The organism is Paenibacillus nitricinens, from assembly GCF_052056485.1.
GTDB classification, from domain to species: domain Bacteria; phylum Bacillota; class Bacilli; order Paenibacillales; family Paenibacillaceae; genus Paenibacillus_AQ; species Paenibacillus_AQ nitricinens.
Window position 1 is genome coordinate 2,998,920 of the sequence record NZ_CP183948.1, and the last position, 922,746, is coordinate 3,921,665.

Here is a 922,746-nt window from a genome sequence, read left to right on the forward strand (position 1 = left end):
GGTCAGGTTACAGCAGGACAGGATCTGATTCTTACAGTGGCTTCAAAGTAATAGGCTGATAGAGCATTACTACTATTGAATCGAAAGGATGATATTGTTATGTTGGCTTTTCTACAAAAATTAGGTAAGTCGCTTATGCTTCCTGTCGCTACTATGCCAGCGGCAGCTATTCTTCAAGGCTTTGGTTTGCTTAACTATGAAAAAGATTTGCATCTAGGAGCTACGGTAGGGGGGTTCCTGAATCAATATTTTGCGCCCTTTTTAAACGCTGGAGCGAATGCAATCTTCGGTAACCTTGCTTTGATCTTTGCGGTAGGGGTCGCTATTGGATTTGCTAAGGATGCTGTAGCAGCCTTGTCAGCAGTAATTGCTTACATGGTTCTGACCAAGATTCTAGCAGTTGTACCTCTTCAATTCTCCTTCATCAATGATGATGTAGTGTTGAATATGGGTGTGCTTGGTGGTATATTTGCCGGTGCTTGGGCAGCGTTCCTATATAAGAAATATCATAATATTAAGATGCCAGATTGGCTTGGATTCTTTGCGGGTAAACGTTTTGTTCCAATCATTACCGCAGCTTCCACGATGGTCCTTGCCGTATTAATTGGGATGATCTGGAGTCCTGTACAAGATGTAATTAGTGATTTCGGAAACTGGGTTGTGTCTCTCGGTGCGGTTGGAGCTTTCATCTTTGGTACAGCTAACCGTCTATTGATTCCAATCGGACTACATCATGTACTTAATACGATTGCTTGGTTCCAAATTGGTGACTTTACGAATGCAGCGGGTGAATTGGTACATGGTGATTTGTATCGCTTCTTCGCTGGAGATAAAACAGCTGGGATGTTTATGACTGGCTTCTTCCCGATCATGATGTTTGCGCTTCCAGGTGCAGCGCTTGCATTTATTCATACAGCTAAACCTGAAAAACGCAAAATGGTTGCTTCTATCTTTATCGGTTCTGCCATTGCTTCTTTCTTAACAGGGATCACGGAGCCTCTTGAGTTCTCCTTTATGTTCTTGGCACCAGTTTTGTACTTGGTGCATGCATTACTGACAGGTTTCTCTATGGCTCTAATGTACATTCTAGATGTTAAACTTGGATTCGGCTTCTCTGCTGGTTTGATCGATTATCTAGTGAACATGAAACTATCCACCAATGCATGGATTCTTATCCCTGTAGGTCTGTGCTTCTTCGTTCTGTACTACGTGTTATTCCGCTTTATCATCACGAAGTTCAAGCTTAAGACACCTGGACGTGAGGATGATGATGATGATGCGCTTGTAGCACCAACTGGAGGTAACGCAACGGGTTCAGCTGCTTCTTCCAAGGCTGCTCAAATTCTTGAGCACATCGGAGGACCTTCAAACATCGAAAATATCGATGCTTGTATTACACGCCTACGACTGATCGTTAAAGACGAAAAAGCTGTTAAAGATTCTGCACTGAAACAACTCGGAGCTTCAGGTGTGATGAGACTTGGTCAAGGTGCTGTGCAAATCGTATTTGGTCCGAAATCGGAGCAATACAAAGAAGAAATCGAGAAGTTACTATAACTTAACGTACTCCGTTTAAATTTAATTAGCAAGGGCTAGTCCGCATACTAGCCCTTGTTTTTTTGTATTATCAGGGGGATAAAGTGTTGCAATATACACAATACCTAGTATAATACTTGGTATAACCTTACAAAGGAGTCGGTACATATGTCAGTCGACGATTATCTGGACCTTTTAAATTATGCCAAAGCAATTAACGATGGACAGTGGCAGGCTGACATCATAGAGAGTTTAAAGAATCTTAACACAGTATCGGAAGAACCTCAGGTTCAAGAAGAAAGTGTGATAGAATTATGGTCACGGTTTGATTCCGTTAACATATTGATCATGAAGTTGTTTGAGAAGCTGCGTAAGAATGAAGAATCAGATGAAGTGTTACATTGGAAAGAACAGCTTCTAGAGCTTAAGCTGGAGCGGAGTATTTTATCCAAGAAGATTCTTAATCGGTATATTCGAATTCGATAATTGGGATCAAAATAGAGTTGTAAGAGAAATAATGAAGACAGTTACCTTATTAATTAGGGGCTGTCTTTTTGTATGTATTATGATGGGTTATGATAATTATGAAGAATTCTGATACAAAAATGTACTGACAGTCGTCTTACTTATAGCTGCAGCTGATAAGGAGGATTTACACGATGGAAATTCCGGAATCTGAAATTTTTAAAACAATATTTTATGAACATCACCCTATTGTCCGCCGTAAGCTTGCCGCTTTGGTATGTGATGAATCGGCGGCTGATGATTTAGCTCAAGAAGTTTTTCTGAGATTGTACCGAAATCCACCAGATGATCCAGCAGCGCTGGGAGCCTGGCTTCATAGAGTCCTTACTCGTATTGGATATGATTATTTGGACAAAAAAGCAAGGGAACGGCGACTGCAGAATAAACAAGAGCAGCTTTATGATGCTAGTGAATCTCCCCCTTCAGGTGAAGATGTCATAATCAGTAAGCTAGATCAGGAAGATGTACACGCCTGGCTGAATGAATTGCCTGAAAGAGACAGACAAGCACTTCTACTTCGCTACTCGGGGTACAGTTATGTGGAAATCGCGGGAGAGCTTGGAGTAAGACCTCCAGTAGTAGGGACCCTGCTCCACCGAGCGACAGAGAAACTAAGACAAAATGCAACGAAGGCGATACCCCAGACGAAGTAGGCTTCTTTTGAGGAGAAGTTACGAAGTAATCTTTAAAATCAGGAGGTACAATAATGAATAACAATTCAGGAAAGCAAGATAAAGATAAGCAAAGTACAGACGAAGCCTGGCTCAAGCTACAGAGTAAGTTAGAAAATGAACCTTATAATCCTCAATGGGCAAAATGGAGTCAAATTAGTGAAGCTCAAACTGAGGATTCTGTTAACTTAAGTCAGCCAGCAAATGTCGAGAATCTTCAATCAGAGTCAACACCAACAGTAGTACAGGACATCCTTGTAACTACTCATGATAAGAATGTACAACGTCCGCGCCGACTGCGTATGAATCGTCGTCGGAAGCTAGGAGTTGTAGCTGCAAGTGTAGCTGTTTTTGCAGTCATACTTGCGACCCCAATAGGCAATACAGCAATGGCATCTATTCTGAATCAGTTCCGGATGGAACAGGTCACGGTTGTTCATGAGAGTGATCTGCGTAATATTTTCACACAGGTGGCTGAAGACGGTGAACTTAATCGATCCATTAATCAATTCGGTGAGTTTACAAACGCTAGCGGGGCTTACATTGGTGAGTTGCCTGCAGATCAACTGAAGTCCACCCTTGGATATCCAGCGAAAAAGACTGCTTTAGTGGAAGGACACAATACAGTTTCGGTGGGTGCTTCACAAGATATCACGCTTAATCTGAAAGTTGACGAAGTGAACAAAGCCCTGAAAAAAATTGGAGCAGATCATCTGCTGCCTGAATCGATTGACGGTAAACCTATTACACTTCATATTCCGGAAACTGTGAATTATAATCTCTCATCTGACGAAACACATTGGGCGAGTCTGTCGCAGATGAATGCGCCTGTACTAAACGTTGATCCTTCTATTAAAGTGGAAGAGGCTTTGGAAGCTGTAATGAATTTCCCACTGCTGCCAGATTACTTGAAGACTAGCTTAATGCAAAGCAGGGTCTTATCCGGAGAAATCCCAATGCCGTTAATCGCTGGTGAAAATACGGAGCAAATAACTGTGGGTGACACTTTAGTTATAGTTGACAATTATGAATACAGCCGCGGTCCTGTATATCAAGCTACATGGATTCAGGATGGACAGCTATTTAATTTGTCAGGTGAGCTCTATTCGAGTAAAGAGAAGCTTATGACCAAAGTTCAGGAGCTGATTGAATCGTGAGTACTGCAGCAATTGAAGCCAAGTCTCTAACTAAAGAATATGATAACGGGCGCGGTTGTCGAGATGTAAGTATTACTGTAGGGAAAGGGGAAGCCTTTGGCTTCCTCGGCCCTAACGGTGCAGGTAAAAGCACCTTTGTAAAAATGCTTGTAGGTCTTATTCATCCATCAAGTGGCAGTGGAACATTGTTCGGGCATAAGATTGGTTCGCTAGAAGCGAAATCGCTAATCGGTTATTTACCCGAATTGTATCGTTATCAGGAATGGCTGACGGGTGAGGAGGTTGTAAGGCTGCATGCAAGACTATGCGGAATGCAGCGGTCTGTAGCAGATAAGAGAATTCCACTACTTCTTGATGAGGTTGGAATTGGTAAGCGTGGACGTGACCGAGTGAAGCATTACTCTAAAGGAATGCAGCAAAGACTGGGATTAGCTTGTGCACTTGTTAATGAGCCGGCTATCGTGTTTTTGGATGAGCCATCATCGGCTCTAGATCCAATCGGACGTCAGGAAGTCCGGCGTATATTACAGACTCTAAAAGAAAAAGGGGTTACGATATTTCTAAACTCTCATTTGTTAGAGGATGTTGAAGTGCTTTGCGACCGAATGGCGCTACTGAATAACGGAGTTATTCTCCGGCATGGTAAAGTGTCCGAGGTGTTAAACAAGCGTATGAGCTGGCGATTTAAAGTAGGCGGCTATGCGCCTATTTTATTGTCGTGGCTAAAAGATCAGACAGGCTTGCAGATCCGGGTGTCTTCCCATACCGAAGAATCCATAGATAGTAGCAGGGTTTGGTTGGAAGCGGAGCTGGAAAGTGAAGAGCAGGTGGGTTGGCTGAATACACTGATTATAGAACAAGGGATGACCTTATATGAAGTTTCACATCAGCAAGAACGTCTAGAAGAGTGGTTTATGAATGCTGTATCAGGACTAAGCCACAGAGGTGAACACGAATGAGAATTATAATGGGTATGACCTGGAAAGAGCTGATGCGCAAAAGAGTAATGGTGCTGACATTACTTATGACCGTGGTTTTTCTTATTGGGTTCTGGTTTATTGCGGGTACGATCGGGCAAAGTTCTATGTCTCACGGTTCTAATTTTCCTAGCGGAGAAGAACTTCTTATTCGTTTTACAAATGGTTTATTTATTTTATCGTTTGGATTTTTCTTCGGAGCTTTTGTAATTGCTTTTTTAGCTATTTTTAGTTCATTTTCCGCCATATCCGGTGAGGCAGAGCAGGGAGTGATGCAAGCCTTGCTTCCAAGAGCCATTCCGCGCTGGAAATGGTATGCAGGCCGCTGGCTTGGTTATGTAACACTAGGAATAGGTTATGCGCTGATTTTATTTATTTCTATATTGCTAATTACGCAAGCCCATGCCGCAATTCCAAGAGATGGATTAGCGTTATTCAAATCATTTTTGCTTTTTTCTTCCATTGTACCGTTGCTAATAACTGTTTCTATGCTGGGTTCAGGATTCTTCTCAGCCCTTGGGAATGGAGTCTTTATGACGATGCTTTATGGAGCAGGATGGCTTGGAGGAATGATTGACAAGGTAAGTAGTTCTTTATTATCTGAGCCCGAAGCACTTAGCACTCTAAATAATATGACGGGGATAATGTCCTTACTTATGCCTGTAGACGGGTTACAGCGCAGAATGACTGCTGAACTGTTTAGTATTAACGAAATGAACGGGATGTTTAATGCTTCCAATAGTCTATTTGGATTAGATAACTTGACCTCAGTCCCATCTAATACATTTATCGTCTATGCGATTTTCTATACACTGTTGGCCTTCTTAATTGGATTGTATCGATTTCAACGGAAGGATCTATAGCAGTTTAACAATATATCGAAAAACTTAAAATGCCCTTTTTGTTGCCGGATTTTCGGAACAAAAAGGGCTCTTCAAGTTAGTATAAGTCGGATTAATTTTTAACACTAAGCTCAATCCAATCCGTAGACCAATTTCCAATTTCACCAAGTATAGGAGCCAACGCGGTACCTTTTGGAGTAAGGGAGTACTCAATGCGTACTGGCATTTCTGGATATACGGTTCGCTCAATAATACCCTCGATTTCCATTTCTTTTAATCGGTCGGATAGCACTTTACCACTTAAATTGGACAGACAGCTTTCAATTTCGCCAAAACGACGAGGGCCAGGCATAAGCACGAAAACGATCAGCGCGACCCAACGTTTACTTAGCAAGTCTACCGCTTTTTCAAAGCGAGGACACATGTTCAAATCATTCATAATATCACCTCGACATTCATTATATCATAAACTTACATAAAGTAATTATAAATATTTAAAGATATATTATAACTTGACGAAGTTATATTACAATGATAAACTTACTTACAAATAGTTACTTATATTTTAACTAATATTCAATCTTTATGTATAGCTGAAACTATACTAGATGAACATTGAGGAAGGTGTCACACATGACAAAATCAGATATTATTTCTATCCTACAAAATAAAATTACTCGAATTCCTTTAGAAAACAGTACAAATATATTGGTTGGACCGATTACTTTACCCGTGAATTTAGACGGAGAGACTGTAACTTTTAAATGGTACAACTGGCTGAACACTTCGGATGCAGAGCTTCTTGGTGATAATAGTGAAGCAACAGCTGCTTTGATTTCAAAGTTACCTTCCATGAGCCTCGCAGATGGTCAGCAATCCAGTGTTTTAGTATATGGTGATTTCGAAGCTTCAGATGAAGCTTTGATACGGATGCATAGCATTTGTCATACCGGCGATATTTTTGGCAGCAAACGTTGTGATTGTGGCTTCCAACTGCATCAGTCCATGAAAATGATCGTCGAACATGGTTCAGGTGCGTTATTCTATCTTGCTAACCATGAAGGCAGAGGCATTGGATTGTTTAGCAAATCTTTAGCGTATCTTTTACAAGAAGAAGGATACGATACAGTTGAGGCTAATTTAGAGCTGGGTTTTTCTGATGATTCAAGAAATTATGAAGAAGCGATTAGCGTTCTACAGCATCTGCGTCATAAACCAGTCACGTTAATTACGAACAATCCGAAGAAACTGGAAGCTCTCAAGACTGCAGGTATGAATGCAGTGAAAAGAGTAGCGCTGTGGGGAGATGTATCTTCTTTTAACGAGAAATACTTACGCACCAAAGTGGCTCGTTCAGGACATTTAGAGGCAGTGAAAGAAGCGAATCCAATTGTAGGAAGACTGGCTAAGTAAAAATTGAGGTAGTGCTTTTGCACTCCTTCGATTATAATGGGTTACTGGAACCCAACTTTAAGCTTAGTGAGGTACAATATGACTGCTATTCAAGTACAAGACTTACGCAAAACATTCAAAGTACAAAAAAACCGCGAAGGTCTCAAAGGGGCCTTCGCTGATTTGTTTAAAAGGGAGTATACGGAAGTAACGGCTGTGAAGGATATTTCCTTTTCCATTCCCGAAGGTGAGATTTGTGGTTATATCGGTGAGAACGGTGCTGGGAAATCAACCACGATCAAAATGCTCACGGGTATTCTCGTACCCACTTCTGGAAATCTTACGGTGGGCGGTTATGTTCCTTATTTGGAGCGCGAGAAATTCGTGAAGAACATCGGTGTGGTGTTCGGGCAACGCAGCCAGCTGTGGTGGGACATTGGGGTCATTGAATCCTTCCAGCTGCTGCGCAAGGTATACCGGGTATCTGAACAAGACTTCAAGAAACGGCTGGATGAATTGGTCGAACGATTGCAGTTGCAAGAACTACTGAATCGTCCTGTTCGCAAGCTCAGTCTCGGTCAGCGGATGCGTTGTGAATTAGTCGCAGCATTACTTCATAACCCTTCGATTGTATTTCTGGACGAGCCAACCATTGGTTTAGATATTGTGGTGAAGTCAGAGATCCGTGAATTCCTTAAAGATATGAACCGTGAGCATGGAACAACCATACTGTTGACTACACATGATCTGCAAGATATTGAGGCTCTTTGCTCGCGGGTGATCATGCTTGATGATGGTCGGATTATTTATGACGGCGGCCTAGAAGATCTGAAACAGCGCTGGGGAACCGGACGTGAAGTTCAATTTCAATTCGGAAATGCAACGAAACGGCAATTGCTTGAGCTTTGGACTGATGGGATGCCAGTTACTTGGTCTTCAGACAACGATCTTGGAGCATCGGTTTGGATACCGCTGGATTTAAATGTATCTGATGTTTTGGGACGGGTAGTAGGGAAAGCCGACATTACTGATATCAAAATCATTGAGACGAATACGGACGATATTGTTCGCAGTATTTATCAATCCGGGTCTGCGGATAAACCAGAGAAACAAGCTGCCGCTCTGAAGGATGAAAGAGAGGCTTTACATGTCTGATAAGCTTAATGCTGCAACAGCTATGTCTTCGTCCTCAGGAGGTTCTTCAGGTGGTCCTCCAGAGAATAGTCGTAGATTACTATTTGGGGCGTACTTAGATTTTATACGAATCCGGTTCCTTACCATGCTTGCTTATCGGATTAACTACTACTCAGGTATTCTGATCTATTCACTGAATATCGGAGTTAACTATTTCACGTGGATGGCCATCTATGGTAATGGGGATTCACTTGGTGGCTTTACCGCAACGCAAATGACGTCATATGTCGCTGTTTCTTGGATGGCTCGTGCGTTTTATTTTAATAATCTAGATCGTGAGATCTCTACGGATATACGAGACGGAAGTATCGCTATCCAGTTTATAAGGCCTTATAACTATGTCTTAGTCAAAATGATGCAAGGACTCGGTGAGGGAATGTTCCGCTTCCTCTTGTTTATGATTCCGGGTATGGCTATAGCGATGTTGTTGTTCCCGGTTCAATTACCGACAGCACCATCTGCTTGGGCGGGTTTTCTTGTAATGCTCTTTTTCAGCTTTTTGATTAATTCACAGATCAATATTATTACGGGGCTCTCGGCTTTCTTTGTTGAGAATAATGAGGGCATGATGCGTATGAAGCGGGTAATTGTTGATCTGTTCTCTGGTCTGATCGTGCCGATCAGTCTGTTTCCTGACTGGCTATCTTCTATACTTAAGGTGCTGCCGTTTCAGGCGATTACTTACTTGCCAGGTTCTGTATTTACAGGACGGGTACAAGGGGTTGCGATTTGGAATGTACTGGGGATACAGATCGTTTGGTTCCTGGCCTTACTGATTCCAATTGTCTGGTTATATCATGCGGCGCGGCAGCGTCTCTTCGTGCAGGGAGGTTGAGGAAACGTGTATTACCTTGGATTATTAATTGAATACATCAAGAATTATATGAAGTCCCGGCTCACCTATCGCGCCGATTTCTGGGTAGAAGTCATATCGGATTTGCTCTTTCAGGCTACAAACTTTATCTTTATACTAGTAATCTTCATGCATACGGATAGCCTTGGCGGCTGGAATCAGAACGAAGTAGTGTTCGTTTATGGGTTCTTTATGGTGCCTTTTGGGGTGTTTAGTTGTTTTGTGAATCTATGGGGATTTAGTGAGCGTTATATCGTCAAAGGTGAGATGGACCGTATTTTGACGCGTCCGGCGCATAATCTGTTCCAGATCTTTTTGGAAAATGTTGATCCACCAGCACTAATGGGCTCATTCATAGGTATTATTATTATGGCCATCAGTGGTAGTAATCTGGGTCTTCCCTTTGAATGGTGGACGATACCGGCTCTGATCATTCTTACGTTAAGTGCCGTCGCCATTTATACGGGGATTTATACGACACTGACTTCTTTATCATTCTATTCTGATGCTCCAACAGGGATTCTCCCGTTAATGTACAACATTCAGACCTACGGTCGTTATCCGGTAACGATCTACAATCGCGCCATTCAGGTGCTGCTTACGTGGGTCATTCCGTTTGCATTCGTCGGAGTCTATCCGGCAGCGCTCTTCCTGCAGCGTGATGAGATGACAAACCTTGCGCTGATGACACCTGTTGTAGGTGCGATATTCCTTGGGATTGGTCTGTTAGCATGGAGTTATGGTGTTAGAAGATATAAGGGAGCGGGCTCTTGAGTTAAGCTAGAGCTTATAGATTGACCAATAGCATATGAAACCGTTCGGAAGAAACTTCTGGGCGGTTTTTTTGATAGAGTATTATAGAGTTGGTAACTTGGGAAGGAGGCTATTTCCGTATAATGATAAGACAGATTGAAGAGTTTACTAGCGACATTATTTCATTGCTTTCAGAGTGTATTTACAAACCATCAGTCGATAAGATGAACAATGTTATTCGGTTATATGAATCTAACGAATATCGGAAATTGTATGGCTATTATGTTAGTGAAAGAGTATCTGCTGTTATTGGAATTAAAATCAACCCAGCAGAGAATAGCGCTGTAATTCTTCATGTGGCAGTAAAACAAGGCACAAGAGGTAAGGGGATTGGACGTAAGTTGATTAATGAATTGTTATCTAGTAAGTCTTTTACCACATTTCAAGCTGAGACAGATTGTGATGCCGTTGGATTTTATAAGTCATGTGGATTTGAAGCGGAGAGTTTAGGAGAGCTGTATCCTGGTGTTGAGCGGTTTTTATGTATATTAAGGAGAGTGCGAAATGAAACTTTACATGGAAAAGCTGAATGCTGATGCTGCTAGGGATATTTTAAGCTGGAGATATGAACAACCGTATGATTTTTACAACAATGAACAAACGCCTGAAGCCATAAGTGAAATGCTTGTAGATTCATATTTTTCTGTATTTGATGATAATAAAGAGTTAGTAGGGTTCTTCTGTACAGGAAGCTCAGCACAGGTCCCAAATGAGTCATATACATATTCTCAGGGGTTTATAGATATTGGCTTAGGGATGAGATCAGAGTTTACAGGGCAGGGAAATGGGACTCTATTGTTCACAGCTGTTCTAAGCCAAATTGATTCAATGGTCGGGAAAAGCTCGAAACGTCTGACTGTGGCAAAATTTAATGATAGAGCGATACGATTGTATGAAAAAATGGGATTTAACCGGGAAGCTGAATTCGCTAAGGGAAGTACTGAATTTATTGTTATGATAAAAGTTTAAGCTTGATATCGGACCATTCTATTCTAATAACCAATGTTGATTCCTGGAAGTTGAAGAATGATCAATAAATGAAGGGCTGCCGAATAGGCAGTCCTTTATTTATTGATCGGAAGTATTTCTTACATGACTAGCGAAAATAGGAAATAAAAATAGAATACTTTCTCTTTATCAAAATTTTATTTACATATATCATTTTAATAAAGATACAAGTGAGAGGGATAAAACTTTACATAATTCAAGCGATCTTAATCACTCTCAAAACAATTTTGTGAGTGTGAGTTAGGTTCCAGAGTAGAGTACTTGGAGTGGAAGTGTTAAAATAATGCTTTTCAAAAATGGGGGAGTTTGTTATATGTTTGGAATTTTGGCTATTTCCGGCCTGTCTTTTCTTCTAGTGGCGATACTTACGCCGTTGTTGATCTGGACACTGCACAGGCTGAGGCTAACGCAGCCAATTCGCTCCGAGTTACCAGCGGATCATCAGGCCAAACGTGGTACACCGCTTATGGCAGGGTTGGTCCTGCTTATCGGAATAGCGATCTCGTTACAGTTTCATCCCGGACCTCTAATGTTACTCTTATGCGTCACGTTTTTGTTGTTCAGCTCCGTCGGATTTCTGGATGATTTCAAAAAGGCTTTTTGGCAAAATCCGTCCGGCATCACCGGTCGCTCAAAGCTAGTGTTACAATTTATTTTTACTGGATCCATTTTGTATGTGTTGTTCCATTCATTCGGCCTGACGAGCGATATTGCGTTGTTTCAAGGGCACTATTTGCAATTGCCTTTGTACCTTTATGTCGGAATCATTTTGCTGTTTGTGGTGGGCTCCGCAAATGCCATCAATTTTACGGACGGTCTTGATGGGCTACTGATCAATGTAGCCATTCCAACGTATTTTTTCTTTTTTATGATTTCGGACAAACCTGAAGTGCAGACATTTTCACTTGTCATGATCGGCTGTCTGCTGGGGCTGTTCCTTTACAATATTTATCCGGCAAGAGCGTTTATGGGCGATACAGGATCACTGGCGATCGGTGGCTCCCTTTCTATTTTGGCTGTCATTGAGAAGGTCGAGCTTTTGCTTCCGATTTTGTTTTTCGTCTATTTTGCGGAGCAGGTGTCGGTTATTTTGCAAGTTTGGTACTACAAACGCACGAAGCTGCGGCTGTTCCGGATCGCTCCGATCCATTTCCATTTTAGTTTAAAATACGGATGGAGCGAAAACAAAATCGTGATGATATTCGGTTTCATTTCGTGGGTTTCCGTACTGATTTGCTGGTTAATTTGGAAATATCTCATGCACTAAATAACTCTTTTATATTTACAAATCTATAAAAGTAGATATAATGAAATGCATGGAACCTTTAGTAATATTTAAAGCTTTGTCTAACGAGACACGTAGTCAAATTATGATGTGGTTAAAAACTCCGGAGGAATACTTTGATGAGAAGCCTTATTTACAACAAGGCCTAAGTTTTCGAACTGGTATATGTGTGGGAGATATTCAAGCTAAAGCGGGACTAGCACAGTCTGTTATCTCGAGCTATTTATTGACTATGCAAAAAGCTGGTTTGTTGGAATCTGAGCGAATTGGGAAGTGGACGTACTATCGTCGGAACGAGAAGACAATTCAGGAATTTTCCGAGTATATTAAACAGAAACTATAAATGAGAGGAGGGAAGCCTTTTTTTTGATAATACATATCTACAAATCTGTATATGTGAATATAAAATGGAGGATTATTTTAAAAATGAAAAAGATTAACCCGTTGCTCATCATTATTCTGGCTTTAGGTGTATTTGGTATTATCACTACGGAAATGGGGATTATAGGTGTTCTTCCGCAAATAACTCAAAAATTTAATATATCGACTTCACAGACTGGATGGCTTGTAAGTATATTTGCTTTAGTCGTTGCCATTTCTGGTCCATTTCTAACATTACTGGCTTCTGGTATTAATCGTAAAGTTATTCTATTAACGGCTGTACTTATTTTTGCAATTTCAAATGTTGTGTACGCTTATACAACTATGTTTGAAGTAATGTTGATTTTTCGTATTATCCCTGCTATTTTTCATCCTGTCTTTTTTTCAGTTGCTCTTGTGACCGCTGCTCAACTTGTCCCTCCAGAAAAGAGCACCAAAGCAGTTACAAAGGTTTTCGCTGGAATCACAATCGGGTTTGCTTTTGGTGTGCCTTTGACTTCTTATCTCGCGGACAAAATATCATTAGAAGTTGCTTTCCTGTTTGGTGCTGTTGTAAGTGTAATTGCCTTTTTAGGGATACTCGCTTGGCTTCCTTCCATGCCCGTTAAAGAAAAAATGTCTTATGGCAAGCAGCTTGGTATACTACGCAAACCCCTATTATGGTTAAATATTGTAACGGTTATTTTTATCTTTGCAGCTATGTTTTCTGTATATAGCTACTTCGCTGAGTATCTTGGTCAAGTAACACATATGAATGGATCATGGATTAGTATCATGTTGATGGTCTTTGGTATAGTCATGATTTTTGGGAACTTTTTATTTGGGGGCCTTTTACATAAAAGCATTCCAAAGACCGTCATCATGTTTCCTCTGCTATATGCGGTAACTTACCTCTTCGTTTATTATCTAGGATCTTATTTCATTCCGATGGTTATTATCATAATCATTTGGGGGGCAGTGCATTCCGGCGGACTCATTGTCAGTCAAGCCTGGTTAACGACCGAGGCAAAAGAAGCTCCTGAATTTGGTAATAGCTTGTTTATCTCTTTTTCTAATCTTGGAATTACTATAGGGACTACCATCGGCGGTTGGTTTATTTCTCATTCAGGAATACATCAACTCATCTGGGTTGGGATTGTGTTCTCACTGCTTGCGTTCTTAACGATCATTATTAAAATAAAAATTTCGAACTTAAACGTAACAGAAGCTAAGATGGGTGATTAACGGACATTATGAATTTATTAAAACAGCGACAGCCATGTATCTTATTTTCTGGTACATAGCTGTCGTTGTTTTCTATATTAAGTAATACAAACTTGTGTTTTTCACTATTTTGATTTATTTTAATTAGACCCCATGAAGCTATTACATATGTATAAGAAAGAGGTTTATCCATGAGTAAAATGTATCTATTAAAAATTTGTTTAGCCATCACCCTCATACTAGGGATAGCTACCGGTTGCACCATCGCCGAACAGTCTACTTCAGATCCAGTTCCATCTATAACAACAAGTCCTAACCCTAAATCTGATGCTACCGCAAAGAATGCACAAGAGGACAACAGACGCTTATTAGATGCTAAGGTAACACGGGTAGTTGATGGTGACACCATGAAGCTGACGATTGACGGTAAAAAAGAAACGGTGCGCTTACTACTAGTCGATACTCCAGAATCCGTAAATCCGAATATCCCTGAGCCTCAGCCATTTTCGATAGAAGCCTCTGATTATGCCAAAAAGATGCTTACAAATAAAGATGTGCAAATTGAACTAGATGTATCAGAACGAGATAAATATGGTCGTCTACTCTGTTATCTCTATATCGATGGCAAAATGTTTAATGAGCTTCTGCTAGAGCAGGGTTATGCACGTGTGGCATATGTATTTGCACCTAATACGAAATACGTAGATCAATTTAGAGCTATTCAGGATCAAGCAAGAGAGCAGGGAATCGGCATCTGGAGTATTGAAAATTACGCACAAGATAAAGGGTTTCATGTTCCTAAAATGAAATAAACCTTTAGTAATATCAGCATTTATAGAGCTACCATAAGGTGGCTTTTTTTATATTAGGGAGAAAATGAACCGAATGGATGTATTTTACAAAGTGATGTGATACTCTAGTAGTTGGTATTAGTATCAGGTTACAATTCGAGGAGGAATACTCATATGAAATACTTCGTTATTACAGGAACTTCAAGAGGAATTGGAGAGTCAATAGCAGAACAACTAGTCTCTTCTGATCACTATCTGTTTTGTATCTCACGTGAAAGAAATGAGAGTTTAGTAAGTAAAAGTAGCAATATAACCTACTATGAATTTGATTTGAATCACATTCATCTGATTGAGTCTCTGATGGGGAGTATTTTCAATTCTATTGACGTGTCAAAAGCGGAGGGAATCTACCTTATTAATAACGCTTCAATGATTACTCCTGTCTCATTTATTGATTCAGCTAGGGTTGATGAAATAACGGGAAATATAAATGTGAATTTATTAGCTCCCATTATACTAACCTCAATGTTTATAAAGCATACGAATGGTCATTTAATCGACAAAAGGATCTTAAATATATCATCCTCTTCTGCTAAGAATCATCATCCTGGCATGAGTCTGTATTCAGCATCAAAAGCTGGGCTAGATGTTTTTTCACAATGTGTGGGACTAGAACAGAATCACTCCAAAACACCAGTTGGAATTGTATCAATCTGGCCAGGAATGATTGATACCAATCTGCAAAAAGAGGCTAGAAGCCAGGATAAATCAAAATTTCCATCAGCAGAGATATTTGAGGTGGTTAAGGATACTGGGATGCTCACAACAGCACAGGAAACAGCACAACAAATCATTGAGTTTTTGTTTAAGCCTAATTTTGAACACGGTGCAGTTGTGGATATTTATGATTATTCAAAACTTCAACAGCATTTAAGTATATCAACAGAATAAATAACTACTTTCCGGAGGGTATTTTGCGAGATATAGATTACAGCAATTATTATTGGCATGATAATCGGATTTGTACTTACTAAAGATGAATTTCTGGAAAAGAACAAAGAAATATAAGCCATTAAGGAGAGAGGGGGCTGTTTAATGAGTAATTACATTATGGAGCTAAGAAAACTAGTTGGTACTAGACCGCTTATTATGGCAGGAGCTTGTGTTTTATTATGTAGTAATCAACAATTATTATTACAACGTAGAACGGATAACGGTTGCTGGGGATTACCAGGTGGCTCAATGGAGTTAGGGGAGACATTAGAAGAGGTTGCTAAAAGGGAGCTTTTTGAGGAGACAGGTGTACATGCTAATGGGCTTGAATTGTTTGACATGTTCTCTGGACAAGAGCTTTATTACAAATATCCAAACGGTGATGAAGTATATAATGTTGTAGCCGCTTACCTATGTACAGGATTTGATGGGGCGCTTAAAGAAGATGGATTTGAAGTGCAAGAAGTCCGTTTTTTTAATTATGGAGAATTGCCTAGCGAGTTATCACCTCCTGATGTTCCAGTCATTATGAGATTTATCGATCACATCGCCAAGTAAATAACTGAACATCTTACGCCAAGTGTCACCTTTCCCAGCAAATCATAATACGATGAAATATGAACCATGACATTAGCCCGGAAAGGTGTGCGATTATGAACGGAACAATCCTCAATTTCTTTGCTGGCGGGAATACGGCTCACGGCTTTTACAGCCTCTATGAGTCGTCATTGCAAAGTTTAACGCGTCTGTATGTTTTAAAAGGAGGCCCAGGTACGGGGCAGACCAAACTGATTAGAGAAATCGGAGAGCAGTTGAATCAACAAGGTTTTGAGATTTGGTTCATCCACACTGCATCAGATAACGATTCATTTGACGGTGTGATTATTCCCAAATTAAATATAGGAATTGTGGATGGAACAGCTCCGCGAGTAATAAACCCTGAATTGCCTGAAGAGTCCATCGTATTCGTAGATTTGGAGCAGGCCGCTGATCAGTTCCAGTTGTGTCAGCAGAAGCTGGAAATCGATAATTTAGTTGGAGCCATTAAACAAGAACATGAATTGGCTTATGCCGGCTTTGCTGAAGCTCTTCGCATACATGACGAATGGGAAGCGATTTACATCGCGAAAATGGATTTTCAAGCAGCCGACGAGCTGACACAGGAGTATATTCTGCTTCTGTTCGGTGATCAGAGATCTGAAACAGCTAGCCGAGTAGATCATCGTTTTTTAGGTGCGGCGACGCCTAAGGGGGCAGTGGATTTTGTTCCTAATCTAACCTCAGGACTAAAAAGATATTTGGTTAAAGGACGTGCGGGCTCCGGAAAATCTACACTGCTGAAAAAAATAGCGGCTGAAGGCATCAAACGTGGTTTCGATGTTGAAATTTACCACTGTGGCTTTGATCCAAATAGCCTTGATATGATTATTGTGCGTGAGCTTGGGTTTGCTATTTTTGATAGCACAGCTCCGCATGAGTACTATCCAGATCGGGACACCGACGAGATCGTCGATATGTATTCCCGCTGTATACAGCCCGGTACAGATGAAGAATATTCCGAAGCTATAGCCGGCATTAAAGAGCGATATTCGACCACCATGAAACAATCCACACAGCATCTTACAGACGCAAAAGTATTCCTAGTCGCGTTAAAGCAAATCTATACTTCAACCGTGGATTTTGATCAAGTAGACAAGATTAAATCGCAGATTTTAGAGGAAATCAACGAGATTGTTGAAAGTCCACTGGAGGTTTAAACCTACATTTAAGATCGCTCTCTAGAGGGCGGTCTTTTTTTGTTGTTTAGGAAATTATACAATACAAAAAAATGTGGATAACTCCGAAGAAATAGGAAGGAGGGGTGAACGTGAAGAAGCAGGAGACATGGAATAAACGAGGAGTCATCCGTCAGATTCTAAAAACCGCGAGGAACTTATATCCTCCGAAATGCATGTTTTAGTCGAGCCTACGGACAAATGTATGCGAAAAATCGAATACAATGTGCCGACGGTGTCGTAAATGAGCCAAATGTATGCGAAAAATCAAATACAATGTGCCGACGGTGTCGTAAATGAGCCAAATGTATGTGAAACATCGAATGCCGCCGGTAACGTAAACGAGCCAAATGTATGCGAAAAATCGAATACAATGTGCCGCCGGTAACGTAAACAAGCCAAATGTATGCGAAAAATCGAATACAATGTGCCGCCTGTAGCGTAAACGAGCCAAATGTATGCGAAAAATCGAATACAATGTGCCGCCGGTAACGTAAATGAGCCAAATGTATGCGAAAAATCGAATACAATGTCCGCCAGTAACGTAAACGAGCCAAATGTATGCGGAAAATCGAATACAATGTGCCGACGGTGTCGTAAATGAGCCAAATGTATGCGAAAAATCGAATACAATGTGCCGCCGGTAACGTAAATGAGCCAAATGTATGCGAAAAATCGAATACAATGTCCGCCAGTAACGTAAACGAGCCAAATGTATGCGAAAAATCGAATACAATGTGCCGCCGGTAACGTAAACAAGCCAAATGTATGCGAAAAATCGAATACAATGTGCCGCCTGTAGCGTAAACGAGCCGAATGTATGCGAAAAACCGAATACAATGTGCCGCCAGTAACGTAAACGAGCCAGCGCTGTTATTCGCCCCAGATCACCCGGGAAGGGGCTTGTTATTAGAGAAAAAGTGCAATACGGTCCGTCCCTAATATATGTGCTCATTTCATCGTAATAAAGCAATTAGGGTCCGAAGCGGAACCTCACTACGAAGGTGTATATGGATACGAGTATGGAATTACGGATGTACTCAGCTTGTAACTCTACCCCAAGGACGACGTCAGGTCTTTTTTTGTGAGAAAAGAAATTGGTATGGTACATACGCACCAATGTGGTTATTTCCACTGGAACTGTATCCAAGTATGCTCTCTCTAGTAACAACGATAAGGGAGAGAAAAACTTATGAATGATCAGAAAGTAATGTTTAGAACAGGGCTAAAAGATTCTATCGCAATTGTTGCAGGATTTATCCCAGCTTGCTTTACGTTTGGATTGGTCGGTAAGGGGTTAGGTCTAGGAAGTCTGGAAGTATTCTTATTGTCAGCGCTCGTATTTGCGGGGGCTAGTCAATTTATCGGAGTAAAAATGCTTGCCGCAGGAGCAGCCGCTCCAGTGATTTTACTGCTTACCCTGATCATTAACTTAAGATATTTGTTTATCAGCTTATCCTTTGGAGGGCAGTTAAATCGTAACATCAGTGTACTAGCGAGAACTTGGATTGGCTTCAGTTTAACAGAAGAGGTATATGCCGTCAGTATGATCCCTCGAGAAGAAGTAAATCGTAAAACGGAGAATGAAAAAACGAACCAGCCCTTAGCACTTCCTTATCTGCTAGGTCTACAAATCCCTCCCTATGTTGCTAACCTGATAGCAACAGCTTCGGGGATAACCCTTGCCTCCTATATCCCAGCTTTATATTTACCGGCGCTAAACACGTCATTATATGCCTTACTTATTGCACTTGTTGTACCTCAATTGAAAGGCAGCTTACGGAATATGGCTATATGTTTATCAGCTGCGGGGTCATCTTGGCTACTGAACCCTTTGCTGGGAAACTCTTCGATTCTTATAGCTATGTTGATCGGCATGGCAGTAGGTTCCTTAATTAAAGGGCAAGTCAAAGCGGAGAAGGGGGTATCCGTATGACTATACTAATCATCGTAGGTATGGCTGTTATTACATTTTTATTTCGTTTTGTGCCTTTACTGCTTACGAACCATACGAATGGTTCTTCCAAAGTCCAAGGGCTGCTGGAGTATTTGCCCATAGCGGTTCTTAGTGCATTAACGGTACCTGGAATCATTCAGGTAGACCCAGATGTTAATCTTGTGGGTATCGCATCAGGGACTGTCGCTGTTATACTGGTATTAATTAGAAAAATTCCGCTGCTCTTCGTGATTCTAGGCTCTGTTTCCGCAGCAATACTCGTAAAAATGCTAACCCTATATTTTTAAATCAAAAGTCGGAACAGAAGGGGAGGACCTCTTATGAAGCATGATTTGCTGATCACACTCGATAAAGAACGACAGATACCATTTAGCCGTCAAATTTACGAGCAAGTTCGAAATGCTATCCATTCAGGAGCTTTAAGCGGGGGGGACCCCCTGCCTCCGTCTAGAACTTTGGCCAATCAGCTTGGCGTATCCAGAAGCGTGGTCCTTCAATCCTATGAGCTACTACAGGCAGAAGGGTATCTGGAGATGAAAAAAGGGGCGGGGACGTTTATTGCGGAGTTGACGTTGGAGGAGAAAGTTACAAAAGATTATGAGAGCCCTTACAATTTTATAACGAAGGGACCTGATATCCTTACGCTTAATCCTCCTTCTACTAGAGAAGTTGATCATTTGAACCCGGTGTTTTGCGATTTTCGACATGGTGTACCTGCTTGGGACGCGTTTCCTATGGATCAATGGCAAAAAGCTCTTATGAATGCTTGCCGCCGTGCCTCACCGGATACTTTAGGCTATGGCCCTGCGGAGGGTTCACTGGGACTACGCCGAGAGATTGCTCGTTTATTACGTTCCACGCGGTCTATGCCCGTTGTTCCAGAACAAATCGTGATTACTTCTGGAGCTACACAAGCTCTTGATATTTTATCGAGGATTTTCTTATTTAAAGGTGATCAAGTCATTGTTGAAGATCCATCACATAGCGTTGTACGTGAAATATTTTCTTTTGCTGGGGTAGAGGTCATACCTGTTAAAGTAGATCAAGATGGCATCTGTGTGGAAGAGATCCAAACAAACAGTGATAACGATAAAGAAGGTATTCTTAAAAAATCGCCAAAGCTAGTCTATGTTACGCCTTCTCACCAGTTTCCTTTTGGGACGACACTGTCCTTGAAACGAAGAGTTCAGCTGCTGGATTGGGCGAAGGCTAATCATGCTTTTATTATTGAAGACGATTATGACAGTGAATATAGGTACGAGGGTCCGAAATTATCCGCGCTTGCTGGTCTTGATGTTGAGGGTCGAGTCATTTATGTAGGCAGCTTTAGTAAAGTATTATTTCCTTCTCTGCGGATAGGTTATGTTGTGTTGCCTCCGGCTTTGCTTCAACCTTTTTTGGCCGTTAAATGGATTACAGATCGCATGTCTTCTGCTTTGGATCAGGAAGCGTTAGCTGAATTTATTCAGAATGGTCACTATGCAAGGCATGTTACACAGATGGGAAAGCTGTATGCTTCTCGTAGAGCCTGTCTAGTAGACAGCTTGAATACTGAATTTGGGAGTCGTGTGCGATATTATGGTGAGGAAGCGGGACTGCATTTACTGATAGAGCTGGAGTCGGATGCCGAAGAGAAGCGTATAGCTGAAGTGGCGCTCCGTTACGGAGTTCGCGTATATCCTGCATCTTCTTATTTTCTGGAGAGTAAACCTAAGGGACCTGTGTTTCTGGTAGGCTATTCTAATCTCACTGAGAATCAGATTAAGATGGGTGTGAACAGACTGATGTTAGCCGAAGCAGAAGCGACAGTTAGTTGTAGTCATTTATAATAGAAATGTTGGAACTTCATCATATTAACTTGAATGTTCCCTCTATAATTCATAATGAAAGGTGAAGTTATTTCTAATTCTGGAGGTTCTTATGAAACGCTACATGATAGGAATTGATCTCGGTGGAACGAATATTAAAGCAGGAATTTATGATAACGATTTTATTTCAGTAAAAGAAGTATCCACGCCAACAGAAGCTGCTAAAGGTCCATTACATGTGTTGGAACGGATTAGAGATGCAGTACGTTTGATTACGGTTGAAGCGGATATTTCGCTAGATTTAGTAGAAGGTATGGGAATCGGAGTGCCCGGATTACTTGATCCGGTAGCGGGCATTTCTTTTTTTTCGCCGAATTTTCCGGGATGGGAGCAAGTACATGTTGTTGACGAGATGAAGCAGTTTTACGATTTTCCTATTTTTATTGATAACGATGTAAGGGTAAATCTGTATGGAGAATGGCAGCAAGGTGCAGGCAAAGGTTACAACAATCTAGTTCTGATTACTTTGGGAACGGGTTTAGGGTCGGGTATCGTGAACAACGGGAAAGTAATCTACGGCACATCTTATAGCGCTGGTGAAATTGGGCATATGAATATGTACAGAAATGGACGACCATGTAAATGTGGGAGCTCTGGCTGCTTGGGTCGGTATGTGTCTGCGGTTGGCATGGTGAACACTTTTAAAGAGAAGCTGAAGGAAGGCCGAGCCAGCATGATTCAGACCTGGACTAATGATCAAGAAGAGCAAATTACCGCGCTAATGATATCTGAAGCCTACGAACTCGGAGACGCTCTCTCTATGGAGGTCATGCAGGAGACTGGAACTATACTTGGCTTTGGATTAGCAAATGTAGTGAATATGCTTAACCCTGATCTTATTATTGTAGGTGGGGGGATGGCAGCAGCGGGCGATAAATTGCTCCAACCTGTTAGAGAAACTGTAAATAAGCATGCGTTGAAGCTATCTGGAAGTAAGTGTGAAATTGTTCAAGCAGAGCTTGGGAGTCGGGCCGGAACGATTGGTGCCGCCTCTTATTTGTATAGTAAGCTTCATGAAGCAGAGTAACTGAACGTTGCTTGTTATTTTTATTTTGACATAGATTGGAACCAGACGGAGCCGCCCGGAATACAACAGTAATAAAATCCGTGGAGGTGCTCTTATGTTTGCAATCATGCAATTAATAGGTGGAGTGATTCTTTCAGTAGGATGGATTCCTCAGATTGTTCAGATCTTGAAGTCCAAATCCGTAGCCGATTTAAATTTGAAGTCGTATTTGCTTATGCTGCTTGGGATTAGTCTTATGGAAGCTTATGCGATCAGTTTGGCGGTTACTGGGGTAGGTTTAGCATTTTTGATTACGAATACGATGTCCTTATGTGTTGTACTGCTGGTTATTATTCTAGTGCTTAAATATCGAGCAAGATCATGATTGAAGTTAAGAAGGTAGGAAACGGAATGACGTACAGTTATCGAAAAGCCGCATCTGCGGACTATGCCACAATATGTGCTTTTCCTAAAGATTCAATGGAAGTGTTCTTTATGTCGCCTAAGCTGGAATATCCGCTTACTTCTGACCAATTAGAGCAGGCTGCACAAGACAGGGAAAAGCAAACTGTGATCTTAAATGAACGAGACCAAGTCATTGGATACGCCAATTTATATTACCAAAAAGAACAAGATTTATATTGGCTAGGAAATCTTATTGTTTCACCAGATTATAGAGGTAAGGGAGCCGCGGAGTATTTGATTCGTACCATGCTTGCTGCTGCTAAAGAGGACTTACAGCTTCAAGAGTTACATCTGGTTTGTCATAATGTGAATACTAAAGGGATGTTATTATACTCCAGGTTAGGATTTAAGCCGTATGAAATTGTCAAAAGAACAGGTCCTCATGAAACAATCATCGCCGGAATTTTTATGAAAATAGAGCTAACTTAGGTTAGTAAATGCGGAGGTACATTTGAGCGAAAAATATTTTACATACGAAATCGATGCAGTAACTTTTCAATTGCAAGAGCCTTGTGATTTTGCTTGGTTATCTAAACTTGGCAGGGTGTTCAAAGTGTTCGATCAGCAGGACTCGGGAAATCTTTCTTTTGGGGTGGAGAAGGAGGGTCAGAAGGTTTTTGTGAAATTTGCTGGAGCGAAGCCTTTGACTTATGATGGGAACCCCTCAGATGCAGTTGATAATTTGATTAAAGCTGTTCCGTTGTATAATGAACTTGAATCTAAATCGCTGATCAATCTGGTGTCACACTTTGAAGTTGGAGCGGGATATGCAGCGGTGTTTGAATGGTTTGAAGGTGAATGTTTACATTCGCATTGGCTGTTTTCGGGAGAAGCTAAGTTGAATCATCCGGAATCGCCTTTTTACCGCTATAAGCAATTATCTGTTGAAAAACGTTTAGTGTCCTTAGACGTAATTTTTGCGTTTCATGAACATGTTGAGTTGCAGGGTTATGTCGCTGTCGATTTTTACGATGGAAGTATTCTTTATAATTTCGCGAACGATGAAACAAGGATTTGTGATATTGATTTTTATAGACCTAAGCCAACTGTAAATGATCTGGGAGAGAACTTCTGGGGTTCATCCAGATTCAAGTCACCGGAAGAGTTTATCTTGGATGCACCGATTGATGAAGTTACCAGTGTATTCAATATGGGCGCAACAGCATTTGTTCTATTAGGAGGAGCCTCCGACCGGTCGTTTGCAAAATGGGAAGCGAGCCAAGCGCACTACGATATTGCTTTACGGGCGATTAGCCTGGAGCGTGAGCAGCGGTATCAGAGTGTAGCGGAATTTAAATTAGCTTGGGATAGAGCAGGGGATTGTTGAGGCGGGTGGGAAGTGAGAACTGCTTCAACTGCAAGATAAGAATGATAGCCCTGCTATTGTCACATGATATGATTTATAAATAGAACAAGCAGGAGGGGTTTCATTGAGGAGAGACATTCAACATGTTCCCTACGGCTATGAGCCACCGGTTGAACAACGTAAAGGGACATTAGTATTTTACGATTCTTTTGAACATATAACAGATCAGGAGCTTGTAATCGCGGCAAAAACGGCCACCGATCGGCGTTTCACTAAGCTAGTGCTATATCCGCTTCATGAAGAAACGGTGAGACGGATGACCAAAGAGCCGGTGAGCGCTTATTATAAGCGTGAGGACCGGCTGCATGAATGGAAGAGGGATCAAGGACTTAGCTTCATCACGATAGAGAGTTTGGAGGGGAAGCGAAAAAAATATACTCCCCTTGATTCTGCGCTTCGGCATCTTGCAGAAATCTATCCTTCGCCGATTTTTTTGTATTTAACACCTGAGCTGGCGAATCAGTTTGCGTCTTACTCCTCTTTTGAAGAGTGGATTGTAAAGATTCGGTTATTGTTGCCATCAGCACCTTCATCACTACATCCAAGGCTACTAAAATTTCGGCATCGGTGGGATGTCGTTGGAGAAGAGAAAAAGTAAACAGATTTAATGCGTGCTGCTCTGTTTACGTCTATAATTGTACATTCTCCACTGATAATGGATAAAACATCCGATGCAAAAACCAAGAATGGCTACAGTGGCTGCCACTGCAACAAGCGCTGTGAAAATATAGGCAGCAATCGTCCAGCCCGCGATGAAGCTGATCAGACCACCCGTGAGGCAGAAGACAGCAATCGTTTGGTTAAACTGTTGCTGTGACCAGTCTTCGAGTACATAGTGCGAACGTTCTTTTGTCAGAAACTTAGCAGCCAGTTTAATGATGGGATTATAACCGAACAACAGTCCGAGCAATCCGGCAAACAAGGGCAGCGCAAGAATCCAGTGCTGGCCTGTTAGCCATGTCAATATTACAGAAATGACGATAAACGCCTGATTAGTCTTTACTAATGGCCGTGGAATTCCTTTGGGCACGTCTTGCATTTTATTCACACCTTTCTCATTGGAATAATTATAGTATACGCTGAGGTTGAGGGAATGGGAAGTAGATTACTTTGAATTTAAGTAATTTATATGTTGACATATCTCTTTAAAATATGGTTCTATTATATAGACCAATTGTTATAATACAAAGGAAGTGTCAGCTTGTCGAACAAGCCGAATACGCGTGAGGCGATTCTCCACACCGCTTCGAAATTATTTTTTTCTCAGGGATATCATGCAACAGGCCTAAATCAGATTATTAAAGACAGCGATTCACCGAAGGGGTCTCTTTATTATTACTTCCCCCACGGCAAAGAAGAGCTGGTTTTAACATGCATTAACCGAATTGGTGAAATAGTTGCTCAGAAGATTAAGCATCATTTGGTGAGTGGCAATAATGCTGCTGAAGCGATGGAGGATTTCATTCTAGGAATGGCTAAAGATGCAGTAGAATCCTCATTCGAGGGGATTGTTCCGTTCAGTTTTTGGTTAGCGGCGGAGACCTCTTGTATTAGTGAGGAGCTGCGGACTGCATGTAAATCTGTGTTTATGGACTTGCAGGATGTGATCAAGAAACGCCTTCTGGAAGAAGGTGTGGAGAGCAACACTGCAGCCGATAAGGCTTCAGTAATAGTCTCATTATTTGAAGGAGCACTTCTTCAGACGCTGACTTTAAGGGATGAACAACCGCTTCTCGCGGCGGCAAAGATTATCCCTGCAATACTTGGTTAGATATAGAAAAATAGATAAGAATATCAGGAGGATTAAGAGTGGAAGCAACTATGCAAGGAAAGCAACAAAATGAAGTAAAGAAGTTTAAAACCATTCCGATTTTAGTCTCATTACTACTTGCAGGATTTATCGGAATGTTCAGTGAAACCGCACTAAATGTAGCTTTAAGTGATCTTATGAATGTCCTTCAAATTACTCCAGCAACAGCACAATGGTTGACGACAGCTTATCTGCTTACACTGGGGATTCTAGTCCCAATTTCGGGAATGCTCCTTCAGTGGTTCTCGACTAGACAGTTGTTTGTTGCTGCATTATGTTTTTCAATACTTGGAACGTTTCTAGCTGCAGTATCACCTAATTTTGAGTTTCTATTAACAGCTCGTGTGGTACAAGCAATGGGTACTGCGCTCCTATTACCACTAATGTTTAATACCATCCTTATCATCATTGCTCCTGAAAAACGTGGGGCTGCAATGGGGATGATTGGGTTGGTTATCATGGTAGCGCCAGCGATCGGTCCTACTATTGCTGGTCTTCTAATTGAAAGCCTTAGCTGGCACTGGATCTTCTGGCTGTCACTGCCATTCCTGGTGATCGCATTGATATTCGGGATCCTCTTCATGCAAAATGTAACGAAGGTTACGAAGCCGAAGATTGACATTCTCTCCATAGTGTTATCTTCAATCGGATTTGGTGGAATCGTGTTTGGTTTCAGTAGCGCCGGTGAAGAAGCTGGTTGGGGAAGTCCAAAAGTGATCATAGCTATCGTAGTAGGTGTGGTATCACTCTTACTATTCGGTTTGCGTCAAATGAAGATGAAGCAGCCTATGATTAATCTGCGAGCATTTAAATATCCGATGTTCTCCATTGGTGTGGCTATGGTATTTATTTGTATGATGGTTATCCTATCATCCATGTTGATTCTGCCGATGTATCTTCAACAGGGTCAAGGATATACAGCGTTCAAGGCAGGCTTGCTGCTACTTCCAGGGGGGATTATTAACGGATTGATGTCCCCGATCATGGGTCGTATGTTCGATAAGTACGGTCCGAAATGGCTCGTTATTCCGGGTCTAACTATTGCAGCGGCTGCCTTGTGGTTCTTCTCCAGTATTACTGTAGCTTCTACGGTCGTATTCGTAATCGTACTTCACAGTACCCTTATGATTGGTGTGTCGATGGTATTTATGCCTGCACAAACCAACGGAATTAACCAGCTGCCGCTAGAATTATATCCAGATGGAACAGCGATTATGAATACGCTGCAGCAGGTTGCTGGTGCGATCGGTACCGCATTAGCGGTCAGCATTATGTCCGCAGGTTCTAAGAATTATTTGAAAACTGTGGCCGATCCTGCCGATCCAGCGAATATGTTGCCTGCGTTCACGCAAGGCGTGCAAAATGCTTTTATTTTCGGAATGAGTATGGCGATTGTAGGACTAATACTTGCTTTCTTCATTAAAAGAGTAGTTGTGAATCATAAAATGAATACTTCAATGCATTAATAAATAAGGTAAACCGTTATCCCCTTACGCTAGATAGTGGTGAAAGTTCATGAACTTATGGACTCATCACTGTCGATCGGAGGGGACTTTTTTTGCCTACAACAAGAAAGAAGGGCCTCTCCCTGGTAGCATACAGAGAAGCGGCCTCCACCTAACTTCTTTTTAAGAAAAATGCTGGGCAATATTAGTCAGATACTCTTCTTCATCTGTAGTTTCTTTCATATGAATGAGCATTTTTGCATCTTCTCCAACGATGTACCGGAATTGACTTGTCCCATCTGTGGCGGCCTGATATATGGTTTCCGCAACGATTTCTGGAGGTGAAGCATAGTCAGGTTGTTTTTCCATCTCACCCAGCTTACCTAAAAATGCAGTCGTAAAGGGCTTATAATCTGTTAATGCCTCATTAAAAAAGAACTCCATCGATCTTCCACCAAAGTCCGTCTGAATAGCACCGGGTTCAATTAACTTTACTTTGATGTTTTGTGATGCTAATTCATAAGATACGGATTCAGAAAAACCTTCTACGGCGAATTTCGTTGAATGATACAGAGACATCGTAGGAAAGGTTACTTTCCCTCCCATAGAAGAAATATTGATCAGCAAACCATTTTGATTAGATCTAAAGTGGGGTAAGATGGCTTTAGTCATACTGATAAGTCCAAATACGTTCACTTCAAACTGTCTTCTGATCTGCTCATCTGTCGCTACCTCAATAAGTCCCATTGTTCCATAACCCGCATTATTGAGGAGGACGTCAATTTTACCGAAATGCTTAATTGCTTCCGCTAACGCAGGTTGAATCGTCTCTGCCTTCTCAACATCAAGCTGTAAAACCAATACATTATCAAGTGTAATAAGTTCACTTTCTTGTTCAGGTGAACGCATCGTTGCTACAACGTTCCATCCTCTTTCAGCAAAATGTTTTGCTGTAGTTCTCCCAATGCCAGACGAAGCACCCGTTATAAAAATTGTTTTCATTAACAATTCCTCCTAAAAGTTTTCTGAGAGTTACATCTTCACTTGGTACGTACAAAACTTACTTCGTAAGCACTAACTGCTCCATGTTTAACAAACCATCGGCGATGATTCTGAGTTTTGCTTTATATTCTTCTATGCCAATTTGGATACAGATAATCTGTGCTGGATGCATTTCATCTTTATGGAGCAAATGCTGCTCAAGTAATTGGTCTAACTTATTTTGTGATTCTTCTTGGGCTTGCTTCAACCAAATAATCACCTTGTCATACCCAACAAACTCACCAAAATATAGCCTCATCATAAAATCAGATTTCTTGATACTATCTGCCTCTAGTGGGGCTTGTAAATAGGCATTGAAACTATCTCTTCCTTTATCCGTGATGTTTAAAAGATTCTTGTTAGGCTTACCTTCCTGCTGCACATTTTCCTTAGTGATCAAACCCTCCTTTTCCATTCGAGCAAGTGTGGGATAAATCGTTCCATAACTAGAACTATAGAAATTAGAGAAGACATCCTCCAATAACTGTTTTATTTCATAACCAGTCTTCGATTCTTTCATAAGCATGCCTAAAATAACGTCCTGACTGTTCAAAACAAAACCTCCTAGTAGTTAGAAAAAATTGTATATCGCCATCACAATATATCAGATCAATATATATTGAGTCAATATATATTTAACGAATATATATCACTGTCATTCTATGCTACTACTTTACATACATAGATTTACGATGTATAGTTGTCCTAGGTATAACAGGCTAAATAATATTCGTGATAATCAGATGTAGGCAATGGAGTTTAGAGATCAGGAGGTGTAGACCGTTGAAAGTAAGTAAAGAAATGCTGAAGGGCAGTACAGGCACGTTGATTCTGACTCTTTTACTGGAGAAGCCATTATATGGTTATGAGCTGATCAAAGAGCTGGAGCTGAGATCAGAGGGTGTTTTTGCTTTGAAAGAAGGAACCTTGTATCCGATTCTTCATGCGATGGAAAGCGAACGTTGGGTGGAAGCTTATTGGATGGAGGTAGACGGAAGGAAGCGTAAGTATTATAGAATTCTGGATGAAGGTAAAGAGAAGCTCAAGGAGAAAAGGGCGGAATGGGTTTTGTTTAAAGGGGCAGTTGACTCTGTTCTGGGAGAGGGTGGTATATGATGAAAGAGAGGCAGCAGCAATTTTTGGATAAAGTATGTGCAGAGATTAAAGCGAAAAAAACTCACCCCGAGATACGTCTAGAATTAGCTAATCATCTGGAAGAATTAATCTGTGAAAAAGAAGCGACTGGCATGCCTAGAGATGAAGCAATAGCTTGGGCAATTGCACAAATGGGAAATCCGCAAACGTTAGGGAGGGAACTTCATCAAATACATAAACCACGAGTTCCTTGGGGATTGTTTGTCGTTATAGCTTTGTTGTCCGCGATTAGTTTGATCGGAATGGGCTCTGTGGATGCTGGCTATAGTGATATTGTTAAAGGTTCTTTTTTAGATAATGCGCTTAGACGGCAGTCGATTAATATACTTATTGGAATTGTTCTAATGTTTGGATTGTACTTCATTGATTTCAGAAGATTAAAGGGACTTTCTTGGGTGTTATATGGTACTTCCTTAATAGGTATTTTAGTGAGCATATTATGGGGGACTCAAGTTAATGGCATGAACTATGGTCCTAGGATTTTCTTGATTTTACCTGATATGACATCCTATCGTCCTTTTATGCTGATTGTCGCTCTAACAGGGATTCTAGTAAATCGTAGGGAAGCAGCTAACAAGAAAACTTTGCGAAGTGGGTTGTTCGAAGTAGGTATTCTGTTACTACCCGCTTTGTTTCTCCTCTCTTTAAATGCTCTTCCAGAGTTAGTGATGTATCTTGCCTATTCAATCGTATTGTATTTATGGATTATTCGCGATTGGTTAAAGAGTGTCGTGTTGTTAGGGTTCTTTTTGATAATTGGACTGATTTTTATTATTAAAAGTGACTACTTGCTGGCTAGATTCATAAATGCTATAAACCCATCTCTAGATCCGGAAGGTTATGGGTATATTTATCAAGTCATGCGTGAAGTTTTAAGTTCAGCAGGGTGGTGGGGTCACGGGTTCGGATCAATAGAACAAAAGCTGCCGTATGTCTACTCTGATATGTTGCCAGTCTATCTGATCCATTGCTTTGGTTGGGCGGGTGGATTGCTTCTGGCAGCTGTTATAACCTGGCTTTTGATTAAGCTGCTTTCAACGATACGAGCGATTCGTGAACCTTACGGACAAGCACTTGTTGTTGGCTTAGCATTTTTTCTTGCGATAAGATTTGCCTACGGTCTTGCTGTTTTGAGCGGGGGAATGATGCTGACATCAATTCCATTTCCGTTCCTCAGCTATGGGAGTCATGTGTGGTTTGAATATGCTGCCATTGGACTTTTGATGGGCATTTATCGCAGGAAGGATATTGGAGGCGTCCAAGAGAATACAGTACTAGGTTAGATTCAGGATCTTCCCGTATGTCCATATATTAAGTACAATTACACATATGGCAAAAGGAGGTCATGGATTGAACTGGAAAAAAGCAAGCTTATTAAGTATTGCTATAACTATTGGTTCAGTGACGGGATTAAGTACTTGGGGCATAGAGCCAGTACTTGCCGCCACGGCAACGGAATCTGCAGGCGTTTATAATCAATTTCAGCAGTATGTACAGAAGCCGACATCTCTTGCTAACGCACGTAATTATTTAATTAACCATATCAAAGAAGTGGATACCTGGACAGCGACTCAGATGACACTTCAGCTCGAGAATGCACAGAAGGCGCATTTAATTGTATACTCAGAAAAGGTTTTTCCGGACAAGGTGCAGAAAGAGATAAATAGTGCTTTTTCCAAAAACAAAAATCTAACCTTTACCGCACTTCTTAATACGATCAACGATTCCAACGTACGCAATGTGTTAATTGAAGGCCGAGATAAGGGATATAAGCTGGAGACCAGTGAGGGCATGTACTATCCGGTGATGCATTATGAGGGATTTAAGATCTTTAAGCCTTCTGTTACGAAGGACATCGCAGCTTATATTGACATCATGGCCACCGAATCTAATCAACCGAGTGTATCTGATGCAGCGATAGTAATCAGTTGGACCGAGTTAACGAGTAGAGCGCTTGCAATAGAGGATTTTGTGACGAAATATCCTGCTTCTAACCGTTCAACCGCTCTTCAAAAAGAACTTCTTATTGCAACGTCTCGCTTATTATATGGAACAAGTAATACACCTGCATACGACTATGATGAGCAAGTTATCAAGCCAGAAGTAAAAAAGGCGTATGAAAATGCACTAAAAAATAGCAAGGTTGATACTAGAATTCTTTCGATTTTAGAAAAGCTACTACAATTACTTAATTCCACGAATAATAAATTCACTCCAGTAATAGAAAAATTTCTAGTTGAAACCGTAAACTCGTAATTATTAGAGTATGTGAAGACAACACCTGAGAAGAGGCTGGATTAATTGAGAATAGGATCAAGAAGAACAAGAATCGCAGTTTTCGCAGTTGTGCTGTCGTTGTGGACAAACAGTATGTTTATGGGTAGTGCAGAAGCCGCTTATGTCGGTTCTTCAACGGACTCCGTGCTGCAGCAGATGCAACTTGCGAAGAAAAATCATTTACCGCAAGGTTTTGTCTATTTGGATGAAGTGATTCCTACGGCACAATATGAGATTCGTTACTACGGGGACAACAATTTTGTTGGGAAGCGGATGGATGGTTATAAGGCGCCTTTAGCAATATTCTCGCGGACAGCGGCAACGGCTTTAAAAGCGGTTAGTGAGGATTTAGCGAACAAAGGTTATATTCTTAAAATTTATGATGCTTATCGCCCGCAGACGGCGGTGAATCATTTTGTAAGATGGTCGCAGAATGCCGCAGATACTAAGATGAAACAGCAATATTATCCGCGACTGGATAAACGTAATCTATTTAAACTTGGTTTTATTGCTAAAAAATCAGGCCATTCCAGAGGTAGCACCATCGATTTAACGATCGTAAATAAAGAAACGGGAGCCGAAGTAGATATGGGCAGCCCGTTTGATTTTTTCGGAGACATCTCCTATTATGATACACCCTTAATCAACAAGACTCAGAAAGCAAATCGCGCGATCCTCAAAGAGGCAATGGTACAACAGGGATTTAAACCTTACAGCAAGGAATGGTGGCATTTTACATTGACGAAGGAACCTTATCCTAAACAATACTTTGACTTCAAAGTGGAATAACCTAGAACTTGAATGTCCATGTAAGAACCGATTCACTTTTTTTGTTGAGCTTGACTACCATTAGGATTAGCAGATGCTGGAAACGCACATAATACTAATAGTCAAAAAAAGGGAGGTTTCGAACGGATGAACAAAATCGCGGTTGTTGTAGTGCTAAGTGTACTGTTATTGGTAAATGGATTTGGAGGAACTACCTATTCTACAGCTTGGGCAGATGTAAGTGAAGTAAAGGTAGTTTTGAACGGTCAGGTTCTAAAAGCAGATCAATATTCAGCCTATCCTAACGGTTCTACGGTAATGATTCCCCTTCGAGAAGCAACAAGCGTCTTGAAATATCAAACCACTTATCAAAAAAGCACGGACACCATTACCTTAACTGGAGTCAAACAAAAGATTGAGTATAAGGTAGGAGACGACCATATTACCATTAATGATAAAGAGAAAAGAGAATTTAAGGATAATGTTGTGTTTAAGAAGGAACACTTATATGTTCCCCTCTCTTTTTTCACTAGCATAGGACTAGTTGCCTCCTATAATGCTGACGCTAATCTAGTGGAAGTTTATGCGCCTGAGGTTACAGCAAGTGTGATCGCTGGATTGCTAAGCACTGGACAATTTCAAGAATTAGAGAATCGATTCTTTAGTGATGAAATGAAGCGTTCGCTTTCCGTCCCGGGTTTACAGAAATATTGGGCTGAATTTACGGCACGAGCAGGTACATATCATGGCATAAAGTCTACGGAAAGTAGTCAAAAAGAAGATCAAGTGTCCATACAATGTGTACTTGGCTTTGCTGTGACTGAAGCCTCTCTGGAGTTTGTTCTTAATAAGTCTGGTAAGATTATTGAATTAAAGGGAAACCTTCCTTCCATTTAGTGAAAGAATATTAATGATACCGTTTCAGGCACAACAGGCTATGCGTACGTTCCTTAAGGAAATTTCTTAAGGGGACCATGCATAGTCTTTTTTGATTGGATTAACATTCTGAGAGGAACGTAAATACAATGTATTTTTATTGTAAAAAAGGGTTTTATTTGTTGACTTTCGCCTTCATCGAAGGTAAATTAAAATTTGAAATAATCGTTAAAGCATTTAACTAAATTAGAGAAAAGAGTGGAGCACTGGATGACAAAATCAATAACTGGGAGTAGCCACACAGAAGAACAGCCATTCTCGCTAAGAGCTATCATCCCCCCGCTTCTTGCAATTATCGTCGGTATGATAATGGTTATTCTGGATGGTACGGTGGTTAATGTAGCAGTTCCCAAGCTCGTGGACTACTTCGGTTCCGATCTCCAAACGATTCAGTGGGCGATTACAGGGTACACATTAGCTTTAGCGGCTGTAATACCGCTCGCAGGCTGGATGACGGATCGCTTCGGTTCTAAACAAGTGTTTCTGGTGACGCTCACGTTGTTCATTCTTGGCTCCATGTTATGTTCCGTTGCTCAAACTTCTTCGCAGCTTGTTATTTTTCGTGTGATCCAAGGACTTGGTGGGGGGATGGTAGCTCCTATTGGGATGGCTATGGTGTTTAAGTTAGCTCCAGCAGAACGAAGAGGGTCGATTATGGGGATGTTAGGGATTCCCATGTTGCTTGCTCCTGCCCTTGGCCCAATTTTGTCCGGATGGCTTGTTGAATACGTTAGCTGGCATTGGATCTTCTTGATCAACGTGCCGATTGGGATTGTTGGTATTATTCTTGGCGTTAAGTACCTACCTAGGACGGAGAAGATTGGGAAAGGCAACCTCGACATATTAGGCATAATACTGGCACCGATTGCGTTTTCAATGCTAGCTTATGGAGTAAATGAAGGTGGAGCGAATAGTTGGTCATCGACTCCGGCAATCCTCGGATTATCTGTTGGGGGCGTTGCACTAATTCTATTTATAATCGTTGAACTGCGGCATAAACAGCCTTTGCTGGATCTGCGCGTGTTTCGCTCCTCAGATTTCACCCGCGGCATTATTTTAACTTGGGTCATGCAGGCCGCATTGTTTGGTTCCATGCTGTTCGTGCCGCTATACTTACAGCAGATTCGGGCGTATACACCACTAGAAACGGGATTAATACTGCTTCCACAAGCTTTAGCATGTGTAATCGGCATGCCGCTTGGCGGCAAACTGTTTGATAAGATAGGGGCACGACCGCTGGCTTTTGTGGGTCTGAGCATTATTACGGTTACCTTATTCCTACTGTCAGGAATTACGATAAATACTAGTCTAAACTTAATTATGACGTATCTTGGTTTATTAGGATTTGGAATGGGTATAGCGATGATGCCACTCAATACACATGTTCTGAATGCAGCACCGCGTGAATTAGTGAGCCGTGTTACATCGCTTACCGCAGCGGCACAGCAGGTGGTTGTGGCCTTTGCTGTAGCAGGCTTGACGGGTTATCTGACCAGTCAAATCACTGTGCATATGGGTGCTTTGGAAGCAGGGAGCAATCCTTTGACAGCTGCAGTTCTAGGCTTCGATGATGTATTCTTCCTGTCTGGCTGTATTGCTGTAGTCGGAGTATTGATGTCGATTATTCTGCGCAAGCCTAAGCTTTCTTCGAGTGATTCCTCCTCCGAAGAAGGCCAGAAGGCGGATGCAGCAATGATGATGGGGCATTAATTCATAAGATTAGATGATAAAAAGGCGTCGTTCAGCTTGCCTAGCTGACGACGCCTTTTTTGTATTAGAGAATCTATCTATAGATGTTCTGGTTTCTTCTGAACCAACGCTGGGGTTAGAGACAATTTACCCAGCAGCTCAGAGGCCACGATCCCCAGTAGAACAAGGGCTGCGCCAGCATATCCTTGCATCGATAGCTTTTCTGCGGCGAACCAATAGCCAAACAACGCTGCGAATACCGGCTCAAGGGAGAAGATCAGTCCGGTGCGTGATGGGGAAGTATATTTTTGAGCAATGGGTTGCAGGATGAAGCCACAGGCACTACAGAGAATCCCAAGTGCGAGGATCGCAATCCATGCCGGTAAAGTCGAAGGAAGCGAAGGTGTCTCGAACAGTGCAGATAACACTAAAGCAAAGCCTCCGGCAAAACCCAACTGTAAGATTCCAATATTCAGAGAATCACACTCTTTTACAGCCTTGCCTGTAAATAAGATCTGTACCGCATAGAATACCGCCGAAAGAATACAAAGGAAGTCACCTGGCCCAATCGATAGGGTTGCGTTTAAGGTAAGGAGTCCAATTCCAGCTATAGCGAGTATGGAGCCGAAAACCTGCGCAGATGCGATTCTCTTTTTGAAAATAACTCGATCTAATATCGGTACAAAAATGACCGTCAAGGCAACTAAAAATCCAGCGTTGGAGGTTGTTGTAGTCTTCAGTCCGAAGGTTATGCATGTGAACACGCCGAGGAGTAAGAATCCGAGTAGAGCACCATATTTTATTGTTTTGATGTCTACTTGTCTTAATCGTTTGTGGAAGATCACTGTGGCTAATATAAAAGCAAGTCCGAAGCGGAGTGCAATCAGATTGAATTCGCCTAATGTACCTAAACCCATTTTCATAAATATGTAGGAGGAGCCCCAAAATAATGTTACAACTAACAGCAGCAGCTCAGCTTTGAGCGGTTTCATCTCGTCATCATCCTTCTTTATCTTCAACTCAACATATTATAATACGGCTCTATACATAAGGTAACTGAATGTTTATCATAGGATACATGAGTAAAACTTATGCAACTTATAAAGGTGAGGGATAGAGGTTGAGCATTAATAAGTATGAGATTTTTCTAAAAGTTGTGGAGCTGGGGAGCCTAACCAAAGCAGCAGATGTGCTGGGCTTTACGCAATCTGGGATTAGCCACACGATTAGCAGCTTGGAGATGGAGTTTGGTTTCACGTTATTAATTAGAAATAGATCTGGGGTTAAATTAACGGTCAACGGTGAGCAAGTACTGCAGCCGATCCGTGAAATTCTAAAGTGGAATGAACAATTGAAGCAGGAAGTAGCGGATATTCATGGGCTAGAGGTCGGGACCATTACCATTGGGACGTTTACCAGTGTATCCGTACATTGGCTGCCAGGGATGATTAAGCAATTCCGCAGTGAATTCCCCTATATAGAAATTAGGTTAATGGAGGGGGGTTACTTAGAGGTAGAACAATGGATTGAGGCCGGAGTTGTTGACTGTGGTTTTATTTCTCTGCCTACCCGTGAGAAGTTCGAAGTGATTCCCTTAAAAAAGGACCGGATGTTAGGTATCGTTTCCAAAGATAACCCGCTTAGCGCAGAGCCGTTTCTGTCATTATCCCAAATTGCGAAGGAGGATTTCATCATCCCGAAGGCAGGTTCAGATTATGATGTCAGACGTGTGCTGGATAAGGCAGGCATCAAACCGAATATTAAGTTTTCAGCGGGTGATGACTATGCCATTATGGCAATGGTGGAGAAGGGGCTTGGGATTAGTATTTTGCCAGAGCTGGTATTAACGCGTCAGAATTATAATGTAACCATGCTTGAATTGGAGGAACGAAGTTTTAGATCGCTTGGAATCGCTGTACACTCCATGAAATACGCTTCCCCTGCTACTAGAAAATTCCTAAAGCATGTGCAAGCGTGGTTGATGGGGAATCCCTGAATAGTTAGTAATCCAATTCAAATGCTCTCAATCCCCTGATTCGATTCAGGGGATTTATTATTAATAAATATCCAAAAATAGGGTTGACGAAGGGCATGGTTCATGAGAGAATGTACGCGCGTACATCTAAATGAATACGCTTTCGTAGGAGGGATTTCTATCGCCAGCCGTAAAGAGGTTGCCGAGCTTGCCGGAGTCTCAGAAGCCACAGTCTCTCGTGTGTTAAACAACGTAGGTCCGCTCAAGGAAGAAACGAAGGAACGTGTGTTGGCAGCTGCGCTCAAGCTGGGATATACCCCTAGTTCACTCGCGCAGAGCTTTGCTCGTAGAAGAAGCGGGCACCTTGGTGTAGTAATGCCTTATTTGCCAAATGCACGCTTGTTCTCCACTTATTATTTTTCTGAAATATTAAGTGGAATTGGGAGTAAGGCGCGAGAAGAGGGTTATGATCTGCTAATGCTCTTTCGAAATGCCGAGGAGCCCATGGATTATTGCGGTTTGTTTAAGATGCGGAAGATCGATGCTTGCATTGTACTCGGTGCCAAAGAAGAGCCTGGTGAGCTGGATTCACTTCGTCGTTTGAAGGAGGAACGTTATCCATTTTGCCTGATTAATCAGCATTTTGAAGAAGAAGCTTTTCACGAGGTGGATGCTGATCATGTCGAAGGAAGCTGGCAAGCGGTCAGGCACTTACTGGATCAGGGCTTTACAAGAATTGCCTTTCTAAACGGGCCAGCATCTTATTCGAACAGCCGAGATCGTTTAACGGGTTATGCACGCGCTTTGGAGGAGTCTAACCTTCCGTTGGATGAATCGCTTTTATTCGAAGGCAATTTCAGTCGTAAAAGCGGTGTTATGGCTGCTAAGGAGATGTTACCTCTGCTGAATGAGATTGATGCAATTGTTGCCGCCAATGATCGAATGGCCATTGGATTGCAGCAAGGCTTGCAGGCGCTAGGTATCCCAAGGGATCATATTCCAGCTATCGTGGGATATGATGATTCAGATGCCGCTGAGCTTACTACACCGGCCTTAAGCAGTGTGCGAGTTCCCTTTTATGAGCTAGGTGAAATCGCTGTGGCTAAGGTATTAGAATTGCTGGGGAATAGCCTCTCAGAAACCTCATCATCCTCCCAAGTCATCCAGATTAAACTACCGACAGAACTAGTTATTCGAGCTTCATCCATAATTATGAATCCTAAGGAGGAATAAGATGAAACAGCTTCGCATTGGAATGATCGGTTACAAATTTATGGGTAAAGCGCATAGTAATGCTTATCGCAGTTTGCCAATGTTTTTCCCGAAAGCGCTTAAACCTGAAATGTCTGTGATTTGTGGACGGAATCCTGAAGCGCTTGAGGAAGCTGCCGCTCAGTTAGGTTGGGCGGATTGTGTAACGGATTGGAAGGAATTGATCGCCCGTAAGGATGTCGATCTTATTGATATAAATGCTCCAAGTAACGCACATAAGGAGATTGCTCTGGCAGCAGCCAAAGCTGGTAAACATATTTTTTGTGAAAAACCACTCGCGTTGACCTTGGCGGATTCCCGTGAGATGCTGCAAGCCGCTGAAGATGCAGGGGTTACACATATGGTTGGTTTTAATTATCGCTTTTCACCTGCGGTTAGACTGGCTAAGAAGCTTGTAGAGAGCGGGAGGCTGGGGGAGATCTATCATTTTCGGGCTTGGTTTCTGCAAGATTGGATTATAGATCCGGAATTCCCGTTAGTTTGGAGATTGCAGAAGGAGATTGCAGGTTCAGGGTCACATGGAGATCTAGGTGCGCATTTAATTGATTTGGCACATTTCTTAGTGGGTGACGTGAAGGAAGTAATCGGCATGAGTGAGACCTTTATAAAAGAGCGCCCACTCGCCGCTGAAATGACCGGATTAAGCGCCAAAGGTGATAAGGATGCCCCAAAGGGTAAGGTTACCGTTGACGATGCCACATTGTTTTTAGCCCGTTTTGAAAATGGTGCCATGGGTAGCTTTGAAGCAACCAGATTCGCAGCAGGTCATCGCTCTACCAATTCCTTTGAAATCAACGGAAGTCTTGGCAGTGTGAAATTCGACTTCGAGCGGATGAATGAATTAGAAGTCTATTTGACTTCAGACGCTGAGGATGTACAGGGTTTTCGGCGCGTGCTGGCTACAGATCCTGCGCATGAATATGCAGAGGCTTGGTGGCCGCCGGGTCATACGATTGGGTTTGAACATACCTTTATTCACGAGATGTTGGAGCTTTCCAACGCGATTGAAGAAGGACGTCAGCCTGTTCCTAATTTCCATGATGGGGTGAAATGTCAAGCTGTGCTGGAAGCTGTAGAACGCTCTATTGATGAGCGCCGCTGGGTCGATTTATCTGAGATGTAATCTATCATAAGGAGGCGTGCTGAAGATGAGAAAAGCATTGATTGTATGGGGCGGTTGGGAGGGTCATGAGCCTGAACAGGTCGCTGATATCTTCGCTAAGGTATTGCAAGAGGAACAGTTTGAAGTGGAGGTATCGAACACGCTTGAGGCTTTTGCCGATGCGGATAAGCTTCTTGGATTAGATTTGATCGTTCCGGTATGGACGATGGGTACAATCGATCAGAAGCTGGTGGACAATGTCTCGGCTGCTGTGCAGCAAGGGACAGGGCTTGCAGGTTGCCATGGTGGGATGTGTGATTCTTTCCGAAATAATGTAGATTGGCAGTTTATGACGGGAGGGCAATGGGTAGCTCATCCTGGCAATGACGGTGTGAACTATACTGTCGAGATTCGTCAAAGCTCAAGTCCATTGGTAGAAGGATTAGAAGATTTCAGCGTGTGTTCGGAGCAATATTATCTCCATGTAGATCCAGCTGTAGAAATACTAGCAACGACTCGTTTCCCAGATGTAGAAGGTCCTCATTCGTACAATAAAGCTGTAGATATGCCGGTAGCTTGGACAAAACGTTGGGGGCTCGGCAGAGTTTATTATAATTCTCTTGGTCATCATGCGGATATTGTAGCTATGCAACAGGTAAAGGAAATGATGCGCAGAGGACTGCTATGGGCGGCTGAAGGCAAAGCCCTTACACAATCCAATCTTTCAACGGTAAGTACCAGCTATAGCGGAATGGCAGACAGTCAATAAACAGTGGGAGCGATCAACGAATGGATAAAGTCAAAGTCGGAATTATTGGCTGCGGTAAAATCAGTAGTATCTATATGGAGAATTGTCAAAAGTTCGAGATCTTGGATCTAGTTGCGTGTGCTGATTTAGATTTGGCTAGAGCACAGGAACAAGCGGATCAATACAATATTCCTAACGTTTATACCACAGAGCAGTTACTGAATGATCCGGAGATAGAGATTGTAATTAACCTGACGATTCCAGCTGTTCATGCGGAGGTATGCCTGAAAGCCATTGAAGCGGGTAAACATGTGTACGTTGAGAAGCCGCTGGCTGTGACGAGAGAAGAAGGACGTCAAGTTCTGTCTGCTGCTCGTGAACAAGGCGTGCTTGTGGGCAGCGCACCGGAAACCTTCTTCGGATCGGGCATTCAGACCGTATTGAAGCTGATCGAGGAGGGCGTAATTGGCGAACCTGTTGCAGCTACATCCTTTATGATGGGCCGTGGACATGAGCATTGGCATCCAGATCCTGAATTTTATTATGCCGCAGGTGGAGGACCCATGTTCGATATGGGGCCGTACTATTTGACAGCATTGGTGCAGTTGCTCGGACCTATTCGTACGGTTAGCGGAATGACTGGAAAAGCGCTGGAAGAACGCACGATTACAAGTGAGAAGAAATTGGGGAATAAAATTCCTGTGCAAATACCGACCCATGTAGCTGGAACATTAAGATTTGAGAATGGAGCCATAGCAACGCTGATTACTAGCTTTGATATCTTTGGCGGAAGTAACCTGCCGCATATAGAAATCTATGGAACACTTGGAACGATTCAAGTGCCGGATCCTAATAATTTTGGAGGTCCGGTGAAATACCGGCTTATGGGTGAGAATGAATGGACGGAGCAACCACTGTTATCTGGATATGATCAAAATACTCGTGGAATTGGTCCAGCGGATATAGCTTATGCCATTCGGACGGGAAGACAGCACCGCGCTAGTGGAGAATTGGCTTATCATGTACTAGAAGCGATGTGGGCGTTCCATGATTCTTCAGATGGTCATTCATTCTACGAAATGGAGAGTACCTGCACTCGTCCTGAAGCGCTTCCGATTGGGCTCGCTCCTTATACACTGGATTAGAGAAATCATTCTATTACTGCAACCTATCACTTCCAATCTCCGTTTGAGAAAATAAAGAGTGAGGGAGTGAAAAGGATGCGGATCAAGATTAGCGGCTGGATATGGATTTCTGCTGCTATCCTGTTTATAAGTAGTTGTTCAGAAGATCAACAATCGAACAAGGAGCCGGCTCCAACTGCTGCAATTACTGCAACTCCAGATATCTTGGGTACTGCGAGCGATGGAATAGAAGATCCTGAAGCGGTTAAAGCTTTCCTATCTGCTCAGAAGATTCCTAACGGAGATATCTATCTACAGGATAATAAGGTTCATATCAATATAGTGGGTTTGAACTCGCAGATTGAGCAGCGGTTTGCTCAGACTTTCGCGGCAGGTACTTATGAGCTCCATGATGTTAAATATTCGATGCAAGAGTTATTAGCTGCACAGGAGCTTTTGCATAAACAAGAACTCTACCAGAAGCTTAATCTATACGGTTCCAGTGTGGATACGATTGGTAATAAAGTAACGATTACAATACCGTCTGATTATGCTGAAACAGCCATACATGAGATAGAAAAATGGCTCGCTTCCGATATGTTGACTTACGACATTTCAGAGATAGGCGAACCACATGTAATAGGTCAAATCGTAGATATCGATACCAAACAGGCGAAGCGGATTCTGATTCTGGAGCCTGGAAACGAAGAGCCCTCTTACTGGTTCTCATTTAATGAGAAATCTGAAATGTACAATGAAGCTGGGGAATCGATCCATTTTAAGGATTTGAAAGTAGGGCAGCAGATTAAGCTATGGAGTACTGGTATGGTGGCTGAATCCTTTCCTGCGCAAGCAAGTGTGCGGCGGATGGAACTTGCTGCTACGGAATAATCCTATAGCCAGCACCGTTTGGTAGGGCAAACGGTGCTATTTTTCGTGTATAGAGACCGAATCTCCTATTTTCGAACCCCTGAAGGGGTAATCCCTTTATATTGCTTAAACAGCTTGGTAAAATAATTAGGATTATCGCAGCCCACTTTTCCAGCAATCTCCGTCACTGTGAAATCGGTCTGAAGTAGCAGCCGTTCCGCTTCATTTACTCGGCACAGATTGACATAATCGATGAAGGTCCGACCCGTTAGCTTCTTAAAGGTTTTGCAGAAATGATACGGATTTAGATTTACAGATTTGGCGGCGCTCTCAATGGTCATTTTCTCATCAAAGTGGTTCTCCATGTACTCCAGCAGTGGCTTGAAACGCTCGCGGTTGAAGGAATGACGTTCATTCGTGTTACTAGCAGCCTGCTCAGGCAAAAAGGTACGGGAAAGAAAAACAAAAAGCAGATGCAGTTGATTTTTGATGATTAATTGAAAAGCAGGACATTTCTGATACACTTCATCTACGATGGTGTCCAGCAAGGAGTAGTAAGTGGAGCAGGTTGGAACAAGCGCCGCAGGTTTAACCGGAAGTTGATATCGGTTCTCTAAATAGGGAGCTACGAATTGCTCGTGCTGTGGATCTTGCTTCCAATCCTTAAATAAAGAACGATGAAATACGATGGATATAAAACGAACATGATCTTCCCGCAGACTGTACCCAACATGTAATCCCCCAGAAGGAACGAATAATACCTCTCCGGGATGTAGCTCGTACGGCTTACTGTCTATGTGAAAGATGGCACTGCCTTCCTGCATCATGATGATTTCGAAATGCTCATGCCAATGAAGAAACAGAATGTTCTGGCCGGCTTTTGCATATCTGCATTCATTAAAAAACAATCGAAACGGATAGTTGCTTCCTTCTAATTGAGGGTATTCTTTAAGATCATTGGGATAGCTCATAATTCACTCAACTCCCACAAGATACGACTATATAAACACAAGATAATAAGAGTTTTAAGCTCAAAAGCAGGTTATACTCGGATTATAGAACTTACTATAAACCAATATTGGAGTGGTCACAAGATGAAGGATACAATGCGAATTGGAACATTAGTGGGTGGTGGAGATGCTGTCAGAGTGATCCCGCAAATTGTAGGACATGGATTTGAATCTTTTAGCTTAACCTTCTGGCAAACTACAGGGGAAACAGATCTTGTGGAAACTGGAAAGCGTGTACAAGAACTAGCGGCAGAACATGACTTTGTGATCTCCACCGTTGGGATCTTCGGCAATCCATTGACGAATGCGGGTGATAATTCCGATGTACTAGCGAGCTGGGAGCGACTGATTGATCATGCTCATTTGTTCGGAACGGATATGGTATCAGGTTTTACGGGAAGGTTGCCAGGGGTGTCCATTGATGAATCCATTCCGAAGTTTACTGAGGTATTTGGAGAGTTGTCCAAAAGAGCAGCGGATCGCGGTTTGAGAATCGCCTTTGAGAACTGTTCAATGGGTGGAGACTGGGAATCAGGTGACTGGAATATTGCTCACAATCCATTATCTTGGGAGAAGATGTTCAACGCTGTACCTGCTGACAATATTGGACTCGAATGGGAGCCATGTCATCAGATGGTGCAGTTGATTGATCCGATACCACAGCTACGTAAATGGACAGATAAGATCTTTCATGTACATGGCAAGGATGCCACAATCGCATGGGATATCGTAAAAGAGTATGGAATCCACGGCCCTAAGCCTTATGTATGGCATCGTACTCCGGGCTTTGGAGATACGAACTGGACGGATATCATTTCTATTTTGCGTCAGGCAGGTTATAAAGGCACCATTGATATTGAAGGCTGGCATGATCCAGTTTATCGGGATGAGCTGGAGATGATGGGACAAGTTCATGCTTTGAACTATTTAAAACAATGCCGGGGTGGTAGCTTTGTACCTAATCCACTTTAACCGTTGAGGGGGAGAATGATGACAGCACAGTACCGTGTAGCGGTTGCAGGTTGTGGAGGAATGGCTAACGCCTGGATTGAATACGCTTTATCACGTTCCGATATTCAAATTGTTGCCCTTGTAGATATACGGCTGGAGTCAGCTCAAGCGATGGCCGCGAAACATGAAATTCCCTGTCTGACGTTTACTGACATTAAACTGGCGATCCAGGAGACCGATGCAAATCTAGTTTTTGATGTAACCGTTCCAGGAAGTCATTTTAATATTTCTAGCACTGCATTAGAGCTGGGTTGTAATGTGTTTAGTGAAAAACCTTTAGCTGAGACGATGGAGGAATGTAATAAGATCGTTGAGATCTCGGAGCGAACCGGAAATGCTCATGCCGTGATGCAAAACCGCCGTTACGATCCTCGTATTCGTTCTTTAAGAACAATCATCGAATCAGGTACGATTGGAAGAACCGGATTTATCGGTGCAAGCTTTTTCCTCGGCGCTCATTTCGGAGGTTTCCGTGAGGTCATGGCAAGTCCGCTGCTGCTGGACATGGCGATTCATACCTTTGATCAGGCCCGTTTCATTAGTGGTGCGAATCCTGTATCTGTTTACTGTCAGGAATTTAATCCTCCTGGTTCATGGTATGAGGGAAATGCATCGGCAGTATGTATTTTTGAGATGTCGGATGGTTCCATATTTACTTATCAGGGGTCTTGGTGTGCGGAAGGTGCCTCTACCTCATGGGAAGCAGCTTGGCGGATTAATGGGGAAAAAGGAACTGCGATTTGGGATGGGCATGATTTGCCATATGCAGAAGTAGTCGCAACAGGAGACCAGAGCGATAAATTTATTCGCGACGTTGAACGTGTAAATGGCGAAGTGATTGCGATGAACAAGACCTTCCATCACGGCTGTCTGGAGGAAATGTTCCTGTCGCTAGCAGAGGGACGTCCTGCAGAGACGAATTGTCGAGATAATCGTTATAGTATGGCAATGGTATTCGGAGCGCTGGAAAGTGCTAAAACAGGCCGGAAAATTAATCTGGTGGAGTTCATGAATACCGCAGAGCTGTGAGAAACCCTTTGTTAATTTTATCCAAACGCTAATGTTCATGTTATGATAGATAAGAACATTATTCGGGGAGGATATTATGTACAAAGCCATTATATTTGATCTAGATAATACTTTAATAAATTATAGTACTTGTGAAATTGAAGCAATGAAAAGAACCTGTACCGATCATAATCTCTTTGTAGAAGATACTGATGCGTGGTCTTTATTTTATGGAGAGTTCTCAGATCATAATTTTCGCCATTGGATGAACTTTGTGGGTGGTGGTGAGGTGAAGACCATAGGAGAGGTATTGAGATATTCTTTTAGAGACACGCTTAAACAGGAAGAACTACTGCACAGTAAACTGTCAGATACTTATTGGAATTATTTTTGCAATTCCTGTTATTTTGAAGAAGGAGCGGAACAGATCTTAACCTCTTTTAAAGATAAATATGCGCTGGGAATCATCACCAATGGGATCAGTGAGGCACAAAGAAAAAGACTGCAAGCTGGTAAGATCTATGAAATATTCAAATCCATTATGATCTCCGATGAAGTGGGCATCCGAAAACCTGATAAACAGATTTTTGAAATGTCTTTAAAAGATCTCCAGCTAAGCAATCATGAAGTGCTGTTCGTTGGTGATTCTTTACAGGATGATTACCATGGTGCTGTGAATTCTGACATTGACTTCTGCTATTACAATCGTCAAAATATAGAGATTCCTAAAGACCTCAAGCCTAACTATATGATTAGTTCTCTTTTGGAGCTTAAAGATGTAGTGGGGTTGTAGCCATGACAGCAAGGAGAACTCATAGTGGAAATTAGGGTTTATCAAGAATCAGATATTAGTCAGCTTATCTCATTGTTCTATGCGACGGTTCATTCCGTAAATAAACGACACTATTCACAGGAACAGCTTGACGCTTGGGCTCCTAATGAGGAAAGAGCACACAAGCTTAAGACTTGGAGTGCTTCATTAGGTCACAACATTACTTATGTAGCTGAAATTAACGAATGTATCGTTGGTTTTTCGGATATGACGGTGGAAGGACACTTAGATCGTCTTTATGTCCATAAAGATTACCAAAGCCAAGGCATAGCCTCTGCTCTCCTGCACAAGCTTGAACAGAAGGCGAGAGAACTGGGTCTTCACGAAATGGATACTGAAGCAAGTATTACAGCTAAGCCCTTTTTTGAACGACATGGATACCAGCTTATGATGAAACAAAGTGTAGAGCGAAGAGGGGTTCTGTTAGTTAATTATCGGATGAGCAAAAAGTTAATGTAATTCAAAGGAGGCTGTCTCAAAAGTAGTGAAGCTACTCTACTTATGGGGCAGCTTCTTTTTTTTTGGAGTAATTAGGGAAAACCTCCCTGAAAATAGCCGATAATTGCTCTAAATGAATGGAATCAGGGAATTCCTCCCTAAAAATCGGGGTAATATCTATATTCGCGAACGGATCGTTGTTCCAATCGCTGTGCTCTCCAAATTTTTTTCATTCCCCTAAGCGCGGTGAAAATCCGGAGACCAAGGCGACCGCTGACGCTTTTCCACAATCAGTCCGTTCTCTCCGCTATTTAAGCGGGTAAAGTTTCTACAAATCTTCTAAAATCATAAAAAAAGGAACCTTGGGACACCCTCTTTTTTTCAAAATAAGAAGGTTTAGTCATAAATCAATTTCATTAAAGCCTCTGAGTCAAAACGATCTCCTTGCACTAACCATTGACCATCCACATCAAACATAGTCAGTATTCCCTCTAAAGGGACACGTTTACTTTCTTTGTCATCCTTATCCAACAAAACCAGATCACAAGTATATTTTAACTCAACAATATCTTTCTTTTGTTCGGAAAGGGTGAACTTTAGGTGATCTGGTTTTAAAGAAAGCTTTTGTTTATTAGCGATATTGTAAGGGATAGTTGTGATTCGGCTCCCAATCGCTTTTTCAGTATAGTATTCCGTAAAATAGGGTTTCATTTCTTCATTTCGCGCTAGAATGGATTCTTCGGAAAATAAATTCTCAGTAACCTTAACGGTATATTCCACATTTTTGTACTTCTCAGCGGCTTTAGTGGCATCATCCACTTCTGAGCTACAGCCCATAATTAACGTTAGGGATAATAAAATTATACTCAATATCAACGGTGATTTACGCATTCGAGCACCCCCATGTATTTAATCCTGTATTATTATACTTATATTACCATACATTGGTTTCGTCAATATAAGAAGGAAATGATTCAACTACCTATATATGGTATTGTGTAAGTGTTACTATCAAATACCTAAAGGGATGGGATATACTTGAATTTTTTTCCTATTACATACTCACTGTTAGCAACAGATGCATTATTATTACATATTAAAGAACATTATGAAATTCCAGAACCAGTACAGCTGCAGTATTTTCTTAGAGGCATGAACGATACATACATCTTAGAAACGGTATTGGAAAAATACATCTTTCGTGTTTATCGAGCGGATAGACGGAGTAAATCGGATATTGATTTTGAATTAGAGTTATTGAACGATTTGCAAGAAAAAGGTGTAAACGTCTCCATTCCTATTCCTCGAAAAGATGGGATCATGATTAATGAAATTCTGGTGCCTGAGGGTGTGAAGTATGGCGTTATGTTTAGTTATGCTGAAGGAAATGAAAAGCCTATTCATGCTGTAGAAGACAGTTACTTATTTGGTCAGGCAGTTGCACAAATCCACAAAGCTACAGATAATTTTAAGAGTGAACATGTGAGGGGCACACTAGATTTTGAACATTTAATTGAGAAACCTCTTCATACGATCAAACAATATATGAAACATCGACAAGAGGATTATCAATTCTTGTATGACCTAGTAATGCGATTAAAAGCGGAGTTGGAAAAGAATCTGGAAGCGGGTTTAGATTGGGGTATCTGCCATGGTGATTTGCATGGGAATACGAATGTGACTTTCACTGACGAGGGTAAGCTAACACATTATGATTTCGATATTTGTGGTTACGGATGGAGAGCCTATGATATCGCAGAGTTTAGATTGGCAAGAGAGATTCATAATGGCCATAATAAAGATGAAGTTGAACAGTTATGGGCAGCATTTTTAAATGGATATAAGAGTTTAAGAGATCTTAGTGACAATGATATTAGTGCTGTTCCTATATTCGTTGCGCTTAGACAGCTTTGGCTGTTTGCTTTATGTTTCAGTGAAGGTGAATTGATTGGTCAAGCTGACTTTGACAATGGATTTATCGATAGTAAAATGGATTATTTCAGAAATCTACAGGTGATCAAATGAAAAGTGAACTGAACAGTACAGATGCTATAAAAAGATGGGATAAATACGCAGAACTGATCTCATCTTCGTATGGTGAAACTGGGGATATTCATCGAGAAGTTTTCTTGAATCCAGCCTTAATCAGGCTCATGGGTTCTGTTGAAAATAAGAAGGTGTTAGATGCAGGTTGCGGTGAAGGGTATTTAAGCAGAATGATAGCTAAAGCAGGGGCTTCAGTAACTGGCGTTGATTATTCGCAGAACATGATTCAGCTGGCTACGAGTAAATCACAGGAAGACTTAAAGATTACTTTTAGACATGGGAATTGTGAAGAGCTTAGCTTTCTCCAAAATAAGAGCTTTGATCTCATCGTTTCCAATATGGTGCTTCATGATTTATCCGATTATGAGATGGCGATTCATGAAATGAACCGATTGTTAGTGGATGGTGGGACATTTATATTCTCAATTCTACACCCTTGCTTTGTAACCCCAGGCAGCGGATGGGTGAAGTCGGATACCGGAGAAAAGCTGTATTGGAAAGTGGATAATTATTTCTTCGAGGGCACTTATAATCAAAACTTCCCTATAGATCAAGAGGAAAAGTTTCTGATTTTTCATAGGACGTTGTCCAGTTATGTAAATACGATTGTGCGGGCTGGTTTTCAAATCGAAGAAATGATTGAGCCGAAGCCATCTGCTGAAATGATTGAGAAGTATCCGTCATTTGAGGAGGATTTTCGCTGCAGCGATTTTTTGGTTTTTAAACTGCGAAAGTAGGAGGGAGAAAGATGCACCATAATATTTTCAAAGAAGTTATAGACTCTGAAGAAGAATTAAGATCAATGTATGGATATCCCAGTGAATTGGTAAATAACAAGAGTATAACCTTCATCGATCACCATTGCCGAGATTATATTTCCAAATCACCAATACTCTTTATAGCAACAAGTGATTCTTCTGGCTATTGTGATGTATCTCCACGTGGGGATGCTGCAGGTTTTGTATATGTGTTAAATGACAAACATTTAGTAATTCCTGAGCGCCCTGGAAATCGGCGTTTTGATTCTTTGCGTAACATCATCTCCAACCCTAAAGTAGGCTTGATTTTTATTATTCCCGGACTGGAAGAGACCTTAAGAATAAATGGGCATGCAAGGATTATTAAAGATCCTGAAATATTGGTTCATATGGAGGCTCAAGGGAAACTACCAAGATTGGGCATTGCTGTTGAAGTGGAAGAATGTTATATGCATTGTGCTAAAGCTTTTAAGAGATCACATCTATGGGACAATACGTATTGGCCATTGAAAGAAATGCTGCCTAAACCCTCGGTAATCATAGCAGAGCATGCAAAAAAACTGGGGCTCTCTCAAGATGATGTATCCAAGTCATTAAAGGATAGCTATGAGAACCGGTTATATTAGAAATGAGAGGAAGAACTGAGATGAGTATAGCTTTAAAGCTCACTCGTGGGAATAAAGTGGGACTTATCGCTTGTTCTGATGGTGTGAGAGTAGAGAACCTGCCTAAAGTAGAAGAATTAATTAGAATTATGAATTCGTTTGGGCTAGAGGTAGTAATGTCCAACACCTTGTTTAGAAGAGATAGTTATTTCAGTGGGAGCCCTAAGGAAAGAGCATGGGAGCTGAATCGTCTATTTAAAAATGAGGAAATCAATGCAATTTTTGATATTTCAGGTGGGGATTCTGCGAACCAGATCTTGGAGTATATAGACTACAATATTATTCGATTACATCCAAAGCCTTTTTACGGAATGAGTGATTTGTCAGTCATTTTAAACGCATTATATACGCAAATTAATTCAAGATCCTATCATTATCAGTTGATGAATCTCGTATCTTCTGATGGGGCGGAGCAGCAAGCTGCTTTTTATCGCACATTTTTCGAAGGACATAACGATCTTTACGATTTCGACTTTCATTGGGTCCGTGGGAACCAGATGAGTGGGATTGTAATTGGCGGGAATATTCGATGTTTCTTGAAGCTGGCAGGAACAAGTTATTTTCCAGACCCTTCGAACAAGATTTTATTCTTAGAGAGTTTAAGTGGTAGAGCTAACAAAATCGTCTCCTTATTTGCTCAGCTTCAGCAAGTTAGAACTTTTGAAAAATGTGCTGGAGTGATTCTTGGGTCGTTTACTGAGCTTGAGAGCTATAATGAATTTTCAATCGTTGAAACGTATTTGAAGGAGATCAGCTGGATTCCTATCGTGAAGACGAACGAGATCGGGCATGGTAGTGACAGTAAGTGTATTGTTGTGGGTGAGAATATAACTTTATAAGGAAACCTTTGATAATCCATTAGATGTAAAAATAGGGAGCGTTGTCGTGGAAACAAAGATAATCGAAGAGAAAAAAGATTACAAACCTTTAGGAGTGTCAGGACTTGGGGGATGGCTAATCCTTGTTCAGATTGGTCTTTATGGGACGATTGTCATTCAGATCATGCAGTTTTTCCAGAATACTTCTATGATGTTTGACACTGAAGTCTGGACTGCTTTAACATCAAACGAATCAGAATTTTATCATCCTTTATGGGGAGCTACCGTTGTTTTTGAAATAGTATTTACTCTAGCTATATTGATTTTCAGTGTATACATACTAATTAATTTCTATGGGAAGAAATCGATATTACCTCGATTATTAATTATTTTTTATGTGCTGGTACCCTTAGTCGGAATCATTGATTACATACTTCTTATACAAATTCCTCTTGTAAGAGAACTTGAAACTGGAAAGTCACTCCGGAATATTATTAGACCTGTGATGACGAGTGCAATTTGGATTGCGTATTTTATTAAATCAGAGCGTGTAAAAAATACCTTTATAAAGTGATTTAGTGCTGGTTCATAAAGGAGAGTTATGATGTCTACACACGACTACCCATCTAAAGAGGCATTGAAAAATGCTATACATACTGCCTATCTATCTCTCGATCTTGAATTTGAAGGCATTGAGAATGCTCAAAAAGACACTCGTATGGAAGGCGTCGATCGTACTCCTGCAGAAATTCTTGCCTATCAATTGGGATGGCTAAACCTAGTGATGAAATGGGATAGGGATGAAAAAGCAGGGTTAACTGTCATTATGCCTTCACCGGACTATAAATGGAATCACCTTGGCGGATTATATCAAACGTTTTATCATACCTATGCCATTAACTCATTAGCCGAATTAAGATCTTTATTGAAAGAGACAGAACAACAATGGCAGAACTGGATTGATTCTTTAAGTGATGAAGAACTTTTTACGCAAGGCGTGCGGAAATGGACAGGAAACAATCCAAGATGGCCGATGGTCAAATGGATTCATATTAATTCAGTAGCACCGTTTAAGACTTTTCGTTCGAAGATTCGTAAATGGAAAAAGCTTATTTCACACTCTAACACCAATAAGAATGAAGATTAAACTCAAGCCTCCGTCTAAAATGAGAAATCTGAAGGGGGCTTTTTGGCATTATCGTAGAACTCCATGTTTTGATGAGATCGCCTATTTATAAGTTGCTAGATGGTTTGGGTCGTAGGAAAATCAGGCATAGCGGAACTTATTGAAGGATTAAATAAAGGTGGAGCATTAATGAACTCTATAAAGCAATTGAATCAATTGAATCTCGTAGATAGAGGAGGTTGTAATGAAGAAGTTCGTTATTGTAATTTTAACCATTGTTGCTTTAATGCCAATGCGCTCTATGAACGCGGACTGGGCTTATTCTTTTGTTGTTTACGCAGGTGATATTTATGAAATATCAGACGACGAACTCATCCCATCGAATGAAATTGACAAGAAGATAGGGCAAGTAAAACGATATTCAGACCACGAAGGAACGTATAGCGGCAACTTTTCAAATACTTACCCTAAGGGCACACCATATTATTCAATTAAGAATATTGATCCAAAAGAAATCATTGCCATTAAGACCCACGAAGCTGAATTTGTCAAAGCCATTAATAAAGGTCAATATGCCAATGGTCAATTGGAAAGTAAAACGATCTGGATTTCTATACTAGGGTCTTTAATTATTGTGTTATTAATAATATGGATAATGAAACGAAAGAAATCAATGGTTTAGAAAGGATTGGTGAGATGGGACTAAAAGAAGATTACCGTTTGCCCGATGGAATAATTACTTTAGGGAAAATGAAATCTGTTACTTTGATTACGATACTATTTTATACGGGAATCATCGGAACCATATATTTTTCATTCCAGTTTGGAAAGTATATAGCCATATCCAATGCTGTTATGAAGACGATAGTGTTTGATCAGGGGTATAACCAATTTGTAACCCATAATTATATACTTGGATTTTTTGCTGGAGTTATGTGTTTTGTTGTTCTTCTTGTCATTTGGAAAGTAGCTTGTGAGCTTTTGTTAATGATTTTCAATGCGCTAAGTGTTTATGTAAATCGTAAAGGATAACTGGTGTCTCCAACTAAATATTGGATGTGAATTTATGGATAGACAAATCATCAGGTGTAGAGATATCGGTGTCTATGCACATGCTTTAACACGTGGAAAAGAATATGTAGTCGAAAATACAGATGAAAATAAATTCAGGGTTGTTGGAGATCACGGAAGAAAAGTTTGGATTTCAAAAGACTATTTTTGTTCAACAAAAGAAAATATCTTACTCCTGCAGGAATGGAACTTTGGTCAAGATATTGAAAGCGAACTTTTTGTAGAAGTGACGCTAACTTTTAATGATGGATCTGAACGATGGTGTACTCTTACGACGCCGGAAAATTTAGTCCAATATTTTAGTAATAATTGTATGGAGCCCCCAGGATTATATATGAAGCATTTGATCATCATGAAGGCCATGAATAAAGAAGACGTTGAAGCAACCTTCAGATATTTAGATAGCCAAAATGAACTTGTAGGATTAACCATCCCTTAAAATGAAATCCTGTGAATACAAACCATTGAAAAGATTTTTATTAAAATCACAAGTTCTAAACATATTCATGAAGGCATCCTATTTGTTGAGAATCCTATTGGTGACTTCTCTTACAGTAAGGGATATGGGGAGAATGATAAGGATTCCCCTTATCTGATGGCCAGCATTACCAAGCGCTACCAATTAGGTTATCCATGAAGCTTGCAGTGATGACGAAATGATGACGAGAAGGTGGATGTAATGGAAAATGTATCAAGTTTAATCAAAAAGTTATCCTGGGGCACGCCCGAAGATGAAAAGGAAGAAGCAATGAAGAAGTTACAATACATAAGGGATGAAGATCTTCATTTATTATTACAGCCTATTTCAAAAGAATATTGGGATGGAGCGGCTGAAACAGTCATACGTTTAGGATATCCACGTGTGAAAAGCATATTGCCGGGTTTACTTGAATGGATACAAGATAGGAATTGGCCAGGCGCGGGGGAAATAGCTGATTTTTTACTTGAAATAGGGGATCCGATGATTCCATATGTTAAAGATGTACTAAATCAACACAGCGAAGATCAAGAATGGGTGTACTGGATTTTTGAAGTATTAATTAATCATTGGAATACGATACAAGTCGTACAGATACAAGCAGAATTAATTAAGATTTCACAGGAAAAAGCCAATGACCTTTCGGCATTGAGAATCTTATTAACTCACGGTATATACGCAAAAGATGTGGTCTGTGAAATAATCCAGTGTAAAAAAGCCGCCCTTGTATTTGAACTCAAGGAACTTCATGATACTCATCCTGAAATTGATTGTGAAGCTCTTCATAAACAATTCTTCGATCAGCAGCCTAATGAAATTAAACAGTTTCATGAGCACAATAAAGACCGTTTTTATATATGTAATGCGATATCTAACCGCCAAGAAGTTTTAAGCGAAATAGAGATTTTCACAGCAGAGTTTCTCACTTAGTCAGTCTATATTCAATCTACATAAAGGAGACAGATCAGTGAACAATGTCAAAGTCCTTCATTATGATGCTTTTTCTCCTTATCCGAACAAAGGGAATCCTGCGGGAGTAGTGTTAGAAGCTGATCATTTAAGCGAAAGTGAAATGCAATCAATAGCTCATAAAGTCGGTTTTAACGAAACAGTTTTTGTAATCTCATCAGATGTAGCTGATTTAAGGCTTAAATATTATACTCCTGGCCATGAGATCAATCTTTGTGGACATGCTACAATGGCATCTTTATTTGCTTTGAAAACAAAGGGTATCCTTGGAGAGGCTAGCTCGGTAAAGATCGAAACAAATGTGGGTGTGCTACCCATCCAATTCAGTATGGACAACAATAATCACTTACTAATAAAAATGAAGCAAGATCAACCGGAGTTTATTGAATTTGACGGTGATAGGGTTAAGCTTGCGCACGCCTTAGGATTACATGTGGATGAATTAGAAGAAGGTAAACCTATTGTTTATGGCAGTACTGGCGCATGGACTCTATTAGTCCCAATTAAGAGTATAGATAGCTTTAATAAAATGAAGCCGATAAATTCATTGTTTCCAGACATTTTAACGCAGCTTCCAAAAGCATCTGTACACCCATTTTCACTCCAAACGCTTGATCCGCACGCTTTAATGCACGCTAGACATTTCTCATCGCCTTTTTCGGGAACCGTCGAGGATCCAGTAACAGGTACAGCATCGGGAGTTATGGGGGCTTATTATTTGAAATATATTGATCCGCATATGGACTCGATCCAATTTGATGTAGAACAAGGACAAGAAATCGGTAGAGATGGGAAAGTAAATGTAGAAGTGTATCGATTAGATTCTGATAGAATGGATGTTTTTATTTCTGGAACTGCGGTGTTTGTGGGGGAGGTGGATTTATGGAAATGATAAAATATACTCAGCTTGGAGTGTATGGAGTCTTAGTGAAAAACGATAAAGTATTACTAATTAAGAAAGCAAGAGGCCCTCATACGGGAAAGTGGGACTTTCCAGGTGGATCTATAGAGTTTGGAGAGGTACCTTATGAGACCCTTAAGAGGGAGTTTTGGGAAGAGACCGGAATTACAAGTTTAAAAGGATTGCTTCATGATTCCATTTCCTATACGTTAGTTTATCCATACAATGATACCCAGTTAGAAGAGTTACACCATATAGGCATCATTTATAATGTTTCCTTGCTAGATGTGAGCTTTGAGCTTAAGACCGATGGGGACGGACTAGACTCTGATGGGGCAGAGTGGATAGAAATTAAACAATTAAACTGCCTTGCATTAACCCCTTTTGTGAAGAAGATTATGCTGGGTCATTACTAGAGGTTTAATGATCTATGGAATGGAGGCAGCATCATGATAGAAATTGATTGTCTGGGTGAAATCTGTCCAGTACCTGTACTCATGTTAAAAAAACATCAAAAAGCTATTCAGAAGGGTGAAAAGGTAATGCTAGTCACTGATCATAGCTGCGCGAAAGTTTCTATCACGGATTACTGTCGTGGTTCAAATTTAAACTGTTCCATTCAAGAAGTGTTTAATGGAGTATGGGAAATTACGATTGAGGCTTAAGCTCAACACAAAGTATCTATTAAAGTCTTTTCAATATATCGAACTAATTGTTTCGTATCGTTGTCACAGCGCTGATTTTGTTTCTTTATCATGTAGACATCGTTATTGACCTGGAACTGATCAATAGGAATGATCTTGAGTTGTTTACTATACAACTCTTTTTTTATGGACATATAAGGGAGAAAGGCGAGACCATGCCCTCTAATGGCAGCAAGCTTTACCGCCTCAAGAGAGTCTAGATTAAATAGTATATTTAATTTAAGCTCGCCCACTGACACGGTATTCAAAGCTCTTTGCACACAGTGAAGCTGTGAGGACCAGATTAAAGGATAATTGGGGAGCTCATTCAGTGTGATTTTATCAGGACAAACGGTCGTATGGCTTGCCACCAACATAACTTGATCAGAAAATACCATATGTGAGCTTAATTCTGATTTTGGAGAGGGACCGGAAATAAACCCGATATCACCTTCTTCAAGAAGCAAACGTTCTTCTACTAGTGACGATGCCCCTTCGTTTAGAGTAATATGGCAATTGGGAAAATGTTTTTTTACCTCATATAAGGTACATGGCAGGGCATAATTACAGACTTCTGGAATCGCATAAATAGACAGCTCATGTTGTGTTGGCTGTAAATGATTGATCTCTGTGACCATATCATCATACAATTTGATGATTTGCCCCGCATATTTCTCTACAATAATTCCTGCTTCGGTTAGGCTGGCCCCTTTGTTGCTTCGCACAAAAAGCTCAGACCCTAAGGTACTCTCCCAGGATTTCAACTGCTGACTAAGTGCGGATTGGGTGATATGAGATTTCTGAGCGGCTTTAGAAATGCTCTTTAACGTTGCAATATCTAAAAAGAATTTAAGCGTTTCCATATTCATACTTATTCCTCCTGTTGTCCGCTGTTAGTGCACACTATAGCATACTTGATTGCGCTCCATCTGTGCCATTAGTAACACTTATACAGCATAAAGAAAGCCGATAACTACAGCTCAAATAAGTGTGTTACTATTTTCACATAGTCAATTACATAAAAACGATGGAGGTGTTAGACTATGGGGCAAACCGTAAGTCCCGAAACGAGATCAACCCGAACCAGAGCTCCAAGAAAACCTAAAAAGAGTCAGTTGCCCATCGCGTTGCTGGTCACAGCTCTCATTATTGGGTTTGGTTTTTTCCTAGACCATTCCCACGATAAAATGGTTGTCTACCTGCTTTTCGGTATTTCGTTTGGCGTTATTTTGCAAAGATCACGTTTCTGCTTTACTGCATCACTAAGAGATCCCTGTATTACAGGCAGCACATCAGTTACAAGAGCGGTTCTGATTGCTTTTTCCCTTGCAACCATCGGATTTACAGCGATTAAGTACCCAGCGTTTCTGGAAGGTAAGCCGATTCCTGGGATGGATAATGTGGGTCAGATCAGCTTGGCTTTGATCATTGGCGCTGTATTATTCGGAATTGGCATGGTTATTGCAGGTGGTTGCGCTTCGGGTACATTGATGCGTGTAGGTGAAGGGTTCACGATGCAGATGCTGTCGCTTGTATTCTTTGTCATTGGTTCACTTTGGGGATCACATGATATGGGGTGGTGGAGAGCTAACGTTATAAAGGATGCACCAACTGTATTTTTGCCTGATGTATTCGGTTGGCTTGGAGCACTGGTTGTTCAGTTCCTGATAATTCTTCTGTTGTACATCGCTGCAGTTAAATGGCAAGAGAAAAAGATGGGAAGCGCAGATTAGTTTAAGTTATTACGTGAATATTTTCACTAATAGTAATTCAAAAAAATATAAAGGTGGTTTTTAAAATGTCTGAATTTACACTTGATTGCATGGGAGAAGCTTGTCCGGTTCCGTTAATGAGAACAGAAAAGAAGATGACTGAACTAAATGTTGGAGACGTTCTTGTTGTTGCTATTGATCATAGCTGCGCAATGAAAAACGTACCAGAATGGGCGAGAAAACAGGGACATCATGTGGAAATCGAAGAGGTCGATGATGGCGAGTGGGAAGTTGTTATTGAGAAGGTAAAATAGGATCGCTGAGTAGGAAAGGACGGTGAATGAAACGGTGAATGAATTCTGGTTGAAGATATCGTCTAACCGCTTTTACAAGCAATTGCTCAAAGAACCGTTTACTTATGTAACTGGAGCTGTACTTCTCGCTGTGTTCGCTACAGCACATCTGGCTGTTTTCTCTAAAGGATGGGGAGTAACAAGTGCTTTTGCAGACTGGGGAGCTTGGGCGTATCGCCTGGTAGGAGGAAATGTAGATAACTGGGCGTACTTTAGTACTGAGAAAGCTCAAAAAACATTATCTTCCGGATTTTTGAATGATGGTGGTTCCATTCGAAATGTAGGGATTATATTAGGTGCTTTAGCAGCAACTTTGTTTGCTTCCGAATTCAAGCTGAAGAAAATTAAGTCCAAAAAGCAGGTTGTAGCAGCGGTTCTTGGTGGTTTGCTTATGGGGTACGGAGCTAGACTGGCTAATGGATGTAATATTGGTGCATTGTTTACGGCTATAGCTTCATTATCGCTTTCAGGTTGGATTTTTGGAGTGTTCTTGCTGGTAGGTGCATTTATAGGCAGTAAATTATTAGCCAAATTCTTTATGTGAAAAGTGAAATAGGCTGAGCTTATAGTGCTGACGAGAGTCAGCCTATTTTATTAAGGAACAGACTCACAGGAGGGACAAAAGAAATGGAAAAGAAGACTGAAAAGTATGATGTCGTTATTATCGGTGGCGGGGCTGCTGGATTAACAGCGGGAATCTATTGTGGACGAGCAAAATTAAAGACTCTTCTCTTGGAAAAATCACTGGTAGGTGGTCTTGCCACTTATACTAATGAAATAGAAAATTATCCTGGTTTTCCTGAAGGTACGACCGGTACAGACCTTATGGGATTATTTCATAAACAAGCTAAGAAATTTGGTGTGGATTTTAAAATGACAGATGTAAAATCTGTTTCGGTAGCGGAAGATTTTAAGGTAGTGGAGACCTTTCGGGTTCGTTATGAGTGCAAGGTCATAATCATTGCTAGTGGTGGCAAGCCAAGAATTACTGGAGCTGCTAATGAAGATAAGTTCTTATATGATAAAGGGATTTCTTTCTGTGCAACCTGTGACGCTGCGGCAAATACAGGGAAGACAGTTATGGTCGTTGGCAGTGGTGATGCAGCTATTGAGGAAGGGATGTTTCTGACTAAGTTTGCAGATAAAGTGATCGTTTCTGTCATTCATGATCATGGGAAAATGGATTGTAATGAAATTGCCAAAACGCAGGCACTAGAAAACCCTAAAATGGAATTCATGTGGAATACGGTAGTAAGTTCTTTCGAGGGCGAAGAGCGCTTGAGTTCCGTTGTCTTAAAAAATCTAAAATTGAATGATTTGCAAAATATAAAGGTCGATTCATGTTTCTTATTTATTGGCTATACACCGAACACAGAAATTTTTTCAGGTGTAGTCGAGTTGAATCGAAATGGATATGTACTTGTCAATGAAAAAATGGAAACGAATCTACCTGGTGTATTCGCAGCAGGGGATGTGTGTGATAAGTTCCTTAAGCAAGTGGCTACAGCTGTCGGTGATGGTGCCATTGCAGGGTATGGTGCAGAGAAGTACATCTCTGAATGTGAGACTTACGAGCATCAAATTCTAAATCAAGGAAAACCATCCGTTGTCTATTTATGGAATGCAACTGATCCTTCTTGTCGGGAGCTATTACCGCGCATTGAAGCGTTTGAACAATCCCATACTGAGACCAGGGTCACAAAGGTTGACGTATATAAATCACCCGGACTTGCTGCCAAGCTGGGAATAGATTCAGTACCTTCTATAGTTTATCTGGATGATGGAAAGATCCAAAGGGTACTTACAGACAAAATAAGTGATAACATATTGAATGCTCTAACGAATTGATGGAAGAGCCCTATGCAGAGATATCTGCATAGGGCTTTTATTAATTATGCTTTTATTAAATTGGACGAGCTATTTCAAGAAAGTGTCAAAGTATCAATAATAGTTGTTTTGTCATATACCTTTGAAAGCGCTTAGATATTAAGATTAATTCATAAGATAGCAAATCAACGGAGGGAGAGTAGAGGAGAGCCAAGGCTGCAAAAAGAGAGAAAGCCATGAAAGATGCTTTATTTATATGAATCTAGGTTTAGGAGGACTTACATATGGCGAACGCAAGCGTCGCACCAGACAAGAGATCAAGACCGGATCTCGGCAAGCATAAGACCAGCGGGATAAGACGCTTTTTTAAGCAAATAGATCTACAGCTTATGGTATTGCCAGCACTCGTATTAGTTTTTATTTTTGCTTATATCCCCATGTACGGTATTCTAATTGCTTTCCAGGATTACAAGTTAGGGAATAGCTTTATTAGCAGTGATTGGGTTGGATTAAAGCACTTTACTTACTTCTTTAATGCACCTGAATTTGAAGTAGTTATGAAAAATACAATCATCATTAGTTTACTGAAGTTTTGTTTTGGATTTCCCGCACCAATCATTCTGGCGTTAATGCTGAATGAAGTTCGTAAGATGTTTTTTAAGCGAGTAATTCAGACCGTTACATACTTGCCTCACTTCTTATCTTGGGTGGTTATCGGCTCGATGGTTACTTCGATGCTATCCGTAGATAATGGCAGTATAAATATGCTGCTTGAGAAATTGAGATTTATTGATGAACCGATTAATTTCCTTTCTATGACCGAATATTTCTGGGGAATTTTAGTTACAACCAATGTATGGAAGGAAATTGGATTTGCCTCAATCGTTTACTTAGCTGCCATTGCTGGTATTGATCCGCACTTATACGAAGCTGCTTCGATGGATGGTGCGAGCCGTTTTAAACAAATATATTTGATAACATTGCCTTCCATTATGCCAGTTGTGATCATCTTTATGATTCTGGCTATCGGTAATCTGGTGAATGCAGGATTTGAAGATATTTTGATCCTTGCTTCCAATCCGGCTCTACGAGAGGTATCAGATTCAGTTGATGTATATGTTGTACGTGTCGGTATAGATAACTTCAGGTACTCCTATGCGACTGCTATCGGATTATTCAAGGCCGTTATCAGTGTGACATTACTTACCTTTGCAAATTTCATTGCCAGAAGAGCGGGAAACAGCTTGTGGTAATGAATTACTCAATATAGGGGGACTGAATTATGAAACGTACTAACATAGGAGACCGATTGTTTATTGGATTCATATATGTATTCTTGACCTTACTGGCTTTCTCCGCGTTTTATCCATTTTGGAATTCACTTGTGATTTCTTTTAATGAGGGGATGGATACTTCCAAAGGCGGAATTACTTTCTGGGTCCGTGAGTTCACGCTTGAGAATTATAAGATCGTATTTGAAGATTCTCGTTTAATGGGTGGATTCGTCATTGCAACATTGCGGACGGTAATTGGTACAGTAACAGCGATATTGGCTACTTCGATATTTGCTTATGGGATGTCGAAGCGCGAACTAATGGGTCGCAAATACTACATGATTATGTGTATCATTACAATGTATTTCGGTGGGGGACTCATTCCGTCATACATGCTTATCAGAAGTTTAGGCCTCTTCAACTCATTTTGGGTGTTTATTATTCCTGCACTTGTCAGCGTATGGAATATGATCATATTCCGGACCTTCTTCCAAGGTCTTCCGCAAGGTTTAGAGGAGTCAGCAAAGATTGATGGCTGCGGATACTGGGGAACTTTTCTCCGAATCGTACTTCCCTTGTCAGGGCCTGTCATCGCAACATTATCATTGTTCACAGCAGTCAATCACTGGAATGAGTGGTTCGTAGCGAGTATTTACATTACAAAAGAAGAGTTAATGCCGATTCAGACCATCTTGAGACAGATATTGTTCTCTAATATTGCTTCTGAACAGCTGTCTAATGTAGATGCAAGTTCCATTGCTCATATTAACTCAGCCAAGAAAATAACGTCGAAGTCATTAACGATGGCTACGATCATGGTTGCAACCATTCCGATTGTATGTGTATACCCATTCCTGCAAAGATTCTTCGTTAAAGGGGTCTTAGTCGGATCATTGAAAGAGTAGGATGATAGAATGAGATGGGGTTTAGAGCGTATTGCTTTGAACATAGATTACAAATTGAAAGGGGAAAATACATTGAAGACTAAGAGAAAGATGCTTCTCGGAACGTTGTCTACCTTGCTATTGTCGACAGTGGTGGCGGGGTGTAGTGGCAACAATTCAAGTGCTCCAGCTGCAACTGCTGAACCAGCGAAAGAAGGAGGAACAGCGGTTAACACAGCGACTGAAGCTCCAGCGGCTGATTTGTATGAGTTAGGGAAAGAACCGCTTGAAGTATCATTCTATGGAAACTACGGCTGGTATCAAATGCCGAAATGGGGCAAAGATGCTGCTTCTAAATGGATTTTAGATAATTTGAAAATCAATGTCACTGGAATTAGTTCTGGTGGTAATAATGCTCAAAAGCTGCAAACGATGATCGTTGGTAACGAGCTACCGGATATTGTGTGGACGGAGAAAGGTGCTGACGTAGAGCGTCTTCGTCAAGCAGATATGCTAGTTCCTTTGGATGAATACATTGATAAATATCCAAACTTTAAAAAGTACTTAACAGCTGGACATTTGGAATTGCTTCGTTCTCCTGATGGGAAAATCTATCAGCTGCCGAATTACTATACAACACAGCCAAACGGCAATGCCGGTTATGCGATCAATAAGAAAATATACAAAGAACTTGGTTCTCCAAAGCTAGAGACTACGGATGATTTGTATGCTTACTTAAATGCTGTTAAAGCGAAGTTCCCAGATGTTATTCCGTTTGAGACTGGCTTAGCTAAAGATGGTAACGGTATTGATCAGTTGTTCTCCTCTTTTAAAGAGAATAACCTTTCGTATACTAGAATATACGCTGTACCTGATGGCGACAAAATGGCTTCCATTTACAAAGATGAAGGGTTCCGTGAGTCCGTTGTCTTTGGTGCTAAATTAATGCGTGAGAAGCTTATGACACAGGATGCGAACACCCAAACAGAAGACCAAATTAGAGAGAAAGCGATGAATGGCAAGTTCGCCGTGATTGCGACATTCGATCCGATGAAATTGCTCGCTACTGCTGATGAAGAGATGAAGAAGAAAAATCCGGAAGAGGGTTATATGTTTATTAAACCAATCTACAAACCGGGCTTGGATCAAAGTAAAATCACTCCGGGAACGTACAATCAGTTAGGCTGGAACGTTGCTACAATCACTAAAAACGCTAAAAATCCAGAAGCTGTATTCGCAATGCTTGATTGGATGACAGGTGCAGAAGGTTCTATGGTGCTTAACTGGGGCCCTCCCGGACCAGACGCTTACTGGGATGGATTTGAAGCAGATGGACTTACTCCTAAATTCAATAAAGAAAAATATCTGAATGAGCCAGAAGCATTATCTGAAATCAGTGGCAAGGCTGGTGACTTGGTTTGGGTAGGAAACACGGTTTTCTTGGATAATACGAAGAAAATGATGTTGCAAACCCTTCCAGCTGACAAGATCGACTTTAGTAACCGCTGGCAGATGGAAGTAACGTGGGCTTCACAAGGCGACTTTACAGAGTTCCTAAACTGGGATCCGGCTCCAGACAGTGAAGAAGGCATTATCAGACAAAGCGTAAGAGATATCTGGCTAACTGCTAGAGCGAAATCAATGTATGCGAAGACCGATGCAGAAGCATTAGCCATTCTTGACAAAGCTCATGATGATTCCATGAAGGTTGGCTATGAGAAATTCCTTGATTATGTTACAAAAGTATGGACAGAAAACAAGAAAGCTTTAGGAAAATAATAATTAGTAATGCGAAGGTTTGCTAATAGGCAAGCCTTCGTTTTTACGTTGTATTCTGATGACTCATTGTTTATAGACTGTTAGACAAATTTATGAATGGTATACTGGGAAAGAGTAATGGTAGAATTTACAGGATTGATTAATGCATTTCAAAGGGGACTTGTTGATGTACAACGTATTATTAGTAGACGATGAGATGTTGGATCTAGAAGGTATGAGACAATTTATTCCTTGGAATGAGCTTGGTATGGAAGTTGTGGAGGCTGCAAATAATGCGTTTACCGCGTGCGATATTTTAGATCAGCATGTGATTGATATTATCGTAAGTGATGTGAATATGCCGAATATGTCGGGTCTTGAGCTGGCCCGAATTGCCATAGAGAAAAAAAAGGATATACGCGTGATATTTGTAAGCGGTTACCAAGATTTTAGTTATGTTAAGCAAGCTTTGTCACTAAAGGCGTATAGTTACGTCCTTAAGCCCATGGATGATAGTGAACTCATTGCTGCACTTCAGAAAGTAAGGCAGGATTTAGACGATGAACGTAAGCGCCGTGATGTTGAAGAAGCCTATCAGCATATGATTCCAATGGCCAAAAATGATTTGTTAATCCGCTTATTCGAAGGAGAATGGGAAGAGGGTAGCCAGGCCGGAATGTTGTCGCTTGTGAAGTCATACGGTTTGGATAAGCTGAATTGGCCTGTTCGTGTAGCTGTCTTGGAGCTTGACTACTTCAACTGGCTTCAAGGACAGGATAATCTATCTAAACATCAAATGGCCAAGGACTTCCTTTATGAAGTGAATAGAATAGGTCAGAAGCACGGAATGCCACATTGTTACAAGGTATCGGCCTATCGGATTGCATTATTGATTAACGAGCAGGAAATGGAAAAGTTTACTGCGGATATTTACGCCTCGATTCGAGCGAAGTTTCCAGTCACAATGACTGTAGGTGTAGGCAAACCAACATTTTCTATGGAACAGATTCATATCTCCTATCGACAAGCTATGGAAGCTGTGGACGGGAAAATGTTTATTGGCAAGGGCAATCTAATTATGTATGAAACCGTTAGCAGCGAACCGGGGATGATCGATGCCCGTATGTTAGATACCCGTATGGATACGCTGTTTAAAGCGGTGAAAGAGTATGAGTTAGTTCTTATTTATGATGAGATAGACAAGTTATTCCGCTCTGTAAGTAGTTTAAGATCCAAATTCACGATTCATAATCTGGCAATGTATATCATTTGGAAGCTGGATCAGCAGTTAAAGGATGTTAGTGAGGATTTATTTGAAATTTTAGGTATGGAGATACATAGTTTAGATGTTTTACACCAATTCGATACGATCAGCGATATTCGCTCATGGCTCGTACTCAAAACGTTTGAGATCTCAGAGTACCTGCGTAGTAAATCAGATTCAGTGAACCATAAATTGATTAGAGAAATCATCCAAACGATGCAGGACAGAATGAGCGATAACTTTACGCTTAAAGATATTGCGCAGCAGTTCTCTTTCTCCCCTAACTATTTGGGTTACCTATTCAAAGAGGAAACTGGGAAAACGTTCAGCGAAGTACTTACACAGCTTCGAATGGATCAAGCAGGCAAGCTTTTAAAAGATCCGACATGCAAAATCTATGAAATCGCTAGCAAGGTAGGCTATCGGTATCTCCCTTATTTCAGCAGACAGTTCAAAGAGGCTTATGGTATGACACCTATGGAGTATCGTAAGCGCGACAAGTGATGGGGGATGATGTTCTATGAAAATGCGAAGAAGACATAAATATGTGCCGATTGGGTATAAGTTAATGCTGACGTATATGTTTTTTATTATTATTCCTATATCCTTGATAGGGTTCGTCTCTCATTCCATGTATAATGATTCATTGCGCGAACATATCAATACGAATATTAAAGGAACGTTATTGCAGATACGTGACAATATTGATTATAAAATGGACGAAGTTACTCGAATATCAACGCAATTATACAGTGATTTTGATTTTTATCGAAATCTTCGGAGTTATGAGGAAGGCTGGGAAAATTACGATCGGATGTCTAAGAAGGTGCTGCCGAAGCTTGACGTAGCTATTCAATCTACAGGTGTGAAGATAGGAATGTCGCTATTCTTAAAGAATGAATCGATCCCTGAGATCTATTCGAATTCACTTGAGGGCTATTTGGATAATAGTAGCTTTTATCATCTCTACCACATGAAACGAATTGAAGGTAAATCCTGGTACTATGATTTTCCAACTGAAAAGTACGCTGAAACTATGAAATGGTGGCAGATCGAGAGCGATGTAGAGAATAACCGCATCTCTTTGCTCCGTAGACTAATTGATACATACGAACCTCTTAAGCCTAAAGAGATAGGATTCCTGCGGATTAATGTAAGAATTCCAGATCTATTTGACAGTGTCAGTTATACGAAGATAGGAAAAGGAAGTAATTTAATTATAAAAAATGAGTTTGGAAGAACGATGTATCAATCGGGTGAACTACCGGAGAACTATACTAATGAAGCCGAACTAAATAAGGATTACCTTACGATTAAAGAAACGATTATGGTTGCTAACCAAGCATGGCAATTAATCGCGCTTGTTCCAATTGCAATCCTTGAAAAGGATGCAATGAAGGTACGTTTGTTTATTATTTTAATGTGTCTCATATGCTGTGTGGTTTTTAGCTTTGTAGGCATATTTATATCCCGTTATTTTTCGATTCGGATTAATAAGTTCGTATATGTGCTTAATGCTTATCGGGAAGGTGATCTTCACAAGCGTATAAAATATCGGGGGAAGGATGAATTCTCTCAGATAGCAACTGCGCTGAATGATATGGGTGAGAATATTGATATGTTGATTAAAGAGGTATATCTGACGCAGCTCCAGAAGAAAGAAGCGGAGCTTGAAATCCTACAATCGCAAATCAACCCACATTTCCTGTACAATACATTGTCGTCTATTATTCAATTAGCCAAGTTTGGTCAAAATGAGAAGCTGCAGAAGATGGTACTGGAGTTAGCGAAGTTTTATCGTTTAACACTAAATGAAGGCCGTACGATGATTCCGGTTCCAACCGAAATTGAGCAAGCCAACGCCTATTTAGAAATCCAGAAAATTAAATATGGTGACCGCTTGGAGGTTATGTTTGATTTTGATACTGAGATCTGGCCTTACGAGACTATTAAACTGATTCTACAACCTTTTATCGAGAACGTGCTGAAGCATGCTTGGTGCGGCGATCACATTCATTTGCGGATAGTAGGACGTAAGGAAGGCGATAGTATTCTCTTCCGAATCATTGACGATGGTATAGGCATCAGACAGGAACGGATTGATCAAATATTCGATTCGAAGGGTCATACGAACACCGGTTATGGCGTCCGTAATGTGGATCAACGGATTAAACTGCAATATGGGCCTGAGTATGGCGTAACTATTTTTAGTCGTGTCGGAATTGGCACTTCAGTTCAGATCTTGATTCCTGCCAAAAAAAGAAAGTAAGGCGCATTGTTGTTGTGTTATAGAGAAAGGGGTCTTAAAGCTAGTTAGTGCTAGCTTTAAGACCCCTTTGATTGTTCAAGTGATAAATTTAGAAGCCTTTGTATTGAGGTTCTTCAGACTCTAATTCAGTTACCCGATTTTCAACCTGTGTTACGATTTGCTGCGTTTGCTCAGCTGCATTTGTAAATAACGTTTTTGCACTTTCGTTTTGTGTTTCAAGTGCAAATTGCTCAAGGCTCGCTTGTGCACCTTTTAAAGAAGATAAACATGTTTTTACTTGTGAGGCTACTGTCATTAGGTTTCTCTCCTCTGTTTAAAGTTTTTAGCATGACGTTTCCTATTGTCCTCAACCCCCACTTTAGTTATGCAGGAAAAAAATACAAACGTTTCAAGTAACCCGATTTCCATAAAAAAGTAGTCTAATTTAGGATTGAATAAACCGTATTTAACAAATAATGAGTGTTAATAAACAAGGGTTGATTTAAAAGGAGGGTATTTGTAATGCCGGAGTGGTTGGAGGTTGTAGTTCGAACACTCTTTGCTGTGGTAGTCCTTTTCTTATTAACGAAATTGTTGGGAAAGAGACAAGTTTCACAGCTTTCGTTCTTTGAGTACATTACGGGAATAACCATCGGTAGCTTGGCCGCCTACATTTCTATGGACACGGATAAGTATTGGCATTTGGGCCTGATTGCACTTGTGGTTTGGGTGGCCTGTTCGCTTGGTATTGAATTTGTTCAGACCAAGAGTAAGAAAGCAAGAGATTTTATTGATTTTAAGGCTACTGTACTTATTAAGGACGGTAAAATACTCGAAGATAATATGAAAAAGGAACTCTTGACTACAGATGAATTATTAGCGAAACTTCGTGCTAAAGATGTATTCAACATATCTGAAGTTGAGTTTGCGATTATGGAGTCTGACGGAGCGATAAATATTCTGCTTAAGAAGGAGTATCTCCCGCTATCGGCAAAGGATCTGGGTGTGAGGGTAGCCCCACAGAAAGAATCACAAGCTGTCATCATGGATGGGAAAGTATTAGATAAACCGCTAGACACCTTAAATCTGACACGCAGCTGGCTTGATGGAGCGCTTGAGAAAATGGGGCTAACCGTCGAGAATGTATTTCTCGGGCAAGTTGATTCTTACGGTGAGCTGACGGTCGATTTGTATGCTGATAACTTTAAAGTTCCACAGCCACAAGATAAACCACAATTATATGCTTTGCTCAAAAAATGTGAAGCGGATCTGGAAATGTTCAGTTTGTCGACAGATAATGAAAAAGCAAAAAAAATGTATGAACAGTGCTCAGAGCAATTGCAAGCATCTTTGAAAGTGCTAAAGCCTTTAATCCAAAGTTGATGGGCGCTAACAAACCTCATACAAAAACACGAAAGAACCGGTTATTCATTCCGGTTCTTTCTTTGTCTGCAGCTAAATGGAGTAGAAAGTATAAACCTGGTAAACCATTGGCAAACTAAGCCAGATTGATACAACGCAAAAAAGGAGGTATACAGCCAATGTCAGGAATTTTAGAGACCATTAAAGATCAACTGGTGGGTAGCAGTGATACGGTGTATCAGAACATTTCTGTTCATGGGCATACCTGTCAGTTGATCTATTTACCCTCCATCATCGATTCTAAGACACTTCATGAAAGTATTGCATTACCGCTAATCGCAGAAGCCAATGTAAAGTTAGAATGGCCTGACTTCTTAGAACGGTTAGATCAAGGCGTTGTTTTTCCCGTCTCCTATTTTAAGATGTATGACCTACAAAAGATTGTAGATTTGATCGTTGCAGGGAAAGTAGTGCTTTATATAGAGGACCTTCCTTATGTTTATTATTTTGAAATTACCCAATATCAAAAAAGATCAGTGACCGAATCACAAAACGAACTTGTAGTGATTGGTCCCCAAGAGGCTTTCATTGAAGATATTGAAACGAATCTCTCTTTGATTCGACATAAAATTAAACATCCGGATCTAAAAACCATGCATTATTCAATTGGGAAATATACAAAAACTGATGTGTATGTGGTCTATATTGAAGGACTTTACAAAAAAGAAGTTCTAGCTGAGATTAAACAGAAACTCGATGAAATAGATATTGACGGGATACTGGGTATTAGTTACCTATCGGAACATTTGAGAAAGGGAAACTTCACCCCTTTTCCGGTATTTCAATATACAGAACGCCCTGACTCAGTAGCGGCTTCGCTGATGGAAGGTCGGGTCGGAATCTTACAAGACGGAACACCAACTGCAATGATTGCACCGACATCCCTTTTTACAATGCTGCAATCCTCTGAGGATTATTACCAAAGCTTTTATGCGGCAAGCTGGATTCGTATTGTTCGATTTATGTTCTCAATCATATCCATGATTCTTCCATCACTTTATGTAGCGATTACAACCTTTCATCCTCAAATCATTCCACCGAATCTGTTAATTACCATTGCTTCAGCGAGAGAGAACATTCCTTTCTCAGCGCTTACCGAGGCTTTAATTATGGAGCTAACCTTTGAAGCGCTTAGAGAGGCTGGGACTAGAATTCCAAAGCCTGTTGGGCAGACGGTTTCAATTATTGGGGGTATCGTTATTGGTCAGGCTGCGGTCCAAGCAGGAATTGTATCTGCACCAATGGTTATTGTGGTTTCTATTACTGGAATTGCCACTTATATCATCCCCCATTATGAGCTTGGTCTGACTTTCCGACTACTTCGTTTCCCGTTACTGATTATGGGTGGAACCATGGGGTTGCTCGGGGTATATATTACAGCTTTTTTGATTTATGGACATTTAGCTAATTTAAGGCCGTTAGGTGCTCCATATTTGCAACCCGTTGCCCCATTTGTGTTACAGGACTGGAAGGATACATTAGCCCGGTTTCCCTCGAACTTTATGACGAAACGCAGCAACCTCTATACAGATAGGAATAAAAGGAGACAGAAAGAGAAATGAGAATCCTGAAGATAGGAGTGATTGTAATCTTGCTCCTAAATATAACAGGCTGCTGGTCGTCAAAGGTAGAATTGGATGAACTAACATTTGTATACGGAATGTTTATTGATGAAGGCAAAGAACAAGGTACTATTGAAATTACGATTAACTCACCCTTGCCCAATCGGCTTAACGCAGCTGGACAACCTTCAAGTGGCGGAGGAGGAGACGGGAAAACTTATTCTACAGTTTCTAAGACCTCAGGAACGATTGCAGACGCTATGTTGTTAATTCAAAAAGATTTAACACGTAAACTTAGTCTTGCTCAATTAAATGTAATTGTCTTAGGGAAAACCTTTGCTGAACAAGGCATAAGTGAACTACTGCTATGGATTGAAAGAGAACCTAGTCTTCCTCTGGGTGCGTATGTTATGGCTAGCCCCGGAAGTGCCAAAGAAATGAGTACACTAGCACCTATTTACGAGCAATTGCCTTCGGATGTACTAAAGAACTTTGGATCAGAGAGATATTTGTTTTCTACTACGGTTAAGGATTGCTTGTTTGCAGAAGCATCAGGTGTTGGTTTTGCTATAAACAATCTTTCCTTTGGTAAAAAAGAAGAAGCAGCATCTAAGGATGGAAAACCGGAGTATTGGGCAGGAATCCAAGGGGCAATGCTGTTTCAAAAAGATAAGATGAAAGGAGTTCTTAAGCTTAAAGAGGGAAGGGCATTAGCTTGGGCGGCAGGCAGTCTTAAGCTGGCAGTTTACTCCGTCGATTGGGATGAGGGCAATGGTGGCGCAAGTGTTATATTTGTAAGCACGAAATCATCAAAGAAGTTAAATCAAACGGATAAAGGTCCTGTTTTCACAGTCAATTTAAAGGGGAAAGCTAGTGTTATTTATTTAAGGGACCCTAAGAATAGGGATGCAGAGGAACTCGGCCAAATTATCATTGCAAAGCTTAAAGAGAAAGTCTCTGATCATCTTACCGAAGCTATTCGTAATACCCAAAAAGCAGGTGCCGATATTCTACAGCTCGGATTGTTACTGGAATGGAACGATCCAAAGCAATGGAAGCAAGTTAGAGAGCGCTGGGATAATTATTACGCTCAAGAGGCTGATATAAAGGTGAAGACAGATTTTAGCATTGTGGATTTTGGAACAGCAAAATAAGACGTTTAGAGGGAGAAGTTATGCGAACATCGAAATGGCAGCTGTTCCGTTTTTTCATTATTTTCTTCAGCTCTCAAACCACTATTTTTTTGATTCCGACTCTAATTGCTACTTCATCCTATCAAGGCTGGATTGCATTAATAGTGGGGTCATTATTAGGGTTGATCTTATTGTGGTTTACTTTTTACGTCGGTATGTTGCGCCCTAATCAAGCGTGGGTTAGCTTTGGAAAAGAGATCATAGGTAAATGGCCACACAAGTTCATGCTTCTATTGCTCTTAAGCTGGTGTGTTTATTATGCATCTTATGATATTGAGAACTTTGTGCTATTCTTTGGTTCTAATTATTTGAGAGGAACTCCGCCTCTGTTTATTCAATGTGTAATTGGGCTGGTGATTATGTATACGGCAAGTTTAGGCTTTACAACGATAGCGTATATGGCGGATGGTCTTTTTCTTGTTTTTTTCATCACGATGATCATTTTATTTAATTTATTTCTACCGAATGCGGACTTCAATATGCTGCCAGCCTTCATTCATTATCATGATCCCGGGATTGCCCTGAAAGACTCTATTGTAGTCATGTCATGGTTTGGAGAATGGATTGTCCTCTTGTTTGTTGTGCCCGATCTAAAGCTTGAAGCGAAGATGCTCAAAAAATTAGTATTAACAGGGGTATTTGTCCTAGTCACTGTCTTAATTGGTTGGTCACTGACGATGATGAGTTTTGGTCCACACTTGGGTCAGCAACTGCAATATCCTTTCCTTGAATTGGTGCGTAGCTCCAAACAAGATAATTTGCTAGGTAATTCGGATCCGCTCTTAATTGGAATATGGTCATCTTCTATGTTCATTCACAGCTCTTTTCTTATCTACGTAGCCTCTAGATGTGTATCGGGCTTGTTTAATACAAAAGCTAGAAAAATGTACATTCCCTTCTTAACAATAGCTTCAATATCGATAGCTTTTTTATATTCACGACACATAGGCAGTTATTATAAACACTATAATAGTTATGCTATTGTTGTCATTTGGCTAATTGTTGAAAGCATCCCGATCTATTATGCCATCACGGCTTACTTTCGATATCGGAATAAAACGGCGAGGTAAATGAAAACAGAGAGGGAAATCTAGGTGCTGCCTTTTTAATAGGTAGCACCTTTTCTTGTGAATTATATATTGGATACACTTTCTGTTATGATGAAAGGAATTATTACAATAATTTCCTCAGATTGGATGGTGCATTTACATGAATCTTCAAGAAGTTACCGAACTCATCAAATCTATTAGAACCAATCTAGCTAGAGTCATTGTTGGAAAAGAGGATGGAGTAGATCTGCTACTAACCGCATTACTTGCGAATGGCCATGTTCTGCTGGAAGATGTTCCGGGTACTGGTAAAACCTTGCTAGCCAAAGTCCTTGCAAAATCTTTAGATTGTACATTTAAGCGTATACAATTTACACCAGATTTGCTGCCTTCAGATTTAAGCGGGATTAATTTTTATAATCAAAAGACAGGTGAATTTCAGTTTAGACCAGGTCCAGTATTTGCGAATATTTTATTGGCTGATGAAATTAACCGTGCAACACCAAGAACACAATCCAGTCTGCTGGAATGTATGGAGGAGCGGCAAATCACGATCGATGGTGTGACTCATGTTCTTGAAGCACCTTTTCTCGTTATTGCTACTCAGAATCCGATTGATAACCAGGGCACTTTTCCGTTGCCCGAAGCTCAATTAGATAGATTTCTGATGCGGATTACTACGGGTTATCCTTCATTTGACGAAGGGATTCATATTTTACAGCGTTTCCGTGAGAATAATCCGCTTGAAGAGACTTTTGCTGTGGCTAGCGCTCAAGATATTCAAGCTGCACAGCATTTGGCCGCTTCCGTGAGTATTAGTGATGATTTGCTAGCCTATATCGTTCGGATTACGGAAGCTACTCGTAAATCTTCGGCAGTAAAACTAGGGGCGAGCCCACGTGCAAGCGGAGCATTGCTCAGATCATCTCAAGGATATGCTCTAATTCAAGGTAGATCTTACGTTACACCAGATGATATTAAAGCCGTAGCTGTTCCGGTGCTTGCACATCGTCTACTGCTTCATCGTGGATTAGGTTCAAAAGAGGGTCAGGCCGCAGAAATTGTGATACAAGTGCTTCGTGAGGTAGAAGTGCCAACAGAACTTGTTGCGTCCTTAAGAGGCGGAAAGGTGGAATGAGCTATGGCGTTGCCTTGGTTCATTTTTATTACAATAGCGCTCCTGTTCCTACTTGCCGTGATCTATGAACGGAATGGTCTGAAAGCGCTTAGTTACACTCGGTATTTCTCGACGAAAGTCGCTTATGAAGGGGATAACCTTGAGATGATTGAGGAGATCATGAATGCAAAGCTCCTGCCCTTACCTTGGCTTCGACTGGAATCTAGTATTGCCAGAGGCTTGGGATTTGGAAGTCAGGATAATCTCGGCATTAGCACGGGTGAAATCTACCAGAATCATATCAGCTTGTTCTTTCTTAAATCTTACCGTCATATTAAACGGCGGCATCAAGTAACTTGCGAGCGGCGCGGGATATACCGTTTGGAATCGGTCACCATGACCACTGGAGATCCCTTCGGATTAATTCGGAACAATAAAACGTATCCTCTCCAATTAGAGTTATTAGTTTATCCTAATTTGTTGAATTTAGACGATCTTCCGCTTCCGATACATAGCTGGCTGGGTGAACTTCCAGTGAAAAGATGGATCGTAGAAGATCCTTTCCTGACTGCAGGTATTCGCGAGTATAGCTCAGGAGATTCTATGGGGCTTATAAACTGGAAGGCAACAGCGCGCACAGGGACTATGCAGGTGCATAAGAAAGATTACACTGCGGATTCCAGGCTCGTCATTTGTTTGAATATAGAGGACAGTGATTCCATGTGGAGAGCGGTAACAGATGTTGAACGTATCGAGCAAGGGATACGTTATGCAGCCACTATTGCCGAATACGCCATGCGCCATGGAATTGAGACGGGATTTATCTGTAACGGCAGATTGGATAACGGGGGCGAAAGAGATCCTGTTGAAGCAGAATCTATGGCTGAGCTGGAAGACTTGCTAGAGCTGTTAGCGAAACTGGAGCTAGACAGAACGCTTCCTATGAGTCGATTGCTAGCCATGCAGGCCGAGAGTGGAATAAGTGATACAGACTTTCTGATCATTAGCTGTCATAGAGGAGCGCAATTACAAGAGGCTGCTGACCTCTTATTGGTGTTGGGCAATGGTGTAGAATGGCTGGATATTCCGGAACAGGGAGGAGAGAGCGCATGAAACTTCCGTTATCTGGTTACGTATGGAATACGGTCAAACTCTGGATATTCTCCATCCTAGAACTATTATTAGTTTTACCTGTATGGATTCTGTTTCAGGTTTATGTACTACCCAAGCAAGTTGAACCTATGTGGCTGACCGCCATACCACTAATATCATTAGTAGGTATTCTGCTACGAAAACAATGTAGTGTTAGATGGAAGCAGCTGCTGTCTGCTCTAATCCTTGGGACGGTGGTTGGGGCTTTGTCAGCAGGAAGTCTGTCTATCGAGAGTCTGCCTTTAGGTGTCGCAGGTTTTATATGCGCTTTTCTCGGTATGACTGCTGACTCTAGAGAACAATCCAGTAAGAAGTATTGGATAGGTATGGTAATCTATTTTGTTGCGACCATTGTCTTTGGGAGAATTACCGATTTGGAGGAGAGTGTTACACTCCTGACCTGGTGCGGTAGTTTGTGTCTATTGCTCACATTATTTATTTATAATAGTAGTTATTTACAATATAGTACGCTTTCTCAAGAGGGCAAATCTTTGCCAAAAGGATTACAAAGGTATAATCGTATTTATGTCATTGGAATAGGAATTGTTGCGGCAGTGTTAGCGGCGGGAGTCGGAAAAGCTATAGGGACACTGCTATGGAATATGGTACGTTCGTTCTTCGGATGGATTAGTAATTTATTCTCAGGGTCAAGTGAGCCGCTACCTCCGCCCGTAGAACAGCCACAAGCGAGTCCGGAACTACCTTTTGTTGGAGATGAAAAGCCTGGTCTACTAGCTGCTATATTAGATGTTGCTTTATATGTTGCTGGAGCAGTGTTATTGGGCGTTGCAGCTTATTATGGACTTCGGTGGTTGTATAGAAATGCCGGCGGGAAATTAAAGAGAGCCATGGATGCCTTGTTATCCATGCTGCGCAGAGAGCATACTCCAAAGGACAATACAACTTATCTTGATGAGGAAAAAAGTGTATTTACATGGGAACAAACGCTTCAAGGTCTTAAGGATTTCTGGAGTACTCGCCTTACACCAAGACATCGAAAAGACCGCTGGGAGCAGATGAATAGTGAAACGGAACGTGTTCGTTGGTTATATCGGCGTTGGCTTCATTTGAAGCACGATCATGGTTATGAAGTTAAGAGTTATCTTACGCCGAAGGAAACAGAAAGCGATATTATAAAATGGACTGCTCTTAACAAGGTTAAACATAAGGGCGAAGAACGTACGGTTAATACGTCGAATTCATTAATTGAATTATATGAAAAAGTTAGATATGGAGAAGAAAACCCTTCTGCGGATGATGTGGCTGCATTGAAAGATGAATTGAAATTATAGAATAGAATATTCTTCAAATTCGTGCAAATAGGAACAAATAGGTTACAAACGCTTCAAAAGTGTTACAACATGGATACAATTGGATTTGCAGTTACTACTATAATAATTCTAGCAAAATACTCGTGGAGGGAAGTAAATGAGAAAGCATAGCAGTACATATGTTGTTTTACTATTAAGTACCTTTGTCATCAGTCAACTGACTGGCCATACAGCTTCAGCGGCATCCGCTAATGCTGTTCGTACCAATCCAGCTGTAGCTGCGGCGACAGTAACACCCCCTAGCAATCTGGGTTCCATTTCTTTAGGTGCAAATATCAAAGCTACATTAGAAGATGTCAATGTTTGGTCACAACCTGGTGGGAATATTTTAACCTATACCCTGAATTATTCGAATGGGAGCAGTAAAAACGCAAACCTAATGTACTATTTTTCGAGAGTGACGACGCCAGGGGGTTCTGTTATTCCAGGTAACCCTCTGAGCGCTGACGCGGCTAAGAAGAAGATTGGTGCTAAAGAAAGCTTGCGGGTTACATATTACGTCAACATAGGTAAGACCAATTCTTTAAAAGGGATTAAGATTCCCATGTATGTATGGGATTCCAAAACCAAAGGTTATTTAAAGCATGCAGGAAGTTTTACTGTGCCAGCTAATTATTCCCCAACTGCCGTAAATGGAAAAAATGTTAGCACCACAATGAATGACATTCCTGTCATCGCCAAAAGTGAGTCCTTGGAGCTCTATAAATATAATGGGAAAGTTTATGCCAAGGTGGGAATAAGCCTGACTAATAAGGGCAGCAAGGTACTCAGTGATCCGGGTTATGCGGCTTATTTACTCTCTGCAGGTGGCAGTTCGTATGAATTAGCACTTGATCGTTCTCAGATTAGTTACAAGATTCAGCCGCAGGAGAAGAAGATTATCTATTATCTTGCCGAGATTCCTCCTTATATGAAGACGGACAATATGAAGCTGCAATTTACGCAAAAAGATGAAGCACTGAAGCTAGAGATCGCTAAATCTTCGTACAAGCTTCCAGCAGCTACAACACCTAACTTGGTGGTAGGTAAAGGTGTGACCAAGAAAATCACCATTAATAATAATCCGATAGAAACTCAGTTAAACAACGCAAACGTATACGCTGAGAATAATAAAGGGATTTGGACCTTCCAGCTTCGAGTGAAAAATGTAGGGAAGACGACAGTTACGCTGCCAACTTATGAGCTTGCCGTTAAATCTTCAACAGGGACAGCCTTTCCGATCAATGCGAAGGGATTAAGCGGCTTAACTATAAAGCCTTTGGAGGAAAAAATCATTCCGCTTACCGCACAAATTCCGCTTGAGGTTGAGCAGAGTTCGCTGCAATTGCAAATGATAGAGGCTGTCTCAGCTCCAGCTAATCCAGATTCGGGCAGTGCAGGTGAGGGAACTGGATCTGAAGGGAATAATGTAAGTACGGGAAATACAGCCAAGCTGACAGTACCCGTTGCTTACTACACAATTTCCTATACGCTACGACCTGAGATTCAACAAGGCGTGGAGTATAGCGCATCGAATGAATACGGCTCTTTCACTTATAACTTGCTGTCATTACAGCGTTTTCCTTGGAAAGATGATGATATCGTAGTTGCAAGAATAAATATTAAGAATTCCCAATCGGTGGCATTAATGCTTCCAGAATTAAAAGGATCTGTCCAGGTAGACAATGACGATGTATCTTCTTCAACAGAACTGTTTATGGACAAGGAAACCTCGATCATTGCGGCAGGAAAAAATGCGGAGATCTATGTATTTGCCAAAATCCCTTATACGCAAGAGTTCGATAAATTAAAAGTGAACCTCTTTACAACGGTAAAAGAAGAGAAGAGCTCGTTCCTATCGCTTAGCACGAACAGTACGATGAATGCTGTAGCGACTATTGAACGTGGGGGAAGTTATGCAATTACCGGTAAAGGCAAGAACGCTAGTGTTCAAGAGAACAAAACCGTTATTTATGAAGGTCTCAATTCTAATATCGTATATACAGAACTACTGCTTAGCAGTGAGGAAAAAAGACAAAGCAAAATGGCTCGCCTTCAGGGTTACTTTAAAACGGGAGATGGCCAGCTATTCGAAGCAACAGTGAATCAGCCAGATACTTCAGCTACACCGGGTGGTAAGCAATTAATTACGTACTGGGCAAAATTGCCTAAATCCGTTATTCCATCAGACGTTAGTATGTATCTAGGTCCAGGGATTACTGGAAATAAGCTGTCTGAACCTGGGCAGGAACCAACTGGGTTCATTAACATTGCTTCATTGAGTCTAAATCCAGTTTCTACTCCACCGGAGAATAACTTGACGAAGGTGGCGCTATATCCGTACACGATGTCTGTTCTAAGTTCGGAAGGGCGATCTATGCAAGGTAGTAACACAATAGATATCGTTATGAATTATAACCTTCTTCGTGACAGTACCTATGACATGGGAACCTTCACCCATAAGCTGGTGCTCAAAATGACAGATCCATATGGTCTATCACAGGAACGAAGCTTGAACATCGGGACTGAACTTCTCGAAGGAAATAACAACTCGTATACTGCAACCTTTACCAATAATATGTATAAAAACTTGTCAGGTGGCGCCTACAGAATCACGCTGTATGATGAGTTCCAAGGAGAACGGATTGAGCTGGCCAGCCAGGCATATAGCATAAAGATTGATAGACCAGTAACTGAAAAGTAAGAATTCATATCTATTAATGTACGAGAAGGAGCAGCTCCAATGTTGCGAGTGGAAAATGTAACGCATTCTTTTAAGAATGGTAATGAAACGACGGCAGTCCTTCATCAAATAGATTTTTCTGTGAAAAAGGGGGAGATGGTGGCATTACTGGGGAGCTCGGGTTCCGGTAAGTCAACCATGCTAAACCTGATGGCAGGTCTGATGAAGCCTACGGAAGGCCATATTTACATTGCTGACCAAGATATTGTGAAGATGAGCGAAAACAAGCTATCTGAATTTCGTAGGAAGCATATCGGATTTATCTTTCAAGCTTATGAGCTGATTACTAGCTTGACTGTCCGGGAAAATGTTGAGTTGCCGCTTGTGTTCCAATCCGTCTCCCCATCAATACGTAAGCAAAAAGCTCTGGCTTTGCTGGAAGGGGTCGGCATTCCGGATAAAGCCGACCTGTTCCCTTCACAGTTGTCTGGAGGACAACAGCAACGGGTCAGTATTGCACGTTCCTTGATCACGGAGCCGTCTGTTATTTTCGCAGATGAACCGACTGGAAACCTGGACTCGAAGACAGAAGAGGAAATTATTAATATCCTGCTTAACCTGAACAAGAAGATGAAGACCACCTTCATCGTTGTAACTCACGAGCTCAATGTTGCGGAACAAATGCAACGAATCTTCACGCTTCAGGATGGATATATGATTACTGAGAAACAAACTTCTTCGGATACAGAACTCGAAGGGGGTAAATTAATTGAGGATTAGTGATATTTCACGTTTGGCTTGGGAGCAAGTCAAACGACGGAAAGTTGTCACAGGTCTTTGTATGGCAGGTATATCGATTGGCTGTGCTGCTATTATTGTTGCTTTAAGTATAGGAGATTCCGCGCAAAGCTATACGGAGCGGGAAATTAACCGGAATTTCAAAATGGATGAAATTACAGTGACTCCGAACAGCGGTATCCCTTCACAAGGGGGCGGAGAAGGAAAAGGAGCCTCTGCCTCTGATGCAAAGCTCGACCCCGGCAGGCTAACGGCCCAGAAGCTGAAAATTGTTCAAGGCCTGCGGCATGTTACCGCAGCAGCACCTTTTCAAGAGCTTGCCTACATACAAATGACTACTATCGATAATAAAATTACCGACATACAGCTAATTGGAACGGATCTTCGACTACTAACGAAATATGACCATAAATTCAAGCAGGGTGGTCCTTCAGATTCGGTTGGTATGGCAGTACTAAACTATGGAGCAACTGTAGGATTGATTGATGTCGAGACTCGGCAACGTCTTTTTGAACAACTGAATACTGATCCTTACAATAATAAAATAATGGAACAGTACAACAGTTTAAGCATGCTTCCGTCGGATATGTTCAAACAACAGGTTCAATTACAATCGTATGGCCCTGCTTCTGAAACTGGACAGTCCCTAATCAGCTCACCTCTTCAAATTGTTGGGATATTGGATAGTACGGGGAACCCTGATATGGCGATGTACGACAAGAAGATTTACGTCTCGCTAGAGACTGGTGAGCGTCTGGTTGAACAACTGAAACTAATGAATGGAACTGCTGGGCAGAAGGATGTCTACAACTCAGCCATTGTAAAAGTCGACAGTACGGACAACATTGTGCAAGTGGAGAAGCTTATCCAGAAACTTACACTAAATACAAGTACGAATTTGTATCAAAAAGAGGCGATGGCTTCTACATTCAGCATGTTCAAGAAAGCAGCGCTTGGTATTGGTATATTTATTCTAATTATTGCTTCGATCTCGATCATCGTTGCGATGACCATGTCCACCCATCAGCGTCGTCGGCAGATCGGTATTATGAAGGTGTTAGGCGCTAATATGGGGCAGATCCGAAATATGTTCATTACAGAAGCGGCATTGCTCGGGATGCTGGGTGGGCTACTCGGTATAGGCTTTTCGTACTTGATTGTGTTTGGCATAAATAAGCTCATTGGTACCACAGGAGGCATGGGAATGGGTGGTGAACCCTTGGTTATCACTATTCCTCTGATGACCCTTCCAATTGGCATTGCATTTGCAGTGATGACAGGAGTACTATCGGGAATTTATCCGGCGATCAGCGCGTCCAGAACAAATGCGCTCACGGCGATAAAACGGGATTAGCTATTTTTAAGTTGAAAGGAAGCAGAAGTGATGAAGAGGAGAATCAAGTGGATTTTATTGGTATTGATCATTATTGCAGCGGGTTATTTTGTATACAGCAAGATGTATAAAACTGAGGCACAGCTAGAACCTATTGAACCACCACAAGCGATAACTTTTGAAGTGACACAGGAAACTATCACGAACTCCGTTCAGGTTAAGGGGAATTCACGATATGAGCAAGAAACACTTGTATATGCACCATATGCTTCGAAAGTAACAAAATGGAAGGTTGAGAACGGTGGGCAAGTAAAGAAGGGGGATTTGCTGTTTACCCTCGATCAGGAAGCCTTAAAGAATGAGATTGCTACATCGGAGGCGACCATCCGAAAGGCACAGTTAGAAGCGGAATTAAATGAATTTGTTAGTCAGCAGGACCAGGAGAATGCAGCTCTCGGAGCAACAGAAGCCGAACGTATAAAAGCCCTCGCAGCCCAAGAAACAGCTCGGTTAGGAGATGAGCTTAACCAAGTAAATGCTGAAATACAGGCTCGTGAATTAAAAGAAAAGAAGGCCAAGATTAAAACGGCCCTTTTCTATGCTCCAGCAACTGGTGTTTTTCTATTTGACAGTGCGAGTGAAATACCGCAAACAGTGACAGATAATCAATACATCGGCAAAATTGTAGATATGAACAAGCTTGAATTCATTGCTCTTGTAGGTGAACAAGATGTCTTCCGTATTAAGACGGGAATGAAAGTTGATGTTAAAATGACAGCTTTAAAAGATTCAAAGCTATCTGGAGAGGTAACTAAGGTATCCAAATTTGCTAAGACGGCTTCAGGTCAAAATACTACTGCTACTTCGGTTCCACAATTTGAAGTGGTTATCTCATTGCAGTCTGATGAGCACTTGATTGGTGGACTAAGCTTAAGCGGAGATATTGAGACGGTCCGTAAAGAAAATGCAATCGTAGTCTCCAGCATCGCCGTAATGCACGAAGGAGATCTCTCCTACGTGATGCTGGATAAAGGGGATGGGCAGTATGAACGAAGAGATATCAAAGTAGGCATGGAGACGGCAGACAAGACAGAGGCCGTCTCAGGGTTGAAAGTAGGAGATGTTGTTGTTCTTCAATAGATTGAAATAAGCTAAGCTTATTTCTCAATCGTGAGTCGCCAAGATTTAATATTTTTATTTAGCTCGGTAAGGTCAGGAACCGGAACTGGCTCGTCGGATAGATTATATTTAGCTTTCAATGCTAAAATCCGATAGACGCTCTCATCAATCCGTGATTCCTGTATCTTACCTTTTTTTACATGGTCCAGAAGATATTCTAATACCCGTTTCTCATTATCATAGCCGTGAGCGATAAGTAAGATATCACTGCCTGCATTTATAGTATCTACCGCCGCTGTGGTAAGGTCGTAATTCTTCATGATAGCACCCATAGTTAGGTCATCTGTGATTACGAGTCCTTGATACTTCATGTCACCGCGAAGCAGCTCACCAATGATTTTATTTGATAAAGATGCGGGTTTATCGGAATCAAGCTTTGGAAACAAAATATGAGCGACCATAACGGCGTCCGTTCCCTCTTTAATTGCAGCTTGAAAAGGGAGCCATTCTAATTTAGCCAGTTCTTCAGCGGTCTTATTCACAATCGGCAGCTCAAGGTGGGAGTCGACAGCTGTATCACCGTGACCAGGGAAGTGTTTGACGACAGGAACAACACCTTCGCTCTCAATCCCTTTCATTTCGGCAATCCCTAGCGTACTGACTAGTTCAGCGGAGCTGCCGAAGGAACGATCTCCAATTACAGGATTATCTGGATTACTATTGATATCAAGGACGGGAGCGAAGTTCATATTAAATCCTGCTGACAATACTTCTCTAGCGAGCAGCTTGCCCATCATTTCGGCAGCATTAGCATCCTTACGGGTACCGACCTTTCCATTAGAGGGGAAAGAAGCATACTCCTTAGGCATCCGGCTGACTTTTCCGCCCTCCTGATCGATACTCATAAATAAAGGGGCAGGGTTGCCTCTGTTACTCTCTTTCATGGAATTAATGAGGCTGACCATACTCTTCAGGTCTTGAATATTGTTCTTATAAAGGATGATTCCACCGACTTTGTCTTCGGCAATCATCCTTTTTGCTTGATCATCTAGAACGGTTCCATCGATACCAACAAGGAGCATTTGTCCAATTTTCTCTTCAAGGCTCATACTGGAAACCTGAACAGCCATTGGATCACTCTCTGAGGAGGGAGCTGCTGTGGAACTGGTAACTGGCGTAGGTGTAGATTCAGCAGTCGGCGCATTTGTAGCGACAGCTTGAGAACTGTTACTGCTATTGGAGCAGCTAGTTAACAGAACCATAGATAACATAGCTGAAGTCAATAAGAGGGTGCCAGAGAATTTCAGTTTTAGGGTATTACGAGTGAATCTGTTCATTAAAAAAGACGTCCCTTCGTTGCTTATTTAGATGTCAGAAGGATGAATCCTTGCTGACTTAGATACTCGGTGATAAGATGAACTTAAATCTTTACATATAAAAAATTGAATTATGAGGTGACGGAAAGATGAAAGATGGATTAGTAAACGCACTTAATGAACAGATGAATTTCGAGTTTTATTCCGCTCATGTTTATCTAGCTATGGCAGCCTATTGTTCCGGTGAAAGTCTGGATGGTTTCGCAAACTTTTTCTTAATTCAAGCAGAAGAAGAACGGTTCCATGCCATGAAAATCTATAAATTTCTAAATGATCGCGATAATCGGGCGACACTTGAAGCTCTACCAGAGCCGAAGAACGAATACAATTCAATGCTGGATGCTTTTGAACATGCATTTGCGCATGAGCAACAAAATACGAAACGCTTCTATCACTTGGCTGACTTGGCGTTGGATGAGCGTGAACACGCAACGATCTACTTCTTGAAATGGTTTATTGACGAGCAAGTAGAAGAGGAAGCGCTCTTTAGCAACATCATTAGCAAACTGAAAAGAATTGATAAAGATAGCAACGCCTTCTACATGCTGGATGCTGAATTTGCTGCACGTACTTTTACAGCGCCTGCTGAGTAAGTTGAGTTACTGAAATCCAGAAGCCTGAGAAATCAGGCTTCTTTTATTTAACTGATGAAGGTAGTTTAATGGCAAGCAGCTTATTATCCGTTCGAATCATCAGCATGCCTCCGGTTTTAAGCGAAGGAGTAAAGTTACGAGATCCTGTATTCACGGTAAAAATAGGCTTCAAAGTCAACAGATCATAAGCGTGAAATAGGCCATCTGATTGTCCGCTATAAACCACGTTTCCAAAAAGATCCGTCTGAACGACAGGATTCTCCCCATTATTGAGGACTACACCTTGCCCATTTCCAAGTTTAAGTGCAGATAATGTACCCGTATCATAATTGGAATATAACATTCTTTGCTGATGAACTTGGTGAAGTGGATAATCCTTCTCTTTAGCCATAGAGGTCCAGGTTTGAACAGGTTTACCTTCCGCTGAGTAATTCCAGAAATTATATTTCACAAGCTTGCTGCCCTGAAAAATATAGAAGTCATTTCCGTCCAAGAACGCCGTCCCATTGACACCACCAAATACGAACACTCCATCTTTATTCTCGGTATCTGTCCATTTATATAAACGTTCTCCTTTAAGTTCACCCGTTTTTACGTTGAATACAGAAACTTTTACATTACGATTTACAGGGTTATCATCAAGCATTAACGTATTGGTCATGGAGTAGAGAAGGCCATCCTTTACTGCTAGTGGCCACCATTGTCGGGTCTGGTCCCATAGTTTTTTGCCTGTCAGACTGTCATAAGCGGCAAGAGCGGCAGTTGTTAAGGCTCCCTGAGAGAGATAACTTCGAACAACAACCCCATCGGTTTCCATAAGTTCTGATAAGCCTGTAAAGTTATTGCTCTCCTCGACAGCCTTCCATTTGATCTTCCCACTGACAGCATCGACCGCTGCAAGTTGACTCTCTTGTGTTACATAAATGGTGGAGCCTAACCGTTGTATACTTGTGGCTTTAGGTAGTGATAATGAAGCCGACCATGCTTTTTTACCAGCTTCATTAACAGCATACAGAGAGCCACTTTGGGTCAGTCCGTAGATATATCCATTACTGTAAGTGAACAATGGAGCTAATGCACTTCCGAATTCCCACATTTTTTTACCTGTTATAGCATTCAATGCGACTAGTTTTTCATTCCGCTGCAAGGCAAAAACTTTCCCATTCTCGGCAAGGGCTGTAACGTACTGCTCAGTAATCCGATCTTCTTTTAAGATAGCGGTCGAAAACGACCATACAGGAGTAAGAGTGGGTGCTTTGACTTCATTGTAATAAGGATAGCTTGTACTTATGACGGCTTGTTCTGCGGAAATGACGGATAATGATCCGTTGTAAGCTATTGGGGATGCAATGCATGTAACAGCTAAAACTTTAATCATAGTCTTGTGCAAAGACTGAATCATCGTTTCACGCTCCTCAAAATAGTGATTACTATAATTAGACATTATAAATGGCAAAAAGTTACTATTCATAAGAATGGAATTAAAGTTGAACTAAGGCAAACTATGTTACACTCCGCAAAACAGTTATGACCTAGCAACTCTATTTGACGGAGGGAACTATTACGCCTCTTAGCAACACTGTTTCTCTAGACCCACCCGAATCTCGGAGTGTAGTATAGAACAATACTATTCTTTGGGGGTTCTTTTTTTGGAAAATTACAACGACATCAAACAAGGTGAAAAAGGAGCATGGCTAAGCATAGTTACCTACATATTCCTATCCGCCATAAAACTGTTTATTGGTACGGTCGCTGGATCTCAAGCGCTACTTGCAGATGGACTGAACAACAGTACGGATATTATCGCTTCTATCGCCATACTAATCGGCCTTAAGATCTCCAGGAGACCGCCGGATTCCAATCATAGCTATGGGCATTTTAGAGCAGAGACCGTAGCATCCTTAATTGCTTCATTCATTATGATTGTGGTAGGACTTCAAGTGCTGTACCAGGGTGTGAACAAATTTATTCAACCCGAACTGGAAAGTCCAGATCTTATAGCAGCCTGGACGGCAGTTTTTTGTGCTGTGATAATGATGGGCGTGTATATGTATAATATTAGACTGGCCCGTTCTATTAATAGTAACGCTATGCGAGCTGTAGCACTAGATAATCGATCAGATGCTTTAGTTAGCATAGGTGCTTTTGTCGGGATTGTAGCTTCTGGATTTGGAATTCCATGGCTTGATCCGCTTACAGCGATTATTGTTGGCCTGATTATCTGTAAGACGGCATGGGATATCTTTAGTAAAGCTACACATGACTTAACGGATGGTTTTGATGCCGAAGAGCTTGAACTCATGAAAGAAACCGTCGCTGAAATTGAAGGTGTGCAATCTATAAAAGATATCAAAGCTCGCATCCACGGGAATAACGTGCTAGTAGATACAACTGTATTAGTAGATTCCGAGCTTAGTGTGGTGCAGAGCCATGATATTACGGAAGAAATCGAAGAACAATTGAAAGACCGGCACCAAGTTTCAAATGTGCTTGTCCACATAGAACCTGTAATGAAGTAGAAACGGCCAATAAAGTGTGATTTTCCTTTGGATGGATATGGGATTTTCCTTGTGATGTTATTAACAGATCTTTTATGCGGAAAGGTGGAGAATTAATTGTATTTATCAATATGTAAATTTTAGGGAACGGAATGGTGATTTTGTGATTGAATGGAAGGATTCTTATGATATCGGTGTAGAGAAAATAGACTGTCAGCACAGACAGTTGCTGGCGAAATTGAACGAATTTTTTGATGCATGCAGTAAGCAGCAAGGGAAAGAGAAGATCGAAGAAACGCTGAAATTCTTGAAGGAATATACCATCGAGCATTTTAGCAATGAAGAGCAATTGATGGAAGAGATTGATTTTCCTGAATTGGCGGAACATCGTAAGACGCATGTCGATTTTGTAAAAGCCGTTCTTGAATTAGAAGAAACGATCAAAACTAAGGGAGTCTCCGTTCTCTCAACGATTAAGCTTAACCGTACGTTAACCGACTGGCTTCTGAATCACATTAATAAATGCGATAAGCTAATTGGTGAGTGTATGGCCACCCGTGATCGAGCGGTATAACTGATTACCTCCAACGAAGATGCCGACGGGCATTTTCTTTTTTTTTGACGGGGAATGTGATAAAGAATTGTGGTATGTTATTTGATACGTTTTCCGAAGACAGCACCGTAATTTATACTGGGTTAACGGTTTGTGTTATGATTTGAGATAAGACGTATAGAGTTAGTATGGTAAAGGGGAGTGGAACGATGAAAACATTACGAATGTTAGCTTCAGGGTTTGCTATGCTGCTTATTCTGGGCCTTGTAAATTTTTACATTGGGTATCACGGTTGGCTGCTTGTCCATGAATGGTTCTCAGGTGCTTCCGCTGTTCTGTTCTGGACATTGTTCCTGCTTGTTGCCTTTGCGTATGTCATTGGAATGATACCGTGGCCTACAATAGTGAAGCCGTTAGCCAGATTCTTCAAAGTGATTGGGTCGTATTATCTAGCTTGCATGGAATTTGCTATTATCATGTTGCCATTAGCTGATCTGTTATATGTGCTGCTGGGCTGGATGGGTGTCGATCGAACGCGCTACATCTCAGAAGCGGGTGGTACATTGCTAATATTATTGGTTGTTTTTCTAGTCTGGGGTTCGATCAACGCTTGGAGTACAGTAGTTCGTACACATCCTATTCCCATTGATAAATCCATCGGAACTAGTACACCACTTACCATCGCGGTTGCATCCGATCTGCATTTAGGGAATATCGTCGGCAATCGGCATCTCAAAAAAATGGTTGCCCAGATGAATGCTATGAAGCCTGATGTGATATTGCTGGCTGGGGATGTACTTGACGATAGTATTGAGCCTTTTATTCGCAATCGTATGAGTGAACAGCTGAAACAACTAAAAGCACGTCATGGTGTCTACGCGGTACTGGGCAATCACGAATATTACGGTGGTTCAATTAAGGAATATACAGATTTAATGAGAAGCATAGGCATTAAAGTTCTACAGGATGAAGTTGAAGAAGTGGCGGGAACGTATATTGTAGGTCGAAAAGATAAGACTGCCGAGACGATGGAAGCCGGTGGCAGATTGAGCGTTAACTCCTTATTGAATGGCCTTGATCTGACACGTCCTGTGATCATGATGGATCATCAGCCAACCGGATTTGATGTCGCTGCCCAGGAAGGAGTAGATATTCTGCTCTCAGGGCATACGCACCGTGGACAGATTGCTCCTAATCACTGGATCACCAAGCGGTTGTTCGAACTGGACTGGGGTTACCTCCGCAAAGATAAGTTGCATGTCGTTGTTTCCTCTGGATATGGGACCTGGGGACCTCCAATCCGTCTAGCTAGCCGTTCGGAGATCATCAAGCTTGAAGTGGTATTAGAAGGAACTAAACAATACAGTGAAGAAGCCGTGTCTTCAAAGCCGGTGTTAATCTAAAAGAAATCTTTATGATATGATGCTGCCCGAATCCGTAGAATTTTTCTGCGAGACGGGCAGCTTATTTTTTTGAAAAAATAAATCGAATTATATTGTTTACTTGACTGCCAACTATATGTGTAGTTGTTCTAACCCTTTAAAGTTGATACTATGGGTTCATCCGTTATTCAGGGAGTGTAAATGATGAAAAAGATTTTAGTAGCAGATGATGATAGTAATATTCGTACATTATTAAAGCATGTATTGACCAGAGAAGGTTATCAAGTAATGGAGGCCAGCGATGGCCGGGACGCGATACATAAACTGAAAGAAAGCATTGCGGATTTAGCCGTTGTGGATGTGATGATGCCACATGTGGATGGGTTGGAGCTATGCCAGCATATAAGAGAAACATATGATATACCGATCATTTTGTTAACAGCCCGGCAACAGCTAAGTGATAAAGAACAAGGCTATTTGCGGGGGACAGATGATTATGTAACGAAACCTTTTGAGCCGGAAGAATTGTTGTTTCGGATCAAAGCTTTATTTCGGCGTTATTCCATCGCTTCAGATGATCGGATTCGCTTGAATTCACTTGTTATCGATCGTAAAAATTATGAGATCACTGATGGTGATGAAGTACTATTGTTACCGGTAAAGGAATTTGAACTGCTCGCACAACTGGCCCAATATCCTGGAAGATTGTATTCACGCAGTGAGTTGATTGAGCTAGTATGGGGAATGGATTATGAAGGTGATGAACGCACGGTGGATGTACATATCAAGCGATTGCGTCAACGATTTGTGGATTATCAGAATGACTTTGTGATTCGGACGGTACGGGGAATTGGATATAAATTGGAGATGGTGAGCTCGTGAAGTCTTTGTATGTGAGAATGTGCATTCTCTTTTGCTCGGCCATTGTGGTGAGCAGCCTTCTTGGCTTCTTGGTGTCTAATATTTATTACCAAGCTCAGATTAAATCGCAGAACGATGCGAAGCTTACGGGGATGGCCATTGAAATCCAGCAGTTTGCAGAATCTCACCCGGAATCTATGGAGGATTACCTGCGAAGTGTAGCTGTACTGGGATATAAGATCTATTTAACTGATGCAGAAGGTCAATCCCGGTTTTACGGCAAGCCATTTCGGAAAGAGGATTTAGATCCGCAACAATTAGAGAAGGTCCTGAATGGACAAGTGTATCACGGTGTTGCTGAGTTTCCTGACAGCGCATTTATTACAGGTTTTTTTGATAATCAATTACGCAATACGATAGGTGTTCCTATTGAAGTCAATCATGAGACATTTGCATTATTCGTGCGGCCGGATGCAGAGGTTCAGTTCGGTGAACTGCGCGTGTTTTTTGCTGTCATCATCGGTTTTACCGTGTTATTCAGTCTAGGATTCGTCATGATCAGCGTACTGCATGTGGTCAGACCCATCACTCGTTTGACAACGGCGACTAAACGGATTTCAAAAGGCAGATATGATATTAAATTAAATACGTGGCGCCGGGATGAGATTGGCCAGTTAGCCTCACACTTTATGATTATGAGTCGTGAGCTGGAACGGACCAATCGTGCCCGTCAAGAGTTTGTTGCGAATGTATCGCATGAAATCGAATCGCCATTAACTTCTATTCAAGGATTTGCCCAAACCCTTAAAGATCCTACATTACCAGAGGATGAACGGATAGAGTACCTCAATATCATTGATCAAGAAAGCCATCGTCTATCGATGCTTAGTAAACAGCTGCTAACGTTATCTTCCCTCGATTATGATCCGGATTCCCTGCAGAAGAAACCTATAGATTTGCGTGCACAGCTGCGGCAGGTTGTACAAATCATGGAGTGGAGATTAACAGAGAAGCAATTAGCGGTTCGTTTAATTCTTACGGACATTAGCGTACATGGTGATTCTAATCTATTGTATCAGGTGTGGATGAACCTCATTACTAATGCTATCAAATATACACCTGCTGAGGGGTCCATTATGATTTCCGCAAAGCTAGACGAAGGGAATTGTGTAGTAACCTTTTCGGATACTGGGGAAGGCATTCCTGCAGAAGATTTACCGCTCATCTTTGACCGTTTTTATAAAGTCGACCGGGCACGTACACGAGAAACACATAGTAGCGGTCTTGGACTAGCGATTACGCAAAAAATTGTAGAGACACATAACGGAACCATAGAGGTATCCAGTACAATTGGCAAAGGCACGACCTTTACTGTAACTCTTCCGCTTTTGTAACTCGTTATTCATACTCCGTTCATTTTCATCTTCTAAACTGTGACTATACAGATTAGAAGGAGTGGTAATATGTTTCTAGCCTTAAGGGAAATGCGACATTCTAAAGCCAGATACCTGTTAATAATGGTAATCATGTTATTGGTTTCCTTTCTTGTGCTTTTCGTAACGGGCCTGGCCAGAGGATTAGCGTATGCTAATATCTCAGCAATAGAGAATATGCCGGCGAACTATTATGTGGTGCAGAAGGATGCGGATCAGACGTTTAGACGTTCTCAGTTAACGGATACGGAGCTGGGTAGTGTTCGAGCAGTAGTAGGAGATAATAACGCTTCTTCACTCGCTCTACAGATGAGTACAGTGACTACGAACGATGCGGATGCTAAAGCAGATGTGACTTTTTTTGCAGTCGATATGAACGGTTTACTGGTTCCAAAAGTGATTGAAGGTGACAAGATTACGAATGATATGCAAGGAAGTGTCATCGTTGATCGTGACTTGGAACAGTCGGGTATTAAGATTGGCAGTACGATCCAAGATCAGGCAACCGGGAAGGAATTTAAAGTTACAGGATATGTTGAGAATAGCTCATACAGCCATACCCCAGTAGTCTATATTAACAATAAAGATTGGCAGGAAATGAGACAAGGCGTTAATCAAGGTAGTGAGGCTACATCAGGAGTGCCTTTTAATGTCATTGCGCTCAATGCAAACGCAGGGCAAGTGGATAAGATCTCTGCTAGTTCAAAAAATGTGGAAGTTATTACACAAAAAGTAGCGATCTCTAATATTCCGGGTTATTCATCAGAACAAGGTTCACTGCTTATGATGATTGCCTTTCTGTTCGTAATCGCTGGGTTTGTTCTGGCTGTGTTCTTCTATGTCATTACAATTCAGAAAACAAGCCAGTTTGGCATTCTGAAAGCCATGGGTACAAAAATGTCTTACTTGGCTTGGAGCGTAGTAGGGCAAGTTATGATTTTGGCCATTGCAAGTCTTAGTATTAGCTTGCTGCTAACCTTTGGAATGAATCAGGTACTACCAGACACTATGCCGTTCCAACTGGAACCTTCTACGATTCTATTAACCAGCGGCTTGTTCGTGGGGATGTCTCTTTTAGGATCACTTATTTCTGTCGCTAAAGTGGCAAAAGTAGATGCATTAGAAGCAATTGGGAGGGCTGGAGCATGAGTGCAAAATTATTGATGAAGCAAGTAACCAAGACCTACGGAGACGGCGATACAACAGTATCTGTTTTGAACAATTTGAATCTTATAGTCAATGAAGGAGAATTCGTTGCTGTCCTTGGACCATCTGGAACAGGGAAGAGTACGTTCCTATCAGCGGCGGGTGCGCTTCTTACGCCAACCAGTGGTGAAATTTTCATAGACGGAGAATCACTTACAGATAAAAGTAAAAGTGAGCTGACTGAGCTACGATTAGAAAAAATAGGCTTTATGTTCCAAAGCGCACAGCTACTGCCCTACTTGAAGGTAGAAGAGCAGCTTCTCTTTGTAGCTAAACAAGGGAAGATGAGTTCTAAAGAAGCTAAGGAACGGGCAGCTGATTTGATGAAGCGTCTGGATATCTGGAAACGTCGAAACCATTATCCTGAGCAACTATCAGGCGGGGAGAAGCAACGTGTAGCTATCGCAAGAGCTTGGATGAATAAACCTGCAATCTTGTTTGCAGATGAACCAACAGCAAGCTTAGATTTCAAACGAGGTAGAGAAGTTGTGCAAATGATTGCTGACGAAGTAAAGAATGAGGGTAAAGCTGCTGTAATGGTCACTCATGATGAACGGATGCTCGAATGGTGTGATCGGGTGCTACATCTGGAAGATGGACATTTGGTTGAACATGAGTTAAGCAAAAATTAGTGAAAAAACGATTCATGCTATTTATGGCATGAATCGTTTTTTTTGTGTGTGAACAAGGGTTTGTTCTTATTGAAATCACTGCTGAATGACAGTGCCAGTTCAAATAGAATTCGGGCATGAGCTGCGTTCAGATTATCTCCGGCAATGTTTAGAGAAGTAATCAATCGAATAGATAACAAAATGCCGGACAATCCTTAGGAGATTGACCGGCATAGTTATAAGATTTACTTGATTACTTATCTTTCCTAGAGACAAGTAGTTTTTGAATAAAGACATTGGTAGCCATGGAGGAGGAGCTTTCTTTATGGCGAATAATCGAGAATTGTCTTTCAAGATGATGATGTCTGATGGGGAGCTCACAGATTTCACCACTTGCTAATTCTTTGCGCACAATCCATCTGGAGAGCATCGCAATTCCCAAACCAGAGGCAACGGCTTCCTTAACCCCTTGACTACTGTTGAAGACATAGGATCTTTTGACAGAAATCTCTTCTTTTTGAATGAAATGATCACTGAATGCACGCGTTCCAGAGCCGAGCTCACGCAGAACCCAAACCTGATTTTGTAGCATTCCATGTTCCACAGAGACTATTTTTGACAAAGGATGGTTGGCAGGGGAGACGATAATCATCTCGTCCTTCATGTAAGGAGTGACGATCAGATCATTTTCATGGGCTTCTCCTTCGATAAACCCAATATCCAATTCATTGGCTCTAACCCCACCAATAATTTCTTCAGTATTACCGATCGTCACCTGAAGCTTGACTTGTGGGTATTGATTTGCGAATTCCGCAAGTCTTGAGGGTAATATATACTCTCCAATCGTAAAGCTGGCACCAATATGTATACTGCCAGTAACCTCATCCTGAAGCATTTGTATTTCCTGATGAGCTTCTTCGAAGTGGGCCAATATTTGTTTGGCGTGATTATAAAGTATTGTACCTGCTTCGGTTAATTTTACTTGTTTCGGAGATCGGTGTAGAAGCTTTGCGCCTAGTTCATTCTCAAGATTCCGGATATGTAGACTGACACCGGGTTGAGATAGATTCAATAATTCTCCTGCTTTAGAAAAATGACTTTGCTCAGCAACTGTAACGAAAACCCGTAATGTATCCACAATCATAGAATTCCCTCACTAAAAGTCCCGAATGTATTTAAAATTCCTTATCAAGCACGAACTGAGCTTTCTTCTGCGAAAATCCAATACGTGTATAGAAACGTACCGCATCTTCTCTAGTCTGGTTGGTACGCACTCTTAATTTGTTCACTCCAATTTGTGCTGCCCAGCGTTCACAGGTTTCAACAAGTTGTCTGCCGATCCCTTCTCCACGATACTGCCCATCGACAACCAAACCACAAATTTCAACAAAGGGTGGAGATTCAATTAACATTCGCACATTGGCGTGAATCCATCCGATTAATTGGCTATCCGACTCAGCTACATAAATAGCATGATCTTTACGATTTCTGATATCTTGAAGTCTATCTGCTAGCTGTTCGATATTTAAAGGATATCCGAGCTCACTGGATAGTTTTGCAATATCTTGTGTGTCGCTAAATGAAGCCGTCCTAATATGTATGATCATCCACCACCTTAATATAATGTTGTTTCATGCTGTTTTTTTATTATAGTTCATCTCATTCAGAGGAACATCTCTATGTAAATTACTTCGTACTATTTCGATAAGCGGATGGGGAGAGACCCATCGCCTTTTTGAAATATTTAGAGAAATGAGCCAATTCCATGCCGACCTGTTCCGCAATATCTGAAATGCTGTAATCTGTGTAAGAAAGCTGTCTTTTGGCGTGCTCCATACGTTTCAATTGAACATAGGCCATGGGAGTCACCCCCATGAATCTTTTGAAATAAGGTATAAAATAGTTCGGGTGCAGGTGGACAAGCTCTGCTAGTTCATCAATCTCTATGGGCTTATTTAGACAATTATCGATGTAATGGAGCACATGAGCCAGCTTCCCATGGTCTCCGGTGTGTATGAATTGCGTCATAAAGTCTGTATGACTACTGTCGCTTGATTCAAGACAAGTGGCAATGAGATTAAGCAAACAAGCCTGAGTGCGAAGGATAGATAAGATATCGTCCTTTTGAAATTGTTCGATCATCTCCACGAAAATTGCCCTTATTGAATCTGGATTAGGCGAATCACAGATGTATAATTTTTTCTCCGCATGGAATAAGGGCCATTCTCCAATGTCAGCATCAAAGTGGCAGTAATAACGGATATATGGATCATCGATAGAAGTTTCGGTAGTTTGTGTGCTCCCCGCAGGCATGATCATTAGCTGACCTGGCTTCGGATAGTAGGTAATCCCGTTTATAATTACTTTCCCCTCACCCCCATCAATAAAATATAGCCGATTAAAAGCGGGGGTTTCCAGCGTGCGGTTCCATCCGGGATATCTATTACTAAGTTGGGCATGGGTCACAGTAACCTTGAGATTCTGCAGGAGACGTCCTGATAAGTTCCCTGAATTGTTCATCATTTAACTCCTTTAAAGCTTTTATATCCTCATTATAACGGTTTCATTTAACTAAAACATCTTACTTAAATACAAATAGTTCTTAATTTCGATCATGTTCATGTCCTTAAATAAAGTATATCCTCTAACCATAACCATTAATAAGGAAGTGATCAGAGATGGGTACAGTTCGTTATGGGATTATTGGTATTGGAAATATGGGAACCGCACATGCGCAAAGTCTTCTGAGTGAGATTAAGGGGGCTGAGCTTACAGCCGTATGTGATATAAGAGAAGAACGTTTGAAATGGGCTGAAGAGCAATTACCTGAGAATGTTAGGAAATATTCTACGCCGAAGGAATTATTCGAGTCACATATCATGGATGCGGTATTAATCTGTACTCCGCATTATGATCACCCTACACTTGCAATCGAAGCTTTTCAGTATGGTTATCATGTACTAGTGGAGAAGCCTGCAGGTGTTTATACGAAAGCTGTTCAACAGATGAACGATGCTGCAGCACAGTCTGACCGCAAATTTGGAATCATGTACAATCAGCGTACGAATCCTTTGTATCAGAAGCTGAGAGATCTTATTCAGTCTGGTGAGTTAGGTGAGATTCGCCGGACGAATTGGATTATTACCGACTGGTATAGATCGCAGAACTACTATAACTCTGGTGGCTGGCGGGCGACATGGGCGGGTGAAGGTGGCGGGGTATTGCTTAATCAAGATCCTCATCAGCTAGATTTATGGCAATGGACGACAGGCATGATGCCGAAGCGGATAAGAGCATTTTGCCACTTTGGAAAATATCGCAACATTGAGGTTGAAGATGATGTAACCGCTTATGTGGAATACGAGAATGGCGCTACAGGTCTGTTTATTACTACAACTGGAGAGGCACCGGGAACTAATCGTTTTGAAATCAATGGCGATAATGGGAAAATCGTAGTGGAGGGCGGGAAGCTAACCTTTTGGCGTTTACGTACACCGGAGCCGCAGTTCAACGCAGAGTTTACGGGAGGTTTTGGTAGTCCGGAATGTTGGAAATGTGAGATACCTGTACAAGATGGCGGAGGGGAGCAGCATAAAGGGATTCTACGGAACTTTACGAATGCCATTTTGCATGATGAGGTTTTACTTGCTCCCGGGGAGGAAGGGATTAAGGGGCTTACCCTTTCAAATGCCATGTATTTATCGGCTTGGACGGACAATTGGGTGGAGCTTCCGATGGATTCGGATTTATTCTACGAAAAGCTGATGGACAAAGTAAAAAATTCGACTTTCCAAAAGGAAGCCTCAGAAACTAAAACATTGAATGTTAAAGGAACTTATTAAATCGAAGGAGAGAGGTTAAATCCTATGAAACGTTCGACGATTGCGGCTCAAATGTACACGTTACGTGACTATACTCAAACTGCGGAGGATTTAAGATCAACTTTTCAAAAGGTATCGGCAATGGGTTATGAGAGCATTCAGATTTCAGCAATTGGACCAATCGATCCGAAGCTTGTTAAACAATATGCGGATGAATCAGGGTTGACGATATGTGCGACCCATGTGTCCTGGGATCGGTTATTGAATGATCTGGATGCGCTAGCCGCAGAGCATAAGCTGTGGAATTGCAAATATATTGGACTTGGAAGTTTACCGGAAGAATTTCGTACGGGGCTTGAAAGCTACCGGGAATTCGCGAAATTGATATCTGAAATTGCAATAACTCTAAAAGAACAACATGATCTGCAATTTGTTTATCATAACCATGATTTTGAATTTGAATGCTTTGAAGGTTTTACTGGAATGGAAGTACTGCTCAATGAGACTGATCCTACAGTTGGTTTCATACTTGATCTATATTGGTTGCAGGCTGGTGGTGCGAGCCCGGTAGAATGGATACGTAAAGTTAAAGGCAGAATGCAAGTCGTGCATTTAAAGGATATGGCGATAGTTGATAGGAAACAGGTTTTTGCTGAAATAGGCGAAGGAAACATGAACTATGCAGAAATCATTACTACTTGTCGTGAGACGGGTGTTGAATGGTACGTTGTGGAGCAGGATGTTTGTAGACGTGATCCTTTTGAGAGCTTAGAGGTGAGTCTGCGCTATCTTATTAGCCTATTATAGAATCGATAAAACGCCATTAGGAGGATTCTGATGAATAGAATAGATGGGATGACCTATGCACCCACATATGAAGCTAAACCCGTAGTGAAGCCGGGTGAATTCATCATCGCAGCTATTGCCCTAGATCACGGTCATATTTATGGGATGTGTAATGGTCTCGTTGAGGCTGGTGCTGAGCTGAAATGGGTATATGATCCGGATGATGAGAAAGTTAGAGCATTCATAGCCAAATATCCTGGAGTTAGGGCTGCTGAGACTATGGATGATATATTGGAAGATCCAGAGGTTCGCTTAGTTGCAGCGGCAGCTATTCCTTCAGAACGAGGCCCCTTAGGAAATAAGGTTATGGTTCATGGAAAGGATTATTTTACGGATAAAACCCCTTTTACAACACTAGAACAGCTGGATGCTGCTAGAGCTTTGGTCGCAGCAACCAATCGGAAGTACATGGTTTACTATAGTGAGCGTCTTCATGTTGAAAGCGCAATCTATGCAGGCCGGTTGATCCGTCAAGGGGCTATTGGCCGTGTTCTTCAAATCATTGGATTAGGTCCGCATCGATTAAATGCTTCTAGTCGGCCGGAATGGTTCTTTGAGCGGGAGAAATATGGCGGCATCCTGTGTGATATCGGCAGTCATCAAATAGAACAATTTTTGTATTATACAGAGTGTCAGGATGCTACAGTTGTTCACAGTAAGGTAGCAAATTATAATCATCCATCCTACCCTGAATTGGAGGATTTTGGTGATGTTACGCTTGTTGGGGACAATGGTTCAACCCAATACTTCCGTGTAGATTGGTTTACGCCTGACGGGCTCGGAACCTGGGGAGATGGGCGCACCATGATTATGGGAACGGAAGGCTACATTGAACTGCGCAAATATACTGATATTGGTCGTTCAAATACACCGGATCATGTGTACTGGGTGAACGGGGAAGGGGAGCATTATGAGCATGTAGCTGGAAAGGTTGGATTTCCGTTCTTTGGTGAGCTTATCCTCGATTGTCTGAACCGGACGGAGCTGGCCATGACTCAAGCACATGTCTTCAAAGCTGCTGAACTATGTTTGAAGGCTCAAGCCCAGGCGATGAATCTAACCCCTAATCAACTTAAATAGCGAATGGAATAATGAATGGAGGTGGTAAAGGTGAACAAACTTGGAGTAGCGATTATTGGCTGCGGGGCGATATCTCCTCTCCATGCTAAAGTAATATCAGCTATAAAAGAGGTGAACCTACTTACAGTTGTAGATATTGATGCTGATAAAGCTACACGAGCAGGAAAAGAATATGCCTGCGATGCCACAGATGATTATAGAGAAATACTAAATGATAATCGTATTGATGTTGTACATCTCTGTACACCTCATTATCTGCATGCAGAAATGGCTGTAGAGCTATTACGTGCAGGGAAGCATGTGTTAACAGAAAAGCCAATCGCCGTCGATCTTCCTTCAGCCAAGCGTATGCTGAAAGCAGCGGAAGAGAGCTCCGGCCAGCTTGGTGTGGTGTTCCAGAACCGTTATAATGATGCTTCCATTTATATGAAGAAGACGATTGATTCTGGTACATTAGGGAAACTGCTTTGTATGAAAGGTGTCGTAACCTGGCATCGAAATGAAAGTTACTACAAAGATAGCAATTGGAGGGGACGATGGTCCACGGAAGGCGGAGGTGTTCTAATTAATCAGACCATTCATACCTTGGATTTACTTCAGTGGTATGGGGGTGAAATTAAATCCGTGAAAGGCAGTATTACCACAGATGTGCTGGATGGCGTCATTGAAGTAGAAGATACTGCCCATGCTTGTATTGACTTCGCCAATAATGTTCGCGGGCTATTTTATGGCACAAATACCTATCTCGAGAACACTCCCGTGGAGTTGGAGCTAGTTTTTGAAGAGGGGACTCTTAACCTCCGTCGAGAGCATTTGTATCTTTGGAAAGATGGGAAGGAAACCTTGGTTTGTGAGCCTATATTCAGTCCTACGGAAGGCAAATCGTATTGGGGGACTGGGCATAAGAGACTAATCGAGGACTTCTATGACCACATTTTCAGTGGATCAAAGTTTTGGCTGGATGGTCCTGAGGGGATAAAAGCGCTGGAACTGGTGAAGCATATTTATAGCTCATCGCAGAGGAACAAATAAGTCATAAATATAGCGAAGGCTGTTCATATGTAGATTTATCTACAAATGAAGCAGCTTTTTCGTGTTTAGGGACTTCCCGCATTGGGTTAAACACTAAGAAGACTACGACTTGCCGAGGATAGATTTGATTAATTCTCCTTAGTGGAATAATCTAAAGTAAGTATAGGTTATATACAGCAAGATATCTGGAGGGCGCATACAATATGGAGGAAATATTACAGAACATTAGAACGAACACCAAGCTAATTTCCATTGTGCAGACTATTGTTTTTACCTTTGTCATATTATACGTACTGATGTTTCTTTCTGGCGGATTATTCACCACCTTTTTTATTATGCTCATTGCTTGTTTCGTTAGCTTAATTGCGGCTTTACTCATGTTAATTCGAAAAAGCTTCTTATGGGCAATCGTTGATCTTGCTGCGGCGGGCAGCATGTTTATTTATTTTATTAATAATGCTTAGGTGTTATTAATCCTTGCATGAAGCGGGTTTATGGCTGTAGCTTAAGTTCCTTACCGTAGAGGACTTATTTCTCTCTTTTTTGCAAGCTTTTAAATAATTTATTTTTTTCATATAATAGTAGATATTAAATTTATAAATAATTGTAATACACTCGGATAAGGGTATAATTGAGACAGAAAAGGTGTGACGCCTAAGAAGGAGCGCCCACATCCTTTCTGCAAAATTCAGGGGATAAGGATGGTAATAATGGGCAAAAGTGCAACTGAAACAGACGTCATTTTAATTGGTGCTGGAATCATGAGTGCGACTTTAGGAACACTTTTAAAAGAATTAGTGCCGGATTGGAAGATTAAAGTGTTTGAAAAGCTCGAAAATGCAGGTGAGGAAAGCTCTAATGAATGGAATAATGCAGGAACTGGACATGCGGCGCTCTGCGAGCTTAACTACACTGTCGAAAAATCCGACGGAACTGTGGATATAAGTAAAGCCATCCAAATTAATGAACAGTTTCAACTTTCAATGCAATTTTGGTCTTATTTGGTAAATCGTAAGCTGATACATAATCCGCAGGACTTTATTATGCCCTTGCCCCATATGAGTTTGGTACTAGGGGAGAAGAATGTAGCTTTTTTGAAGAGAAGATTTGAAGCGCTCTCAAAAAATCCATTGTTTCAAGGTATGGAATTTTCCGATGACTCTAGCAAATTAATGGAATGGATACCGCTTATTATACAAAATCGTCCATCGAATGAACCTATAGCAGCAACAAAAATAGACTCTGGCACAGATGTTAACTTTGGTGCTTTAACGCGTATATTATTTGATCACTTAAAGAGTAAAAATGTAGAACTCCATTATAAACATTGTGTGGATGGAATCAAACGTACAAGCGATGGGTCATGGGACTTGAGAGTGAAGAACGACAGCGGTACTATTGAACATCATACTGCAAAATTTGTCTTTGTTGGTGGCGGGGGAGGAAGCTTGCATATCCTGCAAAAATCAGGTATTCCTGAAGGGAAGCATATTGGTGGATTCCCGGTAAGTGGAATATTTATGGTGTGTAATAAACCAGAAGTTATAGCCCAGCATCATGCAAAAGTATACGGTAAAGCTAAGGTTGGAGCACCTCCAATGTCTGTTCCGCATCTGGACACTAGATTTATTGACAACAAAAAATCGTTGCTATTTGGACCGTTTGCTGGTTTCTCACCAAAATTTTTAAAAACCGGTTCAATGTTTGATTTGATCACTTCCGTAAAACCGGATAACCTCCTAACGATGTTGTCTGCAGGTGCAAAAAACATGTCTTTGACCAAATACCTAATCGAGCAAGTGTTGTTATCGAAGGAAAAACGCATGGAGGAATTACGAGATTTTATCCCGAATGCCAAAATAGAGGATTGGGATCTAGTCGTAGCAGGCCAACGCGTGCAGGTAATCAAAGATACAGAGGACGGCAAAGGTATTCTTCAATTCGGTACAGAGGTTATTAGCGCCGCAGATGGTTCGATTGCAGCATTGCTTGGGGCTTCCCCAGGTGCTTCTACGGCTGTTCACGTGATGCTTGAAGTACTTAATAAATGTTTCCCTCAGCATATAAAAGAGTGGGAACCGAAAATAAAAGAAATGATTCCTTCTTATGGCCTGTCACTACTGGACAATCCAGAGCTTTTGCATGAAGTGCACACATTAACGGCAACTACTTTGGGTCTAGGTGGAAAAGAGCGAGTGAATAGTTAAAAAATGATCAATCGCTCGAAAGTCTGATAATTGACAGAGATTTTCTTCGAGAAAGCCTATGGATTTAATTCATAGGTTTTTTGTTGAGTTCTGAAAGAACTTTTGGAGAATAACGAATACTATATCATCTTTGCGAACTTCAAGGCTTTTCCGCAAGAGAAGGACGTAACTGATGTTCAGACCTATGAGGAGTTCTTAAATAGTGATTGCCAGCTTATACTTTTAGTCGTTGATTGTGAATATGCTACAGTTTATTGTAAAGATCAAGGAAAGCTTGAAGCGCTGTACCATAATGCGATTGCAAATGGATATGAAGATGTTCAGTACATTACGAATGAAAATGACTTCAGAACTAGATTGTCAGTATGGTAGAAAAATAAAAGTTCTGTTAGATCGTATGAAGTTAATAAATCTGGAAGCAACAAAAAGCCCCAACACTCGCTGGGGCTTTTTGTTATATCCAAATGTTGAACTTGTTTTATCTGAAGATTGGATAAGGAACTTACTGATTAACGTTTTCTGCTCCAGGGACAATTTCAATATTAGTGATTAGGTCATCGGCGATAGTAAAGAAATAATAAAACAGTTGAGGACTTCCCGGGAAGATTCCGCTGGTTAATGAAGTCACAATTATTATCCCGTATTTATTTTCAACGTCTATAACTTCAGACTTCAGCTTAAACTCATCGTTAGATTTTCCACGCCATTCTTTAATAGCCTCAATTCCATGAAAATGATTATTTTCACCGATATCATGAATGTGTGCATCTTTTGCCATGCAAACATCCATGACCACATTATCATTAGTGTTTAACGAATCCATATAAATTTCAACAGGTTGTGGTAGTTGTTTTAACATTGTGTTACCCCCTTTCTTTAATATCCTAGCATTTATAACTAGACTACTTTATGTCATATTACAATTTTAAAGAATCCTATAAGGGGATTTGACGAACAAATCATTCGTTTGTTACAATGGCCCCATCAATTAGGAAAAGGATGAGGACGATGGTTCGTCGTTTGAAACGGTTTAAGAATGTCGCTACTGTATCAAGCTTCTAAGTATAAATGCTATAAATTACTTAGAAGCGAGGGGAAAGAATGAAACAGCAATTGTTTAACCACTGGTCAGAAACGAAGTATTTGAAGGATATTGTCACCAACCCAATGATTGAGGTAGGGGATTACTCGTATTACTCTGGTTATTACGATAGTCATCCTTTTGAAGACGGGTGCGTCAGATATCTTTGGGGAGATGAACCGTCAAGAAAGTTATTTAACCCGATCGAAGATTTTGGGTGGCATTTAGATAAATTGATTATAGGAAATTATGTTTGTATTGCAAGTGGTGTAATTATTTTAATGGGTGGAAATCACAATCATCATCCTGAATGGATTACCGTGTATCCCTTTTTAGACCAGATTGAAACCTCTTACGAACCCAAAGGGGATACGATCATAGAAAGTGATGCTTGGATTGGGATGAATGCAATGATTATGCCAGGTGTGAAAATAGGTGAAGGTGCTATTGTTGCGGCAGGTTCGGTTGTTGTAAAAGATGTTGCACCATATACAATAGTAGGTGGCAACCCTGCTAAAGAGATTAGGAAACGATTTGCAGATCGTGAAATCGAAAAGTTAAAGGAAATGCGTTGGTTCGATTGGAAACGTGAGAAAATCGAACAAGCTACATCTATCTTTTCAAGTTCATCGATTGATCAATTATATGAGTTTTATCTAAGGGAAATAACATCATAACACAATCACAACAGGCTGCCACAATTATTCGGCAGCCTGTTCTTTTATCAGATAAGGTAGTTTGATAATATTGTTATTTACCATATTAATCCTAATTAGTATGATAATATGAATGGGCGTAAGGCCTACTCTTTCATGGGGGGAGATAGATTCTGAAATATATTGAATTTGGTCTCGGCAATACATGGTTTATTAGAACTGAAACGGAGTTAGAGGATGGAAGTGAATTTGAAGAAAAAGGAATTGTGAAACCGGTAAGGTTCCGTTCGTTATATCTCAGGATTTGGATTGGCAAAACTGTAGTAATCTTAGACTTAAAGGAAGGTTTTAAAAAAAGTAAGAAAAGTTATAACGCGTTTAAGATTATTTTTGGTATAACAAGCCTCTAGAATAGAAGAGCATACATATAAGGACAAGATGGAGGAAACTATGGATAAAATATTAAATGAAATAGCCATTTTGATAAGCAGTGAGGAAAAAAGAGTTACTATTGGGATTTCGGGTCATGGTGCATCTGGAAAGACAACATTTGCCCATAATCTTTTAAAGCTTCTGGGTCATGAGAATGTGAATTATATGAATACTGATCCCTATATTATCGGCTCTCATCTTAGAAAGTACACTATAATCGATTATGAATATAACTATGAACGTCATAGTAATAAAATGACAGCTTGTCATCCTTCTGCTCATAATATTTTTGCTCTAGAGAGAGACATCCGAATGATGCGTGATGGTTTAGATTTTTATACAATAGATACGAATTATGTAAAGAGTACAATGATAGCTTCACAAAACAGAGTGAATATTGTAGAGGGCATGAGCGTTGCTTTTGCAGACCCAAATTTATTTGATCTGAAGGTTTACTTATATACGGATGGAGACACTGAATTGATGAGAAGGAGTATACGTGATGTCTCTGAAAGAGGAACAGACATCAAATATTTAAGAAAATCTCATGAAGACCGTAGAATTCAATATGAGTTGTTCATGCATCCTTTTCATCGAAACTTTGATATCGTTATAAAAAATTCCAAAGAAGGCTATATTCTTGAAAATGAATTCAGGAGGGAAAAGCCACTGACAAACTAGATGGGTATATTGCTAGAAAGTATAATCAGGTTACGAACCTTGGAAAGTTACTTGATCCATTAGCGGATAAGTTGCTCATATCTGCTGCGTTGGTCTTGCTAGTCAGTCAGCATAGATTATACGCATGGGTAGCATTAATTATAGTAGCAAGGGAAGTGATCATTACAGGGATTAGGCTTGTCGCTGTCTCTCAGAAAATAGTGTTGCAAGCTGATCGATACGGAAAAATTAAAATGGTGTCTCAAGTGATTGCAATTACAGCTGTTATGTTAAACAATCATCCATTCACCTTTTTTACGAATATACCTTTCGATCAAATCCTTATCTATATTACATTAATCATAACTGTCTATTCTGGCTTTAACTACATAAAAAATAACTATCGTTCTTTAAAATTAGAGAGATGGGGATAAAAGTCCGCCATCACCCGCATGTTTAATTATAATTGTTTATTACCCTCGATATCTTTTCTGAGATGCTATGCTTTTTAAGCAAAAAGCTGCCACACGGCAGCTTTTTTTGCGGTATAGGGAATTATCAATACTTAAACTAGTGGATACAACTCAACTTTACGTTCCCATTGCAGATTGTACAATAGAAATCACTATTCTCGCTCATTAACTACCATCTACTGTACTTTGTGCAATCAAACTACGGGAAATGTGCTATAATGGGCAATTTTCATTGGATCGATTGTACAAAATACAACAGAAGTATCATTCAGCTCGATTTAAATAAGTTCTGTTGCACAAAATACAATGGCTAAGAACGATAATCTTAGAAGCCTATGCTCAAATCTGAACGATTGACAGAAAAGTGTATTACACGTATAGTACATAAATAAGATGTATGAACCACTTAGTACACACACTTAGTATATGGAGTTGGTTGTATGACAAAAGAACAAAAATCAGGTGTCAGCTTTAATATTCGAGAGCCGGTATATATTCAAGTTGTCCGTTACTTTAAAGAACAGATTGCTACAGGGCAAATCGGAGCAGGAGATAAGATTCCTTCACGGCGTGAACTGGCATCCGTAATGAAGATTAATGCGAACACGGCGCAGAAGGCGTATAAGGAAATGGAGGAACAGGGTTTGATCGTAACAGAAGGAAATTCCCCGAGCCGAATTACACAGGATCAGCAGATCCTAAGCTCGATTCGTGCTGAATTAATCGAAAGTGCAGTGGATATATTCATCGGTTCCATTCAGAATATTCAAATTCCAGTTGAAGAACTGGTAGAGATCATAAAGACAAAATATACATCGGAGCGAAAGTTATCTCCAGAGGGTGGTGACACAAGATGATCCAAGTGAATCAGATGGTGAAGAATTATGGATTCAAGAAGGTCCTAAATGGCGTTAGCTTCACAGCTGCCAAGGGAGAGATTACCTGCCTGATCGGAATCAATGGTGCCGGGAAGTCAACGGTGCTGAAGTCCATCATGGGACTGACACCATACAAAGGTGAAGTCTTAATCGATAATGCGTCACTAACACCTGCGATGTATGAGAAAATCACCTTCATTCCAGATTCGTTAACGATGCCCTCCAATATGCGAATTGCTGATTGCTTGAGCTTTATGGCTGACTTTTATCGGAATTGGAACGCTGAACGTGCAGAGGAAATGCTTAAGTTCTTCCAACTGAGCTCTTCAGATCGCGTATCCTCATTGTCTAAGGGGATGGCTGCGAAGTTAAATTTGTTGCTCGGACTTGCCTTGGAATGTGATTACATCCTAATGGACGAACCGTTCTCGGGGATTGATATGTTCAGCCGCGAGCAAATAACTGATGTATTCACGAGCGAATTGATAGAGAATCGTGGTGTGATTATCACAACTCATGAAATTAACGATATTGAGCATTTAATTGATAAAGTAGTCTTACTGCAGTATGGGAAGGTAGAACGTGAATTCTACTGTGAAGAAGTTCGCGAGCAGGAAGGTAAGTCCATTACGGACGTAATGAGAGAGGTGTACATGAAATGAGAGCTTTTGTGAAGCTATTGAATTTTGAAATGAACCGATTTGCCAAAATATATATTGGACTCATGGTGCTGACAGTCGCCTTGCAACTTGTAGCCGTCACCATTGGTGCTAATCATTGGCTTGATTCTGCCAATGAAACAATAAGAGTGAATCAATGGACGCTTGAGCAATATCACAATGTGAAAGGATATATTCAGCTAAACAGTATGATGTATGCTCGCTATAATGGATTGCTATATTTCGGACCCATATTTTTGAGCATAACAGTGTTGCTAATATATAGCTGCTTCATCTGGTACCGTGACTGGAGAGGTAAAAATACGGTAGTATATCGTCTGCTCACGTTGCCATCCAATCGGGCGAATTTATATTTTGCCAAACTGGTTACGATCTTGCTATTCGCATTTGGACTTGTCGCCCTGCAAATTATCCTTGTTCCACTGGAGCGTTTGATAGCACAGTCGATCCTTCCTGCTGAATTATATCGGAACATCTCGATATTTGATTATTTGAAGTATCCTACTGTACTTAAAGTTCTGGTTCCGCCCTACTTTTCTGAGTTTTTACTATACTATGGACTGGGCATTACGGGCTTGATCGTCTTGTTCACAGCGATTCTAATGGAGCGAAGCTACAGACTGAAAGGGATGGGCTTTATCGTACTATACTTAGCGATTCTGGCTGGATTGGCCTCAATACCCTATCGCATGGGTTATAGCAGATACGATAGCTACTTCTATCCAAGAGAAATTATAGGCGTTTGTCTCGGACTAATAGTGATCATTGTTGGAGGTTCGCTTTGGTACAGCTTGTATCTATTGCGTAAAAAAATATCGGTATAATAGAAGGGGTATGGAGGTTAAGGAATGAGAAAATATATGCTTACCGCCGTTCTTGTAGTGTTCACGGTTGTTACAATCGGGACGTATTATGTACAGGCTTCACAAGAGACACCACCTATTTATAAGCTGACGACGGTTCAAGGGGATGCTTCCCTCGTTGAAGGTATAGCTGTATACGGAAATTACATGAGTAAGGATAGTGTTTTTGGTATCAAACGAGCTTATATCACTACAAAAGGTACAGATTATCCAGATGAAAAGTCTGCGACAAGCCAAAGCTTAAATCAAAGACCAATGAAAACGCAAATGGATCAGTGGATTGAAGTGCATCGTCAGTTCATGCGCGGTAAGACAAACACATCTGGTTTCTATGAGAATGAGGAAATGCTTGCTTATGTTAATGCGACAGTAGATACGAAGCGATCAAATGATTCATCAGCGAAGAGAAATGCAAAGCTTAGTATTTCTGTACTCAACAAGCAGAAGAACAATACGTTTGAAATCACATCCGATATCAATGTAGATTATGATGTTTCAGATATTTATGTTCAAAATGTACAGCTTGTTGATCAGCAGCTTGTTGCTATGGTGTTTATGAATCACAGTGCCAAAGGCTATGTATCTGAACCGCAGATCCTCCGTGTCAATTTAACAACAAAAGAGATTAAGAATGAGCCGCTCGCGTTACCAGGCGGTAAATCTGTAGCAGCAGACGGGGATACACAATACGCATGGTTAGCCAATCAAAATCTGGAGCACACTGAGCAATGGATTTTAAGGATTAGTAGAGATAATCATAGAAAGGTATATCAAGTGGATGTTAAGACAGGACAAATCTCGCCGCTCGCATTCCAAGGGCATGAAATGTTATTGAATAATATTATGAATGCCTATGGACAGAAAATTTATTTCCTGCAAAAAGCTGTATCGAGTAAGGAAAATATAGGATTCACAGTTATTTCTTATGATCTTGTGAGTAAAGAATATGAGACTACTCTGAAGAATACAAATATAGATTTAAGTGAAAACATTACCTATGCTTTTAAACAAGACCATCTCTATATTATGGGTTATAAGAATTTCAAAGGTAATCGTCTGTATGTATTTAATTTGACAAGCGGTAACCTTGAGTACGAAGGAAAAGCAATATCAACAGAGGCCGCAAATCAGGCTGAAGATGAAGCTAACATGGATTTGAATTTTATCGATCTCGGTCAGTTCTAGCATAATTTTTAGAATAGAAAATTAGATATAAAGAGACATAAAGAAACAAAAAGAGATATAAAAAGAGATATAAAAAGGACAAAGGCCGAGCTAATGACTTCTAATAGTCAATTTCCTCGGCCTTTTAGTCGTGAAATATAAAACAGTCATTAAACACTATATTTCGATTAAAATATATTGTAAAACGATAAACTATATGTTAGATTCAATTTTGAAAATAACTTTGTGAGGTGTGTTTTATGAAACTTGGATCAACGCTTTTTTTAAGGATCGCTGTTGTTCTTATTGGGCTTCCAGTTCTTGCCTTGTGTATAATTTTTGTGCCTGCGATTTCGAATTATGCGGCAGAATTATATCCCGATCAAACCTATATAAAATATCTCTTGTATATTGATTTGTATGCATCGGCGATACCTTTTTATTTTGCATTGTATCAAGCGATCAAACTGTTAGGGTATATTGACAATAACAACGCTTTCTCAGAATTATCTGTAAAGGTTTTAAAAAACATCAGGAACTGTGCAATCTCAATCAGTGGAATTTATGTAGTAGGATTGCCGCTTTTCTATCTCGTCGCGGAGAGAGATGATACCCCGGGGTTCTTTGTCATTGGGATGGTTGTGATTTTTGCTTCCATGGTGATTGCAGTGTTTGCTGCAGTGCTCCAAAAGCTTTTGAAGGAAGCTATTGATATAAAATCAGAAAATGACTTAACAGTCTGAGGAGAAAACAATGGCGATTATTATTAATATTGACGTGATGCTGGCTAAAAGAAAAATGAGCGTGACCGAGCTTTCGGAGCGGGTTGGAATAACAATGGCTAACCTGTCTATATTGAAAAATGGAAAGGCGAAAGCGGTTCGATTATCAACATTAGAGGCGATCTGCAAGGCTTTGGATTGTCAGCCTGGCGATATTTTAGAATACAAAAGTGACGAGGAGACTTAAGAAATAAATGAACGGTAGAGGCAGGGCTCTTTTCTCAATCTTTATGAGGAGGGGGCCTTTTTGATGTGCAATGATTGGAGGTGGGAAATAAAAGGGTGCGATATATTAAAGATAAAAAATAATTGTAATACAATCAAAATATATTGTAAAACGATATATTATGTGATAAATTGAATCCAGATTATAAACTTTGTGAGGTGCAGTTTATGAAACGAGAAACACTCTTTTTGAAGATAGTTGTAATTCTTATTGGACTCCCGGTTCTTGCTTTGTGTATTTTTTGGTTACCTACGATTCCTAACAAGGCAGCTGGAGATTATCCCGTATATTTAGTTTATCCCCTTCTTATAGGAGTTTATGTAACGGTGATAGCCTATTTCGTAGCTTTATATCAGGCATTAAGACTTCTAAGCTACATTGACAAGAACAAAGCGTTCTCTGAACTATCTATTAAGGCTTTAAAAAATATAATTTACTGTGCAATCATCATCAGTATCTTATATGCGGCGGGTATGCCACTTATTTACGAAATGGCACAGGAAGCTGATGCACCAGGTCTAATTGTACTCGGACTTGTCATGACTTGTGCTCCAATTGTGATTGCGGTTTTTGCTGCTGTTCTTCAAAAGCTCTTGAAAAATGCCATAGAAATAAAATCAGAAAATGACTTAACAGTCTGAGGTGAAGATAATGGCGATTATTGTGAATATTGACGTGATGTTAGCTAAAAGAAAAATGAGCGTTACAGAGCTTACAGAAAGGGTTGGAATAACAATGGCCAATCTTTCTATATTGAAAAATGGAAAAGCAAAAGCGATTCGTTTATCGACGTTTGATGCGATTTGTAAAGCTTTAGAATGTCAGCCTGGAGATATTTTAGAATACCTAATGGACGAAGATGCTTAAATCGTAATGAGTAATTGACTCCGCAGATTGAAAAGATCAGCATTGCCAGGAAAGGAGAGAGAATCATTGAAATCAATAACGCAGCTTCTGCATTTTGGCTATCATCAGGCGATGAGTTGCATATTTCCTATTGCGATCTTTGGGACTTTAGCTCTTTCTAACTTAATAGATCTGCCTTACATATACCGATATGATGCCATTCTTATTATATTGCTTACCGTTCAATATCTTATGTACCGTACTGGATTAGAGACGCTAGATGAAATTAAAGTCATCTGTGTATTTCACATTATAGGTTTGCTTCTGGAAATTTATAAGATAAGAATGGGGTCATGGTCGTACCCTGAACCCGGGCTAACCAAGGTGTTTGGAGTGCCACTGTATAGCGGGTTTATGTATGCGAGCGTCGCGAGCTATATGTGTCAAATTTGGCGTAGACTGAAAATGGATATGACGGGTTGGCCGGGACTTGCTGCTGCGGGATCGCTCGGAGCAGCTATCTATCTTAACTTTTTCACGCATCACTTCATTCCTGATTTTCGCTGGTGGCTAAAGGGGCTTGTACTCATTGTTTTTTGGAAAACTTGGATCATTTATCGGGTACGAAACACTACTTATCGGATGCCCTTGACACTGGCTTTTTTCTTAGTAGGTTTCTTTATCTGGTTAGCTGAGAATATCGCTACATTCTTTAATGCTTGGAAATATCCTGATCAGAATCAGGTATGGCATGTGGTTAGTGTCAGTAAGATCAGTTCATGGTTCCTTCTGGTCATTATTAGTGTCATTATAGTTGCTCAGCTTAAACATGTTAAAGCTAACCGTAAAGCGAAAGAGTAGAGTATTGGCTTCAAAGGAAATAGTAGTACATGGAGTAAGAACAAATTAGTGTTGAGGAGGAGATGAGATGGAATATACAGATTTGAAAGAATTGCAGGATGTATTTTTCTTTGGTCTAATAGAGCCAGAGGTAAATCAACTAAGGTTATCCTTTTGTAAAAGCAAAGTTAGTGATATAGCTGAGCCACTTATGGATGGTGAGAAAAACTCTCCCATAATACAAGTTGATTTTCACTCCTATATTGCATATTCGATTAAAAATGAATTCTTTACTTCTTGGGATGATTACGAGGAATTTGACGGAAATACATTTAGGATTTATAAGAAATCAAGGTATCTTGATTTTATTTCTAATAGAATATTCGCATCAAAGGATTTTCCAAAACCATATAAGCACTATGGGATCTGTTGTATTGACCATGTCGTTGATATTATTTCAACATCGGAACCAGTTGTAAAGGAAATGAAATAGATTTGAATATCTTTCAAATGCAGCTTAAAAAGCCGATGGTGCACATTGATATGCTTGTCTTTTTTAACAATTAGAGTTATTATGGATTTTCAAAGTCGTTAATGGAGGTGCTGAATGAAATATTCCCAAGCGACAGACTATGCGCTTCATGCAATGCTTTATCTGGTGACGGCGGCGTCCGATAAGCCTGTAGGCGTTCAATTACTTGCTGAGAAGCTGGGTGTTTCGCAAACCTATCTGTCCAAAATGATGACCAAGCTAGTCAAGGCTGGATTGATTCAATCTGCACCCGGTGCAAACGGTGGGTATCGTCTCCGACGGAAGTCCGAAGAGATCTCTTTTCTGGATATTATCCATGCGATCGAAGGGACTGCATCTTTGTTCGAATGTAGCCTGGATCACGGTAGCGAGTGCTTGATTCAACAGGTTGTGATTGACGCTGAAAGACAGATGGAGCAGTACTTGGAGAACAAGAAAATTGCAGATTTGGCGAAAACAATGAAGACGGAGTAAAGATCCGTTCTTTTTTGGAAACAATTAAAGATAATATAAATCCGTAATGACTTTAATATAAAGGGGAATGAAATATGACGGAATTCTGGGAATCAAGCTTTATAGAAAAACAAACAATGTGGGGATTTGAACCTACAGACTCTGCGATCGCCACTAAGGACTTTTTCCTTGAGAGGAATGTTAAAGACATATTGGTACCAGGGATTGGATATGGCAGAAATGCAAAGGTTTTTATTGAGAGTGGGATAAATGTAACGGGTATTGAGATTTCTCAAACAGCGATTGATTTGGCGAGAGAAAATGGACTTGATATTAGCATTTTTCATGGTTCAGTGAATGACATGCCTTATGATAATAACCTCTATGAAGGAATATTTTGCCATGGTCTTATTCATTTGTTGAATAAAAATGAAAGAGAAAAGTTCATTAAGGATTGCTACAACCAGTTAAAGCCAGGTGGTTATATGATTTTTACAACAGTTTCGAAAAAAGCGCCTATGTTTGGAAAAGGTACTCTATTGGATAAAAATTATTACGAGACAGATTATGGCGTAAAAATATTTTTTTATGAGGCTGAATCCATTACACAAGAGTTTGAAACCTATGGACTAGTTGAGTTCTCTGAAATTGACGAGCCCCACAAGGACATGATCAATAAACCGTCGATAAACTTTTTAATGATAAAATGTAAGAAAGAACTATAGAAAAATTTGGACGTATCGAAGATAATATATCTCAAAAGAAAGCAGGTGTTATGTAGATGAGCAATATTATTGATTATTACTCTAGCTTTGACGAGTGGGGCAGGCTGGATAGAGAACCCTTAGAGTTCATAATTAATCTCCATTATATCAAGAAATATATGCCATCAGCTGGGAAGGTGCTGGATAATGGCGCAGGACCCGGTAAATACGCAATGGAACTGGCTAAGCTCGGATATACAGTAACCCTTTCAGATATCACACCTAAATTAGTTGAAGTAGCAACGAAAAAGGCAGCTGAACTAGAATTAACTGAGCAATTTGACGGGTTTTATAACTTAAATGCTATAGATTTAGAAGGAATACCTAATGAGAATTATGATGTTTCATTGATGCTTGGTCCTTTGTATCATTTGCAGAAGGAAGAGGAACGAATTTTAGCAGTAAAAGAGTTGCATCGCGTGACCAAGCAAGATGGCTTAGTATTTGTGGCTTTTCAAAGTCGAATGAGAATGACCATTAATTCGTTACAATCCCCGCAGCAATGGAAACCGAACGATAATATGAACACCATCAATGAATTCTATGAGAGTGGAATCTTTAATCATAGTGACAAGGGCCGGTTTACAGGTGCTTATTATTTTAACATTGATGAGATTCAGCCTTTCATGGAAAGGAATGGATTTGAGTCGATAGATTTAATTGGTTCATCAAGCATTGCAGCCATGTTATCTGCAGAGCAGCAACAGTATTGGACTCACCAAGAGGGGGAAGAGAGCTTGATTAACTTTCTCATATCCAAAGCAAATGATCCTTCAATCTTGGGCATCTCATCACACTTGTTATACATCGGTAAAAGAAAATAAAAAAGAGCGTCAGTTTCTTAACTGGCGCTCTAAATTTTATAAATGACTGATTACCTTACAGATGTAGTGTGTAGCGGTTCGCTTTACTCAACCCGCGGATCATTTCGATTTCCTCTAAAGACAGTGGGGCTGACTTAGCAGCCGTTACATTATTCTTCAACTGCTCCATACTACTCGCTCCAGGGATAATAACCGCCACAGACGGATGACCAAGCGGATAATGAAGCGCCGTTTGTGCTAGGGGGCGTGAGTGACTCGTTTCCTGCACAAGCTGATTATGCAACTTCAGAAGCTCCTCACTACTGTAATCTAAGTACTTCTTCTCTGCCTTGCTGCGGCCATTCTCCGAAAGGATGCCACCCGCCAAAGGACCCCGGGCAATAAGACTGATCCCATGCTCGGCCAGCAGAGGGAGAATTTCTTCCTCAGGACGTCGATCTAAAATGCTGTATTGACTCATTACACTGACTATATTTGATTTTTTTACATATTCTCTAATCACATTAGGTCGAATAGAAGAGATCCCATAATATCGGATTAGCCCCTCTTGCTTAAGTTCTTCAAAGGCTTCAATAGTCTCATCCATCGGATCATCAATTGTTCCGCCATGCAGCTGATACAGATCGATATAATCCGTTTGGAGGCGTCTTAGGCTGTCTTTGACTGCGGATTTAATATAGGATTTTGATGGATCCCAGCTCCAGCCTTCTTGACCTGGAATTCTGCGGTTACCCACTTTTGTGCTCAATATCACCTCACCGCGGCGGTGGCGAATCGCCTTACCAATGATCTCTTCATTACGACCCTCATCATACAGATCGGCTGTATCTAAAAAGTTAATGCCTTGATCGAGCGCTTCATGGACGATGGAAATGGCTTTTGCCTCATCCGTACCTAAGGACATGCATCCGAGTCCTACTTCACTTACATATAAATCAGACTGGCCCAAGCGATTTTTATTCATAGGGTGTTCCTTTCTAATTCCGTTGTTTGTTATATTATAACGCCTTAAAGCATCGAATTCGAATGTAAAAGAATGATTTCCTTTGACATTATAACCTAGAAGCATTATCGTCATAGCATATGTTATTTACTAGATGATGATGGATAGGGAGAGACTTGAACATATGGAACAAGCAATGTTTGCAGGTGGTTGCTTTTGGTGCATGGTTACACCGTTCGAGGAGTTACCAGGTATCCAAGGGATTGTATCGGGTTATGCTGGAGGATTAACCGAGAACCCAACGTACGAAGAAGTCAAAACAGGAACAACAGGACATTACGAGGTGGTACAAATTACGTTTGATCCAGCGCTTTTTTTATACGAGAAGCTGCTTGAATTATATTGGCCTCAGATTGATCCCACGGATGACGGTGGACAATTTCAGGATAGAGGAACACAATACCGGACAGCCATCTTTTACTATAATGAAGAACAACGTTTAGCAGCCCTTGCCACGAAGGAGCAGGTTGCTGTGAGTGGCAGATTCTCAGGTCCTGTCGTGACGGAAATCCTTCCAGCGCCAACCTTTTATCGGGCGGAAGAATATCATCAGGACTATCATCACAAGAATCCCAAGCATTATAAAGAGGATCGTGAGCAATCCGGACGGGATACCTTTATCGCTAAACACTGGTAATCGTAGAAACGGAATTTCTAAAGAAAAAGAGCATGGAGCATCCTAAGTCTTTCGTGGCTTACAGGTGCTCTTTTGCATCATATACAGATTTTATATATTTTAAATTCTACATACTTTCTACACATTTATAGACTAAACTACTCTAAATCAAGCGAGAAATTCAAAATGGAGGGTTTAGGATGAAAAAAATCATACCCATAGTTGCTGTTACATTGCTTTTAAGTGCAGTGTTAGCTGGCTGTCAATCGAGCAATAACGCCCCATCTGGATCAGATAAGAAAGCTTCTATATCGTCAGTGGATCAACCGTGGATCGCAACAAAAAACACAACTCGTATAAATACTTCTGACCCTACTGAGGCAGCAGTTATTGTTTCACAAACCCTTTGGACTGCACAGACGAAGAACAACAGACCTTCAAGTGTAGTATTAACGGATGTAAGCCATTGGCAGATTGCCGCAGTTAGTGCGGATTTGATCCATCATCCGAATAATGGCCCTATTCTTTTTACAACTAAAGAGGGTGTTCCTGAGGCAACGATAGCAGAGCTTAAGCGATTGAATCCTTTAGGCGCAGAAGGTAATAATGGTGTACAAGTAGTGCTCGTCGGACCCATGGCTTCCAATGTCGAAGAACAATTAAAGACACTGGATCTGAAAGTAGACCGAATTGAAGGGAACGAGCCGGCAGCTATAGCACAAGCCATTGATACTTATTATGCAAAAGCTTCCGGTGAACTTCCAAAGGCAGTCATTGTAGGTTCTATGGATAGTCCTGAGTACACACTGCCTGCAGTGAATTGGATCGCCCATATGCCAGAGCCGCTTCTCTATGTAACAAAAGATGAAATTCCAGACCCTACGGTTAATGCTTTGAAAGAGCGTGGAGGTTCGGCTACGATTTATATCTTAGGACCTGAAAAAGTTGTATCTACAGCAGTAGAAAAGCAATTACAGGAATTCGGCACAGTAACCCGTATAGCTGGAAAAGACATTTATGAGAATGCCATTGCTTTTGCTACTTTTAAGGACGCCAGCAACGGTTTCGGCTGGGGCATAACGACGCCTGGCCATAATTTGTCTTTGTTGACTACCGACTCAACGATGCTGGCGATCGCCGCTGCACCTTTTTCTCATTTAGGGAAACATGCACCGCTTATCTTTACTGAAAAAGACGGGTTGCCAGATTCCGTGATGGAATATATGATGACCCTTCAACCTAAATTTCAAGATTCGCCAGCAGAAGGTCCTTATAACCATGCTTGGTTAACAGGGGACATCAATACCATCAAAGAGAGTGCCCAAAGCGAAATCGATGATATGCTGGAAATCTCTCCGGCTGCAGGCGGCAATTCCCATTCCGGTCACTAAGGGTATGACAGGCTGGCATCATTAGCAATGATGTCGGCTTGTTCTGTTTTTATTTTGTATAATAAGAAGAATTAGAACTAGGCAATGAAGAGGGTGAATGACTTGAATAAGCTCCAGGTACTGATCGTTGATGATGAATGGAATATGCGAAATTTAATTCGGATTTATTTAACAAAAGAAGGAATAACGACTAGAGAAGCGTCAACGGGGCATGAGGCACTCACTTTGCTGAAACAACATAACTTTGATCTAATCCTGCTGGATGTGATGATGCCAGATATGGATGGCTGGCAAGTCTGTAAAACCGTTAGAGAGGTAAGCTCTGTCCCCGTTCTAATGCTGACAGCTCGTTCGGAAACTAAGGACAAGGTTCGTGGTCTCGGCATAGGAGCGGATGATTATCTCACCAAACCGTTCGAGTCAGAGGAATTAGTGGCAAGAATTTATTCTTTGGTACGGCGTTCAATGCTTACATCGACCCAACAACCTCAGAAAAAGGTTCTGAGCTACCCTGAGCTAGCGATTTACCCGGATGCTCGTGAGGTGTATATTCTGGATACAGCGGTTGAATTTACACTCAAGGAATTTGATCTGCTAACGGCCTTGGCGCAAAATACGCACCGTGTCTTTACGAGAGAAGAACTAGTGGAGCGTTTATGGGGCAACGATTATGAGGGTGAGAACCGTGTCATCGACACGCATATTAAGAATATCCGCGAGAAATTACATAAGGCGGGTCTCTCTTATAATCCTGTTCAAACGGTATGGGGGTTAGGTTATAAATTTGAGATCCCAGGTAATCATCTATGAAGAATAATATGATCGGACTGAAGCTCGGGTCAGTTATTATGTCTGTTTTTTTAGTTGTTTTGCTAATTCTTGGGATAACGATAGACCGAATGTTTACCAGCTTTTATTATAACGAGATGCAAAAAGAAACTGAGGAGTTAACCTCGCATTTTATCGGAATGGCTGAATCACCGGATAGTTCAAACGAGCAGATGATGAGTGCTTTTGCAGAATTTTCGGACGTGAGTATATTTAATATTTCAAAAGACGGTAGTGTCATTCTCCATTCGGGTGTTCATGACCGCGCAGATCGTTCATTCATCAATGCTTCGGATATTACTCGGATATTTGCCGGAAAAAGTGTGAATTTTGAGTATACAGATCCTACCGGACACAGATATTTCATCACTGGAAAACCAATTTCAAATGGTCAAACTATCCAGTCTGCACTATATGTAATGTCCTCTACAGAGAACATGAAGCAATCCTTGGCTTCTATCCGTAATCTGCTGTTGCTCGCAGGAATTGGGGCCTTTATATTGGCACTAGGGATCACGGGAATCATTAGTTTATTGTTATCCAGGCCGCTGATCAAGATGCAGAAGGCGACTAGAAAAATTGCTGCCGGTGAATTGGAAACGAGACTTTCCATACGGAGTAACGATGAAATCGGGTTTTTGGCAGGAGCTATTAACGACCTTGCTGTAGATCTGCAAAGATACAGGGATACGCGTCAGGAATTCTTAGCCAACATTTCTCATGAACTACGAACACCCATCACTTATTTGAAGGGATATACCAAGGTTGTAAAGGATGGACTTTATGAGACCGAAGGGGAACGAGATCTGTATTTGGATATTATCCACGAGGAAGCGCATCGGCTTGAGCATCTGGTAGAAGATTTATTTGAACTGGCAAAGATGGAAGAAGGTAAAATCACACTTACGCTAGACTGGATAGATCTTAAGTACATGACAGAACAAGCGGTACGAAGAGTGGAATTGAAAGCTAAAGAAAAGGGACTTCTGCTGAATATTACGTATCATGGAGATTCGTGTAGGGTTCGTGGAGATGAAAAGCGTATGGAACAGATTATGATGAATCTTCTGGAGAATGCAATCCGCTATACGGATGCAGGTGAGATTACTGTCCATGTAGATGAGGATGTCAATGGGGACTCCGTTTTATTTATTGTGGAAGATACCGGTATAGGTATTCCTGAGGTAGAACTACCCTATGTCTTTGAACGATTCTACAGAGTTGAGAAATCACGATCCAGGCAATATGGTGGAACAGGACTTGGACTATCCATTGTTAAAAAGCTTGTGGAATTACACGGCGGTAAGATTCGAATTACAAGTCAGCCTGGCATTGGAACTCGTTGCGAGGTGCAGCTGCCTAGATTACCATTCGTCGAAAAGTAAGAGCCGAAAAAGACTTCGCGTATTTACGCGAAGTCTCTTTTTATGTGCAATCTACTAAACTATTTTGCTGGCTCAAGCTCTTCAAGTGCCCACTCACAAAATTGTATAGAACTCTCCATATCAAGCACTCGTTTACGGATGAGTAAATAACGTCCAAAAGTCGAAGCTTTTAACTCACGAGTCTCCCTTCGTTCATCACGTAAGACATCGTTGGCTTTCAGCAAGATCTTGTAACGTTCTAGCTCGCTTTTACAAAACTCCGCACGTTGCTGCAGAAGGGCCTTTGCTTCCTCTGGTTTGGAGAGCCATAAACTATACAGCTTAAAATGTAGCTCGTCCCGTAGAACTGGAGGTTCAGCTGGGGTTTCCACCCAATTACGTAATTGCTCTAGTCCTGCCTCTGTAATGGAGTACTCCTTCTTGTCCGGCTTATCGGATTGCTCAATAAGCTGATATGAAATGTATCCTTGCTGCTCCATGCTCATTAGAAGAGGATAGATTTGACTATGTCCGGCCCGCCATAACGGTTTGATATTCTGAGTTAATTCATATCCAGACAACGGGTTAGCAGTAAGTAAAGCTAGAAGTCCGTAAGACAGTGTATTCATTACTCTGATACCCTCCAGTTATTATAAATCCGTTTATATTGTGAATTTTGGGGATATGTCAAGATTGACATATTATCCATACAATTATAACATTATTTAAGTTAATTGATATATGTAAAAGTAGACATATGAAAAGATATAGGAGGGTTAGCGTGGACGTTAAACAAGAAAGTAAAATTCTCTTTTGGCCTATAATGATTGCCATATTCTTCGGAAATTTCGTCTCTGTTTTAAGTACAACAACTATCAACATTGCTGTTCCTCTTTTAATGAATCATTTCCATTCGAACCTGAACACTATGCAATGGATGGTCACAGGTTTTATGCTAGCTACGGGTGTAACTGCACCGCTTGCCGGTTATCTTGGAGGCAGATTCAGCTATAAGCGGCTTTATTTATTCGCCTTGACGGGATTCACCATATTCTCCTTACTCTGTGCAATAGCCTGGAATCCTACAACTTTGATTGTATTTCGGATGCTTCAAGGCTCTTGCAGCGGGCTGATTATGGCCTGTACGATGACGATTATATTCCAAGTGATTCCAGCTGAACGCAGACCTTTTGCCGTGAGCTTGTGGTCACTGTCCGCGATGGTTGCCCCAGCCATAGGTCCGACATTTAGCGGATGGTTACTTCAGTATGCAAGCTGGCACTGGTTATTTTTAATTAACATTCCCATTGGGATGATTGCTATTATTCTGACCGTAACGTTAATTCCTTACTATCGAATGAATGTTCCGAAATCATTTGATATTCCCGGATTCCTTACCGTTGTACTGGGGAGTTTATCATTGCTAACCGCATTTAGCCAAGGTAACAGCTGGGGATGGGGTTCATGGAAGACTATTTTATTAATACTTGTGGGGATAGCTCTTCTAGTTTACTTTGTCTTGCACGAGCTCAAGACGGAAGTGCCGTTGCTGAATTTACGTGTCTTCCGAAATCGCCGCTTTACTGCCATGCTAAGTATCTATAGTCTGGTGACGATAGCAATGTATGCTGGAACCTATTTAACACCATTGTTCTTACAGACGGTAGAAGGAGCAACAACACTAAAGACCGGGCTTATCTTATTACCATCTTCGATCCTCCTTGCATTGTTAAGCCCAATTGTGGGTAAGTTGTATCCGAAGTTCGGACCTGTGAAGTTAATTTCTGCTGGTATTTTATTTATTTTCATCGGTTTATTCATGATGAGCCGGCTGCATACGAACGTTTCTTACAGCTTCGTGATGTGGGCGATGGTCGTTCGCAATTTAGGGATTGGATTAGCTAACGTCCCGAGCAGCACTGCGTCTATGGAGGAAATTCCAGTCGAATGGTCAGGTCATGCCACATCGATCAACAACTGGGTTCGGAATGTGTTAAGCTCACTTGGGATTGCGGTGTTCACTTCTATTTTGTCCACAAGATCCATACTGCACTCTAAAGAATTGATCAATTCAGGTGCAGATAATGCAGATACGATAAGATTATTATCGTTTACCATGGGTGTGAATGATGTATTCGTAGTCGGCTCAATCATCGTGTTGCTTGGATTACCACTTATGTTTTTATTGCGCAAGAAGCCTAGTGTGATTTCTGTTCAGAGTGCGGGATAACCTTCGCTTCACATTAGAAAAGCAGACCAAGGGCTAAACCTTGATCTGCTTTTTTATGTTTTATACCCTTAGTTAGTGCATCATGTCGCCCATTCCACCCATGCTGCCCACAATTTCCGGATTGATCATCCCGAATATCATCGCGATATGCGCTACAACCAAGAATCCACTGATGAATATAAAATGAAGCTTCATTTTCTGTTCATCTGTTCGTTTACGAGCGATCAGACCAAGATCTAACAAAGCTAGCGGTAATAAGAAAAGCACTCCGCTCAAATAGAAGCCTACGGCTACTACGTCAACCCATGTGTGCCACTCACCATTCACTGTCAAAGGGATGAATGCGGTAGGAAACAAGTAGAGGAATACGCCTGTGAAGTACAACCCAGCCAGAATGCTACAGATTTTGTTAAAGGTTCGTAAAGAGCTCTTTAGATTTTTGGTGAACAAGATAATAAACTCTGTAACGGTGATCGTCTCAGCAAAAATCACAGGGATCGCCATGAATAAAATCAAGTTCCAAGGCTGATTATCTGCTAGCAAAGACATATAATGGGTCATATTCATAAAATACTCCTCCGATATATAAAAATAACTTTCGCACTGATCGTATTAAAGAAGTATGTGGAAAGTATGTAGAAACGAATGTATTATAAATACATCCATTAATTACAATCGAGGGGAGCAAGACAGCGTGGGAAGAGGACTACGAAGTATTTTATTTGATTTGGATGGGACATTAACGGACCCTAAAGAAGGGATTACAAAAAGCGTCGAATACGCATTAAACAAATTTGATATTCAAATCGAGCATTTAGATATGCTTCTTCCTTATATAGGCCCACCTCTTTACGATTCTTTTATTGAGCTACATCAGTTCTCAGAGGAACAAGCGCGTCAAGCGGTTATCTTCTACCGTGAGCGTTACAGCGTCGTTGGACTGTATGAGAATAGGGTGATTGATGGTATACCGCAATTGCTGGAAGGTCTTAAGAATAACGGATATTCGTTGTATGTAGCTACCTCTAAGCCTACTGTTTTTGCAGAACAAATTCTTGAGCGTTACAAACTAGATCATTATTTTGATCATATTGGTGGTAGTAATCTAGACGGCACCCGTTCTAAAAAGAAAGATGTGATACAGTACGTCCTCGATCAGAATGCCATTCTTCCAGAAGAAGCTGTGATGATTGGAGACCGCGAACATGATATCATCGGAGCTATTGTTTGTGGAGTAGAATCTATCGGTGTGACGTTTGGCTACGGTCCTAAAGGAGAACTAGAGCATGCTGGAGCAGATCATATCGCTTATCGAGTAGAAGAAATTGCGGCTATCATCCAACATATATCATTAAGAGAGCGGTGTGCGAAATGATCCAACCTCGTAATTCAATTTTGGAGGGCAACACAGTCAAGCTGGTTCCAATGGATGACAGCCATGTAGAAGGGCTAGCGAGAGTATTAAGAAATCCAAACATCTGGGAATTTACCTGGCGAAAAATAACGTCGGACGAGCAGGTGCAGGATTTAATCACAACCGCATTCGCAAATCAAAACAATGAATCGCAAATTCCATTCGTCATCATTGATAAAGCTACTGGACAAATCGTCGGTACCACTCGAATCATGCATCCGGATTTAGTTCATCGTAATGCTGAAATCGGATGTACTTGGATCTCGCCTGAATATTGGAGAACTAGTGTGAACACCGAGGCTAAGTCATTACTGCTTCACTATTGCTTTGAAGACCTAAGGCTCATACGTGTAGAATTTACAGTGGTGAAGACTAACTTGAGGTCGCAAAGAGCAGTAGAACGATTAGGGGCTGTAAGAGAAGGGGTTCTGCGCCAACATAGAATCAGATCTGACGGTTCGATTCATGATAATGTTGTCTTTAGTATTTTGGATAAAGAATGGCCATCGGTCAAAGAGAATCTGCACTATTTATTAAATGAGAAGTACGCGTGATTTGATAAAAGAAGCAAAGAGTCCCTCTCATATTGAGAAGGACTCTTCTTCTATAGATCAGCCACTTGGCTGCTTATGGTTATTGTTTAGGGCTTACAAGAATCTTCACTTGATTTTTTTCTTTCAAAAGCGCCTCGAACCCATGTTCAATCACTTCGTTCAATTTGATTCTTTTAGTCACTAATTTGTCCGCAGGGAAGTAACCTTGTTCCATCAGGCTAATTACTGCTGGGAATACATCACGGTATCCGATAATACCGGTTAAATTACGTTCTTTAAGTACGATGTTGTTAGGTGTAATCGTAGCATCTTTCTCGAAAATACTAACGATCATAATTTGACCACTTAATTTAGTGGAATTGATAGCTTGTGTTAGAACGGGAGGGACACCTGTGACTTCAAAAGCAACATCCACGCCACCATCTGTACGTTTTTGAATTTCCTCAACCACATCATATTGCTTAGGATCGATTACGATACCCCCAAGCTCCTCAGCCTTACTCTTACGTTCCTCAGAAAGCTCTACAACATAGATCTCAGCCGCGCCAGATGCTTTCAAAGCTTCAATTACAAGCAAACCGATTGGACCCGCACCGAATACTACAGCTTTATCTCCAACCTTCAATTGACTGGAACGAACAGCATGCAGAGCCACTGCAGAAGGTTCTACCAGAGCGCCTTGCTCATAGGATAAGCTGTCAGGAATTTTGTGGACCATATGTTGGTCTGCTGCAACGTATTCTGAGAATCCACCGCCACCACCGGCGAGACCTAGGAAGCCCATTTTCTCGCAAAGATTGTATTTGCCTTGTCTGCACGCCACACATTCTCCACATGCATATACAGGTTCGACGACAACTCGATCACCAACATTAAACTTGCTAACCCCTTGGCCTACTTCAACGATTTGTCCGGAAAATTCATGGCCCATCACGATTGGAGCTTTTTCGCCTGTGAGGGGATGAGGAGTGCCTTCAGGAATGAAAATTGGACCGGCTACATATTCGTGAAGATCACTGCCACAAATTCCGCACCATTCCACTTTAATTTTCACTTTTCCTTCAAGCGCAGCGGGTTCATCAATCGTTTCTAAACGTAGATCTTTGACGTTATGCCATCTTAATGCTTGCATATCATTCATCTCCTAGATTCATAAATTGATAATAAATAGTGTGTTTATTCCGGAAAAGAGGAAACGTTTCCGAATCAAATATGTCACATAATTTTCATATTGTCAAATTTAAATACTAAAATATTAATATCAAAAATTAGTGAAAATTTTCACCTAAACTCAGCGATATCAGGCATATATAGACTGTGTTTTACTTGCTATAAGTGCTTTTATAAGCACTTGTATGTTATAATAAATATATTGGAAAAACGGCTTAAAGGAGACGGACAGATTTAATAATAGCAATGATAACGGAAACGATTCCGAAAATGAGGGGACTATCAACTTGGCTAATAAAAACAAAGTAACCATAGAGGATGTAGCAAAAAAAGCGGGAGTAGGGATTGCTACTGTCTCCAGAGCTATAAATAATTCTGAGGGAATCAGTTCCAAGACAAAGGCATTGGTTCTTCAAGTGATCGAGGAGATGGGATTTACCCCAAACACCTCTGCACAAAGCCTAAAGATTCGCCAAACGAAGCAAATTGCCTTGGCTGTTCCTGATATTCGAAATGCTATCATTCCAGATATCGCCTGGTCCGTGGAGCAAGCCGCTAAACAGGACGGTTACCGAGTCATTCAGATTAATACTTCCGGAAATCCGCGGACAGAGCTCGAAACGATTCGTGAGATCAAGAAATTACATGTCGATGGACTCATTATCATGCCTCTTGCTTATCCAAAGACGATGGTAGAGCTAATCAATAAATCGAGTGTTCCGGTCTCCATCATTAACTACGGTAAGCGTATTACGGAGAATGTGAAAGCAGATATCGTTAGCCTGTCACGTTTTGAAGGTCAGCTAATCATGGAGCATCTAAATAGTATTGGTCGAACTAGAATTGCTTATGCGGGTGCTCAGAAAGATCTCATTGAGGATCGATATCTTGCTTATCAGCAGGCTTTGAATCAAGTGGATGTTTCTTTGGTTTATTTTGGAGAGGATTTCTCCCTTCAAACGGGGGTACAAGCCGCAGATTATTTCTACAGCCTGACCCATATGCCAGATGCAATATATGCTGTAAATGATATGGTCGCTATAGGGATTGTAAACCGTTTTAAAGAACTGGGTGTGTGTGTTCCAGAAGATGTAGCTGTGGTTGGGGTAGATAATAACTCTTGGACAACCATCACAACGCCTCAAATTAGTTCCGTTTCTATCATGGGGAATGAAGTGGCTCGATTAGCTACGCAGCTTCTTTTACAACGGATACAGGATAATATTACTGGAGAGTATCAGAGGGTGCAGCTTGATCCGCGTTTAATCGTGCGAGAGTCCAGCGTTTCTGTTAGACGGAATACAACAAGTTGATAATATACTCTAAACCCTGTTAGACTTAATACAAAGTAAGCTGATGGGGTAATAAGAAATGAGGAGAATATTATGGCTAATATATACAAAAGCATAACTGATTTGATTGGCAACACACCGTTATTGGAAATTTCGAAATATAGTAAATCTCAGAATGTTGAAGCAAAAATTCTTGCCAAGCTAGAGTCTTTTAATCCTGGAGGTAGCGTTAAGGATCGTATAGGTTATGCGATGATCAAAGATGCTGAAGATAAAGGTTTAATTCATAAAGATTCTGTAATTATTGAGCCAACAAGTGGCAATACCGGCATCGGCCTTGCCATGGCAGCGACCAGTCTTGGCTACTCGCTGATTATCGTTCTTCCGGATACGTTTAGTATTGAACGCCGTAAGGTAATGGCTGCACTTGGTGCTAAGCTTGTATTAACACCTGGAGCTGAAGGGATGAGCGGTGCTTTGAGAAAGGCGGAGGAATTGGCTGCTGAAACTCCATATGCATACATTCCACAACAATTCAGCAATCCAGCGAACCCTGAAATTCATAGAACAACAACTGCAGAGGAAATATGGCGGGATACGGATGGGAATGTTGATATTTTTATTGCGGGTGTTGGTTCTGGCGGCACCGTATCAGGGGTTGGGGAAGCTTTGAAGGCTAAGAATCCTTCGGTGCATATTGTCGCAATCGAGCCATTTGATTCACCAGTCCTATCTGGGGGCAAGCCTAGTGCGCATGGGATTCAGGGAATTGGGGCTAACTTCATTCCGGAGATTTACAATAAAGAGGTTGTCGATGAAATTTTTCAGGTGAAGAATAAAGACGCATTTAATGTAGCGCGTGAAATTGCCAAAACCGAGGGATTGCTTGTAGGGATCTCGTCGGGTGCCGCGGTATATACAGCCACAGAAATTGCTAAACGTCCAGAAAATAAAGGGAAGACGATTGTGGTGATTCTGCCGGATACGGGTGAACGTTACTTAACAACTACTCTGTTTGATATTAACGAATAGATTGAACTAACCTTTGACTTGAAGTTAATACGAAATTGGAGGCTCAGCGGAAAGCTGAGTCTTTTTGTGTATTTAGTGATTGAAGAGTGATCCTTTTATCCCCTTATTTTACCAACGGCTATGGTACAATATAGCATAAATCGTAGAAGTTCTAAAAAAGGAGTATGAAACGTGTGAATGTGTTCAAAAAAGTTAGAAATAATTATGTGATTTGGCATGCCAATCGTATTCAGTTACTGGATTTTCCTTCAAGCCCTATTGTTAGAAAGAAAGTGGTTTTCTCGGGTAGAGTTCAAAATGTGGGATTTCGGTTAGAAATATATACGATTGCAGTAAGAATGAGATTAACGGGTAGGGTAAAAAATTTAAACGACGGAAGTGTAGAGGTAGAGGTACAAGGAGAAGAGCAGCAAATCTCTTTTTTAGTTGATTGCATGCAATCATTGAAACGGGCATCAGTAAAAAAAGTGACGATGAGCGATCTGCCTATTCATGAGGGAGAGAAAGATTTCATGATAGTGAAATAAGTACATATCGTTTAGCTGAATTGAGAAGTAAATTATATATGGTACTGAAGTATTTGATCAATTCGATGGAAAGTTATTGAGCCACGCGGCTGTACCCTTAGGGTCCTCTTTGAGTTTTATTTGTTTGTTGATTAGTGTTGGAATAATGCTTGGGTTTTTAATTGAAGGGACATCCGTGTTCAGTACAATCATTTTAATGTGGCCGTTGATACAAATTGGTCTTGTAATTCTCTCATTTATTGTTGGAGCGCTGCTTTGGGAATTACTCTATGTAATAGCCCTTTTTCCTTTAATATTGTTGCCTATTAATTTAATTGGTGAGGGAATATCATTAGGGTTTCAGTTAAATCGATTAGTTTTTCGTAGAGATCAAAATAAATTATCAGAGTTTTTCATAAGCATATTGATTAACCTGATGATTATTATTTTTATTATTATAGCTATATCTAAATCTGAAAGCGCTAATTTTTTTATGTGAATCAGGCGGCCGGGGCTTAATATAACATATTACTGTGTGGTTTATCGAATAGAACAAAATGGAACTATTGTGTAAACTGAGCGTAACCGATAAATAAAAGAGATTATGATAGAGCAGGAGGTACATATGAACTACAGAATTTTCAGAAAAATGCTTTTTACCACACTTGCCACCCTGATGTTAAGTGTTTTGCTTCTTCCGGTTTTAACTTCAGCCAAGACAGCTGTACCTAAGCATACTGGGTCATTTTATGTGAATGATTTTGCAAATGTGATCGACGAGAAAGCTGAGAATTACATGGTGAACTATGGGATTCGATTACATCAGGATACGGGCGCTCAAGTCGTAGTGGTGACAGTCGATTCTACAAATGGAGTTTCGATGGAAGAGTATGCAACTTCGCTATTCAATAGCTGGGGCGTAGGCTCCGCAGATAAGAATAACGGGCTTCTGCTGCTGCTCTCTATAAAAGATGATGACTACTGGGCGGTACAAGGTAAGGGTATTGAGGACACGTTGCCTAACAGTAAGATTAAAGAGATTCTCTCTCAATATCTTGAACCGGATTTTGCAGCAAAAACTTATAGTAACGGTGCACGTAAAACTTATGGCGCTTTTATCCAAGCCATGGGTGGGACCTGGGTGGAGAATGTCGGCACCAAAAACTATGTATCCGATAATGCCGGTGTACTCAAAAAAGTAACAAAGGATTATTTGAACGAATCTAGCAACAGATATAAAACTACAACTGGCAGCGGAATTTATGTGGTTACTGTAAAGAATGCAGGAGATAAAACACTTCAGGATTATACCTACATGAAGTTTGCCTCCGTTGCTGCTGGCCCTAAGGATGTTATGCTCGTGCTAGACATAGGTGGAGACAACTATCATGTTCTGCAAGGGAAGGACATCGACAAGGTTCTAACTAATGATGCAATCAGCAATATTTTGGATACTGTACTTGAGCCCCAATTTGTGAAAAAAGATTACGGAACGGGAGCTACGGCAACTTCTAATGCTTTGTACAGCTTCTTATTGGCTAGAGCGGATCAATCCGTTGGAGCGACGGGAAATAGTGGAGGTACTACAGCCGCCAATTCTTCCTCAACAACCACTTCATCAAAGGAGACTAGTGTTAGTGTAGGCAAAGGTCTTCTAATTTACTTATTGATATTTGCTCCGCTCATACTGTTCGGATATGGTGTTTCACGACGCAATAAATATATTGAAATGTACGGTTTGCCATTTAATCCGTATAGCCCAAGAAATATTCGTCGGTATGGGAATTGGTACGGTCAAGCGGATTACGGTTATGGTAGACGTTGGCACAGACGTTATAATAATCACCACCACCATCATAGAAACACACCATCCAATAACTCACAGTCAAGCTTCTGGGGAAACAGTGGTGGAGGCGGATCTACTAGAGGTGGCGGAGCAGGACGTTATTCCTCAAGCAACGAGAACCGTGGTGGAGGAGGTTCCAGCAGTGGCGGAGGCGCAGGAAGACATTCTTCAAGTTCTTCCAGCAGCAGTTACTCTAATGATGATAGAGGCTCATCAGGTGGAGGAGGCTCTTCCGGCGGCGGTGGCTCATCAGGTGGTGGAGGTAGCGCCAGCAGTGGTGGTGGAGCGGGAAGACACTAAAAAGGTTGAAGATGAGCAGGTTTCCGGGTTATCCGAAACCTGCTTGTTTTGTTTTAGGAGGTTACTTATTTGTTTTAGGTTGTTACTTAATAGTAACTTTTCATAAAATTCATCGTCTATGATAAAGTTAGACATTTATTTTCAAATTCCGTAATAGTCAGGGAGGAAAAAAGAAGTGAGCACTTCATCATTACCTCAACGTTCCACCGTACGCAAAAAGAAGCCAACAAAAAAACGTAAGAAACGGAGCTTTTTCCGAACATTATCCAAAGTGTTTTTATTCTGTTTAATTTTGTTGATTGCTGGGGGCGGCTGGTTTTACTTTGCACCTTCGGCTAAAAATCTGCGCTATTCAATCGCTGATACACTGATTACAACACAGCACCGATACATGGCTAAATATATTATTGGCGAGGACGGATTAAAGAACAGAGTGACTGAATATAGCGCCCAATTTGAAGAGATGGGGGTCGAAAAGGATACACACACCATCACTCCTGAACCAGAAGTAAAAGAGAAACCACTGGTCGAGATAGAAAATGTCTCAGGTACTGGATATTCAGGATTTGTCATGATCGTTAATGATCCTACTAAAGTCCGTTTGGGAATTCCAGATAAGGTAGGGTCAGGTGAGAAAGTAACTAGTATGGTGAAGCGCACAGGTGCTATCGCTGGAGTTAACGGTGGTGGATTCGCTGACCCCAACTGGAAAGGTAACGGATTTAAACCTATCGGTATTGTGATCTCACAAGGTAAGTTATATTACAACGGTCTCGGTGGCAAGAAATCCACGCAAATCGTAGGTCTTGATAAACAAGGGAAGATGGTTGCTGGAAATTATTCTTTAGACGAGATTAGTAAAATGGGTGTTCAGGAGGCAGTAACTTTTAGCCCTCGTTTAATCGTCAATGGAAAAGGATTGATTAAGAACGCGGCTGAAGGTTGGGGAATTGCACCAAGAACAGCGATGGGCCAGCGAGCTGACGGAGCGATTATATTTGTTATTATTGATGGAAGACAACCTACTTATAGTATTGGGGCAAATCTATACGATGTGCAACAAATCCTTCTTAAGCATGGGGCTGTGATTGCAGCAAACTTGGATGGAGGTTCTTCTACCGTTCTGGTAAAAGACAACGAGATTATGAACAAGCCATCTTCTCAATATGGGGAACGATATTTACCTACGGCTTTTCTGGTATTTGAGCACCCTGAGCAAGTCGATATGCCGAATATTTGGAAGGGACTTGACCCCTCCAAAATTGATGCTGCTAAGAAGCGTACACGCTAAAGCACTCTTAATACGTAAATAAGATAAGGATTATCTTGGATTGCCATATGAAAATATGCTACGATATCACCTAGCATGAACAGAATACAGAACTAACAGGTCTGGAACAGGGGGAATAGGAGTGACGTTGCAACAACTCCGCTACGCTATCGAAATTGCAAATAGTGGCTCCATGAATGAGGCGGCAAAGAAGCTCTTTGTTTCTCAACCGAGCCTGTCCAATGCCATTAAAGAGTTAGAAAGTGAACTGGGGATAACGATTTTTGAGCGGACTAACCGTGGAATCAGTATTTCCGTTGAGGGAATGGAATTCTTGGGTTATGCCCGCCAAATTATTGAACAGACGGAGCTTATGGAGAATCGTTATACGGGGAAAAAGCGTAGTCCGATCTATTTTTCCATCTCTACGCAGCACTACGCCTTTGTGGTTGACGCCTTTGTAAATCTCATGAAGCACAATGACGTCTCAGAATACAACTTTAGCTTGAGAGAGACGCAAACCTACGAGATTATCGAAGATGTACGTACCTTGCGCAGTGATTTAGGAATTCTTTATATTAACGAGAGTAACTATAAGCATATGAATAAACTGTTTAGTGATGGCAATCTGAAATTCACACCACTTTTTAATACCGATCCGCATCTTTATGTTCGAACTGGACATCCGCTGGCTCGTAAGGAAGTTATTACTCAGGATGATATTGTGCCGTTCCCTTATATCACTTTTGAACAGGGTGAGAACAATTCACTGCACTTCTCAGAGGAAATGTTAAGCTTTTCACAAATTGAGAAGAATATTAAGGTGAATGACCGGGCGACACTGACCAATTTATTAATGGGTACGGATTGCTATACGGTAGGCACAGGAATTCTGGCATCCGATCTAAATGGTGATGGACTGAAGACGATTCCTTTTGAGAGCAATGAAGTATTTACGGTGGGCTGGATAGCGCATAAAGATCGCAGACCGAGTGTAATGGCATCTAAGTATATCGAGATTTTGAATGACCTGGTTTCTGGAAGTTATTTTGATCTAAATCATTTTTTACTATAGCAGTAGGAGGATCGGTATGATTAGACCCGTAATTGGCACCCAGAGAAATGCTCCACCCTTTCGATACGATATCGTTGGCAGCTTCTTACGAACGGATGAGATTAAAACGGCCCGCCTCCAATATGACAATGGTGAAATCACGGGCAGTCTGCTTCATGAAATAGAGAATATTGAAATCGCCAAACTACTGGAACTGCAAAAAGAAGTGGGTTTATTGGCGGTCACAGACGGGGAATTTCGCCGTTCCTGGTGGCATCTCGATTTCTTTGTAGGGATTAAAGGAACTGAGAAGATTAACTTAAATCAAGGAAGAGCGGAAGCCGCTCAGCGCGCGGAATCTTTTCGAATCGTGGACCGGATTGCCTTTGAAGATCATCCAATGATCGACCAATTTATCGCTTTGAAACAAATGGCCGGAGACCAAATTCCGAAAATGACGATCCCTTCACCCGCTTTATTTCACTTTGTGGAGGATTTTAACGGGAATGAAGTTTACCCGGATCAAGAAACCCTATTCCAAGATATTATTGCTGTTTACCGAACTGCAATCCAAGCGTTCTATGATGCTGGCTGCCGTTACCTCCAGTTAGACGATACAACTTGGGGAACGCTGTGTAGTGGCAGACATAGGGCCCATTTACGAAGTAGAGGTACAGATCCAGATCAATTGGCTAAGGATTACGTTAGGTTGATTAACGAGAGCATTGCCAGTTGTCCAGATGATATGACGATCGCGCTTCACGTGTGCCGAGGTAATTTCCGCTCCACATGGTTCGCAGCTGGTGGTTATGAGCCTGTGGCCGAAGAGCTTTTTTCGAATACTAAAGTGGATGCTTTCTTCTTGGAGTATGATAATGAGCGGGCGGGCGATTTTGAACCCTTGCGTTTTATTAAAGATCAATTTGTGGTATTGGGACTAGTAACTACGAAACATGGTGGTCTTGAGAGCAAAGAGCAGCTCAAAGCACGTATTGAAGAAGCGGCACAATATGTAGATATTGAGAAGCTTTGCTTAAGTCCTCAATGTGGGTTTGCTTCCACCGAGGAAGGAAATATCCTAACCGAAGAAGAACAGTGGGATAAAATACGTCTCGTAATTGAAACAGCCCAAGAGGTTTGGTTATAAATAAAATAAGTTTTTAGAAGGCTCCTGTTTGATTTAGGGGCCTTTTTTATGCGTGTATTGTGTCAGCTTAGAGGATTAACCTACCAGCGCACTTTACTAGAGCTATTAATCAAGGGTATAATAAGTAACAATTGTTTTTAATTCATGTTGAAAGAGAGCGGGAACAATATGGGTCGTAAGTGGAATAATATTAAGGAAAAGAAAGCCTCCAAAGACGCCAACACAAGTCGCGTCTATGCAAAGTTTGGTGTTGAGATTTATGTAGCAGCCAAGAAAGGTGAACCCGATCCAGAAGCAAACCGGGCCTTAAAGGTTGTTTTAGAACGTGCAAAAACTTACAATGTACCAAAAGCCATTATTGACCGCGCGATGGATAAAGCCAAAGGCAGCGGTGATGAGAACTATGAGGAGCTTCGTTACGAAGGATTTGGACCTAACGGTTCGATGATCATCGTCGATGCACTTACGAATAACGTTAACCGTACAGCGCCTTTGATCCGTTCTACATTCAGTAAGAATGGCGGGAATATGGGTGTCAGCGGATCTGTAGCTTACATGTTTGATTCAACGGCTGTTATCGGTGTAGAAGGTAAAACTGCCGATGAAGTGATTGAGATGATGTTCGATGCAGAACTTGATGTACGTGATGTTCTAGAAGAGGATGAGGCGGTTATCGTGTACGCTGAACCTGATCAGTTCCATGCTGTACAAGAAGTATTCAGAAATGCAGGAATCACTGAGTTTACTGTTGCTGAGCTTAACATGCTACCACAGAACTATGTAACACTTCCTGAAGGTGCACAAGCTCAATTCGAGAAATTGATTGATGCCTTAGAAGATTTAGAAGATGTTCAACAAGTGTATCATAACGTAGATTCTGAGGACTAAGAATAACATATAACAAGGCGATGGAGTTCGCCACAACCGTCTCTTCAGACTAATGACTCCTACCAGAGTGTGCTTCACTGGTAGGAGTCTGTTTTGTTGTAGAGACTCATTTATACTGACTTTAGGAGTTGCTGTTATGAATCAATGGTCTGCACCATGGCATGAATTCGTGAAGAAAAGGAGTCATTTTGCACTTTGGAGTACATTTATCAAATGGATTGTACTCGGAAGTGTGGTTGGACTCTTATCAGGAACTGCCTCGGCTTTCTTTCTGAAAAGCTTAGACTATGTAACAGATGTACGTTTAGAGCATCCGTGGCTACTTTATTTGCTGCCTCTTGGGGGAGTATTTGTTAGTTTCTTATATATGCGTTACGGAAAAAACAGCGCTAAAGGAAATAACCTTATTATAGAACAAATTCAGGATGGGACAGAGACCATTCCTTTACGCATGGCACCCTTAGTATTGTTAGGAACACTGGTCACTCACTTGTTTGGTGGATCTGCCGGACGTGAGGGAACAGCTGTACAAATGGGAGGAAGCCTCGCGGAGTGGTTTGGAAAATTAATCAAAATCAGCCCGTTGGATCGTAAAATACTGTTAATGTGCGGGATTAGCGGAGGCTTTGGTTCTATTTTCGGAACACCGCTGGCTGGAACCTTATTTGGTCTAGAGGTAGTAACCATTGGACTTATTAGCCAACAGGCATTACTTCCATGTTTTGTGGCTAGCTTTGTTGGTGATCTGGTCACCACTCGATTGTGGGGCGTTCATCATACTCACTATGTAGTGAATGAATTTCCAGCCTTAAATTTATTGATTATTCTAAAAGTGGTATTGGCCTCTGTGATTTTTGGTCTCGTGAGTATGCTTTTCAGTGAACTGACTCATTTTCTAAAAAGAACCTTTACCGCCATGATAAGCAATCCAATGATAAAGGGTGCACTGGGTGGTTTGATTATCATTGCCTTAGTTTTCCTTATAGGGTCCCGTGATTACTTAGGCCTTGGAATTCCATTAATCAAGGATTCTTTTGAGGGAGATGTCTCGCCGTTTGCTTTTTTATGGAAGCTGATCTTTACCGCTTTTACCTTAGGAACAGGATTTCAAGGTGGTGAAGTTACTCCGCTATTTGCGATTGGAGCCACATTAGGCAATGCTTTGGCTGGATTTTTACATGTATATGGACCGTTTCTGGCTGCTCTCGGATTCATTGCTGTCTTCTCTGGAGCTACTAGTACGCCTATCGCTTGCTTTTTAATGGGGATTGAGCTGTTCGGGTCAGAGGGAGCTGTATACATGTTCATAGCTTGTGTAGTGAGTTATTTATTCTCTGGACATAGTAGTATTTATACTTCACAGCTTATTGGTGTATCGAAGAGCCAGTTCATTTCAGTTCCTCAAGGGACTAGAATAAGTAATGTTAAAAAAAGAAAATAAATTTGTTGGATTTTTGAAAATATAAGCACCTGACAGAGGAAGGTTAGTTCGTAATACGAGCTGACCTCCTCCTTTTTTTGTTTCAAAAAACAAACCCTCCAATATAACACCAGCCTTTACTTCATTTGATATAGTGTAAACCTAATATCTGAAATGAGGTGGGAATATGGTTTTATCCGTAAAAGATCTCTCTGTACGATACGGAGATAAATTGGCTGTCCAGGATTTAAGCTTTCATTTAGGTGAAGGAGAAGTAATTGGTTTATTAGGTGCAAATGGTGCTGGGAAGTCTTCGAGTATTGCTGCAATTCTAGGCATCGAAAAAAGTGAATTCCAAGAGCTTGTATTACTTGGGAAATCACCGATCACAGAACGAAAGGAAGTGTTTCAAAAAGTTGGTGTGCAATTTCAAGATACGAATTTTCAAGATCGCCTAACCCTAGAAGAAGCTTGTATTCAATGGCGTGCTTTGTACAAAAAACCACAAGCTATCGATCCCTTACTCCATACCTTTGGATTACATGAAAAGAAAAAGCAGGTTGTGAAATCACTTTCTGGTGGTGAAAAGCAGCGGTTAGCCGTTTTGTTGGCCCTCTTGCCCAATCCTCAGCTCGTCTTTTTAGATGAATTAACAACGGGTCTTGATACTAAGGCGCGTAAAATGCTGTGGAAACAGCTTTTAACTATGAAAGAAAAAGGACTATCGATTGTACTCACCTCTCATTACATGGACGAAGTAGAAGCTCTCTGCGATCATTTAATCATTTTAAGAGATGGGAAAACAGTCACGTCTGGTTCTGTTCAAGAAATTATAAAGCTTAGTGGACAAGCAACGTTAGAGGATACTTATTTATATTTTTCAGGTGAGGAGGAATGGGAATGAAATTATTTTGGACACTACTAAAAATAGAGGGTAAGCTTGTTTGGAAAGGCATGGATATACTTATATTCGGGATCATACTCCCGATCATATTGGCGACTCTTTTTGGATATGTCATGAGTAAAGAAGTGCCAGCCAGCGGAACATCCATGTTTGAAATCTCCTACCCTGCTGTCATTTGTATAGGGGTACTTGCAACTGGAGTGATGGGTGTACCCCTTACTATTGCTGACTATCGCCACCGGGGGATTTTAAAAAGATTCCAAGTAACACCCGTGTCCCCTTTACACATATTATTTGCACAAGTCGTTATCCAGTTATCTTCAGCACTTGTTTCGTTTATTGGCGTAACTGCTGTATATACTTTATTATTTGATTATAAAATGGGCGGTTCATGGACAGTCTTTCTCCTCACATATGCATTTGTAGTGTGTGCGATGTACAGTATTGGGATTCTTATCGGCAGTGTCGTTCCTGATCAAAAGTCTGCAAATTTATGGAGCTCAGTTGCCTACTTCACAATGCTTCTATTTTCGGGTGCGACGATTCCGTATGAGATTATGCCACGATTTTTTCAATGGGTAATGGATATTTTACCACTTTCACATGGCATTCATTTACTAAAACAAGTTTCAATTGGAGAACCTATTCAGCACTTATTCATTAGCATTATAATTCTTGGTTTATGTATATTGATTGGTATAGGCGGCGCTATCAAATTCTTTAAATGGAAGTGAAGGTGGGATACGGATGTATAGCACCAAAGAAATCGCGAATCTTGTTAACGTACATCCGAATACCGTTCGCATTTATGAAGAGTGGAAGTATATTTCTCCAGTTCCTCGTACAGAGAATGGATATCGAGTATTTTCAGAGCTCCATTTATTTCAGCTTCAAGTAGCAAGAACAGCTTTTCATTGTGAGATTATTCAAGGTCATAGTCGAGCAAAAGCACGTGCAATTGCAGAAGCCAGTGGTAAAAGCGATTTCAAGCTGGCTTTTAAACTTGCTCATGTCTATTTGGCTCATCTTAAACAAGAATATCAATTAGCTTTAGAAGCGATTCAATTGGTTGAACAATGGCTCAGTGGCAAGGAATCATCGTCTAATCAAACCTATACTCGGAGTGAAGTCACTCAGTTATTGAATTTATCGCCTGAGATCCTACGCAACTGGGAAAGAAATGGTTTATTAACGGTTCCTAGACTACCGAATGGGTATCGCATTTATACTGAACGAGAATTAAACAGAATGAAGATTATTCGTACATTGCGAGCAGCGCACTATTCAATGAATGCTATTCTTCGACTAATAAATACAGCTGAACACTCAAAGGAACTAAGCATCAAAGAAATATTAGATACGCCTGGAGAGTTCGAAGATATTGTCACAGTAACGGATCGTTTAATTTATTCTCTAGAAGAAGCGATAGATAAAGCAAAAGAAGTTATTCAACTGTTAGAGACCAAAATCATGTATGATTTCCCGCGCTAAGTTGACAAGTAACGGCATGCGTTTTAAACTGTTACCAAACGAAGGGATGGTTTAACATGATTCATGTAGAAACTGAAAAGTTATGTACAAGAGGCTGCTCTGAACAAACGGATACAAACGATGAAACGTTGTCCGGAGCTTAATCAAAAGCGTAATGCTTTTATATCATCGAAGGATAGTGGTCCAATTTAGTGTGAAATTTCATGCTTATTTGGTTATGCTATCTTTCGGTGTTAATGATTAAGAGGCTGTAGACAATTTTCGTCTACAGCCTTTTGTGTTATAGTGCTCAGTTTCTACACTGACATTTGTATGTTTGTGCCGTTCAATCGTGTACTGACAAGCAGAAGGCTTGCACCTAAAGGTGCAGTGTCTTCTGCTTTTTTGCGTTCTTAATTAATTCCAGAAAAGAGGAATAGAAAATGAGCTTACTTGAGGTTTCTAATTTATCACATGCCTTTGGAGATAAGGTTCTATACAAGAATGTTTCTATGGAACTGTACAAGGGTGAGCATGTAGGCGTTGTTGGGCAGAACGGAACGGGGAAGAGTACGTTAATTAGCATTTTGACGGGCGAAGTGATCCCGGATGATGGAATGATAAAGTGGCAGCCCAATATTACAATCGGTCATCTCGATCAATACGCTGTCATGGACGGAAACCGTACGGTTCATAATTATTTAAGACAGGCTTTCTCAGAATTATATGAGCTAGAACGAAAAATGAATGAGCTTTATGAAACGTGCGCTGTAACTGGCGACGAAACGTTATTACAAAAGGCAGCAGACTACCAGGAACGCTTAGAAGCGCTAGACTATTATTCGATGGAGAGCAACATCAGTAAGCTGGTTACGGGTCTTGGGATTAACGCAATTGGAATTGACCGTCCCATCGAGCAATTAAGTGGGGGGCAACGGACGAAAGTTATACTGGCCAAGCTTTTACTTCAACAACCTGATGTGCTATTGCTCGATGAACCAACCAATTATCTGGATAAGGAACATGTTAACTGGCTCGCTGAGTATCTGATTGCATTCAATCAAGCGTTCATTGTGGTATCTCATAACTATGCCTTTCTCGATAAAATATCCACTAGTATTTGCGACATTGAGGGTGAAACGATTAAAAAATACCACGGGAAATACTCAGATTTTGTGAAGCAGAAGGAACATTTACGAGAGAGTCATATCCGGCAATATCATACACAGCAGAAAAAAATAGAAACCACTGAGCAATTCATTCGAAAAAACGGTGCAGGTGTTAATTCCAAAATTGCCCGTGGCCGCCAGAAACAGCTGGATAGGATGGAACGAATCGCTGCTCCGACATTTGTCTCCAAAGCGTCTATTCGCTTTAAGGAGCTTCCATGCATGTCACAAGTGGCGCTTAAAGTGGATCACTTAGTCGTAGGTTACGATAAGCCTTTGTTGCCTAAATTGAAGTTCTCCATTCGCGGTGGACAAAAGCTCGTGATTACGGGGTTCAACGGAATCGGGAAATCAACATTGCTAAAGACGTTGGTTGGAGAGATCCAAGGGATTAGCGGTAGGTTTCAGTTCGCAGAACAAATTAAAGTGGGTTATTTTGAACAAGATCTAACTTGGGAAGACGATACAATGACACCTATTCAGGTGATTTCAGCTTATGATCCCAAACTGACTGTAAAGGAGATACGTCGCTATCTAGCACAGTGTGTTGTTAAAGATAACCTTGTAATACAGTCAATACGTACACTCAGCGGCGGGGAGCAATCTAAAGTTAAGTTGTGCCTATTACTGCTTTCAGAATATAACTTTCTAATTATGGATGAGCCGACCAATCACTTAGATGCTGAAACAAAAGAAGCTTTACAGAAAGCTTTAATCCAATTTGGAGGATCTGTGATTCTTGTTTCTCATGAAGAACAGTTTTACCAGGGGTGGGTTGATGGTGTGCTTAACATAGGAGATGAAACCAGAAAAAATTTACAGGTACTGCGGTGATCAATTCGTATAGTTTGTACTTAAACGATATGGTTAAATAACAGAGTAGGTCTTCAATATAATTGAAGATCTACTTTTTTTGGATAAAAGTGAGAGTTTTTCTGATAGGAATCGTCTATACAGTATCGTGCTTCAAGGAGGCTTTAAGGTGAAAGGACATGTACCAAAAGTTGGAAAAGAGGAAGAAAGGCAATGGATCCTAAACGTTCTGGATGGGCAAAAGGAAGACTATTCGTACCTTGTGAATCGATATAAGAATAAAATTTATGGCCTTTTGAGAGGAATGGGGGCCGATCATCAAGACGCGCAAGACATCACTCAGGAAACTTTTATAAAAGCTTATCGTAAGCTAGCCTCACATGATCTGGATAAAAACTTTGCGGCTTGGCTGTATACGATCGCGACTAATTTACTGAAGGATTTGTGGAAAAAAACTCGTCCTATAGCGAGCTTACCAGACGATCTTGCTGAACTATCTCTTTCAGATAATCCAGAAGAAGAATTCATTCGATCGGAGCATCGCACAGAGCTGCATCAGTTAATGCAGAAGCTACCGCCTAATTATCGTACGACTTTGCTGCTTCGTTACACCAATGATTTAAGCTATGAAGAAATGTGTACGCTCTTAGAGGTTCCTTTAAGTAAGATCCAAAATGATCTTTATCGTGCAAAACAGCGATTGAAGCAAATCATGACACACCAGGAGGTGAAGAGCGATGAAGTGCTTAAGTCCATTTGAGATCGAGCAATACATCCTAAATACACCCACCTTACGGTCTTTGGAGGTCACTGACCACGTTGCTGCTTGTGCGCATTGCAATTTAATCTATCATACGCTATTGGAAGAACAAGGGGAGTGGTCGCAAGCTTTGTTTGAGGAGAAGTTACCAGATTCCTTTACGGCTCAAGTTATGGCTTCAATAGAATTTGTTGAACTAGAGAAAGTAAAGGTTCCTGACAGGAAGCGAAAGAACCCGAAGCTTAAGAGGTTACTGAGATTAACCATGGGTGCGGCTTTATTACTGGTTGTACTAAGTGCCGCGATTTTATATTCTGTACCCACACTGGCAGATACGTTACGTTCTCTTTTTGTAAAAGATAATGTGGACATTGGCCTTTTACGAGCACAAGAATTTGGGTTGGTAGAACATCCTAATATTAAGGTGAAGGATAAAGGCTATACGGTCAAAATAGATGAAGCAGTGGCAGATCCTACGCGGGTAATTGTTGCTCTACAGTTGTTCGGACCTGATGGGAAGCATGAGAAAAAGAGGTTAGTCCTAAATGAAGGAAACAGTATTGCGATTAAAGATGATCAAGGGAAGATTTTAGGGAAGTTATCTGATATTGGATTTACCAATGACTTTTACTATTTGATTGTTAATTTTTCTGAACCTTTGCAAACCGATCGAATTACGGTCGATGGTCATATTACTGAATTGGGAAATGTACGAAATAACATCCCTCTTCTTAAAGGAGATTGGAACTTCAATTTTTCAATGGATATGACAGAAGCGAATAAACAAACGACCTCCATGCCACTAACGGGTAGCTACACCTCCCCAGACGGTTTAACTGTGACCTTGAAAAAATTAACTCATATGGTGCAAGGTGTTCGTTTTGAATTTGATACGGAGTTGAGTGAAGAGGCGCTAAACCGTTCTCCGGGTGAACTATGGAAGCAGCAAGGGCTGAAATTTCATTTCGAGGATGAGCAAGGGGAAGAGATTCATAGTGTAAATGCTAGGAAATTACCAAATAAGGACAGTGTGATGGCTTTCTCAAGTACCCCAGGAGAAAAACCAGGACAAATACATTGGAGCTATATGTTTAAATATTTACCGCAGGATATGCCATATACTTTTGTTTTCGATGGGTATTCTATTCCAGAGGTGGATGGTTCTAGTGTGCAATTTGAGCCAGCGAAACTGAAAGAACATCCAATACCCTTTGCATTTGATGGGGATGAGCTGATGTTAAATGATTTTACGGTGGAGTCGTCTCCTGATGCGAATGTATCAGCGAAGGAAGGGGCATTACATTTTAGTGGAAGAATGAGAAATGAGTTTATGAATGATGAATGGGTAATCAAGACAACGGACGACAAGGATTACAAACTTACTAAACAAGGAGCATTTTCTATTAAAGGCTCTGGATGGAAGGATGGTTATATTGTAATTGTTCAATCTCAATCAAATAACCAAAAGAAATATTTTGAATTCCGTGCCGAAGGACTAACAAAGATCCCTGATCAGCTTCAATTAATACGCACAATAGTCAACCGGTTGTATACCAATGTAGACTGGTCCGTTCCTATCATGGAAGCTAGCAAAAAGCAGTGAAATCAATTATTTACCTTCCGGATTGTACAAGCAGATAGAAGCTCTGTCGCATCTCTTATACTATCACAATCGAAAAGAGGTGGTAGTATATGACTGCAGCAGAGAAGAGAAGAATTCAAAGAGCTTTGAATGCTTTGCGTAAGCAAAGAGTGGTTCTGAAGGAAAGTCTTAAAAGAATTGAAGCATTGCTTTGCAGATTACCTATGGGTAGTCGTGAAAGATTTGAATTATTAGCAGTAAGAGATTCAATCGTAGAAGCGCTTCGACTGAATGCTATAGCTATAAGAAATTTAAAAGACGTTACTTGTGCTTGTTAATTCGTTGAACTTCTGAATCTTCTGATCCTTGTATCAACGATCAAAGTAAAGCTTTTTCTTGTCACATTAGGAGGATACTGTTTTTCTTTCTTATTGATCTGACGGGTAACGATAGCTCAATAAACACGATAAGGCAGCCGGTCAGTCAATGTGATCGGCTGCCTTTATTCAGCAAACGGGCAGGATAGTTGAAGTTCAAACGCGGGAAAACGTATCATAAATAGGGCTTAGCCCCTATACCTAATAAAATACTATAAAGGATATGGAAGATGGGACAGAGGGGCCTTTTTTGCGAAACAAGAGATATATACATGGGTCTGTGAAGTTTACAATAGTAAACTAATCATTGAACGTCTAGCATTAAGTATAATGGAACGACGAATTAGGCAGATAAGGCGTACTGCGGGTTGTTTATATTATCCTCGCATAATTTTTTCGAAATGGAGAGTTTATGAAAAAGTCTATTGTTTTTGTATTAACGATACTTATATTATTCTCAGGATTCGCAGCACAAAGTTATGCGTCGTTGTCAGATACGCAATCTGGGGCAATACAAGCGTTGCTGGATGATGCCAGTCGTATATCAGGTGTGCCGGGAATGTCAATCTCTATACTTGCTGATGATGAAGTGTTCTACTTTTCTTCCGGGTATGCAGACCGTGAAAGTGGGGTGTCTGCAAGTGAAAATACACTATATGAGTTGGCCTCGGTCAGTAAAGCCTTTACCGGCATGGGTATTCTGCTGTTGGAGGAACAAGGGCTACTGTCAATGACTGACACTGTCCAAAAATATTTACCTTGGTTTACGTTAAAGTATCAAGGGGAACCTGTTGATATGCAAAGCCTTACACTCAATAACTTTCTTCACCATACTAGCGGCCTAACAAATGTTAGGCATTCTCAAAATATTCCACAAGGCAATACACCAGATTTGCTGCAAAAGACTGTGGAAATGCTGGTAGATGCTGAGTTGGCGTTCCCTCCCGGTGAACAGTATAGCTATGGGACCGTTAATTATGACGTATTGGGTTTGGTTATTGAGATTGTGTCTGGACAAAGATATGAAGACTTTATGAGGGAACAGGTATTTCAGCCGTTAGGTCTTCACCAGACGTATGTTTATAAAGAAGATGCTCAAGCCACCGGACAGATGGCACAGGGCTACCGTTCCTCCTTTTTTATGACAACTCCATATAACGCGCCGGATTATTCCGGGAATAAACCCGCAGGCTACATCATTTCTTGTACAAAAGATATGGCGCGTTGGATGGGCATACAGATGGGTATTGTGCAGGACATACCCGAAATATTCCATACGGTTATCGAAAAGTCACATCAGGGGGATATGTCTGTTCCGGCTGTAAACGAAATGTATTATGCGGCGGGCTGGTCGGTAAACGCCAACCAAACGATTATAGAGCACCCAGGGGGCAATCCCAATTTTGGAACCGAAGTGATCATACTGCCAAATGAACGAACAGCCGTCTGCTTGCTGACCAACGGCGCAAATATCAATAGAAGCATGGTACTAAAAGTTAAAGATATATTAGACGGCAATCTAACGCAGTCATATGAAATAAGCGGCATACAGCTTTTGGACATCATTTTATCGTCTACCACAATTATTCTTTGCTTATTGGCCGTTCTGTTCTTTCTCTTAGGATTACATAGAAGGAAAACGAATGAGCGGCAGCCAATGACAAAAAAGCGAATAATCGTAACAGCTATTTTGCTGATTGCTACGATTGCCCTATGTATAATGTGCTGTGTATTAGATTGGCCAACGATACTTATTTGGCAAACATATAGTATTCTTACAGCTCTGATTTCGTCGGCATTATTAACAGCAAGCATAACATGGTTAGTATACACTCACCGATATAATGCCTCGATCCGAAAATAAGCATTTTGTTCGTTCGCTTTATTGGTAAAATGCGTATAGCGTATATTGTTTGGTACAGCGGAAAGTAGAGTTACGAATAACACAGGAAGAATTAAACTATACTCAACTGCTTTCTTGTCTACCGCTTCTAACACTTGACGAGGCGTTTTAGTACCTGCTATGATTTCTTGAATACCTGAAGTCATCCCTTTCAAAAAAAGAGGTACCTCCTTTATTATCGACCCGTTGAATTACAAGCGATAGCGGATACATGGAGGATGTAATCTCAAATCTCATACATTAAAAGAGACAGTTTTGAGGAGTATTCGTATGGAACATAAATTAACCTTAATTAATGTTTTTGCCGGCATAAATTCAGAGGAAGCAGTCTTTGAAGAGCTTCCTGCAGAATGCATAAGCGATAAAATATTCAAATTATGTGCATCTCCTGGGCTGGCCCTAGGGCTTGCGAAAGGAGATACAATAAAACTCCATCCCAATGGAGAGTTTGAATTAATAAAACATGGTGGAAACTTCTGCATTCAAATTTACAAAGAGGAGCTTGTTAAAGAAAAGATAGAGACAGCGGAATCTATAGTCAAACGAGAGCTTTCCGGTTCTTTAGATGGATTTCATAATGGCTCGCTTGCCTTCACCGCGCCCATCAGGAATGGATTTCATGCCACCAATAAGGTCTTCAATGTAATTAGAGATTTATTAGAATCGGAGTACTATTACTCTAATATTTACGAATATCCATATAACTTTGACGATGAAGAGTTAGTTAGCTGGGCTAGAGATCTGGATTAATCGCTTTAAAATATCAGTTCTCCGTTTTTACTAAAGGCTCTAGCCTCTATTGAGCATCAGCTTTCCGAAGTAGATGATACTGTCCTTAAAGCTCAAGAAGCAGTCATGAAGCACGATTCATCGAAAAGAGATTAATAACTTCTGAATTGGAGAGATTTGCCCTTTCAATTACTGAAATGGCAGGCCGCGAACGATGAAGATCTAATTCCATTCGGAAAACTGGAAAACCTATTGAGAATGAATGGATGATAAGCCCTCTTGATTGATGAACTGCTTTCATAGATAATCATCACTATTCCATAATTGATCCCACTCGTCCTGATTAATAAGAGCAGTTCAATATCATTCGCACTAAACCAACCATACCCCCACAGGTGGGTCCTTGGCTCGCGAACCACGTTGTGGAAATTCAAACCATGTCTACGGTGGTGCCAGAAAGTCCAAATGACACTGTGAAGCGCTTGCTCGGCAGAGAGCCCCTACGCTAAATGCTTTTCTGCATGAGTGGTAGAAAATTTCCGGTAGAGGCGGAGTCCACCTATTTTGAAATTTGTGTCGTCGTTGGCAGCATTTTATTCCGATCTCAGACAAGTCTTTGAGCTGACGAAAAACGATACTTTAATAAATAAGCAGCAGTCTAGGGCATTATTTTCCTTGAACAAGGGTAATGGTTCTAGAGTATGATAGCGGAATTCTTGGATGAGAGATCAGGATTACTGATGTACAAGGTAGAAGACAACTGAAAGTAGAACAAAAGAGTGAATTCCTTCCAAAAGCGCCGTAAGGCGTTTTTCATTGTGCAGTTTGTCTTTGAAATCCGATATGATACTATAAGCTTAATGTGCTGAAAACGTATAAAAGAGAGGGATACATATATGACCAACAAGCTATACTACAATTCTACATACCTTACTGATTGGGAGACTTGTATCGCTGAAACCATAGAACGAGAAGATGGACTCTATGTTATTTTGGAGGAGACGGCTTTTTATCCGCATGGCGGTGGGCAACCTTGTGATTTAGGGACTATTGGGGATATCCCGGTACTTGATGTAATCAGTGAGGAAGATCTTGTCCTGCATAAGCTGGAACGTCTGCCTGATGATTTATCCGTCACTTGTCAAATCGATTGGAAGAGAAGATTTGATCATATGCAGCAGCATAGTGGACAACACTTGCTCTCAGCCACCTGTCTCGACTTGTACCAGTTTATGACTCTAAGCTTTCATTTGGGTGAGGATTATTGCACTATTGATATTGAAGCGCCAGAACTGTCGCCTAAACAACTTCATTCCATAGAGTGGGAGGTTAATCGGCAGATTTACCAGAACCATAACATCCTTAGCTATTTTGTAACAGGGGATGAGGCTTCACAGCTTAAACTGGTCAAACAGCCAACGGTGACGGAGAATATCCGGATTGTAGAGATCAAAGATGTTGAATATAACGCTTGCGGTGGTACACATGTATCTGCAACAGGTGAGATTGGTATGATTAAGCTACTGAAAACAGAGAAAATAAAAGGGAATACACGGATTTATTTTAAATGTGGATACCGTGCTCTAGCGGAATTTAATAACACACAGCACATCCTAGGAACATTATCTTCCAAATTGAAGACGGGAAAAGATGAAATCATCGATCACATTGAAAAATGGGAGAATGAACAAAAGCAGCTGCAGGCTGAAAATAACCTTCTTAAAGAGAAAAATGATGATTATGTCGTACAGGAACTTTTAACACAACTAGAAGGAAAGCAGATCGCTAAAGTGTTCGAGGATAAATCGCTGAAAGATTTACAAAACTTAGCGAATAAGCTGACTGCCAAAAGTGATGTTCCGGTATTGTTGGCTACTTCTGCAGAGAATAAAGTTGTATTTGCACAGAATGGCAGCGCGGAGGTCTCCTGTGGAGCCTTTTTCAAAGAGCATCTCAGTTCCTACAATGGAAAAGGTGGAGGCAGTGATAAATTAGCACAAGCTGGATTCCTGACATGGGGAGACGCTTTGGCGTTTTATGAGTTTGCTAGGAGTTAAGATTGCTTTATAAAAGACAGAAGACCTGACTGCGGTAAACTACTGTGGATCAGGTCTTTTTTATGCCTAAAGCGAAAACAAGAAACTTTTTCCAAAATATACCGTCTAATTACATATAATTATAGAGCCGAGGGAGACGAAAATAAATGAATAAATGGAAGGTAACGTTAGGAATCTTGACTGTTTTGATTTTAAGTACGGGGTATGGATCGGTATCAGCCCAAGCAGAAAAGCAAATTCAATTCAACTATAAAGAAATCGGAATCAGCAGTAAACAGGTGATCACGGAGAATACAACTTTTGTGCCCCTGAAATCACTCGCAGATGCTATGGGGTATACATTATCTTGGGATCAATCATCCCAAACGGCCAAGCTTGTTCGTCCTGAACGTGAGGTTATCTTCACAGCCGGTACTGTAAAGTCAAAAGTGAACGGGGCGGTAATGACCTTAACAAAATCCCCGCGTATTATAAAAGGCACGGTGTATGTGCCATTGGTCTCAGCGGTCAGTGTACTTGGAGGTAAAGCGGGGCTTAATAAAATGGATGGCGTTATCCAAATTGTAGATGAAGCTAAATTGGTTTCTGCTTCTGTAGATGGAAGATTCTATTGGATATCTCAGAAAAACGGAAATTTGTATTACCGTGCTACGTCAGCTGGAAAACCAGTAATTATTGGGCAACTACCTTTTAAGGAATCTGCGTACAACTACGCTTTTGAGATTAAAAAAATGGCCAATGGTACGGACCTACTCCAGTTGACGGACAATCATTATGCCATGTTCACGGATTTCAATAGCAGTTATCAAGTATTGGTTAAAGCGGGCACTATTCTCAAGCAAATGGACTATCATTACAACAACTCGGCTTATATCCATGCACCACAAGTGCCTTCCACTCAGGTGTATATGACCGATGGGAAGAATGTGCAATATATTTCTAAGGATGGCGGTTTGGGCAAGTTATTTGAGATGGAAAAGTTAACAGGAGCAACTGGAGATTTCATAGTGGAGTATGCTGCGGAAGATGTGGCGCTCATACGTTTATTAGATACGACACACTTATATTTGGTTTATAGCAGCAGTGGGAAAATCATCAATCTCAGCGAACAACTCATTACCAGTGAGGATCGTAAAGAATGGGATAGAGTAAATGATGGCAGAGATCCATATGTATTGACCAGAATGTTAGTGTTGAAGAGTCGCAAAGGGAATGTAATGACATTCACCTATACTCCAATCCTTGAGGAAAAAACAAAAACAGTGACATTTACACTTCAAACAAATTAATTTCAATCACTTTTATGTAATAAGTAAAAAGAGAGCGATGTTTAAAATCGCTCTTTTTTTGTATTTTGGATTATTTCATCATCATCGTACTTCCACCCTTAATCTGAACAGGTTGATCATTTACGGATACCCAGACATCTATAGCCGAGTTGTTCCGGATGACCGTTTTGTCAGCACTCATTTTCAGTGAATATAGCGCAGCAACGTAATCATAAATCTCTATATTGGTAGCGTACCAAATATCCGAATGTCCACCTGCTTGTTGGCAAAAGGATTCGATAAGCTCCCAATTGTTTTGCTGTGCAAATTCATAACTATGACCCCAAACATAACAGAGTCTCAATTTCTGGGATGGCCCTTCCGTTGTAAATCGCTCCCATATGTGATGCAGATCTTCTATATGATGACATGTTGGATGCCACTCCATGAAATTCAAAGGCATATCAAACTGTTTGGTAGAATGGACAGTGCGGCTGTATTCAATCCCAACTGACTGTAGAGGAGCAATGATTTCCTGAGAATATGTACCGTAGGGATAGGACATGCCTCGTACCGGATAATCTACTAGTTTCTCCAGTCGCTTACGATCTTCGAACAGCTCATCGATTACCATAGGTAAAGGTAGACGCTCTAGATGTGGATGGGTAACGGAATGGGCAGATACTTCATGGTTTTTGAGCGAATGTTTAACATCAGCAGAAGATAAGAACCCGGGTGCGTTTATCATAGCGCTATTTAAATGGAAAGTTCCTTTAATCCCATATTGATCAAAAATCTCCGCCAAGCGAATATCGTGTTTCTGTCCGTCATCATAGCTCATGGTGAGCGCCTTGGGCAATCCGCCCGGGAATAAGTTAAATTGAAGTTTCATGAATGTACACTCCTGTTCATTTGGTTATTTCGAAAATTACCTCTTCCAATTATAAACATTAAACGTTATAATCGGTTTCCACATCTAAACAATGAAAGTGTTTACAGAATGGAATACACTTATAAGGAGAGATGCTGCCTGCCTGACTTTCTCTATGTTGTAAAACTATTATATGTGAAAGACAGAAGAAACTCACTTTTATATTTTATCACTAACTTACTGAGTGCCCCAATCCTTTTTGCAGAATTGTTCACAACGAAATATGTGATCGACCTCATTCAGAACTTCAATCCTAACGCCTACCAACATATTTTGTTATTAGTGAGTTTGCTTATCCTAATGTTATATCTCGCGGGCTTTAATAGTTCTCTTCGAGCCATTTCTATCACCAATTTAACATCCACTTGTATCTATGAACTGGAACATAGTATTTTGGAAAAGACTTCTAAATTATCTACGGCACTTTTGGAAGACCCCACTACAAAAACTAAAAGAGAAAAAGCAAAACGACTTTCTTTGATTGATCTGTTAGACCAATGGACGAGCGTAACAGTTCACCTAATAACATTAGTTGCGTTAATGGTTGTCTTATCTGTTTATGGCTTCTATATTCTGGCTTTGATTATTTTAGGGGTGCAGATTCTACAGCTTTATCTTATGAAGCGAATGTCACAGAAAGTAGAGTCCATTTCAGCGGATCAAACCTCCTCTATACGTATGATCAACTATTTAGTTGATTTGTTAGTTAATAGAAATACGATTCCAGAAGTAAGAATGTATAGAATGTCCTCCTATTTGTTTTCCTCAATGAAAGAGAGCTTTAAGAGTAACTTCAAACAAATGCACCGTAAGGTTATTTATTCTGAAAGCCTCAACTTCTCCCAAAGCTTAATCATGATCTTATTAAATGGGACAACGATTGCCATTTTGGCGATCACGATTGGAAGTAGCGGACAGAGCGCTGGACTGTTTGTGTTATTACTTCAGATATCCAGTCAATTATTCATCGTTATTCCTGCATTCACAAGAGTTTACGCTGATTTGGCGAAGAGTCGTTTACGGTACGAGGATTATACGTCTTATTTAGATTTGGAAGAGCAGGTACTTAGAGATCAGGAGGTGAACTCAAATATAAACACGGATCCGATGAAGGTCCAAGTTCACCAGTTGTTTTTTAGATATCCGACCAACGCCAATAACACCCTTAGTAATATAAACATGACTATTCATCCAGGTGAACGAATTGCTTTTGTAGGTGAGAATGGCTCGGGTAAATCTACGCTTGTTAAGTTGATCTTAGGGTTGTATCCTGCAACAGCTGGAAACATCCAGTGGTTTAAAGGTGCACATGAAGTCTTAGCGCATAATGTGACACAGGATACCAGAGTTGTTTTTCAGGATTTCATTAAGTTACAAAGACCAATTAGAGAAAACATTGCGTTAGGTAATATGGCTACTATTCATGACGATTCAAGACTATTATCCGCGATGAGAACAGCAGAGGCTGATCATTATGGTGTTGCGTTGGACTCCTTAGTAGGTCCTCAGTTTGGAGGGATAGATTTATCTGGGGGGCAGTGGCAAAGACTTGCAATTGCGCGAGCCTATCTCAATGACGGTGCTCTAATGATTTTTGATGAGCCGACTGCTGCCTTGGATCCTTATGCAGAACAACAGGCGTTTGATACTTTTATGAAATTAGGAGAACAGCAGACTTCCATAATTGTGACTCATCGGCTGTATATGTCCAAATTCGTCGATAGAATTTTTCTGTTTGAGCATGGAGAAATCGTGGAAAGTGGAACACATGATGAATTAATGAGGGTGGATGGTAAATACAAAAAGATGTTTAATCGCCAGTCCTCTTTATATGTATGAGAAAGGAGCGATTCATGCTGAAGTCTGACATATCTAATTTTGTAATAATACTCGTGAGAATGGTTAAAAAAAGTCCGATGACCTCAACGATCACTATCATAGTCCCTATAATCAGTGGATTATTAACTTTTTATTCTTACGCTGTCCAAGTGAATATCATTAACGGTGTGGCTCGCGGTGTTATGACCCTGCTCCCTATTCTATGGTTTGTTGTGATTCATGGCGTACAAGCTTGTTCATTAAGCATAACCAACATGATGAAGAATCGAATGAATGCGGAACTAACCCTAGCTTTTCAATCCGAATTGATAGATATTGCAAACCGGGTTGATTTTGAGGATTTTGATGATGAAGAGTTTGGAAATAAACTGCAAAGAGCTAAAAAGGTAGTTGGAGAAGATTTAGAGGGGATTACAGGTTTTTTGGTATCTAGTGTAGGAATTATCTCAGGATTAATAAGCATCATCTGGTTGTCGGTGACAAGTGGTTATTTCTTGGTCACATTCGTAGTAACACTAATGATCGTGACTACCTTATCCATTCGATTATTTACGGAAATTAAAGTGAGAAGAACAGGAAGAGAGCTCACCTTTGATGGAAGAATGGGTGACTATCTTGCTAACACTTTGGAAGACCCTAATGCGATTAGAGAAATGCGAATTTATAACTCCATCTCTTATTTTACAAATCTCTGGGCAATGATTATGAAGAAGCAGCATAATAAAAGATTTAGCGCCAGAAAATTCGAGATCAAAACAGGGATGGTTGTGGCTATGGTCCAGACGAGTGCTATCTTTGTAGTTCTAGTGTACCTGTTAAACAAAATGGGGGATTCTAATACAGTTACAATTGGAACAATTTCGGTGTTATTTATGGCGCTGTTATCGAGTGGTGGTAAGATTATGAGTTTGACCTGGCCATTAAGCAAGCTTTACATCAGCAGTAGCAAATTATATGACTTAAATGAAGTACTTACATATAAGAACAGGGATTTTCGCAAAAATAACATCAATAATTCAACTGATGCTATTCTCCCAATTAGCGTTTCAAATGTCTATTTTAAATACGCCAAATCGAACAAGAATGTCTTATCTAACATCAATATGACCATAAAGCCGGGTGAGAAAATAGCCATCGTCGGTGAAAATGGAGCAGGGAAATCTACGTTGATTAAAATGTTGTTAGCTCAATATAGACCAAGCTCCGGAACGATTTGCTGGAAGGGTCATTTAGAACCTCGCGGAAAGGTGTCCGTCGTATTCCAGAATGCTGTAAAGTTTGAACTGACACTAAGAGAAAATATCCTATTGGGCGATGCGAATACACCTTCAGATGATGCTAAAATACTAAGGGTTCTAGAACAATGTGAGCTGATAGATTTGCTCCATGAATTAGGCGGATTAGATGTGAATTTGGGGCAATTAGTAGAAGGAAGCAGGCAGCTATCAGGTGGACAATGGCAAAAGCTGGCGATTGCCCGCGCGTTATACAATGATGCGGAGCTTATAGTATTCGATGAACCTACTTCTGCGATTGACCCGAATGCCGAGATGGAGATCTATACGAAATTATTAGAAATCTGCCAAGATAAAGCAGCTATTTTTATTTCACATCGCTTGGGTTGGGCGAAGAATGTTGATACGATCTATGTTATGTATCATGGAGAAATTGCTGAAGTAGGAGATCATCAAGACTTAGTACATCACAATGGGATTTATGCAAACATGTACGCTTTACAATCCTCTTGGTATAAGTAGCTTATTAGATGTGATTGCGGTTGATATAAGATGGCATATTCTCCTTAACTATACTCATGAGGTTTACTAAAAAAATCCACAACAAATTTCTGGAATTGTATAGCCGCTTGTGATAAAAAGTGTTTTCTGCTCCAGGCGATGCCAAAAGTGCGCTGACAAAACGGATCGGTTATTTTCAATTGAACGATTTCTGTGTTTTTACTTCTCCTGCTTAAGGCTAAAGGGAGAGTAAAGGTGATACCCAGCCCCATCTCAACTAAGGTTTGAACGGCACTTACTTCTTCGAGCTCGAAAGCAATTAGTGGTTCGAATCCAGCTTGACGGCAAAATGCATCTGTAATTTCACGGAAATTAGATCTAGAAGACAAAGAAATGAAATTCTCACCGGCAGCTTCAATCAAAGAAATACTTTCGCGATTGGCAAAACGATGATTCTTCGGCACACTTAAACATAATTCCTCTTCTGCTAAGGTAAACCATTCGATGTCTGGTCCGGTAACAGGTGTCGAAGATATACAAAAATCAATCACTGCACTCTCCAGATCGTTTCTCATTTCTAATGCTGAGCCAAGCTGACGCTGAATGATCCGAACGTGCGGGTGAAGGGTAAGAAACTCTTTTAGTAAAGTGGGCAATACATACGGTAGTGTTACTGCTATAGATATTACTCCATGTTCAAGTCCGGCCATATCCGTGAGCTGATGCTGACCTTCATCCAGTTCCAGAAATGCTTGCTCCACACGACGAAGATATGTTTTTCCGAATTCGTTCAATTTTAAATTTCTGCCTTGGCGTTCAAATAAGGGAACACCTAAGCTTTTCTCCAAACGTTGGATGGAATTGCTAAGTGAGGGTTGAGATACATTTAATTCTTTGGCGGCATTAGTCATGTGCTCAAGACGAGCAACTACACGGAAATATTGAAGCTGAAGGAATTCCATAACATTGACCTCTCTTTATTCATAACTCTAATGTGATATATCCATCATATAATATGTATTTTACTTAATTAATTTTCGGTCCTATACTATTGTAACATATAAAAAGATATAGGTAGGATGGAGAGAGTCTGCTGTGATTAGAGAGAAAATTTGGACCCAGAATTTTATTGTTGTTTGTTTGAGTAGTTTTTTTATGTTTCTGACCTTTTACATTCTGGCGACTGCATTCCCGTTATACGTGAAGGAAAGCTTGCACGGGAATCAGCAGCAAATGGGGTTAGCCATTACCATCTATGTCCTCGGAGGTGTATTGATCCGTCCTTTTTCAGGACAATGGGTTGATAAATTCGGTAAAAAGAAAATGGCGGTTATTGGGGTGGTCTTATTCCTACTCGCCTGTATAGGATACTTCGGAGCTAATGGAATTGTATTGTTTCTGGTGATTCGTTTCATTCACGGTATGAGTTATGCGGTTGCTTCGACAGCGACAAGTACAATAGCTTCCACACTAATCCCGTACTCACGCCAGGGTGAAGGCATCGGTTATTTTAGTATGTTTATGAGCATTGCGATGGTCATTGGACCAGCTTTGGGTCTTTTTCTATGGAAAGATGAGAACATTCATGTATTGCTGTTAGGTGTATGTGTGATTGCTGCGCTTTCGCTGTTATTCACATTAGGCGTTCGTATGCCCAAAGAAGCGAAGGATACGGTTAAAGAGGCCATTAGGGAACCTGTGAAGATGCGAAAGGGTCTTCGCTGGAGTGATGTCATTGAACCCAAAGCACTGCCCATCTCGCTTGTCGGATTTACGCTTGCGTTCTCCTATAGTTCTTTATCTGGTTTTATCGCTTCTTTTACAAAAGAAATTAACCAATCACAGCTTACCGGTTATTTTTTTGTGGCCTTTGCGATTATGATTGTGCTGTTTCGACCGCTAATCGGTAAAGTATTCGATAAATATAATGAACATATTCTCATTTATCCCGGAATTCTGATCTTTGCTGTAGGTCTGCTTAGCTTAAGTCAAGCTAAATCCGGATTCATGCTGATGTTCTCAGGCATCATTATGGGGGTTGGGTATGGCGCACTTATGCCATGCTTTCAGACGCTTGCACTAAAATTAGCCGATAAAGAACGTAGAGGAAGCGCAAATGGAACCTTTTTCTTGTTATTTGATTTGGGGTATGGAGCGGGTTCTTATATTATGGGTGTAGTTGCTTCTTATACAGATTACCGTATGATGTACGAAGTTGCAGGGTTCGTGACGCTTATCTCAGTTGCTGTATACTATTTGCTTCATCACCTACCTCAATCTAAGCTTCGCGTTCAAAAATCTAAAGCTGACGTTGCATAAATGTAAACGTTCAGCTGTATGATATAATTGTTGAAAAAAAAGCATGGGGAGAACAATATGACTACAATCATTGATAAAATCGCCTGGATTCATATCGAGAATGGACAAGTCTTATGTGCGCGTTCCAAAGGGAAAGATATGTATTATTTACCTGGAGGAAAAAGAGAAGCCGGAGAAACAGACGAAGAGACACTCGTGCGCGAAATCGAGGAAGAGATTTCTGTTCAGATCAAGACAGAGACGGTCTCTTATTTTGGAACGTTTGAGGCAGAAGCTCATGGTAAAGCAGAAGGTGTTATAGTTCAAATGACCTGTTATATTGCGGATTATGAAGGGACATTAAAGCCAGCGTCCGAAATCGAGGAATTATCTTGGTTAAGCTATAAGGATCGGGATCGTGTGTCTGTTGTTACCCAAATTATTTTTGATCAAATGCATGAGAAGAATTTGCTCTCATAATCAACCATATATAGTATTTGAAGTCCGTTTTAAGCCAGCAAGTTGGCTTGAGACGGTCTTTTTATTTCTACGTGTAACGCTCGTTCGTTGGACCATAGCAACGTTTCTTCTCATTAAGGACAGATGTCCTTTTTTAAACCCTTGAATTGCTATTTAATATGTAAGAGATCGAAGTTGAGGAGAGAGAGAAATGAGAGGAATTATATTTGCGTTTTTAGCGGGGGCTTGTATTACACTACAGGGCGTATCAAATGCTCGAATTAGCCAGGATATCGGGACTTGGCAGGCAGCGACAATTACACAGTTAACAGGGTTCATCATGTCCTTCCTAATTCTTTTGTTCGTTAGAGATGGGAAATGGGGAGGATTTAAGCAAGTAAAACCCTTATATTTGATCGGCGGCGCTTTTGCAGCTGTAATTATTTTCAGTGAAGTAACGGCCATTCAGCAAATCGGTGTTACGTTTACAATATCCTCATTATTGATTGCTCAACTATGTCTGACGTTCTTAATCGATATTAAAGGCTGGTTTGGAATGGAAAAGAGAAAAATGAGACTGCCGCAATTCATCGGCATCGGGGTGATGATCGTTGGCGTAGTGATACTGAAATTCTAATGGCCTTGCGCAAAGTCGATAAATGGAGGAGTTAAGTTATGATTATTGGTTTGATATTAGCGCTTATCGCGGGATCATTCGTGAGTCTGCAAAATATATTTAATACAAAAGTTAATGAAAAGGTTGGATCTTGGGCCACGACAACTTTAGTGTTAGGGATGGGATTCCTAGCTTCATTTATCATGAGTCTTATCGTTGAAGGAAACCGCATATTTACTTTGAGAAATATGGAGCCTTGGTATTGGATCAGTGGTTTGATCGGGGTTGGGGTAGTAATATGCCTTGTGCAAGGTACAAAACGGCTCGGCCCAACGTATGCGATTTCGATCGTATTAATCTCTCAGCTTGGGTTTGCACTGCTCTGGGATTCACTAGGCTGGTTAGGGCTTGAAAAGGTTCCTTTTACTTGGAAGCAGTTGGTCGGAGTGATTGTTATTGTTGGAGGTATTCTCGTGTTTAAGCTAGGTGGCGAACGGGAAACGCAGAAGGCGGCTTAGTCTTCCCCTCAGTCGCATGTCTGTCAAAATAGAAGTGATGGCAGTCACACGAGGATGTAAGCAAATGAAATTATACTTGGGAAAGTAATAGCTCAATTATAAATAAGGAGTAGATCATCCTATGTTCATACAATTGAACTCCCAAACTATTGAAAAGTTAGAAAAAAGCCTTGATGAACGACCAGGATATTTTAAATTATTCTTCGATACAGAGGGCTGTGGTTGTAATGGCGTAATCGTAATTCAAATCATTAGTGAACCTCATCACACAGATATCGAAGTGCAGAAAGAGCCTTTTACTTTTTTGGTTGACCGGCAACAGGAGTCTTTATTTGATGAACAGATGCGACTTGAAGCAGATGAGAATTACCCGTCATTCCGATTAAGTAGTGATTCGAGTTTGTTAGGAAGTAATATTCGTGTAAAAGATATTCGTTAGGCAGGTTGGAGCAGTTGAATGTAGAGTGTGTAGAATAGCTGATGAAGCGATTCTACACACTTTTTTTATGTTTTTGAGAAATAATATTGCAGACTATGTCACGTCGTGATATAGTCACGTTAAGACATATTTAAATGCGACGTATTCATAAAGGGAGCTGGGCATGTTGAACCCTGAGAAAGTATTGAAGAAATATGTACCCATGACCGAAACGGCATTCTATATTCTTTTATCCTTAGATGAGCCACGACATGGATATGGAATAGTGAAGCATGTGGAGAAAATTACGAAAGCCCGTCTTTTGTTAGGCTCTGGTACAGTATATGGCACGTTAACGAAGATGCAAAAAGATGGGATGATTACTGTTTTTGCGGATGAAGAGAGAAAAACGGTTTACGAAAGAACAGACATAGGGATGCTAATTCTTGCTACGGAGATTAATAGACTTAAAGAGCTACACGAGAATGCTATAAAATATGGAGGTGACGTAGATGATCATCAAAGTATGTAGACCCTTTTGGACTTATGATGTTCAGAAAACCGAAGACTGGTTGGCTTCTATGGCGGAAAAAGGCTATGCACTTATCCGACTCAACCGTTTAACTAGATATTTTTACTTTGAGCAGGGCGAACCGAAAGCAGCTACCTATCAGATCGTATTTGATAAAGTTCCAAATCAGTCCCTTTCAAAAGGATTATCAAATTTTGGATGGACGAAGGTGTTACAGAGCGGCAAATGGGTTGTGACGATGAACAGGCTGCCTTTAGAACAAATAAGAACATTTCCTGATCGAGAAGGGATCGTAAAGCATAACAAGAAGATCATGTATATTTTTATGGGGATATTGATTTATTTAATGGTTGCATTCCTCAATGTAATTTTGATAAGTGCAATAGCCATGAGTGTTTCCGAGTTTGGCCATTTTAATGTCTTTAACGGACCGTATGGTTTTATTCCTGCTACTGCATTAGGACTTAGCATGATCTTATGTATTTTCACCGTATATTCGCTGATCACATTAAACAAGACTAACAAGAGATTAACAGGGGAATTCATACAACCAAACAAGCAAAATGGTCAAGAGACATCCTTTCTGAAAGACAGGTTAAGTAAGAATGAAGAGAAACGTCTGAAAAGTTCAGGTCAACTTGTTATGAAGTGGAAGCTTGGATGGATGTATGCGCCGGATCGTCTTGAGGCGTGGCTAGAGGAAATGGAAGAAAAGGGATATAATCTGTACAGAGTTGGCAAAACAGGAACTGCCTTTTATTTTAAAAAAGGGAAGCCTCGTAAGATCTGTTATTGTGCGGACTTACAAAATACTGCTGATACCAATTATTTCAACATTCACACGGATTCTGGCTGGGTATGTCTGTATCATTCGAGTTCATGGAGTCAGAAATGGGTCTTATGGGGCCAAGAATATGTGCCAGGCGAAGTAAAACCTCGAATTTATAGCGATAAGTTAAATCAATTGAAACTGGCTAGACGTATAGCTTTAACGTATACAGCCATGTTCTTACCCCTCACTATTTTATATGTGTATATCATAATATTAAACATAAAATTATCGACTTACTCGAATTTGGATCGATTGCAGCTCATGAATTTGATCTTGTACGCCATCTTAATTCTAATGTTTGGCTCATATGTTAGTCGAACTTGGCTATATTACAACCGGCTTCGTAAACATCATCAATAATATCGTGGAGGTGGATCATGCAACAGAACATTTATGACAACTCTGAGTTTTTTCAAATGTATAAGAACTTAAGGGAATCAAGAATTACATACAATGACTTTATTGAACAACCTGCAATAAGAGGTTTGCTTCCAACTCTACAAGATTTGAATGTTCTCGACTTGGGTTGTGGTTTTGGTGAAATGGCAAACTATATGATTGATAACAATGCTTCACACGTAACAGGAGTAGATATATCAGAGAAAATGTTAGCTATGGCAGGGAAACGACCTCAGATCCGTTATGTACAGGGCTCTATGGCGGAAATCGATTTTAATAGCAATGAATTTGATTTGGTAGTAAGTTCGTTAGCTTTTCATTATGTCGAGGATTATAAAACCCTCATTAGTAGGATTTCAGATTGGATTAAACCCAATGGGCACCTGGTATTTTCAACAGAGCATCCGGTTGTTCTATCGAATAAGAGCCAAAGTGGGTGGGTTAAAGATCCCGATCAAAATATTCTTCATTGGCCTATTGATAATTATGGCGAAGAAGGTCTCAGATCACAGTTTTGGGGAATCGATGGAGTTATTAAATACCATAGAAAGCTTTCAACATTACTTAATACTTTGATCCAAAATGGACTCGCTATTGAAGAAATTGTTGAACCTGAATCTAACCTTGAGGGTCTTGAGAAGATGCCCAAATTAATAAATGAAAGAAGGAGACCTTCATTCATATTAATTAAGGCTAGGAAAACAGTTATGCATGGACAGTAATTTTCAGTTATGAATGAATTTTACCAACCGATTAAGGACGATTACTTTATACTTATGTATACAGCATCTGCAAGGAAATTAAGGGGAGTGTTTGTATGCATGAAATACCTCATGAGGATTATTATAAAGTGAAGCCACTACTTCAAGGAGAGCATATCCATCCCGAAATTCTCTCTTTAATTGAAGGCAATAATCCAGGTTGGATCTTTGTCGATCAACTTACAGCACCAAAGAGTGCGTTAGTGTGGAGTCAGGGGATTGAAGGGTTTTATCTTATCGGTAATCACACCAATCAAGCCTTTATCCATGCACTGGACAGTTATGTAACAGATCATATTGTACCTAGAATGAAGGAACTGGGGATGGAACATTTCGAAGTTTCTGGTCAACATGATGAATGGAATCTGGAATTGATGTTTCCTTCTAGGAAGCTATATCCTTTTGAACAGATGGTGTTCAAGTTACTTCACAAGCCGCCTGCGACGCAGACTAATGGGATTAGAACTATAAATCTTAAAATGCTGGATTGGGAGAACTCAGATCTAAAGAATATAGAATTTGTACATGAAAATATTGATTTATTCTGGTCATCGAAAGAAGACTTTGCCGAAAAAGGCTACGGATATGCTGCTGTTGAGGGATCTGAGGTTATGGGTGTGTGTTATTCTAGTTTTGTTACACAGGATACACACGCAATCGGAATTGAAACCCTTCCTAAATATCAGAAACAAGGAGTAGGGGCACATTTAGCAACGCTAGTAGTTGAAGATGTGCTTGCCAATGGCTTTATTCCTTACTGGGATTGTTCTACTGATAATGAAGCTTCGAAAAAATTGGCACTACGGCTAGGGTTTCAACAGATACATCAATATAAGTGTGGTGCTTTTGCAATATAATCCTTTTAGAGACGTCTATTCCATGGAGTAGACGTTTTTATTATATTTACCGTGGAGTTGTAAATACTTTAATATGAATAGTAATTTGGTATAACTCTATAATTATGAGAGAATGATCATCGGAACGAATGGAACGATTGAATATATTATAAGGTTAGGATGATCATCCATGAAAATTTTTCTTGTCGAGGACGATAGAACGATAGCATCAGGACTTGAATATTCATTACAGCAGGATCATTTTGAAACCCTTCTATGTTATGACGCCTCCTCAGCCAAGGCGGTGTTATCAGAGCAGTTATCAGAGCTCACCTTATGCATCTTTGACCTCTCACTTCCAGATGGCAGCGGTTATGAATTGTGCAAGATCGTGAAAGCGCAAAGTGATATACCGGTAATTTTTTTAACGGCGATTGATGATGAGGTCAACGTGGTGATGGGACTCGATATGGGGGCAGATGATTACATAACCAAGCCTTTTCGGATTCGGGAGCTGCTATCGCGAATAAAATCCGTCTTAAGGAGATATAACAAGCAGGCTCAGACCCAATCCATTATCGAATTAGAGAATATACGGATTAACACGCTTGAAGGAAAGGTTTATAAGAACGGCGATGAAGTGCTATTGACCGCATTAGAATATCGATTATTACTGATCTTTGCTAACCATGTTGGTCAGGTTCTCTCAAGAAATCAATTGTTAGAACGGATTTGGGATGTGGCAGGTGAATTCGTGAACGACAATACATTATCGGTTTACATAAAAAGACTTAGGGAAAAGTTAGAAGATAACCCCCAAGAACCAACACTGATCAAAACAGTTCGAGGGTTGGGTTACAAGGTAGGTGATTAGGATGCTTCGTAATAGAGAATTTAGATGGTTATTGTTTACGATGTGCTTGGTCAGTCTTGTGGCTACAGCGGTGGCGACATTTATATCGTTAGAGGCGGTAGGGCTCACAGCTGGGACTTCAGCTTTGCTTATAGCTTGTAGTGTATTGTTTACCCGCTGGAGATATGGTGAAATTGAAAAGCTCTCAGGATATCTACGTCAAATCAGCAGTGGGAATTATTCGCTCGATGTTCGTGATAATCAGGAAGGTGAGCTTAGTATCCTGAAGAATGACATTTATAAAGTGACGCTGATGTTATCCGAGCAGAGTGCGCAATTACAAGAAGATAAAATGAAGCTCACCAATGCGATTTCAGATATCTCTCATCAGCTCAAAACCCCGCTTACTTCCATGACCGTGATGGCAGATTTATTAAGTGATCCTGAGCTGCACACTGAGAAGAGAATGGAGTTTACCCGGAAAATTACGATCCAACTCGAACGAATTGGTTGGCTAGTCTCCTCTTTATTAAAGTTCTCCAAGATCGATGCTGGAACCATTCATTTTAAAAAAGATCTTGTTGCGGTGACCAAGCTTGTTCAAAAATCGTTGGAGCCCATGTTAATTCCAATGGATATTAAAGAACAACGCATCTTGATTGATGGAGAAGAGAGCACCACATTTGCGGGCGATCTCAATTGGACAACTGAGGCGATCATTAATATTCTGAAAAACTGTGTAGAGCACACCCCTGCTGGGGGAGAGATTTCGATTTCTTTTGCAGAAAATACACTGTTTACGGAAATTATCATTACAGATAACGGCAAAGGAATCCCAAAGGCAGAGATCCCCTATATCTTCAAACGATTCTATAAAGGTAAGAATGCAAGCGAAGATAGTGTAGGGATTGGACTTGCCTTGGCACAAAGCATTATCACAGGACAAACCGGAACGATCGATGTGAAGAGTGAAGTGGGGAAGGGTTCACAATTTCAGATCAAATTTTATAAACAAGTCTTTTAGCACATATGGCTTAGTGACTAGAATGTCACTTTAGAGTCACTGGATAGTCATTGTAGACAGATATACTGATCTCATCAACAAATGGAGGTCTAACAATGGACATTTTAAAGATTGAACATCTGTCTAAAACATATGGAAAAGGCGAAACAGCGGTAAAGGCATTGGATGATGTATCTTTTTCGATTAAAAAAGGGGAATTCGTAGCGATTATCGGGCCATCTGGCTCCGGGAAATCGACCATTCTGCACTTATTAGGCGGAGTGGATAGACCGACAAGCGGCAAAGTATTCGTAGATAACACGGATATATATGAATTGAATGAAACACAGCTGGCGATCTTTAGACGCAGACAAATAGGGCTGATTTATCAATTCTATAATCTTATACCAGTCCTAACGGTCGAAGAGAACATCACTCTCCCTTTACTTCTTGATCAGCACAAGGTAGATAAGAAACAATTTGCGGATACTGTAAAGGCGTTGAATTTGGAAAATCGCTTAAACCATCTTCCGAATCAGCTCTCAGGCGGGCAACAACAGCGGGTCTCTATTGGTAGAGCGTTAATTAGTAATCCCGCAATCATGCTGGCAGATGAGCCAACCGGTAATCTGGATAGTAAGAACAGTGGTGAAATTATAGATTTATTAAAAATGTTTAATAAAACCTATAATCAAACGCTGATTGTCATTACTCATGATGAACGGATTGCACTGCAAGCAGATCGAGTCATTACCATTGAAGATGGAAGGATCGCTAAAGATGAGGTGATTCGTCCGTGAATATCGTAAATAAATTAACACTTAGACATTTGAAACAGAATAAGCGAAGAACCATGGTTACCATCATTGGAGTCATCATTTCTGTGGCTATGGTGACGGCTGTGGCAACGCTTGGTTTTTCATTTATGGAATTAATGAGGAAGCAGAGTATCTCGACTAATGGAGAATGGCATGTCCAATATAGAAATGTTACTAAAGCTCAGCTCAAAGCGATAGAAGATGATGATGCAACGAAAGCACTTGTCATCTCAAATGATCGCGGCTATGCCCCTTTAGTGGGGGGACAGAATGAGAACAAGCCCTATTGGTATATCAAGGAATATAATGCAGCTGGTTTTAAACAATTTCCGATTGAACTTCTGGAAGGAAGACTCCCGAAAACTAACTATGAAGTAGTCATTTCTGAAGAAATTGCAAAAAATGCTAAAGTAACCTACAAGATTGGTGAAACTTTAGTGCTCGATGTTGGAGAGCGAGTCACGAGGGATGATAAAAATAGTGGTCAGCCCTTATCTCAGAACGAACGATTACGGACTGAAGAGGATACCCTGAATGAAGAGATCATTCATAAAAAACCAATGAACTACACGATTGTGGGAATGATAAAGCGTCCCACTTGGGAACCAACATGGTCTCCGGGTTATACTGCCCTAAGTTATGTGGATGAAAGTTTGATTGGAGCAGCCGAAAAAGCTACAGCGACAGTTGTATTAAACAAGGTGGATAGCTCCATATACAAACATGCAGAGGAATTGGCAAAAGAAAACAATATAGAGTCGATTTCTTATAATAATAGTCTGCTGCGCTATTATGGTGTGACGAATAACGATGGCTTACGTAATGCACTTCTTTCATTGTCGGTCATCGTTATGACTGTGATTATCATTGGCTCTGTTTCTTTAATCTATAATGCATTCGCGATTTCTGTCTCGGAACGTGCACGTCATTTAGGAATGCTCTCCAGCGTAGGTGCTACAAAGAGGCAGAAGAAGAATTCGGTGTTTTTTGAAGGAATGATCATCGGTTTAATTAGTATCCCTATTGGGATCCTTTGCGGAATTGCAGGAATCGGGATCACTTTTATGTTCATCAATACGATGATTCAAGATGTACTAGGGATAACTGAAAAATTAACAATGGTTGTTACCCCTCTGTCCCTATTCACCGCTTGTATAGTATCTATACTGACGATTTTTATATCCACCTTTCTTCCAGCTAGAAAAGCTTCAAAGATTTCGGCGATTGATGCAATCAGACAAACAACCGATGTTAAGCTCTCTGGTAAAGCGGTGAAAACATCTAAGTTCGTTCGCAAGTTATTTGGAATTGAAGCGGAAATTGGTTTGAAGAATTTAAAGAGAAATAAACGCAGGTATCAAGCAACTGTGTTCTCCCTTGTCATTAGTATTGTTCTATTTTTAACCGTATCATCATTCACTACAAATATGAAAAAGTCGGTAGAACTCTCACAGGATGGTTTGAACTATGATATTCAAGTTTATATGGGGACAGAGGACGCTCAAAAAGTAGATCGGCTGACGAAATCGATATCTGCCTTACCCAATATAACGGAATATAATGTGGTCAGGGAACTAAGCTTGAGTTCATGGATTGATGAAAAAGATATGGCAAAAGAATTGCAAGAGATCGTGGAGAAGGATAGCAGTATTTTAAAGAATGGGAAATATCCTTACTACATTCAGATCCATGCCCTAAATGAACAGAGTTTGAGAACCTATGCAGAATCCGTCGGTGTAAGTTATGAACAATTAACGAATCTCAATCAGATGTCAGCTATTGTGAATGATACCGTCACCTTTGAGGATGAGAACGTCAAAAAGATTATTGAGACCAAAGCTCTTCATTCGGAAATCGGTCAGAAGCTTGATTTAATTTATACGGATTGGAACACAGAGAAAGAGACGAAATTACCACCAGTAGAAATTGTCGCATTAACTGATAAACGTCCTATGGGTGTTCATTCAGCACTAGTTGGTGGATTAAACATCATTGTCTCTGAACAAGTCTTCGATCAATTAACAAATGATACGATGAGTAACGATATACAGAGCCGACTAAACCTGAACAGCTCTGATCCGTTAGCGACACAACAGGCCATTGAGGAAATGAAAGAGCGGAATGTCTATGTTCAAAATGTGTTTCAAAATAGACAAAATAGTGAGCAGATGATCATGTTAATGTCTATTTTTACCTATGGTTTTATTGCTTTGATTACATTAATATCGATTGCGAATATTTTCAATACGATATCAACCAGCATATCACTTCGTAAAAGAGAGTTTGCGATGTTGAAGTCTGTAGGGATGACGCCAAACGGTTTTAATAAAATGATTAATTATGAAAGTATCTTCTATGGGATAAAATCACTACTTTACGGGCTTCCGATTAGCATAGTCGTGATGTACTTGATCTATAGATCCATGATGAGTAGTTTCTCCTATGGATTCGCACTTCCGTGGATGAGTATCTTGTATGTCATAGTCGCTGTATTTATCATCGTTAGCTCAGCTATGCTGTACTCCAGTTCAAAAGTGAAGAAGGAAAATATTATTGATGCTTTAAAACAGGAGAATATATAAAGTTTAGCCGCGATCATCGCGGCTTTTTTAGACTTATTTGAAGGTATATATTTTTGGGGGTATTTTGTGTCATATATGACACGAACAGTATGTTATTACATATAAATCCCTATGATATAATGTATTCAATTGAATTTAACAGATTATAACTTTAGAGGCAGGTGTCAACGCTTGAGAACGGTCGTCGTGATTGGCGGGGGGATTACTGGATTGTCTACCGCTTACTATCTACAGAAATCTATACAGTATAATAAGTTGGATGTAAAAATCATTTTGGTTGAAGCCAGCGATAGACTAGGCGGAAAAATCAGAACACTTCAGCATGAGGACTTCATCATGGAATCTGGTGCTGATTCAATTGTCACTCGCAAGACAAATGTAGCCCCATTGGTTGAAGAATTAGGTATTCAGGATGAGGTTGTATATAACGCGACAGGAATATCATACATCTACACAGAAGGTAAGCTGAAGCAAATACCTAAAGATGCAGTCTTTGGCATCCCTCTCAGTATTGAATCGCTTGCTACTACAGATTTGATCTCTGCTGAAGGTAAAGTTGAAGCACTTAAAGATTTCTATACTCCGAATGATCGTTTTACGAAAAACGATTCTGTAGGTGATTTTCTGGAAGCTTTCTTTGGAAAAGAACTTGTCGAGAAGCAAATATCACCTGTCCTATCAGGTGTATATTCCGGGAAATTGAGTGAACTTACCATTGCCTCGACCCTTCCCTATTTGATTGATTATAAAAATGAATATGGAAGTATTATTCAGGGATTGTCCGCGAATAAGGCTAAATTCCAGGGGAACGGCGATAAGAAGTTTATGTCTTTTAAGGGTGGTGTGTCTGCTCTGATTGATGCTATGGAAGAACAGCTGTCCGATGTAGAGATCATCAAAGGGATTCGGGCCGAGCGCATTGCAAAGGATGGAGAACAGTACCGAGTAACACTGGCCGATGGGCGAATCTTGGACAGCGATTTTGCCGTACTAGGAACGATGCATTCTACTGCACAAGATTTACTTCAAGACGAAGCGCTGAATGAAGATTTCAAACAGTTGTTTAACAGCTCTATGATTAGTGTGTATCTAGGATTTGATATCCCTGACAGTCAACTGCCAGCGAACGGTACAGGGTTCATAACAGCCAACAGTGACGATGTTCTTTGTAATGCTTGTACGTGGACAAGTCGCAAGTGGGAGCACACGTCTGGTCAACAACGTCTGCTTGTCAGACTCTTTTATAAAAGCTCAGGACCGCATTATGAGTCCTTGATTAAGCTTTCAGAAGAGGAATTATTAAAGGTGGCGTTGAATGATATACAGACCAGTCTTGGAATTACTGGACAACCAGTTACCCACGATGTGACCAAATGGCATGATGTTATGCCAAATTACCACAAACGCCATCATGAGATTGTAGTATCCTTAGAGAAGAAGATTGCAGATCATTATCCGAATGTAATCCTTGCTGGATGTTCTTATTATGGTGTGGGTATTCCCGATTGTATTGCAAATGGAGAGAAGACAGCGGAACGTATTTTGGAACAAGTAATTACACATTAAACAAAGGAGGGCGGACAATAGTGAGAAAATTAAAATTAGCGATAAGCTCTATGCAAAGTCTAGACTATAAACAACGGCGGTTGTTTGTATAGAGCGAATAAAAATTGATTTACCGCCAGTGCACTGTGCAGGGTTGTTTTTAGAATAGACTTTGCTACCTTCAAACTCAAAAAAAGTTTAAGGAGCAGAGTGACTATGAAATATGTAAATGCAGATACGATTTTTCCAAAGGAATTATTAGAGGAAATTCAGAAGTATATTAACGGTGGTTTGGTATATATCCCTAAGCCTGAAGAAGCACATGTAAAATGGGGCGAGAAGTCAGGGAGCAGAAAATACTTAAGATCTAGAAATATTGAGATTTGTTTAAGGTTTGCCGTTGGAGCAACGGTTGACCAGCTTTCGGATGAATATTGCCTATCAAGGGACAGTATTAAGAAGATTGTTTACACAAAAAAATAGCTGTAATCCTAAAAATCCACGTTAGAGGAAGCTCTGACGTGGATTTTTAGGATTTAATTATCATTCAATCTTAAATACCATACTTTTTCCGATATTTATCGATCCCGTCTACAAAATGTCCTTCATATTTCACGCCTTCATCCATTTTTTTATTTGCTGCTGTAAAAGCTCCTATCTGATTAGAATAGGTTGTGAAATCTAACACTTCTTGAGGTGTTTTCATCTTTTGTTCGTAAGCAACCTTGGATAGAACGGTAATTGGATATCTTTCTTCAGTCCAACCTCGGAATATCCATCCGATTCAACGGTAAGTATGGATTCATCAGAAGCTTCTGGTGTCAATTTTGCATATGTAAGACTGGTCATTTCAGCTAGTAAGCGAACTTTTATTTTTGTAGTTTCACCCACAGGAATAACATCGCTAGACAAAGTAATATTTGCCTCATTGAGTAATTTCTTATCAGCAGCAAACACAGTGGATGGCATTAATAAAGCAAAAACCATAGTACAAAGTATAAAACATTGACTAAACCTTTTCATTAGCAATCATCCTTATCATTTGATTTAGTAGTCACTCGAAGTAATCTTGTATTCCATGATATTCCTGATTCCTCTTAAGTTTTGCTATAAAGCGTTTCTTCTCAAAAAGAATTCAACGAGCTAAAAAGAAAATGAAAGGCTGTATACAGAATCTGCTTGTTTAATGTGGATGGCGACTAATTTGGAAGCGAAAATATTTATTTGTTGAAAGCTAGAATACTCCGGTGAATATTAACCTCCAAGCCTTGTTACCGCACCACAACTAACAGTACAATAATTCCGAGCCAAAACAGCCAGCTTACTGGGTGACCGAAATTTAATCCCCAGCCGACTCCGAGCCTTTTCTTGACGATTAGGTTTGGATCTTTGCGATTGAAATAAATCATACCTAATCGCCATTTATCATCATCATGGACAGGTCTGACATTGGAGTGATCGGCAGATCGCTCCAAGCGGCTTTCGCCCTGACCAGCCCAGAACGTTAAGGCGAAGGCGTATAGGATGATAAGGGCTATTATGATTAGGATAATAGGGATAGAGAAATTCATATTAAGCAGAGATATCATGTTTAGTTGCACGACGGAAAACAGGATAACTATTAAGAAGCTTGCTGTAATCATAAAATATGACCAAGTACGGCGGTAAGTTACGTCTTGTCTGATGGATCGATTAGGATCAGTGGGTTGAACCTGCTGCTTCACTCTGCGAATACTCCAATTCTCAAATATGAACAAAAGTGTGATCAACACTTGCATTATCGTAGGCATAAATACAGTACTATAAGATTTAGCTGCATAGCCGTCTACGTTCCAACTACTGTTGTAATGGATCGGAATCTGATCAGGAATCAGATCGTAGTTGCGTAGCACAGTTACAATACTAACAACAATAATTAAAACATGTATGAGGAACCAAATACTAGACAAGCCAATGTTTCTTTTCCGAAATCCAGTGTCCACTGCCATGATCGATGGTTCCGGAGCAACAGGCAGCATAGGTAGTAAACTTTTCATTTTGAAACGATAGCTTATGTTTATGACTAGGGAGATTACGATCATGGCGAGTGAATAAGTGACAGTGATCCAACTTTGTTGCTTGGAATGTTCATCACCGTACATTAGACAGATGATACAAACAATGAATAGGATGGTATGCAAGGTAGCACTAATCCAAGCATATGACTTCCGCATCTGGCGCAGAGGCTCACTTTGGAATTGTACAGCGCTGACGGTGACCCCAAAACTAATCGTCTCTCTTGATAAATAAGGCATGCTTACCATGAGTACAATGGCAGGTACAAATACAAAGATCATTACTATAACAGGCATTATCGTCATATCATTCGCCTCCTCTTATACATAAGTGTGTATTTGAAAACTCTATAACCCTTATAGCATAGGCGATTCATCACTATGCCTTTTTGCGTATGATTATCCTATTAACTTAGGATAGGTAATCAACTTGAACATAAATTTAATTATAAACGATTTTAATGACTATAAGGGTTGGATTAACAATTTATCCAGATATTTTTGCTACGCAGAGCTACTCATCTGACAACTGAATTGTGGCAAGTACATCTATTTGAATCAACTGTTGCTTTATTAACGCTTTCAGTATTTTTGTAGATTGCTTAACTCCTTAATAACTACTACCATGAAAGTATTGAAAGTAATAGATAGTAATAAGGAGTGTTAATGAATAATGAAAGTCGGCATTTATCACGGTCAAAATAGTGTGGGGATAGAAGAGCGTCCAATACCTCAAGTTGGAGCAAAAGATGCGTTGATTCGTATTTTAGCGGGTGGAATTTGTGGTACAGATATTAATATAGTGAAAGCAGGCTCTGAAATGGGTATTCGTTTCAACTCAGAGTTTGGACATGAAATGTTTGGTGAAATCGCCCTGTTAGGTTCTGATGCGGAAAGCGATTTGAAAGTTGGCATGCGTGTAGGTGTGAATCCAATTACTGCAAAACGTGCAGGTCGCCGTTATTCGTTGGAGGTAGGAGCCTTTTCACAATATGTCTTAATTGAAGATGCAGCACTAAATTATAATCTTTATGAATTTGATGATTCCGTTTCGGCAACAGAGGCTGTATTAATGGAACCCATAAGCGTAGGCTTCCATGGCGCTTTTAGCGTACTGCCCAAACTAGGTGAAAAAATCGTAGTTCTAGGTGCGGGTCCTATTGGCTTATCTGCAGCTGCAGGATTAATTGGTGAAGGCATTAAAGATGTTTGCGTAGTGGATATTGACAACTGGCGTTTGGATAAAGCAAAAGAATTAGGCGCATTAACAGTTAATACGTCGACTGAAACATTAGCAGAGGGTTTAATCAAACACTTCGGCGAAGTGAACGTATACGGCGTTAGTGTACCTAATGTAGATGCTTTTGTGGACGCAGCGGGCGCTCCAATATTATTTGAACAAGTGATGCAGATTGTAAAGCCACAAGCAAGAATTGCAATCATTGCCGTTTATAAAAATGAAGTACCTATAAGCCTTGCTCAAGTGATGAGTAAAGAAGTTAACATAGTTGGAGCTAGTGGATACACACATGAAGATATTGTAAAGGTAATTGAACATATTAACGACAAGAAAACGAATATCTCTACTATGGTGACACAGACTTATAAATTAGAGGATATTCAAGCCGCCTTCGATAAAGCGATTGCAGCAAAAGAAACGATCAAGGTTATTGTAGATCTTACTTAACCATCAGTTAATGATATTGGAGTTCATTTGAGTGTAAAACTCAGGTGAACTCTTTTTATTTTAGAAAATAAAGACTTTATATAAAATTTAATTCTAATTGAACATGGCATATTACTGGAGTGTGGTCGTAATTATACTGAGTATAGAAGTTAAATTAGAAAAAAACGTGGAGGTATGATGGAAATTAATCTTGTTCCAGTAACGTTTGAAGATAAAGAGGCATTGACTAATCTTTATCAATTCTACAATTCAAATGGAAAATAATAAACCTGCCATAGCTTTCTGGCGAAAAGTGCTTAAGGATTATACAAAAGATAACTACACAGAACGTTATTTAAGTGATCGCCATAAATACATCCAAGCATTCGATGGGAAGGAGTGAATGAAATGAAGATCACCGTAACATTAACTGACAGCACAACGAAGTTTATGATTAACAATCTCTACCCACTATACTTACACGATCTATCAGAGATATGGGGGAACCTTCCTAATCAATACGGGGTATACGAGGATAATGAAACACAGACGCTGAATGAACAGAACAAAGTCTTCGACATATGGTGGGAGAAGCCGGGGATTTTATATCCTTATTTAATAAAAGAGGATGGTATTCCTGCTGGCTTTGCATTAGTTGCCACACCACCTCATACATCACCAGGTTGTGAATTTTATTTAAACGAATTCTTTATCCTGCGCCCCTTCCGAGGTACGGGAATCGCTGAACGTGCGGCTAAGGAGGTATTTAATCTTCATATTGGAAAATGGGAGCTACAAACCAATCCCACAGCTACAAATAGGAGAGCCCAGCATTTTTGGAGAAAGACACTAAAAAAATATACTGGTAATAGCTTTCAAGAAGAATGTAAGAAGTCTTTTGATGATGAATTAAAGATGATTTTTAATTTTTGTAATGGATAAAGCTAATCAAATCGAAGCGAGGGAATTATTTCTTCTATTGACTTATAGTGGATCAGGGCATACAATAATAAAAATTACATATCAAAACAAATGCTTTGATGGAGAAAAGTAGTTCAATACCTCTTTACAGGGAGGAAACGCCGGAGATTGAGAGCGTTTCTAGAGAAAAGGGTTGATCGAAGTTCACTCCGGAGCAGTCCCTTGAAACCATTGTTGGCAAGTAGAGGTGTACCGGTTTTAACCGTTAAATATTTAAGTGAGAACATTTCTGTTTTTTGTACAGAATAGTTCTAATTTAGGGTGGTACCGCGGCTCCTCGTCCCTTATTGGACGAGGGGTCTTTTTGTTTCCATTTAGAAAAAATATTTGTATCCCTGCAAGGCTCGGTAGCTCAGTCGGTAGAGCATAGGACTGAAAATCCTAGTGTCGGCGGTTCGATCCCGTCCCGAGCCATCTTAACTTTAATAGTAAGGCTCGGTAGCTCAGTCGGTAGAGCATAGGACTGAAAATCCTAGTGTCGGCGGTTCGACCCCGTCCCGAGCCATCTCAACTTTAATAGCAAGGCTCGGTAGCTCAGTCGGTAGAGCATAGGACTGAAAATCCTAGTGTCGGCGGTTCGATCCCGTCCCGAGCCATCTCAACTTTAATAGCAAGGCTCGGTAGCTCAGTCGGTAGAGCATAGGACTGAAAATCCTAGTGTCGGCGGTTCGATCCCGTCCCGAGCCATCTCAACTTTAATAGCAAGGCTCGGTAGCTCAGTCGGTAGAGCATAGGACTGAAAATCCTAGTGTCGGCGGTTCGACCCCGTCCCGAGCCATCTCAACTTTAATAGCAAGGCTCGGTAGCTCAGTCGGTAGAGCATAGGACTGAAAATCCTAGTGTCGGCGGTTCGACCCCGTCCCGAGCCATCTTAACTTTAATAGTAAGCTTTCTATAAAAACAGCCTGTCCGACCATGATGGTTAGACAGGTTGTTTGTTATTTCATCTTAATTTGAACAGTTTGAGGAGTAGATTAATTATGAAATATGTAAATGCAGATACAATCTTCCCTAAAGAGTTACTACAAGAAATACAGAAATATATAAACGGTGGTATGGTCTACGTTTCAAAGCCTGAAGAATTACATATAAAATGGGGCGAGAAGTCAGGGAGTAGAAAATATTTGAAATCAAGAAATATTGAGATCTGCCTGAGGTTTGCTGCTGGTGCAACCGTCGACCAGCTCTCAGGTGAATACTGTCTTTCTAAGGATAGTATTAAGAAAATCGTTTATAGTAAAAAATAGCAGGTCAACCGTAGTGGTTGACCTGCTATTACATTTATTCGAAGGATTAACTCGCAAATATATGCTTACCAATTTTTAAGTTCTGAGGACGAGTCCAGATCCATGCACTAGTAGCTGTATCAGGATTGAAATAATAGATTGAATGGTTTGTTGGGTCCCAACCTCGGACAGCATCAAGAGCAGCTAAATAGGCGGTCCGGTTTGGAGTAAGCCAGTATTGACCGTCAGATACGGCTGTAAATGCGCCTTTTTGAAATACAACGTCTTTAATATTGTCTGGGAATTGACTTGATTGTATGCGATTCATAACTACAGCGCCAACTGCGACTTGACCTTTATAAGGCTCACCGCGGGATTCACTGTAAATGACTTTCGCCAGAATATCCATTTCCTCAATATTAAGCGTATATTTTTTAAGAGAATTCCAAGTTTTTGAACCAGTAACTCCATCGGCATTTAATCCGTAGGCCTTTTGAAATTTAGCAACGGCAGCCTTCGTTTGTGATCCATATACACCATCTAAAGGCTGAGTATAGAAATCCAGAGTTTTTAACCGATACTGAAGATCCCACACATCTCCAGAAGAATTCCCTACGGTTAATACCGGAGCAGCACTAGCCGTACCGATCGTAGCCATGCTTACCAGACCCAAAAGAAGCAACAAAGTGAATATTTTAGTCTTCATTGTAGTAGCCTCCTTTCAGAAAACATTATAAATAACCTTCAATAACTGAGACAACACTCATTTATTGGTAATCTAATAATCACTTTATATTTTTAAAAATACTTCATTCGGTTTGTGATCTTATGAAATGGGTAAATGAATAATCAGAGGCACATCAACTTCGGAGGTTTTATATATGAAAAAGCAAATATTTCTATTCATAATCGCAGCTGCACTTACTCTAAGCGCATGTGGTAATGACAATAGCTATGGCAATAAAATGTCTTCAAACGATAGAAAAATGGAACATACCGCACACTCTAGTTCAAGTGAAGTACCCGATAATTTGAAAGTGGCAGAGCATCCTGCTTTTGAAATAGGAAGTAAAGCGATTATCCAAACGGATCATATGGAAGGTATGAAAGGGGCAACAGCAACGATAGTTGGAGCTTATGATACTACAGCCTATATGATTTCTTATAGACCTACAACAGGTGGAATGCCAGTTACAAACCACAAGTGGATTATTCATGAAGAAATCAAAAAAGCAGCCGACAAACCCTATGAATCCGGCTCAGAAGTTGTAATGGAAGCTGACCATATGAAAGATATGAAAGGTGCAACCGCTCAAATTAACGCGGCTGAACACACTACGGTATATATGATTGATTACACACCGACTACGGGTGGAGATAAAGTGAAAAATCATAAATGGGTAACGGAAGACGAGCTTTCAGCTAAAAAGTAACCAAAATAAATTTAAGTCCATAAGTAATGAAAAAAATAAGGTAGGAACAGTCATAGACTTTGTTAAAGGTCTAGGCTGCTCCTACCTTTTTGATTGTTCTTTTATGGGTAGTGAAGTGTTAAAATATCTTTATAAAACACAACTTTGTAAAACATTCCATTTAAATGGTATTTTCTTTAGAAGGTAGGAGGGTGATTAAATGCCTAACTGGCAGGTGAAATTCGATGAAGAGATGCTTAAGCAAGCTGCACAACAGATTCAAGTAGATTGGACAACGATAAAGTATATTGGTGGGTTTGAAAATGTTGTTTATAGCTTTCCAAAAGATGCTCATGAATTTATTTTACGTGTAACTCATCATTCTCATCAGGAGCAGGAGATGGTTATCTCTGAACTTGACTTTATGGATCATCTTGCAAAGCATGGAGTGCAACTGGCTCCCCCCATTCCCTTTCAGGATGGTAGTTTGGTACAAACGCTAGTCAAAGATGGGGAAAGATTTATGATCTGTGTAATGGAGAAAGCTCCTGGTGGTCATGTTAATGCTTCCGATCCCTATTGGGGAACAAATCTTTTTGAGCAATGGGGTGAGGTAACAGGAAGAATGCATGCTTTAGCTCTGCAATACGAGCGTCCGGAGAGTGTTCTGGCAAGACCACATCAGGGTAAGCTAGAGTTTGACTTTGCTAACTTTGGTATTGTTGAACAGCAGCTTTTTGAAAAGTTGCTTCAAATAAATGATCACATTAACCAGTTGCCGCGGCATCGAGAAGGTTATGGACTATGTCACCGTGATTTGCATCCGGGTAATTTTTTCGTGCATGAGGGGCAGATCACCGTGTTTGACTTTGATGATTGCGGATACGACTATATGGTGCATGATATTGCCATTGCCGTTTATTATTCGACTATCTTTGGGGATTGGAGCAAACTGGAAGTAGAGCAGAGTAGAACTTCTGGTCTTGCGGCAGCCATGTTGAAGTCCTTTATGAAGGGGTATAATCGAGAGTATGCGCTCGACAATAAGTGGCTAGAAGAGCTCCCGCTCTTTATTGAGAAGCGTCGACTGGAATTAGTGCTATTGTTATTTCAAGAGTTTTCGGAGTCACAACGTGAGGAGAATAGAGTGTGGCTTGCCCGCAATATCCACGATGCTTTAAATGACAAAGCTTGTTTAGAGCTTTAATGACGGAGGTAACCGATATGACACCTCCAAAGTATATTTCGAAGCTTGGAAGTGGGCTTTTTCTCCATAGAACAAGCAATGAATATGCTCACATGGAAAAACCTCAGACTGCGGCTAGAGTATTGTCTAAATGATGCTGTCCAGCCTTTTTACGTAGAGTTTCAGGGTACAGAAGTAGAAGAAATTTTATTTAAATTAGAAAATCAGCAAACTTTTTAGAGGTCCCCCTGCGTCCTAGCTAATGAGTGTCATCGGAAGGCACTTATAAATAGAGATGGAGGATGACGAGATATGAACAAAACAACAAAAAATCTATTTAAAATGAGTGCAGTTGGATGTGCGGCAATTATGGGGGTGAGCTTAGCTTCCTTACCGGTTCATGTGATGGCATCCACATCAGTAGCAGCTAGTGTTTCTTCAATGGTGCAATCTACGACCCCAGCGCTTACTGGCGTTAAGATCCAAGAAAAAGTTCTTAGCACAACAAGTAAATATCTATTTGCTGATATTAAAGTGCCACAACTAACAGGCATGCTGGACAAGCAATACCAAGATGAGCTGAATGATATTATTTTGTCTCATGCTGAAAAGGATTTGGCACAATGGGAGCATGACGCCGCTGAAATGGGTAAAAAAGCACAAGCAGATAATAAAGACTACCATCCCTACACTCTTAATATCGCTTATGAACTGAAGTCAGATGGAACAGGTAATCCAGCAGGTGTTATTTCCTTGACGGTTATTACTGAAGGCTCTGAAGGTGGAACCAGCATGCCGCGGATTGATACTTATAATGTGAGAAATGTAGCTGAGGCACAACTGGTTACTCTTTCAGATCTGCTCGGTGCTAACTACAAAGAGAAGCTCGATGCAGATATTCTTGCGGAGATTAAAAAAGATACTGACAAGTATTTTTTGGAAGAGTACAAAGGAACTTCAGTCGAGCAGTCATTTTATATCGATAAAGGTGAATTAGTGGTTGTCTTCCCTAAATATAGTATTGCACCTGGATATGTAGGATCACCAGAGTTTCGTTTCAGCTTGAATAGTAATTCCACGGACGCAGCTAAGCTTGATTTGAAAAAAATCCCCAATTTCACTAACAAGCAAGGTGTGCTGATGCTATCATTACGTGATTTAGCCAATCAATTAAACTTTCAATTGAAGTGGAATCAATCTACCAAAACATCTGAGTTAATGAAGGGAGCACAGTGGACGAGTGTTTCTATTAACAAAGATTCTTATTTTATAGCAAAAATGGCTCCTAAAGCATTAGGCACTGCTCCAGTGCTTCAAGACAATAAAACGTATGTCCCTGTCCAATTTGTAACAGATATTCTACAGATTGAAGTGCAGGGTATTTAATAGAAAAGATATCTGGCAGATTTCTCTGCCAGATATCTTTTTTAATTAATAACATTTTCACTTGTTTACAGAACTTTTCATGCGTTTACAGCGTCTTACTAATGGAACGATAAATCGACGGTAAGGACTGAAACATAATGAAAGACAACACGAAGCTTTTCAGAAATAATATGAGGAGCCAGTCTTCTATACAATCTGTAGGCGGCAGGCGTTATGTGCCAGGAATTGATGGTCTGAGGGCTTTATCAGTACTCGCTGTAATCGCATATCATTTGAATCTGAAATGGGCTGAGGGTGGACTTCTCGGCGTTGGAATATTTTTTGTTATCTCAGGATATCTCATAACTGACCAAATCATTACCCAGTGGGAGCGGCACCGAAGACTGAACCTTTTAGACTTTTGGGTTCGTAGGGCGCGGAGGCTGTTGCCTGCGATGGTCGTCATGCTTTTTGTGGTTGCCATATGGCTTTTAATTATAGAACCATCAAGATTGTTTGGGCTCAAGGGTGACTTTATGTCTTCCTTATTTTACTTCAACAACTGGTGGCTAATATTTCATAATATGTCCTATTTTGAAAGCTTTGGCCCACCATCTCCGATCGGACATTTATGGTCGCTTTCTATTGAAGGGCAGTTTTATATTCTATGGCCAATAGCTCTCATCCTCGTGATGAAAATCGCTCGTCGGCGAGGTAAGCTTATTGCATGGATTATGGCTTGCGCTGCAGTCTCGGCCTTAGCGATGGCATTGATCTACGTACCGGGCACAGACCCAAGTAGAGTGTATTATGGAACGGATACTCGCGTATTTGCGCTTCTCATTGGAGCAGCACTTGCAGTTGCTTGGCCAAGTCAGAAACTTAATGATAAGGTCTCAGAACCGGCTCGGCGTATGCTTGATATTGTTGGGGGATTAGGACTCATACTATTGTTAGTCCTTTTTAATCAGGTTAATGAGTTTGATGATTTGCTTTACCGTGGTGGGTTTCTAGTGATTTCTTTGATTGCTGCAGTAGTTATTGCTGTACTCGCTCATCCTGCTAGCCGCCTGGGATCGATCGTAGGCTGTAAACCTTTGCGTTGGATCGGGTTGCGATCATATAGCTTGTACATATGGCATTTTCCAGTTATTATCCTTAGCAGTCCGAATGTGAGTACTGAAGAAAGCGGCATACTTCGTATTATCATTCAGGTAGGAGTAAGTTTTCTTCTAGCAGCATTATCATATAAGTATGTAGAGGAGCCTATTCGTCGAGGTTCACTTAAGGAAACTTGGAAGAACATCAGTGTAAAACGACGGGGTGGTCTTCGTCCAGGCTTCTTAATGGCTATTATTGCTGTGATTCTTATCCCTATTGCATGTAAAGGCTATTTGTTAAATGCTGGATCGGATACGTCTGCGATCGAATCGGCAGATATGCAGTATGAACAACAACAGCTGCAACAGCAAGAACAACAACTGCAACAGCAAGAACAACAAGATTCGGGAATAAAGGATGATCCCAAAGATCGCAAAGCGATAGACAAGAGTGAAACTGATAAACCATCCTTACCAGCCATGACAACAGCTACATCCGAACCTGAAGTGAACAAACCTGATCCTAAAGTGGGAACTATTAATAAAGAAGTGTCTAAGCCTGAATCAGATGTGAACAAAACTGTTCCCGAAGAAAAAAAACCTGTGGCTGTGAAGAGTCAAGCTGGGAATGACGTTACGGCCATTGGAGATTCTGTCATTTTGGACGTAGCACCATACCTCTCAAAGAAAGTACCTGGTATTGTCATCGAGGGCGAAATTGGTCGTCAGATGGCGAAAGCTCAGGAGGTAGTGGATCAGCTTAAAGCTCAAGGCCGGTTAGGTAAAAAGGTGATCATTGAGCTGGGGACTAACGGATCTTTTAGTTCAAAGCAGTTACGTAATCTCCTGGATTCACTAAGTGATGCTGAGCAGATTCTTTTGGTCAATACACGTGTCCCAAGGAAGTGGGAAAATAATGTGAATCACAACATTTCAAAAGTTTCCAGTGAATATAGTAATACGACCGTAGTAGACTGGTACTCTGCTAGTGAAGGGAAAGACGATTATTTCTACGAAGATGGCGTGCATCTGAAGCCTGAGGGTTCTAAGTATTACGCCTCACTTCTCGCGAAAGCTTTGGATAGTGAATAAAAATAATTAATTCTCCAAACTTTTTGAACTCGCTAAACGTCTTACACCTATTACAACACTAGATAACAAACAGAGAAGGATAATCTACAATGTTGAAGTTGAATAGGAAAACCGAAAAAATACTAACCAATTGTATCATCGAAAACAAAGAGAATGTCTACAGACTCGCCTACAGCTATGTCAAAAACAAAGAGGATGCTCTTGATATTGTTCAGGATTCCATTTATAAAGCGATGGATAATCTTGAGTTGTTGAAGAATCCTGATGCCGTGAAAAGCTGGTTTTACCGTATTGTCGTGAATACTTCGCTAGACTTTCTGCGCAGAAATAAAAAGGTCCAGACGATGGAGCCAGAGATGATAGATGTCTATTGTCCTGGTGCAGAGGATGTTTACTCGGATATAGATTTGAAAAGAACCCTTGAAGATCTGCCGGCGAAATACCGAAGCGTGATCGTATTGAGATACTTTGAAGATATGAAGATTAGTGAAGTGGCGGAAGTTCTAAACGAGAACAACAATACGATAAAAACAAGACTGTATCAGGCACTTCAGTTATTGCGGGTGAAACTGAAGGATGAAGCCTCAAAGGAGATTATGTAAGATGGTAGACCATTTAAAAGATTTACATAAGGAATATAGCGAGGTTCCTATTCCAGAACAATTAGATTTAATAGTGAATCGCTCTCTGAAGCAATCACTTAAAGAAAGAAGAAAAAAACGGTTGAAATATAAATGGTTTGCCAGTGTGAGTGTTGCTGCTATTGTCTTTTTGATTGCGATTAACACTAGTATAACCGTGGCGAGTGCATTATCTGCCATTCCAGGTGTCGATCGACTCATTAAAGTGCTAACCATTAAAGAATATATAGTAGCGGAGGATAACTACGATGCCAATATCAAAGTTCCTGCCGTTACGAATATGGAGAACAAGGATCTCGAGCTTGGATTAAACCAGAAGTATTTGAGCGAAAATAAGGCACTCTACGAAAAGTTCCAATCTGAGATTGAACAGTTGAAGAAGCAGGGCGGAGGTCATTTGGGTCTGGACACGAATTATGAAGTCAAAACAGACAATGATCGTATTTTCTCCATTGGAAGATATGTTGTAGAAACGTCAGGTTCTTCTTCTGAGGAAGTTGCTTTTGATACGATAGACAAAGTGAACCAAATCCTTATTACATTACCAATGTTATTTAAGGATGAGCAATACATTGAGCGGATTAGCCAAAATATTAAAGAGCAGATGATTGCACAAATGAAGGCTGACCCCGATATTGTGTATTGGATCCCGGAGAACGGGGATGAAGTGTCAACTGATATGTTTACTTCTATTTCAAAAGATCAGAGCTTCTATATCAATGATGATGGCAAGCTTGTGATTGTGTTTAATAAATATGATATAGCTCCAGGTTCTATGGGTTCTGTTGAATTCGTGATCCCAACTGAAGTCATAGCAGGGGATCTGGTAAGTCAGAAGTATATTCAGTAATAATAAAAGACCGGCTGGAGAGTTCTCTCTTTGCCGGTCTTTATTCAAATATAAGAAAGTATAAGTGTACACTATAATTTATCCTTATATTTCTCGCTTAAACACTACTGTCCTTATAAGGACGCCGAAGCCGTTTATGCTTGCTCGTAAACGAATGATTATTGAAGAGCTAATTCATTCCTAGTCGTAGATAAAATGCTCCACCACAGCCACAGTCTTCGTTATGTCTGGATTAGAATTATCGACCACCTTCACATTGGAACTTGGAAGCGGCCACTTCACACTACGGTTTCCAAATGCTTTACGAAATTCATCCCAATGCTGGAACTTCCATTCATCTAATGGCGATTGTCTATCTAGAATCCGCTTCCGGTACAATTCCTCATCAGCTAGTTCGACCAAAACAACTTTGACCTCAACATCTTGCAGAGAACGTCCGATATGAGATAACTCACTGCAGATCCAGTCAGGATTGGCAGCTTCTTTGGTAAATGGTCCAACTACAAATGCATCTACATTTAGGCTAATATTGTCTAGTGCGGCGTCCATCGTAATCCGGTAGCCTAAATCACGGCATAATCTTTTGTAGTCGGCGGAGTCTCTGTCTGCCGGGTCCAATCCGTGAAAGGTCATGATGGCATCAGCCGCTGGTCTTAAGAGGATATCCATATCAAAGAAGGGTACTTTACGCCGGGAAGCGATCGCTTTAGCTAATGTCGTTTTGCCTGCCCCAGCTGGCCCTAAAAAAAATACAAGTTTGTTCATCATTGTCTCTCCTTAGAACCTCAATTCAACTCCATAATGTATCTCTGCATACTATCATATAAAAGATAGTGAGCCATCGCCACTGCAATATCTCCATCACACAGATAGGAACAGACTACCTGAGATATTTCGTATTATAGGCCGAAATATGATATTTTTTTGCTTCTCCATTGAGTTTTTGTGTAATCCTGCTTATAATATAGCGAGAAAAATAAGAAAAAGGTGTCCATAAATGAGCATATTAAATGTAGAAGGATTAAGTCATGGTTTTGGAGATCGTGCGATCTTCAAGGATGTTTCATTCCGTCTTCTAAAAGGCGAGCATATCGGATTATTCGGCGCTAACGGCGAAGGTAAATCCACTTTTATGAATATTGTTACAGGAAAGCTGCAACCGGATGAAGGTAAAGTTGAATGGTCCAAGCGGGTGCGTGTTGGCTACCTCGATCAGCATGCAGTGTTGACCAAAGGCATGACCATTCAAGATGTACTCAGAGGCGCTTTTCAATACCTCTTTGATCTTGAGCAAGAGATGAATGATATGTACGGTAGAATGGGTGACGTGTCGCCTGAAGAGTTGGAAAAGCTGCTTGAAGAAGTTGGTACGATCCAAGATACGCTTACAAATCAAGATTTCTACATGATCGATGCGAAGATACAAGAAACCGCGCGCGGTCTAGGAATCACAGATATTGGTTTGGATCGTGACGTAGCTGATCTTAGTGGTGGTCAGCGTACCAAAATCTTGCTTGCGAAGCTGTTGCTTGAAAAACCAGATATTTTGCTCCTAGATGAGCCTACGAACTATCTGGATGAGCAGCATATTGAATGGCTGAGACGTTATCTTCAAGAGTATGATAATGCATTTATTCTGATTTCACATGATATGCCATTCTTGAACAGCGTTATCAACCTGATCTACCATATGGAAAATCAAAAGCTGACCCGTTATGTGGGTGATTATGAGCAATTTCAACAGGTCTACGAAATGAGAAAACAACAGCTTGAATCTGCTTATAACCGCCAGAAACAAGAAATTGCAGAGCTGAAAGACTTCGTTGCGCGTAACAAAGCCAGCGTGGCTACTCGTAACATGGCAATGTCCAGACAGAAAAAGCTCGACAAGATGGAGATCATCGAGATTGCAAAAGAGAAGCCAAAACCACAGTTTAACTTTAAAGAAGGTAAAACTGCGGGCAAGATGATTTTCGAAGCTAAAGAATTGGTTATCGGATATGACACCCCGTTGTCCAGACCGCTTAATTTATTAATGGAGCGTGGACAAAAGATTGCGTTGGTCGGTGCGAACGGGATTGGTAAAACCACCTTGCTACGCAGCATCTTAGGCGAAATCCAAGCAATATCCGGTTCCGTAGAACGTGGATACCATCAGGAGATTGGTTATTTTGAGCAAGAGATGAAGGAAGGTAATTACAAGACTTGTATCGAGGAAATTTGGGATACATTCCCATCCCTGTCACAATTCGAAGTACGTGCTGCCCTTGCCAAATGTGGACTGACCACGAAACATATCGAAAGTAAGATTGCTGTTCTAAGTGGTGGAGAAAAAGCTAAAGTGCGTCTATGTAAACTCATTAACAGTGAGACCAACATTCTCGTATTGGATGAGCCGACGAACCACTTGGATATCGATGCCAAAGATGAACTGAAACGTGCGCTGAAAGCATATAAGGGAACCATTCTCATGATCTCTCACGAACCGGATTTTTATCAAGACATTGTGACGGATATCTGGAATTGCGAAGACTGGACAACAAAAGTATTCTAATAAGACAATTCTTTATTGAACAAGCCTATGAGGTGTTAACGAATCAGTTACGCTTTATAGGCTTTTTTATGGATAATGGGAGGGGCTATGTGTTAGAGAATAAAATGGATCAGCTTAACATCAGTGTTCAACAAATTTTTGGAGAACAAGAAGTAGAAATAGTTAATTTCACATGCGAGGATTTAGATTATAAAACACCTAACTTTACAACAGCGGGTATCTTTCATCTTCAGGGTATCGCATTAATTAATCACGAGCAGCTTCCATGGTCAATCATATTAAAAATCATTAAGTCTGATAGTGCAGAAAAAGAGGATCCAGCACATCACAATTACTGGCGACGAGAAGCCTTAGTCTTTGAATCTAAGATTCTGGATGAGCTTCCGGGCTCAATCCAAGCTCCTAAGTGTTATCTTGTTGAGGAGCAAGTAGATGGTACTGTATGGTTATGGATGGAACGAATTGAAGGGCAATTTGCACATACGAAGGAGCAGTTTGATATTATCGCTGAACGGTTAGGCCGGTTTAATGGAGCTTATCTTTCAGGAAAGAACACTCCTAATGACCAATGGATATGTAGAAGTTGGCTTAGATCCTGGACTACTTCGAGTATTATGTATGCACCTAACCCTGAAGAATATATTCATCATTTATATAGAGACAACGACCAAAGTCTTTGGGCTTGGTTCCAAGGCTTCATGAAGCGGATAGACAATAATTTGAATGCTCTCCATCGCTTGCCGCGAGTATTAGCTCATCAGGATCTTAGTCAAATGAATATGCTGCTAACTCAAAACGGAGAGTTAGTCTTGATAGACTGGCAATTTATGAGCTTATCAGGTTTAGGTGAAGATCTTGGTAAAATGTTTGGCGTAAATATGAGTCTTGGTGTGATTCCTATCGATCGTTACGAGGAATTCAAAGAGTCTTTATTCCATTCGTATATCAAGGGATTAAAGGCAAGCGGATGGCAGGGGGACGAATCCCTTGCAAGATATGGTTATTGTTTAAGCACTGCTTTACGTAGTGTCTGGGAAGTACCACAATACTTTTCATTATCCACTCAGCTGTGTGCTGACTCTGATTACTTAAAGCTTCAGGATCGAGTTGCCCGGCTGGAACAAATTATTAATATTCAACGTGAAATGGCAGAAGAATGCAGCACGTTGAAGGCATATAGGTAAGGTTATAAGCGATTCTCATCGGGATTTTTATGGATGAATGAATCGCTTTTTTTTATGGATAAACAATGTAAATTAGCTGCCGGCAGCATTTCAAACCGCATAATTAAACAGGTTGGAAGAAATACTACTTTCATCCATATCGAAGATTCGTTGTAGGAGATGAGATTGATGAATGGCTGGAGTAAATTAAAAAAATACGTGCTAGCGGATATATCGCAGGATACTCACTCCCGTGATTCTTTTTCACTTGGCCATTGGGAAATAGATGAGACAACAAACATTGACAATAAGTCAACGAATGAGACTCAGGTGAATTTGCCTCAAGCTAGGCCTGTTAAGGGAGCAAATAATCTCCTAAACATGTCTTGTGATATGGAGGAGAATATGAATTGGCTGAAAACAAAATTCTCCTATCCTAAGAGTAAGGGGCTGATTATACGCTCCATTGTGCTAGGTCCCAATCTAACAAAGGGTACTGTTGTTTATATGGATGGTCAAGTAGACTCCCTTTTATTATACGAAACTGTCATTAATCCATTGTTAACGGCCAAGTTTCCAGAGGATCTCCCCCTTAAATCTGATATGTTCAAGGATGAAATTCTTAGGAATGGTCAAATCAGTTCAACCTCAACCCTGGAGGATATTGTTCAGGAGATACTGTACGGTGCAGCAGTCCTAATGGTTGATGGTTTAAATGAAGCGGTAACGATTGACGTTAAGGGTAGGGAAGAAAGGGGCTTGGAAAGCCCTAAAACAGAAAACGTAATCCTTGGGTCGCAAGTAGGCTTCACGGAAAATCTGCAAACAAATCTGTCGTTGATACGAAGACGTCTTAACACTCCTGATCTAATGGTCGAAACAGGAGTTGTTGGGACGATTTCACGAACAGAAATTTCGGTTATTTATCTGAAATCAATTGCTAACTCGGAGCTTGTAAACGAGGTGCGTAGACGAATCGCTGCTATAAAAATCGATTATATCGGTGATAGTGGAATGATTGAACAGCTGATCGACGATCGACCAAACTCCATTTATCCAGGACTGCTCAGTACAGAGCGGCCGGATCGGGCAACTACGCAAATTGTAGATGGTTATGTGTGTATTATGGTGAATAATTCACCGTTCGCTTTAATTGTTCCCAGCCAGTTTCCCTTGTTCTTACAGACAGCTGAAGACAGTTATCTTCGTTGGCAATATAGTTCTTTTCTTAGAATTATTCGGACGGTGGGTTTCTTTTTATCCATGTATTTGCCTGCTCTATTTGTTGCAGTTGCAAATTATCATCAGGAGATGATTCCGACAACTCTAGTTCTGGCGATTGCAAGTACAAGAGAATCTGTCCCACTTCCCGTAGCAGCAGAAGCATTCCTGTTAGAATCGATGTTTGAATTGATTCGCGAAGCTGGTGTTCGGATTCCCAGCGTTATTGGTCCAACGATCGGGATAGTGGGTGCCTTAATATTGGGACAAGCGGCGGTGCAAGCTAATATCGTTAGTCCCATCATGGTAATCATTACATCTGCTACAGCTCTAGCATCTTATACGATTCCTAACTATAACATGCAATTCACAACCCGTATTCTCCGGTTTGTTTTTTTGGCCTGCGCTTCGTTTATGGGCTTAATTGGGATTGTTTTATTGTCGATGATTTTGTGGACGGATTGGATTTCATCCAATCATTTTGGTGTGCCTAGTTTTGCTCCGATTACGCCTCATCATCCTGGTGAAAATTCACTATTACGTAGTCCTATGTACAAACAAAATAAGCGACCGATATCAGTGCGACCTCGCAAGAGACTTAAACAACCAGATGCTCAAAATACGGACGTTCCCACTACACCTGATCAAGAGGGTGATGGTGCTTACTCATGAAAAAAAATCATATTGGGATTCAAGAAGCTGCTTCCATTGGGATCATTTTTATAATCACAAAAATATTCTTACCCTTTCAAAGATCACTTGCTGAACTTGGGGGTACTGCTGCCTGGATTATTGTTCTCATTGCTTCAGCGCTTTGTCCTCTGACTTGGTGGGCCATCAAAGGTGTGCTTAACAATGCTTCTCAAGGTGCCACCTTAATTGAAGCAACGGAAGAGATTTGGGGCGCGTGGATCGGTACTTTTTTGAATTTTATATATTTTTGCTTTTTCTTTATGATCACGTTTTTGGTCCTGCGTGAGTTCTCGGAGCTATTGGCCTCTGATATTTTACCTCGCACGCCAATGAACATTATTCAAATCTCATTGCTCATTCCCATTGCTTTCATTGCGCATTCCGGGATTGAGGCTGTTGGACGTTTATGCTGGATCACGATTGGGTTAATCATCGGAAGTGTTCTGCTTATCCTATTAGGTGGGTTATTTACGCATTCAGAAGTAAACGCGTTGTCTCCCTTCTGGGGAACAGGGCGTTCACATGTGCTAAAGTTAGGCATCATAAAAAGCTCTTTGTTTTCAGAAATGCTTGTATTCGGTTTTTTGCTCCCCAGAATGCGAAAAGCTAAGGATTGTAGTAAAGCAGCTTGGTGGTGTATTGCAATCTCCTCGATCATACTTTTCAGCACCACAGTCGTGTACCTCTTTGTGTTTCCGTACCCAACGGCCATTAGACTTAACGTTCCTATGTATGAAGTAAGCCGTCTGATCATTTTTGGTCGGTGGATTCAACGATTAGAAAGTGTATTTCTTATCGCTTGGTTAATTTGTGCGGTCATTAAATTGGCCATAGGGTTATATTGTGCTGCAGCAACAATGTCTCAAATATTGCGATTGACAAAGGTTAAACCATTAATTTTTCCTTTGGCTATCCTTGTATATACTTTTGCTTTACTACCTAGAAGCGAGATGGCTGCCGTAGCTTGGGACGGTGAAATTTTGCGAACGTATGGTTCAATCTTATCTATAGGTTTACCATTGCTCACTTGGTTTGTCGGTCTAGTCAGAACTAAAATGGGGAGACAAAAGACATGAGAGGATTTAAACGGATCATAAACAGGTACGTTCTTCTTTTGCTAGTTGTTCCTATGTTATCAGGCTGCTGGGATAGACTCGATCCCGAAAACATGGCTTTTATTATGGCTATAGGCGTTGATCCAGGTCCTAACAATGATTACATCTATACGTTTGCACTCGCGATGCCCAAATCGAACGGTGGCATGAATAGTGGAGATAACAGCCCTTCGGGGCAGAATCGTATCGTTAGTATTTTTTCAGAAGAGGGTGCTAGTCTTTCCGCAGCCCTCCTTACTAGCCAAAGTTTTATAGCTCGAAGATTAACCTTGATTCATTCTAAAGCTTTTATTCTGGGAGATGGAGTCACTCGGCAAGGGATCATGCCCATTTTAGGTGAGGTAGTAAGAAATGAAGAATTCCGCAGAACCGTCAATGTAATTACGGCAAGAGGGAGCGCAGAAACTTACATTAATAATATTAAACCTAAGATGGAAAACGATATTGATTTATGGTTTGAGTTAGAAATGGACCCCCATAATATTGGAGCAATTACACCTAAGAACTCACGGTTTCACGATTTTATTATGGATATCGAGCAACCAGGAACTGGAGGCACAACGATTTTGTCCGCAGTACATCCTAGTGTTGATAAAAATACCAATAACCATGAGATGGGTGAGGCATCATCAGAATCGAAAGACCGTCAAACGATTGCTAGCGATATATATGCAGGTGATCTTCATAGAACTGGAGAAACACCTATCGATTTTTTTGGCAGTGCCGTGTATAAAGGTCAAAAAATGATAGGTTATCTCACCGCTCAGGAAACGAAATTACTTAACATTCTACGTGGTGATTTCGAAAAAACAGTCATGGAATTTCACGATCCATTAGATTCTAAATACAATGTAACCCTTAATATGAATGCGGAGAAAAAAACGAAGCTTAAATTAAAGCGGAAAGACGATCAGATTAACGTTACATTTATTGCTCATATGGAGGGGGAGTTATCAGGTTCTATGTCAAATGTTGATTACACTACACCCAAAAACACAATAATTTTGGAGGAAGCAGTGGAAGAGCAGCTGATCCAGCAGGCTTCAAAGCTTCTAGATAAAACATTGTATGAATGGAATGTTGATTGTTTTCATATTGGTAACCGATTAAGGGCAACTTTTCCGACACTACAGGAATGGTATGGATATAAATGGCGTGATCATATCAAGGATACCAAATACAAAGTAGATATCGACTTTACGATGACAAAACATGGTGACCAAGTGGGTCCCGCTGTGGAAGGAGATGAAATGGTAAAATGATTATTCAAGTCATGAAGATCGTTATACTCGGGATCATTTCTTTGTGGGGAAGCATTTACATTGGCAGCCTAACCCCCACACTGTGGAAGCAAAAAAACTACCGAGGTGCGGTTGGAGCGGCGATTCTAGCCGGTCTCACGTTATTTTTACCATTGGTCTTTAGTTTGTTGAGAGGCATGTAAAAAACATAACTTCACATATCCGAAAATAATGACACTAAAACCGAAATAGAAAGCCTATTATAAGAAGTGTTTTAAGCTTACAATCTTATTAAGAGCTTGGACCATTATTTTATTTGGGATGAAGGGTGTGTTATTTATGAATCGGTTCTCATTGAAGTTACTATTCGTCTGTCTGATTTTTGTACTCTCGTCATGTTCTTCTTCAACTATAAGTAATGTAGATTCTCATCCAGATGAAAATATGGTAGTGATTCAAGAAGAACCTGTGGTGCAGACTTTAAGCTTTGAACAAAAAGTTGATAAAATTATGGAAGAAAATATGTTCTCAGGTTCTATATTACTCGTCGAGGATAACAAGGTTAAGATTGCAAAAGGATATAATATGGCCAACTCAGAGACCATGCAATTAAACGGATCAGATACAGTATTCCAAATCGGCTCTTTGACAAAAGCATTTACAGCTGCAGCGATCATGCAATTACAAGAAATGGGTAAACTTAATATTAATGATTCTGTTCAAAAATATATTGAAGATTATCCTTATGAAAATGTTACGCTCTACCAATTATTAACCCATACCGCAGGAATTCCGAACTTAACAGCATTTCCAGATTTCATAAGCACGATGGATATCCCGGTAAGTGTCTCAGAGAATATCGCTAAATTCTTAAATAAACCATTGGAATTCGAACCCGGAAGCCAATTCGCTTATTGTAATTCAGGATATATACTACTTGGGGCTGTTATTGAAAATGTAAGTGGCCAATCTTATAGTCAGTTTATCGAGGATCATATCATGTCGCCATTAGGGATGGGGAGATCTGGATACTTAAAAAAAGATAGAATTACAGATGATATTGCCTCAGGATATTGGGAAGCTACCGAAAGGTACCCGGCAATGGATATTGACATGACAGTACCTTATGCAGCAGGGGGAATCTATTCTACAACGAATGATTTGTATAAATGGATCCAAGGGCTTGAAGAAGGAAAAGTTATTAATGCTGGTTCATGGAGGGCAATGCGTACCTCGGAGAAAAATGGCTATGGATTGGGATGGGGAATAAATGATGCAGAAGGCTTGATTTACGCACATGGCGGAGCGATCAATGGATTTTCATCGTTTATCTATAGGGATATTTCTAAGGGAACAGCAGTTATTATACTTAGCAATGTGGAAGGTGTCCAAACATCAGAATTATTGGATCTTCTTTTAAATGTGTTAGAATCAGAATAATGTATAATCACGAATGAATCAGAACGGCTTGGAGGAAATTTAAAGATGAACATCAGACGCATACATATGAACGATAATCGCACAATTGAACAGATCATTAGGAACTGCCTGATTGAGTTTGGCGGGAACAGAGCAGGGCTTGCGTGGGAAGATGACAGCTTAAGTCATTTATATGAATATTACAATCAAAGCGAGAATCGGGCTTATTGGATTGTTGAAAAGGACGGGGAAGTATTAGGAGGCTGCGGAATTGCACCTTTCGGGAATGAGGGGAACATATGTGAGTTGCAAAAAATGTACCTATCTCAGTCCGTTAGAGGTAGTGGGATATCTTCCGAACTCTTACATACGGCTCTGGATTTTGCTAAGCTTCATTATAGCAAATGTTATTTAGAGACATTACAGAACATGCATGGAGCTAACCGTTTTTATACGAAAAATGGATTCAAGCTTTTACCCGCCCCCTTAGCAGGCTCGGAGCATTTCGCCTGTGATGCTTGGTATATTAAAGATTTAATCTAATACTTGTGAAATAAGCCTGAATGATCAGGCTATTTTTAATTTGACAGAAAACCGTCCAGACGGTATAGTAAATAACAGAGGTGATCAACGTGAACAGTAATTCTAAACGTAAAACTATTTTAATCGCTGCATCCACGATTGTGAAAAATAACGGAGTGGAGAAGCTTACGCTTGAAGCTGTGGCTAAAGAAGCTGGAGTCAGTAAAGGCGGATTACTGCACCATTTTCCCAATAAAGAAGCTTTGATAACAGGGATGGTGGAAGAGTTAACGAATGATTTTTTTACCACTCTGCAAGACAGGGCTATGAATGCAACGGTTGAAAAAGGGAAGTGGAGCCGAGCATTTACGGAGGTAATGAGTGAAGATAGTATGGAAGGCGGAGAGATAAGCACAGCGCTTACAGCTGCTCTTTTTACAAATCCGGATATCCTTCAGAAATTTCAAAATCAATATGCCAAATGGCAACAAAACATAGAGAACGACGGCATTGATCCTGTAGTTTCTACTATTGTTAGGTTGGCAGCAGATGGCTTATGGTATTCTGAAATGTTCGGATTAGGGGCGTTGGATGATGAATTACGCGAGAAAGTCATTCGAAAATTAATAAATATGACAGAGTAAGGAGAGGTTATCTTTGAATTCATATGTATTGCTTGCAGCAGCGATCATCTTTGAGGTATTTGGTAGCTCCATGCTAAAAGTATCTAACGGATTTAAAAAGGTACTTCCTTCCATTGGAGTCATCCTTGGAATGGGTTTCGCTTTTTATAGTCTTTCTTTAGCGCTTAAAACCATTCCATTAGGGACAGCTTATGCGATTTGGTCAGGGGTAGGTACAGCTTTGACAGCCTTAATTGGCGTACTCATTTATAAAGAGAGCTTTAACCGTAAGAAATTATTAGGTTTACTACTCATCATTGGTGGCGTAATTGTTATGAAGCTCTCTGGTGGGGCTCATTAGAATTTGGAGGGTGCAGCATGAAAAAAAATGTAGGATATATAGCTCTAAGTATAGCAATTGCTAGCGAAGTCGTAGGGACAACTATGTTGAAACTGTCTGAAGGCTTCACGCAATTACTGCCTTCTATCGGGGTTATTATTGGCTTTGTCATAGCTTTTTATAGTTTGTCCATAAGTCTTAGAGAATTACCGTTAAGCTTAGCTTATGCGATTTGGTCGGGTGTAGGTACTGTTCTAACTGCGATTGTGGGCATTGTCGTGTGGGGAGATTCATTTGGTATTCTTATGTTTGCCGGAATCGTTTTAATCGTAGGAGGGGTAGTTTTATTAAATGCACCTTCTGCAAAAAAAGAAGCAGCCTGATAAAACAGGCGCTCAGGCTGTCGACATTCTACTTGTCGATAGTCTTTTTATTTAGTTTAATTTTTGTTTTAAGTATGATTTAACTTGCATTAATCGGATGTTCATGATGAAAATTTATATACAGAATAATGATGAATAAAGGTGATGAAATGTACATTGAAACCAAAAGGCTGATTCTCCGCGACCTTATAGAACAAGATACAGAGGCGCTATTTGAAATGAAAAACGACGAGCAGGTCATGAAACACCCATTTTTTCAAGGTGACGTATCGATTGATTTTATTAAAATAATGTTAGCATTCTTTCAAAGTGTGAAAGACAAAGGCCTTATTATCGATGATCAACATCCTGAACGTGGCAATTTATTTGCTATATGCTTAAAATATTCTGGCGACGTAATCGGTGTCATCTCAGTTCACCCATCAAAGATCTCCTATGAAGTGCATATGGGGTGGTATATGAAAAGTCTATACACCAAAATGGGATATGCATCGGAAGCGGGCGCGGCAGCGTCAGATTATTTACTTGAAGCATTATCACTGGAATACATTACCGCAAGTGTAGCGCTTGATAATCCAGCTTCATTCAGAACCGCTCAAAAAAGCGGGTTCAGACTTTTTGAAAAAGGGGCAGGCGATTACTATCATGACAACGTCTGTAATGTTGAGGATTTTAATGTAGTTGGCGAATCTTTCACGAAAAAACAAAATGAAATCGGCTCATGTGGTTATCATTTCCGAAAGTTTAAAAAGAATAGTAAAACAAAGAGCCAATTCTATGACGATACGGTAGACGAAGGCAGATTTTCGTAGCCCTAAGTATAAGTATTTTTTATATATCGCATTCTTGATTTTGAGTGAATCAAGAAACCAATTGCGGATGTCATAGATTCCGTAAATCGCATAGTTTTGTGATAATGGTATCACTTACCTTTTCCGTAGAATTACATCTTATAGCTGTAGGCTCACTTCTCTATAATGAAAGTGTCTGAAAGCGAAGGGAGGGTGTGGTTCTGTTTAATGTGCTCTGAGATGACTTTATTTGTAAACGCTATCATTCGGGCACTCTGATAGGTTCGTGTATTACTGAGAATCTAACATATTTGAGGAGGATTAACATTAAAATGCGTAACAAGTATGTTGTATGGTCCCTAGTAGTATCCATGCTGATTTCAAGTATATTCTTGGCTGCGGGTCCGTTTAATTTTGTTTCTGCCTCTGGAGGACCAAACCTGGCACTCGGCAAAAATGTAACAGCGAGCGGTCAATCTCAAACGTATAGTCCTGATAATGTTAAAGACAGTAATCAAAGCACGTATTGGGAAAGTACAAATAATGCATTACCGCAATGGATTCAGGTCGATTTAGGGACAAATACGAATATTGATCAAATCGTTCTTAAGCTCCCTGCGGGTTGGGAGACACGGACGCAAACACTGGCCGTTCAAGGTAGCACCAACGGTTCAACGTTTACTAACATTGTAGGGTCTGCGAGTTATGAATTTAACCCCTCAGTGGCAGGTAACAGTGTTACAATCGACTTTGCCTCAACCAGTACGCGTTACGTTCGTCTGAATGTAACGAACAACACCGTCTGGCCGGCAGCGCAGCTGTCCGAATTCGAGATTTACGGCACTAGTGGTCCTACTCCAACTCCAACGCCTTCCGGCACTTATGAAGCTGAATCTGCTTCACTATCTGGAGGAGCTAAAGTGAACACAGATCATGCCGGATACTCCGGTACGGGCTTCGTGGATGGATATTTGACACAAGGTGCAACAACGACATTCACGGTTAACGTGCCAGCAGCAGGTAGTCGTGAGGTGACATTGAAATACGCTAATGCAAGTGGCAGTGCAAAGACAATCAGCATTTATGTCAATGGTACCAAAACTAGTCAGACCTCCCTACCTAACCTGGCAAATTGGGATTCATGGAGCACTAAAGTGGAAGTTCTTAATCTGAATGCGGGTAACAACACCATCGCATATAAATATGATGCTGGTGATTCTGGTAACGTTAATCTTGACCAAATCACAGTAGCGTCGACGACAACAACACCTCCTGCAACACCTACTCCGACACCGACAGCCACACCAACACCGTCGGCAACACCAACGCCAACACCAACGCCAACGCCAACACCAACGCCAACAGTCACACCAACAGCAACGCCGACACCAACAGCAACGCCGACACCAACACCGGCGGTCACACCGACACTTGCTCCTGGGAGTAATATTGCTGTCGGCAAGACGATTAACGCTTCTTCCAGTACACAAACGTTCGTAGCAACAAATGCGAATGATAACGACACAAGTACGTACTGGGAAGGTGGCAGCAATCCAAGCTCGCTTACGCTCGACTTAGGCGCGAACCACAACATTACGTCAATCGTATTGAAGCTGAATCCATCTTCTGCTTGGAGCACTCGCACGCAAACGATTCAAGTACTCGGTCACAATCAAGACACGACTACCTTCGGTAATTTGGTATCGGCTCAATCGTATACATTTAATCCAGCTTCAGGCAATACAGTAACTATACCGGTTACGGCAACGGTTAAACGTCTGCAGTTGAATATTACTTCGAACTCTGGCGCTCCAGCGGGGCAAATTGCGGAGTTTCAAGTATTCGGATCACCTGGGGCAAATCCTGATCTAATGATAACGGGAATGTCTTGGTCACCTGCATCTCCGGTCGAGACAAGTGCAATTACTTTAAATGCAGTGGTTAAGAATAATGGAAATGCTAGCTCCGGAGCAACAACTGTAAATTTCTACTTAAACAATGAGCTAGTCGGTTCTGCTCCAGTAGGTTTACTAGCTGCAGGCGCTTCGACAACAGCCTCAATGACATTAAATGCTGGAGCCAAAGCCGCAGCGACCTATGCTCTGAGCGCTAAAGTAGATGAGAGCAATTTGATTTTCGAGCAGAACGAAGGGAATAACAGCTATTCGAATCCCACATCGCTTGTTATCGCACCAGTATCCAGCTCTGACTTAGTGGGTGTAGTTTCATGGACCCCAAGTAATCCAGTTGCTAATAGTACAGTAGCTTTTAATGTAAATCTTAAGAATCAAGGGACCATTGCATCTGCAAGCGGTGCTCATGGTATTACAGTAGCCCTTAAGAACTCAGCAGGCTCCACGATCCAAACCTTTAATGGATCTTATACCGGGACCCTAGCTTCAGGTGCTTCCATTAACGTCACGATTCCAGGGACATGGACAGCTGTCAACGGCAATTACACTGTAACCACTACCTTGGAAGTGGATGCGAATGAAGTAACAGCTAAGCAAGCAAACAATGTAAGCACGACTAATCTGGTTGTGTATGCTTTACGTGGTGCAAGCATGCCTTATAGTCGGTATGATACTGAAGATGCTACTCTCGGCGGGGGGGCTATACTAAAAACTGCACCTACGTTTGATCAAGCCCTAACTGCTTCAGAAGCGTCTGGTCAGCGTTATGTAGCCCTTCCTTCGAATGGATCGAACATAGGATGGACGGTCAGACAGGGGCAAGGCGGCGCGGGTGTGACTATGAGATTTACGATGCCTGACTCATCGGATGGTATGGGATTGAATGGTTCACTTGACGTATATGTTAATGGAGTAAAAGTCAAAACGGTATCGTTAACATCCTATTACAGCTGGCAGTATTTCTCAGGCGATATGCCTGGTGATGCTCCTAGTGCTGGGCGTCCACTCTTCCGATTTGATGAAGTACACTGGAAATTAGATACCCCTCTGCAACCTGGAGATAACATACGGATACAGAAGAACAATGGTGATAGCCTGGAATATGGTGTTGATTTCCTCGAAATCGAACCCGTTCCTACGGCAGTCGCTCGTCCGGCTAACTCCGTGTCGGTGACAGATTATGGTGCAGTACCTAATGATGGTCAAGACGATCTTGCAGCCTTTAAAGCAACGGTGAATGCAGCAGTTGCTAGCGGGAAGAGCATGTATATTCCTGCCGGAACATTCAATCTTAGCAGCATGTGGGAAATCGGTTCTGCCAGCAATATGATCAACAACTTTACGGTTACGGGTGCTGGTATCTGGCATACGAACATCCAGTTTACCAACCCTAATGCCGCAGGTGGCGGTATTTCACTCCGTATTAGCGGCAAGCTAGATTTTAGTAATGTGTATATGAATTCGAATTTGCGATCCCGGTATGGGCAAAATGCGATTTACAAAGGGTTTATGGATAACTTCGGAACCAATTCAATCATCCATGATGTCTGGGTAGAACACTTTGAATGTGGTATGTGGGTAGGCGACTATGCACATACACCTGCTATCTATGCCAGTGGGCTTGTGGTTGAAAACAGCCGGATTCGGAACAATCTAGCCGATGGCATCAACTACTCCCAAGGCACTAGCAATTCCATTGTTCGAAACACCAATGTACGTAATAATGGTGACGATGGTCTTGCAGTATGGACCAGTAATACGAATGGTGCTCCGGCAGGTGTGAAAAATACGTTCTCGTATAACACTATTGAGAATAACTGGCGTGCAGCAGCTATAGCATTCTTTGGAGGCGGTGGTCATAAGGCTGATCACAACTACATCATTGACACTGTAGGTGGTTCTGGTATACGGATGAACACCGTGTTCCCTGGCTACCATTTCCAGAATAATGCGGGCATTGTTTTCTCCGATACTACGATTATTACAAGTGGTACAAGTAAAGATCTGTATGGTGGAGAGCGTGGAGCTATTGATTTGGAAGCTTCAAATGATGCCATCAAGAACGTGACCTTCACCAACATCGATATCATCAATACACAACGCGATGCGATCCAGTTCGGTTATGGTGGTGGATTTGAGAATATCGTATTCAACAACATCAATATTAATGGTACCGGCTTGGATGGAATTACCACTTCACGTTTTTCCGGGCCACATCAGGGTTCGGCCATCTACACCTACACAGGGAATGGTTCAGCAACGTTTAACAACCTAACAACAACGAATATTGCTAACCCGAACCTGAATTATATTCAGAGTGGTTTTAATCTAACGATCCATTAACGATAGCCTGAGGGAAGAGTTCTTCGGAACTTTTCCCTTTTTTTCTTATTTTGTAGCTAGTGGAAATTAACAATCACGCAGAAGGGTTTTGACTTAATGAGCAAGAAATAAATGGTAGTAGAAAACATACTAAAAATTTTAACTGTTATGTACATAAAGGAGAGATGAATAATGAATCAGGAAGTCATCGATTTTATTGAAGGGTTAAAAGAAGCATGGCAGGTGGAGTTATCCACTACTCTTCGTGAGGTGGTTCATCAAGCCATTCCGGATGTGCAGGAACGAATTCAGTATAAGAAGCCTCATTTTTTGAAAAATGGTAAATACGCAGCAGCGATCTCAACTTCGAAAGATACGGTAAGCTTTGTTATTTTTAATACGAATGAGCTCGTGTTTCCAGAAGGGATATTTGAAGGCCCACCGGAGAGAAAAACACTGAAACTGCGTAAAGGGGATACCGTGAACATGGCTCAATTAGTGAATTGGGTCGGCCAAGCCTCAGTTTCTCTTTAATGAATAGTTTCATGATGTAGGACGGTGTCTCAAAGTCAGTTGACTTCATGGGATATCGTCTTTTTTTGTGTGGAATTTGCTCCATCCATACATAATCGTTGAATAAATTGTGAAAAATACATCAATAGCTAGCAAGGAAGGGAATGAAACCCATGAAGAAATTAAAGCAAACTTGTTTGTTACTGCTTATGGCCTTTGCCCTTGGTGCATGCTCAAAACCAGTACCAGATAAATCTCAGCTTCCACCTCCAACTACTGCACCAAGTGGAGCTGAGAGCAGCTATAAGCTTGACTCATTAGCCACACTGATTGGAAAAGAGGATGCTGAAGTTGTCCAATTACTCGGCGAAGGAGCACCTAATAATGAAGGTACGAATGCTACCCTTATATCACGGGAATATGATGAGAAGATTGTGAATCACGAGGCAACTCTTCAGGTCTCCTACGATGACTCTGGAAAAGTGATTGGAGAGACTATTCATTTTGAACAAGCTACCAGGGAAGAATTAACAGAAGAGATTACGCAACAGCTTGGAGAGCCTGCCACTAACAGTGAAGAGAACACCACAGATACGGAAAAAGATGGCGAAGATACAAACTTTCGTAAGGTATGGCAGACGGATAACGCCAAAATTTCTTTAGTTGAATCTAATGGGACGTTATCTATATCTATAGATACGAAGTAATAACGTTATGTAACTTGATCAGAGCATAAGGTTTTCATTTAAAAGTTCCCACTCCGGTCGTTCATCTAAACGGATAGAGAGGGTACTTTTTTATTTTGCTCTCTGAAAAATAATGTTCATCTCAAGTGTTAAATAGCTGTAGTATCTATGGTTTATATCATATGCTTGTCAGTCAGCCATTGGACTAAAGTTTAGCAGCCTAGGCTTCTATAATATTGTAGCGTGAATGCAAATACCAAATAAGTTCTCTACGGCTACTAACTCCTGACTTGTTGAAAATAGACTTTAAATGATCCTGAACGGTGTATGCGGAAATATGTAGAGCAGAAGCCAATTCTTTAGTGGATAATCCGCGAATTACACCGTGTAATAGCTGCTGCTCGCGTTCCGTCAAACGATACGCTTCAGCAATGATTGGAAGCATGTCAGCTGGACGTGCGGGTTCGAATGAAATAGCACACTGGAACTGACCGTCGGAAGCGTGAAGACGGCTTGCCCGAATGACTAAATACGGCCCCTCATTCATACGGATGCATACCTTAGGAGTTCCCGTAGATTCGGAGGGGCTGTTGAGCGCTTGCGTGCTAACCGCACGGATTGGCCGTGGCAGGATATGAGCATCGATCTTTTCCAATGATCGAAGTTTATCTAACCAGCGATCCGCTGTGGGATTGGAGGAGAGAAGAGCAAATTGATTAGATAGAACAGCAATGCCGGAACCATAATGATTATCAAGCCAAGTCTCATCTCGCTCAGGAAGCTCAAGACTGAAAGCACGTATTCTGGTGGCAATGAGAGGGATGAGCGAGGCGATCCAGTCATATTCTTCTGGTAAGAACTTTGATTGCTCCGCTTTCCTGTACAACGTCAAATACCCCCAACATGCTTCTCCAAGAATTAGCACTGCACGTAGTTCATCCCCAAAACCTGCTGGATTCAAAACCTTTCGATATCTAGCGCTTCGCTCGGGTTGCTGCTCGGTTGCTTCGTATAATGTAGCGACAAGAAGTTTGTGATTAACCATTTGCTCATAGCTGTTCACATCCTCCTCACCATATTCATTCTGGAACAAGTGGGGATGAATGGACTCCACATGATCTTCCGTAACTGCACCCGTAGAAAGCAATGTCTGTGGATCAACATGAGTACAGCAAGCAGCATCAAAAGGAACAGCTTCACGTAAAAGAGACAGCAAGGAAGTACGGTAGTGATGTGATGAATCAGTAACCATTCCTAGCTTAATGATTTGTTTCTTTATTTGACTGAAATGTTTATTAGTGTTCATTGGGTAGACCTCTAGTCATGAATGTAGTATAACGAACCCCCACATTTGTGGGATAGTGAACGAAAGCGAAATCCGTATAATTGAGAATGATTATTAATTAACTCTATTATATAGGATGCGGTGATAAAATGCAGGATAAAGAAGATATTGTTGTCGTTGGTGGTTATGGACATGTAGGGCGTACGATATGTGAAATATTAGAGAAGAAGTACCCAGGTAAAGTAGTTGCTGCCGGGAGAAGTCTTGAAAAAGCAGAGCAGTTCAGTCAATCAACACACGGTAAAGTTAAGCCGTTGCAGTTAGATATCAATAAGCCGTTACCTGCACATTTACTAGATCGAGTGAAACTAGTTATTATGTGTTTGGATCAAACGAATACGGATTTTGTAAAAGCTTGCTTTCGCAGTGGAACGCATTATGTAGATGTATCTGCGAGCGGTCCGTTTTTATCTCAAATTGAGGCATATCGTGAGCTGGCTGCACAACATGGGTCTAGTGCTGTTCTTAGTGTAGGGCTTGCACCCGGTATTACCAATCTTATGGCACTTGAAGCTGAAAGACAGATAGAACAAACGGAAGAAATCGAAATCGCAATTATGCTCGGACTTGGTGATTCTCATGGGAAGGCAGCGATCGAATGGACGGTGAATAGTTTAGGAGAAACGTTCGAAGTGAAGCAGGATAATCGTCTAGTAGAGGTGGAGAGTTTCACTGACCGCAAATCTTATCATTTTGGCGATAATTTAAAGAGCCATTATGCGTATCGTTTCCCCTTCTCAGATCAACAGACACTTGCCCGAACGCTCAAAGCATCGTCCATCTCCACACGTTTCTGTCTAGATTCGGCCGTTGTTACCAAAATACTGGCATTAGTTAAAATAACAAAAGCCGTTCGTTTACTGAAGACAGGCGGGGTGAATAGGTCAATTGTTCGCGCCATGGAGAGGTTCCATTTAGGTAGTGACCGGTTCGCGATCAAGGTTGAGGCTCGTGGAACAAATCGTGAGGGGAAGCCCATGTTTGCTGATCTTTTGCTGCAAGGGAAAAATCAATCCATCGTTACGGCAAAAGTGACTGCAGCAGTCTCAAAGCTACTGTATGATTCACCATTTCCGGGAGGTATATATCATATTGAGCAGATCACAGATCTAGCTTATGTTCAAAAGGAATTAGGAGCAGCTCTATCGCTGGACATCCAAGTAAAGGAGCATAATACAGATAAATCAAAATAGAATAATTTGTGTATAGAAAAATTGAAAGAAGCTTGATGAGTCAGGCTTCTTTTTCGTAACCGAATAGCGTTTTGACCGTATTAACTGATGAACATTTCATTCAGGAAGAAATTCTGATTTCCTAATGGGTCATGTTAACAAAAAGAGAAGTTGAGGTCATCACCTATGAATGAAGAATTTACAGATCACGCGGATACAGCATACCCGATCGCTGAGCGGAAGGCAGCTCAGTATTTTACATCTCTTCGTGAACAGTTCAAAGAAAAAACTTACGTGACTACCTTAACTGAAGATTTTCGGTTGTGGAAGAAGAATCACATTCATCGTCGTTCATGGTTGTCCTTTTTATCTAGAGGAAAAAGGAAACCTGATTCTAAGGATTACCATAGATATCTAGGATGGCTGAATCAAACCGGTAAATTGGAAGATTATTTGGATCGAAGCGTTTCTTATCTTTATATGAGAGATCTGGGGCAAGCTTTGGATGCACCGAACACACAAATCCGAATTAAGCGTATGGTTGCCGACATTAGAAATCAGATGATTCATCCGGGTTCGTCCAATTCGGGGGATCAGTCAGATTTTATGAGTTTTACGGGGATTTATCGTTGGGCTCAGAAGGAAGGCGTTGAAACTGCTACGATTTGGGTGATAGACAAACTTAAGCAGGTGTCAGCACATCTTCCGAAGGAAATGAATCCTGAGCAAGCGCAGCGCAAATTGATAAAGATCATCATAGGAGTAATTCTTCATGTGATGGAAGAGATGGATGATAAAGTATCGGCTGTGGAGCGGGCCGCAAGAATTGGTGAAGCAATTAGGCTTGGTTATTCGTATGGCTTAACTTATCCATTTATTGATGATCTTCTTGATTCCAGTGTCTTAACCGACCCTGAGAAAGAACAATATTCTCAAATGATACGCATGGCGATCCTTAATAGAGTTGTGCCGGAATTGGGTGAATGGTCCGGAGAGAATATACCGTTCCTTCGATTTGTACATTCGGAGCTCAAGGAGGCTTTTGAGTATATTAGGGGATATCAGCGGCCAGAAATGCAGAATACATTCTTCGAGCAGTCCTTTGTGTTTTTTCATTCCCAGGAGTTGGATCGTATGAAGAATCTATCTAACCCTGAATACAGTAATGAAGAACTTTTTATACCCATCATTTTAAAATCCTCTTCTTCCCGTTTAATTGTCCGATCCGTAATTAGTGCTCCAACCGATGACGGATTTGATCAACGTACTTTCTTCTATGGGCTTTACAATCAGCTCGCGGATGATTTTGCGGATATGTTTGATGATATGGAAATGGGAGCGGTAACTCCCTATACATATTATTTAAAATACCGTGGTCAACGTTCAGATCTGATCAACCCTTTTGAACTATACTGGACGGTCATCTCCCATTTAATACACACGGTGTATCAATCTGATCCTAAAACCCGTGAGGTCATATTAGATCGAGCCATCAATGGTCTCAAGCGCTGTAAAGAACGTGTAGGTGTTGAAAAGTATAAAGAGATCATGGAGATCTTCGCTTCGGGTCAACCAGAATTTAATCGACTTGTACAGCAGTTGGTGCAGAAAGCGGACGATGTGGATTTTTTCGATAAACTACTTCGGGACCAGTTGCTTTTGAATTTAAAAAACAGTAAGAAGGAAAAAGTGGAGTTTCGAGAAACGATTCAAAAGGTCCGTGATCAAGTCAATAACCAATTGCTGATATTCAAGCCAGACGAGACACCAGCCATGAAAGAACTGCTTATTGATGCGGCTAACTATAGTCTAGAAGGAGATGGCAAGCGCATAAGGCCTATATTAACATGGGTCATGGGCGTTAACGAATATGGTCTTGATGAATCGGCAATTATACCGCTTCTTCGATCTTTGGAATATATGCATACGGCTTCCCTAATCTTCGATGATCTTCCGTCCCAGGATAATGCCTCAACCCGAAGAGGTCGTGCAACGCTGCACGAAGTGTACAATAGCTCCACGGCGGAATTAACCGGTCTGTTTTTGATTCAGAAGTCGATCGAGGAACAGGCGTCACTTCATTCTTTTGATGCTAAAGCTGTGCTTGCCTTAATGCAATATTCAGCCCAAAAAGCAGGAGATACTTGTATGGGGCAGGCGATGGATTTGAATTCTAAGGGACAAACGCTGACACTAGAGCAATTAAATATGATTTGTTTCTATAAGACTGGAATTGCCTTTGAAGCTTCACTAGTGATGCCAGCCATTCTTGCTCAGGTGCAGGGGTCAGAAATTCAGTCTCTGAAAAAATTTGCCTACCATGCGGGAATTGCTTTTCAGATTAAAGATGATTTGCTTGATTTGGAAGGGGATCATCATTTATTAGGCAAGCCGATCGGTCAGGATGTGGAGAATAACAATTCGACATTTGTATCGATCCTTGGGGCCGATGGTGCGCGAAAAGAGATGTGGGAGCACTACTGTCTCGCCATGGAAGCATTGAAGGAGATTCCTCGTAATATTGCTTTTCTAAAGCATTTATTGAATTATATGATTAATCGAAATCGATAATTGATTATGAAGTGTTGGCTTGATTGCCAGCACTTTTTTAATTTTTTTTTTTATTTTTCACTTAATAAAACTAATTGATTTTTATTGTTTGTAATTGTTTTCGAGTGTATGATAGATTGAAGAAGGGGTGAAGGAGGTGTAACTTGTGAAGCTGGGAATTTTCTCGAAAATATATTTGAACGATGATCTGGAGACCGCCTTACACAAAATCAAAGCCCAAGGGATGAGTACGGTTCAATTCAATTTTGCTAACGTAGGGTTGGCGAGCTTACCTAAAGAAATTACTCAGGAGATCATCCTTCAAATCAAAGAAGCAACCATGAACAGTGGGGTTAGCATTGCTGTGATCTCAGGGACTTTTAATGCGCTGGAGCTGAATGAAGGGAAGAAAGCCGAGAACCAGCAATGTTTTAACAATGTAGTTGAAGCTGCAGCAGCATTAGCGGTGCCGTTTGTTTCTATTTCTACAGGAAGTTTGAATCAAGAAGATTTTTGGAGTCCTCATCCGGAGAATCATACAGAGAGAGCATGGTCACTATTGCATGATAGTCTTGCCTGGATGCTTGAAATTGCCGAAGCCAATCAAGTGACTTTAGTATTTGAACCTGAACAAGCCAATGTGGTGAGTACGGCAGAGGATGCTTTAAGACTACTAAGAAATCTGGATACACCTTATCTTAAGCTTCTGTACGATGCGGCAAATCTTGTAACTCCAAAGGATCATAAAGATCTCCTTGGTAAAATCGAAAAAACGTTAACCGCGCTGAAGGATTACATAGCCATTGCCCATTGCAAAGATGCTTTAGTCACCGAAGAGAAGATCATTTTTGCAGCTGTGGGGAAAGGGAACTTGCCTTTAAGAGAATATCTAAATGAATTAAGTAAGACTTATGATGGGCCCGTTATTATGCATGGGTTAGAGGTAGATGACGTAACGTTTGCTTTGAATTACCTTAGGTAGAATAGGGGGACTAAATATATGAATAAGGAAACGAAATTGTTGAATATTGGGGTGCTAGGCTGTGGTCAGATTTCTCAGGCGGCTCATTTTGATTCCATTAAAAGATCACGGAATGCTAATCTATATGCGATCTGTGATGTGGACGAATATTTACTCCAAAGAATGAATGCTATCTATGAACCGGATAAGGTTTATACGGACTATGATCAAATGCTGGCAGACCCTAACGTTGATGCTGTAGTTATCGGAATAGCGGATCAATTTCATGTGGAGGCTGCAAAACAAGCCGTGCGAGCAGGGAAACATGTCTTGGTAGAAAAGCCATTGGGTGTATCGATCGAAGAAGCGGAGGAATTAAAAGAACTTGTGGATCGTACGGATCTCAGAGTGCAAGTGGGAAATATGAAGAGATTTGACCCTGGTATAGTGGCTGCAAAAGAATTTGTTGATCATGAAATGGGTGAGATTATTGGCCTAAAAGCTTGGTATTGTGATTCCACCTATCGATATACGGTCACCGAGAATGTTCAGCCAGTAATCATCTCCGGTAACAAAATGAAGAGACCGGCTGGAGATCCAAAAGCGAATAAGGAACGTTATTATATGTTAGGTCATGGAAGCCATTTGTTTGATACCGCAAGATATCTAGGTGGGAATATTGTAAGTGTTAAGGCGTGGAATACACAAAAGTTCGGTGCTTATTGCTGGTTTATTACGGCGGAGTTCGAAAGTGGCTTTGTAGCCCAATTGGATTTGACCATTGCGGTTCGAATGGATTGGCATGAAGGATTTCAAATTTATGGGGAGTTTGGATCTGTAATGGGCAAGACTTATAATCCTTGGACTCTAAAATCAAGTGATGTAGAAATTTTTAAAGCTAGTGATAACAGCTATCACAGACTGCTCGGAGCAGATGGTCATTTTTATAGATTACAGATTGAAGGTTTCGCAGATTCTGTTTTGCATCATAAGCCCGGTGTAGGGGCGACGATTGAGGATGGGTTGGCTACCCTGCGAGCGATGCTGGCGGTTGAAGAATCGGTTAAGACTGGTAATACAATTTACCTGAGTGACGTTTCTGGTTATTTGTAAAAGATGAGCACAATCTTCAATGGTGTTCATCTTTTTTTGTGCATTATTAGGAATAGTCTATACTGTAACCACGTTAACGCCAAGTCTTTGATAGGTATCAATAATCTTATGATCTACTGTATTTTCAGTGATTAAATAGTCTAATGAGGATACATTGGCTACAAAAAAAGTTGATATTTTCTCCAGCTTCTCTTTCGTAGCTATAGCGATAACCATAGAGGACTGTTCAAAAAGTTGATTCTTAATAATGGATTCTTCATAAGAGGGAACGGTTATGCCCACTTTGGAATCCAGCGTGGATACGCCAAGGATGGTTAAATCCAAATGAATTTGCTGAATCGCTCTAAGTGTTGAGGCTCCGAATAAAACTTGGTTCTTTTTATCAAGATCGCCACCTAACAAGGTTACACTTGCTTTTGACAACCGGCACAACGATAACGCAATCGAAGGGGAATTGGTAATAATTCTTCCATCAAAAAACTCTGGGATGTTCTCAGCTACTTTTAGATTCGTAGATCCGCCATCAATAAAGATAACCTTAGAATTCTCAATAAGAGTGCAAGCTCGTTTCGCTAACTCCGTTTTGGTCTGGCTATTTAATTCTACACGTGAATTGAAATCCTTCATGTCGCTGATAAGGCTATGGGCTCCCCCATGAATTCGCTTGAGAAGTCCCATCTTCGACAGGCTTTGTAAGTCTTTTCGAATGGTATCTTCGGTTACATTTAATTCTTGTGTTAATTCTTGGACAACAACGCGGCCTTCCGTCTCTACTTTTTTCAGGATGTATGCCTGTCTGTCAGCTTTAAGCACCGATTCACCTTCTTTCACAAAAATGCTTTCAAGGATATACATAACGTTACTATTTTACAACATAACAAATAAATTTGAAAAAAATCAATCGTTTTTACGGTCAACTCCGTCTTACTTATATGATATGAGGGGGATGTTCCTTCCTGAATAAAGACAGAGGGGGTGGTGGAAGGTGGAAAACACAATGGATGAGATCAGAATGGTAGATTTTGCGCAAATGGATGAAGAGGCTTTTTTTAGTCGTTTATATGTGGAGCATCGAAAAATGTATGCCATAGCCTATAGTTATCTGCGAACAGAGGCTGATACGCTGGAAGTGATCCAAGAAGCGTCATGCAGAGCATGGATGAAACGCAAAAAATTAAAGGATGAGCAGTCCTTCAAACCTTGGCTTATTCGAATAACGATCAATTGCTGTATGGATGAGCTTCGGCGTAAAAAACGTGTGGTGCCTACGGAAAAGATCATTGAGAAAGCGGCTCGGGAAATGAAAAGTAATGATCGAATTGATCTAGAGCGTGCGATGAATCGGATAAAGCCTAAGTATCGGCATGTCGTAACGCTTAAATATTATCATGACATGACCACTATCGAAATTGCCAAAGTGCTAAAACGACCAGAAGGTACCATTAAGACTTGGCTGCGAGAGGGACTCAAACAGCTTCGGAGCTATCTATAGTAATATTGGAGGTGAACGGAATGACAGAAAAAGAAGAATGGATGCTTCGTAAGAACATTGATGAAGTACAACAGAATGTCGAAACGATGCAGGAGATGAAAATCTACAACGCTATGAGAAAGGGAATTACGGAGGGGAAAAAACGAGAAAAGCGACGGATCTATACTACAGGAATGGGCGTGATTGCAGCTGCAGCAGTTGCATTTCTATTTACATATTCAACAATCCGATTACCGGATAAGGTAATGCTGCAACCTTCAGTACAATCGGCTAGCACTAAGCTTACGAATGATTTCAAAGCTTATCGCACATTCTCCAGATTAGATTCTGCACTTGCCAGTGCTCTTGAACAGAATCTCGTGATGCCTGTAGGTCAGAGTGCGGTAAACAAGGGATACCGAATAGATGTGACAGGTGCCGTTACCGATGGACGGAAGGTGTATGTCCTATACAGTGTTCAGAACAATACAGACGAAGTAGTTATACACGCTGATTTTGGACTTCAATTTGAAGGGATAAAGGAGTCGTCACTTCACAAAGGTGCATCATTAAGTATGCTCGCTAGTGAAAGCCGAATTCAACCTGGACAGTCTATGGATTTTATATACTCCACTAATCTTTCACCAGCAATTAAATATCCAAAGAAAGTAAACTATAATATAATTCTTACCGAAACTTCAGATAAGGCACTCCTATCCAGTAGTAATAAGTATCGGACTAGCCTTGATGTTGCTTTCGAGCTTGATCCTGACATGCTCAAAGCACAAGAACGGATTCTGAATACAGAAGGAACGCTGACCGTGGATGGACAAAAGATTAAAGTCACTGGAGTTCAGTATACTCCGCTAAGCACCTATGTAGATCTGGAGTATGATCAGAATAATGATAAACAGATTTTCCAATTGATTAATCCTGTGCTGATTAGTAAAAAAGGGGACATCACTGATAAGTTGTATTACCCGGATACCATCAACGCTGACAATTCCGAAATCTATTCGGACAACTCCAAGTTCACGTTAGTGTTCAAACATAGTAAGGATAGTCAGCCAGATTCAGTGTCGTTGAAGACTTTTGGGATTTCGGCAGTCGAAAAGGACCAGATGAAAATTGTCGTGGATCTTAACAAGTATCAGCTTATTCAAGCGCCCGGAACTGGACTTGAGTTAGTCACGCCAACTCCAGAGAATAACGTAGAGGAAGGAGAAATCCTCCTAAGACGTAATATTGAGAATGCTCAATATTTAGAACGCTCTACTAGACTTGCTGAGACTTTTACTGACGCAAAAGGGAAGGTACATCATAGAGAACCTTCCACAAACAGCTTCAGCAGCTATACGACTTCTAAGGATGGGTCAGCCGTGAACGAGTTTGGATATAATTTTGGCGCGGAAGCGAAGAACTATCCTCAGCCATTAACGATAACGTTAGAGAAATATTCAAATCCAATTAAGGATACGCAGGCTGTGGAGTTATACTCGAAGAATTAGGAAGCAATGAATCATCCGTTGATAAATCTATCAACGGTTTTTTTGTGATCGCAGAGACTTCACACTTTGAAATTTAAGAAATACTTAATATATACCGTACTTGTTTTTAAGAAGTTTTTCTTATTCTAAGTGCATGAAGGAGGTTACTGAAAGGATGATAAACCCAAGTATAAAGAAATGGCTCCGTAAGGATATCTCAGCGGCAATGATGTTCCTTGCACCAAGCGGTATCGGATTTGCGATGTTTTACCTTATACCGTTTGTAATGGGCGTATTCTATTCTTTTATGGACAGCACGATAGAGGGCCATTTTGTAGGGTTTGATAATTACCGAGAGTTATTAAAGAGCGATTCCTTCCGTAAAGCAGCGTCCAATACATTTTATTTTAGCGCGATAAGTGTTCCGCTAATTCTTGTACTCTCGTTAGGATTAGCGATGTTATTGAATAAAAATACATATTTTCGGAATTGGCTTAGGACTGGCTATGTGTTGCCGCTTGTCGTACCTGTCGTCTCTATCATTCTGATCTGGCAGATACTTTTCGATTGGAATGGCTCGCTTAACGCCTGGCTGAACAACTTCGGTATCGAACGTGTGGATTGGATGAAGACGGATGCAGCTAGAAATGTAATCATTGTTGTTTATTTATGGAAGAACATAGGCTATAACGTGATTCTATTCTTAGCGGGATTGCAGCAAATTCCTAAGGATTATTATGAAACGGCTCAAATTGAAGGTGCTGGACCCTTACGCCAGTTTCGCAGTATTACACTGGTCTATCTAACCTCTTCGATGTTTTTTGTGGTCATCATGTCGATCATTAATTCATTTAAAGTGTTTCGTGAAACGTATTTGATCGCAGGTGATTATCCGCATGACAGCATTTACATACTGCAGCATTATATGAACAATATGTTCATGACACTCGATGTACAGAAGCTGACTGCCGCGGCGACCTTAATGTTTGGTTGTATTTTATTGATCGTGTTGGGATTGTTTGCAATTGAGCGGAGGCATCGACAATTCATGGAATAGGGGTGAAAAGGTTGTGCCAGTTGTCAAAGTGTTACGAAAAGGGGCATTAACACTCGTCATGGCTGTTATTGCTATCATATTATTATTCCCGATTGTGATCACATTCACAAATTCGCTTATGACAGAGAAAGAAATTGAGATCAATTATGGATCTATCGGGCAGATGAACGAAGTAATTGAAGGGAGAGAAGCTATCTTTGTGAATTTAAAATTACTGCCGGATCAAGTGTCCTTGGAGCAGTATGCTAAGGTTTTCCTAGACAACCCTAAATATCTGACGATGTTCTGGAACTCAGTATTCTTGGTTGTACCCATCATTGCAGGACAAACATTGGTAGCAGCACTCGCTGCCTATGCTTTCTCTAAGCTGAAATTCCGGGGGCGAGATCCTTTGTTTCTTATCTATGTCCTAACGATGCTTATGCCTTTCCAAGTGACGCTGGTACCGAACTATATTATGGCGGATAAGCTAGGCATATTAGATAGTTCATATGCGATTATATTACCAGGAATTTTCGCAGCGTTTGGTGTTTTTATGCTCAGACAATTCATGCTGGATATACCTTACGCGTATATCGAAGCGAGCAAAATGGATGGTGCAGGACATTTTTTGATTTTTTACAAGATTATTATTCCGATGATTAAGCCAGGTCTGGCAGCACTCGTTATATTATTGTTCGTTGATTATTGGAATATGGTGGAGCAGCCGCTAATCTTTCTAGAAGATCCGTTTAAGCAGCCCTTGTCAGTGTTTTTATCGAGGATCAATGAAGAAGAGCGGGGCATTGCTTTTGCTGCATCCATACTATACATGGCTCCAATGGTGATGCTATTTTTATATGCGGAATCGTATTTTATTGAAGGCATTCAATTGTCTGGTATCAAAGGTTGATTGGAGGAGAATGACGGGATATGGAGTTAGGTATAGAGCCGACTGATCGTAGACGTAAACGAAATATTCAAGTCGTCTTCATGGTTTTTATGGGATTGTTATTGTTTTTCACAGTATTCAGTAACACTATACAGTCTTTGACGTTGCCGAAAGTAAGAACTGAAAAACCAACAAAGGGTAATCTGTTACTTACGATTGAAGCTAGTGGGATATTGCATCCACTCGCTGAAGCTAAGCTTTCGAATACAACCGGACTGAAGGTGCAACAAATTCTTGTGAAAGAAGGTCAGCGTGTAGAAAAGGGACAAAAGCTTATTATCTATGAGAGCAAAACGGCTGAGCAAGAATTGAAAGATGAAATAACTAATTTGGAAAAGCTGAAAATTGATCAACAGAATAGACAAGACCAGTACATCCAGTCCGCGCTGGAAGAGGATGAATTCAAAATTCGAAATGCAAGACGTGATATCGAAAAAGGTAAGTTAGATATCTTAGCCCAGGAAAATAAGATTAGCGGATTAAAAAATCGTCTAACAAGCGAAAAACAACTATTTTCTCCGTTTGATGGATTAATTTCAAAACTGAATGCCGTTGAAGGATTAACTTCATTGGGAGAACCGGAAGTTATTGTATCGAACAGCAGTCAGGGTTACAGATTGGATATTATTATGGATTCTGCACATTTATCTAGTTTAGGGATTTCTACTGGAGAAAAGGTAGAGGTCGATGTCGATATGAGCCATGGACAAGAAGCCCAGACCATAAGTGGCTCCATCGAAGAAATTGTGAATTCAGAGTCACGTATTGATAGCTCTTCTAGTAATGATTCGGGGAAGACACAAACCATTCCTCAAAAGGCTTTGAGAATCAAAGTCGTTGATCTAGAACTTAAAGGGGGTGAACAGGCTCGGGTCAAATTCGAGAAACGATCACTCCAAGAGGGATTACTCCTATCCAAAGAAGCTATTCATGAGGATCGCGAAGGTTTGTTTGTCTATAAAGTTGACGAGCAGCGGGGGGCATTAGGCAATGTTTTTGTCGCTAAGAAAGTTCGTATTCATTCCAGTGAAAAGAACGAAAAAGAAACGATGATTCAATCAGATGTCCTCTATGTGGAGGATTCAATTATTCTGGAAAGTAGTGAACCTCTTGAAGACGGGAACCGAGTTCGACTGCAATAAGAAATCATATCAACGAGAAAATAGGAGGAAAAAATCAAATGATCAAAATGAAGAGTAACAAGCTGGGGATGTTGGCGATGGGGATGGCTATGCTTGCGACGGCCGCCTGTAGTAATTCGGGAAGCGAGTCCGGGACGAACGATCAGGGAAAACCCGTCTCGGCAGAAGGAAAAACCGTCGTGAATTTTTCGGTACGGGAGTCGAGTTCCTTCTTTGAAGCGGCGGAAAAAAGATTCGAAGAGAAGTACCCGGACATCGACCTGCAAATTCAAGCCGTGAAAAAAGCGGAAGAAGACTGGAAGCCCGGAGATTACGAGAAGTATACGAAAACGACGAATACGGAGCTGTTATCGGGCAAGGGAGCGGACATTCTCGAAGTGGCAGAGCTGCCGTTCGAATCATATGCAAGCAAAAAGCTTATCGCAAATATGAACGAGTTGTTGAAACAAGACACGTCGCTGAGTGGTGTCGACCTGCAAGCGAAGCTCGAAGTATTCAAGACGGACGGTAACTTATACGCCATACCGCTCGGGTACTTCATGAGAGGGTTTATTGGCGACGGAAATCTACTGGCCGACGAGAGTATCGACGACAGCCGGTGGACGTGGGCCGAATTCGCCGAGGTCGCGAAGGGCTTGATGTGTAAAGAGAGCGAAAGCGGCATGGACCGACGCTACGCTTTGGCTAACGAACCGCCGGATTTGATACTGTGGGAAATCGTCGTCGACGGCTATGCCAATTTTGTGGACGTCTCGGGGAAAAAAGCTTCCTTCGACTCCCCAAAATTCGTCGCTGCCATGCAGCAGGTCAAGAAGATGTACGACGACGGCATCGCGACCGCCGAGCCGGCCGAAGTCGGCCGCCAGTTGTTTTACTCTACCGTGTTGAGTTCACCAGGCAATTTGATCGATGAAATTCACTATTATTTCGCGAATCCGAAGCTGATCGGGAAGCCGCAAGCCGGAACGGTGGGTACGAGGCTCGCCCCAAGCGTTCAGCTTGCGATTAGGGACAATTCTCCGGTGAAGGATGAGGCTTGGAAATTCATCTCATTCCTGTTGTCTGAGGAAGTGCAATCGATGAAGGAAAGGGAAGATTACGGATTCTCGATGTTGGACTCGGTAAACGAGAACGAACTGAGGGACGTTCAGAAGCAGGTGAACGCTGGTACCTATAAGCTTCCAAGCGGAAAAAAGCCGCAAGTTTCCGCTGAGCAGTTCGCCCAGTACGAACAGTTCATGCGGTCTGCGGGGTATTTCACGCGGATTGACGGAAAAGTCGTGCGAATGATCGGAGATGAATCGCCCGCCTTCTTCAGCGGTCAGAAGTCAGCCGATGAGGTCGCCAAGCTGATTCAAAACCGGGCGACGACGTATTTGAACGAGTAACGGTTTAAGGGAGGGGGAACTCATGTACAAACGATTAAAGTCATATGCTGTAGTTCTGCTCAGTGCAATGATGTTTAGCCAATCTCTTGCAAACGGCACATACGCAGCATCGACAGGAGTTTCAGACGCAGCGGTATTCATTTTTGACAAACTTGGTTCAATAGCTTTGAAAAGTAATGTCAACGTGAAGCTGATAGATATGGATATTTTAGAGCAACCGAGCGGTAATATACTTATATATACACTTAGTTATAGCAATGGTAGCAGCAATAGTGTAGCTCACGTTGATTATTTCTCTAGGGTTACTACAAATGGTGGATCAGTCATTCAAGGCAAACCTATCACGAGAGAGGTCACCAAAAAAATCATACCTCCTAATAGTAGCCAAATCGTCACGTATTACGTGAATATTGGAAAGTCCACACGATTAAACGGTACTAAAGTAACCCTATTTACTTGGGATTTCAGTAGCCAGGATTATCAGAAAAAGCTAGGTGTATTTACCATTCCAGCTAGTTATTCAGCTGTCGTTCCTCAAGGTCAGAGCAAGGAAATCACTATGGATAATCTGCTAGTAACCATCAAAGCAGAAAGTCTGCAAAGGCTTAAGACGAATGGAAAAATCTATATGAGAGTAGGCGTTAGCTTTACGAATTTGGGTAAAAAAGTGCTCAGCGACACCGTTTATAAAGCATACCTGAAATCGGCCGGTGGTTCGGTGTTCGATCTTAAGCTGGAGAACGTCAGTGGCAGTTTCAATGTACAGTCTCAAGAGAAGAAGACGGTTTACTATTTAACGGAAGTTCCTTCTTATATGAAGACTGAACAAATGATATTGCAATTCGCGCAAGAAGATGAAACTTTGAAAATAATGCTTCCAGTTAAATCTTTCAAGCTTCCTGCAGTAACAACTTCTGACTTGGCTGTGGCTAATTATGCTGTTAAGAAGATTTCTATTAAGAATAACACCGTTGAAATGCAATTGAAGAGTGCTTCTGTATATTCGGAAAATGATTCCGCGAAATGGAATCTTGAGTTCCGTCTTAAGAATCTTGGAAATAAAGCTATCACGCTACCTGCATACGAGCTTACGGTTAAAGCTGCTGAAGGATTTAGTATTCCGGTAGATTCAAAAGCACTTGAAAATGTAACATTGAAACCGCTTGAAGAGAAAATTATCAATCTTAATGCGGACGTGCCATTAGAACTTAATCAAGGTAAGCTGCAGTTGCAATGGACGGAGCCCTCTGTTGATGACAAGGTTATTTTTCCAACTGCGCAGTTTAACATCCCTTATTCTCTGGAGAACAATAATCTGATGGGTCAAGAGTATACGGTCCAGAACAGGTACGGAAAATTTATGGTGAAGCTGGTCTCCTATCAGCGGTTACCATGGGATGATACGGATCAAATCGTAACTAATATAAGCATCCGTAACACCGGCTTAACCTCAGTACAGTTACCTTCTCTCAAAGCTATAGTCAAAGCAGGAATGAGTGATCAGAGCAGCTCAGCCCAGATCGTGACCACAAATACGCAAACGTCGCTTGCTCCTAATGAAGCAACAGAGATCTATGTGATAGCGAAAGTTCCATATACTTATAGTTTCAATCAGCTAAAGATTGTACTGCAGGCCACCTCAGGAGATGAAGTTACGAAGTTTCTCTCTATGAATACAAGTTCGCTAAATAATGTAATTCATACAATTTCTGTAGGTGAAACTCATCAAATGAACTCGTTAAGCAAAAAAGCAAAAGTTAGCGAGCGCCGGACAACCACTTATAATGAAAATAGTTCTAACTTGATCTATACGGAACTGGAAATGATTAACGAAGAGCCGCGCCAGTCGAAACAGGCACAGCTTGTGGCTTATTACAAGACACCTGATAACCAATTTTTCAAGGCGGTGGTTAGCCAATCGATAACTCCAACAAGCCCAAATGGTAAAAATTTGGTTACTATCTGGAGTAAACTTCCGCAAGGAGTGAGTACATCCGATCTTATGCTTTATATTGGGGAAGGGATTGCTGACGGCAAGCTTACAGATTTAGGGGGGACATCCACTGGATTTATTAATAGTGTTAAATTAGCACTTACTCCTAATACAGTAATCCCACACAATAATCTAACAAGTGTCGATCTATTCCCTTACAACTTATCGGTTGCCAATGCAGCGGGGACGATTACTGAAGAGAAAGGCACATTAGATGTAGTTGTAAACTATAGCTTATCCGAGAAAGAAGATTTTGAAGCAGGTCACTATGAACATAAGTTAGTCTTAGAACTCATTGACCCTTACGGACAATCCATGGAAAAGACTTTGGAACTGGGGGCAGATTTGCCAATGGGTAAGAATAAATCATACTTAGCCTCATTTAATAGTAACTTCCACAAAATATTAAGGGGAGGAAGCATTCGTATCAATCTATATGATGAATTCCAGGGTCATAGGATGTTACTAGGGGGTCAGTCCTATCCGTTAACTTACATTTCAGCAGAACCGAAAAACTCTAATAGTAATGGTAGCTCAGGCAATTAAAATTGTAGGAAGCTGGGTTAAGAAAAAAGTCAAAAGTGTTGGCATAATAGCCAGCACTTTTTTATATTTTTATGAACTTTTTATGGAAATTCCTTCAATGTATGTTCTTTACATTGACTGTCCTCATTCTTTTCGTTAAGATTACCTCTGCGCTTCAATGCCAAAAAGCAAAAAAGCAAAAAAGCTTGAAAGTGAGGAAGCGATTAATCATTATTATTATCCCAATACAATGTTAAGGAGCATTATTGTCATGGAACGTCAGCTTAGTTTCTCAAAAAGCATGATCATCATCATTTTTATTCTCGCACTTCTATTTGTATCCATCTTTCTATTGAAAGCGGAGCCGCATCTGCCGCTTCTCGTAACTACAATAGGCACGGCCGTCTTATTAGGGATGTTTGGGTTCTCTTGGAAAAAGATCGAATCTGCCATTATTCAAGGGATACAAACGGCCATCATGCCAATTCTAATCCTCATGCTGATCGGAATTCTGATTGCGGTATGGATGATGAGCGGGACAGTGCCTTCGCTTTTATATTATGGTATGGATTATATTAATCCGAATTATTTTGCGGTGAGCGCATTATATGTCACGATCATCGTCTCGATGTTCACTGGAAGCTCATTTACGACAGTAAGCACGATCGGTGTTGCTTTAATGGGTATTGCAGTAACTACGGGGATTTCCCCAACTTTGGCTGCTGGAGCGATTATCAGTGGGGCTTGTTTTGGTGATAAAATGTCGCCACTTTCCGATACCACGAATTTTGCTCCCGCAGTAGCCGGCATCCCTTTATTTACACATATTCGTAACATGGTCTACACAACGTTACCAGCGCTTGTTATAACTACAATCTTTTTCTTGTTCGCACCAAAGGGCAACTCAATCGACTTAACCTCGATTACGGACATTAAACTTGCTTTACAAGATGGTTTCCATATTCATTGGTTAACGCTGCTATCTCCTATAGCTGTCATTGCTTGTTCGATCAAGCGGGTGCCGATCCTGCCTACGTTAATTGTCGGAATAATAAGTGGTCTTCTTGTGACGGCTTTCGTTCAGCAGCAGACAGAAATCGATGTCTGGTTTAGTGTGATGCAGAACGGATATAACAGTAATATCGCGAATGAAATGGTTGCTTCCATTGTCAATCGCGGAGGGATGCAATCGATGATGTGGTCTGTATCCTTAATCTTAATTGCCTTATCTTTAGGTGGTTTGATTCAGCATTGCGGTGTGATCGAGGCTTTTTTCCGTAAACTCATTCAACCCCTTAAGCGTAAAAGCAGCATTGTTCTTATGAGCGGAGCATCCTCCATTGCGGTAAACGGCATGACGGGTGAACAGTATCTTTCGATCCTATTGCCGGGGCAAATGTTCAAAGATGAATATAATCGCCGAGGCATTCCAGCGAGAACACTGTCCCGGACGCTAGAGGATTGTGGAACATTAGTTAATCCATTGATTCCATGGGGTGTTAGTGGCGCCTTCTTCGCAGTGACTCTGGGTGTACCTGTTATAGAATATGCACCTTATGCAACCTTCTTATGGTTAAGTCCATTCATCACATTTGCTTATGTTTTGATCCCTAAACTGCAAAAGAACTCACTGGGTGTGGATAAAGAAATCTCAAGATAATGGACACCATATGCATTGATTCAACGTATATAAAGAATACTATGCGTTGAGTCAATGTGATCAAGCTAGTGTTCTAAGCTGAAAAAGTGGACTATTTATCGGAGGTAATAACAGTGAGTCGCAGTAAGTTACAAGATCGAATCAGATTAGCCAATGTCGAAACCAAGCACGCAGAGCAATTTAATAATCTACTACGTTATGTATTTCAGGTGACCAATCGCGATCTGCAAATCTTTGGCTGGGAGAACCGTGAAATCACTCAGGCAAAGTTGCCAGTTCTTAAGTATGCTGATGTTGTAGGTTGGTTTGATGGAGACAAGCTCATTTCTCAGTTAGCTGTATACCCATTTCAGGTGAATATTTTTGGGCATATCTATGAGATGGGTGGGCTAACGGGTGTTGGAACCTATCCCGAATATGCCAATTTGGGTCTAATGAATAAGCTAATGCTTCATGCTTTAACTAAAATGCGGGATCGTAAACAATCGATATCTTATCTTTTTCCGTATTCAATCCCTTATTATAGAAGAAAAGGCTGGGAAATCATTACCGATAAAATCTCATTTGAAGTACCGGATACCCAGTTGCCAAAAATGAGGAACGTCCCAGGAAATGTGGAACGCGTAACCATTGAGCATCCAGACATCAAAGTGATTTATGATCAGTTTGCCGTACAGCATCATGGGGCGATGATTCGTAATGAGCTAGCATGGGAAGAATATCTGCGGTGGGATTTGGATGATATGACGGTTGGTATTTATTACAATAACAACGATGAACCCATGGGGTACTTGTTATATTGGGTCGCCGAAGAAATATTTTATATCAAAGAGATGGTATACATTGTTGAAGAGGCTCGAACGGGTTTGTGGAATTTTATTAGTGCGCATTTTTCGATGATTAAGCTGGTTAAAGGGGATATTTATAAAGGTGAACCGTTGTCATTCCTATTAGATGATGGGGATATCAAGGAGACGATTGCTCCCTATTTTATGGCGCGAATTGTGGATGTTCGTTTATTTATTGAACAGTATCCTTTTAAACGACAGGATAAGGACTGTGAGCTTGTTTTTAATCTGAGTGATCCGATGCTTGAATGGAATCGAGGGACATTTACGTTATCCGTAGATAGAGAAGGGAAGGGGAGCCTGCAAGAAGGAGGGTTAAATCCTTCGCTTACGCTTGATATTCCTACCTTAACAACCATGTTAATGGGCTATAAGCGGCCAACCTACCTGGCTCGAATCGGCCGTATTCAGACGGATGAAGTCACGATCCATTTACTTGAAGGACTGATTAGACCAGAGCATCCATATTTCTCTGATTATTTTTAAAAGGGCACGAACCTTTGAAGCATACTCTAAGGAGTGTGCTTTTTTGTTCTTTTTATAGTAGAATAATCTCTCAGCAACACAATATGATATGAGGTGTAAGAATGGCAATTAATTTTAATAAACCAATGATCACTAAATTACAGCAAGAAATTACGGAGCTTGAAAGCAAGATCAAAAACACGCAGAACAAAAAAGAAAAATCAAAATTCAAAATTAATCAATTAGAACAGGATATGAAATTTAGTAAGTCTCACACGGATTTGAGCAGTAAAATGTCGCGAATCAAAAAGTTGAACGATGAGGTAAAGAACTTAAACCGTACACAATCTGATCTTTCAAAAGAGTTAACCGCTAAGAAAAACTCTCTAAAAAAGGTTCAAGCGAACGAAACCACATCTGTTGTGAATAATTCTATAGAAGAATAAATAAGGATATAAAAACTGCATTTTGTATGCGGTTTTTATTTTTTTATCGGCTCATCAGTCTCCCCTCTTAACAATGAGATTTCATGCTTATAGGGTGCGTTGACATACTTCTTTTCACCGATGGAGGGGGTCTCTAGAAGCTTGGGAATGGTCGATAGTTGAGGATGGTGGACTACATATCGTAATGCCCGAAGGCCAATATATCCGTGTCCAATATTTTCGTGCCTGTCTTTTCGCGAGCCCATAATATTCTTGGAATCATTTACGTGAATGACCTTCAGGCGCTCTATTCCAATTACGCGATCAAATTGATCTAAGATGCCATCAAAATCCTCCTTCACATTATAACCAGCGTCGTGGATATGGCAAGTATCCAAACAAATCGATAATCGCTCATTGTGAGTCACTCCATCAATAATAGCTGCAAGTTCCTCAAAAGTAACTCCGCACTCGCTGCCTTTTCCCGCCATCGTCTCTAATGAAACCTGAACATTTCGTTTATCGGCTAACACTTCATTCAAGCCTTCTATGATCCGCGAGATTCCAGCCTCTGAACCCGCACCAACATGGGAACCGGGATGTAGGACAATTTGCGTAGAGCCTAAAGCTTCCGTTCTTATAATTTCGGATTGAAGAAACTCTATACTGTGCTCGAAGACCTGAGACGATATCGTATTCCCTAAGTTCACAATAAACGGAGCATGTACCACAATATTTGAAATGCCGTTAGCGCACATGTGAGCTTGGCCAGCTTCAATATTCAAGGCTTCAATGGGTTTGCGACGTGTATTATGAGGTGCTCCGGTATATATCAGGAAGGTGGTCGCTCCATAAGATGATGCCTCTTCGCTAGCCCGAAGGAGCATCTTTGGTCCAGTCATGGATACATGTGACCCAAGGAGTAAAGACATCAGATTTAAACCTTCCTTTCTTTAGAGAAGTAGATTGATTTTAGTCATTAATTGATGTCATTATATATCTATTAACATTTGTAAAATGCCCTAATGTTATGTATTGTAGCTAATTACGCAATTGCAACTGCAAGTGGCGCAAACGCAACCTCAATCATATAGCCTTTACTCCATTGTTTTTCTATAATAAAGGTAATATTTAGCAAAGGAGAGTAATCCAATGTCTTTTAGCGAAAAAGTGTTGCAACTTAGAAAAGAAAAAGGTTATTCCCAGGAAATGCTGGCTGAAAAGCTGTGCACGTCTAGACAGGCAGTCAGCAAGTGGGAAAACGGACAAGGGTTCCCTGAAACCGAAAAGCTGCTTATGATTGGTAACTTATTCGATGTGTCCATCGATTATTTGCTAAAGGAGGGCGAGGTGAAGGGCGGTGTTGAAGAGCGTGGGTATTATGTCAGTCAAGAGATGGCGGAAGGGTATTTGATTCATCAGCAAAAGTCATCCAATCGCATTGCGACAGGCGTGTGCCTATTAATTATGGCTTTTTTGCCGTATTTCATGCTTAGAAAGGAACCCGTCATTTATTCCTTTCTTATTATCATTTTGTTGGCAGCAGGGGGTATTGTTATTCTTGTGTCCGCCATATTGAAGAACGACGAAAGGTACCATGTGCTGGATAAAGAGACGCTGATGTTGGATCAAGGTTATGTGAAACAATTGACGGAACGTTTGAATAGATTAAAGAGTAGGTATGTAACTATGAGCATTGTGGGTGCTGGTATGTTAGCGGTAGGCGGAATGGGCTTTTTGCTGGAGAAAAAGGGGATCTCTGAAGGCGTTTTAGTCCCTTATTATCCAATTTGCGTCATTTTGATCGCTATGGGCGCATATGTAATTATTCGAACATCTACACTGTGGTCCTCTTATAGTCTGCTGATCTATAATGAGAAACATGTTAATCAGAGAAATGACGGCTTCTGGAGAAAAATCAAAAAGAAGTTGGCCGAATAATAAGCTTGGTGAAAAATATGCCTCGTCAGGGAAAATGCTGACGAGGTTTTATAATTTAATGGCTCCGCAATGTTGTCTCAATTGGGTTATGCTAACTAAGTTATTGAGCTGCCTGAAAGCATGAGAACTGTGCAAGAAGCCGCAGAAGCGATTGGCTTATACGAAAAATCGCTATTCAGTAGCGGCAATCGTCTCACCTTGTATTGGTTTCAATCCGTTCTCCCACCTAACAGGGATAGAATGAGAGGTGAACAAATTCACTCCGTCAGAGATTTGAAAATGCAAATGGGGCTCACTAGTGTTGCCTGAGTTACCTGTTAGCCCAATGACATCACCTTTTTTGACTTTATCGCCTGGCTTTACTGTAATCGATCCTTTCTTAAGATGGGCTAAATGGCTGTATTCGCCACCGTGATCGATGACCACGTTATTTCCGGTTGCCTGATTAGGGTTCATGACACCGACGGGTTCATTATCTTTAATATCATTCACTACCGACACAACTGTACCATCCGCTGGTGCAACAATATTTTTTCCAAAGGCATAATAGCTTTTGTTTTTCAGCGGGTCCCCTTTATAAGAATAGTGATCCTTGGCTTGGATGAAATCATAGGCGTAACGCTGGATCTCTACTTCATAATGATAATTTACGAGGACATTCTCTCCACCCCAAAATACATACCAGTCACCTTGGAAGGGCAATGCGTATTCATGCTTACTAAGCTTTGTATCAGTTTCAGGGGAGGATGTAAGCTCTTGAATCTGGATTAATGAAATGGTTCCATCCGGATCAAACATTCCGATAAGTCCCTTATTGCCTGCATCGCTCACCCATGTGCGACGATCAAATCCATTAAGCTGCATGTCAGAAGCTTGATTCAGTGACTGGATATCCTTAGTAAATTCCTTAGCAGTCTCAGCTAATTCCGTTTCACTTACCTCATCTTTCAAAGACTGGCTAAATTGAGCGTACATTTCTTTATAGTTCCCTTTAAGCAGTAACTTAGGAAGATCATCTGGAAGGAATACGGTTTCGTTTGATGTTACGGCTGAACTGGATGTTTGCTCCATTTTTGCATTATTAATATCCCCTTTTCCTCCTCCACATGCTGTTAATAGTAAGGTAAGTGATCCTATCGCCATGATTGTTTTTGCTGACACCCCAGGTTTATTTGTAATTTTCTTAGCGCTTTTATCTATGTTTATCGCCTCCCATAGTGAAATTGTAGCAACCCAGTCTTAGCGCTTCTGAAACTTTGTATGAATTCGTTCTTAACTTTTTTGGAAATCTACGAACACGAATTAAGCTTCCGTTAAGGAAAGTGCGATTGATCGCGAGAAAAATCATGCTATGATGATAAAAACATCGGTTATTTGGAAAGGGAATTACACAATGAATGAAGCTTCGATTTTACTTGTGGATGATGAGCAATCGCTTTTGGAGATTATGGAGACAGTGCTGCGCAAGGAAGGTTTTCTGAATATTGATACAGCGGTGACGGGTGAAGAGGCTTTGAGTGCCTGCGAAGCCCATAAATATGATTTGATTGTATTGGATGTGATGTTGCCAGGACGCAGCGGAATCGAAATCTGTCCATTTATCCGGCAGACGACGGACGCACCCATCCTATTTCTTACAGCTCGAACCTCTGATTTTGATAAGCTGACTGGATTTGCTATAGGTGGCGATGATTATATCACCAAACCCTTTAATCCACTTGAAGTGGTAGCTCGCATTAGAGCACAACTGCGGAGATATTTAAGCTCGCCCGCCCATTTCAGTGCTGAAAAGAAAGCAGAGACCGTTCACAATAAATCTGCGACCGTTTACGATTATGGGAGGTTTAAACTCGATGAGACAGCAGGAGAGCTACTCGTTGAGGGGGAGTCGGTCTCTTGTCCGGCACTTGTATTTCAACTGCTTTTGTTCTTATGTAAACATCCCAATCAAATCTTCAGCAAAAGCGAATTATATGAAAGGGTTTGGGGGGAAGAAGCGTTAAGTGACGATAACACGGTCATGGTGCATATTCACCGCATTAGAGAACGTATAGAAGCAGACCCGTCTGACCCGAAATTTATCGTTAATGTTAGAGGCCTTGGCTACAAGCTGGTTAAAGTGGAACGCCAAGGGTTGTCTATGCCATGAATATCAAACGCCGACTAACGTTAAAATTTGTACTTCAGCTTGCAATTACTGGCGTGGTGGTTCTCGCTATATCTGCTGTGACGCTAACTTGGATCTTGCTGCGGTTTCTTGATATCAGTCTGACGCGTGATTTTGCTAATGTGGGTCTAGAGCAATTGGTTGAATCTTCTAAGATTGATGAGAACGGTATTCAATTTTCCCCAAGCTTACTGGAGCAAGTGAAGAAAAATAAAGGCTGGCTTCAAAGTCTTAATGAAGATGGGCAGGTTGAGAGTGCCTATAATACACCCAAAGATGTACCTACACAATATGGTCCTGGTGAAATAGTTTCTTACTGGATGGGGGCTCAGCCATCTCCTTATCAGCTCGCTTTATGGATTCAAGAAAAGAATGGTAAACAGTACACACTGGTATATGGCGCACCTAATGTATTAGATCCTTTATTAAAGAAAATAAAGGAAGATTCATCCGTCGATGCGAAAGAGTTGCCGGAAATTCCTGATGATCTAAAAAAAGAGATTAAATCTGCTCAAGCTTATGTCCAGCTTATAGATTCATCAGGCAAGGAATTACTTTCGTATAACAGACCTAATATGATTCCCACGAAGTATTCCGTTCAAGAGCTTGCGCTTAGAACCATGTACAGTGATCGATATGGCTACCATGTTCTATCTTCTTTTGATAAGGAGTCAGGTCGTACTTGGATCATCGGAGAACCTAATATCAAGGGAGCAGATTCAGGAAAAACAATGCGGGTTCCAGAAGAGGTTAAGGTCGTGATCATCGGCTCGGTTGCTATGCTTATCGCTTTATTAATCGCGTTTATACTACTCTCGTTATGGCAAGCCCATCGTTTTGGTGCGCCAATGCTGCATATGCTCGTATGGCTCGATTCCATTGGAAATGCCATTTATACAGAACCAACGGATCGTAAAGGCCTTCGTCGCAGTCGAACACCCATCGGTAAATGGAGGCGAAGATATCGTGTTTTTGCTGATGTGATGGATTCCATTGAGAAATTATCAACAACCTTGAAGAGAGATCAAGTGTTGCGTGAGGAGACGGAAAGCTTACGAGAGGAATGGATCGCGGGTGTTACCCATGATTTGAAAACTCCATTATCCTCTATCACAGGATATGCTCATTTACTGGCCGAACCGTCATATGATTGGTCGAAAGAGGAAGTTCATAAGTTTACAACAACGATGTTAGATAAATCTGCCCATATGGACATGTTGATCAGTGATCTTGCGATGACCTATCGTTTAAAGACAGGAATTAAACCACCGGAGACCATGGGAGTTGAATTGAATACTTGGATGCAACAAGCTCTAGAACAAGCTGCTGCTAATCCTGCCTATGGGAAACAGCGAATTGTATTTCTGCCTGCACAAACCGAAGTCAAAGCTCAATTGTACACACCTTGGCTGGAAAGAGTTGTCAACAATTTAACTGCGAATGCGTTGCTCCATAACCCGCCGGATACGAAGTTAACCGTCTCGCTTATTCATCATCAGACGGACAGCGGATTTATCATTCAATTTGCTGACGACGGCGATGGAATGGATGAAGAAACAATGATTCGGCTATTTGAGCGATATTATCGAGGAACGGATACAGCATCTACCTCCAACGGCTCTGGACTCGGTATGGCAATCTCCAAAGGATTGATCGAATGCATGGGTGGTCAGATTGCTGTAGAGAGTCATGTAGGTAAAGGAACGGTTATTAAGTTAATATGGAGCTGATCTCTCCATTCAAGCCCTCGCTGTATTCCAACCGGAAACCGCGAGGGTTATTTGTATTTATTAGGTTGAAATAAGTTCAGGAATATAAAGGAGTTGACATCCTTTTAGAATGTAACTACAATAGTTACAGGTTAGTGTTTATTAAGAGGAATCATATCATTCATATTTGAGGAGGAAATTTAAATGAAAATAGCTATAACAGGAGCAACAGGTCAATTCGGATCCTTAGTAATAGAATCTCTACTTAAAACTGTACCCGCAGGAGATCTTGTAGTTAGTGTTCGGAATCCAGATAAAGCAAGTGATCTTAAAACGCGTGGAGTGGAAGTCCGTCATGGTGACTTTGATCAGCCGGAGACGCTGGCTACAGCATTTGCCGGTGTGGATCGATTGTTAATAGTTTCTGCAGATGGGGATAACGAGACTCGGATTCGCCAACATAAAGCAGCTGTTAATGCAGCTGTTAAAGCCGGGGTTGGGTTTATTGCCTACACAAGCGTAGGAGATGCAGAGAAGAGCGAGCTGTTCCTTGCTGAAGTACATCGTGTAACTGAAGAAACCATTCGAGCTACAGGAATTCCTTTCAGTTTCCTTCGTAACAACTGGTATATGGAAAATGAGGTTGGATCGATTCAAGGTGCAGTAGCAGGTGCTCCATGGGTAACTTCTGCTGGGAGTGGTAAGGTTGGCTGGGCTGCACGAGGCGATTATGCAGAAGCTGCCGCAAATGTTCTGACAGGGGAAGGACATGAGAATACGGTCTATGAATTGTCTGGCAAGCCTTTAACACAAGATGAGTTGACAAAGATTATAGGTGACGTAATCGGTAAAGAAATCAAAGTGATGCAAGTTGATGACGAAGCTTATGCGAAAATTATGGCTGAGGTCGGTGTACCAGAAGCTGCACTGCCAATTGTTGTTGCGATTCAGCGTGGTATTCGTGAAGGATGGCTGGATATTGTAAGTGACGATCTGGAGAAAGTATTGAGTCGTCCTGTCACTCCGTTAGCGGATGTCATTCGTGATTTAGTAAATAGTCTGCAAGCTTAAATAATATATCAAGATTAAAGGCCTCTTCTTGGTGAATAACCAGAAGAGGCTTTTTTTGTGCATCGTTAATATCAATGATAAAGGTTTCGTGAAAATTCACTATTATAACGTGGCTTCTGTCAGATCTCATGTTAATGTAATAATGATATAATAGGAAACATATGTGAACTATTGGTGTTATGAGAATGATTGAATCGAAGAGAAGGGGTTGAATATTAATGAGAACAAAAATCTGGATGGCTTCTGGTGCAGCAGTTGTAGTTGTTTTAGGGGCAGTTTTATTTATGGGGGGAAACGATAATAAATCTCCTGCAGCAACCGATACAGCTAACGTTAAGCAATTGGTGCAGCAATATAGCTCAAGCAGCATGAAAGACCTCTCTGCTTCCATCACTTCAGAGCAGCTCATTGTGACCGACAGCAACAATAAATCAACCAAATATGACTTGCCCAAAGATGAGTTTTTTGTTTCCATCGCACCATATGTTAAGAATACACACCCGTGTGCAACACATAGCTTGACCGGATGCCAAGGGGAATTAACAGAACAAGCGTTTAATGTATATGTCGAGGACACTGAGGGCAACGTGATTGTGGATCAAACTATACAGTCTCAATCTAACGGCTTCATTGATCTTTGGTTACCTCGCGATAAGAAATATAATGTAACGATTGAACAGGATGGTGTAAAAGCGAAAGCCGCACTTTCCACTTTTAAGAGTGATAATACATGTGTAACGACCATGCAATTAGTAGAGAGTATCTAAGCACCAGAGACAGCGAAGTCGCTACTTTCTCTAAAAATTCCATATCAGGCCTGCCATTTATAATCCTTCCATTTCATGAAACCTTGATCTAATAGGTTCAATTTATGGGAGTTTTTTTTATGCTTCTGCAAGAATATATAGGTTTTCAGGTATAGTTTATTTATAGTTATTTTCCACGTCTTGGAAATGGTATAATCTGATGGATATCAAGATTCGAGCTTTTATAGGGAGTGCTATTATGCTTAGTTTTAAGAATACAACATTGGAATTATCTAATAGTGGGATTGATACAGTTGTTCTATCAGTAGGGGCAACGGAGCAATTTGGACCCAGTTTACCTATGCATTTGGATACGCTTATTGCAGAGTTATATGCAGATGCTTACGGGAGAGAATTAAATGCTTACGTGTTACCTACTTTACCGTTCAATACCTCTGAAGAACATGCGAATTTCAAAGGAACGGTTACAGTAAGTCCAATTATTTTAACAACCATGTTAGAAGAAATTATTTGTAATTTAATAAGACAAGGCTTTAGAAAGTTCTTGGTATGTACAGGACATGGTGGATCCTATTGGGAGGGAGCATTTGTTAAACAAATCAACTATAAGTACCCTCAGATTATTTTAATTACCGCAAATCATAATAATCATAATGCATGGGATGAGGCCGTTGAAGCGGCAGGCTTAGAAAATTTAAATGAGATGCATGGGGGATTATTATCCGTTTGTACTGCTATGTGGCTCTGTCCTGAGTTGGTTAAGATCAATTCAATGGGCTCAGATATCCCTTCAGAAAACCGGATGTATGCAGATTATTTAGGATGGGAAAAGTTAACACAGGATGGTTGTTGGGGAAAGTTTGAAGAAGGAAATTATACTAACGAAGAACTAGCTGAAAAAGGTAAAGTATTTTGGAATACATTCATTCAAAAAAGAACTCAAGGCTTACGAGAAATCCTTGAAGAAGGGTATCGTCGAAAAACTCAAGGGTGATGCTCTATGATAAACTTAGTGGGTACTTCATTTTTGAGAGGAGATAGAGGAATGGATAAAGATCTGATTATTGGGGATGTCTTGCAGGAGTTAGCAGGTACGCGTCGTATGCTGGAGAAGCTGACGCAGGAGCATATGACATGGAAACCACACGAAAAGTCAATGAGTCTCGGTGGGCTATCCACACATCTCGTCAATCTGCTAAACTGGCAATCAGCCATTCTTCTTCACTCGGAGTTTGATTTAGCATCTGTATCATATCGTCGAGAAGCGCTGGAGAGCCCAGCCGCAGTTCTGCAAGAGTTCGACATGAGAGCTCACGAGATCGAAAAATTAATAGCTGATAGCAATGTAGAGACACTTGGTGAGGAGTGGACACTGCGTAATGGCACAGCGGTTATCCGCCGTCAGACACGGGCAGTCGCGCTTCGTACCATCGGATTGAATCACATGATTCACCACCGGGCACAGCTTGGGGTATATTTCCGACTTCTAAATATACCAGTTCCGGGCCTTTACGGCCCCTCGGCAGATGAATTAGCGAACGCCTAACGAATGAATTTCTTAATGCGTTAAGGATCGGAAAGTTGAAAAAAACAAATCGGCATGATAACATGGATACAAATTAATGATCGGAGTTGAAAAGTATAGTGTAGTAATTATTCTTGCGACACATGATGAATAAAACAACAAAAACGGTTTATTTCGTTTGTTTTATTTTTTGTATGCAAGAAAGTTACTACTTCTTTTCACTCGAACAATATATCCTTATCTAACTCCATTAGGGGCTAGATTTGCTGTATTTATTTGAGTCACAAGAAAGTAACTTTCTTGTGGCTTTTATTTTTTTATACAGGAGGATACTTATATGTCATTAATAAATGTTACCAATCTAACCTTTGCCTATGAAGGCAGCTACGATAACATCTTTGAGAATGTTAACTTTCAAATCGATACGGATTGGAAATTAGGATTTACCGGAAGAAACGGTAGAGGAAAGACCACCTTTTTGAGTTTATTACTAGGAAAATATGAATACAGCGGAAATATCTCTGCGCATGTCAGTTTTGAATATTTCCCTTTTCAAGTGGATAACAAGGAGCTTAATACTCTGGATGTGATCTGCGGGATTTTCCCGGAATATGTTCATTGGAAATTACTGCGTGAACTTTCATTATTAAAGGTGTCTGAAGATGTGTTATATCGGCCCTTTGACTCATTGTCTAACGGAGAGCAGACGAAAGTGCTGTTAGCCACGCTCTTCATTAAGGAAAATAGCTTCCTATTGATCGATGAACCTACCAATCATTTAGACATGACGGCAAGAAAGCTGGTCAGTGATTATCTCAATACGAAAAGTGGATATATTCTGGTCTCTCATGACAGATCTTTTCTTGATAATTGTGTAGACCATATTTTGTCTATAAATAAGACGAATATAGAAATTCAAAAAGGCAATTTTTCAAGCTGGTGGGAGAATAAAGTCAGACAAGATAACTTTGAGCTGGCAGAGGACGAGAAACTCAGAAGAGATATTAAACGCTTATCTGCTTCTTCTAAACGGACAGGCAACTGGTCACATGAAGTGGAAAAAACAAAAAACGGAACGAGAAATTCCGGCTCAAAGGTAGATAAAGGCTACATTGGACACAAGGCCGCTAAAATGATGAAACGCTCTAAAGCCATTGAGCAAAGACAAAATTCTGCGATCAACGAAAAGTCTAAGCTTCTTAAAAATATCGAAAATTCTGAGAACCTAGAGATTACACGGCTTGACTATCATAAACGTCAACTTGCTGAGCTAGACAATATTTCGATTTTTTACGGTGAAAAAAAGGTTTGTTCAGACGTAAGCTTCACAATCGAGCAGGGTGAGCGTATTGCTCTGTCGGGTAAAAACGGCTCAGGTAAATCAAGTATCATCAAATTGATGTGTGGTGAGGATATAGATTTCACAGGCACTCTCACAAAGGATAATCAGCTTATCATTTCCTACGTATCCCAAGACACCTCTAATCTTCAGGGGAATCTAACGGATTATGCCAGAGACAACGGAATCGATGAAAGTCTGTTTAAATCTATTCTACGAAAGCTTGATTTTTCTAGAATCCAATTTGATAAAGATATATCCACTTACAGTGGTGGTCAAAAGAAAAAAGTACTGATTGCCAAAAGTCTTAGTGAGAAAGCTCATTTGTACATTTGGGATGAACCGCTTAATTTTATTGATGTCATTTCACGTATGCAGATTGAAGAGCTGTTGCTTGAATACACGCCAACTCTTGTTTTTGTGGAGCATGATCGGGAATTTTGCAACAATGTTGCTACGAAAATCGTTGAACTTTAATACAAATGAAGAAATGAAGGGGAAGTCGACAGAGTTTATCTGTCGGCTTTTTTGTATTATTTTACAAACGCTGCGCATTTAAAAAAGCAAGTTAATATCCCCCTATAAAAGTTATGGATTACCTCCGTGCAATCCTAACTCGTGTCGAGTACTATGAAACTAAAGACTATAATTTCCAAAAGAAATTGTTGTACATCCAAGTGAGTCAGGAGGGAGATCAGATGCTTAGTGTACTTATAGTGGATGATGAATATGAGATTCGTGAAGGATTGCGGAATCGCTTTCATTGGGAAAATTACAATATTACAGAGGTTCTTGTTGCGGATGATGGTGATGTGGCTTTACGTACGGCACTTGAGATCAGGCCCGCTCTGATTATTACAGATATCAAGATGAACCGCATGTCTGGTCTGGAATTCCTTAGCGCCTTATCTGCCGAAGAGGAGTATAAGCCTGAGAAGATTATTGTAAGTGGTTATGATGATTTTGAACTGGTCAAGCAGGCCATGAAAATAGGGGTATGCGATTATATTTTGAAACCAATTAATTTGGATGAACTAGGTAAAATGGTAGATAAATCGATAGAGAACATCAATAAAAAGGAGATGGATCATCGGAACCGGCAAATGCTTAAGAATCAGGCGGTCTTCGCCATCTCCACAATGCGCGAGGAATTATTAAAGGAAATGATTGAGCAGGTTTATGACCCTAATCTTGAAATGCGTAGATACCACCGTCTTCAAACATTGGAGCTTGAATGGATGCTAAAGGAGCCCACGATGTTGATTGTCGTTGAGGCTGATAATTTAAAAGCGATAGAGAATAAAAATCCGCATGAGAAGGAACTGATTCTATTCGGGATTAGTAATGTGTTACATCAGACGCTTGAAGAGGAATACGCCCATCCTTCTGCTCTCTATAAGGACCGTTATAACCGCTGGATTATTGTGCTGGGGAGCCTTTCGCAGGAGCATTCGGATATCGCACAGGGCATGGCACAGCTCTTCATTCAAAGAATCAATGATTTTGTCAAAATCACTGCTAGTGCAGGAATGCTGACTAAACCGGGCAATACAAGAAACTTGCACCATATGTATATTGAGGCTGTAAGTGTAATGGAGCAAAAGGCGGTTTATGGGGGTAACAGATTATTCACTGAGCAAGGACTATTTTACGACGGTGAGAGTGATAACTTGTCACTTCAGAACCCGGAAGAAATGCTTGATTTGGTTCGATATGGTTCGGATGATGATATAACAAAAGCGATGGATAACTTCATAGAGATGATACAGTCTTGGCATCTTACACAACTAAGGGATATCCAGCAGAAAATTTTCGAATGGCTGTTCGAAGTGTTCCGGCGGGGAGCGGAGGGAACCGTTCTTAAGAGTTGGAAAAATAATCCTATCGCAGTTTGGGAGCTGTTGGAGCAATACGATACTCTGCAGGCGCTTCGTGAACAAACAGAGATCTTTCTGCATGAGATTGCTGCCGACTTTCGAAAGCTTTCGCATACACCCAGCCAAATTGTTAGCGAAGCTGAGAAGATTTTACACCGTGATTATGCTGAAAGCCTAACGCTGCAAATTGTAGCTTCTGCGGTTCACGTAACTCCGGTTTGGCTTAGTAAGTTATTTAAGAAAGAACTGCATATGACCTTTCTCGAATACTTAACAGATATTCGTATTAAAAAGGCAAAAGAAATGCTATACGATGTGCAGTTTAAAATTTATCAAATTTCCTATCAGGTCGGCTACAAAGACCCGGTGCATTTCTCAAAGCTTTTCAAGAAACAGGTAGGCTGCACACCTAAGGATTTCAGAAGACAGCTTGGAATTGCTGAAGAATAAAGAATCCAGGCGACTCGGTTCAGTAGAATCGGGTTGCCTGGATATTTACGAGTGTTAAGACTTAAGAAGTCGTGATCCCTATGGTTACAATCCCTGCCTTACTTACCGGAAGTGGTTGTGACTGAACGACGGATGTTTTCTCCTCCAGAATGTTGCTGAGGTACAGATTGGCATTCACATGGGAATGAATACTTAGATCGGAGGGTGTGTCAGCGAGATTGTACCAGCGTGCCATTAGATCTCCATTATCTTCATTGATTTTTAAGCTGGAAAAAGCTATTTCTTTACCTTCCCATGCCAGAAAACTGTGCACAGGAGGAAGTGTTCCTTCATGAATCCCTGTCTGAACAGTAGTGACGGGAACAGCAAAACGGTAGGCTTCACGGTAGGCCGCGAAGCGGTTGTCACCTCCGCTATGCGGGATAAGGCTCCACTCTGCTACATTAACGCCAAGGCACTGAGCGTCAGGGGTATGGAAGACGCCCCAGTCGCCAAGTTCACCTATCGAACGAAGGAGTGTTAGGGCAATAGTACCTTCTTCATCCTGCAACACCTCATACTCGTTCAGACCTTTACCAGATGCAGTCAAGCCGCGTTCATTAGCATGTACATCCACAAACGACTGCATATGCTGGCAGTTGCTTGGGTTCTCCCATTCAGGTGCAGGTACAGTCTCGCGCTCGGCGACTTCAAAGACAGAATCGGCATAATGGTGCGCTGCCTTAACCCCAGATGGTAGCAGAACCCGGAGACGATGATCCTTTGCAGTATTGTCGATACGAGTATGCACTTGCAAGGAATGACCTTCACGCTGCAGACTGATGCAGGTCACAATATTCAGAGTGACAAGCTGCTGTGACCGGACTGACTTCCGCTGCCGGAACTCAACCATGGTTTCTACTTCCTGCTGAAGCTGTTCATCGGCTGAGACCGGAACTTCTAGGGTATGTCTGATTTCAAAAGCAGCTCTGTAAGGGGTATTCTCCGTTAGGTGAATCTCCGCAGGGATGCCGCGTGTAGTTATGGCTACATCACCTTCGGGTTGTTTGAAAATGTATTCATTGCCTATGTCACCGACATCCTCGTATACACCCAGACCGCTGTATAGCTGTTCACTGGTTTTATCGAACATAGAGAAGCTTCCATCTTCTGCCACGCGGATTCGAAGATATTCATTCTCTATAGTGAAGTCTTCGGTGATCATAGTGCCTGATAAAGTCTTTGGTATCGCTGAATCCTTTGTGGGAATCCAAGAAAAAGTTGCCAGTCCTAGGGCAGGAAGCGATTTTGTCTCAAAGGTTAGCCGTAATGCACGGGCCATATAAGGCTGTCTGAATTTATCGTTTGGCAGCTCGTAACCGAAGCGTACCCCCAGATCTTCAACAGTGCAGTCTAATCGATCACCTTGGGAGTTGACCAGGTAGCCCTCGGCATGCGTTCTGTCCGAGACTTGCTTGAATATGGCACTTGGGTCTTCACTTTGATTGAAGAAACGGTGAGACCACTCAATTTCCAAGGTCACTACGCTGCTGCTAGAATAGCCGCTAGTATTATAAACTACGAACGGAATGGCGTCTTCTCCAAATGATGCGAAGATAGAGGTGTCGACCTTAGCACTAATGAATCTGGCGCTTTCAGTTATGAGAGCTGACCCGACCTCCATGCTTTTTGCAAACCGAGTCTTCATCTCATGGTAGACCTCATCTACGCTGCAGCCGCAAATGCTGTCATGCGGATGGTTCTGCATGAGAGTCTTCCAGGCATATTGCAGTAGACCATGGGGATAAGGTTTGCCTAATCCGTGTGCGAGTGCGGCTAGTGGCTCAGCTATTTTTTCAAGCAACGTCTGGTTCTGTTGGTTAAGCTGCTTGATGTATATCCTCGCTGAAGCAGTATTCACTAGGGAGTACCAGCCATCTGTATGTTGCCCGCGAAGCTCTCCTGTAGTTAGGGTTAAGTCATCGGGAAGCTCCTCTTTAATGGCTTTTACATAATCATCATAATTAGAATGAATGAATTCGCAGTCTGGATATAAATCACGCGCAACCCGTAAAGCTTCAGAAAGATCGGTTTGGATGGGCTGGTGATCACAGCCGTTCATGAGCAGTAAGTGCCGGGTGGAGGCGTATTGTCTGGCACGTGCAAGACGATGATTCCAGTAGCTTTTAGCTGTGTCAGGATCTACAGGAATTTCCATGCCGTTGTTGTACCAATTCGCAAAGAGAATACCAAGCACTTTGGAGCCATCAGGGGATTGCCAGATCAGCTCAGAGTAAGGAGATTCTTGGTCAGAGGTTTCTTCCACACGATTGTTGAAACCCGTGGCTTTTACCCCTCTGCCGAAGACGGCCGTATCGATACCAGCTTGCTGAAGAATCTGCGCAGCTTGACCCATATTGCCAAAAGAATCGGGGAAGTAGCCGATCTTAGAGATGGGACCGAATGTCCTTGCATCACGATGTCCGATTTGCAGGTTGCGAACATTCGCTTCACCGCTCGTTAGGAATTCGTCTTGAAGAATGTACCATGGCCCGAGGGAGAGCTTGCCATCATCGCACAGTTTTTGGATCATTTCACGCTTCTCCGGATAAACCTGCAAATAATCCTCCACTATAATGGTTTGTCCATCTAAATAGAAGCTTTTAAAATCCGGGTCGGATTCAAATGTGTCGATCAAGGAATCTATAGTTTCAATAAGCTTAACGTGATGGGCTTCATAGGGCATATACCATTCCCTATCCCAGTGAGTGTGAGAAATGACATGTACAACGGTTTTGCTAGCTCCAGTCAATACGTTTCCTCTTTTCCATTAGATGATGAACGCTACAGCCTAATTATAGTAAATGCATTTTTTACCACAATGAGTGAATTGCAAATTTTCGCGGGGATTATTGTCGATATGCCTGGAAGGAGGAAATGTTATGAATCGGTTCACTCTGCGTTTGGGCGCATCGTTAAGGAACCGTATAATATTGGTATTTTTAATGATCATTATTGTGCCGTTTCTTATTTTCGCTTACTTTGCACATATCAAGTCTATTGAGGGTATCACAAACACGAATACGAAGATTTCACTGAGCTATCTCCAGCAAGCAACCAACAATTTTGAGATTTATCTGAATACACTTAATGATCAGGTCAATACTCTAATCGGCAACAAACGAGTACAAGATCTACTGATTGATCCACCAGCTAATCCTGCTGAAGAAGAGGACTTCACTGTTAATCTGCTTACTGTACTCTATCAGGCTACTCCACAAATCGATGCCTTCCGAGTGCGGGTCTATCCGATAAATCCTTCGCTTTATCCTTCTTATATGAATACATTGGGAGAAGCGGCGAATATTACGTCAGAGGAATGGTTTAAACGGTCACAAGGAACTGTAGGTCCAATGTGGGAATTATTTATGCCACAGCAAGGCAAATATGGTCGTCCTTTATTAGGGTATATCAAGCGCTTTACAGGTCTCTTTGATCGGAAGCCCAGAGGTATGGTCGTGACAGAAATTTCAGAGGATCATTTGAAGCGTTATTTCTCACCCACCGAGCAATTGAAAAATCAGAAGCTGCTGCTGATGAATCGGGATGGCACCATTTATTATGACTCCTCCTCCAATGAATGGGCAGGCAACCAATTCCCTTCGAATTCATTCGTCTCCCATCTTCAACAGAACTCGCAGGGCTCACAGACGCTTAAGATTGACGGGCACAAGTATCTTACTACTTATGTCAGCTTGGACAGTGAGCCTTGGGCGATTGTCAGTCTGACGTTATTGAAAGAACTGTCTGGATCAAGTGACGAAATGACTCGTTTGCTGATCATCTTCTTGATTATTTATCTCATCTGCTGTTTTGCCGTTGTCTTCTACATTACAGTGTATTTCACTCAACCTATCGCACGTCTGGTAAGGCTGATGCGGAGAATGGAGGAGGGGAATTTCCAAACAGAAGCGTTAACTTCGCCAAGAAGAGATGAAGTAGGCTGGTTATATCGAGGGGTTGGCAGCCTTGTTCAACGAATTGATGTATTGATCCAAGAAGCTTGGCGTTCCGAGCGAAAGAAAAAGGCACTGGAGTTTCAGGTTCTGAGCCATCAGATCAACCCACATTTTCTCTATAATACACTTGAATCAATTCGCTGGAAGGCAGAGAACCACGGGCGCAGCGATATTAGTGAAATGGTATCTGCACTTGGGAATCTCCTGCGGTTGAGTTTGAATCAAGGGAAGGAGATCACTACACTGCGGCGTGAGATAGAGCAAGTGAAAGCTTATGTGCTCATCGAGCAGGGCCGTATGGGCAAAACGATCCGTATATTATATTCCTTAGATGAAGATTTGCTAGATTTCCCATTCCTTCGCTTGCTGCTACAACCACTTGTAGAGAATGCGATCCAACATAGTGTGCGGAGTGACTTTGAGAAGGGGAAGATCATTGTGTCTGCTAGGCGTGAAGAGGAAGATATGATCATCGAGATTGCAGATAACGGAAAGGGCATTCCACAGAGTATCATTGATGAATTGGATCATGATGATGCGGAGGAGGAAATGTATACAACAACTCGTCGAGGTGTAGGGTTAAGAAATGTGAATGACCGTTTGAAGCTGTATTTTGGGTCTGAGTATAAGCTCCAGATTCAGATCGGAACAGAAGGGGGAACCCGTATTTTGTTGCGCCATCCCATGAAGGTAGGCGAAGAACTGTCCAAAACAGATGATACCCATTAATCGAGTAGCTAGACCTATTAAATCGTTAAAATCTTATGTAGTAGCGATTCTCCCTTCTCGGAGAATCGCTACTTTTATTTTTAGACTGTTGATCACGTATCTCGGTGATCAGGATAAAAATGAATCAACAAAGTGCAAGATTGACTCATAGTAAGTGCATATCCACTCTTTTACAATTAAATTATCCAAACAGCGAAAGGGAAATCGATATGAAACTAAACGGAGTGTTCAAGGAACTGTACAAAAATCGCACCTTGCTGCTCATGTTCTTACCCGTCGGGGTACTGTTCTTGCTCTTTAACTATCTACCGCTGGCTGGTCTTGTAATCGCCTTCAAAAATTTTGATTTCTCCAAAGGAATTTTCGGAAGTGATTGGATGGACCCGCTATTCAGCAACTTTGACTATGTATTCTCTTCTCCGGTGGCTTTTCGAGCCATTCGAAACACGATTCTCCTGAATGCTCTTTTCATAGTAGTAGGGCTCGTATTTGAAGTAGGGTTTGCACTACTGCTGAATGAAATGCGCAATAAGTATTTCAAAAGAATTACGCAATCCTTAACCTTTTTACCTTTCTTTATCTCATGGATTGTCGTAGGTGTATTCGCTTATAATCTGATGAATTATGAGACTGGAGCAATTAATCGCTTCCTGGAGTACCTACATCTACAACCGATTGACTTCTATAGTCGGGATGAATTATGGCCGGCGATCTTAACCATTGCTGCCCGCTGGAAAATCACTGGTTATGGCACAATTATCTATTTGGCCGCGCTAACCTCTATTGACAGTTCCTATTATGAAGCTGCTTCCATTGATGGAGCGTCGAGATGGCAGCAAATTAGATACATTAGTATTCCGATGCTGCGACCAACAATTATTATCCTGACATTACTGGCGGTTGGAAGAATTATGAATGCAGATTTCGGGATGTTCTATGCCATGGTAGGAGACGCTTCGCTGCTCTTCCCAACCACAGATGTTATTGACACCTTCGTCTATCGGAGCTTACGGAAATCGGGTGATATTGGGATGGCTTCCGCTGCGGGCTTCCTACAGTCCTTTGTTGCTTTCTTCCTCGTACTTAGCAGTAACTATGCCGCACGGAAGATCGACAAAGACTCAGCGATATTCTAAAGGTCAGTTGTCCCGAAGTATAGATACATTCAATTCTAAGGAGGTCATCCGACACAATGTTAGCCAGAAAATTTTCACTCAGCCAGTTTTTAATTGCTCTGGTAATCGGTCTATTCAGTCTGGCCTGCCTGTTTCCGTTCCTCATGGTCATCGCAGGCTCACTGAGCACAGAAAAAGATATTATGCAGTACGGCTATTCTATTTGGCCCAAGACGATAACGTTTGATTCCTATCGTATTTTGCTTCTTGGCTCCAATCGGATTTTTGAGGCGTACGGAGTCAGCACATTCGTCACTGTTGTCGGAACTGCTTTGTCACTCTTCTTGACTAGCATGGGTGCTTACGTAATGGCAAGACGTTCTTTTAAATATAGGAATATTCTCTCCATCTTTGTCATCATCACCATGCTCTTTAGTGGGGGGTTAGTGCCTTGGTATATCGTCATTGTCAGATATCTGCATTTGAAAGATACGATATGGGCACTTATTCTTCCTTCGCTGGGCAATGCCTTCAACATGTTTCTTATTCGAAACTTTATGCTCTCCATTCCTGAGGATTTGCATGAATCGGCAAAAATGGACGGTGCGGGTGAATTCCGAATCTACTCCAGGCTGATCATGCCACTTGCTCTACCCGTTCTAGCGACCGTTGGGCTGTTCGTAGCTCTCGGATATTGGAACGACTGGTTCCTCGGGTTAATGTTCGTAGATAAACAGGAACTTCAGCCACTACAATTGCTGCTACGCACACTGATCTCCAATGTCGATTTCTTGAAGAACTCCGGAAATGCGGCTGCGATGCAGCGAATTTCTGCTCAGATTCCTTCCGAGTCTATCAAAATGGCGCTGACGGTCATAACTATCGGACCTATCATTTTCTTGTATCCATTTCTGCAGCGTTATTTTGTTAAAGGACTTATGGTTGGAGCAGTTAAAGGTTAACTATGTCGACGAATGTCGTATAGTATAAATTAAAGGTATAAGGGGAGATTAGGATGCGCAAACGCATGGGTAGATTTCAGATCGTCCTGATAGCAACGCTATTGCTAGGACTGATTATGTCCGCATGTAGCTCAAGTGGCGGAAATACGTCGTCCAATGATGGAAATCAAAGTAAAGACAACAACACTAGCACTAACACAGAAACCGCGAAAGGTGAAGATGAGGTTACACTCAAATTCTATTTTGGTGGGGATAAAAAAGCAGCCACAGACGAGGTTTGGTCCAAGATCAGCGATTATGTGAAATCCAAAGGTCTAAACGTAAAGTTCTCTGTGAATTTCATTCCGTTTGGAGACTTTAAGGAAAAAATGCTAGTCATGGCCGCATCCGGGGACAACTGGGATATGAACTTTGATGGAGATTGGCTCTCCTATAAGCAAATGGCGGCGAAAGGCTCCTACATGGCCTTAAATGATCTGCTCCCGAAATATGCGCCTAATCTTGAGAAGAAATATGTAGAACAAGGAACATTAGGAGCTGCAACGGTTAACGGACAAATCGTAGGACTTCCATGGACAATGAAAATGAATGAACGTAAATTTGCCGGCTGGCGTTCAGATCTGGCTGAAAAAGCTGGCATTAACATCGCTCCGGATTCGATTCAAACGATTGAAGATGTCGACAATCTGCTTCGTGAGCTGAAAAAGGCTTACCCGAACGAGAAGCTTTCCCGTACTACACCACTATCTTTGTATTATATCCGCGATGAATGGGTTGATCTCAACTTCCATGGGTTAGGCTTCTATCTGAGTGATCCGAAAATTACTATTCAATCTGTTGAACAACAGCCGTTCTTCCTCGAAGCTTCACTTTTGGCGAAAAAATGGTATGACGACAAACTGATCAACAGAGACGCTATGATCGATAAAGAAGGTGCGGAGGATCAATGGAGAAATGGTAAATTGCTCTTTACGGTAACCTCTCATGAATGGGCTTACGCAGATCCAGGCTTTTCCGATGCCAACTATAAACAAGGAATGTCACTTATGTATCCAGACAAGAAATATGTTAACCGAACAGCGCTCGCCAATGTTGTTGCCATCAATGTGAACTCCAAACATCCAGACCGGGTTCTGCGTTTCCTCGATATGGTGGAGACCGATCAGACGCTGTATGATTTGTTGCAATATGGTATCGAAGGCAAAACCTATGAGCTGAACGGTGAAGCAGCGGATTATCCAGAAGGCATGCAGTCTTCTACGAGCAATTACATGGAGTGGGGTGGACAATGGGCATTCTGGAAACCACAATTCATGCGCCCAACTACAACCTATGCTAAAGATTTCTGGGTAAAGGAAGCCGATTTTGCTAATCAGCCTAACAATGTGAATTCGCCTATCGATGGATTGTTTATTGCCGAAGACGCTATGAAGAATGAAATAGCTAAACGCGATCAAGCCACCGATGAGCTCAGCAGACCGATTGAATACGGGATGGTGAAAGACGTTAATAAAGCTGTAGCCGATTATGTGGAGACTCAAAAGAAAAACGGACTAGATAAAATTATTACCGAAACTCAGAAACAAATAGACGCTTATCTTGCTGCCAAAAAATAAGGTTTAGGGCAAAGGGGAAGCCGCCTTCATCGGCGGGCTTCCTCTTTTTTTGAAATGAACAACTAATAATCCTTGGAGGTGCGTTACTTGCGTATACATCAATCCCGGTCAAAGCTCAGCGTACAGCTATCCCGAATATTAGCGATTCTGCTCTTTGTGTCCTGTATTCAATTTCCGCTAAACTCAGCGAAGGCCGAATCCGAATCCGTGCATATCAGCTTAGGAGAAATACCTATGGAGAATGGTATTACTGCTAGAGCTGGGGACTCGCCAGCTGGTCTGAAGACCGGAACAGTTTCTGGGGTCACTTATTGGGAGACAGGAAAAGATCTGGCAACTAGCTACATCTATCTAGATGTAGCTGATGAATTCTTGTACAACAGTGATGATTATGATGTAGATGTTACCGTTGATTATTATGATGAAGGCAATGGAAAGTTCCTACTGCAGTACGATGCACAGACTGCGGCGTTCAAGGATGGAGAAGTATTTCAGTATGGCGACTCCAAGACCTGGAAGAGCAAAACGTTTACCTTAAAAGATATCCGGTTCGCAAATGGAACTAACGGTACGGATATGCGGCTTAGTGTTGAAGGTGGAGGGATAGATGCAGCCTCAAACCGAGATTTAAAGGTTGCTGCGGTCACAGTTACAAAGAAGCTGAAAGCGGATTCACGAAATGGCGTTAGCATCAAGCTGGGAAATCAAGTGGTATCCGACGGAATTGCGGCATTACCCGGTGATGGGCCTGCTTCGGGATTACAAACGGGAATTCTGGATGGTAAAGACTATTGGCAGACCAACCAGTCCGTGAGTGCCAGTGATCCGGGGCAAAATATTCTCTATTTCTATTTCAATGTAAATGATGACTATTTATTTCAGAACAAAACGCAAGATGTATTCGTTACCGTAGATTATTATGATCGCGGCAATGGAAGCATGGTGCTGCAGTATGACGCGGAATCAGCCCCATTCAAAGATGCTCCATTGTACACTTACAAGAATACGAATAGCTGGAAAAGCTATACGTTTAAGTTAAACGATGCGTACTTTGCGAATGGCACGAATGGTGCAGACTTTCGAATTGGTGTAAGTGGAGCAGGGGCTCCAGCCAATAATCCTGAGCTCTATCTCTCCTCAGTGACAGTCAATAAAACATTGAGAACAGCAATAGATGCGCAGACTAAAGTATATTCTACTAATTATACAACACAGGATGTCGTTATTGCTGATAGTAATGTGAAGGATTTTGGCGCTAAAGGGGATGGGATAAAAGATGATACGCAGGCCTTTCAAGATGCACTGAATGCAGCAGGCAATCGTGGAGGCGGCGTTGTTTTTGCACCGGAAGGACATTACAGGATGAATGGGAGTCTAATCATTCCTACCGGAGTTACACTTCGCGGGGATTGGCTAAGCCCCGATGATGTTAACAAGGAAGTGAAGGGGACCATTCTGGATGTCTATGGCGGCAAGGGAGAAGAGGAAGCACCTAGCTTCATTCAGCTTTCTCCTTCCAGTGGAGTAACTAATCTATCGATTTGGTACCCGGAACAATCAGCTATACATCCGTCAGGATATCCATGGACGTTTGAGCAGCTTTCGGGCGATAGTGCAACGATTCAGAACGTGACCTTAGTTAACGCTTATAAGGGTATCAAGATCGGACCGATCTGGAATGAGCTTCATTATATTAAAAATGTATATGGCACTGTTTTAAATACAGGGGTTTTCCTTGATTTCACAACGGATATCGGACGCATAGAACATCTTCGTCTAGCTCCAGATTATTGGTCTGGTTCAGGACTGGCGGGATCGCCTCAAAAGAATACGTTAACAGAATATCTTGTTGCTCATGCCGAAGGGATTGTTATGGGACGCTCCGACTGGGAATACATGTCTGATGTATTCTTGTCCGGCTTCAAGACAGGTCTGCGCATGACAACTCGAACCGACAGTCTAGAAACTGCAAATGCGCAGCTCTACAAAATCAATATTGAGAACAGTGAGACCGCACTCAAAATTGAAGGTGTCAATGATTATGGCTTGTTGATCTCTGATAGCAACTTCAAGGCGGATGCGGGAGAGAACCCGGTAGCAATTCACGCTACAACCGGCTTTCGATCTATCGTTCAATTCAATAAAGTAACCGTAGGTGGTAATCCCCATCAAGCAGTTCTTAACGATGGAACAGGTGTACTTTCTTTCGAGAACAGCAGTTTTGAGAATTGGGATGACCAATCTGGTGGATACGCGATTACAGCAAAGGCCGGTTCACTTATCCTTGGCCAATCTACTTTTGCCAAACCAACACATCATGTTTTGTTACAAGGAACTGCAGCAGAACTGAATGCAATCAATTCTGGGTATCAAGGTAAGCTGCAGGTGCAAAATGAGAGCGACGCCGCGCAATTGAATATTCATTGGGATGAGAAATACAATCTGGAGACGTTGCCTGAAGTAGCCTCTCTCGATTTGGCTCAACAACCGAAACCTACAACTGTGGAATTATACAATATAACAGATCAGCCTTATGGAGCAGATAAAAGCGGACAAAGCGATGTCTCGTCGATTCTGCAGCAAGCTTTAAATGATGCGAAACTAGCTGGAGGAGGTACAGTTTACTTACCGGCTGGGATCTATCGCGTGAATTCGGCAATTACGATACCAAGAGGAGTGGAGCTGCGGGGTTCTTGGGATGTGCCTCACCACACGATTGGTGGCGGAACGGTACTGTTCACCAATTATGGGGAGAATGATCCGCAAGGAACACCACTGATCACATTGGAGGCTTCCTCCGGGGTCAGAGGCTTGTCAGTATATTATGACCAGCAGGATTGGAACACTGTAAAACCTTATTCTTGGACGATCCAAGGGAAAGGTCATGGCGTGTACGCCATCAATACTACCTTGATCAACTCCTATCAAGGCATCGACTTTGGCAGCTATGATACGAGTGGACATTATATTGATTATGTTGCCGGTTCTCCTCTAAAAGAAGGGATATACATCGGTGGTGGAGCAGAGGGGGGCATGGTTCGCAATGTCCAATTCAACCCGCATTATTACGGAAGAAACAATTACCCGAATCACCCGGCTAATGATGCTGACTTCAACAAAGTCTGGAACTATCAGAAGGATAATTTGGATGCATTTCGCGTCGGACATGTGAAGCAGGAAACCATCTTTAACACATTTGTGTACGGCTCTATGTATGGTATTCATTTCGAGGAGCAGAATGGCTTTGGTCCTGAAGCGATTGTTATCGGTCACGGAACGGATGGAAGTAAAAAAGGGGCGGTGATTGACAGTGCTGGGCCTGCGGGACTGTCTCTAATCAATACCGAGCTCGTTTCCATGAGCACCTCTGATAAAGTTTATGTGGTAATCGGCGAAGATTTCGATTCCAAAGTGACGTTATTCAACACCTCTATGTGGGGAGACACCACTCGTTCGATCGATGTTCATGCTGGAAAGGTTCGAATTCAACAAGCGAACTTCACGACTGTCGGAGAGCGGGGGATTAATGCTCTAGGTGGTGATACTACGCTGTATAATTCTTACTTCCAGCAGCCACGTACTACGCATGTTTATGCTGGACCTGATATTGATAAACTTGTAATTACGAACAATATTTTTAAGGGTGGCATGCAATTTGTTAACGAAGCCGTAAATAAAGTGTTTGGCACCAATCTGGTTCCGGTTGCACTAAGTCTTAAGAGAACTCCATTTCATGCTGGCGAACCGGAAAAAGCAAAAAACGTGCTAACCGTGACTAATGTGACCAGTGAACTGGCGCTGAGTGGGCGCATTGAGTTGCTACAGCCTTCCGTTTATGCCGGCAGGTTCAAACCTGTCCGCTTCAAAGAAATTGCTTTAGGGCAGTCTTTGGAAATGGAGCTCCCTTACTTGTCGAGTGATACGCTGAAATACCGCGTTACACTGGATGATGGCTATACTTACACAACCTCTGTCCGATTGGCGCAATCATTTGCCGAGCATCATGGAGTGGAATCGGCGGTTGCTCAGACCATAACATTGTCGAGCATCGACCAATATTCCAGTGTCGGCGGGCAATGGAAGGGCATAGACGATCTCAGCGCACAAGCCAATGTAAATTGGGATGCACAGAATTTGTACACAACTATTGTAGTTCAGGATGATGTGCATGCACAGACCTGGAATGGCGGAGATATTTGGCAAGGTGATAGTTTACAGCTTGGTATAGACCTGTCCAAGAAGGACGGTTCATCCAGTAAAAATGTGAGTGAATTAGGCTTTGCCTTGAACAACCAAGGTAATGTCAGCAAATGGAGATGGAGAGCACCAGAGGGCGTACAGACTGGAGCGCTGAATAACGTTCAGGCGGATATCACTCGTGACGAGGCGAATCATCAGACGACTTATAAACTGACGCTTCCGTTTAGTGAACTACACAAAGCTGGTTATACGTTCTCACCCTCAGATGTAATTGGTTTTACGGTATTGATCAATGAAAACGATGGAGCAGGGCGTTCGGGGTTCATGGAGTACAATCAGGGGATTGGCTCTAGTAAGGATGCTGCGTTGTATGGAGAACTGATCCTGTTGAATCGTGATTATTCAGATTTACTTATCCAGTCTGCTACGGCACAGGTTGCTCAAGCGGAGATTCACAAGGATACCACACGACAAGATTCGGCTGCTAATTTTGTAAGCCTGCTACCTGCAGGAATGGTGAAGACGGCTTTGATTGCCAGATTGGCAGCTATCGGAGTGCCGAGTAAACCTGATCCAGATCCCGTGAAGCCAACACCAGGACCTGGCACAGAAACACCAGCACCAGTGCCATCCGCTACCCCTAAGCCTAGTAATAACGTATCAATCACTCTACGAGCCGATGGTATTGTTGAAGTGAAGATCTTACCAGTTCTTGATCCCTTATCGAAAAGTGCTAACGCTGTAGTCACAGCGGAAGAGCTTGCCAGAGCATTCGCACAAGCAAGAACTGATAAAAATGGAGTAAAGCAGGTAGCGGTTCAGGTAACAGCAGTTAATGGGGCTGTAGGATATGGTATTGAATTGCCTTCAACATTCGTAGCGAGTGGTACTGCAGAGCAAACACTCGAGCTTGTACTGCCAACAGGTACTCTTTACCTATCGGGCAACTTACTGGCATCTATCCGAAAAGATCTCGATTCGACGGTTACTTTCTATCTGCGAAATGCAGACCGTATGAAATGGAGTAAAGACATTCAGGATAAGCTGGGTAAACTTCCAGCAGTAGAACTTACAATTGTTTCAGGTGGCAAAATCGTTTCTTGGAGTGATAAGAATTCTTTGCTTACATTGGCGATTCCCTATAACCTCCCAGCGAGCGAGGTCAATAAATCTTCCAGTCTAGGCATCTTACAAATTCTTCAGGATATGAAGACAAAGGTTGTACCCGGTGCAAAATATAAAGAGGGTGCTGTAGTCTTTAAGGTGCAGGATCTGGGGCAATATGTGGTATCGTTCAATGTTCTATCCTTCACAGATTTAGAGAATGTACCGTGGGCACAGGATGCTATAGAGCAATTAGCAGCTAAAGGGATTATACAAGGGGTTTCAAACACAGCCTTTCAACCGGCAGCACCTATAAAACGGGCCGACTTTGTGAAGCTGCTTGTGGATACATTGGGTCTAAGCGTCTCAGAAGCAACACCGTTCAGTGATGTGGACCCAAGTGCTTACTATGCCGAGGCAGTTGAAACGGCTAAAGCGCTGGGTATTGCAACCGGAGTCGGTACCGGAAGATTTATGCCAGATGCGATCATTAGTCGGGAAGATGCAGCCGTCTTCATTGTTCGAGCTTTGAAACTCAAAGAGTTACTCCTGACACCACTAGGGGAAGTCAAACTGAGCAGCTTTAAAGATGAGAGTCACATTTCCGGTTACGCGCATACCAGTATGAACATGTTAGTAGAGGCAGGTTTGTTACAAGGAAGTGGTAGTCATCTGAATCCTTCAGGTAAGCTAACCCGTGCGGAAACCGCAGTCCTTCTGTATCGGATTTATAACTTAAAGTGAAGTCAGTATTTGCCATAGCAAAGGAAGCCGAGTAATTATAAAGCTTCTGATAATTAAAAAGGCGTCCTGAGCTGTTGTTTAACGACAGTCTGGGACGCTTTTTGCTTTCTGCCATTCTACAATTAAATAAGAGGATAGAAATGGGATGGAAAGTTTAATAACGCCCCGTTTGGAAGTGTCGATGATTGCATTAAAATAGAAGCGACACATAAGGGGATGGTGAAATCATGGCAAAAATAACAGGAATAAAATGCATCCGCACTAGACACGATGGAAGCTGGACTATTGTGAAAGTAACGACGGATCAGGACGGTTTGTACGGAGTTGGTTCCGCATCAGATTTGTACAATCCCGAGGCTGTAGTTCAAGTGGTTGAACAACTGCTTGCACCACTACTTGTGGGTCGTGACCCGGCAAATATTGAAGATCTTTGGCATCTCATGCATATGAGCGGCTATTGGAGAAATGGTGCGATTATGAACACGGCTATCGGTGGCATTGATATGGCCTTGTGGGATATCAAAGGCAAGGAAGCGAAGCTGCCAGTCTATCAGTTACTGGGCGGTGCCTGTCGTTCGGCGGTGCCTTGTTATGGCCATGCGGGTGGTGCCGATATCACAGAGCTTAAGGAAGAGGTTCATAAATTTATAGAAGAAGGATACACCGTGATCCGCGTCCAGATGGGAGGATACGGAGGCGGTGGTTTTGTTAGCGGAAAGGAAGCGAACCTCCCAGTCTATCCTTGGAGCAGTGGTCCTGTATTTGACGAGCATGCTTATCTGACTACCATTCCTGACATGTTCGAGAAGCTCCGTGTGGAATTTGGTTCAGGGGTTCAGTTTACGCATGATGTTCATGAGCATCTTTCACCTATCCATGCGATCCAACTTTCAAAACGTTTAGAGCCATATAGTCTTTTCTATTTAGAGGATGCACTTGCACCCGAGCAGATGGGCTGGTACCGTCAGCTTCGACAACAGAGCGCCACACCGCAGGCGGTAGGGGAGTTGTTCGTGAATCCGCAGGAATGGACAGGACTTATGCAAGAGAAGCTGATTGATTTTATTCGGGTACGAGTCTCCAAGGCAGGTGGCATCAGCGCATGTCGTAAAATAGCTGCACTGGGTGAAATCTACGGCGTCCGTACAGCCTGGCAAGAAGGTGGCGAGAATGATCCGGTGAACCAGGCCGCTGCAGTGCATCTGGATATGGCAGTCTGGAATTTCGGCATTCAGGAAATCAATCATTTTAAGGAGAAGGAGTTAGAGGCTTTTCCAGGTCATATCATCAGACATCGTGGGTATCTGTACCCCTCTGACAAACCGGGACTCGGTATTGATATCGATGAAGTGATGGCTAAATCTCTTCTCAGAGAACAATGGAATTCTAGTTCATATCATCGGCCTTATCCTCTGGACCGCAAAGCGGACGGAACGTTGGTTCGCCCTTAGATTCAGAGAAAAAAAGCTGATAAAGGAGGTATATTGAAATGAACACTATTGCAGTTACGGGTGGAGGGGGCAAACTCGGCTCTCAAGTGATCGGGATGCTCCAAGAGCAGCATTATAATGTCGTGTCATTAGATAATCATCTGTCAGATCGAATCCGTTGTAAGCAGGTTAAAGTCGATCTAAATGATTTCGGGCAAGTGGTGGGATCGCTAGAAGGCGTCGACGCTATCGTTCATTTGGCAGCTATACCTGCTCCGATTCATTATCCACACGCTTATATTTATGCGAATAATACGGTGGCTGGATATCATGTGCTGGAAGCGGCTTCACTCTTGGGTATTCGAAAAGTAGTTATGGGCTCTAGTGAGTCCTCTTACGGGTTTGCCTGGGCTCCACAACCATTCTCTCCGCACTATTTTCCAGTAGATGAAGATCATCCCCAGCTCCCGCAGGAATGTTATGGTCTCTCCAAGGTTGTCAACGAACTGACCTCCGAAATGTTTCACCGGAGAAATGGTATGCAGGTGACCTCACTCCGATTCTCAATGATCACTGGCCCAGGAGATTATCGACATTTAGCGATAGCCAAACCGGAGACATTTAAACATATTTTATGGAGTTATATTGATATTCGCGATGCAGTTAGCGCTTGTATGGCCGCTTTAGATGCGAAGCTTAATGGAGCCATTCATCTGAATATCACTGGAGATGATACATTAAGTGACCGGACAACGGAAGAGCTGCTGAAGAGCTTCTACCCTGAAGTCGTAGATTTGCGTAAGCCATTCCTAGATAGAGAGGCTATCGTTAGTAATGCTTTAGCTAAACAGCTCCTGTCTTGGCAACCAAAATACTCATGGTCTAATACAGAGTTAGAGTAACATCCAATCAAAAAACAAATTTCAGGAGGTATTTGGCGTGACTTACAACAAGCAAGAACTATATGTCGAAACGAATCAGAAAACATCCTTGAACCCTGTAATTACGTCTATCTATACAGCAGATCCATCAGCCCATGTCTGGAAGGATGGCAAGATTTATATTTACGCATCTCATGATATGGACCCGGCCAGAGGTTGTGATCTTATGGACAGATATCATGTTTTCTCCTCTCAGGACATGGTTAATTGGTTGGATGAAGGCGAAATTCTTAGTTCGGATGATGTCTCTTGGGGCAGACCTGAAGGCGGTTTCATGTGGGCTCCAGACTGTGCGTACAAGAACGGAACCTACTATTTCTATTATCCTCATCCAAGTGGTTCAAATTGGAATGATTCGTGGAAAATTGGGGTAGCGACCAGCAAGAAGCCAGCCAGTGATTTTAAGGATCAGGGATATATTCCGGGGCTTGGCGGGTTCGCCTTGATTGATCCATGTGTAATAGTGGACGAAGAGGATAGCGCCTATATGTATTACGGCGGGGGCAGTGTATGTCTAGGTGGGGAATTGAGTGAGGATATGTTGTCTCTGAAGAATGGAATGACCGAAATGGAAGGACTAGAAGATTTTCATGAAGCAGCCTGGGTATTTAAAAGAAAGAATCTGTACTACCTCACCTATGCCGATAACTTAGAAAACAATAATCGAATGAGATACGCAACCAGTGAGAATCCGTTAGGTCCGTGGACGTACAGAGGAATCTTTCTGGAGCCGACCGGTTGTTCAACAACGCATGGATCTGTGGTGGAGTTCAAGGGGAAATGGTATTTGTTCTATCATAATCAAGCCATTTCTGGAGAAGGCAATCTGCGCAGTGTGTGTATCGATTACCTAGAATTTAACGAAGACGGTACGATCAAGACGGTTATCCAGACCAAAGAGGGCGTCTCTTCGCTTGGAGCTGCACCGGAAGCGAATCCTTATCTTAAGACGTATCCTGCAGCCGAGGGAATCGTTTTTGGAGGAGCAGAAATACAGACACTGGCATCGGGTCAGCAGGTGGTGAGCCACTTACAAACAGAAGGTTCTTACGTTCTCATCAATAATGTAGATGGAGGTGAAGGGGGAAGAGCGTCTATAGAACTTCAATATGCTACGCGTGAACGCCTGGCAAAAGTGAGATTATACGTCAATGATAAGGATTATTCCCTCCTGAATGCCCTATCCACAGGTGGTTCTCAGGAATTTAGTAGAAATACGAATATTACAGTGAATTTATTGCCGGGTGCTATCAATACGCTCAAAATTAGTGGTGGCCATGGCGAAATTAGTCTTAATCAAATTACAGTTAGCCCACTCTTAGGATAAAACGAATGCTATTCTAAAAACAGGACCGCTAAATAACAAAGGATAATCTCATAGCGTGCTTGAGATCACCCTTTGTTATTATTTTAAAGTTCGGGATGACAGAACGACCGGAATCAGGAATAAAGCAAGGAGGCCACCACCAGTCATTGTCATAATTGCGATCATAATAATTTGTGTTAAGACCATTACAGTGGCTCTAATAATAACGCTCTTTTTATTGATAGAAGCTGTATGAATTCGTTCTAATCTTGGACCTTTGTTCCAAGCGAAAAGCATTAACCCCCTTTTGTTGTTAATAATTCGATTGCCTCCACGGATAAAACAGTAAGGTCCTCTACAATAAGCGACTGCATCACAATTTGAAGGTAAGGATACAAGCTTCTCTTTTAATTCTTCAATAGGAATAGATATAGCCCCTGGAATATGTTCCTCATCAAATTCTTCCTTCGGTCTTACATCCAGCAGCAAAACTTCACCATTATCCATACGGTTTTTCAATTCGATCAAAGACAATCCATCCATCTGAAAATGCTTGTTTTGAAATTCTTTTTGAATTAGTTGTACTTGAACTAATTGTTTCTCAGATAAACTATGCAACGTGCGTATGAAATCAATTATCGAAGAGTCAGCTAATTCATAAAAAACAAAATTTCCTTGCTTCTTGAAACTTACTAGCTTTGCGTTGTGTAGTGTCTGTAAATGCTGCGAAACATTAGCAACCGTCATTTGCGTATTTTTAACTAAACCTTTTACGGATTTTGGACTTTGAGATATATAGTCAACTAATTTTTGCTTTGTGAATTACTCGTTATTAAATTAGTGAATGGTCTAAACTAAAATTATTATATTAATAAAGTTAATTATTATATATATTCCAGTTTTCCAATGTACTATAATGATATAGATGCATTGTTAGCATGTTATTAAAGGAATGAAGATTTCAAGAAACAACCTATAGAATTGAACAACAGGAGGAAATAAGTTGAGCACACAGAATGTGGGAATTCCATTAGAAGGTTTTGCAGAATTTAGCCGGACAGTAGCCGCAGAAGGTGCAGTGCTGCTGAAGAATGACAATCAGGTTTTACCGCTTGGCGCAGGCGATAATGTTGCGATTTTTGGCAGATCCCAAGTGAATTATTATCGAAGTGGTACAGGTTCCGGCGGTAGTGTCCATGTTACTTATACGACCAATTTATTGGATGGTCTTCGCACTAAGAAGAACTTTACAGTTAACGAAGAACTGGCAGCGGTTTATGAAAAGTGGATTGAGCAGAATCCATTTGACAACGGTGGAGGCGCATGGGCTGCAGAACCTTGGCATCAGAAGGAAATGTCTTTGAACGATGTATTGGTATCCGAGGCTAGAAACAAATCCAACAAGGCTGTCATTGTAATCGGACGTACAGCAGGAGAAGATCAGGATAATGCCGACGCTCCGGGTAGTTATCAACTAACGAATGATGAAAAGGCAATGCTGAAGCAAGTAACTACATATTTTGAGCAAACGATCGTTGTTCTGAATGTTTCCAACATTATTGATATGAACTGGATGAACGATGAAAGCTATAAATATCCGATTTCAACTGTGATTTATTCATGGCAGGGTGGTATGGAAGGCGGAAATGCGATTGCAGATGTGCTGTCTGGAGAGGTAACTCCTAGTGGTAAACTGACGGATACAATCGCATATTCCATCAATGATTACCCGTCAACACAGAATTACGGAAACGAATTTATGAACTTGTATCAGGAAGATATCTATGTAGGATATCGTTACTTCGAGACATTTTGCCCAGATAAGGTTCAATTTGAATTTGGTTATGGTTTATCTTATACAACTTTTAGTATCGAGCCAGAAGAAGCTAAATTGATGACCAAAGAAGGCGAGTCTTACATTGAAATCGGCGTAACCGTTACCAATACAGGAACTACCTTTGCTGGTAAAGAGGTTGTTCAGGTCTATTATGAAGCTCCGCAAGGTAAGCTCGGTAAACCAGTTAAAGCTCTGGTGTCATTCGGTAAGACAAAAGTCCTTGAACCAGGTGAAGCTCAGCGCCTTACCGTGAGTTTCTCAGCTCAGTCGATGGCATCTTATGATGACGCAGGCGTGACAGGGCATGCTTCTGCCTATGTTCTCGAAGAAGGTACATACCGCTTGTATGTGGGAACTAGTGTTAAACAAGTGGTAGCAGTCGGCGTTGAGGGTAAAGATGGCTACGTTGTAGAAACTCTTCAAGTTGTGGAGCAACTGCAAGAAGCTCTTGCGCCTACAGAAAGCTTCACGAGAATGATGCCAGGCACTCAGAAGTCGGACGGTTCGTACGAGATTGTTTATGTTGAAGTTCCTAAACGTAAGATTTCGTTAGCTGAGCGAATTGAAACTAATCTTCCAGAGACGATCTCACAAACAGGTAATAAAGGATATAAATTAAGAGACGTATATGAACAGAAGGTTAGTATGGAAGCCTTTATTGCCCAGCTCAGCGATGAGGATTTGGCTGCAATTGTACGGGGCGAAGGCATGAGCAGTCCTTTAGTTACACCGGGAACGGCCTCTGCATTTGGAGGCGTAAGTGACAGTTTATTTAATCTCGGAATTCCGGTTGCAGCTACAGCTGATGGTCCTTCAGGGATTCGTATGGATAGCGGTGCTAAGGCGACTCAAGTTGCCATCGGAACACTTCTTGCAGCTACATGGAATGCGGATTTGGTCGAAGAACTTTATGTTCTGGAAGGACAAGAATTGTTAAGAAATAACGTTGATTCCTTGCTTGGACCTGGCCTTAATATCCGACGCAGTCCGCTTAATGGGCGTAACTTTGAGTATTTTTCAGAAGATCCGTTGATCTCTGGAGTGTTTGCTGCTGCATGTACTCGCGGTATTCTGAAAGGCGGCTCTACCGCTACGATGAAGCATTTCGCTTGTAATAATCAGGAGAAGCACCGCAGTAAGGTAAACGCCGTAGTGTCTGAACGTGCGCTTCGTGAGATTTATTTAAAAGGTTTTGAAATCGCGGTGAAGCAGGGCGGTTCGAATTCTATCATGACTTCCTATAATCCAGTTAACGGACATTGGGCGGCTTCTAATTATGATTTGAACACCACGATCCTTCGCGGGGAGTGGGGCTTTAAAGGGATTGTAATGACAGACTGGTGGGCGATCATGAATGATGTCGTTAATGGCGGACCAGCAGATCGTAAATTTACAAATTGGATGGTTCGTGCACAAAACGACCTCTATATGGTTGTACCTAACTATGGTGCGGAAATTAACGGATGGAATGATAACACCATTGAGTCCTTGGGAAATGGTACGTTAACCCGTGGAGAGCTGCAACGTTCTGCTAAAAACATTTGTGAGTTTATCATGAATGCACCTGTATTCTCGAGAAAACAGGAAATCGTAGAAACAGTGGAGTCCTTCAAAGCTAATCCTTCACTTTCTGAACAACAAGCTCAATCGTTATCTCAAAATCCACAGGTTAAACCTGTCGTAGAAGGATCGACTAGCTTTAAAGTAGAACAGGCTGGTCAATACCGTATCCTGGTGCATATCATGTCAACCGAACCTGAACTGGCTCAAAGTGCATGCAATGTGTCTGTGAATGATCAATTGATGACAACCATTCAAACGAATGGTACTGAAGGTCAATGGATTAGACAAAAGCTTGTGAAAGTTGAGCTTGAAGCAGGTCTTTATGATATGACATTAGAGTTCATCAAACCAGGTTTGCAGATCGATTGGATTGAATTCAATAAAGTCGACTAGGTATCACGTGTTTTATTATTAGATAGATCGTTAATACCGTTTATTTCTAAAAACCGCGATATTTTTCGCGGTTTTTTTGTTGTACCTATTGTTGCATGGAACCGCTAGTAACCACTTCTGATGGGAGTAGGTCACGTCATTAATGCTGTGAATGATTTCCGTAAAGACCTTTGTATTCTGTTGGCGTGCATTTTTTGTAATTTTTGAACACGCGGTTAAAGGTGGGAAGACTCTCAAATCCGGAATTCATGGCAATTTCCATAATAGATAAATTCGGATCGATAAGCAGCTTCTCTGCATGCATGATGCGATGCTGGTTGATATAGCTGTAATAGGACATTCCCATGAATTGTTTGAATAAACGCATAAAGTGATATTTGCTAAACCCAGCAATCTCTGCGAGTTCTTCCACCTGAATGTTCTCCGTACAGTGCTCATTAATAAAATTGCAGACTTGTAGAAGCCTATCAATGTATTTATGCTGATTTTGCTGTTTTACATGATAAAAGTGACGCTCCTTACCCATGAAATTTCGTCCTAAAACGACAAAAAAATGAACCAGTATGGAATATGCCGCAGCTTCCTTAAGCAGATATTGGCTAAAATACTCATTCATCAGATTCAACAGCAGGGGTTTGAGTGAACCATGTAGCTCCTTATTCTGTTCCGCTGTAATAACTAAGCATGGGCGAAGCAAATGAAAAGTAGAGTCTAAGCCATTTAGGTTGAAAAGTATGGAGCAATCAAACTGCATGATGAGCCGTTTACCGGACTCAGGTGCATAGAGCTGATGTAGCTGCCCCGAGGGAATGATGAGAATATCACCCGAATTAAGCTTATACTCGGTGCTGTCGATGACGGCGGTATAAGTATTTTCGAGGGGCATGATGACCTCAGCGGCGGTATGCCAATGGATGGGGTAATTCTCAGCTTCTTGATTTAAATAAATACGAATTCCGAAATGCTCGTTATAGGAGACTGTTTCCATCGCTCCATGCAGCGTTTCGATCATCAGTATCCCGTCCTTTCGTTGTTCAAATCATTTGATAGATTCTAATCAAATCAAAGATTTCGTAAAAGACATTCATAACGGATTGTGTATTTTAGCAATATTTGATCAGTCAAAAGCAAAATTCACGAAGAACAGTAAAAATAAAGCCGATATAATAAAGCCATTGAAACCGCATTCAAAATAATAACACGTTATTGGTAAATTATCTATTTATTTCATAATATTTCTTTAATGAGGAGGATGAGATTTATACAACAACAGAACTAATGATGACCGACCTTATTGATTTTGAAGGATTGGCATCCTGTTATGTAGCTGAGAATCGGCTAACTGAACACTCAGTTCAGCTAACAACGAATATACATTATAAAAAGGAAAGTGGCGATGTCATGGCAGTCGGAAACAAGGCAGTGCACACAAGCTCACTTTGGATGCACGTCAGAAAGGAATGGAAGCTGTATTCGTTTCTGGTTATACCCGTACTCTATTTTCTCATCTTCAAATATGCGCCGATGCTGGGGAATGTAATTGCCTTTCGAAAATACAGAGGGGGACCCAATTTATTTGGCTCGGAATGGGTAGGGTTATCCTATTTCCGCAAATTCATGAATGATCCTACCTTTTGGAGAGCATTTAAGAATGACTTGGTATTGAGTGTCACTTATTTATGTTTCAGATTTCCGTTAACTCTCATCTTCGCTCTGCTTCTAAATGAGCTGGTGCGCATGCGGGTGAAGAAACTCGTGCAGACCATATCCTATCTACCGCATTTTATTTCGATGGTTATTGTGGCAGGCATGATCAAGGAAATGGTGTCTTTAAATGGACCAATCAACGCGCTGCTGGCTAATCTGGGCTTTAGTAAAATAGCCTTTATCTCGTTGCCGCAATGGTTTCCGACGATCTACGTCACATCAGGGATTTGGCAGGGGTTAGGGTGGGGGACGATTCTTTATTTAGCAGCTATGACCAGCATTAATACCGAACTGTACGAAGCGGCTAAAATCGATGGAGCAAGCCGTTTTCGGCTGGCGCTTCATGTAACGATTCCCGGTATTTTACCAACCATTATGACGCTACTTATTCTGGATATTGGCGGGATCTTAGGTTCCAATTTCGAGAAAATCTTGCTATTGTACAATCCGCTGACCTATGAAACAGCAGATGTTATTTCTACTTATGTATATCGAATGGGGATTACCGGTGGTAATTTCAGTTTTGCTACAGCCGTCGGGTTATTTGAAGGCGTTATTGGCTTGATCCTGGTTACAATCGCAAACCAAATTTCGAAAAAAACTACAAACTCGAGCTTGTGGTAGAAAGGAGAGCTTGGCGTGAAGATGTCCATATCCTCTCGTACATTTACTATTGTAAACGGATTCATAATGGCGATTGTTGTATTTTTCACCCTATATCCATTTGTCTATTTGATAGCTCAGTCGTTTAGTTCGGAAGCCGCCGTATATGCGGGTAAGGTTAGCTTCTATCCGGTAGGCTTCACAACCAAAACGTATGAGATCATTTTGAGTAAGCCTGACTTTTTTAAGTATTACGGCAATACCATTCTGTATTCGGTTGTTGGGACATTGATTTCAGTGACGGCTACCGCTATTTTAGCCTATCCACTCTCCAAGGATAAATTGCGCATGAATAAGTTCTTCATTCCCTTTGTGCTCTTTACGATGTATTTCGGAGGGGGTCTGATCCCTAACTACATTTTGATTGCTAAAACCTTAGGCATGAGGGATTCCATCTGGGCAATTGTAATTCCTGGAGCGATCAGCGCTTTTAATGTCATTTTGATGAAGACCTTTTTCGCAAGTTTGCCTAATGAGCTGGAAGAAGCGGCTAAAGTGGATGGTCTGGATATTTACGGAATTTTTATGAGAATAACATTGCCTTTGTCCAAGCCGATTATAGCAACGATGGTGCTGTTTGTGATGGTAGGCATTTGGAATAACTGGTTCGGTCCTTCACTGTACCTGCAATCAAAGGATAAATGGCCAGTGGCATTATATTTACGGCAAATTATTGAGAACGCCATCAGTCCAACCGAGGTCGGAGCAACCTCCGAAACCGCCAATCAGATTGCAGCAACTGTGAAGTCAGCAGCTATGGTTCTCACCTCATTGCCGATCCTTTGTATCTATCCGTTTGTGCAAAAGTACTTCGTACAAGGGATGATGATCGGTTCTGTAAAAGGGTAACGGGGATTTACTTCCTGGATATAGATCAAAGATAGAGTCCAAGTTTACCAAGTAAGCTCTCGTTCACAAATTTTTTAGGAGGTTAGGGATGAATAAAACAAGAAGCAGTAAATTTTTAGGGGTCACTATGGCGCTAGTGTTAGCATTTGGTATGACGGGGTGCTCAAGTAATGAGAAAAACAATGCATCTCCACCTCCTTCAGCATCGGGAAATAATACAGCAGAGAATACTCCTGATAAAGAAGCGACACTGGATTACAAATTTGGAGAGGATCAAACATTTAATTCTAATGAACCTGTGACCTACTCAATGATGTTTAGTGACAATGAAGGTTATCCGTATAAAGAAGATTGGAGGCTATGGAGTGCGATCAAGGAAAAAACAAACGTAAGCTTCGACTTATCTATAACCGCCCGTTCTGAATATGAAAATCAAAAGTCACTGTTAGTCAATAGTGGAGACGCCCCTTATATTATCCCGAAAACTTATGAGGAAGCTGCCTTTATTCCTAGTGGGCAAATTGTAGCCATAAGTGATTGGGTACAGTATATGCCTAATTACATGAAGGCTGTTAAGCAGTGGAATCTCGAAGAAGATCTGAAAGTCAAATTGCAAGCGGACGGAAAATATTATGTATTGCCTGGCCTTTGGGAAGTAGCTGGTGGTGGTTATTCCTACATCATTCGTAAAGATATTTTTAAAGCAGCAGGGGTAGATGTAGAAGCAGAAGAAGGCAAATGGACATATGAAGATTTCTATGAAGCACTGAAGAAAGTGAAAGCGTATACAGGTAAGGACTATGTATTCTCTGATCAATTCCAAGGGAAATCTACGCTGAATATTGCTGCTGTTCCATATGGTGTAACCGGCGGCTGGGGACTTGCGAACGGAATGAAGTTTGATGAGGCTAAAAAGGAATTTTATTTTGCCAACTCCACGAATGAGTTTAAAGATTATTTAACCTATTTTAATAAACTGATTAATGAGGGGCTTATGGATCCAGAGTCCTTTACACAAGAAGATGATACTGCCCGCTCTAAGTTTTTTAAAGGCGACAGCTTTGTGATTAACGGCAATTACCAGCTGCTGGCTGATTTTAAAACCAAAATGCAGGATCCGAACAGTGATCTGTATATGATTGTTCAACCAGGTGGACCAAAAGGGCAGCTGCAAATCGAAACCTCCCGACTAGAAAACGGCGTTATGATCAGTCAGAACGCTTTAAAGGATCTTGGCGAAGAGAATTTTATTAAAATGCTTCGTTTTGTAGATTGGTTATGGTACTCCGATGAAGGGCAGACGCTCAGCTTATGGGGGGTTGAAGGAGAGACTTATACCAAAGATGCTGATGGCACCATCAAGCTGAATCCGGATGTTTCGTATAATGGATTAAATGACGATACCGCAACGAAGAAACTGAATGTTGATTTCGGCTTTGGCGGCGGGGTATTCGCTTATGGAGGTTCCTCCAAATTGAAGTTATCCAAAATGACACCAGGAGAAAAAGACTATAATGATCGGATTTTTGCTATTCGTGAGCCACGTGCTATCGCACCACCTATCATGGGTACGCCTGACGAGAGTGAGGAAATGAACCTGATTTCAACCCCTTTAATGGACTATGTTAGTACGATGACCTTGAAATTCATAACAGGTCAGGAGAGCCTATCGAAATGGGATGCCTATGTTTCAGCTACAGAAGCTAATGGAAGTTCACGTTACGCAGAAATGGCTAATGAAATTTTCAACAAAACCAAGAGTCTGCTCGGATACTAAAATATGAGGAAAAGCCCGATACACCATAGTTGGTGTGTCGGGCTTTTTGCAGATTATATACTTTACAAATACTTGTCTGCATGTCCTAGCGTTTGTTCGAATAAGTTAGAAAGTAGGACAGGACAAACCATAGGTGGAGATGCGTAGAAATGGCGATGCGTAAACAAAGCTTTATTCGTGGAACGTTCATTTTAACCGTGTCGGCATTTTTTACAAAAGGGCTCGGATTTTTGAATGGCGTCTTGCTGGCACGTTTCTTGGGAGCCGAGGGGGTAGGGCTGCTCATGATTGCTCATCCACTGCTTCCCTTGTTTATTACGCTGACAGAGCTGGGGCTTCCTGTTGCGATTTCAAAGCTTGTCTCAGAAGCTGAGGTTAAGCAGGATGAAGCGCGAGTGAAGCGTATTCTCACAGTATCCTTAAGTATTACGGGTACGTTGAGCATTATACTAACTTTAGTGGCTCTATTTGGTTCCAAATGGATCGCGTCGGTTTTTCTAGCCGATCAGCGGGCGTATTATGCTATGGTCGCTATAACGCCGATCATTCCAATTATTGCGATGTCAGCTGTACTGAAAGGTTATTTTCGTGGGAAACAGAACATGAACCCGCTGGCCTTTTCGGATATTATTGAGAATTTGGCGCAAATCATTGTCATTATCGGTGTTGTCAACGTTTTGCTGCCTTATGGGATTGTCTATGCAGCTGCGGGCGCTATGGCGGCTTCCGTGATCGGCGAAGGTTTTGGTTTGCTCTATTTGTTTTCTGTCTTCAAATGGGCAAATCGGGGGAAGATCAAAACCTCCCCACCGCCTCCATCAAGTCTTTCACCCAAGGGAGACAGTACGTTGAGAGATCTGCTGCGCATCGGCTTACCGATGACAGGCAGCGGTTTTATTCATTCCATCTATCATGCGTTTCTCCCACTGCTGATTACGAAAAGTCTAGTCCTGTTTGGTGTAGGTGTTGAGATGGCGACCAAGCAATTCGGACTCCTGGCGGGATATGCTCTCCCGATGTTGTTTCTTCCCAGCTTCTTCACACAATCGTTGTCCACTGCATTAATACCGGCAATAAGCGAAGCGAGTGTGAGCAATAATAGTAAGCTTATGCATAGTCGGATGGATATGGCTATGCGATCGGCGCTTATTGTAGGTCTCCCATGTACAATCATCCTGTACTTATGGGCTGTACCATTAACTACTATGATCTATCATTCGCCAGAAGCGGGTGAGCTGCTAAGGCTGATTGCACCCTTGTTTTTACTTTATTATTTTGGAGCGCCATTGCAAGCGATTCTGCTTGGTTTGGGGAAAGCCTCAACCGTCATGTGGAACCATATTCTTACGAATGTTTTTGAAGTGATTACGATCTTTGTTCTCGGTTCTAATATTGGAATCCAAGGGGTTGCTATAGGGTTCGGACTGGGACTCATGCTGCTGACACTGTTGAATTTTTTGTCTGTGGCAGGAACGATCGGATTTTATTTTGATTTTCGCATTGTATTCAAGGTGGGTGCAGGAGGGATTGTCATGACGATCTGCGGGTTGACGGCTCACGGTATTCTGGAACGAATGGCTCTGGGGCAGTTCCTTGAACTATCCGGAGCGCTATTCGTTTCGTTGATCACCTACGCAGCAACATTGCAAGTCACCCATGCTTGGGAAAGAGCAGCGAAGCCTCCAACGATTACACCTGTTTCTTGAAAGAGATATGGTTAGGTAATAACGTTATTTATAGAGAGTCACATTAGATTAAATCTTATGTGGCTTTTTTTGTGATGAATCATTAAATCTCTACATTCACCCAAACTTTTGTAGTAGGAACCGAATCATCTTGCTCTATTTAGAACATACCTTTATGATGTGTTAGATAAAAGTAGATTTTATGAGAGGGGGAGCCACCTTGCAGGAGCTGTTATCTGATGAGATATTGCTGCAGAAGATTGCCATTCGCGACACGGATGCACTGGAGCAGTTATATGATAGATACGAGAGGCCTATTTATTCGTTTGCATTACGTATTGTAAAAGATGCAATGGAAGCGGAGGAAATTGTGCAAGAACTATTCGTGCGGATTTGGAATGCAGCCAGTCGAATCGAAATAGAGAGCAATAAAGGAAAAATAAGTACATGGATGTTTGCAATTACTCGCAACTTGGCGATTGACCGGCTTCGCAAGCAAGGGAGGCAAGCGGAAGATCCCGTGGAAGACGTTGTATGGGAGCGGCTCCGGAGTGATGAGGAGTCAACCGAACTCACAGTTGAACATAATCTGCTAGGACAGCAGCTGAAGAAAGAAATAGAGGGTTTACAATCGGACCAAAAACAAGTGCTGGAATGGATTTATTATATGGGATACACACAGCAGGAGGTTGCCGATAAGCATAAAATTCCGTTGGGAACCGTAAAGAGCAGAGTAAGATTAGCGTTAAAAGCGTTGCGAGGGCGATTCGAGTTGTGGAAGGAGGAGGTACATTATGAGCGCAGATCGTAAGGAGCTGTGTGAGGAATTGAGCATGTATGTGCTAGGGGGATTGGACAAAAAGGAACACGAAGCCTTTGAAGAGCATTTGAAGCTTTGTCCTGAATGCCGACAGGAGGCTGCTGAAATGACGGAACTTGTGAACTATTTTCCTCTTACCACAGAAGAAGTTGAGCCTCCCACGGGAATGAAATCCCGCATCCTTACTCATGTTATCCAATCCTCTATAGAGTCGAAACAGGAAGCCAAAGAAACAGAAGTCTCTGGCCTTGCGGTAAATCATGAACCTGAGAGAAGCGTTCGTCAACGTAAAGGGAGAATATACACCATATTAAGCGTGGCTTCTATCGTTCTTTTAATCACAACAAGTGTACTGGCTGTTAGGTTAAATGTGCTAAATGAGGATAAAAGAAATCTGCTTGCTGAGGTAGAGAAGCTGCGAGGTCAACTTGCGTTAAGTAATGAACCTGCGACCGGTCTTCAAGTCCATAATGTGGTGTCATTAAAACCAACGGTAAAGGATTTGGTTGCCCAAGGGACAGCGATGATCGTTATCGATAGCAAAGGAACGCACCTGATTGTGCAGGCGGAGAAGCTCCCTGAGCTGAAGGATGATGAAGCTTTTCAGGTATGGCTGCTCAAAGGTGGCAAACCGATTAATGCGGGCACATTTCACACTCGGGATGGAACAGGAGCGCTTTATTATACGTTCTCACCTGATGATTATGATACCATTGCGATCACGCAAGAGCCTGACGCGAACGGTAAGGAACCTCGTGGAAACATAGTACTAGCTGCGGAAATCTAAAGGTTAAAATGTAAGAAAATGATTCACAACGAATGTCCTGAGATTTCTATCCGGGGCATTCGTTTTTTTTTATTTTTAAAATATTTTTCTAAAATAGTGATCCAGATCCTACTGACCGGCGTGTAACTGTATGAAAGCAATAATACTTTGGTCATACCATAACAAATAAGGGAGATGGAAAAGAATGAAGTTGAAGAAAATTGTTGCAACAGCAATAGTCACAGTACTACTGGTTCCGTCCATGGCGATGGCAGCGAATAATGGGGCAGTGAATCCAAATGTTAAAACACCAGCCTCCGATCTGAGAGCGACTCTTAGTCAGCTCCTCTCGACTCATTTTGAATACCAGGCGCTGACCACGTTAAAAGAATATCAAGGGACAATGGATGCAGAAACAGCAAAGGATATGCTGGAAAAGAATGCGGATGAAATGAAGGCAGCTGTGAAATCGATCTACGGTCAAGCGGGTGCCGATCAATTCGCGGAAATCTTTTCTTCTCAGTATAATGACAGTGCCGATTTGGGATCAGCTGTGAAGAATGGCAATGCCACACAAGAAGCAGAAGTGAAAAAGGATTTGTTACAGGAGTTTCCGACTGAGCTTGGTAATTTTCTAGGTACGGCAACTGCTGGTAATCTGCCTGCGGCTACGGCAACACAAGTGTTAAGCGCTCATGAGAAGGACGTTCAAGATTTCTTCTACAGCTACATTAAAGGGGATTATGATGCTGCATACGAACATCTCACTGTTGGATTCAAGAGGATGTCCGATATTGGCTCGGCACTTGCCGGAGCCATCGTTAAGCAATTCCCAGATAAGTTCGACAATACAGTTGTAGTAACGCCCGCAAATGATTTAAGAGCGGTGCTCGATCAACTGTTAGCCATTCATTTCTTCTATCAATCCATGACCACACTTGAGCAGTATAAAGGTGCGCCAGATGCGGAGACCGTTAGAGAACAGCTCGAAAAAAATGCGAATGAAATGAGCACTGCTGTTAAATCATTATATGGTCAAGCGGGTGCCGATCAATTCGCACAAATCTTCTCATCGCAATACAGCAACAGCGCTGACTTGGGCATAGCCGTGAAAAACAACGACATGACCCAGGAAGGAAAAGTAAAAATGCAGCTTCTGCAAGACTTCCCAACTGCGCTTGGTAATTTCCTTGGTACGGCAACGGGTGGTAAATTACCTGCTGCGACTGCAACGCAAGTATTGCAGGCTCATGAACAGGATGTGCAGGACTATTTCTACAATTACATTAAAGGCGACTACGAAAAAGCCTATAATGTTTTCGCTGCTGGCGATAAAAGAATGTATGTGATCGGCACAGCACTGGCTGATGCCATCGTTCAACAAATGCCAGAAAAGTTCACTTTCCAGGTAACTCCGTCACAACCTGCTTCCTCTAACAACATGACAACAATCTGGATGAGGGTTGGAAGTAAGCAGCTGATCATCAATGATAAGACCACACAAATGGATACAACTCCATTCCTGTGGAACAACTGGACGTTTATCCCTCTTCGGTATCTGAGTGAAGGAATCGGAGCGCAAGTAGGCTGGGATGCAAGTAATGATACGATAACGGTCAAAGCAGGGGATGATACGTTAACTTTCTGGATCGGCAAAGATTATATGATGGTTAACAATGTGAAAAAAGAAATTGGTACACCAGTGATTATAAAAGATGGCCGGACCGCCGTCCCACTACGTTTTATTACTGAACTGCTTGGCTGGCATGTTGATTTCCAAAAAGCAGACGGGTCGATTACGCTGACTAAAGCGGCGATGAAGTAAGAGAAGGTCAAAGATTCTATGTAACGAGGTGTTCGACCACTGCTTGTTCGTAATATCCTCATGTAAGCCGCCGCAAATCCAAATTAACAGGCAGTGATTCTCCATAACCGGAGTGTCGCTGCCTGTTCATCTATTATTTAAATTACGCTATTCCGTTATATTTCAAAGAAAACATAATCCCCGATAACCGAGGATGGAAACGGTAGCTGGGTTATCTCAAGCAGAGGCTGATGTTATCCCTCTAGGTTTTAATAATAACATCCGGTGGAATTTAGGTCATATCTATGTAGATCAATATTTATGGATACAAACACTGACCAAAGAAGATATCCCATTTTCAATGGGATTCAATAAATGGTTTGGTTACGGTACAAGTCCTTCTCTAATCGTTATAATACTTTCCCGTACTTCTTTCTATAGTGACTCAGTGTGAGTAAAGGCCAGATATAACGGTAACTGTGATAATTAGAATAGAAATTGCCGGGGAGACCAGCGCCTGTTGGATAGGAGCTCTTCCAATCGATTTCGTTCATAGATGATATTAGTCTTTGAATTCCTCGATCTACCGCAGGTGTAGGTTCTGCTTGAACAGCGATGAGTGCATCAAGCGCCCATGCCGTTTGGGAAGGCGTACTTTCACCTAATGGCACATACTTCAAAAGACGATCACTATGACAAGATTCCCCCCAACCCCCATCAGAGTTCTGTATGCTTAGAAGCCAATTCGTTCCTTTTTGCAATGTATCATGATCTGTTGGCATACCAACTGCTTGTAAACCTGTTACTGCAGCCCAAGTCCCATAAATATAACAAACGCCCCATCTTCCATACCATGAGCCATCCTTCTCCTGATGTTGGGTCAGCCATTTCACACCTCGTTCGATGAATTTATTCCGCGTATCAAGTCCGGCAAAGTTTCCGAGATACTCCAAAGTTCGCCCGGTAAGATCTGCCTCCGAGGGATCAATAGCAGCAGATTTAGCGCCATCGATTGCGAGCCAAGTAAGCATTTCTTTATTGGTGTTTTTTTCGAATGCTGGCCAGCCACCGTCATTATTCTGCATGGATAGGGCCCAATTCAGTCCGCGATTCCAAGATTCCTGATAAGTTGTTTGGGTAACTGCTAAGCTTCGGATGGCCCGCAACGCTGCAGTCGTGTCATCTACATCTGGATTGATCGTATTGGACTCGGAAAATCCCCATCCTCCAGGAATCGTATCCGGATTATGGATGCTCCAATCGGCAGTTTTATACTGCTGTCTGGACAGTAGATACGAAGCAGCCTGTCTAATAGCGACATGAATATCGGGTATTTCAGCCTCCTGTAAAACATAGGAAATTAGAGCCGTATCCCACACTGTGGACGGAGAGTTTTGTATCGTTGTTTTAGCGTCAGAACGGCACTGCATTGAGGTAAGTCCATGAATAGCATTCGTAATCAGAGGATGCTGCTGATCATAGTCCAGAGCCAGCAATGCAAACACCATAAGAATTGTACTGGTTGCATAACTATAAAGGGTTCCGTCAGATTCAATTCGCTGGAGCATGAACTGTTCTGCTTTGGCACGGGCGGCTTCGTGAATGTAACGGGGACTTCCAAGAAGTCGGCTTAGTCCAGATTGAATAACGTCATTCATTTCCTCATATCCCCGAGGAGCTGGTTCATCTTCTTCAATACGAGTGTCAATGAGATTAGACAGATCAGGAGCATTAGCGGTTGAGATCGAGAAACGCCGATCGGCCATAATCAGCATTGGCGTGAGATGTACTCTTGAATAGCCGGAGAACTCGAAATAGTTAATAGGAAAATAAGTTGGGAATAACAGTACCTCCAACGGTATCGAAGAGATTGATAAAGGCCATTTGCTCTGTCCTGTAGCTGCGAGAATGACTCTAGTTAGGATGCTAGTAACTTTTCCAATCCCACCTTTGGATTGAATATAATGCTTAGCACGCAATATCGGCTCATCTGTCACTTTACTGTACCCAGAGTAGAGAAGGGCGTAATAAGCTTCAACCGAGGTAGATAGGTTTCCGTCTTTTTCATCTCTATACAATTGCCAGAATCCAGCGGACTGTTGCTCCGCAAGAATACGATCATGTAGCTGTCGGATCAGATCTTCATTCTGCACATTCAATATCCGAAAGAGGATGATGATATACGCATCGATAACGATCCCATTCTCAAAACAAAAATGCCAAGATCCATCTTGTTGCTGTTGATCAATCAGGAATGCTGTTAAACGCTCGATCTCATTATCTACTGTGCTCAGTATAGGATTCATTCCTTAGGTACCTCCGCAGTCCTTTATTTTTAGTATTATATGATGGAAGAGAGAGTGAAATGAAAAAGGACTGTAAAGTTGCTTATGCAACCTCACAGTCCTATAAATTATGATAGCTAATCAATGGTTTGATTAATTTTCAATCACGATTCGGTTAAGCTTGAGATTCACCGGAGCAGCAATGGTGTCACCTACAGGGCATTTGCTCTCTAGAAATTGTACAAATTGTTCGACCTTCTCGGCAGGGGATGGGGTCTTTATGTAGAATGTATAGCGAATATCTGAATAGCCAGGGCGAACATCAGAACGGTTGAAGAATCCATCGAGATCCAAATCACCTTCAACATCTACTCTGAAATCTTCAAGCTCTACCTCAAATTTAGAGGCATAAACTCGTGCCACAATGGATTGGCAGGCCCCTAAAGAAGCAAGCAAAGCTTCAACAGGATTCATGCCTGTATCGGTGCCCCCAAGATTTTGTGGTTCGTCGATGACAAGCTCGAATTGTCTTGCTTTAGTAATGACCCTAACCCCATCTTGTAAATGTGCAGTAGCTTTGAAAGTTTGAACATTTGGCATTTGTCTACACTCCTTCTTCTGGGAAACCAATTATGAGTAGATCCTTGGAATATTGTTTAATTCACAGTATTTTTCTAGGAATTGTTTAGATTATAATTCTATTCTTTACACCCTGTCAATACTTGATTATTTTATTGGAGGTAGATAAAGTGTCGGCTGATATGAATAGTGACTTGGATTATCCCATGGCTAGAATTCCAGCAGGAGAAGTAGAACTAAGGGACGATCGAGTTAAAAGTAGCTGGAGAGCAGAGATAAAGCCGTTTCTTCTAGCGCCTTTTCCTGTAACTATGGATCTGTATAATGTTATAACTAACAACGCTGTAACCGGAGAGCTAAAGCCCATTGTCAATATTTCTTGGCATGATGCCATTTCCTTTTGTAATCAATTATCTCGCAGGACTGGTTTGAAAGAAGCTTATGTTAGTAGCGATGATGGAGAACATATTATTTGGGATAAGGCATCTGATGGCTATCGACTTCCAACAGAAGCAGAGTGGCAATATGCATGTAAAGCAGGCACAACTAGTTATCAATACGGAGAGCTTGATAAGATTGCTTGGTATCATGATAATTCAGAGGGCGAACGCCATACAGTAGGGACGAAAGAAGCGAATGCATGGGGACTTTACGATATGCTAGGGAATGTTTGGGAGTGGTGCTGGGATTTATATGATGAACAAGTGTATGGCTCCTATCGCATTTTTCGAGGAGGGAGCTGGGCTGAGGAAGCCAGGGGTTGTGGAGCTACATGTCGTCGTCGCAGCCATCCAACATTTAGCGTAGATGATCTTGGATTTCGTCTTGCGCGATCTTATGAACTTTAAGGAAGATCCTTTATCTCAGCATTGAAGATAAGGGTTTTTTTTGCATATATGAAAACAAGTCAATATCCGACAAAATCCTGTGTTGAGAAAACTATTTAAAAGTTGTACTATTGGAAGCGATTACATTTTAGCTGGATAAAATGGAGGGAGCGACGATCTTTTTACTTAATAGGCCTATTTCTATCCGAACGATGTTGCTTACTGTTTTTTTGCTCCTTATGTTGTTTCCTTTGGTTGTAATCACCTATATCATCTACGAGAAAGAAAATGAAATCTATCAGAAGCAAGTTAGTCAATACTTACTGCAAACGGTCAGTCAGACCCAGCGGGTGCTTGAGTCGGATCTTACGGAAATTGATAGACTTACCTGGCCGCTGCTTTATCAACATTCGCTCGATTTTCTGGATGCCTCATACAATACCCCTTATCTGCTTATGGAAGCGAATCAGAAGTTCAAAGAACTGGTCTATTCCGACCTGTTCAGAGGTCGATTGGATCTTATTCGCGCCGTATATTTGATTACCCCTAACAAAACCGTATTTTCATCTGACAGCGCCTTTCAAAATTACTCACAAGTCAATATCGATAACTATCAACATATCGTAGAGGAAGTTCAAAAGCATCCCTTGCAAATGAGCTGGTACAGTGATGAATGGGCTATCTACAGGGGCAAAAATGGCTTCGATACGCCGGTACGAAACTCAGTTACTGCAGCGCGACAGATAATCGACAGTAATACATCCGAAGTGCGGGGATACCTTTTTATACAATTAAACGATCGTTTTATTGAGGAGAATTTGGATAATATCCAGATTGGCTCAACAGGGACTTTAATCGTATCCGATGCAAATGGAGATGAGATCTATCAGCAGCGTTCACCTTTGCTTGATGAGCCTGATATTGCTGAAGCTGTAAATTCTTCTTCCTTGCAAGGGACGGGAGTCGTGAAGTTTTCTCAAAAATGGCTGATGGCCTACGATACGTCAACCGTTAGTGGATGGAAGATGACTGCAGTGGTTCCACTTGAAGAGCTGATGCGACCCAATCTTAAAATTCTACAATATTTGCTGGTCATGGGTGGGCTTGGAGCACTTATTTTCACTATTATTTCAATTCTAATGGCCACTGCGATCTCAAGGCCTGTAATTAAGCTGGCCAAGCTGATGCCGTTTCTTTCCTTTGATCAATTGCATGTAGAAGAGATTCAGGGCTCCATTCAGGAAATCAGCATTCTGCAGCGAAATTTTAATCGGTTAATGCTTCGGATTCAACAACTTATTCAAGAGAATGAGCAGCAGGAGAAGGAAAAACGCGAGGCTCTACTTCAAGCACTACAGATGCAGATTCAACCCCACTTTCTGTACAATACTTTGGATACCATTTATTGGATGTCTAAAAAGTATAAAGCCGATTCCATCAGCAAGCTTGTCACCGCACTGGGTCGATTTTTCCGGTTCACATTAAATGCGGAGTCAGAATGGACAACAGTGCAGAAGGAGATGGATCATATTGAAAATTATTTGTTGATCCAGTCCTTCCGTTACCGTGACAAGCTGCAGTACGAGATCACTTTAGATCCTGAGACTTTGAATAGCCGGATTATGCCGTTAATTTTACAGCCAATTGTTGAGAATGCGCTTGAACATGGCATATCCAAGATTGGCGGAGGTGGAAAAGTAACGATCAGGACATTCAAGCAGGAGAACCGCGTCTATATTGCGATACACAACACAGGTGAGAAAATCGATATGGAGCATGTGAAGCTGCAATTTGATCATGCCAACAGTGAACATTTAGGGCTGCGGAACGTACAGAAACGCATCTCTTTAGCATTTGGCCCGGAATTCGGATTACAAATCGAAGCAGACGAGGTTGAAGGAACAGTGGTGACCATATGTATTCCTTTCGAAGAATATCATTAATTCGGATACAGAGGAGTTGGAAACGTGAGCCGCTGGAAATTTAATAGGTTAATTATTATTTCTTTTATACTGTTGCTTGTATGGGCGTTTAGTGGATTGATTCTTCTGGACTTGGACACGGATGTTACAACAGTACTTCAGGAACCCTCCAAAAGAATCAAAGTGTTGATCCGTACGGGCACTGAGTCCGCAGCATTACGCCAGCTCCTCACACCGTTTGAGAAAGAAACGGGCATAAAGGTTGATTTTGTTGAATTGGGGCGAGAGGGTTATTTCACGTTTGTAGGAACCCAATTGCTTGCGGGCTCGGACGATTTCGATATCGTATTCGTGCCCAATACTTCAATCGCACAGTTCGCGTCAGCTAAAGCGATCGTACCGCTGGATAATTACATCTATCAAGCTCAGAGAACAGATCCAGAAGGAATGGACCTGAATGATTTTTTGGCTGTCTATAAATATCAAGATTCTATCTATGCGCTGCCTACGGATATCAGTACACATTTTTTATATTACCGCAGTGATTTGATCCCTAATCCCCCTGAAACTTGGGATGAAGTATATGAGCTTGCAAGGAACTTCTCGCAGCTTGAGAATCAACAATCGCCGACAAAGTGGGGGTTAGTCATGCCGGCCATTGTGCCGGAGGAGAGGTCGAAAATTTTCGCCTCCCTGTTATGGTCATTTGGTGGTGACTTTCTGGATGAGGATAGCGGAGAAGTGCTGCTGGATTCGAAATCTTCGATCCAAGCTGGTGATTATCTGGCACGTCTTATTCGCGAGAAAATTATTCCTGACGATTTGTTATCTTGGGATTTCGTTAAAACAAGAGATGCGCTGTTATCTGGAGAAGTTGCGATGGCTGCTCCATATTGGAATTCGTCTTACCCAATGATCAAGTCGAGCGATAGTCGTTATAAAGCTGTCATTAAAGTTGCTTTGCTTCCTGGAATGAGAGATGAGCAGGGAGTAGTAAAACATATCCCATTCCAGCATGGCTGGACCATGGCGATGAATTCCAGTTCCAACAATAAGGATTTGGCGTGGAAGTTCATCGATTATTCTACGGGTAAACGGGGTGGACGAATTTATACGCTTGCCGGGGGTGTACCTGCCAGACGTTCACTGCTCAGTGATCCTAATCTTCAAGAGAAACGTCCAGATTTCGCATTGATTCTAGATTCGATGAAATGGGCCAAGAATGAACCATCGATTACCTATTATCCGGCTATGGTGGATACCGTGGAAAGGGCTTTGGCCAAAATCGTAACACTTTATGAGGAGCCAAAGGATGCTTTTCGGGAGGCAGCGATTGAATTGCGTCGATTGGGCGCACGTGCCAATAAATAATTAGAGGTGGAGCATAAATGACTAATGCAACATGTCGGGCAATGATTATCGATGATGAGGCTTGGATTCGTGAAGGATTAAGTGAGCATATCGAATGGGAGAAGCTTGGTATTAAGTTGGTCAAAGTTTTTCAAGATGGAAATGAAGCGCTAGATTATCTGGAAAAAGATTCGACCGATATCCTTCTGTCCGATATTCGTATGCCCAATATGACAGGTCTTGAGCTGGTAGCTCGGTTACGCGAGAAGGCGAGGAATGATCCCTCCAGTAAATTATCACAGATTAAGGTTATTTTCCTCAGTGGTTATGGAGATTTTAAATATGCTCAGGAGGCCTTGCGACTGGGAGCTGTGGATTACCTGCTTAAGCCCGCGGATGTGGAAGAAATTGAAATCGCTCTTATGAAGGCTAAAGCCTTGTGCAAGCAGGATGGCGAGGAATCATCTGCGCTTACGGCAGTTGAACCGGTAGAGGAACCAAGCTCTTATCTAATCAAAAAAGCCCTGCAATTTATCCAAGTACATTATGCGGAAGATATTTCATTGTCACATATAGCGGGGGAACTGTTCGTGACTCCCAATTATCTCAGTCGCTTATTTCGTCAAGAGAGCGGGCAAGTGTTCAGTGACTACTTATCCCGAATTAGAATGGACAAAGCATATGCTATGCTGGTCGACAGTAATTTGAAAATTTATCAGATTGGAGAAGCCGTTGGTTATCCCAATCCACGTTACTTCAGTGAATGGTTTCAGAAGAATGCAGGCATGTCACCAGGAGATTACAGAAAAAGAAATGCATAGAGCCGGGGGTACTTAGGGTGAAAAAGCGGAAGAAAAGATAGAATCACCACATTATTTCAATCCTTTCAATCCATTAATATGAGTAGTGTAAAGCGTTTACAATACGGTGGATTGAAAGGGGTAATCAAGTGAAACGCAAACTGGGTCTAATGCTTACAACTGTAGCCATGGGCGGTATGCTGCTGTCGGGTTGTGGTGGCGGCAATTCGAATCAATCTTCTTCCGCTTCGCCATCTCCATCTCCAGAACCAACCTCATCTAAAGTGGAATCCACTCCTGCACCGGCTAAACCTGAAGAAAAAAAGCAGGTTGAAATTTTCAGCTGGTGGACCGGAGCAGGGGAAGAAGCGGGCCTTAAAGGTCTGATCAAAGAGTTTCAAGGTAAGCAGCCGGATATTGAAGTGATTAACTCAGCGGTGTCTGGTGGAGCAGGAACGAATGCCAAAGCAGTGCTCGCCAGTCGAATGCAAGGCGGAGATCCACCGGATGCCTTCCAGGTTCATGGCGGCTCGGAGCTAAACTCCGGTTGGGTAGCAGCCGACAAAGTAATTCCTCTTAACGATTTGTACGCGTCAGAAGGCTGGATGGATAAGTTCCCGAAAGATCTGATTGATCTTGTCAGTCAGGATGGGAATATCTACTCGGTGCCCGTTAATATCCATCGGGGAAATGTAGTGTTCTATAACAAAAAAATATTTGACGACAACAATTTGAAAGCTCCAACCACCTTTGATGAATTCTTTGCAGTTGCGGATGCGCTTAAAGCAAAAGGAATTGTGCCGCTTGCTCTAGGGGATAAAGAACCGTGGACAGCAACAATGGTGTTCGAGAATATTCTGCTTGGAGAACTCGGGGCAGACGGCTACAAGCAACTATGGACGGGAGAACTTTCTTTTGACGACGCTAAGGTTAAGAGCTCTTTAGAGACATTTAAGAAAATGATGACCTATATCAACAACGATCACGCTGCACGGAACTGGCAGGATGCCGCCCAATTGGTTGCTAAAGGGGATGCTGCCATGAACATTATGGGGGACTGGGCGAAAGGTTACTTCACCACAGATCTTCAACTAACAGCAAACAAAGATTTTGGCTGGACGCCGACGCCTAATACATCAGGCATGTTTATGGTCATCACTGACACATTCGCGATCCCTAAGGGTGCTAAGAATGAAGCGTCGGCGAAAGAGTGGTTAAAAGTTCTAGGTTCTGTCGAAGGCCAGGATGTGTTTAATCCGCTGAAGGGCTCCATACCTGCACGGATCGATGCTGACAAAAACAAATATGATGTTTATGGGCAACAGACGATCGAGGATTTCAAAGTTAGTAAACTAGCTCCTAGTATGGCGCACGGTTCTGCTGCGCCAGAAGGCTTCACCACACAAGCTAATCAGGTCGTTAATATTTTCGTAACGAATGGAGATGTCGATCAGGCCTTAAAAGCTCTGAAGCAGGCGCAAAGCACAGAAATCAAGTAGAACAGTAAGGGTCAGGACGTTCTGCTTGCGTTCCTGGCCCTCCTTCTTAGGAGTGAAGATATGAGTGAAATAACAACTGCCGAGCTTCCTATTCAGCCTTCCCCCAAGCCTCGTAGAGGCTGGAATCTCACGAAAAGTCTTCCTATTTTAATGATTTTGCCCTCATTGATTGTTATTGGTATCTTTGTATACGGATTTATCGGCAGAACGGCTTTTGTATCTCTGACCGACTGGAATACATTGGTGAAGACTAATCATTTTATTGGCCTTGATAATTATCGTTTTTTGTTTCAGGATTTCCGTTTTCAGTCTGATTTACGGAATACGCTGGCATTTACAGTACTATTTATTGCCTTATCCATGTTCACGGGTCTTTTTCTTGCTAGAATGGTAGATTCGAAAATTCATGGGGAAACCTTTTTCCGAAATGTATTTATTTTTCCAATGTCATTATCTTTTATCGTTACAGGCGTGGTCTGGCAGTGGATCCTTTCTCCTAAAACCGGAGTCAATCTGATCCTTAGTGGGTTAGGGCTTAAAGATGTACCCAACTGGTATGTAAGTACAACCATCATTCCTTCTTTACATCTAGGACAAATTCAATTTGGATTGCCGATCGCAGTAATCGCTGTTGTGATCGCTGCCGTCTGGCAAATGACGGGATTTGCCATGGCGATGTATTTGGCTGGCTTACGGGCGATCTCTGATGACTTGCGCGAAGCGGCACGGGTGGATGGCGCCACAGAAGGACAAATTTTCCGCAAAGTGATTATTCCTCAGTTGAAACCCATCTCTATGAGCTTGATTATTATCTTGGCACATATCTCTCTGAAAATATTTGACTTAATCTATGCGATGACAGGCCCAGGAGCTATGTTCGTTACCGATGTTCCCGGTATGTATATGTTCGAGACCACCTTCAGAGGGAATCATTACGCTCAGGGTGCAGGAATCGCGATTATTATGCTGCTGTTTGTCTCTCTCTTCATTGTCCCTTATTTAATTTCCGGTTTCAGAAAGGAGAGACCTTAACCATGGCCAAGTCACGGTTCAATCGAACCATGAAATATATCCTATTAACTGTGCTTGCTGCGGTCTTTCTGGTTCCCGTTTATGTCATGCTGGTTACGAGTATCAAAAGCTTGAATGAAATTACATTGGATCAAATGTGGAAGTTGCCTTCTGCACTAAATTTCTCGGGTTATCGTGAAGCTTACAATAAGCTCATTCCGAATCTGATCAACAGCTTTTATTTGGCCATTCCCGCAACATTAATCTCCTCTTTATTGGGTTCAATGAATGGTTATGTGCTTTCTAAGTGGCGTTTTAAAGGCTCAGATGTTCTCTTCGCATTAATGTTATTCGGTATGTTTATTCCCTATCAAAGTATTCTCATTCCATTAATTCAGTTTCTGCAATCGATTGAGCTCTATAATACAATTCCGGGTTTGATTCTTGTGCATGTGGTATACGGGTTGCCGATTTGTACATTGATGTTCCGCAATTTCTACGTAGGCATTCCTAACGAATTGTTGGAAGCAGCGCAAATTGATGGCAATGGCTTTTTCGGAATCTATAAAAATGTAATCTTCCCGCTGTCGATTTCCGGTTTCGTGGTGGTGGGAATATGGCAGTTTACGAGTGTATGGAACGAGTTTTTGTTCGCGGTCACGCTCACATCGCAGAAGCAGCAACCCATCATGGTGGCTCTACAAAACTTGTCCGGAAGCCAGATTGTGGAGTGGAATGTGCAGATGGCAGGTGCGTTACTTGCCGCGTTGCCGACGTTGCTGGTTTATATTTTCCTAGGAAGATACTTTATTAAGGGATTGCTTGCGGGTTCAATTAAAGGCTGATATTTCTTCATTGGAGGGTTGTGTACATGAATAAACGCCGATTTAGGGTTTTGTTCACTATTGCTTCTACAGTCTCTTTACTGATAGGGAGTATTCCCATTTCACCGATCGAAATAGCCAATGCTGCGCCCACTGTTGATGCTACGAATTTCTTCAGTTCTTTTGAATCCAGTGACGTGAAGCCCATTGAGAATACCACAGAACTAAACGCAAATAAGGAAAAAATGACTTTTGGTGTGGATGGAAATCTACCTTTTACAGGAATTCAAGGGGATATTACAAAAAATATAGTGGATGTTCAGGTTAACGGTGAAAATCCTCCCAACGAAACGAAAGATAAATTGATAGATGGTACAGAAACAACCAAGTGGCTGACCAGAACCTCAACCGGTTGGATAAAGTTCAAATTGCAGGCAGCAGATACCATAACCAAATATGCCTTAACCTCAGCTAATGATGCGAATGGGAGAGACCCGAAAGATTGGAAACTCTATGGCTCTAATGATGATGCGACATGGACATTATTAGATACGCGAACGGATGTGAGTTTTCCGAACCGTTACCAACGTCAAATCTATGATATTCCAAATCAAATTACTCCATATTTATATTATAAGTTCGATATTACCAAAAATAATGGGGAAAGCTTGTTGCAGCTAGCGGAAATAGCTTTATCTAATGGAATAGACCAGCCAGAGCCAGTCTCCGTAGATATGAAAGCTTCTGTTACTAACGGCCCGACAAGCCTATATACCTCTAAAACAAGTGTAGGTTGGACGGGTTTAAAAGCGATCACAATCTCTGGTACGAATACCGTGAACGGAAGAGCATATGCGTACAATAAAATTTACGATACAGATATCCTAGTAACTCCTTCTACAGAACTCTCCTATTATATTGCGCCGGAGTTTACAGATAAAGATCAGACGTTATATACGAGCACCTATACATCGGTAGATTTATACTTCGCAGACGGGACCTATTTGCATGAGCTAGGTGCGGTAGACCAGCATGGAATCAAACTCAATCCTCAAGATCAAGGGAAGTCAAAAACGTTATATAATAACCAGTGGAATTTCAAAAGCGCTAAGATCGGCGATGTAGCTGCCGGAAAAACCATCCAACGGATACTGATCGCTTACGATAATCCCGCTGCTGAAAAAGGAACAGGGTTTAAAGGAACGATTGACGATATTCTAATTGAAGGGAATCCCGTTGAGAGCTCTCACTCACGACTTTCAGAATATGTAAATATTCTTAGAGGGACACAATCGAACGGCTCCTTCTCTAGAGGCAATAATATTCCGGCTGTTGCTGTCCCGCATGGCTTTAACTTTTGGATTCCAAAAACAGATGCCGGATCAGATTGGGCTTATGCCTATAACCTGAATAATAGTGCCAACAATCTACCTGTTATTCAAGCCTTTGCGATGAGCCATGAGCCAAGTCCTTGGATGGGTGATCGTCAGACCTTCCAGGTCATGCCATCCGATACGGCAGGTACACCTAGCGCGAATCGTACAACACGGCAACTGGAATTTAAACATGCTAATGAAACAGCGAAACCATATTATTACGGAGTTACTTTTGAAAACGGTATCAAAACGGAGTTTACACCTACAGATCACGCTGCGATGTTCCGGTTTACTTTTACAGGCAACAGCTCCAACCTGATATTTGATAATCAAAGCAATAGTGGTGGAATGACTCTAAATGCGGATGGATCGATTCAGGGTTATTCAGATCAAAAGAGTGGCAATTCTAATGGCGCTACACGTATGTTTTATTATGCAACATTCGATAAGCCTGTAGTAGCCAAAGGAAATCCTACCGCAAACGGTGGAGGAGCTAACGTATCTCGTTACTATAAATTTGATACTACAACCGATAAGGTTGTGGAGATGAGAATCGCCTCTTCACTACTTAGCGTAGAACAAGCAAAAAACAACTTAAATCAAGAGATTACAGCTCAAGACTCCTTTGACAAGATTAAAGAGAAAGCACAAACGCAGTGGGATCAGCTGCTTGGAATCATTCAGGTTGAAGGAGCAACGGAGGATCAGTTAGTAACTTTATACTCCAATCTATATCGACTCTACTTATGGCCGAACTCTGCATATGAGAACGTTGGCAGTGCTGGGAATCCAATATACAAGCATGCTAACCAATCTGCAACGGGAACTTGTAGTGGAAGTACTGAGACGGAAACCTGTGCTCCGATAGTTGAAGGGAAAGCTTTTGTGAATAATGGCTTCTGGGATACTTACCGCACAACTTGGCCAGCTTACGCATTGCTGACCCCATCTAAGGATAGCGAACTAATCGATGGATTCGTTCAGCAATATAAAGACGGTGGCTGGATCTCCAGATGGTCCTCTCCGGGTTATGCGAACATTATGGTGGGCACCAGTGCGGATGTTGCTTTTGCTGATTCGTATTTGAAAGGGGCTACAGATTTTGACGTGCAGAGCTTCTATCAGGCTGCGCTTAGGGATGCGGCTACCAACGCTCCTAACGCTAATGTAGGACGCAAAGGGATGAATACCTCTGTATTTAATGGATATACGAGTTATAACAATCTGGGAGAAGCCATGTCTTGGGCGATGGACGGATATATCAATGATTTCGGGATTGCTAATCTGGCTAAAGCGTTAGCCGAGAAAAATGATACCTCTGATCCCTATAACGCTCATTACAAAGACGATTATCAATATTACATCAATCGCGCTCAAAACTATGTCAATATGTTTAATCCTAATCTGGGCTTTTTTAATGGACGTTCTAGTAATGGGGAATGGAGAGATACGGCAGCTAGCTTCAATCCAGAAGCTTGGGGCGGAGGCTCAGGAGACTACACCGAAACGAATGGCTGGAATATGGCCTTTCATGTGCCCCAAGATGGGCAAGGACTAGCCAATTTATATGGTGGTAAAGAAGAACTAAGCAACAAGCTGGATGAATTCTTCAGCACTCCAGAAACGGCGAAATACCCGGGAACATACGGCGGTTTAATACATGAAATGAGAGAAGCAAGAGATGTAAGGATGGGGCAGTACGGACATAGTAATCAACCATCCCATCATATTCCTTATATGTACAACGATGCCGGGGAGCCATGGAAGACACAGGAGAAGGTTCGAGAAGTGCTTGACCGGTTATATATCGGCAGTGAGATCGGTCAAGGTTATGCTGGAGATGAAGATAACGGTGAAATGTCGGCATGGTATATTTTCAGTGCGATGGGCTTCTATCCGTTGAAGATGGGAAGTCCAGAATATGCGATTGGAGCACCTTTATTTAAAAAAGCAACGATCAATCTGGAAAATGGTAAGCAAATCGTTATTAATGCTCCAAACAATAGTAATACCCATAAATATGTGCAGAGCTTAAAGCTCAACGGAGTGGATTACAGCAAAAACTATCTACTCCATTCCGACCTATTAAATGGTGCAACACTTGATTTCGATATGGGTGCAACGCCTTCGAAGTGGGGGAGTGGAGATGATAATGCTTCACCATCACTCACCACTGGCACTGATGTACCACGTCCTATACGTGATCGTACCGATAAGTTGATTTCCCAAGGTTTAGGGAAGGTCACGGATAATGCTGGAACCTCTACGGTTTCTCTGAAGAATTTGTTTGACAATAATTCTGCCAGCACGGTATCGATTAATAGCACAAATCCTACTATTCAATATCAATTTACCGCAGGTCCAGAGAAGATTAGTATGTATACCTTGACTTCTTCCGGCCTCGGAACCGAAAAGAGCGATCCCAAGAGCTGGGTGCTCAAAGGTTCAAACGAGGGGGTCACTTGGGACACCCTTGATGCTAGAAAGGATGAAAGCTTCCAGTGGCGCCAATATACGCGTGCTTTTGCAATCACTGGTGAAGCAGAGTACTCTCGCTACCAGTTAGAGATTACAGAAACGAACGGTGGAACTAGTACAGCATTGGCCGAAATCGAGCTTTTAGGCAATGATGTGAGTGATGAGAACGCGGTTGCTATCGCAATGACCTCATTACAGCTCGGGGATGTAAGTCATATCACAACAGGAATTGAGCTTCCGAAATTTGGTATGCAGGGAACGACACTTACCTGGAGCAGCACTGACACTTCGGTATTAAGCGATAAGGGTGAAGTCGTAAAGCGTCCGGATGTCGGTCAACCAGATCGAACAGTCACCTTAACAGTGATAATAAGCAAGGGAGCTGTTAGTCAGACCAAGACCTTTGATGTTGTTGTAAAGGCATGGAGCAGAAATGATCTACCCCATGAAGAGGACTTCACAACAGGACTGGAAACAGGAGATATTCTACCGGCATGGAACAACTTCAGGCTAGAAACACACAATGTTAATGGATGGTGCTGCAATATCGGTGGGATGGAATCAAAAGCCGGCAGCGTGGATATCGATCAAGAACAAGGAATAACGAATTCTGCTTTATTGTATTCAGGCAACGTAACGGTTACCGAAGCTAGTTATTCTTATAATCCGGTATTCGAAGCTGGATTTGTGATTGAGCCCTCCACGGTGCTCACATACAGAATTCATCCTGAAGGACCTGATGCCATTACACAGCTTGAGCATAAAAGAGAGCTAAGTGCCTATATTTCGATGGACATCTTGTTTGATGATGGAACTTATCTGCATGATCTAAACGCAGTGGATCAGAATGGAACCCCTCTGAATCCACTGGCTCAGGGTGAGGTATTAAAGCTGGATACCTGGAATACCGTATCTGCTAAGATCGGAGAGGTTGCCGCAGGTAAAGTTGCCGACAAAATCCTCATATCATTTAATGCCACAGGACATACCGGTGATTTTCGAGGGTACGTCGACGATATTCGGATTTATCATTTAGCAGATGTACCTTATGGAACAGATGCTACGCTCAGCGGGATCTCAATGGATGGAACAGGTTTACAAGAGTTCGACAGCAACAAGGATACCTATGATATTATTTTACCAGCCGGTAGTGAAATCGTTCCTACGGTAACAGCTACAACATATGATCCCAATGCGACGATGATTGTGACTGCTGCGGATCATTTACCGGGCACGACAACGATTGAGGTAACAGCGGAAGACGGCATCACAAAGCTTAGCTACAGAATTAACTTTACGGTCCAGGAGCAAGAACCGGAGCCAACGAAAAACAGTGACGCCACGTTAAGCGGCATTATGATCGACGGTACAGCCTTGGCAGGATTCGATAGCAGCGTGGATACGTATGAAGTTGTTCTGCCTGCGGGTACTGTAAACGTACCTACGTTAACCGCGAATCCGACGGATTCGAAGGCAACAGTGAATGTGACGGCCACGGATCGCCTGCCGGGAACTTCGGTGATCGAAGTAACTGCAGAAGACGGCAGTACGAAGTTCTTTTATAAAGTAAACTTTACGGTTCAATCCAGTCCTTCAAACCCGGAACCGTCCAATCCAAATCCTTCGAGCCCTAGTCCGGGAGGGAATACATCTACAACAACACCTCCTACTGAAGAAAAGGGTAAGGTAGGTGAGGTGACAATTAAGCCGGCACAAATTGTCCCCATCAACGGAACTGCAACTCTCGAGATGCCAGCTGGGACTAAAGAATTAATACTTCCTTCCGATACCTTTAACCTACTAGGCGATAGCAAGCTGGAAGTGAAGCTGGATAACTTCACGATCGTTATTCCTGCCAAACTGTTTAAGCAGCTAAGCGGCGAGCTTAGTGCAACGGATCTGCAAAACAGCAGCATATCTTTAAAGCTGACGTCACTTACACAATCTGAAGTGAATGGAGCGATGGCTGCAGGCAAAAATACGATGAATGCAGATATCCGTTCAGCCGGGCAAGGATATGATGTGAGTCTGGCGCTGATCGGCAAAGCTGGAGTCATAACAACGCTGGATAAATTCGATCCGCGCATCACAATTCGGTTCCATTTGGACCCTTCGATCCTTTCGCCATTAACGGGTATTTACTTGATTGGGAATAATGGATTACTGGAATATATTAGTGGGATAAGCGCTGATAACAACATTGTTAGCGAGATTAATCAATCTGGTAAGTATATCGCTCTTGAGCTGACAAAGAAATTTGCTGATGTACCTTCTACACACTGGGCTGCTAGCATCATTAAAGAATTGGCGGCGAAGCAAATTATTACGGGTACCTCATTGACTAGCTTCCAGCCACAGCGCAGTGTGACCCGTGCTGAATTTACTGCACTGATTGTCAGAGCGCTCCAGCTGAAGGGAACAAATGATACAAGTGAACCAACCTTTACAGATATCAAAGCAACCGATTGGTATGCGAAAGCGATCGCGGTCGCAGTAGCAGAGGGCATTGTAAAAGGTAAAGGTACTTCCAGATTTGATCCAACGGCTCAGATAACGCGTGAGGAAATGGTTGTCATGATCATACGTGCATATGATGCGGTTAAAGGGAGCAAGGCCGAAGGTTCAAGCCGTTTGTTTACAGATGCAGCGCAAATTGCAGCATGGGCTGCCGATGATGTAAATGCGGCTGTATCACTGCGATTGATTCAAGGGCGTGATTCAGGCAATTTTGATCCGAAAGGCATTACGACTCGTGCGGAGGCAGCTCAAGTGATCTATAATTTGTTGGAAATTTTCTAACTGTTATTAAGATGGGCTGTGTAATTCATTAAAAAAGAAGACTTCTGATACATTCAGAGGTCTTCTTTTGTGATGTTTTTGTTGACAAAATAAGGAATTAACAATATATTATATATGCGAAAATAATTTATATATTATAACACAATAATAATATGTTGTCAACTACTATTTTCGGAGCATTTAACTGTTTTCTCAAGGATATTCAGCAAAAGTGGTGGGGGGAGGGAAATTATGTTTTTATCGCGAATATTCAATTCCTTAAATTCTTCTATAGAGGAACTAGCGGTGGTTCAGATCCTTGAACTAAATGAGAAAACAAAAGAATATGGACTTATTTTAACACCTGATGAAGTACGGCAAATGATGAATACCAGAAACCAGGTGCTTAACAACTATGGACGCGTGGAACTAAGTATAGAGGTCACCAAGGAGATCATTGAGTTATTTTCCGCTTCTCCCTATATCAATGAAGACGACTATCTTTTCACATTAAATGAGCTTCACGAAATTTTTTACTATATAAAAAATGAAACCGAAGAGAAGATCGGTGACTGTAGGATGATCGAGATGATGAGAAAGCTTTTTGACGGAGATTGCGGAGGTTCTCTGAATTTACTGAAAAGTAAGCTTGAGGAGTACGCAGAGGTCTTCAGAAGTGAGATACAGCTATATGAGGCTCTTGAAGGGGATGATGACTAATGGGATCGATGAATTACAACGATTTTCAAACATTAGTTGAGCGAGGAATCATTGAAAGAAAGAATCTCAAACAAAATCAGTATACGGTGTCCTTATTAAACGAAGGATTTCGTAATGGATTGCTGAACCGTCAGGAAATTTACAACATCCAAAATAGGCTCATGCTCGTCCTACAGAATCTGATCAAACGCTACACTAAAGGAGAGAGTTCTTCAGTTCCCACGGAAACGGCAGAAAGTCTTCTAACTTCCATGTTATACGCAATTGATGCCTATTTCCTTAGCTTGGGAACTCCAGAGAAGGCAATGACTTCTCTAAAAACGGTTGATATACAAAGTAGCTATGAAAAAGGAATCGAGACTGTAAGTACATGTTTTGAAGAATCGAAACAAATTTATAAACTAGTCAAAGAAGATAAGCTGAATGTTCCGGTTGACGCCTATAATATGACCATTAATGAATCCTTGCCTATTTTTATGAAGAAATACAGAATTATCTTTGATGCTCATAATACTATGGCAAGTATTGATTATCCGCTTGCGATCGATGATATGCGTCTTCAGGGCGTCTTTTACATTAAACAATATTTAGAACGTCTGTATATGGAAACGAAATTTTGTCAGTTGTTCAGCCAAGGTGATCTTCTCAATACGTTGGAGAGTTTTGGAAGAATGTATAAATTTGATTACCGGATCGAATTGTTTAATATTTATGAATTGATGTTGAATAGTGCTGTTTTTTCCGTTTTATCAGGTGGGAATACAGGTCAGGTTAAGATTTCGGCTTATCAATTTGAGCAAATAGAACGGTTATTAACTCAAGTGACTCCAGATCGAGTGGATATCATTGTTGGCGAAGCAATCAGAAGTCTTCTGAATGATCTGAATATCAGCGATCCGAGAATGAAAGATTACATGAATTTACACAGGAACCAGATGGTGCAGCGGATCGTCAATGCAGCTAATTCCTGCAGTTTGCAGGGACTCATTATTACCCAGCAAGAAGAGAGAATCAAACCTGTTGAATTTTCTTTAAACCTAAAAGATCGCTTGAGTGATATTAAACTACGAAAATTGTTGGTTGACGTCACGCAAATTGATAAGAAAGATAGAAAAGCCCAGCTCATCAAATCCAATCTGAATTCTCTTCACGATTATTTGGATGTTTTTGAATCGGATAGTCTTTACGGAGATGAATATGAAGCGTTATTCGTACTTTTCGGCGACATGGAGTTGACAATCTTGGCTAAGATTGTTTTTTACGAAGATCTGCGGACCGGATTTTTGAGTTTTCAAGCAATGGTATCAGAACATGCCGGAAGCGAAGAGGAATGGAAGAAGTACTTCATTGAATATATGCAGAGGTTAAGCCCAGATCGACTTCAATCCATTGAGAAACTCATCCATATGATTGATTATGAAGAAATTAATTTCTATTGATCTGATCAAAGACAAACATTAAAAGTAAGTATGGTGTTCCAAAACAACTTGACAGATTTCATTTGTGCGTATACATTTGTATACATAAGCGACTCGTATACATATGTATACAACAAAGGAGGGGTTAATATGCGTGATGGACATTTCGGAAAACGCGGCCATCGAGAACATGGGGAACAAAAAGACCGTGGTGAGCATAGAGATCGTGAGCATATGGGCAGACATGGGATGGATTCTATGGATGGTCCCCCAAAAAGTGCTCAAACTTTTCGTCGCGGCAGAGCTCTAGCATTTTTGGAAAAGCTTAATGTGAATCGAGCCACTTTACAGCGGCAGCTGCAAACACCGGAGCTGGATTCGATCAAGCAAGTGATTAGCGGTGAACTGAAGGCAACAGAAGCGATCATTGAAGAGTTTATTCATATTTTTCAGATTCACGAAGTAACAACTGAAGAGAAGACGGTTTGCGATACTAAAAAAGAGGAGATTGATCCTGAAAATGAAAACCATTGATCTTATTAAAACGCGTAGAAGTATTAAGCAATTTAAGGCAGATCCCATTCATGAGGATGATTTATTGAAATGGCTGGAAGCAGCTAGTTATGCTCCAAACCATCGTATGAATGAACCTTGGGAACTCCTATTTATCGGGCCTGATACGAGAGCTAAATTAAAGCATAAGACGAATTTTGGAAGCGCTCCTGTCGTTCTTGCTATCTTATCTAAACCTGGTGCAACAGCGTTTGAACGTGACGAGAATGTTATGGCTGCCGCTTGTTTCGCACAGAACTTTTTATTAGCAGCACATGAAGTGGGGGTTGGTGCCTATTGGGCTTCTTTAGGTGCTTTGCCTCATAATCGTGAAATTCTAGGTGTTCCGCAAGATTACGATGTGATTGGACTATTTGGTATTGGATATCCAGAGGAAGTTCCAAATGCTAAGCCAAGAACACCGATGAAATCAAAAATCACATATTTATCTTAAAAGGTGATGGAATGTGGAAACTTAAGAGTTACTTAAGGCCATATTGGGTGTGGTCTGTGTTAGCACCACTTATGATGATGATCGAAGTGTCTATGGATTTGCTTCAACCTACATTAATGGCGAGCATTGTGGATCATGGGATTATGACGAAGGATGTATCACATATATATTCGACCGGATTGATCATGCTTGGAGTGGCATTGATCGGTCTATTGGGTGGGGTGGGCTGTACCGTTTTTTCAAGTATCGCCTCTCAAAATTTCGGTAATGATTTACGGATCAATCTGTTTGAACATATTCAGAAATTCTCAAATAAGAATCTGGATCAATTGAAGACAGGTTCGTTAATTACTCGTTTAACAAATGATGTGGTGCAGCTACAAACCTTTGTCCAGATGATTTTGCGGAATATCCGATCTCCATTGCTATTGATTGGTAGTTTGGTGATGGCCATCCGGATTAGTCCTACGTTGACGCTCATTCTTGTCGTTGCCGTGCCATTGCTGGTTGCCATATTGTATGGGTTAATTCGACTTTCTTTTCCTTTGTTCGAGAAAATGCAAACTAAATTAGACGGAGTCAATACCGTATTGCAGGAGAATTTATCGGGCATCCGTGTAGTCAAAGCATTTGTTCGTGGCAAACATGAAGAGAAACGGTTTAATACAGCCAACAAGGATTACACAGAGACTGCGATAAAAGCGGTACGCCTGATGTCATTAAATATGCCACTCATGATGCTAGTGCTCAATGCAAGTATTGTAGCTGTCCTTTGGTTTGGAGGGGCGCAGAGCTGGAATGGCACGCTTCCGGTAGGTCAGTTGATCGCCTTTATTAACTACATCACCCAACTATTGATGTCCATGTTAATGCTGAGTAATATGCTCATATTCTTCTCGCGTGCAAAAGTCTCCGCAGATCGGGAGAATGAAGTGTTGTCCACAATCAGCGAGATTACAGAAGTAACCGATGCTAAGAAAGATGCTATATCTAACGGTCGAATTGTATTTGACAACGTTTCCTTTGCCTATGACCCTGCGGATGAGAACCTTGTGTTAGATGGCATCAATTTCACTGCTGAGCCAGGTGAAACCGTAGCCATCCTTGGAGCCACTGGTGCTGGTAAATCAACCTTGGTTAGCCTCATTCCTCGTCTTTATGATGTATCCTCTGGATCTATTACGATTGATGGTTCCGACACTCGGCAAATTTCTTTGGAACAATTGCGTCGCAGGATCGGTTATGTTATGCAGCAGGCTATTCTGTTCAGTGGAACAGTCCGGGATAATATCCGCTATGGCAGACCGGAGGCTACAGATGAAGAAGTGGAACAAGCAGCAATTGCCGCTGAAGCGCATCTTTTTATTATAGAACTTCCAGAAGGCTATGATACAGTGCTTGGTCAAAGAGGGATTAACTTGTCTGGTGGGCAGAAGCAGCGGCTTTCGATTGCAAGGGCTTTGTTAATACAGCCAACAATCCTAATCATGGACGACAGTACTAGCGCCCTTGATGCGGCGACAGAGTCGCGAATTCGACAAATGTTAAAAACACGGCTACATAGCAGTACAAATATTTTAATAGCTCAACGTGTCACCTCTGTGATTGATGCGGACCGCATATTAATTCTAGAAAACGGTCGAATCGCTATACAAGGTACACATGATGGACTTATGAGCAGCAGTGAAATATACAGAGATATCTGGAAGTCGCAGATAAAGGGGGAGGAGATGCCTTATGTCAAAGTCTAATAACGGCATGAACACCACTCCTTTCAATCGACCAGGCGGATTCGGCCCAGGACCGGGATCAGGCCCCGGACGCGGCGGCGCTGTACCAATCGTCCGCGCCAAGAATCAAGCAAGTACGCTTAAACGCATCTGGACTTACTTGAATCGCCAACGGTTCGGGTTAATTATTGTGTATGTATTTACGGTGTTGAATGCACTTCTTTCATTGATCGGACCGTATCTCATCGGTAAAGCGATTGATACTGCGGTTATTCCGCATGATTATCATGGTCTTGTGCGGTTTTGTATTCTCCTTATTGGCATTTATGGGTTAGGTAGTGTAGTTGCTTGGGTGCAAGCATACGTCATGACATCTGTTTCACAGAATACCGTATTTGAGCTGCGTCGTGATCTGTTCAGCAAGTATCAGCAGCTACCTATTAAGTTTTTTGACACACGAGCTAATGGAGAGCTGATGAGCCGGGCAACGAACGATATAGAGAGCGTATCCAGCACACTCAATCAGAGTGTAACCCAGTTGTTAAATAGTTTGATTACGCTAAGCGGTTCGCTCGTTATAATGTTCATGCTGAACGTTCCTTTGACCGTAGTTTCACTAATCACAATTCCGCTCGTACTCCTGGCTAGTCGTAAAATTATAGGTTTAAGCCGAACTTATTTTCGAAATCAGCAGCGGCATTTAGGTGAACTGGGCGGGTTTATCGAAGAAACCATCAGCGGACAAAAAGTGGTCAAACAATACAATAGAGAAGAAGCGGAAGTTAAGCGATTCCGCAAAATCAGCGGAGAGCTGAACAAGGTCAGCATTAAGGCACAAATCGTATCTGGACTAGTGGGACCCGTGATGAACATGATTAATAATCTTGGATTTGCGATCATAGCCGGGGTTGGGGGCTGGATGGCCTTCCATAACATGGCTACAGTAGGTATAATCGTTAGCTTCCTTACCTATTCCAAACAGTTCGGTAGACCCATTTCTGATCTTGCTAACCAGTACAATCTAATCCAATCTGCAATTGCCGGAGCGGAGCGTGTGTTTGAAGTTTTGGAGATGCCGTCCGAATATGGGGATGAAGAAAGTGAGAATCTGCCAAGGCTAAAAGGGGAGGTTGTTTTCCAGGACGTTTCCTTTGCTTACAAATTGGATACACCGATTCTGTCTGGAGTTACGTTTGAAGCCAAACCTGGGGAGAAAATTGCGCTTGTTGGCCCAACAGGAGCAGGTAAAACAACTATTGTTAACCTGCTGAGTCGTTTCTATGATTTGAACGGAGGTGCCATCCGGATTGATGGCCGTGACATCCAAGAGGTAGATAAAAATTCACTTCGTAGTCAGCTAGGGATGGTGCTGCAAGATGCGCATGTATTCTCGGGAACCATTCGTGAGAATATTCGGTTTGGCCGACTTGATGCGACCGATCAAGAGATTGAGCAAGCTGCGCGGCTAGCCAATGCGGATGCTTTTATCAAAAGATTGCCGCATGATTACGAGACCCTTCTTAATGCAGAAGGTAGTAATCTTAGTCATGGACAGCGCCAACTGTTAACAATCGCTCGCGCAATTTTAGCTGATCCTGCCATATTAATTCTTGATGAAGCAACCAGTAGCGTAGACACACGTACGGAAATGCACATTCAACAAGCAATGAAGAATTTGATGAAGGGTCGAACAAGCTTTGTAATTGCCCACAGGCTTAGTACGATTCAGGATGCAGATCGTATACTCGTGATCCAGGGTGGAGGAATTGCTGAGCAAGGAAATCATGAGGAGCTTCTTGCAATGCAGGGCGCCTATTACGAGTTATACAATACCCAGTTCAAACGAGCGATTTAAAGAAATATTTATATGGCTGTTGAAAAAACACTGACTTGGATCAGTGTTTTTTTGTTAGAGAGGTGACCACAGACCATCGAATTGACCGCCGAAACGCGACATTGTATGCTACAACAAGATAATGTAAACAAGGAAGTGATTATGTGAGCCATTCCAGCTATGAGCAGCTTGAGACAGAAGGCAAACTACCGTTTGATGTTTCTTTACATAGCGTCAGCTTTGTGCCGAATCATTGGCATACGAGTGTGGAGCTGATTTTTGTGCTGTCTGGTAATCTAGAGGTTTCGACCGGAAACCGTCAATATAGGCTTAAAGAAGGGGATATGCTACTCATTAACCAGTGTTACGTGCATGAGGTTATCGGATTAGATGAGAATATCATCGCTACCTTTCAAATCCCTACAACCTATCTTAAGCAGCACATCCACAATGTGGAGAAGATCAGCTTTGAATGTTATTCTGCAGAAGCCGGTCCTGAGAAGCAAAATGGCTTAGATAACATGCGTCAGCTCATGGCTGAAATGGTACAGCTGAATTACAAAGGTGGGGAAGCCTATGAACTGGGGATGGAAGCACGTATGCTTGGGTTATTCTCTGTTTTGGTCAAACAGTTCAAGCTGCCAAATTCCGGCGAAGCGATGAATATAAAATATATGGAACGAATGATGAGCATCATCACTTATATAGATGAACATTATAAAGACCCGGTGTCGCTGCAGATAATCGCGGAACGAGAGTATTTGTCGGTGCCGTATTTATCCAAATTTTTTAGCGAGAATATTGGGGTCAACTTCCAGACGTACTTAACCAGCATTCGTTTAAAAAATACCGTAGAAGCCCTTTTAAGAGATCAAGAGCATTCCCTTGCTGAACTGGCACTTGAGCAGGGCTTTCCAAACGCGAAATCTTTTTACACTGCATTCAAAAGCCGATATCATATCACACCACATGAATATCGCAAAAAATATCGGCCGCAAACTCACTCGAAACAGGAAGGTTCTACTTCCGGATACTTAGCGTTTAATCAATCCAGCGCACTGGGCATTATTCGGCAATTCCTCCGGCGTAGTCAGTCGCACCAGCTTGAACCCGTGCATCCGGTTGTTCAGCTGTCTGCGAGCATTTCGTTAGACAGGATTCAGCGGCAAATTCAGCATAGCTGGAAAAATATTATTACAATCAGTAAAGCAAATGAAGGACTTCAAAGTGATGTACAAGCTCATTTGAAATATGTACAAGAGCGGTGTCCGTTTCGCTATTTACGTTTTCATGGAATTTTTGATGATTCAATGATGGTGTACTGGGAGGATCACGAAGGGCAGGCACATTATAATTTTCGCTTTGTAGATCAGTTGTTTGATTTTCTGTTATCGATCGGCTTGAAACCTTTTATAGAACTGGGCTTTATGCCTTTTGATCTTGCAGAAGACAGCAGTAAACATGTATTTTATGAAAAGAGTTACGTGAGTCCACCTAAATCCATGGACCTTTGGTGTGAATTGGTTGATCGCTTTATTCGCCATTGTCTCAGTCGGTACGGTCTAGAAGAGGTGGAAAGCTGGAGGTTTGAATTCTGGAATGAACCGGAATATGGATTGTTCTGGCCTGCGACGGAAGAAGCGTACAACGAATTGTATGCCCGAACGTTCGACACCCTCAAAGCCATCTCTCTGAACCTACAGATTGGCGCTCCTGGTAGAATTATTACGCTGAACTCCAATGCGTTTTGTGAACAGTTTTTCACATTCTGCAAAGAACGGGGTTGTCTTCCTGATTTTATCCCGTTACATTTTTATCCGCATGAGGACATGGATGAACTGCTTAGTAACAATTGGGGGCAAAAAGAACTATCAAGTGAAAAAGAAATGTCTCCCCTGACAGTTGAGGGGTTCAACAAAGTGTCCCCAAACCCTGACTATTTGAAGGAATCACTGGAGCGTGAAATCGGGCTGCTCGCTGAGTTAGGACTTAGCGGACAAGAGCTATATTTAACCGAATGGAATTCAACAGCATTTCATCGCGAATTGACCAATGACACATTATATAAAGCTGCATATATCGTAAAGAATATCATCGAAAATCTCGACAGCATCAGTGGGTTCGGATATTGGGTACTGAGTGACAATATTGAAGAAACAGCGGCTTCATCCCGGATGTTTCATGGTGGGCTTGGACTTATGGCTCAGTATGGAATTCCGAAAGCAGCTATGCATGCCTATGAAATGCTCGCTAAGCTGGGGAATCGGCTAGTCGCACACGAAGAGGGTTATATCGTGACGGCTGGTAGAGGCGGTTATCAGATTCTGGCTTATAATTACTGTCACTTTGATGATTTGTACGCGCTTGGTGATACTTCATTCATTACACCTACTAGCCGTTATAGTGGCTTCAAAAACGAGAGGCTTCTTAAAGTTGAGCTCACATTAACTGGATTACCATCTGGCAGATATAAGCAAGTAAACCATACGATCAGCAGGGCACATGGCAGCAGTTTTGACAAGTGGGTAGAGATGGGGGCTCCAACCGTTCTGACTGCAGAGGACACTGCTTATCTAAAAGCTGCCTCTATTCCAGGCAGACAGATTCAGCTTCTTGAAGTAGGTGAAGAGCTTTCTGTTGTCATTAGAATGGAACCTCATAGCGTAGAACTCATTGAGCTGACTCCATTGTTTTGAGAAAATGAGTCAATTATTAAGCTTCATCTTGATAAAGATTTTTGAAACGCTTTCATTTAGATTAAAAATGAACCTAAAAGTGTGTAATTGACTACCTCTCCTGTAAGAGGTGGTTTATTTTATAATCGAATTGTAAACGTTTTCTAAAAGGATGAGGAGGAATTACAATGACTGGAGCATCGATTAAAGGGCAGGTTCTCACCCCTTTTCGTAGATTGACCTTTGGTATTCTGCTTGGTTACGGCATGATGATGCTGGCACTGATGACACCTGCCACCTTGCTGCTGACCTTTAAAATGATTGAAGTGGATCCGAATGGTTACACCTCTTCCTATGGACTGGTTGCAGGAATTGGCGCAATCTTTGCACTTATCGGAAATCCGATTGGCGGTGCACTCAGTGACCGAACCCATCTTTCGTTCGGACGGCGGCGCACGTGGATTATCCTTGGTCCACTAGTTGGCTGTACAGCGCTGGTATGTACTGGTTTCGCCAACGAGCCTTGGCAGATCATGATTAGCTGGGCAGTCGCACAATTTTTCTTCAATGTAGGGATGGCAGCCTATACAGCGCTTATTCCAGACCAAGTATCTCAGGAAAAACAAGGGACAATCTCCGGATTAATCGGTCTCACTATTCCAATCGCTATGACGGTAGGGATGATCATGATGACAGTGATGACCTCAGTTTCTTCAGAAATTAAGTGGCTTTTGCTCGGAGTAATCGGCATCATAGGTCCACTCCTCAGTACGTTGATTATTAAAGAAGGTAAAGTAGAACTTGTTCCCAAGACAAATAATCAAATATCGCTGGGTAAGAAGCTGAGTACGATTTTTCCTAGTCCACGTAAATTCCCGGAATTCTCTTGGGCTTTCGTATCCAAGTTCCTGATCATGATGGGATATTGTAGCACTTTATACCTCACAGTCATGCTGGTAAACCGGATGGGACTTACGGAAGAGCTGGCTACCGCAAAGGTTGCTACGATTAATATCGTTATGCTAGTGGGTGTTGCAATTACAAGTATCTTCGGTGGGGTGTTGTCAGATAAATTTGGTAAGCAAAAACCATTCCTGATCGTTTCAGGGTTCATCATTGCTATTGGGGTTCTGTTGTTTGCCTTTGTGCCAAGTTATCCGGCCTACATTGCCGGAGCTGCAGTGATCGGATTGGGCTTTGGCTGCTTCTCAGCCGTAGATATGGCACTCGTTGCACGGATTCTTCCAAGTAAAGAGGATTCAGCCAAAGACTTTGGGATTATGAACGTAGCTAATGCGTTGCCTCAGTCCATTGTTCCAGCAATTGCTCCCGTGCTGTTAGGCATTGGCAGCTGGACCTTCTTTTATATCTTCCTTGCCGTCTGCACCATATTCGGTATGCTGGCAGTGAAGCCACTTCCAGAAGTGGGAACAGAGAAAAGAGCTCAAACTGCTGAACTGACGGCTGTCGAAACACAATCACAAAAAGCCAATTTGGTCTAAGAAAAAACAAACAAGAAAACAGTGGAGGGAAACCAAATGAATCAGAGAGAGACTATTAAAACTAAAAGCCATCATACCATTTCTTACGTAAGCAATAAGGGCGGTCCAACCTTGGGTTATTCCCCTGAATCTGGTGTGCAGATTCTCCAGCAGGACGGACTGTTCTTCAAAGATTTAAATCGTAATGGCAAGCTGGATAAATATGAGGACTGGCGATTGACGCCACAAGAGCGGGCTGAAGATTTGGCTTCACAGATGAGTATTGAACAAATTGCTGGACTCATGCTGTATAGTCGTCATCAATCCATCCCAGCAGTTAGCAGCAGCTGGTTCTCAGGAACGTATAACGGTAAATCCTATGAGGAGAGCGGAGCCAAGCCATGGGAGCTTACCGATGAACAGCTGGCATTTCTGGCACAGGACCATCTAAGACATATTCTGGTGACCACCGTGGAAACTCCGGAAATTGCCGCCCTGTGGAACAACCAGGTACAAGCATTTGCAGAAGGAAGCGGTCTAGGGATTCCAGCCAACAACAGCTCCGATCCTCGCCATGGCTCAGATTCTAGCTCGGAGTTTAATGCTGGAGCTGGTGGACAAATCTCCATGTGGCCGGAGACGCTGGGTCTTGCGGCTACCTTCGATCCGAAGATCACTTATCAGTTCGGGCAAGTTGCCTCGCGTGAGTATCGCGCACTGGGTCTAGGTACGGCGCTATCGCCGCAAATAGATATAGCTACAGATCCGCGATGGTTTCGCTTTAACGGCACATTTGGTGAGGATTCTAAGTTGTCTGCTGACATGGCAAGAGCCTATGTCGACGGCTTCCAGAGCTCGGAAGATGAGCGGGAGATTCACGAAGGCTGGGGATATGATAGTGTGAACGCTATGGTAAAACATTGGCCTGGCGGTGGTTCCGGGGAAGGCGGAAGGGATGCGCATTATGCTTGCGGCAAGTATGCCGTCTATCCGGGCGGTAACTTTGAAGAACATCTTATTCCTTTTACAGAAGGAGCTTTTAAGCTGGATGGCCCAACCAAGCAGTCTTCAGCTGTCATGCCATATTACACAATTTCTACAGATCAAGATCAGTTGAACGGGGAGAATGTCGGAAATTCTTATAATTCCTATCTTATTACCGATCTGCTTCGGGAAAAATACGGTTACGATGGTGTTGTGTGCACAGATTGGCTCATTACAGCAGACGAATCAGATAGTAAGGATTCCTTTCTCAGTGGTAAACCTTGGGGAGTGGAGGGTATGTCCGTCGCAGAACGGCATTACAAGCTCTTGATGGCAGGCGTTGACCAATTCGGCGGCAACAATGAGATGGAGCCAGTCCTTGAAGCATACCGAATGGGAGTAGCTGAGCATGGAGAGGTATGGATGCGGAATCGCTTTGAGCGGTCAGCTGTTCGGCTTCTACTTAATATTTTCCGTCTGGGTCTCTTCGAGAACCCGTATTTAAAGCCTGAGGCGAGCGCTCAGATTGTTGGGAATCCGGCGTTTATGCAATCAGGCTATGATGCACAGCTGAAGTCGATCGTGCTGCTGAAGAACAAAAATCGGGTATTGCCGTTGGTAGCGAAACAAACCGTATTTATTCCGAAGCGTTATACTCCAGCAGGAAAGGATTGGTTCGGCAACCCAACGCCCGAAAAGACAGAATATCCGGTGAACCTGGAGGTTGTGTCTAAATATTATCATGTGACAGATCAGCCGGATAAAGCAGACTTTGCTCTCGTCATCATAAGCAGTCCCAAATCAGGAGTAGGCTTTAGTCAGGAAGATTCTGATCAAGGCGGTAACGGCTACGTGCCGATCAGCTTGCAGTATAGACCGTACACTGCGGAACATGCTCGGGAGCAGAGCTTAGCTGGAGATGCGCGGGATAACGATGTACTTAACCGTTCTTATAAAGGAAAAACCGTTGTTACGCATAATGAGAGCGATCTGGATCATGTCCTGGAAGCTCGCAAGCTGATGAAAGACAAACCGGTAATTGTGTCAATGTTGCTGTCCAATCCTTCGGTTGTTGCAGAATTTGAGGGAGAGGCTGATGTTATCCTTGTTAACTTTGGGTTGCAGGATCAAGCACTTATGGAGGTTTTAACGGGTGCGGAGGAGCCTTCTGGATTGCTTCCAGTACAAATGCCATCAGGTATGCAAACGGTAGAAGAGCAGCTGGAAGATGTGGCGCGTGACATGGAATGTCATGTGGATTCAGAAGGACATGTATATGATTTTGCCTTTGGAATGAATTGGAATGGTGTTATAGAGGATGAAAGAACGAAAAATTACCGGAAATAAGAACCGTTCTGCGGAAAAATAAAAGCGAAGCACCGCCTGAAGAATTTATCAGGCGGTGCTTTGTGGATCTATCGGATTTCCGATAATGGAGCTATAAATTCCTGTAACCGATCCTGCCAAATGCAAAATCTGCTTCAGACGATCCATATCCACATAGATATCTTCGAATCCCGGAAAACGAATAGCAGGATCTGGCCAGCCTTGACCATACATCATGTAATAATCAAGAGCGTTATGGTTGCTGATCATCCAATACGTTGGAACGACATGCTGTTTATGAACAATTTCGATAACTTGTGTTCCAGGTTGACAAAACGCCAAATTGGCCAGTCCAGCGCCATGCGCTCCCAAGATTAGCTTAGCCGAAGCGAATAACTGGATTTGCTGTGCAACCGTCCAATCCTCAAGGTGAATAGGTTGAATGCTATATTCTTCAAGGCAGCGTATAACTTCCTCTTCATTGACCAAGCGCCTGGTGCTTGCTTTGTTTCGAGAAATATAAATGCGCTCAGGTGTAGCGAGTGTTGATTCCCTATGAGGTAGTAATAATTTACGTAGCGTATCCGTGGTCCACGGGGGATAGTGGGAATTCATCATCAAAGAAGGGATAAGTAGCTGATCAGCTTCAAAGAAAGCTTCAGGATTTGTCCGGATTACTGAAGACTCTGATATCCCGAGCATAGCCCAGGTTTGTTCCACAAATGGTCCATATGGATTTGGATTCATGAGGATGGAGGTATAAGGAATTCCACTCATTTTGAGCATCGCCAACCTAGGGAGCACATCATACAACCAGTGGAAATAGTTATAGCTTCCGCAAAACGTCAACACAGCCACAGTTCCTTCTAAATATTGAAGTTTTGGATCATTCCACCGGTGGAATACAGGGTGTTCCTCTGCTTCTAGCATTCTATTTTGCATGGCGTCATATTCCTGTGACAGATCAAAGATCAGCTTTCCTTCCGGAGATAGAACAGCACCAGATTCTCCCCATACCCTTCCACTCGAGATAGTGGCTACGTATCCGCCAATAGGCTGTAAACAATAAGGTGTCAGTGCAGGATGAATGCTCGATTCAGTGCTTTTAGGAGCAATGAAATGGGCAGCCCTACCGAAATCAAAGGGAATAACCTGTCCAGCTTTATGGATAGTTCTTTTTTGTCCCCATTCTGCTTCAAGTTCCAAGATGCTCCGGTAATATCCAGAGGGCGTTCCCCCGTTCACAGAAAAACTCATCGTTTCACCTCTTTTGGCCAAGTAGAACTCTAGAAACATCATTAAGCTATTCTATGGAACAAAGAACTTAACGACACAATTCCTTCGGAAAAGGGCGAGTGAACAGCGTTAAAAGCAGTCAACTTTATAAATAGCTTGACTTGGAGTGAACTCCAAGTGAAATAATAACAGATAACTGCTAGTGAACCTTACCTTCTATTGAAAGAGAGGAGTCATTGTAAATGGACTATGTGAAACTTGGCAATACTGGCTTAGAAGTATCCCGGCTGTGTCTTGGCTGTATGAGCTTTGGGGTAGCAGAACGCTGGATCCATCAGTGGGTGCTTGATGAGGAGCAGAGTCGGCTGATCATAAAAAAAGCTCTAGAGCTCGGAATTAACTTTTTTGATACGGCTAATGTGTATTCTGACGGAACGAGTGAGGAGATTCTTGGACGGGCACTCAAGGATTATGCTAATCGAGATGAAATTGTCCTCGCCACTAAAGTTTATAATCGTATGCATGAAGGACCCAATGGTGCCGGACTTTCCCGAAAAGCAATTATGAGTGAAATCGATAAGAGTCTAAAAAGATTGGGAACAGACTATGTGGATTTGTACCAGATTCATCGCTGGGATTATCACACACCTATCGAGGAAACGATGGAGGCACTTCATGATGTGGTTAAGGCGGGAAAGGCAAGATATATTGGTGCTTCTGCAATGTATGCTTGGCAATTTCAGAAAGCTTTATATGTAGCGGAGAAGAATGGCTGGACCCGGTTTGTATCCATGCAGAATCACCTCAACCTTATCTACCGTGAAGAAGAGCGCGAGATGTTACCACTTTGTAAGGAAGAAAAAATTGGTGTTATTCCGTATAGTCCGTTGGCCTCCGGTAGATTAACTCGCGACTGGACAGTATCAACACATCGTTCAGAGACCGATCAAATACAAAAATCCAAATATGATGGAACTGCAGATGCTGATCGTTTAGTTGTGGAGCGGGTAGCTGCAATTGCCGAAAAGCATGGTGTTCCGCGGATTCATATTGCTCTTGCATGGTTGCTTCAAAAAGAACCGGTAACTGCTCCAATTATTGGTGCTACGAAAATGTCTCATCTCGAAGATGCTGTAGGAGCGTTATCCATTACGTTAACACCTCAAGAAATTACGTTCTTGGAAGAACCCTATACACCGCATCCAATCATTGGTTTTAATTAATATTGAGGATCGGAGGATAATGAAAGTATGACCATTACAGAAGTAAGTGGAAAATTTAATCTTACGCCGGATACGCTCCGCTATTATGAACGCATCGGTATTATTCCACACGTGAATCGCAATAAAAGTGGAAATAGAGATTATTCGGAAGAAGACTGCAGGTGGATTGAACATATCAAGTGTATGCGAGGCATTGGGCTTCCTGTTGAAATCTTGATTAAGTATGTCGAGCTGTATAGACAGGGCGATGAGGCTAATCATGCTAGAGTAGAACTCTTGATTGATCAGCGGAAGCAGCTTTTATCTAGAATGGAAGAGATGAACAGAGTAATGGAACGGATGGATGCAAAAATTGAACGATTGAGTAAACAATAAGTCCTCTTTTGAGGGCTTATTGTTGTGTTAAGGATGTTCTTTTATAGATTCTTCCGATAAGCTTTGGGAGACATACCGTAGGTTTTGGTGAATTGTCGTGTAAAGTAATTGCTATCGCTAAACCCGCTTTCATGTGAGATCTGAGTAATACTGAAGTCAGAATGCTTCAACAAGCTGCAAGCCCGTTCCAGACGCAATCGATGGAGATAGGAAATAGGAGTCGTTTGATAGTAAGAGCGAAAGATCCGGTTTAAATGTCTAACGGATACCCCTGAGTGTGCGGCGATTTGATCCAGCGACAACGCTTCAAGATAATGGTCTTCCATAAAAGAGAGCGACTTCGCTAAATGTATTAGGTGATTATCCAGGCTGCCTTTATCCTGTTTTTCATAATGCCTTGATAAATAGACAACCAGCTCCATAAATCGTGAGACGAGCAAAGTCTGATATCCCTGAAGTTTGTGGCTATATTCTTCAATCATATCGGCAATGAGTGTAGTGACAAATTCCAGCATGGGAATTGGCAAGCTTAGTTTACTTGTGTAGGCGTGTTTATGACGATACAACGGCTCCAATACAAACAGCGCCTGAAAGCCGTTCGAAGTTCGCAGATCTGATCCAGCTGTCGACAGCATTTCAGGCTTGTACATAATATTACAGATCTTAAAATCCTGAGGATCTTTAAAAGCATGCGGGGTTGAACCATTAATAACAAAGACATTCCCCTTTTTGATGAATGATTCTTCGGTATTCACAATATGAGTAGCAGTACCACTCAAGACAATTACGAGCTCTGAAAAGTCCACATGTCTATGAAGGTCAGTATCATTGTCGTGGAAGCCGTATTGAATAAAAAATGGGAATTTCTGATCTGATGTAAACCAATTTAAATAAAATTCGCTCAATCCGTAACCCTCCAAAAGAATGTCTAGATGAATGTCTATATCATGCTATTTTACGACTGGATAATCAAGGTTTATCGTTTAGCTAGTGGAGTATAATCCTTGACATAGATGCAAATGTTCAATAAAAGGAGAATGCTTCATGAAATATAACAATCCGATATTACCAGGTTTTTATCCAGATCCAAGCATTTGCAGAGTAGGCGAGGATTACTTTTTGGTAAACAGTTCATTTGCTTACTCTCCGGGAATCCCCATTTGGCATAGTAAAGATTTAGTCCATTGGAAGCAGCTCGGATATTGCTTAACGCGTGATTCCCAGCTTCAATTTGATACATCGGTCGTGTCTGGAGGGGTGTGGGCACCAACCATTCGTCATCATAACGGTCGATTCTACATGGTGACGACAAATCAGGATAGCGGTGGACACTTCTACGTTTGGACGGTAGACCCAGCAGGTGAGTGGTCGGATCCTATTTACGTGGATCAGGAAGGGATTGATCCCTCCTTATTTTTTGACGGTGGAAAAGTGTATTTTACAAGCACTGGCACCAAAGATGGTATGGGAATCTACCAATGTGAGATTGATATTGAAACGGGCCATAAGCTGAGCGATTCTCGCTTAATATGGACAGGCAGTGGCGGTAAATTTCCTGAAGGACCACATCTTTATAATATAAATGGCTACTATTATTTAATGTGTGCTGAAGGCGGGACAGAATATGGACATATGGAGACCATAGCAAGAAGTAAATCACCCTATGGACCCTTTGAATCCTCTCCCTGGAATCCCATTTTGACTCACCGGAGCTCGGATTACCCTATTCAAGCTACGGGACATGGCGATCTGGTAGAAGCACAGGATGGCAGCTGGTGGGCGGTATTGTTAGGGATACGACCAGTAGGATATCCATATCGACATCATCTTGGTAGAGAGACATTCCTTGCTCCGGTCCATTGGAGTGAAGATGGATGGCCGATGATTGGAGATCACGGTGTTGTTGGATTAGAAATGGAAGCTGACACTCCACCACCAGTGCTATGGGAAAAGGAGCCTGAGACCGATGATTTTAATCGATCTGATTTAAGAATGAGCTGGAACTTTATCCGCAATGCTAAAAAAGTCGATTGGTCTTTGCAAGAGCGACCAGGGTGGCTAGCATTATATGGAGCGGATGTGAGATTAAGCGAACAGGGAACGCCTGCATTTATTGGCTGTAGACAGCGCCACTTGGATTGTGAAATCTCTACTAAAATGGAATTCAACCCACTAGATGGTGATGAAGCAGGTCTTGTTGTGTTTATGGATCGGATGTATCACTACGCAATCGGGCTAACCCAGGTAGAGGGTGAAAATGTGATTACGCTGCGAAGACAAGTGGGTAGCATAAGTGATGTGAAATATTCTTCTCCATTTGAAGGCACAGTCGTAGAATTGAGGATTCAAGCATTACCTGAGAAATATTTGTTCTTTTATCGAGGTGAAGATCAGTTATGGCATCCACTTGGTGAAGCGGAGACGCACTTGATCTCTACAGAAGTGGCAGGCGGATTTACCGGAGTGTTCTTTGGAATGTATAACTACTCAACCAACCGAACAATCGCATATTATGATTGGTTCCGCTATCAAAAGGAATGACAATCCAAAAAAATGTTAAATTAGGAAATGGCGGTGCTCGGGATGTTATCCCAGCACCGTCATTTCTTGTATTCGGCAATAGCTTAATTTTTCCGTATATATTCTATATACCAGTGCTGATTGTGACCGCCGTTATCGCTCCATTGAATGGCCTGCGCACCGCTGGTTTTATCTTGTCCCGATATATCTAATAACTTGCCACTGGCCCGGTTTTTAATTTTATACGAGTTTTTTTCACCAGTCGGAATAAGTTCCCACTGTTGGTTCCACCCGGTATTGCTCGGCCATTGAATAACACTGGCCCCATCGGATGATGATGATCCGTTGACATCCAATAAATCTCCGCTAGCTATGTTTCTGAAATTATAATATCCGTTCTCTGCAGTTTCGAGATACCATTTTTGATAATCTAATCCTTGATCGATGTATTGTACGATAAGCGCACCGTCCGCTTGTGAATCCGCTCCGCTGACTGACAGCACGTTATTGCTGTGTTCATTGATAATTCTGAGAGGGATTGGCACTCCAGCGTGCGTCGTTGAAGTTAGTGCGAGTGATGATGCAGATACAACTAACACAAGTGCCAAAATCGTTTTCAAACCGTAGCGAATGAGAGATCGTTTCATGAAAATACACTCCTTTTTCAATTTAATTTCTTACCCTGCTGCCTGTCCAATTTAAGAACAAGATTTATGTATTCAACTTAATCACCTCCTTAATCAGTAAATATATTGCATGTTATTTGATAGAATCTGAAAAATCTATCTTCAAAAGTAAATAGATTAAATATAAATAAATAATGGTTCATTTGCTAAGAATATACTTTAATATCAAATAATGAGTCAATATGATTTTTTTCGCTATTTATATAAAAATAATAATGTCAACTGCTTTTAATGAGCATATCAGAAACAAAAAAATACTCATCGGACCATAAGAAGACACTGCCAAGTCAGTGTCTTTTTGTGGGCATTCAGGATATTAATCTTCTAGGTTCAGTGCATATAGGAAATATCTTCTTGTCTACTTTTTAAGATATTCTTGGTAAGGTAAGGGGATATCAATAAATAAGAGGTGATGAGTTGTAATGATTAAGAAATACTGCTTGTTCTGTGATGAGATGGTATCCATTACATCGGAAGGCGATTACGATAGATATTTAGGCTGTAATTGTTCTCCTGACAGGTTCTATAGCTTATTGAGAGACAGCTATGAGCCTATAAATTCTCTTGCGCATTCAAAGAAACGCGATATGTTTCATGTAATATCGGCTTATATACGGGAGCAGTCAGATCGTGGAGAGAAGGTCAGGTTATCGGCCGACGATTTAGAATCCATTGTAAATTCTTCGAAAATTCCAGTGACGATTGAAGATAAAGGAAACCGTTTACTGCAATACTTATACAGACATTCTGAGGCCCCTGGGGAATCCGTTGTTATTCAGCCACTCTCCAGTAGCTATAACCTAACGTATTCACCTAATCTGCAAGAATTGGTATATATCATAGATAAGCTGATAAACGAGCAGTTTATGATCAGGGAAGGCATGACCTTTAAGCTGACGGACGAGGGATGGAATGAAGCTGCCGCAATCGTAGGAGGCGAAAAATTAAAACCCTGTATCGTTCTATTGTCAGATGCGGAGGATTTGTATACGGAGTGGGTGGATAAGCTGCTTCCTAAAATTGAGCAGTTTGGTTATATACCACGGCTACTAAGGCATACGTCACAGCAAAACCGTGAACCGTATTCCTTGGAGCTTATAGAGGAGAGCAAACTGATTATCGCTGATTTAACCGGCCAATCCCCTGAAGTGTATTTTACTGCAGGATATGCGCTCGGGTTGAACATTCCAGTGATTTGGACTGTGAACAGCAGCGATGCTAATGATCTTTTCGTACAAGTGAAAAATATCCGTCCTATCGTTTGGGATACAGCTGAAGAGCTGGTAGTTTTGCTCCAGCAGAAGTTGAGTTTATAGAGTCTATGTCAAATTTAAAATGAACATCTAACGCAGAAGAAGCCGCGAAATATTGCGGCTTCTTTCTTTTTGCTATAACCGTTAATGTCCCGACACAACGCTATTACGAAATTTTTTTTCTATTATTGACGACTGACCCGAGACCTACGAATAGGAATGCTACAATACTGCAGAGAAAAAACAGGTAACTAAGCGGAATTAAGAAAAAAACCGGCTCATGCAAGATTCCATCCGGTCCCACGCTTGAACCGACCATACGTGAGATCATTAAACTGATGATGCTTAATAATAATGGTGAAGCTGCTAATAGATATTTCTTTTTCATATGACATTCTCCTTTTCTTAATAACCCTATAATACACAAATCAAACTCGTAAATCAATATTAATTTATTGATAATCGATATATAATTATTGTGATTCAAATGAATTAACTTGTGCTTAGAATTTGATTTGAAAAAGGGGACTTGACCATAATTGCTGGCGAGGACTATTATTTGGTTTAAACAAATTCATGTAAGTCTCAAGGCTTTTTTGTATAGAAGGTCGCTCCAAGTAGGATGGATTGAACAGTAACAGATAAATAGAAAACGGTTACATCCAATGCTTCGATAGAATGAAGGAACGGCGTTCTGATCATTGGTATGACTTTTTAACAGCTGCAAGGGGGCAGATATGAAACCAATATTTAAGATTATGATTGTGGATGACGAAATGCTGGTTAGACAGGGAATTAAACATCTTTGGGATTGGGAACAAGAAGGGTATCGAATCGTCGGTGAGGCCTCTAACGGTCTTGAAGCACTAAATATGATCGACGAGGTCAGTCCTCATATCATACTTACAGATATCGTAATGCCTGTTATGGGCGGTGAGAAACTGGTCAAGATTGTAAAGGAGAAGTATCCTCACATTGAAATCATCGTCTTAAGCAGTTTCAGTGAATACGATTACGTTCGATCCACATTTCAGAGTGGTGTTGCGGACTACATTCTAAAGCCTAAGCTAGAAGCCGATTACCTGTTGTCTATCTTAAATAAAGTTACTGCCAAAATGACAGGAATGAAGACGACTGATCAAGGTTCCAATGCTGGGGAAAAACAGCTTTTGCTAGTCATCGAGAAGCTAATGACAGGTTATGAGTCTGTGGTTGAGCCCACATTGCTTCAATCGATGTTTCCTTACAGACAGTTCGCGTTTTTCGGAACGGATATGAGACATATTAAAGATTCTAGTGATAAGTTAACGTTCGCAAATGAAATCGAAAGAGGAATACAAAAGTTAGCTTTGGACGATGTTGTGTTTATTCGGCTAAAGTTTGTCAACGATTCGGTTATTTATTTACTTAATGCTAATCCGGAGCCATGGGACGAACTTGTAATTGAGCTTAGATACCTGGTCTCCGAATTGGCGCAAGGGGCAAGAGAATCGCATTTTATTATTAGTCAGAGCTTTATGGAATTTATAAGACTTGGTGAGATTTACCGTGACAATTATTTAAAGCTTGCACGTTACAGTTTCTATTTGCCGGAACGAAACCTAATAGAAAATGATCATTTACCGGGTCTTCCAGGGGCGTACCAAGAATTAGACATCGGAGAATTAATGGAACAGCTTAGACGTAAGCAGTACCAGAAGGCATTCACAGCTTTTCTTGAAAATGTTCATCTGCGTTCGATGGATTATCGCATCGACATTTTCGAATTCAAATCGTTATTGGGGAACTTTATATTCAACGTAGCGACCACACTTGGAAAAATGAAGTATGAAATCGGTGGGCTGGAGGAAGCTAAATACGATTACTTCCGAAGAATAGATGAAGCGTTGTATGCAGGGGATGCAATAGCTGTTGCTGAAGCGTTCATTCGAGAAGTTGAGCGCACTATAGGAGAGACGAATACATCAGTTAATCCAAATATGACAATGCTAATTGATTATATTCAGGAACATTATGCAGATCCAATCACGCTTACAGAGGTAGCGAAGCAGTTCCATTTTAACGCTTCTTATCTATCCAGCTATTTTACTGCTCATAATGGTGAAGGGTTTAGTGAGTACTTAAACAAAGTTCGATTGGAAAAAGCTATGGAGCTGCTTGAGACAACAGAACATTCTATTTCCGATATCAGTGACAGCGTGGGTTATTCAGATCAGAGTTATTTTACCAAGGTATTTAAAAAGCAGACGGGCATTTCTCCAAGCCGGTACCGGAGACGGGATGTAGAGGAGCATGATTAAAAACATCAAGAACAAGATTAGAAAGCAGGGGCTATTCCTCAAGTTATTTCTCGTTACACTTATTAGCATCGTTACAGTATCGCTCCTGACGTTGTCTATTACCATCAGCATGTCAGAGAAATTATTTCTGCAGACCTTCAGCATAACCAACGGTAAACTTCTGAACCAGATGAAGACAAACCTGGAATCTTACAACAATGTTGTAGCCACTGGTGCCACTATGATGGCTCAGAATGAAGCCATTCGAAACTACTTATCTAGCGGAGAGACGGACACAGTAAACCTCGCCATCAAAACATATCAAATGACAGAAGGCATGCGGGCAATACGTTCTAACCTCAGTGCTTTTGATGTTGGGATCATGATTGTGGGCGTGAATGGCAGGAGTTATTCAACTGATCCTTGGTATTGGTCCATTTCCGCCGAGGAACTGAAGGATCATCCGATTACGAAGGAGACCAAAGCCCATCCTGAGCAAATCTTGTACCAGCTCGATCTAAGGGATAATAAAGCGAACGGAAAAGAACCTATGTTGGTGGCTTCCAAAGCTTTATTTGATCATTCGACTGGTAGAATCTATGGCACCATGTACGTAGCCATTAGTGATCGCGATTTCAAGCCATTTTATGCTAACTTTACGAGTGAAGGTAATGATGTTGTACTGCTAAATGAGAAGGGGTTAATTGTATCCAGTAGCAAGACTGAGATGATTGGGGTCCTCGATAAGCAATTGCTGCAAGAAGTGCAAGGTGGCGGAAAAGATGGTGAATCCACCTATTTTATGGGGAATGAACGAATTGTGTTTTCTGAATACTTACCTGAATTTGATTTTTATTTGGTGAATCTCATCGATAAGAACGCCGTGATCGGACAGATGGTAAATGCCAAAGCAGTAACCTTGACGATCATGGCTATCGTTGCGATATCGCTTATTATTGTATTTTTAATTACCCGAACAATGACGAAGTCTCTACGTGTTCTCGTTGAACAGATGTCTAGTATCCCTACAGGTGAGTTTGATAATCATGTAGATGTCGCCAATAGTAGTTATGAAGTTAAGGAGCTGGGAAACGCCTTCAATTTTATGCTTGATTCACTACAAGATTATGTTGATCGATTGATGGAGACCCAGAAGCAGCAGCGTAATGCAGAGCTCGCCGCTCTTCAAATGCAGATCAATCCCCATTTCTTATACAATACGCTGGCTTCAATCAAATTTTTGGTGCAGCAGGGTGACAAGGAAAAAGCAGCTGGAACGATAAACGCTCTAATCTCACTTCTGCAGAATACAGTCAGTGATGTTCACTCTACCATACCTGTTCGTCAAGAATTAGAGTCGCTGGAGCATTATGTATACATCAATCATGTAAGGTATGGTGAGAAGATCCGTGTGAATTTCTTTGTGGAGCCCGAGAGCTTGGATTATCATATGCCGAAGCTAATTCTTCAACCTTTTATAGAGAATGCATTCTTCCATGCATTCAATCTTAAAGATGAGGGAAGGATTCTCATCATGATTGCCGTTCAGGAAGATCAACTTGTATGTGAAGTTGTAGATAATGGCGATGGGATGGATCTTGATCCGGATTTGATGAAGGAGGAGCAGCTACCAGCATCGAAGCATAAACGTCAATTGTTCTCCGGGATCGGTATACGAAATGTAGATGACAGAATCAAATTGTTGTACGGAGAGAGCTACGGGATTAACATTTCAAGTAAACGGCATGAAGGTACGAACATCAAGATTACGCTTCCATTGGTGAATGCCAAAGATTTTACAAGAACCTAAAAATAATACCAGAGTCGATAAGCGTGACACAACAGGACCCAATAATAACACCAAAGCTAATAAAGATACTGCCAAAGAAAACGGATACAAGATGATAAGATGGAAGCGTACTCAGGAAAACGCTTCCATCTTTATTATTTTACAGATTATAAGGGGGTTTACGTAGTGAAGAAATTATTATCCGTAATGCTGGCTAGTGTGGTTCTACTGTCGGCATGTTCCACAGGTGGAACAAAAAATGAAACGAGCAACTCTGGTAACTCCGGAGCCGAAGGTAGCAGCAAGCCAAAAGAGATTACAGTTTGGGCTTGGGACCCGGCGTTTAACATTGCTGCTATGAATGTTGCCAAAGATGCTTATGCAAAAGTTAATCCGGACGTAACGGTTAACGTTGTTGAGAACGCGCAAGCTGATATCGTTCAAAAGCTGAATACAGGATTAAACTCTGGTTCCACAAAGGGTTTGCCTAACATTGTATTGATCGAAGATTATCGTGCTCAGAGCTTCTTACAAGCGTATCCGGATTCTTTTTATGAATTGACGGATGTTGTAAAGGCAGCTGACTTTGCGGATTATAAGATTGGCCCTACCAGTGTAGAAGGCAAACAATACGGTGTTCCGTTTGACTCCGGCGTAACTGGTATGTATATACGGACAGATTATCTCGAGCAAGCAGGCTACAGCCTGGATGCATTACAGGATATCGACTGGAAGCAATATATCGAGATCGGTAAAGCTGTAAAAGAGAAAACCGGCAAAAGCATGCTAACACTTGATCCAAACGATCTTGGACTTATTCGAGTGATGATTCAATCGACGGGCGCATGGTATACCGGAGATGATGGTCAGACACCGACCATAGAAGGCAACCCTGCTTTGAAAGAGGCACTGGTAATATACAAAGAAATGATGGATTCCGGTATTGTAAAAGTGATTTCAGACTGGAGCCAGTTTGTAGGCGCATTCAATGGCGGGGAAGTGGCTAGTGTACCTACAGGTAACTGGATTACACCTTCGATTAAAGCAGAAGCTTCCCAATCTGGTAAATGGGCAGTAGCTCCACTGCCTAAGTTAGGTGCAACTGAAGGCTCTGTCCACGCATCCAACCTTGGAGGCAGTTCCTGGTACGTCATGAATGTAGATGGCAAAGAAGCAGCAGCAGAGTTCCTATCTAAGACTTTTGCCTCTGATGCTGAGCTGTATCAGACGTTAAATACTAAAGTAGGTGTTATCGGCACCTTGAAAGCTGCGGCGAGCGGCGAAGCATACTCAGCTGCGGATGAATTTTTCAAAGGCCAAAAGGTCGTATCAGACTTTGCAGCATGGACCGAGCAAATTCCTAACGTCAACTATGGCATGAACACTTACGCCATCGAGGACATTATGGTTGTAGCAGTACAATCTTATCTAGGTGGCAAAGATGTAGATACTGTTCTGAAAGATGCGCAGAAGCAAGCGGACACTCAAATTCGATAATCGCACTTAGGCTGTACAACCGATGCCCTTGCTCCTTCTTCTCCTGTAAATTGGATTTCTACAGAAGGATAGGTAGCAGGGGCTTTCATCTCTAATATATAAGACAGAAGGGTGCGGAGTGGAGTGGAAACTATAAAGACAGGGTTAAGCCCGCAAAAACATAAGCGTTCAAAAGGGTCACGGCAGATCCATCTGACTGGCTGGTTATTCGTCCTTGTGCCGGTCATTATGATCAGTATTTTCTATTTTTATCCAATGATCCAAGCTTTAATTCTATCTTTTAAGACGGGTAGAGGTAGCAATCTTCATTTTACCGGGTTTGATAATTATATTCGACTGTTTAGCGATACCACGTTTCTTACAGCAGTCAAAAACACATTTATTTACTTGATTATTCAGGTCCCAGTGATGCTGATATTGGCGCTCTTCATCGCCGTCCTGCTAAATGATGAAAGACTGAAATTCAAGGGATTTTTCAGAACGGCCATATTTCTGCCGACGGTAACCTCGCTTGTAGCGTATTCCGTTGTTTTCAAGTACATGTTTGGAGCCGAAGGAATCATCAATAAGTCTCTAGTGAGTTTACATCTAATCAGCGAACCGATTCAATGGATTACAGACCCCTTCTGGGCCAAAGTTACGATCATCATTGCCATCACTTGGCGCTTTACTGGCTATAATATGATTTTCTATTTATCATCCCTGCAAAATGTAGACAAATCTATTTATGAAGCAGCTCACATTGATGGCGCCAGTGCATTTACTCAGTTTTTCAAAATTACAATTCCTCTATTGAAGCCGATCATTTTGTTTACGACGATAACATCGACCATTGGAACCCTTCAGTTGTTTGATGAGGTGGTTAACATCACGAAAGGTGGACCCGGCAATGCAACCATGTCGATTTCCCAATATATTTATAACCTTTCTTTTGAATACACCCCTGACTTTGGATACGCTGCAACCGTCTCCTACTCGATTGTTGTAATGGTACTCATTCTGACGCTAATTCAGAACAAAGTAGGAGGAGACAAGAGATAATGAAAACTAAACGCATGTTTACTTACCTATTTCTAATCATCGCTGCGCTGATCTCTATCTTTCCATTTATCTGGATGGTTATTAGTGCCACGAATCAGTCGGTTGATGTAACTAAAGGGACATTACTGCCAGGTGCGCATCTCTTTAAAAATATTGACAATCTGTTCAATTCCGTGGATATGTGGCAAGCCCTTTGGAACTCCGCAAAAATCTCAGTGGTGACTACTGTGCTTTCATTGCTGGTTGCATCGGCGGCTGGATATGGTTTTGAAATGTACCGCAGCCGGAGTAAAGACATCGTATTTAATATTTTGCTAGCTTCAATGATGATTCCATTTGCGGCGATCATGGTACCTCTATTTCAAATGTTCGCCAAAGTATCAAGCGTTGTCCCATTTCTTGGCATTGATACAGCAGCAGCAGTTATTCTGCCAACATTTACAACAGCATTCCTAATTTTCTTTTTCCGTCAAAACACAAAAATGTTTCCTAAGGAAATGATGGAGGCCGGTCGCATCGATGGCTTATCTGAATTCGGTTTATTCTTCCGCATTTATATGCCGACGATGAAATCAACTTACGCTGCCGCTGCGATTATCACATTCTTAAACAGCTGGAACAATTATCTGTGGCCGCTGATCGTATTGCAATCGCAAGAAAATATGACCGTGCCACTCTTAATCTCAAATCTTGGATCGGGTTATGCGCCTGACTATGGTCTAATTATGTCCGCGATTGTCATTACGACGCTGCCGACTGCACTTGTATTCTTCATGATGCAAAAACAATTTGTGGCTGGAATGACGGGTTCAGTTAAATAAGTTAGCGATCATTTTACAGCAGAAGGAGGAAAATTTAGATGAAGCAGCAGGTTGAACGGGGCGTCGCTCCAAGTCTGGAATGGTTGTCAGACCCTTCCATTTATGCAGTAGGCAGAACACACGCGCACTCCGATCATCGGTATTACGAGACGGAACTTGAAGCTGAAGGACTCGGAGAAATGCATTGGCGCTATAGCCTGAACGGAAGCTGGAAATTTAGCTATGCTCACAATGCTATGGAACGACAGGCGCATTTTTATAAGGAGAACGTGTCCTGTAGAGGATGGGATGATATTGAGGTTCCTGGGCATATCCAGCTTCAGGGCTTTGGGCAGCCTCAGTACGTGAATACGATGTATCCATGGGATGGTCATGAGCATCTTAGACCTCCGATGATATCCGAAGATCACAATCCAGTAGGCAGCTATGTGAAATATTTTGAAGTGCCTGCGGGCTGGGAGCAACGTCCAGTGTATATCTCTTTTCAGGGAGTTGAATCTGCTTTTTATATCTGGCTAAATGGGGAATTTATTGGCTATAGCGAGGATAGCTTTACGCCTAGTGAATTTGATCTGACACCGTACTTGACGGCAGGTGAGAATAAGCTTGCGGTTGAGGTGTATCAGCGCAGTACCGGAAGTTGGTTGGAGGATCAGGATTTCTGGCGCTTTTCCGGAATTTTTCGTGACGTGTATCTATACACTGTGCCGAATGTTCATGTGCGGGATCTCCACGTTCAAACTGATCTGGATGAGAATTTTGAGCAGGGAACGCTGATAGCTGATTTGCAGATGATGGGTGGGCCAGCTTCGAAAGTTCTTTTAGAGCTTAAGGATAAAGCAGGAAATCTTGTAGTTCGTGGTGAGACAGGTGTTTCAGGTGATAGTGTTTCGCTGATGCTTGAAGCATCAAAGGTTCATCTGTGGAGTGCAGAAGATCCCCATTTGTATACCCTTTACGTATCTGTCTTCAACTTATCTGGGGATCTTGTAGAAGTCGTGCCGCAAAAGGTTGGTTTTCGAAAATTCGAGATGATAGATAAGATTATGCATCTAAATGGTAAACGTATTGTATTCAAAGGTGTCAACCGGCACGAGTTTAATTCCCGTTTCGGTCGCAGCATTACGAAAGAAGATATGTTATGGGATATAAAGACTTTGAAACAGGCGAATATCAACGCTGTACGGACGTCGCACTATCCAAATGAAACACTCTGGTACGAACTGTGTGATGAATACGGTGTGTATGTTATTGACGAGATGAATTTAGAGTCGCATGGATCATGGCAAAAAATGGGCATTGTAGAACCGTCTTGGAACATACCGGGCAGTAAGCCTGAATGGCAGGATATCGTAATGGATCGTGCGATTTCCATGGTGGAGAGAGATAAGAACCATCCATCGATTCTGATTTGGTCCTGTGGCAACGAGTCTTTTGCCGGAGAAGTCATCCGGAATGTAGCGAATTATTTTCGAGAGAAGGACACTACGCGGTTGGTTCATTACGAAGGGGTGTTCCATAACCGGGATTATGATGATGCGAGTGATATGGAAAGCAGGATGTATGCGAAAGCAGCAGATATTGAAATGTATTTAAAAGATAATCCATTAAAGCCATATATTAGCTGTGAGTACATGCATGCGATGGGTAATTCTGTCGGAGGATTGCATAAATACACAGAGCTAGAGCAGAAGTATCCAATGTACCAGGGTGGATTTATCTGGGACTTCATGGATCAGGTTATTGTAAAAAATGATCGATATGGCAAGCCCTACATGGCTTATGGTGGAGACTTTGATGACCGCTCAACCGATTATAACTTCTCCGGAAACGGAATTGTGTATGCGGATCGGAGATGGTCTCCGAAAATGCAAGAAGTGAAATTTCTGTATCAGAACGTCAAACTGTCCCCGGATTGCCACGGCGTTACCATCAGAAATGAGAATTTATTTGTTAACTTGGATGCGTATAAATTGAACTATTGTCTGAATTATGAGGGCAGGGAATTCCATCATGGTATTGTATACGTCCAGGTGAAACCCGGAGAAGAAAGTTATGTAGAACTTGATTTACCAGAGACTAATCAGTCTGGTGAGTATAGTTTAGATGTTTCTCTCGTGCTCAAGGAAGATTCATTATGGGCGAACGCTGGTTATGAAATCGCTTTTGGACAGCATGTTTTTCAAGTGGAGAACAAGTCAGAAGATGAGGTTACAACACAGCCTAAGGTAAGCGCTAATGTGAATGATTTTCGCGTAGTTGAAGGGGATGTAAATATTGGCGTTCACGGTCGTGACTTCTCCGTAATGTTCTCTAAGCAGGCTGGTACACTTATATCCGTAAAATATTCTGGACGGGAAATGATCTCTTCGCCGCCGGCACCGCTCTTCTGGAGAGCGATGACAGACAACGACAAGGGGGCGGGAATGCATTTCGACTCTTCCACTTGGTATGCTGCAAGCTTGAGTCGAAGAACCTTAAGCTTCGAGCTTATGGAAGAAGAAGACTGTGCGACTATGACTTACGTGTATAAACTGAGTGTATCAGAGGGAGTACGAGTAAGTGTAACTTACACAGTGTGCTCCGATGGGAGCATAAAGGTAAAATCAAGCTACCATGGAGAGCCGGGTTTACCGAAGTTTCCCCTCTTCGCTTTAACCTTCAAGGTGCCAGCGGATTATTACCAGCTGAATTGGTATGCGAATGGGCCAGAAGAAAATTATATTGACCGTTCGTTTGGCGCTAGATTGTGTCGCTTTAAGAATCATGCGGTGGACAATGTATCGTCCTATTTGGTACCGCAGGAATCGGGCAACCGTACAGGTGTGCGCGAAGTATCTATAACCAACGATCTTGGTCAGGGGATTATAATATCCTCACCAGTCTCAGACCCTGTTGAAGCCAACATATCGCCATATTCGGCAATGGAGCTGGAGAATGCGACGCATCAATATGAGCTGCCGAACATTCATCATACCGTTGTTACGATTGCCGGTCGTCAAATGGGCGTTGGCGGTGATGACAGCTGGGGAGCACCAGTTCTTGATGAATATTTAATTGATCCATCAATAGATTTGAATTTTGAATTTACAATTCGCAGAGCATAATTAGAGACGGATAGCAGTTGCCTCAATGGATAAGGTTGGGGCAACCAAATCCTATTTTTGAAAGATTGAATAGTTGATTTATACATTTTTGTAATCGTTTACATTTTATGGAGGAGGTGTTTGTAATCTAAAAATAGTTTGCAATGCTGATCGGAAGATAGTAAAGAAGTGGTTTCTATCATTATTTTTATGAGAAGGGGGTAATCTGGATGATTACTACAGTTAAACGAAGGTTATTTATTTCTTTTCTTTCTATTTCTTTGGTTGTACCTATGTTTATGGGTTTAACAGGTCAGAAGGTAGATGCAGCGAATACTACGATTAAATTAGATCCAAACCATATGCAGCAATCTTGGGAGGGATGGGGAACCTCACTTGCCTGGTTCGGTAATATCACTGGTGGTTGGAATGATAAAGTCAAAAATGCAATGGCTGATGCACTATATTCTCCAGACGGATTGAATTTTAATATTGCCAGATATAATATAGGCGGCGGAGAGAATCCTGCTTACAATACGATGCGCCAAGGAGGGGAAGTACCCGGATTCTCGCCATCACCTGGAGTATTTGATTGGGCGCAAGATGCTAATCAGCGTTGGTGGCTGCAGGCGGCTAAAGAACGAGGTGCCAACATTATGGAAGCGTTCTCAAATTCTGCGCCGTATTATATGACGGTCAGTGGAAGTACGACTGGTCATTGGGAGTCGTCGAAAGATAATTTGAAATCGGATGAGTACGAAAATTTTGCTAACTATTTGACAGAAGTGGTTAAGCATTTTAAAGATGAATGGAACATCAATTTCAATTATCTTTCACCAGTGAATGAACCAAGTACGAATTACTGGGGATTTGGAGGAGGACAAGAGGGTTCCCATTGGGATATTGCTTCCCAAATGAAGATCATTAATGCGACACGCGCTAAATTGGATGCAGCTAATCTACAATCGGTACAAATTGCTGCCATGGATGAATCCATTCTGGATACCTTTGTTAGTAACTGGAATTCATATGATGAAACAACAAAAAGTAATATTGGTAAAATGAATACCCACTCCTACGGTGGGTCAAAGCGAGCCGAGATTAGAGATGCCGCCAAAGAAGCAGGCAAGACGTTATGGATGTCTGAAGTGGACTTAGGTCCTTCTGGAATCGCGCACGATCACGATGATTTTGAGCCGGCACTAGCATTGGCAGAAAGAATTATGACAGACATTACTTGGTTAGAGCCTAAGGCTTGGATTACTTGGCAAGCGTTTGAAAGCGAGAAGAACATGCAGAAGGATAAGGAGAACATGAACTGGGGTCTTCTTCACGCGAATTTCGACACGCAAGAATGGTGGTATACGAAGAAGTATTATGCCATGCAGCAATTTAGCAAATTTATTCCGCAGGGTGCACGCTTCATAGAGGATACCGACGATAACACGTTGGCCGCTTATGATCCTAATACTAAAAAAATTCATATTGTATATAGAAATCCAAACGTAACCAGTCAAAATATTTCTTTAGATTTGTCACAGTTCGATACGGTCACTGGGGATGCAACGCCTTATGTTTCTTCCGCGACTGAGAATGTCGTACAAAAGGGCAAAATTCCTGTTTTGGATAAAATGCTGCAAGCGAAGGTTGGCGCGAAATCTATTACAACTTTCGTAATTGATGGAGCTTCCTTTACAAGCAACTTACTTATTCCTCAGAGCGATATGACGGTAACCGCAAGTAGTGCTCAGTCTGGTGAAGAAGCTGAAAGAACGCTGGATGGGAATCATTGGACGAATTGGCACACGTCATGGGAACCTTATGATATGGGGCCGCATTCGATTACTTATGATCTTGGAGCGCAATATGATGATATCAACAAACTGAGCTATTTGCCTCGGCAAGATAAAGATGAGAACGGTATCGTAACGAAGTTTACCATCGAAGTTAGTTCGGATGGCGATAACTTCACACCGGTTGCGATAGGAACCTGGAAGAACGATAAATCTGAAAAAACTGCAACGTTTTCTTCACGAAAAGCGAAGTTTGTAAGGTTAAAGGTAGATGAAAGTAATGGGTCTGGAGCACAGTACGCATCGGCTGCAGAGATAAATATTATGAGAAAGTCCAATTTCACAGTGGATACGACTTTACTCGCTAATGCAATTTCTAGAGCAGAAGACTATATCTCAGCTAATAATGCAAATGGAAATGTATCGGAATTGCAAGATTTAGTGGATGAAGCCAAAGTTGTTCAAAAGAAAACTCTAGCAACACAGGAAGAAATCACGCAAATCGTGTACAAACTGAACGTAGAATATAGCGTTTTAGGCCAAGGACTTATCCCACAAAGCCAGATGTCGGCAACGTCTGACAATTCCGCATCTGAGGATGGACCGGAGAAAACTATTGATGGCGATATTTGGACTAAATGGCATACTGCATATAACAACGAATATTTAACACTCCCACATTCTATTACTTATAATCTCGGTAAAGCATATAACGGTATCTATAAACTTCAATATTTGCCACGACAGGATACGGACTGGAATGGTGTAGTCACTAAGTTCGAAGTTTCTGTAAGTGACGATGGTGATAAATTCACCAAAGTAGTTGCAAAAGGAACTTGGAATGCCGATAAGACAGAGAAAACAGCAACCTTTAATGCACAGGGTGCTAAATATGTTAGATTTACTGCACTTGAATCGAGAAGCGATGCAGGTAAGCAATATGCATCTGCTGCAGAGATCAATATTTTTAACAAGCAGGGATATAAAGTGGATTTCTCCAGCTTAGACAGCGCAATTCAAGCTGCAGAGAAGTTCAAATCAGATTCTGAGAAAGATGAGTCTTACTTCAAGAATCTGGACGCGATTCTTATTCAAGCTGAAACTTTGCTGAAGAGCGCATCAGCGATTCAAGAAGAGATCGTGAAATTTGCCAGTCTTATCTTAACTGAAATATCCAATATTCAAAACAGTAATCCAAATATTAAGGGAATGAGCCTTTTCTATACACCAGAAGCCTATCACGCGAATCCAGCTAGTCTAATGGTGGATAACGATATTTCTACCTTCTACGAATCTAACTGGGATAAGAATGGACGGAAATACAAATCAGGCGATTATATCCTTATAGATCTGGGAGATAGCGTTCCTGACGTTGGGAAGGTGCTTGTTACACCAAGACTAGACAAGGCGAATGGCCGCATCAAACAGTTCAAAATCTATTACAGCAATGCGAACCTTAAGAATTTACCTGCTGACGCTGTCGGTACGCAAGCTTATTTGGACGAAAATTTTAAATTTGCAGCAAATGGCTCTTTTGATGACTATAGCACGAGTGTTCAATCCGCAACGTTCAAATCAGTTGAAGCTCGATATATTGCCATTCAGGCTATAACTACTGGCGGTGACGGTAACACACTCAGCGCTGCAGAAATTGCAGTTAGTCAGAAACAAACAGCGACTTTTGATACTGGTAAACTACAAGCAGCAATCAATCAATTGCGTACGTTGTCAGACATTAGTCTAAAAGTGAAAGCTGCGATAGAAAAGCAAATTACAACGATCGGTGATCTTAGTGATTTAACCGAAGAAAGCATTTCGCAATACACCAGACAGATAAAAGACTTATACAATCTCTATTTGACTGTAAATAACAGAAGCTCCATTAAGAGTGGTGAAGTATGGTTAGATACGGAAGGCGTGCCGATTCAAGCACATGGCGGAGGCATTCTGTACAACGAGAAGAATAAGACATATTACTGGTACGGTGAAGACAAGACGGAAGGTTATCTTCCTACTGGAGTTCACGCATATTCGTCCAAAGATTTGTACAAATGGCAAAATGAAGGCATCGTATTGCCTGTCTTCAATAACCCTCAACTTGGCGAAGAGGTAGTGCCGGCTGGAAATGACCTGCCATTATATCTGGATGAAAATTCTGAAACGTACAAGAATAGCGGGGTACCTTATGATCCGGATAGGAAAGTAGAAATTAAAAGTAAAGATGAAGACTACACAGGTAACATGAAAGCGCCAAACAATACGCTCAGTAAACACAATTCACCAGCTCGAATCGCTGAGTTGAATGCGCTGTATGCGAATTACTCGAATGAAGAGAAGCAAAAGATGTATAAAGATTTCAACTGGGATAAAGTTGTCGAGCGTCCTAAAGTCGTCTATAACAAGAAGAACGACACTTATGTGATGTGGTGGCATCAAGACGGGCCGATTGCTGGCGAATATTGGACAGCAGAAGGTGGTGTTGCCGTCAGCGATTCGCCAACTGGACCATTCAAATATCTCGGCACATCCAGATTGCCAAATATAGGCTCGAGTAACGGCAATGAAGGAATGCTTCGTGATATGACTTTATATGTCGATGATGATGGTAATGATGCGACGCATGACAAAGCTTACTTGGTTTATTCTTCTGAAGAAAACAATACGACCGTGATCATGATGTTGAATGATGATTACACAGGTCCAGCACAGAATGAGAAGGGTGAAACCTTAGAAGGAACTCACTATGTGAGAGCACATAGCGACCAGAGAGAAGCGCCAACGATCTTTAAGCAAGACGGAGCCTATTATATGATTACTTCCTGGCTGACTGGTTGGAATCCTAACCGTGCCAAATACCACGTCTCCACTAAGGGAATGCTTGGACCGTGGGAAGATAAAGGTGATCCTATGGTTAATGACTATGATGGTACTACCTTCAGAAGTCAAAGCACATTTGTACTGCCTTATCGGGATGGTAATGGCGCTCTCGTTCCGAATAAATTTATCTTTATGGCCGATCGCTGGTACCCGAATAATTTGAGTGATTCCAGATACGTTTGGCTTCCGCTTGAACTCGATAATGAGAATCGCAGAGTTGCGATAAGTTGGCATGATGAGTGGAAAATCTCCCAACTCAATACCGGTACGACTATTAACTTCAACAGTAATGGAGGAAGTTCGATTTCTTCCTTGTATGGGGCTGAAGTCGGAACGAAAATTACTGCACCTGCAGAACCGACTCGGGAAGGATTTAAGTTTGTAAATTGGTATAAAGACGAAGCACTAAGTACAGTATGGGATTTCATTATTGATACGGTCCCAACAAATGATATTACTCTTTATGCGAAATGGGTGCCTGTAGCCGCACCAGTGATTAGAAATATCATGCCAGTCAATGTAGCTACGTTGACCGGAACTCCACCAGTGCTGCCAACAGTCGTAACGGCTGTATACAGCGATGGAACAACGCAAGATAAATCAGTTGTATGGGACGTAATTGATCCTTCACAGTATGCCAGAGCGGGTAGCTTTAGCGTGAGTGGAGTGGTAGACGGCACAGTGATTCCAGCTGTTGCGAATGTAATCGTAAGTGAAGATGTTTATAGAGCTCAACTTGCAGCGCGTGTCGCAGATGCTCAAGCCATTCATGATCTAGCAGTGGAGGGAATGGACGTCGGTCAGTATCCGATCGGATCGAAACAGAAATTATTGGATTCGATCATGGAAGCACAGCAAGTGCTTGACAATGATTCAGCTACCCAGACTGAGTTAGAACAAGTAACATTGGATTTAAATTCAGCTCTTCAAATATTCGAGGCATCAAAGAATCAACATGTAAAAGTACAATCCATCTCGATTACGAGCGCATCGTCGTCCATTGAAGTAAAGAATGGAACGCTGCAGTTACAAGCGGAAGTCCAACCGGCTAATGCTACGAAAAAAACCGTTACGTGGGCGGTCTATGAAGCAGATGGAAAAACTGTAGCGGACAAAGCAATCATCAATACAAATGGGCTGTTAACGGCTGCGAAGAACGGCGTTGTGAAAGTCGTTGCAACATCCGTTGATAACACCACAGTTTACGGAATAAAAGAGATTATGATAAGCGGTCAAAATGACATCCCAGAGCCTACTCCAAGCCCAGGAACAAATCCAGGTCAACCAACGACATCAACGAGTCCAACACCTACACCAACGACCCCTCCTACAAAAGAAGATCCACATCGTTATGTGCCAACTGGTAAAGAACTACAAAATGAAACTGCACAGAACGGAACAACGAGCCTGACCATTAACATTGATAAGGAAGCTTTAGCGAAGAAGTTAGAAGCACTTAAGCAAGCAACAGGAAGTCCTAATCTTGACATCGAGATTCCGGGAATGAATTCATGGAATGCAGTCAATCTGCCATTGGATGTCTTGTACAACAGTATGAAAGCGAATAAGGACACAATCATAACACTAAGTAGCCATTTAGGCAGTTATGAACTTCCGCTTTCCAGTCTGAATCTTGAAGAACTTGAGAAAGCAGCTAAAGTGGCTGGTGCAACCTTGATCATTCGAATGGATCATGCGACTTCACAGCATGAGCAGAAGTTTGAACAATCCAAATTAGAACAAGGATTGAAGCGGGTAAGTGACATCATCGCGTACAAAGTCATTCTAAAATCGAATGATAAAGAAGAAGAGCTTCAACGCTTTGGAAATCCGTTTATGACACATGTCATAAATATGGATGGCGTTATTCAAGATCCAGCGACTGCGACCGCTGTTATATTTGATCCGATTACAGGACAAATGCGCTTCGTGCCATCGGTGTTCACCGTGAAGAACGGTAAGACTGAAGTCTCCATATTCAGTCAAGCAAATGGCGTATACGCGATCGTTCAGAACAAGAAGACATTCAATGATATGATCGGACATTGGGCGCAAAAGGATGTTGAGACATTAGCTTCCAAACTGATCATTAACGGAATGACAGATCAGACGTTTGCACCAGCAGGCCAAGTTACACGTGCGCAATTTGCGGCACTACTGGTAAGAGGTCTAGGATTATCGACAGAGTCGCTAACGAATATGTTTGCAGATGTTAATACAACTGCGTGGTATGCACAGGATGTGAACACAGCAGCAAAACTAGGTTTGGTTCAAGGCGTTGGTGAAGCGAAATTCAGTCCGGATTCACGAATTACGAGAGAGCAAATGGTCGTGATGATCATGAACGCTATTCAGCTTGTGCAAGGAGATCATAGTGCAGAAGCTCAATTGCGCACTCCATTTACCGATCAAGCTAGCATCTCAGGTTACGCTACCCAAGCAGTAACAGAAGCAGCAAGCAAAGGAATTATCAAAGGTAAAACAGAAACAACATTTGCTCCGCAAGATGCAGCAACACGTGCTGAGGCAGCGGTGATGATTAAACAAGTTTTACAATACTTGAAGTTTATGAACTAAATGATTCAGCGGGATGCTCGGTTCAAACGCTAAGTTTGAGCTGAGCGTCTTTTTTTGCTTTATTGGAACATTTTTCCGATCTCAATTATTCAAAGGTAGTCAAAGGTAATGTGAGAATGAATTCAGTTCCTTCTCCTGATTTACTTCGTACAGTTACATCACCGTTCATCGAACGGATGAATTGATAAGAAAGGGTAAGTCCTAATCCTGTTCCTTTGCTTTTAGTTGAAAAATAAATGATTCCAAGTCGCTCCATCTGCTCGTTGCTCATCCCGACTCCATCATCAATGATTGTTATTTTTGCATATTCGGATTGACGTTCGATACGAATGTTTACATTACCTGTTGCGAGAACAGCGCAAGCTTCAATCGCGTTTTTAATAAAATTAATGAACAGTTGTTTGATTTCAGTAGGATTTGCAGAGATATATAGTTTATCCTCCAAATGTTGCATTTCCAAATAGACGTTATTCATATTGGCGTATGGTGTCATGATCTCTACAATCGAGTTGATCTGCTGCACAAGTTCAATTTTCTCTACCACTGCATGATTTGGTTTAGCTATCGAAAGATACTCAGAGAGAATAACCTCAGTCCGTTTAATTTCTTCAAGACAAATAGCAATATATTTCTGACTCTTTTCTCTGGTGATAGAATCGTCCTTTAATAATTTCAAGAAACCCATAACGGCTGTAAGTGGATTACGGACTTCATGGGCTAGTGAAGCGGCTACATGAGCAATCGTTTCAGATTTTTCACTTTGTAGATACCTCAAATACAATTCCTTATCAGAAACTGCTTTATTAAAAAGAGAAATCAATATCCAAATTCCGAGGAAATTTTGTACTGGCATCACCAGGATGTTAAACTTTAAATGCTGAATCGAATATTGATATTCCGTTACAAACAACGTAGCTATAGGAATGACGGAAAAGCTAAACCCTGCAACAAATGTAATAAGTTTTCGGCATTCGGAACGGCGACGGTATACGTTGGATAAAAGCGCAGATAAGCTAAATGTGATGGAAAGAATACTGATGGCTGAAAATAGTCCCTGCCCACCTATAAGCAGGCGATAGGTTAAAAATTCAACGAGAAGAAAAACTCCAGTAGTCATACCACCATACACCATTCCGAAAAACATGATCACGTAACGAATGTCGAATATAATTCCATCCTCCACAGTAAATGGAAATGACATCGACATAAAAAGACAAATCATACAGGTTATGGTGATGAATTGCCTTGAATAATTTTCGGCTTTGTCACGATAGTAGATGGTATAAAAGACAAAGGGGGTTAGGGCAAACAGTAATTGTAACAAAAAATCCTTTATATACAGCATCTTAGCCCTCCCACCAGTTTAAAAAGAATTTGATATATTGTTAATTCGTTGTGACAATGATTTCCTCCTTCTGAGGGGGGGAAGCTAATGAAAGAAAAGAGGCCGATGAACAACCTTTGATAATCAAAAGTTGTTCGTCAGCCTCTAGTGCTTAAAACTTATAAGAATATTCATTTTCAATTTTAGAGATCCCACCACTGGTCAGATTCACTCTGATATCAATCTTGTCGATGCTGCTTGAATCGAGCGGTAAGATTCCCTTATCGTTCAGTTTGTTCCACTCCTTTGGAAGGTTACGATAGAATATGCCTGAGAGTCCATATACATCGGCATTTATTTCTAAACCTTTCAAGTAAGTTTCCCTAATCTGATCATCAATTATTTTTATCGCTTTCAGTTCAAGATCATTTCGATTAAGGTTTGCGTTCAACTCTGGAAGAGTGCCCTGCATAGACACTTTAATATCGAAGACAGGTTTGCCATGCTTTATCTTGGGACGAATAGAGAATTTAACTTTGTTCATGACGATCACAGCTAGTACTTTTTTGTCATCTTTGATTACCACTGGCGTTCTTTGTGTCTTTTTTTCCAGCCATCGAACTCCTAAAATATCTTTAGACTTCAAGCATCCACGGAATTGCTCATTTTGCAGAAAACAGATCCCTGACATGCTAATATTGGGAGAAGGCGCATTGTTATTGGTCCAGTCTGGCGCAATTTTAAGAAAAGGCAATAGAACCGTTTCGGCTTTCTCTCTCCATTTCCATATAAACTTGTACAGATATAGCGGAGCGATAATCGAACTCTGTTCATAGGTTCGCATGGGACTGTTAAGTTGTGAGTAAATCACCGAGAGATCAGCGATCGAAGGGGTATTCAGCACTTTTTCCATGGGTTCGCTGGTCGCCATAGTCCAAACGGTGTAACGAAATTCATAATATCGATCCCATACATCTAATACTTGATTGATGACGCTAGTTTTCTTTAGCGCTGCTTCACTAAATACGATCGTTTTCACATTGCTCCAGACAATTCTTTGTGGACTAGTAGCATATAAATTGAATATCGCATTATCAAACGAATCTCCATCGGCTTTTCCGATGAAAGTTTTTTGTTCCTGGCTCTGACCCGCCTCTTTCTTCGCAATACCACTAAAGTTAACCATTTGGATATAAACAACGACTTTGTTATCTACATAATCGACTCCTAATGTATTCACATAGATCATATGCTCAATTTCTTTTGATCCCCAACAACCTGTAAGCAGCGTGGAGAGCAGAGCGGTAACAAGTATGCATCGGATCAATTTCATGATCGATCTCGTCCTTTAGTTCCCGTATTGTCTGTAAATTTCCCTTTTCCCCACGGCATTCTGAAAATAACTTTATAAAAATCCTTCAAGTGAGGCGGGGATAAAGGGGAAAGATAGTAGGTGCCGAAAGAACGTAAATTGACCATAAAGAGCACCAGTGCAAGCAGACATGTCATTGTACCAAACAATCCTAGAAACCCACTGATAAAGAGTACAATAATTCGAAGCAAGCTAACGACGCTGACTAATGACTGGTTCACCAATGTAAAGGTAGCTAATACTGAAATGGCTATAACCACAATCGTACCTGGGCCTGCAATGCCGGCACTAATGGCTGCCTGACCGATAATTAAACCTCCAACTACCGATAAGGTCTGGCCATAAGCGGTAGGTAATCTCATCCCGGCTTCTCGAAAAATCTCAAATAAAATGAGCATCACAATTGCTTCCAGAGGAGCCGGAAGAGGTACGCCTTGTCTCGAATTCACTAATGTTGCAAGCAGTGTAAAGGGAATTTGATCTTGGTGAAACGTAGTAAGCGCAATCCAAAAGCCCGGTAAAAACAGGGAAAGCATTACCCCTAGGACTCTTAATAACCTAGTGAAAGCAACAAAGATATTTACCATATGTGCATCTTCCGAAGTATTCAATAAGAAGCTAAAGCTCACTGGCGCAATAATTACAGTAGGTGAACCATTCGTTAACAGCACAAATTTTCCATGAAGAATTGAATTCGCTGCATAGTCAGGTCTGCCCGTATATGAGAATAATGGAAAGAATGAAAATCTAGTCAGACTTTCTTCAAGTTGGGTACTACTCACCAATCCGTTGATTTGAATGCTAGTTAGTTTTGACTTGATCTCATTTAGAACATGAGGTTTAATCGTTTCCTTGAGATATAAAAGATGAACTTCAGTCGAGGTTTGGGTTCCAATCGTGAATTCTTCAACCGCTAATAATTCGGTCTTGAGCCTTTTTCGAATAAGGGCAATATTGGTAAATGATTCTTCCGTAAAGCCATCCTTAGGCCCCCGTGTGGACACTTCCGTATTCGGTTCCTCAGGTTGTCGTTTAGGAGGATCAGCTAATTTCACGACATAACTTTGATTCGATGGCGTAAATAGAAGGAAAAGATCACCATTTAGCACAGTGTCAACCAATGAATTTTCAATCTCACTTTCACTTGATGGAAGGGTGGTCATGTGAAACGGAACCTTTTGCATGAGATTGAGTTCATGGGATGTGAGGATAGATTCCGGAATCTTTTTTAATTCGGGTATGATGTATTCTTCTACTTTGATTTCGTCGCACAACCCCTGGCAATAAACCAGTTGCACGGCATTGTCAGAGTCAGACAATGAGAGAGTCAGTCTCTTAATGTCTGAGCTTGAACCAAATATTCGTGAGAACACATTCTCGAACGTATTTAACTCCTCTTGCTCAGGCTCTTTCATGATGTTGCTTTCCCCTTTCGTTGAGCCAAGCTAATCAGCCCTGCAATAATTACAGAAAAAGCGAGTACGCCCCATAAAGAAAAGGGAAGTACATAATGAGCTAACATGCTCAGAAAAAATTGATCACTAAAAGGTATGGCTGTGAACACTACAATAGCTAAAGAAATGCTCCCAAGAACCAACATTTTCACTTTTTTACTTTGAATTTGGAGTATATCGAGAATAAGGAACATGGTTAAGGAAATTCTCAGAAAAGCACCACTGAACCATTGATAAACGCTAAAAAAGTCCAGATGCTCAATATATCGTCCAATCGTCAGTAATCTCCATTCTTCATACGCGGGAAATCTGAGTTTATCAGCCTCATCCGGACCGAATTCAACAATTGCACCAATAATCGGTCCCATCGTTAGGCCTAAGATAAGCAGGATCATGATCATAAACGATAGATATGACAATCGTGATTTGATGTGGTGTTGCATAAAGAAAAGCATGATGACCTCAACAAAACCTGCGCCTACGTACACTGTCCCATTCCAAACGGGCTGCATACCGTGCTCAAGCATCGGCCTTAACAAGGAATAATCTTTATGCGTTGTGTTAGAGATCATTATAAAAAAACCTAATATCACAACAAAAGGCAACAAAATACCAGCGGTGTTAGCGAGAGAGTGAATACCTAAATATGCATTTATTACGGAAATTAAAAGCAATATGAAAGTAAGGACCAGTATAGGTGTCTCTGGAGAAAAGGTAAGATGCACCCAGTAGACAGTGTCCCTAGTTGTAAGCATGCATAAGAGAAACAAATATACACAAGCGAATACCGAAAGAATATGGCTCACGATAGGAGGGTAAGCTTTTGCCAGCCAAGCGAAAAGATGCTGCTTTTTGATTTTGGTAGTACTAATGTGCAGGATAAAGATCCAAACTAGCGCACATGCCCCAGCAAGCAGCACTGAGATCCATGCGTCACGTTTTGCCGCGTCCAATAGGATGGGGATGATAATGACATGATTTAGAAGGCCTGTGCTCAGCATAATAATCATAATGGCTTGAATAAACGTAATATTTGTTTTGATTTTCCTCATCCTCCTAAATAAACCGGAACCGTCTACCTTATAATGCCATTCTTGGAGGTGATTTATTCTGGGAAGTTGAGTAGGGGGAAACGTAAAGAGCCGTGCGGACATCCGCACGACTCAGAGTGTTTTTATTTATTACTCCATAAGGCAACACGATCCTGCACGTATTTGGTGTAACCTTTCTCCATTTTTTCTACGCCGGCTTTCTCTAAAGCTGCCATGTAATCATCCCAGATTTTATCGAAATCTGCTGGTTTGGCAAGAATGGCTTCCGGAATACGTTTCCATGTAATATCTCTCATTTTGTTGCCTAGAATGGTGACCTCATCTTCACCTGGAATCGCGATATTCCATGCTGCACCATAGGCTTTTTCAATGAATTCTTCTTCTTTCGGAAATAGATCCTTCCAAGTTGTTGCCTTGTAGGCGGCTAAAGTTTCTTTCTCGATATCGCTATACCCAAGTACAAGTTGTTCGGGGAAGTTTTTAGTGTAATAATTACCACTTGCATCCTTAGCGCCGTCTCCGTAATGAACCATCATATTCCAGTAGAAGCCGATTCCGGTTTCCTTAGTGAAGGCTGTATTGTCATTGTTGATACGTTCTTGTACATCTGCTGGAACGACCCGGTTGCCGTTCTCCACCACATAATGCTTACCTTCAATTCCCCAATTGTTCAAGATTTGTCCTTCGTCAGAAGCGAGGAAATCAAGGAACTTAATTGTACGAATCGGGTCTGGGTTTGTGCTGGAGATTGAGATGCCATAGCCACCCATGAAGCCGGTAGGCCAGAAGCTAGTTTCCTTGTATTCTTTCGTTAAAGTTACCGGATAATGACCGTAAGTTTGTTCGAACTTGCCTGCCGTCTTCAACGCCTGCTGAGCATCATTATAGTCCCAATCCTGGTCAATCAAACCTAGAACCCGTCCAGTGGCTACTTTAGCTTTGTATTGGTCATACTTTTGCACAAAGCTCTCTTTATCGAGCAATCCGATGTCATTCATATGATTCAGCCAGCGGAAGTACTCTTTCTCCTCCGGACGACGGAAGTGGTAAATCGCCTCATGGGTTTCTTGATCAACATAATATTCTCCGTCATCAGAACCACCTGTCGTAGCAACAGCAGGGTTAGTGACAGAAATATACATATGCCAATCATCTGCGTTCAGGGAGACTCCAATGTTCTTATTGCCGTTTTCATCAGTTGGATGCTTCTCCAGATAGGCTTTAATTACATTCTCATAATCGGTGACTGTTCTGATTTCAGGGTATCCGGCTTCCTTCAAGACACGATGTTGAAGCTCAAAACCGCCGCCAGCCACAAATTTCTTCTCATCAACTGCCGCCCAGGTCGGAATGGCATAAATGGATTGGTCTTCATTCGTATATTTTGCCCGAGCAAGGTTGTCGCCGAGTACACGTTTAATATTAGGTGCATACTTGTCGATGAATTCGGTTAGATCGATGACTGCTCCAGCGTCAACGAGTTTACCGATATCCGCTTTGGCGGAGATGATATCCGGATAATCACCACCAGCAGCGATCAATGCGATTTTTTGTTGTGGATCACCTACCGCAAATTCCGCATCGAGTGTGACGCCTGTTTTCTCTGTAATCACTTTACTGATGTCGTCTTTCATATTGTTCCAGTTCGGATTTGGATCTTCTGCGAAGAAGGAGAGTGTCAGCGGGCTTAAATCTTCGGCTTGTGCAGTTGCTTCCGCGGTAGCTTCTGCAGTGGCACCGGCTTCATTTGTGGGTTTATTATCTACGTTGTTATCTGCCGTTTTGTTGCTTGATCCGCTACAACCTGCCAGTATACTGATCAGTAAAGTCATGACCATCCATATCACATGCGATTTTACTGTCTTTCTTGTCATGAATAGAAACCCTCCTTTTTCTGGTCAAAAAATTATTGTGTATACAGGCTGAGCCTGCTGATACCCTAAGCGTATTAGCTCTTTACTGAACCCAAAGTCATTCCTTTAACAAAGTAGCGCTGCAAAAATGGATAGACGATTAGAATAGGCACTGTGACTACGATCGTGATTGCCATTTTGACGGATTCCGGAGAAATTTGTGCCATAACCTCCGTCATATTGCGACCTCGGAAATTGTCCGCATTAGTTGTCGTACTCTGTATGACCTTCATAAGCTCGAATTGCAGGGTAGTCAACGCATCCTTGGAACCATTGTAGAGATAAGTATCCAGCCATGAATTCCATTGGCCAACGGCTAAAAAGAGAGCGATAGTTGCTAGCGCAGGTTTGGTCAACGGAAGAATAACCCGCCAATAAATTGTGAAGTCATTAGCCCCATCCAGCTTAGCGGATTCCTGTAACGCATAGGGCAAGCCATCGATAAAGGAACGGATAACAAATACATTAAATGCACTGACAAGACCGGGGAGGACATACACACTAAAGGTTCCTATCATATGAAGATCCTTGATTAAGATGTAACCAGGGATGAGACCCCCAGAGACATACATTGTAAGCGCGAGAAATGTAGAGACGAACTTTCGGGCTTGAAAGTCTACCCGACTCAGAGTGAAAGCTAACATGGATGCACTGACCAACCCAAGAATCGTGCCAATCACCGTACGCAAGATCGAGATTTTGAGTCCGGTCATCAGACCAGAATACGCAAAGATCGTCTCATAGTTCTTAAAAGTGAAGACGCGAGGATAGATCGTGATTCCACCCTTAATGCTATCTGTGGAGTCATTAAAGGAAATGGCCAACACATTCAGAAAAGGATATAGCGTAACTATGGTCACTACAGTGATCGCTATATAGACTACCAGATCGAAGATACGGTCCGACCATGATACGGTGGCCAGTTTTTTACTTAGCATAAGGGCCTCCTATATGATGCTTTCCTTTGTTATTTTTTTGAATATCCCGTTGGCGACAAACAGCAGAATCACGCTCACTACAGAATTAAAGATATTAATGGCCGTACCGAAGGAGAATCGACCCATGCCCAGACCATAGTTCAGCGCGTACAAATCCAGTGTCTGAGAATAATCGCGCACCAGGTTGTTACCGAGCAGGAACTGCTTCTCGAACCCAATACTAATTAAATGCCCGATGGAAATGATGAGCAAAATAATGATCGTTGTCTGGATACCTGGAAGTGTAATGTTTCGCACTTGCTGCAAGCGACTTGCACCATCTACCCGCGCTGCTTCATAAAGCTCTGGACCAATGCCTGAGATGGCTGCAAGATAAATGATGGTGTTCCATCCGGTTTCCTTCCAAACGTCCGAAGCCGTGACGATTCCCCAGAATAAATGACCTTTAGCCATAAATTGAATAGGCTCACTGATTAGATGAAGACCCAGCAGTAGGTCGTTTACCGCACCGTTATCGGTAGAGAGCATTTTGGTAATAATCCCGGCAGCCACCACCCATGATACGAAGTGGGGGAGATACGAGACCGTCTGCACAAACCGTTTTAGAAACTGTAGTCGCAACTCGTTCAGAAGGATGGCAAAGAGGATGGGAATGATGAATCCGGCCAATAGGCCCATGATGCTCATTGCGAGCGTATTGCGAAGTGCATTGAAGAATTGATCATCCTGAATAAGCTCTCTGAAGTACTGTAAGCCGACCCATTTTTGCTCGAAAAAGGATTTCCCGGGCTTGTATTTCTGAAAAGCCATTGTCCATCCCCATAAAGGCAAATAATTGAATACAAATGCCCAGAGCACAAATGGAAAGGCCATCATATAGAGGTATTTTTGCTGTAAAAAAGTTGGCCAAAAGCGTGAGGTTGACTTCTTCGGCTCAGATTGAGCTTTTGAGGTAATCGCTTTCATTTGTGTCCCTCCTTCGATATGCCATAATCATAATCTATAGAAAGTGTAAGAAACACCCGAATATTTCATATAAAAAACAGGGGGGAATCCGTCATTTTCGTAAGCGTTTTCTGAAAAAGTAAAATTAAATCAAGTTCTTTCTGCGGTAGTCTGAGGGAGAGATACCTTCAAGCTTTTTAAATTTTTCACGGAAATAATCCACATCGCTGAAGCCAACTTCGTTTGCGGCCTGATGGATTTTGTAGCCTTGAATTAATAGCTCCTTGGCCTTTTCCATGCGGACTTTATCCAGATAACTGTTAAAGGAATACCCCGTGCTGTTCTTAAAAAGCTTCCCCAAATAAGCGCTACTGTAACTGAATACATCCGCAAGCGTATCAAGCTTAAGATTCTCATTATAATGCCGATGGATGAGGTCCAGCATCCGCTTTAGGAAGACCTCCATATCGTCACGGGCAATATCTTTTGCATAATGCTCCAGAAGAGTGGTGGTATACCGTTGCAATTGAGGCAGAGAGGTATGTTTATATATTTGTTCAATTTGCTCATCCATGTCGTTGTGGAGAGGACTCTGCTCCTTATATTGAAGAGAGAGTTTATTTAGTAGATGAGAGACAATACGCACATAACGCGATTTCACGCCCATCTCGGAATAATCGGCGGTAATCATAAGCTCTCCAGCTTCTTGAATCAGGGTAAAGAGTAACGCACTGCTGCCAGTATCCATACAAAAAAATATTCGTTCCACAACGGACTCCAGCCTGTTCTCTATTTCCTCTAGACTAACTATCAGCTCTTTCTTTATTTTTATGGAATCCGGTCCAATCATCTCCGGTTCATCGTAGAAAAAATGCTCCTTCATCCTTGTAAGAGCAGATAGGTGGGAGACGGAGATATCCTCCAAGTTGTTCACCATATCACCTGCAGTGATGATACATTCAAGTCCATGTTCAAATACTACTTCCTGTATATTTTGGACCATTAATTTACGTACAAGCTCTTTCTGAAATGAGGGCTGCAGCAAAACTCCCAAATAAGAATCTAGCAACAATACTATGCCCCAGCCATGTTCTTCAAAACTATTTGTAAGTCTTGTCTTTATGACCGTTGAAGGTCCGTGGTCTGAATTGTCCTGAAGTAGCAGCCGAATTAGGACCACCTGATAGGAATCCCAAAGGAGTCCTGCTTCGCGTACGGTTGCCTCCAATATGGGTAAAGTCTGCATGCTTCGATCCAATAGCAAGGATTGAACCAGCATTTCCCGGCTCCATTCCTTAACTGCAGCCTGTTTCTTATGATGGGTTATACGCGCATGCAGCTCAATGGACAGATTTTCTAAGTATGACTGCAATTCAGCTTCATCCACCGGCTTGAGCAAATAGTTATCAATTCCAAAAAACATCGCACGCTTGGCATAGCTGAAATCAGCATGGCCACTGAGGATAATGATATGCATTTCAGGATCGAGAGCTCTCAGCTCTTCAACAAGCTCTAGACCATCTCTACCGGGCATACGGATATCTACGATCATTAAATCAGGGGAGTAAAGGTCATATTTATGCTTTGCCTCTAAGGCGTTCGCTGCGGAATCAACGACCTGATATCCAAGACTCTCCCAGTCTAGCAAAGCAACAAGTCCTTCACGAATCGCCTGCTCATCATCGACAATCAACACGCTATACATATGAATCACTCCTTAATGGGATTGCAAAGCTGATTTGCGTTCCAAATCCGATTTGACTTGTTAAAGTTAGCCCAAATTGCGGGCCGTAGGTCAGCTGGAGCCGTAAATGAATATTGCGAATCCCAATACTATTAGTTTCATAGTCATCATTATGATCTAGCATTTTGATAATTTCTTGTATTCGCGCTTTTGAGATACCGGCTCCATTGTCAGATACCTGAACCTTTAAATAATGGTCTTCTAAGCGGATTTCTACACGGATCATGCCGCCATCTATTCGATTCTCCAATCCGTGGATGACACAATTCTCTACCAGAGGTTGAATAATCAAAGGAGGGATTTGTAAAGGGTTCGCCCTTGGGTCCACATGAAGCTCATACGTGAGTCTGTCATCATAACGGAATTTTTGGATGACTAGATAACAGCTTACGGTTTCAAGCTCACTTTGCAGACTGATCATCCCATTGCCAACCTCAAGGTTTTTACGCATCATTTTCCCTAGCAGTCGAACGACTTGAGAAATATCCGCTTGTCCCCTAACTAGGGTTTTCATTCGGATTGATTCCAGGGCATTGAAGAGAAAGTGGGGGTTGATCTGGCTGGCCATCATCTTGAACTTAATCTCATTTTGCTTAAGCTGGATCGCATTTTTCTGTCGGTTGGATTCTTGAACCTCACTCATTAGTTCATTAATGTTCCGTACCATATGATTAAATTGTCTGGCGAGCTGACCGATTTCATCTTTGCCGTCAATAACAAGCGTGGCTTCTAAATTACCCGAAGCGACCTTCGAAATATGCTTGCTAAGATGCAGTATCCTTCCAGTGAGTAGTCGCGAGACATAATAAATTAAGAGAATAGCCATAAACAATGCCGAAAGAACTACAATTGATGCTAGGAAAATAATTTGGTTGGGCTCATCGACAATGCTTGCAACAGAAAAAATTGAAATGATACGCAGGCTGTTCAAGCTTCCGCCTGGCTGCCAGTGATCGATCACCATTTTGAAAGGTTTACCGTCAATGGTTACATTGTGGGGACCTTGACTTGTATCAGATAGGGTTATGAGGTCAATGTTCGTCAGTGATTTATCTTGTGTATCTACCCGATTGGAGGCGACAATATTGTTGTTCTCATCCATAATAAGCGTTTCAAATGATTCCTGGTTAAGGATAGCATTTAGTTTATTCGTATTTACATTCACAACTAGGACCCCTGTGGTTCTCTCCTTAAAAAAATTCAACTTTCGGATTAGACTTAGATAATAACGTCCATTACGGTTATCCCGTATATAATTCCAGCACACCAGTCCCCTTTGATTGAGCGCAGTTTGGTACCATTGCTCTTGTGTAACATTCTCGCTCGTCTGTAGAAACTCCCAGTTGTCTAGAATCGTTGGATTATCAATATACAAGCGGATGCTGGAAACTTCGTTGTACAGTCGGACAAAATCACGGAAATCAGGATAATTCCAGTAAGCTTCCACGACATCATAGACAGATTCATAATGATGATTAGCTACCTCTTCAAGTCGGCTGTCATTTGATAGACGGTAAGCGATGTCGATCGGAACGTTAAGCATTTCGCCTGTCCGTTTCTTCACCCGATCCACGTTAGCGGTAATCTGCTCCAGCGCATTAGCCATTGCCATATTCCGTAGTTCAATAGTGAGGAACAGTCCTACAATTAAGACTGGAATAAGCACAACACAGCCAAATGACAGAAATAACTTCGTTCTGAGTTTAAGATTATTCACTAGGGTGATGATACGAGCATACACGAATAAGAGCCACCTCCAGCAACAGAATGTTAACGCTTACATAAAAGTATATCGTTAAACGAACTTCCATTATATGTGATCATTTAGGGATTTATTGTCTTCTATTATGGAGTTTTGAAATGGGGGGGCTCTATCTTCCCTTTTTGTAAGCAACTGCTTTATATCCCCATTTACAAATACAAAAGAACAATACTTTTTGGGGTAAAACCTTTAATTTGAACAGATAAAATGTAAGTAAGCTATGATAAAATTCTAATTGAAATCGCTTACAATTATATAAATGGAAGGATGTGGGATACCGGGATTCTCACCAAACAACAAAGTAAACCTCAGACGATTGCTTGGAATATTAGAGTTCAGTCAAGTAGTATGTAGTCAAAAAAATCTTAGGAGGTAGATTATGTTTAAGATGAATAAGAAAATCTTGACTGTATTCTTCGCAGCAACTATGAGCTTTAGCCTGTTCGCAGCAACCACAAATGCAGCGACAGATTATTGGCAAAATTGGACCGATGGTGGTGGAACAGTAAATGCTACCAATGGATCAGGTGGTAATTACAGTGTTACATGGTCGAATACCGGGAATTTTGTTGTCGGTAAGGGCTGGAATACCGGATCACCTACAAGAACAATAAACTACAATGCCGGCGTCTGGGCTCCGTCCGGTAATGGATATTTGACACTCTATGGATGGACGAGAAACTCACTCATAGAGTATTACGTTGTTGATAGCTGGGGCACTTATAGACCAACTGGAACATTTAAAGGCACCGTGACCAGTGATGGAGGCACCTATGATATTTATACCACTACGCGAACCAACGCACCTTCCATTGACGGCACTGCAACATTCACACAGTTCTGGAGTGTAAGACAGTCGAAGAGAGCAACGGGAAGCAATGCCGCTATCACTTTTAGCAACCACGTTAATGCATGGAAGAATTATGGAATGAATTTGGGTAGTAGTTGGGCTTACCAAGTGTTAGCTACTGAGGGATATCAAAGTAGTGGGAGCTCTAACGTAACCGTGTGGTAACCAATAAACATCAGGCTCTTAATCGATGAAAGTACTAAGGACTGCCGGTCTCACAACCGGCGGCCTTATTTATTCCAAAAGATTACTTACATACTACTAAGATCATCGTCACGACTTATTATTTTCCTATCCGTTCAAAGGAGATAAATCAATGAGAAAACTATTGAGTTTCCTATTCATAGCAACAGTAGTTGTTATCAGCGCTTGCTCACAAGAAAAGCCTGAAACGAGTAATGACAATGTATTTGTAGAGGGAGGGACTTTTATAAACTCAAAATCCAACTACAATGGTGAAACCTTATCCAACTTTTATATTGGTAAATATGAGGTAACTCAAAAAGAATGGATCGAGGTAATGGGAAGCAATCCTTCAGAATTCAAGGGCGACAATTTGCCGGTTGAAATGGTTAGCTGGTATGACGTTGTTGAGTACTGTAATAAGCGGAGTATAAAAGAGGGTTTAAAACCCTATTACAATATAGATAAGAATAAGAAAGACACAAATAATAAGAGCGATAATGATATTATAAAATGGACCGTAACGATCAATGTGGGAGCTAATGGTTATCGCTTACCGACAGAAGCAGAGTGGGAGTATGCTGCAGGTGGAGGTCAATTAAGCAAGAGTTACACATACAGTGGAAGCAATAATGCAGATGAAGTAGCTTGGTATTGGAAAAATGCTGGAGATAAATACTTAACGGGTGAATGGAACTGGCCTATCATTGAAAACAACAATAATAAAACAAAATCCGTCGGTGTCAAAAAGCCCAATGAGTTAGGACTTTATGATATGTCTGGAAATGTCAGGGAATGGTGTTGGAACTGGTACGGGGACATGGGAAGTGATATCGGTTCTTTCCGGGTTGTAAAGGGTGGTGGTTGGATCGGCAACATCACAAACAACGAGATATCTTTTCAGGGCAAGTTTGAGGCAAATGGCATGGGACCTGATCAAGGTTTTCGTGTGTGTCGTGGTGAGTAAACGGCGGGAAGGTTATTTTCTTTTAAGTTTGGACTCCATGACAGTGATTAAAATGTTCTTACCAATAAGCTGTTTCCGGTACTCAACCGGAAGCAGCTTATTTAATTTCGTTTATTTCCAACTACAAAAGATCTAAACTTTTCACGATATAAGCTTTAGTTTATGCATATGAAAAAATTGGGACAATGTTAGAATTTAATTGTTTCCGCTTACATTTATAAATATGGAATAAAAAGGAGGTTGATCAAACGGGTTGCACAGCATCTTAGTAAGACTAGTTGCAGTACAACCAAGAGGAGGAAAGCAAATGAGACCAAAGAGAATGCGTTTATTTAATGGAAAGATTTGAAGAGGTAAAGTTGCTAGGAGGGATGGAAAGATGATTAGAGCCAACGTAATAAAATGGACGGCCATTGCGTCGCTAGTCGTATTCTTATTTACAGGCTCACTGACGATGACTGGTGACAAGGCTCTCGCGGCCGATTGTTCGAACGGCTATGTAGCATTAACCTATGACGATGGTCCGAACCCTAACAACACTGTAACACTACTTAATGCACTACAACAAAACGGCTTGCGTGCAACGTTCTTCAACCTTGGACAGAATGCCCAAAATAATCCGTCCCTAGTAAACCAGCAGAAGGCAGCAGGCATGTGGATTGGGAATCATTCCTGGTCTCATCCGCATTTGACCCAACTGACCACCTCACAAATGTCATCAGAGGTTACAAACACGCAAACGACACTACAGTCTATAACGGGCACGGCTCCGAAGTTGTTTCGTCCGCCATATGGTGAGACTAACGCAACTTTAAAGTCCATTGAGGCCCAAAATGGTCTCACTGAAGTGTTATGGAACGTTGACTCCCAGGACTGGAATGGAGCCAGTACCGCTCAGATTGTAAATGCTGTAGGTACAATGCAAAATGGCGACGTGATCCTTATGCACGATCAGTACCAAACTACGGTTCAAGCGATTCCACAGATTGCACAGAATCTCAAGAACCGCGGTCTATGCTCTGGCATGATCTCGACGAGCACAGGCCGGGCAGTCGCACCTGATAGCGAAGGTACGACACCTACTCCAACACCAACGCCATCATCTACACCAAGTCCTGGCACAAGCACAAAGATAGAAGTTGAAAACATGACCAAAGGTGGTCAGTATACTGCCAATATAAGCTCACCGTTCTCCGGAGTTGCTTTATACGCCAACAATGATTTAGTGAAATACACACAAAATTTCTCGAGTGGTACCCATAATTTTTCACTACGCGGGGCTTCGAATAACTCCACTATGGCGAGGGTCGATTTGAAAATCGGGGGAGTAACCAAGGGTACCTTTTACTTCGGGGGAAGCAGTCCAGCCGTTTATACGCTAAACAATGTCAGTCATGGAACCGGAAATCAAGAGATCCAGCTCGTCGTAACAGCTGATAACGGAACATGGGATGCTTACCTTGATTATCTGGAAATCCAGTAAATATTCCACACATGGAAGTTGGAGACGGACTGCTTAATGTAGAGACAAAATGAAAAAAGCAACCCGCCAGCCATGACTGGTGGGTTGCAAATGTAACCTATCTCTCAACAACGGTCTCACCTTCAATTAACACAGGCTGATAATAAGTGTTGTTGGGCAGGTCTTTTTTTCCTTGTAGTTTCTTAATGACCCAATCTGCTGCATCTCGTCCCATGGCTTCTTGTGGGTGTGTCAAGGTGGTTAGTTTGATGTTCGCGTTTTTGGCAATATAAGAATTGTCTTGTCCAATAATCGATAATTCCTCCGGAATAGTGATTTCCAGCTGTCTGCAGGCATGGACCACTTCCAATCCAACCTCGTCGTTATAACAAACAATAGCAGTGAGCATATCTCTATTTTTATTCAGAAAATCCTTCAAGTCTGTAGATAACGTCTGTTTTGTCTCCGTGTTGAATGAAAAAATCTGCTCAGGATAAAATCGTAATTTGGATTCTCCGAGCGCTTTAATATACCCCTTCATCCGATACTTTCCTTGTAAATCATCCATTTTTGCAATGAGTCCTATTTGGGTGTGGCCTTTGGTTATCAACTCTTTTGTTGCCAAATAGCTGGACTGCACGTCATCAAGACAAAGGTACGGCAGTTCTATTTCTTCATAAAAGGCATTAATCATTACTATCGGAATATCCTGTTCCTTAAAAGAGAGGTAGTAAGCAATATTGGGGTTATATAGATTGCTTTTCGTCGGTTCAATAATTAAGCCATCTACACCGTAGGAGAGCATCATTTCCAGCGCCTTTTTTTCTTGAGCAACATCGTTATTGGTGCTAGCTAATAGTAAAGAATAATTATCCTCATTTAGCCGACTCTCGATCCCACGGATAATGGAAGGAAAGATATAGTCGGAGATATAGGTCGTAATTACACCGATTGTCTTCTTATGGGAACTTCCGCCGGTCTTCGAACGATAGTGGTTGCTAACATAAGTACCAGATCCTTTTTCGCTTCGCAGGAAGCCTTCATTGGAAAGTTCTAAAATTGCTTTTCGAACAGTCTGCCGGCTAACTTCATACATGGATTGTAAAGCAGACTCAGTAGGGATTTGTTCACCAACATTGTAATCTCCCGAAAGGATTTTGCTTTTTATGTCATCTAATATCAATTGATACTTTGGTTTCATGTAATTCCTCTTTCCATACTTGTTCGCTAAGTTATTCGTGTATTTGGTGAATTTGTATGTACAAATTATAGCATGACTGCGAAAAAAATAGAAAGGGGCTCTTTTTTTATACAGTTAAATCATTATTATCTCCACATTTGTATGTATATATAACAATTTAATTGACAAATGTACGTACAAAAAATTATACTGTATCTGTCAATTAAGAAAGTTAATTCTTATCATGACCGTTTAAAAAAGCGCTCTCAGAGAGGTGACAAACGTGATATCGAATCGATTAAGCATCGAACAAGCGATTAATAAGGGAGAAACTTCGCTTGGTATTGAATTTGGGTCCACGCGCATCAAAGTTGTACTTATTGATCATTGCTTTCAAACGATCGCTTCTGGAAGTTACGAATGGGAAAATCAGTTGAAGGACGGTTTTTGGACGTACAACTTGGAAGATATTATCAAAGGTCTGCAAGACGCATATCGCGAGATGAAGGAAGAAGTTGCACAAAATTACGGAATCACCCTTCAAACGGTTGGCTCAATCGGTTTTTCTGCAATGATGCATGGATACATGGCTTTCGACGAGCACAATGAACTTCTTGTTCCATTCCGGACTTGGCGTAATGCAACAACAGGTAAGGCTGCCAAAGCATTGACTGATCTGTTTGGGTTTAATATTCCAGAACGCTGGAGCATTGCTCATCTTTATCAGGCGATTTTGAATAAAGAAGAACATGTGCCACAGATCCGTTTTGTTACGACATTATCAGGATATATTCATTGGCTATTGACTGGAAATAAAGCACTTGGTGTTGGGGATGCTTCGGGCATGTTCCCTATTGATGAATCCACACGAAATTATAATGAATCGATGATACAGCAGTTCGATGAGCTTGTTGCAAGCAAAGGTTATCCGTGGAAGACCAGTGATCTGTTTCCTAAGGTGTATGTTGCAGGGGAGCAAGCAGGTGTATTAACCGAAGCGGGAGCTAAAATTCTAGATCCATTGTTACATTTACAGGCAGGCATTCCGCTCAGTCCTCCAGAAGGAGATGCCGGAACCGGGATGGTGGCAACGAATAGCGTAAGAAAACGCACCGGAAATGTCTCTGTAGGAACCTCTGTTTTTGCCATGATTGTGTTAGAAAAAGAACTTTCCAAAGTTTATCCGGAAATCGATATGGTTACTACTCCGAACGGAAGTCCAGTGGGCATGGTTCATGCGAATAACTGTTCAAGTGACCTCAACGCCTGGCTCGGGTTATTCCGCGAGTTCTATGAAGCCATGGGACACAAAGTGGATGCAAATAAATTGTACAACGTGCTTTTAAATAAAGCTTTGGATGCAGATCCTGATGCCGGAGGCTTACTAAGCTATGGTTATCTCTCAGGAGAGAATATTACTGGGTTAGAACAAGGTCGTCCGCTATTTGTCCGCTCGCCGGAGAGCAAATTCAATCTGTCCAACTTTATGCGTACACATCTATTCAGCGCCTTTGGTGCTTTGAAAATTGGAATGGACATTTTGACGAAGGAAGAGAATGTAGCCATTGATAGTATTTTAGGCCACGGCGGCTTATTTAAGACTCCGGTAGTGGGTCAAAAAATAATGGCAGCTTCAATGAATGTTCCTGTATCCGTAATGTCGACTGCCGGTGAAGGCGGTGCATGGGGAATGGCTATTCTGGCCGCTTACATGATGAATAACAATCAGGAAGAAAGTTTAGAAGACTTCCTCGATCAAAAAGTGTTCAAAGATGTTAAGGGTGAAGAAATTCATCCAGAGGAAACCGACATTAAAGGATTTGAAACCTTTATCGAACGTTATAAAAAGGGTCTGGCGATCGAGCAGTCCGCTGTTGACAATTTAGTGTGAAAATGGAGGTGGCAAGATGTTAGAACAACTTAAAGAAGAGGTTTTTCAAGCCAATCTGGAATTGCCGAAACAAGGACTTATTAAGTATACATGGGGAAATGTAAGTGCGATTGATCGTGAAAGTGGATTATTCGTAATCAAACCTAGTGGTGTAGACTATGAAACAATGAAAGCCAGCGACATGGTTGTTGTTGATCTCGATGGGAATGTGGTTGAAGGGGATATGAGGCCTTCATCTGATACACCTACTCACGCAGTGCTTTATAAGCATTACTCTGAAATCGGCGGAATCGTGCACACGCATTCTACTTGGGCGACCATCTGGGCTCAAGCAGGACTAGATGTTCCTGTCATGGGAACGACGCATGCAGATACCTTCTATGGTTCCATTCCTTGTGCGCGTTTCTTGACGCAAGAAGAAGTCGATCGTGGTTACGAAGCGGAAACGGGTAATGTCATCATCGAGACTTTTGAACAGCGCGGGATAGATATTATGGCGGTTCCTGGTGTTTTGTTAAAAGGCCACGGACCCTTTACATGGGGAAAAGATGCGAAATCGGCGGTAATGAACAGCGTAGTTTTGGATGAAGTATCCAAAATGAATTTATATGCAAGAGAACTGAACCATTTTGCAGAGGAATTGCCACAACGTATTCTAGATAAACATTACTTGCGCAAACATGGAAAAGGCGCTTATTACGGACAAAAATAATAAAACTACAAAATGACGAAAAGAGGATGAATATGTCAACAGCGGTAGCAAAAGAATTTTGGTTTGTCGTAGGTTCGCAACATCTTTATGGGGAAGAAGCATTGGCTGAAGTTAAAGCACACGCACAAACGATGACAGATGCTTTGAATAAAAGCGGAGTTTTGCCTTACCCACTAGTATTGCAGGATTTGGCTGTCAGCGCAGATAAAATCACCAACATCATGAAAGAAGTTAACTACCGTGACGAAGTTGCCGGTGTCATCACTTGGATGCATACGTTCTCACCTGCAAAAATGTGGATCCGCGGAACTAAGATGCTGCAAAAGCCTTTGCTTCATCTAGCTACGCAATATAATGAAAGTATTCCTTGGGCAACAATTGATATGGACTTCATGAATCTAAACCAAGCGGCACATGGTGACCGTGAATATGGTTTCATAAATGCACGGTTGAACAAACAAAACAAAGTGGTAGTAGGTTACTGGGAACGTCCTGAAGTCCAAAAGCAAATTGCAGAATGGATGGACGTAGCGGTTGCTTATAATGAAAGCTTCAATATCAAAGTCGCTCGCTTTGGTGATAACATGCGTAACGTTGGCGTAACCGAAGGAGATAAGGTTGAAGCCCAAATTCAATTTGGATGGACTGTGGACTATTTTGGTATTGGCGATCTAGTGCAAATTATTAATGATGTTAAAGAAGAAGAAATCGATGCTTTGTTCGCTGAATATGCGGAGCTGTATGAGTTTGATTATGGTACTAACAGCAAAGAAGCTTGGGAAGCTAGCGTAAGAGTTCAAGCAAGCTATGAAATCGCTATTAAACGTTTCCTAGACCAAGGTGGTTATAATGCCTTCACGTCAAACTTCGAAGATTTGCATGGCATGAAACAACTTCCTGGACTTGCTGTTCAACGTCTAATGGCACAAGGCTATGGTTTTGCTGGGGAAGGCGATTGGAAGACTGCAGCACTTGATCGTTTGCTTAAAGTGATGAGTCATAATCAATCCACCGGCTTTATGGAAGATTACACATATGAATTGACGGTTGGACAAGAATCGATCCTTCAATCCCACATGCTTGAAGTAGACCCTACTTTGGCAAGCAACAAACCAAAAATCATCGTATCACCGCTAGGTATTGGTGGTAAAGACGATCCAGCACGTTTAGTATTTGATGGTAAAGCAGGAGACGGTGTCGTAGTTTCCATGGCTGACTTCGGTACTCATTACAAACTTTTGATCAATGAAGTTACTGCTTTTGAACCAACTGTTCCAGCTCCAAACCTTCCAGTAGCTCGTGTCCTTTGGAATGTTAAACCAAACTTCCAAGACGGGGTTAAAGCATGGATCGAAAATGGTGGCGGTCATCACACCGTTGTATCATTAACACTTACAACAGACCAAATTATTGCTTACGCAAAACTTGTTAACTTGGAATATGTAGTTATTAAATAATAGCAAAGCTTTATTACGATTAATAGGACTCCAATCCTCGACCTTTTTGAGGAATGGAGTCCTATTGTTTTGTTCGATTTCCTTCAATAAATGCGATAATTTCCACTAAGGGCCAGTAAACTAAAGAAGTACAGACAGTTATCATAATAACGACGTTGTCCGGTGCGCAAAGGCGTATTCCAAAACAAACGGACAAAATGCTCTGCCTCCGGGCCATCAGAAGCAAGGGAAGCCATGGCGTTGGTCGCCAAAAGACCTACCGGATGCAGCGCCGGTTCCTCGAAGGGCTGTCCCTCAATGGTATACCGCCGGTAATCGGAAACTTCGATATTCCTAAAAAAAGCTTGAATCCGGTTACATTGATCGACCTGCCAGCTGTCCTTTTGGAACCATGCCCAGTCCAATCCGATATTAGCCGCAACCCTGTAAGCATCACTGAAGAAATAGCTGAAATCACCATGAGGCTGGGGATCTGCCGGGGTTCCGTTAAAATTGGCATATTCGGGAGCAAGGCCAGTTATAGGATGGCATGCAGTGTGTAGGTATGTGCGGCTGGCTTCCGCCGCTTCTCGCCAAAACATGCGGTCACCTTCATCAGCCCACAAAGCGAACAAATCATAGAAATGGGGGAGATGGTAAGATGGATCACTGAAGGTGGATTCCGGTACAAATTTAATCAATTTCGTTTCCGCATCCCACATTGAGTCACCAGTGCCTGTTTCAGTTTTATGTACACAAGCACGCAATATCGTTCGGGCTTGCTCAGAATAATTATAAGGTTCCAGACCGTTCCCCCAACGTTTTGAGGCAAAAAACAGGGCCATGGCGAAAAACTCTTCCCCGTCCGGTGCAGGTCCCTGAGAAATCCTTGTACCGTCAGGCTTGCAGTGCCAAGCAAAGTAATTGGCATAACGACCTTCTTTGTGCTGCATAAACGTCTTTGAGAAGTTCCATAAACGATCAAACTCATCTTTTTTATTCATTTGAACGGCCATCATCATCCCGTACGACATTCCTTCTGACCGTACGTCTAGATTACCTGTATCCAGAATATAGCTTTTATACTCGTCCTGCGGATAGTAGATTCGTACGTTCGGATCTCCATAAAATAAATCATTCCAAGTTATATCAATTTTAGCGTTGATTTCATCTTCAGAGAAGCCAAGCTCCTTAAATAAATTTCGATATTCCCCCGTATAAAAAGCACCTTGTTGTGTTATTGACATCAGAATCCCCTCCAGTGAACTACAGCATGCCGCCTATTTCATTAAAAAACTAAGGATGGATAGTTTGAATAGTGCCGTCATCGTTGTATTTCAGCTCCGTATATTTTACAGAACGCTTATTGTCAGCTCCACCAGACAAAGAACTGTCATGATAAAATAGATACCATTTCTCTTTAAACTGAACAATAGAATGGTGTGTTGTCCAGCCCAGGACTGGTGAAAGTATTATTCCTTGATATACATAAGGCCCAAACGGATCTTTACTGATAGCGTATACAATATTATGGGTAGTTCCCGTGGAATAAGAAAGATAATAATATCCGTTATATTTATGTACCCATGGACCTTCAAAATATCTTCTCTCTTCATCTCCAGCAAGAATCGGATTTCCGTTCGAATCAATGATGGATATTTCTCTAGGTTCACCTTCAAAGCTCATCATGTCCTCGCTCAGCTCCGCCACGATAGGTCCAAGTGCTGGCGCCGTCTCAGCCGGGCCTTCGGCATCCGCAACAAATGAGCCAGTTTGCCATTTTTCAAGTTGACCGCCCCAAAGACCACCAAAATAAATATATGATTTGCCATCATCATCAACGAAAACAGCAGGATCAATGCTATAACTGCCGGGAATATAGTTTGGTTCAGGTGTAAACGGTCCGGAAGGTGAAGCTGAGGTAGCAACCCCGATTCGGAAAATATCGTCATGGTCTCTGGCTGGGAAAAACAAATAGTAGGTATTGTTTTTGTATGCTGCATCCGGAGCCCACATTTGCTGCTTGGCCCATGGGACATCCTTCACATGAAGCACTTCACCGTGGTCGATACAAGGGGAGCCCTCTCCATCAATAGATAGAACATGGTAATCCTCCATATTATATTGGTCACCGTTGTCATTAGAGATCATATCGTGATCCAGGTCATGAGAGGGATAAATATAAATTTTACCTTCAAATACATGAGCGGAAGGATCCGCAGTATAAATATGAGTTACGAGAGGCACATTGGGTTGCGCAGGCTTTGTCAAGTCATTTCCTCCTATAAAGTTAATCGCTTACAATGTTAATGGTATAAGAACTTTAAGGCTCTGTATATATAGCAACTATAGTTTATACCCCACAAAGTTTAGATGTTGCTTTCTTGATCTTGTCGAATCCTTACCCTCGTCAAGTACAATTCGGATAAGTTCAATACAACGCTGAAGGTGTTTGATATCAGGCCTCCTGAAATTTAATTAATAGATAAATCTCACGAACAGCAGGCCAGAGCCTGTTTGTTCCCCGCATTCTTCTATGTTAGCATGTAAAGTATTCGATTAAAAATATGTCATGCAATTTCAAGATAGGGAGGGCATCTAGAAATGAAACACCCATTTATATTAAATGCCGTTTGGAACGGCGGACGTAATAGTGATGGAACGATTGAAGCCGGACAGCTCAAGACACAAATTTCCATTCCGAAGGAAATGGGCGGGCCCGGAATTGGAACGAATCCAGATGAGATGCTTCTGGGTGCAGCAGCAACCTGCTATCTCATTACACTTGCAGCCATGCTGGAGCGATCCGAGCTTATAACTTCAAATCTGATCTTAACATCAGAGGCGACAGTGGATGTAACAAATAACATTTTTACATATGAAGCGATCAAACATTCACCTGTAATCACACTTTCTAAAGACGCGTCACAAGTCGATATCGATAAAGCTATCCATATTGCCCATAAAGCGGAAGGCTCTTGCATGATCTCCAGAGCTGTAGCAGGAAACGTACAAATTACTACACAGCCAACAGTGCTGACATCAAGTATGTAAGGATAGGTTCTAAAGCAGTAGTTATCCCTTAGGAATCAGAGAGGAGAAATAAACTTTGAACATTGAGTTGTATAAGGATTTGATCAAGGATGAACGTGGGAATTATTACGTAGCGGTACACAAAGAGGACAATGAACTGACCTTGGTAAATGCAATGCTTGAGCGTTCTTACCAGGACCTGCTGGAATTTAACGAAGCGTTTAAAAAGAAATATGCGGAATACGAGCACCAGTTCATCGGCAAAGTGATTATGGATAAGCTGCGGCACGATGTTGTGTTCGCGTCCAAAGAAGACGGCCATGGACGAATGTATAATCTGGCAGCGGTTGCTGGCGATTACAAGGTTACTTTTATTGATATGATTGAATTTTACCGAAACCCTCGAGTAGGACGTAGCTATGACCATGACAGCCATTAAGCTTAGTGTATTGGACCTTGTGCCTGTATTTGATGATGTGGATGCAAGCTTTGCTTTAGGACAAGCGGTGGAACTGGCTCAAACAGCTGAAAGACTGGGATATACTCGTTATTGGGTTGCCGAACATCATGATATGCCGGGCTTAGCGTGTACCTCCACAGAGGTGTTTTTATCGCATATTGGAGCGAGAACACAGCATATCCGCATCGGGTCGGGAGCTTTATTGCTGCCGCACTATAAGCCGTTAAAAGTGGTAGAATCATTTCATTTGCTGGCAAGTTTATATCCTGGACGTATCGACCTTGGATTAGGCCGGGCTCCTGGTGGTGCTGCTGAAGTAAGTTTAGCGCTGAGCGGAAATTTTCTCGAAAATGTTTGGAAAATGCCAGAGCTGCTTAAGGGAGTTACCGAATTGTTGCAGGGGAACTATTCATATGAAGGACGTCAGATAACCGCCCGTCCGACTCCACCCGAATCGCCAGAGTTGTGGATGCTGGGCACTAACAAGAAGAGTGCAGCATATGCTGCCGAGTTTGGTGCAGGCTATGTGTTTGGTCAATTCATGAGCGATGTAGCCGGGGAAGAAATTTTGCAAGCTTATCGAGAAGCCTTTGCGCCTTCTTCAGTTAATGCTATGCCTCGGGCCATCGTAGCAGTTGGCGTCATTTGCGCCGAGACAGAGGAAGAAGCAATGCAGCTAGCCTCTTCCAGTATGACATTATTTCAACAAGAAGGCTCAGCCGAAGAAAAATCCAAACTTTTGGAACGCAAACTGCTGATAGGCACACCCAAAAGCATTAAAAAAAAGCTGGAACAGTTATCTCACTTGTATGGAGTTGAAGAATTCATTATCGTTACTATGATTCCAGACTATGAGAAACGGCTGCATTCGTTTGAGTTGCTTGCCCGTGCTTGCTTGGATTCTAACTAGCTCTTTCTTCATGCAATTAAGGAGGTCCACATAGATGCAGACTAATCCCTCTGACTCCATTAAAATCCCTCCCGGATTTTGGGCTGGATTAATTCAATTAGGGATAACCGCTCAAGATATAGCCAGTAAAGCAGGTCTTCCCCTGAACCTTATCACGGAGTCAGTAGTCAGCACAGCCCAATATTTCGCTATCTGGCAGGCATATTCGGATCTCGTTGGAGATACTGCTGAGGGAATCATCAAGCTAGCAACCGTTTTTGAAACTACACAATATCCGCCGACCGTCTTAGCTACTTATCATGCTAAAGATTATCGTGACGCTCTAAACCGAATGGTGCGCTATAAACGAATGTGTCCTCCAGAAAGCTTGCATATTCTCGAGGAGGGAGAGCTATGTACAATCGAATTGAATTGGCAGCATCCCGAGTATTCCGGTCCACCGCTGCTGCTTGGCCTTACCCTGGCGTTTTTACTGGAGCTTGGGCGGCGGGGAACAGGTATACCTATGACAGCACAGTCTGTAGAATTTTCACAACCCATAGGGGATTTACAGGTTCTTGAAGCTTATTTCGGCTGTCGAATTCAGATCGGTGCTGAGACTAACCGTTTAACACTATGCCGAAGTGATTTGGATCTGCCCTTTATCTCGTATAACGAAGAGTTGCTAGAGATTCTGACTCCCGTTTTGGATCAGACACTTGCTGAACAACAGGGCAGTCACTCCATTACGGAAAGGGTCAAATGGATTATGAAACGCAGTCTTAGCGGAGGGAAACCCGAGATTCAAACCGTTGCAAATGAGCTAAGGATGAGTGCTCGTACCTTACAACGGAGGCTTACTGAAGAAAATACGAGCTTCAAGCATTTGCTGGCACAAGCTAGACATGAGCAGGCGCGAGCGTATTTAGCAGATCCTTCCCTCGATGTTAAAGAGGTGGCTTTCTTGATCGGATATGAAGATCAGAACTCGTTCTACCGTGCCTTCCGACTTTGGGAAGGAGATACTCCTTCAAATTGGCGTGTTAAACAAGAAGTTTGGCGCAAGACGCTAGTTACTGAATAATCCCGGTAAGATAGTATAATTACTAGCCGGTACACAGTACAGCGCTTGAGAAACTGCTAATTAACTCGCCATGATAAAAGGAGAAATGAAATATGGATATGGGATTAAACAATAAGATAGCTTTAATTACAGGATCAACAAAAGGTATTGGTAAAGCTATCGCCTTTGAACTTGCCAACGAAGGCGTTAATGTACTAATAAATGGACGGAATTATGAAAAGGTAGAACAAACAGTAAATGAAATTAAAGCAAAATTTCCGGAAACTTCTCCTCAGAATGCTGCTGCCGATATTGTAGATATGGGACAGAGAGAAGCTTTACTTGAAAAATATCCCCATATCGATATTTTAGTTAATAATATGGGGATTTATGAACTGATGAGCTATGACGACGTTGATGATGAAATATTTGAAAAATACATCCGTACGAATGTTCTTGCTGCAAATGGATTAACGAAATTTTATATGCCAAAAATGTTAGAAAACAATTTTGGACGCGTGATCTTCATCGCTAGTGAAGAAGCAATAATGCCGTCAGCTCAAATGCCACAGTATGCAATGACAAAATCAATGCTATTATCGTTGGCAAAAAGCTTATCTAAATTAACAATCGGAACAGAAGTTACCGTCAATACTATCATGCCAGGACCAACACTCTCTGAAAATGTGCACCAAATCATTGATGGAATGTATTCAGATGAAGCGTTGACTTTTTCAGAAAAAGAGAAAAAATTCATGGCTGCAAACTTACCGCAATCTGAAATACAGCGATTTATTAAACCTAATGAAATAGGTAGACTAGCAGCATTTATGAGCAGTCCCTATGCCTCTGCATTTAAAGGCTCTCCGATCCGGATGGATGGGGGCATGGTACCTACTATTTTCTAAATGTAGTATCGATACAAAAAAAGCCACTCCTTATGAAGTGCTCCCTGTCAAGTGGACAGTGTAAAAAACAAAAATAGTTAGTTTAGATACCTCAGCTCGTATTACTAGAGCTGAGGTATTTTCGTTATGCAGCTCGTCGGTATTCGTTAGGTGACAAGCCATCCAAACATTCTGTATAGCGGTAATTATTGTAGTAGTGAATATATTTGCTAACCTCCGTGAGGACTTCTTCATAGGTATCAAATTTTGTAAGATAATAGCTTTCTGCCTTGTAAGTACCCCAAAAACGCTCAATAGGTTGGTTATCCAAACATCGGCTCACACGAGACATGCTTTTCTTAAATCCGTATTTCACATGAAGTCGGTTATACTCATGTGACGTGTACTGGAAACCTCTGTCGCTTTGTAGAAGAGGAGATACGCCAGGATTCTTCGCGTAAGCCCTTTTCAACGTATCCATCACGAGTTTATTGTTGTTGGAATGGCTTAATACCCATGAAACAATGGAATTATCATATACATCAATAATGGCACTCAAATAGGCTTTGCGCCCATTCCCGTACTTCAGTTCTGTCACATCTGTACACCATTTTGAATTAGGGGAATTGGCATCAAAGTTACGGTTCATTACATTTTCAGCTACATGGATCTCCGTAGCTTTCACATAACTTGCTCGTTTTCTGCGAATGACTGCTTTAAGCCCAAGAGCACACATAATTCGGTAATAACGCTTTTTGTTGTACTGCTTTTTGAGCTTTCGGTTTAATTGCGTGCGCATTTGACGGTAGCCAAGAATCCCTTTTCGCTTGTCATATCGTAGCTTTACTTCTTTCGCTAACGCACGAGTTTCAAGTTCTATGCAAGAGGGTTTCCATTTTAACCACTTGTAATAGGCAGATCGAGCAACCCCAGCTAACGCACACAACTTCGTAATTGCGTGACCTTTTTCTTTGTTCAGTTCTTGAATCGCTTGATACAAGTTTACTTGTCGAACGAGGGTTAGCGTGTATTTCGTCGCTTGATCTCTGCCAACTTTTTTGCGAAGTCATTCTCCATCTCTAGGTATTCATTTCGCGCTTCTAGCTCTTTAATCCGTAGCTTAAGACGTTCATGCTCCTCTAGTTCTTCTACAGGCTTTTTACGACCTCGATTGTCCTGAAGAGCTTCCTCACGGCCAGCTTGATATTTCCGAACCCATGCGTAAACTTGCTGATAAGATACACCGTATTTTTCAATCGCTTTCTGATAATCCAATTCATTAGCGATGGTATATTGTGCAATTTCAATACGTTCTTCGAAAGTTGTTTTACGTCCTTTGTTCATATGAGATAGTCCTTTTCCTTTATGTGTAGGTTTTAATTCTATCTCATTAGTATACTTGGTAATCCATTTGATCAAAACACTTCTACTTGAAATATGATGCTTGTTTGTCGCCTCTTCAACGGAGAAACGACCAGACAACACTTCGTTAACAGCAGCCAGTTTGAATTCCTTAGAGTATGTTTTCCATGTTCTCGATTCCTTTAACCCGTCCAAACCATCTGCTTTATATTTCCTAATCCATTCTCTAACCGTGTGCGAACTAAGACCTCGCTGTTTTGCCTCATAGTTTGGATTCGACTTGTGCTCAAGGCACAGCCGTACGACATGTAATTTTACTTCTAAAGATGCTGGACTTCTTTTAGACATTAGAAAAACTCCCGTCATTGTAGCAGTAGAAGTTTTTGTTTTTTCTACTGTCTACTATGACGGGAGCATATCATTATGGAATGGCTTTTTTTGATATATTATTCACTGTCCTCCGGTATAACAAAGGATACCAAAGTACCTTCACCTTGTTTACTTTGAATAAAAAGACCCTGACCATACAATTGCATCAGTCTTCGATGGGTGTTAGCCAGTCCGATGCCGCTTTTAGCTTTCATGGTCGGTTCCAGCAACAACGCAAGCGTTCTATGATCCATACCTAACCCATTATCCTCCACTTCGATCTTTATAGCCTTGTTCAGACGTGTGGTCCGAATATAAACGGTACCACCCTGCTGACGCTTGAGCAGACCATGCTTAATAGCATTTTCTACCAAGGGCTGGATGGATAGAGGGGGTAACAGGATATTAATGTCTGGATCCACCTCCCAAACAACGGAAATTCGTTCTGCGAATCGTGTTTGTTCAATATACAAATAAGATTCTACCAGCTCTAGTTCATGAGAAAGGTTCACGAGTTCTCCGATATTTAAAAAGTCAAAGCTGATTCGCAAAAAGGAAGTAAATGCAGTAATGAGCTCTTGCATCTTTTTAGTATCCATATCACTGAGTGCCGCAATAGAGTTCAATGTATTGAACAAGAAATGGGGTTGAATCTGTGCCTGTAGATAAGCCGCTTCAATACGCACCCGTTCATTAAAAGAAATTTTCATCGCTGTTAAGGCTCGAATGCGATATTTGAGTTCAACTGCATCCACAGGTTTGGTAACATAATCATTTGCGCCGGAGTAGAATCCTGTGTAGATATCCTCAGGTTGACTGCGGGCAGTCAGCAATATTACTGGGAGCTCATATAACGAATAACGCGCGCGAACCTTTTGCGTTAATTCATATCCTGACATATGCGGCATCATTACATCACTAATCAGTAAATCCCAACGCTTTTTATCTAGCCAATCCAGTGCTTCTTGCGCTGAGTTTACCGTCGTAATGAGATAAGGTTCGTTTTCAAGAATGCCCTTTAGCACATTCAGATTAACAGGGTCGTCATCTACCACCAAGAGATTCACCTTGGCGTCTGTAAAGAGTGGCGGGATTTTGTCAGTATGTTGATTAGTTTGTTCGGAAATCCCCCATTTAGCCATCTGCTTATAAATCTCATCTGGTGTATACGTTGTTATAGGTGCAGCCTCTCTTACTATCTGTCCGCTATAGGGATCAGCAAGGGGGAGTGCAAAACTGAAAGTTGAACCTTTGCCGAGTTCAGAAAGGATGCTCAAGCTGCCACCATGCAGTTCTACCAGCTGCCTGCTAATGCTTAGTCCCAGTCCAATTCCACGCCCGTCATTTATTCCGTGAGGGCCTTGCTCATAGGGGAGGAATACCCGCGCCATGGTCTCTTCGGTCATGCCTACTCCGGTATCTGTTACATAAATAAAGATATGAGCGTCTTTTTCCTCAGCTGAAACAGAAACAAGTCCTTGCTCGGTGTATTTGAGCGCGTTGTGCACTAGATTTAATAATACTTGTACTAGTCGTTTCTCATCCGCAAGAATAGGAGGTATAGATTCTGGTATGTTCATGGATAACCGTACCGGTTTACCTTCAATCATATATTGAAGCATATTGATGACTCCGGGAACCACCGATTGAACTAAAATAGGCTCCTGATGCAAAATAACGCGATGCTCTTGAAGACGTACTACATCCAGTAGATCACCAAGCATATGGGACATACGGCGGCTGATGGTAATCAGTAACTCCATATCTTGCCGACTACTCTCGTTGAGCCTGTCCTTTTCCTTCGTTATTATATTTTGCGCGATATTCATAATTCCATGAACTGGTGTTCGCAGCTCGTGAGAGGTATTGGCAAGAAACTGATCCTTAAGTTTATCTGCTTTTTTCAGCTGCTCATTTAGCTCCATGTTCTCTTTGGCATTCTGAAAATACTTTTTAAACCAATAAGCTGAGAAGCCTACGATGGCGGCAATAATATCTACAGGATAGTAGACAATTGAATAGTGGCCGTTACTATCCCACAAGTTCCATAACAAATTAGAGATGATGGCCGCACCTGATATCAGTAGAAAAACAACATCTTTATCATCTTGCCTTTTGAACAATAAGCGTCCCAAGCTATAGATCAACCAGATAAAGGGAATATACTGAAACACTTGAATGATACCCCAGTGAATCGATGTACTGACCAAATAAGCAGGAACAATAAATATAAATAAGGTATAAAGGAAAAGACACCACGTGTAAGCGCGTAACCACTTGTTGACTTCGGCACCTGAGGTGAATTTCCTGAAAACAAGCAGAATAAAAAGGTTCTGCCATAAGAAGGCGATTAAACGGATTTTTAAAGACCAAGTGTAATTAATCGGCAGTAATACTAGAACTAAATTGTCATTTCGGGCCAAAAGGATGACAGCTACAGATAATGTCATTAGCCCTACAAGGAACAGAGCACGTTCTTTAGGATTAAATAAATACAGAATACAGGCATACAGCCCATGTAGTAGCAGGATGATTGCAGTAAGCATTTGAAATCCAACGGTATAAAAATTTGTCCGGTTAACCACTTCCTGAGAGCCAAAGAAAATAGGCCCGCTAATACCGCCTTTATAGGGGTGATCAAAGTTTACTACCTGAATAAGTACATCTATTTCTGTCATATTTTCCGAAAAATATGATGCTGTAAATGAGGTAGTTTTTGGTGCATATGTATTGGTATCGAGAGAAATTATCCCATTATTGTGAATAGGGCTGCCGTTAATTTCCACACTGGAGGCGGAATAAATTTGTTTGATCCAGAACGAGATAGGCTGCTGAAGCGGTTCTACCAAAATACGCAGGCGGTACGTCCCATATCCATATGATGTTGTGTGATCAGTTCCGATAGCATTGCTCCAATTCCCAGGAACTTGAAGCGCTTGGGATTGCCTTGGGATAGTGGAAGTCTTGGACGAAACAAATTGCGAAGGATAGAAGCTCCATTCACCATCTAGCCTGAATAAGTTCGCCTTCTCCAGATCCTGGCCACGTAAATCCAGTACACCGTTGCTAATCATAGGTACATTGTTGGAAACCTTAAATATGTTGAACCAAATGCAGCGTAGGCCAAAGAGAATGCTGATAAAAAGTAGAATGATTGCTAATTTGTTTAAGATAGTATTATTTTTCATGAGAACATTATAGCAAATAATTCTAATTTAGAATCTAAAATGGATTTATTAATCTAAGATGAGCAAATACCAGCATGATCTTAACGGCCAGTATAGTTATAATTGTTCTTTATAAACAATAACTTGTAAATATTGTTATTATTAGAGAGGGAGTTTTCAAAAATCTGCAATAGGTAATGCACTGAAAAGAAAAGGAATGAACCCAATGCCTAAGGAAGAAGTGTTAAAAGGCGGTAATGTAAATCATATAGTCCGTATGGCGAACACTGTTCGCCGCCCTATAGGTTATTGGAGTCCAAATGTTCATAAACTACTTAAACATTTGGAACATGAGGGCTATGAGGGAGCACCAAAATTTCTCGGAATCGATGATTCTGGCCGTGAAATATTGACATTTATTTCCGGAGAAGTTCCAGGGAATAATTATCCAAACCTTGAACCGTATATGTGGACGGACGAAACGCTTGCCGGTTTGGCACATCTTATGCGTCGTTTCCATGATGTGACTATAGTGTTCCGGCCCAATATGGAGGACAGATGGCAGCTTAGCTATGCCGATGATGCCGAACACGAAGTGATCTGTCATAATGACGCAGCGTTGTATAATGTTGTCTTTCAAAAGGAGGCTCCTGTGGCGTTGATTGATTTTGACATGGCAGGTCCAGGTCCGCGGATGTGGGACATTGCGTACAGCCTTTACACTTCTGTTCCTCTTGCGAGTTTCGCACCTAACCATACTTCTGGAACCACAGAAGCATATCAATTTGAAATCCATGCCGTAGAGCGACGTCGGCGAATTCATTTGTTTTTTGAAGCTTATGGAATTCCCGTCCCAAATAATCTGCGACAGTGGATTATACAACGTTTGATAGTACTGTGTGATACGCTACGAAATGGTGCCGCCGAAGGGAATCCTGCCTTTCAGAAAATGGTTGACGAGGGTCACTTAGCCCACTATGAGAGTGAGATACGTTTTGTAACTGATCATTTCGAAGATTGGATATAAAAATCGGATATTCCGCTCACGGACAGGATAATTGAATAAAATTAAAAAAGTATACCATTGGAATTGAGGTCTGAGAATGAGAGTAAAGCGAATTGTAACCAATATTAAAACACAGAATGCTTCAGCAGCAAAAAGCTTTTACCAGGACGTCCTCGAGCTTGATTTATTGATGGATCATGGTTGGATCAAAACATACGGCTTACTAGGGAAGGAGAACATTCAAATAAGCTTCGCCTCACAGGGCGGCTCCAATACGCCAACTCCAGATCTATCAATTGAAGTTGATGATGTCGATGCGGTGTTTGAACGTATGAAGAATGCTGGATACACGATAGAATATGGACCTGTTGATGAGCCTTGGGGAGTCCGGCGATTCTATGTACGCGACCCATTTGGCAAACTTATCAACATCCTTGCTCATGGACATTAGATAAACGGTCACATCGTGCAGAGATCTAGATTGTTAATCTATCGGAATCAATTCCGTCCCTTTAGGGACGGAGTTTTTTGCGTTCTTATAAATGATTTTAAGGAAGCGTGATTAGGTCCTCCAAAAATCTATGCTCACTCAATAGTGTTTCATATATTTCATAAGCTCAGAAATTCCTAAAAACTGCTTCATTAATTGACTATTTAATTTTTGTAACGCAAGCTCGAAAGACAATTCAACTTTCTTGTAGCTTTGTGTCTCTATTTCATTCAGGAGTTGTTTCATATTCTCGATATAATACACGGTCTTCCTTAAACTGCTGATCAGGATAATCTTTCTTAATTCCGTTAGCGTATAAACTCTATAGCCGTTGTCTTTGTTTCTATTCGAGGTAACTAGTCCTTCTTGTTCCCAATGTCGAATGGCTGATGGCTTAACGCCTGCTATTTGTGCAACTTCACCAATTGTCATTGCGTTTATTTCCTCTAAATCATTGTATTTTGATATATCTGCGTTTCGGAACATGCTTAATACATCCGCTAACCTATGTTTTTCCGTTTGTGTATTATACTGTTCCTGATTGATTGACCAAAGTGCATACTCCATTTGCCGGGCTTTAATCTTTCTCATCACATCGTACACAACTGGAATCTCATATCCTTGTAAAAGTGTCCGAATCGTAATAAAAGCTTGAATATGAATGTCTGTATAACATCGACGATTGCTAGCAGTCCTCGGGACTTCGGGAATTAAGCCTTGATCTTCATATCTTCTTAAAGTAGTGGTACTTACATTTAATTTCTTAGCTATCATTGTTGGTGTATAAATATCTCCCATAATGGCCATCGCCCCAAAACATTAAAGTTAAACCTTCAAGTGCTACAACAATATTAAATCTAATTTAACGACATATATCAAGGTTTAGAATGGGATAAACCGAAAGATTGCATGGATGTTATATGATATTTCTATAAAACACTAAGGAGAGGATTGTTTGAAAAAAATCATACGATTAAACAACCATTCAGCAATAGAAGTAGGATTAACAGGAGGATCAGATCGTCCAACCATCATGTTACCTATCGCTAAAAAATCCGTGTACAATCAGGAAGCAGAAAATCTAAAGCTTTGGGGCGTAGATCCTGAAATAGGTAAACATTTTGTTGAAGGTCTTTCGGATACCTTTCAAGTGCTTTACTTTGATTATGAAGGTCATCTCTTTCAACATCCAGTGGACAACTTAACTGTAGACCATATTGTGAAGGATCTGCTCCTCATTGCTGATGAAATGAACGTTAAGAGCTTTAGCTACTACGGATATTCATGGTTAGCTTTAATTGGTCTACAATTGGGTATCAGAACAAATCGTCTGGAAAGCTTGGTCATGGGAGGTTTTCCGCCTTATAAGGGTCCCTATCAAGAGATGCTGATTGTAACTCAGAAAACACATACCCAAGCTTTGAATAATCAAAATGAGGCAGCTGAAAAAAGCTCTATCGAAACAGAGAATCTTGATGAGATAGACTGGGACAACATCAAAGTATCAATGGATACCCGTGTAACAGCTCAATTTGTTGCCTTATACGAGAGCCTTACCGCTTTTGATGATCGTAGTATTCACCATTTGCTGAGTCTCCCAAAATTAGCTTTTGCAGGAGAAAATGATACTATCGTATATGGTGAGAATTTTGGGAATGTTACTGTGGACATCGGCGGGATATTAAAAAAGAATAAAGAACAATTGACTGATTTAGGCTGGGATGTTGAAATTCTAAGGGGAACCCAAATGGATCATACCAAAGCTATGCAGCCAGCCGTGGTGTTACCATTGATTAAACCCTGGTTTGTAAAACAACTATAAATAAAAAAGGGAAGATTTAATAGATTAGCCGGTGTTGCCTATTAAAGGGTAAACCGGCTTTTTTTCACGCGTCATATTTTTAGCATGGAATGTCGAAGCTTATGAAGACCCAAAATGTTTTCTTGCTTTGATTACTTAAGAAAATAAACTTTTTTGCAACCTAAACCCTACTTTCCTTACTTTATAAGTGAGGCCTTAATAAACTGAACGGAAGTGATGGAGTGGAAGATAGTGAAATCATACAATTGTACTTTGCGCGCAATGAATCAGCAATAGAAGAAACCTCCCGAAAATATAGGAACTATTGTATTAAGATCGCTCATAACATTTTATCTAATATTGAAGATTCGGAAGAATGCGTGAACGATACTTTTTTAGGGGCGTGGGAAGCGATACCGCCGAAATCACCTTCAAAGCTATCATCTTTTCTGGGGAGGATCACACGAAACATCGCTTTAAATAAATACGATTATTATATGGCCAAAAAGCGGAATAAAAAATTCGATACGATTCTTGATGAATTAAATGATTGTTTATTCTCGCCAGACAATGTTGAGAGTCAATACGAGGAAGAACAAATGGCTGAATCCATAAGCAATTTCCTGCTGAAGATAAACGAAGATCATCGAAATATTTTTCTGAGACGTTACTGGTACTCCGATTCTTTGGCTGAAATCTCAGCGCGATTTGCAATAAGTGAAAGTAAGACCAAATCAGTTCTTTTCAGAACACGAAAAAAACTCCAAATATACCTTATGAAAGAGGGCTATATCCTATGAATAATAAAGATCTATTTAAGACGATTGGTTATGTAGACGAACATCTGGTAGAAAAGGCTAACACAGCTAGACGCACTCATAAGAAAACATTTGCGAAATGGGGAACTATGGCTGCTTGCGCTGCACTAATATTAGGAATTGCCATTTACAGCTCTCCTCTGAAGACATCAATGACTAATTCACCACAAATATCGCAGCAAACACCAGTATCAGCTCCCAACGGTGTTCGGAAAATTTTAAATTACAACGGATTTCGTTATGCATTCGTAAGTGATGGTGCTCAGTTTAAGTTCACAGGAATGAAGCCTGAGAAATCACTTGGAACCTTAGAGTATGATATGAACCAAGAGATCGGGAAGGACGATGGAGATAAGGATCTAGAAAAGGATTATTCCTCTACGTTCGCTGTTGGCGGAAAACTATATGAAATTCCGACGTACCCATCCCAGTTCCGTATTGCGGTTAAGTATGAAGAACAGTACTATTTGGCTGAAATTGTGGCGAAGGTAAACGATGCTAAGATGACCGCTAAGGAATATCTGGATATGTCTAACCTGAAAAAGCAGGTGAAAGATATCCATGTTCTTAATCATGTGGGGAATGAAGAGTTGAAAAAAATGACGGATCATGTTGCTGTGGAATCTATCATTGATGGGCTATACACCGCGACAACAGCTAATTTAAGCAATAAGGAATACGAGGCTATAGCAGGGGCGCAGTCTCAAGGAAAATCGTATCAACTACAGTTCAACCTCAAGGATGGAACCCATATGGCTATGTATATCATTCCCGAATTAAAAGTCGTATCTATGGGAGATGCCTATTATCAATTGTCTGACACCTTCTTTGATCAATCCGGTGAGCTCTTTTCAGGGCTTAAACAAGAAGTGTTGCCGCTTTACTGAGTAGAGAAATTTGGAGCTGAAGAATTACCAGAACTCAATTAATCTGGAATAGGAAAGAGGAATAGGAGGGCGTGTAGTCCTCCTATTCCATATTTCAATATTTAAAAGAACAGATAATTAATTTCAGGGATCTTGACACGACACCTTTTGGTGTCCTATAATCAATATGACACTAAATGGTGTCCTATTGGGTACTGATGAAGTATAATCGGTGACACTACAGGTAATATTACGGAAAAGGTGGGGGTGGTTTTGAACGATAATAGTCAAATGAGGGATGTTTATGACGCTGTTGCAGATCCAACTAGGCGAAAACTACTTCAAATATTGGCTGATGTTGATGAATTACCCCTACATGAAATTACGGTTCATTTTGAAATGGGTCGTACTGCAGTTTCTAAGCACTTGTCTATTCTTAAAGATGCTGATCTTGTAATTGCTCGAAAGGTTGGTAGAGAAACGAGATATAGGTTGAATGCCAATCCATTGAAAGAAATTCGAGATTGGGTATCTTTTTATGAAGGTTTCTGGAAAGAAAGAATTGATAAACTAAAACTTTTATTGGAGGAAGAACTATGAAACCAGATGTATCCTTAGATTTTCAATTTACAAGTTCAATCGAGAAGGTATGGAACGCTTTAACGGATTCAGATACACTTGCGAAATGGATTTGGAGCAATGACTTTAAACCAGTCGTAGGACATAAATTCCAATTTCGTGCAGAGCCTAATGAATGGTGGGATGGCATTGTAAATTGCGAGGTTCTCGTAGTAGAAGAGCCACATACATTATCTTATACTTGGCATAGTGCCGGAGAAGGCACTACGGTTACTTGGACTTTGAGCAAAGAGTCTGACGGTAAGGTTCATCTTCATCTTGGTCAATCTGGATTTAGTGAAGAAACCAAAGCACGTCAAGGTGCGATCGAAGGGGCTAAATATGCCTGGACGAATATGGGCAGCCAGCTTGAAAAGGTATTAGCAGAATTCTAAAATAAATCGCCAATGATTCAAAATCATTGGCTTGGTTCAAGAATAGGGCGCTTTTCTGAAATACGGAAAGTGCCCTTTTTAATGGAATAAATCATGGCAATACTATTTGAAGAGAATGGAGATGAGATGAAATCACTATGAGAATAAACCGATTAATTGCAAACAATATTAATAAGTTAGATGCAGTACTACCCGTAGAGCAATCCCTAGGGATTGCAGGTTTGTCTGGTTCTGGTAAAACAACCTTTTGTCAAACCATCGGCGAAGAATCCAAGAAGCGTCTCGTTTCTTTATTGCCAAAGGCAGAATATCAGTATTTATTCCCTAACATTATGGAAACTAACTTTAGTGCGATCCAGATGGAAGAAATGCCACTTGTACTTTTTCTAGGGAGATCATCGATTTCTTCCAATCCTCGATCAACCATAGGCACACATACGGGTGTGTTTACAGAGATTCGCGTTACGCTTGCTGAACAATTCAACCTATCTCCTGAGGTATTTTCATTTAATAATGAATTAGGTTGGTGTCCGGATTGTAAAGGTCGCGGCACCACTAAAAATATCGAATGTAAAAAGTGTAAGGGTAACCGCTATAATCACGAAACTGAACAATATAAAATAAAGGTATTGAATCAAGACATGAGTATTTCCGATATCAATGACTTGAGTATTGAAACTATTTTTTCTTTGGCAGAAGTGCTGAATATTAGTGAAGGTAAACAAAACATTCTAAAGAACATAATCCATATGAATATTGGTTATTTAACCTTAAATCGCATTATGGGCACATTGTCAGGAGGAGAGTTAACACGACTTTACTTGGCAGAATTCATGGCAACTAGTGAAAATACAGTAATTATTATTGATGAAATCTCTGTGGGTCTGGATCATCAAACCCTTTTGAAAATATTAGAACAGATTAAACAGCTAGGATTTAAAAATCAAATTTGGCTCATTGATCATTCTGACACGGTATTAGATATTACGGACGAGCAATTGTTCTTTGGACCAGGTAGTGGTAAGTACGGTGGAAAAATTGTTGAAGAATCGCCACGTCCAAGCCCGATCAATGGAGACATTAATCAGGTTACACCAACAGAATACTATCATTTTCATGATCTTTATTGCCGTAATATTCAAATGGCCGAAATTCAGATCCCCCGCAATAGAGTTGTAACTTTCACAGGTGAATCTGGTTGCGGTAAATCCACACTCGTTAATGAATGTATGTCCAAAGATTTCCAGAAGCGCTATCCCAAAGATAAACTGGTGATTGTAGGGCAAGATCGGAACCAATCGATAACCAGTCGGTCGACGGTTGCGACGTTTCTAGATATTAAAAGAAAGCTCACCAAATATAGTGAAGAGATTGATGAACTTTTCCAGCGCTCCATAGAAGATATTATTGATGAACTTCCAAATGAAGATATTGCACATAGACGCTTAAGCTTATTGATCAAGCTTGGACTTGGTTATTTAACGTTGGAGAGAAAAACACAGTCATTATCAACCGGTGAATTTCAATGTGTCCATTTAGTTTCCGAGCTATTTGCGGGTTCTAGAAATCCGAATACGCTTTTTATTTTTGACGAGCCTTCCAAAGGGTTATCACAAAATATTCTAAATCAGTTCATTGACAGCATCAGGGTTATTCTTCAGGATGAATCCGTCTCTATTATGATGATTGAACATAACTCATATATGTTAGAAAACTCTGACTTTATCGTTGATTTTGGCAAAAGACAGCTCGAACCGGTGGAGCATCTCGATGTTGTCAGCCATGAAGCGTATTATCGTCAACTTAACCGTGAAGATCATGTCGCTCCATTACAAATTTCTTCCACACTGCGGCAACAAAATGGCGTCAACTATTTAAAAGAAGATCAGATTGCCTATTTCAAAAATGCAGAAAACATCTATAAAGGTGGTATCTTAAAAAGCTTATCCTCCATGGCACGTTTGATATATGGTGAATATGAATCAGATACGATTGCACCGGTCATTGCCATTGATCTGGAAAGACATTTATATAGTCAATATACTTTTCTATATGAAATTGGTGGCCTGATTAACCATATTGTAACGGCGCATCCAACGAATAAAGATACGAGCAGCTTCGATTTCTACTATCAAGATAATCATTGTCCGTGCTGTAAGGGACGTCGTGTCATTGAAAAATTTGATTTTGATGTGGTGCTTCAAGACAAAAATGTACCATTCTGGGAGGGTTTAATGCATCCAGATGCAATGGATATTCTAAAATTCTATCAATTCCCCAAGATCAAATTCATCTTTGAAGAGATTAAGAATGAACTCGGACAAGATCTCAGCAAGAGCTATAATGAAATGACGGATGAAGAAAAGCATACGTTTTGGTACGGGTATTGGGAAAAGTCATTTTATGATAAAGCAAGTAAGGCGACAAGAACTTGGGAAGGCTTTAATTACATCATTGGGAACTACATGGTGATCTCGAAGGCGATCATTAAAGAGCATATTAAACAGTCGAAAATAATGATCACTTGTCCAATTTGTAAAGGAACCGTACTGAATCATCATAAGAAGCTCAAGTTTGGCGACACAGATATCCGTGAGATTATCGGGATGCCTCTGGATCAAGTGATTGGAACCGTTGGCGAATTACAGGTGCTTGAAAAAATGAAAGCCATTGTTGGCGGTGATATGGTTCTGTCAGAGGATGTCTCACTATTGCCAAGGGAAACACAAGTCGCTCTAAAAATGCTTGAACTAGAGCTGGCGAGCTTTGCGCACTATGAAATGGTGTTACAAAATGCTTTGCCATTCTGGGGAAATATTAGCGGCAGTATTGAATCTATCCGCATCAATAATCGGATTACAATTTGTGATTTTGACAATATCAACGAAACTAGAGAAAACATCATCGATAAGTATTTCACGAATGGAAAATACAAAAAACTGACCTATGTCTATGAAGCGTTTGGGTACAAAAAACTGGTCACTTTGATTAATAAGATAAAGGCTAGTCAACCCTGTCCATTCTGCAAAGGGAAGAAAGTCATATCAGAAGATGGACTGCATGATGGTGTTTATAAGCTAACGATTCCATGTGTTCGTTGTTATGCCAGTGGCATTAATGATGAAGGGCGAAAGGAAAGCGTTGAAGGCATTGATGTGCAGACCTGGCTAACAGGTACGGTAAGTGATGTCGTGACGGAAAGCTCAACTATTGCGGAGGTAGCTGATATTCCAATCTTCAATCGTATTCGTGAGTTGAATAAACAAGAAATGATGGCCGTTTATCAATATCTTGAGCAAAATAACTAAAGAAGCGCACCGCTTAGAATAGACATTGGATCAACCTCAGGGTAAATTCCGATGAAATTCTAGGGGGTGTGTTTTTTTATATTAGCAATGAAAAGTCTTGAGTGACGATATCGTCACTTATAGTGTCACTGAAGAGTCACTTTGGAGAGATATACTAAATCCATTGACCAAATGGAGGGAATTGTGAAGACATTATGGGAGTGAAATTACGAAAAATCCTTAGTATAGGAACTATTCTTTACACGCTTTTAATTTTATATTTTTTGTTTTTTGCTTTCAACAGAGTAGCGCATCAATACAGTGAGTATGGGTATACGTTTATGTGGATTCCAGAAGATGTTCCGCTGCTTTTCCCCAACCTTTCTGACCTATCCTTTTCTTGGATTTATAATTTGGGGAATGTCGTTGCATTTATCCCATTTGGGATATTAATCCCATTATTGTATCCTTCATCTTTTAAAAAGTTTATCCTGATGTTTATCATTAGTATTTTCGTACTGGAAACACTTCAATCTTTAACTTTTCTAGGTACATTTGATGTAAGTGATATCATATCCAATACTTTAGGAGCTACCATCGGATATTGTGCCTATAAGATAGGATTTATTTCAACAATCACTTGGAAATCACTTAATAAATCGGCGTTAACTGTTGTTGTTCTATTGATAGCAATCATGGGGATCTCTGAGATCATTGATTTTACCTTGGAGAAAAAGGAAGGCGTTATCCATGGACTTCAGGAGGTGAAAGAGCTTACTGGAAATATGCCTATCACGCAAGATCTTCCCAGTTTAACAATCACAGGTAAGACCATAAACCCGAAAATGAACTTGTATAGCAGTGAAGGTGAGGAAACTCATCAATACAAATACATTTTGGGGGATAAAAAAGAGATATTGTTGTATCTTAACTTTGCTTTCCCTGTCAAAGATGATTCTAACAGTGAACTAATTATTGTAGCTGATGATAACGTAATCTTTCAAACGGCTGAACAATATAGTCCGGATATCGAACTTATAGATACTTCTTTAATTACCGTAAACGAATTAACCATTATCCTAAAAGGGAATGTGAAGCTATGGGATGTTGGTTTTAGAGAAATGAAACACTGGTGGGAATAAGAAATAACCCTTCGTTAATGTATTAACGGAGGGTTTATTTTGTAGCCTATCCCTTATACATATTCCGATATACCGCCGGGGTGAGGTTCTCGAACCTTTTGAATATTTTAATAAAATAGCCCGTATCACAGAATCCTAAATCATCGCTCACTTGATGAATGGGGGCTTCGGTGGACTCCAGCAACTGTTTAGCCCATTCAATTTTGAGTCTGGCAACGAAGAGGGAGAAATTCTCACCTGTTTCTTTGGTGAATATGCGGCTGAAATAACTGGGGCTGATATGACAAAGCTTGGCCATCTCTTTTAGATTGAAATTTTCATTCTTGTGCGCATAGATGTAATCAAACGCAGGCTGAAGTACAGTATTTGAAGCGACGAGCCTTTGAGCTCCATTTTTCAATTTGGTCTCAATGAGCGCCCCTGACAACTCTTGCTGAAGAGACTGGATTTTGCGATAGGCCAGGTCTGTCTCTTCAACAGTTTCTGCGGAAGCAGATGTATCCATATCTGTGGTCAGCACTCTTTTGTACAAATCGACGGTAGTACGCTTCTGGATCGCTTCTTCCACGATGTAGGTACTTAACTGAAGTAGTAGGTCCACGCACTTCGTTACTTCATCGTAGGATAAGACAGGAAGTGCCTCGTAATCCTCTTTGAGTGCTTGAAACTTCAGGTTCGACTCAACATTAGGGGGTCTAGATACAATCTGCTCCAGATGTGACACGTCAGGTTCACGAAGCTTGAGCTGTCCGGCCATAATTGCTCCCAGATATTGATCGTCAATAATAATGGGTATGGCAATATCAATAATATTGAAATGGCATAAATAAATATAAGGCTTGTTCTGGCGAACAGCTTCAATGCCGGCACGAGCATCACATTTTTGACAGTAGGGAGAGAGAGTAGAATCTTGGCGCACGCCTTGGCAGAAAGGCTGACAGAAGCTGTGCTTAGTCACGGGAACCCCTTTATAATCTACGGTAAGAATCGCCATTTTAGTCACGAGCGACAGAGAGTCCTGTAGTTTCTCCCATTTCTTCAAATCAATTATTTCTTCTAAATTAAATCGAGATTTGGACATCACGATAATCTCCTAGGAAAGTTATAGAAACATAATGAACATTATAGCGAATTTTTGTGCAAAAGGACAAGATAATACAATTTATTAATGAGAAGACAAAAAAACTCGATAAGAAAACGCTTTAATCTGATCTTATTGTTTCATGCATACCGAAATAGAGCAATCTATAATAATAACTATATACAACCTAGGAGGAATGAAAATGAGAAGAGCGTTTATCAGTCCGACGAAATATGTACAAGGTGAGAATGAACTTTTGAATTTAGGTTATTTTGTAAAAACATTCGGGGATTCTGCACTACTCATTGCCCATCCAGATGATGTTACACGTGTGAAAGATAAATTGGAGTCAACTAAACAGAAATTTAATATAACGCTTGTTGAAAGTGGCTTCCAAGGGGAATGCTCAAGACAAGAAGTCGCAAGATTACAAGCTCTAGCCAAGGAACATCAATGTGCATGTACGATTGGTTTGGGTGGAGGTAAGGCAATTGATACGGCAAAATGCGTAGCAGAAGGAGAAGCATTGATCATCGTTCCGACGATAGCAGCTACGGATGCACCAACCAGTCATTCCGCCGTCCTCTATACTCCTGAAGGGGAATTTGATGATTATGCTTACTTCAAGCAAAGTCCGAGTGTAGTCATGATCGACACCACAGTGATCGCCAAAGCACCGACAAGATTTCTTGTTGCAGGGATGGGAGATGCACTCTCCACTTATTTTGAAGCAAGAGCTACAGCAAATTCTTATTCTAACGTAAATGCCGGCTTACCTTGCGGAGTTCGTGAAGGAGTATGTGGGGAAGCTAAGGGGACAATTACCGCGCTAGGTCTTGCCAGACTATGCTATGACACTTTACTTGAAAATGGCTTCAAGGCGAAACAAGCCTGCGATCTGAATATCGTAACACCAGCTTTGGAGAATATCATTGAAACCAATATTTTGTTATCTGGATTAGGCTTTGAAAGCGGAGGTCTGGCTGCGATTCATGCGATTCATAATGGTTTAACAGCTTTAGAAGGAACACATCATTATTATCATGGTGAGAAGGTAGCCTTCAGTACAATTGCTCAGTTAGTGCTTGAGAATGCGGATCGTACTGAATTAAGAGAAGTATTGGACTTCTGTCTGTCGATTGGTCTTCCCGTGTGCCTAGCGGATATTGGAGTGGAGAAAGTCACTTACGAAGAACTTCTTGAGGTGGCTAAAAAAGCTTGTATTGCTGAGGAATCCATTCATTCCATGCCGTTCCCAATTTCAGAGGAGGCGGTTGCATCAGCCATTATGGCTGCCGACCAATTAGGCCGTCAATATAAATTAAGTAAGGAGCTTTAAGATGAAGAAAATTATGAACAAACCGGAAACGTTAGTCCGGGAAATGTGCAATGGACTTGTCTTGGCGCATCCTGAGCTGGATTTCAACGATAAATTCAAAGTGATCTCTAAAAAAGAAATCAACAACAATAAAGTTACTTTAATTAGCGGTGGCGGAAGTGGACATGAACCGGCCCATGCCGGGTTCGTAGGCAGCGGTATGCTGGATGCAGCCGTGTGTGGCGATGTGTTTGCATCTCCATCTCAGATTCAAGTCTATCAAGCGATCCGCCGTTCTGCGAGCAAAAAGGGAACGCTGCTTATTATTAAGAACTACAGCGGCGATATCATGAACTTTAAAAATGCAGCCCATCTCGCAAGCGAAGACGGTATCCAAGTGGAATATGTAAAGGTGGACGATGACATTGCCGTCGAGGACAGTCTTTATACGGTAGGGAAAAGAGGGGTAGCTGGAACCGTTCTTGTTCATAAAATAGCTGGGGCTGCCGCAGAAGCTGGATTGTCTCTGGCGGAAGTGAAAGAAGCAGCTCAGCATGCGATTGATCATGTTCGGACTATCGGCTTCGCCTTCACTTCTTGCACCGTTCCTGCCAAAGGAACCCCGACGTTTCATATCGAAGAGGATGAGATGGAATACGGTGTCGGAATTCACGGTGAACCTGGAATACGCAGGGAAAAAGCCGTATCAGCGGATGAACTGGCGCAGCGAATGGTTACGTCCTTGCTAAGCAACTTGCAAATGAACGATGAGTCGCAGCAAGAAGTTGCTGTTCTGATCAATGGATTTGGTGGAACACCACTGCAAGAGTTATATTTGTTGAATAATTCTGTGATCCGTGAATTGACGGCGAAGAATAAGCAAGTGTTTAAAGTATTTGTCGGCAACTATATGACCAGCATCGATATGGCTGGCGCATCAGTGTCGATTATGAAGCTGGATGAGACGTTGAAGAAATGGTTGTCTGCTCCGTGCGATACACCGGCATTGTCGGTTAAAGGTCCATTTGAGCCTGTGAACTATACAGAGATCATCAAGGAAGAGAAAGCAGACAGCACAGTATCCTTTAAGAATAATACGGATGCTGAAGCAGCGGTGATTAAGAATAACCAGTTTTCCTTGCAAAATATCGTCTATTTGATCGATCAAATGAGTGAGGTCATTATCGAGAATGAGGTGCCTTTCTGTGAGCTAGACGCCCACGCCGGTGATGGTGATTTCGGGATGAGCGTAGCCAAAGGCTTCAAGCAGTTAAAAGTAGAATGGGAAGACATTCTAGCTCATCATCTTAACAATATCGGTGACTTCCTTGATGCGTGTTCATTGGTCATCATGGAGCATTGTGGTGGAGCCTCTGGACCAATCTGGGGATCGGGCTTCCGTGCAGCAAGTAAGTCCGCGCAGCAAAAGCGGGAATTGTCTATTCAGGAGTTTGCGGATATGATGCAGGCTGTTGTTAAAGGGATTCAGGATACGGGTGAAAGATCTTTCGGTAGGGGTGCTGTCGTTGGTGACAAGACCTTGATTGATGCGCTCGTTCCGTTCGCGGATGCTTGGACCCAGAGTGCAGAGCAAGGTGAAGATATCAAGGTGGCAGCAATCAAAGCAGCAGAAGCGGCGGTGCTCGGTGCCCGGAAGACTTCCGATATCGTCGCCCGTATGGGAAGAGCAGGTACAGTAGGCGAACGCAGCATTGGTTATCCGGATGCGGGAGCTTACGCGCTTGGAGTTATTTTCACAGAGCTAGCTAAAACGATGAAATAAGAGATGAAAGAAGCTGAATCCGAAGCTGGATGATGCAACGAAAGTTAAAAGCCGATGGAATAGAAATTGACACCTCCTTATCCTTTAGGATGAGGGGGTGTTTGTATTGTCCGTTGCAGTTTAGCTAATGTCTCGAATATAATGATCTAAATGATAATCGTTATCATTTAATAAATGAATATAGGTGATCTTCTCATGATAAAACACTGTACTGGGGTTTCAGTGTACCGCGGATCTGCTGTGGGTATAACTTAATGTCAAAAAAATCAATCCATAATATCTATAACGGGTACTTTAATGATTTGTTTGAGACTCCGGCTACAAGGGACACCACAGAGCGAATGCATTTCTCACAACCTAGTGACCATGGATACGTCGATAGGGTTATCACACCTTCCGGGATTGAAATTGTTGATAGTAATTACCGTTTCACTGAGGATCGTTTAGTCCGTGTTCAATCCGAAGCAGCTATGATTGAGCTAAGCTTTTGTCTACAGGGCAGCGGAGAAGTTCATGTAACAGGCAACAGTCACGAGTTGGTGCCCGACAGTTGTTCATTGCAGCTCATGCGGGATTTCCACGCCGAATTCCACTATCGCAGTGCAGAGCCCATCCGTTTACTGTCCATTGGTGTGCCGGTAGCACTGTTCGATTCGTGGATGCTGGAGCAAGAATCTACACATTCTTGCAGTTTATCCGGGCTGTTAAATACACAATCTTTTCGGATGTTCCGTATGCCGATTCTTCCAGAGACCTCCCGGTTATTGGTTCAATTGAGGGATTGCCCCTATCATATCTCGATGCGTCGGTTGTACGTAGAAGGTAAGGCATTAGAACTCCTTTCCGCCTATTTTGGCGCTTTTCTTTTTGAACAGAATCGTTTCAAACGTAGCTTGCATTTATCTCGCAGTGACCGAGAAAGCATTCGGAGAGCCAGGGAAATCATCCTTGAGCAAATGGCATACCCTCCATCGCTCATTGAACTGTCCAAGCTGGCGGGGATTAACGAATACAAATTAAAAGTTGGTTTTAAGGAAGAGTACGGTACGACTGTATTTGCCTATTTACGGAACAAGCGTTTAGAAAAAGCATGGGAAATCATGCGTTCTGGGGACAGTAGTGTTAGTCAAACAGCGACGATGGTAGGTTACAACAACTTTAGCCATTTTGCGGAGGCCTTTCGGAAGCAGTATGGAATAAATCCTTCTGAAATCATAAAAAAACGTTAGAAAACCAATAAATATCCGCCAAACCGTTATTCAATCCCTCTGCCGGTAGTACAGCCTATCAGCAGAGTGTATGATCGGACTTGCTAATAGTGAGAATGATTATCAATAGATTGGAGAGGGTTGGAAAAATGTTCAGTTTAAAACGTATCTCTTTTGTCGTAATTGCCTTATTCATGATGGTGATGTTGTACGGATGTGGGAATTCAGGGCAGGAGACTCAAGGAGAAAACGCTCCACCTGCGGTGAAATCTGAACCCGTCGCTACGAATTCTTCCGGAACACGTACCATTAAGGACGCCAAGGGAGATGTTGAAATACCGGTAAACCCGGTTAGAATTGCCGATGTATCTGGCTCAACCGAAGAACTTTTGGTGCTTGGATATAGACCTGTGATTACTGGGAATACAGATATGGCTAATTCACTGGAAATCACACCTATTCTAAAAAAAGAACTGCCGGATGTAACTCCCGCTGGATGGTTTCAAACGGAAGTGAACTTGGAAGCGATCATTGCAGCAAATCCAGATTTGATATTGGCAGGGCCTACGCAAGAGAAAATCTATGATCAACTAAATATGATTGCTCCAACAGTAAGGGTACCTTATGGCTTTAATGCTTTTAGAGAGCGCTTTGCTTTTGTTGCCGAGGTACTTGATAAGAAAATGGGAATGGATGAGTGGCTGAAAGCCTATGACCAACGCGCTCAACAGCTGCATGATCAAATCACAGAGATTACCAAAGAAGAGACGTTTGCAGTAATCGAAGCTACAGAGAAAGAAATCCGGATCTATTCCCGCACAGGTATTGCGGATATGATTTTTAATGATCTTGGATTAATCATCGCGCCAGGTACACCGGAACCAGACCCATGGGGAGGAAAAGTAACAAGTCTAGAAGCACTATCTACCTTTAATCCAGATCATATCATTTTATTATCTGATAATGACCAGAATGTTCTTGATCAAAGTAAGGTCTGGAGCAGCCTAAAAGCTGTGAAATCGAATAATATCTATCGCATGACTAGCAGACAAAACTACAATGAAGCTTTCTTTGCATTAGGGAAAGAGGCATTGCTGGAACAAATCGCTGAGCAAATCAAGGAACATATCAACAAGTAAAGCAATTCTATAAAAAAATGAGTCGCTTCAAGACACTGATTCTAAACTGGATCAGTGTTTTTTAGTTTGAGAAGGACTGAAATATGAAGGTTTTTTCATGAAAATCAAAGAGTTTTTATAAGCTGTACGATTCGCTGGAAGTCAGAACTTGGATGCTGATTGTCGTAAATTTGATTTTTGGTGTATTGTTGATTAATCTGATTGGTGCGCCTATCATGGAATTGATTATGAAAAATAGCACCAAGTAAACAACAATAAATTATTGAAAAGAAGAGGGAAGCTTTATGCAAAGGATTCAAAATTCTAAGATGTATTTTATATTTATTCACATATTTTTGTTGATCTTATTGTGTACCTCGATGTATGCCTATTCTCCATGGATTCGTACTAAAGTGAAGGAAATTCTCGAGCCTGCGGACAAAGTCTATACCATTGCTCACCGTGGCGCTTCGGGATATGCTCCTGAGAATACTTTACCTGCATTCGAACTAGCTATTGATATGGAGACCGATTATATTGAGTTAGATATTCAGTTAACTAAGGATCGTGTTCCTGTTGTTATTCACGATGAAACTATTAATCGCACGACAAATGGAACGGGTTATGTTAAGAATTATACCGTAGAGCAGCTTTCGAAATTAGACGCTGGCTCTTGGTTTAACAAACAGTATCCCATGTTTGCCAGGGATCAATATGCTGGAATACGTATTCCGACTTTAGAAGAGGTATTTGAAAGGTTTGGAAAAGAAGTGGACTATATGATTGAGATTAAAGATCCCGCTTTGAATCCGAATATTGAAACTATATTAAACGAACAAATTGAAAAATATAATCTGTCTGATCATGTTTCCGTACATTCATTTAGTGAGGCGAGTTTACGTAGGCTTCATTCGATTAACCCGGAGATTCCGCTTTATCAAATTATCTGGTATAATATTCCGGTTTATAAAGTACCAGAATCTTTCATCAATCGGGTGAAAACTTATGCGGTTGGTATTAGCCCTAACTTTCAAAGAATAAATTCATCCTATGTCGCACAGGTGAAAAATGCTGGTCTAAAGGTGTTTCCGTACACAGTGAATTATCAAGTGAATATGGACAAAGCCGTGGTTTGGGGTGTAGACGGGGTACATACCAACTTTCCTGACCGTTTTAATGAAGTGATTAAGAATAATAAGAAATGAGGAGTTAAAAAAACGAGATTTCAACTATCGGAAATTCATATGCCGAATACATCGATTTCAGAGACAGGATACCATGTTTTTGAATTTACGTCTTTAAAAAACACTTGAATTGTATAGGTACCTTTTGTATTAAACGAATAAGTAAATTCGTTAGTTTTGAACCAAAAGTTTTCTTCACTCTTCTTAATTTGTTGATTATCGATAGTTTCTGTTTTGTCAGCGGGATCAGTGATTGTAAGTTTTATATCTGAAATTTCTGTTTTTAAATGATCCACTTGTAATAAGGTTGAAAAGGCAAACCGTGCAGGGCTTTTTACCTTACCGAAAATCTCCCCATTGTTATCAAGCAATACCATGTTCACATTTGGCTTGTAGATTCGAACCGTTTTACTTGTTTCATCTAAAGTGATTAAAGCAAACAAATTTTTAGAGAGCTGTTCAACAGGTAAGAGAATGTCTCCCTCGGATATTACTGCTGCCTGTTTTTGTACCACATTATTGAAATATAATGAAACTTCAGATGGGTTCGATGCGGCATAAATCATTGTTCCCGGTAGAATCATTATGCCAAGTGCTAATATAGTCAGTTTAATTATTTTTCTCAATGAAATCTCCTCCTATATTTTCATTATGTTAATTATACCCATAAGATGGAAGATAGTTTCTTTTATGCAATTAATAAAATAAAAGAGAAGGTCAGACGAGGGGACTACCCTCTCCTGACCTTTTTGATGTTAAAATTAAGGAGCGATAGCAAGTAGAAGACTGCTTCCTTTGTTCACCCTAACTAGAACCCTCTCACACTGCTTGGGGGTACTTTTCTATGTTTTTTGAAAGTCCGGCTGAAATAGTAGATATCACTGAAGCCAGTAGTGGTAGCGATTTCAGAAATCGTCAACTGGCTATGCCTTAATAAATAATCTGCACGGTCTAAACGGACAGCATTTATATATTCCGATATCGTATGACCAGTTAATTCCTTGAAGAGACGGCTGAAATGGAACCGGCTTAGCCCTGTTAGTGCCGCAAGTTCGTCAACTTGAATGGGTTCCTGGTAATGGGTATCGATATAACGTAAAACAGGTGCGAAGCGTTCAACCGTTTGAATACGTCTTTCTTGCTCAGCCTGTGAGAGCACGGTGACGATATGTCTGCGCAATAACAGCGTTAGCAGGCGGTATAGCTCGGACTTGACGGCCAGCTCATATCCAAATTCGCGAAGTTCTAGCTCCCGAATAATCGCCAGCGCACAGTCAGTAATGTGCTGATCCCCACGGATATGATTACGTAACAGCAGCTGGTTCTGCTGAATCGGGGCGATGAACTTGGTTTCGGCAGCGTCGCTAACCGCACTATGCAGCAAAGAAGTATCTGCAATAATCGCATAATACAATAAATCAGAAGATGCACTGACCCCATAATGCAGCTCGTTGCTGTTCACAGCAACTAAATCACCAGCCCGTACGTTGATCGGTGTTCGTCCGCATTCAAAAACAGCCTCACCGCTTTCAATAAATAGAAACTCAAGATGCTCATGCCAATGATGCGGGAACAACAAAACTCCCTCTTGGTTGAAGCGCTGGGTATGTACTTTAATCGGAAACTCGGGATCTGGCATGTCCATGGGTTCCTGTAGATGTTTATCATAGTCCAACATTTATTGAAAGCACCTCCTATAGCACAATTGTACAAATGAAACCGCAAGGCTCTGCATGGTGTTTAGGGTTGAAATCATTATAATACGAATCATAACCTATGCAAAATAAAGGAGAGAGTATTAATGGATATGATCAAAATTGGCGTAATAGGAACCGGCTCTATCTCCGGCATGCACTTAAGTTCTTATCGGAATAATCCGCAGACAACCATATATGCGGTTTGTGACCTGAATGAAGAGCGTGCACGAGCTGTTGCTACTGAGTATAACGTGGAAAACGTATACACAGATTATCGTGAATTGCTGGCTAACTCCGAAATAGATGCCGTCAGCATCTGCACATGGAACAACTCTCATGCTGAGATCAGCATCGCGGCACTTGAGGCAGGCAAGCATGTACTTGTGGAAAAGCCGCTTTGCCGCACGGTTGAAGAAGCGCTTCTGGTTCAGCAGGCAGTGGAAAAGAGCGGCAAAATTTTGCAAGTAGGCTTTGTACGGCGTTATGACTCTAATGCCCAGCTACTTCAGACATTGGTGGAGCAAGGAGAATTCGGAGAAATCTACTATGCGAAGGCAACAACGTTCCGGAGACTTGGTAATCCCGGAGGCTGGTTCAGTGATATTGAACGCTCCGGCGGAGGACCATTGATTGATATCGGCGTCCATGTGATCGATCTATGCTGGTATTTGATGGGCCGTCCGAATCCAGTATCAGTCAGTGCCAATACCTACCGTAAGCTTGGCAATCGTTCAAATATCAAGAATCTTTCTTTCTATAAAGCCGCTGATTACGACGCAGCGAACAATACGGTAGAAGATTTAGCAAATGCACTAATTCGCTTTGAGAATGGAGCTTCGCTGATGGTTGATGTTAGCTTTACACTGCATGCCAAAGAAGACGAGCGCTCGGTGCGCCTGTACGGTGACAAGGGCGGGTTTGAAATTGATCCTGAGATAGTCATCGTCAAAGAACAGTCGGATACGATCGTCAATACCTACCCGCAGACCGATCATAAGGGGTTTGAGTTCAACAGTGCATTCCAGAATGAGATTAATCATTTTGCGAACAACATCAGCAACGGCTCTACACCGATTAGTCCTGTGCAGGACGGCGTTACAATCATGAAGATTCTCGGCGCGATCTATGAATCCGCTGCCAAAGGCGAAGAGGTGAAACTATGAAGCTAGGAATCAGTACCTACAGTTTGCATTCAGCTTATTCAACGGGTGAGCTTACGCTTGAAGGAGTCATTGAGACGATCGCCGATCTGGGTGCGGAGCATGCGGAGATTGTACCCTTGGGCATCAATTTGGTTGAGAATCCTGAGCTAATTGATCAGATTGTACGAACGGCAGCAGGTCGTGGACTAGAGTTGTCTAATTATGCTATCGGGGCGAATTTTTCCGGGCTGGAGGCAGTGGAAAGAAAGCGGGAAGTCGAGCGGGTAAAGCGGGAAGTAGACGTCTGTGCGGCATTAGGCATTCAGCGGATGCGGCATGATGTAGCCTCGTCAAATGATCTATCAATTACGCACTTTTTGGAAGAGCTTCCAGATTTGGCTGAAGCCTGTCGAGAAATTGCTGATTATGCCGCAGGTTTGGGCATCACGACCAGTGTGGAGAATCATGGCTACTTTATTCAGCACAGCGATCGTGTACAGGCGTTGGTTCACGCAGTAGGAAGAGATAACTTCCGTACAACACTCGATATTGGTAACTTCCTGTGCGCCGATGAGAATCCGCTTATTGCTGTGACTAGCAATATTAAGCTTGCTTCGATGGTACATTTCAAAGATTTCTATATTCGTCCGCAGGATCGCCAGCCTGGCGAAGGCTGGTTCCAGTCTACTGGTGGGAACTGGTTGAGGGGGGCCATCGTTGGTCAAGGAGACATTGATATGCCGAGTGTCATTCGAACCGTTAAGGAAAGCGGTTACGACGGATATATCTCTGTAGAATTTGAGGGAATGGAAGAGTGCCGTAAGGGGACGAGACTTGGGTTGGAATACATCAAGCGTGTTTGGAACCAAATCTAATTCATTTTAAAGGAGGATTATTGCAATGGTTAAACCAATTATCACTAACAAAATCGGCGTTATCGTAGACAGTTTTCAGGTCGGAGTAAAAGAGGGTTTGCGTAAGGCAAAAGAAGCAGGGGCTGATGGCGTTCAGATTTACGCGGTGCAAGGTGAATTTGATCCCGCTAACCTTTCTCCGTCAGCACGCCGTGAATGGAAGGAATACATCGCTTCACTGGGTCTCGAAATCTCTGCCCTCGTTGGAGATTTAGGCGGACATGGCTTTCAGGACCCTGCACAGAACCATGCCAAAATCGAAAAGTCCAAACGCATTATGGAGCTGGCCAAGGAGCTAGGTACAGATATAGTCACTACACACATCGGTATTGTTCCCTCTGACAACAACAGTAAAATTTATGAAACCATGCACATCGCCTGTGAGGAACTAAGCAGATACGCGCATGAGATGAATTCTTACTTTGCGATTGAGACTGGGCCAGAACCCGCTGCGCGTCTGAAGACGTTCCTCGACGGTTTGGGTTCCAAAGGGGTTTCTGTTAATTTTGATCCGGCCAACATGGTGATGGTGACTGGTGATGATCCCGTGCAAGGTGTTCATACACTAAAAGACTACATTGTACACACCCATGCTAAAGATGGTCTCAAACTTGCCGATATCGATCCGCGCGATGTTTACGGTCAATATGGTTATGAAGCACCAGCATTAGACCATGAGAAGATAGCTGAAATGGCCGACACCGGCACAGCTTTTCGTGAAGTTCCGCTCGGAGCGGGCTCTGTTGACTGGAACAACTATCTGCAAGCGCTGAACGACATCGGTTATACAGGATTCCTGACCATAGAACGGGAAGTTGGCACTAATCCAGAGGAAGATATCCGTCAGGCTGTAAATTTTTTAAAGGGCTTTCGGGTCTGAACACGTAGTGATAAAGATTAAATAGTTCTTCCAGCCTTTGGGATAAAAGAGAAGCTGCCTTACAGGAAAACAGGCCTGTACGGTGGCTTTTTGCAACTTTATCCTCTATTTGACGTTAAAGAAGAGAGAATACGAAGGGGGAGCCTATATGAAAAGGATAAATCTACTAGCCCTTTTAGCAGTCATTTCAGTAATCATTGTTGGATGTATCAATACAGGGAATAAGGATAAAGCGAATCAAACAATGATCGATCTAAGCGCTGTTCATTCCATAACAATTCAGAACGACAGCGGTGAATCGATGACCATAACGGACAATAATTTAATAGAACAATTCAATGAAACTATACATACTGCTGAGTATGACAGCGCTAAGCTTGATATTGCTACACCTGATTATGAAGCCATTGTTGAAATGAAGAATAAAGAAAACGCAAAATTCTCATTCTGGATCTCTGGCGAGAATAATGGTCTTATCACCAAATCTGGACAAAATGGGCATTACAAGTTGCCGGAAACAGAAAAAGCAGTATTGCTTCACTTATTTCAATCAAATGATCAACAAGCAGAAACCGATAATCTAAAGATCGATGAGGACATTAAGCGAATTACAATAGCGGACTCTCTAGCACATGGTTCTGTGAATGCTAACATAAAGGAAGAATACATAGATCATGAAACCATAGAAATTTTCGTCCGAGCCATCCGTAACGCTGTACAAATACCAGGGAATTTAAATACCGCAACGCCTAACTACGATATTGTTCTAATTTCAGATAATAATAAATATGCCTTTCATTTATGGATTAACGAATCAAGCGAGCAAGGCATGTTAATGAATGTGAATGAGACGAGCACAGGCTACACGCTTACTAAGGAATCAACTGCCGAGTTAAAAAAAATTACGTTTATGGATTCAACATTTAAGGGGCTGGAGTTTAATGCAGTACGGAGCTCAAATGGAGATCTGGTGGCTAAACCAATGGGCATATCCGAAAATAACTATATATTAAACGGTGGAGCAGTAGTTGAGCTGCAGGGAATCACATACCACACCATTCATTTTTTCTATGGAGATCACAATGCAATCAATGCTTTGCTAGCCCATGATCCTGCTACGGATGAGGTTAAGGTGAAATGGAGCGATGAGCTGAACGATTCCAATAATCGTTGGAACAATGCCTTTATGAACAACTATAATATGCTAATCCCGTTGGACGGGGATCATCTATTATTTCTGGAATCGGATCTGACGAAAGAAGCTGGGGAATATCATTTGTCCTCATACAATGTTGTTACAGGAAAAATCGAACGTCTTCGGGAAGACTTTTGGCCGCTTTCTGATGATTATGATTACATTTATAAATTTCAATGGAAAGCTGATGAGCAAAAATTGTTTATGCAGAGTTACCTCGGTAATGTATGGATCTTTGATCTGAAGAAAGGACAGGACGATGTCCATCTTCTGAAATATCGCGTAATCCCTCATTCGACGACTGGGGCGCCATCCCTATTTCTTTCACCAACCTTTAAGAGATTTGTACATGATGATGAGAGCGGGCAATTAACCTTTTACGATAATAAAGGAGCTTCGCTACATACTGTACCGTTACCACAAGAGCGATATGTACCTTCTGAGAAAATAAAGTGGAACCCGGCGGGCACGATTGCTTGGATGGATACAGCAGAGGTCAACCAAAACCGAATCCATGACATCGATATCGATTATTTGAAAATAGCTCCACAAATAATTAATTTTTATAATCAGGATGGGCTTCCCATCTGCACTATTATGACTGAAAGCGACCATGAAGATGCAGCGGTTGAAGTTGTAGGATGGATGGATGCTAATATAGCCGTGATGAAGTCCTATTCTGTAGAACTTTTGTACAAGGATACTATAGGGCTGAAGGTTAAGAATGTTTCTTATTATCTCTATGATGTAAAAAAGAAGCAGAGGGGGGCCAGCATTTCGTCCATCCCCTCCAGCGCAACCGTTACGCCAGATCATCAAATGAGCGATGCCGATAATGAAAGGAATATTACTGTGAGTTTTAAAGAAATTACCTATAAAAAAGGAAATTAATTGAGCCTCGGAAGCTCGCTGCAATGATCACATAAGATCATTGGGAAGCTTCCCGAGGCTTCTTTTTTATAATTTCAAGACAATGCTTAAGAATACGTTATATTCATCGGGTTAATCTGTACCCGAATTTTATAATTAGCCTGCTGTAGTTCGGGCGGAAGTCAGTAGGTCTAGCCGGAAACCCTGTACCAGGGTTTCGCCGTTCATAAGATCGGTCTCATACGCCCGTTTGAAGCCTAAGCGATAGTAGAGCTTAATTGCTGAAGCCATCATTTCTGAGGTATGCAGATTCAAAGTGGTGGCACCCAACTCGCGAGATCTCCTTGCAGCTTCATCAATTAGATGGGTTGCAACACCGAGACCGCGAACGGATGGGGATACGGCAAGTAAGCGCAGGATAGGGGAGTGAATGCCTAGCTCAGGTTTACCGTATGCCGTTTCCGAGGAGCTGAACAAGAGTGCGCTACCAATGATTTTCTTGTCGATTTCAGCGATGATCCGCACGATCGGGGCATCGCCATGGACAGATTCAAGAAGTGATTTCTGGTAAGCTAGCCACAACGGCTCGGGCATGATCTCGGAATATTGGTGGTAAGCGTCCAGTATCACTTCAGCGATGGCATCGCGGTCCTTATTCTCAGCTTCACGGATAATAATCTTTTGTGACATATTCTCGGGATCCCCTTTCAGTCCAATGTATTAGTTCATAAGAATGAAGTCATTATAAACGATAATTCCGAGTTATATAAGGGGTATTTTATAATTTTGATATATGAATAGAAAAGCTCTATATGAAATAAACATAACGTTTGATTCGAAATCCGATTGATTTACACGGAATTTAAGTTGACAAAAAATGGGGACGTGAATAAGATATAAACAAAATCTATAGGAAAGCATCGTCATATTTCATTGTTTTTACATCGGAATAGTAAAGTTAATATTTGTTTAGGGGGATTAGGGATGAACATTGAAAATATTGAGGCTTTTGTCTACATCAACCATTATGGAAGCTTCAATAAAGCGGCCGAAGTCCTATATATCTCTCAGCCGACAGTTACGGCACGGATTCAATCGCTCGAAAGGGAATTGGATTGCAGAGTGTTTGATCGGTTAGGTAAGCAGATTAGCCTAACGGATAAAGGAAAGCAATTTCTTCCCTATGCCCAGCAGATTCTTCAGATCTATCAGAACGGTAAATATCAGGTGCAGGCCAAGGGGCATATTCCAAATGAACTGAGGATCGGCAGTACTGTTTCGGTTTCCAATTATTTAATGCCGCATCTGATGCTTCATTTGAAGCGCAGGTATCCGCATATCACAATTAAGCTGACGACAGCTTCTACAGAAGTATTGATTGATAAGCTGAAATCGAAAGAGCTAGATCTGGCTTTTATCCGTAAGGTCGTAAATCCGGCCATTCAAGCTTTTCCTTTCTGCGAAGATCCCATCTCTCTGTATGTACAGGAGGGACATCGCTTAGCTAAGGTACAACGCGCTTCGCTGGAGGATATCCGTCAGGAGACGTTGGTCTTTTTTGAATGCGGGTCTTTGGATTGGATGCGGCTGCATCGTGTATTTGAGAGCATGGAACAGCCGCCGAAGATTGAATATCAGGTGGATAACCTGGAGACAGCCAAGAAGCTGGTGTTGAAAAAAGCAGGCATCTGTTTCCTTCCGGCACTTAGTGTGCAAGAGGAAGTAGCGGCAGGGACGTTAGTACGGGTGGATATTGCGGAGACGGAAGGCATCTCCTTACGAACCAGCCTGATTTCATTAAATGGGGAGAACGCTGAATTCATAGAAACTCTTCTTGAACTCGGTATTGGTAAAACGGGAGATCGACTAATTGTATAGATGTATTAAAAAACTCTATTAGCGCATGGTCACATGCAGTGATAAAGTTAATTGCATATAATGTTGACTATTTCTATAGGAATTATAAATTTAATTTCGGAAGGATGGAGGGCTTGCGATGAGTGAGACATACAGATTGGCAGAACTGAAAGATGCGGAGAATTTACTAGAGGTTACATATCGTGCGTATGAGCTGATTCGCGAGCTCGGGCTGCATTGGCCGGCGGCTACAGCTGACTTGGCACTTATTGAAGACAATATTGCTACGAATGAGTGTTATGTGCTGGAAGTTGATGGAATGATAGTTGCGACGATAACACTTTCAAAAGAAGAAGAGATGAAGAAGATTAGCCCACTGCCTTTTATTAAATGGTTTGCTGCTCATCCGGATTACAGTAACAGAGGTTATGGTGGAAAGCTTCTGAATTGGGTGGAAGAGCACATTATTGCTGGACAATTGGGTTCGGCTGCGGTCACGCTGGCAACGGCGAAGAAGCACCCATGGTTAGTTCAAATGTATGAACGCCGGGGGTATGAACGGTTTCTGGAACTGGATCAGCAGAATGGTGACGGCATTATGTATCTGATGAAAAAAACACTCATAAATAAACCACAATTCATTCAAAGGGGATAGAACAATGAAAAAGTCCATTTCATTAGTAATTGCATCGTTATTGACACTGGCGATAGCAGGTTGCGGAAATAACAGCACGAACAGTAGCCAGAATGGAAATGAAGCCGAAGCTTCGGCAATGGCAAATGGTTCGACAAAGGTAACTAAGATCATCGTAGGCACGGGTACTGCTTTTCCGAAGGTCTGCTTCATAGATGAGAACGGCAAGCTTACCGGCTTTGATGTGGAACTGCTCAAAGAAATCGATAAGCAGCTGCCTGAATATGAATTTGAGTTTCAAACCATGGATTTCAGCAATTTACTGCTGAGTCTGGAAACTAAAAAAATCGACCTGGTTGCCCATGTCATGGAGAAAAATCCGGAGCGGGAGTTGAAATATTCTTTTAACAAAGAAGCCTATGCCCACTGGAGAAACCGCATCGTAGTGGCAAAGGATAATGATTCGATCCAATCACTGGATGATCTCAAAGGAAAAAAGGTGTTAGTCGGTGCGACAAGCGCACAAGCGCAAATTCTGGAGAACTACAATAAAGAGCATGACAATGCGATTAATATCGTGTATCAGAACGGTGCAGCGAATGATACCGTCGCACAGATTAGTACTGGGCGTGTGGACGCTACGCTAGCTGCAGATTTTGTACTCCCGATCATTGATCCGCAGAGTCAGCTAAAAGCAACGGGCGACGAGCTGTCCTCTGCGGACATTCTCTATGTTTTCCGTAAGGATGATGCCGATTCACAAAAGCTGTCAGATGCGATTGACAGTGCGATTAAAGAGCTGAAGACGGATGGAACACTGGGTAAGCTGAGCACGGAATGGCTGGGTGCGGATGTTACAGCGGATTCGGTTAAATGATTGAGCCGGTGAGCACGGGAAGGGAGGGAATATATGGGCGCACAGTTTGATATCAGTTTTGTATTTTCGTTTTTGCCTAAGCTGCTAGGGACTTTAAGCACCACGCTTCTGATTGTCGCCTGTTCTCTACTGACAGGAATTATTGTCGGCTTTCTCGTAGCTCTGCCAAGACTTTATAAAGTGCCTGTGTTAAAGACCCTCTCCGAAATCTATATTTCTTTTTTTCGGGGAACTCCGATTCTTATCCAGCTCTTCTTGTTTTATTATGGTCTGCCTGAAATCATGAAGCTGGTCCATGTGGATATGACCCGAACTCCAGTACTTGTCTTTGTGATTCTAACCTACGGTCTGCATACGGGAGCCTACATGTCCGAAATGATTAGGGCTTCTGTGATGGCGGTGGATAAGGGGCAAGTGGAGGCTGCATATGCTGCGGGGATGACGGGATTTCAAGCTTTTACACGAATCGTGCTGCCCCAAGCGCTAGGTATAGCAGTTCCTGTATTCTCCAATCTAGTAATTGCACTACTGAAAGATACGTCATTAGCTTTTACTCTCGGCGTGATGGAAATGACAGGTAAAGCTCAGACGCTTGGCAGCTTAACACAGCATTTTATTGAAACCTATATCGCGCTTGCGCTTATCTATCTGGTCATCAGCTTTACGATTGAGAAGCTGCTGCTTGTAGCAGAACACCATCTGCTACGGCATGAAAAGCGAAATACGCCTGACAAAAAATTGTTTAAAATTAACAAAAGCTGGTCCTACCGACGCATTATTGCAGAATTGGGACCGGGCAAAGGAGGCACCGGATTATGAAATTGGACCCATCGTTTATATGGACTGCGCTGGTACAAATTCTGAGTGCAATTCCTACGACCTTATATATTACGGTTGTCTCTGTATGGATTGGTTTTGTGATTGGAGTGGCTGTAGCCTTGATCCGGCTTTACAGAGTTCCACTGCTGCATCCGCTGGCCGTCGGTTATGTTACATTCATCCGCGGGACACCGATGCTGACGCATCTGCTGCTTATATATTTTGGGCTTCCTGTGCTGATTGATGGTCTGGCGGCTCATTTCGGCTGGAGCTTTAGGTCGGTTTCGATTCCGATGATCGGTTTTGCTTATATTTCGTTCTCGATTACTGCTGGAGCTTATATGTCCGAGGTCGTCCGTTCCGGTCTGCTCGCTGTGGATCGTGGTCAGCTAGAAGCGGCCCACTCTATCGGTATGACAACGCCCCAAGCACTAAAGCGGATTGTTTTTCCTCAAGCGCTGGCGGCAAGTCTGCCTAATCTTTCGAATTCAGTTATCGGTATGCTGCACGGATCTACCCTTGCTTTTACGGTTTCGGTGGTGGATATCAATGCTAAGGCACAGATAGTGGCTTCAACGAACTGGAAGTTTTTTGAGGCATATCTGGCGGCAGCGCTGATCTTCTGGGCACTAACGTTTCTGATCGAACGCGTGACGTCGGTCATTGAGAAAAGGATTAATCTTTACAATCGAGGTGGAGTAGCATGATTAAACTTGCGCAAATTTCGAAGTCGTTCGGTCGGAATCAGGTGTTAAACAATATAGATTTAACAGTGACGAAGGGGGAGGTTGTCGTCATTCTCGGTCCCAGTGGCTCAGGCAAAACGACTCTCTTACGCTGCGTGAATTATCTGGAGAGACCAAGCAGCGGAGAGATCGCCATTGGCGATTTCAAAGTGAACTGCAAACACGCCCGAAAAAAGGAGATTCATCAGCTTAGGCAAAAAACGGCAATGGTATTTCAGCAGTACAATTTGTTCCGTCATAAAACTGCGCTGGAGAACGTGATGGAAGGGCTGTTAATTGTCAAAAAGCTTCCGAAGGACGAAGCGAGAAAGCGGAGTATAGCACTGCTTGAAAAGGTAGGTCTTGCCAGCAAGCTGGACGCTTACCCGAGTCAGCTGTCCGGGGGTCAGCAGCAGCGTGTAGGGATTGCCCGAGCCTTGGCGCTTGAGCCAGAGGTTATCTTGTTCGACGAACCCACATCGGCGCTGGACCCTGAGCTAGTGGGTGAGGTGCTGGCTGTTATCCGGAAAATTGCCAAGGAAGGCATCACAATGATTGTAGTCACCCATGAAATGGGGTTTGCTCGTGATGTGGCGAATCATGTAGTTTTTATGGACGGAGGCGTCATTGTTGAAGAAGGAACGCCGACAGAGCTGTTTAATCATCCGCGCGAAGAAAGAACGAAGCAGTTCCTGAAGCGAATCACACCTGAATTTAACTATTCCATATAGGAGGAAAAAAATGGCTATTACAATCAGCGTACTCGATCAAAGTCCGATCTATCCGGGAGAAACGCCAGAGGAAGCATTCCAGCATACGATCAAGCTGGCTCAACTGTCCGAGGCGCTTGGATTCCGTCGATTCTGGGTTTCGGAGCATCATGACTCCGAGCAGGTGGCCGGTTCTTCTCCAGAAGTACTCATCGCACATCTGTTGGCCAAAACAGAGCGCATCCGCATTGGCTCCGGTGGCATCATGCTCCAGCATTACAGCCCGTACAAGGTGGCGGAGAACTTTAATGTGTTGGCTACACTTGCTCCTGGCCGAGTGGATCTCGGAGTGGGACGCGCTCCCGGCGGTCTCCCGCGCAGCACACAAGCGCTTCAGCAGGAAAGAACCGAATCCCCTAGCCTAACGGACAAAATCATCGAGCTGGAGAAATATGTGCATAACCGGCTCGAAGAAAACCACCCGCTGGCTGGGTTGAAGGCAGGTCCCCTTCCTGGTATTCCGCCTGAGCTGTATGTGCTTGGCGCGAGTGTAGGCAGTGCAGAGATTGCTGCTGAACTTGGATTACCTTATGTGTTCTCCCTATTTATTAATAGCGATAAGACAGTAGCGCTAGATGCTATTCGTGCTTACCGCAGCGGTTTTGTTTCTTCACAGGGCAGACAACCGCAAGCAATTATCGCTTTAGCACTAGTGGTGGCTGAGACCGAAGAGGAAGCGAAAGAACTGGCGGGCGCACATAAGTTGATTCGGATTCAGCTGGCAAGCGGGAAGAAGCTAACCGTTGGAACCCGGGAACAGGCGGAGGAGTTTGCCCGCCAGAGCAATGAAGCCTACACGATTGAAGAGCTGGAACCAGAGATTACCAAAGGAACAAAGAACTCTGTACGTGAACAGCTGTTGGCACTTTCAGAGGCATCCGGTATTGAGGAGTTCATCATAACTACGAATGTGCAGCCTTTTGACAAAAGGTATCGCTCCTTTGAGCTACTGAGCGAAGCAATCGCTGAAGTGCCGGCAGAGGCATGAGCCGGCGGATCAGGATCACACAGGAAATCGTTTAATGGAGGGTGACTGTATATGACTAGTAAAGCTAAAGAGCGGAGTGCGGAAGCGCTTGGAGAAGGATTAATCGGGATACGCCGTCATCTGCACCGGCACCCGGAACTGTCCAACGAAGAATATGAGACAACAAAATATATTATTTCCCTGCTGGAGCGGACAGGAGTCAGGATCATAGATTACGGTCTGTCTACCGGAGTGATCGCAGAAATTGGGGGCAAGCAGCCCGGTCCGGTCATCGCGCTGCGCGCAGATATCGATGCCTTGCCAATCCAGGAGGAAACCGGAGCAGCTTATGCTTCGTTGTATCCCGGCAAAATGCATGCCTGCGGACATGATTTTCATACAGCTGCCTTGATCGGTGCCGCCTATCAATTGAAGCATCGCGAGGATCAGTTACCAGGAACGGTACGCCTGTTGTTTCAACCGGCCGAAGAGAAGGCGCAAGGGGCACAGCGGCTCATTGCTAGCGGGGCGCTAGAAGAAGTCCGGGCAGTAATCGGGCTGCATAACAAACCGGAACTGCCAGTCGGAACGATCGGTATTACGGCGGGCCCTCTAATGGCAGCGGCTGACGGGTTTGTGATTGAAGTGCAGGGTGGCAGTTCTCATGCTGCCGTTCCAGAAGCGGGGATAGACCCGATTGTAGCTGCTTCGCATATCGTGACCGCATTTCAATCCATTGTAAGTCGTAATGTCAGTCCCCTACAAAGTGCGGTGGTCAGTGTGACGCAGATTCACAGCGGAAATTCATGGAATATCATCCCCGAAAAAGCCGTGCTTGAGGGTACAATCCGTACCTTTGATGAAACGGTGCGCAGCAAAGTACTTGACCGCTTTCGGGAAGTGGCGACTGGTGTGGCAGCTGCTCTTGGAGCAAAAGCCACTGTCCGCTGGATCGAAGGGCCGCCTCCGGTTATCAACGACGCCGCCTTAGCAGCGTTAGGAATAGAGTCGGCTGAAGCTCTTGGCTACCGGACGGTCAAACCAGAGCTTTCATTGGCCGGAGAGGATTTTGCCTTCTATCAGCGCGTTGTACCGGGATTGTTCGTCTTTATAGGTACTGAAGGAAACCAAGAATGGCATCATCCAGCCTTCAATCTGGATGAACAGGCACTTCCTGTGGCAGCACATTTCCTTGCGGATGCGGCTGTACGTTCCCTTGAGTACTACAATTCCGGTGGAGGTGCAGAATTATAGCTGAACATAAAAGTTACGATGTAATTATCGTAGGCGCAGGCTCGATGGGCCTGAGTGCTGGTTACAATCTTGCGAGGCGTGGAGTGAAGACGCTGCTAGTTGATGCCTTCGATCCTCCACATACACAGGGCAGCCATCACGGGGAATCCCGGCTGATCCGGCATGCCTACAGTGGTGATCCCGCCTACATTGATTTAGCTTTGCGGGCAGATACACTATGGAAAGAAGCGGAACAGTTGAGCGGAACAGAACTGCTTGTCCGCTCAGGCGTATTGAATCTCGTAGATAGCACAGTGTATTCCTTCAACGGTCGTCTCGAAGAAGCGAAGAAACGGAAGGTGCACGTACAGCATTTGGATGCCGAAGAGATCCGGCGGCGCTGGCCGGCACTGAACATACCGGAATCATTCGCGGCAATGTATGAACCAGATGCCGGGTATTTGTACAGCGAACGCTGTATTTCCGCCTACCGTCAGCTTGCCCTTGGACATGGTGCGGAACTGTTGACGAACTCTCCAGTAGTGAATGTCACCGCTCGCGAAGGCAGCGTTTCGGTTCATACGACAAATGGCGATTATCACGGAGCGGCAGCTATTCTCAGTGCAGGAGCTTGGTTTGGCAAATTTGCACCTTTTGTACATTTGCCGATTAAAGCAATCCGCAAAGTTGTGGGCTGGTTTGAGAGCTCCCCTGCTTTTACTGCTGGTAATTTCCCTGGCTTTACGTTAGGAGCAGAGGAGGGTGGCTATTACGGATTTCCCAGCATTGATGGAGCTGGGCTAAAGATAGGCCGCCACGATACAGGGCTGGAATGGAAGCCGGGTTCACCGCTTGCCCCGTTCGGCAGTGAAGCCAGCGATGAGGGTGACCTCCGCAAGGTACTGGAGTCTTACATGCCTGGTGCAGCTGGTCGATTGCTAAAAGGTTCTGCATGTAAATATGAGCATACGCCTGATGAAGATTTCATTATAGACTGCCATCCGCTTCATTCCAATGTGCTGATAGCTGGAGGGTTTTCGGGGCATGGTTTTAAGTTTTCTAGTGTTGTGGGTGAAATACTGGCTGACTTAGCGATCGGCGGAGCTACAACGCATAACATCCTGCCTTTTTCGTTATCTCGTTTCGCACCACCGGATCATTCGCGAACAAGTCTTATATTGGAGGGAATTTAATGAGCAGAGTTCAAATCAGTGATTATCTAAAGACGTATCATCAATTGGTAAAGTCGACCGCAGGGTTAACAGAGGAACAGCTGAAATGGAAGGCAGAACCCGCCAGTTGGAGTGTGACTGAGGTATTGACTCATCTGGCTGATCACAGCATCGTAGTTTCGTTCCGCATTCGTGATATTTTAGCGGCTACGACTGCACAGCTTCCGGTCTTCAATCAGGATGCTTGGGTCAGCGGTCAGTACGCCAACAGCGGCAATGCTTCCGACAATTTGGAGCTGTTCCGCAGCCTTCTTTACTATAACAGCCTTTTGTTTGAACGGCTTAGCGAAGAAGATTGGGAGAAAAGCGGAATTAATTTCAAGGGGGAGACTGTGAAAATTTCCGATATCGTGCGCGGCTTCACTGCACATGTGGAGAGACATCTTGGCCAGATCGAACGAATCAAACAGGGCGCAGCTAATGCATCGTTTGTGCAATGATTGCTTCCGAAGTCAGTTTTTCATGAATTGAAATCTAAGAAGCGTATGCTCACAAAACTTTTAGGAGGAATGAACATGACCAAACCAAGACAACTGAAGCTGGGTGCACTGCTGCATGGGGTAGGAGGCAGCACGTCGATGTGGCGCCATCCAGATGCCAAACCAGATGCCAGTGTAAACTTTGAATTATACAAAGAGTGGGTACAGAAGGCAGAAGAAGGCAAGTTGGATCTGATCTTCATCGCAGACGGTCTGTACATTAATGAAAAGTCCATTCCTCATTTCCTTAACCGGTTTGAGCCGCTGACCATTCTTAGCGCACTCGCAGCCGTCAGCACTAACATCGGTTTAGTTGGTACCCTGTCTACTTCGTACAGTGAACCATTTACCGTAGCGCGTCAATTCGGCTCACTGGATGTAATCAGCGGCGGCCGGGCCGGCTGGAATGTGGTGACTTCACCTCTGGAAGGATCTGCGTCAAATTACAGCAAAAAAGAACATCCTGACCATGGCAAGCGCTACCGCATTGCTACCGAATATTTGCAGGTGGCGCGCGGATTATGGGATTCTTGGGAGGATGATGCGTTTGTACGCAACAAGGAGTCAGGTGTATTCTTTGATCCGCAAAAAATGCATACCCTGGACCATCAAGGAGAGTTCTTCTCTGTGAAGGGACCGCTGAATATTGCTCGTTCGAAACAGGGGCAGCCAGTCGTATTTCAGGCAGGATCCTCGGAAGTCGGTAAAAATTACGCCTCCAAGGAAGCAGATGCTATCTTCACTGGACACGAAACGCTAGAAGATGCCCAAGCATTCTACAACGATGTTAAGACACGGGTAGCTTCGTTTGACCGGAATCCGGAGGAGGTGCTGATCTTCCCTGGAATCGCTCCAATCATCGGTGACACACCGGAGGAGGCAGAGCGCAAATACCAGGAGATTGCTGGCCTTGTAACGATTGAGAATGCACTGAACTACTTAGGCAGATTCTTCGAGCATCATGATTTCTCGCAATATCCGCTGGATGAGCCCTTTCCTGAGCTTGGCGAGCTCGGACGCAATAGCTTTCAGAGCGGAACGGATAAAATCAAAAAGGATGCGAAGGAGAGAGGCTTGACACTTCGGCAGGTCGCCTTGCAATCAGCTACTCCACGCAGCAGCTTCATTGGAACACCGGAACAAGTAGCTGATCAGATTCAAACTTGGTTTGAGAGTGGTGGGGCAGATGGATTTATGATCGCGGCTGCCGTCCCTAACGGACTGGAGGAATTCATCGATCGGGTAGTGCCGATTCTGCAGGAGCGGGGTTTGTTCCGCACTGAATACGAAAGTGGCACGCTACGTGGAAACCTCGGCATACCGTTGCCGGAGAACCGCTATTCCAAAACTTCTCAGCCAGCAGGGCAAATTTGACGGTGGATCCATTATTCGTAATCCACCAAAACTTAAATATTGCGGAGATGATGCATTACGCCGGTCAGCTGCAGGATGAAATGATTGAATACCGTCGTGATTTGCATGCTCATCCGGAGCTACTGTATGATGTCGTCCGCACTTCTAATAAAGTAGCAGAATTGTTGGAGGAGTGGGGGATCACAGTACAGAAAAATGTCGGCAAACATTTCGGAATGGGGGTGATCGGCCTCCTGCAAGGCCTAGCAGGTAATGGAAATAGTGGCCCCACGCTTCTTCTAAGGGCAGATATGGATGCTCTGCCGATACAAGAGTGCAATGAGTTGCCTTACAAGTCAGTCAATGACGGCATCATGCACGCCTGTGGCCATGATGCCCATACCGCTATGCTGTTGGGGGCTGCCCGAACCTTGGCAGCCTTCCGGGAACGATTGATTGGCACCATTATTTTCGTCTTTCAACCAGCTGAGGAAGGCGCGGTCAAGAGTCCGCTTGATGGAAGATTACTCTCAGGCGGCCGCGATCTCATTGAGGATAACGTGCTGGAAGGTGTCGATTATGCCTACGCGCTGCATGTCATGCCAGAGCTTCCAGTCGGAACGCTTGGTATTCACCCTCATGATGCCATGGCAGCGTCCAGCCATTTTAAGGTGGAATTTCAGGGGACATCCGGTCATCATAGTGCTCCGCACAGAGCTGTAGATGCGATCCAGATGGCGGCACAATTTATAGGAGAAATTAACGGTTTAATGGCTAATCGAATCGATCCGCAGGAGGCGGCGGTGTTGGCCTTCGGAACGTTGCAGGCTGGTACTGCTGTTAATGTGATCGCTGAACACAGTGAACTGACAGGAACGTTCAGAGCATTTACCAAGACGACGGTAGCTGAAATTACAAATGGTTTACAGCGCCATGCTTCAGCTATAGCTGAGTCTTACGGAGGGAAATACAAGCTGGAGCTGCGTGAAGGAATTGCAGTAGTGAACAATGCGGAAGCGGTGCAGCAGGTGCTTCATGCAGCCCGTGCAGTTCTAGGAGAGGATCAGGTAATACTTCTGGAGCAGCCAAGTCTGGCTGGTGAGGATTTTGGTTGGTATCTTAAAAAAGTCCCTGGTGCCTTCGCCTTTATCGGTTGCGGCAATAAGGAGAAGGGGATTTATCATGCTATCCATCAGCCACAGTTTAATATCGATGAAGCGATGCTAGTTCCTGGTGCGAGAATACTGGTTAGACTCGCTATACAGCATAATAGCTCGTCCAGCGTTAAGCAAAAGTAAAAGGTACCCAATTTGGGTACCTTTTACTTTTGCTTAAGCTTGTCAGCTCACCAGAAATACGTTTCGAATGTGTAACCGTTTTTCCCAAAGAAAGTTATCTCTCCGCTTGTCACTTCCTCAGGAATATCAAAAAACATGCCTTGTTTCCCTGCGATATCATAGGTGTGAGTTACTCTCTTATCATGAACTTTATAACTTACCTCGAAATGACTGAATTGCTTCTTAAGACCTTGATCGAACATACCGACACTAACGAGCTGTCCGCTCCGCTTCACTTGGACGTCGTCTCCATCATCCCCCATGCCTAAATCCATACTCCAGTCCAAACTCCCGTTTTTTAAACGATCGACGTATTTCAACGTAAGCGATTCTACGCCATCTTCCTCTTCGATATGTAAGAGTACAGCCGTATATTTATCAATAATCCGAGAGTCCAGAACTGGAAGTCCGCTCAAAATAGCAAATTGAGTTAACTCCTGCTCTGTTATTGCCTCTCCTGAGGGGTCATCCATCTCGATAGGTTTCATGCCTAGCCAATCTTGCCACGCCTCAGGAGATTCGAGTTCAGCACGAAAGTCATCATCCGTGGTAATGTTCGCTGTTCTAGTTGCTACATCCCAATCAACGGAGATCCCGATTCGTTCGGCAATGGCGCGCAATGGGACCATAATATCACTGCCGGAGAGATAAGGTGTAGGACTCTTCCAATCGATCCAGACGTCAGAATCCTCTATATCTTCGTTGTAATCGCTAAACATATAATCACTTTTATCCGGATAAATAGAAAGTGCTCCGTTAAAATGAGAAATAAAAACATGCGGATAAGGGTTATCTATAAACTTCGAAATATCGGCTTGTATGTCAGGATGCTCAAAAAGTTGGGTTGGAACGAACGTTGTTCCCTCTTTTAGCGTAGGCAACTCATCTTGAAAGAAAAAGTTTATGCCATTAATTGTGACAGAGGGTTGGACAGCATCGGATAACTTCGGTACAACAGATGCCGATGCGAAGATCGGAGTCGAATTGGAAGCCAATAAGAAAAGAATAAGTAATACGTTTATGAAGCGGCGGCTGTGCATGACTACAAGTCTCCTTTTTTTGTTTATCACTTTAATAATCAAATCAATATCCTAAATATACCATGTGGAGATTATTATAAGGGATTCTTAGCAGAAAGGCTTGATTCGAGTAGTTTTTTTTTCTTAACAGGATCATTAGTTTGACATTATGAGAGCACTTAACTATAATTATTATAGTGACTAACTTAAATATATTTAATGGGCAAATCATAAATGAATTCTAACTTCTTAAAGAAAAGAGGATAATTATGGAACAATATCGGATCAATGCAGACAACGGCTTAGAGTTTGGACTTTATACATTAGGTGATCATCTAGCGAACCCTGAAACTGGGAGCAGAATATCTGCCAAACAACGCATACGTGAAATTATTGACTTGGCTCAATTAGCGGAGCAAGCAGGAATTGATTTTTTTAGTGTAGGAGAGAGTCATCAAGAGTATTTTGCTACTCAGGCCCATACCGTTGTGCTGTCAGCTATTGCACAGGCTACTAAGAAAATGAAAATAGGTAGCTCATCTACGATTATAAGCACCTCTGATCCGGTTAGAGTGTACGAAGATTTCGCTACAATAGATTTGATCTCAAATGGTCGAGCTGAAATTATAGCTGGCCGTGCCTCTAGAGTAGGGCTATATGAATTATTGGGCTATGATCTTAATGATTATGAGGAGTTATTTGAAGAAAAATTCGACTTGTTATTAAAGATAAATGAAAACGAAGTTATGAATTGGAAGGGAGAATTTCGTAAACCTCTCAAAAATGCAAGAATCCTCCCCCGTCCTGAGGGAAACTTACCGATATGGAGAGCCGTAGGGGGAACTTCTGCCAGTGCGATCAAAGCAGGTATTGCAGGTGTTCCTATGTTTTTGGCCCATTTAGGGGGTCCCGCAGTCTTGTTTAAAAGATCCATTGATGCTTATCGTGAAGCTGCAAGCCAGAACGGATTCGATCCGTCGAAGCTGCCTGTAGCGACTGCTGGATTCTTTTACGCGGATGAAACGACACAGAAGGCCCAAAGAGCCTATTATCCATATATAAATGAAGGAATGAAATTAACAAATGGACGTGGTTTTCCTAAACAGGCGTTTGCTCAAGGAGCCGATCCGCGCGATGTTATGAATATTGGCAGCCCACAGGAAATCATTGAAAAAATTCTATATCAACATGAACTCTTCGGCCATCAACGATATATCGCACAAATGGATTTTGGTGGCGTACCTTTTGAAAGTTTAATGAAAAACATAGATTTAATTGGTTCTGAGATTCTACCGGCTATTAAAAAATATACGGCAAAAAAATAAACTCTAGGAGGTCAGAAATATGAAAATCGTAGCGTTATCGGGGTCAAAGATAGGCTCAAAAACCAGAATCGCCATGAATTACACAATAAATTCGTTCTATAAAAAATACCAAGATGCAGAAGTTACACTTCTAGATCTGGCGGAGTATGATGTTCAGTTCAGTGATGGTCGCAATTTTCTGGAATACGAAGGGGATACCAAGTACGTCATTCAAACGATCATGGATGCAGATGTAATTGTAATCGGAACACCTATATTTCAAGCCTCCATCCCAGCAACACTAAAGAATATATTCGATTTAGCGCCTGAAAAAGCATTTCAGCACAAGGTTGTAAGTATGCTCGTCACGGCAGGATCTACACGACACTATCTGGTAGCTGAGCAGCAATTGAAACCGATATTGGCCTATATGAAAGCGCAAATTGTTCAAACGTATGTATTTATAGAAGAGAAGGATTTTTATCGAAAAGATATAGTAAATGATGATGTGCTATTCCGTATAGACCGCTTAGTGGAAGATACCTATGTGCTCTCTGAGACTTATGCCAAAATTCGAGAGGCTGAAGAAGCTAAATATGGTTTCTAAGGAAGATTAAAATAAAGCCGATGATCTAAACCAAAAGATCATCGGTTTTTTGTTTGCATAAGTAAGCTAACGGACGATGTATCATTTAACGTAATTCACTTGGAGTCCGTTGTTTAATCTGTTTAAATACTCTGTTAAAGGTGCGGATATTAGTGAAACCGCATTCCAGCGCGATATCCAAAATGGTTTTGTCTGTGGTCAGCAGCAGCTGTTCTGCCTGGTTGACTCGGATGTTGCTAAGGTACGCAATATAGCTCATACCGGAAAGACTCTTGAAGAAGCGGGAGAAATAAAAGAGGCTCATATTGGCTTGCCGTGCAGCGTCAGCAAGTGTGATGGGATGCATGTAGTTGACGTCGAGGTATTCAAGAACACCTTGCATAATCTTCATGTTAGTGATGCGCCTTTTATCTTTCTGTGGATTAATCTTATCCGAAGGAACATGCCGTAAAATGAGTCCGCTCCACTCGTGCAAAAGGCCAATGATTACCTGTTCATGATATTCCAGCTTCTGATTATATTCATTCATAAGTTCTTGCAGGATCAGAGAAAGACGGTTGTTGATACACACTTCTTCTTCTCGTGTAGCAATTCTTTTCTCTATAAATGGTGAAGTCAGTCTCACATTCAAAGGCCATCCTCCAGGAAAACCGATTAACGAAGGATTGAATATCACCATCATTATCTTGGAGCTGCTGTCTTTACTGTCATAGTAGTGGATGTCTCCGCTGCTGCATATAGCCATATCTCCCGCTTTCAAGATCCTCGTTTCGGAGTTAATTCCCATCCGAATTGAACCTTCAAATACATAAACTATCTCAAGATCGTTATGCCAGTGGGCTAGAAAATCAATATCATTAGACATTATTACAGTGAAGGGGAAAGTGGAATGGTAAGTTCTATTTTCGTGAAAGGCTTTCATGAGATCTCCTGTTCATGCGGTTTAAATTTTAGGTTCACCAGTAAAACTTAGCAAAAAATGACCATTCCTACAAGTGAAATGGCGAGCACACCTCTCTGATCTGGATTACAATTTCATCAGATGGACAAAAGGTTGATTACATATGTAAAGGAAAAGGAGATTGCAGGATGACGAAGAAAGCATTGATTGTAAAAGGTGGATGGGATGGGCATGAACCAAATGAAGTAGCTGCAATTTTTGCTGGTATTCTAGAGGCTGAGGGCTTTGAAGTTGAAGTGTCTGACACGTTGGAGAGCTTCAACAGTGCAGAAAAGCTTGCGGATTTAAGTCTTATTGTACCGGTATGGACCATGGGAGAAATCAGTAATGATCAGGTATCCTCGGTTCTGAAGGCAGTAGCTTCTGGAGTAGGAATTGCCGGTTGTCATGGAGGAATGTGCGACTCTTTCCGTAACAATACAGAGTGGCAATTTTTGACCGGGTCACAATGGGTAGCACATCCATTTAACGACGGGGTAGAGTACGAAGTTAATATCGTACATTCTGGCTCCAGTCCCATTGTGGAGGGCATCCAAGACTTCAAGGTAAAATCGGAACAATATTATTTACATGTAGATCCTGCAGTGGATGTCTTGGCAACGACTACCTTCGTAATGACTGAGGGCGAACATTCAGCAAATGGTGTCATCACGATGCCCGTTGTATATACGAAGAAATGGGGAAAAGGGAAGGTTTTCTATAATTCACTTGGACATCATGCAGATGTTTTCGATATTCCGGAAGCCAAGGAACTGATGCGAAAAGGCTTTTTGTGGGCGGCTAACTAAAACTGAGATAAGGTGGGAACGATCTTGCGCAAAGTGAAGGTAGGTATAGTCGGCTGTGGCAACATCAGCAGCATTTATTTTGAGAATTTGAACGGGACTTTCGTTAACACTGAGGTTTATGCTTGTTCCGACCTGGATAAAGGTCGTGCAGAGCAAGCGGCGGAGAAATATGGTGTTCCACATGTATGGACGACAGAACAATTACTTAATTCGGAAGATATTGAAATCGTCGTTAATCTAACAACGCCTAATTTTCATTTTGACGTATGCAAGCAAGCCTTGCTAGCTGGCAAGCATGTGTATGTGGAGAAGCCCTTATCCCTTTCCCTGGAAAATGGTACCGAGCTAGTTCGTCTGGCGAAGGAAAAGAACCTGTTCCTTGGCTGCGCCCCAGATACTTTCCTTGGAGGTGGTCTGCAAACCTGCAGTAAGCTGATAGCGGATGGTTATATCGGGGAGCCGGTGGCAGCAACTGCCTTTATGCTTTGTCACGGACATGAAAGCTGGCATCCTGATCCGGAATTTTATTATAAATCCGGTGGAGGACCCATGTTTGACATGGGACCCTACTATCTAACCGCGTTAGTATCTTTGCTAGGCCCAGCTAAAACAGTTTGCGGCATCACTAAAACCTCGTTTGCTCATAGAACGATCACGAGCGACAAAAAGTTTGGCAAAGTCATTGATGTAGAGGTGCCCACACATGTTGCTGGAACGATTCAGTTTGAGAGTGGTGCTGTGGCAACCATGATTACCAGCTTTGATGTTTGGCACAGTACTTTGCCGAGGATCGAAATCTACGGCTCGCAAGGAACCTTGATCGTACCGGACCCTAACAACTTTGGAGGGCCAATCCTTTTACGCCCGGCACACAGCTCGGAATTCCAAGAGATCCCACTTATCTACAATTATACAGATAATAGTAGAGGCATAGGAGTAGCAGATATGGCACACTGCATAGACACGGGGGAAAATCCTCGTGCAAACGGAGAACTCGCGAATCACGTACTTGAGATCATGCATGCATTCCATACAAGTTCTGACTCTAAGCAATATGCTCAGCTGGTAACCAGCTGCGAGCAGCCCAAGCCATTGCCGCTGGGCTTAGTCAAAGGGTATTTAGATTAGTAAATTCCCAGAGCAAATGCTAAGTGTACGCTGCAGATAATCAGCTTTCAAAAAGGGTAGAAGACAGATCTATAAGTCTTCTACCTTTTTGGTAATCAGTAACGGGTGGAACAATACAACGTTCGAGTACTGACGCAAAAAGTCATTATTAACAGTAAACTTGATTTCATGGGTTTATATGATAGGATTTTGGAGGAGGCAAGGGCTCTACTAAGATTTATGAATAGGAGGTTAGGTATGCAAGAAAATACATTGATAGCCTCGGATTTTAGGTTTTCAATTAACCTCCCTGAAGACGCTATCGCTTCCTGGCATCAAGAACTTGAGGTAATGTATATATTGCAGGGAACTGGGGTCCTACAGCTGGATGACAATCAGTTTACCTATGAAGTTCGGCAGGATGACATTATTGTGTTGAATAGCTACCAACTGCACGCTTTAAATATGCTAGGTTCGGGCAAGGCGCTGTCGCTGTTTATCTCGCCCGCATTTTTGGCAGCTTTTTGTCCTGAGATTGAAAGTATATTTATAGAGTGTAAGTCTTTTCTATACTCTAAGGACGAACAAGATCGCTTTAATGTAGTCCGAAGTGAGTTCGCCAGTGTATTCCAGGCCTATTACAAAAACGAATCTCGTTTACCTATACTAATGCGTAGTCGTGTAGGTGTATTGCTAAACAGTCTAGTACATACTTTTCTTGAGCAGAGCAAGCAAAAGGATCCCGCCAAATCCTCAAGTAAGGAAAGATTGCGCAAAGCAACCGACTTTCTCCACCGGCATTATCGAGAAAATATCACTCTGAGTGGTCTGGCTTCTACTATCTATTTAAGTAGCTCCTACCTATCTCATTTATTTCAGAAACAACTTGGCCTTACCTTTACTGCCTACCTTACGAATGTCAGATTGAGTCAGGCGGTGGCACTTCTTCCTAGTGAAAGAACGATCACGGACATCGCCTCAGAAGTTGGGTTTCCAAGTACCAACGCTTTGATCGACGCCTTCAAACGGCGCTTTGGTGTTACACCAGGGCAATACCGTATAGTAAATGAACATGATGCGACAGATCCAAAGGATAACGATATGATTTCAGCGGAATTTTCGACTGATTTCACTTCACTAATGCAGCATTTGCATCACAACGACCACTCCATTGTCCAACCCCAGGTCAACGAGGGATATGATCTTCATGTGGACACTAACCGTAAGATTCGGACACTGAGTCATAACTGGCGGACGTTGATTAATGCAGGATACGCCAAGGATCTGTTGAATGGCGCGGTACAGGCACAAATACGAAAGCTGCAAAATGAGATTGGCTTTCGCTATATGCGTTGCAAAGGTCTGTTAGACGATGACATGATGCTGTTTGTCAGGAAAATGTCTGGTAGCGCAGATTATAACTTTGTTTATGTAGATGAAGTACTGGACTTCATGCTTTCAGTGGAGTTATTGCCTTATGTGGAATTTAGTTATATGCCCTCTGCATTAGCGAGGGAAGCCGTGTTTCCATTTAAGAGACCAAGTATCCTATCTATGCCTGAGCATCTAGACGAATGGCTCGCCCTTGTGACTTCCCTTGTTAGGCATTTCATTGATCGGTATGGAATTGAGTCCGTGCGGGAATGGAGGCTTGCTCCCTTCGTGAGTCCAGAGTTTTCTGGATATGGTGTGTTTACCATGGAAGAATACTGGGTGCTTTACCGAGAAACCAGCCTCGCCATCCGCGCAATCGATCCGCAACTACATATTGTTGGTCCAGGAAGCAATATTGATGCAACTGATTTTATCAGTGAATTTCTAGTGTCTTGCAGTAAGGGGAATTGTATGCCCGACTCTCTGGCTCTACGTGCTTATCACAGCATATTACCGGGTCAGGAAGATACTGGTCTTCAGCTCATGGCAGAGGATGAAGCTTTTCCACTTGCGGTAAGTGGTGATGAACAGTTTTTGAAACACTCCTTACATAAGGTCAAAAAACTGTTGCGTCAACGTGGTTTCGCTTGTCTGCCCGTGATTCTTGATGAGTGGAGTAATAACATATGGCAGCGTGATTTGTGTAATGATACTTCCTATAAATCTGCTTTTCTTTTCAAAAATATCCTGGAGAATTACGACCACTTTGAGGCTATGGGATACTGGTCGCTCAGTGACCATATGGAGGAGATTATTCCTTCGTCGGATCTTTTTCATGGCGGGTTTGGTTTATTCACTCGCGGAGGTTTGCCCAAAAGCTGTTATCGGGCACTGCAATTGTTACGTTATGCAGGAAGCGGTCTGATAGCTGAAGGTGACGGGTATTTTATAACTTCCTCAAAAGGTGAAATACAGATATTTCTATATAATTATTGTCATTATGATACTCTATATCGCTACCGTCATACTACTCACTTGACTCAATCCGAACGTTATAATGTGTTCAATATACGTAATACCCGTCAGTATCACATTCGTCTAGACGGCTTAACGTCGGGTGTTTATACAGAGCGAAGGTATTCGGTAGGTCCAGCTGGGGGAAGCGCCTTTGATGAATGGTTGAATATGGGGGCACCTAAGGACATGTGTCCAGAAGAATGGTCTTATCTTGAAGGTCGGTCCATGCCGTTATTTCAAATGCGTTCGCTGCAAGTGACAGCAAATTTTGTGGTAAATGCTGTTGTACAACCACACGAGGTACAGGTGATTAGATTAACTCGTTAAATAAAAATAATATAACAAGGATGACATTAGTGTCGTCCTTGTTTGTATTGTAATTTTTCTCTCGATATCAGATTTGAAATCGCTTTCGCTAATAATGATAAAAGAAGGACTGGATATCCTGATTAAACCTATTCCTGAAACCGATAAGCCTGGCGTGAAAAATATCCAAAAAAGTGCAGCTCAAATGCGCAAGATGTTGGAGGCGGTTTCGTAGCAGGAGCCTCCGAGGTAGTAGAGGACATGTGCAAGCTTGTGTTGGAGAATGTGTAAATAACCCCTCTACTGAATTATCTGGTTTAATATGCTAATCTTTATATAGTAGAGCATTATACTGCTAGAGTTCAGTGATTACCATAATAGGAGTGATATTTTGCAGACAAAGATCAACCTTGAAGGCGAATGGAAGTTGCAATTGGACAAGACTAAACAGGGACTAACCTTGCCTTTTACAGATGCTATCACACTGCCGGGAACAACGTCATACGCACGTAAAGGACCAAAGAACGAGGAAGTTTTAGTAAGCGCTCTAACGGATGAATATCTGTTTGAAGGGCAAGTCTGGTTCGCAAGAGAAGTATTCATTCCGGATGAGCTGGCCGGTAAGGCCTGCTATCTATTTTTGGAACGGACGAGACTTACGACGCTTTGGCTCGACAATACGGAGATCGGTAGCCGTAACAGTCTGAATACCCCGCATATATATGAATTGCCGAAGCTACAAGCTGGAATTCATACAATTACTGTCCGTGTGGGCAATACCGATTACCCAACCAAAGGCGGACATTTGACTTCACAGGATACCCAGACCAACTGGAATGGGATTACCGGTCGTATGGAGCTTCAGTTCTATGGGGAATCGCAGCTTACTAATATCCGACTGGTGTCGAATCTGGCTGCACGTACGGTTCGTATTACAGCAACCTTGGACAGCAACAGTGAAACTACGCTTGCGGTGTCTGCCCAAAGCTTCAATAGTGAAGAGACACACGCGGTGGACGAGCGTGAGTTTCCTGTTTCACCGGGGCTTTTTTCCGTCGATTATGTGCTAGGCCAAAACGCGTTGCTCTGGAGTGAAGGCGCTCCCAATCTTTATAATATAACCCTTGTTTTGAAAGACAGGGATGGACATATCACTGACCAACAGGAGCTCAGCTTTGGTTTGAAGGAATTTCGAGCGGAGGGTGACAAGTTTACAATCAACGGAGAGAAAACCTTTCTCCGCGGCAAACATGACGGCCTGATCTTCCCGCTCACCGGCTATGCCCCAACTGATGTCGAGGAATGGGTAAGAATCCTTGGCATTTCCAAGTCCTACGGTATCAATCATTATCGCTTCCACACCTGCTGTCCACCGGAGGCTGCATTTACCGCTGCAGATATGCTTGGGATCTATATGCAACCAGAACTTCCATTCTGGGGTACAATCACGGAAGAAACGGATGAGGGCCATAATCAGGCCGAACAGGATTATCTGATCAACGAGGGTTATGCCATTCTCCAGGCTTTCGGCAACCATCCTTCCTTTGTGATGATGTCCCTTGGTAATGAGCTATGGGGCAGTAAAGCTAAAATTGATTCTTTCCTGAAGGCATATAAAGCGTTCGATAATCGGATTCTCTATACACAGGGCTCCAATAACCACCAATGGGTACCGGAAATTCTGGAACATGACGATTTCTTCAGCGGTGTGCGCTTCTCCAGAGAACGACTCTTCAGAGGTTCTTATGCAATGTGTGATGCACCACTAGGACATGTACAGACTGCGTTGCCGAGTACAATGAAGGATTATGATGATCAAATTGTACCCTTGGATCTCTTGAATGGAGAGAAGATGGAAGATACAGCTGGCGGTGAGATCCAGATTCAGTATGGTACCGAAGCCAAGACCGTGAAGGCAGATGAGGCTTCCGGAGAATGGATACCGCACATTCCTGTTGTCTCGCATGAGATTGGACAATACGCAACCTATCCAAATTTTGAAGAGATCGAAAAATATAATGGACCACTCAAGGCCGAGAATTTCAAAATTTTCCGTGAACGCTTAGAAAGTAAGGGACTGGGGCATTTAGCCGCTAAATACTTCGAATGCTCAGGGCAGCTGGCCGTAGCTTGTTACAAAGAGGAACTCGAGGCGGCATTCCGCTCCCGGCGGCTTGCCGGCTTCCAGCTCCTAGATCTCCAGGATTTCAGCGGTCAGGGAACAGCATTAGTAGGTGTCCTCGACGCCTTTATGGATTCCAAAGGAATGATTAGCCCTGAGGAATGGCGAACCTTCTGTAATGATGCCGTTCTGCTGGCGAGATTTCCTAAGTATAACTATGTCTCCGGTGAACCGTTCGATGCTCATATAGAGCTAAGCTGCTTCCGCAGCGGTTTGCCAGATACACTTGAATTACGTTGGGAACTGACTGTGGATAACGGTATTTTGGCAGAAGGGACAACCGAGGTGAACGTTCCTGCAGGAAGGAATTACATCGATATCTGTGATTTGGAGATAACGCTGCCTGTAGTTGACCGGATGAGTACAATCGTATTGTCTCTCTCGATACAGGGGACAGATATTCGTAAGAGCTACGATCTATGGATCTACCCAGAAAAGAGCGGCAATATGCTGGAAGGCATCCATGTATTCGACAAGCTGTCTAGTGATGCGCTTGCACTGCTGGAGCAAGGTGAGAGCGTGCTGCTGATGCCGAAACCGGAAACTCTCCTAAATGCTGTCGAGGGTTATTACTGCACAGATTTCTGGTGTTACCCAATGTTCCGCTCTATCTCAGAGAGCATGAACCGGCCAGTTCCTGTGGGTACCATGGGGCTCTTAATTGATAACAGCCATCCTGTATTCCACGAGTTCCCTAGCGAGGAGTATTCAACATATCCATGGTGGAATATCGTTCAGCACTCAAAATCCTTTATCATGGATGAAGCTGATCGCAGTTGGAATCCCGTGGTGCAGACCATCGACAATTTTGAAAGAAATCATAAGCTTAGTTTCCTCGTGGAATGCAGCGTAGGAGCAGGCAACTTACTAGTGTGCGCTTTAGATGCAGACAAGGTAAGCGATTCGCCTGAAGGAAGACAGTTCTTATCAAGTCTTGCGGGTTACATCAAATCCGCAGCGTTCAAACCACAATACAAAGCAACTGTGAATGAGCTTCTTGAGTTGATCAAGTAGGGGATTGCTAAGGGCTCCTCATTGTATTTCACATGGGTGAACATAACAGAAGGACTATGCTTCTGTAAGTAAGATGGGCTGTTTAACAGCAGAGCAGCGATTCTCTATGTAACAAGAGAATCGCTGCTCTTTTTGCTAGATAAGGGGCAGACTTTAACTTCACAGTATAATCATCTTCTAAGATTTGGAGAGTTTCGGACCCAGAAGAAGCTAATTTCCAAAATTCAGCCTTTTTCGCGTTCTACAAATAGTTTTTATCTAGAATGGTTGTTTGTACTTAGCTGCAACTGAGCAGATTAACAAACGATTTCACAGGGTTAGGGGCCTTCGAAAATGATAACCCGATGCTATCATTGATAATGAAGCTGGATGAATAGAATTGTAAGCGCATTAACCGATGGCGCCAGAGCCGTTCTTAATCATGAACAGCGCCAAATTATGCAGGATTTGGGGGAACGGGAGAAGACATGAAACAAATTTTATTGAACGATCTAAATTGGGAAGTCAAAGGGTACTGGCCTTGGGTGCCGTTAAAGGGCACCAGCATGGAGCTGGGGCAGGAATTGATGGGAGTTACAGACTGGATGTCAGCCACCGTGCCGGGTGGAGTTCATTATGATCTATACAGACAGGCCTGGATTAGCAATCCTTATGAAGAGTTGAACAGTTTAAGCTGTGAATGGGTGGAGAACCGTTGGTGGGTTTACCGCACGACATTAAAACCTCCAGAGCTAGAGTCAACGCGAGTTGAGCTTGTCTTTCAAGGTCTAGACTATGAAGCAGCTGTTTACGCCGACAATTTCCTGTTGGGTGAGCATAAGGGAATGTTCGAGCCGGCTGTATTTGATGTTACAGATCTACTCTCGGAGCGGGAGAGTCTGGAAATCTCAGTGCTCCTGAAGCAAGCCCCGGATGAAATGGGGCAAATCGGCAAAACCTCGGCCACCTTCACACAGAAGAGCCGTTTTAATTATAAATGGGATTTCTCCACCAGGTTAGTCAACGTCGGAATCTGGGATGATGTAGTACTGAGGGTTCACCGGGATTGTTCTTGGCAAGACGTGTCGATCACTACAGATGCGGAGCTTGGTGAGAATGGCGGGCAGGTGTCAGGTCGAATTTCTATTCAGGCAAGCATCAAACAGATGGCTGATCCTGAACATGCAGGGAGGGTGACAGCGAGCATCACTTGTTCTGATCCGAAGGGGAATCCGCTGCTGGTTCAGTCGTACTCCTTTCTTGCAGGAGAAGTTCTAAACGCGGAGCTCGAAATACCTGAACCTCAGCTATGGTATCCAAACGGCTACGGAGAACAACCGTTCTACAGCCTTGAGTTGAAGCTAATGGACGAATACGATATGGAGCTCGATACAAGAAGGTTTCAGACAGGCATCCGCAAACTTAATTATCTCCTTAATGAAGGAAGCCCCGACAACGCGCTACCTTATACGGTTGTGATCAACGGGTGCAAGATTTATATAAAAGGGGTTAATATCACACCCTTGGATCATCTCTACGGAAATGTGACGGTCGAACAGTATCAGCAGATGATCCATCTGATGAAAGCGGCACATATCAATCTCGTTCGGGTATGGGGCGGCGGAATCATTGAGAAGAAGGCCTTCTACGACTTATGTGATGTAAACGGCATTATGGTCTGGCAGGAGTTCATCCAATCGAGTTCAGGCATTGATAATATTCCATCCAAGCTGCCTGAGTTCCTGGAACTGCTGCGCAAGACGGCTTGCACCACACTCTGCGACAAACGCAATCATGTATCGCTGACGGTATGGAGCGGTGGAAATGAATTAATGAGTGAACCGAACAAGCCTTCAGACCTCAGCGATTCCAATCTGGCGATGCTAAAGGGGCTGGTAGAGCAGTATGATCCGCAGCGGCTCTTTCTGCCTACCTCGGCATCTGGTCCGGTGGAATATATTACGGAAGCCAGGGGACAGGGTCATGATGTTCATGGCTACTGGAAGTATATGGGCAACCCCTATCACTACGAATTATATGGCAGTAACGATAATCTGCTGCATAGCGAATTCGGAGTGGATGGACTTAGTTCTCTTAAAAGCCTAGAGAAATTTCTGAAGGCAACCAACCAACAGCCTGTCTCGATGGAGAACAATGCGGTATGGAGACATCACGGGGAGTGGTGGGATACGCTTAGCCGTGAAGAAGAAATGTTTGGTAGCATGAGCAATTTGAAGCAGTTCACCATTTGCAGCCAATGGATGCAAGCAGAAGGTATCCGCTTCGTGTTGGAGGCCAACCGTCGCCGAAAATTCAGAAACAGCGGGAGCATTGTGTGGCAGTTCAACGAGCCTTGGCCGAATGTGTCTTGCACCAATCTTGTCGATTATTATGGGGAAACGAAGATGGCCTACCATTGGGTGAAACAGGCCTTCCGTCCGCTGCATGCATCGCTAGATTATCGGAGTCTACTGCTAATACCTGGCACCGGATTTCAGGGAAATGTATTTGTTCATGGTGGGGATGGAGGTAGGATTAATGTTGAAGCGGAAGTACTCGATGCAGCGGGCCGGGTCCTACATCGGCAATTCTTTGAAGCAGAAGGAGACAAAGAGCGTGCTGTCTGTGCTGGCGAGCTTAATTTCAGCGTGTCTGAGGATGAGGATCAATTATATTTTGTTAGATTGTCATTCCGGAATGTTGAAGAAGATCTGCAGCAAAATTTATATGTCTTCTCCACAGCCAAAAAACATCTTTATGCCCCAGCACTTGAGCTTACAGGTGGAAACCTTCACGTGCGGCAGGAAAGCTTATGGCTACCCACTGGTGTAGGAGAGTTAAGTCACCAAGCTCACTTCACCCTCCATAATACTGGTAGTGAAGTACTGCTTCATGTACATGCTGAGGAGAAGGGGAACCGCTACTGGATGGAAGCAGAAGAACAGTTCCTCACCCTTTTTCCGGGAGAAAACAGGACGGTAACGGTTACTTGCACACCGAAACTGTCGGGAGGATTTCTGGCTGGGGAGAATTACAATAGTACCGACGGCTTACCAGAAATTAAATTTTGCTCGTTTCTGACAGCACAGGGCGAAACGATATCGGATGAAGGAGAAGGAGATCATGAGTAAATCATTGTGTTTTGTACCGGGAAAATACGTTCCACTAAGTCGGTTTATTCTGAATGGTGGAACTGCGCCCATTGCTGTACCCGTTACCAGGGCTGTGGCTGATTATTTAAAATTGCACAACGCAGAACTGCGGCTGGCATGCTTACGCAGCGGTGAAGTGACTTACCAAAATGCAGCTTGGTCAACCCTGCGGGAGGATACAGTTGAGGCGGAGGTAGTAAAAACGGAAGGAAGCCAGAATTTAGAAGAAGGAGTATTCGTATTGGTCAGCCCGTTGCTGATTAATACGCTTCCAGTAGTATCACACTGGGATAACAGTGCTGCTGAGGGAAAAGGCGGCTTCCGTTATGGTGGAACCGACGGCATCGGAACCCTGCGGATGGACGAAGCTGGAGAGAAGGTTGTAGCTGAGCATGTACGGCTCTATAATAACGATTCAGATAGCCCTTATGTGTACAATACCGAAGATTATCAGCTGTTCGGCAGTAACGAAGGGGATAAAGTACTTAAAACCCCGCAATTTGAACACTATATTGGTGACCGCTACAGTCTCTATGCAGTAGATGATTTAGTTGCCATCTCCTTGAGCGACCGTATCCTGAAGACCTTTGGGTATCCGGTGGTCTTCCGTAATGAATCGACTGACGATGGGGCTCTTTTAAACAATGTGCCTGTGTTTCAGCTCATCAGCGGCAGTCTTTTAGTTACGGAGAACGGTAAGCATAGCCTTGCGTCCTATATTTTGCCGCCCAATTGGAGTGGGAAAAGTGTTAAGGGCTATCCGCTGTTATTCAACGGTTATTATGATGCCAATGAAAATACTTTCAGCACTGTAGGCCCCTCATTTCTGGAAATCATCGGCAAGACTCTGGCCAGCACAGGCAAAGGTGTTGTTGGTGTTCTCTGGAACGGCGGGGGGTACATCGGCAGCCGCTCCCTGCAAGGCTCCATTTACGCCGGCATCGCAGCTGCAATTGCCAGAGGCCAAGATAGCTATGGCGGTGATGCGGAGCAGGTTGTGGCCGTGGGTGGCTCACGCGGTGGGCTGACTGCGTTGCTGGCCGGAGGTAATCCACTTCGGCTGCCGTATCGGGTGCGCTACACATTGTGTTATGCACCTCCGCTAATTTTGAATGGGCTTACCCGTGAGTTTGCAGAAGGGGCCTGTCCGTTGATTTGGCATGTGGCAGAGGTGGACACAGGTTATCGGGAGATCTGGAAGAAGGATTGGAGGCATCCACAGACCGGAAGTACGGGAATCGAGACGCTGCTACAGACGCTGACGGGAGCTACTGACTCCGCAAGGCTACAAGAAACGACCGGACTGGAATCCACTTTCTTCCTGGAGGGTCTTAAAGCGAGCGGCACAAAGCTGCTGATCAACCACGGCACGCATGATGCCTTTACCCTCAGCCGATTCAGCTTTGCCTTCGCGGCCTTAGTCCGGAGTCGTGGCATTCCACTTCGCCATGAGATCGGCTACCGCTTCGGGCATAACAACTGCACGGACCTTTACGAGCAGGCTGCTCTGTGTCTAAAAGCTATACTACAGGAACAGGAGCTTGAATTCACGGGGACGGTGCATTATCGCAGACGCAGTCCAGCTGCGGGCGAGTGGGAGCAGACGGAACGTTTTGTTCCGGTTCATCAGCCAGTTTTTCTGGAGGCACCGAAGTTCGTTGCGGTGGGTAGTCCAGTGGCTTGGACTCTTTATGGAGAGCCGGGAATGGAATACCGCCTAGAGCTGGGAATCCTAGATCAGCAGGCTTGGGAACAGAAGCAGCAAATAGTCCGGAATGAGCGCATTACACTCGCGTCCGGTGAATTGCCAGATAAACAGCATCCTCTTGAGCTCTGCTCGTGGCAGGATGGGGCAAGCCAACTCGCTGACGGGCAGCATGAGGGTTATTATCTCTATGAGTTGTCTTATAGGCTCAAGGGTGAACAGGACTGGAACGTAGTATCTCCATCCCGTGTGCCACAGCCCGGCGTGGAGCCGCAGGCGATACTCCGCATATTGGAGGAGCAGCCCAATCCGGCGAGCGAAGCGTTCCGGGCGGAAGCAGCCGTCCTATGTATTAGCTCAGGGCTAAGTGAGGCCTAACCTAAACGTCATAACATGAACATAAGCGGTGTACGGCCATTTCGGTGCGTACATCGCTTTTTTTTGAAATATAAGAAAGTATAAGTTTCATACCATACTCTACCTCTTATATTTCTCGCATAAACACTCCAGCAAAATAAGTAGCTTTACAAACGCTTTCGCAGGGTTACCGGATTTCGAGGATTCGAAGGAAGCGCTATCATTTAAATATAACAACTAACAACGCCTGACCGGAGTGAATCTTGGCTTCGGGAGGAAGGAAGGACAGGAGCATGATTGGAAAAACCACTGAACTAAATCCTTTAATGACTAAGAAAAAGAAAGGTTATCCTGTGCGGCGTCTATTTAGAGATTGGTCCTCTTGGATATTAATTGTCCCTACGCTTTTTGCCTTTTTCTTTTTTTCCTGGCAGCCGCTGATCAAGGGCATTGTGCTCTCTTTTTTCAATACAGAGGGTTATAATGCCGTAAGCTTTGCCGGACTGCAGAATTACAAGGATGTGATACAGAACTCAGCGTTTCAGCAGACACTGACCAACTCTTTTGTATATGTGTTTTGGTCGCTGCTGATTGGATTTGCTGTACCCATTATAGTCGCAGTTGTGATCAATGAGCTCAGGCATGGGAAATCGTTTTTCCGCTTTTCAGTCTTTTTTCCGAGCATGGTTCCCGGTATTGCTGCCTCGATGTTATGGATGTTTCTGTTTGAGCCTGGGAAGGGCGGCGTGCTGAATATTATGCTGAGCGCTCTGGGATTCCCGGTGCAGCAGTGGCTTCAGGACCCGGACATGACGATTATGCTGATTATTTTCACGATTACCTGGCGGAATTTTGGGGGAACGGTGCTGCTCTATCTAGCCAGTCTGCAAAGCATTAATCATGATCTGTACGAAGCGGCTTCCATCGACGGTGCGAATGTATGGCGAAGATTTAAAAGCATCACCATTCCGCAAATCTCCAGTATGATCGGATTGATGATGATTTTGCAGATTAGCGGTGTATTCCAGATCTTCAACGAGCCTCTGGTCATGACCGAGGGGGGGCCGAATAATGCCTCAATGACGTTGATGCTGCAAAGCTATTATTATGCATTCCGGAGTTTTGAAGCAGGGCATTCCATGGCGCTGGGAGTTATTACTTTTCTTGTTCTGATGGTGCTTACTATTATTTATTTCCGGCTGGATAAGAAATTGAACAGGGAGTAGAAGCTATGAAAACAAAAGAAGCATTTGGCATTATCGGCAATATAGAATATAGATCACCTTGGGTGCGCGTGCTGTATTGGTGCATGTTCATTCTGATGATTGTGCTTGCCGCCGTCTGTATTCTGCCTCCGGTCTGGATTATGGTCTCGAGTCTTAAAGACATCAAAGAGTTCTATGCGATCCCGCCCACCCTGATTCCTCGCTCATTCAATGTTGGCAAGCTATGGGAGACCTGGCAGGAATTTAACTTTCTCAGTTATTATCTGAATACGGCATACTTAGCTGTCGGTTCTGTACTATTTTGCCTTATGTTTAACGGGCTGGCAGGATATTTTTTTTCCAAGCTTAAGCCTCGAGGGAGTGCACTGCTGTTTGCTCTGATCGTGTGGACCATGATGGTTCCGAATACAGTCGGGATGGTGCCGCTGTTCAAAAACCTGATTGATTTTCCATTGTTACACTTGAACCTGACCAATACTTACTGGCCGATGTGGTTTATGGCTGCTGTGAATCCGGTGGTAATTCTGATCTTCAAGAATTTTTTTGATACCATCCCTCTGGCGCTGCTGGAAGCGGCCAAAATTGACGGAGCGAGCACGATCGGTATCTTTATCCGGGTGATACTTCCGCTCAGCGGACCGGTTATGGCAACAATTACGATACTAACGATGAACAGTGTCTGGCAGGATTTCTTTTGGCCTTTTATGGTGCTGAAGGATAAATCGACCTGGTCGGTCATTGTGGCCATTTACAATCTGAAAGCGACTTTGCCGCAGGACATTCAGTTTATTGCGCTGACGTTTGCGATCCTGCCGCCGATTATCCTGTTTGTTTTTTTCCAAAAGTACATTATGAACGGGCAATCCTTTGGTGGAAGTATTAAAGGGTAACATCACCCGATCACAAACCATTTCACAGTTTTGCCCCGTAGGGTGCTGCAGAAGGTGCGTGGTAAGATGATTTCAGATTCAAAAGAAAGCGCTTTACATGTTGTGAAGAATGCTTTAACAATAAGCTTAGGGGGAATTACATTGAGAATCGAACACACCAAAAAAATTACAGCTACACTGGCGCTAACATTACTTCTTACGGCCGGTCTGGCTGGCTGCGGAGGTTCCAAAGAAGAGAACGCCGGGGGGAATACGGAAGAAGCGAGCAACAAACAAGTGACGATCAAGGTCAGTAACTGGCCGAAGCCGAATGAGGAAGCCAAAATCGCCCAGTATGAGCAGGTTATGGCGAAGATGAAAGCTAATTTTCCGGATATCATTGTGGACAAGGATGAATGGGGGTATGACGTCAGCTCTTTCCTGCCTAAAGCGGCCAGTGGTCAGCTTCCAACGGTTTACGAAACCTTTTTTACAGAAACAAGCAAAATTATCAAAGCAAATTACGCAGCTGATATAACGGATACTATGAAAAAATATGGTTATGATCAGGCGATCAATCCAGATCTGCTTAAGATGGTTACCAAAGACGGAAAATATTACGGGATTCCGAAGGACGGATATGTCATCGGCATGCTCTACAATATGAATCTCTTTAAGGAAGCTGGTCTGTTGGACGATAAAGGCATACCAAAGTTCCCTAAGACATATGATGAGCTGGCAGAAACCGCGCAGATCATCAAGCAAAAGACTGGTAAGGCGGGAATGTTCCTACCAACAAAAAGTGGCCAGGGCGGTTGGATGTTCATGAATATTGCCTGGGCATACGGCGCGGAATTCGAAAAACAGGTAGATGGCAAATGGCAAGCGGTGTTCAATTCTCCAGAAGCAGCGGCAGCACTGCAATATGTGAAGGACTTGAAATGGAAATATGATGTTCTGCCAGATAATAATCTGGTCGATGTTACAAATGACATGTTCCGCTTGTTCGGTACCGATCAAGTCGCAATGAGCTTCGGCACGAATGACTGGTCTCCAGTCATCCAGCAGCAGACCAAAATGTCTAAAGATAATGTGGCAATGTCCGCACTTCCAGTTGGGCCGATCGGAAAACCTGTAACCCTGCTCGGAGGTGGTCTATATATGTTTTCGCCTAATGTAACACCTGAGCAGATTGATGCTGGATTCAAATGGCTAAAAACCTACGGATTCACTCCGGAATCCTCAGAGGAGGCGTTGACTGGTTGGGATATCGAGAAAAAGACACTGAGTGATCAGGGGCTGATCGTAGGCCCATACGGACTGCGGATTTGGACAGATGAGAAGCGGATCGGTGAAGAACAGAAGATTCTCGACAAATACAACAATGTAAACTTGGATTTGTTCCGTGATTATATGGACAACGGCAGTAAAGGCATGCGGGCAGAAGAGCCGGTCAACGCTCAGGAATTGTACCAGAAGTTGGATATTGTACTGCAAACCGTCCTAACGGACAAAAACGCAGATCCACTGGAGGTTTTGACTAAGGCTGCTGAAGAATTTCAACGTGATTATCTCGACAAGGTGAAATAAACACAGTCAAACGGCGGCGTCGTCCTTCTAAAGGGCGGCGATGCCGTTTCTGCGTACATTGCCAAAATCTACTCTAAGGGATAAAGGAGAGGTGCATTATATGGCAGCAAAAGAATGGGGAGACTGGAACGCGCGATGGATCTGGCCTTTGGACGAGGAAGGAACTGAAAGTTGGGAGCAGCAACACGAGCGGGTGTATTTTCGCAAAATGTTTGAGCTGCCAGCTGGAGCGGGGAGGGCCTACAGTCTGAATTTGGCCATTACAGCTGACAGCCGCTACAGACTCTTTGTTAACGGGCAGCGTTTATGGGCCGGTCCTTGCAAGGGTCATGGTCATGTACACTATTATGAGGAGTTCCATTTGAATGACGTTTTGCAACCAGGTATAAATGTGATTGCTGTTATGGTAGTTCATTATGCTGGGACTTCGCCATTTGAATTGGGTGAAGACGGTCCTCTATCGATTTGGCGCTCGCAAAAAGGCGGCTTGCTTGTAGAAGCGGATGTTATGAACAATGGGCAGCTTGTGCAGGAACTCAATACGGATACCTCATGGAAAAGCATTAGGGACCACAGCTACCGGCTTCAGCCGTTTCCGATTATGCGCTGGATGGGCGGATTGGAAGAGGTGGAGGGGGACATGTCGCTGCTGAATTGGATTCTGCCGGAATATGACGACAGCGCCTGGCTAGCCGCAGGGATTGTACAGCCGGTGCGGGATGATTATGGTCAATTAACCCCCTGGCAATTGGCGGAGCGACCGATTCCGCTGCTGTATGAGCGCGATCAGCTCTTCCTGAAGCTGATGCGCAGCAGCAGTGGTGAAGGGGAAGCCCTTTTTGAAAACGGGCATAGTCTGGAGCTGCGGAATGAAGCTGGTGGAGCTTCGCGGCCATTAGCAGGAATACACGTGGAAGCGTGGCAGCAACTCTGGCTGGAGCTGGATGCAGGAGAGCTAATCACAGCTTATCCGCAGCTTAAGCTTCTTGGGGGGAAAGGTAGCCGAATCACCCTGCTGTACGCCGAGTGCTACGAAGAAGAGACTGGAGATGACGAGATCCGTCGCAAATCCATCCGTGATGATATGCAGGAGAATGTGTTAAGAGGAGGATATGACTGCTATCATCCTGCCGGTTATGGCACCTCGGTGCAGATGGAAAGCTATGAGCCATTCTGGTTTCGTACCTTCCGGTATATCCGGCTGGAGGTGAATACTGGAGCCGAACCTTTGACGATATCCGGCTTCAGTTATCGGGAGACCGGCTATCCTTTGCTGCCGGAAGGAAGCTTTCATTGCAACGATGAACGATATAACCAGCTCTGGGAGCTGAGTGTCCGAACACTTCAACGCTGCATGCATGAGACCTACGAGGATACGCCGTATTATGAACAGTTGCAATATACCATGGATACCAAACTGATGATGGAATTTACGTACCTGTTATCAGGAGACGACCGATTGGCACGGAGGGCAATGGAAGATTACAGGGCTTCGCAGCTGCCAAATGGCATGTTGCAAAGCCGCTACCCCTCCGTGCTGCCACAGGTCATCCCCTCCTTCTCTTTATATTGGATCGGGATGATTCATGACCACTACAGATCCTTTGGAGATCTGGCACTGGTAAATCGGTACCGACTGCCACTGTTATCCGTATTGGACTGGTTCGATCAGCGACTGACACCGCAAGGTCTGGTGGACAGAACGCCTCGCCAATATTGGAATTATTTTGACTGGGTAGAAGAATGGCCACTTGGTGCACCAGACTGTACGGATGATACACCAGCGACCATGCTTAGTTTGATGTATGCAGCCGCGCTGGAGCAAGCGGCTGAATTGCTTGCAGCCAGCGGCTGGACACAGATTGCTGGTGAACTACGTCAGCGAAAAGCCGCAGTCAACGCTGCAGTGCTGGATTGTTGTCGCCAAACGAACAGCCTGATGTTCCGCGACAGCCCGGCGGCAACAGCGGAAACACAGCTGAGCCAGCATACGCAGGTCTGGGCGATTTTAGCTGACACGGTGGACGCTGTAGAGGGTGCAGCACTACTAGAGATTACAATGGCTGACACATCACTGGCTAAACTTTCGCTGCCGATGAGCTATTATCTTTTTCGCGCGTTGGAACATTGCGGATTGTATGACCGCTCCTTCAGACTATGGGCTCGTTGGATGAAACAGCTGGATTTGAACCTCACTACACTCCCGGAAATGGACTCTGTTGGAACCAGAAGTGACTGTCACGCCTGGAGCGCTCTCCCGATCACTGAGTTCACAAGAGGGATATTGGGTGTCCGGCAAGGGATAGAGGGAATAACCGTAAAGCCACATTGCGGCGATCTGCAACAGGCCAGTGGAATCGTAAGCACAAGTCTGGGTCCAATACATGTAAAATGGGAAATCCATTCAGAAGCGGGACATAAAAGCTTCCATTTTGAAGCTAACTGGCCAGCCGGTTCGGCGATTACAATTATCTTGCCTAATCATGAAGTGCTGCTGACAGATGCAGGTTCTTTTTATAAGGCGATCGATATTAGTCACTTTAGCTGATAGTCTGATTTCAATTGAGCTTCGTTTTCGTTGATTCATACACCAGAGGGGGATGGGGAGTTATATGTTCAGATCATTCGGCCGCAACATCCGCCTTGTCCTGGTGCTGTTTATTACCGTTTACATTGCCGCTTCGAGTTTCATTTTGTACCGTACTATGGAGCATAGAAGTTTGGATATGTTGCGGCAGTTGTCCGTTCAATACACTGGCCAGCAGCATAAGAACACTCTTTTGTTCATGAACTGGCTAGAGGAGACCTCCAAGCTTATCTCCAACAATCAGGTGGTACAGAATGCGTTGAAAAAACCAGCGTACGACGGAGCGATTTCTCCGATACTTGAGGGCATTCGCTCCTCTAGCAGTGACATTCTCGGTATTTATATTTGGGGTGAAGCAGGGGGGACGTACTCCTCGAGCAATGTATCCGGGCTTCTCCCCTTTGCAGAGATCAAGAAAGTTCCGGTGATGGAACAATTTCTGGATAATCGGGAACAGGCTTTGCGCTGGACGGTGCTGAACCGGGAACATCTGATGAATGCGCCTTCTGATCTGCGCGACCGCCTGCTACTTGAAGTGAAAATTCAGGATGCGGAGGGGCAAGTTTTAGGTCTGCTCTCGCTCGAAGTTGAGATTGACAAGCTGTACAGCTTCTACCTGTCAGGCAAGAATACGATCTACGGCGAGAATGAAGTTTATCTGCTGACAAGTAACGGAAAGCTACTGAATGCGGCGGATGTGCCCATGAAGCGACTGCAAGAAGTTAGAACAGCGCTGGCCACACCGAAAATGAATCATCCGGCTAAGCCGGAAGGTCAAGAAGGTATCGCCAGTAGTGATGCAGATCTACTTGAGCGTGAAACGGCCGACGGCTTGATTTTGCTCTATCCGCTGCCCGAATCGGACGAGCGGATTGTCACCTATATCTCTGCAGACGGAATGAATGCAGAGCTGCGGACGTTTAAGTATTTAATGATCGGATTAAACATCATGGTGTTCATAGTTTTCTGGTTGCTGATCTCAAAGCTTAGCGGCAGTATTGTTAATCCGCTGAAACAGTTATACTTGAAAATTAACTCCACGATGAAAGACTAAGATTGGCAGTCAGAATAGCAGACAGAATCTATGGGAAATAAATGAGATTCTAATATCTATCAATTGGAATAATGTGGTAAAGCGGAATAATGGGAGAGATAGTTAACGAAAATAGAGGAGGATATAAATATTTTATGGGAAACGACTTATACAGAAAACTAGGGGCATCCTTTCTAATTTCCGCTGGAGTAATCTATGCTATTGAACGTGTGGGCTCTTTGATAGCTCGCAGCCATGAAACTGTTGCGTTATACGAAGCAAACATGTTTGAGACCTTACCTGAAACTCATATTACAGGCTTCTTCGATAATATCTTTGTGCCAATCCTTACGTTCCTCGGTATGATACTTTTTGTATATGGGTTCCCGAAAAAAATAAAATAAGATAAGATAAGATAACTCATTCAACACGATGTGAACACATTATGGATTGTACCGCGAAGCACTAAGATAACGGGATACTAAAGTGAATTTAGCGGTTGCTTCGGCTGCCGTTTTTATTTGTTTCAGTTAACGGGCAGTTTAGCTTTAGGAGAATAAAGGTCTTGATAGGCTTAATGTCGAAAAGAATATAACCGCGTAAAATGAAGGAGAGGTACTTTGAAAAAAATTAGGGTAGCAACAAAAGAGGAAATGATAGAAATTTATAAGATGGGCTATGATGTTTGGGGAGATAATCTGCCTTATGAAGAATATATAACGATGTGCCAGGCTTCAAAGAAGTATAAAAAGGGAACGTGGTATGTTCTTGAAGCAACAGACACAAAGCAACTATTAAGTTCCCTCATCGTATATGATCTAAATCTTTCTGAAGGCCAAATTGTAAAAGGGATTGGTTCAATCGCTACCCCTTTATATTTAAGAAAAAAAGGATACGCTTCTTTATTGGTCAAAGAAACGATAAATAAACTTGAAAAGGAAGAAAAATGTAACGATTTTTTCCTTTATAGTGATATTGGGATAGAATTTTACATAGGATTAGGTTTTATTGTACTACCTAATGATAGTCAAAAATATAAAGACAGTGTTTGTATGTATTACTCAAAAGAAAATGATTTCGACTCCATATCACTTGATATCCCCAATTACTTTTAAAGCACTATGATCTTTAGTGAGTTGTGGCGACTGTATGAGACTGATAAACGTATCCAAGGAATTAGTAAAAAAAGAAATCGTTCTTTGTGAGAAAAGTGGAAGTACCACCTACCTCTCAAAAAAGGAACGATTTCTTTGTAATGTCCGCATTCATTAACAATCTTAGCTAATTGGGCAACTCCTTCTTCAAGCTAATCGTAACCGTAGTGCCTTGACCCGGAGTGCTGGAGATGCTTAGCCCATATTGAGGACCGTATTCCAGCTTAATCCGTTCGTCCACATTTCGCAGGCCATATCCGCTCTGGAACAGCACATCTTCCTTGGCTTGGCTAAGTGTCGCGCCGTTGGCAAAGCCGACTCCGTCATCTGCCACTGTAAAGCGAATCTCATCCTCCAGCAACTCACCCTTAATCCAAATCCGGCCCATGCCACGTTTCTCACTGATACCATGTTTGATCGCATTTTCTGCGATAGGCTGAAGAATCAGCTTCAGAATGCGGACCTTGCGCAGCGATTCCTCAATGTCGTATTCAATCTCGAATTTATTCGGAAAACGCATTTGCTCGACAGTCACAAAACTTTCCACTAGGCGAATTTCTTCGTCGACAGTGACGAATTTGTCGCCTTTATGCAGGCTAATCCGAAAAAAGGTCGCCAGAGAAGAAATTAGCCGCTCAATGTCGGGCTGCTTCTTTAGCCGGGCAATCCAGGCGATCGCATCCAGTGTGTTGTAGAGGAAATGAGGATTGATCTGCGATTGCAGCGCAGTCAGCTCGGCTTTGCGTTGCTTCTCTTTCTCTTCATCCTTTTCCAGCATTAATTGGCTGATCCGTTCTACCATCTGATAGTAGCTGTTCTCTAGCTGGAAAATCTCATCGACCTGTGCCCGCTGCTCATAGACAGCAGCTAAGTCTTTTTTGCCAAACAGACTCAGCTTCTTCTTCAAATTCAGTAGTGGACGGGTGATTTTAGCCGCCAGATAAAAGGAAAGAATCAGTAGGACAATGAAGGTAACACTGGCGAAAAGAATGGCATTTCGGTTACCCTTGGCAATTCCCTCCAGCAATTTGTGGCTAGAAATCACACTGGTGAACTCCCAGCTAACGCCAAGCGTCTCCAACCTAGGATTCAAAGGATAAGTAGCAATGATGTAGGAGTTACCGTTATCTGACCAGGTGCGATAGCCTTCTTTCTGACCCGGATGAAGGGGGGCGTTCTCCTCCAAAAAATTGCCCAAGAGCCGCTTGTCGGGGTGAGATATAATCCGGTCGCTGGAAGTCAGGAAGGAGTAGCCAATGCCAGTGAAACTGGAGGAATAAAGATCAGCCAAGGCGGATTCTCTGACATAGATGATGACAACCCCGATATTTTGCCCCGTATTGAAGTTCCGGAATTGCTGTCCGAAAGGAATATAGGCATTGCCGTCACCATCCCGTTTGATCTCACCAACAACAGGCATGCTGCTCTCCTGTATCTGTTTAATAAATAAGGCTTCGGGAACCTCAAGCATCTGCTCCTTGGACTGATAAGAATAAAGCATATTGTCATTTGTGCTTATAATCACATTGCCCACGAGAGCATTCTGGGTCAGCATGCCGTCGATGATAGCTCCGATCCGTGATTCCTTGTCTGTTACCGGCAGGGAATCGTTATTAATGATCTGGTAAATATCACTGTTCACTAGAAAGCGCAGAAACAACATCTGAATATCATCGACCATCAACTCCACACTGAGACCAATTTGGCGCTGAGTCTGGACGACATGGCGGTACAGATCCTTTTGAAGATAGGTATAGGAATAGAAGTTGAAAATAACAAGCATCAGCACCAGATGCAGTGACAATCCCACTAACAGGACAACAACAATCCGACTTTTGATCTTGAACCTCCGCATCCAAGAATTAATCCGGTTGGCCATCGTTAGCTTAACCATAGGTTTTTGCATATTCGCTCGGTGGGATGCCCGTCATCTTTTTGAAAATCTGGCTAAAGTATTTGGAGTCAGTGAAACCAACCTGATTGCCCACCTCATAGACCCGGTACATCGGATTGCGCAGCATACGTTTGGCTTCTTCAATCCGATATTCCGTCAGACATTCATAGAAAGTCTTGTTCAAATCTTTGCGGAATAGATGCATTAAATGGGTTGGACTGACGAACACCGCAGCAGCAACCATCTCCACGGTAATGTTCCCAGCATAATGCTCCCGGATAAAAGCGAGGGCGTCTCTGATTTCACGCCGGCATCGAGCTCCGGCCTCTTCTTCAGCGTACAACACGCGTTCAATACCAGACATTGCACGCTGCGCAGCAAGCCAAGCCTGTTTGTATGAATCTACGATTCCGTTCCATTCTTGAGTTGGTTTGCCGATGCCTACGCTAAGAGCCTGGCCGAAGTGCTGCTGGCTCCATTCCGATAGCTGCTTACCTAATCTGCGGGCAGAATCACCGGCAAGCTCAGGTTCATCGGTTCGGAGAATCATAACCCACTCCAGATGACTATCGCGGAATAGACAGAGCTGTTCAAAAGAATACGCTTCCAGAATAACCGCTGCTTCATCCTCCAACGCTTTGCCTACATCAGTTCCTTGAAGACCATTATCAGCAGGGAAGGCTATGGACAGCGGCAGCATAGCTTTTCCTGGTTCCAATTGCAGCTCCAGCAGCTTTATTTTGCTGGTAATGAATTCCTCACTATGCAGCTGGCCATGCAGTAAATCCTGCCAGAATTGTTTGGATATCGCGGCAATTTCCTCATTAAGCTGCGAATATCGCTTGGAGAGTTGCTTTTTCCCCAGGATTTCATCACCAACGCTTCTTACTGTATCTGCGAGTTCTTCTATGTTAATGGGCTTTAACAGATAGGTGGAGGCGCCATAACGCAATGCAGCCTGTGCATATTGAAATTCGTCATAACCGCTGAGGACGACAATACCTACGAGCATGTCCTGCTCCCGTATTTTCTCTATGAGTTCAAGACCATTCATATAGGGCATACGGATATCGGTAATAATCACATCCGGGCGGTGTTGTAGTGCAAGCTCCAAACCCTCCTCACCATTGCTGGCTTCTCCTATGATCTCAACGTTGTATTCTGCCCAGTCTATGGTTTGAGTGATGCCCATACGAACCAGATATTCATCATCTACTATAAGCGCTTTCAACATTGGCCTCACCTCGAAGTAGTTTCTAATATGTCTTACAGCCATTATAAACATGAAACCTCTTTTAGAGGAGCGATAATTTCTTAGTTGTCAGGATCACAAACGATTTCGCAGTATGTTCCCCGGTGGCTTTGTACAACGATAACCTCATAGCGGATGTTCTAAATATTTCAACAGCTTAACAAACCGTTTCATAGGATTCCATCCTAACTTTTGCAAAATGTACTGTGATAGACTTTAACCGTAAAAGAGCGGTAAGCGCTTTTATAAATACATGACATCGAAATTGAACGCTGTAGGAGGAGTACCCTTGATGCAAAATTCATTTATTCCATTCGGGTTTCAATATTACCGTTCCCCGACCCCATTCCGGGATCAATGGGAAAAAGACCTGAGCAATATTGCCGGGCAGGGCTTCAATTGTGTGAAATATTGGGTGCAGTGGCGCGCCAGCGTGTCTAAAGAAGGGATCTACGAGTTCGATGATATTCAGGAGCTGATGGATATTGCTCAACGGAACGGCTTAAAGGTCATTTTGAACGTGATTTTCGATGTGGCGCCAGCCTGGTTTTATAAAAAACATCCTGATTCCAAAATGATCACAGCAGACGGTTCCGTACTGGAACCAAGGTCAATTAACTGCCGCCAGATTGGCGGAGCTCCTGGACCTTGTTATCACCATGCAGCTGCAGCCACGGAGAAGGCGAAATTTCTGTCGGAAACAGTGAAGACATTCAAAGATCATCCTGCACTCTGGGTGTGGGATTTATGGAATGAGCCTGAGCTGACGACAGGGATTAAGCGCAAGTTGTCATTTGACAACCAGGTATGTTATTGCGGGCACTCCGTGCTGGCATTCCAAGAATGGCTGAAAAATAAATATATTACTCTGGAAGCTCTGAACGAATCATGGCAGCGGACTTACGGAAACTGGGAGGAAGTAGAGGCACCGCGTGGGCAAGGCGTATTCAATGATTTGGTGGACTGGCGGCTATTCATGTCCGGTACTTTAACAGATGAGCTGCGGAGCCGGGTAGATACTGTGAAGTCACTAGATTTGCTGCATCCTGTTATGGCACATACTGTGCCAGCTCCTATCTTCAATATGATTACAGCAGGTTCAGACGACTTCAAGCTGGCTGAACCCTGTGACCTGACAGGCAATAGTCTGGGGTCCTCAGCCTGGTCAGCTGATTTGCTGATCTCAGCCGCCAAAGGTAAACCGATCATCAACTCGGAGATTCATGCACTGCCGGGCAATACGGCGATGAAGCCGTGCCAGCCGGAGCTGCGAGAAATGAAACGGCATATTCTGACCCCGCTCGCCCGGGGTATCACGGGATATCTGTTCTGGCAGTATAGACCGGAGGTATTGGGACAGGAGGCTCCAGCTTGGGGCAGTGTATATTTGGACGGCAGTCCAACCCCATGGTACAAGGATATGGCCCAACTAAATAAGCTTGTGCAAGACAATAAGCAAGAGCTTTTACAGGCAAAACGGCGTGGGGACGGGATTGCTATTCTATTCAGCCCACAGAACCAAATCGCAAACTTTGCTGCCCATGATCATTTGGACACCTATAACGATTCCCTGCAAGGCGTCCATAAACTGCTACATGACCTTAATTATAAAGTGGAATTTCTGCATGAGTCGGATGTTACGGAACAGACATTGGACCAATACCGCTGCCTGTGGATGCCTTATCCACTGTATCTGAACCGTAAACTGTGTGACCTCCTGCGTGAGTGGGTGGAGAAGGGCGGAATTTTGATTTCGGAATGCTCCTTCGGAGCGCTTCAGGCAGAGAATGGCTGTCACAGCTATACAGTTCCCGGTTACGGATTTGATGAAGTCTTTGGGGTTCGGGAGACTTGGATTCATTCTGCCGAGAATCTGGATCATAGCTATCATCAGGTAGCATTCGAATCACGGACGGCGATCCCACTCCTTAATGTATTGGAGCACAGCAAGGAAGGGGAAGCAGCCGCAGATGATAAGGCACACGGCTCCTATTACAAATCAGATATTGCGCTGCAAAGTCATGTGAAGGTCCTAGCCGAATTTGCCGAGGACAATATGCCTGTGTTGACGGCCGCCGCTTATGGCAACGGGTGTGCTGTATGGTTCGGTACCTTGCTTGCGGCTGCCTACTGGCAGGATGGACATACCGGAACGCTACAGTTGGTGCGCGATCTTTTACAGCAGGAATTGAAGCTACAGCCGAATGTGCATGTAAGCGGCGGTGTCCGCGCCGACCTTTCCGAGTGGGAAGTTGCAGAAGACAGAGGTGCGTTCCTCTATGTGCATAATGAAGGGAACATGTTGGCAGAAGCCAAAGTTACGCTGCCTGCCAATTATACTTCAGCAGAGCCATGGTTTGATGATGGGAACGCCACAATCCAGCCAATAAATCCGTCTGAACCTTCAACAACTCAACTGTCTATACGGGTAGAAGCTGGAGATGTTCAAGTATTTCGATTATCTTAGCCGGCAGCAGTTAAGATCGAAGATTAAAGAGCTGGTGTAAGCCAGCCAAAGGAGTGTATCCATTTGGGTTTGTTAGATTATGTTAATCCATTACAGGGGACTAAGTCGGATTTCCGCTACTCACACGGCAATACGCTGCCGCTTACAGCGATGCCATTTGGCATGGCGGCTTGGAGCCCGCAAACCCATGAAGCAGGGGGGACCTGGTTCTTCCATCCGCACCATCGCCACCTGGAGGGTATACGACTAACTCACCAGCCCAGTCCTTGGATCGGAGATTATGGACATCTGACACTGTTGCCGCAGACTGGACCGTTATTGCTCAGTCCTAGTTCGCGATCTTCTTCCTTTAAACCGGAAGAGATGCAAGTGTCCCCACACTACTTCGGAGTGACTCTTCAGCGATATCGTACCCGACTGGAGCTGACCCCTACAGAGCGCTGTGCGGTGATTAGAATTACATACGCTAAGGGACAGCAGAACAGGCTCATAATAACACCGCTAAAAGGCGAGTCTCAACTCACCTTTCAACCGGAGAAACGCAGGATCATCGGCTTTACAAGGGGGCATACCGCCGGGGTACCCGATAATTTCGCGATGTATTTCGTCTTCCAATTCGACACAGACATTCTCATGGAGGATTCGGGAATCTTTGACGGGGAGTACCAACCTTTAGGGACGTATGAAGGAACCGGCGATAAGCTGGGCGCATACGTAGAATTAAACATACCGGAATCCGGTGTAATAGAAGTGAAATGCGGCACTTCCTTTATTAGTGGGGAGCAAGCGCAATTGAATCTCGATCGGGAGGTTGGTGGGCACAGCTTCGGAGAGATTTTGAGCAAAGCAGAGGCAGGCTGGGAAGAACGGCTGAGCCGTATCGTTGTCGAAAGCGCGGATGAAGAGAACCTCCGTACCTTTTACAGCTGTATGTACCGGATCTGCCTGTTTCCTAGAACATGGCATGAATATAACGAGCAGGACGAGCAAATTCATTACAGTCCTTTTAACGGCAGCATTTGCCGGGGTCCAATGTATTCAGATATCGGACTGTGGGATGTATACCGGACTAGCTTCCCGTTATACAGTATCCTGTTTCCATCCTTGCTCGGTGAGATCATGCAGGCTTGGACATTAGCTTACGGTGAAAGCGGCTGGCTGCCAAAGTGGCTGTCACCAGGCGAACGCAGTGCCATGCCCGGCACTCTGATCGATGCGTCAGCTGCGGATGCCGTAGTTAAGGGCATCGGCGGCTTCGACGTAGAGCTACTATATGAAGGTTTGCTGAAGCATGCAGATCGTCCGGCTACAGACGAGAAGCTGGGTAGACGAGGGCTTGAATTGTATTTGCAGCACGGTTATCTGCCACATGATCGTTTCCATGAAAGTGTAAGTAACACGCTGGATTATGTATACGGAGATTTCTGTATTGCTCAGGTTGCCAAAGCACTTGGCAAAATGGATGACTATGAGCGTTTTATGGCCCGGGCCCAGAATTATAAGCTGCTATTTGATCCGACGGTTGGGTTTATGAGAGGTCGCAACGAGGACGGTACTTGGCAGGAGGAATTTGATCCCCTAACATGGGGTGATCCGTTCTGTGAAGGTGGGGCTTGGCAAGGGAGCTGGGCAGTTCCCCATGACTTCCCGGGATTATCCAGTCTGATGGGTGGCGAGGAAGCTTTTGTTCAGCGTCTGGACCAGTTAATGGCCGAGGAACCGATATTCAAAGTGGGTTCTTATGGCTTGGAAATTCATGAAATGTCAGAAATGGCCGCGGCCGATCTGGGGCAGTTTGCCATCAGCAATCAGCCCAGCTTCCATATACCTTATATTTTCGCCCGACTCGGGGCGTTGTCCAAAACACAGTACTGGGTTCGCAAAACCATGGCTAAACTGTTCAACAGTGGAATGGATGGGTTACCCGGTGACGAGGATAATGGCAGTATGGGTGCCTGGTATATTTGGAGCGCCATCGGCCTGTATCCATTAAGTCCCGGGATTCCCGAATATGTGCTGGGCAGCCCTCTATTTGATAAAGTAACGATCCAGCTTGAAAATGGGCGGCAATGGGTCATTAAAGCGGAAAACAACAGCTCCACCAATGTATACAGTAAATCGATTCACTGGAACAATGCGCTTTGGAATCACCATTCTTTGCCTCATGAAGATATTATGAAAGGCGGCGTCCTGAGCTTCAGTATGTTTTCGGGGTTAGCCCCAACATAAGAGCAATGCTAAGCAGTCCGGAACATTCCGGGCTGTTTTTATATTTATAGATGGAGCATCTTGCTCTTTTTAGGCAAATGGTGAAATGGCAAACCATTTCGCAGCATTCCCGCCTGTTTTTTCAAAGGTAACATGTCTAAGATCGAAGAGAATGAAAGCGCTTAATATGAGTGCGGAGAGGAGGAATCAACTTATGACTTTAAGACTTCATTCCAAAAGAAATCGACTTATCACTATTCTGTTCGCAATGATTGCAGGAAGCCTGCTGCTGATTGGCGCGATGAATGTGCAGGCTCCACAACAAGTAGAAGAACCACTTCTGACCCTTAACGGACAGGAGGTCACTGCAGCGGAGTTCAACTGGCATCTTCAAATGAATCGGGCACTGACTGCTGATTACTTCAAACAGACCTACGATGCCGACTACTCAGAGAAATTCTGGTCTACCGACTATACCGGCGAAAAACCAATCCACAGGTGGATAAAAGAATCCCAGACGCAGCTACTGACGAAGCGGATGGAGTTGCAGCTTGCTCAAGAAGCAGGAGTGGTATCGGATATCAGCTTTGAAGGTTTTCTAAAAGGAATGGGGCGTGAGAATCAACGGCGGAGTCAGGCGGTAGCGAATAAAGAAGTGGTGTATGGTCCTCTTCATCTGGAAGCGCAGGCCTATTACAGTTATTACATGAGCGACCTTGAGGATGCCACGATTGAGGCAATGCGCAGCAACGGAGGTATCGTGATTTCAGATGAACAGGTAAGGCTGGAATATGAAGCAAATCTAGCTGCTAAATATTCTCGGCCGGGAGCTATACGTCTTGAATGGGCGTCACTTCCTTTTGGTCCGGAAACAGAATACAAGGATCAGCAGGAGGCCTTGGAGAAAATGGAATTGCTCAGGGCAGCAGTAATAGCAGCAGAAATAAGATCAGACACTGGCATCCATCAGCAGGCAAAAGAGCTTGGTATAAACCTGGGCGAAGTCAAAATAACAAGTGCTTCACGACGAACAGCAGCTCTGGAAAATCCTAAGGCATTGCTTGCTGCAGATCAGCTTGCACCGGGACAGATTAGTGGCTTGTTTGCTGAAAATGGGGCCATTCATCTACTTTACTGTCTATCGGTAGAGGATGCAGGAGTTGAACCTTTCAATCAAGTGAAGGATGCCATCACACTTCATTTGGCGCAGCAAAAATTTAGATCCATGGTGGACGATCAGTTAGGCAAAGTTATCGCAGAATGGAATTACCCGATGGCCGAAAGACTCGCAAACCAAGCCAATCAATAAATATTCAAGGGGGAATCCTACAACAATGTTAAAAAAACTCGCAAAATCACTGCTAATGATAGTGCTGATCTTCACGGCAGTGTTCCCTGTAATGGGTGCTTCTGCCCATGCTGAAGAGACGTATGCCGATGATTTCTCTGCTCTGCCAGCAGCGGAGCTGCGTTCGGAGAATTGGCTGATTGACAGTAGCAATCCTCAATTCTTCGGCGGGGATGCTACGCGGTTGGTCAGGACATCCACGGATACTGGTTATACTGTTTATTCATTAACAGGGATTCAGTCGTTTACGCTTCAGGCCTATTATTTCTCTGGCTCAACAGCCGTAATCAAGTTCTACGGATCGAGTGATGCGACAGCGTGGACGGAGATTCCGGCCATTAATGACAGTCCCACAGCAACTGGTTCTGGTTGGTATGGAACAGTATACACGCCCACAGGTGCACTTCCGAATGATATCAATTATCTCAAAATCGAGATCAGCGGCGACCTCGACACCTGGTTGATGCAGCTTGGACACCTTACACTCTCCAATGTATCACTTGCACCCCAAACGATTAACGATGAGCTTGATGACGTTTCACAGCTCTATGCATTTAGTACAAATTGGTCTTTAGATACGAGCAATCCCACTTTTTTTGGTGGAGATCATTCTCGTGCGGTGAGAACAGCAGATTCGGTAGAATCACTTGTGTACCATTTGCATAATTTGCAGCATTTCATCATCCGTCTGCATTCCTTTGCCGGCTCTAGCGGAAGCATCAAGTTCTATGGGTCGGCGGATGCATCCTCGTGGACAGAGATTTCAGCGATACATGAAGCTCCACAGGCCACAGGAGATTCAGCTTGGACAGGGACGAATTATACCCCAGCCCAAGGGGTTCCTTCCGGTATTCATTATTTAAAAATCGAGCTCAGTGGCGATTCCGCCCCTTGGCTGATGCAGCTAGGTTCAGTCTCCATATCTAACCAGTTGCCTGAAGGTGGAGGGAACAGCGGAGGAGACGGTGATTATTACGTCGATTCAATTGCGGGCAGCGACAGCAATGATGGAAAAACACCAGAGACCGCCTGGAAGTCCTTCTCTGTAGTTAACCAGACTACCTTTGAGGCTGGAGACCGAATTTTATTAAAGAAGGGCGGAATCTGGAACGAACAATTATATCCTAAGGGTAGCGGAACAGACGATAAACCGATAACAATCACTGCCTATGGCAGCGGAAGTAAACCGACTATCAATGGTGGAGGCATTGCCGGAGCAGCTGTATACCTGCGCAACGCCTCAAACTGGAGCATCCAGGATTTGGAGGTCACTAACTATGCTTCCGAGAGAGGAACCGTTTACCGGGAAGGCATAATGGTGGAGAACGCAAACGGAGGAACATTAAGAAATATCCGCATCCAGGATAACTATATACATGATGTATCAAGCAGCTTCCGTTATCCGACAGTTTCCGGTGCAGAAGGTGGTCCACATGCGTTCGGTGGAATCTCCGTATATGTGGGCGGAACGACGGGCACGGACAAATTTGATGGGGTATGGATCGAAGGTAACACGGTCAAACGAATTGGACGGACAGGAATTGTGGTATGGGATCAGCGTTTCAACGGAGCCGACTATGCTACGGTCAATGTTACGATCCGCGGAAATTATGTCAAACAAGCAGACAGCGACGGCATCCTCACCTTCGGTGCGGACGGAGCGTTAATTGAGCATAACATAGCAGAAGAAGGTGGCAACTACTCCGAAGAAGGCGAGTTTAACGGCTCAGCCGCAATCTGGCCGACCCGGGGCAAGAATAATATCGTGCAGTTTAATGAGTCCTTTAACACAAATAAACCAGAGGGAGATGGTCAGGGCTTCAATCTGGATATCGATACTATGGACAGTGTAGTTCAATATAATTACAGCCATGGCAATAAGGGCGGATTCATGCTTTTTGTCGATGCCCGTTTAACTCCAGGAGTGCTGACCGGCTCCTCTAACAATGTAGTCAGATACAACATCAGCCAGAATGATCTGACGCATACGTTTAATTTTGCAGGCGGGGTTACGCCGGATACGCAAATCTATAACAATACGATCTATATCGGCACTGGGCAAAACACCAAAATAATCGACCATGAATGGGATGACGCAGGAAATATCAACGCTCCCTATACGTTCAGGAACAATTTGGTCTACAACCTTGGACAGGGGGGTTATAATCTGCCCGGGGTAAATGGCAGCTTCGACCACAACCTGTTGTATGGAAATCATCCAGTAAGCGAGCCGGAAAATACGAATTCCGTCACAGCGAATCCGCTCTTGGTTGCTCAGGGCAACGGAGGAATTGGCTGGAATACAGTGGACGGTTACAAGCTGAGAGAAGGTTCTCCTGCACTTGGTGCTGGTGCTATTATTGCAGGTAACGGCGGTCGGGACTATTGGGGAAACGCTGTTTCAGCAGAAAATCCACCGAATATCGGAGCCTATAATGGACCCGGACTTGATCCTGCCATACTGCCTGAAGCACCTGTAGATGATCTGCGATTATATTTTCAAGGCTTAAAAATTGCTCCTCATATTACAGATGGTAGAAACGGAGGCCTATCCCTTCAACTTCAGTTTACAAACAGTTCTGGAGTAGACCCTCTGAGAATTAACAAAATTTCCTGGAAAATAGGAGAAGGAAGTGGCCAGATTAGCGGGAGTCAGCTGCAACTGGCCGAAATCGCTCCTAATAGCCGATTTACTTATCCAATTCCTTTGCCGGGATTCTCTGAAGGCGTTAAATATCCCCTAGAGTTGACTGTTGACCTTGAAGGCTATGAGTCAGTTCACCTCAAGCAAAACATAGATATTAACCGGATGCAGCATCAGACAGATACAGGAACTCCCGCGCTGATTGATCTTGCAGACGGAACCCCTTTGCTGAGCGGGTATAACGGTGTGGATGATCTTAGCGGAACAGCACAACTACGCTGGGACGCGGATAACATCTATTTGACCGCCGACATCCGTGATGATGTATTCAACCATAACGCTTCCGGGATTAATATTTGGCAAAATGACAGTATTCAGTTCAGCCTTGCTCCCGGTGTACCGGGCGATAGCCAATCCTGGTATGAATATGGAATTTCGCAGACACCAGAGGGGCCACAAATTTACCGTTGGCTGTCTATGAAGGGAGCCGCTACCGGATTGTTGACCAAGGGAACACTAAGTGTAACCCGAAATGTAGCGACTAAGATTACCTCATATGCACTGGCACTGCCGTGGAGCGAAATAAGTCCAATTCGAGGAGTGGGAGGCAATGTCTTGAGCTTCTCGATGTTGGTCAACGATAATGATGGTGCGGGCCGAAAAGGATATATTGAGTGGGGATCAGGCATTGGCGCTGCGAAAGATGCGACACTCTTCCGTACCTTCCAGTTTATGAATGTCGAAGATGAGGAGGAGACGCAACCGAGTGATAATGCTGATTTAAGCCTTTTGAGTATAGAGGGTTCAGAAATTCCCGGGTTTGACCGTAACACACTTTCCTATACAATTAACGTGCCCTTTTCTAAAACAGCCGTGACTGTAACAGGGATACCTTTAGATCCGAAAGCCAAATTAACAGTAACAGGCGGAAGTGAACTTAAGGTAGGAGAAAATAGAGTCGATATCAAAGTTACGGCTGCAAACGAAACTACAACAAAAAGCTACATTTTGAATGTGGTACGGAGTGAAGACCGCGGGGGAACAGATACACCCGACAGTTCGTCCGGCAACAATAATGACGGGAACAATAGTAACAGTGGAAACAGTGGAGGGAAAATAGTTCATCCAGTGAATATAATCTCAGCCGGACGTATTCAGATTCAGGATTCACCTGATACTGAAGGAATGCGCCTTGTACAGCTTCCCACTGGAGAAATTAACAAAGCGATGAAGGGAGTGCAAGATGGTGCATTGGTACTTGAGCTTACTGCGGAGGAGGCCATTGCCCGTAGTGTTACTTTTCAAGTGCCCGTTACCGAACTAAAAGAGAAGGTTACCTCCCTTAAAATAAAAGCAGGAGCCACCATCATAACGCTCCCTATTGAGAAGATGGGTGGCAATATTCCGGAAGGTTCCAAGCAGGTGGAGCTATCCATTCATATTGTTGATCCTTCAACCCTTTCTGTTGCATTAAAAGAGAAATGGCAAACGCATGCCGTGTACCGGATCTCCTTGATGGTAGACGGAAAGCAAATAGAAACACTAGGTCAATCTGCGGCAATGAAGGTCTCGTTTGGATATAAATTGAATCCTAGTGAAGCGCCGAATCAAGCCATCGTCTATTCTATTACCCGCGAAGGGCTGGCGGAAGTGGTCAAAAACTCCAAATACGTTTCAGGTACAGGGAGCATCACGTTCACAACACGGAACTTCGGATTATACGCTGCGGCGAATGGAGATATACACTTCTCTGATATCAATTCGGACTTAGCTGTTATCCTAGAAGCATTGGCTTCCCGTGACCTGGTGCACGGCACAGGCGATGGCAAATATGAGCCTGCCCGCCAAATCACCAGAGCGGAGTTTGTTCAACTGCTGGTATCGGCACTGGAGCTTCAGGCTGAGAACAGCAATACTTTCGAAGATGTGAGTCCAGACGCTTGGTATTCCCAAGCTGTCTCAACAGCTCAGGCACTAAAGCTGGTTAACGGACGCAGCGAAAGCTTATTTGGCGCAAAAGAACCGATTACTCGCCAAGAAATAGCTGTTATCTTATACCGCGCTCTGAGCTTAGTTTCACTTCAGCCGGATTATTCCAGCAAAACCGTAGTATTTGCTGATCAGAAGCAAATCGGAGCTTATGCCAGAGAAGCGGTTGAGCACCTGCAGCAGTCAGGAATTATCAATGGATATTCCGACGGCACCTTCAGACCACTGAATCTGACCACCCGTGCGGAGGCTGCAGCTTTGATTTATAAAATTTTGGGATTGTAATCATCACAAAAAAGCTTGAGCCAAGTGTATTTGGCTCAAGCTTTTTTTCTTTTGTGAGTATAATATATTATTTCTTCAGGTTGGCCACGCAACATATCTCATGTCCGCGACGTTCGCCTTGCCATTTGGCTAATAATGCCATTCGTTCTACAAATGGAGTATTCGGCCCATAGTAAGGATGCGCATCGATCAATACATCGGAAGCGGGAACCAGCTGCCGCGTGAATATCGAACTGATCTCAAATCCAGCCTGATTGAGTAAATCACGCACATTAGCCTCCGTGTAATGATACAGGTGATCGGGTTCAATAAATAACGGTGATTCAGGTCCGTAGACTTCATTGGTTATTGAATGGCTATTGGGAATACTGAAATAAATTTTCCCTTGTGTTGTCAAAAGAGTACGAATATCTTTCAAAAATGCAAATGGATCGGAAATATGCTCAAGCACATGCCAGAACACTACCGCATCATAACGAGGAAGATCAGGATTTTCAGCCGAGTCCGAGTCATCGTCTTGAGTTCTTTTCCATTCATCTTTAACCAAATCCACACCATATTTATATTTTGCATAGGCTCGAGACATTTGTGAGGGTTCAATGCCCATCGCTCTCCAGCCGCCATTTCCAGCCGCATGTAAAAATTCACCTGTTCCAGAGCCAATCTCTAGCAATGCTCCTTTTTCTGGACTGAACATTTCCAGCAGCATTAAATTAAAGAGAGCATGATCTGAATAGGTAGCTTGAGCATATTTTTCACGCATTGCAATCCATTCTGTATTATAAATATCTGCGATTAAGCCGGTTGTATCAATCTCTGCAATATTCGCTCTAAAGATAAGACCGCAGTTGCTACACCGCATCAACGTAAACGAATGATACTCATGGAATACCGTGATAGCTGGAACAGGACCACACAAAATACATTGCATATAAAATACACCTCCGTTATTCGTTTCACATACTCCTCCCAGGCTACTAGCTTGGGGTTAGAGCATCATAGTTCAATTGGAGTGCTTGGAGTGGGTTTTATTTCTTTCATTTTATTATCAATCTCGATAGAATATGCTAGTCTCACTAATCCTAGACAAGGTCAAACTTCAATAGATTTATAGTATAGCTTTCTAGGAATTTAATATTAGGTGGCGCGGATATTGGGAATCCTTCCGTTGTCGTTGTGCTTGATTGTAAAGGATGAAGAAGCAAGCACATTGTTACAATCCATGATTACGCCAAAAGATTGTTGGCTTCGGAAATGCCTGTTACTATTGGAATTAGAATCGTCTCATAGATTGGAGTGACAATGTTATGAAGGTCATTATTTTTGGAGCAACAGGTATGGTTGGTCAAAGCGCGTTGCGTGAATGTTTGATAGATGATAGAGTTCAAGAAATACTTACGATTGGGCGTAAAAAGACGGAGCATCACCATACAAAACTAAGACAAATTCAACTATCCAATGTAGCTGAATTATCAAGTATACAAGATGAAATCACAGGTTTTGATGCATGCTTTTTCTGCCTTGGGGTTTCCTCTGCTGGTATGAAGGAAGATGACTATAAAAAAGTAACATATGATATCGCGCTATCCGCCGGAACAACATTAGCAAAATTGAACCCTCAAATGACCTTTGTATATGTTTCTGGAAGTGGGACGGATAGTTCAGAAAAAGGACGCTCTATGTGGGCGAGAGTGAAAGGGAAGACAGAGAACGATTTGTTGAATCTACCTTTTAAGGACGCATATATGTTCAGACCAGGTGTGATTCTACCCCTATATGGCATACAATCCAAAACAAAAGTGTATCAGATTTTTTATGATGTGATGAAGCCACTTTATCCCTTACTAAAGAAGTTAAACAGTGTCATTACATCGGAACAATTGGGACGAGCCATGATTCAAGTAACGATTAACGGTTATCCAAGACCCAGAATAGAAAGCAATGAGCTCAAATCCACGATCAGGAGGTTGAATCAATGAACATTATCATTAGACAAGAAAAAGTTCAAGATATTAACGAAGTCTACCATTTAATCCAAAAATCATTTGAAAATGCGGAACATTCAGATCATGATGAACACAATTTAGTAAATAGACTAAGGAGCTCGACAAAGTTTATTCCAGAGTTATCACTTGTAGCAGAATACGAGAATAAGATCGTGGGTCATATCCTTTTTACAGAAATACTAGTGGGTGATCAAACTCTGGTTGCGCTTGCACCTGTTGCAGTTCTGCCAGAAATGCAAAGCAAGGGCATAGGGAAGCTACTGATTATTGAAGGGCACAAAATCGCAAGGCAGCTAGGATATAAGGGCGCTGTCGTTTTGGGTCATGATAAGTATTATCCGAAGTTTGGTTATAAAAAAGCTAGTCAATATGGTATAAAAGCACCCTTCGAAGTAAGTGACGCTAATTTTATGGCTATTGAGCTTATGAATGGTGGTCTCTCAGATGTCCAAGGTGTTGTAGAATACGCTAAAGAGTTTTTTGGAAATTAGATTAAACGTAAAAAGTGGAGCAAATGCTACGGCAGTTGCTCCACTTTTTTATTTGTTTACAGAATCATTTAGCACCTTTAAAAAAAGGATTGTGGAAAAGCCGAACTGAAAACGGCTTGACGAACAACTCTATCCTGTATAAAATGAAGCAGTGATTTAGTAAATTAGTAAATAATAAAATTAGTAAATTAGTAAATTGGAGTGAAGCAATGAAAATATCAAAAACGTTAAAGCATAATCCTATAGCCATGTTGGAGAGTTTGAGAAAATAAAAAAAACAGAAAAGGATTTGGGGTATTACTATGTTTTCTAATCGTTATGTTCGAACAATTATCCTCTCCCGTGTGTTGTTGCAGCTCGGAATATGGATACGGAATTATGCCGTCCTTCTTTATGTTTCTGAATTGACAAATAACAATCCAGTAGATGTATCTTTAATATCGGTAGCTGAATTTGCACCGATCTTTATATTTGGCCTGATTGGTGGGACCTTTGCCGACAGATGGCGGCCGAAGAGAACCATGGTATGGAGCGATTTGTTATCTGGCCTGTCCGTTGGGGTGGTGCTGATTGCGGTCATGAATGGCGGATGGGTTGCGCTTCTTGTCGGATCTTTTGTATCTGCCAGCTTATCTCAATTTTCTCAGCCTTCGGCGATGAAGCTGTACAAAAGACATGTGCCAGCTGAACAGCTGCAGGGCGTCATGGCGATGTCCCAAACCCTTGTCGCTGTCTTTACGGTTTTGGGACCCGTTATTGGTACATTTATTTTTATTAAGTTTGGAATTAACGTATCTCTGATCCTGACAGCCGTTATGTTTCTGGGCTCTTCGCTTATATTGTCTTCCCTTCCTCGGGATGAAGAAGAATCGAGGTCAGGTAAAGCCAGCGGCTTCATCAAAGAGTTAACGACTGGCTTACGCTACATCGGGTCGAGTAAACCCTTAAGAACACTTAGTTTAACTTTCTCGGCGGTGGGATTGGCATCAGGACTAACTCAGCCGCTTCAGATTTTTCTTGTCATTGAGAATTTAGGTAAGGACAAACAATTTCTTCAGTGGCTTGTGATGGCTAGTGGGGCAGCCATGTTAGTAGGCGGAGCTGTAATAATCGGGATAGCCAAAAAAGTAAAGCCACAGCTATTGCTTTTGATAGGCTTACTTGTCAATGCCGTCTGTACGGTTGGAATGGGTGCTTCCAAGCAAGTTTGGCTGACGATTATTTTCTTGGTGATCAGTGGTTTGTTTTACCCTTGCATTCAAGGGGGGATTCAGACACTTCTTGTGCGAAATACCGAAGGGGCCTTTATTGGCCGAGTTTCAGGAGCAATCATGCCTATTTTTATGGGGATGATGGTGGTTGGCATGTTCATTTCCGGCTACCTCAAGGATACGTTCTCCTTGATGGGCGTATTTATGGCGAGTGGTGTATTTGTGATTATCGGTGCGCTTTTTCTGCTTCCTATTGTGGTTAAGAAACGAAGTAAAGTGGAGCTGGACTCGCTGGGAAATTGAAATTCCAACTACAATTACCATGAATTAAATATCTACGATAAGGAGAGAAAAATATGGATATGAATAAACGCAAAGAGCTGATCGAGGAGTATAAACAAATTAAGATTTATATGGGTGTTGCTCAAATCAAAAACCAAATCAACGGCAAAATATTTATCGACAGCTATCCTAATTTGAAAAACAAATGGCTTACCCTGCAAATGCAGTTGGATTCAGGGAGATTTGCAAATGCACAGCTCCAGAAGGAGTGGAACGAATTCGGTGCGGATGCGTTCACCTATGAGGTAATAGAACAGAAGGACATAGATAAGGTAACTGATATTCGCTGGGAACGGAAGAAAATCTTAAAGCCATGGTTAGAGAAATTACAGCCTTACGGAGACAGAGGGTATAACAAACCGCGAATTGACTAACGATGAGATCCAAGATAAAATGAAACCGTCGTTTAGTAAATTAGTAAAATAGTAACTGGAAGGAAGAAAAAAATATGAAAATACCTACAACTTTAAAACATAAGCCTGTTGTCGTGTCGGAGAATTATGAGAAGGTTGACGGCCGAATGGCTGGAAACACAGATGCGAAAGGTCTTTCCTTGGGATTGGCGCAGTGGAATGATAGAGGAAAGGTCGATATTTCGGCTAAGGTATGGAGATATACTGGAGAAAAATGGTCCAGACAATCTGAGGAACTGCCTCTTCATCGCGTGCTAGATTTGTCCATTCTAATTTGCCGGTCGTTGGAACATTTCCGCGAAGCATATCGATATGAGAATTTATATGACCCGGAGCAGCCCGTCATCGACAGAGTTGGCCTGCAAGGGGATGCTATGACTGTAGCGGTATGTACAGATAATGAGCGAATTAATGAAGATATTAAGCTGTTTAATCAAGCTCTTAGCGATGATGATGAAATGATCGGTGAGCGTCTGAGCACATTATCCAAAATATTAAAGGATATGGGATATTAATTAGTAAAGTGGTAGTCAATCGAGGCAAAGAAGCCTTCGTGACTGCCACTTTTTTTATATAGTTTTAAACAATTCCGGCCCCCGTCCAGGAGTATATCTATGGGTAAGTATTTTGTAACACTTAAATGAGCAGCATCAGTTCCAAAAGCATTTTTAGTACATCTCTTTGCCATTAAGGAAGTATTCGTATAAGGGTACGTAATTTATATTCTGTTCGGAGTCCTAAAAAATTGCGTTGCTCAATAAGGGATTGTGCGGATAATTCAATTATAATTATTTTTACTATCCAGTTTATCAATACCATCTTGTAAAATATACATGAATTGATCGTATTTGGAAATAAAGATTAAGAAATTTACTCGTGTGAAAAACCCTTTGAGTATGAGCAACGAGATATTTTATAGGAGTTGAAGTATAGGTGACGTATGAAAAACCGGAATTGACCATAAGTGAAATTGAAAATGTATTAGGAAATCATCTTGGACCCGGTGCGGTTGAGATTACACCGCTGTCTGGTGGCAACATAAGCAAAGTGTTTTCTTTCAACCACGAAGGAAAGGGCTATGTTGTGAAATTCAGTGATCGATCATGGAACGAATGGAAGGACGCAACCTAACCGATTGCACTTCAGAGGAACAAACCCTTCAGTTGCCTGAAATTATCGACATTTTGACAAGAATGGCTGCAGCGGATATTGGGTCAACTAACGGCTATGGGTGGAACGCTGTTGACGGCAACGGGACCTATGCATCTTGGAAGGACTTCGTCGTTGCCGTAAATGCGGAGGATCAAACAGGGACGTATTGGGAAAACTGGCATGATCTCTTCCACACCTCTTGCTTGGAGTGAGAGGTGGATGGAACGAAGCTTATCAGAACACACGGCAATTTCTTTTAAACCTGAACGCTTAACACTGTAGGTATCTAGGAAAAAAATCTATTAGTACATACATGAAACCCTGAACAAAGCCAATCGTGATTCTAAGAATAATAAAAGATTGAGAGCACCTGTTGGTTTAAATGGGGGCTTTTTTTTATTTATGGAGCCAAAGCGGATGCATGCACTAAAGCTTCAGACTTACAATCTGTAATATTTGCACCTGAACTTGTCATTAATCCACTATCTAGAGCTTCGTCCAACTTGATAAAATGTAAGCGCAATCATAAAACTATCGATTGGAGGAGTACGGCATGAAAAAGATTGGTGCAGGTTTTATATTCTTATTTGTGATGTGTGTAGCAATATCCACTACTGCGTTCGCTAAACAGCCTTATTCATCCTACTGGTTTCCAGAGCAGTTGCTTCAGTGGAGTCCTGCATCCGACCCGGATGCGGCATTCAACCGAAGTACAATTCCGCTGCAAGACCGCTTTGTGACAGATGGAGTCAATGCTCATGCGACAAAAGCGCCGAAAGTTATGGCTTTATCAGCACTGAACTCAGGAACAAGTGGTGTGCCATCACAGGGATCAGACAAATTTGGAGCTAATACGTTTACTTATTGGCAATATGTTGACAAGCTGGTCTATTGGGGCGGATCTGCCGGTGAAGGAATCATCGTACCGCCAAGTGCCGATACAATCGACGCAGCACATAAGAATGGCGTACCGATCGTCGGAACGGTGTTCTTCCCGCCAACTGTTTATGGAGGGAAATTTGAATGGGTGAAGCAAATGCTTCAGCAGAATAGCGACGGTTCCTTTCCTGCCGCAGATAAGCTGATCCAGGTTGCGAAGTATTACGGATTTGACGGTTGGTTTATTAACCAGGAGACAGAGGGTGGAACACCAGCTGATGCCCAGAAAATGAAAGCTTTCCTAAGTTATCTAGAATCGCATAAATCTGCATCTATGCAAATCGTATGGTACGACTCCATGACCAAGGAGGGCAGTATCAGTTGGCAAAATGCGCTAAATGATAAGAATGCAATGTTCTTGCAAGACGATAATAAGAAAATAACAGACAATATGTTCCTGAACTTCTGGTGGAAAGATCTTAAAAGCTCAGCAGATAAGGCCAAAAGTTTAGATAGAAGTCCGTATGACCTGTATGCAGGGATAGATGTTGAAGCCAAGGGCTACGATACGAATGTGAACTGGAATCTGCTGTTCCCGGTTGGTCAGCCTGCCGTCACTTCCCTTGGTATCTACCGTCCAGACTGGACTTTCAACAGTGCAGAAAGCATGGAGGATTTCTTCACACGCGAGAATAAATTCTGGGTGGGGCCAAACGGGAATCCGGGTAACACCGTGAGTGATCAGGCCTGGAAAGGAATCGCGGACAATGTGGTAGAATCATCCCCTGTAAATAAACTACCTTTCATCACCAACTTCAATACAGGAAGCGGGCAGAAATATTATGTCCGAGGGCAGCAGGTACGAGATAAGGGATGGAATAACCGGAGCCTGCAGGATATATTGCCAACATGGCGCTGGATCGCAGACAGCAAAGGAACTTCACTTACTCCGGAGCTTGATTGGTCCGATGCGTATTACGGCGGCAGTTCGCTGAAGGTTTCAGGTGATCTGAGCCATAACAATGCAACACATCTAAAGCTCTACAAGACAGACCTTAAAATCGAAGCAAGCACAAAGCTATCGGTTACTTATAAAACGCTGAACAAGCCTAGCCTGAAGGTAGGTCTTGCTTTTGCAGACCAACCAGACCAATTTATCTTTCTAAACGTGAAGGATAAGACAGCGCCAGGCTGGACTACTGAAACTTTGAATTTGACCCCATACAAAGGGAAACGAATCGTAGCATTGTCACTATATTTTGATACCAAGGATACGATTAATAATTATAGCATTCAAATTGGCCAGCTCTCCATCCAAAATGCCAACGACCCGGTTAAAACGCTACCGGCGGTTCACGATCTGAAGGTTACTCAATCCGATTTTCGCGATGGAATTTATGGAGATGCTAGATTGGAGTGGAAGCCACTTGATCAGCAGGTGAAGCAATACGAAATCTATAGAGTACTGCCAGATGGCAGTGAGGTATTATTGGGTGCGACATCAAATCATGTGTTTTACGTTCCTGAGATGAGAAGAATAGACAAAGAAACACTTACAGCATTGAAGGTCGTTGCAATCAATGGAAGATACGAGCAAGGTCAGGCCTCCAGCGTGAAGATCAGCTGGCCAGCTTATCCGAAGCCGATTGCAGAGTTCAAAGCTGATCGAACCTTGGTAGCTCCAGGTGAGAGCGTAAACTTCACCGACCTGTCGACCGAAGTGACAGAAGAATGGTCATGGAGCTTCGAAAGCGGTAGCCCAGCTGTCAGCACATCGAAGAACCCGGTTGTAACGTTCAATCAGGAGGGTGTATATAACGTATCACTAACAGCAACCAACAGCTCGGGCCAAGACACAATTATGAAAAAGGCGCTCATTACAGTGAGTAAGGAAGCTGGTGCGGTGAAGAATTTAGCACTTGGAAAACCTGCAACAGCCGATCATGCATGCGGAGACAAGGAAGGCGCACCAAACGCAGTTGACGGTAAAGTGACGGATAATAGCAAATGGTGTGCACTTGGGAATCTGCCTCATTGGCTACAAGTCGATCTAGGAGCCGAGCATCAAATCAGCACTTTTATCGTCAAGCATGCTGAGAGTGGTGGAGAATGGTCCGGGTTTAATACAAGCGACTATACCATTCAGGTGAGTAACGACGGAACGAACTGGACGGATGTTGTAAACGTACAAGGAAACTCGGCAGCTGAGTCGACAGACGCGATTGCTTTGGTGAAAGCTCGCTATGTAAAATTAATAACTCTTAAGCCCACCCAAGGAGCCGATACAGCAGCACGAATTTATGAGTTTGAAGTCTACGGGTTGTAGTTGGATTCGAACCATGGCTTTTGAATAACAAATAATAGCGGGAGACACAAAAAAGAACCTGAATAGTATTCAGGTTCTTTTATATTGCATATAAAAAGACACGATGATATAATCGGATCACAACTATAAAAAATATAAAGACATAAATAACGCATCTTATATTCATAATATACCATGCAGCTAAACTCTTGTCAAATTTTTTCTCATTTTAATGGTTAGGAGAGATATTGTATGCGTTCAATGATTCTTGGTTTTCGGGAAATAGATACAACACAGCTTTTGCTCGTGGGCGGAAAAGGGTTGAATTTAGGGCGATTATCAACTATCGAAGGAATAAAAGTACCTGAAGGATTTTGTGTTACAACAGTGGGCTACCAAAAAGCCATCGAAAAGAACGAAAAGTATCATACTTTATTAGATCAACTATCCATGTTAAACGTAAACGATCGAGAGCAAATTGGTGAAATCAGTAGGAAGATTCGACAACTCCTTATGGAAGTAGAAATTCCTTCCGATGTTGTGACAGCAGTTACTCACTATCTCTCCCAACTTGGTGAAGAACAGGCTTATGCAGTACGTTCTAGTGCAACTGCTGAAGATTTACCACATGCCTCTTTTGCTGGTCAACAGGACACCTATTTAAATATCATCGGAAGAGAAGCAATCATGCAGCACATAAGCAAATGTTGGGCATCTCTATTTACGGATCGCGCGGTAATCTACCGTATGCAAAATGGATTTAACCACAGACAGGTATATTTATCTGTTATCGTGCAAAAGATGGTTTTCCCTCAGGCTTCAGGGATTTTATTCACAGCGGATCCGATGACTTCTAATCGAAAGGTGCTATCTATTAATGCCAGTTTTGGGCTCGGCGAAGCTCTGGTCTCTGGCTTGGTATCTGCCGATTGCTATAAAGTACAAGAAGAGGAAATCGTCGATATGATGATAGCAACCAAAAATTTGGCTATCTATGGATTAAAAGAAGGTGGAACAGAGACCCTGAAAATCGATCTCGATCAGCAAAAGGCTCAAACCCTTACCGAACAACAAATTTTACAACTGGCACGCATAGGTAGAGAAATCGAAGCTTATTTTGGTTGTCCACAAGATATCGAATGGTGTTTGGAGCGTGATACTTTTTATATTGTTCAGAGTCGGCCAATCACTACTTTATTTCCGATCCCTGAAGTGAATGATCAAGCAAATCACGTTTACGTATCTGTCGGTCATCAACAAATGATGACGGATCCCATGAAACCACTAGGATTGTCTTTTTACCTGTTAATCACTCCTGCACCCATGCGAAAAGCCGGTGGAAGGTTGTTTGTTGATGTTACACATATGCTGGCTTCGCCTGTCAGCAGAGAAAATTTCATAAATACCCTTGGGAAATCCGATCCGCTTATAAAAGACGCATTTATGACCCTAATAGAACGAGAATATATAAAATCGTTACCAGATGATAGAAAAGAACGGAATCCCGGTAATAGCAGTAAAGATAGTTCATCAGAAGGTTTTCAAGCACTAATCGAAAATGATCCGGCAATCGTTTCTGATTTGATTAAGAACAGTCAAACATCGATAGAAGAATTAAGACAAAACATCCGAACGAAATCAGGGACAGATCTATTTGATTTTATTCTTGAAGATCTCCAGGAATTAAAGAAGTTCTTATCTGACCCACAAAGTACAAAGGTTTTTATGACTGCTATGAACGCTTCGTCATGGATCAATGAAAAAATGTACGAGTGGTTAGGTGAAAAAAACGCAGCAGACACGCTTTCTCAGTCTGTACCAAACAACATTACCTCGGAAATGGGTCTGGCGCTTTTGGATGTTGCAGATGTAATTCGTCCTTACCCGGAAATAATTAATTATTTACAACATGTAAAAGATGATAATTTTTTGGATGAACTGATTAAGTTTGATAGTGGACAGGCAACTCAAGACGCAATTTATGCTTATCTCAACAAATTCGGAATGCGATGTGCCGGTGAAATCGATATTTCGAGGACGCGTTGGAGTGAAAAACCGATTACACTTGTACCTATGATTCTCAGTAATATCAAAAACTTTGGGCCTAATGCTGGCAAACGGAAATTTGAGCAAGGCCGACGAGAAGCTTTAGAAAAAGAACAAGAGTTATTAGATCGATTAAAGCAATTACCGGATGGTGAACTTAAAGCTGAAGAGACAAAACGAGTTATCAGTTTAATCAGGAATTATATCGGTTACCGTGAATATCCAAAATACGGCATGATTAACCGCTACTTCATTTATAAGCAAGCTTTACTGAAAGAAGCCGAACAACTCGTACAAACTAGCGTTATTCATGAAAAAGAAGATATATTCTATCTCACTTTTGAAGAACTTCACGAAGTCGTACGTACAAATAAACTGGATGATCAGATCATCAGTAGACGAAAAGACGATTACATTTTTTTTGAAAAACTTACTCCGCCACGTGTAATCACATCTGATGGTGAGATTATTACAGGTAAATACAAACAAGAAAATCTGCCAGACAAAGCAATAATAGGTCTCCCTGTTTCTACCGGAGTTATAGAGGGACGAGCACGTGTCATCTTAAACATGGAAGAGGCAGATCTGGAAGATGGCGATATATTAGTTACCGCCTTTACTGACCCAGGCTGGACTTCATTGTTTGTATCTATTAAAGGCCTGGTCACCGAAGTTGGCGGACTGATGACCCATGGAGCCGTTATCGCTCGTGAATATGGCTTGCCAGCAGTTGTCGGAGTGGAAAATGCCACCAAGTTGATAAAAGACGGGCAACAAATTCGTGTGAATGGAACAGAAGGGTATATCGAAATATTGTAGAGGTATTTAAAAATAAAAATAATTATCGATGTTCTCTTTCGCTGATCTGAAATTCGGTTTAATGTAGGAAAAGAAAGTAAATAATATGAGGATATGGACAATCTCCAGAAACTAAGTCAACTTGTATTTGAAAAGGGAGTTCAATTTATATTCCTTGACGGGAATATTCGTAATGAGGTATATTTAACAAGCAATAAATTATCCCGACTAAGGAGAGTATAAATTATGATTAATAAAATCGGACAAATTATGTTATATGTAAATAACCAAGAGGAATCCAAAGAATTCTGGACAGAAAAGCTAGGGTTTGAGGTGATTTTGGACGAAACAAATGGCCCTATGAGATTTATCGAGCTTGCTCCGAAAGGTGCAGCGACTAGCATTGTTCTTCATAATAAAGAGTTGGTTGCCCAAATGAATCCTGAAATGAATCTCGGAACACCTTCTTTAATGTTCTTTTCGGATAATTTTGATCAATTGAATCGAGAGTTGAAGGACAAGAATGTTACGGTTGGAGATATTGTAGAAATTCCCGGTGGAAGAGTATTCAATTTCGCAGATGGTGAAAATAACTACTTTGCTGTAATGGAAAAAGGACAATAAAATAGAGTGAAACATGCAATAAGGCTGTAGCTAAATAAGCTACTTAAGCAGCTAATCAAAATGATTAGCTGCTTTTTCATTACCCTAATAATCGTTATAAACTTCAAAATCTTACTTGTTAAGTAAAGAATATCATGTTATTCTGCAAAAAGAGGAGATGATCAGATGTTTGAAAAGGGGTCGTTCCAACCTGTTCAATCCACTAAGTTAGTGGACGATGTTGTTAATCAAATACAACAAAAAATTTCAACAGGAACAATCCTGCCAGGAGACAAATTACCTCCAGAACCTGAATTAATGAAATTATTTAATGTAGGGCGATCAACGATAAGAGAAGCAGTGCGTGTGTTAGTTCATGCTGGTCTCTTAGAGAAAAAACAGGGTTTTGGAACCTACTTAAAATCCAGTCCTATTATTCAAGAACCACTTACCCATCGTTTACATCGTGCAGAATTGATTGAGGTCTTCGAAGCTCGAAAAATGATTGAATTAGAAATCGCAAGATTAGCAGCTCTACGTCATGATGACACTGACTTATTCAACATGCGAAAACATTTAGATACAAGAGATATGGCTCTAAAGCAGAATGATCGTGAACTGTATGCCAAATCGGATATAGAATTCCACATGGCTGTAGCAATGGCATGTAAAAACGCTGTAATCATTGACTTATATAGAACGTTTACTCATATTTTGTCAGATGCAATGAGCAAATTAAACCGTAATTATAGTTCTCATGATCCTCAATCCGATTACCATGAACAAGTGTATGAATCTATTAAAAATGGCGATCCAGATCAAGCAGTACAATCGACCCTCAAAATTTTAAATGGAACTCTTTCTGAGCTTTAAGTTCAATATAGACATTCATGTAGAGGAGGAATTTGGGCATGATTATATCACTCAAAAATGTATCATGGCAACGTGATAAAACAATGATCTTACGCGATATGAATTGGGAAGTGAAACAAGGGCAACACTGGTGTATCGTCGGACTAAACGGTTCAGGCAAGACGACGATGCTGAACGTAGTGAACGGCTATATATGGCCGACGACTGGGCAAGTCGAAGTGCTAGACCACCGCTTTGGCGATGTGGATCTTAGAGAGTTACGGAAACGAATCGGTTGGGTCAGCACCTCGCTGCAACAGAAGCTATACGGCCACCAGACTGCACTGACTATCGTCCTCAGCGGAAAATTCGCAACTATCGGTTTATACGACAAGACGAATGAAGAGGATCAAAAGCAAGCCGAGGAGTTGATGGAATTTCTAGACTGCTTTTCCTTAGCTGCTCGTACATACGATACCTTGTCGCAAGGTCAGCGTCAGAAAGTCCTCATTGCACGCGCACTTATGGCCAATCCAGATCTATTAATTCTTGATGAGCCTTGCACAGGACTCGATATTTTTGCCCGGGAACAGCTGTTGCAAATGATTGAGAAGATTACGAAGCAACCCAGCGGACCAACTTTGCTGTATGTAACGCATCATATCGAGGAGATAACACCATGCTTTACGCATACTTTATTGGTGAAGAACGGAGAAATCTACAAAGGGGATGAGACAGACAATTGCTTGCAGTCAGATGTGTTGAGCGATTTCTTTGATACCCCCGTTGAAGTTCAGGAGCATCACAATCGCAAGTGGCTTACACTTGCCGGTGATAAGTAGGATACACTGCCTGATCATCTTATACGGTAACAAAAGCTGCCTAGCAAATGCTAGGCAGCTTTTGTTACCTTGGATGTTAGAAGCTACTTCTCACTTCGTATAGAATTACTATATTGTTTGGGACTCATTCCTATCTTTTTCTTAAATATTTGGTGAAAAAATTTAAGGTCAGCATATCCAACTGCAGAGGCAATTTCACTTACACTTCTATGACCTCCCGAAAGCATACGACACGCAGCATCCATTCGAATACTTTGCATATAATCTGTAAAGTTCATTCCAGTCTGATGCTGAAAAAGGCGGCTGAATTGCCGTTCACTAAGGTTCGCTTTATTAGCAAGATCGCCAAGTTTAAGCCCATTGGCATAGTTATAAGTTATAAATGCAATCGCTTCATCTACTGCCATCCATTGCGGCTTAGCCCCTGCTGGCGCAACATTCTGCAACCGATGTCTAAACAAGCCTGTTAATATTTGTACGACTAGAGCATCGAGGACAGCTAGATATCCTGGCGGTTTCGCTGAGAATTCACGAAACAGTTCACGGAACATAATATGGTATGCGCCATTGACATCTTTCATAGAGAACCATTGCAATTGCATGTCTGTGAAAAATTCACAAATATCTGTGGTGTGAGGAAAGGTAGCCTGAAGTTCTGATAAATACTTTACTGGAAATAAACAGTTATAAACGATGAGCGGGCGGGTTTTCATCGAGGTCTTAGGTCGAAATACATGACTGCGCCCAATAGGTATATAAAATAACGTACCGTGCTCGACAGGAACAACCTCATCGTCAATATAGTGAACCCCTGCTCCTTCACTGATATAAGTAATTTCGATAAACTCATGGGAATGCGCATTCAATTCGAACGTTTCATAAGCCCTGTTCACATAAATTGGCACACCAGGCTCGAAAAAGCTATCTCCAGACATGACAAAAGTGCTGCGTCTGATACTCATAATCGTGGCCCCTTTCAAATTGCTAAGGCTAGACATATCGTACGAAACTAATGAATGAATGTCTAGATCCACCTATAAAAATGTCTGAAATACCCCCAATTCTATTCTCTCTCAACTCATACAATAGAAATAGCTGCCGTATGAATATGGGAGGTAAATACAAATGTCCAATTTTGAAGTTTCAAATCTAAAAGTGAACTATAGAAAGAATCCGTTGGGAATTGATGATTTATACCCGCGGCTTAGTTGGTGGATCATTACAGAAATAAGGGGATTTATCCAATCTGCCTTTCAAGTTCAAGTCGCAAATGATCACAAATTCTTTTCAGAAATCATATGGGATTCAGAAAAGGCAGAGTCGGATAGCAATGTGCATATTGAATACGAAGGTCCCGCCTTACAGTCACGCACACGGTATTACTTTAGGGTTCGAGCTTGGGACAATCAAGGGATGGTTTCGGAATGGAGTGAACCTGCGTATTGGGAAACGGCATTGTTATCGGTAGATGAGTGGCAGGCAAAATGGATAGCAGCACCTCCGAGTCAACAAGAGAATGGGGCAGATCCTTGCGACTATATTCGTACGGAATTTTCAATCCCTGATAATGTTGTATCAGCGCGTGTGTATGCAACGTCTCTTGGGATGTACCGCCTATATATAAATGGTATACCAGCAGATAATACGTTATTTAACCCTGGTTGGACCAGTTATAATAAACGGCTTCAGTATCAGACCTATGACGTGACTTCTTTGGTTGCTGCTGGTAATAACGCTCTTGGTTGCATAGTGGGAAACGGGTGGTATAAAGGATATTTAGCTTGGGAAGGGAAGAAAGACATCTTTGGTGAAGATCGTGCTGTGCTTATCCAGCTACACATCACCTTATCCGATGGTTCTGAACAAATCATTATATCGGATGACAACTGGCGTACTTCTACAGGTCCACTTTTGATGTCGGAGTTGTATCATGGCGAAACGTATGATGCGAGGCTCGAGGTAGAAGGTTGGTCTTCTCCCGGTTATGAAGATGTAAAGTGGGAAAGGACTATTCTCAAGGACCATCCAGACACTTCATTGATTGCTCAGGAAAACGAACCGACCAGGATTATAGAAACCATCAAGCCTATCGCAGTCATTACTACACCTAAAGGCGAACACGTGCTGGATATGGGACAAAATATGGTTGGATGGGTAAGATTTACGGTTCATGCAGAGGCTGGAACGATAATCACTTTAGAACATGCTGAGGTGTTGGACCTCGAAGGGAACTTCTACACCGGAAATTTACGATCTGCAAAGCAGACTGTTACTTATATATGCCATGGCGGGGAGGTAGAAACGTTTGAACCGTATTTATCCTTCCAAGGATTCCGTTATGTAAAAGTGACTGGCATACCGCTAGATCAATTATTGGAACAATTCATCGGCTGCGTCATCCATACGGACTTGGAGCAAACGGGTAATTTCAACTGTTCAGATGAACTCTTGAATCAGCTTCAGCACAACATCTTATGGGGACAAAAGGGGAATTTTCTAGATATCCCGACAGATTGCCCTCAACGGGACGAAAGATTGGGATGGACGGGGGATGCTCAAGTCTTTATTCGCACATCTGCCTTCAACATGAATGTCGTCCCGTTCTTTGAAAAGTGGCTAAAGGATTTGGCCGCGGATCAAGAAGAGAACGGAAGAGTTCCTCATGTTATTCCTGATGTGCCAGCGGCAGGATATGGCTCTGCTGCTTGGGGAGACGCCGCAGTAATTTGTCCTTGGACGCTTTATCAATGTTATGGAGACAGCCGTGTGTTGAAAACGCAATATCCCAGTATGAAAGCATGGGTCGAGTATATTCGGGTGCAAGGTGAAGACGAAAATCTATGGAATACAGGTTTTCACTTCGGAGATTGGTTAGGTCTGGATGCAAAAGAAAACAGCTACGTCGGAGCAACACCCAAAGAGTTGATCGCTACCGCGTTCTATGCTTATTCAACGGAATTGCTAGCTAAGACAGCGGCTGTCATTGGAAAACCCCAAGATGCCTTAAAATATGAAGCATTGCATGAGAAGATTGTTCTGGCATTTCGTCAAGAGTTCGTAACACCAAATGGTCGGGTAGCCTCACCGACACAAACTGCGTATACAATTGCCCTTATGTTTGACTTATTAGAGGAAAAGGATCGTCATCGAACGGCCAAGATGCTAGCCGACCACATCGAAGAAAATGGAGTGCACCTAACGACCGGCTTTGTGGGCACTCCCTATTTGTGTCTAGTCCTCTCTAGATTCGGTTATACGGATGTAGCCTATCAATTGGTACTGCAGAAAGAGTATCCTTCCTGGTTATATTCTGTAATCCAAGGGGCGACAACCATTTGGGAACATTGGGATGGAATAAAACAGGACGGTTCGTTCTGGAGCGATGATATGAACTCCTATAACCATTATGCTTACGGCGCTATTGGAGATTGGCTCTATCGCACTGCCGGTGGCATCGAACTATTAGAACCAGGCTATAAAAAAATACGGATCCAGCCGCAGATCGGGGAACATTTGACGTGGGTTGATGCTTCGCTTGAATCTGTCTATGGAACGATCAAGGTAACTTGGAAAAAACAGAACGAAGATTCAGTAGAAATGCATGTGCTGATTCCATCCAATACAACAGCTGAGATTATTATTCCAACGATGAAGCAGGACAGTATTTTGGAGTCTGGGACACCAATAGAACAAGTCATAAGTCTATCCAGAGTGGAACAAATTTCAGAAGGGCAAAAACTAATGGTTGGATCCGGGGATTATCACTTTACGTTTTCTATTAGTTAAAGTTTGTATATGGAAGAGGATTAGTCTTGATTCTTCTTCATTAGCTGATACTGAAGATTTCTATATCATTGGGGGTTAGTTGACATTTAGTCTAATTAGACTAATAATATAAACAGTCTAATTAGACTATTGAAGAGAGGATGAGAATAATGATCAAATCATTTCTAATGATTGGACAGTCAAATATGGCTGGACGAGGATTTATACATGAAGTACCCCCAATTTATAACGAGAGAATCCAAATGCTACGTAATGGTAGATGGCAAATGATGGCTGAACCTATTAATTATGACCGTCCTGTTTCAGGAATAAGTCTGGCTGGATCATTTGCGGATGCATGGTGTCGTGAAAATGAAGAAGACATCATTGGCTTAATTCCTTGTGCTGAGGGTGGGAGCAGCATTGATGAATGGGCTGTAGATGGGGCGCTTTTTAAACATGCATTACAAGAAACTAAATTTGCTATGCAAAATAGTGAATTATCAGGGGTTTTATGGCATCAAGGAGAAAGTGATAGTAGTAATGGCAACTACAAAGTCTATTATCAGAAATTACTTTTAATATTTACGGCGCTTAGAAAAGAGTTAGATGCTCCAAATATTCCATTTATAATGGGTGGCCTAGGGGATTTTTTAGGCAAAGAAGGGTTCGGGAAACATTGTACTGAATATGAGTTGATGAATCAAGAGTTACAAAAATATGCTTTTGAACAAGATGATTGTTACTTTGTTACAGCTTCAGGTTTAACTTCTAATCCGGATGGTATTCATATCGATGCAATATCTCAAAGAAAATTTGGGTTGCGATATTTTGAAGCCTTTATTAATAAGCAACATGTACTTGAGCCACTAATTAATGAACATGAGTTGTTAAGTCGCCATAATGCAAGAATACACACTAAAGCGGAAAAAATGTATATATTGAGCATGGATTTTGCATTAGGAAAAATATCATTTGATGAATTTCAAGCCCAGTTTGTACAAATCAACAATGAGTAAAATACAATACCTAGTAGCATTTTGACGGAGGCGCTGAGTTGATAATATTGCTAATTTTAGGATTATTAAAACAAAATCCAGGGGCTCACGGTTATGAATTGTTATCCTTAATGGAAGAAAAACACTATAAATATATAGTGAATTTCACCAAAGGGTCTTTTTATTATAATCTTGGGCAATTAGTAGAGAAAAAGTATATTGTAAAAGTTGACCAAAGAGACAACACCAGAGAGACGCATAATTATAACATCACTGAATTAGGGGAAAAAGAGTTTGAAAAGTTGATGTTCAAATATGGGTCTAAGACAGACTATATAAACCTATCTTTTTATGTAGCCATGTTATTTTCAGATGAATATAAAAAAGAAGAGCTAACTAAATTAATAGAAATACAAATTGAACAAACTAAGAATAAGATATCTTTAATACAGCTATCTCTTGAGAACGATGAAAATATCACTGCTTATTTTAAAAAAATGTTAGAAAATTCACTTTCCCACCATATAGTAAATGTTCAATGGTTTGAAGGATTGCTTGAAGATATAAAAAAGTGAAAACTGATCACTAAATAGTCCTATAAGAAACCCGCGCTCCGTGTGGGTTCTTTATTTTGTTTGCAAGTTTTTTAGACAAGGCTCCGGTAACAATCAGCAACATACTAACGGTACCTGTAAAAAACATTTTGACATATCTAACAGGTACCGTTATAATAAAAACCAACAGGTACCGTCACAAAGATTAACAGGTACCATAAAAACTTTATGGAGGACCCAATATGGACATGAATACTGAATTATATGAAAAACTCGCGAAACTGCAATGGCTGCTGCAACGACAACACTTAAAAACACACGCTGCTGTGGGCCCTATGGCCGACACATCCCGCGGGCAAGGCAGGATACTGGCATTTCTCCGGATGAAAGATGGTATCAGCACCAAAGATTTATCCTATATGCTGGACATCCGTGTATCATCCCTCAATGAATTGCTTGCAAAATTGGAGAAAGCTGAATATATCACCCGTAAGCCATCAGAAACAGACAAACGCATCATGTTGATTTACCTAACCCAAAAAGGACAAGAGGAAGAGGGGCAAGAGATAGACAGTGTCAACATATTTTCTAGCCTATCTTCAGAAGAGCAGGTTGCTTTCGGGGATTACTTAACCCGCGTAATTATGGCTTTAGAAGAAGAGCTTGGAACGGACGGAGAACGTGATGTAATGGCAATGTGGATGGAGGCCGCAAAGGAGCGTATGGGTACAGAGGAATTCGAAAAATTAATGGCCATGCGTGGACAAATGCAAAGAATGTGGGGGAATTCTAGGGACGAACGCTTTAGCGGAAGGTTCCCTGGCTTTGGCGGGGAAGGGCATCGAGACATGCGCGGATTCGGCTGGCCTTCCAGAGATGGCAGAAATTCATCACCAGACAAGTCACCTGATCCGGACGATAAGTAAGCAGAGTCTTTTTCACAAACAGTAGCAGGGGCTTAGCCTTTCACAAGAGAAAGATGAACGGCAAAGGCAGCATAATGACGTACTTTCTTGGATACTTAATAACAGTCCAATTTCGCACACCAACCCTGTAAAGTTGTTGTTACGGTATGGGTTGGTTGTTGCTGCGTCATGGTTCATATTTAATTAATAGTTAGAATTCTAAGTAATTTAAATACCCAATATATGAAGAAAGTGGTGACCCACATGGACGCAGAAAACCTCCATTACTTTGAAAAAGCACCTATCGCAAAAGCCGTTGCTCACTTCGGTATACCGATGATGTTAGGCATGTCAATGAGTGTCATATATTCCATATTGAATGCCTATTTCCTTGGCACACTGGGCAATACGGCTATGTTAACCGCACTTGCACTAACCTTGCCGTTATTCGCGATCATTATGGCGCTAGGAAACTTGATTGGCATGGGCAGTGGTACATTCATCTCCCGCTTGCTAGGGGAGAAAAAATATGATGATGTAAAGCATGTATCTTCATTCGCTTTTTACAGCAGTTTAGTAATCGGTCTTATCGTGATGGCTGTTGGCCTCCCGTTGATTGATCCAATAGTTCATGGCCTGGGAGCGACGCCCGACTCCTTCGGATTTACAAAGGACTATGTAACGATTATGCTTATCGGCTCACCATTCGTTGTATTATGCTTCACACTTGAGAATATCGTGCGCTCGGAAGGTTCAGCAATCATATCGATGATCGGGATGATTCTAAGTGTCGTCGTGAATATTATTCTTGATGCGCTAGTTATCTTCGTCTTCCATTGGGACGTGATTGGTGTTGCGACGGCTACGGTCATCTCTAACTTGGTTGCTAGCGCATTCTACGCCTACCATTTGGGTTATAAAAGCCCATTCTTAACTATCTCTTTAAAATGGTTCAAAGCTACCAAGGAAATACTGAGCAATGTATTCAAAATCGGAGTTCCCGTCTTTATTATGAGTATCTTCTTGGGTGCAATGTCACTCGTATTGAACCATTTCCTTGTCGAATATGGAGATCAAGCCATAGCCGGCTTCGGAATTTCATCACGTTTATTGCAATTACCTGAGTGCATTCTGATGGGTTTATGCGAGGGTGTCGTACCGCTCATTGCCTTCTCTTTTACAGCGAATAAATTACGCATGAAGCATACCATCGGATTCACGATCAAAGCGATAATTGCTTTAGCTGTCGTGTTCGGCGTTATCGTCTATCTGATTTCCGACCACTTAATTGGCTTATTTACGAATGACCTGCAATTAATTGAAATGGGCAGCTATATTCTGCATGTGACATTCTTATCGTTGTTCATTACAGGAATGACTTCGTTGTTTACCGGGATCTTCCAAGCTACAGCGCAAGGAACTGCTGCGTTTATAATGTCAATTATTCAAGGGGTTACTCTGATCCCTGTGTTGTATATAGCCAATCGAATGAATGGTTTCCATGGTGTGATCTGGTCGCTCGTCATTTCGGATGCCGTTGCCTTCCTTGTTGGTGCCATCATGCTGTATGTTCTTCGGAACAAGATGCAGCCAGATTTAGATGCTTTAGCACAGTAGAATACAGAGTCTTATGTTGATATATTAAGTTCATCTTCTAATATAAAATTTTACAGTATAAAGGTGGAGCCTAGAGTATGGTTGATTTTGAATGGTATAGAAGCTTTTGCACAATATATAAGTATCAATCGATTTCTGAAGCCGCAAAAACCCGCATGATGACGCAGCCAGCCATGAGTCAGCACTTAGCCGCCTTGGAGGCGGAGGTGGGTGAAACTTTATTTATTCGGTCGACTAGAAAAATCACAGCAACAGAGCGGGGAAAGGAGTTATATTCCCAGCTCGCTCCACTTATAGAATCATTAGAGAATACGACAATGAGCTTTAAATCGGCTTCTTTGCCAACGCTGAGTGTAATCAAGCTGGGAGCGGCGCATGAGTTTTTTAGTGAAAAAATACTGCCACGGCTGCCTGAATTTAATCCTTGTACCATTTCGCATTTTGGAACCGCCGAGCAATTGCTAGAGCTCCTGAAGGAAGACAAGCTAGACATTCTCATTATGTCAAAAAAGTTCCAAACTCCCGGTGTCGAGTATTTGAAATTGATGGATGAAGAGTTTGTTATAGTAGCTCCAAGTGAATGTGAAATCCTTGAATTTGATAATCTAAAGCTTGAAGAGCAATGGCTCTCTCAACAGAAATGGATCAGCTATGGCTTGGAATTGCCGATAATAAGAAGAATTTGGAGAGAACATTTTAAGAAACGTCCTGAAATTAGACCTATTCATATCATTCCTAATTTACACATGATCCTGAAGGCAGTTGAGCTCGGGGTGGGCATGAGCGTCATACCTACATACCTCTTGCAAAATTCATTAGAAGAAGGCAAATCAAAAGTTATTTTTAAGCATTTAAAAGTAGTAAACGAGTTATATATCGCTTATCAGTTAAAGAATAAGCATTTGCCTCTGATTCATGAGATCATATCTGTCCTTAGGGAAAAGAAAATGGATTAGCTAGTATTATTTATAAATTTTTTTATTAATAAGTGGAAATTTCATAATTTGTTTTATCTATGTTTTGGAGTTTACAATAAAGAAGCAGCAAAATTATTAAATAATTGAGACTGGCACCACACTTTGTCGAATGGACAAGAATTAACATCATAGATGTGGAGGGAATATTATGAAAGTATTTATCACAGGAGTTTCAGGCTATATCGGCGGGTCGGTGGCAAAAGGTTTACTTGATGCCGGACATACTGTCTTTGGTCTGGTTCGCAATCCCGATAAGGTGGAAGCATTAAGGGATATTGGTATAGAGTCTATACTCGGCACGTTGGAAGATACGGATACGCTAACGAAATATGCTAAGCTCAGCGATGCAGTAATTCACACAGCCGATTCAGATCATTTGCTAGCAGTTGAAACTTTTATAGCTGCTCTACGTGGAAGTGGAAAACCATTTTTGCATACATCGGGTTCAAGTGTGGTTGGAGATGATGCCCGTGGCGAAACGGCGAGCGAACATATTTTTGACGAGGAAACACCATTTGTGCCTATGGATATTAGAGAAAACCGCGTAGCGATAAACAACCTCGTACGCAAGGCTGGAATTGAGGATTGGGTGAGAAGCATCGTGATAGTCCCCTCTATGATTTATGGTGATGCACTAGCTTTGCCTGTGGAAAGCGATCAATTGCCGCAAATTATTCGCAAGTCGAGAGAGCTGCAGGCAGGCGCTCACGTAGGTAAAGGCGTAAATCGCTGGTCTAATGTCCACATCAAAGATTTGGTACAACTGTATGTATTGGCACTTGAAAAAGCACCGTCTGCATCGTATTTCTTTGCCGAAAATGGGGAGGTATCTTATGGGGATATCGCCAAATCTGTCAGCGAAGCGTTAGGCTTTGGAGGCAAGACCATAAGCTGGCCCGCAGACAAAGCGATAGCAGAACTTGGAGACTGGGCGCGTTTTGCTATCGCTTCGAACAGCCGTGTACGTGCTACCCATGCAAGAAATCTACTCGGTTGGGCTCCGAAGGAAGAGTCGCTGCTTAGCTGGATAAAAAATAATTTGCAATAAGAAACCACTGAAAAATGATTCCTCCATGTTTGAATTTGACGATTACCACGAGTAACATATACGCAAAAGAAGCCATCTTGTAGGTGGCTTCTTTTGCGAAAACGTCATAAGCTAGCCTATCTTAAAAAGAACGACAGCTAAATTTTAACGCTGACTTCTCCATTTGAAAGATATTCCTCGTCACCATTTTCATATCTGACTTTCAGATGGCAATCGTTATCGATATCAATAGCTGTTGCCTTAAGCTGTTCATTATTCTTTATCACTGTTACGGGTTTGCCAAGTGAAATTAACCTTTTTCTATATTCGGAAAGAAACAATCTGTCCGTTAATTGCTCATAATATCCCATAAAATTGTTCAGTACTTCTGCTACCAGTCGGTTGCGGAGATCACCATAAGAATTGTTTTCAGAAATTACAGTTGTTGCAATCTCGGTAAGGTCGTTAGGAAAGCCGTCGGACGGTAGCGCTACATTGATACCAATGCCAAGAACGGCATAATCAAGCCAGCTGTTTTCCAGTGACACGGATGCTTCAGTAAGAATCCCGCACACCTTTTTACCTTCCATGAAGACATCATTCACCCATTTAATCTGTGTTTCTTTACCGGATATACTCTCGATAGAAAGGGCAACAGCAACAGCGGCGCAAGTGGTTAGCAGAGCGGAATCTGTTGCTGACAGCTTGGGACGCAGCAGGATACTCATATAGATCCCCGTTCCCGGTGGAGAAAAGAATTTTCGGCCCATTCTCCCTCGCCCAGCGGTCTGTTCTTCGGAAAGGATCACCTTACCCTCAGCTTCTCCATTTGAGGCAAGGCTTTTCACGGCTTCATTCGTTGAAGATAGTGTCTTAAAGACTTCTACACGTAACTTTTGCCCCTGGGTATCCAGATATTTTGAAATTGCACTGGCAGATAGGATGTCTGTTTGAGGTGACATGGAATATCCTTTATTAGTTACAGCTTGTATGGAATATCCGTCTGTCTGTAACGATTTTATGGCTTTCCAGACAGCACTGCGCGTCACGGATAACTGAACGGCTATTTCCTCGCCGGAAAAGTATTCACCCTTATTACTGTCGAGCAAGGCAAGAATATGTTCTTTTACTGTCATGAACTTAAACCTCCAAAAGTATAACTCTCCGACCAAAACCCATTGAATATATTAACATCCAACGATTGCGACTGAATACTCTAATTCTATATAACAATTGGAAAAACTCAAGCTTGGTATTTAATTCTATTGTGAACTATAAATTAAATTTAGGTTTACAATCATGAATATCTCCATTATAATTCAGCTTACTGGACGCATTTACTAACCAGAATACAATTATTTATATCCAATGGAGGTCAATTTTTTGAAGACAAAAGAACTTATTTATGCTGCATTATTCGCAGCACTTATCGCGGTGCTGGGCATGATTCCACCCATTCCCCTCGGTTTCATTCCCGTTCCGATCACTGCCCAGACGCTTGGCGTCATGTTAGCTGGATGCTTTCTGGGAAAACGGATGGGCGCCCTCAGTCTAGTCATTTTCATCATTCTGGTAGCCATTGGACTACCTGTACTGACTGGTGGTCGCGGCGGAATCGCGGTGCTCATTGGTCCTTCTGCTGGATACATATTTAGCTTCCCGATCGCGGCCGGTCTTATCGGCTGGTATTCTGAAAAAATCTGGCCGAAGGTTCGAACTTGGAAGCTGATAGTAATCAACCTGATCTTTGGTGTATTACTAGTGAGTCTGATTGGCGCCCCTATCATGGCATTGATAACAAATACGTCGATATGGGCCGGTCTTGTCGGAGCATTGGCCTTTCTTCCGGGAGACATCATCAAAGCCGTTATTGCAGCCGTTATAACGATGCAGCTGAAAGCAATTAGCCCTATTGAAGAAAAAGCGCAGATGTGATGAAACCTTTGCGCCATTCTCGTTTAAATTCAGTTTAATTAGCCGCACTACTATATCTGTGTAAGGAACAGACAACATACATGGATATAGGAGATGGTTATGGTGACAGCAAATAAAACCAAAAAACGAATTGCTATTATCGGTGGAGGTCCAGGTGGACTTACTTTAGCTTTAATTTTGCAAAGACATGGCATTGCAGTAACGATTTATGAACGAGAATTACAGGATGCCAACGCCCAGCGCGGAGGATCACTCGACATTCATGAGGATTCCGGCCAGATAGCTCTGAAGGAAGCAGGATTGCTTGAGCAATTCCAGGCGATTGCGCGCTACGAAGGAGAAGATTTTCGCTTGTTTGATAAAAGCGGCAAGATCTATATGGACGAAAGAGCAGAGGAGGGAGAACAAGGTGGCCGTCCGGAGATCGATCGTGGAACGTTAAGCGACCTACTGCTGAATGCGTTGCAGCCTGATACGATTCGCTACGGTTACAAGCTGACGGAGGCAGTGGCTCTGGAAGGCGGCCAGCATGAGCTTCATTTTGACAACTGCGTGAAGGAGACAGTGGATCTAGTAATTGGTGCTGATGGAGCTTTCTCTAAACTGCGCCCGCTGTTAACGGATGCCAAGGTTTCTTATTCCGGGTTAACAATGATAGAGCTGCAAGTGGATTCCAAGGTATATCCTGATCAGGCATCCTTTAACGCGAGGGGCAAGGTGTTTGGGCTGGGCGATCATAGAGGTATACTTGCACAGCTAAACGGGGACGGTAAGATCAAAGTCGCCTTAACCTTCACGGCCGAGCAAAACTGGATGGATACATGCGGTATCCCTTTTGATCAACCAAAGGAAGCGAAAGAACAGCTGCTCGCGTATTTCGAAGATTGGGCGGAGCCGCTTCAGAACTATATCCGAAAGTCAGAGGATAATATTCTGCTAAGACGGATCTATACGCTGCCGGTCGGGCTTAAGTGGGATCATAAGCCGGGGATTACGCTCATTGGTGACGCTGCACATCTAATGTCACCGTTTGCAGGTGAAGGTGTTAACCTGGCAATGCACGATGCAGCTGAACTTGCACTTGCTATCATCCATCATGATGATTTCGATAAGGCTATTCAAGCTTACGAAGAGAAAATGTATGAGTATTCTTCGTCGTCTGCGAAGGTTTCAGATGATAACCTGAAGCTGATGTTCTCAGACAATGCCGCAATGAAGCTTAAAGCTACGTTTGATGAGCTGTTTGCACAGTTTGCTCAACAAGAATAATTTCATTAATCATATTTTTGAAACTCGGGTAAATGAAACCCGAGTTTTTTTTATTGAAAAATAATATGGTTATAGATGTGAATTTGTTTATACTATAAAAATTAAAATGAAATTGAAATAGGGTGGATAACCATGGATAAGGGATTTAATTTAGCTAGCCAACTATTAACGCTGCTTGATACGGAACAAAGATGGTATACCTTAGCCGAAGTGGAAAAAAGTTTAGGGATCTCAGATAAGACAATACGGAAGATGGTGGAGGAAATCAGCATGCAACTACCCTCTACTGTAACCATTGAAGTGTCTAGAGGAAAGGGAATTATTCTTCGACGTGATGGGCGAAGTACGATTAGTGAAGTGATTTCTTCTATGTTCAGACAAACCATTTTTTATCGGCTGATGAATTTATTGTTTACGAATGCTGGTCGAATGTCTGTGGAGGAGCTTTCTGAAGCCATGTTTATGAGTACCTCATCTTTGAAGAAGCTGATTGTGGAATTAAATAATAATGATCTAAAAGCGTATAAGCTACGCATTAGTTACTCTACACCTGCGATCAAAGGGAATGAAATGAATATTCGATATTTTTATTGGAATTTATATTGTGATGCGTATGAGTTTACAGGATGGCCCTTTGTGAATCTCGATTTTGCCTATATAAATCAGTTGATCACAAATATAGAAAATGAGAATAACATAGTATATTTTATCAATTCCAAAAGGAAATTGTCCTTTTTGTTGGCAATTGTAATAGAAAGAGCTGCTAAAGGAACTTGTGTAACAATCGAAGAAAATGCTTACCCATGGAAACAGGGGATGTTTTATATACCAGTGAAAGCCATAGCAGAGCGTCTTGAAGAAAAGCTGTCCATCGAATTTCCAAAGAGTGAAATATTCTTTATGCAATCCATGGTTAGTCTCAGCCAATATCATTATTATGAGGGGTCAGAGATCACTCCGATTAAAGAAGTCGAATTACATAAGGATAAAGAAGAATATCAAATGGGGAATCTGCTTCTCCTGTTGTTGGCAAAGGTATACCCGAACTTGGATATGCATGAACGATTTATCTTGGAGATTTACGGGTTCTTTGACAAGCTGTTAATCGAAAATGCCATTCCGGAATGGATGATGATTTCTAAAAGTCATTTAACAACGTATGTCGAACAGGAGTGCCAGCAGATTTATCAAGAAATGCAAACCTGTATGCAAACGTGGAATAAAACTTACCCATCCGTTCTCTTCAATAATTTCCATTTAACAAAACTAACCTTAATTGTTCGTTCGAGTTTACGTTATACAAGTAAGAGGGCTTTCTTAGTGATCGGGGAGGAATTTTCAATTCGTCATTACATAGCAGATTTGATAAAGAAGGAAATAGGAGATCAGTTGATCCTTAATACTTCCATTATGAAAGGGCTAACCGACGAGATCATGCAGCAAAATAATATTGATCTTGTCATTAGTAATATCCCGGTTGCACTAAAGACCGTGCCTGTTGTTATTATTTCTACGATCCCCTCTAAAAGAGATTTGGACAATATTCGTAAAGAATTGCTTTTATAATTTGACCAATTATTTTCCGTTAGCTACGTAAGTTTTTGGTCTAGTTTGTAATGTCAAAAAACCTTATGCTCAATCTAGTTTCGAAACTGATTTTACTTGAGGGCAAGTGGAAAGCGATTTCGGTAAACCTCAGTTTACTATTAAAAGTTGGAGGAAGAACTATGAGTAGGCATCTAGGTGCAAATAAGGGAGAAATAGCAGAGCGCGTTTTGCTCCCAGGAGATCCTTTACGTGCAAAATTTGTAGCAGAACACTTTTTAGAGGAGGCTAATTGTTATAACGAAGTAAGAGGGATGTATGGATACACTGGATTATACAAGGGTGTGCCGGTGTCGGTGCAGGGGACAGGGATGGGAAATCCATCGATGAGTATCTACGCTACAGAATTGATCGTCGATTATGAAGTTAAAAAATTGATTCGCATTGGTACTTGTGGTGCGATGCAGAGTGAAATTAATATCCGTGATATTATAATAGCCCAAGCGGTGTCTTCAGACAGTAATATGACAGAGAAGATCTTTCATGGTTGTAATTTTGCACCTACAGCAGATTTCTCATTGTTAATGAAAGCGTATCAACAAGCACAAGCTAAAAATGCAAATGTTTTTGTTGGCAACATCTATAATTCTGATGAATTCTATCGTGAAAATTTAGATCGGCTTCACAAGTTTATGGATTTTGGTGTATTAGCAGTAGAAATGGAAAGCACAGCCCTATACACTTTAGCCGCTAAATATGGTGTAAAAGCGTTATCGATTTTGACAGTCGGCAGTCAATTGTTAAGACAGGAACACCTGACTCATAAAGAAAGTGAACAATCCTTTTATGAAATGGTCGAAGTAGCTCTTAACACAGTCATTGATGGCTGATTTATGGATAAGAGCAGTGTTGTTAGAGAAGAGAGTGAGAAAGAAATGAAGGTAATACTGTCAGGATTGCAGTGGATGATTTTTATGATCGCTGGTGCAATTGCTGCCCCCATTGCTATCGCAGATTTATATAACTTAACACCCATAGAGACTTCCGGGCTTATCCAGAGCACAATGATTACTTTAGGGATAGCTGGATTTTTACAAGGCGTGATGGGCCATAAATTCCCTATCCATGAAGGTCCGGCAGGGTTATGGTGGAGCATTTTTACGATTTACGCAAGTTTAGTGGGGGGACTTTATTCTTCTAACAATGGTGCTTTACAAGCTTTAAGTGGGGCAATGATCATTAGCGGTGTGTTATTTATCCTAATTTCAGCATTTAAGCTAATGGATAAAATCGCTCGTCTATTTACTCCAACCATCACTTTTATTTATTTACTTTTATTGATCTTTCAATTAAGTGGATCTTTTATGAAAGGGATGATGGGGATTACCATAGCCCACTCCATGTTAGATGTTAAAGTATTCATCCTTAGTGTGATTGTGGTATGCATTACCTTTTGGTTAGGAAAAAGTCGCTTTGTAGTACTCAGCCAGTTTTCAATAATTTTTAGTATATTGATAGGCTGCCTATTATTTATTATCTGCGGAAATATACCTGTGTTTTCTCATGCGGATACTCTATTTAAGCTACCGAAAATATTCCCATTTGGCAGACCACGATTCGATGCCGGGACGATCACTACTGCATTTTTATTAACTCTGTTATTAATAACCAATGCAGTTGCGTCCATCCGTTTGATGGAGACCGTTATGAAACAAAAGCAAGTGGATCATCGTCGCTATTTGCGCGCCGGGTTTACTTCTGGAATTACGCATCTTATTAGTGGCGGTTTAGGAGCGGTCGGTTCTGTCCCTATCTCGGGAGCGGCGGGATATGTTGAACAAACAGGGATGAAGGAGCGCAGATCATTTTTAATTGGATGTTGCTTTGTGATCTTAATATCCTTATTTCCGCCAATGATGAATGTTATATCAGCGATTCCAGCTCCCATAGGCTATTCTGTTACCTTCGTCATTTTTGTGAAGATGGTCGGACTAGCACTAAAGGAATTGAAGAAGGTCATTCATGAAGAACGAACATTTATCGTTAGTGGAATTTCCCTTTTAGTGGGTGTGGGTTTAATGTTTATTCCTTCATCAGCTACGGCCCATTTATCTCCGATCGTGATAGCCATTTTAAATAATGGATTAATATGCGGAAGCCTGTTGGCGATTATTTTGGAACAAGGGTTAATGTGGAAAGATTCATTCCGATATGAGGATTCCGAAAAAATTAACCGATAATTTGGAGGGCTAAAAATGCATTATCTAATTTCTATTGCTGGTTTGGTTATTGTTCTATTACTAGCATGGCTCGGAAGTAACAATAAGAAAAAGATTAAATATCGACCAATCATTGTAATGATTGCTATTCAGATCGGTTTGGGATTAATTATACTAAAAACAAGTATAGGTGAATTCTTAATTAAAGGGTTTGCCGATAGTTTTGCAAAATTGCTTGGATACGCCAATGAAGGGACTGACTTTGTTTTTGGTGGGATTGCAAATGAAGGGGCCCATACATTTTTCCTTTATGTTTTGATGCCAATTGTTTTTATGTCGGCATTAATTGGGATATTGCAGCATTACAAAATACTCCCGTTCATTATCAAATATATTGGTTTGGTACTAAGTAAAATAAATGGCATGGGCAAATTGGAATCTTATAATGCAGTTGCAGCCGCAATTGTAGGACAAAATGAAGTGTTTATTTCAGTGAAAAACCAGCTTGGATTATTACCAAAACATCGATTGTATACATTATGTGCATCTGCAATGTCGACGGTATCCATGTCAATCGTTGGTTCATATATGACGATGCTAGAACCTCGGTATGTCGTGGCTGCGTTAATATTAAACCTATTCGGCGGATTCATCATTTCATCCATCATTAATCCGTATGAAGTTACACCTGAAGAAGATATTGTTGAGGTTCAGGTAGAGGAAAAACAAACGTTTTTTGAAATGCTAGGCGAGTATATTATGGATGGCTTTAAAGTAGCCATAGTAGTCGGTGTAATGTTGGTTGGTTTCGTTGGGATCATTGCTTTAATTAACGGGGTCTTCAGCGGAGTATTCGGTATCTCGTTTCAAGGAATTTTAGGGTATGTCTTTGCACCCATTGCCTTTCTTATCGGTGTCCCATGGCATGAAGCTGTTGATGCAGGCAGTATCATGGCCACAAAGCTTGTTGCGAATGAATTCGTTGCTATGCTTGACTTTGTTAAGATCCAAGATGGTTTAAGTGGGCGTACTACCGCCATTGTCTCCGTGTTTCTAATCTCATTTGCTAACTTTGGATCAATCGGTACGATTGTAGGCGCTGTGAAAGGATTGAATGAAAAACAAGGGAATATTGTGGCACGATTTGGTTTAAAACTGTTATTTGGTGCCACACTTGTAAGCGTTTTATCTGCTCTGATCATCGGTATCATTTTTTAATTGAACCTGTAGGTCAAAATGAAGCTAAAGCTTAAAAAACTAAATGAATAATAGGAACAGGATACCTTACTTGTATTAAGAAATAGGTATCCTGTTTTTTTGTACAATTTCAGGTAGCCGCTCAAAAAGCGGCTTTTTGTCTGTCTAGTCTAATGAATTTAACGCCTGAAGAAATCATCGATATCAAATGGGTTAATAAAAGAAGAACCGCCAGAAGGTTTGATAGCAAAAGTATTGACAACCTGTATATACAGGTTTAAACTGTGTGAAGTGTTTGAACTTGTATATACAGGTTTAATGTTTGACATAAAGTATTTTTTTGGAGGTGTTCAACTTGAGTCAGTCCCAGTATTCGGAATGGTGGCGCCGATCTACGGTGTATCAGGTATACCCAAAGAGCTTTAAGGACACTACAGGCAACGGAACGGGAGATATTAAAGGACTTATTGAAAAATTAGATTATTTGCAGAAGCTTGGAATTGATATCGTCTGGTTGCAGCCGGTCTATGTCTCGCCACAACATGATAACGGTTACGATGTTGCGGATTATGAAAATATCAACCCGGATTTTGGTACGATGGAGGATTTCGACGAGTTAGTACAGGAACTACACAGACTTGGAATGAAGCTCATGATCGATATCGTGGTTAACCATACTTCAACAGAACATAAGTGGTTCAAACAATCCATTTCTAGCAGGAACAATCCCTACCGTGATTATTATATTTGGAAGGACCCGGCTCCGGACGGCGGCTTACCCAACAACTGGCAGTCAAAGTTCGGGGGGCCAGCCTGGCAGTTTGATGAAGCTTCAGGACAATATTATCTTACTCTCTTCGATAAAACCCAGGCGGATCTGAATTGGGAGAACGAGAAGGTACGTAGAGCAGTGAATGATATGATGCTATTCTGGGCTAAAAAAGGTGTAGACGGCTTCCGAATGGATGTAATTAATTTAATCTCCAAGGATCAGCGCTTCCCTGATGATGACGGAAGTGTTTCACCGGGGGATGGACGTAAATTCTATACTGACGGTCCACGGGTCCATGAATACATCAAAGCGATGTATGAAGAGGTATTCGGTCCGTATGAGATGGTGACGGTCGGAGAGATGTCCTCAACTACACTGGAGCATTGCATCCGGTACTCGAGTCCTAAAGAGCGGGAATTTTCCATGACTTTTAATTTTCATCACTTAAAAGTCGATTATCCGAACGGACAGAAATGGGAGCTAATGCCCTTTGATTTTGAGGCGCTGAAAAGCTTGTTCACAGAGTGGCAGACGGAAATGCAGAAAGGCCGGGGTTGGAACGCATTATTTTTTAATAATCACGATCAACCGCGTGCCCTCTCCAGATTCACTGATGATAAGGTCTACCGTGTACAGAGCGCCAAGCTGCTTGCAACAACTCTGCATGGACTTCAGGGAACACCTTATGTGTATCAAGGGGAAGAAATCGGGATGCCAAATCCGGTATGGAAGAGCATCGATGAGTTCCGTGATATTGAGTCACTGAATATGTACCGTATTTTGTGCGAACAGGGGAAAAGCCCTGAGACTGCTCTGAGTATTCTTCAGGAACGTTCACGGGACAATTCCCGTACGCCGATGCAATGGGATGAAAGCCGAAATGCCGGATTCACCACAGGTACTCCATGGCTGAAAGTTGATGAGCGGTATTCGGACATTAATGTGCAGAAGGAGCTAGCAAATCCCGATTCCATCTTTCATCATTACCGCAAGCTGATTGCACTACGCAAGGAGTATGAGATATTCCTTGAAGGTGTTTTCAAGAGACTCGATAATGGTCATCCTGAAGTGTTCGCTTACGCCAGAACAGGAGATGGAGAGTCGCTTGTAGTGGTCTCGAACTTCAGCAGCAAAGAGATTACCTTCCGTTTTGAAGAAAGTCACTGGGCAGAGTTATCATCTGGTAAAGACAAGCTTCTGATTGGAAATACAACAGAAACACCTGCATTAACACAAGAGCTTCAGCTTAGTCCTTATGCTTCCTATATGTGGTTAACCCGCTAACGAAGTGTACTTGAATAGGAGCACAAATCAAATATGTAAGGAGTGAAAATATGGCTATAGACCGCAAAAATGTTGAGGATATTGTACGCGCAGTTGGGGGCAAGGAGAATATAGAGGTTGCGACACATTGTGTAACCCGGCTGAGATTCTCGCTGTATGATGAAAGCAAGGTGGATTCGGAAGCCTTGGACCGCAACGAATTAGTAAAAGGACAATTTTCTAGCCAGGGGCAGTTTCAGATTGTTATCGGACCGGGAACAGTAGATAAAGTATACGATGAAATGATTCAAATCACTGGCGGTTCTCGTTCTTCCAAAGATGAAGTGAAATCCGCTGCTGCCCGAAAACAGAATCCTCTGCAGCGTGCGATCAAGACGCTGGCTGATATATTTATTCCTATTCTTCCGGCTATCGTAACCGCAGGTTTGCTGCTTGGGATCAATAATATTTTGACCGGACCTGGTATCTTCTTTGATAATCAGTCGCTGGTGGATGTCTATCCCGCATGGAAAGACATTGCTGCGATTATTAATACGATTGCCAGCACAGCCTTTACCTTTTTACCAGCACTTATCGGTTGGGCAGCTGTTACACGTTTCGGCGGCAGTCCTCTGCTCGGGATCGTTTTGGGTCTCATTCTCGTGCACCCAGATCTATTAAGTGCCTATAACTATGCAAGTGCTTCCACTGAGGGAACTGTTCCAACCTGGAATTTGTTTGGCTGGCATTTGGAGAAGATCGGTTATCAGGGACAGGTATTACCAGTGCTGGTTTCGGCCTATATTCTGGTAAGGCTGGAGAAATTCCTCAACCGCCGGGTGCATGATTCCATTAAACTGCTGGTTGTTGCGCCAGTGACTCTGTTGATTACAGGTTTTCTGGCCTTCACCATTATCGGACCGGTTACGTTTGGCATTGCCAATGCCATCACCTCCGGCCTGATCTTTGTATTTGATCATTTTGCGCTTCTTGGTGGCTTGATTTACGGCGGATTCTATTCGCTTCTGGTCATCACTGGTATGCATCATACCTTCTTGGCGGTTGATGTGCAGCTCATCGGCAGCGAGGGCGGCACTTTCCTCTGGCCGATGTTAGCGCTATCAAATATTGCACAAGGTGCCGCGGCACTGGCAATGATGTTCGTAGTCAAAGAACAGAAGGCAAAAGGCTTGGCGGCTACATCTTCCGTCTCTGCATTCCTCGGCGTGACGGAGCCGGCGATCTTCGGAGTGAATATCCGCTACCGTTATCCTTTCATCTTCGGGATGATCGGCTCAGGGATTGCCGGTATGATTCTTACCGTTAATCAGGTTCGCGCTTCTTCCATTGGCGTAGGCGGGATTCCCGGCTTCCTTTCGATATTCCCTAACCAGTGGGGCGTGTTCTTCATTGGCATGCTTATTGTTCTCATTGTGCCATTTGTCGCCACTGTACTCTACGGTCGTTCTGTAGTGGGGCGTTCTGAAAAGAACCCAGCTACAAAGTCTGCTAGTACTGTGAGCGAAACAAACGATTTGAATAACCGCCCTACAGTACAAGAGACACAGGAATCCGTGAATATTCTGGAGCTTATCTCTCCACTCAGTGGAACTGCAGTATCTCTAGATCAGGTGCCTGATCCTGCCTTTGCTGAGAAACAGATGGGCGAGGGAATTGCAATCGAACCTTCTGAGGGTAAAGTATATGCACCTTTTGATGCTACAGTAGCTCATGTAATCAAGAGCAAACATGCGCTTATATTGGAGCATGCAAGTGGTGTACAAGTACTTATTCACGTTGGAATTAATACGGTGTCGCTTAAAGGAAATGGTTTTACCACCCATAAGAATATTGGCGACAAGGTGCAGGCGGGCGAGCTTCTGCTGGAATTTGATATGGAGGCCATCCGCGCAGCAGGTTACCCTTTGATTACTCCAATCATCATTCCTGCAGGTCAGGATATGGTGGAGAAGATTGAGGAGAAGACGGGACCAGCTGCAGCTAGACAATCTAGCATCTTGACTATTCATCTCAAGGGTTGATATAGACTCTATTGGCAAAGACTTTATATTACAGAAAGACAGCCCCTAGGGGCTGTCTTTCTGTAATATAAGAATTTGTATGTTTCACGCTATAAATTTTTCTTATATTTCCACGAGAAATGGTTATCGTCTTTAAAGGATAACAAAATCGTTTCTCCTTGTTGCCGTATTCTAATTGAATCGATGCTTCCAAAGGCATGACGTGATACAATAAAGGGCGGTGATCAAAATTGAGAGAAAATAAATATTTGCAAATTTATAATGAGTACAGCAACCAAATTCTTTCTGGACAACTGCTGCCGGGAACCAAGCTGCCTTCTGAAAGTGAACTTGCTGAAGCATATAGCACTTCACGAGAGACTGTTCGCAAAGCGCTGAACCTGCTGTTCCGTGAAGGATACATTCACAAAATTAAGGGCAGAGGCTCCTTTGTGCTTGATATGACGAGAATGGATTTCCCCGTTACCGGTCTGATTTCATTTAAAGAGATGGCCGATACACTGGGTACTGCCTCACGGACACTGGTAGAGCGGACGATATGTGAACCGGCAGGCTCCGCGCTCGCCAGACATCTGCAGATTCCGCCTGAAACCTTGGTCTGGAAAGTTATTCGTGCCAGAGAGATTGAAGGCGATCGGATCATTTTGGATAAGGATTATTTCCGAGCGGATATTGTTCCATTCCTAAGCGAAGAAATCGCTGAAGGCTCACTCTATGAATATCTGGAGCAGGAGTTGGGACTTAAAATCAGTTATGCGAAGAAGCTGATATCCGTTGAGCCTTCTACAGAGGAGGATTATAGACTGCTCGATTTGAAGAATTACACGCATATCGTAGTAGTACGAAACTATGTTTATTTGGAGAACACAGTGCTTTTCCAATATACCGAGTCCAGGCATAGGCTGGATAAATTTCAGTTCGTGGATTTTGCACGAAGGGTGAAACGATAGGCTAAGCTTAAAAAGGGGTATCCCAGTGTGGGATACCCCTTTTTTACGCGATATAAAATTCATCCTCCTCCCAAGTCTACAGTTATTTATGTGGTAAAATTAGGATAACTAAATATGGGGAGGCGTGTAAATTGAGTCTTGATCTTGTGATGATTATTTTTCTACTATTGATAAATATTCCAATATATAAAGTATTGTTTCGCGTGTTCTTTGTGGATAATGATGATTATAACGAAACGATTAGACATACTTTTACACCTAACATCGTTTCATTATTCCGAGGAGAGTATTGGAAGGATAGAATGAATACTGCAAGACTTCAGTTTTTTGTTATTATTTGCGTTGGGTTAGTTGTTTTAGAATACCTTGTTTTGAATAAAGTAATAGAAATTTTTCGTTGAAAATAGGAATTTGAATTTCTTGCATAAGCACCATTCTTTTATGGAAAACTTCTGTTGTGCAAATAAATAGCATGATTCCATTTTGGGAGGATAGTATTATGACAAATCAGGATCCGCAGGAGCTTCTTAAGAGTAAACATAAGCTAGACGAGCAAAAAAGGCAGTTCACAAATTTCGCTCGAAGTGCTTCCGGTCATGGTGAAGTTGAAGCTGGCCAGGAATTCAGTAATGATCGAGTACCTGACGATCAAAACCGCATGAAATCTGTTGAAAACAGACAAGACTGACTTTTAAAAAAAGCCGATCCTTTTCTGGATCGGCTTAGAAAATGATTATAACTACCCTTCAAGCTTTTGTGGAGCTTTTACTGCTCCAGGTTTCAAAACAGAAGCAAGAATAACGATCGTACTCCCTAGGCCGATCCAAGTGAGTGTGGATACGGCATCGTTCCAACTTAATCCTTTACCAAAGAAGAACAGCTCTCGAAGACCATCCACCATAAAACGCATTGGCAACCAAGAGTGCACCCAGTCCCGATAGAATGGAGACATCATTTCTGGGGCTAATGCAAGTAATGGTGCACCAAAGAAAAGGATTAAGGCGAAGATAGCGATTCCTTTGATGCCTACGAACGAAATTACGGCAGATATCATAAGGAAAAAGCTAAAGAATGTAATGGTTAAGAATAGTGCTGTATCCATAAATTGAGGGATATGAAGACCTATCATACTTTCTGCGAGCCAAGTTAATCCAAAGCCAACGACTAACGCAATAACAGCCCCCATAACAATCTGTGTTAACTTCGCAGCAAGTGCGTCTTTTCGAGTCGTTGTCTTCATCTTGCTAACAGCAAGAAAGAGAACCGCAGCGCTCGCCATACTTGCCATCCAAAGCGGTTGAAATAAGGAAATAGGGGAATTTCCATTAGCACTCTTCGTGCCGATTTCATTCACATTAGTGACCGTCTTGGTTATAGGACTTACTAAAACGGAAGCTTGCTCCAGCGTCAATGTTGCACCTTGCTTTTTCAACCCTTCTACAATCTGAGCACGAACATTGTTGTTCATGTTATCAACAACACCGTTCAGGATTTGCCCAGCCATTGTGGAAGCCGCAGTATTCATACCTTGATTAATAAAAATCTGAACTTCAGGTGAATTAGGTGTTGGACTGCTCAAAGAGGCTTGCTTCGTACTAAAGTCTTCCGGAATGACAAGTGCCGCGTAATAATTCTGTTTGTTTAAACCGTTTTGTACTTCCTCGATATTATTTACTTCCAACCATTTGATTGCTGGCTCCTCATCGGAGGTTGGAGACGAGTTTTTCTGAATCATCTCAACAATCGTTTGCCCCATATTTACTTTCCCTTGATTGGGGATGTCAATTCCTTGATCTGCATTTACGATAGCGATTGGCATGTTCTTTGGTTTGATTTGAACGGAAGGGAAAAGCGCAAGTGAAAAAATAAAGATGACCAAGAATGCCATAATTGGCGAAATCAGTACGAGCTTGTTTTTAAAGAATTTCATGGTTACCCCACTCCTTTTTATAATATCTTAATGATCCGAAGATGATTTCCGAATTCCATCCATTACAAAATGGATCGCATCTTCAATTTCCTCGTCACTGATTGAATCCTTATTTAACAATACAAACTGAGTAGCAATGAATCCGCCAATGAATGAGTAAATTAATTTTAGAAGTCTGTCAATCGGGATGTCCTTCAGTTCACCTCGATCTATGAATATTTCAATAAAATTAGCAATTCGGGGCTTTACTATTTCTGCAAAATAAGGAAGGAATTCATTTTTCAATTCCTCTTTATAAATAATCTCCTTGATGAGAACCTGGAAAATTTCTTTGTTCTCCGTGATAAATTCAATCCGATTTTTAAGAAAAGCCCTTAAGAATCCTTCAAAGGTCGAATCAGCATTCCCTATTATCTGATCAACTGCCTCATTCGCGAGGGAAGGGAAGAATTCTTTAATATAGGGGACAGTAAGAGATAATAACAGATTATCCTTTGTTCCATATTGTTTAAAGATGCTTGCCTCTGACACCTCGGCTAACTTAGCAATTTCTGCAGTAGAAGTATTGGAATAACCCTTTTCAGCAAATAATCGAATGGCTGCCTCTACAATCCGTTGTTGTTTTGCCGTTAACTTTGTAGATTGCGAAATTAAAATTTCGTTAAACAGGTTGTTAATATTCAATAATCAATTCACCACTTTCAGGATTTGATGATAAGTTAATGATAAAAAGTGAGTACTTACTTACTCGTTGTTATTTTAACGGCATCGTGGTTATCTGTCAATAAAAAGTGAGTAATTACTCACTTTAATATTATAGCCAATACTTTTTATGTAATAAGATGTTATTCTAAATGAAAGGTCTTCGAAAGGGTTAGATGAATATGACAGAGAGAGTCCATGAACAAATGGCTGAAAGAACGCGGCAATTAATCAAAGAATCATTAATGCAATTAATCGAGGAAAAAGGATTTAGTAATGTGACAGTTAAAGATTTGACACTTACGGCAGGAATAAACCGTGGCACATTTTATCTCCATTATCTGGATAAATATGACTTGCTCGAACAAATGGAGATTGAATTACTGGAAGGTTTAGAAGAGTATATGCACATATTGAATTATCAAGAGATGTTGGAATGTCATAAGGCTAACACTCCGTATGATCCGTTGGTTCAAGTTTTTCAATATTTAAAACAAAAGGGAAGGATTTTAAGCGGACTATTAGGTGCAAAAGGAGATCCTGCTTTCTCACAAAAATTGAAGTCGTTTTTGAAAAACGGTGTTTTTGCAGGATTAATCGATAGCTTTCAGGATGAGTCGATCCCTAAACAATATTTTTCGGCATTTGCAACTTCAGCTTATCTTGGCATTATTGAGGACTGGTTAAATAGTGACATGAAACAATCCTCTGAAGAAATGGCAATCATTTATGTGAAGATCAAATTTTTCGGGATGAATTTGTAAGGCAAACTAAAAAGAAGTGAAGCTGAGAGCAGCAACGCTTCTTTTTTGAGATACTAACTATACCGGTTTGTAGTTATTCTCACACCACATCATTTACTAGAAGCAAGATTTTTCCACGCGTTTGTCCTACTTTCTCGTGAACAACAGCAAGCTCTTTTAGTGCTAATCTTTCCGTAATAAAAGGCTTTACATGTCCTTGATCCACGATATCTGCGATTTGGGACAATTGCTCAGCATTACGCTGCACGCCCATTCTCACCACATGAACCCCCAAGTTTTTAGCTACATCTTCGTCTGCCGGATTGTAAGCTGAGACGAGGGTGCCTCCATCTTTGAGCAAAAGCAGTAATTTTGTCACTTCTTCTGAGCTAAGAGGGGAGAGGTTGAAAATTAAATCCACCTTCTCAGTTAGTTTTTCTTCTATTAATTCATTCTTATAATTGATGATTTCGTCAATCCCCAGGTCTTGAAGAGCGGAGATACTTTCTTCTGAAGCCGTTCCAATGACGTAAGCACCTTTCCATTTTGCAAGTTGAACGGCGATGGAGCCTACACCACCAGCTGCTGCTGTGATCAATACCCGTTGGCCGGATTGAAGATTACCGTGGTCGAATAAACCTTGCCAAGCTGTCATCGCACCACCGGGAAGAGCTGCGGCATCTTGTAAATCAATATTTTTAGGTGCTAAAGCTACATCATTAGCTTTGCAGACTACATATTCCGCGGCCGCACCATTTTTGGTCATGTCGAGAAAAGCAAATACTTTATCTCCAAATTGGAATCCATTCACGGATTCACCTATTTTTTCGATAACCCCTGATACATCCACGTTTGGAATAAAAGGTAATTCTAGTGGCAGAATATCCTTCATAACACCCATTCTAAGCATCGCATCTGCAGGATTGAAGGCAGTTGCCGCAACTTTAATTAATACTTCGTCTGCACTTACATCTGGAGTAGGAGCTTCCTCATATCGAAGTACTTCTACTGATCCGTATTGATGATATCTTACTGCTTTCATAATATTAAACACCTCTTCATTAGATTATTTAATGAACAACGTGTTGATCGTTGATCTGACTATATCTTAAAATATAGATTCTTTCTAATCAATCAACAATGACAGGTTAGGTGTTGAGTGAATTATTAACCGGGCTTAGTTTTTCAAACCTGCTGCAGTGAATGGACCTTGGATCGTGATTGTAGACAGTATTCTGGCCATTTCCTCAGGAGATTCTTTTCCATCACCATTCAACCATTGTTCAAGTACGCCGATATGTGCTGAAGCTAAATAAGCAATTAGGTACTCACTAGGGACAAGTAAATTTTCTTGCTTAATAAGAGGAATTTCATTGTTTACAAACAGCGTTTTCCACATGAATGCTTTCATCTTCGTTTGAAAATTTAAATCCGCTTTAAAAAGTGCTTTCATAAACTTTCTATTCAAATCAAGATGTCTAAAAAAACCAACAAGAATATTTAAGGGAGCGGCTTGGGGAATGTTTGTATCACGTTCCATAATAACTTCAACAAGGTTCTGTCTAACAATATTTTTCATTTCGGCCAAAATTTCATCTTGGCATCTGTTCATTAAGTCATATTTATCCTGATAATGTGAATAAAAAGTGCCTCGATTAATTCTGGCTTTAGTTGTAATGTCTTTAACGGTAATGCCTTCGAACCCTTTTTCCTCAATTAATTCAATTAATGCTTCCCGAATGAGTTCCTTTGTTCTAATAATTCGCAAATCCTTATCCGTTTCTCGCATCAAAAGTCATCTCCTTAATCTTTATAATGTACACAATCCCAATTAGTGTTGGATATCCAGCACTTTCGACTGTTCTGATTATTGTTGAATGTCTTCATTGTGATTATAATTGAAAATATAAAGATAAACAACACGTTGTTCTTTTGAGTGTTGAGCAGAAAGGGTGGATAATATAATGCCTGTTATCGAGATTGAGCATTTGACCAAAGATTATGGTCATAATCGAGGGATTTTCGATATCTCCTTTAGCATTAATAAGGGAGAAGTATATGGTTTCTTAGGACCTAATGGAGCTGGAAAAACAACAACTATCCGTCATATCATGGGTTTTTCCCGTCCACAGCAAGGACACACCTTAGTAAATGGGCTTAATAGCTGGAAGCGAGCAAGCGATATCCAACGGGAGTTGGGGTATTTACCTGGAGAAATCGCGTTGCCGGAGGCTCTGACCGGGACACAATTCATCAAAATGATGGCAGAGTTGCGAGGCATCACGGATATGACACACACGCAAGCGCTGATTAAGAAATTTGAATTAGACCCATCGGGCAGCTTGAAACGGATGTCACTAGGCATGAAGCGGAAGCTCGCCATTGTTACGGCATTCATGCACGATCCCGCAGTATTAGTGCTTGATGAGCCCACCAGCGGCTTAGATCCGATGATGCAAACTCTGTTTATTGAGTTCATTAAGGAAGAGAAGGAAAAGGGAAAGACCATTTTATTATCGAGTCATATTTTTTCTGAAATTGATGCGACCTGTGACAAGATATCCATAATCAAAGATGGCCACTTAATCTCTTCATTTGTAGCCAACGACTTGCGCCATAACGAGATCAAAACCTTTAAGCTCGAATTCAAGTCCGAAGAAGCCTTTAACCGTTTTAACCAAGATGTAAATGCTCAACAAGAGATTGAAGTGTTATCTTTGTCGCCACACAAACAGCAAGCCATATTGAGTATCAACGACAATCAAATCAATCGTTTTATTTCCTTTATTTCCGACTATGATCTTAAGTTTTTCTCGGAAAAAAAGTTTACCTTAGAGGACTATTTCATGAAGTTTTATGATCGGAGTTCAAACGCAACAGGAGGTGCCCAACCTAATGCCATACATCGAAATTAAACATTTAACAAAAGACTTCGGAGATGGAAAAGGTCTGTTTAACCTAGATTTTTCTATTGAGAAAGGTGAGGTTTTTGGCTTTGTAGGCACGAACGGAGCCGGTAAATCGACGACCATTCGCCATATGATGGGTTTTCTGAAACCAAAAAGCGGTGAAGTGACCATTAATGGAATGAATTGCTGGACTAATTCCGCCGAAATTAAAAAGCTTATTGGTTATATTCCAGGAGAGATTGCCTTTCCAGATGCGCCGACAGGAACAGAGTTTCTAAGAAGACAAGCGGAATTGTTGGGATTAAAGGATATGTCCTATGCGGAGAGTATCATTAAAAAGCTACAGCTTGATCCCACAGCCAACTTGAAGCGGATGTCGAAAGGGATGAAGCAAAAAACAGCGATTGTTGCAGCATTGATGGCTGATCCCGAGATATTAATTCTGGATGAGCCTACTACAGGACTAGACCCACTTATGCGGGCTGAGTTCGTTAACATTTTGAATGAAGAGAAGAAAAAAGGGAAGACGATTTTCATGTCTAGTCACATGTTTGAAGAAGTTGAACATACCTGTGACAAGGTTGCCTTAATTAAAGATGGGAAATTGATTGCTGTAAAAGCAACATCAGAAGTAAAACACAGCGAAGATAAAGTCTATAAAATCGAGTTCCTGTCTCATGAGGAGTATCAGCGCTTTTTGTCAGAACCGTTTGAATTTGCAGAGAAGCGAGATAGTCAGAATCAAGTTTTTCTAAAAATGAATGACCGAGAGATCAACCAATTATTTAGGACTTTAAAAGGGTATCCCATTAAGTTTATAGCAGAGATCAAATATACACTTGCGGACTACTTCAAAGGATTATATGAGGGGGAAACATCTAATGCTTAGCAAACCGATTTTCAAACAAACACTCAAAGCCAATTTTAAATTATGGCTCATCTTTACAGTAATCATGACCGTTTTTCATGTCGTTCTAATCGCAGTGTTCGATCCAAGCACCCTTAGCGACATGTCAAATATGGTTAAAGACACCCCACTTGCCAGTCTTATGGGGGATGCGACGTTCCTTGGAATGCTCGCCAAAACCTTTTATGGCATTCAAGGTGTACTATTGCCCATTGTGTTCATCATTATGACGGCTAACAGTCTCGTGGCATCTCAGGTAGACAGAGGGTCAATGGCCTATTTACTTTCTACTCCGACGAAGAGAAGTACGGTAGTTCGTACGCAAGCCATCTATTTAATTCTGTCACTCATCATTATGGTCGCCATCATTAGCCTGGCTGGTCTTACTGCCATATCTGTATTTCAAGGGGATATGGATTTGAACAAAACCGATTATTTAACGCTTAACTTAGGTTTATTTCTTCTATTGTTTGCAACAAGTGGGATATCCTTCTTTTTCTCCTGTGTGTTCAATCTTTCCAAAAACTCATTAGCATGGGGCGCAGGGATTCCAATGGCATTTTTTCTCCTTAAATTAATGGGCGATGTCGACAGCAGTTTGGAAAAGTTAAAATATATCTCTATGAATGCGTTATTCGACACGAATGCCATCTTAAATGGTGGAAGCTACTCCATACAATTTATTTCACTTGCTGTAATAGGCATTGTTCTTTATGTATTAGGGATTCGTATTTTTAAGGAAAAAGATTTACCGTTATAATTGGGCTATTAAGGAAGAAATTGAATTTAATATTTATGCAACTATTAAAGGTAAGGCTCTTGGTAAATCCAAGGACCTTACCTTTCTTATTTCATTCTAATAGCATAGTTCGAATCCAAGCGCCCTTACCTACTGCCCATGGTATTCAACATTATGACGGAAAACATTGTGTTTTTAACAACATGGTTAAATTGACTTGCTAGGAATTGTTTACTATCCTTAATTTTGTACGGTATTATGTGCCGTTTCTACTTGACTATACGATTTGAAGTTAGAAGGCAGGTGCAGAACATTGATAAATTTGGACAAATTAGCAAAGGCATTTACTAAAGGTGTCTATGATATAGAAGACAGAAGCAGGTTAGTTATCCAGCCCAAAAGTTTATTAAGTGAATTTACCACCGTTAAGCATGGATTTTTGTTTATCATTCGCGGGGGAGCCAGGATACGAGTGAATGGAACGGTATATGAATTACGGCAAGGCTCAGTTTTTCATGCAGCTCCAGGCATGCAGATGGATTCGCAGGTTATAGGACAATCAGAGCTTGAGTATTACTCACTTTTTTATAAATTGGATATGCCAGAAGAAATGAATAGTACTACCGAATTCGACTCTCATTTCAAGCTGGAGCCAGGAGCCAATTTAAAAATTATTGAATTACTAATCATGCTTCATCAGAATACCCATCCGTCCGGAGAAATTGGAAAGCTGCGTATCAAAGAGCTGTTCTTAAGCCTAATACATCAGGTTCTGATTGCTTGCAGTGACAGAGAGAACGACAGTTCACCGAATCAAAGGATGGTTGACGAAGCCCTTGCATATATTAAACTCCATTATATGAATTCACTTACACTCGGTGAGTTAGCGGAACGGCATGCAATGAGTACAAACCGATTCTCTTACTTCTTTCACAAATATACGGGGCTGCGTCCAATCGACTATGTCGTTAATTATCGCATGGAACGAGCCTGTGACTTTCTTAAAGCAGGAAATTTTCCTATCCACGAGATTGCAGAGCGCGTCGGTTATGACAATCCGCTGTATTTCAGCCGTTTATTTAAAAAGAAATTCGGCGTTTCTCCCTCTGCCTATAGATAATATACATATCGAGTTACTTATACTTGAATGAAGTCTGCAGCTACTGGTGATGAACCAGAAGTGCAGACTTTTTTATTTAGATTAAATAATGATGCATGTAGAATTTGAGATTTGTATATTTGAATTCATTTAAATTTTTGATAAACTCACCCTTGTAACTGAGAATCATTATCAGTAAATTGATTTATAAATGAAAGGCTGGGAGATATGACACGAAACAAACAATTATGTATTGGGTTGTCCTTAAATGCAACCTGGATGAAAGGAGACGGCTGGCGGCACCCGGATAGCCGAGTCGAAAAGATGGGGTCTATCGAATATTATATTGATTTGGCAAAAATGGCGGAGAATTCTAAGCTCGATTTTCTATTCAGGGCTGATTATCTGTATGTTAGCCCGCAGATGTTAGGGGATTCCTCTAATTTCGGCAGCCCGGACCCTGCATTGTTTTTTGCAGCGATAGCCCGTGAAACCAAGCGGATCGGACTGGTGACGACGATTTCTACCACTTTTAATCCACCTTATGTTGTAGCAAGACAGCTTCAGTCTTTACACTGGCTGAGCAATGGACGTGCCGGCTGGAATATTGTCACTTCTATTGAAGGCGCCGATAATTTCAGCGATTCACCTATGCCTTCACCGGAAGAGAGATATGCCAAGGCAAAAGAGTTCACGGATGTTGTATGCAAGCTGTGGGAGAGTTTTCCGGATGAAGCAATTGTTATCGATCGTCAGTCGGGTATGTTCTCGGATAAGGATAAAGTGACTGCTATAAATCATTCTGGTGAATTTTTCAGTGTAAAAGGACCGCTTACTTTACCTGCTCACAGGTCAGGAACGCCTCCGCTATTTCAAGCCGGCGCTTCGGATATTGGACGGAATTTCGCTTCTTCCGTTGCAGATGCTATTTTTGCAGCAATGCCGGATATTGAATCAGGAGTGGAGCTAAGGAATGATCTGAGAAGAAGAGCGGCTGAGCAGGGCCGTGATCCGGATGCTATCAGAGTTTTGCCGGGATTATATTTTTTCCTGGCCGATACGCGTGAAGAAGCACTTGAATTACATAAGGCTGCACATGCGAATTTACATCTTGAACGCAGACATGCTTCGCTTAAATCTGTGTTGGGTCTTGATTTAAGCGGGTACCCCTTAGGTGTGCAAGTAACTGCCGATATGTTACCCGATTCCAATCAAGCCGTCCGCAGCCGGACACATGCCGAACTATTGCGGCGGTATATTATCAAAAACCAGCCTACAGTGAAAGAGATCCTGGACAGGCCGGAGGTTGTCGGATCTGCTCATTGGGTATCTGTCGGGACAGTCGAGGATGTACTGAACGATATTATTGAGCGGTTTGATGCGGGGGCTATGGATGGCTTCATTGCCTTGCCGGGCGGTTCAGAACAATCTATGGAACTGTTTTTTGCGAAACTGGTACCGAAGCTGGTTGAGAGAGGCTTGTTTCGAAGTGAATATACGGGGTGCACTTTTCGTGAGCATCTAGGGATTTAAAAAAGAGAGTTGAGGTGATTGAACAATGCATGAAGAGGAAATGTTTGATGTTACGATTATTGGCGGTGGTCCGGCCGGATTATTTGCAGCATTTTATAGTGGACTCCGCGAAATGAAGACCAAAATCATTGAATTTCAGCCTGTACTTGGCGGCAAGGTGCATGTCTATCCGGAAAAGATGATCTGGGATGTGGGAGGCATACAACCTATTCTTGGCTCACAGCTTATTGAACAAATGGTTGCGCAAGGGATGACGTTCCAGCCGGAGGTTGCTTTTAGCGAAAAGGTCACATCCATCTCGAAAGATGCAGCAGGTTACTTCGTATTGCACACGGCCGCAAACCAGAAGCATTTCACTAAAACTGTAATATTGGCCATTGGAGGAGGTATTCTGAAGCCTATCAAGCTTGAAATCGAGGGTGCCGAAAGATTTGAAATCACAAATTTGCATTATACGGTGAAGTCACTTGCCCGCTTCAAAGAGAAGACTATTCTAATATCGGGTGGCGGACATTCTGCTGTTGACTGGGCGAACGAACTGGCTCCGATTGCCAAGAAAGTGTATTTAACGTACCGGAAAGAGAACTTAAAGGGGCATGAAGCCGATATTTCGCGTTTGGCGAACAATGGCGTAGTGTGCTTGTTAAATACTTCAATCGAAAAATTGATTGCCACGCCGGATCACGAAAGAATAGGGACTGTTCTGCTAAAAAGCAATGACAACGGAGAAGGATTTGAGCTGTCCGTTGATGAGGTCATCATTAATCACGGTTATGAACGCGACAAAGAACTGCTGTTGAACAGTGAAATTAAATTAGATCTGTGGGAACATCGGATTTCAGGATCAGCAATGAGCGGGACATCCGTGCCTGGCATTTATGCGGCAGGTGATGTTCTGCATCATGAAGGAAAGCTGCACCTGATAGCGGGAGCGTTCCAGGATTCTGCCAATGCGGTAAACCAGGCCAAACAATACATCACGCCGGAGGCAAATTCGACCGGGATGGTGTCTTCACACAATGACCTGTTCATACAGAAAAACCGTGATTTAATGAAACATTTATACAGATAGTAATGATAACAACTCAAGGAGGAGTCAAATGAATAGATTATTTGGATGGATTGCATCCTTCATTATACTTGCAGGATTACTGGCTGGATGTTCCGAAACTTCAGTCACACCTGCACCTGTAGTCGGCAAGATCGAGGAAGCGGGATGGCCAAGAACAATTGCAGATGCCAGCGACAATGGAGTGGTGCTCAAGACACGGCCTGAGCGGATAGCGGTTCTTCATCCTTTGTATTTAGATTACTTTTTTGCTCTAGATACTCCACCAATCGCATCAACTAACGCAGTGGAAGCAATGAAAGATTTCGCTACTTTACAGCCTTATGCCGGAACTGCTGAGATTATTGATTTAGGCAACAGCAATGCGAATCTGGAAATGATCATGGATGCAAAGCCTGATGTGATTGTAACCTTCAAGGGTTCTGTTGATAGCAATTATGATGAGTTGAATAAGATTGCACCAGTCATCTTAATTGACTACACCGATACCTGGGAAAAAACGACGATGCTGTGTGCTCAGATCGTTGGAAAAGAAACGTTAGCGGAACAAGCCATTAAGGAAACCCAAGAATTGATTGCCAATACGAAAAAACAGTTAAATAGTCTTGAAAATAAGACCTTTGCCTTGCTACGGGTCGATGGAAAAGCCAATTTCAATGCTCAAGGCTCTAAAAACACGATGTACTACAATCAAACAGCGGGCTTTGGGTTGTTGCCACCAAAGGGATATCCCGAGGAGGGCGGAGCGCTTTCTCTGGAGGGGCTATACAGCATGAATCCCGATTATATTATTATTCAGCATGATATGGATATCGCAAAGGCGGCCATCAAGGAGAAGGAAACTTCAAAGGCATGGAACTCACTGGAAGCTGTGAAAAACAATCATGTTCTTATCTTTGATAATTCACTAAACAGCGCAAGTATTCTGGCTGTCCGTTTGGCTGCAGATCATTTTCTGCAATTGGCGGCTGAACAATAATTTATTATACAACAATCCGATTGCTCCCTGTAGGGTGATCGGATTGTTGTTATTCAGATAAATATCTTGTCCAGTTGTTTGGTGAAAATAAAGTATTAGACTGCCGCAGTTGTCGTTCCAATAACGTTCCACGTTAAGGTAATCACCTTAAGTGAGAAGGTCATCTTACCGTCTGGTAAACGAGGCCTATGGCTCCAGAATCAAAGGTCTTGTTTTCGGTTAGCTTGAGATTGATCTTCTCCTTGAGACCTTGGAATAACGGCAATCCCTTACCGATCAGAACGGGAGAAACTGTGATTTTATACTCATCAATTAAATCAAGCTGCATAAGCTGGTGTGCGAATCTAGGACTGCCGAGGATGACCATATCCTTGCCTGGCTGTTGTTTGAGGTTATTAATCTCATCCTCGACATCTTCTTTGATGAGTCTCGAATTATTCCATTCGACTTTCTCCAGCGTCGTGGAAAAAACGATTTTGGCTGTCTTTTCGATCCACTCGGCATGATTCCGTTCATGCTGCGAAGCTGATGGGTTCGAAGGCACAGATGGCCAGTAACTGTGCATCATCTGATAAGTCCCACGTCCCCAAATGACAGTGTCGGCAGTACTCAGAATTTCTTTCGCATGTTTCTCCAAATCAGCATCGTAGGAAACCCAGCCAATGTCCATTTCACCATTCGGCCCTTCTACAAAACCGTCAAGCGATGCGTGAAGAAATAGAACGAGTTTTCTCATTTTCAATTCTCCTTTGTTCATGAGGGATATTTGCATTATACATTAACTACATTTTAGCAGAATATTGGAAGGGAAGGTCGATGCGAGTACAAGAAGTTATCCTACAGGATAACACAAACGTTACATGTTGATACGCAACAACAAATATCAGAGATCAGTTTCTAATCCAAGTGTTATTTGAAAAAAAGTGAACTGCATATTAAAACCACATCAAAAGCTATTGAGGCAGCAAAACAACATGGTCGTGAAGATATGGCTGAGAAGAACGAGAAAAATCTACTACGTTATCAGGGGATACAACTAACCTTCAAGAAGGCAACAACATTTTCGGTAGACAAGACCGTATAAAAAGAAAGGTGAGTGCTGGAAATGGTTAATTATGACCGTACAGCCATCTGCGAGAGGATCGAATTCCTTACGCCGTCAACAATCACAAGCACCCACTCCAAAGCAAACAAAGCGTGAGTTAAATGATGCGAATAAGGATATACTCATCGAAATGTTAAAACGCAACATCAAAACACTGCATGAACAACATAAAGCAAACACTAACCCTCAACAGCGCGGTTTCTCTCAGGCCGCGTCTTTTGCATTTAATCCCTCCATAACCAACGACAAAATATATTTTACCCGGGTAATATTGATTTTTTAATTTTACCCGGGTAAAATTAGTGAAGTATTCAAAGGAGGATCTATAGAATGAAAGATGATCAAACGCGCTTTTGCTGCACAGCATTTTTGGGTGTGGGAGTCGTCGCCAGTGGTTCGTTACAGCACGTTGTTACTACAGTGAAGGATACTCTGGATGACAGAGACCTCACACAGCTGCTTATATTTGACGATACCACGGGGAAGCAAATAGATGTTGATTTCCGTGGGAAGACAGATGACGTGCTCAAACGATTAGGAGAACAGTTTGGCGATTTGCCCGATATGGAAATGAATAACCAGCCTACACGGCGGGTCGGTCGACCCAAGCTGGGAGTTGTATGTGGTGAGGTTACATTATTACCAAAAGATTGGGAATGGCTGAAAAGTCAATCTGGAGGGGCGTCGGTAACATTACGAAAACTCGTTGGTGATGCTCGCCGTGCTGGAGGAAAACAGAGCAAGATACGAGAGTCACAAGAAGCAACATATTACTTTATGACAGCTATGGCCGGGAACTTCCATCAATACGAAGAAGCTCTGCGGGCACTGTATGCTGATGATTCGGATCGTTTTTACCACTTGATCGATAACTGGGCACCTGATATCAGAAACCATATCAAAAAATTAGCCGCTGATGCATTCCCCGAAGGGAACAAATGAACGAAAGAATGTGTAGGCGTAAGGAATTTAGAATAAAAAAAGGAACGATGAAAGGAGCGAGGCATCGAGGGCAGCATCGTCATGTTGAACCTCATGCGTTTTCGTGATGTTGCCGATTACACAGCCAATCCTGAACTAACACCGGAGGTTCCAATCAGCGGTGCCGAAGCTTTCAACCGCATATCGAGCACACCCTCCCATTTCTCCGTGAAAGCGGAGGTGAAATCATGTTTCTTGGCGATGGCGGAGAGTTTCTTATTGGACCCGAAGACGAAAGATGGGATCTTGTCATGATGATCCGCCAGAGCAGCGCGCAGTCGTTTCTTGCTTTTTCAAGTCATCAAGACTACATGGCCGGTATCGGGCATCGGACTGCAGCGATCGAAGATTCACGCCTTTTGCCTATGACAGAACTTACAATACCGAATTAATTGGAGGAAAACATAAACATGAACATTCTGAAAGTCAAAAGCGTCGAATTGGCCTATGACAGTTTTGGTAATGAAAATGACGAAGCTATTATCCTAATCGCCGGGCTTGGAACCCAGATGATCCGATGGACGGATTCGTTTTGTCGGATATTAGCAGTGCGGGGCTTTCACGTAATCCGTTTTGACAATCGCGACGTAGGTTGCTCGACGCATTTTAGCCAATATCCGACGCTGGATTTTGACGCACTGGCGACGGCTCTCATGTCGGGAAAGCGACCGGACATCCCTTACACTCTCGATGACATGTCCAACGACGCTATCGGACTACTCGATGCCCTTTCAATTGACCGGGCACATTTCGTTGGCAGGTCGATGGGAGGAATGATTGCCCAGATTGCTGCCAGTGAGTACCCTGAACGGGTTTTATCACTCACCTCCATTATGTCCAGTTCCGGTAATCCAACACTTCCGCAAACTTCCCCGGATGTCATGGCGATGATGACTAAACCAGCGCCGAACCCATTTGAGGATGAAGCAGGATTTTTGGCGCACAGCGTCTCTTTTGCTAAACGTATCGCCGGCACCAGCTATCCGTTTGAAGAGGACGCTTATCGAGCGCTCATTCTGGAGGAAGTCCAGCGAGCCTACGATCCAGGCAGTATTGGACGACAAATTGCTGCGATCGCTGTCTCCGGTGATCGTCGTCCGCGGCTAGCGACCATAAAAGTACCAACACTTGTCATTCATGGGGTGGACGATCCCCTATTCGTCCCGGCGTGTGGCGAGGATACGGCTTCTGCCATTCCGGGCGCTGAGCTAATGTTGGTTGACGGCATGGGACACGACTTACCGCACCAACTTTACAAAGTAATCGCTGATGGCATAGAGCGAACGGCTCGTCGCAATTGACACGCTGCAGCTGCCACCAACAGAAAGTGCGAAAAATATGGCGGAGGGGTTTGAATCGATTTCATTTGAAGTGCTTCCGTGGGATTATGTTTTTGTATATAATGGCGATGGTGATAACTATCATGATGAATTCGTAATGGAGGACCCTTTTTCATTAGAGCTTCAGCTAGATACAATTATGAATTTATTAATTAAATAACCCCTCCGTTTGGACTATGGAACAGGGCGTTTCTGATTCGAAGAGGAGACACTCCAAAAGTGAGGTTATCCTTTACCACATAAGGCTTTGCGCTAGGAGCAAGTGCCATGTTCAACATCCGCCCCATAAAAATTCCATGTGCAGTATTTAAAAGAGAATTTAAACCTATGGATATTAATTACATTGACATCCATAGGTTTTTCTAAAATAATAGAATGTAATTGAATACTGGTACCTTTAATTCAGTCCAGAGAGGCTGACAAGGACAGCGGATTTTTATAATCACGCGAGAAGCAGGGCATATTCCGTCAAGGGATGCTCTGTGTCTTGGCGCGGGTTATGATGAACAAAAGAGGCTACTTGTCAGTTTAACTTGACAAGTAGCCTCTTTTGTTTCTGCTTTTTTGGTATCAGGACACTTTATACTGGGGGTATTCTGATGAGTAAACAAGATCAAGAGTTTTCGTGGCAGGCAGTGCCAAAAACGCAGAGAAATCATTTTGGGAAGACATTTTCCGTCATGTTGGCATTCACTTTCTTTTCGGCAAGCATGCTGGCAGGGGGGACGTTAGGTGTCAGCTTGACATTCATGGAGTTCATAGGAATCGTGCTTGCAGGTAATCTTGCACTAGGCATCTATACGGGAGCACTGGCACATATCGCTGCCAAAACAGGGCTTTCCACGCATTTGCTTGCAAAATATGCGTTCGGTGAAAAAGGGTCCTACCTTCCTTCTTTCCTGCTCGGCTTCACACAGGTCGGATGGTTCGGTGTCGGCGTGGCCATGTTCGCAGTACCCGTCGCCAGAGCGATGGATTGGAATGTGTACCTGTTGATCTTCGTATTTGGTCTCGCAATGACGGCATCAGCCATCTTCGGCATGAAGTCGCTCGTCATTCTGGGCTATGTAGCGGTTCCGGCCATTGCTATTCTTGGTGGTTACTCCGTGTTCGAAGGAGTAGACACGCTGGGAGGTCTGCAAGGGTTGCTTGATTACACACCGACTCAGTCGCTCACCACAGCAGCAGCTTTGACCATTTGTATAGGGTCATTCATTAGCGGCGGAACGCTGACGCCCGATTTTGCCCGGTTTGCCAAGACGTCCCGGCAGGCGGTTACTGCAACAGTCATTTCGTTCTTTCTGGGGAACTCACTTATGTTCCTATTCGGCGCAGTCGGCGCAATGGCTTATAATCTGGCAGATATCTCAGAGGTTATGTTCTTGCAAGGATTGCTTATTCCTGCAATCGTCGTTCTGGGGCTGAACATCTGGACGACCAACGATAACGCACTTTACGCTTCAGGGCTGGGCTTCGCAAATATCACAAAAATCTCTAAAAAGTTTTTCGTCATCGTTAACGGCATTGTGGGTACCGTATTTGCCATGTGGATGTACAACAATTTCGTCGGTTTCCTGAATGTGCTGGGCGCGGCGATACCTTCCATCGGGGCCATAATCATCGCAGACTATTTTATTGTGAAGCGTAGAAACTATAAACCATTTGCCGACATGACTTTCAAGAATGTAAACTGGATAGCGATGGTTGCTTGGGCAATAGGTGTGGCCTTTGCCCAGCTAGCCCCAGGAATAACACCACTCAACGCACTTATCGGAACAGCGGTTGTATACACCGCATTGATGCTGATCCTATCTACGAAAAAATCCAAAGAAATGGGGAATACAAATGATTATACAAAACGCAAAATTGCGGGGTAAAGAAGGTTTATGGAATATTGTTGTGAAAGATGGGAAGTTTGATCTTATCACGCAGTCCCTGGAATCAACTACGAATGAGGAAGTCATTGATGTGGGCGGCTCCCTTGTGCTGCCACCGTTCATTGAACCTCATATTCACTTGGATACAACGTTAACGGCAGGTGAGCCGGAATGGAATTTGAGCGGAACACTATTCGAAGGCATCCAGCGTTGGTCAGAGCGTAAAGCCTCCCTGACACATGATGACGTTAAAACACGTTCCAAAACTGCACTGAAATGGCAGATCGCGCAGGGTATCCAGCATGTACGAACACATGTAGACGTCACTGACCCAAGCTTAACTGCTGTTAAAGCAATGCTTGAAGTGAAAGAAGAAATGGCACCATTCATTGACATCCAGCTTGTCGCTTTTCCGCAGGAAGGTATTCACTCCTTCCCGAACGGCGTGGAATTATTAGAAGAGTCGTTGAAAATGGGTGTTGACGTTGTGGGTGGTATTCCACACTTCGAATTCACAAGAGAATATGGCGTCGATTCGATGAAAGTTGCGTTTGACCTCGCTGAAAAATACGACCGCCTGATCGACATCCATTGCGACGAAATCGATGACGAGCAATCCCGTTTCTTGGAAGTCGTAGCCAAAGAAGCCTACGAGCGCGGGCTTGGTTCCCGCACGACTGCAAGCCACACGACGGCGATGGGGTCATACAATGATGCATACACGTACAAACTGTTTAGATTACTGAAGATGGCTGACCTAAATTTCGTCTCCAATCCTCTGGTTAACATCCATCTGCAGGGACGCTTCGACACGTATCCGAAAAGAAGAGGATTAACTCGCGTCAAAGAACTGCTGGAAGCCGGACTTAATGTATGCTTCGGTCACGATGACATCTTTGATCCATGGTATCCGCTAGGCACAGGTAATATGCTTCAAGTACTGCACATGGGTATTCATGCTTCCCAGTTGCTCGGATACGATCAAATCGTAAATTCAATCGATCTTATTACGAAAAATAGCGCAAGAACGTTGAATATCGAGGATATGTATGGCATTGAAGAAGGTAAACCAGCCAACTTCATCGTTCTTGAAGCAGAGAACGAGTACGAGACCATTCGCAAACAGGCCGGAGTGCTTTATTCGTTCAGAGGCGGCCGCAAAATCGCGGAAACACAGCCGCGGAACACTTCGATCATTCTTGAGAACGGTTTGGAGAAAATTACTTTCAATAAATAATCGGATGAAGCATGCGCTGTATCAAGCAGAGCCTGCGTTTAAGTCAACAATCCCCTTATGTTAGACAGGTATATAAGAGATCACATGATCGTGAACTCTTCCTGCATCCATGGGGGGATTTTTTTTGATTCTTATGTTTGACCATTTTTCTATTCCAGGACATTCCGGAACAAAACGCTATCATTACTAAGACTTTTTTCATAGCTTATTTCCAAGATTCGACCTTGTTTTCACCCACAGTATAGGCCGAAAGTATAAATTTACAACACTTTACATAAATCTATGTTTTTCCTAATCCTTATGAGATAGCATATTAGACGAAAGCGGTGGACAACTATGGGGAAATCCGCCGATCTATATCTCGAGGAGGAAGGAAATAATGGAGAAGCATTCAGGTTGGAAAAAAAGGCTGCTAAATTGCATGCTGGTTGCATCTGTTGCCGTACCTCTGCATTTGTTCGCATTCGGAGCCGATACGGCGGTACACGCTGAGGGGGCAAGCGATCCCGCACCATTCATTGAAGCCAAAGTGGTTAACGAGCATGCAGGCCAGAAAATACTGTTCGACAATACCCACGCACAGACGGCCGGAGCGGCTGACTGGGTTATCGACGGTGCTTTTTCCGACTTTGGCAATGCGCTTGCGCAGGAAGGCTATTACGTCAAGGAGCTTCGTAAGACCACTCCAATTACGCTGGGCGATCTTTCCAGCTATGACGTCTACGTCGTAGCTGAATCAAATATTCCATATAAATCCAGCGAGCAGGCAGCAATGGCGGAATACGTGGAGAACGGCGGCAGTATCTTCTTCATTGGCGATCATTACAATGCGGACCGCAATAAGAACCGCTGGGACGGAAGCGAGGCATTCAACGGCTACCGCCGTGGAGCTTGGGATAATCCAGCTAAAGGCATGAGCGCCGAAGAGGCTGGCTCCGCGGCAATGCAAGGCGTAGTTAGCTCCGATTGGCTGGCAGAAGAATTCGGCGTCCGATTCCGCTTCAATGCCCTCGGTGATATTAACGCAAACAACATCGTGGCTCCCGCACAGGCCTTCGGTATTACATCAGGAGTATCAAGTGTAGCCATGCATGCCGGCTCCACGCTGGCAATCCTCGACCCGACCAGGGCGAAGGGTATCGTCTATCTGCCGAAAACCAACAATGCATGGGGCAACGCGGTGGACCAAGGCGTCTACAATGGCGGCGGCGTAGCGGAAGGTCCTTACGTGGCCGTAGCGAAAAAAGGCGCGGGCAAAGCCGCCTTTATTGGTGACTCCTCCCCGGTCGAAGATGCAACGCCGAAGTATTTGCGCGAGGATACCGGTGCCAAGAAAACGACTTACGACGGCTTCAAGGAGGCTGACGATGCTGAGCTTCTGGTAAACACCGTTAACTGGCTCGCCGAACAGGAGAGTTATACAAATTTCACCCAGGTAAGTGGGTTGACGTTGGATCAACCAACGCAGCTGCTGCCGTTCGAAGAGCCGGCACTTTCCACCGAGCCGCAGCCAGAACCATGGGCCGCGCCGAATGCCGGCTACAAATGGTTTGACCGCACCACCTTCAAGGCAGGCTCCTACGGCGGTCCGGCGGCTACTGCAAGTGCAGTGTATAATTTGACGCACCAGACGGTGCTGCCAAACGCGCAGGATTTCCAGATTCGCGTCAGTGCAGATAATCTACCTGCTAACACCAGCGTATCAGGCTTCCAATTGGGCATTTACCAGGTGAGCAGCGGCGCCCAGATCGCCAAGATCCAGAACAGTGACGGCACTTGGCCAAGTAGCTATGCTTACAGCGCCAACTTTAGCTTGACATCAGACCTGAACGGCCATGCCTATAAAGATTTGACCGTGCAGATTAAACCGGGCACCACGGCTGCATCCAACCTGCGGCTGCGCCTGAACGGAACGAACCTGAAGACTGAATCAGTAACGCTCGGTAACGTCCCAGCAGAGCCGCTACCAGACGAGGAAGATCCGATTCCGGCGACCGTCTCCATCGGCGAAGCCCGGACCAAGATCGTTGGATCCTTGGTGACGGTTGAGGGTATCGTAACGACTGAGCCGGGTATTTTCGGTGGGCAAGCCCTTTACCTGCAAGATAAGACTGGTGGTCTTTATATCTTCCAGAGCCAAAGTGGCTTCCATGCCGGTGACACGGTTAAGGTAACAGCGTCCACGGCGCTTTACAATTCGGAGCTAGAATTGACCGAAGTTGTGAAGATCGAGAAAACCGGCACAGCGGAGCTTCCAGAGCCCGTTGTCGTGCCGGCGGTGAACGATGCCAATCAAGGTCAGCTGCTCAAGCTTAAAGACGTGAAAGTGACGAATATTATCACCGCCACTCCAAGCGGTTCCTTTGAATTTGACGCTATCGCCGAAGGCGGGACAAGCAATCACATCCGGGTGGATGTCCGGACGGGCATCACGAAGGACAGTTTCCCTTATGCGGAAGGACAGAAGCTCGATATTACAGGCGTAGCCGCGATCTTCAAAGAAGTATACCAACTCAAGCCTAGAAGTCTCGGAGATTTCAGCGTTGTGGAAGAAGAGGCAGCTCCGGTAACGACGGCAACGCTGTCGACGAATCCGAATGCTGCCGGCTGGTTGAACCAGACCGCCGAAGTGACTCTGAAAGCCAACTCCGGTACAGCTAAGGTTTATTACTCGCTAAATGGCGGCGTGGAAGCTGTATACAGCACTCCGTTGTCCGTAAGTAAAGACGGACGAAATACGCTGACATACCATGCAGTTTCGGGTAAGGGCAAGATCGAAGAAACCAAGACACTGAGCCTTAATATCGACACGGTTTCACCGACAGCAGTGCTGACGGAGTCCGGTCATGCGGTCGGCGATGTGGAGGAGGAAGCCCAGCTTAGGTTTGTATTGGTTGCCGAAGATAACCTGTCCGGCGTAGCCTCCAAGCAGCTTCTGCTCGATGGACAACCCATTGCCGAAGAACAGACCCTGAATGCTGCGGAGCTGGGTGCCGGGTCCCATACTGTAAAATATGTAGTGATCGACGCCGCTGGCAACACTGCAGAAAAGAGCTACACATTCCAAATTACAGGTGGAGCCGCACTCGCAACTGACAAACCTGGACAACCAGTGTTGTCCTCGAACAGCGGCTACGGTTATGGACTCAGTGACGGCAACTTTACAGTCACCATGAACCTCTGGTGGGGCAATAATGCTACCAGCTACAAGCTTTATGAGAATGGCACGCTAATCGATTCCAAGTCGCTGAAGGATGTATCTCCGTCCGCCCAGACGGCAAGCACAGCGCTTCATGGTAAACCGAACGGCACTTATGTATACACAGTGGAGCTTACCAACAAATACGGAACAACGAAGAGCCAGCCGCTCACGGTGACGATCCGCGACGCCGCTCCGGGCAAGCCAGTCTTGGCCCATGACAACTGGGACGGAGACGGCTCTTATAAAGTAACAATGAATCTGTGGTGGGGCACTAACGCCACAGAGTACCGCCTTTATGAGAACGGGCAGCTGATCGACACACAAGCGCTAAACGCCAACACCCCTTCGGCGCAGATCGCTACGACTGACGTCACTGGCCGAGCTTCCGGCATATATGAATACCGAGCAGAGCTGGTCAATGCAGCGGGAGAGACCTTAAGTGATACTATTAAGGTAACTGTCAGCAATTAATAAGATGAGTTTCTAAATTTTACGCGTAATATACCAATATGCTGCAATGTTATAACACTTATAGAATCATACGATCAAAACAACCTAGGGTTCATACCTTAGGTTGTTTTAGTTTTGATATCAATATATTTAGAGCTTGGACAAAAGAAAGGTGCTTATATCTTTCAGATGTAACGTTTTTTTTGGCTTGTTCATATTCCGTTCATATTGTCGTCACGAAGAGGACATCTTGCTTAGTTACACTTTGAATAAGTCGCCACAGCGGCTTTAAGATACAAGGACAAGGAAGGGAAGAGATGAACGTGGCAGAATTAGTAGAAATAAAAACCACTGGAACTAAAAACCACAAGAGACGAAAATTGTGGTTAAAAATATTCGGAGGTATTGTCGGGGCGCTCGTACTGTTTATGGGCATTGTTTTTATCGTTAATGTAATCTGCAACGGGGTCGAGAAAAAGAAAATAGAATCGTATGGTCAGTATGTCAATGTAGATGGCAAAAAGATGAATGTGTACATTCAAGGCAGCGGAGATCAAACTGTTGTATTGCTTCCGGGACAAGGAACCCCAACACCTGCACTTGATTTCAAATTGCTGATCGATGAAATTTCTCCCAATTATAAGGTCGTGGTGGTAGAGCCTTTCGGTTATGGATTGAGCGATGAAACCGAGAAAGAAAGAACAACGGAGAATATTGTAAGTGAGGTTCACGAAGCGCTGCAGCAACTGGAGATTAACCGTTACATTCTAATGGGACATTCGATCGCAGGACTTTACGGAGCAACCTATGTGAACACCTACCCGGATGAGGTTCTTGCTTTTGTCGGCATCGATAGCAGCGTTCCCAATCAACCCGGCATGGATGTCAAATTGCCTTTGAAATCCATGCAGTTTCTTCAAAAATCAGGTTTGATGAGATTGTTCCAAAAAGTGAGCGGAGATCCGTATAAATCGCTCGCATTTGATGAGCATACCAAAGAACAGATGCATTTGTTTTCGAATCAAGTCGGTGGCAATCCAACGCTGATGAATGAATTGAGCCATCTCGGTTCCAATTTCAAAAATGGAGAAAAACTCACAATGCCAAATGAGTTGCCGTTGCTTCTCTTCGTTCAATCGAATAATGAGCACAATAAACAGTGGATTCCGCTACATGAGGAGCAAGTCAAACAATCCGCACAGGGAAAAATGATCCCGATGGAAGGTTCTCATTACCTGCATCATACAAAATACAAAGAAATCGCCGAGGCATTCAAAGAGTACATGAAGCAAATCCAATTGTAGAGTTGATAATTAAACCGCGGTGCCGAAATTGGCTCCGTGGTTTCTTTGTTTTTCGCTTCGTCTGTACACTCAGCCCAGCCAATGTAGTTATCAACTTTATTCCTGAGACATTGGAGTATGGTACACTTCAAGACAAATCTTGGTCATTTCATCAATGGATTTTGCAAAGTCGGATTGTATCCATTTGAGAAGAACGTTATAGAGGGCCCCCGCTTTAAAGTAAATTCGGTACACATTCTCATCGCTTTTGTCATGAGCAGTAGAGAGCATCATTTCATTCAAGCAATCCAGAATCACATCATCAAACTTCGCGCTTTGAAGTGCTTTGTAGATGTTACGCTGCTGATAAATAACTTCAAAAAGCACTTTGATAAATTTTTGAGGTTCTTTGGCTTTGCCTGTTAATTCATTGGTGTAAGGCAAAAGTTTTTGATTAATCTCGAAAATAAGCGAATCGACCAAATCCACCAGAATCTCTTGCTTGGAGGAATAGTTGTTGTAATAAGCCGTTCGAGAGACCCCTGCGCGCTTCACAATATCGGTGATGGTAATTTTGTTAAAAGGCTGTTCCTGGATCAAGAAGACTAAAGCCGTGCAAATGGCTTCTCTTGTCAAACGGTTGGTTTCTTTATTGGACTGATGCTGAGAGGTATTTGGGCTGTATAATTCATGATTTGGGATGACATTTCCCCTCCGTTTGTACATTCTAGTGTTCGTTTTATTGTTTTTCATGAGTCTTTTCAATATGCTAAAACCATAAGGCATTACAAATGTAATGTCAAAATAAGAGTTAGATAAAATGGGAGGGCATCATGTTAGAGAGCTTATATAGACGATTGTCAGCGGTGCTGCTATTGATCCTAGCACTCTGTGCTGCGGTATTTATTGGTAAAGAAACGGTAATCTCGATAGTGACCATTATCCTTTTGTTAGCGGAATTAGGCATCTCCCTTTTACTATTAAAGAAGCGTGAGAAGTTACAGTTAGTATTTATTAGTGCAATGGTGGCAGAAGGGTTATTCTTACTAACAAAAGAATTTTGGCTGCTTGCGCTTTCCATCCTACTGCTGATCGTAGCGGGTTCATGGAGAGGACTCTATGGGCAAACGGTGAGCAGAAGAGTCACTCCGTTTCTAGTGGTTCGAAAAGTGTTATTCAGCATTGCAGTTCTTACCGTTACTGCATTTTGGGGGATTGGAATCTATGCAAAACCTATTACAACGCCTGTGGAATTAGCAACTGATGCAGCTGTGACGATCGATGAACGTACATTGGATTCTGCAGCAGTGATGCTGAAGGATATTGAAGTGATGAATTCTTTTGGAAGCCGTACAACCGGTTCTGAGGGTCACAATCAATTTATTGCATGGCTGGAGCAGCAGGTAACGGATATGGGGCTGCAAGTCTATCGTGATCGCTATTCTTTTGACCGATGGGAAGAAAAGAGCAGTTCGTTAAGGATTGATCAGCAGCCCATTCATGTCTCTTCAGCTTTTCCCTATTCCGGGGAAACTGACGAAAAAGGTGTAACAGGGGAACTGGTATATACGAAGCGTGGTGCTTATGATCAGGCTAGCGGAAAAATTGCTGTCATTGAAATTGAAAATTTTAAAAATTTTCCTAGTGGAATCGTAATGAACATGCGGGATTCATCTCCAATCGAAAGCCGAATTGCCCCAAATGAAGGGGATCTAGTGCTCACTACGGCTTTAAAAGAAGCTAAATTGGAGCAAGCGAAGGAAATGGGTGTAAAAGCAGTTATTTTAGTCTGGAAAGGAGTATCCGATGATAAGATAGAAAAGCAGTATGTACCTTTTACCACCGATTATGCTGGAATCCCTGCGATCTGGGTCAATGAAACGGAAGGGCAAAAGGTGATCAGCGCAGCTCATGAGCACAAAGAAGGTACGGTTATTTTAGAAGCGGAAATACAAAAAAATGCCCCAACAGAATCCTTTTATGTGAAAATTGACGGTAAAAATAAAGACGAAGCAATTATCGTAAATACCCATACAGATGGGATTAATGTGGTGGAAGAGAATGGCGCTGTGGGCATGCTGTCCATGATTCGTTACTTGCAGCAGGAGCAGCCGGAACGTACGATGATTTTCGCTTTTGTAACAGGGCATTTTAGATTACCGGAATTCAAAGGATCCTCTCAGGCGACTTCCACTTGGATGGAGGGGCGTCGTGAGCTCTGGGATGGCGCGAACGGCCATATGAAAGCTGTAGCTGGAATTACGGTTGAGCATTTAGGCAGCATGGAGTGGAAGGACGATGATACAGGTAAATATGGTCCAACTGGACAAATAAGTACAGAATATACCTATGCGGGCAATGAAATGATGGCAGCCATTTGGCTGAAGGCTATTGAAAAGACAGACGGCACACGGACTGTATTATTACGTGGACATAACAAGTTTGAGTTTGGAGAGAGTCAGCCCTTATTTGAAGCAGGGATACCCGTGATTGGCTTCATTCCAATGCCCGACTATCTGCTCGTAGATAGTGAAAACAGAGAGATGGACAAATTTGATGCAAAGCTTATGCATACGCAAATTGTATCGTTGCTGAAAGCGGTCAAGCTAGTGGACGCAACGCAGACGACTAAGCTTGGGAAGTCAGATGGGTATTCTTTCTTCTATGGTCGTACGAAATGATGGTGGTAATAGTGTTAGAAGAAAAGGAGAAAGAACTATATGTTAATCAAAAATGTTGAGGATATTAAATTACAAGAGTTTACAACTTGCTTTAACGAAGCCTTCTCCGATTATGTCATTCCATTTCAAGTTTCTGAGCAGAATTTAGCTGATAAATTTGCAGGTGCGGGTGTTAATTATCAGATGTCATTCGGTGCTTTTGATCAAGATAAGCAAGTTGCATTTGTTATGCATGGCATCGGTGAGCGTAACGGCGAAAGAACTGCCTTTAATACCGGTACCGGAGTCGTTCCTTTATATAGAGGAAAACGGCTGGTCGCACAAATTTATCGTCATGCTTTTCCCATCCTCAAAGAAGCTAATATTCAAAAATGTTTGCTTGAAGTGATCCAAACCAATGTTAAAGCTATAAAAGCGTATAGTGCTTTAGGATTTCAAATCCATAGAGAATTAGTTTGCTTCAAGGGTCGTATTAATGTAAACCTTCCGGCCGATCATAGACGTACATTCATTTCTATGGTTCGACTGGAAGAATTCGATTGGACATCGGTACATGCTTATTGGAATTTCGAACCTTCTTGGGAACAATCCGCTGAGGCAATTTTACGAAACCCGCATCTGTACGATGTGGTCACCATAATGGAAGACAACAAGATTTGTGGATACGCGATAATAAAATCAGCCAATGGAGCTGTTCTACAGTTCGGCGTTTTGCGAGAAAAAAGAAATCAGGGATTGGGACGTTCCTTATTTCATTGGATTGGAGAGAGACATGCACTCATCACCGTCAATAATGTAGACAAAAGAGATATAAATTCTATACGTTTCCTTAAAGAAGTTGGTCTTGACGTATTTATAGAGCAATATGAGATGAAAAAAGATTTGTCATAACGAAGATGATATTCGCTTAATTCAAAAACACTGATGAGTTGAGTCAGTGTTTTTTTGTTGCCAAAAAAGGGTATATATAAAGGATTGGAATGAGAAAATATCGTGTTTCTCTAACATCGAAATACGAGAATACTTGTAGCATCACATATAAGCTAATGAATCAATAGCTCCTTCGGATGCTTTTTGTGTTATTCACCGAGTTGTTAAAAAGATTTGTCCCTTTCTTGAACGTTTAGAGATGAAGAGGTCTCAGTGATTGAATTACTAAAAATTTAAGATATGATAATTTTAATCATTAGGCCACTATATTAATCGGATTGCTTCAGTATCAGGTAAATAGGTCTCGCCATCTCTTGCTTTGTGAAATTTTTCTCTTTTTACATAGCAAACAACGAGGAACGTCATACTAAAACGAACAGGCAACGATGTCTCTGAGCCTTGTTTAATCTGATATTGAATGCAGCCTACAGTTAGCTGGCCTAATCATAAGCATCAAATGACGAAAAATGAACAGAGTTTGAAGGGAGCAGTAAAGAATGGAAATTGATACGGTGCTATGGAGCAGGCTGGTTACAGGCTTGACTCTTGGGTTCCACGTTATTTTTGCGACGATTGGCGTCGGTATACCGCTAATGATCGCTATAGCAGAGTTCATAGGAATCCGAAAGAAGGACCCCCATTATACCCTTATGGCAAAAAGATGGTCTCGAGGATTTGTCATTTCTGTAGCGGTTGGTGTCGTGACCGGTACAGCGATTTCACTACAACTGGCCCTGGTATGGCCGAATTTTATGAAACTGGCGGGGAATGTTATTGCACTTCCGTTATTCATGGAAGTGTTCGCTTTCTTTTTTGAAGCCATCTTCCTAGGCATTTATTTGTATACGTGGGATCGGTTCAAAAATCCGTATATCCATTGGCTGCTGACGATTCCGATTGTCGCCGGTGCAGGGATGTCTGCCGTTTTTATTACGACGGTGAACGGATTCATGAACCAGCCTGGAGGCTTTGTCATGGAAGCAGGCCAATTCACAGCGATTGACCCAGTGCAAGCGATGCTGAATACAGCGACGTTCTCCAAGGTGTTCCATGTATTAAGCTCGGCCTATTTAACAGGAGCTGCCCTATTAGCCGGAATTGCAGCCTTTGCAATGCTGAGAAAAGGGGTATCCGCATACCACAAAAAATCCTTAAATCTCATGATGGCGGTTGTTTTGCTGTTCAGCTTGCTAAACACATTAGCTGGAGATGTGTCCGCCAAGTTTTTGGCCGAACATCAGCCGGAGAAGCTTGCAGCGGCTGAATGGCATTTTGAGACGGGTAGCGGTGTGGATTTGGTTCTAATGGGATGGCTGAATGCAGAGCATGAAGTTCTAGGGGCTCTTCATCTGCCGAAGGTGCTCAGCTTCCTGGCCTTTGGAGACTTTAACGCAGAGGTAACGGGACTGGAGGAATTCCCCAAAGATGAATGGCCGCCGCTTCTCGTTCATTACCTGTTTGATTTAATGGCCGGAATTGGATTTGCCTTACTCGCGATAGCGGTCCTGTATTTCCTGTTTGTGTTCTGGAAAAAACGTAATGCGCTTAACAAGTGGATGCTAAGTATCCTCGCACTGATCGCGCCGCTCGCTTTTCTGGCTGTTGAGCTGGGCTGGTTTTATGCAGAAGTTGGGCGCCAGCCTTGGATTATCCGTGGATATATGCGTGTAGAGGAAGCAGCCACGACTTCTCCGAATGTAAGAATTATTTTCTTCGGCTTATTGCTCCTGTACATCGTACTCGGCAGTATGTGTGTAATCGTGCTAAGACGCTTGTTCAACAATAATCCGGCAGAAGTTGAGCTGGAGAAATATATGAAGGATCATCCTGATCAATCTACTACAGAAAAGGGGGGCACTGCATGATGAGTTACGAATTGATTGGCATCTCGGTGCTCTGGCTGTTCTTGTACGGCTATTTAATTATAGCTTCTATTGATTTCGGAGCGGGCTTCTTCGCCTTTTATGCACGTTTGACGAAGCAGGATCATTTGATTAATCGTCTGATTTCCCGTTATTTATCACCCGTTTGGGAGATCACAAATGTATTTTTTATCTTTTTCTACATTGGCATTGTCGGATTTTTTCCAGACACAGCCTATTATTATGGCTCAGCGTTGCTTGTTCCGGGAACCATTGCAGTAATTCTTCTTGCGATTCGCGGTTCGTTCTATGCATTTGAAAATTACGGCTCCAAGAAAAACATTGTGTATCTTTTTTTATACGGAGCTACAGGTTTACTTATTCCGGCTTCGTTGTCAGTGGCGCTAACCTTATCTGAAGGCGGCTTTATCGTGAAGCAGGGGGAGACGGTTTCTCTGGATTACTGGGAGCTGTTTACCAATCCGTTATCGTGGAGCATCGTTGGACTGGCAATCGTGTCCGTTTTGTTCATAAGCGGCTCCTTTCTGACATTTTACGCATCTCGGGCAGAGGATCATTCTGCGTTGAAGCTGATGCGTAACTACGCCCTGTTTTGGAGTACACCGACAATAATTCTTGCACTGACAGCATTTATTTATTTGGGTCAACACAATGAGCGGCATTTTCAAAATATGATGGATTTATGGTGGCTGCTGGGACTTTCCGTTGCTTTCTTCATGATCGCGATGTGGCTGTTATATAACGGACGCCGTTACGGATTAGCTTTTATATGCATCATGTTACAATTTTTCTGTGCTTTTTTCGCATATGGAATTGGGCAATACCCTTATATTCTTGATCCGTTCATCACGATTCAGAGCAGTGCAACTTCGCCAGCAATGGGCTTAGCGTTAGTTATTGTGTTTATCGGTGGTCTATGTCTGTTGATCCCATCCCTTATTCTGGTCTTCAAACTCTTCCTGTTTGATGCGGATTATGTAAAAGGGAAAAAATAAAGCTGATTGATCTATTACGGCGTGTTTGAGGTTTCTCTACAAGCCTGTATATAAAGGAAGTGTGATCTGTGAAGAGGAAATCCAGTCTGATTTCTCAACAAATGTCTTTACAAAGGAAAAATATGGCCCTCCTCGCGGTTATTTCACTCGCGCTTGGCGTAGCTATTGTGAGTCAGGCTGGATTGCTTGCTGAAGCAGTCCAGCGGATTTTTGTGGAGAGGGCTTCGTTCTCATCGGTTATCCTGTTACTCGGCATACTTCTGGCAGTTATGGCTGTACGCACACTGTTGTCGTATGGAAACGGTAAAGTCGGCTTGCAAATGGCTGCCACTGCCAAAACAAATATGCGCGCAGCCGTATTGCAAAACTTGACCCATGCTTCCATGCCCGAAACTCTTAGTGGGCAGACGGGAGGGAAGGTCAGCATTGCTCTGGATGCTGTGGATGAGGCTGACAGTTATTTCAGTCAGTACATGCCACGTATGATGGAAGCAGCTATCATCCCGATTCTGATTTTGGTCGTTACATTTACTCAACATGCCAACACAGGTTTCATTCTCTTGTTTACAGCTCCGTTTATCCCGCTGTTCATGATTTTGGTAGGGCTGAAAACAAAGAACAAATCCGAAGAAAAATATGCGCAACTGGCTGAGTTTTCAGGGACATTTCTGGATTCTCTTCAAGGGCTGGTGACGTTGAAAATATTTGGACGGGCTAACCGTCAGCAGCAGGAGATTGAACGCAGCAGTCTGGGTTATCGGGATGCTACGATGGGAATTTTGAAGATTGCATTTACGAATACCTTCATGCTGGAATCGATCGTGATGTTAAGCATCGGCATTGTCGCTCTCGAACTGGCCATCCAGTTGCTCGTTTTCAAATCTATGACCTTCCACACCGCCTTTCTTGTTTTGTTGCTCGTTCCCGAATTTTACAACCTGTTAAAAAATACAGGAACAGCCTTTCACAGCGGCCGAACAAGTATGGGAGCGGTTCGTAAGGTGGAACAGATGCTTGTGGAGACGGCAGGGGTGAGCAGGGAGGCGAATGGCAATGAAGAGGTAGGAACATCCAATGAAATCGACGAGATCGACAATGACAACCTTTCAATGCCGCCATCCATAGAAATTGACCATCTACGGTTTCAGTATGCTCCAGATTCATTCGAGCTTAAGACGGGTCTGATCCAGCTTAGTCCAGGAGAACACATCGCCATCGTTGGCAAAAGCGGTTCCGGCAAAACGACTTTGCTTCATCTTATTGCCGGTTTGCTGAAACCAGAATCTGGAACGCTTCTGGTAAATGGAAGCCCACTTTCGCAATACGATGAGGCCGTATGGTTCGAACATGTTAGCTACATTACGCAGCATCCGTATATTTTTGCAGGCACATTTTCTGAAAATATTGCGATTGGTGCTGGCGGAAACATCTCCAGAGCTGAAATGGAGCGGGCGGGAGAGGAAGCTGGCCTTACTGCGCTTACAGGCCAATTGGAGCATGGATTGGATACCTTTGTGGGTGAAGGAGGCCGGGGACTGTCTGGCGGGGAGAAGCAACGGCTTGCCTTGGCACGCGCTTTTTTGAAGCGACCTGCTGTCATTCTGTTTGACGAACCTACAGTTGGGCTGGATTTGCATACCGAGCAGGTACTGCAACGCTCCATTGCCAAACTGGCAAAAACGGCTACGATGATTACGGTGGCTCACCGATTATATACGATTCAACAAGCCGACAAGATTTTGTTTATGGACAATGGAGTATTGGTGGACTCCGGACGACATGACGAGCTCATGAAGCGCCTGCCCGAGTATGCCGAGATGGTTAATATAGAGCGGAAAGGGAGGGTATCATCATGAATGAGCTGGCTGTTCTATCAAAGGCGATGTTTCAGGAGCGCAAGGATATCGTTCTTTCGATTTTGTGTGGATTTATCGCCGGAATTGCCGGAGTGGCACTCTTTTCCGCGAGCGGGTATCTGATCTCGCAAACAGTGTTTGCGCCGCCGCTTTATACTTTGATTGTACTCACCTCGATGGTCAAACTGCTCGGTCTGCTTCGGGCGGCGAGTCGTTATGGAGAACGCTTGTATTCTCACCGAGCGACATTCTCCATGCTTAGCCGTTTACGTACATCCTTTTTTGCCAAGCTTATTCCTTTAACGCCTGGTATATTGAACAAAAATCGAAGCGGGGATCTGCTTGCGCGGATCGTTGGGGATGTGGAAAGTTTGCAAAATTATTTTTTGCGAGTCGCTTATCCTCCGATCATGGTCGTCATGGTATTTTTGGCTACGGTGCTGTTTACTTCTACCTTTTCGATCTGGATTGCCGTTTTATTTGTACTAGGTATGCTGATAACGGCATTCGTTGTACCGGGAATTGTGTTACTCGGGCAGCGGAGAATACATGGACGCGTTCGTGAGCAGAGGGCGCAGCTGTCCACGGAAGTTACCGAAGTGTTGTACGGTTTCCGGGATTTGAAAGTATACGGTCAATTGGCACAGCGGGAGGAGCATCTTCAGCATGCTTCCGCTGTATTGGCAGCTGAACAGCAACGAGCTTCCGGGCACTTGCTGCGCGGGCAATCGATGCACACTTTTGTTACGTTTCTCGTTTCCTGGGGAGTGCTGACGCTTGGCGCCTATTTAATTATGGAAGGTGCACTTGCAGGCGTATTTCTTGCCATGCTGGTCATGGCATCACAAACCGTATTTGAAGAAGCGACAGCTATGGCCACATTACCCGCGTATAAAGAGGATAGCGAACACGCAGCCAACCGACTGACGGAAACAGTTCAGACCTTTGATGAGCAGTTCTCGCAGCCAAGTGGCACAATGTCTGTTAATCATGCTGTTACGATGGAACTATCCGATGTTACGTTTCAATATGAAGGGGAGTGGAGACCGGCACTCAGGGATATCTCTCTGCACATTTTACCGGGCTCCAAAACGGCGATTGTCGGGCCGAGTGGGTCAGGAAAATCAACGATTATCGAATTACTGCTCAAGCTGCGAACACCAACGGCTGGCGATATCCGTTTAAACGACATTTCGGTAAAGGAACTGGATGAGTCGAGCATTTGGCAGACGGCTAATGTGGTGTTGCAGCAAAGCCATTTCTTCAGGGGCACGATTCGGGACAATCTGCTGCTGAATGGAGAAGAACATACGGACGAACAATTGTCTGATGTGCTGGCTAAAGTGCAGCTGCCCAATACATCGTTGACCGATAGTGTGTATGAAAAAGGGGAGAATCTCTCAGACGGCGAGAAGCAGCGACTGGCTCTGGCGCGAGCGATGCTCCGCAAAGGACGCGTATGGCTTCTGGACGAACCAACTTCATCGCTGGATTATGTGACAGAGCAACAGGTTTTGAAGCATCTCTTCGCACAAGCAGCTAATGACACGCTTCTCCTGATTTGTCATCGGCTTACCGGATTGGAAGAGATGGACCGAATTGTGGTCATGGACCAAGGTAAGGTAGTCGAAACGGGTTCCTATTCGGAGTTGATGGAGCAAAAAGGCTATTTTTATGAAATGAAAAAAATCGAACAGCAAATGATCGGAGAAGTTGACGTATGTTGATTTAGTGACCTCAACTCCCCAAACTCCAGCTCCTTTAACTAGATTACTTAAAGGAGGATTCCCCTTTTGGCATGATACGTAGTATGCTAAACGACACGATAGCACAATAATACACTTAACAACAAATTTTTCTTATATCCTTTTAGGAGAGTGCTACTAGTAAGTCATAAGTCCTTCTCCATTTTTTATCATAATCGTTTCTAAGCACCGATTTTAATTCCGTGGAACAATTCAAAAGAACGGCCGCTGTTCGCATCGTTTGCGACAGGGCCGTTCTTTTGTTTTTCGTAGGCTAGCTTTAAATTGCTATTCTTGCCAAACACTCATAGGGTCCCATGGCTTGATCTGATTGTCATATTTTTCAGCCAAAAAAGCTTTCATGTCTTCCAGCTTAGCAGGCACCTCGTTCCAAATTGGAAGGGGGGGTAACCCTCGTTTGCTTTTCAATAAGATATCCACTGTAACATATAAGCGTTCTGGCTGAATCCAATGAAGGAAGCGGGAAATATCCATTTGCTTGGTCAGGGACAAGGAATCAATTTCATCATTGTAATGCTTGTTGAACTCGCTGATCAGGTTCAGGAGGTAATCTCTCTGCTCCCTCACGAAGTCCAAGCCGCAAATGGCGCCATGTCCTGGAACAACGATTTCGGGTTTAATTTCATCAATAATGCGATCAAGCACTTTAACCCAATTGAGGGTTCCCTCTTCGCTGTATGCCGTACAACCGTTAAACACGACATCGCCGGCGAACAGCACTTTTTCTTTTGGCATCCACAACAGCAAGTCACTGTCAGAGTGGGCTGGAGCTACATTGTAAATCATAACTTCCGTATCGCCAAGACGGATGTTGATATCGTCCTTTATCTCAATTTTCGGGAGTACCCATTCTACGCCCTCCAGGTCGAATCCTTCAAATTCCGCTGCAAAAAACCGCTCACCCGGAGTCGATTCCGTAGAATCCTTTCCTCTTCTGATGACGCTGTCCATCCAGGCGATATTTTCGGTGAGACGCTCTCTGGAGGCTTCCTTGTGCATAATAATACAAGCATCTTCAAACGCTTTGTTTCCCCAAGCATGGTCACTGTTATAGTGCGAGTTCACCACATAAGCGGGAGAGCCGCCGTTGCTTACTTCCATAAAAGTCTCCTGCATTTCCCGCGCATGGAACAAATCGAAGAACGTGTCATACACCAGTCCTTCACCCTTATTGATGAAGCCGGCATTGGCCCAACTAATCCCGCGATACGGCGAAATACCGGCAAAGACGCCATCTGCGACTTCAATAAATTTAACACGAGGTTTTTGGATAATACGTCCATACTTCATGAAAATTCTCCTTTTTCGTATGTTTTTGGGGTAAGGCATACTGACTATGGCTTTATTATAGAGAATGGAAAACAGAAATGCAAGCAAGTACTTGCATGCATTTCTGTTTTCCATTCGATAAGATAGTAACAGAACAACATCACACTAGATGGAGGCGAGCAACATGAAGCTAGTAACCTTTCGAACCAAGACATCCCAGGAACCTTTGTTTGGGCTTGTAATTAACGAGAAATTTGTCGTGTCTTTTGCCGCAATCATGAAAAAGCAGGGAACATTCGTTGACAGTCTTGAAAGTATGGACCGCTATCTTCATTATTTGCCGGCAAGTTTTGATGCCGCTAAGGAATTGATGCAATATGCTGTCGAACAGTCGCATCAATTCAATGAAAATGAATTCTGCCCGATTGTAGCGGTAAAACTGCTGCCGCCAGTTCCGAATCCGGCTGCCCTTATCGACTTCGGGCTGACGCCAAGACATCTGAGAAATGCTGGCGTAAATCTGCTGCAAAGAGAATATACAGGGCCAGAAAGAGAAGAGCTCAAACAAAAAATTGCTGAAAAATTCCAGCAAGATTCGAATAAAGTAACTTTCAGTTATTACAAATGTAACCATAATGCATTAATTGGCGATGGGGATACGATTCATTGGCCTTCGTACTCTTCCTACCTGGATATCGAGCCAGAGCTGGCCTTTGTTACAGGAATGGAGAACTGCATTGCAGGTTATGTTATTTTTAACGACAGTACTGTCCGCGATGTGCAATGGCCGGATTTCCTGGCGCTGACCGGACCGACGCGCTGCAAAGATTTTGATCACAGCAAAGGAATAGGACCATTTCTGGTTACGCCGGATGAAATCGAAAATCCGATGGGACTGGATGTGGATGTATACATCGGGGAAAGACTGCACTGGAAGGGTAGCACATCTGAGTATTCTGCACACCCTGCAAAAGTGATGGAGGAGGTTCTCAAAGTTTTCACGCCGCTCCCGGGCACGATTATTGGAATGGGGACGATACCGGATTGCTGTGCAATCGAGACCGAACAATGGTTGTTGCCCTCTGACCGAATCCAGATTACATTTGATAAATTAGGTACGCTCACGCAATTGGTGCCCGATCATATCAAGATTACGGAACCAAGCCGCTGGGAAAAAAGAAGCGATTTGCTTTAAATAAACATTTATGAAAATGATGACCCCGATCCTGCTGCATGTGCAATACTTGTAGTAGAATGGGTTTAACATATGTTAAAGGAGAAGTACAATGCAAACTTCAGACAGAATTATTGAAGCCGCGACACGTCTCATCAAAAAGAATGGCTATCGGGGAGTAAGCACCAAAGCCATTGCAATGGAAGCTAAAGTTAATGAATCTACGATTTTCCGGCAATTTGGAAGCAAGCAAGGCATATTGGAAGCCATCATTGAAAGACATTCGGATATCCCGCAGTTTGAGAAGCTGTTAAAAGAGGAAGCGACCGATAACCCGGAAGTCGATCTGCTGAATGTAAGTCAGCAGTACCGTTTATTTTTCCATAAAAATGCGGACATCATTTTAATTGGCATCCGCGACAAAGGAATGCTTCCCGAATTAGACAGAGTGCTGGCCGATCCGCCGGCGAAGCTTCACTCCTTGCTGGTTGAATATTTTGAACGCTTGCAGAAGAAAAAAGTTATAGCCAGACAGAATGAGCGTCTTGTCGCAATGTCTTTTCTCTCGATGTGCTACGGATTTCAGATGAGCGAGCTGATTCACCGGCAATATCAATCCCAATTTGTCACCGAGGAAGAGTTCTACAAGCATAGTGTCTCATTGTTTGTTAAAGGAATTTTGGCTCAGTCATAAGCATTATTAAATTATTTAATGAGAAGTCAAAACTTAAGTCAACGGGCTGAGTCTGGAAACACGGTGTTTCTATCCATTCATCTAATGGAAGAGCTTGCAGCAACAGCAACAGCAACAGCAACAGTTGATGATGTGGTGATTATTAAGCATGGAACAATCGTTGCAGATGGAACATTGGAGAAGCAAAAGGTAACCCTCTCACGCTGGAGGACGCCTTTTTGCTCATATTGTAGTTTTTAGTAATGGAAAATAAAATACGTGGATGCATTATATAAAAAACATGACTCAATTAAGCCCAATTTTTTCTAGGGCTTTTTTTGTTTGGGACCTCAGGATTGTGTTTGGTCTATACTTAAACTTTCGGGTCAGTTTTATTGTACGAACTTTAATGCAAGACAATCATGCCTATTGGATGGGGATTTTCCAAGGTTGTACTTACTTAATATCTTATAAGAAATTCTTGAAATCACAGAAATTTATCCGGGTAGTGGGATGCTATTATACAAATATAAATAAAGACGAGGTGATGATATGCAAGCAAAATTGGCAGCGGACGCCATTCCCCTCACCAAAAAGCGGAATTCATGGATAAGAACGATAAAAAAGTATAAAGTGATGTACGCTCTCTTGTTCCCGGCATTAGTTTACTTTGCCGTATTCAAATACATTCCTATGGCGGGAATCATTATTGCTTTTAAAAACTATAACCTAGCATTGGGACTATGGGATAGTCCATGGGTGGGATTTAGAAATTTCACAGATTTTATGAACGGCGTTTATTTCTGGGACATCATGAGAAATACGATTATCATATCCCTTTATAAGCTATTGTTCGGTTTCTCAGCTCCTATCATACTTGCTTTGCTGCTCAATGAGGTTTATACCCAATGGTTTAAGAAAATCGTACAAACGATCACTTATTTACCCCACTTTCTATCATGGGTCATTGTTTATGGAATGATGGTGGCATTATTAGCCCCAGGGGATGGTCTTTTTAATATGATTTTCAAGGAAATTGGTGTTGAGCCCATCTCATTTCTAACGGAACCTGCCTGGGGCAGACTGCTGATCATCTTATCTGAAATATGGAAGGATATTGGTTGGGGAGCTATATTGTACCTTGCAGCATTAGCAGGAATCGATCCAAGCTTATATGAAGCGGCAAGAATTGATGGCGCTTCCAAGTGGAGACAGCTTTGGCATGTAACACTTCCCGGCATTCGAGGCGTGATGATTCTGATGCTGATCCTTAAATTAAGCCATATTCTGGATGCTGGTTTTGACCAAATATTTATGTTTGCCAACAGCTTTAATCAAGAGAAGATCGACATTATCGACACATGGGTATACCGTGAAGGGCTCGAGCGACTTAGGATTGGCTTGGCTACTGCTGTGGGATTGTTTAAAGCGGTCATCGGATTTGTTTTAGTGTTGGCAGCGAATAAGCTCGCCAAAAAATTCGATGGGCAAATTTGGTGAGGTGGTTATCAATATGATCAATTTGACAATCGGAGAGAAAGTCTGGCAAGCAGTCGTTTATTTTATTCTTATTTTGCTAGCGCTGCTTTGCTTACTACCCTTTCTATATGTGGTTGCTGTTTCAGTGACGCCAGAATCGGAAGTGTTAAGAAGAGGAATTGTTATTATACCAGAAACCTTTACCTTTCTAGCCTACAAAGAAGTATTCATTTCTCATGGTATCGGTCAGGCGTATAAAATTACATTGTTTCGAACGATAGTAGGCACTGCTCTCAATGTGTTCTTTACGGTAATAGCGGCATATCCGTTATCCAAAAAATATTTGCCGGGTCGAAGCCCATTTTTACTATTCATTGTCTTTACCATGATGTTTGGGGGAGGATTAATTCCGACTTATTTACTAGTCCGCTCTCTGGGATTGCTAAACAGTCCGTGGGTATTGATTATTCCACAGCTCATTAGTGCATTTAATCTGGTGATCATTAAAGGCTTTTTTGAGCAATTGCCTGCTGAAATCGAGGAATCAGCGAGGGTAGACGGTGCAAGTGAGCTTCAGTCGTTATGGCGGATCATTTTACCCCTGTCCTTGCCCGTCCTTTCCACAATTTCCTTATTTTACGCAGTCGGGCATTGGAACAGTTATTTTGATGCTATTGTTTATATCAATGATTCCAACTTAATGCCGCTTCAAGTGATCTTGCGCAACATCCTGCTTAACGTCGCAACACAAAGTGCTGATTCGCTTGCCAATACCGGAGCTGTTAGTACGTTCGCTATACAAATGGCAGCAGTTGTCGTGACTACAGTTCCGATTTTGATCGTTTACCCATTTATGCAAAAGCATTTTACCAAAGGTGTACTCTTGGGATCGGTTAAAGGTTAAAAAGCTATTCCAACCTGAGTTGTTACGGGGAAACCGTGATAATATAGAAGCAAAGGAGAGGTCATTATGCAACGTAAAGCGATTACATTGGCTATTCTGACAGCAATGGTCGGTGTGGGAACGGTATTGTCAGGATGCGGGGACAAAAAAGAGGTTAAATCGACAGCTTCGAGTAATTCGCAAGGCGAGCCAAATAAGTCTGAAACCAAATTGAAAATCTCGATGTTTAACCAAGGCACTTTCAACGCTGCTGCTCCGATTCCTCCTCGTGAAGAAGATATCCAACGCCAAATGTTAGAAAAAGCAGTGAATATCGACTTGGAAATGATGATTCCTCAATCCGGGCAAGCAACGACTAAATTAAATACGCTCATAGCTGGAGGAGATATTCCAGATTTGATTTTCTTGAAGAGCCGGGCTGATCTCGCGCAATATTATGACCAAGGCGTTCTTGCGGATTTGACACCGTATCTGGATCAATTTCCTGAATTGCAGAAACGTTTTAGCAACGACTCCTGGGAGGCGATGTCCTATCAAGGAAAAACCATTGGAGTTCCAGGTTATGATAATGTAAACGGAATCAGTCGAAGCTTCTTCATTCGCAATGATTGGCTGAAAAAACTGAATATGGAAGTGCCCACGACACCTGACGAGTTATTCGAAGTTATGAAAGCCTTTACAGAGAAAGACCCGGATGGTAATGGCAAAAACGATACTTACGGATTCATAGGCGGCATGAATAAAGAAGGCAATCTGCAAACCTACGGCTTTGATAGTTTGATGTGGATGTTTGGCGTCAATCCTCCCTCAGCCATTGATGTGAAAGACAATAAACCGGTGTTCCTGTTTACCGACCCAAAAATGAAAGAAGCACTCGCTTATATCAATAAAATGATGGAAGCTAAAGTTGTAGATCCAGACTGGGTGACGATGAATACTCCCGATTTGTTGGACCAAAAGTTATTTAAGGGTAAAGTTGGCTTCATGATAAGAGATGCCCGCAGGCTGGAACCAGATTATCAGCAGAAAATGAAAGAAATCAGTGGAGAAGTGCCGGAATGGATCGTCATTCCTCCTATGATAGGTCCTTATGGTGATCAAATTGTAGAGAGAAAATCGTTCCAAGGCAATTCATGGGCCATATCCAAGAAAGCGGATAAGGATAAAATCATTCGGATCTTGTCCATGCTGAATTATCTCTTTACAGACGAAGAAGCATATCCGAATTTTGCATACGGAATCAAAGGTATTCATTGGGATGTAGTGGACGGCAAGATTAAGAATAAAACCTCCGAATTATCAAAGGAAATGAAAGAAAAGTACCTATGGGTTGATCATTATAGAATGCCGCGTCGCGGTGATGATGCTGAATACTTCAGCTTCCAGAATCCTAAGACGGCAGAAGCTTTTAAGAACAATCAGAAATACGTAGCGCCTACTTTACCCGGGAATTTATTGACCGAAGACCCGAACGATACATTGGCAGCTGACCGCCAACGTTTCATTAATGAAAGTCTGGTAAAATTTATGACCGGCAAAGATCCTCTTTCTAACTGGGACAATTTCCTCAATACGTTGGAGACCAAGTTTGATATGCAGAAATATAAGGACACAGTAATCAAGCAATTTAAAGAAGCGGGCTTAATCAAGTAAATCAAGTAGAAACGGCTTCGCCGTCCTTTTAAAGGACGGTACCGTTTCAGCGAGAAAGATAAGGAACAATTATGCGCGAAGCATATAAATTCTTATCTTTTAAACAAAGAGAGTGGCTATAAATAGCCCCTCTCTTTATTGAAATATAAGAAAGTATAAGTTTTACTTTATACTTTATCCTTCTATTTTTCGAAGAAACGCTTATCGTCCTTAAAAAGGACGCCGAAGGCGTTTCTTCTTATCATATGCTATTATTTGTTTAAAACAGATTTAAAAGGAAGATGATCGATGCGAAGAAGAATCAGCTTGCCTTTAAAGTTATTTTTTATCGTGTTTGCATTTGTATTAAGCTGCATAATCTTGATAAGCCAATTGTCTTATCACTATGTCCAAAAGGAAATAAGAACCACTGACATTTATTACACCAACCAAATCCTTGACAAGGTAGATCAGTATTTCACAGTTAATTTTTCCTCCTTCCAGACGATCCTGTTCTCGGTCGAAACATCGGTGAAAGCCAACATTGAGAATACAGAAGTGATTAAAAAGCAATTAAGAGAGCTGTATGAACTCAACAGTAATTACGTCAGTAATATTTATTTGATCAAAAGCGATTTATCCATTCTAGGCGGGAGTACACCTACCCGAATATTCGATGAACCTTTAGCTGAAAGAGAACCTTTGTTTGATGCGGCTGACAAGAACAGAAGGACTACATTTGTCAGTGATCCTTACAAATCTAAATATTCCGGCTGGACCGTTACGATGGTTCGATATCTGAACAGTGCTCCGTTTCCTATGGCCATTGCGGTAGATTTGGATCTAAATGCCATTGAAGAGACCTTGTTCAAGATTAATAAAAAAGAACAAATGGATTTGGCTCTAATCACCGCATCAGGAAAAATCATTGCCGGATTTCCGGAAAATAAAGGACCCTTAAATATTCAAGATCATACTTTTTCAATCGGTGAAACGTCAGCGAAACAAATTCTGGAGACTACAGAAACAAGCCTTCAACTGCATACCAAGGATGGCATTGCGGTCTCCCTTCTGAAAAAACCGACTGAGAAATTCAACTGGACCCTCATCTCGATCAACGATGAATCCCGCTTGAAAGCTGCTTTGTCCAGATTAGAAACCTATTATATCGGGCTTCTAGCTGCTGGCCTTCTCTTAAGTCTGTTCATTTCCTTTTTTATTGCCAAATATATAAGGACCCCTCTCTATGCGCTCAAAACAAAAATGAAGCGGGTGGAGCAAGGCCTCCTCACAACTACAATATCGATTAACCGAAACGATGAGTTTGGAGATCTCTCCCGAGCATTCGATCGTATGCTGCAGCAAATTGTGGAACTGATACGGGGAGCAGAGCTACATAATGAACTTGAGCGGAAGCTGGAAATCCAAGTGCTTCAGTCTCAAATAAACCCTCATTTTCTGTATAACACGCTTGGTTCTATAAGTAATGTCATACGACTCGGACAAATAGAGAAAGTAGATGTGGTGATCGAGTCTCTCATTTCAATATTGGAATATGGGATAGCTGATGCTTCGGAGAAGGTATCACTGCGTCAGGAATTGCAAAATGTATCGGACTATATCGCGATCCAGAACATCCGCTATAACAGGAACTTTCACTTGATTGAAAATATCGAAGCAGATTTAATAGATTTCCCAGTTTTTAGAATGCTGCTGCAGCCCCTTGTGGAGAATAGTATCTTCCATGGTTATAACGGAGGGGGGATCGAAGGCCCTATTACTATTCATGCGTACAGGGAGGGCAGCAACGTCATCATAGAAGTAGTGGATCAAGGCGAGGGAATTCCAACTGATAAAATAAAGCATGTTTTGATTTCAGAACCGAGTGATGTGGAAGTGAAAAGGAAAAGAATCGGGTTAAATAATATTCATGACCGAATAAGACTTCACTATGGTGAACAGTTCGGGCTCCAAATCATAAGCATACCTAAGGAAACAACCCGTGTTCAAGCCTTATTCCCAGCAGGCTCATTTAAAGGAGATGCATGATGGTGAGAGACTACACCTGCTTCATTGTTGACGATGAAGATCTAATCATTCAGAGATTGGAATTGTTTTTTAACGAGCTCTCCCATAGAGATAAGCGATTTCATTTAGTGGGAAAAGCGAATAATGGGCTGAAAGGGATAGAGGAGATCGTAAAGCTTAAACCGGATATCGTGATATCTGATATTGTTATGCCGCGGATGGATGGAATTTCCATGATTGAGCAGCTAAAACCAAAGCTTCCCCATACCCAATACATTCTTTTGACCGCTTATTCATCTTTTGAATACGCCCAGAGAGCTATTCAAGCCAACGTATTGGAGTACATTGTTAAGGTTCCGCTCAGGGAAGCGGATTTAGTTCGCGCTTTAGATAAGGCAGCCGGGATTTTAAATGAGGTTAAGAAAAAAGAAGCGGAAATTCAATCGTTAAACGTATCCGTGCTTGAAAATAAATATAGAGTCCGCAAGCAATTTTTTAACGAGCTTATCAGAGGCGAAATCCCTTCTCATCGGGCATCGGATTTTGCCAATCGCATGCAATTCCATTTCTTTCAAGCCAACTATTGCTGCTTCATTGTTGAAATGAATCTGTATGAAAGTTTCCGGAACGATTATTCAGCGTCAGATCAACACATTTTGAAATATGCGATTACGAATATAATCGAAGAAACTGTGGTGAATGGTGGCAGGGGTGTAGCTGTAGATCTATCCGATAATCGTTTTATTGGCTTTCTTTCCTGGGAAAATAATCGCAGTGATATGGACACGGAATATGCTTGCCATTCATTGGGCAGTCAGATCGTCTCCCATTTACATCAATATCTGAATCAAAGGGTATCCGTCGCTTTTGGAGGTCCGCACCGAGGCTGGGAATCCATCAAACAAGCTTACATGGAAGCTAATAACGTGAGTGAGGATTTCTATTATCATGAAGAGAAAGTAGTCAAAACCCCCATGCATCGGTTCCAATACCGTAATGACAAAAAGGAGGCCTTTCAGCTGAAATTGGCTGATTTTCTCACATGGGTACAAAGGAAAGTTTCCAAGGAAGAGCTGGAGGAAGAACTCTCTGATTTAAATCAATTTGTGACGAATTATAAAATTCATAAGTCTATCATGGCACCTATGCTTCAAGACTTGTACAGAGACATTACTGCGAAATTTAAATCGGGGAAATCGTTGACCACGGATGTATCAGAGTTTCCTATAAAATTCATGACATTTCGGGAGCAGCTTGCCTATATTGGCGACTTCACATTCGAATATGTACACGCTGGCCAACTTTTACATCGTATAGAAATCATGAGTGCTATGCGATTTATAGAGAAAAACCTGAAACAGAGATTAACGCTGGAGGCGATTGCCGAGGAAGTGAATTTAGCTCCATCGTATTTTAGCAGCTTATTCAAAAAAACAATGAACGAGGGCGTTATCAGCTACATCAACCGCAAAAAAATCCACTTAGCTCTCGAGCTGTTAAATGTTCAGGATTATTCTTTATTGGAATTGTGCGAGGAAGTAGGAATTGTGAATGAAGGTTATTTTTGCAAATTATTTAAAGAATATACGGGTGATACGCCTAAGCAATACCGGATAAAAATGACACGGTATGAATCCTAATAAGGTTGCAAAAAATGTATAAATTTCTCGTGAAATCATGTAAAAAAAAAGGCATCAAAAAGCTTACCATGATAGAAGGATCTAATCATGGAGGTTATCAAAATGGAGCTTATTAAAGCAGATGTAACCGTCGTAGGCGGAGGTATTGCTGGGATATGCGCTGCCATTGCTGCCGCACGCCAAGGGCTGCAGGTTTCACTTATTAATGATCGGCCGGTTCTTGGGGGAAATGCGAGCAGCGAGGTCAGAGTTCATATCAACGGGTCAGCATATCTTGGAAACAGTCCATCCTATTATGCACGCGAGGGCGGATTGGTGGAAGAACTCAAGTTGAAGATTTTTCACTATAATCCGTTATACAACAAGAAGCTGATGCTTTCGCTTTCGGATACGGTCTTGTTGGATATGGTTTATGCTGAACCTAACATTTCTCTATTTCTGAATACATGCGTGCATGAAACGGGCATGGCGAACGGCAGAATTAAATGGGTGGAGGGCCTTCAATTGGCTTCCGAAAGAAAATTCCGTTTCGAAAGCCGAACCTACATCGATTGCTCCGGGGATGGAGTTGTCGGATATCAAGCAGGTGCTCTCTTCCGCTGGGGGAGAGAAGCGAAGCATGAATATAAGGAAGAATTGGCTCCTGAAGTGGCGGACCATTTCACCATGGGCGATACGATCCTGTTTCAAGCCCGTGACGTAGAATATTCCGTTCCATACAAAAGACCAGGCTTTGCATATGATATTACGAAGTTGGCCTTTTTTGATAGTATCAGAAAAGGCTTAAACCATCGGTCTTTCCCTAGAAAAATCAACGGGCTTGGCGGATTGTGGTGGCTGGAATACGGCGGACATTTGGATATTATCAAGAATAATGAAGACATCGCATTGGAACTGCGGAAATTGGTGTACGGAATTTGGGATTATATCAAAAATAGCGGCGAATTTGATGATGTGGACAATCTCATCTTGGATTATGTATGCCCAATCCCGGGAAAACGGGAGTCGAGGCGGTTCATTGGGGATCACATGTTGTCACAGAACGATCTTACAGCAAAGCCGCATTTCGAAGATGCCGTATCCGTCGGGGGATGGTATATGGATATACATGCTGCTAAAGGCATCTATGATGAGGGGCCGGCTACAGCATGGAATTTCGTGCCTGGCTTGTACAATATCCCTTTCCGCAGTTTATATTCACGAAATATTCCTAATCTAATGTTCGCTGGCCGCAATATAAGTGCTACCCATGTGGCATTTGGATCTACGAGGGTAATGGCAACCTGTGGTTGTATGGGTCAGGCGGTTGGAACAGCTGCTTCGTTATGTTTGAAATATGAGGTGGACCCCGCAACGATAGTCGAAGCTCATATGGGAGAACTGCAAGAGCTGTTGCTTCGAGACGGGCAAACGATTGTAGGGCTTCAAGAGGAATTGAATCCTTATTTTGCTAATGGATTAACTATTCGTGCCTCGTCTCAGCGCAGCTATGACAATGTTCATCCAACCGAAGAGATTTCCTTGGAGAAAGGGTTATGTTTAGTCTTGCCGATACAGACATCCTTGGCGGAAAGTGTACGCATCAAAATTAAAAACAGGTCCGAGCATTCGGAAACTTTGCAGGTGAAGCTGTTTGGCGGGGAACGGAAAGAAAATTATATTCCGACCAGCGAGTTAAAAGACTACCGCTTGGTTATTGCAGCCGGTCATGACGACTGGATTACGCTTAACTTGGGCTGCAAGAGACCGGCTGACGATAAAATCTACATCGTATTGGAAGGTACGGCAAGCCTTGCCGTCTACGTCAATGAAGAGAAATTGACAGGAGCGGTTAGCTTCTATTATAGACCGGAAGAACCTTCTAGGCTGAAGAAATTCAATAAGAGCATTTGCTTTAAGGAGCTATTGCCAACCCAGAATATGTATAATCCCGAGAATGTCGTCAACGGCTTCTCCAGACCTTATGGTCTACCGAACGGCTGGATTTCTGAACGTACGGAAGAACAGGAATGGTTGGAATTCTGTTTTTCAAGCCCCAAAAACGTAGACGAAATCCATCTCGTCTTCAATTCACAGTTGGATTTGGAGCATTTCAACGACCCGATCGAGTCCCTTATTCAAGACTATGATATGACCTTGACCTTAGAAGACGGAACCGATAGGACAATCATAACTCGTGGAAATTATCTCACGCTGAATAAACATAAGGTGAAAGCGAAAGATGTAACCCGAATCCGCTTCGATTTCTGTGCAACTTATGGTTCGTCTTATTTTGAAGTGTTTGCTGTAAAATGGTTTGCTCCTAAATTTGATAAATGAGGTCAGGTGAGGTCGCGATGAAGGAATTATTCCCTCGTAAAGGACTCCCCAATATAATTCAGAAATTGGAAAATGGGGATACCGTAACAATCGTCTATTTCGGCGGTAGTAATACCCGTTCTGAAGGCTACAGGGTCATGACGGCGGATTGGCTTCGTGAAAAATATCCTAAGGCGGAGATCCGCTCTGTGAATGCAGGCATTAATGGGACAGGATCGGATTTGGGCTGTGCCCGTTTGGAGACAGATGTACTGCGTCATCGGCCTGATCTAGTATTTGTTGAATTTGTCGGTAACGATGGCGGAGATCCCGAATCCAAGGCGCGGATCGAAGGGATTGTCCGACAGATCCGCAAACGGAGCCGGTTTACCGATATCTTATTCGTTTATACGCTGAAGGAGCGGGATGTGGCCTTATTTCAGTCTGGGGAATACCAGAAGGGGGCTCTGATGCAAGAGGAAGTGGCCGACTATTACGGTATTCCTTCAATTCATCTGGGTGTAGCGGTCAGTCACTTGGTGTCGGAGGGAAAACTCGTTTTTACCTCAAGGGAAGACGTGTCCATTTCCGGAGCCGTTGTTTTTACGCATGATTCGATCCATCCGACTATTCCCGAAGGACACCAGATCTATACGGATACGATCACCCGGTCATTTGAGAAAATTAGAGAACTTCAAGATCATTTGGGAAGGTTAGTACATCACTTCCCTCAGAATCCGTTAGTTCCAGCTAATCCTTGGGAGTATGCAACCCTGCTGTCACTGGATAGTCTTACTACTTTTTCCGCAGGATGGTCATACATGACGCCCGATGATTTTGCTTTGGTGCGTGAGTACAATTGGTTGTTCCCCGGTCTATGGCGAGCAGTCGATCCTGGAGAGGCTATCACAGTGCAGTTCGAGGGAACCCATATCGGGTTATTCGATATCGGGGGGCCTGATTCTGGCAGATTGAAGGTGTCAGTGGATGGTGGGGAACCCTTTCTTGTTGATCGATTCACACTACACAACGATCATAATCGAAATCAGTATGTATTCTTACCGGAGCTCCCGAATGGAAAACATACAGTTCGCTTTGAAATCGATACCGAGAAAACAGACAAAGCGGCCGTGTTTGAGGCATGCGGCAATGAACGAAGCAGGGAGCACGTTAGGCAGCATCCAGATTGGTATGATCAAACGGTGATTCAGCTTGGGAAGTTGTTATTGGTGCAGCCGCCATTATAATTAATCATTAGGCATTGTACAATTGGTAAACCTATATCATAACTGACTGCAGTTGAGCGGTCAGTTATGATATAGGTTTCTTTTTTGCTTAAAATCTTATAAGAAATTCTTGAAATCAAAGAAATTTCACAGTGATGTGACATGCTATGATAAAAACGAGAGGATTAGCCAGAAGGATAAGGCTAATTGCTTCTTTACGATCTTCGAACAAAGGAGGGCACCATTATTTTGAAAGCGTTATCAACATAAGGGAGGCTGTGAGTTGTATGATAAAAAGGAAGCTGTTTTTCTTAATCGTTTTCATTGTGACGATAGTAGTTCCTTTCAGCCTAGTCGGGATTAGGACCGCTTACGCAGAGCCCTTACCGTATAAGACGATTATCATCGATGACGGGAGCATCACGATCAATGATGTTGTGACACCTGATGTGGATAACGAGAACAACGGCTATTCGGCTCCAAATTGGACCACAAGTACAGGGGTGAAGGGATATGATAACTCCAGTTCTAAATATACGAGTACAGCAGGCAGAACGATCTCCTGGAATCCTCGATTGGAAGCGGGAATGGCGAAAATTTCATTATATAAGCTTAACTGGGAGGATAAGGCCGATAGCAATGTAAAAATTGAAATCGTTCATAATGGAACGACGGATGTTTTCTTTGTGGATTTGCGACCTTCATTTGGTGCTCCTGCGGGATGGGTGGATTTGGGAGAGTACTATTTTTCCGGGGTTGGTAAAGAATTCGTTAGATTAACTCGGTCTACCAGTACAACCAGCACGATAATTACTCGTGCAGATGCGGTCAAGTTCGAAGGGAATATTCAGCAAAAAGAGCCGCAGAAGACGATCATCATTGATGATGGAAGCATCACGATTGATGATGTCGTCACCACTGATGCAGATAACGCAAATAACGGGTTCTCCGCTCCTTATTGGACTACAAGTACAGGAGTGAAGGGTTATCATAATTCCAGTTCCAAATTTACCGATGCAGTAGGAAGAAGCATCACATGGAATCCGCGATTGGAAGCAGGGACGGCGAAAATATCATTCAACAAGCTTGATTGGGCGGATAAAGCAGACAGTAATGTTAAAATTGAAATTGTTCACAATGGGATCACGGATGTCATGTTTATGGATCTGAGGCCTTCGTCGGGCCCATCGGCCGGATGGGTGGATTTGGGGTCCTATTATTTCAGTGGTAATGATAGCGAATTTGTCAGACTGACTCGAACGCAACCTACGACCGGAAAGATCATTACGCGGGCCGATGCGGTCAAGTTTGAAGGGAACATCCGGCAGCAAGCTCCGCCGTTGCCTCCGCTGCGCAGCCGTACATTGGCGAATCTCAGTTACACGGAAAAAGGCAGTATCGAGAATGACAACTATAAAGTAACCTTCTATGAAGCAGCTTGGGATGGTGGCAAATCCATCGTTCGTGATTTGTTCTACAAGGATACGGATACGGGGAACTGGGTGCCTGTCAATAATGTGGCGGAAAGACTTGAAGAGCAATGGGTCATATTAGATGGGAATGCCGGGAGTCTAACCAATTACTACGATACGATGAACAAACGCTGGATTACATTCGACGAGATCGATTTCCCTGACAGCCACACGGCGATATTAACCGATACTTCACATGGAAGTGATTACGATTTACAAGTGAACTGGTCCATGTCAGGGGACAAACCTGATGTTTCCTTCACCTTTACACCCCGCCGGGATGGCAATTATGTGATCGGCTATCAGTCTTTCACAACAGAGCAAATCTCAGGCGTCAATGAAGTGTTAAATGGTTTCAGGTCACATGCAAAAATGGTAGGTTCAGTCGAATCAACAAGCTTAAGGGAGCTGAGCGCTCCGATGAGTCTGGTGGAAAAGAATGACGGTTCGGGGAATCCATTGACGTATGGGGTATTTGTACCTTCGGATGAGCTTCCGGTGGAATTTGAACCGACGGGAGGTGTTACGAAACAAAGGCTTGGCATGAGCCTTGTCAACAATGAAGGCAGCGTGCAGCCAATCTTGTATGCTCCTCAATTAGGGACTTATTCGAAAATGGCCGCAGAAAGCACTTATCAATTTCATATGGGACTAATCGCTCAAAAAAGCAAATTGTATGTGTCCTACGCGGATGTTCTTTGCAATGAGTATGGTTATTCCGCATACCGGGAAAATGTATCCGATCAGTCGCTTACTGACGCGATGTTCAATATGATCGATTTACTTAAGATAGAGCCGCAAGGGGACGACTCTGTTAATTATGTCCCGTCGCCAAGCGGCTGGTGGAATCGAGCCAAGGGATTTATTGATATTGAGAACGAGGATAGCATTCGAACCACATCGAATGCAGTTCTTCTGGGAGCCTACTATTTGACCGGAGACGACCAGCTTTACGATACGAGAGCGCTGCCGTCCATCCAGAACGGTGTATCGCGAAATGGAATTGGATGGTCACCGACGCAGAAGCCAGTATACGGTGTGCCGTCGTTATGGAAAATGGCATCCTTGCCGTTCGATTTTTCAAGCGTAGCCGCTGTCCATCAGATGATGGGGACTTCGGCAGGAATTGGGGCGCTGGCACAGGAAGAGTACCTCGTGCGTGATCCTGACCAGAAAGACCGGGGTCCTGTCATTCAGCCCCTGATGATGTATCGTATGACGGGAGATGCGCAGTATTTACAGGCTGCCAAGGCTGCAGCCGACAGCTATATCATGCAGCATATTGATACGCCTGCATCCGTAAATGTGAGTAAAAATGAGTTCATTTATTATTATAGCAAGCTGTGGATGGAGATCTTGGAGCTTTACGAGGAAACTCAGGAACCCAAATACTTGAATGCTGCTTATAAAGAAGCCAAACGGTATGCAACGATGTTCGTTGCTCGTCCGGTTCCAGAAGGTGCCGTTACGATTCCGCAGCCTGAGACGTATAATTACGCGGAGTCGTTCCATTGGCCGGAAAGTGGTAAATATCAATATCCTCGGATCAAGCTCCCAGAAGATGTAGCCGGAGGCGTACAAGCGGATAGTTGGCTTGTTTCTCCCAATGGATTGACGTTTGAAGCGGGAAGTACAACTGGCTATTATCGGATGAATGCGCAGGAAGCTCCATTCATGCTGAGATTGTCGCTCTATACAGGTGATAAACTGCTGCAGGATATTGCTCATAATGCGGTCATCGGACGATATTCCAGCTATCCAGGTTATTACTATAAGGGCTTCGCCATTAGTCAATTGGAGCCAAATTTCCCTCTGGAAGGTCCAAGCGGCGCTACATCCATCTATTATCACCATATACCGGGACAGCTCGGGCAAACGATGGATTATTTGATCAGCGAGCAATCGTTGAAATCGAATGGTAGTATTACATTTCCTTCTGTATTTGAAACAAATTTTTTATGGTTCAAATATCACCTCTATGGAAATAAACCAGGTCATTTTTACGGTAATTCCGACGTTTGGCTCTGGATGCCCAAGGGGATAATTCAGACCAACCATCCTCAATTGAACTGGATAACGGGAGAGAGCGGGAATAAATTCTACATCGGGTTAAGCAATGAATCGTCAGCTGAAGTTCAGACTCCGATTGAGTTGAATTCGCAAATCATTGGGTTCAACCCGGCACAAGATTATACCGTAACCATTATCCGCGACAATGGCTCACCAGAGCAAGCGGTTATGAGTGGCGGAATCATTCAAGCCAAGGTTTCAAGCAAGGGAATAACCGCTATCATTGTAGAAGGACTCAACATTGAGGTGCCGCTGCACCAGATCAGAACTGCTGATCTATCGGATGCAAGCTATTTCTTCGATATCCACAGTCCAATAGATGCGGTTAAAGGCATGCTGATCGTCAAGCCCGACGAAACGGCCTACGATGCTTATGTGCAGGCAAAAACGACGAAACCGGCGACGATCCATTATTCCTTGGATGGCGGAGCTACGTATACGACGATTCCAGATACGATCTATCCGATGGAATGGTCGATACGGGTGAACGACTTATCCCAAACCTTCACTTATTATGTGGAATCGGACGGGAAACAGACTCGCAAACGGACACTCTATCTGCCTGATCAGGTAACCGAAACTCCAGTTCAACCGGATTGGCAGGAGGGTTCATCTATCATTGTGGATAATACGGAGGCAGAGACAGAAGGCGTCTGGATACGGGATACTACGGCTAACGACTATTACTATGATAACTATGTGTATTCCAAATCGACTGCAGGCACAGCGACAAGCAGGATAGTATGGCGGCCTGAGCTGCCGGAAACTGTTACTTACAGTGTGTATTACAAGCTTCCGCAAATAACCGCTGCCAGTGAAAATTGGGCAACGAATGCCACATTTACCGTTCATTATAGCGGAGGCTCCGAGACGGTTACCGTTGATGAGACAGCAGCAAATGGGACTTGGGTGTACCTGGGTACTTTTCCTTTTGCAGCAGGCGATAACGGGTACGTGGAATTAACCAATAAGGCTAATAAGTCAAGGGTAGTTGCCGATGCGATGATGTGGGTGGACCCGAACCAGATGCCGCAATTGGAGTCTGCGGTGATCCTGTCGGATCGGAACGAACTGCAGATGACTCAAACCGCACAACTGAGCGTAACCGGCTATTTGGATAACGGTCTGATTGGTGATCTATCACAGGCAAATGTGCAGTATTTCGTTGATCGAACCGATTTGGCTGAAGTGGACAGTAGCGGTTTGTTGACTCTTCTAAGTCTCGACGGGGAAAAAGATCACATTGAGGTATGGGCCACTGTAACGATTGACGGGGTGACCTTAACAACATCGCCTTTGATAATTGCGATCAGGGACTTAACGGTTATTGTCGACAGTACGAATACGACTGGGTTGTACACGACAGAAGGGTCTTGGAGCCAAAGCAATTTAGCCGGATACAAAATTGGGGTTAAGTCCCGTTACTCTACCGTTCAAGGATCATCAGCGACGTGGAAAGGCCAGTTTCCAGAGGGGAAATATACGGTCTCCATCTACAAGCTCGTCCATACGACAGCAAACGATAATTATGTCAAAGTGGAAGTGAAGCATCAGTCGGTTACCGAGGTCACGTATATCGATGCAACCGTCGGCTCGTCGGGTTGGGTTAATCTAGGAACGTTCGACTTTACAGGAGACGGCAGCGAGTATGTTCGTTTAACCAGGGTTACTCCGACAACGGTAGATCCCCCAACTCTGCCTGCTGATATGATCTATACGAGGGCTGATGCAGTCAAGTTCGAACGGCATTCCGTTAGTCCGGTATTGTTTGGTCTGCCAGGTAAACCGAAACTTTCGAATAATAGCAGTGAGTTTCTGAATGGAAGCGGAACAACGGTAAGTGATAAGTGATATCGTAAAATAATCCTTTGAGCTGAGTGGATGAAACCGATCCATTCGGCTTTTTTATGAAACTATATTAACAAACGATAAAATGGTCTTAACTGGAAACGATTCTTTAGATTGTGTTAATCTGTCTAATAGTGAACTCCATTAGAGAGAGGGTTGTTACTTGAAAAGAAACATATTATATATTGAAGATAATGAGAAAATAGGCCAATGGGTAAAAGAAGAATTGGAGCAGCGGGGGTTTTCAGTTCAGTGGCTGCTTTCTGGTGAAGGAGCCGAAAAAGAAGTGAATCAGCATGAAATCGTTATTTTGGATATCATGTTACCTGGGTTAGACGGATTTACTGTAGGAAAACGATTAAAAAAGGCAGCTCCTGCTGTTCCTATTTTGCTGTTATCTGCTCGAACATCGATAAATGATAAGGTAGATGGGTTACAGTTTGCTGATGATTATTTAACGAAACCATTTCATACGGATGAATTAGTTGCGAGATTAGAAGTATTAATCCGCCGAAGTGGCAGAAGACATTCTGGACGCATTTCATTAGGTAATCATATTGAAGTAGATCCAGGACTCCAAATGGTATATGACAAGCCCACAGGAGAAGAAATTATACTGACAGGGAAACAACATCAAATTTTAATGTACTTCTTACGCCACCCTAATCAAGTTTTACCAAAAGAACAAATTTATGAAGCCATTTGGGAAGAAACGTACATAACCGGTGATAAGACACTAATGGTACATATCCATCGACTACGTCAGAAGTTGGAACGTCATCCAGATTCACAAGAGATTATTGAAACGTTAAAAGGAATAGGCTATCGGGTGAAGCTATGAAACACAGCAGATCATTATTTCGCCGTTTTCTAAAAGTGCATTTTCTATTTATCTTCCTTCCTCCAATTGTGCTTATTTTCTTCTTTACCTTCTTTGGGTTTTCTGTCAATGAAGAACCTCTGACGTTAAATCCATTTTACATTACACTGCTTTTGTTTGGTTTTATTATTGTCGCATTTATTGTCTCCTCTTGGCTGTTCTTCTTGAGACTTCGTAAACGTCTCACCGGCTTACAGGAAGTCATGTCATTTTCAGCTAATCATAACTCCTTTCCTAAACCGATTTCTGTCCAAAGTGATCGTATGGATGAATTAGACCAGTTGGGAAGTTCTTTTAATTGGATGATTCAGCAGCTTGAAGACAGTCGCAAGCGGGAACATGAAGAAGAATTATTACGGCATCGGCTCATTGCTAATTTATCTCACGATTTACGAACACCACTTACCATATTGAGAGGACATGTCACCAGATTAAATAAAGAAGCAGTAAGTTTAGAAGGACAAAACTCCTTAACAGAGATGAATCATACGATTACCAGAGTCGGAGATCTGATGGATGATTTACTTTCCTACACTTTGCTTACATCAGGGAAACATCCTTTTGTACCCATTTCAACAGATATTGGACGTTTAGTAAGAGCATCTGTTGCAGCATGGTATCCTGTATTTGAAGAACAAGAAGTTCAGATCGATGTGGATTTACCGGCAGAGGAGACTTTTTATTGGGAGGCCGATCCACAATGGATGACACGGGTTCTGGACAATCTATTTCAGAATATTCTTCGCCATGCAGCAGAGGGGGAATATGCAAACATTGTGGTTGATGTAGTAAAAGAACAGATCATCGTTGCAGACAAAGGTCCAGGTATGGATAACTTCTCCTATGAGCGTGGAGCAGGGATTGGCTTATCGGCTTCAAATTATATGCTGCAAAAAATGAAGCTGAAAGCTGACTTTACATCAAATGAAAATGGTACAAAAGTAGCTATTGGCCGAGCTTAACCTAAAGTTAACCCAGAATTAAACGGGCTGATAGCCGGGATGTAACTTTGCTTCTTTATAATAAGAACCATAACAGAAAGGAAGTGTTATGGTTGCTTACCATTAATAACTTAGTCAAACATCGCGGAAAACAAGTAATCTTATCTGGTATCAGTTTTAATGCTAGACCCGGTAGGGTAACTGGGTTTCTAGGTCCCAATGGGGCAGGTAAAAGTTCTACACTCCGCATCCTGCTTGGATTAGATCGTGCCACCTCAGGGAGTGCATTCATTAATGGAAAGCCATTCGCAGAATTACATAATCCTCTAGCAACCGTAGGTGCTGCACTTGATGGCTTTGGAGCTCATCGTATGCGGACCGGACGGGCACACTTGCGTTGGATTGCTCGTGCCGCAGGATTGCCTAGCTCACGTGTCGAGGAGGTTCTGGAAATCGTAGGCCTTACTAATGCAGCTGGGAAAAGAGTTGGCAATTATTCTCTTGGTATGGGGAGAAGACTTGGAATGGCGGCTGCACTGCTTGGTGACCCCAAAATATTGGTTTTAGATGAACCCGTAAACGGGCTTGACCCCGAAGGAATTCGCTGGATTCGGACATTTTTACGTGAACGTGCTGAGTCAGGAAACACGGTCTTACTATCCAGTCATCTAATGGGAGAGCTTGCAGCGACTGTTGATGATGTGGTGATTATTAAGCATGGAACAATCGTTGCAGATGGAACATTGGAAGAAGTAAAAGGTAACCATTCCACGCTGGAGGATGCCTATTTTGCCCTGACAAATGAGAATACAGGTGTTGTTGTATGAGAGCATTCAAGGCGGAACTATCAAAATTGTTCTCCCTGCCGGGCATTTGGCTTGCCTCTTTCATTGGAGCATTTGCCCCAGCGGTCATTGCTGCCTTGGACAGTACCGCACAAAAAGAGGAGATTATTGCTGGTGTTAGCACAAGGCTAGCGGAAGTTGGCTATATTGGATTAGTTTATGGTGTGCAAGGTGTCATTCTTCTTGGCGTGCTTGCTGTTAGTAGTGAGTATATGACAGAGAGCAGTGAATCGGGTGGAGGACAACAGATTATAACAAGTTTAACTGTTGTTTCATCCCGACTTCATTTTTTGCTGGCAAAAGCAGGGGCTGTGACAGTGATTAGTATACTGCTGTGTATTGTTGCTATTATGACAACTGTGTCAGCAACCCATCTTATTCTTGGTGAATATACCCCTGCATTGGAATGGTCTAAACTTATCGGTGCAGTTTGTTACTGGACATTTACTGCTCTTTTAGCATTTGGGATTACTATACTTACTAAGAATGGCATTATCCCGCTTACTGTACTCTTGATAAATTCATCACTTGTGTCATTTAGTTTCCTGCTTTCTAAGATTACAAAGTTAGCGTTTTACTTACCTGATATAGCTGGCGCTGATATGTTTATGAGCCTTGGATTTAACACCCCATTCACAGGCGGTTTAATCATGTCTACCTGGGTAGCCGTTCTTTTCATTGTTGCAGGTATTGTGTTCCATAGGAGGGACGTTGCAGCATGAGTGTCTCATCTAGTAGAAAGCTAACACAAATGCTTGGTGCTGAACTGGATAAACTAGTTACCTTACCATTGATATGGCTCACGCTTATGGGGACGTTCATTTTTAATTTAGTTTTAGCCGCAGCTTTTACTTCTATTGGTCTACAAGGGGCAGCAGGGACGCAAAGTATACTGAGTATAGGACTCGCTTCTATGAGATATATTCAAGCAGGGTTCATTATTCTTGGTATTTTAGCTACATGTTCAGAGTATACTGGCGGGCAGATTAGAACTACTTTAACTACGATACCTTGGCGCGGGCTTCAATTATGCACGAAGCATTTTGCGTTGGCAATCATCACTATTCCCGTGGCGTTTATTATTGCTGGATCAGGTGTACTATATACTTTTATTAGGATGGAAGATACAGCAGAAGTGATTACAATAGACACTATGATAACAACATTAACAGGTGCAACGGGCTATCTAACATTAACTACACTTCTCAGTGCAGCTATAGGTGCTTTATTAAGGCGAACCACGCCTGCTTTAGTGTTACTGCTTGGTTATTATTTCATTGTAAGTCCACTGCTGAGAAATTTTCTGCCTAGTATTACAAATTATTTTCCGGATATGGCAGGGTATTATATGTATATGCCGCGCTCCTCTGAGGAGATAAATGTCCTTACATCAATGCAAGGGACAGGTATTTCAATGTTATGGACATTGATCTTTATTACAGTTGCTATTGTATTTTACCGTAAACGGGATGCCTAATTTCAGGTTTCATTATAAGGTTGTAAATTCTCTTATGGATTGATTTCGAGCTACAGCTGTTGCTATCATAAATTTATGATCATCTATAATTGCATTTAAACGTTAATATCAAATGGCTTCGTCCTTTGTTTTCAGAGGACGAAGCCATTTGTGTTTTTTGTGCTTTAGCGAACACCTCGCTATGGTCCTTCTTGTGGAAATTGATCCCCTAGCACACAAATAATTGCGAACTAGGACAGTTTTTATAAGTCAAATTTGTTCAAATTCAGTCTAAATAAGCGCTTACATTAGGGGGCGGCTAAACTTACAATGATGTCTAAGCATTAAATTTGGGAACTTCTCCTACAACGGCGACGAATTATGCTGTCATAGGCTTTCTTGCAAAGCTAGATTGAATATTGGAAAAGGAGGCGTCATGGGGATTAAAAGACGAAAACCAACAGTGATTATCTTATTTATCGCTCTGATTGTTCTTATTTTACTCGTGTTGAGCTTAACTAACAAAAAAGCGGGACTGCCTGAAAATTGGATATTCACAGTAGGCGGATACGCCGTAACAGAAGAAGAATTTCAATTTTATGTCAAAGAGCAAAGATCTATAACGACAGACTATTTCTTCAAAACTTATGGGGCCCAAGTAGATGAGGGCTTCTGGACACGTCAATACGGCGAAAATCATGAAACCCCATCTGAATACGCCAAAAAATCTGCGATGTCTGCATTACTAAAGACCAAACAGGAGCAATTAATTGCAGATGAGCGGGGGCTCGCCCCTTACAAAAGCTTCGATGAGCTAAAATCCGACATGGAAGATGAAAATGTTAAGCGAACAAAGATGGATGATTCAGGAGGGACTTACTATGGGTTGCCTCAGTTTGACTTATATCAATACATGCAATATTTAAGTGGTGCCCGTTGGCCGGATTTGGTAGAAACCCAGCTTAAAAAAACGAAAATGAGCGAATCCGAGTTGCAAGTTGAGTATGCTTCAAAAAGTGCGGAATATGTTCGTATTGCTGATGAATTAACGGCCACGTTAGCGATAGCGGGGCAGGCTAAGGAAGAGAAAGTGCTAAATCGTTTGGACATATCTAAAGAAGATACCGAATCTCTTAAGTTCTGGGAGTCATTAGCTGCTGCTTCTGTAGGCGAGACAGTAATCGGTAAATATATGGGTGAAGATGTCATTGCCACATTAATCACAAAACCGGAAATCTCCAAGCTTAAACTGGAAGAAGTGAAGGATTCCATTCTATACGGATGGGCGGAATCTGACTTACGAGCGTTAATTGCAAATACCAATAAGTTGAAGATCGTGTATAACGCTAATCAATTCAGTGAATTAGTAGTGAACTAGAATAGTTATGTTTTTAAGTTTATAAGAATCTATGTCTATTGAGACTTCTATAGATGCAGATTTTTTATAAAGTATTCATTTATTAATTTCAAAGGGAGGAAGTGTTTGGATGATACGATCGAAATGGATGCAAAAAGCTTTGTCGATGATTACGGCAACTTCGTTGGTATTCCCTGGTCTGTTCGGCTTGGCGCCTTCATCTGAAGTGTCAGCTGCGGGAGGGGGCGAATCTTTTGACTCTGTTGTACTAGAATTGACACAAGCGGCAGGTCAGGCGGGCAGGGTGAATCTTACCTATAAAGGTTCGCCTTTAAGCAGTCTGGTGAAAGGACCGGTTATTGACGAGGTTAATTACGATTCCAGCAATACAAATCTTTTAACTGTTAATAATCAGGGGAACATTACTTTAGCTAGCGGTTATACCTTTGCGTCACAAGGCGCTCCGGGCATCCCGGTGACAATCACGGCCGCTGCGAGTTATTACCATGACTCCGATGTGTTGTTCATGGAGGATTTCGAGAACAACAATGGTCCGATGACATCAACGGGCAAATTAGGCTCGTCATACACGCTGTCCGATGCTCAGTCCCGTTCTGGATTGAAAGCGATTACACCTTCGAATGATACGAATAATGAAAATGTAGCCCAAGACGTGGCATTGCCGGCAGGCAGCAATTACAAGATGACGGCATGGTATTTTGACCCGTATCCTGATGAGGAGAAGACAGCGACGGATAGAACTCAATTTGCTATTGTAGATGGCAAAAATGCCACCTTTGCCGGGACATTCTATCAAAGCTCAGAGGCTGATGTTATTCATAACCCGACTAGATATACTTGGGCATATGCACCATCATCAGCGGGTACAGCAGGCAACCGTTGGAAAGATAGCGGGGCTTTACGTTCCACAGGCTGGCATAAATTTGAGTGGCTCATTACACCGAATGGTGCGACTTTACAAATAGACGGAACATTAATATCCGATTCAGCGCAAAGTAATATTTACAAAGCTATGAAGAGCGGTACAACCATTCAGCCTAAAATAGCTGGAGGATGGAACAACCAGTCAGGCAACAAAGCTTATATTAAAAATAAACATCTAATCGACGATTTTTATGTTGTTAAAGATGTGGCTACAACAACAGGAACCAGAACATTAACATTAAATTTGGTACCTCCCGGTGGATTGCCAAATTTAGAAATAATCACTCAGCCAACAGCAGCAGAAGTGAAACAAGGTGAGACAGCAACATTTAGCGTTGCGGCATCAGCCGCTGCTTCAGCCTATCAGTGGTATGTATCTGATGACGAGACTGGCTTGAACGGGACAAAAGTCAGTGGAGCTGATAAGGCGCTATTAACGCTTCCCAATGTGGACTCAGCTTCACAACAAGGCAATTTCTATTATTGCGAAGTGTCCTCGGCAGAGGGAGTTATGGTGAAATCCAATGCTGTACCGTTATTGATAACCACCAATACACAGGTGAATGCGCCAATTAACCCGATGCTTGACTCAGATACGGGCATTTATAGTGGTGCTTCCAATTACGGAGATACCCTTGTAACACTGTTCAAAGACGGTGGACCTGTTGGTTATTATTTATCGAAAAATGGGGGACCCGACCAGCCTAACAATCATGAAAGGCATCATGTTCTGCCCTATGCTAGGGCACTGGGAGTGGGCAACTACACTGTTACAGCCATTGTCATTAATAATGCGGGAGACATCAGTGAAGAAGTTGCAGCATCCGGAATATTAAAGATCGAGAAATTACCTGTACCGGTAAATGTCAGATGGAACGGCACATACGCTACATGGGACCGTGTCGCTAACGCAGCTGCCTATTCGGTTCAACTCTTCAGGAATGGAGTGGCTAATGGAAGCCCGATTGCAGCAACAACCAGTGATGTGGCTTTGTCCCCGACTTTAAATGATACATTTAAAGTAACAGCAAACGGCAACGCAACATCACGATTCTTAGACTCTGCTGAATCAGGGGAGAGCACCCGATATTCAGCTAACATTGCGTTAATTCGCCAGAACGATACTCTGCGTGCAGGAGATAAAACGCGGTTAATCGTTGACACTGCTGATGTGTTCGTTGCTGATAACATCAGCTTCAGCCCAGCGGATCAAGACAAGGATAAGATTGAAGTAGATGATGCCGGATTCGTGACGGTTAAGAAAGGTTATGTTCCGACAGGGAACGAAGAGGTCACTGTTCAAGTGAGCGTTGATTACTTCAATAAGGCTGAAACTATGTTTTACGATGGGTTTGAAGGGGAGAAGAAATTTTCAAATGGTGCGAACGGATATGTTCACAGCGATGTGATGTCCCGTACCGGAGGAAAGGCCGCGACATCAAGCGGCGCCGGTCAGGTGGCTACTGTTCCAGGTACCTATAATTACGCCCCTGCAACCGGTAAGACAACAATCGTTACTGCTTGGTACTATGATGATGGCAGAGCGGGTTCCAATGACCATGCTGTCTTTGGCTTAACCCCATCGTCCAATGAACATATCGCCATCAATTATGGCAATGGAGATGGTGATTGGGCGGAAAATCTGACCCATTACGCAGTCAGACCCGGTTCATCTGGAAGATTCTATCCTGTAGATGTCAAGCGAAGCGAAGGCTGGCATAAATTCCAATGGTTCGTTACATCAACGGGAACGACCTATAAAATCGATGGACAAGACCTTCAAAGGCAATCAACAGATGGTGGCAATTTTGATACCCAAGTTAAGAATAATATTTCCAAGATCGATGCATTGCAGCTTGCTACAAACTGGGGCAACAAGGCTGGAACGGTTAAGGATATACAGAACAAACATTTTATCGATGACGTATATGTTATCGATAGTGGAAAAACAGCCCAAACCGGGACAGCTTCTATTACGCTAAAGCTGTTGCCTAAAGAGTATAGTCACTTGGAAGACAGCACATATGTTATGGGTCTGGATGACTATAATATCACCGTAAATCCTGATTTGGCGGATCTAGCTGGAGTGGAAATCGGCACTGTAACTTTACTCCGGGATGTGGATTATAAGGTTAGCGGTAATGTATTGAAGATTAACAAAGAATCATTCGCAAGAAATAATATCGTACCGGGAAAATATACGGTTAGACTTAATCTGCATCCTGCCGAAATCACATTCGAGTTGAACATTGTACCCCTTGAAGTCCGTGATTATTATTTCTCCAATAACGGTGACGATCAGGAAGATGGACTCACTCCGGCTACGGCTTGGAAATCAATCTCCAAGATTAATGAATATGTATTTATGCCGGGTTCAACCATTTATCTGGATGCGAATAGCGTATGGAATGAACAAATCAGACTGCGCGGCAATGGTGAGGAAGGAAATCCGATTACGCTTACAAAATATAATACGACCGATCCTAACCAACGACCGATCATTAATGGTGGTGGAACAGCGTCGAGCCCATCAGGGATTTCCTTAAACGGTACCATTGAGTTATATGACGTTAACTATTGGGTAGTCAGTGGAATTGAAGTCACGAACATCGGCAATGCAGCAGGTGACGGCCGTTCCGGTATCGCTGTAATGTCGCGGATTTCCAAGCTGAGTCAAGGTCAGTTTAATATTCAAGAGTATGCTGATGCTCGTATGCAAGGAATGGTTATTCGAGATAACTATGTTCATGATGTTAATGGGCTGCACCAAGCAAATGGAGCAAATAAGGTGTCCGGCGGCATCATTATTAATGGTTATGTAGATATATTGGTTGAAGGCAACAAAACCCTTCGCTGCGATAATGAAGGTATTCGCAATAATGCCTATGGACCAAGCAATCCAGGGACCAATAACACAGGTATTACTTGGAGTAACTCAAGCTATCCTTGGGCATCAAAAGCTGTGTTTAGAAACAACTGGGTTTCAAGTTCGGTTGGAGATGGTATTGTCATGTCCGGGGGAAACAACTCCCTTGTGGAAAGAAATGTGGTCACAGACAACGGTTACAGCTATCTAAGCGATAAGAGCGGCAACCTGGTTACGAACTGGGGACCAAATAATACAAACCCAACATATCTAGGTTCGCAAAACTATGCGGCCGCGTGGATTATGGCAAGTAAAGGTACGATCTTCCGCTATAATGAAGCTGTCGATAACCCTTATCATGCTAGCAATGACGGTATGGCTTGGGACATAGACAACTATTGTCAGGACAATGTATATGAATACAATTACAGCCGAAATAACTATGGCGGTTGGTATTTACAGATGAATGCTGCCAAGGGCAATATCGTTCGGTATAACATTAGCGTGAATGATGGTCGCAGCCCGGATTTTAACAAGAGCTTTAATAGTCTTATATTACTAGCGGGGGGTTCTTCAACGAGCGAGGAATTAAGCGGCTTATACTATAACAATGTTATCGTCACGCCATTAAAGAATAGCAGTTCGTTAGTGTTTGACCCGACAGCCTCCAACTTGAACATTTATTTCCAGAATAATATTTTTGCCTACACTGGGGAAAACAACCATGTTGGTCTGAAAGGCGGAGGAACATCAGCTCCATTTGCAGCCGGACGGTTTACGAACAACATTGTGTATCCGGCTAATCTTTTTGGTAGCATGAACGCAGGCGGGGGCGGGTATCTAGGTGCAGGCGTAACTGCAACAGACAACCGCTATGTAACAGATGAGGAACTACATTCTATATTAAATGATTATAAATCTACACCGGAACATTGGATTACTAACAGTGGAACAGTTGATGCCAAGCTTGATTATAGTGCGATGAACGGGTTCCGTCTTGCTGACGGTAATAACCTGGCCTTTGGTACAGGTGCCGAAATTGTGAGCCCATATGTGGATCGCGCGAATGCTCTACCTCATATGACGGAGAGAACAGACTTCTTCGGCAACCCACTTAGCGGCAGAACACCTTCCATCGGTGCACACAACCCTTATGCGGTGACTTTTGATTCTAATGGTGGTAGCGATGTTGCAATGAAGTTCGCTGATCTGGGCGGGACAATTACCGAGCCAACAGCGCCGACAAAAGAAAAAACGGTTTTCGACGGTTGGTATCAAGATGCAGGATTAAACGATGCCTGGGATTTCGTTGCTGATCCTGTTACATGGAATATTGAATTATATGCGAAATGGGCTGAAGGCGCAGGTACGGCGCCAACGATTACGACGAATTCGCTTGCGGATGGCAAAGTTGGACAACCGTATTTGGCAGTCTTTACCACTGATGGCGATAAACCGATCAAATGGGCCATTGTAGAGGGTCAATTGCCATCAGGATTAAGCTTGGATGAAGATGCAGGAATTATATCTGGTACACCCGATCAATGGGGTCAATTTACGTTCAAAGTTCAAGCTAATAATGAAGCAGGCAGTGACACGAAACGGTTCAATATCGTGATCACTAAAGACGTCTACGGTGACACAGCTCCGGAAATTATAACTAAGAACTTGCCAAGCGGCAAAGTAGGACAACCGTATACGGCAACATTAGCGGTATATGGCAGCCAACCGATGACTTGGAAGGTCCAAGGAGGAGCTTTGCCAGCAGATTTTAACCTAGATGAAACAACCGGCGTAATCTTGGGTACACCTCAAGAGGCAGGATATTACGAATTTAATGTTGCAGCAACGAATGACTTTGGTAAAGATGAGCGGGTATTAAGCATCGAGATTAAAGAGGATAAGCCAGTAGATACAGCTCCAGAGATTATCACTAAGAATCTGCCAAACGGCAAAGCTGGACAACCCTATACGGTAACATTATCGGTATACGGCGACGAACCGGTTACTTGGACAGTGAGTGATAATTATTTACCTGTTGGGTTGAATTTAGAAGAAGCTACGGGTGTGATATCAGGGGTGCCTACTGAAGCGGGAACGTACAAATTTACTGTTACGGCTTCCAATCATGCTGGCAGGGATACGACAGAGTTAACTATCGTAATTACTGCCAATGACAACGGCGGTAATAACAATGGCGAAAGTTCAGGTGGCCCAAGCAGTACGCCGACGCCTTCGCCAGAACCATCAGTAGCGGATCGTATGGATGCTACAATCAAAGAGCAGCTGAAGAAGGGCGATTCCATAGAATTGACGTTGTCAGCCGGAATAGACGAGCTTGAGATTCATAGCGATACGATCGGTGCAATTATTAAAGCTGACAAACCACTAATCGTTACGAATGACACCGTTTCGGTTGAATTATCACCTGAATTGTTGAAGCAATTGAATACAGGCAAGAAAATGAAGGTTGTCATTAAACCTGTAGATGAAGGAGACTTAGTAATAGGGCGGGGTTATGAGTTGAAGATCTTCGCGGATGACCGGGAAATAAAGGATTATAAAGGGCTTATACCCGTAACCTTCGATCTGACAAAAGAGAAGTTGTTGAATAACGATATCAGCATGTTATGCGGTGTCATTCTTCGGTTAGACGGTAGCATGGAACGTTTAGGTGGTAACTATGACCATAAGACAGGTAAATTTACCTTCACAGCAAAAGGGCTAGGCTATATCTTCGTTACAACGAAGCCTGAACCTGTGATATTGGAATTTACGCTAGGTAAGACAGGGTATAAATTAAACGGAAACGAAATGAGTAGGGACGTTGCGTCGATGGTCGTTAAAGGAAGAACGTTAGTACCACTACGCTTCGTAGCCGAGAGCTTAGGAGCAAAAGTAGGCTGGGATAACATTACGAAAACCGTACTGATTACCTTGGAAGGAAAGACTTTGTCGATAACGATCGGTGAACTTGCACCAGGAATGGATGTAGCTGCTGAAATTGTAAACGGACGTACTATGCTCCCATTACGCTTCATTGCTGAGTATTTTGGTGCAGATGTATTCTTCGATAATACTACAAAATCCATTCGTATCATGAAATAGTATTCGCTAATAAAATTTATTTTCATAGCTATCAAAAAAGTCCTGATGATAACTTTATCAGGACTTTTTTTTGCAATTTCGAGGATTTATAGCATTCAAGCTACTATTTTTAAGTAACTCATTTCGATAAATCACATATACCGTTTTTTTGAAATCGATTGTCAGATACTTTACAAAGAGATATGACATAAATCATAAAAAAGACACATCTTTTTGACGAGTATAGCTACATTGAGCTATAGGCAGTTATCTTCCTTTTATTTACACTTAAAGCGTATTCATAGAGGAGCGCTCACGATACTGAAACTAGTGTGCACAAAACGTCTCTAGCAATAGAAATCTCGCGATATAGTGGGGGGTACAATCAATCCAATATTTTGAAGGAATTAAGCTTTCATTCATTATTAGGTGAGTCAGTAGCAATTCTAGGCGAAAATAGCGCAGGTAAAACAACTTTTTCGTGCACTTCTTCAACTGCTTCGCAGAGAAACGGGAGGCTGAATCGGTATGAACCATTTATGATGAAACTGATGCAAGCTTCGGAGGTATCCAAGGATCGTAAAAAAAGGGGGCAGTGGTTATAGCCAAGAGAAACTATCATTCAGGCATTCTGAGAATTCTGGTCACGATATTAGCTACTCTCTTCTTTATCACACCAACCTATTGTAATGCAACTAATACGAATCCGGAAGCGATTCCACTGCAGCCGATTATTGATGCGGCTCGCAGCGGAGATTCAATTTCCCTCGCTCCGGGAACTTACCTGGGACCGGTTCGCATTGACAAAAGGCTGACCATCAGTGGAGAGGGAAGAGCAACATTAGTAAACTCTTCTCCAGACGCTAAGATTGCTGTCCTTATTCTCTCTGAAGGCGTACAGTTGGAAAATCTGAATATTCAACAAGACAACGACGAGGATGCGGCAGCGGTTCAGGTGGAAGCAGATAGGTTTATATTGAGGAATTTGACGATCCATACTGCGGGATTTGGAATTGTATTACGTGAGGCTGACGGTGGCATTATTGCAAATAATAAAATCCGCTGGTTTATTCCAAAAGGGACTGCTCCGGGAACAAGGGGCAATGGGATTGACCTATATAACTCTCACGGAACAAACATAAGTGAGAATGAAATCTCTTACTTGCGGGATGGCATCTATCTGGAGAACAGTCGCAATACGGTAGTTGACCAGAACAAGCTTTCGTATTTACGCTATGGTGTTCATTGTATGTATATCAATGGCTCTTCGGTCACCAACAACATTGGGGAATACAATGTGACGGGAGCAATGATAATGGGAGTGAAAGATGTTCTGGTTTCAGGCAATTCTTTTCGCAAGCAGAGACAGAATGTCCATTCCCAAGGGATTTTGCTATATGATGTGCATACCTCAAAAATTGTGAACAACGTGGTGGAAGGAAATCGTGTGGGGATCTATATGCAGCAGTCTTCAGACAACAACCTCCAGAATAACCTTGTGCTCCGGAACTATATTGGAATTCAGTTTGAAGAAGCAGAAGGTAATCGTTTTCAACGCAATGGTTTTGTTGCTAATGTCATTGAGGCACAAGCGACAGGAAGCAGGAATAATGAGATGAACGGTAATTTTTGGGATTCATTCGAGGGTCTTGATCTTACTGGGGATGGCGTGAGCGATCTTTCTTATGCAATTAATCCCTTTTACCAGCAATTAATCTCCAAAACTGCTGCTTATCAGATTTTTTTCCAATCACCAGGCATGACATTTTTAAGCGATATGTATACAGACGGTAAAGCACAGTGGTCTACTGACTCGACTCCGCTAATGCAATTGGAGATAGGTGCGGCCGCTGAAGGGCAGACAAGCGGAGGCCAAGGATCAGTAATGATAGTAGGTTGGCTGCTTATGTTTTTTTCAGTGATTTTAATAATATACTTGGGGGTATTACGATTATGAAAAAATGGAATGTAGGTTTAATATTGGTCCTGAGTTTGTTAGTCTTGTCAGCTTGTGGAGTCAAGAAGTACAAACCTTTGGCTATAAATGAAGCGGTAGATATTTGTGTGATTTGCAACATGCAGGTTAAGGATGATGCTTATGCCACTCAATTGACGACCAAAGATGGTAAAAATTATAAGTTTGATGATATTGGTTGTATGAACGAATGGAAGGAAAAGAACGGGACCAAGGACATTGGAATGGACTATGTCAGGGATTACAACGACAAAGAGTGGATTGAATTTAGCAAAGCGAGCTATGTCTATGATGAGTCTCTGCGTACACCTATGGCCTATGGTGTAATTAGCTTTAAGGATAGCACTGCTGCTGAAGATTTTGTAAAGGAGCAAGGGGTAGGTACAGTACTGACTGCCGGAGATTTGGCATCCCATGAATGGAAACAAAATACGGATAATATGAATATGGATATGCATGGTGAAGAAGGTCATATGGACGACCATATGTCTGAGGATCAGGATGGTGTGCATAATGACCAAGAGACGGGCATGTAATTATGGCTGACATGCTGCAAGTGGCCCGTAGAGAAATTAAAATGGGATTTCGCAATCCTTGGGCTTATTCTTTTTTGGGCCTATTCTGTACATTTAGTTTAGGCCTTTTGCTAATTAATTCACAAAATGTGGTCGAAGGGTATACAGCTGTCACGGGTTCCATGTTAAGTCTTATTCTTTATCTTTTGCCTCTAATGACCTTGTTTTTAGGTTCCTTCTCTTTAACTTCGGAAAAGGAGGAGGGTAGCTGGCAACTGCTGTCTACTTACCCAATTGGAACGTTCTCTTTTATTCTGGGCAAGTATATGGGACTGGCCTCTGTGCTGCTCATCATTGTGGCTTTTGGTTATGGGTTGATGGGGATGATGTCTGGATTGATGGGCATGGCCTTCGATTCCAGTACGTACTTTCTTTTTCTGGCTTTTTCAGCCGGTCTGGTTATATTATTCTTGACGATTGCTTTATTGATTGGTTCATTGTCCGGTAACCGCTGGCAAGCCCTGACAGTGTCCGTCGCAGTATGGTTCTTCTTCGTCATTGGCTGGCCGACTTTTCTGATAGCTGGTTTAGGTTTACTACCTTATCTCTGGATAAAGCCTCTGCTCGTGGCACTCACCATTCTGAATCCTGCGGAGCTAGTACGTTTATTCGTTGTGATAAAGCTAGGTGGAGGCTCAGTACTGGGACCTGAGTACTACCAGTGGGTAGAGTGGATTAGAGGATCTAACGGTACTTTGTTGTTTGTGGGAGTATGCCTGATTTGGATACTAACCTCGATTCTATTCGTTTATTGGATTTGGGAAAGGGGGCGTTCCCGTGGATAATTTATTTGTAAATGTGAAGGGAATCTCTAAGATTATAAAAAAGAAAACATTAGTAGAGGAAATCAGTTTTCAAATTCCTCGTGGAAGTATATTAGCGCTATGTGGCGGAAACGGGGCAGGAAAAAGCACAGTTCTGCGGATGATTGCAGGTATTCTTCAGCCAACAGCAGGTGAAATTTCCGTAAATGGTCTTCGCTGGAGTGATTCACGCAAACAATTCTCGACGCAGATCGGATATATGCCTGATGATTATCAGTTTACACATGGTCTGTCTGCTGCAGAGATTCTAACTTTTTGGGCAGCGCTTCGTAAAGTTCCTAAACGGAAAGCAAGAGTCGAAGAAATACTCGTCTTAGTAGGACTAGAGGACAAACGTAATCTTCTGGTAAACACTTTCTCCAAAGGAATGCGTCAGCGTATCTTGTTCGGTCAAGCGTTGATAGCCAAACCGCCATTGTTGATTATGGATGAGCCTACCAACGGTCTCGACCCTTTCTGGATGAATGAATTCGTTAATCTGCTACAAGGCATAAAGGCAGAAGGATATACGGTGGTGTTCTCAACTCATCAACTGGAAATAGCAGATAAGGTAGCCGATCAAATTGTTTTTCTCAACCATGGAAAATGTGTTGGTTCAGGTCCGACTGAAGGTTTTCAATCAGAATTCGGTTCTTTATACGCAGCCTTTAATCATAGTCTGGGTCTGAGATGAGGATAAACCGAATCATTGCCTTGCTAGTCGTTGTCGGGGCTATTTGGGCCGTCGTATGGGCATTTATAGATAATGAAAACAAGGTTCCATCTGAAAGGATTCAAGTGAGGGCTGCCGCTCCTGACTTTGAAGCTACTACACTTACCGGCGAAAAAATTACCTTGAAGGATTACAAGGGGAAAAGAGTGCTGCTTAATTTCTGGGCCTCATGGTGCAAGCCTTGCATGCAGGAAATGCCTCTGCTGAATGATATTCACATGTCTTCGGGGGATCAGGTTGAAACGTTGTTTATTAATGTTGGAGAATCTAAAGGGACGGTATCAGAATATCTGAAAGAACACCAGTTTTCGTTTCCTGTCACTATTGATGTTACCGGAAAAATCTCTATCGCCTTTGGAATTACTGCGCTTCCTTCAACCTTCATTATTAATGAAGATGGAGAGATTGCAAAGATTAGGCTGGGCGAAATCGAAGATTACACGTTGCTGCAGCAATGGCTGGAGGATGCGAAAAACAGAAAATGAAGAGGTTGCTCCAAAGTTATAAAAGATGGCTGTTGAAGCCATCTTTTAATGACATCAATAGTAGCTTTGCAAAGAATCAAATCATCGAGTTATCGATCCTTTTGATTGAGAATTATTATCACTTGTTGTATATTAAGAACGATACATATAATTGAGTATGGAGGATATATAATGCAAATCTATTGGACTAAAATAAATAAGATTATTGAAGAAACACCTGAAGTTAAAACGTACCTGCTAGACTGTCCGAAAGACTTTACATGGGAAGAAGGTTCCCACACCCACTTCGCACTGGAAGGTTTTAATGCCGGAGATAAACCAAATCGTGGCCTGATTCGCCATATGTCAATCTCTACTTTACCACACGAAAAATCAATCGGTATCACAACACGAATCAGAGAGCAGTGCTCTGAGTTTAAAACGATTTTAAGAACTCTTAAAGTCGGCAATGAAGTTGCAATATTCAAAACTCATTCGAATCTACCGCTTAAAAGAGAAGACAAAAATGTTTACCTGCTGTCATCAGGTGTCGGACTGGCAACTTTCAGACCTCTTGTTCTTGATTATTTCGAACGTGCTGACAATGTCAATCAAATTCATTCCCTGAACATAGATTCATCAAAAAATTTCTTATTCACTAATATTTTCGAATCCATTCCTGACAAGAAGTTCACATCACAGTTCGTCGATAATCGTAAAGACTACTATGAAGAAGTGGAAAATCTTGCTACAGACAAGGATGGACTTTTCTATGTTGTCGGTAGTGACGAATTTCTCGTTCAGAACATTGAAGTACTGCGTGAGCAGGGCATCAAGCCGGATCAGATTATGCTCGACAAGCGTGAACAACAACTACCTGAGTTTTTATCATTTGATTTGTAATTTTAAGTAAGTGTTTCGATCAGATGACTATGAAAATAGTCTTATTGGAAATGGGAATATTACAACTTCAATTGATTCAACTTACACATTCAATGATATTAATAAAAAGAATAAATTAATAACTCAGTACTGACCTTTCTTAATGAAGGTCAGTTTTTTTAGTAAAGATAAATTTCCGATTACTTGTTATTACTGTCAGAGGATAAAAACTCGCATCCTTAGCCGTTTTGTTCGGGATCGGCAGACTGTTAAACTCCCATGAAAATTAACTTTGCAATCACAGTAAAAGACAACAGTAAATAGTACGCAACACATTTCACGATGAACCGAATTACCATATGTAGTCGCGGTTCTTATTTTAAATAAACAGACATTCGAAAAATCGTAGAGAGAAGAACTTTATTTAAGTTGATTAATGAAATAATCATAAGATGTAAAACCACAGTTTTTTTATGCCACGCAATAGCTGTATATGGATGTAAAGACCGACATATAGACTGTAGAAGGAGCTGGATGAAGTTACGAACTAACTATTACTGTCAGGAGACAAGAACATAGTCCTATAAGAACCCGAGCCCCGAGCGGTTTTTGTATTTAAGGGATCAAGTTCTTGTCCTTTACTCCAGACAAGAACTTGATCCCTTAGTCGTTAATGGACAGGAACATGGCCCTATTACCGATTTGATATTCATCAAATAAGATTGGAATTAATTAACTATTTCCTCAAGGACAAGTATATAGTCGCATTGACGATTAAATGAATATCTAATGAAAGGTTAAATACTTAACGTTGGGGCAACTTTTACTCCTTGGTTTCTTTGTCCTTGCCGCCAATATTAAATCCTAACTTTCCATTATATTTGCCTACCTGTCCGGCAACTCCTAAGCCTGCTCCTTGACCGCCGCCGAGTTGTGCCTTGGCCTGGGCGCCGAGACCATTTTCGCCACCAAGCTGCAAATGGGTTTGCAGTCCCGCGCCTTGAGTGAACCCCAAGTGTCCTTCTGTATCAGCACTCATACCGTACTCTCCTCCGACCTGCGCCCCCGTATGAAAACCTGCCTCTTGACCGCCACCTATTTGGGTTTTTGCCTGAGCCGCAATCCCGTACTTGCCGAAGGCCTGGGCTTCGGCATTGAGCCCTAGACCCTGGCTGCTGTCCAGATGAGTATTGCCTTGCGCATGGATTCCATATGAAGGAGTGCCCATATGGCCGCCCGCATACATACCCATGCTACCTAAGGCTAAATTCCCGCCAGCATTTAAGCCAATGCCGTGTTTACCGCCTACTTCTCCTCCGGTATTTAGCTTAATCCCCTGACCGCTGCATACATTTTCGTTCATATAACCTTTTAAAAGTTCTTTTTTGGTGTTTTCGCTGTCTGAGGGTTGATCTGCCAGACTGCTTTCTGAACGGAAGAGATGGTAGTAATGAGAGTAAGGGAAAGGATCGTAACGGGTAAAGTAAGGGTGTACGGATGGATTAGCCTGGCTGTTTGGATATTCGTTCCCAAAGGTCATCTGGGATACCTCCATTATTCAATTTATTACAACAGCCTATTCATGGATGAGTTGAAGTGACACCCTTCCTAAATAAACCGTATGGATTCAAGGTTCGCAGCCGATGCACAAATGAGCCGGGCGAAGTATCACTATTTTTAACGGGGAAATCTACAATTACCGTGAGCTGCGTAAATCGGTGCCGGCGGCGTGGCCAGCTGCTGTGCACAGCATACCTGGTTGCTTCGGACACATAGGTGGGTGGAACGACCGAAGTCAGTGACCCATCTCGTTAATTTTGTAAGAAAACATGGTTATTGATCAAGTCATTTATATGGGTGGATTTTAAATGCCGGAAAAAGTGGGGGAATCGGCAAAGGGAAACCAGATGGTGCGATGGGAGTCGGTGGCTGCTCGCCGGCCGCAGCCGGGGAAAGGGTCGACCTACCTCTTTGGCCTGAGCGGCTGCGGTATCAGACGTTCCGGACGACGGCGGTAGTCGCAGCATCGGTGAATTCCCATCCGGTTGCTGCAGCCACCAGGGTAGCACGTACCGGGAGTAACGGAAGAAAGTCGGGCGTAGCCGGTGCGAGGTAACAGGGAAGGGCGGTGGGTGGCGACCGCCGCCAAAGGGGCCGGCCAGATGGTCCTTTTTTTTATCATCGGCTAACCGCGGGGACTTGGTGGTCGTTACCAGACGTTTCATACGACGACGGCTGCCGCCATCCCGGTCGGGCGTACCGGTAAGTCTTAATATTCTTTTCGCATCGCTTTTTCCCAACTAAGTTGGAAGTGTTCCATAAATTTGAAGCGATTTTTTTTTGAAATCGGTATAGCGTAGCGTTTTTTTTGATGTTTCACAATGGAAAATTTCTTAGCAGAGGAGCTGCTCTCCTCCAGCATAAGAACCGTTTTTGGCTCAAATAGAAAAGGATAAAGTCGGGGTTCGGCTGCTGTTAATTCAAGGAACTGATGCATGGCATCAAGCATAAACAGAGTACGAAGCCGTTGAGTCTCTATAAATGGTGTAGAAAGGAATTGCGACGAACTCTTCTAATGGAAAGCACAGTGCGAGGAGTGGAAATTGTTTCCATTTGGGTGTTCAGGACTCCCTTTTTGGAATACCTAGACGGTGCCGGTCTTCCTCGGAGTTAGGGCTTGATTGAAGACGTAAGTAATTCATTGGGGGTTAAATTTGAAGACGGTCAAGCTCAGCGATCGCTACATGGATACGAAGCGCGTACTCATAACTCCCTAAGACAAATTGTCTTTGGGGAAGGATAGCAGCCCAGCCTTGGTGCATCTATAAGACAAGGTGCACGAGCTGTAGAATCCGTTGTGCAGTTGGCCACTCAGTTCGCCGGTGAAGCAGGTCCAATAGATATAGATTGTTCATCGTCTACCAGCAGCTGATGAAGAACAGGCCCGACCGAAGTTAGTTCTCCAAATGGGCCTGTTGTACGGATTATTCAAAAAATTATGAACTACTTAATTACGTGAGTTCCTTTATAAAGAAGCATTTATTCAAAAAACAACTCATTAGGGTATGGCCAGAATAGGGGGGCGGCAATGGGACTAAGTTCTTGTCCACACAGGACACATGTAAGAGGACAACAACATAGTCCCATATGAGCTCGCGTCCAGCGCGGGTTTTCTGTTTTATGGGATCAAGTTCTTGTCCTTTGCTCAGGACAAGAACTTGATCCCATTGCCGAAAATGGACAAGAACATGGTACTATTGCCGATTTGATAAATGTCTAATTAAATAAGAAATTTATAGGGCGCGTCCGATGAGACGAGGACCGAGAATGCTGCCCAGCAGTAAGCCGATGCCAAGAAAAAAGGTAATCATCGAGGAATAGACGATATAATTATCCGGACTTAGCTTATACTTCATTACAAAAATCGGAAGCGCAGCAAACACACCATTTACAATCCCAAAGAATAGTTGGCCATCCCGGTAAAATACTTCCTCCTGAAAGAGAGGAGGTGAATGGCTAACCACATTACTCGGCAGCTTCTCTTTTCGATGTAACAGTATCATAGCAATTATGGCTAAAATATTACATTTGGCAACGAATGTGTTCAAACACTTAATATTCGACATTTTCTCTTAATGACACGAACGATCTTTTGGAAATATAATACAAATCAAGATCGCATTAGAGACTTACAAAATCCAGATGTTGGTGGACATTTAATAGCATCTTCATTTAATGGATCTGGAGATTTAGATAATTTGGTTGCTATGAACGCTCAAATTAATGGATCTGGCGGGAAATGGTATCAAATGGAGGAAGTGTGGAGAAACGCGCTTCAAAATCACAAAAGTGTAAATGTTAAGATAGAACCAGTATATTCTGGAGTGTCACAAAGACCATCTTCTTTTAATGTGAAATACACTATTAACAATGGCGAACCTGAAATTGTAACTATATTAAATCAAGTTGGAGGTTAACATGTCAGTGAAAAAAACGGAAGAACTATATCAACTTATCGGAAATAAGCTAATAGGAATAATCCCTGATGAGTGGAGTAAGATTTATCTTTACGCAGAAATATTACCTGGTTCAAGAATTATCTATTTTTACTTCGAATCAACTACAAAAAAGGAGCTAATTTATAGTCATAGTATCCCTAAAGTTTATGGAGTAGATGAACTTATATATGATCGGTTATGTAGGGAGTTACAAGAATATTTCGTTGAATTAAATGAGGGTTCTAGAAGCACACTTGATCAAGCTTGGACAAATCTGACGATGTATTTGGATTCTTCAGGTAAGTTTAATATCGATTATAATTATGATGAGGTTGTTTTCAATCCTTCTAAACAACGAACGATCTGGAAATATAAAGTTCTAGGATTACTTCCTACAGATGCATTTCACCAATCGTACTTAGATGAATATCTAAAACAAAAGATTGATTAATTCTCTTGCGGTGTCCCGAAAGCCATTATATGGTTGTTTGGGGCACCTTTCGTTATTTTTATAAGATTTATGTAAACACTAAGACCGTGCACATCCTCACAGAGACCGAATTAGGGATCCGAATACAATGCTGCTAAACAACCACTCTTCTGAGAGTTTCTCATTTATTCTGCCTCTTCAGTATGCACTAAGAAACAAGGCCTTAAAGGATTATGTAGATTCCTTTGTAAAAAAACATGACTAAACTCCAACCAAATTGCTGTAAGAACACTATTTAACGACTGTAAACAACCGTGATTAACCGGTTGTTTTTTTGCATTAGAAGGGGGGATTCGGCAAAGGAACCAAGTTCTTGTCCTACAAGGGACTATGTTCTTGTTGTAGGTGGACAAGAACATAGTCCCTTTTCCGAAATTGGACAACAACATGTTACTATTGCCGATTTGATGATTATCTAATGTATGTCTTACACCGACTTGACGCAGGCCACAGGAGTCGAATGCTCGCCTATACTCGCGTTCGGAAACAAGGAAGCGTTGTTCAGCCAAGTGCTGGAGCTGCCGACCTCGCGGGAGGTAGCCGCACACTTTCTCCTTAGTGAAGCTTAATTGAATACTCTTTACTCGTATGGCAGGGGGCTAGGTGTCCAAAAACACCTTGGCTGTCTCAGACGAGGCGAACCGATTCGACATTTCCAGATCAATGCTTACACAGACAAAGAAGCGTCACTCACTCCGGCAGCCGTGACCTCTGGACTGCTGCTGACGGCACCACTACTTATAGTGTGAAGATCCAAGCAACGGCAGGCAAGGAAGCAGGAGCTGCCATCGTCAAGTTGGATTCCACTGTAATCAGTGATCTGGTCCGCAAGGTCAAGCAAGCCGAAGCCGCCAGGGCAGAGCTGAAGCTGAATACAGGCATTGCTGCTATTACCTTTACGTCCAACGCAGTAGCTGCTATTGGAAATGCAGCAGAGGATAGCACAATCCTTGCTTCATTAAGCTTGCCGGACAAAGCCCGGAGCAAGCTTGGAGACAGACCGGTTGTAAACTTCTCTGTAACAGCCGGAAATGCTGAAATTACAGCATTCAACGGTGAAATAGTTAAGATCAGTGTACCTTATACGCCAAAAGCAAATGAAAAGTCAAAAGCCATTGTGGTGTATTATAGCGATCAGACAGGAAACCTTCAGTTGGTTAACGGGGGCTACGATGCAGCAGCCGAAAAGGTTAACTTCCAGACCTCCCATTTTTCAAATTATGCTTTAGGGTATAACGAAATCAAATTCAATGATGTTGCACCGGGCAACTGGTATTGAGGTGCCGTTGACTACTTGGCGGCGAGAGAGGTGGTAAAGGGGGTAAGCAGCTATGTGTTTGCACCTGAGGCCCAGGTGAAGCGGGCTGACTTTCTGTATAATATCATGAAGCAGTTGAACCGGCTGCCGGATGGCAGCAACGGTCAGAGCTACGACAGCTTCAAAGATGTCAGTGCGGTAGCCTGATATGCCCGGACAGCAATGAAGCAGTTTGTAGAAGCGGGAATACTCACGGGCTTGGTAAGGAGCTGAGCCCAAGGGCTGCCGCACCCGGGAAGAGGCAGCACAGATTGTATATAATTGCATTAAATAACAAGCTGAATAGCCGTCCGCCAGGAATCTGCTGGCGGACGGCTATTTGTGTGAGTAGATCAGAATAGACCCGGACGTAAAACCAATCCTTTTATGAGTATGACAATGCCGGAAACCGGACTAAGATGATTGCCCCTTTTCCATTTATGGAACGAATCAGTTAAAGAGGGTGCCCCGAAACGGGAAGCAAACCCAAAAACATAGGACAATTATTCCTGCTAAGTTATATAATATAAGAGGAAAGTAATATGCTGCTTTTGCTACCTGCGACCTATTCTTGAAATGTCTTAGCAAAATTGGTAGATGCTTTACTATTAATAATTAAGCGGGGATAAGGCTATATGAAACTAAAGAGTTGGATTTATTCGCTAATGCTAGCAATTATAGTATCGGTTGTATTCGGGGTTGGCAGTATTTATGCGGCTGCACGGAACATCACCGACATTGTCAAAGTGACCAAACCTGCTGAGATAAAAGTTGGGGAGTGGAAATCATACGAAATAGCCATCACTGACTGGACCGATGCAGACGTTACGGAACATGACTTCACTCCAATCTCTTCAGATGAGAATGTTGTCAAGGTCGTACGAAAAACGCAATGGGTTTCTGAACTTCATGCAATAAATAAAGGGAATGCTACCTTAACTGTCAATATTGGAGAAAAGTTTGAACCTTATGTATTCAATGTTCAAGTGGTGGATGATTATACAGTCATTCCTGAACCAACTAAGCCGGTAGTTATAAAGGAACCTACACACGAAGAAATTATGTTACAGGATCTTGAAGATTACATTGAGCAGTTGCAGCCATTAGGAAGCTATGAAAAGAAAGCCATAACTACGTTAAATCAAAATAGACTCCTGAACGATTCAACAAGAAAAACACTCTTTCTTACTTTAAACAATACTGTATTGCCCAATTATACTAAATTTGTATCCGGGTTGAAAAACCTCAAAGCTAATAATGTAGAGTTGAAAGAAATACATACCTACTATCTGGCAGGAGCAAAACTCCAGTTGGAAGGGTTCACTATAATGCGGGACAGCTTGAAGACGACCAAAATAAATTGGTCCAAATTCAATGCAGGTGAAAAGAAGGGGGCAGAAGGAATTAAGCAATTGAACAAATCCGAAATGCTTCTTGACAAGTATGCAATTAAATATGTCAAATAAATAAAATAATAAACAGAACCCTTAAAGTGCTTTAAGTTAAGGGTTCTGTTATTTTTTTTGAGGGGCCTGTGCCAAATATATAGACCATTAAGGCATGCCGGCAGGGAGCTGGGGCACGAATGCTTCAAGAATGTAGATTATGTCTTAAAGATAAAGTTCTTATAAATTCTCACATCAGCACAAAAGCTAACTTCAAAATGGCTTTTAAGTACCAAGAGGTTAAAGGTAAGAGCGCTGAAAGTATAAACTTTAAGATGTATTATGAGAATACAATCAACACAAGAATCACTGAATATCAATGCCCCAATCATAGCTTAAGAAAAAAGAAAGCTATTTAAAAAATGAAATCCTATGTACCAGCACGGATATCCATTGATTATCCAAAAAATTATGAACTGATTAATTACGTAAGTTCTTATATAAAGAAGCATGATTATTGAAAACTGCTCCAGTTGAGTTGTTTTTTTATGGCCAGAATAGGGGCTTTGTCGGCAAAGGGACTAAGTTCTTGTCCTACAAGGGACTAAGTTCTTGTCCACACCGGACACACCGGACACACAGACAATAAGAACCAAACAGGGCGTTTTCCAACTCATAGACATATGTACAAAATACGGGTTTTGTGATGAAGTAGTATATACATTAATGGAGTAAGCCAATTTGATCTATAAATACTGCTAATCAGCTGTCCATTAATGGTTATCGATACAACGTTCAAATGAACGTCCCTTGTATGAACATTATCTTCATCTTTTCTTTTTTATAGAGATCAATTTGTCACTAACGAGTATTAAACTTTAAAGTTATCAGAATCTCGGATTTAACTCTGTGTGGTTATATTTATATGTTTATTGTTGGTTGTTCTTTAAGTACCTCTTAAATAAAAAAGCTAATTATTACCATCAATCAACTTATATCAGTATCTTCACACATGTTCGGTCTTATAGCTTTAATTTTAAAACAATTCTTCAGCTACCCCTAATTGTCTTTCCCGTTCTTTAGTGGCAGCCTCGGCCACTAAAGAACAATTGGATAAATTCACCATTTCAACGGCATAGTCACTGCTTACCATAGTTTGTCCTCTCATATGTCCAGTTAGAACGCGCGGGACATTTATAAGATGTTGATCCAGATGTTCAACAGCAACGCTCAAAGCCCATTTGGCCAGGAACTTCTGTGGTAATTTTTCAAGTGTCTCTTCAAGTTGATTTCTTAATTCATTATTGTCTACAATCTTTATCTTAGGACTACTGTAAGTAAATCCGTTAGTTTCCTTTATTTGCTGCTCATGTTTATTCCATGCATATTCCTCAATGTTCAAGCGATCACTCCCCCATTACAGCACAGCACTCTTTAATTGCTTCAGATCTTCTTTCATAAAAAGTGTGTACCACACTGAAAAAATGTAAATTAGCCAGATTCTACGCGAATAATCACCTTTATTACTCCGATGCTGGATAAACATTTCTTCGATGATATTCATATTGAATATTTCTTCAATACCACTATAGCGTATTTGCTCAAACATTATATCTGAAATCGGGGTCTTAAGCCAATCACGAATCGGTACGGGAAATCCTAATTTGGGGCGATTCACAATTGCGTCCGGAACAATTCCTTCCATAGCTTTACGCAAAGCAAGTTTTGTTGTGTTTTTGCCAATCCGATTGGCGACTGGAATTTTACTGGCCGTTTCAAAAACCTCTTTATCTAAAAACGGGACTCTTAATTCCAATGAATGTGCCATAGAGAGCTTATCTGCTTTTGACAAAATATCGCCAGGTAACCAAAAGTTCATATCAATAAACTGCATTCTTGTCGTTGGATCAAGGTGCACTGTCTTATCATAAAAAGGCTTAACGATATCGGTCGGATGTAAAAAGCTATTTTGAGCGTGTACCGATTCGTGAAGCAAGTTCATCTTTCCGCTTTTGTTAAAGATATTAGCATTACCGAAAAAGCGTTCCTCTAAAGGTGTCAGCCCCCGAAGTAAATAATTTTTTCCATAAAAATGATAAGGATATACGGTTAAAGATTTTCGTAACGTATCCTTTATGAAGTTAGGCATCCATGTAATGGGTCTTAATGCATCCGGCTCTCTATAGATTCGGTATCCTCCGAATAATTCATCAGCGCCTTCCCCCGATAGGACAACCGTGACATGCTCTTTGGCAAGCTGATTAAGATGATAGAGCGCAATAGCGGAAGGGTCCGCGACAGGCTCATCTAGATGCCATACCGTTTTCGGTATACTCTCAAAAAAGTCTTCTGTAGATAAAATGTGAAAATAATGATCCGTCCCCAGTTTGGCTGCCGTTTGATTTGCAATGATAGTTTCATTGTTCACCCCTTCAAATCCAATCGAAAAAGTCTTTGTTGATTCTTCTGCTTTCATCATTGCAGCTATAGCTGTGGAGTCAATTCCACTGGACAAAAAACACCCTCTATTCACATCACTTTGTAAATGAAGATTTACAGACTCTTTCAATTTCCATTGAATTTCTTCCGCATAGTCTGCTAAGGATCGTTTTACCGGATGAAAATGGGGTTCCCAATATTTCTCGATCTTCATTTCACCATTCGGGTTAACAAAAATACGCTCTGCAGGGCCTAATTTATGAATATGTTCAAACATGGTATCGGGTTGCGGTACATACTGAAAAGTTAAGTAGCTAAATAAGCTTTGATACTGAAGCTTTATAGGCACTCCTTGCACGGCAAGAATGCTTTTGATTTCTGAAGCAAATAAAAGATTATTCTCATCTTTGTAATAATAAAAAGGCTTAATACCAAAATGATCTCTAGCAGCAAAAAGCGTTTGTTCCTTACGATCCCAAATCGCAAAACTAAACATTCCACGTAGATGATGAACACAGTCCTTGCCGTATTCCTCAAATAAATGCAAAATAACCTCTGTATCTGATTGTGTTTGAAAATGATGTCCCTTTAGCTTTAGCTGATCTCTTAGTGTTTTATAATTATAGATCTCACCATTAAAAACAATCCACAGGGACTGATCTTCATTCGTCATCGGCTGATTCCCATCACGTAGGTCTATAATGGACAACCTCCGAAAACCGAGTCCAATGCGAGAATCAAGCCATACTCCCTCATGATTAGGACCTCGATGATTCATTGCACCTGTCATTTGTTTTAAGGTTTCTTCTTGCGGGGGGTGTCCATTACATTTTAGTATTCCTGCTATTCCGCACATGCTATGTTAGTCCTTCCTATAATAAAGATTAAGGTTTAGAGTGCCCACAAATGCGTTGATCAGTCATTTTTTGTTGCTTATCATTCATATAAAAAAACGCCGAAGGATTCACTAAACGAATCGTTCGACACTTTCTCATTTATGCTTATTTGGTTTCATTCATGAAGCTTCTGAAATTCTGGACGATTTCTTTTGATCGGGTATGGTGTAAATAATGATCGCCTTCAAGCAGAATCATCTTCCCCTGTAAGGAATCTTTAATCTGATCTTCATGTAAAGCTTCCCAGCCCTCAACATCCGTAGTATCTTTCACTAAGAAGAAAAGTACAGGAAGATCTTTAGGAAACTTCAATGTTTCGGTAGCTTTAAAATTACTAGGGAAATGCTCTGCTTCGTTAATGATGTTTGGGTTCATCATGTTTTTAAGCGTAATCATTCTATTTTGTTCTTTCGTTTTATCATCCACATTTGGTGAGAGGATTTGGTTAGGATCGATTTTAACCAGCAATCTGAAGAATCCTGATTGTTTAAGTGATTTTAAGGCTGCAGTTGGAAGCGCCTCGCCTGCTCCTTGTGCCGGTACACTGCTGTCGATCCCCACGAATGCACTGACTTCGTTTTTGTATTTGTTCACATAGTCCAGACCATAAATTCCAGAAATAGAATGCCCCATCAGAATATAACGGTCTATTTTTAATTGTTGTAAAGCTTCATGAAGTTCACTCACTATATTATCGACCGTTCGTTCTTTTTCAGTGATATCACTTAACCCATACCCAAATGGCTCAATTACTACCACTTTGTAGAATGGAGATAGCTCGTCAACTAGCGGTTTAAAATCAATTCCTGGGGCTGCCGTTCCGAAACCTGGTAGTAACACTACCGTTTCTTCGCCTTGACCTTGAATCATGATATTCATGTTTTTTCCGTCTACAGGTATTAGCTGGCCGTAGGATTCAATTTTGCCTTTCTCTAATTTGTTGCTGACCACATTAACTGTAAATACAGTGGCTAGAAATACTACGATTAGTACGATAATAACTACTACTACTTTAAGTAACAAGAACAATGCTTTTTTCATCAGTCATCTCCCGCTCCCCATATGTTTATATCTTATCTTCTGTCCATTTCATTCTAACCATCCAGTCTTAGATCCTGTGTAACACAAGATTAATTCAGTCTTAATTCTCAACCACAACTAAAGAAATAGAATTAAGCTTCCGTTAAGATAACTTTTATAAATATGATTCCACTTTCGTCCAATTGATATCATAAAAAAACACCTTTAGATATTCGCTGATTAAGCCTTAGGGCTATTCAACGATATTCTAAAGGTGCTCATCCATTTTATTAACTATAAATTAGTTCAAAGTTTCTTTACGCGACAACCGAATCTTTTCAGGCGTAACATCATTTCCCTCAGGATCTACAATCGTCACTCCCGACAGACTGTTACGAACTTGTCCACGAATTTCACGTAGGTAATCTTCACGTAAAGCGATCTGCTCCACCCATTCACTTTTTGTCAGGCCTTCTTCACGTTCTTTCCTGGCTAGTTCATTAATACGAGTTAAACTGGTAATCATCTATGTTCCTCTTTTCTAAGTGTTGGTTAGCTTGCTAATGGATGTGCTGAGCTATGCCAGATTCAAGATAAATTATCCGCCATCTGTTTCATAAGCCTTCTTAATAATAAACGTTCTTCGGGTAAAATTCCTGTTAATAATTTATCCAGTTGCTTATTCCATATACGTTCCACAGGTTCACAAAGATTACGTCCGGCTGAAGTAAGATACACTCGGCTTACTCTGCCATCTTCAGGATCTCTTTTTCGAACAACAAACCCATGACTCTCAAGTGATTTCACCATGTTCGTAATCGTTGGCGGCTCACAATTCAGACTTTCGCTTAACTGGATCTGGGTCATTCCATCTGATCTCCATAACCGGCATAATAACTGTTCTTGGCCCACATGAAGATTAAATTCTCTAAGCAATGCTGCATAATCTCTACGCATTTCCGCAGAAATTCTGTCCAGTAGTTCTCTTATCTCATCTTCAATCACAGCTTGTTCCTCCGGACCACCTTACAAATTAATTAGCAAGCTAATTATATCATGTTTTTAAGAGGATTTCAAAGGTTGACGATCTTTAGATATCATCCACCAACGAATCCTCTTTAGGTTGGTACTTCATCATATAGAAATGGTCTTCAATTACTGTTTCTCGGGAGTCTCACTTCAAAGATTGTCCGCACCACACTGCTTTGCGCAGATACGGTTCCATGATGCTGCTCTACTATATTTTTAGTAATAAACAAGCCAAGTCCCGTACTTCCAGTTGGATGTGTTCGTGCACGATCACCCGTGTAAAACATATCAAAAATACGTGGCAACTCTTCCGGCTCAATACAATTCCCATAGTTAATCACTTCTACGACTACCTCGTTAGCATCCAAGTAACCGTGAATATCAATAAATTGACCATCGCTTCCGTATCGGGCCGCATTCATAAGAAGGTTCTCAAATACACGTGCTAACAATTCCCCGTCGCCATATATCATCAGAGGTTGTGTCATATCCATTCTGGAGATTAGACCATTTTTCTCAAAGACTGGATATAATTCTTCATTCAATTGTAAAAGAAGCTCACTGAGATCAATCGAGGATTTCTCAAGCTTAAGCTTGCCATAGTTCATTCTTGTAATTTCAAACAGCTCATCGATCAATTTTTCTAAACGTTGAGATTTGGTATAAGCAATCGTCGTGTAATGCCTGGTCTGTTCAGGCGTTAATTGATTGTCTTTCAAAATAAAATCCAAATAGCCAATAACCGAGGTTAGGGGTGTACGCAAATCATGTGCCAGGTTCAACACGAGTTGATCTTTACTGCTCTCGGCAATATCTCCCCGCTCAATGGCCTCTTGCATATTCTCTATGGCTAGATTTAGATCATGACCAATGATCCCAAATTCATCTTTGGAAGGTATATCTACTCGTTCAGAGAAATCACCTGATGCTAGCTGATGAATCCCCTTTGATATTTCTTTGAAGTATTTTGCATACGGCTTAGTGAATAAGAAGAAAAATAGAATGGCGAGTGGTATAAAGATAATTAAAAATGTATTCACATCTCCAATATCTCTTATTACATAGCGAACTTGGGTAAGTGGATTCTCAAACTTCACCTCAGAGTGATAATATCGCTGGAGCGCCTTATAGATTAAAAAGGTTATCCCACCGGATACTAGCATACTGGCCATCAGCAGCATAATCATTTTTGTACGAAAACTATAAATCATTTTAGGCATTGGATGTATACCCTTCCCCTACAGTATTTATCTTTGTAGTGATAATGGTATATGAATTCAATCTAAATCTCAAATTATTAAAATCACAGATCCTTTTTCTCAAAAATCCGCAATGAAATGAGATAAGAACAGCTGAGTAAAAACACGTAAGCGAGTCCTATTATGATATAAGGAATAAAGCTAGATTTCACGCCATAGCTCTGCCAGTTCTCTAGGTCAGGAAACCATTGAAGCAAACTACCGATCACATTCGGACCAACCATTATAATCATCATAAAAACGAGATTAACCACTTGCGTTCCTTTAGCACCTAACCAGTAATGAATCGGTAAATAAAGCATAGCAAGGAGTGGGAAAATAGATATCGCAATACCAACCTCTTGCCAAAAATAAGGGGTTACCTCTTTACCTGTCATAATAATCAGGAGATAGGTAAAAGCAGTTGCTGCCAGCCCAACAAGCGCATATGGAAGGATTGAGAAGTATTTGGCACGGACAAGCTCTTGTCTCCGTACAGGGAGATTAACGAGAAACCGTTGCGTCATCTGCTGAGTATCCATAGAACAGGAGCTTATCAATAACAGCATGGGTGGCATCACCGTAAATAAACTGAAGCTATGATAGTTCGAGTAAGCTATAAAAATAAAGAAAGGGATTAGCAGCATCAGAAATTTACGCAGAAGAATGAAGTCTTTTTGAATAAGATAAAATGAATGATACACTATAAGTCCTCCTTAGCTTATAACTCTTCCCTGCTGAACAATCGTAGTGAAATCTTATATGAGAAGTACAAGATGAATAGATAAACGATCCCTATCAAACCTATCTGCACCAGATGATCTTGCAGCTTTAAATGGGTTATTTTTGAGAAAACTGATGAATTGGTGAGTGAAGCTCCAGCACTTATCGTGGTTATCGTTACAACTACATTAAAAAAGGTATTGAAGTAAAAGTTTTTGTAACCAAGCCAATAATGAATCGGCAGATAAATAGACGCAGTCAAAGGAATCATAAGTAACGTTAAAGATACCCCTAACCAATACACTGGACTAATGGAATAGCCAAATGAAAAAGAAATTAGAAACAAAACTAATGAGCAAACCAAACCGATGAAAATATAAGGAATCAGTGATAAGTATTTAGCCAAGACAATCTCTTGCCGACTTACTGGCAATCCTATAACAAACTTTGTGTTGTTATTCTGTGCATCCATTGAACAGGAGTATACGAGCAACAGTAAGGATTGAAAGGCAGCAAACATACTGGAGCTATCCTTTTGCACATAGGCAACAAATAAAATACTCAAGAGAAATAAAGGGATAAAATTCCGCAGGAGAATAATGTCTTTCCGAATCAACAGCAAGAGATTAAACATACAAAGCGTTTCCCTTTACCGTAAAATACATAATTTCTTCCAGAGTAGGTGTCTCGCATATAGCATGATCTCTAAAGAATCGTTCACCCTCAGAGCGCTTGTTCAGAAGACCCTCGAAACCAACTTCCGTCTCTCTAAGCCCGATGAACCATTTTCGCACATCCCGATCAAGCAGCTCCTTGTTGCCTTTTACCAGCATATATTTATTAGGTAGTGATTCTTTCATCTCATTAAAAACTAACCGCCCCTCATTCACAAAAACAATATAATCCGCTATCCGGTCTAAATCAGTCGTGTTATGCGTGGAGAAAAGAATAGATTTCTTCTCATCCTGGATATGCTCACTAAGTAAATCAAGCAGTTCTCTCCGGAATATGGGATCAAGACCTGCAGTAGGTTCGTCCATGATGAGCAGATCTGCACCATGCGATAAGGCAATAGCGAGCGAATACTTCATCTTCATTCCTTTGGAGAGCTCTTTAATCTTTTTCCGCGGGGAAAGCTTAAACATCTCTATGTATTTCCTATAAGTCTCTTTATCCCACTGGCTATAAAAGGGAGCAATCATCTTACTCATCTGATCGATGGTTAATGGATCGTAAAAATAGTTCTCATCGGAAACATACCCAATTCGATCTTTGTACTTTGCATTCTTTATGGATGTTTCTTTGCCAAAAATCTCGATACTTCCTTGGTCGGGTTGTACCATACCCATCATCATTTTAATTAAAGTTGTTTTCCCTGCCCCATTGGGTCCTATTAACCCCGTTATATACCCTTCCTTAATACCGAACGTAAGTTCGCATAGGCTAAAATGGCCATATTTTTTAGATATTTGATTCAATTGAATGACATCGTTCATTCTGTCTCCTCCTCATACAGCAATTTCAACATCTCACTGAACTCAGCAAAATCAATCCCCAACAGCTTACTCTCGTCAATAATCTCCTTCATCTTGTTCTCCATGATCCGTAGCCGTTGCTCACGAATAAACTCCTGATCTGCACCAGAAACAAAGGAACCTTTTCCCACAATGGAATTAATAAGGCCTTCTCTCTCCAGTTCTTCGTAAGCTCGTTTTGTTGTAATTACGCTAATCTGCAGCTCTTTGGCTAACAGTCGAATAGAAGGTAAAGGCGTACCTGAAACTAACTCTCCTTGTAGGATCATCTGGCGGATCTGACTTACAATCTGTGCATAGATGGGTTCACCGGAAGTGTTGGATATCAATATGTTCATGAACGCGTGCCCTCACTCCTAGTTTATGTGTATTCAATGTATATATGTAATATATACACTATACCCATTGTTGTCAATGATCTTTTAAATCCACACAAAACAAGCCGATTCCTATTGAACTTAGGGTCAGCTTGCTTGGCATACAGCATATCTAATTATCATCACATCAATCCAGCACTTCTTAAAAAGCGACTAACAATGTCTATCTGATAACGAATACGAAGGTCACGATCAAGACTCCAGCAGGTTTCCACAGTAAATGCCTTCGCTCCTATGATACGGGAGACGGCCGCACGTGACGACCCGGGGCGCTCTCGTAAACGGATATTAAAATGATAAGAAGTATTTGCGATTGTACGGTTAATGTCTTTTATGATACGCCTAGCCGTAACCGTACCTTGGCTCCCAGGCTTAATGATAATAGACTGACCAAGGCGTTTAGGATTTCTTTGAGACAAACCGTTCGCTTCATGGAGATCAAGGTACCAGCTGGGGCGATAACGTCTTATTAATTGAAGCAAGGCTACGGATAACGGATGTTTGGCAGATCCATTCCGAGTACGTGGAAACGTCCGGTTCAAATCCGGCACACCCCGAATTCGTTTGCGATAAGCTTTTTGATTCATGAGAGGCACAATAATAAGCGTACCACGGTAAATATTTAATTCTCCTTGTCTTAAGTGATTCACGATGTTTTTCGCCGCACGAATGCTTGCCGTTTCATTCCCGTGTATGCCGGACACCACCATAAACACAGGACCTGGGAGCCCGCCTCTGATCACGTAATAAGGAGTGGCATGGGTTGTAGACGATGCTAAAGTATAATTCTCAACGATCATCATGCTTCACCTCCGCATTTAGGTGTCCATATATGTGTATTCTTTAAGACCCCAGTTGTCCTAGACAGATAAGCAAAAAAAGCCTGATTTCTCAGGCTTTTTTTGTGTTTATACAATGAAAGATTAGACCGCATTATTTATACGCGGGCAACCAGTCTCCATGGGCTGTGATCAGCTCATCACACATATTCGTAATGTCATCCATCGACAGTTCGGCGGCAGTGTGCGGATCGAGCATAGCTGCGTGATAAATATGCTCTCTCTTATGAGTAATCGCTGCTTCAATTGTTAACAATTGTGTATTAATGTTCGTACGATTCAGTGCAGCACACTGCGGAGGCAGATCTCCCACAAAGGTTGGAGTCACGCCACTGCGGTCTACAAGGCACGGAACTTCTACACATGCTTCTTTCGGAAGATTGGTGATAAGACCTGTATTCATAACATTACCACCTATTTTAAAAGGTACATTCGTTTCGATGGCTTCCATAATGTAGGACGCATATTCATGCGAACGTTCATGTACAAGCTCTTTGTTATTTACTAATTCTTCACGCATTTGCTGCCACCGTTCAATTTGTTCTACACAGCGGCGGGGGTACTCGTCGAGTGGAATTTGAAACCGTTCTATGAGTTCAGGATAATTACGTTTGATAAAATAAGGATGATACTCTGCGTTATGTTCTGAAGACTCCGTAATATAGTAACCAAATTTAAGCATCATTTCATAACGAACCATATCCCCATGATGTTCTTTCTGCTTCTCGGCAGCGCGGCGTTTGATTTCCGGATATAAGTCCTCTCCATCCTTCGTAACCTCGAGTAGCCAAGCCATATGGTTAATACCGGCGATCTTAGCCTGTACACCTGTCTGATCCATTCCCAGATGCTCGAATAAGCCTGGAATACAATGCTGTACGCTATGACATAATCCTACGGTCTTCACACCACCATAAGTGTTCATCACATTCGTCAATACGGCCATTGGATTCGTATAGTTCATAAAGAGTGCATCTGGACAAACCTCTCTCACTTCGGCGGCAAAATCAAGCATGACAGGAATCGTACGTAAGTTGCGGAAAATGCCACCGATACCAACCGTGTCCGCAATCGTCTGACGTAAGCCATATTTCTTCGGAATTTCAAAGTCTGTAATGGTACAAGGATCGTACCCCCCGACCTGGATCGCATTAATCACATACTTAGCTCCACGTAAAGCTTCCTTGCGATCCGTATAAGATTTCACGATACAAGTACTGCCACTACTTGCTTTTATATTACTCAACATATTCTCAGAATCTTTTAGGCGCTGAAGATCAATATCATATAGGGCAAGCTCAAAGCCTTGAAGGGCTGGAGTTCTCATGCAATCTCCTAAAACGTTCTTTGCAAATACAGTACTTCCCGCTCCGATAAATGTAATTTTGGACATGTGAAATATTCCTCCTTAAATAGTGAGCTCTACGGTCCCGACATCGTTAACGACACAGAAAATATCCATAAATTTTCCTTATAAACACTTGAATATCAGAGGGTATCCGTCTCTCTCTTCACTATTCACTATAAATGAGAGCGATCTCAATGAGTATGGATAAATACAATTCATATATGGATGTTTGTTGCATTTATGTGGTACGTCCTATAATCTATATGTAATTCAAATCACGTATAGGAGGTCAGAAGCAAATGGCTTCAGAGCATTATCATTTCACAGCAGGGTTTAATCTTGCTCCAGATGAAATCGACCTGACTGTATTGTTCAGCGGAGAAGGTAAACCGGTCCCAGGACATAAGATGGGGCCTTCTGTTCACGATTACTACCTTATACATACCGTAATGGATGGTAAGGGAGTGTTTCAGAGTGAAAGTAACTCTCAGGTATGTGGTGCAGGAGATACCTTTGTTATATTCCCAGGGGCATTATTCAGCTATCAGGCAGACATGGAACAGCCTTGGACTTATGTATGGGTAGCCTTGCAAGGAGAAGCCGTTCAGCAGCTATTTAAAGAAGTGGGGATTACACCGGACAAGCCGTTAATACACTTAGATAATCTTTTAGAGATACATAACTTGTATGAACATATTCGTTTTTCCTTCCAGCAGTCTGCTTATCCAAGGTTGGAAAGTTTGGAGGCTTCTGGGTGGATGCGCCTTTTGGTGCACAAATTCGGCCTTGCGAACATAGGTTCGCTAACCCCTAATTCCGCACATTTACCGGATGTTATCGACCGCCAGATCAATCAAGCGATCCGCTGGATCTCTCTCCAATTTCATCAACAGATCAGTATCGACCACATGGCATCCTCGCTTGGTTATCATAGGGCTCACCTCTCTAAGGCCTTTAAGCAAAAGATCGGAATGTCACCCAAGCAATATTTGTTAAAGGTTCGCATGGATAAAGCAAAGGAACTGCTTGGAGGAACGCTCACCATCGACCAGGTATCCTCTTCGGTCGGTTTCAATGATGCGTTATATTTCTCCAAGCAGTTCCGTAAGTGGAGCGGTATGTCCCCCAGTGAATATCGAAGCCATCTTCGATCAGGCACATGATTGCTTATGGGTTATTTCATGGTTTTTGATAAAATCGAGGTGACAAACGAAGTCAATGGGGTGTTTTATTGCTTCTTCCTGCCTCAGCCTACGGATATGATCATAGAGTATATCCTCAAGCGGATTACATCGTATTTATGGATTACAGCAGCCCAGATGTATTTCCGGCTCTGTTTCAATTGCTGCCTCCGCAAGCAAAATTTGTTTTTAAACTGCAAGACGTGAACTACACAGAGGCCTTATCATCACAATTTTCAATGGAGAAAGTCCGGGGGTTCTACTCATACAGTACAGTTGAGGGTCAAATCTTTCCGAAGGACGAAGAAATTGTTATCAGTCATGTGGTTGACGACAGATTAATTCCGCTATGGGCCGCTAATCATTACACGAAAGATGAAATAGAAGGCTATTTTCAAAATGGTGCTTTTTCCGTGTCAATTTTCCTAGACGGCAATCCGGTCAGTACCTGCCTAGCGTTCCGTAATGAAGAAACCATCTGGGAAATCGGCGCTGTACATACATTAGAATCCTCACAAAGAAACGGGTATGCGAAAAAGGTGGTCCAAACCGCCATACAAGAAACGTTAGAACGAGGGTTTATTCCACGCTATCATGTGCTTGAAACAAATCAAGCGTCCATCAGACTAGCTGAATCTATTGGACTCATTCCTTGTGTACAGCTTGAACACTGGATTAACTACATCCAATAACACGCTTGATAGGAGGTGATTTGAATGAGTTATGTGCCGAACGAGAATCAAAACTATTATCCTCCCCCGCCCCCACCAACACCGATGAATGGCAAATCAATTGCTGGTTTCGTTTTAGGAGTACTTTCCATAATTGTTCCTTATATCGGATTTTTGTTAGGGATTGTAGCGGTTATTCTGTCTGCCCTATCCCTTAAAGAAATACGGATTCGGTATGAGCAAGGAAGAGGCTTAGCTATTGCGGGTCTGGTATGCGGGATTGTCGGCACTCTACTTTACGCCATATTCATTTTATTTTTCGTTATTTTTATATATGCAGCAGCAAATTACCCTCATTACTGATCCACAGAAGAAAAGGATCTCTATAGCCACCCTAATGGCTGCAGAGATCCTTTTTCCAATCCTATGAACCATTCAGTAGGTTCCATTATTAAGCTGCTGGCGATACTCCGTCGGAGTTACTAGGAACCGCTTGCGGAACATCTGTGTAAAATGCCGCATGTCCTGATATCCAATACGTTCGGCGATTTCTGCCACCTTAAGCTTCGAGTTTACAAGCAGTAGCTTTGCTTGTTCCAAACGTAAGGATGTCACGTATTCCTTATAGCCTTGACCCGTCTTCTGTTTAAATAATTGACTGAAGTAAACCGGATTCAGAAATACAACGGAGGCAATCTTTTCTAAAGTAAGGTCTTCGAAATAGTGTTCTTTTACATATTGCAATGCGATGTCGATGGCTTTTTCGCCACTACCTTTCGCTGGCGTTAAATCCAACACTTGAGAATTCACTGCCTCTCTTAAGCTCGTTACGATCTGAGGTACAGTATTTATATCGTAGCTAAGTCCGGAATGGATCATTTGGAAGGGTGTTTTTAAATATTGCTTCAAATAGGTACGCCCATCTTCCAGAAAAGTTTCTAATCGTGCTTCTTCTCTTAAGGTGATTAATCCCAGCAGACTCTGGCGGTCATAGCTGACTACAAACCCGCTCCCGTCCCGATCTATCAGCTCAGTTAACACATTTTCTACAATAAAATGTTCTATCCGAATGTTTTTATCACCCGCATCCATTTGGAGCAAAATCAAATAGAAACATTGATGATCTTCTATTAATTGGCTGATGTCTAAATTACCGAGATTAAAACCAGAAGCGAGCCTCTGAAATACACCTTCTCTTAAATATTTGAGACTTGACCTTAATCGGTCTTCTTCTTTAATAAATTTATGATCCTGCTCTATTTCTAGCGATAAGTTACTAATAATTTCAAGTAGCTTGCTTTTACCGATCGGCTTAAGTAGATAATCTCTCGCTCCAAGACGAACAGCCTCCTGTGCATAGGCAAACTCACTGTGTGCAGAGATGACTACCCATTTGACATAAGGATACCGCCGCTTAGAAATCCTCATGAACTCTAGGCCATTCATACCGGGCATAAGAATATCAGTTAAGACCATATGGATGGATTGTTCCTCCATAATCTTGACTGCTTCTTCTGTGGACGCAGCTACATGTACACAATAATCTGGATAGATACTTCTTATAGTGCGCTTAATGCCTTCTCGGATCACTCGTTCATCATCAGCTATGAGAATGTTCAAGACTATGCTCTCCTTCCTGCGGAATCGGCAGCATGATAGCAACCTCGGTTCCTTCTCCAGGTAAGCTTCGAATCACAAGACCATAGGATTCTCCGAACATATGCTGGAGCCGCCGGTGCAGATTTTGAAGACCTATCCCCATTTTCCCATTTTCTTTCGTTGTTGCCCGATCCAAGGATTCCACCAGCGCATTCAGCTTTTCTGCATCCATACCTTTGCCATTATCTTGAACAACGATGTTCAGTACTCCAGCTTCTTCAATTACACTCACCTTCAGAATACCTTGACGGTCGAGCGATTCCAAGCCATGTTTTACAGCATTTTCAATAACCGGTTGTACAGTCATCTTGGGAAGGCGAACCTCAAGCCATCGTTCATCTATATTGATCTCAATCCGTAGACGACCTTCCAGTCGGATAGAAATTATATTTAGATAGTGTCCAATTTGTTCCAGTTCTTCTCGTAGTGTGACTTCTACGTCAACTTCCCAATGACTACTGTACCGGAACATCGAAGATAGCGAGAGAACAAGTTCACCCAGTTGCTCATTCCCTTCCTCATCCAGCATCCAATAAATCATATCCAAAGTATTGTATAGAAAATGTGGGTTCACTTGAGATTGCAAGGCATGAAGCTCAGCATTCTTCTCACTGACGGAAGAAAGTTTCACCCGCTCGATCAGTTCTTCGATTCGGCGAACCATCCGATTAAACGAAGCAACAAGAATATTAATCTCTTGATAAGAAGAAACATTCACCATTCCCCGAAAATTTCCGATCTCCACTTGCTTCATCTCTCGAATCACCTTTTTAAGCGGCAAAGAAATCGTTCGTGAAACCATAGAAGCTATTAAAGTAGAGACGAGCACAAGAATCGAAAATACAATGAACAGATAACGTTTCATCTCTACCAACTCTACATTTAGGTCGCGATTAGGAGTGATACTAAGCACCCACCAACCAGAGAAGGACAGTTTAGAAGCGACAAGCAGACGATTGGCTGTCTGTTCGACCACAACATTCTGGGAGTTCTGTAAAGACGGGAGCTGAGTTAAATCAGGTTCCTGATCTTCGGCAGAGGATACGAATCGTCCATCCTGCGACATTAAATACACCTGGCTATGCTCACCCAGCTTCACATTATCTAGCGCATCCAGAACAGGCTTCGGATTCGTCTCGTACAGAACAATGCCAATCGGTTTGTGTTCATTGAGATCGTAAATCTGACGGCCAAAGGCAAACACAGGACTATCCTCTACTTGATCGATAAGAGAATGTTCATAGACGCCGAGCCAGACCATTTTACCGGAGGAAGCTTGCAGCTGATGGTACCAATCTTCCTTCATATAATCGGGATCAACCACATTCATATAATTTCCGTAATTATAAATCTTACCTTTATCTGTAATGACATGAATACCTACGAGATCATCCCGAGAATAAAATATAGCTCCTAGAATATTGGTAATTGTCTGTTCATTGATGTAAGCTACCGCCGGCTCAGTGCTTGTCTCATTAATCAAACGTATCAGTTCAAAGTTATTGCTGAGTGATTTAGAGAGACTATCATACCCTTTGTACAATAAGCTGAATAGATCCGCCGTCTGGGCGACATTCTTCTGCGACAAATCACTTATTTTCTCATGAAACTGTACGGTTGTCCGGTTGTAATAGAGCAGACTCACAATTAATAGAATGCTAGACATACAAAAAAGAAACAGCAAAAACAATCGATGGTGGATGGAATGAAAGCTGTTTCTCAAAAAGGCTTCCCTCCTCAAACTCATCTGTCCTGCTGCTTCTTCATTATAATTCCATTATTGTAATTTGCAATATAGAGTTATCCTTTTACTGCTCCCGCCACCATTCCTTTTGTAATCTGATTAGATAAGAAGAAATAGATTAAAATGACGGGTAACGCACCCATCACTAGAAATGCACCGATATTTCCATAGTTTACAGAATACTGACTAACGAATGTGTACACGCCAAAGGGCAAGGTCTTCAATTTCTCGGAGGAAATGAAGGTGGCCGCTAAGATATACTCATTCCAAATGTTGATGAACGTTAGAATACACACAGTCATTACCGGTGGCACGGATACAGGAAGAATGATCGCGCGGAAGTTCCGATATACGCTCGCCCCATCTATAAAGGCCGATTCTTCGATTTCATGCGGAATGCTCTTCATAAAGCCACTTAATATAAACACCGCTATAGGAGTAGAAAAAGCTACATAAGGTAATATGAGCGATAAATGCGTATTCAGAATATGCATATTTTTGAAAATGATCATCAGTGGTAGCAAAGTGGCCTGCATGGGAATCATCATCCCCATTAAGAAAATCGTCATGACCAAGTTGCCGTAACGCCAACGGAATCGAGAAATCGCGTAAGCTACCATGGAGCTAAGCAGGATAACGAAGATCATCGTTACACCAGTAACCAATACACTATTTGATAAATACTTTAGGTAACTACCTGACCTATAAGCCTCGCTATAGTTATGCCACTGAAATACTTTAGGAAATGAGAAAAAACGTCCTCCCAAAATCTCCTCATTGGTCTTCAAGGAATAAAGCATTAGCCATAGAAGAGGATATAGCTGGGTAACGACAGGAACCGCAAAGAGAAGATACACGAGTCCTTTCTTGAAATATAAGAACGTATGAGTTCCACTTAATACATTATCCTTATATTTCTCGCTTAAACGCTTACCGTCCTTGTAAGGACGCTTTGGGCGTTTATGCTTGACATTCCGCATGATCGCGCACTCCTTTGCTAACTGAATTTTTTCTCAAGCTTATTAAAAATCGTATTTATGCTAGCAGTAAACACTAGGCACAGTATGACCAAGAAAGAAGCGATAGCGCTACCATAGCCATATTTAAAGGATAAGAATGAACTGTTGTACATATGTGTGGAGATAACATCTGTAGCATGAGCGGGTCCACCGGCTGTCATGACCATTACGAGATCAAAAGCCTGCAAAGACCCTATAAAGGCGAGTACGATAGATATTTTAAAGATTGGAATAATCAGCGGAAAAGTAATGTATCGATCGGCTTTGAATCCGTCAGCCCCATCAATCTTTGCCGCTTCATACAGCTCATCCGGAATATTCTGAACACCGGTATATTGAATCAGCAAATGGTAGCCGAAATATTGCCAAAGAGATACTGCATAAAGAGCGAACATCGCAATTTTAGGTTCTGTGATCCAATTGTGAGTCCAGCTATCCAGCCCAAGAGAGATCAGGACACCGTTCAACATCCCTCCCATGGATACAGGGTCATAAATCGTTTTCCAGAGCTGTCCAATGATAACCACCGACAAAATAACCGGCGTAAAGTAAATAGAAACTAAAGTGTTTCCTTTTCTCACGTACCGGTTTAGAAGGACAGCCATCAACAAACAAAATGGAATTTCCACCATGGAAGCCACAGCATAGAGTAATGTTCTCCTTACAGAGGGCCAAAATACCGGATCATGAAAAAACATATCTTTGAAATTAGCAAGTCCAGCAAACTTCGCAGTCGTAATTCCGTCCCATTTTAGCAATCCTGTATAAAAGGATACTAGAATAGGAGCAAACACCAAGCACACATACAAAAGCAGGCAAGGTAACACGAAGACGGCGATTGTGCGCGCTGGAACCTTTAGTACCTTCATTATTTCCGCCCCCTAGAATGTAAACACGATGCGAAGAAGCGTTTAAGCACCCTCGCATCGCGTTTTGGAAACCTTCTTATTTATTTGCTTCAAATGCGGTTTGATGTTCTTTAGCTACTTGAGCGGAATCCACTTTTTGAACAAAAAGATTTTGGATACTGCTGAGATGGACTTGTGCCGTAGCTGGGTTCATAGTGTTGTCAAAGGCCAAGTCGCCACCTTTAACCTGATTGAATAATCCTGAAACGTTGATTGCCAGATCAGAGTAACCTGCGGCTTTCAGGTCTCCATCCACTTTTTGACCAATCCCTACAGCATTTTTGAGTTCAAATTGCTTTTTAGGATAGTTGAGTGTAAAGAAGTTTAAGAAGTCTTTGGTTTCTTGTAAATGCTCACTGTTCGCAGAAATTGCAAAAGCGCTACCTGGTGCGAGCATGAATTCATTTGGATCACCTTTACCATTCACACTTGGGAATTGGAAGGCTCCTGCTTTACCAGCCACTGAGGATGCGTCAATTGCACCTGTTTCCCAAGAACCGATAACCCACATAGCAGCTTTACCGGATTTAAAGATATTACCACCTGCGTTAGCATCGATGGAAGTAGCTCCATCTGGGAATGCACCTGCTTGCACGAGATCTTGGAAACGGTCAACAGCTTCTATGAAAGCAGGATCTTCAAATGTTTTTTTGCCATCCAGCACATCTTGAAGGAAACCAGGTCCCCCATTGGTGCGAAGCAGGATATTCATGAACAAGAATGAACCTGTCCAGGAATCTTTTTCACCGATCGCGATTGGCGTAATGCCCTTTGCTTTCAAGGTTTTTACATCTTGGAGTAATTCATCGAATGTTTTAGGAGTGTCTGTGATTCCCGCTTGTTCGAAAAGTTCTTTATTATAATAGACTACCTCGATGTTATTACCATCTGGCAGCGCATAAACATTGCCATCGAAGCTGTAGTAATCAAGCAGACCGGATTGATAAGTGTCTTTCAGTCCATTTTGATCCAGCATATCATTCAGGGGAGCAAACAGCTTAGCATCAACGAAGGGTTTCATTTGTGCAGCCGGGTTAACAATCGTAATATCAGGGACTTCTTTGGACGCAGCTTGTGTCTTCAGTTTGACTTTTTGTTGGTCTGTATTCAAAGTATCTAGTTCGATGTGAATGTTAGGGTTTTCTTTTTCATATTGGTCAACTAATTCATGAAGCATTTTATAAGCAGGTGTTGCTGGATCCGGATAAATATTTTGAAAAGTAATCGTGACCTTCTTACCGCTTTCGGTTTTAGTAGTTCCGGCATCTGGAGCATTCGTAGCTGTATTCCCTTTCGACTCTGTAGCGCCTTTACTCTCATTGTTGTTTGAATTTCCACACGCTGCCATACTTAAAACCAAAGCTGCTGATAACGCAATTGTTGAAGTTGCCTTCATTTTTTTGCTGACCATTGTTTGACGCCCCCTATTTTCGTTATAGGCTAATTATTGTACTGTTAAGCGCTTTCAACAAGGTGTCAAATTTAAGATAAATGGTTTGTTTTTTCTAGAAAAATACAATATATGTCCGAACATAACGAAACACCCGCTAATTCGGGTGCTTCCATGAACCATATTTTCGACGTGAGGCGATCATTTAGATGTGGAACCAAAATCGGTGATTTTAAGTTTTATATCAAAGGTCAATGGCATCCGCGTAAATTCATCGTCCCAATGATCCTTCATCTGTTTCCAAATATGCGGCTTTTCAATGCTGAGCCAATCACCGAATCCAGCTACATCCACTTTGTAAGTGGACTGCATTTTGTAGATAAGTCCATTGATATGTTGGGTTAGTTTCTCTTCAAATATCTTCTCTAGTTCTTTAAAATAAGCTACACTCGAGGAATCCTCATCCACATTCCAATTCTCAATTAGACGTCCAGTGGACTCAATCGCAACATGAAATGACATCCCCTTATCATCGCTCTTATTCAGTGTAATCTTGCTCTTCACTGATTTAATCTCATAAGTAATGGAGTCGTTCGACCGATCATAGGCTTTGATGCTCCCGCTCTTAATATCGCCTTTGATCCAGGAAATACTCTCCACATCATGTTGGTCAAGGTTGCCGATCCAATGCCCTGTCTCTCCCTTGATAATACCGGCCCCGGAGAATTCCACCTCACCTTGTGCTTCCACAACGTTTTGCAACACAAAACTTCGCTTAGAGTACATCAGAGCATCTAGATTGGACAATGTTATCCCCTTCATAACTTTACTGGTTCTGAAGTTGTTTTGGACCATCTCTTCAAGTCGAATGGAAGGAATCTCCTCCGAGTTCGTCTTAAGCGTATCGGACGCACGCCCTTGGCTTAGAAATATTAGACAGCTCGGGCGGATATCGTTATCTCGCAGCACAAAATCCATTAAACGTCTGATCTTCACTTGTTGCACAAGATTATCGGCCATGACGATAACCTTAAGATGATGGCCGATAATCGGACGGTTCTGACGAATGGTGAATTGGCGGAATACTTCAAGCAGAGAATCCCCAGTCTCAGAAACATTGTTAAAATGGGTTCTGGCTGTTTCTCCATCTTTACCGGTATTTCCAATTGTTCTTTCAGGTATAATTTGTACAGTTGCCGTAACTTTATTTTGCTTTTGGTAGCTTCCCCCACGTTCCTCGAATTCCCGTTCGAGTGGATCAGGTTCTCCCTTATCAAGCGCCAATCCTGTATAAACACTTAGATCTTCAATCTCTTTACTGCTCCAACAGCCAGGCTGTGTAATTAAAATAATGGATACTATTAGTAAGTGTATAGCTCTCTGCCTAAACATTCTGCTTAAGTCCTTTCTTCCTGATCAGTAATACAATCGACAATAGCAATGGCAACAATACAAAGATCAGCACGCCCATATAGCCAATGGAATCACCAAGACTGAAGACGTCATTAATGCGTTGAGGGATCATCGTACAGATGAAGATGATGGGCATTAAGGCGAACATCACCGGATGAATCTTCAGATTGAACACCTGTGAGATTCCAAGTGAAGCATTAAAGAAAAAGCTGCAAAAATTACAAAACATCTGCATCAACCAAATGACCAGCAGCGGGAATTCAAATCGTTCAAAAAAGAAACCGGAAATTTCAAAGCTCCGTACCAAATCTATCGTAGGCCAGGTACTTGTGATTACTGAATTGATGGACAAGCCGCCAATCACCATCACAATCGTAACCAGATACAGCACCAGCGGAATGCATAATCCGACCAACATCCCCTTGACTGCTTCCTGCGGATGCTGCATAAAGGCCGTCATCGTCATCACAACCTCACAACCAGTAAAGATCAGGATGCTCGACTTCATCCCCCGGAAGACCGGCAGGATGCCTTCACTTAGAAAAGGACGTAAATGATGAATATCAAATATTCTGGAGCTTAAAATAAAACAAATGATCAGGATAAAGATACTGATTGGAAATACAATCTGAAACACGCGGGCTATGGAATTAATCCCACCATACACCAAATACGTACCCACCCAGATAAATGGCATCACGATCGCCCAGATCGGAGTGCCTTCCAGAAGAAAGAACAATGTTACTTCCGCCAGTACGCGGATTTCGAAGCCAGCAATGACAATAAAGTAAAGAATCAATAGTGAACTCAGCACACTACCTGGGAGATTTCCCACTATTTTTTTAGAATACTGAAAGACCGTTTTACCCGGAAATTGTTGGCTAAGCTTCACCATCACCAAGATTACCAAAAACACGACGATACCACCCAGCGCTACTGAAAGCCAAGCATCGGGAGTCTGCACAGCCTTGACAACACTTTTTGGCATAGTTAAAATGCCAGCACCCAACATTGAATTAGTCAATACAATGGCAGCTTGTGAGGTTGTGATCTTGTCATCCGTACGTTTGAACACAGCGCTCCCCCCTCTGCTCCTGCTAGATACATTCTCTAGGACTTGCGAATTTTCTTCTGGGTCTTCAGCATCTCCGGTCTTCGCTTCATGATAGATAACGGCGCACGGACGAACAAATCCTTCCAATCACTTACCCGGAAAGGCGAGATTGGGGTGACGTAAGGAACCCCGAAGCTTGAAAGTCGAGTCAGATGACTGCAAATTAGCAGAAAAAAAAGGATGGTACCGTACATACCCAGGACCGCCGCAAATAACATACCTACGAATCGTAAGATCCGCAAGGTAATCCCGGCACTGTACATCGGTATGGAAAACGAAGAGATCGCTGTCACGGCAACGACAATTACCAGAAAGGGACTTACAATACCGGCTTGTACCGCGGCATCTCCAATGATCAGTCCTCCGACAATCCCCATTGCCGGTCCTATGGGCTTTGGCAGACGAATTCCAGCTTCACGCAAGATTTCAATAGAAATCTCCAGAATCAATACTTCAATTAATGAAGGGAAGGGTACACCTTGGCGTGTTTCGATAATGGAAATCGCTAGCTGCGTAGGAATCAGCCCCGGATGAAAGGAGATAAAGGAAATATACAGAGCCGGGGCTAACAGAGCCAGAAATGCTGCGCCAAACCGTAGCACCCGCAAAAGTGTACCTGGAAACCAACGCTCATAGTAGTCCTCAGGTGACTGCAATAGCATACTGAACGTAACTGGAACAATGAGGGCAAACGGTGTGCCATCCAGCAGGATAGCGATTCTCCCCTCTAATAAGGAGGCAATCACACGATCGGGTCTTTCTGTATTCTGTGTTTGTTGAAACGGGCTTAAATAATCATCTTCGATTAACTGTTCCACATAACCAGATTCCAGAATGAAATCCATATCAATTTTGGAGATCCGGTCTTTCACTTCCTGTAGCAGATCTGGATTTACAATGTTTTTCATATAAGCGATAACCAGGTTCTTCTTGATTTCGCTACCCACTTCAAACCTTTGCATTTCCAGATGCTTATTGAGCCCTTGGCGGCGAAGCATAGAGGTATTCTCACTGAGCACTTCGGTAAATCCAATCCTTGGTCCCCGCAGTAAAGCTTCTGAAGTCGGCTCAGTAATAGAGCGCACTGCTCCATGTGGAAAGCCAACCAGCAGCATCTCACGCATACCTTCTACAATCAGTGCGGTGTATCCAAACAGGACTGACTCCTGCAGATGATCCAAATCTCTAGTTTCGTTTAGCTGAGCCAGCGGTAGCATATTCTGTTTCATATAGGTGTATATTCCTTCGGAAGCCTGCATTTCATTGGCAAACATCAGATTCTGTAGCACCTGTTGGTTGATTAGCAGTTCATTCTGCATGCCCTCAACATAGACCAAAGCGGCACGTGCCTGAATACCTTTGACTGTGAATTCACGAAAACACACATCACTATTTCCTTCTAATGCCGTTCTTATCGCTGCTAAATCGTCATCATAGTCTTGAGTAAACCCTGTAGACTTAGAAGGCGGGTGATCGGCTTCAGTTTCCTGTTGATTTGCTGCATGATTGTCCGAATTCTTCGGTTCAGCATCCTGAGATTTAGCCCCTGAATTCTTGGAGCGTCCGCTTCCAACATAGAAATATAGATGCTTGTAAAGATAATAAACCGCTATGGGAAAGAGCAACGTTATCGCCGCCTGTATAAAAACTGTCCAATCGGGAATATAAGAGACTATTTTAGACCACATCGCAATCATCCTCTTAATAGGAATCTTCTAGATACTATTCTCCGCCTGCCCTATTTTTATGCAGCTTTTGGAATAGGAGGAAACTCTAGATTGGCGTAAGGACATACATGTTGCTGTGCGTCCGAACATAAAGAGACGCCCGCATAAGCGGGCGTCTCGATTAAAAATGTTTAAAATAGTTATTGTGGTTGCCGCCATTGTTTTAGCACTTCAAGCAACCCCGGAACATCTAATCCATCCAAAGAAAAAGCTTTGCGCAGCAGCTCATGCGGGATGAACTCGTCGTATTTCCCGAGATAAGGCGCCTCATCTGGTGATAACAAGGATAAAGGGTCACTTGCAGCCATGCTTTCAGCGATAATTTCTGCTTCCAGCGTATCTGCATCTGTTTTGCCTGCAACCACCATATAATAAGGTTCCATCGGTACGATAGATCTAAGTCCCTGTGAGCTCTTTAAATTGTTCTTGAGAAGGCGCTCTAGTGTGCGGAATTGCCGACTACCCGCCCACGGTAAGATAAACATCGAATCTCCACCTGCCGGCATAACGGAACGTTCAAGCATTCCACTTTCCTTCGCTAAACGGCGTGCTCGTTCAAGCCGCGCGGCCGCACTCGGAGCAAGATACGGATACAAGGATGTTGCGCCTAACACTTCACGAATCTTCATCATAATGCGTGTATGCACATCCCCACCCGCTCCAAGCCACAACGTATCCACTTTTCCGCGTGAGGTTTTTACATAAACAGCTTTATGGCGATTATCGACCTCTTCTACCTTCCAGAGCTTCCCTGCCAGAGTAAAACAGTAACCCGGTGGTGGTACCGTTGTGATCGAACCGATCTCTTCCGTCCCGTTATAGACAACATGCTCTTCATCGTCTTTGAAGACTGCATAGAAGCGGAAGTTGTTCACGATCTTCTCCCCTGCCATCCCGATAATCAGGCTGCCTTCATCCATCTTCTCGATTTGTCCCATACCCAGCATATAAGTCATGAAAGTATCGTAGTCCACAGGATCAATGCTATTGAAGGAAGGTAAGCTAAGTACAGCCTCTTTTAATTCCTCCGGCTCCGCCTCCCCCATACTTTTCAATATGCTCATCGTCTGATGGTATAGCAGACCAACGGGCAACTGGCGCACCACCAGTGGTTCAACCCACTTCTCGCGCACATAGAGCTCTATCACCGCAATCGCTCGAAGCAATGTCCAAGGCATCCGTGCCGGAAGCTGAGCTTCCTCATCCTCTTCCTCGGGCGTGACAAAGATCATCTCGGATGCGGCGTCACCACGCCTGCCCGAGCGACCGAGCCGCTGCACAAAGCTTGCGCAGCTATAAGGAGCGCCGACCTGGAGCACCCGCTCCAGCTCTCCCAGATCAATGCCCAGCTCCAGCGTCAATGTCGCTGCCGCAACGGCAGGTCCGGAGCCTTGCCGCAGCGCGGCTTCCGTCTCTTCGCGGAGCATCGCGGAGATACTGCCATGGTGAACGTGAAAAACATCCCGTTCCCCACGCTTCGCGGCCGTTCTCCGCAGCTCAAGGGTCGCCGTCTCTGCATCCGAGCGGCTATTCGTGAAGATCAACGCTTTCTTAAGATGCGTATGATCGTAAATGAAATCGTAGTAAGACTGCTTCGCGCGTTCTAAATGCTCCGCCTGCACTTCATCCCGTGCATCCGGAAAAGAGAAATGCTCCACACTTAATCGGAGCTTACGCCCGCCCTGTGGAGCGGACACCTCTACGCTCTCCCGCGTGCCAGCCGCCAGCCATTCCGTCACCGAAGCATAGTCGCTAAGCGTGGCCGATAGACCGATTCTGCGCGGATGACATCCCGCCATTCGTGAGATTCTCGCCAACTGACTTAAGACCTGAATCCCCCGATCAGCGCCCATGAAGGCATGAACCTCGTCAATAACAATAAAACGAAGATCATGGAACAGAGCTGGAATAGCATTCGGACGATTCATCAATAGTCCCTCAAGCGATTCAGGAGTAATCTGCAACACGCCGGAAGGATTCTGCACCAGTTTCGTCTTATCTGCTTGCGGGACATCCCCATGCCAGTGCCACACCGGAATATTGCCTTCACGTAGTAAATCATTCAGCCGTGTAAATTGATCGTTAATCAAAGCTTTCAGCGGAGCGATATACAGAATACCGACCGAACCGGATGGACGTTCATACAGCTCAGTAAGCGCTGGAAAAAAAGCCGCCTCTGTCTTACCAGAAGCTGTACCCGAAGCAATCAGTAAGTGATTTGGTGTATCAAACAGCACACGACAGGCATCTACCTGCGCCTCGCGCAAGGTCTCCCAACGATTCTTATAGATAAACTCTTTAATGAAGGGAGCCAGCCTGTAAAACGGATTATCACTCATAATTCAAACTCCGCGAGGAATCCATCTAACTCGTTTTGTTCAGTTTCAGCAGGTTTAGAGGCTCGTTCGCCCACTAGCTTCTCGAAAGAGATTTCCGGATGCTGGTGCAAGGTGTGTAACAGATCCATAAAATCACGCACTACTTCACGTGGAGTCAAGAGCTCGTCTGCCCCTAATCTGCCCACAGCTTCTTCCATAAAATGGACCAAATGTTCCTGTGTTAACTGTGCTTCGTAACCATAATGAAGGGCATGGATATCTCTAAGCTTTTGCAAAAGGATCAAAATTTCTTCATGTGAGAGCATGTCTAGTGCAATAACAGGCCCGGTATAATTGTTCAGACCTGCTGCGCCGTATCTTCCTGCAACTAATCTAGAACGCAGCGCTTCATAGCTAAATAATCCACGTCGACTATCTTCCACAAATTGCGGAGTCCCCCCTATAAAAATCCCCAGGCTCTCTGCCTTGCCCTGCATCGTATCATTGAACATCGTAAGCAGCTTTTCATAGTTACTCTGACGTGAGATGCTGTTGGTGATTTTGTAGAGATTGACGCCTTCATCTATGAACAGCAGCAGTCCCTTATAACCAATAGCAGAAGTGAATTCCGCCCACAGCTTCATATAATCATACCAATTATCATCATCAATAATCACGCCAACACCAAGTGCTTTTCGTGCTTCCGTTCGAGTGGCGAATTCACCTCTGAGCCAGCGAAGGGAATCCTGCTTCAGTTCATCGTCAGCGAGCTTATGGGCATTCCAATAAGAAGCCAGCACTTTGGCAAAATCAAATCCATGCACCAACCCGCGCATTTCGGAGGCTACAGCATAGATTCGTTTCTCAACTTCTTCTCCAAGCTGGGGGTGATCAGGGCCATATTCATTCTCTTGCATCACAGACTGCTGAAGCGTAATGATCCATTTTTGCAAAATAATCTCCAGAGCGCCTCCATCTGGACGCGTCCGGGTAGACAAGTGACTCATCAGCTCTCGATATGTAGCAAGACCTTGTCCTTTCGTTCCCACTAATCTTCGTTCAGGGGATAGATCCGCATCAGCTACTACAAAATCCCGATCCATCGCATAATTACGTATCATCTGCAAAAGAAAGCTTTTGCCGCTACCGAATTTGCCTGTAATCAGCTTAAAAGCAGCTCCACCCTCCGCAATGTTATCCATATCTCTCAATATCGCTTCAATCTCTGGGCGGCGACCAACGGCTATATGCTCTAGTCCGATACGCGGAACCACACCGGCTGTCAGTGAATTGATTAGCGCTGTCGTCATGCGTTTAGGTATTTTTAAAACATTCATCCAAAATTCACCTCATTAAATATTAAGCAGATAAATTTTATATTCTTCTGCAATTTCTTCACCATCTATGATCAAATCACCTAGAATGTCCATTGCCATATCATTGATCTCATCAATCAAGAGCTCTGACATCGTGCCGTTTGCAGCCGCTAGCTTCTGTATGGCTTGTGTTCCATCCTCGTTCATAAGCGCAATAAGAGCTTCGTGTTGGAGTGGACTTAAAGCTTTAGAGAACTGCTCCCACTCCGATCCTACGTTAGCAGATTGAATTTCTTCTATAGTTAATTCAGGCTCAAGAGACTGAAGCATTACATTGATTTCATCTTCAATCTCTTCAAATTCTTCTTTTTCTACTAATTCTTCAAGCTTGGATTCCTCATTAGTAATCTCAAAACCGCTATCCTCAGGCTCTTCCAGCTCAATCATTTCCTCAACCGTAAGCATGGTTCGTACAATCTCGGAATCACTCTGCAGCCTTTCAAGCTTCTCACGATCAATGACTACTGCCGGCCCCTTGTCTTCCTGTTTCTCTTTCTCAAATTCCCGCTTCAGAAAACGAGTGATAAGATCATCCATATCAGCATCCACGTTAACCCCTTTGAGCCGACCACGATAACCCAGCAGTTCCCGTAATTTATTCTCAGTCAAACGGAACAGCCTTGTAATCAAACTGCGAAGCGGTGGAGTTTTACTGATACGAACAACCGGTATAAGTACAGAATAACCATATAGCGAAATATCATATACGGCGCTACGGAATAAATAACGCTCCCGCATAACTGATGGGCCTGGTGGGAACATTTCAACCAAATTCGAGCCGTGTTTCCGACTGACATAAGCGTTGATTAATGCCACTATCTGTGGAATATATCGTTCGAGGGCTTCTTTACCTTCCCCCATATAAAACTTCGATTTACTAATATCGTAGTCCGACATCGCTGTTAATACCGTAAAGGTTAACTGCTCAGGAGATACAGTAAGACATCTCTCTAACTCTAGCTCAGCCAGATCTCCAGCAAGGCCGCGTGAACGAGCAACGATTAGCGATAGTGGCACATCCAAATGATGAACAAACGAGAAGTCCGCGATCCAACCACCCAAATATTGATCCAGACGTTTATAATTTTCTCGATAAGCTTCCCAGATTTGACTGAGCTGCTTATAGCCATCATAAGGATCTTGCCAGCCTACACCATTAATAAGCTCATACACATGCAGAAAAATATATGAAAGATCCGTTTTCGGATATCTACCCTGTCTAACTTCATAGCGCCAATAAAAATACCATCTACTTTGCGTGCCTGTCATATGGCCATACGTTGGCCAGTAACTCTTAAAAGGAACAAATAGAGCCGAATCCTCGGTTCTTTGTTCCAGCTCCTTCGCTCTAGCTATAAACTGACCTTCGGTAGTTGTCACAGGCTCCGGCATGTCGGTCTCCAGATCCCAAAGCTGAAGCTGTAGAGAAGGTTCTGAAGACGCTTTAGACTTCCCTACATTTGCAGTAGATAACTTAGGCAGCACTGGTTCTGATGAATTTCGCGGGGGAATAGGAACATTTTGCTCCGTACTTTCCCAGACTAATTCCGTGAAATGAGGCTGCTTTCCATCCTTACTCATGTTCGATCGCTCCGTTCTTATAAAAGAAGGACTAATTTAAAAAAAACGGCCCTGTTCACAATTGTGAAGGAACCGTTTTGTTCTTATTAAATTTTAGCATTATTGATAGATTAACATCAAGTATGTAATGAAGAATTATCCTTTACAGTAGCTCCGTTCCCTTTGTCTCTTTTCCTAGGAAGAGCACCGCTAACGCACCGATAATAATCGTTACAAAAAATAACATGAAGATCGAGCCAATTGCTATAGATTTACCTACCAGCACACCTACTAGTAAAGGAGCGATGATGCCACCAATCCGGCCAAAAGAAGTCGCTAAACCAGCACCTGTTGAACGAATAGATGTTGGATATAGCTCTGGTGTATAAGCGTACATGCCACCCCATGCTCCAAGATTGAAGAACGACAAGCAAATACCAGCAGCCATCAGCATGCCTTCAGTCGTCGCATTTCCGAACCATGCCGCACTAACGGCAGTGAACAGCATATAGATGACCAGGACAAACTTACGTCCGAACTTCTCGATGAAGTAAGCGGCAGTAAAGTAACCTGGGAGCTGGGCGAGTGTCATGATTAGCACATACTCGAAGCTCTTAACTAAACTGAATCCTTTAAGTACCATAACTGTAGGAAGCCATAAAAACATGCCATAATACGAAAACACTACGGTAAACCATAAAATCCACAGCATAATCGTAGAACGGCGATACTCTGGTGACCATACAGTTGCGATACGTTTTTTCAAGGAGACAGGTGCCTTCTTAATCTCTGCAAACTTCGGCGAATCATCTATAGCGCGTCTTAAATATAAAGCATATAGAGCGGGAACAGCACCAATGCCGAATGCTACACGCCAGCCATAATCAGGAATGACGAAGAATGCAATTAACGCAGAAGCAATCCACCCAACCGCCCAAAAGCTCTCCAGCAGCACAACCGCGCGGCCTCTCTCACGGGCAGGCATACTCTCAGACACTAAAGTTGAGGCAACAGGCAGCTCCCCACCTAGTCCAAATCCAGCGATAAATCTAAGCACGCAGAGTATCCCGAAGCCTGTTGCAAAAGCCGATAACCCACTCGCAGCCGAGAAAATCAGGAGTGTCCATAGAAGGATCGGTTTACGTCCGAATCGATCTGCTAATATCCCTGCCGCTGCAGCGCCCACGGCCATGCCCACGGAGTTAATACTTGTTAATATGCCTATCTGCTCCGGTCCCAGATTCCAATCCTTGGCTAAAGCCGCTACAACAAAAGAAATCATCCCGACGTCCATCGCGTCGAACATCCAGCTTAAGCCTGCACTGAAGAGTAATTTCCTCTGCTTCGGATTCCGCAGCAGTGTCATTTGATTCACTTTTAAGCCCCCTTATATCCAACATATATCTTATGAAACTTACTTTTGATTGTTTCACTTATACATTTTAAAATTGAAGCGTTCAAAAATCAAGAAATAAAGCCGCATTAAAGTATTGTCTGGCAAGTGATTGAAAATAACAGGTCTGAACAGCTATTGTGGCGATCAGAAGTATGTTGCGGACAGACTCTCTCTGAGATCTCGTAAGATGCGTCAGCCGGTTGATCACACGATCTGTAGAACTTCTAAGCAGGGATTCTTCTTTCCAGGAGAACTCCTTGTGTAAAAGTTGATCTACTTTACATTGTGTCTGTATCGTGGGATTGCTCTTGATCTCTTCAAAAAGTCCGGCGTATGCGAAATACAGCTTTGCCGGTTCTATGAGATCATCATCGTCGCGATCTGGCATTAAGAACATCAGTTGGAATAGCTGACGAATACTTTCGAAATTCAGGGCCGATTTGAGATCATCAATCATAAACAGAAGTGCTGCCTGATTGACTGAATACTTTTTCCCCTCTCTTGGAGAACCGAGGTACTCCTTAAAGTCGCGCTTCACCCAGTTCTGCATAGTAGTCACAGTCAACGTGGAATACTCTATAAGATGGCCTAATGAAGCAATTTCACCAAGTGAAAAGCCTTTAACATTATCGCCCTTAATGATCTTTTGTAAAATGGGTGGAACATCTGTAGATAAAAAAGCGGGTAACGAAGTCCCCTTTTGAATTTCATCAAGATGAAATTTGGTCCATGCCTCTTGGAGGATATTCAGCGGTTTCCGGTCTGATAATCCGGTCAATGAGAGCAGAAGACTGGACATCTCCACACGAGTCAATGCAAATGATTCCATATCTGTTTCCCTCCACCATTTGATATTTTTCTGAAAAGTTCGTAGAATAGTTCATAAGAACTCATAATATGAGTATAACCTATTTTAGGAACGAAAGGGATGGTAAAGATTATATGGGTATAGGACTTAGTTTGACGTTGGTGGCTATTTTGATTATTTTAACCGCTTTTTTTGTAGCAACGGAATTTGCATTGGTGAGACTTAGAGGTAGCCAGATCAGTCAAATGGTGATCGAGGGAAAGAAGAACGCGCTAGCTGTACAACGAGTGTCTGCTAATCTTGACGGGTACTTATCTGCTTGTCAGCTCGGGATTACAATCACTGCGCTGGGTATTGGTGCGTTAGCAGAGCCGGCGTTTGAGCAGCTGCTCCTTCCGGTATTCGACTGGGCTAACATTAGTTCAAGTGTGAGTCACCCTCTTGCGTTTTTATTCGCATTCGTCATTGCAACATTCCTACACGTCGTTGTCGGGGAACTTGCTCCGAAGACAGTAGCTATAAACATTCCGGAAAAAATCGGTCAAATTACATCACCGCTGATTATTTGGTTCTACAGAATTTTGTACCCACTCATTTGGTTTATGAATGGTTCCGCAAATCTGCTTGTTCGCCTTTTTGGGATGAAGCCTGCCAGTGAGCATGGAGACGCACATAGTGAAGATGAGATTCGTTTGATCTTATCCGAAAGCTATGAAAGTGGAAAAATCAATAAAGCTGAATATGGCTATGTAAACCGTATCTTTACTTTTGATGAGATGTTGGCCAAAGAAATCATGGTTCCAAGAACCGATATGGTATGTCTTTTCACCAATCATTCATTGAAAGAAAATTTTGAGATTATCCGTAAGGAGCAATATACTCGCTTCCCGGTTGCAGAAGGCAGCAAGGATAATATCATCGGAATGATTAATACCAAACAGCTTTATTTGCAATATGACAATAACCCAGATTTTGATTTCAAAGGCTTGATTCAGCCTGTCCTAACTGTATCTGAAGTAACACCTGTTAAGAATCTTTTAACGCGTATGCAATTGGAGCGGGTGCATATCGCCCTGCTGCTTGATGAATATGGTGGAACATCTGGCCTCATCACGATAGAAGATATTTTGGAAGAAATCGTTGGTGAAATTCGAGATGAATTTGACGGTGATGAGCGCAGAGAAATTGAGAAACTAAGCGATACAAATTATCTGTTCGATGGTAAGGTATCTTTAATTGAGGTCAAGGAGCTTACCGGTCTTGATTTCGAACATGAGGAAGTGACAACGATTGGAGGCTGGTTATACAGTCATATCCCAGATCCGGCCGTTGGCAAAAGCATTGTACATGATAACGTAACCTTAATCATTCGTGAAATGAACAGATACCGTGTACGCAAGGTTGAGGTCATCATTGAGTCTACTGGTGATACTGAATCGTCAGAGCTTGAGAATTCATAAGCTTTTAATCATAAAAAAAGGATAGAGTTATCAGATTAAAATCTGATCCTCTGTCCTTTTTTCTTTTTTCAAAATCTTACTCATGTAATATTCATCTACCCATTGGCCATTGATCACAAGTGATTTTCTTTTCGTCCCTTCGATCTCAAACCCATTTTTGATATATAGCGCCACAGCCGGTTCATTATGTGTCATGACGGTTAGCTCCAGTCGAACAATTTCAGTATTCCTAGCCCAAACATCCATCTCTCGGAACAGACCTGCACCGATCCCCTTACCTTGATATTGTCTTAGGATGCCAATGATTATGTACGCATTATGGTGATTGCGTCTAACACTTCCACCTCTAACCGACATAAAACCTATCAATTGGTTATCAGCCTCTGCACCAATAAGGATTGAAGTATCGGCTGAAGCGAAGCTTTCGATCATCTCTTTGACCTGATTTAGACTGGATTGCCGTTCATCCGGTTCCAGTAACATGAATTTAGATTCCTGGTCTAACTGATGCTGAAGGCGAAGCAATTCACCTGCATCCTCCGGCACCAGCTCCCTCAATGTAACCCTCATATTCCCACTTCCCATCGTAAATAGCTATAAGTACTTTTTGAACAGCTTACTGGAGCTGCTATTGTATCCAAGATGTTCGTAAAATTGATGTGCATCCTCTCTACTGACTGCACTCGATAACATGATCTTAAGGGCACCCCTAGAGGTGGCTGCGTGCTCAGCATATCTCATTAATTTCGCTCCGTAACCTTTCCCTCTCACCTCTTGTGATATGATGACTCTTTCAATGACAGCAAAGGGTCGATCGTCACATAAAGCATCCATACACAGATGGAGATGGAGCGTCCCAACAATAGTCCCTTCTTCTTCGTACACATAAAGAAAACTATCCGTATTGTCAGCTATCCGCTTCAGTCGTTCCGGTGACACTTGTATAGCTGTTTGCTCAGGCAACAACATTCGATATAAATTTTCAATATACAATGCGTCTTCAGGAACAGCCTCTCTTATCATTAGTTTATTCCTTTCTTAATCATTCTTAACAACGACAGACCATGATAACATTACCATTTGGATCTTTAAAATTAAACCAATGATCATGCTCGATATCCGTAAGAATCTCTCCGCCATTTGCTTTCACATAATCGTAAGCAGCATCAATATCTTCGGTATTTAGATGAAAAGAGGGGATATTAAGAACAGACTCAGAGGTGTAAATTTTGCTGTCTAATACGATTTCTGGTCCCTGCATGGGGATGACGTATAAATGCCCGAATAATACTTCACCATCCAAAGGCAAACCAAGCAATTGGCAATACCATTCTTTTGATTTCTCAATATCCTTTACCGGAATAAAAACTGCACCAATCTGATTCAGAATCGGACTTATCACCATTAAGAAAGCCTCCTCTTTAAAGTTGCAGAATAGGGTGTTATTCTAGAATAATTCGATAAAATATGTCAATTACCTCCCTCCACTTAGGGAAGGTCTGGCAAGTTATGTTATAATTTTGTGAGCACTAATCTAATTTCACGTATGACAGGAGAATTGAATTGGCTAATCTGAACTTCGGTGGATTGAAATTAACACCACCTAAAGTCTTATCACTAGGATTTGTAATACTTATCACTGCCGGAACCTTTTTACTTAGTTTGCCGGTAGCCTCCGTAGAAGGGCATATTTCTTTTATTGATGCATTATTCATGGCTACATCGGCAACCTGTGTTACAGGTTTGGCAGTCATTGATACGGGCACACAGTTAACAACTTTTGGACAAGTCGTTCTACTCGTATTATTTCAGTTTGGGGGATTGGGTTTTATTACGATGGCCACCTTGATTACTTTGGTCCTTAATAAACGAATATCCTTTAAAGAGCGAATTCTTATGCAAGAATCTATGAACCAGAATTCCATGCAAGGTATTGTCCAGTTAATCCGCAGAGTCCTGATCTATTCCCTTGTTATTCAGCTCACAGGTGCCATCTTGTTTGCCGGTAGGTTTATGATGGATATGCCTTTCGGAAAAGCTGTATATTATGGAATTTTTCACAGTATATCTATTTTTAATAATGCAGGCTTTGATTTATTCGGTGACATTCATGGACCCTTTAGTGGACTTACTCGTTTTGTAAATGATCCAATAGTGAATTTCACCTCAATGATCCTCATCTTTCTTGGAGGGGTCGGTTTTATTGTCCTATCTGATATTTTTGACTTTCCAAAACGCAAAAAGCTTACTCTACATTCTAAGGTTGTTCTTTCGACCTCTGTGGTATTGATTGTCTTTGGAGCTGCTTTGTTTTTCTTATTGGAGTTTAATTCCACGCTTAAGCCCTTGAGTGCAGGTGGAAAGATGATGGCTACATTCTTACAAGCGATAACACCACGTTCAGGTGGCGTCACTACGATTGAAATCCCACTTATGCGGGAATCAACGCAATTTCTAATGATTCTCCTAATGTTCATAGGGGCTGCGCCTGGATCTACTGGTGGGGGAATTAAGATTACTACGTTCGCTGTTCTAGTGGCTGCGGTTTCTGCAAGACTAAGGGGTAAAGAGGATATTGTAATGTTTCGTCATCGGATCGCCAAAGAAAATGTCTATAGAGCCGTGACGATGACATTAATGTCTCTAATGTTAGTGGTCATCTCTACGATGTTGTTATCCGTGACAGAAAAGGCTGACTTTCTTGCTGTACTCTTTGAATCCGTATCTGCATTCGGGACTTCTGGTCTCTCCACGGGACTTACTCCAGAATTGACTACGGCGGGTAAAGTGCTCGTTATTTTTCTAATGTTTCTGGGTCGGACAGGTCCGCTTACTCTAGCTTATGCACTCAAGCCTAAGGGCAGTAAAGAACTTTACAGATATCCTGAAGGTAAGATTACAATCGGATAAGGTGAGATGTATCCAGCGGCAATGAATATTGCCGCTGGTAATCAATCAACACTTGTATGTTTTACTCTTCAACGATCTCTTGTTTATCTAGTGCGGCATCAAGCAATTGATTATATACATCGTCATCATTTTCAAGTAGCGCGTCAGTTTCTAAGAACTGCTCTTCACTTCCAGGCTCACCAGCAAAGCTTAGGCTGTAATCCCATTCCGTTCCTCTTGTACTGAAAAAAGTAATCTCATATGGAGCCTTATGGTTTTCGAGAGTAAATATCGTCCTCCCTACATAGCTTTTATCCTCTTTACGGCTCATTTCAGCACTTACGATCTCTAAATTCATCCGTTAATCTTCCTTCCATTCATCAAATCATTTCCCCTCTCAGTATAGCATTGAAATGAATGTAATTCCTCAATTCACACTGTAAATTCCATGTAATTGACTTTTTTCATCCGGCGGTTAATAATTTAGTACAATACTTGTAAAGTACCAAACTATTAGTAATTGGAGGAAATATCGATGACTGATTTCGAGGCAAAGCTTAGTAAATATGCAGATTTAGCTGTGCAAATTGGGGTTAACGTTCAACCAGGGCAAATTCTGGTGGTGAATGCACCGATTCTTGCAGCTGATTTCGTTCGTATGATTACCGCCAAGGCATATGCAATTGGAGCAAGCTTGGTGAAGGTGAACTGGAGTGATGCAAGCATTACACGCCAGCAGTTTGAACATGCTGCACCAGAAGTGTTCACTGAGCCTCCTACTTGGTACGCAGGTGAAATGACCGAACTCGCTGAGAAGGGTGCGGCTATTCTTAACGTGATCGCGGAAGATCCTGATGCACTTAAAGGTATTGATCCTGTACGTATTTCAAATTATCAAAAAGTACGGGGAGCCGCACTCACCAAATATCGTGAAATGCAAATGTCCGACAAAGTTAGCTGGAGTATTGTTGCTGTACCTTGTCAGGCTTGGGCGGATAAAGTATTCCCGGATGTTCCAGCTGAAGAACGTGTAAGTAAGCTATGGGAAGCTATTTTCCATACCGTACGCCTTGATCGTGAAGATCCGGTAGCTGCATGGCAAGAACATCTCGACACCTTAGATCAAAAAGCAAATGTACTCAACGCAAAAAAATATAAGAAACTGCATTACATAGCACCTGGTACGGACCTAAGCATCGAGCTTCCAGAAGGTCATATTTGGGCACAAGGAGACAGCATTAATGCGAAAGGTCATTCTTTTGTAGCCAATATGCCTACCGAAGAAGTATTTACCGCTCCTCTAAAGACTGGTGTAAATGGCACCGTACGAAGCACCAAACCTCTTAGCCATGGCGGCAACATTATCGATGGATTCTCTATTTCTTTTGAGAACGGACGAATTGTTAGTGTTAGTGCAGAGCAAGGACAAGAAGCACTAGAGCACCTCATTAGTATGGATGAAGGAGCTAAATACCTAGGTGAAGTTGCATTAGTTCCACATAAGTCCCCTATCTCAGAGTCCAATATTCTTTATTACAATACCTTGTTTGATGAGAATGCATCCAATCACCTAGCTATAGGTATGGCTTATGCTTTCTGTTTAGAAGGCGGTAAAGATATGACTCCGGATGAACTGATTGCACATGGATTGAATAATAGCGTTACCCATGTGGATTTCATGATCGGTTCTGCGGAGATGAATATTTACGGAATTACTGCTGATGGAACAGAAGAACCTGTATTGATTAATGGAAACTGGGCGTTCTAATAACTGTATATATGAAATAAAGACTAGAGATATTGAAAGGAGTAGAAACTATGTTGGATTTCAAGCAAAAACTGGAGAATTATGCATTGCTGGCAGTAAAGATTGGGGTTAATATCCAACCTGGGCAGACCCTTGTTGTAAATGCCGACATCGTTTCCGCAGAACTGGTGCGTCTTGTAGTACGTAAAGCTTATGAAGCGGGTGCGAAGCTCGTCAAGGTTAATTATAGTGATGAGTTTGTTATACGTACCCGTTATGACCTCGCTCCATCCGATTCCTTTTTGGAACCGCCACAATGGCAAGCAGATGAATTGGAAGACCTGGCTAAAAAAGGTGCAGCATTTCTATCGATAACTTCAACGAATCCAGATCTATTGAGCGGTGTTGAGTCCAAAAGAATTGCGGATAATCAGCGGATCTCTGGACAGACGTTAGCTCCATATCGTGAGTTGTTAATGGGGAATCACGTAAGCTGGAGTATTGTTGCATTCCCATCAGCATCGTGGGCGGCAAAGGTATTCCCTGAAGCATCACCTGATCAGCAAATTGATTTGCTATGGGATGCTATCTTTAAAGCCACACGTGCGGATCAAGCTGACCCTATTCAAGCATGGAGTCAACATTTAGAGGGTCTGAAAGCACGTTGTACTGCTTTGAATGATAATAAGTTCCGCAAGCTGCACTATACAGGACATGGAACCGATTTGACGATTGAGCTGCCAGAAGGACATATCTGGTGTCAAGCAGGAGCTGTCAATGGCAAAGGAGTCCCTTTCCTAGCCAACATCCCTACTGAAGAAGTATTTACTGCCCCACTGAAGTCTGGTGTGAATGGTAAGGTAAGCAGCACTAAGCCGCTTAGCTATGGGGGTAATCTTATAGACAATTTCACCCTCACCTTTGAAAACGGCAAAGTAACGGATTTCACCGCTGAAAAAGGTTCAGAAACGCTTGCTTCCCTTATTGCGTTAGATGAAGGCTCTGCTTATCTTGGAGAAGTCGCTTTGGTGCCTTTCCACTCTCCGATCTCCGAGAGCGGAATTCTATATTACACCACATTATATGATGAGAATGCCTCCTGCCATTTGGCATTAGGTGCAGCTTATGCCTTTACCCTTCAAGAAGGTACGACAATGACGAAAGAACAATTGCAGGAAAAAGGAATGAACCAAAGCCATACACATGTTGATTTTATGATGGGCTCACCTGAAATGAGCATTGATGGTATTAAGGATGATGGAACAACCGTACCTATCTTCCGTGATGGAGATTGGGTTTAAATTGTTCGCTTAAATTATTGAATAAATAAAATGCCAAACAACCTGCTTGCTTCCTCTTCCGAGGACAAAAGCAGGTTGTTTTTTATTGCAAACTAGAATATCCAGTAAATAAATAGTCCAAATTTGAATAAAAGTTCAATATTTGTTCACACTATTGTTGATTTCCGTTCACAAATATGTCACAATACAGTTAAGGATCTAATTTCCAAGGAGGGGATTATCATGTTGAGAGACCCAATATCCAATGAAATTGACAGCGTTGAAGAAGAACAGCTCGAAATTCAAGCACCGGTGGATTCAAGAATTGTTGCATCTAATGCAATCAAATATACCGCCTATGTTATGCTGTTTTTCGGATTCTTGTATTTCCTGATTGCTTACTTGGCACCTATGTTGGAACAATAATGTGATGGATATGATTTTATTAGAAAACGCTTACGGCTAATCACTCTCATGGGAGTAGTGATTAGCCGTTTTTATTTCCATGAGAGTGCTTTGTTCGTCCAGGCTATTGCTGTAGGCGACCATATGCCATTCATTTTGGAATGTAGCCAAGCTATGGCCTCTTCTCTATCGCCTTCAAATGAGGAAAGACCGTTATCTTCCGTCCAGTGGCTTGCAGTCTCAAACGAGGTACTGCTCCAGCCATTTTTCTCACCTTCTGCATTTTGGCGTTCTTTTACACCTGAAATAACGATGTCCAGCGATGCCTGAAGCTCCGTAACTGCATTATCGAATGCCGTCTTCTTTTCCTTAGCCTTCATATCAGCTTCAGCACGAAGGATGCGTGTATCAATCCCTTGACGTTCACGGATAATTTGCAGTAAAGTTACTGCTTCTCTGCTGGCCAATCCGTCATTATAACGTTCTTCTATAGATTTTGTACTTCCAACAGCTGCCACAAATGCTGGAAACCACCCGCTAGAGACCAAGATCGCTTTTTTCTTAATAAACTTGCCGTATCCAGCCAGTCCTTCCCCGGGAAACCTTACACGCCATGACCAAGGATCTAGCTCTGTTCCTGTATGCCAATTTTCTGCTTTCGTTAATCCGTTTAAAGATGGGTGATCAGGAATCAGGTTTGCAAGCGGTAAAATCCCAACCTTGGCAACAATGCCTACAGCTTCCTCAAAAGTGGTGACACTACCTTCTTCATATCCCTCATGCATCACTACATCATCTCCTTATGTACTCCATTATTTTGATTTCATATTTCCAATCCCAGCAATGAATGTACCGATGAGGCGAGATAAACTTACATTAGTATCAAGCGCCATTCCGAAACCGCCTTTTTGTTCCAAAGAGGCGAAGCCATGCAAAATGCTTCGTAACCCGCGGACTGCATGAATTTCACCCTCCTCACCTAACTGATAATCCTTCATCACTTGAATGATAAGCTTCAGTATATCTTCACTTGCTGCTTCTAGCTCCGTATTGGCCTGTTCAGGCGCTCGCAGCGTGGTCTCATATAAACCAGGGCGACTTCTAGCAAAGTCCACGTACGCTCGCCCCATCGCCTGTACAGCATCATCTCTACTAAGTCCTTTAGCTGCGCTAATCATGGCCGTAGAAAGCTCACCTAGTCCATAAATTGCTAGTTGTGTACGCAAATCCTGTAGCCCGTTAATGTGATTGTATAGCGACGGAGATCGAACACCTAGTTTATTAGCCAATGCAGCTAAAGTTACGGTCTCGATTCCTTCATGATCGGCAATTTCTGCTGCTGCAATAACTAGCATACGACGATCTAATCCCGCTCTAGGTGACATTTAATTCCTCCTTCCTTGATTCATTTGTGCTTTGTGTATGGCATTCTCCATGGTTTGAACTGGATTTCTAAGCAAGTCTCCATGTCCAGTGGCCAGTATAGTCGGAGAAGCCTCTAGAAGCTTAATGGCACTTTTTAAGGCTTGATCTTTATTCCAGGTGGCCATAGCCGGAAACGGAAACCAAGGAATTACGGTTCCTGAAACTGCGGTTCCCCGGAAGGTTTGAAAAGCATCGCCAACAATAACAGCTTTGCTTCGTGAATCAATAAAAGACATAGAGCCAGGGGTATGACCGGGAGTTAGAATGGCTGTCAACGAACCAATGACATCGCCATCATAGAGTAATACATCTGGTCTTGTTGTTACCTTATCGGGTACACTTCCCTTAATAGGGGTCTGAGGTTCTCCCTCACGAAGGGAACGATCTCCGCTTAATAAAGAGGAATCCCTTTCTGAAATGTACACCTGAGCCTCTGGAAGCTGCTTTTTTAGTTCATCCAGTGCACCAACATGATCACCATGAGCATGCGTTAATACAATACGAGTAATCTTCTTATTTAACTTTGCTGAAGTATCCATAATTCCCTTTACACTAAACGGCATGGCCGCATCGATCAAAGTTAATTCATTTTCTTCCTCTATGATGTAACAATTCACAGGAAACACTTTTGGCATCCAAGTCAGCTGTAATAAATGACCTTCACGAGTTACTCTCATCATTATCCCTCCACAAAACTAATGGTATTAGCTTAAATATAAACTAATGGTATTAGTTTTGCAATAGCGATTTATCCATTCCTCTACCCACTATCATAAACCCGTATGTACTAATCTTCTGACCTTCTGAGATAATCCGCTCATCCTTAATCCTTGTCCCTCTCACCTTAATCCTCCCAAAAAATATCGTCTAATGATCTATCCAATGCCTTGCAGATCGCTAAGCATAACTTAAGTGTCGGGTTATAGTTTCCAGCTTCAATTAGGCCAATCGTCTGCCTTGTAACCCCTACTAATTCCGCTAACTGTTCTTGGGAAAGATCTTTTCCTACACGAGCCAGTTTCATCTTGATGTTCTTGTTCTCCCCCACGCTTTTCCCTCCTTATACAGATTGTTTCATTACACTAAATTGTAATCTATACTAATCATTATGCACAGTATATATTGCTATAAACATTTTCGAAACTTCTTCAACTCAACTTTACTCATCCTCGATTCATCTTTACTCGACTTTCCTTATCTTTTCCCTGCCTCTTTCCTAGAGATTCTAAGCAAGAAAAAAGCACCCCAATGGATGCTTTAAACGATTACTATTCAAATCCCTTATAGTCTTCTCTATTCCACTACATCGTTCTCTGGATAGCTATCAACGATCTTCAGTAGTTCAGAAGCATCCGTGCGTGGACGGCTGTCTGGCACAGTCTCGGGGTATCCAGCATGGATCATAGCTATGATCTTCTCTCCTGGCTTCACACCAATTTTGTTACGGAATTCAGGATTATTGATATAAGGATCGGTCTTCCAAATCGTTCCCACGCCTTGCTCCCAAGCAGCTAGTTGGAAGTTCTGCACAAGTGCTGACGCTGCTGCAAAATCCTCATCCCACTCTCTCTGCCGAGGATCTTCAGGCATCACCACAATCAACGTTAAGGGAATATTTGAGATATATTCTTTGCGCTTGGCAGCCAATTCAGGATCAGCTATGGCACGTTTCACGAAGGCAAATGCTGCTTCAGCCAAGAACTTTGTACCTTCACCTTGAAAAGCAATGAATCTCCACGGCTCACGAACCCCATGATTAGGCGCCCATACCGCTACATTTAACAATTCCTCTAATAGTCCTTGTGGCAGTGGATCTTTTTGAAAAAGTTTAATAGAGCGCCGTTCTTTAATTAGTTCTGCTACGCTATTCTTTTGAGTCGATTGAGTTTGTGTCATAAGATCCACTCCCTATAGTAATAATGATAATCATTATCATTAATAATACAGTATCAATCTGCCTTTTGCAAATATTAGAAAAAAAACACCGTTCCCTAAAGAACGATGTTAAAAGGCTTCAGCCGAAACGGCCCATGATGTATTCTTGTGTCATTTGATTCTCAGGATTAGTAAAGACCTTATCCGTTTTATCATATTCTATAAGGGATCCAAGATAAAAATAGGCCGTATAATCAGAGATCCGTGCAGCCTGCTGCATGTTGTGCGTTACGATTACGATGCGAAGCTCTTCTTTTAACTCCTTGATGAGCTCCTCTACTTTACCAGTGGAAACCGGATCTAGTGCGGATGCGGGTTCGTCCAAGAGCAGAATTTGTGGGTTAACCGACAACGCCCTTGCAATACATAAGCGCTGCTGTTGTCCACCGGATAGAGCTAATGCTGAATCTTTTAACCGGTCCTTCACTTCGTCCCACAAGGCTGCTTTGCGAAGGCTGCTCTCTACGATCTCATCGAGTGCTTTTTTCCCTTTAATTCCATGATACTTAGGACCAAAAGCGATGTTATCATAAATGGATTTGTAGAACGGATTCGGCTTCTGCCACACCATACCAATCTTCTGACGCAGTTTGATAACGTCTGTGCCCGGAGCATTAATATCCACTCCATCAATCCAGATGCTTCCTTTGGTGGTTGATCCGGAGATTTCGTCATTCATCCGATTCAGTGAACGAAGAAAGGTTGATTTACCGCAGCCGGATGGGCCGATCAGTGCAGTAACCGTATTTTCAGCAAAAGGAAGACTAATCCCCTTTACTGCCTCATATGTTCCATAAAAAATACTCAGGTCCTCGGTTTGAAAAGATTCTCGCACTGCTGTTGCCGACGTTCCCATCGATTACTCCTCCTACATCTCTACTTTAATTTTTAGGAATTAGTTCATTCTTTTTGAAGCTGTAAGCTTACGATAAATAAATCTTCCGAAATAACGTGCTGCCAAGTTGAAGATCAACACCATAATTACAAGTACTGCTGAAGCTCCCGCAGCAATTTGCGCGGCATCAGGAGCAAGGCCTTCACTATTTACCTTCCAGATATGAACAGCCAGTGTTTCAGCTGGACGGAAAGGATTCAGTGGTGAGTTCGGACTAAGTGGATTCCAGTTGGTGAAATCTAGTCTTGGACTACTCATTCCTGCAGTAAACATCAACGCGGCTGCTTCCCCAAAGACACGGCCAGCGGACAAAATAGTACCGGTAATAATCGTTGGTAATGCTACTGGAAACAACACAGAGGTTACGATTTTCCACTTGGACAATCCTAGTGCAAAACCTGCCTCTTTTTGTTGCTTCGGAACACTACGGAAAGCTTGCTCAGTAATCCGAACCATCAGCGGTAGATTAAAGACCGTCAATGCCAGTGCTCCCGAGATTAAGGAAAAGCCAAGATTAAAATAGTTAACAATCAGCAATAGACCAAACAAGCCGACTACGATTGAAGGGAACGAAGATAATACTTCAACAATTAAGCGAATAAAGCCGGTGATTTTTCCTGGACGAGCATATTCAGCCATATAAATACCGGCACCCAGTCCAAGCGGTACTGTAATTATTAGCGTGAGTACCAAAAGGAATAAGGAGTTGAATAATTGAGGACCAATTCCTCCACCTGCTCGAATTTTTTGTGGTGCAGAGAATAGAAAATCCCAACTAATGTGACTAAGGCCTCGAAAGAGGATATATCCTAATAGACCAACCAGAATAGCTACGATGAGCAATGCGAAAAACACAATAAGGCTTGTGGCAATTTTATTTACGGTTCTCGGCTTCAAATTTTATTTCTCCTTTCAAGCAGTCTCACAAAGAAGACAAATACAAAGGTCATCAGCATAAGAACCAGTGCCATACTCCACAGAGCATTATTGTGCGCAGAACCCATGGTTGTGTTCCCCATTCCAAGCGTGATTACACTCGTCAAGGTAGAAGCTGATTCAAAGAGTGATTTTGGTACGAACGGCGCATTCCCGATAACCATCTGTACAGCAAGGGCTTCACCGAATGCACGTGCCATCCCCAGGACAATACCAGTCATAATAGCAGGAAACGTTGTCGGAATAATCACTCGAGAGATCGTCTGCCACCGGGTGGCACCAAGCGCATAGGAGGATTCCTTTAAATTTTGCGGCAATGAAGCCAGCGCGTCTGCAGCCACGCTTGTAATCGTCGGAAGAATCATGACCGAGAGCACAAGCGCGCCTGCAGCTACCCCGATGCCTTGACCAGGCAGGTTGTTGCGTAGAAACGGTACTATAACACTTAATCCGATGAAACCATAAACAACTGAAGGGATACCTGCCAACAGCTCGATTACGGGCTGAAGCAATTTTTTGCCCCATCCTGGGACAATCTCCGTCATAAACAGCGCAGCGCAAAGGCTAAGTGGACTAGCAATCAATGCTGCAAGTAGAGTAACTAAGAAGGATCCCGTGATAAACGGAAATGCACCAAAGGATGGCGTATCTGCTTCAGGTGACCACTTTGTTCCGAACAGAAAATCTGTAACGCTAACATCGCCACTTGTGAAAGTTGAAATCCCTTTAGACGCCACAAAATATACCATCGATACAATGATTGTTATCAATAGCAGTACACAGAAGGACATATATGTACGTCCCACAAAATCTTCAATATGATGTTTCTCGATGCGTGAGTTCTTTATTTTCACCCTCAATTGCTCCCTCTTTCTAAAGTGAAAAGAGAGGCAGATGTATCCGCCTCTAATCACTTGAGATTCTAATCCTTACAAATTACTTAGAAGTGAATTACTTAGCTGTAACATTTCCTGCAACGTCACGAGTAACTTGCATTTTTACTGCTGGAATGTATCCAAGCTCAACAACTTCACCTGTTTGTACTTCGTCTGTCAAGAAAAAGTCAAGGAATGCTTTTACAGTTTCATTTGGTTCGCCGTTTGTGTACATGTGCTCGTAAGCCCATACTGGATATTTACCAGAAACAACATTGTCCACAGATGCTTCTACACCATCAAGGCTAAGTGTTTTGATTGAATCATCAAGGTATGAAAGAGCCAGATAACCGATAGCCCCTGGAGTTTCTCCGATCATTTTCTTAACAGTACCGGAGGAATCTTCTTGAATCGATCCTGGGATATCTTCCGTTTTAGTTCCAAGTGCAAAGCTTTCAAAGGTTGCGCGAGTACCGGAGCTGCCTGGACGGTTGATGATTTGGATTTTTTGATCCGCTCCGCCAACTTCTTTCCAGTTCGTAACCTTACCTGTGAAAATATCGATAAGCTGTTGCTTAGTCAAGCTGTCTACACCAGCATCCGGATGAGTTACTGCTGCGATCGCTACTACTGCTACTTGATGATCTACAAGAGCTGCTGCTTTTTCTGCATCTGCATCCTTTAGTTTTTCTTCTGCGAATACGTCAGAGTTACCGATATCTACTTGTTTCTCAGCTACTTGAGTAAGACCAGTACCACTGCCGCCGCCTTGAACTTGAATGTCCACGCCAGCATTTTTATCCATGAAATTCTCTGCTACCAGCTCAACCAATGGTTGTAGTGCTGTTGAACCTGATGCTAGAATAGAACCACTTATTTTAGCGCCGCTACCTTCATTTGTAGCTGCAGCGTTTCCTCCCGTGTTGTTTGCCCCACCATTACCGCAGGCCGAAAGTGCCAGTACGCTTGTTAAAGCCAAAGTCATAACCCAAGATTTTTTGAATTGCATTGTTTTGTCTCCTCCTAAATGTTTTGTTAGCACGGCTTCCGCATACAGTTCATATGGAACTGGCTTCGAAAGCTTTAACATGGTGTTGTGGAGCTTTGGCCCCCATATGCTTGTTTACTGTAAAAGTGCATTGTACGCATATGTTATTGTTGTTGTCCGGAGCTTCTTGGCCCCTCTGACTCTTCTTATTCTAGAGCTCGTTCGTTAGAGAAACTTCTTAACTTTGTAAAGCGAACGATAAAAATACCAATAGAAACTATATATATGTATAGATTTAATCTATAATGGAGATATAATTTGTTATCCAACTTAGCATTGTGCGGAGGAAAGTCATGAATATTATGAAGTTAAAGATCGTTATTCTACTTGAAAAATATAAGAAAGTAACCGATGTAGCTGCTGAATTGGGCCTTAAACAACCCACTGTATCTTTTCATATGAAGAATTTAGAAAATGAATTTGGAACTCCTTTATTCCAGTATCGAAGTGGAAGAGTCCTGCTCACAGATGCGGGTAGAGCCCTTTATCAATATGCGCTCAAGATTGTCTCACTTACGGCCGAAGCTGAACGTACTGTTAAACAGTTTTCTTCCCCAACACATGGTACTTTAAAGCTGGAAGCAAGTTATATACCTGCAACTTATATTTTACCTAAAGCGCTAATCCAATTCATGAAACAATATCCTGGTATTAATAATTCGATGACGATCCAAAGTGATACTTTGTTAAAGGAACGACTCCGAAGCCGAGAAATTCAAATGGCTATTTTGCACACTTCAGATTGGCATGATGAATCCTTTAACTTTCAGCTGATTGTCCGCGACGAGCCTGTGCTGATTTTTGCCCCTAGTCACCCTTTTGCAACTATAGAGAAGCTAACACCAGAACAGATCGCGCTTGAGCCTTGGATTCAGTATGAGGGTGGTTCTTGTTTACGGGGATTTGCGGATCAATGGGCAGAAATAAATCATATTCGCTTGTGGAACCGATCCGAGTTAAATTCACCTGAATCCCTAAAGAAGTTAGTTAGCGAGGGAGATGGCGTAGGCATTTGTTCTAGAGTCAGCATTGAAGCAGAACTTGCATTAGGTCGTCTTTGTTATGCTCCTCTACCGGGAGTTTTGCCTGAGAGCGGCGGTTTTGTACTGGCTTGGCGAAAAGATCATATATTAACACCGTTGCAGCAGTCTTTTGCTGAAATGTTAAACAACGTTTAGACTTTATATTTTATACTAAAAGGGAGCACCCAAAGCCATTACGGACTTGAGCACTCCCTTTTTTAGGCTTATTCTATAAACGGAAACATTAACTTCTCATTCTCACTTGTGTACATATTTTCCTTCGTAATGAATTCGGAGCCTGTATCCATAACAGGAGCTACTTTGTGGCCTGAAACGACTTCAAGTGCAGTTTTCACAGCCAAGTACCCCATAGTAAAAGGTTTTTGAATTACCGTTCCCAGCATAATTTCATTCTCCAGCAATTGAACCTCACTACTGGAATTGTCGAACCCCACCAGCTTCACTTTGTCTTTTAAGCCCATATCCATAATTGCCATTCCCGCACCTAATGTAGAGGGCTCATTGAGACCAATGATTCCCTTTAGTTGTGGCTGTTTCCTTAGAAGATCAACAGTTAATTGATATGCCTTCTTCGAAGATCCGTTACTGTAAAGGGTATCCTGCACAAGATTAACTCCATTCTGAGATAAAGCATCCCGAACCCCTTTCTCCCTCTCGATAGCTGTAGCGGAGCCTTGTACAAAATTCATAATGGCGACTAGATCGTCGCTATGAATATTTTCAATCAACTTCTGCGCTGCTTTTCGGCCTGCTTCATAATTATCTGTGGCGATAAAACTCTCCGATACACCGCCGTTCAGTCCCGAGTCTACCGTAATAAGCGTGATACCCGCAGCTTTAATCTGCTCTGCAACCGGAACAAGACGATAATAGTCGGTAGCAGCCAAAATAATGGCATCAGGCTTCTCCTCAATCGCCTGTTCTAGTAATTGAATCTGCTTATCCACATCTAACTCGGTATCTGTTCCTACCGTATGGACATCTGCACCGAATTCCTTGGCAGCAGTTGCCACACCTTGTTTCATTACCTCCCAGAATTCAATGCTGGTATCGATAGTCTTAGGAACGTAGATAATGGTTCTGACTTTTGGATCAAGCTCATTCGTAAACATACGATAACCTACCCACCCGAGCGCTATAATAAAGAATAACAGTAGAGCAGACAGGCCTATTTTTGACCAAAGTGAACTCATGGACTCTCCTCCTCATAGAGCGCAGGAATTCTTAAAGTGACCGTCGTCCCTTCTTCCATTTCACTTGCAAAAGACAAACCGTAATGGTCCCCGAAATAAAGCTGAATGCGATGGTTTACATTCGCGACGCCTACCCCACTGCCAATCCTGTAATCTGGCTTTTGAAGCAGTAACTTCCCAATCTGATCTGGATTCATACCGACACCATTGTCAATAATTTGAATAGTAATATCTTTTTGCTCTCTTTTGCCTTTAATCAGGATGTGACCTTGCTCAGGATTATGCTTTATCCCATGATAAATCGCATTTTCAACTAAGGGTTGAAGGACCATTTTCAAAATACTGCATTCAAGAATGTCTTCATCCACTTCTATCGAATATGTGAATTTATGGCGATAGCGCATGTTCTGAATCGTTAGATAGTGCCGAATATGTTCTAGTTCTCTAGCGATCGGGATCAGCTCCTCGCCCTCACCAATCGTAGAACGTAGCAGCTTCGATAATGAAGAGGTCATTTCGACTACCTCCTCCATCTTACCGGTCTCTGCCATCCAAATGATCGAGTCCAGCGTATTATACAAAAAGTGGGGCTTAATCTGTGCTTGTAAGGCCTTAAGCTCACTCACACGCTTCATCTCTTGCTCCATGACGATCTGACTCATCAGCTCTTTAATCTTCAGGATCATCAGGTTAAAGGTACGGGCTAGCTTACCGATTTCGTTCGTGCTCTCAATCTCCACGCGAATGTCGAACTCACCGCGTTCAGCCTTTTTCATATTCATTTCTAAATTCTTGAGCGGTTTGGTTAATGCGTAGGACAGCAGCACAGAAATTGCCATAGCACAGATCAGACTTACGGCTCCCCACAAGGCGGCGGTCCCTTGCATCTGCTGTTTGTTAGCAACCAGATCATCTGGATAAGTGACCCCTACAATCTTCCAGCCAAAGCTAGTGGTATCCACGGTGTACAGTTTCTGTTCGTTCCCTGCTTTCACCGTAACTGACCCGTTCTTAATCCCAAGAACAGTATCCAATTGCTCAAACTTGAGCTGCGAATAAATCAACTGCTGTTGAGGATGATAAACTAAACTCCCTGACGGATCTACGATAAATACATAACCGCGTTTTCCCAGTTCGATTTGTTTGCACAGATTGTTGATTACGCTGTAATTAAGATCTACGAGTAGCACACCCTGTCGGTCTGCTTCCATTTTAGAAAAAGAATCGGAAAGCTTTCTACTGATCGACACTACCCAACGGTATTCATTCTGAAATAAGTGCTGCACATGTGAAGAGGAGACAGCCACTCCCGTCTGGTTCAATGCTTGCTGATACCACTCTTGAGCAATCAACTCGGGAAGCGGTTTCAAAACTGCATCCAGTCGATCTGAAACGGTTATCCCTTCCGAGCTTGCATACACAATTGAAGAAATATCCGAGCGGGATTGGACTACAGATCGTAGATATTGGCTAGCTAATTGCTTATCCTTGGTCTCCCCTTCTTGTCCAGAACTCGAACCTCTTACATATTTCTCAAGATCACTGCTAGTTAACACCAGAGCAGCAATGCTCTCCATGTTGCTAATATAATTCTCGATGTTCAGTTTTACTTGTTCTATTAATTGTGAGGTATAGGCTACGGAATTCCCCATGACGGCTGCTGAGGAGAGTCGATATGAAGTATAGGTAAGTACTATAGTGGTGCAGAGGATAAGAAGCGAAAAAGAAATCGCGATATTATTATGAATACTTCGACTTCGGAAGAAACGATGAGGTTTCATAGAAGAAGATTCTCCTTCTGTCGCTGTCGATATTCCTTAGGTGTGATCCCAACATTTCGTTTAAAAATAACACTGAAATACTGAGGATCAGCATAGCCCACTCTAGCAGCGATATCATAAGTCTTCAGCTGTGTGATGGTAAGCAGTTCTTTAGCTTTTTCCAAACGGAGGCGAGTCAAATACTCAATAAAAGTCTCACCGGTATGCTGTTTAAACGTTGCACTGAAATAACTGATGCTCATAAAAATATGGCTACATAACTCATTGAGTGAAAAACTGTCATTATAATAATTCTCCCGGATATAAGCTTCCGCGGCTTTCATCTGAGAATCCCTTACCGTAGTTCTTTGTTCCGATAGCTTGAGGATCAGCTCATGGCAAGTTCTCTCCAAATAATTCCTCGCTTCCTCTAAAGTCTTTAGAGCAGCAACTTCTGCGAACATATTATGCGAAACAAGCTCAGTATTGGGGAATCCAATATCGGCCACATAATTCATTAGAGAAACGAGCATCTGGTAAATGATACTGCGGCAACCTTCTATAGAAGAGCTATTGCTCTTTAATTCCTGAAACCATTGTGAGAGAACCTCTGAGATCGCTGATGCTTTCCCTGTCTTCAACGCGGATATAAATTGCTTTTCCCAAGAAGTGAAGTGCGCTTGATCCAACCCTTTGCCAAACTCAAGATCCTGAATGGAGATCACCTTATCGATGCCTAAAAGATAACGATATTCTAAGGATGAAATCGCTTCCTGGAAGGATTGTGGAATTTGTTGCATGCTAGCATATTTTCTACCGATGCCGATGGTGGCGGTCAGCTTCAAATACTTATTCAAGCTGGTCTGAACCTGATCCGCGAGAAGCTGTGTTGTAACTTCAATTGCTTCTGAATCTCCTGATAATATCGCAGCGAGTTTACCATCTCTAGTCTGAAACACCACCCCGCACTGCCCCTTCTCAAGTTGCTCCTGCACAATGTTAAATGCAGCAAAACGTAGTAGCTCAGCATCAGAAGCAATGTCCTGGCTTCGACTCTCCATTTCTATCTCGATTACGATTGCAAGGTAAACCGCGCCCTGAAGCTGTATATGAAAATAATTCATTTTATTCTCGATCTCATCGTTCTTCATTCGAGTCGTAACCAGTTTCTCCAGAAAACGTTCGCGCAGTAAAGGTAAGCTCTGATTTAATTGCATGCGAAGCTTAGCGATATTGGCCTTTTGTAAATACTCTTCATCCAAATCCTGCTTCATTTTGCTTAGAAATTCTGCAAACTCACGAGCATTAATTGGTTTTAACAAATATTCTGTCACCTTCAAGGTTATTGCCTGTTTGGCGTAATCGAAGTCTTCATATCCAGTTACGATAATGACCTTCATGTCGCGGTACCGTTCCATAACAGCTTTTGCCAGTCCTAAACCATCCATAAAGGGCATGCAAATATCTGTAATAATCACATCTGGTCGAAACTGCTCGATCGCATCAAGGGCATCTCTGCCGTTATCGAAATCTCCAACGAGCTCAAAACCATAATTATTCCAAGATATCTTCTGTTTAATCGCTTCCCGAACCTCATCTTCATCATCAACCAGAATAATCTTATACATCCAACACCTCCTCAGCTATGAACTCATCGATCGCTTACATGTAAATGTTTACCTTTTTAAATAAGGATAATAGAGGTTGCCTATTTAAGGCAACCTCTATTATAAGTAGCTTCTATTCGTATAGCAGAGGTTTGATCTCATCGGAATCCATATTGTTCTTATCGTACCAATGAAACCCGGTGTCAATATTCTTTTCTACGGTTTCCCCTTTAAACGCCTGCACAGCCGCCTTCACCGCTTGATAACCAATCCCAATAGGGTCCTGTGTAACCGCGCCAGCCACAACACCACTACGAATGGCATCCATTAACTGTTTACCAGAGTCAAATCCGATGACCACAATCTTTCCACCCATCTGCAATTCATTTACGGCATTAGCCACACCTACCGCAGAGCCTTCGTTTGAGCCATAGATCCCTTTAAGATCCGGATTGGCCTGCATCATCGCTTTTGCAAGATCCGTGGACTTCAACTGATCTCCGCCGCCATATTGCGGCTCTAATACTTCAATATCTGGATATTTCGCTTTCATTTGTTCTAAGAAACCATCACGACGTTGTTGACCTGTGCTGCTTGTTTGGTCATGTACTACTAGACCTACTTTACCTTTCTTGCCAATCAACTCCGCCATTTTATCAGCTGCTAAAGCGGCGGCTGCTTTATTGTCCGTCGCTGCTGTTGCTACAGGGATATCGCTATCTACACCAGAGTCAAAGCCAATGATTGGAATATTGTTTTCCTTTGCCTTTTCCAGATATGGAATCGCTGCTTTGCTATCGAGAGCTGCTAGCGCGATTGCTGCTGGTTTCTTATCTAGCGCCGTCTGAAGCATCTCAATTTGTTTATCTACCTGACTCTCGTTTTCAGGGCCTTCAAACGTAATCTCGACATTAAACTCCTTGGCAGCCTTCTCGGCTCCTTGCTTCACCGCTTGCCAGAATTGATGCTGGAAGCCTTTTGAAATGACTGGGATATAGGGTTTGTCTGAACCGGATGCACTCTTGTTGCTATCACTGTTGTTACAAGCACCAAGTAAGGTAGTAGCCAGTAACAAACTGGCAAGCATAATAATCCCTTTTCGACGTTGTTTCATTTAAATCTTCCCCCTCGTCATTTGCTTTGTATATCACTCCGTATGGAGATAATACCTCTTTCATTGCTTCCGTCTGCGAAGAATATCAGCATACACTGCGATGATGATGACAACACCGACAATGACTGTCCGCCATTCCTGAGCAACGGACATAATCTGTAAGCCATTCGTCAGTACACTCATAATCAGTGCACCAATAATCGTACCTAGAATAGATCCTACGCCCCCGCTTAAAGATGTGCCTCCAATGACGACAGCCGCTATAGCTTCTAATTCATAACCGGTGCCAAGTGACGGCTGCGCTGAATTAAGTCGTGAGGCCATCAGGATACCAGCGATTCCACTGAAGATCCCTGTGATGGTGTAGATTACAATCTTCCATTTGACCGTATTTACACCGGATAAGCGAGTCGCTTCTTCATTGCTGCCAAGCGCAAAATTATAGCGCCCAATAATGGTCTTCGACAATATGATGCTTGCGATAATTCCGAGCAATAAGAAGATAATGATGGTATTCGGAATGCCTGGGATCATCTTACCCATAGCAATCTTGGCAAAGATCGGATCATCATTGAAATAAATAGGCTTAGCACCCGTTATGACCAGTGATAATCCTTTAGTAATCATCATGATCGCCAGCGTAGCAATGAAAGGTGGAATATTCATTTTCGCCACCATTAAACCGCTGATAAAGCCACATAGTGCACCAGCTAGAATCCCGCCTACAATACCGAGTGGAACGGGTAGACCCCAGAATGTAATGAAGACGCCAACCATCACGGAGGAGAAGGTCATCACCGTACCCAAAGCAAGATCGATCCCACCTGTAATAATTACAAAGGTTGCGCCTAGAGCTAATACTCCAATTACAGCAGTAGAGACCAGAATTCCAACTAGATTAGAGAATTGAAAAAAGTTACTTGAGGCTACCGAAAATACGATGACCAATATGATCAAACTTGCGAATGCCAATAATTTTTGTTTGAACCCTGATTGCGCCCCGGTTTGCTTCGAGCCGATAGGTTGGCTAATCCCTTGATCTGCGATCTTCATGACCTTGACACCTCCGATAAACTCTTGAACGATTATGAACGCATCGTCGCATATTTCATAATTGCTTCTTGCGATGCTTCTTCTGCGGTTAGTTCTCCGGTTATACGTCCTTCACACATGACAATAATGCGATGGCTCATTCTTAGAATCTCTGGGAGATCTGAAGAGACTATAATGATCGCTTTTCCTTCGCTGGCCAGCTGATCAAGCAACTTATAGATCTCACTTTTCGCCCCTACATCAATTCCACGTGTCGGTTCGTCGAAAATCAGCACATCGCAGTCTCTCGTCAACCATTTACCGATAACCACTTTTTGCTGATTGCCACCGGATAAGAATTTGACTTTTTGACTTATACTTGGTGTCTTGGTTGCTAGTGCTTCCACATGTTGCTCCGCTGTCTTTCGCATCTCGCGATCCCTCATCCATCCGAAGGCATTGCGGAACTTATAGAAGGAAGCCATCGCATTATTCATGCTAATGTCCATCTCTACAAGCAGTCCGTAGCGTTTGCGATCTTCGGACAAATAGCCAATACCCTGCTGCACTGCTTGATGAGGATGTCGTATACGTACCGTATTTCCATGCAGCTTAATCTCACCTTTATCGATAGGATCAGCCCCAAATACTGCGCGAACAACCTCAGTACGTCCAGCTCCCATTAATCCTGCGAAACCCAGAATCTCACCCTTATTCAGATGAAAGCTGATATCCTTCAACAACTGCCCGCTAGAAAGATTTTGAACCTCCAGAACGACTTGCTGCGTCTGTTTGGAAATCGTCGGCTTTGACGTTTGATAGAGTTCTCTACCGACCATCATGCTAATAATCTGATCAATGGTTATTGAATCCGTCCGAACAGTATCCACGTAACAACCATCCCGCATGACTGTAATGCGATCTGTGATCCGTTTCAACTCATCCATGCGGTGAGAAATGTATATAATACCTACACCTTCTTCTCGTAATTGCTCAATCATACGGAATAACTCGTTAATTTCCGTATCTGTCAACGCTGCAGTTGGTTCATCCATAATCAGTACCTCCGCATTGAAAGACAAAGCTTTTGCGATTTCAACCATTTGCTGATTAGCAACTGTCAGATCTGAGACCAAAGTCTTCGGATCCAGTTTTAGATTCATCTGATCAAACAGTTCCTGCACCTTACGATTAAGCTCCAGATCATCAACGAACCATTTCAGTGCCTTACGCGGCTCACGACCAATAAATATATTTTGGGCCACTGTAAGATGCGGCATTAGATTCAGTTCCTGATGGATAATACTAATCCCCAGTTCCTGCGCAGCGCGAGTATTGGCAATCTCCACCTCAGATCCCTTGTACCACATCTGCCCCGCATCCTTGGAATAGACTCCTGTTGCAATCTTCATTAATGTAGATTTTCCTGCGCCATTTTCACCAACTAATGCATGCACTTCCCCGCGCTTCAGCTCAAATTGACATTGATTCAATGCGTGAACACCGGGGAAAAATTTATCAATCCCCGCCATTCGTAGTAATAATTCGTCCATTTCATCTCCACCTCAAATCCTTTAGGAGTGCTTTTTTATTGAAGTAATCGCTTTCAATATTGAATGTAAAATTATTGTATTGCCTATAGGCTTCAAATGTAATGGAATATTCTCCGCAAAAAAGTTTAAAATTTTATGTTTTAAAGCAAGCAAAAAAGACTGCACCGTCTTTTCATGGACGATGCAGTCTTTTATAAGAATTATTAATTCAAACCCTTTCCAGCCACCAAGGTGTACGTCTTTGGGATTCCTTTATCAAAAACATCCGAGGATAGATTGGGCTCTTCGGCCAATTGGCGGATCACAAGTCCAGAACTAGCAGCGGCAGTAACGATTTCTCCAAGCGTCCAGCGGCGCCAATAGACAACGCTATGTTCCTGTTCGCCTACAGATTTGCCTGTGGAAGGCAAATACTTGGAATACGAGACCTTCTTTTCTTCCAATGTTGTATCGAAATAATCCCCACTAACTTTGTGCTTGCGAATCTTAGCCGTAGATCCCTTCGAGATTATAAGCTTAGTTGTCACTGGATGGAAATCACGCAGAACAAAAATCCCACCAGGAAAAAGTAAACGACGGACGGTTTCCATAAACGGTGCAAGATCGGTAAAGTAGTGCATAATTCCTAACTCAGCAAATACGATGTCATATGAACCATCTAGGACGTGATCTGGAAGCTTAAGAACATCTGATACGATGTAGGTAAGCTGAACACCCGCTTCTTGTGCGAGATCAGCGGCATAACGCGCATTTGCTTCCGAGAAATCGGCAACGGTTACGTCCGCTCCAAGTAAAGACAAAGCGACGGCCTTCATGCCATTTGATCCCATGAGATTCATCATCTTTTTACCCTTTACTTCTCCAAAATAAGAAGAGAGCGGGTACAGCTTCGCACTTGGTTCCTTGATTAATTTGGCTGCTGCTTCTGAAGGTGTACCAAATCGAGTAACCCAAGCTGTGTATGTGTCTTCGTTCCATAGTTCCTCACTGGTTGGCCCTGTGCCTTTTCCAGAAGGTAGTTCTACATTGTGATCTTGTTCTTCCATTCCTTGTGACCCCTTTATGATTAAAATATCTGTTATGAAGCATTCTGAATGGTATCTGCCACCCGAATAGTTTTCTTTCTTCCAGCGTACAAATATACACCGAGTCCAAACATGACTAACAGTCCTCCAGCCCATTGCAGCGCTGTTAATTGTTCACCTAAGAGCAGAAAAGCTAGGATGCTAGCACCCACGGGTTCTCCTAAGATGTTCATGGATACCGTAGTTGCGGATACATACTGAAGTAGCCAATTAAATAAAGTATGCCCAAATACCGTGGGTACCACAGCTAGCAATATGAAAATCCCCCACTCATTCGCAGGATAATTAAAGAAGGAAATCCCCATGAACAGATTGTATATGGCAAACACGCCAGCTGCTGACAAGAAGACTATCAAGCTATACAAATAGGAAGGCATACGCACCACTAGCTTTTGACCGATAAGCATATGCACAGCTACCGCTACAGTACCTCCAACCGATAACAAATCGCCTTTAAGATTATCCGCAGAGATTCCAATATCTCCCCAGCCGATAAATACTACACCACCAATAGCAATACTCAGTCCCAGAATAGCAGACGCAGCCGTTTTTTCCTTATACAAAAAATAAACGCCCAGCATAATAAATACGGGCTCCAGCGCCATAATCATCGTTGAACTAGCTACCGAAGTATACTTCAAAGAGCCCATCCAAAGCAAAAAATGTAGAGCAAGCATAGTGCCTGAGAGCACTAACATGATCCAGTCCTTTTTACGAAGCGCAACCGCTGCTCCACTATATGGTCGTGCAAAAGGCAACATCAATAGCGAGGTGAATAACAGCCGATACATGCCTTGAATAGACGCTGGTGCTGCAGACCATTTAATAAAAATAGCAGAAAATGAGATGGCCACAATCCCAATCAACATTAATATTGGAATAGGAAGTGGCGGTTTTTTAAGATTCACATGGTACGCGTCCTTTCAATATCTAAAGTCACTTATGTTAATTTAACGCAGACCGTAAAAAAATGCATCTATTTTCATTAGATTTCACTAAAAAAAGCATACGCCACGTCATTTCTGACGAGAGCTCATGCTTTATGGGTACGCGTAAGATCCTGTTGGCTCTTATCCATGAAGAAGCGGGGAATACATCATAAGCGCATAATTATCGGTTACATCTTCATCTCCAATTAGGTCGCCGGTACGTGTATATACTTTTCGACTAATCTTGTTACTGCGTATATAGCCTCCCCAAGGTTCTAGACTAATTCGATGATCACTTTCGTACACTTCATATTTATAAAGGGATTGCTCCTCGCATCTCCATTCCCCATGTAAATGGCTGTCATCCAGCCAGAGCTTTAATTGATAGGCTTGATTCGTATTATTCTTCACTTGAAGGTCCAAATAATTATAAGAACAGGTGGCCCCGCTTCCAAATGGCTGTGTACGCTGTTCATCTGGAAAAACATCATAGCTGTGCCGATGCCGTTCCGTAACCGTAAGAGGTGTATGCAGTGTCATCCAGTAGATCAGATTGGACAGCTGGCATAAGCCTCCGCCAACCCCGGAATGGAACCCACCATAATGCAGCACCATTCCCTCCAGATACCCTTTTCGCTTCGTGGGCTTTCCAATGCTTCTCCAGTAAGAAAAAGTCTCCCCCGGCCGCACCATAAGTCCATCCAGTTTCGCTATCGCCAGACGTAAATTGGTTATTTTATTGTATTGAAGCACCATATCTACATTCCGTAGACTTCTTAATAACGGTGTAGCATGAGTCATCACTTCATTAGATAAAACTTCACTAGTGCGTTGCTTCGCCACCTTGCTGCGGCTAGTACACCATTTCAGATATCTTTTGTAAATAAAATATCGCTTTCCGGCAAATAGTCTAAGTCGAGAACGCTGAATAGGTTTCATGGCAGCCTGAGAGGTATTCATCTAGAACTGAACCTCGCTTTCAGCTCGTAACTGGGCGAATCTCCCTCCAAGCAGGGCATTATGATGCTTAACGATCTGTTCACTATTCAGCATTTTGTTATCAAAGGTGCTATGAGCGTCTGAAACCAATACACTTTTATAGCCCATGCTGTATGCGCGTCTTATCGTCGTATCTAGACAGAACTCACTTTGCATTCCACAAATCACCAGATTCGTGATCCCCAGCTTCTGTAGCTCATCTTGCAGTACGGTTCGGTGAAAAGCATCCCAAGTAGGCTTCTCCACAATAACTTCGCCTTCCTGCGGTGTGATACGATGACTAATCTGCCACGTGGGCGTTCCTTTTGTATATTCCTCATCTTCTGTATGTTGGACATAAACAATTGGAGTGCCTGCCACCCTAGCTTTGTGCTGAAGGGAAATAATTCTCTCCATCACCCCCTCTTCATCGTACAGCTTTTGATCAGGGTAGGAGAACATAGCTTCTTGAACATCAATAATTAATAGTGCAGTTGAATTTTCCAAGTGGATAACCTCCTAGAGCTTTTACAAAAATAATACCAGATTATGGGACACTCTATCTACCTATTTAAAGACTCCAATCAACAAAAAAAGGGCATCTGCTAAGCAGACACCCACATCATTACAATCCTTTTTACTTACCGCGTTTATTATGCCAGATTAAAGCATGCAACTGTGGAAGTACTCGCACTCTATTCATTTCTGAATCCATAATCACTTTATTAAACAGCCATTCCAGCCTTCCCAAAAGTCGAGCAGAAATGTCTCCTTCTTCAGTGACATCATCATTCCCAGGCTGCAGGAAGAGCGGCACATTGGGATATCGCTGGTGAACGTCTTTTGCATAATCAAAATCCTTGTCATCAAACACAACGACTTTCAGGCTATGTGTAGAACGGCCCGGATTCTCCATCTTACGCATGATGGTATCTAGCATCTCCCAATTTGTCGTCATCCCTGAGCTTGGTGGTTTCGGACTGATGGTCAGCACATCCACATCATTGAACCAGTCCTGCCATTTACTGCCCTGAGTTTCTATAGCCGCTTGTTTCCCTCGCTCATGAAGCTGGTTAATAAAAGTGCCCATCCCATCACCAATTAAAGCAGGATTACCGCCGGAAATCGTAACACAGTCGAAATTATCTCCAGCTATAGCTAAAAGTTCATTCATAATTTCATCGGCTTCCATCATTCGAACCTTGTCTTTCGCCGTGCCGTCCCAAGTGAAAGAGGAGTCACACCAGCCACAGCGATAATCGCAGCCATAGGTGCGGACAAACATCGTCTTCACACCAATCACCGCACCTTCCCCTTGAATGGTCGGACCAAACATTTCAATTACGGGAATCTTACTCACAATCACAGCCTCCATACAAGCGGTAAGATGGCCCATCCTCAGGGATATCTTCAGCCAGTACCTCTGCCCAGGAGGTTGGTGTCTCCCACAGCTTTACAGCGTAGAGCGGCAGCCCAGCTTGCTTCAGCTTATAGGCAATATAGGAGGACATATTCTCAACTGTGGTGCGGAAAGACAATAAAGCTACTTTGGAGCCAGTATTCATTAACGTCTCTAATACAGGTTCATTTCCCATAGCGAGAAAAGCGTGATCTAAACGATCTACAAGGCTTAGTTGTACTGACATTTTGATATCGCTGAAATCAATAACAAACCCTTCATCCGAATGGCCTTCCGCGGTCATAGGTTTACCCTTGAGCACTACTTCGAGCTTATAAGTATGTCCATGCAGATTGCTGCATTTCCCCTTGTGGCCCACTAATTGATGCGCCGCGTCGAACGTGAATATTTTGCAGACTGAAACCTCGTTTAGCATTAAGAACTAACCTCCGTTCTTTCTGCCTCATACTGTTCAAGACCACGCTGACGTAAAAGACAAGCTGGACAAGTTCCACAGCCACTCCCAATTATGCCGTTGTAACAGGTTAATGTGTGTTCGCGAACATAATCAAAATAGCCCAGTTCATCGGCCATCTTCCATGTTTCTTTTTTATCCAGCCACATCAGTGGAGTGTGTACTGCAAACTCATAGTCCATAGATAAATTCAGCGTAACATTTAATGATTTCACAAATACATCACGGCAGTCCGGATACCCGCTAAAGTCCGTTTGGCAGACACCCGTAACGATATGGGAGTAATCCAGCTGTTTAGCTAATATTGCCGCAAAAGATAAAAACAACAGATTCCGTCCGTCTACAAACGTGCTAGGAAGCTCATCGCCTTCGCCAGCAACGATATCAATATCTTGGCGGGTTAGTGCATTGGGTGCCAGCTGATTCAGCAGCCCAAGATCTAGGATATGCTGTTGTACATTAAACTTAGCCGCTATTTCTGTAGCCACTTCGATTTCGGCCGCATGCCGCTGATTATAATTGAAGGTAACAACCTGCACTTCCTCAAATTGCTTCAAAGCCCATACCAGGCAAGTGGTGCTATCTTGTCCGCCACTGAATACGACGAGTGCTTTCTTATTCATCTAAATCTCTCCTTATCAACTTATTGGGATTAGCGGTTGTCCACTTTTTCCGGATAGAGGTCATGATTGATTAAGCGGTGCTCCGCTATCGCTTCATACTTCGTACCCGGTCTTCCATAGTTGCAATAAGGGTCAATAGAGATGCCTCCACGCGGAGTGAACTTCCCCCACACCTCAATGTAACGAGGGTCCATCAGTGCGATCAGATCATTCATAATAATGTTGACACAGTCCTCATGAAAGTCACCATGGTTACGGAAGCTAAACAAATATAGCTTTAATGATTTGGATTCCACCATTTTCTGCTCAGGAATATATGAAATATACAATGTAGCAAAATCCGGCTGGCCTGTTACAGGACATAAGCTTGTGAACTCAGGGCAGTTGAATTTAACAAAATAATCACGCCCAGGATGTTTGTTATCAAACACCTCTAGAATATCTGGATCATAACCAAACTGGTACTGCGTTCCCTGATTCCCAAGCAAAGTAACCTCTTGCATTTCCTTTTTCATTCTTCCTTCTGACACGACAAAAAACCCCTCTCTTTTCCTTCGGCCTTGGCCGGTAATGGAAAGAAGAACGAGATTTCGAAAACTTGGCTCCACTAAGAAGAAACGGAAGCAACGTCCCGGTAAAGGAGCGCATCCGCTTATATGATTTAATATACTCTTAGTTTTTTATAGAGGGAGTTCGCGAACCTCTCCTGCATCATCCGTGCAGACTTCTTCTTTAAGCATATTGCGTCTTGAACTATACCATGGGTAACCTGCTCCTGACAAGTTCTACGCTTTGCCTTAGCTTTTCCCTTGTCAAACAGTTGGAGTTTCCATGACTTCATTCACTCGATTTCCTGCTACCCTATACAGATCAGCGAACAGGTCCAGATTATTTCGAATAGAACTACGCATGTATAGATTCGGAAGCTCGTAAACAACACCAATTTGAGCATGAATTTCTTTTTTATGATGTGAAATATTCATGCCATTAATTAAATTTTCTCCGCTTGTAGACTGAAGTAGACCTGTCATCATACACATTGTTGTTGTCTTCCCAGCACCCTTGGGACCTAGAAACCCAAAGGCCTCGCCCTTTTTCACAGCAAAAGTAATTCGTTCTAATATAGCAGAAATATGGATTCAAATCCTAAGAAAAGGGTAACTTAAACTTAATAATCTTCGAGGTAAAGGTGGGCTCATCTAATGGAACAAAGTATACAGAAACTTATGGACTGGATTAACAGTCATGTGAATGAAACTATTGTAATTGAAAAGAAAGAGCTTCGTGATCTGGATAAAATTCATTTTAATCTAGAGGCCGTTGAGTTTCGGAGTGCGGAGGATGTTATCGATGATTATCTAGGGAGTGCAGTAATATTAAAAGGATTTGGCAGCACTTTAAACGCCGATGGTGAGCTAGTATCGCTACCACACTCCACCTATGACTTAGCTATTGACGGGCTTCGGATTGAGGACATAGGGGATCGTAAGGCGGAAATTACGACAGATCGAGCTAAATATACCCTCTCAATAAATTAAGCAAGATGTAATAACAGCAAAAGAGCCCGCAGTAAATTTGGGGCTCTTTCGATTTATACGATCAATAAGTTACTCTTCTCCAATGATCTCCACTTCAGTTTCCAGCTCCACACCGAATTTATCCATCACAGTCGCCCTTACATGGTGAATTAACCCGATGTAATCACTGGCAGTTGCATGATCTGCATTTACAATAAACCCTGCATGCTTCTTGGATACCTCAGCACCACCGATTCTTGTTCCCTGCAAGCCACTCTCTTGAATTAACTGACCTGCAAACCGACCTGGAGGACGTTTAAAGACACTACCACAGGAAGGATACTCAAGCGGTTGCTTGGATTCACGCAGGTAAGTAAGTTCATCCATTTTCGACTTGATGGCTAATGCATCACCTGAAGTCATAGCAAAATTGGCCTCAAGTACGATGTATTCACCGCTTGCGAACACGCTTTTTCTATAACCCCATTGCAGCTCATCCCCTTGCAGAGTCACCAATTGTCCGCTCTTAGTTATAGCTAGCGCACTATGCAGTACATCTTTAATTTCTCCGCCGTAAGCGCCTGCGTTCATGTATAACGCTCCACCAACCGTTCCTGGAATGCCACAGGCGAACTCAAGACCCGTAAGCTCCATATCCAGCGCATATCTGGAAACATCAATAATCTTAGCGCCGCACTCCGCATATAAGAGATTGTCTCGAATCCCCACATCCGTTAGTCCTGCCGTCTGCAGAACGATTCCACGTACACCGCCATCGCGGATAATCACATTCGAACCGTTCCCAAGTACCGTAAGGGTGATCCCATTCTGTTCCGCATATGTAACAATCTTTTGAATTTCCTCATAAGTAGCTGGTGCTGCCAAAATATCTGCTTTACCGCCCATTTTGGTATACACGTGATCTTTTAAGTTCTCATGACTCTTCACAATTCCTGCAGTCATTAACTGCTCTAGGTCATTTTGAATTTTGTCAATATTCATGTTTCATGCTCCTTTAACCATGTATAAATGATGGTCCTTAATCTATTTTTAGTAGTGGTATCATGGATTTGTAGGCAACCCCAACTGTAACAACGAACAGGCTCCCTTGTCAATGACGGGAGCCTGTTCGTTGTATGATTCTCGAATATGATTACACCGCTTTATAGGCAGCAAGCTCGTAAGGAAGGCACAGTGGCACTCCCGTACGTGGATCTGGAACAATATCTGCTTCAATGCCAAACACTTCGCGCAATACATTTGGGGTCATAACCTCAGTAGGTGATCCTTCACTAATCACAGTCCCCGACTTGATAGCTACCATATGCTGCGCATAACGAGTAGCATGATTCAAATCATGCACGACCATGATAATGGTACGCCCTTCTTCCTCATTCAGCTTTTGCAGAAGCTGTAGGACTTCAAGCTGGTGAGCCATATCTAGAAATGTTGTTGGTTCGTCTAAGAACAAAATATCCGTCTCTTGTGCCAATGCCATAGCGATCCAAGCGCGTTGACGTTGTCCACCCGATAGACGGTCAATTGGACGATCATGGAATGGTTCCATCCCCGTAACGGAGATTGCGTTCGAGATAATGTTGCGATCCTCTGCGGTCATTGTACCGAAACCTTTTTGATGGGGGAAACGACCGTAGCTGACAAGCTCAGAAACCGTTAGACCGTCTGGAGCTGTTGGGTTTTGCGGTAAAATCGCAAGTTGACGAGCTACCTCTTTCGTTGAAAAGTTATGGATTGATTTGCCGTCTAGCATTACACTGCCGCTCTTAGGCTTCATGATCCGAGCCATCGTTTTGAGGATTGTAGATTTACCGGAGCCGTTAGCGCCCACTAGTGCAGTGATTTTTCCCGTAGGGATAGTCAAGTTCAATCCTTTAACAATTGTAGCCTCTGCATACCCAATACTTAATTCTTCTGTATTCAAACGTTCTGACATGATAACAACTCCTTATAAGTTTTATGGAGCTATGCTCCTAGAATGAACTACATAATAAATTTCGCTTCGTAAGCACGCGCTACGTTGTATGGAGCTATACTCACGCTTTTGATTTGGCGAGTAAATATAAAAAGTAAGGTGCGCCAATAATTGCAACCACAATGCCCGTGGGAACTTCTGCAGGTTGTAATACCCATCTGCCGATCGTATCGGCAGTAATCATAAGGAGTGCCCCTGTCAACGCACTAGCCGGCAATAATACCTGATGACGGGGCCCTACGAGCCTGCGAGCCAAGTGTGGTGCTATCAGTCCAACGAAGCCTATACCTCCGCTTACAGCAACGCAGGAGCCGGCAAGCGCCACTGCTGTCATGAGTAGAAGAATACGCTCCTTCTCCACTCTCATTCCAAGCCCTAGTGAAGTATGATCGCCTAGATTCAATACATTAAGAATCCGTGCTTTATAGAAGGCAAACGGTAACAAAATCACTATCCAAGGTAACAGAGCAAGGACAAATCTCCAATCCCCACCCCATATTTTACCGGCGATCCAAGTCGCTACAAATTGATAATTATTAGGATCAAGCCGAAGTACCAACACAAGCTGGCAAGCATTAATTCCGGCAGCGACCGCAATCCCGATAAGGATCAACCTTGTTGGAGATAGACCATCTGCTTTCCGATAAGCGAGAAGATAGATTAAAGCGGCGGTTAAGCTAGCCCCTCCAAGCGCTAAGAGCGGCAAGACGAATACCGGAGCTGCTGTTGTAGCCGGAAAAAACGAGATGAAAATGATTACCGCAAAACCTGCACCCGCACTTATGCCCAGCGTAGCCGGCTCAGCAAGTGCATTTCGTGCGAGACTCTGTAAGATACAGCCTGACACTGCAAAGCCCGCTCCAACCAACAGTGAAATTACGATGCGAGGTAATCTAAAATCAAATAAAATAAGCTTTTGCTGATGTGTTCCATCTCCCAGCAGTGTATGTAATACCTCCAATGGGGATAGGCGCATAAACCCTGTATTCATACTGATAATAAACATGACGACGATCAGTATAGCTAGGAGCGATAATACTGTAAGCACGCGTTTGCGGCGTTCTTTTTCAAATGGAGAAAGGGTTAATCTGTGCATTACAGCTCCCCCTTCCGCTTACTCGCCAAGTAAATGAAGAAGGGTACCCCGATAATGGCAATTAAAGCGCCTAGCGGCGTTTCATAAGGTGCATTGATCATTCTAGCGGCGATATCCGCAAAGATAATCAATAAGCTCCCAAGTACTGCCGAGCAAGGAATAATCCAGCGATAATCTACCCCCACGAAATAACGCGTAACATGTGGAATAATTAGTCCTATAAAAGCAATCGGGCCAACCATGGATACTGCACTTCCGGCAAGAACGACTACAACAATCATACATGCCAACTGGACTAATCGAGTCCGCTGCCCCAGACCAACGGCCACTTCCTTACCTAAACTGAGCAATGTGACGGAACGCGATAACATCATCGCTGCAATTAATGCCACAAACACCCAAGGGAAAATGATTTTGATCTGAGTCCAGCTAGCTCCTCCCATTCCACCAGCTAACCAAAAAGCTATATCCTGAGATAAGTTAAAAAGAATCGCTATGCCCTGGCTAACAGCAACTAGTAATGCGCTGACAGCAGAGCCCGCAAGTGTCAACCGCAACGGTGTCAGGCCATTAAAGGAAAGCGACCCAATTCCGAATACGATAAAAGAAGCAACTGCGGCACCAATAAAACAAAACAACATAAGTGTAGTGAAGGAGAGCGAAGGTGCAAAAGCAAATACTATAGCAAGCGCTACACCCGCTCCCGCATTCAAGCCGAGCAGACCTGAATCCGCAAGTGGGTTCCTTGTCATTCCCTGCATGATTGCCCCTGCTACTGCGAAGCAAGCCCCAACCAAAGCACCTGCTATCGCGCGTGGAAATCGCAGTTCTCTTATCACCTGATGTTTTTGTACATCTGGATTGAAATGAAATATTGCTTCCCATATCGTAGCTAGCTTGATATCTGCCGCACCCACTGAGACCGAAAGTGCCAGTCCAAAGGCAATGGCAGCGAGTCCAATCACTAGAATACCCATCGCAGCTGCCGGTCGGGTATGTATAGCTTTTTGTGTATCATTTTTATTACGATGTGCGAAATCTGAGGGTGAAACCATGAGTCGTCTCCTTAATCGATAGTTACAATAGTCTATATGATAACAACAATCATTCTCATTATCGCAAAAAAATTAATGTTGTACAATTGCAGGAGCGATTTTCCCGTAATATGGGCGTAGTTTATAAAAAAATGGTGCAGATCTTTGTATCTAAGATACTGATCTGCACGCCCTTCCCCACCCAAATGAGCAGTCTCATTCATGGTGAATTACGACTTTTATTTCACAAGACTTGTTAACACATCGTCAATGATTTTGCCACCAGCGTTCGCACCACTGTAAAGCCAACTGCTTGTTGAGCTCATTTCATGCACATTACCAGCTTTTACAGCCGGGATGCCTTTCCAAATGGCACTGTCCAGAATCTCCGAACCCTCAGTCTTATCACTATTTACAAGGATAATATGATCTGCAGTCAGCTCAGAAAGCTTCTCCAGCGAAATTGGATTCCAAGTAGCTCTTGTACCCACAGGAATTTCTGTTACTAAGTTAGGCAGCTTTACACCAAGGTCTGTATATAATACAGCACCACTGCTGCGAGTTTCGTCTACAATATAGAAGTTTTTTTGTACCAGCCATAAAATCGCCACGGACTCTTCTCCAATAGCTCCTTTAAGCTTTTCTTTCGCAGCCGCCGCTTTGTCTTCATAATCTTTAATGGCTTTCTCTGCTTCAGGGGTTTTGTTCAGAATTTCACCAATCTTGAGTAGCGATTTACGCCAATCTTGATTTAGCTTATCCCCGATCACATAAGTCGGTGCAATCTTATTCAATTGGTCGTAGATACCATTCTGTACGGAAGACTCCGATGGGATAAGAATCAGATCCGGAGCGAAGCTGGTTACTGCCTCCAATGGAAGATCGTAGCTAATGGTAGGGACATCTTTCAATTCAGCAGCCAGATAATCCTGAACGCCATTTGGCACAGACCATTGGGCTACTGGAGTCACACCCAGCGTTACCAAAGAATCTTCCAAATAAGAACCCAGAACACGCCCAGGATTAGCAGGGATCGTTACTTCATGCCCCATCGCATCCGTTAACGTTTTTGGTGCTGCCGGTGCTTCTGTAGCTTCTGCAGTAGGCGCTGTTGTAGGCTCCGTTCCTGCATTGGATGAACTTTCAGCATTATTATTACCGCAAGCGGATAGGAATAGCGTCATCACTATTAGTCCGATCATCGTCAATTTCATGCTACCAAATCTTTTTCTGTTTAACGAAAACATTAAAAACCCTCCTAATGTATACCTGCTTTGATATTCAAAGGTGTTGTTTACCTCTGTCTCACTTTTAAATGATATTGATTCTCATTCTCTGTGTCAACCTATAAATTTAAAATTTTGTTGATTTGCAGCATTTTCCTTCAAAAAAAATACAAAAGAGACTATATTCCGAACGTTCCGGATATAGCCTCTCCTTAATAATCCATTATTTATTCAAATGATAGGGGACAGTCGCAACTACAACATCTTTTGAATTCATTAGATACGAACGGATTAAAAAGCTGGTCTGATTATGAAGTACAGCTTGCCACCAATGCTTAGTTATAAACTGTGGAATCAGAATCGTGATATGATCCGTCGCTGCGGTCTTCCACTCCACGGTATCAATAAATTTCACTAACGGACGAATAATACTGCGATATCTGGAACGAAGTACAATCAGGCGTACACCCGGATTCCATTCCTCCCACCGTTGCTCCATCTTTTGAATGTCCTCTTCATCAAAGCCAACATACACGGCTACTACATTATCTGTTAGAGACTTGGCATAGCTGATGGAATGCAGTACAGCACGTGTTACACCAGCAACAGGGACAACAACCGTACTTCCTTTAATTAAAGGTTTATCCGTAGCCGGACATATACGAAGCTGATCTGCTGTGTTCAAATAGTGCTTGTGAATGCGGTGGAACACAAACATTACAGCAGGTAAGAAAATGAACGCCATCCATACGCTTGAGAACTTAGTAATGATAAAAATAAGCGTAATTGTCAATGTAGTCAGCATACCGATGGTATTTACAACAAATCTTTTTTTCCATCCCGCTGGTTTGGTTTTAAACCAATGAACCATCATTCCAAGCTGGGACAATGTGAACGGAATGAAGACACCTACCGCATAAAGAGGAATCAAGCTTTCTGTATTTCCGTGAAATGCAGCTACAAGTACAGCAGACAGAACACCTAGAAAAATAATACCATTTGAGAAACCTAGACGGTCACCACGAACCATAAAAGCATGTGGCATATATTTATCTTTTGCAAACATAAAGGCGAGCAGCGGGAACGCTGAGTAAGCTGTATTAGCTGCTAAGAATAAAATGACTGCTGTAATCCCTTGAATGAAAAAATATAAAGTTCCGCGACCAAAGGTCGATTCAGCGATCTGAGAAACAACCGTTGCCTTTTCATCAGGCACTATACCGTACCAATAGGCCAGTAATGTGATACCTGTAAACATAAATCCAAGTATAACCCCCATGACCATTAAGGTCTTGGCTGCATTCTTTTCAGCCGGTGCTTTAAAGTTTGGAATGGCATTAGATACAGCCTCTACACCCGTAAGTGCCGAACAACCAGAACTGAAGGCTTTTAATAGTAGAAACAAACTAACATTGGAGACGGCGCTGCCTATTTCAGGGACATTCGCATGTACGCCACCTGCTGCATATTTAATAACACCGGAGATAATCAAAACTACAATCGACACCACAAACAAATACACTGGGATTGCGATAAATGAAGCCGATTCTGTAACTCCGCGAAGATTAATCAATGTTAGAAGAATAATTACGGATACAGCAATAAGAACCGTGTGATTATGAAGACTTGGAAACGCTGATGTGATCGCATCTGTCCCTGCCGAGGCACTAACAGCTACGGTCAGAATGTAATCCACTAACAAAGACCCTCCTGCTAAAAGCCCTGTCGGAACACCAAGATTACTCTTGGCAACGATGTAAGCTCCTCCTCCTTGCGGATAAGCGTAGATCGTCTGCCGATAGGATAAAATCAGGATGGCCAGCAGGCCCAATACGGCTAATGCAATTGGCAGGGAATACCAGATGGCAGTAAACCCGGCAGCCACCAGTACAATCAGAATTTGTTCCGTTCCGTAGGCTACAGACGAGAGCGCATCAGAAGACAGGACAGCCAGTGCTTTAACCTTGGATAACTTTTCATGATCGAGTTCGTTCGACTTCATCGGACGCCCGATCAATAGTCGTTTTACCTTGCTTACCATGGTGGATACAGTTCCTTTCTTTGGGAGCTGAAACGGAATTTCCGCGCGCTGTTTTCATTGGTGGATTTCATAAATGCAGACACAAAAAATAGCATACGGAAATGATCCGCATGCTATGCATGGTCATTATCCCACCTTGCTTACGAGGTTAGCTGGCGGATTCGGGCTGTGGTTTAGCCCTACGGTACAAGTCCAATCGACCTATTCCGATTCACCCCATTGGCACATATGCCAAGTTTGGTTCCCCCGTTTTTCCTAAGAAAATTCAGCGCATATTCAACTTCTCACAAGGTCTAATATTAGTCTACAAAGTGTATGCAGTAAAGCGTTGAAAAAAATGAAAAAAGAATGAAAAAACATCCAAAAAGCGCAAATACAGCGTCTAATTGGATGCTCTCTTTCATTCTCTTCAATTATCCCTCTGGGTCGTGTTTTTAGTCACTTTTCACATTTTTTCTTTCCTTCAAAGTTGAAAAATCAAAATCCTAAACTTTCTTCTGTTTCTAATTCCATCACTTCTTCTTCCTTGCGTCCGTACCAAAGTAAAATACTTATTAAAGCAAACGCGATTAAAGCAAGAAAAGGAATCGTAATGAATCCGAAATAGTTCAAGTAATCCTTATTACAAGGAACACCAATTGTACAAGGAAGTACTTTACTTAACGCAGGAATCTTCTGCTCCGCATAATGATAAATCGAGATACTGCCACCAATCAAGCTTAATGGAAGTACATATGGGATAATCCTTTTATCTCCTCGAAACGTCGCAATTCCCAAGAGGAATAACTGAGGATACATAAAAATTCGCTGGAACCAGCAAAGCTTACAAGGTTCATATTTCAATACTTCGCTCAAATACAAGCTACCAGCTACAGCAACTAAAGAGACGAACCAGGCCAGATACAGGCAGTTACGCTTGCAAAAAGATAGGAACTTTGTCACTTTGCCTCCACAGCTTTTGCGGCGTCGTTAATTTCATTTGAAATCGCTTCAATGTTAAAAGGATCCGCAATCATTACTCCATTGATGTAAAGGGATGGTGTAGTCGTTACCCCAGCTTCACTAGCTAACTGCATACCCTTATTCAGCTCATCTGCATACGTACGATCCTTAATATCTTTACGAAGCAGTTCGTAATCGATAGCTAACTTCTCTTTCTCCGCAAGGCTTACTAAGAAATCTTCAGTCGCCCATTCTTCACTTTCATCACCTTGCTGAGCATATACAGCATCATAGAACTTCCAGAACTCATCATTATTCTGATGATAAACAGATAATGCAGCAAGTGAGGCCGTTTCAGAGTCTGGACCAACGAAAGCCATATTTACAAAGTAGAGCGCTGCTTTTCCCTCGTTGACAAAATCTTGAACAATTTTCGGTTTAACTGAAGTTGCAAATTGGGAACACGCTGGACATTTTAAGTCTCCAAATTCAACAATTTTAACAGGTGCATCCTCTTTACCAACTCTAGGTAGCTCACTGTAATTGAATGCTACTGGTTCTCCCGAAGTGGCATTTTTTGTGGCATCTTTCGAAGCTAACATAAACAATCCAACAAAAATAATGACTACTAAAGCAATTGAACTAATAATTAAAATTCTCGTCTTCTGCTTTTGCTGCTCCTGTTCTACCCGCCGTTTCTCTTGTTTGCTAAGCTGGGGAACGCTTGTACTTTTATTAGGTTTACTCAAGGAGAGTTCCTTTCTGTCCTCTGTGGACTAATGTAGTTTTTATCATATACATTTAAAATTATATAATTTTTAGTCTCTTTTTGGCAAACAATACTGTAAAAACTCTGTAAAAAAAGACACAGCACTATAGCACTGTGTCCTAATCATTCTAATAAGTTCTTTATGCACCAGCTTCTTCAGTCAATAGCTGTAACTTCAGCAGTTTAATTCGAGAAATCCGCTTATGATCCGTTTCTTCCACAATAAACAGATGATCATCAAATTCTACAGACTGTCCTTTTTGAGGTGGATTAACCTCCAATTTAGAATACAGCCAACCGCCTATCGTATCATAATCCTCAGTATCCATATGGAGCCCCAAAAGATCATTGATCTCTTCAATAAGCATCAAGCCGTCGATGGAGTGTTCATCCTCCCCCAGCTTCTCAACACCAGGACGTTCTTCATCGAACTCATCCTGAATTTCTCCTACAATCTCCTCCATGATATCTTCCAGCGTAACCATTCCTGATGTTCCACCGTACTCATCAATCAGAATGGCGATTTGTGTCTTTGCGCGCTGCATGACTTTCAACAGAGCACTAATCTGAATAGATTCTGGTACAGTTAGTATAGGACGGATCAATTTATTATAGCTTTGTTCACGATCCCTAATTAAGTCCTTGATATGGATGAAGCCAAGGATATGATCCTTATCACCATCACAGACAGGATAACGCGTCCTCATTCCATCAAAAGCAATCTCAAGGTTCTCTTCCGTTGAAAGATGATTATTCAAGCAGATCATTTCTGTTCGAGGAATCATGATCTCGCGGGCCATTGTATCCACAAATTCAAAAATATTGTCAACCAGCGCCATTTCGGTATTATCAATAAAGCCGCTTTTATTACTTTCTTGCATGATAATACGGATTTCTTCTTCCGTATGCGCCGTTCCCAGCTCTGAAGCAGGGGATAAACGGAAGATCCGTAATAAACCACGTGCCAGCCCGTTTACGATCCAAATCACTGGATACATGATCTTGTAAAACACATTCATCGGCCCCGATGTTAGCAAAAGGACAGATTCAGCCTTGTTAACTGCAATAGTCTTAGGTGCAAGCTCTCCTAGCACGATATGCATGATAGTGATAAACATTAGAGCAATAATCAAAGATACAACATTAACAGCGGTTACTCCAAAACCTATACTTCCTAATAAGGGCCCAACAAGGTTAGCTATAGCGGGCTGCCCCAACCATCCTAACGCAAGTGAAGCCAATGTAATACCAAGTTGACAGGCGGATAGATAACCTTCCAAGTTGCGTACAATGCTTCTCGCTTTTAAAGCTTTTTTACTACCTTCTTCAATAAGGGTATCGATTCTACCGCTTCGTACTTTCACCATTGCATACTCAACTGAAACAAAGAATCCATTTAATAATACCAACAGAATAATAAGACCTACGTGTAATATACCGGGTAAAGGGTCGCTCAATTTATAATCCTATCCACCATTCTCCGTACGGATGGATAGGCCCACCTCCTTCGTTTTTTAAGAGTATTGGCAAATCGCTTGCCATTTGTTCCTTTCAGTATCAATTTCCCAATGCTTTCATCTCCAGTCTAGAATCACGTTTTTGAATATATACTTTATTATATTAATATATTGGGGCAAACCGCAAGCATGCGTGTCCTTTCGAAAAAAAATAGGCCTTTATTCCCCTTATTATTCCAAAATATCAGCATAAATAGAGAAAACCCCCTCACGGTTAAGTGATGGGGTTCATACCAAATATAAGACCTTGATTAACGACAGTTTCTTGTTGTAGGAGGATTACCGATCACACCAGGGTACTGATAAGTAAGAGGCTCATCAAATGTAGCATAATCAAAATAAATCATAAGTAATACAGTACGTTGACCAGTTACTGGGTCACTAATAATAATGTGGTCACGGCCCGCAGCTTCCAGCACACCCTTGTAAACTTTGGCATTCCACTCTTTGTTATTTTCGTAAGTAAAATAAAATGTACCTACTTTGCCTAAATTCAGTCTGAAAATATTTTCGATATATGATTGTTCAAACTGTTGAGGCGGGTTTTGAACTACAACCCCTCCTGGTGTCATCGGACTTCCGCTGCTAACTTGTGGCGGCATGCTACCCATGCCTTGCATCCCTTGCATCCCTTGCATGCCTTGCATTCCTGAAGACATTGGCATTGGCATACCTGAAGAAGAAACACTGCCGATAGTGTAAGTAACGGGACGGTATGGTTGAACGATCATTTAATGAAACCTCCTAAATGTTTATCGGAGCAGTTGCTCCCTTTGGATACAAAGGAACCTTTACACTGGCTTACTGAGAGAACTACTCATAATAATGAGTAATTCCCTTTTACACAGTTACCCTGTTAATTGCCAATAAATACAGTCGGGCAATCTTCTCCAGTCGGAGTAAAGAAACAATGAGCTTTAAAGCGGCCTGTGTTTTGTTGGTTATACCAGGTTGGAGGGCAATCCCCTACAGGGCGGAAGAACCATAAAGCATTGGTCGCTGGCCAGGTTCTTTCACCTGCAATTGCACGTCTGGCAAGACGGATATCTGCTTCTCTTGCTCGTTGATAAAAGTAGCTTTTTTGCGGGGCTTCGAATCCTCCTGGACTTTGATAGACCATGTCATTCACAGTTCGAATATTCATGAAGTCCAAGCAATTGCCAAGAATCCGGTTGACACCAACATTGCCGACCATAAGCATGCCGAGATCTCCATCCTCCTCAGCTTCCGCTCTCATCAACCGCGCTAGTACCCTCACATCTTCCGAGTTCGTTTTGATGACGGCCACGCTGTCTCCTCCTTGGGGTTGCTTCGTAAACAACCTCGTTCTTAACTGCATGGTGTATTGTATGTGCATTAGCCCAAGAGGTGACAGTTCCCACCTAATTTTAAAGCCATTTACATTCCGTCTAGTTGCTTATTAGACCGCAAATAAAAACCATCCCTCTGCTCCGTTGAATAGAACAGAAGAATGGTTTAAGAATGAATGCTAATGACTACTCCGCTGTGGAGTATTGTGGTTGTCGCTCAAATCCGTGATATCTAGTTCCTTGATAGGTAAGCATGCCTTTATCGCCTTCTGCACTCATTCCATATTCATGGCCATCTACTTTAAATTCAATTCGACTGCCTCCATTCAATTCGTACGTTAAGTAGTATGTTGTACTTGTACGACTTGAACCATTATCTTCCTGAACCTGCTGCTGCCTTATTTCACTCCGTTTGCTGACGATACGGGCAGGGATGGTTAGCATGGGTGAGCTATTGTTCCGGCTCCATTGAAGCAAACCCCTGCCTGCTGAAACTGCAAGAATACCAACCATTACAATGAGAAATATTGGCATCACTGTTCCAGAGAAATCAAACATCCATGAAAGATCCGGGCCCATTCCCATGACATTGTCCCCCTTCATACCCATTAATTCAACCCTTAGCTTAACTTCAGGCACTTCTGTACATGTATATGCCTCTTCTAGTCCAGAAAGCATTAAATTAGTGAGACTTCATGCAAAAAGACCACTTCGTTTTCTTAGAAATCAAGAAATCGTGTGGTCTTTAATCATAGTTTTGAGTGTTCAGATTAAGCATGAACGAGGTCTAGCAATTGCTTCGTTTCATCAGTCTCAACATCTAACATACCATTGTCTGCCCAGCATGCTCTGCATTGTTCTTCCGTTTCACACAGGTGAGCATCATCACAGTTGTAGCAAAGTTGCAGTAGGTTTCTTGTCATATAATCTGTTTCAAAAGTTTTCATTGTAATCTCTCCTATTCGAAAGTTAAGTTTGTGAAAATTTGAACTTGTTCTATGTGTTAAATATATCACACGATCATTTAAATGTCATGTGATTTTTTTCACATCTTTAAAGAAAATTTTAATTAAGTTTTTTCCTTATATTCAATCAATCAAAAACAAATTGATTTGGAAGTTCATTCTTGTTTATTTTTTAAAGAAAGCTGTTTCAAAAGTAGTATCTACTACTTTTGAAACAGCTTCACTTTACATCACACGCCAACTAATCCCACCATTTGTAGTTTGTAAGAGGAGCGAGCGTTTTTGTTCTTTTTTCTCAAGCAAAAGCCATCCCACCTCTGCGGAAATAAACTGCATCTTAATCGTCTCAGGATATTCCTCAAGCTTAGACTGCAGAACACTGCTCTCCTTAAGAGGGAGCCAAGTTTCCCCTTGATTAACGGTATGGTAAAGAGTATCACCAATAATGGCCCAACCAACTTGCGAATCCAGAAATGTCGGAGCGCTCTGATGATTCCCTCCGGTTGGACTCTTTAATTCAAAAGGGGTGAATTTCCAGTTGTCTCCACCATTAGCGGTAAAGTAACCGTGGTAAGTAATCGTCTTATCTTTATCATTTTGGCAGCCCACAGACATCCAACCATTAGTCTTACTAGCATCGAAGAACTCTGGTTTGCCAGTAATGACTCTGTCACAGCTTTCCAGTTGTTCATTTACCAGAAAAGACTGTCCTGGATTCCAACTCTGCCCGCCGTCCTTAGTTATAAAGATCTTAGGAAGGGCACCGGTTTGCAAAGTCACAAATCCTTCTACATGATTCTTGAAGATCATTCCAGTACTTACTCCTGTGAACGGGATCGAATGATTTGGAAGGTTCGGATTATACTGTTCATTCTGCATCACTTCTTCCCATGTGGCCCCACCGTCTGTCGTTGAATAAATCGCCTTGCTTTCCTTATTAGGAGTAGCGTTCGCAGAGGTCATTAGCCATCCCTGAGTTGGTGAATTGAAATAAACGGAAGATACATTATTATCATCACCTAATGAAGAGATTTTCCAGCTCTTCCCTCCATCTGTGGTTCGTAACACTATATTTTCTGTCGTACCAAATGCACTTCTTATAATCCAACCATGATTAGAGTCAGTGAAAAAGATGCCTTTTCCATAGACAGGTGTGGAAAGGAACTGCACATTGGGTGCAGGAGAAATATTAGCCCAGGTCGTCCCGTTATTATGGGTAACGTACAAACGAAGTTCATTTTTTGTTACACCCCAGACCATGCCCTCTGTCTCACTAAGCAGATGAAAACCCGTAATTCGAGTTTGAACCTGATATTTCGGGCCACTCTCTTTGTTAGTATTGTTACTAGGTGGTGTAATGAGAGTAATCGTCTGTCCTTCTTCCGGTGCTTCTGTAGGTTGTGGCTGTGGAGAAGGCTCCGGTGGTGGTGAAGAACATGCTGAGACTATCCACGCTAGAAAAAATAGCATCATAAACATTCTTAGAGTTTTAAATCCAGCGGTTCTAGATGTCAATGCCCTCTCTCCTCTCAATTGGAATCTTATTTATAATTTAACTTACTATTACGGTAGCCGTATAGAAAATAAATCAGAAGCCCAAGACCTGTCCAAATCAGAAATCCAATCCATGTCTCACTTCCTAGATTATACATCAAATATCCGCATGTTGCCGCACTTAGCAATGGAATGAAGGGAACCCAGGGTACTCTGAATCCTCTTTTCATATTGGGATGAATAACCCGCAGGGCAATTACCCCCAATGAAACGACAAAGAAGGCAAACAGTGTTCCAATGCTTGTTAAGTTAGCCAATCGATCCAATGGAATAAAGCCTGTTAATACAGCTATAATGATCCCAACCATCCACGTACTCCGAATAGGTGTCTGTGTTTTAGCATTGATCTTAGACAATCCTCGTGGTAAAAGACCATCACGTGAGATTGCAAATAACAATCTAGTTTGACCGAACAGCATTACGAGCAGTACGGTGGTCATTCCCGCAATAGCTCCAACAGAGATTAAACCCGCTATCATATCTTGATTTACAACACGGAGCGCATAAGAAACGGGATCACTAACATTGAGATCCGTATAAGGTATAATCCCCGTTAATACAAGTGAAACTAGGATATACAATACAGAACATATAGCAAGGGATGAAATAATCCCTATAGGCAAATCGCGCTGAGGCTGCTTTACTTCTTCTGCAGCAGTCGATAACGCATCAAAACCTATGTAGGCAAAGAAGACAGTTGCCGCACCGTTCACAACACCTTGATAGCCAAAGGGCAGGAATGGAGTCCAGTTCTCTGGTTTAACATAGAAAAATCCAGTTACGATAAACAAAAGCACAACAGCTATTTTGATAATAACCATAATCGCATTAAAACGAGCGGTCTCTTTAGTTCCCCGTGTTAGTAAGTAGGAAATTAGTAAAATGATTATTACTGCTGGTAAATTAATAATGGTGCCTGCTTCCGCATTATACGCCCCGGATAGTGCTGTAGGAATATGGATACCAAAGCCCTCTAAAAGTCCCTGTAAATAGCCTGACCACCCGCTGCTCACTGCAGCTGCTGCAACGCCATACTCTAACACAAGGTCCCAGCCCAAAATCCAAGCGAGTAATTCTCCAAAAGCTACATAACTATAAGCATAGGCACTTCCGGAGACCGGGATGCTCGATGCAAACTCTGAATAACAAAGGGCTGACAGCACGCAGGCAAACGCGGCTAACAGGAATGAAATGACAAGGCCAGGACCAGCGTGTTCTGCTGCCGCTACTCCTGTCATTACAAAAATACCAGTACCAATAATCGCTCCTACACCTAGCATGGTTAGATCCAGCGCACCGAGTGTTTTGTTTAACTTGGTTGTACCGGAGTTTGAAGGTGCGATTAGCGGTTTTTTGCGAAATAAATCCATTCTTACATTCTCTCCTGTCTAGTCTTGTTGTCAAATTGATTAGAGAATTTCTATTAAGTATGCCCAAAATGGGGTAATGCATTAAATAAGACCTGCTTGAAAACAATAACGTTAGCGATTATGATGGACAAGATTAAAAGCTAAAATTTTAATTACTGAGGAGATGGAATCATGGCCCCCCCGAAACCCAATCGTGTCGTAGTCATTGGTACTGGAGCAGTTGGTACAACAACAGCCTATACATTACTGCTACGGAGACGTATGCCTGAGCTTGTACTTATTGACGTTAATCAAAAGAAAGCCCTTGGAGAAGCATTGGATATGAATCACGGTATGCCCTTTGTTGGTGGTGTGAAGCTATGGGCTGGTACATATGAAGATTGCCGGGAAGCGGATATCATCATTGTAACTGCCGGTGCATCACAAAAACCGGGTGAAACCCGGATAGATCTTCTCCGCAAAAACATTTCAATTTTCAAAGATATCGTTCAAAAGATCACCAAATATAATCAACATGCGATACTACTTATTGCTACTAATCCTGTAGATATTTTGTCATATGCCACTTTGAAAATAAGTGGTTTTGATCGCAGAAGAGTCATCGGTTCCGGAACGGTGCTGGATAGTGCACGTTTTCGCTATCTGATTGGACGCCACAAAGAAATTGATCCACGCAGTATTCATGGTCAGATTATCGGGGAACATGGGGACTCGGAACTTCCGGTTTGGAGTCTAGCGAATGTTGCCGGGATTGATCTCGGTTTTGACGAAGCTGAACAAGATGAAATATTCCAAGATACTAAGAATGCCGCTTATGAAATTATTGATGCCAAAGGCTCAACCTCTTACGCAATAGCATTAGCACTAGATCGTATTGTAGTCTCCATTCTTCATAATGAAGGCTCTGTATTGAACGTATCTACTTTATTGAATAATTATAACGGAGTTTCGGATGTCTACCTTGGCGCTCCTTGCGTCGTAGATCGGTCCGGTGTACGAGAAGTACTAGATCTTCCATTGAATGAAACAGAACGAGCTCTATTCCAGAAATCTGCCGAGAAGCTTAAAGCTGAGATAGCTAAGCTGGAACTATAAGCAAAAGAATACATGGGGTTCTCCCTACTGTCATGATACAATGGCCGGGGATAGCCCCTTTTTCCTGAAAAGAATTGCACTTAGAATTCTATCAAATCTGGATTTGCAATTTCGACATGGCTTCTTCCTTCTCACGGCTCGTGATATGCGTGTAAACCGTTGTTGTCTGAATGGAAGAGTGTCCCAGCAGCTCTTGAACCGTCCGCAGATCCGCACCTTTTCGTAGCAGCATGGTAGCGAATGAATGTCGTAGCTTATGGCTGGAATAGGGTCGACGTTGTGCAGCAGGCACATCCCTTTGGAAACGATCGAAGGTGTCCGCAGCGATTTGCTGAATGCCACGTATGGACAGTCTGCGTCCTTTTTGTGAAATGAACATAGCTTCCTCTTTACTGCGCCAAGGATTTAATCGTTCTTCAATCGCCAGATCGAGAAAAGGTACCACATCCTCTGGAATCGGTACATTACGCCATTTACGTCCCTTACCGAACACTCGAAGGGAATGTCTTTCTACATTATAATCACTTAAATTAAGCGTGTGGACTTCCCCCACCCGAAGCCCCATATAGGACATCAGTAAAAAGACTGCTAAATTACGGCCTTTGTATTTCCCATCTATAGAAGACAAAAATCGCCCCAGATCACCCTCATCTAAGTAGACCGGCTCGCGATTGATCTCCGTTTTAGATTTCTTAATCCCAGCTGCAGGATTGGTTAGAAGCAATTCCAGCTCAATTAATGCCTTGAAAAAACAGTTAATTGAGGCATGCTTCCGGTTACGGGTAGCATCACTTACTCCACGTTCACGCACTGACGTAAGAAAAGAAATAACATGCAGCTTCTTTACGGACTCTAGCTTTTTACCATTCAGACTTTCTAAAAACTGTCTTACATCTACTAAATAGGATTTCTGCGTATAGGGAGTGTAACCGGCATCCTTCATCCAGATTAAAAAAGCCTCAAGCCCCTCTTCGTAGTCTTCACTCCACTCATTCATGGCTTCGAGCCTCCCTTGATTTCGACAATCTATTGTACCATAGAATAGCTATAGGAATTAAACTTTGCTGCTCCATTTTTCAGCATGCTTTTGCACAGCTTTTAAAAACTCTGTTAGAACAGGAGATTTCCATTTCTTATGATGATAGGCTATTTGAGTTGCAACCCGCTGGGATTCATCATTCCAATTCAACCTGGCTAACTTCCCTTCCGCTAATTCGTTGTTCACTGTAATCATTGGAATAAAAGCGATGCCTAGACCGGCCATAACACATTGCTTGATTGCCTCGATACTCCAAAACTCTAGTGTAGGGTCAGGAAATACCCCGTGGCTGTTTAAATGATGCTCGAACAAAGTACGGTAGCTACAACCGGTTTCCGTATGCAGTATCGTTTCTCCCTTAAGGTGTAGAGGCTCTACCTCCGAAAGATTAATTAGAGGGTGTTCCGGCGGGGCGATCAGGGTCATTTGTTCATGCACCAGAGTTTCTATATTCAGATCTTTATCTTCCGTTTCGGGTTGCAGTAAGAAAGCCAGATCCAGTTCACCGGAACGAACTAGATCTGTTAGCTCCCAGCAGGCTCCAGGCTTCAGAAGAATTTGGACCTTCGGATATTTAACACGAAACTCCTTGATAATGCCTGGTAAACGAAAAGCAGCCAGAGATTCAGGTGCGCCAATTCGTAAAGACCCTGTTAACTCACTCTCGGAGCGAAGAGCATCTTGCGCTAGAGAGTGCATTCTGGAGATCTCTTGTGCGAATGGAAGCAGACGGCGGCCTGCATCGGTTAGGATAATCTTTTTACTGATCCGATCAAATAAAGGCTGACCTATTTCAGTCTCTAGCGCTTGGATCTGTGCGGTAATACTGGATTGTGCATAATCAAGCTTCTGTGCAGCACGGGTGAAGCTTCCAGTTTCCACTACAACTATAAAGGTAAAAAGATGACGTGATTCCATAGATGCCCCCTGAATAATAGTTATCCATCGGAATTTCGAATGGATACTATTCAAAAAATCTGTTTTTCCAATGGATCTATTATCTGCTACTCTATAACAAAAGACAATGAAAGCAGGATTAAAAAATTATGAAAGATTCAAGTTCAACCACTTTACGAAGAAACATCGGCATGCCGCAAGCCATAGCTCTTTATATCGGTGCTGTATTGGGCTCAGGAGTCTTAATCGTTCCCGGGCTGGCTGCAGAAATGGCTGGTCCCGCTTCATTACTGGCATGGGGATTTATGACGCTGTTGATTTTGCCAATGGCCTTATCGATGGGCCTGCTCTCTGCCAAATTCCCTAACGCTGGAGGCGTGTCCCACTTCGTTACCCTTGCTTTCGGACCTAAAGCCGGATCTTTAGTGGGCTGGTTCTTCCTAATGTCCGTTCCGATTGGTGCGCCTGTCGCTGCGCTGACTGGAGCTGGTTATATGACAGCCGCCATGGGCTGGGATGAACCCGCGAGAATTACTATCGCTGCGGTGATGTTGGCCATTGGGCTAATTACAAACTGGATTGGTATGCAAGTGGCGGGAAAGGTACAAATTGCTGTAGTGATTGCGATTGTAGCTGTCCTCGTCTTCTCGTTTGCTACTGCGCTTCCGCGGATGGAGGTTGAACACTTCACTCCCTTCGCCCCACACGGTTGGATGAGCATTGGACAGGCTGCAGCGATCCTATTTTGGTGTTTTATTGGTTGGGAAGCTGTCTCACATCTCTCTGAGGAGTTCAAAGATCCACAACGTGCTGCAGTTAAAGGTGTGACCATCGCTGCTATTATTGTAGGTGTTCTATATTTCTTATCCGCTTTAGCAACGGTTGGCACACAAAGCTACCTTAAAGGTGGGTCGAGTACTTCACTTGTCTGGATCATCAGCCAGCCTCTTGGACGCTGGGGAGGATTTATCGCAGGACTCACAGGTCTCTTCATCTGTACCGCCACCATTATTGCTTATGCCGGTGCCGCTTCGCGAGTGGCTTATGCCTTATCACGTCAGGGCTATGCCCCGCAATGGATGGGCAGACTATCCAAACCATATCATACCCCTATCGGAGGGATAGCTTTCCTGCTGCTCTGTTTTGTAACGGTCATATCACTCTACAGCAGCGGAATGATATCTATCACTACATTGATCCAGTTTCCAAATGCGACATTTATCCTGACTTATATCGGAGGCTGTGCCGCGGGGATACGCCTTCTTAAGGGAAGCAGATTAGGCGTAACGATTAGCTGGATCTCTTTTCTAGCTACCGCCGCTGTGTTTCCTTTTACAGGCTGGGCGATAGGCTATCCGTTGCTTATTACTTTGATGTTTATTTTGATCTTCCGTATCAAACATAAACAAGCGGTAACCGGAAAGAAGGATTTAAGCCGTGAAAGGTATGAAGGTCAACGAAAAGTATTATAAATTATAAAGATCAGCAACCCGTAACTCGTCCTTTGCCAGGATTAGTTACGGGTTGCTTCTATTTCATTTTCGTTTCAGCAGCTCCTTAGATGGTTATGGAATGAAGAGGGTAAACTATACTATGACCAGACAAAGGAGACGATACATCATGCCAAATCAACCAAAGATTGTTCTTGAGCCAGCAGCGCAGGAATTTGCCGATGCTAATTCCAAACCTCCATTCCTTCCTGATCTTGGACCAGAAAAAGGCCGAGAAACGGTAGATAGCGTACAATCCAGTGATATATATAAACCTGAAGTAGATATTGAAGATCTAATGGTACCAGGTGGACCTAACGGTGATGTTTCTGTAAGAATTGTTCGCCCTCCTAGTTCCTCTTCCGCGCCGCAGCCTGTCATCCTTTACATTCATGGTGCAGGTTGGGTGTTTGGTAATGCACATACGCATGACCGTCTGATACGTGAACTAGCTGTCGGAGCGGAGGCTGCTATTGTTTTTCCAAATTATAGCCTCTCTCCGGAAGCAAAATATCCTACAGCCATCGAAGAGATCTATGCTGTTCTGAAATGGATCGCTGAACAGGGAAGTGATCATGCCCTTGATGCTAGCAAGCTATCCATAGGTGGTGATAGTGTCGGTGGGAATATGGCAGCCGCCATTACGCTTATGGCAAAAGAACGCAGTGGCCCAAAGATAGAGAAACAACTTTTGTTCTATCCGGTAACGGATGCCTCCTTTGATACCGAATCCTATCATGAGTTTGCCGAAGGATATTTCTTGCAGCGTGATGGAATGAAATGGTTCTGGGATCAATATACAACTGACCCCGAGGAGCGGAAGCAGATCACAGCCTCCCCGCTTCGAGCTAGTGTTGATCAGTTACGAGATCTACCCGAAGCACTAGTCATAACGGGTGAAGCAGACGTTCTACGTGATGAAGGTGAGGCTTATGCTGCCAAATTACGTGAAGCTGGAGTCACAGTCACGGCAGTTCGTTTTCAAGGGATCATACATGATTTTGTGATGCTAAATCCTTTAGCTGAAACCAATGCCAAAAAAGCCGCCATAAAGCTGGCGACGTCATGGCTTCGTGAAGGCTTCTAAACAAATATGTTCTTTCACCAAATTAAAGAAAGCCTGCACATTTGCAGGCTTTCTTTAATTATGAGTTTAATGTTGTTTCTATAGCAGAATACCTTTGAGGGTCCTCCTTTTCGTAGCTCGAAGCTCCCTTATTTGTGAAAAGTACTTTCTTATAGGACAGTACCTTTTATTAGTTTACATAATAATGATTATGTGAACTAATTTATTTTTATAAAATAAGTATCAACAAATATGCCAAATTACCCCTCAACTTCTGAAGCCATTTCTCGCTTGAACTCACTGGTTCGACTCTCCAGATGAACAGAGCCACCATTTCCAATCTGGAAGGTCGTCCCAGACCCAATCGATAAAATCCTAATACATTGCATATTAATCGTTGATTCCTTGGAATCATTCAAAATCTCAACTTCATCTTCATTCACTTGCTTCGCCCATGCCATGAATGGGATCTCTAAGGGTGAAGCCTCTCTATTACTGCTATTAATCTCTTTTATGTTATATAGGTAATTTTCTTTACTTCCCACAAATTTAGACTGAATCCGCTCTACAGATCCACATAAGAAAATCGAACTGTCAGACAGATTATTAATGTATACATCTTGAATACGTGAGTTGTGCATTGTTAACTGCCTTTTTTGACTTGATCCGGAGCACTTGGAGTATATTCTATCACGCTGTCAAACGCCGAAGAACAATTAATCATCTGTGTATCCCCTACTAAAAATACCGAAGAACCTGATATCGAAACCACTTTTACTGCGTTTACATTTATGTCTCTGTTAATCACGGTTATTTTCATGCGGCTCCCGCCTTCCTGTTATGTTTATTTCCAAATGCCGTTCTACCGCCGTAACAATATCTCGTTTGATTTGCTCAACAATAGAAGTACTTTCCTCTTCTGTGTATCTACGCCCTTCTTCTGCGGCAGGAAGCTGGCTTACATAGTCGTTAATTCGGCCATCCATCTGATTCAGCAGATCCTGAGTTACCATTTGGATATAGTTCTCATCAATACTTAAGTTCTGCTCTTTTTCTAACCGTGAAAATTGTGAGGGAACTTCCTCTTGGACATACTTCAGGATCTCTGGACGAATCTTATCCGATAAGGCGGTTGCAGTTGGTGCCCCTTCCTCTTGCTGACCGATAGGTTTTCCATTGACGATCGCTTCATCCAGATTATTTCCCTCATTTGGTGTTATGCCTATATTTAAAGTGCCTTCCAGCTTCTCGATTTTTAATTGTTCAAAATGATAATTTATAGGTCCTATACTTGCAGCTTTATTATTCTTTATGCTGTCCACATCCCCTTTTAAATCTTGGAGCTGCTTCTCCAGCTGCTGAATCTTTTCTGATTGTAATCTTAATGTATTAAAGACTTGCTGAATATAATACGGGTGCATACAACCCCCTCCTATGGTTTATTGTATGCGAAGGAGATGAGCCTGATTCTAGCGTGTATATAGTTCAGTTGGTGGAGGCAAGGGTACAAGAGGTGAATCACTTACCGCTGGTGATGGCACAGGAGAAGCTTCAGGAACGTCACTAGACTGATAACTGTGAGACAAAGCATTAATTCGCCCGGAAGTACCAATCTGCAGAACCGATGAATTTGAGATCGTACCAATTTTCAGATGATTAACCGATATGCACTGATACACCGTAATATTCATGTAAACCCACCCTTAAGGAGGCGATACTTGATCCACCACATCTGAATCCATTGTGTTTGTACTGCTGGCTGCATTATTCGTAATATTTGTACCTATGGAGTCACCTATGGAGAAGGAGTTGGCACCGGCATAGATTTTGGAGTTACTGCTCAAGATAACGGATGCCGTATTTCCTACTAAGACTGTGGAACTAGGGCCCACGCTGTTGATTTTAATGTTGCCGATGATTGAAACCACCAAACCACTCCTCCCTTCGGAATGATAACCTATTCTATGTAGATATCCGCCCAGATGTCACTGAATAAGTCATATGCCCATACAATGGATAAAAAACTAAGGAGGTTCAGCGTTCATGAGCCCCAATAAATCGAACCCTTTAGATTGGATGAACGAAGATCCCTTTTTTAAGAAAAAGTTATCCTTAAAGTCGCTTGAAGAGCAGTGGAAGCTGGATCCAAACCAGATCGATGGTTATGTCGAAAAAATAATCAGAGAAGCTACCGCAGCCACCTCTTCATCTTTTACCGAAGAAACCTCAAGTCTGCATGTGGAGCATTTGGACACACATAATTATCTAATTACTAAAATTCGTATTCCAAATGGTATTCACCCCGAAAGTGTATGGGCACAAATCAACCGAACCCAAATCAAATTAAGTGGTCTTGGAAAAGATCATAGCGAGATCATCCCACTCCCCATTCCAGTCAATCCGGATCAGAGCAGAGGCACTTATAAACAAGGCTCATTACAATTCAGAATGCTAAAAATGTCAGCAGGTAAATTTAGAGATATAGATATCCGTTATTTATAAAAAATCCTTAAAATCCCTCCTTTTCGCTCGTCCAAGTGGCGATCTCTCCTCAAAAAAACGTTTTAAAACTAAAACAGCGTATAATTTAAGTTATGCGCTGTTTTTTAGGGCATTTTTTGCCCTTATTTATCCTTTATTTCATCTGCAATTACAAAGGAATTTATAAGCTTCATTCTCCGAACTTTAAGGTTCCCTCGCTCATAAGATAGGGTATCAATCGCAAAGGTGGGCTATTTATGTCCAAAAACAAGCGCGGCAAAGCACTTTGGCGTATGCCATCCCGAGGCAGAGGAACATGTCTGATCTGCGGCAGCACTCGTATTAAGCTTTTGTATATCGGAAAAGGACTTTCAGGCGAAAAGGTTAACGTGTGTAAGAAATGCGAGGGTAAACAAGTAACTAACAATAACTGAACAAAATTGTTCAGAGGTTCCAGTCATCATTTATTACAAGGCGAACGGATTACTAAAAAAGTGCAATCCTGTCATCGAGCCTCGATGAAAACGAATCACACTTTGCTTAGTAATCCTCCACTTCAAAAACTATAGGAGTTCTATAATTCTATACGATACCGTCTTTCTTCACTTGATAAACTGAATCCAACAGATTCATAAAGATGCAATGCAGAATCATTATCTGTTAACACCATTAAATAAGCTTCTTCAAGTCCATGTGTTCTGAAATAGCTTAACGCTTGAGAAAGCATGTACCTAGCAATTCCAAATCTTCTCCACGGCTCTAGTACAAAAACATTTTCAATATACCCACTTTTCTCTTCCTGCCATACCATCAAGCTGCCTACAACCCTCTCCCCTTCTCGAACAACCAAAGAATTCCAAAGCAGATTTTGCTTAAACTGAGATAGTCGTTCTTTCCCGAGTGGGGTTTCTGGCCAAACCTCTGCTTCCAATTCTAAATAAAGTTCTTCTTCTTGTGGGGTCTCCATCATCCAAGTTGCAAATTCAAATCTCTCATTTAGTTCAGGTACGGAGAAAGTATCATTAAGATTATGATTCATTTTAAATAAGCTATTGTACTGACAGAAGCCCTTTTCTTTTTCAAAAAACTGCGTGTTCGCGATCTCCGATGCGTTATTCCCCACACATAGCGTCGTTTTATACTCTGCTGGTAAAGTTTCCTTTAATTCTAGTGCTCTCAAGAGGAGCGTTTGATACATGCTCTCTAATAAATCATAGTCTTCTTCTCGTTCAGGTATTGTTTTCAAATTCAAATAGATCGAATGTCTGCTTTCCTTTGAACGCCCAGTCGGCACAATATTTATGATCTCTACTTGACCTTTGGCAATCATTTTCCCATTTTCAAAGGCGCAGTACACATTCTTCCAGTTTTCCTCATCACCAACCCACCAAAAAACAGCATTTCCCCGCGAAGTAACCGAGTTATATAACTCACCCAGTAATGGCATGTCCCCTTGTTCAAAATGACGAATCATTATTCCCTCTGATGAAAGAATCGTTGATTTTGTCAAAACAAAACCTCTTTTCAAATAAATTTTGGCATACATTAAGGGTAGCACATCTCTTCCAATTTCACTTGTTAATGAATAGTTATAATTAATTCTTATATACTGTAACATTATTCGAATGAACCCTGTCTTACTTACATAGGGGGACTGCATGATGAAGAGACGATTTTTAATAGGTATTTCTATATTTTCAGTGGGTATTGTGATAGCTTTAGGGATCGGTACGATATCAAATATCCTAACTCCATTTAAGAGTTTCTTGCTCACTGTAGATAATCAGTCGGATAATGATATTAGCTCTATTGAAATAGGTTTAGTCCATACGGATTCCAAGGAATTATTTATAAGTCCCATCAGGAAAGGACAAACGAAAAAGTTTAAGCCTACACTGAGCTTAAGTGGTGAAGGTTCTATATACCTAAAGTATACTGACGCAAAAGGACGATCCACCCAAGAAACTGTATGCGGTTATACAGAGTATCTATCTGGTTATTCAACTGTCACGATTACTAATAAGGGCACAACTATTGTTCAGCAATGTAATTAAATCCGTTTCTTATATTTTCAAAAAAAGAGGATGTAAACCCTATTAGGTTCACCTCCTCTAATCATTTATGTAGCTTGCGATTATACCTCTTAACCAGAAACTCTCGAAATCATATAATAGTCGTAGAAAGACACCAGTGCATTGCCCTCAATTTTTGAATAACCACTATTTAATAGTGCAGTAATTCTTTGCTTAGCGGCAGGAATGGCCTTGGTAATCATCGCATCAACCCCAAAACAATCATAGAACTCCTTCTCAATCATAGAGAGGATCTCTGTAAGAACCCCTTCATTCTCCAATCTCGAGATCAGATCAAGCCTTAGAACACCAATCACTCCTACCCCTTCAACACTCTCATTTCTCGCAAAAAATTCAATAGTGCCAACAGGCTTATTACTATCTTTCTCTACAATACTAAATCGAACGTAACTATGCCCTGCATATTCATCCAGCCAGAATCGTATACAGCCACTCATCTCTTCTATCATTTGAAAGTTAAAATCCTTATTACAGTTATCGCTATTGAAGAGCGGGATAGAAGCAGCGTCAGAATAACATTCTAGTAGGTCCTCTGCATCTTCCTCTTGAACCAATCTATAGATTAAACGCTCACTCTCAAACACCGGACATACCTGATACGGATTAATGATGGACATCTCAAAACCTCCATTATAATAGCTATGCTCATTATAATGGAGGTTACAGAACAATAGTATGATACTACTTATAGAAGATTTAATTGCCAGGTCACACCAAAACGATCCGCTACCCAGCCAAATTTCGGACTAAACGGATAGCTTCCAAGAGGCATTAGGACCTGTCCACCTTGCGCTAATGATTCGTAGACCCGATCAATTTCAGCTTCACCCTCACAATTCACATATAAGGATATCGCTGGAGTAAAGGTAAAGCCGTGCTGAACATAACTATCTATACACATAAATACTTGTCCATGTAAAGAAAAGGAGGCCTGCATTACACTCCCTTCAGGTCCTGCTTCGTTCGCTCCATAGCGCTTAATGCTAATAACTTCGGAATCATCAAACAAGGACGTATAGAAATTCATAGCTTCTTCTGCCTTACCCTCGAACATTAGAAAAGTCATGATCTTTTGATTCGTTTCCTTCATCATTGTCCAGCTCCTTATTGTGATTTAAAGTAGATCAGTTCATATCATTAACGCTTTCGTATACTTTCAAACGGGCATACACGGTTTCGAGAACCGGATACGCGCCTTGACCTGGAACAGCCATAGCCAGAAGTGCTCCATGCAGATGGTCCGCTTCTACAGGTAGTAGCTTATGCATATCCCGATGCATGGATGAAGTAAATTCAGGTAACACAGAAAGCATCTTTCCCATCGTGGAAGCTATATTTTCCGGTCCCACAGGCATTCCAGCATTCTGAGCCAAGCTAACAATCTCTTGAAGAAGCTGCTCATAGATTGCACGTGCTTTTGGGGAAGCAAAAATAGGCCCAACAGAGCTATCCATTAAAGTGGTAATCCCACTTAGACTAGCTACAAATATATATTTCTGCCACACTTCGCGCTGAATGGCAGAACTTAATGATACAGTGAAGCCAGCATGATCCAAATGACTCAGCAGCAATCTTGTTCGTTCTGACTCACCGCCTGCCCATTCACCAAACACAATACTATGAAACGAACTGCTTTGAACGATAGTACCTGCTGAATCTAGAGTTGTTTCTATATAACAAAGACCACCCAGTACATGTTCTGGGCCAAAACGCTTCTGCAAAATGCTAAATTGATCATAACCATTGAGGAGCGGGAGGATCAGTGTATGTTCACCGACGTAGGGTTCAATGTCATTCATCACCTGAGGTAAATGGTATGCCTTGACCGCTATAATAATGCAGTCGAAAAGCTCTGCTTCTTCCCTATTAGAAATCGTTCGTACAGAAGTCTGAAAATCTCCATGAACACTTTTTACAATCAAACCGTCCGCTTCTAACTGAATCTGCTTGGCATTTCGGACGAGAAATGTAACATCTTCTCCTTTTTGAACTAGACGACCTCCGAAATATCCACCTATAGCTCCTGCACCCACGATAAGAAAACGCATAATAGTCTCCCCTTCTTTTCCCTTAATTTAAACAAACAAAAAGACCTTTTAGCTATCTGCTAAACAGGTCCGAAAGGCAAAAAAAGAGTCAAGTACCGACCGTTCTTTTGTCTCGGTCCTTACGGATCTGAGCAAAATCCAACGAGTTCACCTCCAAGGCTACAAGTTAATTAATATTCATTTTTATTAAAACCTATTAGAGCACCATTCGATAATTTATCGATACAGCCTCCCTGGAAAGTATAGCAAAAGAAAACATTCCTGTACAAGCATATTTAGGTAACTCTCCTTAAAGACTAGTAGTTTTGATCCATAGTTTTGAGATATCCAGAAATCCGAATGAACTGGTGTGAAGTCCAAACAAGCTTTGATTTAGCTGCGCTTTTTTATTCATATGACAACCATATAACACCCAATAGTTGTCCCTAAGCACACCTTCTGCCTGATCCAGCAGCTTGATTCTCTCTTCCTTTGGGGATTGCGTGAAATCGGTAAGTACATCTGAGAATAACAAGATCTGTTCATCTCTCAGCAGAGAAAAAAGATAATTAAGTTTATTATTAAAGTAGTTAACCATTCCCCACTGCCAATCATCTTCAAGAACCTCTTCAGCAAGGAGGATTTCGGCAGTGTTCTTTATATCTGCAGAGTTAAACTCGTTGAATAAATACAGCTCAATATGCAGTCCTACTGAAGCAGCTCGTGCTTGAAGCCACAGGGCTTCTTCCCGCTCTTCTTTTTTATTCTTTGTAGCTAAAGTTAAGATCTCTCCCTGGTAGCCACTTGCCAATATAAGCTCTCTAGCGTGTTCCAGGGTAGGCTCAATAATACTTCTCTTACTGCTCTCCCAAGGTAAAAAGCTATCAGCAGGGGTACTACGGTTCCCTCCTAACTCCTTAATTAAGGCTTCTCGGCTGTAAAGGATTCGTATAGCCTGCCGGAATAGTTGGTGTTGATGAATTCCGTCTTTAGGGAAATTGAACAAGAGATATCGGCATCCCAAGGCAGGGTAGTCAATACTGTGGTTACAGATGATATTAGGTAATAAACCTTCCTGAACAGATTCAGGGAGTTCATACAATCGTTCATTTGAAGCTTGTTCTGGCAAATACCAGATTTCCACACGATCTAGTAGCGGGCGTATACCGTAATAATAGTCAAATGCCGCGAGAACTAGCACATCTTCATTAAGATCTAGTAAACGATAGGGCCCTGTTCCACTCACTTCTTTTACAAGATCTACGTCATGAGGAAGAATCGACATATGAATACAACTGAACATATGGAGAAAAAAGAGATTCGGACGAGACAGCTCAAACCTGATTCTGTGATCTCCTTCTATCTCTACTCGCTCAATATCTTTGTACAAGCTCAACGCCGGACTGTTCAAATCTATAAGTCGCTGAAAGGTTTCTTTGACATCTCTTGAAGTCATAATCTTACCATGATGGAAACGTACACCTTTACGGAGATAAAAAATATAACTTGTGCTGTCTTCATTGGTTTCCCACATATGAGCCAATCCGGGGAGAAAGGTATCACTTGCCGCATCATAGGTAACTAATGTGCTATAAATTTGTCCGAGTAAATAGGATTCAAACGCGGTATATACATAAGCTGGATCCAGCACTTCCATATGCCGGTTTCGTGTAATTCGTAACACATCCAAGCCTGATGTCGACTCCGTTTCACTACGGAAGCCCATCTGCTTATTTAACACCATTAATAACCGTTCCTTTAATGTGTCGCTAACCTGGCCACGACTTAATAACTCTATAGCTTCCTTAAGCTTCCCCTTATTAACCAGTTCCTGAAAGCTGTCCTCCAGCACCTCTTCAATCGTTCGTAGAAAAGTTAGCTGCGAGATATTTCCACGCCCTCTTCCAGGCTGCCAGCGTATAAAACCCTGCTCTTCAAGTTTTCGCAGAATAAACTTTACGTTACGAGGAGTGCAGCACAGAATAGAAGCTAGTCTATCTATGGTCACAGGATTACCTTCCCCTATATCTATTGAGGATGGGATGGCTATTGCTAAACATAAAAAATGATTACTAATATGGTCCACGATCGCTCACTCCTTTAAAGGTGAAACACTGTAAGTAAATCTTACACTTTTACTTCCCCCTTTTATCATTATAATTATACATATATCGTTAATGAATATGCAGTACTAAATTATAGCTATCAGATTAGGAGACCTTTTCAATTATGAACCAGCATCTTAGGCATATTCACCCATTAGCTTGGACTATCATCGTCGGTACGATGTTCGGACGTTTGGTAACTTCAATGAGCATTCCATTCTTATCCATCTATTTAACCCAAGTCCTTGGAGCCACCCCCACACAAACGGGGATTACGGTAGCCGTCAGCTCTTTGGCGGGCGTAATGGCCAGCTTCTACGGAGGATATATCTCGGATATTGTAGGCCGCAAAATTGTCATGTTAATCTCCGTATTTGGCTGGGCAGCAGTATTCTTCGGATTCTCTGTTGCCCAACATCTGTGGGTATTTTTCCTGGTCAATACGTTGAACGGATTATGCAGATCTGTGTTTGAGCCCACCTCACGGGCACTTTTATCTGACATAACACCAGCTGAAAGTAAGCTGCTAGTATTCAATCTTAGATACGCTGCGATTAACCTTGGTGTTGTCTTTGGTCCGATTATTGGAGTACAGCTCGGTTCTGCCGAATCTACGTTTCCTTTTATGATCGCTGGTATTGTATATGTTGCATATGGGCTTGTGTTATTCGTACAATTCAAATTGCATCGCTCAACCATGGAGAGTCATACGCAAGCCGAACCACCACGTTTACTTGAAGCCTTGGCAACAACCGGTAGAGACCGTGTATTCTTGCCAGTTCTACTCGGTACTATCTTTTGTGTACTTGGATACGGACATTTTGGTTCAACTATGGCGCAATATTTAGCAATGAACACCCATTTCACAAATGGTGGGCAATTATTCTCCTATATGTTGTCGCTCAATGCCATCACGGTATTAGTGGTGCAATATCCTATTGTACGTACGGCTAGCAAATTCTCGCCTATTATTCCATTGATTCTCGGAAATATCTGCGTTGCTATTAGTCTTCTCTTAGTAGGTTTAGCCGAAGGTGTAACCCTGCTTATGTTCAGTGTGATCCTGTTTACTATAGGGGAAGTTCTGCTCTTTACGATGATGGATATGTTAATCGATCGGATTGCGAAGCCAGAAATGAAAGGTACGTACTTTGGAACGATTGGCTTTAATAATTTGGGGAGTGTAATCGCGCCTATCTTCGGCGGAGTGTTGTTGGATCATTATGGAGCTCAGAACGGACTTACGATCTTCCTGCCACTCGCTTTAACCACGGCTATAGGTCTTCCATTTCTATTCTTAGCGCACAAGAGGCTTACTGCTAGAGAGAAGTTATCGCATGGTGATGAGACCAACACGGTTAATGGATAATTTAGTATTTCTGGTCTCTAAAGGTTTTTTATGGACTCAATATTTTCAGGGTAAATACCTAAATCGCCCGCTACTTTTAAGAATAAAGATGATATTAATTGGATCTCACCAAATAATTGATCTACATCTCCTTCTTTTTGTGATCATCATCATTTAAGTAGGTTAATACCTTACCTATGCCAGTCTACAACTTTATTTTCTGAGTTTATCAAGACATAAATTTAAGAAAGATAGATATATTAAAGGGTTTCACATATTAGTCATGACTAATATGTGAAACCCTTTATGTTCAACTATCGTGTCCCGTTAGTTGAACAAGCACGCTTTCTTTTATTACACAATATCTTCGTACTGCGCAACAATCGCTATGACTCTCGATGAAAAACATGTATTAAGCTAACTGGCAGGATTGTAATGATTGGCTAGCGAAATGTTAGTGAAGAAAGTATGGAGAAGTATGAAACGTGTTCGAAGAGTCGAACTGTTACCTCCTGCATTTTTAGGCATGGTTTGCAGGGTATACTAAAAATAATCCCACTATAATTAATTTTGAAAGGGGGATCGAATATGGATTGGCTTGATAGATTTAATGCTGCTGTAGATTATATTGAAAACAATCTAGATAATAAAATCGAATATTCCTCGGTTGCTCAAGCAGCTTGCTGCTCTGAGTTTCACTTTTCAAGGATGTTTTCATCATTATTAGGAATATCTCTTTCAGAATATATTCGTCGTAGACGCCTTACCAAAGCAGCCTTTGATATTCAAACAAGTAATGCCAAAATCATTGATATTGCTTTGAAATATGGGTATGACTCATCTGATGCTTTTACAAGGGCGTTCAAGAAGCTTCACAGTGTCACGCCCAATTCAGTCAGAGATACAGGTGTGCAGTTAAAAGCCTATCCTCGAATCTCCTTTCAAATTACAATTAAAGGGGATGTAGAATTGGCATATCGAATTGAAAGAATGGATACTGAATTGCGTTTTGTAGGAAAACGTCAAAGTGTAAAAACATCTCGTGCATTTAAGGAGATTCCCGCTTTGTGGAGAAAATCCAATAAGGATGGCTTCAAACAAGCTTTGATTGACATGTCATGGGTAAAACCTAAATGCAAGCTGGAGAGCTTAGTCGGCATTTGCGGCAAAGAGGCGGCTATCACTAATGAGGTATTCGATTACTTTATGGGAGTACGATATGACACTGAAACACCTTCCGATATGGAGGAAATTAGAATTGCCCCAAGCACATATGCTGTATTCCCTAATGTTATTGATGCTTGGAAAAGGTTATATTCAGAATGGCTTCCTACGTCCGGATACGAGCTTGCAAACCAACCTTGTATTGAGCATTTTTTAGGACCAGGACATAAGATAAAACATGAACTGTGGGTACCAATCATCGAAAAGTGAATAGACTCTATAATTATTGAAGTAACGGGGAACGTTAGTTCAACAAAACAGTGACAGCCTATGACTCTATTTTCTAGTTCAGAGCTGCCGTCGATTAAAATTTTTGGCCAACATTCCCCCCATTACTGCGCCGTTTGCGTCAAATGGGACATAAAACCTCCACTTATCTTGTTCAACTAAACTGCCCGTTCGTATTATGAGATCAACCAGTTCTTTCTGGTTGATCCTTTTTTCATTTGCTTTAAGAATTAAGGTAGCCGCGTCGAACGTACCTGCCCGTGGGACTTGATCCCGAGCGCTATAATGTTCACCCCTACTTGTCATGACCCTGACTGAGGCTGGTTGGGACCTGAGATCCCGTATAACAAGCGATGCTATGGAGCGACAAGAGGAAATCACAGGGGCTGCCGGTAAATCTAAATTAGGAAGGTGAATCGAATGAATCCAGTGATTGGTCTGGATATTTCAAAAATGAAAGCCATGGACAAGCCTTTTTAGAGCGAGGTAAACCGTACAGAGGGACGTTTAAATTCGAACATACCCGAGAAGGGCTGACGAAGCTACTTCAAGCTGTTCAGGATGTTGAACATGTTTCTGGACTACGTCCTATGCTACTTCTCGAAGCAACTGGGCTTTACCAGAGTCCCGTTGTTCAGTTCTTAGAGCAGCATCATTATTTGTATATTGTCATTAATCCGCTCATCTCAAATCGGCTTAGAAAGTCCAACCTTCGAAAGGTGAAGACAGATGCTGCTGATGCCTATCTGTTGGGAGAGTTGTACTACAAAGAAGAATTTGAGCCCTTTAAAAAAAAGAGATGTTCAACTGCTTAATCTGCGTTATCTAACGAGACAATATGAGTCTCTTACAAAGATGTGTGTACAGACTAAACTGCAATTTCAAACTGTTCTTGATCAAGTTTCCCCTACGTACAATGGTGTTTTCGGGGACATCTATTCTAACATTTCACTTCGATTTTTAAATGAGTTTCCAACTTCAAATTTGGTATTGCAATCGGACGAAGAAATGCTAAAGTCCAAATTCACAGAACTACTTTCCTCATGACGAGGGCGGTCAGAGAATTGGATCTGTGTGCGAGTTACGCGTCTATTAAACGCGGCAAAACAAAATCCTTTTCTGCAGACTAAGTACTCTAGTCACTTGGTTAACCTGAGAGTTTTGATTTCGCTCATTCTTCAGTACCAAGAGCATCTATCTCGATTGGAAGAGAACATATATGCTCTCGCTGAAGAAATGGAAGAATATGATTTAATCCAGTCGATTCCCGGTATTGGTCCTAAAATTGCTGCAACCATTTTATCGGAAATTGGAGAAGTCGACCGTTTTGATCATCCAAAGAAACTAGTAGCCTTTGCAGGCATTGAACCCGAGTGTATTCGCATCTGGAAAGTTTACGGCAACACGGAATCGAATTACCAAACGTGGTTCTCAGCAACTTCGTTATGCGCTAGTTATGGCCGTCCAGTGTGGACTCATCCGTTCTCGTAATCTGCGACTTAAAGATTTTTATGATCGCAAAAGAGGCGAAGGAAAGCCGCATAAAGTAGCTTTAATTGCATGCGCAAATAAGCTGGTTCATTGGCTTTATGTCATCCTTAAAAGTAAAATATCCTTCCGCACTGCCTGACCATTTTATATTGGTATAACCTTCCAAAATAAAGGGATTGGAGGGTTATTTGTCATGCCTATTTTTTACTATACCACATGACTTAAGTTCATTTTACTGATAATCTTGACAAGCTATTAGCTAGTATAGTTGAGAAAAGCCAGTGCGGTAGACCTTTCGGTATTGAACTATCACGTCAATCTTTCGGAGATAGTTTTACTTATTTCTTCAGGGTTTTTAACATCAATGATTAACTTTGATATTTTAAATTTACCTACAAGAAAATTATTCAAGTCAAAATGAAGGGTTTCAACCTCATTATTAAAAAAGTAGAGATGATAACCTCCATTAAATCTAAATAATCCATTTCTTTTTCCTCCAAAAGAAGCACCATAAAGCTTGAAAGCATTTGGTATGGGTCTACCTGTTGTTATTCCCTTAATCGAAGAGTATGGAATTTGCAACCCTTTATCTAATTTTAAAAAGGGCGAATTTCCAAGATCGATATTTAAATGGGTTTCCATTAATTGAATTGTATTCATTCGTTTAGTCCACCATTTCATAACGCTTTAGTATTTTTAAAATATATTTACATATTATACCATAGATAATCTTATGTATAGAATTTATTGAGCTAATTTACCCAATAACTGAACATGCAACCCATTATGGAATATTACATTATCCTGCCCGTTAGTTGAATAGGGCGGCAACATACATTCTTTCAAATCCTCTGATAAACCTCCGCACATGAAAACTTAAGTTGTTCTCGTAATTTTTTATTTTCATCTTCGAGCTTCTTCATCTTACGTTTTAGCGAAGCAATGATGGCGTCCTTATTGTTTTCATCCATTTCTCGCTTGATTTGTTTTGGTGTTGGCACTTGAGCTTGCTGCTGACGAAGCGATTCAATGCGTCCACGTATCTCAGGATTATTATAGAGAGTTGCTTTGCTTACGCCAGCATCCGTTGCCACACTATTAAAATTGATGCTCTCTTTGGCTTTTACAAGCCGCCTAATCGACTCATCCACTCTTTGTATGGTCTTCAAGATTAACCCATGGGTTATTAAATTCGAATCGAATATTTCTATTTGATCGATTATATTTGTCCAGTTGATCCCGAAAGTTAGCTATTGAACCAATTACATCTACACTCCAAGTATTTTCAGTCATGAAATAGAGGTTCTCTATTTTGTGAAACGATACGGTCCCATCATCATGAACTAATCGCTCTTGATAGCTGGAGATCTCTTGTTCAAGCCGATTATAATTCAACCTATCCGCTTTCATATGTTTTTTATTCTGTAACATCACTGTCAGTTACCTCCTTTGATTGTATATTGCCAAGCTGAAATGCATGTTGAGCTTTCTCCCAATTCTCACGTATATCTTCTTCCGATGGATGGACATACATGTTCATAGTTGTTTGAATATTTGCATACCCTAATCGTTCTTGCACTTGCTTGATGTCTTTCGTTTGACGGTAGTATATTGTTGCATGCGTGTGCCGCAGCAAGTGAGGGTGGATGTGCATCCCTGTTTTCTTACACAGTACTTTAAATAAGGCGCGAACATCACGGTCATTCATCGGTTGTCCAACACGGTTTCCCCGCAGTTTAACAAATACGAAATTCGTATCGATTTCAAGATCATCAATCACGTTTTATAGGTAGTCGTCGTATAAATCCATAAGTCTCTGCGAAACATACAATTCCCGTTCACCTGTCTTGTGTTTAGCTCCATTCTCCAATTCACCGCGGTCCGTTAAACGTATTCGATGGCCATTCTTGTGATCGAATACGAAGTCCTCCATGAAGAGTGATAATGCTTCCCCTATACGTAGTCCCGTTTCAAACAACAGCTGTTTAAAATGTTCTTATTCGTCGGTTTTCCTTCATTGACATGATGTAGGAATCCCTTATATTTACTATGACCACCTCTAAAGACCTGTCTTACCAGTTTACCTACCATATCGTTTTGGTCTCTTGAATACGGAAAAAGTAATCATATAGGCTTGTTACCACTGTGATTATAAGATTCACTGATTTTTCTGTTCTTTTCGCTTCAATCTGTTGTAATGGGGTAACTTTTCCACTTTCAAACGGATTACGCAACCACCCTACAAAGTCAGCAAGATCCTTAACTCCTACTTCTTTGTAATCTATCTTCCGCTCTTCAAGATAAGTGAAATACTGTTTAATGCATAGCAATAAGTCTTCAGTGTATTGTTGCTTTTACCTGTCTGATCCAGGTATTTTAAATACTTCATCACAGGAACAACTGGAACACCTACCGCATCCAACAGCAAATATCTCTTTTTATTTTCATTAAGAATTACTTCTTGTACTCTCACAACAACACCCTCAACGAAAGCTTTTATCCTCAATATATTAAATAATTTATACTAAGATTTAAAGCCTAAGTTAATATTTCTATTAAACAAAAAATAGAGGAGATTAGTTCATATAATGAACTAACCCTCCTCTATTTACGTTACTACAATTAATCGAGTCTAATACTTTATTTTCTTCTGACACTCCGACGACACAAACCCTGTAAGCCTGTCCACGTATAACGGAGGATGGATTTAAATCTCTTCAATGCAAAAGAACGAGAAAAAATCTAATATAATCTCACGTGAAAATAAGCCCACTACGCCTTTACCGGCATTGTGGGCTTCACTGCTTAATCTTATTTGTAAATTGAAGTATCCAGCGGAATAATGAACCCGCCGTCAACAGCTTGTGTCACATTTATTGCGATGTTCTTTACTCCAGAAATATCTACCTCAATCGTCTGGAGATCACTATTAGGCGAGATCTTCTCTACTTTTTTAAGGAGCATATTCTTGTCATTATCCCTAATTTCAAGAGACTCCACTTCCTTGCCGACTGCAGCGAATTGCAGAACAAGCTTCTGATATTTGCCGTTAGGGCTGAGCGCGGTATATTTAATATTGGAATTAGGTGCGCTGTACAGAACTTCCTTATAATTCTTGCCACCGTATTTGGTCAGTGCAGGGTCCTTGGTATGCAGGCTGGTGTTGAAATCCTCCTGGTTCACGGGAACGCCTGCCTGCTGTTCGCCAATAATCACCTCTTTGGCTGTTCCGTCATAATTCACCGGAACATCCAGCAGCTCAGAAACAGATCGTACCGGAAGATACGTAGTTCCATTATAAGTGATGGGAAGCACCACTTTGCCATTGCCATCTTTGAGAGGGGTAATCTCCCCGTTCACTCTGATTTTTAAATCTCCGTTTAACAACGCTTTAATTTCTTGGAGATGCGAGCTCGCGAAAGCACCTGTGCCCATGCCCACTAAAAGTATCATGGTACCGCATAAAGTCGTAACAAGCTTCTTCTTCATTTCTGTTTTCCTCCTCTTGGGATTTCTTCAAATCCAGAAAATCCGGAAACAACGGTTATTTGAGAGATATTCTCTCTGAAAGATGACGCTACATGTGGGATAGTCTCAGCATTTTTGGAGTTGAAGATTTTACCACATTATATCATAAAGCCCAATGCTTCTTTTCTATTTTTCCCTTATTCTGCATAAATTGAATTTATCAGTACAACGTAAACAGATTGTCTATCGATTCAGATAAGATATGATAAGTAATCCAACTCGAATTATTAACGTGTCTACTTCCTCCAACGTAGCCACATTGGATGTTGAGATCCTCCACTTTACTAGATGTTAAAATAAACCTTTGATTTGCAGCCCATCTCTTTTGGGTCACTACAATGATGTGACCGTGCATCAAAAAGAATCAGGAGCTGACATTATTTATCTTGTTATTTAACCGGTATTCGAGTGCCATTTATAATTATTGCTTTAACTTTGGTAATATCTAAAGGCGCTTTCGTATCCCAACTTGAATTGAAGGTATGTTTATCAGGGTTTTGGCTTCCTCCACCACCTTCCAATGGGATAATACCGTCTACTGTTTCAATTTCAAGTAGCATATCACTGACCATGAAATTCTCACCTTTATAGGTACCGATTACTTGTAATCCTAAAGGACTGAGGGTTATATATTCAAAAAGATGACCTTCAACTGAAATATCATTTTTCCAAGTACGTAATTTGGCAGTAGTATCACTTGAATTTGCCGCCACCTTCCAGTTGCCTTCAACCCCAGAATAAACGGAACCAGTATAATAAAGAGTGTATTTACTAAGATTTTCGCAGCTTACAGGAAATACAAATTCTTCATATTTATACTTAGCGTCATCATAATTGTTTTTTTCAAGATCAAGAAGATTATTTTTCTTATCACTGAGAAATGCCAAACTATAATCATTGGAGATTAAATTACCGTCTGGACCCTTTAGAGAAAGCATGGCATCACTAGGACCAAACTCTTTGTTAAAAATTTTCCCTGTCTGCACATGCAATTTTCCATCTATAATACCGATATTTGAAACCCATTGATCTTTTTCACCATGGGGCATGGAAGCATAAACGCCTGGCATAAGTGCCTCTGTTAATGAACTGAGGTTACTTGGTAAATTACTCCCCCCAAAAATCTGTGCTTTTTCAATAGGAATCGTTTCTACATCTTCAATTCCTTTAAGGGATACGGAAATGGGTTCGTCTTCATAGGCTTTTTCGTTAAAATAAATAAGAAAACTGCCAAGCTCCAACGGATCTGTTAATGGTGTGTCTGGATCAGCCGTTATATTAAACTCATAATAAATGGTATTCGTATCTTTATTAAAATTAAGCATTTTTTGTTTCCATGACATGCGGGCTGATAAAACTTCGTCTCCACTTTTGGCTCCCTCGTTTGTTGGTGAATGTATTTTTACAGTGAATCCGTCTCTAAAATCAGTTTGTTCCGTTAATCGGTTTTGACCTGTTCTATCCTGAAGAGATAGGTATATAATCGCTCTATTATCATATTTCTGTGCACCGATAACCTCCATGCGAATTCCTTCGTCCTCACTATAGACTCCTACTGGTTCAACAATCTTACCAAAATCAGGATTAAATCTCTTTATGAACCAATCAAAGTCCCCTAAAGATGAAGCAGTTGCACTAGTAACTAATACGAACGATATCGCAATAGCTGCAATTGTTGACCTTGTCCACCGTTTGCGGTGTCTAGCAGGCATATCAGTACTACCTTCATACAATCGGCTTTTAACCTGTTCTGCAAGTTTACTTGAATCAACCGTAATTTGGGAAAACATTTCATGTATATGTTTTTCGTCCATATCAAATTTGTCCATAATTAGACTCCTTTCTACCATATGCAATATTAAAATATTTAACTATTTTATCTTTGGCCCGTTGATATTGTTTGCGTAATGCAGCTGGAGAACTTCCTGTAAGCTGAGATAGTTCCTCGTAACTCTGCCCATCCATAATCCGCCCATATAACAAGGCACGTTCCATAGGTTTAAGCTTCTGTAACGCACGAAGCATCTCATCACTCAAACCTTTATCTTTCTCTGGTAAAACTACTTCACTGCGAATATCATGAAAATAATGGATCTTACGCTTTTTTAGTTGATTTAAGCAGCGATTATATGTAATTTTGTACAACCATGCGGATAGGTTATTGCCATCAAAAATATTCCGATTTTGATAGGCTGAAAGAAAGACTTCTTGTACAATATTTTCTGCTTCATGATAATCACATAGAATCGCCGTTGCATAGCGAAGGAGTTTTTCACCATAGAGATTGATTATCTCTTCCAGTTCATCTTCTCCGCCATTAACAAACCTTCTTCCAATATCTATTTCCTCCATAAGCTCACCTCCTTTTATTTATCAGTCGACTGCACCCCTATAACATTTCAAAGAGCTGTTTTGTGACATAATTTTTATTTATCCGATATTTTGAAAGTGGATAATACAAGTCGATTGTCACCACCAAGGGATAGCCAGCCCATTTCGGGTACACTAAAAATAGCCAACCCTTTGATGGTAAAGGGGTTAGCTATTAAGTTTGAATGTTGATTTATTAACATATTGAACATTTTGTTAAACTAATAGATTTTTCCTTCCGTTTGCTTTCTATATAATGAAGCCCTTGACACATTTGTAATTTCACAAATGCAGATGCAAACCCACATTACGGTACTGGAAAAGGAGCTACTATCTATCGATTTACGAGTGATCAATTCTCTTCTTACTACACAAAAATTATTCATACTAAATCAAGGGGTGCAATTCATGTTTTGGATGGTTTACTGCACCATGAGACGGATCTAAACATAGAAGATCATTATCAAAATTATTTACAATAGATAAAGCAAGTGAGTAACCAAAATTAGAAGCAATTTTACGTGGATAAATAAATACAAAGGTCATTGAAGAAAAAAGAGACATTAGTTAACATATTTTTAATTATGTAAACTTAATGACTGAGCTATTTACATTTTTAAGGAGCGGGACCGTTTCATTGCAGACTCTGCGATAAAACGGTCCCTTTTCAAACGAGATTATGATAATTATAAATCCCCTGTAGCAAATTCACCTGAGCCTTCACATATTGTCTCAGTTTCAAAGGTTCCACAATCTCGGATTGACCAAGTATCCCCCAAACATTTGTACATGCACTATCATAGCTAAACATATTTACAGTAAGGGTTATTTGATCTCCTTCTTCTACCCTGTTCATGATCTCCAGTCCGTGTATAGAAGCCTCTCGGCTCTTATTCGTTCTAATCAATACCGGATATATCTCTTCCTCTTTACAAGTTTGCTTAAATTCCCTCTCCTGCTGCTTCCAGTGCCCTTCTAAAGAGAAGTCCTGAGGGATAGCATACTCTTCGTCTATACGCTGCGTAGAGGCGATTCGCTCACATTTAAACGTACGAATTTGTTCGACTTCTTCACAGTAGGCTATAAGATACCACTCTTCTTTTTTCACAACAAGACCATAGGGCAGTATTTTCCTGATCGAAATGACTCCGTTAATCTTGTGGTATTCAATCTGTAGTTTCTTAGATCTCCAAACAGCAGTTCGAATCGATTCCAGACATGGAATCTCTAAGCGTTCTGTCCACCAAGGCGTATCATCAAAATAAAAACGTCTTTGTGCCTTCTGGATATCATTTTGATAGGAAGCGGGTAATGATTTTTCTAATTTCAAGAGGGTTGCCTTTAGCTTTAATCCGGAATCTGTATGTCCACCAGTATGAATCCCCATTCCTGTTAGAAATAGATTGATTACATCCTCCCCATGAAGCTGATTTAGGTTAACAGTATACCCCTCCATCAAGGAGATGCCACCATTCGGTCCCGGCGTGGATAACAGTGGTATTCCAGCTTCAGCAAGTACGTCAATGTCTCTATAGATAGAACGTACGGAAGTTTCCAAGGCTTCAGCTAAGTCATTGGCCTTCATCTTCCCTCTTGATTCCACTAATAATAAAATTGCAATCAAACGATGCAAGCGCATGGGGAGCCTCCCAATTTTTCTTTTTTATAGTATACATCATAATTCTTGCCAAGCTGTTGTCAACAATAGAAGGTTATGATTAGTTCATTACATTAAAGGAGCTGATACACATGAATATAGGCGTATTGGGAACTGGATTCGGAGCATATCATGCGCAGTTATGGACGGCAATGGATCGAGTAGACAAAGTAATTATCTTTGGTCGGAACGAAGCTAAGCTGCAGAAGCTAAAACAAGCTTTAGGCGTTGAGATAACTACTCATATTGACGATATTATGCTCGATTCCACCATCGATGTAATTGACATCTGTTTGCCCTCTAATTTACATAGGCAATATGCTGTCGATGCGCTTATGCATGGGAAACATGTATTCTGTGAGACACCCATTTGCTTCAACCTAGAAGATGCCCTTGCGATGAAAGAAGCCGAACAATTGTATGATTCGCGAATTCTCGTCAACCAGTTTATTAAATTCGATCCTGCGTTCAAATATCTTTATGAAACGACTCATAATGAGAAATATGGAAAGCTTTTATCTCTCACCTTAAAAAGAGAAACGCCTCCCTTGTGGGGTGACCTCGGTCTACACGCTATCGCTACAAAGCTTATGATTCACGAATTGGATTTTGTGACCTGGATGCTGGGGTCTATAGAACCGAACTTCGTTTGGGGAACTGATGGTGGTAAAAGTGATCAAGCCATAGTACGCGCTGTTTTTCAACAATCTAATAGGTACGCAGAGATCATTGTGTCTTCACAGATGCCGGCCACTTATCCTTTTTCGGTAGGTTATGAGGCATATTTTGAACAGGGTAAACTTGTCTATCAAGAGAGTGACAACATGAATGGAGCTGTTGAAAGCTCATTAATTGAATATACCGCTGCAGGTAAACTAGATCTTTTGTTAGAACCAGCCAATCCCTATCAAAAAAGTTTGGAGTATGCACTCCAATGTCTAATCGAGGATAGTTCATCAATAATTGAGTTAGATAATGCCATACAAGCTATAGAACTAGCTATTTGTATTGAAAAAAAGCTTGTATAAATGTATGAGGAAGTGTAGTACCCTTTTTCGAGGGGTTTTGTTAATAGGGTGATTATGTGTTGCAGTATAGATGTATAGTGCATAAGGTATGATCAGGATTTTGATTTTTCTATTGTGAATTTTTCATATGTTGAAATCACAGAATTATATTTATAAGTACGCACTCTCTGAACTTATAATGATTGCTATCAGAGATAAGAATTAGTTAACATAATCATACTTATGTTAACTAATTCTAGGGAGTCTATTTTCCACACTCATTCACCGCTTCATTATCGCAAGTGCAAAACGCTCTATCGTCTCTTTCGATAATCCATTTACACTCTTGTTTTTCCCTTTTACCACTCGCAGAACCATTCGATCTAATACAGTCATCTTCTCTTCGTAAATCTCATCTCCGAACACTTCTTTTGTAACTGATTGGTTATACAACCCCTCTGGAAATGAAGATTTCAATTCCTGTGTGGCTTGCTCCCCCTTCGCTCCTGCACAAATAAACAATCCAACGCGCTTCTTACCTAATTCATTTTGATATTTTGAAGCAAATTCCATCATTTGTTTTTGTATTTTCCCAAAATAAATAGATCCACCTAAGATGACAATATCATATGGCTCTAGTGTAGGTTCTTTGGCATGCATTAAATTAACTACTTCAGTCTCATCGCCCAACTGATGTTTCAATAAATAGGCAGCTTTCTCTGTACAACCATATTTAGAAGTATACACAATGATAGTCTTCATTCTAATCGCTACCTCCCTACTCTCTGATCTTCCTACTGTGTTAAAGGCTCATGTATATCCCTGATTGCTATTGAAACCATTGAATTCAAATAACAAGAAATCAGTGCTTCGACCTGTTCTTCAGGCAAATCCTTTTCCACAATCAAACGCATAATTAATCCGAACGCAGCGCTCCATATCACTTGAGCAGTAAGCTCTATTGAAGAGTCTTTATGGAGTTCTTTCGATTCGAACCTAGATAGACATTGACAGAGCATACCAATCGCTTTACGCTCCTGTGCAGCTCCCTTAAATAAAACAGCTGTGTAACTAAGGACAGCCGGTGTATCGTTCAGCATTACATTACGGTATTCTACACTTGTGGACAGGGTCATCCTGATCCATTGCTCAAGTGATTGTCTCAAAAGCATCTCTGGTGGCAGCTCATGCTCTGCCTTTCGTTGTACAGACTGAAGCCCTTCAACCATATCTGTATATTTCTGTTGCAAATATCTCACTACAATTTCATCTTTCCCCTGAAAGTAATGATAAATAATTCCTGGAGAATACTCGATTCTCTCTGCAATTTTGCGGATGGATAGTTTGTCAATACCCTCCTCAGATATCAACGAAGCCGCAGCCTGTAATATCCTTTTCTTCATTTCCTCACGATCACGCAATTGCCGTTGTTCTTTAGTCATCTTGACGTCTCCTTATAATTTGAACATCGTTTAATCATTGAACACTGTAAATATATTATGGTATACAGTTATTTTCTATATAGTAAGTCACATGCAAATCCTCCACCCTTTAATCACATACACAGGCATAAAAAAATCCGCCAGTCTAAATCGACTGGCGGAACCCTTATTCATGAAGTTAAAGGATTACAGACAAAGAGTTTTTGTGATGATAACCAACAGGATAAACAGAACCAAGATAGCTCCTGTGTTAGTAAATCCACCGTATCCTCCTGCGAATTCGCCCATTTTAACTCCTCCTTTGTAATTGAGTACATCATAAGATATGCTAGATCCCCATCTCTGCTTGGGTATTTTGAACAAAAATAACCCAACAATCCCGTTGAGGTTGTGGGTTATTCATTATAAGTTAACATAATATTTATTATGTAAACAAAATATATGTACATCTCTTGAACGGTAAAATAAGCATTGATTTTTGATGACTACAATATCGCTATTTCCCATTCAAATATTAACCCTATTATTATTTAATGTATTGAAGTATTGACTCGGATTTCCTTGAGGCGGGTTAAACCGCTCTTTAAATTCTCCATTGGTGTACTCTCCAATCACTCTATGCCAGAAATTACGGGCAGGCGTATTCGCGCGTACCTGTGACACCTTCCAGTCGCCTGGGTACATATCAAATAATTTATGCGCGGCCCAGGTCCCCACACCGCTCCGTCGATATTTTTGCATTACAAAAAACTCAGTCATATAAAACTGTCCTTCGGGATTACGCAACAACCGTTCTACAAGTGCAAAACCAGCAATATGCCCGTCCACTTTGAACAAATAAGCGAACTTATTGTTGCCACTACTCCAAAAAGATTCTAGTCCCGGATACGAAGGATATATCCCATCTTGGTCTACATCAAGCTCCAAATAACGGGTGAAATCATATAGGTAAAACTGCATTAATTTGCTTATCGTCTGTTTCCGCTCTCTGGGAACCAGCTCCATTCCAAGTTCCATTAGGTGCACCTCTGACATTTATGTTTACTACACATCATATAACTTAGTTGATTCAGGAGCAAGGTCATCGCTTGTGATTAGCTTTGATCTAAGCCTATTGGAGAACAAAACATGATAAGATAGAAGGAAGAAATGATAAGAAAACTATGGAAAAGGTGAATCACATGAGCGTTCAAAAGAACGATGACCGTAAAAAACTGGATCTAAAGCTACCTCTCATGCCTTGGTTCGTTCAGCAGTTTATTGACTATAAGCGACCTGATCTATCCCCATCCACCCTTCTGGAGTATATTCGGGACTATGAGTCCTTTTTCGGATGGCTGCGTGCTGAAGGTCTCTCACAGGCCAGCTCCAACACAGAGATCACATTGCTTGAATTAGAAACCCTGCATATGGATAGTATTGTTGGATACCGCCTGCACCTCACTACCCGAGCTGAGGGAACCAATACACGTGTAACCGTGTCCCGTAAGCTGTCCGCATTACGCTCTTTATTTCATTATTTAAGTCAGATCGCTGAGGACGAGAACTTCTATCCATTGCTTAAGCGTAACATTATGGCCAAGGTTGAAGTAAAACGAACGCATAAACCTAAGGACACTGCTGCTAAATTAAAGGGCAAGATTCTAGAGGATGAGGAACTGCTGGAATTCGTGGGGTACATTTTCGAAGGATATGGACGAGATGTTGAAGGTAACAAGCAGGCCTTTTACTCCTTTCAATTAAATCGTGAACGCGATGCCTGTATTGCCAGCTTAATTCTGAATTCTGGTCTTCGTGTATCCGAAGTAGTCAATCTAAACGTGGATGATCTGGATGTTAACAACAAGCTGATTTATGTCACCCGAAAAGGGAACAATGATGAAACCTTCAAAACCCCTGTTTATTTTCGAGAACAAGCTAAAGATGATTTAGCTCTTTATTTAAGCCTTCGTCAATCCCGTTATAAAACACCAAAGAGGGAAAAAGCTTTATTTATCGCTTTGCCCAATGGACGGCAAGAAGGCAAACGCATGACCAAAAGAGCCATTCAAGAAATGATCATTAAATATGCAAAACGCTTTGGTAAGCCCTATCTAACGGTACATAAGCTTCGTCACTCTTTTGCAACAGACTATTACCTGCAAAACGATATTTATAAAACGAAAGAACAGCTCGGGCATGCTTCGACAGAAACAACCGAGATCTATGCTCATCTCACGGACAAAACGATGTCTGAGGCGATTGAACGCCGTTTGGATAGTTGATTTTTTTTGCAAAAAGCCGGCCATACCCTATCCGAATTTTATGGAAAAGGTGTGGCCGGCTCTCTTTTTACATGGTTTAGAAAGACTGATCAGAGTAGCATTATGTTGAATTATTGGCTTTTCTATTGTGAATTTTTCATATGTTGAAATGTTATAAATAATATCGCTGGCATATTAGATAATTAGCTACTCCCGTCCAATTGTTAATATCATAGAGCATTTTACCTTTATCCTATCCGCGTATTTCTCCCGGAAGCTTGATAATAGTCACTTTAGCACCCTCAGATAAGCCTCGTTCCTCTGGTGGAACAACAATCAGACAATCACTATCCTTGATCGTGACCATCACGGAAGATTCGTCTATCGCTGCTGGAATGGCATAAAGGCTGCCTTCACGGATCTCTAATCGCGCTCTAACAAATCGGGTAAAGTCATTCACTCTGTTATAATCTGCACCGAGTGTGGCGCTCCATTCTGGTAAGAAAGGCTGTGATGCACACTGCATTAATCTGATAACCGGACGTGCGAACAATTGAAAACCAACGAAACAAGCACCTGGATTACCTGATAGAGCTAACAGCAGCTTACCGCCTCTAACAGCAGCAGTGGTTACACTCCCCGGACGCATCGTCACTTTGTTAAATAGCATATCTCCACTCTGTTCACGAACCAAATCGCCCATAATATCATAATCTCCTACCGATACTCCACCCGTAGTGATTACAAAATCATAGGTTTCCAGCGCCATCTGTACTTTACTTCGAGCCAGCTCCAGATCATCCACAATAGATCCCAGCATCACGGGCTCACCACCTGCCTCCTTGACTAAAGCTTCAAGCATGGGTGAGTTGCTGTTTCGAATTTTGCCAGGCTGTAGTGGTTCATGTACCTCTAGCAGCTCTGTTCCTGTCGCAAAGATAGCTACCTTAGGCCGACGATAGACTTTCACTGTATGTATGCCAAACGCTGCCAGAACAGCTATATCCCCCGCAGAGATTAATCGCCCCGCTGGCAGCACTAGCTCACCAGAGCTTAACTCCAGCCCCATCGTTGTGATATTAGACTTCGCTTCCTGCTTCTTTCGAATACCTACGTAAGTCTTTCCTTCCTCCTCACGTGTCTCCGTTACTTCCAGCATAACTACAGTATCTGCCCCTGATGGCACTTGTGCTCCAGTCATTATCCTTGCTGCTGTTCCCGAAGTTATGTCTACCGATGCCACAGCGCCACATGGAATATTGTCTACCATTTCTAACCATACGACTTGTCCATTTACACAGTGATTTGTATCTGCTGCAATAATTGCATATCCATCCATGCTAGAGCGGTTAAACGCGGGAAAAGGATGTGGCGCAATCACTTCCTCGGCCAAATAACGTCCACAGACCTCATTCAATGAGACCTCCTGTGACTCTAGCGGATTAGCAAATTTGATTATTTTGGCCTGTGCCTCTTTTACTTGAAGCGCTGTTCTCCGAAATTTATGATCCTTCATACCTTACCTCCGCTCTAAATCATCCGTTTTTGCAGTACAATAGGTACTATTTTAACATGAGCCAACCAGAAGTAAAATGAATAGCAGAACTGCAAAATCCTTTATCTATTTCATCACAAAGTTGTACAAAAAAAGATGCGGTCATAAGACCACATCTCCTACAACTCAATTCTAGGATGCTCTGATAACCTTCACATCTCCAGGAATTACTTTTTCTCCTTCATAAAGCATAAAGCGTCCATGTTGCCATTCCACACGCAGGAGTCTAGAGTCATCTGACTGATATTGCCACACATGCTGCTCTCCGCCATTCATAAAAGGGGTTTGACCAGCGACAGCGACATATCCGTCATATTCTTCCTCCAGAAAATAAGTATAATCGTCCAGTTCAAGTGTTGTTGGAACTTCAGCAGGATTATCTAATCGCCCATCGATTGGTTTATACAAACCATATTGCAGCTGTTCCCGCTCCTCAATATGCAAATAGGCAATTTGACTACCATCTCTTAATGTCAGTACTACCGCATTTCGTCCACGATTATGGGTCCTGCCGGTTACCTCGTAGGTAACGAGCGATACTTCACAGATGTCTCCGGGAGACAAATTAAGCATACTTTTCTGAACTTCCTGAGCCGCTGGTTTGGAGAAAAGATTACCTATACGTTTCCATATACTCAACTTGATCGTTCCCCCTACATAAATGCAGAAATAATTAAAGCTCCCGTAATTTGCAGTGAGCCTGATAATAAGCCGTACCCGATTTTGCCAAGCTGTGTACCATGATCCAGATCCAGATTCCCCCATTTAGCCAAGAGGAGACGGACCGTTCTTTCCAATATAAGCAAAAGAAAAAAAGATACAATCGAGATCAGCAAAGCATCTGGCAGACTGTTAGAAGCAGCTATCGATGATGATAAAATGAATGCCTGTGCCAATAGCTTCATTACAAAACGTGTAGTAACTGCCATATTTCCAGCCTTTAACTCTTCTAAATCATTGTATCGAGTGAAAAGTGAATCTACGAACATCAGCACAAACAGCAACACCGCGCCGCTCACTGTCCACACGACCATGGACACCAGGATATGGAAATCCATTCTATAGCCCCCGCTTATTCATTTTGCATGCTGTCATAAGCATAGATAAAGCGAAGAGGAAACGATAGTCCTGTCTCCCCTTCGCCTGTGAACATCAGCCGTGAAACGGCTAAGATCAAATGTTATTGCTTCTCGTATTGTTTCATCAGAGCAGCCAATTCATCTTCTACTGCTTGATCTTTGTTCAACTTCTCGAACTCATCATCAAGTGATTTGTTGCCCGAGCTCATCTCGTTGCTGGCTTCGGCTTGAGCTTCTGCTTGCAGCATTTTTTCTTCCATACGTTTCAGTCCAGCAGATGCGGAATCAGAGCTGAAGCCGCTCATCGCTTTATTAATTTCAGTTTGGGCTTTGGCAGCATTATAACGTGCAACTAAGGTTTCACGTTTGTTCTTCATTTGTGTGAGCTGCTTACGCATCTCGTCAAGTTTGCCGCGAAGATTATCCGCAGATGCTTTGTTCTGGTCGAAGCTAGCTTTGTATTCTACCAGTTTAGCTTCAGCAGACTTTTTCTCTTCCAGAGCTCGGCGAGCAAGGTCAACATTACCAGCTTGAGCTGCAGCATGTGCCTGTTGCGTACGTTTGTTAACAAGCGCTTCCTGCTCTTCATACAGCTGCTTGAACTTCTTCTCAATAGCGATTTGAGCCGCTACCGCTTTTTCTGCATCTTCCAAATCTTCGGTCATATCACGAATGTACTGATCCGTCATTTTAATCGGGTCTTCTGCTTTGTCAATAATCGCATTCACGTTAGACATTGTTAAATCGCGCAATCTTTTAAATATAGACATGGTTTCATTCCTCCAAAAGATAATTTAAAAACTCACTTGATATCTTTTACGCAGAATTGCCAATTCCGTTTCAAATTTGTTGTGCTAAATATTGATTAACTTTATTATTTACTATCTCTACTACCTTCATGATGCCTTCTTTCGAAAGATCGTCGTAATGAATCCCCATCACAACTGTGACAGTCCTATTTAGAGCCTTAGCTACCCTGATCGCAATATCTTCACTTATCGTATGCTCTTTATGATGAGGAACGGCAGAGGTCTGCACTTCTACCTGCTCTCCATTCAAATACGCAGTACTTGCCGCTCCAATATGATGAACGCCACCACTGATTACGAGTAAGAGATCACGTCCGACAGGCGTCGCCGTCAGCCCAATATCCTCAGGGTTAATCTTGTTAGAAGTCAATAGTATCTCCTCACTACTCCACTTTATATAATGCCACGTATTTCATCTAAGGATTGAATATTCTCTTGAACCATGAATTGCTCAAGTTCTTCAACAAGTTGGCTGCCTGCTCTCAAATTCATAAAATTGTAGGTTCCGACTTGGATTACCGAAGCACCTGCCATAATAAATTCAATAATATCAGTAGCTGTGGTGATGCCCCCCATTCCGATTACTGGAATAGATATGTTCTGTGCGACTTGATGCACCATACGCAAAGCAACTGGCTTAATCGCTGGTCCGGACAGTCCGGCATATAAGTTATTAAATACACTACTTCTCCGTCGCACATCGATCTTCATCCCGGAAATGGTGTTAATCAGCGAGACGGCATCTGCTCCCTCTTCCTCACACATTTGAGCCATCTCAACGATATTCTCAGCACCTGGAGACAGCTTTACTGCAAGTGGTAGCTTAGTGGCACGCCTAACAGCTTGTACAACTTTTTGCGCTTCTGAAGTCTTGATTCCAAATGCAATTCCGCCCTCTTTTACATTTGGACAGGAAATATTCAACTCAATCATATCAACAGCTGGTTTACCTGCGCTTGATCGAAGATCGGCATCACGCTGGATCATTTCTGCTCCAAGTACGTAATCCTCAAGCGTTCCGCCCCCAAGATTCACCAAACGGGCTGTATCGAGTGTTTCCCAATAAGGGCATTCTTTTTCCAAAAACGCGGATACCCCTGGATTCTCCAATCCAACACTATTCAACATACCAGAGGCTGTCTCGTATACTCGAGTGCCAGGGTTACCTGCTTTGGGATGGAGGGTGAGCCCCTTCCCTGAGATTCCACCTAACAAAGAAACATCATACATCTTTCCATATTCACGACCAAAGCCGAAGGTTCCTGAAGCCATTACAATCGGATTCTTAAAATGAACGCCTGCAATTGTTGTGCTCATCTTAGTCATGGAAAATCACCTCCTCAGAAAGGAACACGGGTCCGTCTGCACAGGCTTTTCGCTGACCATCACGACAAGAAACACTACAAACAAGACAGGCTCCAATACCGCAAGCCATTCGATTCTCTAAAGAGAGATAAACTTTTGTATTGCTACCCGCCTCTTCAGCCGCTAACCCTTTAAGCTGTGCTGCTTTAAGCATAGGATGTGGGCCGCAGACGAAAATATGATCATATTGACTAAAATCCACACGATCCAAAATAAATCCGCCTACATCTACTGTAAGCTCGGCTGCTAATGGACGAAAAGCTTCTGTCCGGTAAGCTTCGCGACTAAAACCTAGAAAGATATCACTACTAGGCAGCTGCTTTGCACAATAATATAGCGGCGCTATTCCGATTCCACCACCAATAAGCGCAACCTTGCCTTCCACCTGAGGGAATCCCGTGCCAAAAGGCCCTTCAAGCTCCACTGAGTCACCAGGAGTCAACCGTGAAAATATTTCAGTGCCTTCCCCCACTACGTGATATAAGAATTCAACACTATCTTCTTTTACTTCATGTATACTTAACGGTCTGGAAAGGATCGGATAAGCACCCCATGCCCGTAACATGTAGAATTGACCCATTTCACCGCCGCTATTCGTTTCAACTTTAAGGTGGTACACTCCGTCAGTTAGCCGATCGTTACTTAAAACCATCCCCACGTTATCAAGCTCCTTCAAATTTTATCTTTATTAAGATTGCCTTAGAAGGAGCATAAAATCTGTGACAAACTTCACATTCAAAGCGAGCTATCTCTTTTTCCAGATCCCACGTTCATAAGGTTTGGGTACATTACGTACGCCTCCAAGTGCCTCTTCCGCATGTAAAGCCCAATAGGGATCGCTCAACATCCCACGGCCAACGGCTATCAGCTCTGCCCGTTCTTCTGCGACGATGGACTGTGCCTCAGTAAAGGATTCAAGCCGCCCCACTGCAATTACAGGCACTTGTAATTCACTACGGATAAACTCTGCCAGATCCACTTGATAAGCAGGGCCTGCACCCGGCCCTCCATTTGAACCTATAGGACCTTCACCTCCAGAAGAAACATGGAACAGATCCACTCCAGCATTCTTGTACCGTCGGCAAATATCCAGAGCGTATTCAGCATCATATCCACCCTTTACATATTCCTTCGCAGATATTCTCATAATCAATGGCATGTCCACAGGAACCACTTCTCGGACTGCTTTAACTATCTGTTCTCCGAACAACGCAGGATCTTGTCCATATTCATCATCTCTGGTATTCGTCAATGGAGAATGAAACTGGTGAATTAAATAACCATGTGCACCATGAATTTCGACCGTGTCAAATCCTGCATCCACAGCTCTGCGTGTACCTTCACGGAAAGCCTCAATCAACGCTAAAATTCCCTTCTTAGAAAGAGCTTGTGGCGTTTTGGAATTAGCATCAAAGGGAATGGCTGATGGAGCCACCGGCGGCTCAGCATCGACTGCTTTACGTCCCGCATGTCCTAATTGAACAGCGATCTTTGATCCATATGCATGTACACTATCTGTGATTCTACGATAAGCCTCAATTTGCGAATCATTCCAGATTCCTGTATCTCGATTAGTGATTCTACCATCTGGATGAACGCCAGTCATTTCCACGATAATAAATCCTGTACCGCCAATAGCACGGCTTACATAATGAACATAATGCCAATCATTAGGGATGCCATCCTCTTTATCCACCGAATACTGGCACATAGACGGCATGACAATACGATTCTTCAACGATAACCCCTTCAATTCATACGGTGCAAACAAATCAGACATTCATGTCTCCATCCCTTCCGTAATCTATAATGGGTTCGGGAATTCCCCGTTCTATTAGTATACATGCATTTGAACCTTCAAGAAATCTTAACGCAAACTGTATGGTCAACAGCATAAATCTACCCAGCTATGGGGATAACAATTAAGAATATGACGGTGATCAGGTTGTAAAGGAGGCAGATGGGGATGTATTTTCAACGGAGAGGTCAGAAACTGCTCGTAATATTAGGAACAATCATAACTATGCTATTTCCAACCTATTCTTCAGAGGTTGCGTCAGCGTCCGTGCAGAGTCAGAAGACTCCACAAGAACAAACACCAAGTATACCCGTTTCAGAGGAAGATACGGCCATTTCAGCAGGTAGCGCTGCTACAAATAGTTCGACGCTTAACAGCACTAAAAACGCTAAAGGTCTTACATTAAGTCAGCTGTTACACAAATACCCAGAGACTTTTAAGACTAGTGGACCTCGGAATAAAGTCATAGCACTTACTTTTGATGATGTTCCTGATCCAAGATTCACCCCCCAATTGCTAAACGTCCTAAAAAAATATAATGTCAAAGCAACCTTCTTTGTGGTGGGAAGCAGAGCAAAAAAACATCCGGCTTTGGTGAAAAGAATGATTAGAGAAGGACATGCGATTGGAAATCATTCGTATAATCATCCTCAGTTTGTGAAGCTTGCGATGAATGATTTTCAATCACAAATCATAAAAACCGAGGATATTATACAAACCTTGGCCGGATATAAACCACGACTAATACGCCCACCCTATGGGGATATCAGTGAACAGCAGCTAAAATGGGCGAAAAGCCATGGCTATACGCTCGTGAATTGGAATGTGGACTCATTGGATTGGAAAGGACTTTCCAAAAACCAAGTTAGAAATAATATTCTGGCCCATATTGGAAGAGGAGCGATTATTCTTCAGCACGGTGGAGGCGGTCCAGGTAGTCATCTACAAGGAACGATTCAGGCTTTACCTGAAGTAATCACGATTATGCGCAAGCGGGGCTATACTTTCGTTACCGTTCCTCAATTACTACAGGTGTCCAAAAGTAAATAAAACACCCCCCAAATATATTTTTTCTATACGTAAAAAAAACGGAGGTAGCCGCTAAGGACTCCCTCCGTTTCCTGTGTAACTTTATTTTAGAACTTTTCATATCTCTTTATTAATTAAAATTTTCTCTATTTTTATCTATCTATTTAACAATGTATAATTGTACATATTGATAACCAAATGATGATACAAAGCTTTGACTACCAGGAATAAAGATATCAATACGATTGCCTTTTATAGCACCGCCCACATCCGTTGCCGTTGCTAAGAATGCATCTTTAGGCAATCCATCATGTGAATGCCCTGTCACCAATACTTTGGTACCAAGAGGAATCACATTTGGATCAACAGCAATAGTACCGATCTTGAGAGGATTTCCGAAATAATCTACTGCACCCCATCCGCCATTCTCACTGCTTGCAGAAGAATAAGCTGAAGCTTTGACTTGAATCGATTTGTCATAATTAAACGACTTCCCCCATGCTTCAACTGTTTTGGACTCTGAGTTTACATTCAGACTTGGTGTAATCACTGGAGATTTGTCAGTTGTAGTTACGGACTCAGCCTGCATCTTACTAGGGATAGTAATTTCAAGACCTTCGTAAATGTTAAGGGCTGCAACGTTTGGGTTTGCTTTCATTAATTCATTCATACCTACATTATATTGCTTGGATAAAGTATAAAACGTGTTGCCATCCTTAGCGATATGAACGCTGTCTGCATGAGCTGGAACAGCATGCAATAATGCACTGATTCCCATAATTGCAGCAAGGGTTTTAATTGTTCTAAATTTGTTCTTCATAATTGCCTCCTCATTAGATGGGCGTGAACGGTATGACTTCCGTATACGCTCGTGTACATTTTAAGTACTTATGTACATCCCGTGTGTGATTTCTTGGTGTGTTGCAGTCTTTTGTAAAACTGACAGGACTTAATATATCACAATTTTGTAACCTGTGCTTATGTAATTGTTACCATTATGAAAAATCAAGTTTCAATATTGTCATTTTTAGAGGTACTGGTTAACATATTTTTTATTATGTAAACTACATTTAAAGATTCATACACATTTTTTTAAAAAATAACATATAAAATTCCCGAATATTTTACATAGCGTTAACATTTCATGCTTTATCCAATAGTAGAATGATAGAATATGATAAATAGAATAGATATAGACAACGAATCATATTTGGAGGTCCCATGAATACAGAAGAGAATAAAAACAACCAAAGCAGCCCAGCCACTGCTTACCTCAATAGAGATTTGAGCTGGATCGAATTTAACCGACGCGTGCTTAAAGAAGCTCAAGACCCCGATAATCCGCTAATGGAACGGGCTAGATTTCTGGCTATCGTCTCAAGCAATCTTGATGAGTTCATAAGCGTTCGAGTGGCAGGAATTCAAGATCAAATCCGGGCAGGCTATACTAAAAAAGATTTCACTGGCTACACCCCTTCCGGGCTATACAAACGTCTCATCAAACGAGTTACCAAAATTGTTGCCGACCAATACCGGATTTTCCGTGATATTTCACGGAGTTTGCATAAAGAAGGTATCGTTTTTGTGGATTATGAGGATCTCACTCATGCACAGGAACAGTCCATAGAACAATATTACCGGGATATCATCTATCCTGTACTTACGCCAATGGCTGTAGATCAGAGTCGACCGTTTCCACTCGTTCATAGCCAATTTATCTATTTAGCAGTTGTTCTTACTCGTAAGAATGGCCTTGAAGAAGAGCCTTTTTTTGCTATTCTGCAAATTCCATCTAATCTGCCAAGATGTATTCCACTACCACACCGATCTAACAGTAAGAAACGGCAGTTCGTATTTATAGAGGATGTCATCCGTCATCACATTCAAACTTTATTCAGTGGTTACGAGCCGGTTGCCGTTAGTGAATTTCGTTTGACCCGCAACTCTGATCTCACGATCGACGAAGAAGGGGCCGAGGATCTTCTGGAAGAGATTGAAAAGGAGCTGCGCAAGCGTCGCCGCGGTGTTCCAGCAAGACTTGAAGTACAAAAAGGAATTCATCCATATGCTTTGGAACAGCTGCAAGCTGAGTTTGAACTTGAAGATTTCGTATTCGAAATTGAAGGTCCGCTAGATCTAAGTTTCCTTCGTAACTTCGCCGGCAGTATTAAGGGCTTTAGTTACTTAAACTATCCAAGTATTGAGCCGGTCTACCCAGCTGAATTTGAAGAGAACGAGGATTTCTTCGAGGTATTACGTGAGCGAGATGTCCTCGTCTACCACCCTTACGAATCCTTTGATGCGATGACGGACTTTATCATTCAAGCGTCAGAGGACGAACAAGTAATGGCTATTAAGATGACACTCTATCGGGTTAGCGGTAACTCTCCTCTGATTACTGCACTGGCTAATGCTGCTGAATCCGGAAAACAGGTAACAGTAGTTGTTGAGTTAAAAGCCAGATTTGATGAGGAACGCAACATCGCTTGGGCTCGTCAACTTGAAAAATCCGGATGTCATGTTGTATATGGTCTTGTTGGACTCAAAACACATGCCAAAGTTACCTTGATTGTCCGTCAGGAAGGTCAAGAGCTACGTCGCTACGTACATGTAGGCACAGGAAACTACAATGACAGTACAGCCAAAGTCTACACGGATCTCAGTCTATTTACTGCTCAAAGCGATATCGGACTTGATGCTTCAGAGCTGTTTAATCAAATGACGGGATATTCCGCTGATTTTGACTGGAATTCCTTCATTGTAGCTCCAACGGACATGAGCCTTTCCTTACAAAAATTAATGAAGCGTGAAGCGGAGCATGCTGCAGCTGGAAGACCTGCACGTATCATTGCCAAAATGAACTCACTCTCTAATCAACAAGTCATCGACGATTTATATGGTGCCGCACAGGCTGGTGTATCTATCGACTTAATCGTTCGGGGGGTTTGTTGTCTTCGTCCGGGGATTGAAGGCTTGAGCGAAAACATTACGGTTCGCAGTATTGTCGACCGCTTTCTGGAGCATTCAAGAATTTACTATTTTGAAAATGGCGGGAATCCTGAGGTGTATTTATCCAGTGCAGATTGGATGACTAGAAACCTAACTCGACGGATCGAGCTGATGTGTCCGGTAAGAGACAGCAATATTCGCAAACAAATTGTTAAGATTCTTGAACTATCCCTTAAAGATAATGTGAAGGCAAGCTTCTTACAGCCTAATGGATATTACGAGCAACCAGACGACAAAAAGGCCCCTTTCCGGAGCCAGTTCGCAGCAATGGATGTTACACGTTGGAAGGAAAATCGAGTTTTACCTTCACAGCCCAAGCATTCTTAAATGCTTTTATGGCGTTCTCAATGTCCTCTAGACCAATCAGAAGCGCTGAAGCGCCCTCAAGGTCCAGATTAAGGGTATTGCCGTGTAGATTAGCTTTCAAGCCGCTTACAATCCCGATCTCGGTGCTGTCCAGTGCAATGCTTAGCTGTACAAGCGATCCGAGCTTATGAATCCACTCTTCGTCGGAAGGCAGCAAAATGTCCTTATACATCTGGGACAATTTCTGCTTCCGGCTTTTTGTGCTGTACGAGGCAATCAACGCGCACAGGATAAGCTGGCGGTGTGTCAGTCCACGAATCGGTGAATTCATCAGCCAATACAGGGTGTGCCGTTTAGATTGATAATAGTTAATGTTAGACCCCGTTCGATGTAGCATGATGGATACATAAATTAACATCTCATGTTCAGCTTTATTCTCCTCATCCTTGAACGCGTCAAACAGACTTAGCGCAAGCTTATTAATATGATCTAAATACCGTTTAGAGGTACGAATATCAAACCGAATGATCGTATTTAAGCTGTATTCAAGCGCACTGTCCCGCACCGGTTGCTCTGGCTTCAGTAAATCATGTAACATACCTTCCCTGAGCCCTTCCCCGCTGATTACAGCCTGGCTAGCCCCAATATACTGATATACCGTATGAAAAATAATCAACCCGGACACAATGATATCCGCCCGACTCTTAGACAACCCGTCTAAATCTTTACGTTTATCATAAGGCATTGAAGGTAATGTGTTCATAAAATGTTCAATCGTCTCACTGGCCATGGTGTAGCCATGAGAGTTTGGTAAAGAGTAGGCTCTAGTCTTTTGATCCAGCTTCCCTAAAGAACGAACCGTGCCTCCCAGACCAAACAACGGAAGACCTGCTGTTGCGTTAAGCCAATCATGCTCAACCAATCTCCCCAGAACATAGGTTTCAAGTTTCTGAATCTGCTCTCCATTCCAGTTCCCGCCTTGACCAAACATAAGATTGGTATTCACCGCTCCGAACGGAAAGGAAATGCTATGTTGATATCGCCGCCCGCGAAAAAGTGTAATTTCAGTACTCCCGCCACCAATATCGATGACGTAGCCATCCTCAACATTAAATGCGTTTATAACACCCAAGAAACCAAAGTAAGCTTCCTGATGACCACTGATAACCTCAATTGGAATGGTAGATGCTTCTGACAAAAAGGTAATAATTTCACTGGAGTTAGCTGCATTTCTGATTGCCGCTGTAGCCCCTGCGCGAATAGTCTCCACTTCAAAAGCATTGCAGATCTCTTTAAACTGGCGCAAGACTGGAATTATGGTCTCCATATCCTTCTGTTCCAGTCGGCCTTCCTTCGTAATCTTCTCACTAAGACGCGCAGAGTACTTACACTCCTTGATGATCTTATAGCCTCCCTCCGGCGTTGTATCATAGATTACAAGACGTATGGAGTTAGAACCAATATCAATAATGCCGATCCGGCGCAGATCATCTCTCATTATGTATGTACTCCTTTTCAAGTTGATTGACCATCTATTATACATGGTTTACATAAATAAATGAACTCAGTCCATTATATCCTCAAATCACGCAACTGTTAAAAAAATAAAGCGGCACCCGGATAACCTGCCCGAGCGCCGCTACAATTTGACTTATTTATAACACTTTACTTAAAAAATCCTGAGTACGTACATGCTGAGGATTGCCGAATACTTGTGCAGGTGTACCCTGCTCTACAATCACGCCGCCATCCATAAATAGAATACGGTCGCCCACTTCGCGGGCAAAGCCCATCTCATGTGTAACAATGACCATAGTCATCCCATCTTCTGCAAGCTTCTTCATAACCTCCAGCACCTCACCGACCATCTCTGGATCAAGGGCTGAGGTTGGCTCGTCAAAGAGCATCACATGAGGCTGCATCGCCAGCGCACGGGCAATCGCGATCCGTTGCTTCTGTCCTCCGGACAGCTGAGCAGGATAAGCATCCTTTTTATCTTCAAGGCCTACTGTCTTAAGCAGCTCCATTGCGAATTTATCCGCTTCGGACTGCTGCTGTTTTTTTACCTTAATCGGTGCTAGTGTAATGTTCTGCAGAACTGTTTTATGAGGAAAGAGGTTAAATTGCTGAAATACCATTCCCATCTTCTCACGCGTGACATTAATATCGTGCTTTTTGGAGGTAATAGATTCACCTTCAAAAGTGATTTCGCCACCAGTTGGCTGCTCCAGGAGATTCAAACAGCGCAGAAAGGTACTTTTACCCGATCCACTCGGTCCGATAACGACGACGACCTCACCTTTATGAATCTCCAAGTCAATTCCCTTGAGAATTTCCAGCTTCCCATAATTTTTTTGCAAATTCTTAACGGCGATCATCGGTATTCAGCCTCCTTTCCAGTCTACCCAGAATCTTCGATAGCGTAAATGTCAGCACAAAGTACATAAATGCGATAATTACTAGGGGTGTCATGCCATCGTAAGAAATCGTTGTAACTGTTCGGGCTTGAAACATCAAATCCGTTACGCCGATAAAAGAAATAATGGATGATTCCTTGATAATAGTGATGAATTCATTTCCGATGGCCGGAAGAACACTCTTAAGTGCTTGAGGGAGTATAATATGACGCATAGTCATCCCTTGCTTCATACCAAGTGAACGGGCTGCCTCCATTTGTCCACGATCTACACCCTGTATCCCCGCACGGAAAATCTCTGCAAGATAAGCAGAACTGTTAATGGATAAGGTAATTGCACCCGACTGAATCGGTGTAAACTCAATCCCAAACGTAGCCAATCCATAATGGATGAGAAACAGTTGTACAAGCATAGGTGTACCACGAAGGAATTCTACCCAGGCTGTTGCCAAGAAGCGAAGCACACCCCATTTGGACATACGTAGCAAGGAAACGATAATCCCTAGAATAAAACCAAAGAATACACCCAGAACAGCAAGCAGTAAGGTATACTGCAAACCGGTCAGGAAAAAATCACGATAATCATAAGCCATTTGAAATAATTTAATGTCCATATTCTATCCTCCCATCTCCAAAAAAATAGTAAATAGCTTATTGCCGCTATTTTCTGTATACACATACAATTTACTTAAGCAGCCTTTAAAAAAATACGTTATTTCTTTATTTCGTGCTATCTGCAAGCTCACTAGCTGCCGTCACAAACTCATCAATTTTACCTTCTGAGTTTAAACGTGTCAGTGTGCTGTTTACTTGATCCAGTAGCTCTTTGTTTCCTTTTTTAATACCAATAGCATAACCGTCATCCTCAACTACTGGCTTAGCATCAGTGATTACAAGACCAGGAACATTCTTAACGAATGATTTGGCGACGGGTCCTTCAATGATAGCAGTATCTACACGATTGGATTGCAATTGTAGAACGATTTCGGAGATTTTACCAAGCGAAGTGATTTTCGCTCCCTCGATCCCTTTAGCAATTTCTTCTTGAATGGATCCGGTTTGTACACCAATCTTTGTACCTTTTACAGCATCCATAGTGGCGTATTTATCTTTGTCCGATTCGCGCACAACAATCGCTTGCTCCGCCTTGTAATAAATGTCTGAAAGATCAACAGCTTTTTTTCGTTCTTCCGTCGGGCTAAGTCCAGAAATTACAATATCTACTCTTCCACTGGACAATTCGTTTAATAGTGAATCGAATGGCAAGTCCTTAATCACAAGCTCTGCACCCATATCGGCAGCAATTTCCTTAGCAATATCGATATCGAAGCCCACGATAGTATCTTTACCGTCTACTACCTTATGGAATTCGTAAGGAGGAAAATCTGCACTTGTGCCCATAGTAAGCTTCTTAGTAGCCCCACCGTTAGTTGCATCTCCACTTGCAGCGGTATCACTATCATTTTTATTTTGACCGCAGCCTGACAACAGGCCTACTGCTAATAGCATACCTAAACTAAGTTTACCCCATTTGTTCATTTCTATATCTCCCCTATTCTTATGAAAAAAAAATCTTAGTAGTCCCTTTGACCGACTTATTATAAATCAGAACGCATGAATATGCAAAGGCATAATTGTGACAATAACTTCCTTTTAATGGGTTTCACAGCAAAGAGCTCATCTTCTTAGACCTATCATTCCAAATTTATTCAATTTTTATATAATTTTATACATTTTTACTATTCCCTCTCTTAACCAAATCATGCGGCATATTGCCCTTAATAATTTTCATCAAAAAAAGGAGTACACTAAAGTATGAGTCATACTTCAGCGCACTCCCTTATTAACCTATAACAGAATCTGATGAATCTTTATTCCGTAATTTCATTGTAAATATCAATGTACTGCTGAGCCGATACATTCCAGCTATAATCGCCAGCGAAGGCATTTTTCGTAATCTTTTTCCAGTGTTCTGGCTGCTTGTATAACGAGATCGCCCGGCGAAGTGTAAACATCATATCGTGGGCGTTATAGTTGCTGAACGTAAAGCCGTTCCCTTCACCGGATTCTTCATTATAAGGTTGAACCGTGTCATTCAGGCCACCGGTTGCCCGCACAACGGGTATGCTGCCATAGCGCAAAGCGAGAAGCTGACTGATGCCACAAGGTTCAAACTTGGAAGGCATAAGAAAGATATCACTAGCGGCATATATTTTACGTGAGAGAGCATCATTAAAGAGGATTTGCGAAGATAGCTTTGTCGGATAACGCCAAGCCGCTTCCCTGAACCATCGCTCATAGGACTCATCCCCCGTTCCAAGCAGTACAAATTGAATGTCATCATTATATAGCAGTTCATCCAATACACGAGTAAGCAAATCTAAGCCTTTGGAATCCACAAGACGAGTAACCATAGCTACCATCGGAATATTGGCATCCACAGGTAGTCCTAATTCCTCCTGCAAGGCTAATTTGTTCTCCGTTTTCTTAGATAGATTAGAACGGTAACGGGTAACAAGACTTGTATCTGTTGCAGGATTATAGCTTTTTGTATCAATTCCATTCACAATACCGCTCAAAACATCCGCTCTCGCATTTAACAGACCATCCAATCCGTAACCATAATAAGGTGTCCGAATTTCTTCCGAGTAGGTTGGACTTACTGTGGTGACACGGTCGCTGTATACAATGCCTCCTTTTAAGAAATTCACATTTCCGTAATACTCAACCCCTAGAAAATAACTACTGTCGAGACCCAATAACTCCCCAAGTACTTCATAAGGAAACACGCCCTGATACAACAGGTTATGTATAGTAAATACACTTCGCATCTCTTTGTAAAATGGATCATGTCGATAATGCCCCTGTAGCAGCATGGGGATTACAGCCGCATGCCAATCATGGCAATGCAAGACGTCCGGCTGAAAATCAATCGCTGGCAGACACTCCAGCACCGCACGATTATAGAACGCGAAGCGCTCTCCATCGTCCATATATCCGTAGATTCCGTCCCGTCCAAAATAATATTCATTGTCGATAAAGTAAACGGGGATACCGTCATAAACCATATGCTCGATCCCGCAGTATTGATTACGCCAACCGATTGGCACATACACTTCTGTTAAAGGCTCCATTTTTGAAGTGAACTTTTCTGGAATCCCACGATATTTAGGCAAAATCACTCGTACATCCACCCCGGCACCCTTCAGCGCTTTAGGTAATGCCCCAATGACATCGGCCAGACCACCCGTTTTGATAAATGGATGAGCTTCAGCTGCGGCAAATAAAACTTTCATGATTATTTCCCCCTTTAAAGTGTACGGATTCTCTATTCGTTCTTTTCTATGACTCATTTGCCTCTTTACTCTTACCCACTCGTGACGATTTCTTAAACACCAGGAAGCTAAGAGGCGGTAATGTTAGCTCTATACTGTTCACCTGATTATGCCATTCTAACTTTTTGCTCTTCTGAGGCAAGTTGTGTATACCCGACCCTCCGAACGCTACATCTTCTGAGCTAAAGAGCTCTTCATAAATTCCTGGGCGTGGAACGCCTATACGATACTGTTGACGTTGGACAGGTTGAAAATTGATGATAAACAGCAACGTATCTCCTGGCTTCTTGCCTTTACGCAGATATGAAATCACGCTTTGTTCATTGTCATCTGCATCAATCCATTGATAACCCTCTTGGGAATGATCAAGCTCCCACAGGGCTTTCTCCGAGCGATACAGTTTATTAAGTGCAGCAGTGTAAGCTAGCATGTTACGATGGCTGTCATAGTCCAGCAGTAGCCAATCCAGCTGCTCCTGATCCTTCCATTCGATAAATTGACCAAATTCTCCTCCCATGAACAGGAGTTTCTTTCCGGGATGGGAAATTTGATAACCGAGCAGTTGCCTAAGTCCTGCGAACTTTTGCTCATAAGAACCTGGCATTTTGTCAAGTAACGACTTCTTGCCATGTACAACCTCATCATGTGATAACGGTAATGCATAATTTTCGGCATAAGCATAACATATTGGAAATGTTAATAAATTATGATGATGAGGGCGACCCCAGAAATCATGTTCTATGTAGCCCAAAGTATCATTCATCCATCCCATATTCCATTTATAGTTGAAACCGAGACCCCCTTCATGAGCTGGCGCTGTAACTCCAGGCCACGCACTGGATTCTTCTGCCATCATCAATGCCTTAGGATAGTACTGAAATATCGCTTTGTTCAGGTTCTGAATAAATTTAATGGCCTCTAAATTCTCCAGACCCCCATTCACGTTACACCGGTATTGATGAGCCTGTTTTTCAAAATCGAGACGAAGCATGCTGGTAACCGCATCTACCCGCATCCCGTCAATATGATAATACTCAAACCAAAAGAGCGCATTAGAAATGAGGAACGATGAAATCTCTGGCTTGCTGAAGTCAAACGAAAGAGTCCCCCAGCCTGGTTTCTCCGCCAACATTGGATCTGCATATTCATAAAGTGGCGAGCCATCAAACATTCTTAAACCATGTGCATCCTTTGCAAAATGGGCCGGAACCCAATCCAGAATGACACCAATGCCTGCTTGGTGCAAGTGATCGATTAAATACATTAACTCATGGGGTTCACCATACCGACTCGTAGCTGCGAAATACCCCGTTCCTTGATAGCCCCAAGATAAATCGTATGGATGCTCAGCAAGTGGCATAAACTCTACATGGGTATAGCCCATTTCCACCAAATAAGGAATTAATATTTCACTCATTTCCTGGTAGCTATAAAATTCCCCATCTTCTTTTTGACGCCAAGTTCCAAAATGCATCTCATAAATGTTCAGCGGTTGATGATACGGAGCTTTGCTCTTTCTCCGCCATGCAGCATCTCCCCAACGGTAACCACTGAGATCCGTAACAACGGATGCAGTTGCCGGTCGAACCTCAGCTTTGAAGGCAAATGGATCCGCTTTGAGAAAGCTGGAGCCATCACTGGCAACAATTCTGTATTTGTAAAAAGTTCCCGGCTTTATTCCCGGAAAAAAGCGACTCCAAAATCCTGAATCGGGTATCTTATATAACGAGTCCATGTCCTGCGTTCCATCCCAGCCATTATGATCACCAGCTAGTCCTACATATGTCGCATGAGGAGCCCACACGGTAAAGCGCACGCCCGTAACGCCTTCTTCAGCGGCAGTGTGCGCACCCAGCATAGAATAGCTGCGAAAATTGGTGCCCTCATGGAACAAATAAATATCAGCAGCTGACGGAAGGGTATCGATTGTTGCGATTTCAGCCAATTCTACACCACCTTTTTGAATGCTTGTACCTATTAGATTACCCGAATATTACCATTTTGAAAATGATTTGATGTGAAAACAAAAGATTTTCTGATAAAGAAATATTAATTGTAATTTTTCTTTTTACACAGCAATATACTTCACCTATGTCGTTTCAAGTGCTTGTCGTGCGTTTATATAACAAGCATTGACAAAATAATGGGAGGGATAACAAATGAATAACAAAAAAGATTGTATCGCCATGCTCTTGGCAGGAGGGGAAGGCCGCAGATTGGCTCCCTTGACTTCCAGTATGGCTAAGCCTGCAGTCCCTTTCGGTGGACAGTATAAAATTATTGATTTCCCACTAAGTAATTGTGTAAATTCTAAAATCGATACAGTAGGTGTTCTTACGCAATATGAAGCTGAATCCTTGCACGATCACATCGGTGAAGGTGAACCTTGGGGCTTACATAGTCAAAAGGATAAAGGTGTCACCTTGCTTCCTTCCGGTGTTGAAGGCAGAGACAGCTATACAGGAACAGCTGATGCGATTTATAAGAATATTGAGTATATCGATAGTTGTAATCCAGAGCATGTACTTATTCTGTCCGGTGATCATATTTACCATATGGATTACCGCAAAATGCTGGATTATCATGTTGGCAAGGCTGCTAAAGCCACGATCTCCGTCATGGAGGTGCCATGGGATGAAGCTAGCCGTTTTGGAGTGATGAACGTAAATGAGGAACTGAAAATCTCTGAATTTGCGGAAAAACCAAAAGTACCTAAAAGTAATTTAGCTTCTATGGGTATATATCTGTTTGAGTGGGCTTATCTGAAGGAGCACTTGTTGCGGGATGCAGCTAATCCGAATTCCAGTCATGACTTTGGTAAAGACGTTATACCAACAATGCTTGATCAGAATGATGATTTATTCGCTTACCGCTTCAAAGGATATTGGAGAGATGTTGGTACTGTGGGTAGTCTCTGGGAAGCACATATGGATCTTCTGCAAAAAAACAATGGCATGAAGCTCGACAAAGTTCATTGGCCGATGTATAGCCGGATTCGCCGGACTAAGCTTGCTGTTCATAAACCACGTGTTCAGATGCCATCAACGGACTCTCTCGTGAATGAATTCTGCACACAAGAAGGCAGCCTGCAACGTTCAGTAATCTTCAATGGTGTGGAAATTGGAAAAATGAGCCAAATTAAACAAAGCGTTATTATGCCTGGCGTTCGCATTGGACGTGGAGTACAGATTGAAAATGCCATTATTGGTGAAGGCGCCATTATTAAGGATGGTGCTGTCGTCAAGGGAAGTATTAATAATATTGTAGTTGTTGGGCCCTATGAGACCGTAGCACCTAAGCCAGCGGTTCGAAATCAACCCTCCCGTCTGTTTCAGGATGTTTATGAGAAGACAGGACGTCTACGGGAAGTTCTCCCTTCATAAAACCATTATATATATAAATTCTTTATCAAGCAAAAACGCCTTCGGCGTCCCAAATGGACGGTAAGCGTTTATGCGAGAAATATAAGGATAATGTATAGTGTGAAACTTATATATTATTATATTTATAAAAAGGGGCTGTTGTCCTGGTCGATCATGACCAGAGCAACAGCCCCTTCGGTTGTTAGAAGTTAATTTTTATGATTCTTGGAGTGCTAACCATTCTCGATCTAAAATGCTCATTTCCACACCATCTACATATCGCTCTCCAAACAGCGCCGATTCACGCACTACACCCTCCCGCTTAAAGCCCAGTGCCTCATAGGTTTTCTGGGCAACGGTGTTGAAAGCGTAAGCCCCCAGGGAAAGACGATGCATACCCAAGCCCTCAAATCCGATTCGGAGCATTTCATTCATCATCCTTGTTCCAAAGCCTCTTCCCTGATAATCAGTATCTACTACTACTCTGCCAATACTTGCAGATCGATTGGACCGGTCTATGCCTGAAAAGCTGATGTGTCCCACGACCTGCTGAGTAGCTTCGTGCACCGCACAGAAGATAAGGCGATCAGAATTCGCTGGATGATTAGCTCCATCTAAATACTTAGTAAGCTGGTCATCGTCAAGTGGAAAAGTTAGCGAAGGTCCAGCCCATTGCTTCAGATACTCAGGTGAAACACTCCATCGTTTCAAGTGCTCAAAGTCCGATTCAGAAATAAATCTAAGAATCAGACGATCGGCATCAGGTTGTTCCTCAAAATGCTCATACAGGTTCACTAAACGACCATTTCCCATATCGTTAGTACCCATGTAATGAAAACCCATGCTCTGATAATAACGATTAAGTTTAATGTTATGTGCGACGGTATCAAATCTGAGTCCTCTGTATCCAAGCTCCTTGGCTCGCACCACAGCATATTTAAGCATATGCTGACCAAGTCCCTGACTGCGGTGTGATCCCGCTACAGCTAATCTATGCAAATATGCATAAGACTCATTGTTTTTGCTTCCCCAGTATTGAGGATCACTGAATTGTAACGTGAACATTCCAACTACTGCTTCACCGTCAATCGCAAGATATACATGCCTATCGGCGAAATAACCTGTAATATCCTCCTCGTTAAATTGGCCGGGGGTCCATTGCTTTATCCCATTTCGCTCCATCCAATTTGCTGCTTCCTGCAGCAGCCTCAAGATATCACCTGTCCGATCAGGCTCTCCACGAACGATCCGAATCGAATTCCCCCATACTTCCATTTCCATACCTCCTAGACATCTGATTCAGGTAAGGTAGCTGTAATTTGTGCTACATGATCTGAATTGACTTCAGGCAGCTTCTCAGTAAGAGGCAAGATTACGGTAACTTCAGTTCCACTACCTAGCTCACTTTCCATTTCGAGCTTACCGTGGTGAAGTTCCACGATTTGTTGTGAGATGGCTAGACCTAAGCCCGTTCCTCCGTTCAACGCATCCACTTGAAAGAAACGGTCTTTAACCCTGGAGATATGTGCTTCACTAATCCCAATGCCGCTATCACGAACTATGATAGCAGTCTCTGTATTGGAAAGTCTCTTCGCAGACAATTCTATACTGGAGTCCTCATGGGAAAACTTCACAGCATTGTCTACCAGATTTAAGAATACTTGTTTTAGACGGTTGGCATCCCCTTTAACAAAGATCCCTTCCTCACATTCAAGAAGCAAGTGAATCCGTTTCTTCTCTGCCTTGGCCCATATATTTAGTATGGTCTCCTGAAGTAATACTTTCACATCAACAATCCCAATGGACAGCTTCATCTGGTTCTGCTGCAGCTTTGAAAAGTCTAAAATCTCCTCTACCAGACCAATCAAGCGTTCGCTTTCTTTGGAAATGATGCTGACTCCAAGCTTCGTCTCCTCCGGATCATAGCCTCCAGAGACCAAGGTTTCACTCCAACCCTTAATACTAGTAAGGGGCGTCCGAAGCTCATGTGAAATGGACGAGATGAAATCATCTTTAATCTGATTGCTGCGCACAATTTCCTGAGCCATATAATTCAGCGTGGAAGCCAAGTCACCAATCTCAAATTTGTAATTCCCCTTAATCCGCACATTAAATCTACCCTTAGCCATCTGGGCTGAAACCGCCGTAATGTTATTGAGCGGCTTTACAATTGAATTGGCAAGTCCGATGCTGAACACGATAACAACAGCCATAACAGCCGCACCTATACCAATGGACAGTAATGTAAGATTAAGCAAGTCGTTGTTAATACCTTCGAGTGAAGTAAGATATCTTAGAATATACGTATCACGTCCGTGAATTTGCACCGTTTTAGACACAGCCATAACACTCTCGTTAGTACCGCTCTGGCGCCCTACCCAGCGCCCGATACTCCCGCCCACTGCTTCAGGGACATCACTAGTTGTAATCGTACGGTCTGGCTGAAAACCAGTCGAACTGGTGATCATATCCCCAGTCAAGGTTAATACTTCTAGCTCAGTATTGTTCAACTCAAATCTTTCCAGCAGCTTTTGCAGCTGGGTCGAGTTGTTATCGCCCTCTAGCTCGTATTTATGAAAAAACGACTCTGCAGTGGTAATATGATTTTTCATCTTGCTATATACACTGTCATAATAATACGTTCTGATGGCAAGCAGGAAGATAACTTCTACTAGGAGAAGCGCCAAAAAAACTACAAGAATGTAGTGTAGAACAATTTGTCTGCGCATCCCCTTCTTAATCATTGTACTTGGCCTTTCCATCTATATCCGTGTCCCCATACCGTTTGCAAAAATTCTGGCTCTGACGGATTATTCTCTATCTTTTGACGCAGACGACGAATATTCACATCCACAATCTTAGGATCTCCCATATACTCCTTGCCCCACACATGATCCAGCAGAAGATCGCGGCTGAGCGGCGTATTTTCTTTTTCGAGAAAGAATTGGATCAATGAAAACTCCGTGGGTGTCAGTTCAATCGCTTCATTATCACGTTTAAAATGTTTGGAAATAAGATCCAAGGTAAATGGTCCTGAAACGAAAGAAACTTTCGCTGACTGTTCACGATGAACGTTTACTCGGCGCAGCAATGATTGAATTCGAGCAATCAGTTCTGTCGGGCTGAATGGCTTGCTAACATGGTCATCTGCTCCTACAGATAATGCATATACCTTATCTTGCTCTTGAACCTTGGCTGTCAGAAAAATAATCCCCAAACGTTCATTGGTTTCTCTTACCCGCCTACATACTTCAAATCCATCAATACCCGGAACCATTACATCCAATAGAGCAATATCAATATCAGGGATCGTGGTTAACTTGTGAAGGGCTTCATGCCCGTCCGCAGCCTCTATCACTTCAAACCCATTACGCTTCAAGTTAATGACAATAAAACTACGAATGGACTCCTCATCTTCCAGTATCAGTACTTTACTCATCTATTCCCTTCCTTTCTATAGGGGAAGCAATTTTATTACTTCCTTCTTTTCTTGTACTTTGTTCTAACTTACCGCGGTAGGCGATGACCTTGTCTGCATCACGTGCAAGCAGATCCCAACCGTCATTCTTTACGCGATCCCATTCTGAAGGAGAGAAGAAGGAAACCTCAGCAACCGTCTCACCGGTATCTGACATGATGAACTTAAGGTTCTCATCCAGAACCGATTTCGTATCCACTGTCACCTTCCCATGCCATTCCGGTGAAAAATTAATATTGAATCGATCCGATGGATCATGATATAGCTGGGTTGCAAAGGTCAGACCTTCTTTTCCATCCCATTTATAATAAGTGGTAAAGTATGGAGTTTCAGCTGGATCGAAATACTCCCATCCTTTAGGTGCCTCAAGCAATCCAATTTCAATAATGCCATCATGATCAATATCTTCGCTTGCAATCCGACGATCTTTAAAAGTTCGCGCATCGCCTGGTAATACGACGCGCAGCTTGTTATTCTCCATAACGACAATTGAGGTATACGCAGATTGGGAATCCACCGCAGCATCCAATACGATTCCTTCTTTATCCTCTGAGATTTTTCCTGCAACAATATTGTAATAATTATTAAAATAAGGGTCGATATTCTCAAGCTTATCGAGTACCTTAAAGCCATCATTGTATTGATAGACCGAAATGGTTGCAAATTCATTTCTTTTAAAGTAAACAACGGTGATGTCTTCAATTCCATCCCCATTAATATCCTCAATCATATATTTTGTATAAGGATGTGAAAGTACTTCTTCTAATGATCCGCTGGAATAGCTATAAACGACAAGACCTTTTTCTTCACCTTGTGAATAGCCGGTAACAATTTCAAGCTTCCCATCACCCGTCATATCCTTCAAATCAACCGACTCCAGTACAGATCCGTCGCCATCGAATACAAGTTTTTTGACCCAAGTGTCGCCCTGTTTCTCCAGTATCATCCCGTGAATTATTACGGCTTCTCCAGGCGTCTTATAGAACACTAGCGTCTCCATAACTCCATCCTTATTGAGATCCTCAGTAAAGATGGTACTATCATCGTCATTGGTCGGACGAATCAACGTGGAACCTGCTGGCTTAAGTGAATTAATAGCAGCCATAAGCGTTGCTTTGTCAGCAGACAATTGTGGGGATTTCATCTTAGAAACAGGATCACTGATGAAAGTACAACCCGACAGTACGGATAACGTCAGCGTTGCGGCTACAAAGCACCTAAGACTTCTCATATTCAACTTCATCACTCTTTTCCTTATCCGTGTCCTATATTTAAAGATTTGCACGCTCTTGGAACGTTAATCTGCGCCCCTTTATATCATGCTTAATTCTGCCATCTTCTAGTACCCATAGACGTGTAGCAAAACGTTCCGCTAATTCAATCGGTAACACCGTTACAACCGTAAGCCCGGTTTCTTTACAGAGCTTCCGCAATGTTTCCAAGACACTCTCCGCAGATTTAGGATCTAATCCCGTAACCGGTTCATCCGCTAAAATCACTTTGGCACCGTGAGTCAACGCTCTAGCAATCGCTACACGCTGCCTTTCTCCGCCGCTGAGTTGACTTGTCTTCATCTTCGCCTTATCCAGGAGTCCAAGGGCATCCAATTCATCCATTGCACCCATATAATCATCTGAACGCACCATCCCAGTGACCATTCGCCATAACGGCGTTTGCGCGGACTGGCCGATCAGTACATTTTTCAACGCAGTACGGTTAGGATTGAGCTCTGCATTCTGCTCCAGGTATGCCCATTCGCGGCGGATTTTTCTTTTACCTGTAAAGGCACTCGCCATTATATCTGTACCGTCCACTCTAAAATTCCCTCTATCCCACTTCTCACGCAGCGCTAAACAGCGCAGTAAAGTGGTCTTACCGCTACCGCTAGCTCCAAGTATTGCTACGAACTCACCCGGTTCTAATTGAAACCCTATATCCTGTAGAACTGGGTTCTTATCTTCCCCAACTGCCTTTGCTAAGTGTTCAACTGTGATCATAGTTCAGCCTCTCCCTGTCTTTATCTATAATCTATAGTGTACTCTGAAAGCCAGATGAATTTCCATGCGAGCACTCGTTCTTATCTTACCTCAAATTTTTTGCCGTGGCGAGAAAAATAACCCCAACAATCCGAAGGCGATATATAAAGCGCCCATTAAGCCGAAAATCCCCCCGCCCCAGCCGACTTGCATGAGCAAACCGCCGATACCTGGACCTATAATACTGCCTATACTAAAATGAAAAGAAGCAACCACATTTGCAGCAGGCAGTAAATGTCGTGGTAAAATATCCGCAGCCAGACTAAGCCCTAACGAGAAAAAGGAACCTACAAGTCCACCTGCAATCATCAACAGCACCATCGTCACTTTGAAATGGTCACCTGCTAATGGCAATAATGCGAAGGCAATTCCACCTCCAATCCCAGTAAGAATCAACACCTTCTTCCGACCAAATCGGTCACTCCACAGTCCTAACGGGAATTGTAACAACAGTCCCCCTATGCCCGCAAAAGGCAATAAGGCTGCAATTTGATCCGTGCTGTATCCGATCCGGAGGCCATACACTGGAAAATTACTGTTTAAGCTTGCTTCCATGAAACCGTAAAGGAGTGCAGGAATTAAAGCGAACCATGCTAAACTGTAACAACGTCCAAACCGGCGTACCTGACTTTCTCCACTATCAACTTTATCTGGTCGTGAATCTGGAAGCATTGTAATGGCAAGTATTAGGACCAGCAAAAAAAGAAAAGCTAGAACAATAAAAGGTGTTGCCTGACCAAAGCGCAGCAGACTGATTCCAAGTGGCCCCAAGCTAAACCCCAGACCATAGGACATCCCATACAGGGAAAGATTTCGTCCGCGATGCTCGGCAGGCGTCATTAGCAGCACCCACAGCTGGGCGGCATAATTGATAGCTGCATCACCAACACCAACAAGTAGACGTAACACAAACCATATTTTGATTCCAGGAAAAAAGGGGAATAAGAGCAAGCTTACTAAGACTAAGCTTATCCCGCCAGCAATCAGTTTTTTGAATCCAATCGCTCCGAGAACTCTTTCAGCAATCAAGGTCATTCCGAATGATCCTATGTATAAAGCAGCTGCATTTAGTCCGTTAAGCGAAGAGGAAACTCCTTTCTGCTCCAATAGAATGGATAATACGGGAAGCAGCATTCCTTGGCTGAGTCCAGCCGCTATAGTAGCGGTAATAAGAATCATGAAATTCATTTTGCTGTTACTTCGAATAGATAATCTTGGCCGGTCTGACACAGATGATATCCCCCTATGATTAATAACGCTAATTTGTTCTAACGCCAATTGGCAAACACCGAACATTATAGTGGACAACCCTCTTCAAAACAAGAGATAATATGAAGATGTTACGGATTTCCTGGGGGTGCATGAGACATGGAGTACGAATTAAAGATCGACGTATCGCCGGTTTATGAACTGCTGGACAGTTTTATGTTATATGTAACTAGAAAATGGATCTCCAATTTGGACATTGGTCCCCACTGGATAAGTGATGTGGAAGATCGCATTTCTTCTCATAAGGTAACAGCTTTAATGCAGGCCGCCGAATGGCCTTTTACGGATTATGATGTGCTATATGCCTGGGTATACATTCGAGGACCCGCAACGTCAGTTCAGCATTTCTTAGATGATCTGGATTCAGCCTCCATAGAAGAATGTTATCAGCAGATCGCTCCGCTCATTCAGGAGTTTACGATTGAAGATGCTTTTCGGATCCGGAGCAGCTATAGTCCACTCTTGCGTCTCTGGTACGAGCAATACTTCCGCCATGTGGAGCACAAAATATTACCGCTATTAATTGAAGATGCTTCTGAGAAAAAAATGCTTGAAAGCAAAATGGACCCCATTTCTCTAATTGAATACGCATCTGGCGGTGTAGTTTTCGAGGAAATCACGGATCTTAAAACAATTGTATTACTACCAACTGTTCATAATCGTCCGATTAACACCTACTGCTTCTACAAAACCATGGTAATCGTACAGTATCCTGTAGATGTACCTTTAGAAGACGAAAACGAACCACCCATGGTGCTTTTGCGCATGACCAAGGCACTTTCCGACCCCACCAGACTTCGATTGCTACGCTATGTCGCACATGAACCCAAGTCGTTGTGGGAGATGCAATCTGATCTTAATCAATCCAGAGAAATGCTGATGCATCACCTTATGATTCTACGAGTAGCCGGCCTACTCCGCATCCATCTTAGGGGTGAACAAGATGAACGTTTCAGTATTCGCCCTGACGGCGCATCAGAGCTTCAGATGTTTCTAGAGTCTTATATTTACCTATAGAACACGATACAGATACAGATCCAAGGAGTGAGAGATATGAAATACACGACACAACAGGTGATTTTTGATTTAGATGATACACTGGTCCACTGCAACAAATATTTCGATCTGATTTTAGGGCAATATTTTGAGCTGATGACCGATTGGTTTAATGAATTTGGCCCAAGTACCAGTGAATTACGTAACAAACAAATAGAAATTGACGTGCACACGGTCAACACAAGTGGTCTGGCCAGCGATAATTTCCCTAAATCCCTAATCGCTACCTACCGCTATTTCTGCGCCAAATATAATCGTCCGACGGACCGTTTTCAAGAGCAACAGTTACATAAGCTTGGATTAAGCGTCTATGATCAAGAAATCGAAGCTTACCCTGGTATGGTTGAAACGCTGGATACTCTGAAGCAGGATGGTCACCATTTATTCCTGTATACAGGTGGAGACGATACGATCCAACAACGTAAAATTGAACAAATGAAGCTGGATGCTTACTTTGATGACCGGATCTATATTCGTCAACATAAAAATGTTGAGGCGCTTGAGAATATTTTGACTACACAAGGCTTTGACCGTAAACGTACTTGGATGATTGGTAACTCGCTACGCACAGATGTACTTCCGGCAGTAACTGCAGGCATTAACAGTATCTATCTGAAACAACAGAATGAATGGAGTTACAATCTTATAGAACTAGAGCAAGAGATGCAGCAAGCTGTGAAGACGATTTCCTCCATCCATGAGGTTCCTCCTGTTATTCGTACTGCTACTCTGCAGAAACTCTAGGTGTAACGTAACCTCAGACATTGTTACAAATGACATATCTTCTCTTCCTTTGGGATGATTATACTATTTTTGTACCATTCCCATAGGAGGTAGGAGATGAGATATGAATAAGAAAGTGAAGTCCAACCATTCTCGAACTAACAAAACAATGCTTCCCATGCTCTTAGGCGTAATTGTTGTAATCCTTATTGCTGTTATTGTCTTCATTCTAAATGACAAGACGGACAGTACAGAGGGACTACCTAACTACACCGATGTGAAGGGGAGCATTGTTGTTGATGGGCTCAAATATGAAAAGCAACCTCATCTTGGAAGCCCTGATGCCAAAATCAAAGTCATCGAATTCGCAGATTTCAAATGTCCTGCCTGCAAAAATTGGACGGAGAAATATCTGGATACATTTGTTAAGGACTACGTGGATACCGGCAAAGTTGAGCTCTTCTTCATGAACTTTGCCTTTTTGGATCGAGATTCCTATCTTGCTGCAAGTGCAGGCGAAGCCATTTATAAGCAAAGCAACGAGAAGTTCTGGGAATATCTTCATAAGCTCTACGCCAATCAAGGAGATGAGAGCAAAATATGGGCCACACAGAAGTTCATTCTAAATTTCGTCAAAAATAACATCGAAGGTATTGATTACACACAATTCGAGACCGATCTCAAGAATCACACCTACATGTTCGACGTCAAAGAAGATTTCAAGATCGCGGGATCATACGGCGTCAACGGAACACCTAAATTCATGGTAAACGGTGCCTTGCTTCCTGACTCCTCCTATGAAGGGTTAACTGCAGCGATTGAAGCGCAGCTGGCTAAATCCGCTGAATAATTATAAAGCGTTATTAAAAAGGTGTCTCTGCCATGTATCCATCATGGCTAGAGACACCTTTTTACCGTACACACATTCGTTCCGATCGGCTATGATTCTATTGCTAATTGGCCCGTATCCATATTTTGAAGCACTAGCTTGCCTTCCAGAGGTGTACCGTCTTCGCTGGTAAGCTTTAGCTTGCCTGTCCGACCTTTCTCAATCAACGCCTTCACTTGCGCATCCGTGAGTGTACGACCATGATTCTCTTTCCAGATCACGAATTTGCAGCCTTCCTTGTAATGAGAGCAGCCGTAGCCTTTTTTACCCATAAAAATCATTCCACCACAGCCGGGACGCGGACAGCTTCCGATGACCTTAGGACCTGAATTGGCGGATTCCTCTTCACTACTTGCCTTACGCTTTCGCGGTGCTGCAGGTTTGTCGGTGGTTTTACGAGATGTATTTCCAGCACTTCGCCCTTTAGCACTTGTATTGACAGAAGGCGTCTCCCCTTCAAATGAGGTTTTGGACGCCCGAGATTGTACTCGTACTTTATCTACAATCATGCAGGCGAATCTTTTTACATTCTCCATAAACTGCCCGTCCGAAGCCGTTCCTCTCGATATTTCGTTCAAACGACGTTCCCATTGTCCGGTCATTTCCGGTGAAGTCAACAGCTCAATACCCGCTCCACGAATCAGCTCAATGGCTGTTCGTCCTTTTTGTGTAATGGCAATTTTTTTGCCCTGCATTTCGATGTATCCGACATTTTTCAGCCTTTCTATCGTTGCTGCGCGAGTAGCCGGAGTTCCAAGCCCTGAATCCTTCATAGCATCGCGAAGCTCTTCATCCTCAATCTGCTTTCCGGCACTTTCCATCGCTCGAAGCAGCGTACCCTCTGTGTAATGCTTGGGTGGCTGGGTATCTTTCTCTTTAACAATAGCTTCACTACAAACCACTTCTTCAGCCGGAGCAATAGAAAATGGTTCATTCACTTCGATCTCTTCGTCCTCTTCCTCATCCTTGTTCTTACCCTTGGAAGACTTCGCTTTATCCTTCTTCTGGTCCGCGTAAATGACCTTCCAGCCGAGGCTTAATAATTCCTTAACTGTAGTTTTGAACTTTTCCTTTTCTACCTCGGTCATCACCGTATGCACTTTATACTCCGCTGCCGGATAGAACTGAGACAAAAAGCGCCGAACAATCAGATCATACAGCTTTCCCTCATCTGCACTAAGTCCTGATGCTTTACGATATGTAGGTAAAATCGCGTGGTGATCCTCAACCTTCGAGGGGTTGCAGATGAATTTATTCCCTTTATGAACCAGATTACGGTTCGCACCCTTCACCCATTCATCATAAGCCGTCCCTTGCAGCGCAGATAACGTCTTATGCATCTCAGGAATATTCTGTTCGGTAACATAGTTGGAGTTCGTCCGCGGGTAAGAGATCACCTTATGCTTTTCATATAACGCTTGAGCGATATCGAGCGTCTTTTTCGCGGAAAAAGCGTACTTTCCATTCGCCTCCCGCTGCAGCAGCGTTAAATCGTACAGCTTATTGGGATACTCTTTCGTTTCCTTAACCTCGTAAGACTCAATCCGGCCCGGTTTTCCTTTGACCTTAGCAGCCAGCGCCTCCGCCTTATCCCCGTCGGTCAGCCGATCTCCCTGCCACATGCCTTTATAGGTCATTTCATTCTGAGTAAAATGTCCTTCCACCTCAAAAAACTTAAGGGAAGAGAACGCCTCAATGGTCTTCTGACGGTCGTAAATCAACGCGAGCACGGGAGTTTGAACTCTGCCCACGGACAGCAGCACATTATGTTTTGTAGTAAAGGCACGTGATCCATTCATTCCTATGAGCCAATCGGCTTCACTGCGTGCCTTTGCAGCTTTGGTTAAATTCTCGTACTCCGATCCATCCTTCAGCTCCTGAAATCCTTTGCGAATGGTTTCTGGCGTCAAATCCGAGATCCATAGCCGCTTCACAGGATGCTCCAGCTTCAAATGCCGTTGAATGAGTGAAAAGATATGCTGCCCTTCTCGCCCGGCATCGCATGAATTCACTAGAAGATCACTACGTTTCGCAAGATCTCCAATGACCTTGAGCTGGTCGATTGTCCGCGCATTAGGAACCAGTTTGAACTGGTCTGGAATAATGGGCAGATCATTAATGTTCCACTTTTTGTATTTAACATCATAAGCATCCGGCTCGGCCAAACCGATTAAATGCCCTATAGCCCATGTAATAATGTACTGCTCCCCTTCAAGATAGGAACGGTAATTTTTGGCCTTTGGTTCTATTGCGGCGGCGATATTCCGCCCCATATCCGGTTTCTCCGCAATAATGAGTGTCTTCAAAAACAATCGCTCCTTACCTTTTCGTTCTTAAGTCCAAAATGCGTCCAGTATTCTATTATAACATTAACCTCGGATTTTTTTAATGGATTGGTTAGTAGGCATTGGAAAAATTCAGACTTCCCTTAGTCTTTTCTATGAATTAGAATAGTTTGGTAAACGAGTTTTATATATCGGAGGAATCAAAGCGTGTCTGAAAACAACAAATTTACAGAACCTTATACGGACAGAGACGGTCACTATCTGAAAGCAGAATGTGAGCGCTGCTTCGGTTTGTGCTGTTCCGCACTACCTTTTTCAGCTTCAGTGGATTTTGCTATGGATAAAGCAGCTGGTCAGCCGTGCCAAAACCTACAATCGGACTTTCGCTGTGGTGTACATACAGATTTAAGAGCGCTTGGATTTCGTGGTTGTACTGTATATGACTGTTTTGGGGCTGGGCAAAAGCTCTCTCAGGTCACTTATACTGGTGAGGACTGGCGGAAGAATCCAAAAACTGCGAAGCAAATGTTCGAGGTATTTCCGGCCATGTGGCATTTGCACGAATTGCTATGGTACTTAAATGAATCATTGAACTTAGTTATAACCCATTCAATACATGTTGAGCTGCAAACAGCACTCGATGAGACGGAACAACTAACTTCACTTAACCCTGATTCTCTACAGAAGGTGAATGTTGACGCTCATCGAGCAAAGATTAATCTGTTGCTGCTGCAAGTCAGTGAACTTGTCCGTACTGAGGCTCGTCGTAAACTAAAAAAAGCATCGAGAACTTTCAGCCGTGGCGCTGACCTTGTCGGCGCAAATCTTAAAAATGCAGATCTCAGGGGCGCCAACCTGAGGGGAGCCTATTTGATTGCCGCTGACCTTAAAGGTGCTGATCTTAGAGATGCAGATCTTATTGGTGCAGATTTCCGTGACACTGACCTTAGGGGCGCAGATCTATCAGAGAGTATTTTTCTAACTCAGGGGCAGATTAATGCGGCGAAAGGCGATGATCTCACTAAATTACCGCCAGCACTCACCCGCCCTGAACATTGGCTTTCGATATGAGTTGTAGAAATTATACCTGCTGCGAAAAGAATTCTTGGATACGAGAAAGGGCTTCGATCATTTCTAAGACCTCTTTACCCGCAGAGGCTCTTTCTAGATACTCCACCCTACCTTGTGCAGCTTCTTTACCGACCACAAGCGTTACGGGTATACCAATCAAGCTTGAATCCTTAAATTTAACGCCAGCACGTTCATCCCTATCATCCAGCAGCGTCTCAATACCGAGTTTAGTAAGCTGAAAATACAGCTCCTCTGCAACTGCCAGTTGCTCCGAGTCCTTTATGGATATCATCAAAATATGAACCTGATAAGGTGCTAATGCAACTGGCCACATTATTCCTTGATCATCATGATTCTGTTCTACTATCGCGGACAATAGCCGTGAGATCCCAATTCCATAACACCCCATGATCATAGGCTGACTCTTGCCAGAACGGTCTAAAAAGGTAGCTCTAAGCTTCTCACTGTATCTGGTTCCTAGTTTAAATACATGCCCAACTTCTATTCCTTGTTGGAAATGCAGAACACCATTCTCGCAGTGTGGACAAGCTTCTCCTTCTGCTACATTACGAAAATCCCCCACATGTTCAAGCCCAAAATCTCTTCCAGGTACAACATTTCGGAAATGGTAATCTTTTTCTCCCGCCCCCGTCGTCCCTTGAATCATTTCTGTTACTACTGCATCAACGAGTACAGTTATTTGCAGTCCCACAGGCCCTACAAACCCACTCTCTACTCCCGTTAAGGATTTCACAGCATCATAGTCAGCAAGTGCAATCTCCGCCGCACCGATATATTTACTTACTTTTATCTCATTGACTTCATGATCTCCTCGAACCACTACAGCAAAGAATTGTCCGTTTCCTTCATAGATCAATGTTTTCATAATCTGCTCGGGCTGGATCTCCAGCTCCTGCTCTAATTGATTTATAGTGCGGATATCTGGGGTGTGGAATTTCTCTATTTCGGGTAATTCAAAGTTTAATGCTTTCTTTATAGGCTGTACGGCTTCTGCCTGCTCCAGATTGGCCGCATAATCGCAAGAGGAACATACTGCAATCGTATCCTCCCCGATATTAGCCAGTGCCATAAATTCATGGCTGCCCCCTTCTCCGCCAATCGCACCAGAATCTGCAAGAACTGCTCTAAACTTCAGTCCACAGCGAGTAAATAATCGGTGATATGCATCGAACATTTGGAGGTATGATTTATCGAGTCCTTCTGTGCTGATGTCAAAAGAGTACGCATCCTTCATCAAGAACTCTCTTCCTCTTAGCAATCCAGAACGTGGTCGCCGTTCATCTCGAAACTTAGTCTGAATTTGATAAACGGTAACAGGAAGCTTACGATAGGAGCTAATCTCATTCCGCACAAGTGAGGTTACTACTTCTTCATGCGTTGGACCGAGAATGAATTCCCGCTCATGGCGATCCTTAAAAGTCATCAATTCCTTCCCATAAACATCATAACGTTCTGATTCCTTCCAAAGTTCTGCAGGCTGCATGGATGGCATTAAAATCTCCTGGGTTCCGGAATGATCCATCTCTTCCCTTACAATCGCTTCTATCTTCCGCAGAACCCGCCGACCAAGTGGTAAATAGGTATACACTCCAGCAGCTAATTGGCGGATATATCCTGCACGCAGCAGTAACTGATGACTAATGGTCTCCGCCTCCGAAGGCACCTCACGCAGTGTTGTTAATAATAAATTGCTCTGTCGCATCTTAATACCCTCCCCATAAATTATCTCTTTAAATGCAAAAAGACACATTCGTCAGGGACGAATGTGTCGTGATACCACCCTTATTCAACTGCCAGCTCAACATACAATTCTTTTGAATATGGCAATTCTCAAATCGGATAACGGTCGATTCCGGCAGCGGGTAAGAAAATACTACCGCTACAGCTACCAAGGCAGGATACCATTCACACGTGTTCGAGGAACCTTTCACCCGGTGGGTTCCCTCTCTGTTCTAACGCTTTTTGAATCGTAGATCCTTGGTCAATGCTTTTATCATTTAAATATTGTATTAAATCCTAATTCCTAAACAAGAACAGTTGAACCCATCAAGTATTTATCCACTTCACGCGCAGCTTCGCGTCCTTCATTGATGGCCCAAACGACCAAGCTTTGACCACGGCGCATATCGCCAGCAGCAAATACTTTATCTATGTTCGTATTGAATTTACCATAACGTGCTTTCACATTGGAACGACGATCTGTTTCAAGATCAAGCTGTTGAATAATATCTTGTTCAGGACCATCAAAACCAATGGCAATCAGAGCGAGTTGAGCAGGATATACAGCTTCAGTGCCTGGAACAGGTTGATAGATCTTACGACCTGTCTCATCCACGATCCGGCGGATCTGTACGGTGTGAAGCTCTTTCAAGTTGCCCTCTTCATCCCCAACAAATTTAGTAGTCATGATAGAAAATTCACGCGGATCATCTCCAAAAATGGCTTTAGCTTCTTCTTGCGCGTAATCCAGGCTGTATACATTCGGGAATTGAGGCCATGGATTAGCAATCGGATCACGCTGAAGAGGTGCTTTTTCATGTGTACCAAATTGAGTGATGCTGCTGCAGCCATGACGAAGTGCTGTAGCAACACAGTCAGAACCAGTATCACCGCCACCCAAGACGATCACGTCTTTACCTTCTGCAGATACATAGTTGCCATCTTCAAGATTGGAATTTAGATAGCTCTTAATTGTACCATTTAAATAATCCATGGCGTACATAACACCCTTAAGCTCACTGCCTTCAACGTTAAACCGACGTGCCTTTGTAGCCCCACCACACAGAACAACCGCATCATACTCATCCACTAGCTGTTGAGCAGGAATATCCTTACCAATCTCTGTATTCACCACAAAATTAATGCCCTCTGCAGCTAATAAATCTACACGACGTTGTACAACTCTCTTATCGAGTTTCATAGTGGGAATGCCATATGTCAGCAGTCCGCCGATGCGGTCACTGCGTTCAAATACAGTTACAGTATGTCCAGCCTTATTTAGTTGAGCTGCTGCTGCTAGTCCAGCAGGTCCAGAACCTACGATTGCAATCTTTTTGCCTGTACGTTTCTCTGGAGGATTAGGTACAACCCAGCCTTCTTCAAAGCCCTTATCAATAATAGCTAGCTCAATGGTCTTAATGGTCACCGGCTGTCCAATTAGACCCACTGTGCAAGAGCCTTCGCAAGGGGCAGGACAAATGCTTCCAGTAAACTCAGGGAAATTATTCGTCTTATGCAGACGTTCCAGTGCTTCTTTCCAGAGTCCGCGGTACACCAAATTATTCCACTCGGGAATTAGATTATGAACTGGACAACCCGAGGTTCCACCAGCCATATCAATTCCTGTATGACAATAAGGCGTTCCGCAATCCATGCAGCGCGCTCCTTGTGTCTGAAGCTCGTCCTCGGATAAATGATGGTGGAACTCCTCCCAGTCTTTTACCCGCTGTTCAGGATCCCGATCACCTGGGAGCTGCCGTTTATACTCCATAAAACCTGTAGGTGTAGACATGTTTACGTTTCCCCCATCCGTTCTCTTCGTGTTGAAGTATAGTACATTGTAGCATATTGCGGCTTCTTATGGTTGTGAGCAGCGCAATGAAGTACCTGCACATTCTATACCTGTAGATTATCATTTCTAATTTTAATTATAGTAGCACTCATTACTTTTGCACAGTAATGGATTAATCTACTGATTTTTTGTACTATTTCACATGTTATGTCAGAGAAAACGTTTTATTGCTATTCCGTACGTTCATAAACAAGAAAACGGTAATCATACGGATTCTTTTCATCACGAATTCCCTTCTTATTTGAAACCTCTTTCCACAGACTCCAGTCAATATCAGGAAACCGGGTATTCCCTTCAAAATCCTGTTCAATTTGTGTTAACATCAGCTTGTCAGCATATGGCAACATCAGCTTATAAATTTCCGCACCGCCGATCACCATCAGCTCATCGCCTTTTCTACCCTCGCTGAGAGCTTCCTCAAGCGTGTGTACAACCTCTGCACCTTCAGGAGAATAACCAGTATCTCTAGTCATAATTAAGCTTGTTCTGCCCTTTAGAGGCTTCCCTCCGAGTGAATCCCACGTTTTGCGGCCCATAAGCATTCTCTTCCCCAGTGTTTCCGCTTTGAAATAAGCGAAATCCAGCGGTAAATGCCAAGGCATATCATTATCTTTACCAATGACATGATTGGTGCCCATAGCCCATATAAAAGTAATACTCATAAAACACACCCCTCTCTACATTCATTTACAAATCCTGTTTTATAAACATGAGGTTAGACTGCGATCGGCGCTTTTATCGAAGGATGCGGGTTGTACCCTTCAATGATAAGGTCTTCCAGCTCGATATCAAAAAGTGATTTCTGATTTGAATGAATGACCAATGTAGGCAATGGTCTTAAGTCTCTTGATAATTGCTCTTTTACTTGATCAACATGGTTTGAATAGATATGTGCATCACTAATGCTATATACAAACTCACCTACTTCTAGACCACACTCATGTGCTATTAAATGTGTAAGTAATGAGTAAGACGGGATATTGAAGTTAGCGCCAAGAAAAGAATCAGCGCTGCGCTGCAGCAAGTGACAGCTTAATTTACCATTGGCAACATAGAACTGGAACATAACGTGGCAAGGGGGTAACGCTGCTTTACTTCCTTTTGCCCCAGCATTTATAACATCTTCCGGGTTCCATGCGCTTACAATTAAACGACGAGAATCAGGATTTGTTTTGATCTGATGAATTACATCTTGTAATTGGTCAATGGATTCACCCGTAGAAGATGTCCAATTTCGCCACTGCTTACCATAAACATTCCCTAGGTCACCATGCTTCGCTGCGAACGCATCATCTTCTAAGACACGATCACAAAATGCTTTCATCTCTGCTTGATAAACTTGATTGAATTCTTCATCAATTAAACAACGATTCCCGAAATCCGTCATATCTGGACCTGCATATTCGTCTGATTCAACCCATCTTTTGAAAGCCCATTCATCCCAAATATGATTATTATTTTTCAATAAATAACGGATGTTTGTGTCGCCTTTAATAAACCATAATAATTCACTTGCGATTAAACGGAACGGTGTCCGTTTTGTTGTAAATAATGGGAAGCCTTTGGATAAATCAAATCGCATTTGATAACCAAATACACTAATTGTACCTGTTCCGGTACGATCTTCTTTTTTTACACCATGATCTAAAATATATTGTAAAAAATTCAAATAGGTTTGTTCTAACTCATTATTCAATTTACTGCACCTCCGTAATATTTCACCTCATATATTATATCTGAAAAATCCGATTTTTGTAGAAGGTAAGATATTTTTTAAATTTATTTAATAATCTGGGGAGTTCACTACTCCGATATCCTTAACTCTACTCTAACCCCATAAGCACGAAGTGAGGCTTGTCCACCTACAGGGAAAGTAATCATAGGGGATGTATGTCCAAAGTCCACGTCTGCAATGACAGGAATGTCTGATAGCTCTTCTTTCGAAGTTATGATTTTGATCAACAGTTCTTTAGTCATGCGTGATCCTTGTTGGAATCTGCCAATAACCAATCCTTTAACATGCTGAAAATCCGGTTGATGAATCAGCGATTGTAAATCCCTATCAAACGTTGCAGGCGATGATTCATAATCATCCTCTAGAAATAATATCGAATTTTTTAAACTTGGCATATACTCCGTTCCCTGCAAAAGATTTAATGTACAAAGGTTCCCACCGATAATTGTCCCCTTTGCTTCTCCATCATTGATAATGAATGGGCCCTCATTTCTGATAAATACACGGTTCTCCTGATCCAGATACCACTCATCATCACTCCAATGCTTCGAAGGCCTCACCACTATTTCTTTGTTGTCCATCATCAGCTTACGGAAATATTCGGTTGTATATTCATTGTCGAAAAATGTGGTCCGGAATATGTAACTAATCCTGTTTTAGCATAGATCGCATTACTTAAAGCCGTAATATCCGAATACCCGCATAATCGTTTAGGATGCTCAGCAATGAGGGAATAGTCGATATAACGTAGCAGCTGATTGCTATTAAAGCCTCCAATGGTCGTAAGAATCCCTTTAACATTCGGATCTAAAAAAGCTTCGTGCAAATCCTCTATTCTAGAATCGATCGATGAGGAGACAAAATCATCCTTCTCAAAGGAATTTACGGAAAATGATATCCGAAAACCTAATTTTTGCAGCTGTTCTTTGGCAATTTTCCTTTGTTCAGCAGCGATTAATGACAGACTTCTGGCGGGTGAGATGATCCGCAACTCATCACCAGGCTTTAACTTATTGGGTTTCATCATTTGTCCTCCCTATATAAGTTTTTAAAATACGGATGAATGATTTTATAGAGTATTCGATCAATTTGTTTCATCTCCTTCCATTATATCTATTTTCAAAAAAAGTGGAAAACTCAAAAAGGCGAAACGCAAATGCGTTCCGCCTTTCAGTGCCTGCTAGAGCAATTGGGTAAAGAAATTATTTCATTACGTGAATAGGGTGACCTTCAACCAATTCAGCAGCTTCCATGACGATTTCGCCAAGGGTTGGATGCGCATGAATAGTCAAAGCGATATCTTCAAGTGTTGCGCCCATTTCGATAGCCAAACCAAGTTCAGCGATCAAGTTAGAAGCTTCGATACCAACGATTTGTGCACCAAGCACAAGATTGTTCTCGGAGTTAGCAACAATTTTGATGAAACCTTCTGGGCTGTTCAAAGATACGGCACGGCCATTCCCTGCAAATGGGAACTTACCAGCTTTCACTTTGTAGCCTTTGTCTTTCGCTTCTTTCTCAGTCAAACCAACGCTTGAGCACTCAGGATCTGTAAACACAACTGCTGGGATGACTTTGTAGTCAACAACAGATGTAAGTCCTGCAATCGCTTCTGCGGCAATCTTACCTTCATAAGAAGCTTTGTGAGCCAACGCCAGACCTGGAACAACGTCGCCGATAGCGAAGATGTTAGGAATGCTAGTGCGACCTTGGTGATCGACTTTGATCAATCCACGCTCTTCGAGCTCAAGACCAATCAGGTCTAGTCCAAGTTCACCGTCAGTGTTAGGACGACGGCCTACAGTAACAAGCAAGTAATCCGCAGTTACTTCTTTGGATTCGCCACCAACAGAATACTTCACAGTAACTTCCTTGTCGTTCTGTACAGCACTTTCAGCTTTAGCGTTAGTTACGATTTCGATGCCAGTTTTAGCCATGTTCTTCGCAACCAAACGAGTCATATCTTTATCGAAGCCTGGAAGTACAGTATCCAAACCTTCAATGATGGTTACTTTAGTACCGAATTTGGAGTACATTTGGCCAAGTTCAGCGCCGATGTATCCACCACCGATTACGATCATGCTCTTCGGAATTTCTGGAAGTTCCAGAGCTTCAGTCGAAGACAAAATGCGTCCACCGAATGGGAAAGGTTTCAATTCAATCGGACGGGAACCTGTAGCAATGATACAGTGTTTGAAGCGATAACGTGGGGATTCATGATCATTGAACACACGTGCTTCTGTGTCGCTGATAAACATGCATTCGCCGTTAAATACTTCAATTTTGTTACCCTTCATCAAGCTAGTCACGCCGCTAGTCATTTTCTTAACAACGCCGTTTTTGAACTCTTGAGTTTTGGCAAAATCCACTTTAACGTTCTCAGCTGTAACACCGAAAACTTCACCATGCTTAGCAGATTCGAACTGATGTGCTGCTGCAATCAGTGCTTTAGAAGGGATACATCCGCGGTTCAAACATACACCGCCGAGTTCCGATTTATCCACGATGAGGACTTTTTGGCCGAGCTGAGCGGCACGAATTGCCGCTACATACCCACCAGGACCTGCACCAATGACCAATGTGTCAATATCTAGAGAAGCGTCTCCTACTACCATAATTATACCTCCATAACCAGCAGCTCAGGATTATTGAGCAGCGATTTAATGTAGTTCATAAAGTTTTGAGCAGTCGCACCATCGATAATACGGTGGTCAAAGCTGAGTGACAACGCCATTACAGGAGCAACTACGATTTCACCATTTTTCACAACTGCTTTTTCACTGATACGGCCAGTTCCGAGGATAGCCACTTCAGGGAAGTTAATGATTGGAGTAAAGAACATGCCGCCAGCAGAACCAATGTTACTGATGGAGATCGTGCTACCCTTCATTTCGTTAGCAGACAATTTACCGTCACGACCACGAACAGCAAGGTCAGTGATGCTGCTAGCGATCATCCAAATGCTCTTACGATCAGCGTCTTTGATAACTGGAACGATCAGACCGTTAGGAGTATCAGTAGCGATACCGATATTGTAGTATTTCTTGTAGACGATTTCGCCTGCTTCTTCATCAATCATAGCGTTGAGCGCTGGGAATTGACGGGAAGCCGCAACCAAAGCTTTAACAATGAACGGAAGGTAAGTAACCTTAACGCCTTTTTTCTCAGCGATAGGTTTCATACGTGTACGGAATGCTACCAGTTCAGTAACATCTACTTCGTCCATAATGGTAACGTGTGGTGCAGTGTAAGCAGATTTAACCATTGCGTTAGCGATCGCTTTACGAATGCCCTTGTATGGTACACGTTCTTCTTCAAGACTTACATTACCGCTTGCTGCTGCAGATGTTGCTTTAGCTTCGGTCTTAGCAGCCTTAGGAGCTTCAGTAGCCGCTACTGCCGGTGCTGCAGCAGGTGCTGAACCACCCTTCAAGAATGCTTCTACATCTTCACGTGTGATTTTGCCGCCTTTTCCAGTTCCGTTCACTTTGGAAATATCGACTTTTTGCTCACGAGCAAATTTGCGAACGCTTGGTGTAGCCAATACATCGCGGTCAGGAGCTGGTGTTACACTTGCAGACCCGCCTTGTTTAGCATCAGATGGGCTAGTTGCTGCAGGGGAAGAAGTAGTATTTGCACTTCCTTGTGCTGCATCGGCTTCAGCAGAGGCATGACCTGCTTGTTCAGGAACGTCACCTTCTGCTGCAATGATAGCTACAACATCGCCAACGCGGCATACTTGACCATCTTTAGTCAGAACTTCCAACACAGTACCATTCACTGGACAAGGAACTTCAACAACAGCCTTGTCATTTTGAACTTCCATGATGATATCATCATCGGTTACTTTGTCACCGGCTTTGATATGCATTTTGATGATTTCACCTTCATGCAGACCTTCACCTAGTTCTGGGAAACGATACTCAAAATTTGCTGATTTAGCATTCGAAGATGCAGGAGCAGCAGCTGGAGTTGGAGCCGGAGCTTCTTCAGCAGCATGACCTTCTTGCTCAGGAACGTCGCCCTCAGCTTCGATAATCGCTACAACTTCGCCAACACGGCATACTTGACCATCTTTAGTCAAAACTTCCAACACAGTACCGTTCACTGGACAAGGCACCTCAACTACCGCCTTGTCATTTTGAACTTCCATTACGATATCATCATCCGTTACCTTGTCACCGGCTTTGATATGCATTTTGATGATTTCACCTTCATGCAAACCTTCACCTAGTTCAGGGAATCGGTATTCAAACTTTGCCACTTTGAAAACCTCCTTGTGAAATTGGGACTGACCTTATGATTAGAGAAGAAGAAACGACGTTGTCATCCCTAAAGGATGACAACCGTTTCTCATAGGAAATATTTTAGAAATCCAAAACTTTCTTCACGCCTGCAATAATACGCGCAGGGTTTGGAAGCCATGTATCTTCAATTTGTGCGAATGGATACACGGTGTCAGGACCTGCGATACGCAGAACCGGTGCTTCCAAGTGCAGCAGAGCTTTTTCGTTGATTTGTGCAATAACTTCAGCAGCCACACCGGAGCTCTTTTGAGCTTCTTGTACTACGATTGCACGATTAGTCTTCTTCACAGACGCTACGATAGTGTCGATGTCGATTGGACTTACAGTACGAAGGTCGATAATTTCAACGTTAACGCCTTCTTTTTCGAGTTGCTCGGCTGCTTTGGTAGCTGTATGTACCATCAGCCCGTAAGTAATGATCGATACGTCTGTACCTTCACGCACTACGTTTGCTTTGCCAAGTTCAACAGTGTATTCACCTTCTGGTACTTCAGCACGGAAAGCATGGTAAAGGTTCAAATGCTCCATGAAGAATACAGGGTCATTGTCGCGGATAGACGCGATTAGAAGTCCCTTAGCATCATATGGGTTTGAAGGAATTACTACTTTAATACCCGGGCTTTGCGCAATCAAACCTTCAAGTGAATCTGTGTGAAGTTCAGCAGCTTTAACCCCGCCACCAAAAGGAGTACGGAATACGATTGGAGCATTATATTTACCGCCAGAACGCCAGCGCAGACGTGCCGCTTGAACAACGATCTGATCCAGTGCTTCAAAGATAAAACCTACGAATTGAATTTCAGCAATCGGGCGGAAGCCTTGTACACCAAGACCAAATGCCAGACCACCGATAGCGGACTCAGCTAGTGGAGTATCAAAAATACGATCTTCGCCAAATTCTTTTTGCAGACCTTCTGTTACACGGAAAACGCCACCTACATTACCAACATCCTCTCCGAAGATAAGAACGTTAGGGTCACGATTCAGTTCAACGCGCATCGCGTCGCGAATCGCTTCTTTCATATTCATTTGTGCCATTGCCTGATATCCCCCTTATTCAAAATCGGCTTTTTGCTCTTCCAGATGTTTAGGTGTTACTTCGAACATGCTGTCGATCAAGCCAGGTATTGTCATTTTTTCGGTTTGTTCAGCTTTTTTGATCTGCTCGTTAACTGTAGCTTTCGCTTCATCTTTCACGCGCAGCGTATCTTCTTCAGTCCAAAGACCTTTCTTCTCCAAATACTTGGCAAGACGGTTGATTGGATCCTTTTCACTCCATTGTCCCTCTTCTTCTTTCGAACGATATTTACTTGCATCGTCAGAAAGGGAGTGTGGACGGAAACGGTAAGTTACAGCTTCGATCAATGTAGCACCTTCGCCATTACGTGCACGCTCAGCAGCGTCACGAACAGCACTGATTACTGCAAAGATGTCCATGCCGTCAACTTTAATCCCTGGAATACCAGCTGCAACCGCTTTGTGAGCGATCGACTTGGAAGCTGTTTGTTTTGCGAACGGAGTCGTAATCGCATAACCATTGTTTTGAACAAAGAAGATAACAGGCAGTTTAAAGCGACCAGCAAAGTTCAAGCCTTCATAGAAGTCGCCTTCTGAAGAACCGCCATCACCAGTGTAAGTAATTGCAACACTCTTTTGTTTTTTCAATTTAAAGCCCATTGCAATTCCTGTAGCGTGCAGGATTTGCGCGCCGATGATGATTTGTGGCATCAATACATTAACGCCATCAGGAATCGCTCCACCATGCTGGTGTCCACGGGAATATAAGAATGCTTGGTACAATGGAAGTCCGTGCCATACTAGCTGCGGAATATCACGGTAGCCTGGGCATAAGAAGTCTTCTTTCTCCAAAGCGTACTCGCTACCAATCATAGTAGCTTCTTGACCGGATACCGGTGCGTAGAAACCAAGACGGCCTTGACGGCCAAGATTTACTGCACGATCATCCCAAGTACGGGTAAATACCATACGATACATAATTTCTTTCAGTTGATCGTCGGTTAAATCAGGCATTTTATCCTTGTTGATAATTTCTCCATCCGGGGAAAGTACCGTTAGAGCCTCGACGTCCTCTGTATACACTTCATAAGGAACTTTACTCATTATCTTCACCTCAATAAAAAAATTTGAATATCAGCTGCCTCTGTTATAATATTATTATACACCTGTTTGGTTACTTTCGTCAAAGAAATACTTATAAAATTTATATTCCTTTAAATTTTGTATGTATAACAGGTGATTTATTTTTATATAACAGTTTAAAGCTTTTGGAACAAGTAAATGATTAATCACACAGTTACTCAGCTATTCATTTTAGAGCAAATCCGTGTGTATTGCAAAATTCGACAAGAAAGGTGACGTGGCAACTATGAGCGATTCTGTTTTTCTGAAACGCACAATTGTAAAAGAAACGCTTTGGAGTGAACATCTGCAGGAGGAACGCAAGTTACGCATCTACCTCCCTCCCGGCTACAACGAAGTTTTAAGCTACCCAGTGGTGTACTGCCAAGACGGAGAAGAATTCTTTAACTTTGGCCGCATTGCTACACTTGCTGGACGTCTTATAATAGAAGAAGACGTGGAGCCCTTCATCATTGTTGGTGTCGAAGTAGACGTCGCGGTGCGAACCCAAGAATATGCTCCTTTTGGCAACCGATTCAAACAGTACTTATCTTGCTTTTCCGAAGAGATTATTCCCTTCATTGAACAAAAATATCCTGTACGCCGTACGCCGGACGAACGTATCTTAGCTGGCGACTCCCTTGGGGGCAGTGTATCACTCCATCTTGCCCTTGCTTATCCAGCGATCTTTACCCGTATCATCAGCCTTTCAGGTGCATTCTATCCTGAATCCCGCGACATGCTGGCTGAGGAAGTGGATCTATCCTGGCTCAACATTAATATGGTCGTTGGTCTGCAGGAGACCGACTACAAAACGGATACTGGTATTTATGATTTTGTTCAGATGAATCGAGAAACAAAAACATTGCTTGAATCACGTGGAGCAACCGTATCCTACCGAGAGAAAGACGGACGCCATCTCTGGGGCTTCTGGCAGAAAGAACTCCCAGAATCTCTACTCTATTTTTTAAACACATAAAGACCTATTGATAGTTGTAAATAGTGAACATCTAAAGAACAGTATGTAGATTACTTGATGGCGCTTACAGTATAATCCAGCAACTTTACTCGATTTACAATATAAAACATACAAAGAGAGCTGTAATCCAAAGAGGTTACAGCTTTTCTCTTATCATTCTTTCCAGCAAGATGTCACAGCCCGCGTTAATCAAGTCATATACCTGCTCAAAATTACCTGTATAGTAAGGATCGGGCACTTCGCGCAGTTCCTCCTCAGGCAATAAATCCATGAAGAACATTAGTTTGGCGTCTTCCCCGCCTGAAACCTTTCGAACATTCTCTCCATTAGACTTGTCCATGCAGACGATGTAATCAAACTTTTGGAAGTCTTCGCTGCTAACTAGACGCGCCATCATATTCTCATAGCTGATGCTGTGCTGATCAAGAATATGTCTTGTTCCTTCATGTGGTTCCTTGCCAATATGCCAATCTCCAGTTCCCGCTGAGTCTACAAGAATCTTATCAGATAGTTCTCGTTCATTAATCTTATGCCGCAGAACAGCCTCTGCCATTGGTGACCGACAAATATTACCCAGACATACAAACAGTACGCTTACGATTTCGTTCACCTCCCAGTTGTTAAACCTAATTATATGTGAATTTATACTCAAAAGATCGCACACTATCATTTTAGCGTTCTCGAGGTCAATTGTGCAACCTTTCGATCTGCATTATACTGGACAGGATACTCAACAAGAGGTTTAAGAGGAGGAATGGATGTTATGTCATCCAAACGAGTCGTTATTTTTGCCGGTGGAGCATTATCTCCTGATTATTTCGATCTATTAGATGAAGATGATTTTATTATCGGTGCGGATGAAGGAGCATTGTTTCTCATTTCGCACGGATATACACCAGATATAGCAGTAGGTGATTTTGATTCTGTTTCACCTGAGGCACTTCAAAATATTGAAAAGAAAAGTAAGAAGACCATTACCTGTGATGCCGTGAACAAGGATTTGACAGATAGCGAGATGGCGCTCGATATTGCGATGGATCTGCAACCGGAGTCGATTCTACTATTAGGTGTTACCGGTACTCGTATTGACCATTCCCTGGCTAGCATTCAAATGATGACAAGAGCTCTGCAACGTCAAATCAACTGCTACGTCATGGACACTCATAACTATATAACCCTTACAGGTTCCAAGGTAGTGATCAACGATTTAGGCTACACGTACGTTTCTTTACTGCCTTTAACCCCAGAAGTATCAGGTATTACCTTAGAAGGGTTTCAATATCCATTAACTGACGCTACCCTGAAGCTTGGACAATCACTTGGTGTGAGTAACAAACTGATTTCGTCCTCAGGAACGGTTAACATTCGAAGTGGATTGCTGCTGATCATTCAGAGTAAAGACTAGATACATAGGGAACATGATTACCGTAAAAATGCTACTTTTTTATAGTTTAGAAACATCATTGTAACTTTTATCTCAAATTCGAAAAAGCCGCGAAAACTCTTTAGTACCAAGGGTTTTTCGGCTTTTTTATGATCCCACTATATCAAATTATTAATTTTTTGTAACTTTTAATGAATTTTTAATAAAACGCTTACAACCCATACCCAGCCTCACTTTATTGCACCTCTACCAATTTTTATGTAATAGATAACCTGCTATACTACGAATCAGGCAAGCAAGACAAACAAATTCAACAACAAAGACTAACACCTTGGAGGTACTACAACATGAATAAACAACAATGGATTAAAAAAGCGATTGTTATAGGAATGGTTACTACAATGGGCTTAGGTACAATGATGGCAACAGGCGTAGGCGCAACGAAAGTTGAAGCAGCAACCGTGTCTAAAGGTCAAAGTGTAGTGAATTTAGGGAAGAAATATATGGGCGTGCCTTACAAGTTCGGTGCATCCACTTCTACTACTAAAGTTTTTGATTGCTCTTCTTTTACAAAATACATCTTTAAACAATATAATGTAACATTGCCTCGTACATCCGTAGATCAATCCAAAGTAGGCACAGCTGTATCAAAAGCTGATCTTCGTGTAGGTGATCTAGTATTTTTCTCCAGCGGTAGCAGAGCAAACGGTAAAAATGTAACTCACGTTGCTGTTTATGCAGGCAATGGCAAAATTCTGCACACTTACGGTAAACCAGGTGTTACGATTTCCGATCTTAACTCCGGTAATTGGAAAAAAACATATTTAAAGGCTCGCCGCGTACTGTAAACAATCGCTCTGTGGTAGAGTCATAACTATAAGAGAGAACTAGTCTCAGGATGTGGTGCCGCCTTCGGGCGCCCTCATTACATATCCTGTTCCGCGAACAGTGTGAATTAACTTGTTCCGGTGTCCTTTATCCATTTTCAAACGGATATGTCTAATGTAAACATCTACAACATTGGTATCTGCGTGAAATTGGTAACCCCATACTTCCTTAAGTATCTCGATGCGGGAGCATATCATTCCTTGGTTCGCAGCGAGATAATACAATAGATCAAATTCTTTGGGTGTCATTTTTAACTCGATCCCGTCGCGACTTACAAACCTGCGGCTGGGATCGAGCATTAAACCATCGACTCTCAGTATTTGGTTTAAATTTCGACGCCGTCCAGTAAGGGTTAACAAATTTAGAATTCTGTGTTTGAATTCACCGGTATGTAAAGGCTTTGTCATATATTCATTACCCCCGGCTGAGAACGCCGAAACTGCCCCAGTTCCCGATTCAAATTGTTCACCGGAAATCACCATTACCGGTAGTATCATCCCCTCAGCTCTTACAGCGGAAATTATGTCCCAGCCTTCCCAAGTCCCCACCTCGCATAACTCAGCAAGCAGCAGTACCGGTTCTACTTTTGATATGGATAAGCGGAGATCCTCGGGATCTTCGCTTTTTGTTGCTTCAAGTCCAATATCTTGTAGCACACTTTCTATAACGGCTCGATCTTCTTCTCTACTACTGCTATCAGCCATATACCATATTATTTGTTCAATCACAAAGTCCCCCCATATCCATATGACTTGCACCAGCATCACAGCGGTACATATAGAATTCCCGGAAAACAAAAAGACCATTCCTGAGAAATGGCCTCAACACCTATTTACAGCTTCTTTATCCAAAATATCGATGATAAAAGCTTCGAGCAGCAGCAATATCTTTTGTCCCATGAATCAACGCTCTACCATCAGCAAAAATAACTAACCGATAAGGTCCTTCTATAAAAGAAACCAGATAAGCGTTGCTGTCCACACTTCCGCTTCCTAAACGAGACAACCGATCCGCAGTTTCCTGCAAATTAAGCTTCTGTGGTCGCGCAGGGCGAATTTGCACTGTATCCCTCCCACATAGAACATCGCCTCGTCCGGTATTCGCTGCCATTAGATAGGGATAGATCGGATGACTCCCACAAGAAGGGCAGTTTTTCTTTTTGGCAGCTTTTACTCCAATTTCATGGTATTCATTCCGCCACACATCAAACGTTAACAGTTTGTTTCTTAATTGAGCTTTACGCTTACCTAGTATTTTCAACGCCTCTGCCGTTGCATTTGCCGTAACTAGTTGGACTGCCTGCGGTAGTATACCTGCCGTATCACAGGTATCACCTCCTAGTGGGACTGTGCCTAGAAGACAATGAAGACATGGAGTTTCCCCAGGCAAAATCGTATATGTTATTCCATAACTGCCTACACATGCACCATAGATCCAAGGAATACCGTGCTTAAGCGCCATATCATTAATAATGAGCCGAGTATCAAAATTATCTGTACCATCCATGATCAGATCAACCCCTGAAATGAGCCCTTCCAGCTCTTCGGCACGAACATCTATAACGTGAGCATCAATAACGACCTCAGAATTAATCTGTTGAAGTCTGCTCTGCGCAGCAGCAGCCTTAGGTATACGTTCTTGGGCATCTGCCTCAGTATAGAGCTGCTGCCTCTGAAGGTTACTCCACTCTACATAATCACGGTCAGCTAAAATAATTTTACCGACCCCGCAGCGTACCAACGTCTCTGCAATTCCCGTACCAAGCGCACCTGCACCAACGACTAATACACTAGACTGCGCGAGCTCTTCTTGTCCTTCTACGCCAAATGGGGCAAAGCGGACCTGCCGCGAATAACGTTCTTCACGCCCATCATTATGGATCATTCGATCCCCCTCCCCATATCCAAAAACCGGAGAACAGCAGATCGTCTGCTATTCCCCGGGAGTATGATGATTCTATACTTGTACAGCTGACCACTGTTCAACATCCCAAATTTTCGTAACCCAATCTTCATAGAAATCAGGTTCATGGGAGACGAGCAGAACTGTGCCTTTATATTCTTGTAATGCCCGCTTCAGCTCAGCTTTGGCAATAACATCAAGGTGATTGGTAGGTTCATCGAACAGAACCCAGTTGCTCTCACGCATCAACAGTTTACAAAGACGGACCTTAGCTTGTTCACCACCACTCAGCATGCTAAGCGGTCGGGTAATATGCTCATTTTTCAGACCACAGCGAGCTAGATGTCCACGCACTTCATTCTGGGTTAGACTAGAAAATTCATTCCATACATCCTCAATAGGTGTAAGATTAGCTGCTTTCACTTCTTGTTGGAAATACGCGGAGTTCAGATAATCTCCTAGATACGTTTTACCGCTATACGTAGGAATCACGCCAAGAATAGTCTTCAGGAGCGTCGATTTACCGACACCATTGCAACCAGTTATAGCGATCTTCTCTCCACGCTCAATGGTCATATTTAGCATAGGTAACAACGGACGATCATATCCGATCTCGAAATCAATGCCTTCGAAGACTGTTTTACCGCTGGCACGACTCTCTTTAAACTTAAAGGTAGGCTTAGCAGCTTCTTCTGGACGATCAATTCGATCCATACGATCTAGTTGTTTCTCACGGCTTTTCGCCCGTCCAGATGTGGAGGCACGAGCTTTGTTACGCTGAATGAAATCCTCTTGTTTCTTAATAAAATCCTGTTGTTTCTCATAAGCATCAATATGTTGGATTTTATTCATCTCGGCCATATTCAGGAATTTCTCGTAGTTCGCAGTGTAACGAGTAAGTTTACCGAACTCAAGGTGATAGACCACATTTACGACTTTATTCATGAATTCCGTATCATGAGAAATCAATATAAACGCATATGGATATTGCTTCAAATAGTTTGTTAACCAGTCGATATGCTCAACATCCAAATAGTTAGTAGGCTCATCCAGCAATAGTACATTCGGCTTCTCAAGCAGAAGCTTCGCGAGCAGAACTTTTGTGCGCTGACCCCCACTTAGTGAAGCAACATCACGGTCAAGTCCAATAACGGATAGGCCGAGGCCATTCGCCATTTCCTCCACTTTTACATCAATAAGATAAAAATCTCCGATGTCCAGCTGTTCCTGAATGTCTCCCATTTGCTCAAGTAACAACTCTAACTCTTCAGGAGAAGCGTCGCCCATCTTTTCAGTTATAGTTAGCATTTCCTGTTCCAGCTCTAAAAGCGGCAAGAAAGCGTCCTTCAATACATCACGGATGGTTTTCCCTGGCGTTAAGATCGTATGCTGATCCAAGTAACCATAACGGACGCGAGGCGTCCACTCTACTTTTCCACTATCCTTCAACAGTTTTCCTGTCAAAATATTCATAAGCGTCGATTTCCCTACGCCATTTGCTCCTACGATTCCCACATGCTCACCCGGTAACAACCGGAAAGAAACATTTTTAAACAACGTCCGATCCCCAAAATTATGGGAAACGTCTTCTACACTAAGTAAACTCATAAATTCTCCGCAAGCTCCTGTCTATACTTAAACTTATACTTTCTTATTTTTTTCAAAACACGTATAAATATATATTTTAACACACTTTAATGCAACACTGAACTAAAAGTTAGTTGAGTGAAAAGAGGAAGCATAGAGAACCGCTTCATTCAGCCTTTCTTTTAAAAAAACTTCGGGCTTTCCCCTTACTCGGTAAATCTAATACTTCCTCAAACATTCCATTGATCACTTCTATCAATTTCCCCTTAGGCTGGAATGGATCTTGCTGAAAAGGTAGTGCAAAAACCTTATCTGTACCTATAGCCGCTTGTAGCAGTTGTGCAGACGAGTGTTCAGCTAGCGGTAACCCCACCCTCCAATTCGTCTCAGGCTGTAAACCCTTACGCCTAATCCACAGAAGTAAATCTTCGAGTCGCCAATCTGCACCAGAAGTAATTAGAATCGGCATATCGCTATATTTGAACTCAGCAAGCGCCCCTTCATATTCCCCAACGCCAAGATCCAACACTACAAATTGATAATCCCCTCTCAGCAAATCAGCCATTTTTCCGTGAATAGGACGTTTCCAATAATGAACCCCTTTCCATGAAAAAGCAGCTTGTTCCTCCTTAGATGGGACAGGAGTAATCTGTGTGTACAATAGGTTGCGAATGCGGTCATAAACCGATGAATTGGGTGAACAATCAACCCAAGCCGTTGCCCCCTTCTGTGCAAGAAAGCTACTCAGCGCAAAAGAAGTATGTGTTGTTCCAAGACCTGAAGCTACGCCGAGTAAAGCAATGACAAACGATTTTCGCTTTTCAAGCGGTAGCGGTAGTGAGACTGCTAAAACACTTCCTCTCTCCCTTTCGGATTCCACTTTAACTAACGCCTCTAGAACTGTTTCTGCATTCTGATACCGTTCCTCCGGATGATGCCGCAGCAAACGTCTTACGATTGGTATTATCCCAACTGGCATATGGTTATATAACCGATCTTCCATTCCGTACTCCCAGTGGCTACATTGCCCTCCAGTTGCCATATAGAGAATTAATGCTCCAAGTCCATATAAATCAGATACTGGCTGACTCTGTCCACCTCCATATTGCTCAGGTGCAGCGAAGCCAACCGTACCCAGCTTAACCGTATCTTCAGAGATACCGTGTTTGTAGCTTCGTGCGATCCCAAAGTCAATTAACATCAGTTCTTTTTGCAGTGTCAACATGATATTTGAAGGCTTTAGATCACGATAGATAATCGGTGGTTGATGACCATGCAGATATTGAAGAACTTCTAAAAGCTGCTTAGCCGCCTGAATGATGAAGTCACCTGGCAAAGGTCCGGGATTATCCTTCATTAGCTGACTCAAGCTCACACCTTCAATATAGTCCATAATTAAATAGGAATACCCTTCTCGATCCGGAAGATAGAAATCGACAATACGCGGCAATCGCGGGTGGGCTAATGTAATTAACATATCGGCTTCCGCTTGGATGTCAGAATGCAGCGCATCTAAGCATAAGCTTTCTTTTACAGCCCATTGTTTACCCTTTAGACGCAAATCATCTGCAAGATAAACAATACTCATCCCACCTGAACCAATCAGGCCCGTAATTCTGTATCTGTCATCAATAACCTGTCCAATCTTAAGCTTCGTCTCAAAATACAATCTAACTCCCCCTTTTCGCAAAAAAAAAGAGAAAGCTTCCGCCATTAACGTTCTTACCGCAAAATACGGAAACGTTAATAACGGGATGCTTTCCCTTAGTATTTAGAATATGTTTGATTTAGTACTTAACCATATAAAGTGTAATTTCATCACGATTATGGAATAGCTGCTTTGCACGCTGAATCTGCATGCGCTCCCCTTCAAACATCGCAATAATTTCTTTGATCATCGCAAGTGGTTTCTTATGCATCAGTTTTACGGTCACAATGGCTGTCCCACCCGGTGACAGACTGTGGAGTAACCCGGTTACTAGCTTCGCCATCAGCTTAGGACTCCAGCTCATATCGCACACGAGCAGATCAAATTCATTGTCCCGGAATTTTACTTCTCCTGCGTTTTTACGAAGGATTTTCAAGCCCGGATAATTACGAAGGGACTCATGCATTAACGCAGGGTCAACCGCCGTAACCTTCATTCCACGTTCCAGTAAGAAAGAAGTCCACCCACCTGGAGAAGCACCAATATCTAACGCATTACGGAAGCTGTAAAAAGGAATATCAAACTCCTTCTCAGCTTCCATTAGTTTGAACTTGGCACGTGAGATTTGTCCATCTTCCTTGCGAAAACGGATGGCACCGCCATTCCAGCTAGATAAATTAGCTTCTGGTCTGGACACACCTGCATATAAGGCATTCCCGTCTGCGTAGACTGAAATAACCCAGGCTGGATCTTGCACAGTAAATTCTGCGCCTAAGCTCTGCAGTTGCTCTTGGAGCCATTCACGAAGTTCTCCCGGACTGTCCTGCCAGAAGGAAGGATCACCTTTACGAACGTTCAAGGATACCTTTGCACCCTCAAGCTCAGTGTGGCGACTTAAATACACCGCCAAACGCTCTAGAGCTTCCATGGTTCCTTCATCCTGAAACTGAACAGGCTGTATATGACGCAGGAAAATGGGAAGATTCTGTGTGAGTAGGCGCGTTACTTCCTCTGGTTCACATTGCAATGTAGCCAGAAAGATTTCGCCTGGAAGTAACAAGGTACTCTTCACAGCACCGAATAAACGGCGAAGCTCTTCTTGTGCATAAGGCGCAAATCCGTGATTAGCTGTACAAATATATCGGGAATATACTTCTTCTTCCGGAGCAATGTTCTGCTCTTCGGTATCTTGTCTTAAATCGTTCAAATCGTTTTGCCTCCAGGTCTAATTTTAATCCAGGGACGACCGCTATCCCATTCAACATCAACAGGAATATCATAAGTGGCCAAGATCATTTCATTCGTTAATACTTCTTCTTTCGGTCCAGATCCAGCTAGCTTACCCTCACGAATTAATGCAACATGCGTGAAAAGCGGGACAATTTCTTCCACATGGTGAGTTACGTACACTACAGAAACATTACGCTGTCTCAGCTTATCTATTTCAGCCAGCATTTTTTCCCTTTCATATAAATCAAGGCCAGCACATGGCTCGTCCATAATTAATAGCTTAGGGTCAGCCATAAGACATCTTGCCAGCATAGCTTTTTTACGTTCCCCCTGTGACAAGGTCCCAAAAGGATGAAATGCCATATTGCCTAGATTCATATCTTCCAGCATGCGGATTGCTTTCTCTTTTACTTCGGTAGGGATAGTTTCGTAGAAACGCAAATAAGCGTAAGCACCTGTTGCTACGACCTCCCACACCGGATCATTTAATGACATCTTTTCCATCAAGGAAGGCCCGATATAGCCAATTTCTTTACGAACCTCGCGTATATCACATTGCCCATATTTATTACCCAGCACTTCTACAGTCCCTTTGCTAGGAAACAAATAACCAGTCATCATCTCTAAAATTGTGGTTTTACCGGAGCCATTCCGTCCCAAAATGACCCAGTTCTCACCTTCTTTAACTTCTAGCGACACATCGTCCAAGATTAAGCTTTCTTCCCTGCGGAGAGATAAATGTTGTAATGAAATGATTATGATATAACACTCCTTATGTATTCCAGTACTCGCTCAACTGAAACCATGGAATAATAAACATTCGGATCATTTTCCCGTTCTGCAGAAGCTACAAGTAGTGCAGGAACGCTCGTAATACGATATTGTTGTACTAAATTCGGCAGCATGTTCACGTTGCCTGCAACCATTTGAAGTTCAGCAGGCAATAGATGAGCCGCCACCTCTAACATCCGTTCAGCTGCCTTACAAGTACCGCACAGTGGAGTGTGTAAAAATATTATAAGCGGTTCGCCTGAACTCTCGAGCGCCTCCAGTAATTCCACTTCATTCATTGCCTTCATTTCAAGTCCGTCTCCCCGGCGATATCGTGAAGCTTATCAGAACTCAGGGGACCATTTACCAAAAGCATCCCCTCAGGTTTAGCAGTATATAAGATCTCATACATTTCTTTTCGCCCCCAAAGACTGGAAGTGTGCAAATAGATTTCTCGGGGGAACAGTCCTTCCAATACGATCCGTCTGGCAACTTCTCCACCCGAATAATCATCCGGCCCCATATCGTAATCCAGTGATAAAACATCTACCTCGCACTCACGCAACATTAGAAGACATTCTTCCGTCGAACGAGCCAGAGCGAACCCTTTAGGTACTTTTCGAAGATCATCCATAAAGATATGAATCACAATTACGCCTCCGCTTCAAACCAACCACGCACGGTAGCAATTTCTTTTCGGTGACTGCCATCCGCACCCTTCTCCGTTTCCATGACAACAGCTGAGCTTCGTAAAAGCCCGGAGGACATTAAGCTTTTTAGCCCCTGTTCTCCAATATGTCCTTGTCCGATTCCAGCATGCCTGTCGCGTCTTGAGTCGAAAGGAAACTTAGAATCATTTAAATGGACAGCAACAAGATGTGGCCAAAATCCAAGTCTCTCTCCTCGTTCAAGGAAGTCTTCCGTTCGCTCAGGGTTCCAGATACCAGCTGCGTAAGCGTGACAGGTGTCCAAACAAAATCCTATTTTCTCCGGAAATTGGCTAAGCTCTCGAACTTTCACAAGTTCTTCAAGTGTAATTCCTTCATTTCCATGGTTGCCGGCTTGATTCTCTATAAGCAGCTTAGTACGACCATCCCAGGACTGAAGCACCTCATTCATACATTGTATAATATTTTGATAGCCTTGTAACGGCTCCATTCCACCAAAATGTCCAAAATGAACAACGATGCCTAATGAACCACAAGCTTCTGCAATCTCCAGATCATTTAAGAGAGAGGCTACATAAACCTTTCGTGGAGTAACATCATCTATCCCAGCCGCCATGTTAATCCCATAAGGTGTGTGAGCAATCGAGGAGATCCCTTTTTCTTGACAAAAGAGCAAACAATCCCTCGTATCTCGAACATCCAACTGTTTAAGTTTTAAACTGCGCGGGTTTTTAGGAAAATATTGAAAACATGTTGCACCGCTCTCCCAAGCGAATCGGGCAGCTCTCCCATATCCACCGCGAATGCTAACATGAGCCCCTATTTGAAGACTATTGGTCATGCTGACAGTCTGGGCAATAAAACACTTTGCGTCCAGATAGCTCTGTTTTGATAATTGTTCCCCCGTCACGAAGGCAAGGCTCGCCTTCACGATCATACACTTTACATTGATAATTATATGAACCTGTAACCGTATCCCCAGTCATAAACGGCATTTCCATGTACCCACCAATTTCCGTGGCCACAGTTAGTACGTTTTGGATGCTCTCATATAGACGGGTTATGGAGTCAGACGTTAAATTCTGAACTAGTGTAGAAGGCAACAGCCTAGCTTCAAAAGCAATCTCATCGGCATAGCAATTCCCGACTCCAGCCATCACATGCTGATTTACTAACAGGCTTTTTAGCGCACCCCGCCGTCCCTTTAATAATCCTGTAAACCGTTCTAGCGTCATTCTACGATCCAGCAATTCAGGCCCCAATTTACCCATTGTAGCTTCACTTTCCTTAACGGACACCAAATGCAGATACCCTAATCGAAGTCCTATGAAGTAAAGAATTTGATCTCCAAATACGATTTCGACTTGTGTGTTTCGATCCGGCCGTTCTTCCTCTGAGCCATAAAAAAGGAGTCCACCTAACATCAAATGTAAAAGTAGTCTTCGTCCATCATGAAGATGAAACAAAATATACTTGGCACGCCGCTCAACAAAAACAACACGGGCACCGATTAATGCATTTTTAAAAGCTTCTGTCTCAATATTAATTGATTTCTCTCTGTTCACGATTACATCAGAAATTGGCACATTTATAATATGCTGACTTAGCAGCTTTTTGTAATTCTCCATTTCCGGCAGTTCCGGCATAGCTCATCGTCCCCTCTAGGTTGGTGAAGTAATAAGATCCTAGCTATTATACACCGAGAAACGTTTTAAGTTCAGTTAAATCGGCACAAATTTCATCTGGTGAGATCCCTGTAATGTTTTTATAGTGTTCAAGATTCTCTGCGTTAGTCAATCCAGTAAATACAAGAACTGTACGACAGCCCGCATTTACTCCAGCAGCTATATCTGTACGCATATTATCACCAACTACCACAGCATGTTCAGGCTCAATATTTAGAAGATCTGTTGCAAACTTGATTAAATGAGATTCCGGCTTACCAATCACTACGGGACTCACACCACTAGCAGCCTCGATGGCTGCTCCGATCGTACCTGCACCTGGCATCACCCCATCATCTGAAGGGAGCATTAAGTCTGGATTGGTGAGTACAAACTTAGCACCTCCCATAATCCAGCGAGAAGCTTGCGATAGCGAAGTATAAGTGAAAGATCGATCGATGCCTTGCAGTACATAATCGGGTGAGTCTGTGACGATGCGGAGCCCAGCTTCGGTACAAGCCACATGCAAACCCTCTTCTCCAAGTATCGCCACTGCAGCCCCAGGTGATTCCTCAGCTATGTAACGTGCGGCCGCCATTGATGAGGTACATACCTCCTCAGCTTTCGCATCGATTCCCATTCCACATAAATGTGCAGCCACATTAGCTGCTGTACGCGATGAATTGTTGGTAACAAATAGAAATGGAATGCCCGCTTCACGCAGACCTTTAATCAGTAAATCTGCACCAGGAATCATTTTATGCCCATGGTATAACGTACCATCTAGATCAATCAATAATCCTTTAATCTGTTCCATTATAAATCCCTCTATTTCCATAAGAAATTTAATTAATGTAATGAATAAATAATTGTATTAATAAAATCTAAGACCAGGCTCAGCTTGGATTTAGAATAGTTAGTAATAATTTTTTTTGATGATATTGCCCCTTGGTTTTCGGCAAGATTTCCAGCCATTCGTACTGCTTTCACCCTGTGATTACTTTAAATCTAACACACTTCGTCGAATGAAATCGAACGAGAGACTCATCCAGCATTTTTTAGCATAGCACTGTCATTTCCTGCGCTTTCCCGGAAAATAATCATTTCCCCAATTGCCCGTTTTGACCTCGATAAATTGGATATGTGCTGAATTCCTCAGCTAACAATGTCTCAGGAAAAATGAGCTCAGCTTCTTCCAGCAAAGGAATCAACTCTTCAGACGAACTGTAACGAGAGCTGAAATGAGTCAACAATAGTTGTCCTGCTTCGGCTTCCTTTGCTAGCTCTGCAGCCTGACGAGCTGTGCTGTGATGATATTGATAAGCCATTTCTGCCAGATCATGAGCAAAGGTAGCTTCATGAACGATAAGGTCTGCATGAAGTGAGAGTTCTAAAGCTCCTGAACAAGGTCTTGTGTCTCCCAAGATCGTAACAATACGCCCTCTTTTAGGTTCTCTAACAACATCAGCAGCGCAGATACGAACACCTTCATCCGTTATAACATCTTCACCTTTTTTTAATTTTCCATATAACGGTCCAGGTTTTAAGCCATAGCTCTTTAGTAATTCCGTATTGAGGCTCCCGGGACTATCCTTTTCCGTTATCCGGTAACCATAGCTATCAATACGATGCTCTAATAATGCTGCCTCCACTTTAAAACCATCATCCTCAAATACCGTTCCTCCTGTATGCTCGACAATCTCAATCTTGTATGGAATTCGGGATTGGCTCACAGCTAAGGATATATCTAAGTATGCCTTCAATCCAGGTGGACCATAAACCGTTAAAGGCGAAGTCCCTCCCTGATAACCACGACTAGATAATAAACCTGGAAGACCAAATAGATGATCTCCGTGTAAGTGTGTAATAAATAGCTTTTCCAGCTTCCCTAGGCGAATCGGTGAGCGAAGAACCTGATGCTGAGTCCCTTCCCCGCAATCGAACATCCAAATGCTACGGCGTTCTTCCAGAAGTCTTAATGCAATCGACGTTACATTGCGTTGTATCGTTGGTACCCCTGCATTCGTACCTAAAAAATATAATTCCATCCTTGTTCCTCCCTTCCTCTTATTGGCTGAACAATCTCTTATCTATTCTAAACGTCCTTCTTCCAGCAAAAAACCCCCCAGTTACGGGAGGTTCCGCTGATAGGGATACAATTCCCCTACAGACCAGGTGTATAAATGAAAGAATTACAGCTTCTCTACATTAAAATACTGCGCCTCTGGATGAGCGAAAACCATCGCCGAAACGGATGCCTCAGGCTCCATCATAAAGCCTTCTGTAAGATGGACACCGATATCCTCCGGGGATAGTAGCTTAAATAGTGGTCCCTGATCTTCCAGATCTGGGCATGCCGGATAACCAAAGGATACACGAATCCCTTGATATCTTGCTCCATGTCTTTGTTTCATGGTCATATCGGCAGGATCTGGGAAACCCCATGTATCCCGCATCATGTGATGAACACGCTCCGCTAATCCTTCTGCGATCTCTAGCGCTACAGATTGTAAGGCATGTGAGCGTAAATAATCTCCATTGTCCTTAAGGGCTGTTGAGAGTTCACGAACACCGTGTCCCGCAGTTACTACTAAGAAACCAACATAATCCATAATTCCACTCTCGACCGACTTCAAAAAGTCTGCTAGACAGAGATAAGGTTCTACACCTTGTCTTGGGAAAGTAAAGGTATGCAGAATCTCGGCTGTATTCTGTGGATTATACACGATAATATCGTTACCACTGGATTGTGCCGGGAAGAATTGATACATCGCATGAGGAGTAATCGTACCTTCCAGCATCGCTTGATGTAGAATGTCATCCACAGTCCCTTTTAACTCAACAGTCCGTTGATCACCAGCAGCTAACTGAGCTTCTACAGAACCACGTAGTCCCAGATGATGACCCAGCAGCATTTGCATGTTCACATAAGGGATAATATGCCCCAATGGATAATTACGAATGACATGACGTTCTAAATCCGGTGGAACAAATACAGGAGCATCTGGAGAAATTTTGGAGCGTACTGCTCTTGTTAGCTTAGGAAGCTCTTGCTTTGGAGCTACCGCAACAGCCGCTTCAGCTTCCACGCGAATTTCCTCGGCAATTTTCTCCCGTTCAACTGGGTTCATCAGCCGATTAGCAATATCAAGTCCATCCATAGCATCCTTAGCATACAGTACTAAACCATCATACTCAGGGCGTATCCGTGTTTTGGTGAACTTACGAGTCAGAGCAGCACCGCCCACCATAATCGGCACATCAATCCCTGCCGTCCGTAAGTCTTGTGCAGTCAGCACCATTTGCTGTGCCGATTTTACGAGCAGTCCAGACAATCCGATCGCATCAGCTTTTTCTCGACGAAACGCTTCGATAATGGTCTCAGGTGGTACTTTTATACCCAAATTAATGATCTGATAACCATTATTCGATAAGATGATCTCCACCAAATTCTTACCAATATCATGTACGTCACCTTTTACGGTTGCCAGCATGATTTTACCTTTTACCGATGTCTCATCCTTCTTCATAAATTGCTCCAAATGACCAACAGAAGCCTTCATTACTTCAGCGCTTTGCAGCACTTCGGCAACGATCAATTCATTGTTATTAAACAATCGTCCAACCTCTGACATACCTGCCATTAACGGACCATTGATAATCTCCAAAGGTCCTGATTTGGTAAGCGCCTCATTCAGATCCGGAATGAGCCCTTCTTTCGTGCCTTCAACCACGTAAGAAGCCAGGCGCTCTTCTAGGGACAGGTTAGAAATCTTTTCTTTTTTCTCAATCTTCTTCCCACGGAAGGCGGCAACAAAAGCAGCAAGCGTGTCGTCATTCGTATTATAAATTAACTCCTCAGCAAGATGACGGTCTTCAGCAGGAATAGAAGCATAACGTTCTACCTTCTCGGTATTTACGATCGCATAGTCCAAGCCAGCCTTAGTACACTCATAGAGGAATACTGAGTTCAGCACTTCACGTCCAGCTTCCGGTAACCCAAAGGAAACGTTACTGATCCCCAAGATCGTATGAACACCTGGAAGAGCTTCTTTGATCAAACGAATGCCATCTATTGTTTCTTTGGCCGAGCCGATATATTGTTCATCCCCGGTGCCTACAGGGAACACAAGCGTATCAAATATAATATCTTCTGCCGCTAAACCGTACTTATTCACCAGTAAGTCATAAGAACGTCTAGCAACTTCCAATTTATCCGTAGCCTTGATCGCTTGTCCAGTCTCATCAATCGTACCCACAACAATAGCTGCGCCATACTTGTGAATCAAAGGAGTGACCAGCTCGAATTTTTCTTCACCATCTTCAAGGTTAATAGAGTTAATTATCGCCTTACCTTGACAGTACTGTAATGCCAGATCAATAACATTAGGGTCGGTAGTATCGATCATCAAAGGAACTTTAACCTTTTTTACAACCAATTCTAGAAACAGCTTAATATCTTCAGTCTCATCACGGTCCGGATCTTGCACGCAGACGTCGATCACTTGCGCGCCGCTCTTCACCTGTGCACGGGCAATTTCTGAGGCTTCCTCATATTTACCTTCGACGATAAGACGTTTAAACTTGCGTGACCCTAATACATTCGTACGTTCGCCTACCATGTATGGACGGTTGTCGTTCTCAATATAAATAGGTTCAATCCCTGAAAGTGCCGGTGGATGATTTCCTGCAAGCGGACGTGGAGGGAATTGTGAAAGCGCCTCAGACATAGCACGGATATGTTCCGGTGTCGTTCCGCAGCAACCCCCAGCAATGTTAAGCCATCCCTTTTCTGCAAACGCAGCAATTTTACGCGCAAGCGAATCAGGAGATTCATGATAATGCCCATTCTCGTCTGGCAGTCCAGCGTTCGGATAACAACTCACAGCTGCAGAAGAGATTGCAGAAAGTGAACGAATATGATCACGCATGAACTCTGGACCCGTCGCACAGTTCAGACCTATAGAGATAGGCTTCAGATGTTCTAAAGAAATATAGAATGCTTCAATGTTCTGACCGGCAAGTGTGGTGCCCATCGGCTCTATTGTTCCCGAGATCATCACTGGCAATTTGATACCCGTCTTCTCAAATGCATTTCGAATACCTATACTTCCAGCTTTCACGTTCAGCGTATCCTGAGAAGTCTCAAGCAATAATGCATCTACAAGACCATCAATCAATGCCACTGCCTGTTCCTCGTAGCTATCAACGAGCTCTTGGAAAGTGACGCCCCCTGTAACAGAGAGTGTCTTTGTTGTAGGCCCCATCGCACCTACGACATAGCGGGGACGATCTGGTGAATCATATTTATCAACGGCATTGCGGGCTAGCTTTGCTGCAACCAGATTAATTTCACGAGCCCGCTGCGGAATATCATATTCAGCAAGTACAACAGACGTTGCACCAAATGTGTTCGTTTCAATGAGATCAGCACCTGCTTCAAGATACTGCTCATGAATCGTCTGAATGACTTCTGGACGGGTTAATACTAGCATTTCATTACAGCCGTCCAATTCTTCCCCACCAAAATCCTCACCTGTCAAAGGCACCTGTTGGATCATTGTGCCCATGGCACCATCTAGAATTAATATTCTTTGTTGTAAGCTTTCCTCAAGTGTATATTTAGCCAACGTATAGTCCCCCCAGTAAAACATTAGAGTAAGTTTAGCAGAATAAAGGAATTTCGAAAAGCCTTCCTTTCCACTCTGCATTATCTGTAATCACAGGAAATGCTATTCTTTTAATTATGGTTTCACAGAGAGTTCTTTATTAGGCATAGAATGCTGAGTTCTTGCAGTTACGTGTGATGTAACAATATATTGTCCTTCTTTCGCAAGTGTTCCTTCTGCTTGATAGATTCCATCACCGACTAGCTTCCCTTTAAATTCAATTTTCTGTTCACTATCATCTTTGCTCACAATTTCGAACAGAACCTCTTTCGCATCATCCACTGCCTTGTTGTCTTGCGTCACCACCGCCTCAAAGGTCACCTTCTGATTTACAACAACCTCTTCAGGACTCCAATGTAACTCAACCTTAATAGGCTCCATAGACATGTCCATGTTCATATTCATATTATGTACGCCAGAATGTTTAGATTGGTCTGATGAACATCCTCCCAATACTAAAAGTGTTGCGCCTAATAATAAAGGAACTATTGTTCTTGAAATCTTCATTTAGATTCCTCCCAGTCGATTTGAATACTAAGAATCTACCAATTCATGTTATACATTCTCCATCTATTATACACATTATTATTGGTTTTTCAGTATTTCGCAGCAAATCAGCTAAACTCTTGTGACTTAGATCATATACTAGTAAATCTCATCTATCGTACTAAAAATGATGTAGATATAAAAAAGACAGCAAGTCTCCTAGTAACTAGGAACTCACTGCCTTCTTAAAGCTTAAATGAATGAAAGCCTCAGCTCAATTTTATAAAGATTGGACTAATGATAGAAGCTCTCCAAGATGTTTGATTTCATAATCCGGCTGAATTTCCGGATCTGGCTGTTTGCCTTTTCTATTAATCCAAACCGTAGTCAAACCTGTTGCCAACCCACCACGAATATCCGTTGTAAGCTTATCTCCGACCATAACGCCTTGCTCAGGTGAAATATCCAAAAGCTCTAGGGCATGCAGAAAAATTTCCTTATCCGGCTTTCCTTTGCCGAAGCTTCCAGAAATCACGATGTGATCAAAGAAAGGAACGATTTCGGGTACACCATCCAGTTTTTCTTGTTGCAATGCAGGGCAACCATTGGTCAGAAGCAATAGCTTCACTTTACCCTGCAGCTCTTCAAGCACCTGAATCGTTTCATCATAAATGTAAGGCCGATTTCTACGCTCTGCTGCGAATTTGGCTGCTAATGTCCCAGCAAGAGCTTCGTCCTCTACACCAAGTGCTGCAAGACCACGACGCCATGCCTCTTTACGATATCCCGGTGCAAGCTGCTCCAATTGACGAAATTCCGGCTGTTCACCTGCAGTAAAGTTCCCCCAAAGTGCTTCAAACGGATTAATCCCAATCATTTTTGTAAACGGGTTCGTTTCGTAGGATTCATAAAGTCCTATGGCTTCTTTACGCACCGCAATTTCCAGCTCTTGTGGATCAATCGTATCCCCAGCGGCTTCACATGCAGAACGAAATGCTTCATTGACGCTCCGATCATCCCAGAGCAGTGTATCATCAAGGTCAAATAGTACGGCGGAAATTGGCATTACAGGTCTCCCTCTCCCATGGCTGGTTAATTTCTATTCGTGAATTACTTCAATTTGGTGAGCTTTTGCGAATGCTTCCAGTCTAGTCCCCATCGCAGTTGTATCATAACGATTCATAAGTCTGGTAAAAATCCATTTCGTGCGTTTGCCTTTATGCTTAATGACAACTGCTCCACGCGAGAGGATGATTTTCTCAATATCAGAAGCTGGCAGATAGCGTTCGCGATTGAATTTTATAGTAGATAGTCTAGCATTCTCTACCTTCAAGTACGGACGTCGGAAGAACAGAAGTGCTGCTAGTAAGTAGTACAAAACGACTCCTAACCAGTTCATAAGCATACCATTACCTTTGGCTTGGTCCACTGAACCAATCATCCAAAACATAGTACCTAGCACTAATAACACTACTGGAAATGCAATGTTACGGCCTTTAAAGGTTTCGGTGTTCTTCCCAGGAGATTTAGATTTAGATGCGTAAATCGTTTCCTTCCCCTGTTTCTTTCTTTGCTTGTTGATTTGCTGCGTGTTGCGTTGAACCATTCTTTCCCAAGAACGGGCCATATGCGTTCCCCCTAGTCATCCAGAAATATCTATGAAAAGGAACAGGGTGTTAATGCTTAAGCCCCTTGTTACCTTGTTCATGCTCATCATTAACAACCAATTCAATCGTATTCAATTGTGCTCGAAAGTTATTGCGGATATTCCCCAAATAAATTTCCCGAAGCTTGGCGCGTTCCGCCGTTTCCTCTTGATTAAGGCCTACGCTCTTCTGTTTGCGTGCCAATTCGTTAATACGCGCGACCAACTCATCAATATTCAAAACTTTCCCTCCCCTTATAAATTAATTCTAACTCTGCCATGAGAAAAAGAGCTTGTCAAGGTTTACTCCCTGCAAGCTCTTCATGTCCTCTTAATATGTTCTTAGAATATTAATAAATAGGTAAAGAGAGAATATCTCCAGCATTAATCTGACTACCTTTTATGCCATTGGATTTTTTAATTCCTTCTATATATACAGCCGTCTTCATATCAGAAGGTTTATTCTCAAGAGCAATACTCCAAAGTGTATCTCCACGTTCAACCACTACGCGCTTCTCATCCTTCATTAAAGTAGTAGATCCTGCAAATACATTACCCACTACTGTAAGTCCTGATAGTACGAGCACAATGATCAATGTCAGCTTAATAACAAAATCTCTACGGAACAAACGCATCAAGCCTTCAAGCAAAAACTCTGTGATTTCTTTAATCTGAGCTGAATAACGGGTAATAGGATTATGTCCTAAAGATTCAACCACTGGGGCTTTATCGTAGATGCTACGGTATGTACTGTATTTTAACATGAATATCATCCTCCAAACACTTGTTCTCACTTCCAAAATCATAATAACACGAACATGTGTTTTGTTCAATACTATTTTAGAACAATTGTTCTCTTTTTTTCAGAGGTTAATATTTACCATATTATTCATCTAAGAACCCGCTCTTACCATTTAGATGAAGGAAATGTAATCAATACAAGACTACCATTTATTAACTCTATCGAATTAATATTTATAATAGTTAGAACTTATGTTTGTGCGAACGGTAGTTCTATGTTATAATTTTCCCAAACATTACTATATGGGGTTGATTCCAATGTCAAAGATTTCAAGTCGCCAGCTGGCGATCCTGGAATTTATACGTAGCGAAGTCCGCAGCAAGGGTTATCCTCCTTCCGTCCGGGAGATTGGAGAAGCTGTTGGTCTTGCTTCCAGCTCCACAGTTCACGGTCATTTGGATCGGCTAGAGAAGAAGGGACTTATCCGTCGAGATCCAACGAAGCCTCGTGCGATAGAATTGCTTGGCCAAGAGGATTCTGAGAATGTGCACCATTTCGCACAAACCGTCGCTCGAATTCCTGTCGTAGGTAAGGTTACCGCCGGGGTTCCTATCACTGCTACTGAGAATATTGAAGACTACTTTCCCCTTCCAACACACTATGTTGGAGATAACAAAGTATTTATGTTATCGGTTCAAGGTGACAGTATGGTCGAAGCTGGGATTATGAATGGCGACTATGTTATTGTTCGTCAACAACAAACGGCTGATAACGGAGATATCGTTGTAGCTATGACCGAAGAAGATGAAGCAACCGTTAAGACTTTTTATAAAGAACGTGATCATATACGTCTTCAGCCGGAGAATCCGGCGTACGAGCCTCTTCGCCTTAATCGCGTGACCATTCTCGGCAGAGTTATCGGATTATTTCGAGATATCCACTAAGTATGCACTCCTACCAAAAAGGCTGTTCCGCGAATGCGGAGCAGCCTTTTTTTCTATGCATTTAGCTTAACCACCATCCCGAACATATGTACCCGTAGGCTAAAATGACCATTTTTAAGAATAACCGTTTAGGCATCCTGCTCATATCTTAATTAGAAAGGAGTGTGCACAATGCCAAATTACCGGATTATAGTTGATCTGACGCAGCGTATGCTTTATCTTCTTGATAACGACATTGTGATCAGGGGCTTCCCAGTCGGAATCGGTAAAATGTTAACTCAATCACCACTCGGTGAATTCACAATCATTAATAAACAACCCGATCCAGGCGGTCCATTTGGGGTCTTTTGGATGGGACTATCTAAGCCTCACTATGGGATACATGGAAATAATGATCCCTCATCCATAGGGCACGAAGTATCCCATGGTTGTATTCGTATGTACAATGAGGATGTGTTAGCACTAGCTGCGATTGTTCCAATTGGAACACTAGTAACGATCAGAAATTAAATCTATCCATAGATAAACACGCCTCACTCCTTGCTTAACGGAGGGGGCGTGTTTGTATTTATGTATTTTTGATGACCTAATAGGAATTATGTGGTTATATGTCGAATAATGTTAACAGGATTTCAAATTGAAAGGAAGTGTTTCGTTTTGAACAACTCAAAAATTAGAACCCTCGTCGATTTTAAAGTCGATGCACTTGTTAAACTCTCTGGCTTATTGTTAAATAACGATCAAGCTAGTGGAAAAAAAGTAAATCTACTCACCTCATTTGGCAGTATTCAAGGGACCATCTCCCCTTCCACCTCCAATAAAGAGGATGTTTTTGACTTAAAATCTCTAATGGATGATGTCATTGTAGATGAATACATATCTTATTTAGGTGCGGAACATCCCGATAAAAATTTCAGTTATAACTTTGTAGTCCTTAATGATGTTTCTGTTAGACCCTATGCTAGCAATGAATCTCCGATCGAATACAAACAGCTAATTGTTTATACCGATCAAATCACAGCCTTCAATTTCTTATGATTTTGACATATTTATTTTAAAAAGCTCTCAACAAAGCACTCAGCAGTTGCCCCAATTTTGCATTCAGCTTGCAAAATCGGCAGAACTCTGGGTGCTTTCTCTTTTTCTTATCAGTAGTCGTTTCCTAAATTCCCACGATTTTCGATTATAACAGATACTAGTAGAGAGGATTCAAGCATATCTTTCAATAAGCAATAAACCTTGCTCTACTGAGATCATTGGAGGTGTGGTTAGATGCTGATTTTTTTGATGTACATGTTTGGCATTTTAGGGGTAGTCTTAATGCTAAGTGCCGGTATTCTAGAATTGAAAAAACTATCTACTTCTTCTGAACTGTCTAAGCTCTTAAACGCAATCTCCTCTTTTAACATCATATTCACCAAAACATTCATTCCCCCCAATCAATCTCACTTGATCGCACTTAACGAATCTTATAAAAAAATAGCTATAGGCACCAGCGATCCGAAAACAAGAAAAAAGGCTATAGCAAAGCTATACTCCTTCGAAAATGTATTGGGTTCAGAGATTGTCGTTAACGCACTAACCCTTTCAAAGGTATCTAAAAGACAACAAAACAGTAAAACAACTGCTTCAAGTGCGGATATTAATGTGCTTAATAGCGCTGACGAAGAGGCTGATGTTATCGAGGAACTTACGCTTAAAATATACATGAATAGCAATGAAATACCTATGTATAGCATTTCCTTCTTGCCAGGCTTATTGCCCATTCAACAATCCGACAATCAGTACAAAGAAGCTTACTCCCAGGTACAGCAATTGCATGCGTTCTTTAGGTCGATCGTATCCGAATAAACACACCTCTTTCGCCCCTTATTACTTCACTTTACTTTTCCAAATTAGAAATTTTGAAAATCTTAAGGAATGACAAAAAACGGTCCTTTTGGGAGGGCCGTTTTCGCTGCAGCCAACATTTATTTTAAAACTGCACACTAAATCCGTTAAATTGATGAATACCCGTACCATGAGCGACAAGATCTCGTTCACGTAATTCACGAACTGCCTTCATAACCTCTTGCAAAATAGCTGGATCTAGACCCAACGTATTATGAGAACCGAATACTTGAGATACGTTTGGAATTTGCGCAATCTTTTCTAAAGAAGCCACTAAATCTGCCGGGCTAGTAGAGGGATAAAAAGCATAAATTGGCGTAACATCATACAACAAATCTCCTGTAAACAGATACCTGTTGGCATGATCAAAGATGCTAATATGACCTGGTGAATGACCCGGTGTGTGGTAAATTTCTAATCTACGCCCGCCTAAATCAAGCACATCTCCCTCTCGCAATAGAGCAGTTGGTTTCCCTTGAAAAGGCGTATACGTATTAGGATCAAACGTCTCAGGAACAGGTAGAGTAATATCTCGGCTCATATCTTTTCTGATCTGGGCAAGGGACAAACCTCGTATTCCATTAATTAGCCAATCCTCATCCTCTTTATGAACATAGATCGTCTCAAATTGTCCATGACTGCCTATATGGTCTGCATGCACATGCGTAGTGATGACAGCGATAGGTAAATCCGTTAACTGATCCGTTATTCTTTTTATATTATCGATGCCTAATCCCGTATCAATCAACACCGCCTGCCCTTCCCCTAACAGCAAAAAAGAGTGTACCTTTTCCCAATGTCCATATTCACTGATTGCATAAGTAAGTGGATCAATTTTCGTGACTGTGAACCATCGATCTTGAATCAAGTATGATCCTCCATTCCGTTCCATTTCTCCCTTACCTGCTCTTCACCTTTATAATAGTCTGCTTGTTGATCTGCCTGATAAATTTCTTGATAGGGGAGAATGTTGATTTTACCTGAGTCCGGATATTCGCAAACATCTATGCCCTGGTTCGTTCGGAGATCAAGATACTTGCAAGGTGCATCCGTATGATTATAAAGTTGATGCGCTCCTTCAGGTCCCATTTCAAAAAATAGCACATCACCTTCAGAAACCTCAGTAAAACCCTCGGGAGTTCTTAACATCGCTTTTCCCGTCAAAATCACAAATATTTCTTCAGCGTTTCTATGAAAATGATAAGGAAAGGAATACTTATCTGGATCAAGCGATCTTATGTCGAAGACAAGATGTTTAGAATTAGCGATCTCAGCTAACCTCTCACTCGTATGCCAAGCAAACTCAGGGATCGGTGATAACTTTTGCTTAAACGAAACTGTATTTTCATTAAAAATCTTCGCCAAATATAACACCCCTCATCCTTTATGCCGTTCTTTCAATATAATCTGTTTGGTACTTTATGTAAATAATGATTATTAGGTTTAACAATGAAAAAGCCCCGCCAGCTTTGGCGAGACTCTTATGTGAGATATCCTATTTATTTTGAAGAACGATTTTGATTTCTCCATCTGAACTAAAACTCAAAACCGTAAAATCAGTATTGATTTCAAGTTCTTTCCAATCCTTAGGAAGCTGGTAAGCTAGTTTGCCACGAATTTTCTTTCCCGCAGCTAAAGCGCCGTCCATTGTTCCTATTTGACTATCCAAAGTATGAGCCATGAGATCTTCATTTATAGAGAAGCTGTCTTGATACGCATTGAACATTAGCATGGAGCTTACCATATAATCTTTACTGGAAATATTCTCAAGTATAATTCCGATTTCTACAAACTCATTACCCTCTGATGGTTTTACATAATCGTTTCCCTTAGGCTTATCAAGAGATTCAACTGTAAGCTTAAAATTCTTAGTTGTGATGGTTTGTCCAACTTCAGTTATCATCGTTTCTTTTGGCTCTTCAGTAGGCTTGCTGGTAGGCTTTTCCGTTTCGACCGGTTTCTCTGTTGCTGCAGTATCATCTACCTTTGCCACTGCTGGTTCTGATTTTGATACTGTAGGTTCACTATCATTCCCCTGTGATCCAATCACCCCTATTACAACAAAAACAATAATAAGCCAAAACCACCATTTTTTAAAAAAAGGTTTCTTTGTTTTCAATATTCTACTTCCTCTCAGATAATATCCATTTCCAACTTTTACTAGAAAAATATACCCATATTATCCTATGAAAGATATACCTTTGCAAGAAAAATATAAAATAATGTCAGATGATAAGAATAATTGTGACTGTTATATTAAATTCCATTTTACTAGAACTATAAATATAAAATACCTCAACGGCAAAGACATCAAGGGTCTAAAGGTTCTTGTAAAAAGTCATGTATTGCACTCTTTACCACGCTTGAACTTGAGTGAAGTAAAGATCACAAGAAATATAAGAGTCCAGCTATAACCAAGGAGAGAATCCCTCCTAAAGCAGTCCAATTCGCTACTTTGTTTTTAATTTTACGGTCTTCTTTGGATTCCGAATAAAAATTCCCTCTTTGCTGAGTACCTGTCGTAAATCCTCCAACACATATACCAGAGATCACAAAAAAAGCCAGTCCTATATATATGAATATGCGCATATTAGTGCTCCTCCCAGGAAAGTATTGTATATCTATATATAAGATATTCTAACATTATTCTCCACTACTAATCGGAAAAGTTAAAATGATGTATGGGTATTCTCCTTTTCCATTCGATGGCATGAAGCCGACTCACATACTCATCCCTGACCCGTTTCGTATTGGTGCACAACAAAAGACCATACCCGATTGAGTATGGTGATAGGATCTATTCTAGACTTAAGGCATTAAGAGGATCGACCCATCCTATTACGATTCCGTTGTCAAAATTAACAATAGATGAACCAAAAAACCATGTGTCTCCATCATTAATTATAGAGCTTGGTGTTCCCATAGACTTTTTAACTGTTTCTTTAGTATCACCGAGTCCAAACTTTGTGATTCCAATTGAGCTAATTGATGCTTCCTTACTACTGGCTATGAATTCTGATGCAGCTTCTGTCCCTCTGTCTCTATTCCTTACTGCATCAAACACTGATGTTCCATCTTCATATGTTGGATTTGGTTCGCTTGCAGTTTCAGTAATCAACTGATTTCTCCCATGATCTAATTCTGCCTGTACACTTTCTATAACACTTTCTTTGATTTGTTCATTCTGTGAATTTATCGCTTCTAATATTTCATTCTTATAGCTTTCAAACTCACTTAATTTTGCATCTATATTGCCAACAGTGGACCAAGAGTCGCTAAAAAGTATCTTTGTTTCCCCTGTTATTCGATTGATCAATACCGGAAATTTTTGATCGAGTTTATCATACTTATATATTCCAGGGTAGATGAAAACTCCAAAGGCTACAATACATATTATAATAAATACGTACTTAAATATTTGCTGAATCTTAGGTTTCCACATTAATGAATTCCCCTTATATATCCACATCGGTTGCGGTATTTACTATATCATCTGTAATCTAAACATTTCCTAACAATAACTGTAATCCGGACGATATTTGATTTGCAATCCTAAACCAAATATTGTAATTATAAAAAAGAAGAGAAAGACGCCGTGAGGAAAGGCAGGGTACGATTAAAGCTGTGGACGTCATCATCACTTTATTCACAGCCATTATAAACATCGTCCTCGTGTTCATCTAACTGAACCCGAAAATCAAACCCAACAAAGGGTTTTGAACGAAGGGAAAATGAGAATCCCAAGCGTCTTTTACTTCGATTATAACAGAGGTATATTTAAAAGGAGCAATGAAGCATGACTAGGAAAACTATATACTACCATTGTATATTCAGCGTTTGGCATTAGCGTTAACCCCTTGCTGCTTACCATCATTAAACTTGTAAAGGTGGCCTTTTGCCTGCTCATAGCATAAACATTTGCGAAGTTCTATGGACATCATAACTAAATCCCCCACAGAAAAAAACCTCAACGCCAAAGGGAGGCCATTGAAAAAGTTTCCACTAATTTGAGACCTACATCTAAGGAGTCAGTTATAACTACGGAGAACATTTGGACTTCCGGCCGCTGTTGTCGTAAGAATTTCTTGAATTGTACCGCTGTTCGCGGATGAAATCCGGAGACAAAGGCGGTCGCTATCGCTCCTACAGTTCCAAATTTCTCCTTCGCTACGCCTCCTCTAATGTTTTTTAAAATCAAATTATACAGGCATCTTATAAAGGGCTATGTAAACTCCATTTCAGGACCCCCTTCCTCGATCTTTACGAGGAAGGGGGTCCTGTTTTGCTGTAGAATCATTGTATTAATTCTAGGTGGTGACCCGGATGATTTCAAACCAACAATCCCTTAACCTCAGTCCATTTATGCCCATTTACGATATTGTCGTACTTAAAGATAATATGGACCTTGTGGATTTTTCTTTCATCCATGAAGAATTACAGAATAACTATTGCCTTGATAATGGTCGTAATGCCGCGCCTCCGATTCGTATGTTTAAATATTTATTGCTCAGGTCGATCTTTGATCTATCCGATGTGGATGTCGTAGAACGTTCCAAGTATGACATGTCCTTGAAATACTTTTTAGATATAACGCCGGAAGATGAAGTCATCAATCCTAGTTCGCTTACGAAGTTTCGCAAACTTCGTTTGTGAAACTGCTCGACATGCTAATTCAAAAAAATCGCTCATTTGGTATGACCTCCAGTTATTAAATCAATTGATGGTAAGTATTTATTAATTTATAATCAAGTTGGATGATGAGGGCTGTGCCCAATCCTTCTTTCTCGGCCTCTCCCCTACACTGAAGATTGGTTTTATTCGAATTACGAGGTGAATTTTATGAACGGCAAGAAAGTTATAATTATTCTTCTGTCCATCTCTTTACTGGGTGTGGTTACTTACTTCGGAATAGCTTATGGATTACTATGGTTTATCTTTAATGGTTGATCACTAAAATTATTCGGTTTGCAAAATATGGTATATTTTTTCGTTTCCACAGTTTGTACATTCGTTATATTTCCGCATATGATTTATTGATTCAAGGGTATTCATGATCTATTCGCCCTCCTTGGGTGCTGGGGTATCTGGGTAAAGGATGTCAAGCGTCTGTAAGGATCATAATCATCATTGCTACACTGCTATGCTGGAATTTTTCGAACCTTTTCTCGATTGCCTCTTTCAGTCGTTGTTCCCGTCCCTCTGCTGCTATTGCCACTCCGTAATTGTTCATTGCAAGCATTCTCCATTCGTCAGGAGACTGCCTCAACTGTTCATAGGTCATGGGTGTTTTTTGAGTTTTTCCTAACTCATTCATCTCTTATATCCTCCTTGTGTAGATAGAGAGGGTTAACTCTCTAACCCTCTTTTACGGCTTGAGCTTGTTCGGTCGATTCGGGGGCCTGTGGCAAATATTCAACCCTAAATCCTCTGATTTTCTCTATCTTCCATGGAACGCTATCGACTTCCATCCGTCCATTTATGAAATATTTATCAATTTCGAAACACTTTTAAGTTTGCTCTTGTATCCTCTCACCCCTTAATAGATTGGTATTGTGGTGTATATTCGTACTGCGCAGTAAATACTTTAATTAGAACCTTTTTTTTGAAATTTGTTATAATAAAATAAAAACTTATTAATGAGGTGTTATCTTGCAATATTATTTTTTAATACCGTTGGCATTTGTTTGGGCAATTCCCTTGGTTTTACTATTAAAAGGTAGTTATGGAACCAAAGACAAAGTTCCAGATAAAACTGCTAGCATAGAGAAAAAACTTGATAGAATAATAGAATTGCTTGAAAAAGATAAGGGTGTATAATCACTTTTATCTTTTTTTATGTCGCAGTATGCGTCTACTGCTTATCTACTTGGTATGCCTGTAGTGTCATATATGCCGCCTCATGGTGTACCTTTAACTGTGTCATGACTCCTTAACTCCTTCTACAACCTCGGCTCAAGTAAAGACCACATCTGCCCCCTCAAGGTCTACATCTACTATTTCAGCGTCCAGTGACAGTCTAAGCATTTCTACAACCAAATGATTCGGGATATATACTTTATCTATTGGTATCAGTCCCTTCCTCATTTAACTTTTGCTCAACTTCGGCGTTTTGTTGTGACTCTTCTAGAGCAGCCAGTAACTCAACAGCCATAGGGCCAGTAAGAAATCCGACTTAACCGAATACCTTCTTGATCTTTTCAATCCGTACTGGTGTCACGCTCCTTCACCTTCCTAAACAAGAGTGCCGCAGTTATGGCAGAATTCATACTCTGTACCGTCTTCCTGAAAATCTGTTATAAAGCCGTATTCAAATCCACATTTAGTACATGGCTTGCGTTTTTCTTGGCTCATACTGCTTATGCCTCCCTATGGTATAATTCAGGAATTTACATGTGGTGATAATTCGAGCGTCCGCTCATTCAGCGCCGCATCTGCTGCATACCAAGTCCCCGCCGCAATCTGTCGGTGGCATAGAGTTATCGCAATACTTACATTCAGAGTGCATCGTGTATCTCTCCTTATGGGCTATACCCAATTAATGGCTTAGGCTTATTTTGAAAATGGGTTACTGCCCAGTACATTGGCTAGGCATCAGCATAGGATGACGTATAACCAATTGGGAGGTAATATGTTGAACTATCCAATGAATCAAATGAACTCAATGCATCAAATGCACCAAATGCCACAATCCATCGTGGTATACCCTGTTGATCCATATGTTGTAGAAACCTTAAAATCCGTTATTGGAAAACAAGTCGTGTTAGAAACTACTCGTGGTGGAATTAGCGGATGCGTAGTTGATGTCAAACCAGACCATGTTGTGTTAGATGCTAGAGGCAGAAAGTTCTTTGTCCGGATATGTGAGATTGTTTGGATCATGCCTGAGTAATTTACGATTATGAGGAGCTGTGAAAACAGCTCTTTTTTGCATGTCTTGTTGCCTTGCAGTTATCTGTTCTTTCTTCCCGATCCATTCCACCTTTATAACGTTGTTATATGATTTTTCTAATCTTCAAATCGGCCATTTGCTTGAAAAGATCCCTATGCAGCATAGCCATTAAGAGCATCAAACCAGAAGTATTCACCATGCCGTTCCCGAAACACATCAATCCTATATTGCAGTATTTTCAACCACGAGGCCAAACGTGATGGGCTGTTGTTCCCGGCTCTGATAAGCATTGCTGGCAGATACCATGCGTTTCTTTTATCAATTCTTTTACTATGTTTGGCGAAAACTCTGCTCGTGGCATTTTGTGGGCACTTAATAAATGCAATGAAAAATTCTAAATTGCCCACACAAAAAAACCCTCAACGCCAAAGGCGTCAAGGGTTTAAAAGTCCTAGTAAAGAGTCATGTATTGCGCTCTTTCCCACTCGTGAACTTGTGTGCGATAGATATCCCATTCGATTTCTTTTAGCTCGTAGAAGTGAGCCAAAGCATGTTCGCCGAGAGCTTCGGTAATCACATGACTGCGGATCATTTCGCTAAGTGCTTCTTTCAAATCGGATGGCAAGCTTGGAATGCCTTCTTCGATACGCTCTTCTTCAGACATCACATAGATGTTACGGTCAATCGGAGCTGGAAGATCAAGCTTACGTTTAATTCCGTCTAGACCTGCTTTCAACATAACAGCAAGTGCAAGGTATGGGTTAGCTGCTGGGTCCGGGTTACGAACTTCAACACGTGTGCTAAGACCTCTAGAAGCCGGGATACGAATCATTGGGCTACGGTTACTTGCAGACCATGCTACGTAGCAAGGTGCTTCATAACCAGGAACAAGGCGTTTGTATGAGTTCACTGTTGGGTTAGTAATTGCTGCAAAAGCACGAGCGTGCTTCAAAATACCAGCCATGTAGTAACGTGCAGTTTTGCTCAGACCCAGCTTGTCGCTTTCGTCGTAGAACATGTTTTCTTTGCCTTTAAACAAGGATTGGTGAGCGTGCATACCCGATCCGTTGATACCGAACAATGGTTTAGGCATAAAAGTTGCATGCAGGCCGTGTTGACGGGCTACCGTCTTCACGACGAGCTTGAAGGTTTGAATTTGGTCAGCAGCAGTAATCGCGTCAGCATATTTAAAGTCAATCTCATGCTGGCCGGAAGCTACTTCATGGTGGGAAGCTTCGATTTCAAAGCCCATTTCTTCAAGGGTCAAGACGATTTCACGACGACAATTTTCCCCTAAATCTGTTGGCGCTAAATCGAAATAACCACCTTGGTCATTCAATTCCGTTGTAGGATTGCCTCTTTCGTCTGTCTTGAATAGGAAGAATTCAGGTTCTGGTCCAACATTCATAGCTGTGAAACCCATTTCTTCCGCTTCCTTCAGACAACGTTTGAGGATACCACGCGGGTCTCCGGCAAAAGGTGTACCATCTGGCATGTAGACGTCACAAATCAGACGAGCTACACGACTATCTGTCACCCAAGGGAAGATTACCCATGTATCTAGGTCAGGGAAGAGATACATATCAGATTCTTCAATCCGTACGTAACCTTCGATGGAAGAACCATCAAACATCATTTTGTTATCAAGTGCTTTTTCCAATTGGCTAACTGGAATCTCAACATTCTTGATAGTACCTAATAGATCCGTAAATTGCAGACGAATAAAACGAACATTCTCTTCCTTGGCAATGCGTAAAATATCCTCTTTAGAAAAGCTCATGTGATCCTCTCCCTTTCGAACTTCTATATATTATTATTTATTAAAAAACCGGGATAACTCACCTTGAATTAGAGACACTTGTCCCGGTCTTTTACCGGAAACTAGTTCTTGCTTCAGCATTCGGTGAAGCTGGGAATCGGATAACTCTCTACGTCTAACCTCTGTATCAGGGGTAATAACAGTAGCTTCCTCGGATTCCTTAGAGACAGGATTCATTACTTGCTTAATGCCAGCAATATTAACACCCTTCTCAATCAGAGCTTTAATTTCTAATAGGCGCTCAACATCATTAAATGAGAACAAACGCTGATTCCCCGACGTACGTGCTGGTACGATCAGACTGTGCTGCTCATAATAACGAATTTGTCTCGCGGACAAATCTGTCAGCTTCATTACAATTCCAATAGGAAATAGTGCCATATTTCTGCGGATTTCATCACCCATGACTCATCCAACCTTCCAATGATCTTTTTCTGATCTCATTGTACATTTCCTAATACAGCGTGTCAATGGTATGTGAGATATTCTTACAGCAATTTTCTTTCACGCATAGTTTGAAGTGCCATCAAAACGCCATATTTAACATGTGAATAGGTTAATCCACCTTGCATATAGCCAATATAAGGAGCTCGTATAGGCGCATCTGCAGATAACTCCAAGCTTCCACCTTGTATAAACGTACCTGCAGCCATAATAACAGGATGTTCATAACCTGGCATATCCCATGGCTCTGGTACCACATGGCTGTCCACAGCCGCAGCGCGTTGTATGCCCTGAACAAAGGCAATTAAGTGTTCTGGTCCATCAAAGGAAACCGCCTGAATCAAATCTGTACGAGGCTCATTCCACGCTGGCTTTGTCTCAAAACCGCAACGCTGAAATACGGATGCAGCAAAAACACTCCCTTTTAAAGCTTGTCCGACAGTGTGCGGAGCCATAAACAACCCTTGATAAAGCCCTCGAATTGTTCCTAACATAGCCCCTACTTCACCACCTATGCCAGGAGCAGTTAATCGATAAGCTGCCAGTTCCACGAGATCCTGTCGGCCACAGATATAACCGCCCGTCTCAGCAATGCCTCCACCTGGATTCTTAATTAAGGAGCCAGCCACTAGATCTGCACCAACTTGAGGTGGCTCAAGCTCCTCAGTAAACTCACCATAACAATTGTCTACGAAGACAATCACTTCCGGTTTTAATACCTTTACCTTCGAAGTCATTTCACCAATTTCAGCTACCGTGAAAGAAGCACGCCAATCATATCCTCGAGATCTTTGGATACCAATCACTTTAGTATTTTCGTTAATAGCGAGAGCTACCTCATCCCAATCGATCTTACCATCTGCTGTAAGAGCGACCTCTCGATAAGTAATTCCGAAATCTGCGAGAGAACCTGTCCCATCCCCTAGGTGACCAATCACCTTATGTAAGGTATCGTACGGACGTCCTGTGATGTATAGCAGCTCATCTCCTGGACGCAGTACTCCAAACAGGGCTGTTGATATGGTATGTGTTCCTGAAGCGAAATGCGGGCGCACCAGAGCAGATTCCGCACCAAAAACGTCAGCATAGACAAGATCCAGCACTTCACGGCCACGGTCATTATACGCATACCCCGTTGAACCGGCAAAGTGAAAATCACTGACTTGATGACGCTGGAATGCTTCTATAACCTTCCACTGATTCTTATCTACAATACGATCAAGGGCTTTGACAGCGCCTTCTATTTCAACTTCTGCGGCCTCTGCCGCGCTCAAAATATCCTCTGCAAAAACTACCATTCGTTCTTATTCGCTCCTTACATTTACTTGCCATCATAATGACAGAAAGCGGCAGTAAACTGACGCTTTCTAGATTAGCTATTATTTTATACCTATAAACGAAGCATTTCACTTTAGGAATGACTGACAAGATTACTGCTGGTCTACAAAATCAGCAAGCATGTAACCCCATTTTTCATAATCCTCTTTATTAAGACGAACGTTATAGAGCACATCGTTCTCATCATAAGTTGTTTCCAAAACCTCTCCCACCCTGTAGAGCAAGGAAGAAATATCTCCCCGGTCTCCGGGAATGCGGAAATTGAGTGTGTCGCCAGCCAGTTCATCGGCGATCATATCGGTAATTCGAGTTAAATCTTCAGGATTAAATGCACTGATCTTCAAGTACCCTGTACCTGTAGGCAACATTTCCAGTTGCTCAGGCTGACATAGATCAATTTTATTAAAAAGTACGATTTGCGGAGTACCAGATGCACCTAGATCCTGCAAGATGGATTGGACAATCTCCATCTGCTCCTCACGCATTGGCGAAGAGGCATCCACCACATGTAGCACCAGATTGGCCTCATTCACTTCCTCCAGCGTTGCACGGAAAGATGCGACAAGATCATGCGGAAGATTCTGAATGAAGCCTACAGTATCCGTAAGCACAACTTCTTTACCACCTGCTAGCTCAAGTACACGAGAAGTAGGGTCCAGTGTGGCAAACAACTGGTTTTCAATATAGACATCCGCATCGGTTAGTTGCTTAAGCAGCGTTGATTTCCCTGCATTCGTATACCCAACAAGTGCGACTTGCACCGCTCCTGCCTTGCGGCGACGCTCCCGATGCAGCTCACGAGTCTTAACAACCTCATCCAGCTGGCGTTTCAGCTCTGTAATCCGATCACGAATATGTCGGCGATCGGTTTCCAGTTTACTTTCACCCGGCCCCCTGGTACCAATTCCTCCACCTAGTCTGGATAAGTTCTTCCCCTGGCCGGAAAGCCGAGGTAACAGATAGGACAATTGTGCCAGCTCTACCTGAATAATTCCTTCTCGCGTCTTCGCACGCCCCGCAAAAATATCCAGAATAAGCTGCGTCCGGTCAATAATCTTAAGATCCAGAGCCTCCTCAAGGTTCCGTACTTGGGCTCCGGACAATTCTTGATCAAAGATAGCTGTATTAGCGCCGAGAGCATCTGCAGCCATCCGTAGCTCTTCTACTTTACCTTTACCAATAAACCATCTAGAATCAGGCGTTTCCTTGTTTTGACGCAGCACATCCAGAACTTCAACTCCAGCCGTTTCAGCTAATTGTACTAATTCCTGTAGTGAAAGCTCCGGATCAATTCCGGTTCTTTTAATTTTATCTGTGACGAGACTTACCAATATCGCCCGATCTTGTACATCTGTTTCCGTATCATGCGTAGTTATTGCCATGTATGTCATGCTCCTTATGACGGTGATAGTATCCTGTAGTTCATAATTTGAAATCCTCAGTTCGAAGCGTCATTAATTCCTGCTTGCCAGGGCTGGTACTTTCATACTGGTTTAACAGTCTTACAGCCTGACCCCGAACAGCTTTCTCAATGGCGTTGCGAACATACCGCGCATTACTGAAAGCATGAAGACTCTCCGTCTTCTCTACTAACAAATGCTGCTTTAATTTGAGTATCGCCTGTGGCATCAAAATATAGTCGCGATCTTTAGCCATCAGTTCAGCAATTTGCAGCAGTTGATCGATCGTATAATCAGGAAATTCCACCTGTATCGGAAACCGTGAAGGCAATCCGGGATTGCTCATCAAAAAATACTCCATCTCTCCAGAGTACCCTGCTAAGATAAGTATAAATTGACTGCGATGATCCTCCATGGCCTTGACGAGCGTATCAATCGCTTCTTTTCCAAAATCCTTTTCTCCACCGCGAGCAAGGCTATAAGCCTCATCGATAAACAAAATACCGCCCAAAGCCTTTTTTACCAGGTCGCGAGTCTTCTGTGCAGTATGACCGATGTATTCTCCTACAAGGTCGGCTCTTTCCACCTCAATGAGATGTCCTTTGGTCAGTACACCCATACGCTGGAACAGCTTAGCTACGATTCTAGCCACGGTTGTCTTGCCAGTTCCGGGATTCCCTTTAAAAACCATGTGATAAGCTTGCCCGCCGCTTGCAAGGCCTGCCTCAGTTCTCATTTGAGCAATCTGTAACAAGGCGTAGATTTCAAAGACTAGCTCTTTGATATTGTCCAGACCCACTAAACCTTCCAATTCTTGCGTTAACTCTTGGAACAGGCTAGTGTGGCCGTGATTTTTGGGAGGTACCGGCCGACTCTCTCCAGAAGGGTTAGTTATAGCCGGAGGCTCTTGACTCCGCAATACAATATTGATTTGTCGGGACGGTCTTTCTTCCTCCCGTCCACTGGCCGCTGCTACGCGTCCGCTCATCGGTATCACCTCATTATCCAGGGCTGACTTCTCTAATCAAGTCTATTCCAGTAAATGAAGTGTTATTAGAAGATTCGGGATTTTTTGGACAAATCACAGGAATAGCTGCTGAAGCTTCCATTTCGTATAGGCAAGAACCTCACGTGTTTTATGTCTTGTCATCGATAGAACGGTGGATTCTGTAAGTCCCAGCTCAGAATTCACAAATCCAAGCTCGTCAGCAATTTCATGAGCCCGCCACCCATGATAAGTATGCGTAATGATTATTGTCGAAGACAAACCCTCACGTCCCATAATCTCTTTACTAAACAAAAGATTCTCGTAAGTGCTGGTAGCTTCATTTTCTACGTAAATGGCGCTATCTGGCACGCCTTTAGCAACCAAATAATTACGCATTCCTTGAGCTTCGGTGTATTGTAAATCAGGTTTATCTAAACCACCAGATACAATAAGATGCGGGAACATTCCTTCTTGAAAAAGCTTCAGCCCGTAATCCAGCCGTTCCTTCAGACCAGGGCTAGGCTCATCCCCCCACATCGACATGCCAAGAATGATCCCAACATCCGCCTTTTGCATAGGATCTGTCGTGGCAGCTTTGTTTATATTGTTTAACGCATAAGCACACCACAACAATCCAGCAATTACAATAAACGCTAAAGCAACAAACAACGTTCGTTTAGTCCAGAATTTTCGTTTTTTGGAAACAATCCGAATCGGGGAAGAACCTCTTCCGTAGACGTACCATTCCATTTCTTTATTTCCTCCTGAATTCTCCATGATGAAATAATTCGGCACGATGCTTCAAAGATAGTGAGAAATAAGGGAAAGCATGAGCATCGATGCCGCGTAAAATAGTATTGGCTGTCTCCCAGGCGAGTTTATAATCACTTTCGGAAATATCTTCCCTCTCCAGCGCTTCCTCTAATTCATCCTCATCAAGCAAGAACACCTCGCCGTTCCAAAGCACAACCACATCCAGATACAAATCATCAAACCATGGAACGCCTTGGTCTGTGACACCTTGAACCTTACAGGTGTCTATGTACCATTGAATGATATTTTGCCGTTCGTCGAACATAGCCGTCACAATATAGTGACTGTCTTTGGGGAAATATTGCAGCCAGGAATAACCTTTATCCGCAATACGATATGTATGCCGTCCATAGCTCTTCCACAGTGGTTCTTTCAGCCCGTAGATGGTATAAAGCGTAATATATCCGCTGAATTCCCGGCTCTCCACATAGCGGCAGGCAAAATGGCGACGCGTAATCCGGCGCCAGTTGGCCCGGTCTCCGAATTTACGTTTCATAGAAATTACCCTCTCCAGTATGGTTTCTTCAGCTTACCACATTTAGAGGATACACTCAAAACATCCCGCAAAATACAGCAAATTTTTATCACTGATCATAATAGAAACATATGGAGTTATAAAAAAGAAGCTGTCCCATAAGTAGCATTCACTACTTTTGAGACAGCCTCAGGAAAAGAAAAGCTAACTTCATAAATTCAAAGCGTCACTATTGAACAGAAGTATCACCATTCACATTACTAGCCTCTTGATCAGGGCTTTGTGTTGCATTACCACTGTCATTCCCCGAACTTCCGCCTCCAGAAGGTACATCTGGCGGAGCGGTAGGTATCGGTGTTGCTGACGGTGGAGGCGTAGTGAACTCAGGCAAGGTTCCTGTTCCACCATTATTCCCGCTTCCATCGTTACCACCACCATTATTACCACCATTGCCATTATCCCAGCCATTATCTCCACCATTCTCAGGGGTTGGTGTCGGAAGATTAGGATCAATGGTTGGCTCAGGTGTTGGCATCTCATCCTGCACAGCGACAGTTACCACATTCGATGGTTCACTTTCTACTTGGGTTGCAGGATCGTAGGAAGTAACATAATACTCGTAAACCAGACCAGGCATAGCACTAAAGTCTCCTGCACTAGTCGTGACCGTATTTAACAGTAAACCGAAATCAGCCTCGGATGTCTCCCTACGATAAATACGATATTCTACACCTGCAACAGGAACTGCCTGCCAGCTTAGATTTACTGTCATCGTAGATGGATCATAAGCTGCAGTAAGTCCACTAACATTCTTAGCTGGCTCAGGTGTTTCTGTAGGTGCAGGAGGGATTTCATTGTCCGGCTGTGGGAAGGACTTCTTAGGAACATCCCTTAACGCTTCCTCCATCACCTTACCCCAGAATGCTGCGGCAAGCCCACTGCTATTCTTAAGCAGATGTTTCTTGCTTGGCTTGTCATAACCCATCCACACCGCAGCTGTCCATTCAGGTGTGTAGCCCACAAACCAAACATCACGGTTTGAGCTGATTCCAGAATATCCACTTTGAGTCGTACCGGTCTTACCAGCAACTGGACGATCAATCCTTGCTTTTCTGCCCGTACCACTCTCTACAACCTTTTGCATCATCTCGGTCATTTGAAAAGCCGTCTCCTGACTCATAACACGCTCAGGTGAAATATTTGCTTTGAAGACGGTCTCTCCACTACTATCAGTGATCGATTTAATGGAATACGATTCTCGAAGTTCACCGCCATTTGCAAAAGCACTGTAGGCTTGTGCCATTTCCAGTGTATTCGTTCCTTTGCTCATGCCACCGAGAGCCAATGAGAGGTTCTTGTCCTCATCTTCCAGTCCAATCCCCAATTTCTTAGCAAACTTAAATCCGGTATTCACTCCAATTTCATTAAGCAACCAGACCGAAGGAATATTCTCTGATTTCTGTATAGCATCACTCATACTGATGCTCTTGGAATACCCGTGAAGGTTAGTTGGACAGTAGTTAGAAAAACACTGCTTCTCGTTGCTTAACGTAGAATACATGTCGTACTTTCCAGTTTCCAGTGCTGGAGCATAAGCAACGATTGGTTTAAAGGCTGAACCTGGAGAACGTCGGCTGCCATTTACACGGCTGTAGCCTTTTTTCTCATAATTCCGTCCACCTAGAAGTGCGACAATGCCGCCATTCTCCTGATTCACGATGGTCATAGAACCTTGTACCAGCTCATCGTCTACACTCTTCTCGAAGTTATCACTGTCTGCAAAAGCATCCTCTACGGTTTCTTGAGCGTGCTTATCCATGGTAGTGTAAATCTTGTAACCACCAATATTCAGATCATCTTCGGATAGTCCAAACTTTTCTTCTGCTTCTTCCACTGCGAAGTCAATAAAAGCTTGATAACGCTGTTTCTTTTCAGGTGGCTTATAATTATAATCCACGGCTTGTGCTTCGTCTCTCTCTTGCTCCGTAATATAACCTTGTTCATTCATAAGCTGAAGTACTACTGCGCGTCGTTCCTTTGAAAGCTCTGGATTACGCAGAGGGTTATAACGCGACGGCCCCTTAGGCATCGCAGCCAATGTCGCAATTTCCCAAACCTTCAGATCATTCAGATTACTCTTACCAAAATATCTTTCCGATGCTGCTTTAATTCCGTAGACCGTACCCCCAAAGTTTATTCGGTTCAGGTACATCGTAATGATCTCTTCTTTAGATTTCTGGTTCTCCAATGCTACAGCAATGGACACCTCAGTGGCTTTACGGAAAAATGTTTTATCCCGTGTCAAAAAGATGTTTTTGGCCAACTGCTGAGTAATGGTACTACCACCTTCTACCATGCTGCGTGCAGCAATATCTTTTACCGCTGCCCGGCCGATTGACCATAAATCCACACCAGAATGCTCAAAGAAGCGTTTATCTTCTGTAGCCACAAAGGCATTGATCAATAACGGTGGAATCTTCTCATACTCTACAGGATCACTTTTCTCAAGCGATAATTCACCGATTAAATTAGCATTGCGGTCATATACTTTTGTCGTTTCATTAACAGTTAGCTTATCTTGGTTCTCTAGGAGTAGTTTTTGCCCATTCAGCATAATGAACAGATAACCGCCAAGCGCACAGAAAATGGCCAAAGCTGTAGCAAAGAACAAGCTCCACAGCACACGCTTTTTAGTCAAAAACTTCTTTTTCTTCTTACTTTTCGGTTTTGGTTTTGAATTGGAACTGGACGATCCTCTATTTCTATTGTTGTTCGTCCTTGATGTATCATCTCTAGACATGATGCCTCCTGACTCCCTTCCTTGAATAAATCATGTATGGACTTCTCTGAATGAAAAGAACAACCTTCTCAGGTTGCTCTCTCACACTCTATTCAAACGATTTATTAACAAGAAAGGTTTCACTTCAATTTTGTTAATGTTATTCTTCGTTACTATTGTCCTGCATAAGCGACACACTGCGCTGTGGTGTAAAGGTGGAAATCGCGTGCTTATACACCATTTGCTGGCGTCCATCACTGTCAATAACGATTGTAAAATTGTCGAATGCTTTAATAATTCCCCGGATTTGAAAGCCGTTGGTCAAATATACTGTAGCAGGGATATTTTCTTTGCGTAGTTGGTTCAAGAATGTATCTTGGATGTTAATGGACTTGTTCATATGACGTACCCCCAATGGTTCAATTATATTGTTCAGAAGTATATTCAAGACCTGAGAGAAACTTTCCTGCTATTATAGCACGTATTTTCGAGAAATTCTCAGAAAAGTTTTGCTCACCTTCGACATCGATCCACTCGATTTCCTTCATGTGGCGAAACCATGACAACTGTCTTTTGGCGAATCGGCGAGTATCGCGTTTAAGCAGTATCACAGCCTCCTCAAGCGTCAGTTCCCCTGCGAGGTAAGCGGCAATTTCCTTGTAGCCCAATCCCTGCATGGACACAAGGCTTCTGCTGTAGCCGTTTTCCAGCAGTCCCTTCACCTCAGCAACAAGACCATCCGCAAGCATGCTATCAATTCGGTCCTCAATACGTTTATATAGTATTTTCCGGTCCATTGTCAAACCGATAAGGCATAAGTCATAGGGCGACTCCTTCTTTTGAGCTGCATGAGAAGCGGAAAGTGTGGTATTTGTCTGGTGATGAATTTCCAGTGCCCGTATAATTCTCCGACGGTCATTCGGATGCAATTTCGCTGCACTGACCGGATCAACGGCTTCAAGTCTGGCATGCAGTGCAAGCGCTCCATGTTCTTCTGCAAATTGATCCTGTTCTTTCCGGAAAGCTTCGTCAGCCACAGCTTCAGAGAATTGAAAACCGTAACACAAGGACTCAATATAGAGACCCGTTCCACCAACAATAAATGGAAGTTTCCCACGACTGCTTATCTCCTCGATAAGTCTGCTCCCTTGTTCCTGAAATTCAGCAGCAGAATATGGGTCCTGTGGATCATGAATGTCGATTAGGTGGTGAGGAATTCCCATCATCTCAGCTGGAGTAATCTTAGCTGTACCAATATCCATACCACGATAAACCTGCATCGAATCGCCAGAAATAATCTCTGCGTTATATGCAGCCGCAAGCTCCAAACTTAACCTGGTTTTACCTACAGCTGTTGGTCCTAGTAAGACTAGAACCTTATGTCTCTCTTTAGTTGTCAATGTGTATCACCCCGTACGATGTTTTGGAGTTGCTCCGGAGCAGCTCTGTAAAGCCCAGCCTCTCGAATTCGCCGCTCAGAGCCTTTTCTTTCAAAAGAACAGTTTTACGAGCAACTCTCACTGCCTCAGCTACACTCTCTGGTGATAACGCTGCACGATTAGCAAACTGCCGCAACGGGGAAATCGAAGCTGAACCAGTCAGTGGCACGCGGAACATCGGATCGAAGTACACAATATCTATACTTCGATCCGGTTGCGCACGTAAGTAGTCTAAATGTTCACTATGCACGACATTAATTCTACGCAAGGCCTCATTTACCCTTACTTGTCCAGAGGTATAGTGCCGCATCCCTTCATAGAGCAGCGCGTACAGCGGCAATGAGCTCTCCAGAGCGGTTATCACCGAGGACTCCCCCCCATGCACAGCAAACAGCAAGGAATCAGCGCCTAGACCCGCTGTACAATCTAGTACGCTATCTCCGGGAAGCATTCGAGCAGCGACAAGCATCGGTTCTATATCACCCTTCAGAATCCGTTTCGCACGAACGAAACCCATGCTTGGGTGAAACTCCATTGGCTCCATCCCTAAACGGTGTAAACGAACGGCTTCTTGAGAAATAATTAGTATATCCTCATCTCCGTAATGTTCCACCATCTTGGGTATGGAGAATTTCTCGCGTGGAGCGTATTTACAGCCCGTTCTCTCTGCGAGATGCTGAGCTCGCTCTACAATTTCCATTATCGGGCTATAACCCGTAGTTATAATCATGTTGCCTCCAGTCATACTTACAACAAATTTCTAATCGTACAATTACATCACCCGTTTGAACAATTTCTCTAAATCATAGGATGAAAAAGAAATCACAATCGGACGCCCATGTGGACAAGTATACGGCTGTCTGCATACTGCCAGACGAGACAACAACGCCTCGACTTCCTGTTCTGTTAGTTTCTGGTTGGCTTTGATGGAGGCTTTACACGAGCATAGAATAGACGATTTCTCTCGTAGCTTTGCTAGGTCAATCAATCGTTCACTCAAGACCCACTCCGCCATTTCTTCTACGATCGCTTTCTCCTCGCCTTCAGGAAACCAATACGGCAAAGATCGAATCAGAAAAGTCTGACCTCCAAAATGTTCTAGGTACACTCCAGCCTGTTGAAACCAATGTAGACGTTCACTAAGCTGACGACTTTCCGAAGGCGTGAACTCAAGCGTAATTGGCAAAAGCAGATCCTGAGAAGCGTCTTCAGGACGACCGAACTTCTCGTAAAAAAACTCGTAATTTATGCGTTCGTGAGCCGCATGTTGATCAATGAGATACAGCCCGCCGTCATTCTGAGCGATAATATAAGTCCCATGATGCTGTCCGATATAATTTAGTTCCGGGAAGGCAGGAAGCCCAGCTTCTTCCTCGCCTGGTGGTGCCCATATCGCTTGCGCAGAAAGAATCTGCTTGGGCGAGCTTAAATTCTCTTGCGGGCGATAGCTATTAGCATAATTGTTGCTTACATTATTTTGACGTCCTTGCGAAGAGAAAGACTGGTATCCTGACCCATAGGATGGAGCCGTTTCACGGGTCATCGGAGTATCAATCTGCCCCTCTTTTCTGAACTCACTGGCGCTCTGCTCAACATTTGATGGTTGTTGTCTACTAAAGGAACTACCAGATCCCTGAGGAACTGAATCCTTGCCTACCTCAGACGGTGGGGGTGCCGGAACTGACCCTTTAGAAAAAGCAAACTGCTCCTGTATAAATGAACTGCTGCCCTTTGGTCCAATGCTTTCTTTACCTGGACGCGGGATCAAACTTTGCCCTAACAACACTTTACGAATTTCTTGTTCAACAAACGTGTATAGCTCGTTCTCCTTACTAAACCGAACCTCCAGCTTAGCTGGATGAACATTGACATCCACAAGTGAAGGATGCATGTCCAGTTCGAGCACCAGCAGTGGATAGCGGTTAATCGGAAGCAAAGTATGATAAGCACGCATGATCGCTGCGTTCAGACCATTGCTGCGAATATATCGTCCTCCCACAATGGTAGTGACAGCGTTTCGATTTGAGCGTGTCCATTCCGGACGACTTATATAACCAGAAATACGATAATCCAAGTCCTCTGCCGTAATCGGCAGCATAGCCTTGGCTGCGGAGGTTCCGTACACCGCTGCGATCACTTGCAGCAGATCACCATTACCAAGCGTGTGCAGCAGCTGATTGCCATTATGATGCAAGGTAAAAGAGATTCCCGGATGGGCAAGCGCCATTCGATACATGGCATCCGATATATGACCAAGCTCTGTCTGGATACTCTTCATATATTTCAGCCGTGCCGGTGTGTTAAAAAATAATTCACGCACCGCTAGATCGCTCCCGCGGCCCGAAGGGGAATCTTCATTCCGAATTAAATTACCACCCTCAATATCAATCAGGCGTCCTTTGCCGTCATCGGCAGTAGCCGTTAGAAGAGAGACTTTGGATACCGCAGCAATACTGGGGAGTGCCTCACCACGGAACCCTAAGCTAGTGATCTGGAATAGATCACGCCCATTAGCGATTTTACTTGTGGCATGACGATAAAAGGCGGTCTCACAATCCTCAGGCTCGATCCCCGAGCCGTTATCTTTTACTCGGATGCTCTGTAAACCGCCCTCCTCCACCGAAACCTCAATCCTTGTGCTTCCTGCGTCAATAGCATTCTCAACTAGCTCCTTCACAACAGAAGCTGGTCGCTCTACAACTTCACCTGCAGCAATCTGGTTGGCAATATGCTCGTCCAATATATGAATTTTGGCCAATTTCATTCACCTCTTATTTAGGCAATCAATAATTAAAGATCCTTTGCTTTCATCTTCAGGTCGTTCAGCAGACTCATAGCTTGAAGCGGAGTCATATTCATAAGGTCTGCGTTACGCACAGAAGTGATGAATTCTTTTATCGCAGGATCCTCTTGTACTTCAGTTACTACAGCCGACTGATTCGCACTACCTTTCCGATTCTTACGCGGTTCTTCCTCGCCAAAGATAGACAGTTGAACTACTTCATCTGCTATTGATGAATAGGAGTCCGCAGGAATGCCCGAAGTTTCTGCGATGACATTTTCGGGTTGTTGGATAGATGTAGTTGCGATCTCTTTTGCAGCGGCCTGACTTTCTAGTCCACCCCCATAATGAATAGAGGAACCGCCTGGATGAGCCGCCTGCTCGATACTCTGAAGCAGACCGTAAGCACGATCAATGATCCCTTCAGGAAGCCCTGCTAGGCGTGCACAATAAATCCCATAGCTACTGTCTGCCGCTCCCGGAACAAGCTTACGCAGGAAGTTTACTTTATCCCCGCTCTCCTGTACGGCCATAGAGTAATTCTTAAGCCCCTTAAGACTTTCTTCCAAGTGGGCCAATTCATGAAAGTGCGTCGAAACTAAAGCTTTACAAGAAATGGTATCATGCACATACTCAATTACCGCTTGTGCGATCGCCATGCCCTCACTGGTCGAGGTTCCTCTTCCAAGCTCATCAATAATAATCAAACTCCTGGCTGTTGCTTTTTCTGTCATGACCTGAATGTCGGCCATTTCTACCATAAACGTACTCTGACCTCCGATCAAATCATCAGCTGCCCCAATACGTGTAAAGATTCGATCAATAAGCGGAACTTCCGCACTGGCGGCCGGAACAAAACATCCAATTTGAGCCATAATACAAATAAGTGCAACCTGCCGCATATAAGTACTTTTCCCAGCCATATTAGGACCGGTGATCAAAAGAATATTTCCTTCTTCCTTACTTAGCGTGCTTCCGTTTGCTATAAATGCCGAATCCTTTAACACAGCCTCCACTACAGGATGACGACCACCTTCAAGCCGGAGACCGTACCCATCCGATAGGACAGGTTTTACGAAGCGATGCTCGGCACTGACGGCTGCCAGACATTGATACACATCAATCTCAGCTACCTTTTCCGCAAGATTCTGCAGTCGCGGAATTTGGCCGCTGATTCGATCACGCAGTTCAGTAAACAGGCTGTACTCCAAATCTGTCATTTTATCTTGCGCTTCAAGAATCAGTGCCTCTTTCTCTTTAAGCTCAGGTGTAACAAATCGCTCTGCATTTGCAAGCGTCTGTTTACGTTCATAACGCCCTTCCGGCAACGAAGCCAGATTGGATTTGGTGATCTCTATGAAATAACCGAAGATTTTGTTATAGCCGATCTTCAGTGATTTGATACCTGTGGCTTGCCGTTCTTTCGCTTCCAGTTCGGCGATCCAACGTTTACCATTACTGCTAGCTTCCCGCAACTCGTCCAACCGGGCATGATAACCAGAACGGATAATCCCTCCGTCTCGCACGGACACCGGCGCATCTTCAACAATTGCTCGATCTATATCCTCCCGTATCTCGGCACATTCATCCATGCTAGCACCGATCTCGCGTAAGGTTGCAGATCCCGAAGTCATACATAATTCCTTCAAAGCAGGGATTTGTGCCAGCGATAGCTTTAAGGCATTCATGTCACGACCATTCGCGCTACCAAAGGCAATACGACCTACCAGCCGCTCTAAGTCATAAATTTCCTTCAACGCTAAACGCAGGTCCTCTCGAACAATAAACTGATTGTACAAATAATCAACTGCTTCTAGGCGGCGTTCGATCGGAGCGCGCTGCAACAGCGGTTTATCTATTCTGCGACGTAACAATCGCGCACCCATGGATGTTTCAGTACGGTCTAGCAGCCACAGAAGAGATCCTTTTTTAGAACGTTCTCGGACCGTCTCTGTCAGCTCCAGATTCCGGCGTGTGAAGGGATCAAGAATCATATAATTACCTGGTTCATAAGGAGAAATTTGACTAAGTTGTCCCATTGAACGCCGTTGTGTCTCGTTTAGATAGGAGATTAGCAGCGCTAGACATTGTCCACGTTCTTTCTCCAGACGAACCCATGCGGCTTCACCGAATTGTCTACGTGCCAGCTCCTCCTCACGTTTCTCCCAAGGTGTGTACACAACAGGTTTCGCCAACAGAGGCGTTTCACTACGTAAAAGCTCTAATAACGTCGGGTCCCCGATGATCTCAGCCGGTTCATAAATGCCAATCTCATCGCGCAGCCACTCTGCACCAGATAAAACTGAAGTAACATACAATTCACCTGTAGTTAAATCACATGCAGCTAATGCCATCATCCCATCACTTTCGGTTACACAAACAAGATAATTGTTGCTTTTGTCGGCAATGATTTTTCCATCCATAACCGTTCCAGGTGTCACGACACGTACGATATCCCGTTTCACCATTCCCTTTGTGACAGAAGCATCCTCTAACTGTTCACAAATAGCGACTTTATATCCTTTTTCAATCAGGCGTTGAATATAACCCTCGGCGGCGTGATAAGGTACTCCACACATCGGGATCTTCTCTGCGCCCCCGCCTTCGCGACCTGTCAACGTAATTTCAAGCTCCTTGGAAGCCAAAATGGCATCTTCAAAGAACATTTCATAGAAATCGCCCAGTCTAAAAAATAGGAAGGCATCCTTTGCCCCTTCCTTCACTTTTAAATATTGCTCAATCATCGGCGTATATTGTGCCATGGTCAACCTCCAAGCCTATTTATTGCTGTCCTCCATTATAACAGAAAGTAGGCCAAGCAAAAACGCCTTCGGCTTCCCTTTAAGGACGTTAAGCGTTTGTCCGAGAAATATAAGGATTATGTATAGGGTGAAACTTATACTTTCTTAAATTTGTACAAAGTCACCCTGCAACCGCATAGAAGTTCATTCTTCTCGGTCCTCAGACAAAAAAACACAAAATCCGACACTATTACTGAAGCTCAAAGGGTAGTACCTTTTGTTTATCTTTCAAGCATCCATTATTCATTAGACAGAGGTGTATTCTTCTGCATTTTAATATTGTAGAATCTTAACACAGAGCGTTAAATCATAAGAAAATAATCAAAGGAGAATATCAAATGATACGAAGACTTACGGAGGATGACCGGGAACTTCTAATGGCGTTGCTACAAAAAGAGCCTGCTCTTAATTTGTTCATCCTTGGAGATGTAGAGAATTTCGGGTTTGAACAGGATTTTATGGCATTGTGGGGAGAGATAGATCCATCTGATGGCCTTATAAAAGCCGTTCTATTACGTTTCTATAGAAGCTATCTTCCTTACGCAGATGGGCCGTTTGATGTGGAAGGATTCGCAACAATCATGCGACAAGATAACGATATCCATATGATTTCCGGTGTAACCGAAGTGGTAAAAGCCTTTGACGGAGTAATTAACTTTAAACAAGAAAAGCAATTGTACTTTGCTGAATTAAAGGAAATGAACTCCAAAATTAAACGGTACTCTTCTTCCGCTGAAGACATTAATAGAGCAACCATTCAGGATGTGGAGGCGATTTGTTCGCTTACAGATACAATCGAAGAGTTTGAAAGCAGTCGGGATGGATCGAGGACAAGCCTACGTAAAACATTGTCTACTGGCACTGGCCGCACATATTACATGAAACGTGAAGATCAAGTGATTACAACGGCCTCAACATCAGCGGAAAATTCCATGTCAGCTATGATCGTAGGGGTTGCCACTCATCAAGCATTCAGAGAGCAAGGATTAGCTACAAGCGTAGTTGCACAACTATGCACAGACTTACTCTCTGAAGGGAAAACTTTATGCCTCTTTTATGACAACCCTCATGCCGGGGTCATATACAAACGACTTGGATTCCAAGATATCGGTTCTTGGAGCATCGTGTACATGTAGACAAGCATAAACGCCCTCGGCGTTCTTATTAGGGCGGTAAACGTTATGCGAGAAATATTAGATATAAGGGAGATGTGAAAAACTTATACTTTCTAATATTCTCAAGCTTTAACTTTGCTGCACCACAGCTCACGGATATCGCGAGATTCATCCCAAGTTCGTTCAGCGGCGATATACTGAAATAAAGGCTCTATGTATTGGGCCGCCTTCTCGTAGCCGCCTAGAGAGCGTAGCTGCGCCAGCAGAGGGGGTACTGCGTCGCGTAGCGGGGATTTATCGCCGCCGTAGTAGGCGATATGCAGTTCTTCCCGGTCGAGCGGGCGCAGCGTCAGGTCTTCATAATGGCTCACGATTAGGTGAGCCAGATAGACCGCGCCTTTAGCGATGACCGGGGATACCAGGAAGCTCGGCAAGGTCCGGTACTCAAAGCCGCCATGCGGCTGAATCCGGAAATCGCCGAGCACGCCGTAACGAGGACGACGCGCTCCCGCGCGGACATCCTCAAGCAAAAGCATCGGCAGCGCGAGATAGTTGTCGAGCGCGCGCAAGAGCGGCGCCGTCAGCGTCACGCCGCTGAAGTGCAAATGGCCGCCGAGGGCCCAGCCCGTCAGCGGCATGCCTCCCGCCCGCCAGCGCAGCGAGCGGTCGGCGATAAGCCGGTCCGCCGTAGCCGCGGCGGACATCAGCTGCGCCAGCAGCGCGCGCGGTTCCCCGCGCGGCTGGGGGCGCAGCTCGGCGACCGGGAACGCGCCGCGTGTTCCCGGAGGTCCGGCGTCGCAGCCTGCGACGCCGTCCGTGGGCAGGTACCGCGACGCAGGCACGACGCGGCCTGTGGACTCCCGGAGGATGATAAACTCCGGGTCCATGCCCATGAGCATGCCGCTGCGGCCTGGCTGCTCCAGAGCAAGGCTACGTTCCAGCGCTAATGCTGCGGAACGGTAAGGCTCTGGCAATGATTTGCCGGAACCTTGTAGTAGTGGAGTGACTCCCTCCACGACATACCTCCGGTTCCCCATTGCCCTCAGCACGACCTCACCGCTATCCAGCCCCAAGCTGTACAAAGTCCGGACCGCAATACGCTGAAGTAATTTCATTACTCCTCGCCACTCTCCTGGTACAGCCCCGGCTAGCACATCGGAGGCTGCGCGCATACCCGGACCTGCTCCTAGTGGAGTGATCTGCAGAACACTCAAATTATACACGAGTATGTTATAACACTGTTTATGGGCCTTATGGGAAGACAGAGAATCATATGTAACTTCTAAGCGATTTCTTTCACCAGTGATCTGTTTTCTCCGCAGAGATACTTCTGAGCCCTTCATTTGCAATAGTTCCTGCTTACTAGACGAAGTAAGAGCCGCTTCAATCCCACTCCGTAATAATCTGTACACTCTCTGTGCTGTTGATAATCCCGAATACACCTTAAAGCCCTCATTCATCCTTCTGACCCTCCATCCATCGCAGCCTAAGATTGAAAGCCCTGCATTAGCACTTCTTGCCCATTCATACGAATCAAGTTGTTCATAATCCGCTCTGATTCCATTTTTAATTCTAAAAATAAATAAAAAAAAGGAGGGCATTCGCCCTCTACGCCGCCGCCCTCCCTACATATAATGGACCATAACCCATCAGTACTCAGTTAGCGGCGGCGTATCCTTCCTTACAGCTCATCATCCAGATTGTCAGGGTCCAGATCATCGTAATCGAAGCTATCACCTTCAAAATCATAATCCTTGTCTTCCGGATCATCGCTTTGCTCAGTGACATACACACGGACTTTGGTCTCAGCCACCAACTCCACCTCGAATTCGCGCTCTACGCGAAGCGTCACACTGCCTCCGCCTGGCGATACGCCCGCTTCTACACAGTTGGGTTCCTGCGTTGCCTCCGCAGAGACCTCAACGGTAGAAGTGCGGTGTCTCGTGTCCAGGTACGAAAGCGGAATGAGCTCCACATAGGAGACCGTTTCCTTAGCTACCTCGGTCTGCTTGTTCTTGTCGTACGAGTACCAGATGTTTACATCGTAAGTACCAATTACTTCGATTCCGTTCCCGGCGGCAACCGCTTCGTACTGGTGGTTGATAATCCAAGCCCCCAGAATACTAGTCGGGTGATGTGGCGGAGTCACGGTATGGGTTGCTGTAGAGAACTTACGACCTTTGCCGCAAATTGCCTTCGTAATGATCTCCCTTGTTTGACGTTTATGGCTTAATGACATCTTTAAACCTCCTCCATACAATCATTCACTATCAAGTGTATGCAGGTTCTAGGCATTTGTTGATTGTTAGTCTATAAATAAATTTGAGTAAGCCCTCCAGAGCGTCTTATCAGGAGACTTATAGTTCATTTTATTTCAAAATTTGTACAGATATGAGTAGATTATAAAAATGGTCCAGCCTAATACATATCCGTTCTGAACGTTAAAAAACCTTTATAAAGCCCGTTATTGCGGGATTACGCGCACAATACCAATAGATCTATGTTTGCTCAGGTCAATAAAATCGTCATCAATATTCACGAGGGGACGCAGTGGATCAGTAGCAAGAATCATAATGATTTTTCCTGTCCGTCCATCTGTCAATTCCACTTCATTCCCTATCATTGACTGCATTAACTTATTAATAAAGACTCTACAAATATAAGGGTCAAGCTTGCCAAATACGCTTTCCTCCATCTGCAACAACACTTCATAAAGAGGTGAAGCTTTACGATAGAACCGGTCGGATGTCATCGCATGGAACACATCTGCTACTGCAACAATTTTACTGAAATCAGTGATCCGATTCCCAAGTACGCCGAAGGGATAACCACTGCCGTCCATTCTTTCATGATGCTGCAGGGCGACGAGCGCTTGCAAATGATTGGTTCCAATAGTGTCCCGGATCATTTCGTAACCATAGGTCGTATGCTTTTTCATTAGCTGATACTCTTCAGTGGTCAACGGGCCCGGCCTGGTTAATAATTCATCCGGAATCCTCATTTTTCCGATATCGTGAAGGGTCGCTGCGATCGTTAGCATACTTAAATCCTCAGGCTTTAATTTTAGCCATTTACCTAGCAATGTAGATAAAATACCAACCGCTACATTATGTCTGTATGTATAATCATCCTTGGACTGCAAGGCAGCCAATACGCCGTAGAAGTCATTCTTTTCGCTTACCTGCTGGATAAACGGAATGACTTCATTTCGAACTTCAAGCATAGGAATCCGTTTGTTTTTGTTCTGACGAAGCTGTTCAAAAATATTCTCTATTGCAGCTGTGCAATCATCGATTGCAAGTTGGAAAAATTCCGCGCTATCCAGCTGTACGACGTCATGAGCCTCTAGCGTGATCTTATGTTGATGGATTAATCGTATATGCTCAGCACTTAATAAAGTCAATGCGGGTAAAACAAATACTCCTTTGTCATTAAAAAGATTAGCTATAAGCTGTTTTCCTATAAATGATTCCATAACTTTATCCATACGCCTCACCTGCCAATGCGGAAAATTCGCCTACCGAACTTCCTGCTATTATTTGAACTCACCATAAAATCGTTAATCATATCCTGTGATCAACTTTAGCTCATACATATCTTATCGTGATTTTGACAGAGATAGTTAATACTTCAGTTTATTAAAGCCTAAATTTAAGCCTTATTTCGAATCTTCAGACGTTTCTCCGGCTTGTAACTGACCGGGATTTTATGTCGCTTAGCGATCTTTAAATAAAGTGCCAGTTCCCTGCATAATTGAAGGATAGCTGAGCGCACTTCCAATTCCTCACGTGTCTCTGGCAGATCCATTTCTTCGAATTCTCGTGTCAACTCGTCCAGTAAATGCTCAGTTCGTCCAGTATATTCTTCCGCAAGCACATCCCCGCTAAGCTGGTCAAATAACTCAGCAACCATCTCCCCATGTGGTAAATGGCGATACACTTGAGAGAGCAGCTGCACCATACTTTGAATTGATTCCAGTTGCTCCTTCCGCATGTAGAAATAAACATTCCATGCTTCATCAGGATGAATAACATGATTCTCCATTTCACGGGTAGCGGCCGTTAGTCCCCGCTGTACTGCATTATCTGCGTCAATTAATTCTTTGCCGTCCCAAATATACGCAGGATCTCGAAGCGTTCGGGCCATCTGGGTAAAAATAACCGAAAAATAGCGATCCACTTCTTTACGGATTCCATAAATGACTCCACTAGTCTGAGGCATGTAAATCAAGTTTACCAGCCCTGCTGAACCGAGCCCAATAGCCAGAAGCTCTATTTGCTGCAACAGGACATGAAGCGATAGTTCAGCTTGTCCAAACACGCGAAACACGATAACCGAGCTGGTGACAATCCCTTCTTTGTAGCCAGACTTCACAATCATCGGGAAGCCTACGAGTACATACAGCCCGAGCACCCAGTAATGGAACCCTAGAAGCCAGAATAGGATGCAGCCAAAAAAGAGTCCCACGAGCGAGGCTAAAAAACGAGCCGTTATCGTTCGGAAACTCCTTTTCAAAGTAACTTCTACACCCAAAATTGCCAGCAAGCCTGCACTCTGCGCATTAGGTATACCTACTGCAGATGCAACTAGTACGGATAATAACGTAGCTGCTGCTGTTTTAATCACACGAAATCCCATAGCCTTATCTCTCCTTACAAGCACTAACCCAATAAATAGGTAAAGATATAGACATGTTACAAGATTTTGTGTACAGACACAATATTACATAAGGTTCATCGCCGGGATAACAATCGCTTCTCAAGATATACCACTAATTGATACATTGCCGTAGCCACGGCCGCAATAATCAAAAGACTAGACATTACGAGCGTAAAATTAAACACCTGAAAACCATAAATAATCAGATATCCGAGACCCGATTTAGCGACCAGAAACTCCCCTACAATAACCCCTACCCATGACATCCCTACATTCACCTTTAGGGTGGATACCACCGTTGGGAATGAAGCTGGGAGAATCACTTTAAAGAACACCTGAACTCTGGAAGCTCCGAAAGAGCGAACCACCTTGACCAGATTCGGGTCCACGCTACAAAAACTGTTGTATACAACAAGCGTCGTAATAATTACCGTTATAGATAAAGTAGTAACAACGATAGCAGTGAATCCGGCTCCGAACATGACGATAAAAATCGGCCCCAGCGCCACCTTCGGCATACTGTTAAATACGACCATATACGGATCAAGCACTGCGGATAAAAAAGGAGACCACCAAATAATTACAGCGAGCAGTGTCCCTAGCAGCGTTCCCAGTACAAAGCCTACCGCAGTCTCACCTACCGTCATCCCCAGATGTGGCCACAGGCTTCCACTAACCATATCTCCCCAAATCTGTCGGAAGATTTTTGTGGGATAGCTGAATAATAGCTCATCAATCCATCCCATCCTTGCCCCTGCTTCCCAGAGAACAAAAAACAGAAGTAACAGGCTGCTTCTTACGACCATCACCTGATTACGCCAGCGGTGCTTCTTTTTTTTATAATTTCCGTGCATTTGCTGCAGCCACTGTTCACGGGAAGCTAATAATCCCGATTGCTCCGTATGCCTCATTAGCTTTCCCTCCCTGCAATCTCCATCTCTTTCCATATTTCATGAAAAAGCTCCGAAAAGCCTGGCAGGTCACGCGCAAACAACGGAGGTGCTGACCGAATTTGCTCTGGCACTGAAAATACCTTGCGGATCTTCCCTGGATTTCGTTGTAGAAGAATAACACTGCTACTTACTGCAATAGCCTCTGATAGATCATGCGTGACTAATATTGCAGTCGTGCCCCTGCTGCGTAAGGTCTCAGAGACCAAATCCTCCAGCTGTAATTTGATCTGATAATCAAGCGCTGAGAACGGCTCGTCTAGTAGAAGCAGTCCGGGATTCGTAGCCAAGGTACGTACCAAAGCGACTCTCTGGCGCATCCCACCTGATAACTGAGAAGGATAGGCATGCTCTTTTCCCTCTAAACCCATCTCTCGAAGAAGCTCCAAAGTCCGCTTTTTACTCTCCTCGTCCAAGCTTCCAGTCAGCTCCAGACCTAACATGGCATTGTCCACAATACTCCGCCAAGGAAAAAGATAATCCTGCTGCAGCATATACCCAACTTCTGGTGAGGGACCCGTAATGGGCTGGCCATTTACGAATACATCGCCTTGAGAGGGCTGCAGCAGTCCTGCAATAATCGATAGAAGAGTCGTCTTGCCGCAACCACTTGGTCCCACTAAGCTAACGAACTCTCCTTGCTCGACATTAAGGTTTAGGTCCTCAACGGCCAGTGAAGCTTCTCGGTCGCCAAGATAGGCATGCGTTACTCCCTTTAATTGCACTACTGGAAGCATTGTCAGCCCCTCCTTCAATTTTACACATCTTATTTAGGATCTTCGGTTCTCTCTTATTTTGAAGTGCTGCTCTTTATGCTCTTCTCTGCTTTCTCAGCAAAGCTATTATTCACTATTTTGTCAGCGGGAACGCGTTCTTTAAGCTCACCAGCATTATCAATGACATCGAGCAGATTGTTCCATTCTTCTTGATCAATAATCGGATTAACCGCATAGGTATCCTGTTCCTTATAACGTTTGACTGCAGAAATCACGATATCTTTGTCTGTCTTATCAAAATAAGTCATTATCGCATCCGCAATTTCTTCAGGGCTATGTTCCTTCACCCAAAGCTGTGCACGCTGGATCGCATTTGTGAACTTCTGCACCGTGTCTCCATTTTTACTAATATAGCTGTTCTTAGACATAAACACGGTGTACGGTAAATAGCCGCTCTCCACACCAAACGAAGCCACTACTGACCCTCGGCCCTCACGTTCAAAGATTGAAGCCTGCGGTTCAAACAGCTGCACATAATCGCCTGTACCTGAAGCATAAGCACCCGCAATATTGGCAAAGTCAATATTTTGGATCAAGGTTATATCTTTTGTTGGATCTATTCCTTTTTTAGATAAAGTAAACGCACCTGCCATTTGTGGCATTCCGCCTTTTCTTTGTCCCAGGAAGGTAGAACCCTTCACTTTATCCCAGTTAAACGCTCCGTCTGCCTTGCGTGCAAACAGGAACGTTCCATCCCTCTGAGTCAGCTGTGCAAAATTAATGACCGGATCATCTGAACCCTGTTGATACACATAAATGGAGGTTTCTGAACCTACCAATGCAACATCGATGGCACCTGAGAGGAGTGCAGTCATGGTTTTATCTCCACCGGGAATCGTCTGTAGTTCTACGTCAAGTCCTTCGTCTTTAAAGAAATTTTGAGATAAGGCAACATATTCGGGTGCGTAAAAGACAGAACGGGTGACTTCACCAATCTTCACCTTCACCAACTCTGACTTTCCGCCGCAACCGGCAAGCACTGAAAAGCATAAAGTAATGATCATGAGCGACAATGACAGCTTTTTCCTAATCTTCATTCTTCATTCTCCTTTCTTACCGGGTCCTTCGCCCTTGCTTAAAGCATATGCAGATGCCTACTAAAAGGTTAAAACCTTCAATAACATAGGGAAATCCAAGAATAACCATGATACTAGCGACTTTTATTGAAATAATGGATAAATATCGATTCATTTGCTGTTTTTGTATCTGTGCAAACGTTTTACCTAAGCGGATGCATTCGAGTACTATAGGAAATAAAGCGCTTTCCATTTCTTGTATTAGAAAATTTGCAATAGAAGGAGTTTTTACATATGTATAAAGGTGCTACGTTCAAAACCAAAAAAATTACAATATGCTCTCTGGTGGGCATCAGCCTAACCACATTACTGCTGTCTGGTTGCACTGGTAATTCAATCAACAAAACACCTGTTGCCACGCCCTCCCCTAGAGCAGGCTCCATTCAGAGCACCGCTGCACCCCAAGCTGGAAAAGTTATAAATAAGACGGACGAACAACCTTCCACCGTTTATTATGAATTATTTGTTCGTTCCTTCTATGATTCAGACGGCGATGGCATTGGAGATCTCAAAGGGATCACCCAGAAGCTGGATTACTTAAATGATGGGAATCCTGAAACCACGACTGATTTGGGGATTGGCGGGATTTGGCTCATGCCCATCAACCCATCACCAAGCTATCATGGATATGATGTAACTGATTATCGTGCGATTAATCCTGAATATGGGACGATTGAGGATATGCAGGAGCTTATTACAGAGGCGCATAAACGAGGAATTAAAATAATTATGGACTTGGTTGTGAATCATACCTCCAAAGAACACCCATGGTTCGTAGACTCGGCTAAAAACAGTGACAGCAAATATCGTGATTGGTACGTCTGGGCCGAGGATCAAGGTCGTCCCGCAAATGGAGCCAGCGCTGCTGGCGGTGGCAATGCATGGCATTCTATCCTTGGCAGTCATTATCTGGGCGGATTTTGGGAAGGCATGCCTGATCTGAATTTCGATAATGCAGAAGTTCGTACTGAAATGAAGGACATCGGAAAGTTTTGGCTGGAGCAAGGAGTGGATGGCTTCCGACTAGATGCTGCGAAGCATATCTACGAAGATCTTTTGAGTGACAAAAGTGAGGCTACTACTGCTAAAAATGTATCCTGGTGGCAGGAGTTCCGCAAGGCTATGAATGAAGTAAACCCAGAGGCATACATTGTTGGCGAGGTCTGGGAGAATTCTGCTGTCACTGTCGGAGCTTATTTAGATCAAGCATTTGACTCAAGCTTTAACTTTGGCTTAGCAGAAACACTAGTGAACTCTGTAAAAACTGAAAAAGATAGCGGGACGGCCTTTACGCTGGAACGAACCTATAAATTGTATTCCAAAATATCCGATAACCAATTTACCGATGCTACTTTCTTGACAAATCATGATCAAAACAGAGTTATGAGTCAATTAGACAATAACCCGAATCATGCAAAAATGGCAGCAGCCCTACTGTTAACTTTGCCTGGGAATCCTTTTATCTATTATGGTGAAGAAATTGGAATGCTCGGTGTGAAGCCAGATGAAGGACTTCGAGAGCCTATGAGATGGAGTGCAGCCGATCAAGGAGAGGGGCAGACTACATGGGAGGCCGGACGTAATAATGCGGGTGCGATAAACGTTGATGTTGAGAGCCAGCTGAATGACAGTGGTTCAATGCTAGAAAGATATCGTGAGCTTATTGCGCTAAGAAATGAGATTCCTGCGCTCCGGGATGGCGGAATCCGTGACTATGCTTCTGGCAATCCCGGGGTTATGGCTTACGAACGACTAACAACACAGGATCAGGTGCTCGTCGTTCATAACCTTACTGGAGAAGAACAAACCGTTGTACTGCAACCCAATGTCGAGGGTTTCTCTTACTCCAAGATCTTAAAGACGATTGCTGTCAAATCGATCTTGAATTCAGATCAACTTACCCTCCCTCCTTATTCAACCGCTATTGTGGAGTGAGAAATGAGGAAGAATGTAACACCCACTTTGTTACTGACCCACATAATTGAGCTTTTGTAATCGGGAGGGCTATAAGCCAGTCTTTGGATGGATCACTGCTCATTCGTAACAACCAGCCACTGGAATGATCGCCCAAGAAGCGTGCTTTCTGGAACCTCCATCCACTGTCACTGGATGTGCAAAGTCGTAATTCTCCCTCCGACATGAAGCACTTCATCACCCGTGCCAGCTGGATGGAATGTACATCATCCCCTGTCTCAGCTGCTAAACAATCTGAGAGCATTTGCAGCGTGGATGAACATGAGCTTTTTTTCAGCTCCTCAAACTTTATTTTTGACATTAGTAATGCCGGAATCCCATGATTGTAAAGCTCTTTCATGTTCTCACATTCGAACAGCTGAAGACAAAAGCTCTCCATTTCACTTTCATCCTTTAATTCATAGGGAAGGGTTTCCGGGTTACTATTGCAGATTACTAGTATCCTGTCTTTATGTATTTGCAGACACAGATCCTTCATTTCCTCCTTCTCTTTATATTTCAATCTACAGATCCGTTCTGCGGTTAAACCTGTATGTAACTGATCCAGAACTGCTTGCCCCTTTGCTTCATCTGGAAATAAAAAATGCGTTAAATCGGCCAATCCATTGTCATTCACATCATTGTATCCTTCCTGTATTTCATATATATGTATATTAATCTAACAATCTTTATGTTATCATAAGCTAATTTTAAGGTAAAATTAAGAAACAAAGGGTATTATCATTAACATGAAATACTTTTAGCGAGGTGTCTTCAAAATGAGAATGCTCATCACATTTCAGAACAAACTTGTACCTGTGTATTTCACAACAGAAAATAAACAGCCCACTCAAAAAGTACTTAGATTACTTAACAGTACGTTGGAGCTCAAAATTCAAAAGGGCAAGAATGCCATCCAGAAATGCCTGAATTCATTAATTAGTATCGAAATTAAAGGCTCTGAGGCTATATTGCACAGTTATAGTGAGAATGATTCATTGGCGCTATCCCTCTATTAATAGAGGGGTAGTTTTTTTGTGAAGTTTCTTTTATCCTTTGGCAGACAAAACAGCAAGTCTCAAAAAGAGACTTGCTGTTTTTAAGTTTGCTGCTTTAGTAATGAATGATTACATGAGTTTGGAGCAATTTCAGCTAATTTTATAGTTCTTATTCTCTGCTTTTTCAGCTTTCTGTATCCGAAGTTTAAAGAGTCTCACTAAATTTTGGCGTGTATGCTCTTCGTGACAGCTATCCAATTTCTTAATGATAAACCGATCAATGGACATGTCCATCGCTCCTTTTAATTCATTCAGATCCTTATGGATATAGGGAATATTTTCCTGTTACCTTGTAAGTTTATTAACCGGGATTTCTATTTTTTAAACTCTGTTTCCTTTATAAAATACTCATTTCCCCCAAAAAACAATTACAAAAAAATAATTTACAAACAAAAGAATACATGCTATATTATTTATAGTTAATATTAAATACACACATTCAAGGGAGCAATCATAATGTCTAAAGTTTTATTTATCAAAGCAAACAACCGTCCAGCAGAACAATCCGTAAGTGTTAAGCTTTACAATGAATTCTTGGAGAACTACAAACTCAACAATCCAGAAGATGAAATCACTGAACTTGATCTGTTTGCAGAGCAACTTCCTTACTACGACAATACCCTGATCACTGGTATGTACAAAGCTGCTCAAGGCTACGAACTAACAGCTGAAGAAGCAGCAGGTGCTGCTGTAGTTAATAAATATTTGGAACAGTTTATCGCTGCTGATAAAGTAGTATTCGGTTTCCCACTGTGGAACATGACTGTACCAGCTGTATTGCATACTTATGTCGATTACCTTTGCCAAGCTGGCAAAACCTTCTCTTACACTGCTGAAGGTCCAGTTGGTCTTTTGACAGGTAAAAAAGCAATCGTTCTGAACGCTAGAGGTGGTATTTATTCCGAAGGTCCTGCAGCAAGTGCTGAAATGGCTGTTAACTTCATCGTTGGTAACCTTAACCTCTGGGGTATTAAAGATATTACTCAAGTCATCATCGAAGGTCATAACCAACTTCCTGCACAATCCGCTGAAATCATTGAGAACGGATTACAATTGGCTAAGGAAACTGCTGCATCGTTCTAATACAAGCCTATAAAAGAATTTAATAAAAAGGGTGACCCTGAGTGGTCACCCTTTTTTTTGATTATCTAGCCTATTTAAATACTACCCTTGGCCCCGTCGCTGTCTATAAAGTTCTTCTAATACTCATCAAGTTCTTTACGCCAGCCGTACCCTCTAGTCCTTGTCGAATGAACTTTAGAAGAAGCTGCGGTTTTTCTCTTGAGCTTCACCTCTTTCGTGCTTTGGTACATCAGCTCCCGCTGTGTCTTCCGGTAGTTCAGCAGTCTCTTCTCTTCCAACTCACCGTTTTGAACCGCTTCAAGTACCGCACAGCCCTCCTCACGTTCATGTCTACAGTTACTAAACCGACATCCAGCACCTAAGCTGCTAATATCACTAAACGCCAGATCTAATCCACCTTCATCTTCCCATAGCTGCAGCTCACGCATCCCTGGTGTGTCCACTATGATTCCTCCGTCCGGCATAATAAACAGTTCACGGTGGGTAGTAGTATGGCGTCCACGGCTATCGCCTTCTCTTACATCCTGTGTAAGCTGAAGGTTCTTTCCACATAACCAGTTGACCATCGTTGATTTGCCGCAGCCAGATGAACCCGTTAAAGCTACTGTCTGTCCATTCCCAATGTAAGGCAGCAGTTTCTCACGGCCATTATCTTGCAATGCACTAACCGCATGAACTGGCACACCTGGAGCGGCGCTTTCCATTTCGGCAATTTTACTCTCTGCATCTAGGCAAAGATCCGCTTTGGTCAGTAGAATGACTGGATTGGCTCCGCTGTTCCAAGCCATGATTAAGTATCTCTCCATCCGCCGAACATTAAAGTCATCATTCAAAGCACTGACCAGAAATAAAGTTTCTACATTCGAGGCAACAATCTGCTCCTCTTGTGTGTTACCAGCTACCTTGCGTGAGATAACACTATGCCGAGGCAATATCCCATGTAAAATCGCATGCTCGCCGCCATCCTGCGTGGAAAGAGCCACCCAGTCGCCGATCGCCGGAAAATCACCTGAAGCGACAAACGTATGTCTCAGCTTGCCTGATAGCTCACCCCATGTCTCTCCCAAATCAGTCATTACCCTATACTTACTGCCAAAATCGCCTACAATTCTTCCGGGAACAAGGCGTTTATCCTCCGTCTCCTTCCACTTTTCACCCCATTTTGAACTCCAATTTTCATTCCAACCATATTGCTGTATGTTAGTCATTCGAATCCTCCTAAAGATCTGTTTAAGTTTTTATTTTTATTTACTAAGTACTTCCAGCATTCTCCGAGAACATAAAAAGCCGCCAGGATTTAAGACTCCGGCGGCGGTCACACTTCATGAACTCTTCTAGGACGAAAAGGACAAAAAGTGCACACATAATCAGAAAAATGTCTCATCCTAAAGACAAGGATAAGTTCATTTTCCCGTGCGATATATAGAGAAATAGACAATTAACTACAATTCCTATCGATTCTATATACGCAAAAAAGCCGCCGGACCCAATACGGTTCCCGCGGCTCTAATAAGCGTAATAGAGCTTACCTGCTAAACTGCACGAATAACTTATTCGGCAGCCGCTGTTCCCGGAAGACACGTATCCACAACAGTTGAGTTCATTACATTTAAAACTGTCATAAAACATCGTCTCCTTCCGAAATAAGATGCTGTTATCATAAACGGCGCTGCCGTATAATGTCAACTATAAATTTTGATAAATCACAAAATGGACTTAAGCTCGTTCAACTCGTAGATTATCTTCCAAGGTTGTATGTCCAACTGATCGTCCCAGGCATGTTTTCTTTGCAGCCAAATGCCTTGTAGCCCTGCTTTGCCTGCACCCCAAATATCATTTACAGGGTGATCTCCAATAAACAAAGTCTGATCTGCAGTAACTCCCAATCTGTCTAATGCAAGTTGATAAATCTTAGGATCGGGCTTAGCCATTCCTGCTTCTCCAGAAATAACAATAGCCTTGAAGTAGTCTCGCAGGGCAAGGGTATCAATTTTGGTGTTCTGGATATCTACTTTGCCGTTGGTAACCAGACCAAGTATATAACCTCGCTCCTTGCAGTACTTCAGAACGTCCACCGCATCCTTCATTGTAGCACCATGATTGATATAACTTGCATCATAATACGCACGAATATGTTCAGCCGTAACTGGCGTTTCCCAAGGCAGTACCTCGCTTAGCTCTACGAAGAATCCGTCCTTATCACGGTATCCATCAGCATCTCTGTGAATCATATCCTCAATTACCCTCTGCGCTTCTTCAGCTTCCAAATGTCCTAGGAAGTCCTGAACAAACTGTATACTAAAACTGCGAAAGGTATGATCACGATCCATTAACGTATTATCCAAATCAAATAATATAGCTTGTATCTCTTTCATCAAGCGATTCCCCTTATATGCTGTTGATTTCAGAATTGAATATTCAGAAATCTATTGTACTATGTCTCTAAAGACAATGAAAAGACCATTCTGTAAAAAGGAAAAGCTGTCTCCCCTTCTACCGAACAGTCTATATATGCTTTAAATTAGATTGTTTCATTGCTCAAAATGCTCCGCTCGATGTGTCAGCATCATTTCCTCTTCTGTAATATACAGTGGAAAAGGAGGGGTTTCTTTGAGATAACTTTCTGTCGCTAACAATCGATAATGGACCTCAGGTAACCAGGCATCTTCAACAAGTGGCAGCTGACCTGTATCACTGATATAATTATCGACAGCCGACTGGACCATATCAAGGTAATACGGAACAAGCTTATCTTCTTCCTCGAAAACTTCATATGTCTCGCGTGACATGTAGAAATTCTGTTCTGGAATGCCTCCTAAATATCGTGTTAGTCTGCTCAAATCTATTCTTTTGTCATCAAGGATTAAAGCTGTTCTATTAATGAGCGCAGGCATATCCTCTTCAAACTGTCTGATCGCCTGCTTGACTTGATTTAGGGTAACGGTGAAATGTTCCGATTGGGGTTGTTTTTTTGTGCGTTTGAAAAACATAAGACAAGTCTCCTTTCGAAAAACTATCTTTGTTAACGCTTACAATTATATTATATTCGAATTCCTCCCTCTTAATCAAGATAAACCTAAAAGACACACTTTGTTAATAACTTCATGAACATTATTTGACATCTTCCCAACGAGTCCATACTTCTTGAGGATTAAGCTCATATTTGTCATTCTCTCGATACATAAACTGATGCATTATAAATTCACGCCGAATAGTAGCAAAATCTTCATGAAACTGCTTAATGAACTCATTAATTTCCTTCTCAGAATAAACCACCCCCGGCTCTAGCTTCTCAACCATGTACTGAAGTGCGATCAGTTTCTTTTTATATTGTGCCGGAATTTGCCGAAGCCGCCCATCCTTCGAAAAAAAGTTACGCAGTACAGACTCCTTTAGACTACTTCCAGGTGATTTCTCCTCCATATTCCTCGCTCCTTTCGAAAAAATAAACTGAAGTGAAGACTCAGCACCACTGCTAATGAACTCTGGATTCAACTTGAAATAAACCGTATTTTTATCACGTCGTTCCTTAATTAATGCCGCTTCACGTAATTTCGCAGCATGATGAGTTACTGTTGGTTGCGATAAATTCAATTTCTCAGCCAGCGCTTGTCCGTGCATTTCTCCTTGTGACAGAAGCAACAATAAACGAAGACGCGTTGGGTCAGCCAAAGCTTTATGATAGTTCACTATTTTTTCTAACTGCATTGGAATCACACTCCTTCACCTTCATAAGCTAGATGAACATTAGATATATATCTAATTATATAACAATCAACATTATGCTTGCAATGGTTATTGTGTTTAATCTTATGGTTATGGCAAAATGAATGAATTTAGGGTAGGATTTAAAGAAAAGATAGTAACAATCAGGAGGTAACCCACTGTATGAAAGATGTAATTATTATCGGTGCAGGTCCATGCGGCCTCTCGGCAGCTATCGAATGCCAGCGCCAAGGACTGTCCAGTCTCATTATTGAAAAAAGCTTTATCGTTCACTCCATTTATTTGTATCCAACAAATATGCAATTCTTTAGTACTGCTGAGTTATTAGAAATCGGAGACGTTCCTTTCACCTCGACCAATGATAAACCTTACCGCCACGAAGCTCTTGTCTATTACCGCCGGGCTGCGGAGCAGTTTGGTCTAGATATTGCTGCTTATGAAGAAGCGTTATCCATTGAGCCACTTGAAGATGGAACCTATGCTGTACATACGTCCAATATGCGTGGTGAGCATCACACACGTATCACTGCAAATGTCGTTATCGCTACAGGTTATTTTGATCAACCGAATATGATCGGTATTCCAGGGGAAGAACTCCCTAAAGTTACCCACTATTTCGGTGAAGCCCATCCATATACAGGGATGAAAGTTACTGTCATTGGTGGCAGTAATTCTGCAGTAGATGCAGCACTGGAGCTTATGCGTGTTGGAGCTACAGTCGATATGGTCTATCGTGGTGAGAGCATTTCCTCGAATATTAAGCCTTGGGTTCGGCCAATCTTTGAAGGGATGGTACAAAAGGGCAAGATCACTCTACATCTGGAATCACGTGTTACTGAAATTACGGCTAGTTCGGTTATAGTTACAAGTCATAATGGAGACAAAAAATCCATAGATAATGATTTCGTCCTTGCTTTGACTGGCTTCCGGCCCAGCCGAGTGCTTCTCACTTCTGCCGGCGTTGTTATGGATGACGATATGGATAAGCCAGCTTTTAATCCTTCAACTATGGAAAGTAATGTTCCAGGTCTTTATGTTGCAGGAGTAATCGCTTCAGGCCGTAATGCGAATGAAGTATTTATCGAGACAGGTCGTGGGCATGGTAAACTTATCGCGGATCACATTCTTGCGAAGCGCAGTTCTCACAATAAGGAGTTGAACGATTAAGATGGACATGACCTCTTTGCTTTTGCTTGGTCTTGCTGCGCTCGGTATTATAAGCAGTAATTCCCCTGTAACAATAGCAATGGTCGTCCTACTACTGCTAAGAGTTCTTGGCCTGCAGCAGACCTTCCCCTGGCTTGAGAAATATGGTTTAACCATCGGGATAATCATTCTTACGATCGGGGTCATGACGCCTTTGGCCAGCGGTAAAATATCGCTGCAGATGGTCGGTCAGTCCTTCCTCCACTGGAAGTCTATTCTTGCAATTGCGATCGGCATTCTCGTCGCTTATCTTGGCGGGCGTGGAGCCATCCTTATGACCAACCAGCCCACAGTTGTTGCGGGTCTCCTGATCGGAACAGTGATTGGCGTTGCATTGTTCAAGGGTGTCCCTGTAGGGCCGCTTATCGCAGCCGGTATATTGTCGCTCTTGATTGGCAAAATGTAACCGGTGGGTAACCATTCAACACAAAAATAGAGCAGCAATTCTCCACTAACGAGAGAATCGCTGCTCTATTGTGTATTTACTCAGCCTGAGAAATGGACTGTGGAATTTCATATGACGATCGTTTTTCTACAAACAACAGATCACCAACCTCATGCTCTGTTTGAATTTTTTTCAGTTGAGCCAAAGCTTCTGCTTCTGTATTGAAATACCCAGCTTCCACCAGGAATAATCCCTTCTGATCCTTCAATACACGCACATCTTGTAACCCGAATAACATCTCTTCAGCCATTCCTTGACTCTCACCAGCAGGCGCTGAGACAGTTCTAAGTGAATAGATAGAAGTTCCTACCCCCACGTCACCCTTCTTATCCTTCAATGTAATCGCCACCTGTGCCGGATCCTTATATTCCTTCACCTCATAAGCCACTGGCTCTTTGAAGGTTACATTGAAACGTATCATCGAGTCATCCAATGTAATTAAAGGATAAGCATCTTGAACATACTTGCTTTCCTTTAATGTCTCGAGATCTTTAACAGCTGAGAAGTTCCTTGCTCCACTCACGGTTACGGTCATTGTATAAGGACTGTCAGTGAATTTTACGTTATAAGAGCTTGCAAGGTCTTGTGTATTGTCGGAATTTGCAAAGTTTAAAATCATTTGATCACTGTTCTTCTGATGTTTCAAAGAAATGAAATTGACATCTACTCCATCCTGAATCGTACCGCCGCCTGCACTTCCATCCGTAAATTTCAATACACTTACAAGCTTACCGAGCACTGGGACATCATTCATACTATCCGCGAAGGCTGGCACCGTATTTACCCCTACTGTAAAAGAAATAATAACTGCTGCTGCAACTGATCCTGTCCACTTTAATCCATTCATTTTCGTTCCTCTTTTCTGTTGTTTATGAAGTTTTCCTCTTTCAATCCCTTTACGAGAAGCTTGTGAGAGTTCTTCGGGGATTTCAATATCGTTGTATGCTTTCTGTAACCGTTCAAGTTGATTATCCAAAGTACTCACTTCCCTTCATATTTATTTTTAATTTCCCTAAACCCCGATAGATGACGGTTTTTACAGAGCTCTCTGGCATTTCCATTACTCCCGCAATTTCTTTAATAGGTAAGTCTTCGAAATATCTCATAACAATGATCATTCTTGATTTTTTATCAAGGACACTTAACGCCTCCTTTAGATCAATGACATCTTCTATCGGTTTTGAAACATAGCTGACTTCAGGATTTTTATCCATATACACGATTTTTTTAGATTTCCGGATAAAGTCCAAAGCACAATTGACGGCTATTTTTGTAAGCCAAGATTTAAAATATTGAGGTTGCTTCAGTTTATGAATAGAGATATACGCTTTGTAGACGGTCTCCTGTACAATCTCCAGCGCATCATCCTTATTCCTCACATAGGAGTATGCCATACGGTAAAGACGCTCCTGCATCCCATCTATTAATGCAGTAAAGCTGTCTTCATCACCCGCTATCGCCTTTTCCTCCAGCTCTGTTGTATTCAAGTTCTCACTACCTTTCATGTTGCTTATACTTTTTAGACGCACGTGATATTCAAAAAGACTCAAATGGGTTTAAAAAAATGGCCCTCTCTCTCGAGAAGACCACCTAAGTAATTTATTGTAAGGTTAGTTCTTATCATGTATCCAAATGCTGTACGTTAAACAATCTCGCATAACTTCCATCTAGCCCTATCAGTTCTTCATGTGTACCACGCTCTGTGATCTCACCATTCTCGAGCACTACGATCTGATCCGCATGTGTAATCGTAGACAGTCTATGTGCAACAATTAGTGTAGTACGTTCCGATGAGAGGGATTGCAGCGCTTGTTGAATTAAATGCTCTGACTCCAGATCCAGCGCTGATGTAGCTTCGTCTAATATAAGAACCTTCGGATCTTTAAGAAACACTCTTGCGATCGCAACCCGTTGCTTTTGTCCACCGGACAGCTTCACTCCACGCTCTCCCACTTCTGTGTCATAGCCTAGCGGCAGCTGCTCAATAAAATCATGCGCATTGGCAGCTTTCGCCGCCGAGAGGACTTCCTCCTCTGTAGCATTAGGATTACCGAACAAGATATTATCTCTTACAGACCCACTAAATAAGAAATTATCTTGAAGCACCATTCCAACGGCTCTTCGTAAACTCTCCTGCGTCAAACCTTGTATATCCTGACCATCCATCTGGAGGCTACCTTTGCTGATGTCATAGAAACGCGGAATCAAGCTTATGAGAGAGGACTTCCCACCACCACTCATTCCGACAAAAGCGACCGTCTGCCCAGGTTTGATACTTAAATTGATATCCTTCAGTACCCAATCATTCTCTTCGTTGTATTTGAACCAAACCTTATGAAAATCAATTTCACCACGTGCATTCGTCAGTGGTCTTGCTCCCGGTTTATCCACGATATCATAAGGCTCTTCTAGCAGCTCAAGCACCCGTTCAAGGGAAGCCGAGGCTTGAGTTAGCACTGTCGAGGAATTAATCAATCGACGCAGCGGCGCATACATCCGGTCCAGATAGCCGAAGAAAGCAACAAAGGTTCCCACAGTCAAATGGCCATGAATAACTTGATAACCCCCGTATCCGATGACTAGCAGTGGTGCAATATCCGTTAGTGTGTTAATAATCGCGAAGGTAATCGCATTCCAACGGGTTTGAGCCATCGCTTTTTTGAGAAAGTTACCGTTGATATCTTCGAACTGCTTCTGATCCACTTTTTCCATCGTGAAGCTGCGGATAATCGAAATGCCTTGAATCCGTTCATGAAGATAGCCTTGAATGCCAGCTAGAGCCTGTGAACGGTCTTTGGTTAACACCTTAAGTCGTTTATATAGTTTACTCACCGCAAAGGCGTAAAACGGAAGTACAGCGATAGATACTAGCGCCAGCACTGGATTCAAATAAAACATAAAACCAAGCGCAAACACTAGCGTAAATAAATCCAGCCATACATTCATCATTCCGACTTCTACTAAATTTTTAGTCTGTTCCACATCATTTATAAATCTCGAAATTGCTTCGCCCACTTTTGTATTCTGATAATACCGCAGCGACAAGCGCTGTAAGTGACTGTATAGCTTATTGCGCATATCGAACAATATCTTACTTGTGATCAGCTGGGCAAAATACTGCCGGTAATACTCCACCGGCCCCCTTACAATTACGAATAAAACAAAAGCGCCTCCGAGAATAAGCATCAATTGCGATACCCGCTCCTGAGCACTCATGGCAGGGTTCATCAGCAGGTCATCGACCACGTATTTCAGGATCATAGGCAGTGTCAACGGGATGCTAAACTTGATCATACCTATAAAGAGCGTAAACACAATCCATTTCATGTAAGGCCGTACAAAAGTAAAATATGATTTCCATTGTTTCACAGAGATATTCTATCCTTTCTCTTTACTGAGTTGCTAAGTACAGTTGACTTTTGCGCTCTACAGTGTTTTTATATTTTTAAGTCCATAAGTACGATTGCAGTACCCGAACTTCAGGAGGATAAAGATGTCTAGACAATTTGTGACGGAAGCCGTCATGATGGCGATTTACGGCCAGCTTCTCATATCGAGCAGCCCTGTAGAATATATAGTGCCTTATACGACCGTGATGGAATTATACGAACTTCGGGACAGTGATGATCCGTTAATGAACCGTCCAGATGATGACAAGCATGTCAAACTCAAGATTGGTGAGCTCATTGCCTATTTCGAAGAGCCGCTAAATGCTAAAAAAATCAACCGCTGTCTGGCCGTTCCTTGGGCAAAAAGCTCTGGTATTCTACTAGGCGGACAATCAAAGATTACCATCATTAACAGCATGGATACCGCTGTCTACGGCGAAACATTCGATCCCATCGAAACGGAGCTTCTATTGTCTTCACAACGTGAGAAGGTGCCCATTCTTACCGATCAATTCGAGCTGATTCAACGCATTATTGAAGGTGGGGTCCCTGTTCAAGTATACGACATTGACGATTTCGATTTTGCAATGGAGGAAGAAACGTTCCACAATTCGCACTGATTATATCAACGTAGAAAAAGCCCTGCCTTTTGGCAAGGGCTTTTCACATTCGTAAAAAAACAAAATTAAGACATTTAAACCTGTACTCCGCCAGGCACCGAATTGGCTTCATACTTATATTCAATGTCATCCTCTGCCTCAGAATACACAATAGTTAAGCCGTAGCCCTCCATATACCATAAATCCTGCTCTTCCATGTAGAACACAATACCGTCTTGTTCAACTTGTATTGCTGGACGTCCAGGTGCCTCCATCCCGATACCCAAGGAGAAACCAGGGTGAAGTCCACCTCCCGAGCTATAGCGGGGAAATAAACGAATATAGTCGCCATTCTTAAGATCCAGTTCTCTTTTAAACCAAGCTGCCGCTGCTTGACTAATTTCCATGTTCATCTCTCTCAGCTCCTTTGTATAGTCTAATCATACTGAAAATGAATCGATTTTCAAACACCTTTATGTAATTAATGTTTTCCCAAGCTCCTCAAAAATTAGTTTGACAACTTTGCAAACGGAGTGATAAACTCTGAACATAACTAAACGTCTGCTAGTTATTACCAAAATTAATTATTAAAACTATGAAAGGGGTGAGCGCGGTGTTTACGAAGTTACAGCCATATCAAATAACTATTGTTGGAATTTCCAATCAACTGAATACCGAAGCAGCCCAAGTGGTGAACCCATCCTGAAGTTCATACGAGTGTAAATGATCGTATAACTTTAGTTCTTGTAGGTCTCTCACATGCCTGGTGCTGTATAGCACCGTGCGCATGATAGCTGTAAATTACAGGCATATCGTCCGTTTTCGGATGATATGCCTTTTTTGTTTAAATATAAGAATTTATATATTTCACGATATAAATTTTCCTTATATTTCTACGAGAAACGATTGTCCTCTTTGAAGGACGATAACGTCGATTCTTCTGGCTATAGAGATAACCACTTGCGCTTTTTTCCAACATCACAGCTATTACTTTAACTTGAAAGGAAGGGATTTACTTGTTCTCCGTTCTCCGCAATCTCGGCTGGTTCTTTCGCCGAGAAAAAAGGCGTTACCTGATTGGCCTAATCTTACTTATTGGAGTAGGTGTGCTTGAATTATTACCCCCACGTCTGCTAGGCAATGCCATTGACGACATAGTACGCGGTTCTATTACTACAGCATCATTAGCCAAGTATATCGGCATGATCCTCATTTTACTGCTAGTCATTTATTGGATTACCTACATATGGATGCACAAATTATTCGGAGGCTCCAACCTCGTAGAGCGCCTTCTGCGCTCGAGATTTATGAATCATTTGATGACCATGACCCCATCGTTCTTCGAACGCAATAGAACCGGTGACCTGATGGCTCGGGCAACCAACGATATTAGAGCGGTCTCAGCTACCGTGGGATTCGGAATGCTCACTCTGGTGGATTCAACAATCTATCTCACAGTCGTACTGTTTGCTATGGGTTTTCTCGTCAGTTGGAAGCTGACTCTCGCAGCGGTAGTGCCATTACCGTTAATTGCAATCGCTATGATTTTTTATGGCAAAGCAATACATGATCGTTATTCCTTAGCACAAGATGCATTCGGAGATATGAATGATCAGGTTCTCGAATCTGTCTCCGGTGTGCGGGTTATCCGTGCTTATGTACAAGAGAGACTCGATGAGAAACGATTCTCGGATATTACAGAAGATGTATACAACAAGAATATGGCTGTAGCCCGTGTAGATGCCTTCTTTGAACCGACAATTCGATTCTGCGTTGGACTCAGCTACATTATCGGTCTTACCTATGGGATTTATCTTGTATTCCGTAATCAGATCACGCTGGGTGATCTAGTCTCCTTCAATATGTACCTCGGGATGATTGTATGGCCGATGTTCGCCATTGGTGAGCTGATCAACATCATGCAACGCGGGGGTGCCTCTCTCGAACGTATTGATGAGACGCTAAACTCCAAAGCAGATGTTCAGAGTGCTGCTAACCCGGTTCATGTTGCAAATCCTACCCGAATTGAACTTAACGATGTGACCTTCCGTTATCCTTCATCGACGATTGACAATTTGACTAATGTCAGTCTGACCTTGAACCAAGGGCAAACACTAGGTGTAGTCGGTCGTACAGGTAGCGGTAAATCAACGCTGCTCAAACAGCTGCTACGAGAATATCCGACAGGTAATGGTGAAATTCTCATCTCTGGTGTTCCAATTCAACAGATTTCATTGGATCAACTGCACAACTGGATGGGATATGTTCCTCAGGAACAGATCCTCTTCTCTAAATCTGTTCGTCAGAATATTCAATTTGGTCTGGATAACGCGGACGACGATACGATCTTGAAAGCTATCACAGCTGCCGCCTTCCAAAATGACTTAGGCACATTATCCGATGGTTTAGATACGTTGGTTGGTGAGCGTGGAGTATCCTTATCCGGTGGTCAAAAACAACGTGTATCCTTATCCAGAGCTTTTATCGCCAATCCAGATGTACTGATTCTGGACGATGCTTTATCCGCTGTTGACGCTCGTACGGAAGCCCAGATTATTGAGAATATTCGCCAAGAGCGTGCAGGAAAAACAACATTGATCTCTACGCATCGCCTCTCTGCTGTTCAACATGCCGACATCATCGTTGTACTGGATAACGGCCACATTGTTGAACGTGGTACGCATCAGGAGCTATTAGATATGAATGGCTGGTACCGCGAGCAGTATGACCGGCAGCAAGTAGAGAATAATTTATCGAATGATTAATAGACATACTAGCTATGACTAAGCAAAACTTTTAGGAGGTGTCACCGTTGACAAAGAGTACAGGCAAACGCCTGCTTGAATACGCATTGACTGCAAAAAAAACCTTTATTGCAGCCCTTCTACTCCTCTCCATCGGGGTAGCGGCTGAACTGGCAGGTCCGTTTATCGCCAAAAGTATGATTGACAATCATATGCTGGCCATTGAAAAGCCTTATTTTAGCACTACTTCTCCAGATGAGGCCGTTCAGTATAACAACGCTTATTATAAACGAGGAGATCGTTTTGAACCCGGGGAAGCTAAGGGTCAAGAAATTCGCATTCTTCAAGAGGGAAGAACCTTCTACTTTATTAATGAAGCTGTAACACAACCAGATGGTGAGCGAAAGTTCAGCAATGGTGAAATGCATATCACACGTGGTGAGGACGAAGCCATCTATCCTGCGGTTAAGCTTTCAGCAGATGAGCTGTTCGCTTTTTACAAACCTGAGCTTCCAGGCATTTATCAGCTAGTCGGTTTGTACGCTATCTTCCTAGTGATTTCGATCTTTGCCGAATTTGGTAAAACCTATTGGCTGCAATCTTCAGCGAATCAGGTGATTCGAAAACTGCGAACCGATGTGTATGCGCATATCCAGCGACTTCCGGTTTACTTTTTTGATAACTTGCCAGCAGGTAAGGTAGTCTCCCGTGTAACCAATGATACTGAGGCGATAAAAGATCTATTCATTGCCGTTCTCTCCAATTTCAGTACCGGTATTATTAATATTACAGGCGTATACATCGCCTTGTTCTTGCTCGATGTCCGGCTAGGTCTGATCAGCTTGTTCATCATCCCGATTCTTATTCTTTGGATCGTGCTCTATCGCAAAATCGCTACAAAATATAATACGATTATCCGCTCACGACTGAGTGAGATCAACGCTATCATTAATGAATCGATTCAAGGAATGTCCATTGTTCGCATATTCCGCCGTCAGAAGCAGCTTGGTGAAGAATTTGAGCATCTGAACGATGACTACTTGAAATATCAGAATAAAATGCTGAATTTGAATGCCTTTACCTCCCACAACCTGGTGAACTCGTTGCGCAGTCTCTCTTTTGTGATGGTGCTTTGGTATTTCGGACATGGCAGTATTACGGGTTCTACTTTTGTATCTTTAGGGGTTCTATACGCCTTCGTCGATGTGCTTGGACGTTTGTTCCAACCGATTACAGGTATGGTGAATCAGCTTGCAAATCTCGACACTTCTATGGTATCTGCGGGTCGTGTGTTTACTCTTATGGATGAGCCTGGGGAAAATGTTACCGACGGTTCCATGCCGCGATATAAAGGAAAAGTGGAGTTTAAGAACGTGTCCTTTGCTTATAAAAAAGACTTCGTCCTTCGCGATATTTCCTTTGAAGCACGTCCGGGAGAAACGGTTGCTCTAGTGGGTCATACCGGTTCCGGAAAAAGCTCGATAATCAACTTGTTATTCCGGTTCTATGATCCGCAAAAAGGTGAAATCACGATTGATGGCCAGAAGGTCACAGATATTCCGAAGCAATGGCTGCGTAATCACATGGGGATTGTTCTTCAAGACCCTTACCTCTTTACTGGTACGATTGCTTCTAATGTCAGCCTGGGGGATGAACGAATCTCACGCGAGCGGGTTGAACGGGCTTTACGGGAAGTCGGAGCAGATAAATTGCTGGCCCACCTTCCTCAAGGTTTTGATGAACCCGTTATTGAAAAAGGGAGCACCCTATCTGCAGGTCAGCGGCAATTGATTTCGTTTGCCAGAGCGCTCTCCTTCGACCCTGCTATTCTGATTCTTGATGAAGCCACCTCCAATATCGATACGGAGACCGAAAGCGTCATTCAAGATGCATTAGAAGTCCTTAAAAAAGGACGCACGACATTCATCATCGCACACCGTTTATCCACGATTCGAAGTGCAGATCAGATTCTGGTTCTGCATCACGGAGAGATCGTAGAGCGCGGTAGCCACGATGAGCTGATGGCACTCGGCGGCAGATACTTCCGGATGTATCAGCTGCAAGTAGGTGCTGGTTCTAACAGTATAGATAATAATAAGAGTGCACCCTCCCGAACTTCGTTAGGCAGCTTGCAACCATCGTTAGAGAAAATGTAATCGATGCCCTGAGTCACATCTGTGATTCAGGGTTTTTCTACACTTGATATTAGAACGTTTGTTCTGTAAAATGAAAAATAATACATATAGGTGAAGGAGGCATTTGATGCGTACATACACTATAACTAAGAAACAAGCTCGACTTTTTCTCCTGGCACACCAAAAGTTAACCAGGGGCGCTCTTCCTGCCGGTAAACTTAGTATTTATGATTATGTTCGTCACGTAGGCTGTATCCAATATGATCCTCTTAACATCGCAGGCCATAACCATGAGCTTGTCCTCCAAGCACGAGTTCCCGGGTTCACGCCTGAGCAAGCCCAAGAGCTACTGTATCAAGACCGACTTCTATTCGATGGTTGGGACAAGAACATGTCCATTTATTGTACAGAGGACTGGCCTTATTTCAAACGGAGAAGAGAAGCTTCTGCCTTGTACCATCAGGTTAATGAACCTGTAATGGCTGCCGTACAGCAGGTTCGTGAGGAGCTAATAAAGCGCGGTCCTCTCTCCTCCTTGGATGTAGAAGGAAAGGACAAGGTGGATTGGGCTTGGGCTCCGGCTAGACTATCACGTGCCGCTTTGGAAAGTATGTACTTTTGGGGGGAGATAGTCGTTCATCATCGTGTTCATACCCGCCGGTATTACGATTTCGCTGAACGTCTGCTACCACATCATCTTTTGAACACGAAAGACCCTAACCCCACCGATGAACAATTTCATGATTGGTATGTGCTGCGTAGAATAGGCAGTATCGGACTGTTATGGAATAAATCCGGAGACGGATGGCTGGGGATTTCCGGTCTGAAGAGCAAGGAACGTGCGGCAGCGATCCAAAGGCTGTTACAAAGCGATAGCCTCAGGGAAGTTCTAGTGGAGGGTATTAAGCTCCCACTCTACATCCGTAGCATGGACGCTCTAACTTTAGAAGCTGTAATACAGCAAGAGTCAGAAGATGCTGAGAGTCAATCAGGTTATTCGTTTGCAGCTGTAATAGCTCCACTCGATAACTTGATATGGGATCGAGAACTGATCCGACAATTATTTGGATTTCATTACCGCTGGGAAGTCTATAAACCCGCTTTGGAACGAGAATATGGATATTATGTACTACCTTTATTATATAATGATCGTTTTATTGCGAGATTTGAACCGGTGGTGGATAAGAAGAGCCAAACATTGAATATTATGAATTGGTGGTGGGAACCGGGTGAGCGCCTAACACCAGAGATGCTTCCGGCATTAGGCGAAGCTCTATCTGCATTATCACGCTGCGTTAGAGCTTCTCAGATTCATTTTAGACCGGAGGTTGTAGAGGACTGCGGATTAGAAGAGTTATTAGTGCAAGGTCTCCTCTTCTAGCCCCAGTTTCGTGAACATTTCTGTACAATAGCCTTGTAATTTGATTTCTAGCCGTCTAGCTTTATTTTTGAATCGTTTTAACTCCTCGATCATCTTTGCCCTTCCAGCAGGGCTGAATGTTTCTTGTATCCGTTCTTTGAAATAATCGTGAACGATATGGTTTCGCTGTTTCCATACTTCTTCTAGCTGAGCGGTTTCTTGCTCCGAGAAAGGAAAGTGATGCTGTATTTCTTTGATGAGTTGACCGAGTGAATTGCTGAGTTTTCGCTGATACAGATCCGTCAGATCTGCTTCAGTGGGCGTCTTGCCTTGCGATAATTTGGTGAGCAATAACAAATTGGTCAACTGCTGTTCTAGGGCTTGACCATAATAGACTGCTAGTCCAAAATACGCAAATAACTCCTTGGATTGTTCACTCTCTGGTACTTGTGTATGCTTCATCTTTCCCCTCCACTTCAATATCCTTTTTACTTTTATCTATACAATTTATGTTTTGTTGTAGTCTCTCTGTCTTGATCTGTACAAATAAAAACCGATAAGCAGTGTTATATATAAGAGCGCATGTGCAAATGAACCTAACAACTCCGCTAATGGTATAGTATCAGCTTTCATCATAACCTCCATAACTGGGGCGACAGGTGGTAACAACCAGATCAGAAAATGTAACGAACCGGGCAAACTATCACTGATCTGGGTCCCACCAAGTGACATTATAACAATTCCCAGCATGATACCGGCAGCATAGCTGCCTTTCTTAACCCACGAAGATTGCAGATATAAGGAAATGGACACACCAAGCATCCCTAATAACCCGTGTCCAGCAAGAGCTAAGCTGAACCGATACACCCCTGGTGATTCTGCGAAGTGGCCCGTTACCCAAGGATAAATAACAAGGATTAGATCAAGCAGCAACGTAAGAAATGCAAGTGAAAGAATACCCCCTACACTATGCTTAACCGCGCTTCGCAGATGAACTACTGCGATCTGCCGATGTACAGGATGTTCATGATTTAGAAAGCTGAGGCCCATCCAGGCACAGCTGATAAAAAGCATTACTGCAGTAGCTGCATAGCTATTCATTACCGGATTAGGTTTATAGGAATACAAAATCTGAACCGCAATCACAATCCCTGCTAATGGGCCGAAATATCGCTGAGATCGGGTATAGCTTCGCAGCATATAAGCGATAAGCGAATTCATGAATCGACCTCCTTAGCTCTGGTCGCTGGGCTCATCCACAGTTCTATACCATCACGTCCCCCTCGGGGATCTACCGATTGTATTGAGCCACCCGCTTCTAATACAAACCGCAGAAAGATGTCAGAATGTGAAGCCTCTACAGTCAGCCCTATACAATCACTATAAGCACTATCCTTAACTTCCTCTAAAGAAATAAACCCTGTCATACCCTTCAGATACTGCTGATTCTGAATGGACAGATTGGATAATCGGATATAAGTAGTGGGGTTTGCTCTCAACTTCTGAGACCCCACAATGGACTTAACAATCCTTCCTCCTTGAAGTACATGGACATGGTCGGCTAGCATTTCTATCCACTGAGGCTCATGTACCGAGAATACTATGGCTGTGCCCTTTTTCTTCAAATTTATCAGAAGGTCAACAAGCTTATTCATGGAAGTGAGATCCAATCCCGACATAGGCTCATCCAGAAGCAGCAATGAAGGACTTCCCATTAAGCTTTGGATCAGATTTATTTTTTGCAGCATCCCTTTGGAGAAGTTTAGCATAGATTGTGTACGAAAATTCTCCAACAGAAACAGTTCGAATAACATTGTTAATTCCTGCTCGATCTGAGCTGGTGCAAGTCCGCTAATCTGACCCATGCTTCGCAAATACTGCTCTGGGGAAAGCTTCGACCCTGGAAAAATTTCAGGCGCATATCCAATCCTCATATGATGATGAATGCGATCCAACTTCCCTGAGGAAACATGGATGAGTCCAGCTAAGATAGACAGCAGCGTGCTTTTACCTGAACCATTCCTTCCGATAAGTGCAGTGACAGTTCCCATTTCAACGACCATCGAAACTTCTTCCAACACTGTTCGTCGTGCAAATTGCTTACTAATTTGTTCTAATACTATTAGGGGAGTAGCATCTATGCCAATGTCAGTAAAGTTAAGTTCTTCTCTGTGTGTCACTAATCGCGCTCCCTTCATATCTACTGTTAATTCTCCAGTTCCCTACGAATTTCCTCTTATACGAACCAAATTTTAATCAAAAAAAGAAAGAACTGCTAAAGCAGCCCTTTCTTAAATCCAGAAGTTTTATTATAAAATTGTTTGCTTTCCGTTAATCCTTTCCCTCTTTTTGTTTATTTGTTATGTGACAGAATATCTTCAGCTCGAAGCCAGAACTGTTCTGCAGCTTTCTCTGGTGTAATCTGACTGAACATAAGCAAATCATATAGCTCACGTAATAAACCTGTCCCCTCTGAAGAGCCAACCGGATCAGGCGGGTCCATCGGGCTGCTATTTTGCTCCACCCATTAAAATATATTCAAAGATCTGTGCAAGCTCTGGCTATATAAATGGTTTCATCTGTTCTGAATATAAAAAAACAGACTATTGCTATATTTCTACAGCAACAATCTGGTTATCGGTTCATATATGAGAGTTAGGTTACATGTATTTACGCATAAACCTCAACCGCATCGCTAATTAGACGGCACGCCTCAGCACATCTACGGCAGGCATCAATACATTCCTGACAATGTGTATGTATATGCTTGCTGCTTTCATCTGCACAGGCTTCACAAATTTCGGCACAAAGACGGAGAATTCCGGCTACAAACGGACTTTGGCGAGTCATCGCTTGTACGGCATATGAACAAATATCCGCACATTCACGATCTAGCCGCATGCTTTCACGCAGAGAAGCAAGATCATATTCTTTTAGGCTTGAGACATAGCTATAATTACAGGCATTCATACTTTCTAAACAAGCGTCAATGCACTCCTGATATTGAATTCGGGTCATAGCCTTAAACCTCCTGTATTTTTATAGGGTATGCGATACTATTAACCTACAAGATTAGGAATGAACCATTACAACTTCTGACAAGGAGATCTGATTATAGACTTCTCTTAATTGTACTAGGACGAACGAAGGTACGCCCTTCCATCTCCAGTAACCTAGTGCGCAGTTCATTTGATGAGAAATGTTCACCGATGAATACGGCAACGTCAGGCACTTCGCCTTGTGGTGTGATTTTCATAAAATCAGCTTCACGATAGGCATATTGGAAAAGAAAGCGGCTGGAGGTGTCATTAAAGGTCACAATACCTTTAGCTCTATAAACATCACGCGGTAATTCCTTAACGAACTGTTCGAATTGTTCACTGTTTACTGGACGTTTAAAATAATGTGTGTACGCCATAACATGATCGTGGCTAGTATGTGTGCCTCTAGTCGTGTGTTCATCTTCATCATGCAAGAAGCTCTCACTGGCATCCTCAACCTCTTCCAATTGTGCATCCGTAAGAACTCCACCTGCATCACGCAGCAATTCCTCCGGTTCTACATCACAACGCACAGTTGGCAGAATGGGTGCATAAGCGTTCCATTTCCGTAGTACAGCGGTAACCTCTTCCGCCTCTTCAGCGGTTACACGGTCAATTTTATTCAATAGCAAGACAGAAGCGCAGCGAATCTGCTCCTGCATCAAACGATAAGTTGCCCCCTGCTGTGCGCGATACAGTTCAAGAAGATGTACGGCATCAACAACGGTGATCAAGCTTTTCAGTTCTACCTTTTGATACAACGAAATTTCGGTTACGCCATCTACAATTTCCAGCGGATTTGCAGCTCCTGTTGCCTCGATTACTACGACATCCGGAGTCTCCTTCTTAATGAGTGTTGCCAGCTCTGTACTAAGATCACTTCGGATAGAACAGCATATGCATCCACCAAGTAGTTCTGCCATAGGGACAGTTTGCTCAACTAGCAATCCATCCAAATTCACTTCACCCAACTCATTCATCACTACTGCAGGGCGTAAACCCTGATTTTTCCAATGATCTAGTAGGCGCTGCAGCAATGTTGTTTTGCCGCTCCCCAGAAATCCTGACAATATATACACAGGTACGACCTGTTCCATGTTTCATCGCTCCCCAGCAAATTACAGTTATGTGTAGCGAGTGTACTACATGCGCGCGAAGCACGCAAGCGGCACCCCAAATTCCAGCTGCATTCTGTAAGTACACGTAAGCTTGTCTTTACTTCTGCCATCCCCTATCATGATAACATCTCTAATCTAGGAGTTGAGCCATTTGTCATCTGTTGAAGAACATCGGAAAGAAGCGCCTCAAACCGTTTCCTGCTATATCATTACTGTCTCGGATACCAGAACTACTGAAACAGATACCGGAGGAGCTTTGATTAAATCTATGCTCGAAGAAGCCGGGTATGAAGTGATAGGCAGCACCATTACGAAAGATAATTATCAGGATATCCGTGAGCTATTGTATAAATGTGTTGACCAGGCCGGAATAGAAGCTGTACTCCTCACAGGTGGAACAGGGATTTCTCCACGGGATACGACGTATGAAGCTGTTGCCTCTTTGCTAGATAAAACATTACCTGGCTTCGGTGAGATTTTTCGGATGCTAAGCTTTACAGAGGACATCGGTTCGGCAGCTATTCTTAGTCGAGCCATCGCAGGCACCATGGGAAAGACCGCAATTTTTTCTATGCCTGGCTCTGCTGGAGCCGTAAAACTGGCTATGGAACGGTTAATTATCCCGGAACTTCGCCATGTTATGCGTGAAATTTACAAGCGTTAAGCAAATACCCATTTTTAAATATAATAGACAAACAACCAAGCAGGCTTTTGTTCTGTGCGTATAATACGGTAAGTCCACACACAAAAGGAGCTGAAGGAAATGTCTGAATGTCCAAAATGCCCGGCCCAAACGGTTACTGACCCACCTAAGGTGGTTTATCAAGATCACTTCCATCCACAAGTAGTAAATGTGATTCATCCAGTTGAAATCGTTAGACGTCATCACTGTGTACCCGTTCCTCGCCATTGCTACACCTATTCTGTGAAAGATGTTTTTTGCGACAATAACATGATGCCTAGAGGCGGAAGATAACTCTACTTCACACCACTATTAAAAGTCCCCTATAAGTGAGAGACAGACCCGTGCTAAATGCATTAGGTCTTCTCTCGCTTCTTTTGCAGAAAACATTTGACAAAATGGATCGTTTATCTAGTCTGTATGTCTTCTATCAACCGGAGCACCAATCGCGGGAAGCGTAGGGACAGTGATCTCTACCCGTTATCTATTAGTTAAGACAGAACAATATGCTAGAGTTAAGGGCCACTGGAATTTGTTCTAGTGATTCACGATAGCACAGCTATAAAAGCAAGCCTCTGAAAATCAAATGGCTTGTTTTTTCAAAGAAAGGATCGATCAGAAGTAAAACAGCAGCACAATGTAACTCGAAGATACTTCCGTTTAACTAATCGCTCACTGTAAAAGACAAAATGTCGAATAAACCTGCAAAAAGTACATCTTTATATGAAACGTGGCGGACTACAGATTAAGGGGGTCAAGCCGTAATTTCAGTTTTCTTTTGTCTAGCGAAAGGTTTGGATGACCATGAGAATAAAATTCCATTTTGGGTCGTGAATCGGTACTCATGATTTATCTTTGTTAAACTCAGAGTCAGGGTATCATCGGAGACCATGCTTTAAGGCGGTCAAACTCATAGATCGTTCGGAGATGATAGCGTTCTTTTTCATTTTTCCTTTCAAAAACACCCATGTATCCAACATCATTAAAAATAACGTATTCCAATGTAACCCGCTGATCTGGGCGGTTAGATTGCCAATAATAATGTAATTCTAACGGAGCCTCATACCATAACCAATCTAAATCCTTAATTGCTACATTTCTATGCTGGAGAACCCATATACTGAAGGCAACATGAGGATCCTCTACAGGTATTTCTGACTTTGGATTCTTTTCTTTCAATTGACTCGCAGCCGCCTTAAGAACTCCATTCATATCTGATTCGACGGAAAATTGTGAAACGGATTTAATCTGATTAAATTGCTCAGTATATTTATTAGCCTTCGTTAGCTCATGGATTTCATTCAAACTAATCTTAGGGCCATAGAAAATAACACAGATACTAATTAACCCAAAAATAAGCGCTTTCGAGAAAAGAAACTGCTTCTTTTTATACATATAAATTAATGCAATAAAAAAGCCCACAGGAATCAGTAAGCCGAACAAATTGATGTAGAACTCACAAAGTAAAAAGGCTCCAATAATTAACGCCCAATCCTTTAATCTCAATGTTTTTCGCTGATCCCAATAGGACACTAGTAATGAAACAATAAAACAAATCCAAAAGATCCAGCTCAATAAAACCAGTCCTCCTCTCTCCTACATTCTCCATATAATACCACATCCAAGGGGGTACCAAGAGGACTCCCTTGGATGTCTTACAACCCAAAATTATTACTCAGTCCTTATAAAAGAATCCGGATAATTGGCTACAAATTGAATCATGTCATCAGAGATCTCCCATCTAAAAACGGAAGTCAAAACCGGATCTCTAAAAAAGGATTGGACTGCTTTATGATTAAAATCAGCTGAGTAATTCTCGAACTGGGCTCTTTCGTGGTTTGCACGCAGCTTTTGTAGGTTAGCAGCTTGAGCTGGCCCCTTTACAGAAAAATCAAAGTCCTCTAAACGAATCTTAATTCTTTCTTGGTTTCGCTGAGTCATCACCTCTATCTGTAGCTGATTCAGATCGTATACCAGGCTATACACAGTATCCTCGCGCCGTGCTGCGGCAAGAACTTTAAATGCAAAATCCGTGTCAGGCGTTTGCTCCGCTAATGTGCTTAATGCTTCATAGGCAATCTTATAGCGATCCAGTGAATTCTGTTCATAAGCATCCCGATCTTCCCAGCCCTTGAAATCCACCCTCTGAATCTCCTGTACAGCTTCCTCATACACTGTATTAGCGATAATAGGCATGGAAAGCTTGCCTTTATATACAACCAACCTTCCATCTAAAAACTCAAGAATCGCTTGATTGCCCCTCCGGTCAGCCAACAGATAATGTAAACTAGAAGTGCTTTGATCGATACGAACCGTCGTAGCTGCTACCAATGCTTCCTGAACAGTAGCACAGGTATCAAGTAAATATTGAATAAAATGCAGTTCACCTAAAGCGGGTCGTTCATCCACCGCAGGATATTTAGTCTGCCAAAGTGTCGTTTGCTCCACCACCAGCCCTGCTTCATTCATCCCCCCATTAGGATTTTCTTTTCCAATTTGTGAGATGGTTAGGCTTCCATACTGAGAAATCCAAGAAGCGGGCTGAGCTGGAGGCATCATTAATGCAGTCTTCTGTAAACCTCTTTGGTTCGTAAAAAGATACACTCCATCGTAGATTACATCTTGATTTTTACAGACTCTATTGAATTCATTTTTAAGCATATGGAAGGTTGTACTCATGTTCATCTCCCTTTTCTTATAGCAGCTTGTTTAGAACCTCTTTATTTTCATTTTCCATATGATCCAGAAAAGCTAAACATAACTCTTCAATCTGCTTATTCTTTTGATCTAAGAGGGCTGAGAATCTTGTAATCAATGTCTGCTTTCTTTTTTCCCATTGCAGCTGTTGCAATTTTTGTAGATAGCCTTCCTCCTCCGGATTCTCCTCTTCATTCCTTAACATCCGGGTTAAAAAAAGAATTTGCACCTCGATTTTTACTTCTGGTGTTAGATCAAGCAAGTAATTGTTCTCATCAATCAACAGATCAGCATCCACTTTGAAAAATTCTGCCAATGCTTGCAGTCTTTCTTTGGGTACAGGACGACGTTTCTTGACCCAATCACTAAATTGTTGCGGGGTCAGCCCTACTTCTCTGCATACATTGGTGTACGTCACTTGATGAATTAATGCAAGGTATTGCAAAATTGTTAGGGCAGATACAGTAGTATTACTTTCCATGATCACCATTCCTTATTGACATAAAATATGTCTAATCCAATTAAACCCATCTTACATTTTGACGTATTTTATGTCAACCGTACATCTGTTCTATACAGTTATATACAAAATAACCCGACAGAGAAATCTGCCGGGTTATTCATCATTATCTTTTACAAATCAGGATGCTCATGTTTTGCTTTCAGACGTTTCCAGCGACGCTCCACTTCTGCCTCGAAGCTGCGTAAAGCCGGCTCATTCTCAGGCTTCAGTAAGTGACGGGTTTTGCCCATGGTCTTCAGCCAAGCTGAGAGCTCAACGCGTTTGCCTTTGTCTTCTGGATTGTACGTAATATTCGTAGAACCATGTTCCACTTCATATAGAGGGAAGAAGCAAGATTCTACTGCCAGCGAGACGATGTTGGTGCCTTCTTTATCTTCAGACATCCAGTTCAGCGGGCATGCGATCAGGATTTTACCGTACACTAGACCTTCGTTCTGAGCGTACCACTGTGCTTTTGCCGCTTTCTTCACAAGATCCTGCGGGTAAGCTTCGGAGCCAGTAAAGACATATGGAATGTTAGTAGCTGCCATGATTTGGGCAGTATCCTTATGCTGTGTAACTTTACCTTGCTGATTCTTACCAATGCTGGATGTAGAAGTACGGTGACCCAATGGTGTGGAATAGGACTGCTGAGCCCCTGTATTCATGTAGCCTTCATTATCGTACTCTACGATAATCATTTTGTGACCGCGTAGTGCAGCCCCAATCGCAGGTCCCATACCGATATCCATACCACCATCACCCGTTACCATTACAAATGTAAAGTCGTCTTGAAGCCCAAGTCCGTCCAGTTCACCGCGGCGTTTGCGTTCCCAGAACATTTCTACCACACCAGATAAGGTAGCAGCACCATTTTGGAATAGGTTATGAATAAACGTAGATTTATGAGAAGAATATGGATATCCTGTAGTTGTTACCATGGCACACCCTGTATGATACAGAGCAACGATATCCCCTTCAATCCCTTTGAAGAACGTCTCCAGCCCTGAGAAAATCCCACAGCCCGGACATGCGCCATGACCAGGTGCCAGCCGTTTAGGTTTCTTCGTCAAGCTGCGCAGTGGGGGTATTCGCACACTTAATTTCCCTGTAGCTTCATCCTGTTTAACCGTAATTAACCCTGTCTTCAACGCATCAAAGTTCATCGGCTTCAATAGACGCTGTGGCGCTTTGTCCGGCGTACCTGGATTGTGACCATAGTAGTCAAACGGTACTTCAACACGGTTTGCAGCAACAGCATCTAGTGCCAATTCAAAGAACGCATGACCATCTTCTGCGTAGAAGTCCTTACCGCCCAACCCGTAAATACGGCTAATGACCTTTGTAGTAGTGTTACCATAGGTGAACAGTGCTGCCTTGATCTCATTTACCATATTACCGCCGTGACCACCAACCGAATCTGCACGGTCGCCTACGGTGATTGCCTTTACATTTTTCAGCGCTTCCGCAATTTGCTTCTGCGGGAAAGGACGTATCATATTCGGCGAAATTGCACCTGCTTTGATCCCTTGCAAACGAAGCTGATCTACAACATCTTTAATGATCTCTGAGGCAGAGTTCATCAGGAATACGGCTACTTCCGCATCTTTCATCCGATACTCTTCGATCATAGGATAGTGTCGTCCAGTCAATTCAGCGAATTCCTTCGCAATCTCTTCGAAGACTTCACCCGCATTATACATGGCTACCGACTGCTGATAGCGGTTGTTAATGTAGTCAGGTTCATTCATATAAGGACCTACAGTAACCGGATTATTGCGGTCCAGTGTATCCGTAAAGCCCACCGGAGGTTGTGGCCCAACGAATTTATGAACATCCTCACGATGTGCAAATGCCTGTACACGACGTTTCTGGTGAGAAGTAAAATAACCATCTGATGCTACCATTACTGGAAGACGCACTTTGGCGTGTTCTGCAAGCTTTAATGCCATCAGGTTCATATCATAAACGGATTGTGGATCACGGCACATCAGTATCGGCCAGCCCGTATTCAGCGCAAAATACAAATCAGAATGGTCACCATGAATATTAAGCGGACCGGAAATCGAGCGGCAGATCAAATTCATAACCATAGGCATCCGTGTACCAGCTTGTACCGGCAATTGCTCAAGCATAAACATATATCCTTGGGCACTTGTAGCATTAAATACACGACCGCCAGCCGTCGAAGCGCCATAACAAATTCCAGCAGAACTATGCTCCCCATCTGATGGAATAAGCATAATATCATGTTGGCCGTTCGCTTTCATCGTATCAAGAAATTGAGCCACTTCTGTCGATGGGGAGATCGGAAAATAACCCATGACATGATAATTAATCTGATGAGCAGCATAAGCTGCCATTTCATTGCCGGATTCATATAGGAATTTCTGTTCTACCTTCGTAGAACTTACTTCTTTTTCATAATCAATAGCCACGTATGTTCCACCTTTCCTCCGTATATTAGGCCTGAGTAACGAGATCGAAAATATGCCGGACCGTATGGCTCTCTGCGTAGCCATCTTCCTCGCGCTCGCCAGACAATGCCGTTGTAGGGCAAGCTTCTACGCATTTCAGACAGCCTTTGCAGTATTGATAATCGATTCCTTGCAGGAACATTTGCGGACGTCCCTTCTTATCCGGTTGCTCCTCCCAAACAAAACATAAATCAGGGCATACCGTATCGCACTGCGCACAATGAATACAATCATCTAATTTAAAATGAGGCAATAAACCGGATCTTGAAATGCTGAGATTCTTTAAAAAGCTGCTGCCAGGATTTGTAATGGTACCCCCGATCGGCTGTGTTTCATAACCTAAGGCCGAAATATCGGACCGGACGAACTCAGGCATAATCGCACCTTCAGGCAATGGAAAATGCATGAAAGTAACCTCATTAAAGCCACGTTCGAAAGTAGTTAATGCGGATTGAACAGCCTGCGGATATTTTTTGCCAAGAGATTTCTCGATAACACCCTTCATAATTTCAGGATCCAAGAAATCGCACATCCGGAACAACGCACCTAACATCGCCATGTTTACGCGATTCTTCTCATCTAATGCGATCGTCGTAGCATCAACAACGGCAATAGTTCCAGCCATCATGTTTAGAGAAGACTTCAATTCCTCCGGTGACTTGGCTGAGTTCACAAGCACTGTACTATGATCATAAATTCCGCTAGTCACGTTAACGGTCTTAGCCAACGCTTCATGGAATATTCCTACGACATGTGGTCGTTCTACCGGTGAAGTGTCGCGAATATGCGTGTTCAAATCACAAAAACGGATATGCGCTTTTACCGCTGATCCCTTTTTCTCAGAACCATAGGATGAGAAGCTCACTCCATTCATTCCAGCTCCGACTACTCCTGCTTCTGCAAGCATTTTACCAGCTAAGTTCGCGCCTAGCCCTCCAATTGATTCCAGACGAATCTCAAAAAATCCGAGTTCGTTCACTTTTGGTAACTGTACCACCGACATAGCCCCTTTCAGAATGTCATCCGTATAATATCCTTATGACTTTTTCAAAGATTGTATCTTGATTTTGCAAGTCGCGAAGTGACAAATCTTGCATTTTCCATGTGTTACCTAAACTTATTTAGCTACTTTTATTTAGCAATAAAATTAAAAATTAAGATGTTAAATTCATCACATTCTTCATGATAAATATCACACTCCAGTGAAAAGACAGCCTTCTTTATAAAAATGTGTGTTATTTTTACTTTTCAACTAGTCCATTTCAGGATAAACTGATGCTTGGTGTAATTTTCGAAGACAGCTTAGGAGGCATTAATTGTGAAGTCAAACGAAGCATCATTACAGAAGAAATTGCTTCCTCGGCATATCAGCTTTATGGCGATGGGCGGAGTAATCGGTACGGGGATTTTTAAAGGGAGTTCTGAGACCATAAGCATTGCCGGACCTGCGGTTATTCTTACTTATGTATTAGCAGGCTTGCTACTCTTAGTGGTCATGGGAGCAATAGCCGAAATGGCTACGGTGTACCCGAATAGGAACATGAAGGACTTCATTCGTGAAGCTTTTGGAGAACGACTCTCCTTTATCGTGGGTTGGTTATATTGCTTTATGTGGTTGACCGTCTGTGTAATTGAAGTACTGGCAGCAGGAAGCTTCTTACAATACTGGTTACCGGATGTTCCATTATGGCTGCTTAGTCTAGCAAGTGGCGCTTTAATTATCGGCATCAACATGATGAGTGTAGGTGGTTACGGAGAAACGGAGTTTTGGTTAGCCGGTATCAAAATTGCTATGATCATCATCTTCATTATCTTAGGAAGCTCATTGATTTTTGGGCTATTGCCAATGACGGAAGCTACTCCATACTTACACAACTTTACGGACTATGGTGGATTTCTCCCACGAGGATGGACCCCCATCTTCTCTGCACTACTTGTCGTCATGTTCTCATACGGCGGGTCAGAGTTGATTGGGCTAACCTTGACAGAAACTCAGGATGCAGAAAAGGTCTTACCTAAGGTTGTCAAAAGCTTCATTCTGCGCGTCATTCTGTTTTATACCTTACCGATCTTAATCATCTGCGGATTAATTCCCTGGAATCAACTGAATGAGCATACAAGCCCGTTTGTTCAGGTGTTAGCCGCTACAGGACTTAAGGGTGCCGATCACGTTATGAACTTCATTTTGATTACAGCGGTACTCTCTGCTGCCAATTCTGGAATCTATGGCGCCACCCGGATGCTGCACTCTATGGCGTCACAGGGCGAAGCACCACGCAGCTTAGCAAAAACCTCTGCAAAAGGTGTACCCATCAACAGTCTGAAGCTCTGTGCCGTTGTTCTTGTTATCGGTTCATTGTTAGCGTACTTCGCACAGGATGGACTGTTCCGTTTACTAATGGCTGTTCCAGGCTTTGTAGTTATTCTCGTATGGATCAGTATTTGTATGTCACAGCTTAAGCTGAGAAGATCCTATCCGAAAGAACCAACCTTTAAGGTATGGGGATTCCCTTATATAACTGCTATTACACTTGCATGTTTAACTATTATTGCGGTTTCCTTTCTCTTTGATGCCCAGAACCGTATCAGCATAGGCACCTGTTTAGGAGTCCTGTTGATGCTAACGATTTGGTCGTTCGTAAAATTCAAGAAAAAGAACTAAAGTATTAGCTAGGACTGATGTATCAAAAAGAGGTGTATCCCTTGTTCTTCGACAATAGCGAAGAGAGGGATGCGCCTCTTTTAATTGTTGCCATTCAAAACGAGTTCGCAGCCACGCGTTTACATTACTCTCCCTCGCTTTTTTTGTATATTTATTTATTTAACACTAATCATGACTCCCTTACATACAATGTCTCGTGACAAATGACTATTGTAATTAATAATGGGGGGACCAGAAATGTCTATGTATAATAATCCTACTTCGATTTATCCCAATGGGATGAGAAATACAACTGTTGACGAAAGAGAAATGGTGATGTCTCATCCTGTCGTCGTAGAGGCAAGACAAATTGCTATGAATCAAATTTTAGTTACTTACGATCAACCTGCGGATTTAGCATCAGCAACAAATATTTCGAATTATTGGATAAGAAGTAATATGCCAAATCCAAATGACATAGCAAGTGTAGGAATGGGAGAGGCTCTTACTAGAGAGAATACGATTCGTGCTGATAAGGGAATGATAGCTGCAATTGATAATTCAAAAATGAGATTTGTTATGACCTTCAATACGAATGCTACTATGGGTGTTCTTTATATCTTGCTCCCTTGTTTTGTTAATTTAGAAGGGAGATCCGGGTATACAGGGGCAAACTGGGGGCCGTTTAGCAGAAATATGTTTATCGGACTGTAGTTATTAGAATGGGAGGCGTATCCCTTGCTCTTCACATTAGCGAAGAGTGGGATACGCCTCTTTTAAATGTATACATTCTAGACCAATTTTTTTGATCATGGAAGATTAATTATCAAAGCCGGGCGCACGCCGTCACGGGCTACACTAACATTCGCATAGCTGCGAATGCTACAGCTCGGACCGACAAAAAAAGCACGCGAAGGTTTGTTTCCCTGTGTTCGCAGCCACCACCAGGAGCAACCAGTCTCTTCGCCGTCTTTGATGATATAGTTATCTTTATCCGTTTTATCATATACATATAAGCTGCATCCATCGGACTTTTTCATTTTAGCAAATTCCGTGCCAACCGCACGCCGTAGTTCTTTGCCACGTATCTCTGAGAATGCCTTTATTTCCTCAACACTAAGCAAAAAAACGTTGTCCTCTGTATCAGGGGTACCCTCTCCGTTGTCTGTGCAATGAGTCGTCTTTATTAATTCCTTCTCGGCAGCATTGAATGCGGTATGATAGAATTCATCGTTTAACCACACTCGTAAATCACTTTCGTGCCACGTAATATCCACGCAATCACGCCATTTAATATCTGCGCTCTTGCCGTGATACCTCTTGCATTCCAAAATGTACTCGCTCAAAACAAACAGTTCACTACCTGAGTTATGTAGAATCCGCCATTCAATCGGCAGTTCTTTACCATCCTTCGATTGTGAATACGTGCCAAAAGTAATGATTTCGCCCGGCTTAAAGTTCATGTTCGAGGTAAAAGCATGCTTAGCCTTGTCCATCAGGTTCTCCTCCTTATTTGCTCCCGAAAAAACAAAAAAACGCGGGTACTTCACTCTCCCGCGTTAACACTGTTGACAGAATTGCTCCTGCAAAATCTACTCTATATCCGGTCGTATATGCTCAGCGATTAACTGCTGCTTGCTAGTCCAGACCTTTTCACTTAAATTCACCCGATATACCTCGGGATTTAACTTACGTTGATACTCCGGCCAGAATAGATCCTTTTGCGCCCGATGATAACGGCGAACCTCTTTCAAATCCGGCAAAGTATACACTTGAAATCCATTAACGTAAATAGGTTCTAGCATAGGCAATGCCTCGTAACGCTCAACATACTTATGCATGTATGGATGGAGCGGATTAAACAGCTTCAAACGTGCACCGTTACGCGGAGCTTCCTCTTCTGGGAAACAGATATAATCCGCAAGTGCTTTGCCATTTTTACCTATGATCCGGAATACGTCCTTCTTGCCAGGCGTGGATACTTTCTCAGGATTCGAAGAAATCTTGATCGTCGGGATCATTTCTCCAGTAGCGGACTCAATTTCCACCAGCTTATAGACGCCACCCAGAGAGGGTTGGTCCGAGGCGGTGATCAGTTGTGTACCCACACCCCAAGTATCAATTGCTGCGCCTTGCAGCTTCAGATCCATGATCGTGTTCTCATCCAAATCGTTGGAAGCGACTATCTTCACATAGTCCAGACCAGCATCATCCAACATCTTACGCGCTTGACGGGATAGATAAGCCAAGTCACCGCTATCCAAACGTATACCGACCATTTTTTTACCTTGAGCCTCAAGCTTCTTGGCCGTATTGATTGCATTAGGCACCCCACTACGGAGTGTATCGAAGGTGTCGACCAAAAGTGTAACTTCGTCCGGCATCACCTTAGCATAGGCATCAAAAGCCTCCTGCTCGCTGCCAAAGCTCTGGACCCAGGAATGTGCATGTGTTCCCTTGGTTGGAATACTAAACATTTTGCCTGCCAGCATGTTGGAAGTAGCATCAAAGCCGCCAATATAGGCCGCTCTAGCCCCCCACACCGCTGCATCAGCTTCTTGCGCACGCCGGGTACCGAACTCCAGCAAGATGTCATTCGGAGCCACCTGTTTAATTCGTGAAGCCTTAGTAGCGATCAACGTCTGGTAGTTCATGAAGTTCAGAATGGCTGTCTCCACCAGCTGAGCCTCCATAATTGTCCCTTCCACACGGATTAATGGCTCATCTGGAAAAATCAATGCGCCTTCTTTCATCGAATGAACGGTTCCCTGAAAATGAAACTGTAACAGTTCCTCCAAAAAAGCTGGCGCATAGTTCTCTTCTTGCTCAGACAAGTAACGGATATCATCTTCGGTAAACCGCAAACCGCCGATATAACCAACAATACGCTCTAACCCAGCGAAAACAGCATAGCCGTTACCGAAAGGTAGCTTACGGAAATAAGCTTCAAATACAGCCTTCCGTTTATGCGTTCCGTTCACCCAGTGAGCGTACATCATATTGATCTGATACTTATCCGTATGTAGCGCAAGTTCTCTTCTCAAGTCCTCATCTCCTAATATCTACGCTGCTATATGTGTATGTTCTGTTCTAGTATTATGCCTTAATAACGTCTGCTCCTAAACTTCCCCGGAAATGTTCTAACGCCCAAGTATGTCCATTTGGATTAAAGCTGGCAACTGCATCTTCATGCACAATAATTGCAAATCCTTTGTTATATGCATCCACTGCGGTGTGCAGTACACAAATATCTGTGCAGACCCCAATTAAATGAAGTTCAGTAATGCCACGCTCCCGCAGCTTGATTTCCAGATCCGTTCCACTAAAAGCGCTATAACGCGTTTTGTCCATCCAATAAATAGAACCTCGATTGTGCTCATACACAGATTTCAAACTTCCGAACAACTCACGTCCTTCACTTCCGCGTATATTATGAGGAGGAAATAGTTTGCTCTCCGGGTGGTAAGGGTCTTGCTCTTCATGTAAATCCACGGCCATAACGACATAATCGCCATTTTGGGCAAACTCCGACGTTAATTGGCTGATTCTAGGCTCGATATCTACGGCTGGCTGACCCACCGGCAGATTTCCGTTGACAAAATCATTCGTAAAGTCGATCACTATTAGTGCTCTCATGAGATGAATCCCCTCTCTTGATTTAAACCACTACGTGTAGATGGATAACAAAGGCTCATGATCTGTGAACATATAGAGCTGAGCTGGACGCTGGGAGTATTGATTTGAACTAAGCGCATTTCCCTCTTCATCTCTTACTTCTTTTAATATACCCTGACGGCTACGTGTTGAAGTGATTTTACGAATAAAATTCGGTTCCTTAAATTCCGGCACTACCGTTTGAATGACTTGATAGAGCTCACTGAGAGTAAAATGTCTAGGTAAAAACTGTCTTGCGATCGTAGTCTGAAGCATTTGTTGTTGAATTCGCAAGTATGCATCCTTGATGATATCATGGTGATCAAAAGCGAGCTCCAGCTCTTCAAGTGCTTCCTGCAACGTAAATAAACCTACCTCGCCAGCATCATCCGAAGCTTGTCTCTGCTCCAACATCCATTCTTCTACAAGGGCAAAAAAAGCATGACTGATGATCCATCCGCGAGGGTCGCGGCCTGGTGTACTGTAAACACCCAGATATTCCAAATGACCGCCATCTACACCCGTCTCTTCTTTGAGTTCACGTGTAGCCGCAGCATAAATGGACTCATCCTCCTGACAGAATCCGCCTGGGAGAGCCCACATTCCAGCACATGGCCATTTCTTTCGTCTAATTAACATTACCTTAAGCTCACGTAAGGGAAGCGTCTTCGTGACCGTCTTACGTTCGCGTTTGGTCAGTGTAAACATTACGATGTCGGCCGGAACTCCGTCCGGTGTACGATATTTTTTGGCGTTATAGGTTTGTTCCCCATTTTCGCTCATATTTGCCCCATCCTTTTCCGAAGCTATAATTTTACTAATTCGTATCTTTAAATGTACCAAACCTTAACTTCTAAAATCAACAACCGGACTTAGAAAGATTAGGATTATGTATAGTGTAAAACTTAAAGGGGCGGATCTGCATCCGCCCCCTAAACTGAGTGTGGGTTATCCGCATGTGGTCGGAGGCGCTTCGGTGCCGGCTTCCACATTTATTTTTTCCGAAACCGTATCTCTAATCACGGAAATGACAAGCTGGAGAAGATAATTGATGTCACTCTGGCTCTGTTGAAATTCGTTCACGACTGGAATGCCGTCAATTTCATCCTGCAACACTTCAATTTCACGCTCGATCTTGGCTACCATATCTTTATTATTGAAGCTTTCGAAGGCGACAATCTCCTTCTGCTTTTTCTTAATCGTTGCAATTAGACCTTGAACCCGCTCGTGGTTCAGGATTTTTTGCTCAGCCTGCTGAAAATGCTTTACTTCTTCACTTGTCGAGATCAATGAAGCTAGTTCTTTAGCTTTACCCATAATATCCTCGCGTACGATCAAGTCACGGGTATTATAAGTCTTCATCCCATATTTATTCAAACGTTGTTCCTCTGTACTCACAAGCCATCTCCCCATTCGTATGTGATGATTAATGAACAGCAGCAGCTTCTGCCACAATATCCCCTTTGATGTACCATGTTTTGGTATCTGTAATTCTCACTTTTACAAAGGTGCCAATAAGCTCCTTCGAACCTTCAAAATGGACCAGCTTGTTCGCACGGGAACGGCCAGAAAGGACTTCCGAGTTATTCTTACTCTCGCCTTCTACCAGTACCTCGACGACTTCACCTAGCATACGGTCATTAATGATCCGACTATTCTCTTTAATGAGATCATTGAGTCTTTGCAGACGTTCGCTCTTCACTGACATCGGTACATTGTCCTCCATAGCTGCTGCAGGGGTACCCTCACGAGGTGAATAAATGAACGTATATGCCATATCATACCCAACCTCGCGCACTAGCGATAGGGTATCTTCAAATTGTTCATCAGTCTCTCCAGGGAAACCAACGATAATATCGGTACTTAATACCGCATTAGGCACACTTATCTTGATCTTACGAACTAATTCCAGATAAGCTTCACGAGTATATTTGCGACTCATTTTCTTAAGTACGGCAGTATTTCCCGATTGAACCGGTAGATGGATATGCTCCACCAGGTTGCCGCCTTTGCCGAGTACTTCAATCAATTTATCATCAAAATCACGTGGATGCGAGGTCATAAAGCGGATGCGCGGAATATCAATTAAACGCATATCATCCATTAGGTCACCAAAGGTGTAATCGATGTCTGTAAAATCCTTACCATATGCGTTTACGTTCTGCCCTAGCAAAGTCACTTCCTTGAATCCTTGACGCGCTAGCTCTCTTACTTCAGCAATGACGTCTTCCGGACGGCGGCTTCGTTCTTTTCCCCGTGTAAAAGGTACGATACAGTACGTACAGAACTTATCACAGCCATACATGATGTTTACCCAAGCACGCATACCTTCACGTTTCTTCGGTAAGTTCTCAATAATGTCGCCTTCCTTAGACCATACCTCCACTACAAGCTCTTTACTGAATACAGCTTCTTTAATGAGATGGGGCAGACGGTGAATATTATGCGTACCAAAGATCATATCCACGAATCCATGCTTAGACATAATCCGATTGACAACGCCTTCCTCCTGCGACATGCAGCCACACACGCCCAGCAAAAGACCTGGCTTTTCAATCTTCAAGTTCTTAAGATGACCAAGCTCTCCAAATACTTTATCCTCGGCATTCTCACGAATGGCACAAGTGTTGAGCAGAATGAGATCCGCATGATTCCGATCGTCAACGCTTTTGTAGCCCATCTGTTCTAATAGGCCTTTCATCGTTTCCGTGTCATGCTCATTCATTTGGCAGCCATAAGTCGTAATATGATAATATTTGTCTACTCCGAAATTCTGCATTTCTTCAGGAATCTGGAAATCATAATGCACTTCTATTTCTTCCTTGCCACGCCGTTTTCCTTCTTTGTAATCAGGCTGGCTATTAATTTGCACATTTCTTCCTTTAATCCGGTAAGTAATCTTACCTTCTTCTTCACTAATCACCTTAGCGTCGCTAAAATCAAAATATCTCGAATAATCTTTAGAACCCTTGCCGGATTTTAAGTCCGGTGAGTTATGGTTCCCCTTAGTCATGCTGTTTTCACGTCCTCTATTGTTAAACTATTATTTTTATACTTTGCTAATTTAAAATTATAACATATTGCTGGGCTAAGTTAGAAGTACCCGACCTTTGAATGACGGAATAGAATAGTTCTTCTCTACAAAAAAATACCCCGCCAACGATTGGCAGGGTCAAATTCCATTATATTAAAGGGGGGTATGCTTGTAATATAAGCAGATATTATCCTATTGAAACAGATAAACGGTCTCTTACACAAAAAAATGCCATGCTGTGTTCAACAAGCATTAGTACAGTGATTTAGTAGCGTCCGGAGTGAACGAAATAATCTCATCTATATCTCCACTTTGAACTTTGGCAGGCCAAGCTGGATCGCTAATAAGTGCTCTGCCAACTGCCACTAAATCAAACTCTTCACGGTCCATTCTTTCCAGCAATTCATCTATGTTATCTTCTGGCTTCTGAGCTTTATCTTCTGCGAAAAAGTCGCTTTGTAAGCCAACAGAGCCCACTGTAATGCATGGCTTCCCAGTAATCTTCTTAGTCCATCCCGCCAGATTTAGTTCAGATCCCTCAAATTCAGGTTGACTGAAGCGACGAGTGGAGCAGTGGAAAATATCCACCCCAGCATTGCTAAGTGGGGTCAGAAAGCTTTCGAGCTCAGCTGCATTTTTTGCCAGCTTCTCATCATAGGCACCCAATTTCCATTGAGAGAAGCGTAACACGATCGGAAAATCTGGCCCAACCGCTTTACGGCACGCTTCAATGATCTCAACAGCAAATGTTGTTCTACCTGCCAAATCACCACCGTATCGATCGGTACGTTTGTTCGTTCTTTCCCAGAAGAACTGGTCTATCAGATACCCATGTGCGCCGTGAATCTCAATGCCATCAAAACCCACTTTTTTCGCGTTCGCTGCTGCTTGAGCAAATGCTGAGACTAAGCTTTCAACTTCAGCTGTAGTCAGCGGCTCTGTCACAGGTTCTCCTGCTAAATTCAAACCAGAAGGGCCAATAGGAAGGGCTTCAACATTAGGGCCTTCCCCTATAGTCCGCGCCATTCCCACATGCCATAATTGGGGTATGATCTTACCTCCAGCTGCGTGAACTTCTTCTACCACCTGCTTCCAGCCCTCTAAAGCCGCTTCTTCATGTAGATTGGGGATATTGGCGTGGCTGACTGCCGAAGGATGATTAATGGCTGTGCCCTCGGTAACAATCAATCCTACTCCACCCTCTGCCCGTCTGCGATAATACGCGGCAACATTACTCCCTGGTACACCATCCGGAGAGTATACCCGTGTCATAGGTGCCATGACAATTCGGTTGGCTAATGTAAGATTCCCCACTTGAAAAGGTGTGAATAAGAGTTCAGTATTCATATGTTACCTCCATTTAATTATTAGATAACTTTAAGTAAGCTTATTATCCACCCAAAAGATGGGAAATGCAAATTTTAAGATCTTCATGTAAGAAAAAATCATAAAAACCGGACCTCGCAAAATCTGCGAATGCCCGGTTTTATCCTATTACGAACTTCTTAACCCTCAAGAATACCAGCTTTTGGAGTTACTCCGAACGCCTTAGCTAAATCCCACAGCTGCTGATCCGTGATCTTTTGCTTCATTTCTCTTCCGCCAATCAAGTTGTAGATCTTAGCAGCCTTCTCAACAGTCTCTACTAGACCAAAAGTGGCATCCATAGTGGAGCCTGTGCCGAAAATCCCGTGCTGCGGCCAGATCACTAGGCGGTGATCCTTCATTTTCTTAGCCGTTTCGCGGCCGATTTCACTGCTGCCAGGAACAATCCATGGAATGACACTAACGCCATCTGGGAAAACAACAAGGCATTCTGTGCACATTTCCCAAAGCGTCTTCGTAAACTTCAATTCATCCAGATCATGCGTGAAGGTCATCGCGATAACATTCGTAGCATGTGTATGCAATACGATACGGTGCGTAGGGTCAACCTTCAGTCGCTCAATATGGCTCATGAAATGTGAAGCCAATTCACTTGTAGGTACAGCCCCGTTCCGTAATCCCCATAACACTTCTACGCTTTCACCGTCGGCACTAACACGAAGCACACCGAGATTGGCTTCCGGGTCTTTGATCACATTTCTGAAATACTTGCCAGAGCCTGTCACGATGAAGTATTTGCCGGCTAATTCTTTTACAGGGAAGGTAAGTTTAATGGTGCGTAGTGGCTCTAGGACGTTAATATATTTAGCAACCTCATTTTCATCCAGCAGATAGCTGACATTACCGCCATTCAGCTCATCCCAGCCAAGCTCCCACATATGACGGGTAATCTCTGACATTTCCTGAATAAATGGAGCCTCACTACTTGCAATATACCCTTTGGATTCCAAAACAGATGTACTCATTGTCAATCTCTCCTTTGTATATGCTGCTCTCCACATCCACTCTAGCACTCTATCTTGCAGACAGAACTTCCTGTTCATAACTCTTCACTTCCGCCAGCCATTGCTCCCGAACGGATGTATCTTGTGATGCACAATAATAATCCCACACGGCTCCAAACGGATACGATTTGAATTCTTCCGTAAGCGCTAGTCGTGAAGTGTAATCACCAATCCGCTCTATTCTCTTTAATTCTTCCACCGGTTCGAGCATTGCGCGAAGTAACGCCTTAATGGTATTGCGTGTACCAATCACCCAAGCAGCGATATGATTAATACTGCCATCAAAGAAATCGAGTCCGATATTCGTTCGGGAGAGTAAATCCCCACGCACCAGTTCACGGGCAATTTCCAGCAGCTCGTCGTCCATCGTTACAACGTGATCACTGTCCCAACGGACGGGTCTGCTTACATGCAGCAGCAACTGCTCGCTAAACATAAGAATCGAAGATAGCTTATTTGAGATCATCTCCGTAGGATGGAAATGTCCGGCATCCAAACAGATAGCTTTACCGCGAGTTAAACCATAGCCCATGTAGAACTCATGTGATCCAACCACATAACTCTCAGAACCGATTCCGAACAATTTACTTTCTAAAGCATCAATATTATAAAGAGGATCTATTTCCAAACTGAAAATCTCATCCAACGACTCCTTTAACCGCACTCTTGGCGCTAAACGATCGACTGGTGCATCTTTATATCCGTCTGGCACCCAAAAGTTAGTTACGCAAGGTTGCCCCAGCTCTTTACCAAAATGTTCAGCAATCGTCCGCGAAGCCTTACAATGCTTAATCCAGAAGTTACGAATCTTCTCGTCAGAGTGACTTAGCGTAAAACCGTCTGCAGCTTTAGGATGTGAGAAACAAGTAGGGTTAAAATCAAGGCCCAGCCCCTGCTCTTTCGCCCAGTCTACCCAAGATTGGAAATGGCGTGGCTCCAATTCATCTAAATCAACTTTTTCATCTGTATCTGCATAGATCGCATGTAAATTTACTTTGTGCTTACCAGGAATAAGGGATAATGCTTTTTCTAAATCTTGACGCAGTTGATCTGGCGTGCGAGCTCGGCCGGGACAACTTCCTGTTACCGCTATTCCCCCGCTTAGTTCTTTATCTTTAAAAAGAAACCCTTGTACATCATCGCCCTGCCAGCAATGGATGGAAATCTTAATTTGCGCGAGCCGCTCCAGCACTTTCTCCACATCAATCCCGTGGGCTGCGTATAATTTTTTGGCTTCATTATAGCTAGTGATAATACTCTGATCCATGCTGTAGTACCTCCTAAAATCATATAGCGTAAGTTTAATTAGATTTGATGTTGTATTTTGGACAACTGAAGCTCTTTCCAGCGAATTAGAATTTCTTCAAGATGAGCGGTCTGGCGCGGTGTGAACGACTTTATCTCAAATGATTCAGCGATAATATCTCTTGCTTCATTAATACCAGTTAGGCTTCCCGTGCTAATCATCTGCACCACTAGATTACCAAGTGCTGTGGATTCCGTTGGGCCAGCCTTAACTTCTCTGCCTATAACATCAGCAGTCAGTTGGCATAACAGGCTGTTGTTAGCACCTCCACCCACAATTTGCAGAACCTCGATCCGGCTTTCTATTAATTCTTCTAGTTCTTCCAAGTAAGTAAGGTACGTTAATGCCAAGCTGTCAAAAATAGAGCGAGCCAACTGACCTGGCGTCTCAGGAACAGGCTGCCCGCTCTCTGCGCAGGCATTACGAATCTCTTCTATCATATTTGAAGGATTGAGAAATCTTGGATCATTACAGGAGATCAGGCTCCGGAAGCCTTCTTCTCCATGTGCAAGCTCTGTTAGTTCCGCAAAGCTATAACGATCGTCCATTAGCCTGCGAACCTCTTGGATGAGCCAAAGGCCCATAACATTTTTGAGGAATCTATAGGTTCCGTATGCGCCCCATTCATTGGTGTAATTGGCCTTCATGGCCATCATAGAATTGAGTGGCTGAGTTCGTTCAACACCGAGCAATGACCATGTTCCACTGCTGATATACGCGGAGTCCCTTTGAAGAGGGGCACCCAGCACTGCAGAAGCTGTATCATGTGTGGCTACACAGATCAGTTGGCAATCCGGAAGATCATATTCCTGAAATAGTGCTTCATCGAGGGGGCCAATAATTACTCCAGGTTCAGTCAATGTAGCGAATTGATCTCTTTTAATATTCAGAAAATCCAACAGGTCATTATCGAAATCTCGACTCTCTAGATTCAATAGCTGAGTTGAAGATGCATTAGTAACCTCATTGATCTTGCACCCCGTTAATCTGAAATACAGATAATCAGGCACGAGTAAGATTTGATCCGCTTGGGCTATTTCTTCTTCACTGTGAACATAAAGCTGATACAACGTATTAAAAGATAACTGTTGAATACCAGTCTTTTCATATATAGTTTGAGGAGAAATATGCTTAGCTACCTCATCCATAGCCTTATCGGTTCTACGATCACGATAAGCGTAAACCTCTTGAATACGTGTTCCCTCTGCATCCACAAGAACATAATCTACAGCCCATGTATCTATCCCCAGCGTACACGCTGTAATGCCTTGCCCCTTAGCTTTCTGAAGCCCTATAATAATCTGCTCGAATAAATAATCTATGTCCCAGAAATAAGAATCCTCTTGTTCTACAAAACGATTGCTAAACCGATGAAGCTCCTCTAAGGTGAGGACGCCCTCTTGCAGTATTCCGCGTACTAACCGCCCACTAGAGGCACCAATATCCACGGCGATATGATTATTCATAAAGAATCTCCTAAAGTAAGGGATGAGTTAAAGTATGTTAATTCATCAACACCAAGTTTAATCACTTTACTCTGCATTCTAGAGCGCAGTATTCCGGCTGCTGCGCCTCAGGCTGGCCTCTGAATAGCAGCTGGGCCGGCCTTGCATCACACTAACTCGACTAATCTCTAAGGGAATTATTTCCTTCTTCATCGTATGCCCCTAAATCTTTGTTGTCAACATTTTAAATATAATTTATGTTGTTTTTGTTTGTTTTATATCTGTTTTGTGAATATTATTGGAAAGTACAGATGTTTTTACGTTGTTTTCATTGCAAAACACAGATATTTAGCGCTATGATTGTAAAATATAGCTTTGGAAAGGTGATTCCTATGCTTGCAGCCGAAAGACGTAAAAAAATTATAGATCTCGTCCATCAAGATAAACGGGTACTGGTCTCTGATTTGAGCCGGATGTTTGAAGTTACAGAAGAGACGATACGCAGAGATTTGGAGAAGCTTGAGAAGGATGGCATCCTTAGTCGTACCTATGGCGGTGCTATGCTGAATCGTCATACGAATGAGGATCTGCCTTTTGTTACACGAAATGCCTTGAATACAGATATTAAACGGGGAATCGCCTTGAAGGCACTCGATTTAATCAATGATGGAGATACATTAATGGTAGATCCAAGCTCTACAGCCTTTGAGTTTCTAAAATTGCTCGGCAACAAAAACAATTTAACCATCATCACAAACTCCATTAATATTTTGCATGAGTTCTCGAATTCAGGAATGGATATCATCTCTACCGGCGGGTCACTTCGCTACCGGTCATTATCGCTGGTGGGACCCGTAGCCCATGACACCATTCAAAGATACAATGTGGATACTGCGGTCATCAGTTGTAAAGGAATGGATATGGAACGAGGCATCACAGATTCCAACGAACCGGAGTGTGAGCTTAAGAAGTTCATGCTGCGGCAAGCAAATAAGGTCGTGCTCCTGGCGGATCACACCAAATTCGATAAGACTGCTTTTACGAAGCTGGTTGAGCTTGGCCAAATTGATTTCTTGATCACGGACCGTAAGCCTTCTGAAGCTTGGCTGAAACGTCTGAACGAGGACAATATTGAGGTTCTCTATTAACATAGGTAATAACATACTGAGCCTAATTTAACAAATGCCGTTCCCCATTGAGCTATGGGTGACGGCATTTGTTGTATTTTTCAGCCTTATCTTTCTGTAGAAACCTGAGAAATTGATATTACATCTATGGAAGAATGAATAGGATCTGCCTGCTTTACTTGTGTAGAAGCCTTCTTCCTACAGATGTAAACAAGCGCTGGCGGGAAATTTAACAGCACCCATTTAACACTCACTATATCAAAATGCTGCATTAATTCCTTCTTCATTTGAGGAAAATATTCAAAAGTGATGAACCAGCCACTCTCTTTTAAAGAAGAGATGATTTGTTCAAAGTAAAGCGTTCGATCTGAGGCTGAGAAATTCCTAAAAGACAAACTGCTCACGATGCAGTCTAACTTCTCTAACCTTCTATTATGAAGTGCAAGCCTTAGCCGCAGGCAATCGTTTAGAAAAATACGGCCAGGAAATTTAAGTCTTAGTTGATGACGAAAATCAGGATCCTTCTCAAACAGGAGCACATTCATCCCGGTCTCTTCCCTGCTTGGAATAAATCTTGTGATGGCTCCAGTGCCCGCACCCAGCTCAGCTATGTTATGCATTTCTTGCCACGGAAGGATGTCGAGCATCGTTTTTGCCAGCCAGCGTGAACTGGGAGTAACGCTTCCTAATTGTCGGGGCGCATGCAGAAATTTATACAGAAAATGAATTCTTTCTCGAATTCCGTTTCGCATGTCAACTCCCCCTTATCGTAATTTCCCCATCTAACTCTAAAATATGTTAAAAGGATTAAAGTCGTACTCGATCTATTCTCTCCATTTATTAATTTTTGCAAAACAAAAGCCCAAATTTCACCGCAGAATGAATTGCGAGGAAATTCGGGCTAATGATTAACATTAATTACTTCGTTTCAACGGCATGTCCACCAAATTCATTCCGGAGTGCAGCCACTACTTTACCAGTGAAGGTATCGGTCTCAAGTGAACGGTAGCGCATTAATAACGCCATCGCGATCACCGGTGTTGCAGCTTGCAGATCAAATGCGGTTTCGAGGGTCCATCTGCCTTCTCCGGAGGAGTGCATAATCCCTTTGATCTCATCCAATTTAGCATCTTTCGAGAAAGCACGTTCAACCAGTTCCATCAGCCAAGAACGGATAACAGATCCATGATTCCACACCCGGGCGACTTCCTCAAAGTTGTAATCAAACTCACTCTTCTCCAGCACCTCAAAGCCTTCACCGATGGCAGCCATCATGCCGTATTCGATACCGTTATGCACCATTTTCAGAAAATGGCCGCTACCAGCTTTACCGGCATATAAAAAGCCGCTTTCCACAGCCGTATCACGGAAGATGGGCTCCACAACCTCCCAAGCTTCAGGATCTCCACCAACCATGTAACAAGCGCCGTTCCGCGCGCCTTCCATTCCTCCTGATGTACCTGCATCCATAAAGCTGATTCCGTATTCTTTCAATTGCTCATAACGGCGAATGGATTCCTTATAATGGGAATTCCCCGCTTCTATGACGATATCTCCTTTGGATAACAAAGGTGTGATCTCAGCGATGACAGAGTCCACAACCTGATGTGGTACCATAATCCAAATGATTCTAGGCGTTTCCAATTGTTGTACCAGTTCAGTAAGTGTTACTGCTCCTTTAGCGCCCTTTGCTTTCATTTCCTCCACAGCAGGTGCATTCAAATCAAATGCGACAACCTCATGTCCATGATCCAGCAAATTCTGGCCCAAATTAAAGCCCATTTTTCCTAATCCAACTAATCCTACTTTCATGTAATTCCCCTCCGATATATAGCTTCTTGTGATGTAATTTCTCCAAATTTGGTAAAAAAAACAGGCAGGGGCTTACGCCCCTGGCCGTATAGATTCTTGCGTTGCTGCAACTTCAGCTTGAGCAGACGTAACTTCTGTCTCCTGATCTGCCTCATCGAACCACCAGCGATCTTCACCCAATAGCTCCATAGCCGCATCTGGACCATATGATCCTGACGCATAAGTGTGAAGTGGCATAAGCCCCTCTTCCATCGCTTCCTGAATAGGTGTAACCCACTGCCATGACAGCTCTACCTCTCTCCAGTGAGCGAAGAAGGTAGCATCTCCACGAAGTGCATCGAAGATTAGATTCTCGTAGGCTTCCGGAACATCTGAGGTACCCGCTTCATAAGTCGCGCGGACAGGCTCAAGCTTTCCTTTTTGCAGCTGATCTTTCGTGTTAAGCTGTAGCGTTATGGCTTCATTCGGTCCAATCTCGATAATTAGTAAATTCGGTACGTCATTTCCTTTATTCAAGTTATTACTATCATTAAACGGTTCTTTAAACTCAATAACAATACGTGTGGATTTCTCCTTCATTCTCTTCCCAGTACGAACATAGAAAGGTACATCATTCCATAGCGGATCATCTATAAATAAACGCGCTGCGATAAACGTCTCATTTTGCGAGGATTGATTAATTCCCGGCTCATTCAAATAACCTGTTACAGCATTCCCTTTAATTTCACCCTCTGCATATTGTCCACGGACAACATGTTTATTAACCTCATCTTTGCTAATTGGAATGAGATGTTCCATGACGTATATTTTCTTCCCACGGATTTCTTCAGGTGTACTGCCTTTAGGAAGCTGCATTGCCATCATCATCATCAACTGCAGCATATGGTTCTGGAACATATCACGAAGTGCACCAGCTTTATCATAATAGCCTGCCCGTTCTTCAACGCCGACAGTCTCACTCGCTGTAATTTGAACATTCGCGATATATCTATTTTTCCACAGTGCTCTTAGCACTGGATTAGAATACTTCAGAACCTCCAAATTCTGGACCATCGGTTTACCCAGGAAGTGGTCAATACGGAAGATTTCTTCTTCAGTAAATACGGCATTCAAGCTATCATTCAGTTCTCTTGCTGATTTTAAATCTGTGCCAAAAGGCTTCTCAATAATCAGACGCTTCCAGCCTTTCGTGGAACCCAGACCGCTTGAGTGAATATTAGCTGCGATTTCCTTGAAGAACTCAGGACCCACAGACAAATAGAACATCCGATTCTCTGGAATATTGAACAACTGCTCGCGACGTTTAACATGCTCCAGGAGCTTCAAGTAATCTTCGGTATTCCCCACATCTAGAACACTATATTCAAAAGCTTCCAAGAACACCTGCAATTGCGGTGAGTCAACCGCTGGTTGTCTGGAAAAAGTCTGTAAGGATTGCAGAACTTGCTTACGGAAGGCTTCATTCGAAACTTCTCTTCTTCCTAATCCAATCACAGAAAGAGGACCTGAAATTTGACCATCTAAAAAGAGGTTATATAGTGCAGGATAGATTTTACGTTTTGCCAAATCTCCTGTAGCGCCGAATAGCACAAATGTTGATGATTCCACTTTCATTCCTCCTGTTGTTATATATTATTTATATACTTACTTTTAATTACTAACATACTCAGTAGAATCAATCATACGACTGATATTTTCATACGTCAACCTCATTTCGACATTTACGAAAAGTTATTATTTTCACAAAGCTGTGAATTGGAAATTATGATTAATGTCACAAAGAAAATAGTATGGGATCATTCGCATTAAATTACTCGGATATTCACGTTGATTAAAGAAAAATTCCAATCCCAGTGCGGCTTTAACAAACTTGAATCCTCTCACTCCGGTTTAAAATCCATCACAACAGCCAATTAGTAACAAGAATAAAATTTCCAGTCGTCAACTTTACTCACGCTCCCTTGTATCTTTAAACTAACTTCAAGTAATTGATCATTTTAAAATGGACGACGTCAATAAAATATTACAAATCGATCTTGCTTTATCTCAACTTAGATTTTTAAGCATAAAAAAGGTCCTCTTCGAGGAAGATTATCAGAGTATGCTTCGGAGGGATGATAAGAGCTACACAGTCCGATTTCTCTCAAAAAATGCGCAAACTAGACCAAATAGTTGCAAAGCAGTCCGTTACGTCAACTCGTGCTGATCTCCTTGGTTGAATCGGACTCAGAAGCCCTTAACTCCTTGCTTGAGACCCACTCATGTTGGACGGCAATCCCCTTGTTCACCCTGCCTCTTGTTTAAGGCCAGTATATTAAGTGTTATAATTAAAGAACGCATGAATAGCCATTCAGTTCACGAAAGGAAGGAGATTTTTTCATGAATATGAAACAATGGGATCGAATTCGGACGGGACAGGGATTTATAGCTGCTTTGGACCAAAGTGGTGGAAGTACACCTAAAGCGCTGCTGCAATATGGCATTACAGAGGACAGCTACTCCAATGAAGATCAAATGTATGCAATGGTTCACGAGATGCGAACGCGCATTATCAAGAGCCCTGCATTTGATTCGAAGTATATACTGGGTGCCATCTTATTCGAGAACACAATGGACCGTCTCATCGACGGAAAATATACTGCTGATTATCTGTGGGAGGAAAAAGGCATTGTGCCCTTTTTGAAAATCGATAAAGGACTTGCCGAACCAGAAAACGGGGTACAGCTCATGAAGCCAATTCCCGGCTTAAGTGATCTTCTGAAGCGGGCCAACGAACGGAGTATCTTTGGAACGAAAATGCGCTCGGTGATTAAAGAAGCCAATCCTTCCGGCATCAAAAAAGTGGTTGAACAGCAATTTGAAGTCGGCAAGCAAATTTTAGAAGCAGGACTGATCCCGATTATCGAACCTGAGGTTGATATCCATTCTGATGATAAAACAGCGTCCGAAAAGCTGTTAAAAGAAGAACTTTCAGCTCAATTGTCTAAGCTGGGCAGCGATGTGAAGGTCATGCTTAAGCTCTCCATCCCCACGGAGAATAACTTCTATCGTGAATTAATGGATGATCCTCATGTTTTAAGAATTGTCGCTTTGTCCGGCGGTTACACACAAGCAGAGGCCAACGATAAACTCGCCCGTAATCAAGGATTAATCGCCAGCTTCTCGCGTGCGTTATCGCAAGGACTAAGCGCTGGGCAGTCAGACGAAGAGTTTAACGCGCTCCTCTCCAAATCTGTAGAAGCGATATATGCTGCCTCTATTCAATAAGCAGCTCTTCTCTTCGTGAAGATGCCAGACACATAAAAGGGCTGTTTCCTTGGCAGGTGAATGCCTGCCAGGAAACAGCCCTTTCATTTGGATTTACTTTTTTAAAGCTAGTGCTCTCAGAATAATAGTTGCTGCTTCAGCACGAGTAGTACTGCCTTGTGGCTTCAATGTTCCATCTGTATAACCCTTAAGAAGTCCTTCAGCTATTGCTGCGCCCAGCGCAGGACGAGCCCAGGCGGAGACCTTGGCGCCGTCCGAGAAGTTCACACTCATCTCTGCTTCTGAGAGGTGCGCTGCGCGAACGACAATTGCAGCTACCTGCTCACGAGTAACCATCTCGTCTGGTCCAAAGTTACCATCGTTATAGCCATTAACAACACCGAGCGCCGATGCAGTTGCAATGGCTTCATTAGCCCAATGCGTCTTCGTGTCTCCAAACACTTTGCCGACTTCAGCCTGAAGCTGGAAGGCTTTGACGATTATCGTTACGAATTCGGCTCTTGTAATCTTACTATCTGGTTTAAAAGTATTGTCCGGATAGCCATTAATCGCACCGAGTTTAACCAGATCTCTGATGCTCGCTTCAGCCCAATGTCCCTTCATATCAACAAAATTCACATCCTGTGAAGGGGTGGGTGCCACTATTTTATCAGAGACCAGAACAGCAAATTTCGTAAAATGCGTAACTGTTCCCGACACCGTTCCACTTTCCAGATCCAGTTGCAGATTATCCAGCTTCACCCACTTTTTCGTCTGCTCGTTCAACCAGTACAACCCTACATCGGATTTGTTAAAGTCCACTTTCTGCTTGTCAAAAGGTAGTGTAATTGTGATCGCTTTAGCAAAATCCCCTTCCACATTCTTGATGATCTCATAAATATCACCCAGCAATTTTAATTCAGTTTCAGTGAAAAGATTCGAGATATCACTTAGTTTAGTTACTGTTACCGTAAATCCTTTATCCTGTGCCCCAGCCGGAACATTAATTTCTATCCCGTTCAAAGACAGTACACCACCTTTCACTGTGACTGTTCCGCTATTGACCGAAGGATTAACATGATTCGTCCCACCTGTCGAGGTCGACGGATTAGAAGGCTCCGTTGGTAGCGTTGTAACAGCTTCAGCTCGGATCACAGTCAAAGAGTACGTCTTGCGGATACCGTCTGATGATGTCACTATAATCGGAATAACATTGCTGCCAACATTCAAATTAATCGCTTCACTGGTTTGTCCATTCACTGCCGGAGTACCATTTATAGTAAAGGCAGCAGATCTGTCATATACACTTGCTGTTACCGTAATGCTGGACACTTCATTGCCCACTTTAGAAGTATAGTCTGTTACCTCTGGTTTAAAGGCCGGGTTCAGTATACCGTGAGACAGCATCAGAGCACTTAAATCCATGTCATGACTGGCTGCTTCCTCAGCTCCTCTTACAACGTCTACGTTGTAGGTTTTACTCGTGCCATCGACCGCGGTCACCACAACCGGAATGTTGTTGCTTCCAACCTCTAGATGAATCATGTCACTGAGCTGGCCGCTTGTGGACGGTTTACCATTCACCGTAAGTGTGGCTGAGCTATCGTACACACTAGCTGTTACCGTAATGCCTGTTACTTCCTTATTCACATGCACCGAATACTCGGTGGTTTCTGAAGCAAATGAAGGGTCCAATGTGCCGCTAGATAATGTAAGAGCACTCAAGTCTGTAACACCTTTCACTTCTTCTGCCTTAGATCTTGTCACGATCACGGTATAAGTCTTGGTAGAGCCGTCCCGAGCCGTCACTGTGAATGGGATTTCATTCGTTCCAACTGAAAGCTCAAATGATATTCCGGTTCCGTTGCTGTAGGGTTGTCCTTGGGCAGTCAACTCCGCTTTGTCATCGGTAGCCTTCGCCATTAGTTCAATAGAATTGACGGAATGTTCTACCTTAACTGCATACTGGGTGATACCGGTAGCGAATGACGGGAATAACGTACCTGTCTGAACAGTCAAATCATTCAGTGTCGAGACATCAATGAGCTTGCCTGCCAGCATATCGCTTTGAACTAATGCAAAATCCGCTACCACTTGGTGTGAATAATCCTCGGCAGCATTCAGAATAAAGCTCTTAAGATCGTTCCACACTGGAAGTACATCTGTTACAAAACGCTCTTCAAATTTGTAGTCCAGTGCTTCGGATACTTTGTCTAGACGAGAATCCGAATAAGCATAGGCTTTTGCCGCATCTATTAAATATTGCTCCAATTCATCTTTATTTTTGAATGGCTTATCTGTGTAATCTCCTTTATAAGGCGAGACTTCCCGGATCAGATAAGAACGGTTCGCAGCTTCGACTACACCCAGATAAACATCAGGGTCTACCGCTGTCTTGATATAAGCGTCTTTGGAGATGTACGCGCTGGTATTCTGCTCCTTCACATCAAGCAGGATGTCATCCGTGTTCGCCACGCTTCGACCTTCGATCAGCACGTTATAGCGTTCAACGCCGATGCTGCCTATCCCTTGATGAATGCGGCGCGCGATGTCCTTGATGGTGAAATAAGCCTCAAATTGCTCGTCGGTTAGGTTCGGAAAATTCCCTCTGACCTGAGTCTTATAATTTTCCCAATCTGCACGCAAGGATGTCATTTCAGCCTCAGTCGCAAGTTCAAACTTATCCGAATTGCCGGTGATGTTAATTTTTCCGTTCAAGGTACGTTTACCTAATAGTTTTTGCAGTGCCTCAGGGTAAGACCCCTTGGAGACACTGTCCATTACGTTTTTCGTATAAGGCGTGACATTGCTTTTGGTCAACTTGGTAGTCTTCTTACTATTGTCGTTATTAATTTCTACTAGAGTATCTTTATACGTTTCCAAGAATTTATCAGATACTTCACGGAAATCAGCGTCCTGTAAATTTAAGATGCCAGAACTGTCTTTATCATATTTCGCGACGTAAACACTTGTCACAAAACGAACCAGATCGTTATAGAAGCTTCCGATTCCCGCAGAATCCACATCGTTCAGACTAAATACCATCGTTTCTGTGCTGTCATTAAAGGTTCCCACATTCTGAATATGGGCATCACCTTGTGTGTAGGTTTGAATATCTTTGTCTTTCCACCCTGCGATAACCGAATCGGGGGATGGAATGAGATGATTCGCCTGATCGGATTTGAACAATGAATTCGTACCCCGTAAAAAAGTATAAGCATTAGCTCCCATCGCATCACTTCCATATTTATATGCTTTAGTAACCGGATCATTAAATCCGGTATTGTCCGCTATAATTCTTTGTTCAACCACTTGCTTTCGAGCTTCGTCAGAAAGAACAGGTTGACTATACCGGAGTAATGAGATTCCGATCCCATCGGATTCTATCCAACCACTATCCTGTACTGCCTGTGGCTTCAAAGTCACATTAAGCGGCACAGTGTCCATAACCGGTAATTTTGCTGCACCAGAGATGGCGATAGTGATCGTATTACTGCTGCTTTGTCCTTCAGCCGTAAGCTTCCAATCTCCTGCAGGAAGCCCCTCCACGCTGTAAGCATTTGCACTTAGCGAGCCATCAACAGCAACACCTGCATTAACCTGCAACCGCAGAAGTGCGTTTACATTCTTCGCGCTACTCATAGGGATCGCAGAGGAATCTGGAACAGCAACAATTTTATTGGAAGGCGTAAACTTAGCCAAGGTCACTGTATTGGTCTTTTGATAAACACTCACTGGTTCAGTTGGCTTGTTGGCCTGATTCCATGCCCCAGGAAGAATATTAAACGTAAGATTGGCATCAGAATCTAAATTGCCAGAGGCATTTCCAGAAATCGTAATAGTGATTTGATCCCCACTAGCGGCTGCAGTTGCAGATAAACCTGCCGAAAGACCGAATACGTTGAAATCAGCCGAAGCCCATACTCCCTGTTTTAGAACAGCGTTGAAGGCTTTCAGAATAATAGTATTATGATCTGAATCTACGGCAGTGCTGGACTTCATCTGTACAGTCTGATTATTCTCCACAACAGCATAAGCCGCCGGGCTGCTGGAATTCCGGGCCTTTGCGCCTTTGACTTTTTCAAAGTCCTTTCCGTTGTTCTTCGTATCCCAGTTGTTACCGCTATTCGGGAAGGATGCCGAAGTCTGGTAGGTCACAGGCTCCAATGGATCGAACACTAAGCGCTGCATCGTATTTTGCTTGCCAGCCTGCGGCGCTGGACTTCCCCAAAAAGCATCTACCGCATCGTAGCCAACGAAATCCACGACATTATCCTTTAGCGAATCTTTCATCGGATCATTGTCGGTTAGTTTTTGGTTCGTATTTAATAGGGCTAGCTTACCGCTGTTATTCCCTAGTTTAAAAGAACTCTCCACGGCATCCGCTTGTGGCAATTCAGCTCCGACACTTCCGTTGCTGCCAAGCGCTACCAAATAATAGCCGTAAGCAGGAATCTGTGCTGTCGGTGCGCCTAAATTTGCTATTTTCCAGTTGTTTTTCTGGTTATCAGCGAATTGTATAGACCAGCCGTTTAATGAAACAGGCTTCGACGTAGGATTAAATAATTCAACAAAGTCGCTTGAGTACACATCGAGAACATCGTCTTTTTTCCCTCCATAAAAATGGCTGATTACTATGTTCTCCGCCAGATTATCAGTGTTCGCCGATTCTGCGGCCGCATAGCCCGTCCCCGACAGAACCCATAAGGATTGCACCACCATTGCTGTCACAAGGGCGACAGAAATCCAGCGCTGAACTATTTTTTTCAAATTGATTGACCCCTCTCCCATTTCAAAATTCAGATCATTATATCAACTGAATGTCATAGGAACGTAAAACGAACTGCATGATTAGATATTTTATCTCACGCAAAAAAGGGCTTCACCACGCCTACAGGCAAGGTAAATCCCTAAATTCACTAACATTTTGGTTATCTTAAAACCTGTATCTTATACTTCCATCAGTGCCGCTGCACCCTCCAGCAGCATCAAGCCGCTGAGCTGGGCGCTCAGCTGAACCGGAAGATCCGGTTTCACTTCCCACGATGGACTACAAAGACCTAACTGTTTATCCAGCCCCACTTCCCATAAGCGGTTAGCATTGGCCATTATTACCTCATGAATGCGGGCTGCCTCAGGAGATTGTTTACACAACTGTACGAAGTAGCGGATCAGAATCCCTTTAAACAACCCTGTATCATCAATCCCTTCATCAGGAAGCATCAGTGTATCCTTATTGCATAGACGTTCTATACAAGCCTCAGCGGTTCGATTCGCATCTTCCAAGTAGCGGGCGTCACCCGTATTCTTATAGAGCTCAAGACCAGCACCTAGAAACACACCTTGACAATACGTGAACTCCCAGTCGAAATCGATTTGTCCGTCCCCAAGTCTGTTCATGCCATCCCACACAAAACCTGTAGCCGGATCAACCAAATTCATCTGGTTCCATTCATAAATGCGGAGTGCCCACTCCAGATCTTCCTGTTTATGACAAAGTTCATATAAACGGGCGGCTAGAATGGCAGCGGGCGCATTGGCAGGCGTATTTTTATAGTCGAGCTGATCCTTCTTCCACGCCATTCCCCCACCGAGCTTATCGTTCCAAGCGGTTTTTATATCCGCCCACAGATCAAGTACAGCGCTTAAATAAGCTTCATCACCCGAGACTCTATGAGCACGCAACAACGCCAATGCGGTCCATTCCATATCATCATAATAATTATGCAAGAACGTCCCACCGTTATAGACTTGAAGACTTTGACTGAGCTCTTTAATTCTCAAGGAATAAGCAGGATCTCCGCTGCGCTCATAACCATCCACAAGAATATCAATGACATGCGCCTGCCACCAATAATAAAAATTCTCGCCCTCAACGTTATACGCTCTGGGATACCATTGGTTCATGATACCCGTCTCAGCATTATAATAATTGCGCTCTATACATTGTTGGAACCATTCCGCCCGTTCCTTCCAGTTGATCATCTCCAGCGTTTCCTTCGGTTGTGTCATAAATAGATCACCTCAGACCTGTTCCTTAGTCAATTCGCTCATTTTCTCCAGTAACTTGATCGCACTGAGTTGGGAACTTAGCTGGATGACACCATTGGATGCCGAAGTCCAATCTGTACCGAACAAGACTGCGTCAACGGACTTCCCTTGTTCCCAGAGACATTCAGCATTTGTACGCAGGAAATCAACAGCTTCAACTGCTGTAAAGTCCATCTTGACCCATTCTGCTGTATAGCGGATCAAGATCCCTTTAAACAGTCCTGCGTCACCATTCCCTTCGTCAGGAAGAACACCGCCCTGAGGTTCAGCGAGCTCACGGGCAGCAGAAGTAAAGGTTTGGCGAGCATCATCCAAATAACCCTGCCCTTTAGTGATACGATACAGCTCTACTGCTGCACCAATATAGACACCTTGGTTGTAGGAGTATTTCCAATCCTTATCAATCAAGCCATCGCCGGTTCGATTCATGCCATCCCATACAAATCCCGTCTCCGGGTCTACGAGATGCCCTTTTTGCCAGTTGTATATTTTTAGCGCCCAGTCGAGATCCTCAGCTTCTCCAAAAGCTTGATACAACCGCGCTGCAAGAATAGCAGCAGGTGCGTTGGCAGGTGTATTTTTATAATCTAACTGTGTCTTCTGCCAAGCGATCCCACCACCCATATGCTCATTCCAGCCGGTCTGGATGTCTTTCCATAGAAGAAGGGTTGTTTCTTTATAAACTTCTAGTCCTGTTGCCTCATATGCACGCAGCCATGCAAGAGCCATCCATTCCATATCATCATACAGCTCATTAGGCCACACTCCCCCATTCCGCTTAAGAAGACCTGTGTGAAGCGCAGCAAGCCTTTCGGCGTACCGTTTCTCTCCAGTTCGCAGTAATCCATCTACGAGTACATCCACGGCATGAGCCATCCACCAATAATGAAAAATCGTATTGCATGCTCCGTTTGGACATGGTGTTTCGATATTATACATTTTGATTGCTTCATTCCAGAATAACGTATCCAACGCTTCCTGCGCTTGATTCGCCCGTTCCTCCCAAACCCCAATCTCCAATTTGTTCATTTAGACGCTCTCCCTATTCCGATCTTATAGACCTGTCATTTTGTCGAGATTCAAATAGTTATTATTGCCCTTGGCCGTATCAAAGCCGATCTCAATCGAATTATAGCCAGCGTTCAGAGGTACATTCAGCGTGACCGTATTCCAATTACTCCAGCCGCCTGTGCTTGTAAAAATCAAATTATTACTTATGACCGTTCCGTTCACTTTGACATACCGTCCAGCATTCCCAGCTCCTGCTGCATAACGGAAGCTAATTGTCCGCGTACTTGCACTGTTCTGATTCACATTGAATTCTATCCGCGTATTATTGGTGTTCCAACCCGCCGCATAACCTCTTCCAGTAAATCCTGGCTGTGAGGATTCATTATTGATGCCATATAATCTTGCATTCTCAGCCTCATAAATGCCATTCCCAGCTATAGGCCCGGTGTAATTATCCGCAGGGGCAAGCTGTAGAATAGACGCGCCTGCTCCCGCAGCGATACTCTGGATGTAACCACTCCGAGCGGGTGCAGTCCAGTCACTGTCAATAATGCCATCCGATGCCCGGCGATGATTAAAAGCCTGTGTAGCGTTTTGCTGCAAAAAGTTTAAGTAGGATGTGTTACCTGTGGCTAATCTCAACTGGTTCAAATTGCGGGCGAACACCATTTTAAAGCCCGGGGAATCGTTCTCGCCCTCGTACATCAAGGAATAAGAAAGCGTCATCTTATCCATCACATAAGCTGCGGCGGTATGCGCATCGGTCAAGTAAGAACTAGTGCCTGTCGCCTGATTCATCGCCAGAGCAGCCCCCAAGAAAGTTCCATAGTTATAGGTGAAATCCCAGTCCACGACCGTTCCCGAACCACTGCCTTCCACATGATCATTCACTTTACTTCCGTTAACAAGCCTGCTTTTAATCCAGGTGTACATCGTTTGTGCTTTCGTTAAGTAATCCGCATTACCAGTCGCAGTCTTGAGCTTGATGGCTGTCATGATCATCGGAGCGTTTGTAGCCATATTTTTCTGAGGTGAGGTTCCATCCCTCTTCCACCATATCCCGCCACCATATGTCGAATCCCAATCGCTCCAGATTTGGTCAAATAGAAAAGAGGCTCGGTTGCGGTATTCAGCAGTGCCTGTAATCTCGTAAGCACGCATACAAGCCAAGGCCCACCAACCTAAGTCATCATTGAAATCATTGAGCATCATATCGGGATACTTCGTATTAAATCCAGTATAGATATCATCGATCATCGTTCGATACGTGCTACTGCCCGTTCTCTCATACGCGTCCATGACCGTCTCCCATAACTGGGCCTCCCACCAAAAATCGGTATACAGCCCACCGTTTGGACCACTAGCATGTTCGGAATGAATAAGATGGTCGCTGTTTGTGTAGAAATATTTTGCAGATGCATCATAGAAAGTATTAACAAAGCTATTCATAGCCGTATCGGCATTGGCCGCCGTAAACGCATCCGCTCGCTGATATCCACTAAAAGGGGCAATAAGCAAAACCGCCGCCAACGCGCCACGTGCGAATAACGACGTTTTCTTCAAGGCCTTCAACACAAACATCATCTCCCCGATAGGTTATGAAGCCCTTAACCCTTAATCCCGCTGAACGCTATCCCCTGTACAAAATAACGCTGAAGCGCTAAAAACAGCACCAGTATCGGTATGATCGCTACCAACGCTCCAGCCATCATTGGACCATAATCGGTTTGGAAATTATACGAAAAGGCTTGAAGCCCCATTTGAATCGTCGCTTTATCCGGGTCATTCAGCACAATCATTGGCCATAGGAAACTATTCCATCCCGCTTGAAAAGTGAAAATACTTAGGGTAGCAAGTGCAGGTTTCGTCAGCGGCAAGTAAATGCGCCAAAAGATTTTAAATTCTCCACAACCCTCGATTCGGGCCATTTCCATCATGTCGCTAGGCAGTGTAAGGAAAAATTGCCGCATAAAGAACACCGCAAAGGTTCCGGAGGCTCCCGGCAGAATAATCCCCCAGAAGGAGTTCATCAATCCGTTTCCACCGTTTCCAAAAATATCATTGCCTCCGAAGAGCGGAAGATGACGCATGACATAAACAGTCGGGATCATCGTCACAATGCCCGGGATCATCATCGCTGCTAGCAACACGCGGAATATCGGTTTATTGAGCTTAAATTTCAGCTTCGCGAACGCGTAACCACTGAGGGAACCGAAGAACAAATTCGCCAGCACACCAGCCACAGCAAGCACAAGTGAATTCCAGAAAAATAGGGCAAACGGAACCGTTGTGAACGCTTTGCGGTAATGCTCAAAGGTTATATGTGATGGAAACCATCGAATCGGCATGGCGAATATTTCTTCGTCCGGCTTCAGGGATGTAAGTACGCTCCAATAAAAGGGAAGGAACATTACAATTGCAATAACAATGCAGGCTATATAATAAATTGATTTACTTATGTTTCTTTTTAGTAGCGATCCTCCGCTATTATCCATACCTTAAACCTCCTTCTCCTCGGCAAGCCCACCCTATACAATGGGCTCTTCCGCCTTTGAGATCCGCATGTTAATTAATGAGAAAATGAGAATAGCCACAGCAAGCACAAATGCCTGTGCCGACGCATACCCCATTTGCAGCTGATTGAAGCCCTGCTGATAGATCAGATAGACTGGAGTCTTCGTCATATTCGCCGGACCTCCCTGCGTTAGCACAAAAGCCTGATCAAATAACTGCAGAGCACCAATAATAGCCATCGTACTGACTAAAAAGGTCGTTGGTCGTAGCTGCGGCCATGTAATATACCGGAAACAATCGAGCTTATTGGCTCCATCTAACCTTGCGGATTCATAAAGATAATCAGGCACGCCTTGCAGACCTGCTAAATAAATAATCATATTCGAACCTACCGACTGCCATAATGTGAGCATGATAATCGACAGCATCGCCGTCCGAGTCTCGGATAACCAAGCGGGTCCAGTTATACCTACATAAGACAACAACCCATTAACTAATCCGAATTCAGGATGTAAAAGCCAAATCCAAACGGTAGCCGCAGCAACTGCGGATGTAAGTGTTGGAAGATAATTCAACGTGCGGAACAATTTCACCCCGCGCCATGTGCGACTAAGCAGAATCGCAAGTAATAACGAAATAATGATATTTAATGGGACGAAAACAATCGAATACAGAAATACATTTTGGAATGTTTTCCACAGCAGACTGTCCTCTAATAATCGACGATAGTTATCAAAACCGATCCAGTCGTTTCTACTGAGCACATCATAGTTAGTGAAACTTAGATATAATGCCATGAACACGGGGATCACCGTGAATACTGTAAACAGCAACACCGTGGGTGTAATGAACAAATAAGCCGTCCGCGCCTGATGTTTTTCAAGTCTTCTGATAGAAGCCATTAGCTCCCCCTCCTAAGCAAAAGGGAGGCAGAACCTCCCCATCGCTTCTAATGTCTTACTTCACTGCCTCATTATCCTTAAGCATCTTGTCGCCCTCTTCTTGAGATTTCTTCAAGGTTTCTTCAATGCTCATCTTGTTTTGCTGATTGAGCTGCAAATTAGGTGCCAACGCATCGGTCTCCATCACAGAATAACCTGGGTGATTGGGACGGACCTTAGCAAACTCCAATGTTTCAAGAAACGGCTGCCATTTGGGATCATCCTTGAAGAACGGATCTTCCATGGACGGCTTAAAGCCCGGCAAATTCAGACTGGTCTTAGCCCAGAGCAGCGCATTATCTTTGTTCGCCGTCCACCATTTGATGAACTCCCATGCCTCATCCTTATGTTTGGAACCTTCTGGAATCACCAGACCAAATCCGCCCATCACACTGCCTTTATCCCCGTTTGGTCCAGCTGGAGGGGGAACGATTCCATAATCTAAATCTTTACCATATTTGTTATAAGTGCTGAGCATCCACGGACCGGAATACAACATAGCAACCTTGCCTGTGACAAAAGCATCCTGCCCTTCCCCAAGTCCAAGCTCGAACCCTACTTTATACACCTTATCTTTGTTCATCAGGCGATCCCAGAACTCTAGCACCTGTTTGCCTTTATCATTGTTAAAATTGGTCTTTCCATCCTCCGTAAGCATGGTGCCGCCAGCCTGTTGAAGATACATATTAAAAAGCCCCAAATCTCCCATAGAGAACCCTGCGGTCTCCAATTTATTACCATTCCATTTAGTCAGTTTAGTAGCTGCTGCTTCTAGCTCATCCCACGTAGTTGGAGGCTGAAGTCCTGCATCTGCAAGCAGTTTTTTATTATAGAAAAGAGCACGAGCATCTACCGTAAGTGGCAACCCGTATAATTTATCAGCATATGAGAGTTCACGAAGCGATTCAGCGTAGAAATCATCTTTGGAAAGGCCGTCACGCGTTAAGTATTCGTCCACTGGATGCAGCACGTTCTTAGGCGCATACAACGAAGTTCTCCAGCGATCCCAAAACAGTACATCTGGAGTACCGCCATTCGTTGCTGAAGTCAGGAATTTCGTAATCATATCCTGCTGTAGCACGTATTTCACATGGATCTTATCCTGCGATTTATTAAAAGCATCCACCATGGTCTCGAATTGTTTCTGCCCTTCTCCGCCCCAGTCACCCCAAAAGGTAAGCTCCGTTTTCTTCCCAACATTACTTCCAGTTTTCCCTGCATTTCCTGTTCCTTTATTGGTTGATCCGTTCGTCCCCCCGCAGCCTGCGATAAGAGATGTAGTCATAACCAGCGCAAGCATGGTAACCAGCCATTTTTTCATGTTCTCAATCCCCTTTAGCGTTGATAATTACAACCTTGCAAATATCAGCTTCGCTTCACTTGCATACCGCAGCGCATAAGCACCAGCTCGCAGAACATCATATTTGCCCAAGAAAACCATGGACGTGTATATTCATCTGGATGATCTACATGGAACCCTTCATGCATAAATCCGGTGCCCGCATCCGTCTTCTCCAGCAGATTAAGCAAGGAATCCTGTTCTTCATCGCTGGTAGATGTCATTCCCTGAATCGCTAAAGCGATAGGCCAGATGTAACGCGGTGGCGTATGCGGACTTCCAATACCTGAAGCCATCTTGCCTTCAAAGTAATAAGGATTTGTTCCACTTAAAATAAGACGACGGGTATTCTGGTAGATCGGATCATCAGCACTCACATAACCTAAATAGGGGATAGAAAGTAGACTCGGCACATTGGCATCATCCATCAAATTCACCTGTCCGCGGCCATCTACTTCATAGGTATAAACTGACCCAAACTCTGGGTGGTCTACGATTCCATACTGGCGTATTCCTTCATTAATTTGTTCAGAAAGTCTTCTGGCTTTCAATTCCAGTTCTTGATCCTTTAGAATCTCTCTGGCAATTTCACACACATAATCTAAAACAACCACAGCGAACATATTGGCAGGAACCAAATACCCGTATTCACAGGCATCGTCGCTAGGACGAAATCCAGACCAAGTCATTCCGGTATAAGCTGTCAACGTCCCCTTTCCTTCACGCACTAATGTATCCGTAGATGGACAGTTCAGGCGTTGAAAAAGATAGTTAGAATCGCTCTCATGTTTCTGTTCGGTAGTCCATAATGCAATGATTCTTTCTACACCCTTAACAAATGAATCATTGAACTGACTAGTTCGGCCCGTATTCTTCCAGAGCAGATAACCCAGTTGGATCGGATAGCATAACGAATCAATCTCATATTTTCTTTCCCATACTCCTGGGCTCATCTCCGTTAGATCCTCCTGATGACCATTCCCATTTTCCTCTTCATTAAACGCGTTCGCATAAGGGTCAAGCTGGATGCAGGCGAATTGTCTTTGTACAAGTCCCTCAATCATGTCGGCAATATCTTCATCCTCGGAAGCAAGGATTAGGAAAGGTCTAACCTGAGCGGCCGAGTCCCGCAGCCACATCGCTGGGATATCTCCGGTAATGACAAAAGTGGTACCATTCGCCATTCGTTTCAACGTTGTATTCCAGGTATTAGCCATACATTTCTCGAACATCTCTGCTAGTTTTGGACGATCATTCAGCTGGACCTTTACATTAGATGCCAGTTTCTTCATCGACTCAGGGATTTCTCTGGTTGCTTTCAGTTATAATACCCCCTTTTTTCTTTTTCCTTTGAAGCGCTTTCACAAATTAGTATATTGTCATGTAGTTAGTATGTCAATATGTTTATTTATTAATAATGATATATCAATATTTCTGTAATGATAAACATCTATCTAAAACAAACAAAAAACCTATCCCAAAAGATAGGTTTTCATAGCAACTAATTTATGGATAATCGTATAAAATTATTTAGAATTGGATGGTTTAGCAGGACCTGTGGATTCACCAGAAATCAACTTAGCTTCCAGCATTATCTTGTTCGATACAGCCTGGCCGTTCATAATTTGCAATACATTTTCAACTGCGAGTCGCCCCATTTCTTCTTCATTCTGCCGCAAATGAGTGAACGAATAACCCGAGCCGAGCGGAGTTGGCGGACTATCAAAGCAAATGATCGAAATATCCCCCGGAATCTGCAGCCCAAGCCGTTCAACCGCAGTTCTAGCCAGCAGAGCAATATTATATTCCACAGCAAAAAGCGCCGTTATTGTTGGATTCTCTTGTATATGAGAAACCAGCCGTGAGATATCGTGTTCAATATTTGCATCATTAAAGGAATTAGGTAATGTTGAAGTTAAATCACTAACCCACAACCCTTTATCTACAGCTATCCCCCGCTCCGCATGCGCTTGAATAAATCCCTCCACCCGCTCCTCAAGAGCTGTCGTATCCGCTGGAGGCGGAGAGAGGAAAGAGATATGAGTATGCCCGAGATCAAATAAATACTCCGTCCCTTTAAGTGCAGCCTGTATGTTATCCGTGCCTATCGAAGCAGCAGCTACTCCTTTCAGATGGCGATCTACCAAAACTAAAGGGAAGCGCCCGATCACCAATTTTAGAATCTCAGCATTAAAAAATTCGCCTTGAGCCGGAAAAACAATCAGACCATCTACACCTAGGCTAAGCAACTTCTGAATAGACTGTTCCTCGTTCTCAGGTACGCCAAATGTTCTTCGTAGAACGAGGAAGCAATCATTATCACGGGAAGCCTGTTCCATCCCATAAATCAAGCCTGTTCCATAACTGTTGCCAAAGTCGGTAATAATCAGACCAATCGTTTTTTCCTCATGATTAAAGGAATTAAAAACAGTCCCGTCGGAGATCGTCTCAGAAGACATAGCTGAATCTAAGTAGTCAACTGCCGGATCAGCCACAAACGAACCTCTTCCCGGTTTTCTCACAATCAAATGCTCGGCGGCTAACATTTCCAGAGCTTTTTTACTCGTAATCCGACTTACATTATAGGTTTCGGCCAGCTCTTTTTCTGAAGGAACTCGCTCCCCTTGTCCATAGGATTTATTAACAATAAGCTGCTTTACTTCATCAAATATTTTTTCATACATCGGTTTGGATGACGTTGTCTCATTCATAACTTTCGTTATCTCCTGACTCTAATTTTTTCATCTTTATACATAATAATATATCATGATATATTAAGTTTGTCGACATTTGAACGGAAGCAGGTAAAAAAGAGGGAGGAAGGAAGTATAGCTTAAAGTGGAAAAATTCTAAGATTCGTATAGAAACAGAGATAAGGGGCTGTCCCAAAAGCCAAGTAATGGCTTCGGGGACGCCTCCTTTTTTTGAGTCGGATCAACGTGTGCACTTAAGTGGCCGCTGCATGAACGGACCGTTGTTTAAGCGGGAATTGACTCTTGTATCCTTTAAAAACAAACAAAGAAATCGCTCGTTTTGGTAAAATGGAGGTACGACCCAACCCTTCCCAAAGGAGCGATTTCTTTGTAGATTCAATATACCATGGACCATCTTTACCTGCCATTGATCCCTTCGGTCGCTGCTCTCGTATATCTGGATGGACCATTTTTTTCTTGATGAGATCTAGTATATTCATAGATAATATCAAACCGCACTTCACCTAACAAGTTTTTACACTTTTGTAGATTTGTTCTTTTTTCAAGCATAAAAAGCTTACACAGGTCTATCGTAAATGGCTGTTCAGATTATATAATAGAGACTATCTGGTATAGAAAGGAAGTTGATTTTTTTATGAAATTTGATGATTACCGCTATGAGCGGCCGGATGTAGAGAAATTCAAGCAAGATTTTAACACCCTGCTGAAAGATCTCAACGACACATCACCACTAGAGGTACAAAAAGCTTCCGTCACTGCCATTAACAAGCTTCGCAATGAGTTTGACACGATGCAGACATTGGTTAGCGTTCGGCATTCTATCAACACGACAGATGAATTTTACAAAGCCGAACAAGAATTCATGGACGAAATCGGGCCTGTCCTACAGGAATACATAACCGACTACTACAAAGCACTCGTACATTCCAAATATAGAGCCGAATTTGAAAAGGAATGGGGTGCGCAGTTACTCCAGCTTGCTGAAATATCGCTGCGGACGTTTAGTCCGGAAATCATTGAAGATTTACAATTGGAGAATAAACTTTCAACAGAATACTCCCAGCTTATCGCATCTGCCAAGATTATTTTTGAAGGTGAAGAGCGTACACTGCCTCAACTCGCACCTTTCGAATTGTCTACAGACCGTGATATGCGTAAAAGTGCTTCTGAAGCCCGATTTGGTTTTATGTCCGAACACGAGGCTGAATTTGACCGCATCTATGACGAGCTTGTCAAGGTCCGTGACCGCGTAGCTAAAAAGCTTGGGTACAGCAACTTTGTTCAGCTTGGTTATGACCGTATGATGCGTACCGACTATAATGCTGAAATGGTTGCTAATTTCCGCAAACAAGTACTTGAATATATCGTACCCGTCTCCCAGCAGTTAAAGAAACGTCAGACTGAACGACTGGGTCTCGATGAATTGAAATATTACGACGAGAACTTTAGCTTTAAGACCGGGAACGCTACACCTAAAGGGGATCCAGACTGGATTGTAGCTAATGGTAAGAAGATGTACAAAGAACTCTCACCTGAAACGGATGAGTTTTTCAACTTCATGCTAGACAATAATCTGGTGGATTTAGTAAGCAAAAAAGGAAAACAAGGCGGCGGATATTGTACCTATTTTAGCCAATACCAAGCCCCTTTTATTTTCTCGAATTTCAACGGAACCTCTGGGGATATTGATGTCTTAACTCACGAAGTGGGTCATGCGTTCCAGGTGTATGAAAGCCGCAATATTAATGTACCAGAATATGCTTTTCCAACCTATGAAGCATGTGAGATTCATTCCATGAGTATGGAATTTTTCGCTTGGCCTTGGATGAATTTGTTCTTTGAGGAAGATGCGGATAAATACCGCTTTAATCACTTATCTGACAGCCTTCAGTTTATTCCTTACGGGGTATCTGTCGATGAATTCCAACATTTTGTTTATAGCAACCCTGACGCAACTCCTGCTGAACGCAAGCAAGCTTGGAGAGACATCGAGAAGAAATACTTACCACATCGTAATTATGAAGGTAACACTTATCTGGAACAAGGGGGGTTCTGGCATAAACAAGGCCATATCTTTGCCTCGCCATTCTACTACATCGACTACACACTAGCTCAGCTATGTGCCTTCCAATTCTGGAAACGTTCGAACGAAGATTTCAAATCTGCTTGGAGCGATTATTTGGAGCTATGCCAAGCTGGTGGAAGCAAGTCCTTTATCAAACTAGTTGAACTAGCGGGTCTGACTTCACCATTTGAAGACGGCTGCATTAGCTCCGTTATTGGGGATATTGAAGGTTGGCTAAACAGCATTAATGATAAAGAGCTTTAATCCATCCTCTGATAAGCTCATCACAAAAAAAGCAATCCTTGCCTTAGGGCTTGGATTGCTTTTTAAAATGGAATGATCCAACTTCACCCATCTATGTTATCGATAACGAATCAATATATCTATGGGGTAACGACCCGCATTGCGGCCATATAAGGCTAAGCCTCTCCCCTCTGTTTGAAGCTCCAAACGGAAAGTACGATTGCGGTCTAGTCTAGCTGCTAACTGCCCCGGTACACTTACTTTACACAGATAGCCGTAAGAGCCCGCCTCATCCAACTTATTCGCTAATGGCTGATAATGCCAAGATAATACACCTCGGCTGTCGGCCGGATCATCCGGCAAATAGAAGGAGCTAATCCGTTGACCTTCTATCAGAACATTCACACATGAAGGATGACGTTCTTCGTCGGTCATATAATACGTATTCGGATTATACTCCACCCTGGCATCAGCACCGTGCATGAGATCAAGTCCCATTTCATTTTGTTTTGCACCTTCAAGATTTCGAGCCAATACTCGCTTTGCGCTAGCTTCGAACATGATTTCGATCTCGCCAATCATCTTTTTCTCCACACCATCTGGAAGAGTTATATCATATGCATAATGGCCTTGCCCAGCCCCATTGATTTTTGCGCACTGAATAGCTTCCCATTGTTGTCCAAAATTGTGTTCTTTATACGCATCCACAGGGATATTAATACAATCTCCATCCCCTTCAAACCTTACACTCTGATTACCGCTTCTAACATCAAACGTAATGAAGTTGCGTGTAATTACCTCATCCTTATTATTTATCAATGAAACTGCCAGCACTGCAACTGCGTCCTGATCAGGCATAAGGACATAAAGAGGAGGTAAATCTGCTACTCCATATCCGTCCCACTCCACTGACATATGCTCACTTTGTGAAACAACTCGTGTTCCCAAATTGTCGTACCAAAGTTCCCATTTTATCTTTAAAAGCTGTCCATGATATTTATCTGAAAAACTGGAACGAAGAAGGGGAACTTTAACTTCAGCCTTTGCGTTTACTGTCTGGCATGGCGGCGCATCGATCACAATGAAGTCCGGCGAATGCAAATCAGAAATCGTCATCCCAGGAACAAAGGCATCATAACCAAAATCTTTATCGCTACCGTCTAACCGATAATAACCATTGAACTCGTTCGTAACATCACGAAATTCGGTAAATACGAAACCACATAGCTTATCATGCCGCCGGAATTCATTCATCATATAGCGATAATGCCATGCTAAATCACTGTCCCCTGCCCCGCCTTCGATACCCCATACGTTTCCACATTCACTGTTCATCAACGGGGCATCAGATTGTACATTACCTCCGATACAGTTAAAGTCTGAACCCGGAAAAGTTTTGTCTACAACCTCATTCAAATGAGATCTAAGCTGATCATAACCATTAATGTAGAAATGCCAAGTATTGATATCAGATTCCACATGATCATAGTTACAAGGTGAATTATCTTCAACGATTCTAGATGGATCCAGCCGTTTTGCCCAGTGATATTTTTCCCGAACCCATTCCTGTGTTTCTTTAAGATAGCTGTTCTGCTGCTCTACATCACTCGTCAGACTAGTGTCCTGAGCGTTCGTCTTCAAACCCCATGTCTCGTTAAACATTACCCAAGAAAAAATCGATGGATGATTATAGTCTCGTTCAATAATCTCAAGTGCTTCACATTCATACGCAGCACGTGCTTTTTCATCCGGATTTCCCCAAAAGCAAGGCATGTCCTCCATCACCAAAATACCCAGTTTATCCGCCCAATATAGTTTGCGTGGTTCCTCTGGCTTGATATGAATACGCACGAAGTTCAGTCCCAAACGTTTCATTAGATAGATTTCATCCCGCATGTCTTCATCAGTCGGATAAGTGAAATAGCCCGTTTTGTGATAAGACTGGTCAAGGGTACCGTTTAAATAAATCGGCTTGCCATTAAGGGTAATCCAGCGATAACCACGCTCATCATAGCGTACAGTTTGGATTTCTCGAACTCCGAAATAGGTGCTGACTGTGTCTGTGCCAAAAGATCCGCTAAGCTGTAGTTCGCCTTCGTACAAATAAGGTGTATCTGGACTCCATAACATTGGATCTGTTATATGGATAGAGAGCTTAAATTCATTCTCCCCTGCGGTAAGATCAATGTTCTCAGTATGCAATATAGAATTCTCTGCGAATTTCAGCGTGAACTCTGCCGATCCATTTTCTTGTGCAAAGATTCTTGCAGTCACATTCACTTGCCCATCAATAGTGGTCACAAACTTAGCATCTTTCATATAAGTCTGGGGCCGAGATTCTAGCCATACGGACTGCCAGATTCCGCGAATTTCTCCATAACCTTGTTTGCCACGGGCTTGGTAATCATGATCGAAGTCCTCTACTCTAACGACAATTGTATTGTCTAAATCTTCAACCCAGTACTGAGTAACTTCGAACTCAAATGAACCATATCCACCTTGGTGTGAACCAACATGCACTCCGTTTATCCAAACGTCACATGAATAATCTACTGCCCCGAATCGCAAAAATAGTCGTGTCTGTGAGTCGATAGACTGCCATTTCAAAGTCCGCCGATACCATCCTATCCCTTTATGATCACTGCCAATACCTGATAATGAACTTACCCATGAAAAAGGAACAGTAATCCTCGAACTGTAAGTGATTTCTGAATTGGAATACCAATGTTCGCTAATTCCTTCGTTGCTCGGATCAAAGCTAAATGACCATTCCCCATTCAAATTCATCCATTCGTTGCGCTGCCAATGTGGATGCGGATGTTCGGGACGAGGAATCGGAAGACTCTCAACATTCAGTACGGGAGTTGTCATGATATGAGCACAGCCTTTCAAAATAAGAAGTTGAGCTCATTTTAGCATCAGTATATAAAATTCGCAATGTATATTATAATTTTACAATATATAAACTTCAGTGTACAATATCCTCAACCTATCCTAACGAAAAGGAATATAACCCATGAATGATATTTCGCAAGAAACGATACGCTACCCTGCATCACGCATCTTAGATGTTGCTAAAGCACTTTCTGGAGATGTCAGAGTCCGCATTCTTGAAGCCCTTGGTGACAAGCCTATGAGTGTAAGTCAATTGGCCGAGACACTTGGTGTAGCTCAACCTACAATTTCAATCAATGTACAGACCCTTGAGCAAGTTAACTTAATCTCATCTACACAAGGTGCAAATCGTGAGAAAATATGCGCGGTCACCTGCCGATCCATCCATCTCGATCTTCCTTCGAAGTTAGGTGATGGTCTGCATCAAACGGAAGAACTACATATGCCCATCGGGATGTTCTCCCACTGCTCTATTCAACCCTCTTGTGGTATGGCAGGAAAAGACGGCGGAGTCATCGGTTCTCAGGATGATCCTCGGGTATTCTACATGCCGGAAAGAGTTGATGCATCTCTCTTATGGTTCGCTGACTCTGGCTATGTCGAATACTATTTTGCCAATCCACTACCCCCAGGTGTCGAGCTTGATGAGATCCGGATTTCTGCTGAGGTTTGTTCTGAAGCACCTGCATTCCGAGAAGATTGGGCAAGTGACATCACATTAACTATAAACGACCTACATGTCGGTACTTGGACTTGTCCATCAGATTTCGGTAACCGGAAAGGAAAGTTAACACCCGAACGTTGGAAGAGTGGTACAGAATATGGAATGCTGACAGAGTGGAGTACCTCAGAACAGGGTAGCAAAATAAATGGAATTGCTTCTTCCCCTACTACAATTAACTCACTAAAGCTGGCATTCAATGAGCCCATTCGAGTACGCTTTGAGATTCGCGAGGATGCCCCCAATAGACGAGGCCTGAATTTATTCGGAAGTGGTTTCGGAGACTACTCACAGGATATTATCCTGTCGTTTGCGCGTCGTTCAGTATCGGGTACATGATAACACGGAAGAATTGTACACCTGAAACCAGTGAGGATCTAAAGCTTCAGGTGTGCAATTGGACGCTTTTTTCTTTACACACCAATTACTTACGCTTATCTTCAGCTTTTTTGATATTCTCAGCCACTCTAAATTTCACGATCTTACTAATTAATTCATAGGGCATCGGCTGATTAAGTGGAAATTGAATGGATCCTTTTGCACCTTTATAGACGGATAGTTCTTCCCTAAAAGCCTCAATCCCATTAGGTGTTGGATAAAATCCAATATGGTTTTTGAAAGCTGCAAAATGCACCAGATTTCCGTGCAGTGCAAAAGTAGGCATCTGATAACTAATCTTTTCTTTTGCATCAGGTGCCGCTTCTTTGATCACTTTTCTTATTGTATTAAGGATTTCTTGAAGCTCCGGTGGAAACTTGGAAATATAGTCATCGATCGATTCATACGTGATTTTACCTTCCATGTTAAGTCCCCTCACTGTTTCTAGTCACATTTAACTTTGATGAAGTGCTGCCAATGCTTCGTCTTCAGTACTCTTGAACAATATTTTATTCCCCTGATTGCATTCATAAATAAAATCATTCAGACTTTTACTATTATAGCCAGTAAATTCTCCCACAATAGCAACTCGCATCTGGTAGTTTGTATACTTTTGAAGAATCTCTCCGGCAAGCCCCGTCTTTAACTCAAAAAAATCATCCGTGATTTGCTCTTTTCTTAGAATCATTTTATCGCATTCTTGATATCTAACGTTCGCCATTAGATCCAATGCATCATTTACATTATTAATTACAATGCCCTCGCTGGAAATCAAGGCTACTGTTGAATTGTCTTTACGGTTTAATGTGATTTGCATTCAAATTGCTCCTTTTTCGATAAGAATCTCTTTTACATTGTGGTTTTCTTGTTGGATGGCTATTGCTAATACAGATTCACCACCTTCAATTTTAGCATGGACGTCAGCTCCGTGTTCGATTAACAAGCGTATCAGCTCCACATTATCCGAATGAAAAGCTGCAGAATGCAAGGCAGAATGCCCATCGCTATCAAAAATATGTGTTTGTGCACCCTTGTTCAATAGCAGCTGGATAACTCCCATATCCCGCTCCCCAGCAATCGCAGCATGAAGTGCAGTATTGGAAGGAATATAGCTAAGCTTAGAGTGAGACACAGCATCAACGTTAGCTCCAAAGTCTAATAACACCTGCACCGCTGCTTCTTTGCCAAAATGTGCTGCATATCCCAAAGGGGTAAGTCCCTCATTATTTTCCGTATTCACCAGAGCCGGATGGGATTCTAGAATTTGTTTTAGCCGTACAGCATCACCTTGTTGTGCCGACTGAAAAACTTCATTAATGCTTTGCTGTAATTCCATTAGATTTCGCCTCTTTTCGATTGATCTGATAAACGATCTAGTTTATTTTTTCTGGATAGTCAAACCATTCTCCTGCTAAAAAAAGAAAAGAGTATTCATTCGAAGGTTATCAAATGAATACTCTTTCTTTTCAATGTTTATTGTAAGTCAATTTTTAAATTAAATCAGACTTTTGAAGAAGACGTTTAACGATTGCAGCAACCTCAGCTCTGGTCATATCATTTTTAGGAGCAAGCACATTGCTGCTTCGTCCCATGATTACGCCTGCCTGTAAGCAATCAGTAATTGCGCTAATCGCCCAGTCAGATGCTTTGCTGGCATCGGTATATGGGTTCAAGAATCCTTCAGTGGATTGATTAGGAAGCTTAGCTTTTAACGCTGTGATTTTCATTGCTTTGGCGATAATTAGCATCGCTTGTTCACGGGTAATTTGTTCATCAGGGCGAAACATGCCGTCTTCAAAACCATTAATTAATTGATAGGCATATGCAGTATTGATCGCACTATTATACCAATCCGTAGTCTTAACATCTGCAAATGGTGTTGCCGCTTGTTTCAATTCAAGTCCGAGGCCTTGTACAACAATTGCCGCAAACTCTGCACGGGTAATCGCTTGGTCAGGCGTAAATTGGCCATTGCCAGATCCCTCGATGACTAATCTGGAACCCATATCATTCACTGCATCTTTTGCCCAATGATTAGCAACATCGTTAAATTCAAGTGGATGCCAGATAACAGAGTAAGTGCCGGCACTAAGGCTGTTAATTGTAGCAAAATATTTACCATCAATTACTTCCACTTTAGTAGGTACATGGTGCACTGTGCCATCAGCATCAACATATACACCCGTTGTAATCTTGTTCGGGTCCATTCCCTCCGGAATAGCAATGGTACGTTTTACGTACGTATTGAATTGAGATAGTTCAATACTCTTATCTCCGTAAATACCTCTAGCCGTAAAGTTCACCGGTGCCCCGACTAATGAAAATGATCCGTTTTGCGCAGCAGCTCCTAATGCTTTAACTTGATCAGCAGTTGGTGCGCTGATTTCAATCTGTATTTTAATATCTTGTAAAGCTACAGATTTGCCAATCTGCGCGGATAAGGCATCAATATCAATCTGCCCGGCAGGCAGTGTAAATGTCGCATTTCCGGCTTTGATTTCAAGTACTGCTTGATTTCCCTGCATATTTTTAACCATTTGTCCATTTAGTTCGCCAACAATAACATCCGATTTACTAGTGGCAGTGATAGAAACCACAGCACCTTTACCTTCAGCGGCGAGCTTGTCTTCCAGCTTCTTCTGGTCTAAAGCAATAGTAGTTAGCGTTTGATCCTTCCGTTTACCATTGGTCGCGGACCCCACACTTTCCGCTTTACCATTAATTAGAATGGAAGCATCATTTGCCAAAGGTGCCGGCGTTGCTGATGGGGTTGGTTGTGAAGGAACATCAACACTGGATGGAGCGCTCGGGATGACCGCATTGGACGCCACAGAGAATTCGCTGAATCCAGCCTTATTGATGGCCTGTACCGTGAAGGTGTAGCTTGTACCATTCGTCAAACCACTGATCGTAAGCGGACTTCCCGTTCCCGTAACCGTCAATCCTCCTGGAATAGCCGTGACAATATACCCTGTGATCTCACTCCCGCCATCGTTAGCTGGTGGCGTAAAGGTGATGATCGCTTGACCATTCTCTGCGCTTGCAGTGATAGATGTTGGAGCACTCGGTGCTGTAATTGGCCTCACAGGCGCTTTTACATGTACTGTTGTTGAAGCCGTATAACTTCCATCTTTGGTCGTAGCCGTGATGATGGCTGTTCCCACACCCACCGGAGTAATTACTCCATTCACAACCTTAGCTACCGTCTCATCGCTGGAACTCCAAATCACGTCTGGATCCGTTGCGTTTACAGGCTCTATTGTCGCTTTTAGTGTTCCATCAGCTTCACCAGCTGTTAAATCGAGCGTCTCCTGATCTAACCTCACCCCAGTCACATTCACAACTGGTGGAATGGGTTCACTTACATGTACTGTTGTTGAAGCTGTAAAACTTCCATCTTTGGTCGTTACTGTGATGATTGCTGTGCCCACACCAACTGGAGTGACTACTCCGTAAACAACCTTGGCTACTGTCTCATCACTAGAGCTCCAGATGACACCCTTATTCGTTGCATCGGCAGGTGCCACTGTCGCTTGTAACGTTTCGTCGCTTTCTCCCACTGTTAAATTAATGGTGGTCTGGTCTAGCGTTACTCCCGTTACGATAACGGTAGGTGGTGTTGGGGCTGCGACATTAACGGTCGTTTTAGCCGTAAAGCTACCATCTTTAGTCGTCACGGTGATCGTTGCTGTTCCTTTGCCCACTGGAATGACAACACCGTTCACTACGGTTGCGACAGTTTCATCACTGGAGCTCCAGATTACATCTTTATCCGTTGCATTCACAGGTTCAATTGTAGCATGTAGTAAGGCATCCGCTTCACCAGCAGTTAAGTCTAGCGTCTCCTGATCAAGCTTCACTCCAGTTACGTTCACAACTGGTGGGATTGGAGCACTCACAGTAACTACGGATGTAGCCGTATAACTTCCATCCATAGAGGTTGCTGTGATCGTTGCTGTTCCAATACCTACCGGTGTCACCACACCGTTCACAACGGTCGCAACCGTTTCATCACTGGAGCTCCAAATTACTGTTTTGTTCGTGGCATTAGCAGGTGCGATGACAGCTTTCAATGTATCTCCCGCTTCTCCCTCTGTTAACTGGAGTGTTGTCTTATTCAAGGTCAATCCGGTTACGATGACATCCCCCACATCGTTTACCGTCAAGTTAAAGGTGTAAGTGTTGCTTAATTTCCCATCATCTACTTTGACAGAAATCACACTGGTACCGAAAGCATTTACCGCCGGTGTAATTTCTAACGTTCGTAACTCACCACTTCCACTTACCTTCAGGCCACTATTCGGAATTAAAAGAGTATTTGAGGAGGTAGCGGATACTTGTAGGTCATCTCCATCTACATCAGTGACCTTAAAAGATCGTGATACCGACTTATTTTTGTCCGTTGTAGTATTTCCCATGAAGCCAGTGTCTTGCTTCCAGCTTGCTCCCGTAATTGTTCCGTTCTTACCTGCAGTGACCAGTGTATTATAAGCAACATTACCATCATTACTATTTGCTAATTTATAGTTTAAAGCCAGATTAGGCTCCGTCCCTTTCAAATCGACGTTCATTTCGCGCACAATGTCACTCTGAGTTTTGGCTTTACTCCAGAATCTTACGTCTCTCATTCCACCGTTATAGTCTCCGTCCTGTCTCCAAGTGCTTTTACCAAGCCAATTGTTCGGACGCGCAACGTTTCCAACCGTACTTAAATCCATAGGTCCTTCTGCTTTAAGAACGCCATCCCAATAAATACGTCCCTTTTTCTGAGTGTGATCATAAACAATCGCGACATGAACCCACTTGGAAATCGGAAAATCTTCAGCGACATTAATGTCTCCTTTATTGGTGTACGCGGTGAAGTTCATTTTTTTTCCGTTAAAGCCTACAAAAATATTGTGGTCTGCCTCACCGATTGAAGATTCGAAAAATCTCATCCATGTATTAAAACCATTGACCTTCAAAAATCCTTCAACTGTAAAAGAGTTCCCATAAATACGTTGATCCGGGAACGACACATAATCCCCGCTACCGTCAAAACTAAGATAGTCCCCACCATTCAGTTCTGTCAGATAAGGTGCATCGTTCACTGGGTTTACAGTAATTGTGGCAGTGCCTAAATCTGGATTGAATGCGGCAGAAACTGTGGTATTCGCATTTTTTTGATAATTTTGATAACCGGCTACTGTAGTATCCCATAGCTTAAAGCGAATGGAAGCTTGTCCGTTCCAATCTTTCCCTGGGACAAAACGTATTTTCTCCGATTTCAGCAGCAGAAAAGCTTTAGTGTCCGACACCGGCTCGATATTATACCAGATATTTCCTTGTGTGTTGTAATATTGCCAGGCCCCATTGGTATTATCAAAAGATACCACAGCAATCCCTGTTGTCGCTGGATCGCTTACCTTTGCTGCCAAAAGACTTGACACAACAACGCCCGCGTTGGAAGTATCATCTTCATTAATGGACGGTATCACTACTGGGCTATTCTCGAGCCAACCAAAGCTCGATTTTGCACTCATGATTTGAGGATGGATCGGCCCCACACCTTGCACCACAAGTCCAGTGGCTAACGAAATACTAATGCCTATTTTCATAAATGATGGCTTCAAACTCTTTTTCCCCCTCTAGCTTAAATCATGTCATCATTTCGACAATAATCGAGAGTATTATACAAAATTATGATAAACGAAAAATAAACAAAAAAAGAACCCTCGAAATCTAATCGATTCGTCGGTTCTCTTTTTCTTATACTAATTCATCATCTTCTTAATCAACGCTTTGAGCTTAGGATCAGGTGAAGTTCCAAGCTCCTGTTGAAGGGTCTCTTCCAATTGCCCATATCGCCGATAGGCTTCATTCATTCGCCCTAGTTCAATATATAAATGGATGATTTCCTGATGGATATCTTCTCTCAAGGGGTCCAATTTCAATATTCTCTCAAAGTAGTGCAGTGATTGTTGAGGTTCGTTCTGCTCCATGTGAAATCTACCTGCCAGTTCCAGCAGTCCAATAAAATCCTGTTCAAGACGGAGTGTCTTCCCACTGGCCCAATCGTATGATTTTCCTTTGAGAAAGGTTCCCGTATACAATGTTTCCACTAGATTGAACCACGCTGAATTTCTTTTCAAGACATGTCTAATTTGCTTCAACAATCGCTCAAATTCATACAAATCACAATAAACACTGCGTTCATCTATACTAATTTCATTTCTACTCGCCTTTATTACACTAGGACCGATTGCTTTTCGAATATAATATAAGGTAGAGTTCAGATTTTTGAGCGCTTTTTCAGGTTCCAGCCCGCTCCATAAGGTGTCGATAATTTCTTCACGGCTAACGGTTCCTTTACTAACCAAAAAAGCAAACAACTCTTCGGTTTTTGGACTTCTCAACTTAATGGGCTCTCTGTCTTGTGTCCGGCGGTATATCTTTAGTCCATTAAATAAAAGCACTTCCATAACAGGCTGAACCGTCACTCCTCGATTTATTTTTTTGATCTTATCCAGAGTTTTAGTTAATCGCTGAGCAGTTACAGGCTTCAACAGATAATCGACAGCACTCAGTTCGAAGGCTTGCAGTGCGTACTCGTCATACCCTGTAACAAAAACCACATCAATCGATTCATCTAGTTCATGTAAAAAGGCAGAAAGCTTCATTCCATTCGTGTCAGGCATAGAAATGTCCAAAAATGCAACATCAATCGAATTTCCCTTTACAAATTCATAGGCTTCTGTCGGATCCAGAAAAGTACTGTATACTTCAATCTCACCACTCTGAGACAATATTCTTTTTAACCGCTTAATTGATAGTTCTTCATCATCTACGATAATAGCTCGAAGCATGTGTCAACCTCCTACCCGCTTGCTATGCTGTTTGGGGATGTCAAAAGAAACCCGTGTACCTTTTCCTTCAACACTTTCAATACATACACTTTTTCCATAAAGAAGTTTGATGCGCTGACTGATATTCCACAGCCCTACGCCTCTTTTATCTACATCTGATCGCATAATCTCCTTCAGCTTGTGTTCGCTCATTCCACATCCATCATCTTCTACAACAAAGCTGACCACAGCAAGATCCGACGACTCTTTCACAGCTATAGTGACCTTTCCTCCGCGTAAATTGGACATCAGTCCATGTCTTATAGCATTTTCCACTAATGGTTGTAAGATCAGTGGAGGAATCCGGCTATCTGAATTTGCGGTTATATCATATTGGACTTGTAATCTCGAACCAAAGCGCACTTTTTCAATATTAACGTAAGCTTTAACCAGTTCTAGCTCGCTCTCCAGGGTCGTTAACGAATCCAACTGTTTGAAATCAAAGCTACTTCTCAAATACTGTGATAGCTCCAGTGTTAATTCCTCTGCCTGCTCAGGTTCTTCCACACATAATGCAGCAATTGAATTCAGGGCATTATACAAGAAATGAGGTTTAATCTGAGAACGTAAAAAGGCGATTTCGGCATCTTTTGCCATTTTCACGGAAGCTCTCAATCGGGTCAGACTTTTCACTCGCGCCATTAGCTCCTCCGCTTCAAACGGTTTCCCCACATAATCATTTGCCCCTTTGTCCATGGACAATTTCATATCGGTAAGTCTGTTTTTCGCCGTTAACATTAATACAGGGAGCTCAAAGGCAGTGAACCTTTCTCTGATCTTTTGCAGCACCTCATAGCCAGAAATATCAGGCATTGTAATGTCCAGAACAACCAGGAAAAAGTCTGAATTCTTCGATAGCTCATCGAGTGCCAACTGCCCGCGGTTCACGACAACAATGGGATATCCCTCTAGCTTGAACAAGTTGATCATCGATTGAAGGTTAGCAAAATCATCGTCCACGACCAAGATCGGTTCATTGATTTTACCTTTAATATATACGGGGTACTCCTGACGAGGGAAGACAACCTCTCTATAAGGAAGTGTCTTTTCAACCATTGGACCCGTGATTTGATTAGATAACTTCTCCCAGCGTGGAAGGGTAAAAATAAAAACCGAACCTTTACCTATATTAGATTCCACTCTAATGTTCCCACCATGTAACTCCACTAACTTTTTGGTAATGCTTAGTCCGAGACCTGTTCCACCATGACTATGGATTTCAGCTTCGTCCACCTGCTCATAGGCCATAAAAATACGTTTTTGCATATCCGGTGCAATTCCAATTCCCATATCTGCTACACGAACTTCAACCCATTCATGCATAGCTCTTGCACTAATATGTATTTCACCTTGCTCCGTAAATTTAATCGCATTATCTACCAAGTTGTGCAAAATCTGAATCAGCCGATTGCCATCCGCATGCACCGTAGGGAAATCTGGAGCAACACTGTTTATGAGCAGGATCGACTTTTCTCCGAGCAGGAACGAATGAATACCGATGACAGAATCAACTACAGCTTTCAGATCTAACGTGCTTTTATATAATGTGATATCTCCATGCTTCATTTTAGAATAATCGAGCAATTCGTTTACCATATAAGTTAATCTTCTGCCACTTCCCAAAACGATCGCTAGATTCTGCGCTTGCCTGTCGGTAACTGGACCCTCAACCCCATTAAGAAGTGTAGCGGTAATATTCACTATGGCATTCAATGGTGTTTTCAGCTCATGAGAGGTGTTGGAGAGAAACTCATCTTTAATTTTGTCCAATCCAATTAGCTGGTTTTTCATTTCGTCTATCGTATGATAAGCCTCGAAAAAACGGAGCACAATTAGTACGATCATAATGATATTAAAAGCAACAATGTAGAACTGTCCAAGCCAAAGATTCTCTTTCATCGAAAGCGCAAACAGAATAATGTCTATGGAGTACAGATTAATAGCAAGAATAGCCAAGAACAGCAGCAACGATTTGATCCGATTTACTTCTGCGCTTCTAATATACAAGAGAGCCACTCTAAACAACATCCAAATTAACATCAATTCATATACAAAAATCACATACGAAGAGAAGACCGTATAAGTACGAATAGGCAGAATCACTACCAGAATTATAAAGCTGCCTAGTATAATCGTTACGGCTTGCGCAAGTTTTAAAGAGATTATGCTTTTCTGCATTTGGTAGAAAAATATAGCCAGAACAATAAAACCCGATATGGAGGTAATATCTTTCACTTTGTATAAGACAATAAACGAAAGGTTTGGGAAAAACAGTAACAGCGAACGTTCTCCAATCAATCCATGATAAATCGCGAGCACCAAACAAATAATAGCAAACACTAATAAGGAGTAGTCCTTCTTACGGTATAACGCAGCCGCTACAAAGCAGATAACAAAAATAAGGGATAACGTTCCCAAAATTGCAACTGTGCTAAATTCACGAGCCATACTCTTCTGCTGGTTCTCCATCATCGCGGCTTCTTCGCCAAAAGTCAGAGATACGGGAATGCCTGCATTTACATATTCATAATTAGACACTTGAATGATGATCTCAACATCACCCTTTTCAGACGAAAACAGCCCAACCTGCGGAATATTCCCCGACTTGTAATCGGCTGTACTCATAGCTGGCTTTCCATCCTCAATCAGTAGATGTCCATTCGCATATATCGCACTTGAAAAGCGGATGTTCGTTTTTTTTATGGCAAATACACCGTTTACAGGTACATTTTTCAGCACCATCCGATAAGTAGCAGAACCAAATTTAGGTAATGGTTCCCCATCAATCACTTTGCCATTCCACTGTGAAGGGACCTCCATCCATGCTGAAGGAACTGGTTTTTCTGTGTTTGCTCCTATAAAATGCTCAGGCGTTAGCAACTGGTTCCAATAAAATTCCCACTCACCATCTAGTTTGATAATCTCTTGTTCTTGGTAATCCCACGTTGAAAGATCCATACTACCCTTCTGAACTTGCAGGTGATTCGCATGCCGATCGTTGTCTATAAAAACGGATAGCGGTATTGTTGCTATCGAGATGAAAGCGATTAAATAAATAAGTAACGTCCTTTTGAGCATCGTAGGCCCCTTTTCTATGGAGAAGTAAAGCTGCAGCAAACGCTTGGGGCATCGTGCACACTTGGATTAAATAGGATATCAGTAGAATATAAGATAAATGATATATCACGATAAAATAATTCTATAAAATTTTCTGTTTTCCTTCATGTTTCGACAATTCATTGGAATCTTGGTTAGCTATTACCGATTAGTATTAAGTGATTACTCGGTCTATGGGACTATGCTATATTATGCTCTATAGCTTGTTACAAGCAAGTCGTTCGGACTCAGGTGACCTTTTTTTGCTGAATTCTTTGGATTTCGCCATGTTATCGGACTCAGTTGCAGCTATTTGCTCAAAGCCACCTCATTTATGCTCATAAGATTTAATGATCAAAATAGCCTTAATAGCTGCGGTACTGTCCGTAAATAGTCTACTTAACTTCTGTATAGAGAATACGACGAGACAAAACATTTTCAGTGTGCTATATGATCTGAAAAATGGTTATCAGTTCTTTCTTTAACTTACCAAAAAAGAAAGCCATTCAGAGGAATCTCTGAATGGCTTTCTTTTTCTCTGTATATCGGACAAGAGGAATTAAACTTTAGTTCTCTGTTTTACCGAAACGTTCCTTAATCATATCTGCAATTTCCTGAACCTGTGCTTCCACGGCAAGTGGATCATAGGGCCAGAAGCGTTCTCCATCAAGCTTGAACACGCGATTGTTCTTCACGGCATCCAGGGATGACCAAACTGCTGAACCTTCATCCAGTGAACCTCCGTTAGACAAATCCAAAAAGATATAGTCACCTGCGTAATCTGCAAGCTTTTCCTCGGATATCGCTACGGTATCTTTATCCTGATTAATGAGCTCTTTCTGTACAATGGCTGGTGCTTTCAGTCCGAGCTGTTGATAGATGGCCTGTCCACCGCGATTGACACCATCCCCGTTGATATACCATTCTTTGCCGAACAGACTGAAGTTGGAGAAGGTTGTACCTTCCTCGACTAGTCCTTGAATAGACTCCTTGGCGGCCTGCACTTTTACTTCGAATTGGGATAACCAATCTTTGGCTTCCATCTGTTTGTTCAAGATTTCACCAAAAGCCGTGATTTCTTCATGGACATTGTCGTATGTTCCGTAAGGGATGATGAGTGTTGGTGCGATTTTACGATATTGCTCATTCAGTTTCTCATCTCCACCGACAGTAACGATCAGGTCAGGCTGTAATGCCAAAATTTTCTCAACTGATCCCCCGTCAATCCGGCCAATGTCTGCCACGCCCTCAATATGATCAAGCACATATGGGCTTTCCAGCTCATAATCTGGCGCGCCTACAGGCTTGACGCCAAGTGCCAGAAAATCAGCAAGGTAACCTTGCGTAACGATACGTTGAGGATTTACGGGAATTTTAACATCTCCGTTAACTGTCGATATGACCTGTGTTGCTGGTGCGCTGGTCTCTGGTTGTTCTTCTGTTACGGCAGGAGCGGAAGTTTTATTTTCTGTTGTTTCTTCCGCTTGGCCTGAGCAGCCAATAATTCCTATTACGAGTAAAAGGATCATGAGCCCGGCCGACCATTTTGATTTAACCCCTGTCATTCTGCTTCTCCCCAATCAATAATGATTATCTTTCTCAATTAAACCTCCTATGTATCTTAGCTTTTGTACACAAGTATCGTCCATCTCAAAATGTGACCAATTCCATATGGACAAATGTTACCTAGCCTTAACACTATTCTCCCGAATCAGGATATCTACCATAAGTTCAAGTTGCTTCTCCAGAGACAAGGCATCATTACACCAGAATTGCTCCAGCTGGAGAGGGTATATGCGACGATTTCCGTTATTCATAATCTTGCGCCAGCCCGGGCGCTCGCTAAGTGTATCTGGTGAATCGTGATACAGGCCACCTTCATGTGCCGGAAGAACAAGAAACATATGATCTGCTGCATATTCTGCCAATTGATCTTCTTCGATGTATTGATGATTGTCAGGTTCCAGAACATCCCGGAGGATGTTAGGCTGGGGAGTAAGATGAAGTCCATAATACACGTTATAGGCTGCTCTAGCGGTTGCATTCCAGATACAAATGGTGCCGTCTTCCCACAGCTCATATAGACCAACTGTTTCACCAGGTTTAATAAAATCTTTTAGTCGATCAGATTCGGTTCTGGCCCGTGTTATGTAATGTTCGATCCAATCCTCGGCTGCCTGTTCTCGTCCTACAATTCGGCCAATCAGACGAACAGTCTCGAGTCGACCCAGTTGGTTCCAAGGGAGAACAATGACCTGGGATATACGTTCAAGTTGTTCGAGCTTGTGCGGCAAGTAGTACAGATAATCCGGTGCGATGATTAAATCAATCGGTTCAGCGCGTAGCATTTCTTCCACGCCATGTTCATCCAGATCAATTACGTCATGCAACTCATCCTGGATTAATGGAGACAGGGCCCAAGGAAGGAAGGAAGCGGCCACGGGTTTAATGCCGAGGGCAAGCAGATCCCCTGTATACTGAACGGTTGCAATCCGTCTCGCACGTGGCTGTAATCGATACTCACTTGGGCTGATCCCGGTGAATTGCTTAAACTTGCGGCTTAAATATAGACCGTCAGCATAGCCTACCAACAAGGCAATATCATTCAATGTGGCCTGTGTGGATAGGAGGTATTGCTTTGCCTTATCTATCCGAACTCGGGTCAGATGAGCCTGGAAGCTGCGTCCCACCTGTTTTTGAAAAAATCTAGAGAAATAGCTTGCGTTAAATCCGGTCATGCGGGCAATGTCTTCCCGGGTGATATGATCTCCATAGTGATGATTGATATAGTAAATAGCATCCCGAATTACGCTGTCTACCATTTCTGTGGCAGGTTTAACAGCCAGCTTGAACAACTCAAGCAACTCACTCAGCAGAAAATGGGAGCGGGCTTCTTTGGACTGAATGCTGCCTGAACGTTTGTCGGTTAGTTCCTGGATAATGGCAAGAATCCGTAGCCCTTGTGAACTGGTTCCAGTCCTTGATCCATGTGCAGGCAAGTTCTCTGAGGTAAGTTCATAGACACGCTTCTCATGAGTCTCTTTCGTTAATCCGTATTCCAGTAAGCCAATATGATATATCGTGAAGGCAGAAGCCGGAGTATGTATAAGCTCCAGGGAGCATGGGGGATACAGGAAAAGGGTCTGGCCTTTAAGTAAAACGCCATGTACCTGCCCATAGTGGAAGTTCACCGTGGCTGTACAGGTCACCAGCGAAGGCGATTCTATGGGAATAATTCCGGTTTGCTGTGCTGCTTCCCAAGGAATCACTCGGGCATTTGTCAGTACAAGCATAGCTGCAGCCTCCTAGTCGTATGTTCTATCTTGAACATATCATGTATGGACTCGAATAATCAATCTGTGAGAAGAACGTCGACATAAACAGAGGAGTGATGGCAAGGTGACTAATTAACACTTGTTCAACTTAGAATAAATCATAATTTAAAAAAGTCTTGTTACTTCCATCAGAAAATAATAAGACACCTTAGCGTACTCCTGATATGCTCCCGTCATAGTAGACAGTAGAAAAAACAAAAACTTCTACTGCTACAATGACGGGAGTTTTTCTAATGTCTAAAAGAAGTCCAGCATCTTTAGAAGTAAAATTACATGTCGTACGGCTGTGCCTTGAGCACAAGTCGAATCCAAACTATGAGGCAAAACAGCGAGGTCTTAGTTCGCACACGGTTAGAGAATGGATTAGGAAATATAAAGCAGATGGTTTGGACGGGTTAAAGGAATCGAGAACATGGAAAACATACTCTAAGGAATTCAAACTGGCTGCTGTTAACGAAGTGTTGTCTGGTCGTTTCTCCGTTGAAGAGGCGACAAACAAGCATCATATTTCAAGTAGAAGTGTTTTGATCAAATGGATTACCAAGTATACTAATGAGATAGAATTAAAACCTACACATAAAGGAAAAGGACTATCTCATATGAACAAAGGACGTAAAACAACTTTCGAAGAACGTATTGAAATTGCACAATATACCATCGCTAATGAATTGGATTATCAGAAAGCGATTGAAAAATACGGTGTATCTTATCAGCAAGTTTACGCATGGGTTCGGAAATATCAAGCTGGCCGTGAGGAAGCTCTTCAGGACAATCGAGGTCGTAAAAAGCCTGTAGAAGAACTAGAGGAGCATGAACGTCTTAAGCTACGGATTAAAGAGCTAGAAGCGCGAAATGAATACCTAGAGATGGAGAATGACTTCGCAAAAAAGTTGGCAGAGATCAAGCGACGAAATACACGCTAACCCTCGTTCGACAAGTAAACTTGTATCAAGCGATTCAAGAACTGAACAAAGAAAAAGGTCACGCAATTACGAAGTTGTGTGCGTTAGCTGGGGTTGCTCGATCTGCCTATTACAAGTGGTTAAAATGGAAACCCTCTTGCATAGAACTTGAAACTCGTGCGTTAGCGAAAGAAGTAAAGCTACGATATGACAAGCGAAAAGGGATTCTTGGCTACCGTCAAATGCGCACGCAATTAAACCGAAAGCTCAAAAAGCAGTACAACAAAAAGCGTTATTACCGAATTATGTGTGCTCTTGGGCTTAAAGCAGTCATTCGCAGAAAACGAGCAAGTTATGTGAAAGCTACGGAGATCCATGTAGCTGAAAATGTAATGAACCGTAACTTTGATGCCAATTCCCCTAATTCAAAATGGTGTACAGATGTGACAGAACTGAAGTACGGGAATGGGCGCAAAGCCTATTTGAGTGCCATTATTGATGTATATGATAATTCCATTGTTTCATGGGTATTAAGCCATTCCAACAACAATAAACTCGTGATGGATACGTTGAAAAGGGCTTACGCGAAGAATCCTGGCGTATCTCCTCTTCTACAAAGCGACAGAGGTTTCCAGTACACGTCACATGAGTATAACCGACTTCATGTGAAATACGGATTTAAGAAAAGCATGTCTCGTGTGAGCCGATGTTTGGATAACCAACCTATTGAGCGTTTTTGGGGTACTTACAAGGCAGAAAGCTATTATCTTACAAAATTTGATACCTATGAAGAAGTCCTCACGGAGGTTAGCAAATATATTCACTACTACAATAATTACCGCTATACAGAATGTTTGGATGGCTTGTCACCTAACGAATACCGACGAGCTGCATAACGAAAATACCTCAGCTCTAGTAATACGAGCTGAGGTATCTAAACTAACTATTTTTGTTTTTTACACTGTCCACTTGACAGGGAGCACTTCATCCCGACAGCTGTCTTTATCCGTATACTTTTGGCTGCTCCTCCGTCGCACTCCATACGAGAGCGTGGATTGAGATCATATTAGCAGCAGATCTTAGTAAAGGAGATGCTCAGCAGCAGTTCATGCCGTCCCCCTGTTCCACACGTGCCGGAGCAGCCATACTGATTTACAGAATTCTTATACAAAAACAAATACAAAATAGAGCACCTCAAAAATCATATTCATGTGGTTTTCGGGGTGCTTTTTTGAAGTCGTTACCTTGGAATGGATACAAAAGTTTGCTATTGACTTTACCCTTAGGGGAAGGTGCATAGTGGAATTGAACATTAAATATTAAAGAAATGGAGATGAGATTGTTGCTTTCTATAGGAGAATTCTCGAAGATATGCGAAGTGTCAACCAAAACGCTGCGGTATTATGATGAAATCGGATTAATTCATCCCGATGAGATTAATCCTGAGAACGGTTATAGGTATTATTCCATCAAACAACTATCAAAAATGCTCTTTATCAACCGTTTGAAATCTTATCAATTCTCTCTGGAAGAAATCAAAGCTATTCTGGAATGGGAGGAGGATCAGTTTGAAGAGAAACTTAGTGCAGTCCTTCATCTCAAAAAAAGAGAAATACAAGAGAAACTACGAACTTACGAATATACGTTAAAGCAAATTAATAGTGATGTTCTAAATTTAGAGAATGGAATATCTATGATGTCCTACCTAAATAAGATAGAAGTGCAACTTGTTGAAACCAAACCAATGCATATTCTTTTCACGCGTCAAATGTTGAGCAGTGATGATTATGCACTCGGATATGGTAACTATTTTATCAAGCTGTATGAAACCATTGCCACTGAAAAGCTGACCTTGCTGGGCACGCCAATAACCATTTATCACAGCCAAGAATATAATCCTGCCGGGAATGATACAGAGTTTGCCCTACCTATTAAGGAGAATATAAAAGGAACGAGAGAATTATCTGAGGAACTATGTGCGAGGTCGGTTTATAAAGGCCCTTATTCAGAATTGACATCGGTCTATGCGAAGCTCACAGAATGGATAGAAAATGAAGGTTATGAAATGGTGAACTCACCCTATGAAAAATATATAACAGACCCCTCGCAAACTACTGATCCTGAGGATCTTGTTACTGAGGTGTATTTTCCAGTTAAGAAAAGATCGTAGGCGCACTCATCATCACATAAAAATTTGATTAAAGGAGTTATCGATATGCACAAAAACTACCGGCCTACAAAAGACTGGCAAACTTCAGATCCGGCTAGCTTAAAAATGGATGCTGAACAACTTTCAGAACTAGAAGCTAAGATTAAATCCGACTATAGTAATATAAACGGAATTGTAGTGGTGAGCAATGGATATATTGCCTATGAACAATACTTCAATGGCTATGGCCCGGATGATCTGCATCATGTGGCTTCTGTAACGAAAAGCATCTTATCCGCCCTCATTGGTATTGCCATTGATGCCGGATATATCAAGCATGTTGATCAGAAGGTGCTGGATTTTTTCCCTGACTATGTTCCCGACGATGCTGCTTCCCACCCGCAAAAACAAGAAATCACGATACGCCATTTGCTCAACATGACCGCTCCCTATGCTTTTGAAGACTGGCATGAACCACTGGAGCAACTCTGTAAGTCGTCCGACTGGGTCAAATTCACACTTGATATCCTTGGCCACCGAGGGAATGTTGGTGATTTTAAATATTCCACCGCAGGGGCGCACTTACTGTCGGCGATCATCACTCGTTGCACAGGAAAAAGTGCCCGTGAATTTGGTAACGAGCAATTATTCAGTCCGATCGGTATGACGGAAATCCCGGATTATGAGATGAAATCATTTGGGTTTGATGATTTATTTGGGGTAAATGTGAAGGGATGGGTAGAAGACCCCAATCGTATCACCACAGGAGGATGGGGACTTACGTTGTCTCCACGCGATATGGCACGCTTTGGTTTATTATATTTGAACCGCGGAAAATGGGAGAACAATCAGATTATTTCGGAGACATGGATTGAAGAATCAACAGCGATGAACCCTAATCATTACGGTTATTTGTGGTGGCTACGCGAAGAAGATGGGATTTACACTTACTCAGCTTTAGGGGATGGTGGTAATGTCATTTGCTGCATTCCAGAAAAAAAACTTGTCGTAGCTATCGCCTCAGAATTCACACTTCAGCCTCGTGACCGGTGGCCTCTGATTAAGGATTGTATAATTCCGTCTGTAGTAGAGTAAAAAAGTAATGTTAGAAACATGCTGGTTGCCACTTCATTAACATCAAGAAGAGCAACCAGCTGTCTACACTCTAAATCATTTTACTTCAAGGAAAAATAATATCTCCTTCGTTGCTGCTTACATCAAAAAATCCTACTTTGTGTTTTATAGCCAACTCCCGCATCGCCGTGTAAGCTTCGTCAGCTACGGAATACGCGAACGCCGCATAGATGACGGATGTGCCAAGCGAGTAGTCAGTCAACCGGTTATCCGTTCCGGCCTCCTCCATCGCCTCAAAAATCTCATCCTCTACATTCATATTTGGAAATTGCTCGGACAACTCACTATAAAAGCGTTGCAGCGCCTCCGATAAAACTGATGGATCACTATAGGCATGGTCTTCCGACCACTGCACTTGCTGCTCATACCACTTCATAAACGCTGCTCTCTCTTGCGGTGCTTTAGACGTCTCGAACGCCATCAAATCATAGCTCATTTAAAATCCTCCTCTAACCCACCCTAATCGTGCATTTTCAGTTCCTAAAAAGTTTCGGGCTTGAAAAAACTTCAATCATTCACTTCAAGTGGTAATTTAATGAAATGACAATTGTCTTGATTATATATTAAAAATCATCAGATCAATACTATAGAATCACGATACTTATTCACCCATTAAATATCATGTGAACTCTGGTATATCTACAAAAGTAACCACTGGCTCCAATACGCCATGCAATTCAAACAAGATTAGTTCGTTCCCACCTTGAAGCAGAAGCGGTGCCGGTATGTAAAGCGTTTTTGTCGGACCCTTCTCCCAGTAGCGACCTAAATTAAAGCCGTTTATAAAAGCTTGACCTTTACTCCATCCGTCCAGCCGCAAAAAAGTATCCTCAGGCTTACTAACTTGAAAACACCCCCGATAGAAAGTGGGCTGCTGACGTTCTTCGCAATCTATCGAAGTGAATGATAATCCTTTAAGATCGGTTAATGGCAAGGAACGAATGGTCCAATCATGCAAAAATTGATAGCCGAGTCTAACGCCACAGGTTATGCCTTTCGGATCACGGAGCAGCGGGCCATAATTTACACGCCCCATGTTCTCCACAAGAATGTCGATTTGCAGTCCCTCAATCGGGATCTCTAGTGAAATTCCTCTCGGATCCCAGCGTTCAACTGTACCGACAAAGCCCCCATTCGCGAATACAAGCGCACGATCGCGTACTTCTTGAAGAACGAGCTTCACATGACTACGCGGTCCACTGATCTTCGTTGAATACAAGATAAATCCATAATCCTGACCCAGTTTCTCCATGGGCTCGGGACATGCTCTACTTTCTGGGTGAGACAAAACGTCTACCTGAGTGAACAGTGGTGCTGCTTCTGTCATCAACACTTTACCATAAGCTTGTGACTTTATTAACGGCGGTAATTCCAGTGGCGGCAACGTCACGTATTTCTCAATTATTTTTCGAGCTGCGTAGAATTTTGCTGTTGGCTTACCAGATTCGTCCAGCAGTGTATCATAATCGTAGCTGGTTACGATGGGCTCATATTTGTCAAAAAGATTTGCCCCATTCATAAATCCAAAATTCGTCCCCCCATGAAACATGTAGAAGTTAACAGAGGCTCCTAGAGCCAGTATTTCATCCAAAGTCTCCGCTACTTCTGATTCGGGGCGGGTATTATGCGGTTTCATCCAGTGGTCAAACCATCCATTCCAGAATTCCATGCACATCAACGGCCCCGTAGGCTGATATTCACGTAATTTAGCAAAGGCTTCCTTTGCCCGTGAACCGAAATTTACTGTGGCGAACACTCCGTCGATCAGCTCCATCTGAGGTGAATAGCAGAACATCCATGCCGCGGGCGATCATTCCTTCTCTCAGATACTTCAGGTAAGTCTTATCACTTCCAAAGCTTCCATATTCGTTCTCTACCTGAAGGGCGAGCACAGGTCCACCTTTAGTACTTAACAAAGGTCGCAATCTTGGAAGTAACACATCGAAGTAGGCATCCACCTTAGATAAATAAACCTTATCATTACAACGCAGTTGGATGTTATCGTCTGCAAGTAACCAAGCTGGCAATCCACCAAATTCCCACTCCGCACAAATATAAGGACTTGGCCGCAAAATCACGTGCAATCCGAGCTCTCCGGCGAGCTTAACGAAAGCCTCGATGTCAGCAAAGCCTGCGAAATTGAAGTCCCCTTCCTCTGGTTCGTGTAAATTCCAAGGAATATAGGTTTCAACAGTATTCAATCCGCAATCCTTCAGCTTCAGCAAACGATCCTGCCAATATTCCGGAACGATCCGGAAATAATGAAGCGCACCAGAAAGCAACCGGATAGGTTGTTCGTCTAATATAAAATGATCCCCAGATATGGATAATTTCCGCATAAAATTTCTCCTCCAACGTTGAGATAGGTTATCTCATTATAAGGAATAAAAATAGCAACCCATATGGACGATTCTAATGAAATATATGGAGAATTCATTGGTTGCTAGAGGCTTTTGTAATGCTATACACTATATCCATAGGGGGGTGGTTACGGATGTCAAAAAGAACTCATATTTGGTTAATTACCACAGATCAAATGCGTGCGGACGCACTAGGTATCGAAAATGCTTCCGTACTGACACCTGAGCTTGACAAGCTTACTTCGGAAGGCACACTCTTCACTGGAGCTTACTGCGCTAGTCCCGTTTGTACGCCCTCACGTTCCTCCATTTTTACTGGAAGGTACCCTCATGTCCATGGTGCTTGGAACATCGGTACCACACTAAAAGAAGACGAACTTACCTTGTGCGATCATTTAAAGAAAGCGGATTATAAAACCATCGGTATAGGAAAGATGCACTTCCGTCCACAAATGAAGGAGGACTTTTCACAAAAATATGAAGATCCTGCTTATCGAGATCGCGGAAGAGCTTCCGATGGAACGTACTACGGATTTGATGAGCATCATATTACTGAAGACAATTGTATCGGGGAATATATGGAGTGGCTTAGGGAACGCAACCCGGAAGTAGCAGAACGATTCAGTAAAGACCGTTTCAGAGCCTCCGATGCTCAACACGATGTGTGGGAGAGCGAAATTCCACCGGAGCTGCATCAGACTTACTGGATTGCTGAACGGAGTATCGATGCTATCCTCGCCCACAAAACCGAGCAACCGTTATTCTTATGGTCCAGTTTCGTTGATCCGCATCATCCCTTTGACCCTCCAAAAGTTTATACGGATATGTACACGGACATTGACATTCCGTCTCCAACCAGAGAAGCTGACGACGTGCTTCTTCGTCCTCCACATTTGCTGCGTCAGAGTCAGGGAGGATATTGGCCTGGTGGCGGTGAAGAGCATTCTCTTGATGAAGCGCATATGAAACGGCTCACTCGAAATTATTATGCGATGATTACCTTCATTGATGAGCAGATCGGACGTATTATAAAAGCTTGGCGTCAAAAAGAAATGTACGATGATGTTGTCATCCTCTTTACCAGCGATCATGGAGAACTGCTCGGTGACCATGGACTAATTTACAAGGGGCCGTGGTTTTATGAAGGGTTAACACGAATCCCGATGATCGTACGCGGTCCTGGGATTGCTTCCGGGCAACGGGTGTCTGCTTTGATGGAACATGTTGATATTGTCCCTACCCTGCTTGAAGCCGCAGGTCTCAAATTCCCCTACGGAATTCAAGGCGTGTCACAGATGGAAGTGCTAGCTGGCAGGGAGTCCCATGTACGTAATTCTGCCCTAACCGCTTATATTGCTCATGATCGCGGCATAAACGCTAAGTGTTTGCGCACTACACGTTATAAGCTAGTTATCTTTGCAGGAGAGACCTACGGTGAATTATATGATCTAAAAGAGGATCCTCATGAAAACCACAATCGTTTTGAAGATCCCGATTATAGTAAAATTCGTCATTCGATGGTAGAAATGCTCGTCCATCGAATGATTCAAGATCAGGACCCTTTGCCAGAACGCCGGAGTAGCTGGTAAATCAAAACACCTATTAAACCCCTTAATATTTCCATAACAGACGAAGGACAACCTGAATGTTCAGATTGCCCTTCGTTTAGATCATTTTCCCAATTCAGATGCCTTTAGAATATGAGAAATTGGACGTCCGGCAATCAATTCTCCGTTGTTTACAAACCCTTCCTCTCGTCCCTCCAGCTCGTGAATAAGACGATCTCTCCATTCATGTATACGCTCGAAATTATCGGTACATCCGATCGCATTAACCTTCTCAAAGGGGTCGGTCACTAGGTTAAAGTATTGCTCTTCGCCTGTCTGAGAATACCAAATGAATTTCTCTCTTCCATCCGTTAAAAAGTGGTGCGACTTTTCTCCATAGGCCTGCTCCCCATGAATATAAGACCGCCACACTGTCTGATCCCCCTTACACAGTGGCAACACACTTTGCCCTTCTACTGTAACTGGTATTTGGATGCCAGCAGCTTCAAGAAACGTTGGCATAATATCGCGAAGTTCTACAATAGAATCGAGCCGGGTACCTGGAAGAAGTCCAAGCGTTTCTCCCGGGTCATACACTAAGAAAGGAATCTTAGCACTCCCTTCATATGGAAGAGACTTGCGGAAATAATGGTGATCCCCCATCATCTCACCATGATCAGAAGTAAATAGAATCAAAGTTTCATTTAAAACTCCATATTCCTGCAGCCCATTGATTAACCTCCCAATTTGGTCGTCAAGATGCGTTATAAGTGCATAATATGCGGCCCGGGCACGATCCAATCTGCGCTTTGGCAAATGAGTGAACGAAGAGGTTGGATCCTTAGCTCCGTTGAAGGCGGCACTCTCATCCACCCAGTCTCCAACTGGAGGATCGGGAAATTCCAAGTCCTTATATATATCTAGATAACATTGTGGCGGATCCAATGGGGAATGCGGGCGAACGAAGGAAGACCATAGGAAAAATGGTTTCCCAGGATCTCTTCTTCGCAAAAAGTCTAGCGACTCGGTTACGCACCAATTCGTGGGATGCATCGCTTCCGGCAAGTGCCAGGGGCGGGCAACCGTTGAGGCGTTACAATCAAGGCCTAAGTCAGTGATATCCGAATTGGCATTGGTTTGTCTTCGCAGCCATTGTAAATAATCATCCACTTGATCATAGTGTTCATCATATATAACTTGGCTCTTGTCCCGATTGTAATGAAGATATCCATCATGAAGCACTACATTATGGAATCCACATAAATTACGTGCAGGATACACATGCATCTTGCCAACACACTGCGTATGATAACCAGCTTGTGCAAGCTCTCCGGCAATCGTGTGGGCGTAATTCCATTCAACCTTATCCTGATACCCCACCCGCCCATGTGATCTTTGGCCCATTCCTGTCATGATGGCAGCCCTCGCGGGAATACAACTCGGGGTAGCTGAGTAAGCGTGTTCAAATAATATCCCTCTTGAAGCAAGAGAATCCAGGTTGGGTGTCTCAACGACGGGATGTCCCATGATGCTCAGGCAATCAAAACGCATCTGATCCACTGTGATAAGCAAAAGGTTTGGCCGTTTTGAGCCATTTTGATGTTCCAGATTAGTGTCAGTCATAACCTCACTCCCTTCTTATACCCCTGCGATGACGGACGGTGTTGCGATCATGTGCCACAAATTCGCACTTATCGCTCTTGGGCCGTCATCGTCAACGAGACCGTCGAACGTCAGTAGCTCTTCTTCTAATTCAGCTATCTGTTCCACTTTCCCTTCGGCATAACTATTGATTCGATGAATAGCCGTCCTAATCCTCTGAAGCATTCCTCCCATACGAAGATCAAAAACATCAAGACCAAACACCTTATTTTCCAGCTCCCATTGCACCCGATAATCATCCATAAATCGACTGGCTAAATCTGATAATTTTGGCAAAGTCACCTTGGAAAAATGAGCCAATCCCTCAACATTTCCTCGATGATAAGCATCACGTATGGAAATCCCTATTTCGCTCTTTATTTCAAGCAAGCGACATAAGCTGGCTTGTACAGAGAATAAGGATTGCCAAGGCAAATTGCGAGTGATCGCCTGTTCGAGCTTTTTCGCACTTTGCTGATAATGCTTCGAATACACGGTAGGAATAACATGTCGATCGAACAAACCACACAAAATATCTTGATAAAGCAAGTATTTAGCCGGATTGATAGAACATCCCCCAGATGCCGAATTTCCTGGAACCAGGTTGGCTGCATCGAGTGCCATAAAGTCATCATAATTGCCTTGCACGCAGCTACTGAATCTTTCTTTGACATGATTCTCCACGAAACATCCCGTGTAGCACAGCTCCGCCCAAAGTTGAAGGGTAGGAAGAACCGAGAAGACGGAAGCTTCAGCACCGTTATCTCCCCATGCGGTAATCAGCACTTCTTGAATTCCATGCTTAACACAGCTATCATGAGCCAGCAGACTGACTTTGCGGCTGAATTCATTGTTTGGAGCGAAGCCCATCCATTTCCAAGCCCCACCTGCAAATCCGATATGATCATTCAGCTGCTTATGTTTGCGTAACATTCCGTCGTATTTCTCCTGCGTTTCCGAATAGTAATCCCAATAGATCAAAGTAACTTCTTCAGGGATCAGCTTAACAATATCGGGGCTGATTGGACTTTCAGCATCGTAATATTCTCCAGAACTGGCCAGACGGAAAAACATGTCGCTCCACATCATCGTACGGAAACCATATTTCCTGGCGATTTCCATAACAGTGCTAAAGTGTTTTAACATCAAGGAGGATCGATCTTGGTATCCATGCTTGTCTAGATATTTACCAAGTCCCATCATATGCGCTTCGTCCATCCCAATGTTTATGCGGCGACTGCTTAGATGAGTTGCCATGAAAGCGAACATTCGATCAATTAACTCGTAAGTTCTCGGATCATCAATGAGGAGAATGTCTTGGAAATCCACTAGCGGTGCATGTGCTTGCCATTTCAATGCTTGGCCCAGATGAGCCAGCGTCTGGATACAAGGAACCAATTCTATACCAAATAGCGCGGCATACTGGTCCATCTCCCGAATTTGCTCCCCTGTATATCGACCTCTTAAATAACCGAAATAAGGATACCCCTCAAGTTCGTAGGTGTCTTCCGTATACAGTTGAACCGTTGAATATCCCATAAGCGCTAATCGCCGAATCAATTCCTTATATCCTTCATGGTTAAGAACAGCATTTCGCGAGCAGTCTACCATGAATCCTAGCTGTTCATAAACCGGCATTTCATTAATTTCAACTCTCTCACCACGACGTATATTCTCTAGAAATCGGCTGAGCGCCCTGATCAATTGATGTTCCTGTTCATACGTAATAGTGACCTGAACCTCATCGTAAGATATTCGAATGCCCTTTCCTTGTTTCTTACAATTCACTGGAATCCCTGACCGTTCTATACGAATACTCAATATTCCCGCTACTTCTGAAACAGCTGCTAACTGTTTCTCGGTTAACCCTGTCAAGTGAATGCTATGAATCATAGACTTTCCCCTCCTAATCTTATAATAAGTATGCGATCAGTAGCGCCGCACATTCTTGATTCTTCTTCAAATCATTAAACGGAAGATCCGGGCTGTTTCAGCCCGGATCTTCTCTATCCATCAATTATTCAATACCTTGTTCTTTGGCCTTCGCATTTACTTCTTCTATCATTTTATCAAGACCTTTAGCCTTATAATCGTTCAAAATGTTATTCCAGTAACTTTCAACGGGTTCTTTGGAAAGCATAATCTTCAGCAGATCATCATGGTCAAGCACAGTAAATTTATCCTTTGTTGGGGTGGACATATACGTTAACCGGATGTCGTATTCCGGAACCTTCGTATTATTCTGAATCCAATCGATATAATCGACAGCTTCTTTGCGGATCCCTTCATTAGCGATCGTCGGGTTATCCATGTTATAGCTATCTGAAGTTTCATAAGCCACCAAATTCTTTAGAAATCTGCTAGCTGGATACTTCTCATTTAATGAACCCTTTTCAATGACAACCTTCTGCCCATTTTCGATCTTGTAATCGACACCTTCAATGCCATAAGTCAACAGGTCCTTGCCTTCAGGAGACAACACATAATCATAGAGTGCCATGATGCGATCCATCTTTTTATCGTCAACTTTATTGCTGAAATAACTTTCCGACCAGTACGTTTTAAAAATAGCATGTGAGCGTTCACCATCAGGTCCAATAAGTGGCTTGAGTGCCTTTATGCTCTCCATGATATCCTTATCCGGATAAGCTGTTTTCCAGCGTTTTTCATACATATCGCTATTTAAATTTATAAAACCGCCACCGCTAAGAAGAGCAGCTGCTTTGCCTGCTACGAAATTGTCATAAGACTCTGCCGGCTTAACAAGCGCAATGTCTGGATCGATCAAACCTTTTTCGTACATATTCTTCATGTTCTGCAAGGCGGGAAGCGCATTTTTCGAAAATACAGCGGGTATAAACTTACCATCCTCTTTGATCCATTTAAAGTCACTGCCGCTTCCATCACTCGTGGCAACCGGGTTACCGTACAACCAGAAGAATCCGCCCAGCATCTTGGTAGTTGTCGTCGTAAGACCGGTAATATGCTTACCTTCCGGATCCGACTTCACGATTGCATCAAGCATAGCTTCAAACTCTTCCCAGGTCTCAGGTTCTTTTGTGATACCAGCTTTTTGAGCAAGATCCCATCGATAGAAAACCATACGATCCAGTGCGCTCCAATCGACACTCGGGAACATCCGGCGAGGAACGGTATAATACTTTCCGTCTACACCTAAACCTTTAATGTCCGGCGATTCGAAGTATTTTGCAAGGTTAGGGTACTTAGAAAGCTCCGGAAGTGCTTTGACAACACCTTGTTCAACCCATTTACGCTGATATTGCGTCCCCACAGCGTCGATCGCGAAAATATCAGGCAATTGACCGGAAGCAGCCCACATTTGAATCTTCTGGGTATAGTCATCCCAGGTCATATTGACAGGTTTTAATGTAATGTTGAACTTTTCCAACACTTGTTTGGCGATTGGGTCTTTTTCGATGTTAGCAATTTCAGCATCCGCGTCCCAGAAACCAAGAGAAATGGTCATTGGATCCTTGTAAGGGGTGTCCGTGGAATTAGAAGAATCTGGAGATCCTTCACCATTTGATGCCGCCTGCCCTTTGTCGTTATTGCCTCCACCGCAAGCTGTGAGCACCAAAGCCAATAAAGTTATGCATAATGCCAGTGTCATCATTTTCTTTCTAAGCATGCTTGAAACCTCCCTTTATACTATTTTAGGATAGAATCAATCTATTTAAAATCTTTCTTATCCTTTTATCGAACCTACCATAATCCCTTTATTAAAATGCTTCTGCAGGAACGGATAAACAACAATAATCGGAATACTCGAAACTACAATTGCTGCCATTTGAAGTGCAGGTGTGTATACCTTCCCCGTCTGCTCCTGCTCGGCCATCGTCTGTGCCATTTGACTTAGCAAGGAATTCGAAGTAATGAGTGTCTCCCGTAGATAAATCTGAAGCGGTGCTTTTGCAGCATCACTGATAAAGATCAACGCGTACCACCATTCATTCCATCTTTCCACGGCATAGAACAAAGCAAAGGTCGCCATGAATGGGGCAGAGATTGGAATAATGATTTTGTAAAGGATGTACAAATCATTTGCCCCATCCAGCTTAGCTGACTCTTCCAAACTTTCTGGAATCGTATTGAAATAGTTTTTCATAATGATCAGGTAAAACGTATTGAGACCGGCGGGTATGATCATGACGAATATATTGTTTACGAATCCTAGATCTTTAACGACTAGATAAAAGGGAATTAAACCCCCATTGAAAAACATAGTGAACAAGATCAAACTAAGCATTATGTTTCTTCCCGGCATGCCCCGCTTGGATAATGCGTATGCTCCAGCTACAGAGATCGTCATGCTGAACAACACGCCAAGCGCCGTTACAATGACAGAATTTAAAATTGAAGTCCAAAACTTCATATCCTGAAGCAACAGCTTGTATGCAGACAGGTCAAACGAAAGCGGAAAAATATAAAAGTCACTTTTACTAATCGCTTCGAACTTTGCAACAGAGATAATAAGAACATTATAGAAGGGAAAAAATGTTACTAGTGCTAGAAGCCCCAGAACTACGAATGCGACGATATCGAAGACACTCCATTTTTTCCCCTTTTTAACCGTTGTGTCGCTCACTTCCTTCTCCCCTTTTCCTGCAAATTAATACAGTCCTTCCTCACCCATTTTCTTAGCGAACGAATTGGCCGCCCATAAAAGAATCAGGCTGATAATGGACTTGACGACACCCACGGCAGTCATATATCCAAAGTCGCCCCCTATCGTGAATGAAGTCCGATAAATGTATGTATCGATCGTGTCGGCAACCGAATATACCGGTGAACTATACAGATTGAATATTTGCTCGAAGCTCGAACCTTGGGTTAGTAGTTGTCCAACTTGAAGGATTAGCAGGACTGCGACTGTACTCTTCAGTCCCGGCCATGCGATGTTTAGCAAACGGCGAAACCGGTTCGCTCCGTCCACTTCCGCCGCTTCAAACAGCTCAGGATTGATTCCTGCAAGCGCCGCTAAGTAAATGATTGAATCCCAGCCGATCTCTCGCCACACATGTGTGATATAAAGAACGGGTCTAAATGCACTTTCATCTACAAGCGGAGAATTTGGATCCCCGCCAAACAACATGATGATCTGGTTATAAATCCCGTCCTTGCTTAAAATATTGATGATAATCCCCGACAGTACAACCCATGATATAAAATGCGGGAACGTCAGGATCGTCTGAAAAAACCGCTTCATTTTTGTCCTGGAAAACTCATATAAAACAATCGCCAGGATAATGGGCATCGGGAAATGAGTGATCAACTTCATCAAGCTGATAATGACCGTATTCCAAAATGCCCTTCGAAAATCGGGATCGGTCAACAGCGTTTGAAAATTTTCTAAGCCTATCCAGGGACTACCCAGGATCCCCTTACTGTAATCAAATGATTTAAATGCTAACGTTACACCGTACATGGGAGCATAGCTGAAGAGGGCGTACCAGATTAACACCGGTAGAACCATGAGGTAAAAATACTTGTAATGTAAAATCGTTTTTCCTAAGCTTTGCTTAGGAGCATTAGTCTTTAAGCTTCGCTTAGGCGTACGAGCGGTTACAGAATCAGCCAATCTTCTCCCCACCTTTCTGTATGAGATTGTTTATGCTTGTAAGCGGTTTATATGGTAAATTATATCGGGAGTGTAAATTATCTTGTATAGAGGATACACCTCCGGTCATGTGGATTTTTCACACCTTAGTGCGTGACCTTCCTGTGACACGTAATATCGGACATAGTGAGCGTAAGATAGTCCATACCCCCCTTGATCCACAATCGCTAGGATTAATCTAAGAGCTCCATATAGAAAGGGGGATTCACTTATGCGTTCAGTGATTATTGCAGATGATGAGAAGTGGATTGTAGAGGGAATTAAAGCAGGAGTGAATTGGAAGAAATACGGCTTTGAAGTCATCGACGATGCCGAAAACGGGCAAGAAGCCCTGCAATTAATTCAATCGCTTCGCCCCACCCTTGTTCTAACAGATATTAAAATGCCTGTAATGAATGGACTTGAGCTCATTCAACGTGGCAAAGCTATCGCTCCTGATACAATCTTTATCGTACTTAGTGGACATGCAGAGTTTGCTTATGCACAAAAAGCGATGAATTATGGTACGTTCGGATATTGCCTGAAACCTTTTGAAATCGAAGAAATTGAAGGAATGCTCAACCGAATAGCCCAGCAGCACGAATCGAAGGTAGTTAAAGAAAGGCCTGTCCACGACTTCGAACTATATGAAGCGGTTTGTTCCGGAGATCTCGAACGAATTAGCTTATGGTTGGATGAGAAGAGAATTCCTTTGTCAAAGGATACGCCACATATCCCCATTGTTATCCAGGGGTTAAGTTCACCTATAGATGTCGGCCAGTTCTCTCCCCTGGTCTTCCCGATGAGCCGCCGTCGGTATGGTTACTTATTGGAAGAGTGCCAATACGAAGTCTTCCTTCGGGGTCTTGAATATACAGAGGTTTTACAAGAGTGCGGGGTTGGAATTGGTTCTCCTATTTCGGATATACACCAACTGGATGCGGCTTTAGAATCCGCCTCTCATGCTGCATTCAGCATGTTCGCAACGGGAATGCCAGGATGTTATCGGTTGATTCAGCAACAGGAAATACCGATCGATGAGAAGCTCAAAGAGATTTCCCGGATTCTTCATAATAAAGACCGGCTCGGTTTTATAGCAGCCATGGAATCGTTAAAGAAATTATTCAAAGAGGGAACGTTCACCATTAAAGAAGCCTATTTGCTCTACACATCGATCCTGTACTTATTTCCTCGGGAAGGGACTCGGGTTAACGGCCGTTTTTTTGAAGGATATGAACAGCTCTATTATAGATACGGTACGGCTGAAGCTATGATCGATGATTTGATTCTTATGACGCTAGATATTTTTATGAACAGAAACGAAACTGATATTTCACGAATTTCAAACAACAAAGTCAAAGAGATCATGTTGTACATCCAAAACCATTTTAATCAAGAAATCTCGATTCAACATTTAGCGAATCAGTTTTTCTTAAGTCCAAATTACTTATGCCAATTATTCAAGAAAGAAGTCGGCGAGACCATCATCGAACATATCAGTCGTTTAAGGATTGAATACGCTTGTAAAATACTGGTCGAGACGAACCTTTCCATTTACCAAATCGGCGAGAAATGCGGTTTTCAGGATTATTTCTATTTCACGCGAATTTTTAAGCGGCATCTCAAGATGACACCAACGCAATATAGGGAACAAAACAATGAAGACATTTAAGAGACTATCCATCCGTACTCAGGTTTTGCTATTCGGGTTGTTTATTGTTGCTATTATCCCAATCATCGTCTCTAGGGTATACCAACTATCAAGCGAGACCATCATTAATCAAAATACGCAATACAATACAGAGCTTGTCTCCCTTCTCAAGCAACGGATTTCTAACAACTATGCCAACGTTTCTTCCATGATGATGAATGTAGGGTACGATTCGACCGTCCAAAAGTTCCTAGTCGAGAATGATAAGCTTCGAGGCTACGACCTATCCCAAAAGGTAGAGGGGCTATTGAGTATCGCGCGAAATATGAATACAGACATCTTAGATATTATTGTTATCGGTAGCTCTAACACACGTATTTCATTAGCGGGAAGAACAAAATATGCTGTCGATCTTATGAAGACGGCTGGGGATGATGGAATCGTTCATTATCGCGGATACAGTCCTCCAGACAAGATCATCGACAAGAGAAAATTACTGTTCGGGATGAACATCTTTGCTTCTGGTGACACGTCCCTATATGGCGAAAAAATCGGCTACATCGCAGTTATTGTGGATATGAAGGCTATTCAAACTGAAATTTCAGAGTACCCTCGATTGGTCGGAACCAGCTTTTTTATGATGGATGATAAAGGGCTGATCTACTCAAATAGTGATGAACCGGAGGACATGCTCCAGCAGTTTCAAACTCGGGCAACTGGAAGGGATGGAGAGTCAATCGTTGAAACAGTTAACGGAAAGAAATATGCTATTCAGTCCTTTATCTTACCGGAGATCTCTGGAAAAATCATAACCGCTGTTCCTGTCCATAATTTAATGAAAGAACTGGAGAAATTAAAGAAGGTCAGCTATGCTCTTCTAGCATTAATCTTGTTGGTCGTCTCTATTCCCTACTCTGTGCTCATGATGAATCTCTTAAGACCATTGTCTAGGCTTATGCGCTATATGAATCAATTAAAAGGCGGAAGTCTAGGAATATTGAACAACAAGGTCGATTTAAAAGGCTATGCTGAAATTGAAATCATCTCTCGGCAGTTCAACGATATGACAACGCGGATTCACGATTTGACGGACCAATTAATCGATGCAAACACCCAGCTTTACCAGACAGATCTGGAAAAACAACGTGCCGAATACTCGTATTTGCAAAGTCAAATTAATCCCCATTTCTTAAGCAATACTTTAGATACAATCAAAGGCGTTGCGATCGTAAAAGGAAATCGGGATATTTACGAAATGACTACCGCCTTAAGCACAATGCTCAAGTATAGCATCAAAGGCAAAGAGGAGGTCACTCTTGGGGAAGAGCTGAAAATCGCAGAATCTTGTGTGAGAATTTACCAAGGCCGTTTCCCTGACAAATTCAGTTACAAACTGTTCTGTCCACCTGAATGGTTACACATTCCCGTACCTAAAATGATCCTTCAACCTATTGTCGAAAATGCACTTGGTCATGGGCTTGAGGCTCAAGGTCAGGGAGTCTTGCTGATCACAGTAGAGAAAAGCGAAGCGGGACTGCTTGAAATCGCTGTAGAAGATAATGGTGTTGGCATCGTTGGTGCGAGACTGGAACAGCTAACCGAGCTGCTTGCTGGTAAGAACATAGAGTCCGGCGATCATATCGGGCTCCTAAACGTCAATAACCGTCTAAATCTTAAGTACGGTGATCCTTGCGGCGTTCTGCTGTACAGTAAGGAAGGTAGCGGGACGAAGACCGTTTTGAGGCTTCCCGGGGCTTTAATTGATCAGCAAGAAGCCAGAGTGTAAAAAAGGAGGTTGCCCATTCAGGGGCAGCCTCCTTTCCATTTGTCTTTCTTTCCTCATTCAAAGGGACAGCGCTAAGCATCCTGTGAGGATGAGCTCACATATCCTTTCGCATGATAGGGTCCACCTTCCATAAGTACCGTCCATAATGGATCGATATCACAGTCCATGGAGCTCATCATGTTGTCATGCCATTCATTCAACAGATAGACAGCCTTCATACAAATGTCTTTACTCACTTCGGCGAGATTATGTTGTTCATAAGGATCATGCTTCAAATCAAACAACATTTCTTTCGGAAATCCATGGTGTCCGTCATGATAGGTGCGTATATATAACCAATCCTCAAACCGGATGCTGCGTTGACACACATGCGCGCATTGTGAGATTACGAGATACTCACGCCCTCCTGAAAGTCCCTCCAGAATGGTATCAGCATAACTTTCACCATCCCAAGAAGGTGCCCCTTTCAAATTCAAAAGGCTTGCTAATGTCGGTCCGAGATCAAGGTGATAATGTAGTCCATCCTCCACGATTCCCTTCTTGCCCCCTGGCCAGCGGATAATCATCGGAATGCGGCAAGTCGCCTCGTCTGCTGTGCCGTGCTCGGAGTAAATCCCTAGCTCGCCCAGGCTCTCTCCGTGATCCGCTGAGATCAAAATAGCTGTATCTTCCATCACGCCAAGTTCTCTCAGCTTGGAAAAGACTTGCCCGAGATGTTCGTCCAGATATTTAACTCCAGCATCATAGTTGTCAAAGATAACACGCAGGTCGTCATGGTTCTTTATCTCCTGATTGTGCCTGAAATGCTGTTGGTAATGTGATTTAGCAAGCGCATTCATATCCTCGATACTGTGCTGTCCCTTCTTCTTTCGGTGAAGCCCAAACACCTCTTCAGTGATCCACTCGGGTAAAGGGTCCTTCTCGAACGGATTACCATAGCTCCTGGGTGTACGATAAGGTGTATGGGGATCCCAGAAATTCAGGTGCAGAAACCAATGCTCGGACTCCCCATTATCCTCAAGCCATTTAAGTGCCACTGGGAGCACCTGTTCTGCCGTCTCATGTCCCCTTCCGCCAACATTGAACACTTCTTGAAAACCGGCATTAAAGGTCCAGGCTGAATGTCGTTCGGCGAAGGTGCTGATCGACGCGGTTTTCATGGCCGCTTGCCTTAATATAGCTGGAAGACTTTCCATTCCCAGCCGGTCATTAAATTCGCGCTTCGCCCCTTCTCTACGCATATCAGCAGCGGTCCCGCCATGTCCTACAATCCCATTATGAATGCCAAATCGTCCCGACATTAAAGCAGAACGGGACGGTAGACACGGCGCATCTGAACAATAATAGTTGGTAAAGGTGACACCTTCTTTAGCGATTGAATCGATATTCGGGGAGGTATTCCGCTGATAGCCATAACATCCCAGATGGTCCGGGCGAAGCGAATCCAAATCCAAATACAAGATTCTCATGAGTTATACCCTGCCTTTCCTTTTCATCGAAATGGTTTCGCATCGATTCGGGCAGTTCAGAATGATCTGCTCATGCTTATAGAGTATATGAATATGGTAAGCTCCGCTATGGAGTAACGATGTTTGTTTTTGTATATTCGATACTTTTTCGGTACTCTGCCGGACCCTTGCCGTATTCGCCACGAAATACCTTACTGAAATGCGAAGCATCATAATAACCACATCTCTGGGAGATATGCTCGATGGTATAATCCGTATACTCCAACATTTGTTTAGCTTGCTGCAGCCGCAATTTTCGTAGCATTTGCATAGGTGTCAATTTATATATTTTCTGAAACGACCGGCTAAAATAAACAGGATTCATATGATAGAGCTTGGAAAGCTCCTCTCTACTAATCTCCTGATCAAGTCTCTCCTCCATATACTGCAACGCCTCGTTAAAGCGGTCGGTGACATAGGGGTCTCGAGATGAGCGGCGCCCGCCAAGCTTGGTGCTCTCCATAATTTCATAAAGGAGAAAAAATGCCAATGAACCGACCTGAACATTTCTGAAATCATCCTCCTCCTGCAACCACAGGCTCCGCATCTCGTCAAACCTTCGCTCATATTCGCTTCGATCCCGGACCCGAATCACCTTGCCTAGCGGGAATAACTTAAAAAAATCATTTCCGTCTTTAACTTTAGCGTTAATATTAAACAGATAATGTACACCATCCGTTTTGGAAATCACATTAAAAGGCTCGTTAGGACGGTGGATCATCACGTCTCCGGCAGAAGCAACATATTCTCCCTCGGAGGATGTCGTCAATACCTCACCTTTTTGGATATAGGAGACGGTATAACAAGACTGGACGTAATCGAATATAACCCGCTTCTGATATTGAATTTTTATGACGTCCAGCACGGTGATATCAAACTGACTATGAATGATAGAGGACAAAGAAGTTCCTCCTTCTAATGTAGTAGTCTTTATGTATTCTCAACCGGTATAATCAGCCGCACATCGAAAGCCAATATTTCCTGCAGAGCTGTCTGGTGTATTTTTGCTCCTGGCCGCCACCCGATAACGGTTACAATAAGATTTATGGCACAAATACGATCCTCCGCGCATCGACCTTGCTACACCACTTACAGGGCCTCTCGGATTCTCGGATTCGGAAGTTAAATGATAGGCCTTAGTAAACCAATCCTCGCACCATTCCCACACGTTCCCTGACATATTATAAAGACCATATCCGTTAGGTAGATAGGATTTTACTGGTGCCGTACCTGCATAACCGTCACTGGCATGATTTTTATCAGGGAACTTTCCTTGCCAAATATTGCAACGATGTTCTCCGCCCGGTTTTAATTCGTCCCCCCAAGGATATCGTTTCTGAACTAGTCCTCCTCGTGCAGCATACTCCCACTCCGCTTCCGTCGGCAGACGTTTGCCAGCCCAGTGACAATAAGCATCAGCATCAGCCCATGATATGTGGATCACCGGATGATCATGGCGTTCATCTACATGGGAATCCGGACCTTCCGGATGACACCAATTCGCTCCCTCTACCACCCACCACCAGGGGGTTTGAGTAGCTACTTGGGTCACCTTTTTCCCTGTCTCCATGGAAACAAAAGAATGAAACACATAAGACCAGCCGAAACGCTCCGCATCTGTAACGTAGTTTGTTTCCTTGATAAAAGCAGCAAACTGCTTATTCGTAACTGCCGTTGCATCAATCAAAAAGGTAGATAAGGTAACATTCCTAGCGGGCCCTTCTCCGTCTTCGGGGAACCCCTCTTTGTCATCCGTCCCCATAAGAAAAGTACCTCCAGGAATAAGGATCATGTCCGAGAAATCTGTATCCCCTTCTGGTCTTTGGATAGTTGTGTTCTCCTTACAAACATCATCGATGGAACCTTGTTTCTCAACTTGATTTCGACTAGCTGAGCAGCAAGCCCGTATATTCTCTGACATGTATTACCTCCAATCTGGGATCGTCCCGGCTCTGTCTAAAAAAAGGCTACACCAAGAATGCCAGAGGCAACAATAATGGTGAGCGGATGCAGCTTATATTTCATTAAACCATAAAGTGCAACGAATACAATGATCAACGTGCCAATGGTTTGCCAAGTAACGAAGGCGTGTTCCACGCTATTTAAACCAAACCGAATCGCAGCATAGGCAATCAAACCCGTAATCACTGGTCGCAACCCATAAAATAACGTTTTAATCCATTGACTGTCCCTCACCCGATAAAAAAAGATGGAAATAAAAATGATGATGATTAATGAAGGCAGAACCATGCCTAATGTGGACACAATCGCTCCTTCAATTCCAGCTACACGATATCCAATCAAGGTTGCACTGTTAGTTGCAACAGGGCCCGGTGACATCCCTGCGATGGAAACTACCTCTTGAAATTCCCTTTCAGATAACCAACCACCAGCCATAGCTTCATGCTGAATCATCGGAATGATGGCGTACCCTCCCCCAAAGGAGAGCAGTCCAATTTTTATAAAGATAAAAAATAAATGCCAAATCACATCGCTTCCCCCTAGATGTAATACTCCGGATAATTCGACTCTTCATCTGAATCATTCAAGGAATCCTTCTCTGTCCGAACTTGGAGCCCAAAGAGCTGTTTGATTGGCATATATACAAACCCGATAATCAATCCAGCTGCGATCACGTAAATGGGATTGATTCCGGAAACTAATAAAACAATCGGTATAATTAGCGCCGTAACAGCCGTAGTCTTGTCAAATATAGCGTTCTTGGCCATTCGATATGCTGCTACTAGGATCAAGGCAATAACAGCACCATGAATCCCCTTCATGGCGGCAATAACTTTTGGTTGGTCGGCCAGAAGTGAGTAAACGGCGCTAAGCAAACAAACAATGATAAAGGTTGGAATCGTAATCCCAGCGATTGCAGCAATCGCACCCTTCACACCAGCAAGTCGATAACCAATGAATGCCGCCGCATTTACTCCTACCCCACCTGGTGCTGCGCCAGCTAAAGATAAAATTTCATCCATCTCCTCTTCAGCTAGCCATTTCCGTTTAGTGGAAATTTCCCGTTCGATCATAGGGATCATCGCATAACCTCCCCCGAAAGTAACAGGACCGATTCGAACAAATACCCAAAACAACTGGAGCAATAGACTTATCCTTAGGTCTGTATTCGTCATCGCATTTGTTTTCATAGTTGTTCTCATGGACTCCACCCTTATATTTTCTGTCGTAATTTCATTATATCACTTTTTCCCAAAATGGAATTAAGTTTTTTGAACGGTAAAATACAATCTTTGGGTTATGCGTTATACTATATTAATGTTAATAAATACAAACTTTATTAAAACCGATCTTACTAGTTCATCCTATATATAGCTTGGAGGTATATCGTGGAAAAGAGCTCGACACACATTCCATCCCCAAAGAAACTCCTATACGACCGAATCGCCGAACAAGGCACAGTTTCCAAGTTAGATCTTCTACAAACATTTTCACTTACCAAAAGCACAATGACCCGAATATTAGATGAAATGACGGAAGAAGGCTTGCTGATAGAATGCGGATTCGGGGAATCTAGCGGAGGCAGAAGACCTATTTTATACCAGATCAATCCTTCCTACGGTTACATCATCGGTTTAGAGATTTCCAGGCTGTATTCTTCCCTTGGTTTATTTGATATGCAAATGAACCCAAAATCAATTGTTCACTGGAGAATGGATCAGGCATTCACACCTGAAAGATTTATGGATCATGTAAGTAGTCAAATACGCGCTTTCCTCAGGGATCATCAGTTAGTGGACAGTCAAATTATTGGCATAGGAATTGGAGCCGTGGGACCGCTTGACCGGGATAATGGTTTTATCTTAAAACCGCTACACTTCCCTTCTTCTGGCTGGAACAATCTCCCTATTTGCAAATTGGTGGAGGAACGAACGGGCTTCAAAGCTCTGCTCGACAACGGTGCTAATTCCGCACTCCTTGGAGAACGATGGTCCATCCGTCACGCTAACATTCAACATATGCTCTATGTTCATGCTGGAGCAGGGCTCCGCTATGCGATGATGTCGCATGGAAGTATTGTTCATGGCACGATGGATATGGAAGATGCCATTGGTCAAATGATCATCCAGACAGACGGACCCCGATTAAATAATGAAGGGAATTACGGAGCTTTAGAAGCATTCGTTTCTGTGCAGGCGCTCGAACAAAGTGCACGTTCAGAGGCAAAGATGGACAAAGATCTGATCCTCCAAAGATACAAAGTATCGCCGGAGAAGCTGACTTATGATGTATTGGTACAAGCCTTTAGAGAGGGTAATCCACACGCCCGTGAATTATTTACCCAAGCCGCCATTCACTTCGGTATTGGCCTCGCCAACGTTATTAACCTGTTTCATCCTGGAACCATCATTCTAGGTGGTGCGCTCATCCACTCTCACGAATTGTTTTTCCAAACGGCGGTTGAAGTGGCACAGCGAAACACTTACCGTTATCCTGAATACCAACCTCATTTCTCCCTGGGTACATTAAAAGAAGAAGCTGTGGTGACTGGTGCGGCTATTATGGTGAGAAACCAAATGATTCTTTAACATATCAAAAAGGTTGTTTCACAACAATTTGCATGATTGTTGGAACAACCTTTTTTAAAAATTTTAGCTATAGTGGTTGACAGCAACTCTTAAATTTTTTCCCGCTTCCGCAGAGACATGGATCATTTATACCTGGAAGTAGTTTGGCACTTTTCCTGAACGCCAGCATCTGCTCCGATTTAAGTCGGTTTGCTAGCAGTATCATTCGTTCATAGGCATATGAGTAGAATATTTTATAGCTACTGCAGAAATAATCAACCTCAGTACGATCATGAACATCAAGCCAATTCCGGTTGCGGGGGCATCCCCCATTGCAAAAGCTAAGATATTCACACTTATAGCATGATTCATTCATATTGGGTTTCATTAACAAAAAGTCATCATATATAGGGCTGGTAAGCAGTGCTTCAAGGTCGGTATAGCCGATATTTCCTAACCTGTGCTCTTCATCAATAAAGAAATCGCAAGGATAAGCATCCCCGTTGGTTTCAAGCACCATCATCTTCGGACAGCATGAGCTGTGAACGCACAACTCTGCCTCCCGATGCATGAATACTAGAAGCATATTCTCAAAATTACGAATGGGAAGCTCTGGATACCCCTCGTTGTACCACAGATCAAATGTACGGCATAAAAAGACTCCGTATTGTTCAGGTGTAATTCGAAAGCGGCCAGGCATATCACTCTTCTGTGAAACAAAATCCATGCAAGGGATAAACTGAACATAGGGAAATTTTTGTTCTTGGTAAAATGCCATCAAATCGTCCGGTTTCGTTACGTTATCTTCATGGATCACCGTCAGAATACTATAGTCCACACCCTCATTCTGTAAATGGCGAACCCCACGCATAACTAGATCATAACTACCTTTCCCCGAGCCCGTTATACGATGCGCATCATGAATGGGCTCAGGACCGTCCACACTAATCCCAACCAAAAAGTTATACCGTTTAAAAAATTCCGCCCATTTCTCGTTAATAAGCGTTCCGTTGGTCTGCAGCGCATTACTAATCATTGTATGAGGTGGAGCGTACTTAGCTTGGAGTGAAATCACGCGTTCAAAATACGGAAGTCCGGCCAATAGCGGCTCCCCTCCCTGCCAAGAAAAAGTCGCTATACCTGATGATCTTTTCATGTACTGAGCGATAAATCGCTCCAGAAGATCCATATCCATCACCCGGATCGGTTGCCGAGGATGCCCCCCTGCTGTGCTGTAGTAGCAATAATCACAGGCTAGATTACAATCCTCTGAGACGGTTTTCCACATGACATTAAGGGTTTGTGGCCTTGTGGTCTGCATGCATGTTGCCATACGAGTCTGCCCCTCCTATGTATATACTATCTTTGTTAAAGCGATTTCCTATGTCTTCAATTAAATCATAGGATGCAAATCATCAATGAGTAAAACATCACAGTTAATCGAATAATTGGACATAAAAAACACCTCCCCATAAACTAATGAGAGTGCAGTATATTTGAGAATGGGATTCGTTTGATTACAGTATTTTAGCGAAAAAATAGCCAGTCGCTGAATTTCCAGCGACTGGCTATTTAAACTTGTTAGGTACTTTAATCCCAAATTTCAAACGGGGTCAGTTCCGTTTCGGGGACTTTAAATCCTAATGTTGTTTCATGTTGTACGGACGTATTCCTTATTTGCTGTTTCCAACATTGATTTCCAATCTGCAAACTTCGTCTCTCTTGCTACATGACGATCAAAAAGTTCATCAGGTATGTCAGCAACATCTTCTTCTGTCTTTACTTGAAAGTTCCCTTTGATTAAAAATTCATCAAAACTCATCCAGTTCGAGTATTTTTTCATAAACTCTTCATTAAACAGCTTTTCAAAAGATATTTCATTGGGATCTTCTTGATTCATTTTTTGACCTTGAAGTTCATTCATTAATTCTTCCATGGTCATTGGTTTTTGTCTTCTCAAATTACCACTCCTAATTTTCTATTATGGTTTCTGATGATTATGTTAATCTATAAATCACACGAATCCTAATCTTAACATAATTCCAACGATTTCACCTTCGATTTTCATTTTAATACGTAAATGATAAGCTAACTATCCCAAATATAGCAATAAGCCTCCCTTATTCATATAAGGAAGACCTATTAATATTATACCTGCTAGGACAATTTCACCAAGCTGTAGTTTTTCTTACCCTTACGGATAATGATAAACCGGCCACCGATCGCTTCATTTGCTGTAACTTCAAATGCTACATCGCTAACTTTTTCACCGTTCATGGAAATTGCGCCTTTGGTGATATCTTCACGCGCTTGACGCTTAGATGGCTCGATCCCGAGATCAACCAACCACTCTACGATGTTTTTGGATTCCAGTGTAGTTTCGTAAGTCGGCATTTCCTTGAAGCCTTGCTCGATCTCATCAGCTGTTAGGGATTTGATATCTCCACTGAACAGAGCAGCAGTAATACGTTTCGCCTGCTCCAGCAATTCTTCACCATGCACGAATCTGGTCATTTCTTCAGCTAGTGTTTTTTGAGCCTCACGTTTATGTGGTTCAGACTGTACTTTTTCTGCAAGTGCATCAATTTGTTCTTTAGAAAGGAATGTGAAGTACTTCAAGTATTTCACAACATCACGGTCATCCGTATTCGCCCAGAACTGGTAGAACTCAAACGCAGTCGTTTTGTTCGGGTCCAGCCAGATTGCTCCACCAGCTGATTTACCAAATTTCGTGCCATCGGATTTCAGCATAAGCGGGATAGTAAGACCGAAGGCTATAGCTTCAGATCCTTCTTTTCTACGGATCAAATCCAGTCCACTTGTAATGTTGCCCCATTGATCAGAGCCACCAATTTGCAGCTGCACATCTTCATGCTGGTACAAATGCAGGTAATCTAGGGATTGCAGGATTTGGTAGGAGAATTCCGTAAAGGAAATTCCGCTGTCCAATCTGCTCGCTACAACATCCTTGGCAAGCATCGAATTGATGCTGAAGTTCTTACCATAGTCACGCAAAAACTCAATAACATTGATTTTATGCGTCCAATCATAGTTGTTCACCATGCGAATTTGATTGTCGCCATCGGTTACGAACAGTTTTTTCATTTGTGCCGTAAGTGCATCCACGTTCGCTTGAACTTGCTCCAGTGTCTGCAAAGAGCGTTCAGACTGGCGTCCACTTGGATCACCAATCGTACCTGTTGCACCGCCAATTAGAATAACCGGACGATGTCCTGCAAGCTGGAATCTTTTGAGTACCATAAACGGAATCAAGTGACCAATATGCATACTGTCACCCGTCGGGTCTACACCGCAGTACACTGAAACGGATTTCTTGTTGGTCAATTCTCTAAGCCCTTCGGCATCGGTTTGTTGATTGATGGCATCGCGCCATTCTAGTTCGTCGATAATATTCATTGCCTAACACCCCTTAAATTAGTAGATATCCTATAACGAATCATCAGTCCGCCAAGCAAATATAAGGATAATTGATGAAGTGAAACCTATAAATCCCTATATTTAAAAACAAAAAAATCGCCCCCTTGTCTATTGTAGACATAGGGACGATTGAATAACCGTGTTACCACCCAGATTGCACCAATGAAACGCTAATGCTAAAACACAGCCTTGATGCCACTCGTGACGAGATATCGTTCGCCATTCCGCTCGGTGTTAGCCGAGATACTCCAAAGTGTAATTCGTACTCTTAGTGTGTACCGGGTTTCATCAACCCCCGGCTTTCTGGAACAGGGACTAAGCTACTACTGGGCTTCTTCAACGTATATCGTATATAAGATTACAGCCAGTATAGTGAAATAATTCTTCAATGTCAACATCTTAAGCTGAGAATGCTGAGTCACACTCCTGCTGTGATGCACTACTAGGCATTGCCTATTTTTTTCTGTTACAATTACGAAAAAAGAGGTGAACGACTCCGTATGCTTGATCCAATCGATAATCATATTTTAGAACGCCTAACTCAAAACAGCAGAATCTCCTACACCGATCTAGCTAAAGAAGTTAATTTATCAAGTGTAGCGGTTAAGGATCGTATTGACCGGCTCGTCAATCAAGGAATTATTGAGCAATTCTCAATCGTCATTAACGCAGAAAAGCTAGGAAAGAAAATTTCCGCATATTTGGAGCTTGAAGTAGAGCCTTCTCATTTAAATCATATAGTCGGGATCTTGAAAGAAAATGAACGCGTAGCCGTACTTTATGAAATGACAGGGCCTTGCATTCTTCACATTCACATTCTAGTTGAGAACCTTGAAGAGATGGAACGGTTTATGCATGAATCCATCTACTGTCTGGACGGTCTAGTCCGTGTAGAAAACCAAATCTTATTAAAGCGCCATAAAAATCAGGACGGTCTAAATATATAAAAAAAGAACCGACTTTATAAAGACGGTTCTCCTCTGGTTTGGATCTTATAATGATTAAGAAATGATTGCTAATTATACTAATTCACCTACTCTGTTTTAGATAACTTAGCTTTATAAAATTTCGCGAAATATTCACTGACCTGAGTCTTCTCTTTTACAACTTCTATTGGAGCAACGAGCTTAACGACCTCTCCATTATACATTCCTGTCGTCGCCCCGACTTTCATCTCTAGAACATTATTATTGTAGCTTATAGTTACTGTCTGAGTAGCCGGTTTCCAGCTCACCTTCGCACCAAAGCTTTCAAAGCTGCTACGTAATCCCACTGCCTTGCGCTCCGAATCACCGAATTGGCCTTTATCGATCAAAGCATGCACGCCCCAATTACCATCCACCACCTGTGTAATTCCGAAATCCGCGGACACAGACATCAGTGAGTACGCTTCATCCTCACTCAAATCCATTCCACCCATTAAAAAATCTTTCGTTTTATGAGCAGCATCCTTCATCGCTTTGTCGATGGAAGAGTTTTTGAAGATATCTGTTTGTGCACTTGCTCCGAGAGCCTCCAAATAATTCGCATAACTGAAGCCATGCACAACCCATTCGTACTCATTTTCAAGTAATGGGAAACTTAACCCATTCAATTTTTTGTTAAGCGTTGCTTTTTTATGAAGAATGACTTGTATATCACCAGTGACCGATGTCTCGATAGCCGTTCCGTTAATCTCAGAATCCCCTTGACCGGCATGCGGATCACCAATCGACAGTAGCGCACCCGGTACGGATACAGGGTAATACATCGTTGCACCTTCAGTAATCCGCCAATCATCTACATTGCCACCATTGTAAGAAGGAGGGACGGAATCAACGATATCTGCTTCTTTAGGCGCCACACCCATCGTGCCGAAGTGGAGACGTACTGGAATCTTTATACCTTTCAATACATCAAAGTTCTTATCAATCGTATTATGGTCTACAATTACACCTGGGTAGTCGATTGTCGGGTGCACTTGACCATCCGGATCGGTTTGCACTGTCCATCTGTAGTTATAAACAGCTGTTGCATAATCCGTTCCACCTTCAGTATCCATCTCATAGATGGTGACCACTTCACGTTTTTTCGGCTCCTCAACCATATCTCCGTATAGATAACCCCAGTTCGCCGCGGCATTCACGCCATAGGTTTTACCTGCGTATTTGTCATTTCCATTAGGTCTCAGCTTCATGTCCAAAATCTTCACTTCCAGAACATCCCCTGGCTCAGCGCCTTCTACTGCGATAGGTCCCGTCATAATATGTACGCCTGGTCCACGAAGCGCTTCGTTCTTCTCCCCTTCTATCCAGTGAAAAATATCTTCAACACCCGCATCCCCTTTAATCATTCGGTCGTAATCATCACCGGAATGATGCGTAATTGCCTCGACCGTTACAATATCTCCTGATTGTACCGTTAAAGCTGGATTACCCTTACCAATATTCCCCCAGCGAACAGTCTCCGAATTTGCCTTTAGAACATGAGTTTTCGGTTTATAAGCACCAATATCAGTGTCAGCATACATAACATTAACTGACGAATCAACTAGCAAAATCGTTGATAAAATGACACTAACCTTCAGAAATATTTGTCTTTTCATAGTCAGATCCTCCTCGACTCAATTTAATGTTATATTTTATAACATATCGTGTTTTTGAGTATAACAGATGGATTCCAGATTAACAATATAAATATTTATACACATCTAAGTTTAAATAATAAGTTATAACTATTAGATATCTTTAATTATCCAAGCCTGCTTCTTCGTTACATAAAAAAAACGCCAACACTTATTAGGTAATTAGCCAAAGTGTTTGACGTTCTATCATCCATTCTAAAGTGATACTTCATTTTCAACGTAGAGCAGTTATACTCCTTGTTGCCCGTGTTACAATCCGCTTCGTTTCCTTGGAATCCGAAGAAATCAACCACTTCTCACTAAGCTGCAGCACCCATTCCGGATTGCTTTTACTCGCATCGTTCAGCCAATTACTTACAGAATCCTGTACGTATTTTGCCGGATCTGATTTAAGTGGATCTAATAATGGAAGAGCTATTACTGGGTTTTCTTTGAGCGCAATAATATGCTTCGCCCATACCCCATGTGGCCGCGTCAATTCGATCGCATATCTCCTTATGTTCGTATCTTGATCATAAACCCAGCTCTCTAAGAACTTAATGGATTCATCCAATTCTGCAATGACCGATTCCCTTAAAGCCATCCATGAAATCTCGCGTACCCCAAAATGATCATCCGCTGCAAAGGGACGGATATCCATTAGCTTTTGCGACAGACTTAAAGATTGATTTAGACCGATCATATAGGCAGCCCAACAGCGGACACTATCGGAATGATGTTGCGCTAAAGCTGAGAATACTCGGACTTGTTCCGCCTCTGATTTGCATTCCAACACCTGTTGCCACTCCCGCGCAATAGCCGGTATGAGCTTCATGATTTTCTTTTCCGATGAATCGCGAAGCCTTTGTAAAATCGGTTCGGATTCCTGTCCAAAACCTAGCTCGTCCAGCACATTTCCCAACAAAACCATATGGTCCACAGCAAGCCATTCCGTTAGATTTACAGTCTGTAATTGTCCTTTATGCAATAGTCCTACAACTTCAGCAGGAATATCGCTAACTTTTCGAGCTCCCTTCCTATGCTCCATAGAAATCTTCCCTTCACCTATGATTTTAAAGGCTTGAATAACCTTCTTCTTATATTTAGGATACGGGTATTTCTAACCATAAAGATGTAATCTCATTTACAACTCATAATCTTTATAAATTTCTTTCGGAGACTTTATCATGGTGGATAAGTATAGTTCTGAACCCAGTCTGAAGCACCTCAGCTTTTACCAACTCTTGCAATGCCATAGTAACCGCTTCTCTGCTCGCACCAATCAAATTGGCGATTTCTTGATGTGACAATGGAACATTGATTTTATAATAATTATCCTCACTTTTAACGCCTAGTTGATCCGATAACTTTAAAAGAACGCACAATATTTTATCATGCAGATTTCCGATGGCTAGGTTATGAGTTAACTGACTCATACTTTTTATACGATCGCTCAATACTTGCATTAATGACATCAAAAATCTAGGTCGAGTAGCTACGAATTCTTCAAATCTTACAGGATCAATTGTACAGATATGACACTCTTCCATGGCTTCAATGTAATGATCTTTCGTTCCAAACGAAATCACGTTCATTTCACCAAAAACATTACCCTCACTCAAAATATCCGAAGTAAACTGCTTCCCATCCGCATTCAATCGGTATAAACGTACCTTTCCTTTTTTCACAAAAAATAATCCTTCATAGAAGGTTGGCGGTGTTTGGATATATGTATTTTTCGGAACCACTGTTATTCGAGTTAACTCTTCCATTTCCATTAGATCTTCCAGCGCTAACGATTGAAGCAAATTGAATTGAGATAAATAATGAATAGTCTCCATGGCCCCTCCCTTATATAACGTTATTCGTTATTTTAGTATACCGCACAAAAAAAGCCACGTCCTAAGGACGCAGCTTATTCATTAACGATTACTTGCTTCCCAGCGCGCTACTTCTTCACGAACACGAGGGGCTACTTCCGTTCCCAGCAGTCTAATCGCCTGCATAACATCCTCATGAGGCATTGTACCGTGGGGCATATGTAAAAAGAATCGCGTAATCCCCACATGTTTGCGAAGATGAATGATTTTGTTCGCAACGGTTTCTGGATCACCTACGTAAAGAGCGCCATCAAAGCTGCACGCTTTATCATAATCGGAACGATGGTAGGGTGGCGTCCCTTTTTCTATCGCCCGCACATTGGTTCGAGCATGCGTTGAAGGGAAAAATTTCTCCAAAGCTAACTCATTCGTCTCAGCAATAAACCCGTGAGAATGCGAGGCAACCTGTAAGTTTGAAATATCATATCCGGCTTCAGCCGCTGCATTTTTATAGAGCTGCACATGTTTCGCATAATCAAGCGGAAGAACATTCCCAATAATTGCTAAAACAAAAGGCAAACCAAGCGCCCCTGTGCGGATCGCTGACTCTGGGCTTCCTGCACTCCCAATCGAAATTGGTAACGGATCTTGAACCGGACGCGGATAAATCCCCAGATTGTTTATGGCCGCTCTATGTTTGCCGCTCCAGGTCACTTTTTCTGACTTTTGGATAGCTAATAACAATTCCAGCTTCTCATTAAAGAGTTCTTCATAATCTTTCAGATCATAGCCGAATAATGGGAAAGACTCTGTAAACGAGCCGCGGCCGATCATAATTTCTGCACGTCCATTCGAAATGCCATCTAGCGTTGCAAAATCTTGAAATACACGTACGGGATCTGCTGAAGACAGGATCATTACGGCACTGGTCAACCGAATTTTCGAAGTCAACGATGCAGCTGCAGCTAACACAACCGCAGGTGATGAAGCCGCATAATCATGACGATGATGCTCGCCCACTCCGTATACATCTAGTCCCACCTCTTCGGCAAGTACAATTTCCTCCACTACTTCACGTAGCCGTTCTGCATGACTTATTGTCTCACCCGTTTGGACATCGGGCGTTGTCTCGACAAAGGTACTTATTCCAAGTTCCACTTTTCATTTCCTCCTAATGTCTGCACGTTGCATTATTCTCTAGATGTAAATATTTAAATATTCATGATTACTATGAATCAAGAAACTCATTATAATAGGATTCTCCAATAATTCCAACTATTTTAGATCCCCTCGATTATAGATCGGACAGAGGAGCCATTATTTTTATGACTTTGGTCATTTTTCTAAACTATTGGACTCAGATGCAACTATTCAATGAATTCACCTATAAAATGTATATTCTAGTGGGAATAAGAGCTATACAGTCTGAAACGATTGCAAAATGAAGCAATAGCTGCAATACGGTCCAATGCAGCAGGATTACGCTCTATCGGGCTACAACACACTATTAAACTGTAACTTTGCCGCGGTGGGCGTGACTTTCGCTGTTTAATTGTATTTTGTGCAACTATATGCGCTTTTTAGGTAGCTTATTGGGATATAGTTGCACTCTATACACTTAAAAGTGATCATTTACCTCCATATAGTGGAATTTTCGCAAAATAATTGTACAATATGCAATTAAACCGAAACTATGCAGCAAATGTTTGAGCGCAATTGTACTTTTTACAACTATTTACCTTTTTAATAAGGCTTGAAGGGCGGAACTAGTACGATGGAATGACCATTTACCCAGAGAATGTTAAAAGACCACTAATCAACTAAAAAAACGGAAGGGTAGTGGTAAATTTTCAGCTAATTCGAAGGGTTCCCAATACTCGTAGTTATCGGTGTATCCGACGATTTCGGTTTCTTCCTCTGATTGATTCCAATTCCGACTCGACCAAACACAAAGGCTCCGCCTGGAATACGATTCGCTATATTCATGATGATCGCCGATCCAACCACACATCCGACAAATTGGAGCAGCACACTGAATAGTCCAAGGTTTTGCAACCCGAACGAAGAAGGAAGTTTGACGAATAAAGCCAACAGCAACGGGTGAAGCAAATATATGCCGAAGGAGTACCTACTGCTCCACTCCAGCATACGCGGCACTTTTTTCAATGAAGAAGCCACTGTGAAGAGTAGCAGAATCATGCTCATGGCGAAAAGTAACATATCAATTCTTTTAGAACTATGTGCCGTAATCCAGCCTTGCCCATTCACGAATAGCACAAGCGCACCTGTTACAACTGGAAGCACGTAGACAGCTAAACGGAACTGTTTTAATTTTTCCCGGAACCAAGTCTCATTTCGCCCCAAGTAATAAGCCGCAGTAAAGTAGAAAATCCACCCCGGAGAGAAAACCCAATACAATTTATCCCAAATATATTGAGCAGCTACCGTATCTACGGGTTTGGTGAAATTAAAAAAGCCTAAGTAAGCCATATTTATAACGAATGACGCAATCAGTATAGAGCGTGGAGTGAATTTTTTGGCATGCCTTTGAAATAAGAGGAATAGAGCATAAAACTGAAAGATAATTAGGATAAAGTAGCCATGAAAATCGCCAAGTAACCAATGACGCCACAGGAAGTACCAAAAAGCCTGAAGAAGCGGAATCCCCTCACTGCTCGCCATATCCAATCCTTTTAACCCTGCGTACAAAGCTCCGAAAAAAAAGTAAGGAAGCAAAATATACTTGATCCGTTTCTCCCAAAATTTCGCGGGAATTCCGTCCGGGTATGCAAAAGACAATACGAATTGCGAGATAAATACGAATACCGGTGTGCCAAAGGTAAGCAGTAGACCCACTGAGTCTACCCAAGACGTGTTACCATCGTCATAGACTCGATATAAAGCATGCAACAGCGCTATACTTAAGCAGGCTATACTACGTAGAACAAACATTTCCGAATTTAATTTTCGTTCCATGGGGATGACCCCTTTCGATATTTGCGATTAATGGTCCACAGCACTGCCTACAGTCAATCGGGCTGTAACCGTCTTCTTGAGTCCCTGATGAAGGTCATGGTGAGGAGACCAGGACATCAGCTCCATTGCTTTACTGTTGTTTAAGTAGCTGTGAAGAATATCTCCCGGTCGAGCAAGCTCATAGGTTGTCTGGGATTCCCGACCTGTAATACCGCCTATCATTTCTACAATCGTATTAATGGAAGTCGCCACCCCGCAGCTAATATTTATGATCTGATTATCCGCATTCTCGTCTGTACAAGCCGCATTTACAAACGCCTGTGCAACATCCTCAACATAGACAAAATCCCTGGTCTGTTCTCCATCCCCATAAATCACAAGCTCCTTGCCTAGCTTCAAGCGATCCAGAAAAATCGAAACGACGCCAGCTTCACCATGCGAGCTTTGTCGAGGTCCATACACATTTGCAAGACGAAGAATGGTGTACTTCAGCCCATGCATGCTTGCAAACATCCGAATATAAGATTCAGGAACACTTTTTGATACCCCATAACAAGATTCAGGATTTAGGGGATGTTTCTCGTCAATGCTCAAATATTCAGGATTACCGTATACTGCGGCCGACGAGGCGTAGACGATCTTTTCAACCTGATGCACCTCACACATCCGCAGAACGTTTAGTGTGCCAACAATATTCACATTCGCATCAAACAATGGATTGCGCTGTGATTCTCTTACGTCAATCTGTGCCGCCAGATGAATAACCACATCCGGCTTCTCACGGATAAAGACTTCACCCAGTGTCTCGTCCCGAATGTCGTACGGGTATAAAAGTGCCGAAGGATTTCTATAGAATGAGCCGGAAGCTCCCGATAAATTATCTACAATTACAGTTTCGATCCCCTCTCTTATAAGCCGGTCAACAACATGTGACCCAATAAAACCAAGCCCCCCAGTTACTAATACCTTCAAATAAAAAACTCCTTTCGCCCTGTAAAGTGCTCTTTGTACCGTGCATCTGTAGAAAAGTTCACATAAAATACTTATGAAGAAACGATGTTGTCAACCTTTATGGACGACAATCATTACTCTTATATTTCCAATCAAAAAATAAAGGAGTGAAGTATATGGCAACTGCACCTATTCCAGATAATTCTGTAACAACGCCCGTTATTGCGGACGGCGCGGTCACTTCTATTAAATTAGATCCTGAAACTAACGGTTACGTGAATGTTCGATCCTATGGAGCTACAGGGAATGGTACCAAAGATGACACCGTCGCGATTCAAAATGCAATTAATGCTGGAAATGCCAAACGCAAGGTTGTTATTTTTCCGCCTGGTGTATATAAAGTCTCTTCCGGCCACATGCGTAACCCTTCAGTCCTCGACTGGTGGTGTCTTCGTATTCCAACCGGAACTAACCTGAGCTTTGAAGCCGGCTCAAAATTAGTGCTTGCCCCTAACCCACCCTCGGATACTCGTGTTCTTGTTATGTTAAATGCCTCAAACATCACGATATCCGGCAGCCTCGAAATAGACGGAAGTGCTTCGACTGTTAAAACAGCCGTCAACGATCAACTTCATGGCTTGTTCATTTCTTCTTCGCAAAATATAACGATCGAATCGGTGTACTCTCATGATTGCTATGGTGATAATATTTTCATTGGAGGGACTGAAGATATCCCATCCGTTAATGTGCATATCGGATATGCTTTCTGTGAAACGGCTGGCCGAAAGAACTTTGTAGTCCATTTTGTAGACCAGCTTCATGTCAACAGAGCGGTATTAAATAACAGTCGCGGTGGTGCACCTGGGTTTAATGGCGCCAATTCACTTGATGTGGAACCCGATATATTCAAGGGAACGCGTAGCTTTTATCAGCGATTTGACTCCTTGACGACTATTGGTTTCGGCAATGATATGACAACTGGGCTTTCAGATGAGATAACGAGACTCTGGACTCTCGACATCGGTTCACTAGATATGCGTGTAAGCGGATCAGTAAGTCCAGCATTGCTGTCCTATGGATTGACGCTAAAAATCAACCATTTGTCTATTCGCTCGACGGATCATAAAGCAAATTACGGTTTACAAACGATCTATTCACAATTTATTGATATCGCAAGCGCAAAGTTCGATGGAATCGGCGGCCCTGCGATCTACGCTGCGTTTAATGCTGCTGGAGGAAAACCAAGATTGCATATCGGCTCGTTAGGGATGTACGGCTCGGGCTCCACCTTAGCAAGCGGAGTCCGAATCGACGGAGGAGATCTTTATGTGGGGACGATAGATGCACAAGACTTAACGGGCAGTACCTTGCAATTATTCACAACAGAGTCTGACGCGATGGTTACTGTCGACAATATGATTGTCCGTAACAGCGGGACCAATCAAGTCGTGCTAGCGTCTTCTTATGGTGCAGCTAAGCCCTTCCTGCACCTGAACAATGTAGCAGTGTTTGATACCCGTTCTGTAAAGGTAAAACGCATTCTTGAATTCGAAACATTGGTTGCCATGCAGGGTACTTCTCTTGGTACCTTGTATAATCCGTATGCTTTAACTGAATGGTTCTCTACCTATGGCAACTTCAAACGTGCAGTCCGACTCGTTGGTGGAACATTACTTCCTGCAGTATTTATCGTGGAAGGATCGCCTGAGGGAACAATTACCGCTCCGATTGGCAGTCTGGCTATGCGAACAGATGGTGTAGCGAAAGCCACTTTTTATGTGAAGGAAAGCGGAACCGGTGCTAACGGATGGATCGCTAAGTAATTCTTCAGCGGTTCTGAATACAAGACTCTATCGCATCCATTACGCGTACCAGATCATCATCCGATAAAGAGCTACCGGAAGGTAGACATATACCTTTTGTGAACAATTGATCAGATACACTATGTTCCTCCATGTATGGATAATAGAAGGCGTTCTCGAATAGAGGTTGCAGATGTAGTGGTTTCCAAACAGGTCTAGCTTCTATATTGTTGAATTCCAGGCACTTTAAGAGTTGATTAGCGGAGAAGCCTGCGATCTCTTCATCAATCGTTAGCGCACTTAACCAGCGTGTACTGCGGCAATTTGGCGCTTCCGGCATGAAATGAAGACCCGGAATGGATCCCAATCGATCTGAGTACACTTGAGAAATATATCTACGTCGTTCGACTCTTTCCTCAAGTAGCTCCAATTGCCCTCGACCTATGGCTGCCAACAGGTTACTTAGCCGGTAGTTATAACCCATTTCGGAATGCTGATAGTGTGGAGCAGTGTCACGTGCTTGGGTAGACCAGAAACGGGCTTGGTCTAATGCATCGGTATCATCCGACACAAGCATACCTCCACCTGAGGTTGTGATAATTTTATTTCCGTTGAAAGAATAGATTCCGAAGCGGCCCCATGTACCACTAGCCTTTCCGTGATAAAAGGCACCTAGGGATTCCGCAGCATCTTCTATTAGAGTAATACCGTAACGATTCGCGATTTCTACAATGGGCTCCATGTCTGCGCTCTGTCCGTACAAATTGACAACAACGGCTGCTTTAGGCAGTATCCCTTTATCATTCAAATCCTGGCAGGCCCGCTGAAAAGCTAATGGACACATATTCCATGTCTCTGGTTCTGAGTCTACAAATACAGGTGTAGCCCCCAAATATAAAATAGGATTGGCACTAGCTACGAACGTGAGCGTAGAACAAATCACGTAATCTCCTTGAGAAACGCCAGCAAGACGGAGTGCCAGATGAATTGCCGCTGTTCCAGAGCTTAACGCAAGTGCCCCCTTTGAACCTGTATAGTCGGCCATCTCCTGCTCGAATGCATCAACTTGTGGTCCGATGGGAGCAATCCAGCCAGAGTGAATTGCATCCTCCAAATAAGCCTGTTCACGTCCGCTTACATGCGGTGGGGATAACAAGATTCGTGGTAGAATGCTTGATTGACGAATACTCATGCCTTGCTCCTTTCTCCATTTGGATGCTTTAATCCAAATGGAATACATATCTTATTGACTTACTTCAGAGCGTGGTCCATGATATTTTGATTCAAAAGAGATGGATGCCGGTAGAGCGGAAAGTAATTCCCTGCAACCCCAGTGTCACAGAGTGCTATCATTCGCTCATACACCTCGGGAAAAAAAATTCGCTTCCCTAAGTAATAGTCCAGTGGCTCTAGTTGCGTAGCGAATCTTAGCTTGAACTGAAACAGTTCGTCATTCCCCTTATATCCTCCACCAAGATGGAATTTTTCGTATCCATTCTCCAACCCCCACACAGCTGCTGCGTGGATGAGAAATTTGGTGGGTGACCACTGCAGATAAGCTCGATCCCAACCGCATAAGTGATAATGCATCCATGGTCGATCAAGGAGTACAATACTTGCCCCTATACTCCTCTCCCCATCCATCGCCTCGAACAGTGCTACCCGTCCGTCTGGTAAAAGGCTTGTATCTTCTATAAATTTTTGAGGGAAATAATAAAAGGGATCTGCTTGTAAATCATTTAACGTACCGTAATATAACTCGATGAAAGGCTCGATCCGATCCTTAAGATCCGACTTTCGAATGGTGAATGGAGCAGACTTTAATTTACGGATATTTCTTTTATGATTGCTGCCATAGTTCTGGATTAGCGCTGACTCTGAGCCAACTGTCAAATCCATGTAAGCTGTATTCCGATTGAGCTCTGTAGTAAGCCCTTTTTGGTATTCAGTGGCATTGCCTATGAAAGGATGGAATCTTACAAACTCGGTCATGATCTTTTTCTCTCTGCAGTAATCTGTGAACGTTTCACTGAATTGTCGGTACAACTCCGTTCGTTCCGCTCCTAGTGGCACATTAGATATTGGCCCCCCGTATCCATAAGGTGTGCTGATGTCATACCATTCTCCTTCAAGTCCCAGCTGGATGACTGCGGGAAGATGGTTAATAGAGCGAAGTAAGTAAGGATAAATAATGAGCTTCTCACCCTGCTTAAAAACAAACAGCTCCGCCTGTTGATGATGATCATCCTCAAACAGCCGAAAAAAATCTGCAGAAAAATAGATATCCTTACTATCCATCTGATTCAAATAAGCATCCCACTCTTCAGAATGTGAGCTATTAAGCACAATGAAATCACTCATACGTCACCTCCTAAAAGTTATGTTAGCGTACGCTTCCTTGATGTCCTTCGACAAAAATTACTCCAGAAGCATTCGCTGCTAATCCAATATCTTGATCATGCGTATACTTTCAGTGCTTAAGCTTAGCGCTGGGTCTCTCTCACGTAAGAATGCATCGGATGAAAGCAATAACAGCTTTCTCTCCCGGTCAAGGTCGAGTAACACATCGGTTAGTGGATATCCACCGTCCCACTCCCCACTTTGCAGTTGGATGCGAAAATACTGCTCGCCGAGCCGACCCACAACTGAAGTCTTCTGCTTCGTTCTAATCCTAAATGAAGAAAATCCGTATTTTAGATGATGTGCCTCTGCCATTGGGTAATCATCAATAATGTAAGTCACTTCTTCAACATCTATATCCGCTCCAGCAGCAATAACATCTGCATTAGCCGTTAATGAACGTTCCAGATCCCTCACATACCAATAAGTACGTCCTTCTTCTACAAAGCCAAGGCGAAGGTACCAAGCATGAGCCGGTTCATTCCATGAGAACACATCCAGGACCAACTTCTTAATATCGTCCCTCTTGGCTAATTTCTCGCCATAAGCCATGAGCATTCCGCCTATGCCGTCCTTGCGAAACGCCGCATCCACGTTTAAATTATTCAGAACCAATATTTGTTCCATTCTTCGCCATTCCGCGAATCCAATGAGCACTTCTCCAAGATAGGCTCCAATCAACAACGTGGCTGAATGGCCTCCACATTTACAAGCCGCTTGTAGATATGCTGGATAACCCGTACAAGCAAATATCGTTTGATTGTACACATGCTCCGGTAAATTGCTCTTCAAGAGCCGGCATGCATGATGTATATCGTCTTCATGCAGCGGTCTAAACTGCACACTCATGCCTGGCCCTCCTTTTTATTCAGCCTGTACTCATCCAGAGGTAGGCTATGCCGACCTGGATTGGCTACAACATCATCTTGGCGAATCACCTTCAAGACGGTCTTACATAATATCAGCGCATCAAGTCTGAAACTTAAAGTCTCGACATAGGTGACATCATACGAAAGCCGGTCTTTCCACGACGAAGTATTGCGTCCTGACACCTGTGCTAATCCCGTAATTCCTGGTCTTACTGAGAAACGCAGCCTCTCCTGTTCGGAATAATAAGGGCTGTACCGCATCAGTAAGGGTCTTGGGCCAATCAGACTCATTTCTCCCTTCACAACATTCACCAGCTGTGGCAGTTCATCCAGACTCAGCTTCCGGATGATTCCGCCAAATTTGATATATCTTCGCTCATCTGGTAACGGCTGACCCTGCAAGTCATACAGTTCAGCCATGGTCCGAAATTTGTAGATGAAGAAGGGTTTCTCTCCCCGCCCTGGTCGTTGCTGCTTGAACAAGATTGGGCTTCCAAGCTTCATTCGAATCAACAACGCCACCACAGCCATGACTGGACTAAATACACATAACATAACGATCGCTCCCACAAGATCGAAGCCTCGTTTCATATGGCGATACATGTTAGTACTCCTCCCGCCTTTCTCTTAATCCGTAAAAAGACGTTCCTTAAGTGAGTTCACCTGTTTTAAATCGGCACTCCAGTAGTACACCTTAGTTCCGACTAGCGGATCAGGAGCAAAACTGTTGTTACCTGGAATCTGTTCGTATTGAAAGTCCGCGGAAGTAATCCCCTTGAATAACCAAGCTAAGCTAAGCAAATCGCTGTCGCTGAAGCTTGTATCGATAATGTCTTTCTTTTCATGGAGTAATAATCCCGCCAGATCCGGAAGATGCTCAGGGCTCAACAGCTTATTAGCCACAGCTCTAACGATATTGAATTGCTCCTCTTGACGACTAAAGTCACCGTTCGGAGTTGAATATCGCTCCCTAGCAAGGTAGAGTGCATGCACACCATCCAGATGCTGTTCGCCTTTTTTGATGGTAATCTCCGGGGTTATTGTTACGTCTTGATCGATTACCATGTCGATCCCTCCGATTGAATCGATGAAATCACGAACTCCAGAGAAATTCGTCTTGATGTAATGATGAATGGGAATATTCATAAAGTCGCTTACCGCTTGAATGAGCGTCAGCGTTCCTTGCTCATTCCCACCTTTGGACTCACCAACAATATGAGCATGATTAATTTTGGTGTATCCAACATTCTGTACATAAACCCTTGTATCGCGCGGTACAGAGACGATGTTCACCTTCCGCTGTTCCGGCATTACATGCACAACCATGATCGTGTCTGCACGGGAGATTTCCCCACCCCACGTATCTGTTCCAATTAATACAACATTAAAGGATGAAGTTTTTTTATCAGTTGCACCTGACGATGCTGCTGGTTCAGTCGATGGTAGTACCACGCCATCCGAATTCACTCGATTTATAAGAGTCCCATCCGACTGCGTCTTTTCCACAGGCAATGCAGAAATTTTTGAGTTAGGCATCGTCAATGGATTAAGGACAGCCTTTTGAAATCGCTGCTCAGCATTTAACACCCCTCTAATCCAAATGCCACCAACTACAATCACAATCAGACAAACAATCAGGGCGAATCTTCCAATTCGCCTTATGACTATTTGTTTTCTTGTGAATTCCTTGTCACTCTTACCACGCAAACGCAACTTCTTGTTCCATCTACTCATAAACGACTTCATCACTTAGATCCCCGCATGAACTTCGGATTTGATCCGTTCAAGCTCATGAGTAGCCACCTGTGGTTCTTCCTGAAAGCCCGAATAGCTTGGAATAAGCTGCTTTAATAATTTCTTAATCTGATAACTGCTTGGCACAAATTCGTACCGTTTGCACAAATTCTCCAGAACACCAAGGACCAAATTCAGTTCAGATCTGGAAACACTTTGAGGACGACTGATCATGATGCGATAGTTATTGGTGACCATCAATCCTTCCTCTTCTGTCAGGAGTTCCTCAAATAATTTCTCACCAGGACGAATGCCCGTGACCACGATAGGGATATCTTTATCAGGTTCTAAACCCGAGAGACGTATTAAATCTCTTGCCAGATCGTATATCCGAACTGGCTTACCCATATCAAGCACGAACACCTCGCCACCTTTTGCCAGTATGCTCGCCTGAATAACCAATTGCACTGCTTCAGGGATCGTCATGAAATACCGCACCATATCCATATGGGTAACCGTAACCGGGCCACCACCCTCGATCTGTCTTTTGAATAACGGAATAACACTCCCCCGACTACCGAGAACATTACCGAAACGGACAGCAGCAAAAACCGTCTTGCTAGATGAATTCTGATCATTAATAATCATTTCTGCCGCTCGCTTCGTAGCTCCCATGACACTTGTTGGATTAACCGCTTTGTCCGAAGAGATCAGAATGAACCGCTTAGCACCATATTTGGCACTCGCTTCCGCTACATTCCTTGTTCCAATAACGTTGTTCTTTACCGCCTCCACCGGATTTATCTCCATAAGTGGGACATGTTTATGCGCGGCGGCGTGATATACAATCGTAGGTCGAAAATTCTGAAAAACACTATCGATCCGCGACACATCCTGAATATCAGCGATGATGGGTTGAATCTTCTGATCGGGATATAACTGGCGTAGCTCTTGTTCAATCAGGTAAATGCTGTTCTCACCATGACCAAGCAGCAACATTTCCTTCGGGCGATACGCAGCTAGCTGACGGCACAGTTCTGAGCCAATGGAGCCTCCTGCACCCGTGATGAGAATACACTCACTTCCTAAATTCTCACGAATCTCTTCAGTATTAATCTCAACAGGAGTTCTACCCAGCAAATCGTTTACGGACACTTCACGAATTCGATTGACTGCCATTTTCCCGTCCAAAATTTCTGTCATACTAGGCATTAGCTTAATCTGTGCTTTTGTTGATTTGCAGATCTCAATAATCTCCATTAAGTCATTATGTGGCGCTGTCGGAAGGGCAATAATAATGAACGCAATGTCCAGCTGTTTCACGGCCTCGGGAATGAAATTCCGGTTACCCACAATCGGCAGCCCCATTACTTCCAGCTTTCGTTTGGATGCATCATCATCAATGAAGGCGACCGGATGCATAAATTTGAATCTTGAATGCTTGATATCTTTTGTAACGAGGATTCCTGCTTTACCCGCCCCAACGATTAGAAGATTACCTTCGAAGGCATCCTTCACACCCGCACCCGTTGTCTCAAACCCGTCGTTTAGAAGACGTTTAACCATTCGTAACCCAACAATGCCCAGAAATACATAACCGGCTGCAAAATAAATGGAAATTGGTAGTCGATAGGAAGGAAATACTGCATGGGTGGATACGTTGACAACGATCACTCCAACGAGGGTTAATACACTCACTTTTAGAAGCTGCAGTAATTCTCTCATTCCAGTGTATCGCCAGATATTGTTATACACTTTGAATCCAAATGAGAAGGCCGCATATACCGCAATGTGAATCAATATTGCCCACGGAAGCATCCACACGTACATCTCAGGGATTTGAAAATCAAACCGAAGTAAAAACACAAGCCACACTGAAGCCGCAATAATCCCTGCATCCAACATGACCAAACGGACGATCCGCATTTTCATCACTTCTTTCTCCCTAATTAACTAAAAATTCATGTACTCCCCTTTTAAGTGAGAGTGAATATTCAATCCCCCGATAGGCTCGCATGCATTTCAGACGGAACCCGCTTTCTTTCCTCCTTGTTTAGCGCTTCTATATAGATCGAGTCCATTTCACGGAGCACCGCAGGCAACCCGTAACGAATGATCCTCTCTTTGTTTGCTTCTCCCATAGCCGTAGTTAATGCTGGATCATCACGTAAATGAGTAAAAGCCTTAGCGGTAGCGGTAATATCACCAACTGGAACTAACATGCCTGTTGACTCATGTTCGATCAAATCATGAATCCCCCGAATATGCGTACCTATAACGGGTTTTCCTACTGCCATCGCCTCCATAATCGCCCGAGGTAGCCCCTCGCGATAGGACACAAGTGCAGCAACATCACATGCTCTGAGTAGATCCGGAATATCACTACGGTACCCAAGCATATGCACCCGATCGCTGACATCCAGCCGATTTGCAAGTTCTAATAGAGTCTGCTCGAACGGTCCTATACCTGCAAAAGCCAGATGGATGTTGCCTGCTTGAGACCCCAGCTGCCCCAGCGCTTCGATCAACTGCTTCTGGTTCTTGTTGGCGTTTAATTCAGCAATGCATAGGATGACGAAGGGAGGTTCATCATGCTCACTCTTCGGCAGATCAAACAGTTGGCGTCGCCTATCTGCCTTCTCCGTCGCAGTTTCAGGATGACCCTGTTCACTGCCGTAAACCTGGAGATCAAGTCCTACACCACTCACATAAGTCACCTTTTTTCGTATAGAAAATTTCTGGGCGCGTTCATAATCTTCTCTATTTATGGTGATTAACACATCTGTCCAGCGGGCCATTAACCTCTCGAGCGGATAATAAAGCATCCAGTTCAGAAAAGGAGCTCCCTTGAAAAAATGAAAACCATGCGCTGTATACAATGTGCAAGGTACACCTGCTTTATAGGCCGCAATCCGTCCGAGAATCGAAGCGACTGGCGTATGTACATGGATGAACTGGAACCCCTCCTCCTTGAAGCTTTCCGTTAATATCCCTAGCGCCTTCCAGTTCTGCATCTGTAAAGGGCTACGCTGAATGGGTACATCATGGCACACGATCCCCTTCTCTTCTAACCGTAATCTCGCTTCCCCGGGCTGCGCGTAAGCATGCACTTCACAACCCTTTTGCTGCAATAACGCCATGTAAGGTAGATGGAAACTCTCAAAATGCCCAAAAATGGAGGCTACAAAAGCAACTCTTACCGGCCTACAGTCTTCAGCAGGTATGCTCCCGGACCTCTTGTTATTGCGCTTGTTGCGCTTGTTCTGTTTGTTGTCGTAAGTTACGACCCGTTGACGTTTCAGTGCCCTTGGTTCGATATCGCTTCACTCCTTTCCATCCCGTATTCGTTAATCGGATGCAAGCTGCGTTCATAGCCATCATGAACCACCAATATCGCTGGAATAAGGCTTCAATACCCATCGAAAGTCCAATCATCGCTGCGTGAGACAGCAGTAATGCCATAATGATCGGTCTGTTCACCCTATCTGCCGCGCGATAAGAACGGATCCCGACGATGAAGAACCAGATCATGAATCCGCCGTACACAATCAAGCCCAATAAACCAAATTCTGTCATAAACCAGATCGGAGTATTATGGATAATAATCCGCAGTTCATAGTTATAGCTACCGAGTCCAATCCCTAATAATGGACTTTGAGCGATCCACTCCACAGCCTTCCCAATGATGTCAAGGCGCGACTGAATCTGCGAGGGTCTACTGGCCATATTCCCAAGCACATCCAGATAAGCTGTACCTTTATACAACAGCAATGCTCCAAACGCGACGCTAAAGCCCATGCCGATCTTGAGAAGCCGAGAAGGATTCATCAGCAGGAGTGTAAGCAAGACAAGGAACAGACCTATCCATGACGAACGCGAAAAAGTCATTATTATGCCCCCGGCTAAGGTGATCGTCGCTAGCGTACTCACCCATCCCCTAAGCAGCTTCACCCCGTCTCCGCTCGTCATGATATGAATGGCAAAAGCCGTAACTAGTAATCCGCCGTATGCATTCGGATCAATTAGCATCCCGGAGAGGCGACCGTCTTGCACCATAAACGGAACTCTGACTCCACTAAAAAAATCGAACAAAGCGACGCCATTGAAGATCAGTACACTGATCAAAAAAGCTCGTAGCATTTTATATAACCGATCCCAGCTGTCTACAGCCTGAACTAACATGATGTAAGTCAGCAGTAGGAGTATAAACCCAAAATCTTTTTGCAATAGAGCGTATTGCGTAATGAATCCATTACGCCAAATGGATACAAATGAAGCGAGGACGAAAATAAACAACATCCCCCAATGCCATGAACTGAACTGTCTCCGGTCCAATTTGAGGTGTAAACCTGCTGCAAACAAACCAAGCATTAAGAAAAGGTCAGAGGGTGCGATTCGAAATGCGCCACCGAAATCAATTTGAGCCGGAAGGCAGATGATGTAACCCATAACCGCAAACAGAAATAAATTACGCATGGTGTAGGGTTTCCCTACAACGAGTACAGATGTCATACAAGCCCCTACTTTCCTATGGGAAATGACCTCTATGCGGCCAATTCCCGTTGTACCTGTTTCCTTGCCTGACGGATTACCAAGAAAAGTACGATCACACTGCCTATCATCTGAACGAATAAGGCCATACTAGCCCCTACAGCAGCACCTATCACCCCAAAAATAGGCACGAATATTAGACAAGATAGCCCATTAGTGATCACGGAACACAGAAACAAGGGAATCTGCGCTTTGTACTTCCCGGTAGCCGTTATGGCATACCACAGATAAGACGTTACAAATACCAATAGGGTAGAAATGAGCAACCAATGAAATAAACCTATCTCTGCAGCCACATCTGGACTGAATAGAAGAGTTAGAAGCTGATGACCAAACATCCACCCGATCAAACAAGCGATCGCACTAATTCCTATGCCCATTGCAATCATTCGACTGAGTAAAGAGACGAACTCCTTATGTCTTCCGCTAGCATGCCAACGGGCAAGACGTGGTGTTATCGCTTCACCGAGTGCAGTAACAACAACATTGCAGGCAACGATCATGTATGAGAGCGTAGCGTATATGCCTAAGTCATGTTCACCTTTAAAATATGAAATCGCGTATAGTGGGATATTTGTATTTAGTGACATCAACGCCAGCACCACGCCAAGGGGTGAGCTTACGAGCAATAAGCCCCATAATCGTCTTTTGTTAAAAAGTGGCCTGAGCGACGTATGCACTCTCGCTTTGCGAGCATCATATCCAATGGTTATTGCTAACCATCCGATAATCATGACTAATAACGCTAGAATGAGACTCTGAGTAGGGATAAATACGAGGGCGAAGACAACTATGGAGAACAATCCTTTAGCAGCTCTCGAGAAAGAGATTTGATCTAGCCTTTCCTGCTTCTGAACAATACCCAATAAAATATCGCTGACCGACTCAACAATTCTATACAATCCTATGAAAAATATGACTAAAGCTGTATTCCAATCAGCACCACTGAGGATGCAACAACCTGCTGTAACCGTGAATGCAACTGCGGTTGTCACGAGACGAAGGCCAAAAAAATCTCCAAAAAGATATTTTCCAGATGTATCAACGATCAAGACCGAACGCAGATGCAGATGCGACAGCATAAAGATGGGAGCAGTCACCGCAAGCCCTAACGAATATTGCCCAACGATTTCGGATGAGCCAAATTTATTAAGCAAAATTACAATCACGAATTGAGCGCCTGCATATGTGATATTTCCAAATAAATAACGAAGAGATGCAAATGTCATAAAGCGTTAGACCAACCCTGAAGTTGAGGCCCAATCGGCAAAATCTTCACCGCGAATCTTGTAACGTTTGCTACTTTTTCGATAATTCAAAACCGCTCCCAAAATATGCGCTCCTTGCTGCTCAAGGATCTGTTTTGCAGAGTTGGTATGCTTCAAGAGCACTTTCCCGGATTTTACGACTAACAGTACCCCCTCGGTCATCTTTGCCAAGATAAGCGCATCTGAAAAAGGCATTAATACCGAAGAAGAATCGATAACAATCGTATCAAATCTCTCACTAAGCTCTGCGAATAACCTTTTCATTCCTGTTGATCCTAGTAAATCAGCTGGATTTGGAGAGATCGGACCCGATGTCAATACAGAAAGTCCTTCTGATCCCTCAATAGGGAAAATACAATCATCCACACGGGTTTGATCTACTAGGATACTACTTAATCCGATCCAATTGGGTAGATCGAATGCTTTATGCACCGTTGGTGTGCGCAAATCCCCATCGATCAGCAGCACAGTTCTTCCCGTTTCCGCCATCGCTATAGCCAAGTTCATCGCCACTGTTGATTTACCTTCATCCGGGAGTGAGCTTGTAACTAATAAAGATCGAATTTCTCCACCAACCCGGGTATAGCGAATATTAGATCGTATCGTTCGGAATTGATCACCATTAGATGATTTCGGTTGTTCCAGGCAATACAATCTTGGCGTTTTCTTCTTCATGTCTGCTGGCTCCTTCTACTGAAATGGATTTCGTCTTCTCCCGCCGTTTCCGCGGCTTCAATTTTCCCACGGTTCCCAGAAGAGGAAGCTGCAAATCCAACTGAATATTCTTAGCGCTTTTCACAGGTTTCTCCGCCAATTCCCGTAGAATGGAAATTGCGATCCCAGCAATCAATGCAAGTCCGAAAGCAACGACCATATTGAATACTGGCTTGGGGGAGATCGCCTCGAAAGGAACCTTGGCCCGGTCAAGAAGCACAACATTCTCTACCCCCATAATCGCTTGGATGTTCTCATTAAAGGCCTCACCAAAGCCATTCGCGATATTCGTTGCCCGCTGAGCATTAGAATCCGATACAATTACCGTCGTCACGAGTGACTCGCTGCTTGTTCTTGTCTTCACTTTTTCTAATAGTTTTTCAGGGGTCATGTTTAATTGCAGTCTTCTAACGACCTCTTCAGCGATTCTACTGCTTCGGATAATTTCTCCGTAAGTGGTTACTAGTTTTTGCCCAGCCATAATGTCATTGATTGCTTTCTGTTGCCTATCCCCTTGAATAAGAATTGAAGCCGTCGCCTCGTATTTCGGTTTCAAGACATAATAGCTAACGAAGCTAGCAATTCCGACCGCAACAATACATAATACAATGATGAACAGCAGCCTACGTTTCACTAGTTTCAAAATGCTGCCTAGTTCGAATTCCATCGTTCATTTCTCCTAACCGTTAATGTATTTTCCTCTTTTTCAACAAGTGTTTTATTGTATAGTTATATTCTCGTTAGCCCAATATATGTCCAAAAAAAGTTGGGAATTTATAAGCCTTCTTTTTTAAAAAAACACCCGACTCTCTATTAAATTCCAACAGAAATAGGCCGTTTACTAGTATGATTCTACTGGTAGACAGCCTTATCTATTTACTGCTTTGCTCTCTGGAATTCTTTTAAAAAACTAGCAAGTTAAATTTTTGATCACCTATTCTATAATCCAATTATATGTTTTATCTTCGTATTAAATCTTAATGAAATCTTAACGGATATATGAGATTTATTATGCATTTAAATCCGCCATTGCTGGAATATGAATTTCCTTGACGCAGGAAGCGCTAGAGAGGTTAATGATACATTTCACAATGGAGACAATGTCCTGAACAGGAATTCTTGTGCCGTTATATTCTGCAATCGCTTTTTCTGCGCCATCCTCATAAGGAATTTCTGCTGCCAGTTCACCTGGATTCACACAAGTTACTGCAATGCCATCCTTACGAACATGCTCACGCAATGCATGTGTAATGCCACGCAGACCGAACTTCGAAGCTACAAATGAAACCTGGGCGTTATTGGTATGATCCAGTCCTGCTGTGGAGCCAATCAGAATAATTTTTCCTGCTTCCGATTGGCGAAGATTAGGTATTACAGCCTGTATGCAGGTTTGTTGAAGTTATATTCACATTAATAATGTTAGCAATATCAGTTGCTTCATCCTTGTCAAAAGTATAGTGATCCTCAAAACCTTCCTTCTCCCAAATGCCCACGTTATAAACTAGAACATCAATCTTCTCCGCTTGGATGCCTTTTGATAAGACTTGTGCGGCATCTGGCTGCGATAGATCTGCTGCAATCCATATCCGCTGTATACCATCATTAAGATCCAGACTGCCCGGTCTGCTTCTGGAGACGATCCACACTCGATCACCATACTCAGGTAAACCTTTCACAAATGCATCTCCCAAACCTTTACTTGCCCCCAAAATTAGATAGCTTCTCATACTGTCGCCCTTTCTATTTACATCTATTTTTATATCATAGTACCATCGAAAGACATAAAGAAGTAGTAGCATGGAATAATCCATCCTCCTTGTTGTGAACCTGGTGTGGGCGTCATTGATGGCGTCATTCATCTGCATTTTGGGGGACATATTCAAAATGAAGAAACTGCAAAAACATTGTGATAGATCAGTATCCAATTTAATTCATACGTTCTTTAGAAGCGATAATTAAAAAAAACGGCATTTCTGCCGTTTTTTTATTTCATATTATGTCCGGCGCATATAAGCACGTACCGTAATAGGTGCAAATATTGCGACGATGACAGCTGCTCCAATCAAAGAGATCGCGAAATCCCAACCTACGGTTCCAAAGTTAGTAAGTTGTCGTACTGCAGAAACGAGGTGTGAGATTGGATTGACTTTAACAAACCATTGTAGCCAGTTAGGCAGCGTATCGACAGGCACGAAGGCATTAGATAGAAACGTAAGTGGGAACAACACAATCATTGATATCCCCTGCACACTAGAAGCAGTCCGTGCAATCACACCGAAGAAAGCGAAAATCCAGCTAATCGACCAAGCACAAACAATAACAAGAAGCGCAGCGAATGCGACATGTTCCAGTCCACCATCAGGACGGTAACCCATAATGTAGCCCATGGTAAATGTAAGCACAGTAGCAATCGTGTATCTAATCGTGTCCGCCAACAAAGCTCCCGCTAACGGAGCTATACGAGCAATTGGCAGTGACTTGAATCGGTCGAACACGCCTTTATCCATGTCCTCACGTAATTGGACGCCAGTAACGATGGAGGTAGTGATTACGGTCTGCACAAGAATACCAGGGATAATAACAGGCAAATAACTTACCACGTCACCAGATATAGCCCCTCCAAAGATATAGGTAAACATTAGCGTGAAAATAATTGGCTGAAGTGTAACGTCGAACAATTGCTCAGGGGTACGTCGAATTTTCAGTATCCCACGATAAGCCATCGTTAATGAGTTGCGTACAGATTGCCGAAAACTCGTATGGTTTTTCAATGGGCGGTTAACACCCGAATTTATTGTAGTGGTTCTCATACTCTTGCTGCCTCCTTAACATTTGACTCTTGGGACGCTGTTGACGTTTCATCCGTAGCACCATGACCAGTAATTGTTAGGAATACTTCATCAAGTGTCGGTTTCTGCACACTCATCTCAGCCAAGTGAATACCTTCCTCACGAAGTGCAATAAGTAGGTCTGTAACTAAATCAGCGTCCGCCATCGGTGCCGTTATTTTCCCGGTTTCGTACGATACCACGGACTGAATTTGGAGTACATGTTCCACACGCTGGCGAGCTAGTTCAATATCTTTTAGATGTTGAACCTTCAGGTGTAGTGATGTGGTACCCACAGACGCTTTCAAATCATCCGCCGTCCCCTCTGCAACGACTTGCCCACGATCGATAACTGCGATCCGATCAGCCAATTGATCTGCTTCTTCAAGGTACTGTGTAGTCAGAAGAACCGTTGATCCCGTATTCACCAATCGACGAATGGTATCCCACATCTGTGAACGAGTGCGAGGATCAAGCCCTGTAGTTGGTTCATCAAGGAAAATTAAAGGTGGTTGTGCAATTAGGCTAGCTGCCAAATCCAGACGGCGACGCATACCGCCAGAGAAATTTCGAAGAGGCCGTTTAGCCGCCTCAGTCAGACCAAACTCTTCCAGTAATTCTGTTGCTTTTTTTCGCGACTCTGCGCGTCCAAGCCCTAATAGCCGAGAGAAGATAATAAGATTCTCTGTAGCACTTAATGACTCATCAACTGAGGCGTATTGTCCTGTCACACCAATTAATTGCCTAACAATCTGCGACTCCTTCACCACATCATGCCCGAAGATTCGCCCAGTGCCTGCATCAGGACGAAGTAAGGTTGCCAGCATCCGAATAACGGTAGTCTTTCCCGCCCCATTCGGACCAAGTACGCCATAGATCGTACCTGCTTTCACGTTCAAATTCACGCCATCCACCGCGCGATTGTCACCAAAGGTTTTGACCAGTCCACGCGCTTCGACGGCCCACTCATGATCGTCTGGTGAAATGATCTTGTTCTGTACATGCACCATTGTAATTCCTCCAACGTTTCAGATTATATTGTGATGATAAACGCCATTTATAAACTGAATTTAAACGAAGGTTTAAACTGAGTTAAACTTATCCATTTATTTATTTTCATTATATCTGATTCTTCTATGCATCAAAAAAACCGAGAAGCGCGATCTCACGCCTCTCGGTTTATCATTCATTGTTATGATCTGCTTCAACATATTCTTTAAGCGCAAACAGTTTATTAGCCCAGTATTGTTCAAAAAAGGTAAGCCAATCTTGAAGCTCCAGTAGAGGCTCTGGCTGAAGCTTGTACCTAGTCTCCCGACCGACTTTCTGACTGCTAACAAGCTGTGCATCGGACAATACTTGTAAATGCTTGTTAACAGCGGTTCGGCTGATCGGGTAGCAGTCCGAGATGGATGCTATGGACATTTCCTTATTAGCAAGCAGCTTTAGCAGACTGCGGCGGGTAGGATCTGCTATCGCTTGAAATACATCATGTCCAGATTCAGCGACTGGCATCTTAAGCCTCGATATAAGCAGGAAGTTTTTCTTGGACGATATTCTCCCAGCCGCCATTCATAAAGCCACGAACGATTGGATGCGGTTGACCAAATTCAGTTACCTTTTCTGGGTCCCATCCAGAGTGAATCACGGTGAACTCCGTCTTCCCATCAATTTCCTTCAATTCAAAAGCAAGATGCCAATCCTTCCCCCAATTAAAACCGACACGGTTCGGCTCATCAATCTCTGTAACTTTACAAGGGGAATCCCCGAATTGTCCAGCATGTAGAATAAACTCATGGCCTACCACTGGTTCGAATGTACTTGGCATCCACCAGGCAGCTATTCCTTCAGCAGTGGAAACAGCTTTCCATACTTTTTCAATGGGCGCATTGAGTGTAATGGTTTGACGAATATCTTGTAGTGGTCCTTGAGTCGGCATAAATTTCCTCCAAGATTCATTTTAATGTAACACCTTCTGGTTTCATTTTTATTATAACACCATTTGGTGTTATGTCAATTTGCAGAAACCTTAAGGGAATAGCGGAGGAAAGCGTTTCATTATAAATACGTTTAAAGTTAATAGAGTACTAGTAACAAACACTAGATCCAAGTATCATTGGCTGCAGTTAATTCGGACTCAGTACCGCCAGTGTTTACTAAGCTTCTAGGCTCCACTAACATGATATGGCATTCCTTTTCGGCGGAAGGCTTCATCTCGACTCCCTTTGGAAGAACAAACATCTCACCTTCGAAAATTTTAACCTGACCATCACGGAAATCAATGATCATCTCCCCTTCAAGGGTGAAAAATACCTTATCGGTATCTGGATGACTATGCCATTCAAAGTCCCCAGTGATCTTAATAAGTTTGAATTGATAGTCATTCATTTCACCAATGACTTTCGGAGACCAAAGGTCGTTAAATTTAGATAACTTATCTTTTAGATTAATAGCTTGATAGTGGATAGTAATCACTCCTTATTTTCCTGAATTTATTAGAGCTTAAGCAAGGCGGATAATATATTTTGTAAAGCGTATTTAATAGCTAATGGGCCACCGGTAATAGCGGAATTATCCATTAAATAGACATTGCCTTTCTTTACGGCATTCATAGCATTCCACACATTACTTTGTTTTAAGTTATTCATTAATTCCTCCTTTTTTGTAATATCACCTATAAGGAAAATATGGTCTGCTTGAACAGTTGATATGCCTTCAAACGAAGTAAATTCATTATTATTACCTGTATATGTATTATCCGGTGTAAGCCCCAGTCCCTTTTCTTTATCAAACGCAAGTTTATAGACCGGATTGCCTTCACCTAGAACATTAAAAGTTTTTCCATCCCAAGACAATATAAGCGCTACTGTCTCTCTTTCCATCGACTTTAATGCTTCACGCCCAGTTGTAATATCTTTCATCATGTTATCAATTACTTTTTCCGCTTCGTCTTCTTTGCCAATAATCTTGGCTACTGTGCGGAGTCCATATTGCCAATCTTCATAGATGTCCTTGTATTTTAATGTAATGACTGGTGCAATTTTATTTAGTGAATCATATACTGCTTCATGATGCTCTGTTGCTAAAATATAATCAGGATTAATAGATAGAATTTTCTCAATGCTAGGAGACACTTTATCTCCTAATTCTTCAGCTGAATCCAGCTTTCCTTTTAAATAAGATAAAGAAGATAGATACTCTTTTTCAGTAGTTGCAGCAGGTGGCTCACCTAATGCAACTAAAATTTCAGGATAAAAATACCATAAAGAGGCTATTTTTTCCGGTTTTTTCTCGATAACGATTTCTTTACCTAAGGCATCCTTAAATGTTCTTGGCCAATCAGCTGCATCTACATTAACTGCTGTTGAAGATACGCCTTCTTTAGTTGATTCTTTATTTTCAGCAGGTGTTTCAGTACAACCCGCTAGTATACCTGCTAATAATAGTATTGCGACTAGCAGTCCTCTAATCTTTTTCATACGAAATTCCTCCAACATATTGGTTTCTTTGCTTAACCATTATTATAGTGAAGTAGGTTTTTGATTAGAATGGATGCAGGTTGAATTTACCATGGATTATTGATGAACTTCTCTCGATATTCGGTAGGAGAAATACCACATTGTTTTTTGAACACTCTACTAAAATAAAAGGGGTCAGCCATTCCAACCGTTTGCGCAATTTGTTGTACAGGTGCATCACTAGTAAATAGCATTTTTCGTGCTATATTTATACGATATTTTAATAAATATTCTGCGGGTCCCATACCGGCATGCGTTCTAAAAACGTAAGATAGTCGATTTCGATTAACGTTATTTTGTTCTGAAAGCGAAGCTATTGTAAGACTTTGATAATAGTTTTGATGAATATAATTAGATACCCGCTCGAATAAAGTATGTGATTCACAGCTATCCTCCCTATTAATAACACATAATAAGGTCTCATTCAGCACTTCGCGAAACAGCATTTCAGTCTGAAACATCGATATGCCTCCACGCTGATTATACACCTGCCAAAGACGCATAATTAATTCAACAAGACGAGGAGATTGACCTGTTAATAATTCAAAATGCTGATGAGAAAAGCTTGACTCTTTTACTTCTGAGTTACATATCCGATATTGAACAAGAATATATTCCCAATTGCCTCTAACTAACATTTTTTGATCAAGTTTCATTTTTGCCCCCCCATGCACCACTTTTCCTGGCGAAAAGATATAAGGCGTGCCATTAAATTTAAATTTAATCTTTCCTGTAAGTGGAAACACAAATCCAGGAAAAGAATCTGTATATTCAGCGTAAGGCACACCAGGATTTTCAGCATATCGATATACTCCTTCTACTTGGAAAGGAGTGTGTGCAAAATGCTCTGCTAACTGATTAACGTCTATCTTCACAATGCATACCTCATTTCAATAGTAGTTCGTTCGGTAATCCTAAGATTAATCATTCGTTGTACTTACGTTTCAATAAACTGCTGTTCCAGATATCCGATAGCTCCCCATTATAATATGCCATGTATAAACCCCCACCCGTTTCAGAGACATTAGTGCCGAGAAAGCCACCATAGTCCAGTTCTTTTCGTTTAACTGGGCTCTGTAACCTCGGAATCAATTAAAAAGCTGTCGCTGGAATACGGTAAGGTGAGCATAAGGATTCATGCCTGTTTACACAGTAATAATAATGATTATCATTGTCAACCAATATAGACAATAACAATGCCGCATCTGCCACTTCCTTCTGAATTTCCTTTAATCACCAAAAAAAAACAAAAAAACGCTTGGAAGCCAAGCGTTTCAGTTTGAATACCAATTTAAAAGTCACTCCAATGCTCTGAACTGGGAGTGATCAAATTAAGATCCTTGCAGAGTTCACTTAAATTTGTACCGCAATTTGAATGACATACTTATCTGGATCCCCAACCGCTAAATAACTAAGTAATTCATATTCATAAGCGTCTCCAGTTAGGGTGAAATTATTTTCTGCAATATAAGACTTTAGCTTCTCATAGGAGGCAGGTAAGCTCTCGTAAGATCCCTTGTGATTCATGATCAAATATTTACCCTTTGGCTTGATATAGAGTAACTCGCCGTTATGTTTATCATTGATTTTATTACAATAATAATCCGGGTCATAGTCGCCCTCTTCCAAACTGCTTTTACAAATAATCGAACCTATCGGAAAGTCATATTCAAGATGATGTTCATCGCAATAATCGAAGATTCGATATACTTTTCGAACATGATCCTTCTCACCCTTCTCCTTCGAGAGTCTAACCGCAATAAAATACTCTTCATCACATGCCTCAACCCAAGGTTCTCCACAATTAACATGGAGCGCACGATTCGTATTATCTATAGCTCCTTGCAAAAGCCTCTGCATGCGCTCTAACTTTCTTTGTTCATCAACCAACTTCAGCTGTTTTTGCTGAAGCATGGATAAAAAATGCAATGTGTTTTGATCTTTTATATATTCTTTGATCTCATTTAACGGCGTTCCCGTCCCTTTTAATACGGCAATAATATCGAAGGTATAAAACTGCTTATAGGAATAATAACGATATCCGTTTTCCTTCACGATATCCGGTTTTAATATACCAATGTCATCATAATGGAATAACGTATGCTTCGTTACCCCACATACCTTTGCGAACTCGCTCGTCGTAAAGTATTGATCATAATCAATAGACATTCAAATCACCCCTCTTGACTATCGGGTTACCCTATACCTCAAAGTACAATAACGGAACACCATTACCTTGTCAAGGCAACGTTATTCGCTACTATCATCTTAGGAGGATTACCCATGTTTTCACCAAATCTATCTAAATTCCAACGCTGGATCGTGCTGGCGATTGTGTCCAGCGCACTCTTTATGATCGTCATCGACATGACCGTACTTTATTCGGTTCTACCACGACTTACGCATGATCTTGCTGCTTCTGCATCGGAAAAACTATGGATCGTAAATATTTATCCACTCGTAATGGCAGGATTATCACTTGGTCTAGGCACACTAGGCGATCGTCTTGGGCATAAAAAACTCTTCGTTATGGGACTTACTATCTTTGGGTTGGCTTCATTAATCGCTGCCTACGCGCCGACACCACTCGTACTTATTGCTGCGCGTACCCTACTTGCTATTGGTGCAGCCATGATGATGCCCGCAACACTCTCCATTATTCGAACTACCTTTTCGGACGAGCGTGAGCGTTCACTAGCCGTAGGTATTTGGGCATCTGTCTCCTCTGTAGGAGCAGGAATGGGTCCACTCGTTGGTGGTTTTTTACTGGAACATTTCTGGTGGGGATCGGTGTTCCTCATCAATATTCCCATAGTTATTCTTGCACTGATCTTAGCCATCTTACTAATCCCAAATCTTAAAGGAAATAAGAATAAAAAATGGGATTTCATTGGTTCTGTTCAAATTATGATTGGTCTGGTTGCCCTTGTTTATGCAGTTAAGGAGATCAGCAGACGTGAAGGTTCAATTGCCATCGCTGTGTTATCTGCCGTGATTGGTGTCGTAGCTATGATCATATTTATGCGCCATCAACGTAAGAGCCAGAATCCATTAATAGATTTTGCACTGTTTAGAGACTCCCACTTTTCTACAGGAGTGGCTACAGCTCTATTGTCGTGTTTTGCACTTATTGGAATGGAATTGATCGTGACTCAACGACTCCAGCTTGTTCTTGGATATACACCATTGGAAGCGGGATTGTACGTTGTATTCGCTTCGATAGCGTCCTTCATCTCAGGGATACTCATCGGATTAGTATTACATCGTGTGGACAAAGTAAAAGTACAGTGGGTCTGTTTGTTAGTATCAGGTATAGGAATGGGCACCCTTCTGCTCTTCCATGATGGGAATATGTTGTTACAATTCGCAGCCTTAATGATTCTGGGTGCAGGTCTTGGGGGAGCCATGACTGCCGCCTCAAATTCAATCATGCTAAATGTCCCCGTCGAAAAAGCTGGCATGGCCGCATCTATAGAGGAAGTATCGTTCGAACTTGGCAGCGCCTTAAGTATTACACTTCTGGGCAGTCTTTCGTCATTCATCTATACAGCATCATTAGTTCTCCCTGATGGACTAACAGTCCCACCGATCGTTCGCGACAGCCTTGACGAAGCTCTTCTAGCCGCAGAAAATATGCCTACTGCCGCTGGATCCGCGCTCGTTGAAGCTGCACAATCAGCTTTTGATAAGTCGTTTATTGTTGTCCTTGCCACTGCCACTATCCTTCTTTTAGCTTCTGCGTTTATTATCCGTGCTGTGTCAAAACATAAATCCTCAATCCTAGAACACTGATTTTTGAAAAGAGGATGCTACTGCTTCACCAAACAAGGGTGTCTCAACAGCTATGCGCTAGCTGCCGGGACACCCTCGTTTATACCAAGCCTATATTATGTTCCTTTTCGTTTCCTTGATGAATACTTCCTCACCCACACTGCCAATTCTAACCTGTGCGTATACACAAGGATCACAAAGCTCCCAAACCATACCCATAAGATAGGAGCAGACCAATTACTAATGTACAAAAAAACGGAGAGAAGCAGCATTCCGCTAACCACTTGCACACCGTCCGAGACAGGTGAATTCCCTCTGCTTTTAATCCAACTGCTGCGCATTTTCAGCACTGCTAAAATGACTGCTAGCGCTAAAGAAGCTTTGAATCCTGTTAATGCACTCCATACTCCAAAGGTTACGGCAATTGCCTTCCCACCTTTTCCTTTAAGAAAGGGAGAGAAGGCATGACCCGCAATAGGCGCTAAGGCTAACGGAATAATGAAATACCCCTGACTATAATGACTCCCCATTACCCATAGAAGAGGTAGATACCCTTTTAAAAAATCCAATATAATCCCCAAAATTCCGAATTTATAGCCTGACGACTTCCATAGATTCAAAGCCCCCGGATTACCATCGCCAATGTCTTTCAGGTTCTTTTTACGCGCTAGACCAAGCCAATAGGAAAACATAAGAGATCCCGCCAAAAATAAACCCGTGACCCACAATATGATCATTAGTCCTTACGGCCTCCCACCTGGATATGCCTTCCTTTCCAGCTTACATGCTTCAGGAAAACGACCTGATATATCGAATAAAGCATGATCAAGATAAAGAAAACAGTTGCCACCACGTGAAATACAGGTATGACAATGCCAAATACACCTACATATTTTATAAAATAAAAGAGCTGGAACATATAAAGGAGATATCCGATCAATAACGGCATAAACCATGAAGTATTCGCAAAAATAAACACGGTTTCTGAAATAACGAGTCCGATCACCCAAAGCGCAATTGGAATAATTGTCCGCAGACTTATCGTTGAAGTGCTTAAGACAGCCCCTTTACTGAACCCTTCAATTTCACTTTTGATTCCTTTCGGATACATGCGAAACGATACTAAGCCATAACCGATATAATTGGTGATTGGAACACCTGCCGCAATAAATTGTTCTCCTAATGACAAATCATCCAGCACTTCAGATCTTATGCTTTGATGACCATTAACTTTTTCATAATCTTTCCTTAATGCTAGAATACACGAGCCGTACAGCCCTTTTTTGGCGTTATTCCTTTCAAAAACCGAGGTGAACGTGAAAATCCCCAGCATATTCATGATTAGGGCGAGCTTCTCAAACAGCTTTTCTGTATGATGAAAAGGAACTACCGAAATGACACCTTTCGATAGCTCCCTTGCTTTTAATAATGAAGCCAAGGCATTCGGCTTTAATCGGATATCCGCATCCAAAAAAGCAAAAATATCACCCGAGGCCTGTAAATATCCATTCCATACGGCCCAGCTCTTACCCGTCCACCCCTCAGGGAGACTGCTGTTCGCAATCACCTTAACCCCATAGCTTTCGGCAATTTCTTTCGTCCGATCCTCTGAGAAGTCATCTACCACAATAATTTCATAGGGTGTAAGGGTCTGAGACTGAAGTGAATCGAGCAGATAACGCAAATTATATTCTTCATTCCTTGCGGGAATGATGATGGACAATTTCTCCGGTCCTTGAATAGGCTCGTAATAAGTGGTCAAGGTATTTTTTCTGAACAAAATAAAACCGGAGAGACATCCAATGCCTATAACCATTAACAACCACATTACGGTTCCCCCCCTTCTACATCTATATATATGAAGGGTTAGTCCGTAATATATTCATTTCAAATTTAACCTACATTAACTTTAGTGGAGTATTGATTAAGCATTTCTGTACATAAGAGCATAACGATAGCGAAAATAACGATCATCACAGGGAAGATCCCTAATGTAAAATTAGAAGCCAGTAAACCGATAAATGGCGGCACTAGCGTGGTACCGGTATAAGCCGTTGCCATCTGAAAGCCCATAATCGACTGGGCATGCTTCTTCCCGAATCGTACAGGAGTTTCATGCAGCATACATGGAAAGATAGGCGCTAATCCCAGACCTATAATCATAAATCCTACTAGCGAAACTATAGTTGGAAGCGGTAGTACTAGCAGTACTGTACCGATTAAAGCAATAAGCTGACCATAGCGAATTAACTTTTTATTACTCATTCTAAAAGTAATGAAACCCGTAACCATTCTACCAAAAGTAATTCCCAGGTAAAAAAACGATACCCATGTCGCTGCAGTCGATGCAGGGATATCTTTGATATTCACAAGAAAACTACTCCCCCATAACCCCATACTTGTTTCTATGGCAGAATAAAATAAGAAGGTTAACATCGCAAGCTTTACCCCTCTTAATTTCCAAGGTTTTGTGTTCTCTGCGATATGCTCAAGCTCCGGATCATTGAACTCGTGATCACTATCCGCATTCGAGTTGCTATTGTTCCCAGCCACTCTTTTCCACAAAGGCAACGTAACGAATAGTATAACAACTAAGCTCAATTGAATATAAGCAACCGTAAGATAACCTTCACGCCATAGACCTTCACCAGAGATAAAAGAACCCATAATAATCGGACCCAGCGTCGCGCCAACTCCCCAGAAACAATGTAACCAACTCATATGATGGGCTTTATAGTGTGTAGCAACATAACTGTTTAATCCGGCATCTACAGATCCCGCACCTAAACCGAGTGGAATCGCAGCAACAATTAGCCATACTAACGAAGGTGACCAAGCAAAACCAAATAAAGCTACAGCCGTCATAATACAGCTTACAAGGGTCACTTTTCCCGTACCAAAACGTTTAAGGATAGTACCACTCATCAAACTGGAGACAATGGTGCCTACAGCAATAACCATCGAAAGGATTCCAGCAGTACCTAATGAGGCATTTAGGTCTATTCTCATTACCGGCCATGCAGATCCTAGCAATGAGTCCGGCAAGCCTAAACTAATAAAAGCTAAATAAATAATAATAAGAAAAAAAGTTGCCATCGTTTATCTCCTTAATGGTTCTAATCTATTTGTTGTGAAACCAATAAACCTAATCCAAGACTTTGTAATCCATTCAGATAATCACGTTTTAAGTTGCTTACCGCTAACTCTGGAAGATGTTCTTTGGGAACGTATGTAGCACTTCGCTCAGCGATTTGATTTAGCATAGCTGGAGCTACTTCATCCTCACAAAAAATAATATAATGGGGATTCAAAATAGAGGTGCTGGTAGCCACTAACCGACTAATCGCATCTACTCTATGCTCTGACTGCATCGCTAAACCACCTTTTTCTCCAGTTAATGCCTCTATAAAATTTCTATTATCATACTGGGGCAAATATTGAACTTCACCTGAAAAAAACGTCTTTCCTCGAACGATTTCACCATTAACGGCTATCCCTGCCCCTGGTCCATTTTTCCCTAAATACAGATACATCAGAGAAATCTTCTCCTTCAAATTTCTCTGCATCATATAACCGATTACAGCGGCATTCATATCATTTTCCACAATAGTCGGGATAGCGAGATGGTCTTCTATATATGTTTTCAAATCTAGACTTTGATATTTCGGATAGCCTGGAATTAGAAAAATCTTCCCATAACTCACCGCACCTGGAACACCAATAGCGACGGATTGAATCTTAGGATTAGCCTTTTTTTCACCTTCGATAAGCGAGACCAGTGTACTAACGTCTTCCTCAAGAATACTAGGTAAATTCCCTTCTTTTACAACATCGCCAATGCAATTATAGATCGTATAGTTTGTTTCATTTTTTTCCAAAAAAATAGCTATCCCTAATCGATAATTCGGATTATAGGCGTATCTTATAGCCCTTCTTCCGCCACTAGACTCATCAAGGCCAATGATCGTCACTTCCCCAGTCTCTTCCATCTGCATTAGAAATTTACTGATCGTTGGAAAACTGTATTGTAATCTTTGACTTAACTCCGCCTTCGTAGCCCTTCCTAATTCTAATAATGCTGTTCGAATATTTCGAATAATTTCGGATTTGAGTTGCTGTGAAGGAAGTCTTTTATCACTTGCCATGGCTCTCCCACCTATAGTCATACTGACTTATTAAATGCATTTAATAAGTCAGTATGACTATAGCAGGAATACTTCTTAACGACAACATAATTTTTGGATGATTCCCTCCTGAAGCTCCAACAAGAATAAGGGGGCATAAGCCCCCCTATTCATCAATAAATTCAAAGCCTTTGCAGGATTCGTTCCCATCTTCCGGGATGGCTTTCATCCAAGTACACCGGCTGAAATCCTAATTTCAAATAAATGCGGATGGCGGGAAGTCTGAAATCATCGGTTTCTAAACATGCCGCCGTTCCCCCTGAATCTCTTATTTTGTGCAAGACAGCTAGACTCACAGCATAACCGAGACCTTTACCAGAATATTCTGGAAGCACTCCAACCATATGCATGTACCAGTTCTTATTGTCCTCATTCCCCGACTCCCAGGCCGTAGCAGTAGCTACAGGTTGATCCCCGCGGCAAATGAACAACAAGCGATCCGAATACAAGGGTACATAATCACTGATTTTATGAGCAAATTTAACTTCCCTAGTAAAAGAATGGCGTATCAGCTCCTCCCAGTTCCGTTCATCATCTGGCTCGAAATGGCGGATTCGATACCCTGAAGGACAGTGAAAAACAGGTAAGTCTGTCAGCCTTTCTTTTTTCATTACAAGTTTGGAAAGGGCCTGATCCACCGTCAATTCCTCACCTTCGCTCTAAAATCAGGAAAGGCTATGGCTTTTCCACCAGTCTCTACAGATTCCATAGACAATGTAAACACAGAGCTCCAAGTCACAGCGTCATATACATCCACCGATGGGGTTCGATCCTCCTGAATCGCTGAAATGAATTCCTCAAGCACCATAAAATCGCCTCCGCCATGTTTCGTCCCAGCGGCATATTCGCCCCATTTCATCCATGTTGGGTGATCATAGAGCGGTTGATAACTGCTTAAAGGCTCCCACATTTCTTCTCCATCTGCTATATTTTTGGGCGAGAGATTCTTGAACCAGATCAAATCCTCTTCGTACTGATGGCGGCCCGTAATATACGCTCCCTCAGTTCCCTGCAGTAAATAATGAGTTTTATTATGCGGTCTAACGGAGGACCAGTCTACACGCAGTTCAATCAGTACACCCTTTTCCGTTTGAATGACTGCAACCGCACTATCCCCTTGCCGCCAGAATCCCTCCCGCGCTGCCGGGTGATCTTTTCCATAATGCTCTCCGAAATAATATTGTAAGGATCTAGATTTGGAAACAAAAGACGAGACGCTTTTTAATCGATCACCCTCAGGCTTATTAAGGTTAATCCACTGCGCAACTGGACCAATAGAATGTGTCGGATAATTGATCCCGTTATACTGCTGATGTAATTGCCCTCTCCAGGTCAGAGAACCATCCGGATGATGCGTCAAATGACGTAAATCATGGATATAGCCGCCTTCAAGATAAGTAATTTCACCGAACATGCCTTGATCCGCCATATGTTTAATCGTCAGATTTGAGCGCGAGAAGCAGTAATTTTCAGACATCATATATTTAAGTCCAGTTTGTTCAACAGTTTCGATAAGCTCCCAAGCTTCCTCTAAAGATTGAATCGAAATCACTTCGCTTAGGACATGCTTACCCGCTTTTAATGCATCAATAGATTGTCTGGCATGCAGATGCATGGGGCTTAAGATAAACACCGCATCTATCGCCGAATCTTTTAACATTTCATGATAATCCCGATACGTTCGGATTCCTGGGAACTTCTCTTTCCATTGGTTAAGCACCCACTCATTCAAGTCACAAGTGGCGGTTAGATGTATCCGATCCGATAGAGAGTACAGTGCATTCATAAAACTGGCTCCGCGATTTCCACCTACGATCGCTAATCTTACTGGCTGACGATTCATTGCTGGTCCACCTGCTTTCTATCCATTTGAAGTCGGTTGATGATTAGCTCCTGATCTCTTGTCTCCCCTTCAGCCTGGGGATATTTTTCATAATCAAAAATACTGAAGGTAAATAAGGAAGACCATTTACTCAATTGCTCGCTTGCCAGATTCACCATCTCTAACCTGATTTCATCTTCGAGCACAGTAAGGATTCGAGCAGCAGGAATATCCAGGATAGAGGCCGTTTGAATGAAATTCCAGTTTTCTTTTCTGACGATAGAATGAACATGATTATGGCCGTTGAAATAGAAACCCACACCTTGCCATTGCTTCAATATCGGCCAAATGTCCAAGCTGGGATCCAGTGACATCATTGGCTCAGTGGATCTAGCCGTCGTATTATACAAGGGATGATGACCAAAGACGAATAAAGGCTTTTCCGATTTACGCTTCATTTGTGCTTCGAGCCATGCTAGCTGTTCATCGTCAAGTGTTCCGCTCCAATCGTCACGATTTTCCCGTGCCGTATCCAGCAAAATAATGATCGCATTCGTCTCTTCGATAACACTGTATCGCTGCTGCCGAGTGACTGAAAGGATTTCTTCCTTAGGATAAGTGTACGTATCATGATTGCCAAGAACATGTAGAAAACACCTGGAATGCTTGCTGTCCTTAATCTTACCCATAATATAATTAAATTCGCTAAATTCTCCTGCATGCACCATATCTCCCACGGAAATATGATAATCGGCCGGGATGGACAAGAATAGATTCATAAATTGCTCGTAAAAAGCATCTCGTGCCTCTTTAATCATAACCTTGTTGTTTAACAATTCGTCCGGATAATGTAAGTCCCCAATAATTGCCAGTCTCATAAATGCCTCCTCCTAACCTTTAATGCCAGAGCTCATAAAACTACCTATCACCTGCCGCTGGAACAATAAAAATCCAATCATTAAGGGTGCCGACACAATCAATGTAGCCGCACAAACGTCGGACCACTGTGCACCAGATTCCGTGGCTTTTGCGAACATAGCCAAACCTACGGTTAATAAGCGATTCTCCTCCGAATTGGTTACAATGAGAGGCCACAAGAAATCATTCCAATGAAAGCTAACCGACACGATCGCAAAGGACACATAAATCGGGCGTGACAGTGGGACATAGATTCTAGAAAGAATATGCAGGCGTGAGGCGCCCTCTACCCGGGCAGCTTCATCCAGCTCATAGGGTAATTGCTTGAAGGATTGCCTTAATAGAAACACTCCAAAGGAGGTGGCAAAGTAAGGTAGCATAATCCCCAGCTTTGTATCCAGCAAGCCCAATTCATTCAATACCTGATAATTGGAAAAGATAAGCACATCCGGCGGCACCATTATTTGCACCAAAAATAACATGAATAACAGATCTTTTCCGAAGAAACGTACCCGTGCGAACGCATATGCAGCCATTGTCATCGTAACCAGCTGAACCACAAGCACAACACCGCACACAAGCAATGTATTCATTAAAAATCGTCCAAAAGGCGCCCCATTCCATACATGAATCAAATTCTCAAACGTGAAGCCCCAAGACCATCCCGAATCAATAGCAACATCTTTGGGTAAAAAAGCCGTTCTTACCACCCATAGGAAGGGAATGATCCATATCCCCGAAAAAGCAAATCCAATCAAATGCCACAGTGTCTGCACGATTCGGCGCTTCGTCCTTTCGGAGCTCAGCGTACGCTCCTCTTCTAAAGCTTTACGTGTATTCTGCCTTAAAGCTAATGGCAGCTTTAGTGGATTATCCTCCATGGATTCCACCTCCTATTCATAATGAATTTTCCGATCCCAGCCAAAAAACTGCAAAGAGGAAATCAGGAGCAGCAGCACGATCATGACCACCGTCATCGATGCGGCCATCCCTTGATCATAGAAATTAAAGGTCGACTCGTAGATATAGTAAAGCAGCAGATTACTAGAATTATTCGGACCACCCTTTGTCATAATCCAGAGATGGTCTACCAGCTTAAACGAATTCGTGATCGCCACAACAGCCACGAACAACGTAGTCGGCATCGTGAGCGGAATTGTTATTCTGCGGATGGAATTGAATGTACCGACTCCGCTTACTGCAGCCGCTTCATATAAATCCTTGGGAATCTGCTGCATTCCTGCTAAATAAAAAATCATGAAATATCCGGCCTCTTTCCAAATCATCATGACAACTAATGCGCCCATCACCGTATCAGGTGTTCCCAGCAAATTCACAGGCTGATCCGCGATCCATGAAGCCAGTCTGGCAAAGAGCCCAAAATGAGGGGTATACAGAAACAACCAGATGTTCGCCACAGCGATCATCGGGATCATATTCGGATAGAAAAATGAAAGACGTGCCAGTCCCCGCCCTTTTATCGCCTTGTCGGCAAATAGTGCCATCAAGAAAGCCAAAGCCAATGAAGTGGGTACTGTGCCAATGGCGAACCATATATTGTTACTGAACACTTTCATAAAGACATTGTCGTGCAATAGATTAGCGTAATTGTCAAAACCGACGAACAAAGGCTCAGGAGTCGCCAAATTTTTCTCATAAAAGCTAAGCCAGAACGATTTAAACATAGGGTAATAAGTAAACAAGCAAAGAAAGAGCAGCGAAGGCAACACAAGTCCCCAGCCGAATCCGTTTCTTCTAAGCCTCTCACTCCATCCGGCATTCATACCATTCAATCCTTCCATGATTAAGGTTTCTACGATTAATGAATACAGTAATGACGCCAGAACAAGCTATCCAGCCGTCCTGGCGTATTCCATACCTCAAAGCTTACTTATTGAAGGGAGCCAGTGCCTGATCTGCTTCTGCTTGAGCTTTTTTAAGTGCACCTGCTGCATCAATTTCTCCGGCCAATGCCGCTTGAATCTGGTTCGTAATTGCCGTCGATACTTTACCATGATTATGAGTGGACAATTCCCGGAACGCATATTCCAATTGATCTCTCGCTACCAATGCTTGCGGGAAATCTGCCGTATACTTCTTCATAGCATCTGTATCGTAGGCAGATTTTCTTACGCCCACATAACCGGATGAGCTGCTAAAGAGGGCAGCTTGTTCTGAAGCTGTCATGTATTTGGCGAATTCCCAAGCAGCCGCTTGTTTTTCAGGAGAGGTGTCCTTGAAAATATACAGGTTACCGCCACCAGTCGGTGATCCAAATTGCTTTTGTGCGGGAGGGAACGCTACACCAAATTCGAATTTCGCATTATTTTTTACGTTGGTTAAGTTGCCGCTTGTATGCATCATCATGGCTGTTTTACCTTGAATGAAATCCGTTGGAACGGTTGCCCAATCAATAACACCTTCCGGCATTGCCTTATATTTATGGGACAAATCTAACCAAAATTGTAATGCCTCCACATTCTCTGGCGTATCGAACATCGCTTTTTTGCCGTCGGAAGACATTATGTTTTGCTTCGGATCAGTAGCATTTTGTCGTGCAAGCATTTGAAACATCCAATACGAATCATCATTTCCCGGAATTTCCAGCCCCGTATGACCGTCTTGGTTCAGCTTCTTAGCATAAGTTACAAGCTCATCCCATGTAGTGGGTGGTTTCTCTGGATCAAGTCCTGCGGCTTTGAACATTTCTTTGTTGTAATACATAACAATCGTACTCCGCTGAAAAGGCAGACTGTACGTTTTACCTTCAGACTGTGTATCCTCTACAAAGGCGGGATAAAAATCAGCCATCTGAATATCCGTGTCCTTCGAAATAAAATCATCGAGCGGAATGATTGCATTCATATCGAGCATGCTGTAAAGCTCTGTTGACATCATGACCGCGACATCAGGTGGCTGTTTGGCCTGCACACCCGCTTGAATTTTCACGGTATTGTCACCGTAATTACCTGTGTACACGGGATTCACCTTAATCTCCGGATGCTGCTCCATGAAGGTGCTTGCCATCCCATCAATTACTTTAGTGAGAGGGCCACCCACGTTGACCGGATAATAAAAGGTAATCTCCACCGGCTTAGCAGCGGCTGGAGTCTCTGTAGATTCTGAAGTTGCAGCGATGGCTGTTGCCTGAGTAATATTTTTATTTTCTTTGGCTTCAGCCGTACTGTTATTAGATTGTCCGCAGCCCGCAACTGCCAGCATAGAAACGGATAGTAGTGTTAGAATAGTTTTGGTTTGCTTTAGCATTTCTGTTAACCCCTTTTTTCGCTTGGATTTAAATTAAAATGCGTAATGGCGAAAGTTCACACTAATGCGATTCGAGCCTACATCAAGAATATGGAGCTGTGCACCATCAGCGGTAGGCAATACAGCAATTCCTTGGGCTTCAGTACCACTTGGCAGATTGCGATCAAAGGCAACAGATACGTTTCCAGTCTCCGGATCAATCTGATAAACCGTTTGGGTTGCGTTATCCGTAGAGGCATACAGAACACCGTTGTACACTTCGGCACCTTGAATTCGATCAATACTTTGGGAAAGTGGAACGGTTGTGATCACATGCATATCATCAAGACTTAGTACATTCAAGACGCTAGCATTAGACCACTGAGCTGTGTAGACCTGACCGCGAGCGGCATCAACAGCTACCCAAGGCACACCGCCAATATGCAGATTCAATGGTAAAGCATAGGATGTCCCCGTATATTTCAAAGTGTTCACATCATAGAGAGCGATGTAAGGATGCTGATAGTTTTTGCCGTCTTCAATAGGAGCGTATATTTTACCGTTATAGTAGGAAATATCACCGATATGGTCTCCACCTTGGGAGGCAATCTCCAGCGGAATAGCCAATTCATTTCGTGCTTTTACGGTTTTGCCATCCAGCCCAGTCCGTAAGAGCCCATACGAGGAATTAAAGATCCATGAATTCCCGTCTGTAGCCACCCCTTGTCCACGTTCCAAGGCATCAAGTAACCAGAAAGTTTGCTTAGATACTTCATGCCAAGTTCCAGCAGTTGTAGCTGAAGTTGACTCTGCACTGATTTCCACCTCTGTGCTTACTAGGTTATCCGGTCCGACTGGTGTGGCAGATGCTACTAAAGATAAAGAACTGGTCGTAAGTACCCCCGCGAAAATCAGACTGAATAATCTCTTTAATCTCATGTTTTCTCTCCTCCTAATAAGGTTGTAGTTCGGCATTTGTACGCCTTACTTCAACCTTATTATAGGAGCTGGCAACAGCTCTCTAATTGAACAAAATACTTCTTTCCTTGAACAAAACTCTCATTTGCAATAATAAAATTAATAAATCATATGATTAGGTTTGGAGGAGCTTTGATTCGCATACAGCTTTGGGGTTAGGCCGGTTTCTCGTTTGAATAATCTAGTAAAATGTCCTTGATCGGCAAAACCAACCTGAGATGCAATTTCCTTCAAACCAATTTTTCCGGAACGAATAAGAAATTTAGAGCGTTCGATTCTCAGGCGAATTAAATAATTATGGGGTGTATATCCTGTCTGTTGTTTGAAAATCCGAATAAAATGCGACTGGCTCATATTAGCCATGCCAGCGAGATCAGTCAGTTGAATTTCATCTTCTAAACGCTCACGCATAAATTGAATGACCTGAAATATTTCTTGATTGGCTGGCGTTTTTCGGTTCGAATGCTGGGGAATCACTGAAGAATAGTGTTGTAACAAGTGAATAATTAACATATTGGATAAAGAGTCGCTATATATTTTCCCTTTGGCACCGCCATTCTGCAATTCCTCCAGCATCCAAAGCCCTAATTGCAGTAGCTTGGAATCCTTGACATGAAATTTGCGGTCCAACTGGATATGGCCTTCCTTCAGATAACCAGATTCACGAGCAATCTCTTCGAGGACCGCTGGCGTAATTTCTATTTTCAAAAAATAGAGCGAGGTTCTGCCCCAAGGGCAAAGAAGGCTCTCATTACATGGGGTAATATGAATAGTGTAGTAATTTTCGTAGTATGCGGTGCAGTGAATGCCTATTAAATATTTTGACTCCGAGGATGGAGTGAAAGCTTGCTGCGGGCTATACCATTGCGAAACCTGAAGCTTATCCCAACCAAAAGTATCACTTGCAAGGACAGGCTGAGTAGCTGCAAAGGACGATTCTTCCATTTCTTTCATATTCATCCCCCTTTTCCCTTCAATATAGCAAGCCAGTATACGCTCCGCGTCAATGAGCTGTAAAAGCTATATTAATTTCCTCTTAGTATTCAAAAGGTTATTTACGTCAGAACAGCAAAAAAGAGGGGTTAATCCCCCTCTTAAATATTTTACATATTTTATTTCTGTAACTCTAAGTATGAACATCTATTCCAATTTAAACTGATTTACTAAAGCACGCATCTCATTCGAGCCCTCTTGTAGTTTGCGAGCAGATGCGGCAATTTCCTCCATAGAAGCAAGCTGCTCCTCTACGGCAGCAGATACAGTCTGTGCAGCCGAAGCTGAGTGCAATGAAACCTGCTCGACCTCCATCACTGCAGCAGATATTTGTTCGGAGCCCGTGTACATCTGTTGTGCGGCGGTCGAGGATTGCTCCACCTGATCTACGATGGTGCGGGTGGCCTGAAAAATGCGTTCAAATGCTTTACCCGTATCATCAATCGCTTGAACCCCTGCTGCTACCTCATTTTGACCTTTACTCATCGAATGATGGGCATGGCCAATACTCGCAATAATTTCTTCAACCATAACTGAAACCTGCTCAGCCGCTTCACTTGTTTGTCCTGCCAGCTTACGAACTTCACTGGCTACCACTGCAAATCCCCTGCCTTGCTCTCCTGATCTAGCAGCTTCAATTGCCGCATTAAGCGCCAGCAAGTTCGTTTGCTCAGATATTCCTTTAATGGTGCTGACAATGGTGCCTATTTGTTGAGACTGCTCATTTAAACTAGTAACGGTGATCCCTAAATCATCAACCGTATTACTTACTGCATTCATTTGCTCAGAAGAATTAATGATAAGGCTATTTCCTTTATCAGCCTCTTCCAGTGTTTGCATGGACAGCTGATAGGCATGTGTAGAGGCTTCGGCTACTCGCTGAATCTCTTTTACCATCTCCTCCATCGACTGTGAAGTCTCTTGTGTTGAGGTAGCTTGTTTCTCACTATTGTTCGCCACTTCAGTCATTGAGGATGAAGTCTGAACAAGTGCCGCTGTGGTCTCACCTAACGTTGAAGACAACTGTTTGGAGGAAGAAGCTAATAACTCCGAGCTTATGGTTAAATTCCCAACTAACTGACGAATGTTACCCGATAATTGATTGAAGCTGATACCGAGCTGTCCGATCTCATCCCGATTGCTTACAGTCAATGCTTTACCGCTTAGATCCCCTTGAGCGATCCGTTCAGCTTCACGGGCTATGCGTACAATCGGTCTTGAAATATGTTGTGCAAATATGTATATTACGGCGATTCCGATGACAACGCATACAATCAATGTAGTAATAATTCCCTTTAGTATAGTTTGTTGACCGGTATTATAGTCCTGCATATAAGAGCCTGCTGCTACGACCCAGCCCCAAGAGGGTGATAATTTAGCATAAGATATTTTCAACGCTTCTTCTCCTACTGCGTTTCCAGTACCATCCGATTTAGGTAGCGGCCATTTATAGTAAGTAGCTCCACCACCGTTCTGTGCTGCTTTAATCAAATCCTGTATGTAAAAAGTACCGTTAGAGGTTTGTTTATCCCAAATATTGTCTCCCTCAAGTTTGGGATGAGCAAGCAGTTCCCCTTTGTTATCTAATATAAAGAAGTAGCCGTTTGGACCCAAATCAATTGATTGATTAATGGGCCGAGTACCATCCTCATTTTTGTTCCCAAGTAGTAAGGTCCGTACTTGCTCCTGTGCTTCCACTTCAGTCAACTGACCCGATTGGACGGAGATTTCCAAATTCTCAATTAAGGCGACAGCCAGGTTTACACTTGAACTCAATTTACTCTCAATAAGCTGATTCGTTTCTTTGACTGAAATCTGATAAATAACTGCTCCTAATATTCCGATGGGAAGAATTAGTAGCGTAAGTGACATCATGAGCAGTTTTTTCCGAATTGTTAGTCGCATCCTTGTACGTGTAACTTTTACCATATACACCGCTCCGCATCCTATTAGAATTAATTACAAATTAATACTATAGTACTAGTTTTGGGAATATAAATCAAAAAAAGAAATTCATAATTTAATAAAAAAAAGCAAACGCTCCCCTATTAAGGGGTCCGTTTGCCATTTATTCAATGAAACTCTAATTCCCTACTTCTCATCCAACCACAATATCGCTGTTACTCCACGGGGATAATATTTACTGCCCGTAATCTCCCCGGAAATAATTTGATCACTCCAGCTGAAGATCGATAATTCTGGATGGGTAAGCCATGCCGCGTGAGCGCGATCTGATGCCGCTCCGCGTTCATCCCATTCCAGTCCCAGAATATTGCGGGCGATGAACTGCGAGAGATAGATTTTGCTAAGCCAGCTGTTATTGCTGGTAGATGAGATTTTCCAACCACCGTCATCAAATAAACAAATGCCCGGCTTCAACACCGCATGAAGATGCTTGTCGAGTGCACCGATATATGCGGCGAACCGTCCATTGCGATCAAGAGCTTCCTTACAACCCGTATAGTACGGAAATACAAGACCCTCAATAGCTGGAATGATCTTGGAGTCATTACCTTCTCCAATCACAGCCGGGATATATCCATCTGCTGTAACGCTTGCCACCATCGTTGCGGCACATTTCTCTGCTTGAACCCCTGCTGTTTTGGACAGCTCCACACGATCATACGCTGCAAATATTTTCTCCATAGCTAAGTAAGCGGCCCAGCATTTTCCTGCCAAGTAAATATTGTTGCGCGCCTGACCTAAAGAGACATCCAGACTGTCATAGGTAGTAATCTCTGCTCCACCCATCGTACGTGAGCTATCTAGCGCCATAACACCGTTTCTGTGCTCAGGATCTGGATGATCCCGATTTAACATACTATCCAAGCACTTCTCCAAGATACTCAGATTACGTTCCATCCAGCTCCGATCACCCGTGTGCTCAAGATAAGTTGCCGCACTCAGCACCCAGTTTACCAATTGTTCATGTGTCATATGAGAGAAGCAGCCATCAATGCCATATAACTCATAAGAGGAATAGCTTGGACGTGAAACTACATTGGCTACACCCATATCATGTGTGAAGCTAATTCCACCAGGATACTCTGTATCATCTCCAGGGAAACGCACCGTATCTTCATAGCTGAATCTTTCTACGAACATATCCAGCTCATTACGAACCGTCCAAGGATTCAGACGCAGCTCGTAGAATAACTGATCCACGGTCAGATCAAACGTATTCATCATCCGGTATTCGCCTTCGTTGACGATCCAGAATGGCTTATTCTTATTATCCAGTAATTGTGTGGAACCATAATAACTACGAATCGCATGCGCTAGCATAAAGGTTTGATCTTCAGATAGGTTTGTATGATTAAACATCTGGTTAGCTTTCTCCGCTGCTTGTTTAAGAACATCGAATTTAGCTAATGCATATTCGGCTACTGCCTCAACATTGTTAAAATAGCGATTATAGTAATAGGAAGCATCCATACCAGAGGTAACATAACCCGAACGGTGAAAACAAATCGCAAACCGGTACGTTTCTTTTTCTCCGGCTGGAACATCCATGATCAAAGCGCCCACGCGGCCCAGTCCAAAGGTCCAATTCTCCTGTAGCTCCTCACTTAGAATATCCTCCATCGTGAAATGAAGTGCGGACTTTGCAGTTCCTTTCTCGGCAGCAATCGCAATAAATCTTCCTTGTCCAACCCCTGTAATTTCAGTCGATACATCATCCAGTCTTCTCATTCCGCTATACACATCTGTTCCCTGAAAACCAAAGAACGCACGGCGTGAAGCGGCTGATGCAGTGTTGTCCACTTCGAGCTCAACCAGCACTGCTGGCAGCAGTACTTCCTTCAAATCTTCCACGGACGCAGTTTCAGGATCGGGCACTGATCGAACAGGCGAAAGAATTCGGAAGGACAGATCCCCCGCACTCCAGCTATCTGTAGCTACTTGAAAATCTCTAGAAATCTCACCTTCTTGAAAAGGGAACAGAATATTTTCCTTATCTGGATTGGGGTCCGGATTCTCGATATCGTAGCGTTTGCTCTCGTCATCTCCGCCCATCTCGTGAAATGGCAGTGTGTCATACCCTTTCCCATCAGTGCGTTCTAATCCTATGAATATATTCTGTCTAGGAGGTTTGGCCATCTCCAAATCGAAACCACCACTAGCTCCTTTAAATCCTAAAGTAAAACTCGCAAATGCACCGATCGGTGAATGATGAGCATTAAAGAATTTATTATGTGCCATAAATAAATGCACTCCCTCCAACATGATCCCGGATAGCTCCGGGCTATATATCCATGTTATCGATATTCCTGGAAGTCCAACAGGGCTAAAGCCTTCTATTATTTGGGCAAATCAAACATCGATAACAACCTATGATATAATTAAGCCAAATTTTATTGTAAAAGAGGATTGAAATGATCTCGAATGATCCCGCCTTCCATAATTCTATTGATGGTCAAATGTCTCCGGACATTCAAGCAGCCTTTCATATCTTTGCCGCGCATTGGAGAAAAGTGAATTCGGATTGGCAATATCCCGTACACACTCACCCGATGTTTGAGATTAACGTTGTCCTTCAGGGGGAGCAGCAGATGACTGTTGGCAATACGTCTTTCATCCAACAAAGCGGTGATATTTTGTTCATTCGTCCCGGTGTGGAGCATAGTAGTCTAGGTTCAAATGCTAACCGTGATATGACATATTATTGCCTGCATTTTGATATCGATGATCTGATTTTACGGCGGGCCTTACTCACAGCAGATGCTGTTAGTCTAAGTGGAAACACGCCTGAACTGCTCGCCATCCGTTCAGCTCTAGACGTAATCATTAATTCTTCTATTTTGTCAGAGTCTAAGGATACACATAGAAATCGCCTGATCACCTTGCATGCTTCCCTACAGCTTCTGACCGCACTTAGCGGTTGGGTGCTATCGGAAATGCCTCTCCCAGCAGATACAGAAGCTACAGAAAATACTGTGGCCCTGGCTAACGCCATTGAAGGACTATTGCAGGAATCCGTCTCCACCGCTGCCAGCACAGGCGAAAGAGGTGGCGGTATTGAGAATATTGCAGCAAAGCTTGGATACAGTACAACACATTGCAATCGTGCTTTTCACCAAATCTATGGGATGTCACCAAGGCAGTATTTATCCCGCTTAATCATTCGACACGCTAAACTGCTGCTGATGGATAATAGTCTATCTGTCGAATCGGTTGCTCAACGACTGGGGTACCGTGATGTGTCCCATTTCAGCAAGCAGTTCAAACGATGGACAGGTCTGCCTCCGATGGGTTACCGCCGATTAACTGCGAATCCGAGTACACTCTAAAGATCGTTACGCCAAAGAAAATAGGATGTATTCCGCTGTCCACTAAGTGGTTACAGGATACATCCCTCTTATGAATTACCCCTTCGTCGCTCCCGACGCAATCCCCTTCACAAAATACTTCTGCAAAGCGATATATACAATCAACACAGGTACCACCGACATCGCTGTTCCCGCAAAAATCATATCCCAACGCGAAGAGAATTCTCCGATATAACGGTAAATTTCCATAACCAGCGTCTTAGCCTGTCCTGAAGGTAATGCCGCTTCTTCAATTTCTCTAGGTATTCCTTTGACAAAACTGGTATACAGCAGACATCCGAAGCCTACCGCACCGGCTACATAAATAAGAATGGGTCCCGCAAGGCTACCGTACAATCCTAGCATTCTAAGCTCTTTGAACAAAGGAATCATATACGCCTGAAAAGGAATCATCATTCCGGCCAAAAATATACGAACATAAATCGAGTCCAACTAGTATTTCTACGTTCTATGGCATCCTTCATGATCCCTGCATTACTCTTAAAGGCTGACATCAAATTGAAGAAAATAGGAAAGAAAAATAGAATAGCCACTACTATGGTAACCATAAAAAGTGCGATTTGCCCAACTCTTCTGCGTGTCTGCATCGTCATTTTAGAGCTGCACCTCCCGCTTCTGGAGAACTTTCACTTGGAAGACTGTAATGATCAGTATGATTAAGAACAAGACCATGGCCAGCGCCGTACCAAAGCCTTGCCTTAATTCACCAAACCCAACTTTATAAATAATATAAGTTAACGTCTCCGCCTCAAAGCCCGGACCGCCATCGGTCATAACCGCAAGCTGATCAAAAATCTTCAAGGCGCTGATCATCGACAGTACCATACATACAGTCATCGCCCCCGTAAGTAGTGGAAAGGTGATATGTCGGAACTGTTGCCAGCCCCGTGCTCCATCAATGGTTGCCGCTTCATTCAATTCCTGCGGAATACCTTGCAATCCAGCGAGATAAATGATAGCAATATAGGGAAATAAAACACACTTCTGAAGGTTTATTGAGCTAACGTGTCTCGTTTGTTTACTTGTCTTTTAAGCTTTATGTTCACCCCTAAAACAAGCAATTAATGAAACTATTAAACCTAAAAATGAAACACCAAGTCCCAATGATGTTGCTGAACCACATTACCCCAAACTTTCAAATTCCCACAAGAAAACTATACCATTTTCTTTTCAACTAAATTGCCAGTTAGTTGAACAAATAAAAAACGGTTGCCGAAGCAACCGTTATTCCACTAACATGTCCCGTTATCTTAATCTAAGGGATCTGTGATTCTTTTAATAATATTGACGCTATCATCCATTTGCCATTAGAATTTAGCCGCAAGTTAATATTGTTAGTTTCGATAACTTTCATTAGCTGTAATGCGCTCTTTTTTCGATACAATCCGTGAAGTTCGGTTGTTCTGCCTTACTATAGTTTTGTCACTCCGTTCGGAAGTTCGGAAGCCGGCGGCCAGACGATCGCTCCGCTGCGGTTCATGTACCCTCTGATTTCCTCGCGTGAATTCTGATCGAGCAAGCTGATCACCGCCAATTCGCCGTTAAAAGCGTCAGCCCAATAGAATTGCGACTTGATCACAAAGCGGCCGGATGTATTGATATAGCCGTACCTCTGCCCCTGGCTGGCCGGAGCCAGGCCGCCCTTGAACAACCCTCCGGCTGTAAAGCCCTGGATGACTTTGGTGCCCTTCTTATTGATGTAGAAGGTGACTCCATTACGCTCGACAAAAGCCAGTCCTTCCGAGAATGGCTGCGCCATGCTGAACTGCGGTTTTATCAGGTAATTGCCGTTTTTGCCGATGTACCCGTATTTGCCGTTCACGTAAACTACTGCCGCCCCGTTTGAAAACGGTGTGGCGTAATCATACCGGGGCGTAACGCGGAGCTTGCCCGTGGTGTCGATATAGCCGTATTTGCCGCCGAACGCAAGCACTACGGTCGCCATACCTTCGGAGAAATCGGACGTCGAGCTATACCGGTACGGAATGACCAGCTCGCCCTTGGTGTTGATGTACCCCGATGCTTTGCCCACATTGACCCGAGCCAAACCTTCGGAGAAATTAAACGCCCGGGTGTATATGGGCTGTACGCTCACCTTGCCATGGCTGTCTATATATCCGTACCGTGTCGCCGTAGCTCCGTCAGAATTCTGAACCTGCGTCGTATACAGCGCACGGTCATTATAAAGAATGCCGGCATCTCTCAGCTTGTATTCGAACAGCTTGCTGCCCGCCGAGCTGAAATAATATTGCTTTTTAACCGCATGATTCTCGACATACACCGTTCCTCCGGATACTCCTGAATATCCGTATCCGTCGTACACCGCCTCGATGACCTTCTTGCCTTTGCCGTTGATGAAACCGTATTTTCCATTAACTTCAATCGGATACAGTTGATCGCCTGTCTGCGCCTGCATAACGGTCGCACTGGCAGCCAGCGATTGCTCCGCCACGTTTGTGGTGAATACCATCGTCGTAAATAGAAAGGTAAGAGCCATCTTTTTAAGCACCTGTTCTCCACGCTCCTCAGAGACTATTTTCCATTCTTTAGTATAGACGACGCTTGTACCGGGCTTGTTGCGCGTGATTGGGAATAAATCACAAAGACATTCGCTTAATCCCACATTTCGCCCGCCAACATACTGCTGATCAGAAAAATGCAGTTTTGTTCCGCAGTCTTACGGACACAGGAGCTGCTATTTGGTGAAATATGATAATACCTACTTATCGGTGGATACGCCTACTAGGAAACACTAACATTTTTTTTACTTAATTTCTTAAATACCGAGTATTCCTGATTGGACTTAATAAAACTTAATATCTTTTCGGCACATTCTTTTGGATTCATCTCTTCAGTATTTACTTCGAGGTCATATTCATCAAAGCAATATACTTTGCTAAACTGTGAAGCTGCCAATCCAAATTTTCTATCTCCTCTTGCTTTCTCTCTTCTTATGAGTTCCTCTTTCGAGCATATTACACCTATAAATAACGTAGGCTGATCGAAAAATTGATCAAAAAACGCATTAAATCTCTTGTCATTGTCGATTACTGTATCTATTACTACATTAAAACCCATTTCTGATAACAGTTTAATTGTCGAATGGTACACTGAGAATATGGAATCATCAAGTATTTGTGAGACAACTTGATGATCTATTTCTCTTGGAGGTTCATCTGGAAATTTATTATTAATAAAATCATTGTAATTATTAAAAAAATCATCAATTGATAAATGATAAAAAGGAATTTCTTTCTGATTTATCAGTTCAGTCGATATGGAGGTCTTTCCAGAACTTGAAGTTCCATTTAGATAAACTAAGATCCCCTGCTTCAAATTAATCATCCCTTCAAAAAATAATCTCTGCGTATTTTTCAGATAACGTTATAATCACAAAGTTCATAAAATTATCCAACTCATAAAAATTAGCGAGAATAGCTGTATCTACTGGCAGTGTTCAGAATAAGCAGAACTTTACCACGATAAATTGACAATTCAACAGGCTCACCATGAATTGAATTCGCTTGAAAATCATAAATAGTCATCAGACCATTCCTCCGCATTATTATTAAAAATAACATAATATAGGAATCTCCTCTACTTATTTCCCTCAACAAACTCTCAGCTCTGGGGCTTATCATAACTCGCTGGAGGACTTTTTTTATTACCTATAGCCAATTGAACGATAATCTGAAGCACAATGATTACAGATAAACCATAGAAAGCTTGTACGAAGCTGCCCGTTGCATCGTGGAGCCAGCCAATGGCTAGCGGTCCAAGTGCTCCGAGAATGTAGCCACCTGACTGGGTCATTGCGGACCAGCTACTGGCTTCCTGAGCATTGCTTGTTTCATCAATGGGCAACATCAGTGCAATCGGGAACAGTCCACCCGCTCCAATACCGAGTGGAATCGCCGCGAGCCAGGGGCTAAAGGATAAGTTCAGCATCAGGACACCCATCAACTCTAATAACGCACACCCGACAAGCCAGATTACACGTCTTTGGTAACGGTGTACAAGCATGGGAATGAACAACGTAGAGGGCAGCGATATCAATGTAAATAAGGTTTGGATGTTTCCGGCCGTCTCTTGACTATACCCCTGGCTTTGGATTGCTGGCGCAAGCCAAGCGGTCAACGAGTAGAAGATCGCAGCCATCAGCCCGAAGAATAATGTCAGCACCCAGGCACGCTTGTTATTCACCGGAAGTGGTGCAATAAGTACACTCGAGATTTTACCGGATTGTCGATCTATGCGCGCAGACCAGGCTAATTTCAACCAGATTGGCAATGCAATGGCTGCGAGAAATGCCCATATAGCCAACGAACCCCTCCACGATCCACCCAGCGCATGCTGAAGCGGAACCGATAGTCCAACACTAATGCTAGCCCCCATCACCATCGCTGTAGAGTAGATACCCACCATGGCTGCCACCCGGTCAGGGAAGTACTGCTTAATGAAGCTGGACAACAGCGGCCCTGCCAATGCAATTCCTACACCGGACAGAAAAGAAGTGAACATCATTAAAGGAGTTGTTCCAACAAACCATCGGAGTCCCGTACCTAACCCAATGAGGATTAAAGCCAGAACAATTGCGCCCTCATTTCCCCACTTTCTGCTTAATCTTACGGAGAACGGAGCAAATATGCCCATGCATAATACCGGAAGTGTGGTTAACAGACTGGCGGTAATCCCGCTTATACCCAGATCATTCTGTAAGGTGCTCATTAGAGGTGAAATGGATGTAATGGGTGGTCGTAAATTCAGTGAAGCCAGGATAAGCGCCAAGACGATATAAAAAAGTTTCATTATGAATCACCTCATGGTAGTATCGTTGCATTTCACCTATGATCCTATTTGTTAATAACTGATCTTTGGGTGGTGCATGATTAAGTATAGAATCATTAGAATGATTGAACAATACTATAGTTTCTATTAAAATGATTACTAAAAC

801 protein-coding genes, 6 tRNA genes, 12 pseudogenes, 3 riboswitches and 2 other annotated features (1 of these 824 cut by a window edge) are annotated in these 922,746 nt (G+C 42.5%); of the genes and pseudogenes, 462 read left to right on the plus strand and 357 right to left on the minus strand.

The window, feature by feature from the left end; translation table 11 throughout:
* From ACN6KS_RS13215 to ACN6KS_RS13245, 7 genes are all read left to right on the plus strand, one after another.
* Positions 1 to 51, plus strand: the end of a protein-coding gene (locus ACN6KS_RS13215) for a PTS sugar transporter subunit IIA (protein ID WP_042187759.1). Its footprint begins 456 nt before the window's first position; 51 of the gene's 507 nt are visible here — the last part of the coding sequence; its start codon lies off the left edge, out of view; the stop codon is at positions 49 to 51.
* A 48-nt stretch (positions 52 to 99) separates the two neighbouring features.
* A complete protein-coding gene (gene nagE, locus ACN6KS_RS13220) occupies positions 100 to 1,557 on the plus strand; it encodes an N-acetylglucosamine-specific PTS transporter subunit IIBC (RefSeq protein ID WP_280786023.1) in 1,458 nt (485 codons plus the stop codon).
* 147 nt (positions 1,558 to 1,704) lie between these two features.
* Positions 1,705 to 2,022, plus strand: coding sequence for a hypothetical protein (locus tag ACN6KS_RS13225; RefSeq protein ID WP_042187762.1), 318 nt, complete (start codon positions 1,705 to 1,707; stop codon positions 2,020 to 2,022).
* 173 nt (positions 2,023 to 2,195) lie between these two features.
* Entirely contained in the window at positions 2,196 to 2,714 is a 519-nt protein-coding gene (locus tag ACN6KS_RS13230) for a sigma-70 family RNA polymerase sigma factor (RefSeq protein WP_094874113.1), read from the plus strand.
* 53 nt (positions 2,715 to 2,767) lie between these two features.
* On the plus strand, positions 2,768 to 3,889 hold the full coding sequence (locus ACN6KS_RS13235) for a hypothetical protein (protein ID WP_440962170.1): 1,122 nt from the start codon (positions 2,768 to 2,770) through the stop codon (positions 3,887 to 3,889).
* Positions 3,886 to 4,848, plus strand: a complete 963-nt coding sequence (locus ACN6KS_RS13240; RefSeq protein ID WP_094874111.1) for an ABC transporter ATP-binding protein — start codon at positions 3,886 to 3,888, stop codon at positions 4,846 to 4,848. Before ACN6KS_RS13235 ends, ACN6KS_RS13240 begins: the two co-directional genes overlap by 4 nt.
* Positions 4,845 to 5,729, plus strand: coding sequence for an ABC transporter permease subunit (locus ACN6KS_RS13245; protein ID WP_094874110.1), 885 nt, complete (start codon positions 4,845 to 4,847; stop codon positions 5,727 to 5,729). Before ACN6KS_RS13240 ends, ACN6KS_RS13245 begins: the two co-directional genes overlap by 4 nt.
* Before the next feature lie 91 nt (positions 5,730 to 5,820).
* Here the strand turns inward: ACN6KS_RS13245 and ACN6KS_RS13250 are convergent, their stop codons facing one another.
* A complete protein-coding gene (locus ACN6KS_RS13250) occupies positions 5,821 to 6,147 on the minus strand; it encodes a winged helix-turn-helix transcriptional regulator (protein WP_440962171.1) in 327 nt (108 codons plus the stop codon).
* A gap of 194 nt (positions 6,148 to 6,341) precedes the next feature.
* Here ACN6KS_RS13250 and ACN6KS_RS13255 point away from each other — a divergent pair, with 194 nt between their 5' ends.
* The 21 genes from ACN6KS_RS13255 (at position 6,342) to ACN6KS_RS13355 (ending at position 24,656) form a co-directional block, all read left to right on the plus strand.
* Entirely contained in the window at positions 6,342 to 7,121 is a 780-nt protein-coding gene (locus ACN6KS_RS13255; protein ID WP_440962172.1) for a GTP cyclohydrolase II, read from the plus strand.
* A gap of 78 nt (positions 7,122 to 7,199) precedes the next feature.
* Positions 7,200 to 8,255, plus strand: a complete 1,056-nt coding sequence (locus ACN6KS_RS13260; protein WP_094878247.1) for an ABC transporter ATP-binding protein — start codon at positions 7,200 to 7,202, stop codon at positions 8,253 to 8,255.
* 124 nt (positions 8,256 to 8,379) lie between these two features.
* On the plus strand, positions 8,380 to 9,129 hold the full coding sequence (locus ACN6KS_RS13265; RefSeq protein ID WP_440962398.1) for an ABC transporter permease: 750 nt from the start codon (positions 8,380 to 8,382) through the stop codon (positions 9,127 to 9,129).
* A 48-nt stretch (positions 9,130 to 9,177) separates the two neighbouring features.
* The gene (locus ACN6KS_RS13270) at positions 9,178 to 9,921 is read left to right on the plus strand and encodes an ABC transporter permease (protein ID WP_179281745.1); all 744 of its coding nucleotides are present in this window, start codon (positions 9,178 to 9,180) and stop codon (positions 9,919 to 9,921) included.
* Between the two features lie 122 nt (positions 9,922 to 10,043).
* Entirely contained in the window at positions 10,044 to 10,496 is a 453-nt protein-coding gene (locus ACN6KS_RS13275; RefSeq protein WP_440962173.1) for a GNAT family N-acetyltransferase, read from the plus strand.
* The gene (locus ACN6KS_RS13280; protein WP_440962174.1) at positions 10,465 to 10,929 is read left to right on the plus strand and encodes a GNAT family N-acetyltransferase; all 465 of its coding nucleotides are present in this window, start codon (positions 10,465 to 10,467) and stop codon (positions 10,927 to 10,929) included. Before ACN6KS_RS13275 ends, ACN6KS_RS13280 begins: the two co-directional genes overlap by 32 nt.
* 352 nt (positions 10,930 to 11,281) lie before the next feature.
* Positions 11,282 to 12,235 (plus strand): phospho-N-acetylmuramoyl-pentapeptide-transferase, encoded by a 954-nt coding sequence (gene mraY, locus ACN6KS_RS13285; RefSeq protein ID WP_440962175.1) that lies wholly within the window; start codon positions 11,282 to 11,284, stop codon positions 12,233 to 12,235.
* Positions 12,236 to 12,284: 49 nt separating this feature from the next.
* A complete protein-coding gene (locus tag ACN6KS_RS13290; protein ID WP_094874126.1) occupies positions 12,285 to 12,596 on the plus strand; it encodes an ArsR/SmtB family transcription factor in 312 nt (103 codons plus the stop codon).
* An 83-nt stretch (positions 12,597 to 12,679) separates the two neighbouring features.
* Positions 12,680 to 13,858, plus strand: a complete 1,179-nt coding sequence (locus ACN6KS_RS13295) for an MFS transporter (RefSeq protein WP_440962176.1) — start codon at positions 12,680 to 12,682, stop codon at positions 13,856 to 13,858.
* A 170-nt stretch (positions 13,859 to 14,028) separates the two neighbouring features.
* The gene (locus tag ACN6KS_RS13300; RefSeq protein ID WP_341134624.1) at positions 14,029 to 14,649 is read left to right on the plus strand and encodes a thermonuclease family protein; all 621 of its coding nucleotides are present in this window, start codon (positions 14,029 to 14,031) and stop codon (positions 14,647 to 14,649) included.
* Between the two features lie 153 nt (positions 14,650 to 14,802).
* Positions 14,803 to 15,579 (plus strand): (S)-benzoin forming benzil reductase, encoded by a 777-nt coding sequence (locus tag ACN6KS_RS13305; protein WP_341134625.1) that lies wholly within the window; start codon positions 14,803 to 14,805, stop codon positions 15,577 to 15,579.
* Positions 15,580 to 15,723: 144 nt separating this feature from the next.
* Positions 15,724 to 16,179 (plus strand): NUDIX hydrolase, encoded by a 456-nt coding sequence (locus tag ACN6KS_RS13310; RefSeq protein ID WP_094874099.1) that lies wholly within the window; start codon positions 15,724 to 15,726, stop codon positions 16,177 to 16,179.
* A gap of 95 nt (positions 16,180 to 16,274) precedes the next feature.
* The gene (locus ACN6KS_RS13315) at positions 16,275 to 17,378 is read left to right on the plus strand and encodes a PRK06851 family protein (RefSeq protein ID WP_440962177.1); all 1,104 of its coding nucleotides are present in this window, start codon (positions 16,275 to 16,277) and stop codon (positions 17,376 to 17,378) included.
* A gap of 1,210 nt (positions 17,379 to 18,588) precedes the next feature.
* A complete protein-coding gene (locus tag ACN6KS_RS13320) occupies positions 18,589 to 19,332 on the plus strand; it encodes an AzlC family ABC transporter permease (protein ID WP_440962178.1) in 744 nt (247 codons plus the stop codon).
* Entirely contained in the window at positions 19,329 to 19,640 is a 312-nt protein-coding gene (locus ACN6KS_RS13325) for an AzlD domain-containing protein (RefSeq protein WP_094874155.1), read from the plus strand. Before ACN6KS_RS13320 ends, ACN6KS_RS13325 begins: the two co-directional genes overlap by 4 nt.
* Before the next feature lie 33 nt (positions 19,641 to 19,673).
* On the plus strand, positions 19,674 to 21,182 hold the full coding sequence (gene pdxR / locus ACN6KS_RS13330; protein WP_440962179.1) for a MocR-like pyridoxine biosynthesis transcription factor PdxR: 1,509 nt from the start codon (positions 19,674 to 19,676) through the stop codon (positions 21,180 to 21,182).
* A 91-nt stretch (positions 21,183 to 21,273) separates the two neighbouring features.
* Complete coding sequence (locus ACN6KS_RS13335; RefSeq protein WP_440962180.1) at positions 21,274 to 22,248, plus strand: ROK family protein; 975 nt, start codon at positions 21,274 to 21,276, stop codon at positions 22,246 to 22,248.
* Positions 22,249 to 22,342: 94 nt separating this feature from the next.
* Positions 22,343 to 22,612, plus strand: a complete 270-nt coding sequence (locus ACN6KS_RS13340) for a PQ-loop domain-containing transporter (protein WP_094874158.1) — start codon at positions 22,343 to 22,345, stop codon at positions 22,610 to 22,612.
* Positions 22,609 to 23,121 carry a GNAT family N-acetyltransferase gene (locus ACN6KS_RS13345; protein ID WP_440962181.1) on the plus strand — a complete coding sequence of 171 codons (513 nt, stop codon included), beginning with the start codon at positions 22,609 to 22,611 and terminating at the stop codon, positions 23,119 to 23,121. Before ACN6KS_RS13340 ends, ACN6KS_RS13345 begins: the two co-directional genes overlap by 4 nt.
* A 22-nt stretch (positions 23,122 to 23,143) precedes the next feature.
* Positions 23,144 to 24,019 (plus strand): serine/threonine protein kinase, encoded by an 876-nt coding sequence (locus ACN6KS_RS13350; protein ID WP_440962182.1) that lies wholly within the window; start codon positions 23,144 to 23,146, stop codon positions 24,017 to 24,019.
* A gap of 103 nt (positions 24,020 to 24,122) precedes the next feature.
* Positions 24,123 to 24,656 carry a hypothetical protein gene (locus tag ACN6KS_RS13355; protein ID WP_440962183.1) on the plus strand — a complete coding sequence of 178 codons (534 nt, stop codon included), beginning with the start codon at positions 24,123 to 24,125 and terminating at the stop codon, positions 24,654 to 24,656.
* Between the two features lie 6 nt (positions 24,657 to 24,662).
* On the opposite strand, the gene ACN6KS_RS13360 is transcribed toward ACN6KS_RS13355, so the two are convergent.
* On the minus strand, positions 24,663 to 25,097 hold the full coding sequence (locus ACN6KS_RS13360; RefSeq protein WP_076298904.1) for a DUF4395 domain-containing protein: 435 nt from the start codon (positions 25,095 to 25,097) through the stop codon (positions 24,663 to 24,665).
* 162 nt (positions 25,098 to 25,259) lie between these two features.
* Between ACN6KS_RS13360 and ACN6KS_RS13365 the strand changes: the two genes are divergently transcribed.
* Together ACN6KS_RS13365 and ACN6KS_RS13370 are read left to right on the plus strand one after the other, a co-directional pair.
* Positions 25,260 to 25,829: a TetR/AcrR family transcriptional regulator gene (locus tag ACN6KS_RS13365; RefSeq protein WP_094878284.1), complete on the plus strand. Its 570-nt coding sequence runs from the start codon at positions 25,260 to 25,262 to the stop codon at positions 25,827 to 25,829.
* Between the two features lie 50 nt (positions 25,830 to 25,879).
* Positions 25,880 to 27,334 carry a DHA2 family efflux MFS transporter permease subunit gene (locus ACN6KS_RS13370; RefSeq protein WP_094874181.1) on the plus strand — a complete coding sequence of 485 codons (1,455 nt, stop codon included), beginning with the start codon at positions 25,880 to 25,882 and terminating at the stop codon, positions 27,332 to 27,334.
* A 162-nt stretch (positions 27,335 to 27,496) separates the two neighbouring features.
* Here ACN6KS_RS13370 and ACN6KS_RS13375 read toward each other — a convergent pair whose 3' ends face one another.
* Positions 27,497 to 28,315 carry an SDR family oxidoreductase gene (locus tag ACN6KS_RS13375; RefSeq protein ID WP_094874164.1) on the minus strand — a complete coding sequence of 273 codons (819 nt, stop codon included), beginning with the start codon at positions 28,313 to 28,315 and terminating at the stop codon, positions 27,497 to 27,499.
* A gap of 58 nt (positions 28,316 to 28,373) precedes the next feature.
* On the minus strand, positions 28,374 to 28,907 hold the full coding sequence (locus ACN6KS_RS13380) for a PadR family transcriptional regulator (protein ID WP_440962184.1): 534 nt from the start codon (positions 28,905 to 28,907) through the stop codon (positions 28,374 to 28,376).
* A 230-nt stretch (positions 28,908 to 29,137) separates the two neighbouring features.
* On the opposite strand from ACN6KS_RS13380, the gene ACN6KS_RS13385 reads away from it, so the two are divergent.
* The 6 genes from ACN6KS_RS13385 (at position 29,138) to ACN6KS_RS13410 (ending at position 35,200) form a co-directional block, all read left to right on the plus strand.
* Positions 29,138 to 29,470, plus strand: coding sequence for a PadR family transcriptional regulator (locus ACN6KS_RS13385; protein ID WP_179281746.1), 333 nt, complete (start codon positions 29,138 to 29,140; stop codon positions 29,468 to 29,470).
* Entirely contained in the window at positions 29,467 to 30,792 is a 1,326-nt protein-coding gene (locus ACN6KS_RS13390; RefSeq protein WP_440962185.1) for an FtsW/RodA/SpoVE family cell cycle protein, read from the plus strand. Before ACN6KS_RS13385 ends, ACN6KS_RS13390 begins: the two co-directional genes overlap by 4 nt.
* Before the next feature lie 67 nt (positions 30,793 to 30,859).
* Positions 30,860 to 31,765: a hypothetical protein gene (locus tag ACN6KS_RS13395; RefSeq protein WP_440962186.1), complete on the plus strand. Its 906-nt coding sequence runs from the start codon at positions 30,860 to 30,862 to the stop codon at positions 31,763 to 31,765.
* Positions 31,766 to 31,810: 45 nt separating this feature from the next.
* Positions 31,811 to 32,575, plus strand: coding sequence for a M15 family metallopeptidase (locus ACN6KS_RS13400; RefSeq protein WP_218832625.1), 765 nt, complete (start codon positions 31,811 to 31,813; stop codon positions 32,573 to 32,575).
* Between the two features lie 126 nt (positions 32,576 to 32,701).
* Positions 32,702 to 33,451, plus strand: a complete 750-nt coding sequence (locus ACN6KS_RS13405) for a stalk domain-containing protein (protein WP_440962187.1) — start codon at positions 32,702 to 32,704, stop codon at positions 33,449 to 33,451.
* Positions 33,452 to 33,700: 249 nt separating this feature from the next.
* Entirely contained in the window at positions 33,701 to 35,200 is a 1,500-nt protein-coding gene (locus ACN6KS_RS13410) for a DHA2 family efflux MFS transporter permease subunit (RefSeq protein ID WP_440962188.1), read from the plus strand.
* Positions 35,201 to 35,277: 77 nt separating this feature from the next.
* Here ACN6KS_RS13410 and ACN6KS_RS13415 read toward each other — a convergent pair whose 3' ends face one another.
* Positions 35,278 to 36,171, minus strand: a complete 894-nt coding sequence (locus tag ACN6KS_RS13415; protein ID WP_094874170.1) for a DMT family transporter — start codon at positions 36,169 to 36,171, stop codon at positions 35,278 to 35,280.
* A 128-nt stretch (positions 36,172 to 36,299) separates the two neighbouring features.
* On the opposite strand from ACN6KS_RS13415, the gene ACN6KS_RS13420 reads away from it, so the two are divergent.
* The 6 genes from ACN6KS_RS13420 (at position 36,300) to ACN6KS_RS13445 (ending at position 42,291) form a co-directional block, all read left to right on the plus strand.
* Positions 36,300 to 37,175 carry a LysR family transcriptional regulator gene (locus tag ACN6KS_RS13420; RefSeq protein WP_440962189.1) on the plus strand — a complete coding sequence of 292 codons (876 nt, stop codon included), beginning with the start codon at positions 36,300 to 36,302 and terminating at the stop codon, positions 37,173 to 37,175.
* Between the two features lie 102 nt (positions 37,176 to 37,277).
* Positions 37,278 to 38,387, plus strand: coding sequence for a LacI family DNA-binding transcriptional regulator (locus tag ACN6KS_RS13425; protein WP_440962190.1), 1,110 nt, complete (start codon positions 37,278 to 37,280; stop codon positions 38,385 to 38,387).
* A gap of 1 nt (position 38,388) precedes the next feature.
* Positions 38,389 to 39,549 carry a Gfo/Idh/MocA family protein gene (locus ACN6KS_RS13430; protein ID WP_094874172.1) on the plus strand — a complete coding sequence of 387 codons (1,161 nt, stop codon included), beginning with the start codon at positions 38,389 to 38,391 and terminating at the stop codon, positions 39,547 to 39,549.
* A 25-nt stretch (positions 39,550 to 39,574) separates the two neighbouring features.
* Positions 39,575 to 40,297 carry a ThuA domain-containing protein gene (locus ACN6KS_RS13435; protein ID WP_440962191.1) on the plus strand — a complete coding sequence of 241 codons (723 nt, stop codon included), beginning with the start codon at positions 39,575 to 39,577 and terminating at the stop codon, positions 40,295 to 40,297.
* Positions 40,298 to 40,317: 20 nt separating this feature from the next.
* On the plus strand, positions 40,318 to 41,421 hold the full coding sequence (locus tag ACN6KS_RS13440) for a Gfo/Idh/MocA family protein (RefSeq protein ID WP_280786043.1): 1,104 nt from the start codon (positions 40,318 to 40,320) through the stop codon (positions 41,419 to 41,421).
* Between the two features lie 75 nt (positions 41,422 to 41,496).
* A complete protein-coding gene (locus tag ACN6KS_RS13445) occupies positions 41,497 to 42,291 on the plus strand; it encodes a DUF3221 domain-containing protein (protein ID WP_440962192.1) in 795 nt (264 codons plus the stop codon).
* Between the two features lie 65 nt (positions 42,292 to 42,356).
* On the opposite strand, the gene ACN6KS_RS13450 is transcribed toward ACN6KS_RS13445, so the two are convergent.
* Positions 42,357 to 43,241, minus strand: coding sequence for a helix-turn-helix domain-containing protein (locus tag ACN6KS_RS13450; protein WP_440962193.1), 885 nt, complete (start codon positions 43,239 to 43,241; stop codon positions 42,357 to 42,359).
* A gap of 123 nt (positions 43,242 to 43,364) precedes the next feature.
* Here ACN6KS_RS13450 and ACN6KS_RS13455 point away from each other — a divergent pair, with 123 nt between their 5' ends.
* The 4 genes from ACN6KS_RS13455 to ACN6KS_RS13470 all read left to right on the plus strand — a co-directional run bounded on the left by ACN6KS_RS13455 (position 43,365) and on the right by ACN6KS_RS13470 (position 46,590).
* Positions 43,365 to 44,252: a sugar phosphate isomerase/epimerase family protein gene (locus ACN6KS_RS13455; protein WP_280786046.1), complete on the plus strand. Its 888-nt coding sequence runs from the start codon at positions 43,365 to 43,367 to the stop codon at positions 44,250 to 44,252.
* 18 nt (positions 44,253 to 44,270) lie between these two features.
* A complete protein-coding gene (locus tag ACN6KS_RS13460; protein ID WP_440962194.1) occupies positions 44,271 to 45,320 on the plus strand; it encodes a Gfo/Idh/MocA family protein in 1,050 nt (349 codons plus the stop codon).
* A gap of 76 nt (positions 45,321 to 45,396) precedes the next feature.
* A complete protein-coding gene (locus tag ACN6KS_RS13465) occupies positions 45,397 to 46,092 on the plus strand; it encodes an HAD family hydrolase (RefSeq protein ID WP_341134636.1) in 696 nt (231 codons plus the stop codon).
* Between the two features lie 24 nt (positions 46,093 to 46,116).
* Positions 46,117 to 46,590, plus strand: coding sequence for a GNAT family N-acetyltransferase (locus tag ACN6KS_RS13470; protein ID WP_094874180.1), 474 nt, complete (start codon positions 46,117 to 46,119; stop codon positions 46,588 to 46,590).
* A gap of 375 nt (positions 46,591 to 46,965) precedes the next feature.
* Here ACN6KS_RS13470 and ACN6KS_RS13475 read toward each other — a convergent pair whose 3' ends face one another.
* Positions 46,966 to 47,460, minus strand: coding sequence for a hypothetical protein (locus tag ACN6KS_RS13475; RefSeq protein WP_094869801.1), 495 nt, complete (start codon positions 47,458 to 47,460; stop codon positions 46,966 to 46,968).
* 147 nt (positions 47,461 to 47,607) lie between these two features.
* Here ACN6KS_RS13475 and ACN6KS_RS13480 point away from each other — a divergent pair, with 147 nt between their 5' ends.
* The 13 genes from ACN6KS_RS13480 (at position 47,608) to ACN6KS_RS13540 (ending at position 56,066) form a co-directional block, all read left to right on the plus strand.
* Positions 47,608 to 48,594, plus strand: a complete 987-nt coding sequence (locus ACN6KS_RS13480; protein WP_440962195.1) for a phosphotransferase — start codon at positions 47,608 to 47,610, stop codon at positions 48,592 to 48,594.
* Positions 48,591 to 49,352: a class I SAM-dependent methyltransferase gene (locus ACN6KS_RS13485; protein ID WP_440962196.1), complete on the plus strand. Its 762-nt coding sequence runs from the start codon at positions 48,591 to 48,593 to the stop codon at positions 49,350 to 49,352. Before ACN6KS_RS13480 ends, ACN6KS_RS13485 begins: the two co-directional genes overlap by 4 nt.
* A gap of 11 nt (positions 49,353 to 49,363) precedes the next feature.
* Complete coding sequence (locus ACN6KS_RS13490; protein ID WP_094869804.1) at positions 49,364 to 49,999, plus strand: pyridoxamine 5'-phosphate oxidase family protein; 636 nt, start codon at positions 49,364 to 49,366, stop codon at positions 49,997 to 49,999.
* A 20-nt stretch (positions 50,000 to 50,019) separates the two neighbouring features.
* Positions 50,020 to 50,877, plus strand: coding sequence for a S66 family peptidase (locus tag ACN6KS_RS13495; RefSeq protein ID WP_440962197.1), 858 nt, complete (start codon positions 50,020 to 50,022; stop codon positions 50,875 to 50,877).
* Positions 50,878 to 50,923: 46 nt separating this feature from the next.
* Positions 50,924 to 51,430, plus strand: coding sequence for a DUF2569 domain-containing protein (locus ACN6KS_RS13500; protein WP_440962198.1), 507 nt, complete (start codon positions 50,924 to 50,926; stop codon positions 51,428 to 51,430).
* Positions 51,431 to 51,460: 30 nt separating this feature from the next.
* On the plus strand, positions 51,461 to 52,003 hold the full coding sequence (locus tag ACN6KS_RS13505) for a ClbS/DfsB family four-helix bundle protein (protein WP_094869807.1): 543 nt from the start codon (positions 51,461 to 51,463) through the stop codon (positions 52,001 to 52,003).
* A 223-nt stretch (positions 52,004 to 52,226) separates the two neighbouring features.
* Positions 52,227 to 52,664 (plus strand): LPXTG cell wall anchor domain-containing protein, encoded by a 438-nt coding sequence (locus ACN6KS_RS13510; RefSeq protein WP_179281573.1) that lies wholly within the window; start codon positions 52,227 to 52,229, stop codon positions 52,662 to 52,664.
* Entirely contained in the window at positions 52,631 to 53,014 is a 384-nt protein-coding gene (locus ACN6KS_RS13515; protein WP_440962199.1) for a hypothetical protein, read from the plus strand. Before ACN6KS_RS13510 ends, ACN6KS_RS13515 begins: the two co-directional genes overlap by 34 nt.
* Before the next feature lie 34 nt (positions 53,015 to 53,048).
* Positions 53,049 to 53,492 carry a hypothetical protein gene (locus ACN6KS_RS13520; RefSeq protein WP_440962200.1) on the plus strand — a complete coding sequence of 148 codons (444 nt, stop codon included), beginning with the start codon at positions 53,049 to 53,051 and terminating at the stop codon, positions 53,490 to 53,492.
* Positions 53,493 to 53,732: 240 nt separating this feature from the next.
* Entirely contained in the window at positions 53,733 to 54,461 is a 729-nt protein-coding gene (locus ACN6KS_RS13525) for a DUF5071 domain-containing protein (RefSeq protein WP_440962201.1), read from the plus strand.
* Between the two features lie 37 nt (positions 54,462 to 54,498).
* Positions 54,499 to 55,392: a PhzF family phenazine biosynthesis isomerase gene (locus ACN6KS_RS13530; RefSeq protein ID WP_440962202.1), complete on the plus strand. Its 894-nt coding sequence runs from the start codon at positions 54,499 to 54,501 to the stop codon at positions 55,390 to 55,392.
* Positions 55,383 to 55,817, plus strand: a complete 435-nt coding sequence (locus ACN6KS_RS13535; protein ID WP_256989784.1) for an NUDIX hydrolase — start codon at positions 55,383 to 55,385, stop codon at positions 55,815 to 55,817. The genes ACN6KS_RS13530 and ACN6KS_RS13535 overlap by 10 nt, the downstream gene beginning before the upstream one ends.
* Positions 55,818 to 55,850: 33 nt before the next feature.
* Complete coding sequence (locus tag ACN6KS_RS13540) at positions 55,851 to 56,066, plus strand: sulfurtransferase TusA family protein (protein ID WP_094869810.1); 216 nt, start codon at positions 55,851 to 55,853, stop codon at positions 56,064 to 56,066.
* A gap of 2 nt (positions 56,067 to 56,068) precedes the next feature.
* Here ACN6KS_RS13540 and ACN6KS_RS13545 read toward each other — a convergent pair whose 3' ends face one another.
* Positions 56,069 to 56,953 (minus strand): LysR family transcriptional regulator, encoded by an 885-nt coding sequence (locus tag ACN6KS_RS13545; RefSeq protein WP_094869811.1) that lies wholly within the window; start codon positions 56,951 to 56,953, stop codon positions 56,069 to 56,071.
* Positions 56,954 to 57,127: 174 nt separating this feature from the next.
* Here ACN6KS_RS13545 and ACN6KS_RS13550 point away from each other — a divergent pair, with 174 nt between their 5' ends.
* From ACN6KS_RS13550 to ACN6KS_RS13590, 9 genes are all read left to right on the plus strand, one after another.
* Positions 57,128 to 57,817 (plus strand): YeeE/YedE thiosulfate transporter family protein, encoded by a 690-nt coding sequence (locus ACN6KS_RS13550; protein ID WP_042187846.1) that lies wholly within the window; start codon positions 57,128 to 57,130, stop codon positions 57,815 to 57,817.
* A gap of 65 nt (positions 57,818 to 57,882) precedes the next feature.
* A complete protein-coding gene (locus tag ACN6KS_RS13555) occupies positions 57,883 to 58,110 on the plus strand; it encodes a sulfurtransferase TusA family protein (protein ID WP_094869812.1) in 228 nt (75 codons plus the stop codon).
* 22 nt (positions 58,111 to 58,132) lie between these two features.
* The gene (locus ACN6KS_RS13560) at positions 58,133 to 58,693 is read left to right on the plus strand and encodes a YeeE/YedE thiosulfate transporter family protein (RefSeq protein ID WP_440962203.1); all 561 of its coding nucleotides are present in this window, start codon (positions 58,133 to 58,135) and stop codon (positions 58,691 to 58,693) included.
* An 83-nt stretch (positions 58,694 to 58,776) separates the two neighbouring features.
* The gene (locus ACN6KS_RS13565) at positions 58,777 to 59,997 is read left to right on the plus strand and encodes an FAD-dependent oxidoreductase (protein ID WP_440962204.1); all 1,221 of its coding nucleotides are present in this window, start codon (positions 58,777 to 58,779) and stop codon (positions 59,995 to 59,997) included.
* Between the two features lie 263 nt (positions 59,998 to 60,260).
* A complete protein-coding gene (locus tag ACN6KS_RS13570) occupies positions 60,261 to 61,229 on the plus strand; it encodes an ABC transporter permease (RefSeq protein ID WP_440962205.1) in 969 nt (322 codons plus the stop codon).
* A 29-nt stretch (positions 61,230 to 61,258) separates the two neighbouring features.
* Positions 61,259 to 62,155: a carbohydrate ABC transporter permease gene (locus ACN6KS_RS13575; protein WP_042127373.1), complete on the plus strand. Its 897-nt coding sequence runs from the start codon at positions 61,259 to 61,261 to the stop codon at positions 62,153 to 62,155.
* Between the two features lie 72 nt (positions 62,156 to 62,227).
* Complete coding sequence (locus ACN6KS_RS13580; RefSeq protein ID WP_094869893.1) at positions 62,228 to 63,913, plus strand: extracellular solute-binding protein; 1,686 nt, start codon at positions 62,228 to 62,230, stop codon at positions 63,911 to 63,913.
* Positions 63,914 to 64,079: 166 nt separating this feature from the next.
* Positions 64,080 to 65,660, plus strand: coding sequence for a response regulator transcription factor (locus ACN6KS_RS13585; protein WP_280786061.1), 1,581 nt, complete (start codon positions 64,080 to 64,082; stop codon positions 65,658 to 65,660).
* 16 nt (positions 65,661 to 65,676) lie between these two features.
* Positions 65,677 to 67,425 (plus strand): sensor histidine kinase, encoded by a 1,749-nt coding sequence (locus ACN6KS_RS13590; protein WP_094876064.1) that lies wholly within the window; start codon positions 65,677 to 65,679, stop codon positions 67,423 to 67,425.
* An 88-nt stretch (positions 67,426 to 67,513) separates the two neighbouring features.
* Here ACN6KS_RS13590 and ACN6KS_RS13595 read toward each other — a convergent pair whose 3' ends face one another.
* Positions 67,514 to 67,720, minus strand: a complete 207-nt coding sequence (locus ACN6KS_RS13595; protein WP_036678243.1) for a DUF1657 domain-containing protein — start codon at positions 67,718 to 67,720, stop codon at positions 67,514 to 67,516.
* Between the two features lie 206 nt (positions 67,721 to 67,926).
* Here ACN6KS_RS13595 and ACN6KS_RS13600 point away from each other — a divergent pair, with 206 nt between their 5' ends.
* The 11 genes from ACN6KS_RS13600 to ACN6KS_RS13650 all read left to right on the plus strand — a co-directional run bounded on the left by ACN6KS_RS13600 (position 67,927) and on the right by ACN6KS_RS13650 (position 82,163).
* A complete protein-coding gene (locus ACN6KS_RS13600; RefSeq protein WP_094876065.1) occupies positions 67,927 to 68,787 on the plus strand; it encodes a DUF421 domain-containing protein in 861 nt (286 codons plus the stop codon).
* Between the two features lie 158 nt (positions 68,788 to 68,945).
* Complete coding sequence (locus ACN6KS_RS13605) at positions 68,946 to 70,388, plus strand: spore germination protein (protein ID WP_341134645.1); 1,443 nt, start codon at positions 68,946 to 68,948, stop codon at positions 70,386 to 70,388.
* On the plus strand, positions 70,385 to 71,542 hold the full coding sequence (locus tag ACN6KS_RS13610) for a Ger(x)C family spore germination protein (RefSeq protein ID WP_440962206.1): 1,158 nt from the start codon (positions 70,385 to 70,387) through the stop codon (positions 71,540 to 71,542). Before ACN6KS_RS13605 ends, ACN6KS_RS13610 begins: the two co-directional genes overlap by 4 nt.
* A gap of 20 nt (positions 71,543 to 71,562) precedes the next feature.
* A complete protein-coding gene (locus tag ACN6KS_RS13615) occupies positions 71,563 to 72,651 on the plus strand; it encodes a GerAB/ArcD/ProY family transporter (RefSeq protein ID WP_094869820.1) in 1,089 nt (362 codons plus the stop codon).
* Between the two features lie 139 nt (positions 72,652 to 72,790).
* Positions 72,791 to 73,768, plus strand: a complete 978-nt coding sequence (locus tag ACN6KS_RS13620) for an AAA family ATPase (RefSeq protein ID WP_440962207.1) — start codon at positions 72,791 to 72,793, stop codon at positions 73,766 to 73,768.
* A 3-nt stretch (positions 73,769 to 73,771) separates the two neighbouring features.
* On the plus strand, positions 73,772 to 74,860 hold the full coding sequence (locus ACN6KS_RS13625; RefSeq protein ID WP_440962208.1) for a DUF58 domain-containing protein: 1,089 nt from the start codon (positions 73,772 to 73,774) through the stop codon (positions 74,858 to 74,860).
* Positions 74,857 to 76,191, plus strand: a complete 1,335-nt coding sequence (locus ACN6KS_RS13630) for a hypothetical protein (protein WP_440962209.1) — start codon at positions 74,857 to 74,859, stop codon at positions 76,189 to 76,191. Before ACN6KS_RS13625 ends, ACN6KS_RS13630 begins: the two co-directional genes overlap by 4 nt.
* Positions 76,192 to 76,327: 136 nt before the next feature.
* Positions 76,328 to 78,913, plus strand: a complete 2,586-nt coding sequence (locus tag ACN6KS_RS13635; RefSeq protein WP_440962210.1) for a hypothetical protein — start codon at positions 76,328 to 76,330, stop codon at positions 78,911 to 78,913.
* Positions 78,914 to 78,952: 39 nt separating this feature from the next.
* Positions 78,953 to 79,672, plus strand: a complete 720-nt coding sequence (locus ACN6KS_RS13640) for an ABC transporter ATP-binding protein (protein WP_440962211.1) — start codon at positions 78,953 to 78,955, stop codon at positions 79,670 to 79,672.
* A complete protein-coding gene (locus ACN6KS_RS13645; RefSeq protein WP_440962212.1) occupies positions 79,662 to 81,044 on the plus strand; it encodes an ABC transporter permease in 1,383 nt (460 codons plus the stop codon). Before ACN6KS_RS13640 ends, ACN6KS_RS13645 begins: the two co-directional genes overlap by 11 nt.
* A 30-nt stretch (positions 81,045 to 81,074) precedes the next feature.
* Positions 81,075 to 82,163: an efflux RND transporter periplasmic adaptor subunit gene (locus ACN6KS_RS13650; RefSeq protein ID WP_440962213.1), complete on the plus strand. Its 1,089-nt coding sequence runs from the start codon at positions 81,075 to 81,077 to the stop codon at positions 82,161 to 82,163.
* Positions 82,164 to 82,180: 17 nt separating this feature from the next.
* Here ACN6KS_RS13650 and nagZ read toward each other — a convergent pair whose 3' ends face one another.
* The gene (gene nagZ, locus ACN6KS_RS13655) at positions 82,181 to 83,479 is read right to left on the minus strand and encodes a beta-N-acetylhexosaminidase (protein WP_440962214.1); all 1,299 of its coding nucleotides are present in this window, start codon (positions 83,477 to 83,479) and stop codon (positions 82,181 to 82,183) included.
* A gap of 128 nt (positions 83,480 to 83,607) precedes the next feature.
* Between nagZ and ACN6KS_RS13660 the strand changes: the two genes are divergently transcribed.
* The gene (locus tag ACN6KS_RS13660) at positions 83,608 to 84,111 is read left to right on the plus strand and encodes a ferritin (RefSeq protein ID WP_440962215.1); all 504 of its coding nucleotides are present in this window, start codon (positions 83,608 to 83,610) and stop codon (positions 84,109 to 84,111) included.
* A 43-nt stretch (positions 84,112 to 84,154) separates the two neighbouring features.
* Here the strand turns inward: ACN6KS_RS13660 and ACN6KS_RS13665 are convergent, their stop codons facing one another.
* Entirely contained in the window at positions 84,155 to 85,513 is a 1,359-nt protein-coding gene (locus ACN6KS_RS13665) for an outer membrane protein assembly factor BamB family protein (RefSeq protein WP_440962216.1), read from the minus strand.
* Between the two features lie 247 nt (positions 85,514 to 85,760).
* On the opposite strand from ACN6KS_RS13665, the gene ACN6KS_RS13670 reads away from it, so the two are divergent.
* The 7 genes from ACN6KS_RS13670 to ACN6KS_RS13700 all read left to right on the plus strand — a co-directional run bounded on the left by ACN6KS_RS13670 (position 85,761) and on the right by ACN6KS_RS13700 (position 92,676).
* Positions 85,761 to 86,630 carry a cation diffusion facilitator family transporter gene (locus ACN6KS_RS13670; RefSeq protein ID WP_094869829.1) on the plus strand — a complete coding sequence of 290 codons (870 nt, stop codon included), beginning with the start codon at positions 85,761 to 85,763 and terminating at the stop codon, positions 86,628 to 86,630.
* Between the two features lie 142 nt (positions 86,631 to 86,772).
* The gene (locus tag ACN6KS_RS13675; protein ID WP_440962217.1) at positions 86,773 to 87,183 is read left to right on the plus strand and encodes a bacteriohemerythrin; all 411 of its coding nucleotides are present in this window, start codon (positions 86,773 to 86,775) and stop codon (positions 87,181 to 87,183) included.
* Between the two features lie 188 nt (positions 87,184 to 87,371).
* Positions 87,372 to 88,565, plus strand: coding sequence for a metallophosphoesterase (locus ACN6KS_RS13680; RefSeq protein ID WP_440962218.1), 1,194 nt, complete (start codon positions 87,372 to 87,374; stop codon positions 88,563 to 88,565).
* Between the two features lie 183 nt (positions 88,566 to 88,748).
* A complete protein-coding gene (locus ACN6KS_RS13685; protein WP_440962399.1) occupies positions 88,749 to 89,426 on the plus strand; it encodes a response regulator transcription factor in 678 nt (225 codons plus the stop codon).
* The gene (locus ACN6KS_RS13690) at positions 89,423 to 90,799 is read left to right on the plus strand and encodes a sensor histidine kinase (protein ID WP_440962219.1); all 1,377 of its coding nucleotides are present in this window, start codon (positions 89,423 to 89,425) and stop codon (positions 90,797 to 90,799) included. The genes ACN6KS_RS13685 and ACN6KS_RS13690 overlap by 4 nt, the downstream gene beginning before the upstream one ends.
* A gap of 69 nt (positions 90,800 to 90,868) precedes the next feature.
* Positions 90,869 to 91,987 (plus strand): ABC transporter permease, encoded by a 1,119-nt coding sequence (locus tag ACN6KS_RS13695; RefSeq protein ID WP_440962220.1) that lies wholly within the window; start codon positions 90,869 to 90,871, stop codon positions 91,985 to 91,987.
* A complete protein-coding gene (locus ACN6KS_RS13700) occupies positions 91,984 to 92,676 on the plus strand; it encodes an ABC transporter ATP-binding protein (RefSeq protein WP_094869838.1) in 693 nt (230 codons plus the stop codon). Before ACN6KS_RS13695 ends, ACN6KS_RS13700 begins: the two co-directional genes overlap by 4 nt.
* A gap of 232 nt (positions 92,677 to 92,908) precedes the next feature.
* Here ACN6KS_RS13700 and ACN6KS_RS13705 read toward each other — a convergent pair whose 3' ends face one another.
* From ACN6KS_RS13705 to ACN6KS_RS13715, 3 genes are all read right to left on the minus strand, one after another.
* Positions 92,909 to 93,799, minus strand: coding sequence for a LysR family transcriptional regulator (locus tag ACN6KS_RS13705; protein WP_440962221.1), 891 nt, complete (start codon positions 93,797 to 93,799; stop codon positions 92,909 to 92,911).
* A gap of 31 nt (positions 93,800 to 93,830) precedes the next feature.
* A complete protein-coding gene (locus tag ACN6KS_RS13710) occupies positions 93,831 to 94,262 on the minus strand; it encodes a GNAT family N-acetyltransferase (protein ID WP_280786074.1) in 432 nt (143 codons plus the stop codon).
* Positions 94,263 to 94,341: 79 nt separating this feature from the next.
* The gene (locus ACN6KS_RS13715; RefSeq protein WP_440962222.1) at positions 94,342 to 95,178 is read right to left on the minus strand and encodes a helix-turn-helix domain-containing protein; all 837 of its coding nucleotides are present in this window, start codon (positions 95,176 to 95,178) and stop codon (positions 94,342 to 94,344) included.
* A 155-nt stretch (positions 95,179 to 95,333) separates the two neighbouring features.
* On the opposite strand from ACN6KS_RS13715, the gene ACN6KS_RS13720 reads away from it, so the two are divergent.
* The 7 genes from ACN6KS_RS13720 (at position 95,334) to ACN6KS_RS13750 (ending at position 102,013) form a co-directional block, all read left to right on the plus strand.
* Positions 95,334 to 96,497 (plus strand): Gfo/Idh/MocA family protein, encoded by a 1,164-nt coding sequence (locus ACN6KS_RS13720; protein ID WP_440962223.1) that lies wholly within the window; start codon positions 95,334 to 95,336, stop codon positions 96,495 to 96,497.
* A gap of 24 nt (positions 96,498 to 96,521) precedes the next feature.
* Positions 96,522 to 97,283 (plus strand): sugar phosphate isomerase/epimerase family protein, encoded by a 762-nt coding sequence (locus ACN6KS_RS13725; protein WP_440962224.1) that lies wholly within the window; start codon positions 96,522 to 96,524, stop codon positions 97,281 to 97,283.
* A 30-nt stretch (positions 97,284 to 97,313) separates the two neighbouring features.
* Positions 97,314 to 98,402 (plus strand): Gfo/Idh/MocA family protein, encoded by a 1,089-nt coding sequence (locus tag ACN6KS_RS13730; RefSeq protein WP_440962225.1) that lies wholly within the window; start codon positions 97,314 to 97,316, stop codon positions 98,400 to 98,402.
* A gap of 30 nt (positions 98,403 to 98,432) precedes the next feature.
* Complete coding sequence (locus tag ACN6KS_RS13735) at positions 98,433 to 99,434, plus strand: Gfo/Idh/MocA family protein (protein WP_094869845.1); 1,002 nt, start codon at positions 98,433 to 98,435, stop codon at positions 99,432 to 99,434.
* A gap of 203 nt (positions 99,435 to 99,637) precedes the next feature.
* Positions 99,638 to 99,898: a hypothetical protein gene (locus ACN6KS_RS13740; RefSeq protein WP_341134659.1), complete on the plus strand. Its 261-nt coding sequence runs from the start codon at positions 99,638 to 99,640 to the stop codon at positions 99,896 to 99,898.
* 246 nt (positions 99,899 to 100,144) lie between these two features.
* Positions 100,145 to 101,641 (plus strand): malate:quinone oxidoreductase, encoded by a 1,497-nt coding sequence (locus ACN6KS_RS13745; protein ID WP_440962226.1) that lies wholly within the window; start codon positions 100,145 to 100,147, stop codon positions 101,639 to 101,641.
* A 102-nt stretch (positions 101,642 to 101,743) separates the two neighbouring features.
* Complete coding sequence (locus tag ACN6KS_RS13750; protein ID WP_440962227.1) at positions 101,744 to 102,013, plus strand: DUF2691 family protein; 270 nt, start codon at positions 101,744 to 101,746, stop codon at positions 102,011 to 102,013.
* Between the two features lie 130 nt (positions 102,014 to 102,143).
* Here the strand turns inward: ACN6KS_RS13750 and ACN6KS_RS13755 are convergent, their stop codons facing one another.
* A complete protein-coding gene (locus ACN6KS_RS13755) occupies positions 102,144 to 102,500 on the minus strand; it encodes a nuclear transport factor 2 family protein (protein ID WP_341134660.1) in 357 nt (118 codons plus the stop codon).
* Between the two features lie 242 nt (positions 102,501 to 102,742).
* Here ACN6KS_RS13755 and ACN6KS_RS13760 point away from each other — a divergent pair, with 242 nt between their 5' ends.
* The 17 genes from ACN6KS_RS13760 (at position 102,743) to ACN6KS_RS13840 (ending at position 113,795) form a co-directional block, all read left to right on the plus strand.
* A complete protein-coding gene (locus tag ACN6KS_RS13760) occupies positions 102,743 to 103,399 on the plus strand; it encodes a CatB-related O-acetyltransferase (protein WP_094869849.1) in 657 nt (218 codons plus the stop codon).
* A 152-nt stretch (positions 103,400 to 103,551) separates the two neighbouring features.
* Positions 103,552 to 103,788 (plus strand): DUF3977 family protein, encoded by a 237-nt coding sequence (locus ACN6KS_RS13765; protein ID WP_094869850.1) that lies wholly within the window; start codon positions 103,552 to 103,554, stop codon positions 103,786 to 103,788.
* 40 nt (positions 103,789 to 103,828) lie between these two features.
* The gene (locus ACN6KS_RS13770) at positions 103,829 to 104,491 is read left to right on the plus strand and encodes a uridine kinase family protein (RefSeq protein ID WP_440962228.1); all 663 of its coding nucleotides are present in this window, start codon (positions 103,829 to 103,831) and stop codon (positions 104,489 to 104,491) included.
* Positions 104,492 to 104,499: 8 nt separating this feature from the next.
* A complete protein-coding gene (gene pgsA / locus ACN6KS_RS13775) occupies positions 104,500 to 104,904 on the plus strand; it encodes a CDP-diacylglycerol--glycerol-3-phosphate 3-phosphatidyltransferase (protein ID WP_440962400.1) in 405 nt (134 codons plus the stop codon).
* A gap of 479 nt (positions 104,905 to 105,383) precedes the next feature.
* The gene (locus ACN6KS_RS13780; protein WP_094869853.1) at positions 105,384 to 105,800 is read left to right on the plus strand and encodes a GntR family transcriptional regulator; all 417 of its coding nucleotides are present in this window, start codon (positions 105,384 to 105,386) and stop codon (positions 105,798 to 105,800) included.
* Positions 105,797 to 106,483 carry an ATP-binding cassette domain-containing protein gene (locus ACN6KS_RS13785; RefSeq protein ID WP_094869854.1) on the plus strand — a complete coding sequence of 229 codons (687 nt, stop codon included), beginning with the start codon at positions 105,797 to 105,799 and terminating at the stop codon, positions 106,481 to 106,483. Before ACN6KS_RS13780 ends, ACN6KS_RS13785 begins: the two co-directional genes overlap by 4 nt.
* A complete protein-coding gene (locus tag ACN6KS_RS13790) occupies positions 106,480 to 107,325 on the plus strand; it encodes a hypothetical protein (protein ID WP_094869855.1) in 846 nt (281 codons plus the stop codon). Before ACN6KS_RS13785 ends, ACN6KS_RS13790 begins: the two co-directional genes overlap by 4 nt.
* 24 nt (positions 107,326 to 107,349) lie before the next feature.
* Positions 107,350 to 108,549, plus strand: coding sequence for a hypothetical protein (locus ACN6KS_RS13795; protein WP_094869856.1), 1,200 nt, complete (start codon positions 107,350 to 107,352; stop codon positions 108,547 to 108,549).
* A gap of 239 nt (positions 108,550 to 108,788) precedes the next feature.
* Positions 108,789 to 109,271, plus strand: a complete 483-nt coding sequence (locus ACN6KS_RS13800) for a DUF2975 domain-containing protein (protein ID WP_440962229.1) — start codon at positions 108,789 to 108,791, stop codon at positions 109,269 to 109,271.
* Between the two features lie 10 nt (positions 109,272 to 109,281).
* The gene (locus tag ACN6KS_RS13805; RefSeq protein ID WP_042127458.1) at positions 109,282 to 109,497 is read left to right on the plus strand and encodes a helix-turn-helix domain-containing protein; all 216 of its coding nucleotides are present in this window, start codon (positions 109,282 to 109,284) and stop codon (positions 109,495 to 109,497) included.
* A 206-nt stretch (positions 109,498 to 109,703) separates the two neighbouring features.
* On the plus strand, positions 109,704 to 110,177 hold the full coding sequence (locus ACN6KS_RS13810) for a DUF2975 domain-containing protein (protein WP_280786086.1): 474 nt from the start codon (positions 109,704 to 109,706) through the stop codon (positions 110,175 to 110,177).
* 10 nt (positions 110,178 to 110,187) lie between these two features.
* The gene (locus ACN6KS_RS13815; RefSeq protein WP_042187934.1) at positions 110,188 to 110,403 is read left to right on the plus strand and encodes a helix-turn-helix domain-containing protein; all 216 of its coding nucleotides are present in this window, start codon (positions 110,188 to 110,190) and stop codon (positions 110,401 to 110,403) included.
* Positions 110,404 to 110,469: 66 nt separating this feature from the next.
* Positions 110,470 to 111,243 carry a DUF817 domain-containing protein gene (locus tag ACN6KS_RS13820; protein ID WP_440962230.1) on the plus strand — a complete coding sequence of 258 codons (774 nt, stop codon included), beginning with the start codon at positions 110,470 to 110,472 and terminating at the stop codon, positions 111,241 to 111,243.
* A 67-nt stretch (positions 111,244 to 111,310) separates the two neighbouring features.
* On the plus strand, positions 111,311 to 111,715 hold the full coding sequence (locus ACN6KS_RS13825; protein WP_094869860.1) for a hypothetical protein: 405 nt from the start codon (positions 111,311 to 111,313) through the stop codon (positions 111,713 to 111,715).
* A 114-nt stretch (positions 111,716 to 111,829) separates the two neighbouring features.
* Positions 111,830 to 112,228: an RrF2 family transcriptional regulator gene (locus tag ACN6KS_RS13830; protein WP_042127470.1), complete on the plus strand. Its 399-nt coding sequence runs from the start codon at positions 111,830 to 111,832 to the stop codon at positions 112,226 to 112,228.
* Positions 112,229 to 112,302: 74 nt separating this feature from the next.
* Entirely contained in the window at positions 112,303 to 112,932 is a 630-nt protein-coding gene (locus ACN6KS_RS13835; RefSeq protein ID WP_094869861.1) for a class I SAM-dependent methyltransferase, read from the plus strand.
* Positions 112,933 to 112,988: 56 nt separating this feature from the next.
* The gene (locus ACN6KS_RS13840) at positions 112,989 to 113,795 is read left to right on the plus strand and encodes a class I SAM-dependent methyltransferase (protein WP_094869862.1); all 807 of its coding nucleotides are present in this window, start codon (positions 112,989 to 112,991) and stop codon (positions 113,793 to 113,795) included.
* Between the two features lie 55 nt (positions 113,796 to 113,850).
* Here ACN6KS_RS13840 and ACN6KS_RS13845 read toward each other — a convergent pair whose 3' ends face one another.
* Positions 113,851 to 114,759 (minus strand): aldo/keto reductase, encoded by a 909-nt coding sequence (locus ACN6KS_RS13845; RefSeq protein ID WP_440962231.1) that lies wholly within the window; start codon positions 114,757 to 114,759, stop codon positions 113,851 to 113,853.
* Between the two features lie 163 nt (positions 114,760 to 114,922).
* Between ACN6KS_RS13845 and msrA the strand changes: the two genes are divergently transcribed.
* The 4 genes from msrA (at position 114,923) to ACN6KS_RS13865 (ending at position 119,018) form a co-directional block, all read left to right on the plus strand.
* Positions 114,923 to 115,435 (plus strand): peptide-methionine (S)-S-oxide reductase MsrA, encoded by a 513-nt coding sequence (gene msrA / locus ACN6KS_RS13850; protein ID WP_440962232.1) that lies wholly within the window; start codon positions 114,923 to 114,925, stop codon positions 115,433 to 115,435.
* Between the two features lie 179 nt (positions 115,436 to 115,614).
* Positions 115,615 to 116,805: a cell wall-binding repeat-containing protein gene (locus ACN6KS_RS13855; protein ID WP_440962233.1), complete on the plus strand. Its 1,191-nt coding sequence runs from the start codon at positions 115,615 to 115,617 to the stop codon at positions 116,803 to 116,805.
* Positions 116,806 to 116,907: 102 nt separating this feature from the next.
* On the plus strand, positions 116,908 to 117,615 hold the full coding sequence (locus ACN6KS_RS13860) for a response regulator transcription factor (protein WP_280786090.1): 708 nt from the start codon (positions 116,908 to 116,910) through the stop codon (positions 117,613 to 117,615).
* Positions 117,612 to 119,018 (plus strand): sensor histidine kinase, encoded by a 1,407-nt coding sequence (locus ACN6KS_RS13865; RefSeq protein ID WP_440962234.1) that lies wholly within the window; start codon positions 117,612 to 117,614, stop codon positions 119,016 to 119,018. The genes ACN6KS_RS13860 and ACN6KS_RS13865 overlap by 4 nt, the downstream gene beginning before the upstream one ends.
* A gap of 59 nt (positions 119,019 to 119,077) precedes the next feature.
* Here the strand turns inward: ACN6KS_RS13865 and ACN6KS_RS13870 are convergent, their stop codons facing one another.
* Complete coding sequence (locus ACN6KS_RS13870; RefSeq protein ID WP_094876104.1) at positions 119,078 to 119,626, minus strand: PadR family transcriptional regulator; 549 nt, start codon at positions 119,624 to 119,626, stop codon at positions 119,078 to 119,080.
* Positions 119,627 to 119,778: 152 nt separating this feature from the next.
* Here ACN6KS_RS13870 and ACN6KS_RS13875 point away from each other — a divergent pair, with 152 nt between their 5' ends.
* Entirely contained in the window at positions 119,779 to 121,227 is a 1,449-nt protein-coding gene (locus ACN6KS_RS13875) for a DHA2 family efflux MFS transporter permease subunit (RefSeq protein WP_440962235.1), read from the plus strand.
* A gap of 72 nt (positions 121,228 to 121,299) precedes the next feature.
* Here the strand turns inward: ACN6KS_RS13875 and ACN6KS_RS13880 are convergent, their stop codons facing one another.
* Complete coding sequence (locus tag ACN6KS_RS13880; protein ID WP_440962236.1) at positions 121,300 to 121,794, minus strand: DUF6803 family protein; 495 nt, start codon at positions 121,792 to 121,794, stop codon at positions 121,300 to 121,302.
* Positions 121,795 to 121,921: 127 nt separating this feature from the next.
* Between ACN6KS_RS13880 and ACN6KS_RS13885 the strand changes: the two genes are divergently transcribed.
* Positions 121,922 to 122,602 (plus strand): HAD family hydrolase, encoded by a 681-nt coding sequence (locus ACN6KS_RS13885; protein ID WP_440962237.1) that lies wholly within the window; start codon positions 121,922 to 121,924, stop codon positions 122,600 to 122,602.
* A complete protein-coding gene (locus tag ACN6KS_RS13890) occupies positions 122,599 to 123,195 on the plus strand; it encodes a GNAT family N-acetyltransferase (protein WP_094869871.1) in 597 nt (198 codons plus the stop codon). Before ACN6KS_RS13885 ends, ACN6KS_RS13890 begins: the two co-directional genes overlap by 4 nt.
* A 79-nt stretch (positions 123,196 to 123,274) precedes the next feature.
* Here the strand turns inward: ACN6KS_RS13890 and ACN6KS_RS13895 are convergent, their stop codons facing one another.
* Positions 123,275 to 124,327 (minus strand): 2,3-butanediol dehydrogenase, encoded by a 1,053-nt coding sequence (locus ACN6KS_RS13895; RefSeq protein WP_094876107.1) that lies wholly within the window; start codon positions 124,325 to 124,327, stop codon positions 123,275 to 123,277.
* A gap of 325 nt (positions 124,328 to 124,652) precedes the next feature.
* On the opposite strand from ACN6KS_RS13895, the gene ACN6KS_RS13900 reads away from it, so the two are divergent.
* The 17 genes from ACN6KS_RS13900 to ACN6KS_RS13980 all read left to right on the plus strand — a co-directional run bounded on the left by ACN6KS_RS13900 (position 124,653) and on the right by ACN6KS_RS13980 (position 144,059).
* Positions 124,653 to 125,678, plus strand: a complete 1,026-nt coding sequence (locus ACN6KS_RS13900) for a LacI family DNA-binding transcriptional regulator (protein ID WP_440962238.1) — start codon at positions 124,653 to 124,655, stop codon at positions 125,676 to 125,678.
* Between the two features lie 72 nt (positions 125,679 to 125,750).
* Positions 125,751 to 126,689: a cysteine synthase A gene (gene cysK / locus ACN6KS_RS13905; RefSeq protein ID WP_440962239.1), complete on the plus strand. Its 939-nt coding sequence runs from the start codon at positions 125,751 to 125,753 to the stop codon at positions 126,687 to 126,689.
* A gap of 164 nt (positions 126,690 to 126,853) precedes the next feature.
* Positions 126,854 to 127,216 carry an acylphosphatase gene (locus ACN6KS_RS13910; RefSeq protein ID WP_256989792.1) on the plus strand — a complete coding sequence of 121 codons (363 nt, stop codon included), beginning with the start codon at positions 126,854 to 126,856 and terminating at the stop codon, positions 127,214 to 127,216.
* A 604-nt stretch (positions 127,217 to 127,820) separates the two neighbouring features.
* Complete coding sequence (locus ACN6KS_RS13915; protein ID WP_440962240.1) at positions 127,821 to 129,341, plus strand: TPM domain-containing protein; 1,521 nt, start codon at positions 127,821 to 127,823, stop codon at positions 129,339 to 129,341.
* A gap of 175 nt (positions 129,342 to 129,516) precedes the next feature.
* A complete protein-coding gene (locus ACN6KS_RS13920; RefSeq protein WP_440962241.1) occupies positions 129,517 to 130,632 on the plus strand; it encodes a phosphodiester glycosidase family protein in 1,116 nt (371 codons plus the stop codon).
* Positions 130,633 to 130,753: 121 nt separating this feature from the next.
* Entirely contained in the window at positions 130,754 to 131,686 is a 933-nt protein-coding gene (locus ACN6KS_RS13925) for a LysR family transcriptional regulator (RefSeq protein ID WP_076204126.1), read from the plus strand.
* 16 nt (positions 131,687 to 131,702) lie between these two features.
* Entirely contained in the window at positions 131,703 to 132,812 is a 1,110-nt protein-coding gene (locus ACN6KS_RS13930; RefSeq protein WP_440962242.1) for a 5-methyltetrahydropteroyltriglutamate--homocysteine S-methyltransferase, read from the plus strand.
* A 168-nt stretch (positions 132,813 to 132,980) separates the two neighbouring features.
* Complete coding sequence (locus tag ACN6KS_RS13935; RefSeq protein ID WP_440962243.1) at positions 132,981 to 133,700, plus strand: YebC/PmpR family DNA-binding transcriptional regulator; 720 nt, start codon at positions 132,981 to 132,983, stop codon at positions 133,698 to 133,700.
* 7 nt (positions 133,701 to 133,707) lie between these two features.
* Positions 133,708 to 133,769, plus strand: a riboswitch (Fluoride riboswitch).
* Between the two features lie 67 nt (positions 133,770 to 133,836).
* Positions 133,837 to 135,141: a voltage-gated chloride channel family protein gene (locus tag ACN6KS_RS13940; protein ID WP_440962244.1), complete on the plus strand. Its 1,305-nt coding sequence runs from the start codon at positions 133,837 to 133,839 to the stop codon at positions 135,139 to 135,141.
* A 166-nt stretch (positions 135,142 to 135,307) separates the two neighbouring features.
* On the plus strand, positions 135,308 to 136,024 hold the full coding sequence (locus ACN6KS_RS13945) for an ABC transporter ATP-binding protein (protein WP_440962245.1): 717 nt from the start codon (positions 135,308 to 135,310) through the stop codon (positions 136,022 to 136,024).
* A complete protein-coding gene (locus ACN6KS_RS13950; RefSeq protein WP_440962246.1) occupies positions 136,021 to 136,758 on the plus strand; it encodes an ABC transporter permease in 738 nt (245 codons plus the stop codon). The genes ACN6KS_RS13945 and ACN6KS_RS13950 overlap by 4 nt, the downstream gene beginning before the upstream one ends.
* A 13-nt stretch (positions 136,759 to 136,771) precedes the next feature.
* Complete coding sequence (locus ACN6KS_RS13955) at positions 136,772 to 137,515, plus strand: MerR family transcriptional regulator (protein WP_440962247.1); 744 nt, start codon at positions 136,772 to 136,774, stop codon at positions 137,513 to 137,515.
* A gap of 422 nt (positions 137,516 to 137,937) precedes the next feature.
* The gene (locus ACN6KS_RS13960) at positions 137,938 to 139,497 is read left to right on the plus strand and encodes an ABC-F family ATP-binding cassette domain-containing protein (protein ID WP_440962248.1); all 1,560 of its coding nucleotides are present in this window, start codon (positions 137,938 to 137,940) and stop codon (positions 139,495 to 139,497) included.
* 148 nt (positions 139,498 to 139,645) lie between these two features.
* Positions 139,646 to 140,236, plus strand: coding sequence for an RNA polymerase sigma factor (locus ACN6KS_RS13965; RefSeq protein ID WP_179281576.1), 591 nt, complete (start codon positions 139,646 to 139,648; stop codon positions 140,234 to 140,236).
* Positions 140,214 to 141,839, plus strand: coding sequence for a DUF4179 domain-containing protein (locus ACN6KS_RS13970; protein ID WP_440962249.1), 1,626 nt, complete (start codon positions 140,214 to 140,216; stop codon positions 141,837 to 141,839). The genes ACN6KS_RS13965 and ACN6KS_RS13970 overlap by 23 nt, the downstream gene beginning before the upstream one ends.
* An 89-nt stretch (positions 141,840 to 141,928) precedes the next feature.
* On the plus strand, positions 141,929 to 142,156 hold the full coding sequence (locus ACN6KS_RS13975) for a hypothetical protein (RefSeq protein WP_094869890.1): 228 nt from the start codon (positions 141,929 to 141,931) through the stop codon (positions 142,154 to 142,156).
* 451 nt (positions 142,157 to 142,607) lie between these two features.
* Positions 142,608 to 144,059, plus strand: coding sequence for a serine hydrolase domain-containing protein (locus ACN6KS_RS13980; RefSeq protein ID WP_440962250.1), 1,452 nt, complete (start codon positions 142,608 to 142,610; stop codon positions 144,057 to 144,059).
* Here the strand turns inward: ACN6KS_RS13980 and ACN6KS_RS13985 are convergent.
* On the minus strand, positions 144,029 to 144,253 hold the full coding sequence (locus tag ACN6KS_RS13985) for a hypothetical protein (protein ID WP_440962251.1): 225 nt from the start codon (positions 144,251 to 144,253) through the stop codon (positions 144,029 to 144,031). The genes ACN6KS_RS13980 and ACN6KS_RS13985 overlap by 31 nt on opposite strands.
* A gap of 115 nt (positions 144,254 to 144,368) precedes the next feature.
* Between ACN6KS_RS13985 and ACN6KS_RS13990 the strand changes: the two genes are divergently transcribed.
* From ACN6KS_RS13990 to ACN6KS_RS14000, 3 genes are all read left to right on the plus strand, one after another.
* The gene (locus ACN6KS_RS13990; RefSeq protein WP_094874831.1) at positions 144,369 to 144,848 is read left to right on the plus strand and encodes a DUF4265 domain-containing protein; all 480 of its coding nucleotides are present in this window, start codon (positions 144,369 to 144,371) and stop codon (positions 144,846 to 144,848) included.
* A gap of 875 nt (positions 144,849 to 145,723) precedes the next feature.
* Positions 145,724 to 146,884: an alanyl-tRNA editing protein gene (locus tag ACN6KS_RS13995; RefSeq protein WP_440962252.1), complete on the plus strand. Its 1,161-nt coding sequence runs from the start codon at positions 145,724 to 145,726 to the stop codon at positions 146,882 to 146,884.
* Positions 146,885 to 147,030: 146 nt separating this feature from the next.
* Positions 147,031 to 148,173: a copper amine oxidase N-terminal domain-containing protein gene (locus ACN6KS_RS14000; protein WP_440962253.1), complete on the plus strand. Its 1,143-nt coding sequence runs from the start codon at positions 147,031 to 147,033 to the stop codon at positions 148,171 to 148,173.
* A 70-nt stretch (positions 148,174 to 148,243) separates the two neighbouring features.
* On the opposite strand, the gene ACN6KS_RS14005 is transcribed toward ACN6KS_RS14000, so the two are convergent.
* A complete protein-coding gene (locus ACN6KS_RS14005) occupies positions 148,244 to 149,044 on the minus strand; it encodes a polysaccharide deacetylase family protein (RefSeq protein ID WP_440962254.1) in 801 nt (266 codons plus the stop codon).
* A gap of 432 nt (positions 149,045 to 149,476) precedes the next feature.
* Here ACN6KS_RS14005 and ACN6KS_RS14010 point away from each other — a divergent pair, with 432 nt between their 5' ends.
* Positions 149,477 to 150,922 carry an ATP-binding cassette domain-containing protein gene (locus ACN6KS_RS14010; RefSeq protein WP_440962255.1) on the plus strand — a complete coding sequence of 482 codons (1,446 nt, stop codon included), beginning with the start codon at positions 149,477 to 149,479 and terminating at the stop codon, positions 150,920 to 150,922.
* 14 nt (positions 150,923 to 150,936) lie between these two features.
* Positions 150,937 to 152,679 carry an ABC transporter ATP-binding protein gene (locus ACN6KS_RS14015; protein ID WP_440962256.1) on the plus strand — a complete coding sequence of 581 codons (1,743 nt, stop codon included), beginning with the start codon at positions 150,937 to 150,939 and terminating at the stop codon, positions 152,677 to 152,679.
* Between the two features lie 44 nt (positions 152,680 to 152,723).
* On the opposite strand, the gene ACN6KS_RS14020 is transcribed toward ACN6KS_RS14015, so the two are convergent.
* Positions 152,724 to 153,620 carry a LysR family transcriptional regulator gene (locus ACN6KS_RS14020; RefSeq protein ID WP_440962257.1) on the minus strand — a complete coding sequence of 299 codons (897 nt, stop codon included), beginning with the start codon at positions 153,618 to 153,620 and terminating at the stop codon, positions 152,724 to 152,726.
* A 133-nt stretch (positions 153,621 to 153,753) separates the two neighbouring features.
* On the opposite strand from ACN6KS_RS14020, the gene ACN6KS_RS14025 reads away from it, so the two are divergent.
* From ACN6KS_RS14025 to ACN6KS_RS14095, 15 genes are all read left to right on the plus strand, one after another.
* Entirely contained in the window at positions 153,754 to 154,977 is a 1,224-nt protein-coding gene (locus ACN6KS_RS14025) for an MFS transporter (protein ID WP_440962258.1), read from the plus strand.
* A 57-nt stretch (positions 154,978 to 155,034) separates the two neighbouring features.
* Complete coding sequence (locus tag ACN6KS_RS14030; RefSeq protein ID WP_440962259.1) at positions 155,035 to 155,436, plus strand: NUDIX hydrolase; 402 nt, start codon at positions 155,035 to 155,037, stop codon at positions 155,434 to 155,436.
* Between the two features lie 190 nt (positions 155,437 to 155,626).
* The gene (locus ACN6KS_RS14035; protein ID WP_094874272.1) at positions 155,627 to 156,052 is read left to right on the plus strand and encodes a DMT family transporter; all 426 of its coding nucleotides are present in this window, start codon (positions 155,627 to 155,629) and stop codon (positions 156,050 to 156,052) included.
* Positions 156,053 to 156,090: 38 nt separating this feature from the next.
* The gene (locus ACN6KS_RS14040) at positions 156,091 to 156,549 is read left to right on the plus strand and encodes a DMT family transporter (RefSeq protein WP_094874273.1); all 459 of its coding nucleotides are present in this window, start codon (positions 156,091 to 156,093) and stop codon (positions 156,547 to 156,549) included.
* Between the two features lie 121 nt (positions 156,550 to 156,670).
* Positions 156,671 to 156,988 (plus strand): iron-sulfur cluster biosynthesis family protein, encoded by a 318-nt coding sequence (locus ACN6KS_RS14045; RefSeq protein ID WP_440962260.1) that lies wholly within the window; start codon positions 156,671 to 156,673, stop codon positions 156,986 to 156,988.
* Positions 156,989 to 157,151: 163 nt separating this feature from the next.
* A complete protein-coding gene (locus ACN6KS_RS14050; protein WP_373455801.1) occupies positions 157,152 to 157,499 on the plus strand; it encodes a PadR family transcriptional regulator in 348 nt (115 codons plus the stop codon).
* On the plus strand, positions 157,480 to 158,691 hold the full coding sequence (locus tag ACN6KS_RS14055; RefSeq protein ID WP_094874276.1) for a DUF2812 domain-containing protein: 1,212 nt from the start codon (positions 157,480 to 157,482) through the stop codon (positions 158,689 to 158,691). Before ACN6KS_RS14050 ends, ACN6KS_RS14055 begins: the two co-directional genes overlap by 20 nt.
* A gap of 17 nt (positions 158,692 to 158,708) precedes the next feature.
* Positions 158,709 to 159,452 carry a class I SAM-dependent methyltransferase gene (locus ACN6KS_RS14060; protein ID WP_094874277.1) on the plus strand — a complete coding sequence of 248 codons (744 nt, stop codon included), beginning with the start codon at positions 158,709 to 158,711 and terminating at the stop codon, positions 159,450 to 159,452.
* 95 nt (positions 159,453 to 159,547) lie between these two features.
* On the plus strand, positions 159,548 to 160,348 hold the full coding sequence (locus tag ACN6KS_RS14065; protein WP_094874278.1) for a GNAT family N-acetyltransferase: 801 nt from the start codon (positions 159,548 to 159,550) through the stop codon (positions 160,346 to 160,348).
* Positions 160,349 to 160,517: 169 nt separating this feature from the next.
* Complete coding sequence (locus ACN6KS_RS14070; RefSeq protein ID WP_094874279.1) at positions 160,518 to 161,201, plus strand: response regulator transcription factor; 684 nt, start codon at positions 160,518 to 160,520, stop codon at positions 161,199 to 161,201.
* 1 nt (position 161,202) lies between these two features.
* Positions 161,203 to 162,204 (plus strand): sensor histidine kinase, encoded by a 1,002-nt coding sequence (locus ACN6KS_RS14075; RefSeq protein WP_094874280.1) that lies wholly within the window; start codon positions 161,203 to 161,205, stop codon positions 162,202 to 162,204.
* Positions 162,205 to 162,299: 95 nt separating this feature from the next.
* Complete coding sequence (locus tag ACN6KS_RS14080; protein ID WP_042127549.1) at positions 162,300 to 162,983, plus strand: ABC transporter ATP-binding protein; 684 nt, start codon at positions 162,300 to 162,302, stop codon at positions 162,981 to 162,983.
* A complete protein-coding gene (locus ACN6KS_RS14085) occupies positions 162,980 to 165,583 on the plus strand; it encodes an ABC transporter permease (RefSeq protein WP_440962261.1) in 2,604 nt (867 codons plus the stop codon). Before ACN6KS_RS14080 ends, ACN6KS_RS14085 begins: the two co-directional genes overlap by 4 nt.
* 171 nt (positions 165,584 to 165,754) lie before the next feature.
* Complete coding sequence (locus ACN6KS_RS14090) at positions 165,755 to 167,149, plus strand: protoporphyrinogen oxidase (RefSeq protein ID WP_094874866.1); 1,395 nt, start codon at positions 165,755 to 165,757, stop codon at positions 167,147 to 167,149.
* Positions 167,150 to 167,344: 195 nt separating this feature from the next.
* The gene (locus ACN6KS_RS14095; protein ID WP_042127555.1) at positions 167,345 to 167,611 is read left to right on the plus strand and encodes a CD3324 family protein; all 267 of its coding nucleotides are present in this window, start codon (positions 167,345 to 167,347) and stop codon (positions 167,609 to 167,611) included.
* A gap of 70 nt (positions 167,612 to 167,681) precedes the next feature.
* Here the strand turns inward: ACN6KS_RS14095 and ACN6KS_RS14100 are convergent, their stop codons facing one another.
* The 3 genes from ACN6KS_RS14100 to ACN6KS_RS14110 all read right to left on the minus strand — a co-directional run bounded on the left by ACN6KS_RS14100 (position 167,682) and on the right by ACN6KS_RS14110 (position 169,488).
* Positions 167,682 to 167,834: a hypothetical protein gene (locus ACN6KS_RS14100; protein WP_341134701.1), complete on the minus strand. Its 153-nt coding sequence runs from the start codon at positions 167,832 to 167,834 to the stop codon at positions 167,682 to 167,684.
* Positions 167,831 to 168,151: a hypothetical protein gene (locus ACN6KS_RS14105; RefSeq protein WP_440962262.1), complete on the minus strand. Its 321-nt coding sequence runs from the start codon at positions 168,149 to 168,151 to the stop codon at positions 167,831 to 167,833. Before ACN6KS_RS14105 ends, ACN6KS_RS14100 begins: the two co-directional genes overlap by 4 nt.
* A 248-nt stretch (positions 168,152 to 168,399) precedes the next feature.
* Entirely contained in the window at positions 168,400 to 169,488 is a 1,089-nt protein-coding gene (locus tag ACN6KS_RS14110; protein ID WP_440962263.1) for a DUF1648 domain-containing protein, read from the minus strand.
* Between the two features lie 367 nt (positions 169,489 to 169,855).
* Between ACN6KS_RS14110 and ACN6KS_RS14115 the strand changes: the two genes are divergently transcribed.
* The 9 genes from ACN6KS_RS14115 to ACN6KS_RS14155 all read left to right on the plus strand — a co-directional run bounded on the left by ACN6KS_RS14115 (position 169,856) and on the right by ACN6KS_RS14155 (position 173,076).
* Entirely contained in the window at positions 169,856 to 170,869 is a 1,014-nt protein-coding gene (locus ACN6KS_RS14115) for a zinc-dependent alcohol dehydrogenase (protein WP_440962264.1), read from the plus strand.
* 387 nt (positions 170,870 to 171,256) lie between these two features.
* The gene (locus ACN6KS_RS14120) at positions 171,257 to 171,790 is read left to right on the plus strand and encodes a GNAT family N-acetyltransferase (RefSeq protein ID WP_094868669.1); all 534 of its coding nucleotides are present in this window, start codon (positions 171,257 to 171,259) and stop codon (positions 171,788 to 171,790) included.
* 86 nt (positions 171,791 to 171,876) lie between these two features.
* Positions 171,877 to 172,117 (plus strand) — a binding site (T-box leader).
* Positions 172,118 to 172,170: 53 nt separating this feature from the next.
* Positions 172,171 to 172,243 (plus strand) — tRNA-Phe (locus ACN6KS_RS14125).
* A gap of 18 nt (positions 172,244 to 172,261) precedes the next feature.
* Positions 172,262 to 172,334: transfer RNA gene (locus tag ACN6KS_RS14130), tRNA-Phe, on the plus strand.
* Positions 172,335 to 172,352: 18 nt separating this feature from the next.
* Positions 172,353 to 172,425, plus strand: a tRNA-Phe gene (locus tag ACN6KS_RS14135).
* An 18-nt stretch (positions 172,426 to 172,443) separates the two neighbouring features.
* Positions 172,444 to 172,516, plus strand: a tRNA-Phe gene (locus tag ACN6KS_RS14140).
* 18 nt (positions 172,517 to 172,534) lie between these two features.
* Positions 172,535 to 172,607 (plus strand) — tRNA-Phe (locus ACN6KS_RS14145).
* A gap of 18 nt (positions 172,608 to 172,625) precedes the next feature.
* Positions 172,626 to 172,698: transfer RNA gene (locus ACN6KS_RS14150), tRNA-Phe, on the plus strand.
* A gap of 111 nt (positions 172,699 to 172,809) precedes the next feature.
* On the plus strand, positions 172,810 to 173,076 hold the full coding sequence (locus ACN6KS_RS14155) for a CD3324 family protein (RefSeq protein ID WP_341134706.1): 267 nt from the start codon (positions 172,810 to 172,812) through the stop codon (positions 173,074 to 173,076).
* Between the two features lie 46 nt (positions 173,077 to 173,122).
* Here the strand turns inward: ACN6KS_RS14155 and sleB are convergent, their stop codons facing one another.
* Positions 173,123 to 173,761: a spore cortex-lytic enzyme gene (sleB, locus tag ACN6KS_RS14160; RefSeq protein WP_094868671.1), complete on the minus strand. Its 639-nt coding sequence runs from the start codon at positions 173,759 to 173,761 to the stop codon at positions 173,123 to 173,125.
* 175 nt (positions 173,762 to 173,936) lie between these two features.
* Here sleB and ACN6KS_RS14165 point away from each other — a divergent pair, with 175 nt between their 5' ends.
* From ACN6KS_RS14165 to ACN6KS_RS14190, 6 genes are all read left to right on the plus strand, one after another.
* Positions 173,937 to 174,488, plus strand: a complete 552-nt coding sequence (locus ACN6KS_RS14165; protein ID WP_094868672.1) for a YdhK family protein — start codon at positions 173,937 to 173,939, stop codon at positions 174,486 to 174,488.
* A 199-nt stretch (positions 174,489 to 174,687) separates the two neighbouring features.
* Positions 174,688 to 175,674: a phosphotransferase enzyme family protein gene (locus tag ACN6KS_RS14170; RefSeq protein WP_094868673.1), complete on the plus strand. Its 987-nt coding sequence runs from the start codon at positions 174,688 to 174,690 to the stop codon at positions 175,672 to 175,674.
* A gap of 291 nt (positions 175,675 to 175,965) precedes the next feature.
* Positions 175,966 to 177,039 carry a stalk domain-containing protein gene (locus tag ACN6KS_RS14175; protein WP_440962265.1) on the plus strand — a complete coding sequence of 358 codons (1,074 nt, stop codon included), beginning with the start codon at positions 175,966 to 175,968 and terminating at the stop codon, positions 177,037 to 177,039.
* Between the two features lie 137 nt (positions 177,040 to 177,176).
* Positions 177,177 to 179,210 (plus strand): acyltransferase family protein, encoded by a 2,034-nt coding sequence (locus ACN6KS_RS14180; RefSeq protein ID WP_440962266.1) that lies wholly within the window; start codon positions 177,177 to 177,179, stop codon positions 179,208 to 179,210.
* Between the two features lie 89 nt (positions 179,211 to 179,299).
* A complete protein-coding gene (locus tag ACN6KS_RS14185; RefSeq protein WP_094874874.1) occupies positions 179,300 to 179,812 on the plus strand; it encodes an RNA polymerase sigma factor in 513 nt (170 codons plus the stop codon).
* 1 nt (position 179,813) lies between these two features.
* Positions 179,814 to 180,701: an RsiV family protein gene (locus ACN6KS_RS14190; protein ID WP_094868676.1), complete on the plus strand. Its 888-nt coding sequence runs from the start codon at positions 179,814 to 179,816 to the stop codon at positions 180,699 to 180,701.
* Between the two features lie 180 nt (positions 180,702 to 180,881).
* Here the strand turns inward: ACN6KS_RS14190 and ACN6KS_RS14195 are convergent, their stop codons facing one another.
* A complete protein-coding gene (locus tag ACN6KS_RS14195) occupies positions 180,882 to 181,466 on the minus strand; it encodes an AAA family ATPase (RefSeq protein WP_341134708.1) in 585 nt (194 codons plus the stop codon).
* A gap of 232 nt (positions 181,467 to 181,698) precedes the next feature.
* Between ACN6KS_RS14195 and ACN6KS_RS14200 the strand changes: the two genes are divergently transcribed.
* The 15 genes from ACN6KS_RS14200 to ACN6KS_RS14270 all read left to right on the plus strand — a co-directional run bounded on the left by ACN6KS_RS14200 (position 181,699) and on the right by ACN6KS_RS14270 (position 198,221).
* On the plus strand, positions 181,699 to 183,255 hold the full coding sequence (locus ACN6KS_RS14200; RefSeq protein ID WP_440962267.1) for an ABC-F family ATP-binding cassette domain-containing protein: 1,557 nt from the start codon (positions 181,699 to 181,701) through the stop codon (positions 183,253 to 183,255).
* 89 nt (positions 183,256 to 183,344) lie between these two features.
* Positions 183,345 to 184,439, plus strand: coding sequence for a phosphotransferase (locus ACN6KS_RS14205; protein ID WP_440962268.1), 1,095 nt, complete (start codon positions 183,345 to 183,347; stop codon positions 184,437 to 184,439).
* 168 nt (positions 184,440 to 184,607) lie between these two features.
* Complete coding sequence (locus ACN6KS_RS14210) at positions 184,608 to 186,311, plus strand: spore germination protein (protein ID WP_440962269.1); 1,704 nt, start codon at positions 184,608 to 184,610, stop codon at positions 186,309 to 186,311.
* Positions 186,308 to 187,408: a GerAB/ArcD/ProY family transporter gene (locus tag ACN6KS_RS14215; protein WP_094868680.1), complete on the plus strand. Its 1,101-nt coding sequence runs from the start codon at positions 186,308 to 186,310 to the stop codon at positions 187,406 to 187,408. Before ACN6KS_RS14210 ends, ACN6KS_RS14215 begins: the two co-directional genes overlap by 4 nt.
* A complete protein-coding gene (locus tag ACN6KS_RS14220) occupies positions 187,405 to 188,709 on the plus strand; it encodes a Ger(x)C family spore germination protein (RefSeq protein ID WP_094868681.1) in 1,305 nt (434 codons plus the stop codon). The genes ACN6KS_RS14215 and ACN6KS_RS14220 overlap by 4 nt, the downstream gene beginning before the upstream one ends.
* Positions 188,706 to 188,891, plus strand: a complete 186-nt coding sequence (locus tag ACN6KS_RS14225) for a hypothetical protein (RefSeq protein WP_094868682.1) — start codon at positions 188,706 to 188,708, stop codon at positions 188,889 to 188,891. Before ACN6KS_RS14220 ends, ACN6KS_RS14225 begins: the two co-directional genes overlap by 4 nt.
* A 136-nt stretch (positions 188,892 to 189,027) precedes the next feature.
* Positions 189,028 to 190,128 carry a serine hydrolase domain-containing protein gene (locus tag ACN6KS_RS14230; RefSeq protein WP_440962270.1) on the plus strand — a complete coding sequence of 367 codons (1,101 nt, stop codon included), beginning with the start codon at positions 189,028 to 189,030 and terminating at the stop codon, positions 190,126 to 190,128.
* Between the two features lie 45 nt (positions 190,129 to 190,173).
* On the plus strand, positions 190,174 to 190,650 hold the full coding sequence (locus tag ACN6KS_RS14235; RefSeq protein WP_094868684.1) for a GNAT family N-acetyltransferase: 477 nt from the start codon (positions 190,174 to 190,176) through the stop codon (positions 190,648 to 190,650).
* An 89-nt stretch (positions 190,651 to 190,739) separates the two neighbouring features.
* Positions 190,740 to 191,273: a TetR/AcrR family transcriptional regulator gene (locus ACN6KS_RS14240; RefSeq protein ID WP_094868685.1), complete on the plus strand. Its 534-nt coding sequence runs from the start codon at positions 190,740 to 190,742 to the stop codon at positions 191,271 to 191,273.
* A gap of 13 nt (positions 191,274 to 191,286) precedes the next feature.
* A complete protein-coding gene (locus tag ACN6KS_RS14245; protein ID WP_094868686.1) occupies positions 191,287 to 191,613 on the plus strand; it encodes a DMT family transporter in 327 nt (108 codons plus the stop codon).
* Between the two features lie 17 nt (positions 191,614 to 191,630).
* Positions 191,631 to 191,975 carry a DMT family transporter gene (locus tag ACN6KS_RS14250; RefSeq protein WP_341134714.1) on the plus strand — a complete coding sequence of 115 codons (345 nt, stop codon included), beginning with the start codon at positions 191,631 to 191,633 and terminating at the stop codon, positions 191,973 to 191,975.
* 149 nt (positions 191,976 to 192,124) lie between these two features.
* Positions 192,125 to 192,787 (plus strand): GNAT family N-acetyltransferase, encoded by a 663-nt coding sequence (locus ACN6KS_RS14255; protein ID WP_179281493.1) that lies wholly within the window; start codon positions 192,125 to 192,127, stop codon positions 192,785 to 192,787.
* A gap of 311 nt (positions 192,788 to 193,098) precedes the next feature.
* Positions 193,099 to 197,022, plus strand: coding sequence for a discoidin domain-containing protein (locus ACN6KS_RS14260; RefSeq protein ID WP_440962271.1), 3,924 nt, complete (start codon positions 193,099 to 193,101; stop codon positions 197,020 to 197,022).
* Positions 197,023 to 197,193: 171 nt separating this feature from the next.
* On the plus strand, positions 197,194 to 197,535 hold the full coding sequence (locus ACN6KS_RS14265) for a DUF1801 domain-containing protein (protein ID WP_440962272.1): 342 nt from the start codon (positions 197,194 to 197,196) through the stop codon (positions 197,533 to 197,535).
* Between the two features lie 152 nt (positions 197,536 to 197,687).
* The gene (locus ACN6KS_RS14270; RefSeq protein WP_440962273.1) at positions 197,688 to 198,221 is read left to right on the plus strand and encodes a hypothetical protein; all 534 of its coding nucleotides are present in this window, start codon (positions 197,688 to 197,690) and stop codon (positions 198,219 to 198,221) included.
* Positions 198,222 to 198,420: 199 nt separating this feature from the next.
* Here the strand turns inward: ACN6KS_RS14270 and ACN6KS_RS14275 are convergent, their stop codons facing one another.
* Positions 198,421 to 199,506, minus strand: coding sequence for a helix-turn-helix transcriptional regulator (locus tag ACN6KS_RS14275; protein ID WP_440962274.1), 1,086 nt, complete (start codon positions 199,504 to 199,506; stop codon positions 198,421 to 198,423).
* A gap of 128 nt (positions 199,507 to 199,634) precedes the next feature.
* Between ACN6KS_RS14275 and ACN6KS_RS14280 the strand changes: the two genes are divergently transcribed.
* From ACN6KS_RS14280 to ACN6KS_RS14295, 4 genes are all read left to right on the plus strand, one after another.
* Positions 199,635 to 200,738, plus strand: coding sequence for a saccharopine dehydrogenase family protein (locus tag ACN6KS_RS14280; protein WP_440962275.1), 1,104 nt, complete (start codon positions 199,635 to 199,637; stop codon positions 200,736 to 200,738).
* 165 nt (positions 200,739 to 200,903) lie between these two features.
* Positions 200,904 to 203,288 carry a polyprenyl synthetase family protein gene (locus ACN6KS_RS14285; protein WP_440962276.1) on the plus strand — a complete coding sequence of 795 codons (2,385 nt, stop codon included), beginning with the start codon at positions 200,904 to 200,906 and terminating at the stop codon, positions 203,286 to 203,288.
* Positions 203,289 to 203,433: 145 nt separating this feature from the next.
* Positions 203,434 to 204,249, plus strand: coding sequence for a sugar phosphate isomerase/epimerase family protein (locus ACN6KS_RS14290; RefSeq protein WP_440962277.1), 816 nt, complete (start codon positions 203,434 to 203,436; stop codon positions 204,247 to 204,249).
* 18 nt (positions 204,250 to 204,267) lie between these two features.
* Complete coding sequence (locus ACN6KS_RS14295; protein WP_440962278.1) at positions 204,268 to 205,341, plus strand: Gfo/Idh/MocA family protein; 1,074 nt, start codon at positions 204,268 to 204,270, stop codon at positions 205,339 to 205,341.
* Between the two features lie 57 nt (positions 205,342 to 205,398).
* On the opposite strand, the gene ACN6KS_RS14300 is transcribed toward ACN6KS_RS14295, so the two are convergent.
* Complete coding sequence (locus ACN6KS_RS14300) at positions 205,399 to 206,154, minus strand: DeoR/GlpR family DNA-binding transcription regulator (protein WP_094868697.1); 756 nt, start codon at positions 206,152 to 206,154, stop codon at positions 205,399 to 205,401.
* Between the two features lie 184 nt (positions 206,155 to 206,338).
* On the opposite strand from ACN6KS_RS14300, the gene ACN6KS_RS14305 reads away from it, so the two are divergent.
* The 10 genes from ACN6KS_RS14305 to ACN6KS_RS14350 all read left to right on the plus strand — a co-directional run bounded on the left by ACN6KS_RS14305 (position 206,339) and on the right by ACN6KS_RS14350 (position 218,754).
* Positions 206,339 to 206,833, plus strand: a complete 495-nt coding sequence (locus tag ACN6KS_RS14305) for an RNA polymerase sigma factor (protein ID WP_440962401.1) — start codon at positions 206,339 to 206,341, stop codon at positions 206,831 to 206,833.
* 20 nt (positions 206,834 to 206,853) lie between these two features.
* Positions 206,854 to 208,320 carry a DUF4179 domain-containing protein gene (locus ACN6KS_RS14310; RefSeq protein WP_440962279.1) on the plus strand — a complete coding sequence of 489 codons (1,467 nt, stop codon included), beginning with the start codon at positions 206,854 to 206,856 and terminating at the stop codon, positions 208,318 to 208,320.
* A gap of 154 nt (positions 208,321 to 208,474) precedes the next feature.
* A complete protein-coding gene (locus tag ACN6KS_RS14315) occupies positions 208,475 to 209,356 on the plus strand; it encodes a carbohydrate ABC transporter permease (protein WP_179281494.1) in 882 nt (293 codons plus the stop codon).
* Between the two features lie 58 nt (positions 209,357 to 209,414).
* The gene (locus ACN6KS_RS14320) at positions 209,415 to 210,248 is read left to right on the plus strand and encodes a carbohydrate ABC transporter permease (RefSeq protein WP_179281498.1); all 834 of its coding nucleotides are present in this window, start codon (positions 209,415 to 209,417) and stop codon (positions 210,246 to 210,248) included.
* Between the two features lie 20 nt (positions 210,249 to 210,268).
* Positions 210,269 to 211,429 carry an efflux RND transporter periplasmic adaptor subunit gene (locus tag ACN6KS_RS14325; protein ID WP_440962280.1) on the plus strand — a complete coding sequence of 387 codons (1,161 nt, stop codon included), beginning with the start codon at positions 210,269 to 210,271 and terminating at the stop codon, positions 211,427 to 211,429.
* Positions 211,430 to 211,467: 38 nt separating this feature from the next.
* The gene (locus ACN6KS_RS14330) at positions 211,468 to 212,817 is read left to right on the plus strand and encodes an ABC transporter substrate-binding protein (RefSeq protein ID WP_440962281.1); all 1,350 of its coding nucleotides are present in this window, start codon (positions 211,468 to 211,470) and stop codon (positions 212,815 to 212,817) included.
* A gap of 22 nt (positions 212,818 to 212,839) precedes the next feature.
* The gene (locus ACN6KS_RS14335; protein WP_440962282.1) at positions 212,840 to 215,356 is read left to right on the plus strand and encodes a hypothetical protein; all 2,517 of its coding nucleotides are present in this window, start codon (positions 212,840 to 212,842) and stop codon (positions 215,354 to 215,356) included.
* Between the two features lie 250 nt (positions 215,357 to 215,606).
* Entirely contained in the window at positions 215,607 to 216,995 is a 1,389-nt protein-coding gene (gene nhaC, locus ACN6KS_RS14340; RefSeq protein ID WP_440962283.1) for a Na+/H+ antiporter NhaC, read from the plus strand.
* A gap of 113 nt (positions 216,996 to 217,108) precedes the next feature.
* On the plus strand, positions 217,109 to 218,329 hold the full coding sequence (locus tag ACN6KS_RS14345; RefSeq protein ID WP_094868704.1) for a GNAT family N-acetyltransferase: 1,221 nt from the start codon (positions 217,109 to 217,111) through the stop codon (positions 218,327 to 218,329).
* Positions 218,330 to 218,430: 101 nt separating this feature from the next.
* Positions 218,431 to 218,754: a hypothetical protein gene (locus ACN6KS_RS14350; RefSeq protein WP_094868705.1), complete on the plus strand. Its 324-nt coding sequence runs from the start codon at positions 218,431 to 218,433 to the stop codon at positions 218,752 to 218,754.
* A 35-nt stretch (positions 218,755 to 218,789) separates the two neighbouring features.
* Here the strand turns inward: ACN6KS_RS14350 and ACN6KS_RS14355 are convergent, their stop codons facing one another.
* On the minus strand, positions 218,790 to 219,665 hold the full coding sequence (locus ACN6KS_RS14355) for a deoxyribonuclease IV (RefSeq protein WP_094868706.1): 876 nt from the start codon (positions 219,663 to 219,665) through the stop codon (positions 218,790 to 218,792).
* A gap of 220 nt (positions 219,666 to 219,885) precedes the next feature.
* Between ACN6KS_RS14355 and ACN6KS_RS14360 the strand changes: the two genes are divergently transcribed.
* Positions 219,886 to 220,674: a helix-turn-helix domain-containing protein gene (locus ACN6KS_RS14360; protein ID WP_440962284.1), complete on the plus strand. Its 789-nt coding sequence runs from the start codon at positions 219,886 to 219,888 to the stop codon at positions 220,672 to 220,674.
* A gap of 171 nt (positions 220,675 to 220,845) precedes the next feature.
* Here the strand turns inward: ACN6KS_RS14360 and ACN6KS_RS14365 are convergent, their stop codons facing one another.
* Positions 220,846 to 221,817, minus strand: a complete 972-nt coding sequence (locus tag ACN6KS_RS14365) for a M23 family metallopeptidase (protein WP_440962285.1) — start codon at positions 221,815 to 221,817, stop codon at positions 220,846 to 220,848.
* 250 nt (positions 221,818 to 222,067) lie between these two features.
* Between ACN6KS_RS14365 and ACN6KS_RS14370 the strand changes: the two genes are divergently transcribed.
* The 8 genes from ACN6KS_RS14370 to ACN6KS_RS14405 all read left to right on the plus strand — a co-directional run bounded on the left by ACN6KS_RS14370 (position 222,068) and on the right by ACN6KS_RS14405 (position 231,579).
* Positions 222,068 to 222,823, plus strand: coding sequence for a response regulator transcription factor (locus ACN6KS_RS14370; protein ID WP_094868709.1), 756 nt, complete (start codon positions 222,068 to 222,070; stop codon positions 222,821 to 222,823).
* Positions 222,820 to 224,571 (plus strand): sensor histidine kinase, encoded by a 1,752-nt coding sequence (locus tag ACN6KS_RS14375; RefSeq protein ID WP_440962286.1) that lies wholly within the window; start codon positions 222,820 to 222,822, stop codon positions 224,569 to 224,571. Before ACN6KS_RS14370 ends, ACN6KS_RS14375 begins: the two co-directional genes overlap by 4 nt.
* A 183-nt stretch (positions 224,572 to 224,754) precedes the next feature.
* A complete protein-coding gene (locus ACN6KS_RS14380) occupies positions 224,755 to 225,621 on the plus strand; it encodes an SDR family oxidoreductase (protein ID WP_280786146.1) in 867 nt (288 codons plus the stop codon).
* A gap of 218 nt (positions 225,622 to 225,839) precedes the next feature.
* Positions 225,840 to 226,388, plus strand: coding sequence for a CueP family metal-binding protein (locus tag ACN6KS_RS14385; protein ID WP_440962287.1), 549 nt, complete (start codon positions 225,840 to 225,842; stop codon positions 226,386 to 226,388).
* 238 nt (positions 226,389 to 226,626) lie between these two features.
* A complete protein-coding gene (locus ACN6KS_RS14390) occupies positions 226,627 to 227,382 on the plus strand; it encodes a creatininase family protein (RefSeq protein ID WP_440962288.1) in 756 nt (251 codons plus the stop codon).
* Between the two features lie 51 nt (positions 227,383 to 227,433).
* Positions 227,434 to 227,934 carry a DinB family protein gene (locus ACN6KS_RS14395; RefSeq protein WP_094868714.1) on the plus strand — a complete coding sequence of 167 codons (501 nt, stop codon included), beginning with the start codon at positions 227,434 to 227,436 and terminating at the stop codon, positions 227,932 to 227,934.
* A gap of 316 nt (positions 227,935 to 228,250) precedes the next feature.
* Positions 228,251 to 229,729 carry an Lsa family ABC-F type ribosomal protection protein gene (locus tag ACN6KS_RS14400; RefSeq protein WP_440962289.1) on the plus strand — a complete coding sequence of 493 codons (1,479 nt, stop codon included), beginning with the start codon at positions 228,251 to 228,253 and terminating at the stop codon, positions 229,727 to 229,729.
* A 221-nt stretch (positions 229,730 to 229,950) separates the two neighbouring features.
* The gene (locus ACN6KS_RS14405; protein ID WP_440962290.1) at positions 229,951 to 231,579 is read left to right on the plus strand and encodes a response regulator transcription factor; all 1,629 of its coding nucleotides are present in this window, start codon (positions 229,951 to 229,953) and stop codon (positions 231,577 to 231,579) included.
* A 61-nt stretch (positions 231,580 to 231,640) separates the two neighbouring features.
* On the opposite strand, the gene ACN6KS_RS14410 is transcribed toward ACN6KS_RS14405, so the two are convergent.
* Positions 231,641 to 234,370 (minus strand): alpha-mannosidase, encoded by a 2,730-nt coding sequence (locus ACN6KS_RS14410; RefSeq protein ID WP_440962291.1) that lies wholly within the window; start codon positions 234,368 to 234,370, stop codon positions 231,641 to 231,643.
* A gap of 130 nt (positions 234,371 to 234,500) precedes the next feature.
* Here ACN6KS_RS14410 and ACN6KS_RS14415 point away from each other — a divergent pair, with 130 nt between their 5' ends.
* From ACN6KS_RS14415 to ACN6KS_RS14450, 8 genes are all read left to right on the plus strand, one after another.
* Positions 234,501 to 236,306 (plus strand): cache domain-containing sensor histidine kinase, encoded by a 1,806-nt coding sequence (locus tag ACN6KS_RS14415; protein WP_440962292.1) that lies wholly within the window; start codon positions 234,501 to 234,503, stop codon positions 236,304 to 236,306.
* Positions 236,307 to 236,515: 209 nt separating this feature from the next.
* Positions 236,516 to 237,442 (plus strand): ABC transporter permease, encoded by a 927-nt coding sequence (locus ACN6KS_RS14420; RefSeq protein ID WP_094868718.1) that lies wholly within the window; start codon positions 236,516 to 236,518, stop codon positions 237,440 to 237,442.
* A gap of 56 nt (positions 237,443 to 237,498) precedes the next feature.
* Entirely contained in the window at positions 237,499 to 238,383 is an 885-nt protein-coding gene (locus ACN6KS_RS14425) for a carbohydrate ABC transporter permease (RefSeq protein ID WP_094868719.1), read from the plus strand.
* A 53-nt stretch (positions 238,384 to 238,436) separates the two neighbouring features.
* Positions 238,437 to 239,999, plus strand: a complete 1,563-nt coding sequence (locus ACN6KS_RS14430) for an extracellular solute-binding protein (RefSeq protein WP_280786153.1) — start codon at positions 238,437 to 238,439, stop codon at positions 239,997 to 239,999.
* A 234-nt stretch (positions 240,000 to 240,233) separates the two neighbouring features.
* The gene (locus ACN6KS_RS14435; RefSeq protein ID WP_440962293.1) at positions 240,234 to 246,047 is read left to right on the plus strand and encodes an S-layer homology domain-containing protein; all 5,814 of its coding nucleotides are present in this window, start codon (positions 240,234 to 240,236) and stop codon (positions 246,045 to 246,047) included.
* 227 nt (positions 246,048 to 246,274) lie between these two features.
* Positions 246,275 to 247,498 carry an enolase C-terminal domain-like protein gene (locus tag ACN6KS_RS14440; protein WP_094868722.1) on the plus strand — a complete coding sequence of 408 codons (1,224 nt, stop codon included), beginning with the start codon at positions 246,275 to 246,277 and terminating at the stop codon, positions 247,496 to 247,498.
* A gap of 38 nt (positions 247,499 to 247,536) precedes the next feature.
* Complete coding sequence (locus ACN6KS_RS14445; protein WP_094868723.1) at positions 247,537 to 248,379, plus strand: NAD-dependent epimerase/dehydratase family protein; 843 nt, start codon at positions 247,537 to 247,539, stop codon at positions 248,377 to 248,379.
* Positions 248,380 to 248,416: 37 nt separating this feature from the next.
* Entirely contained in the window at positions 248,417 to 249,745 is a 1,329-nt protein-coding gene (locus ACN6KS_RS14450) for a family 43 glycosylhydrolase (RefSeq protein ID WP_256989690.1), read from the plus strand.
* A gap of 78 nt (positions 249,746 to 249,823) precedes the next feature.
* Here the strand turns inward: ACN6KS_RS14450 and ACN6KS_RS14455 are convergent, their stop codons facing one another.
* On the minus strand, positions 249,824 to 250,471 hold the full coding sequence (locus ACN6KS_RS14455; RefSeq protein ID WP_440962294.1) for a rhodanese-like domain-containing protein: 648 nt from the start codon (positions 250,469 to 250,471) through the stop codon (positions 249,824 to 249,826).
* Positions 250,472 to 250,519 (minus strand): annotated as a pseudogene (locus ACN6KS_RS14460) (hypothetical protein); the annotation flags it as partial.
* Positions 250,520 to 250,727: 208 nt separating this feature from the next.
* Here ACN6KS_RS14460 and ACN6KS_RS14465 point away from each other — a divergent pair.
* Entirely contained in the window at positions 250,728 to 253,517 is a 2,790-nt protein-coding gene (locus ACN6KS_RS14465) for a glycoside hydrolase family 3 C-terminal domain-containing protein (RefSeq protein ID WP_440962295.1), read from the plus strand.
* A gap of 139 nt (positions 253,518 to 253,656) precedes the next feature.
* On the opposite strand, the gene ACN6KS_RS14470 is transcribed toward ACN6KS_RS14465, so the two are convergent.
* Positions 253,657 to 254,529, minus strand: coding sequence for an AraC family transcriptional regulator (locus ACN6KS_RS14470; RefSeq protein WP_341134740.1), 873 nt, complete (start codon positions 254,527 to 254,529; stop codon positions 253,657 to 253,659).
* Positions 254,530 to 254,918: 389 nt separating this feature from the next.
* Between ACN6KS_RS14470 and ACN6KS_RS14475 the strand changes: the two genes are divergently transcribed.
* The 8 genes and pseudogenes from ACN6KS_RS14475 to ACN6KS_RS14510 form a co-directional block, all read left to right on the plus strand.
* A complete protein-coding gene (locus tag ACN6KS_RS14475) occupies positions 254,919 to 255,848 on the plus strand; it encodes an ABC transporter permease (protein ID WP_094868797.1) in 930 nt (309 codons plus the stop codon).
* Between the two features lie 21 nt (positions 255,849 to 255,869).
* Complete coding sequence (locus tag ACN6KS_RS14480) at positions 255,870 to 256,736, plus strand: carbohydrate ABC transporter permease (RefSeq protein WP_440962402.1); 867 nt, start codon at positions 255,870 to 255,872, stop codon at positions 256,734 to 256,736.
* 88 nt (positions 256,737 to 256,824) lie between these two features.
* Positions 256,825 to 258,513, plus strand: a complete 1,689-nt coding sequence (locus ACN6KS_RS14485) for an ABC transporter substrate-binding protein (RefSeq protein WP_440962296.1) — start codon at positions 256,825 to 256,827, stop codon at positions 258,511 to 258,513.
* A gap of 149 nt (positions 258,514 to 258,662) precedes the next feature.
* A complete protein-coding gene (gene spoVB / locus ACN6KS_RS14490) occupies positions 258,663 to 260,219 on the plus strand; it encodes a stage V sporulation protein B (RefSeq protein ID WP_094868729.1) in 1,557 nt (518 codons plus the stop codon).
* Between the two features lie 199 nt (positions 260,220 to 260,418).
* On the plus strand, positions 260,419 to 261,009 hold the full coding sequence (locus tag ACN6KS_RS14495) for an RNA polymerase sigma factor (protein WP_440962297.1): 591 nt from the start codon (positions 260,419 to 260,421) through the stop codon (positions 261,007 to 261,009).
* On the plus strand, positions 260,993 to 261,805 hold the full coding sequence (locus ACN6KS_RS14500; protein ID WP_440962298.1) for an anti-sigma factor: 813 nt from the start codon (positions 260,993 to 260,995) through the stop codon (positions 261,803 to 261,805). The genes ACN6KS_RS14495 and ACN6KS_RS14500 overlap by 17 nt, the downstream gene beginning before the upstream one ends.
* 184 nt (positions 261,806 to 261,989) lie before the next feature.
* On the plus strand, positions 261,990 to 263,609 hold the full coding sequence (locus tag ACN6KS_RS14505; protein ID WP_440962299.1) for a copper amine oxidase N-terminal domain-containing protein: 1,620 nt from the start codon (positions 261,990 to 261,992) through the stop codon (positions 263,607 to 263,609).
* Positions 263,610 to 263,802: 193 nt separating this feature from the next.
* Positions 263,803 to 263,991: pseudogene (locus ACN6KS_RS14510) on the plus strand (DinB family protein); the annotation flags it as partial.
* Between the two features lie 7 nt (positions 263,992 to 263,998).
* On the opposite strand, the gene shc reads toward ACN6KS_RS14510, so the two are convergent.
* Together shc and ACN6KS_RS14520 are read right to left on the minus strand one after the other, a co-directional pair.
* On the minus strand, positions 263,999 to 265,894 hold the full coding sequence (shc, locus tag ACN6KS_RS14515; protein ID WP_440962300.1) for a squalene--hopene cyclase: 1,896 nt from the start codon (positions 265,892 to 265,894) through the stop codon (positions 263,999 to 264,001).
* A gap of 132 nt (positions 265,895 to 266,026) precedes the next feature.
* Positions 266,027 to 266,473 carry an OsmC family protein gene (locus ACN6KS_RS14520; protein WP_094868732.1) on the minus strand — a complete coding sequence of 149 codons (447 nt, stop codon included), beginning with the start codon at positions 266,471 to 266,473 and terminating at the stop codon, positions 266,027 to 266,029.
* A 161-nt stretch (positions 266,474 to 266,634) separates the two neighbouring features.
* Between ACN6KS_RS14520 and ACN6KS_RS14525 the strand changes: the two genes are divergently transcribed.
* The 17 genes from ACN6KS_RS14525 (at position 266,635) to ACN6KS_RS14605 (ending at position 294,512) form a co-directional block, all read left to right on the plus strand.
* The gene (locus tag ACN6KS_RS14525; RefSeq protein WP_440962403.1) at positions 266,635 to 267,300 is read left to right on the plus strand and encodes a formylglycine-generating enzyme family protein; all 666 of its coding nucleotides are present in this window, start codon (positions 266,635 to 266,637) and stop codon (positions 267,298 to 267,300) included.
* A 140-nt stretch (positions 267,301 to 267,440) separates the two neighbouring features.
* Positions 267,441 to 269,222 (plus strand): sensor histidine kinase, encoded by a 1,782-nt coding sequence (locus ACN6KS_RS14530; RefSeq protein WP_094868734.1) that lies wholly within the window; start codon positions 267,441 to 267,443, stop codon positions 269,220 to 269,222.
* Positions 269,223 to 269,246: 24 nt separating this feature from the next.
* Positions 269,247 to 270,572 (plus strand): extracellular solute-binding protein, encoded by a 1,326-nt coding sequence (locus tag ACN6KS_RS14535; RefSeq protein ID WP_440962301.1) that lies wholly within the window; start codon positions 269,247 to 269,249, stop codon positions 270,570 to 270,572.
* A gap of 17 nt (positions 270,573 to 270,589) precedes the next feature.
* Positions 270,590 to 271,372 carry a response regulator transcription factor gene (locus ACN6KS_RS14540; RefSeq protein WP_440962302.1) on the plus strand — a complete coding sequence of 261 codons (783 nt, stop codon included), beginning with the start codon at positions 270,590 to 270,592 and terminating at the stop codon, positions 271,370 to 271,372.
* A gap of 167 nt (positions 271,373 to 271,539) precedes the next feature.
* Complete coding sequence (locus ACN6KS_RS14545) at positions 271,540 to 272,850, plus strand: ABC transporter substrate-binding protein (protein ID WP_440962404.1); 1,311 nt, start codon at positions 271,540 to 271,542, stop codon at positions 272,848 to 272,850.
* Between the two features lie 60 nt (positions 272,851 to 272,910).
* A complete protein-coding gene (locus tag ACN6KS_RS14550; RefSeq protein WP_440962303.1) occupies positions 272,911 to 273,882 on the plus strand; it encodes a carbohydrate ABC transporter permease in 972 nt (323 codons plus the stop codon).
* A 29-nt stretch (positions 273,883 to 273,911) separates the two neighbouring features.
* Positions 273,912 to 274,706 carry a carbohydrate ABC transporter permease gene (locus ACN6KS_RS14555; protein WP_373455870.1) on the plus strand — a complete coding sequence of 265 codons (795 nt, stop codon included), beginning with the start codon at positions 273,912 to 273,914 and terminating at the stop codon, positions 274,704 to 274,706.
* Between the two features lie 26 nt (positions 274,707 to 274,732).
* On the plus strand, positions 274,733 to 281,338 hold the full coding sequence (locus ACN6KS_RS14560; protein ID WP_440962304.1) for a GH92 family glycosyl hydrolase: 6,606 nt from the start codon (positions 274,733 to 274,735) through the stop codon (positions 281,336 to 281,338).
* A 231-nt stretch (positions 281,339 to 281,569) separates the two neighbouring features.
* Positions 281,570 to 282,037: a DUF6323 family protein gene (locus tag ACN6KS_RS14565; RefSeq protein WP_341134750.1), complete on the plus strand. Its 468-nt coding sequence runs from the start codon at positions 281,570 to 281,572 to the stop codon at positions 282,035 to 282,037.
* Complete coding sequence (locus tag ACN6KS_RS14570) at positions 282,037 to 283,476, plus strand: DUF6179 domain-containing protein (protein ID WP_440962305.1); 1,440 nt, start codon at positions 282,037 to 282,039, stop codon at positions 283,474 to 283,476. The genes ACN6KS_RS14565 and ACN6KS_RS14570 overlap by 1 nt, the downstream gene beginning before the upstream one ends.
* Before the next feature lie 129 nt (positions 283,477 to 283,605).
* Positions 283,606 to 283,989 carry a hypothetical protein gene (locus ACN6KS_RS14575; RefSeq protein ID WP_094868741.1) on the plus strand — a complete coding sequence of 128 codons (384 nt, stop codon included), beginning with the start codon at positions 283,606 to 283,608 and terminating at the stop codon, positions 283,987 to 283,989.
* Entirely contained in the window at positions 283,976 to 284,461 is a 486-nt protein-coding gene (locus ACN6KS_RS14580) for a nitroreductase family protein (protein ID WP_440962306.1), read from the plus strand. Before ACN6KS_RS14575 ends, ACN6KS_RS14580 begins: the two co-directional genes overlap by 14 nt.
* A gap of 11 nt (positions 284,462 to 284,472) precedes the next feature.
* Complete coding sequence (locus ACN6KS_RS14585) at positions 284,473 to 286,212, plus strand: ABC transporter ATP-binding protein (RefSeq protein WP_341134752.1); 1,740 nt, start codon at positions 284,473 to 284,475, stop codon at positions 286,210 to 286,212.
* On the plus strand, positions 286,199 to 288,046 hold the full coding sequence (locus ACN6KS_RS14590) for an ABC transporter ATP-binding protein (RefSeq protein ID WP_256989692.1): 1,848 nt from the start codon (positions 286,199 to 286,201) through the stop codon (positions 288,044 to 288,046). The genes ACN6KS_RS14585 and ACN6KS_RS14590 overlap by 14 nt, the downstream gene beginning before the upstream one ends.
* Before the next feature lie 143 nt (positions 288,047 to 288,189).
* The gene (locus ACN6KS_RS14595) at positions 288,190 to 290,721 is read left to right on the plus strand and encodes a GH39 family glycosyl hydrolase (RefSeq protein WP_440962307.1); all 2,532 of its coding nucleotides are present in this window, start codon (positions 288,190 to 288,192) and stop codon (positions 290,719 to 290,721) included.
* 167 nt (positions 290,722 to 290,888) lie between these two features.
* Entirely contained in the window at positions 290,889 to 292,202 is a 1,314-nt protein-coding gene (locus ACN6KS_RS14600; RefSeq protein ID WP_094868745.1) for an MFS transporter, read from the plus strand.
* Between the two features lie 36 nt (positions 292,203 to 292,238).
* The gene (locus tag ACN6KS_RS14605) at positions 292,239 to 294,512 is read left to right on the plus strand and encodes a glycoside hydrolase family 3 protein (protein WP_094868746.1); all 2,274 of its coding nucleotides are present in this window, start codon (positions 292,239 to 292,241) and stop codon (positions 294,510 to 294,512) included.
* Between the two features lie 48 nt (positions 294,513 to 294,560).
* On the opposite strand, the gene ACN6KS_RS14610 is transcribed toward ACN6KS_RS14605, so the two are convergent.
* Entirely contained in the window at positions 294,561 to 295,748 is a 1,188-nt protein-coding gene (locus ACN6KS_RS14610) for a glycosyltransferase family 61 protein (RefSeq protein WP_179283545.1), read from the minus strand.
* Positions 295,749 to 295,969: 221 nt separating this feature from the next.
* Here ACN6KS_RS14610 and ACN6KS_RS14615 point away from each other — a divergent pair, with 221 nt between their 5' ends.
* A complete protein-coding gene (locus ACN6KS_RS14615) occupies positions 295,970 to 296,950 on the plus strand; it encodes an aldo/keto reductase (protein WP_094868748.1) in 981 nt (326 codons plus the stop codon).
* A gap of 27 nt (positions 296,951 to 296,977) precedes the next feature.
* Entirely contained in the window at positions 296,978 to 297,325 is a 348-nt protein-coding gene (locus ACN6KS_RS14620) for a MerR family transcriptional regulator (protein WP_094874928.1), read from the plus strand.
* Between the two features lie 41 nt (positions 297,326 to 297,366).
* Here ACN6KS_RS14620 and ACN6KS_RS14625 read toward each other — a convergent pair whose 3' ends face one another.
* Positions 297,367 to 298,230, minus strand: coding sequence for a helix-turn-helix domain-containing protein (locus tag ACN6KS_RS14625; protein ID WP_440962308.1), 864 nt, complete (start codon positions 298,228 to 298,230; stop codon positions 297,367 to 297,369).
* A gap of 139 nt (positions 298,231 to 298,369) precedes the next feature.
* Between ACN6KS_RS14625 and ACN6KS_RS14630 the strand changes: the two genes are divergently transcribed.
* Positions 298,370 to 299,866: a glycoside hydrolase family 43 protein gene (locus tag ACN6KS_RS14630; RefSeq protein ID WP_440962309.1), complete on the plus strand. Its 1,497-nt coding sequence runs from the start codon at positions 298,370 to 298,372 to the stop codon at positions 299,864 to 299,866.
* A gap of 83 nt (positions 299,867 to 299,949) precedes the next feature.
* On the opposite strand, the gene ACN6KS_RS14635 is transcribed toward ACN6KS_RS14630, so the two are convergent.
* Positions 299,950 to 300,492: an RICIN domain-containing protein gene (locus ACN6KS_RS14635; protein ID WP_094868752.1), complete on the minus strand. Its 543-nt coding sequence runs from the start codon at positions 300,490 to 300,492 to the stop codon at positions 299,950 to 299,952.
* A gap of 461 nt (positions 300,493 to 300,953) precedes the next feature.
* On the opposite strand from ACN6KS_RS14635, the gene ACN6KS_RS14640 reads away from it, so the two are divergent.
* Complete coding sequence (locus ACN6KS_RS14640) at positions 300,954 to 301,847, plus strand: hypothetical protein (RefSeq protein ID WP_440962310.1); 894 nt, start codon at positions 300,954 to 300,956, stop codon at positions 301,845 to 301,847.
* A 103-nt stretch (positions 301,848 to 301,950) separates the two neighbouring features.
* Here ACN6KS_RS14640 and ACN6KS_RS14645 read toward each other — a convergent pair whose 3' ends face one another.
* Entirely contained in the window at positions 301,951 to 302,172 is a 222-nt protein-coding gene (locus ACN6KS_RS14645) for a DUF3955 domain-containing protein (RefSeq protein WP_094868754.1), read from the minus strand.
* Between the two features lie 349 nt (positions 302,173 to 302,521).
* Between ACN6KS_RS14645 and ACN6KS_RS14650 the strand changes: the two genes are divergently transcribed.
* The 7 genes from ACN6KS_RS14650 (at position 302,522) to ACN6KS_RS14680 (ending at position 319,544) form a co-directional block, all read left to right on the plus strand.
* Entirely contained in the window at positions 302,522 to 304,084 is a 1,563-nt protein-coding gene (locus tag ACN6KS_RS14650) for a response regulator transcription factor (protein WP_440962311.1), read from the plus strand.
* Positions 304,077 to 305,873 carry a sensor histidine kinase gene (locus tag ACN6KS_RS14655; RefSeq protein ID WP_094874934.1) on the plus strand — a complete coding sequence of 599 codons (1,797 nt, stop codon included), beginning with the start codon at positions 304,077 to 304,079 and terminating at the stop codon, positions 305,871 to 305,873. Before ACN6KS_RS14650 ends, ACN6KS_RS14655 begins: the two co-directional genes overlap by 8 nt.
* 165 nt (positions 305,874 to 306,038) lie before the next feature.
* The gene (locus ACN6KS_RS14660; RefSeq protein ID WP_094868758.1) at positions 306,039 to 307,349 is read left to right on the plus strand and encodes an ABC transporter substrate-binding protein; all 1,311 of its coding nucleotides are present in this window, start codon (positions 306,039 to 306,041) and stop codon (positions 307,347 to 307,349) included.
* Between the two features lie 228 nt (positions 307,350 to 307,577).
* A complete protein-coding gene (locus tag ACN6KS_RS14665; protein ID WP_256989697.1) occupies positions 307,578 to 308,390 on the plus strand; it encodes a carbohydrate ABC transporter permease in 813 nt (270 codons plus the stop codon).
* Positions 308,390 to 309,211: a carbohydrate ABC transporter permease gene (locus tag ACN6KS_RS14670; RefSeq protein ID WP_094868759.1), complete on the plus strand. Its 822-nt coding sequence runs from the start codon at positions 308,390 to 308,392 to the stop codon at positions 309,209 to 309,211. The genes ACN6KS_RS14665 and ACN6KS_RS14670 overlap by 1 nt, the downstream gene beginning before the upstream one ends.
* Before the next feature lie 38 nt (positions 309,212 to 309,249).
* Complete coding sequence (locus ACN6KS_RS14675; RefSeq protein WP_440962312.1) at positions 309,250 to 312,318, plus strand: glycoside hydrolase family 2 TIM barrel-domain containing protein; 3,069 nt, start codon at positions 309,250 to 309,252, stop codon at positions 312,316 to 312,318.
* 209 nt (positions 312,319 to 312,527) lie between these two features.
* The gene (locus ACN6KS_RS14680; RefSeq protein ID WP_440962313.1) at positions 312,528 to 319,544 is read left to right on the plus strand and encodes a discoidin domain-containing protein; all 7,017 of its coding nucleotides are present in this window, start codon (positions 312,528 to 312,530) and stop codon (positions 319,542 to 319,544) included.
* An 85-nt stretch (positions 319,545 to 319,629) separates the two neighbouring features.
* Here ACN6KS_RS14680 and ACN6KS_RS14685 read toward each other — a convergent pair whose 3' ends face one another.
* The 9 genes from ACN6KS_RS14685 to ACN6KS_RS14725 all read right to left on the minus strand — a co-directional run bounded on the left by ACN6KS_RS14685 (position 319,630) and on the right by ACN6KS_RS14725 (position 332,027).
* Entirely contained in the window at positions 319,630 to 320,889 is a 1,260-nt protein-coding gene (locus tag ACN6KS_RS14685) for an ATP-binding protein (protein ID WP_440962314.1), read from the minus strand.
* Between the two features lie 151 nt (positions 320,890 to 321,040).
* Complete coding sequence (locus ACN6KS_RS14690; protein ID WP_440962315.1) at positions 321,041 to 322,201, minus strand: Ger(x)C family spore germination protein; 1,161 nt, start codon at positions 322,199 to 322,201, stop codon at positions 321,041 to 321,043.
* A complete protein-coding gene (locus tag ACN6KS_RS14695; protein ID WP_440962316.1) occupies positions 322,198 to 323,655 on the minus strand; it encodes a spore germination protein in 1,458 nt (485 codons plus the stop codon). Before ACN6KS_RS14695 ends, ACN6KS_RS14690 begins: the two co-directional genes overlap by 4 nt.
* Positions 323,652 to 324,746, minus strand: a complete 1,095-nt coding sequence (locus tag ACN6KS_RS14700) for a GerAB/ArcD/ProY family transporter (protein ID WP_440962317.1) — start codon at positions 324,744 to 324,746, stop codon at positions 323,652 to 323,654. Before ACN6KS_RS14700 ends, ACN6KS_RS14695 begins: the two co-directional genes overlap by 4 nt.
* Before the next feature lie 122 nt (positions 324,747 to 324,868).
* Positions 324,869 to 326,620, minus strand: a complete 1,752-nt coding sequence (locus ACN6KS_RS14705; RefSeq protein ID WP_440962318.1) for an ABC transporter substrate-binding protein — start codon at positions 326,618 to 326,620, stop codon at positions 324,869 to 324,871.
* A 74-nt stretch (positions 326,621 to 326,694) separates the two neighbouring features.
* Positions 326,695 to 327,597: a carbohydrate ABC transporter permease gene (locus ACN6KS_RS14710; protein WP_094868767.1), complete on the minus strand. Its 903-nt coding sequence runs from the start codon at positions 327,595 to 327,597 to the stop codon at positions 326,695 to 326,697.
* A gap of 9 nt (positions 327,598 to 327,606) precedes the next feature.
* On the minus strand, positions 327,607 to 328,563 hold the full coding sequence (locus ACN6KS_RS14715; RefSeq protein ID WP_094868768.1) for an ABC transporter permease: 957 nt from the start codon (positions 328,561 to 328,563) through the stop codon (positions 327,607 to 327,609).
* A gap of 124 nt (positions 328,564 to 328,687) precedes the next feature.
* Complete coding sequence (locus tag ACN6KS_RS14720; protein ID WP_440962319.1) at positions 328,688 to 330,247, minus strand: response regulator transcription factor; 1,560 nt, start codon at positions 330,245 to 330,247, stop codon at positions 328,688 to 328,690.
* Positions 330,240 to 332,027, minus strand: a complete 1,788-nt coding sequence (locus tag ACN6KS_RS14725) for a cache domain-containing sensor histidine kinase (protein WP_440962320.1) — start codon at positions 332,025 to 332,027, stop codon at positions 330,240 to 330,242. The genes ACN6KS_RS14720 and ACN6KS_RS14725 overlap by 8 nt, the downstream gene beginning before the upstream one ends.
* Positions 332,028 to 332,427: 400 nt before the next feature.
* On the opposite strand from ACN6KS_RS14725, the gene ACN6KS_RS14730 reads away from it, so the two are divergent.
* From ACN6KS_RS14730 to ACN6KS_RS14740, 3 genes are all read left to right on the plus strand, one after another.
* Complete coding sequence (locus ACN6KS_RS14730; protein ID WP_094868771.1) at positions 332,428 to 333,063, plus strand: glycoside hydrolase family 11 protein; 636 nt, start codon at positions 332,428 to 332,430, stop codon at positions 333,061 to 333,063.
* Between the two features lie 151 nt (positions 333,064 to 333,214).
* Complete coding sequence (locus tag ACN6KS_RS14735) at positions 333,215 to 334,048, plus strand: formylglycine-generating enzyme family protein (protein WP_440962321.1); 834 nt, start codon at positions 333,215 to 333,217, stop codon at positions 334,046 to 334,048.
* A 379-nt stretch (positions 334,049 to 334,427) separates the two neighbouring features.
* Positions 334,428 to 335,531, plus strand: a complete 1,104-nt coding sequence (locus ACN6KS_RS14740; RefSeq protein ID WP_440962322.1) for a polysaccharide deacetylase family protein — start codon at positions 334,428 to 334,430, stop codon at positions 335,529 to 335,531.
* A 97-nt stretch (positions 335,532 to 335,628) separates the two neighbouring features.
* On the opposite strand, the gene ACN6KS_RS14745 is transcribed toward ACN6KS_RS14740, so the two are convergent.
* Positions 335,629 to 336,711, minus strand: coding sequence for a GntR family transcriptional regulator (locus ACN6KS_RS14745; RefSeq protein ID WP_440962323.1), 1,083 nt, complete (start codon positions 336,709 to 336,711; stop codon positions 335,629 to 335,631).
* Positions 336,712 to 336,973: 262 nt separating this feature from the next.
* Between ACN6KS_RS14745 and ACN6KS_RS14750 the strand changes: the two genes are divergently transcribed.
* The 3 genes from ACN6KS_RS14750 to araA are packed head-to-tail and all read left to right on the plus strand — an operon-like array spanning position 336,974 to position 340,750.
* Complete coding sequence (locus ACN6KS_RS14750) at positions 336,974 to 338,581, plus strand: xylulokinase (protein ID WP_440962324.1); 1,608 nt, start codon at positions 336,974 to 336,976, stop codon at positions 338,579 to 338,581.
* 16 nt (positions 338,582 to 338,597) lie between these two features.
* Complete coding sequence (locus ACN6KS_RS14755) at positions 338,598 to 339,293, plus strand: L-ribulose-5-phosphate 4-epimerase (protein WP_440962325.1); 696 nt, start codon at positions 338,598 to 338,600, stop codon at positions 339,291 to 339,293.
* A gap of 32 nt (positions 339,294 to 339,325) precedes the next feature.
* Positions 339,326 to 340,750 (plus strand): L-arabinose isomerase, encoded by a 1,425-nt coding sequence (gene araA, locus ACN6KS_RS14760; RefSeq protein ID WP_094874954.1) that lies wholly within the window; start codon positions 339,326 to 339,328, stop codon positions 340,748 to 340,750.
* A gap of 83 nt (positions 340,751 to 340,833) precedes the next feature.
* Here the strand turns inward: araA and ACN6KS_RS14765 are convergent, their stop codons facing one another.
* Positions 340,834 to 341,976, minus strand: a complete 1,143-nt coding sequence (locus tag ACN6KS_RS14765) for a glycosyl hydrolase family 8 (protein WP_440962326.1) — start codon at positions 341,974 to 341,976, stop codon at positions 340,834 to 340,836.
* A 49-nt stretch (positions 341,977 to 342,025) separates the two neighbouring features.
* Positions 342,026 to 343,000 carry a glycoside hydrolase family 43 protein gene (locus ACN6KS_RS14770; protein WP_094868779.1) on the minus strand — a complete coding sequence of 325 codons (975 nt, stop codon included), beginning with the start codon at positions 342,998 to 343,000 and terminating at the stop codon, positions 342,026 to 342,028.
* A 333-nt stretch (positions 343,001 to 343,333) separates the two neighbouring features.
* Between ACN6KS_RS14770 and ACN6KS_RS14775 the strand changes: the two genes are divergently transcribed.
* The 5 genes from ACN6KS_RS14775 (at position 343,334) to ACN6KS_RS14795 (ending at position 347,082) form a co-directional block, all read left to right on the plus strand.
* The gene (locus ACN6KS_RS14775; protein WP_094868780.1) at positions 343,334 to 343,783 is read left to right on the plus strand and encodes an OsmC family protein; all 450 of its coding nucleotides are present in this window, start codon (positions 343,334 to 343,336) and stop codon (positions 343,781 to 343,783) included.
* A gap of 55 nt (positions 343,784 to 343,838) precedes the next feature.
* Positions 343,839 to 344,201, plus strand: coding sequence for a hypothetical protein (locus ACN6KS_RS14780; RefSeq protein ID WP_094868781.1), 363 nt, complete (start codon positions 343,839 to 343,841; stop codon positions 344,199 to 344,201).
* On the plus strand, positions 344,182 to 345,132 hold the full coding sequence (locus tag ACN6KS_RS14785) for an LLM class flavin-dependent oxidoreductase (RefSeq protein ID WP_179281497.1): 951 nt from the start codon (positions 344,182 to 344,184) through the stop codon (positions 345,130 to 345,132). The genes ACN6KS_RS14780 and ACN6KS_RS14785 overlap by 20 nt, the downstream gene beginning before the upstream one ends.
* A 34-nt stretch (positions 345,133 to 345,166) precedes the next feature.
* Positions 345,167 to 346,195 carry a helix-turn-helix domain-containing protein gene (locus tag ACN6KS_RS14790; protein WP_440962327.1) on the plus strand — a complete coding sequence of 343 codons (1,029 nt, stop codon included), beginning with the start codon at positions 345,167 to 345,169 and terminating at the stop codon, positions 346,193 to 346,195.
* Positions 346,196 to 346,287: 92 nt separating this feature from the next.
* Positions 346,288 to 347,082 (plus strand): SDR family NAD(P)-dependent oxidoreductase, encoded by a 795-nt coding sequence (locus ACN6KS_RS14795; protein WP_094868784.1) that lies wholly within the window; start codon positions 346,288 to 346,290, stop codon positions 347,080 to 347,082.
* Positions 347,083 to 347,206: 124 nt separating this feature from the next.
* Here ACN6KS_RS14795 and ACN6KS_RS14800 read toward each other — a convergent pair whose 3' ends face one another.
* The 3 genes from ACN6KS_RS14800 to ACN6KS_RS14810 all read right to left on the minus strand — a co-directional run bounded on the left by ACN6KS_RS14800 (position 347,207) and on the right by ACN6KS_RS14810 (position 351,866).
* The gene (locus tag ACN6KS_RS14800; protein ID WP_440960104.1) at positions 347,207 to 348,061 is read right to left on the minus strand and encodes an IS3 family transposase; all 855 of its coding nucleotides are present in this window, start codon (positions 348,059 to 348,061) and stop codon (positions 347,207 to 347,209) included.
* Between the two features lie 20 nt (positions 348,062 to 348,081).
* Complete coding sequence (locus ACN6KS_RS14805; RefSeq protein WP_440960103.1) at positions 348,082 to 348,771, minus strand: helix-turn-helix domain-containing protein; 690 nt, start codon at positions 348,769 to 348,771, stop codon at positions 348,082 to 348,084.
* Positions 348,772 to 348,869: 98 nt separating this feature from the next.
* Positions 348,870 to 351,866 (minus strand): ATP-binding protein, encoded by a 2,997-nt coding sequence (locus ACN6KS_RS14810; protein WP_440962328.1) that lies wholly within the window; start codon positions 351,864 to 351,866, stop codon positions 348,870 to 348,872.
* A 319-nt stretch (positions 351,867 to 352,185) separates the two neighbouring features.
* Here ACN6KS_RS14810 and ACN6KS_RS14815 point away from each other — a divergent pair, with 319 nt between their 5' ends.
* Positions 352,186 to 352,986 carry a phosphotransferase gene (locus ACN6KS_RS14815; RefSeq protein WP_440962329.1) on the plus strand — a complete coding sequence of 267 codons (801 nt, stop codon included), beginning with the start codon at positions 352,186 to 352,188 and terminating at the stop codon, positions 352,984 to 352,986.
* A 76-nt stretch (positions 352,987 to 353,062) separates the two neighbouring features.
* Complete coding sequence (locus tag ACN6KS_RS14820) at positions 353,063 to 353,416, plus strand: VOC family protein (RefSeq protein ID WP_440962330.1); 354 nt, start codon at positions 353,063 to 353,065, stop codon at positions 353,414 to 353,416.
* 138 nt (positions 353,417 to 353,554) lie between these two features.
* On the opposite strand, the gene ACN6KS_RS14825 is transcribed toward ACN6KS_RS14820, so the two are convergent.
* Entirely contained in the window at positions 353,555 to 354,253 is a 699-nt protein-coding gene (locus ACN6KS_RS14825) for a MerR family DNA-binding transcriptional regulator (protein WP_440962331.1), read from the minus strand.
* Between the two features lie 157 nt (positions 354,254 to 354,410).
* Here ACN6KS_RS14825 and ACN6KS_RS14830 point away from each other — a divergent pair, with 157 nt between their 5' ends.
* The 7 genes from ACN6KS_RS14830 to ACN6KS_RS14860 all read left to right on the plus strand — a co-directional run bounded on the left by ACN6KS_RS14830 (position 354,411) and on the right by ACN6KS_RS14860 (position 362,382).
* Positions 354,411 to 355,277 (plus strand): alpha/beta fold hydrolase, encoded by an 867-nt coding sequence (locus tag ACN6KS_RS14830; RefSeq protein ID WP_094868789.1) that lies wholly within the window; start codon positions 354,411 to 354,413, stop codon positions 355,275 to 355,277.
* Positions 355,278 to 355,498: 221 nt separating this feature from the next.
* Positions 355,499 to 356,056 (plus strand): RNA polymerase sigma factor, encoded by a 558-nt coding sequence (locus ACN6KS_RS14835; RefSeq protein WP_440962332.1) that lies wholly within the window; start codon positions 355,499 to 355,501, stop codon positions 356,054 to 356,056.
* A complete protein-coding gene (locus tag ACN6KS_RS14840; RefSeq protein ID WP_440962333.1) occupies positions 356,053 to 356,961 on the plus strand; it encodes a hypothetical protein in 909 nt (302 codons plus the stop codon). The genes ACN6KS_RS14835 and ACN6KS_RS14840 overlap by 4 nt, the downstream gene beginning before the upstream one ends.
* A 252-nt stretch (positions 356,962 to 357,213) precedes the next feature.
* Positions 357,214 to 357,540, plus strand: a complete 327-nt coding sequence (locus ACN6KS_RS14845) for an ArsR/SmtB family transcription factor (protein ID WP_440962334.1) — start codon at positions 357,214 to 357,216, stop codon at positions 357,538 to 357,540.
* Positions 357,537 to 357,953, plus strand: a complete 417-nt coding sequence (locus tag ACN6KS_RS14850; protein WP_440962335.1) for an SRPBCC family protein — start codon at positions 357,537 to 357,539, stop codon at positions 357,951 to 357,953. Before ACN6KS_RS14845 ends, ACN6KS_RS14850 begins: the two co-directional genes overlap by 4 nt.
* Positions 357,954 to 358,090: 137 nt before the next feature.
* Complete coding sequence (locus tag ACN6KS_RS14855; protein WP_440962336.1) at positions 358,091 to 361,261, plus strand: ATP-binding cassette domain-containing protein; 3,171 nt, start codon at positions 358,091 to 358,093, stop codon at positions 361,259 to 361,261.
* Between the two features lie 194 nt (positions 361,262 to 361,455).
* Positions 361,456 to 362,382 carry a VanZ family protein gene (locus ACN6KS_RS14860; RefSeq protein ID WP_440962337.1) on the plus strand — a complete coding sequence of 309 codons (927 nt, stop codon included), beginning with the start codon at positions 361,456 to 361,458 and terminating at the stop codon, positions 362,380 to 362,382.
* Positions 362,383 to 362,428: 46 nt separating this feature from the next.
* Here ACN6KS_RS14860 and ACN6KS_RS14865 read toward each other — a convergent pair whose 3' ends face one another.
* Positions 362,429 to 363,463 carry a PocR ligand-binding domain-containing protein gene (locus ACN6KS_RS14865; protein ID WP_094874968.1) on the minus strand — a complete coding sequence of 345 codons (1,035 nt, stop codon included), beginning with the start codon at positions 363,461 to 363,463 and terminating at the stop codon, positions 362,429 to 362,431.
* A 202-nt stretch (positions 363,464 to 363,665) separates the two neighbouring features.
* Between ACN6KS_RS14865 and ACN6KS_RS14870 the strand changes: the two genes are divergently transcribed.
* The 5 genes from ACN6KS_RS14870 to ACN6KS_RS14890 all read left to right on the plus strand — a co-directional run bounded on the left by ACN6KS_RS14870 (position 363,666) and on the right by ACN6KS_RS14890 (position 370,095).
* A complete protein-coding gene (locus ACN6KS_RS14870; protein WP_440962338.1) occupies positions 363,666 to 364,802 on the plus strand; it encodes a glycerol dehydrogenase in 1,137 nt (378 codons plus the stop codon).
* Position 364,803: 1 nt separating this feature from the next.
* Positions 364,804 to 366,564 (plus strand): dihydroxyacetone kinase subunit DhaK, encoded by a 1,761-nt coding sequence (gene dhaK, locus ACN6KS_RS14875; protein WP_440962339.1) that lies wholly within the window; start codon positions 364,804 to 364,806, stop codon positions 366,562 to 366,564.
* A gap of 254 nt (positions 366,565 to 366,818) precedes the next feature.
* Positions 366,819 to 367,793 carry a helix-turn-helix domain-containing protein gene (locus tag ACN6KS_RS14880; RefSeq protein ID WP_440962340.1) on the plus strand — a complete coding sequence of 325 codons (975 nt, stop codon included), beginning with the start codon at positions 366,819 to 366,821 and terminating at the stop codon, positions 367,791 to 367,793.
* Positions 367,794 to 367,921: 128 nt separating this feature from the next.
* On the plus strand, positions 367,922 to 368,911 hold the full coding sequence (locus tag ACN6KS_RS14885; protein ID WP_440962341.1) for an ABC transporter substrate-binding protein: 990 nt from the start codon (positions 367,922 to 367,924) through the stop codon (positions 368,909 to 368,911).
* Between the two features lie 284 nt (positions 368,912 to 369,195).
* Positions 369,196 to 370,095: a glycerophosphodiester phosphodiesterase gene (locus ACN6KS_RS14890; protein WP_440962342.1), complete on the plus strand. Its 900-nt coding sequence runs from the start codon at positions 369,196 to 369,198 to the stop codon at positions 370,093 to 370,095.
* Between the two features lie 35 nt (positions 370,096 to 370,130).
* On the opposite strand, the gene ACN6KS_RS14895 is transcribed toward ACN6KS_RS14890, so the two are convergent.
* Complete coding sequence (locus ACN6KS_RS14895) at positions 370,131 to 370,700, minus strand: stalk domain-containing protein (protein WP_440962343.1); 570 nt, start codon at positions 370,698 to 370,700, stop codon at positions 370,131 to 370,133.
* A 182-nt stretch (positions 370,701 to 370,882) separates the two neighbouring features.
* Complete coding sequence (locus ACN6KS_RS14900; RefSeq protein ID WP_094874974.1) at positions 370,883 to 371,752, minus strand: helix-turn-helix domain-containing protein; 870 nt, start codon at positions 371,750 to 371,752, stop codon at positions 370,883 to 370,885.
* Positions 371,753 to 371,875: 123 nt separating this feature from the next.
* Here ACN6KS_RS14900 and ACN6KS_RS14905 point away from each other — a divergent pair, with 123 nt between their 5' ends.
* From ACN6KS_RS14905 to ACN6KS_RS14920, 4 genes are all read left to right on the plus strand, one after another.
* A complete protein-coding gene (locus tag ACN6KS_RS14905) occupies positions 371,876 to 372,934 on the plus strand; it encodes a Gfo/Idh/MocA family protein (protein WP_094869037.1) in 1,059 nt (352 codons plus the stop codon).
* Positions 372,931 to 373,788 carry a sugar phosphate isomerase/epimerase family protein gene (locus ACN6KS_RS14910; RefSeq protein ID WP_440962344.1) on the plus strand — a complete coding sequence of 286 codons (858 nt, stop codon included), beginning with the start codon at positions 372,931 to 372,933 and terminating at the stop codon, positions 373,786 to 373,788. The genes ACN6KS_RS14905 and ACN6KS_RS14910 overlap by 4 nt, the downstream gene beginning before the upstream one ends.
* 25 nt (positions 373,789 to 373,813) lie before the next feature.
* Positions 373,814 to 374,707 (plus strand): sugar phosphate isomerase/epimerase family protein, encoded by an 894-nt coding sequence (locus ACN6KS_RS14915; RefSeq protein ID WP_094874977.1) that lies wholly within the window; start codon positions 373,814 to 373,816, stop codon positions 374,705 to 374,707.
* A 148-nt stretch (positions 374,708 to 374,855) separates the two neighbouring features.
* A complete protein-coding gene (locus ACN6KS_RS14920; RefSeq protein ID WP_094874978.1) occupies positions 374,856 to 376,793 on the plus strand; it encodes a hypothetical protein in 1,938 nt (645 codons plus the stop codon).
* A gap of 135 nt (positions 376,794 to 376,928) precedes the next feature.
* On the opposite strand, the gene ACN6KS_RS14925 is transcribed toward ACN6KS_RS14920, so the two are convergent.
* Positions 376,929 to 377,462, minus strand: a complete 534-nt coding sequence (locus ACN6KS_RS14925; RefSeq protein WP_094869033.1) for a GNAT family N-acetyltransferase — start codon at positions 377,460 to 377,462, stop codon at positions 376,929 to 376,931.
* A 294-nt stretch (positions 377,463 to 377,756) separates the two neighbouring features.
* Here ACN6KS_RS14925 and ACN6KS_RS14930 point away from each other — a divergent pair, with 294 nt between their 5' ends.
* From ACN6KS_RS14930 to ACN6KS_RS14985, 12 genes are all read left to right on the plus strand, one after another.
* Positions 377,757 to 378,650, plus strand: coding sequence for a LysR family transcriptional regulator (locus ACN6KS_RS14930; RefSeq protein WP_094874980.1), 894 nt, complete (start codon positions 377,757 to 377,759; stop codon positions 378,648 to 378,650).
* Positions 378,651 to 378,768: 118 nt separating this feature from the next.
* The gene (locus ACN6KS_RS14935; protein ID WP_440962345.1) at positions 378,769 to 379,284 is read left to right on the plus strand and encodes a GNAT family N-acetyltransferase; all 516 of its coding nucleotides are present in this window, start codon (positions 378,769 to 378,771) and stop codon (positions 379,282 to 379,284) included.
* Positions 379,285 to 379,288: 4 nt separating this feature from the next.
* A complete protein-coding gene (locus tag ACN6KS_RS14940; RefSeq protein ID WP_440962346.1) occupies positions 379,289 to 380,140 on the plus strand; it encodes a transporter substrate-binding domain-containing protein in 852 nt (283 codons plus the stop codon).
* Positions 380,141 to 380,173: 33 nt separating this feature from the next.
* On the plus strand, positions 380,174 to 380,959 hold the full coding sequence (locus ACN6KS_RS14945) for an amino acid ABC transporter permease (protein WP_440962347.1): 786 nt from the start codon (positions 380,174 to 380,176) through the stop codon (positions 380,957 to 380,959).
* Positions 380,956 to 381,666 (plus strand): amino acid ABC transporter permease, encoded by a 711-nt coding sequence (locus ACN6KS_RS14950; protein ID WP_094869028.1) that lies wholly within the window; start codon positions 380,956 to 380,958, stop codon positions 381,664 to 381,666. Before ACN6KS_RS14945 ends, ACN6KS_RS14950 begins: the two co-directional genes overlap by 4 nt.
* On the plus strand, positions 381,663 to 382,415 hold the full coding sequence (locus ACN6KS_RS14955) for an amino acid ABC transporter ATP-binding protein (protein ID WP_076286779.1): 753 nt from the start codon (positions 381,663 to 381,665) through the stop codon (positions 382,413 to 382,415). The genes ACN6KS_RS14950 and ACN6KS_RS14955 overlap by 4 nt, the downstream gene beginning before the upstream one ends.
* Before the next feature lie 10 nt (positions 382,416 to 382,425).
* Positions 382,426 to 383,442, plus strand: coding sequence for an LLM class flavin-dependent oxidoreductase (locus ACN6KS_RS14960; RefSeq protein ID WP_440962348.1), 1,017 nt, complete (start codon positions 382,426 to 382,428; stop codon positions 383,440 to 383,442).
* Positions 383,443 to 383,493: 51 nt separating this feature from the next.
* Positions 383,494 to 384,675, plus strand: coding sequence for an amidohydrolase (locus ACN6KS_RS14965; protein ID WP_440962349.1), 1,182 nt, complete (start codon positions 383,494 to 383,496; stop codon positions 384,673 to 384,675).
* Complete coding sequence (solA, locus tag ACN6KS_RS14970) at positions 384,672 to 385,847, plus strand: N-methyl-L-tryptophan oxidase (RefSeq protein ID WP_094869025.1); 1,176 nt, start codon at positions 384,672 to 384,674, stop codon at positions 385,845 to 385,847. Before ACN6KS_RS14965 ends, solA begins: the two co-directional genes overlap by 4 nt.
* A complete protein-coding gene (locus ACN6KS_RS14975; RefSeq protein ID WP_094869024.1) occupies positions 385,847 to 386,326 on the plus strand; it encodes a DinB family protein in 480 nt (159 codons plus the stop codon). The genes solA and ACN6KS_RS14975 overlap by 1 nt, the downstream gene beginning before the upstream one ends.
* Before the next feature lie 75 nt (positions 386,327 to 386,401).
* Positions 386,402 to 387,739, plus strand: a complete 1,338-nt coding sequence (locus ACN6KS_RS14980) for an LLM class flavin-dependent oxidoreductase (protein ID WP_280786211.1) — start codon at positions 386,402 to 386,404, stop codon at positions 387,737 to 387,739.
* Between the two features lie 2 nt (positions 387,740 to 387,741).
* On the plus strand, positions 387,742 to 389,016 hold the full coding sequence (locus ACN6KS_RS14985) for a M20 metallopeptidase family protein (protein ID WP_440962405.1): 1,275 nt from the start codon (positions 387,742 to 387,744) through the stop codon (positions 389,014 to 389,016).
* A gap of 47 nt (positions 389,017 to 389,063) precedes the next feature.
* Here ACN6KS_RS14985 and ACN6KS_RS14990 read toward each other — a convergent pair whose 3' ends face one another.
* Complete coding sequence (locus tag ACN6KS_RS14990; RefSeq protein ID WP_440962350.1) at positions 389,064 to 390,095, minus strand: stalk domain-containing protein; 1,032 nt, start codon at positions 390,093 to 390,095, stop codon at positions 389,064 to 389,066.
* Positions 390,096 to 390,343: 248 nt separating this feature from the next.
* Between ACN6KS_RS14990 and ACN6KS_RS14995 the strand changes: the two genes are divergently transcribed.
* Complete coding sequence (locus ACN6KS_RS14995; protein WP_440962351.1) at positions 390,344 to 391,399, plus strand: LLM class flavin-dependent oxidoreductase; 1,056 nt, start codon at positions 390,344 to 390,346, stop codon at positions 391,397 to 391,399.
* A 19-nt stretch (positions 391,400 to 391,418) separates the two neighbouring features.
* Complete coding sequence (locus ACN6KS_RS15000; protein WP_440962352.1) at positions 391,419 to 391,985, plus strand: NADPH-dependent FMN reductase; 567 nt, start codon at positions 391,419 to 391,421, stop codon at positions 391,983 to 391,985.
* A gap of 85 nt (positions 391,986 to 392,070) precedes the next feature.
* Here ACN6KS_RS15000 and ACN6KS_RS15005 read toward each other — a convergent pair whose 3' ends face one another.
* The gene (locus ACN6KS_RS15005) at positions 392,071 to 392,907 is read right to left on the minus strand and encodes an AraC family transcriptional regulator (RefSeq protein ID WP_094869019.1); all 837 of its coding nucleotides are present in this window, start codon (positions 392,905 to 392,907) and stop codon (positions 392,071 to 392,073) included.
* A gap of 167 nt (positions 392,908 to 393,074) precedes the next feature.
* Here ACN6KS_RS15005 and ACN6KS_RS15010 point away from each other — a divergent pair, with 167 nt between their 5' ends.
* The 12 genes from ACN6KS_RS15010 to ACN6KS_RS15065 all read left to right on the plus strand — a co-directional run bounded on the left by ACN6KS_RS15010 (position 393,075) and on the right by ACN6KS_RS15065 (position 414,347).
* Positions 393,075 to 393,734 (plus strand): ThuA domain-containing protein, encoded by a 660-nt coding sequence (locus ACN6KS_RS15010; protein ID WP_094869018.1) that lies wholly within the window; start codon positions 393,075 to 393,077, stop codon positions 393,732 to 393,734.
* A 24-nt stretch (positions 393,735 to 393,758) separates the two neighbouring features.
* Positions 393,759 to 394,862: a Gfo/Idh/MocA family protein gene (locus tag ACN6KS_RS15015; protein WP_179281522.1), complete on the plus strand. Its 1,104-nt coding sequence runs from the start codon at positions 393,759 to 393,761 to the stop codon at positions 394,860 to 394,862.
* 237 nt (positions 394,863 to 395,099) lie between these two features.
* On the plus strand, positions 395,100 to 397,559 hold the full coding sequence (locus ACN6KS_RS15020) for a GH39 family glycosyl hydrolase (protein WP_280786215.1): 2,460 nt from the start codon (positions 395,100 to 395,102) through the stop codon (positions 397,557 to 397,559).
* Between the two features lie 370 nt (positions 397,560 to 397,929).
* On the plus strand, positions 397,930 to 400,734 hold the full coding sequence (locus ACN6KS_RS15025; RefSeq protein WP_440959934.1) for a glycoside hydrolase family 2 TIM barrel-domain containing protein: 2,805 nt from the start codon (positions 397,930 to 397,932) through the stop codon (positions 400,732 to 400,734).
* Positions 400,735 to 401,201: 467 nt separating this feature from the next.
* A complete protein-coding gene (locus tag ACN6KS_RS15030) occupies positions 401,202 to 403,844 on the plus strand; it encodes a glycoside hydrolase family 2 protein (protein WP_440959935.1) in 2,643 nt (880 codons plus the stop codon).
* Positions 403,837 to 405,948 (plus strand): hypothetical protein, encoded by a 2,112-nt coding sequence (locus ACN6KS_RS15035; protein WP_440959936.1) that lies wholly within the window; start codon positions 403,837 to 403,839, stop codon positions 405,946 to 405,948. Before ACN6KS_RS15030 ends, ACN6KS_RS15035 begins: the two co-directional genes overlap by 8 nt.
* 272 nt (positions 405,949 to 406,220) lie before the next feature.
* Positions 406,221 to 407,153 (plus strand): carbohydrate ABC transporter permease, encoded by a 933-nt coding sequence (locus ACN6KS_RS15040; protein ID WP_440959937.1) that lies wholly within the window; start codon positions 406,221 to 406,223, stop codon positions 407,151 to 407,153.
* Positions 407,154 to 407,158: 5 nt separating this feature from the next.
* Positions 407,159 to 408,043: a carbohydrate ABC transporter permease gene (locus tag ACN6KS_RS15045; protein ID WP_440959938.1), complete on the plus strand. Its 885-nt coding sequence runs from the start codon at positions 407,159 to 407,161 to the stop codon at positions 408,041 to 408,043.
* Positions 408,044 to 408,184: 141 nt separating this feature from the next.
* Positions 408,185 to 409,612, plus strand: a complete 1,428-nt coding sequence (locus ACN6KS_RS15050; protein ID WP_143812094.1) for an ABC transporter substrate-binding protein — start codon at positions 408,185 to 408,187, stop codon at positions 409,610 to 409,612.
* 100 nt (positions 409,613 to 409,712) lie between these two features.
* Positions 409,713 to 412,160: an alpha-L-rhamnosidase-related protein gene (locus ACN6KS_RS15055; protein WP_440959939.1), complete on the plus strand. Its 2,448-nt coding sequence runs from the start codon at positions 409,713 to 409,715 to the stop codon at positions 412,158 to 412,160.
* 64 nt (positions 412,161 to 412,224) lie between these two features.
* Entirely contained in the window at positions 412,225 to 413,253 is a 1,029-nt protein-coding gene (locus tag ACN6KS_RS15060; RefSeq protein WP_094869010.1) for a cache domain-containing protein, read from the plus strand.
* Positions 413,254 to 413,852: 599 nt separating this feature from the next.
* The gene (locus ACN6KS_RS15065; protein ID WP_094869008.1) at positions 413,853 to 414,347 is read left to right on the plus strand and encodes a GNAT family N-acetyltransferase; all 495 of its coding nucleotides are present in this window, start codon (positions 413,853 to 413,855) and stop codon (positions 414,345 to 414,347) included.
* A gap of 166 nt (positions 414,348 to 414,513) precedes the next feature.
* On the opposite strand, the gene ACN6KS_RS15070 is transcribed toward ACN6KS_RS15065, so the two are convergent.
* On the minus strand, positions 414,514 to 416,292 hold the full coding sequence (locus ACN6KS_RS15070) for a cache domain-containing sensor histidine kinase (protein ID WP_440959940.1): 1,779 nt from the start codon (positions 416,290 to 416,292) through the stop codon (positions 414,514 to 414,516).
* Positions 416,273 to 417,514 carry a response regulator gene (locus tag ACN6KS_RS15075; protein ID WP_440959941.1) on the minus strand — a complete coding sequence of 414 codons (1,242 nt, stop codon included), beginning with the start codon at positions 417,512 to 417,514 and terminating at the stop codon, positions 416,273 to 416,275. The genes ACN6KS_RS15070 and ACN6KS_RS15075 overlap by 20 nt, the downstream gene beginning before the upstream one ends.
* A gap of 310 nt (positions 417,515 to 417,824) precedes the next feature.
* On the opposite strand from ACN6KS_RS15075, the gene ACN6KS_RS15080 reads away from it, so the two are divergent.
* From ACN6KS_RS15080 to ACN6KS_RS15095, 4 genes are all read left to right on the plus strand, one after another.
* Entirely contained in the window at positions 417,825 to 419,999 is a 2,175-nt protein-coding gene (locus tag ACN6KS_RS15080) for a beta-galactosidase (RefSeq protein WP_440959942.1), read from the plus strand.
* A 63-nt stretch (positions 420,000 to 420,062) separates the two neighbouring features.
* Positions 420,063 to 422,228: a GH92 family glycosyl hydrolase gene (locus ACN6KS_RS15085; RefSeq protein ID WP_440959943.1), complete on the plus strand. Its 2,166-nt coding sequence runs from the start codon at positions 420,063 to 420,065 to the stop codon at positions 422,226 to 422,228.
* Between the two features lie 193 nt (positions 422,229 to 422,421).
* Positions 422,422 to 423,516 carry a peptidyl-prolyl cis-trans isomerase gene (locus ACN6KS_RS15090; protein WP_341134808.1) on the plus strand — a complete coding sequence of 365 codons (1,095 nt, stop codon included), beginning with the start codon at positions 422,422 to 422,424 and terminating at the stop codon, positions 423,514 to 423,516.
* Between the two features lie 25 nt (positions 423,517 to 423,541).
* Positions 423,542 to 428,473 carry an S-layer homology domain-containing protein gene (locus ACN6KS_RS15095; RefSeq protein WP_440959944.1) on the plus strand — a complete coding sequence of 1,644 codons (4,932 nt, stop codon included), beginning with the start codon at positions 423,542 to 423,544 and terminating at the stop codon, positions 428,471 to 428,473.
* 67 nt (positions 428,474 to 428,540) lie between these two features.
* Here ACN6KS_RS15095 and ACN6KS_RS15100 read toward each other — a convergent pair whose 3' ends face one another.
* Positions 428,541 to 429,404, minus strand: coding sequence for a class I SAM-dependent methyltransferase (locus tag ACN6KS_RS15100; RefSeq protein WP_440959945.1), 864 nt, complete (start codon positions 429,402 to 429,404; stop codon positions 428,541 to 428,543).
* A gap of 376 nt (positions 429,405 to 429,780) precedes the next feature.
* Between ACN6KS_RS15100 and ACN6KS_RS15105 the strand changes: the two genes are divergently transcribed.
* From ACN6KS_RS15105 to ACN6KS_RS15160, 12 genes are all read left to right on the plus strand, one after another.
* Positions 429,781 to 430,452, plus strand: a complete 672-nt coding sequence (locus tag ACN6KS_RS15105) for an epimerase (RefSeq protein ID WP_094869000.1) — start codon at positions 429,781 to 429,783, stop codon at positions 430,450 to 430,452.
* The gene (locus ACN6KS_RS15110; RefSeq protein WP_094868999.1) at positions 430,449 to 430,970 is read left to right on the plus strand and encodes a GNAT family N-acetyltransferase; all 522 of its coding nucleotides are present in this window, start codon (positions 430,449 to 430,451) and stop codon (positions 430,968 to 430,970) included. Before ACN6KS_RS15105 ends, ACN6KS_RS15110 begins: the two co-directional genes overlap by 4 nt.
* A 302-nt stretch (positions 430,971 to 431,272) precedes the next feature.
* Positions 431,273 to 432,484 carry an MFS transporter gene (locus ACN6KS_RS15115; RefSeq protein WP_440959946.1) on the plus strand — a complete coding sequence of 404 codons (1,212 nt, stop codon included), beginning with the start codon at positions 431,273 to 431,275 and terminating at the stop codon, positions 432,482 to 432,484.
* A gap of 53 nt (positions 432,485 to 432,537) precedes the next feature.
* The gene (locus tag ACN6KS_RS15120; RefSeq protein WP_094875012.1) at positions 432,538 to 432,897 is read left to right on the plus strand and encodes a GIY-YIG nuclease family protein; all 360 of its coding nucleotides are present in this window, start codon (positions 432,538 to 432,540) and stop codon (positions 432,895 to 432,897) included.
* A gap of 74 nt (positions 432,898 to 432,971) precedes the next feature.
* Complete coding sequence (locus tag ACN6KS_RS15125; RefSeq protein WP_042188373.1) at positions 432,972 to 433,451, plus strand: DUF6530 family protein; 480 nt, start codon at positions 432,972 to 432,974, stop codon at positions 433,449 to 433,451.
* A 418-nt stretch (positions 433,452 to 433,869) separates the two neighbouring features.
* Positions 433,870 to 434,067, plus strand: coding sequence for a hypothetical protein (locus tag ACN6KS_RS15130; RefSeq protein WP_280786233.1), 198 nt, complete (start codon positions 433,870 to 433,872; stop codon positions 434,065 to 434,067).
* On the plus strand, positions 434,040 to 434,300 hold the full coding sequence (locus ACN6KS_RS15135; protein ID WP_440959947.1) for a hypothetical protein: 261 nt from the start codon (positions 434,040 to 434,042) through the stop codon (positions 434,298 to 434,300). The genes ACN6KS_RS15130 and ACN6KS_RS15135 overlap by 28 nt, the downstream gene beginning before the upstream one ends.
* A gap of 341 nt (positions 434,301 to 434,641) precedes the next feature.
* Positions 434,642 to 437,293, plus strand: coding sequence for an endo-beta-N-acetylglucosaminidase (locus ACN6KS_RS15140; RefSeq protein ID WP_440959948.1), 2,652 nt, complete (start codon positions 434,642 to 434,644; stop codon positions 437,291 to 437,293).
* 231 nt (positions 437,294 to 437,524) lie between these two features.
* Positions 437,525 to 440,137, plus strand: a complete 2,613-nt coding sequence (gene ppsA / locus ACN6KS_RS15145; protein WP_440959949.1) for a phosphoenolpyruvate synthase — start codon at positions 437,525 to 437,527, stop codon at positions 440,135 to 440,137.
* Between the two features lie 225 nt (positions 440,138 to 440,362).
* Positions 440,363 to 440,740, plus strand: coding sequence for a VOC family protein (locus tag ACN6KS_RS15150; RefSeq protein WP_094868992.1), 378 nt, complete (start codon positions 440,363 to 440,365; stop codon positions 440,738 to 440,740).
* Positions 440,741 to 440,905: 165 nt separating this feature from the next.
* Positions 440,906 to 441,592: a FadR/GntR family transcriptional regulator gene (locus ACN6KS_RS15155; protein WP_094868991.1), complete on the plus strand. Its 687-nt coding sequence runs from the start codon at positions 440,906 to 440,908 to the stop codon at positions 441,590 to 441,592.
* A gap of 38 nt (positions 441,593 to 441,630) precedes the next feature.
* The gene (locus ACN6KS_RS15160) at positions 441,631 to 442,413 is read left to right on the plus strand and encodes an ABC transporter ATP-binding protein (RefSeq protein ID WP_094868990.1); all 783 of its coding nucleotides are present in this window, start codon (positions 441,631 to 441,633) and stop codon (positions 442,411 to 442,413) included.
* A gap of 83 nt (positions 442,414 to 442,496) precedes the next feature.
* Here ACN6KS_RS15160 and ACN6KS_RS15165 read toward each other — a convergent pair whose 3' ends face one another.
* Positions 442,497 to 443,375: an AraC family transcriptional regulator gene (locus ACN6KS_RS15165; protein ID WP_094868989.1), complete on the minus strand. Its 879-nt coding sequence runs from the start codon at positions 443,373 to 443,375 to the stop codon at positions 442,497 to 442,499.
* A gap of 163 nt (positions 443,376 to 443,538) precedes the next feature.
* Here ACN6KS_RS15165 and ACN6KS_RS15170 point away from each other — a divergent pair, with 163 nt between their 5' ends.
* The 7 genes from ACN6KS_RS15170 (at position 443,539) to ACN6KS_RS15200 (ending at position 452,277) form a co-directional block, all read left to right on the plus strand.
* Positions 443,539 to 446,199, plus strand: coding sequence for a family 78 glycoside hydrolase catalytic domain (locus ACN6KS_RS15170; RefSeq protein WP_440959950.1), 2,661 nt, complete (start codon positions 443,539 to 443,541; stop codon positions 446,197 to 446,199).
* Positions 446,200 to 446,348: 149 nt separating this feature from the next.
* The gene (locus ACN6KS_RS15175) at positions 446,349 to 447,197 is read left to right on the plus strand and encodes a sialate O-acetylesterase (RefSeq protein WP_094875019.1); all 849 of its coding nucleotides are present in this window, start codon (positions 446,349 to 446,351) and stop codon (positions 447,195 to 447,197) included.
* A gap of 38 nt (positions 447,198 to 447,235) precedes the next feature.
* Positions 447,236 to 447,751, plus strand: coding sequence for a PadR family transcriptional regulator (locus ACN6KS_RS15180; protein WP_094868986.1), 516 nt, complete (start codon positions 447,236 to 447,238; stop codon positions 447,749 to 447,751).
* 221 nt (positions 447,752 to 447,972) lie between these two features.
* Entirely contained in the window at positions 447,973 to 448,656 is a 684-nt protein-coding gene (locus tag ACN6KS_RS15185; RefSeq protein WP_341134818.1) for a MarR family winged helix-turn-helix transcriptional regulator, read from the plus strand.
* A 243-nt stretch (positions 448,657 to 448,899) separates the two neighbouring features.
* Entirely contained in the window at positions 448,900 to 450,252 is a 1,353-nt protein-coding gene (locus ACN6KS_RS15190) for an MATE family efflux transporter (RefSeq protein ID WP_341134819.1), read from the plus strand.
* A gap of 77 nt (positions 450,253 to 450,329) precedes the next feature.
* On the plus strand, positions 450,330 to 451,208 hold the full coding sequence (locus ACN6KS_RS15195) for a LysR family transcriptional regulator (protein WP_440959951.1): 879 nt from the start codon (positions 450,330 to 450,332) through the stop codon (positions 451,206 to 451,208).
* Positions 451,209 to 451,377: 169 nt separating this feature from the next.
* The gene (locus tag ACN6KS_RS15200) at positions 451,378 to 452,277 is read left to right on the plus strand and encodes an NAD-dependent epimerase/dehydratase family protein (RefSeq protein ID WP_440959952.1); all 900 of its coding nucleotides are present in this window, start codon (positions 451,378 to 451,380) and stop codon (positions 452,275 to 452,277) included.
* Between the two features lie 137 nt (positions 452,278 to 452,414).
* On the opposite strand, the gene ACN6KS_RS15205 is transcribed toward ACN6KS_RS15200, so the two are convergent.
* Positions 452,415 to 453,392 (minus strand): biotin--[acetyl-CoA-carboxylase] ligase, encoded by a 978-nt coding sequence (locus tag ACN6KS_RS15205; RefSeq protein ID WP_440959953.1) that lies wholly within the window; start codon positions 453,390 to 453,392, stop codon positions 452,415 to 452,417.
* Positions 453,393 to 453,639: 247 nt separating this feature from the next.
* Between ACN6KS_RS15205 and ACN6KS_RS15210 the strand changes: the two genes are divergently transcribed.
* The 10 genes from ACN6KS_RS15210 to ACN6KS_RS15255 all read left to right on the plus strand — a co-directional run bounded on the left by ACN6KS_RS15210 (position 453,640) and on the right by ACN6KS_RS15255 (position 466,136).
* Positions 453,640 to 454,191, plus strand: a complete 552-nt coding sequence (locus tag ACN6KS_RS15210; RefSeq protein WP_440959954.1) for a biotin transporter BioY — start codon at positions 453,640 to 453,642, stop codon at positions 454,189 to 454,191.
* A 99-nt stretch (positions 454,192 to 454,290) separates the two neighbouring features.
* Positions 454,291 to 455,460: an FAD-dependent oxidoreductase gene (locus tag ACN6KS_RS15215; protein WP_094868979.1), complete on the plus strand. Its 1,170-nt coding sequence runs from the start codon at positions 454,291 to 454,293 to the stop codon at positions 455,458 to 455,460.
* Between the two features lie 132 nt (positions 455,461 to 455,592).
* On the plus strand, positions 455,593 to 457,026 hold the full coding sequence (locus tag ACN6KS_RS15220) for a helix-turn-helix domain-containing protein (RefSeq protein ID WP_440959955.1): 1,434 nt from the start codon (positions 455,593 to 455,595) through the stop codon (positions 457,024 to 457,026).
* Positions 457,027 to 457,187: 161 nt separating this feature from the next.
* Complete coding sequence (deoD, locus tag ACN6KS_RS15225) at positions 457,188 to 457,895, plus strand: purine-nucleoside phosphorylase (protein ID WP_094868977.1); 708 nt, start codon at positions 457,188 to 457,190, stop codon at positions 457,893 to 457,895.
* A 3-nt stretch (positions 457,896 to 457,898) separates the two neighbouring features.
* Positions 457,899 to 459,245 carry a purine/pyrimidine permease gene (locus ACN6KS_RS15230; protein ID WP_256989714.1) on the plus strand — a complete coding sequence of 449 codons (1,347 nt, stop codon included), beginning with the start codon at positions 457,899 to 457,901 and terminating at the stop codon, positions 459,243 to 459,245.
* Positions 459,246 to 459,260: 15 nt separating this feature from the next.
* Positions 459,261 to 460,442 carry a NupC/NupG family nucleoside CNT transporter gene (locus ACN6KS_RS15235; RefSeq protein WP_042188403.1) on the plus strand — a complete coding sequence of 394 codons (1,182 nt, stop codon included), beginning with the start codon at positions 459,261 to 459,263 and terminating at the stop codon, positions 460,440 to 460,442.
* Positions 460,443 to 460,776: 334 nt separating this feature from the next.
* A complete protein-coding gene (gene treC, locus ACN6KS_RS15240) occupies positions 460,777 to 462,477 on the plus strand; it encodes an alpha,alpha-phosphotrehalase (RefSeq protein WP_094868975.1) in 1,701 nt (566 codons plus the stop codon).
* A 50-nt stretch (positions 462,478 to 462,527) separates the two neighbouring features.
* Complete coding sequence (treP, locus tag ACN6KS_RS15245) at positions 462,528 to 464,498, plus strand: PTS system trehalose-specific EIIBC component (RefSeq protein ID WP_440959956.1); 1,971 nt, start codon at positions 462,528 to 462,530, stop codon at positions 464,496 to 464,498.
* Positions 464,499 to 464,728: 230 nt separating this feature from the next.
* The gene (treR, locus tag ACN6KS_RS15250) at positions 464,729 to 465,448 is read left to right on the plus strand and encodes a trehalose operon repressor (protein WP_094868973.1); all 720 of its coding nucleotides are present in this window, start codon (positions 464,729 to 464,731) and stop codon (positions 465,446 to 465,448) included.
* Positions 465,449 to 465,947: 499 nt separating this feature from the next.
* Positions 465,948 to 466,136: a hypothetical protein gene (locus ACN6KS_RS15255; RefSeq protein WP_042188410.1), complete on the plus strand. Its 189-nt coding sequence runs from the start codon at positions 465,948 to 465,950 to the stop codon at positions 466,134 to 466,136.
* 51 nt (positions 466,137 to 466,187) lie between these two features.
* On the opposite strand, the gene ACN6KS_RS15260 is transcribed toward ACN6KS_RS15255, so the two are convergent.
* Together ACN6KS_RS15260 and ACN6KS_RS15265 are read right to left on the minus strand one after the other, a co-directional pair.
* Positions 466,188 to 467,378 (minus strand): YhgE/Pip domain-containing protein, encoded by a 1,191-nt coding sequence (locus tag ACN6KS_RS15260; RefSeq protein ID WP_440959957.1) that lies wholly within the window; start codon positions 467,376 to 467,378, stop codon positions 466,188 to 466,190.
* A 27-nt stretch (positions 467,379 to 467,405) separates the two neighbouring features.
* Positions 467,406 to 468,062 carry a TetR/AcrR family transcriptional regulator gene (locus ACN6KS_RS15265; RefSeq protein ID WP_094868970.1) on the minus strand — a complete coding sequence of 219 codons (657 nt, stop codon included), beginning with the start codon at positions 468,060 to 468,062 and terminating at the stop codon, positions 467,406 to 467,408.
* 224 nt (positions 468,063 to 468,286) lie between these two features.
* Here ACN6KS_RS15265 and ACN6KS_RS15270 point away from each other — a divergent pair, with 224 nt between their 5' ends.
* Entirely contained in the window at positions 468,287 to 468,844 is a 558-nt protein-coding gene (locus ACN6KS_RS15270; protein WP_440959958.1) for a TetR/AcrR family transcriptional regulator, read from the plus strand.
* Positions 468,845 to 468,923: 79 nt separating this feature from the next.
* Here ACN6KS_RS15270 and ACN6KS_RS15275 read toward each other — a convergent pair whose 3' ends face one another.
* Positions 468,924 to 469,865 carry an NADP-dependent oxidoreductase gene (locus ACN6KS_RS15275; protein WP_440959959.1) on the minus strand — a complete coding sequence of 314 codons (942 nt, stop codon included), beginning with the start codon at positions 469,863 to 469,865 and terminating at the stop codon, positions 468,924 to 468,926.
* 135 nt (positions 469,866 to 470,000) lie between these two features.
* Positions 470,001 to 470,612: a TetR/AcrR family transcriptional regulator gene (locus tag ACN6KS_RS15280; protein WP_440959960.1), complete on the minus strand. Its 612-nt coding sequence runs from the start codon at positions 470,610 to 470,612 to the stop codon at positions 470,001 to 470,003.
* Positions 470,613 to 470,787: 175 nt separating this feature from the next.
* Between ACN6KS_RS15280 and ACN6KS_RS15285 the strand changes: the two genes are divergently transcribed.
* The 7 genes from ACN6KS_RS15285 (at position 470,788) to ACN6KS_RS15315 (ending at position 478,058) form a co-directional block, all read left to right on the plus strand.
* Entirely contained in the window at positions 470,788 to 471,738 is a 951-nt protein-coding gene (locus tag ACN6KS_RS15285) for an ABC transporter ATP-binding protein (protein WP_440959961.1), read from the plus strand.
* Entirely contained in the window at positions 471,719 to 472,621 is a 903-nt protein-coding gene (locus ACN6KS_RS15290) for an ABC transporter ATP-binding protein (protein ID WP_440959962.1), read from the plus strand. Before ACN6KS_RS15285 ends, ACN6KS_RS15290 begins: the two co-directional genes overlap by 20 nt.
* Entirely contained in the window at positions 472,614 to 473,399 is a 786-nt protein-coding gene (locus ACN6KS_RS15295) for an ABC transporter permease subunit (protein ID WP_440959963.1), read from the plus strand. The genes ACN6KS_RS15290 and ACN6KS_RS15295 overlap by 8 nt, the downstream gene beginning before the upstream one ends.
* Positions 473,400 to 473,691: 292 nt before the next feature.
* Positions 473,692 to 474,498: a helix-turn-helix domain-containing protein gene (locus ACN6KS_RS15300; RefSeq protein WP_440959964.1), complete on the plus strand. Its 807-nt coding sequence runs from the start codon at positions 473,692 to 473,694 to the stop codon at positions 474,496 to 474,498.
* Between the two features lie 207 nt (positions 474,499 to 474,705).
* Positions 474,706 to 476,010 (plus strand): NtaA/DmoA family FMN-dependent monooxygenase, encoded by a 1,305-nt coding sequence (locus ACN6KS_RS15305; protein WP_440959965.1) that lies wholly within the window; start codon positions 474,706 to 474,708, stop codon positions 476,008 to 476,010.
* A gap of 25 nt (positions 476,011 to 476,035) precedes the next feature.
* Positions 476,036 to 477,082 (plus strand): NAD(P)/FAD-dependent oxidoreductase, encoded by a 1,047-nt coding sequence (locus ACN6KS_RS15310; protein WP_341134836.1) that lies wholly within the window; start codon positions 476,036 to 476,038, stop codon positions 477,080 to 477,082.
* A 28-nt stretch (positions 477,083 to 477,110) separates the two neighbouring features.
* Complete coding sequence (locus tag ACN6KS_RS15315; protein ID WP_440959966.1) at positions 477,111 to 478,058, plus strand: ABC transporter substrate-binding protein; 948 nt, start codon at positions 477,111 to 477,113, stop codon at positions 478,056 to 478,058.
* Positions 478,059 to 478,218: 160 nt separating this feature from the next.
* Here the strand turns inward: ACN6KS_RS15315 and ACN6KS_RS15320 are convergent, their stop codons facing one another.
* A complete protein-coding gene (locus ACN6KS_RS15320; RefSeq protein ID WP_094868959.1) occupies positions 478,219 to 478,794 on the minus strand; it encodes a dihydrofolate reductase family protein in 576 nt (191 codons plus the stop codon).
* Between the two features lie 180 nt (positions 478,795 to 478,974).
* Here ACN6KS_RS15320 and ACN6KS_RS15325 point away from each other — a divergent pair.
* From ACN6KS_RS15325 to ACN6KS_RS15365, 9 genes and pseudogenes are all read left to right on the plus strand, one after another.
* A pseudogene (locus ACN6KS_RS15325) lies at positions 478,975 to 479,171 on the plus strand (transposase); the annotation flags it as partial.
* A 322-nt stretch (positions 479,172 to 479,493) separates the two neighbouring features.
* Positions 479,494 to 480,105 carry a DUF2239 family protein gene (locus ACN6KS_RS15330; RefSeq protein WP_440959967.1) on the plus strand — a complete coding sequence of 204 codons (612 nt, stop codon included), beginning with the start codon at positions 479,494 to 479,496 and terminating at the stop codon, positions 480,103 to 480,105.
* Positions 480,106 to 480,332: 227 nt separating this feature from the next.
* Complete coding sequence (locus ACN6KS_RS15335; RefSeq protein WP_341134840.1) at positions 480,333 to 480,536, plus strand: hypothetical protein; 204 nt, start codon at positions 480,333 to 480,335, stop codon at positions 480,534 to 480,536.
* Positions 480,537 to 480,554: 18 nt separating this feature from the next.
* A complete protein-coding gene (locus tag ACN6KS_RS15340) occupies positions 480,555 to 481,445 on the plus strand; it encodes an alpha/beta fold hydrolase (RefSeq protein WP_440959968.1) in 891 nt (296 codons plus the stop codon).
* 37 nt (positions 481,446 to 481,482) lie between these two features.
* Entirely contained in the window at positions 481,483 to 481,644 is a 162-nt protein-coding gene (locus ACN6KS_RS15345) for a hypothetical protein (RefSeq protein WP_440959969.1), read from the plus strand.
* A gap of 439 nt (positions 481,645 to 482,083) precedes the next feature.
* Positions 482,084 to 483,361: a cytosine permease gene (gene codB, locus ACN6KS_RS15350; protein WP_341134842.1), complete on the plus strand. Its 1,278-nt coding sequence runs from the start codon at positions 482,084 to 482,086 to the stop codon at positions 483,359 to 483,361.
* Positions 483,330 to 484,598 carry a cytosine deaminase gene (locus ACN6KS_RS15355; RefSeq protein ID WP_094868955.1) on the plus strand — a complete coding sequence of 423 codons (1,269 nt, stop codon included), beginning with the start codon at positions 483,330 to 483,332 and terminating at the stop codon, positions 484,596 to 484,598. Before codB ends, ACN6KS_RS15355 begins: the two co-directional genes overlap by 32 nt.
* A gap of 379 nt (positions 484,599 to 484,977) precedes the next feature.
* Positions 484,978 to 488,271 carry a chitinase N-terminal domain-containing protein gene (locus tag ACN6KS_RS15360; protein WP_440959970.1) on the plus strand — a complete coding sequence of 1,098 codons (3,294 nt, stop codon included), beginning with the start codon at positions 484,978 to 484,980 and terminating at the stop codon, positions 488,269 to 488,271.
* A 296-nt stretch (positions 488,272 to 488,567) separates the two neighbouring features.
* Complete coding sequence (locus ACN6KS_RS15365; protein ID WP_094868954.1) at positions 488,568 to 489,554, plus strand: alpha/beta fold hydrolase; 987 nt, start codon at positions 488,568 to 488,570, stop codon at positions 489,552 to 489,554.
* 96 nt (positions 489,555 to 489,650) lie between these two features.
* On the opposite strand, the gene ACN6KS_RS15370 is transcribed toward ACN6KS_RS15365, so the two are convergent.
* On the minus strand, positions 489,651 to 490,286 hold the full coding sequence (locus ACN6KS_RS15370) for a TetR/AcrR family transcriptional regulator (RefSeq protein WP_179283793.1): 636 nt from the start codon (positions 490,284 to 490,286) through the stop codon (positions 489,651 to 489,653).
* An 80-nt stretch (positions 490,287 to 490,366) separates the two neighbouring features.
* Between ACN6KS_RS15370 and ACN6KS_RS15375 the strand changes: the two genes are divergently transcribed.
* The 6 genes from ACN6KS_RS15375 to cydC all read left to right on the plus strand — a co-directional run bounded on the left by ACN6KS_RS15375 (position 490,367) and on the right by cydC (position 499,605).
* Positions 490,367 to 492,214, plus strand: coding sequence for a hypothetical protein (locus ACN6KS_RS15375; protein ID WP_440959971.1), 1,848 nt, complete (start codon positions 490,367 to 490,369; stop codon positions 492,212 to 492,214).
* Between the two features lie 39 nt (positions 492,215 to 492,253).
* Positions 492,254 to 493,105 (plus strand): GNAT family N-acetyltransferase, encoded by an 852-nt coding sequence (locus ACN6KS_RS15380; protein ID WP_440959972.1) that lies wholly within the window; start codon positions 492,254 to 492,256, stop codon positions 493,103 to 493,105.
* A 536-nt stretch (positions 493,106 to 493,641) separates the two neighbouring features.
* Entirely contained in the window at positions 493,642 to 495,009 is a 1,368-nt protein-coding gene (locus ACN6KS_RS15385) for a cytochrome ubiquinol oxidase subunit I (RefSeq protein ID WP_440959973.1), read from the plus strand.
* Positions 495,006 to 496,022, plus strand: coding sequence for a cytochrome d ubiquinol oxidase subunit II (locus ACN6KS_RS15390; RefSeq protein ID WP_094868949.1), 1,017 nt, complete (start codon positions 495,006 to 495,008; stop codon positions 496,020 to 496,022). Before ACN6KS_RS15385 ends, ACN6KS_RS15390 begins: the two co-directional genes overlap by 4 nt.
* Positions 496,023 to 496,090: 68 nt before the next feature.
* A complete protein-coding gene (cydD, locus tag ACN6KS_RS15395) occupies positions 496,091 to 497,878 on the plus strand; it encodes a thiol reductant ABC exporter subunit CydD (protein ID WP_440959974.1) in 1,788 nt (595 codons plus the stop codon).
* Complete coding sequence (gene cydC, locus ACN6KS_RS15400) at positions 497,875 to 499,605, plus strand: thiol reductant ABC exporter subunit CydC (protein ID WP_094868947.1); 1,731 nt, start codon at positions 497,875 to 497,877, stop codon at positions 499,603 to 499,605. The genes cydD and cydC overlap by 4 nt, the downstream gene beginning before the upstream one ends.
* 306 nt (positions 499,606 to 499,911) lie before the next feature.
* On the opposite strand, the gene ACN6KS_RS15405 is transcribed toward cydC, so the two are convergent.
* On the minus strand, positions 499,912 to 500,934 hold the full coding sequence (locus ACN6KS_RS15405) for an MBL fold metallo-hydrolase (RefSeq protein WP_440959975.1): 1,023 nt from the start codon (positions 500,932 to 500,934) through the stop codon (positions 499,912 to 499,914).
* A 163-nt stretch (positions 500,935 to 501,097) separates the two neighbouring features.
* Here ACN6KS_RS15405 and ACN6KS_RS15410 point away from each other — a divergent pair, with 163 nt between their 5' ends.
* The 24 genes from ACN6KS_RS15410 to ACN6KS_RS15525 all read left to right on the plus strand — a co-directional run bounded on the left by ACN6KS_RS15410 (position 501,098) and on the right by ACN6KS_RS15525 (position 537,187).
* Entirely contained in the window at positions 501,098 to 502,108 is a 1,011-nt protein-coding gene (locus ACN6KS_RS15410) for a fumarylacetoacetate hydrolase family protein (RefSeq protein ID WP_440959976.1), read from the plus strand.
* Positions 502,109 to 502,199: 91 nt separating this feature from the next.
* Complete coding sequence (locus tag ACN6KS_RS15415; RefSeq protein ID WP_341134850.1) at positions 502,200 to 502,781, plus strand: TetR/AcrR family transcriptional regulator; 582 nt, start codon at positions 502,200 to 502,202, stop codon at positions 502,779 to 502,781.
* 18 nt (positions 502,782 to 502,799) lie between these two features.
* On the plus strand, positions 502,800 to 503,021 hold the full coding sequence (locus ACN6KS_RS15420) for a hypothetical protein (RefSeq protein ID WP_440959977.1): 222 nt from the start codon (positions 502,800 to 502,802) through the stop codon (positions 503,019 to 503,021).
* A 291-nt stretch (positions 503,022 to 503,312) separates the two neighbouring features.
* Entirely contained in the window at positions 503,313 to 504,260 is a 948-nt protein-coding gene (locus tag ACN6KS_RS15425) for an ABC transporter permease (protein ID WP_094874416.1), read from the plus strand.
* A 13-nt stretch (positions 504,261 to 504,273) separates the two neighbouring features.
* Positions 504,274 to 505,143, plus strand: a complete 870-nt coding sequence (locus ACN6KS_RS15430; RefSeq protein ID WP_094874417.1) for a carbohydrate ABC transporter permease — start codon at positions 504,274 to 504,276, stop codon at positions 505,141 to 505,143.
* A 66-nt stretch (positions 505,144 to 505,209) separates the two neighbouring features.
* Positions 505,210 to 506,796, plus strand: coding sequence for an extracellular solute-binding protein (locus ACN6KS_RS15435; protein ID WP_280786266.1), 1,587 nt, complete (start codon positions 505,210 to 505,212; stop codon positions 506,794 to 506,796).
* Positions 506,797 to 507,084: 288 nt separating this feature from the next.
* Positions 507,085 to 508,824 carry a sensor histidine kinase gene (locus ACN6KS_RS15440; protein ID WP_094874410.1) on the plus strand — a complete coding sequence of 580 codons (1,740 nt, stop codon included), beginning with the start codon at positions 507,085 to 507,087 and terminating at the stop codon, positions 508,822 to 508,824.
* Positions 508,821 to 510,443, plus strand: coding sequence for a response regulator (locus ACN6KS_RS15445; protein WP_440959978.1), 1,623 nt, complete (start codon positions 508,821 to 508,823; stop codon positions 510,441 to 510,443). Before ACN6KS_RS15440 ends, ACN6KS_RS15445 begins: the two co-directional genes overlap by 4 nt.
* 87 nt (positions 510,444 to 510,530) lie before the next feature.
* Positions 510,531 to 512,762, plus strand: a complete 2,232-nt coding sequence (locus ACN6KS_RS15450; protein WP_440959979.1) for an FAD-dependent oxidoreductase — start codon at positions 510,531 to 510,533, stop codon at positions 512,760 to 512,762.
* Positions 512,763 to 512,779: 17 nt separating this feature from the next.
* Positions 512,780 to 513,988 (plus strand): GDSL-type esterase/lipase family protein, encoded by a 1,209-nt coding sequence (locus tag ACN6KS_RS15455; protein WP_440959980.1) that lies wholly within the window; start codon positions 512,780 to 512,782, stop codon positions 513,986 to 513,988.
* A 266-nt stretch (positions 513,989 to 514,254) separates the two neighbouring features.
* A complete protein-coding gene (locus tag ACN6KS_RS15460; RefSeq protein ID WP_341134858.1) occupies positions 514,255 to 519,360 on the plus strand; it encodes a golvesin C-terminal-like domain-containing protein in 5,106 nt (1,701 codons plus the stop codon).
* A gap of 160 nt (positions 519,361 to 519,520) precedes the next feature.
* Positions 519,521 to 520,198, plus strand: a complete 678-nt coding sequence (locus tag ACN6KS_RS15465; protein WP_341134859.1) for a response regulator transcription factor — start codon at positions 519,521 to 519,523, stop codon at positions 520,196 to 520,198.
* Positions 520,195 to 521,199, plus strand: a complete 1,005-nt coding sequence (locus tag ACN6KS_RS15470; protein WP_440959981.1) for a sensor histidine kinase — start codon at positions 520,195 to 520,197, stop codon at positions 521,197 to 521,199. The genes ACN6KS_RS15465 and ACN6KS_RS15470 overlap by 4 nt, the downstream gene beginning before the upstream one ends.
* An 83-nt stretch (positions 521,200 to 521,282) precedes the next feature.
* A complete protein-coding gene (locus ACN6KS_RS15475; RefSeq protein ID WP_341109051.1) occupies positions 521,283 to 522,005 on the plus strand; it encodes an ABC transporter ATP-binding protein in 723 nt (240 codons plus the stop codon).
* The gene (locus tag ACN6KS_RS15480; protein WP_440959982.1) at positions 522,002 to 522,745 is read left to right on the plus strand and encodes an ABC transporter permease; all 744 of its coding nucleotides are present in this window, start codon (positions 522,002 to 522,004) and stop codon (positions 522,743 to 522,745) included. Before ACN6KS_RS15475 ends, ACN6KS_RS15480 begins: the two co-directional genes overlap by 4 nt.
* Positions 522,742 to 523,500 (plus strand): ABC transporter permease, encoded by a 759-nt coding sequence (locus ACN6KS_RS15485; RefSeq protein WP_341134861.1) that lies wholly within the window; start codon positions 522,742 to 522,744, stop codon positions 523,498 to 523,500. Before ACN6KS_RS15480 ends, ACN6KS_RS15485 begins: the two co-directional genes overlap by 4 nt.
* Before the next feature lie 415 nt (positions 523,501 to 523,915).
* Positions 523,916 to 524,857, plus strand: a complete 942-nt coding sequence (locus ACN6KS_RS15490) for a hypothetical protein (RefSeq protein WP_341134862.1) — start codon at positions 523,916 to 523,918, stop codon at positions 524,855 to 524,857.
* 109 nt (positions 524,858 to 524,966) lie between these two features.
* A complete protein-coding gene (locus tag ACN6KS_RS15495) occupies positions 524,967 to 531,755 on the plus strand; it encodes a putative Ig domain-containing protein (protein ID WP_440959983.1) in 6,789 nt (2,262 codons plus the stop codon).
* Positions 531,756 to 532,329: 574 nt separating this feature from the next.
* Positions 532,330 to 533,691 carry a right-handed parallel beta-helix repeat-containing protein gene (locus ACN6KS_RS15500; RefSeq protein WP_256990587.1) on the plus strand — a complete coding sequence of 454 codons (1,362 nt, stop codon included), beginning with the start codon at positions 532,330 to 532,332 and terminating at the stop codon, positions 533,689 to 533,691.
* Complete coding sequence (locus ACN6KS_RS15505; RefSeq protein ID WP_440959984.1) at positions 533,688 to 534,245, plus strand: nitrous oxide reductase accessory protein NosL; 558 nt, start codon at positions 533,688 to 533,690, stop codon at positions 534,243 to 534,245. The genes ACN6KS_RS15500 and ACN6KS_RS15505 overlap by 4 nt, the downstream gene beginning before the upstream one ends.
* A gap of 2 nt (positions 534,246 to 534,247) precedes the next feature.
* Entirely contained in the window at positions 534,248 to 535,069 is an 822-nt protein-coding gene (locus tag ACN6KS_RS15510; protein WP_440959985.1) for an ABC transporter permease, read from the plus strand.
* The gene (locus ACN6KS_RS15515; RefSeq protein ID WP_280786281.1) at positions 535,062 to 535,781 is read left to right on the plus strand and encodes an ABC transporter ATP-binding protein; all 720 of its coding nucleotides are present in this window, start codon (positions 535,062 to 535,064) and stop codon (positions 535,779 to 535,781) included. The genes ACN6KS_RS15510 and ACN6KS_RS15515 overlap by 8 nt, the downstream gene beginning before the upstream one ends.
* Positions 535,778 to 536,305, plus strand: coding sequence for a redoxin domain-containing protein (locus tag ACN6KS_RS15520; protein WP_440959986.1), 528 nt, complete (start codon positions 535,778 to 535,780; stop codon positions 536,303 to 536,305). The genes ACN6KS_RS15515 and ACN6KS_RS15520 overlap by 4 nt, the downstream gene beginning before the upstream one ends.
* A gap of 171 nt (positions 536,306 to 536,476) precedes the next feature.
* Positions 536,477 to 537,187 carry a dihydropteridine reductase gene (locus tag ACN6KS_RS15525; protein ID WP_440959987.1) on the plus strand — a complete coding sequence of 237 codons (711 nt, stop codon included), beginning with the start codon at positions 536,477 to 536,479 and terminating at the stop codon, positions 537,185 to 537,187.
* 802 nt (positions 537,188 to 537,989) lie between these two features.
* On the opposite strand, the gene ACN6KS_RS15530 is transcribed toward ACN6KS_RS15525, so the two are convergent.
* Positions 537,990 to 538,706, minus strand: a complete 717-nt coding sequence (locus tag ACN6KS_RS15530; protein WP_094877880.1) for a hypothetical protein — start codon at positions 538,704 to 538,706, stop codon at positions 537,990 to 537,992.
* A 1,753-nt stretch (positions 538,707 to 540,459) separates the two neighbouring features.
* Positions 540,460 to 540,792: a hypothetical protein gene (locus ACN6KS_RS15535; RefSeq protein ID WP_280786285.1), complete on the minus strand. Its 333-nt coding sequence runs from the start codon at positions 540,790 to 540,792 to the stop codon at positions 540,460 to 540,462.
* Between the two features lie 9 nt (positions 540,793 to 540,801).
* On the opposite strand from ACN6KS_RS15535, the gene ACN6KS_RS15540 reads away from it, so the two are divergent.
* The 5 genes and pseudogenes from ACN6KS_RS15540 to ACN6KS_RS15560 all read left to right on the plus strand — a co-directional run bounded on the left by ACN6KS_RS15540 (position 540,802) and on the right by ACN6KS_RS15560 (position 544,417).
* Positions 540,802 to 541,143: a DNA/RNA non-specific endonuclease gene (locus tag ACN6KS_RS15540; RefSeq protein WP_440959988.1), complete on the plus strand. Its 342-nt coding sequence runs from the start codon at positions 540,802 to 540,804 to the stop codon at positions 541,141 to 541,143.
* A 1-nt stretch (position 541,144) separates the two neighbouring features.
* Positions 541,145 to 541,615, plus strand: a complete 471-nt coding sequence (locus ACN6KS_RS15545; protein WP_094877883.1) for an immunity protein YezG family protein — start codon at positions 541,145 to 541,147, stop codon at positions 541,613 to 541,615.
* Between the two features lie 784 nt (positions 541,616 to 542,399).
* Positions 542,400 to 542,933, plus strand: a complete 534-nt coding sequence (locus tag ACN6KS_RS15550) for a hypothetical protein (RefSeq protein WP_094877884.1) — start codon at positions 542,400 to 542,402, stop codon at positions 542,931 to 542,933.
* A gap of 12 nt (positions 542,934 to 542,945) precedes the next feature.
* A pseudogene (locus tag ACN6KS_RS15555) lies at positions 542,946 to 543,119 on the plus strand (S-layer homology domain-containing protein); the annotation flags it as partial.
* A 467-nt stretch (positions 543,120 to 543,586) separates the two neighbouring features.
* A complete protein-coding gene (locus ACN6KS_RS15560) occupies positions 543,587 to 544,417 on the plus strand; it encodes a hypothetical protein (protein WP_440959989.1) in 831 nt (276 codons plus the stop codon).
* Between the two features lie 955 nt (positions 544,418 to 545,372).
* Here the strand turns inward: ACN6KS_RS15560 and ACN6KS_RS15565 are convergent.
* From ACN6KS_RS15565 to ACN6KS_RS15620, 12 genes are all read right to left on the minus strand, one after another.
* Entirely contained in the window at positions 545,373 to 545,738 is a 366-nt protein-coding gene (locus tag ACN6KS_RS15565) for a hypothetical protein (protein WP_440959990.1), read from the minus strand.
* A gap of 15 nt (positions 545,739 to 545,753) precedes the next feature.
* Entirely contained in the window at positions 545,754 to 547,631 is a 1,878-nt protein-coding gene (asnB, locus tag ACN6KS_RS15570; RefSeq protein ID WP_440959991.1) for an asparagine synthase (glutamine-hydrolyzing), read from the minus strand.
* A 145-nt stretch (positions 547,632 to 547,776) separates the two neighbouring features.
* Complete coding sequence (locus tag ACN6KS_RS15575; RefSeq protein WP_440959992.1) at positions 547,777 to 548,712, minus strand: alpha/beta fold hydrolase; 936 nt, start codon at positions 548,710 to 548,712, stop codon at positions 547,777 to 547,779.
* A gap of 280 nt (positions 548,713 to 548,992) precedes the next feature.
* The gene (locus ACN6KS_RS15580) at positions 548,993 to 549,217 is read right to left on the minus strand and encodes a DUF896 domain-containing protein (protein ID WP_042188496.1); all 225 of its coding nucleotides are present in this window, start codon (positions 549,215 to 549,217) and stop codon (positions 548,993 to 548,995) included.
* 62 nt (positions 549,218 to 549,279) lie between these two features.
* Positions 549,280 to 549,696 (minus strand): MarR family winged helix-turn-helix transcriptional regulator, encoded by a 417-nt coding sequence (locus ACN6KS_RS15585; RefSeq protein WP_256989724.1) that lies wholly within the window; start codon positions 549,694 to 549,696, stop codon positions 549,280 to 549,282.
* A 146-nt stretch (positions 549,697 to 549,842) separates the two neighbouring features.
* Entirely contained in the window at positions 549,843 to 550,940 is a 1,098-nt protein-coding gene (locus tag ACN6KS_RS15590; RefSeq protein WP_094869067.1) for a sensor histidine kinase, read from the minus strand.
* An 83-nt stretch (positions 550,941 to 551,023) separates the two neighbouring features.
* On the minus strand, positions 551,024 to 551,662 hold the full coding sequence (locus tag ACN6KS_RS15595; RefSeq protein WP_341134874.1) for an ABC-2 transporter permease: 639 nt from the start codon (positions 551,660 to 551,662) through the stop codon (positions 551,024 to 551,026).
* A 17-nt stretch (positions 551,663 to 551,679) separates the two neighbouring features.
* Positions 551,680 to 552,315, minus strand: coding sequence for an ABC-2 transporter permease (locus tag ACN6KS_RS15600; protein ID WP_440959993.1), 636 nt, complete (start codon positions 552,313 to 552,315; stop codon positions 551,680 to 551,682).
* Positions 552,308 to 553,177 (minus strand): ABC transporter ATP-binding protein, encoded by an 870-nt coding sequence (locus ACN6KS_RS15605; RefSeq protein WP_440959994.1) that lies wholly within the window; start codon positions 553,175 to 553,177, stop codon positions 552,308 to 552,310. The genes ACN6KS_RS15600 and ACN6KS_RS15605 overlap by 8 nt, the downstream gene beginning before the upstream one ends.
* Positions 553,174 to 553,554 (minus strand): GntR family transcriptional regulator, encoded by a 381-nt coding sequence (locus ACN6KS_RS15610; protein WP_094869071.1) that lies wholly within the window; start codon positions 553,552 to 553,554, stop codon positions 553,174 to 553,176. Before ACN6KS_RS15610 ends, ACN6KS_RS15605 begins: the two co-directional genes overlap by 4 nt.
* 161 nt (positions 553,555 to 553,715) lie before the next feature.
* Entirely contained in the window at positions 553,716 to 554,393 is a 678-nt protein-coding gene (locus ACN6KS_RS15615) for a deacylase (protein ID WP_440962406.1), read from the minus strand.
* Between the two features lie 133 nt (positions 554,394 to 554,526).
* Positions 554,527 to 555,825 (minus strand): alpha-glucosidase/alpha-galactosidase, encoded by a 1,299-nt coding sequence (locus ACN6KS_RS15620; protein ID WP_341134876.1) that lies wholly within the window; start codon positions 555,823 to 555,825, stop codon positions 554,527 to 554,529.
* A 254-nt stretch (positions 555,826 to 556,079) separates the two neighbouring features.
* On the opposite strand from ACN6KS_RS15620, the gene ACN6KS_RS15625 reads away from it, so the two are divergent.
* The 3 genes from ACN6KS_RS15625 to ACN6KS_RS15635 all read left to right on the plus strand — a co-directional run bounded on the left by ACN6KS_RS15625 (position 556,080) and on the right by ACN6KS_RS15635 (position 557,995).
* Entirely contained in the window at positions 556,080 to 556,943 is an 864-nt protein-coding gene (locus ACN6KS_RS15625; protein ID WP_341134877.1) for an AraC family transcriptional regulator, read from the plus strand.
* 68 nt (positions 556,944 to 557,011) lie between these two features.
* Positions 557,012 to 557,653: a GNAT family N-acetyltransferase gene (locus tag ACN6KS_RS15630; protein ID WP_440959995.1), complete on the plus strand. Its 642-nt coding sequence runs from the start codon at positions 557,012 to 557,014 to the stop codon at positions 557,651 to 557,653.
* Positions 557,654 to 557,677: 24 nt separating this feature from the next.
* Positions 557,678 to 557,995, plus strand: a complete 318-nt coding sequence (locus ACN6KS_RS15635; protein WP_280786296.1) for a DUF4190 domain-containing protein — start codon at positions 557,678 to 557,680, stop codon at positions 557,993 to 557,995.
* A 72-nt stretch (positions 557,996 to 558,067) separates the two neighbouring features.
* On the opposite strand, the gene ACN6KS_RS15640 is transcribed toward ACN6KS_RS15635, so the two are convergent.
* The 13 genes from ACN6KS_RS15640 to ACN6KS_RS15700 form a co-directional block, all read right to left on the minus strand.
* Entirely contained in the window at positions 558,068 to 559,252 is a 1,185-nt protein-coding gene (locus tag ACN6KS_RS15640) for a response regulator transcription factor (protein ID WP_440959996.1), read from the minus strand.
* A complete protein-coding gene (locus ACN6KS_RS15645; protein ID WP_440959997.1) occupies positions 559,233 to 561,014 on the minus strand; it encodes a cache domain-containing sensor histidine kinase in 1,782 nt (593 codons plus the stop codon). The genes ACN6KS_RS15640 and ACN6KS_RS15645 overlap by 20 nt, the downstream gene beginning before the upstream one ends.
* A gap of 77 nt (positions 561,015 to 561,091) precedes the next feature.
* Positions 561,092 to 562,015 carry a carbohydrate ABC transporter permease gene (locus ACN6KS_RS15650; RefSeq protein WP_440959998.1) on the minus strand — a complete coding sequence of 308 codons (924 nt, stop codon included), beginning with the start codon at positions 562,013 to 562,015 and terminating at the stop codon, positions 561,092 to 561,094.
* A 17-nt stretch (positions 562,016 to 562,032) separates the two neighbouring features.
* Positions 562,033 to 562,923, minus strand: coding sequence for a carbohydrate ABC transporter permease (locus ACN6KS_RS15655; RefSeq protein ID WP_094869079.1), 891 nt, complete (start codon positions 562,921 to 562,923; stop codon positions 562,033 to 562,035).
* Positions 562,924 to 562,999: 76 nt separating this feature from the next.
* On the minus strand, positions 563,000 to 564,373 hold the full coding sequence (locus ACN6KS_RS15660) for an extracellular solute-binding protein (RefSeq protein WP_094869080.1): 1,374 nt from the start codon (positions 564,371 to 564,373) through the stop codon (positions 563,000 to 563,002).
* 180 nt (positions 564,374 to 564,553) lie between these two features.
* Positions 564,554 to 565,744, minus strand: coding sequence for a Ger(x)C family spore germination protein (locus ACN6KS_RS15665; RefSeq protein ID WP_440959999.1), 1,191 nt, complete (start codon positions 565,742 to 565,744; stop codon positions 564,554 to 564,556).
* Positions 565,737 to 566,840, minus strand: coding sequence for a GerAB/ArcD/ProY family transporter (locus ACN6KS_RS15670; protein WP_440960000.1), 1,104 nt, complete (start codon positions 566,838 to 566,840; stop codon positions 565,737 to 565,739). The genes ACN6KS_RS15665 and ACN6KS_RS15670 overlap by 8 nt, the downstream gene beginning before the upstream one ends.
* 35 nt (positions 566,841 to 566,875) lie before the next feature.
* Entirely contained in the window at positions 566,876 to 568,567 is a 1,692-nt protein-coding gene (locus ACN6KS_RS15675) for a spore germination protein (RefSeq protein WP_094869083.1), read from the minus strand.
* Positions 568,568 to 568,746: 179 nt separating this feature from the next.
* Positions 568,747 to 570,945 carry a DEAD/DEAH box helicase gene (locus tag ACN6KS_RS15680; RefSeq protein ID WP_094869084.1) on the minus strand — a complete coding sequence of 733 codons (2,199 nt, stop codon included), beginning with the start codon at positions 570,943 to 570,945 and terminating at the stop codon, positions 568,747 to 568,749.
* Positions 570,942 to 572,261, minus strand: coding sequence for an ATP-binding protein (locus ACN6KS_RS15685; RefSeq protein WP_440960001.1), 1,320 nt, complete (start codon positions 572,259 to 572,261; stop codon positions 570,942 to 570,944). Before ACN6KS_RS15685 ends, ACN6KS_RS15680 begins: the two co-directional genes overlap by 4 nt.
* 15 nt (positions 572,262 to 572,276) lie before the next feature.
* On the minus strand, positions 572,277 to 573,881 hold the full coding sequence (locus ACN6KS_RS15690) for a TerB N-terminal domain-containing protein (RefSeq protein WP_440960002.1): 1,605 nt from the start codon (positions 573,879 to 573,881) through the stop codon (positions 572,277 to 572,279).
* Positions 573,882 to 574,023: 142 nt separating this feature from the next.
* Positions 574,024 to 575,226, minus strand: coding sequence for an MFS transporter (locus tag ACN6KS_RS15695; protein WP_179281530.1), 1,203 nt, complete (start codon positions 575,224 to 575,226; stop codon positions 574,024 to 574,026).
* A 91-nt stretch (positions 575,227 to 575,317) separates the two neighbouring features.
* The gene (locus ACN6KS_RS15700) at positions 575,318 to 576,085 is read right to left on the minus strand and encodes a DUF1836 domain-containing protein (RefSeq protein ID WP_440960003.1); all 768 of its coding nucleotides are present in this window, start codon (positions 576,083 to 576,085) and stop codon (positions 575,318 to 575,320) included.
* A gap of 113 nt (positions 576,086 to 576,198) precedes the next feature.
* On the opposite strand from ACN6KS_RS15700, the gene ACN6KS_RS15705 reads away from it, so the two are divergent.
* Positions 576,199 to 577,524 carry a hemolysin family protein gene (locus ACN6KS_RS15705; protein ID WP_094869089.1) on the plus strand — a complete coding sequence of 442 codons (1,326 nt, stop codon included), beginning with the start codon at positions 576,199 to 576,201 and terminating at the stop codon, positions 577,522 to 577,524.
* A 30-nt stretch (positions 577,525 to 577,554) separates the two neighbouring features.
* Here the strand turns inward: ACN6KS_RS15705 and ACN6KS_RS15710 are convergent, their stop codons facing one another.
* Genes ACN6KS_RS15710 through ACN6KS_RS15720 form a run of 3 tightly spaced genes read right to left on the minus strand, consistent with a single transcriptional unit; the run spans position 577,555 to position 578,926 of the window.
* Entirely contained in the window at positions 577,555 to 578,094 is a 540-nt protein-coding gene (locus ACN6KS_RS15710; protein WP_440960004.1) for a GNAT family N-acetyltransferase, read from the minus strand.
* Between the two features lie 24 nt (positions 578,095 to 578,118).
* Positions 578,119 to 578,547, minus strand: a complete 429-nt coding sequence (locus ACN6KS_RS15715; protein WP_094869091.1) for a GNAT family N-acetyltransferase — start codon at positions 578,545 to 578,547, stop codon at positions 578,119 to 578,121.
* Positions 578,548 to 578,572: 25 nt separating this feature from the next.
* A complete protein-coding gene (locus tag ACN6KS_RS15720) occupies positions 578,573 to 578,926 on the minus strand; it encodes a VOC family protein (RefSeq protein WP_094869173.1) in 354 nt (117 codons plus the stop codon).
* Between the two features lie 161 nt (positions 578,927 to 579,087).
* Here ACN6KS_RS15720 and ACN6KS_RS15725 point away from each other — a divergent pair, with 161 nt between their 5' ends.
* Complete coding sequence (locus ACN6KS_RS15725) at positions 579,088 to 580,434, plus strand: TrkH family potassium uptake protein (protein ID WP_440960005.1); 1,347 nt, start codon at positions 579,088 to 579,090, stop codon at positions 580,432 to 580,434.
* 61 nt (positions 580,435 to 580,495) lie between these two features.
* Here ACN6KS_RS15725 and ACN6KS_RS15730 read toward each other — a convergent pair whose 3' ends face one another.
* A complete protein-coding gene (locus tag ACN6KS_RS15730) occupies positions 580,496 to 580,771 on the minus strand; it encodes a hypothetical protein (protein WP_042188584.1) in 276 nt (91 codons plus the stop codon).
* A 177-nt stretch (positions 580,772 to 580,948) separates the two neighbouring features.
* Between ACN6KS_RS15730 and ACN6KS_RS15735 the strand changes: the two genes are divergently transcribed.
* The 3 genes from ACN6KS_RS15735 (at position 580,949) to ACN6KS_RS15745 (ending at position 583,866) form a co-directional block, all read left to right on the plus strand.
* Entirely contained in the window at positions 580,949 to 582,181 is a 1,233-nt protein-coding gene (locus tag ACN6KS_RS15735) for an aminopeptidase (protein WP_440960006.1), read from the plus strand.
* A gap of 50 nt (positions 582,182 to 582,231) precedes the next feature.
* A complete protein-coding gene (locus ACN6KS_RS15740; RefSeq protein ID WP_440960007.1) occupies positions 582,232 to 583,461 on the plus strand; it encodes an aminopeptidase in 1,230 nt (409 codons plus the stop codon).
* 222 nt (positions 583,462 to 583,683) lie between these two features.
* Positions 583,684 to 583,866, plus strand: a complete 183-nt coding sequence (locus ACN6KS_RS15745) for a hypothetical protein (protein WP_042128123.1) — start codon at positions 583,684 to 583,686, stop codon at positions 583,864 to 583,866.
* Positions 583,867 to 583,937: 71 nt separating this feature from the next.
* Here ACN6KS_RS15745 and ACN6KS_RS15750 read toward each other — a convergent pair whose 3' ends face one another.
* The 9 genes from ACN6KS_RS15750 to ACN6KS_RS15790 all read right to left on the minus strand — a co-directional run bounded on the left by ACN6KS_RS15750 (position 583,938) and on the right by ACN6KS_RS15790 (position 590,920).
* The gene (locus ACN6KS_RS15750; protein ID WP_440962407.1) at positions 583,938 to 584,630 is read right to left on the minus strand and encodes an AlkZ-related protein; all 693 of its coding nucleotides are present in this window, start codon (positions 584,628 to 584,630) and stop codon (positions 583,938 to 583,940) included.
* A 27-nt stretch (positions 584,631 to 584,657) separates the two neighbouring features.
* Positions 584,658 to 585,230, minus strand: a complete 573-nt coding sequence (locus tag ACN6KS_RS15755) for a TetR/AcrR family transcriptional regulator (protein ID WP_440960008.1) — start codon at positions 585,228 to 585,230, stop codon at positions 584,658 to 584,660.
* On the minus strand, positions 585,231 to 585,947 hold the full coding sequence (locus tag ACN6KS_RS15760) for an MBL fold metallo-hydrolase (protein ID WP_094875777.1): 717 nt from the start codon (positions 585,945 to 585,947) through the stop codon (positions 585,231 to 585,233).
* A 167-nt stretch (positions 585,948 to 586,114) separates the two neighbouring features.
* Entirely contained in the window at positions 586,115 to 586,294 is a 180-nt protein-coding gene (locus ACN6KS_RS15765) for a helix-turn-helix transcriptional regulator (protein WP_440962408.1), read from the minus strand.
* A gap of 269 nt (positions 586,295 to 586,563) precedes the next feature.
* The gene (locus ACN6KS_RS15770) at positions 586,564 to 587,166 is read right to left on the minus strand and encodes a nitroreductase family protein (RefSeq protein WP_440960009.1); all 603 of its coding nucleotides are present in this window, start codon (positions 587,164 to 587,166) and stop codon (positions 586,564 to 586,566) included.
* A gap of 118 nt (positions 587,167 to 587,284) precedes the next feature.
* The gene (pstB, locus tag ACN6KS_RS15775) at positions 587,285 to 588,061 is read right to left on the minus strand and encodes a phosphate ABC transporter ATP-binding protein PstB (RefSeq protein WP_076120520.1); all 777 of its coding nucleotides are present in this window, start codon (positions 588,059 to 588,061) and stop codon (positions 587,285 to 587,287) included.
* A gap of 39 nt (positions 588,062 to 588,100) precedes the next feature.
* Entirely contained in the window at positions 588,101 to 588,997 is an 897-nt protein-coding gene (pstA, locus tag ACN6KS_RS15780) for a phosphate ABC transporter permease PstA (RefSeq protein ID WP_042128135.1), read from the minus strand.
* Complete coding sequence (gene pstC, locus ACN6KS_RS15785) at positions 588,994 to 589,896, minus strand: phosphate ABC transporter permease subunit PstC (RefSeq protein WP_094869100.1); 903 nt, start codon at positions 589,894 to 589,896, stop codon at positions 588,994 to 588,996. The genes pstA and pstC overlap by 4 nt, the downstream gene beginning before the upstream one ends.
* A 91-nt stretch (positions 589,897 to 589,987) precedes the next feature.
* A complete protein-coding gene (locus tag ACN6KS_RS15790; RefSeq protein ID WP_094869101.1) occupies positions 589,988 to 590,920 on the minus strand; it encodes a phosphate ABC transporter substrate-binding protein in 933 nt (310 codons plus the stop codon).
* A gap of 332 nt (positions 590,921 to 591,252) precedes the next feature.
* Between ACN6KS_RS15790 and ACN6KS_RS15795 the strand changes: the two genes are divergently transcribed.
* Complete coding sequence (locus ACN6KS_RS15795; protein WP_440960010.1) at positions 591,253 to 592,137, plus strand: LysR family transcriptional regulator; 885 nt, start codon at positions 591,253 to 591,255, stop codon at positions 592,135 to 592,137.
* A 68-nt stretch (positions 592,138 to 592,205) separates the two neighbouring features.
* Here the strand turns inward: ACN6KS_RS15795 and ACN6KS_RS15800 are convergent, their stop codons facing one another.
* The 15 genes from ACN6KS_RS15800 to ACN6KS_RS15870 form a co-directional block, all read right to left on the minus strand.
* Positions 592,206 to 593,195: a substrate-binding domain-containing protein gene (locus ACN6KS_RS15800; RefSeq protein WP_440960011.1), complete on the minus strand. Its 990-nt coding sequence runs from the start codon at positions 593,193 to 593,195 to the stop codon at positions 592,206 to 592,208.
* Entirely contained in the window at positions 593,192 to 594,976 is a 1,785-nt protein-coding gene (locus tag ACN6KS_RS15805) for a cache domain-containing sensor histidine kinase (RefSeq protein ID WP_440960012.1), read from the minus strand. Before ACN6KS_RS15805 ends, ACN6KS_RS15800 begins: the two co-directional genes overlap by 4 nt.
* Positions 594,973 to 596,583, minus strand: coding sequence for a response regulator (locus ACN6KS_RS15810; protein ID WP_440960013.1), 1,611 nt, complete (start codon positions 596,581 to 596,583; stop codon positions 594,973 to 594,975). Before ACN6KS_RS15810 ends, ACN6KS_RS15805 begins: the two co-directional genes overlap by 4 nt.
* Before the next feature lie 112 nt (positions 596,584 to 596,695).
* Positions 596,696 to 597,676 (minus strand): ABC transporter substrate-binding protein, encoded by a 981-nt coding sequence (locus ACN6KS_RS15815; protein WP_440960014.1) that lies wholly within the window; start codon positions 597,674 to 597,676, stop codon positions 596,696 to 596,698.
* Positions 597,677 to 597,736: 60 nt separating this feature from the next.
* Positions 597,737 to 598,729 (minus strand): ABC transporter permease, encoded by a 993-nt coding sequence (locus ACN6KS_RS15820; protein WP_094869107.1) that lies wholly within the window; start codon positions 598,727 to 598,729, stop codon positions 597,737 to 597,739.
* A gap of 32 nt (positions 598,730 to 598,761) precedes the next feature.
* Positions 598,762 to 600,261, minus strand: coding sequence for a sugar ABC transporter ATP-binding protein (locus tag ACN6KS_RS15825; RefSeq protein ID WP_440960015.1), 1,500 nt, complete (start codon positions 600,259 to 600,261; stop codon positions 598,762 to 598,764).
* A 203-nt stretch (positions 600,262 to 600,464) separates the two neighbouring features.
* The gene (locus tag ACN6KS_RS15830; protein ID WP_440960016.1) at positions 600,465 to 601,307 is read right to left on the minus strand and encodes a class I SAM-dependent methyltransferase; all 843 of its coding nucleotides are present in this window, start codon (positions 601,305 to 601,307) and stop codon (positions 600,465 to 600,467) included.
* Positions 601,308 to 601,339: 32 nt separating this feature from the next.
* Entirely contained in the window at positions 601,340 to 602,254 is a 915-nt protein-coding gene (locus tag ACN6KS_RS15835; protein ID WP_440960017.1) for a DMT family transporter, read from the minus strand.
* A gap of 162 nt (positions 602,255 to 602,416) precedes the next feature.
* Positions 602,417 to 603,235 (minus strand): VanW family protein, encoded by an 819-nt coding sequence (locus tag ACN6KS_RS15840; protein ID WP_256989728.1) that lies wholly within the window; start codon positions 603,233 to 603,235, stop codon positions 602,417 to 602,419.
* Complete coding sequence (locus ACN6KS_RS15845; RefSeq protein ID WP_094875757.1) at positions 603,236 to 603,760, minus strand: cysteine hydrolase family protein; 525 nt, start codon at positions 603,758 to 603,760, stop codon at positions 603,236 to 603,238. It lies immediately after the preceding gene.
* A gap of 130 nt (positions 603,761 to 603,890) precedes the next feature.
* Entirely contained in the window at positions 603,891 to 604,613 is a 723-nt protein-coding gene (gene queE, locus ACN6KS_RS15850; protein WP_440960018.1) for a 7-carboxy-7-deazaguanine synthase QueE, read from the minus strand.
* Entirely contained in the window at positions 604,606 to 605,088 is a 483-nt protein-coding gene (locus ACN6KS_RS15855; RefSeq protein WP_440960019.1) for a 6-pyruvoyl trahydropterin synthase family protein, read from the minus strand. The genes queE and ACN6KS_RS15855 overlap by 8 nt, the downstream gene beginning before the upstream one ends.
* Positions 605,088 to 605,750 (minus strand): 7-cyano-7-deazaguanine synthase QueC, encoded by a 663-nt coding sequence (gene queC / locus ACN6KS_RS15860; RefSeq protein WP_094869114.1) that lies wholly within the window; start codon positions 605,748 to 605,750, stop codon positions 605,088 to 605,090. The genes ACN6KS_RS15855 and queC overlap by 1 nt, the downstream gene beginning before the upstream one ends.
* Positions 605,751 to 605,779: 29 nt before the next feature.
* Positions 605,780 to 606,265, minus strand: a complete 486-nt coding sequence (gene queF, locus ACN6KS_RS15865; protein WP_341136089.1) for a preQ(1) synthase — start codon at positions 606,263 to 606,265, stop codon at positions 605,780 to 605,782.
* Between the two features lie 151 nt (positions 606,266 to 606,416).
* A riboswitch (PreQ1 riboswitch) is annotated at positions 606,417 to 606,460 on the minus strand.
* A gap of 102 nt (positions 606,461 to 606,562) precedes the next feature.
* Entirely contained in the window at positions 606,563 to 606,889 is a 327-nt protein-coding gene (locus ACN6KS_RS15870) for an ATP-binding cassette domain-containing protein (protein ID WP_440962409.1), read from the minus strand.
* Between the two features lie 63 nt (positions 606,890 to 606,952).
* Between ACN6KS_RS15870 and ACN6KS_RS15875 the strand changes: the two genes are divergently transcribed.
* Positions 606,953 to 607,288 (plus strand): hypothetical protein, encoded by a 336-nt coding sequence (locus tag ACN6KS_RS15875; RefSeq protein WP_094869115.1) that lies wholly within the window; start codon positions 606,953 to 606,955, stop codon positions 607,286 to 607,288.
* A gap of 69 nt (positions 607,289 to 607,357) precedes the next feature.
* On the opposite strand, the gene murB is transcribed toward ACN6KS_RS15875, so the two are convergent.
* From murB to ACN6KS_RS15950, 15 genes are all read right to left on the minus strand, one after another.
* A complete protein-coding gene (gene murB, locus ACN6KS_RS15880) occupies positions 607,358 to 608,269 on the minus strand; it encodes a UDP-N-acetylmuramate dehydrogenase (RefSeq protein ID WP_440960020.1) in 912 nt (303 codons plus the stop codon).
* Between the two features lie 151 nt (positions 608,270 to 608,420).
* Positions 608,421 to 609,221: an ABC transporter ATP-binding protein gene (locus tag ACN6KS_RS15885; RefSeq protein WP_094869117.1), complete on the minus strand. Its 801-nt coding sequence runs from the start codon at positions 609,219 to 609,221 to the stop codon at positions 608,421 to 608,423.
* Between the two features lie 100 nt (positions 609,222 to 609,321).
* On the minus strand, positions 609,322 to 610,356 hold the full coding sequence (locus tag ACN6KS_RS15890; RefSeq protein WP_440960021.1) for a FecCD family ABC transporter permease: 1,035 nt from the start codon (positions 610,354 to 610,356) through the stop codon (positions 609,322 to 609,324).
* Positions 610,356 to 611,411, minus strand: coding sequence for a FecCD family ABC transporter permease (locus tag ACN6KS_RS15895; RefSeq protein WP_440960022.1), 1,056 nt, complete (start codon positions 611,409 to 611,411; stop codon positions 610,356 to 610,358). Before ACN6KS_RS15895 ends, ACN6KS_RS15890 begins: the two co-directional genes overlap by 1 nt.
* 218 nt (positions 611,412 to 611,629) lie before the next feature.
* Positions 611,630 to 612,637 (minus strand): ABC transporter substrate-binding protein, encoded by a 1,008-nt coding sequence (locus ACN6KS_RS15900; RefSeq protein ID WP_094869120.1) that lies wholly within the window; start codon positions 612,635 to 612,637, stop codon positions 611,630 to 611,632.
* Between the two features lie 202 nt (positions 612,638 to 612,839).
* Complete coding sequence (locus ACN6KS_RS15905) at positions 612,840 to 614,657, minus strand: APC family permease (RefSeq protein ID WP_280786319.1); 1,818 nt, start codon at positions 614,655 to 614,657, stop codon at positions 612,840 to 612,842.
* 123 nt (positions 614,658 to 614,780) lie between these two features.
* A riboswitch (cyclic di-AMP (ydaO/yuaA leader) is annotated at positions 614,781 to 614,938 on the minus strand.
* A 196-nt stretch (positions 614,939 to 615,134) separates the two neighbouring features.
* Positions 615,135 to 615,599, minus strand: coding sequence for a disulfide oxidoreductase (locus ACN6KS_RS15910; RefSeq protein WP_094869122.1), 465 nt, complete (start codon positions 615,597 to 615,599; stop codon positions 615,135 to 615,137).
* Positions 615,596 to 616,348: a DsbA family protein gene (locus ACN6KS_RS15915; RefSeq protein WP_440960023.1), complete on the minus strand. Its 753-nt coding sequence runs from the start codon at positions 616,346 to 616,348 to the stop codon at positions 615,596 to 615,598. Before ACN6KS_RS15915 ends, ACN6KS_RS15910 begins: the two co-directional genes overlap by 4 nt.
* Before the next feature lie 160 nt (positions 616,349 to 616,508).
* Positions 616,509 to 617,825 carry a hemolysin family protein gene (locus tag ACN6KS_RS15920; protein WP_440960024.1) on the minus strand — a complete coding sequence of 439 codons (1,317 nt, stop codon included), beginning with the start codon at positions 617,823 to 617,825 and terminating at the stop codon, positions 616,509 to 616,511.
* 311 nt (positions 617,826 to 618,136) lie between these two features.
* Positions 618,137 to 618,616 carry a spore coat protein GerQ gene (gerQ, locus tag ACN6KS_RS15925; RefSeq protein ID WP_440960025.1) on the minus strand — a complete coding sequence of 160 codons (480 nt, stop codon included), beginning with the start codon at positions 618,614 to 618,616 and terminating at the stop codon, positions 618,137 to 618,139.
* Positions 618,617 to 618,741: 125 nt separating this feature from the next.
* The gene (locus ACN6KS_RS15930) at positions 618,742 to 619,173 is read right to left on the minus strand and encodes a cell wall hydrolase (protein ID WP_440960026.1); all 432 of its coding nucleotides are present in this window, start codon (positions 619,171 to 619,173) and stop codon (positions 618,742 to 618,744) included.
* Between the two features lie 208 nt (positions 619,174 to 619,381).
* On the minus strand, positions 619,382 to 619,774 hold the full coding sequence (locus ACN6KS_RS15935) for a DUF2500 domain-containing protein (protein WP_042194012.1): 393 nt from the start codon (positions 619,772 to 619,774) through the stop codon (positions 619,382 to 619,384).
* Positions 619,775 to 619,965: 191 nt separating this feature from the next.
* The gene (locus ACN6KS_RS15940; RefSeq protein ID WP_179085723.1) at positions 619,966 to 620,142 is read right to left on the minus strand and encodes a hypothetical protein; all 177 of its coding nucleotides are present in this window, start codon (positions 620,140 to 620,142) and stop codon (positions 619,966 to 619,968) included.
* Positions 620,143 to 620,385: 243 nt separating this feature from the next.
* Complete coding sequence (locus ACN6KS_RS15945; RefSeq protein ID WP_440960027.1) at positions 620,386 to 621,675, minus strand: WD40/YVTN/BNR-like repeat-containing protein; 1,290 nt, start codon at positions 621,673 to 621,675, stop codon at positions 620,386 to 620,388.
* A gap of 26 nt (positions 621,676 to 621,701) precedes the next feature.
* A complete protein-coding gene (locus ACN6KS_RS15950; protein ID WP_341134902.1) occupies positions 621,702 to 623,084 on the minus strand; it encodes an amino acid permease in 1,383 nt (460 codons plus the stop codon).
* Positions 623,085 to 623,255: 171 nt separating this feature from the next.
* Between ACN6KS_RS15950 and ACN6KS_RS15955 the strand changes: the two genes are divergently transcribed.
* Positions 623,256 to 624,179: an L-lactate dehydrogenase gene (locus ACN6KS_RS15955; RefSeq protein ID WP_042188714.1), complete on the plus strand. Its 924-nt coding sequence runs from the start codon at positions 623,256 to 623,258 to the stop codon at positions 624,177 to 624,179.
* 91 nt (positions 624,180 to 624,270) lie between these two features.
* On the opposite strand, the gene ACN6KS_RS15960 is transcribed toward ACN6KS_RS15955, so the two are convergent.
* Positions 624,271 to 625,176 (minus strand): tyrosine-type recombinase/integrase, encoded by a 906-nt coding sequence (locus ACN6KS_RS15960; RefSeq protein WP_094869128.1) that lies wholly within the window; start codon positions 625,174 to 625,176, stop codon positions 624,271 to 624,273.
* Positions 625,177 to 625,233: 57 nt separating this feature from the next.
* Positions 625,234 to 626,136 (minus strand): LysR family transcriptional regulator, encoded by a 903-nt coding sequence (locus tag ACN6KS_RS15965; RefSeq protein ID WP_440960028.1) that lies wholly within the window; start codon positions 626,134 to 626,136, stop codon positions 625,234 to 625,236.
* 128 nt (positions 626,137 to 626,264) lie between these two features.
* Between ACN6KS_RS15965 and ACN6KS_RS15970 the strand changes: the two genes are divergently transcribed.
* Positions 626,265 to 627,587: an APC family permease gene (locus ACN6KS_RS15970; protein ID WP_440960029.1), complete on the plus strand. Its 1,323-nt coding sequence runs from the start codon at positions 626,265 to 626,267 to the stop codon at positions 627,585 to 627,587.
* Between the two features lie 148 nt (positions 627,588 to 627,735).
* Complete coding sequence (locus tag ACN6KS_RS15975) at positions 627,736 to 628,692, plus strand: alpha/beta hydrolase (protein WP_440960030.1); 957 nt, start codon at positions 627,736 to 627,738, stop codon at positions 628,690 to 628,692.
* Between the two features lie 239 nt (positions 628,693 to 628,931).
* Here ACN6KS_RS15975 and ACN6KS_RS15980 read toward each other — a convergent pair whose 3' ends face one another.
* The 4 genes from ACN6KS_RS15980 to ACN6KS_RS15995 all read right to left on the minus strand — a co-directional run bounded on the left by ACN6KS_RS15980 (position 628,932) and on the right by ACN6KS_RS15995 (position 630,599).
* Complete coding sequence (locus ACN6KS_RS15980; RefSeq protein ID WP_440960031.1) at positions 628,932 to 629,312, minus strand: hypothetical protein; 381 nt, start codon at positions 629,310 to 629,312, stop codon at positions 628,932 to 628,934.
* Between the two features lie 159 nt (positions 629,313 to 629,471).
* Entirely contained in the window at positions 629,472 to 630,092 is a 621-nt protein-coding gene (gene gerPC / locus ACN6KS_RS15985; RefSeq protein ID WP_440960032.1) for a spore germination protein GerPC, read from the minus strand.
* A gap of 48 nt (positions 630,093 to 630,140) precedes the next feature.
* Positions 630,141 to 630,362 carry a spore germination protein GerPB gene (locus tag ACN6KS_RS15990; protein ID WP_440960033.1) on the minus strand — a complete coding sequence of 74 codons (222 nt, stop codon included), beginning with the start codon at positions 630,360 to 630,362 and terminating at the stop codon, positions 630,141 to 630,143.
* Positions 630,363 to 630,374: 12 nt separating this feature from the next.
* On the minus strand, positions 630,375 to 630,599 hold the full coding sequence (locus ACN6KS_RS15995) for a spore germination protein (protein WP_036687577.1): 225 nt from the start codon (positions 630,597 to 630,599) through the stop codon (positions 630,375 to 630,377).
* A gap of 115 nt (positions 630,600 to 630,714) precedes the next feature.
* Here ACN6KS_RS15995 and ACN6KS_RS16000 point away from each other — a divergent pair, with 115 nt between their 5' ends.
* Entirely contained in the window at positions 630,715 to 631,173 is a 459-nt protein-coding gene (locus ACN6KS_RS16000) for an Hsp20/alpha crystallin family protein (RefSeq protein WP_440960034.1), read from the plus strand.
* A 236-nt stretch (positions 631,174 to 631,409) separates the two neighbouring features.
* Positions 631,410 to 631,586 carry a hypothetical protein gene (locus ACN6KS_RS16005; RefSeq protein ID WP_179283588.1) on the plus strand — a complete coding sequence of 59 codons (177 nt, stop codon included), beginning with the start codon at positions 631,410 to 631,412 and terminating at the stop codon, positions 631,584 to 631,586.
* 140 nt (positions 631,587 to 631,726) lie between these two features.
* Here the strand turns inward: ACN6KS_RS16005 and ACN6KS_RS16010 are convergent, their stop codons facing one another.
* Positions 631,727 to 632,662 (minus strand): GNAT family N-acetyltransferase, encoded by a 936-nt coding sequence (locus ACN6KS_RS16010; protein WP_440960035.1) that lies wholly within the window; start codon positions 632,660 to 632,662, stop codon positions 631,727 to 631,729.
* A gap of 148 nt (positions 632,663 to 632,810) precedes the next feature.
* Between ACN6KS_RS16010 and ACN6KS_RS16015 the strand changes: the two genes are divergently transcribed.
* The gene (locus ACN6KS_RS16015) at positions 632,811 to 633,206 is read left to right on the plus strand and encodes a hypothetical protein (RefSeq protein ID WP_280787537.1); all 396 of its coding nucleotides are present in this window, start codon (positions 632,811 to 632,813) and stop codon (positions 633,204 to 633,206) included.
* 89 nt (positions 633,207 to 633,295) lie between these two features.
* Here ACN6KS_RS16015 and ACN6KS_RS16020 read toward each other — a convergent pair whose 3' ends face one another.
* From ACN6KS_RS16020 to ACN6KS_RS16035, 4 genes are all read right to left on the minus strand, one after another.
* Complete coding sequence (locus ACN6KS_RS16020; RefSeq protein ID WP_440960036.1) at positions 633,296 to 633,862, minus strand: GNAT family N-acetyltransferase; 567 nt, start codon at positions 633,860 to 633,862, stop codon at positions 633,296 to 633,298.
* Positions 633,863 to 633,930: 68 nt separating this feature from the next.
* Positions 633,931 to 634,335 carry a VOC family protein gene (locus ACN6KS_RS16025; RefSeq protein ID WP_094875819.1) on the minus strand — a complete coding sequence of 135 codons (405 nt, stop codon included), beginning with the start codon at positions 634,333 to 634,335 and terminating at the stop codon, positions 633,931 to 633,933.
* Positions 634,336 to 634,369: 34 nt separating this feature from the next.
* Positions 634,370 to 635,293, minus strand: coding sequence for a ketopantoate reductase family protein (locus ACN6KS_RS16030; RefSeq protein ID WP_440960037.1), 924 nt, complete (start codon positions 635,291 to 635,293; stop codon positions 634,370 to 634,372).
* 289 nt (positions 635,294 to 635,582) lie between these two features.
* A complete protein-coding gene (locus ACN6KS_RS16035; RefSeq protein ID WP_440960038.1) occupies positions 635,583 to 637,358 on the minus strand; it encodes an ABC transporter substrate-binding protein in 1,776 nt (591 codons plus the stop codon).
* Positions 637,359 to 637,501: 143 nt separating this feature from the next.
* On the opposite strand from ACN6KS_RS16035, the gene ACN6KS_RS16040 reads away from it, so the two are divergent.
* The 3 genes and pseudogenes from ACN6KS_RS16040 (at position 637,502) to ACN6KS_RS16050 (ending at position 641,807) form a co-directional block, all read left to right on the plus strand.
* Positions 637,502 to 638,746 (plus strand): MDR family MFS transporter, encoded by a 1,245-nt coding sequence (locus tag ACN6KS_RS16040; RefSeq protein ID WP_094869140.1) that lies wholly within the window; start codon positions 637,502 to 637,504, stop codon positions 638,744 to 638,746.
* Between the two features lie 567 nt (positions 638,747 to 639,313).
* A complete protein-coding gene (locus ACN6KS_RS16045) occupies positions 639,314 to 640,159 on the plus strand; it encodes an AraC family transcriptional regulator (RefSeq protein WP_280787542.1) in 846 nt (281 codons plus the stop codon).
* 438 nt (positions 640,160 to 640,597) lie between these two features.
* Positions 640,598 to 641,807 (plus strand): annotated as a pseudogene (locus ACN6KS_RS16050) (IS110 family transposase).
* Between the two features lie 170 nt (positions 641,808 to 641,977).
* On the opposite strand, the gene ACN6KS_RS16055 reads toward ACN6KS_RS16050, so the two are convergent.
* The 7 genes and pseudogenes from ACN6KS_RS16055 to ACN6KS_RS16085 all read right to left on the minus strand — a co-directional run bounded on the left by ACN6KS_RS16055 (position 641,978) and on the right by ACN6KS_RS16085 (position 647,548).
* A complete protein-coding gene (locus ACN6KS_RS16055) occupies positions 641,978 to 642,328 on the minus strand; it encodes a hypothetical protein (RefSeq protein ID WP_440960039.1) in 351 nt (116 codons plus the stop codon).
* Positions 642,329 to 642,510: 182 nt separating this feature from the next.
* Complete coding sequence (locus ACN6KS_RS16060; protein ID WP_094869143.1) at positions 642,511 to 642,819, minus strand: DUF6262 family protein; 309 nt, start codon at positions 642,817 to 642,819, stop codon at positions 642,511 to 642,513.
* The gene (locus tag ACN6KS_RS16065; RefSeq protein ID WP_440960040.1) at positions 642,812 to 643,102 is read right to left on the minus strand and encodes a hypothetical protein; all 291 of its coding nucleotides are present in this window, start codon (positions 643,100 to 643,102) and stop codon (positions 642,812 to 642,814) included. Before ACN6KS_RS16065 ends, ACN6KS_RS16060 begins: the two co-directional genes overlap by 8 nt.
* Positions 643,086 to 644,141 (minus strand): annotated as a pseudogene (locus ACN6KS_RS16070) (tyrosine-type recombinase/integrase). Before ACN6KS_RS16070 ends, ACN6KS_RS16065 begins: the two are co-directional and overlap by 17 nt.
* A 338-nt stretch (positions 644,142 to 644,479) precedes the next feature.
* A complete protein-coding gene (locus ACN6KS_RS16075) occupies positions 644,480 to 645,157 on the minus strand; it encodes a stalk domain-containing protein (RefSeq protein WP_280787543.1) in 678 nt (225 codons plus the stop codon).
* A gap of 428 nt (positions 645,158 to 645,585) precedes the next feature.
* Complete coding sequence (locus tag ACN6KS_RS16080) at positions 645,586 to 647,025, minus strand: hypothetical protein (RefSeq protein ID WP_440960041.1); 1,440 nt, start codon at positions 647,023 to 647,025, stop codon at positions 645,586 to 645,588.
* Positions 647,012 to 647,548 (minus strand): RNA polymerase sigma factor, encoded by a 537-nt coding sequence (locus tag ACN6KS_RS16085; RefSeq protein ID WP_094869147.1) that lies wholly within the window; start codon positions 647,546 to 647,548, stop codon positions 647,012 to 647,014. The genes ACN6KS_RS16080 and ACN6KS_RS16085 overlap by 14 nt, the downstream gene beginning before the upstream one ends.
* 305 nt (positions 647,549 to 647,853) lie before the next feature.
* Here ACN6KS_RS16085 and ACN6KS_RS16090 point away from each other — a divergent pair.
* Positions 647,854 to 648,062 (plus strand): annotated as a pseudogene (locus ACN6KS_RS16090) (Tn3 family transposase); the annotation flags it as partial.
* 171 nt (positions 648,063 to 648,233) lie between these two features.
* Here the strand turns inward: ACN6KS_RS16090 and ACN6KS_RS16095 are convergent.
* Positions 648,234 to 649,205 (minus strand): helix-turn-helix transcriptional regulator, encoded by a 972-nt coding sequence (locus tag ACN6KS_RS16095; RefSeq protein WP_341134916.1) that lies wholly within the window; start codon positions 649,203 to 649,205, stop codon positions 648,234 to 648,236.
* A 110-nt stretch (positions 649,206 to 649,315) separates the two neighbouring features.
* Between ACN6KS_RS16095 and ACN6KS_RS16100 the strand changes: the two genes are divergently transcribed.
* Positions 649,316 to 650,251, plus strand: coding sequence for a Gfo/Idh/MocA family protein (locus ACN6KS_RS16100; RefSeq protein WP_440960042.1), 936 nt, complete (start codon positions 649,316 to 649,318; stop codon positions 650,249 to 650,251).
* Positions 650,252 to 650,512: 261 nt separating this feature from the next.
* Here ACN6KS_RS16100 and ACN6KS_RS16105 read toward each other — a convergent pair whose 3' ends face one another.
* The 4 genes from ACN6KS_RS16105 to ACN6KS_RS16120 form a co-directional block, all read right to left on the minus strand.
* On the minus strand, positions 650,513 to 650,992 hold the full coding sequence (locus tag ACN6KS_RS16105; RefSeq protein ID WP_094869149.1) for a flavodoxin domain-containing protein: 480 nt from the start codon (positions 650,990 to 650,992) through the stop codon (positions 650,513 to 650,515).
* 32 nt (positions 650,993 to 651,024) lie between these two features.
* Positions 651,025 to 651,672 (minus strand): TetR/AcrR family transcriptional regulator, encoded by a 648-nt coding sequence (locus ACN6KS_RS16110; protein WP_440960043.1) that lies wholly within the window; start codon positions 651,670 to 651,672, stop codon positions 651,025 to 651,027.
* Positions 651,673 to 651,858: 186 nt separating this feature from the next.
* Entirely contained in the window at positions 651,859 to 651,960 is a 102-nt protein-coding gene (locus ACN6KS_RS16115) for a YjcZ family sporulation protein (RefSeq protein WP_218832623.1), read from the minus strand.
* Between the two features lie 219 nt (positions 651,961 to 652,179).
* On the minus strand, positions 652,180 to 652,689 hold the full coding sequence (locus ACN6KS_RS16120) for a GNAT family N-acetyltransferase (RefSeq protein ID WP_094878198.1): 510 nt from the start codon (positions 652,687 to 652,689) through the stop codon (positions 652,180 to 652,182).
* Between the two features lie 164 nt (positions 652,690 to 652,853).
* Between ACN6KS_RS16120 and xerS the strand changes: the two genes are divergently transcribed.
* Positions 652,854 to 653,936: a tyrosine recombinase XerS gene (gene xerS, locus ACN6KS_RS16125; RefSeq protein WP_060623783.1), complete on the plus strand. Its 1,083-nt coding sequence runs from the start codon at positions 652,854 to 652,856 to the stop codon at positions 653,934 to 653,936.
* Positions 653,937 to 654,168: 232 nt separating this feature from the next.
* Here the strand turns inward: xerS and ACN6KS_RS16130 are convergent, their stop codons facing one another.
* The 8 genes from ACN6KS_RS16130 to ACN6KS_RS16165 form a co-directional block, all read right to left on the minus strand.
* A complete protein-coding gene (locus tag ACN6KS_RS16130) occupies positions 654,169 to 655,431 on the minus strand; it encodes a molybdopterin molybdotransferase MoeA (protein ID WP_440960044.1) in 1,263 nt (420 codons plus the stop codon).
* A 171-nt stretch (positions 655,432 to 655,602) separates the two neighbouring features.
* On the minus strand, positions 655,603 to 656,109 hold the full coding sequence (locus ACN6KS_RS16135; protein WP_094869153.1) for a DUF4178 domain-containing protein: 507 nt from the start codon (positions 656,107 to 656,109) through the stop codon (positions 655,603 to 655,605).
* 14 nt (positions 656,110 to 656,123) lie between these two features.
* Entirely contained in the window at positions 656,124 to 656,528 is a 405-nt protein-coding gene (locus ACN6KS_RS16140) for a DUF350 domain-containing protein (RefSeq protein WP_094869154.1), read from the minus strand.
* A 122-nt stretch (positions 656,529 to 656,650) separates the two neighbouring features.
* Positions 656,651 to 657,319 carry a PspA/IM30 family protein gene (locus ACN6KS_RS16145; protein WP_094869155.1) on the minus strand — a complete coding sequence of 223 codons (669 nt, stop codon included), beginning with the start codon at positions 657,317 to 657,319 and terminating at the stop codon, positions 656,651 to 656,653.
* A gap of 70 nt (positions 657,320 to 657,389) precedes the next feature.
* Entirely contained in the window at positions 657,390 to 657,728 is a 339-nt protein-coding gene (locus ACN6KS_RS16150; RefSeq protein ID WP_094869156.1) for a hypothetical protein, read from the minus strand.
* Positions 657,729 to 657,751: 23 nt separating this feature from the next.
* A complete protein-coding gene (locus tag ACN6KS_RS16155; RefSeq protein WP_440960045.1) occupies positions 657,752 to 658,684 on the minus strand; it encodes a dihydroorotate dehydrogenase in 933 nt (310 codons plus the stop codon).
* Positions 658,677 to 659,381: a dihydroorotate dehydrogenase electron transfer subunit gene (locus ACN6KS_RS16160; protein WP_280787549.1), complete on the minus strand. Its 705-nt coding sequence runs from the start codon at positions 659,379 to 659,381 to the stop codon at positions 658,677 to 658,679. The genes ACN6KS_RS16155 and ACN6KS_RS16160 overlap by 8 nt, the downstream gene beginning before the upstream one ends.
* A gap of 87 nt (positions 659,382 to 659,468) precedes the next feature.
* Positions 659,469 to 660,503 carry an NADH:flavin oxidoreductase/NADH oxidase gene (locus ACN6KS_RS16165; protein ID WP_440960046.1) on the minus strand — a complete coding sequence of 345 codons (1,035 nt, stop codon included), beginning with the start codon at positions 660,501 to 660,503 and terminating at the stop codon, positions 659,469 to 659,471.
* A 186-nt stretch (positions 660,504 to 660,689) separates the two neighbouring features.
* On the opposite strand from ACN6KS_RS16165, the gene ACN6KS_RS16170 reads away from it, so the two are divergent.
* Entirely contained in the window at positions 660,690 to 661,571 is an 882-nt protein-coding gene (locus tag ACN6KS_RS16170; protein WP_256989730.1) for a polysaccharide deacetylase family protein, read from the plus strand.
* Positions 661,572 to 661,710: 139 nt separating this feature from the next.
* Here the strand turns inward: ACN6KS_RS16170 and ACN6KS_RS16175 are convergent, their stop codons facing one another.
* Positions 661,711 to 662,370: a 3D domain-containing protein gene (locus ACN6KS_RS16175; protein WP_094869160.1), complete on the minus strand. Its 660-nt coding sequence runs from the start codon at positions 662,368 to 662,370 to the stop codon at positions 661,711 to 661,713.
* Positions 662,371 to 662,771: 401 nt separating this feature from the next.
* Here ACN6KS_RS16175 and ppk1 point away from each other — a divergent pair, with 401 nt between their 5' ends.
* Complete coding sequence (ppk1, locus tag ACN6KS_RS16180; RefSeq protein WP_094869161.1) at positions 662,772 to 664,886, plus strand: polyphosphate kinase 1; 2,115 nt, start codon at positions 662,772 to 662,774, stop codon at positions 664,884 to 664,886.
* On the opposite strand, the gene ACN6KS_RS16185 is transcribed toward ppk1, so the two are convergent.
* The 6 genes from ACN6KS_RS16185 to glgB all read right to left on the minus strand — a co-directional run bounded on the left by ACN6KS_RS16185 (position 664,834) and on the right by glgB (position 672,561).
* Positions 664,834 to 666,363 (minus strand): Ppx/GppA phosphatase family protein, encoded by a 1,530-nt coding sequence (locus tag ACN6KS_RS16185; RefSeq protein WP_179281529.1) that lies wholly within the window; start codon positions 666,361 to 666,363, stop codon positions 664,834 to 664,836. The genes ppk1 and ACN6KS_RS16185 overlap by 53 nt on opposite strands.
* Positions 666,364 to 666,520: 157 nt before the next feature.
* A complete protein-coding gene (locus tag ACN6KS_RS16190) occupies positions 666,521 to 667,243 on the minus strand; it encodes an amino acid ABC transporter ATP-binding protein (RefSeq protein WP_042188767.1) in 723 nt (240 codons plus the stop codon).
* Positions 667,230 to 667,895: an amino acid ABC transporter permease gene (locus ACN6KS_RS16195; RefSeq protein WP_256989731.1), complete on the minus strand. Its 666-nt coding sequence runs from the start codon at positions 667,893 to 667,895 to the stop codon at positions 667,230 to 667,232. The genes ACN6KS_RS16190 and ACN6KS_RS16195 overlap by 14 nt, the downstream gene beginning before the upstream one ends.
* A 106-nt stretch (positions 667,896 to 668,001) precedes the next feature.
* On the minus strand, positions 668,002 to 668,820 hold the full coding sequence (locus tag ACN6KS_RS16200; RefSeq protein ID WP_440960047.1) for a transporter substrate-binding domain-containing protein: 819 nt from the start codon (positions 668,818 to 668,820) through the stop codon (positions 668,002 to 668,004).
* 332 nt (positions 668,821 to 669,152) lie between these two features.
* Positions 669,153 to 670,577, minus strand: a complete 1,425-nt coding sequence (gene glgA, locus ACN6KS_RS16205) for a glycogen synthase GlgA (RefSeq protein WP_280787554.1) — start codon at positions 670,575 to 670,577, stop codon at positions 669,153 to 669,155.
* A gap of 46 nt (positions 670,578 to 670,623) precedes the next feature.
* Entirely contained in the window at positions 670,624 to 672,561 is a 1,938-nt protein-coding gene (gene glgB / locus ACN6KS_RS16210) for a 1,4-alpha-glucan branching protein GlgB (protein ID WP_440960048.1), read from the minus strand.
* Between the two features lie 214 nt (positions 672,562 to 672,775).
* Between glgB and ACN6KS_RS16215 the strand changes: the two genes are divergently transcribed.
* On the plus strand, positions 672,776 to 673,999 hold the full coding sequence (locus ACN6KS_RS16215) for a glucose-1-phosphate adenylyltransferase (protein ID WP_440960049.1): 1,224 nt from the start codon (positions 672,776 to 672,778) through the stop codon (positions 673,997 to 673,999).
* A 195-nt stretch (positions 674,000 to 674,194) separates the two neighbouring features.
* Here the strand turns inward: ACN6KS_RS16215 and ACN6KS_RS16220 are convergent, their stop codons facing one another.
* The 6 genes from ACN6KS_RS16220 to ACN6KS_RS16245 form a co-directional block, all read right to left on the minus strand.
* A complete protein-coding gene (locus ACN6KS_RS16220; protein WP_440960050.1) occupies positions 674,195 to 675,253 on the minus strand; it encodes a GNAT family N-acetyltransferase in 1,059 nt (352 codons plus the stop codon).
* Between the two features lie 11 nt (positions 675,254 to 675,264).
* Positions 675,265 to 676,722 (minus strand): sensor histidine kinase, encoded by a 1,458-nt coding sequence (locus ACN6KS_RS16225; RefSeq protein WP_094877440.1) that lies wholly within the window; start codon positions 676,720 to 676,722, stop codon positions 675,265 to 675,267.
* The gene (locus tag ACN6KS_RS16230) at positions 676,719 to 677,417 is read right to left on the minus strand and encodes a response regulator transcription factor (RefSeq protein WP_042128265.1); all 699 of its coding nucleotides are present in this window, start codon (positions 677,415 to 677,417) and stop codon (positions 676,719 to 676,721) included. Before ACN6KS_RS16230 ends, ACN6KS_RS16225 begins: the two co-directional genes overlap by 4 nt.
* The gene (locus ACN6KS_RS16235) at positions 677,410 to 678,687 is read right to left on the minus strand and encodes a hypothetical protein (RefSeq protein ID WP_094872983.1); all 1,278 of its coding nucleotides are present in this window, start codon (positions 678,685 to 678,687) and stop codon (positions 677,410 to 677,412) included. Before ACN6KS_RS16235 ends, ACN6KS_RS16230 begins: the two co-directional genes overlap by 8 nt.
* 40 nt (positions 678,688 to 678,727) lie before the next feature.
* Positions 678,728 to 679,453 carry a phosphonate ABC transporter ATP-binding protein gene (locus tag ACN6KS_RS16240; protein ID WP_060623387.1) on the minus strand — a complete coding sequence of 242 codons (726 nt, stop codon included), beginning with the start codon at positions 679,451 to 679,453 and terminating at the stop codon, positions 678,728 to 678,730.
* A gap of 90 nt (positions 679,454 to 679,543) precedes the next feature.
* The gene (locus ACN6KS_RS16245; protein ID WP_094872984.1) at positions 679,544 to 680,698 is read right to left on the minus strand and encodes an MFS transporter; all 1,155 of its coding nucleotides are present in this window, start codon (positions 680,696 to 680,698) and stop codon (positions 679,544 to 679,546) included.
* 162 nt (positions 680,699 to 680,860) lie between these two features.
* Between ACN6KS_RS16245 and ACN6KS_RS16250 the strand changes: the two genes are divergently transcribed.
* The 3 genes from ACN6KS_RS16250 (at position 680,861) to ACN6KS_RS16260 (ending at position 683,390) form a co-directional block, all read left to right on the plus strand.
* On the plus strand, positions 680,861 to 681,778 hold the full coding sequence (locus ACN6KS_RS16250) for an ArsR/SmtB family transcription factor (protein ID WP_280787556.1): 918 nt from the start codon (positions 680,861 to 680,863) through the stop codon (positions 681,776 to 681,778).
* A gap of 36 nt (positions 681,779 to 681,814) precedes the next feature.
* A complete protein-coding gene (locus ACN6KS_RS16255) occupies positions 681,815 to 682,561 on the plus strand; it encodes an HAD family hydrolase (RefSeq protein WP_094872914.1) in 747 nt (248 codons plus the stop codon).
* Between the two features lie 103 nt (positions 682,562 to 682,664).
* Positions 682,665 to 683,390, plus strand: a complete 726-nt coding sequence (locus ACN6KS_RS16260) for a DsbA family protein (RefSeq protein ID WP_094872916.1) — start codon at positions 682,665 to 682,667, stop codon at positions 683,388 to 683,390.
* Between the two features lie 89 nt (positions 683,391 to 683,479).
* On the opposite strand, the gene ACN6KS_RS16265 is transcribed toward ACN6KS_RS16260, so the two are convergent.
* Positions 683,480 to 685,735 carry a DNA topoisomerase 3 gene (locus tag ACN6KS_RS16265; RefSeq protein ID WP_440960051.1) on the minus strand — a complete coding sequence of 752 codons (2,256 nt, stop codon included), beginning with the start codon at positions 685,733 to 685,735 and terminating at the stop codon, positions 683,480 to 683,482.
* Between the two features lie 186 nt (positions 685,736 to 685,921).
* Here ACN6KS_RS16265 and ACN6KS_RS16270 point away from each other — a divergent pair, with 186 nt between their 5' ends.
* Positions 685,922 to 686,785 (plus strand): pentapeptide repeat-containing protein, encoded by an 864-nt coding sequence (locus tag ACN6KS_RS16270; protein ID WP_256990548.1) that lies wholly within the window; start codon positions 685,922 to 685,924, stop codon positions 686,783 to 686,785.
* A gap of 10 nt (positions 686,786 to 686,795) precedes the next feature.
* On the opposite strand, the gene ACN6KS_RS16275 is transcribed toward ACN6KS_RS16270, so the two are convergent.
* From ACN6KS_RS16275 to pdhA, 9 genes and pseudogenes are all read right to left on the minus strand, one after another.
* A complete protein-coding gene (locus tag ACN6KS_RS16275; protein WP_440960052.1) occupies positions 686,796 to 688,508 on the minus strand; it encodes a proline--tRNA ligase in 1,713 nt (570 codons plus the stop codon).
* Between the two features lie 321 nt (positions 688,509 to 688,829).
* Positions 688,830 to 690,317 (minus strand): glutamate synthase subunit beta, encoded by a 1,488-nt coding sequence (locus ACN6KS_RS16280; RefSeq protein ID WP_094872922.1) that lies wholly within the window; start codon positions 690,315 to 690,317, stop codon positions 688,830 to 688,832.
* Positions 690,318 to 690,547: 230 nt separating this feature from the next.
* Positions 690,548 to 691,039: a dihydrofolate reductase gene (locus ACN6KS_RS16285; RefSeq protein WP_440960053.1), complete on the minus strand. Its 492-nt coding sequence runs from the start codon at positions 691,037 to 691,039 to the stop codon at positions 690,548 to 690,550.
* A 53-nt stretch (positions 691,040 to 691,092) separates the two neighbouring features.
* Positions 691,093 to 692,073 (minus strand): thymidylate synthase, encoded by a 981-nt coding sequence (locus tag ACN6KS_RS16290; protein WP_094872926.1) that lies wholly within the window; start codon positions 692,071 to 692,073, stop codon positions 691,093 to 691,095.
* 107 nt (positions 692,074 to 692,180) lie between these two features.
* Positions 692,181 to 693,136 (minus strand): annotated as a pseudogene (locus tag ACN6KS_RS16295) (S66 family peptidase).
* Between the two features lie 178 nt (positions 693,137 to 693,314).
* Positions 693,315 to 694,727, minus strand: coding sequence for a dihydrolipoyl dehydrogenase (lpdA, locus tag ACN6KS_RS16300; RefSeq protein ID WP_094872930.1), 1,413 nt, complete (start codon positions 694,725 to 694,727; stop codon positions 693,315 to 693,317).
* Positions 694,728 to 694,729: 2 nt separating this feature from the next.
* Entirely contained in the window at positions 694,730 to 696,376 is a 1,647-nt protein-coding gene (locus ACN6KS_RS16305; protein WP_280787559.1) for a 2-oxo acid dehydrogenase subunit E2, read from the minus strand.
* Positions 696,377 to 696,479: 103 nt separating this feature from the next.
* Entirely contained in the window at positions 696,480 to 697,457 is a 978-nt protein-coding gene (locus ACN6KS_RS16310; RefSeq protein WP_094872934.1) for an alpha-ketoacid dehydrogenase subunit beta, read from the minus strand.
* Positions 697,458 to 697,472: 15 nt separating this feature from the next.
* Positions 697,473 to 698,540 carry a pyruvate dehydrogenase (acetyl-transferring) E1 component subunit alpha gene (pdhA, locus tag ACN6KS_RS16315; protein WP_042188812.1) on the minus strand — a complete coding sequence of 356 codons (1,068 nt, stop codon included), beginning with the start codon at positions 698,538 to 698,540 and terminating at the stop codon, positions 697,473 to 697,475.
* 265 nt (positions 698,541 to 698,805) lie between these two features.
* On the opposite strand from pdhA, the gene ACN6KS_RS16320 reads away from it, so the two are divergent.
* Positions 698,806 to 699,537: an alpha/beta hydrolase gene (locus ACN6KS_RS16320; RefSeq protein ID WP_280787560.1), complete on the plus strand. Its 732-nt coding sequence runs from the start codon at positions 698,806 to 698,808 to the stop codon at positions 699,535 to 699,537.
* Between the two features lie 136 nt (positions 699,538 to 699,673).
* On the opposite strand, the gene ACN6KS_RS16325 is transcribed toward ACN6KS_RS16320, so the two are convergent.
* On the minus strand, positions 699,674 to 700,138 hold the full coding sequence (locus ACN6KS_RS16325; RefSeq protein WP_094877464.1) for a low molecular weight protein-tyrosine-phosphatase: 465 nt from the start codon (positions 700,136 to 700,138) through the stop codon (positions 699,674 to 699,676).
* Positions 700,139 to 700,300: 162 nt separating this feature from the next.
* On the opposite strand from ACN6KS_RS16325, the gene ACN6KS_RS16330 reads away from it, so the two are divergent.
* Positions 700,301 to 700,942, plus strand: a complete 642-nt coding sequence (locus ACN6KS_RS16330; protein WP_094872938.1) for a thiamine diphosphokinase — start codon at positions 700,301 to 700,303, stop codon at positions 700,940 to 700,942.
* 326 nt (positions 700,943 to 701,268) lie between these two features.
* The gene (locus tag ACN6KS_RS16335) at positions 701,269 to 701,769 is read left to right on the plus strand and encodes a C40 family peptidase (protein ID WP_094872940.1); all 501 of its coding nucleotides are present in this window, start codon (positions 701,269 to 701,271) and stop codon (positions 701,767 to 701,769) included.
* A gap of 45 nt (positions 701,770 to 701,814) precedes the next feature.
* On the opposite strand, the gene ACN6KS_RS16340 is transcribed toward ACN6KS_RS16335, so the two are convergent.
* The 18 genes from ACN6KS_RS16340 to ACN6KS_RS16425 all read right to left on the minus strand — a co-directional run bounded on the left by ACN6KS_RS16340 (position 701,815) and on the right by ACN6KS_RS16425 (position 719,843).
* Complete coding sequence (locus tag ACN6KS_RS16340) at positions 701,815 to 702,537, minus strand: winged helix-turn-helix domain-containing protein (RefSeq protein WP_440960054.1); 723 nt, start codon at positions 702,535 to 702,537, stop codon at positions 701,815 to 701,817.
* Between the two features lie 115 nt (positions 702,538 to 702,652).
* On the minus strand, positions 702,653 to 703,693 hold the full coding sequence (locus tag ACN6KS_RS16345; protein ID WP_440960055.1) for a ThiF family adenylyltransferase: 1,041 nt from the start codon (positions 703,691 to 703,693) through the stop codon (positions 702,653 to 702,655).
* 72 nt (positions 703,694 to 703,765) lie between these two features.
* Positions 703,766 to 705,319: an ABC-F family ATP-binding cassette domain-containing protein gene (locus ACN6KS_RS16350; protein WP_440960056.1), complete on the minus strand. Its 1,554-nt coding sequence runs from the start codon at positions 705,317 to 705,319 to the stop codon at positions 703,766 to 703,768.
* A gap of 145 nt (positions 705,320 to 705,464) precedes the next feature.
* Positions 705,465 to 706,967: a serine/threonine protein kinase gene (locus ACN6KS_RS16355; RefSeq protein WP_179281699.1), complete on the minus strand. Its 1,503-nt coding sequence runs from the start codon at positions 706,965 to 706,967 to the stop codon at positions 705,465 to 705,467.
* Between the two features lie 118 nt (positions 706,968 to 707,085).
* Positions 707,086 to 708,153, minus strand: a complete 1,068-nt coding sequence (locus ACN6KS_RS16360; protein WP_440960057.1) for an SAM-dependent methyltransferase — start codon at positions 708,151 to 708,153, stop codon at positions 707,086 to 707,088.
* The gene (locus ACN6KS_RS16365; RefSeq protein ID WP_094872949.1) at positions 708,150 to 708,932 is read right to left on the minus strand and encodes an ABC transporter ATP-binding protein; all 783 of its coding nucleotides are present in this window, start codon (positions 708,930 to 708,932) and stop codon (positions 708,150 to 708,152) included. The genes ACN6KS_RS16360 and ACN6KS_RS16365 overlap by 4 nt, the downstream gene beginning before the upstream one ends.
* Positions 708,932 to 709,255, minus strand: a complete 324-nt coding sequence (locus ACN6KS_RS16370) for a thioredoxin family protein (protein ID WP_094872951.1) — start codon at positions 709,253 to 709,255, stop codon at positions 708,932 to 708,934. Before ACN6KS_RS16370 ends, ACN6KS_RS16365 begins: the two co-directional genes overlap by 1 nt.
* Entirely contained in the window at positions 709,252 to 709,596 is a 345-nt protein-coding gene (locus ACN6KS_RS16375) for a cyclic-phosphate processing receiver domain-containing protein (protein WP_094872953.1), read from the minus strand. The genes ACN6KS_RS16370 and ACN6KS_RS16375 overlap by 4 nt, the downstream gene beginning before the upstream one ends.
* Positions 709,597 to 709,598: 2 nt before the next feature.
* Entirely contained in the window at positions 709,599 to 710,456 is an 858-nt protein-coding gene (locus ACN6KS_RS16380) for a deoxyribonuclease IV (protein WP_440962410.1), read from the minus strand.
* Entirely contained in the window at positions 710,446 to 711,261 is an 816-nt protein-coding gene (locus tag ACN6KS_RS16385; RefSeq protein WP_440960058.1) for an Fpg/Nei family DNA glycosylase, read from the minus strand. The genes ACN6KS_RS16380 and ACN6KS_RS16385 overlap by 11 nt, the downstream gene beginning before the upstream one ends.
* A gap of 46 nt (positions 711,262 to 711,307) precedes the next feature.
* Positions 711,308 to 712,096 carry an HAD-IIA family hydrolase gene (locus ACN6KS_RS16390; RefSeq protein ID WP_094872959.1) on the minus strand — a complete coding sequence of 263 codons (789 nt, stop codon included), beginning with the start codon at positions 712,094 to 712,096 and terminating at the stop codon, positions 711,308 to 711,310.
* A 283-nt stretch (positions 712,097 to 712,379) separates the two neighbouring features.
* A complete protein-coding gene (gene rnz / locus ACN6KS_RS16395) occupies positions 712,380 to 713,327 on the minus strand; it encodes a ribonuclease Z (protein WP_094872961.1) in 948 nt (315 codons plus the stop codon).
* A 144-nt stretch (positions 713,328 to 713,471) separates the two neighbouring features.
* Complete coding sequence (gene metH / locus ACN6KS_RS16400; protein ID WP_440962411.1) at positions 713,472 to 716,849, minus strand: methionine synthase; 3,378 nt, start codon at positions 716,847 to 716,849, stop codon at positions 713,472 to 713,474.
* 174 nt (positions 716,850 to 717,023) lie between these two features.
* Positions 717,024 to 717,455, minus strand: coding sequence for a FixH family protein (locus ACN6KS_RS16405; protein WP_094872965.1), 432 nt, complete (start codon positions 717,453 to 717,455; stop codon positions 717,024 to 717,026).
* Between the two features lie 259 nt (positions 717,456 to 717,714).
* Entirely contained in the window at positions 717,715 to 718,500 is a 786-nt protein-coding gene (locus ACN6KS_RS16410; RefSeq protein ID WP_094872967.1) for an HAD family hydrolase, read from the minus strand.
* A 33-nt stretch (positions 718,501 to 718,533) separates the two neighbouring features.
* Positions 718,534 to 719,061, minus strand: coding sequence for a hypothetical protein (locus tag ACN6KS_RS16415; protein WP_094872968.1), 528 nt, complete (start codon positions 719,059 to 719,061; stop codon positions 718,534 to 718,536).
* Positions 719,062 to 719,110: 49 nt separating this feature from the next.
* Positions 719,111 to 719,320 carry a DUF896 domain-containing protein gene (locus ACN6KS_RS16420; protein ID WP_440960059.1) on the minus strand — a complete coding sequence of 70 codons (210 nt, stop codon included), beginning with the start codon at positions 719,318 to 719,320 and terminating at the stop codon, positions 719,111 to 719,113.
* Between the two features lie 109 nt (positions 719,321 to 719,429).
* Positions 719,430 to 719,843 (minus strand): LysM peptidoglycan-binding domain-containing protein, encoded by a 414-nt coding sequence (locus ACN6KS_RS16425; protein WP_179281700.1) that lies wholly within the window; start codon positions 719,841 to 719,843, stop codon positions 719,430 to 719,432.
* A 295-nt stretch (positions 719,844 to 720,138) separates the two neighbouring features.
* Between ACN6KS_RS16425 and lexA the strand changes: the two genes are divergently transcribed.
* The 4 genes from lexA (at position 720,139) to ACN6KS_RS16445 (ending at position 722,616) form a co-directional block, all read left to right on the plus strand.
* Complete coding sequence (lexA, locus tag ACN6KS_RS16430) at positions 720,139 to 720,765, plus strand: transcriptional repressor LexA (RefSeq protein ID WP_042188849.1); 627 nt, start codon at positions 720,139 to 720,141, stop codon at positions 720,763 to 720,765.
* Positions 720,766 to 720,936: 171 nt separating this feature from the next.
* Positions 720,937 to 721,275 (plus strand): L,D-transpeptidase, encoded by a 339-nt coding sequence (locus ACN6KS_RS16435; protein ID WP_094872971.1) that lies wholly within the window; start codon positions 720,937 to 720,939, stop codon positions 721,273 to 721,275.
* Between the two features lie 147 nt (positions 721,276 to 721,422).
* The gene (locus ACN6KS_RS16440; RefSeq protein WP_440960060.1) at positions 721,423 to 721,803 is read left to right on the plus strand and encodes a hypothetical protein; all 381 of its coding nucleotides are present in this window, start codon (positions 721,423 to 721,425) and stop codon (positions 721,801 to 721,803) included.
* A 234-nt stretch (positions 721,804 to 722,037) separates the two neighbouring features.
* Positions 722,038 to 722,616 (plus strand): hypothetical protein, encoded by a 579-nt coding sequence (locus tag ACN6KS_RS16445; protein WP_094872974.1) that lies wholly within the window; start codon positions 722,038 to 722,040, stop codon positions 722,614 to 722,616.
* Between the two features lie 124 nt (positions 722,617 to 722,740).
* Here the strand turns inward: ACN6KS_RS16445 and ACN6KS_RS16450 are convergent, their stop codons facing one another.
* The 5 genes from ACN6KS_RS16450 to ACN6KS_RS16470 form a co-directional block, all read right to left on the minus strand.
* On the minus strand, positions 722,741 to 723,523 hold the full coding sequence (locus ACN6KS_RS16450) for an MBL fold metallo-hydrolase (protein ID WP_440960061.1): 783 nt from the start codon (positions 723,521 to 723,523) through the stop codon (positions 722,741 to 722,743).
* On the minus strand, positions 723,520 to 724,020 hold the full coding sequence (locus ACN6KS_RS16455; protein ID WP_440960062.1) for a cupin domain-containing protein: 501 nt from the start codon (positions 724,018 to 724,020) through the stop codon (positions 723,520 to 723,522). Before ACN6KS_RS16455 ends, ACN6KS_RS16450 begins: the two co-directional genes overlap by 4 nt.
* Positions 724,021 to 724,150: 130 nt before the next feature.
* Positions 724,151 to 724,774 (minus strand): DUF4352 domain-containing protein, encoded by a 624-nt coding sequence (locus ACN6KS_RS16460; protein WP_094877461.1) that lies wholly within the window; start codon positions 724,772 to 724,774, stop codon positions 724,151 to 724,153.
* A gap of 266 nt (positions 724,775 to 725,040) precedes the next feature.
* Positions 725,041 to 725,244 (minus strand): DUF5316 family protein, encoded by a 204-nt coding sequence (locus ACN6KS_RS16465; protein WP_094872980.1) that lies wholly within the window; start codon positions 725,242 to 725,244, stop codon positions 725,041 to 725,043.
* Between the two features lie 208 nt (positions 725,245 to 725,452).
* Complete coding sequence (locus ACN6KS_RS16470; RefSeq protein WP_440960063.1) at positions 725,453 to 726,097, minus strand: hypothetical protein; 645 nt, start codon at positions 726,095 to 726,097, stop codon at positions 725,453 to 725,455.
* Between the two features lie 881 nt (positions 726,098 to 726,978).
* Between ACN6KS_RS16470 and ACN6KS_RS16475 the strand changes: the two are divergent.
* Positions 726,979 to 727,305: pseudogene (locus ACN6KS_RS16475) on the plus strand (transposase); the annotation flags it as partial.
* Positions 727,306 to 727,753: 448 nt separating this feature from the next.
* On the opposite strand, the gene ACN6KS_RS16480 reads toward ACN6KS_RS16475, so the two are convergent.
* Positions 727,754 to 727,969 carry a hypothetical protein gene (locus ACN6KS_RS16480; RefSeq protein WP_094875163.1) on the minus strand — a complete coding sequence of 72 codons (216 nt, stop codon included), beginning with the start codon at positions 727,967 to 727,969 and terminating at the stop codon, positions 727,754 to 727,756.
* 335 nt (positions 727,970 to 728,304) lie between these two features.
* On the opposite strand from ACN6KS_RS16480, the gene ACN6KS_RS16485 reads away from it, so the two are divergent.
* Positions 728,305 to 728,472, plus strand: coding sequence for a DUF4083 family protein (locus ACN6KS_RS16485; RefSeq protein ID WP_341134946.1), 168 nt, complete (start codon positions 728,305 to 728,307; stop codon positions 728,470 to 728,472).
* A gap of 811 nt (positions 728,473 to 729,283) precedes the next feature.
* Positions 729,284 to 729,544 (plus strand): DUF2642 domain-containing protein, encoded by a 261-nt coding sequence (locus tag ACN6KS_RS16490; protein WP_094868916.1) that lies wholly within the window; start codon positions 729,284 to 729,286, stop codon positions 729,542 to 729,544.
* Positions 729,545 to 729,995: 451 nt separating this feature from the next.
* Here the strand turns inward: ACN6KS_RS16490 and glnA are convergent, their stop codons facing one another.
* The 13 genes from glnA to mutS form a co-directional block, all read right to left on the minus strand.
* Positions 729,996 to 731,324: a type I glutamate--ammonia ligase gene (gene glnA, locus ACN6KS_RS16495; protein ID WP_042128352.1), complete on the minus strand. Its 1,329-nt coding sequence runs from the start codon at positions 731,322 to 731,324 to the stop codon at positions 729,996 to 729,998.
* Between the two features lie 33 nt (positions 731,325 to 731,357).
* Complete coding sequence (locus ACN6KS_RS16500) at positions 731,358 to 731,768, minus strand: MerR family transcriptional regulator (protein ID WP_042128355.1); 411 nt, start codon at positions 731,766 to 731,768, stop codon at positions 731,358 to 731,360.
* An 83-nt stretch (positions 731,769 to 731,851) separates the two neighbouring features.
* Positions 731,852 to 733,105, minus strand: a complete 1,254-nt coding sequence (locus tag ACN6KS_RS16505) for a methionine gamma-lyase family protein (RefSeq protein WP_094868915.1) — start codon at positions 733,103 to 733,105, stop codon at positions 731,852 to 731,854.
* Between the two features lie 132 nt (positions 733,106 to 733,237).
* Positions 733,238 to 734,527, minus strand: a complete 1,290-nt coding sequence (gene hflX / locus ACN6KS_RS16510) for a GTPase HflX (RefSeq protein WP_440960064.1) — start codon at positions 734,525 to 734,527, stop codon at positions 733,238 to 733,240.
* A gap of 40 nt (positions 734,528 to 734,567) precedes the next feature.
* Positions 734,568 to 735,533: an AAA family ATPase gene (locus tag ACN6KS_RS16515; protein ID WP_042188887.1), complete on the minus strand. Its 966-nt coding sequence runs from the start codon at positions 735,531 to 735,533 to the stop codon at positions 734,568 to 734,570.
* Between the two features lie 93 nt (positions 735,534 to 735,626).
* Positions 735,627 to 736,283, minus strand: a complete 657-nt coding sequence (locus ACN6KS_RS16520) for a YdcF family protein (RefSeq protein ID WP_440960065.1) — start codon at positions 736,281 to 736,283, stop codon at positions 735,627 to 735,629.
* Positions 736,284 to 736,287: 4 nt separating this feature from the next.
* Entirely contained in the window at positions 736,288 to 736,842 is a 555-nt protein-coding gene (locus ACN6KS_RS16525; protein ID WP_042128364.1) for a DUF402 domain-containing protein, read from the minus strand.
* A 208-nt stretch (positions 736,843 to 737,050) separates the two neighbouring features.
* Positions 737,051 to 739,621 carry a PBP1A family penicillin-binding protein gene (locus ACN6KS_RS16530; protein ID WP_440960066.1) on the minus strand — a complete coding sequence of 857 codons (2,571 nt, stop codon included), beginning with the start codon at positions 739,619 to 739,621 and terminating at the stop codon, positions 737,051 to 737,053.
* 139 nt (positions 739,622 to 739,760) lie between these two features.
* Positions 739,761 to 740,000, minus strand: coding sequence for an RNA chaperone Hfq (hfq, locus tag ACN6KS_RS16535; protein ID WP_042128368.1), 240 nt, complete (start codon positions 739,998 to 740,000; stop codon positions 739,761 to 739,763).
* A 19-nt stretch (positions 740,001 to 740,019) separates the two neighbouring features.
* Complete coding sequence (gene miaA / locus ACN6KS_RS16540) at positions 740,020 to 741,000, minus strand: tRNA (adenosine(37)-N6)-dimethylallyltransferase MiaA (RefSeq protein ID WP_076283510.1); 981 nt, start codon at positions 740,998 to 741,000, stop codon at positions 740,020 to 740,022.
* On the minus strand, positions 740,990 to 741,769 hold the full coding sequence (locus ACN6KS_RS16545) for a class I SAM-dependent methyltransferase (protein WP_094868910.1): 780 nt from the start codon (positions 741,767 to 741,769) through the stop codon (positions 740,990 to 740,992). The genes miaA and ACN6KS_RS16545 overlap by 11 nt, the downstream gene beginning before the upstream one ends.
* A 42-nt stretch (positions 741,770 to 741,811) precedes the next feature.
* Positions 741,812 to 743,797 (minus strand): DNA mismatch repair endonuclease MutL, encoded by a 1,986-nt coding sequence (mutL, locus tag ACN6KS_RS16550; RefSeq protein ID WP_440960067.1) that lies wholly within the window; start codon positions 743,795 to 743,797, stop codon positions 741,812 to 741,814.
* 32 nt (positions 743,798 to 743,829) lie between these two features.
* Positions 743,830 to 746,583: a DNA mismatch repair protein MutS gene (gene mutS / locus ACN6KS_RS16555; protein WP_094868908.1), complete on the minus strand. Its 2,754-nt coding sequence runs from the start codon at positions 746,581 to 746,583 to the stop codon at positions 743,830 to 743,832.
* 377 nt (positions 746,584 to 746,960) lie between these two features.
* On the opposite strand from mutS, the gene ACN6KS_RS16560 reads away from it, so the two are divergent.
* Positions 746,961 to 747,758, plus strand: coding sequence for a GNAT family N-acetyltransferase (locus ACN6KS_RS16560; RefSeq protein ID WP_280787654.1), 798 nt, complete (start codon positions 746,961 to 746,963; stop codon positions 747,756 to 747,758).
* A 101-nt stretch (positions 747,759 to 747,859) separates the two neighbouring features.
* On the opposite strand, the gene ACN6KS_RS16565 is transcribed toward ACN6KS_RS16560, so the two are convergent.
* The 7 genes from ACN6KS_RS16565 to ACN6KS_RS16595 all read right to left on the minus strand — a co-directional run bounded on the left by ACN6KS_RS16565 (position 747,860) and on the right by ACN6KS_RS16595 (position 755,159).
* On the minus strand, positions 747,860 to 748,852 hold the full coding sequence (locus ACN6KS_RS16565) for a putative amidoligase domain-containing protein (RefSeq protein ID WP_179283561.1): 993 nt from the start codon (positions 748,850 to 748,852) through the stop codon (positions 747,860 to 747,862).
* Positions 748,853 to 749,418: 566 nt separating this feature from the next.
* Positions 749,419 to 749,976 carry an outer spore coat protein CotE gene (locus ACN6KS_RS16570; protein ID WP_036687755.1) on the minus strand — a complete coding sequence of 186 codons (558 nt, stop codon included), beginning with the start codon at positions 749,974 to 749,976 and terminating at the stop codon, positions 749,419 to 749,421.
* A 225-nt stretch (positions 749,977 to 750,201) separates the two neighbouring features.
* Positions 750,202 to 751,224 (minus strand): HD-GYP domain-containing protein, encoded by a 1,023-nt coding sequence (locus ACN6KS_RS16575; protein WP_440960068.1) that lies wholly within the window; start codon positions 751,222 to 751,224, stop codon positions 750,202 to 750,204.
* 164 nt (positions 751,225 to 751,388) lie between these two features.
* Complete coding sequence (locus ACN6KS_RS16580) at positions 751,389 to 752,375, minus strand: aromatic acid exporter family protein (RefSeq protein WP_440960069.1); 987 nt, start codon at positions 752,373 to 752,375, stop codon at positions 751,389 to 751,391.
* Between the two features lie 95 nt (positions 752,376 to 752,470).
* Positions 752,471 to 753,307, minus strand: coding sequence for an ABC transporter permease (locus ACN6KS_RS16585; protein WP_094868903.1), 837 nt, complete (start codon positions 753,305 to 753,307; stop codon positions 752,471 to 752,473).
* Complete coding sequence (locus ACN6KS_RS16590) at positions 753,307 to 754,083, minus strand: ABC transporter ATP-binding protein (RefSeq protein ID WP_440960070.1); 777 nt, start codon at positions 754,081 to 754,083, stop codon at positions 753,307 to 753,309. The genes ACN6KS_RS16585 and ACN6KS_RS16590 overlap by 1 nt, the downstream gene beginning before the upstream one ends.
* 53 nt (positions 754,084 to 754,136) lie before the next feature.
* On the minus strand, positions 754,137 to 755,159 hold the full coding sequence (locus ACN6KS_RS16595) for an ABC transporter substrate-binding protein (RefSeq protein WP_094868901.1): 1,023 nt from the start codon (positions 755,157 to 755,159) through the stop codon (positions 754,137 to 754,139).
* A gap of 273 nt (positions 755,160 to 755,432) precedes the next feature.
* On the opposite strand from ACN6KS_RS16595, the gene ACN6KS_RS16600 reads away from it, so the two are divergent.
* A complete protein-coding gene (locus ACN6KS_RS16600; protein WP_094875174.1) occupies positions 755,433 to 757,133 on the plus strand; it encodes an alpha-amylase family glycosyl hydrolase in 1,701 nt (566 codons plus the stop codon).
* On the opposite strand, the gene ACN6KS_RS16605 is transcribed toward ACN6KS_RS16600, so the two are convergent.
* A complete protein-coding gene (locus ACN6KS_RS16605) occupies positions 757,120 to 757,788 on the minus strand; it encodes a hypothetical protein (RefSeq protein WP_094875176.1) in 669 nt (222 codons plus the stop codon). The genes ACN6KS_RS16600 and ACN6KS_RS16605 overlap by 14 nt on opposite strands.
* Positions 757,789 to 757,930: 142 nt before the next feature.
* Between ACN6KS_RS16605 and ACN6KS_RS16610 the strand changes: the two genes are divergently transcribed.
* Together ACN6KS_RS16610 and ACN6KS_RS16615 are read left to right on the plus strand one after the other, a co-directional pair.
* Positions 757,931 to 758,170 (plus strand): hypothetical protein, encoded by a 240-nt coding sequence (locus ACN6KS_RS16610; protein ID WP_042128392.1) that lies wholly within the window; start codon positions 757,931 to 757,933, stop codon positions 758,168 to 758,170.
* A gap of 495 nt (positions 758,171 to 758,665) precedes the next feature.
* Positions 758,666 to 759,292: an FMN-dependent NADH-azoreductase gene (locus ACN6KS_RS16615; protein WP_042128394.1), complete on the plus strand. Its 627-nt coding sequence runs from the start codon at positions 758,666 to 758,668 to the stop codon at positions 759,290 to 759,292.
* 116 nt (positions 759,293 to 759,408) lie between these two features.
* On the opposite strand, the gene rsgA is transcribed toward ACN6KS_RS16615, so the two are convergent.
* The 4 genes from rsgA to ACN6KS_RS16635 form a co-directional block, all read right to left on the minus strand.
* Positions 759,409 to 760,500: a ribosome small subunit-dependent GTPase A gene (gene rsgA / locus ACN6KS_RS16620; protein WP_440960071.1), complete on the minus strand. Its 1,092-nt coding sequence runs from the start codon at positions 760,498 to 760,500 to the stop codon at positions 759,409 to 759,411.
* Positions 760,501 to 760,995: 495 nt separating this feature from the next.
* Complete coding sequence (locus tag ACN6KS_RS16625) at positions 760,996 to 761,667, minus strand: HAD family hydrolase (RefSeq protein ID WP_440960072.1); 672 nt, start codon at positions 761,665 to 761,667, stop codon at positions 760,996 to 760,998.
* 156 nt (positions 761,668 to 761,823) lie between these two features.
* Positions 761,824 to 762,282: a DUF3939 domain-containing protein gene (locus tag ACN6KS_RS16630; protein WP_094868897.1), complete on the minus strand. Its 459-nt coding sequence runs from the start codon at positions 762,280 to 762,282 to the stop codon at positions 761,824 to 761,826.
* A 121-nt stretch (positions 762,283 to 762,403) separates the two neighbouring features.
* Positions 762,404 to 763,000 (minus strand): metalloregulator ArsR/SmtB family transcription factor, encoded by a 597-nt coding sequence (locus tag ACN6KS_RS16635; RefSeq protein WP_094868896.1) that lies wholly within the window; start codon positions 762,998 to 763,000, stop codon positions 762,404 to 762,406.
* Positions 763,001 to 763,180: 180 nt separating this feature from the next.
* Here ACN6KS_RS16635 and ACN6KS_RS16640 point away from each other — a divergent pair, with 180 nt between their 5' ends.
* Both ACN6KS_RS16640 and ACN6KS_RS16645 read left to right on the plus strand, forming a co-directional pair.
* Positions 763,181 to 764,185: a YpdA family putative bacillithiol disulfide reductase gene (locus ACN6KS_RS16640; protein WP_440960073.1), complete on the plus strand. Its 1,005-nt coding sequence runs from the start codon at positions 763,181 to 763,183 to the stop codon at positions 764,183 to 764,185.
* A 1-nt stretch (position 764,186) separates the two neighbouring features.
* Positions 764,187 to 764,630 carry a DUF441 domain-containing protein gene (locus tag ACN6KS_RS16645; RefSeq protein ID WP_440960074.1) on the plus strand — a complete coding sequence of 148 codons (444 nt, stop codon included), beginning with the start codon at positions 764,187 to 764,189 and terminating at the stop codon, positions 764,628 to 764,630.
* Positions 764,631 to 764,706: 76 nt separating this feature from the next.
* Here ACN6KS_RS16645 and ACN6KS_RS16650 read toward each other — a convergent pair whose 3' ends face one another.
* The 3 genes from ACN6KS_RS16650 to ACN6KS_RS16660 form a co-directional block, all read right to left on the minus strand.
* Positions 764,707 to 765,645 (minus strand): DUF4179 domain-containing protein, encoded by a 939-nt coding sequence (locus ACN6KS_RS16650; RefSeq protein ID WP_440960075.1) that lies wholly within the window; start codon positions 765,643 to 765,645, stop codon positions 764,707 to 764,709.
* Positions 765,638 to 766,156 carry a sigma-70 family RNA polymerase sigma factor gene (locus ACN6KS_RS16655; RefSeq protein WP_094875273.1) on the minus strand — a complete coding sequence of 173 codons (519 nt, stop codon included), beginning with the start codon at positions 766,154 to 766,156 and terminating at the stop codon, positions 765,638 to 765,640. The genes ACN6KS_RS16650 and ACN6KS_RS16655 overlap by 8 nt, the downstream gene beginning before the upstream one ends.
* Positions 766,157 to 766,289: 133 nt before the next feature.
* Positions 766,290 to 768,038 (minus strand): ABC transporter ATP-binding protein, encoded by a 1,749-nt coding sequence (locus ACN6KS_RS16660; protein WP_440960076.1) that lies wholly within the window; start codon positions 768,036 to 768,038, stop codon positions 766,290 to 766,292.
* 124 nt (positions 768,039 to 768,162) lie between these two features.
* On the opposite strand from ACN6KS_RS16660, the gene ACN6KS_RS16665 reads away from it, so the two are divergent.
* On the plus strand, positions 768,163 to 768,678 hold the full coding sequence (locus tag ACN6KS_RS16665) for an ADP-heptose synthase (protein WP_094868892.1): 516 nt from the start codon (positions 768,163 to 768,165) through the stop codon (positions 768,676 to 768,678).
* 74 nt (positions 768,679 to 768,752) lie between these two features.
* Here ACN6KS_RS16665 and ACN6KS_RS16670 read toward each other — a convergent pair whose 3' ends face one another.
* Positions 768,753 to 769,070: a HesB/YadR/YfhF family protein gene (locus tag ACN6KS_RS16670; RefSeq protein ID WP_094868891.1), complete on the minus strand. Its 318-nt coding sequence runs from the start codon at positions 769,068 to 769,070 to the stop codon at positions 768,753 to 768,755.
* Positions 769,071 to 769,673: 603 nt separating this feature from the next.
* On the opposite strand from ACN6KS_RS16670, the gene ACN6KS_RS16675 reads away from it, so the two are divergent.
* The 3 genes from ACN6KS_RS16675 to ACN6KS_RS16685 all read left to right on the plus strand — a co-directional run bounded on the left by ACN6KS_RS16675 (position 769,674) and on the right by ACN6KS_RS16685 (position 774,917).
* Positions 769,674 to 771,422, plus strand: a complete 1,749-nt coding sequence (locus ACN6KS_RS16675; protein ID WP_440960077.1) for an ABC transporter ATP-binding protein — start codon at positions 769,674 to 769,676, stop codon at positions 771,420 to 771,422.
* A gap of 47 nt (positions 771,423 to 771,469) precedes the next feature.
* Complete coding sequence (locus ACN6KS_RS16680; RefSeq protein WP_440960078.1) at positions 771,470 to 773,557, plus strand: ABC transporter ATP-binding protein; 2,088 nt, start codon at positions 771,470 to 771,472, stop codon at positions 773,555 to 773,557.
* A 106-nt stretch (positions 773,558 to 773,663) separates the two neighbouring features.
* Positions 773,664 to 774,917 (plus strand): winged helix-turn-helix domain-containing protein, encoded by a 1,254-nt coding sequence (locus ACN6KS_RS16685; protein WP_440960079.1) that lies wholly within the window; start codon positions 773,664 to 773,666, stop codon positions 774,915 to 774,917.
* Here ACN6KS_RS16685 and ACN6KS_RS16690 read toward each other — a convergent pair.
* From ACN6KS_RS16690 to ACN6KS_RS16715, 6 genes are all read right to left on the minus strand, one after another.
* Positions 774,894 to 775,358 (minus strand): hypothetical protein, encoded by a 465-nt coding sequence (locus ACN6KS_RS16690; protein WP_440960080.1) that lies wholly within the window; start codon positions 775,356 to 775,358, stop codon positions 774,894 to 774,896. The two genes, ACN6KS_RS16685 and ACN6KS_RS16690, sit on opposite strands and share 24 nt — an antisense overlap.
* A gap of 45 nt (positions 775,359 to 775,403) precedes the next feature.
* Positions 775,404 to 776,117, minus strand: a complete 714-nt coding sequence (locus tag ACN6KS_RS16695; RefSeq protein ID WP_440960081.1) for a hypothetical protein — start codon at positions 776,115 to 776,117, stop codon at positions 775,404 to 775,406.
* Positions 776,114 to 777,076, minus strand: coding sequence for an ATP-binding cassette domain-containing protein (locus tag ACN6KS_RS16700; protein WP_440960082.1), 963 nt, complete (start codon positions 777,074 to 777,076; stop codon positions 776,114 to 776,116). Before ACN6KS_RS16700 ends, ACN6KS_RS16695 begins: the two co-directional genes overlap by 4 nt.
* Before the next feature lie 173 nt (positions 777,077 to 777,249).
* On the minus strand, positions 777,250 to 777,399 hold the full coding sequence (locus ACN6KS_RS16705; RefSeq protein WP_440960083.1) for a hypothetical protein: 150 nt from the start codon (positions 777,397 to 777,399) through the stop codon (positions 777,250 to 777,252).
* 167 nt (positions 777,400 to 777,566) lie between these two features.
* A complete protein-coding gene (locus ACN6KS_RS16710; RefSeq protein WP_042128424.1) occupies positions 777,567 to 777,914 on the minus strand; it encodes a four-helix bundle copper-binding protein in 348 nt (115 codons plus the stop codon).
* 94 nt (positions 777,915 to 778,008) lie between these two features.
* Entirely contained in the window at positions 778,009 to 779,034 is a 1,026-nt protein-coding gene (locus tag ACN6KS_RS16715; protein WP_094868885.1) for a CobW family GTP-binding protein, read from the minus strand.
* A gap of 172 nt (positions 779,035 to 779,206) precedes the next feature.
* On the opposite strand from ACN6KS_RS16715, the gene ACN6KS_RS16720 reads away from it, so the two are divergent.
* Both ACN6KS_RS16720 and ACN6KS_RS16725 read left to right on the plus strand, forming a co-directional pair.
* Positions 779,207 to 779,719, plus strand: a complete 513-nt coding sequence (locus tag ACN6KS_RS16720) for a MogA/MoaB family molybdenum cofactor biosynthesis protein (protein ID WP_094868884.1) — start codon at positions 779,207 to 779,209, stop codon at positions 779,717 to 779,719.
* A 99-nt stretch (positions 779,720 to 779,818) separates the two neighbouring features.
* A complete protein-coding gene (locus ACN6KS_RS16725) occupies positions 779,819 to 780,031 on the plus strand; it encodes a hypothetical protein (protein ID WP_094868883.1) in 213 nt (70 codons plus the stop codon).
* A 576-nt stretch (positions 780,032 to 780,607) separates the two neighbouring features.
* Here the strand turns inward: ACN6KS_RS16725 and ACN6KS_RS16730 are convergent.
* The 5 genes from ACN6KS_RS16730 to ACN6KS_RS16750 all read right to left on the minus strand — a co-directional run bounded on the left by ACN6KS_RS16730 (position 780,608) and on the right by ACN6KS_RS16750 (position 786,410).
* Entirely contained in the window at positions 780,608 to 781,312 is a 705-nt protein-coding gene (locus tag ACN6KS_RS16730; RefSeq protein WP_440960084.1) for a hypothetical protein, read from the minus strand.
* A 96-nt stretch (positions 781,313 to 781,408) separates the two neighbouring features.
* The gene (locus tag ACN6KS_RS16735) at positions 781,409 to 782,416 is read right to left on the minus strand and encodes a carcinine hydrolase/isopenicillin-N N-acyltransferase family protein (RefSeq protein WP_179281506.1); all 1,008 of its coding nucleotides are present in this window, start codon (positions 782,414 to 782,416) and stop codon (positions 781,409 to 781,411) included.
* A 16-nt stretch (positions 782,417 to 782,432) separates the two neighbouring features.
* Positions 782,433 to 782,915, minus strand: a complete 483-nt coding sequence (locus ACN6KS_RS16740; RefSeq protein ID WP_094868880.1) for a helix-turn-helix domain-containing protein — start codon at positions 782,913 to 782,915, stop codon at positions 782,433 to 782,435.
* 152 nt (positions 782,916 to 783,067) lie between these two features.
* Positions 783,068 to 785,374, minus strand: a complete 2,307-nt coding sequence (locus tag ACN6KS_RS16745; RefSeq protein WP_440960085.1) for a thiamine pyrophosphate-dependent enzyme — start codon at positions 785,372 to 785,374, stop codon at positions 783,068 to 783,070.
* A 25-nt stretch (positions 785,375 to 785,399) separates the two neighbouring features.
* A complete protein-coding gene (locus ACN6KS_RS16750; protein WP_094868878.1) occupies positions 785,400 to 786,410 on the minus strand; it encodes a 2-oxoacid:acceptor oxidoreductase family protein in 1,011 nt (336 codons plus the stop codon).
* Positions 786,411 to 786,731: 321 nt separating this feature from the next.
* Here ACN6KS_RS16750 and ACN6KS_RS16755 point away from each other — a divergent pair, with 321 nt between their 5' ends.
* Positions 786,732 to 788,075, plus strand: coding sequence for an amino acid permease (locus ACN6KS_RS16755; protein WP_094868877.1), 1,344 nt, complete (start codon positions 786,732 to 786,734; stop codon positions 788,073 to 788,075).
* A gap of 237 nt (positions 788,076 to 788,312) precedes the next feature.
* Positions 788,313 to 788,768 carry a hypothetical protein gene (locus ACN6KS_RS16760; RefSeq protein WP_306440371.1) on the plus strand — a complete coding sequence of 152 codons (456 nt, stop codon included), beginning with the start codon at positions 788,313 to 788,315 and terminating at the stop codon, positions 788,766 to 788,768.
* 95 nt (positions 788,769 to 788,863) lie between these two features.
* Here ACN6KS_RS16760 and ACN6KS_RS16765 read toward each other — a convergent pair whose 3' ends face one another.
* The 10 genes from ACN6KS_RS16765 to rhaB form a co-directional block, all read right to left on the minus strand.
* Positions 788,864 to 789,550, minus strand: a complete 687-nt coding sequence (locus ACN6KS_RS16765; protein ID WP_440960086.1) for a DUF6273 domain-containing protein — start codon at positions 789,548 to 789,550, stop codon at positions 788,864 to 788,866.
* Positions 789,551 to 789,646: 96 nt separating this feature from the next.
* Positions 789,647 to 791,098, minus strand: a complete 1,452-nt coding sequence (locus tag ACN6KS_RS16770) for a nicotinate phosphoribosyltransferase (RefSeq protein WP_440960087.1) — start codon at positions 791,096 to 791,098, stop codon at positions 789,647 to 789,649.
* Between the two features lie 52 nt (positions 791,099 to 791,150).
* Positions 791,151 to 791,690: a cysteine hydrolase family protein gene (locus ACN6KS_RS16775; RefSeq protein ID WP_094875197.1), complete on the minus strand. Its 540-nt coding sequence runs from the start codon at positions 791,688 to 791,690 to the stop codon at positions 791,151 to 791,153.
* Positions 791,691 to 791,720: 30 nt separating this feature from the next.
* Positions 791,721 to 792,491: an NUDIX domain-containing protein gene (locus ACN6KS_RS16780; protein WP_042128449.1), complete on the minus strand. Its 771-nt coding sequence runs from the start codon at positions 792,489 to 792,491 to the stop codon at positions 791,721 to 791,723.
* A 165-nt stretch (positions 792,492 to 792,656) separates the two neighbouring features.
* Positions 792,657 to 793,106 (minus strand): RicAFT regulatory complex protein RicA family protein, encoded by a 450-nt coding sequence (locus ACN6KS_RS16785; RefSeq protein ID WP_060623306.1) that lies wholly within the window; start codon positions 793,104 to 793,106, stop codon positions 792,657 to 792,659.
* 28 nt (positions 793,107 to 793,134) lie between these two features.
* The gene (gene miaB, locus ACN6KS_RS16790; protein ID WP_440960088.1) at positions 793,135 to 794,721 is read right to left on the minus strand and encodes a tRNA (N6-isopentenyl adenosine(37)-C2)-methylthiotransferase MiaB; all 1,587 of its coding nucleotides are present in this window, start codon (positions 794,719 to 794,721) and stop codon (positions 793,135 to 793,137) included.
* A 273-nt stretch (positions 794,722 to 794,994) separates the two neighbouring features.
* Positions 794,995 to 796,089, minus strand: coding sequence for an NADH:flavin oxidoreductase (locus ACN6KS_RS16795; RefSeq protein WP_440960089.1), 1,095 nt, complete (start codon positions 796,087 to 796,089; stop codon positions 794,995 to 794,997).
* 158 nt (positions 796,090 to 796,247) lie between these two features.
* The gene (rhaD, locus tag ACN6KS_RS16800) at positions 796,248 to 797,093 is read right to left on the minus strand and encodes a rhamnulose-1-phosphate aldolase (protein WP_094868872.1); all 846 of its coding nucleotides are present in this window, start codon (positions 797,091 to 797,093) and stop codon (positions 796,248 to 796,250) included.
* 49 nt (positions 797,094 to 797,142) lie between these two features.
* Positions 797,143 to 798,399 (minus strand): L-rhamnose isomerase, encoded by a 1,257-nt coding sequence (rhaA, locus tag ACN6KS_RS16805; protein WP_440960090.1) that lies wholly within the window; start codon positions 798,397 to 798,399, stop codon positions 797,143 to 797,145.
* A 38-nt stretch (positions 798,400 to 798,437) separates the two neighbouring features.
* Entirely contained in the window at positions 798,438 to 799,904 is a 1,467-nt protein-coding gene (gene rhaB / locus ACN6KS_RS16810; RefSeq protein ID WP_440960091.1) for a rhamnulokinase, read from the minus strand.
* A gap of 371 nt (positions 799,905 to 800,275) precedes the next feature.
* Between rhaB and ACN6KS_RS16815 the strand changes: the two genes are divergently transcribed.
* Positions 800,276 to 801,031, plus strand: coding sequence for a DeoR/GlpR family DNA-binding transcription regulator (locus ACN6KS_RS16815; protein ID WP_094875201.1), 756 nt, complete (start codon positions 800,276 to 800,278; stop codon positions 801,029 to 801,031).
* Between the two features lie 86 nt (positions 801,032 to 801,117).
* On the opposite strand, the gene ACN6KS_RS16820 is transcribed toward ACN6KS_RS16815, so the two are convergent.
* From ACN6KS_RS16820 to zwf, 3 genes are all read right to left on the minus strand, one after another.
* Complete coding sequence (locus tag ACN6KS_RS16820; protein ID WP_179281505.1) at positions 801,118 to 801,762, minus strand: class I SAM-dependent methyltransferase; 645 nt, start codon at positions 801,760 to 801,762, stop codon at positions 801,118 to 801,120.
* A 166-nt stretch (positions 801,763 to 801,928) separates the two neighbouring features.
* Entirely contained in the window at positions 801,929 to 802,822 is an 894-nt protein-coding gene (gene gnd / locus ACN6KS_RS16825; protein ID WP_094868869.1) for a phosphogluconate dehydrogenase (NAD(+)-dependent, decarboxylating), read from the minus strand.
* Positions 802,823 to 802,894: 72 nt separating this feature from the next.
* Positions 802,895 to 804,430 (minus strand): glucose-6-phosphate dehydrogenase, encoded by a 1,536-nt coding sequence (zwf, locus tag ACN6KS_RS16830; RefSeq protein WP_094868868.1) that lies wholly within the window; start codon positions 804,428 to 804,430, stop codon positions 802,895 to 802,897.
* A gap of 771 nt (positions 804,431 to 805,201) precedes the next feature.
* On the opposite strand from zwf, the gene ACN6KS_RS16835 reads away from it, so the two are divergent.
* Positions 805,202 to 806,089: a fructose bisphosphate aldolase gene (locus tag ACN6KS_RS16835; RefSeq protein ID WP_440960092.1), complete on the plus strand. Its 888-nt coding sequence runs from the start codon at positions 805,202 to 805,204 to the stop codon at positions 806,087 to 806,089.
* A 93-nt stretch (positions 806,090 to 806,182) separates the two neighbouring features.
* On the opposite strand, the gene ACN6KS_RS16840 is transcribed toward ACN6KS_RS16835, so the two are convergent.
* The 9 genes from ACN6KS_RS16840 to ACN6KS_RS16880 form a co-directional block, all read right to left on the minus strand.
* Positions 806,183 to 810,838, minus strand: coding sequence for a cadherin-like beta sandwich domain-containing protein (locus ACN6KS_RS16840; RefSeq protein WP_440960093.1), 4,656 nt, complete (start codon positions 810,836 to 810,838; stop codon positions 806,183 to 806,185).
* Positions 810,839 to 811,018: 180 nt separating this feature from the next.
* Positions 811,019 to 812,080 carry a glycoside hydrolase family 76 protein gene (locus ACN6KS_RS16845; protein ID WP_256989701.1) on the minus strand — a complete coding sequence of 354 codons (1,062 nt, stop codon included), beginning with the start codon at positions 812,078 to 812,080 and terminating at the stop codon, positions 811,019 to 811,021.
* A 12-nt stretch (positions 812,081 to 812,092) separates the two neighbouring features.
* On the minus strand, positions 812,093 to 813,148 hold the full coding sequence (locus ACN6KS_RS16850) for a glycoside hydrolase family 76 protein (RefSeq protein ID WP_440960094.1): 1,056 nt from the start codon (positions 813,146 to 813,148) through the stop codon (positions 812,093 to 812,095).
* A 24-nt stretch (positions 813,149 to 813,172) separates the two neighbouring features.
* Entirely contained in the window at positions 813,173 to 814,705 is a 1,533-nt protein-coding gene (locus tag ACN6KS_RS16855) for a glycoside hydrolase family 76 protein (RefSeq protein WP_440960095.1), read from the minus strand.
* A 32-nt stretch (positions 814,706 to 814,737) separates the two neighbouring features.
* Positions 814,738 to 815,625, minus strand: coding sequence for a carbohydrate ABC transporter permease (locus ACN6KS_RS16860; protein ID WP_094868864.1), 888 nt, complete (start codon positions 815,623 to 815,625; stop codon positions 814,738 to 814,740).
* A 33-nt stretch (positions 815,626 to 815,658) separates the two neighbouring features.
* Positions 815,659 to 816,546 (minus strand): carbohydrate ABC transporter permease, encoded by an 888-nt coding sequence (locus ACN6KS_RS16865; protein ID WP_094868863.1) that lies wholly within the window; start codon positions 816,544 to 816,546, stop codon positions 815,659 to 815,661.
* 55 nt (positions 816,547 to 816,601) lie between these two features.
* On the minus strand, positions 816,602 to 817,906 hold the full coding sequence (locus ACN6KS_RS16870) for an ABC transporter substrate-binding protein (protein WP_440960096.1): 1,305 nt from the start codon (positions 817,904 to 817,906) through the stop codon (positions 816,602 to 816,604).
* 44 nt (positions 817,907 to 817,950) lie between these two features.
* Entirely contained in the window at positions 817,951 to 819,216 is a 1,266-nt protein-coding gene (locus tag ACN6KS_RS16875; RefSeq protein ID WP_440960097.1) for a glycoside hydrolase family 125 protein, read from the minus strand.
* A 234-nt stretch (positions 819,217 to 819,450) separates the two neighbouring features.
* The gene (locus ACN6KS_RS16880; RefSeq protein WP_094868860.1) at positions 819,451 to 820,635 is read right to left on the minus strand and encodes a GntR family transcriptional regulator; all 1,185 of its coding nucleotides are present in this window, start codon (positions 820,633 to 820,635) and stop codon (positions 819,451 to 819,453) included.
* A 637-nt stretch (positions 820,636 to 821,272) separates the two neighbouring features.
* On the opposite strand from ACN6KS_RS16880, the gene ACN6KS_RS16885 reads away from it, so the two are divergent.
* Positions 821,273 to 822,967, plus strand: coding sequence for a M3 family oligoendopeptidase (locus ACN6KS_RS16885; RefSeq protein ID WP_440960098.1), 1,695 nt, complete (start codon positions 821,273 to 821,275; stop codon positions 822,965 to 822,967).
* A 96-nt stretch (positions 822,968 to 823,063) separates the two neighbouring features.
* Here ACN6KS_RS16885 and ACN6KS_RS16890 read toward each other — a convergent pair whose 3' ends face one another.
* The gene (locus ACN6KS_RS16890) at positions 823,064 to 825,817 is read right to left on the minus strand and encodes a glycoside hydrolase family 2 protein (RefSeq protein ID WP_440960099.1); all 2,754 of its coding nucleotides are present in this window, start codon (positions 825,815 to 825,817) and stop codon (positions 823,064 to 823,066) included.
* 145 nt (positions 825,818 to 825,962) lie between these two features.
* Here ACN6KS_RS16890 and ACN6KS_RS16895 point away from each other — a divergent pair, with 145 nt between their 5' ends.
* A complete protein-coding gene (locus ACN6KS_RS16895) occupies positions 825,963 to 826,901 on the plus strand; it encodes an ArsR/SmtB family transcription factor (protein WP_440960100.1) in 939 nt (312 codons plus the stop codon).
* Positions 826,902 to 826,986: 85 nt separating this feature from the next.
* Here ACN6KS_RS16895 and ACN6KS_RS16900 read toward each other — a convergent pair whose 3' ends face one another.
* The 8 genes from ACN6KS_RS16900 to ACN6KS_RS16935 form a co-directional block, all read right to left on the minus strand.
* On the minus strand, positions 826,987 to 827,364 hold the full coding sequence (locus ACN6KS_RS16900; protein WP_440960101.1) for an iron chaperone: 378 nt from the start codon (positions 827,362 to 827,364) through the stop codon (positions 826,987 to 826,989).
* Positions 827,365 to 827,394: 30 nt separating this feature from the next.
* Positions 827,395 to 827,757 (minus strand): DUF4180 domain-containing protein, encoded by a 363-nt coding sequence (locus ACN6KS_RS16905; RefSeq protein ID WP_076283444.1) that lies wholly within the window; start codon positions 827,755 to 827,757, stop codon positions 827,395 to 827,397.
* Positions 827,758 to 828,276: an ankyrin repeat domain-containing protein gene (locus tag ACN6KS_RS16910; RefSeq protein ID WP_094868854.1), complete on the minus strand. Its 519-nt coding sequence runs from the start codon at positions 828,274 to 828,276 to the stop codon at positions 827,758 to 827,760.
* 154 nt (positions 828,277 to 828,430) lie between these two features.
* Complete coding sequence (locus ACN6KS_RS16915) at positions 828,431 to 832,552, minus strand: S-layer homology domain-containing protein (RefSeq protein ID WP_440960102.1); 4,122 nt, start codon at positions 832,550 to 832,552, stop codon at positions 828,431 to 828,433.
* 141 nt (positions 832,553 to 832,693) lie between these two features.
* Entirely contained in the window at positions 832,694 to 833,785 is a 1,092-nt protein-coding gene (locus ACN6KS_RS16920; protein ID WP_094868852.1) for a response regulator, read from the minus strand.
* 3 nt (positions 833,786 to 833,788) lie between these two features.
* Positions 833,789 to 836,902, minus strand: a complete 3,114-nt coding sequence (locus tag ACN6KS_RS16925) for a hybrid sensor histidine kinase/response regulator (protein WP_094875222.1) — start codon at positions 836,900 to 836,902, stop codon at positions 833,789 to 833,791.
* 584 nt (positions 836,903 to 837,486) lie between these two features.
* Positions 837,487 to 838,485 (minus strand): ABC transporter substrate-binding protein, encoded by a 999-nt coding sequence (locus ACN6KS_RS16930; protein ID WP_094868850.1) that lies wholly within the window; start codon positions 838,483 to 838,485, stop codon positions 837,487 to 837,489.
* Between the two features lie 117 nt (positions 838,486 to 838,602).
* On the minus strand, positions 838,603 to 840,213 hold the full coding sequence (locus tag ACN6KS_RS16935; RefSeq protein ID WP_094868849.1) for a helix-turn-helix domain-containing protein: 1,611 nt from the start codon (positions 840,211 to 840,213) through the stop codon (positions 838,603 to 838,605).
* Positions 840,214 to 840,488: 275 nt separating this feature from the next.
* On the opposite strand from ACN6KS_RS16935, the gene ACN6KS_RS16940 reads away from it, so the two are divergent.
* The 4 genes from ACN6KS_RS16940 to ACN6KS_RS16955 all read left to right on the plus strand — a co-directional run bounded on the left by ACN6KS_RS16940 (position 840,489) and on the right by ACN6KS_RS16955 (position 844,401).
* A complete protein-coding gene (locus ACN6KS_RS16940) occupies positions 840,489 to 841,178 on the plus strand; it encodes a helix-turn-helix domain-containing protein (RefSeq protein ID WP_440960103.1) in 690 nt (229 codons plus the stop codon).
* A 20-nt stretch (positions 841,179 to 841,198) separates the two neighbouring features.
* The gene (locus tag ACN6KS_RS16945; RefSeq protein ID WP_440960104.1) at positions 841,199 to 842,053 is read left to right on the plus strand and encodes an IS3 family transposase; all 855 of its coding nucleotides are present in this window, start codon (positions 841,199 to 841,201) and stop codon (positions 842,051 to 842,053) included.
* A gap of 446 nt (positions 842,054 to 842,499) precedes the next feature.
* Positions 842,500 to 843,327, plus strand: a complete 828-nt coding sequence (locus tag ACN6KS_RS16950; RefSeq protein WP_440960105.1) for a MerR family transcriptional regulator — start codon at positions 842,500 to 842,502, stop codon at positions 843,325 to 843,327.
* A 45-nt stretch (positions 843,328 to 843,372) separates the two neighbouring features.
* Positions 843,373 to 844,401 (plus strand): serine hydrolase domain-containing protein, encoded by a 1,029-nt coding sequence (locus ACN6KS_RS16955; protein WP_440960106.1) that lies wholly within the window; start codon positions 843,373 to 843,375, stop codon positions 844,399 to 844,401.
* An 85-nt stretch (positions 844,402 to 844,486) separates the two neighbouring features.
* Here ACN6KS_RS16955 and ACN6KS_RS16960 read toward each other — a convergent pair whose 3' ends face one another.
* Together ACN6KS_RS16960 and ACN6KS_RS16965 are read right to left on the minus strand one after the other, a co-directional pair.
* A complete protein-coding gene (locus ACN6KS_RS16960; protein WP_440960107.1) occupies positions 844,487 to 844,876 on the minus strand; it encodes a hypothetical protein in 390 nt (129 codons plus the stop codon).
* 183 nt (positions 844,877 to 845,059) lie between these two features.
* A pseudogene (locus ACN6KS_RS16965) lies at positions 845,060 to 846,779 on the minus strand (glycoside hydrolase family 35 protein).
* Between the two features lie 155 nt (positions 846,780 to 846,934).
* Between ACN6KS_RS16965 and ACN6KS_RS16970 the strand changes: the two are divergent.
* On the plus strand, positions 846,935 to 848,389 hold the full coding sequence (locus tag ACN6KS_RS16970; protein WP_440960108.1) for a sulfatase-like hydrolase/transferase: 1,455 nt from the start codon (positions 846,935 to 846,937) through the stop codon (positions 848,387 to 848,389).
* 81 nt (positions 848,390 to 848,470) lie between these two features.
* On the opposite strand, the gene ACN6KS_RS16975 is transcribed toward ACN6KS_RS16970, so the two are convergent.
* The 5 genes from ACN6KS_RS16975 to ACN6KS_RS16995 form a co-directional block, all read right to left on the minus strand.
* Positions 848,471 to 849,970, minus strand: a complete 1,500-nt coding sequence (locus ACN6KS_RS16975) for an arylsulfatase (protein WP_440960109.1) — start codon at positions 849,968 to 849,970, stop codon at positions 848,471 to 848,473.
* A 15-nt stretch (positions 849,971 to 849,985) separates the two neighbouring features.
* The gene (locus ACN6KS_RS16980; RefSeq protein WP_440960110.1) at positions 849,986 to 851,881 is read right to left on the minus strand and encodes a family 20 glycosylhydrolase; all 1,896 of its coding nucleotides are present in this window, start codon (positions 851,879 to 851,881) and stop codon (positions 849,986 to 849,988) included.
* Between the two features lie 124 nt (positions 851,882 to 852,005).
* Positions 852,006 to 853,637 carry an extracellular solute-binding protein gene (locus ACN6KS_RS16985; RefSeq protein ID WP_094868841.1) on the minus strand — a complete coding sequence of 544 codons (1,632 nt, stop codon included), beginning with the start codon at positions 853,635 to 853,637 and terminating at the stop codon, positions 852,006 to 852,008.
* Between the two features lie 57 nt (positions 853,638 to 853,694).
* Entirely contained in the window at positions 853,695 to 854,594 is a 900-nt protein-coding gene (locus ACN6KS_RS16990) for a carbohydrate ABC transporter permease (protein ID WP_094868840.1), read from the minus strand.
* A gap of 24 nt (positions 854,595 to 854,618) precedes the next feature.
* Positions 854,619 to 855,587 (minus strand): ABC transporter permease, encoded by a 969-nt coding sequence (locus ACN6KS_RS16995; protein WP_256990324.1) that lies wholly within the window; start codon positions 855,585 to 855,587, stop codon positions 854,619 to 854,621.
* A gap of 250 nt (positions 855,588 to 855,837) precedes the next feature.
* On the opposite strand from ACN6KS_RS16995, the gene ACN6KS_RS17000 reads away from it, so the two are divergent.
* Together ACN6KS_RS17000 and ACN6KS_RS17005 are read left to right on the plus strand one after the other, a co-directional pair.
* Positions 855,838 to 857,277 carry a response regulator transcription factor gene (locus ACN6KS_RS17000; protein ID WP_440960111.1) on the plus strand — a complete coding sequence of 480 codons (1,440 nt, stop codon included), beginning with the start codon at positions 855,838 to 855,840 and terminating at the stop codon, positions 857,275 to 857,277.
* On the plus strand, positions 857,264 to 859,042 hold the full coding sequence (locus ACN6KS_RS17005) for a cache domain-containing sensor histidine kinase (protein ID WP_440960112.1): 1,779 nt from the start codon (positions 857,264 to 857,266) through the stop codon (positions 859,040 to 859,042). Before ACN6KS_RS17000 ends, ACN6KS_RS17005 begins: the two co-directional genes overlap by 14 nt.
* Before the next feature lie 71 nt (positions 859,043 to 859,113).
* Here the strand turns inward: ACN6KS_RS17005 and ACN6KS_RS17010 are convergent, their stop codons facing one another.
* The 5 genes from ACN6KS_RS17010 to ACN6KS_RS17030 form a co-directional block, all read right to left on the minus strand.
* Positions 859,114 to 860,511 (minus strand): sulfatase, encoded by a 1,398-nt coding sequence (locus tag ACN6KS_RS17010; protein WP_440960113.1) that lies wholly within the window; start codon positions 860,509 to 860,511, stop codon positions 859,114 to 859,116.
* A 106-nt stretch (positions 860,512 to 860,617) separates the two neighbouring features.
* On the minus strand, positions 860,618 to 861,451 hold the full coding sequence (locus ACN6KS_RS17015) for a helix-turn-helix domain-containing protein (protein ID WP_440960114.1): 834 nt from the start codon (positions 861,449 to 861,451) through the stop codon (positions 860,618 to 860,620).
* Between the two features lie 39 nt (positions 861,452 to 861,490).
* Positions 861,491 to 862,471, minus strand: coding sequence for a formylglycine-generating enzyme family protein (locus ACN6KS_RS17020; protein ID WP_094875243.1), 981 nt, complete (start codon positions 862,469 to 862,471; stop codon positions 861,491 to 861,493).
* 35 nt (positions 862,472 to 862,506) lie between these two features.
* Positions 862,507 to 863,040: a chromate transporter gene (locus ACN6KS_RS17025; RefSeq protein ID WP_440960115.1), complete on the minus strand. Its 534-nt coding sequence runs from the start codon at positions 863,038 to 863,040 to the stop codon at positions 862,507 to 862,509.
* Between the two features lie 11 nt (positions 863,041 to 863,051).
* The gene (locus ACN6KS_RS17030) at positions 863,052 to 863,714 is read right to left on the minus strand and encodes a chromate transporter (RefSeq protein WP_256989699.1); all 663 of its coding nucleotides are present in this window, start codon (positions 863,712 to 863,714) and stop codon (positions 863,052 to 863,054) included.
* A gap of 186 nt (positions 863,715 to 863,900) precedes the next feature.
* Here ACN6KS_RS17030 and ACN6KS_RS17035 point away from each other — a divergent pair, with 186 nt between their 5' ends.
* Positions 863,901 to 865,100: an ROK family protein gene (locus ACN6KS_RS17035; protein ID WP_440960116.1), complete on the plus strand. Its 1,200-nt coding sequence runs from the start codon at positions 863,901 to 863,903 to the stop codon at positions 865,098 to 865,100.
* Between the two features lie 67 nt (positions 865,101 to 865,167).
* On the opposite strand, the gene ACN6KS_RS17040 is transcribed toward ACN6KS_RS17035, so the two are convergent.
* The 3 genes from ACN6KS_RS17040 to tyrS form a co-directional block, all read right to left on the minus strand.
* On the minus strand, positions 865,168 to 866,412 hold the full coding sequence (locus ACN6KS_RS17040; protein ID WP_440960117.1) for an anaerobic sulfatase maturase: 1,245 nt from the start codon (positions 866,410 to 866,412) through the stop codon (positions 865,168 to 865,170).
* 318 nt (positions 866,413 to 866,730) lie between these two features.
* Complete coding sequence (locus ACN6KS_RS17045; protein WP_094868832.1) at positions 866,731 to 867,021, minus strand: hypothetical protein; 291 nt, start codon at positions 867,019 to 867,021, stop codon at positions 866,731 to 866,733.
* A 215-nt stretch (positions 867,022 to 867,236) separates the two neighbouring features.
* Positions 867,237 to 868,496 (minus strand): tyrosine--tRNA ligase, encoded by a 1,260-nt coding sequence (tyrS, locus tag ACN6KS_RS17050; protein ID WP_094868831.1) that lies wholly within the window; start codon positions 868,494 to 868,496, stop codon positions 867,237 to 867,239.
* 139 nt (positions 868,497 to 868,635) lie between these two features.
* Positions 868,636 to 868,866, minus strand: a binding site (T-box leader).
* 151 nt (positions 868,867 to 869,017) lie between these two features.
* Here tyrS and ACN6KS_RS17055 point away from each other — a divergent pair.
* Positions 869,018 to 869,464, plus strand: coding sequence for an Lrp/AsnC family transcriptional regulator (locus ACN6KS_RS17055; protein ID WP_094868830.1), 447 nt, complete (start codon positions 869,018 to 869,020; stop codon positions 869,462 to 869,464).
* Between the two features lie 86 nt (positions 869,465 to 869,550).
* On the opposite strand, the gene ACN6KS_RS17060 is transcribed toward ACN6KS_RS17055, so the two are convergent.
* The 6 genes from ACN6KS_RS17060 to ACN6KS_RS17085 all read right to left on the minus strand — a co-directional run bounded on the left by ACN6KS_RS17060 (position 869,551) and on the right by ACN6KS_RS17085 (position 876,887).
* Positions 869,551 to 871,101 carry an acetamidase/formamidase family protein gene (locus ACN6KS_RS17060; RefSeq protein WP_440960118.1) on the minus strand — a complete coding sequence of 517 codons (1,551 nt, stop codon included), beginning with the start codon at positions 871,099 to 871,101 and terminating at the stop codon, positions 869,551 to 869,553.
* Between the two features lie 253 nt (positions 871,102 to 871,354).
* Positions 871,355 to 872,167, minus strand: coding sequence for a DNA alkylation repair protein (locus ACN6KS_RS17065; RefSeq protein WP_341135067.1), 813 nt, complete (start codon positions 872,165 to 872,167; stop codon positions 871,355 to 871,357).
* Positions 872,168 to 872,279: 112 nt separating this feature from the next.
* Complete coding sequence (locus ACN6KS_RS17070; protein WP_440960119.1) at positions 872,280 to 872,960, minus strand: Crp/Fnr family transcriptional regulator; 681 nt, start codon at positions 872,958 to 872,960, stop codon at positions 872,280 to 872,282.
* An 81-nt stretch (positions 872,961 to 873,041) separates the two neighbouring features.
* On the minus strand, positions 873,042 to 874,097 hold the full coding sequence (locus tag ACN6KS_RS17075; RefSeq protein WP_280787703.1) for an Atu2307/SP_0267 family LLM class monooxygenase: 1,056 nt from the start codon (positions 874,095 to 874,097) through the stop codon (positions 873,042 to 873,044).
* A gap of 696 nt (positions 874,098 to 874,793) precedes the next feature.
* Positions 874,794 to 875,915, minus strand: coding sequence for an acyltransferase family protein (locus tag ACN6KS_RS17080; protein ID WP_341135070.1), 1,122 nt, complete (start codon positions 875,913 to 875,915; stop codon positions 874,794 to 874,796).
* 27 nt (positions 875,916 to 875,942) lie between these two features.
* On the minus strand, positions 875,943 to 876,887 hold the full coding sequence (locus ACN6KS_RS17085) for an NAD-dependent epimerase/dehydratase family protein (protein ID WP_341135071.1): 945 nt from the start codon (positions 876,885 to 876,887) through the stop codon (positions 875,943 to 875,945).
* 155 nt (positions 876,888 to 877,042) lie between these two features.
* Between ACN6KS_RS17085 and ACN6KS_RS17090 the strand changes: the two genes are divergently transcribed.
* The gene (locus ACN6KS_RS17090; RefSeq protein WP_143812375.1) at positions 877,043 to 878,689 is read left to right on the plus strand and encodes a glycosyl hydrolase family 28-related protein; all 1,647 of its coding nucleotides are present in this window, start codon (positions 877,043 to 877,045) and stop codon (positions 878,687 to 878,689) included.
* A gap of 4 nt (positions 878,690 to 878,693) precedes the next feature.
* Here the strand turns inward: ACN6KS_RS17090 and ACN6KS_RS17095 are convergent, their stop codons facing one another.
* From ACN6KS_RS17095 to ACN6KS_RS17190, 20 genes and pseudogenes are all read right to left on the minus strand, one after another.
* The gene (locus tag ACN6KS_RS17095; RefSeq protein ID WP_094868822.1) at positions 878,694 to 879,860 is read right to left on the minus strand and encodes an aminotransferase class I/II-fold pyridoxal phosphate-dependent enzyme; all 1,167 of its coding nucleotides are present in this window, start codon (positions 879,858 to 879,860) and stop codon (positions 878,694 to 878,696) included.
* A gap of 59 nt (positions 879,861 to 879,919) precedes the next feature.
* Positions 879,920 to 881,029 (minus strand): GNAT family N-acetyltransferase, encoded by a 1,110-nt coding sequence (locus ACN6KS_RS17100; RefSeq protein ID WP_440960120.1) that lies wholly within the window; start codon positions 881,027 to 881,029, stop codon positions 879,920 to 879,922.
* A gap of 78 nt (positions 881,030 to 881,107) precedes the next feature.
* On the minus strand, positions 881,108 to 881,917 hold the full coding sequence (locus ACN6KS_RS17105) for a GNAT family N-acetyltransferase (protein WP_440960121.1): 810 nt from the start codon (positions 881,915 to 881,917) through the stop codon (positions 881,108 to 881,110).
* On the minus strand, positions 881,914 to 882,540 hold the full coding sequence (locus ACN6KS_RS17110) for a sugar transferase (RefSeq protein WP_143812086.1): 627 nt from the start codon (positions 882,538 to 882,540) through the stop codon (positions 881,914 to 881,916). The genes ACN6KS_RS17105 and ACN6KS_RS17110 overlap by 4 nt, the downstream gene beginning before the upstream one ends.
* 24 nt (positions 882,541 to 882,564) lie before the next feature.
* Positions 882,565 to 883,683 carry an LCP family protein gene (locus ACN6KS_RS17115; RefSeq protein WP_440960122.1) on the minus strand — a complete coding sequence of 373 codons (1,119 nt, stop codon included), beginning with the start codon at positions 883,681 to 883,683 and terminating at the stop codon, positions 882,565 to 882,567.
* Between the two features lie 3 nt (positions 883,684 to 883,686).
* A complete protein-coding gene (locus tag ACN6KS_RS17120; RefSeq protein WP_440960123.1) occupies positions 883,687 to 885,603 on the minus strand; it encodes a polysaccharide biosynthesis protein in 1,917 nt (638 codons plus the stop codon).
* 62 nt (positions 885,604 to 885,665) lie between these two features.
* Positions 885,666 to 886,988, minus strand: coding sequence for a glycosyltransferase family 4 protein (locus ACN6KS_RS17125; protein WP_440962412.1), 1,323 nt, complete (start codon positions 886,986 to 886,988; stop codon positions 885,666 to 885,668).
* The gene (locus tag ACN6KS_RS17130; RefSeq protein WP_094875258.1) at positions 886,912 to 888,183 is read right to left on the minus strand and encodes an O-antigen ligase family protein; all 1,272 of its coding nucleotides are present in this window, start codon (positions 888,181 to 888,183) and stop codon (positions 886,912 to 886,914) included. The genes ACN6KS_RS17125 and ACN6KS_RS17130 overlap by 77 nt, the downstream gene beginning before the upstream one ends.
* A gap of 32 nt (positions 888,184 to 888,215) precedes the next feature.
* The gene (locus ACN6KS_RS17135; RefSeq protein WP_094875260.1) at positions 888,216 to 889,451 is read right to left on the minus strand and encodes an oligosaccharide flippase family protein; all 1,236 of its coding nucleotides are present in this window, start codon (positions 889,449 to 889,451) and stop codon (positions 888,216 to 888,218) included.
* Positions 889,452 to 889,457: 6 nt separating this feature from the next.
* The gene (locus ACN6KS_RS17140) at positions 889,458 to 890,165 is read right to left on the minus strand and encodes a CpsD/CapB family tyrosine-protein kinase (protein ID WP_094868815.1); all 708 of its coding nucleotides are present in this window, start codon (positions 890,163 to 890,165) and stop codon (positions 889,458 to 889,460) included.
* Positions 890,113 to 890,871 (minus strand): YveK family protein, encoded by a 759-nt coding sequence (locus tag ACN6KS_RS17145; protein WP_280789040.1) that lies wholly within the window; start codon positions 890,869 to 890,871, stop codon positions 890,113 to 890,115. Before ACN6KS_RS17145 ends, ACN6KS_RS17140 begins: the two co-directional genes overlap by 53 nt.
* A gap of 342 nt (positions 890,872 to 891,213) precedes the next feature.
* Positions 891,214 to 891,931, minus strand: a pseudogene (locus tag ACN6KS_RS17150) (SDR family NAD(P)-dependent oxidoreductase).
* Between the two features lie 267 nt (positions 891,932 to 892,198).
* Positions 892,199 to 893,014: an ABC transporter permease gene (locus ACN6KS_RS17155; protein WP_094868813.1), complete on the minus strand. Its 816-nt coding sequence runs from the start codon at positions 893,012 to 893,014 to the stop codon at positions 892,199 to 892,201.
* On the minus strand, positions 893,011 to 894,042 hold the full coding sequence (locus ACN6KS_RS17160) for an ATP-binding cassette domain-containing protein (protein WP_094868812.1): 1,032 nt from the start codon (positions 894,040 to 894,042) through the stop codon (positions 893,011 to 893,013). Before ACN6KS_RS17160 ends, ACN6KS_RS17155 begins: the two co-directional genes overlap by 4 nt.
* A gap of 172 nt (positions 894,043 to 894,214) precedes the next feature.
* Positions 894,215 to 894,547, minus strand: coding sequence for an ArsR/SmtB family transcription factor (locus ACN6KS_RS17165; protein ID WP_042128608.1), 333 nt, complete (start codon positions 894,545 to 894,547; stop codon positions 894,215 to 894,217).
* Position 894,548: 1 nt separating this feature from the next.
* Positions 894,549 to 894,971: an SRPBCC family protein gene (locus tag ACN6KS_RS17170; protein ID WP_440960124.1), complete on the minus strand. Its 423-nt coding sequence runs from the start codon at positions 894,969 to 894,971 to the stop codon at positions 894,549 to 894,551.
* Between the two features lie 161 nt (positions 894,972 to 895,132).
* Positions 895,133 to 895,498 (minus strand): cupin domain-containing protein, encoded by a 366-nt coding sequence (locus ACN6KS_RS17175; protein ID WP_440962413.1) that lies wholly within the window; start codon positions 895,496 to 895,498, stop codon positions 895,133 to 895,135.
* Positions 895,499 to 895,527: 29 nt separating this feature from the next.
* On the minus strand, positions 895,528 to 896,511 hold the full coding sequence (locus ACN6KS_RS17180) for an ABC transporter substrate-binding protein (protein ID WP_094868810.1): 984 nt from the start codon (positions 896,509 to 896,511) through the stop codon (positions 895,528 to 895,530).
* An 86-nt stretch (positions 896,512 to 896,597) separates the two neighbouring features.
* Complete coding sequence (locus ACN6KS_RS17185) at positions 896,598 to 897,425, minus strand: helix-turn-helix transcriptional regulator (protein ID WP_280789038.1); 828 nt, start codon at positions 897,423 to 897,425, stop codon at positions 896,598 to 896,600.
* 478 nt (positions 897,426 to 897,903) lie between these two features.
* A complete protein-coding gene (locus ACN6KS_RS17190) occupies positions 897,904 to 898,719 on the minus strand; it encodes a MerR family transcriptional regulator (protein WP_440960125.1) in 816 nt (271 codons plus the stop codon).
* 114 nt (positions 898,720 to 898,833) lie between these two features.
* Between ACN6KS_RS17190 and ACN6KS_RS17195 the strand changes: the two genes are divergently transcribed.
* Entirely contained in the window at positions 898,834 to 900,342 is a 1,509-nt protein-coding gene (locus ACN6KS_RS17195) for an MFS transporter (protein WP_440960126.1), read from the plus strand.
* 95 nt (positions 900,343 to 900,437) lie between these two features.
* On the opposite strand, the gene ACN6KS_RS17200 is transcribed toward ACN6KS_RS17195, so the two are convergent.
* From ACN6KS_RS17200 to ACN6KS_RS17265, 14 genes are all read right to left on the minus strand, one after another.
* Positions 900,438 to 901,058: a glycerol-3-phosphate acyltransferase gene (locus ACN6KS_RS17200; protein WP_280789036.1), complete on the minus strand. Its 621-nt coding sequence runs from the start codon at positions 901,056 to 901,058 to the stop codon at positions 900,438 to 900,440.
* A complete protein-coding gene (locus ACN6KS_RS17205) occupies positions 901,058 to 902,149 on the minus strand; it encodes a glycosyltransferase family 2 protein (protein ID WP_094868805.1) in 1,092 nt (363 codons plus the stop codon). Before ACN6KS_RS17205 ends, ACN6KS_RS17200 begins: the two co-directional genes overlap by 1 nt.
* Before the next feature lie 65 nt (positions 902,150 to 902,214).
* Entirely contained in the window at positions 902,215 to 903,417 is a 1,203-nt protein-coding gene (locus ACN6KS_RS17210) for an MFS transporter (protein ID WP_280789034.1), read from the minus strand.
* Between the two features lie 20 nt (positions 903,418 to 903,437).
* A complete protein-coding gene (locus ACN6KS_RS17215) occupies positions 903,438 to 904,466 on the minus strand; it encodes an ROK family transcriptional regulator (protein WP_280789033.1) in 1,029 nt (342 codons plus the stop codon).
* A gap of 161 nt (positions 904,467 to 904,627) precedes the next feature.
* Positions 904,628 to 905,143 carry a GNAT family N-acetyltransferase gene (locus ACN6KS_RS17220; protein ID WP_094874261.1) on the minus strand — a complete coding sequence of 172 codons (516 nt, stop codon included), beginning with the start codon at positions 905,141 to 905,143 and terminating at the stop codon, positions 904,628 to 904,630.
* A gap of 2 nt (positions 905,144 to 905,145) precedes the next feature.
* Positions 905,146 to 906,348: a Gfo/Idh/MocA family protein gene (locus tag ACN6KS_RS17225; protein ID WP_440960127.1), complete on the minus strand. Its 1,203-nt coding sequence runs from the start codon at positions 906,346 to 906,348 to the stop codon at positions 905,146 to 905,148.
* Positions 906,345 to 907,205, minus strand: a complete 861-nt coding sequence (locus tag ACN6KS_RS17230; RefSeq protein WP_440960128.1) for a metallophosphoesterase family protein — start codon at positions 907,203 to 907,205, stop codon at positions 906,345 to 906,347. Before ACN6KS_RS17230 ends, ACN6KS_RS17225 begins: the two co-directional genes overlap by 4 nt.
* 12 nt (positions 907,206 to 907,217) lie before the next feature.
* Positions 907,218 to 908,126 carry a carbohydrate ABC transporter permease gene (locus ACN6KS_RS17235; protein ID WP_440960129.1) on the minus strand — a complete coding sequence of 303 codons (909 nt, stop codon included), beginning with the start codon at positions 908,124 to 908,126 and terminating at the stop codon, positions 907,218 to 907,220.
* 12 nt (positions 908,127 to 908,138) lie between these two features.
* Entirely contained in the window at positions 908,139 to 909,029 is an 891-nt protein-coding gene (locus ACN6KS_RS17240; protein ID WP_094874263.1) for a carbohydrate ABC transporter permease, read from the minus strand.
* A gap of 103 nt (positions 909,030 to 909,132) precedes the next feature.
* Complete coding sequence (locus tag ACN6KS_RS17245; protein WP_440960130.1) at positions 909,133 to 910,512, minus strand: ABC transporter substrate-binding protein; 1,380 nt, start codon at positions 910,510 to 910,512, stop codon at positions 909,133 to 909,135.
* A gap of 33 nt (positions 910,513 to 910,545) precedes the next feature.
* Entirely contained in the window at positions 910,546 to 911,430 is an 885-nt protein-coding gene (locus tag ACN6KS_RS17250; protein ID WP_440960131.1) for a DUF6923 family protein, read from the minus strand.
* A 138-nt stretch (positions 911,431 to 911,568) separates the two neighbouring features.
* On the minus strand, positions 911,569 to 912,423 hold the full coding sequence (locus tag ACN6KS_RS17255; RefSeq protein WP_179281755.1) for an AraC family transcriptional regulator: 855 nt from the start codon (positions 912,421 to 912,423) through the stop codon (positions 911,569 to 911,571).
* A gap of 186 nt (positions 912,424 to 912,609) precedes the next feature.
* Positions 912,610 to 914,391, minus strand: a complete 1,782-nt coding sequence (locus ACN6KS_RS17260) for a methyl-accepting chemotaxis protein (protein ID WP_094878549.1) — start codon at positions 914,389 to 914,391, stop codon at positions 912,610 to 912,612.
* A 162-nt stretch (positions 914,392 to 914,553) separates the two neighbouring features.
* On the minus strand, positions 914,554 to 916,665 hold the full coding sequence (locus ACN6KS_RS17265) for a glycoside hydrolase family 52 protein (RefSeq protein WP_440960132.1): 2,112 nt from the start codon (positions 916,663 to 916,665) through the stop codon (positions 914,554 to 914,556).
* Positions 916,666 to 916,838: 173 nt separating this feature from the next.
* Between ACN6KS_RS17265 and ACN6KS_RS17270 the strand changes: the two genes are divergently transcribed.
* Positions 916,839 to 917,753: an AraC family transcriptional regulator gene (locus ACN6KS_RS17270; RefSeq protein WP_094874252.1), complete on the plus strand. Its 915-nt coding sequence runs from the start codon at positions 916,839 to 916,841 to the stop codon at positions 917,751 to 917,753.
* A gap of 75 nt (positions 917,754 to 917,828) precedes the next feature.
* On the opposite strand, the gene ACN6KS_RS17275 is transcribed toward ACN6KS_RS17270, so the two are convergent.
* From ACN6KS_RS17275 to ACN6KS_RS17305, 7 genes and pseudogenes are all read right to left on the minus strand, one after another.
* Positions 917,829 to 918,137: a hypothetical protein gene (locus ACN6KS_RS17275; protein WP_440960133.1), complete on the minus strand. Its 309-nt coding sequence runs from the start codon at positions 918,135 to 918,137 to the stop codon at positions 917,829 to 917,831.
* A gap of 47 nt (positions 918,138 to 918,184) precedes the next feature.
* Positions 918,185 to 918,385 (minus strand): hypothetical protein, encoded by a 201-nt coding sequence (locus ACN6KS_RS17280; protein ID WP_280789026.1) that lies wholly within the window; start codon positions 918,383 to 918,385, stop codon positions 918,185 to 918,187.
* Position 918,386: 1 nt separating this feature from the next.
* Complete coding sequence (locus ACN6KS_RS17285; RefSeq protein ID WP_440962414.1) at positions 918,387 to 918,788, minus strand: carbohydrate ABC transporter permease; 402 nt, start codon at positions 918,786 to 918,788, stop codon at positions 918,387 to 918,389.
* A 415-nt stretch (positions 918,789 to 919,203) separates the two neighbouring features.
* Complete coding sequence (locus ACN6KS_RS17290) at positions 919,204 to 920,415, minus strand: WG repeat-containing protein (protein WP_440960134.1); 1,212 nt, start codon at positions 920,413 to 920,415, stop codon at positions 919,204 to 919,206.
* 119 nt (positions 920,416 to 920,534) lie between these two features.
* A complete protein-coding gene (locus ACN6KS_RS17295; protein ID WP_440960135.1) occupies positions 920,535 to 921,128 on the minus strand; it encodes a chloramphenicol phosphotransferase CPT family protein in 594 nt (197 codons plus the stop codon).
* Positions 921,129 to 921,223: 95 nt separating this feature from the next.
* Positions 921,224 to 921,337 (minus strand): annotated as a pseudogene (locus tag ACN6KS_RS17300) (glutathione peroxidase); the annotation flags it as partial.
* A gap of 76 nt (positions 921,338 to 921,413) precedes the next feature.
* Positions 921,414 to 922,601, minus strand: a complete 1,188-nt coding sequence (locus ACN6KS_RS17305) for an MFS transporter (RefSeq protein WP_094874248.1) — start codon at positions 922,599 to 922,601, stop codon at positions 921,414 to 921,416.
* Positions 922,602 to 922,746: the final 145 nt, after the last annotated feature.

Coding starts and splice junctions, on each gene's coding strand:
- nagE (WP_280786023.1), top strand. CDS start 100: ATGTTGGCTTTTCTACAAAAATTAGGTAAGTCGCTTATGCTTCCTGTC.
- ACN6KS_RS13225 (WP_042187762.1), top strand. CDS start 1,705: ATGTCAGTCGACGATTATCTGGACCTTTTAAATTATGCCAAAGCAATT.
- ACN6KS_RS13230 (WP_094874113.1), top strand. CDS start 2,196: ATGGAAATTCCGGAATCTGAAATTTTTAAAACAATATTTTATGAACAT.
- ACN6KS_RS13235 (WP_440962170.1), top strand. CDS start 2,768: ATGAATAACAATTCAGGAAAGCAAGATAAAGATAAGCAAAGTACAGAC.
- ACN6KS_RS13245 (WP_094874110.1), top strand. CDS start 4,845: ATGAGAATTATAATGGGTATGACCTGGAAAGAGCTGATGCGCAAAAGA.
- ACN6KS_RS13250 (WP_440962171.1), bottom strand. CDS start 6,147: ATGAATGATTTGAACATGTGTCCTCGCTTTGAAAAAGCGGTAGACTTG.
- ACN6KS_RS13255 (WP_440962172.1), top strand. CDS start 6,342: ATGACAAAATCAGATATTATTTCTATCCTACAAAATAAAATTACTCGA.
- ACN6KS_RS13260 (WP_094878247.1), top strand. CDS start 7,200: ATGACTGCTATTCAAGTACAAGACTTACGCAAAACATTCAAAGTACAA.
- ACN6KS_RS13265 (WP_440962398.1), top strand. CDS start 8,380: ATGCTTGCTTATCGGATTAACTACTACTCAGGTATTCTGATCTATTCA.
- ACN6KS_RS13270 (WP_179281745.1), top strand. CDS start 9,178: ATGAAGTCCCGGCTCACCTATCGCGCCGATTTCTGGGTAGAAGTCATA.
- ACN6KS_RS13275 (WP_440962173.1), top strand. CDS start 10,044: ATGATAAGACAGATTGAAGAGTTTACTAGCGACATTATTTCATTGCTT.
- ACN6KS_RS13280 (WP_440962174.1), top strand. CDS start 10,465: ATGAAACTTTACATGGAAAAGCTGAATGCTGATGCTGCTAGGGATATT.
- mraY (WP_440962175.1), top strand. CDS start 11,282: ATGTTTGGAATTTTGGCTATTTCCGGCCTGTCTTTTCTTCTAGTGGCG.
- ACN6KS_RS13290 (WP_094874126.1), top strand. CDS start 12,285: ATGGAACCTTTAGTAATATTTAAAGCTTTGTCTAACGAGACACGTAGT.
- ACN6KS_RS13295 (WP_440962176.1), top strand. CDS start 12,680: ATGAAAAAGATTAACCCGTTGCTCATCATTATTCTGGCTTTAGGTGTA.
- ACN6KS_RS13300 (WP_341134624.1), top strand. CDS start 14,029: ATGAGTAAAATGTATCTATTAAAAATTTGTTTAGCCATCACCCTCATA.
- ACN6KS_RS13305 (WP_341134625.1), top strand. CDS start 14,803: ATGAAATACTTCGTTATTACAGGAACTTCAAGAGGAATTGGAGAGTCA.
- ACN6KS_RS13310 (WP_094874099.1), top strand. CDS start 15,724: ATGAGTAATTACATTATGGAGCTAAGAAAACTAGTTGGTACTAGACCG.
- ACN6KS_RS13315 (WP_440962177.1), top strand. CDS start 16,275: ATGAACGGAACAATCCTCAATTTCTTTGCTGGCGGGAATACGGCTCAC.
- ACN6KS_RS13320 (WP_440962178.1), top strand. CDS start 18,589: ATGAATGATCAGAAAGTAATGTTTAGAACAGGGCTAAAAGATTCTATC.
- ACN6KS_RS13325 (WP_094874155.1), top strand. CDS start 19,329: ATGACTATACTAATCATCGTAGGTATGGCTGTTATTACATTTTTATTT.
- pdxR (WP_440962179.1), top strand. CDS start 19,674: ATGAAGCATGATTTGCTGATCACACTCGATAAAGAACGACAGATACCA.
- ACN6KS_RS13335 (WP_440962180.1), top strand. CDS start 21,274: ATGAAACGCTACATGATAGGAATTGATCTCGGTGGAACGAATATTAAA.
- ACN6KS_RS13340 (WP_094874158.1), top strand. CDS start 22,343: ATGTTTGCAATCATGCAATTAATAGGTGGAGTGATTCTTTCAGTAGGA.
- ACN6KS_RS13345 (WP_440962181.1), top strand. CDS start 22,609: ATGATTGAAGTTAAGAAGGTAGGAAACGGAATGACGTACAGTTATCGA.
- ACN6KS_RS13360 (WP_076298904.1), bottom strand. CDS start 25,097: ATGCAAGACGTGCCCAAAGGAATTCCACGGCCATTAGTAAAGACTAAT.
- ACN6KS_RS13370 (WP_094874181.1), top strand. CDS start 25,880: ATGCAAGGAAAGCAACAAAATGAAGTAAAGAAGTTTAAAACCATTCCG.
- ACN6KS_RS13375 (WP_094874164.1), bottom strand. CDS start 28,315: ATGAAAACAATTTTTATAACGGGTGCTTCGTCTGGCATTGGGAGAACT.
- ACN6KS_RS13390 (WP_440962185.1), top strand. CDS start 29,467: ATGATGAAAGAGAGGCAGCAGCAATTTTTGGATAAAGTATGTGCAGAG.
- ACN6KS_RS13405 (WP_440962187.1), top strand. CDS start 32,702: ATGAACAAAATCGCGGTTGTTGTAGTGCTAAGTGTACTGTTATTGGTA.
- ACN6KS_RS13410 (WP_440962188.1), top strand. CDS start 33,701: ATGACAAAATCAATAACTGGGAGTAGCCACACAGAAGAACAGCCATTC.
- ACN6KS_RS13415 (WP_094874170.1), bottom strand. CDS start 36,171: ATGAAACCGCTCAAAGCTGAGCTGCTGCTGTTAGTTGTAACATTATTT.
- ACN6KS_RS13425 (WP_440962190.1), top strand. CDS start 37,278: ATGAGAGAATGTACGCGCGTACATCTAAATGAATACGCTTTCGTAGGA.
- ACN6KS_RS13430 (WP_094874172.1), top strand. CDS start 38,389: ATGAAACAGCTTCGCATTGGAATGATCGGTTACAAATTTATGGGTAAA.
- ACN6KS_RS13435 (WP_440962191.1), top strand. CDS start 39,575: ATGAGAAAAGCATTGATTGTATGGGGCGGTTGGGAGGGTCATGAGCCT.
- ACN6KS_RS13440 (WP_280786043.1), top strand. CDS start 40,318: ATGGATAAAGTCAAAGTCGGAATTATTGGCTGCGGTAAAATCAGTAGT.
- ACN6KS_RS13445 (WP_440962192.1), top strand. CDS start 41,497: ATGCGGATCAAGATTAGCGGCTGGATATGGATTTCTGCTGCTATCCTG.
- ACN6KS_RS13450 (WP_440962193.1), bottom strand. CDS start 43,241: ATGAGCTATCCCAATGATCTTAAAGAATACCCTCAATTAGAAGGAAGC.
- ACN6KS_RS13455 (WP_280786046.1), top strand. CDS start 43,365: ATGAAGGATACAATGCGAATTGGAACATTAGTGGGTGGTGGAGATGCT.
- ACN6KS_RS13460 (WP_440962194.1), top strand. CDS start 44,271: ATGACAGCACAGTACCGTGTAGCGGTTGCAGGTTGTGGAGGAATGGCT.
- ACN6KS_RS13465 (WP_341134636.1), top strand. CDS start 45,397: ATGTACAAAGCCATTATATTTGATCTAGATAATACTTTAATAAATTAT.
- ACN6KS_RS13475 (WP_094869801.1), bottom strand. CDS start 47,460: ATGCGTAAATCACCGTTGATATTGAGTATAATTTTATTATCCCTAACG.
- ACN6KS_RS13485 (WP_440962196.1), top strand. CDS start 48,591: ATGAAAAGTGAACTGAACAGTACAGATGCTATAAAAAGATGGGATAAA.
- ACN6KS_RS13490 (WP_094869804.1), top strand. CDS start 49,364: ATGCACCATAATATTTTCAAAGAAGTTATAGACTCTGAAGAAGAATTA.
- ACN6KS_RS13495 (WP_440962197.1), top strand. CDS start 50,020: ATGAGTATAGCTTTAAAGCTCACTCGTGGGAATAAAGTGGGACTTATC.
- ACN6KS_RS13505 (WP_094869807.1), top strand. CDS start 51,461: ATGTCTACACACGACTACCCATCTAAAGAGGCATTGAAAAATGCTATA.
- ACN6KS_RS13510 (WP_179281573.1), top strand. CDS start 52,227: ATGAAGAAGTTCGTTATTGTAATTTTAACCATTGTTGCTTTAATGCCA.
- ACN6KS_RS13515 (WP_440962199.1), top strand. CDS start 52,631: ATGGATAATGAAACGAAAGAAATCAATGGTTTAGAAAGGATTGGTGAG.
- ACN6KS_RS13520 (WP_440962200.1), top strand. CDS start 53,049: ATGGATAGACAAATCATCAGGTGTAGAGATATCGGTGTCTATGCACAT.
- ACN6KS_RS13525 (WP_440962201.1), top strand. CDS start 53,733: ATGGAAAATGTATCAAGTTTAATCAAAAAGTTATCCTGGGGCACGCCC.
- ACN6KS_RS13535 (WP_256989784.1), top strand. CDS start 55,383: ATGGAAATGATAAAATATACTCAGCTTGGAGTGTATGGAGTCTTAGTG.
- ACN6KS_RS13540 (WP_094869810.1), top strand. CDS start 55,851: ATGATAGAAATTGATTGTCTGGGTGAAATCTGTCCAGTACCTGTACTC.
- ACN6KS_RS13545 (WP_094869811.1), bottom strand. CDS start 56,953: ATGAATATGGAAACGCTTAAATTCTTTTTAGATATTGCAACGTTAAAG.
- ACN6KS_RS13550 (WP_042187846.1), top strand. CDS start 57,128: ATGGGGCAAACCGTAAGTCCCGAAACGAGATCAACCCGAACCAGAGCT.
- ACN6KS_RS13555 (WP_094869812.1), top strand. CDS start 57,883: ATGTCTGAATTTACACTTGATTGCATGGGAGAAGCTTGTCCGGTTCCG.
- ACN6KS_RS13565 (WP_440962204.1), top strand. CDS start 58,777: ATGGAAAAGAAGACTGAAAAGTATGATGTCGTTATTATCGGTGGCGGG.
- ACN6KS_RS13570 (WP_440962205.1), top strand. CDS start 60,261: ATGGCGAACGCAAGCGTCGCACCAGACAAGAGATCAAGACCGGATCTC.
- ACN6KS_RS13575 (WP_042127373.1), top strand. CDS start 61,259: ATGAAACGTACTAACATAGGAGACCGATTGTTTATTGGATTCATATAT.
- ACN6KS_RS13585 (WP_280786061.1), top strand. CDS start 64,080: ATGTACAACGTATTATTAGTAGACGATGAGATGTTGGATCTAGAAGGT.
- ACN6KS_RS13590 (WP_094876064.1), top strand. CDS start 65,677: ATGAAAATGCGAAGAAGACATAAATATGTGCCGATTGGGTATAAGTTA.
- ACN6KS_RS13595 (WP_036678243.1), bottom strand. CDS start 67,720: ATGACAGTAGCCTCACAAGTAAAAACATGTTTATCTTCTTTAAAAGGT.
- ACN6KS_RS13600 (WP_094876065.1), top strand. CDS start 67,927: ATGCCGGAGTGGTTGGAGGTTGTAGTTCGAACACTCTTTGCTGTGGTA.
- ACN6KS_RS13605 (WP_341134645.1), top strand. CDS start 68,946: ATGTCAGGAATTTTAGAGACCATTAAAGATCAACTGGTGGGTAGCAGT.
- ACN6KS_RS13610 (WP_440962206.1), top strand. CDS start 70,385: ATGAGAATCCTGAAGATAGGAGTGATTGTAATCTTGCTCCTAAATATA.
- ACN6KS_RS13615 (WP_094869820.1), top strand. CDS start 71,563: ATGCGAACATCGAAATGGCAGCTGTTCCGTTTTTTCATTATTTTCTTC.
- ACN6KS_RS13620 (WP_440962207.1), top strand. CDS start 72,791: ATGAATCTTCAAGAAGTTACCGAACTCATCAAATCTATTAGAACCAAT.
- ACN6KS_RS13625 (WP_440962208.1), top strand. CDS start 73,772: ATGGCGTTGCCTTGGTTCATTTTTATTACAATAGCGCTCCTGTTCCTA.
- ACN6KS_RS13630 (WP_440962209.1), top strand. CDS start 74,857: ATGAAACTTCCGTTATCTGGTTACGTATGGAATACGGTCAAACTCTGG.
- ACN6KS_RS13635 (WP_440962210.1), top strand. CDS start 76,328: ATGAGAAAGCATAGCAGTACATATGTTGTTTTACTATTAAGTACCTTT.
- ACN6KS_RS13640 (WP_440962211.1), top strand. CDS start 78,953: ATGTTGCGAGTGGAAAATGTAACGCATTCTTTTAAGAATGGTAATGAA.
- ACN6KS_RS13650 (WP_440962213.1), top strand. CDS start 81,075: ATGAAGAGGAGAATCAAGTGGATTTTATTGGTATTGATCATTATTGCA.
- nagZ (WP_440962214.1), bottom strand. CDS start 83,479: ATGAACAGATTCACTCGTAATACCCTAAAACTGAAATTCTCTGGCACC.
- ACN6KS_RS13660 (WP_440962215.1), top strand. CDS start 83,608: ATGAAAGATGGATTAGTAAACGCACTTAATGAACAGATGAATTTCGAG.
- ACN6KS_RS13665 (WP_440962216.1), bottom strand. CDS start 85,513: ATGATTCAGTCTTTGCACAAGACTATGATTAAAGTTTTAGCTGTTACA.
- ACN6KS_RS13680 (WP_440962218.1), top strand. CDS start 87,372: ATGAAAACATTACGAATGTTAGCTTCAGGGTTTGCTATGCTGCTTATT.
- ACN6KS_RS13685 (WP_440962399.1), top strand. CDS start 88,749: ATGAAAAAGATTTTAGTAGCAGATGATGATAGTAATATTCGTACATTA.
- ACN6KS_RS13695 (WP_440962220.1), top strand. CDS start 90,869: ATGTTTCTAGCCTTAAGGGAAATGCGACATTCTAAAGCCAGATACCTG.
- ACN6KS_RS13700 (WP_094869838.1), top strand. CDS start 91,984: ATGAGTGCAAAATTATTGATGAAGCAAGTAACCAAGACCTACGGAGAC.
- ACN6KS_RS13705 (WP_440962221.1), bottom strand. CDS start 93,799: ATGATTGTGGATACATTACGGGTTTTCGTTACAGTTGCTGAGCAAAGT.
- ACN6KS_RS13710 (WP_280786074.1), bottom strand. CDS start 94,262: ATGATCATACATATTAGGACGGCTTCATTTAGCGACACACAAGATATT.
- ACN6KS_RS13715 (WP_440962222.1), bottom strand. CDS start 95,178: ATGATGAACAATTCAGGGAACTTATCAGGACGTCTCCTGCAGAATCTC.
- ACN6KS_RS13720 (WP_440962223.1), top strand. CDS start 95,334: ATGGGTACAGTTCGTTATGGGATTATTGGTATTGGAAATATGGGAACC.
- ACN6KS_RS13725 (WP_440962224.1), top strand. CDS start 96,522: ATGAAACGTTCGACGATTGCGGCTCAAATGTACACGTTACGTGACTAT.
- ACN6KS_RS13730 (WP_440962225.1), top strand. CDS start 97,314: ATGAATAGAATAGATGGGATGACCTATGCACCCACATATGAAGCTAAA.
- ACN6KS_RS13740 (WP_341134659.1), top strand. CDS start 99,638: ATGGAGGAAATATTACAGAACATTAGAACGAACACCAAGCTAATTTCC.
- ACN6KS_RS13745 (WP_440962226.1), top strand. CDS start 100,145: ATGGGCAAAAGTGCAACTGAAACAGACGTCATTTTAATTGGTGCTGGA.
- ACN6KS_RS13755 (WP_341134660.1), bottom strand. CDS start 102,500: ATGTTAAAACAACTACCACAACCTGTTGAAATTTATATGGATTCGTTA.
- ACN6KS_RS13760 (WP_094869849.1), top strand. CDS start 102,743: ATGAAACAGCAATTGTTTAACCACTGGTCAGAAACGAAGTATTTGAAG.
- ACN6KS_RS13770 (WP_440962228.1), top strand. CDS start 103,829: ATGGATAAAATATTAAATGAAATAGCCATTTTGATAAGCAGTGAGGAA.
- ACN6KS_RS13780 (WP_094869853.1), top strand. CDS start 105,384: ATGACAAAAGAACAAAAATCAGGTGTCAGCTTTAATATTCGAGAGCCG.
- ACN6KS_RS13785 (WP_094869854.1), top strand. CDS start 105,797: ATGATCCAAGTGAATCAGATGGTGAAGAATTATGGATTCAAGAAGGTC.
- ACN6KS_RS13790 (WP_094869855.1), top strand. CDS start 106,480: ATGAGAGCTTTTGTGAAGCTATTGAATTTTGAAATGAACCGATTTGCC.
- ACN6KS_RS13795 (WP_094869856.1), top strand. CDS start 107,350: ATGAGAAAATATATGCTTACCGCCGTTCTTGTAGTGTTCACGGTTGTT.
- ACN6KS_RS13800 (WP_440962229.1), top strand. CDS start 108,789: ATGAAACTTGGATCAACGCTTTTTTTAAGGATCGCTGTTGTTCTTATT.
- ACN6KS_RS13805 (WP_042127458.1), top strand. CDS start 109,282: ATGGCGATTATTATTAATATTGACGTGATGCTGGCTAAAAGAAAAATG.
- ACN6KS_RS13810 (WP_280786086.1), top strand. CDS start 109,704: ATGAAACGAGAAACACTCTTTTTGAAGATAGTTGTAATTCTTATTGGA.
- ACN6KS_RS13815 (WP_042187934.1), top strand. CDS start 110,188: ATGGCGATTATTGTGAATATTGACGTGATGTTAGCTAAAAGAAAAATG.
- ACN6KS_RS13825 (WP_094869860.1), top strand. CDS start 111,311: ATGGAATATACAGATTTGAAAGAATTGCAGGATGTATTTTTCTTTGGT.
- ACN6KS_RS13830 (WP_042127470.1), top strand. CDS start 111,830: ATGAAATATTCCCAAGCGACAGACTATGCGCTTCATGCAATGCTTTAT.
- ACN6KS_RS13835 (WP_094869861.1), top strand. CDS start 112,303: ATGACGGAATTCTGGGAATCAAGCTTTATAGAAAAACAAACAATGTGG.
- ACN6KS_RS13840 (WP_094869862.1), top strand. CDS start 112,989: ATGAGCAATATTATTGATTATTACTCTAGCTTTGACGAGTGGGGCAGG.
- ACN6KS_RS13845 (WP_440962231.1), bottom strand. CDS start 114,759: ATGAATAAAAATCGCTTGGGCCAGTCTGATTTATATGTAAGTGAAGTA.
- msrA (WP_440962232.1), top strand. CDS start 114,923: ATGGAACAAGCAATGTTTGCAGGTGGTTGCTTTTGGTGCATGGTTACA.
- ACN6KS_RS13855 (WP_440962233.1), top strand. CDS start 115,615: ATGAAAAAAATCATACCCATAGTTGCTGTTACATTGCTTTTAAGTGCA.
- ACN6KS_RS13865 (WP_440962234.1), top strand. CDS start 117,612: ATGAAGAATAATATGATCGGACTGAAGCTCGGGTCAGTTATTATGTCT.
- ACN6KS_RS13870 (WP_094876104.1), bottom strand. CDS start 119,626: ATGAATACACTGTCTTACGGACTTCTAGCTTTACTTACTGCTAACCCG.
- ACN6KS_RS13880 (WP_440962236.1), bottom strand. CDS start 121,794: ATGAATATGACCCATTATATGTCTTTGCTAGCAGATAATCAGCCTTGG.
- ACN6KS_RS13890 (WP_094869871.1), top strand. CDS start 122,599: ATGATCCAACCTCGTAATTCAATTTTGGAGGGCAACACAGTCAAGCTG.
- ACN6KS_RS13895 (WP_094876107.1), bottom strand. CDS start 124,327: ATGCAAGCATTAAGATGGCATAACGTCAAAGATCTACGTTTAGAAACG.
- cysK (WP_440962239.1), top strand. CDS start 125,751: ATGGCTAATATATACAAAAGCATAACTGATTTGATTGGCAACACACCG.
- ACN6KS_RS13910 (WP_256989792.1), top strand. CDS start 126,854: ATGAAACGTGTGAATGTGTTCAAAAAAGTTAGAAATAATTATGTGATT.
- ACN6KS_RS13915 (WP_440962240.1), top strand. CDS start 127,821: ATGAACTACAGAATTTTCAGAAAAATGCTTTTTACCACACTTGCCACC.
- ACN6KS_RS13930 (WP_440962242.1), top strand. CDS start 131,703: ATGATTAGACCCGTAATTGGCACCCAGAGAAATGCTCCACCCTTTCGA.
- ACN6KS_RS13935 (WP_440962243.1), top strand. CDS start 132,981: ATGGGTCGTAAGTGGAATAATATTAAGGAAAAGAAAGCCTCCAAAGAC.
- ACN6KS_RS13940 (WP_440962244.1), top strand. CDS start 133,837: ATGAATCAATGGTCTGCACCATGGCATGAATTCGTGAAGAAAAGGAGT.
- ACN6KS_RS13945 (WP_440962245.1), top strand. CDS start 135,308: ATGGTTTTATCCGTAAAAGATCTCTCTGTACGATACGGAGATAAATTG.
- ACN6KS_RS13950 (WP_440962246.1), top strand. CDS start 136,021: ATGAAATTATTTTGGACACTACTAAAAATAGAGGGTAAGCTTGTTTGG.
- ACN6KS_RS13955 (WP_440962247.1), top strand. CDS start 136,772: ATGTATAGCACCAAAGAAATCGCGAATCTTGTTAACGTACATCCGAAT.
- ACN6KS_RS13960 (WP_440962248.1), top strand. CDS start 137,938: ATGAGCTTACTTGAGGTTTCTAATTTATCACATGCCTTTGGAGATAAG.
- ACN6KS_RS13970 (WP_440962249.1), top strand. CDS start 140,214: ATGAAGTGCTTAAGTCCATTTGAGATCGAGCAATACATCCTAAATACA.
- ACN6KS_RS13975 (WP_094869890.1), top strand. CDS start 141,929: ATGACTGCAGCAGAGAAGAGAAGAATTCAAAGAGCTTTGAATGCTTTG.
- ACN6KS_RS13980 (WP_440962250.1), top strand. CDS start 142,608: ATGAAAAAGTCTATTGTTTTTGTATTAACGATACTTATATTATTCTCA.
- ACN6KS_RS13990 (WP_094874831.1), top strand. CDS start 144,369: ATGGAACATAAATTAACCTTAATTAATGTTTTTGCCGGCATAAATTCA.
- ACN6KS_RS13995 (WP_440962252.1), top strand. CDS start 145,724: ATGACCAACAAGCTATACTACAATTCTACATACCTTACTGATTGGGAG.
- ACN6KS_RS14000 (WP_440962253.1), top strand. CDS start 147,031: ATGAATAAATGGAAGGTAACGTTAGGAATCTTGACTGTTTTGATTTTA.
- ACN6KS_RS14005 (WP_440962254.1), bottom strand. CDS start 149,044: ATGAAACTTCAATTTAACTTATTCCCGGGCGGATTGCCCAAGGCGCTC.
- ACN6KS_RS14015 (WP_440962256.1), top strand. CDS start 150,937: ATGCTGAAGTCTGACATATCTAATTTTGTAATAATACTCGTGAGAATG.
- ACN6KS_RS14020 (WP_440962257.1), bottom strand. CDS start 153,620: ATGGAATTCCTTCAGCTTCAATATTTCCGTGTAGTTGCTCGTCTTGAG.
- ACN6KS_RS14030 (WP_440962259.1), top strand. CDS start 155,035: ATGACTACAATCATTGATAAAATCGCCTGGATTCATATCGAGAATGGA.
- ACN6KS_RS14035 (WP_094874272.1), top strand. CDS start 155,627: ATGAGAGGAATTATATTTGCGTTTTTAGCGGGGGCTTGTATTACACTA.
- ACN6KS_RS14040 (WP_094874273.1), top strand. CDS start 156,091: ATGATTATTGGTTTGATATTAGCGCTTATCGCGGGATCATTCGTGAGT.
- ACN6KS_RS14045 (WP_440962260.1), top strand. CDS start 156,671: ATGTTCATACAATTGAACTCCCAAACTATTGAAAAGTTAGAAAAAAGC.
- ACN6KS_RS14050 (WP_373455801.1), top strand. CDS start 157,152: ATGTTGAACCCTGAGAAAGTATTGAAGAAATATGTACCCATGACCGAA.
- ACN6KS_RS14055 (WP_094874276.1), top strand. CDS start 157,480: ATGATCATCAAAGTATGTAGACCCTTTTGGACTTATGATGTTCAGAAA.
- ACN6KS_RS14060 (WP_094874277.1), top strand. CDS start 158,709: ATGCAACAGAACATTTATGACAACTCTGAGTTTTTTCAAATGTATAAG.
- ACN6KS_RS14065 (WP_094874278.1), top strand. CDS start 159,548: ATGCATGAAATACCTCATGAGGATTATTATAAAGTGAAGCCACTACTT.
- ACN6KS_RS14070 (WP_094874279.1), top strand. CDS start 160,518: ATGAAAATTTTTCTTGTCGAGGACGATAGAACGATAGCATCAGGACTT.
- ACN6KS_RS14075 (WP_094874280.1), top strand. CDS start 161,203: ATGCTTCGTAATAGAGAATTTAGATGGTTATTGTTTACGATGTGCTTG.
- ACN6KS_RS14080 (WP_042127549.1), top strand. CDS start 162,300: ATGGACATTTTAAAGATTGAACATCTGTCTAAAACATATGGAAAAGGC.
- ACN6KS_RS14095 (WP_042127555.1), top strand. CDS start 167,345: ATGAAATATGTAAATGCAGATACGATTTTTCCAAAGGAATTATTAGAG.
- ACN6KS_RS14100 (WP_341134701.1), bottom strand. CDS start 167,834: ATGAAAACACCTCAAGAAGTGTTAGATTTCACAACCTATTCTAATCAG.
- ACN6KS_RS14105 (WP_440962262.1), bottom strand. CDS start 168,151: ATGAAAAGGTTTAGTCAATGTTTTATACTTTGTACTATGGTTTTTGCT.
- ACN6KS_RS14110 (WP_440962263.1), bottom strand. CDS start 169,488: ATGACGATAATGCCTGTTATAGTAATGATCTTTGTATTTGTACCTGCC.
- ACN6KS_RS14115 (WP_440962264.1), top strand. CDS start 169,856: ATGAAAGTCGGCATTTATCACGGTCAAAATAGTGTGGGGATAGAAGAG.
- ACN6KS_RS14120 (WP_094868669.1), top strand. CDS start 171,257: ATGAAGATCACCGTAACATTAACTGACAGCACAACGAAGTTTATGATT.
- ACN6KS_RS14155 (WP_341134706.1), top strand. CDS start 172,810: ATGAAATATGTAAATGCAGATACAATCTTCCCTAAAGAGTTACTACAA.
- sleB (WP_094868671.1), bottom strand. CDS start 173,761: ATGAAGACTAAAATATTCACTTTGTTGCTTCTTTTGGGTCTGGTAAGC.
- ACN6KS_RS14165 (WP_094868672.1), top strand. CDS start 173,937: ATGAAAAAGCAAATATTTCTATTCATAATCGCAGCTGCACTTACTCTA.
- ACN6KS_RS14170 (WP_094868673.1), top strand. CDS start 174,688: ATGCCTAACTGGCAGGTGAAATTCGATGAAGAGATGCTTAAGCAAGCT.
- ACN6KS_RS14175 (WP_440962265.1), top strand. CDS start 175,966: ATGAACAAAACAACAAAAAATCTATTTAAAATGAGTGCAGTTGGATGT.
- ACN6KS_RS14180 (WP_440962266.1), top strand. CDS start 177,177: ATGAAAGACAACACGAAGCTTTTCAGAAATAATATGAGGAGCCAGTCT.
- ACN6KS_RS14185 (WP_094874874.1), top strand. CDS start 179,300: ATGTTGAAGTTGAATAGGAAAACCGAAAAAATACTAACCAATTGTATC.
- ACN6KS_RS14190 (WP_094868676.1), top strand. CDS start 179,814: ATGGTAGACCATTTAAAAGATTTACATAAGGAATATAGCGAGGTTCCT.
- ACN6KS_RS14195 (WP_341134708.1), bottom strand. CDS start 181,466: ATGAACAAACTTGTATTTTTTTTAGGGCCAGCTGGGGCAGGCAAAACG.
- ACN6KS_RS14200 (WP_440962267.1), top strand. CDS start 181,699: ATGAGCATATTAAATGTAGAAGGATTAAGTCATGGTTTTGGAGATCGT.
- ACN6KS_RS14210 (WP_440962269.1), top strand. CDS start 184,608: ATGAATGGCTGGAGTAAATTAAAAAAATACGTGCTAGCGGATATATCG.
- ACN6KS_RS14215 (WP_094868680.1), top strand. CDS start 186,308: ATGAAAAAAAATCATATTGGGATTCAAGAAGCTGCTTCCATTGGGATC.
- ACN6KS_RS14220 (WP_094868681.1), top strand. CDS start 187,405: ATGAGAGGATTTAAACGGATCATAAACAGGTACGTTCTTCTTTTGCTA.
- ACN6KS_RS14225 (WP_094868682.1), top strand. CDS start 188,706: ATGATTATTCAAGTCATGAAGATCGTTATACTCGGGATCATTTCTTTG.
- ACN6KS_RS14230 (WP_440962270.1), top strand. CDS start 189,028: ATGAATCGGTTCTCATTGAAGTTACTATTCGTCTGTCTGATTTTTGTA.
- ACN6KS_RS14235 (WP_094868684.1), top strand. CDS start 190,174: ATGAACATCAGACGCATACATATGAACGATAATCGCACAATTGAACAG.
- ACN6KS_RS14250 (WP_341134714.1), top strand. CDS start 191,631: ATGAAAAAAAATGTAGGATATATAGCTCTAAGTATAGCAATTGCTAGC.
- ACN6KS_RS14255 (WP_179281493.1), top strand. CDS start 192,125: ATGTACATTGAAACCAAAAGGCTGATTCTCCGCGACCTTATAGAACAA.
- ACN6KS_RS14260 (WP_440962271.1), top strand. CDS start 193,099: ATGCGTAACAAGTATGTTGTATGGTCCCTAGTAGTATCCATGCTGATT.
- ACN6KS_RS14265 (WP_440962272.1), top strand. CDS start 197,194: ATGAATCAGGAAGTCATCGATTTTATTGAAGGGTTAAAAGAAGCATGG.
- ACN6KS_RS14270 (WP_440962273.1), top strand. CDS start 197,688: ATGAAGAAATTAAAGCAAACTTGTTTGTTACTGCTTATGGCCTTTGCC.
- ACN6KS_RS14275 (WP_440962274.1), bottom strand. CDS start 199,506: ATGAACACTAATAAACATTTCAGTCAAATAAAGAAACAAATCATTAAG.
- ACN6KS_RS14280 (WP_440962275.1), top strand. CDS start 199,635: ATGCAGGATAAAGAAGATATTGTTGTCGTTGGTGGTTATGGACATGTA.
- ACN6KS_RS14285 (WP_440962276.1), top strand. CDS start 200,904: ATGAATGAAGAATTTACAGATCACGCGGATACAGCATACCCGATCGCT.
- ACN6KS_RS14295 (WP_440962278.1), top strand. CDS start 204,268: ATGAATAAGGAAACGAAATTGTTGAATATTGGGGTGCTAGGCTGTGGT.
- ACN6KS_RS14305 (WP_440962401.1), top strand. CDS start 206,339: ATGGATGAGATCAGAATGGTAGATTTTGCGCAAATGGATGAAGAGGCT.
- ACN6KS_RS14310 (WP_440962279.1), top strand. CDS start 206,854: ATGACAGAAAAAGAAGAATGGATGCTTCGTAAGAACATTGATGAAGTA.
- ACN6KS_RS14315 (WP_179281494.1), top strand. CDS start 208,475: ATGATAAACCCAAGTATAAAGAAATGGCTCCGTAAGGATATCTCAGCG.
- ACN6KS_RS14320 (WP_179281498.1), top strand. CDS start 209,415: ATGGCTGTTATTGCTATCATATTATTATTCCCGATTGTGATCACATTC.
- ACN6KS_RS14325 (WP_440962280.1), top strand. CDS start 210,269: ATGGAGTTAGGTATAGAGCCGACTGATCGTAGACGTAAACGAAATATT.
- ACN6KS_RS14330 (WP_440962281.1), top strand. CDS start 211,468: ATGATCAAAATGAAGAGTAACAAGCTGGGGATGTTGGCGATGGGGATG.
- ACN6KS_RS14335 (WP_440962282.1), top strand. CDS start 212,840: ATGTACAAACGATTAAAGTCATATGCTGTAGTTCTGCTCAGTGCAATG.
- nhaC (WP_440962283.1), top strand. CDS start 215,607: ATGGAACGTCAGCTTAGTTTCTCAAAAAGCATGATCATCATCATTTTT.
- ACN6KS_RS14350 (WP_094868705.1), top strand. CDS start 218,431: ATGGCAATTAATTTTAATAAACCAATGATCACTAAATTACAGCAAGAA.
- ACN6KS_RS14355 (WP_094868706.1), bottom strand. CDS start 219,665: ATGTCTTTACTCCTTGGGTCACATGTATCCATGACTGGACCAAAGATG.
- ACN6KS_RS14360 (WP_440962284.1), top strand. CDS start 219,886: ATGTCTTTTAGCGAAAAAGTGTTGCAACTTAGAAAAGAAAAAGGTTAT.
- ACN6KS_RS14365 (WP_440962285.1), bottom strand. CDS start 221,817: ATGGCGATAGGATCACTTACCTTACTATTAACAGCATGTGGAGGAGGA.
- ACN6KS_RS14370 (WP_094868709.1), top strand. CDS start 222,068: ATGAATGAAGCTTCGATTTTACTTGTGGATGATGAGCAATCGCTTTTG.
- ACN6KS_RS14375 (WP_440962286.1), top strand. CDS start 222,820: ATGAATATCAAACGCCGACTAACGTTAAAATTTGTACTTCAGCTTGCA.
- ACN6KS_RS14380 (WP_280786146.1), top strand. CDS start 224,755: ATGAAAATAGCTATAACAGGAGCAACAGGTCAATTCGGATCCTTAGTA.
- ACN6KS_RS14385 (WP_440962287.1), top strand. CDS start 225,840: ATGAGAACAAAAATCTGGATGGCTTCTGGTGCAGCAGTTGTAGTTGTT.
- ACN6KS_RS14390 (WP_440962288.1), top strand. CDS start 226,627: ATGCTTAGTTTTAAGAATACAACATTGGAATTATCTAATAGTGGGATT.
- ACN6KS_RS14395 (WP_094868714.1), top strand. CDS start 227,434: ATGGATAAAGATCTGATTATTGGGGATGTCTTGCAGGAGTTAGCAGGT.
- ACN6KS_RS14400 (WP_440962289.1), top strand. CDS start 228,251: ATGTCATTAATAAATGTTACCAATCTAACCTTTGCCTATGAAGGCAGC.
- ACN6KS_RS14405 (WP_440962290.1), top strand. CDS start 229,951: ATGCTTAGTGTACTTATAGTGGATGATGAATATGAGATTCGTGAAGGA.
- ACN6KS_RS14415 (WP_440962292.1), top strand. CDS start 234,501: ATGAATCGGTTCACTCTGCGTTTGGGCGCATCGTTAAGGAACCGTATA.
- ACN6KS_RS14420 (WP_094868718.1), top strand. CDS start 236,516: ATGAAACTAAACGGAGTGTTCAAGGAACTGTACAAAAATCGCACCTTG.
- ACN6KS_RS14425 (WP_094868719.1), top strand. CDS start 237,499: ATGTTAGCCAGAAAATTTTCACTCAGCCAGTTTTTAATTGCTCTGGTA.
- ACN6KS_RS14430 (WP_280786153.1), top strand. CDS start 238,437: ATGCGCAAACGCATGGGTAGATTTCAGATCGTCCTGATAGCAACGCTA.
- ACN6KS_RS14435 (WP_440962293.1), top strand. CDS start 240,234: ATGGAGAATGGTATTACTGCTAGAGCTGGGGACTCGCCAGCTGGTCTG.
- ACN6KS_RS14440 (WP_094868722.1), top strand. CDS start 246,275: ATGGCAAAAATAACAGGAATAAAATGCATCCGCACTAGACACGATGGA.
- ACN6KS_RS14445 (WP_094868723.1), top strand. CDS start 247,537: ATGAACACTATTGCAGTTACGGGTGGAGGGGGCAAACTCGGCTCTCAA.
- ACN6KS_RS14455 (WP_440962294.1), bottom strand. CDS start 250,471: ATGACGGTTGCTAATGTTTCGCAGCATTTACAGACACTACACAACGCA.
- ACN6KS_RS14470 (WP_341134740.1), bottom strand. CDS start 254,529: ATGATCGAAACGCTGCATGGAGCGATGGAAACAGTCTCCTATAACGAG.
- ACN6KS_RS14475 (WP_094868797.1), top strand. CDS start 254,919: ATGGCAGTCGGAAACAAGGCAGTGCACACAAGCTCACTTTGGATGCAC.
- ACN6KS_RS14480 (WP_440962402.1), top strand. CDS start 255,870: ATGTCCATATCCTCTCGTACATTTACTATTGTAAACGGATTCATAATG.
- ACN6KS_RS14485 (WP_440962296.1), top strand. CDS start 256,825: ATGAATAAAACAAGAAGCAGTAAATTTTTAGGGGTCACTATGGCGCTA.
- spoVB (WP_094868729.1), top strand. CDS start 258,663: ATGGCGATGCGTAAACAAAGCTTTATTCGTGGAACGTTCATTTTAACC.
- ACN6KS_RS14500 (WP_440962298.1), top strand. CDS start 260,993: ATGAGCGCAGATCGTAAGGAGCTGTGTGAGGAATTGAGCATGTATGTG.
- ACN6KS_RS14505 (WP_440962299.1), top strand. CDS start 261,990: ATGAAGTTGAAGAAAATTGTTGCAACAGCAATAGTCACAGTACTACTG.
- shc (WP_440962300.1), bottom strand. CDS start 265,894: ATGAATCCTATACTGAGCACAGTAGATAATGAGATCGAGCGTTTAACA.
- ACN6KS_RS14520 (WP_094868732.1), bottom strand. CDS start 266,473: ATGCCAAATGTTCAAACTTTCAAAGCTACTGCACATTTACAAGATGGG.
- ACN6KS_RS14525 (WP_440962403.1), top strand. CDS start 266,635: ATGAATAGTGACTTGGATTATCCCATGGCTAGAATTCCAGCAGGAGAA.
- ACN6KS_RS14530 (WP_094868734.1), top strand. CDS start 267,441: ATGGAGGGAGCGACGATCTTTTTACTTAATAGGCCTATTTCTATCCGA.
- ACN6KS_RS14540 (WP_440962302.1), top strand. CDS start 270,590: ATGACTAATGCAACATGTCGGGCAATGATTATCGATGATGAGGCTTGG.
- ACN6KS_RS14545 (WP_440962404.1), top strand. CDS start 271,540: ATGGGCGGTATGCTGCTGTCGGGTTGTGGTGGCGGCAATTCGAATCAA.
- ACN6KS_RS14550 (WP_440962303.1), top strand. CDS start 272,911: ATGAGTGAAATAACAACTGCCGAGCTTCCTATTCAGCCTTCCCCCAAG.
- ACN6KS_RS14555 (WP_373455870.1), top strand. CDS start 273,912: ATGAAATATATCCTATTAACTGTGCTTGCTGCGGTCTTTCTGGTTCCC.
- ACN6KS_RS14560 (WP_440962304.1), top strand. CDS start 274,733: ATGAATAAACGCCGATTTAGGGTTTTGTTCACTATTGCTTCTACAGTC.
- ACN6KS_RS14565 (WP_341134750.1), top strand. CDS start 281,570: ATGTTTTTATCGCGAATATTCAATTCCTTAAATTCTTCTATAGAGGAA.
- ACN6KS_RS14570 (WP_440962305.1), top strand. CDS start 282,037: ATGGGATCGATGAATTACAACGATTTTCAAACATTAGTTGAGCGAGGA.
- ACN6KS_RS14575 (WP_094868741.1), top strand. CDS start 283,606: ATGCGTGATGGACATTTCGGAAAACGCGGCCATCGAGAACATGGGGAA.
- ACN6KS_RS14580 (WP_440962306.1), top strand. CDS start 283,976: ATGAAAACCATTGATCTTATTAAAACGCGTAGAAGTATTAAGCAATTT.
- ACN6KS_RS14585 (WP_341134752.1), top strand. CDS start 284,473: ATGTGGAAACTTAAGAGTTACTTAAGGCCATATTGGGTGTGGTCTGTG.
- ACN6KS_RS14590 (WP_256989692.1), top strand. CDS start 286,199: ATGTCAAAGTCTAATAACGGCATGAACACCACTCCTTTCAATCGACCA.
- ACN6KS_RS14600 (WP_094868745.1), top strand. CDS start 290,889: ATGACTGGAGCATCGATTAAAGGGCAGGTTCTCACCCCTTTTCGTAGA.
- ACN6KS_RS14605 (WP_094868746.1), top strand. CDS start 292,239: ATGAATCAGAGAGAGACTATTAAAACTAAAAGCCATCATACCATTTCT.
- ACN6KS_RS14610 (WP_179283545.1), bottom strand. CDS start 295,748: ATGAGTTTTTCTGTGAACGGGGGAACGCCCTCTGGATATTACCGGAGC.
- ACN6KS_RS14615 (WP_094868748.1), top strand. CDS start 295,970: ATGGACTATGTGAAACTTGGCAATACTGGCTTAGAAGTATCCCGGCTG.
- ACN6KS_RS14620 (WP_094874928.1), top strand. CDS start 296,978: ATGACCATTACAGAAGTAAGTGGAAAATTTAATCTTACGCCGGATACG.
- ACN6KS_RS14630 (WP_440962309.1), top strand. CDS start 298,370: ATGAAATATAACAATCCGATATTACCAGGTTTTTATCCAGATCCAAGC.
- ACN6KS_RS14635 (WP_094868752.1), bottom strand. CDS start 300,492: ATGAAACGATCTCTCATTCGCTACGGTTTGAAAACGATTTTGGCACTT.
- ACN6KS_RS14640 (WP_440962310.1), top strand. CDS start 300,954: ATGATTAAGAAATACTGCTTGTTCTGTGATGAGATGGTATCCATTACA.
- ACN6KS_RS14645 (WP_094868754.1), bottom strand. CDS start 302,172: ATGAAAAAGAAATATCTATTAGCAGCTTCACCATTATTATTAAGCATC.
- ACN6KS_RS14650 (WP_440962311.1), top strand. CDS start 302,522: ATGAAACCAATATTTAAGATTATGATTGTGGATGACGAAATGCTGGTT.
- ACN6KS_RS14655 (WP_094874934.1), top strand. CDS start 304,077: ATGATTAAAAACATCAAGAACAAGATTAGAAAGCAGGGGCTATTCCTC.
- ACN6KS_RS14665 (WP_256989697.1), top strand. CDS start 307,578: ATGATCAGTATTTTCTATTTTTATCCAATGATCCAAGCTTTAATTCTA.
- ACN6KS_RS14670 (WP_094868759.1), top strand. CDS start 308,390: ATGAAAACTAAACGCATGTTTACTTACCTATTTCTAATCATCGCTGCG.
- ACN6KS_RS14675 (WP_440962312.1), top strand. CDS start 309,250: ATGAAGCAGCAGGTTGAACGGGGCGTCGCTCCAAGTCTGGAATGGTTG.
- ACN6KS_RS14680 (WP_440962313.1), top strand. CDS start 312,528: ATGATTACTACAGTTAAACGAAGGTTATTTATTTCTTTTCTTTCTATT.
- ACN6KS_RS14685 (WP_440962314.1), bottom strand. CDS start 320,889: ATGCTGTATATAAAGGATTTTTTGTTACAATTACTGTTTGCCCTAACC.
- ACN6KS_RS14690 (WP_440962315.1), bottom strand. CDS start 322,201: ATGAAATTGATCCGATGCATACTTGTTACCGCTCTGCTCTCCACGCTG.
- ACN6KS_RS14695 (WP_440962316.1), bottom strand. CDS start 323,655: ATGAAAGAGCCTGAGCAAGAGGAGTTAAATACGTTCGAGAATGTGTTC.
- ACN6KS_RS14700 (WP_440962317.1), bottom strand. CDS start 324,746: ATGAGGAAAATCAAAACAAATATTACGTTTATTCAAGCCATTATGATT.
- ACN6KS_RS14705 (WP_440962318.1), bottom strand. CDS start 326,620: ATGACAAGAAAGACAGTAAAATCGCATGTGATATGGATGGTCATGACT.
- ACN6KS_RS14710 (WP_094868767.1), bottom strand. CDS start 327,597: ATGCTAAGTAAAAAACTGGCCACCGTATCATGGTCGGACCGTATCTTC.
- ACN6KS_RS14715 (WP_094868768.1), bottom strand. CDS start 328,563: ATGAAAGCGATTACCTCAAAAGCTCAATCTGAGCCGAAGAAGTCAACC.
- ACN6KS_RS14720 (WP_440962319.1), bottom strand. CDS start 330,247: ATGTATAGCGTGTTGATTGTCGATGATGAGCAGGCGATTCGTGAAGGA.
- ACN6KS_RS14730 (WP_094868771.1), top strand. CDS start 332,428: ATGTTTAAGATGAATAAGAAAATCTTGACTGTATTCTTCGCAGCAACT.
- ACN6KS_RS14735 (WP_440962321.1), top strand. CDS start 333,215: ATGAGAAAACTATTGAGTTTCCTATTCATAGCAACAGTAGTTGTTATC.
- ACN6KS_RS14740 (WP_440962322.1), top strand. CDS start 334,428: ATGATTAGAGCCAACGTAATAAAATGGACGGCCATTGCGTCGCTAGTC.
- ACN6KS_RS14745 (WP_440962323.1), bottom strand. CDS start 336,711: ATGAAACCAAAGTATCAATTGATATTAGATGACATAAAAAGCAAAATC.
- ACN6KS_RS14755 (WP_440962325.1), top strand. CDS start 338,598: ATGTTAGAACAACTTAAAGAAGAGGTTTTTCAAGCCAATCTGGAATTG.
- araA (WP_094874954.1), top strand. CDS start 339,326: ATGTCAACAGCGGTAGCAAAAGAATTTTGGTTTGTCGTAGGTTCGCAA.
- ACN6KS_RS14765 (WP_440962326.1), bottom strand. CDS start 341,976: ATGTCAATAACACAACAAGGTGCTTTTTATACGGGGGAATATCGAAAT.
- ACN6KS_RS14775 (WP_094868780.1), top strand. CDS start 343,334: ATGAAACACCCATTTATATTAAATGCCGTTTGGAACGGCGGACGTAAT.
- ACN6KS_RS14785 (WP_179281497.1), top strand. CDS start 344,182: ATGACCATGACAGCCATTAAGCTTAGTGTATTGGACCTTGTGCCTGTA.
- ACN6KS_RS14790 (WP_440962327.1), top strand. CDS start 345,167: ATGCAGACTAATCCCTCTGACTCCATTAAAATCCCTCCCGGATTTTGG.
- ACN6KS_RS14795 (WP_094868784.1), top strand. CDS start 346,288: ATGGATATGGGATTAAACAATAAGATAGCTTTAATTACAGGATCAACA.
- ACN6KS_RS14805 (WP_440960103.1), bottom strand. CDS start 348,771: ATGTCTAAAAGAAGTCCAGCATCTTTAGAAGTAAAATTACATGTCGTA.
- ACN6KS_RS14810 (WP_440962328.1), bottom strand. CDS start 351,866: ATGATTAGCAACGGTGTACTGGATTTACGTGGCCAGGATCTGGAGAAG.
- ACN6KS_RS14815 (WP_440962329.1), top strand. CDS start 352,186: ATGCCTAAGGAAGAAGTGTTAAAAGGCGGTAATGTAAATCATATAGTC.
- ACN6KS_RS14820 (WP_440962330.1), top strand. CDS start 353,063: ATGAGAGTAAAGCGAATTGTAACCAATATTAAAACACAGAATGCTTCA.
- ACN6KS_RS14825 (WP_440962331.1), bottom strand. CDS start 354,253: ATGGGAGATATTTATACACCAACAATGATAGCTAAGAAATTAAATGTA.
- ACN6KS_RS14840 (WP_440962333.1), top strand. CDS start 356,053: ATGAATAATAAAGATCTATTTAAGACGATTGGTTATGTAGACGAACAT.
- ACN6KS_RS14850 (WP_440962335.1), top strand. CDS start 357,537: ATGAAACCAGATGTATCCTTAGATTTTCAATTTACAAGTTCAATCGAG.
- ACN6KS_RS14855 (WP_440962336.1), top strand. CDS start 358,091: ATGAGAATAAACCGATTAATTGCAAACAATATTAATAAGTTAGATGCA.
- ACN6KS_RS14860 (WP_440962337.1), top strand. CDS start 361,456: ATGGGAGTGAAATTACGAAAAATCCTTAGTATAGGAACTATTCTTTAC.
- ACN6KS_RS14865 (WP_094874968.1), bottom strand. CDS start 363,463: ATGTCCAAATCTCGATTTAATTTAGAAGAAATAATTGATTTGAAGAAA.
- ACN6KS_RS14870 (WP_440962338.1), top strand. CDS start 363,666: ATGAGAAGAGCGTTTATCAGTCCGACGAAATATGTACAAGGTGAGAAT.
- dhaK (WP_440962339.1), top strand. CDS start 364,804: ATGAAGAAAATTATGAACAAACCGGAAACGTTAGTCCGGGAAATGTGC.
- ACN6KS_RS14880 (WP_440962340.1), top strand. CDS start 366,819: ATGTCAAAAAAATCAATCCATAATATCTATAACGGGTACTTTAATGAT.
- ACN6KS_RS14885 (WP_440962341.1), top strand. CDS start 367,922: ATGTTCAGTTTAAAACGTATCTCTTTTGTCGTAATTGCCTTATTCATG.
- ACN6KS_RS14890 (WP_440962342.1), top strand. CDS start 369,196: ATGCAAAGGATTCAAAATTCTAAGATGTATTTTATATTTATTCACATA.
- ACN6KS_RS14900 (WP_094874974.1), bottom strand. CDS start 371,752: ATGTTGGACTATGATAAACATCTACAGGAACCCATGGACATGCCAGAT.
- ACN6KS_RS14905 (WP_094869037.1), top strand. CDS start 371,876: ATGGATATGATCAAAATTGGCGTAATAGGAACCGGCTCTATCTCCGGC.
- ACN6KS_RS14910 (WP_440962344.1), top strand. CDS start 372,931: ATGAAGCTAGGAATCAGTACCTACAGTTTGCATTCAGCTTATTCAACG.
- ACN6KS_RS14915 (WP_094874977.1), top strand. CDS start 373,814: ATGGTTAAACCAATTATCACTAACAAAATCGGCGTTATCGTAGACAGT.
- ACN6KS_RS14920 (WP_094874978.1), top strand. CDS start 374,856: ATGAAAAGGATAAATCTACTAGCCCTTTTAGCAGTCATTTCAGTAATC.
- ACN6KS_RS14925 (WP_094869033.1), bottom strand. CDS start 377,462: ATGTCACAAAAGATTATTATCCGTGAAGCTGAGAATAAGGACCGCGAT.
- ACN6KS_RS14930 (WP_094874980.1), top strand. CDS start 377,757: ATGAACATTGAAAATATTGAGGCTTTTGTCTACATCAACCATTATGGA.
- ACN6KS_RS14935 (WP_440962345.1), top strand. CDS start 378,769: ATGAGTGAGACATACAGATTGGCAGAACTGAAAGATGCGGAGAATTTA.
- ACN6KS_RS14940 (WP_440962346.1), top strand. CDS start 379,289: ATGAAAAAGTCCATTTCATTAGTAATTGCATCGTTATTGACACTGGCG.
- ACN6KS_RS14945 (WP_440962347.1), top strand. CDS start 380,174: ATGGGCGCACAGTTTGATATCAGTTTTGTATTTTCGTTTTTGCCTAAG.
- ACN6KS_RS14950 (WP_094869028.1), top strand. CDS start 380,956: ATGAAATTGGACCCATCGTTTATATGGACTGCGCTGGTACAAATTCTG.
- ACN6KS_RS14955 (WP_076286779.1), top strand. CDS start 381,663: ATGATTAAACTTGCGCAAATTTCGAAGTCGTTCGGTCGGAATCAGGTG.
- ACN6KS_RS14960 (WP_440962348.1), top strand. CDS start 382,426: ATGGCTATTACAATCAGCGTACTCGATCAAAGTCCGATCTATCCGGGA.
- ACN6KS_RS14965 (WP_440962349.1), top strand. CDS start 383,494: ATGACTAGTAAAGCTAAAGAGCGGAGTGCGGAAGCGCTTGGAGAAGGA.
- ACN6KS_RS14975 (WP_094869024.1), top strand. CDS start 385,847: ATGAGCAGAGTTCAAATCAGTGATTATCTAAAGACGTATCATCAATTG.
- ACN6KS_RS14980 (WP_280786211.1), top strand. CDS start 386,402: ATGACCAAACCAAGACAACTGAAGCTGGGTGCACTGCTGCATGGGGTA.
- ACN6KS_RS14990 (WP_440962350.1), bottom strand. CDS start 390,095: ATGCACAGCCGCCGCTTCATAAACGTATTACTTATTCTTTTCTTATTG.
- ACN6KS_RS14995 (WP_440962351.1), top strand. CDS start 390,344: ATGGAACAATATCGGATCAATGCAGACAACGGCTTAGAGTTTGGACTT.
- ACN6KS_RS15000 (WP_440962352.1), top strand. CDS start 391,419: ATGAAAATCGTAGCGTTATCGGGGTCAAAGATAGGCTCAAAAACCAGA.
- ACN6KS_RS15005 (WP_094869019.1), bottom strand. CDS start 392,907: ATGAAAGCCTTTCACGAAAATAGAACTTACCATTCCACTTTCCCCTTC.
- ACN6KS_RS15010 (WP_094869018.1), top strand. CDS start 393,075: ATGACGAAGAAAGCATTGATTGTAAAAGGTGGATGGGATGGGCATGAA.
- ACN6KS_RS15020 (WP_280786215.1), top strand. CDS start 395,100: ATGCAAGAAAATACATTGATAGCCTCGGATTTTAGGTTTTCAATTAAC.
- ACN6KS_RS15030 (WP_440959935.1), top strand. CDS start 401,202: ATGAAACAAATTTTATTGAACGATCTAAATTGGGAAGTCAAAGGGTAC.
- ACN6KS_RS15035 (WP_440959936.1), top strand. CDS start 403,837: ATGAGTAAATCATTGTGTTTTGTACCGGGAAAATACGTTCCACTAAGT.
- ACN6KS_RS15040 (WP_440959937.1), top strand. CDS start 406,221: ATGATTGGAAAAACCACTGAACTAAATCCTTTAATGACTAAGAAAAAG.
- ACN6KS_RS15045 (WP_440959938.1), top strand. CDS start 407,159: ATGAAAACAAAAGAAGCATTTGGCATTATCGGCAATATAGAATATAGA.
- ACN6KS_RS15055 (WP_440959939.1), top strand. CDS start 409,713: ATGGCAGCAAAAGAATGGGGAGACTGGAACGCGCGATGGATCTGGCCT.
- ACN6KS_RS15060 (WP_094869010.1), top strand. CDS start 412,225: ATGTTCAGATCATTCGGCCGCAACATCCGCCTTGTCCTGGTGCTGTTT.
- ACN6KS_RS15070 (WP_440959940.1), bottom strand. CDS start 416,292: ATGCAAAAACCTATGGTTAAGCTAACGATGGCCAACCGGATTAATTCT.
- ACN6KS_RS15075 (WP_440959941.1), bottom strand. CDS start 417,514: ATGTTGAAAGCGCTTATAGTAGATGATGAATATCTGGTTCGTATGGGC.
- ACN6KS_RS15080 (WP_440959942.1), top strand. CDS start 417,825: ATGCAAAATTCATTTATTCCATTCGGGTTTCAATATTACCGTTCCCCG.
- ACN6KS_RS15090 (WP_341134808.1), top strand. CDS start 422,422: ATGACTTTAAGACTTCATTCCAAAAGAAATCGACTTATCACTATTCTG.
- ACN6KS_RS15095 (WP_440959944.1), top strand. CDS start 423,542: ATGTTAAAAAAACTCGCAAAATCACTGCTAATGATAGTGCTGATCTTC.
- ACN6KS_RS15100 (WP_440959945.1), bottom strand. CDS start 429,404: ATGCAATGTATTTTGTGTGGTCCTGTTCCAGCTATCACGGTATTCCAT.
- ACN6KS_RS15105 (WP_094869000.1), top strand. CDS start 429,781: ATGAAGGTCATTATTTTTGGAGCAACAGGTATGGTTGGTCAAAGCGCG.
- ACN6KS_RS15110 (WP_094868999.1), top strand. CDS start 430,449: ATGAACATTATCATTAGACAAGAAAAAGTTCAAGATATTAACGAAGTC.
- ACN6KS_RS15115 (WP_440959946.1), top strand. CDS start 431,273: ATGTTTTCTAATCGTTATGTTCGAACAATTATCCTCTCCCGTGTGTTG.
- ACN6KS_RS15120 (WP_094875012.1), top strand. CDS start 432,538: ATGGATATGAATAAACGCAAAGAGCTGATCGAGGAGTATAAACAAATT.
- ACN6KS_RS15125 (WP_042188373.1), top strand. CDS start 432,972: ATGAAAATACCTACAACTTTAAAACATAAGCCTGTTGTCGTGTCGGAG.
- ACN6KS_RS15135 (WP_440959947.1), top strand. CDS start 434,040: ATGGAACGAATGGAAGGACGCAACCTAACCGATTGCACTTCAGAGGAA.
- ACN6KS_RS15140 (WP_440959948.1), top strand. CDS start 434,642: ATGAAAAAGATTGGTGCAGGTTTTATATTCTTATTTGTGATGTGTGTA.
- ppsA (WP_440959949.1), top strand. CDS start 437,525: ATGCGTTCAATGATTCTTGGTTTTCGGGAAATAGATACAACACAGCTT.
- ACN6KS_RS15150 (WP_094868992.1), top strand. CDS start 440,363: ATGATTAATAAAATCGGACAAATTATGTTATATGTAAATAACCAAGAG.
- ACN6KS_RS15155 (WP_094868991.1), top strand. CDS start 440,906: ATGTTTGAAAAGGGGTCGTTCCAACCTGTTCAATCCACTAAGTTAGTG.
- ACN6KS_RS15160 (WP_094868990.1), top strand. CDS start 441,631: ATGATTATATCACTCAAAAATGTATCATGGCAACGTGATAAAACAATG.
- ACN6KS_RS15165 (WP_094868989.1), bottom strand. CDS start 443,375: ATGAGTATCAGACGCAGCACTTTTGTCATGTCTGGAGATAGCTTTTTC.
- ACN6KS_RS15170 (WP_440959950.1), top strand. CDS start 443,539: ATGTCCAATTTTGAAGTTTCAAATCTAAAAGTGAACTATAGAAAGAAT.
- ACN6KS_RS15175 (WP_094875019.1), top strand. CDS start 446,349: ATGATCAAATCATTTCTAATGATTGGACAGTCAAATATGGCTGGACGA.
- ACN6KS_RS15185 (WP_341134818.1), top strand. CDS start 447,973: ATGGACATGAATACTGAATTATATGAAAAACTCGCGAAACTGCAATGG.
- ACN6KS_RS15190 (WP_341134819.1), top strand. CDS start 448,900: ATGGACGCAGAAAACCTCCATTACTTTGAAAAAGCACCTATCGCAAAA.
- ACN6KS_RS15195 (WP_440959951.1), top strand. CDS start 450,330: ATGGTTGATTTTGAATGGTATAGAAGCTTTTGCACAATATATAAGTAT.
- ACN6KS_RS15200 (WP_440959952.1), top strand. CDS start 451,378: ATGAAAGTATTTATCACAGGAGTTTCAGGCTATATCGGCGGGTCGGTG.
- ACN6KS_RS15205 (WP_440959953.1), bottom strand. CDS start 453,392: ATGACAGTAAAAGAACATATTCTTGCCTTGCTCGACAGTAATAAGGGT.
- ACN6KS_RS15215 (WP_094868979.1), top strand. CDS start 454,291: ATGGTGACAGCAAATAAAACCAAAAAACGAATTGCTATTATCGGTGGA.
- ACN6KS_RS15220 (WP_440959955.1), top strand. CDS start 455,593: ATGGATAAGGGATTTAATTTAGCTAGCCAACTATTAACGCTGCTTGAT.
- deoD (WP_094868977.1), top strand. CDS start 457,188: ATGAGTAGGCATCTAGGTGCAAATAAGGGAGAAATAGCAGAGCGCGTT.
- ACN6KS_RS15230 (WP_256989714.1), top strand. CDS start 457,899: ATGGATAAGAGCAGTGTTGTTAGAGAAGAGAGTGAGAAAGAAATGAAG.
- ACN6KS_RS15235 (WP_042188403.1), top strand. CDS start 459,261: ATGCATTATCTAATTTCTATTGCTGGTTTGGTTATTGTTCTATTACTA.
- treP (WP_440959956.1), top strand. CDS start 462,528: ATGGCTATAGACCGCAAAAATGTTGAGGATATTGTACGCGCAGTTGGG.
- ACN6KS_RS15255 (WP_042188410.1), top strand. CDS start 465,948: ATGACAAATCAGGATCCGCAGGAGCTTCTTAAGAGTAAACATAAGCTA.
- ACN6KS_RS15260 (WP_440959957.1), bottom strand. CDS start 467,378: ATGAAATTCTTTAAAAACAAGCTCGTACTGATTTCGCCAATTATGGCA.
- ACN6KS_RS15270 (WP_440959958.1), top strand. CDS start 468,287: ATGGCTGAAAGAACGCGGCAATTAATCAAAGAATCATTAATGCAATTA.
- ACN6KS_RS15275 (WP_440959959.1), bottom strand. CDS start 469,865: ATGAAAGCAGTAAGATATCATCAATACGGATCAGTAGAAGTACTTCGA.
- ACN6KS_RS15280 (WP_440959960.1), bottom strand. CDS start 470,612: ATGCGAGAAACGGATAAGGATTTGCGAATTATTAGAACAAAGGAACTC.
- ACN6KS_RS15285 (WP_440959961.1), top strand. CDS start 470,788: ATGCCTGTTATCGAGATTGAGCATTTGACCAAAGATTATGGTCATAAT.
- ACN6KS_RS15290 (WP_440959962.1), top strand. CDS start 471,719: ATGCCATACATCGAAATTAAACATTTAACAAAAGACTTCGGAGATGGA.
- ACN6KS_RS15295 (WP_440959963.1), top strand. CDS start 472,614: ATGCTTAGCAAACCGATTTTCAAACAAACACTCAAAGCCAATTTTAAA.
- ACN6KS_RS15305 (WP_440959965.1), top strand. CDS start 474,706: ATGACACGAAACAAACAATTATGTATTGGGTTGTCCTTAAATGCAACC.
- ACN6KS_RS15310 (WP_341134836.1), top strand. CDS start 476,036: ATGCATGAAGAGGAAATGTTTGATGTTACGATTATTGGCGGTGGTCCG.
- ACN6KS_RS15315 (WP_440959966.1), top strand. CDS start 477,111: ATGAATAGATTATTTGGATGGATTGCATCCTTCATTATACTTGCAGGA.
- ACN6KS_RS15320 (WP_094868959.1), bottom strand. CDS start 478,794: ATGAGAAAACTCGTTCTATTTCTTCACGCATCGCTTGACGGTTTTGTA.
- ACN6KS_RS15330 (WP_440959967.1), top strand. CDS start 479,494: ATGAAAGATGATCAAACGCGCTTTTGCTGCACAGCATTTTTGGGTGTG.
- ACN6KS_RS15335 (WP_341134840.1), top strand. CDS start 480,333: ATGTTTCTTGGCGATGGCGGAGAGTTTCTTATTGGACCCGAAGACGAA.
- ACN6KS_RS15340 (WP_440959968.1), top strand. CDS start 480,555: ATGAACATTCTGAAAGTCAAAAGCGTCGAATTGGCCTATGACAGTTTT.
- ACN6KS_RS15345 (WP_440959969.1), top strand. CDS start 481,483: ATGGCGGAGGGGTTTGAATCGATTTCATTTGAAGTGCTTCCGTGGGAT.
- codB (WP_341134842.1), top strand. CDS start 482,084: ATGAGTAAACAAGATCAAGAGTTTTCGTGGCAGGCAGTGCCAAAAACG.
- ACN6KS_RS15355 (WP_094868955.1), top strand. CDS start 483,330: ATGATTATACAAAACGCAAAATTGCGGGGTAAAGAAGGTTTATGGAAT.
- ACN6KS_RS15360 (WP_440959970.1), top strand. CDS start 484,978: ATGGAGAAGCATTCAGGTTGGAAAAAAAGGCTGCTAAATTGCATGCTG.
- ACN6KS_RS15365 (WP_094868954.1), top strand. CDS start 488,568: ATGAACGTGGCAGAATTAGTAGAAATAAAAACCACTGGAACTAAAAAC.
- ACN6KS_RS15370 (WP_179283793.1), bottom strand. CDS start 490,286: ATGAAAAACAATAAAACGAACACTAGAATGTACAAACGGAGGGGAAAT.
- ACN6KS_RS15375 (WP_440959971.1), top strand. CDS start 490,367: ATGTTAGAGAGCTTATATAGACGATTGTCAGCGGTGCTGCTATTGATC.
- ACN6KS_RS15380 (WP_440959972.1), top strand. CDS start 492,254: ATGTTAATCAAAAATGTTGAGGATATTAAATTACAAGAGTTTACAACT.
- ACN6KS_RS15385 (WP_440959973.1), top strand. CDS start 493,642: ATGGAAATTGATACGGTGCTATGGAGCAGGCTGGTTACAGGCTTGACT.
- ACN6KS_RS15390 (WP_094868949.1), top strand. CDS start 495,006: ATGATGAGTTACGAATTGATTGGCATCTCGGTGCTCTGGCTGTTCTTG.
- cydC (WP_094868947.1), top strand. CDS start 497,875: ATGAATGAGCTGGCTGTTCTATCAAAGGCGATGTTTCAGGAGCGCAAG.
- ACN6KS_RS15405 (WP_440959975.1), bottom strand. CDS start 500,934: ATGAAGTATGGACGTATTATCCAAAAACCTCGTGTTAAATTTATTGAA.
- ACN6KS_RS15410 (WP_440959976.1), top strand. CDS start 501,098: ATGAAGCTAGTAACCTTTCGAACCAAGACATCCCAGGAACCTTTGTTT.
- ACN6KS_RS15415 (WP_341134850.1), top strand. CDS start 502,200: ATGCAAACTTCAGACAGAATTATTGAAGCCGCGACACGTCTCATCAAA.
- ACN6KS_RS15420 (WP_440959977.1), top strand. CDS start 502,800: ATGAGAAGTCAAAACTTAAGTCAACGGGCTGAGTCTGGAAACACGGTG.
- ACN6KS_RS15425 (WP_094874416.1), top strand. CDS start 503,313: ATGCAAGCAAAATTGGCAGCGGACGCCATTCCCCTCACCAAAAAGCGG.
- ACN6KS_RS15430 (WP_094874417.1), top strand. CDS start 504,274: ATGATCAATTTGACAATCGGAGAGAAAGTCTGGCAAGCAGTCGTTTAT.
- ACN6KS_RS15435 (WP_280786266.1), top strand. CDS start 505,210: ATGCAACGTAAAGCGATTACATTGGCTATTCTGACAGCAATGGTCGGT.
- ACN6KS_RS15440 (WP_094874410.1), top strand. CDS start 507,085: ATGCGAAGAAGAATCAGCTTGCCTTTAAAGTTATTTTTTATCGTGTTT.
- ACN6KS_RS15445 (WP_440959978.1), top strand. CDS start 508,821: ATGATGGTGAGAGACTACACCTGCTTCATTGTTGACGATGAAGATCTA.
- ACN6KS_RS15450 (WP_440959979.1), top strand. CDS start 510,531: ATGGAGGTTATCAAAATGGAGCTTATTAAAGCAGATGTAACCGTCGTA.
- ACN6KS_RS15455 (WP_440959980.1), top strand. CDS start 512,780: ATGAAGGAATTATTCCCTCGTAAAGGACTCCCCAATATAATTCAGAAA.
- ACN6KS_RS15460 (WP_341134858.1), top strand. CDS start 514,255: ATGATAAAAAGGAAGCTGTTTTTCTTAATCGTTTTCATTGTGACGATA.
- ACN6KS_RS15470 (WP_440959981.1), top strand. CDS start 520,195: ATGAAACACAGCAGATCATTATTTCGCCGTTTTCTAAAAGTGCATTTT.
- ACN6KS_RS15480 (WP_440959982.1), top strand. CDS start 522,002: ATGAGAGCATTCAAGGCGGAACTATCAAAATTGTTCTCCCTGCCGGGC.
- ACN6KS_RS15485 (WP_341134861.1), top strand. CDS start 522,742: ATGAGTGTCTCATCTAGTAGAAAGCTAACACAAATGCTTGGTGCTGAA.
- ACN6KS_RS15490 (WP_341134862.1), top strand. CDS start 523,916: ATGGGGATTAAAAGACGAAAACCAACAGTGATTATCTTATTTATCGCT.
- ACN6KS_RS15495 (WP_440959983.1), top strand. CDS start 524,967: ATGATACGATCGAAATGGATGCAAAAAGCTTTGTCGATGATTACGGCA.
- ACN6KS_RS15505 (WP_440959984.1), top strand. CDS start 533,688: ATGAAAAAATGGAATGTAGGTTTAATATTGGTCCTGAGTTTGTTAGTC.
- ACN6KS_RS15510 (WP_440959985.1), top strand. CDS start 534,248: ATGGCTGACATGCTGCAAGTGGCCCGTAGAGAAATTAAAATGGGATTT.
- ACN6KS_RS15520 (WP_440959986.1), top strand. CDS start 535,778: ATGAGGATAAACCGAATCATTGCCTTGCTAGTCGTTGTCGGGGCTATT.
- ACN6KS_RS15525 (WP_440959987.1), top strand. CDS start 536,477: ATGCAAATCTATTGGACTAAAATAAATAAGATTATTGAAGAAACACCT.
- ACN6KS_RS15530 (WP_094877880.1), bottom strand. CDS start 538,706: ATGACCTTTGGGAACGAATATCCAAACAGCCAGGCTAATCCATCCGTA.
- ACN6KS_RS15535 (WP_280786285.1), bottom strand. CDS start 540,792: ATGTCGAATATTAAGTGTTTGAACACATTCGTTGCCAAATGTAATATT.
- ACN6KS_RS15540 (WP_440959988.1), top strand. CDS start 540,802: ATGACACGAACGATCTTTTGGAAATATAATACAAATCAAGATCGCATT.
- ACN6KS_RS15545 (WP_094877883.1), top strand. CDS start 541,145: ATGTCAGTGAAAAAAACGGAAGAACTATATCAACTTATCGGAAATAAG.
- ACN6KS_RS15560 (WP_440959989.1), top strand. CDS start 543,587: ATGAAACTAAAGAGTTGGATTTATTCGCTAATGCTAGCAATTATAGTA.
- asnB (WP_440959991.1), bottom strand. CDS start 547,631: ATGTGCGGAATAGCAGGAATACTAAAATGTAATGGACACCCCCCGCAA.
- ACN6KS_RS15575 (WP_440959992.1), bottom strand. CDS start 548,712: ATGAAAAAAGCATTGTTCTTGTTACTTAAAGTAGTAGTAGTTATTATC.
- ACN6KS_RS15580 (WP_042188496.1), bottom strand. CDS start 549,217: ATGATTACCAGTTTAACTCGTATTAATGAACTAGCCAGGAAAGAACGT.
- ACN6KS_RS15590 (WP_094869067.1), bottom strand. CDS start 550,940: ATGCCTAAAATGATTTATAGTTTTCGTACAAAAATGATTATGCTGCTG.
- ACN6KS_RS15600 (WP_440959993.1), bottom strand. CDS start 552,315: ATGTTTAATCTCTTGCTGTTGATTCGGAAAGACATTATTCTCCTGCGG.
- ACN6KS_RS15605 (WP_440959994.1), bottom strand. CDS start 553,177: ATGAACGATGTCATTCAATTGAATCAAATATCTAAAAAATATGGCCAT.
- ACN6KS_RS15610 (WP_094869071.1), bottom strand. CDS start 553,554: ATGAACATATTGATATCCAACACTTCCGGTGAACCCATCTATGCACAG.
- ACN6KS_RS15615 (WP_440962406.1), bottom strand. CDS start 554,393: ATGATCGTTGAGAATTATACTTTAGCATCGTCTACAACCCATGCCACT.
- ACN6KS_RS15620 (WP_341134876.1), bottom strand. CDS start 555,825: ATGTCCAAAATTACATTTATCGGAGCGGGAAGTACTGTATTTGCAAAG.
- ACN6KS_RS15625 (WP_341134877.1), top strand. CDS start 556,080: ATGGCTTCAGAGCATTATCATTTCACAGCAGGGTTTAATCTTGCTCCA.
- ACN6KS_RS15635 (WP_280786296.1), top strand. CDS start 557,678: ATGAGTTATGTGCCGAACGAGAATCAAAACTATTATCCTCCCCCGCCC.
- ACN6KS_RS15650 (WP_440959998.1), bottom strand. CDS start 562,015: ATGCGGAATGTCAAGCATAAACGCCCAAAGCGTCCTTACAAGGACGGT.
- ACN6KS_RS15655 (WP_094869079.1), bottom strand. CDS start 562,923: ATGAAGGTACTAAAGGTTCCAGCGCGCACAATCGCCGTCTTCGTGTTA.
- ACN6KS_RS15660 (WP_094869080.1), bottom strand. CDS start 564,373: ATGGTCAGCAAAAAAATGAAGGCAACTTCAACAATTGCGTTATCAGCA.
- ACN6KS_RS15665 (WP_440959999.1), bottom strand. CDS start 565,744: ATGTTTAGGCAGAGAGCTATACACTTACTAATAGTATCCATTATTTTA.
- ACN6KS_RS15675 (WP_094869083.1), bottom strand. CDS start 568,567: ATGTGGTCTAAAATAGTCTCTTATATTCCCGATTGGACAGTTTTTATA.
- ACN6KS_RS15680 (WP_094869084.1), bottom strand. CDS start 570,945: ATGAGTGATAATCCGTTTTACAGGCTGGCTCCCTTCATTAAAGAGTTT.
- ACN6KS_RS15685 (WP_440960001.1), bottom strand. CDS start 572,261: ATGAATGTTTTAAAAATACCTAAACGCATGACGACAGCGCTAATCAAT.
- ACN6KS_RS15690 (WP_440960002.1), bottom strand. CDS start 573,881: ATGAGTAAGGATGGAAAGCAGCCTCATTTCACGGAATTAGTCTGGGAA.
- ACN6KS_RS15695 (WP_179281530.1), bottom strand. CDS start 575,226: ATGACACTGCTGCGGAATCCGAAGCAGAGGAAATTACTCTTCAGTGCA.
- ACN6KS_RS15700 (WP_440960003.1), bottom strand. CDS start 576,085: ATGGAATCATTTGCATTGACTCGTGTGGAGATGTCCAGTCTTCTGCTC.
- ACN6KS_RS15705 (WP_094869089.1), top strand. CDS start 576,199: ATGGGTATAGGACTTAGTTTGACGTTGGTGGCTATTTTGATTATTTTA.
- ACN6KS_RS15710 (WP_440960004.1), bottom strand. CDS start 578,094: ATGAGGGTTACATTGAGGGAGCTGGTGCCGGAGGATGCAGGTGAATTG.
- ACN6KS_RS15715 (WP_094869091.1), bottom strand. CDS start 578,547: ATGATAAGAGAGGCTGTTCCTGAAGACGCATTGTATATTGAAAATTTA.
- ACN6KS_RS15730 (WP_042188584.1), bottom strand. CDS start 580,771: ATGAATTTAGAGATCGTAAGTGCTGAAATGAGCCGTAAAGAGGATAAA.
- ACN6KS_RS15735 (WP_440960006.1), top strand. CDS start 580,949: ATGACTGATTTCGAGGCAAAGCTTAGTAAATATGCAGATTTAGCTGTG.
- ACN6KS_RS15740 (WP_440960007.1), top strand. CDS start 582,232: ATGTTGGATTTCAAGCAAAAACTGGAGAATTATGCATTGCTGGCAGTA.
- ACN6KS_RS15745 (WP_042128123.1), top strand. CDS start 583,684: ATGTTGAGAGACCCAATATCCAATGAAATTGACAGCGTTGAAGAAGAA.
- ACN6KS_RS15750 (WP_440962407.1), bottom strand. CDS start 584,630: ATGCATGAGGGATATGAAGAAGGTAGTGTCACCACTTTTGAGGAAGCT.
- ACN6KS_RS15755 (WP_440960008.1), bottom strand. CDS start 585,230: ATGTCACCTAGAGCGGGATTAGATCGTCGTATGCTAGTTATTGCAGCA.
- ACN6KS_RS15760 (WP_094875777.1), bottom strand. CDS start 585,947: ATGAGAGTAACTCGTGAAGGTCATTTATTACAGCTGACTTGGATGCCA.
- ACN6KS_RS15765 (WP_440962408.1), bottom strand. CDS start 586,294: ATGAAACTGGCTCGTGTAGGAAAAGATCTTTCCCAAGAACAGTTAGCG.
- ACN6KS_RS15770 (WP_440960009.1), bottom strand. CDS start 587,166: ATGACACAAACTCAATCGACTCAAAAGAATAGCGTAGCAGAACTAATT.
- pstB (WP_076120520.1), bottom strand. CDS start 588,061: ATGGGAACGTCGGCAACAGCAGTGCGAGAATCTTTTCAAACCGAGGAC.
- ACN6KS_RS15790 (WP_094869101.1), bottom strand. CDS start 590,920: ATGCAATTCAAAAAATCTTGGGTTATGACTTTGGCTTTAACAAGCGTA.
- ACN6KS_RS15795 (WP_440960010.1), top strand. CDS start 591,253: ATGAATATTATGAAGTTAAAGATCGTTATTCTACTTGAAAAATATAAG.
- ACN6KS_RS15800 (WP_440960011.1), bottom strand. CDS start 593,195: ATGAGTTCACTTTGGTCAAAAATAGGCCTGTCTGCTCTACTGTTATTC.
- ACN6KS_RS15805 (WP_440960012.1), bottom strand. CDS start 594,976: ATGAAACCTCATCGTTTCTTCCGAAGTCGAAGTATTCATAATAATATC.
- ACN6KS_RS15810 (WP_440960013.1), bottom strand. CDS start 596,583: ATGTATAAGATTATTCTGGTTGATGATGAAGATGAGGTTCGGGAAGCG.
- ACN6KS_RS15815 (WP_440960014.1), bottom strand. CDS start 597,676: ATGAAACAACGTCGAAAAGGGATTATTATGCTTGCCAGTTTGTTACTG.
- ACN6KS_RS15820 (WP_094869107.1), bottom strand. CDS start 598,729: ATGAAGATCGCAGATCAAGGGATTAGCCAACCTATCGGCTCGAAGCAA.
- ACN6KS_RS15825 (WP_440960015.1), bottom strand. CDS start 600,261: ATGGACGAATTATTACTACGAATGGCGGGGATTGATAAATTTTTCCCC.
- ACN6KS_RS15830 (WP_440960016.1), bottom strand. CDS start 601,307: ATGGAAGAACAAGATCACAATGTAGAACTACCTTCTGGAAAAGGCACA.
- ACN6KS_RS15840 (WP_256989728.1), bottom strand. CDS start 603,235: ATGAATACCTCTCAGGCTGCCATGAAACCTATTCAGCGTTCTCGACTT.
- ACN6KS_RS15855 (WP_440960019.1), bottom strand. CDS start 605,088: ATGCTAAACGAGGTTTCAGTCTGCAAAATATTCACGTTCGACGCGGCG.
- queC (WP_094869114.1), bottom strand. CDS start 605,750: ATGAATAAGAAAGCACTCGTCGTATTCAGTGGCGGACAAGATAGCACC.
- queF (WP_341136089.1), bottom strand. CDS start 606,265: ATGAAAAAGGAAATGCAAGAGGTTACTTTGCTTGGGAATCAGGGAACG.
- ACN6KS_RS15875 (WP_094869115.1), top strand. CDS start 606,953: ATGGAACAAAGTATACAGAAACTTATGGACTGGATTAACAGTCATGTG.
- murB (WP_440960020.1), bottom strand. CDS start 608,269: ATGAATATTGACAAAATTCAAAATGACCTAGAGCAGTTAATGACTGCA.
- ACN6KS_RS15885 (WP_094869117.1), bottom strand. CDS start 609,221: ATGTCAGAACGTTTGAATACAGAAGAATTAAGTATTGGGTATGCAGAG.
- ACN6KS_RS15890 (WP_440960021.1), bottom strand. CDS start 610,356: ATGCACAGATTAACCCTTTCTCCATTTGAAAAAGAACGCCGCAAACGC.
- ACN6KS_RS15895 (WP_440960022.1), bottom strand. CDS start 611,411: ATGGTTTCACCCTCAGATTTCGCACATCGTAATAAAAATGATACACAA.
- ACN6KS_RS15900 (WP_094869120.1), bottom strand. CDS start 612,637: ATGTTTTCGTTAAACAGAAAAAGATTTGGTAGCATGAAATTGACGATG.
- ACN6KS_RS15905 (WP_280786319.1), bottom strand. CDS start 614,657: ATGGTAAGCAAGGTAAAACGACTATTGATCGGGCGTCCGATGAAGTCG.
- gerQ (WP_440960025.1), bottom strand. CDS start 618,616: ATGATCGTTCAACCATACCGTCCCGTTACTTACACTATCGGCAGTGTT.
- ACN6KS_RS15935 (WP_042194012.1), bottom strand. CDS start 619,774: ATGGGCCCGGATCTTTCATGGATGTTTGATTTCTCTGGAACAGTGATG.
- ACN6KS_RS15940 (WP_179085723.1), bottom strand. CDS start 620,142: ATGAAAACTTTTGAAACAGATTATATGACAAGAAACCTACTGCAACTT.
- ACN6KS_RS15950 (WP_341134902.1), bottom strand. CDS start 623,084: ATGGATTTATTTCGCAAAAAACCGCTAATCGCACCTTCAAACTCCGGT.
- ACN6KS_RS15955 (WP_042188714.1), top strand. CDS start 623,256: ATGGCCCCCCCGAAACCCAATCGTGTCGTAGTCATTGGTACTGGAGCA.
- ACN6KS_RS15960 (WP_094869128.1), bottom strand. CDS start 625,176: ATGAATGAGTGGAGTGAAGACTACGAAGAGGGGCTTGAGGCTTTTTTA.
- ACN6KS_RS15965 (WP_440960028.1), bottom strand. CDS start 626,136: ATGGAATCACGTCATCTTTTTACCTTTATAGTTGTAGTGGAAACTGGA.
- ACN6KS_RS15970 (WP_440960029.1), top strand. CDS start 626,265: ATGAAAGATTCAAGTTCAACCACTTTACGAAGAAACATCGGCATGCCG.
- ACN6KS_RS15975 (WP_440960030.1), top strand. CDS start 627,736: ATGCCAAATCAACCAAAGATTGTTCTTGAGCCAGCAGCGCAGGAATTT.
- ACN6KS_RS15980 (WP_440960031.1), bottom strand. CDS start 629,312: ATGCACAACTCACGTATTCAAGATGTATACATTAATAATCTGTCTGAC.
- gerPC (WP_440960032.1), bottom strand. CDS start 630,092: ATGCACCCGTATTATATTCAGCAAGTCTTTAATACATTAAGATTACAA.
- ACN6KS_RS15990 (WP_440960033.1), bottom strand. CDS start 630,362: ATGAATATTACGGTGTATCAGTGCATATCGGTTAATCATCTGAAAATT.
- ACN6KS_RS16000 (WP_440960034.1), top strand. CDS start 630,715: ATGAGCCCCAATAAATCGAACCCTTTAGATTGGATGAACGAAGATCCC.
- ACN6KS_RS16005 (WP_179283588.1), top strand. CDS start 631,410: ATGTCCAAAAACAAGCGCGGCAAAGCACTTTGGCGTATGCCATCCCGA.
- ACN6KS_RS16015 (WP_280787537.1), top strand. CDS start 632,811: ATGATGAAGAGACGATTTTTAATAGGTATTTCTATATTTTCAGTGGGT.
- ACN6KS_RS16020 (WP_440960036.1), bottom strand. CDS start 633,862: ATGTCCATCATTAATCCGTATCAGGTATGTCCGGTGTTTGAGAGTGAG.
- ACN6KS_RS16025 (WP_094875819.1), bottom strand. CDS start 634,335: ATGAAGGAAACGAATCAAAAGATCATGACTTTTCTAATGTTCGAGGGT.
- ACN6KS_RS16030 (WP_440960037.1), bottom strand. CDS start 635,293: ATGCGTTTTCTTATCGTGGGTGCAGGAGCTATAGGTGGATATTTCGGA.
- ACN6KS_RS16040 (WP_094869140.1), top strand. CDS start 637,502: ATGAACCAGCATCTTAGGCATATTCACCCATTAGCTTGGACTATCATC.
- ACN6KS_RS16045 (WP_280787542.1), top strand. CDS start 639,314: ATGGATTGGCTTGATAGATTTAATGCTGCTGTAGATTATATTGAAAAC.
- ACN6KS_RS16055 (WP_440960039.1), bottom strand. CDS start 642,328: ATGAATACAATTCAATTAATGGAAACCCATTTAAATATCGATCTTGGA.
- ACN6KS_RS16075 (WP_280787543.1), bottom strand. CDS start 645,157: ATGAAGAAGAAGCTTGTTACGACTTTATGCGGTACCATGATACTTTTA.
- ACN6KS_RS16080 (WP_440960041.1), bottom strand. CDS start 647,025: ATGGACAAATTTGATATGGACGAAAAACATATACATGAAATGTTTTCC.
- ACN6KS_RS16085 (WP_094869147.1), bottom strand. CDS start 647,548: ATGGAGGAAATAGATATTGGAAGAAGGTTTGTTAATGGCGGAGAAGAT.
- ACN6KS_RS16095 (WP_341134916.1), bottom strand. CDS start 649,205: ATGCGCTTGCATCGTTTGATTGCAATTTTATTATTAGTGGAATCAAGA.
- ACN6KS_RS16100 (WP_440960042.1), top strand. CDS start 649,316: ATGAATATAGGCGTATTGGGAACTGGATTCGGAGCATATCATGCGCAG.
- ACN6KS_RS16105 (WP_094869149.1), bottom strand. CDS start 650,992: ATGAAGACTATCATTGTGTATACTTCTAAATATGGTTGTACAGAGAAA.
- ACN6KS_RS16110 (WP_440960043.1), bottom strand. CDS start 651,672: ATGACTAAAGAACAACGGCAATTGCGTGATCGTGAGGAAATGAAGAAA.
- ACN6KS_RS16115 (WP_218832623.1), bottom strand. CDS start 651,960: ATGGGCGAATTCGCAGGAGGATACGGTGGATTTACTAACACAGGAGCT.
- ACN6KS_RS16120 (WP_094878198.1), bottom strand. CDS start 652,689: ATGGAACTTGGAATGGAGCTGGTTCCCAGAGAGCGGAAACAGACGATA.
- xerS (WP_060623783.1), top strand. CDS start 652,854: ATGAGCGTTCAAAAGAACGATGACCGTAAAAAACTGGATCTAAAGCTA.
- ACN6KS_RS16130 (WP_440960044.1), bottom strand. CDS start 655,431: ATGAAGGATCATAAATTTCGGAGAACAGCGCTTCAAGTAAAAGAGGCA.
- ACN6KS_RS16140 (WP_094869154.1), bottom strand. CDS start 656,528: ATGGATTTCCATATCCTGGTGTCCATGGTCGTGTGGACAGTGAGCGGC.
- ACN6KS_RS16145 (WP_094869155.1), bottom strand. CDS start 657,319: ATGTCTATATTTAAAAGATTGCGCGATTTAACAATGTCTAACGTGAAT.
- ACN6KS_RS16155 (WP_440960045.1), bottom strand. CDS start 658,684: ATGACTAAGATGAGCACAACAATTGCAGGCGTTCATTTTAAGAATCCG.
- ACN6KS_RS16165 (WP_440960046.1), bottom strand. CDS start 660,503: ATGTCTGATTTGTTTGCACCGTATGAATTGAAGGGGTTATCGTTGAAG.
- ACN6KS_RS16170 (WP_256989730.1), top strand. CDS start 660,690: ATGTATTTTCAACGGAGAGGTCAGAAACTGCTCGTAATATTAGGAACA.
- ACN6KS_RS16175 (WP_094869160.1), bottom strand. CDS start 662,370: ATGAAGAACAAATTTAGAACAATTAAAACCCTTGCTGCAATTATGGGA.
- ppk1 (WP_094869161.1), top strand. CDS start 662,772: ATGAATACAGAAGAGAATAAAAACAACCAAAGCAGCCCAGCCACTGCT.
- ACN6KS_RS16185 (WP_179281529.1), bottom strand. CDS start 666,363: ATGAGAGATGATCTGCGCCGGATCGGCATTATTGATATTGGTTCTAAC.
- ACN6KS_RS16190 (WP_042188767.1), bottom strand. CDS start 667,243: ATGATCGCCGTTAAGAATTTGCAAAAAAATTATGGGAAGCTGGAAATT.
- ACN6KS_RS16195 (WP_256989731.1), bottom strand. CDS start 667,895: ATGGACATTAAATTATTTCAAATGGCTTATGATTATCGTGATTTTTTC.
- ACN6KS_RS16200 (WP_440960047.1), bottom strand. CDS start 668,820: ATGAACAAATGGGGTAAACTTAGTTTAGGTATGCTATTAGCAGTAGGC.
- glgA (WP_280787554.1), bottom strand. CDS start 670,577: ATGAAAGTTTTATTTGCCGCAGCTGAAGCTCATCCATTTATCAAAACG.
- ACN6KS_RS16215 (WP_440960049.1), top strand. CDS start 672,776: ATGAATAACAAAAAAGATTGTATCGCCATGCTCTTGGCAGGAGGGGAA.
- ACN6KS_RS16220 (WP_440960050.1), bottom strand. CDS start 675,253: ATGGAAGTATGGGGGAATTCGATTCGGATCGTTCGTGGAGAGCCTGAT.
- ACN6KS_RS16225 (WP_094877440.1), bottom strand. CDS start 676,722: ATGATTAAGAAGGGGATGCGCAGACAAATTGTTCTACACTACATTCTT.
- ACN6KS_RS16230 (WP_042128265.1), bottom strand. CDS start 677,417: ATGAGTAAAGTACTGATACTGGAAGATGAGGAGTCCATTCGTAGTTTT.
- ACN6KS_RS16235 (WP_094872983.1), bottom strand. CDS start 678,687: ATGAGAAGTCTTAGGTGCTTTGTAGCCGCAACGCTGACGTTATCCGTA.
- ACN6KS_RS16240 (WP_060623387.1), bottom strand. CDS start 679,453: ATGATCACAGTTGAACACTTAGCAAAGGCAGTTGGGGAAGATAAGAAC.
- ACN6KS_RS16250 (WP_280787556.1), top strand. CDS start 680,861: ATGGAGTACGAATTAAAGATCGACGTATCGCCGGTTTATGAACTGCTG.
- ACN6KS_RS16255 (WP_094872914.1), top strand. CDS start 681,815: ATGAAATACACGACACAACAGGTGATTTTTGATTTAGATGATACACTG.
- ACN6KS_RS16260 (WP_094872916.1), top strand. CDS start 682,665: ATGAATAAGAAAGTGAAGTCCAACCATTCTCGAACTAACAAAACAATG.
- ACN6KS_RS16275 (WP_440960052.1), bottom strand. CDS start 688,508: ATGCGACAGAGCAATTTATTATTAACAACACTGCGTGAGGTGCCTTCG.
- ACN6KS_RS16280 (WP_094872922.1), bottom strand. CDS start 690,317: ATGTCTACACCTACAGGTTTTATGGAGTATAAACGGCAGCTCCCAGGT.
- ACN6KS_RS16285 (WP_440960053.1), bottom strand. CDS start 691,039: ATGAGTATTACTTTTATATGGGCTATGGGCACCAATCATGTCATTGGT.
- lpdA (WP_094872930.1), bottom strand. CDS start 694,727: ATGGTAGTAGGAGACGCTTCTCTAGATATTGACACATTGGTCATTGGT.
- ACN6KS_RS16310 (WP_094872934.1), bottom strand. CDS start 697,457: ATGGCACAAATGAATATGAAAGAAGCGATTCGCGACGCGATGCGCGTT.
- pdhA (WP_042188812.1), bottom strand. CDS start 698,540: ATGAGTAAAGTTCCTTATGAAGTGTATACAGAGGACGTCGAGGCTCTA.
- ACN6KS_RS16320 (WP_280787560.1), top strand. CDS start 698,806: ATGAGCGATTCTGTTTTTCTGAAACGCACAATTGTAAAAGAAACGCTT.
- ACN6KS_RS16330 (WP_094872938.1), top strand. CDS start 700,301: ATGTCATCCAAACGAGTCGTTATTTTTGCCGGTGGAGCATTATCTCCT.
- ACN6KS_RS16335 (WP_094872940.1), top strand. CDS start 701,269: ATGAATAAACAACAATGGATTAAAAAAGCGATTGTTATAGGAATGGTT.
- ACN6KS_RS16345 (WP_440960055.1), bottom strand. CDS start 703,693: ATGATCCATAATGATGGGCGTGAAGAACGTTATTCGCGGCAGGTCCGC.
- ACN6KS_RS16350 (WP_440960056.1), bottom strand. CDS start 705,319: ATGAGTTTACTTAGTGTAGAAGACGTTTCCCATAATTTTGGGGATCGG.
- ACN6KS_RS16370 (WP_094872951.1), bottom strand. CDS start 709,255: ATGAAGGCAATGAATGAAGTGGAATTACTGGAGGCGCTCGAGAGTTCA.
- ACN6KS_RS16380 (WP_440962410.1), bottom strand. CDS start 710,456: ATGACCAATAGTCTTCAAATAGGGGCTCATGTTAGCATTCGCGGTGGA.
- ACN6KS_RS16385 (WP_440960058.1), bottom strand. CDS start 711,261: ATGCCGGAACTGCCGGAAATGGAGAATTACAAAAAGCTGCTAAGTCAG.
- ACN6KS_RS16390 (WP_094872959.1), bottom strand. CDS start 712,096: ATGGAACAGATTAAAGGATTATTGATTGATCTAGATGGTACGTTATAC.
- rnz (WP_094872961.1), bottom strand. CDS start 713,327: ATGGAATTATATTTTTTAGGTACGAATGCAGGGGTACCAACGATACAA.
- metH (WP_440962411.1), bottom strand. CDS start 716,849: ATGGGCACAATGATCCAACAGGTGCCTTTGACAGGTGAGGATTTTGGT.
- ACN6KS_RS16405 (WP_094872965.1), bottom strand. CDS start 717,455: ATGAAGATTTCAAGAACAATAGTTCCTTTATTATTAGGCGCAACACTT.
- ACN6KS_RS16410 (WP_094872967.1), bottom strand. CDS start 718,500: ATGCCAATTTCCGCCGTACTATTTGACCTTGATGATACACTGCTCTGG.
- ACN6KS_RS16415 (WP_094872968.1), bottom strand. CDS start 719,061: ATGGCCCGTTCTTGGGAAAGAATGGTTCAACGCAACACGCAGCAAATC.
- ACN6KS_RS16425 (WP_179281700.1), bottom strand. CDS start 719,843: ATGTTAAAATACAGTACATACCGTAGCATCTACGATAAAGCCCCAGTG.
- lexA (WP_042188849.1), top strand. CDS start 720,139: ATGTCAAAGATTTCAAGTCGCCAGCTGGCGATCCTGGAATTTATACGT.
- ACN6KS_RS16435 (WP_094872971.1), top strand. CDS start 720,937: ATGCCAAATTACCGGATTATAGTTGATCTGACGCAGCGTATGCTTTAT.
- ACN6KS_RS16445 (WP_094872974.1), top strand. CDS start 722,038: ATGCTGATTTTTTTGATGTACATGTTTGGCATTTTAGGGGTAGTCTTA.
- ACN6KS_RS16465 (WP_094872980.1), bottom strand. CDS start 725,244: ATGCGCATATTCATATATATAGGACTGGCTTTTTTTGTGATCTCTGGT.
- ACN6KS_RS16470 (WP_440960063.1), bottom strand. CDS start 726,097: ATGTGGAAACCTAAGATTCAGCAAATATTTAAGTACGTATTTATTATA.
- ACN6KS_RS16480 (WP_094875163.1), bottom strand. CDS start 727,969: ATGAATGAGTTAGGAAAAACTCAAAAAACACCCATGACCTATGAACAG.
- ACN6KS_RS16490 (WP_094868916.1), top strand. CDS start 729,284: ATGTTGAACTATCCAATGAATCAAATGAACTCAATGCATCAAATGCAC.
- glnA (WP_042128352.1), bottom strand. CDS start 731,324: ATGAGCTTTTCTAAAGAGGATATTTTACGCATTGCCAAGGAAGAGAAT.
- ACN6KS_RS16500 (WP_042128355.1), bottom strand. CDS start 731,768: ATGGGTGATGAAATCCGCAGAAATATGGCACTATTTCCTATTGGAATT.
- ACN6KS_RS16505 (WP_094868915.1), bottom strand. CDS start 733,105: ATGGTAGTTTTTGCAGAGGATATTTTGAGCGCGGCAGAGGCCGCAGAA.
- hflX (WP_440960064.1), bottom strand. CDS start 734,527: ATGGCAATAACTACGCATGATACGGAAACAGATGTACAAGATCGGGCG.
- ACN6KS_RS16515 (WP_042188887.1), bottom strand. CDS start 735,533: ATGAGCGGACGCGTAGCAGCGGCCAGTGGACGGGAGGAAGAAAGACCG.
- ACN6KS_RS16520 (WP_440960065.1), bottom strand. CDS start 736,283: ATGGAATGGTACGTCTACGGAAGAGGTTCTTCCCCGATTCGGATTGTT.
- ACN6KS_RS16525 (WP_042128364.1), bottom strand. CDS start 736,842: ATGAAACGTAAATTCGGAGACCGGGCCAACTGGCGCCGGATTACGCGT.
- ACN6KS_RS16530 (WP_440960066.1), bottom strand. CDS start 739,621: ATGTCTAGAGATGATACATCAAGGACGAACAACAATAGAAATAGAGGA.
- hfq (WP_042128368.1), bottom strand. CDS start 740,000: ATGAACAAGTCCATTAACATCCAAGATACATTCTTGAACCAACTACGC.
- ACN6KS_RS16545 (WP_094868910.1), bottom strand. CDS start 741,769: ATGATTATAACTACGGGTTATAGCCCGATAATGGAAATTGTAGAGCGA.
- mutS (WP_094868908.1), bottom strand. CDS start 746,583: ATGGCACAATATACGCCGATGATTGAGCAATATTTAAAAGTGAAGGAA.
- ACN6KS_RS16560 (WP_280787654.1), top strand. CDS start 746,961: ATGATACGAAGACTTACGGAGGATGACCGGGAACTTCTAATGGCGTTG.
- ACN6KS_RS16565 (WP_179283561.1), bottom strand. CDS start 748,852: ATGAAATTACTTCAGCGTATTGCGGTCCGGACTTTGTACAGCTTGGGG.
- ACN6KS_RS16570 (WP_036687755.1), bottom strand. CDS start 749,976: ATGTCATTAAGCCATAAACGTCAAACAAGGGAGATCATTACGAAGGCA.
- ACN6KS_RS16575 (WP_440960068.1), bottom strand. CDS start 751,224: ATGGATAAAGTTATGGAATCATTTATAGGAAAACAGCTTATAGCTAAT.
- ACN6KS_RS16580 (WP_440960069.1), bottom strand. CDS start 752,375: ATGGGATTTCGTGTGATTAAAACAGCAGCAGCTACGTTATTATCCGTA.
- ACN6KS_RS16585 (WP_094868903.1), bottom strand. CDS start 753,307: ATGAGGCATACGGAGCAATCGGGATTATTAGCTTCCCGTGAACAGTGG.
- ACN6KS_RS16590 (WP_440960070.1), bottom strand. CDS start 754,083: ATGCTTCCAGTAGTGCAATTAAAGGGAGTAACGCATGCCTATCTTGGC.
- ACN6KS_RS16595 (WP_094868901.1), bottom strand. CDS start 755,159: ATGAAGATTAGGAAAAAGCTGTCATTGTCGCTCATGATCATTACTTTA.
- ACN6KS_RS16600 (WP_094875174.1), top strand. CDS start 755,433: ATGTATAAAGGTGCTACGTTCAAAACCAAAAAAATTACAATATGCTCT.
- ACN6KS_RS16610 (WP_042128392.1), top strand. CDS start 757,931: ATGAGAATGCTCATCACATTTCAGAACAAACTTGTACCTGTGTATTTC.
- ACN6KS_RS16615 (WP_042128394.1), top strand. CDS start 758,666: ATGTCTAAAGTTTTATTTATCAAAGCAAACAACCGTCCAGCAGAACAA.
- rsgA (WP_440960071.1), bottom strand. CDS start 760,500: ATGACTAACATACAGCAATATGGTTGGAATGAAAATTGGAGTTCAAAA.
- ACN6KS_RS16625 (WP_440960072.1), bottom strand. CDS start 761,667: ATGAAAGAGATACAAGCTATATTATTTGATTTGGATAATACGTTAATG.
- ACN6KS_RS16630 (WP_094868897.1), bottom strand. CDS start 762,282: ATGTTTTTCAAACGCACAAAAAAACAACCCCAATCGGAACATTTCACC.
- ACN6KS_RS16635 (WP_094868896.1), bottom strand. CDS start 763,000: ATGCAGTTAGAAAAAATAGTGAACTATCATAAAGCTTTGGCTGACCCA.
- ACN6KS_RS16640 (WP_440960073.1), top strand. CDS start 763,181: ATGAAAGATGTAATTATTATCGGTGCAGGTCCATGCGGCCTCTCGGCA.
- ACN6KS_RS16645 (WP_440960074.1), top strand. CDS start 764,187: ATGGACATGACCTCTTTGCTTTTGCTTGGTCTTGCTGCGCTCGGTATT.
- ACN6KS_RS16665 (WP_094868892.1), top strand. CDS start 768,163: ATGTCTAGACAATTTGTGACGGAAGCCGTCATGATGGCGATTTACGGC.
- ACN6KS_RS16670 (WP_094868891.1), bottom strand. CDS start 769,070: ATGAACATGGAAATTAGTCAAGCAGCGGCAGCTTGGTTTAAAAGAGAA.
- ACN6KS_RS16685 (WP_440960079.1), top strand. CDS start 773,664: ATGCGTACATACACTATAACTAAGAAACAAGCTCGACTTTTTCTCCTG.
- ACN6KS_RS16690 (WP_440960080.1), bottom strand. CDS start 775,358: ATGAAGCATACACAAGTACCAGAGAGTGAACAATCCAAGGAGTTATTT.
- ACN6KS_RS16695 (WP_440960081.1), bottom strand. CDS start 776,117: ATGAATTCGCTTATCGCTTATATGCTGCGAAGCTATACCCGATCTCAG.
- ACN6KS_RS16705 (WP_440960083.1), bottom strand. CDS start 777,399: ATGGACCCGCCTGATCCGGTTGGCTCTTCAGAGGGGACAGGTTTATTA.
- ACN6KS_RS16710 (WP_042128424.1), bottom strand. CDS start 777,914: ATGACCCGAATTCAATATCAGGAGTGCATTGACGCTTGTTTAGAAAGT.
- ACN6KS_RS16715 (WP_094868885.1), bottom strand. CDS start 779,034: ATGGAACAGGTCGTACCTGTGTATATATTGTCAGGATTTCTGGGGAGC.
- ACN6KS_RS16725 (WP_094868883.1), top strand. CDS start 779,819: ATGTCTGAATGTCCAAAATGCCCGGCCCAAACGGTTACTGACCCACCT.
- ACN6KS_RS16735 (WP_179281506.1), bottom strand. CDS start 782,416: ATGAGTACAACCTTCCATATGCTTAAAAATGAATTCAATAGAGTCTGT.
- ACN6KS_RS16740 (WP_094868880.1), bottom strand. CDS start 782,915: ATGGAAAGTAATACTACTGTATCTGCCCTAACAATTTTGCAATACCTT.
- ACN6KS_RS16760 (WP_306440371.1), top strand. CDS start 788,313: ATGTCTATGTATAATAATCCTACTTCGATTTATCCCAATGGGATGAGA.
- ACN6KS_RS16765 (WP_440960086.1), bottom strand. CDS start 789,550: ATGGACAAGGCTAAGCATGCTTTTACCTCGAACATGAACTTTAAGCCG.
- ACN6KS_RS16775 (WP_094875197.1), bottom strand. CDS start 791,690: ATGAGAGCACTAATAGTGATCGACTTTACGAATGATTTTGTCAACGGA.
- ACN6KS_RS16780 (WP_042128449.1), bottom strand. CDS start 792,491: ATGAGCGAAAATGGGGAACAAACCTATAACGCCAAAAAATATCGTACA.
- miaB (WP_440960088.1), bottom strand. CDS start 794,721: ATGACTAAGGGGAACCATAACTCACCGGACTTAAAATCCGGCAAGGGT.
- ACN6KS_RS16795 (WP_440960089.1), bottom strand. CDS start 796,089: ATGAATACTGAACTCTTATTCACACCTTTTCAAGTGGGGAATCTTACA.
- rhaD (WP_094868872.1), bottom strand. CDS start 797,093: ATGAGTACATCTGTTTTGGAATCCAAAGGGTATATTGCAAGTAGTGAG.
- rhaA (WP_440960090.1), bottom strand. CDS start 798,399: ATGGATCAGAGTATTATCACTAGCTATAATGAAGCCAAAAAATTATAC.
- rhaB (WP_440960091.1), bottom strand. CDS start 799,904: ATGAATAATCATATCGCCGTGGATATTGGTGCCTCTAGTGGGCGGTTA.
- ACN6KS_RS16815 (WP_094875201.1), top strand. CDS start 800,276: ATGCTTGCAGCCGAAAGACGTAAAAAAATTATAGATCTCGTCCATCAA.
- ACN6KS_RS16820 (WP_179281505.1), bottom strand. CDS start 801,762: ATGCGAAACGGAATTCGAGAAAGAATTCATTTTCTGTATAAATTTCTG.
- gnd (WP_094868869.1), bottom strand. CDS start 802,822: ATGAAAGTAGGATTAGTTGGATTAGGAAAAATGGGCTTTAATTTGGGC.
- ACN6KS_RS16835 (WP_440960092.1), top strand. CDS start 805,202: ATGAATATGAAACAATGGGATCGAATTCGGACGGGACAGGGATTTATA.
- ACN6KS_RS16845 (WP_256989701.1), bottom strand. CDS start 812,080: ATGACACAACCGAAGGAAACGCTGGAGATGATCAACTGGAAGGAACGG.
- ACN6KS_RS16850 (WP_440960094.1), bottom strand. CDS start 813,148: ATGAACAAATTGGAGATTGGGGTTTGGGAGGAACGGGCGAATCAAGCG.
- ACN6KS_RS16860 (WP_094868864.1), bottom strand. CDS start 815,625: ATGGATAATAGCGGAGGATCGCTACTAAAAAGAAACATAAGTAAATCA.
- ACN6KS_RS16865 (WP_094868863.1), bottom strand. CDS start 816,546: ATGGCTTCTATCAGAAGACTTGAAAAACATCAGGCGCGGACGGCTTAT.
- ACN6KS_RS16870 (WP_440960096.1), bottom strand. CDS start 817,906: ATGAAAAAATGGCTGGTTACCATGCTTGCGCTGGTTATGACTACATCT.
- ACN6KS_RS16875 (WP_440960097.1), bottom strand. CDS start 819,216: ATGAAGAAACTGGCATCTAATGTAAAGGTCCAGCTGAATGATCGTCCA.
- ACN6KS_RS16880 (WP_094868860.1), bottom strand. CDS start 820,635: ATGAATGAGACAACGTCATCCAAACCGATGTATGAAAAAATATTTGAT.
- ACN6KS_RS16885 (WP_440960098.1), top strand. CDS start 821,273: ATGAAATTTGATGATTACCGCTATGAGCGGCCGGATGTAGAGAAATTC.
- ACN6KS_RS16890 (WP_440960099.1), bottom strand. CDS start 825,817: ATGACAACTCCCGTACTGAATGTTGAGAGTCTTCCGATTCCTCGTCCC.
- ACN6KS_RS16895 (WP_440960100.1), top strand. CDS start 825,963: ATGAATGATATTTCGCAAGAAACGATACGCTACCCTGCATCACGCATC.
- ACN6KS_RS16900 (WP_440960101.1), bottom strand. CDS start 827,364: ATGGAAGGTAAAATCACGTATGAATCGATCGATGACTATATTTCCAAG.
- ACN6KS_RS16905 (WP_076283444.1), bottom strand. CDS start 827,757: ATGCAAATCACATTAAACCGTAAAGACAATTCAACAGTAGCCTTGATT.
- ACN6KS_RS16910 (WP_094868854.1), bottom strand. CDS start 828,276: ATGGAATTACAGCAAAGCATTAATGAAGTTTTTCAGTCGGCACAACAA.
- ACN6KS_RS16920 (WP_094868852.1), bottom strand. CDS start 833,785: ATGCTTCGAGCTATTATCGTAGATGATGAAGAACTATCAATTAAGCGG.
- ACN6KS_RS16925 (WP_094875222.1), bottom strand. CDS start 836,902: ATGCTCAAAAGGACGTTACTTATTTATTTAATCGCTTTCATCTCGATA.
- ACN6KS_RS16930 (WP_094868850.1), bottom strand. CDS start 838,485: ATGACAGGGGTTAAATCAAAATGGTCGGCCGGGCTCATGATCCTTTTA.
- ACN6KS_RS16935 (WP_094868849.1), bottom strand. CDS start 840,213: ATGCTTGTACTGACAAATGCCCGAGTGATTCCTTGGGAAGCAGCACAG.
- ACN6KS_RS16940 (WP_440960103.1), top strand. CDS start 840,489: ATGTCTAAAAGAAGTCCAGCATCTTTAGAAGTAAAATTACATGTCGTA.
- ACN6KS_RS16955 (WP_440960106.1), top strand. CDS start 843,373: ATGCACAAAAACTACCGGCCTACAAAAGACTGGCAAACTTCAGATCCG.
- ACN6KS_RS16960 (WP_440960107.1), bottom strand. CDS start 844,876: ATGAGCTATGATTTGATGGCGTTCGAGACGTCTAAAGCACCGCAAGAG.
- ACN6KS_RS16970 (WP_440960108.1), top strand. CDS start 846,935: ATGTCAAAAAGAACTCATATTTGGTTAATTACCACAGATCAAATGCGT.
- ACN6KS_RS16975 (WP_440960109.1), bottom strand. CDS start 849,970: ATGACTGACACTAATCTGGAACATCAAAATGGCTCAAAACGGCCAAAC.
- ACN6KS_RS16980 (WP_440960110.1), bottom strand. CDS start 851,881: ATGATTCATAGCATTCACTTGACAGGGTTAACCGAGAAACAGTTAGCA.
- ACN6KS_RS16985 (WP_094868841.1), bottom strand. CDS start 853,637: ATGCTTAGAAAGAAAATGATGACACTGGCATTATGCATAACTTTATTG.
- ACN6KS_RS17000 (WP_440960111.1), top strand. CDS start 855,838: ATGCGTTCAGTGATTATTGCAGATGATGAGAAGTGGATTGTAGAGGGA.
- ACN6KS_RS17005 (WP_440960112.1), top strand. CDS start 857,264: ATGAAGACATTTAAGAGACTATCCATCCGTACTCAGGTTTTGCTATTC.
- ACN6KS_RS17010 (WP_440960113.1), bottom strand. CDS start 860,511: ATGAGAATCTTGTATTTGGATTTGGATTCGCTTCGCCCGGACCATCTG.
- ACN6KS_RS17020 (WP_094875243.1), bottom strand. CDS start 862,471: ATGTCAGAGAATATACGGGCTTGCTGCTCAGCTAGTCGAAATCAAGTT.
- ACN6KS_RS17030 (WP_256989699.1), bottom strand. CDS start 863,714: ATGAGAACAACTATGAAAACAAATGCGATGACGAATACAGACCTAAGG.
- ACN6KS_RS17040 (WP_440960117.1), bottom strand. CDS start 866,412: ATGGCAACATGCATGCAGACCACAAGGCCACAAACCCTTAATGTCATG.
- ACN6KS_RS17045 (WP_094868832.1), bottom strand. CDS start 867,021: ATGACCATGGAAGAATTAATGAATGAACTTCAAGGTCAAAAAATGAAT.
- tyrS (WP_094868831.1), bottom strand. CDS start 868,496: ATGAATATTATCGACGAACTAGAATGGCGCGATGCCATCAATCAACAA.
- ACN6KS_RS17055 (WP_094868830.1), top strand. CDS start 869,018: ATGCTTGATCCAATCGATAATCATATTTTAGAACGCCTAACTCAAAAC.
- ACN6KS_RS17060 (WP_440960118.1), bottom strand. CDS start 871,101: ATGAAAAGACAAATATTTCTGAAGGTTAGTGTCATTTTATCAACGATT.
- ACN6KS_RS17065 (WP_341135067.1), bottom strand. CDS start 872,167: ATGGAGCATAGGAAGGGAGCTCGAAAAGTTAGCGATATTCCTGCTGAA.
- ACN6KS_RS17070 (WP_440960119.1), bottom strand. CDS start 872,960: ATGGAGACTATTCATTATTTATCTCAATTCAATTTGCTTCAATCGTTA.
- ACN6KS_RS17080 (WP_341135070.1), bottom strand. CDS start 875,915: ATGGAACGAAAATTAAATTCGGAAATGTTTGTTCTACGTAGTATAGCC.
- ACN6KS_RS17090 (WP_143812375.1), top strand. CDS start 877,043: ATGGCAACTGCACCTATTCCAGATAATTCTGTAACAACGCCCGTTATT.
- ACN6KS_RS17095 (WP_094868822.1), bottom strand. CDS start 879,860: ATGAGTATTCGTCAATCAAGCATTCTACCACGAATCTTGTTATCCCCA.
- ACN6KS_RS17100 (WP_440960120.1), bottom strand. CDS start 881,029: ATGAGTGATTTCATTGTGCTTAATAGCTCACATTCTGAAGAGTGGGAT.
- ACN6KS_RS17105 (WP_440960121.1), bottom strand. CDS start 881,917: ATGAGTGTGCAGTTTAGACCGCTGCATGAAGACGATATACATCATGCA.
- ACN6KS_RS17110 (WP_143812086.1), bottom strand. CDS start 882,540: ATGTATCGCCATATGAAACGAGGCTTCGATCTTGTGGGAGCGATCGTT.
- ACN6KS_RS17115 (WP_440960122.1), bottom strand. CDS start 883,683: ATGAAGTCGTTTATGAGTAGATGGAACAAGAAGTTGCGTTTGCGTGGT.
- ACN6KS_RS17120 (WP_440960123.1), bottom strand. CDS start 885,603: ATGAAAATGCGGATCGTCCGTTTGGTCATGTTGGATGCAGGGATTATT.
- ACN6KS_RS17130 (WP_094875258.1), bottom strand. CDS start 888,183: ATGACATCTGTACTCGTTGTAGGGAAACCCTACACCATGCGTAATTTA.
- ACN6KS_RS17135 (WP_094875260.1), bottom strand. CDS start 889,451: ATGACATTTGCATCTCTTCGTTATTTATTTGGAAATATCACATATGCA.
- ACN6KS_RS17140 (WP_094868815.1), bottom strand. CDS start 890,165: ATGAAGAAGAAAACGCCAAGATTGTATTGCCTGGAACAACCGAAATCA.
- ACN6KS_RS17145 (WP_280789040.1), bottom strand. CDS start 890,871: ATGGAATTCGAACTAGGCAGCATTTTGAAACTAGTGAAACGTAGGCTG.
- ACN6KS_RS17155 (WP_094868813.1), bottom strand. CDS start 893,014: ATGAGAACCACTACAATAAATTCGGGTGTTAACCGCCCATTGAAAAAC.
- ACN6KS_RS17160 (WP_094868812.1), bottom strand. CDS start 894,042: ATGGTGCATGTACAGAACAAGATCATTTCACCAGACGATCATGAGTGG.
- ACN6KS_RS17165 (WP_042128608.1), bottom strand. CDS start 894,547: ATGCCAGTCGCTGAATCTGGACATGATGTATTTCAAGCGATAGCAGAT.
- ACN6KS_RS17170 (WP_440960124.1), bottom strand. CDS start 894,971: ATGCCGACTCAAGGACCACTACAAGATATTCGTCAAACCATTACACTC.
- ACN6KS_RS17180 (WP_094868810.1), bottom strand. CDS start 896,511: ATGAAAAAGATTAGAGGACTGCTAGTCGCAATACTATTATTAGCAGGT.
- ACN6KS_RS17190 (WP_440960125.1), bottom strand. CDS start 898,719: ATGTCTATTGATTATGATCAATACTTTACGACGAGCGAGTTCGCAAAG.
- ACN6KS_RS17195 (WP_440960126.1), top strand. CDS start 898,834: ATGTTTTCACCAAATCTATCTAAATTCCAACGCTGGATCGTGCTGGCG.
- ACN6KS_RS17200 (WP_280789036.1), bottom strand. CDS start 901,058: ATGATCATATTGTGGGTCACGGGTTTATTTTTGGCGGGATCTCTTATG.
- ACN6KS_RS17205 (WP_094868805.1), bottom strand. CDS start 902,149: ATGTGGTTGTTAATGGTTATAGGCATTGGATGTCTCTCCGGTTTTATT.
- ACN6KS_RS17210 (WP_280789034.1), bottom strand. CDS start 903,417: ATGGCAACTTTTTTTCTTATTATTATTTATTTAGCTTTTATTAGTTTA.
- ACN6KS_RS17215 (WP_280789033.1), bottom strand. CDS start 904,466: ATGGCAAGTGATAAAAGACTTCCTTCACAGCAACTCAAATCCGAAATT.
- ACN6KS_RS17225 (WP_440960127.1), bottom strand. CDS start 906,348: ATGAATCGTCAGCCAGTAAGATTAGCGATCGTAGGTGGAAATCGCGGA.
- ACN6KS_RS17230 (WP_440960128.1), bottom strand. CDS start 907,205: ATGAGACTGGCAATTATTGGGGACTTACATTATCCGGACGAATTGTTA.
- ACN6KS_RS17235 (WP_440960129.1), bottom strand. CDS start 908,126: ATGGAGGATAATCCACTAAAGCTGCCATTAGCTTTAAGGCAGAATACA.
- ACN6KS_RS17240 (WP_094874263.1), bottom strand. CDS start 909,029: ATGAATGCCGGATGGAGTGAGAGGCTTAGAAGAAACGGATTCGGCTGG.
- ACN6KS_RS17245 (WP_440960130.1), bottom strand. CDS start 910,512: ATGCTAAAGCAAACCAAAACTATTCTAACACTACTATCCGTTTCTATG.
- ACN6KS_RS17250 (WP_440960131.1), bottom strand. CDS start 911,430: ATGAGATTAAAGAGATTATTCAGTCTGATTTTCGCGGGGGTACTTACG.
- ACN6KS_RS17255 (WP_179281755.1), bottom strand. CDS start 912,423: ATGAAAGAAATGGAAGAATCGTCCTTTGCAGCTACTCAGCCTGTCCTT.
- ACN6KS_RS17260 (WP_094878549.1), bottom strand. CDS start 914,391: ATGGTAAAAGTTACACGTACAAGGATGCGACTAACAATTCGGAAAAAA.
- ACN6KS_RS17265 (WP_440960132.1), bottom strand. CDS start 916,665: ATGGCACATAATAAATTCTTTAATGCTCATCATTCACCGATCGGTGCA.
- ACN6KS_RS17270 (WP_094874252.1), top strand. CDS start 916,839: ATGATCTCGAATGATCCCGCCTTCCATAATTCTATTGATGGTCAAATG.
- ACN6KS_RS17275 (WP_440960133.1), bottom strand. CDS start 918,137: ATGCTAGGATTGTACGGTAGCCTTGCGGGACCCATTCTTATTTATGTA.
- ACN6KS_RS17280 (WP_280789026.1), bottom strand. CDS start 918,385: ATGACGATGCAGACACGCAGAAGAGTTGGGCAAATCGCACTTTTTATG.
- ACN6KS_RS17305 (WP_094874248.1), bottom strand. CDS start 922,601: ATGAAACTTTTTTATATCGTCTTGGCGCTTATCCTGGCTTCACTGAAT.